The organism is Deltaproteobacteria bacterium (genome assembly GCA_016709225.1).
In the GTDB taxonomy this organism is placed as follows: domain Bacteria; phylum Myxococcota_A; class Polyangia; order Nannocystales; family Nannocystaceae; genus Xiheibacterium; species Xiheibacterium phototrophicum.
Map to the genome: position 1 here is coordinate 2,868,795 of JADJEE010000012.1, position 804,675 is coordinate 3,673,469.

General features: G+C 70.7%; 652 protein-coding genes, 4 tRNA genes and 5 pseudogenes (1 of these 661 cut by a window edge). 322 read left to right on the forward strand and 339 right to left on the reverse strand.

Going from position 1 to position 804,675, the window contains the following annotated elements; translation table 11 throughout:
- Together IPH07_36905 and IPH07_36910 are read left to right on the forward strand one after the other, a co-directional pair.
- Positions 1-583: the 3' portion of a hypothetical protein gene (locus IPH07_36905; protein MBK6923026.1), read on the forward strand. 173 nt of this gene lie to the left of the window's left edge; the window shows 583 of its 756 coding nt (coding positions 174-756); its start codon lies off the left edge, out of view; the stop codon is at positions 581-583.
- 75 nt (positions 584-658) lie between these two features.
- A complete protein-coding gene (locus IPH07_36910; protein MBK6923027.1) occupies positions 659-1,561 on the forward strand; it encodes a hypothetical protein in 903 nt (300 codons plus the stop codon).
- Positions 1,562-1,919: 358 nt separating this feature from the next.
- Here the strand turns inward: IPH07_36910 and IPH07_36915 are convergent, their stop codons facing one another.
- A complete protein-coding gene (locus IPH07_36915; GenBank protein MBK6923028.1) occupies positions 1,920-2,354 on the reverse strand; it encodes a hypothetical protein in 435 nt (144 codons plus the stop codon).
- A 44-nt stretch (positions 2,355-2,398) separates the two neighbouring features.
- A complete protein-coding gene (locus IPH07_36920; protein ID MBK6923029.1) occupies positions 2,399-3,949 on the reverse strand; it encodes a hypothetical protein in 1,551 nt (516 codons plus the stop codon).
- A 328-nt stretch (positions 3,950-4,277) separates the two neighbouring features.
- Here IPH07_36920 and IPH07_36925 point away from each other — a divergent pair, with 328 nt between their 5' ends.
- The 5 genes from IPH07_36925 to IPH07_36945 are packed head-to-tail and all read left to right on the forward strand — an operon-like array spanning position 4,278 to position 10,886.
- Positions 4,278-5,756 (forward strand): hypothetical protein, encoded by a 1,479-nt coding sequence (locus IPH07_36925; GenBank protein ID MBK6923030.1) that lies wholly within the window; start codon positions 4,278-4,280, stop codon positions 5,754-5,756.
- Between the two features lie 22 nt (positions 5,757-5,778).
- Positions 5,779-6,339, forward strand: a complete 561-nt coding sequence (locus IPH07_36930) for a sigma-70 family RNA polymerase sigma factor (protein ID MBK6923031.1) — start codon at positions 5,779-5,781, stop codon at positions 6,337-6,339.
- Positions 6,324-6,911, forward strand: a complete 588-nt coding sequence (locus tag IPH07_36935) for a hypothetical protein (GenBank protein ID MBK6923032.1) — start codon at positions 6,324-6,326, stop codon at positions 6,909-6,911. The genes IPH07_36930 and IPH07_36935 overlap by 16 nt, the downstream gene beginning before the upstream one ends.
- Entirely contained in the window at positions 6,911-9,712 is a 2,802-nt protein-coding gene (locus IPH07_36940; protein MBK6923033.1) for a serine/threonine protein kinase, read from the forward strand. The genes IPH07_36935 and IPH07_36940 overlap by 1 nt, the downstream gene beginning before the upstream one ends.
- A 43-nt stretch (positions 9,713-9,755) precedes the next feature.
- A complete protein-coding gene (locus IPH07_36945) occupies positions 9,756-10,886 on the forward strand; it encodes a hypothetical protein (GenBank protein ID MBK6923034.1) in 1,131 nt (376 codons plus the stop codon).
- Between the two features lie 43 nt (positions 10,887-10,929).
- On the opposite strand, the gene IPH07_36950 is transcribed toward IPH07_36945, so the two are convergent.
- The 4 genes from IPH07_36950 to IPH07_36965 all read right to left on the reverse strand — a co-directional run bounded on the left by IPH07_36950 (position 10,930) and on the right by IPH07_36965 (position 14,812).
- Positions 10,930-11,856: a hypothetical protein gene (locus tag IPH07_36950; protein MBK6923035.1), complete on the reverse strand. Its 927-nt coding sequence runs from the start codon at positions 11,854-11,856 to the stop codon at positions 10,930-10,932.
- Positions 11,853-12,179, reverse strand: coding sequence for a hypothetical protein (locus tag IPH07_36955; GenBank protein ID MBK6923036.1), 327 nt, complete (start codon positions 12,177-12,179; stop codon positions 11,853-11,855). Before IPH07_36955 ends, IPH07_36950 begins: the two co-directional genes overlap by 4 nt.
- Positions 12,180-12,248: 69 nt before the next feature.
- Positions 12,249-13,952, reverse strand: a complete 1,704-nt coding sequence (locus IPH07_36960) for a hypothetical protein (protein ID MBK6923037.1) — start codon at positions 13,950-13,952, stop codon at positions 12,249-12,251.
- The gene (locus tag IPH07_36965; protein ID MBK6923038.1) at positions 13,937-14,812 is read right to left on the reverse strand and encodes a hypothetical protein; all 876 of its coding nucleotides are present in this window, start codon (positions 14,810-14,812) and stop codon (positions 13,937-13,939) included. Before IPH07_36965 ends, IPH07_36960 begins: the two co-directional genes overlap by 16 nt.
- A 265-nt stretch (positions 14,813-15,077) precedes the next feature.
- On the opposite strand from IPH07_36965, the gene IPH07_36970 reads away from it, so the two are divergent.
- Complete coding sequence (locus IPH07_36970; GenBank protein MBK6923039.1) at positions 15,078-15,527, forward strand: hypothetical protein; 450 nt, start codon at positions 15,078-15,080, stop codon at positions 15,525-15,527.
- A 3-nt stretch (positions 15,528-15,530) separates the two neighbouring features.
- Here IPH07_36970 and IPH07_36975 read toward each other — a convergent pair whose 3' ends face one another.
- Positions 15,531-15,941: an acyl-CoA thioesterase gene (locus IPH07_36975; protein ID MBK6923040.1), complete on the reverse strand. Its 411-nt coding sequence runs from the start codon at positions 15,939-15,941 to the stop codon at positions 15,531-15,533.
- Positions 15,942-16,018: 77 nt separating this feature from the next.
- On the reverse strand, positions 16,019-16,867 hold the full coding sequence (locus IPH07_36980; protein MBK6923041.1) for a hypothetical protein: 849 nt from the start codon (positions 16,865-16,867) through the stop codon (positions 16,019-16,021).
- Between the two features lie 53 nt (positions 16,868-16,920).
- Between IPH07_36980 and IPH07_36985 the strand changes: the two genes are divergently transcribed.
- Complete coding sequence (locus IPH07_36985; protein ID MBK6923042.1) at positions 16,921-20,214, forward strand: hypothetical protein; 3,294 nt, start codon at positions 16,921-16,923, stop codon at positions 20,212-20,214.
- A 118-nt stretch (positions 20,215-20,332) separates the two neighbouring features.
- The gene (locus IPH07_36990; protein ID MBK6923043.1) at positions 20,333-23,446 is read left to right on the forward strand and encodes a hypothetical protein; all 3,114 of its coding nucleotides are present in this window, start codon (positions 20,333-20,335) and stop codon (positions 23,444-23,446) included.
- A 16-nt stretch (positions 23,447-23,462) separates the two neighbouring features.
- Here IPH07_36990 and IPH07_36995 read toward each other — a convergent pair whose 3' ends face one another.
- The 8 genes from IPH07_36995 to IPH07_37030 all read right to left on the reverse strand — a co-directional run bounded on the left by IPH07_36995 (position 23,463) and on the right by IPH07_37030 (position 28,612).
- Complete coding sequence (locus IPH07_36995; protein ID MBK6923044.1) at positions 23,463-24,383, reverse strand: lipid A biosynthesis acyltransferase; 921 nt, start codon at positions 24,381-24,383, stop codon at positions 23,463-23,465.
- Complete coding sequence (locus IPH07_37000) at positions 24,365-25,117, reverse strand: glycosyltransferase family 2 protein (GenBank protein MBK6923045.1); 753 nt, start codon at positions 25,115-25,117, stop codon at positions 24,365-24,367. The genes IPH07_36995 and IPH07_37000 overlap by 19 nt, the downstream gene beginning before the upstream one ends.
- 11 nt (positions 25,118-25,128) lie before the next feature.
- Entirely contained in the window at positions 25,129-25,422 is a 294-nt protein-coding gene (locus IPH07_37005; GenBank protein ID MBK6923046.1) for an acyl carrier protein, read from the reverse strand.
- Complete coding sequence (locus IPH07_37010; protein MBK6923047.1) at positions 25,419-25,742, reverse strand: acyl carrier protein; 324 nt, start codon at positions 25,740-25,742, stop codon at positions 25,419-25,421. Before IPH07_37010 ends, IPH07_37005 begins: the two co-directional genes overlap by 4 nt.
- Before the next feature lie 80 nt (positions 25,743-25,822).
- A complete protein-coding gene (locus IPH07_37015; GenBank protein ID MBK6923048.1) occupies positions 25,823-25,981 on the reverse strand; it encodes a hypothetical protein in 159 nt (52 codons plus the stop codon).
- Positions 25,982-26,167: 186 nt separating this feature from the next.
- On the reverse strand, positions 26,168-26,593 hold the full coding sequence (locus IPH07_37020) for a hypothetical protein (protein ID MBK6923049.1): 426 nt from the start codon (positions 26,591-26,593) through the stop codon (positions 26,168-26,170).
- Positions 26,590-27,390 (reverse strand): 1-acyl-sn-glycerol-3-phosphate acyltransferase, encoded by an 801-nt coding sequence (locus tag IPH07_37025; protein ID MBK6923050.1) that lies wholly within the window; start codon positions 27,388-27,390, stop codon positions 26,590-26,592. Before IPH07_37025 ends, IPH07_37020 begins: the two co-directional genes overlap by 4 nt.
- Positions 27,391-27,394: 4 nt before the next feature.
- Positions 27,395-28,612, reverse strand: coding sequence for a beta-ketoacyl-ACP synthase (locus IPH07_37030; protein MBK6923051.1), 1,218 nt, complete (start codon positions 28,610-28,612; stop codon positions 27,395-27,397).
- A 171-nt stretch (positions 28,613-28,783) separates the two neighbouring features.
- Between IPH07_37030 and IPH07_37035 the strand changes: the two genes are divergently transcribed.
- The 5 genes from IPH07_37035 (at position 28,784) to IPH07_37055 (ending at position 35,987) form a co-directional block, all read left to right on the forward strand.
- On the forward strand, positions 28,784-29,821 hold the full coding sequence (locus IPH07_37035) for an asparaginase (GenBank protein ID MBK6923052.1): 1,038 nt from the start codon (positions 28,784-28,786) through the stop codon (positions 29,819-29,821).
- Positions 29,818-30,366, forward strand: coding sequence for a thioredoxin family protein (locus IPH07_37040; GenBank protein ID MBK6923053.1), 549 nt, complete (start codon positions 29,818-29,820; stop codon positions 30,364-30,366). Before IPH07_37035 ends, IPH07_37040 begins: the two co-directional genes overlap by 4 nt.
- 18 nt (positions 30,367-30,384) lie before the next feature.
- Complete coding sequence (locus tag IPH07_37045) at positions 30,385-33,420, forward strand: protein kinase (protein ID MBK6923054.1); 3,036 nt, start codon at positions 30,385-30,387, stop codon at positions 33,418-33,420.
- 168 nt (positions 33,421-33,588) lie between these two features.
- Entirely contained in the window at positions 33,589-35,421 is a 1,833-nt protein-coding gene (locus tag IPH07_37050) for a L,D-transpeptidase (GenBank protein MBK6923055.1), read from the forward strand.
- An 11-nt stretch (positions 35,422-35,432) separates the two neighbouring features.
- A complete protein-coding gene (locus IPH07_37055; GenBank protein ID MBK6923056.1) occupies positions 35,433-35,987 on the forward strand; it encodes a GNAT family N-acetyltransferase in 555 nt (184 codons plus the stop codon).
- Here the strand turns inward: IPH07_37055 and IPH07_37060 are convergent.
- Positions 35,984-36,466 carry a hypothetical protein gene (locus IPH07_37060; GenBank protein ID MBK6923057.1) on the reverse strand — a complete coding sequence of 161 codons (483 nt, stop codon included), beginning with the start codon at positions 36,464-36,466 and terminating at the stop codon, positions 35,984-35,986. The genes IPH07_37055 and IPH07_37060 overlap by 4 nt on opposite strands.
- Positions 36,467-36,728: 262 nt before the next feature.
- On the opposite strand from IPH07_37060, the gene IPH07_37065 reads away from it, so the two are divergent.
- The 5 genes from IPH07_37065 to IPH07_37085 all read left to right on the forward strand — a co-directional run bounded on the left by IPH07_37065 (position 36,729) and on the right by IPH07_37085 (position 39,944).
- Positions 36,729-37,412, forward strand: a complete 684-nt coding sequence (locus IPH07_37065) for a dihydroneopterin aldolase (GenBank protein MBK6923058.1) — start codon at positions 36,729-36,731, stop codon at positions 37,410-37,412.
- Positions 37,409-38,152: an SDR family oxidoreductase gene (locus tag IPH07_37070; GenBank protein ID MBK6923059.1), complete on the forward strand. Its 744-nt coding sequence runs from the start codon at positions 37,409-37,411 to the stop codon at positions 38,150-38,152. The genes IPH07_37065 and IPH07_37070 overlap by 4 nt, the downstream gene beginning before the upstream one ends.
- A gap of 68 nt (positions 38,153-38,220) precedes the next feature.
- On the forward strand, positions 38,221-38,985 hold the full coding sequence (locus IPH07_37075; protein MBK6923060.1) for an aminotransferase class I and II: 765 nt from the start codon (positions 38,221-38,223) through the stop codon (positions 38,983-38,985).
- Positions 38,879-39,352 (forward strand): DUF3037 domain-containing protein, encoded by a 474-nt coding sequence (locus IPH07_37080; protein ID MBK6923061.1) that lies wholly within the window; start codon positions 38,879-38,881, stop codon positions 39,350-39,352. The genes IPH07_37075 and IPH07_37080 overlap by 107 nt, the downstream gene beginning before the upstream one ends.
- 31 nt (positions 39,353-39,383) lie before the next feature.
- Positions 39,384-39,944 (forward strand): hypothetical protein, encoded by a 561-nt coding sequence (locus tag IPH07_37085; protein MBK6923062.1) that lies wholly within the window; start codon positions 39,384-39,386, stop codon positions 39,942-39,944.
- Positions 39,945-40,383: 439 nt separating this feature from the next.
- Here the strand turns inward: IPH07_37085 and IPH07_37090 are convergent, their stop codons facing one another.
- The 4 genes from IPH07_37090 to IPH07_37105 are packed head-to-tail and all read right to left on the reverse strand — an operon-like array spanning position 40,384 to position 43,544.
- Positions 40,384-41,145, reverse strand: a complete 762-nt coding sequence (locus IPH07_37090) for a hypothetical protein (GenBank protein MBK6923063.1) — start codon at positions 41,143-41,145, stop codon at positions 40,384-40,386.
- Positions 41,146-41,195: 50 nt separating this feature from the next.
- Positions 41,196-41,945: a hypothetical protein gene (locus tag IPH07_37095; GenBank protein ID MBK6923064.1), complete on the reverse strand. Its 750-nt coding sequence runs from the start codon at positions 41,943-41,945 to the stop codon at positions 41,196-41,198.
- On the reverse strand, positions 41,942-42,478 hold the full coding sequence (locus IPH07_37100; protein ID MBK6923065.1) for a sigma-70 family RNA polymerase sigma factor: 537 nt from the start codon (positions 42,476-42,478) through the stop codon (positions 41,942-41,944). The genes IPH07_37095 and IPH07_37100 overlap by 4 nt, the downstream gene beginning before the upstream one ends.
- 7 nt (positions 42,479-42,485) lie before the next feature.
- Entirely contained in the window at positions 42,486-43,544 is a 1,059-nt protein-coding gene (locus IPH07_37105; GenBank protein MBK6923066.1) for a hypothetical protein, read from the reverse strand.
- A 291-nt stretch (positions 43,545-43,835) separates the two neighbouring features.
- Here IPH07_37105 and IPH07_37110 point away from each other — a divergent pair, with 291 nt between their 5' ends.
- Positions 43,836-46,394, forward strand: coding sequence for a hypothetical protein (locus tag IPH07_37110; GenBank protein MBK6923067.1), 2,559 nt, complete (start codon positions 43,836-43,838; stop codon positions 46,392-46,394).
- A gap of 18 nt (positions 46,395-46,412) precedes the next feature.
- Here IPH07_37110 and hrpB read toward each other — a convergent pair whose 3' ends face one another.
- Entirely contained in the window at positions 46,413-48,947 is a 2,535-nt protein-coding gene (gene hrpB, locus IPH07_37115) for an ATP-dependent helicase HrpB (protein MBK6923068.1), read from the reverse strand.
- Between the two features lie 77 nt (positions 48,948-49,024).
- Between hrpB and IPH07_37120 the strand changes: the two genes are divergently transcribed.
- Together IPH07_37120 and IPH07_37125 are read left to right on the forward strand one after the other, a co-directional pair.
- Entirely contained in the window at positions 49,025-49,864 is an 840-nt protein-coding gene (locus IPH07_37120) for an RNA polymerase sigma factor (protein MBK6923069.1), read from the forward strand.
- Entirely contained in the window at positions 49,861-50,751 is an 891-nt protein-coding gene (locus IPH07_37125; GenBank protein ID MBK6923070.1) for a haloalkane dehalogenase, read from the forward strand. The genes IPH07_37120 and IPH07_37125 overlap by 4 nt, the downstream gene beginning before the upstream one ends.
- 46 nt (positions 50,752-50,797) lie before the next feature.
- Here IPH07_37125 and IPH07_37130 read toward each other — a convergent pair whose 3' ends face one another.
- The 5 genes from IPH07_37130 to IPH07_37150 form a co-directional block, all read right to left on the reverse strand.
- Positions 50,798-50,974 (reverse strand): hypothetical protein, encoded by a 177-nt coding sequence (locus IPH07_37130; protein ID MBK6923071.1) that lies wholly within the window; start codon positions 50,972-50,974, stop codon positions 50,798-50,800.
- A 78-nt stretch (positions 50,975-51,052) separates the two neighbouring features.
- Positions 51,053-52,411 (reverse strand): DUF1552 domain-containing protein, encoded by a 1,359-nt coding sequence (locus IPH07_37135; GenBank protein ID MBK6923072.1) that lies wholly within the window; start codon positions 52,409-52,411, stop codon positions 51,053-51,055.
- 26 nt (positions 52,412-52,437) lie between these two features.
- Positions 52,438-54,135 (reverse strand): DUF1592 domain-containing protein, encoded by a 1,698-nt coding sequence (locus tag IPH07_37140; GenBank protein MBK6923073.1) that lies wholly within the window; start codon positions 54,133-54,135, stop codon positions 52,438-52,440.
- A gap of 221 nt (positions 54,136-54,356) precedes the next feature.
- The gene (locus IPH07_37145) at positions 54,357-55,199 is read right to left on the reverse strand and encodes a hypothetical protein (protein ID MBK6923074.1); all 843 of its coding nucleotides are present in this window, start codon (positions 55,197-55,199) and stop codon (positions 54,357-54,359) included.
- Between the two features lie 161 nt (positions 55,200-55,360).
- Positions 55,361-56,386, reverse strand: coding sequence for an aldo/keto reductase (locus IPH07_37150; GenBank protein ID MBK6923075.1), 1,026 nt, complete (start codon positions 56,384-56,386; stop codon positions 55,361-55,363).
- Between the two features lie 240 nt (positions 56,387-56,626).
- On the opposite strand from IPH07_37150, the gene IPH07_37155 reads away from it, so the two are divergent.
- Both IPH07_37155 and feoB read left to right on the forward strand, forming a co-directional pair.
- Complete coding sequence (locus IPH07_37155; GenBank protein ID MBK6923076.1) at positions 56,627-56,854, forward strand: ferrous iron transport protein A; 228 nt, start codon at positions 56,627-56,629, stop codon at positions 56,852-56,854.
- Positions 56,851-58,944: a ferrous iron transport protein B gene (gene feoB / locus IPH07_37160; protein ID MBK6923077.1), complete on the forward strand. Its 2,094-nt coding sequence runs from the start codon at positions 56,851-56,853 to the stop codon at positions 58,942-58,944. The genes IPH07_37155 and feoB overlap by 4 nt, the downstream gene beginning before the upstream one ends.
- On the opposite strand, the gene IPH07_37165 is transcribed toward feoB, so the two are convergent.
- A complete protein-coding gene (locus tag IPH07_37165) occupies positions 58,930-60,678 on the reverse strand; it encodes a hypothetical protein (GenBank protein MBK6923078.1) in 1,749 nt (582 codons plus the stop codon). The two genes, feoB and IPH07_37165, sit on opposite strands and share 15 nt — an antisense overlap.
- On the opposite strand from IPH07_37165, the gene IPH07_37170 reads away from it, so the two are divergent.
- Positions 60,616-63,363: a protein kinase gene (locus IPH07_37170; protein MBK6923079.1), complete on the forward strand. Its 2,748-nt coding sequence runs from the start codon at positions 60,616-60,618 to the stop codon at positions 63,361-63,363. The two genes, IPH07_37165 and IPH07_37170, sit on opposite strands and share 63 nt — an antisense overlap.
- Positions 63,364-63,372: 9 nt before the next feature.
- Here the strand turns inward: IPH07_37170 and IPH07_37175 are convergent, their stop codons facing one another.
- The 3 genes from IPH07_37175 to IPH07_37185 all read right to left on the reverse strand — a co-directional run bounded on the left by IPH07_37175 (position 63,373) and on the right by IPH07_37185 (position 66,714).
- Positions 63,373-63,792 carry a biopolymer transporter ExbD gene (locus IPH07_37175; GenBank protein ID MBK6923080.1) on the reverse strand — a complete coding sequence of 140 codons (420 nt, stop codon included), beginning with the start codon at positions 63,790-63,792 and terminating at the stop codon, positions 63,373-63,375.
- A gap of 106 nt (positions 63,793-63,898) precedes the next feature.
- A complete protein-coding gene (locus tag IPH07_37180; GenBank protein ID MBK6923081.1) occupies positions 63,899-66,481 on the reverse strand; it encodes a hypothetical protein in 2,583 nt (860 codons plus the stop codon).
- Positions 66,442-66,714, reverse strand: a complete 273-nt coding sequence (locus IPH07_37185) for a hypothetical protein (protein ID MBK6923082.1) — start codon at positions 66,712-66,714, stop codon at positions 66,442-66,444. Before IPH07_37185 ends, IPH07_37180 begins: the two co-directional genes overlap by 40 nt.
- Before the next feature lie 51 nt (positions 66,715-66,765).
- Between IPH07_37185 and IPH07_37190 the strand changes: the two genes are divergently transcribed.
- On the forward strand, positions 66,766-67,929 hold the full coding sequence (locus tag IPH07_37190) for a PLP-dependent transferase (GenBank protein ID MBK6923083.1): 1,164 nt from the start codon (positions 66,766-66,768) through the stop codon (positions 67,927-67,929).
- A gap of 15 nt (positions 67,930-67,944) precedes the next feature.
- Here IPH07_37190 and IPH07_37195 read toward each other — a convergent pair whose 3' ends face one another.
- Positions 67,945-68,649 carry a DUF4336 domain-containing protein gene (locus tag IPH07_37195; GenBank protein ID MBK6923084.1) on the reverse strand — a complete coding sequence of 235 codons (705 nt, stop codon included), beginning with the start codon at positions 68,647-68,649 and terminating at the stop codon, positions 67,945-67,947.
- A 117-nt stretch (positions 68,650-68,766) separates the two neighbouring features.
- Here IPH07_37195 and IPH07_37200 point away from each other — a divergent pair, with 117 nt between their 5' ends.
- The 3 genes from IPH07_37200 to IPH07_37210 all read left to right on the forward strand — a co-directional run bounded on the left by IPH07_37200 (position 68,767) and on the right by IPH07_37210 (position 70,275).
- Positions 68,767-69,258, forward strand: a complete 492-nt coding sequence (locus tag IPH07_37200; protein ID MBK6923085.1) for a MarR family transcriptional regulator — start codon at positions 68,767-68,769, stop codon at positions 69,256-69,258.
- Between the two features lie 66 nt (positions 69,259-69,324).
- A complete protein-coding gene (locus tag IPH07_37205; protein ID MBK6923086.1) occupies positions 69,325-69,885 on the forward strand; it encodes a DUF4136 domain-containing protein in 561 nt (186 codons plus the stop codon).
- Positions 69,886-69,942: 57 nt separating this feature from the next.
- Positions 69,943-70,275 carry a hypothetical protein gene (locus IPH07_37210; protein ID MBK6923087.1) on the forward strand — a complete coding sequence of 111 codons (333 nt, stop codon included), beginning with the start codon at positions 69,943-69,945 and terminating at the stop codon, positions 70,273-70,275.
- A gap of 19 nt (positions 70,276-70,294) precedes the next feature.
- On the opposite strand, the gene IPH07_37215 is transcribed toward IPH07_37210, so the two are convergent.
- The 6 genes from IPH07_37215 to trpS form a co-directional block, all read right to left on the reverse strand.
- The gene (locus tag IPH07_37215; GenBank protein MBK6923088.1) at positions 70,295-72,046 is read right to left on the reverse strand and encodes a hypothetical protein; all 1,752 of its coding nucleotides are present in this window, start codon (positions 72,044-72,046) and stop codon (positions 70,295-70,297) included.
- A complete protein-coding gene (locus IPH07_37220) occupies positions 72,043-73,023 on the reverse strand; it encodes a hypothetical protein (protein ID MBK6923089.1) in 981 nt (326 codons plus the stop codon). Before IPH07_37220 ends, IPH07_37215 begins: the two co-directional genes overlap by 4 nt.
- Positions 73,024-73,166: 143 nt before the next feature.
- Entirely contained in the window at positions 73,167-73,670 is a 504-nt protein-coding gene (locus IPH07_37225; GenBank protein MBK6923090.1) for a hypothetical protein, read from the reverse strand.
- Between the two features lie 371 nt (positions 73,671-74,041).
- Positions 74,042-74,761 carry a hypothetical protein gene (locus IPH07_37230; protein MBK6923091.1) on the reverse strand — a complete coding sequence of 240 codons (720 nt, stop codon included), beginning with the start codon at positions 74,759-74,761 and terminating at the stop codon, positions 74,042-74,044.
- A gap of 103 nt (positions 74,762-74,864) precedes the next feature.
- Entirely contained in the window at positions 74,865-76,013 is a 1,149-nt protein-coding gene (locus tag IPH07_37235) for an SAM-dependent methyltransferase (GenBank protein ID MBK6923092.1), read from the reverse strand.
- A gap of 2 nt (positions 76,014-76,015) precedes the next feature.
- A complete protein-coding gene (gene trpS / locus IPH07_37240) occupies positions 76,016-77,101 on the reverse strand; it encodes a tryptophan--tRNA ligase (protein MBK6923093.1) in 1,086 nt (361 codons plus the stop codon).
- A 212-nt stretch (positions 77,102-77,313) separates the two neighbouring features.
- Here trpS and IPH07_37245 point away from each other — a divergent pair, with 212 nt between their 5' ends.
- Entirely contained in the window at positions 77,314-80,469 is a 3,156-nt protein-coding gene (locus tag IPH07_37245; protein MBK6923094.1) for a carboxypeptidase regulatory-like domain-containing protein, read from the forward strand.
- Positions 80,470-80,570: 101 nt separating this feature from the next.
- A complete protein-coding gene (gene serA / locus IPH07_37250) occupies positions 80,571-81,800 on the forward strand; it encodes a phosphoglycerate dehydrogenase (GenBank protein ID MBK6923095.1) in 1,230 nt (409 codons plus the stop codon).
- A gap of 24 nt (positions 81,801-81,824) precedes the next feature.
- Here the strand turns inward: serA and IPH07_37255 are convergent, their stop codons facing one another.
- From IPH07_37255 to IPH07_37265, 3 genes are all read right to left on the reverse strand, one after another.
- Positions 81,825-82,679, reverse strand: a complete 855-nt coding sequence (locus IPH07_37255; protein MBK6923096.1) for a hypothetical protein — start codon at positions 82,677-82,679, stop codon at positions 81,825-81,827.
- 9 nt (positions 82,680-82,688) lie between these two features.
- The gene (locus IPH07_37260) at positions 82,689-83,060 is read right to left on the reverse strand and encodes a type II toxin-antitoxin system PemK/MazF family toxin (GenBank protein ID MBK6923097.1); all 372 of its coding nucleotides are present in this window, start codon (positions 83,058-83,060) and stop codon (positions 82,689-82,691) included.
- 98 nt (positions 83,061-83,158) lie between these two features.
- The gene (locus IPH07_37265; GenBank protein ID MBK6923098.1) at positions 83,159-84,934 is read right to left on the reverse strand and encodes an S-layer protein; all 1,776 of its coding nucleotides are present in this window, start codon (positions 84,932-84,934) and stop codon (positions 83,159-83,161) included.
- Positions 84,935-85,240: 306 nt separating this feature from the next.
- Here IPH07_37265 and IPH07_37270 point away from each other — a divergent pair, with 306 nt between their 5' ends.
- Both IPH07_37270 and IPH07_37275 read left to right on the forward strand, forming a co-directional pair.
- Positions 85,241-86,329: a DUF3626 domain-containing protein gene (locus IPH07_37270; GenBank protein ID MBK6923099.1), complete on the forward strand. Its 1,089-nt coding sequence runs from the start codon at positions 85,241-85,243 to the stop codon at positions 86,327-86,329.
- A gap of 88 nt (positions 86,330-86,417) precedes the next feature.
- Positions 86,418-87,704, forward strand: coding sequence for a hypothetical protein (locus tag IPH07_37275; protein ID MBK6923100.1), 1,287 nt, complete (start codon positions 86,418-86,420; stop codon positions 87,702-87,704).
- A gap of 45 nt (positions 87,705-87,749) precedes the next feature.
- On the opposite strand, the gene IPH07_37280 is transcribed toward IPH07_37275, so the two are convergent.
- Positions 87,750-88,742: a multidrug transporter gene (locus IPH07_37280; GenBank protein MBK6923101.1), complete on the reverse strand. Its 993-nt coding sequence runs from the start codon at positions 88,740-88,742 to the stop codon at positions 87,750-87,752.
- A 311-nt stretch (positions 88,743-89,053) separates the two neighbouring features.
- Between IPH07_37280 and IPH07_37285 the strand changes: the two genes are divergently transcribed.
- Genes IPH07_37285 through IPH07_37295 form a run of 3 tightly spaced genes read left to right on the forward strand, consistent with a single transcriptional unit; the run spans position 89,054 to position 91,471 of the window.
- On the forward strand, positions 89,054-90,445 hold the full coding sequence (locus IPH07_37285; protein MBK6923102.1) for a hypothetical protein: 1,392 nt from the start codon (positions 89,054-89,056) through the stop codon (positions 90,443-90,445).
- 33 nt (positions 90,446-90,478) lie between these two features.
- Positions 90,479-90,775: a cytoplasmic protein gene (locus tag IPH07_37290; protein MBK6923103.1), complete on the forward strand. Its 297-nt coding sequence runs from the start codon at positions 90,479-90,481 to the stop codon at positions 90,773-90,775.
- 51 nt (positions 90,776-90,826) lie between these two features.
- Positions 90,827-91,471, forward strand: a complete 645-nt coding sequence (locus IPH07_37295) for an ATP-dependent Clp protease proteolytic subunit (GenBank protein MBK6923104.1) — start codon at positions 90,827-90,829, stop codon at positions 91,469-91,471.
- Between the two features lie 10 nt (positions 91,472-91,481).
- Here the strand turns inward: IPH07_37295 and IPH07_37300 are convergent, their stop codons facing one another.
- Positions 91,482-91,811 (reverse strand): transposase, encoded by a 330-nt coding sequence (locus IPH07_37300; GenBank protein ID MBK6923105.1) that lies wholly within the window; start codon positions 91,809-91,811, stop codon positions 91,482-91,484.
- Between the two features lie 68 nt (positions 91,812-91,879).
- On the opposite strand from IPH07_37300, the gene IPH07_37305 reads away from it, so the two are divergent.
- Positions 91,880-93,286: a leucine-rich repeat domain-containing protein gene (locus tag IPH07_37305; GenBank protein ID MBK6923106.1), complete on the forward strand. Its 1,407-nt coding sequence runs from the start codon at positions 91,880-91,882 to the stop codon at positions 93,284-93,286.
- 21 nt (positions 93,287-93,307) lie between these two features.
- On the opposite strand, the gene IPH07_37310 is transcribed toward IPH07_37305, so the two are convergent.
- The gene (locus tag IPH07_37310; protein MBK6923107.1) at positions 93,308-94,159 is read right to left on the reverse strand and encodes a transposase; all 852 of its coding nucleotides are present in this window, start codon (positions 94,157-94,159) and stop codon (positions 93,308-93,310) included.
- A gap of 25 nt (positions 94,160-94,184) precedes the next feature.
- Between IPH07_37310 and IPH07_37315 the strand changes: the two genes are divergently transcribed.
- Entirely contained in the window at positions 94,185-94,607 is a 423-nt protein-coding gene (locus tag IPH07_37315; GenBank protein MBK6923108.1) for a hypothetical protein, read from the forward strand.
- Between the two features lie 15 nt (positions 94,608-94,622).
- Here IPH07_37315 and IPH07_37320 read toward each other — a convergent pair whose 3' ends face one another.
- Positions 94,623-95,213 (reverse strand): hypothetical protein, encoded by a 591-nt coding sequence (locus tag IPH07_37320; GenBank protein MBK6923109.1) that lies wholly within the window; start codon positions 95,211-95,213, stop codon positions 94,623-94,625.
- Between the two features lie 646 nt (positions 95,214-95,859).
- On the opposite strand from IPH07_37320, the gene IPH07_37325 reads away from it, so the two are divergent.
- Positions 95,860-97,413 carry a VCBS repeat-containing protein gene (locus IPH07_37325; GenBank protein ID MBK6923110.1) on the forward strand — a complete coding sequence of 518 codons (1,554 nt, stop codon included), beginning with the start codon at positions 95,860-95,862 and terminating at the stop codon, positions 97,411-97,413.
- Between the two features lie 654 nt (positions 97,414-98,067).
- Here the strand turns inward: IPH07_37325 and IPH07_37330 are convergent.
- Genes IPH07_37330 through IPH07_37345 form a run of 4 tightly spaced genes read right to left on the reverse strand, consistent with a single transcriptional unit; the run spans position 98,068 to position 99,588 of the window.
- Positions 98,068-98,733, reverse strand: a complete 666-nt coding sequence (locus IPH07_37330; protein ID MBK6923111.1) for a cupin domain-containing protein — start codon at positions 98,731-98,733, stop codon at positions 98,068-98,070.
- Positions 98,734-98,783: 50 nt separating this feature from the next.
- Positions 98,784-98,942, reverse strand: coding sequence for a hypothetical protein (locus IPH07_37335; protein ID MBK6923112.1), 159 nt, complete (start codon positions 98,940-98,942; stop codon positions 98,784-98,786).
- A gap of 52 nt (positions 98,943-98,994) precedes the next feature.
- Positions 98,995-99,363, reverse strand: coding sequence for a redoxin domain-containing protein (locus IPH07_37340; GenBank protein ID MBK6923113.1), 369 nt, complete (start codon positions 99,361-99,363; stop codon positions 98,995-98,997).
- A gap of 27 nt (positions 99,364-99,390) precedes the next feature.
- On the reverse strand, positions 99,391-99,588 hold the full coding sequence (locus IPH07_37345) for a redoxin domain-containing protein (protein MBK6923114.1): 198 nt from the start codon (positions 99,586-99,588) through the stop codon (positions 99,391-99,393).
- 172 nt (positions 99,589-99,760) lie between these two features.
- Between IPH07_37345 and IPH07_37350 the strand changes: the two genes are divergently transcribed.
- The 6 genes from IPH07_37350 to IPH07_37375 all read left to right on the forward strand — a co-directional run bounded on the left by IPH07_37350 (position 99,761) and on the right by IPH07_37375 (position 109,636).
- A complete protein-coding gene (locus tag IPH07_37350; GenBank protein MBK6923115.1) occupies positions 99,761-100,249 on the forward strand; it encodes a hypothetical protein in 489 nt (162 codons plus the stop codon).
- Between the two features lie 119 nt (positions 100,250-100,368).
- Positions 100,369-102,477 (forward strand): S9 family peptidase, encoded by a 2,109-nt coding sequence (locus IPH07_37355; GenBank protein MBK6923116.1) that lies wholly within the window; start codon positions 100,369-100,371, stop codon positions 102,475-102,477.
- Positions 102,478-102,658: 181 nt separating this feature from the next.
- Positions 102,659-105,346 (forward strand): hypothetical protein, encoded by a 2,688-nt coding sequence (locus IPH07_37360; protein ID MBK6923117.1) that lies wholly within the window; start codon positions 102,659-102,661, stop codon positions 105,344-105,346.
- Positions 105,346-106,266 (forward strand): hypothetical protein, encoded by a 921-nt coding sequence (locus IPH07_37365; GenBank protein ID MBK6923118.1) that lies wholly within the window; start codon positions 105,346-105,348, stop codon positions 106,264-106,266. Before IPH07_37360 ends, IPH07_37365 begins: the two co-directional genes overlap by 1 nt.
- On the forward strand, positions 106,266-108,044 hold the full coding sequence (locus tag IPH07_37370; GenBank protein MBK6923119.1) for an HTTM domain-containing protein: 1,779 nt from the start codon (positions 106,266-106,268) through the stop codon (positions 108,042-108,044). Before IPH07_37365 ends, IPH07_37370 begins: the two co-directional genes overlap by 1 nt.
- Positions 108,041-109,636 carry an FAD-dependent monooxygenase gene (locus tag IPH07_37375; protein ID MBK6923120.1) on the forward strand — a complete coding sequence of 532 codons (1,596 nt, stop codon included), beginning with the start codon at positions 108,041-108,043 and terminating at the stop codon, positions 109,634-109,636. The genes IPH07_37370 and IPH07_37375 overlap by 4 nt, the downstream gene beginning before the upstream one ends.
- Positions 109,637-109,646: 10 nt before the next feature.
- Here the strand turns inward: IPH07_37375 and IPH07_37380 are convergent, their stop codons facing one another.
- Positions 109,647-110,378, reverse strand: a complete 732-nt coding sequence (locus IPH07_37380; protein MBK6923121.1) for a carbonic anhydrase — start codon at positions 110,376-110,378, stop codon at positions 109,647-109,649.
- A complete protein-coding gene (locus IPH07_37385) occupies positions 110,347-113,283 on the reverse strand; it encodes a tetratricopeptide repeat protein (GenBank protein ID MBK6923122.1) in 2,937 nt (978 codons plus the stop codon). The genes IPH07_37380 and IPH07_37385 overlap by 32 nt, the downstream gene beginning before the upstream one ends.
- 235 nt (positions 113,284-113,518) lie before the next feature.
- Between IPH07_37385 and IPH07_37390 the strand changes: the two genes are divergently transcribed.
- The 4 genes from IPH07_37390 to IPH07_37405 are packed head-to-tail and all read left to right on the forward strand — an operon-like array spanning position 113,519 to position 117,083.
- Positions 113,519-114,154, forward strand: a complete 636-nt coding sequence (locus tag IPH07_37390) for an RNA polymerase sigma factor (GenBank protein MBK6923123.1) — start codon at positions 113,519-113,521, stop codon at positions 114,152-114,154.
- Complete coding sequence (locus IPH07_37395) at positions 114,151-115,281, forward strand: hypothetical protein (protein ID MBK6923124.1); 1,131 nt, start codon at positions 114,151-114,153, stop codon at positions 115,279-115,281. The genes IPH07_37390 and IPH07_37395 overlap by 4 nt, the downstream gene beginning before the upstream one ends.
- Positions 115,278-115,973: a hypothetical protein gene (locus IPH07_37400; protein ID MBK6923125.1), complete on the forward strand. Its 696-nt coding sequence runs from the start codon at positions 115,278-115,280 to the stop codon at positions 115,971-115,973. Before IPH07_37395 ends, IPH07_37400 begins: the two co-directional genes overlap by 4 nt.
- Before the next feature lie 42 nt (positions 115,974-116,015).
- Complete coding sequence (locus IPH07_37405) at positions 116,016-117,083, forward strand: hypothetical protein (protein ID MBK6923126.1); 1,068 nt, start codon at positions 116,016-116,018, stop codon at positions 117,081-117,083.
- A 36-nt stretch (positions 117,084-117,119) separates the two neighbouring features.
- Here IPH07_37405 and IPH07_37410 read toward each other — a convergent pair whose 3' ends face one another.
- A complete protein-coding gene (locus tag IPH07_37410; protein ID MBK6923127.1) occupies positions 117,120-117,761 on the reverse strand; it encodes a hypothetical protein in 642 nt (213 codons plus the stop codon).
- A gap of 129 nt (positions 117,762-117,890) precedes the next feature.
- Here IPH07_37410 and IPH07_37415 point away from each other — a divergent pair, with 129 nt between their 5' ends.
- Positions 117,891-118,277: a hypothetical protein gene (locus tag IPH07_37415; protein MBK6923128.1), complete on the forward strand. Its 387-nt coding sequence runs from the start codon at positions 117,891-117,893 to the stop codon at positions 118,275-118,277.
- A 176-nt stretch (positions 118,278-118,453) separates the two neighbouring features.
- Here the strand turns inward: IPH07_37415 and IPH07_37420 are convergent, their stop codons facing one another.
- Positions 118,454-120,442: a M20/M25/M40 family metallo-hydrolase gene (locus tag IPH07_37420; protein MBK6923129.1), complete on the reverse strand. Its 1,989-nt coding sequence runs from the start codon at positions 120,440-120,442 to the stop codon at positions 118,454-118,456.
- Positions 120,443-120,717: 275 nt separating this feature from the next.
- The gene (locus IPH07_37425; protein MBK6923130.1) at positions 120,718-122,979 is read right to left on the reverse strand and encodes a hypothetical protein; all 2,262 of its coding nucleotides are present in this window, start codon (positions 122,977-122,979) and stop codon (positions 120,718-120,720) included.
- Positions 122,980-123,196: 217 nt separating this feature from the next.
- Between IPH07_37425 and IPH07_37430 the strand changes: the two genes are divergently transcribed.
- Positions 123,197-125,521 carry an AAA family ATPase gene (locus IPH07_37430; protein MBK6923131.1) on the forward strand — a complete coding sequence of 775 codons (2,325 nt, stop codon included), beginning with the start codon at positions 123,197-123,199 and terminating at the stop codon, positions 125,519-125,521.
- Between the two features lie 112 nt (positions 125,522-125,633).
- On the forward strand, positions 125,634-126,248 hold the full coding sequence (locus IPH07_37435; GenBank protein MBK6923132.1) for a hypothetical protein: 615 nt from the start codon (positions 125,634-125,636) through the stop codon (positions 126,246-126,248).
- A 79-nt stretch (positions 126,249-126,327) separates the two neighbouring features.
- Here the strand turns inward: IPH07_37435 and IPH07_37440 are convergent, their stop codons facing one another.
- Entirely contained in the window at positions 126,328-127,245 is a 918-nt protein-coding gene (locus tag IPH07_37440) for a hypothetical protein (GenBank protein MBK6923133.1), read from the reverse strand.
- A gap of 257 nt (positions 127,246-127,502) precedes the next feature.
- Between IPH07_37440 and IPH07_37445 the strand changes: the two genes are divergently transcribed.
- The 3 genes from IPH07_37445 (at position 127,503) to IPH07_37455 (ending at position 132,013) form a co-directional block, all read left to right on the forward strand.
- Complete coding sequence (locus IPH07_37445; GenBank protein MBK6923134.1) at positions 127,503-128,615, forward strand: hypothetical protein; 1,113 nt, start codon at positions 127,503-127,505, stop codon at positions 128,613-128,615.
- Positions 128,616-128,926: 311 nt separating this feature from the next.
- Positions 128,927-130,648 (forward strand): DUF1592 domain-containing protein, encoded by a 1,722-nt coding sequence (locus IPH07_37450; protein ID MBK6923135.1) that lies wholly within the window; start codon positions 128,927-128,929, stop codon positions 130,646-130,648.
- Positions 130,649-130,678: 30 nt separating this feature from the next.
- Entirely contained in the window at positions 130,679-132,013 is a 1,335-nt protein-coding gene (locus tag IPH07_37455) for a DUF1552 domain-containing protein (GenBank protein MBK6923136.1), read from the forward strand.
- A gap of 14 nt (positions 132,014-132,027) precedes the next feature.
- Here the strand turns inward: IPH07_37455 and IPH07_37460 are convergent, their stop codons facing one another.
- Complete coding sequence (locus tag IPH07_37460; protein ID MBK6923137.1) at positions 132,028-133,371, reverse strand: hypothetical protein; 1,344 nt, start codon at positions 133,369-133,371, stop codon at positions 132,028-132,030.
- Between the two features lie 65 nt (positions 133,372-133,436).
- Between IPH07_37460 and IPH07_37465 the strand changes: the two genes are divergently transcribed.
- The 4 genes from IPH07_37465 to IPH07_37480 all read left to right on the forward strand — a co-directional run bounded on the left by IPH07_37465 (position 133,437) and on the right by IPH07_37480 (position 136,882).
- Positions 133,437-134,021 carry an FHA domain-containing protein gene (locus IPH07_37465; GenBank protein ID MBK6923138.1) on the forward strand — a complete coding sequence of 195 codons (585 nt, stop codon included), beginning with the start codon at positions 133,437-133,439 and terminating at the stop codon, positions 134,019-134,021.
- 8 nt (positions 134,022-134,029) lie between these two features.
- Positions 134,030-135,535 (forward strand): protein kinase, encoded by a 1,506-nt coding sequence (locus tag IPH07_37470; protein ID MBK6923139.1) that lies wholly within the window; start codon positions 134,030-134,032, stop codon positions 135,533-135,535.
- Positions 135,532-136,212, forward strand: a complete 681-nt coding sequence (locus IPH07_37475) for a hypothetical protein (protein ID MBK6923140.1) — start codon at positions 135,532-135,534, stop codon at positions 136,210-136,212. Before IPH07_37470 ends, IPH07_37475 begins: the two co-directional genes overlap by 4 nt.
- A gap of 175 nt (positions 136,213-136,387) precedes the next feature.
- On the forward strand, positions 136,388-136,882 hold the full coding sequence (locus tag IPH07_37480; protein MBK6923141.1) for a hypothetical protein: 495 nt from the start codon (positions 136,388-136,390) through the stop codon (positions 136,880-136,882).
- 13 nt (positions 136,883-136,895) lie between these two features.
- On the opposite strand, the gene IPH07_37485 is transcribed toward IPH07_37480, so the two are convergent.
- The 7 genes from IPH07_37485 to IPH07_37515 form a co-directional block, all read right to left on the reverse strand.
- Positions 136,896-137,309, reverse strand: coding sequence for an acyl-CoA thioesterase (locus IPH07_37485; GenBank protein MBK6923142.1), 414 nt, complete (start codon positions 137,307-137,309; stop codon positions 136,896-136,898).
- A gap of 29 nt (positions 137,310-137,338) precedes the next feature.
- Positions 137,339-138,295 (reverse strand): hypothetical protein, encoded by a 957-nt coding sequence (locus IPH07_37490; protein ID MBK6923143.1) that lies wholly within the window; start codon positions 138,293-138,295, stop codon positions 137,339-137,341.
- Between the two features lie 23 nt (positions 138,296-138,318).
- Positions 138,319-139,212 (reverse strand): DUF4397 domain-containing protein, encoded by an 894-nt coding sequence (locus IPH07_37495; GenBank protein ID MBK6923144.1) that lies wholly within the window; start codon positions 139,210-139,212, stop codon positions 138,319-138,321.
- A 79-nt stretch (positions 139,213-139,291) separates the two neighbouring features.
- Complete coding sequence (locus tag IPH07_37500; protein ID MBK6923145.1) at positions 139,292-140,719, reverse strand: OmpA family protein; 1,428 nt, start codon at positions 140,717-140,719, stop codon at positions 139,292-139,294.
- Positions 140,720-140,816: 97 nt separating this feature from the next.
- The gene (locus tag IPH07_37505; GenBank protein MBK6923146.1) at positions 140,817-141,971 is read right to left on the reverse strand and encodes an isocitrate/isopropylmalate dehydrogenase family protein; all 1,155 of its coding nucleotides are present in this window, start codon (positions 141,969-141,971) and stop codon (positions 140,817-140,819) included.
- A gap of 181 nt (positions 141,972-142,152) precedes the next feature.
- Positions 142,153-143,385: a patatin-like phospholipase family protein gene (locus tag IPH07_37510; GenBank protein ID MBK6923147.1), complete on the reverse strand. Its 1,233-nt coding sequence runs from the start codon at positions 143,383-143,385 to the stop codon at positions 142,153-142,155.
- Positions 143,386-144,159 (reverse strand): hypothetical protein, encoded by a 774-nt coding sequence (locus tag IPH07_37515; GenBank protein MBK6923148.1) that lies wholly within the window; start codon positions 144,157-144,159, stop codon positions 143,386-143,388.
- A 202-nt stretch (positions 144,160-144,361) separates the two neighbouring features.
- On the opposite strand from IPH07_37515, the gene IPH07_37520 reads away from it, so the two are divergent.
- Positions 144,362-144,667 carry a hypothetical protein gene (locus tag IPH07_37520; protein ID MBK6923149.1) on the forward strand — a complete coding sequence of 102 codons (306 nt, stop codon included), beginning with the start codon at positions 144,362-144,364 and terminating at the stop codon, positions 144,665-144,667.
- Between the two features lie 31 nt (positions 144,668-144,698).
- On the opposite strand, the gene grxD is transcribed toward IPH07_37520, so the two are convergent.
- On the reverse strand, positions 144,699-145,013 hold the full coding sequence (grxD, locus tag IPH07_37525) for a Grx4 family monothiol glutaredoxin (protein ID MBK6923150.1): 315 nt from the start codon (positions 145,011-145,013) through the stop codon (positions 144,699-144,701).
- 154 nt (positions 145,014-145,167) lie between these two features.
- On the opposite strand from grxD, the gene IPH07_37530 reads away from it, so the two are divergent.
- Positions 145,168-145,935 (forward strand): DUF459 domain-containing protein, encoded by a 768-nt coding sequence (locus tag IPH07_37530; GenBank protein MBK6923151.1) that lies wholly within the window; start codon positions 145,168-145,170, stop codon positions 145,933-145,935.
- A gap of 220 nt (positions 145,936-146,155) precedes the next feature.
- Here the strand turns inward: IPH07_37530 and IPH07_37535 are convergent, their stop codons facing one another.
- From IPH07_37535 to IPH07_37545, 3 genes are all read right to left on the reverse strand, one after another.
- Positions 146,156-146,599, reverse strand: coding sequence for a hypothetical protein (locus IPH07_37535; protein ID MBK6923152.1), 444 nt, complete (start codon positions 146,597-146,599; stop codon positions 146,156-146,158).
- A gap of 37 nt (positions 146,600-146,636) precedes the next feature.
- Positions 146,637-147,725 carry a DNA adenine methylase gene (locus IPH07_37540; protein MBK6923153.1) on the reverse strand — a complete coding sequence of 363 codons (1,089 nt, stop codon included), beginning with the start codon at positions 147,723-147,725 and terminating at the stop codon, positions 146,637-146,639.
- Positions 147,726-147,962: 237 nt separating this feature from the next.
- On the reverse strand, positions 147,963-149,618 hold the full coding sequence (locus tag IPH07_37545; GenBank protein MBK6923154.1) for a protein kinase: 1,656 nt from the start codon (positions 149,616-149,618) through the stop codon (positions 147,963-147,965).
- A 348-nt stretch (positions 149,619-149,966) separates the two neighbouring features.
- On the opposite strand from IPH07_37545, the gene IPH07_37550 reads away from it, so the two are divergent.
- Positions 149,967-150,308, forward strand: a complete 342-nt coding sequence (locus tag IPH07_37550) for a hypothetical protein (protein ID MBK6923155.1) — start codon at positions 149,967-149,969, stop codon at positions 150,306-150,308.
- Positions 150,309-150,480: 172 nt separating this feature from the next.
- A complete protein-coding gene (locus tag IPH07_37555; protein ID MBK6923156.1) occupies positions 150,481-151,494 on the forward strand; it encodes a zinc-binding dehydrogenase in 1,014 nt (337 codons plus the stop codon).
- Here IPH07_37555 and IPH07_37560 read toward each other — a convergent pair.
- The 5 genes from IPH07_37560 to IPH07_37580 all read right to left on the reverse strand — a co-directional run bounded on the left by IPH07_37560 (position 151,446) and on the right by IPH07_37580 (position 159,674).
- Positions 151,446-152,711, reverse strand: a complete 1,266-nt coding sequence (locus tag IPH07_37560) for a PHB depolymerase family esterase (protein ID MBK6923157.1) — start codon at positions 152,709-152,711, stop codon at positions 151,446-151,448. The genes IPH07_37555 and IPH07_37560 overlap by 49 nt on opposite strands.
- 141 nt (positions 152,712-152,852) lie before the next feature.
- The gene (locus IPH07_37565) at positions 152,853-153,488 is read right to left on the reverse strand and encodes a hypothetical protein (protein MBK6923158.1); all 636 of its coding nucleotides are present in this window, start codon (positions 153,486-153,488) and stop codon (positions 152,853-152,855) included.
- A gap of 77 nt (positions 153,489-153,565) precedes the next feature.
- Positions 153,566-156,661 carry a DUF3427 domain-containing protein gene (locus IPH07_37570; protein MBK6923159.1) on the reverse strand — a complete coding sequence of 1,032 codons (3,096 nt, stop codon included), beginning with the start codon at positions 156,659-156,661 and terminating at the stop codon, positions 153,566-153,568.
- A gap of 139 nt (positions 156,662-156,800) precedes the next feature.
- Entirely contained in the window at positions 156,801-158,042 is a 1,242-nt protein-coding gene (locus IPH07_37575; GenBank protein MBK6923160.1) for a hypothetical protein, read from the reverse strand.
- 306 nt (positions 158,043-158,348) lie between these two features.
- The gene (locus tag IPH07_37580) at positions 158,349-159,674 is read right to left on the reverse strand and encodes a VPLPA-CTERM sorting domain-containing protein (protein ID MBK6923161.1); all 1,326 of its coding nucleotides are present in this window, start codon (positions 159,672-159,674) and stop codon (positions 158,349-158,351) included.
- A 126-nt stretch (positions 159,675-159,800) separates the two neighbouring features.
- On the opposite strand from IPH07_37580, the gene IPH07_37585 reads away from it, so the two are divergent.
- Positions 159,801-160,943, forward strand: coding sequence for a M28 family peptidase (locus IPH07_37585; protein MBK6923162.1), 1,143 nt, complete (start codon positions 159,801-159,803; stop codon positions 160,941-160,943).
- A gap of 119 nt (positions 160,944-161,062) precedes the next feature.
- Here IPH07_37585 and IPH07_37590 read toward each other — a convergent pair whose 3' ends face one another.
- From IPH07_37590 to IPH07_37610, 5 genes are all read right to left on the reverse strand, one after another.
- Positions 161,063-161,971 carry a hypothetical protein gene (locus IPH07_37590; protein MBK6923163.1) on the reverse strand — a complete coding sequence of 303 codons (909 nt, stop codon included), beginning with the start codon at positions 161,969-161,971 and terminating at the stop codon, positions 161,063-161,065.
- A gap of 147 nt (positions 161,972-162,118) precedes the next feature.
- The gene (locus IPH07_37595) at positions 162,119-162,616 is read right to left on the reverse strand and encodes a hypothetical protein (GenBank protein ID MBK6923164.1); all 498 of its coding nucleotides are present in this window, start codon (positions 162,614-162,616) and stop codon (positions 162,119-162,121) included.
- Positions 162,613-163,842, reverse strand: a complete 1,230-nt coding sequence (locus IPH07_37600) for a DUF1501 domain-containing protein (protein MBK6923165.1) — start codon at positions 163,840-163,842, stop codon at positions 162,613-162,615. The genes IPH07_37595 and IPH07_37600 overlap by 4 nt, the downstream gene beginning before the upstream one ends.
- A 16-nt stretch (positions 163,843-163,858) precedes the next feature.
- Positions 163,859-165,565 (reverse strand): DUF1588 domain-containing protein, encoded by a 1,707-nt coding sequence (locus tag IPH07_37605; GenBank protein ID MBK6923166.1) that lies wholly within the window; start codon positions 165,563-165,565, stop codon positions 163,859-163,861.
- A complete protein-coding gene (locus IPH07_37610) occupies positions 165,562-166,638 on the reverse strand; it encodes a hypothetical protein (protein ID MBK6923167.1) in 1,077 nt (358 codons plus the stop codon). The genes IPH07_37605 and IPH07_37610 overlap by 4 nt, the downstream gene beginning before the upstream one ends.
- 142 nt (positions 166,639-166,780) lie before the next feature.
- Between IPH07_37610 and IPH07_37615 the strand changes: the two genes are divergently transcribed.
- The 4 genes from IPH07_37615 (at position 166,781) to IPH07_37630 (ending at position 173,268) form a co-directional block, all read left to right on the forward strand.
- Positions 166,781-167,419: a hypothetical protein gene (locus IPH07_37615; protein ID MBK6923168.1), complete on the forward strand. Its 639-nt coding sequence runs from the start codon at positions 166,781-166,783 to the stop codon at positions 167,417-167,419.
- 76 nt (positions 167,420-167,495) lie between these two features.
- Entirely contained in the window at positions 167,496-170,015 is a 2,520-nt protein-coding gene (locus IPH07_37620; GenBank protein MBK6923169.1) for a serine/threonine protein kinase, read from the forward strand.
- Positions 170,016-171,952: 1,937 nt separating this feature from the next.
- Positions 171,953-172,402, forward strand: a complete 450-nt coding sequence (locus IPH07_37625; protein MBK6923170.1) for a hypothetical protein — start codon at positions 171,953-171,955, stop codon at positions 172,400-172,402.
- Entirely contained in the window at positions 172,399-173,268 is an 870-nt protein-coding gene (locus IPH07_37630; GenBank protein MBK6923171.1) for a ferritin-like domain-containing protein, read from the forward strand. Before IPH07_37625 ends, IPH07_37630 begins: the two co-directional genes overlap by 4 nt.
- Here IPH07_37630 and IPH07_37635 read toward each other — a convergent pair.
- Complete coding sequence (locus tag IPH07_37635) at positions 173,149-174,468, reverse strand: 6-phosphofructokinase (protein ID MBK6923172.1); 1,320 nt, start codon at positions 174,466-174,468, stop codon at positions 173,149-173,151. The genes IPH07_37630 and IPH07_37635 overlap by 120 nt on opposite strands.
- Positions 174,469-174,565: 97 nt before the next feature.
- Here IPH07_37635 and IPH07_37640 point away from each other — a divergent pair, with 97 nt between their 5' ends.
- From IPH07_37640 to IPH07_37650, 3 genes are all read left to right on the forward strand, one after another.
- Complete coding sequence (locus IPH07_37640) at positions 174,566-176,107, forward strand: hypothetical protein (protein ID MBK6923173.1); 1,542 nt, start codon at positions 174,566-174,568, stop codon at positions 176,105-176,107.
- A 168-nt stretch (positions 176,108-176,275) separates the two neighbouring features.
- On the forward strand, positions 176,276-177,574 hold the full coding sequence (locus tag IPH07_37645; protein MBK6923174.1) for a hypothetical protein: 1,299 nt from the start codon (positions 176,276-176,278) through the stop codon (positions 177,572-177,574).
- 59 nt (positions 177,575-177,633) lie between these two features.
- Positions 177,634-177,828 carry a SlyX family protein gene (locus tag IPH07_37650; protein ID MBK6923175.1) on the forward strand — a complete coding sequence of 65 codons (195 nt, stop codon included), beginning with the start codon at positions 177,634-177,636 and terminating at the stop codon, positions 177,826-177,828.
- Positions 177,829-177,832: 4 nt separating this feature from the next.
- Here the strand turns inward: IPH07_37650 and IPH07_37655 are convergent, their stop codons facing one another.
- Positions 177,833-178,705 (reverse strand): c-type cytochrome, encoded by an 873-nt coding sequence (locus IPH07_37655; GenBank protein ID MBK6923176.1) that lies wholly within the window; start codon positions 178,703-178,705, stop codon positions 177,833-177,835.
- Positions 178,706-178,908: 203 nt separating this feature from the next.
- Between IPH07_37655 and IPH07_37660 the strand changes: the two genes are divergently transcribed.
- Positions 178,909-180,126: a hypothetical protein gene (locus IPH07_37660; GenBank protein MBK6923177.1), complete on the forward strand. Its 1,218-nt coding sequence runs from the start codon at positions 178,909-178,911 to the stop codon at positions 180,124-180,126.
- A 56-nt stretch (positions 180,127-180,182) separates the two neighbouring features.
- Positions 180,183-182,894: an MMPL family transporter gene (locus tag IPH07_37665; GenBank protein MBK6923178.1), complete on the forward strand. Its 2,712-nt coding sequence runs from the start codon at positions 180,183-180,185 to the stop codon at positions 182,892-182,894.
- 16 nt (positions 182,895-182,910) lie between these two features.
- On the opposite strand, the gene IPH07_37670 is transcribed toward IPH07_37665, so the two are convergent.
- Positions 182,911-183,441 (reverse strand): hypothetical protein, encoded by a 531-nt coding sequence (locus IPH07_37670; GenBank protein ID MBK6923179.1) that lies wholly within the window; start codon positions 183,439-183,441, stop codon positions 182,911-182,913.
- Positions 183,442-184,259: 818 nt separating this feature from the next.
- On the opposite strand from IPH07_37670, the gene IPH07_37675 reads away from it, so the two are divergent.
- A complete protein-coding gene (locus IPH07_37675) occupies positions 184,260-187,949 on the forward strand; it encodes a vitamin B12-dependent ribonucleotide reductase (protein ID MBK6923180.1) in 3,690 nt (1,229 codons plus the stop codon).
- Between the two features lie 19 nt (positions 187,950-187,968).
- Positions 187,969-188,292, forward strand: coding sequence for a TerB family tellurite resistance protein (locus IPH07_37680; protein ID MBK6923181.1), 324 nt, complete (start codon positions 187,969-187,971; stop codon positions 188,290-188,292).
- Positions 188,293-188,311: 19 nt separating this feature from the next.
- Here IPH07_37680 and IPH07_37685 read toward each other — a convergent pair whose 3' ends face one another.
- Positions 188,312-189,100 (reverse strand): aminotransferase class IV, encoded by a 789-nt coding sequence (locus IPH07_37685; GenBank protein ID MBK6923182.1) that lies wholly within the window; start codon positions 189,098-189,100, stop codon positions 188,312-188,314.
- Between the two features lie 513 nt (positions 189,101-189,613).
- Here IPH07_37685 and IPH07_37690 point away from each other — a divergent pair.
- The 6 genes from IPH07_37690 (at position 189,614) to IPH07_37715 (ending at position 195,335) form a co-directional block, all read left to right on the forward strand.
- Entirely contained in the window at positions 189,614-190,975 is a 1,362-nt protein-coding gene (locus IPH07_37690; protein ID MBK6923183.1) for a hypothetical protein, read from the forward strand.
- 113 nt (positions 190,976-191,088) lie between these two features.
- Complete coding sequence (locus IPH07_37695; GenBank protein MBK6923184.1) at positions 191,089-191,355, forward strand: hypothetical protein; 267 nt, start codon at positions 191,089-191,091, stop codon at positions 191,353-191,355.
- Positions 191,356-191,551: 196 nt separating this feature from the next.
- Positions 191,552-192,862, forward strand: coding sequence for a hypothetical protein (locus tag IPH07_37700; protein ID MBK6923185.1), 1,311 nt, complete (start codon positions 191,552-191,554; stop codon positions 192,860-192,862).
- Between the two features lie 459 nt (positions 192,863-193,321).
- Complete coding sequence (locus IPH07_37705) at positions 193,322-193,792, forward strand: hypothetical protein (protein MBK6923186.1); 471 nt, start codon at positions 193,322-193,324, stop codon at positions 193,790-193,792.
- Positions 193,777-194,382, forward strand: coding sequence for an SdpA family antimicrobial peptide system protein (locus IPH07_37710; protein MBK6923187.1), 606 nt, complete (start codon positions 193,777-193,779; stop codon positions 194,380-194,382). Before IPH07_37705 ends, IPH07_37710 begins: the two co-directional genes overlap by 16 nt.
- On the forward strand, positions 194,376-195,335 hold the full coding sequence (locus IPH07_37715) for an HTTM domain-containing protein (protein ID MBK6923188.1): 960 nt from the start codon (positions 194,376-194,378) through the stop codon (positions 195,333-195,335). Before IPH07_37710 ends, IPH07_37715 begins: the two co-directional genes overlap by 7 nt.
- A 36-nt stretch (positions 195,336-195,371) precedes the next feature.
- Here the strand turns inward: IPH07_37715 and IPH07_37720 are convergent, their stop codons facing one another.
- Positions 195,372-196,022: a hypothetical protein gene (locus tag IPH07_37720; GenBank protein ID MBK6923189.1), complete on the reverse strand. Its 651-nt coding sequence runs from the start codon at positions 196,020-196,022 to the stop codon at positions 195,372-195,374.
- Between the two features lie 87 nt (positions 196,023-196,109).
- Between IPH07_37720 and IPH07_37725 the strand changes: the two genes are divergently transcribed.
- The 4 genes from IPH07_37725 (at position 196,110) to IPH07_37740 (ending at position 200,455) form a co-directional block, all read left to right on the forward strand.
- Positions 196,110-197,459: a hypothetical protein gene (locus IPH07_37725; protein ID MBK6923190.1), complete on the forward strand. Its 1,350-nt coding sequence runs from the start codon at positions 196,110-196,112 to the stop codon at positions 197,457-197,459.
- A gap of 91 nt (positions 197,460-197,550) precedes the next feature.
- Positions 197,551-198,306: an ATP-binding cassette domain-containing protein gene (locus IPH07_37730; protein ID MBK6923191.1), complete on the forward strand. Its 756-nt coding sequence runs from the start codon at positions 197,551-197,553 to the stop codon at positions 198,304-198,306.
- The gene (locus tag IPH07_37735; protein MBK6923192.1) at positions 198,303-199,205 is read left to right on the forward strand and encodes a hypothetical protein; all 903 of its coding nucleotides are present in this window, start codon (positions 198,303-198,305) and stop codon (positions 199,203-199,205) included. The genes IPH07_37730 and IPH07_37735 overlap by 4 nt, the downstream gene beginning before the upstream one ends.
- The gene (locus IPH07_37740; protein ID MBK6923193.1) at positions 199,205-200,455 is read left to right on the forward strand and encodes a M23 family metallopeptidase; all 1,251 of its coding nucleotides are present in this window, start codon (positions 199,205-199,207) and stop codon (positions 200,453-200,455) included. The genes IPH07_37735 and IPH07_37740 overlap by 1 nt, the downstream gene beginning before the upstream one ends.
- Positions 200,456-200,492: 37 nt before the next feature.
- Here the strand turns inward: IPH07_37740 and IPH07_37745 are convergent, their stop codons facing one another.
- The 6 genes from IPH07_37745 to IPH07_37770 are packed head-to-tail and all read right to left on the reverse strand — an operon-like array spanning position 200,493 to position 205,308.
- Positions 200,493-201,476, reverse strand: coding sequence for a hypothetical protein (locus tag IPH07_37745; GenBank protein ID MBK6923194.1), 984 nt, complete (start codon positions 201,474-201,476; stop codon positions 200,493-200,495).
- Positions 201,477-201,516: 40 nt separating this feature from the next.
- Positions 201,517-202,167, reverse strand: coding sequence for a hypothetical protein (locus tag IPH07_37750; protein MBK6923195.1), 651 nt, complete (start codon positions 202,165-202,167; stop codon positions 201,517-201,519).
- Positions 202,157-203,335, reverse strand: coding sequence for a hypothetical protein (locus IPH07_37755; protein MBK6923196.1), 1,179 nt, complete (start codon positions 203,333-203,335; stop codon positions 202,157-202,159). The genes IPH07_37750 and IPH07_37755 overlap by 11 nt, the downstream gene beginning before the upstream one ends.
- 7 nt (positions 203,336-203,342) lie before the next feature.
- On the reverse strand, positions 203,343-203,714 hold the full coding sequence (locus IPH07_37760; protein MBK6923197.1) for a hypothetical protein: 372 nt from the start codon (positions 203,712-203,714) through the stop codon (positions 203,343-203,345).
- Entirely contained in the window at positions 203,711-204,676 is a 966-nt protein-coding gene (locus IPH07_37765; GenBank protein ID MBK6923198.1) for a hypothetical protein, read from the reverse strand. The genes IPH07_37760 and IPH07_37765 overlap by 4 nt, the downstream gene beginning before the upstream one ends.
- Entirely contained in the window at positions 204,673-205,308 is a 636-nt protein-coding gene (locus tag IPH07_37770) for an RNA polymerase sigma factor (GenBank protein MBK6923199.1), read from the reverse strand. The genes IPH07_37765 and IPH07_37770 overlap by 4 nt, the downstream gene beginning before the upstream one ends.
- Positions 205,309-205,484: 176 nt before the next feature.
- On the opposite strand from IPH07_37770, the gene IPH07_37775 reads away from it, so the two are divergent.
- From IPH07_37775 to IPH07_37785, 3 genes are all read left to right on the forward strand, one after another.
- Positions 205,485-206,879, forward strand: coding sequence for a S41 family peptidase (locus IPH07_37775; GenBank protein MBK6923200.1), 1,395 nt, complete (start codon positions 205,485-205,487; stop codon positions 206,877-206,879).
- A gap of 8 nt (positions 206,880-206,887) precedes the next feature.
- Positions 206,888-207,856, forward strand: coding sequence for a divergent polysaccharide deacetylase family protein (locus IPH07_37780; GenBank protein MBK6923201.1), 969 nt, complete (start codon positions 206,888-206,890; stop codon positions 207,854-207,856).
- 198 nt (positions 207,857-208,054) lie between these two features.
- Positions 208,055-209,323, forward strand: coding sequence for an FHA domain-containing protein (locus IPH07_37785; protein ID MBK6923202.1), 1,269 nt, complete (start codon positions 208,055-208,057; stop codon positions 209,321-209,323).
- On the opposite strand, the gene IPH07_37790 is transcribed toward IPH07_37785, so the two are convergent.
- Both IPH07_37790 and IPH07_37795 read right to left on the reverse strand, forming a co-directional pair.
- Positions 209,310-211,331: an NAD(P)/FAD-dependent oxidoreductase gene (locus IPH07_37790; GenBank protein MBK6923203.1), complete on the reverse strand. Its 2,022-nt coding sequence runs from the start codon at positions 211,329-211,331 to the stop codon at positions 209,310-209,312. The two genes, IPH07_37785 and IPH07_37790, sit on opposite strands and share 14 nt — an antisense overlap.
- A 1,898-nt stretch (positions 211,332-213,229) precedes the next feature.
- Entirely contained in the window at positions 213,230-213,544 is a 315-nt protein-coding gene (locus IPH07_37795) for a hypothetical protein (protein ID MBK6923204.1), read from the reverse strand.
- A gap of 85 nt (positions 213,545-213,629) precedes the next feature.
- Between IPH07_37795 and IPH07_37800 the strand changes: the two genes are divergently transcribed.
- From IPH07_37800 to IPH07_37830, 7 genes are all read left to right on the forward strand, one after another.
- Entirely contained in the window at positions 213,630-215,447 is a 1,818-nt protein-coding gene (locus IPH07_37800) for a chemotaxis protein CheA (protein MBK6923205.1), read from the forward strand.
- A complete protein-coding gene (locus tag IPH07_37805) occupies positions 215,444-215,917 on the forward strand; it encodes a chemotaxis protein CheD (protein MBK6923206.1) in 474 nt (157 codons plus the stop codon). Before IPH07_37800 ends, IPH07_37805 begins: the two co-directional genes overlap by 4 nt.
- Before the next feature lie 29 nt (positions 215,918-215,946).
- Positions 215,947-216,420: a purine-binding chemotaxis protein CheW gene (locus tag IPH07_37810; protein ID MBK6923207.1), complete on the forward strand. Its 474-nt coding sequence runs from the start codon at positions 215,947-215,949 to the stop codon at positions 216,418-216,420.
- Positions 216,392-219,244: a PAS domain-containing protein gene (locus IPH07_37815; protein ID MBK6923208.1), complete on the forward strand. Its 2,853-nt coding sequence runs from the start codon at positions 216,392-216,394 to the stop codon at positions 219,242-219,244. Before IPH07_37810 ends, IPH07_37815 begins: the two co-directional genes overlap by 29 nt.
- 73 nt (positions 219,245-219,317) lie before the next feature.
- The gene (locus IPH07_37820; GenBank protein MBK6923209.1) at positions 219,318-220,157 is read left to right on the forward strand and encodes a protein-glutamate O-methyltransferase CheR; all 840 of its coding nucleotides are present in this window, start codon (positions 219,318-219,320) and stop codon (positions 220,155-220,157) included.
- Positions 220,154-221,242, forward strand: a complete 1,089-nt coding sequence (locus IPH07_37825; protein ID MBK6923210.1) for a chemotaxis response regulator protein-glutamate methylesterase — start codon at positions 220,154-220,156, stop codon at positions 221,240-221,242. The genes IPH07_37820 and IPH07_37825 overlap by 4 nt, the downstream gene beginning before the upstream one ends.
- Before the next feature lie 110 nt (positions 221,243-221,352).
- Positions 221,353-221,799, forward strand: coding sequence for a chemotaxis protein CheX (locus tag IPH07_37830; GenBank protein ID MBK6923211.1), 447 nt, complete (start codon positions 221,353-221,355; stop codon positions 221,797-221,799).
- Between the two features lie 205 nt (positions 221,800-222,004).
- Here IPH07_37830 and IPH07_37835 read toward each other — a convergent pair whose 3' ends face one another.
- Positions 222,005-223,252 carry an EAL domain-containing protein gene (locus IPH07_37835; GenBank protein MBK6923212.1) on the reverse strand — a complete coding sequence of 416 codons (1,248 nt, stop codon included), beginning with the start codon at positions 223,250-223,252 and terminating at the stop codon, positions 222,005-222,007.
- A 123-nt stretch (positions 223,253-223,375) separates the two neighbouring features.
- On the opposite strand from IPH07_37835, the gene IPH07_37840 reads away from it, so the two are divergent.
- Positions 223,376-224,278 carry a hypothetical protein gene (locus IPH07_37840; protein ID MBK6923213.1) on the forward strand — a complete coding sequence of 301 codons (903 nt, stop codon included), beginning with the start codon at positions 223,376-223,378 and terminating at the stop codon, positions 224,276-224,278.
- Between the two features lie 6 nt (positions 224,279-224,284).
- Here the strand turns inward: IPH07_37840 and IPH07_37845 are convergent, their stop codons facing one another.
- The 7 genes from IPH07_37845 to IPH07_37875 all read right to left on the reverse strand — a co-directional run bounded on the left by IPH07_37845 (position 224,285) and on the right by IPH07_37875 (position 231,220).
- Positions 224,285-225,178 (reverse strand): fibro-slime domain-containing protein, encoded by an 894-nt coding sequence (locus IPH07_37845; protein MBK6923214.1) that lies wholly within the window; start codon positions 225,176-225,178, stop codon positions 224,285-224,287.
- A gap of 88 nt (positions 225,179-225,266) precedes the next feature.
- On the reverse strand, positions 225,267-225,950 hold the full coding sequence (locus tag IPH07_37850; protein MBK6923215.1) for a 2-hydroxychromene-2-carboxylate isomerase: 684 nt from the start codon (positions 225,948-225,950) through the stop codon (positions 225,267-225,269).
- A 112-nt stretch (positions 225,951-226,062) separates the two neighbouring features.
- Complete coding sequence (locus tag IPH07_37855) at positions 226,063-226,974, reverse strand: hypothetical protein (GenBank protein MBK6923216.1); 912 nt, start codon at positions 226,972-226,974, stop codon at positions 226,063-226,065.
- Positions 226,975-227,094: 120 nt separating this feature from the next.
- Entirely contained in the window at positions 227,095-228,504 is a 1,410-nt protein-coding gene (locus IPH07_37860) for an FAD-binding oxidoreductase (protein MBK6923217.1), read from the reverse strand.
- A 25-nt stretch (positions 228,505-228,529) separates the two neighbouring features.
- Positions 228,530-230,218: a VCBS repeat-containing protein gene (locus tag IPH07_37865; GenBank protein ID MBK6923218.1), complete on the reverse strand. Its 1,689-nt coding sequence runs from the start codon at positions 230,216-230,218 to the stop codon at positions 228,530-228,532.
- A 55-nt stretch (positions 230,219-230,273) separates the two neighbouring features.
- Entirely contained in the window at positions 230,274-230,570 is a 297-nt protein-coding gene (locus IPH07_37870; protein MBK6923219.1) for a hypothetical protein, read from the reverse strand.
- A gap of 14 nt (positions 230,571-230,584) precedes the next feature.
- Positions 230,585-231,220, reverse strand: coding sequence for a hypothetical protein (locus tag IPH07_37875; protein ID MBK6923220.1), 636 nt, complete (start codon positions 231,218-231,220; stop codon positions 230,585-230,587).
- 122 nt (positions 231,221-231,342) lie between these two features.
- Between IPH07_37875 and IPH07_37880 the strand changes: the two genes are divergently transcribed.
- Positions 231,343-231,678 (forward strand): hypothetical protein, encoded by a 336-nt coding sequence (locus IPH07_37880; GenBank protein MBK6923221.1) that lies wholly within the window; start codon positions 231,343-231,345, stop codon positions 231,676-231,678.
- 37 nt (positions 231,679-231,715) lie between these two features.
- Here IPH07_37880 and IPH07_37885 read toward each other — a convergent pair whose 3' ends face one another.
- Complete coding sequence (locus IPH07_37885) at positions 231,716-233,167, reverse strand: M14 family metallopeptidase (GenBank protein ID MBK6923222.1); 1,452 nt, start codon at positions 233,165-233,167, stop codon at positions 231,716-231,718.
- Positions 233,168-233,253: 86 nt separating this feature from the next.
- Between IPH07_37885 and IPH07_37890 the strand changes: the two genes are divergently transcribed.
- The 3 genes from IPH07_37890 (at position 233,254) to IPH07_37900 (ending at position 234,766) form a co-directional block, all read left to right on the forward strand.
- Positions 233,254-233,487: a hypothetical protein gene (locus tag IPH07_37890; GenBank protein MBK6923223.1), complete on the forward strand. Its 234-nt coding sequence runs from the start codon at positions 233,254-233,256 to the stop codon at positions 233,485-233,487.
- 4 nt (positions 233,488-233,491) lie between these two features.
- Positions 233,492-233,824 carry a hypothetical protein gene (locus IPH07_37895; GenBank protein ID MBK6923224.1) on the forward strand — a complete coding sequence of 111 codons (333 nt, stop codon included), beginning with the start codon at positions 233,492-233,494 and terminating at the stop codon, positions 233,822-233,824.
- Positions 233,825-233,905: 81 nt separating this feature from the next.
- Entirely contained in the window at positions 233,906-234,766 is an 861-nt protein-coding gene (locus IPH07_37900; GenBank protein ID MBK6923225.1) for an SPFH domain-containing protein, read from the forward strand.
- A gap of 45 nt (positions 234,767-234,811) precedes the next feature.
- On the opposite strand, the gene IPH07_37905 is transcribed toward IPH07_37900, so the two are convergent.
- Complete coding sequence (locus IPH07_37905; GenBank protein ID MBK6923226.1) at positions 234,812-235,483, reverse strand: hypothetical protein; 672 nt, start codon at positions 235,481-235,483, stop codon at positions 234,812-234,814.
- Positions 235,484-235,611: 128 nt separating this feature from the next.
- Positions 235,612-238,731 carry a DEAD/DEAH box helicase family protein gene (locus IPH07_37910; GenBank protein MBK6923227.1) on the reverse strand — a complete coding sequence of 1,040 codons (3,120 nt, stop codon included), beginning with the start codon at positions 238,729-238,731 and terminating at the stop codon, positions 235,612-235,614.
- A 364-nt stretch (positions 238,732-239,095) separates the two neighbouring features.
- Here IPH07_37910 and IPH07_37915 point away from each other — a divergent pair, with 364 nt between their 5' ends.
- Together IPH07_37915 and IPH07_37920 are read left to right on the forward strand one after the other, a co-directional pair.
- The gene (locus tag IPH07_37915) at positions 239,096-240,172 is read left to right on the forward strand and encodes a methyltransferase (protein MBK6923228.1); all 1,077 of its coding nucleotides are present in this window, start codon (positions 239,096-239,098) and stop codon (positions 240,170-240,172) included.
- A 72-nt stretch (positions 240,173-240,244) separates the two neighbouring features.
- Complete coding sequence (locus IPH07_37920) at positions 240,245-241,996, forward strand: PHP domain-containing protein (protein ID MBK6923229.1); 1,752 nt, start codon at positions 240,245-240,247, stop codon at positions 241,994-241,996.
- On the opposite strand, the gene IPH07_37925 is transcribed toward IPH07_37920, so the two are convergent.
- The 3 genes from IPH07_37925 to IPH07_37935 all read right to left on the reverse strand — a co-directional run bounded on the left by IPH07_37925 (position 241,915) and on the right by IPH07_37935 (position 244,891).
- Positions 241,915-242,346: a hypothetical protein gene (locus IPH07_37925; GenBank protein MBK6923230.1), complete on the reverse strand. Its 432-nt coding sequence runs from the start codon at positions 242,344-242,346 to the stop codon at positions 241,915-241,917. The two genes, IPH07_37920 and IPH07_37925, sit on opposite strands and share 82 nt — an antisense overlap.
- 67 nt (positions 242,347-242,413) lie before the next feature.
- On the reverse strand, positions 242,414-243,778 hold the full coding sequence (locus IPH07_37930) for a hypothetical protein (GenBank protein ID MBK6923231.1): 1,365 nt from the start codon (positions 243,776-243,778) through the stop codon (positions 242,414-242,416).
- 204 nt (positions 243,779-243,982) lie between these two features.
- Positions 243,983-244,891 carry a sigma-70 family RNA polymerase sigma factor gene (locus IPH07_37935; protein MBK6923232.1) on the reverse strand — a complete coding sequence of 303 codons (909 nt, stop codon included), beginning with the start codon at positions 244,889-244,891 and terminating at the stop codon, positions 243,983-243,985.
- Positions 244,892-244,959: 68 nt separating this feature from the next.
- Here IPH07_37935 and IPH07_37940 point away from each other — a divergent pair, with 68 nt between their 5' ends.
- The 5 genes from IPH07_37940 to IPH07_37960 all read left to right on the forward strand — a co-directional run bounded on the left by IPH07_37940 (position 244,960) and on the right by IPH07_37960 (position 251,655).
- Complete coding sequence (locus IPH07_37940) at positions 244,960-248,118, forward strand: tetratricopeptide repeat protein (GenBank protein ID MBK6923233.1); 3,159 nt, start codon at positions 244,960-244,962, stop codon at positions 248,116-248,118.
- Positions 248,119-248,136: 18 nt separating this feature from the next.
- On the forward strand, positions 248,137-249,072 hold the full coding sequence (locus IPH07_37945; protein ID MBK6923234.1) for a substrate-binding domain-containing protein: 936 nt from the start codon (positions 248,137-248,139) through the stop codon (positions 249,070-249,072).
- Complete coding sequence (locus IPH07_37950; protein MBK6923235.1) at positions 249,069-250,433, forward strand: sensor histidine kinase; 1,365 nt, start codon at positions 249,069-249,071, stop codon at positions 250,431-250,433. Before IPH07_37945 ends, IPH07_37950 begins: the two co-directional genes overlap by 4 nt.
- Positions 250,434-250,583: 150 nt before the next feature.
- Complete coding sequence (locus IPH07_37955; protein ID MBK6923236.1) at positions 250,584-251,237, forward strand: response regulator transcription factor; 654 nt, start codon at positions 250,584-250,586, stop codon at positions 251,235-251,237.
- Between the two features lie 79 nt (positions 251,238-251,316).
- Complete coding sequence (locus IPH07_37960; protein ID MBK6923237.1) at positions 251,317-251,655, forward strand: hypothetical protein; 339 nt, start codon at positions 251,317-251,319, stop codon at positions 251,653-251,655.
- 13 nt (positions 251,656-251,668) lie between these two features.
- Here the strand turns inward: IPH07_37960 and IPH07_37965 are convergent, their stop codons facing one another.
- From IPH07_37965 to acs, 5 genes are all read right to left on the reverse strand, one after another.
- Positions 251,669-254,407: a protein kinase gene (locus IPH07_37965; GenBank protein ID MBK6923238.1), complete on the reverse strand. Its 2,739-nt coding sequence runs from the start codon at positions 254,405-254,407 to the stop codon at positions 251,669-251,671.
- A 187-nt stretch (positions 254,408-254,594) separates the two neighbouring features.
- A complete protein-coding gene (locus IPH07_37970; GenBank protein ID MBK6923239.1) occupies positions 254,595-256,133 on the reverse strand; it encodes a PilT/PilU family type 4a pilus ATPase in 1,539 nt (512 codons plus the stop codon).
- Between the two features lie 195 nt (positions 256,134-256,328).
- Positions 256,329-257,537 carry a protein kinase gene (locus tag IPH07_37975; GenBank protein ID MBK6923240.1) on the reverse strand — a complete coding sequence of 403 codons (1,209 nt, stop codon included), beginning with the start codon at positions 257,535-257,537 and terminating at the stop codon, positions 256,329-256,331.
- The gene (locus tag IPH07_37980; protein MBK6923241.1) at positions 257,534-260,380 is read right to left on the reverse strand and encodes a serine/threonine protein kinase; all 2,847 of its coding nucleotides are present in this window, start codon (positions 260,378-260,380) and stop codon (positions 257,534-257,536) included. The genes IPH07_37975 and IPH07_37980 overlap by 4 nt, the downstream gene beginning before the upstream one ends.
- 142 nt (positions 260,381-260,522) lie before the next feature.
- Positions 260,523-262,469, reverse strand: a complete 1,947-nt coding sequence (acs, locus tag IPH07_37985; GenBank protein ID MBK6923242.1) for an acetate--CoA ligase — start codon at positions 262,467-262,469, stop codon at positions 260,523-260,525.
- Positions 262,470-262,805: 336 nt separating this feature from the next.
- On the opposite strand from acs, the gene IPH07_37990 reads away from it, so the two are divergent.
- Positions 262,806-263,270: an RNA-binding protein gene (locus tag IPH07_37990; protein ID MBK6923243.1), complete on the forward strand. Its 465-nt coding sequence runs from the start codon at positions 262,806-262,808 to the stop codon at positions 263,268-263,270.
- Between the two features lie 349 nt (positions 263,271-263,619).
- Entirely contained in the window at positions 263,620-265,179 is a 1,560-nt protein-coding gene (locus IPH07_37995; protein ID MBK6923244.1) for a hybrid sensor histidine kinase/response regulator, read from the forward strand.
- Between the two features lie 4 nt (positions 265,180-265,183).
- Here IPH07_37995 and IPH07_38000 read toward each other — a convergent pair whose 3' ends face one another.
- The 5 genes from IPH07_38000 to IPH07_38020 form a co-directional block, all read right to left on the reverse strand.
- The gene (locus tag IPH07_38000; protein ID MBK6923245.1) at positions 265,184-265,669 is read right to left on the reverse strand and encodes a hypothetical protein; all 486 of its coding nucleotides are present in this window, start codon (positions 265,667-265,669) and stop codon (positions 265,184-265,186) included.
- A 105-nt stretch (positions 265,670-265,774) separates the two neighbouring features.
- On the reverse strand, positions 265,775-266,908 hold the full coding sequence (locus IPH07_38005) for a UTP--glucose-1-phosphate uridylyltransferase (GenBank protein MBK6923246.1): 1,134 nt from the start codon (positions 266,906-266,908) through the stop codon (positions 265,775-265,777).
- Positions 266,909-267,007: 99 nt separating this feature from the next.
- Positions 267,008-267,784, reverse strand: coding sequence for a hypothetical protein (locus tag IPH07_38010; protein MBK6923247.1), 777 nt, complete (start codon positions 267,782-267,784; stop codon positions 267,008-267,010).
- Positions 267,785-267,876: 92 nt separating this feature from the next.
- Complete coding sequence (locus IPH07_38015) at positions 267,877-269,772, reverse strand: hypothetical protein (protein MBK6923248.1); 1,896 nt, start codon at positions 269,770-269,772, stop codon at positions 267,877-267,879.
- Between the two features lie 25 nt (positions 269,773-269,797).
- Entirely contained in the window at positions 269,798-270,628 is an 831-nt protein-coding gene (locus IPH07_38020; GenBank protein MBK6923249.1) for a hypothetical protein, read from the reverse strand.
- Positions 270,629-270,730: 102 nt separating this feature from the next.
- On the opposite strand from IPH07_38020, the gene IPH07_38025 reads away from it, so the two are divergent.
- The 5 genes from IPH07_38025 to IPH07_38045 are packed head-to-tail and all read left to right on the forward strand — an operon-like array spanning position 270,731 to position 275,533.
- Positions 270,731-272,503 (forward strand): Rne/Rng family ribonuclease, encoded by a 1,773-nt coding sequence (locus IPH07_38025; protein MBK6923250.1) that lies wholly within the window; start codon positions 270,731-270,733, stop codon positions 272,501-272,503.
- Positions 272,504-272,507: 4 nt separating this feature from the next.
- Complete coding sequence (locus IPH07_38030; GenBank protein MBK6923251.1) at positions 272,508-273,284, forward strand: PilZ domain-containing protein; 777 nt, start codon at positions 272,508-272,510, stop codon at positions 273,282-273,284.
- A gap of 3 nt (positions 273,285-273,287) precedes the next feature.
- On the forward strand, positions 273,288-273,800 hold the full coding sequence (locus tag IPH07_38035) for a J domain-containing protein (GenBank protein MBK6923252.1): 513 nt from the start codon (positions 273,288-273,290) through the stop codon (positions 273,798-273,800).
- Between the two features lie 21 nt (positions 273,801-273,821).
- Positions 273,822-274,667 carry a class I SAM-dependent methyltransferase gene (locus IPH07_38040; GenBank protein ID MBK6923253.1) on the forward strand — a complete coding sequence of 282 codons (846 nt, stop codon included), beginning with the start codon at positions 273,822-273,824 and terminating at the stop codon, positions 274,665-274,667.
- Complete coding sequence (locus IPH07_38045) at positions 274,664-275,533, forward strand: class I SAM-dependent methyltransferase (GenBank protein MBK6923254.1); 870 nt, start codon at positions 274,664-274,666, stop codon at positions 275,531-275,533. The genes IPH07_38040 and IPH07_38045 overlap by 4 nt, the downstream gene beginning before the upstream one ends.
- Before the next feature lie 142 nt (positions 275,534-275,675).
- Here IPH07_38045 and IPH07_38050 read toward each other — a convergent pair whose 3' ends face one another.
- The 3 genes from IPH07_38050 to IPH07_38060 form a co-directional block, all read right to left on the reverse strand.
- Complete coding sequence (locus tag IPH07_38050; protein ID MBK6923255.1) at positions 275,676-276,068, reverse strand: hypothetical protein; 393 nt, start codon at positions 276,066-276,068, stop codon at positions 275,676-275,678.
- On the reverse strand, positions 276,065-276,409 hold the full coding sequence (locus IPH07_38055; protein ID MBK6923256.1) for a hypothetical protein: 345 nt from the start codon (positions 276,407-276,409) through the stop codon (positions 276,065-276,067). Before IPH07_38055 ends, IPH07_38050 begins: the two co-directional genes overlap by 4 nt.
- A gap of 162 nt (positions 276,410-276,571) precedes the next feature.
- The gene (locus IPH07_38060; GenBank protein ID MBK6923257.1) at positions 276,572-278,086 is read right to left on the reverse strand and encodes a sigma-54-dependent Fis family transcriptional regulator; all 1,515 of its coding nucleotides are present in this window, start codon (positions 278,084-278,086) and stop codon (positions 276,572-276,574) included.
- A 238-nt stretch (positions 278,087-278,324) separates the two neighbouring features.
- Between IPH07_38060 and IPH07_38065 the strand changes: the two genes are divergently transcribed.
- From IPH07_38065 to IPH07_38075, 3 genes are read left to right on the forward strand one after another with little or no spacing between them, the layout of a single operon-like run.
- The gene (locus IPH07_38065; GenBank protein MBK6923258.1) at positions 278,325-280,187 is read left to right on the forward strand and encodes a hypothetical protein; all 1,863 of its coding nucleotides are present in this window, start codon (positions 278,325-278,327) and stop codon (positions 280,185-280,187) included.
- Positions 280,165-280,518, forward strand: a complete 354-nt coding sequence (locus IPH07_38070; protein ID MBK6923259.1) for a hypothetical protein — start codon at positions 280,165-280,167, stop codon at positions 280,516-280,518. Before IPH07_38065 ends, IPH07_38070 begins: the two co-directional genes overlap by 23 nt.
- Entirely contained in the window at positions 280,515-281,477 is a 963-nt protein-coding gene (locus IPH07_38075) for a hypothetical protein (protein ID MBK6923260.1), read from the forward strand. The genes IPH07_38070 and IPH07_38075 overlap by 4 nt, the downstream gene beginning before the upstream one ends.
- On the opposite strand, the gene IPH07_38080 is transcribed toward IPH07_38075, so the two are convergent.
- From IPH07_38080 to rimO, 3 genes are all read right to left on the reverse strand, one after another.
- The gene (locus IPH07_38080; protein ID MBK6923261.1) at positions 281,450-284,854 is read right to left on the reverse strand and encodes an AAA family ATPase; all 3,405 of its coding nucleotides are present in this window, start codon (positions 284,852-284,854) and stop codon (positions 281,450-281,452) included. The genes IPH07_38075 and IPH07_38080 overlap by 28 nt on opposite strands.
- A 37-nt stretch (positions 284,855-284,891) precedes the next feature.
- The gene (locus IPH07_38085) at positions 284,892-285,521 is read right to left on the reverse strand and encodes a hypothetical protein (GenBank protein MBK6923262.1); all 630 of its coding nucleotides are present in this window, start codon (positions 285,519-285,521) and stop codon (positions 284,892-284,894) included.
- 254 nt (positions 285,522-285,775) lie between these two features.
- Positions 285,776-287,164, reverse strand: a complete 1,389-nt coding sequence (gene rimO, locus IPH07_38090) for a 30S ribosomal protein S12 methylthiotransferase RimO (GenBank protein MBK6923263.1) — start codon at positions 287,162-287,164, stop codon at positions 285,776-285,778.
- A gap of 231 nt (positions 287,165-287,395) precedes the next feature.
- Between rimO and rpsP the strand changes: the two genes are divergently transcribed.
- The 6 genes from rpsP (at position 287,396) to IPH07_38120 (ending at position 290,878) form a co-directional block, all read left to right on the forward strand.
- Positions 287,396-287,641 (forward strand): 30S ribosomal protein S16, encoded by a 246-nt coding sequence (gene rpsP / locus IPH07_38095; GenBank protein MBK6923264.1) that lies wholly within the window; start codon positions 287,396-287,398, stop codon positions 287,639-287,641.
- 161 nt (positions 287,642-287,802) lie between these two features.
- A complete protein-coding gene (locus IPH07_38100) occupies positions 287,803-288,048 on the forward strand; it encodes a KH domain-containing protein (protein MBK6923265.1) in 246 nt (81 codons plus the stop codon).
- Positions 288,049-288,150: 102 nt separating this feature from the next.
- The gene (gene rimM, locus IPH07_38105; GenBank protein MBK6923266.1) at positions 288,151-288,723 is read left to right on the forward strand and encodes a 16S rRNA processing protein RimM; all 573 of its coding nucleotides are present in this window, start codon (positions 288,151-288,153) and stop codon (positions 288,721-288,723) included.
- Positions 288,724-288,731: 8 nt separating this feature from the next.
- The gene (gene trmD / locus IPH07_38110; protein ID MBK6923267.1) at positions 288,732-289,967 is read left to right on the forward strand and encodes a tRNA (guanosine(37)-N1)-methyltransferase TrmD; all 1,236 of its coding nucleotides are present in this window, start codon (positions 288,732-288,734) and stop codon (positions 289,965-289,967) included.
- A 44-nt stretch (positions 289,968-290,011) separates the two neighbouring features.
- The gene (rplS, locus tag IPH07_38115) at positions 290,012-290,458 is read left to right on the forward strand and encodes a 50S ribosomal protein L19 (protein ID MBK6923268.1); all 447 of its coding nucleotides are present in this window, start codon (positions 290,012-290,014) and stop codon (positions 290,456-290,458) included.
- A gap of 27 nt (positions 290,459-290,485) precedes the next feature.
- On the forward strand, positions 290,486-290,878 hold the full coding sequence (locus IPH07_38120; GenBank protein ID MBK6923269.1) for a YraN family protein: 393 nt from the start codon (positions 290,486-290,488) through the stop codon (positions 290,876-290,878).
- A gap of 70 nt (positions 290,879-290,948) precedes the next feature.
- Here the strand turns inward: IPH07_38120 and IPH07_38125 are convergent, their stop codons facing one another.
- Positions 290,949-291,599, reverse strand: coding sequence for a hypothetical protein (locus IPH07_38125; GenBank protein MBK6923270.1), 651 nt, complete (start codon positions 291,597-291,599; stop codon positions 290,949-290,951).
- Positions 291,600-292,454: 855 nt separating this feature from the next.
- Between IPH07_38125 and IPH07_38130 the strand changes: the two genes are divergently transcribed.
- The 8 genes from IPH07_38130 to IPH07_38165 all read left to right on the forward strand — a co-directional run bounded on the left by IPH07_38130 (position 292,455) and on the right by IPH07_38165 (position 318,750).
- Complete coding sequence (locus IPH07_38130) at positions 292,455-294,266, forward strand: hypothetical protein (protein MBK6923271.1); 1,812 nt, start codon at positions 292,455-292,457, stop codon at positions 294,264-294,266.
- Positions 294,267-294,484: 218 nt separating this feature from the next.
- A complete protein-coding gene (locus IPH07_38135) occupies positions 294,485-298,330 on the forward strand; it encodes a hypothetical protein (protein ID MBK6923272.1) in 3,846 nt (1,281 codons plus the stop codon).
- 23 nt (positions 298,331-298,353) lie between these two features.
- Positions 298,354-299,826: a tetratricopeptide repeat protein gene (locus IPH07_38140; GenBank protein MBK6923273.1), complete on the forward strand. Its 1,473-nt coding sequence runs from the start codon at positions 298,354-298,356 to the stop codon at positions 299,824-299,826.
- A 285-nt stretch (positions 299,827-300,111) separates the two neighbouring features.
- Positions 300,112-300,489, forward strand: a complete 378-nt coding sequence (locus tag IPH07_38145; protein MBK6923274.1) for a hypothetical protein — start codon at positions 300,112-300,114, stop codon at positions 300,487-300,489.
- A 253-nt stretch (positions 300,490-300,742) separates the two neighbouring features.
- Positions 300,743-302,899: an AgmX/PglI C-terminal domain-containing protein gene (locus IPH07_38150; protein ID MBK6923275.1), complete on the forward strand. Its 2,157-nt coding sequence runs from the start codon at positions 300,743-300,745 to the stop codon at positions 302,897-302,899.
- 352 nt (positions 302,900-303,251) lie between these two features.
- Entirely contained in the window at positions 303,252-305,267 is a 2,016-nt protein-coding gene (locus tag IPH07_38155) for an AgmX/PglI C-terminal domain-containing protein (protein MBK6923276.1), read from the forward strand.
- Positions 305,268-305,514: 247 nt separating this feature from the next.
- Positions 305,515-306,423 (forward strand): tetratricopeptide repeat protein, encoded by a 909-nt coding sequence (locus tag IPH07_38160; protein MBK6923277.1) that lies wholly within the window; start codon positions 305,515-305,517, stop codon positions 306,421-306,423.
- 438 nt (positions 306,424-306,861) lie between these two features.
- Entirely contained in the window at positions 306,862-318,750 is an 11,889-nt protein-coding gene (locus IPH07_38165; GenBank protein ID MBK6923278.1) for a tetratricopeptide repeat protein, read from the forward strand.
- Between the two features lie 86 nt (positions 318,751-318,836).
- On the opposite strand, the gene IPH07_38170 is transcribed toward IPH07_38165, so the two are convergent.
- The 3 genes from IPH07_38170 to IPH07_38180 form a co-directional block, all read right to left on the reverse strand.
- Positions 318,837-319,781 carry a hydantoinase B/oxoprolinase family protein gene (locus IPH07_38170; protein MBK6923279.1) on the reverse strand — a complete coding sequence of 315 codons (945 nt, stop codon included), beginning with the start codon at positions 319,779-319,781 and terminating at the stop codon, positions 318,837-318,839.
- 67 nt (positions 319,782-319,848) lie between these two features.
- Positions 319,849-321,486 (reverse strand): FHA domain-containing protein, encoded by a 1,638-nt coding sequence (locus IPH07_38175; protein ID MBK6923280.1) that lies wholly within the window; start codon positions 321,484-321,486, stop codon positions 319,849-319,851.
- Positions 321,487-321,602: 116 nt separating this feature from the next.
- Positions 321,603-322,007, reverse strand: a complete 405-nt coding sequence (locus tag IPH07_38180; protein MBK6923281.1) for a hypothetical protein — start codon at positions 322,005-322,007, stop codon at positions 321,603-321,605.
- Positions 322,008-322,172: 165 nt separating this feature from the next.
- Here IPH07_38180 and IPH07_38185 point away from each other — a divergent pair, with 165 nt between their 5' ends.
- Positions 322,173-325,244 carry a methyltransferase domain-containing protein gene (locus IPH07_38185; protein ID MBK6923282.1) on the forward strand — a complete coding sequence of 1,024 codons (3,072 nt, stop codon included), beginning with the start codon at positions 322,173-322,175 and terminating at the stop codon, positions 325,242-325,244.
- A 125-nt stretch (positions 325,245-325,369) separates the two neighbouring features.
- Positions 325,370-325,451 (forward strand) — tRNA-Leu (locus IPH07_38190).
- A gap of 98 nt (positions 325,452-325,549) precedes the next feature.
- Here the strand turns inward: IPH07_38190 and IPH07_38195 are convergent.
- Positions 325,550-325,762, reverse strand: coding sequence for a hypothetical protein (locus tag IPH07_38195; GenBank protein MBK6923283.1), 213 nt, complete (start codon positions 325,760-325,762; stop codon positions 325,550-325,552).
- A 1,749-nt stretch (positions 325,763-327,511) separates the two neighbouring features.
- Here IPH07_38195 and IPH07_38200 point away from each other — a divergent pair.
- Positions 327,512-328,162 carry a peptidylprolyl isomerase gene (locus IPH07_38200; GenBank protein ID MBK6923284.1) on the forward strand — a complete coding sequence of 217 codons (651 nt, stop codon included), beginning with the start codon at positions 327,512-327,514 and terminating at the stop codon, positions 328,160-328,162.
- Complete coding sequence (locus tag IPH07_38205) at positions 328,159-328,893, forward strand: bifunctional hydroxymethylpyrimidine kinase/phosphomethylpyrimidine kinase (protein ID MBK6923285.1); 735 nt, start codon at positions 328,159-328,161, stop codon at positions 328,891-328,893. Before IPH07_38200 ends, IPH07_38205 begins: the two co-directional genes overlap by 4 nt.
- Here the strand turns inward: IPH07_38205 and IPH07_38210 are convergent.
- A complete protein-coding gene (locus IPH07_38210) occupies positions 328,881-330,467 on the reverse strand; it encodes a hypothetical protein (GenBank protein MBK6923286.1) in 1,587 nt (528 codons plus the stop codon). The genes IPH07_38205 and IPH07_38210 overlap by 13 nt on opposite strands.
- Positions 330,468-330,743: 276 nt before the next feature.
- Between IPH07_38210 and IPH07_38215 the strand changes: the two genes are divergently transcribed.
- From IPH07_38215 to IPH07_38230, 4 genes are all read left to right on the forward strand, one after another.
- Positions 330,744-331,049 (forward strand): hypothetical protein, encoded by a 306-nt coding sequence (locus tag IPH07_38215; protein MBK6923287.1) that lies wholly within the window; start codon positions 330,744-330,746, stop codon positions 331,047-331,049.
- Positions 331,050-331,112: 63 nt separating this feature from the next.
- Positions 331,113-332,516, forward strand: a complete 1,404-nt coding sequence (locus IPH07_38220; protein ID MBK6923288.1) for an FAD-binding oxidoreductase — start codon at positions 331,113-331,115, stop codon at positions 332,514-332,516.
- Entirely contained in the window at positions 332,513-333,445 is a 933-nt protein-coding gene (locus IPH07_38225; GenBank protein ID MBK6923289.1) for a hypothetical protein, read from the forward strand. Before IPH07_38220 ends, IPH07_38225 begins: the two co-directional genes overlap by 4 nt.
- A 58-nt stretch (positions 333,446-333,503) precedes the next feature.
- Positions 333,504-334,049: a hypothetical protein gene (locus IPH07_38230; protein MBK6923290.1), complete on the forward strand. Its 546-nt coding sequence runs from the start codon at positions 333,504-333,506 to the stop codon at positions 334,047-334,049.
- Here the strand turns inward: IPH07_38230 and IPH07_38235 are convergent.
- Positions 333,967-334,749, reverse strand: coding sequence for a hypothetical protein (locus tag IPH07_38235; protein ID MBK6923291.1), 783 nt, complete (start codon positions 334,747-334,749; stop codon positions 333,967-333,969). The genes IPH07_38230 and IPH07_38235 overlap by 83 nt on opposite strands.
- Before the next feature lie 138 nt (positions 334,750-334,887).
- Between IPH07_38235 and IPH07_38240 the strand changes: the two genes are divergently transcribed.
- Positions 334,888-334,970, forward strand: a tRNA-Leu gene (locus IPH07_38240).
- On the opposite strand, the gene IPH07_38245 is transcribed toward IPH07_38240, so the two are convergent.
- Together IPH07_38245 and IPH07_38250 are read right to left on the reverse strand one after the other, a co-directional pair.
- Complete coding sequence (locus tag IPH07_38245) at positions 334,971-335,753, reverse strand: hypothetical protein (GenBank protein ID MBK6923292.1); 783 nt, start codon at positions 335,751-335,753, stop codon at positions 334,971-334,973.
- Positions 335,754-335,823: 70 nt separating this feature from the next.
- Complete coding sequence (locus IPH07_38250; GenBank protein ID MBK6923293.1) at positions 335,824-336,564, reverse strand: hypothetical protein; 741 nt, start codon at positions 336,562-336,564, stop codon at positions 335,824-335,826.
- Between the two features lie 28 nt (positions 336,565-336,592).
- Here IPH07_38250 and IPH07_38255 point away from each other — a divergent pair, with 28 nt between their 5' ends.
- A complete protein-coding gene (locus IPH07_38255; protein MBK6923294.1) occupies positions 336,593-336,997 on the forward strand; it encodes a hypothetical protein in 405 nt (134 codons plus the stop codon).
- An 85-nt stretch (positions 336,998-337,082) separates the two neighbouring features.
- Positions 337,083-338,261, forward strand: a complete 1,179-nt coding sequence (locus IPH07_38260; GenBank protein ID MBK6923295.1) for an acylneuraminate cytidylyltransferase — start codon at positions 337,083-337,085, stop codon at positions 338,259-338,261.
- Here IPH07_38260 and trxB read toward each other — a convergent pair whose 3' ends face one another.
- The 3 genes from trxB to IPH07_38275 all read right to left on the reverse strand — a co-directional run bounded on the left by trxB (position 338,262) and on the right by IPH07_38275 (position 342,138).
- Positions 338,262-339,194, reverse strand: coding sequence for a thioredoxin-disulfide reductase (trxB, locus tag IPH07_38265; protein MBK6923296.1), 933 nt, complete (start codon positions 339,192-339,194; stop codon positions 338,262-338,264).
- Positions 339,195-339,264: 70 nt separating this feature from the next.
- A complete protein-coding gene (locus IPH07_38270) occupies positions 339,265-340,779 on the reverse strand; it encodes a trypsin-like peptidase domain-containing protein (protein ID MBK6923297.1) in 1,515 nt (504 codons plus the stop codon).
- 30 nt (positions 340,780-340,809) lie between these two features.
- Positions 340,810-342,138: a hypothetical protein gene (locus IPH07_38275; protein MBK6923298.1), complete on the reverse strand. Its 1,329-nt coding sequence runs from the start codon at positions 342,136-342,138 to the stop codon at positions 340,810-340,812.
- A gap of 152 nt (positions 342,139-342,290) precedes the next feature.
- Between IPH07_38275 and IPH07_38280 the strand changes: the two genes are divergently transcribed.
- Positions 342,291-343,406, forward strand: a complete 1,116-nt coding sequence (locus tag IPH07_38280; protein ID MBK6923299.1) for a penicillin-insensitive murein endopeptidase — start codon at positions 342,291-342,293, stop codon at positions 343,404-343,406.
- A 238-nt stretch (positions 343,407-343,644) separates the two neighbouring features.
- Complete coding sequence (locus tag IPH07_38285; GenBank protein ID MBK6923300.1) at positions 343,645-344,010, forward strand: hypothetical protein; 366 nt, start codon at positions 343,645-343,647, stop codon at positions 344,008-344,010.
- Positions 344,011-344,020: 10 nt separating this feature from the next.
- Here IPH07_38285 and IPH07_38290 read toward each other — a convergent pair whose 3' ends face one another.
- From IPH07_38290 to IPH07_38300, 3 genes are read right to left on the reverse strand one after another with little or no spacing between them, the layout of a single operon-like run.
- Complete coding sequence (locus IPH07_38290) at positions 344,021-345,865, reverse strand: ABC transporter ATP-binding protein (protein ID MBK6923301.1); 1,845 nt, start codon at positions 345,863-345,865, stop codon at positions 344,021-344,023.
- The gene (locus IPH07_38295; protein ID MBK6923302.1) at positions 345,862-347,658 is read right to left on the reverse strand and encodes an ABC transporter ATP-binding protein; all 1,797 of its coding nucleotides are present in this window, start codon (positions 347,656-347,658) and stop codon (positions 345,862-345,864) included. The genes IPH07_38290 and IPH07_38295 overlap by 4 nt, the downstream gene beginning before the upstream one ends.
- A 24-nt stretch (positions 347,659-347,682) precedes the next feature.
- Entirely contained in the window at positions 347,683-348,372 is a 690-nt protein-coding gene (locus tag IPH07_38300) for a hypothetical protein (GenBank protein ID MBK6923303.1), read from the reverse strand.
- 193 nt (positions 348,373-348,565) lie between these two features.
- On the opposite strand from IPH07_38300, the gene IPH07_38305 reads away from it, so the two are divergent.
- The 12 genes from IPH07_38305 (at position 348,566) to IPH07_38360 (ending at position 365,267) form a co-directional block, all read left to right on the forward strand.
- Positions 348,566-349,471 (forward strand): XdhC family protein, encoded by a 906-nt coding sequence (locus IPH07_38305; GenBank protein MBK6923304.1) that lies wholly within the window; start codon positions 348,566-348,568, stop codon positions 349,469-349,471.
- Positions 349,468-350,514 (forward strand): DNA adenine methylase, encoded by a 1,047-nt coding sequence (locus tag IPH07_38310; protein MBK6923305.1) that lies wholly within the window; start codon positions 349,468-349,470, stop codon positions 350,512-350,514. Before IPH07_38305 ends, IPH07_38310 begins: the two co-directional genes overlap by 4 nt.
- Positions 350,515-350,595: 81 nt before the next feature.
- Positions 350,596-352,464 carry a hypothetical protein gene (locus tag IPH07_38315; protein MBK6923306.1) on the forward strand — a complete coding sequence of 623 codons (1,869 nt, stop codon included), beginning with the start codon at positions 350,596-350,598 and terminating at the stop codon, positions 352,462-352,464.
- Between the two features lie 28 nt (positions 352,465-352,492).
- Positions 352,493-353,080 carry a nucleotidyltransferase family protein gene (locus tag IPH07_38320; protein MBK6923307.1) on the forward strand — a complete coding sequence of 196 codons (588 nt, stop codon included), beginning with the start codon at positions 352,493-352,495 and terminating at the stop codon, positions 353,078-353,080.
- A gap of 11 nt (positions 353,081-353,091) precedes the next feature.
- A complete protein-coding gene (locus tag IPH07_38325; protein ID MBK6923308.1) occupies positions 353,092-353,916 on the forward strand; it encodes an enoyl-CoA hydratase/isomerase family protein in 825 nt (274 codons plus the stop codon).
- A 296-nt stretch (positions 353,917-354,212) separates the two neighbouring features.
- Positions 354,213-357,731, forward strand: coding sequence for a protein kinase (locus tag IPH07_38330; protein MBK6923309.1), 3,519 nt, complete (start codon positions 354,213-354,215; stop codon positions 357,729-357,731).
- A 149-nt stretch (positions 357,732-357,880) separates the two neighbouring features.
- Entirely contained in the window at positions 357,881-359,902 is a 2,022-nt protein-coding gene (locus IPH07_38335) for a serine/threonine protein kinase (protein MBK6923310.1), read from the forward strand.
- An 11-nt stretch (positions 359,903-359,913) separates the two neighbouring features.
- The gene (locus IPH07_38340; protein ID MBK6923311.1) at positions 359,914-360,588 is read left to right on the forward strand and encodes a Maf family protein; all 675 of its coding nucleotides are present in this window, start codon (positions 359,914-359,916) and stop codon (positions 360,586-360,588) included.
- 46 nt (positions 360,589-360,634) lie between these two features.
- A complete protein-coding gene (locus IPH07_38345) occupies positions 360,635-361,708 on the forward strand; it encodes a hypothetical protein (protein MBK6923312.1) in 1,074 nt (357 codons plus the stop codon).
- Positions 361,709-361,751: 43 nt separating this feature from the next.
- Complete coding sequence (gene hutU, locus IPH07_38350; GenBank protein ID MBK6923313.1) at positions 361,752-363,419, forward strand: urocanate hydratase; 1,668 nt, start codon at positions 361,752-361,754, stop codon at positions 363,417-363,419.
- A complete protein-coding gene (locus IPH07_38355) occupies positions 363,419-364,663 on the forward strand; it encodes an imidazolonepropionase (GenBank protein ID MBK6923314.1) in 1,245 nt (414 codons plus the stop codon). Before hutU ends, IPH07_38355 begins: the two co-directional genes overlap by 1 nt.
- A 154-nt stretch (positions 364,664-364,817) precedes the next feature.
- Positions 364,818-365,267, forward strand: a complete 450-nt coding sequence (locus IPH07_38360) for a cyclic nucleotide-binding domain-containing protein (GenBank protein ID MBK6923315.1) — start codon at positions 364,818-364,820, stop codon at positions 365,265-365,267.
- A 57-nt stretch (positions 365,268-365,324) separates the two neighbouring features.
- Here the strand turns inward: IPH07_38360 and IPH07_38365 are convergent, their stop codons facing one another.
- The 4 genes from IPH07_38365 to IPH07_38380 are packed head-to-tail and all read right to left on the reverse strand — an operon-like array spanning position 365,325 to position 369,084.
- Positions 365,325-365,918, reverse strand: coding sequence for an AgmX/PglI C-terminal domain-containing protein (locus tag IPH07_38365; GenBank protein ID MBK6923316.1), 594 nt, complete (start codon positions 365,916-365,918; stop codon positions 365,325-365,327).
- Positions 365,919-365,955: 37 nt separating this feature from the next.
- Positions 365,956-366,375, reverse strand: coding sequence for a hypothetical protein (locus IPH07_38370; GenBank protein MBK6923317.1), 420 nt, complete (start codon positions 366,373-366,375; stop codon positions 365,956-365,958).
- Between the two features lie 58 nt (positions 366,376-366,433).
- Positions 366,434-368,317: an ATP-dependent DNA helicase RecQ gene (locus IPH07_38375; protein MBK6923318.1), complete on the reverse strand. Its 1,884-nt coding sequence runs from the start codon at positions 368,315-368,317 to the stop codon at positions 366,434-366,436.
- Positions 368,314-369,084: a hypothetical protein gene (locus tag IPH07_38380; GenBank protein ID MBK6923319.1), complete on the reverse strand. Its 771-nt coding sequence runs from the start codon at positions 369,082-369,084 to the stop codon at positions 368,314-368,316. Before IPH07_38380 ends, IPH07_38375 begins: the two co-directional genes overlap by 4 nt.
- Between IPH07_38380 and IPH07_38385 the strand changes: the two genes are divergently transcribed.
- Complete coding sequence (locus IPH07_38385) at positions 369,083-369,289, forward strand: hypothetical protein (GenBank protein ID MBK6923320.1); 207 nt, start codon at positions 369,083-369,085, stop codon at positions 369,287-369,289. The two genes, IPH07_38380 and IPH07_38385, sit on opposite strands and share 2 nt — an antisense overlap.
- A 22-nt stretch (positions 369,290-369,311) precedes the next feature.
- On the opposite strand, the gene IPH07_38390 is transcribed toward IPH07_38385, so the two are convergent.
- Together IPH07_38390 and IPH07_38395 are read right to left on the reverse strand one after the other, a co-directional pair.
- Entirely contained in the window at positions 369,312-371,681 is a 2,370-nt protein-coding gene (locus IPH07_38390) for a hypothetical protein (protein MBK6923321.1), read from the reverse strand.
- Between the two features lie 60 nt (positions 371,682-371,741).
- The gene (locus tag IPH07_38395) at positions 371,742-372,461 is read right to left on the reverse strand and encodes a hypothetical protein (protein ID MBK6923322.1); all 720 of its coding nucleotides are present in this window, start codon (positions 372,459-372,461) and stop codon (positions 371,742-371,744) included.
- Positions 372,462-372,593: 132 nt separating this feature from the next.
- Between IPH07_38395 and IPH07_38400 the strand changes: the two genes are divergently transcribed.
- Positions 372,594-373,868 carry a TAXI family TRAP transporter solute-binding subunit gene (locus tag IPH07_38400; GenBank protein ID MBK6923323.1) on the forward strand — a complete coding sequence of 425 codons (1,275 nt, stop codon included), beginning with the start codon at positions 372,594-372,596 and terminating at the stop codon, positions 373,866-373,868.
- 4 nt (positions 373,869-373,872) lie between these two features.
- On the opposite strand, the gene IPH07_38405 is transcribed toward IPH07_38400, so the two are convergent.
- Together IPH07_38405 and IPH07_38410 are read right to left on the reverse strand one after the other, a co-directional pair.
- A complete protein-coding gene (locus IPH07_38405; protein MBK6923324.1) occupies positions 373,873-374,244 on the reverse strand; it encodes a redoxin domain-containing protein in 372 nt (123 codons plus the stop codon).
- 36 nt (positions 374,245-374,280) lie between these two features.
- Positions 374,281-374,667, reverse strand: a complete 387-nt coding sequence (locus IPH07_38410) for a hypothetical protein (GenBank protein MBK6923325.1) — start codon at positions 374,665-374,667, stop codon at positions 374,281-374,283.
- Positions 374,668-374,768: 101 nt separating this feature from the next.
- On the opposite strand from IPH07_38410, the gene IPH07_38415 reads away from it, so the two are divergent.
- Positions 374,769-375,272, forward strand: a complete 504-nt coding sequence (locus IPH07_38415) for a hypothetical protein (GenBank protein ID MBK6923326.1) — start codon at positions 374,769-374,771, stop codon at positions 375,270-375,272.
- A 3-nt stretch (positions 375,273-375,275) separates the two neighbouring features.
- Positions 375,276-375,848 (forward strand): hypothetical protein, encoded by a 573-nt coding sequence (locus IPH07_38420; GenBank protein MBK6923327.1) that lies wholly within the window; start codon positions 375,276-375,278, stop codon positions 375,846-375,848.
- Here the strand turns inward: IPH07_38420 and IPH07_38425 are convergent.
- A complete protein-coding gene (locus IPH07_38425; protein ID MBK6923328.1) occupies positions 375,793-377,814 on the reverse strand; it encodes a hypothetical protein in 2,022 nt (673 codons plus the stop codon). The two genes, IPH07_38420 and IPH07_38425, sit on opposite strands and share 56 nt — an antisense overlap.
- 317 nt (positions 377,815-378,131) lie before the next feature.
- On the opposite strand from IPH07_38425, the gene IPH07_38430 reads away from it, so the two are divergent.
- Positions 378,132-379,448, forward strand: a complete 1,317-nt coding sequence (locus IPH07_38430) for a choice-of-anchor L domain-containing protein (GenBank protein MBK6923329.1) — start codon at positions 378,132-378,134, stop codon at positions 379,446-379,448.
- Positions 379,449-379,473: 25 nt separating this feature from the next.
- Here the strand turns inward: IPH07_38430 and IPH07_38435 are convergent, their stop codons facing one another.
- Together IPH07_38435 and IPH07_38440 are read right to left on the reverse strand one after the other, a co-directional pair.
- Positions 379,474-380,262, reverse strand: a complete 789-nt coding sequence (locus IPH07_38435; protein MBK6923330.1) for a hypothetical protein — start codon at positions 380,260-380,262, stop codon at positions 379,474-379,476.
- A 238-nt stretch (positions 380,263-380,500) separates the two neighbouring features.
- On the reverse strand, positions 380,501-381,094 hold the full coding sequence (locus tag IPH07_38440) for a hypothetical protein (protein MBK6923331.1): 594 nt from the start codon (positions 381,092-381,094) through the stop codon (positions 380,501-380,503).
- A 255-nt stretch (positions 381,095-381,349) separates the two neighbouring features.
- Here IPH07_38440 and IPH07_38445 point away from each other — a divergent pair, with 255 nt between their 5' ends.
- Positions 381,350-382,552 carry an MFS transporter gene (locus IPH07_38445; protein ID MBK6923332.1) on the forward strand — a complete coding sequence of 401 codons (1,203 nt, stop codon included), beginning with the start codon at positions 381,350-381,352 and terminating at the stop codon, positions 382,550-382,552.
- Here IPH07_38445 and IPH07_38450 read toward each other — a convergent pair.
- From IPH07_38450 to IPH07_38465, 4 genes are all read right to left on the reverse strand, one after another.
- Entirely contained in the window at positions 382,531-383,172 is a 642-nt protein-coding gene (locus IPH07_38450) for a hypothetical protein (GenBank protein ID MBK6923333.1), read from the reverse strand. The genes IPH07_38445 and IPH07_38450 overlap by 22 nt on opposite strands.
- Before the next feature lie 26 nt (positions 383,173-383,198).
- Positions 383,199-384,572 (reverse strand): hypothetical protein, encoded by a 1,374-nt coding sequence (locus IPH07_38455; protein MBK6923334.1) that lies wholly within the window; start codon positions 384,570-384,572, stop codon positions 383,199-383,201.
- A gap of 53 nt (positions 384,573-384,625) precedes the next feature.
- Positions 384,626-385,567, reverse strand: a complete 942-nt coding sequence (locus IPH07_38460; protein ID MBK6923335.1) for a LysR family transcriptional regulator — start codon at positions 385,565-385,567, stop codon at positions 384,626-384,628.
- A 145-nt stretch (positions 385,568-385,712) separates the two neighbouring features.
- Complete coding sequence (locus IPH07_38465; GenBank protein MBK6923336.1) at positions 385,713-386,411, reverse strand: hypothetical protein; 699 nt, start codon at positions 386,409-386,411, stop codon at positions 385,713-385,715.
- Between the two features lie 184 nt (positions 386,412-386,595).
- Here IPH07_38465 and IPH07_38470 point away from each other — a divergent pair, with 184 nt between their 5' ends.
- The 5 genes from IPH07_38470 to IPH07_38490 all read left to right on the forward strand — a co-directional run bounded on the left by IPH07_38470 (position 386,596) and on the right by IPH07_38490 (position 393,007).
- The gene (locus IPH07_38470) at positions 386,596-387,633 is read left to right on the forward strand and encodes a hypothetical protein (protein MBK6923337.1); all 1,038 of its coding nucleotides are present in this window, start codon (positions 386,596-386,598) and stop codon (positions 387,631-387,633) included.
- 122 nt (positions 387,634-387,755) lie between these two features.
- Entirely contained in the window at positions 387,756-389,027 is a 1,272-nt protein-coding gene (locus tag IPH07_38475; GenBank protein ID MBK6923338.1) for a sigma-70 family RNA polymerase sigma factor, read from the forward strand.
- 111 nt (positions 389,028-389,138) lie between these two features.
- A complete protein-coding gene (gene trxC / locus IPH07_38480; GenBank protein ID MBK6923339.1) occupies positions 389,139-389,624 on the forward strand; it encodes a thioredoxin TrxC in 486 nt (161 codons plus the stop codon).
- 177 nt (positions 389,625-389,801) lie between these two features.
- The gene (locus IPH07_38485) at positions 389,802-391,514 is read left to right on the forward strand and encodes a DUF1592 domain-containing protein (protein MBK6923340.1); all 1,713 of its coding nucleotides are present in this window, start codon (positions 389,802-389,804) and stop codon (positions 391,512-391,514) included.
- Positions 391,511-393,007, forward strand: coding sequence for a DUF1552 domain-containing protein (locus IPH07_38490; protein ID MBK6923341.1), 1,497 nt, complete (start codon positions 391,511-391,513; stop codon positions 393,005-393,007). Before IPH07_38485 ends, IPH07_38490 begins: the two co-directional genes overlap by 4 nt.
- Here IPH07_38490 and IPH07_38495 read toward each other — a convergent pair.
- The 4 genes from IPH07_38495 to IPH07_38510 form a co-directional block, all read right to left on the reverse strand.
- Positions 392,996-393,766 carry a thrombospondin type 3 repeat-containing protein gene (locus IPH07_38495; protein ID MBK6923342.1) on the reverse strand — a complete coding sequence of 257 codons (771 nt, stop codon included), beginning with the start codon at positions 393,764-393,766 and terminating at the stop codon, positions 392,996-392,998. The two genes, IPH07_38490 and IPH07_38495, sit on opposite strands and share 12 nt — an antisense overlap.
- Before the next feature lie 167 nt (positions 393,767-393,933).
- The gene (locus IPH07_38500; protein MBK6923343.1) at positions 393,934-394,767 is read right to left on the reverse strand and encodes a hypothetical protein; all 834 of its coding nucleotides are present in this window, start codon (positions 394,765-394,767) and stop codon (positions 393,934-393,936) included.
- An 18-nt stretch (positions 394,768-394,785) separates the two neighbouring features.
- Entirely contained in the window at positions 394,786-396,399 is a 1,614-nt protein-coding gene (locus tag IPH07_38505) for a hypothetical protein (protein ID MBK6923344.1), read from the reverse strand.
- Positions 396,400-396,487: 88 nt separating this feature from the next.
- The gene (locus IPH07_38510; GenBank protein MBK6923345.1) at positions 396,488-397,351 is read right to left on the reverse strand and encodes a calcium-binding protein; all 864 of its coding nucleotides are present in this window, start codon (positions 397,349-397,351) and stop codon (positions 396,488-396,490) included.
- Between the two features lie 388 nt (positions 397,352-397,739).
- Between IPH07_38510 and IPH07_38515 the strand changes: the two genes are divergently transcribed.
- A complete protein-coding gene (locus tag IPH07_38515; protein ID MBK6923346.1) occupies positions 397,740-399,374 on the forward strand; it encodes a VCBS repeat-containing protein in 1,635 nt (544 codons plus the stop codon).
- 439 nt (positions 399,375-399,813) lie between these two features.
- Here the strand turns inward: IPH07_38515 and IPH07_38520 are convergent, their stop codons facing one another.
- The 7 genes from IPH07_38520 to IPH07_38550 form a co-directional block, all read right to left on the reverse strand.
- Entirely contained in the window at positions 399,814-401,121 is a 1,308-nt protein-coding gene (locus tag IPH07_38520; protein ID MBK6923347.1) for a hypothetical protein, read from the reverse strand.
- A gap of 32 nt (positions 401,122-401,153) precedes the next feature.
- Positions 401,154-402,392 carry a sigma-70 family RNA polymerase sigma factor gene (locus IPH07_38525; protein MBK6923348.1) on the reverse strand — a complete coding sequence of 413 codons (1,239 nt, stop codon included), beginning with the start codon at positions 402,390-402,392 and terminating at the stop codon, positions 401,154-401,156.
- Positions 402,393-402,430: 38 nt separating this feature from the next.
- Positions 402,431-403,486: a hypothetical protein gene (locus IPH07_38530; protein ID MBK6923349.1), complete on the reverse strand. Its 1,056-nt coding sequence runs from the start codon at positions 403,484-403,486 to the stop codon at positions 402,431-402,433.
- A 70-nt stretch (positions 403,487-403,556) separates the two neighbouring features.
- Complete coding sequence (locus IPH07_38535; GenBank protein ID MBK6923350.1) at positions 403,557-404,285, reverse strand: ABC transporter permease; 729 nt, start codon at positions 404,283-404,285, stop codon at positions 403,557-403,559.
- Positions 404,285-405,208, reverse strand: coding sequence for an ABC transporter ATP-binding protein (locus IPH07_38540; protein MBK6923351.1), 924 nt, complete (start codon positions 405,206-405,208; stop codon positions 404,285-404,287). The genes IPH07_38535 and IPH07_38540 overlap by 1 nt, the downstream gene beginning before the upstream one ends.
- Positions 405,205-406,125 carry a hypothetical protein gene (locus IPH07_38545; GenBank protein MBK6923352.1) on the reverse strand — a complete coding sequence of 307 codons (921 nt, stop codon included), beginning with the start codon at positions 406,123-406,125 and terminating at the stop codon, positions 405,205-405,207. Before IPH07_38545 ends, IPH07_38540 begins: the two co-directional genes overlap by 4 nt.
- The gene (locus IPH07_38550) at positions 406,122-407,054 is read right to left on the reverse strand and encodes an ABC transporter ATP-binding protein (GenBank protein ID MBK6923353.1); all 933 of its coding nucleotides are present in this window, start codon (positions 407,052-407,054) and stop codon (positions 406,122-406,124) included. The genes IPH07_38545 and IPH07_38550 overlap by 4 nt, the downstream gene beginning before the upstream one ends.
- A 104-nt stretch (positions 407,055-407,158) precedes the next feature.
- Here IPH07_38550 and IPH07_38555 point away from each other — a divergent pair, with 104 nt between their 5' ends.
- Positions 407,159-407,524: a cytochrome c gene (locus IPH07_38555; GenBank protein ID MBK6923354.1), complete on the forward strand. Its 366-nt coding sequence runs from the start codon at positions 407,159-407,161 to the stop codon at positions 407,522-407,524.
- A 19-nt stretch (positions 407,525-407,543) separates the two neighbouring features.
- Here the strand turns inward: IPH07_38555 and IPH07_38560 are convergent, their stop codons facing one another.
- From IPH07_38560 to IPH07_38570, 3 genes are all read right to left on the reverse strand, one after another.
- Positions 407,544-409,841, reverse strand: coding sequence for a DUF3160 domain-containing protein (locus IPH07_38560; GenBank protein MBK6923355.1), 2,298 nt, complete (start codon positions 409,839-409,841; stop codon positions 407,544-407,546).
- A 108-nt stretch (positions 409,842-409,949) separates the two neighbouring features.
- A complete protein-coding gene (locus IPH07_38565; protein MBK6923356.1) occupies positions 409,950-410,537 on the reverse strand; it encodes a Uma2 family endonuclease in 588 nt (195 codons plus the stop codon).
- 108 nt (positions 410,538-410,645) lie between these two features.
- Positions 410,646-411,239 carry a hypothetical protein gene (locus tag IPH07_38570; protein ID MBK6923357.1) on the reverse strand — a complete coding sequence of 198 codons (594 nt, stop codon included), beginning with the start codon at positions 411,237-411,239 and terminating at the stop codon, positions 410,646-410,648.
- A gap of 163 nt (positions 411,240-411,402) precedes the next feature.
- Between IPH07_38570 and IPH07_38575 the strand changes: the two genes are divergently transcribed.
- From IPH07_38575 to IPH07_38585, 3 genes are all read left to right on the forward strand, one after another.
- Complete coding sequence (locus IPH07_38575; protein MBK6923358.1) at positions 411,403-412,467, forward strand: class I fructose-bisphosphate aldolase; 1,065 nt, start codon at positions 411,403-411,405, stop codon at positions 412,465-412,467.
- Between the two features lie 129 nt (positions 412,468-412,596).
- On the forward strand, positions 412,597-414,141 hold the full coding sequence (locus IPH07_38580) for a response regulator (GenBank protein MBK6923359.1): 1,545 nt from the start codon (positions 412,597-412,599) through the stop codon (positions 414,139-414,141).
- Positions 414,142-414,173: 32 nt separating this feature from the next.
- Positions 414,174-415,394, forward strand: coding sequence for a hypothetical protein (locus IPH07_38585; GenBank protein MBK6923360.1), 1,221 nt, complete (start codon positions 414,174-414,176; stop codon positions 415,392-415,394).
- A gap of 10 nt (positions 415,395-415,404) precedes the next feature.
- On the opposite strand, the gene IPH07_38590 is transcribed toward IPH07_38585, so the two are convergent.
- Positions 415,405-416,118 carry an extensin family protein gene (locus IPH07_38590; GenBank protein MBK6923361.1) on the reverse strand — a complete coding sequence of 238 codons (714 nt, stop codon included), beginning with the start codon at positions 416,116-416,118 and terminating at the stop codon, positions 415,405-415,407.
- Positions 416,119-416,430: 312 nt separating this feature from the next.
- On the opposite strand from IPH07_38590, the gene IPH07_38595 reads away from it, so the two are divergent.
- On the forward strand, positions 416,431-418,659 hold the full coding sequence (locus IPH07_38595; GenBank protein ID MBK6923362.1) for a serine/threonine protein kinase: 2,229 nt from the start codon (positions 416,431-416,433) through the stop codon (positions 418,657-418,659).
- Between the two features lie 15 nt (positions 418,660-418,674).
- Here IPH07_38595 and IPH07_38600 read toward each other — a convergent pair whose 3' ends face one another.
- Both IPH07_38600 and IPH07_38605 read right to left on the reverse strand, forming a co-directional pair.
- Positions 418,675-419,331 carry a PEGA domain-containing protein gene (locus IPH07_38600; protein MBK6923363.1) on the reverse strand — a complete coding sequence of 219 codons (657 nt, stop codon included), beginning with the start codon at positions 419,329-419,331 and terminating at the stop codon, positions 418,675-418,677.
- Positions 419,332-419,698: 367 nt separating this feature from the next.
- Positions 419,699-420,793, reverse strand: coding sequence for a hypothetical protein (locus tag IPH07_38605; GenBank protein MBK6923364.1), 1,095 nt, complete (start codon positions 420,791-420,793; stop codon positions 419,699-419,701).
- A gap of 228 nt (positions 420,794-421,021) precedes the next feature.
- Here IPH07_38605 and IPH07_38610 point away from each other — a divergent pair, with 228 nt between their 5' ends.
- The 5 genes from IPH07_38610 to IPH07_38630 all read left to right on the forward strand — a co-directional run bounded on the left by IPH07_38610 (position 421,022) and on the right by IPH07_38630 (position 429,737).
- Complete coding sequence (locus IPH07_38610) at positions 421,022-422,503, forward strand: HAMP domain-containing histidine kinase (protein MBK6923365.1); 1,482 nt, start codon at positions 421,022-421,024, stop codon at positions 422,501-422,503.
- Positions 422,500-423,861, forward strand: a complete 1,362-nt coding sequence (locus IPH07_38615; GenBank protein ID MBK6923366.1) for a sigma-54-dependent Fis family transcriptional regulator — start codon at positions 422,500-422,502, stop codon at positions 423,859-423,861. The genes IPH07_38610 and IPH07_38615 overlap by 4 nt, the downstream gene beginning before the upstream one ends.
- Before the next feature lie 189 nt (positions 423,862-424,050).
- Positions 424,051-425,259 (forward strand): efflux RND transporter periplasmic adaptor subunit, encoded by a 1,209-nt coding sequence (locus IPH07_38620; GenBank protein MBK6923367.1) that lies wholly within the window; start codon positions 424,051-424,053, stop codon positions 425,257-425,259.
- A gap of 696 nt (positions 425,260-425,955) precedes the next feature.
- Entirely contained in the window at positions 425,956-428,367 is a 2,412-nt protein-coding gene (locus IPH07_38625; protein ID MBK6923368.1) for an efflux RND transporter permease subunit, read from the forward strand.
- Complete coding sequence (locus tag IPH07_38630; protein ID MBK6923369.1) at positions 428,364-429,737, forward strand: TolC family protein; 1,374 nt, start codon at positions 428,364-428,366, stop codon at positions 429,735-429,737. The genes IPH07_38625 and IPH07_38630 overlap by 4 nt, the downstream gene beginning before the upstream one ends.
- A gap of 49 nt (positions 429,738-429,786) precedes the next feature.
- Here the strand turns inward: IPH07_38630 and IPH07_38635 are convergent, their stop codons facing one another.
- On the reverse strand, positions 429,787-430,509 hold the full coding sequence (locus tag IPH07_38635; protein ID MBK6923370.1) for a hypothetical protein: 723 nt from the start codon (positions 430,507-430,509) through the stop codon (positions 429,787-429,789).
- Between the two features lie 136 nt (positions 430,510-430,645).
- Positions 430,646-431,158, reverse strand: coding sequence for a hypothetical protein (locus tag IPH07_38640; protein MBK6923371.1), 513 nt, complete (start codon positions 431,156-431,158; stop codon positions 430,646-430,648).
- A 608-nt stretch (positions 431,159-431,766) separates the two neighbouring features.
- Between IPH07_38640 and IPH07_38645 the strand changes: the two genes are divergently transcribed.
- Complete coding sequence (locus IPH07_38645) at positions 431,767-432,507, forward strand: DUF2341 domain-containing protein (protein MBK6923372.1); 741 nt, start codon at positions 431,767-431,769, stop codon at positions 432,505-432,507.
- 348 nt (positions 432,508-432,855) lie between these two features.
- On the opposite strand, the gene IPH07_38650 is transcribed toward IPH07_38645, so the two are convergent.
- The 3 genes from IPH07_38650 to IPH07_38660 form a co-directional block, all read right to left on the reverse strand.
- Entirely contained in the window at positions 432,856-434,706 is a 1,851-nt protein-coding gene (locus IPH07_38650) for a cation:proton antiporter (GenBank protein MBK6923373.1), read from the reverse strand.
- Positions 434,703-435,338 (reverse strand): NAD(P)H-dependent oxidoreductase, encoded by a 636-nt coding sequence (locus tag IPH07_38655; protein MBK6923374.1) that lies wholly within the window; start codon positions 435,336-435,338, stop codon positions 434,703-434,705. Before IPH07_38655 ends, IPH07_38650 begins: the two co-directional genes overlap by 4 nt.
- A gap of 89 nt (positions 435,339-435,427) precedes the next feature.
- Positions 435,428-437,368 carry a YdiU family protein gene (locus IPH07_38660; GenBank protein ID MBK6923375.1) on the reverse strand — a complete coding sequence of 647 codons (1,941 nt, stop codon included), beginning with the start codon at positions 437,366-437,368 and terminating at the stop codon, positions 435,428-435,430.
- On the opposite strand from IPH07_38660, the gene IPH07_38665 reads away from it, so the two are divergent.
- Positions 437,369-437,731: a VTT domain-containing protein gene (locus IPH07_38665; protein ID MBK6923376.1), complete on the forward strand. Its 363-nt coding sequence runs from the start codon at positions 437,369-437,371 to the stop codon at positions 437,729-437,731.
- 7 nt (positions 437,732-437,738) lie between these two features.
- On the opposite strand, the gene IPH07_38670 is transcribed toward IPH07_38665, so the two are convergent.
- Positions 437,739-439,097 carry a hypothetical protein gene (locus IPH07_38670; GenBank protein MBK6923377.1) on the reverse strand — a complete coding sequence of 453 codons (1,359 nt, stop codon included), beginning with the start codon at positions 439,095-439,097 and terminating at the stop codon, positions 437,739-437,741.
- Positions 439,098-439,189: 92 nt separating this feature from the next.
- On the opposite strand from IPH07_38670, the gene IPH07_38675 reads away from it, so the two are divergent.
- Both IPH07_38675 and IPH07_38680 read left to right on the forward strand, forming a co-directional pair.
- Positions 439,190-441,955 carry a serine/threonine protein kinase gene (locus tag IPH07_38675; protein MBK6923378.1) on the forward strand — a complete coding sequence of 922 codons (2,766 nt, stop codon included), beginning with the start codon at positions 439,190-439,192 and terminating at the stop codon, positions 441,953-441,955.
- 55 nt (positions 441,956-442,010) lie between these two features.
- The gene (locus tag IPH07_38680) at positions 442,011-443,756 is read left to right on the forward strand and encodes a hypothetical protein (protein ID MBK6923379.1); all 1,746 of its coding nucleotides are present in this window, start codon (positions 442,011-442,013) and stop codon (positions 443,754-443,756) included.
- 27 nt (positions 443,757-443,783) lie between these two features.
- Here the strand turns inward: IPH07_38680 and IPH07_38685 are convergent, their stop codons facing one another.
- Positions 443,784-444,602, reverse strand: coding sequence for a hypothetical protein (locus IPH07_38685; protein MBK6923380.1), 819 nt, complete (start codon positions 444,600-444,602; stop codon positions 443,784-443,786).
- Positions 444,603-444,701: 99 nt separating this feature from the next.
- Positions 444,702-446,405 (reverse strand): 5'-nucleotidase C-terminal domain-containing protein, encoded by a 1,704-nt coding sequence (locus IPH07_38690; GenBank protein ID MBK6923381.1) that lies wholly within the window; start codon positions 446,403-446,405, stop codon positions 444,702-444,704.
- A 93-nt stretch (positions 446,406-446,498) separates the two neighbouring features.
- On the opposite strand from IPH07_38690, the gene IPH07_38695 reads away from it, so the two are divergent.
- From IPH07_38695 to IPH07_38715, 5 genes are all read left to right on the forward strand, one after another.
- Positions 446,499-446,846, forward strand: coding sequence for a DMT family protein (locus tag IPH07_38695; GenBank protein MBK6923382.1), 348 nt, complete (start codon positions 446,499-446,501; stop codon positions 446,844-446,846).
- 38 nt (positions 446,847-446,884) lie between these two features.
- On the forward strand, positions 446,885-447,829 hold the full coding sequence (locus IPH07_38700) for a hypothetical protein (protein ID MBK6923383.1): 945 nt from the start codon (positions 446,885-446,887) through the stop codon (positions 447,827-447,829).
- Positions 447,830-447,896: 67 nt separating this feature from the next.
- Positions 447,897-448,247 carry a copper-binding protein gene (locus tag IPH07_38705; GenBank protein MBK6923384.1) on the forward strand — a complete coding sequence of 117 codons (351 nt, stop codon included), beginning with the start codon at positions 447,897-447,899 and terminating at the stop codon, positions 448,245-448,247.
- Positions 448,248-448,336: 89 nt separating this feature from the next.
- Positions 448,337-449,746 (forward strand): hypothetical protein, encoded by a 1,410-nt coding sequence (locus IPH07_38710; GenBank protein ID MBK6923385.1) that lies wholly within the window; start codon positions 448,337-448,339, stop codon positions 449,744-449,746.
- Entirely contained in the window at positions 449,743-450,621 is an 879-nt protein-coding gene (locus tag IPH07_38715; GenBank protein ID MBK6923386.1) for a hypothetical protein, read from the forward strand. Before IPH07_38710 ends, IPH07_38715 begins: the two co-directional genes overlap by 4 nt.
- Before the next feature lie 44 nt (positions 450,622-450,665).
- On the opposite strand, the gene IPH07_38720 is transcribed toward IPH07_38715, so the two are convergent.
- From IPH07_38720 to IPH07_38795, 16 genes are all read right to left on the reverse strand, one after another.
- Positions 450,666-452,201, reverse strand: a complete 1,536-nt coding sequence (locus IPH07_38720) for a serine/threonine protein kinase (GenBank protein ID MBK6923387.1) — start codon at positions 452,199-452,201, stop codon at positions 450,666-450,668.
- Between the two features lie 57 nt (positions 452,202-452,258).
- Positions 452,259-452,720: an SRPBCC domain-containing protein gene (locus IPH07_38725; GenBank protein MBK6923388.1), complete on the reverse strand. Its 462-nt coding sequence runs from the start codon at positions 452,718-452,720 to the stop codon at positions 452,259-452,261.
- The gene (locus IPH07_38730) at positions 452,717-453,040 is read right to left on the reverse strand and encodes a winged helix-turn-helix transcriptional regulator (protein ID MBK6923389.1); all 324 of its coding nucleotides are present in this window, start codon (positions 453,038-453,040) and stop codon (positions 452,717-452,719) included. Before IPH07_38730 ends, IPH07_38725 begins: the two co-directional genes overlap by 4 nt.
- Positions 453,041-453,119: 79 nt before the next feature.
- Positions 453,120-454,205 carry a hypothetical protein gene (locus IPH07_38735; protein ID MBK6923390.1) on the reverse strand — a complete coding sequence of 362 codons (1,086 nt, stop codon included), beginning with the start codon at positions 454,203-454,205 and terminating at the stop codon, positions 453,120-453,122.
- Positions 454,202-455,416 (reverse strand): hypothetical protein, encoded by a 1,215-nt coding sequence (locus tag IPH07_38740; GenBank protein ID MBK6923391.1) that lies wholly within the window; start codon positions 455,414-455,416, stop codon positions 454,202-454,204. The genes IPH07_38735 and IPH07_38740 overlap by 4 nt, the downstream gene beginning before the upstream one ends.
- Positions 455,413-455,991 (reverse strand): RNA polymerase sigma factor, encoded by a 579-nt coding sequence (locus IPH07_38745; protein ID MBK6923392.1) that lies wholly within the window; start codon positions 455,989-455,991, stop codon positions 455,413-455,415. The genes IPH07_38740 and IPH07_38745 overlap by 4 nt, the downstream gene beginning before the upstream one ends.
- 48 nt (positions 455,992-456,039) lie before the next feature.
- Positions 456,040-457,137, reverse strand: coding sequence for a hypothetical protein (locus IPH07_38750; GenBank protein ID MBK6923393.1), 1,098 nt, complete (start codon positions 457,135-457,137; stop codon positions 456,040-456,042).
- Positions 457,138-457,204: 67 nt separating this feature from the next.
- Positions 457,205-457,699: a hypothetical protein gene (locus tag IPH07_38755; GenBank protein ID MBK6923394.1), complete on the reverse strand. Its 495-nt coding sequence runs from the start codon at positions 457,697-457,699 to the stop codon at positions 457,205-457,207.
- 174 nt (positions 457,700-457,873) lie between these two features.
- Positions 457,874-458,662 carry a hypothetical protein gene (locus IPH07_38760; GenBank protein ID MBK6923395.1) on the reverse strand — a complete coding sequence of 263 codons (789 nt, stop codon included), beginning with the start codon at positions 458,660-458,662 and terminating at the stop codon, positions 457,874-457,876.
- Positions 458,663-458,787: 125 nt separating this feature from the next.
- Positions 458,788-459,420, reverse strand: a complete 633-nt coding sequence (locus tag IPH07_38765) for a hypothetical protein (GenBank protein ID MBK6923396.1) — start codon at positions 459,418-459,420, stop codon at positions 458,788-458,790.
- Between the two features lie 49 nt (positions 459,421-459,469).
- On the reverse strand, positions 459,470-460,603 hold the full coding sequence (locus tag IPH07_38770) for a glycoside hydrolase family 5 protein (protein MBK6923397.1): 1,134 nt from the start codon (positions 460,601-460,603) through the stop codon (positions 459,470-459,472).
- A 29-nt stretch (positions 460,604-460,632) separates the two neighbouring features.
- Positions 460,633-462,120 (reverse strand): PQQ-dependent sugar dehydrogenase, encoded by a 1,488-nt coding sequence (locus tag IPH07_38775; protein ID MBK6923398.1) that lies wholly within the window; start codon positions 462,118-462,120, stop codon positions 460,633-460,635.
- Positions 462,121-462,217: 97 nt separating this feature from the next.
- Positions 462,218-463,210 (reverse strand): hypothetical protein, encoded by a 993-nt coding sequence (locus IPH07_38780; protein MBK6923399.1) that lies wholly within the window; start codon positions 463,208-463,210, stop codon positions 462,218-462,220.
- A gap of 38 nt (positions 463,211-463,248) precedes the next feature.
- Positions 463,249-463,593 (reverse strand): helix-turn-helix transcriptional regulator, encoded by a 345-nt coding sequence (locus IPH07_38785; GenBank protein ID MBK6923400.1) that lies wholly within the window; start codon positions 463,591-463,593, stop codon positions 463,249-463,251.
- Positions 463,580-464,035 (reverse strand): SRPBCC family protein, encoded by a 456-nt coding sequence (locus IPH07_38790; GenBank protein ID MBK6923401.1) that lies wholly within the window; start codon positions 464,033-464,035, stop codon positions 463,580-463,582. The genes IPH07_38785 and IPH07_38790 overlap by 14 nt, the downstream gene beginning before the upstream one ends.
- 246 nt (positions 464,036-464,281) lie before the next feature.
- Positions 464,282-464,467, reverse strand: a complete 186-nt coding sequence (locus tag IPH07_38795; protein MBK6923402.1) for a hypothetical protein — start codon at positions 464,465-464,467, stop codon at positions 464,282-464,284.
- Here IPH07_38795 and IPH07_38800 point away from each other — a divergent pair.
- Complete coding sequence (locus IPH07_38800) at positions 464,450-465,847, forward strand: ankyrin repeat domain-containing protein (GenBank protein MBK6923403.1); 1,398 nt, start codon at positions 464,450-464,452, stop codon at positions 465,845-465,847. The genes IPH07_38795 and IPH07_38800 overlap by 18 nt on opposite strands.
- A gap of 80 nt (positions 465,848-465,927) precedes the next feature.
- A complete protein-coding gene (locus tag IPH07_38805; protein MBK6923404.1) occupies positions 465,928-467,184 on the forward strand; it encodes a beta-lactamase family protein in 1,257 nt (418 codons plus the stop codon).
- Positions 467,185-467,220: 36 nt separating this feature from the next.
- On the opposite strand, the gene IPH07_38810 is transcribed toward IPH07_38805, so the two are convergent.
- Together IPH07_38810 and IPH07_38815 are read right to left on the reverse strand one after the other, a co-directional pair.
- Positions 467,221-468,858, reverse strand: coding sequence for a hypothetical protein (locus IPH07_38810; GenBank protein MBK6923405.1), 1,638 nt, complete (start codon positions 468,856-468,858; stop codon positions 467,221-467,223).
- A 264-nt stretch (positions 468,859-469,122) separates the two neighbouring features.
- Positions 469,123-469,281 (reverse strand): hypothetical protein, encoded by a 159-nt coding sequence (locus tag IPH07_38815; GenBank protein MBK6923406.1) that lies wholly within the window; start codon positions 469,279-469,281, stop codon positions 469,123-469,125.
- Positions 469,282-469,344: 63 nt separating this feature from the next.
- Between IPH07_38815 and IPH07_38820 the strand changes: the two genes are divergently transcribed.
- Complete coding sequence (locus tag IPH07_38820; GenBank protein MBK6923407.1) at positions 469,345-469,587, forward strand: hypothetical protein; 243 nt, start codon at positions 469,345-469,347, stop codon at positions 469,585-469,587.
- A gap of 11 nt (positions 469,588-469,598) precedes the next feature.
- On the opposite strand, the gene IPH07_38825 is transcribed toward IPH07_38820, so the two are convergent.
- From IPH07_38825 to IPH07_38845, 5 genes are all read right to left on the reverse strand, one after another.
- Complete coding sequence (locus IPH07_38825; GenBank protein MBK6923408.1) at positions 469,599-470,588, reverse strand: hypothetical protein; 990 nt, start codon at positions 470,586-470,588, stop codon at positions 469,599-469,601.
- Positions 470,589-470,686: 98 nt separating this feature from the next.
- A tRNA-Arg gene (locus IPH07_38830) sits at positions 470,687-470,760 on the reverse strand.
- A 211-nt stretch (positions 470,761-470,971) separates the two neighbouring features.
- Complete coding sequence (locus tag IPH07_38835) at positions 470,972-471,976, reverse strand: ketopantoate reductase (protein MBK6923409.1); 1,005 nt, start codon at positions 471,974-471,976, stop codon at positions 470,972-470,974.
- 77 nt (positions 471,977-472,053) lie between these two features.
- A complete protein-coding gene (locus IPH07_38840; GenBank protein ID MBK6923410.1) occupies positions 472,054-472,431 on the reverse strand; it encodes a hypothetical protein in 378 nt (125 codons plus the stop codon).
- A 92-nt stretch (positions 472,432-472,523) separates the two neighbouring features.
- The gene (locus IPH07_38845) at positions 472,524-473,255 is read right to left on the reverse strand and encodes a CPBP family intramembrane metalloprotease (GenBank protein ID MBK6923411.1); all 732 of its coding nucleotides are present in this window, start codon (positions 473,253-473,255) and stop codon (positions 472,524-472,526) included.
- Positions 473,256-473,453: 198 nt separating this feature from the next.
- On the opposite strand from IPH07_38845, the gene IPH07_38850 reads away from it, so the two are divergent.
- A tRNA-Ser gene (locus tag IPH07_38850) sits at positions 473,454-473,540 on the forward strand.
- Between the two features lie 73 nt (positions 473,541-473,613).
- Here IPH07_38850 and IPH07_38855 read toward each other — a convergent pair.
- From IPH07_38855 to IPH07_38865, 3 genes are read right to left on the reverse strand one after another with little or no spacing between them, the layout of a single operon-like run.
- On the reverse strand, positions 473,614-473,976 hold the full coding sequence (locus IPH07_38855) for a hypothetical protein (GenBank protein MBK6923412.1): 363 nt from the start codon (positions 473,974-473,976) through the stop codon (positions 473,614-473,616).
- A complete protein-coding gene (locus IPH07_38860) occupies positions 473,973-474,473 on the reverse strand; it encodes a hypothetical protein (protein MBK6923413.1) in 501 nt (166 codons plus the stop codon). The genes IPH07_38855 and IPH07_38860 overlap by 4 nt, the downstream gene beginning before the upstream one ends.
- Before the next feature lie 24 nt (positions 474,474-474,497).
- The gene (locus IPH07_38865) at positions 474,498-475,049 is read right to left on the reverse strand and encodes a hypothetical protein (GenBank protein ID MBK6923414.1); all 552 of its coding nucleotides are present in this window, start codon (positions 475,047-475,049) and stop codon (positions 474,498-474,500) included.
- 161 nt (positions 475,050-475,210) lie between these two features.
- Here IPH07_38865 and IPH07_38870 point away from each other — a divergent pair, with 161 nt between their 5' ends.
- Positions 475,211-476,155, forward strand: a complete 945-nt coding sequence (locus tag IPH07_38870; GenBank protein MBK6923415.1) for a hypothetical protein — start codon at positions 475,211-475,213, stop codon at positions 476,153-476,155.
- Between the two features lie 8 nt (positions 476,156-476,163).
- On the forward strand, positions 476,164-476,703 hold the full coding sequence (locus tag IPH07_38875; GenBank protein ID MBK6923416.1) for a hypothetical protein: 540 nt from the start codon (positions 476,164-476,166) through the stop codon (positions 476,701-476,703).
- Positions 476,704-476,710: 7 nt separating this feature from the next.
- Here IPH07_38875 and IPH07_38880 read toward each other — a convergent pair whose 3' ends face one another.
- Positions 476,711-477,292, reverse strand: coding sequence for a hypothetical protein (locus IPH07_38880; protein ID MBK6923417.1), 582 nt, complete (start codon positions 477,290-477,292; stop codon positions 476,711-476,713).
- A gap of 172 nt (positions 477,293-477,464) precedes the next feature.
- Here IPH07_38880 and IPH07_38885 point away from each other — a divergent pair, with 172 nt between their 5' ends.
- On the forward strand, positions 477,465-478,841 hold the full coding sequence (locus IPH07_38885; protein ID MBK6923418.1) for an ATP-grasp domain-containing protein: 1,377 nt from the start codon (positions 477,465-477,467) through the stop codon (positions 478,839-478,841).
- Positions 478,842-478,854: 13 nt separating this feature from the next.
- On the opposite strand, the gene IPH07_38890 is transcribed toward IPH07_38885, so the two are convergent.
- From IPH07_38890 to IPH07_38900, 3 genes are all read right to left on the reverse strand, one after another.
- Positions 478,855-481,134 carry a hypothetical protein gene (locus IPH07_38890; GenBank protein ID MBK6923419.1) on the reverse strand — a complete coding sequence of 760 codons (2,280 nt, stop codon included), beginning with the start codon at positions 481,132-481,134 and terminating at the stop codon, positions 478,855-478,857.
- A gap of 5 nt (positions 481,135-481,139) precedes the next feature.
- The gene (locus IPH07_38895; GenBank protein ID MBK6923420.1) at positions 481,140-481,298 is read right to left on the reverse strand and encodes a hypothetical protein; all 159 of its coding nucleotides are present in this window, start codon (positions 481,296-481,298) and stop codon (positions 481,140-481,142) included.
- A 220-nt stretch (positions 481,299-481,518) separates the two neighbouring features.
- The gene (locus IPH07_38900) at positions 481,519-482,076 is read right to left on the reverse strand and encodes an NAD(P)/FAD-dependent oxidoreductase (GenBank protein ID MBK6923421.1); all 558 of its coding nucleotides are present in this window, start codon (positions 482,074-482,076) and stop codon (positions 481,519-481,521) included.
- A 185-nt stretch (positions 482,077-482,261) separates the two neighbouring features.
- On the opposite strand from IPH07_38900, the gene IPH07_38905 reads away from it, so the two are divergent.
- The 6 genes from IPH07_38905 (at position 482,262) to IPH07_38930 (ending at position 489,626) form a co-directional block, all read left to right on the forward strand.
- Positions 482,262-482,894, forward strand: a complete 633-nt coding sequence (locus IPH07_38905) for a sigma-70 family RNA polymerase sigma factor (GenBank protein ID MBK6923422.1) — start codon at positions 482,262-482,264, stop codon at positions 482,892-482,894.
- Between the two features lie 7 nt (positions 482,895-482,901).
- Entirely contained in the window at positions 482,902-484,359 is a 1,458-nt protein-coding gene (locus tag IPH07_38910; GenBank protein MBK6923423.1) for a serine/threonine protein kinase, read from the forward strand.
- Positions 484,360-484,386: 27 nt separating this feature from the next.
- Positions 484,387-485,052 (forward strand): hypothetical protein, encoded by a 666-nt coding sequence (locus IPH07_38915; protein ID MBK6923424.1) that lies wholly within the window; start codon positions 484,387-484,389, stop codon positions 485,050-485,052.
- 64 nt (positions 485,053-485,116) lie between these two features.
- Positions 485,117-486,466, forward strand: coding sequence for a hypothetical protein (locus tag IPH07_38920; protein MBK6923425.1), 1,350 nt, complete (start codon positions 485,117-485,119; stop codon positions 486,464-486,466).
- An 80-nt stretch (positions 486,467-486,546) separates the two neighbouring features.
- A complete protein-coding gene (locus IPH07_38925; protein MBK6923426.1) occupies positions 486,547-487,977 on the forward strand; it encodes a DUF1552 domain-containing protein in 1,431 nt (476 codons plus the stop codon).
- Complete coding sequence (locus tag IPH07_38930; GenBank protein ID MBK6923427.1) at positions 487,974-489,626, forward strand: DUF1592 domain-containing protein; 1,653 nt, start codon at positions 487,974-487,976, stop codon at positions 489,624-489,626. Before IPH07_38925 ends, IPH07_38930 begins: the two co-directional genes overlap by 4 nt.
- A gap of 21 nt (positions 489,627-489,647) precedes the next feature.
- Here the strand turns inward: IPH07_38930 and IPH07_38935 are convergent, their stop codons facing one another.
- The gene (locus IPH07_38935) at positions 489,648-489,944 is read right to left on the reverse strand and encodes a hypothetical protein (protein ID MBK6923428.1); all 297 of its coding nucleotides are present in this window, start codon (positions 489,942-489,944) and stop codon (positions 489,648-489,650) included.
- Positions 489,945-490,039: 95 nt separating this feature from the next.
- Positions 490,040-490,921: a DUF2156 domain-containing protein gene (locus tag IPH07_38940; protein MBK6923429.1), complete on the reverse strand. Its 882-nt coding sequence runs from the start codon at positions 490,919-490,921 to the stop codon at positions 490,040-490,042.
- On the opposite strand from IPH07_38940, the gene IPH07_38945 reads away from it, so the two are divergent.
- From IPH07_38945 to IPH07_38965, 5 genes are all read left to right on the forward strand, one after another.
- Positions 490,920-492,674, forward strand: coding sequence for a hypothetical protein (locus IPH07_38945; GenBank protein MBK6923430.1), 1,755 nt, complete (start codon positions 490,920-490,922; stop codon positions 492,672-492,674). The two genes, IPH07_38940 and IPH07_38945, sit on opposite strands and share 2 nt — an antisense overlap.
- A 94-nt stretch (positions 492,675-492,768) precedes the next feature.
- Entirely contained in the window at positions 492,769-495,960 is a 3,192-nt protein-coding gene (locus IPH07_38950) for a serine/threonine protein kinase (protein MBK6923431.1), read from the forward strand.
- Between the two features lie 120 nt (positions 495,961-496,080).
- Positions 496,081-497,148 carry a hypothetical protein gene (locus IPH07_38955; protein MBK6923432.1) on the forward strand — a complete coding sequence of 356 codons (1,068 nt, stop codon included), beginning with the start codon at positions 496,081-496,083 and terminating at the stop codon, positions 497,146-497,148.
- 119 nt (positions 497,149-497,267) lie between these two features.
- Positions 497,268-499,001, forward strand: a complete 1,734-nt coding sequence (locus IPH07_38960; GenBank protein MBK6923433.1) for a propionyl-CoA carboxylase — start codon at positions 497,268-497,270, stop codon at positions 498,999-499,001.
- Positions 498,998-499,606 (forward strand): hypothetical protein, encoded by a 609-nt coding sequence (locus IPH07_38965; protein MBK6923434.1) that lies wholly within the window; start codon positions 498,998-499,000, stop codon positions 499,604-499,606. The genes IPH07_38960 and IPH07_38965 overlap by 4 nt, the downstream gene beginning before the upstream one ends.
- Before the next feature lie 4 nt (positions 499,607-499,610).
- Here IPH07_38965 and IPH07_38970 read toward each other — a convergent pair whose 3' ends face one another.
- On the reverse strand, positions 499,611-500,237 hold the full coding sequence (locus IPH07_38970; GenBank protein ID MBK6923435.1) for a right-handed parallel beta-helix repeat-containing protein: 627 nt from the start codon (positions 500,235-500,237) through the stop codon (positions 499,611-499,613).
- 425 nt (positions 500,238-500,662) lie between these two features.
- Between IPH07_38970 and IPH07_38975 the strand changes: the two genes are divergently transcribed.
- On the forward strand, positions 500,663-501,664 hold the full coding sequence (locus IPH07_38975; protein MBK6923436.1) for a hypothetical protein: 1,002 nt from the start codon (positions 500,663-500,665) through the stop codon (positions 501,662-501,664).
- A 61-nt stretch (positions 501,665-501,725) separates the two neighbouring features.
- Positions 501,726-503,693 (forward strand): M13 family metallopeptidase, encoded by a 1,968-nt coding sequence (locus IPH07_38980; protein ID MBK6923437.1) that lies wholly within the window; start codon positions 501,726-501,728, stop codon positions 503,691-503,693.
- A gap of 34 nt (positions 503,694-503,727) precedes the next feature.
- Here the strand turns inward: IPH07_38980 and IPH07_38985 are convergent, their stop codons facing one another.
- Entirely contained in the window at positions 503,728-504,543 is an 816-nt protein-coding gene (locus IPH07_38985; protein MBK6923438.1) for an SDR family oxidoreductase, read from the reverse strand.
- Between the two features lie 59 nt (positions 504,544-504,602).
- Here IPH07_38985 and IPH07_38990 point away from each other — a divergent pair, with 59 nt between their 5' ends.
- Positions 504,603-504,773, forward strand: coding sequence for a hypothetical protein (locus IPH07_38990; protein ID MBK6923439.1), 171 nt, complete (start codon positions 504,603-504,605; stop codon positions 504,771-504,773).
- A gap of 34 nt (positions 504,774-504,807) precedes the next feature.
- On the opposite strand, the gene IPH07_38995 is transcribed toward IPH07_38990, so the two are convergent.
- Positions 504,808-506,082, reverse strand: a complete 1,275-nt coding sequence (locus IPH07_38995; GenBank protein ID MBK6923440.1) for a hypothetical protein — start codon at positions 506,080-506,082, stop codon at positions 504,808-504,810.
- A 295-nt stretch (positions 506,083-506,377) separates the two neighbouring features.
- Between IPH07_38995 and IPH07_39000 the strand changes: the two genes are divergently transcribed.
- Both IPH07_39000 and IPH07_39005 read left to right on the forward strand, forming a co-directional pair.
- Complete coding sequence (locus tag IPH07_39000; GenBank protein ID MBK6923441.1) at positions 506,378-507,481, forward strand: hypothetical protein; 1,104 nt, start codon at positions 506,378-506,380, stop codon at positions 507,479-507,481.
- A gap of 192 nt (positions 507,482-507,673) precedes the next feature.
- Positions 507,674-508,642 carry a hypothetical protein gene (locus IPH07_39005; GenBank protein ID MBK6923442.1) on the forward strand — a complete coding sequence of 323 codons (969 nt, stop codon included), beginning with the start codon at positions 507,674-507,676 and terminating at the stop codon, positions 508,640-508,642.
- 61 nt (positions 508,643-508,703) lie between these two features.
- Here the strand turns inward: IPH07_39005 and IPH07_39010 are convergent, their stop codons facing one another.
- From IPH07_39010 to IPH07_39065, 12 genes are all read right to left on the reverse strand, one after another.
- A complete protein-coding gene (locus IPH07_39010; GenBank protein ID MBK6923443.1) occupies positions 508,704-509,633 on the reverse strand; it encodes a hypothetical protein in 930 nt (309 codons plus the stop codon).
- A gap of 84 nt (positions 509,634-509,717) precedes the next feature.
- Positions 509,718-511,625 carry a hypothetical protein gene (locus IPH07_39015; protein MBK6923444.1) on the reverse strand — a complete coding sequence of 636 codons (1,908 nt, stop codon included), beginning with the start codon at positions 511,623-511,625 and terminating at the stop codon, positions 509,718-509,720.
- Entirely contained in the window at positions 511,622-513,439 is a 1,818-nt protein-coding gene (locus IPH07_39020) for a peptidase U62 (protein ID MBK6923445.1), read from the reverse strand. The genes IPH07_39015 and IPH07_39020 overlap by 4 nt, the downstream gene beginning before the upstream one ends.
- Before the next feature lie 139 nt (positions 513,440-513,578).
- Entirely contained in the window at positions 513,579-513,929 is a 351-nt protein-coding gene (locus tag IPH07_39025; GenBank protein ID MBK6923446.1) for an ATP synthase F0 subunit C, read from the reverse strand.
- A 42-nt stretch (positions 513,930-513,971) separates the two neighbouring features.
- Positions 513,972-514,754, reverse strand: a complete 783-nt coding sequence (atpB, locus tag IPH07_39030) for a F0F1 ATP synthase subunit A (GenBank protein ID MBK6923447.1) — start codon at positions 514,752-514,754, stop codon at positions 513,972-513,974.
- 24 nt (positions 514,755-514,778) lie between these two features.
- Entirely contained in the window at positions 514,779-515,180 is a 402-nt protein-coding gene (locus IPH07_39035; GenBank protein ID MBK6923448.1) for an ATP synthase subunit I, read from the reverse strand.
- A 220-nt stretch (positions 515,181-515,400) separates the two neighbouring features.
- Positions 515,401-515,925: a hypothetical protein gene (locus IPH07_39040; protein MBK6923449.1), complete on the reverse strand. Its 525-nt coding sequence runs from the start codon at positions 515,923-515,925 to the stop codon at positions 515,401-515,403.
- A 19-nt stretch (positions 515,926-515,944) separates the two neighbouring features.
- Positions 515,945-516,232 carry a hypothetical protein gene (locus tag IPH07_39045; protein MBK6923450.1) on the reverse strand — a complete coding sequence of 96 codons (288 nt, stop codon included), beginning with the start codon at positions 516,230-516,232 and terminating at the stop codon, positions 515,945-515,947.
- 466 nt (positions 516,233-516,698) lie between these two features.
- A complete protein-coding gene (locus tag IPH07_39050) occupies positions 516,699-518,147 on the reverse strand; it encodes a hypothetical protein (GenBank protein ID MBK6923451.1) in 1,449 nt (482 codons plus the stop codon).
- A 588-nt stretch (positions 518,148-518,735) separates the two neighbouring features.
- A complete protein-coding gene (locus tag IPH07_39055; protein ID MBK6923452.1) occupies positions 518,736-519,152 on the reverse strand; it encodes a hypothetical protein in 417 nt (138 codons plus the stop codon).
- Between the two features lie 109 nt (positions 519,153-519,261).
- Positions 519,262-519,807, reverse strand: coding sequence for a helix-turn-helix transcriptional regulator (locus IPH07_39060; protein ID MBK6923453.1), 546 nt, complete (start codon positions 519,805-519,807; stop codon positions 519,262-519,264).
- A 106-nt stretch (positions 519,808-519,913) separates the two neighbouring features.
- The gene (locus IPH07_39065) at positions 519,914-522,133 is read right to left on the reverse strand and encodes an isopeptide-forming domain-containing fimbrial protein (protein MBK6923454.1); all 2,220 of its coding nucleotides are present in this window, start codon (positions 522,131-522,133) and stop codon (positions 519,914-519,916) included.
- Between the two features lie 252 nt (positions 522,134-522,385).
- Here IPH07_39065 and IPH07_39070 point away from each other — a divergent pair, with 252 nt between their 5' ends.
- Together IPH07_39070 and IPH07_39075 are read left to right on the forward strand one after the other, a co-directional pair.
- On the forward strand, positions 522,386-523,507 hold the full coding sequence (locus IPH07_39070) for a trypsin-like peptidase domain-containing protein (GenBank protein MBK6923455.1): 1,122 nt from the start codon (positions 522,386-522,388) through the stop codon (positions 523,505-523,507).
- A complete protein-coding gene (locus IPH07_39075) occupies positions 523,507-524,970 on the forward strand; it encodes a hypothetical protein (GenBank protein ID MBK6923456.1) in 1,464 nt (487 codons plus the stop codon). Before IPH07_39070 ends, IPH07_39075 begins: the two co-directional genes overlap by 1 nt.
- A 3-nt stretch (positions 524,971-524,973) precedes the next feature.
- On the opposite strand, the gene IPH07_39080 is transcribed toward IPH07_39075, so the two are convergent.
- Positions 524,974-525,600, reverse strand: a complete 627-nt coding sequence (locus tag IPH07_39080; GenBank protein ID MBK6923457.1) for a hypothetical protein — start codon at positions 525,598-525,600, stop codon at positions 524,974-524,976.
- 283 nt (positions 525,601-525,883) lie between these two features.
- Between IPH07_39080 and IPH07_39085 the strand changes: the two genes are divergently transcribed.
- Positions 525,884-526,381, forward strand: a complete 498-nt coding sequence (locus tag IPH07_39085) for a CoA-binding protein (protein MBK6923458.1) — start codon at positions 525,884-525,886, stop codon at positions 526,379-526,381.
- On the opposite strand, the gene IPH07_39090 is transcribed toward IPH07_39085, so the two are convergent.
- The gene (locus tag IPH07_39090; protein MBK6923459.1) at positions 526,364-529,258 is read right to left on the reverse strand and encodes a serine/threonine protein kinase; all 2,895 of its coding nucleotides are present in this window, start codon (positions 529,256-529,258) and stop codon (positions 526,364-526,366) included. The two genes, IPH07_39085 and IPH07_39090, sit on opposite strands and share 18 nt — an antisense overlap.
- Positions 529,259-529,292: 34 nt before the next feature.
- On the opposite strand from IPH07_39090, the gene IPH07_39095 reads away from it, so the two are divergent.
- The 3 genes from IPH07_39095 to IPH07_39105 all read left to right on the forward strand — a co-directional run bounded on the left by IPH07_39095 (position 529,293) and on the right by IPH07_39105 (position 531,661).
- Positions 529,293-529,919: an RNA polymerase sigma factor gene (locus IPH07_39095; protein ID MBK6923460.1), complete on the forward strand. Its 627-nt coding sequence runs from the start codon at positions 529,293-529,295 to the stop codon at positions 529,917-529,919.
- Between the two features lie 80 nt (positions 529,920-529,999).
- Positions 530,000-530,419, forward strand: coding sequence for a hypothetical protein (locus IPH07_39100; GenBank protein MBK6923461.1), 420 nt, complete (start codon positions 530,000-530,002; stop codon positions 530,417-530,419).
- A 141-nt stretch (positions 530,420-530,560) separates the two neighbouring features.
- Positions 530,561-531,661 carry a trypsin-like peptidase domain-containing protein gene (locus IPH07_39105; protein ID MBK6923462.1) on the forward strand — a complete coding sequence of 367 codons (1,101 nt, stop codon included), beginning with the start codon at positions 530,561-530,563 and terminating at the stop codon, positions 531,659-531,661.
- A gap of 169 nt (positions 531,662-531,830) precedes the next feature.
- On the opposite strand, the gene IPH07_39110 is transcribed toward IPH07_39105, so the two are convergent.
- The gene (locus IPH07_39110) at positions 531,831-532,916 is read right to left on the reverse strand and encodes a PAS domain-containing protein (protein MBK6923463.1); all 1,086 of its coding nucleotides are present in this window, start codon (positions 532,914-532,916) and stop codon (positions 531,831-531,833) included.
- Between IPH07_39110 and IPH07_39115 the strand changes: the two genes are divergently transcribed.
- The 4 genes from IPH07_39115 to IPH07_39130 all read left to right on the forward strand — a co-directional run bounded on the left by IPH07_39115 (position 532,915) and on the right by IPH07_39130 (position 539,944).
- A complete protein-coding gene (locus IPH07_39115) occupies positions 532,915-533,910 on the forward strand; it encodes a hypothetical protein (protein MBK6923464.1) in 996 nt (331 codons plus the stop codon). The genes IPH07_39110 and IPH07_39115 overlap by 2 nt on opposite strands.
- A gap of 203 nt (positions 533,911-534,113) precedes the next feature.
- Positions 534,114-535,571 (forward strand): FAD-dependent monooxygenase, encoded by a 1,458-nt coding sequence (locus IPH07_39120; protein MBK6923465.1) that lies wholly within the window; start codon positions 534,114-534,116, stop codon positions 535,569-535,571.
- Positions 535,572-535,670: 99 nt separating this feature from the next.
- The gene (locus tag IPH07_39125; protein MBK6923466.1) at positions 535,671-538,409 is read left to right on the forward strand and encodes a protein kinase; all 2,739 of its coding nucleotides are present in this window, start codon (positions 535,671-535,673) and stop codon (positions 538,407-538,409) included.
- Between the two features lie 83 nt (positions 538,410-538,492).
- Positions 538,493-539,944 (forward strand): hypothetical protein, encoded by a 1,452-nt coding sequence (locus IPH07_39130; GenBank protein MBK6923467.1) that lies wholly within the window; start codon positions 538,493-538,495, stop codon positions 539,942-539,944.
- Between the two features lie 3 nt (positions 539,945-539,947).
- Here the strand turns inward: IPH07_39130 and IPH07_39135 are convergent, their stop codons facing one another.
- Positions 539,948-541,555 (reverse strand): carboxylesterase family protein, encoded by a 1,608-nt coding sequence (locus IPH07_39135; protein MBK6923468.1) that lies wholly within the window; start codon positions 541,553-541,555, stop codon positions 539,948-539,950.
- Positions 541,556-541,791: 236 nt separating this feature from the next.
- On the opposite strand from IPH07_39135, the gene IPH07_39140 reads away from it, so the two are divergent.
- The gene (locus IPH07_39140; protein ID MBK6923469.1) at positions 541,792-544,785 is read left to right on the forward strand and encodes a protein kinase; all 2,994 of its coding nucleotides are present in this window, start codon (positions 541,792-541,794) and stop codon (positions 544,783-544,785) included.
- Between the two features lie 26 nt (positions 544,786-544,811).
- Here IPH07_39140 and IPH07_39145 read toward each other — a convergent pair whose 3' ends face one another.
- From IPH07_39145 to IPH07_39160, 4 genes are read right to left on the reverse strand one after another with little or no spacing between them, the layout of a single operon-like run.
- Positions 544,812-545,324: a hypothetical protein gene (locus tag IPH07_39145; GenBank protein ID MBK6923470.1), complete on the reverse strand. Its 513-nt coding sequence runs from the start codon at positions 545,322-545,324 to the stop codon at positions 544,812-544,814.
- A 27-nt stretch (positions 545,325-545,351) separates the two neighbouring features.
- Positions 545,352-546,365: an IS3 family transposase gene (locus tag IPH07_39150; GenBank protein ID MBK6923471.1), complete on the reverse strand. Its 1,014-nt coding sequence runs from the start codon at positions 546,363-546,365 to the stop codon at positions 545,352-545,354.
- Positions 546,362-546,760: a transposase gene (locus IPH07_39155; GenBank protein MBK6923472.1), complete on the reverse strand. Its 399-nt coding sequence runs from the start codon at positions 546,758-546,760 to the stop codon at positions 546,362-546,364. The genes IPH07_39150 and IPH07_39155 overlap by 4 nt, the downstream gene beginning before the upstream one ends.
- Positions 546,761-546,810: 50 nt before the next feature.
- The gene (locus tag IPH07_39160) at positions 546,811-547,845 is read right to left on the reverse strand and encodes a hypothetical protein (GenBank protein ID MBK6923473.1); all 1,035 of its coding nucleotides are present in this window, start codon (positions 547,843-547,845) and stop codon (positions 546,811-546,813) included.
- A 126-nt stretch (positions 547,846-547,971) separates the two neighbouring features.
- On the opposite strand from IPH07_39160, the gene IPH07_39165 reads away from it, so the two are divergent.
- Together IPH07_39165 and IPH07_39170 are read left to right on the forward strand one after the other, a co-directional pair.
- Positions 547,972-548,847 carry a sigma-70 family RNA polymerase sigma factor gene (locus tag IPH07_39165; GenBank protein MBK6923474.1) on the forward strand — a complete coding sequence of 292 codons (876 nt, stop codon included), beginning with the start codon at positions 547,972-547,974 and terminating at the stop codon, positions 548,845-548,847.
- A 191-nt stretch (positions 548,848-549,038) separates the two neighbouring features.
- On the forward strand, positions 549,039-551,894 hold the full coding sequence (locus tag IPH07_39170) for a tetratricopeptide repeat protein (GenBank protein ID MBK6923475.1): 2,856 nt from the start codon (positions 549,039-549,041) through the stop codon (positions 551,892-551,894).
- Between the two features lie 77 nt (positions 551,895-551,971).
- Here IPH07_39170 and IPH07_39175 read toward each other — a convergent pair whose 3' ends face one another.
- Together IPH07_39175 and IPH07_39180 are read right to left on the reverse strand one after the other, a co-directional pair.
- Entirely contained in the window at positions 551,972-552,685 is a 714-nt protein-coding gene (locus IPH07_39175; GenBank protein ID MBK6923476.1) for a hypothetical protein, read from the reverse strand.
- Complete coding sequence (locus tag IPH07_39180; GenBank protein ID MBK6923477.1) at positions 552,682-553,107, reverse strand: hypothetical protein; 426 nt, start codon at positions 553,105-553,107, stop codon at positions 552,682-552,684. The genes IPH07_39175 and IPH07_39180 overlap by 4 nt, the downstream gene beginning before the upstream one ends.
- Before the next feature lie 531 nt (positions 553,108-553,638).
- On the opposite strand from IPH07_39180, the gene IPH07_39185 reads away from it, so the two are divergent.
- The 3 genes from IPH07_39185 (at position 553,639) to IPH07_39195 (ending at position 558,533) form a co-directional block, all read left to right on the forward strand.
- On the forward strand, positions 553,639-554,874 hold the full coding sequence (locus IPH07_39185; protein MBK6923478.1) for a VWA domain-containing protein: 1,236 nt from the start codon (positions 553,639-553,641) through the stop codon (positions 554,872-554,874).
- Between the two features lie 192 nt (positions 554,875-555,066).
- The gene (locus IPH07_39190; protein MBK6923479.1) at positions 555,067-557,178 is read left to right on the forward strand and encodes a choice-of-anchor L domain-containing protein; all 2,112 of its coding nucleotides are present in this window, start codon (positions 555,067-555,069) and stop codon (positions 557,176-557,178) included.
- A gap of 35 nt (positions 557,179-557,213) precedes the next feature.
- The gene (locus IPH07_39195; GenBank protein ID MBK6923480.1) at positions 557,214-558,533 is read left to right on the forward strand and encodes a VWA domain-containing protein; all 1,320 of its coding nucleotides are present in this window, start codon (positions 557,214-557,216) and stop codon (positions 558,531-558,533) included.
- Here the strand turns inward: IPH07_39195 and IPH07_39200 are convergent.
- The 7 genes from IPH07_39200 to gyrA form a co-directional block, all read right to left on the reverse strand.
- Positions 558,515-559,969, reverse strand: coding sequence for a HAMP domain-containing histidine kinase (locus IPH07_39200; protein MBK6923481.1), 1,455 nt, complete (start codon positions 559,967-559,969; stop codon positions 558,515-558,517). The two genes, IPH07_39195 and IPH07_39200, sit on opposite strands and share 19 nt — an antisense overlap.
- The gene (locus IPH07_39205; GenBank protein ID MBK6923482.1) at positions 559,966-560,658 is read right to left on the reverse strand and encodes a response regulator transcription factor; all 693 of its coding nucleotides are present in this window, start codon (positions 560,656-560,658) and stop codon (positions 559,966-559,968) included. The genes IPH07_39200 and IPH07_39205 overlap by 4 nt, the downstream gene beginning before the upstream one ends.
- Before the next feature lie 62 nt (positions 560,659-560,720).
- Entirely contained in the window at positions 560,721-561,020 is a 300-nt protein-coding gene (locus tag IPH07_39210; GenBank protein ID MBK6923483.1) for an AtpZ/AtpI family protein, read from the reverse strand.
- Between the two features lie 27 nt (positions 561,021-561,047).
- A complete protein-coding gene (hemL, locus tag IPH07_39215) occupies positions 561,048-562,373 on the reverse strand; it encodes a glutamate-1-semialdehyde 2,1-aminomutase (protein ID MBK6923484.1) in 1,326 nt (441 codons plus the stop codon).
- 59 nt (positions 562,374-562,432) lie between these two features.
- Positions 562,433-563,431, reverse strand: coding sequence for a 3'(2'),5'-bisphosphate nucleotidase (locus tag IPH07_39220; protein ID MBK6923485.1), 999 nt, complete (start codon positions 563,429-563,431; stop codon positions 562,433-562,435).
- 92 nt (positions 563,432-563,523) lie between these two features.
- Positions 563,524-564,501, reverse strand: coding sequence for a hypothetical protein (locus IPH07_39225; GenBank protein ID MBK6923486.1), 978 nt, complete (start codon positions 564,499-564,501; stop codon positions 563,524-563,526).
- A gap of 92 nt (positions 564,502-564,593) precedes the next feature.
- Complete coding sequence (gene gyrA / locus IPH07_39230) at positions 564,594-567,260, reverse strand: DNA gyrase subunit A (GenBank protein ID MBK6923487.1); 2,667 nt, start codon at positions 567,258-567,260, stop codon at positions 564,594-564,596.
- A 161-nt stretch (positions 567,261-567,421) separates the two neighbouring features.
- On the opposite strand from gyrA, the gene IPH07_39235 reads away from it, so the two are divergent.
- Positions 567,422-568,636 (forward strand): hypothetical protein, encoded by a 1,215-nt coding sequence (locus IPH07_39235; GenBank protein ID MBK6923488.1) that lies wholly within the window; start codon positions 567,422-567,424, stop codon positions 568,634-568,636.
- Positions 568,637-568,674: 38 nt separating this feature from the next.
- Here the strand turns inward: IPH07_39235 and IPH07_39240 are convergent, their stop codons facing one another.
- Positions 568,675-569,349, reverse strand: coding sequence for a hypothetical protein (locus IPH07_39240; protein MBK6923489.1), 675 nt, complete (start codon positions 569,347-569,349; stop codon positions 568,675-568,677).
- 133 nt (positions 569,350-569,482) lie between these two features.
- On the opposite strand from IPH07_39240, the gene IPH07_39245 reads away from it, so the two are divergent.
- From IPH07_39245 to IPH07_39255, 3 genes are read left to right on the forward strand one after another with little or no spacing between them, the layout of a single operon-like run.
- Positions 569,483-571,009 (forward strand): phytoene desaturase, encoded by a 1,527-nt coding sequence (locus IPH07_39245; protein MBK6923490.1) that lies wholly within the window; start codon positions 569,483-569,485, stop codon positions 571,007-571,009.
- Positions 570,999-571,946 (forward strand): phytoene/squalene synthase family protein, encoded by a 948-nt coding sequence (locus tag IPH07_39250; protein MBK6923491.1) that lies wholly within the window; start codon positions 570,999-571,001, stop codon positions 571,944-571,946. Before IPH07_39245 ends, IPH07_39250 begins: the two co-directional genes overlap by 11 nt.
- Positions 571,943-572,749, forward strand: a complete 807-nt coding sequence (locus tag IPH07_39255) for a lysophospholipid acyltransferase family protein (GenBank protein ID MBK6923492.1) — start codon at positions 571,943-571,945, stop codon at positions 572,747-572,749. The genes IPH07_39250 and IPH07_39255 overlap by 4 nt, the downstream gene beginning before the upstream one ends.
- Here IPH07_39255 and IPH07_39260 read toward each other — a convergent pair.
- From IPH07_39260 to crtI, 3 genes are read right to left on the reverse strand one after another with little or no spacing between them, the layout of a single operon-like run.
- A complete protein-coding gene (locus IPH07_39260; GenBank protein ID MBK6923493.1) occupies positions 572,669-573,820 on the reverse strand; it encodes a glycosyltransferase in 1,152 nt (383 codons plus the stop codon). The genes IPH07_39255 and IPH07_39260 overlap by 81 nt on opposite strands.
- The gene (locus tag IPH07_39265) at positions 573,817-574,641 is read right to left on the reverse strand and encodes a carotenoid 1,2-hydratase (protein ID MBK6923494.1); all 825 of its coding nucleotides are present in this window, start codon (positions 574,639-574,641) and stop codon (positions 573,817-573,819) included. Before IPH07_39265 ends, IPH07_39260 begins: the two co-directional genes overlap by 4 nt.
- Before the next feature lie 23 nt (positions 574,642-574,664).
- On the reverse strand, positions 574,665-576,227 hold the full coding sequence (crtI, locus tag IPH07_39270) for a phytoene desaturase (protein MBK6923495.1): 1,563 nt from the start codon (positions 576,225-576,227) through the stop codon (positions 574,665-574,667).
- An 89-nt stretch (positions 576,228-576,316) separates the two neighbouring features.
- Between crtI and IPH07_39275 the strand changes: the two genes are divergently transcribed.
- On the forward strand, positions 576,317-577,222 hold the full coding sequence (locus IPH07_39275; protein ID MBK6923496.1) for a polyprenyl synthetase family protein: 906 nt from the start codon (positions 576,317-576,319) through the stop codon (positions 577,220-577,222).
- Positions 577,223-577,227: 5 nt separating this feature from the next.
- Positions 577,228-579,429 (forward strand): lycopene cyclase domain-containing protein, encoded by a 2,202-nt coding sequence (locus IPH07_39280; protein MBK6923497.1) that lies wholly within the window; start codon positions 577,228-577,230, stop codon positions 579,427-579,429.
- Here IPH07_39280 and IPH07_39285 read toward each other — a convergent pair.
- The 6 genes from IPH07_39285 to IPH07_39310 form a co-directional block, all read right to left on the reverse strand.
- Positions 579,426-580,574: a hypothetical protein gene (locus tag IPH07_39285; protein MBK6923498.1), complete on the reverse strand. Its 1,149-nt coding sequence runs from the start codon at positions 580,572-580,574 to the stop codon at positions 579,426-579,428. The two genes, IPH07_39280 and IPH07_39285, sit on opposite strands and share 4 nt — an antisense overlap.
- A 156-nt stretch (positions 580,575-580,730) precedes the next feature.
- The gene (locus IPH07_39290) at positions 580,731-581,786 is read right to left on the reverse strand and encodes a hypothetical protein (GenBank protein ID MBK6923499.1); all 1,056 of its coding nucleotides are present in this window, start codon (positions 581,784-581,786) and stop codon (positions 580,731-580,733) included.
- A gap of 38 nt (positions 581,787-581,824) precedes the next feature.
- Entirely contained in the window at positions 581,825-582,610 is a 786-nt protein-coding gene (locus tag IPH07_39295) for a methyltransferase domain-containing protein (GenBank protein ID MBK6923500.1), read from the reverse strand.
- Positions 582,610-583,350, reverse strand: coding sequence for an EI24 domain-containing protein (locus IPH07_39300; GenBank protein ID MBK6923501.1), 741 nt, complete (start codon positions 583,348-583,350; stop codon positions 582,610-582,612). The genes IPH07_39295 and IPH07_39300 overlap by 1 nt, the downstream gene beginning before the upstream one ends.
- Positions 583,351-583,379: 29 nt before the next feature.
- A complete protein-coding gene (locus IPH07_39305) occupies positions 583,380-585,152 on the reverse strand; it encodes an STAS domain-containing protein (GenBank protein MBK6923502.1) in 1,773 nt (590 codons plus the stop codon).
- Positions 585,149-585,808 carry an NTP transferase domain-containing protein gene (locus tag IPH07_39310; GenBank protein ID MBK6923503.1) on the reverse strand — a complete coding sequence of 220 codons (660 nt, stop codon included), beginning with the start codon at positions 585,806-585,808 and terminating at the stop codon, positions 585,149-585,151. The genes IPH07_39305 and IPH07_39310 overlap by 4 nt, the downstream gene beginning before the upstream one ends.
- A 73-nt stretch (positions 585,809-585,881) precedes the next feature.
- On the opposite strand from IPH07_39310, the gene IPH07_39315 reads away from it, so the two are divergent.
- The gene (locus IPH07_39315; protein MBK6923504.1) at positions 585,882-586,265 is read left to right on the forward strand and encodes a hypothetical protein; all 384 of its coding nucleotides are present in this window, start codon (positions 585,882-585,884) and stop codon (positions 586,263-586,265) included.
- 4 nt (positions 586,266-586,269) lie between these two features.
- Here the strand turns inward: IPH07_39315 and fdhD are convergent, their stop codons facing one another.
- From fdhD to IPH07_39330, 3 genes are read right to left on the reverse strand one after another with little or no spacing between them, the layout of a single operon-like run.
- Positions 586,270-587,073 carry a formate dehydrogenase accessory sulfurtransferase FdhD gene (fdhD, locus tag IPH07_39320; GenBank protein ID MBK6923505.1) on the reverse strand — a complete coding sequence of 268 codons (804 nt, stop codon included), beginning with the start codon at positions 587,071-587,073 and terminating at the stop codon, positions 586,270-586,272.
- A 14-nt stretch (positions 587,074-587,087) separates the two neighbouring features.
- Positions 587,088-587,867: a hypothetical protein gene (locus IPH07_39325; GenBank protein MBK6923506.1), complete on the reverse strand. Its 780-nt coding sequence runs from the start codon at positions 587,865-587,867 to the stop codon at positions 587,088-587,090.
- Between the two features lie 40 nt (positions 587,868-587,907).
- The gene (locus IPH07_39330; protein MBK6923507.1) at positions 587,908-588,468 is read right to left on the reverse strand and encodes a hypothetical protein; all 561 of its coding nucleotides are present in this window, start codon (positions 588,466-588,468) and stop codon (positions 587,908-587,910) included.
- Between the two features lie 353 nt (positions 588,469-588,821).
- Here IPH07_39330 and IPH07_39335 point away from each other — a divergent pair, with 353 nt between their 5' ends.
- The 5 genes from IPH07_39335 to IPH07_39355 all read left to right on the forward strand — a co-directional run bounded on the left by IPH07_39335 (position 588,822) and on the right by IPH07_39355 (position 595,466).
- Positions 588,822-590,024: a hypothetical protein gene (locus tag IPH07_39335; protein ID MBK6923508.1), complete on the forward strand. Its 1,203-nt coding sequence runs from the start codon at positions 588,822-588,824 to the stop codon at positions 590,022-590,024.
- A 647-nt stretch (positions 590,025-590,671) separates the two neighbouring features.
- The gene (locus IPH07_39340; protein ID MBK6923509.1) at positions 590,672-592,999 is read left to right on the forward strand and encodes a DUF1592 domain-containing protein; all 2,328 of its coding nucleotides are present in this window, start codon (positions 590,672-590,674) and stop codon (positions 592,997-592,999) included.
- A 23-nt stretch (positions 593,000-593,022) separates the two neighbouring features.
- Positions 593,023-594,357, forward strand: a complete 1,335-nt coding sequence (locus tag IPH07_39345) for a DUF1501 domain-containing protein (GenBank protein ID MBK6923510.1) — start codon at positions 593,023-593,025, stop codon at positions 594,355-594,357.
- A gap of 124 nt (positions 594,358-594,481) precedes the next feature.
- Positions 594,482-595,033 (forward strand): hypothetical protein, encoded by a 552-nt coding sequence (locus IPH07_39350; GenBank protein ID MBK6923511.1) that lies wholly within the window; start codon positions 594,482-594,484, stop codon positions 595,031-595,033.
- Between the two features lie 259 nt (positions 595,034-595,292).
- Positions 595,293-595,466 carry a hypothetical protein gene (locus tag IPH07_39355; protein ID MBK6923512.1) on the forward strand — a complete coding sequence of 58 codons (174 nt, stop codon included), beginning with the start codon at positions 595,293-595,295 and terminating at the stop codon, positions 595,464-595,466.
- A 41-nt stretch (positions 595,467-595,507) separates the two neighbouring features.
- Here IPH07_39355 and kbl read toward each other — a convergent pair whose 3' ends face one another.
- The 4 genes from kbl to IPH07_39375 form a co-directional block, all read right to left on the reverse strand.
- Entirely contained in the window at positions 595,508-596,692 is a 1,185-nt protein-coding gene (kbl, locus tag IPH07_39360; GenBank protein MBK6923513.1) for a glycine C-acetyltransferase, read from the reverse strand.
- 9 nt (positions 596,693-596,701) lie between these two features.
- Complete coding sequence (locus tag IPH07_39365) at positions 596,702-598,105, reverse strand: hypothetical protein (protein ID MBK6923514.1); 1,404 nt, start codon at positions 598,103-598,105, stop codon at positions 596,702-596,704.
- A gap of 79 nt (positions 598,106-598,184) precedes the next feature.
- Complete coding sequence (locus tag IPH07_39370; GenBank protein ID MBK6923515.1) at positions 598,185-599,150, reverse strand: NAD-dependent epimerase/dehydratase family protein; 966 nt, start codon at positions 599,148-599,150, stop codon at positions 598,185-598,187.
- A gap of 115 nt (positions 599,151-599,265) precedes the next feature.
- Entirely contained in the window at positions 599,266-600,915 is a 1,650-nt protein-coding gene (locus IPH07_39375) for a serine/threonine protein phosphatase (GenBank protein MBK6923516.1), read from the reverse strand.
- A gap of 221 nt (positions 600,916-601,136) precedes the next feature.
- Between IPH07_39375 and IPH07_39380 the strand changes: the two genes are divergently transcribed.
- The gene (locus IPH07_39380; protein ID MBK6923517.1) at positions 601,137-602,078 is read left to right on the forward strand and encodes a hypothetical protein; all 942 of its coding nucleotides are present in this window, start codon (positions 601,137-601,139) and stop codon (positions 602,076-602,078) included.
- A 13-nt stretch (positions 602,079-602,091) separates the two neighbouring features.
- Here the strand turns inward: IPH07_39380 and IPH07_39385 are convergent, their stop codons facing one another.
- Positions 602,092-602,946, reverse strand: coding sequence for an MBL fold metallo-hydrolase (locus tag IPH07_39385; GenBank protein ID MBK6923518.1), 855 nt, complete (start codon positions 602,944-602,946; stop codon positions 602,092-602,094).
- 84 nt (positions 602,947-603,030) lie between these two features.
- On the reverse strand, positions 603,031-604,404 hold the full coding sequence (locus IPH07_39390) for a hypothetical protein (protein ID MBK6923519.1): 1,374 nt from the start codon (positions 604,402-604,404) through the stop codon (positions 603,031-603,033).
- Between the two features lie 191 nt (positions 604,405-604,595).
- Between IPH07_39390 and IPH07_39395 the strand changes: the two genes are divergently transcribed.
- Positions 604,596-605,354, forward strand: coding sequence for a hypothetical protein (locus IPH07_39395; protein ID MBK6923520.1), 759 nt, complete (start codon positions 604,596-604,598; stop codon positions 605,352-605,354).
- A 95-nt stretch (positions 605,355-605,449) separates the two neighbouring features.
- Here IPH07_39395 and IPH07_39400 read toward each other — a convergent pair whose 3' ends face one another.
- The 11 genes from IPH07_39400 to IPH07_39450 form a co-directional block, all read right to left on the reverse strand.
- The gene (locus tag IPH07_39400; protein MBK6923521.1) at positions 605,450-606,223 is read right to left on the reverse strand and encodes a hypothetical protein; all 774 of its coding nucleotides are present in this window, start codon (positions 606,221-606,223) and stop codon (positions 605,450-605,452) included.
- 57 nt (positions 606,224-606,280) lie between these two features.
- A complete protein-coding gene (locus tag IPH07_39405) occupies positions 606,281-608,524 on the reverse strand; it encodes a hypothetical protein (protein MBK6923522.1) in 2,244 nt (747 codons plus the stop codon).
- A gap of 6 nt (positions 608,525-608,530) precedes the next feature.
- Positions 608,531-610,306 carry a hypothetical protein gene (locus IPH07_39410; protein MBK6923523.1) on the reverse strand — a complete coding sequence of 592 codons (1,776 nt, stop codon included), beginning with the start codon at positions 610,304-610,306 and terminating at the stop codon, positions 608,531-608,533.
- A 393-nt stretch (positions 610,307-610,699) separates the two neighbouring features.
- A complete protein-coding gene (locus IPH07_39415; GenBank protein MBK6923524.1) occupies positions 610,700-610,996 on the reverse strand; it encodes a hypothetical protein in 297 nt (98 codons plus the stop codon).
- Between the two features lie 360 nt (positions 610,997-611,356).
- The gene (locus IPH07_39420) at positions 611,357-612,751 is read right to left on the reverse strand and encodes a hypothetical protein (GenBank protein MBK6923525.1); all 1,395 of its coding nucleotides are present in this window, start codon (positions 612,749-612,751) and stop codon (positions 611,357-611,359) included.
- A gap of 42 nt (positions 612,752-612,793) precedes the next feature.
- On the reverse strand, positions 612,794-614,191 hold the full coding sequence (locus tag IPH07_39425; protein MBK6923526.1) for a hypothetical protein: 1,398 nt from the start codon (positions 614,189-614,191) through the stop codon (positions 612,794-612,796).
- Between the two features lie 42 nt (positions 614,192-614,233).
- Complete coding sequence (locus tag IPH07_39430; protein MBK6923527.1) at positions 614,234-615,832, reverse strand: hypothetical protein; 1,599 nt, start codon at positions 615,830-615,832, stop codon at positions 614,234-614,236.
- Positions 615,833-615,857: 25 nt separating this feature from the next.
- Positions 615,858-616,646 (reverse strand): hypothetical protein, encoded by a 789-nt coding sequence (locus tag IPH07_39435; protein MBK6923528.1) that lies wholly within the window; start codon positions 616,644-616,646, stop codon positions 615,858-615,860.
- An 83-nt stretch (positions 616,647-616,729) separates the two neighbouring features.
- Positions 616,730-618,505 carry a serine/threonine protein kinase gene (locus IPH07_39440; protein MBK6923529.1) on the reverse strand — a complete coding sequence of 592 codons (1,776 nt, stop codon included), beginning with the start codon at positions 618,503-618,505 and terminating at the stop codon, positions 616,730-616,732.
- Positions 618,502-620,535, reverse strand: coding sequence for a serine/threonine protein kinase (locus tag IPH07_39445; protein MBK6923530.1), 2,034 nt, complete (start codon positions 620,533-620,535; stop codon positions 618,502-618,504). The genes IPH07_39440 and IPH07_39445 overlap by 4 nt, the downstream gene beginning before the upstream one ends.
- A 58-nt stretch (positions 620,536-620,593) precedes the next feature.
- Positions 620,594-621,520 carry a hypothetical protein gene (locus tag IPH07_39450; GenBank protein MBK6923531.1) on the reverse strand — a complete coding sequence of 309 codons (927 nt, stop codon included), beginning with the start codon at positions 621,518-621,520 and terminating at the stop codon, positions 620,594-620,596.
- A gap of 373 nt (positions 621,521-621,893) precedes the next feature.
- Here IPH07_39450 and IPH07_39455 point away from each other — a divergent pair, with 373 nt between their 5' ends.
- From IPH07_39455 to IPH07_39465, 3 genes are all read left to right on the forward strand, one after another.
- Positions 621,894-622,376, forward strand: a complete 483-nt coding sequence (locus IPH07_39455) for a peroxiredoxin (GenBank protein ID MBK6923532.1) — start codon at positions 621,894-621,896, stop codon at positions 622,374-622,376.
- A gap of 270 nt (positions 622,377-622,646) precedes the next feature.
- Entirely contained in the window at positions 622,647-624,578 is a 1,932-nt protein-coding gene (locus IPH07_39460; GenBank protein ID MBK6923533.1) for a hypothetical protein, read from the forward strand.
- Entirely contained in the window at positions 624,547-626,340 is a 1,794-nt protein-coding gene (locus tag IPH07_39465; GenBank protein MBK6923534.1) for a hypothetical protein, read from the forward strand. Before IPH07_39460 ends, IPH07_39465 begins: the two co-directional genes overlap by 32 nt.
- A 28-nt stretch (positions 626,341-626,368) precedes the next feature.
- Here the strand turns inward: IPH07_39465 and ftsW are convergent, their stop codons facing one another.
- Together ftsW and IPH07_39475 are read right to left on the reverse strand one after the other, a co-directional pair.
- Complete coding sequence (gene ftsW, locus IPH07_39470) at positions 626,369-627,646, reverse strand: putative lipid II flippase FtsW (protein ID MBK6923535.1); 1,278 nt, start codon at positions 627,644-627,646, stop codon at positions 626,369-626,371.
- Positions 627,647-627,703: 57 nt separating this feature from the next.
- Positions 627,704-628,288 (reverse strand): TerB family tellurite resistance protein, encoded by a 585-nt coding sequence (locus tag IPH07_39475; GenBank protein MBK6923536.1) that lies wholly within the window; start codon positions 628,286-628,288, stop codon positions 627,704-627,706.
- Between the two features lie 72 nt (positions 628,289-628,360).
- On the opposite strand from IPH07_39475, the gene IPH07_39480 reads away from it, so the two are divergent.
- Complete coding sequence (locus tag IPH07_39480) at positions 628,361-629,224, forward strand: hypothetical protein (GenBank protein MBK6923537.1); 864 nt, start codon at positions 628,361-628,363, stop codon at positions 629,222-629,224.
- Between the two features lie 45 nt (positions 629,225-629,269).
- Here the strand turns inward: IPH07_39480 and IPH07_39485 are convergent, their stop codons facing one another.
- The 5 genes from IPH07_39485 to IPH07_39505 form a co-directional block, all read right to left on the reverse strand.
- A complete protein-coding gene (locus tag IPH07_39485; protein MBK6923538.1) occupies positions 629,270-629,536 on the reverse strand; it encodes a chorismate mutase in 267 nt (88 codons plus the stop codon).
- The gene (locus IPH07_39490; protein MBK6923539.1) at positions 629,533-632,190 is read right to left on the reverse strand and encodes a U32 family peptidase; all 2,658 of its coding nucleotides are present in this window, start codon (positions 632,188-632,190) and stop codon (positions 629,533-629,535) included. The genes IPH07_39485 and IPH07_39490 overlap by 4 nt, the downstream gene beginning before the upstream one ends.
- Before the next feature lie 67 nt (positions 632,191-632,257).
- Positions 632,258-633,637 (reverse strand): UDP-N-acetylmuramoyl-L-alanine--D-glutamate ligase, encoded by a 1,380-nt coding sequence (gene murD, locus IPH07_39495; protein MBK6923540.1) that lies wholly within the window; start codon positions 633,635-633,637, stop codon positions 632,258-632,260.
- A complete protein-coding gene (locus IPH07_39500; protein MBK6923541.1) occupies positions 633,634-634,755 on the reverse strand; it encodes a phospho-N-acetylmuramoyl-pentapeptide-transferase in 1,122 nt (373 codons plus the stop codon). Before IPH07_39500 ends, murD begins: the two co-directional genes overlap by 4 nt.
- 213 nt (positions 634,756-634,968) lie before the next feature.
- Complete coding sequence (locus IPH07_39505) at positions 634,969-635,478, reverse strand: HNH endonuclease (protein ID MBK6923542.1); 510 nt, start codon at positions 635,476-635,478, stop codon at positions 634,969-634,971.
- A 250-nt stretch (positions 635,479-635,728) separates the two neighbouring features.
- Here IPH07_39505 and IPH07_39510 point away from each other — a divergent pair, with 250 nt between their 5' ends.
- Positions 635,729-637,081: a UDP-N-acetylmuramoyl-tripeptide--D-alanyl-D-alanine ligase gene (locus IPH07_39510; protein MBK6923543.1), complete on the forward strand. Its 1,353-nt coding sequence runs from the start codon at positions 635,729-635,731 to the stop codon at positions 637,079-637,081.
- On the opposite strand, the gene IPH07_39515 is transcribed toward IPH07_39510, so the two are convergent.
- Both IPH07_39515 and IPH07_39520 read right to left on the reverse strand, forming a co-directional pair.
- Positions 637,074-637,862 (reverse strand): thioesterase family protein, encoded by a 789-nt coding sequence (locus IPH07_39515; protein MBK6923544.1) that lies wholly within the window; start codon positions 637,860-637,862, stop codon positions 637,074-637,076. The genes IPH07_39510 and IPH07_39515 overlap by 8 nt on opposite strands.
- 127 nt (positions 637,863-637,989) lie before the next feature.
- A complete protein-coding gene (locus IPH07_39520) occupies positions 637,990-638,640 on the reverse strand; it encodes a hypothetical protein (protein ID MBK6923545.1) in 651 nt (216 codons plus the stop codon).
- Between the two features lie 294 nt (positions 638,641-638,934).
- On the opposite strand from IPH07_39520, the gene IPH07_39525 reads away from it, so the two are divergent.
- The 3 genes from IPH07_39525 (at position 638,935) to IPH07_39535 (ending at position 643,034) form a co-directional block, all read left to right on the forward strand.
- Positions 638,935-640,629, forward strand: coding sequence for a DUF1592 domain-containing protein (locus IPH07_39525; GenBank protein MBK6923546.1), 1,695 nt, complete (start codon positions 638,935-638,937; stop codon positions 640,627-640,629).
- A gap of 2 nt (positions 640,630-640,631) precedes the next feature.
- A complete protein-coding gene (locus IPH07_39530; GenBank protein MBK6923547.1) occupies positions 640,632-642,044 on the forward strand; it encodes a DUF1552 domain-containing protein in 1,413 nt (470 codons plus the stop codon).
- A gap of 69 nt (positions 642,045-642,113) precedes the next feature.
- Positions 642,114-643,034, forward strand: coding sequence for an MBL fold metallo-hydrolase (locus tag IPH07_39535; GenBank protein MBK6923548.1), 921 nt, complete (start codon positions 642,114-642,116; stop codon positions 643,032-643,034).
- Here the strand turns inward: IPH07_39535 and IPH07_39540 are convergent, their stop codons facing one another.
- The 3 genes from IPH07_39540 to IPH07_39550 all read right to left on the reverse strand — a co-directional run bounded on the left by IPH07_39540 (position 643,035) and on the right by IPH07_39550 (position 645,634).
- A complete protein-coding gene (locus IPH07_39540) occupies positions 643,035-644,519 on the reverse strand; it encodes a UDP-N-acetylmuramoyl-L-alanyl-D-glutamate--2,6-diaminopimelate ligase (protein ID MBK6923549.1) in 1,485 nt (494 codons plus the stop codon).
- Positions 644,516-645,223, reverse strand: a complete 708-nt coding sequence (locus tag IPH07_39545) for a hypothetical protein (protein MBK6923550.1) — start codon at positions 645,221-645,223, stop codon at positions 644,516-644,518. The genes IPH07_39540 and IPH07_39545 overlap by 4 nt, the downstream gene beginning before the upstream one ends.
- A gap of 132 nt (positions 645,224-645,355) precedes the next feature.
- Complete coding sequence (locus tag IPH07_39550) at positions 645,356-645,634, reverse strand: hypothetical protein (protein MBK6923551.1); 279 nt, start codon at positions 645,632-645,634, stop codon at positions 645,356-645,358.
- Between the two features lie 7 nt (positions 645,635-645,641).
- On the opposite strand from IPH07_39550, the gene IPH07_39555 reads away from it, so the two are divergent.
- Complete coding sequence (locus IPH07_39555; protein ID MBK6923552.1) at positions 645,642-645,983, forward strand: hypothetical protein; 342 nt, start codon at positions 645,642-645,644, stop codon at positions 645,981-645,983.
- Between the two features lie 45 nt (positions 645,984-646,028).
- Here IPH07_39555 and IPH07_39560 read toward each other — a convergent pair whose 3' ends face one another.
- The 3 genes from IPH07_39560 to IPH07_39570 all read right to left on the reverse strand — a co-directional run bounded on the left by IPH07_39560 (position 646,029) and on the right by IPH07_39570 (position 649,232).
- Positions 646,029-646,682, reverse strand: a complete 654-nt coding sequence (locus tag IPH07_39560; protein ID MBK6923553.1) for a hypothetical protein — start codon at positions 646,680-646,682, stop codon at positions 646,029-646,031.
- A gap of 106 nt (positions 646,683-646,788) precedes the next feature.
- Entirely contained in the window at positions 646,789-647,559 is a 771-nt protein-coding gene (locus tag IPH07_39565; GenBank protein ID MBK6923554.1) for a hypothetical protein, read from the reverse strand.
- Between the two features lie 11 nt (positions 647,560-647,570).
- Positions 647,571-649,232 carry a hypothetical protein gene (locus IPH07_39570; protein MBK6923555.1) on the reverse strand — a complete coding sequence of 554 codons (1,662 nt, stop codon included), beginning with the start codon at positions 649,230-649,232 and terminating at the stop codon, positions 647,571-647,573.
- Positions 649,233-649,289: 57 nt separating this feature from the next.
- On the opposite strand from IPH07_39570, the gene IPH07_39575 reads away from it, so the two are divergent.
- From IPH07_39575 to IPH07_39605, 7 genes are all read left to right on the forward strand, one after another.
- A complete protein-coding gene (locus IPH07_39575; GenBank protein MBK6923556.1) occupies positions 649,290-650,876 on the forward strand; it encodes a hypothetical protein in 1,587 nt (528 codons plus the stop codon).
- Positions 650,877-650,977: 101 nt separating this feature from the next.
- The gene (locus tag IPH07_39580; protein ID MBK6923557.1) at positions 650,978-651,373 is read left to right on the forward strand and encodes a BlaI/MecI/CopY family transcriptional regulator; all 396 of its coding nucleotides are present in this window, start codon (positions 650,978-650,980) and stop codon (positions 651,371-651,373) included.
- Positions 651,374-651,405: 32 nt separating this feature from the next.
- Entirely contained in the window at positions 651,406-653,079 is a 1,674-nt protein-coding gene (locus IPH07_39585; protein MBK6923558.1) for a M56 family metallopeptidase, read from the forward strand.
- 71 nt (positions 653,080-653,150) lie between these two features.
- The gene (locus IPH07_39590) at positions 653,151-653,354 is read left to right on the forward strand and encodes a hypothetical protein (GenBank protein MBK6923559.1); all 204 of its coding nucleotides are present in this window, start codon (positions 653,151-653,153) and stop codon (positions 653,352-653,354) included.
- The gene (locus IPH07_39595) at positions 653,351-654,028 is read left to right on the forward strand and encodes an HAD-IA family hydrolase (GenBank protein MBK6923560.1); all 678 of its coding nucleotides are present in this window, start codon (positions 653,351-653,353) and stop codon (positions 654,026-654,028) included. The genes IPH07_39590 and IPH07_39595 overlap by 4 nt, the downstream gene beginning before the upstream one ends.
- Before the next feature lie 85 nt (positions 654,029-654,113).
- Entirely contained in the window at positions 654,114-655,319 is a 1,206-nt protein-coding gene (locus IPH07_39600; GenBank protein ID MBK6923561.1) for a VCBS repeat-containing protein, read from the forward strand.
- 99 nt (positions 655,320-655,418) lie between these two features.
- Entirely contained in the window at positions 655,419-655,835 is a 417-nt protein-coding gene (locus tag IPH07_39605) for a hypothetical protein (protein MBK6923562.1), read from the forward strand.
- Positions 655,836-656,211: 376 nt separating this feature from the next.
- Here IPH07_39605 and IPH07_39610 read toward each other — a convergent pair whose 3' ends face one another.
- Positions 656,212-658,326, reverse strand: coding sequence for a hypothetical protein (locus IPH07_39610; protein MBK6923563.1), 2,115 nt, complete (start codon positions 658,324-658,326; stop codon positions 656,212-656,214).
- A 281-nt stretch (positions 658,327-658,607) separates the two neighbouring features.
- Between IPH07_39610 and IPH07_39615 the strand changes: the two genes are divergently transcribed.
- Positions 658,608-659,738, forward strand: a complete 1,131-nt coding sequence (locus tag IPH07_39615) for a hypothetical protein (GenBank protein ID MBK6923564.1) — start codon at positions 658,608-658,610, stop codon at positions 659,736-659,738.
- An 89-nt stretch (positions 659,739-659,827) separates the two neighbouring features.
- Positions 659,828-660,496, forward strand: a complete 669-nt coding sequence (locus IPH07_39620; protein MBK6923565.1) for a hypothetical protein — start codon at positions 659,828-659,830, stop codon at positions 660,494-660,496.
- Positions 660,497-660,506: 10 nt separating this feature from the next.
- Here IPH07_39620 and lysA read toward each other — a convergent pair whose 3' ends face one another.
- The 3 genes from lysA to ribA form a co-directional block, all read right to left on the reverse strand.
- The gene (gene lysA / locus IPH07_39625) at positions 660,507-661,865 is read right to left on the reverse strand and encodes a diaminopimelate decarboxylase (GenBank protein MBK6923566.1); all 1,359 of its coding nucleotides are present in this window, start codon (positions 661,863-661,865) and stop codon (positions 660,507-660,509) included.
- A gap of 765 nt (positions 661,866-662,630) precedes the next feature.
- The gene (locus tag IPH07_39630; protein ID MBK6923567.1) at positions 662,631-663,539 is read right to left on the reverse strand and encodes a hypothetical protein; all 909 of its coding nucleotides are present in this window, start codon (positions 663,537-663,539) and stop codon (positions 662,631-662,633) included.
- Between the two features lie 45 nt (positions 663,540-663,584).
- Complete coding sequence (ribA, locus tag IPH07_39635) at positions 663,585-664,409, reverse strand: GTP cyclohydrolase II (protein ID MBK6923568.1); 825 nt, start codon at positions 664,407-664,409, stop codon at positions 663,585-663,587.
- A gap of 829 nt (positions 664,410-665,238) precedes the next feature.
- On the opposite strand from ribA, the gene rsmH reads away from it, so the two are divergent.
- Genes rsmH through IPH07_39650 form a run of 3 tightly spaced genes read left to right on the forward strand, consistent with a single transcriptional unit; the run spans position 665,239 to position 668,905 of the window.
- Positions 665,239-666,234, forward strand: coding sequence for a 16S rRNA (cytosine(1402)-N(4))-methyltransferase RsmH (rsmH, locus tag IPH07_39640; GenBank protein ID MBK6923569.1), 996 nt, complete (start codon positions 665,239-665,241; stop codon positions 666,232-666,234).
- Positions 666,231-666,632: a septum formation initiator family protein gene (locus IPH07_39645; GenBank protein MBK6923570.1), complete on the forward strand. Its 402-nt coding sequence runs from the start codon at positions 666,231-666,233 to the stop codon at positions 666,630-666,632. Before rsmH ends, IPH07_39645 begins: the two co-directional genes overlap by 4 nt.
- Before the next feature lie 2 nt (positions 666,633-666,634).
- Positions 666,635-668,905: a DUF4139 domain-containing protein gene (locus IPH07_39650; protein ID MBK6923571.1), complete on the forward strand. Its 2,271-nt coding sequence runs from the start codon at positions 666,635-666,637 to the stop codon at positions 668,903-668,905.
- A 12-nt stretch (positions 668,906-668,917) separates the two neighbouring features.
- On the opposite strand, the pseudogene IPH07_39655 reads toward IPH07_39650, so the two are convergent.
- From IPH07_39655 to IPH07_39665, 3 genes and pseudogenes are all read right to left on the reverse strand, one after another.
- Positions 668,918-669,064 (reverse strand): annotated as a pseudogene (locus IPH07_39655) (Uma2 family endonuclease).
- Positions 669,065-669,297: 233 nt separating this feature from the next.
- Positions 669,298-671,112 (reverse strand): beta-lactamase family protein, encoded by a 1,815-nt coding sequence (locus IPH07_39660; protein ID MBK6923572.1) that lies wholly within the window; start codon positions 671,110-671,112, stop codon positions 669,298-669,300.
- 523 nt (positions 671,113-671,635) lie between these two features.
- Positions 671,636-672,073: pseudogene (locus IPH07_39665) on the reverse strand (DUF1801 domain-containing protein).
- A 233-nt stretch (positions 672,074-672,306) separates the two neighbouring features.
- Between IPH07_39665 and IPH07_39670 the strand changes: the two are divergent.
- Positions 672,307-674,025: an HTTM domain-containing protein gene (locus IPH07_39670; GenBank protein MBK6923573.1), complete on the forward strand. Its 1,719-nt coding sequence runs from the start codon at positions 672,307-672,309 to the stop codon at positions 674,023-674,025.
- A 44-nt stretch (positions 674,026-674,069) separates the two neighbouring features.
- Here IPH07_39670 and IPH07_39675 read toward each other — a convergent pair whose 3' ends face one another.
- From IPH07_39675 to IPH07_39710, 8 genes are all read right to left on the reverse strand, one after another.
- Complete coding sequence (locus IPH07_39675; GenBank protein ID MBK6923574.1) at positions 674,070-674,819, reverse strand: hypothetical protein; 750 nt, start codon at positions 674,817-674,819, stop codon at positions 674,070-674,072.
- A 123-nt stretch (positions 674,820-674,942) separates the two neighbouring features.
- Positions 674,943-677,318: a S46 family peptidase gene (locus IPH07_39680; GenBank protein ID MBK6923575.1), complete on the reverse strand. Its 2,376-nt coding sequence runs from the start codon at positions 677,316-677,318 to the stop codon at positions 674,943-674,945.
- A gap of 47 nt (positions 677,319-677,365) precedes the next feature.
- Positions 677,366-677,776, reverse strand: coding sequence for an MAPEG family protein (locus IPH07_39685; GenBank protein ID MBK6923576.1), 411 nt, complete (start codon positions 677,774-677,776; stop codon positions 677,366-677,368).
- 76 nt (positions 677,777-677,852) lie between these two features.
- Complete coding sequence (locus IPH07_39690; protein MBK6923577.1) at positions 677,853-678,737, reverse strand: M23 family metallopeptidase; 885 nt, start codon at positions 678,735-678,737, stop codon at positions 677,853-677,855.
- A gap of 89 nt (positions 678,738-678,826) precedes the next feature.
- Positions 678,827-680,518 (reverse strand): hypothetical protein, encoded by a 1,692-nt coding sequence (locus IPH07_39695; GenBank protein ID MBK6923578.1) that lies wholly within the window; start codon positions 680,516-680,518, stop codon positions 678,827-678,829.
- Between the two features lie 115 nt (positions 680,519-680,633).
- Positions 680,634-681,893, reverse strand: coding sequence for a hypothetical protein (locus IPH07_39700; GenBank protein ID MBK6923579.1), 1,260 nt, complete (start codon positions 681,891-681,893; stop codon positions 680,634-680,636).
- Entirely contained in the window at positions 681,881-682,249 is a 369-nt protein-coding gene (locus tag IPH07_39705) for a hypothetical protein (GenBank protein MBK6923580.1), read from the reverse strand. The genes IPH07_39700 and IPH07_39705 overlap by 13 nt, the downstream gene beginning before the upstream one ends.
- A gap of 15 nt (positions 682,250-682,264) precedes the next feature.
- Positions 682,265-682,612 carry a VOC family protein gene (locus IPH07_39710; protein ID MBK6923581.1) on the reverse strand — a complete coding sequence of 116 codons (348 nt, stop codon included), beginning with the start codon at positions 682,610-682,612 and terminating at the stop codon, positions 682,265-682,267.
- A 348-nt stretch (positions 682,613-682,960) separates the two neighbouring features.
- Between IPH07_39710 and IPH07_39715 the strand changes: the two genes are divergently transcribed.
- The 5 genes from IPH07_39715 to IPH07_39735 all read left to right on the forward strand — a co-directional run bounded on the left by IPH07_39715 (position 682,961) and on the right by IPH07_39735 (position 690,403).
- Positions 682,961-684,484, forward strand: coding sequence for a TolC family protein (locus tag IPH07_39715; GenBank protein ID MBK6923582.1), 1,524 nt, complete (start codon positions 682,961-682,963; stop codon positions 684,482-684,484).
- 215 nt (positions 684,485-684,699) lie between these two features.
- Positions 684,700-687,972: a hypothetical protein gene (locus tag IPH07_39720; GenBank protein ID MBK6923583.1), complete on the forward strand. Its 3,273-nt coding sequence runs from the start codon at positions 684,700-684,702 to the stop codon at positions 687,970-687,972.
- Positions 687,973-687,984: 12 nt separating this feature from the next.
- Complete coding sequence (gene amrA / locus IPH07_39725; protein MBK6923584.1) at positions 687,985-688,542, forward strand: AmmeMemoRadiSam system protein A; 558 nt, start codon at positions 687,985-687,987, stop codon at positions 688,540-688,542.
- A 117-nt stretch (positions 688,543-688,659) separates the two neighbouring features.
- Entirely contained in the window at positions 688,660-689,703 is a 1,044-nt protein-coding gene (locus IPH07_39730; GenBank protein ID MBK6923585.1) for an AI-2E family transporter, read from the forward strand.
- A gap of 79 nt (positions 689,704-689,782) precedes the next feature.
- A complete protein-coding gene (locus IPH07_39735) occupies positions 689,783-690,403 on the forward strand; it encodes a superoxide dismutase family protein (GenBank protein ID MBK6923586.1) in 621 nt (206 codons plus the stop codon).
- 16 nt (positions 690,404-690,419) lie between these two features.
- Here the strand turns inward: IPH07_39735 and IPH07_39740 are convergent, their stop codons facing one another.
- Positions 690,420-690,830, reverse strand: coding sequence for a hypothetical protein (locus tag IPH07_39740; protein ID MBK6923587.1), 411 nt, complete (start codon positions 690,828-690,830; stop codon positions 690,420-690,422).
- Between the two features lie 169 nt (positions 690,831-690,999).
- Here IPH07_39740 and IPH07_39745 point away from each other — a divergent pair, with 169 nt between their 5' ends.
- The 6 genes and pseudogenes from IPH07_39745 (at position 691,000) to IPH07_39770 (ending at position 697,497) form a co-directional block, all read left to right on the forward strand.
- Positions 691,000-691,869: an aminopeptidase P family protein gene (locus tag IPH07_39745; protein MBK6923588.1), complete on the forward strand. Its 870-nt coding sequence runs from the start codon at positions 691,000-691,002 to the stop codon at positions 691,867-691,869.
- 6 nt (positions 691,870-691,875) lie between these two features.
- Entirely contained in the window at positions 691,876-694,038 is a 2,163-nt protein-coding gene (gene rlmKL, locus IPH07_39750) for a bifunctional 23S rRNA (guanine(2069)-N(7))-methyltransferase RlmK/23S rRNA (guanine(2445)-N(2))-methyltransferase RlmL (GenBank protein ID MBK6923589.1), read from the forward strand.
- Positions 694,039-694,108: 70 nt separating this feature from the next.
- The gene (locus tag IPH07_39755; protein ID MBK6923590.1) at positions 694,109-694,453 is read left to right on the forward strand and encodes a hypothetical protein; all 345 of its coding nucleotides are present in this window, start codon (positions 694,109-694,111) and stop codon (positions 694,451-694,453) included.
- A pseudogene (locus IPH07_39760) lies at positions 694,405-695,085 on the forward strand (hypothetical protein). The gene IPH07_39755 and the pseudogene IPH07_39760 overlap by 49 nt, the downstream one beginning before the upstream one ends.
- Before the next feature lie 377 nt (positions 695,086-695,462).
- Complete coding sequence (locus tag IPH07_39765) at positions 695,463-696,911, forward strand: S8/S53 family peptidase (GenBank protein MBK6923591.1); 1,449 nt, start codon at positions 695,463-695,465, stop codon at positions 696,909-696,911.
- The gene (locus tag IPH07_39770; protein MBK6923592.1) at positions 696,817-697,497 is read left to right on the forward strand and encodes a hypothetical protein; all 681 of its coding nucleotides are present in this window, start codon (positions 696,817-696,819) and stop codon (positions 697,495-697,497) included. The genes IPH07_39765 and IPH07_39770 overlap by 95 nt, the downstream gene beginning before the upstream one ends.
- 5 nt (positions 697,498-697,502) lie before the next feature.
- Here IPH07_39770 and IPH07_39775 read toward each other — a convergent pair whose 3' ends face one another.
- From IPH07_39775 to IPH07_39795, 5 genes are all read right to left on the reverse strand, one after another.
- On the reverse strand, positions 697,503-700,205 hold the full coding sequence (locus IPH07_39775) for a CHAT domain-containing protein (protein ID MBK6923593.1): 2,703 nt from the start codon (positions 700,203-700,205) through the stop codon (positions 697,503-697,505).
- A complete protein-coding gene (locus tag IPH07_39780; protein MBK6923594.1) occupies positions 700,202-700,852 on the reverse strand; it encodes a hypothetical protein in 651 nt (216 codons plus the stop codon). Before IPH07_39780 ends, IPH07_39775 begins: the two co-directional genes overlap by 4 nt.
- Positions 700,853-700,910: 58 nt before the next feature.
- Positions 700,911-701,591, reverse strand: coding sequence for a sigma-70 family RNA polymerase sigma factor (locus IPH07_39785; GenBank protein ID MBK6923595.1), 681 nt, complete (start codon positions 701,589-701,591; stop codon positions 700,911-700,913).
- A 295-nt stretch (positions 701,592-701,886) separates the two neighbouring features.
- Positions 701,887-702,171: a hypothetical protein gene (locus tag IPH07_39790; GenBank protein ID MBK6923596.1), complete on the reverse strand. Its 285-nt coding sequence runs from the start codon at positions 702,169-702,171 to the stop codon at positions 701,887-701,889.
- Positions 702,172-702,259: 88 nt separating this feature from the next.
- Positions 702,260-702,559: a hypothetical protein gene (locus IPH07_39795; protein MBK6923597.1), complete on the reverse strand. Its 300-nt coding sequence runs from the start codon at positions 702,557-702,559 to the stop codon at positions 702,260-702,262.
- A 142-nt stretch (positions 702,560-702,701) separates the two neighbouring features.
- Here IPH07_39795 and IPH07_39800 point away from each other — a divergent pair, with 142 nt between their 5' ends.
- Positions 702,702-703,238, forward strand: a complete 537-nt coding sequence (locus IPH07_39800) for a universal stress protein (GenBank protein MBK6923598.1) — start codon at positions 702,702-702,704, stop codon at positions 703,236-703,238.
- A gap of 10 nt (positions 703,239-703,248) precedes the next feature.
- Here IPH07_39800 and trxA read toward each other — a convergent pair whose 3' ends face one another.
- Positions 703,249-703,719 carry a thioredoxin gene (gene trxA, locus IPH07_39805; GenBank protein MBK6923599.1) on the reverse strand — a complete coding sequence of 157 codons (471 nt, stop codon included), beginning with the start codon at positions 703,717-703,719 and terminating at the stop codon, positions 703,249-703,251.
- A 1,895-nt stretch (positions 703,720-705,614) separates the two neighbouring features.
- Here trxA and IPH07_39810 point away from each other — a divergent pair.
- The gene (locus tag IPH07_39810; GenBank protein ID MBK6923600.1) at positions 705,615-705,983 is read left to right on the forward strand and encodes a hypothetical protein; all 369 of its coding nucleotides are present in this window, start codon (positions 705,615-705,617) and stop codon (positions 705,981-705,983) included.
- Positions 705,984-706,158: 175 nt separating this feature from the next.
- Here the strand turns inward: IPH07_39810 and IPH07_39815 are convergent, their stop codons facing one another.
- Positions 706,159-706,338 (reverse strand): hypothetical protein, encoded by a 180-nt coding sequence (locus IPH07_39815; protein MBK6923601.1) that lies wholly within the window; start codon positions 706,336-706,338, stop codon positions 706,159-706,161.
- Positions 706,339-706,472: 134 nt separating this feature from the next.
- On the reverse strand, positions 706,473-707,423 hold the full coding sequence (locus IPH07_39820; protein MBK6923602.1) for an SDR family NAD(P)-dependent oxidoreductase: 951 nt from the start codon (positions 707,421-707,423) through the stop codon (positions 706,473-706,475).
- Between the two features lie 142 nt (positions 707,424-707,565).
- Between IPH07_39820 and IPH07_39825 the strand changes: the two genes are divergently transcribed.
- A complete protein-coding gene (locus tag IPH07_39825) occupies positions 707,566-707,955 on the forward strand; it encodes a DUF3224 domain-containing protein (protein MBK6923603.1) in 390 nt (129 codons plus the stop codon).
- A 36-nt stretch (positions 707,956-707,991) separates the two neighbouring features.
- Here the strand turns inward: IPH07_39825 and IPH07_39830 are convergent, their stop codons facing one another.
- Positions 707,992-709,488 (reverse strand): DUF4214 domain-containing protein, encoded by a 1,497-nt coding sequence (locus tag IPH07_39830; GenBank protein ID MBK6923604.1) that lies wholly within the window; start codon positions 709,486-709,488, stop codon positions 707,992-707,994.
- A gap of 337 nt (positions 709,489-709,825) precedes the next feature.
- On the opposite strand from IPH07_39830, the gene IPH07_39835 reads away from it, so the two are divergent.
- From IPH07_39835 to IPH07_39850, 4 genes are all read left to right on the forward strand, one after another.
- Entirely contained in the window at positions 709,826-711,025 is a 1,200-nt protein-coding gene (locus tag IPH07_39835) for a hypothetical protein (GenBank protein ID MBK6923605.1), read from the forward strand.
- Between the two features lie 233 nt (positions 711,026-711,258).
- A complete protein-coding gene (locus IPH07_39840) occupies positions 711,259-712,266 on the forward strand; it encodes a hypothetical protein (protein MBK6923606.1) in 1,008 nt (335 codons plus the stop codon).
- A gap of 9 nt (positions 712,267-712,275) precedes the next feature.
- Positions 712,276-712,740 (forward strand): hypothetical protein, encoded by a 465-nt coding sequence (locus IPH07_39845; protein MBK6923607.1) that lies wholly within the window; start codon positions 712,276-712,278, stop codon positions 712,738-712,740.
- Between the two features lie 9 nt (positions 712,741-712,749).
- Entirely contained in the window at positions 712,750-713,235 is a 486-nt protein-coding gene (locus tag IPH07_39850) for a hypothetical protein (GenBank protein MBK6923608.1), read from the forward strand.
- 132 nt (positions 713,236-713,367) lie between these two features.
- Here IPH07_39850 and IPH07_39855 read toward each other — a convergent pair whose 3' ends face one another.
- Together IPH07_39855 and IPH07_39860 are read right to left on the reverse strand one after the other, a co-directional pair.
- On the reverse strand, positions 713,368-714,144 hold the full coding sequence (locus IPH07_39855; protein MBK6923609.1) for a hypothetical protein: 777 nt from the start codon (positions 714,142-714,144) through the stop codon (positions 713,368-713,370).
- Between the two features lie 186 nt (positions 714,145-714,330).
- Positions 714,331-714,576 carry a hypothetical protein gene (locus tag IPH07_39860; GenBank protein ID MBK6923610.1) on the reverse strand — a complete coding sequence of 82 codons (246 nt, stop codon included), beginning with the start codon at positions 714,574-714,576 and terminating at the stop codon, positions 714,331-714,333.
- A 513-nt stretch (positions 714,577-715,089) separates the two neighbouring features.
- On the opposite strand from IPH07_39860, the gene IPH07_39865 reads away from it, so the two are divergent.
- Together IPH07_39865 and IPH07_39870 are read left to right on the forward strand one after the other, a co-directional pair.
- Complete coding sequence (locus tag IPH07_39865; GenBank protein MBK6923611.1) at positions 715,090-716,700, forward strand: right-handed parallel beta-helix repeat-containing protein; 1,611 nt, start codon at positions 715,090-715,092, stop codon at positions 716,698-716,700.
- A gap of 147 nt (positions 716,701-716,847) precedes the next feature.
- Positions 716,848-718,767, forward strand: a complete 1,920-nt coding sequence (locus tag IPH07_39870) for an RNA polymerase sigma factor (GenBank protein ID MBK6923612.1) — start codon at positions 716,848-716,850, stop codon at positions 718,765-718,767.
- Between the two features lie 213 nt (positions 718,768-718,980).
- Here the strand turns inward: IPH07_39870 and IPH07_39875 are convergent, their stop codons facing one another.
- Positions 718,981-721,089, reverse strand: coding sequence for a hypothetical protein (locus IPH07_39875; protein ID MBK6923613.1), 2,109 nt, complete (start codon positions 721,087-721,089; stop codon positions 718,981-718,983).
- A 261-nt stretch (positions 721,090-721,350) separates the two neighbouring features.
- Positions 721,351-723,081, reverse strand: coding sequence for a cryptochrome/photolyase family protein (locus IPH07_39880; protein MBK6923614.1), 1,731 nt, complete (start codon positions 723,079-723,081; stop codon positions 721,351-721,353).
- 515 nt (positions 723,082-723,596) lie between these two features.
- Here IPH07_39880 and IPH07_39885 point away from each other — a divergent pair.
- On the forward strand, positions 723,597-725,105 hold the full coding sequence (locus IPH07_39885) for an N-acetylmuramoyl-L-alanine amidase (GenBank protein ID MBK6923615.1): 1,509 nt from the start codon (positions 723,597-723,599) through the stop codon (positions 725,103-725,105).
- A gap of 176 nt (positions 725,106-725,281) precedes the next feature.
- Here the strand turns inward: IPH07_39885 and IPH07_39890 are convergent, their stop codons facing one another.
- The 5 genes from IPH07_39890 to IPH07_39910 all read right to left on the reverse strand — a co-directional run bounded on the left by IPH07_39890 (position 725,282) and on the right by IPH07_39910 (position 729,241).
- Positions 725,282-726,082: a hypothetical protein gene (locus tag IPH07_39890; GenBank protein MBK6923616.1), complete on the reverse strand. Its 801-nt coding sequence runs from the start codon at positions 726,080-726,082 to the stop codon at positions 725,282-725,284.
- A 227-nt stretch (positions 726,083-726,309) separates the two neighbouring features.
- Entirely contained in the window at positions 726,310-726,513 is a 204-nt protein-coding gene (locus IPH07_39895) for a hypothetical protein (GenBank protein MBK6923617.1), read from the reverse strand.
- A 49-nt stretch (positions 726,514-726,562) separates the two neighbouring features.
- Entirely contained in the window at positions 726,563-726,721 is a 159-nt protein-coding gene (locus tag IPH07_39900) for a hypothetical protein (protein MBK6923618.1), read from the reverse strand.
- Between the two features lie 107 nt (positions 726,722-726,828).
- A complete protein-coding gene (locus IPH07_39905; GenBank protein MBK6923619.1) occupies positions 726,829-728,052 on the reverse strand; it encodes a hypothetical protein in 1,224 nt (407 codons plus the stop codon).
- Between the two features lie 226 nt (positions 728,053-728,278).
- Positions 728,279-729,241: a LysR family transcriptional regulator gene (locus IPH07_39910; GenBank protein MBK6923620.1), complete on the reverse strand. Its 963-nt coding sequence runs from the start codon at positions 729,239-729,241 to the stop codon at positions 728,279-728,281.
- An 83-nt stretch (positions 729,242-729,324) separates the two neighbouring features.
- Between IPH07_39910 and IPH07_39915 the strand changes: the two genes are divergently transcribed.
- The 4 genes and pseudogenes from IPH07_39915 (at position 729,325) to IPH07_39930 (ending at position 732,429) form a co-directional block, all read left to right on the forward strand.
- The gene (locus tag IPH07_39915; GenBank protein MBK6923621.1) at positions 729,325-730,254 is read left to right on the forward strand and encodes an NAD(P)H-binding protein; all 930 of its coding nucleotides are present in this window, start codon (positions 729,325-729,327) and stop codon (positions 730,252-730,254) included.
- 128 nt (positions 730,255-730,382) lie between these two features.
- Complete coding sequence (locus IPH07_39920) at positions 730,383-731,123, forward strand: pirin family protein (protein ID MBK6923622.1); 741 nt, start codon at positions 730,383-730,385, stop codon at positions 731,121-731,123.
- A 163-nt stretch (positions 731,124-731,286) separates the two neighbouring features.
- A complete protein-coding gene (locus IPH07_39925; GenBank protein ID MBK6923623.1) occupies positions 731,287-731,922 on the forward strand; it encodes a hypothetical protein in 636 nt (211 codons plus the stop codon).
- Positions 731,923-732,096: 174 nt separating this feature from the next.
- Positions 732,097-732,429: pseudogene (locus IPH07_39930) on the forward strand (hypothetical protein).
- Positions 732,430-733,496: 1,067 nt separating this feature from the next.
- On the opposite strand, the gene orn reads toward IPH07_39930, so the two are convergent.
- From orn to IPH07_39945, 3 genes are all read right to left on the reverse strand, one after another.
- Positions 733,497-734,012 (reverse strand): oligoribonuclease, encoded by a 516-nt coding sequence (gene orn / locus IPH07_39935; GenBank protein MBK6923624.1) that lies wholly within the window; start codon positions 734,010-734,012, stop codon positions 733,497-733,499.
- A 77-nt stretch (positions 734,013-734,089) separates the two neighbouring features.
- Positions 734,090-735,235, reverse strand: a complete 1,146-nt coding sequence (locus IPH07_39940) for a hypothetical protein (GenBank protein ID MBK6923625.1) — start codon at positions 735,233-735,235, stop codon at positions 734,090-734,092.
- 2 nt (positions 735,236-735,237) lie between these two features.
- Positions 735,238-736,233, reverse strand: coding sequence for a threonine/serine dehydratase (locus IPH07_39945; protein ID MBK6923626.1), 996 nt, complete (start codon positions 736,231-736,233; stop codon positions 735,238-735,240).
- A gap of 195 nt (positions 736,234-736,428) precedes the next feature.
- Here IPH07_39945 and IPH07_39950 point away from each other — a divergent pair, with 195 nt between their 5' ends.
- The 10 genes from IPH07_39950 to IPH07_39995 all read left to right on the forward strand — a co-directional run bounded on the left by IPH07_39950 (position 736,429) and on the right by IPH07_39995 (position 747,297).
- The gene (locus IPH07_39950; protein MBK6923627.1) at positions 736,429-737,262 is read left to right on the forward strand and encodes a ribulose phosphate epimerase; all 834 of its coding nucleotides are present in this window, start codon (positions 736,429-736,431) and stop codon (positions 737,260-737,262) included.
- On the forward strand, positions 737,259-738,146 hold the full coding sequence (locus tag IPH07_39955; protein MBK6923628.1) for a hypothetical protein: 888 nt from the start codon (positions 737,259-737,261) through the stop codon (positions 738,144-738,146). The genes IPH07_39950 and IPH07_39955 overlap by 4 nt, the downstream gene beginning before the upstream one ends.
- The gene (locus IPH07_39960; GenBank protein MBK6923629.1) at positions 738,143-739,303 is read left to right on the forward strand and encodes a hypothetical protein; all 1,161 of its coding nucleotides are present in this window, start codon (positions 738,143-738,145) and stop codon (positions 739,301-739,303) included. Before IPH07_39955 ends, IPH07_39960 begins: the two co-directional genes overlap by 4 nt.
- A gap of 48 nt (positions 739,304-739,351) precedes the next feature.
- A complete protein-coding gene (locus IPH07_39965) occupies positions 739,352-739,543 on the forward strand; it encodes a hypothetical protein (GenBank protein ID MBK6923630.1) in 192 nt (63 codons plus the stop codon).
- A gap of 4 nt (positions 739,544-739,547) precedes the next feature.
- A complete protein-coding gene (locus IPH07_39970; protein MBK6923631.1) occupies positions 739,548-740,375 on the forward strand; it encodes a LamG domain-containing protein in 828 nt (275 codons plus the stop codon).
- 81 nt (positions 740,376-740,456) lie between these two features.
- Positions 740,457-743,249, forward strand: a complete 2,793-nt coding sequence (locus IPH07_39975) for a tetratricopeptide repeat protein (GenBank protein MBK6923632.1) — start codon at positions 740,457-740,459, stop codon at positions 743,247-743,249.
- Between the two features lie 102 nt (positions 743,250-743,351).
- Positions 743,352-743,870 (forward strand): hypothetical protein, encoded by a 519-nt coding sequence (locus IPH07_39980; protein MBK6923633.1) that lies wholly within the window; start codon positions 743,352-743,354, stop codon positions 743,868-743,870.
- A 46-nt stretch (positions 743,871-743,916) separates the two neighbouring features.
- On the forward strand, positions 743,917-744,525 hold the full coding sequence (locus IPH07_39985) for a hypothetical protein (GenBank protein ID MBK6923634.1): 609 nt from the start codon (positions 743,917-743,919) through the stop codon (positions 744,523-744,525).
- A gap of 145 nt (positions 744,526-744,670) precedes the next feature.
- Complete coding sequence (locus IPH07_39990) at positions 744,671-746,740, forward strand: glycosyltransferase family 39 protein (GenBank protein ID MBK6923635.1); 2,070 nt, start codon at positions 744,671-744,673, stop codon at positions 746,738-746,740.
- A 134-nt stretch (positions 746,741-746,874) separates the two neighbouring features.
- Positions 746,875-747,297: a hypothetical protein gene (locus IPH07_39995; protein MBK6923636.1), complete on the forward strand. Its 423-nt coding sequence runs from the start codon at positions 746,875-746,877 to the stop codon at positions 747,295-747,297.
- Positions 747,298-747,340: 43 nt separating this feature from the next.
- Here the strand turns inward: IPH07_39995 and IPH07_40000 are convergent, their stop codons facing one another.
- Genes IPH07_40000 through IPH07_40010 form a run of 3 tightly spaced genes read right to left on the reverse strand, consistent with a single transcriptional unit; the run spans position 747,341 to position 751,159 of the window.
- Positions 747,341-749,188: a PKD domain-containing protein gene (locus IPH07_40000; GenBank protein MBK6923637.1), complete on the reverse strand. Its 1,848-nt coding sequence runs from the start codon at positions 749,186-749,188 to the stop codon at positions 747,341-747,343.
- 40 nt (positions 749,189-749,228) lie between these two features.
- Complete coding sequence (gene cysK / locus IPH07_40005; protein ID MBK6923638.1) at positions 749,229-750,197, reverse strand: cysteine synthase A; 969 nt, start codon at positions 750,195-750,197, stop codon at positions 749,229-749,231.
- Positions 750,194-751,159 (reverse strand): anion permease, encoded by a 966-nt coding sequence (locus tag IPH07_40010; protein ID MBK6923639.1) that lies wholly within the window; start codon positions 751,157-751,159, stop codon positions 750,194-750,196. Before IPH07_40010 ends, cysK begins: the two co-directional genes overlap by 4 nt.
- Positions 751,160-751,241: 82 nt before the next feature.
- Between IPH07_40010 and IPH07_40015 the strand changes: the two genes are divergently transcribed.
- Positions 751,242-751,646, forward strand: a complete 405-nt coding sequence (locus IPH07_40015; protein MBK6923640.1) for a hypothetical protein — start codon at positions 751,242-751,244, stop codon at positions 751,644-751,646.
- Positions 751,647-751,661: 15 nt separating this feature from the next.
- On the opposite strand, the gene IPH07_40020 is transcribed toward IPH07_40015, so the two are convergent.
- The gene (locus IPH07_40020) at positions 751,662-752,438 is read right to left on the reverse strand and encodes a hypothetical protein (protein MBK6923641.1); all 777 of its coding nucleotides are present in this window, start codon (positions 752,436-752,438) and stop codon (positions 751,662-751,664) included.
- A gap of 187 nt (positions 752,439-752,625) precedes the next feature.
- Here IPH07_40020 and IPH07_40025 point away from each other — a divergent pair, with 187 nt between their 5' ends.
- Together IPH07_40025 and IPH07_40030 are read left to right on the forward strand one after the other, a co-directional pair.
- Positions 752,626-753,360: a matrixin family metalloprotease gene (locus IPH07_40025; protein MBK6923642.1), complete on the forward strand. Its 735-nt coding sequence runs from the start codon at positions 752,626-752,628 to the stop codon at positions 753,358-753,360.
- A gap of 191 nt (positions 753,361-753,551) precedes the next feature.
- Entirely contained in the window at positions 753,552-755,420 is a 1,869-nt protein-coding gene (locus IPH07_40030; GenBank protein MBK6923643.1) for a hypothetical protein, read from the forward strand.
- Here the strand turns inward: IPH07_40030 and IPH07_40035 are convergent.
- Entirely contained in the window at positions 755,414-756,031 is a 618-nt protein-coding gene (locus IPH07_40035; GenBank protein MBK6923644.1) for a sigma-70 family RNA polymerase sigma factor, read from the reverse strand. The two genes, IPH07_40030 and IPH07_40035, sit on opposite strands and share 7 nt — an antisense overlap.
- 24 nt (positions 756,032-756,055) lie before the next feature.
- Between IPH07_40035 and IPH07_40040 the strand changes: the two genes are divergently transcribed.
- The 10 genes and pseudogenes from IPH07_40040 (at position 756,056) to IPH07_40085 (ending at position 772,119) form a co-directional block, all read left to right on the forward strand.
- The gene (locus tag IPH07_40040) at positions 756,056-757,936 is read left to right on the forward strand and encodes a serine/threonine protein kinase (GenBank protein MBK6923645.1); all 1,881 of its coding nucleotides are present in this window, start codon (positions 756,056-756,058) and stop codon (positions 757,934-757,936) included.
- 235 nt (positions 757,937-758,171) lie between these two features.
- Entirely contained in the window at positions 758,172-759,932 is a 1,761-nt protein-coding gene (locus IPH07_40045; GenBank protein ID MBK6923646.1) for an LDL receptor domain-containing protein, read from the forward strand.
- A 365-nt stretch (positions 759,933-760,297) separates the two neighbouring features.
- Positions 760,298-763,279 (forward strand): tetratricopeptide repeat protein, encoded by a 2,982-nt coding sequence (locus tag IPH07_40050; protein ID MBK6923647.1) that lies wholly within the window; start codon positions 760,298-760,300, stop codon positions 763,277-763,279.
- Positions 763,276-763,830, forward strand: a complete 555-nt coding sequence (locus IPH07_40055) for an RNA polymerase sigma factor (protein ID MBK6923648.1) — start codon at positions 763,276-763,278, stop codon at positions 763,828-763,830. Before IPH07_40050 ends, IPH07_40055 begins: the two co-directional genes overlap by 4 nt.
- Positions 763,818-764,408: a hypothetical protein gene (locus IPH07_40060; protein MBK6923649.1), complete on the forward strand. Its 591-nt coding sequence runs from the start codon at positions 763,818-763,820 to the stop codon at positions 764,406-764,408. The genes IPH07_40055 and IPH07_40060 overlap by 13 nt, the downstream gene beginning before the upstream one ends.
- A gap of 114 nt (positions 764,409-764,522) precedes the next feature.
- Positions 764,523-765,548, forward strand: coding sequence for a hypothetical protein (locus tag IPH07_40065; protein MBK6923650.1), 1,026 nt, complete (start codon positions 764,523-764,525; stop codon positions 765,546-765,548).
- A 122-nt stretch (positions 765,549-765,670) separates the two neighbouring features.
- Positions 765,671-765,751: pseudogene (locus IPH07_40070) on the forward strand (lipoprotein Hlp).
- A 1,280-nt stretch (positions 765,752-767,031) separates the two neighbouring features.
- Positions 767,032-769,281: a type VI secretion system tip protein VgrG gene (gene tssI, locus IPH07_40075; GenBank protein MBK6923651.1), complete on the forward strand. Its 2,250-nt coding sequence runs from the start codon at positions 767,032-767,034 to the stop codon at positions 769,279-769,281.
- A 133-nt stretch (positions 769,282-769,414) separates the two neighbouring features.
- Complete coding sequence (locus IPH07_40080) at positions 769,415-770,410, forward strand: PAS domain-containing protein (GenBank protein MBK6923652.1); 996 nt, start codon at positions 769,415-769,417, stop codon at positions 770,408-770,410.
- A gap of 32 nt (positions 770,411-770,442) precedes the next feature.
- Positions 770,443-772,119, forward strand: coding sequence for a choice-of-anchor J domain-containing protein (locus IPH07_40085; protein MBK6923653.1), 1,677 nt, complete (start codon positions 770,443-770,445; stop codon positions 772,117-772,119).
- Between the two features lie 101 nt (positions 772,120-772,220).
- Here the strand turns inward: IPH07_40085 and IPH07_40090 are convergent, their stop codons facing one another.
- Positions 772,221-772,949, reverse strand: a complete 729-nt coding sequence (locus IPH07_40090) for a DUF4178 domain-containing protein (GenBank protein MBK6923654.1) — start codon at positions 772,947-772,949, stop codon at positions 772,221-772,223.
- 305 nt (positions 772,950-773,254) lie between these two features.
- Here IPH07_40090 and IPH07_40095 point away from each other — a divergent pair, with 305 nt between their 5' ends.
- The 6 genes from IPH07_40095 (at position 773,255) to IPH07_40120 (ending at position 780,336) form a co-directional block, all read left to right on the forward strand.
- The gene (locus IPH07_40095; protein MBK6923655.1) at positions 773,255-774,175 is read left to right on the forward strand and encodes a hypothetical protein; all 921 of its coding nucleotides are present in this window, start codon (positions 773,255-773,257) and stop codon (positions 774,173-774,175) included.
- Complete coding sequence (locus IPH07_40100; protein ID MBK6923656.1) at positions 774,172-775,146, forward strand: hypothetical protein; 975 nt, start codon at positions 774,172-774,174, stop codon at positions 775,144-775,146. Before IPH07_40095 ends, IPH07_40100 begins: the two co-directional genes overlap by 4 nt.
- Before the next feature lie 24 nt (positions 775,147-775,170).
- The gene (locus IPH07_40105; protein MBK6923657.1) at positions 775,171-776,520 is read left to right on the forward strand and encodes a 2-oxo acid dehydrogenase subunit E2; all 1,350 of its coding nucleotides are present in this window, start codon (positions 775,171-775,173) and stop codon (positions 776,518-776,520) included.
- 48 nt (positions 776,521-776,568) lie between these two features.
- Entirely contained in the window at positions 776,569-777,990 is a 1,422-nt protein-coding gene (gene lpdA, locus IPH07_40110) for a dihydrolipoyl dehydrogenase (GenBank protein ID MBK6923658.1), read from the forward strand.
- A gap of 266 nt (positions 777,991-778,256) precedes the next feature.
- Positions 778,257-778,646 (forward strand): RNA-binding protein, encoded by a 390-nt coding sequence (locus IPH07_40115; GenBank protein ID MBK6923659.1) that lies wholly within the window; start codon positions 778,257-778,259, stop codon positions 778,644-778,646.
- A 121-nt stretch (positions 778,647-778,767) separates the two neighbouring features.
- A complete protein-coding gene (locus IPH07_40120) occupies positions 778,768-780,336 on the forward strand; it encodes a hypothetical protein (GenBank protein MBK6923660.1) in 1,569 nt (522 codons plus the stop codon).
- Between the two features lie 52 nt (positions 780,337-780,388).
- Here the strand turns inward: IPH07_40120 and dinB are convergent, their stop codons facing one another.
- Positions 780,389-781,621, reverse strand: coding sequence for a DNA polymerase IV (dinB, locus tag IPH07_40125; protein ID MBK6923661.1), 1,233 nt, complete (start codon positions 781,619-781,621; stop codon positions 780,389-780,391).
- 111 nt (positions 781,622-781,732) lie between these two features.
- On the opposite strand from dinB, the gene IPH07_40130 reads away from it, so the two are divergent.
- Positions 781,733-782,800, forward strand: a complete 1,068-nt coding sequence (locus IPH07_40130) for a DUF418 domain-containing transporter (protein MBK6923662.1) — start codon at positions 781,733-781,735, stop codon at positions 782,798-782,800.
- Positions 782,801-782,818: 18 nt separating this feature from the next.
- Here the strand turns inward: IPH07_40130 and mtnA are convergent, their stop codons facing one another.
- Positions 782,819-783,901, reverse strand: a complete 1,083-nt coding sequence (mtnA, locus tag IPH07_40135) for an S-methyl-5-thioribose-1-phosphate isomerase (protein ID MBK6923663.1) — start codon at positions 783,899-783,901, stop codon at positions 782,819-782,821.
- A 37-nt stretch (positions 783,902-783,938) separates the two neighbouring features.
- On the opposite strand from mtnA, the gene IPH07_40140 reads away from it, so the two are divergent.
- The 4 genes from IPH07_40140 to IPH07_40155 all read left to right on the forward strand — a co-directional run bounded on the left by IPH07_40140 (position 783,939) and on the right by IPH07_40155 (position 788,162).
- Positions 783,939-784,823 carry a hypothetical protein gene (locus IPH07_40140; GenBank protein MBK6923664.1) on the forward strand — a complete coding sequence of 295 codons (885 nt, stop codon included), beginning with the start codon at positions 783,939-783,941 and terminating at the stop codon, positions 784,821-784,823.
- 22 nt (positions 784,824-784,845) lie between these two features.
- Entirely contained in the window at positions 784,846-786,270 is a 1,425-nt protein-coding gene (locus IPH07_40145; GenBank protein ID MBK6923665.1) for an MFS transporter, read from the forward strand.
- 91 nt (positions 786,271-786,361) lie between these two features.
- Positions 786,362-787,510, forward strand: coding sequence for a hypothetical protein (locus IPH07_40150; protein MBK6923666.1), 1,149 nt, complete (start codon positions 786,362-786,364; stop codon positions 787,508-787,510).
- A gap of 37 nt (positions 787,511-787,547) precedes the next feature.
- Positions 787,548-788,162, forward strand: a complete 615-nt coding sequence (locus tag IPH07_40155; protein ID MBK6923667.1) for a hypothetical protein — start codon at positions 787,548-787,550, stop codon at positions 788,160-788,162.
- Positions 788,163-788,175: 13 nt separating this feature from the next.
- Here the strand turns inward: IPH07_40155 and IPH07_40160 are convergent, their stop codons facing one another.
- From IPH07_40160 to IPH07_40205, 10 genes are all read right to left on the reverse strand, one after another.
- Positions 788,176-789,435, reverse strand: a complete 1,260-nt coding sequence (locus tag IPH07_40160; GenBank protein ID MBK6923668.1) for a cupin-like domain-containing protein — start codon at positions 789,433-789,435, stop codon at positions 788,176-788,178.
- Positions 789,432-791,171 carry a hypothetical protein gene (locus tag IPH07_40165; protein ID MBK6923669.1) on the reverse strand — a complete coding sequence of 580 codons (1,740 nt, stop codon included), beginning with the start codon at positions 791,169-791,171 and terminating at the stop codon, positions 789,432-789,434. The genes IPH07_40160 and IPH07_40165 overlap by 4 nt, the downstream gene beginning before the upstream one ends.
- A 57-nt stretch (positions 791,172-791,228) precedes the next feature.
- Complete coding sequence (locus tag IPH07_40170) at positions 791,229-793,226, reverse strand: ABC transporter ATP-binding protein (GenBank protein ID MBK6923670.1); 1,998 nt, start codon at positions 793,224-793,226, stop codon at positions 791,229-791,231.
- Positions 793,227-793,344: 118 nt separating this feature from the next.
- Positions 793,345-796,116, reverse strand: coding sequence for an ATP-binding cassette domain-containing protein (locus IPH07_40175; GenBank protein MBK6923671.1), 2,772 nt, complete (start codon positions 796,114-796,116; stop codon positions 793,345-793,347).
- A complete protein-coding gene (locus IPH07_40180) occupies positions 796,113-797,309 on the reverse strand; it encodes an HlyD family efflux transporter periplasmic adaptor subunit (GenBank protein ID MBK6923672.1) in 1,197 nt (398 codons plus the stop codon). Before IPH07_40180 ends, IPH07_40175 begins: the two co-directional genes overlap by 4 nt.
- 22 nt (positions 797,310-797,331) lie before the next feature.
- Positions 797,332-800,181: a class I SAM-dependent methyltransferase gene (locus tag IPH07_40185; GenBank protein ID MBK6923673.1), complete on the reverse strand. Its 2,850-nt coding sequence runs from the start codon at positions 800,179-800,181 to the stop codon at positions 797,332-797,334.
- Positions 800,182-800,636: 455 nt separating this feature from the next.
- Positions 800,637-801,542 (reverse strand): hypothetical protein, encoded by a 906-nt coding sequence (locus IPH07_40190; GenBank protein ID MBK6923674.1) that lies wholly within the window; start codon positions 801,540-801,542, stop codon positions 800,637-800,639.
- 98 nt (positions 801,543-801,640) lie between these two features.
- Positions 801,641-802,855, reverse strand: a complete 1,215-nt coding sequence (locus IPH07_40195; protein ID MBK6923675.1) for a metallophosphoesterase — start codon at positions 802,853-802,855, stop codon at positions 801,641-801,643.
- A 212-nt stretch (positions 802,856-803,067) separates the two neighbouring features.
- Entirely contained in the window at positions 803,068-804,519 is a 1,452-nt protein-coding gene (gatB, locus tag IPH07_40200) for an Asp-tRNA(Asn)/Glu-tRNA(Gln) amidotransferase subunit GatB (protein MBK6923676.1), read from the reverse strand.
- Positions 804,516-804,675: hypothetical protein (locus IPH07_40205; protein ID MBK6923677.1), on the reverse strand; the 160-nt coding region annotated here is incomplete at its 5' end. The genes gatB and IPH07_40205, both read right to left, overlap by 4 nt.

An 804,675-nucleotide genomic window follows, 5' to 3' on the forward strand; every position in this document is an offset into this window, starting at 1 on the left:
CGCCGCCCAGCTCACCGGTGGCGCGATCGAAGATGCCGTCGGCCCCGAAGCGCTGGCGGACGACGAGGTCCGACGGGCGGTCTCCTATGCAGTGGGCTGCGCGCTCGGACCGGAGCAATCGATCGAGATCGCGTCGGCCGGCATTCCCCTACGCTTCGACGGCGCGATCGGCCTCGCCCCACAGTGGGCCGAGGACGGGGGCGTGTGCGGCGAGGCCTGCCAGGGATGGGTGAGCGCGTGCCTGATCGCCCGCACCAATTTTCTCGGGCAGTCGCGCGAGATCTCCTTGCTTGGGGATCATCCGCAGTTGGTCGCGACCGAGGAAGAGGCCGACGCGTTCGATGTCGAGGAAGCCACGTACTTCGGGCGACTGTTCGGCCCTGACAAGACGATGTACGCATGCCTGCCCGACGGCGCGAGCGGACCCGAGCGGACCTGCGGCGACGATCCGAGCACCTGCGCGATCACGGTGCTTGGTGCGTGCAGCGACGTCTGTGACGCGGCCGGATGCCGTGGCGACGACGGTCGCGTCTACGCCGAACGGATCACCGTCAACCTCGACGAGCGTGTGGCCTGCGAGTAGCGAGCCCGTTCACAACCCGACGACGATGAGGCGGCAGTACGCCGCCGCATCGTCTTTGCCCGGTCAGGAGACACCATGCACATGCACATCCCCATCCGCGTCGCGCTGCAACTCTCGCTCCTCCCCATCTTGGGGGCCACCGCCTGCGACACCAGCGAGCGCTGCTTCCCCGTGCCGAGCGTCGCGGCGCGCAGGGCCGAGCCCGAGTGGGACGTCCAGGGCATCACGTTGCAGGGGATCGAGGGCCAGGGCCGTGCGCTCGAGGGCAGCAAGGAGCAGGCACCGCGCCTGCGCGACCTCGACGGCTTCCGCTTCGTCGGGGCCAGCGTCGTGCTGCACGGGGGCCGGCTGGTCGCCGACGGCGAAGAGGTGCGCGATGCGGAACTCGAGGCACGTAGCGCGGACGGCCGAACGATCGCGATGCGCGTCGGTCTGCTCGAGCGCCCCGAGGGCGATCGGTTCGCCGTGTCGATCGACGGCTCGCCGCTGTGTGCGGAGGGTGACGAGGGCGTGTTCGTCGAGGGCCGTTGGGATGAGCGCGGTGCGCCCCACTTCGACGCCGCCGAGCTGACCTACGCGTGCAAGTCCGGTGTCATCGCGAAGTGCGTGGCCTGGGGCTACGCACCGTGGGAGGTCGGCGCCGAACTCCACCAGAGTTGTACGCGGCTCGCACGCGCGGACTACTGCGGTGATGGGAAGCCCTGGACGCTGGAGGGCACGCGGATCGACGTCTACGACACCCTCGGCGTGCAGCAGCCGGTCCACGACCCGGAGATGTCGTTCGAAGCCGCGTGGGGTCCCCGAGGCGCGCTGTGCGTTGCCGAAGCGCGGTGGCTCGTCGAGGACGACGACGGTGAGCGCGTGCGCCCGTCGTGCTTCGCCACGCTGCCGAACTGCACGAGCCTGACCGCGGCGACCGAGCTCGGCGCGATGCTGGCGAACGACTCCGCACACACGCCCATTCCCGCGTGCGAGTGAGAACCCACCACCACAGAACGACGCAGGATGCGTTCGCCACGGCGCGCCTCGCATGCGGCCCGACGTTCTTCGCGATCGGCTTCGCGGCGCTGAGCGGGCAGGTCATGGGCCCGCGCGCGGCGCCACGCCGAGCGTCGACTCGTGGTGCTGTTCGAAGGTGGCTACGACCTCGTGGGCTTGGCCAAGAGCGTGCACGCCGGCATCGACGTGTTGACCGAATCCGGGCACGCGGTGGAGGACGCTCAGCGGATCGCGACCAGCTTGCCACCGCGATAGGCGTAGCGCTTCGTGCGACCACGGCCGCGCGTGCGCTCGATCAGCACGTCGGGCACGTCGGAGCCGTCGTGGGGCGCGGTGCTCACGAGGCACTGGTCCGGGTCGATCGGGTAGCGATACTCGCTACCACGACGCGGTGCTCGACACCGTCGGGCGCGAACGAGTGCACCGCGAATGCGAGCTGCGCGTCGCGGTCGTCGCGGCGGACGTAGGGGTCCTCCGGGTCCTCCGACGTCGTCCACACGCCCGCCGGTCCGACCACGGTATCGGGCGTGAGCTCGGCGAGCATGCGCTCGCCGTCGGACGGCGTCGGTGCGACAGCGGTGCCAGGCTTCGCGGCCGTCTCGTTGCTGGTGTTCGCAGCGGCCGCGTTGCTGGGCATCGAGCCGATCGCCTCGGTCTGCGGGCTCGGGGTTGCTTCGCTCGTTGCAGAGATCCGGTCGCAGCCCAACATCGACACGCCCGCGACCAGGAGACCGACGAGTTCGCACCGCACGGGCCATCGCTCTGTGATCATGACCGCCAGCGTAGTGTGCGAACGCCATCCACGCGACGTCGCGCTCAGCAACCGCCGGTCTCGGGCGGGGGCAGCAGGCAGCCGTTCGTCGTGGTCGGGCCGTTCTCGCAGTTGTCGTCGTTGAGCGAGCAGGCGATGCAGGTGGTGTTGCCGAGCTGGTAGCCGAGATCCTCGCACGACAGCTTGTTGCTGCCGTCGCACTCCTCGCCGGGATCGATGATGCCGTCGCCGCACAGCGTGCAACCGCTGTTGTTGAGCGCGCACCCGGTGCAGGTCAGGTTGCCGCCGACATACCCGAGGCTCTCGCAGCTGAGACCGCCGAGCTGCGCACCGTCGCACTGTTCTCCGGGGTTGATGGCTCCGTCGCCGCAGCTGTAGCAGCCGCTCGTGAGGATCGTGCAGGTGCCGCTGCAGGACAGGTTGCCGCCCGAGTAGCCGAGGCCGAGGCCGATGCAGGTCTGGCCGCCGAAGCTGCCCGAGTCGCACTGCTCGCCCGGTTCGACCGCGCCGTTGCCACAGCTCCAGCAGTGGGTCTCATCGAACCCGGTGCAATCGCTGCGGCAGGTCAGCACGCCGCCCGGGTGGCCCTCGGTCGCGCAGCTGTGGCCGTTGAGCTGGGCGCCGTCGCAGGCCTCGCTGCCGTTGATGATGTTGTCGCCACAACCGGCGCCGTTGCACGCGTCGACGTCGAACGTGCAATCATCGTTGCAGCCGAGCGTTCCGCTCACGAAGCCCTGGCTCGAGCAGCTCGCGCCGCCCAGGTCGGACCCGTCGCAGGCATCGCCGCCGTTCTTCACCCCGTCGCCGCAGCTCGAACAGGCCGCGACGTCGAGGGTGCAGTCGCTGTGGCATCCGAGGGTACCGGTCGCGAACCCGGAGTCCGCGCAGTCCTGGCCGCCGAGATCGGTGTTGTCGCAAGCCTCGGCGCCGTCGCGAACGCCGTTGCCGCAGCTGCTGCACCCGCCGGTGTCCCATCCGCAGCCGGTGTTGCACATTGCCGTGCCCGAGCCCATCCCGAGCGAGCTGCAGTCGATGGTGGTCTCGGCGGCGTTGGGATCGCAGTCCTCGGGCGGACGGACCTCGCCGTCGCCACAGGCGCTGCACGACGAGAACTCCGGCTCGCACGCCTCGGTGCACCCGAGCGGCTCGGCCTCGCTGCCGAGGCCGAGGTCGGCGCATGTCTCGGCGCCGGCGAACAAATCGCCGTCGCATTGCTCGCCCGGTGTGAGCACGCCGTCGCCGCAGGCGATGCACAGGCCGGTGTCGAGCGTGCAGTCGAACGTGCACTTGAGCTCGCCCGACGTCTTGCCCACGTCGGTGCAATCACGATTGCCGAGCGATGCGCCATCGCATTCCTCGCCTACGTCGATCGCCCCGTTGCCGCACAAGTCCGTCACCGCGATGCCACCGGACGAGCTCGCGAAGCCGCCGCCCGAGCTCTCGAACGCGGGATCTGACGACGAGCCTGCGCCGCCGCTGCTGCTGCCGTCGACCGTCGAGGTGCCGCCCGTACGCGGCGCGGTCTCAGGGTTGAAGCAGGCGCAGGGCAGCAGGAGGGCGACGAGCGACGTGCGCAGGTGGGTAGGGTGGTGCACGCCTGCAGGAGATGCGCTGACCCGGGGATTCGATCATTGCGATCGGCGGGGGGCGGTCGAAAGTCGGCTCTGCGCGCCCGCGGGCGCTCCGCGGTAGGCCTGCCCCGGTGAAATCGACGCGAGCCGGGAGCGGCCGCCGGTCCCGCGGGAACTCCCGGCTGTGATGCCGTGCAACCGTTCGAACCCTCCGCGGACCCCGACATGGCCGGCATCGGCGAGTGTCGACACGCCGCACCGCCGGACTCGTTCGAGTCGGACGTACAGTGGTCGTGGAGGCCGCCGGGGCGCGTCGCTTTTCGTGACGGATATGGGTGGCCGGCCATCACCCATGTCCGAGGACGCGCCGTGGCCGGCGCGCGATACCCCGATGGATCTGCGAGCCCTGCCCTGCTGCTTTGCCATGGCCTGTGTCGTCCAGAGCGGGCCCGAGCCTGTCGGCGACCCGTCCGGCGCCGACGAGAGCTCGTCGGACGACGGCTCGAGCACGGTCGCGAGCAGCGACACCGCCACGAGCACGAGCGATGGCGGCAGCGCAGACTCGAGCTCGAGCGACGACGACGGCATCGTCGAGGACTGTCCGATACCGACCGCCGGGCCGACGATGCATCCCGGCGACAACGTCGAAGAGGCGCAGGTATGGACCGCCGACGGCAGCCCGCACCTGCTGCCCTACGATTTCACGATCCACGCGCCTGTGCTCGTCGAAGCCTGTGCGCGCGTGCAGCTCGGCAAGAACGTCATGCTCACCATCGGTGCCGGCGGCTCGCTCGTCGCCGACGGCACCGAGCAGCAACCGGTGGTCATCGAGCGGCTCGACGAAGCGCCTTGGAGCACCATCCGCACGCTCGGGGGCGAGGTGCAGCTGTTCTACACGCGCATCGAAGGCGGCGGGGCAGTGGGCAACAGCTTGCCCGATCTCACCGGCGCGCTGCTGTTGCGTGCACCGTTGGGCATCACCACGCCCACCGACGTCGCACGCCTGCACTACGTGCAGATCCTCGGCTCCGAGGCGGCGGGCCTGCGCATCGACGGTGCCGCGTCGATCTGGGCCGACTCCGCCGACCTCGTCATCAGCGGCGGTGCATCGCACCCGATCAGCGCGTCCGCGACGATGGTGTCGGCGATCCCCGAGGGCACCTACACCGGTAACGCCGACGATCGCATCGTGCTGACCACGGCCAACACCGAGACCATCTACACCGACGCGACCATCTTCGATCGCGGCGTGCCCTACCTCGTCGGCCAGCCCGGCCAAGTCGGCGAGCTACGTGTGCAGGGCAACCAAGCCGGGCTCGCCGTACTCACCATCCAGGCGGGCGTCGAGCTGCAGTTCCAACAAGACGGTGTGCTCACCGTCGAACACGCGACCGGCGATGCCCCGGCCACCGGTGCGCTGGTGGCGTTGGGCACCGCCGACGATCCGATCGTGTTCACCTCGGCGTCCGAACACCCCGCCGCCGGGGACTGGCTCGGGGTCTACTTCGGCGGCAGCCCCGACCCGCTCGACGCGCTCGATCACGTCCGGATCGAGTACGCCGGTGGTGCCAGCTCGAGCGGCTCGAACTCCTGCATGTACCCCGGTGAGCCGATCAATGATGCCGCGATCCGCATCTTCGGCCAGCCCGCGGGGGCGTTCGTCACGAACAGCGAGATCATCGCGAGCGCGGCCCATGGCATCGATCGTGGCTGGCGCAGCGACACCGTGGTCGACCTCGCGCCTGGCAACGCGTTCGACGTCGCCGGGTGCACACAGACCACTGCGCGCCGAGCCGACGGTGCCTGCCCAGACGTGGTGCCCTGTCCGTGAGAGGCTCGAAGCACCCGATTCGATGTCGATCACGACCCCCAGCGGTGCGACCGTGCAGGTCCCCGAGCTCGAGGCGATCTACCGCGAGCATCACACGTTCGTGTGGCGCAGCCTTCGTCGCTTGGGGGTCCCCGATGCCGATGTCGACGATCTCGTGCAGGAGGTCTTCGTCGTCGTGCATCGCCGACTCCCGGAGTTCGAGGGGCGCTCGGCGATCACGACGTGGCTGTTCGGGATCGCATTCCACGTCATGCAGGAGCACCGCCGTCGGGGTGCCGCGCGAGCACGCCGCGAAGAGCAGGCCGAGCTCGGCCGTCCGCCGACCGCACCCGATCGTAGCCTGTCGCGGGTCGAGGCGGTCGGCGTGCTCGACGACTTGCTCACGCGACTCGACGACGATCAGCGCAGCGTCTTCGTGATGGCCGAGGTCGCAAAGATGACTGCACCGGAGATTGCCGAGCTCACGGGTGCGAAGCTCAACACCGTCTACTCGCGCTTGCGTCTCGCTCGGCGCTCGTTCGACGCGGTGCTCGATCGCTTCCTCGCCCAGCGCAAAGGAGAACTGCCGTGGATGACGAGCTGAGCGAGCGCGCACGCAAGCTCGTCGAGCTGGCCATGGCGCAGGACCTGCCACCCGTGTCGGTCGTCGAGGACAGCTGGGGCATGGTGGTGTCGCGCGTGACCGCCGACACCGAGCGTGCGCCCGCCAGCGTCGCCGACCCGAGGCCCGCGCGGCGGGGCGCATTGCGCATCGGGTTCGCCGTGGCCGTCGTCGCTGCGATCGCCGTCGTCGCCGGACTCGCGCTGCGTCCGCCCCCGGTCGTCGCGCCCGTGCCGGCGCCGGTGCGCGCGACGCCGCCACCGCTCGACGTCGCGGAGACCACCGCGCCGAAGCCCTCCACCGCGGGGATGCTCGATGATGCCGAGGCCGCAGTCGCGATCTCGCCGGCGCGCGCGCTCGAGCTCGTCGATCGCCACGCAGAGCTCGCACCCACGAGCGAGCCCGAGCGTCGCATGGTGCTGCGCATCGAAGTGCTCTGCGCGCTCGATCGGGCCGAGGAAGCACGGGCCGAGGCCACGGCCTTCCTGGCGGAGTCGCGCGCCGAGCCGTGGCGAGCTCGCGTGCGAGCGAGCTGCGCCGGAGCTGCGCCGTGATGCCCAACCGCATCGGCCGCTACCTCGTGCTCGAGGCGCTCGGCAGCGGCGGCATGGGGGTGGTGCTGCGCGCCCGTGATCCCGAGCTCGATCGCGACGTCGCCATCAAGATCGTTCGGATCTCCGCGCTCGCGCTCGCGCGCAACGAGTCGGCCCGCGCGCGTCTGCTCGCCGAGGCGCGCGCGCTCGCCCGCATCTCGCATCCCAACGTCGTCGCGGTCTACGAGGTCGGCATGCACCGAGGCGATGTCTACCTCGTGATGGAGCTCGTCGATGGGGTCGACCTCGACACCTGGCTGCGGGCGGGCCCGCGCAGCATCGGGGAGATCGTGCAGATCTGGATCGCGGTCGCACGCGGGCTCGCGCGCGTGCACGCGGCCGGCCTCGTGCATCGCGACGTCAAGCCGCCCAACATCTTCGTCGCCAACGACGGCACGGTGAAGATCGGAGACTTCGGGATCGCGCGCTCGACCACCGAGCAGCCACGCGCGCAGGTGGAGGGCGAAGATCTCGTCGCCGAACTCCAGCTCGATACCACCGCGCTCACCGCTGAGGGCCGCGTGGTCGGCACGCCGGCATACATGGCCCCGGAGCAGCACCAAGGCGGCGAGGTCGGGCCCGCGGCCGATCAGTACGCGCTGGCGGTCGCGCTGTACGAGGCGCTGTGGGGCCAGCGTCCCTTCCGCGTGGATGCAAGGCGGCTGCTCGCGGCGAAGCACCGTGGCGTGACGATTCCGTCGCGCGGCCGCAGGCCGCCGCGCTGGCTCGTCGCCATCGTCGAGCGCGGCCTCGCGGTGGATCCCGACGATCGCTTCGCCTCGATGGACGCGTTCGCCGAAGCCCTGGCGCACGCTCCTGCGCGGGGTCGCCGTCGCACACTTGCGCTGGTCGGTGGCGGACTCGCGCTCGCGGGTGTCGCCGTGGCGCTCGCGCGCGAGCCCGGCGTGTGCGAGCCAGACGACGATGCGCTCGCGGGCGCGTGGGACCCAGCGACACGCGCGGCGGTCGAGCGCGCCTTCCTCGACAGCACCCGGCCATGGGCCCCGGCCTCGTGGGCGCGCGCGCACGTGCAGCTCGACGCCTATGCCGAGGCGTGGGCCGCCATGCATCGCGACGCCTGCCTGGCCGCGCGCGTACGCGGTGATGACAGCGACGCGATGCTCGATCGCCGCATGGCCTGCCTCGCGGTGCGTCGCCGAGGGCTCGCGGCGGTCGCCGGGCTACTCGCGAGCGGCGACGACGATGCGATCGACCACGTGCTCGACTTGCTCGCCGGCCTGCGTCCGATTGCGACCTGCGGCGATCCGGTTGCACTGACCGCTGCGGTGGCGCCGATGGATGATGTCGTCGCGGTGGAGGCCGTGCGCACGCAGCTTGCTCGTGGGCGTGCGTTGTCGGACGCGGGGCGCCATCCCGATGCGTTGCGCGTGGCCGAGGACGCCAGCATTGGTGCCCGCGCGCTCGACTACCCGCCGCTGCTCGTCGAGGCGCTCGCGTTCGAGGGGCACGAGCGGCTACGACTGGGTCCGATCGATGACGGTCGTACGACGTTGGAGGTGGCGCTCTGGCAGGCGATCGCGATCGGGCACGACGAGGTCGCCGTCGACGCCGCCACCGACCTGGCGTGGGTCGCAGGTCAGTACGATCGCTCGCTGCCCGATGCCGTGCGCTGGGCCGAGCTCGCCACCGCGAGCTGGCAGCGCGCCGGTCATGCCGACGCCATCGCTGCGCTGGCGATCGACAACGCCCTGGGCACCGCGCAGCTGCAGACGGCGCACATCGACGATGCGATGGCGAGCTTCGAGCGTGCGCTCGCTCGTGTCGCCGATCTGCCGGATGCCGTGGTCGCTCGTGCCGATGCCCGTCACAACCTCGCACGCGCGTGGTTCGAGCGCGGCGATCTCGAGCATGCCCGCGCGGTGCTCGAGCCGGCGATTGCCGAGCTCGCGGCCGTGCTGGGCGAGCATCATCCACGGGTCGCCACGATGCGCGGTACGCTGGCGCAGGTGGTCGGCTCGGCGGGTGAGCACGAGCTTGCGGTCGAGCTGTTCGAGGCGGAGGTCGAGTCGCTGCGGGCCGCGATGGGCGACGATGCCCTCGCGGTGGCGAACGCCCGCACCAACCTCGGGGTATCGCTCGGCCGCGCGGGCCGCACGGCCGAAGCGATCGCGGTCACCGAACTCGCGCTCACCGCGTTCGAGCGCGCGGGTGACGATGGCGGTGCGGCGACCTGCCTGGGCAATCTCGCCGACGACCTGCTGCAGCAAGGCATCAACGACGCCGCGGCCGCGCGCTTCTTGCGGGCGCTCGCGCTGCTCGAGGGGATGTACCCCGAAGGCCACCCCGATCTCCTCTATCCGTTGGTCGGGATCGGGCGCGTGCGCATGGCCCAGCATCGCTTCGCCGAGGCGCTCGCGAGCTTCGAGCGCGCCGACAGCATGATCGTGCGCGTCGTCGGCAGCTCAGCCCATGCGCGTGGGCTCGCGCTGGATGGTCGCGCGCGGGCCCTGGTCGCGCTCGGCCGCCACCACGACGCGGCTGCAGTCTTCGACGAGCAGGTCGTGGTGCTGCGCGCGGCCTCCGACGCGTTGCCCGACGAGCTGCCCCACGCGCTGCTCCAGCGCTGCGAGTCGTTGCGCAGCGCGAGCCGCTTCGACGAAGCGCTGCGCGATTGCGACGAGGCGCTCGCGCTGACCGACGCACCTGGGCTCGAGGTGCTGCACGAAATCGCGGTCGATGAGCGCGAGAAGACGCGCGTCGGCCTGAGCGAGGCCGACACCCACCGGCCCCCCCGTCGCTGACGATTCCGTGACGGATCGTTGGGTCCGGGTGTCACCCATCGCCATGAACGGCCACCGATTGCTCTTCGTGCTGTGTTGCTCGACCGCTTGCGACCTCGGGACGGCAAGCAACGACGACGATCCGATCGCAGGCGAGAGCGACGGCGGCGATCCGAGCGGCGTATCCACCCACGACACCGCCGGGGCCGACGACACCGGCACCGCTGGCGCCGACGACACCGGCACCGCCGGGGTCGACGACACCGGCACCGTTGGGGGCGACGCGCTGCCCGACTCCGTGCTGATGTACCTGCACGACGACGGCAGCTGGGCCCAGAGCGTCCACGCTTACGACGTCGCCACCGACCAGACCTGGCTCGTCACCGACCTCGGCGGCGACACGCAGATCCGGTCGCTCGCGATCCATCCCGATCGAACCACCGTCGCGCTCGCCGCCTACTACGCCTCGGCAACGCCAGACGAGAGCGAAGGTATCTGGCGGGTGCCGGTCGGTGGCGGAACGCCCGAAGCGATCATGGATCCCATTCCCGGTGAGGGCGCGGCCCAGGACCTCGCCGATCTCGCGTTCGATCACGACGGTTCGGAGATCTGGTTCACCTACTCCAACGAGAACGGTGGTAGCGCGATCGGTCGCGCCGCGCAGGGCGGCGTGCCCGAGATCTTCGGCGATGCCAACGCGGGCTGCATCTCCACGCACGCGCCGTCGCCGAGCCCGACCGGCGCCGAGCTCCTGGCGCTGCGCGACGGTTGCTCCGACGCCGCAGCCGAGGGGCTCGTGGCGCACGCGCTGCCCCCGAGCGGCGCCGGCCAGGTCGTGGTACCCATCGGCGACATCTACGAGTTCGGCGGCGCGCCATCGCAGTGGTCAGCGGACGGCTCTGCGGTGATGTTCGTGCTGTCGACGCGCATCGACGTCGACGGCGACGGAATCTACGACGGCCAGGGCGACACGCTGGTCGCGATGGACACCGCGAGCGGACAGTTCTTCGAGGTCATTCCCGCCGCGATCGGCCAGTTGATCCACCGCTTCGCGCTCTCGCCCGACGAGCTCGGCATCGCGCTGTGCATGGGCAGTGCGAACGGGCGCGACCTGGTGTTGCTCGATCTGCACGGCGAGTCTGCAACCTATCGGCAGCTGACCGATGATGGCGCCAGCTGCCACATGGCGTGGTGACGTCGAGGCATCGCCGCGCCCTGCGGCCCTCCAGGCGTCGCGATCAGAACGCAGCCTGCAGCCCGATCGAGCCCCCGAGATCGAAGTCTCGCTTGGGCGTGAGCGGCACCTGCATGGCGGCGTTGATGGCCCCCCACGGCGCGAACGACCACGCGACGCCGACGGTGGCGTAGAGCGAGGTCGAGCCCACTTCGCGGGCGAGCTCGGTGACGCGACCCTCGCGGCAGAAGCTGGCGCCGCCGTGGGGTGCTCGACACCAGCTCGCCAGGCGCACGGTCGCGAGCAGCCCGGCGGACGGCGCGAGTGTGCCGAGGCCGCGACGCGTGCGGGTCGGATCGCGTCGCACCCAGCGGCGCGCGTGCGAGCCCAGCTTCACGCCACCCTGGGCGCCCGCGCCGAGATCGATCGCGGTGCCGGCGGGTCGGGTCTCGATCGGCAAGGTGCCGAGCACCTGCCAGAACGGATGCACGTGGCGGACGTCGTGCGTACGGGTGAAGACCACGTAGGGCGCGGCGATCCAGGTCTTGCCGGGATCGACGCTGAACGTGACGGTGCGGGTGGGGAAGGTCGCATTGACGCCGAAGCTGAGCACGCGGTGGAACAGCTTGTCGGCGTGCAGCGTGACGCGCGTGAGCACGCGCAGGTTGCCGAGCCCCACCTTCGTGCGTTGGGCATCCTCGTCGATGATCTGCAGCGGCACCTGGGCGCCGAACGAGAACCAAGGATGCGGCGCGTACTCGCCCAGCAGCGAGGTGACGTAGGCGGAGTGGGGCGCGAGACTGTTGCGCTTGGTGCGGGACAGCTCCTGCAGCAGCATGATGCGCGAGACCGCGGCCCCGGTGCCGCCGCCCAGGGTGTTGAGGTTGCGGACTGCTTCCGAGGCGCCGTGGCCGGGCACATGATCCGCGCGCGCGGTCGTCGGTGCGAACGCCAGCGCGAGCGGCACGATCGCGGCGAGTGGTCGCTTCATCGACGCGGCTCCCGGACGATGTGGCAGCCGACGCAGCCGCGGCGATCGGTGATCATCCACGCTGCCACGATCGGCGCCATCGCGCGGGCGCGCAGCCCCGGGTCGGCGCGCAGCTCGTACTCGCTGGGGTGGCAGGCCATGCAGGTCTCGTCGGTCGCTCGCGGCGACACGCCAGCATGGTGCTCGCGCGCGCGCAGACGGGGCGCGAACGCGGGCAGGCACGCACCCACGATCGCCAGCACGACGAGCGCCGCGGCGATCGATCGACCGTGGCGTGCGGGGCGTCGTGGGTGCTCGGGCGGCATCGCGTGCGGGGCGAGCATGCCGTGGTCCGTCCTCGCTGCGCACCCCCGTTCGTGGGGCGGATTTTCGCACCGCGGACTGGCCCCGGCTCAAGGCGGGTGCTGCGGCTCGACCAGCTCGAAGATGGTCACGCCCGCGTCGTCGTCGCGCAAGCGCAGCCTGAGCCCGAGCTCGCGTCGTCGCGCGGCGTCGAGCCCGTCGATCGCGCTGCCATCGTGTGCGACCACGAAGCGGGTGTGGATCATCCGCAGTGCGAGCGTCCCGCGGGCGTCGGGCAGCTGCCGCACCGCGCGGGCGGTTCGCACGTACAGCGGCGGGAAGAAGCTCGAGTAGCCGTTGACCAGCGGGTGGCCGTGGTCGAGCGCACGCAACATCTGACCGGTGGCGTCCGCGTGCTCGCACACGTCACCGCCGGCGGGGAACGGCAGCACCGCGATCGCGCCGGGCTCGGCCTCGTGCCGCAGCCAGCGCTGCCACGCGGTGTCGTGATCCGGCAACGGGATCCACTTGGGCGGCGGCGGCACCAGCTCGAGCAACGCCCACGCGCCGAACACCACCACGGCGAGCCGGGGCCAACGACGCTGGCTGGCCCGCGCGCGCACCCACGCGAGGTGCAGAGCGAGCATCGTGAGGGCGATCACCGCGAGCTGGGCGAAGGCGACGGCGCGGAAGCTCGCACGCACGTGCTCGAGCCCCGGCACGATCGCCGCGAGCGAGCTCTGTGGCGACCACCCGGCGATCACCACCCGCGGTAGCACGGCGAGCCCGACACTGGCGATCGCCACGCCCGCCAGCAGCCCCGCGGGCCGACGCCACCGTCGTCGGCGCAGGCCCAGGCCGAGCCCCGCAACCGCGAGCAGCGTGCGCAACGGGCCCGGATCGAGCGCGCGCTCGCCGAATCGACGCGCGAGCATGCGCCGTGGCACCGGCTCGACCGGCGACCACGGCACGCGCGCGAGCTGCCACGCCGTCGCCGCGCCATAGTCCTGCACGCGCTCGCTGCGGGACAGCGCGAAGCCGGCGAGCACGTGGCGTTGGTGCATCGCGACCGGCAGCACGCCGGCGCCGCCGATCGCGATCGCGAGGCACAGCCCACCCCACTGCGCACGAGCGAGCCGCGGCCACGGCGTCGCGATCGCCACCGCTGGAATCGCGGCCATCACCGCGAACAACGTCAGCTGCGCACAGCAGCCGTAGCCCACGACGACCGCGGCGCCGAGCTCGAGCCCGGCTCGCCACGGCCGACCCGCGCGGACGAGCACGAGGTCCGACACCGCGGTCATCGCCCACAGCGCGGGCCACAGTGACAGCAGGGCGAGCACGCCGAGCTCGAGCTGCGTGAACGGCAGCATCACGACGATCGCACCGCCCAGCATCGCCGGCGTCTGCGAGATCCGCAGGTGCAGCAGCAGCCGCCGCAGGAACCACCCGTTGGCGACCAGCGAGCCCAGCACCAGCGCGTCGACGCAGGTCGCCAGCGGTGCGCCGACGGCGTGCAGCGGCCACACCAACAGCGATAGCACCGGCATCGCCTCCGACAGCACGAACGCGCCGCGCACCGGGTGGAAGATCGGTGCGTCCCAGTAGCCAACGAACAGCGCATCGATGCGCGACAGGCCCCAGCCGATCGCCCACGCCATCGCGTTGGGCACGGTGTCACAGGGCTCGTTGCCGGCGATGATGTGGCGATCGAGCTCGGCGATGCGCGGCCGCAGGATCCACGTCGCGATCGCGGCGTAGCCCAACAGCACCCACGGCGCGACGCCGATCCGCCGCGCTACTGCGCCTGGCAATCGGCGAGCTTGTGCACCCACGTGCGGAAATCTCCATAGGCGCCGTCCTCGGCGTCGAGGAACTTGTCGCCCCCGCCGTGCTCGACGCCCCCGATGCTCTCCGCCAGCGGCTTGAGCAGCAGCTTGCTCTGATCCGGATTCGCCAGATCGACCAGGCCCAGCGACTGCACCTGATGCATCGACTGCACGGCACCCAGCGCACAGTCGCCCTCGATGATCCACCGCGGCGCGTCCTCGGGGTCGCCGGGCTTGCTGGCGTAGTGGCAGGGATAGCAGCGGCCTCGCCAGGTGTAGACCAGCGCCGCGAAGGCGTCCTCGAGCGTGCGATCGCTGCAGTCGCCCGGGTCGGTCCAGCCGCGTGGTGGCAGGTCGTGGCCCGACGGTGGGGTCTCACAGGTGCCCTGCACGGGGCTGTCGCCGCAGGGGTTGTCGACCGGCTCGCACACCGAGCTGCCGCACTCGGCGTGGAAGCGGATCCACTCGAGCACGCCGTCGTGCTCCTGCTGCAGCACCTCCTCGGTGATGAGCGCGCTGTCGGGCTCGCCGCGGAGGATCCACGTCAGCACCACACTGCTCTCGGGCTGTTCGAGGTCGACGATGCCGGACTCGGCCATGCACGCGATCGTCGTGCACTCGTCGGCGCTCTTGCTGTAGAGGCCGAGGTCGATGCCGGCCAGGTGGCATTGGTTGCAGGCCGACTTGTTGCCGTCGATCAACAGCGGCGCGATGCGGTCGTCGAACAAGCTCAGTCGGCTCGCATCGCTGCAGCTGCGCGGCACCTCGTCGCCGGGCTCCTCGCCGCAGGCAGCGAACCCGAGGCCCAGGCAGACTCCGATGGCGATGGCGCGAAGCGATGGCACGCGATCATGGCTAGCACCCGCGTCGGGCCGCGAGCAATCGCGGGAATTGCCGCGACACGGGAGCGGGAGCGCAAGCCGGGAGGCCGCGCGCCGCCGTCCCGTCGCGTGTCGTAGCGCCTGCGCAAATTGACCGCAGAGTTCGCGAGGACGCGTCGCTACGGCCACCGCCCGTGAACTCTGGCGCTGCGCCGCGGCGCGCGATGAAGGGGACTCCCGGGGGCCACGAGGCTTGCCTGTGCCGCGGGTCGTCGGGCACCGTGCGGCCATGATGTCGACCCCCGCACCGCGATTGCGCAACCTCCTGCTCGTCTTTGGGTCCGTCGCTGCGCTCGCGCTGGCGTGCAAGCGTGACGATGGCGGCACCGACACGGCCGCCGAGCACGGTGGCGCGGAGCACGGCGGCGCGGAGCACGGCGCCGCGGAGCACGGCGCCGCCGACAGCCACGATCACTCGGTCGACACCGATGCGATGGACCCCGCGGTGATCTACTGCAGCTGTGTGCTCGCCAACTGCCACGAGCCCTACCACACAAAGTGGGGCGAGGACGAAATCGCCGCCGAGACCGCGTGCCTCGCCGAGGCCAACGCGCTGCCGAGCAACGGCGGCCCCACCGAGATGGGCAACTTCATCGAGTGCCGCCAGCACTTCTGCGACATGGCGGCGGCCGACCCGATGGTCTGCACCAACGCGCTCGGCGACGCCGTCTGCATGTGATCGCTAGACGCCCAGGCGCTCGCGCAGGATTGCCGGCACGTCGAAGAGCAGCTTGCCCGCGGCATCGGTGACCACGAGCACCGTGTGCGCGCGGGCGGCCTGGCGCGCGGTCGTCAGGTTGTGCACGTCGTAGGCGATGTACAGCCGTTGCTCCCACTCGCGCAGCCACGCGGTCGTGCGCACGCGATCGCGGAACCGCAGCGGCGCCACGTGCCGGCAGCGCACGTCGGTGACGTACATGCGATGGCCGGTCGCGACCAACTCCTCACCGTCGAGGCCGAGCGGCGAGAGCATCGCCGTGCGCGCAACGTCCATGTACTTGAGGTAGTTGCCGTGCCAGACCACCCCGAGTGGGTCGCAATCGAAGAACGGCACCGAGCTCTCGACGACGGTGGGGTGCAGACGCGGGGCCAACGCGGGGGTGACCATAGCATCGTGCGCGCGCGCGCGCGGGCGCTGACTCTCGCACCACGGAGCTTCACCACGGGTGGTCAGCGGCGGGCCTTGGCGCCGCCGGCATCGACGATGATCGGGATGCCGGCCTTGTCGGTGGGCACGAAGAAGTAGTTCGAGTCGCGGCTGTCGAACGCCTTGAGCTGCAGGTAGCGCGGCGTCAGTGTGGCTTGGATGGCGTCCTGCGCCTCCGCCTGGGCCTTGCCCCGCAGCACGATCGCCTGGGCCTCGCCCTCGGCCTCGATGCGGGTGGCGTCGGCGCGGCCCTGGGCGCTGGTGCGTGCGATGTCGGCGTCGCGTGCGGCGATGTCGACCTCGTACTTCTTCTGCTCCGACTGCTGACGGGTCGCGATCTTGCGCGAGATCGCCTGCGTCACGGTGTCGTCGTAGTCGATGTGGCGGATCGCGATCTGGTCGATGTCGACGTGGATCTGGCTGGCGATCTTCTGCAGCTCTTCGCGGACCTTCTGCTCGATGACCGGGCTCTCGGTCGCGAGGTTGTTGTGCAGGTGGTGCGAGAACTCGGCGCGGACCAACGTGATGAGCGCGGGGCCGATGCGCTTCTGGTAGAAGTCGTGGCCGACCTCGGTGTGGAGCTTGTACAGCTCGGGCGCGCGGGCGTGGTAGGTGACGGTGACGGTGACCGGCACGTGGAGGTTGTCGGCCGTGAGACCGTGGATGACCTCCTCGGAGTGCTGCGAGGTCACGTCGTAGATCACGAGCTTGTTCCACGCCCACAGCGGGTAGTAGCCGGGCCCCAGTACATCGTCGCGGAAGGCAGGGTTTCGCAGGGCGCGGTACTTGAGGCCGGCCTCGCCGGGTCGAATGCTGTGACCGCAGCCGACCGCGGCCGCGAGGAGTACGAGCGCGAACATCGAGCGTGCCATGGTGTGGCTATGCCACGACGACGAGGATCGTGCGGCCTCCACGACGGCGCTGATTGGCGTCGGCGCGTCGTTTCGACGCGATCCAGCGCTCGGTGCAGCGGCCCCAGTCGAGCCGTGCGTTAATCGACGACGTGCGACGGTCCCCCGCGTGGCTGCTGGTCCTCTCGGTTGCGTGCGGCCGCGCCGAGGATCCACCCGTGTCCGCGACCGCGAGTGTCGCCGACCCGCACGAACCGCCGCCCGTCGTCGCGGCCGTCGGCACACCGACGCGGCAAGAGATCCGCCCGGCGCCCCCCGAGGTCGCCCTCGCGTGGGTGCGTCCGAATGCGTGTCCCGACCTGGGCCCGATCTCGCTGACCAGCAGCGACGGTGCAGGCCTGCGCTTGGCGGAGCTCGATGCCCACGCGGTGATCGAAGGGCCGCTGGCGTACACGGAGCTGAAGCTCGGCTTCGACAACCCCGAGGCGCGCGTGCTCGAGGGCCGCTTCGCCATCGTGCTGCCGCCGGGGGTCGCGCTCAGCCGCTTCGCGGTCGCGCACGGCAACGCGTGGCGCGAGGGCGAGGTCGTCGAGCGTGCACGTGCGCAGCAGGCGTACGAGGACAGCCTGCATCGCGGCGAGCGACCGGCGCTGCTCGAGGGCGGTGGCGGCAATCGCTTCGAGGCGCGCGTGTTCCCCATCGAGGCCGGGGCGCGGCAGCAGATCGTGGTGGGGTGGTCGCAGGCGCTGGCCTCGACTGCCGAGCCCTACGTGCTGCCGGTGTGTGGATTGCCCAGGCTCGACCGGCTCGACGTCGACGTGCTGGTGCGGCGCCCCGACGAGCGCGACGCGGCGCTGCTGCAGCGGGTCGAGCTACACGAGCGCGACTACACGCCTGCGCTCGACCTCGAGCTGCGCACCGATGCGCTGCCGGCCCCGATGCTGCGCGCCGACGATCTCGTGGTCGCGCGTGTGGTGCCTGCGTTGACGCCCACGGACGAACCGCTGCGCGAGCTCGCGATCCTGTTCGACACCAGCGCCTCGCGTGCGCTCGACTTCGAGGGCCAGCTGTCGCGGCTGGCTGCGGTGCTGGCCGAGCTCGCGCGCCGACGCCCCGACGCCCACGTCGACGTGATCGCGTTCGACCAAGCGGCGGCATCGATCTTCGCCGGACCTGCGGCGGAGTTCGGCCCCGACGCGCTCGAACGTCTGCGCGCACGCGGACCGCTCGGCGCCAGCGATCTCGCGATCGGGTTGGCGGCCGTCGGACGCGCGTCGCGGGTGCTGTACGTCGGCGACGGCGTGTTCACGGCCGGGGCCACCTCGCGCGCCGCGGCCGTTGCGGCGCTCGGCGAGGCAGCGCGCGCGCACGGCATCGAGCGCTTCGACGCGCTCATCGACGGCGGCGTGCAGGATCGTGGGTTGCTGGAGGCGCTGACGCGCGGCGAGCTGCACCGTGATGGCGTCGTGCTCGACGCGCGGGTGAGCCCCGGGCACCTGGTCGATCGGCTCGAGCGCGCGACCGCCTCGGGCCTCGAGCTCGACGTCCCGGGTGCGTCGTGGTTCTGGCCCCACCGCGTCGATGGCATGCAGGCCGGCGACGCGCTGCTGGTGTGGGCTCAGCTCCCGCGAGATCGCGCGTTCGAGGTCCGCGTCGGTGACGTCGGTGTGATCGAGGCCGCGCTTGCGGTTGCGACCGTGCCGCGGCCGCTGCTGGCACGCGCCCACGCGGCGGTGAAGCTGGAGGCGCGCCTGGCCGAGCTGGCCGAGCTCGCCGCGCTCGGCGAGGACGCCGACCCGACGCGGATCGAGGCGCTGCAGCGCGAAGTCGTCGCGTTGTCGACGGGCCACCGCGTGGTGACCGATGCCACCGCGATGTTGGTGCTCGCCGACGCAGCCGCCTACGCCCGCTACGGGCTCGACCCCACTGCGCTCGCCGACGTGTTGACGGTCGGGCCCACCGGCATCGAGCTGATCGCCCGCGGTGGGCTGCCGGTCACCGCGGACGACGAGCCCGAGCCCGAGCCCGAAGCGCCCGAGCCACCGACGCGCGCGGCCGATCCCACGCCCACGCCATCAGGTGGCATCCCCGACGTCCGCAGCGACGACGCGCCACCGCGACCCGCGATCGAGCCGACCGTGCCCGGGCCGATCGTGCCCGGGCCGATCGTGCCCGGGCCGATCGTGCCCGGGCCGATCGCGCCGGGTTCGCCGGTGCCGGAGTCACCGGGTCCGAAGGCCGGCGATCGCGATCCACCGCGCAAGCCTGGCAAGCACGCACCGCCATCGCGACGCCCGGAGGACAAGGGCGCGACGACGCGCCCGCAGATGCCGGGGCGTTCGCCGCCGATCGTCACGGACGCGCCCCAGACCGATCCCCCACCGCCGCCGGCCGACACCGAGGAGCTCGCGAGCGACGCGGTGCTGCCGCGGCTCGATCCCCACGACGGTGAGTTCGCCGCGATCATGGGGCTGCTGCGGGCCGGTGATCGCGACGCGGCGCTCGAGTCGGCACGGGCGTGGCGATCGCGTGCGCCCGGCGACGTGCTCGCGGTGATTGCCCTCGGCGAGGTGCTCGAGGCCCGCGGCGACAGGTCCGGCGCGGCGCGGGCGTACGGCTCGATCATCGATCTCTTCCCGGGGCGCGCCGACCTGCGGCGCATGGCCGGCGAGCGTCTCGACCGCCTCGATACCGAGGGGCTCGCGCTCGCGATCGACACCTACGCGAAGGCGGTCGCACAGCGACCCGATCATGCCAGCGGGCATCGGGCGCTGGCGTACGCGCTGCTGCGGGCGGGGCGGCACGAGGAGGCGTTCGCGGCGATCCTCGCCGGGCTCGACCGCAGCTACCCGGGCGAGCGCCTGGCCGAGATCGAGTCCACCCTGCGCGAGGACCTCGGCCTCATCGCCGCGGTGTGGTTGGCGATCGATCCTGCCCGCGAGCCGAGCATCGCGCGTGCCGTGGGTGAGCACCACGCGAGCATCGATCATCGACGCTCGCTGCGTTTCGTCCTGGTGTGGGAGACCGACAACAACGACGTCGATCTGCACGTCTATGACGGCGCGCGCGAGCATGCGTTCTTCGGCCACCCCGAGCTCGCCAGCGGTGGCCAGCTGCATGGCGATGTCACGACCGGCTTCGGCCCGGAATCGTTCGTGGTGCCGGGCAACGCCACGGCGTTCCCGTATCGCATCGAGGCCCACTACTTTGCGCGCGGCCCGATGGGCTACGGCATGGGCAAGCTCGAGATCATCGAGCACGATGGCGCCGGCAAGCTCCACTTCGTCGAGCAGCCGTTCGTGCTGATGCGCGATGGTGCGGCCATCGAGCTGCTCGAGCTGACCGCCGCGCCCTCGACCCGGGGGTAGGCGCCCGGCGGATGCTCGTGCGGGCGGTTTCTTGTTCCGACGAGGGCCGCGGAACTTTGCTCGACGGGCTCTGTCCAGCCCCGACATCGTGCAGCGAAGCCATCGAACCACGTGTGCGGTGCTCGTGATGTTGGGTCTGGGCGCCTGCGCGCGCGCGGGCGATCCGCCGCTGTCGGCGGAGCCCGATCCGCCGGCCCGGGCGCCGGGCGCCGCGCTCGATCCGCTCGCCGACCCGGTGCGGGCCATCCTGCCCGACGACAGCCAGCTGGCCCGACGCAGCCTGCCCGCGGCGGAGGCCTCGCGACCGCCCGCACCGCTGTCGTTGACGGCGAGCGATGGCACGGGGCTGCGCCTGGTGTCGTTGCGGGCCCGCGCCGTGGTCGAAGGCCCGCTGGCGTTCACCGAGCTGCACCTCGAATTCGACAACCCCGCCGCGCGCACGATCGAGGGCCAGTTCACGATCGACCTGCCCGAGGGCAGCGCGATCTCGCGGTTCGCGATGCTCATCGGCGGTGAGTGGCAGGAGGGCGAGGTCGTCGAGCGGCAGGCCGCGCGCGTGGCCTACGAAGATTTCCTGCATCGCAAGCAGGATCCCGCGCTGCTGGAGAACCAGGCCGGCAATCGCTTCAGCGCGCGGGTGTTTCCGATCGCCGCCCATGCACGCAAGTCGCTCATCATCGCGTGGTCGCAGGCGCTGCCCGATTCCCGCGCGGCCTACCGGCTGCCGCTGTCGGGTCTGCCCGCCCTCGATCACCTGGAGCTCGACGTGCTCGCGGGCCAAGATGCCCACGCCGACGCTCAGGTGACGGCGGTGGAGTCGGTCGGCCAACGCCGACGCTACCTCGTGCGTCGGCGCGGTGGTGCGGCCCCGGAGGACTTCACACTGCGCGGCACCGCGGGCGCGTCGGTGTCGGGCTTGCGGCACGGCGGGCTCGCGGTCGCGCGTGTGCGTGCGCAGGGCGAGGTGCTGGCCGAGCCCATCTCGGCGCTCACGATTCTCTTCGACACCAGCGCCTCGCGCAGCCTCGGCTACGCGACGGCGGTGCGACGGCTGGGGGCCCTGGTCGCGCGACTGGGCGAGCAGGGCACGCGGTCGCTGCAGGTGATCGCGTTCGATCAGGATGCCGCGGTGGTCTTCGAAGGGCCGCCCGCGCAGTTCGGCGCGCCGGTGCTCGATCGTCTGTACAGCCGACGCGCGCTCGGAGCCTCCGATCTTCGCCGTGCGTTGCGGCGGGTCGCGGCCCGTGGACCCGAGTCGCGGGTCTTGCTGGTCAGCGACGGCATCGCCACCGCCGGTGGCGTCGAGCTCGACGGACTGCAGGCGGCGGTGCGAGAGCTGGGCGTGGCCGGGGTGGAGCGCATCGACGCGCTGGTCGATGGCGGCCTGCAGGACCGCGCGGTATTGCAGTCACTGACGACGGGCGTGCTGGAGCACCGCGGTGTGGTGCTCGACTCCGGCGATGATGCGGCCGCGCTGGCGCAGCGACTCGGCGCCGCGACGCTGCCCGATCTCACGGTCACCGTGCCGGGTGCCGACTTCTCGTGGCCGCAGACCGTACGGGGCGCGCAGCCGGGCGACGAGTTCCTCGTCTACGCCGATCTCGCGCCCGCGCAGGCGATGCGGGTGCTCATCGAAGGCGACACCGCGATCGAGGTCGCACCCGAGCTCACGGAGGTCGAGCGACCGCTGATCCAGCGCGCGCTCGTGGGCGCGCAGATCGAAGCCTTGACGGTGCAGCGCTCGGCCCTCGATGCCGCGGACGCAGCTGCGCGCGCACGGCTGGAGGAGCGCATCGTCGGGCTGTCGACCAAGCACCGCGTGCTCAGCGACTTCACGGCGCTGTTGGTGCTCGAGACCGAGGCGGACTACGAGCGCTTCCATCTCGATCGCCGTGCGCTCACCGACATCCTGCAGGTCGGTGCCCATGGCGTGGAGCTCGGCAAGCGTATCCCCTCGCGGTTGCCAGCACGGGACGCAACGCCCGCGCCGAAATCGATACTTCCGCCCGACGACGGCGACCTGTGGGGGAACCTCGAGGGCGCGGAGGTCGGCGAGTCGTACGGTCTGGGTGGCCTCGGGCTGGTGGGCACCGGCCGCGGTGGTGGTGGCGACGGTGCGTCCACGATTGGACTCTCGGTGGTGGGCAGCGGTGACGGAGGCGGGTCGAGCCGGCATCGCGGCGAGGAGGGCCGCATGGGTCGACCCAGCGACGACGACGACGCTCGGCCGCGCGTCGTCCCGGAGGTGGTGCGGCGCCAGCCGCCGCCCGCACCGCCGGCGCCGGCGTCCTCGCAAGGGGGACCGTACGAGGGCCGCATGGCCGAGATCATGGCGTTGGTCGACGATGGTCGCGATGCCGAGGCGCTGCGCGCAGCACAGCGCTGGCTCGACGAGGCGCCGGGCGACACCCTCGCGATCGTGGCGCTCGGCGAGTCGCTCGAGCGACTCGGCCGCCTCGTCGAAGCCGCACGCGTCTACGGGTCGCTCATCGATCTCTATCCTTCGCGTGCAGACATGCGCCGCTTCGTCGGCAATCGCCTCGACCGTCTCGCCGATGCCTCGGCGCACGAACTGGCGCTCGACACCTACGCGCAGGCGCTGCGACAGCGACCGGATCATCCCAACAGTCACCGCCACCTCGCGTGGGCCTATCTCCGCGCCGAGAGGCCCGATCTCGCGTTCGAGACCATCCTCGGCGCCCTCTCCCGCAGCTATCCGGAGGAGCGCTTCCGCGGTGTCGTCCGGGTGCTGCAGGAGGACGCGGGGCTCCTCGCCGCTGCGCTCCTGCGCCACGACCCCGAGCAGGCCGACGACATCCACGCGCGACTGCGTGAGGTCGGAGCGAAGCTCGCCACCGAACCATCGCTGCGCTTCGTGATGAGCTGGGAGACCGACAGCAACGACGTCGACTTCCACATCGTCGATGCCAACGGCGAAGAAGCATCGTTCCAGTCGCCGAGGCTCGTGAGCGGCGGCGAGCTCTTCGCCGATGTCACGACCGGCTACGGCCCCGAGTGCTTCGCGATCCCGGGGGCGCCCAACGCCTTCCCGTATCGCTTCCAGGCCCACTACTACGCCCGCGGACCGATGGGCTTCGGCATGGGCACGCTGCAGATCATCGAGCACGACGGTCGCGGTGGCTTCGGCTTCGACGACCGGCCGTTCGTCATCATGCGCGACCGTGCGACCGTCCAGCTGGGCCACCTCGCCGGCCCGCTCGGTACCCGCTGACGCCGCGCGGCCGCGCTCACTGCCACATCGCGAAGAAGTTGAACCAGCAGTAGGGCGCGCGTCGCAGGTAGAACTCGAGCCGATCGGCGTAGCGCTGCGCGAGCCGTGCCGCCGCGGCCGCGCGATCACCTCGCGGCAGCTCGATGCGCGTCGCAAAGGGCTCGCAGTACAGCGCGTAGGTGTTGGGCGCGTGGTAGAGGCCGAAGGTGAGGTACACCGGGCAGCGCAGCACCGCGGCGAGGGTGTACGGGCCGGTCGGCAGCAACGCGGTGCCGCCGAGCAACGACACCGGCGCGGTGCCCTCCGACAGGCCGGTGCGGTCGCCGAGGATCGCGATGAACTCGCCGCGATCGATGCACTCCTGCACGCGCAGGATCCAGTGGGGCGCCGCCGGATCGATCTCGATGACGCCGGCGTCGAAGCCCGGCGCGACGGTGCGCAGCATCTTGGTGATGCGGCGCGCGTTGGCGAAGTGGACCAACGGCCGGATCACGAAGCGCTCGGCGCCGGCCATCGCACGCATGGCCTCGAAGCTGCCGACGTGGGCACCCAGCAACAGCGCGCCGCGGCCCGAGCGGGCCTGTCGCTGCAGGTGCTGGTAGCCGTGACGCTCGATGCGGAACGCCGAGCGCTCACCGGCCGCGAACAACACCCGATCGAACGCGCACTGGGCGAACGTGACGATGTGGCGCACGACCTCGCGGGTGCCGGCCTCGGGCCACAACCGCCGCAGGTAGCCCAGCGAGTTGCGTCGCACCGAGGGCGACGCGATCGCGTACCAGCTCGCGACCAGCCGCAGGATCACGGCGGCAAAGGGCCGTCCGAACCAGCGATAGGCGAGCAGCAGCGCCGCGACGCCGAGATCGGTGCCGCGCTCGGCCTCCTGCAGCCACGCGCCCTCGGGCGCGGCGTCCGAGGCTACCTGCGGCCGTTCCACGACCACCCCAGCAGCCGCAACAGCGGCCCGAACAGGCGCCCGAACACCTTGCGCTGCACGAGTCGCGTGTGCATCCAGCTGATGCGCAGGTTGTCGCCCCACATGCGAAAGTGCGAGACGCCGCCGTCGTCGGCGCTGACGTAGCGCACGGCGGTCGGCACGTTCACCACTTTCGTGCCCCACCACACCATGCGAACCGCGATCTCGATGTCGAAGTCCATGCGGTTGGCCGGCACGTCCACCGCCGTGGCAGCGGCGAGCGGATAGACTCGGAAGCCGCACATCGGGTCGTCAATGATGCCGCGCCCGACCTCGAGGTTCGTCCAGAACTGTGTGATGCGACGACCGATGAGGCGGCTGCGCGGCGCGGTGGCGTCGTAGATCGGCGCGCCGAGCACCAGCGCGTCGGGCTGTTCGCGCGCGGCCGCGAGCAGGCGCGGTGCATCTGCGAGCGTGTGCTGGCCGTCGGCGTCGACCTGGAGCGCGTGGCTGAAGCCGCGGGCGAAGGCCTCGCGCAGGCCGTCCTTCACCGCGGCCCCCTTGCCGCCGTTGTGCGGGCGGAACACCGCGTGCACGAGTCCGCTCGCGTGCAGTCGCTCGACCTCGCGTCGGCCCGCGGCCGCGCTGCCGTCGTCGACCACGATGACCTCGTCGACGACGGCGCGCACACCTTCGACGACGGCGGCGATGGTCCTGGGATTGTCGTAGGTCGGAATCACCGCGCAGACGCGCAATGCCGACGCCGTCACCGCAGGGTGCCCGTGCCCCGCTCGGGTGTCGGGGTGTCGGTCGCCGCGGCCTGTTGGGCGCCGGCGACCATCGCGACCACGTCGGCCACGGTCGCGAGCCCACGCAGCTCCTGCTCCTCGACGCGGCGGTGGATGATCTCCTGCAGCTTCACCACCATGTCGAGTGCATCGATGCTGTCGAGCTCGAGGTCTTCGTACAGCCTCGACTCCAGGGTGATGCGCTCGGGTGCGAGCTCGAAGACTTCGGCCATCATGGCGCGGACATCGGCGAAGATCTGCTGATCGCTCACGTGGGATTCGCCTCGCGTTCGGCCGCCACGAACGCGGCCAGGCTGCGTACGCTCCCGAAGATCTCTCGGTTGCGTTCGTCGTCGCCCTTGGTCTTGACGCCGAAGCGTCGGTGGAGCGCCATCGCCAGCTCGAGCACGTCGATGGAATCGAGGCCGAGCCCGCCGTCGCCGAACAACGGCGCGTTGGCGTCGATCTCGGCCGCGGTGCGGTCCTCCAGCATCAGCGCCTCGACGATGAGCGTCTTCAGCTCCTGCTCGAGCTCCAGGTCGGGCGGGTGTCCGAGCTGGAGGTGGGGCGCACCGGGGGATCCCGCGGTCATGGGGACCCGAGATACCAGAGCGCCCCTGCGGTCGACAAGCCGAGCAGATCACGGTGCCGTCGCGGGCCCGGCGGGCGAGCTCAGCTCGCCGCTCGCAGGGCACCGCCGCCGCGCGTCGAACCCACGCGATCGCGGCCGTGGGCGCGGATCCGCCGGTGCACGATGACCAGCGGCACCAGCAGCAACGCACAGCACACCACCGCGAAGACCAGCGCCCACCGCATCCAGGACCACGCCATCGGAGCACCCGGTGCAGCGAGCGCCAGGGCCCGAGGGCGAGCGGCCAGCTCCGGTGCACCCCTGTCGTCGGCACCATGCGCTCGCTCACGGGGTCCCGTCGCCGCATCCATGCGAGGGGATAGGACGGCCCGCGCCCGAACTCGTTGCAGCGGTGACGCGACGGCACCGGTCCGTCGCGCGCGCGCTCACCCGCGCGCGACGTCGAACAAGCCGGCGACCAGCGCGAGCCCGCCGGTTGGCACCAAGACCACGCCGAGCCCGGGATCGCCGTCGTAGAACCACACCCCACCGAGCACGAAGCCCATTGGGATCGCGACGGTGCCGAACACCAACAGCGCCGAGCTGCGACGCGCGTGCAACAGCCCGAGCGCACCGCCCGAGCGCAGCGACGCGGCCAACACCGCGTTCATCATGCCCAGCAGCGCGCCGTGGGCGTGGGCGAGGCGGAACATCGTGCGGCGGGTCTCGACATCGACGTCGACGAACCACGGCACGCGAAATCCCAGCAGCGTCTCCAGCACCATGCCGCTGCAGGCGAACACCAACAGCGCACCCCAGCCGAGGCGATGGTGACGACGGGCCAGCCGCGCAGACTCGTCGTGCTCGCTCATGGTGGACTCGCCGCGGTGGCGGGCTCGGGTCGCTCGGGCAGTACTCCGACCGCGGCGGCGATGGCATCGTGCACGCGCTTCGCCATCACGCGGCTGCCATCGCCGAGCTCGGAGGGTTCGATCGTCGGCAGCACCTGCATCGCGAAGTCGATCGGTCGCTCGGCGACGTCGTACCAGGGCTGGTGCTTGCGGAGCATCGGCGGATCGACCCGAATGGCGCAGGGCAGGATCGGCACGCCTGCGCGTGCGGCTGCCTCGAAGGCTCCGCGTCGGAACTCGTGCATGCCCAAGCGGGGTGAGCGAGTGCCCTCGGGGAACACCAGCAGCGCGCGGTTGTCCACGAGCGCGGCGATCATGCGCTCCAGCGCGATCGCACCATCGGCGGGGTCCTTGCCGACTGGCGCCGCGATGTGGCCGCACGCTCGCAGCATGCGACCGATGATCGGCGCACCCATCCAGGCTTGCTTGGCGACGTAGGTGATGCGGGGCAGCGCGGCCATGATGAACACCACGTCGAGCAGGCTGGGATGGTTCGCCACCACGACCACGCCGCCGCCATCGGCCAGCAGCTCGGGGCACGGCGGATAGGTCGGCCGCACGATGCCGAGCGCATGCATGAACCGGAAGTAGCGCCGCGACCAGCGGTGCAGCAGCGCCTGCGCGGCGGCGATGCGAGCGGCCGGCTCGCGCACGCCCAGCAGCGCCAGCGGCAGCACGAACGCGGCCAGGATGGCCCCGAAGCCGCCGAACGCGACGTAGCACAGGCCCACCAGCACGATGCGGATCGGTCGAGGCATCGTGTCAGACCTGCGCGAACACCAGTGACGTGTTGATGCCGCCGAAGGCAAAGTTGTTGTTCATCGCACGTCGGATGGTCGCCTCGCGCAGCTCGCCGCGCACGTAGGCGAGTGGAGCGCAGCGCGGATCGACGTGCTCGAGGTTTCGCGTCGGCGCGATGAAGCCACCGTGCATCATCGCGATCGTGAACACCGACTCGATCGCACCGCAGCCGCCCAGGGTGTGGCCGGTGTGACCCTTGGTCGACGACACCGGCACGCGATCGCCGAGCGCCTCGACCATCGCCTGACTCTCGGCGATGTCGCCGACCTCGGTGCCGGTCGCGTGGGCGTTGACGTAGTCGAGCGTGTCGGCGCCCACGCCCGCGTCGCGCAGCGCGGCTCGCATCGCGCGGGCCATGCCGTCGGGCGACGGCGAGGTCAGGTGGGCGCCGTCGCAGTTGCTGCCATAGCCGAGGATCTCGGCCCATACCCGCGCGCCGCGGGCCTGGGCGTGCTCCCAGCTCTCGAGCACGAGCGTGCCCGCACCCTCGGCGACGACCATGCCGTCGCGATCGCGATCGAACGGACGCGGATGGGTGTCGGCACGGCCGGTCGACGCGGCGAGCATGAGATCGAAGACCCCCGCGACCGTCACGTGCAGCTCCTCGGCGCCGCCGCAGATCGCGATCTCTTCGCGGCCATGGGCGACCGCCATGAAGCCCTCGCCGATCGACTGACTGGCGCTCGTGCACGCGCTGCAGATCGGCACCACGCGCCCGGTGATGCCGAACGCTTGCGCGAGGTTGGCGGCGCAGGTGTGGCTCATGAAGCGCAGGTACGCCGAGCTCAGCAGACCTTCGAAGCGCTCGGTGGTGTACAGGCGCCGGTAGTACTCCTCGGCGGCGCCGGTCGAGCCGTCGGTCGAGCCGAACAGCAGCGCGCACTCGGGTCCCTGGACCTGCGCGCTCGTCAGCCCGGCGTCGGCGATTGCGGCCTCGGTCGCCGCGATCGCCAGGCGTGCGACCTTGCCGGTGGCGCGCAGCTGCTTGCGTCCGAAGTTCGGCAGCGCGGGATCCGCGACCGCGCCGGCGAGCGCCGTGCGCACGCCCCAACGGGCCCATGCATCCACGGAGACGATGCCGTGGGCGTGCGTGCGCAGGGCCGTGGCCACCTCCGTGACGGAGCTGCCGATGGGACTGACGAGGCCCATGCCGGTGATGACGACGCGTCGACGGCCCATGGCGGAAGGACGAGAGCATCGACATGGTGCCCCGGCAATCGCGTTTTCGCCACGCGCCCCGGTGTGCTAGCGTCGTCGGCGCTCGAACAGCGCGAAAGCCAAGCTGGGGCATCGGAGCCGTTGATGGTCGTTTCGGGGACGAGCGCAGGCGCACGCAGGGGACGGGCGCGGGTGTGTGTGCTGCACGTCGGCGGCACCATCGGCATGACGCGCACCGCCAACGGGCTCGAGCCCATGCCGGGCGTGCTCGAGCGCTACCTCGACGCGATGCCCGAGCTGCGTGGATCGGACGTGCCGCTGCACCACGTCGAGCGGCTCGATCCCCTGCTCGACAGCGCCGACATGGGTCCGCGCGACTGGGTCCGCATCGCCCAGGCGATCGTCGAGCGCGACCACGAGTTCGACGGCTTCGTGGTCCTGCACGGCACCGACACCATGGTCCACACCGCGTCGGCGCTGAGCTTCCTGCTGACCGGTCTGCGCAAGCCGGTGGTGATGACGGGCTCGCAGCTCAGCCTCGAGCACGTGCGCAGCGATGGCCGCGAGCACATCATCACCTCGCTCATCATCGCCGGCACGCAGGCGATCCCGGAGGTGTGCATCTACTTCGCGTCGCGGCTGCTGCGGGGCAATCGCGCGCAGAAGATCCACAACAGCGACTTCGTCGCGTTCGGCAGCGGCAACCTGCCGCCGCTGGCAACCGTGGGCGTCGGCATCACGGTGCACGGGCACCTGCTGCGCGCGCCCGGTGAGGGCTTGCCGTCGCAGGTCGAGCTGGTGCGCGAGCCGCAGGTCGCGACCCTGCGCGTGTTCCCCGGCATCCGCCCGGCGGTGATCGAGGGCATGCTGTGCGCGCCGCTCGAGGGCCTGGTGCTCGAGACCTACGGCGCGGGCACGTTCCCATCGTCGCGCGAGCACGACCTGATGGCGCCGATCCACGCCGCCACCCGTCGGGATCCGCCGACGGTGATCGTGAACTGCTCGCAGTGCCACGGCGGCATCGTTCGGCAGGAGGCCTACGCGGGCGGCCGCAAGCTCACCGCTGCGGGCGTGGTCTCGGGCCACGACATGACGCCCGAGGCTGCGCTCACCAAGCTCTACTGTCTGCTCGCGATGGGGCACAACCACGCCGAGGTGCAGCGCCTGATGGGCGAGGACCTCGCCGGTGAGCTCGACGCCCGCGCAGCAGCGCCCGAGGTGACGCCATGAAGCATCGGATCACAATCACACCGATCGCATTGTTTGCAGTGCTGAGCTGCGGCCCAGCGCCCAAGGCCGACGACGGCAAGACCATCGCGGCCGCGTCGGCCTCGACGCCCGAGAAGGTCGGCTACGATCTGCGCCGGCTGCGGCCACGCAACGAAGAGCCGCTGGCGCAGATGTTCGATCGCTTGTTCACGCAGGCCACCGCCGAGGGCAAGCAGACCGCGGTGCTGTTCTCGGCCGATTGGTGCGAGCCCTGCCGCAAGCTCGAGCTCGAGCTCGGCAACACCCATCCCGCGGCCGACATCGGCCACGTCCGCATCTTCGAGCTCAAGGAAGAAGACTGGGAGGCGGCCACGCGCATGGACGAGTTCGGGGCGCTGCGCAAGCGCTGGTACGAGCCCGCAGACTCGTACCCTGTCTTCATCGTGCTCGATGGCAACGGCAACAAGCTCGAGGAGATGAAGGAAGCCATCGAGCGGCTGCAGGGCGCGGGCCAGGAGCCCACGGTCGCGCAGTGGTTTCGCGGCCTCGACAGCTCGCAGGGCTAGCTTCCCAGCTCGACGCGGATGGTCCACGAAGTCACACCCACGCCCGAGCCCACGCCGTCGCAGCTCGACGCGACGTCGACCGAGTTCGCCGACACGCTGATGCGCGAGCTCGCCGCGGCGCCGTCGGTGGCCCCACCGGCGCATCACGTGTTCGCGGCGGGAACCCTGCTGGCGCAGCGCTATCGCATCGAGGGCGTGCTGGGCAAGGGCGGCATGGGCACCGTGTTCGCGGCCACCGACGAGCGGCTCGGGCGTCGGGTCGCGATCAAGGTCCACCACGGTCGTACCGCCTCGGTCGCGCGACTGCGGCAGGAGGCGCGCGCGCTCGCGCGGCTGAGCCACCCCAACGTCGTGACGGTGCTCGAGGTCGGCGCCCACGACGGCCAGGTCTACGTCGCGATGGAGTACGTCGACGGGCCCAACGCGCGCGCGTGGGCGCGGCAACACCGTGGTGACATCACTGCGATCGTCGCCATGTATCTCCAGGCCGCCGCGGGGCTCGCCGCGGCCCACCGCGTCGGCATCGTGCACCGCGACTTCAAGCCCGACAATGTGCTCGTGGGCGCCGATGGTCGCGCCCGCGTGGCCGATTTCGGGCTCGCCGCGGCGTTCGGTGGCGACGACGACGAGACCTCGGTGGAGATCGTCGCTGCGCACGTGGACGTGGGCTCGATCGAGACGCGCGAGGGCACCACGGTGGGCACGCCGGCCTACATCGCTCCGGAGCAGATCGGTCACAGCCGCGTCGATGCCCTCGCCGATCAGTTCTCGTTCTGCGCGTCGTTGTTCGAGGCCGTGCACGGGCAGCTGCCGTTCCAGGGCGAGAGCGCCGAGGAGACGATGGCGCACATCCTGGCCGGTGATCTCGCCGAGCCCCGCGGCGGTGAGCCGGTGCCCAAGTGGCTCGATACAGTGCTGCGCCGCGGGCTCGCACGCGATCCCAGGCAACGCTTCGCGGACATGAACGCGCTCGCGCGAGCGCTGCGTGGCGGTGGCGCATCGCGGTGGCGCAGCCTCGGCGTGGGTCTGTTCGCGAGCTTGGGAGTCGCCGCATGGCTGCTCTTGCCCGCCGCCGCGCCTCGCGATCCGCGGTGCGACGAAGATCCGCGCGAACACTGGGACGAGCTCCGACGTCGCGTGACCGCGACGGTCGAGGCCCAGCACTCGGAGCCGCTCACGCAGAGCTGGCAGCGTCTATCCGCTGCGCTCGGCGGCAAGGCCGAGGGCATGATCTCGACCCGTGACACCGTCTGCGAGGCCACGATCGAACAGGGCTCGGCCGAGCGCGATGCCCAGCTGGTCCGGCTCGATTGCCTCTCGCGCGCACGCAACGAGATCGACGCACTGTACCGCGAGGTCGAGGGCGCCGACCTGTCTGTCATCGTGTCGCTGATCGACGATGCGCTCGCGCTCGACGACGCGTCGGGTTGTCTGGTCGAAGCGGTCGCGGTGTCGGAGCCGGCGGTGGTCGATACGCCCGAGGCCGCGACGTTGCGCCTGTCGCTTGCCACGCTCGAGGCACGCATCGCTGCGGGCGGCCGGGCGTCGGTGTTGCCCTTCGCCGACGAGGTCGTGCGCGCCGCGGCCCAGACCGAGCGTGCAGATCTGATCGCCGAGGCGTTCGCCACCCGCGGCCGTGCGCGCGCGATGGCGGGCGCCGAGCTCGACGCGGCCGCGGACCTCGAGTACGCCATCGAACTCGCGCGCACGCACGGCGAGGACCGGCTCGTGGTCCGCGCGGCAGCGACGATGGCGCAGCTCTCGTTCAACTCCGGCCGCGATCTGAGCGAGACCGATCGCTGGATCGATCTCGCGCGCTCGCACATCCGGCGCTGGCCCGAGGACGCCGCCGCATCCGTGAGCCTCTTGGTGCTGCAGTCCATGGTGCATCGCGGCATGCATCGCTCCGACGCCGACGCGCTGCTCGACGAGGCCGAAGCCATCGTGCGAAGCGCCGAGCTCGGCGGCGAAGGAGAGGTGATGACCGAGCAAGCGCGCGCCAGGGTTGCGAGCGCCCGAGGAGACTATGGTGCGGCGCTGCGGCACGTCGACCGCGCGCTCGAGGTCGCGAGGGACACCTTCGGCCCCATGCACCCGCGGGTGGTCCAGACCCTCGATCTGCGCGCTTCGGTCTACGACGGCGCCGGCAACTACGACGAGGTCCGTCGCGCCCTGCGCGAGGCGCTGGACATTCAACGCGCGCTCACCACGGAGCTCGACCACCGAGCAGTGGCCACGATGGTCCAGCTCGCCAACATGGAGTCGTTGCTCGGCAACGGCGAGGCCGCGGTGGAGCTCTGCAACCAGCTTCGCGCGGCGAAATCCCAGCGTGCGCCGGCGCCAGAGGCCGAGCTACAGATCGCCGAGGCCTGTGGGCTGGCGTCGTTCTCGGCGAACCGGCTCGACGAGGCGTACGCCGAGTACATGCGGGCGCTGGACGTGCTGCAGCACGTGCGCGCGGACTACGACGCGCGCGGGATCCTCGAGAATCTCTCCCTCATCGAGCGGAGCCGAGGACGGCTGGTGGAGGCCAAGCGCTTCTTGGATCAGGCCCTTCGCGTCCAAGACGCGCTCGACCGCGAAGACGCGGCGACGCCTGCACTCTCCCACGCCTACGGGTTCTTGCTCTTCGACATGGGCGAGTACGATCAGGCCGAGGTGATGTTCCAGCGCGCGGCGGGACAGACCGCCGGCATCCTCGGGCCCGATCACATGGATCGTGGATGGCCTGAGCTGGGGCTCGGTCGGGTCGCGCTCGCGCGCGGCGAGGCGGAGCAAGCGATCGCGCACCTCGAGCAGGCGAGCGCGGCATTCGAGCCCGATGATGCGGGGCCGCTGCCGCGCGCGGAGGCGGCGGTGTCCCTCGTCGAGGCGTTGTTGCTCGCGGGACAGCGCGCCCGCGCCCGCGAGGTCGCCGAGGCCGCAGTCGTCCGGATCGACGGTGCCCAGGCGACCGTGTCGGCCGATGTGGCGCCGCTTCGCGCGCGACTGCTCGAGCTGCGCGACCGCGTGGGCGCGCGTGGGCGTGCGTCGGTCGTGGCCCGGGCACCGTAGTCTCCCGCGCGTGCAAAGCATCACATGCGCGCGCCCGCAGCGGCGTTCACGGGCTCCGGTGGCAGGCCGAGTGCGTCGTCATCGCGTCGCAGGGCGCCGTCATGGCCTGCTTGCTGCCGGAATCTTCCCACGCGGCCGTACGTGGGCTAAGCACCTGCAGGGAGAGCCATGCGAAGGATCTACGGGGCCATCGGAGTGTCGTTGCTGTTGGCGTGTGATCGCCAGGGCGAGGCGCATGCGAACGGACGCACGGAGATCGGCGCGCGAGCTCCGGCCGACGAGTCCGCGGCCAAGCCCACGTCGGCCGGTGAGCGCCCGAGCGCCGCACCCGATGTCGCGCCGCCCGTGCTCGCGGACGCGGCACCCACCGAGCCCGCCGAGGATCGCCCCGACGAAGCGGTCGTGCCCGAGGAGCCGGCGCCCCCGGTCGCGCCCGCGGACTACGGCGTCATCAAGCCCTCGCAGCCCGCGCCCGAGCCCGAGGCGCTGACGATGTACGCGATCGCCGGCTACGAGGTCGTCGCGATCCACGATACCCCCGATCCCGAGTCACCGAAGCTCGGCTACCTGCGCATCGGAGCGCGCACCCGCGTGACCGCGAAGGTCGAGGGCACCGGCTGCACCAAGGGCTGGCATCAGCTGCCGCAGGGCGGCTTCGCGTGCGCCAACAAGGGGCTCGTCGTCGATGCGGATCGCGACCCGGTGATGAAGAATGCACCGCCGCCGCCGCGCACCGACCAAGGCCTGCCCTACGACTACGCCTACGTGAAGCGTTGGAACTCGCCGATGTGGTGGCGCGTGCCGACGCCCGACGAGGCCGCCGCTGCCGAGCAGCTGCGGGTCACCCGCGAGACCGAGCGTCTCGCTGCAGAGGCGGCCGAGAAGGGGCTCCCGCCGCCGGCGCCCGCCAAGCCCAAGCCCAAGCCGAGCGATGCTGGCGGCGCCGACATGGCGCCCGCGGCCGGCGATGCGAAGCCTGCCGACGACGCCGCGGCCGCGCTGCCCTCGATCGACGACGAGCCCGACGCGGAGCAGCCCAAGCCGAAGAAGCAGGACGGCGACAAGGCCGACGGCGACAAGCCCAAGGCCGACAAGGCCGACGGCGACAAGCCCAAGGCCGAGCCCGTCGCGCCGGCGGAGCCGACGATCCCGGCCTCGCGGCTGCCGCTCAAGCCCGAGAAGTCGTGGCTCGAGCGTGGCTTCTACGTCTCGGTGGTCGACAAGATCACCGAGGAGGGCCGCACGTGGTGGCGCACCGCCCGAGGCGGCTTCGTCGACGTCGCCTACGCGTACAAGTTCGGCGCCAAGGACTTCGAGGGCAACCCGCTCTCGGAGGGCGCGAGCTTCCCGTTCGGCTATGTGATGTCGGAGACCACCAAGCTCATCGAGCTGCAGCCCGACGGCAAGCTCAAGACCACGGCCACGCTCGAGAAGCGTGCCTTCGTGGATCTCTCCGAGGAGGTCGAGATCGGCGGGCGCGCCTACATGAGCACGCCAGACGGGCACCTGATCCGCAAGGCCGACCTGCGCCTCGCCGAGCCGCAGCCCTTGCCCAAGGGCTTGCAGCCGTGGGAGCGATGGGTCGACGTCAGCCTCGACAAGCAGATCTTGGTCGCCTACGAGGGCGAGACGCCGGTGTTCACGTCGCTGGTGTCGACCGGCAAGAAGGGCACCGCCGAGGAGCCGTTCGAGACGCCGACCGGGCGCTGGCGCATCCGCAGCAAGCACATCTCCACCACGATGGACGGCAACACCGCGTCCGACGGCAACTACTCGATCCAGGACGTGCCGTGGACCATGTTCTTCGAGGGTAGCTACGCGCTGCACGGCGCGTTCTGGCACCAAGGCTTCGGTCGCGTGCGCAGCCACGGCTGCGTCAACCTCGGGCCCAGCGCCGCCCGATGGCTCTTCTACTGGACCACTCCGTTCTTGCCGGAGGGTTGGCATGGCGTGCACGCGCACGCGGGCAGCCCCGGCACGACGGTGATCGTGCGACGCTAGCCCCCAGTACCGTGCAGCTCACCGCCATCTGTGTGCCTGGCCCCGAGGGCCGCTCCATCGAGCTCCGATCGCCCCAACGCGACGACGCCGGCATCATGCTGACGTTCCTGCGCGAGCTGCTGCACGAGTCCGCCGACCACCTCAACGCGCCTGCGAACAGCTACGACGGTGCGTCGGTCGAGCATCAGGCCGAGGACATCGAGCGGCTCGGCGCCTGCGAGCGCGACTTCTTCCTCAGCGCCTTCGACGACGGCCGCGTGGTGGGAAACCTGCTGTTCAACGCCACCGACGTGCCGGTGTCGCGCCACTGCGGTCAGCTCGCGCTCGGTGTGCTGCAGAGCCACCAAGGCATGGGCCTGGCCTCGGCGCTGCTGGGCCGCTGCATCGACGAAGCGACGCGGCTCGGGATCTGGAACATCCGCTTCACCGTGCGCACGTACAACCAACGTGCGATCGCGCTGTACGAGCGACATGGCTTCCGCCGCGTCGGGCGGCTCGAGGGCGTGGCCCGCATCGGCGAGGCGTTCGTCGATGAGTTTCTCTACCAGGGCGTCTTCGGCCGCTAGCAGGCCTGCGTGTACAGCTGCGCGGCGTCGCCCTCGCCTGCGCAGAACCACACGTTGCCGGTGCCATCGCAGCAGCCGACGCCGGTGATGCCCATGTTGCCACCGCAGTCGCCGCCTTCGACGAGGTCGATGCCGTCGGGACACGCGCTCGAGATCATCCCCGAGGGGTCCTCGCCCTCGCCGCCGCACACATAGCCCATCGGCACCGTCTTCTCGCCGGTGGCACCCCAGCCGCAGCCCGCGGGCCCGGCGGTGCCGCTGTCGGCGGCGCTGTCACTCGACGAGCCGGAGCTGGCGTCGGTACCCGCTGCGGTGGTGGCTGCGGTGGTGCCAGCGGTGCTGGCAGCGGTGGTGCCAGTGGTCGCGCTCGAAGCCGAGGCCGAGCTGCTACCGGAGTCGCCGGCGTCATCGCCGTTGTCGAGGATCACACACGCGGTCAGGACCAGGGATAGCGCGGCCGCAAGCGTAGGCTTCATCATGTCGAAGGGAACTCCGTAGGTGCCTCGCGTCGAACGCCCAGGCGGGCGTGGGACGAAAGGCTCGTCGCGTGATTCGAATCGATCGTCCGCTTGGCGGACGCGAGCCGCCGGCCACACGTGGCGCGGCGGGGAGTCGTCATCGACGCGACAACGATGACGCTAGCACGCGCCGAGGCGCGGGCAACCCGGCGTGCGCGCGCCCGAAGACCCCCTGACATCGATGTCAGGGCCGCGCGCGGTGGCGGTGCTATGTTGGCCGCCCGTGGCGCGCGATCGCATCGAGATCCAAGGCCTCACCGTCGAGTGCGTGATCGGCATCCTGCCCGCCGAGCGCGATCGCACGCAGCCGCTCGAGGTGGGTTTGTCGCTGCTGCTCGACCTCGGCGAGGCCGGTCGCAGCGGCCGCATCGCTGACACCGTCGACTACGCCGTGGTGCACGAGCAGATCGCGGCGATGCTCGGATTCCGCCGCTACAAGCTGCTCGAGAACGCGGCCGAGGAGCTGGCGGCGATGCTGCTCGGCGTGCATCCGCGCATCGATGCGGTCGAGCTCACGTTGATCAAGCCGCAGGCGCTCGCGCACGGCCGCAGCGCCGCGGTGACGATCTCGCGCTCGCGGGTGGACTATCCCCGTCGCAGCGAGGCCTCCCGCTTCGGTGAGGTCGAGGTCTTGCTCGAGACCCGCGAGGCCGGCCTGTATCTGTTGCATGTCGATCCCCGCGGCCGCATCCCGCGGCACCATCACGAGGTGATGCGCGAGCTCGAGTGGCTGGTCGAGGGCGAGCTCGTGCAAGACGGCGCCGCCGTGGTGCCGTCGACGCCGCGCGAGTGGCCGCTGCACCATCGCCACGCCTACGACAACCCGGCCGACGTCCGCGCGACGCTGTTCTGTTGCGACGTGCCGCCGTACATCCCGGCCGACGAGATCGACGAGGTCGCGCCGTGAGCGAGCTGGTGCTGGTGACCGGTGCGACCCGCGGCATCGGCCGCGAGATCGCGCGCTTGCTGGTCGGCATCGGCCACGGCGTGATCGCGATCTATCGCCGCGACGAGGCCGCCGCCGCGGCGTTGGCCGCCGAGCTCGGCGAGCGCGTGCGCTGCATTCGCGCCGATCTCGGCGACGATGCCGAGGTCCATCGCGTGGTGATGGATCTCGCGCACGGCCCCGCGCTGTGTGGCGCCGTGTTGGCGGCCGGCACCGCCGTACACGCAGAGTTCGACGCGCCGACCCCGGCGCCCGGAGGCGCCGCCCACGATCCCCTCGATCGCATGCTGCACGACGATCTGCGCGCACCGTTGGTGTTGTTGCGGGCGCTGCTGCGCGCGCAGGCGCTGGCATCACCGTCGTCGGTGGTGCTGCTCGGCAGCAACCTCGCGCGCCGCGGAGTGATCGGGCGCAGCCACTACGCCGCCGCCAAGGCCGGGCTCGAGGGGGCGATGCGATCGCTGGCCCGCGAGCTGGGTCCGCGACAGATTCGCATCAACACCGTCGCGCCCGGGCTCGTGCGCACCGACATGACCGCGGCGATCGGCGACGACGGCTTCGAGGCCTACGCGCGCACGGTGCCGCTGGGGCGCGTCGGCGTGCCGGCCGACATCGCGCCGCTGGTCGCATTCCTGCTCGGCGCGGGCGCACAGTACATCACCGGCCAGAGCATCGACGTCGACGGTGGTTGGGGGGCGTGAGCCCGCGTGACCGGCAGGCCGCGATCGGCGATGATCGGGCGGGCGTGAGCGACATCGATGCCGGCGGTCTGCGGAGCGTCCGCGCCACTCGATACGTGCATCCGCTGCGCGAGGGCGGCTCGCTGCCGGCGTTGATCGAGGTCGACGGCGGCGATCTGTTCGTCGCCAAGTGGCGCGGTGCGGGGCAGGGTGCCACCGCGTTGGTGGCGGAGGTCATCGTCGGGGTGCTGGCACGTGCGCTGGCGCTGCCGGTGCCGCAGCTCGCGATCCTCGAGCTCGGCGACGAGCTCGGCCGTACCGAGCGTGATCCGGAGATCGCCGAGCTGCTGCGCGCCAGCGTCGGCAGCAACTTCGGGCTGGGCTGGATCGCGGGCGCGATCGGCTACGACGCTGCCGCGCGCACACCGGTCGACGACGACCTGGCTGCGCGTATCGTGGCATTCGATGCCTACGTGATGAACGTCGACCGGACCGCGCGCAATCCCAACCTGCTGTGGGCGCAGGAGCAGCTGTGGCTCATCGATCACGGGGCGGCGCTCTACTGGCACCACGGCTGGGACGGCGCGCTCGATCGCCCCGCGCGGCGCTTCGAGCGGGTGAAGGACCACGTGCTGCTGCCGCAGGCCGGTGATCTCGCGGCCGCCGGCGCGTGGCTCGTGGCCGCGATCGACGACGCGGTGCTCGAGGCCGCGGTGCGGGCAGTGCCCGCGGCGTGGCTGGCATCCGATGACGTCGACGCGCGGCGGGCGGCCTATCTCGCGATGCTGCGAGCGCGCCGCGACCAGGCTGCGGCATTCGTCGAGGAGGCAGTGCGTGCCCGCGCGGGTGTTTGAGGCCGCGACGATTCGCGTGGTGCCGCGGATCGATCGCGAGGAGTTCATCAACGTCGGCGTGGTGCTGCACAGCCCCGAGGCCGCGTTCCTCGACTGCCGTGTCGAGCTCGATGGCGCACGGCTGGCCGCACTGGCGCCGAGGCTGTCGTGCGCGATGGTGGAGCGACACATGCAGGCGTTCGTGGCGGTGTGCCGCGGCGAGCGCGGGGCCGGGCCGATCGCCGCGCTGCCCCGCGGTGAGCGCTTCCACTGGCTGGTGGCGCCGCGCAGCGCGATGATCCAGACCTCGGCGGTGCACGCCGGGGTCGCCGACGACCCCGCCGCCGCGCTGGAGCGATTGTTCCGCGCGCAGGTCGGGCCGGTGTAAGCCCGCGCGGCGGCGCCGGCGTTCGGTGGGCATGCCTCGGCCCCGGCGCGTGCTCGAGTTGGTTGCGGTCGCGCTGGCGCTCTTCGCATCGATCGCGACCAGCCCGCGTCGCTGGTCGGTCGAGTCCCCCGAGCTCGCGGTCGCGCCCTCGCAGCTGTCCGAGGCCACGCCGCTCGGTCAGCGGATGTTCGTGGTGACGGTGTCGCCCGAGATCGTCGCGCGCGAGCTACCGCTGCACCTGAGACTGCGGGGCGAGTTGCTGTGGGACAGCAGCGATCCCGCGGCGAGCTCGGTGCTGCATCTCGAGGTCGAGGGCGCCAAGTGGTACGAGGATGACAGCGGTCGCTTCGACGTCGTGGTGCGTCCGGGCGCGCCGGTCGTGATCGACCGCGGCGGGACCATCGATCTCGCCGGTTGCCCGGCCGATGAGCCCTGCCGTCGCACCGTCGTGGTGCGGCACCGGTGGGAGCAGCCGGCGGACGTGGCGTCGCTGGCGTGGCGCGCGAGCGTCTCGATCTCCGACGTCCAGCGCAACCGTCGCGATCGCGAGCCGCAGCACGAGGGTGCACTGCAGATCACCGAGGTGGAGTGAGCCAACGGCCATGGGTCGCTCACCGCTGGCACACCCGCTGTCGCTGCTCGCGATCGCCGTGTTGATCGTCAACGACCACCTGCTCAAGTGGGTGTGGCCGGGCGTCGTCACCGGCAAGCTGTCGGACTTCGCGGGGCTGGTGTGCTTTCCCTTGCTGCTGCTGGCGTTGATCGAGCCGTGGTGCCGGCGCAGCTGCGACCGACGCCTCGCCGGGCTCGTCGCGGGCCTCACGGCGCTTTGCTTCGCGATGGTGAAGACATGGCCGCCGGCCAACCACGCCTACGCCGTCGCCTGGGGTCTGCTGCAGTGGCCGGGCGCGGCGGTGCAGGCGTGGCTCGCCGGCTCGCCCACGCCGCCGCGCTTCGAGGTCGAGTGCGTGCGTGACCCGACCGACCTGATCGCGTTGCCCTCGGTATTGGTTGCGGTGTGGCTGGTGCCGTCAGTCCCACTTGCCGTCGATGCACGTCAGCGTCGCGCCGCCCGGGAACGCGGAGTCGCAGATCTCCCCGTCCTGCGCGCATGCGTCGTTGGGCACCGGCGCGTCGGCGCACGCCACGGGGTCGGTGCAGATCCCTCCGCCGACGAAGTTCCAGCGATCGTCGGTGCAGACGAAGTTGCGCGTGCCGCAGTCGGTCGGTACGCCGCACCAGCGGTCGGGGTCGTCGCACGGCTTGTCCGATAGCGGCGCGGCCTGCATGCAGTACTGCTCGGTGCACAGCGCGTGGGCAACCCAGGTGTAGCCCTCGCACTCGAGCACATCGAGGCAATCGCCGTCGGGGTCGCAGGGCTCGGGGCTGAGCTCGAAGTCGCAGTCGTCGCCGTCCGCTGGTCCTTCCTCGCACGCGATCGGCGTCCCGCCGCAGCCGCTGCCGTCGATCTGCACCCACGCGCCGCCCTGGCATTCGTAGAGCCATGATCCGCAGTCGTCGCCGTAGCTGCACTGCGCGCCGGGGGTCTCGCAGCTCTCGCCCCCGGCCACCGCGAGGCACGCATCGCCGCCGCCGCTGGTGTCGTTGCCGCTGGTGCTCGGGCCCATCGACGTGCCCGACCCCGACGAACCGCCCGCGGTCGTACTGCCACCGCTGCCACTGCCACCGCCACTGCCATCCATGCTCCCGTGCTCGTTGCCGATCGGCTCCGAGGCGAGCGAGCACGCCGTCACCCACGCCACCATCACGCCAGCCAGTCCACGTTCCAACATCCAACGGTCCATGTGCTTGGGTTGTCCGGGTCGGACCCGTTCCAGCTCCGTCATCGCACGAATTCGCAGGCCTCGCGCACGCGGGTCCGCAGCGCCGCGCTCGCGTGGCCGCGCGCGAACTCGGCGGCGATGGCCTTGCCGGCCGCGGGGCTGCGACGGCAGCGGCCGATCGCGGCCAGCGCGTCGCGCTCGGGCACGAGTGCACCGGCGGCGAAGTCCCGGCGGTGGGTCTCGACGAGTGCGAGCGCGCCAGCGATGTCGTCGTCGGCGAGGGCCTGCCAGGCGCGCGAGAGCAGTGCGCGTTCGGCCGCGAGGTCGCCGGGCCCGATCGCCGCAGGGACCTCGTCGGGCGGCGCAGCGTCGACGCTGCCGGACACCGCCACCCGTGGTCTCGGCCGCTTGGTCGGCGTGGGCGATGACGTCGTCGGGCTCGCGCTGGCGGCGGTGGACGTCGCCGTCGCGACCGGGAGCTCCGCCGGTGCGATCGTGGCAGCGGCGCTCGCCGGCGCGTCGTCGTGTGCGCGGCGATCGCTGGCCTGGTCGTGGGCCGGCACGGCACCCGCCAGCGCGGTGGGGCGCCACGCCGCCGCGAGCCCCCACGCGAGTAGACACGCCGCCGCCACTGCGCACGCGATCAACACGGTGGCCGCGGTGGCGCGCCGCGAACGTGCGCGCCGGAGCCCGAGCGCCACGCGCTCCATCGCGTCGGGTGACATCGTGTGCAGGTCGACGTAGCGCGCCAGCAGCTCGCGGGCGTGCTCGGGCAGCGCGGTCGGCTCGCCGTGCTCACGCGGGTTCATGGCGCCTCCGCGGCGACGAAGCCGTTCGCCTCGAGGTGCTCGACGAAGCGCTTGCGCGCGAGTCGCAGCCGCGAGTAGACGGCCGCCAGCTCGATGCCCAGCATCGCTGCGACCTCGGGTCCGCGCAGGCCTTCGATGTCGACCAGCGCGAAGACCTCGCGGTGGTGGGGCTCGAGGCCGTCGAGGAACGCGCCCACGATGCGACGTGCGTCGGCGCGTGCGAGCGCGACATCGGGGGCCTCGAGTGCGCCGCCGGGCTCGAGCACCACCAGCTTGCGGTCGGCGCGTGCACGGCCGCGGCGGAGGTTCGACGCGATGCCGCGGGCGATGCCGTGCAGCCACCCCCGTCGCGAGCCCCGTGACGCATCGAACTCGGGCCAGCGTCGCTGCGCGACCAGGAACACCTCCTGCACTGCGTCCTCGGCCGTGTCCGCGGGGACCCCGAGTCGCTGCACGGCGCGCCACACGAAGCCGGCGTCGGCGCGGTACGCCGCCGCGAGGGCGTCATCATCGGGCGCTGGCTCGCGTGCCATGGCGGGCTCACCTCCCCGGTTGTCCGGCTCGCGGGGTTTCCAGCGCGGTCGGGTTGCGATGACGCCAGTGCAGCCCGCAGGTGGTCGCGAACGCGACCTGGCCCACGCGGTCGATGTCGCCCGAGGGCACGCTCGCGAAGCCGCCGTGCACGGCGACCCACGACACGTCGACGGTGCAGCCGAGGCCGACCCGCCAAGCGAGCCAGCCGATCACGCCCACACCGACGCCGACGCCGAGCCAGGGCTGCCGCGCGCGCCGGGGGTCGAGGGCGCCGACGCCCTCGGCGTGCACGAGGCCCGACTGGACCAGCCCGCACAGTGGCGCGTCGAGGCGCCCGCGCGAGAGCACACCACAGCCACGCACGCCCACGGACCACAGCTGCGCGACCAGTCCGACGTCAGGGTTTGCGCGGGAGTCGAGGCGCCGCGGTGTCCACTCGTGGGCTTCGAGCTCCAGCCGCCAGCGGCGGCCGAGGATCCCGACGCCGAGCCCGACCACGGCCGTGATGCGCGGCGAAGGCCCGAGTCCGAAGCCCGCGACCACATGGCCGGTCGCCGCGATCGGTGCGCGACGCGATCGGCCGTTCGAGCGCGACGGCGTACGCGTCGTGGGTGTCGCGATCGTCGTGCCGACGTACGACGACGACCGCGCGGCCTCGTGTGCGCGGTCGCTGCCGAGCAGGCGCTCGACCTCGGGTGGCGTTGCGTTCACCGGCGTCGTGTCGGCCGTGGACACGCGCGGGTCGATCGCGACCGCGGCGAGGAAGGCGGCCGTGCGTGCGAGCTCGAGGCAATCGTCGTGCTCGAGCTCGCGGGGCTCGAGGTCATCGTCGAACCACACCCGCAGGCGGTAACCGCCATCTTGGCCGTCGATCTCGGCGCGCATGCGCAGTGGTTCGCGCTGCTCCGGCGAGCGAGCGCCGACGGTCTCGCGCACCTGTTGCTGCACGAATGACGCGTCGGGACACTGCGTGGGCGCCTGCCACCGTAGCTCCACCGGGTCACCGATCTGCGACAGCAGCAGCGCGCTCGCATGCCACGTCATCCACCCCATCGCGAACGGCACGTCAGCCAGCATGCTACCACGGCGCTGCGAAGGCACCGGCTCGCGTGGCACGCCGATCGCTGGGCGCGTCGCGAACGGAGTCTCGATGACGCTCCGTTCGCGACGCGGACGAGGTCCCGCGAGGCACGTGTTGCGCAGCGCGAGCCGCCGGCGAGGAGCGCTCCACCTGCGGCCGCGAGGGCCCCGTAGGGGATCACTTCGAGCCCCTCGCGACACTCCCTTGCGAATGACGCAGACCCACTGCACGCCGATCGGCAAGCTCTTGCGCACCTCCAGCGACGGAGGTCCGCGATGACCGCCGTGCGCACCTTCGGCTTCGACGTCGTGCTGCAGCTCGACGAGGCCCTGACGTCACGGCTGCTGGCGGCGCGGACGTACGACCTCGCGCGGATCCCCGGTGGGCACTCGCCGCTCGACGTGCTCTCGGTCGGCACCGCGGAGGCACCGAGCTACGTCGAGTGCGGCATGCCGCGGGTCTTCGCGGTGGCCGGTGACCCCGCCGACGTCGTGCACATCGAGCTACCATTCATCGCCAGTGCCGGCCTGCCGAACCTCGGCAACCTATCGGCCGCGTGCGAGCTCGGCGACGTCCACCTGCGTGCGAAGCAGGGCGACATCGACATCGATCTCACGACGGTCGACGCCGCCGACATCGCGCTGCACGTGATCGAGGTCAGCCCCGCCGCCGACGGCCTCGGCGCGACCGCAACCCCCGGGCTCTTCGACCTACCCGGCGATCTCGCCGAGCGCAAGGCCGCGATCGCAGCCGCCGCGAGGACGAACAGCCAACGGTTGCCGCTACCGCCGGTCGACATCGATGGCGTGGCGCGCAGCTCCATCCTCGCGCCGTTCCCTAGCACCGCAGAGGCCGCGGGCAATCGCGTGTGTGGTGGCGTGACCGTGGGCCTGTATGCCGGCGTCGCGCCGTCGCAGGCGATCGGCAGCGCCATCCCGCAGAGTCCCTCCTCGGATCCATACAACTTCGCCCTCGTGATCGCGTCGGACGTGCTCGGCGGCCTGATCGACCGGCTCGTGCACGATCGACTGACACCCTCGGTATCACCGTGGGTGCTGATCGCACCGCAGACGGTCGCGATGCCCGGCGGCGCGGTGACGATCACCCCGCCGGACGCGAGCGGGCGCGTCGGCGTCGCGGTCGCGTTCGGTGCAGCCGACCAGGGGCGCGAGCTCGTCGTGTCCCACCGCGGCGATCGGCACACCGCGACGCTCGACGCAGTCGGCGCGGCCAACGTGTCGCTCGTCGGGGCGATCGGCGATCCCGTGACGATCACCATCGACGGCTTGATGAAGAAGGTCGCGGCCTCGCGCGTGCTCGTGCGGCCCGGTGCTCGTCCGTACTGCACCCCGGAGGGCATTCGTCTGCAGTTCGAGGGCGAGATCCGTTACGTCGACGCGCACACCACCGACTCGCTGAGGTTCGACGTGTTGCTGCCCTTGGGCATCGATCGATCGCAGCAGGCGCGGCTCGCCGTCGGAACCCCGAAGCTGATCGAGATCGACGCCGATCCGGGGCTCGAGTTCCTGGCGTGGTTCATCGGCGAGGGCTTCTTCTCGACCCTCGGCGCGGCGCTGCTCGAGGGGCTCTACAGCCAGATCCTCACCGCGATGATCAACCGCTTCGGAGATCTCGGTGGCTTGGTCGCAGATCTCGATCTACCCGAGCTCCCCGAGATCGCCGGCATCGCAATGTTCTTCGAGGAGCTCCGCACCAGTCGCGATGGGCTGTTGGTGAGCGGGCACGCCGACGCCGGCATCTACCACGCGGCCGGCAGGCGGCGGGTCACGCTGGGCGCCACGCAGGAGTTCGTGGTGTCGGGCGGTGGCGTCTATCACGTCGCAGACTGGACGCCCGCGGGCGACGGCGCGATCGAGCTGAGCTTCCGCGGGCCGCACCGAGCCTTCGCCGAGGGCGCCGCCGAGCTGTTCTGGCGGCGCGGCTACGACGAGTGCGTGCAGGCGAGCTACGAGCACACCATCGCGACCATCCCCCCCGGCGGCACCGTTGCGTTCGTCATCGAGGGGGCGCGGGATCTCACCAAGGTGTTGGTCGAGCGCGGCGTCGGCGAGGAGGCCGACGCGCTGACCTTCTCGTGGATCGCGTGGGTGAAGCGGGCGCGTCGCGGCGTCACGTTGCGATCGTCGGTGCAGCGCGAGGTGGTCGCGACCGTGCGGCACGCGATCTTCACGGTCAAGGAGTACGCCTACAGCGGGCTCGTCGACCACGAAGCCAGCCGCATCACGCTGACGGCCGACACCCTCGCGGGCGCGCCGGCGACCGGCTACGCCGAGCGTTGGTTCTGGGACGGGCACCCGCTCGAAGACGGCGTGACCCACGAGTTCGCGGGCGGCTCGGTGCAGCTGTTCGCCGCGCAGCGACGACTTTCCTTTCGCGTCGATCCCCGCACGGGCGATCCCACCAGGATGGCGCTCGCCCACGAGGTTCGCTTCACCGGCGTCGACGCGCTGCTGCGTCCGTTCGACGACACCGTGCTCATTCCGACGCCGGTGTTCCGCTACATGCCGCAGGGGCTGGCGGACAGCGGGCGTTGGCGAGACCGTCCGCTCGACGATCCCCGCCGTGATCTCGACTTCCGCGACATCCCCGATCCGCGGGTGAGGCTGGCCGCCGCGCGCGCGCGTCTCGAGGCGTTGGTCGGGCGCATGGAAGACCTCGTGGCGCGCAACGCTCCGCCCGACGGGCCGGAGATCAACGCTGCGGTTGCGCGCGCGCTCCGAATCGCAGGCGCCGCGGGCTTGTTGGCGCCCGCACGCGAGACTCGCGTCGAACCCCGCGAGGTCTCGACGGTGCGACGCCGTGCGCCGACCTGAGAACCGCCGACGCCGACGCTACCGTCGACCGCGGGGCGCCGGAGGACGCGCGGTGCGTGGGTCCTCTGGCCAGTCGTGCCGCGGATAGCGTCGCATCAGCGCCTTGCGGATCTCCGCGTAGTGGCGGTCCCAGAAGCCCGCGAGGTCGGTGGTGATCTGGACCGGTCGATGGTTGGGCGCGAGCAGGCGGATCGCGACCGCCACGCGACCCTCGGCGACGCGCGGGCCCGCGAGGCTGCCGAAGAAGTCCTGCAGCCGCGATTCGATCCACGGCGGCTGGTCGGGCTCGTAGTGGACGCGCACGCGTCGCTGCCCGTCGAGCGCGACATGGGCCGGGGCGATGCGCTCGAAGCGATCGCGGGCGCTGCCGAGCGTGCCGAGCAGCGCGCCGAGCAGATCGGCGCGGCGGAGCTCCGCGAAGGAGCGTCGCCCATTGCAGGCCTCACGCAGCACCTGATCGAAGGCGCCGGCGTCGAGCAGCGGGATCGCGGGGTCGATGCCGTGGGCGAACGCGGCGCGGGCCGAGAGCTCCGCGAGTGCGTCGGGCTCGTCGATCCACGCCGAGGCCCCGCGCGCGCGCGCTGCCTCGAACAACGCGTTCGCGGTGGCCTCGCTGGGCTCGTGTTCGCGCCGCGACTCGAGCAGCAGGCCATCCCAGCGGGTCTCGACCACCGCGTCGACCCGCTCGCGCTCGGCGTCGAAGCCGGCCACGCGACGCTCCTCGAGGCGATCGATGTCGAGCTCGAGCAACCACTCGGGCTCGATCGCGGCCGCGAGGTTGACCAGCACCTGCGGGCCCGAGGCGCCCTCGCGACGAGCGGTCGCCTGCAGTGCGACCACGAACGCGGCCGATTGCACCGCAGAGTCCTCCGCCAGCTCGGCAGTGCCGCCACCGCCGGCGAACGCGAGCTTGCGACGCGCGCCCGCGGCCCCGGGGCGCACGGCCGCGACGCGATCGGGGAAGCCCGACAGCAGTGCGACGCCGAGGGCGTCCTCGTCGAGGTCCTGCTCGCGCTTGCTGCCACGCGCGAGTGAGCGCCACACCTCGAGCACGGTCCGACACGCGCCATGGTCGAGTCCCAGTCCACCGGCGCGACCGGGGTCGCGCTCGAAGGCCCGCAGATCGTCGAGGTCGACCACGACGTCGGAGCTCGCGGTGGTCGCCGCGCGTCGCGATCGCTCGGGGCCGCCGCGTCGGATCGAACGCTCCGACAGCAGCGCGGCTGCCCCTGCGGCGGCGTGGCCGACCCCCAGGGACGCACCCGCCTGCAGCACGCGGGCGAGTCGCGGGTGCACCGGGTAGCGCAGCAGCGCGCGACCGCGATCGCTGGGCGCCCCGGTGACGGCATCGATCGCTCCGAGCCGCAGCAACAGCTCCTCGGCGGCCTTGCAGGCCGGCTCGGGCGGCGGCTCGAACCACGGCACCGCGGCCAGGCCGGCGAAGCCCGCTGCGCGCACCGACAGCGCCGCGCCGGCGAGATCCATGCGGTGGATCTCCGGCGTGTCGAAGGCGGGTCGGCGATCGAAGTCGGCCCGCGCGTACAGCCGCACGCAGTGGCCTTCGCGGGTGCGACCGGCACGGCCGGCGCGCTGCTCTGCCGACGCCTTCGACGTGCGTGCGAGCGCGAGCGTGCCAAGGCCGGTCCACGGATCGTGGCTGGCTTGCCGCACCAGCCCGCTGTCGATCACGCACGACACGCCCGCGATCGTGATCGAAGTCTCCGCGACGTTGGTGGCGAGCACCAGCTTCGCGCGCGCGCCCGGTCGCACCGCACGATCCTGCTCGTCGGCCGGCAGCTCTCCGTGCAGCACCACCACCTCGAGGCCGAGCGCGTCGGCCACGCTGGCGCAGCTCTGCTGGCACTCGCGGATCTCGCGGGCGCCCGGCAGGAACACCAGCGCGCTGCCACCGTCGAGCCGCTCGCGACCGAGCTCGCGCAGCGCAGCCGCGACCTGGGCGCCCAGCGGTCGATCGGACTTATCGGTCGCGTACGCGATCGTCACCGGATACGCCCGGCCCTCGCAGAAGAGCGGCACGGCGCCGAGCCACTGCGCGATCGGTCCCGGCTGCAGCGTCGCCGACATCACCGCCACGCGCAGATCCGGGCGGGTGCCGCGTTGCAGCGCGCGGACCAACGCCAGCGCGAGGTCGGCGTCGAGGTGGCGCTCGTGGAACTCGTCGAACACCACCGCAGCGACGCCCTTCAGCTGCGGATCATCGACCAGGCGTCGCGCGAGGATGCCCTCGGTGACGAAGCGGATGCGGGTGGCCTCCGAGGTCTTGGCGTCGAAGCGGACCTGGTAGCCGACCGTGCCGCCGACGCTCTCGCCGAGCAACGACGCGACCCGCGTCGCGGCCATCCGTGCGGCGATGCGGCGCGGCTGCGACACCCAGATCTCGCCGTGATCGGCCCAGCCGCCCTCGCGCATCACCAGCGGCAGGCGCGTGGTCTTGCCGGCGCCGGGCTCGGCTTGGATCACGAGGTCGCGGCCGGCCCGCAGCGCCGCGAGCACCTCCGGCACCAGCGCATCGATCGGCAGCGGGTCGCTCACGTCGCGCGGGAGACTACCGCAAGGGCCGTCGATTTCTGGTCACGGCGGTCGTCGAGCCCCCGTCTAACCTCTCGACCATGTCACGAGCCCTGCCCGAGATCGAGACCGCGCTCGTCGTCAGCGCAACCGCCGGCGACTCCGCGTCGGTGACCGCCGTCGTCCGTGCGTTGCAGGGGCCCGTCTTTGCGGTCGCCCAGCGCATGCTGGGTGATGCAGGCGATGCCGAGGACGCCACGCAGGAATCGCTGATCCGCATCGTCACGCGGCTGGGGCAGTTCCGCGGCGAGGCCCGCTTTACAACCTGGGCCCTGCGCATCGCGGTGCGGCGGATCCTCGACTTCCGCGAGCACCGGGCCGCGCGCGCCAGCTACAGCTTCGACGAGTTCAGCGCCGACCTCGCCGACGGTGCCGATCACGAGGCACCCGAGCGCATCGAAGACGCACTGCTGCACCGACAGATCAAGATCGCCTGCACCCGCGCGATGCTGCACTGTCTCGACGGCGATCATCGCATTGCCTTCGTGCTCGGGGACGTGCTCGAGCTGTCGTCGGTCGACGCGGCGGAGGTGCTCGAGATCGAGGCTGCCACCCATCGCAAGCGGCTGAGCCGCGCGCGCGCGGCGATGCAGGAGTTCCTCGGCCGCAACTGCGGGGTCTACGACGCCGTCGCGCCCTGCCGCTGCCACGCGCGTCTCGGCCGCGCGCTCGCACTCGGCCGGGTCGATCCCAACGCCCTCGAAGCCAAGCACGGCGACCTCGTGCAGCTGCGACGTCACATCTCGACGTTCGAGCAGATGCGCCGCGTCGCCGCGTTCTTCCAAGCCGATCCCGAACTCGAGCACCGCCGCGACTTCGTGGTGGTCGTTCGCGAAATGCTCACGACCCTCGACACCGACCATCTGGAGGACCCGCCATGACCCAGCCCACCCCCGCCTCACCGGCTTTTCCGTTCACCAAGAAGCACATCGACGTGCTCGGCGCGTCGATGGCCTACCTCGACGAAGGCAGTGGCGATCCGATCCTGTTCCTACACGGCAACCCGACCTCGTCGTATCTGTGGCGCAACATCATCCCGCATGTGTCGGGCCTGGGCCGCTGCATCGCGCCGGATCTCATCGGCATGGGCGACTCCGAGAAGATCGATTCGGAGTACCGCTTCGTCGATCACGCCCGCTACCTCGACGCATTCATCGACGCGCTCGACCTCGATCGCGTGACGCTGGTGCTGCACGACTGGGGCTCCGCGCTCGGCTTCGCATGGGCGATGCGCCACCCCGAGCGCGTGCGTGCGATCGCCTTCATGGAGGCGATCTTGATGCCGCTGCCGAGCTGGGACGTGTTCCCGCCGCCGCAGCGCGATCTGTTCGTCGCGATCTGCACGCCCGGCGTGGGAGAAGACCTCGTGCTCGAGCGCAACGTGTTCGTCGAGCAGATCTTGCCGGGGTCGGTGCTCGCAGGCCTCGCGCCCGAGGCCATGGCGGCCTACCGCAAGCCGTTCCCCGACCCCGCGTCGCGCCGACCGACGCTCGCGTGGCCGCGGCAGATCCCGGTCGCCGGGAAGCCACCCGAGGTCGTCGCGATCGTGAACGAGTACCGCGAGGCACTGATGCGCTCGGAGATCCCCAAGCTGCTGTTCGCGGCCACGCCCGGCGCGATCGGCACCCCCGACGCGATCGCGTGGTGTCGCGCCAACCTGCCGGAGCTCGAGGTCATCGAGCTCGGCGCCGGGGTGCACTACCTGCAGGAGGATCACCCCGACGCGATCGGCCGCGGCTTGGCTGCATTCGTTCGACGCCACCGCTGAGCCGTGCGCGTGGGTCGGCCGCGAGCAGGCTCGTCGCGGCGATCGTTCACGCGCTGGTGTCGACCAGCGTGCCGGTGCCGTCGGCACGCGGAGCAGGTGTCTGCGTCGACTCCACCAGCTTCACCATGGCCTCGCCCTCGAGCTTCTGCTGCTCGTTGACCTTGCGCAGCATCGCGGCTTCGAAGGCCGCGGGTGCGGGGGCTCGTGCGGCGACGGGCGACATGCTCGGCTGCATCGGCGATGCGCCGCCCGACCTTCGTGTCGGCCCTGCGGCGGCGGCGCGGTGGTGGCCCGCCACTGGTCAGGTGAGGCCCGCGTAGGGGCCGCTGCAGAAGGCGGGATCGCCGAAGCTCGTGCGTTCGTCGCCGAAGAGGTTGAGGATCGCGACCAGCAGGTTGTTGTGCGAGGGGTCGGCGAGGCCCTCGTTGCGCAGGAAACGGCCACCACGCAGACCGCCGCCGCCGCCCGCGAGCAGGAACGGCATGTTGCTCTTGTCGTGGGATGGCGGCTGCGCGAGCTCGGTGCCGAAGAACACCACGCTCTCGTCGAGCAGCGTGGTGCCGCCGAGATCGACGGCGTCGAGCTGCTGCAGCAGGTATGCGTGCTGCTCGGCGTACCAGGTGTAGATCTGCTCGCACTCCACCGGACGGAAGCCGCCGTCGTGTTGGTAGAAGTGGTGGTGCTGGTCGAGCCCGAGCCACGGGAAGGTGTGCTTGGCCTCGGTGTCGCTCCACTGCAGCGACGCCACCGAGGTGATGTCGCAGGCCAGCGCCATCACCAGCATGTCCATCATGAACTTGCCGACCTTGGGGATGGCCTCGTCGGTGTTCACGTCTGCGATCGAGCCGTCGTCGGCCGAGTCGAGCCCGGTGGTCGGATTGTAGTCGGAGGTGTCGACCTCGTCGGGTAGCTTGCAGATCGCCGTCGGCATCACCACGTCGTCGAGTGACTGCTCGAGCTCGCGGATCTTGTCGAGGTGTTGCTCGAGCTTCTGCTTGTCGGCTGCGCCGAGGCTGGGCGAGACCGACTCGAAGCGGCGATCGACGTAGTCGAGGATCGACTTCTTGCGCGCGAGCTTGGCCTGGAAGTCGGCCGAGTCGGTGGGGTCGAGGCTACCGAACAGCTGGTCGAAGATGGACTGTGGGTCGAGCCGCGGGGGGATCGGCGAGTAGGTGCCGTTGTCCTCGAAGTTCACGCAGTTGATGGGGTGCAGCAGCCCGTGCGACTTGCCGGTGCCCCAACGAACCGCGATCTGCAGGCTCTTCATGGGGTTGTTGGTCGACACGCGGTTGGCGATCACCTGATCGATCGAGGGGCCAGCGCCGTAGCCACCGCCTTGCTGGGTCGTGCCGGTGAGCCACGCGATGATGCCGGCCTGGTGTTGCTCACCCTGCGCGCTCGCCATCGCGAGGCCGTCGACCACGAGCAGCTTGTGCTGGATCGGCGCGAGCGGGGTGAGGATCGGTGACAGCGTGAAGTCGGTCTCGCTGCCGGTCGGGCGCCAGCGGTTCTCGCCGTTGCCGTCGTCGATCACGGCGCCGCCCGGGGTGTAGACGGAGATGAAGCGCTTGGCCGCGGTGGCAGCCCGCGCGACGCGGCCTTCGCCCATCAGCTCGAGCCATGGCAGCGCGATCGCGATGCTGCCGGCACCGCGGAGCACCGCGCGTCGGGGGATTCGTCGCACGCTCATGGGTCCTCCTCGGACGCGCGGGGGAGATAGAGGAACGCGTCGGTCTGGGTGAGGTCGAGCAACAGCTGGCGGATGTCGCTGCCGGACGCGACGAACGCGTCGGCGAGGTGGCTCTCGGTGCAGGCGTCGTCGTCGTCCAGCGTGCGGCCGTACGCGAAGCTGGCCCACTGGTGGGCGAAGCAGGTCTGCGTCGCCTCTGCGCCGGCGATCGCCCGCGCCAGCTCGATGGGACCGTCGAACGTGCCTTCGATGCCGGGCAGCTCGCCGCGGGCGTCGATCACCACGTCGTTCTCGCGATCGCGCCACTGCCCGATCGCGTCGTAGTTCTCGAGCGCGAGGCCGACGGGATCCATGAAGCGATGGCAGCCGGCGCACACCGGATCCTGGCTGTGCTTGCCGAAGCGATCGCGCGCGGTGTCGCCGGAGTAGGGATCGGGTGGCTTGACCTGATCGAGCACGTCGCCGGTCGGCAACGGGATGGCCTTGCACATCAGCTTCTGCACGATGAACGAGCCGCGCACGACGGGGTTGGTCTCGTTGGAGTGGATGGTGCCGGCGACCATGCCCGCCTGCGTCAGCAGGCCCAGCCGCTGCGTGCCGTCCTGCTCGACCTTCTGGAAGGCGTCGCCGGTGACACCCTCGATGCCGTAGAACGCCGCGAGCGTCGCATCGACGAAGGTGTATGGGGCGGTCAGCGCGTCGGTCCACGTGCCGGGCCCCTCGAAGATCTCGTAGGCGAGCAGCTGATGGGCCTCCTCGCGCATGCTCGCGCCGAGCTGCGGGGTGTAGGCGGGATACCGCACGGGGTCGCGCTCGAGCTGCGACAGCCCCTGCAGGGGCAGCAGGTTGTCGAAGAAGAAGCGCACCATCGGTCGCGAGCGCTCGTCGTCGAGCAGGCGCTCGGCATGGGCCAGCACGCCCTCGGGGTTCGACAGCTCGCCCTGCTCGGCGGCCGCGAACAACGCTTCGTCGGGCATCGTGCCCCAGAAGAGGTACGACAGGCGCGTCGCCATCTCGTGGCCGGTCGGTCGCAGGTTGCCGTCGTCGTCGAGCTCACCGCGCTCGACGCGGTAGAGGAAATCGGGCGACTGCAGCACCGCCTCGACCACCGCGGCGACGCCGACCGGAAACGTGGCGTCGCCGCGCACGCCCTGATACAGCGCCACGAGCTCGTCGATCTCGTCGGCCGCGACCGGTCGTCGCCACGCCCGCGGCAGCAGCGACGCGACCAGGTCGCGCACGCAGGTGGACTCGCTCGCAGCGTCGCTGCCCTCGCCGATCGCGGTGGTGCACGGTGCCAGCGCGGCGAGACGATCGGGGCTCTCGATCACGCGCGTCGCCACACCCTCGGCCACGGTCGCGTACTGCTCTGCGAGCAGGCTCGAGACCGACTGCGCGGCGGCGTCGTTGCCGAAGCCGTTGCCGCTCTCCTCGCTGGGGAACGCGTTGGCCGGCAGCGTGTCGTCGCCGAGCAGATCGCGGACGGTGTTGTTGTACTCGAATCGGGTCAGCCGTCGCAGCGGTGCGCTGCCGGGGTGGATCCTGCCCTCGCAGCTGGCCGGGACCCCGCCGTCGCTACCGCCGGAGTCGGCCGCGTCGTCGGCTCCGGCGCCGCCGCTGGCCTTGCCCGCGTCGAGTCCGACATAGCAGCCGCTCGACAACAGTACGCTCGCCACGAGTGCGTGCCGCGTCATCACTCGCCAGCATGCGCGTGGGTGGCGAGCGACTCAACCGTAGATGCACGGCGATCCGTAGCGCGCGCAATCGATGTACGCGGGACATCGGTGATTGCGAGCGTCGCAGCGGCGGTCGTGGTCGCGAGGCCCCAGCGCGTGCCGACGAAGAGGCGCGTGGGTGCCGAGGATGCAAGCCGCGCTACGCCGATCGTGTGCGGCGCCCGGCGGTTGCCGACGTGCTACTGGGGCACGACCGAGATCACGTCGAGCTGCGCGAACTGGCCGTAGAACGGCTCCGGCGCGGGCGGGATGTCGGGCACCACGAACGGATCCATCTGTCCGCTGGCGCCACCGGGGTTCGCAATGGCGATGTTGTTGGGGTCCATCATCTCGAGCCCGACCGTGGTGCCGCCGCGGATCGGGATCGTGACGGTGTAGTCCATGACGAACAAGAAGTGATTGTGCGGCGTCTCGTGGCGATTGATGGTGTAGCGCTGCTGCGGATCGGCGACGTCGATCGCGTAGATGTTGTAGTCGTCGACGGTCGGCGTACCGCCGATCTGGAAGTGGTCTTGCTGGACCTCGCCACCGTCGAAGTTCTTGGGCTCGGTCACGCCGCGGATCCGAATCGTCACGTCGTAGACGACGTTGGCGTCGCCGCCGAAGGTCACCAGCGTCTCGCGATGCAGGGTGTACTGCGGGTCGTCGAGCGCGCCCTCGAGCAGCGCCGGGTCCCACGGGCAGGTGTCGCGCGCCGAGGGATCTTCGCAGGGCAACTCCCAGCGGTAGCCGTTCATCTCGCCGGCGTACGACAGCGGATCTTCGCCGCCGCTGCTGCTGTCGCCGCCCCCGCTCGACGAGCTCGCGGGATCGGCAGTGCTCACGTCACCCGTACCAGGGTTGGTGCCGGACGAGCTCTCGGCCGCGACGGTGGTGGTCAGCGTGTTGCCGCCGCTGGTGCCGCCGCTGGTGCCGCTGCTGTCGGCGGCGGCGGTGCTGCCCGTGTCGCCACCGTCGCTGCCGCAGCCGAGCAGCAGCAGGCCGACCAAGCCGAAGGTGGAAACCGGAACGACTGCGCGCAACGACGTCGGGATCATCGCGAGCATGGTGCACGAAGGCGGTGGTGCGCGGGCAAGCCTCGATGGCAGGCCAGCGGTCGGCTACGCGATCACTCGTACGGGACCGACAACTCGCGTGTCGCTGGCTGCCGTGCTCGTAAGCCCGGGAGCGCGACGGTCTCCGGCTACCAGCGGCCCTGGATGCGCGCCATGAAGTCGTACGGGTAGCCGAGGTCGAACGCCGACACCTCGTCGAGCTTGCGGACCATCTCGTCGGGCAGGCTCACGGCCGCCGCCTCGAGGTTGTCGTCGAGCTGCGCGAGCGAGCGCGCGCCGAACACCACCGAGGTCACCGCCGGCTTGCGCAGCAGCCACGCGAGCGCGACCTGGGCCGGGGTCGCGCCGATCTCGGCCGCGATCATCACGATCGCGTCGACGATCCGCCAGCTGCGGTCGTTGTCGAGGCGACCCCAGCGGTCCTTCCACTGATCGAGGCGGCTGCCCGCCGGCGGTCGCTGGCTGCCGCGGTACTTGCCCGACAGCAGACCCGCGGCGAGCGGCGACCACGGCAGGATGCCGACGCCGTGCTCGCGACACAGCGGCACGTGCTCGCGCTCGATCTCGCGGGCGATCAGGCTGTACTGCGCCTGCAGCGAGATGAACCCCACCAGTCCCTGGGTGCGGCTGGTCCACACGCTGTCGGCGAGTCGATACGCGGCGTAGTTGCTGGCACCGACGTAGAGCACCTTGCCCTGCGTCACGAGATCGTCGAGCGCGCGCAGGGTCTCCTGCTCGGGCGTCTCGACGTCCTGCATGTGCACTTGATAGAGATCGATGCGGTCGGTCTTGAGCCGTCGCAGGCTATCTTCGCAGGCCCGCATGATGCGGTAGCGCGATGCGCCCGAGCCGTTGGCGCCGCGGCCCATGCGAAAGCGAAACTTGGTCGCAAGCACGACCTCGTCGCGCCGCTTGTCGCGCTCGAACCACCGGCCGATCACGCGCTCGGTCAGGCCGTCTTGGCCATACACGTCGGCGGTGTCGAAGAAGTTCACGCCGCCGTCGAGCGCGCGATTCATGATCGTCGTCGCGGTGTCCTCGTCGCACCCGACGTTGTGCATGAACGATGATGCGTCGGCTTCGCCGAAGGTCATGGTGCCGAGACACAGCGTCGACACCCGCAGACCGCTCTTGCCCAGCGTGCGGTATTCCATGTGCGGTTTCCTCGTGTGCACGCCTTTGGCGACTGCCCAGCTCGCCGGCTCGGGACCGGGCGAGCTGCTGCACCGGCGCGCGGGCTGCAGCCTATCAGCAACGGTCGCCCCCGGCGCCCTCGTGCGACCTGCACGCGGGCGCCGAAGGCGTGACCCTGCTCGCGCGAACGCGGCCGCAGCCGGCTCGCGGTGGCCATCGGCCTTGACCGCGGCTCCGGGCCCGCTCGATGCTAGCCCCCCTTGAGCACGCGCGCGCTCGATCAGCTCGCCGTCGGCGAGACCGCCACCGTCGACAGCGTCGAAGGCGATGGCGCCGTCGCGATCCGCCTGCAAGAGATGGGCTTCACGGCCGGCACCAAGGTCGCGCTGGTCAAGACGGCGCCGCTGGGCGATCCACTCGAGTTCACCCTGCGTGGCTTCCACATCTCGCTCCGTCGCGCCGAGGCTGCGCGGGTCCGCGTCGCATGAGCGTGTCGTCGGTCGAGACACCGCCGCGGCGCATCGCGCTGTTCGGCAACCCCAACGTCGGCAAGACCAGCCTCTTCAACGAGCTCACGCTGGCGCGGCATCGCGTGGGCAACTACGCCGGCGTCACGGTCGATCGGCTCGAGGGCACCATCGCGCCCAAGTTCGGCGCCGGTCGGCCACTGACGTTGCTCGATCTGCCCGGCTGCTACAGCCTCACCGCGACGGCGCAGGACGAGGCGGTCGCGCAGCGCGAGCTGTCCGATCCCACCCTGGGTGGCGTGGTGGTGGTGGTCGACGCGACCAACCTGGCGCGCAACCTCTACCTCGCGCTGCAGGTGGCGGAGCTGGGCGTGCCGATGGTGATCGCGCTCAACATGAGCGACACCGCGGCCCAGCTGGGATTGCCGGTCGATGCCGATGCGCTCGCGAAGGTGCTCGACGTGCCCGTGGTCGCGACCTCGGGTCGCAGTGGTGCCGGCTGCGATGCGCTCGTGCGGGCGATCGCCGCGCTGCCGCAGCGCCGCACGCCCCGGCTCGCGCCGCTCGATGCCAGCGGGCAGACCGCGCTCGCCGGCCTGCGCACGCTCGGAGGCGACGACGCGCGTTCGCGGTGGCTGCTCTGCACCGGTGCGGCCGGCACCGCGGCCGAGTTCGGCGCCACCGCCGACGAGCTCGAGCGGCTCGCGCGGCTGTCGAGCGCCGGCCGCTGCGGTGGCGCCCGCGAGCTGATCGCCGCCCGCTACGCCGAGGTCGATCGCGTGTTGGTGGCGGCACTCGGAGCCCACGACTCGACGCCGAAGACCGCCGCGGTCGCGCCGGCCATGGCTCGCTCGGCTCGCATCGATCGCGTGCTCACGCACCGCGTGTTCGGGCTCGCGGTGTTCGGCCTGGTGATGGCGACGATCTTCACCGCGGTGTTCACCTGGGCTGCGCCGCTCATGGACGGCATCGAGGCGGTGATCGGCTGGTGCTCCGGTCAGCTGGCGGCGCTGCTCGGACCGGGCCTGCTGACCGAGCTGCTGACCGACGGCGTGCTCGCCGGGGCCGGCAACGTGCTGGTGTTCGTGCCGCAGATTGCGATGTTGTTCCTGTTCCTCGGCGCGCTCGAGGACAGCGGCTACCTCGCTCGTGCCGCGTTCTTGATGGATCGCCTGATGTCGCGGCTGGGCCTGCATGGGCGTGCGTTCATCCCGTTGCTGTCGGCCTATGCGTGCGCGGTGCCCTCGATCCTCGGCACCCGGGCGATCACCAGCTTCAAGGATCGGCTGGTGACGATCCTGATGATCCCGTACGTGAGCTGCTCGGCGCGACTGCCGATCTACAGCCTCGTCATCGGTGCGTTGTTCGTCACCGATGATCGCGAGGGCGGCAACCTCGAGCGCGCCGGCATCATGCTCGGCATGTACGCGCTCTCGACCGTGTCGGCGCTCGGGGTCGGCTTCCTCTACAAGCGCACCTTGCTGCGTAGCCCCACGCCGCCGTTGGTGCTGGAGCTGCCGCCGTATCGCATGCCGAGGCTGCGCAACACCTTCTTGGTGGTCTACGACCGCACGATGGACTTCGTGCGCAACGCCGGCACCGTCATCGTCGGGCTGACGATCGTGCTGTGGGCGCTGCTCAGCTTCCCGCGCGAAGAGACCGGCGCGGGCTCGGCCGGCGCGACCGAGATCTCGCGCAGCTACGGCGGGCGCGCGGCGCAGACGCTCGAGCCCGCGCTCGAGCCGATCGGACAGGACTGGCGCATGGGCGTGGGCATCATCGCGAGCTTTGCGGCGCGCGAGGTGCTGGTCGGCACGCTCGGCGTCGTCTACGGCATGGAGTCCGAGGACGACGAGCCGGTCGGTCTGCGCGAGGCGATCCGCGACGATCGCGACCCCGAGACCGGCGAGCCGGTCCACACGCCGCTGTCCGGCCTCGCGCTGATGGTGTTCTTCGTCTACGCGTGCCAGTGCATGTCGACGCTCGCGGTCGTGCGTCGCGAGACGCAGTCGTGGCGCTGGCCGGCGTTCATGTTCTTCAGCATGACCGCGTTCGCGTACCTCGCCGCGCTCCTGGTGTACCAGGGCGGTCGCGCGCTAGGTTTCGGCTGAGCGCACCACCAGGCCCCGCCCAGTGGCACAGTTGCGGTCGCTCGCAGCCGGCAGCAGCACCTCGAACGTGCTGCCGTGACCGGGCGCCGAGTAGACCTCGAGTCGGCCGTCGTACTCGCGGACGATGCGATGCACGGTCGCGAGACCCAGCCCGGTGCCCTTGGCCTTGGTGGTGAAGAACGGCTCGAGGACGCGGCTGCGGATGTCCTCGGACATCCCGATGCCGTCGTCCTCCACGCAGATCCGCACGTACAGCTCGCGCGGGCGCGCGCGCCGGTGACCCGGCAGCGTCAGCGCCCGCGTCGACACGCGGATGCAGCCGCCCTCGGGCATCGCGTCGCGGGCGTTGAGGCAGAGGTTCATGAGGATCTGGTGCAGGTGCTGCGGGCTCACCGAGATCGTCGGGGTGCACGGATCGACGTCGGTCTCGAGCCGGATGCCGCGCGGCAGCACCCGCGCGAGCAAGCGCTGGATCTCGGCCACCACCTCGCCCGGCTCGACCGGCTCCGGCGGGCCGGACTCGCGGCCGGCAAAGGCCACCAGTTGGCGCGACAACGCGGCCCCCTGCCGAGCGGCCTCGCGGATCGCACGGAGGTCCTCGTCGCGCTGCCGCTCGGTCACGCCCGCCATCGTCGCGAGATCGATGCGGGCGTGGATCACCGACAGCAGGTTGTTGAAGTCGTGGGCGATGCCGCCGGCGAGACGGCCGAGGCTGTCGAGCTGCTGGGCCTGGAACAGCTCGCGCTGCAGCGCGGCGTACTGGCGGAACGCCGACGCGCGTGCGCGGTGGAACATCGTCGCCATCAACACGACGACGGCGAGCAGACCGGCGATCGAGATCAGCTGACCGGCGATCGAGTTCGGCAGGCGCGGCCCGAGCACGTGCAGCCGCTCGGCGAACAGCAGCGCGACCAGCTGCAGCACCGCCAGCGCGGCGAAGAGCCACGCCCGCCGCGGACGCCCGGCCAGCACCGACGACAGCGGCAGCACCAGGTTCCACGCCGCGATGGCGGGCTCGAAGCCGCCGCGCGCAACACCGACGCCGAAGACGCCGAGGTAGAGCAGCAGCGAGAACGCCGGCCCACCGACTCCGCTACCGATCCGGCGGTGTAGCAGCACCAAGGTTGCGTTCGCCATCGTCAGCGAGGCCATGATCACCACCGCGAGCGTGTGGCCGTGGATGATGGCGGTGGCGGCCGCGAAGCTGCCCCACACGCAGGTCGCCACGGTGGCGCCGACCCGCACGAGTCGTTGTCCAAACGCCTCGTCCGCGAACGGATCGCTCGCGAGCGTCGGCACGTCGCCCGTCCCCACGCTCCCGAGATTGCATGATCCCGTGGTGATGTCCAACACGCGAATGCCCGCAAAGGACGCGTTCGCTGCACACGTGCGCGGTGATGTCGGGTGTCGGAACGACGGTGAGTCGTTTGTGAGATGCTCGCGATCGCGAACGATCGCGATCGCGACGACGCATCGACTCGAGCACGATCGGCTGATTCCGCGCCCGCGATGGCCTGCCCCGACGAAAACACCCTGGTCGCGTTCGCCTCCGGTGCGCTGCGGATGGTCGATGCCGCACAGGTCGAGGAGCACCTCGATGCGTGTGCGGTGTGTTTCACCCTCGTCGCCGAGCTGGCGCGCACCGACCTCGAAGATGCCGAACCTACTCGCATGCTCGCGATCGATACGATCGACGCGTTCGATCCCGAGCCCGACGCCGAGGTCACCCAGCACGCCGCGACGACGTCCTCGGGGGACGCCGAGCTGCCGACGCTCGCGCTGCCGATATCGCCGCCGCCCACCTCACAGACCGTGATTGCGCCCGCACCGACGGCGGCGGCCGCCGGCGAGCTCGAGCTCGATGACGATCCCGCGCTGCGCTCGCAGCCGACGGTGGTGGTGCTCTCGGCCGTGCCCACGCCGGCGCGCCCGCAGCGACCCGCGTCGCCGCCCGCCCATGTGGGCCGCTACACGCTGCTGCATCGCATCGGTATGGGGGAGCACGGCGCGGTCTATGCCGCCGAGGATCGCGAGTCCCACCGGCGTGTCGCGCTTCGGCTGCTCGCGGTCGCGCCACCCATGGCGGGTGCCGATCCGCCATGGCAGTTCGCCGCGCGCTCGCTCGCGCAGCTACAGCACGACAACGTCGTGCAAGTCTTCGAGTCCGGCACCCAGGAAGGGCAGCCCTACATCGCGACCGAGCTGTGCGAGGGCCTCACGCTGGCGCAGTGGATGCGCGCCGCCGCTCGTGGCTGGCGCGACATCGTCGACGTGTTCGTGGCGGCGGCGCGCGGGCTCGCGGCCGCGCATCGCGTTGGCGTCGCACACGGGGCGTTTCGCCCGTCGAACGTCATGGTCGACGCACACGGCCACGTCAAGGTCGGTGACTTCGGCCTCGGCACCAACAACCCCTTCCACGACGAGGCGCGCACGGTCGTCCGCGGCAACCCGCTGGCGGCGGACGAGGAGACGGTGCCGATCGGCGAGCGCACGCAGATCTACGCGGCACCCGAGCAGTACGAGGGCGTGAGCGATGCCCGGGTCGATCAGTTCGCCCTGTGTGCGGCGCTGTTCGAGGCCCTGTTCCAGCGGCCGCCCTTCGATGCGCCCGACCCCGATGGTCTGCGCAAGCGCGTGCTGGCCGGCATTCCGCCCGACATCCCGCTGCGTTCCCGCGTGCCCGACTGGCTCGCGGCCATCGTGTTGCGCGGCCTGCTTCGCGATCCCGAGCGGCGCCATCCGAGCATGGACGCGTGGCTCGAAGCCATCGAGGGTGCGAAGCGCCGTCGCCGACGACTCGGGCAGGCGGCGCTCGCCGGTGGCGCGATGTCGATCGTGGGCGCGATCGCCATCGCGATCGTCCGCGCGCGACCCGAGGGTCCCTGCGCGGGCGAGGAGCCCACCGCGGCGCAGGTCTGGGACGACGACTCCCGCGGTCGCGTGGCTCAGGTGGCCGAGTCATCGCCGTGGGGCGCGACCATCTGGCGCAGCAGCGCCGCGATGGTCGATCGCGAGGTCGCGCGCTGGGAGCAGCTGCATGCCGCGGCGTGTGAGGGCGACGAGAGCGGCGGCGCCGCGAGGCTGTCATGTCTGTCGCAATGGCGCGACGAGCTCGCGGCGTTCGCCGGCGCGTGGCGGGGGCTCACCTCCACCGAGGTGCCGTTGTTGCTCGAGAGCGCACTCGCGCTCGGCTCACCCGCGCGCTGCCTCGACCGCGACGGCGAGATCGAAGTGGCGACGCCGCAGCTGGTGGCGATCGAGGAGCGCCTGGCGCACGCGCGAGCGCAGTCGAGCCTGGGTCAGCTCGAGCGCGCCGGCCTCGCGGTCGCGACCGCGCTGCAGTCGGCCGAGTCCAACGGTGCGCGGGCGCAGCAGGGACAGGCCGAGCTGATCCGTGCCCGGATCCTCCGCGCCCACCGTCAGCTCGGCGATGCCGAGCTCGCACTCGCGCGCGCGCTGCAGGCGGGGCTCGGCGCCGACGATGCGGGGTTGGTGCTGCGGGCGTCGGTGCAGGCGGCCGATCTCGCCAGCGAGCAGGCCCAGGTCGAGCGCGCGCGTCAACACCTCGCGGTCGCACGTGGTGCGCTCGAGCGGGTCCCCCACGACCTGTGGGGTGAGATCGAGGTCGCGTACCAGGAAGGTGTGGTCGCGTTGGCGGCGACGCAGTGGCAGGACGCGATGCGGTCGTTCTCGACGGTGCAGAATCGGCTGCGCGAGGCCGAGGCGACCGACGATCTGCGGCTGGTGCTGGCGGCCTCGGGCGCCGCACGGGCGCGCGGCGAGCTCGGCGATCTCGATGGTGCGCTCGCGGACGCCGTCACGGCGGTGTCGTTGGCGGAGGAACTCACGGGCGCGGCGCATCCGTTGGTGGCGCGTCTGCGGCTCGAGCTCGCGAGCGCACAGGCCCACGCGGGCCGCTTCGCCGAGGCCGACGCGACGCTCGAGGTCGTGCTCGCGTCGCGAACACTGCTGGACGCGCCCAAGGGCGAGCTCGCCGCGCATACCTGGCTGCTGCGAGGCCGGGTCGCGTGGTCGACGGGGCGGCTCGACCGTGCGGCCGCGGATCTCGAGCACGCGGTGGAGAGCGGCCGCGCGGCGCTCGGCGAGCGTGATCCCGCGGTCGCCGAGGCATGGGCCCAGCTGGCGCGCGTGCGCAAGGATCAGGGATTGTGGCCGCAGGCCGAGCTCGCCGCGACCGCGGCCGTCGCCGTGATCGACCCCGCCGCGAACCCCGAGGCGTTCGCACACGCCCGCATCGTACTCGCCGACGTGATGTGGGCTCGCGAGCAACACGAAGCCGCCGACGCGTCGGTCGCCGAGACGCAGCGGGTGCTCGAGTCGGCTGCCGCGGCGCCCGCGGTGACCTCGATGCTGAGCGCGTGGCGGGTCGCCCACCCCGTCGTGATCATCACGCCGTAGCGTGGCGCGCTACAGGCGATCGGACGCGATGCCGACATCGGAGATGCCGGCTTCGTGGGCCGCCGTCATCACGCGGATGACGTCGCCATAGCGGGCCTCGCCCTTGGCAGTGACGATGACCTTGCTGTCGGTCTGGGCCTTCTCGTTGGTCTCGAAGGCCTTCACCATCGCCTCGTACTCGGGCGAGAGATCCTGTTGCCCGAGCTTGGCGTGGCCGTCGGCCATCACCTCGACCAGCAGCGGCGAGTTCGGATCGGACGGGACCTGTGTGACCGACTCCTTCGGCACCGAGATCTGGATCTGCTCGTTGGGCGGCGTCGGGGCTGCGACCATGAAGATGATCAGCAGGCAGAGCAGCACGTCGACCATCGGCGTGACGTTGATCTCGCAGACTGCTTCGCCCTCTTGTCCGCCGCCCGAGACTGCCATCTTCGTTCGCCAGTGTACGGGGGCGCCGATGCAGCAAGCAAGTCGGCCACCCGGAGCCACGGCTGCGGCCCCGACGGCGCGACGGCCGACGCGCGCGTCGGGCCCGTCAGTGAAAGCGTGCGGCCGCCAGGCAGACGTCTTCGAGGTCGTCGCCGGTGTTGGTGACCTCGAGCACCGCGCCGCCCTCGAAGTCGCGCGGGAGGAAGCGGAAGTCGGCGCGGCGGCCGGTCAGTGGGTGGCGCTTGCCGCCGGTCGACCACTCGATCTGGCGCGAGCGCGTGTCGCCGCCGTGCCGGGCCAGGAACGCGATGACTTCGTCGCCGGCGGCGCCCAACCGCACCGTCACGGTGTCCCCCGGCGCGACGCCAAACGCCAGACAACGGAAGAGGTACGGGTCGGCGTAGGTGAACGAGGTGTGTGGCCGGTGATCGGCCTCGTCGCAGTCGACCAGCGCGTCTTTGCCCGTGAGCCCGTCGCACAGGCGGCGCTCACCCTGCTCGAGCTGCAGGTCACCGCGGATCACGAGGTCGGTGACGAAGCTCGAACGAGGGCCGCGTCCGTGCTCGAAGTACCGCTCCTGTGCGAACGACTGCCAGGTCGTGGCCAGCTGTGACGCCTGTCGTCGTGCGAGCGCGCCGACACCGAGGACCGCGAGCCCGATCGCGATCCATGGCGCGAGCACCCGCACGCGCGGCCCGAAGATCGCGGCGGTCGGGGGCGCGAGCGCGGTGCCCCGCAGCAGCATCGCGAGCGCGAGCACCAGCGCGATCGCGCTGACCCATGGCAGGACGACTTCGCCGCGCGTGCGCAGGTAGTGCAGCTCGATCACCGCGTGCTCGAGCGGGCGATCGAGCTCGAACGCGAGCAGGTCCATGCCGCTCGACACGCTGGCGGTGGTGGTCTCGATCGCCTCGCCGTCGAGCGTTGCCTGCCACCGCCCAGACGGCGCCTGCGCCAGCGTCAGCCGCCCGCCCGTCGGCGACGACACCTCGACGCGCACCGAATCACGCGTGCGCTCGAAGGCATGGATCTCGCCGCCACCGATGACGAAGCGCGGCGCGGTGTCCGGTGCGAGCGTGAAGCGTTCGAGCGTGTAGCTGCCGTACTCGCCGATGCGCACGAGTGCGTCGGCGAGCGCTTCGTCGGTGTCGTCGAGGGGGCGATCGTGGATGACGTGGGTGACACCGAGGCGACGCAGCACCGCCACCGAGCGCCGCGTGATCTGCCACTCGAAGTTCACGGTCGCGACGTGACCGTCGAGTACGGCGGCGGCACCGGCATCGGCGATCGAGAACAGCGGATAGGTGCCGCCACCCATGCCAGTGCGAAGGAAGGCCACCCGCATCTGCGGCGTCGCGGTGGCCTCGTCACGCAGCGCCGAGGCGAGCGCGGCCTCTTCGGCTTCGGCGCCGCTGTGGGCGAGCGTGTCGACGGCCCCGACCGGCCGATGGACCAACAGGCCCCCGCGCTCGAGTGCCGACGCGACCAGTGGCGCCAACAGGACCGCCACGATCACGCGGCGCAGCCAGTTCACGGGCAGCCCAGGATCGGCCGGTGCGTTGCGTCGGATCGCCGCGTGGATCCACGCCGCTGCGCAGGCGCACGCGGTGCCCGTGAGCGCGAACATCGGGGGCTTGAGCCCGATCGCGAAGCGGGGGAACTGCAGGTTCTTGAACGCGGCGATCAACAGATCGAGGCGCAGCACGGTGATGCCGTCCTGCGAACCCACCAGCAGCATGGCGACGCACGAGAGCACGACCATCCATGCGGCGGTGCGGCCACTCCACAGCGCGAGCGCCAGGCCGATCGCGAAGCCGCCGCTGGCCCACGCCCACGGGCCCTCGAACAGCTCGCCGCTCAGCAGCCGGATCGCGAGCGCGCCGAGCCCCGACCAACCGACCGGTGAGCGGCCGAGCTCACCGGCGGCGGCGAAGAACGTCGCGAGGCCGCCGGCCGCGAGCGCGAGCCCGAGCACGTGGACCACTGCGATCGTGCGCAGGCGACAGGCACGGCTGCGCGCACCCGGGGGCGTCGCGACCACGGCGATCGCGAACGCGACGCCACCGATGGCCCACGTCAGCAGACCGAAGGGATGCCCCAGCAGACCGCCGGCGACGCACCCGCTGGCGATCGCGAGCCGCCGCGGGCTCGGGTGCTCCATCGCGCGCAGCGTCCACACCAGCGCGGCCAGCCACAGCGCGCACGACAGCAGCTGCGCCCACACGCCGTGGAACATGAGGTAGTTCCAGCCGCCCAGGCGCGAGGCGCCGGGATCGAGCAGCCACGCCAGCGCTGCGAGGGCGCCGGCCCACGCGGCCACGAGCTCGTGGTCACACTCGATGCGCGCGCGCGTCAGCACGTCGCGCGTGATCGCGGCTGCCAGCTGCCACGCGCCCCACGAGACCAGCGACCACAACCCCAGCAGACCCCACGCGTAGCTGTGGCGCAGGCCGATCGCGCCGAAGCTGACCACGTGCACGAACGCGACCCAGAGGTAACCCAGCGTGGGGTAGCCCTCGCCGAACGGGAAGCCGTGGTTGAAGCGATCGGTCCAGCCGCTCAAGCGGCCCTCGGGCAGCAGGTCGTCGAGCAAGACGCGGGTCTGGAAGTAGTGGATCGCGTGATCCCGCGTCGCCGGGGGCTCGCCCTTCACCAGCGGCCACAGCAGGACCACGCTGGCGCAGGCCACGATCGCCAGCGGCAGCGCGCGGCGGCCCTTGCGAGCGCGTCGGCGCCGAAGCGCGCGCGCAGCCGCGGCAACAGCTCGGGCAACAGCTCGGGCAACAGCACCAACGCAGCGCCGGTGAGCAGCCATCGCAGCAAACCGTCGGTCAGCCATGCGCCGCCGGCCACCACGGGCAGCAGTGCGACCCGCAGTAGGGGTTGGCTGGCGATGCGCGCGACGCCGGACGGCCACTCCACGTACGCACGACTGTATGCTCGGGCACGGTGGCCGTGCTACCAGGATCTGCGATGGCCCGCATCGATACCGATCTGATCCACGCCGGCGAGCCGCGCCCTCGCATCGCCGGTGCGGTGGTGGCCCCGATCTTCCAGTCGTCGACCTTCGCACACAGCTCCGACCCGAGCGCTGCCGCGGGCGACTACCACGACCTCCGCTACCTGCGACTGTCGAACTCGCCGACGCACCAGGCGCTGCACGCCAAGCTCGCCGTGCTCGAGGGCGCCGAGGCGGGCCTGGTCGCCGCCAGCGGCATGGCAGCGATCACGACCACATTGCTCTCGGTTCTCCGCAGCGGCGATCACGTCATCGCGCAGCGCTGCCTGTACGGCGGCACGCACGACTTCATGACGCAGGATCTCGCGGCACTGGGCATCTCGGTGACCTTCGTCGGCGGCGACGACCGCGAGGGCTGGGCCCAGGCGGTGCGACCGACCACGCGCGTGTTCTACTGCGAGAGCCTCACCAACCCGACGTTGGAGCTGGCCGACCTTCGCGGCATCGCAGGGTTCGCGCGCGAGCGCGGCCTGATCTCGATGATCGACAACACCTTCGCCACGCCGGTGAACCTGCGCCCGGTGGCGCTGGGCTTCGACCTGGTGTTGCACAGCGCGACCAAGTATTTGAACGGCCACTCTGACCTCGTCGCGGGCGCGGTGATGGGGCGCGCAGAGTTGGTCGCGGGCGTGCATCGCAAGCTCAACCACCTCGGCGGCTCGCTCGATCCGCACGCGGCATTCCTGTTGCAGCGGGGACTCAAGACCCTCGCGGTGCGGGTGCGCCACCACAACGCGTCTGCGCTCGCGCTGGCGCGGATGCTCGCGACCCACCCCCGCGTGCTGCGGGTACGGTACCCCGGGCTGGCCGATCACCCGGCGCACGCCCGCGCCCGCGAGCTGCTCACGGGCTTCGGCGGCATGTTGTCGTTCGAGCTGCACGGCGGGGCCGCGGTCGCGCACGCCGTGATTGCAGCGCTGCGTCTGCCGGTCGAAGCGCCGAGCCTCGGTGGTCCCGAGACCCTGGTGACGCGCCCTGCGGCGACCTCGCACGTGGGCCTCGACCCCGCGACTCGGGCGTCGCTCGGCATCACCGACGCGCTGGTGCGCGTCAGCGTCGGGCTCGAGGACGCCGACGATCTCTGCGAGGACTTCACGCAGGCGCTCGCCCGCGCGTGAGATCGGGCCGTTGCGTCACGCCGCGGCGGTCAGTGCCGGGGCGCCGGCGAGCATCCACGACAGCGCCCGCTCGAGCTCACCCTCGGGCAGCGCGTCGATCACGTCGCCGTGGGCGAACACGAGCCGTTGCGCGCCAAGCCCCAACACCGCGCGGGCGCTCGCGGCCGCGGCACTGCGATCCTTGGTGAGCAGACGCCAGGCCCGGCTCTGACCGAGCCGGCGGTGCACGCCCATCATCCGCAGTACCCACGGCGTGAAGAAGCCCTCGGTGCGATGGATGTTGAACAACAGCTCGGTGACGACGAGCGTGCGACTGGCGCGGTGGAAGAACACCGTCTCCCCGACCTTGGGCGCTCCGGCGATCGCGATCGAGGCGATCGCGTCGGCCCACGGCTCGCGGCCATCGCCGTGAATGCCCGCGAACGCGAGGTCGGGTCGCTTCTCCCGCAGGCCAGGCGACGCCCACAGCTGCGCACCGGGGAAGCGCGTCGCCCACGGCTGCACGAACAGGTGATGAAACGAGTTCGGCGCGACGATGTACGCGACCTCGCCCTTGGCCGCCACCGCCTCGAGCAGCCCCGCGTCGGGTACGATCGGCGAGAGCAACCACAGGCGGCCGTCGGGCAGGCGCACCACGGTCATCGCGATCGGCATGCGGATGCCGGTGAGGCGGAGCTGGGTGGTCGCCGTGAAGATGTCGCCGCCGTGATCGATGAGCATCGAAATTAGTCAATCATGTCTGACTAAACCTGACAACTAGAAATGGTCAAGCGAGATTGACGTTGTCGGCGCGACGCTTGACGTTGCGGGGCGATCCTGTTGCACTGCCAGCCGTCCGTGGCGCGTGTCCCACCGAACCAAGTCGCCGCGCTCGAGCGGGCGAAGGCCGCCAGCTTCGCGCAGCTCTTGCTGCAATGTGCCCGCCGCTTCGACGAGCTGGCGATTGCGCGCGTGCGCGACCGCAGCGGCATCGACCTGCGGTCGGCCCACACCTCGTTGTTCCCCCACATCGATCTCGCGGGCACGCGACTGACCGAGCTCGCGCGTCGACTCGGCGTGAGCAAGCAGGCGGTCGCGCCCCTGGTCGACGACCTGGTCGAGATGGGCGCGCTCGAGCGCGTGCCCGACCCCGACGACGCCCGCGCGAAACTCATCGTGTTCGCCAAGCGCCGCGGACGCGTCCGCATCCACGATGGGCTCGCGGTGCTCGGCGAGCTCGAGGCCGAGGCCGCCGCCGCGGTCGGCAAGGACAAGCTGCGGACCCTGCATGCCATCCTCGGTGAGCTGCTGGTGTGGCTGCGCGAGCGCGGGGACGCGGATCCCGGGTGATCGTGGCGGCCCGGAGCGGCGATCGCGTCGACGGACCCGGCAGGGTTGCATATATTGGCCGCACCCATGACGCGCGGCGCCGAAGCTCCACCACGCCCCTCGACCCGCCGCCATGTGCTCGGCTGGCTCGCCGCTGCGACCGTCAGCGCGGCGCTCGGCTGCGCACCCAAGGCCCGTGCCGAGCGCGTCGCCGAGTTCCCACTCGAGACGAGCACGCGCTATGCGTGGATCACCGACGAGCCGGTGCTGATCCAGCTCGGCGAGCCGCAGGCGAACGTGCGCACCGAGGCCAACGAGCTGCGACTGCGTGCCGCGATCGACGCTGCATTGGCGAAGCGCGGCTTCCAGGTGGTATCGCGCGACGAGGCCCAGGTGCTGGTGGCGTTCTCGGTGGGAACGACGGTGCGCTATCGGCTCGAGGGCTCGACGAGCGGGTCGATCGCCGGGCTCGAACCCGGCGAGAAGCAGACCAAGGGCACGTTGAACATCTACCTCGTCGATCACGCGTCCCGGCGCGAGGTGTGGCACGGCTGGACCTCGAAGTGGCTGTCGAAGGGCGATGACCCCGACGCGACCGTGCACGAGGCGGTCGAGGCTGTGATGGCGGCCTTCCCAGGCACGCGCTGAAAAAGAAGCTCCGACCGGCGTGATCAATCCGGCGTCGGGTCGGTCTACGATCTTCAGATGCCAGCGAACCGAGAACTCCGCTCGATCCTGCGCCTGACCGCCCTCGTTGCGCTGGTCCTGGGCGCTGGCTGTGACGAGACCTCCAAGATCTGCTTCGAAGGTGCCGGCAAGCCGGTGCACCTGCAGATCAGCGCGTGCGGCGAGCTGTGCGAGAAGGACGATCAGAAGGCGTGCGGTCACATGACCGACCTCGCGCTGCCGGCGTGCATGGAGAAGCACGACCGCGAGTCGTGCGCGTGGATGTGCAACTACTCGACGGTGGGCGGCAAGGAGCTGTTCTGCGACGAGCTCGCGAAGCTGCCCGAGCCCACGCTCACGCCGACGCCGTGACGCGACGGCGCCCGCATGCTCACTTCGCGGTGACGAGCGCGAGCTCGCGGTGCACCACGACGCCGGCGGCGTCGAGCACCGCCGCGTCGCCGCAGACCAGCTCGGGGAAGGTGTTCGGTCGCAGCTTCTTGGTCTTCTTGTGCACGAGCTCGAGCGCGGCTGCGTCGGCCGCGATCGCGCCGAAGAACTTGTCCGGGCCGATCTCGAGCTCGACGAAGCGCACCGATTCGAGGCCCGCGACGCGCGACAGCGCCTTGGTCATCTTGGGGTAGTCGTTGGCGTCGTCCCAGGCCTTGCGGCGCATGAGCAGGCTGAGACGCTGCTCGCACGTGCCACCCGACGCGGTCGGCCACGGCACGTACGGCTGCGTGATCTCGCGCCCGTCGATCAGCTCGCCACAACGCAGCGGGTGCGCGGTCGCTCGCGAGTGCAGCACCGCGCGGTAGAAGCGGCCTGGCGCCCCCTTGCCGCGACGCTGCACCACGAACTCGGCCTCCGCCCACACGTCGTCGGGCCCCGCGGCGTGCAGCCGACGCAGGCGCAGCGCCTCGCCCTCGAAGAACGCCGACGGCGGCACCGCGATCTCGATCGGGGTCTCGCCGTCGAGTCGCCACAGTCGCCCGCCGACGTTCTCGTAGCCGTCGCCGCCGGTGCGGATCCACGGGGTTCCGAACGGCACCCCCGCGAGCTCCACCACCGGCTTGCCATCGGGCAGGGTGATGCTTCGCCAGCTCTGGCCGTCGTGCCGTGCCAGCAGGCTGCCACCGATCCACGGGTGGCCCTCGGGATCGACCTCGATGGTGCGCACGACCGCGCCCTTGGGCAGCGCGATCTCGGTCCACGCGTCGTCGTGGCCGTGCCAGAGCTTGCTCGACTCGGCCACGACGTAGAAGCCGTCCTTGCCGTCGAACGCGATGCTCGAGCCGTCCTTCGGCCGCTCCCAGCTCGAGCCGGCGACGCGGAGATCGTGGGTGTGGCCGGCGAGGTCGTCGCGACGCCAGTGGGTGACGAAGACGTGCTTGCCCTCGCAGGTCCAGGTTGCCACCGCGTCGCCGGCCGCGAGCACGCGCGCATCGATGACCTCGGCGGTCTTGCAGCCCGCCTTCGCCAGGCCGCGATCGAAGCGGGGTCCCTTGGGTTTGCCGCGCACGACGGCGAACTTCGCCCCACCGTCCGCGCCTGCGCCCAGTGCCAACAGCGACTGATCGTACCAGGCGTAGAGCCGCTCGACGCCGCCGTCGTTGTCCTTGAACGGGTCCAGCTCGACCCAGCCGTCGTTGGTCTGGCGATACGCACCGCGGATGCCTTCGCGCGAGAACTCCATCACCTCGGCGAACAGCGCGTCGGGGTAGCGGCCGCCGAGCTCCTCGATCCGCGGCACGCGGGACTGCCACGCCGGTGCTGGCTCCGCACTCGCGAGCGCGGTGCCGACGCGCTCGGCCGCACGCCCGCTCGCGTCGAGACGCACGATGTCTCCGCCGTCGTAGTGCACGAGCGTGTCGTCACCGACCAGCGACACGCCCATGTAGCGACAGCGCCCCTCGACCGCGACGTGGAGCGCGGTTGGAGGTGGCACCACGACCGGCTCGCTCGGCGGGGCCTCGGTGGCGGCGACGACTGGTGTGCTCGGCACCGGCGCGTCGGGCGAGGCCTCGCTCGCAGGGCTCGCGGTGCTGGGATCGATCGCGGGCTCGTTGCCGTGATCGGTGCAGGCACCCGACCACAGCGACAGCGACGCGAGGCACAGGGCGACGGGGAGGCGGCGTTTCATGGGCTTGCTCCTGCCGCGTCGAGGCGGCCTTGGGTGACGACGGTCTCGCCGAAGATCTCCGCGTCGTCGCCGTCGTGCGGCAACGCGACACGCTGGTGGACCACGCGCCACACGATCGCGTGGGCGTCGACGGCGTCGCCCAGCTCGAACTCGACGTCGACGACGCCGTTGCGATCCGCGAGTGACGGTGCTCCGGGTCGATCGTCGTGGGTCACCGGCCCACCCGGGCCTGCGAAGTGGCGGGCCAACGCCCGCGCGTCGTAGGCGACGGCGTCGCCGTCGGCGTCAACCGCCTCGACGTCGACCCACAGCCGGCGGAACAGATCGCCGGTGGGGAACGCGTGGCCGATGCGACCCGGCGTCAGCTGCAGCGACACATGGCCGCCCGCGGTGCGGGTGGCGGCGACGTCGATCGCGTCGCGCAGCATGCCGGGGTCGCGGGAGGCCGCGAACGCGTGGCTGCGGTGGCGCAGTGCGCCTTCGCCGACCCACGGCATGTGGCACTCGGCGCAGCTCACCGCGGCATACGTGGAAACCGCGTGCTCGGTGAGGGTCGACTGCATCGCCAGCGCAGGTGTCCGCGGGAACGCGAACTCATGGCAGCCGCCGCAGGCGTCGACGTCGGCGAATGCGGAGGTGCGCGTCACCGGATGGGGCGCCGGGGCGTCGCGGGTTGGCGTGGGCACGGCGAGCGTGATCGAGTCGGCGCCATGGGGCACGTGGCACGTGACACACGCCACCCCGATGGTTCCCTGCGCGGCGCCGGGGATCTGCGTCGGGTCGGCCTCGGGCGCGTGGCAGCCCCGGCAGAATCGCCCGCGTTCCACCGCGATGGCGCGCTGGAAGTCCGGGTCCGCGTAGGCGCTGCGGTGCTGCGAGCCCTGCCACTCGAGGGCCTGCGCGGCATGACAGCGCACGCAGCCGTCGTTCAGCGTGACGCGCCCCGACGCCGGTGCCGACGCGGTGGGGCCAGGCATCGTCGCGACCGCGGCGTCTTCACGCGGCCGCGCCGGCGCCGGGTGACAGGCGATCGAAAGCGCGAGCGTGCACCAATGAAGCTCGCGTAGCACGGCGTCGAAGAGGGTAACGCGCGCGGGTAGGGGACAACTTCCGCCCGTCGTCAGCAGGTGAACGCCGGCCCGAGGATGCAGGCGCCCGCGGGGCCGCACTTCGGGGCCACCTCGCCGTCCTTGCACGGCGCGAAGTCACGCTTGCGCAGCGCCTTGGGCCGCGCGATCGGGTGCAGCCGCGGCGACGGGTCGAACCAGCAGTCGCGATCGGTGGTGCACGGCACCGGCTCGAACCACGTGAACGTGCAGCCCTTCGCCGGATCGACACAATCGCACGAGGGCCCGAGGTCGACACCCGGCGTGGTGCGAAGGCCCTCGGGCACGCCGTCGGTATCGGCGACGCAGCGGCCGGCGGCGCGATCGACCATGCAGCCACGGACCTCGCATGTGCCGCTCGGCGCAGGGGCGGTCGTGGGCTTGGTCGTACAGGCGCCGTCGATGCAGCCGCAGCGACCGGGTGGTGGCACCGACTCGTCGCAGGACTGCCTTGCCGTGGGCTCGACGCAGCGCGTGGGTCTGCACGCGTCGTCCCAGCCACAGTCCGCATCGCTCACGCACGCGACCGCCGAGCGATGATCGCGGCCGAGCTTCGCGACGGTAGGCGCAGGATCGGCAGGCGCACGCCCGTCCAAACCTCGCGGTGCGGCGACCGTCGGTGCGGCGACCGTCGGTGCGGAGACCGTTGGCGCGGCGACCGTTGGCGTCGGTGTGGAGGGGCGGGCCGGCGGGGTGTTCGGCGTCGCCTCCGGTCGAGGTCCAGCGCAGCCGATCCACAGCAAGAGGCCCAACACGCGGGTGGCGGCACCGACCGGCATCCTCGCATGGTGCCGCGCGGGCCACATGCGAGCAAGCAGACCACGGGATCAGAGCGGGAGTTCGACCGGACCATCGTGCGCGACGCCGATCGCGGTTGCCGGCGACGTCGCTAGTCGATTTCCTTGTCGGCCTGCGTCGACTTCGCGCCGCTGACCTGCACCAGCAGGTGGAGGCCGTCGGCGTACATGGTCGAAAGTGCCTCCAGCTGCGCGGCGCTCGCGAGCTCTGCGTCGGCGAGCGCCGCCGCGTCATTGCCGAGCTGCGCGCGCACGCTGGCGACCTCTGAGCTCGGCATCGTCGCCGTGGGCGTGATGCCGTCGAGGCACGCGGTGTCACCCTTGCAGGCCATCACCGCCCGGAGCGCGAGTCGATGCCCGAACTCGAGCCGCAGGCGACGGTGCGTGTCCACGGCGAACATCATCAACGCCAGCTGCGTGCGGGCGGCGAGCTGCTTCTTGGCTTTGCGTCTCGAGCCGTCACCGAAGTCGGTCGAGAGCACGGCCTCGCGCGCAGCGGCCTCGAGATCGAACCTGGGCTCGTCGGGCGGCGCGACCCGCCAATTCGCGCGGATGCGATCGACGGAGTCCTGGTACCTCTTGATGACGCTGCTGTTTCCCTTGGTGGCGCGCGCGAGTGCGTCGGTGAGCGACTCCTGCAGCTGCGCCGACGGTGCGGGCGGCAGCCGGAACTCGCCCGCGGGCGCGTCGCCGGCGGCCGCCGGCGCCACTGCGAGGGTCTGTAGCGCGAGCACCAGGATGAGGCGGGTTGGAAGTAGCACGGCGAGCATGCCCAAGAGGACTGCGGCGCCGGGCCGAATGATCACTGGCACCTGCGAAGCCCTGCGTCGAGCGGCTCGTGGCGTGGGCGGCGTTGCCCGAGGTGGTCGTCCGAGCGGTGCGGCTCGGCGTCGCGTCTCGCGGGACCGATGACTCTCACAGCCGCGAGAGCAGGCGCGGCGCGATGCCCAGTGCGGCACAGCGCTGTCGCACCGCCGCCAGCGCGCCACGCTCCCGCACGCTGCCTCGCAGCCGTGCGCGCAGCAGTAGGTTCTTCGGTGTGTGGCTGTCGTCGACGAACTCGAGCGTGTCGACCGACCAGCCCAGCGCCTCGAGCACGTCGATGCGCAGTGCGTCGGTGAGGGTGGCGGCGAAGTCCTGGCGCAGCAGGCTGTGGCGCTGCATCGCGGGCGACCAGCGGAGCGGGCCGTCGCCGTCGCGGCCGGCGGCGGTGGCCAGCTGGGCGGCGATCTCGTGCTGGCAGCACGGCGCGACGAGGATCGCCCGTGCGCCGGCCTCGATCGCGAGCGCGAGCGCGTCGTCGGTGGCGGTGTCGCAGGCGTGCAGCGCGACCACGAGATCGGGCGGACCGCCCAGCAGCGCGGCGGCCTGCTCGACATCGGCGATCGTCGCGCACGAGAACGCGAGCTCGTGGTAGCCGAGTGTACCGGCGCGCTCGCGGCAGCGCGCGATGACATCGCCGCGCACATCGACGCCGTGCAGGCGTGCGGGCAGCTCGGCCAGGCGCAGCGCCTCGGTCATCACGAAGGTGAGGTAGCCGTTGCCGCAGCCGAGGTCGAGCACGCGCAGTGGTTCCGCCGCGAAGTCGCGCTGCGATCGCAGCCCGTCCCAGATCGGTCGGCACAGCTCGACGAAGTGCGAGATCTGTTTGTACTTCTTGGCATGCTTGGCGCTGATGGTGCCGTCGGGGTTCATGATCCCGATCACCTGCAGCAGTGGCTGCGAGCGATCGGGCCGCAGCACGCGGTCCTTGCCACCCATCTGCTTGATCACGCGCTCGGAGTCGTGCGCGATGGGCTTGCCACCACCGTGTCGCGCGTCGATCAGCACGCGGTGCTCGGCGTCGATGATCCAGGTCTGCTTCACGCGACCGGCGTCCGCGGCGGCGAGCGCCCGCTCGAGCAATCCCGTGATCGCGGCGGCATCGGGCACGCCGCCGTCACCCTCGACCACCTCGTCGTCGCCGCCACCGGGTCGCGCGAAGATGGCCCGCACGAAGCCGCGTCGCAGGTGACGCGACACCGTCTGGCGCAGCCGCGAGCGCGAGCGCGTCGAGACGTTCATGCCTAGTACGGTCGCTTCCTGGCCTTCGCGCGGGCCTGGGTCGCGGTCACCAGGCCCGACCACAGCGGCTCGAGCCCGATCGCCTCGCGGGCCCGTGCGAGCGTCACGTTCGCGACCTCGCGGGCACGGATCGTGCCGTCGACGATGATCTCCTCGACCAGCCCGACCTCACCGGCGAGCGCGCTCCGGCGCTCGCGGATCGGCTGCAGTCGCCGCTCGATCGCCGCGATGAGTGCATCGTGCGCGGCGGCCAGCGACAGCGAACCGGCGCGCAGGCCCGCACCCAGCTCACGGGCCTCGTCCTCGCCCATGAACACCCGCGCGAACACCAGTAACGCGGGCTCGTGCGGTGACGCGCGCTCGGCATCGCCGAACTCGAGCGTGCGGAGCTTGGCGGCCACGACCTCGGCGCTGTCGCCCAGGAAGACCGCGTTGCCGAGCGACTTCGACATCTTCGCGCCGCTGCCCGCGACGCCGCGCTCGATGCCCGGCAGCGACGACCACCGCGAGATGCGGGCCTGCGGCAGCGGGAAGAGGTCGCCGTAGAGCTCGTTGAACACGCTCGCGCACTCGCGGGCGATCGCGATGTGCTCCTCGTTGTCGAGCCCGACCGGCACCACGCTGGCCCGCGCCATCAGGATGTCGGCGGCCTGCAGCACCGGATACGCCAGCAGGCCCATGGTCATCGCGTCGTCCGGCAGCGCGGCGGCGCGGGCCATCGAGCGCAGGCTACCGATCTGCTCGAGCCGTAGTTTCGGCACCAACATCTGCAGGAGGATCGCGAGGTCGTAGACCGCCGGCACCGCCGACTGCAGGTAGAAGGTCGCGCGCTCGGGGTCGATGCCGACCGCGAGCTGGTCGAGCACGATGTCCCGCACGTAGCCGGGCAGCTCTGCGACCTCCTCGGCCCGGGGCCGAGTGGTCAACGTGTGCAGATCGGCGACGATGATGAAGCACTCGTGGTCGTGCTGCAGCGCGACGCGGGTCTCGAGGCTACCGACCAGGTGGCCCAGGTGGAGCGGGCCGGTCGGCCGATCGCCGGTGAGCAGCCGGGGACGCGATTCGGCGCGGGCAGTGGTCTCGACCATCGTCGATGTGGGGTTAGCAGGTTCGCTGCGCCACGGGAAGCCCGACGCGACCCGATCGGACCCTGGCTTGGTTTCGCCACCGCCTTCATCCCCGTGTGAGCCACCTGTGCGATGCTCCGCGAGTCCGCGATCGCGGAAATGGTGTCCGAGGAGGGCGCGTTGCGCCCCTGCTGCCGGCGCGCCGCCGGTTGCTACCGCACGAGTGGGAGCCCATGGGATCGAAGCGATGGATCGTGGTGGTGGTCGCGTTGGTGCTCGCCCTCGGGGGCGCGCTGACGTGGTTCTTCGTCCAGCACGGGCGCGACGAAGGTGCGGGTGACGGCACCGAGGGCGGCGTCAGCGATCGCGCGCGCATCGTGGCCGAGAAGCACGCCGCGCGGGCGCGGGGCGAGGTCGACATCCGCACAGGCAGCGTGAGCGGACGGATCACCGCCGTCGACGGCGGCAAGCCGATCGCCGGTGCGGTCGTGATCCTCACGCCCAAAGGCATGGGCGACCTGTCGGGGCAGCCTCGCGGGCGCATGGCCGACCCGCTCGTCGCGCGCACGGACGCCGGTGGCGGCTGGCGGATCGAGCCGGTGCCGCCGGGGCGCTACACCCTGGGCGCCAGCGCCAAGGGCTTCCTGCCCGGACGCATCGGCAAGCTCGACGTGGCCGCCGCGGTCGACAACGGCGGCCACGATCTCCAGCTCGTCGCCGGCGGTGTCGAGCTGCGCGGCACGGTGAGCGACATCGGCGGTGGCCCGGTCGACGGCGCGTTGGTGCAGATCACCCGCACCGACGAGGGCAACATGCTCGACTTCTCCCGCGCCCCGGCGGCGGTGTTCACCGACGACGAGGGCCACTTCGTCGCCCACGTGCCGCTCGGTAGCTTCGCGGTCCATGCCGCGCATCCCGAGTACGTCGCCGACACCAAGAACCTCGAGGTCGCCGGTCCACGGTCGATCGAGTTCGTGTTGACACCGGGCGCCACGATCGCGGGGGTCGTGCGCACGCTGCCCGACGGCGCGCCGCTGGCGGGGGCGCTGGTGACGATCGGCGACGCCGACGACAGCGGCTTCGGCATCGACCTCGGTGGCGCGCGCGTGCTGACCGACGACGGCGGCAACTTCGAGCTGCGCGGGCTGGCGTCGGGCGTCCACGCCGTCATGGCGCGCTCGGGCCACTACGCCTCGGCGGAGCCCGTCGAGGTCGCGGTCGGTGTGGCCGAGCAGGTCTCGGGGGTCGAGATCTGGGTCGACCGCGCGTACACGATCTCGGGCTTCGTCGTGCGTCGTGGCGAAGGCGATGGCGAGCCGCTCGAGGGCGTGTTGCTCGGCGGCTTCTCACTGCAGCCGAGTGCGCTGTACGTCGCATCGTCGCCCAGCGCCCAGGACGGCTACTTCGAGATCCTCGGGGTCCAGCCGGGCAACTACATGATCGGCGCAGTCGGTGAGGAGACGTTGCCCAACATCACCGGCACCAGCGCGCAGGTCGTCGACGCCGACGTCAACGACGTATTGGTCGTCATGGATCCCGGGGTCGCAATCCGCGGCCGCGTGCAGCCGCCCACCCTCGCCAATGTCCGCGTCGTGTTCGATGGCGAGGGCATGGGCCTGAGCGGCATCCTCACCGCGATCGGCAACGCGATGCTGCGCTCACGCACCGAGGCCGACGGTAGCTTCACGCTGGCACCGGTGGCGTCCGGCAAGCTGAAGCTGGTGGTCGACGGTGACGACGGCAGCCATGGTGAGCTGCCGGTCGAGGTCGGCGCCGCGGATCTCGAGGGCGTCGTGGTCGAGCTGACGGCGAGACCGTCGGTCGGTGGCATCGTCAACGATGCGCACGGTAAGCCGGTTGCGGGTGTGACGGTCGCCATGCGCAGCCAGGCGAAGCAGGCCGGCGGCGGCTTCAACATCGACTTCAACGGCGGCTCGCGGCAGGGGCAGCACGAGGCGACCACCGCCGAGGACGGGCGCTTCATCGTGCGTGGCGTCGAGCCTGGTCGCTACGACCTCATGGTCGAGGCGCGCGCGCTGCCGCTGGCATGGGCGACCCCCGACGATCCAGCGTCGCCATCGGCACCGCGGGATCTCGAGGTCGACGCCCGCGGCATCGAAGGGCTCGCGCTGCAGGTCGAGGCCCGCGACGGGGTGCTGCGCGGCAGCGTCGTCGACGAACAGGGCGTGCCGGCGGCGGATGCCTGGGTCACCGCCACGCGCGAGGGCGAGACGCCGTTCAATCGCTTCACCGCCAGCTCGCGCGAGCGCACTGCCGAGGAGGCCGACGACACCTCGATGCGACGCTTCACACGGGGCTTCGGCGCCGAGCGGCCAGTGCTCACCGACGAGCAGGGGCACTTCGAGATCACCGGCCTGCGCGCGGGCACCTACGCGCTCGAGGCCGAGGGCGACAAGGGCGGTGCGCGTGTACGGGTCGAAGGCGTCGCGCTCGGGAGCAGCACCAAGCTGCAGCTCGACGCGCTGGGCGTGATCAGCGGCACCGTGCGGTCGAGCAAGCCGCTCGAGGGCTTGAGCGTCAAGCTCGAGGGCCCGGTGTCGCGCACGAAGTCGGTGCGCGACAAGGCCGGCGCGTTCCGCTTCGACCGCCTCGATCCCGGCCACTACGAGCTGGTCGCCGAGAGCAAGCAGGGCACGGCCAAGGGCGAGGTCGATCTCGAGGAGGGCAAGACCGCCACCGTCACGCTCGAGATCCGCGGGTGGGGCAAGCTGCGCGGCCTGGTGGTCGACGGCACCGGTGAGCCGGTCGCAGGCCTCAACGTGATCGCCGTCGGCGACGGCGCGGTGAACTCGGCCTCGATGTTCTCGATGTTCACAGGTGGTGGGCCGCGCACCGACGCGCGCGGCCGCTTCGAGCTCGACGAGGTGCCGCCCGGCGACGGCAATCTGACCTTCGTCGATCCCGACGACGCGGGTGCTGGCGCGGCCGCGGAGGTGAAGTACCACGTCGACGGCGGCGCCGAGGCCGACCTCGGCACGATCACCGCGGTCCGTACCGCCAAGGTGCCGGTCGACGAACGCGGCGATCTCGGCCTGCGCACCCGCAGCGCGAGCTGGTCGAAGCGACCGCGCGCCAAGGGTGCGAAGGACGATCGCGAGGCGCCCGACGAGGCCGATCATCTGTGGGTGTTCGCGGTCGACATCGGTGGACCCGCCGAGGCCGCGGGCGTCGAGCCCGGCGACGAGATCGTCGCGATCGACGGCCAGCAGGTGTCGTCGCTCGGCGCTGGCACGGCGGCGCGGCTGCTCTCCCGCGCGAGCGTGCGGGACGGGCAGAGTGTCCGGCTCGAGCTCGATCGCGCCGGCAGTGGCCAGAGCGCGACGATTGTCGCCAAGCCGTTCGAGAAGCGCCCGGGCCCGCCGCGCTAGCGGCAGCCGACGTTCGGGCGCGCACGCTTCGCCGGGGATCGTGGATTGAACGCCCCGCGGTCATCGGCGATGCTCCGCCGGTGCCCAGCGCCGACGCCGTCCTGCTCGAGAAGGTCCACCCGTCCGCCGACGAGGAGCTCGGTCGCCACGGCGTGGCGTGTCATCGCATCGACAAGGGGCTCGACGACGGCGAGCTGATCGCAGCGCTGCACGCGATCCCCGGCGACGCGCCGCTGGTCATCGGCATCCGCAGCAAGACCCGCGTCACCAAGGCGGTGATCGATGCGGAGCCACGGCTGACCGCGATCGGAGCGTTCTGCATCGGCACCGATCAGATCGATCTCGTCGCGGCGCGGGCCGCCGGCGTCGCGGTCTTCAACGCCCCGTTCTCGAGCACGCGCAGCGTCGCCGAGCTGGTGATGGCCGAGTTCGTGGTGCTCGCGCGGCAGGTGTTCGCGCGGTCACGGGCGGCGCACGAGGGCAAGTGGGCCAAGAACGCCCAGGGCTCGCACGAGATCCGCGGCAAGACCCTCGGCATCATCGGCTACGGCCACATCGGCAGTCAGCTGTCGATCCTCGCCGAGGCCTTCGGCATGCAGGTGCTCTTCCACGACGTCGTCGCCAAGCTGCCGCTGGGCAACGCGCGCCAGGCCACCAGTCTCGACGACGTGCTGACCGGCAGCGACTTCGTCACGCTGCACGTGCCCGACACCGAGTTCACGCGCGGCATGATCGGCGAAGCCGAGCTGGCCAAGATGCGGCGCGGGGCCTACCTCGTGAATGCCAGCCGCGGCCGCGTGGTCGATCTCGACGCGCTGCGGGTCGCGCTCGATGCCGGCCACATCGCCGGCGCGGCGCTCGACGTGTATCCCAGCGAGCCGGCCAGCGAGAGCGATCCATTCACCTGCGCGCTGCAGGGCCTCGACAACGTCATCCTCACCCCGCACATCGGCGGCTCGACGCAGGAGGCCCAGGCCAACATCGGCCTCGAGGTCGCCGGCGCGGTCGGTCGCTATCTCGAGGTCGGCCGCACGATCGGCTGCGTGAACCTGCCGCACCTCGACATGCCGGCGCCGACCGGCCTGCGCGGCCAGCCGGTGTGTCGACTCGTCAACATCCACCGCAACGTGCCGGGCGTGCTGTCGCGGATCAACCGCGTGATCGCCGAGAGCAACATCAACATCGCCGGCCAGGCGCTCGCGACCATGGAGGACGTGGGCCTGCTCTACGTCGACCTGCCACTCGCGCCCGGCGATGCTGCGGCCGCCGAGCTCTCGCAGGCGATCGCAGCGCTCGACACCAGCGTGCGCACCCGCGTGGTCGCGCTGTAGCGCGCCCGCCGTGCCGCGGGTGAGTCACTCGCGCCAGGCGGTCAGCCGGAACGACCAGTCCTCGGGACCGCCGTCCCCCTGCACCGCGCAGCGGGCATCGGCGACGACGATCTGCAGATCGCCCAGCGCGGTGGCTTCGCCGGGGTAGGCGAACACATCGTCGCCGTCGACGGCACGGACCACGCGCAGCGTCCCGTCGGGGTCGCACGCACCGGCCTCGAGATGCGCGTCGATTGCTGCCAGCCACGCGTCGGCTGCGACGCGCGCATCGTCGTCGGGGAGCGCACACACGTGCACGAGGCCGCCGCCGCGCGCTTCGCTGGTCGAGGCCACGATCAGCTGACCCCCCTGCTCGAGGCGCACCGCGGTGCCGCTGCCGGCCTCGAAGCCCCACCAACGATCGAGCGTGAGCTCGACCGGTTGCGCGAGATCGAGGCCCACGAATGCCGAGTGCTCCTGCGTGATCCGCAGCTCGACGGGGGTCGCGGGCTCGAGGCCGTTCAGATCGCAGCGCAGCGCGAGCACCCACCCAGACTGGGCATCGCCGCCCGACGACTCGATGGTGCATGGTCCGGCGTTGACGATCGCGTCTCCCTCTTCGTTGGCATCGTCGGGGCGCGCGGCATCGACGGCGAGCGCCGTGGAGCTCGTGCCGCCGGGACACGACGGCAGCTCGGTGTCTGCGCTGCTCGAACCATCGACCGCCGTGCTCGACGCGTCGCTGCCCCCAGTCGAGTCCCCTTCAGCTGAGCCGGGCGCGACCGTACACGCGACCGTCACGGCGATCAGCATCGCCAACGCAGAACCTTCCACCAGTGCATCACGTACCCAAGCCACCGTAGGAGCGTACGCGGCGCACACCGCTGCGACAAGCGCCACGGAGCTTCATCACGGGCGGTCGAAGAACGACGTCTGTTGCAGGCGCAGCCCCGCGAGGATCTGCGCGACGCGTGCGGCGGACAACCTGCCGATGTACGCGCCGAGCCGCTCGCGATCCACCGCGTCGATCTGTGAGACCACCACGATGCTCGGCCGCTCGAGCCCACCCTCGCCGGCGTCGAGCAACACGTTGCCCGGCTCGCTGGCGCGGCGCGGGTTCGAGGTCAACGCACACACGACGATCGAGTGCACCCGCGAATGGTTGAACACATCGTCCTGCACGACCACGTGGGGATGCGCGAGGCCGGGGACGCCACGATCGTCGGCGGCGGCGACCCAGTAGAGGTCGCCGCGATCGATGCGCCGTGCGCCGGGCTGCACGCCTCGGAGTCTACGTCACCGCCGTGCGCGGCGCTCGGCCCACGGCAATGTCGGCAGCTCCGATCCCACGAGCGCGAGCACATTGCGGTGGCTTCGGTTCAGCGCAGCACGACCACGAAGGCGTCGCCGTTGCCCCACTGATCGGGCCCCCCGGCGAACGCGGGCTGCCAGGCGTTCGTGGTGGGGAACCCGGCGCCATCGGCCGCGCCGACGATCACCGCGGTGCAGTCGTCGGCCAGAGTTGCGCCGCGGCCGTTGTCGTAGGCGCCACCGCCGAAGTACGAGGCGTAGCGAGGCGCGTCGAGATCGGCGCCGAAGCGAATCGCGTACGCATCACGATTGCCGCCGAAGCTGGGTTGGTAGGCGCCGGCCGTGCTCGGCAGATCGGTCGAGGTGGTCTCTCCGGTGAACAGGACCTCGCCCGCCGCGGTGACCGAGACGCCGTCGGGGCCCTCGTTGCCGCTGCCGCCATAGTAGGTGGCGGCGACGAGCGTGCCCTCGGTGGTGAGGCGCGCGACGAAGGCATCCATCGCGCCGCCGCCGTACTGTGGCTGGTGGGCGCCGGGCGTGGTGGGGAGGTCCGTCGATGCCGTGCCGCCGCCGATGAAGAGGTCACCGGCACCGAGGCCGATCGCGTGGGTCTCGAAGTACTCGTCGCCGCTGCCGCCGATGTAGGCGCCCATCTCGAGTGCGCTGCCGTCGGCGGAGAGCCGTGCGACGTAGAGATCGACGCCGCCGGCGTTCGACGTCGTGACGCCGGTGCCGGTGGTCGGTAGATCGGTCGAGTCGGTGAAGGTCGCGACATACGGCCGCTCCTGGTCATCGACGCGAACCGACGCGATGCCCGACTCGGCCCCGGTGCCGCCGAGCCAGGTCGCCCACAGCACCTGCGTGCCGTCACCGCTGATCTTTGCGACGCCCGATTCCGAATCGTCGTGCCGCATCGGTTGGTACGCATTCGCGACGGCGGCACCGAGCCACGGCGCGGTCCCCTGGGCGCCGGGCTGGTAGGTCATCGCGGCATAGATGTCGCCGTCATCGTCGAGAGCGAAGTCGCGGATGAGGTGGCCGACGCTGAAGTAGCTGGCCCATTGCACGGTGCCACCGTCGCCGGCGATCTTGGCGATGAACCCATTCTGAAGGCCGTAGAAACCCGAGTCGTTGCCGAGATACTCGGTCTGGAACACGCCGGCGGTCACCGGAAAGCCGGGCCCAGCACGGCCCGAGACGAGCACGTCGCCGTTGCCGTCGACCTCGACGGCGTAGGCGCGATCGTAGTTGGGGCCGCCGAGATAGGTCGCCCACTCGAGCGTGCCGTCGCTGGTGAACTTGGCGACGAAGACATCGCTGTCGCCGTGGCCACCGGTCGCACCGCCGCCTCCCCCGAACGAGCCATCGGCGGCGCCGGGGGTCACCGGGAAATCGTTCGAGGCCGTGCCTCCGACGACCACCACCGAGCCGTCGGGGAGGACTGCAGCGTCGCGCGCGTGCTCCCAGTCGGCGCCGCCACCGAGGTACGTGGCGAACGCGACCTCGTAGGGAATCTCGACCGCATCGCCACATGCGGCCGCGCCACCCGTGTCGCTACCGCTGTCGCTCGAACCATCGCTGTCACCGCCACTCGAATCATCGCTACCCACGGTCGTGGACACCGTGGTGCCGTCGGTTGCCGTGGTGCCATCGGTCGCGCTCGCGCCGGTCATCGATCCCGCGCTGCTCGACGCGGTCGTCGCGGAGCCCTGACTCGCCGAACCGGCGTCACTCGAGCCCGAGTCGCCACCGTCGTCGGCCGGTTCGTTGGTGTCACCACAGGCGATCGCGAACGAGCCGGCGAAGAGGACGAGGGCGCGAAGAAGGCGAGGCGAAGCGAGCATGCGGCGGCTGGCTAGCAGGAGCCGGACCGGGGCAGGGTTTGCAGTGATCCCGGCTCGGTAGGGCAGGAGCGGCGACCGTGAGCTCGTGGTGTCGCGAGGCGAAGTCTGCAAGGAGGTCACAGTGACGCCAACCTCGGTGCGGCGGAGTGTCGTGCGGTCGACGTCCTCGAGTGATGGCGACGCGATGGGCGTTTGGTCGCAGATCGCCGCTCTCGTGGTTCTCTACCGACGTTCGTCACACCCTCGAACACGCCGACGAAGCCCGGTACGCTGGCGCGACGTACGATCCGATCGGCGTAGAACCCGATGCCTCTGCCACACCTGTCACTCGCCCAGCGTGGCGCCCTCGAGCACGTGGCCGCGCAAGCCAGGCGACGCCGAGCCGAAGCGGTGGCGCTGCAGGATCACATCCGGCGCATGAGCGACATCTCGGCCGGTGACTTCCGCGAGGCGGCGCTCAGCCTCGAGCGGCATGCTCGGGTAGCGCTTCACTTCCATCCCGACCGTCCCGACGCGGCAGGGGACACCGTCGCCCAAGCCTTGCTGCGCGATGGTGTCTATCGCAGTCAATACGAGACGGGTCTGTCGAACGGCGGTCTGTCCGCCCACCCTGGCGGGCGGCGGGATCTGTGCGAGGAGCTGCTCTTCGGTGGCGCCTACCATGCGCCCGACACGACGGCCGCCGAGCGACCGAAGTACGGTGCGCTCGGCATCCTGCGCCACGCGGACGGTCCTTCACCGCGGTTCGGCTCCTGCTACCTCGTGCTCGCCGCTGCGGTTGGACCGCGCTGCACGTTCACCTATCTGGATTCCCACGAAGCGGCAGTCGAGCGGGGGACCCTCGACGAGTTCGACGACGTATTCGCGGCAGTGCTGCGCAGCGTCTTCGATCACGGGATGGCTCTGGGCGAGTCCGATCTGACCGTGCCAAACCTGGTTCATCGCCTGCGCTGCGACCTGTCGGCGCCGCTCCACGATCTTCGGCGACTCCGCGTCGCCAGGAACCTCAATCACTACGTAGAGGCTCAGGTCCACGGCGATGTGGTGCTGGAGCGAGATGTCGATGCGCTCGTGGCCGACCCATCGTTTCGCGACGCGGAGACAGGTCGCGTGCTCGCCGAGCTGTGCGTGCGCAACGCGATCACGCTTCACTGGCATCCGGGGTTCGTGCTCTCCTGCGATGACGTCCCCCGTGACTTCCGTGGCCATACGATGCCCTCGCTCGCACAGCGAGTTGCGCGGTCCGGCATCGTCGACGCGCGGGCGATCGGCGCCGCGGTCACCGACCTGCGGGTGAATCCAGGTGCGTGGTGCGATCGCGGGCGCCCCGAGGACGTCTTGCAGGAACTGAAGCTCCTGTGGCACGTGCTGGTGAAGTACGGGACGCCGGCGTGAAGGCGAGCGGCCGCCGGCCACCTCCCTCACGCCCCCCGGTCGATTCCTCCACGGGTCCACCGCGGCCGGTGCATCTACGTTCGCGCCCATGACCGACCGCAGCTCCGCTCTTGTTCTCGGGTGGTTCGTCGCCACCGCATGCACGACCACCGATCCCAACGCGGGGTCGAGCGACGACACCGCCGGCGAGAGCTCGGGGCCGACCGGCCCCGGGTCCTCGGCAAGCGCGACGGCTTCGACCACCGCCACCAGTGCTACGAACACGTCGGTCTCCACCGCCGCCGACAGCACCGACTCCGACGCGGACGACGAGGGCAGCAGCAGCGGCGGTCACACCGTGCTGCCCTGCGAGGGCCTCGATGCGGCGGCCGGGTGGGAGCACATCACGCCGGCCGAGGTCGACCTCGGTGCCGAGTTCGACACGCCAGCGGGCGAGAACTATGGCGTGCACTCGTTCGTGATCGATCCGCAGAACACCGCGACGATCTATCTCGGCACCAGCGCCCAGGGCATCTACAAGTCCACCGATTGCGGCGCGAGCTGGGTGCACATCGACACCGGCACCAACGCCGACGTCATCGACGGCGGACGCCAGTGGTCGTTCGTGATCGACCCGGTCGACCCGCAGGTCATGTACACGAACACCGGCTACGGTGCCAACGGCGTGTGGAAGTCCACCAATGGTGGCGTCGACTGGGAGCCCTTCGTCGACCCGGCCTACCTCGCCGCGATGCAGTTCGGTGGATTCGTGCAGTACGTGCGCATGGACGCTTCGGACCACGAACATCTCATCGTCACGCCCCACTTCGAGTGCGAGATCGGTGCGGTCGACGGCCTGCCACTGACCAAGAACTGCATCCTCGAGACCTTCGATGCCGGGCAGACCTGGGACATCCTCGAGGGCACCCCACCGGCGGGCGAGGGCGTGTTCCAGACCATGCTCGATGCCAACACCTGGTACTGGTCGAGCGGGTTCGACGGCATGTGGCGCACCGCCGACGGCGGCCAGAGCTGGCAGCACGTCTTCGACGAGGGCTACGCCAACGCCTCGCTCGTGCGTGCCGCGGACGGCTCGCTGCTCGCCGGCGGCGTGTTCTCGACCTTGATCAGCACCGACGGCATCACGTGGAGCGCGATCCCCGACTCACCGGGCACCGACGTGCTCGCCGGCGACGACGAGCGGCTGTTCGGCTCGCGCAACGGCTTCTACGTGACCGCCAGCGCCGACGATCCCACCACGTGGAGCGAGCTGCCGATGCCGGCGTTCCCCGATCCGGGCTACATCACCACCTGGGATCTGAAGTACGACGCCGATCACCGCGTGCTCTACTCGCTCAACAGCCGCAACGGCTTCTGGCGCCTGCTCGTGCCGTGAGCACGGCGGAGAATGACGGGCGCCGTGCGGCACCCGACTGTGCGATCACATGAGGATGGCGTGGATCGGCCCGATCGCCGCCGGCACCTGCGGCGCGTCGATCATCTCGAGCAGGTCGATCTCGATCCCGCGGCTCATCGCCGTGATCGGCACGTCGTTCGGGCCGCCTTCGAAGGGGTTCTCGGAGGTGCTTCCGATCTTGTCCATCGTGTGGAAGACCCACGCGATGAGGGCGCCCAGCGGCACCGACAGCCACGACGCCACAGGTCCGAGATCGCGGAACTCCGGGTGCAGCGCAAATGGCAGCAGCACGATGAACATCCACACGAAGATCAGGTTCAACGTTGCGTACTGCCGCGGGTAGGGGAAGTTCTTGATGCGTTCGCAGCGGCCCTGGTGATCGTAGAGCGTCGACAAGATCGTCATCATCTCGATGTGGCGCAGCTCGGTGAGCGCGCCGTCGTCGGCGAGCCGCCGCAGCGCGGCCGATTGCAGGGCCAGCACGTGGGTCGCGCGATTCTTCTTCGCCAGCACCCGCGCGAGCTCGTCGGGCTCGAGGAACTCGGCCAAGGCGGCCTCGAGCGGCTGCGCGGCCTCGGGCAGTGTGTACGTGCGCGCGCGGTACTCGATCTGATGCGGAAGATTCATGGTCTCCCACACCCGCGGCTCGCGTAGCTGGTAGCGCATCGCGACCAGCCACGCGAGGTGGCGATGCACCAGCGCCCGTCGCGTGCCGCCGTCGTCGGTCTTCGACACGTAGTCGAGCACGGCGATCGCCCACGTGCGGCTGCTGTTCACGATGCCGCCCCAGATCTGCCGCGCCTCCCACAGTCGGCCGTAGGCCGCGTTCCCCTTGAAGCCGGTGAGGAACGCGACCGCCGTGCCGACGATCGCCAGCGGTGCCCACGGCAACGCCGGCAACTGCAGCCCTAACGCGTCCAACAGCTTCGGCAGCGCCGCGACCACCAAGAAGACCACGGTCTCCCGTCGCGTCCACAGGGTGATCTCGGTGAGTGAATAGCTCCGGCCCGCGTGCATCGGCGCGCAGCGTACCGCCCGCCACCGCGAGAATCACCCCGGGCGATCGCGTGCAGCATTTCGCTGACCTCTTGCGCGCTGACCTGATAGCCCCGCCGTCGCAACTCTGCTGGGCGAGACGGGCGAGACCGTTGGCCCATCCGCGCTGGGTGAGCTAAGCTCACCGGAGCGCAGGTCGATGCACTGCGCCGTAGGCTAGCAGCGAGGTGGAGCATCACCACCGTCGAGTCGAGTGTGTCGTCGAAGGTCGTGCTGTCGTGCCGTGGTGCATCAGGTCGAAGTGTCGTGGTCGGTGGCCGTGTTGCGGCGCGATGGTGCTCGTGGTCGCGGGTGCCTGCGCGGAACAGTCGGAGCCCCGCGAGTGGTCGACCCGGGATTTGATCGTCGTCGAGCCGTACGATCCCTACGGCACCGCCCGCGAGTACGCGCTCGTCGACGCGGACGGCGAGCGACGCCCGCTTCCGATCCAAGAGGTGGAGTCGGTGAGCTGGGCGCTCGATGGCGACGTCCTGCTCGCACACACGTCCCTCGGTGCGGTCTGGGGGTGGTCGGGGCATGAAGAGCCCCCGTGGCTGCTCCACGAGCCGTCCGTCATTCCGGGGCTCACCCAGACGCTGCAGGTCGCGCCCGGTGGACGCTACGCGGCGCTGCACAATTACACGGAGACGGTGCGGGGGTTGGGTCTGACGGTGCTGGATGTTCTCGAGCGCCGTCCCGTCGGCGCTCCGCTCGCGTGCACGACCGGACCCGGTGTCGTGTGGGTCGGCGAAGGCCCTGAGCTGCTCGAGGAGACCGACGAATGCGGCTGCTGTCTGATGCCCACGCCATTCACCGTGACCCACGTGCGTCCCGGCGGTGAAGACGACGTGTTGGTCGCTGGCGTCGAAGTATCGCCGCAGATCGACATCGATCCACGACGAAGTCTCGCCACGGTCTCGTCGGAGGGGCGGTGGCAGCTCTACGAGCTCGGCCGCGATGACGACGTGTTGGTGCTCGATGAACCCGATGCGAGCGAGTATCGGAGCTGGTCACCGGATGGCAAGCACATGGCACAGGTCACCGACCAGCAGGGCGTCGTGCGCGACCGCCGAGGCGCGGTGGTCTGGGAGGGCGAGCTCGCCGGGTTCTCGAGCATGACGTGGTCGCGCGCCGGTGATCGCTTCGTGGTGCAGCGGAGTTGTGCCGACGATCTGTGGCGGCTCGAGCTGGTCGATCTCACGCGAAGCGAACCAGTGGAGATCGTGGGCTGCGACGATCTGAGGTTGGTCAGTTGGAGTCCACGAGGCGACGCGCTCCTCATGAAGGTCGGCTGCGGGGACGACGATGGCGCGCTCGAGCGCGTCGATCTCGGCACCAACGAGCGACGGAGGTTGATCGACGCGACCCCGTGCGACACCATCGGATTGGGATGGTCACCCGACCAAACCACCTACGCTGCGTGGGAAGCGTGCGAGGCGGGCGGGGCCCGCGTGCGGTTCTTCGACGCGGACGGCGAAGCGATAGCAGCCGGCTCCTGCGATGCGTACCTGGATGCAGTGTGGTCTCCGGACTCTGACATGCTGGCGCTCACGCAGGGCCGCTTCGGCGACGAGGGGGCGCCACCGCATCTCCACCTGCTGCGCAGCGACGGCAAACTTCGCGATCTCGGCGAGGGTCTCATTCCGCTCGGCGTGCACAACGACTGGCGCCCGGGCCCTCCCTAGTATGTGTCCGACCGCGATACGGACGACGCGCGCATGAACTTCGACGACGAGCACGAGCGCCGAAAGGCGGCCTTTCCGGAGGCGATCCGCGCCGCGCACGGGCACTCGAGCCATCATCGGGCTGAGCTGCTGGCGAGTGCGACGTGCGGCTGCTTCTACTGCTGCGCCACGTTCGCACCGGGCGAGATCGACGAGTGGACGGACGAAGTCGACGACGAGGGTCAGACTGCGCTCTGCCCACGGTGCGGAGTCGACGCGGTCCTCGGTGATCGATCGGGATACCCGCTGTCGCCGGAGTTCCTCCGGGAGATGCATCGCCGCTGGTTCTAACGACGCGCCGCGGCCGACCGAGCCCAGGCCGAGGTCGGGGGGCATCTCATCATGCGCGCGTTCATTCGTGATCAACTGGCCCGCTTGGGCTTGGGCAGACTCGCCAAGCACCCGCCTCCGAACCAGGTATCGTCAGATGCCGACCCCGGCGAGCGCCCCTGGTCGCTGGGAGTCGAGCAGAGCCTGCAGCGCCGAGAGGTCAGCGTGACGGGGATGATCACCGACCGGAGCGCGACGACGATCATCGCGCAGATGCTGTACCTCGACGCAGAGGATCCGGCGGCCCCGATGACCCTGCGCATCGACTCGCCCGGTGGCGTCGCGACATCGACGTTGGCGATCTACGACGCGATCCAGCACGTCAAGGCGCCGGTTTGCACCGCCGTCGCGGGCGTGGCCGGAGGAACGGCAATCCTGATCGCCGTCGCGGGCGCGTCCGGCCATCGCACCGCGACCGCGAGGTCGCTCTATCGCTTCGTCCGCTTCCGCTTCCGGTACAGAAGTGAAGCGGCGGGGCGCGAGTGCGATCGCCTGGTCGACGCGTTCGCGGCGGCGATCGGCAGGCACACGCAGCTCGATCGACGCGCGGTCGCCCGCGCGATGGATCGAGAGGAGCGGATGCATGCGCTCGTCGCGTTGCGACGTGGCTTCGTCGACCATGTCGGGGGCGGCGACCTACTCGATGGTGGTCGCTGATCGCCGGCGATCACTCGAGCCCGCCTTGGGTGCGTGGGGTGACGACGCGCCGGTGTTGAGCTGCGAAGTCGAGGGCGGCCACGGGCGCAGGCCCGGCGTGTCGAACATGGGCACCTGCGTGGGCGGGGTCGCACTCGCGGGGCGCTCCTGCGGGCCGCAGCAGCGAGCGCAGTGCGTGATGGTTCGAGAAGACACCGAAGTAGCAGACCTGATGCTGCCGCGGCGGCGGCACCAGGCCGACCAGGCGGGCGAGGAAGCGCTCGGGCTCGACATCGACGTGGGTCGCGCCTCGCCGCGAGGACGCCCCGACCTCACTTGTGCGTCCAATCCGCAACGCCATCGATGACGTCCTCCCAGGCGCGTCGATCGAGGATGGCCGCGCGTTCCCGATCCGATACTCTGCCGGACGTGCCGAAGCTCAAGCCGAAGGATCCGCTCGCCGCCGTCCGCTCTCATCCCGAGAAGGTGAAGAAGCTCGAGATCAACCCGGCGGACGCGCGGAACAATGGCTTCGAGGTGAAGCCCCTGAAGGCGTTCCCCGAGGAGGTCCTGGCGTGCAAGAACCTCGTGTCGCTCGAGATCTTTCGCGGCATCACCGGCCCAGTGACGATCCCCGACGGCATCGGGAAGCTGAGGAACCTCGAAGTGCTCATGCTTGGCGGTCTCTCGCTGAGGGCGGTGCCAAAGGCCATCGGCGACCTGTCGAAGCTGAAGACGCTGAGTCTCGACTACAATGCGTCGCTCGCGGCGCTCCCCGACACGATCGGTCGCCTGAAGAACCTCGAGACGATCAGCTTCACGGACACGAGGATTCGGGAGCTCCCCAAGGCTCTCTTCGACTGCAAGCGCCTGAAGCGACTCGATCTGCGTGGTATCGCGAAGGTGCCGCCTGGACTCGGCAAGCTCACCAACCTGGAAGAGCTCTACATCCAGGCGAGCGCGCTCGCGGGGGTCGGCGCAGAGATCGGCAGGCTCACGAAGCTGAAGACGCTGTTCGTCGACGGGAAGGGCGCGGTGCCTGCGGCCGTCTTCTCGCTCTCGGGAGTGACGACGCTCCAACTCCGGGGCCTCGGTCTGAAGGAGCTCCCGCCACTGGGCGGCCTGAAGAAGCTCGTTCGACTCGACATCAGCGACAACAAGCTGACTTCGGTCTCTCCGGCGATCGCGAGCCTGCCGGCGCTCGAGGTCCTCGACTTCAGCGGCAATCCGCTTCCGATCGAAGAGAAGCGCATCGTCGACGCGATGATGAAGGTCTCGCCTGCGAAGCGCGCTTCGAAGCTCGGCGCCGCGAAGCCGAAGCCCGCCGCAAAGGCGAAGACAGCCACCAAGACGAAGAAGGCTGGAGCCCGGAAGGCGCAACCTCGCCCCAAGGCGCCTCGGCGATTCGGCAGCGTCGTGAGCGAGAACCCCTCGCTCGTGATTCGCATCGGCGAGAAGGACTCGAAGAAGAGGCCGGTCACGGTCAGCCTCGACGTGGGACAAGGCATCGCGCACGTCTGGGCCGCGGGCAACGACGGCCGCCTCGCGGTCACGGAGATGGTGCTCGAAGGAGAAGAGTCGGACATGAGCGCGGACGATCGGGAGCTCTTCTTCGAGTTCATCCGCGCTCCGCTGGCCAAGGGAGCGAAGCTGGTCGGAAAGTTCGACATCGAAGACGACGACGACTGGATGATCCAGCTCGCGCCCGCGAAGGGCGACGCAGAGGAAGACGGCGTGGTCGTCGATGTCGTCAGCACGAGCTGGAAGGTCATGCTCGAGCCCGAGGTGCGCGCCGCGTGGGGCAAGGGCCGCCGCTGTCTCCTGGTTCCAGCCTGAGCCTAAGGGGTTTGAAGGAGCCTAAGAGGTTTGAAGCGGGTATCGGAGACGTGGTTCGTGCGTGCAGTGGCTGAGGCTGCGAGCCAGCGTACGTGCTGAGCTAGGGGCGGGGAGGATTGCGCTTGGCCGTGGTGCGCTGCGGGAGCGTCGTCGTGGGCGGGCGTCGCTGGGAAGGACCCGGCGCGCGAAACGGTGGCGTGGTGCTGTCAGGGGCGCGACGGTCCGGCGACGGTCCGACGACGCTCCGGCGGTGCCGCGCGTTTGGAGGTTCAAGGGTCGAAGAAACCGAGTTGTCCGGGCGGGTGCGGACGAGGCGGCGGCCTTGCACCGTGGAGCAGACGAGCGATCTCGTCGGCGTCGGTGATGGCAGCGATGATGCGCACCGGCCCACCGCATCGTCGGCAGACGGTGACGTCGATGGCAAACACGCGCGCCAGTAGTTTGGCCCAGCCGATGCGGGCCTTGGGCCCCCTCTGTCAGGGTGCGTGGGGTGACGACGCGCCGGTGTTGAGAATGCGAAGTCGAAGGCGGCCACGGACGCAGGCCCGCCGTGTCGAACATCGGCACCTGCGTGGGCGGGGTCGCACTCGCGGGCGCTCCTGCGGGCCGCAGCAGCGAGCGCAGGGCGTGATGGTTCGAGAAGACACCGAAGTACCGCACCTGATGCTGCCGCGGCGGCGGCACCAGGCCGACCAGGCGGGCGAGGAAGCGCTCGGGCTCGACATCGACGTGGGTCGCGCCTTGGCGCGTGGGCACCTCGAAGAGGATGCGGACACGACCATCTGCGAGGGCTCGGACAGCGTCATGGGCGAACGGTGGCCGCAGCATGTAGCGGAGCATCCGTGACGTCGCGCGGCGGCCGTTCGCGCCCATCGTCGGGTTGCTATCGCAGTTTCTCGTGCCGCTCGCGCTCGGGATGCTCGTGCGCGCGCGGTGGCCAGCGCGGGCGCGGATGGCCGAGAAGGTGGGCAGCATCGCCGGCATCGCCGTCCTCGGCTTGCTCATCGTCACCGGCCTGGTCAGCAACGCGGCGCTGCTCGGGCGCACCACCGCGCCGATGGTGCTCGCCGCGTTCGGCCTGGGCGCCTGCGGCTTCGGCCTGGGCTGGCTCGGCGCGCGCGCCGTCGGCCTGCCCTCGGCGCAGCGCCGCACAGTCGCCTTCGAGACCGGCATCCAGAACAGCCCGATGGCGCTCGGCATCATCATCGCGACCTTCCCCGCGGCAATGCACGAAGAGATGCTGTGGCTGCCGCTGCTCTACGCGCTGCTGGTGCTGCTGACCGCGTCGGTGCTGACACTGGTGTGGCGCCGCTCCGCCTGACGCCGCGCCGCTCGACTACCCTTCGTCGCGCGGCGGGCCGAGCTCGCCGGCGGTGGCCGAGCGCGCCGGCGGCAGCCCGCGTCGTGCCCGCTCGATCGCCGCGACCGCAGCCTCGGGGTGCGGCGTGCCGACGAGCGTCACCCTGCGCTTCGTCCCACCGCGCCAGACGATCCGCACCGCGCGGCCGTGGTCACCGGGCATGTTGTACATCTCGCGTCGGATACCCAAGCCGCCGAAGCGCTTCCAGTCGTAGTCGACGGCCTCGGCGCTCTCGATGGCCGCGGTCGGGATCGTCGGCCCGAACAGCCCGTACTGGATGCTCACCGCGCCCTCGCTCACCGAGACCCGCAGCACCGAGAACAGCGCCCACAGCACCACGCCCACGGGGATCATCACCAACCCCGAGGCCCACGCCGCCGTGAACAGCAGCGCGACGCCGGCCAGCGCGGTGCTGCCGAGCAGGAGCTGCATCCACTTCGGGGCCGGCCGCTTGTCACGGTGGAGCACCACGCCCTGGCCGGCCATGTACGTCCGCTCGTAGGGATCCACCGCGGCGCTCTCGGGCACGGCGAGGGCCGAAGGATCGGGCGGGGTCTCGTCGCGCAAGCGCGGTGATCGTACGCCGCGCGGCCTGAGGATCAAGGGCCCGCCGCGAGGCACGACCTCGGCAGGCCGATCGCTGTGGGCCCGCGCTGAGCATCACCGACGCACGTCGCGGCGCTGCACGAGCTTGTCCTTGCGCGACGCCGAGAGCACACGCGCCGGCATGGGCGTGCCGGGGCCGACGACCGCACGGACCTCGTCGCCGACGCGCAGCAGCGCTGGGCGTGGACCAACCGTCCGTCGCTCTCGATCCGCTCGACGCGGTTGGTGTCCTGGCAGGCCTCGTCGGCGTAGCGCTGGACCTCGTCGGCGAACTCGAGCACGACCAGCGCGCCCTTGGGTCGCTTGGCGCTGAGCTTCCCGCCGGTGGGCCACCTGGCCACGGCTCCGCAGGCAACTCCGCGCTGACCCGGGCCCCTGCGCCGTCGCGGCAGCATGGGATCACGATCACCTGGTCGCGTGGGTGCACCAACCGAAGCGCACCCACGCGGCACGGTACCTTGTGCACCTCGCCGGAGTTCGTTCGGGTCTCGTTGTCGTCGTCGCGCTCGCGGGCTGCCGTGAGTCGACGACGTCGCCGTTTGGTGTACCCGCGACCACAAGCGGCCCCGAAGGTACCGAGGACGGCGACGATGAGGCTTCGACCGGCATGCAGAGCAGCGGCGCGGCCGATGCGGATGGCGACGAGGGTCCGCGGCTCGACCTAGGCGTGCCCGACGGGCCCGACGGGCCCGTGGTGTGCGAGCTCGGCGAGGACGAGCTCGACGTACCGCCATCGTGCATGAACGAAGCACCCGCGGGATCGTTCGACGCCACGCTCGAGTGGGCGTGGCACGGTCACGACGGCGACACTCATGCGGTGGCGACGGCCCTCGTCGCACAGACCAACGATGACGACGGCAACGGTCAGATCGATCTGTGCGACACGCCCGACGTGATCGTGCTCGCCTTTGGGCCGAGCGCCTTCGAGGCCGACTCGTTCTTCACCGCGACGGGCCACCTGTACGCGCTCGACGGCGCCAGCGGGCAGATGTTGTGGCAGGCCGGCCCGGTGTCGGCGTGGGGGCAACCGGCGCTCGGCGACCTCGATGGCGACGGCGCGATCGAGATCGTCGCGCCGACCTCGCTCGTCGGCCCGCTCGCGGCGTGGAATCACGACGGTTCCCCCGTCGAGGGCTTCGCCGAAGCGCCGCTGCTCGGCAGCGATCCAGTGGACGGGTGCTGCGGCATGACCAGCGCGATCGCCCTGGCCGACCTCGATCACGACGAAACGCCGGAGATCGTGCTCGGCACATTGATCCTCGACGCCACGGGGCATCTCATCGGCCAGCTCGACGAGACCGCCCCGCAGATGGCCGCGACCACGGTGGTCGCCGATCTCGACGAGGACGGCACGACCGAGCTCATCACCGCACAGGGCGTCTACCGCTACCTCGGCGACGGCGCGACGCAGAAGCGGTTCGACACCGGCATCGACGTCGGTCACCCGCATGTCGCCGATCTCGATGGCGACGGCGACGCCGAGCTGCTGGTGTCTCATGCGGCGGGCCTCAGCGTGTTCGAACACGACGGCACCCCGCGGATCATCGACGCGCGCCCACTCGGCGCCGCCGAGGGCTGGGGCCGCCCTGCCGCGATCCACGACTTCGACGGCGACGACCACGCGCAGTGGGCCATGAGCGTCGGCGAAGTGTTCGCGATCTTCTCACTCGCGGGCGACGAGATCGTCATCGACGGTCAATGGGTGGTCGAGGATTTCACGGGCGAGGCCACCGGCACCGCCTTCGATTTTCTCGGCGACGGCGCCGCCGAAGCGATGTACGGCGACGAAAAGGTGCTCTGGGTGTTCGACACCGCGATGCCACAGGCGCCGCCGTTGGTCGAGCAGCCGCGATCGAGTCGCACGCTCATCGAGTATCCGACGGTGGTCGACGTCGACAACGACGGATCCGCCGAGATCATCGTGATCAGCAACGAAGACCTCGACGGCAACGCGTCGTCGCCCACAGTGCAGGTGTATGGCGACGCCGACAGCCGGTGGATCCAAGCGCGGCGGATCTGGAACCAGCACACGTATCACGTGACGAACGTGCGCGAAGACGGACGAATCCCGGCCGTCGAGGTCCCCCACTGGCGCGGACTCAACACGTTCCGCACCAACGCACAGATCGAGGGCAGCGCGACGTGCGTGCCCGCGGGCTGACGCGTGGTCACTCGAGCGCGATCTCTGTGTCGGCTTCGAGCGGCTCGAGCTCGACGCGCAGCGAGTCGTCGGCCGCCGACCGCACGCGCCACGGATGGGTCGCCCAGGAGCCTAGACGTCGCAGCGAGGCCATCACTGCCCGCGCGAAGCATCGGCTGACACGGGAGAGCCGCGCCGCGTCGTAACCGAGTCGCACCGCCATTGGCCCGGCGAATGACAGCACCCACTGACGGTACCCGCATCGCGGAAGCAGTCGATCGACGAGCAAGGCAGCGCCCTCGCCCATGCGCCGGCCATGCCCTCTGCCGCAGAGTGGTCGGCGTCATATGAGGGGATGCCTCAGCCTTTCGGCCCGAAGTTCCGAAGTCCAAGCCACGTCAGCTGGCAGCACGAGCACGGGCACCGGCATGAGCACCATCCTGGCCCGCGTGTTTGCGATCGATCTCTCCGTCTGCCCACGATGCGGTGGACCCGAGCTGTCGTCGCCGAGTTCGGCACGTACCCCGGCTCACGCCTCCGCCGCCTCACGCTCGACCCCAGGCCGCGGATACCCGCTTCGAGCATCTTCGGCTCCCGCTCGAAGCATCGATGATCGCAGGCCCACCCTCGAATCGGATGTCGATTCGCAGGTTGTTGTGCGGCGTGGGACGCCGCTCACTCGAGCCCGAGTCGCTTCTTCATCGCCGCGAGGTCCTCATCCACCTGCTTCTCCCGCGCCTCGTCCTCACGGTCGATCCGCTCGGCCGCCCGTGCTGCACGAGCACGCGGATCGTCCCCTGCGGCATCGCCCAGCTCGACCTCGGTCGCCTCGCCGGTCCAGTAGTCGAGGCCCTGCGGCGGCAAGGGCACGATGCGATCCAACGCCCGCAGCTTCATCTTGCCGCTGTCGGGATAGACGGCGATCTCGTCCGGATCGCGGTTGCCGATCGCGAGCAGGCGGCACGGCTCCGCGAAGGGATTCTCGAAGGCGTGCGCGATGCCGGTGTTGGCGGGGAAGCACACGTAGTCGCCGGGGCCCATGTCGTGACGATCGTCGCCCGAGCGCAGCACGCAGCGGCCGCTCAACACGTAGAAATGCTCTTCCTCCTTCACGTGCCAGTGGCGCGGGCAGCTCTGGCGACCGGGCGCGAGCTCGACGAGGTTCACGCCGATGCGCTGCGCGCCGCCCAGTGCACCGAGGTCGAGCTCACCGCCGCCGAAGCGCACGCCCTGCGCCCACCGATCCAGCGCCAGGGTTCCGCTGGCGAGAGGGACGTTGGGCGAGGGCGTGCGCTCGTGGCTCGAGCGTTCGAAGGTGGAGTCCCGGCGCGTGAACTTCATGGCGAGCGCGACGGTACCGCGAAGGCCCGCGAGCGCCAGCCACGGCCACGTCAGCCGATGAGCGCCGCGATCGCGCCGACCAACAGGCCCAGCGCAGTCACAGCGACGAGGCTGGTGACGAAGCCGCGCGCAGCCTGACGCTCACCGATGAGGGCGATGGCTTGGGTGGTACGGGCGAGGGCGTGGGGGATCGTCGTGGGTTCGACCATGGCGGGTGCGTCTCTCCAGGAGCGCGGGCTCGACAACCCGCTCCAGGAGTCACTATTCCGCAGGCCCGGACTTGGGTTGGTTGCGCCGGCGTGCGCGCGGCTGCCAGCCACCCGAGGGCGCGGCGACGCCGTCGAGCGCCTCGAGCACCGCCTCGGGCGCCGGCCGATCGGGCACGTACTCGCCGACGTGACGCCACGTGATGCGGCCGTCGGGGGCGATCACGAAGATCGATGGGATCGCGATCTCCTGACTGGCCATGCGCACGCCGTAGCGTGCGGCGACCTCGGCCGCGGTGTCCTGCAGCAGCGGGAACGGCACGTGGTGCGTGGCCGCGAATGCCTTCGACTCGGGAGCCTCGTCGGCGCTGAGGCCCACCAGCGTGGCGTGCCGTGACGCGAGCTCGTCTTGGATGGTGCGCAGGCCGGCGAACTGCCGGCGACAGAAGGTTCACCACCAGCCGCGATAGAACACCAGCACCACCGGGCCGCGGCTGCGCAGCTGCGCGAGGCTCACGGGGTTGCCGTCGGCGTCCGGCAGCGTGAACTCGGGCGCGACCTCGCGGGGCTGCTCGGCATCGGCGCGCAGTCGACAGGCGAGCATGCAGAGCGTGGCCACGAGCCAGAGCCGTCGAGTCATTGCGCCCATGATCCGGGTGCCAGCTCACGCTCCGCAAGCGCGGCGTGGGGGCCGGCCCAGACCACCCCGTGGCCCCCCGCTGGGCCCCGCGATCGTCGCCTCAGAAAAATCGCGACATGCGAGGGGCGACGGCATCGACGGGTGCCGCCCACCGAACGCGCGCGGCGAAACGAGCCACACCATGTTCCGCAAGTACTCCTTCCACGTCCTCGCCACCCTCGTCCTGTGCGCCGCGCCGATCGGCTGCGACGACGACGACGACGGCGACTCGGGCAACGACACCAACAACGACTCGGGCAACAACGACTCGGGCAACAACGACTCCGGCAACAACGACTCGGGCAACAACGACTCGGGCAACAACGACTCGGGCAACAACGACTCCGGCAACAACGACTCGGGCAACGACTCGGGCAACGACAGCGGCAACGACTCGGGCAACGACAGCGGCAACGACTCGGGCAACGACGTGTGCCTCGATCCCGGCGACGACTGCGACATCAACGGCGACTGCTGCGGCTTCGACGACGGCATGACGGTGTGCACGCAGTTCGACGGGCCCAAGGTCTGCGCCGATCTGTGCGACGACGGCAGCCAGTGCAACAGCGGCTGCTGCGTGTCGATCGACATCGGCGGCGGCGTGTGTGCGCCGTCGAGCTTCTGCGAGTAGCTCGGGTGGTGGCGACGTCGGTGGTGGCCGGCGTCGCGGACCCACGCGGGGCAGGGATCGCAGCCTCGGCGCTTCGGCCTTGTCGCCGGGCGCCGAAAGCCCGCACACTTCCCCCGCCCATGCGCTCGCTCGTCGCCTCCGTCTCGCTGCTCGTGCTCGGCTGTGCGCCCCCGAACAAGGCCACGCCCTATCCGAAGACCGAGGTGCCGGACGCGGGCGGGACCGCGACCCCCGAGCCCGAGCCCGACACCGCGCCGCAGGCGTCCGGCGTCGTGCACTACTTCGATCGCGAGGTCGATCTCGAGCCGTTCCTGGTCGGCTTCCCCTACGGTCGCTTCCGTCCGAGCCTGAAGACCAAGGCGCTCTTCTACTTCGCGCTTGGCGACGCCTACACGCTGAAGATGCTGCCGCTCGCGCAGCCCGGCGCGCGCTGGGACCTCGCGGTCGGCAAGACCATCAGCGACGTCGACTGGTCCAAGCGCAGCCTGTGGTCGATCCATCACCACGCCCAGAGCAACAGCCTGTGGCTGCATGCGGATGCATCGAACGACGAGAAGATGAACCTGTGGCGGCTGTCGCTCGACGACGGCAAGCTCGAGCAGGTCACCGACCATGACTACGTCTACGGCCTCGGCTTCAGCGAGGACGGCACGCTCCTGGCGTACCTGCCCCGCAGCGGCACCAAGGCACCGTTTCGCAGCTGCTTGCGGGTGCGCGAGGTCGCCAGCGGCAACGAGCGCGAGATCCTCTGCGACGACGCGGCGCTGACCTTCACGTGGAGCGACCTGCACTTCTCGCCCGACAACAAAGAGGTCTACTTCAACGCGCAGACCAAGGGCGATCGCAACCGCGAGCAGCTCGTCCGCGTGGCGCTCGACGCCGCCAAGCCGAAGCTGCAGCTGGTGACCAACGCCCGCGCGCGGCGCAGCCACCTCGAGGTGCTCGATGGCTGGGTCGGTGACGAGCTGGTCTACGTCGCCAACGACGACGGCTTCGCCAACCTCTACGCGTGGTCGCGCAAGACCCGACGCACGCGCGCGCTGTCCAAGTTCACCGAGGACATCAGCTCGGCCGAGCTGACGGCGCGCGGCGTGGTCGCGGTGCACCGCACGCCCGCGGGATCGACACTCGCGGTCATCGATCCCGTGGGCGGCAAGACCCTCTCGGAGCAGCGTCTGCCGGGCTCGGCCGATGTCATCGATGGCTTCGGTGATCGGGCTCTCGTGACGCAGGAGTCGCCCGACATCTTGCTCGAGGGTGTCGAGCTCGGGCTCGACGCGATCGCGAGCGGCAAGCCCCCGGGTGCCACCGTGGTGGTCGCGCCCGACGACGCGCTGCAGCGCAAGGTCGTCGCGTGCAAGGCCGAGCGGGTGTCGATCCCGACCTTCGACGTCGACCCCAAGACCCGCAAGCCCCGCGAGCTGCACGCGTTCCTGCTGACCCCGCGTACGCCGCTGGCGGATGCCGGCCAGCGCCTGGCGATGATCACGTCGTTCTACGGCGGTGACAATGCGTACAGCGAGTTCGATCAGATCATGTGCGCGGCGGGGTTGACGGTGTTGTCGCCCAGCGTGCGCGGCAGCTCGGGCTTCGGTCGCGACTTCGCGGCGCTCAACGATCGCGATCTGGGCGGCGACGAGATCGTCGATCTGTTCCACGTCGCGCGCTGGCTCGAGCAGCGCACCGGCCTCGATGCGCGCCACATCGGCGTGTACGGCGGCAGCCACGGCGGCTACGCGACCATGCGCGCGCTGACCTTCCCGCCGGCGACCAACGGCCGCAACGAGTTCTATGCGTTCGGCTTCGGGCTGGCGCACGCGGGCTTCTCCGACATCGAGAGTTTCCACGACAAGTGCAACATCCCCGACTGGGTCGTGCTCGAGAGTGGCGATCCCAAGGTGCCCGCCGATCGCACGCGCATGCACGACCGCAGCCCGCTGACCCACGTCGAGCGTCTGCGCATGCCGATCCTGCTCACCCACGGCAGCAACGACTGGCGCGTGCCGGTGCAGGAGAGCCGGCAGTTCGCCGACAAGGCCAAGGCGCTCGACCTGCCGGTCTACTACGTCGAGTTCGAAGGCCAAGGCCATCGCATCGAGGGCCTCGCGCTGCAGAAGCAGCTGTTCCAGACCCGCTTCGACTTCCTCATGGCGGTCGTCAAGGCCGCCGCAAAGGACGCTGCGGGCGCGGGCGCAGATGCGGCGAGTGAGCCTGCGGCGAAGCCGTAGCGAGTGGTGGCCCCTTGGGCGCCTCGGCGCCCACGCCGTCCGTTGCGTGGGAGCGCAGGGCGCCTTTCGGTGCGTCCGCTCACGGGCGAGCGTGCGCGCGATGCATTGCGCACGGTTTGCGGCGTGCCGCGGGGTTGCGGAGGCCCCCCCGTGTTAGTGTCGAAGCCTATCGATGGCCTCGATGCTGCTGGTCGCCCTGCTCGACGACAAGGCGCGCTATCCGACCGTGCCGCCCGAGTTCGGGGTGCAGGTGGGGTGGCTGTTCTTCGCGTTCGCCGCCGTGATGGTGGCGTGGGCGTGGACGCGCGCCGACTCGGTTCGCCGCTCGCTGCTGGCGCTCGAGGACCCACGGACCTTCGCGGTGCTGCGCATCGGCTTCGCGATCATGACCATCGTCTGCTTCCTCAACCTCGCGCCGTACTGGCGGATGTTGTGGAGCGACGAGGGCATCTTCGACCTCGCCTATGCCGAAGATCGCATGGGGCGCTCGGCGCTGCGCGGCTGGAACCCCGAAGAGGGCTTCTTCGATCTGTGGGCGGTGGTCTGCTTCCTGTGGAACAAGCCGTCGTTCCTGTACATGCACGGCAGCCCCGAGTTCGTGGTGTGGCACATGATGGCGCTGTTCGGCGCGTGCGCGCTGTTCGGCCTCGGCGTTGCCACGCGCGTGAGCGGTGTGGTCGCGTGGTTGCTGATGAGCAGCGTGTACAACCGCAACGCGCTGTACTGGGAGGGCACCGACACCGTCTATCGGTGCTTCTGGCTGATCCTGTTGTTCGCGAAGACCGGCCACGCATGGAGCTTCGACAACTGGTGGCGCTGTCGAAGGCTGCGCAAGCAAGGGCGCCTGCAGGACCCGGACGATCCCGAGGCCCTCGCACCCGATGGCCGCAAGCGCGAGCCCATCTATCGCCTGATTCCGGCGTGGCCGCGGTGGCTGTTCATGCTGCAGCTCGCGGGGCTGTACTGCTCGACCGGCAGCGTCAAGACCGGTGACGTGTGGGCCAAGGGTGACGCGCTCTACTACGCGCTCAACATGGACCACTTCTACCGCTTCGAGGGCATCACCCAGGCGGTCTCTTCGGTGTTCGCGACCAACCTCTTCCGGCTGAACACGTGGGTCACGCACTGGTGGGAGCGGCTGTTCCCGCTGCTCATCGTCGGCGAGATCCTGCGCTTCGGGCTGAAGCACCAGCACGACGCATGGTGGCAGCGGCAGAGCCAGGGGCCGCGGCTGTGGCTCGGCCGGGCGTTGCTCGCCACCGGCTACGGCATCGCGTACTGGGTCGTGTACATCACGCTGCCGTTCTGCCTGTCGATGGTGAACGACACGCCGCAGGACCCGACGCGCCCGCTGTTCAAGCTGCACATGGCGATGGGCGTGGCGGTGCCGGCGTTCGTGGTGGTGTGGTACGTGCTGCGCCGCTGGCCGCTGGTGCTGTTCCGCGGCGGCCGCAGCCTCGGCCCGCTGACGCGTCGCTTCGCGTGGCTGCGGCTGCCGGAGATCCGCATCAGCAACGAGAGCCTGCGCCGCTGGCTGCTCGGGCGTCGGCTGTGGCTGACGCTGGGCTTCTTCTTCCACGGCTTCCTGATCCTGTTCATGAACATCGGCATGTTCCCGTTCATCATGCTGATGACGTACGCCGCGTTCGTGACGGGCGACGAGTACGCGCGCATGTTCGGGCGCTGGGCCGCGTGGCTGCGACGACCGGGCCTGCTCCGGACGCGGCTGCGACTGGCCCGCCTCGCGCCGCCCGAGCGCGCGTTCATCCCCGCCGAGGATCCGGCGCGCGTGGTGCCCAAGGGCCGCCGCTTCCCCGATCTGCTGGTGCTGCTGTTCGGCTTGGTCGGTGCGTATCTGATCTACGCCCGCGTGGGCAAGGAGCCGTGGATCGGCAGCGCGACCAAGTGGTGGCTCGGCACCATCGTGCTGGCCGCGGTGCTGCTGCGATTCCTGCGACCGCGCGGCGCCGAGCTGGCCGCTGCCAAGGAGCCGCCGGCGCTGGCCTACGGCGCACCCGGGCGCGCGCTGGCGCTGTTCGCATTCTGCTTCCACACCGGCGCGGTCGGGCTGCACCTGTTCCCGCCCTTCGGCGTGTTCAACACCTGGCGCTCGCCGGCGAAGACCGTGTTCGGCTCGTGGCTGTCGGTCAGCGCGACCTCGCAGAGCTGGGAGATGTTCGCGCCCAACCCCCCGCGCAGCAACCAGTTCATGAAGACCGTGGTGGTCGAGGACGACGGCGATCGCTGGGACCTGCGCAACAACTCGTTCGAGTACCGGCCCAACCCGTGGATCTGGAACGATCGCATGCGCAAGATGCAGCGGCGCATGGTCGGCAAGGGCAAGTGGTACCTGCGCTACTGGGTCGACTTCCAGTGCCGCGAGTGGGCGCTACGCACCGGTGAGACGCCCAAGGAGATCGAGATCTGGTCGATCACCACGCGCATCCCTACGCCCGAGGTGGTCAACGTGTGGCAGCCCAAGCGCTTCAAGGGCCGCCGCGACGTGTCGGGTGCGATCACGGGGCAGCCCTACGATCCGCGGGCGCTGAACGTGAAGGAGACCCACGTGCAGACCCATCCATGTGGCAAGAGTGGCGCGCTGCCGCTGTACATGAAGGAGCGCTACGAGTTGCCGATTACCGAGGCCGATCGCGAGGCCGACGCGCAGGAGCAGGCCAAGCGACAGCGCCAGTACGACAGCCGTCGCAAGACCTGGGACAACCGCACCGACTTCGGCCGTGAGCCCGAGTCGACCGAAGAACGACGCGCCCGCATGGAACGCCAGCAACGCGAGCGACAGGCCGACGACCTCGAGAAGAAGATCGAGGCCGCACAGGAAGAGCCCGAGGGCGACGAGGAGAACAGCTGATGGCGGACACGCCGGACGCCGAACGCGATACCGTGGCGGGGGAGAACGCTGTGACGCCCGAATCGCAAGCCCCGGCCGCCGATGCCACCGCGGGGTCGCTCGCGCAGGGGCTGCTGCACCGCGCGCGCCGCGACGACGACGACCCCGCGAAGCGTTGGGCCTACCGGCCGCTGGTGCTGCTCGTGATGTCGCTCGCGGTGGGCTACCACGCGCTCGTGCTGCTCGTGCACAACCTACCCGGCAAGGGGCTGTCCCGCGACCTGCACACCTTCTTCAACGAGAAGCTGCAGGCGTCGAACTACATGCGGGCGACCGGCAACACCCAGAGCTGGGCCATGTTCGCGCCCAACCCTCACCGCAGCAACATGTTCATGAAGGTGCTGGTGAAGGACAAGGACGGCGAGGTCTGGGACATGGCCCACGACATGTACGGCCGCCGCGAGTACCCGTATCTGTTCTACTCGCGCATGGGCAAGATCAACCGGCGGTTGATCGAAGAGAAGGGCTATCGCCGGCACTACGCCGCGTGGGTCTGCCGCGACTGGGAGATGACCCACGACGGCGAGTCCCCCGACGAGATCCAGTTCGTGAAGATGTGGACGCAGGTGCCGCCGCCACAGAAGGTCTACCCCTACATGGGCTACGACCCCATGAAGCTGCACCTGAACCAGCGCGAGGAAGAGAGCATCCGCTGCTCGACCTCGTACCACGGCCAGCTGCCCAACGAGATCCGCGAGCGGCTCGAACTGCCGCCGGCGAACACGGGTCGCTTCCGCGATGTCAGCGTCCGCACCTGGTGGGATCTGCAGCAGGCCAAGCAGCGGCAAGCCGAGCGTGACGAACGCATGGAACGCGCGCGAGCCGACGACGACGCCAGCGTGCCCGAGGCGGTCGGCGAGGTCGAAGGAGCGAAGGAGTGATGCTCGGCACGATCATCGCCCTGCTCGACGACAAGGACGTCGACGTCAGCGCCCACCTCGGCCAGGCGACCTCGCTGTCGCTGGCCGCGATCGCGCTCGTCATCGCATTCTTCGTGGTGCGCCCCGAGCTGTGGAAGCGCATGTTGTTCGACCGGCTCGATCCGCGGCCGGCCGCCGTCATGCGCATCGCCTTCGGCTTGGTGGTGCTGTGGACCTTCTCCGATCTGGCCCGTGATGCCCGCTTCTTGTTCACGGACGAGGGCATGTGGCTGACCAAGATGGCCCGCAAGAACTACGGCGGGAAGATGACCACGCTGTGGGATCCCGAGCACGGGTTCCAGCACTGGTGGGACATCTTCCCGGCGATCTGGGGGAAGTTCACGATCCTCCACGTCCGCTCCGATCCGCAGTTCGTCTACGGCCTCTACGCCCTGATGCTGCTGTCGATCACGACCATGACGCTGGGCATCTGGACCCGCACGAGCACCGTGTTGTCGTGGATCCTGGTCGAGCAGATCTATCGCTACAGTCCGCTCTTCTACACCGGCGGCGACACCGTGGTGCGGGTGTTCCTGTTCCTCGGCATGTTCTGCCGGTGGGGCGAGGCCTACTCGATCGACGCGTGGCGTCGGCATCGCAAGCTGATCCTGGGCGGCGCGAGCGAGCTGCCCGCGCTGCGACGGATCCCGGCGTGGCCGCAGCGCCTGATGATGCTGCAGCTGGCGATCATCTACAGCGCGACCGGCCTGCTCAAGAGCGGCGGCACGTGGATCGACGGCACCGCGCTCTACTTCTCGCTGTGCCTCGACCACTTCTATCGCTTCCCCCAGCAGATCTACGTCGCGACGTTCATGCAGTTCATCGGCGTGCTGCCGGTGGTGACGGTGTTCGTGCGCTTCTGGGAGCTGCTGTTCCCGATGGTGCTCGTGGGCATGGCGGTCAACTGCTTCGAGCGCGAGCGGCGTGACGGCAGCTGGCCGAGCGCACCCGCGTGGCGTCGGTGGAGTTCGTATGCGCTGATCACCGCGGCGTTTGCCTGCGGCGCACCGATCGCGGGCTGGGGCGCCTACTACTACATCCCGCCGCAGTACTTCCCGGTGGTGCCCCATGAGGCGTTCCCGGTGTTCTTCGGCGCGGCGTCGGCACTCGTCTGTGTGCTGTGCGTGGCGGTCTACTTCACCGTTCGCAACCGACCGATCGCCTCGAAGGTGGTCTTCCACTGGTTGTTGGGGCGACGCACGTGGCTCATCTGGGGCTTCTTGATGCACATCGGCATCGACCTCGGCATGAACGTCGGCACCTTCGCCGAGGTCATGATGGCGGCCTACTTCGCGTGGCCGTCGGGCGACGAGGTCGGTCGCGCGTTCCGCTACGTGATGTCGCGGCCGGCGTCGCCCGGTGAGCACGGACGCCCCCGTCGCAAGCGACGCTGGGCCGCAGCCCTGCTGGCGCCCATCGATCGCCTGCGTTGGCGCAAGCCTGGCCGCGCGTACGTCGTCCACCACAACCCCGACGAGACCAGCGTGCGGCATGCCGCGCTGCTGCGGCTGTGGGACCTCGGCGAGCGGCTGCAGTTCGTCGCCGACGAGGGCGTGTCATCCCGCAAGCTCGAGATCGAGATCGAGGGCGAGCGCGGGCGGTACGTCGGCGCGGCCGCCGGGTCGATGCTGCTGCGCATCTTCCCCGGGCTGTGGTGGCTCCGGCCGGTGCGCCGCATCCCGGTGTTGGGCACCGCCGCCGGTGCGCTCGCGGTCGTGATACTCCGGCAGCGGCCGTGAGCGATCGTAGCGCCGTCGACCTGCAGGTGCACCCCGACGCATTGCTCGATGCGGCGGTGCTGCGCCGTGAGGCCGCACGGGCCGCGAAGCTGCGCGAGTCGGAGGTGCGCGAGGTGGTGGTGCTGCGCAAGGCCATCGACGCGCGCCACGGCAAGGTCCGGCTGCAGCTGCGGGTCGCAATCGTGTGCCACGGCGATCCGCCGCGGGCGGTCGAGCTCGACAGCCCCGCGCTGCCGAACGTCCACGGCGAGCCCGAAGTGATCATCGTGGGTGCGGGCCCGGCGGGCATGTTCTGCGCGTGGGCGCTGACTCGACTCGGCATTGCCTCGGTGGTGCTCGAGCGCGGCAAGCCGGTGCGGGCGCGCCGACACGATCTCGCAGCGTTGACGCAGCGCGGCGTCGTCGATCCCGACAGCAACTACTGCTTCGGCGAGGGTGGCGCGGGTACGTTCTCGGACGGCAAGCTGTACACGCGGGCCGACAAGCGCGGTGAGGTCGCGGCGATCCTGCGCGCGCTGGTGCGCTGGGGCGCGCCGCCGGAGATCGTCGTCGACGCGCGGCCGCACATCGGCACCAACCGCTTGCCGGCGGTCATCGGCGCGATGCGGGCCGAGCTCGAGGACGCGGGGGTTCGCTTCTGCTTCGAGCACCGCGCGGCGGCGCTGCGGCAGCGCGGCGGTGCGGTCGTCGGCCTCACGCTTGGTGATGGCACTGCCCTCGATGCGCGCGCGGTGGTGTTGGCGCCCGGTCACTCGGCGCGCGATGTCCAGCAGTTCTGCGCCGAAGCCGGCGTCGTGCTCGAGTTCAAGCCGTTCGCGCTCGGTGTGCGCGTCGAGCATCCCCAGCCGCTCATCGATCGCCTGCAGTACGGGGCATTGGCGGGTCATCCCGCGCTCGGGTCGGCGTCGTACCGCTTGGTCGAGCGCGCTGGTGCCGTGGGCGTGTTCTCGTTCTGCATGTGTCCCGGCGGCTTCATCGTGCCGGCCGCGACCGCGCCGGGCGAGCAGGTCGTCAATGGCTGGAGTCCATCGTCGCGTCGCGGCCGCTACGCCAACAGCGGCTTCGTGGTCGAGGTCGGTGCGGAGACCCTCGTCGCGCACGGACTCTCGCCGGCGGATCCGCTGGCGGGCGTGGAGCTGCAGCGTCGACTCGAGCAGCGCGCGTTCGTGGCCGGCGGCGGCGGCTTCGTGGCGCCGGCGCAGCGCATCGACGACTTCGTGGCCAAGCGGGCATCCCGCGAGCTGCCCCGCTGCAGCTACCCACGCGGGGTCGTGCCGGTCGAGCTCGACGCGGTGCTCGGCGAGCTCGCTCGGCCGCTGCGCGAGGCGATGGCGCGGGTGGGCTCGCGCATGCGCGGCTTCGCCGGCGGCGAGGGCATCGCGGTCGCACTCGAGAGCCGCACCAGCTGCCCGGTTCGCATCGTGCGCGATGCCGAGGGCCAGTCGCCCCGGCATCGCGGCCTGTATCCCTGCGCCGAGGGGGCCGGCTACGCCGGCGGCATCATGAGCGCGGCGCTCGATGGCGTGCGCACGGCGGTCGCCATCGCGACCCAGCTGGGTCGCGATGTGACGGTGCTCGGCAACCTCGTGTAGCGGCGGCCGCTCAGCTCGCGCCGAGATCGTACACGTGCCGGATGCGCTCCAGCTTGGCGTCGAAATCGATGTCGAGGTCCTTGAGCAAGCCGGTCGCGAGGTCGACCACGCAGCCGTGGACGATCGGGTAGCCCCTGGCGAGGTACGTGCGCTGCACCGCCGCGGTCTTGATGACGTTGACGCACTGCTCTTCGACGTTGAGCTCGATGAGCCGACGGTAGCGCGCGCTCTCGTCGGAGATTGCCGACAGCTCGTCGTGGTGCATGCGGTAGACGTCGCGGATGTTGCGGAGCCAGGGGTTCAGCAGGCCGAGGTCACGCGGCTGCATCGCCGCCCGCACGCCGCCGCACTCGTAGTGACCGCAGACGATGATGTGCTTGACGCCGAGGTGGCTCACGGCGAACTCGATGACGCTCAGCACGTTCAAGTCGCTGTTGGACACCACGTTGGCGATGTTGCGGTGGACGAACACCTGCCCCGGCTCGGCGCCCATCAGCTCCTCGGCGGTCACGCGGCTGTCGGAACAGCCGATGTACAGCACCTCGGGGGCCTGTCCCTGCGCAAGCCGCTCGAAGTAGTCGTCGCCGACCTCGAGCTTGCGTCGCACCCAGTCGCGGTTGTTCTCGAACAGCCGTTGGTAGAATTCGTCGCTGCTCACCCAAGCTCTCCCGTCATCGGCCGCCGAGGGTACTTCAACTTTGCTGCCGTCGTCAGCCGGCGGGATGCGTCGCGAGCCAAGCATCGAGCTTGGCGGCAAAGTCACGGTGCTGCGCCGCAGGTGTCTCGCCGAGCAGCGAGCGCGCGCGCTCGGCCGCTGCGCGCGCGCGCTCGGGCTCGTGGTGCGCGTCGTAGGCCTTGGTGAGCGCCCAGCCGGTCGAGGCCCGACGCCAGGGATCGACGTGGGCCTGCTCGCGCAGCAGCAGTGCCTTCTCGAGCAGCGCGATGCCCTCTTCCAGCTGGCCAGGGTCGCCGGTCTGGATCAGCAGGTGCCCGAGGTTGTGCATGGTGTTGGCAGTGCCGGGGTGGCTGTCGCCGCTGACCTCGAGGCGCAGTGCCAAGGCCTGGCGGTACAGCGTGATGGCGTCGTCACGTTGGCCCTTCTGGTCCAACACGTGCGCGAGGTTGTGCATCGCGAGCGCGACGTCCGGGTGGGTGTCGCCGTAGCGGCTGCGGTACATCGCGAGCGTGTGCTGGTAGGCGGCGATCGCGTCGTCGAGGCGCCCCTGTTGCAGCGCGACGCCGGCGAGGTTGCTGTCGATCGTGATGATCGTGGGGTTGTCCTCGGGCAGTCGCGCGACCGCGATCGCTCGCGCGTGCTCCAGGGCTTCGCGGCCGGCGTCGAGGTTGCCGCGCTGGATCTCGATCGCGCCCAGCGAGTTGTACATCTCGGCGGTGGTGCCGTGCGGCCACGGATACAGCTGCTCCTGCAGCGCGATGCCGATGCGCGCGTGCTCGACGGCCTCGTCGAAGCGGCCGAGGTGACTGACGACCGCCGCGATGTTGAGGTGGATGCGCGGCATCTGACGCGCCGCCTTGTCGCCGAGCATCTCCTCGGCGTGGGCGAGCACGTCGCGCTGCAACGCGAATGCGATCTCGTAGCGGCCGCGCACGCTCTCGACCACCGCGCGATGCGAACGCAGCGAGAGATCACGCGAAGGATCGTGCAGCCGGAACAGCGCCGCGTCCGCGCGCTCGCTGGCCTCGAGCGCGGGCTCGGGCCGCTCGTCGATCACCCCGAGCACGTTGACGAGCTCGGCCCACGCGTCCGCGGCGGCCTCGACATGTCCGCTGGCCTCGGCCGCCCACACCGCCTTTCGCAGTGCGTCCTCGGCGAGCTTGGCCTCCTTGCGCTGCGACCACACCCGTCCCAGCTCGAGCAGCGCGGGCGCCCGCACGGCATGATCGCCGTCGATCTCCGCGCGCGCGAGCACGGCCAGCGCGAGCGCGAGGGCCTCGTCGTGCCGTCCGGCGTAGCGCAGCGCTTCGCAGCGATCGAGCTCGGGGCCGAGCTGTAGCGCGAGGACGTGCGAGGCCACGGAGCCGTACACCGGTGCGATCGCGGCCAGTCGTGCGCCGTCGTTGCAGCTCTCGGGGTCTTCGACGCCGGCGAGCAGATCGAGCTCGAGCGCGTCGTCGGGCGGGAGCTCGCGCGCAACCGCGAGCGCCGCGCTCAGTTCCGATGCCCGGCGGTCGAAGCACCGCAGCTGTAACGTGCCGGTGGTGGCGTCGATGGTCTCGCCGCGGCACAGCGGCTCGCGGGCGGCGTACCAGCGCGTGATCCAGTCGTCGACGCGCCCGGCGGTGGCATCGAAGACGTCGGCGGGCAGGGCTGCCCAGTGCTCGCGCAGCGCGGCGCGACCGGGGTCACCCCAGGCCTGCTCGATGCCGCCGTCGCCGTCGCAGTGACGCACCGCGTTGGTGCGGCCCAGGGCCCAGCCGCCGGCCGCGACCGCGCCGATGCCGATCGCGACCGCGCCGACCGAGATGCGATGTCGTGCGCGACGCGGCGTCTCGACCAACGCCTCGAGCAGCGCGTTCATGTCGGCGTAGCGCGCGTCGGCCTCGCGCGCGAGCGCGGGCATCAGCGCGCGGGTGAGCCAGCGGGGCACCTCGCGACCGGTGGGGATCGTGACCTTCGCTTCCGCGACCGCTGCGGCGAGCTCGGCCGGGGTCCGGCCGGCCCACGGTCGTTGGTCGAACAACGCCTCGAACAACGCGACCGCGAACGCGAACTGATCGGCCCGCGCGTCGACGATCTCGCCGCGCCACTGCTCGGGGGCCATGTACGCGGGCGTCCCGACCACCGTGCCGGTGCGCGTCAGCGAGGCGTGGGTTTGCCAGGGCGCCGCCGCGGGCATCGGTGCGGTGACGTCGATCTGCCCCGACTCGTCGTGGCCGCGGTCGTCCTGCAGCTGCGCGAGGCCGAAGTCGGTCACGCACACGCGACCGTCACGGCCGACCAACACGTTGTGGGGCTTGAAGTCGCGATGGACGAGGCCACAGGCGTGGATCGCCGCCAGCCCGCGGCCGGCGGCGACGTACGCGTCGAGGATCTCGCGCCAGCTGCGAGCTTGCGTGCGCCGCCAGGCGTCGAGCGTGCTGCCATCGACGAACTCCGCGGCGATGAAGACCTGGCCGTCGCGCTCGCCGACGTCGTGCACCGCGACGACGTTGGGGTGGACCACGCGGGCCATGATCTTGGCCTCACGATTCCAGCGCTTGGCCTCGCGGCGGCCGCCGGCCACACGCAGGAGCTTGAGCGCGATGCGTCGATCGAGCTCCGGATCGTAGGCGGCGTAGACCGTGCCGCCGGCACCGAAGCCGACGCACGCGCGGATCTCGTAGCGATCGGCGAAGCGCGAGCCGATGCGCGGGGGCTCGCGCCCGACCGAGGGCTCGTCACCGTCGCGCTGGGTCTGTGTGGCGTTCTCCGAGTGCAGCAGCGAGGGCGACGGTGCCGAGGCCTTGGCTGGGCGGTCGCTGAACGCACCGCCGAACAACGCCACCGTCTGCGCACAGCGGGCGCAGCGATCGATGTGCTGCTCGACCTGCTCCCGCACCTCGTCGCTCGCGTCCCCGGCGAGGAACTCGCCCAGCTGTTCTTCGCTCGGGCAGCCCGCGTGGGCGCTTGGAGAGGCGGCCGACATCGCGCGCGAATCGTGCCGGACCAGTCTATCAGGGCGGCGCAGGGGAGGCGCTTGCCGTAGGAGCGACGGCGCGGCTGTGCCGTGGGTGCCCACGTGTGCGCAGCGCCGCCGCGGGCGGGAATTCGCAGGGATTCCGCGGGCGCTCGGGCTCTGCCACGATGTTCCGTCCTCGCGTGTGCGGCCCCACGTAATCGGCGGGTCGCTCGCGCGACCCAATGCGAGAGGTCGACCAGGCGTGCCGCGCATCCACACCGAGCCCCAGCCCATTGCGCATCGTCGCCCCGCCGGCGACGAGGTGGTGGCGTTGGTCGAGTCGGCGCGGGCAGGTCGCACGGACGCGTGGGCGCGGCTGTACCAGCTCTTCTTCGAGCCAGTGTTCCGCCACGTCCGTTACCTCGCCGGCGAGCGGGCTGCGGTCGAGGACCTGGTGCAGGAGGTCTTCGCGCGCGCGTTGGTGTCGCTGCGGGACTTCGATCAACGTTCGTCGTTCTCGACGTGGCTGCACGGCATCGCGGTCAACGTCGTGCGCAACCACTGGCGGTCGCAGTCGAGCACGCAGACCGCCCACGATCGTCTGCGGGCGATCAATACCGTGCGCGAGGCGGCGCCGGTCGTCGATGTCGATCGCGCCCACCTCGCCCGCGAGCGAGCGCGCGTGGTCTATGCACTGCTCGCCGACATGCCCGAGCACCTGCGCGAAGCCTTCGTGCTGCGCGACCTCGAGGGGCTCGCGCCCGCCGAGGCCGCCGCACAGCTCGGCATCTCGCCCGGCAACCTCGCGGTGCGGGCCACTCGCGCGCGCCAGCGACTGCGCGCCGAGCTCGAGCGCCTCGGCTGGCTCACGCCGATGCCGGAGGAGGGCGCGTCATGAGCCGCCCCGACGACGACACGCTGTGGGCCGAGATGGATCCGGAGCTCGATGGCGGTCCCGACCCCGAGTTCGCGGACCTGCTGGGCGGCGTGACCACGACGGTGGATCGCGAGCTCGCCGGCGCCAACGTGCCATGGGACTTCGCCGCCGTGCTGGCGCGCGCCCATGCGCTCGATCCGGAGCAGTTCCCCCGCGAGCTCGTGCGCGAGGCCGAGCTGGCCGAGCCGGTGGTCTCGCTCGATCAGCAGCGACGTGCCCGTCGGGTGACGCGCGACGACGAGGCCTTCGCAGCGATCGTGGCGGACGTGCGTGCCGACGCGGAGCTCGACGCTGCGCTGCGCATGCACGGCGTGCCCGCCGGCCCGCGGGCCCCCGCCGCGGCGACACCTGAGCCCCCGCCGTCGCGCTGGCGGCGTGGGCTGGTCGGCGTGGTCGCACTCGCAGCCGCGGTGCTCGTCGGTGTCGGTGTGCTCGAAGGGGTCCAGTACGTGCAGACCCGAATGCGCACCGACGGCGATGCGGCGCTGCACCAAGGCGATCGCAGCTCGGTGCCGCAGGAGCAGGCCGTCATCGACGACACGCCCGAGGCGACCACGCGCGCACCTCGACGCGAGCGCCCGGCCGCGCCGGAGCTCGAGGACGCGAAGGTGCCCGCGCCCGAGCTCGCCGCGGCCCCGGTCGAGCCGAGTCGCACGCGGCCGGAGCCGAACCCCTCACGACGGCCCAAGGTCGCGCTGCGCCCCGAGAGCGCCGAGCCCAGCCTCGCCGAGCGGCTCGCAGCGCTCGACGGCGAGGCCCATGCGGCCTGGCGTGCGGGCGACCTCGGCACCGCCGAGCAGAAGTTCGAGGCGCTCATCGCCTTGGCCGGTAGCTCGCGCCTGGCCGATCTCGCGTATGGCGATCTGTTCACGCTCGCGCGGCGTCGCGGCGATTCCAAGCGCGAGGAGTCGTTGTGGAGGGCCTACCTCGAGCGCTTCGCCCACGGACGCTTCGCCGACGATGCCCGCGCGGGTCTGTGCCGCCGCGCGAGCTCGGACGCGCAGAGCTGCTGGCGCGCGTACCTCGACGACTTCCCCAAGGGCTCGTATCGCGAGAAGGCGGCGCGCGAGCTGGGAGAGTCGCCATGATCGCGGCCGCGTGGCGAGCCCTCGCCGGCGCCTGCGTGCTGGCGACCGCGTGCACCGCCGACTTCCTCGTGGGTGACGGCGGCTCGAGCACCGGTGCGGTCGGCAGCGAGACCAGCGCGGGCACGCCGTCCGCCAGCGGCGGCGAGGGGTCGCAGAGCGGATCGACCACCGGCGGCAGCGCGTCAGCAACCGACACCGACGCGAGCGCGACGACCCTCGCGGGCTCGAGCAGCGGCGAGACCACCGGCGGCGTGGGCTCGACCTCGCAGGGCAGCGACGGCAGCAGCAGCAGCGGCGGCGTACCGGTCGACGGCCTGGACGCTTGCCTGGCCGCCGACAACCCCGACACCTGCGAGGCCGATCCGGCGTGCGACTTCGACGACGGCCTCGGTTGCTTCCCCGACATCTGCCACGGGGACCTCGCGGCGTGGTGCGGTGCGTTCGATGGTGATGCATGCCCCGCGGTGCCGGTCTGCCAGTGGCTGCCGGGCGAGGCTGCGTGCGTGACGTGGACGTGCATGGAGGTCGGCTACGAGGACTGCCTGTCGACGCCGGCATGCGCGTGGCTGGGTGAGATGGCGACCGGGCACTGCGAGGCGCAAGACTGCCCCACGTGCTATGGCCTCGAGATGCCCGGCTGCGCGGAGAACGTCGCGTGTAGCTGGGTCGAAGGCGTGTGCGTGCCCGATTGAGCTGGCGTGGCGATCGGGGCTGCGATTAGATCAGCTCCGCCGTTGATCCTGTCCCTCCTCATCGTCGCGATCGGCCTGCGTGGGCCCGAAGCCCCCGACGAACGACGCGCCGACCCGCCGGTGAGCACCGCCGCGTCCAGGGGTCGCGTCAACGCAGTGGTGATCGACGCGGCGATGCCCGAGCTGGCTGCGATCGAGGCCGGCTTGCGCCTGCGCCTGGCCGACCGCGGCGTGACGCGATCGGATCGCGTGCGGCCGCTGCGGTCGGGCGAGCTGTTCGCCTATCTGCAGCAGATCGAAGCCACTGCGGAGCGAGCACGGATCCGCGTGACGTTGACCGACGGTCGCGGCTACCTGCGCGAGATCCTCGGGCCCGAGCACGAACGAACCCGGGAGATCGCGACCAACGTCGCGAACCTGCTGGCCGCGATCGAAGAGGACACCGTCGCGCCCGACGAACACGACGTGCCGCTGCCCGAGTCCCTGCAGCCGGTCGCACCACCGCCGCCCCGCGAGCCCGCACGCCCGAGCGCCGCGCCAGCGATCCCGCCGCGCTTCGAGTGGGGCCTCGCGCTGGCCGGCGACGCGGTGATCGGCGCCGGCCCGCCGGCGCCCGCGGGGCTCGCGGCCGTCGGCGGACAGCTGACGTGGGCGTTGCGACTGCGTCGCGGTGCCAGCTTCGCAGTCGCGGTCCATCCTGGTGGTCTGCGACGACGCGGGTGGAGCACGACGCGCGTCGCGATCGCGGTGGGGGCCGGCTACGTGCTCCGCCGCGGTGCGTTCGAGCTGGCCAGCCTGGCACTGCTGCGCGTCGAGCCGTGGTGGCTGGTCCGCGATGGTGCGGCGGTTCCGTTGGGTGAGCAGCGCAGCAAGGCACCGCTGCTCGGTGGCGCGGTGCGGCTGTCGCCGCGCTGGCGCCATCGGTTCGAGCGGGGGCGCTCGCTCGTCATCGGCCCGGCGATCGAGCTGGCGGGCAGCGGCATGCCCACGCGCGACGGCGGCGTCGTGCGGGTCCGCGAGCGCGCGGGCGCGAGCGTTCGCGACGTCTCGCGCGTGGGCGGGCTCGAGCTCACACTCGGGCTCGAGCTCGGCGTGTGGCTGCCGGGCTGATGCAGCGGCGTCGGCACACCGCCACCGCCGTCGGGATCACTCGCAGCAGCTGTTGCCGCAGTACCCGCTGCAGCCACACCCGCTGGGACCACCATCACCGCCGCCGCCCTCGTCGCCGGGATAGCAGTTGTAGAACTCGCGGACGACCTCCGACTCCTGCGTGTAGAGCCCGTACCAGCCCGGCTCACAGTCGGGGAACGCCGGCTTGCAGCAGATCTCGTTGTAGCGGTAGCAGATCGAGCTGCCCGAAGTGACCGGCGGCACCTTCTCGAGTGTCACGCACTTGCGTTCGGACTCCGAGAAGGTCGCCGGACCAGGATCTGGCGCCTGCGTGTGTGCGGTCCACAGCGTGAACAGGCGGAACGCCCAGTCGGTGGGCGTGACGTCTTCGGGGCCGTTCAGCGCCATCCGTGGACCGACGCGCCGCGGCAGGCCGCCGTCGATCACGAAGTAGCCGCCCTCGCGGCCCCGCACGTCCAACTCCGCCAGCGGCGCGTCCTGTCCCGGACGCATGAGCTCGGCGTGAATCGCCTCCGAGTCGGCCTCGGCTTCGACGAAGACCTCGTCGAACGCGACGCGAACCCGCGACTCGCTTTCGCCGTCCTCGGAGCAGGCAGGCAGGGCGACCGAGAGCGACGCGAAGAACAGGAGCGCTGAAGTGGAATTCGATGCGTGCATGGTTTCGCGAGGATGCGACTGCGATCGTCGTCGCGCAGCTCGAAAAGACGGTGGCGCTGCAAAATCGGCATTTCTACCGATGCTCGTCGTGGCTCGATGAGCGCACGCCGATCGCGGTACGCTGATCCCGTGTCGAGTCATTCGTATGCAGCACTGCTGCTCGTACTGGTCGCGTGCACCGGGCAAGCGGCTGAGGGCGACGCCGCCAGCGACGCCGATGCCAGCACGTCGGCGTCCGTGCCGGTCTCCTATGCCGCGTGCGACGATCCGATCGAGGGCTGCGACGGCGCCGACTGCCGCCGCCGCGACGATGCGGCCGGCGGCTGGTCGGTCTGCGTGCCGCCTTGCCGCGAAGACGCGGACTGTCCTGCCGGCGGCGGCGGCAACGTGCCGGTCGTGTGCGACGGCGAGGGACGCTGCGTGTTGCAGTGCGTGCCGCAGATCATGTCGTGCCCTTCGGGCTCTCGCTGCATCGACGGCGAGGTGCCGCAGTGCATGTGGCCCGCGTCGGGATGAACGCGGCCGGGGCTAGTACCTCGACACAGGGATTGTGACGGGCCATAACACCGCCCTGACCGCGCCTCGCTGCGTTGCCGCACCTTGAAATACGCCCGGTATTCCGGCGGCACGGCGCCTTGCGGAGTCGCGGCCATGACGGCGTTCTGACCCATCACAATCCCTGTGTCGAGGTACTAGTGCGGTGCCGCGGCTGCGGGCGCGCCCAGCTGCACCAAGGTGTTGGGGTTGTCGCCCGGCAGCGCACCGACCAGACCCTCGGCGTCGTTCGCCGGCGGCGTGAACGGGATCGCGGTGCCGTCGGCCAGGCGCACCACGAGGTCGCACGCGAGCTGAGCGATCGTCACCATGCCGTCCTTGGCGATGCCGCCGATCTCGTCGCCCGGCGCGTGGTAGTCGGCATGCACGCCGGTGAAGAAGAACAACACCGGGATCTGCTGGCCGTAGAAGCTCGCGTGGTCGCTGCGGCTGGTGATCGCGCGGTCGAGCACCAGCTTCATGCCGCGATCGCCGAGCTCGCCGAGCAACGGTAGCCACGCGGAGCTCGACGACAGGCCGCCGATCGCGAGGCCCTTGTCGCCGAGGCGCCCGATCATGTCCAGGTTGATCATCGCGACGATCTTGCCGTCGGCGAAGGGCGGGACCTGTGGCGGGTGCTCCGACAGCGCGTCGCTGCCGAACAGCCCGATCTCCTCGCCCGAGAAGTTCGCGAACACCAGCGTGCGTCGGGGGTGGATGCCGGCGTCCTGGATCGCCTGCGCCATCTCGACGATCGCCGCGGTACCGCTGCCGTTGTCGTCGGCGCCGTTGCAGATGTCGTCGTGGGTGCCGTCGGGCTTGGTGATGCCACGGCAGTGACCGCTGCCGACCTGGCCGATGTGATCGAAGTGTGCGCCGACCAGCACGATCTCGTGCGCCAGGTCGCCGCCCTCGATCTGCGCCAGCACGTTGGGCGCCTCCTGGGTGACCGACGCCAGCGCGACGTCGAGGTGCGCGGTGACCCCCGCGAGCGCGCGGGAGCGCGGCGCGTGCTTCTCGTCGATCTGCTGCTGTACCGCGGCGAGGTGGAGGCCCGCAGGCCCGAACACGCGCTCGACCTCGTGCCACCGCATCTGCACCACCGGGATCGCGAGCACGTCGCGGACGCGCTCCCCGGCCAGCTCCGGCAGACGGTCGGCCTCACGCGCGGCCGCGTCGACGAAGGTGCGCGGGCCCTTGACCACGATGACCCCGACCGCGCCGGCGTCGACCAGGCGCTGCAGCTTGCGCGAGGTCCGGATGTCGCGGGGGTCGAACACCGGACCCGCGAGCTCCTCGCTGCTGCGCACGCGCTGTAGCAGATCGAACAGTGTCGCACCGTCGAGCGCCGCGGCAGGGTCGTCCGGTGGCGTGGTGAGGATCTCGCGCGAGGCGTCGCGGTGCAGGAACGGCGACATCACGCGCAGCAGTGCCTTGCGCACTGCGGCCTGCTCCCGCTTCATGCCGGCGGTGTCGTTGGCCTGTCGCAGCGGCTGCATGCGGGCTTCGAAGGCCTCGACGTGGGCGCGCAGTGCCGGCAGCAGCTCGTCGAGCTCGGGGCGGCCTGGGGCCTCGGTCAGCATCAGCGCGACCTTGCCGCGCACGTCGATGCCGGCGAGGTCGTCGTAGTCGGCGGGCTCGTCACCCTCGGCCCGCGAGCGCATGGCGTAGCCCACGAACACCACCTCGGCGTCGGCGGTGCCGCCGGTGCCGGTGTTGCGCGCGACCACGGCGTCCTTCGCGATCGACACCGCCTTACCACGGCGCCGCACCACCAGCTCGAGCGGCCGCGTGAGCGCGGCGCCGGTGACGACGGTGTACGGCGTGCGGAAGTCGTTGCCGACGGGCTTCAGACCCGCGGCCTGGTAGCGGCCACGAAGCAGCTCGACGGCGCGCTCGATCGCGGGCGCGAGCGTGTAGCGACCTTGCATGTCGTCGGCGGAGAGCTCGGTGAGCAGCGCGTGCATGCGGGCGCCGTCGATGGTCGCGGTGCCCGGTGTCGTCACGACGGCATCGTCGGGGGCGGGCGGCACGGTGGTGCCGCGCGACGGCTGGCAGGCGAACAAGGCCGCGAGCACGGTCGTGGTCTGCACGCACGAGCGTCGGTACGACACGCGCGAGAGGGACGCAGGGTAGCCGCTCGTCATCGCGGCATCGGTAGCATGGAATCGAGCGAGCGACAGCACCGCGCGTCGCCGCGTTGCCGGGAGCGAGGCGCGTCGCGGCGTGACCCCGCTGCTCGCGTGACCCCTGTGCCGCTAGTACCTCGACACAGCGATTGTGACGGGCCAGAACACCGCCCTGACCGCGCCTCGCTGCGTTGCCGCACCTTGAAATACGCCCGGTATTCCGGCGGCACGGCGCCTTGCGGAGTCGCGGCCATGACGGCGTTCTGACCCATCACAATCGCTGTGTCGAGGTACTAGCGTCGCTTGGCGGCCGCGTCGCGGGTGGGCTTGGCGGCCGCCGGCGGCCGCGGCAGCACGCGGGGCGTGGGCGCAGCGGCGAGCTGCAGCTCGAGCCCGCGCGATGTCGAGTAGCCGACCCCGAGGTTCAGCTCGGCCGACGCACCGACGCCGAGCTCGGTGGGTAGCACGCGCGCGCGCAGGGGGTTGCTGCGCTCGGCCTGCTTGCGACGCTGCACCCACTGCTTGCGCTTCGCGGCGTTGGTCTCGGTGCGCTCGAGCCAGGAAGAGGCCGCGATGGCGACCTGGGACTCGCCATTGCTCGACAGCAGCTCGAGCGCGTTGCGATCGCCCGCTGCGACGGCGCGGATCAAGAGCACGAACGCGTCGTCCGGCGCCAGCTGCTGCGCCATCGCGAGCACCTCGTTGGCGGTCGCGGGCTCGCCGGCGTCGAGCAGCAGCGTCGCGACGTTGCAGAGATCGGTGACGTGCTCCGCCTGCGGTTGTTCGGGCAGCGCCTGCTGCTGACGTTCGATCGCGTTCGCGAGCGCTTCGAGCGTGCCGAGCAAGCGCGCGTTCACGGCCTCGGCCCGCGCGAGCGCCAGCGCCCGGGTGGCGCCGGGGGTCTCGGCCGGCCAGGCCTTGATCTCGGCGACCAGTGGCGCCACCGCGTCGCGCCGGTCGAGCGCGACGGCGATCACCAGGCGCGTCATCACCGATCGCAGGCGTAGCTTGTCGTCGGCCCCGGCCGGCAGCGGGGCCGCGAGCGCGGCCTCGACCGCCGCGGTGTCGGTCGAGAACTGCACCGCTGCCAGCATGAGATCGTAGGCGTGCACGCTCTGCGGCACCCGCTTGCGCAGCTCGACCACGCGCGGCAAGAGGCCCCGTGCGATCGCGATCATGCCGGCCTGGTCGCCGCGCTGCAGCAGCGGCAGCAGTTCGTCGCCGAGCGCGAGCGCGAACTCCAGCACCACGCCCTTCTCGACCCCGAGCGCGGCGAGTTCGGCGACATCGCGACGCAGCGGCACCAGCGTCGGTAGGGCCGCTGCCACCATGGCGTCGATGCTGGCGCCGCGGGAGGCCGGCAACACGGCGTAGAAGATGTGCACGCAGCGGACGCCCGCGAACAGCTCCAGCGACGCGGCATCGCGGTGCTGAAGCTCGGCCGGCGCCGCCGCCAAGGTCTGGTAGGCGCGCTGGAAGTCGTAGTCGACCCGCAGCTGGGCGTCGATCTGCCCCGCGAGCAGGCGTGCGTCGTCGGGGTGATCGCGTCGCAGCGCTGCGAACATCTCTGCGCCTTCGCGCACGCGCCCGAGCGAGACCGCCAGCTTCGCGCGGGTCATGCGATCGTCGAAGCCCCGCTGGGTCGCGAGCTCGAGCGCGCGCACGGCCAGCGCGCGCTCGGCCTCGATCTCCTTGGTGCGCGTGACGGCCTTCGCATCCGGTGAGGGCGTCATCCGCTGCGCGATCGCCAGCTCGGCGTCGCCACACGGTAGATCGAGCGCAACGAAGCACGCCGAGGCCAGCTCGCGGTGCGAGGTCGCGGGCGCATCGTCGCCGCGCAGCTCGAGGGCGGCACGACGCAGGCGCACGGGGTTGCCCTGCTCGGGGGGCTCGAGCGCCGCGAGGCCCTCGAGCAGCTCGGCGACCTCGGCGTCGGTGGCTGCGTTGCCGGCCACGTGCTGTCGCATCACCCGCGCGAGCATGTGACGGTGCAGCGCCGGCACGCGACCGAGCGCCGCCGGCAGCCACGCGTACAGCTCCGCGGCCCGCTGCTCCTCCTGGGTCTGTCGCGCGAACGAGGTCGCCGCGGCGGTGATGAGCGAGCCGAACAAGCCCCGCGGATCGAGCAGCTGCGGCACGTCGAGCGTCGCGTAGAGCTGCGTGAGCGACAGCAGCAGCTCGGGATCGGCGAGCGCCGCATCACCGGCGCGCTCGACGGCGATCGCGAGGCGGCCGAGGCGGGCCGCGACCGCCAGGCGGGTAGTGATCGCCGCGTCGTTCGCGAGCGATCGCCAGGCGCCGATCGCCGAACGCATCTCGCCGACGTCCGGTGGCAGCGAGCCGATCGCGAATGCCTCGGTGACCCACGCGGGCATCCCGTCCTGCAGTGACGGTGCGGTGGCGTTGCGACCCTCGACGATGTCGGCGAGTGATTCGAGGTCGGGTTGGGTGCGACGCGGGGACTCGGTGGTCCCCGTTCGGGGTGGCTTGGTGTTCGCGTCCGGCCGGCAGGCCGCTGCGAGGGTGAGCGCAGCGAGCACGGAGGTTCGTTGCATGGACGCGGTCATGGGGCGCAAAATAGCCCGAACGCGCGCCGCTGCAGCGGCGCGTGGTGAGGGCGGGTCTGCCACGATGGTCGATCGCGTTGCGGTCGTCGCGACGCGATCGATCGTTCGCGCCGAGGGCGCTCGCATGACGGCGTGAGGGCGTGCACAACCTCACTGGCCCGTAGCAGTCGCAAGCCGACCGCAGTTTTGCTATGCGATAGCACTTATGTCCGACGATGGCGCAATCGAGCGCGCGAGACCGGATCTGACGCAGCTGTCGGAGACAGGGCGCCAGATCGTCCACGACGAGCTCCGCCTCCTCGAGCAGGTCCGGGCCCGCATCGCCCGTGATGCCGAGATCGACCCGGACAAGATCGAGGACCTGGACGCGCAGCTCATCGAGCTGCGCGATGCGATTGCGGAGGCCAAGGAGGAGGACGTCCCGTCGCTCATCGACCAGATGCACCAGGTCGCCGCCCTCAGTCGCAAGCGCGGGCAGGGCCGCAGTCTGCCGGTCGACCCCAACAATCCCTACTTCGGTCACCTGCGCCTGCGCGAGGGACGGACGGGCAACGTGCGCGACGTGCTGGTCGGCCGCAACACGCTGCTCGACAACGGCGACGGGGTCACGATCGTCGATTGGCGCAACGCGCCGGTCAGCCGCCTCTACTACCGCTACGAAGAGGACGACGACTACGAAGAGGAGTTCGACGAGCGCACGCTCGAGGGCAAGATCCTCGTGCGCCGCAGCCTGGCGGTGCAGGACGGCTCGCTGCGTCGCGTCGCATCACCGCAGGGCACCTTCATGATCGACGGCCGCGCGTGCTTTCGCGAGGCCCAAGGCAGCGCCAAGCCGACGCTCGCTGGCGGTGCGGGCTCGGCCATCCGCGTGCCGCAGAATCAACTCGGCGTTCACGGCGACGACTCGCCGGCGCGCGCCGACAAGCACCTGCAGGAGATCACGGCGCTCATCGATCGCCAGCAGTTCGATCTCATCACGCGACCCGAGTCGGGCATCGTGCTGATCCAGGGTGGTGCCGGCTCCGGCAAGACCACCGTCGCGCTGCACCGCGTGGCCTACCTCGCGTTCCAGGACGCGCAGCGCTTTGCGCCCAGCTCGATGATGATCGTGGTCTACAACGACGGCCTGGTCGAGTACGTGCGACACGTGTTGCCTTCGCTGGGTGTCGAAGGCGTCAACGTGACCACCTACCGCAAGTGGTCGGCGGGTCTGCTCGCGAAGATCAAGCTGCGCATCGATCAACGCTACACCGGGGCCACACCGGATCCGGTGCAGCGCTTCAAGAAGCACGCCCTGATCCTGAAGATGTGCGACGACCTCGTGCGCGAGCAGCTCGACGAGATCCGCGCGCAGCTGGTCGAACGACTCGACGAGCGGGCCGGCGCGGAGGTGCTGCGCACGTGGGATGCGTCGTCGCAGATGCCGCCGGTGATCCGCGCCGAGCGACTCGTGAAGTGGCTCGCCGATGGGCGCGGCGCCGAGCTGCCACCCAAGGTGAAGGCGGCCGCCGGCACCGTGGCCCGGGCCGCGCGTGAGCAGCTGCGCGACTTCGTCGGCGACTGGCTCGAGCTCAACACCACCGAGAAGCGCATCCGCGCCGCGATCCACGAGCACGCTCCGGGCGAGTGGACCGACGGCGACATCGGCACGATCGTGCGCTGGTGCGCCCGCAAGGCCGATCTCGAGGTCGATCACCCGGATCAAGCCGTGCCCGAGGGCGCGGGGCTCGATGCCGAGGACGACGCGATCCTGCTGCGCCTGATGCAGCTCAAGTACGGCGGCCTGTTCGTGGGCGGCCGTCGCATCGAGTACGAGCACATCGTGATCGACGAGGCGCAGGACCTGTGTCCGCTCGAGGTCCGTGTGCTGCTCGATTGTGCGAGCAAGGGCAAGAGCGTGACGATCGCGGGCGACCGCGCGCAGAAGATGGTGTTCGACAACGGGTTCGTCGACTGGCCGCAGCTGCTCGGTGACGCCGGGCTGCCGCACGTCGAGATCCAGCCGCTCAAGATCACCTACCGCTCGACGCGGCAGATCATGGAGTTCTCGCGGTACGTGCTGGGCGCGCTCGCCGATGAGGAGCAGGTCGTCGCCCGCGATGGCGCCGACGTCAGCTACTTCGAGTTCACCGACACCGGTGAGGCGGTCGCGTTCCTGGGCGAAGCGCTGCGCACGTTGATGCACCGCGAGCCCAACGCCTCGGTGGCGTTGATCTCTCGCTACCCGCAGCAGGCCGACGTCTACTACGAGGCGCTGCGGGTGTCCGAGGTGCCGCGCCTGCGTCGCGTGCGACGCGAGGACTTCACCTTCACCGCTGGCATCGACGTCACCGACGTGCGTCAGGTGAAGGGCCTCGAGTTCGACTACGTGGTCCTGCTCGAGCCGACCCGCGCAAACTACCCCGATCAGGTGCAGTCGCGACACCTGCTGCACATCGGGGCGACACGCGCGGCCTTCCAGCTGTGGCTGCTCGGTGTCGGGCAACGCAGCGCGCTGGTGCCGGACGTGCTCGCGAACGAGCAGCCGTAGCGCTGGGAAACCCCGCGCGAGGAGAGTCACGGGCGCAGGGCCACCGCGGGGCCTGCGTTCCGTGCAACATGGCGCCGCGCGACCCGTCTGGTCGCGGAGGTTCGAAACACGAATGAAGATCCGTACCCTCTGTGTGGTGTCGCTCCTGGGGCTCTCGCTGTCTGTCGCGTGCGACAGCAAGAAGGACGAGAAGAAGGCCGAGGACAAGAAGGCCGAGAGCAAGGACGCCAAGAAGCCCGAGGAGAAGAAGGCCGAGGGTGGTGGCGGCGCTGACAAGGTCGATGCTGCCGCCAAGGCCGAGCCCGCGAAGGACGAGCCCGCGAAGGCCGAGCCGGCCGCCGCTGGCAAGCTCGCGCTCGACAAGCTGGGCCTCACCGCCAGCGCGCCGGCCGAGACCACCGTCAGCGATGGCATCGGTGGCAAGGGCGCGATGATCATGGGCCCCGGCCTGGTCGTGAGCGTCGAGGAAGCCTCGGAGACCCGCCCGAAGGACGTCGCCGCGGCCAAGAAGGACGCGGAGATGTACACGCCGCAGAACCTCAAGGACGAGAAGCTCGACGACGGTTGGGTCGTCACCTTCGACAACAAGGGCGACATGGGCGCGAACTACTTCGTGAACGTTCGTCGTGACATCGCCGGCAAGTCGATCTGGTGCGAGACCACCGTGGCCTCGCCCGAGCAGGCCGCGACCGCGCTCGACTTCTGCAAGAGCCTCGCAGCGAAGTAGTTCGGAGGCAGGCGGGCCGGCGCGGTCGCAAGCGATCGCGCCGGTGGTCCGCGTGGTGCCGGTGTCCGCCCGATGGCCCTCAGCGCAGGTCGGGATGGGCAGCGGCGCCCCAGATGCCAGCCGGGTCGATGCCGACCACCGCGCTCGCACCGGTCGTCGGGTCCATGACCCACATCGTGCCGAGCTGATCGAACAACCATAGCGACCCGTTCGCCGCCGCGGCGCCGTACAGGCCAGTGCTGGCGGGCAACACGGCGACCTCACCGAGGAGCTTCCCGGTGGCGGCCTCGATCGCGACGACGACGTCGCCAGACGCACTCGGGCTGGTGAACACGGTCAGGCCGTTGGCCGCGGTCGCGATGTCGCCGCGCGATTCGTAGGGGCTCACGCCTGCGATCTCTTCGAGCGTGAGCTCGGGGCCCCGCAGCCGTCCGACCGTCCACGTCGAGCCGGCCAGCGCCACCAGCGTGTCGTCGTCGGTCTCGATGGTGCCCTCGGGCAGCATCGCCAGCGAATTGGCCGGCAGATCGCCGAGCGCCCAGCAAGTCGCGCTCACGGGGTCGCACACGTGCAGCACGGCGTTCGAGATCGCATACAACACGCCGAAGCGATCGATGGCGATGTCGACGACCTGCCCGTCGGGCCCCTCGGGGAAGCGGAACTCGTTGATGAAGACCGGCACCGGGTCGAGCGGGTCGAGCCACGACAGCGTCGCCGCCGAATGCACGTAGATCACGTCGGGTGCGGCGCGACCCGGGCGATCGGGATCGGTCGGAAAGGGATCGTCGCGATCGGGGATGCCGTCGCCGTCGCAGTCGATCTCGTGGCTGTCGAGGTCGCAGCCCGGCGGTGGCTCGCCGGTGGTCGCTGCGATCGACGTGCTCGCGTCGCCGTCGTCACCGTCGTCGCCCTGCACCACGCGGGGGTCGATGAACACCGGCCCGCGACCGCAGGCGGTCGCGAGCACGAGCGCGGGGAGACGCCAAGGTGCACGCATCGGCGCCACAGTCTACGCGTCGGGGCCCAGCGCGGGGGCCCGATGGAGAATCGATCGCGGCCGCGTCGGCGCCCGTCACAAGTGCAGCTGTGGCGGTCTCGATGGGTGTGTCGGGACGCCAAGGCGCCGCCCCGATGATGCGAGAGCCGGGCATGTCGCTCGGACCCGCGTCCAAGGATGAGCTCCCCATGTCCCCGGCTCCCGCGTGAGCCGGTCGATGCGCGCCGACGCGAAAGCAACACGCCATGACGACTCCCATGAATCGATCCAACTTCGGACTCCGCGCGATGCTCGGTGCACTCGCACTCTCGATCGCTGCGCCAGCCGTGGCGACCCCACGGTCCGCGCAGGCGGCCCCGGCCATCGACAGCGCCCCGCGCTCGAGCGCCACCAACGTCGGGCCGGCAACCAGGCGCGTCGCATCGATCCCGAAGAAGATGCGGCTCACGATGGCGCTGACCTACAAGGTCACCACCGATCTCAGCGAGAACTGGGCCGGTCCGATCGGCAACAATACGGAGGACGAGATCTACTACATGCTGTCGGGCTCGGCGGCCGTCAACGGCGTCAGCAAGGCGTTCATCGCCGGTGAGGTGCGCCCGCCCGGCGCTCGCGACATCTGGGAGATGGGCCCCAACAGCAACAAGACGCTCGTGCGCACCTTGTTCGAGGGTGATCTCTCCGCGCTCGACACCGCGGTGCTGACGGTCGCGATCGCCGAGCAGGACAACGCCCAGCTGAACTCGTTCAAGGAAATCCTCGGCGACCTGATCCAATACGCCGGAGATGCGATCGAGAAGGAGCTCGGGACCGAAGGCACCTACGACGCGTTCAAGGGCAGCACGAAGGAGAAGATGATCCAGGACGCCGTCGGCCTGCTGAAGACCCTGGGTGACCGCAAGGACCAGACCATCGGCGTCGCCGTGCTGACCGCGAAGGGCACGCACCTGACGGCAAAGACCGATGCCGGCATGTACTCGACGATCGCGAGCGCCAGCGACAAGGAGGTCAAGGTGAAGATGACCGGCTTCAACGGCTCATACGTCGCGCACTTCCGTCTGGTCGCCGCCGACAGCGAGCCACGTCCGGCGTCGGCGCTGTTCCTCAGCAACGAGCGCGACTCGTGCAACGCGCCGCAGAAGCTGTTGGTCGACAGCAAGCAGGGCAAGATCAGCGTTGCGCCCGGCCAGAGCTGGACCGACATCCACGTGAAGAACCGTCGCTTCGACTGGTGGTGCGACGGCGACCTCGAGCACACCACGGCGCCCGATCCGACCAACCTCGTGCAGGCGCGCCGGGCCTCGTCGGGCGGCGCGATCGACTGGAAGTGCTTCTACGAGAGCACGCCGGGGCCGGACCGCAGCTTCTGAGTTCCGGATGAACGCGAAGCGTTCACCCGCGACAAAGGCAAGGAGCCAAGCGATGGACCTTCCCATTGCTTGGTAGCCGTACGTGCACGCGGCGCGGTCCACTCGCTCCAACGCGGTGGCCGGTCGCGGTGCACCGAGGGTGCGCCTCGGGTCTCAGGCCCTGAGATCGGGGGCGCATCCTTCGTCTGCGCGGTGACACCAGTGGCAGCCGACACGCCCTTGGTGTCGGTCGATCGACCGATGCGGGAATCGTCGCCGAAGCGGTCGCATGGCCGATACTGCCGCGCACGGACCGGGCCTAGCATCACAGCATGCCCCGTCTGCTCGGATGCCCGCTCGCCTTGCTCGCGCTGCTCGCTGCGCCCGCGTGCTACACGGGGCTGGGCCCGGCGGGCTCGGGCGACGCCGAGGCCACGGCGGCTGGCGGCGACGGCTCGAGCGATGGCGGTGGCGCCGAGGGTGGGGCCAGTGACACTGGCACGGGCGAGCCCGATCGGCCCGATCCCGCGATCGGCGATCTCCACACCGCGATCGGCGTGCGACGCCTGTCGAAGTTCGAGTACGGCAACACCGTGCGCGACCTGCTCGGCGTCGTCGGAGCCGAGCAGGGCCTCGCCGACGAGCAGAAGGTCGAGTACCTGTCGAACAATGCCCACGCCAAGCAGCTCGGGCTGGCGGAGCTCGAGACCTTCTCGCGCGCCGCGGAGCAGGCTGCCGCAGCTGCGGTTCCGATGATGTCGCTCGCGCCGGGCTGTACGCCCGCGACGGCCGACGCCGCCTGCGTCGATGCTTGGCTGCCGAGCTTCTTGCGCCGTAGCTTTCGTCGCCCCGTCACCGCCGACGAGATCGCGCGGTATGGCGGACTCTTCGACGCGCGCGTCGCCGCCGGCGATGCGCCCGCGGATGCGGTCGCGCTCGTCCTCGAGGCCGTGTTGATGTCGCCGCACTTTCTCTACCGCCCCGAGCTCGGCACCGCCGGCCCCGGGCAGGAGGGCCCGCTGGCGCCCTACGAGGTCGCAAGCCGCCTGAGCTACCTGCTGTGGGGGACGATGCCCGACGACGCGCTGCTCGACGCCGCCGACGCTGACACCCTCGCCGACGCCGAACAGATCGCACAGCAGGCCGAGCGCATGCTCGTGGATCCCCGCGCCCAGGACGGTGTGGTGCGCTTCGTGTCCGAGTGGCTCGGCACCGACGGCGCGCAGGTGGTCAAGAAGGCCGCCGAGGTCACCGCGGGGCTGCCGGCCACGCTGCAGCAGGACCTCGAGCAGGAGACCCGCCGCTTCGTCTACGACGCGATGCTCGGCAAGTCACCGTCGCTGACGACCCTGCTGACCTCGAGCTCGAGCTTCGCCAACGAGACCGTCGCGTCGATCTATGGCGTCGAGGGCGTCAGTGGGCCGGAGTTCCGCGCGGTCGAGCTGGACCCCGACACCCGGCGCGGCATCCTCACGCAGCCGCTGCTGCTGGCCGCGCACACCAAGGAGTCGGGCTTCTCGGTGGTGCAGATGGGCCGCTTCGTCCGCGAGCGACTGCTGTGTCAGGAGGTACCGCCGCCCCCGCCCAACGTCGACACCACGCTCGACGACACGCCCGAGAGCGCGGGCCTGACCTACCGCGAGCACCTCACGCAGCTCACCGGCGAGGGCTCGTGCAACGCCTGTCACAAGCTGCTCAACGCGCCGGGCTTCGCATACATGGGCTTCGACGCGATCGGTCGCGTGATGACCGAGGATCTGCTCGGTCGACCGCTCGATACCCACGGCACCCTGACGGCGCTCGACGGCGTCGATGTCGAGTTCGACGACCTCGCGGGGATGGTCGACGCCATCGCCGACTCGCAGGCGGTGCGGGGCTGCTTCGCGCGGCGTTACCTCGAGTACGCCTTTGGACGCACGCTCGCGCCCGAGGACGTCGCGCTCTACCACCGACTCGCCGCCGGCCTCGAGGCCGGCGACGGCGAGTTCCCCGCCTTCGTCGCAGCGCTGGTGCTGTCCGACGAGTTCGCGCGCACGGGCCCGTTCGCCGAGTAGACGCCGCAGCCACGAGGAGCTCGAGACACCATGGCCAACCTGAAGATCGCCCGTCGCACCGTGTTCACCGCCGGCCCGCTCGCGCTGTTGCTCGCCGGCATCGAGCGTCGCGTCACCGCAGCGCCCGAGGACGCGCCACGCCGCTTCGTCACGTTGTTCACACCCAACGGCCTCAACTACACCGACGCCGGCCCGTCCGGCGGTGAGAGTGACTTCAGCTTCGGTGACTACTACGACGCCTTCGAGCCCCATCGCGCCGATCTGATCGCGTTCTCGCAGCAGCACATCGGCGGCGTGCCCTACGGCACCAGCACCGAGACCGGCCACCGCTCCGGCGGCATGGGCTGCCTCACCTGCACGTGCGATGAAGGCACCGGCTATGCCACCGGCCCTTCGATCGATCAGTTCATCGCGCGGCGGCTGTTCGAGCAGGGCGACGCGCCGGTGCTGCGCGCCCCCGTGTTCAGCATCGGCGCCAGCGGGGTCTCGAGCTACGCCCACAGCCACTACGAGTCCGCCGGCGAGGGCGTGCCGCTGGTGAACGACCCGGTCGCTGCCTACGGCAGCCTCTTCAGCGATCTCGACGCCGACGCGGCCGCGCTACTCATCGCACGCAAGAAGAGCGTACTCGACGTGTCCTACGGCGAGTGCAAGGGCTACATCGGCGCGCTGCCCAGCGAGGGCCGCACGTTGGTGGACTACCACTGCGAGCGCATCCGCGAGCTCGAGCAGAACCTGCAGGTCTTCAACTGCGTGCCGCCGGCCGATGCGCTGGCGCAGGTCTCGGGGCTCGACCACGACGATCCCAACAACTACCCGGTGCTCACCGACTTCTTCTGGCAGATGATGGAGACCGCGCTGTTGTGCGATGCCACGCGGGTCGCGAGCCTGTCGTTCGGCAACACCGCGTTCCGGTTCTCGATGCCGTGGCTCGACGCGCCGCTCATCCCCGAGGTCAACACCGGCGAGCAGAACGTCCGCGATCATCACTCGCACACCCACGCGGGCACGCGCGAGACGGTGGGGCTGTTCATGCGCTGGTACGCCCAGAAGATCGCGGAGTTCATCACCCGCCTCGGCGCCGTGCAGCCCGACGGCTCGCGGCTGCTCGACACCACCACGGTGCTGTTGGTCAGCGAGTACGGCTCACCCGGTGGTGCGCACTCGAACAGCGGCTGCGCGAGCTTCGTGTTCGGCAGCGCGGGGGGCCAGTTCGCCACCGGTCGTCACTTCGCGCTGGGCGACGACGCGGCCAACACCCACGCGCTGATGGTCTCGCTGATCCAGGCCATGGGTGTGGTCGACGTCGACCAGTTCGGCCACCCTGGCGGCGGCTCGGGCCGGCTCGACGCGATGTTCGCGTGAGCCGTCGGCGGGCGTCACTCCCAGCAAGCGACGGTGCGGATCGGCGCGCGCATCTCGAAGTCGAGCTCGACCAGCTGCTCGGGCGGCGTCATGAACACGTCCTCGGGCCAGACCACGTCCCAGCACAGCGCGAAGTAGGCCGAGGCCTCGATCACGAGGTTGATGGAGTCCACCGATCCGGCCCACGACAATCCCTGGGAGCCGGGGATGCAGCCGCCGTTGGGCCCCGGGTTCGAGCACCCGGGTACCGGCGCCGACACGATCTCGCAGATGTTCTCGCGCGCGCGTGTGCGACGGAACGTGATGTCTCGGCCGAACGGAAAGCACGAGAAGCTGCCGTTGGTCATGCGGATCGCGTCGACATCTTCGACCAGACCACCGTGGTGCTGGCCGGAGATCTGTGTGAAGTGGACGCCGTAGCCGAACTCCGCGTTGTTGCCGTCGAGCATTCCGCGGCGCACGATGCTGTCGGAGCTGGCCTCGATCTCGATGAGATCACCGGGCCGCGCGGTGTCGAGCGGGTTCTCGCAGGAGAAGTCCTCGAGCAACGCGCCGTCGCTCTCCGCCAGGCGCACGCAGGCGGCCTCGCCGGGGCCGCGGACGTCGTGGACCTCGATGAACGAGAGCTGCGCGCCGGGGGTGTTCTCGAGGTCGATACCGCTGGCGCCCCGCACTGCGCGAACGTGCTCCAACACGACGCGCTCGCTGTCGCTGCCGACCACGTTGGCCTGGTTGCTGTCGCCGTGCGGGCCGCTCGCGGGTGCGCCATCGTGGATGACCACGACGTTGCGGACCTCGAGGTCGTGGGCGTCGCGGAACACCAGGCCGGGGTCGTCGCGGTGGTGCAGCTCGCAGTTGCGCACCACCACGCCCTCGAAGCCTTCGATGCTGATCGCCGGCTCGCCGTCGCTGACGATCCGCAGGCCCTCGATGATCTGGCCGTCCGCGCTGGCGACGACCGGTGGGCTGTCGCGCAGGCCGTCGACGCAGGGATCGACGGGGATGCCACCGGTGCTCGAGCCGCTGCTGACCTCACCGACCGTCGAGGTGCTGCCGTCGCCGGCGGTGCTCGAGGTCGCAGCGCCGCTCGGGTCGGTGCTCTCGCCCTCGGCCGTACCATCGGGCGGCACGCAGCGTCCGGCGTGCTCGCGCCGCGCGTGATCGCCATAGCGACGCTGCGATGCGCAGGCGTCGTCGCTGAAGCTGCACTCGCCCGAGGCTTCGCAGAACCCCGCGCGCCCGTCGAGGTGACACTGTGCGGCGTCGCTGCACGCGAACGTGCGGTGGCACGCGGGCAATGCCGCGAGGAGCACGATCGCGCCGGTTGCGCCCCATGCTCGATTCGAGTCGCGCACCACCGTGCGCGATCGTAGGCCCGCGGCGGCCGCGGCTGTCAAGCGGGCGAGTGCTACGCTCCATGGGGGTGGCCGAGGATCCGACGCAGACGCGACAGGTCGAGCCCCTGCCGGCGCAGCCGCGTATGGTCCACCTCGACGTGCAACTCGAGGGTGCACCGTCGCGACGTGTCGCCGTCACGGGTGACGCGCTGGTGATTGGTCGCAGCCGCGAGTCGGATCTGCAGCTCGACGTCGAAGGGGTGTCGCGCAAACACGCGCGCATCAGTCGGACCGGCGATCGTGGCTACAACCTGGTCGACCTCGGTGCCAAGAACGGCACATTCCTCAACGGCGAGCGCGTGGACGTGGCGATGCTGCACCACGGCGATCGCATCCAGATCGCGACCGCGGAGCTCGTCGTGCGCTTCGACGACGTTGCGGCCCCGGCGATGGCCGCACCGGCGCGTCCGGTCCATGCGACCCTGTCGGCCCGTGAGTGGGAGGTCGCCGAGGCCGTGGCCGAGGGCCTGACGAACGCCGAGATCGCTGCCCGCCTCGGCATCAGTCGCCGCACCGTCGCCACGCACCTGGAGCGGATCTTCGAGCGACTCGAGCTGCATTCTCGTGCCGCACTTGCCCACTGCGTGGCGCTCGAGCGCGGCCGCGGTTGATCCCACCGATGCCGGTGCATACGATCGTCGACGTGCCCGAGCTGGCCGACGACCGCGATCACGCGACGCCCGCCACGTCGCTGCGCACGCTCGGCAAGTTCACGCTGGTCGAGCAGATCGGCGAGGGTGGGATGGCGCGGCTGTACCTGGCGCGCTCCCGCGGCATCGGCGGCTTCGAGAAGTTGGTGGTGGTCAAGCAGGTGCTGCCGCGGCTCGCCGACGATGCCGAGTTCGTCGAGCGGTTCCTGCAGGAGGCGCGGCTCAGCGCTTCGCTCGACCACCCCAACATCGCCGCGGTCTACGAGGTCGGCAGCGATCCGTCGGGCTACTTCTATGCGATGGAGTACGTGCGGGGCCGCGACCTCTACAAGCTGCTGCGACGCGCCCGCGAGCTCGGGCATACGCTGCAGCTCGACGAGATCCTCGCGATCATCACGGCCCTGTGCGCCGGCCTGCACCACGCCCACATGCACGTCGGCGCCGACGGGCGGCCGCTCGGCATCGTGCACCGCGACATTTCGCCGTCGAACGTGTTGCTCGGCTTCGAGGGCGCGGTGAAGCTGGCCGACTTCGGGGTCGCGAAGGTTCGCAGCGCGCAGATCTCGACCGAGGCCGGCACCCTGCGCGGCAAGATCGCGTACATGTCCCCCGAGCAGTGCCGCGGGGAGCCGCTCGATCGTCGCAGCGACGTGTTCGCGGTGGGCGTGCTCCTGTGGGAGCTGTTGACCGGCCAGCGCATGCGTCGTGGCGACAGCGACATCGCGCTCGTGCGACAGATCGCCGATGACGAGCCGCCTTCGCCGCGGCCGCTGCGACCGGATCTCCCGGTCGAGCTGGAGACGATCGTCATGCGGGCGCTCGCCCGCGAGCCTTCGCGACGTCACGGCAGTGCGCAGGCGCTGCAGCACGAGCTCGAGGCGTTCGCAGACGCGGCCCACCTGGTCGCCGCGCCGCGCACGGTGGCAGCGCTGATGCAGTCGTTGTTCGCGGCCGAGATCGAGCGCGAGACCACCGACGCCGAGCATGCACGCACGGTCGCGCTGCGCCGCGAAGCCGCCGAGGCGACCCCCGCGACCGCGACCGTGCCACCGCCGCGGGCGGGCGTCGACGCGGCGTCGTCGGTGCCCACGCCGGCGCCGACGCGTCGCTGGGGCGCGGTGCTGGCGGGCGTCGCCATCGCGGGGCTCGCGGGGCTCGCGGTCACGCTCGCGATGCGGCCGTCGGTGGAGCAGGCCACCGACGACGACGCCACCGATCGCGAGCGCCCGGTGCCGACACCGGCCGCGGTGCCGCTGCCGGTGCCGAGCCCAGTGGTGGCTCCGGCAGCGCCCGAGCTGGCATCGACGACGCGCGCTCCCACGGCGGCCGCCGAGCCGAGCGTGTCGCCGGCGGCCGCGCGAGCGTCCCGCACGCCTGCACCGCGTCGGACCAAGCGCAAGCCCACGCCGGCCGCTGCGCCCGAGCGCACCATCGATCTCGATGCACCGCTGCCACCGGGCTCGGGCCGTCGATGAACTCGCGACGGGGGCTCGCGCTCTCATTGGCGCTCGCGTTGTCGTGGCCGACGCTCGCACGTGCCGAGCCCTCGAGCTCCGAGGCCGACACCGAGCTGCAGCGCGGACTCGCAGCGTATGCCGACGGCGAGTACGAGCAAGCGATCGCCCACTTCAAGCGATCGCACGCGCTGCGTGCCGATCCCAGCACGTTGTATGCGTGGGCGCAGGCCACTCGCAGCGTGGGCGACTGCGCGGCTGCGATCGATCTCTACCAGCGCTTCATCGATTCCGGCGCCGCGGGCGAGTCGCGCGAGGCGGCGGTGCAGAATCAACAGCGGTGTCGCGAGCAGCTTGCCGCCGAGCCCCGCGAGCCCGCGCCGCAGCCGGTCCCGCCGCCCGCGGTGACCTCGCCGCCTGCCGACACACCACCGCCCCAGCGGGTGCCCCGCGATCGCGTCGGGCCGGCGTTGCTGGGCAGCGGCGCCGCGCTGGTGGTGGTCGGCATCGCCCTCGTGATCGTCGGTGAGCAGCTGCGTCGTCGACAGCGCGCGACCCACGACTACGATCGCTTCGATCGGCTCGATGGCCCGATCGACGGCTTCTACGTCGGCGGCGGCGTCACGCTCGGCGTCGGTGCAGTGGTCGCGACCGTCGGTGGTGTCCGCCTGGCGCGTCGTCGCCGTGCCCGTCGGTGATGCGCTGGCCGGGTGTCGCGCGGTCGGCTGACACCGCGATGAAACTCGGCGTCTCGATCGGGTTCGCGGGGGGCTCTCGCGCTCTGTACGGGTCCCGAGGTGGGCCAGCTCGACGTCCGACCGTTGCTCGCGTCGGCTGTCATCGACAAACTCTGGGTGCAGGGGAACTCGATTGATGGCCGAGCTTCGAGCGTTCGAACGTATTGCTGCAGTCGCGTTGGTCGCGGTCGCGACCGGCTGCGCACAGGGTCCGCAGCCCGATCTCTCGGTGATCCTCCACGTCGAGTCGCCGCGCTTCTACTGCGACAAGACCACGGTGGTGCCGCTCGGCGACGCCGGGCACGACGGCTATCGCTTCGACTGCGCTGCGACCGGGACCTCGCTGCAGCTCGACTACGGCGATGGTGCGAGCTCCATGCGGTATATCGTGGCGATCACGGCCGACCTGCAGCCCGAGCGCGAGCTGTTGCTCGCCGCACAGCACGATCAGCTCGCCGCGCGTGGCTTGCCCGCGTGCGCCTCGGCGGCGGCGTTCGGCGATGCCGCAGGTGTGCAGAATCCGGTGCTGCGCATGGACGGCGAGCATCTCGCCCTCGGTGCGCATCCGCTCGAGCTGGCGTATCCCTGCGGCCACACCACGCTGGTGCTGGGGCTGCCGCTGCATCCGTGAGCGGCGCGCGCGGTCACGCGGGCTCGACGAAGGCCTGCTGCAGCGCGTCGGGGATCGCCGTCGGACGCCGCGTCGCGAGGTCGACGAAGGCCCACGTCGTGGACGCGCGCGCGAGCATGCGACCATCGTCGCCCACGATCTCCGTGCAGCGCACGCACGAGACCCGCTTCCACGGCTCGACCCATGTGGTCACGCGGACACGCTCGTCTCGGCGGGCCGGCTGCAGGTAGTCGACCTCGTGACGCCGCACGACCCAGATCGCGCCGAGTCGTCGATAGGCCGCATGGTCCCAGCCACGCGCGTCGGAGTGGGCCCGCGCGACCTCCAGCACCCATCGCACGTACACCAGGTTCGAGACGTGATCGAGCTCGTCGATGTCGTCGTCGGCGGGCACGACCTCGATCGTGTGACGATGGGGGCGGGGCACGGCCTCGATGCTGCCACGGGCGGTCGGCCTCAGGGCCCGTGGGCGTCGACCACCGCGAAGAGATCGCCCTGGTCGTAGAAGTCGACCGCGAGCAGGTTCACCGGGTGCTGCCACTGGGCGTCGCAGGCCTCGAGCCGTGCGCCGAGCACATCGCTCGCGTTCGCGGCCGCGGCGCTCGACGCGTCGGGGAGATCGAGCTCCGTGCTGATCCAGTGGTTCACCAAGTACAGCCCGACGCCGGGCGTGCCGCGGTTCATCGCGCACGAGAGCTCGTCGAGTGCGTGGAAGGTGTACGGCGTGTCCCAGACCGTGTCCCACGCGTGGTGCAACCACGGTGGCGGTGGGCCGCCGTTCTCGGCCGTCACCAGCACGCGCGTGCCGGCGTCGACCAGCTCGCCGAGGGTGGGGAAGCCCGTGCCGTCGAGCTCGATCAGCTTGCCTTCGTGGCCCGAGGCCTGCCAGTCGGCCTCGATCGCGCCGGCGCCGGCGGTGTCCTCGTAGATGATGACGATGACCTCGCGCGGGTGCTCGTCGAGGAACTCGCCGATCTCGGCGATCGCATCGAGGTGGGCGAGCTTCGCGAGCGAGCAGGGCCCGTGACACAGCCACGTGCCGCCCTCGTACTCGGTGACGTCGAGCAGCAACCCGCGGATGCCATCGTCGAGCTGGCGTCGCAGGCCGTGCTCCTGGTTGCGATTGAGGGCAGGGAAGCCATAGGCGGTCGCCGCGATCGAGTTGTGGGTGGCCGGCAGCAGGACCTCGTCGAGTCGTCGTGCGCAGGCGTCGACCCGCCCGTTGCACGCCAGCGCGCCGCCGGTGCTGTCGGCCGCGGTCGTATCGGTGCCCGGCGCCGCGGTCGAATCCGTGCTCGAGCTCGCCGCGCTCGAGGTGGCGGTGCTCGACGTGCCGGTGGTGCCAGACGTCGCGGCGCCACCGTCGGTGGCGCACGACGCCAGGGCCAGCGCGAACATCAGCAGGCGGTGCACGGGCTCCAGCGTAGCGCACGCCGTCACGGGTCGAGCGGGATCGGGGTCTCGAGCATCAGGACCTCGGCGTCGTCGTGGTAGAGCACGACCAGCACGCGCTCGCCCGCCGCGGCGGTGATCGGCAGGGTCTGCAGCGCGGTGGTGCACTCGGTGTCGGTCTGCAGGTCGTAGTAGCCCAGCTCGAAGCTGCCCGGTGACACCGACCACGGCAGCGCCACGCTGGTGGAGCCGACGTGCAGGCACGGCTGGCCGACCACCGCCAGCGCGCTCACCTGCGGGCCCTCGAGGTCGAACAGGTTGTAGGAGATGTGCAGCGTGGCCTGCGATGGATCGGCGTCGGCGATCTCGGTCTCGTCGAGCGTCTGCCATTGCAGCACCTCGTCGCGCGTGACGATGAGCGAGGCCTGCTCGCCCTCGGCGTCGAGCTCGCGGACCTCGAGGAAGATGCGATCGGGGCCGCTGACGTTGTCGAGCCGCCAGTTCGGCGTGTTCTGCGGCGCCTCACCGCTCGGCATCAGGACCATCTCGGGCCACTGCGAGAACGGATTGAGCGGCGCATCGAGGTAGTCGGAGACCTCGCCGAAGCCGATGTTCTCGGCGACGCGGACGGGCGCGCCGTCGACGTCGGCGACCCACGCATCGAAGCTCGCGTCGGGCACGGCATTGACGAAGCGTACGCGTGCGGCGGGTCCGAGCTCACCGTCGCCCGCGGTCGTGTCGCCGGCGCTCGCGCTGGCCGAGGCAGTCGCGCTGGCCGAGGCGGACGCGCTGCCCGAGGCGCTGGCGGTGCCCGAGGCGCTGGTCGTGCCGGTGTCGTCGGCGTCGGCGTCGTCGTCGCCGGGGCTGCATGCGACGAGCGTGACGAGCAGCGGCGCCGCGAGGTGCAGCGCTGCCAGGCGAAGGCTCAGGTGGGGCATGCCGTGGTGGTCCCGCGAGCGCCGGGTTTGATCACGGCGCGGCGGGTGCCTCGAGCGCGGGCGCCGGTGCGATCGCCCGTCAGCGCCCGACGGTCAGCACGCGGAACTCGATGCGGCGGTTCTTGGCCCGACCCCCCGCGATGGCGTTGGAATCGAGCGGCTCGTCGGGCCCGGCACCGCGGGTCTCGATGCGCGCGGCGTCGATGCCGTGCTCTACGAGGTAGCGCTTGACCGCATCGGCGCGCCGCTGCGACAGCTCCATGTTGTGCTCGCGGTTGCCGGTCGAGTCGGTGTGGCCGCTGACTTCGACGCGCACGGTCTTGAACCGCTCGAGCACCGAGACGGCCTTGTCGAGCACCTCGCGCGAGTTCTTGCGGATGGTGTCCTTGTCGACGTCGAAGAACACGCCCTCGAGCACTTCGAGATCGCCGAACTCGTCGGGCAGCGCGTCGGGGCAGCCGTCGCCGTCCTCGAAGCCGTTCTTGGTCTCTGGCTCGGTCGGGCAGCGATCGTCGGGATCGAGCACGCCGTCCTTGTCGGGATCGCGATCGGGGCAGCCATCGGGCGCGACGCCCTTCTCGTCGGGGCATGCGTCCTGTGGGTCGAGGAAGCCGTCGCCGTCGCGATCGCCGGGCTCGGGCGGGCAGCCGCTGGGCTTCTCGCCGGGCACGTCGGGGCACGCGTCGGTGTCATCGAACACGCCGTCGCCGTCGCGGTCGGTGGGCGGTGGCGTCACCACGGGCTCGGGCTTGCGATCGTGATCGCGCTTGCGCCCGAAGGTGAACGACAGCCCCAGCAGCGCCTCGACGGTGTTGGTCGCACCGTCGGCGACGCCGCGCCGTGCGGTGATGATGTCGCGGACGTCGAGCCGCAGCATCACGTAGCGGTTGAGGTAGAACTTCGCGCCCAGGCCCAGGTGCAGCGAGGCGTCGACGTCGTTGCCGACCGCCGCGCGCGAGCTCGCCACGCCGAGCGCACCGGCGCCGACGACCACGAATGGCGTCACGCTCCACAGCCCGAGCTGGCCGATGACGTGCCCGCGCACCGTCCACATGGTGGCGCGCTGGTCGTTGGCCTTGTTCGGCATCGCGCCGCCTTCGAGCTCGAAGCCGAGGAAGCGCAGCGGCAGGTAGGCCACGCGTCCGCCGACGTCGAGGCCGGCGCGGCGCAGCGGTGCGAAGCCCTGCCGCGGTAGATCGAGGGTGGCCTCGAACAGCTCGAGGTCGCGCGCCGGCAGGATCACGCCGCCGTAGACCCCGAGCTCGGCCATGTTGCGCTCGGGCGCCCAGCGATGGATCCACTTGCGATCGCGGCGCTTCGACAGCGGCTCGCGCTTGCGCGTCGTGGTCGTCGGCGCGGTGGTCTGGACCTCACCGCCGGCGGCCGGTGGGGTCGCGAGCGGGGCTTCGACGCTCGCGCTGGCGGAGCCGGACGCCGCATCGGAGGCGGCAGGGGCCGGCGCCCCGGCGCTCAGCGTCATGGCGATCAACACGGGCAGCTGCGGCATGACGATGTCGGGCAGCCTGCCACGTGGGAGCCCAGCGCCCCAAAGAACGGGCCGATTTCGAGGGGCCCCCACCCGAAGGCGGGGGCCATCACCGGCGCTACACCAGCGCGGCCGCGCGATCGGCAATCGCCTTGCCGACCTCGCTGCACTTGGCCGCGGCGGCCTCACCCGCGATGTCGTAGGTGAGCGGCTTGCCGGCCTGCAGCGTGGCCACCACGGCGGCCTCGATGGCGGTCGCGGCCTTGGTCAGGCGCTCGTCGTGCTTGCGGTGGCCGAGCCAGTCGAGGCCCTCCTTCACCGCGAGGATCATCGCGATCGGGTTCACCTTGTCCTTGCCGGCGTGCTTGGGCGCGCTGCCGTGGATGGGCTCGAACATGCCGTGCTCGCGGCCGACGTTGGCGCCCACCGCCATGCCCATGCCGCCCTGCAGCACACTGGCGAGGTCGGTCACGATGTCGCCGAACATGTTGGTCGTCACGCACACGTCGTAGTGCTCGGGCTGGCCCAGCAGCCACTGCGTGAAGGCGTCGACGATCGCGGTCTCCTTCTCGATCTCGGGGTACTCGGCGCCGATCTCGAAGAACACGTCGCGGAAGAACTGGCAGCCGTGCAGGACGTTGTCCTTCACGATCGCGGTCACGCGCTTCTTGCCGTCCTTGGGTGCGCCGTTGGGTCGCGCGCGGCACAGCTCGAACGCGTGGCGGATGATCTGCTCACTGGCGCGCCGCGTGATCACGCGGGTGTCGATCGCGACGTCGGTGCGACCGCCGGGCGACAGCTTGCCGCCGGTCTGGGCGTACATGCCCTCGGTGTTCTCGCGCAGGAACACGATGTCGACCTTGCCGGGCTCCCACACCTGCTTGTGCGCACCGTGGATGCGGTGGCGAACGCCCTGGTAGAGCTTCACCGGCCGCACGTTGGCGTAGAGGTTCAGGCGGATGCGGTTGCCGATCACCGGCGAGTAGCCGGCCATCTTGCCGTTCGCCATCAGCACCGGCCCACCCGAGCCCTTGGGGTCGGGCCAGCCCACCGCGCCGAGCAGGATCAGGTCGGCGGCCGCACAGGCCTCTTCGCTGCCCTCGGGCCAGTCACGGCTGCCGTGCTGCAGGTAGAACTGTCCGCCGCACGGGATCTCCTGGTTCTTCCACTCGATGCCGAGCTTGCGCGACACCGCATCGAGCACGCGCATGCCCTCACGCATGACTTCGGGGCCAGTACCATCGCCGGGGAGAGTGACGAGCTGAAACGCCATCGCCCCCTGGTGTACCGCGAAGCGAGCGGGGCCAGGGCGCGCGCGGGGCCCCGCGCGTGGTGAGGAACCCGACTTGCGAGGGATCGCGCAGCAACGGCCGCGTGCACGCGATTGCGCGCCGCCCGAGGCGGACGTGCACGGACCCGCGGCGGCAGGGCGCGCGCGCGTCGCTGACGGCGCATCACTCCCACAGCGAGGTCAGCTCGTCGTGGTGCGCGGCCGCGTCGTTGTAGCCGAGCTCGATCAGCTCGTTGACGTAGTTGGCCTCGAACAGCACGTAGCTGGCCAGGTCGCTCTCCGAGACCTCGTCGCTGGCGTTCACGACGTTGCGCAGCCAGCGGGCCATGACGCCCTTCTGCTCGCGGAGCCGCGTGCGACGGATGACGTCGAACGCGATCTCGCCGAGGTTGCGGCTCGGGCTGATGAGCACCACCTGCATCTCGAGGTAGGGCCGCGCGCGCCGACCCGTCATCTGCGCCGCCATGTTCTGCGCGAACTCGGGGCCGTAGAGCGCAGTGCCGGCGTGGACCATCTCGTTGGTGCGATGGATCCGCGCGAGGTCGGCCTCGAGCTTGTCGAGCATCAGCGCGTTCAACATCTTGCCGAGCATGAACACGGCGTTGGGATAGACGATGTTGCGTCGCTCGATGCGCGGCGTCTCCGGGGTCGGCGGGTTGTGGCGTAGGCCCACCACCAGCAGCCGCGTGGCACCCATGTGCATCGCGGGACGCACGGGCGTGTTCTGCCGCAGGCTGCCGTCGACGAACAGCGAGTTGCCGACCCGCACCGCCGGGAACAACACCGGAATCGCGGCCGATGCCAGCGCGTGGGCCGGCGTGATCGTGGTGTGCTGCACGACCTGACCGGGCACCGTGGGCCATTCGCTGCGATCGCCGTCGGCGGTCTGCACGAACACGGTGGTGATGCCGGTCTGCAGCTCGGTCGCGCTGCAGGCAAAGCCGTGCAGTGAGCCGTTGCGCAGGTTGGCCTGGATGCCCGCCCACGGGATCCGCGAGCGCACCACGTCCTCGATGTGCCGCGCGTCGATGAGGCCGCCCAGGGTTTGGCCGTGGTCGTCGCTCGGCAGGTTGCGGCCCAGCAGCACCTGCGGCAGCGATCGCATCTGTCGCCAGCCGAAGCGGTAGATGCGATCGAGATCGAGGTCGCTCCACACGCGCGCCAGCATGCGGCCCTGGGCGCGCGGTCGATCGGCGGTGGCGGCGAGGTAGGCCCCGTTGACGGCGCCCACGCTGCTGCCGGTGATGACGTGGAAGGGCCGTGCGAGGCGGAGTCGCTCACGAACGTAGCGGATCACGCCGACCTCGTAAGCCCCCCGTGCGCCGCCGCCCGAGAGCACCAACCCCACCCGCGGTTCGTCGTGGGGATGCGCGTCCGTGGCCTCGATGCCGCCCACTCAGAATCCGATGTCGTAGCACTGGCAGCCGCCGGTGCCGGCGGTGGCCTCGGTGCACGAGGCCGGCGGCACCGCGCTGCTCGGGCTCATCTTGATGTCCATGCCACCCGGCACGCGAGCGTCGTCGGCGGGGTACTGGTCGATCTTCGATTGGATGAGCGCGGTGTCCTCGAAGTTCGCCGCGATCTCGGTGGTGTCGGCGTTGGTCAAGAACGGCACCTCGACGTGCATCGTGCCGGTGACCGGGCCGCTGTCGATGGTGGTCGCGATCGAGAGCTCGACCAGCGGACCCCAGCTGCACTCGGCGCTGTCGAACTGCCCGAACGCGTCGGTCGGGCAGGTCGTCGGGGTGCTGCCGGCGTCGATGTACATCACCGCCCACGCGTTGCAGCGCGAGCCCAGGCACTCGTAGTAGTGCTTGTGCTTGAAGGCGCCCTTGTCGAGGCAGGGGTGGTAGCAGGGGTTGAGCGAGACCGGGATGTTCTCGCCCGACTTCACCTCCGACACCGTGCAGACCTTGCCGCGGTGGAACGGCACCTGCTTGTTCGTGAAGGTGGCCGGGGCCGGGGACTCGGTGCTGGTGGTGTCGACGACCTTGTCGACGCACTCGTTCAGGTCCGGGTCGCACTGCTGGCCGCGGCCGCACTGCTCGTCGCGGTCGCAGCCGCCCTGCGCGACCGGGGCGCAGGACACGGCCCCCGCCGAAATCCCCACGCACAGGCCCAACGCGGCGGTCAACAACGGAACACGGAGAATCGAGTCGGTGCGGCGCATGGCGGTCTCCTTCGAGCGGGCTTCCCAGCTTACCGGAAACCCGTCGACGACCGCCAGCAACGTGCATCCGCGGTCGGTGCACGTGCGCGACGGTGGGTGAAGGGTCGGCCACCCGTGCGCGCCTACGTCGCGCGAGGGTTCACCGCGCACGCGGCCCGAATCGGTGGCTCGCGCTCGCGTGCGGCGGCCGTACGAACCATACATGCCGGTCGCGTGGACCTGCGAGGACGAGGACGAGGCCGTCGGTGTCGAGCTTCTGCTCGAACGCGCCGGCGTCGCGGTCGCCGTGGAGCCGGAGGACGGCACGCTCGGCCGCTGGATCGTACGCGGCACCGAGCTCGAGCTCGAGCGCGCCGCAGCGCTGCAGGCCCGCATCGCACGTCACTTCGTGCGCCATGACGAGCGCGCGCTCCGCCAATCCCTCGACGCACGCGATCGGCTCACGCGGCACACCCTCTACGGCTGCGCGATCGCGGTCGCGTGGGTGCTGCTGGCCTTCGCGATGTAGCGCGCGTCGGCCCGCAGCGAGGGCGCGGCGCTCAGGCGCCGAGCTTCTGCGCGAGCTCGCCGTTGGCGTCCATCTCGCGCACGATGTCGCAGCCGCCGACGAACTCGCCGTCGATGTACAGCTGCGGGATCGTCGGCCAGTTGCTGTACTCCTTGATGCCGTCGCGGATGTTCGGATCCTGCAGCACGTTGACGGTGTGGAAGTCGACCTTGTGCTTCTTCAACACCTCGACGACCGCGCCCGAGAAGCCGCACTGCGGGAAGGTCTTGTTGCCCTTCATGAACAGCACGACGCGGTTGTTCTGGATCAGGTGGTCGAGGAACTTGCGGGTTTGCTCGTCGATCATGGCCTTGGCCTCTCGCAGCTCCAGGAGAAGCTGACGCAGCGTTAGATAGGCGAACGGCGGCGTCCGGGCAAGCCGCGCGCCCCCGCTTGGCGGCGGGGCCCAAGGTTTGCCAAGGTTCGGGCCGATGCCAGGGCAGCCGCGGGACATCCACACGATGCCGATCTCACGCCGACGCATGGGCGGGCTGTGTGCCGCCGCCGCGCTCGCCGGCTTGCTGCCGCGTCGCGCGGGCGCGCAGGCGGCGACCCCCAAGATCCTCGTGCTCGGCGACAGCATGATCGCCGGCGGCTTCGGTGTCTTCCTCGAGCGCGCGCTCGAGAAGGACTACGTGCTGCCGTGCCGGCGCGCGGGCAAGAGCAGCAGCGGTCTGTCGCGGCCCGACTTCTACGACTGGCCCGAGGCCGCCAAGGCCATCGTCGGCAAGTGGAAGCCCGACGCGAGCGTGGTGATGTTCGGTGGCAACGACGTGCAGGGGCTCTACATGGGCTCGGGCGAGTGGATCCGCTGGCAAGACGATGGCTGGGACGAGGAGTACGCGCGCCGCGTCGACGCGCTCGCCGATCTGCTCGCGCCCGACGGCGAGCGCCTCTTCTGGGTCGGCATGCCCGTGATGCGCCCCGAGAAATTCCACGAGCGCGTCAAGCGGGTGAACGTCATCTACCGCGCGCGCATGGCCGTGCGCCCGGGTGCGAAGTTCATCGATGCGTGGGAGCTGCTCGCCGACGAGAACGGTGCCTACGCCGATCGCATCGTGCCGCCCGGCGTGGTCGCGCCGGAGGGCAAGCCGGCGAAGAAGGTTCGCGTGCGCGCCGGCGACGGCATCCACCTCACGCCGGCGGGGGCGGAGATCCTGCGGGATCACGTGCTCGCGGTGCTCGAGGGCGAGCTGGGGATCGCCAAGCCCGGCGAAGCGGCGGGGTGATGATGGCGGCGGTGGGGCGCGAGGATCACGGGGGATCAGGCGGACCGGAAGGAACTCGAACGCCGCAACCGCGACGCTGGAACGGGATGTCCATTCCGTGCAACGAACGCACAGGGCGTTCAGCGGCGAGTTCCCGTGGCGAAGCCGCGGGAACTCGTCCGTTGCAACGGCTTGTTGGGCAGCGGACTTGGCTCCTCCGCAGACCTTGAGAGACCTTTCGTCACGTCTCCTCCCCGGAGATATCCCGAAGGTAGTACTCGTAATGCTCTTTACGAGAGAGCAGGAGAATCTGACCGCGCAGATCGAGGCCGTTCAAGAAGGCCGCCTGCTCGCGCAACTCCCCAAGTTGAGGGTTGTCGTACTTCTCAAACGCGACGTTGAGCGCCACTACAAGCGTACGATTGCGATTCAAGGGATGGCGCTTGAATCTCAGCATCTTGTAAGATACGCGCTCACTCGCGTTTCCGTCCAGTCGGCGACCATCGCTCGATTTGGCCACAGCGGTTTCGATCACGAACCCTGGTCTCGCTAGCAACTTGCGCATTTCCTCACCGAATTCGCGGCCCTCTGCGCTGCGCGAACCGGCGGTTTCTCCGGCCTGCGTCGGTGTTGGCTCAAACTCAAACTGAGCCAGAACCTTCTTCAGACGATCATCGCTTGTCATTGTTCGCTCCTGTGCATTACCGTGATGTGCCCGGCTGTCACTCGAAGAGCGTAACCTGTTGGGGCTTGCGACGTCCCTGATACGCCCGGGAGCGTTCGGTGAGTTCGCTTTCCCCGACGACGTATACGTACTCGGTGTTGCGAAGGTGGCTGACGGCCCCTACTTTCTCACCTGACGGGTTGTAGATGCCGATCTGCGCGCCTACATAGCGCTTGTAGTCGTGCTCCACCACGCGTACCTGTCCGCGCTGCCCCAGAATCGCTTCGGCAGTCGTCCGGTCGAGGTAGCCTTCATCGCTAAATGAGACAACAAGCCAGCGAGCCTTCACGCGCCGCACAAGCTCGGCGAATGCCGCGGTAAACTGTGGCTTAGAGTTGAACACACTCGTCCGCTCGCGACAGTCGACGCGCTTGCACGCTCTCCCGTACACCGCGGGCTTGTCCCAGAGGATCAACGTCTCCCAGATGTGGTAGTTGCCCAGGTACTTGTGCTGATTGTACGGCGGGTCCAGGTACGCAACGTCAACTTCACAAGATGCAACCGCGTCGACGAATTCAAGTGCATCCATCTGGTAGGCCTCGCCCTTTCCATGGTGAGCGCATGGAAGCACCTTCGGCAGCCTGAGCTCGAGGTCGTTGTACGCGCGTGGAGCCCAGCTCTTCAAGTACGCCATTTGGAGGCCCGTTGTGGAGTCTACTCGGTCGGCAGCCTCCATCAGGGAGACCAGTAGAACAGCCTCCAGTTCCGGATCCAGGCACTTGCGTGCAATCTCCTCACGAATCGCATCGATACGCGCGCCATTCTGCGGCTGAAAGAAGCGGCTCAGAATACAGAAGGTCTCTGTAAAGTAGCCGGGTCGTCCGGGGAGGAGGCTCAGTTCACGAAGCAGGCGCTCGGCATCTCGTTCAACGTGCTCACGGTCGGCTTGAACATAGCATCGGGCGAGCGTCGATGCGTAGGCATTGTGATCATTCGCTCGGACTTGGAACCCCGCGGCCTTGCAAGCGTGGCCCACTCGGGCCGTACCCGAGAACACGTCAAGCACGCTGCGCGCTCCCGGGAGCGACCGGAGGATCTCTAGCAACGCAGGGATGAGCGTGCGCTTCGAGCCGAGGTACTTGATCACGCGCGAACATCCTGCCGGGTTTCCGGCTCTCCGCGCAAGCGAAGAGAGCCGGGGTTGGCTAGAGTTGGCTGGATGCCGGCGTTGCGTGGCGCCGGCGCCCACCGTGCCCGCCCGTAAACAGCGGGAGCGTCCCGGTGCCGCCGGGACGGGACGCCGTCGCAGGTCGTGCGAGCGGAGAGGGAGGAGGCTTCGTGCCTGCACAGCCGAGAGCCTCCCGGCTCGATCAGAGCATCAAGGCTACGCCTCGACCTTTGTCGGAAGCATCTGCTCGATGGCCTCGATCTCCGCCAGACATTCGACGGCCGAACGCGGGCGATTGTTGCGGTCACGCTCCAGGCACCGATTGACTAGGCTTACCAGCCGCCGCTCCGACTCCACTACAGCCGGAAAGTCAATTTTTTCGGGCGACCGCTCCATAACCTGCGCGATCGCTGCTTCGGTCTGCTGTCCGGCGTACATCTCACGTCCAGAAATCGCATGGAATAATGCAGCCCCCGCACCATAGAGATCTGAGCGTTCATCAAGTGTAATGCCAAGAAGCTGCTCCATTGGGGCAGAGTGCTTGCTGCCGAGAAAGCCGCTCGCGGTAAACCCTGGAAGTCCTTGCACGGAGACGATGCCAAAGTCGCAAAGTTTGAGGTCCTCACCGTGCGCTGCCGTCTTGGAGATCATGATGTTGGACGCCTTCACGTCACGATGAAGCGCTCCATAGGCGTGTATCTCCACGAGCGCAGAGAAGAGTTGTTTCGCGAGCGAGAGGATGCGCAGGGGATCGCCGAGTCCGTTGCTCGGCGTAAGGTCCTTGAGCGTTGATCCCTCCACAAGCTCCATCACCATGAAACTGTGGTCGGGGCGACTTGGCGCTAGGACCAGATCGTATACCTTCGCAACGTTCAGATGGTCGATCTGCGTGGCTAGCTGGTACTCACGATCCACACGCAGGATCTCCGAACGACGAATCTCGAGCAGACGATAGATCTTGATTGCGACACGCTCGCCGGGAGCAAGGGCGACGCCCGGCGGGGCGGCGACGACAGCGGCCTCCCAGACCTCCGCAGAGTGTCCCGAGCCGAGCGGCCTGATCAAGCGATAGCAGTCGAGATCCCGACCGGCTCGGAGACCGCCAGCCTTTCGCAATTGGGGCGCGCCCGCCGACCGCGGGGAGCTGACAGCGATGCCATCGGGCGCCGGAATGGGTGGCTGCACTTGCAACGGCGCCGCGCGTGGTCCTGGCTTTGTTCCGACCGGGGGCGCCGGCGCGTCTGGACTGGGTTTTGAAACCTGCGACGAAGCAGCCGCCACGCCTTGCGGAGTCGGGCTCAGGATGACGAACTGCTTCGTGCCCTGAGTCTGGAGTACGCCCGCGTACGCGGCGTTTGCTTTGATGACGTCGAGCGCGCCTTCGATGCGCTCGATAGGGACTTGCATCTCAAACTGAAGAACGTTCTTGGCAATTGTATCGTCTGGGAACCTGTTCTGATTGTACTTGCGTAGAAAATCGCCGATGACAGAGGGTTGCAAGATCGCTTCGCGACGCGCTTCGAGGTCCTGTCCCGATTCCGTCGGTGCGACGAGCTTGCGCCCGAGTTCTGTCAATGCGATCTCGTCGCTGCGATAGGCGCCCTCCGTGAGTCCGTATGCCTCGGCGGCTCCGGTAATCGACCGAAACGCGGAGGATGACGGCGACCGATTCATCGCAAGCGCGACCTGCGTCGGCGTCGTGGCCTTGCCAGCGTACTGCTCCACAATCGCCTTAGGGACAGCCTCGGCCTCCTCAAGCGAGTGCCATGGAAGCCGCTTCTGCTTGACTACATTGCGCTTCTTGGATCCGCCGCCTGCATCTTCCTCGTCAGCATCGTCGTCGGTTGGCGGTGGCGTGTCCTGATCGCTCACCCCAAGATGCTATCACAACGCCCGAGGTCTGCGGACCGCTCCAGTGGAGTCTCAAGCAGCGCCGCGGCTAGGGAAGACTCGCGTTTCCGCGCGGCCTTGTCCGAATGGCCACCAGTCTCCGCCCCGCTGCCCAACTCTAATTCGGCAGACCTGCGTTTGTCGCCCCTCGTCGCGCCGTCCCGGTCTGTATAAACATGTGACGGTGCGCACGGCTGCTTCGAAGATGCCGTGGCGACTGGCGAATCTGGCGCGCCGCAACGCTCCGGGAGTCCTGTTAATCCAGCAAGCCGCTTCGCGAAGTTCTGCATGCTTGTCAGCCGGCCTCGCGACACTCGCGGTCAGGAGCGGTTGACCTGCGACCAGGGCATCCCCGACGAGATGCCGAAGCTCGCGCTCACCTCGTCGAATGACGACTGGCAGCTCACCGCGAGTGGGCTCGTGTTCCGTCCGGAGCAGGCGATCTGTGCCTGCGCCCGTGTCGGCGCCGATGGGGCGTCGCTCGACGTGTTGCTGCAACCGTGCGACATGCACCCGGCGGCGCCGCGCAAGGGCAGCTGCGGCTACGAGGTCGCGGTGCGCATCGCGGCCGACGACGGCATCACCCGCGTGCAGGGCTATCGGCGATGGGATCTCGCCGGCGATCCGCCGGTCGACGATGTGCTCGACCTCGGCGAGGTCGACGTGCGCTGAAGTGGCGCGGCCGCGGGCGCACGTCATCGACGGCATCGATCTGTCCAGGGAGTTTCGTCCGCTGCTGTGGCGGTGCTTCGACGCCGCGATGCGTGACTACAGCGGGGGGCTGCTGCTCTCCGAAGCCGCATGTCATGGCGCGCCTGCGCCCGTGGTGTAGCATCCGCCTCGCATGCGGCAGATCTGGATCACGAAAGCAGGTGCGCCCGAGGTGCTGCAGGTTCGCGAGGCGCCGGATCCCGAGGTCACGCCGGGCTGCGTGCGCGTGCGTGTGCGCGCGGCGGGCATCAACTTCGCCGACTTGATGGCGCGCGTGGGCCTGTATCCCGATGCGCCGCCGCTGCCGTGCGTGGTCGGCTACGAGGTCGCGGGTGTGATCGATGCGGTCGGTGCGGGCGTCACCGATCTCGCGATCGGCGATCGCGTGTTCGGCATGCCGCGCTTCGGCGGCTACACCGACACGCTGGTGATCCCCGCCGCGCAGACCTTTCACATCCCCGAGTCGATGGGCTTCGAGCAGGCCGCGGCGCTGCCGGTGGTGTACCTGACCGCGTACTACATGATGTTCTTCACCGGCAACCTGCGACCCGGCTCGCACGTGCTCGTGCACTCGGCAGCCGGTGGTGTGGGGCAGGCGGCGATCCAGCTGGCGAAGACCCGCGACTGCGTCGTGTACGGCACGGCGTCGGCGGGCAAGCACGCGTTCCTGCGCGAGCAGGGCTGCGATCATCCCATCGATGCCGCCGGTGATTGGTCGACCGCGGTGCGGCAGCTGGTCGGCGATCGCGGCCTCGACCTCGTGCTCGATGCCGTTGGCGGCCCCTCGTGGAAGCGCGGCTACGACCTGCTCGGGCCCGCCGGTCGGCTGGTGTGCTTCGGCATCTCCGGTGCCGCAGCGGGCAAGACCCGCAGCCTCGTGACCGCGATCGGCCAGCTGCTTCGCATCAAGAAGTACAGCCCCATCGATCTCATGAACGACAACCGCACCGTCGGCGGCTGCAACATGGGACACCTGTTCGACCGCCTCGATCTGCTGCGGCCGCAATTCGAAGCACTGCTCGAGCTGTATCGCGAGGGCAAGATCTCACCGCGCGTCGACAAGACCTTCGCGTTCGACGACGCCGCGGCGGCGCACCACTACCTGCACGACCGCAAGGCGATGGGCAAGGTGCTGCTGGTGCCGTGAAATCGCCGACGCCGGCCCGCCGCCAACGCGAGCAGGGCGAACGCGAGGGACGGACGCGCGCCACCGTCGGCCCGACACGCGCAACCACTGCCATCGTCGCCGGCCAGTCCACCCTCGGCGCCGGCCGCATCGCTCGCGCCACTACCGTCGTCACCGCCGGAGAGGCTACCCACGCCGTCGTCGGTGGTGCCGTCGGCATCGCCGGCGTCGCTCGATCCGCTCGCGTCGCCACCGCCCGAATCGCTGCCGCTCGGCCCGGCCCCGACCCTGCGATTGTTGGCCTGGAACGACGCCAGCATGTAGCCCGCGAAGTCGAAGCCGCCCGGTGACACGAAGTAGAGGTCGTAGCCGCTGCCCGTGCCGGTGGGCCACGCATGACCCACGCCCTGCATCGACACGCGCGTGATGCGTTCGCCGTCGTCGTCGGCGTAGACCTCGGCGGTGCCCTGCGGCATGGCGCCGGGCAATGTCGTGACGTCGAGCGGCGCGCTGGTGAGCCCGCCGTACAGCGCGGCGAACATCTCGGCGTGGATCCGCGCGTAGTCCTGGGCCACGGTGTAGTCCATCGTGCCGGCGATGACGACGACCTGTTGCGTCGCGAACGACGACGCGTGGGCACCGGCCAAGCTCGTGCAGCTCGCGCCTGCTTGCTCGGCGGTGGTGGTCACGAACGCGATCTGACTCTCACTGGTGCCGATGGCCGGGCCCGCAGCGATGCCGATGCCGGCGAACACGTCGGGCGCGAGGCAGCCCATCACCGCGGCCTCGCCGGCGCCCGAGGAGAGTCCGGCGAGGTAGACCTGATCGGGATCGATGTCGAGCTCCGGATCGGCGAGCAGCGCGTCGACCAAGGCGAGGAGGTCGTCGTCGTGACGGCTGCTGCGATCGTGGTTCGCACCGTAGTAGTCCCAGCACCCCGCGATCACGCCACCCATGGGCACCTCGGGCAGGGCGATCACCGTGCCGGTGGCCTCGGCGCTCGCGTCGAACGGGACTTGGTCACGCAGGTTGGCGCCGGTCTGCACGCAGCCGTGCAGGCCGATGAGGAGCGCGCGACCCTCACCGATGGGACTCGTCGAGCTGGGCGCGTAGACGTGCGTGGTCATGCCCGAGATCGGCGAGCTCGACCAGCTCCCGCTGGCGGCCGCGGTCGCGGGCATCAGCAACGCAGTGACGAGGCCGACACGAAGCAGGGTCGTGATCACGGCGCCGAACATGACACATGATTCATGTTCCAGGTCTGATCGCCGCAGGCGCGGGAATTGAGGGGGATACGGCCGGGCGTCCGCGCACGCGGGGACGCCGCGCGCTGATGCGACGGGTGGTGGCGAACCCGCTGCGTGGCGCGGTGCGTGCGGCTAGAAGCAGCTCGCGCACGAGGCGACCAGGCAGTCGCTGAGCGCGAGCGCGAGCGCACCCGAGGCGCCGAACGGGCCGCCGTACATGTCGACCACGGCGCCGCACGGCTCGAGGCAATCGGCACCCTGGCAGCCGTACTGCTCCGCGCAGTCACGCATCGCCACGCAGCCCGGATCCTGCTGGCAGGCGTACAGCGGATCGAGGCACAGGTTGCACGCGCACTGCTGGCACGCATCGGTCGCGATCTCGAGGCACGCATCGAGCACTGGATCGCCGCTCCCGCTCTCACCGGACTCGCCCCCACCGGCGGTGGTGGGGTTCGTGGTCGCGCTGTCGCTGGCGCCCTGCGTGGCGCTCGCGCTTGCACCGTCGTCGCCTGCGCTGGTCGTCGTCGCGCCCCCGCCGTCGTCGTCGCTCGACGACGCGGTCGCATCGTCGTCGTCCTCGACGGGGCCGCTGCCGATCGTACCGACCGGCGCAGTGCCCCCGAACGGGTTGCGCTCGGGCGGGCCGCCGCACGCGATCGCGGCGAGCACCAGGCCCGCGGCGGGGCGGGTGCTGCGGAGGAAGCACCGCGAACCGGAACGCGTGCGCGCCGACGCGCGATCGTGGCGTGGGGTCGATGCGACGGACAAGGCGGGGCCCCTTCGCCGCGCGCGGTCGATCGCGCGTGGCCAGGATGCAGTTGCTCCCGACGACGCCCGGGTTCCCGCTAGCCCGACGACAGCGTAGCAAACCGATCGAACAGCTCTGCGGCCAACGGCCGCCCGAGTCGCCAGACGATGCCGATCGGTCGATCGCCCTCGTGTCGTTCGTAGACGACGGGGCCGACGAACGCATACGCATCCTCGGTGGTCTCCCGCACGAACAGGTAGAACGACCAGCCGTTGTGCGGGCTGTGGATGTACCGCTTCCCTGACTCCCGCGCGACGCTCGCGGCCGACTGCGTCTCCCAGTGGAACAGCTCCCTGCTGATCGCATAATCGCGGTACCGCGTCCTCGGCGAGAAGCTCCTGTTCGACTTGTCGAGCGTGACCAGCAGCAGCTCGCGCTTGCTCTCCTTGAGCTGCAGGATCCCGCCCTGCGGCGTGCTCCCCTTCTCGCCAGCGCTGACGTAGCCGACCGCGACCAGCAGCTCGCGCCGCGTATAGCGGCGGTGCAGCGCCAGTGGCCACTCGGGCACCGGGTAGACCTCGGTCGCGTGCCCGACGCGATCGCGCAGCACCCCGACCAATTGCAGGAGCTCGCTGTGCGCCTCCTGCGATGCACACAACGCTGCGACCGTCTCCTCTGGCTGCCGGACGGTTCCGCGATGCTGCAGCTGGAAGTCGAGCATCGTGAGACGCATCGCATCCATGGCGGTGCCGGGCGCAGCCTCGGCCAAGGCCTGCGTCCACGCATCGAGCCGGCTCGTCTCGTCGACGTGCAGCAACCACCCGAAGCGCCGCGCAAGCTCCTCGGTGTCTTCGTCGATGTTCTCGGCGAACCCGGCACGCTGCCGCAGCCGCGTCCAACTGCCGCCCGGGCCGCGGTACACGTCGTCGATCTCGCGCCCGGTCGCCTCGAGGAATCGCGCCATCGTCGGCGGCTGACCGTCCTCCTGCGCGAGCTCCTTCATCTCTTCGAGCATTCGCTGCGCGCCCGCGAGCTGACGACGCAGCGACGCGAGTACCTGCTGTCGCGCCACGGCATCGAGCTGGAGCACGCATCCGCTCGGCAAGAACGGAAAACGATCCTCCACGGCCTTGGCCAGCCGCGCGCGCGGGATGCCGGTGATTGCGGCGAGTGTCGCGTCGAAGCGAAACTCCGCGCGGTGCTGTCCGACCAAGTCGAGCACCAGGCAGCTGGTTTTGTCGACGTGACGGCGCAGCCCGCGGCCGATCTGCTGCATGAACAAGGTCGCGCTGTTCGTCGGTCGCAGCAGCAACAGGGTGTCGACGAACGGGAGGTCGACACCCTCGTTGTAGAGGTCGCACGTGCACAGCACGTTGACGTCGCGCTCGCGGAGCCGGCGAGGTGCGTCGTGTCGGAGCGCCGACGGGGTCTCGCCGTGCACGGCGAGCGCAGGGATGTTCCGGCGTGTGAGCTCCGCAGCGATGTACTCGGCGTGCTCGATCGACACGCAGAATGCGAGCGCCCGGATCGCCCGGATGTCGTCCACGCGCTCGGCGAGCCGACGGACCATCAGCTCGACGCGCGCTTCATGACCGGTGTACAGCGTGCTCAGACCAATGGTGTCGTAGCCCGTCTTCTGCCAATGGATCTGCCGGAGGTCGACACCGTCGGACACGCCGTAGTACTCGAACGGCACCAGCAGCTGCCTGTCGAGCGCATGCCAGAGGCGCAGCTCCGCGGCGATGTGCCCGTCGAAGTCGGGCAGCAGCGAGCGGTTGTCGGTGCGCTCCGGCGTTGCCGTCAGCCCGAGCAAGATGTCTGGGCGCAGGTGCGGAACGATCTTCTGGTATGAGTCCGCCGGCGCGTGATGACACTCGTCGATCACGACATAGCGAAAGTACGCCGCGCCGTGGCGCTCGATCAGCCTTCGTGAGGCCGCGCTCTGGATCGTCGCGAAGACGTGCTCCCACCGTTCGGGTTCCGCACCTCCGGCCAACAGCTCGCCGAACGCTGGATCACGCAAGGCGTGTCTGAATGTCTCGCGCGCCTGCTCGAGTAGCTCCTGCCGATGCGCGAGGAACAGCAGCGTAGGCGCGACGCCGCCTTTGCGCTGTCGAACGTAGTCGAGCGCCGCGAGCACCGTCTTCCCGGTGCCGGTGGCGGCAACGACGAGGTTGCGACGCCGCCCGTGAACGACCCGTTCGGCTTCGAGTCGATCGAGGATCTCCAACTGGAACGCGTACGGACGCAGCTCGAACAGAAACGGTGTGCGTTCGTCGCGGCTGCGTTGGTTTCCCAGCGCGCGTCGAAGTCGCGTCTCGTGCTCCGGGTTGTCGGGGTCGAATCGCTCGAACTCGGGATCATTCCACAGGGTCTCGAACGTGGCGTCGATCTTCTCGACGACGTGGGCCAGGTCGGCTGCGCACAGCTTGACCATCCACTCCTGCCCGCTACCCAGCGCGGTCGACGTGAGATTCGCGGAGCCGACGTACGCCGTGTGCAGGCCGCCCTCGCGCCAGAACATCCACGCCTTGGCGTGGAGTCGCGTGCGCTGGGTGTCGTACGACACGCGCACCTCGACACCCGGGAGCCGAGCCAGATACGCGAGCGCCTCGACCTGCGTCGTGCCCGTGAACACCGTCGTCAGCAGGCGCATCCGCACGCCCCCCGGTCGTCGCGCGACCGCGTCGAGCGAGTCGCGGAGCGCACGGACGCCGCTCATCGTCACGAACGCGATCAGGGCGTCGATGCGATCGGCACACGCGACCTCACGCGCGAGCTCGTGCCCGAGTGCAGGCTCGGCACGATTGCGCGTGAGCAATGTGCTCTGCGAGAGCGGCGTCTCCGGCCGAATGGGAGCTGCGCCGGCGTGGATCGCCTTCAAGACACGGCCGGGCGCCGCAATGCGGGACCCCACGACCACCGAGCGAATGTCGTCGGCACCGATCGACGCGAGCACTCGATTCGCGATCTCGATCTGCCCCGCCGGACGCTCGCTGCGCGGCACGTCGTCGAGCACACGCAAGAACTCATGGGCGAGGTGCTGCGCGAGCACCACGTGCGCATCACCGGCGTCGAGCTCGTCCTGCTCGACCGTGCGAGTGTCGAGCACTGCCGCGATGCGCGCGGCGAGCTCGTCGGTGACGAGGTGCTCGTAGACACCATCCGCCAGCTCCGCACGCGCCTTCGCCATCGCTGGCATTGCACCACGTCTGCGGCATCGGGTCCACGCGCACGTGTCTCGAGAGTCGCACGTGACTCGAGCGGATCTCGTCACGGGAGATGCCGTGGGGCCACGTCGTTGGCTACCGCGCCCAGTAGTCCCCCAGTCGTCACATCGCCTGCACGAACACCAGCACGTGATTCCCCGGATCGTCCACGAATGCCACGGGCCCCCACTCGACGTGAACCTCCGGCAGCTCGCCGGGCACCTGCACGATGTCGACGCCGTGGCGCTTCGCGGGGAGGTCGGCGTGGGAGCGCACCGCGACGGCACCCAGGGCGGTCGCGACGGGCTCGAGATCGACGACCTCGCCGGTCTGCATGGTGCCAAAGCCGTACGTGTACTCGAACCGCACCTGCTCGGGCGGCGGGCCGCTCGTTCGCGTCGGCAAGGCGTCGCGCTTGCTGGTCATCGCTGCGGCGACCGCAGCGGTGTCGATGACCATCGTCCATTTCACGGGGGCCTCGTGGCCGGCGCGATCGGTGAATCGCGCGTGGCGTGCCGCGGCGATCACGTCGGCGCTCGCGTCGTGCGTGGGGTTCACGATGATGCCGCGGCCGGTCTTGGTGCTCCACAGCAGCGCCGCGTAGCCGACGCGCACGCCGTCGAATCCACTGGGCGGCGGGTCGGGTCGTCGCGGTGGCGGATCGTCGTGGCCGATCCACGGTGCCATGACCTTGGTGAAGGCGAACAGCGGCAAGGCCGGCGTCGGCGTGCGCGGGACCTTGGCGTAGACGCGCTTGCCGGTCGCGAGATCGAGCTCGACCGTGAGGGGCTCGTCGTTCGACGCGTCGACCGCAGCGACCACCAAGCGGTGGGATTCGGCGCTCACGTCGAGCATGCGCAGGTTCGTCTTCAGGATCGCCACGCCGCCGAGGTAGCCGTCGGAGACGTGCGGATCGATCCCGGAGAACACCCACGCCTGCGCTCCGGTCGCGGCGTCGAGCGCCATCACCCGTTCGTTCTGCATCAGCACCACGCGTTGGTCGGCGATCAGCAGGCGCCAGTCCGTGTCCGCGCCGCCATCGATGCGTTGCGCGTGGATCCACGAGAGCCACTTCGCCTTGTCGACGCGGCCGTCGATCCGCGCCGCGACGACGTAGCCCGGATCATTCGGTGCGGTGTCGAAGCCGAAGCCCACCACGATGACGGTGTCGTCGCCCACGCGTGCGCGCTCGTAGAACCTCGGCACGCCGACGCCACCGCCGGGCAGCAGCAGCAGATCGCCGAGCCGGATCTCGCCATCGGGGGCCACGCGCACCGATCGGCCGTTGCCGACGTCGATCGCGGTGTCGCCCGCGATCGGTGTCGCCGAGATCGAAGGCTCGCGCCGCGCGGCCTTGGGTCGCACGGGCTCGGGGAGACGGGCGCCCGAGCGGGAGGACGGGGCCGTGGCCGCAACGTCGCCGGGAGCCTCGCGGGATGGTCCGACGGCGGCGAGCGGCTGCCGTGATTCGGCGGTGCCGCGATGCGGCCCGCAGGCGAGCTGCGCGAAGACGGCGAGACCCAAGCCGAGGTGGAGCAAGTGGCATGGCATGCGATGCCTCCACGAACGCACGCAGCGTGCCAGGCGATCGACGACCCGAATGCCCGCCAGTTCGCCCACCGGTCCGCCGTGCATGACCCGGATCGATCCCCGACCACGGCGCGGATCGGGTCATCGCGCCCGCTTCGACCCGGCTGCGCGGCCGCACGCGACGGGTCGTTGCCGTCGTCGCCGCGCCGCGCCGAACCCCAGGCCAGCCACGAGCAGCCACGCAGTCGCCGGGTTCGGCGACGAACTCGCGCAGCTACATCCGGAGGCGGCCTGGTCTTGCCCCTGCGCGCCGGCATCGGTTTCGGCCCCGTCGGCGGCCGAGCTTGCCGTCGTCGATCCGTCCGCGCCGAGTGTCGAGGCATCGTCGCCCGCGGCCGTGCCACCGCTCGCGCCCGGGCCATCGTTGCCGGTGCCGGCGTCGCTGCTGCCGTCGCCACCGCCGTCGGATGCAGCTCCGGTGGTGTCGCCCGGCGCACTGCCGTCGCCGATGGGCCCGATGTACGCGCTGGCCACGACGACGTTGTCGTACCACTTGCGGGTCTCGCCCGCGGCGTTGTTACCGGCGTGGAACGCCAACCAGATCCGATCGATGGTCAGCTCGGGCACGTCCCGCAGCCGCAGGTTCGGCCAGTCCGCCACCAATGCCCCGTCGATCCACGCTGCGATGCGTCCATCGCGTTGCCCCGGCGTGTTGGCCACCACCATGAGCTCCATGCATTGCCACGTCTGTAGCGGTTGGATGACATCGGGGCGCGGGGTGAAGTCGGGACCGAAGTCGTAGGGCAGGCTGGTGTTGGGCGCCACCAGACCGGTCGGGAAGAAGTGGTCGCCGTAATCGTCGCGCTGCTCGGGATGGTAGATGTACACGTTCAAGAGGCCCGGCGAGGCGGTCTGCGGCGACTCGCGGAGGTTCTCGAGTGTGACGAGCCACTTGTTGGTGCCGTCGGCGGGGATGCCCGGCGTCGCGTCGTGGCCGTTGAAGTAGTGCGAGGCGATCATCCCGCCGTTGTGGCTCGAGCCGGTGATCGCGAACGCGCCGTCGAACTTGGTGTAGTAGCGCAGGAACATGACGTCCGGCTCGGGGCTGATCCACTTGGTCACCGCGTTCGACACCTCGCCATCGCCCTGCGGAAGCGTGAACTCGAGCGACTGCGCGCCGGCGAAGACGTCCTCGGGTGCGGTGGCGAATGCGATGTTCTGGTACTGGTAGACCGACTCCCAGTGGGCGTCGAGGTCGCTCGACGCGGCGTAGCTCTCGAAGTCGTCGAACACGATGACCTCGGGATCGTCGCCGATGCCCTCGTCCGCGACGTACTTCGCCGCGATCCCGGTCGGCCCCTCGGGCAGTGGCGCGAGCGCCCACGCCTGCGCATGCAGGCCCAGCCAGGCCACCACGGTGATTCCGCGCAGTCGTCGTCGAGGGGCGGTCGTCCATCGCTCGGGCATTCGCAGTCGCTCCAGCACCTGCAGTACCGCGGGCGCTGGACTTGTCTCAGCCGTATCGTCTGCCGTGCGTGCGCGTGGGCGCGAGCGCGCGTCCGAGCGGTCGCGTTGTCGTAGACTGCGCCCGCGATGACAGGGCACAGGACGAGGTATGGGCTGGCGCTCGCGCTGACGACCGCGTGTGCGACCGACGACGGAGCCGCCGCAGCAACCACGGATCCGGCCACGGATACGGCCACGGATACGGCCACGAACACCACGTCCGTCACGCAGGGATCGACCGGTGCGGTGATGACTGGCGGCAGCGAGACGAGCGCGACCGCATCCACCTCATCCGCGGATTCCACCGGCGACGCCAACCCGTGCAACGACTCGCCGGAGGCGCTCGCCGGCTGTGTCGACGCCGACGCCTGGGCCGACGACCTCGCGTTCGTGGCGGCGCCGCGCGTGCCCGGTGCTCCGCACTGGCAGGAGGTCCAGGACCTGTGCGCCGATCGCCTGACCGCGCTCGGCTACGAGACCGTGCGCTACGACTACGGCAGCGGCGTCGACGTGATTGGGCGACGCGTGGGTGCCACGGCGCCGAACGAGGTGGTGTTGATCGGCGCCCACTACGATCACATCGCCGATTGCGACGGCGCCGACGACAACGCCAGTGGCGTGGCCGCGGCCCTCGAGATCGCGCGGATCCTCGCGATGGGCCAGTTCGATCGCACGACGATGATCGCCTGCTGGGACGAAGAGGAAACCGGCCTCGATGGTTCGGTCGCGTTCGTCGACGCCGCGGCCGGGGGCAGCGACGAGTTCGTCATGTACTTCAACTTCGACGGCATCGGCTATCGCTCCACCGCAGAGAACTCGCAGACGGTACCGACCGGCTTCGACCTCGTGTTCGCCGAGCAGTACGCGAACCTGATGACCAACGGCTTCAAGGGCGACTTCATCGCGCTCATCGCCAACTCGACCGCCCACGACGCCGCGCAGGCGCTGTACGAGCAGGCGACGGGGCTCGGCGTCACCGCGGTGGTCCTCGAGATCCCGGCGGGCGCCGAGACCAGCGACCTCTTTGCGGATCTTCGGCGATCCGATCACGCGGCGTTCTGGGATGGCGGACTCCCTGCGGTGTTTGCCACCGACACCGCCAACTTCCGCAACCCGCACTACCACTGCATGGGCGGCCCCGACGACGTCGTCGACATCGACCAAGCGTTCGCCGTCGGGGTCACCGCGGCCACCGCGGCGGCCGCGGCGATCAGCCTCGGCCTGCACTGATCGCGGCTGCCGGACGCGCGCGGGCCCTGCCGTCGGGCTCGTGACGCATCTGGTCGTGAAGCTGCGACGGTGGACCGCCTCCGCGCGTCGCGGCGCTGTCCGCTGAAGCGGCGTCGCGGCTACTCGTCGGCGAAGACGTCGTCGATCGTCGACGCCGTGACCGCCCGGCGAATCCACGACTCGATGCGCGCCGCGTCGCGCTCGTGCTCGATGCGACTCGCCGCAGGCCCCGACACATCGATCCCGCGGGCTCGCAACACCAGCAGCAGCGCACTCACCTCGCCCACCGCGCGACCCTCTTCGCGACCTTCTTCGCGACCCTCTTCGCGACCCTCTTCGCGACCCTCTTCGCGACCGAGCGCGAAGTACTTCTTCGCGAAATCGCTCTGGTACTCGTACTTTCCGGTTCGCATCAGTTCCTCCATGCGCGCACGCACAGCGGCGGGTAGGGCCGCCTGCAGTATATCAGCCAGACGGCCGTCGGCATCTTCGTCCCACGTCGCGAGCGCCTCGAGGGTGGCCAGCGCGTGCTCGGGGCACGCCGGATCGTCGAGATGCGAGAGCGTCCACAGCATGCCCGTGACCGGCGTGCGACGCAGGTCGGGGCCATCGACCCACGGAATGACGCTCGGACCGAGCACCTCGGGCGACATCGTGTGCCGCGGACCGATGACGATGGGCTCGCTCGCCCAGGCAGCAACCCTGGGTGACGGCGTGACCACCACGACCACTGCCTCACAACCGAAGCGGCCAAGCGCTGCGGCCGCGTATTGGGGCCAGACGCGGCGCTTGGCCTCGGCGACGTGCAGGTGCACCTCGACGATGACGATCAACGTCGGCGCGTCGGCGTTGGGACTTGCGAGCACTGCATCCGGCAACAGTTGCTTGAGCCGCGCATCGGTCAGCTCACTGTCCAAGGCGACGAGCGCCGTGGCGGGCAGGGACAAGCGCTCCGCGAGAAGCCCGGAGAGTAGGTCGGGGCGCTTCGCGAAGAGCTCGCGCAGCACTTCGTGCAGGACGCTCGGCATGGGCAGCCGGTTGGGCGACGCGGCCAGGTGCGCGCGGCGTGCCACCGGCCTTCACATCGATCTCGAAGGAGTCGAGCGGCTGACCTGGCGGAGCGCGCGGCCGAGTTGGCCCGTGCCGGCCCGAGTTGGCCCGAGTTGGCCGCTCCGTCACGGCCAGCAGGTCAGCCAGATCCGCAGTCGTTCGTCGTCGTCCGGCGTGACGCCGCCGTTGGGCGGCATCGGCATCACGCCCTCGGGCGGCGTGCGACGGGCGAGGATCTGCGAGGTCCACTGCAGCACCTGCTCGTGGGTGTCGAAGACTGCGGACGCCGGAGCGTCCTGACGATCCACGACGTGACCGCCGTGGCAGCCGTTGCAGTAGCTGGCGAGGAAGCCCTTGCCGAAGGTGTCGTAGGTGATGACGGGTACCGCGTCGCAGTCGATCGCTTCGGTGCCGGTGTCGGTGCCGCCGTCGCTGTCGGTGCCGCTGTCCGAGCTGTCGTCGAGCGGGGCGGTGCTGCTGCTGCTGCTGTCCTCGCCGCCACCGCTGCTGGGATCGGCGGCGGTCGTGCCGGTGTCCGCACCGTCGTCGTCGCTCGCGTCGGGCTTGCACGCGGCGAGCACGGACAGCGCGACGAGCAGCCGCTGCGCGCGTCGCTGCATCATGCGAGCACTCCGGGGACCGGCTCGGTGGTGTGCAGGTAGTCGCCGGGGTCGACGCCGCCGAGCATCAGCAAGGTGGCACCGATCGACTCGGCGGCGATGCCAGCCTGCGCCGGGTCGAGCCCGCCGTCACTGCCGACACCGACGCCGGCGTACAGCTCGGAGAAGCCGCCGAAGCTGCGATCGCCCTGGATGCCAGGGCCCATCAGCATCATCGAGGTGTAGGGCCAGTGGTCGCGCCCACCGGTGGCGTTGAGCGCTGGCGTGCGCGCCATCTCCGAGCTGACCACGACGACGGTCGTCTCGCGCAGCGGCTTGCCGTCGGGCCCCATGGTCTGGTCGAGCAGCTCGATCACATCCATGAGATCGATGAAGAGGTTCTCGAACAAGCCGCTCTGCAGGCTGTTGTCGTTGTGGGTGTCCCAGTTGAAGTCGGTGCCCACGCTGGCGCAGCGACACAGGCCCGACGACAGCGCTGCGATCGCGGTCTTGCTGCGACCGATGAAGCTGTTGCTGCTCTGCAGGTGCAGCTCGAAGCGGCTGTCGACCAGCAGCTTGGCGCGCTGCAGCGCCTCGGCGTAGTCGGCGGTGTGGCCGATCGAGGGATGGGCCAGCCGTATCGCCTCCGATCGATCGCGCAGGAATCGATCGACCACGCGGCCGGGGATCGCGCTCGGCGCGACGATCGGTGAGTCGGCGTTGCCGAGCAGTGAGCCGTCGATGGTCTCCTGCAGCTGCCCGCGGGCGTTGCTGACGAACACCGAGTAGGGCCCGGGGAACGCGGGCCCGCTCATCACCAGGTGCGGCAGCGAGGTGACGTCGCGGCGCTCGTAGGCGAGGATGGTGCCGAAGTCGGGACGGTCCTCCGAGGTCGCACCGGTCAGCGCCACGATCGCGCAGGTCTCGTGGTTCACGCTCCGCACCGACACACCATTGAGCAGTGCAATCGAGCCGTGGTGCGCCTCGAAGAACGCGCGGGTCTGTGGCCGCGCGGGATGGTCGACCAGCGACAGCCCGCCGATCGTCCACGGTTCGGCCGCCGCCTCCATGTCGATGTTGGGCGCGTCGAACATCGGTGCGAACACCGTGAGTGGGTCCCAGCCGCCCTCGACGTGCAGGAACAGGAACCGCAGGTCTTCGCCGCCGGCGTGGGCGCGGCCGAGCTGTGCGCCGCCGAACAACGCAGCGGCCGCAGCCGCCGAACCGAGGAATGTACGTCGCGTGATCATGGCGGGTTTGCGTCCGTCAGTAGAGGAGGTGATCGGGATCGGCGAGGACCGCCGTCAGCAGGGCGATCCACGCGCCACGGGTGTCGTCGATCGCGGCGGCGTCGGTCCACAGCTGGGCCAGTGCGACCAGCTCGGGATCGTCGGTGTCGAGGGTCTTCGCGCGAGCGGTCTGCACCAACGCCACCAGTGTCGCGTCGCTGGGCGCGGCCTCGAGGTCGACACCGGCGAGCACCTCGTCGAGGCGGCCGCCGCTGCTGCCTTGGTTGTCGACGAGCCACGTCGCGCCGGCCTCGGCGAGGCGACGCTGCACCAGCACCGCGCCGGTCGAGACGTCGGTCGCGTCACCGCGATCGGAGCCGCCCGCCAACGTGCGCACTGCGGCGTCGAGGCGGGTGCCGTCGCGGCCACCGAACTCGAGCGCATAGCCCGACAGCTCGGTCAGCGATCGCGACCACACCTCGACCGGCGCGACCTTGAGCGGCACCGGCGCGGGCGTGCCACCGAATCGCGGCTCCCAGTGCACCCCGCGGTAGCTCGGATCGTGGAGGATCGAGCGCACCAACGCCTTGAGCGACAGCGACGAGGCGAGGAACGCCTCGCGGTGCTCGGCGAGCGCACCCTCGTCCTGCAGCACTGCGTCACGTCCGAGCATGCCCTCGTACACGCGCCGCACGGTGCACGAGACGAAGCGCTCGTCGTCCGCGATCTGCTGGCCGAGATCGACCAGCCGCTCGCCGGGCACGCCGAAGAAGCCCGGCGGGGTATCGGTGTAGATCTGCCAGTCACGCTCGGCCGCCACCGAATACGTCGTGCTGGGCTCGTTGGGATACATGAAGCCCCACAGGTAGCTCGCGAACGGGTCGAGCGTCGCGTGGCAGGCCTGACACGCACCGACCTCGCGGATCGCCTGGCGGATCGACTCGGAGTCGGTGAGGTCGAGGTCGGTGGGGAAGTCGATCGGGCGATCGAGGTACGACTGGCACAGCAGCGCCTGGGATAGCGCGTTGGTGCGTCCGCGGTTGGCGTTCTCGACCGTCGATGGATGCCGCCAGTAGACCGCGTTGAGCGAGAGCACGCCGGCCTGCGGGCGACCGTCGGTGTAGCGCGCGCGGACGGTGCCCGGCGGCAGCCACTCGTTGCCCGCAGCTTGCTGCTCGAGCGGCCACAGCGACAGCAACAGCGGGTCGACGAAGGTGTCGGGGCTCAGCAGGATCTCGCGGAACGGCAGGTCGTTCATCGCGACGTACGCGATGAGATCGAGCACTTCTTCGCCGACGGCGGTGTGGTACGCGGGCGGTTGCTCCCCGCCGTAGACACCGTCGGGTGCGTCGTACACGTCGATGCGCGTGCGCCAGGCGCCCGCGAAGATGTCCTTCACGCGGCCCGCCCATGCGGGGTCGTCGACGAAGCCCTCGATGATCCCATCGACGGCGGCGGGATCGCCCTCGACCTGCGCGAGCTCGTCGGCGGAGGGGCGCACGCCCCGGAGGTCGAGGCTCGCGCGGTTGAGCAGCGCGACGGCATCGAGGGGGTCGTCCACCGGCGGTGTCGCCTCGCCGGTGCTGCCATCATCGCCGGCGGATGTGTCGCCACCGTCGCTGCCGGCCGATGCGGATGCCGATGCCGATGCCGACGCCGAGCCCGGCCCGCCGTCGTCGTGGCTCGCCGCGTCGTCCTTGCAGGCCGCCAGGCCCAACGCGGTCGCCAGTGCAATGTGCTTCACCACGGCATGCCCTCCCACGCGATGAGCTGCGCGAGCGCAGCCGAGTCCACACACGCGTCGCCCGTGGACACGCCGCCCGCGAGGTACGCACCGCAACCGTCGCAGGCGCCCTCGTTCCAAGCCACGCCGCCTTGGTCGTCGTAGGTGCCGGCGTCGAACACGACGTCGTGCCAGAAGCCGACGTCGTCGCGCACGCCGAAGGTCCCGAGCGGCTCGGCCGCGCACGGCAGGTCGACGACGAGCGCCTGATCGAACGACAGCGCCAACGCATTGCCGAGCACGTCGCCGGTCACGGATCCGCTGCCGCCCAGCCCACGGTAGCCGGTGCCCATGTACGCGTAGAGGTAGCCCTGCAGCCGCACGGCGCCCGAGAGAATGGGCGAGCCCGCGGCGGTCACGGGATCGGCCGAGACATCGCCGGTCACCGCGAGCGCCCCGTCGCTGCCGTCGGGGTTGGTCGCGCGCGTGAAGTCGATGTAGCCGGACAGCTCGAAGTAGCGGCCGTCGTCGGTCTCGAGCCTGAAGGTACCGCCCTGCGACGAGAGCTGCGCGCCGTCGACGACGCGATCGCCATCGACGTAGCCGAGCCGTCGCTCGATGCGACCGCTGCCGCGCACGGTCAGGCCCGCGCTGGTGGTGCAGCCCTCGGTCTGCCACACCAAGACGTTCAGCGTGCCCATGTCGGCCTCCTGTGCGAACTCGGGGCAGCCGGGCTCGAACACCGCGAGATCGTCGTAGGCGTCGAGGACCCCCTGCGGATCGGCGGTCACGAATGCGTCGAGGCCGGCGACGATGGCCGCGGCCACATCGTCGGCGCCGATGCTCGGCATGTCGGAGCTACCGGTGGTGCCATCCGAATACGGCGAGGGCAGCTCGGTGTCGGCCGTGCTCGCGCCGCTGCTGCCGTCGCCGCCGCCGGTGCTCCCACTGTCGCCCTGGCTCGTGCCCTGCGTCGACGCGCCGGCACTCGAGCTCGGCGACGACTCGCCGTCGTCCGTGGCGTCCGCGGGCTCGTGACATCCCGCGACCGCGACCAACCACCACGCCATCGAACCGAGGCGCCTGCGTTCCATGTCACCATGGTAGGCGGCCGACTTGGCCGGAGACAACGGGACCCGTGCGGTGGTTTGCAACATCCCCGCAGTCCGTGTGACGCACGCCACGGCCGGCATGTGAGCCAGGTGGTCGCCTCCGCGCGGCGACGACGGGCGCCACGTGTTCGTGCACGTGCTCGGCGGCATGCCGTCCTACGGCAGTTACGGGGGCGCACCGTTGTTCGGCGAGGCGCTCGACGAGATCGAGCGCATCGCCTTCGGCATCGGCCCGGCGTGCGTTCGCTCCTCGGACGCGGCGGGGGGTATCGATCTCGTCGCTCACCCACCAGGTCGGCTGCGCGAGCTCGCCGAGCAGTTCCAGCGCTACGACAATCCGCTCTTCTCGTTGTGCGACGACGACTACGCGCGGGCACTCGCGTGCTTGCCAGGACAGTCGCGCATCGCGCCCCGGTGTGTCGATGGCTGCGTCGCCGATCTCGATGGTGAGACCGCAGCGCTCGAGCACGACTGTGTGCTCACCGAGACCCTCACCACCCGCGACGACCAGCACGTGCTGCCGGCGTGCGAGCGCGACGACGTCGCCGCGCTCGAGGATCCGACCGGGACGTGGCGCATCCCCGACGATGCCGTGGCGTGCGTGCGGTGGCGGGACGGGGATGCGTTGGACCCGGATTGCCTCGACCGCGGTGGGAACCTCGGCTTCGAGGTGCTGCGCAGGGTGCCGCTGGAGGAGCCGGTGTGCCTGCGCGCGGTGTGCTCGGCCTCGCAGCTGCCGAGCTTCGACTGCCCAGGGGTTTGAGACGACCAGCGCGTCGCCGCCGCGCGTTCACTTTCACGTTGTGCCCGGCCCGCGCGCGCGCGAGAAGTCGAGGGGCGTGGGCGCCTCCGAGGTCACCGATCCCGATCGCACGGTCGATGGCCAGGCGCGATCGCGGCCGCGTGTGGCACGGGGACCGGGCAGCAGGGTCGGGCGCTACGTGCTGCTCGAGAAGCTGGGCCAGGGCGCCATGGGCATCGTCTTCGCGGCCCACGACGGCGAGCTCGATCGTCGCGTGGCGCTCAAGCTGATGGCCGCGCCGCAGGGCGGTGAGTTGATCGCGGTCCGTCGCGCGCGCATGGTCCGCGAGGCGCAGGCGATCGCGGCCGTCTCGCATCCCAACGTGGTCGCTGTGTTCGACGCGGGCGTCGACGGCCACGACGTGTTCGTGGTGACCGAGTGGATCGACGGTGTCGATCTCGGCGCGTGGCGGCATCGACGATCGCCGACCCCGGCCGAGGCGATCGAGGTGATGCGGCAGGCCGCGGCCGGGCTGGCGGCCGCCCACGCCGCGGGCATCGTCCACCGCGACTTCAAGCCCGCGAACGTCATGGTCGATCGACTCGGGCGCGTGCGCGTGCTCGACTTCGGGCTCGCGCGCCTGCAGGCACTCGCGCGCGAGCACGAGAGCTCGGCGCCAGGTGTCGACCCCGATCCCGTGCTCACGCGGGCTGGCGATCGCATCGGCACGCCGGCGTACATGAGCCCCGAGCAACACCGGGGCGATGACGCCGACGCGCGCAGCGATCAGTTCGCGTGGGCGATCACACTGCACGAGCTGCTGTTCGGTGTACGGCCCTTCGCCGGCAACTCGACGGCGGAGATCGCCGCCCACGTGCTGGCGGGTGAGCGCATCGACGTCGGCGAGCTTCGGGTGGTTCCGCGATGGCTCCACGCGGTGATGGATCGCGCGCTCGCGCCGCGACCCGAGGACCGCCACGCGAACCTGCGCGAGGTGGTCGCGGCGATCGATCGCGAGCACGGTCGCTCGTGGGCGCCGGTGTGGCTCGCCGTGCCATCGATGGCGGTGGTGGGTGGCATCCTCGCGCTGACACCGGCGGGCCCGGACGCGGCCGCCTGCACGGCGGCGTCGCCCGTGGTGCTCGACGATGCGGCGCTGCGTCGAGCCTTCGGCGATCGCAGCGACGACGCACAGGTGGTGATCGCGGCGTTGCACGCCCAGGCAGACGCGATCGCGACGGCGCAGCGCGAGCTCTGCGAGGCCGCCGACGCCGGTCGCTCGGCATGCATCGAGACCCGTCGGGCGCAGCTGGTGGGCTTCGCCGACGTGCTCGCGCGCGGGCACGCGGAGGTCATCGAGCACGCGCGCGAGGCCGCGCTCGGCTTGCCCGCGGTGGCACGATGCGAGGGCGTCGAGGCCACACGATCGCCGATGCCGGCCGATCCGCAGCAGGCCGCGGCGGTGCTCGAGCTGCGGGCGCGCCTGGCCGAGGCCGACGTCTATCGGGCACTGGGCTTGGGCGAGGCCGCACTCGCGCTCGCGGTGCAGAGCCAGGCCCGTGCGGAGGCGCTGGGCTTCGCCCCATTGGTCGCCGAGGCCCTGCTCGCCCACGGCGAGAATGCACAGGCCGAGGGTGATCTCGTGGGCGCCGAGCAGTGGCTGCGCGACGCCGCCGTGCTGGCCGAACGCGAGGGCCACGATCTCGTGCTCGCCGACGCGCGTGCCGAGCTGGCGTGGCTGCGCGCGGTGGAGCTCGAGCACTTCGACGAGGTCGATGGGTTGATCGCGGCGGCCGAGGCCGCTGCGCGACGTGCCGGCGAGTCTCGCTTCGATGCGGTCTTGCTCAACGTCCGCGCCAGCGTCCTCGACGCCCAGGGACGCTCACGCGAGGCGGTCGAGCGCATGCGCGAGGTCGTCGCGCAGCTGCAGTCCGCAGCGGTACCCGACCTCGCGCTCGACACGGCGCTGCACAACCTCGGCAACTTCGAGTACCACGCCGACGACATCGATGCGGCCGCACGCAGCTACGAGCAGGCGCTCGCGGTCGCGTTGCCGATGTTCGGCGACGACCACCCGCGCACGTGGTGGCACCGCCAGGCGCTCGCCGACGTGTTGCTCATGCGCTCGGCGTACGCCGAGGCCGCAGCCGCCTACCAGCCGATCCTGAGCTACCGCGAGCGGGTCTATGGCCTCGACGACCCGCGGCTTGCGACGACCCTCAACAACCTCGGTCACGCCTGGGTCGAGCTCGGCCGCGGCGAAGACGCCCGCGCGGCGCTCGAGCGCGCGCTCGCGCTCAAGACCGCCGCCGACGCGAGCGCCCACTCGCTCGCCAACACCGAGCTCATGCTCGGCCGCGCGTACACCGAGCTGGGCCGGCTCGACGACGCGATCGCAATGCTCGGCACCGCCGCGCGGCACCGCAGCGACCTCGAAGACGACAGCGCGCCGGTCCGCGAGGTCACCGACGCGCTCGAGGCGGCGCTGTCGTCGAGGCCGCAGGGTTTCGAGCTCAGCGCTCCGGCGCGCAACACCGTACTCGCGTTGAGCGAGCGCGCCGATGCGGCGGGCGACCGCGATCGGGCGACGCGATTGCGGACCCTTGCGTCGCGGTAGGTGGTGGGTCAGAAGCGCAGCGCAGGCCCACCGGCGATCAACGCGACTCTGCGGGCACGCGCTCTGCCCGACCTGCCCAGCATCGTCGATAGACCGATCGCGAGGGCGATTGCTCCGCCGATCGCGGCAATACCCCCGGCGATCCCCATTCCCCCCATCGCTCGACCGACGCGAACCACGCGTTGCGTGTCTCGGACGTCATCGAAGCCGTCGATCTCCAGGCCGCGTCCCGGGTTTCCGGTGTGGATCCCGGCGAATACTCCAAAACCGACAGCAGCCAAGATGAGGCCGACGCCTCCGGTGACCGCTCCCCCCATTACGACTGCGCACTGCGCCGAGCCCCCGGCACAGCCGCGTGTCCCCGATCGCGCCGCCGCAGGGTCGGGTTGTCTCGCGTGCGCGGAGAACCCGGATGCCCGTGCGTCCCTCGCCATGGCGGTGGCAACGACCATGACGATCGCCATTCTTCCCAGGCTCACGGACGTCCTCGTCATTGACACTTTCCGAACTCCCACGGAGTAGGATTTGGTGGATTCGCGCCACCGAAGCAAATCACAGGACGATCGCTGCACGAGAATGCAGCTACCTCCACGCACGACATGCCCGGCGCGCACTGCGAATCGATGTGACACGACTCGCCCACGGCGGCCGGTGGGCGTGTCGCGCAGGTCGACGACGTGCTGTCGCAGGGAAAGCAAGGATCGCATTCTGGCTTTCCGGGGCCACATGCGGACCCAACGCCTGCGGCTTCCTGGCATACCTGCTCCGGGTCGCACAAGAGGCCATCACGACAACGACCGAAGAGACATGGTTCGCCTTTGATCGGCAATGGAACGCAGATGTGCCTGCCCGCGTCGTCGGGGTCAACGCAAACAGCCGGCGGTTCGCATGCCGCGTGCTGCGGATCGCAAGCCTCACCGAGCGAGTATCGCTCCTTTGTAACGATGCACGAGCCATCGGCGCAAGTGAGGGAAGGCAAGCAATCGTCGCCTTCCGCGTTGTCGTGACGCTTGCACGACTCGCCGACGTCCCGGGTGCCGTGATGGACCTTGCACGAGACCAGCACGCCGAGCGCTCGCCGATCTGAACTGCAACCGAGGGACTCGATTTGGGCGACGTACTCTGCAAGACACTCGCGATCAAATGTGAGTCCGTCAGCCTCCCCCGAGGCGACGATGCCGCTGTATTCGGAGCGACTCGTATTGAAGCAATCTGCTTCGTTGGCGAACAATGCTCCTTCCGCGGCGGAACATTCGCAATCGATGTACTGTCGGCAGAAGTCGTGCGCCGCGTCGTCGAGCAACGTATCGATGGGGACCTCGCCTTCGGTCGATTCTGCGGTAGATGCCCCATGTGGGTTGCTCTTGCACCCGCTGGCGACCGCAAGACACATGACGAGTCTTGCGCTCATCGCTCGCGCAAGAGGTACCGAACGGACGAAGGATTCAAAACTCACCACTTCAGCACGACGCGGAGAGGAGCCTGCACGGACGGCGCGGCATCCTTTCGAGGCTACTGCTTCGACCGGAGCGGCGCAACCCCGACGCGCAGTGGCTCGAAGCCGGGCACTCTCGGGAACGCGAACGCAGGCTGGCGCCGCCGCGGTCGGAAAATCGCACCTAGTGGCGTCGGCAGGCGCTCGCCGAAGTGCTGGGTCATGCGCTGGTGGTACGCCGCGGCTGAGGCGCCTGCCAGCGGATCCGGAGCGACCGCGAGGGTCTCTACGGCGTAGCCGGCCCGCGGCTTGCGACGACTCTCGACGCGCTCTCGATGCTCGAAACGGTCGCGCGGTGCCGCAACGACCGCGTCGGGCGATGATGCCCGCGCGGCACGGTTGCGCTCGTTCCTGTCGCCAGCGCCTGGGTGACACAGCCGATACATCGCCGCCGTCGTGAACCCGCTACGCTCGGCTTGCACCGCGCCACGCGGACCCGACCATGACGCCCATCGAAGCCCATCGCCGTGCCTTGCTCGCCGCTGCCCACCTCGCCATGGTGGCGCCGCTGCTGTCCTGCGAATCTCCGCGTAGCGCCGTGCATGCCCTGCCACCGGGCGGACTGACGCCGACCGCCGCCGCCGAGCCCGTGCAGGTGTCGCCCTCGCCGGCTCGACACGTGGGCGCCGAGTCCTGCGAGATCGTGCTCGACGAAGCGTTCCCCGGCGAGGACAACTTCACCGGCAAGGACCGTGAGGTCTCGCCGCGCGTGCGTGACTGCTGCGTGCAACATCTTGGTGCGGCCCCCGGTGCGCCGACGGGCAGGAGCCATCACTGGGCCTGCTGCGAGGGGGTCTCGCGCGTCGAAGGGATCGACCCCGCGATCTTGCACGGCTGCTCGCCGTGGGGGCCACCACCGCCGCCCGCGATGGCGCCGCGGAGGCTCGCGTGAGCGCGGTGCTCGATCTTCGAGCGCCCGCGCGCGCGGTGGGATTGTCATTGCCGCCGGCCGGCGTGCTGCAACGACCCGCGATCGCCACGTGGCGCGAACGCATGAGCAACGAGCACGGCTCCGCACGCGTGTTCGAGGTCTTGGCCACCCAGTGCCGGCGCCTCGGGCGAGACGACGATGCGCGGGAGCTCGCGAGCTTCGCGGACGAGGAGCGACGACACGGGGTGCTCTGTGGTGCAGTGGTCGAGGCGCTCGGCGGCGAGGCGACGGCACCGAGCGCAGAGCCGCGGCCGATCCCGCTGCACGAGGACGCCGATACGCCGCTCGAGGCCCTGCTGCGCAACGTGTTGTCGGTGTGCTGCGCGAGCGAGACCGTGGCGGTGGCGTTGATCGGTGCCGAACGTTCGCTCATGCCCGCCGGGCCGCTGCGGCAGCTGCTCACGGAGATCTGGGCCGACGAGGTCGGCCACGCGCGTTTCGGCTGGCGTCTGCTGGCCACCGTGGACGCGTCGCTCGACGCCTCGATGCGCGCGCGGCTGCGCGACTATGTCGAGGTCGCGCTCGCGCACCTCGTCGCGCACGAGCTCGCGCACCTGCCCTTGATCGAGCCGCCGCGCGCGGGCGCGTCGCTCGGCTTGTGCAACGGCCGTGACGCGCGTTCGCTGTTGTTCGATGCGATCGACACCGTGATCCTGCCCGGCCTCGCGCGGCACGGCCTCGCACCGCAGACGCTCTTGCGGCGTGGATCAACGCTCCACGCGGCGCCCGGGAGCCCAGTCGCGGAGTCGATCGACCCGCGTCTCGAGGAATCGTGCGAGCCGGTGGAAGTCGCTGCCGCCGACGATGAACCGCACCTCGGTGCGTAGCGTCACCGGGTTCACCAGCTCGCGAAACGGCACGTAGTGCAGGTCGAGCTGGCCGCTGACGCTGACCATGTGACCGTCCTTGCCCTCCTCGACCAGCGCCCGGTAGGCGCCGATGCCCAGCTGGCTGCCGAGCATCACGTCGAAGGCGTGGGGTGGTGCGCAGCGCGACTCGTAGCCCAGCTGCACACTGGCGAACTTCTTCTTGCCGCCGGCGCGGGCGTGATACGCGGCCGAGACCCGCTCGGCCACCAGCTTGCCGAGGTCGATGCCACCCAGCGGGATGTGGCCGTGATCGTCGCGCGGCAGCGTCGCGATGACCTCGTCGGGCAGCAGCTCGGCGAGGCCCTCGGCGAGCACGATGGTGCCGTAGTGCTTGCCGCGTCGCTCGCGGGTCAGCACCAGCTCGACGATGCGCTCGACCAGGCCGTCCATCGCGAGCATGCGGCGGCCGTCGATCTCGACCGCGAGGTCGTCGACCACGTCCTCGACCGCGATCACCAGGTTGGCCTCGCCGGCGATCGCCACGCCGTACGAGAGCCACCCCGCCTTGCGGCCCATGGTCTCGACGATGAAGTAGCTGCTGGTCGCGAGCGCATCGGCGCGGAGGTTCTGCAGCTCCTTGGCCATGAAATCCACGGCCGTGAAGAAGCCGAACGTGAAGTCGATGCCGCGATAGTCGTTGTCGATGGTCTTTGGCAGGTGGACGACCTTCACGCGCTTGGCCGCGGCCGGCAGCCGACGCTGGTACTCGAACAGCAGGTTGGCGGTCTTGAGCGTGTCGTCGCCGCCGATCGAGATGAGCGCGTCGATCTCGAGATCGACCAATGCGCGGTAGACGTTGGTCAGCCGCTCGCACTTGCCTTCGTCGGCGAGATCGTCGGTGGACTCGATGCCCTTGCCCGGGTTGGCGCGTGCGGTCCCGATGAGGATGCCGCGGGCGTTGCGGATGCCGCGGAGGTCCTTCTCCTCGAAGATGCGGTAGTGCTGATCGGGCAGCAGCCGGTGGGTCACCGGGTGGTAGTCCTGCAGGTTCGAGTAGCCGTGGAAGAACCCCACCACCTCGCGGCCGTCCTCGAGGAACGAGGTCGCGGCCGCGGAGATCACCGCGTTGGCCGCCGGCGCGGGACCGCCCGCGAAGATGATCCCCACACGGCGGATGTCGTCGGCACTGCGGTTGGATGCGGGCGTCGTCGTGCTCATGTCTGTCGCACGCGAGGGTCGCGTGCGCGCAAGTGATCGTCAAACGTGGCGGCTGCGCCCGATCGGCGGCGCGGGCTCGCTGTGGCATGCTCGTCACGTGCCGCGCCGTTCGCTCGCTCGCCACCGCCCTGCCGTCGCCGTTGTTGTCGCCACGTGGCTCGGTGCGACCACCTCGGCCCGCGCCGATCCGCCCTACGCCGATCAGCTGACACCGGGAGCGCTGCGTGGCATCGCCTACGAGAGCGGCGACGCGTGGGAGCTGGGTTACTGGGAGTACCTGCCGAGCGGCTTCGACGACCTCGCCGACGACGAGCTGTTGCCGCTGCTGGTGTTCCTGCCCGGCATCGGCGAGTACGACGACGTGTCGTCGTGCCCGGGTGGCACCGACACCTGCGCCGCCGACGCGTGCGGCAGCGACGGCCTCTGTCGCGGCCTCACGTGGGGCCCCCAGCTGCTCATCCGCAACGCGCAGTGGGACGAGACCCTCCGGCCCTTCATCGTGGTCTCGCCGCAGAACCCGGTGCCGCCGGGTTCGACCACCGAGTGGGATCTCGATCGCCTCGATGCGTTCTTCCAGTTCGTGCTCGACAACTACCCGGTCGATCCGCGGCGGCTCTACCTCACCGGCATGAGTCAGGGCGGGCGCGGCACGCTGCAGTACGTCGGTGCCCACCCGCGTCGCTTCGCCGGCGCGGCGTCGATGCCGGGTGGTCAGGTCGATGCCGGCATCAGCTGCGGCTTCGAGGACACGGCATTTTGGTGGTTCCACGGCGAGGACGACAACGATGGGCATCTCGGGCCCGGCGTCTTCAATCCCTGCTCGATGGTCGAGTCGTCGGATCAATACGACAACCCTGGCGACTATCCGCAGTATCCAGCGTGCGTGGCCGCAACCGGGCAGCCGCGACCCGACGGGCGCTTCACGATGTTCTACGACGTGCCCCACTCGTCGTGGATCCCCTCGATCGATCCCATCGGAGTCGGATTCGCGGCCGCCGAGTGGCCCAGCGATCAGGGCTGCGGCCTCGACATCGAGTTCCGCGAGTACAGCTCGGCGAACGATCCCGACGGCATCTACAGCTGGTTCCTCTCGCTCGATCGACCCGACGTGATCGCGCCCGACGATCTGTCGGTGCCCGGCGACGGCGCGGACCTCGAGCTGGTTGCGACCGCGGTCGACGACGACGCGGTCGCGTTCACGTGGACGCAGATCGACGGCCCCGCGGTCACGCTGCAGGATGCCGACAGCGATACCGTCACCATCTCGGGCCTGCAGCCCGAGACGGTCTACACCTTCGAGGTCTCCGGGCTCGATGCCGACAACCAACGCGATCGCGACGAAGTCGTCGTGACGGTGACCGAAGCGCCGCCGCCGGGCCCCTCGGGCGACAGCGGTGCGTCGGCCGAAGGTTCGACCACGGCCGGCAGCGCCGACGCTTCGGGTGACGCGAGCGCGGGTACGGGCGCTGGGTCGGCCAGCGGCAGCGCGAGCGCGACGGCCGGTGGCGGTGGCAATACCGGTGGTGCAGGTGAGGGCACCGCCGACGGCAGCGGCACCTCCGGGGGCACCGCGGGCGAGCAGGGCGACGGGGGTGGCTGTGCCTGTGACGCGCGCGGCGACACGGGCCGCGCGACGTGATGGTAACTGGCCGCGCTGCCGTGCACGCGACGGCGCAGGGGAACTCCGCGGGCGTGATCGCCGGCGTTGTCGGTGTGCGCCCGCGAACCGTCGCGGCGGCCCGCGTCGGAACCAGAGATTTCTTCACCCCGGACGCGCGCGCGCCGTCTCCCTCGGCGGGTGATCGACATGCAGGGGCGAACCATCCTCGCGGTTGCGATCGCGATCGCATCGAGTGGCTGCGGTGACGCGACCGGCGTCACCGCCTTCGGGAGCGAGGCCGGCAGCGCAGGCTCGGAGTCCGACACCACCGGCGCGTCGGCGAGCACGACCGTCGCGACCCACTCGAGTGGCGTCGCCGACACCGGCCCGAGCTCCGCGGGTGAGAGCGGTGCGGGCCCCGACTCCGCGACGGACGGCTCCGACGACGGCTCCGGCGAAACCGGCGAGTGGGATGCCGGCAACCCCGATGGCGCGTGCGGGGGCGGGGTGCCGCCGCTCGGCGAGGCCGTCGACACGTCGAGCCCCAGCACGGTCGTCGGCGATGGCTCGCCCGCCAGCTGCACCCACGCGGCCTTGGCAGCGGCGGTCGCCGCCGGCGGCATCGTCACGTTCGAGTGCGGCGATGCGCCGGTCACGATCGCGATCGACCAGACCCTGCAGCTACGCACCGACGTCGACACCGTGATCGACGGCGGTCGCCGCGTGACCCTCGACGGTCGACACCAGGTGCGGGTGTTCGCCTTCGAGAGTCCCGACTTCATGAACACCGAGACCCGTGTGACGCTGCAGCACCTGCGGGTCATCGGCGGCAAGACCTCGCCGGTCGAGGCGATTCCACAGGCACCACCGCCCTGCTCGCAGGGCTACAACGACGGTGAGGGCGGTGCGCTGTACATGCGCGACGGCAACCTCAGCGTCGTCGACTGCATCTTCGAGGACAACGAGGGCGCGCCGCTCGGCCCCGACACCGGCGGCGGTGCGATCTACGTGGTCGGCAGCAAGCACGGCATGGTCATCGCCGCCAGCACCTTCGAGGGCAACCGCGCGAGCAATGCCGCGGCCGTCGGCGGCCTGTTCTGCGAGCTGCAGATCTTCGACAGCCTGTTCATCGGCAACACCGCGACGGGCAGCGGTGCGAACAACAACGATCCCTCGCAGTGCGATGCCATGAACAACGGCCAGAACGAGATCGGCTCGGGTGGCAACGGCGGCGCCATCTATAGCGACGGCGCGAGCGTCGACGTGACGCTCTGCGGGGTCCAGATCGCCGACAACGACGCCGGCGAGGGGGCCTTCGGCGGGGGCCTGTTCTTCACCAGCAACGACTTCGGCGGCGACCTGACCATCCGCGACAGCGTCATGATGGGCAACACCGGCGGTCACTGGACGGTGGTGCAGATGGGCAGCACCACCGACGCGGGCTCGGCGGTCGGCACCAACTGCCGCAGCCTCACGATCGAGAACTCGACCCTGCAGGGGCTCTGACGGCGGAGGCCAGCGCGCCCGTGATCGGGCCGGCGTTCCATCGTAGGCTCGCGTCTGCGATGGACCAACGCATCGTCGAGCTCGAGATCCGCATCGCCTACCAGGAGAAGACCATCCACGATCTCGATGAGATGGTCACCAAGTACGCCGCGCGGCTCGACGCGCTGGCGCGCGAGCTCGCCGAGCTGCGGGCGCGCTTCGACAGCGGCAGCGACGCGCCGCCGATCGTCGACGAGCCGCCGCCGCACTACTGAACCGCTACGGCAGCTGCGCGCAGAACGGCGGCGCGGTGACGTACTGCTCGCAGATCCACCCCGCGATGCTCGCGATCTCTTCGTCGCTCAGCTGCCCCGCGAACGGCGGCATGTAGCGCCGTCGCTCATCCATGAGGATTGCGACGCCGTCGAGCGAGGTGTGCCCATGCTGGACCTTGTCGAGCAGCGTCGGCCAGTCGGTCATGTCGAGGATGCCGGGCTTCACGTAGTAGATGTTCTCCGTGACCGGCCCGCCCGGCCCGTGGCAGTGCGCGCAGAAGTCGGCGTACAGCTCGCCCGGGTCTTCGGGGTTGGGGAAGGACTGCAGCCACGCGATCATCTCGTCGACGATGGCGTCGGGGAGGTCGACCTCGGCGAAGGCCGTCATCACGCGGTCGTCACCGATGCCGGTGTGATCCGCCGGGCCCTCGCCCGACTTCGCGATCCACACGTTCGCGTCGCCGTTGCGCACGTAGTAGTAGGCGAGGCCCGGGTCGGGGTGGCGGATCTCCGGCCCGTCCTCGGTGCCGAGGCCGTCGTCGCCGTGGCACGTCGCGCACTCGTCGAGGTAGCGCTGCTGGAACTCGGGCAGCGGATCGGTCTCGCCGACCCCGCTGCTGCTGTCTTCGCCACCGCCGTCGCCCGTGCTCGCGGGGTCGGTCGCGTTCGCGGTGGTGGCGGTGCCGGCGGTCGTGGTCGCGCCGCTGCCGGCCGACGCGTCGGCCGAGGACGTTGCCGCGGATCCCGAGCCCGTGGACGAGCCTGCAGCGCCGTCGTCGTCGTCGTTCGAAGCCGCGGTGCACGCGAGCACGAGCGATGCGGCGATCACTGCGAGCTGCGAGAGTGCGAGAGAAGCGAGTCCAGGAACATTGCGCATGGGGGTCCGTCCGTCACGACGTCGGTGCGTCGCGCGGCCCTCGCTGTGCACCACCTGGGCCAAGCGTGCCGTCGGTACGGGGCTGCGCGGCCAGCCGGCGCCGCCGCCAACGCCGTTGGCGACCTCGGGATCGAGATGCATAGCTGCGCGGCGACACATGGGGGCTTGCACGCGTGCGCGCGGTCGGACACTGTCGATCGCGCGTGGTAGCCGAACGATCGCGCCTGGCACCCGAACGCTCGCCACGCTCGGCGATCTTCGCTGCGGCGTCGCTTGCGACGCTCGTACCCGCGCTGGCGTCGGCGGCCAACGGCAACATGCCGCGCACGCCCGCGCTCTACCCCCCGCATCCGTGTCTGACGCAGGTCGATCGCAGCCAGGTGTCGAGCCTCCACTTCGACGTGCACATTCCCTACGAGGACACCCAGCTCACCGAGGACGAGCTGGACGACAGCCGCAGCTTCCAGTTCTTCGCGCTGTGTCGGGAGCCGAATCGACTCGAGGTGTTGCCCAATTGGATCGGCCCCGACGACGCCGAGCGGGCGCTCGAAGCCGGCATCATCGACGCGTTGCCCGATCCCGGCGCCACGTTGTTGGGCAGCCCCGCGTGGACACCCGGCCACGACGGCGCGGTGGACTCGTGCGTGCAGATCATCGACCCAACGCGGCTGCCGATCTCGTGCGAGGCCACCGTGCCCGGCGTCGACTGGGACGTCAGCGCGGTGCCGGCCGGCAACTACGTCATCCGCGGCTACACCTTCGCGCCGGCCAGCAACCTCTGGACCTCGCGGATCGGCGTGGTGCAGATCCACGACGGCGAGCCGTTGCCCGTGGCAGCGTTGGTGTCGCCGGTCTACGACGCCAAGGCGTTCCAAGCCGACGGCTACCGCGTGCTCGGCTGCATGGACGGGCCGCCGGGCACCACCGTCACGCTGCAGTACGCGAGCACCGCCAGCGACGACCTCGACGACGACGCCGCGTGGACCACCTTCGCCGAGCACGACGCCAGCGCGCGCTGGATCGACGAGCGGCTCGCGCTGTCCGCCGACACCGTGTACCAGGGCCTGTTGCTGCGGGCGGTCGCCCGCGGGCCCGACGGCGCGCAGTGGATCGCACACTCGCCGGGCTTCGTGACCGTGTACCCCGGCGACGGCACCAGCGACGATCCCGTGCCCGCCGCCGGCGCCGATCACTGCGACGCGGGCGGTGACGAGTCCGGTGGCATCGGCGAGCCCATCGACGACACGTCGGCGGGCAGCAGCACAGGGGACGCGCACGGCGACACGGGCGGCACCGACCCCGCCGCGACCCGGGACGCCGCGGGCTGTGCTTGTGCTTCGAGCCGGCCGTGGGCCGGAAATTCCGCGATCTCGGCGGTGCTGATGGCCGCGCTCCTGCGCCGTCGTCGTCGTCGCACGTGAAGCGTCGGTGAACGGTGGCCGTCGCGCCCCGCTTCGTGCAAGAGTGGCGGCGCCGTTTGAGCGCTCGAGAGCCACTGCGCGACCGCTGGATCCGCCAGATCATCGCGCACCATCGCGCCATCTTGGTGGCGGCCGCCGTGCTGACGGTGTTGTGCGGATGGTTGGCGACCCAGCTGCGGGTCGACACCGATCTGCGGCGCCTATTGCCCGACGGCCACCGCGTGTTGGTCGGGCTCGAGGAGATCGAGCGGACCTTCGGCAGCACCGGCAGCGTCAACGTGGTCGTCAAGGACGGCACGGCCGAGGCGCGGCACGCCCTGGTCGAGACCATCGCGCGCGAGCTCGAGGGGCACCCGCTGCTGCGCGACGTCGATGAGCGGCTGCCCAGCGACTTCTTCAGCGAGCACGCGCTCTACTACCTCTCCGATGCCGAGATGAAGCAGCTCGAAGAGCTGGTGCAGGACTACACGCACTACGAGTTCTGCACCCGCGCGGCCGACAACTGCCTGCTCGCCCCCGACGACCGCGCGCCCGAGGCGCTGGAGTCGTTCATCGAGCGCAAGCGCGGCGAAGCCCACGCGCGCACGGGGTTCCGCGAGCTGTACGAGCGCGAGGGCATCCCGGCGACGATCGTGCTGCTGCACCCCATCGAGCCCGCCGCCAGCCTCGACTTCTCCAAGAAGATCAGCGAGGAGATGCGGGCGGCGATCGCCGAGATCTTCGAGCGCCCGGGGCAGCCGTGGAGCGACGCCGGTGTGCACTACAACATCGTCGGGCCCTACACCAACAAGGCCGACGAGCAGCGGATCATCCGCTCCGACATGCTCCGTGGCGGCCTCATCGGCCTGTTCGGCGTCATCGCCATCATCTATCTGCTGTTCCGATCGTGGCGCGCGGTGCTGGTGTTGTTGTTGCCGCTGGCGTGCGGCGTGGTGTGGTCGCTGGGGCTGACGCAGGTGGTGCTCGGGCGCCTCAACCTGATGACGAGCCTGATCTCGACCGTGCTCATGGGCATGGGCATCGACGCCGGCATCCACTTCTTCTCGCGCGCCAAGATCGATCGCCGCAAGCACGACGACGCCGAGGCGATCCGGCGCGCGTTCCACAGCTTGATCATCCCGCTGTTCGTGGCGTCGGGCACCACCGTCAGCGCGTTCCTGGTGATGTCGACGTCGGAGTTCCCGGCGTTCCGCGAGTTCGGGCTGATCTCAGCCTGGGGCGTGGCGCTGTGCATGCTGGCGATGACCACCGTGTTGCCCGCGCTGCTGTACGTGGTCGGCATCAAGCGCCACGAGGAGCCGCTGCCGCACCGTGAGGGCGCCATCATGCGCAAGGTGCTCGGGCACCCCGGGGCGCTGTTCGCCGGCATCGTGGTGGTCACGGTGCTGTCGTTCCAGGGCGTGCGTCGGGTTGGCTTCGAGTACAACGGCCGCGCGCTGCAGTCCGATCAGACCCGCCGCGAGTCCGAGGACGACGTGCGGCTGATCTCGAAGGTCTTCGGCAAGGACATCCACGCCGGCATCCTCGTGCGCAACGACCTCGCGTCGACCCAGACGACGCTGGCCGTCGCCCGCCAGCGGCACGCGCTGCGGGAGGCCGCGGGCGACACCGCGGTCGCGAGCCTGTTCGCGGCCCCGGACCTGCTGCCCGCCCAGGACATCGACATGGCCGTCCGCAAGCAGCAGATCGACGCGCTGCACGAGGACAACGAGGACACCTTCGCGCGGCTGGAGGCCATCGCCGAAGGGCGCGAGCCCAGCGCGGTGCCGCAGACCACCAAGAAGCCGCCGCCGCCGTCGGACGACGACGACTGGGACGACTTCGGTGACGAGGGCGGGGGTGGCAGCGACGAGATCGACGCGCCGCCGGAGGTCTCTCCGGTCGCGCCGGTTCCCGTCGAGACGCCCGACACGAAGACACCCGACGCGAAGACGTCCGACACGAAGACGTCCGACGCGAAGACGCCCGACGCGAAGACGCCCGACGCGAAGACGCCGGCCAAGGCCGACCCCAAGCGGCTCAGTCGCGAGGAGGCCGGCCAGCTGGTCCAGATGTTCCGCGCGCAGCCGTTCACGATCGACGACCTGCCGCCGGTGCTGCTCGACAAGGTGCGCAGCAAGGACGGCAGCTACGGCATCTTCGCGTACCCCAACTTCGACGCCGCCGACATGCGCCGCGGCGTCGATTTCACCAACGAGACCTCCTCGTACCTCGACGGCGAGGGCATCTTCGTCGGCGAGACGACGGTCTACGCGAGCATGTTCCTGATGCTGCGCGAGGAGGCACCGATCGTGGTCGGCATGGCCTCGGTGCTGGTGGCTGCGTTCGTGTACTGGCAGCTGCGCTCGCTGGGGCTCACGCTGCTGACGTTGCTGCCGCTGGGGCTGGCGCTGTGGTGGGTCGTGGGCCTGATGGGCGCGCTCGGCCTGCGCTTCACGCTGTTCAACCTGCCGATCATCCCCGCGATCCTCGGCATCGGCGTCGACAACGGCGTGTACCTCACCGACACGATCCGTCGCACCCACGGTGAGCTCGACAGCCTCTCGCGCGCGCTGCAGGAGACCGGCGGCGCGATCCTGGCGGCGACCTTCACCACCGTGGCCGGGTTCGCTGCCTTCATGGCGGCGGACAACGCCGGTCTGCGTGGCATCGGCTCGCTGGCGTCGATCGGCATCTCGCTGGCCGCGGTGTCGGCGTTGGTGGTGCTGCCGACGTTGTGGGCGCTGGGACAGCGTCGGCGTCGCCGTCGTGCGGGCACCGACCGCTAGCGCCCCGCGGCCGCTCTCACAGCGCGGTGTAGATCGCGTGCCGGCCGACGCCCACGCGCTCGAGCCGGCCTTCCTTCACCAGCAGCCCGAGGTGGTGGCGCAGGATCTTGCGATCGAGCCGGCTGTACTCGGCGATGTCGTCGAGGGTCACCTCGCCGTTGCCCTCGATGAAGGGCAGCACCAGCCGCGTGAACTCCTCGCTCGACATGCCGCCGTCCTCGGGCTCGGTGCGCTCGCGGGCGGTGGCGGCCGCCTTCTCGGAGTAGGCGTCGCCCAGCTCGTCCTCGAGCAGCCGGCGCTTGCGCTTCTTCGTGCCCGCGGGGGCCTCGGCGTCGCTCGGCGGTACCGCGAAGCCCTCGCGCAGGTCACCGAGGGTGATCTTCGCGAACTGTGGCCACAGACCCCGGGAGTCGAGGAAGCCCACGAGGTCACCCAACGTCACCGACTCGGGGTTGCGTAGACCCTTCAAGGTCTCGAGCGCCGAGAGTCGCTCGAGCTCCCCGTAGCCCATCTCCGCTCGGAAGATCTCGTTGGCGTTGCGCGGCATCTGGTCGCGCGATGATGGGAGATGCGCACGCGAGCGGCAAGCGTCGGCTCGCATGCACTCCAGACGCGGTGCAATCGCGGTGTGGCCCAATGCCCCGGCGAGCGCATCACGACGGTCGTCGCGGTACCGAAGAGATCTCCCCGGCGGAAATCCGCCGCCGGTCGGCCGGCCTCGTCGCGGGCCGCTTGTGGCCGAGGTGGTGGAGTGCCGTTCACGCACCGGCCCGGTGTCGCGGCTGTGAACGACGGGCCGTGCCAACCCGCCGGGCCCGCCGAGAATCCCCGGCGGACATGGTTCGGCGATCGTCGACCGGGCCCGCAGCGCACCCCACGCGGTCGATCGACGCGCCGGGTTTTCTGTGGATAGACCTGTGGACCACTTGGGGAGATCGACCCTGCGCCGGGGCCCCTCGGCCTGTGGATAAGTCACCCCCTCGAGGACGCGTCGGGTTCTTGCGAGGCCCAACATCTTGTGGTTTACATAGCCCCCACCTCAACATGGGGTGTTGCCGCCGCGGTGACACCCCATGCCAGGCTGGAGCTGGTCCACGTCCCCTCGCCGGCAGGCAGCGCGAGCAGGACGGACCCCGAACGGACGGCGACGTCGCCAGGCCCCCACCGGCCGACCGAGCCCGAACCCGCGAGATGAGCGGCCCGCCGCAACGGGTCGCCAGGGTCCTGTACCCTCGAATTCTCGTGGGCTGAGCATCCGTTCAGAATGAAGACGAGCCCTTCTTCCTCCTCCTCCCACGCCCCCTCCGACCGCTCGCCCACGCGGTCGACCTCACCCGCCGCCCCCCGCTCCCGGAGTTCCTGACAATGAAGATCACGCGCCACTTCACCCCGGAGTCCGCACCTTCGTTCGCTGCGATCGAGTTCGAGTCCCGCAGCTCCCGCATCGCGAACCCCGACGGCTCGGTGGTCTTCGAAGCCAAGGACATCCAGGTGCCGCACGGCTGGTCGCAGGTCGCGGTCGACATCCTCGCGCAGAAGTACTTCCGCAAGGCCGGTGTGCCGACGCTGCTGCGCAAGGTGCCCGAGCCGGGCGTGCCGCAGTGGTTGTGGCGCAGCGAGCCCGATGAAGAGGCGCTCGCGGAGCTGCCCGAGTCGGAGCGCACCCGCGGCGAGAACGACAGCCGCGAGGTCTTCAACCGGCTCGCGGGCTGCTGGACCTACTGGGGCTTCCGCCACGGCTACTTCGACGACGAGGCGTCGGCGCGCGCCTTCTACGACGAGATGCTGCACATGCTCGCGCAGCAGGTCGCGGCGCCCAACAGCCCGCAGTGGTTCAACACCGGGCTGCACTGGGCCTACGGCATCACCGGCCCCGCGCAGGGCCACTACTACTGCGAGGCGCAGACCGGCGAGGTGCGTCGCTCGCAGAACGCCTACGAGCGTCCGCAGCCCCACGCGTGCTTCATCCAGTCGGTCGACGACGACCTCGTGGGCGAGAACGGCATCATGGACCTGTGGGTCCGCGAGGCGCGGCTGTTCAAGTACGGCTCGGGCACCGGCACCAACTTCTCGCGCCTGCGCGGCGAGGGTGAGCGGCTCTCGGGCGGCGGTCGCAGCAGCGGCCTCATGAGCTTCCTGCGCATCGGTGACCGCGCCGCGGGTGCGATCAAGAGCGGTGGCACCACCCGCCGCGCCGCCAAGATGGTCGTGGTCGACATCGATCACCCCGACATCGAGGCGTTCATCGACTGGAAGGTCGTCGAGGAGCAGAAGGTCGCGGCGCTGGTGTCGGGCAGCAAGGCCTGCAACCACCACTTGAACGCGGTGCTGCGCGCGGGCATGGCCTCGCCGCTCGAGGGCAACCTTCGCTTCGACCCCGAGCGCAACCGCGACCTGCGTCGCGCGATGCGGGATGCCCGTCGCGCCAACGTGCCGGAGAACTACCTGCAGCGCACGCTGCAGCTGGCCAAGCAGGGCGTGAAGGAGATCGAGTTCACCGAGTACGACACCGGCTGGGACTCGGCCGCCTACGGCACCGTCTCGGGCCAGAACTCCAACAACTCGGTGCGCATCACCAACGACTTCCTGCACGCCGTCGAGCAGGACGCCAACTGGACGCTCATGCGTCGCATCGACCACAAGCCCGCGAAGACCGTGCGTGCGCGCGACCTGTGGGACAAGATCGCGCTGGGTGCCTGGTCGTGCGCCGACCCGGGCCTGCAGTACGACACGACCATCAACGAGTGGCACACCTGCCCGGTCGATGGCCGCATCAACGCGAGCAATCCCTGCAGCGAGTACATGTTCCTCGACGACACCGCCTGCAACCTGGCGTCGTTGAACCTCATGCGCCTGCTGAAGAACGGCGAGATCGACGTGCCCGCGATGCTGCACGCGTGCCGCCTGTGGACGGTCGCGCTCGAGATCTCGGTGTTGATGGCGCAGTTCCCCAGCAAGCGCATCGCCGAGCTCAGCTACAAGTACCGCACGCTCGGCCTGGGCTACGCCAACCTCGGCACCTACTTCATGGTCTCGGGGCTGCCCTACGACTCGGCCGAGGCGGTCGCGATCTGTGGCGCGCTCACGGCCATCATGACCGGCGCGAGTTATGCGACCAGCGCCGAGCTGGCCGCCGAGCTCGGCGCGTTCCCGGGCTACGACAACAACCGCTCGCAGATGCTGCGGGTCATCCGCAACCACCGTCGCGCGGCCTACGACGCCGCCTCGGGCGAGTACGAGGGCCTGTCGGTGCTGCCGCGCGGCATCGAGCCCTCGCACTGCCCCGCGGGCCTGCTGCAGGCCGCGCGCGCGCAGTGGGACCTGGCGCTGTCGCTCGGTGAGCAGCACGGCTACCGCAATGCGCAGGTCACCGTGATCGCGCCGACCGGCACCATCGGCCTGCTGATGGACTGCGACACCACCGGCATCGAGCCCGACTTCGCGCTGGTGAAGTTCAAGAAGCTGGCCGGCGGCGGCTACTTCAAGATCATCAACCAGTCGGTGCCCGAGGCGCTGCGCCGGCTCGGCTACGACCCCGCCGCGGTCGAGGGCATCGTGCGCTACTGCAAGGGCGCCGGCAGCCTGGTGGGCAGCCCGCGACTGACCCACGCCGAGCTGAAGTCGAAGGGCTTCACCACCGAGATCCTCGCCAAGGTCGAGTCGGAGCTGCCGGCCGCGTTCGAGATCGGCTTCGCGTTCAACCGCTGGACCTTGGGCGACGCGTTCTGCCGCGACGTGCTCGGCTTCACCGATGATCAGCTGTCGGATCCAACCTTCGATCTGCTGCGCGAGCTCGGCTTCACCGCCGAGGACATCCGCGTCGCCAACGACTACGTCTGCGGCACCATGACCGTCGAGGGCGCGCCGGGCCTGAAGCCCGAGCACCTGCCGGTGTTCGACTGCGCCAACAAGTGCGGCCGCTACGGCAAGCGCTTCATCGCACCGATGGCCCACGTGCACATGATGGCGGCCGCGCAGCCGTTCCTCTCCGGCGCCATCAGCAAGACCATCAACATGCCGAGCAACGCCACCGTCGCCGACGTCGAGGAGGTCTACCTGGCGTCGTGGCAGCAGGGCGTCAAGGCCATCGCGCTGTACCGCGACGGCAGCAAGCTCAGCCAGCCGCTGTCGGCCGCGCTGCTCGACGAGGTCACCACCGACACCGACGACGACGACACCGTCGCCGAGCTGCCGCGTGTGGCGGCGCCCGCCACCAGCCAGCCGCAGGTGGTCGAGAAGGTCTCGGAGCGCATGGTCTACCGCTACCTCGCGAAGCGGCGCCGCATGCCCGACCGCCGCGGTGGCTACACCCAGAAGGCCACCATCGGCGGCCACAAGGTCTACATCCACACCGGCGAGTACCAGGACGGCTCGCTCGGCGAGGTCTTCATCGACATGCACAAGGAGGGCGCCGCCTTCCGCAGCCTGATGAACTGCTTCGCGATCTCGTGCAGCCTGGGCCTGCAGTACGGCGTGCCGCTCGAGGAGTACGTCGACGCCTTCACGTTCACCCGCTTCGAGCCCAACGGCATGGTCGCCGGGCACCCGCACATCAAGATGTGCACGTCGATCATCGACTACATCTTCCGCGAGCTCGCGGTCAGCTACCTCGGTCGCAACGATCTCGCGCACGTGATGCCCGAGGACCTCACGCCCGACACCACCGGTGACGCCGACGAGGAGATGCTGCCGGGGGTGGACTACGGCGACGAAGAGGTCGTCGACGAGCGCGTCGTGACCCCCGGCCCGCTCAAGCTCGTGGCCAAGGTGCCGGCCTTCGTGCCGCCCACGCCGATCGAGTACGAGGACCGCACCGTCGTGGCGGAGGCCTACGAAGCGCCCGCCGAAGGCAACGGCAACGGTGGTCAGCACGGCGCCAAGCCGGAGCGCAGCGCCCAGGTCCGCGCTGCGGTGGCGCTCTCGGCCCAGGTCTACAAGGCCCGCATGCAGGGCTACGAGGGTGACGCCTGTCCGAACTGCCAGAGCTTCACGATGGTGCGCAACGGCTCGTGCCTGAAGTGCAACACCTGTGGCTCGACCTCCGGCTGCAGCTGACGTGTTAGCCTAGCGGTCGATGCTCGCGACATTGACCCACGACGAACGGCTGCGACTGCTCGAGTTCGTGTGCTCGTTCGCGTGGGTCGACCTCGAGGTCCGGCCCGAAGAGCGTCGCTTCGTGATGCGCATGGTCGAGAAGCTCGGCCTGTCATCCGACCGCGCGCAGATCGAGCGCTGGCTCGAGCGGCCGCCGCCGGCCGAGGATGTCGACCCCACCCGCATCCCCCACGCGCATCGCGAGCTGTTCTTGCAGGCCGCGCGCGACACCTTCGAGGCCGACAAGCACTTCGCGGACTCCGAGCGCGAGTACCTCGAGCTGCTCGACCAGCTGCTCGCCTGAGCGGGCGGGCTCGAGGCCCTCAGGCCGAGGCCATCGCGTGTGCCAGCGCGTCGGCCAGTCGCAGCGTGATCGGACCCGCGGTGCCGTCGGCGATCGCGGTGCCGTCGATGCGCAGCACCGGCATCACCAGCTGCGAGGTCGCGAGCACGAAGACCTCGTCGGCCGCCAGCATGCGCGTCCGTGGCAGCACCTCGTGGCGCAGCGTGACCCCGAGCGACGCAGCGATCGTCTCCAGCTGCGCGAGCGTGATGCCGGGCAGGCGCTCGCGGCCCGGCGGTGGCGTGACGACGACGCCGTGCTCGACGATCGCGACATTGCTCGAGCCGCCCTCGAGCACGTGATCGGCCGCGTCGAGCCACAACACCTCGTCGGCACCATCGGCCGCCGCGGCGCGCTTGCCCAGGATCGATGGCAACAACATCGTCGTCTTCAGGTCACGACGGTGCCAACGCAGCTCCGGTATGCAGCGCGCGAAGAGTCCCCGCGCGCGACGAGCTGCGTCGGGGAACGCGTGGGGCATCACGAACGCGAACAGCTCCGGGGTCGCGTGGGCGAGGTGCGCCCGCGGGGCCGCGCCACCGGTCAGCTGCAGGTACAGCAAGCCCTCGTCGATGCCCTCCGCGCCCACGAGCGCCGCCGGCCAGCCCGCGTCGTCGCCCAGCCACATGGGCGCCTCGATGCCGATCGCGGCGGCACCTTCGCGCATGCGTGCGAAGTGGGGGCCCTGCCATCGCACGCGGCCCGCTGTGACCGGGAGCACTTCGTAGACGCTCTCGCCGAACAGCAGCCCGCGATCGGCGACCGACACGCGAGCGTCCGCGAACGGGACGATCGATCCGCCCTGCCAGGCGAGTTTCGGAAAGCCTGCCATTGCTAAGCGAGCACGCGCGCGTGCCCTCGACATGATGCCTCGCGCCCTTGGGTCGCGGGGCAGTGCGCCCCGAAGGGCGGCCACGTGCGGCAACTGGGCACATCGACGCCGGGGCGTTCGCGTCCGCGGCACGGATGTCGCGGAGTCAAGAAACCCGCGAGCACACGCGGGGCCGACCGGCGTCGGCGATCCCGCCTGCACTTTCCACCAGCGTGGATGCGGCGGAACAGTTGCGGGCGCCGGTGGGGCTGTGGGACCATCCGGCCGCGGGGGATGGATCGCCACCCGGCGCACGTCGCCGAGCCGAGCCGATCACACCACCATCTTCTCGCTCGTCAACCAACCCATGTGAAGCAAACTTCAGGCGGCGTGCATCGGTGGCAGAGAGCTGCCGTCGAAGCGCCGCCATCGTCAGGGCCAAAGCGGCAAGTAGGACAGGAGCAACGGATTATGAGCGCGCGTGAAACTACCCTTCCCGGTCAAGGTCTCTTGGGCATCGCAGGGCTTGGATTGCTCTGCGGCTTCGGCATCGCATCGTTGCAGGGCTGCGACGATGGTGGAGGACTCGGCGGACTCGCCAAGCAGTGCGGTCTGGTGTGCCCCGACGAGGGCCTCGCCGACGGCAACGCGTCGATCTCCGGCGTCGCCAGCATCGATGGCTTCTTCAGCGCCGTGCTCGAGGTCCGCGGTGCAGCGGCGACCATCAGCGGCTCGATCCGCGCCGAGCTCGAGGGCATGGCGTCGTTCTTCGGCATCGAGGGCTACGCCGACATGGACCTGCCGGCCCTGACGGCCGCGGTGAAGGGCGAGATCGAGGGGCAGTTGAGCGTGGCGGTCGAGGGCGGCCTGACGATCAACTACGACCCGCCGAAGTGCGAGGCCGACCTCGAGGTGACCGCGAAGGCGGCCGCGGAGTGCGACGTCGAGGCCGACCCGGGCTCGATCGAGGCCAAGTGCGAGGGCTCGTGCGAGGTCTCGGCCGACGTGGCGGCGGAGTGCTCGGCGATGGGCACCCTCGAGTGCGAGGGCACCGCGCCGAACTTCCAGTGCGAGGGTAGCTGCACGGGTTCGTGCCAGCTCGAGGTCGCGGCCGAGTGCAGCGGCTCGTGCAACGGCCAGTGCGATGGCGAGTGCTCGGCGTGCGCCGGTGGCAACTGCGACACGATGGGCGGCGTGACGGCGAACTGCGCCGGCAGCTGCTCGGGCATGTGCCAGGGCGAGTGCAAGCTCGAGGCCGGCGGCAGCTGCGGTGGCCGCTGCGAGGGCTCGTGCAAGTACAACCCGGGCATGGCGATGTGCGAGGCCGGTGCCTCGGCGAAGTGCGACGTGTCGGCGATGGCCGAGGCGAAGTGCGAGGGCAAGTGCGAGGGCGAAGTGACCCCGCCGATGGTGAAGGCCGAGTGCCAGGCGCAGGTCGAGGCGAAGGCCGAGGCGCGCATCGAGTGCCGTCCGCCGTCGCTGTCGATCGGCTTCCAGTTCAAGGCCGGCCTCGACGCCGATGGTCAGGCGCGCTTCAAGGCGTTCCTCGAGATGTTCAAGGGTCGCTTCTCGGCGATGCTCGCCGTCAAGGCGAAGCTCGACATCGTCGCCAAGGCCGCGGGCAACCTCGTGACCTCGGCCAGCGGCGCGGTCAAGGGTGCGGTCGACACGGCCCTCGAGGGCGACCTCGACCTCAAGGCGACCATCGGCCTCGGCTGCGCGCTCGATGCCCTCGGCGAGGTCAGCGGCGTGCTGCAGGCCTCGACCGGCGAGCTGACCGCGAGCGCCAACGCGTTCGTCGAGATCGGCGGAGCGGTCGGCGTCGGCGGCTGATACCGACCGAGCACGGGTGGTGGCGCTCGCGAGGGCGTCATCGCCGGTGCGGTCCAAGGGGCTGTTCGCGGCGACGCGGGCGGCCCCTTCTTCGTTGGTTCGCCGACGCGGGAATGCCGTTCCAGCCCGGCCTCGACGCCGATGGCGAGGCACGCGTCGAGGAGTTCCTCGAGATGTTCGAGACGCGCATCTCCGCGATGCTCGCGGCCGCTGCGAAGGTCGAGATCGTCGCTCGTGCACCCGGCAAGTCGATCGTCGAGGCCAGTGCCGTCGTGCGAGACGTGATGGAGAGTGCGCTCTTCGAGGATCTCCGCATCGCGCAGACGCTGGGGCTGGTTGCGGTGGTCGAGATCGGCACTGCGGTCGGCGCCGGCGGCTGACCCGCGCGTGGTCGCGAACACTTCGCGGGCCCCGTGGTGGGGCTCGGGGCATTTTTGCATCGCGAGCTTTTCGAAACCCCGTGGATCCGAAACGCGCCGAGCCGGACCAACAGCGGGCCACACGATTCGGCAAGGACGGATCTTCCAGATGCAGCAGCGAACACCCTCCAAGTCCACCCAGACCGGCTCCACCCCCATGGGCGCCCTCACGCTGATCGGCCTCGGGCTCGTCGGCGGCATCTCCGTCGCGGCCCTGCAGGGCTGCGATCCCGAGAGCCTCAAGGAGCCCTGCGGCCCGTGCGGCTCGATCGCGTCGGGCCAGCTGTCGATCTCCGGCAACGCGCAGGTCGATGGCTTCTTCACCGCGGTGTCGGACTTCACCAAGGCGACCGCCGAGATCCAGGGCAGCTTCGAGGCCGACGTGCGTGCGCTCGGCCAGCTCTACGGCATGGCCGAGGGCTCGATCGACGCCGCGTTCATCACCGAGCTCAAGGGTCGCATCCAGGGCGACTTCATGGCCAACGTCGAAGGCGGCATCCGCCTCAAGTACAAGCCACCACGCTGCGAGGCGAGCGTGAACGTGGCGCTCGAGGCCCAGGCCAGCTGCGAGGTCAACGCGGATTGCGAAGCCACGGTCGATCCGGGCATGGCCTCGGTGAGCTGCGAGGGCAAGTGCGAGGGCAGCTGCTCGGGCACGTGCATGGGCGAGGTCAAGTGTGTCGCCCCTTCGGCGGGCATCAGCTGCGAAGGCGAGTGCGAGGGCAGCTGCCAGCTCGACGTCGCCGCGGGCTGTGACGGCACCTGCCACGGTGAATGCTCCGCCGGTTGCGAACTCACCGACGCGAATGGCCAGTGCCAGGGCCGCTGCGCCGGTGACTGCACCGGCACCTGCGAGCTCGATGCGCGCGCCGAGTGTGGCGGCACCTGCCACGGCACCTGCTACGCGATGGCCGACCCCGGTGGCTGCGAGGGCGGCGTGCAGTGCAACGCCGAGTGCATGGGCGAGTGCTCGGGCAGCTGCCAGGGCAGCTTCGAGCCGCCGATGGCCTCGGCCAGCTGCGAGGCGTCGGCGGATTGCCAGGCACAGGCGAAGGCCCAGGCCGAGGCGAACATCGAGTGCAGCCCGCCGTCGCTCGACTGGGAGTTCGCGTTCAAGGCCGGCGTCTCTGCCGACGCGCAGGCCTCGTTCGTCGCGCGACTCGGCGAGCTGCGCGTGCGCGGTGCGGCGATCCTCCGCGGGCTCGCGAAGGCGCAGGCGCTGATCAACGGCGAGATCGACGGCGAGGTGGTGTTCAACCCGTCGCCGCTCGCCAACCTCACCGCGAAGATCGGTGGGTTCGCGAGCGCAGGCATCTCGGGCGAGCTCGACATCCCGCCGGCGCGCCTCACCTGCGTGGTGCCGGCGTTCCAGGAGGCCGTCACGCTGCTGGCCGATGCGGGCACCGAGTTCACCGCTTCGCTGGCGCTGCAGGCGGACCTCGGCGCGTCGTTGCTCAGCCCGATGTAGCTCATCCCCTGGTGTGTGGTTCGCCGCGGCGCGGGGTTCTTCGAGGGGGCCCCACGTCGCGGCGATTTTTTTCGATGCTCGACAATTAATGCACGCGTGGACCGGCACCAGCCGACCCGGACAGCGCCCACCGGCCAGCTGTTTGGTGCGGGGGCACTGGAGTCCACATGATTGCAAGAACTGCCCAATTCGTCGGCGCCGCGAGCCTTGCCCTCGCGGTCGCCGTTTCCCCCCTGCCCAGCTTCGCCGCGCAGAGCAGCGCAGCGACCAGCAACACCACGCAGACCTGCAAGAGCGGCGAGGAGCTCTTCCGCGGGCTGTTCTACGGCGAGGGTGCTTCGGCGGCGCTGATCCGCGAGATCGCCGATCCCGGGGGCCCTCGACGCCGCGCAGACCAAGAAGTCGCGGCTGACCGTCGCGCAGTCCAAGCGCCTGCTGCAGGCGCAGCACGACAAGCTGGTGGCCGCGGGACGTACCGCCGATGCCGCGTTGGTGGCGATCGCGATCGCCGGCCTGGCGAAGCGCACCGACGACAGCGCGTTGCTCATGCAGGGCACACCGAACGCCACGGGTCTGAGTGAGGCGTCCCGGCAGATCATCGAGATGATCAAGACCCGCGATGCCACCTTCTTCGCGGGCTTCGCCGCCGACCTGCAGAGCGGCGATCCGGTGAAGGTCAATCGCGCGCTGCGCAAGGGTTGGCAGCGCAACAGCGAGATGATCCAGCTGCTCGGGGGCGGCGGCGGATCGAGTGCAGACGAGCCGGGCCACGGCGTCGATCAGGACTCGAGCGTCGTGCTGTGGATCGGCATCGCGCTGGTGTTGCTGGTCTGGATCGCGCTGCCGCTGACGACCGAGTCGTTCACCGGCCTGGCGCACGACGAAGCCGTGGCACGCCTGACGGAGAAGCTGGCATGCACGGCCCCGTGACGCCGGATCGTCCGGACGTCGCGCCGAAGGACCCGGCACTGCCGGGTCCTTCGGGACCTCGCGTCCGCAGCCTCGGTCTGCTCGCGGTGGGGCTCGCATGCGCCTGGTCGGCGATCGCGTTCTACGCCCTGCGCACGGCGTTGCCGCACAGTCCGCTCGAGCTGCCGGGCGAGCGCGCCATCGACATGCGGCGGGTGCTGCCACAGGGCTGGGGCTTCTTCACACGCGACCCACAGGAGCCGTGGCGCACGACCTACGTGCGCGACGCGGGGGGCTGGCGACCCGCCACCGATCGCCAGATGTCTGCGTCGCAGTGGTGGGGCGCCAAGCGCCTGGCCCGGCGCGTCGGCGCCGAGTCGGCCTATCTCACCGAGGAGCTGTGGGCGATCTGGTCGACGCCGTGCGAAGGTTCGCCGCTGGCGTGCCTCGATGCGATCGAGGTCGCCGAGGAGTTGGAGGCGCCGTTTCCGGGCGCGATGTTGTGTGGCGAGATCGCGATGGTCGAGCAGGCGCCGGTGCCGTTCGCCTGGCGCGAGCTCGGGGTCGTCGAGATGCCATCGCTGGTGATGAAAGTGAGGGTGAAATGCTGAACCGCATCGGAGACTGGGTTGCTTCGCGAGTCCACGGGCGGGCGCCCTGCACGAACGTGTACGGCCTCGCGCGTACGCTGCTGGCGCTCTCGACCGCGCTCACGCTGGTGGCCAACGACACGCGCACGCTGTTCGTGCCGCTCGCGGGCATCGCCGCGACACCACCGTTTTGCCAGGGCCACGGCGCGATCGGCATCTTCTGCCTGTCGCCCGAGCTCGAGCTGGCGCGGTGGTCGGCGATCGCGATCCTCCTGGTCGTGGCGTCGGGGTGGCGGCCGCGTGTCACCGGCGTGGCCCACTGGTGGGTGGCCGCGAGCCTGCAGTGGAACGCGTCGGTGCTCGACGGGGGCGATCAGGTCTGCATGGTGCTCGCGCTCCTGCTGCTACCGCTGACCGTGCTCGATGGCCGCCGGTGGCACTGGGATCCGCCCGCACCGATGCGCAGCGAGGCCGCGGCGCTGGTGGGTTGGTCCACCTGGATCGCCGTCCGCGTGCAGGTCGCGGCGGTCTACTACCACGCCGGCGTCGCCAAGTACGGCGTCGACGAGTGGGGCGACGGCACTGCACTTTGGTACTGGTTTCGCAATCCCACCTTCGGTGCCCCCGAGGCGCTGCAACCGATCGTGCAGCCGGTGATCGCGAGTGCCACGGCGTTGCCGTTGCTGACGTGGTCGGTGTTGGTGCTGGAGTTCCTGCTCGCGGGTGCACTCTGGATGCCGCCGGGTGCCCGGCGCGTGCTGTTCCCGCTGGGCTGTGCCCTGCACGTCGGGATCGCGCTGGTGCACGGCATCACCAGCTTCGCGCTCGCCATGATCGCGGCGCTGCTGCTGTACCTGCACGCACCCGATCGACGGTTGGCGATGCCGCGGGTGCTCGCCCGTGCCCGCGCATGGCTACGGCACCCGACGCGAGCCCCATCGGTCGCGGGGTCGGTGGTCACCGACGTGGCGTGACGACGGCGGGCCTTTGGGGGTGCAGGGGCGCGCGCGCTAGCGGCCCGCGGTGCGATCGGGCGCCGCCGGGCCCAGCTGCGCGCGCGTGGCATCCTCACCGGTCGCCACGGCGCGCGTGCGAGTGCGGACCGCCTCGACCGCCGCCACGATCTCGCTGGGCGTGCGCACGCCGACCACGGCGCGGTGCGTGTGCCCCTTCGCGTCGGTCCATGCCACGCGGATCGCGTTGCCACCGTCGCCGGGCATCGCGTAGAGCACCTCGCCGGTGCCGAGCTTGCGGCGGATGCCCCAGCCACCCCAGCTCGACCAGTGGTAGCGCGTGGCTTCGATGGCGGTGATGGAGGCGATGGGGATGTGCGGCCCGAAGGGGCCGTACTTCACGTCGAGGTGCGACGGCGTGACGGTCACCCGCATGACCGCGAAGGTGATCCACGCCAGCGCCAGCAGCACGAGACCGATCCCCGCCGATGCGACGGTCGCCGCCTTCAACGCGATCGCCACCGCCGCGAAGGCGATGAGCGCGTGGTAGCCCAGGCCCGGGCGCCCGCGGTGGATCGCCAGCACCTGCGCACCGCCGACCATGTAGCGCTGCTCGAAGGCGTCGAGCTGTCGTGACGCGGACCCATCGACCGTTGCGGGGGTCGAGGGCTCGCGGGGCACGAGCGCGCGATCGGAATCGTCGGCCATGGCGTGGACCTTGGCCATGGTCGCACGCACGCGCGCATCCACGGTCGTGAGCCGTTTGGTCGCCACGGATCGACCACTGCGACCACGATGCGTGCCCTCGGTCGCGAGCTCTCCACGTTCCTGCCGTCGCTGGCCCTGCTCGCTGGGATCGCCTGTGGCGATGGCCCCGGCGGGGCCGTGGGGGAGGGCTCGAGCGGGGGATCGACCGGCGTGGCCACCACGCAGGGCGCCACCACGACGACCGCATCGACGACCTCGGTGACCAGCGAGGGCGGCAGCTCCGGTGCCACGGACAGCACCGCCGACAGCGGTGGATCGTCGGACAGCGGCGGGCCGCCGCCGTGCGTCGGCGACGACGACTGCCCGGCGCACACCGTCTGCAACCTCGAGACCGGTGCGTGCGTGTGCGATCCGGCGCGGACGCTGTGCCTCGAGGACGTGCCCGCGGGGCACTGGCTCGAGCTGCAGGGCACCGCGATGGCCGACGTGTTGCCGCCCCAGGACACCGTGCCCGGCAGCCGTGCCGCGATCGTCACGGCCTGGAGCGGTGGCGTCTACGATCGCGATCGCAATCGCATGGTCGTGTGGGGTGGCGGTCATGCCGACTACGCGGGCAACGAGGTCTACGCCTTCGATCTCGAGGCGCTGGCGTGGACGCGGCTGGGCGATCCCTCGCTCGATGTCGGCGGCGACGAGGCCTCGGGCTACTACCCCGACGGCCGTCCGCGCTCGCGCCACACCTACGACTATCTCGCGTACGTGCCGGAGCTCGGGGCCATGTGCAGCATGGGCGGTGCCGGGCTGTGGATGAGCGGCCAGATCAACGTCGACAACCTCGACTGCTACGACTTCGCCACCGGGCAATGGTCGGCGCGGTCGCCCGCACCCGAGGGCACCATCGCGGGCATCGCCGACTACGACGCCGCGACGGGCCGCATCGCCTACGTGCTCGGGCCGCAGCTGCGCTACCTCGCCACCTACGATGTCGCCGCCGACAGCTGGACCACCCACGGCGACAACTTCACCAACGGCGGCCTCGGGCATCAGCTCACCGGTCGCGTGCATCCGAGCGCGCGTCGGTTCGTGGCGGTCGGTGGTGCGACGATCTACAGCTGGGATCTCGACGTCGCGGGCGCGGTGCAGGAGCAGGCCCTGGCGCTCGCGAACCCCCCGCCCGGCTTCGATCGCAGCAACCCCGGGCTCGACTACGACGTCGTGCTCGACCGGCTGGTGTGGTGGGGCGGCGGCCGCAGCCTGTGGTCGATCGATCTCGACGCCATGGCCTGGGTCGAGCACCCGGCCGCGGCCGACGACGCCACCGTGCCGCCCGAGCCGATCGCCAACGGCACCTACGGCCGCTTCCGCTACGCGGTCGCCGAGGACCTCTTCGTGCTGGTCAGCGCGGTCGAGCAGAACGTCTTCGTGCGGCGGCTGTGACGGCCACCGGCCGGCCGAGCAGGGCTGTCAGGGGCCGCTTCGCGCCGAAAACTGGCCCTCGGCCGCCCGTCCATGCTTAGTCCTGCACGAGATGGCGATCCTCGAGTTCGCAGGCGTCACGATGCGCTACGGCGACAAGGGTGAGCGCGACGCCGCGCTCTCCGAGGTCTCGTTCGCCATCGATGAGGGCGCGTTCGCGCTGCTGACGGGCCCTTCGGGCGCCGGCAAGAGCACGCTGCTCAAGCTCCTGCTGGCCAGCGAGCGCCCGGAGTGCGGCACGATCCGCGTCGCCGGCCGCGACATCCACCGACTGCGCCGCTCCAGCATCCCCTACCTGCGTCGCAACGTCGGCGCCGTGTTCCAGGATTTCAAGCTCCTACAGGATGCGTCGCCCCGCGAGAACGTCGCGCTGGCGCTGCAGGTGCTCGGGCTCGGGCCCACCGAGGTCGACGCACGCGCGCGCAAGAGCCTGTGCGACGTCGAGCTCGATCCCGACACCCGTCGACCCGCGCGCTGCCTCTCGGGCGGTGAGCAGCAGCGGGTCGCGATCGCGCGCGCGCTGGCGGGCGACCCCGCGATCCTGCTGGCCGACGAGCCCACCGGCAACCTCGATCCCCGACTGTCGCGCGAGATCCTCGAGCTGCTGCAGGCCGTCCGCGCCCGCGGCACCACCGTGCTCATTGCGACCCACGATCCACTCGTGATCGATCACGTCGACGCCAGCCATCGCCTCGAGCTGGCGCGCGGACGCCTGGTCGCCGACTCGGCCGCGGTCACGATGACCGGCGCCGAGGTCGAGGGCAGCTGCGGCGCGCTGCCGTCGCTCGAGCTGGGGGCGCTCGCATGATCGTGCGCAGCATCCATGCGATGCGCTACGTCGCCGCGCGCGGGCTCCGGGGCATGGCCCAGGCGCCGCTGGTGCAGCTACTCGCGATCGCGACCTTCGCAGTGTGCATGCTGCTGCTCGGCACGGTCGTGCTGGTGTGGAGCAACGCGCGCTCGATCGCCGACGAGTGGGGCGTCGACGTGCCGGTCACGGCGTACCTCGTCGACGGCGTCACGCCCGAGGCGAGCGCCGATCTGACCGCACGCATCGCCGCGCTGCCGCAGGTCGAGGCGGTCGAGCTGGTCACGCCCGAGCAGGCGATGGCGCGGCTCGTCGACGGCCTCGGCGAAGATCCCACCCTGCTCGAGGGCCTCGAGCCCGCGGTGCTGCCGACCTCGATCGAGGTGCACGTCGCGGGCGCGCGGGTGGAGCTCGCCGACGCGTTGGCGGCGGAGCTGCGGCAGGAGCCCGACGTCGAGGATGTCGTGGCGGCGGGCCAGTGGGCCGCGCGCGCCGAGAGCCTGCTCGAGACCCTGCGTCGCATCGCGATCGGTGCGGCCGCGCTGGTGGGCTTCGCGTGCCTGACGATCGTGTGGAGCACGATTCGCCTGGCGGTCTATGCCCGTCGCGCCGAGATCCAGATCCTGCGCCTGGTCGGCGGCACCGCGTCGTTCGTGCACGGGCCGTTCGTCGTCGAGGGCCTCGTGCAGGGCACGCTGGGTGCTGCGTTCGCGGTGGCGCTGCTCTACGCGGGCTTCGACCGCGTGCAGCCCCTGCTCGAGGACGCGTTCGCGCTGGCGTTCGCTGCCGGCGGCCTGCGCTTCCTGGCGCCGTGGGAGTGCGCGACGTTGGTCGCCTTCGGGGCCGCGCTGGGTGTGCTCGGTAGCCGGGCCGCGGTCGCGCGCTACGTCGAGACGTGATGCCGATGCCACGCGTGCGCACGACCCTGGGACTCACGCTCGCGCTGACGCTGGTCGGTGCCACCGGCACGGCGCTCGCGAAGCCGCGACGTGCCGCCGAGCTCGGCGCACAGCTGGTCGACACGTTGCAGCGCGAGCTCGGCTTCACGCGCTCGTCGACCGAGATCCATCGCGGGCTCGAAGCACTCGATCGCGAGCAGACCAGCCTGCAGTACACCGCCGCGCTGCTCGACCACGCCAGCGGCGAGAGCATGCGGCGGCTGTCGGCCTATGCCGAGGGTAACGACGATCGCGAGCGGCGCATGCGGGCCCGCGGCCGCGCGCTGTACAAGCTCGCCCGCGGCGGCGCGGCACGACTCGCCTTCGGTGAGCGCTTCGGCGAGGAGGACGAGGGGGCCACCGCAGCGCGGCTGTCGCGGGCCCACAGCCTGCGCGAGCTGGTTCGCCACGATCTCGCGGAGCTGGCCTCGCATCGCCGCGCACGCATCCGCGCGCGCACCGAGCTGCTCTCGGCTGCACGCGAGCTGCAGGCGCTGTCGACCATCGGCAGCATCTACACCATGCAGGGCGAGGTGCTCGGGCGCGCCAGCGCCAGCGTCGATCCGGCCATGGCCGGGTTGGTCGGCGCGCGCAAGCTCGCGCTGCGCCGCTCGACCCGCACCGCGCGTGCGGCCAACCGCGAGCTCATCGCGTTGGTGAAGGCCAACTGGAAGGAGCTCGAGGCCCTGCGCGGGCTCGACGGCGCGCACACCCTGCGGCGGCCGGTGGCCGGCAGCGTGGTCGGTCGCTTCGGCACCTGGCGCGATCGTCTGCTGGGCATCGACATCGTGCGCAGCGGCGTCGAGCTCACGGCAACCCGTGAGGAGCGCGTGGTCGCGATGGCGACCGGTCGCGTGGTGATGGTGACCGAGCTACCCGAGTACGGCGAGGCCGTGGTCATCGAGCACGGTGGCGGCCAGTACAGCCTCACCGCGCGGCTGTGGAACATCGCGGTCGCGCCCGGCGACGCGGTCGAGCCCGGCACCGAGCTCGGACGCGCGGCGCCCAAGCCGATCGACGACGGGCTCGGTCCGACGGTCTACGTCGAGCTGCGTCACGGCGAGCTACCGGTCGACCCCGAGCCGTACCTGCGGCGAGCGGAGCCGGTGCGACGCAAGCGAGCGCCCGCGCGGGGCAAGCATGCTCAGCACGACGACGACGCGCTCGACGACGCCGAAGCGGACGACGAGGGCATCGAGTTCATCGAGTGAGCGGCTCGGGGTCGCGATCGGGCACGAGGCCTCGGCCTCACCAGTGCTCGTTGTTGTGACCCTCGGCCTCGCCGGTGTGGCAGGTGCCGTTGCAGGTCTTGGCGCCGCCGTTCCAGGTCATGTCGACGGCGGGACCGGAGAGCTTCACGTCCTTGTTGCCGTCGACGTGCAGCGTGGCGGTGAGGATGCTGTCACCCGACACGGTGTCGGTGTGGCAGTCCTGGCACTCGGCGCCCTCGTTCATGTGTCGACGGTGCTCGCCCGACATCGAGTTGAGGTCGTTGTTCGCGGTGCCGGGATAGGCGTGGCAACCACCGCAATCGGGCGTGGCCATGTCGTGGCTGTACGAGCCGTTGTCCTGGCGACCGTTGCCGTGGCAGTAGAGGCTCGAGCAGCTGCCGCTGCCGTCGTAGCTGCCCGCGCCGCTCAGGCCCATCAAGAACGAGACCTCGCTCTGCGCCGGCGAGTCGTCGAAGACGTGGTTCATGCTGAGCACGTCGGTCGGCTTCACGTGGCACTGCGTGCAGTCGTAGGCCGGGTGGTTCTCTTCGATGACGTGCTTGGGGTGGGCGATGAACGACAGCATCGAGACCTCGTCGATGTCGGTGATGTCGTTGGGTGGTGCGCCGGTCTGATCGAGCGAACCGCCGTGGCAGAACACGCAGTCCTCGCGCCAGCCCGCGGTGTGGCAGCTGTCGCAGTTGACCCCCGAGGTGCCGCCCGCGAGATCGCTGCCGTGGCACTCACGGCAGTCCTCGGCCTGCAGCTTGAGCGCAGGTCCGTGGGCCGACGCCATGCCGAAGCCCAGCGGGTGGTAGTTGTTGAGGCCGCCGGAGCTGTCGGCCGCGGTGGTGTCGGCCGCGGTGGTCGACGTCACCGTCGTCGAGCCGCCGCTCGACTCGGCGCCGCTTCCCATCGAGGTCGCGCTGGACGACGAGCCAGCATCGCCGCTGCCCGCGTCGGAAGGCGTCGTGCAGGCGGTGAGGCAGGCGGCGAGGGCGATGAACGCGGTGCGGGACATGGGAACTGCCTTTCGGGGGAGTGGGACGCGTGGGGAGCGGTCAGGGCGCGATGATGCGGCCGGGCGCCATCGAGAGGCCGTTCTGCGTGTGGCAGGCGGCGCAGTTGGTGACCGACTGCGCGGCGACCATGTCGCGACGCTTGTCGCCGTCGATCACCGCGGCCTTGTACGGCAACATCAGATCGAACTCGCCGATCTCCGCGTAGAAGTTGCCCGAGGGCGAGTCGGTCGGGATCATGAAGACCTGGCCGTCGGCGCCGACGAGCTCGATCTGCATTCCGCCACCGACGCCGTTGCAGTCGTCGGGCTCGTGCACGGCGCTGAAGACGGTGCCGCCGATCAGCAGCTGCGGACCTTCCTGCTCGCTGGCGTGGCAGGTGACGCAGTCCATGCCGGGGTGCATGTTCGGCGACTCCTCGTCGCCCATCGTCCAGTACGTCCCCGACTGACACGCGAACGGATCGACCATCATCCCGGTGTCACTCGAACCGCCGGAGCTGTCGGCGGCCGTGTCGCTCGCGCTCGCCGAGCTGCTGCTGCTGGCATCCCCTGCGCTCGACTCGCCCGCGCTCGGATCCGTGTCGGTCGCAGACGCGTTGGTGGTGAAGCTGGTGCTGGCGTCATCCGCGTCGGATCCGCACGCGAGCAGGCCTACGAGGACAACGAGGGGAAGTCGAAGGTTAGGTGCCACGACCCCGGTTTGTCCGCTTCGGGTCCGCGGCGTTACGCAGCCTGAACGTCCACGCGACGTCGACCCCGAACAACCACTCGAAGCCGCCGATGCGGAAGCCCTCGCTCGCGATCCCGCGTGCGTCGGGGATCAACACGTGTGCAACACCGCCACGCGGCATCGCGCTCCCGGCGAAGCTCGTGAACACCCTCACGCGTGTCGTCAGCACCTCGCGCTCGATCGACCAACCCGGCGCGACGCGAAGGCCTGCGCCGAGGATCCACGGCAGCAGCCCGTCGCCGGCGCCGCGTTGTCGCAGGTCGGGCTTGCGCCCGTGCTTGCGCAGCCAGAAGCGCTCGAAGCCGAAGAACGCGGTCACCTGCAGATCGAGGCGGGTGAAACGCCACGCAAAACCACCATGCGCGAACAACCCGTCGCGCATCATCAGATAGCCAGCGCGCAAACGTGGCGCGAGGCGCATCTCGGCGGCCACCACCGCGCCACGCTTCCACCGCGCGATGGCGCCGATGCTGACAGCACCGGCGACGAGACCATCGAGCTGCGCGGGTGGGCCGAAGCCCATGAGCGGCCCGCCCGCGACGAAGACGCCCAGCTCGTGCGCGGGCGGGCGCGGCGTGGCCGCGGTCGTCGCTGCGGCGGGGTCGGTGGCCGGCGCGTCGGGCTCGGCGGGCCCGAGCGGATCCTGATCGGTACCGACGTCGCTCGTGTCCGGCCGGGTCGGCGACGCCGCGTCTTCGGGCGCCATCGCGGGCGCTGCGAGCAGTCCGATGATCATCGTCGCGGCGACGCGCGCGAGGTCCTTCTCGGGCACGGCGAAGCTGCGGTCGTAGGCGTCGCCGGCCGAGCGCACCAGTGACAGGCGATGGCGCTGGTCGTCGATCGGATCGGCATACAGCAGCACGTGGGCGAACGGCGGGCGCAGCACGCCCTGATCGCCTTCGGTCGCGATGATGACCTCGAGCTTGGGTGCGCGCAGTCGCAGCTCGCGGGCGAGCTCGGCCGGATCGGTGCCGGGCGAACGCACCACCACGCGCTCGACGGAAAGCACCACCGGCGCGTCGAGGCCGGGCGACGCCGTGCTCGGTTGCGGATCGGGCAACGCGGGCCCGCCGGCGAGCACCGCCACCGACAGCAACCATCCCGCCGGGCCCGCCGAGAACATCGCCACGCGGACGTTACATGCTCACGCAGAGGTTCGCCACGCACTCCTGCGCAGCGCCGCAGGGGTGATCACACTCGCCACAGTGCTGCGGATCGGTCGCGAAGTCGACGCAGGTCCCGTCGCAGCGATGCAGGCCGCCATCGCACGCGCACACGCGGTCGTGGCAGTGCTCCTCGGGGGCACACGCGACGCCGCAGTCGCCACAGTTGTCGTTGGTCTCGGGCTCGATGCAGACTCCGTCGCAATCGATCTGCTCGCCCGTGCACAGCGTGTCGGCGGCGTCGTCGGCCACGAAGTCGGTCACACAGCCGACCGACACGCCGATGACCGCCGCGAACAGCAATCGCAGCGGCGAGGCGAGACGCTGGGGTCGTGGGTCGCTCACGGGGTCTCGATGGCCGAACGAGCTTCGCTCCGATGGGCCCCCGACGCAAAGTCCGCGAGGTACTCGCGCCAGCACGCGGGCCGGTCGACGGCGGCGTTGGTCCGGCACAGCCCGGCACGCGCGTCGTCGGCGTAGCGACCGCGGGGGAAACGCTGCACGTAGCGCGCCCACGCCATGCGCAGCCGCGTGCGGTCGCGACTGCGCATCGCCAGCGAGATGAGATCGCCCAGCGCGAGCTCGGCGATCTCGGTGCGGCCGCCCTTCGAAGCGATGCGCTCGAAGCGATCGCGGGCGCCCGCGAGATCACCGGCGGCCCACAGGCGCTGGGCCTCGCGTTCGAGCGCCTCGAGCGAGGCCTCGCCGTGGAGCGGCGCGGGCGGGAGTCGAGCCGGGCGCTGCAGCTTGGGCGGCGTGGCGGGATTCGATGGCAGCGGGGCGGTGGTGTCCGGCAGCTCGGCCGGAACCCGCGGCGCGGGCTCGATCGCCCGCGGCAGCACTGGCGTGCCCTCGTCGGGGCGCGTCGCAGAGAGCTGCTCGGCGGCGCTGGGTCGTGCATCGAGGCTCACGGGCTCGGCGACGTAGTGCGCGATGCCGAGGCTCGCGACGACCACTGCCGCGACTGCGATCGCGGCGACGAGCCAGTGCTGGAGGCGAGCGCGCCCGCTGCGGCCGCCGCGGCGTTCGGTCACACCCGCGCGCACCTGATCATCGAGCTGGCGGCGCACCTCGCCGAGGAAGAAGCCCAAGCCGCCTTCGACGGCTGGCGTGGTGCCCGGTGGTTCGGCGACCGGCAGCGCCTTCGCCCGCGCCAGCCACTCGGCCGGCACTGCGTTCGGTGCCAGCGCGCGCGCCCGCGTGACCACGTCGACCACGTCGGGCAACGCCTGCGTCGCTCGACGCGCCTCGTCGAGGCCGAGCTGCACCGAGTCGAGGAACTCGGCAAGGGTGCACGGCGGCCTCATCGATCCTCCTTGGGCGAGGCATCGATCCAACCGGCGGCAACCAGCTCATCGTGCACGCGCGCACGGGCACGATGGGCACGCACGCGGACGTTCTCCTCACTGACGTCGAGCTGGGCTGCGGCCTCGCGCACCGGCACGCCGAGCAGATCACGCAGCACGAAGGCCTCGCGCAGGTGCAGCGGCAGACGGTCGAGGATCTGGTAGAGCACCTGCACGCGCGCCTGCTGCAGGCTGCGACGATCGAGGTCGTCGTCGGGGCCGGTGATCGCGGCGATGCGAGCCGCCCGCTCGCGCACCCGCACGGCGCGAGCCTGGGACTCACGGTGCTTGCGGACGGTGTTGACGGCGATGCCGTGGACCCACGTCGAGAACGCCGAGCGCTGTCCGAAGCGATCGAGGCCCGCCAGCGCACGCGCGAATACCTCCTGCGCGAGGTCCTCGCCGATGCTGGCGTCGCCGCTCAAGAAGCAGATGTGGCGCAGCACGCCCGCGAAGTGGCGCTCGTAGAGCTTCGCCCACGCGGCCATGTCGCCCGCGGTCGCCCGCGCGACCAGTGCCTCGTCGGGATCGGGCGCGCCCCCGCTCGGACGCGGCGCGTCGCCGGGCAGCAGTCGGAGGTTGGGCGAGCTCATGGGGCGGTGGCGGACCGACGGGTCAGGATGGTTGGTCCGATCTGGCTCACCAACGTTACAGCTGCGCGCCCCGGCCCGCCTCGGTGCGCGCGGTATCGGCCCGAATCGGGTGATCCAACGGCCAACTGCGCGCACGCTTGCGTCATCTGCCACCGCCGGCGAGGCTCCGAAGCACCATGCTCGCTCGCGTTCGCTGGCTGGGGTTCGGGGCCGCCTGCATGGCAGTGGGGATCGCCATCGGCGCCAGTCTGGGCCCCGCGACCGCGGCCCTGTTGGCGCCCGCGCCGGCCCCGGCAGCCCACTCCCGCTACGTGAAGCTCGACATGTTCGCGCGTGCGCTGTCGATCATCGAGCAGCACTACGTGCGGCCGGTCGACGGCGAGCAGCTGGTCTATGCGGCGATCCGCGGGCTGGTCAGCGAGCTCGATCCGCACTCGAACTTCCTCGTGCCCGCGGAGGCGCGACTGCTCCGCGAAGACATCGAGGGGGTCTTCGGCGGCGTCGGCATGGTGGTGGTGCTCGGCCGCGATCCCGATGGCACGCGCTTCCTCGACGTGCGCGACGTGATCCCCGACAGCCCGGCCGACGATGCCGACGTCACCGTCGGCAATCGCATCACCAAGGTGGATGGTCGCTCGATCGCGCAGTTCCCCGACCTGCAGCGCGCGATCACGACGATCCGCGGTGAGCCCGGCACGACGATCAAGGTGACGATCGAGGATCGCACGCGCGGGATCCTCCGCACCGTCACGCTGATGCGCGAGATCATCGATCCGCCGGCGGTCGAGGTCCGTGTGCTCGGCGAAGGCATCGCGGTGCTGCGCCTGCGGGAGTTCTCCGACAACGCGGGTCGCGAGATGCACGATGCGGTCGCCCGCCTCGGCCGCGAATTGGCCGCCGCCGGACCGGACAAGGGCCGCGGCAAGGACACCAAGGCCGGCCTGCGCGGCGTCGTGCTCGACCTGCGCGACAACGGCGGTGGCCTGCTCGACGAGGCCATCCGCATCGTCGACCTGTTCGTCGCCGACGGCGTGATCGTGCGGACGCGCGGGCGTCGGGGCACGGTGATCGACGAGGCCCGCGCGCTACGACCCGGCACCGTCACCGACCTGCCGCTGGTGGTGCTGGTCAACAAGGCCTCGGCGAGCGCGTCGGAGATCGTCGCCGGCGCGCTGCAGGACCATGGACGCGCGCTCATCGTCGGCGAGCGCACCTACGGCAAGGGATCCGTGCAAGCGCCGTTCGAGCTCGACGACGGCAGTCTGCTCAAGCTCACCACCGCGCTCTACTACACCCCCGACGATCGGCTGATCCAGGCCAGCGGAATCACACCCGACGTCCACGTCGGCGTCGGCAAGGACAACCTGCCGCCGCTGGGCGACTCGCGGCCCGAGATCGAGCCCGAGCGCGAGACCCCACGACACCTGCGGCCGGAGGACTTCGGCCGCAACGTGCCCTCGATGGACGACGAGAGTCCCGCGGTTCGGGCGGTCGCCGACGACCTGCAGCTGCGGGTGGCGGTGCAACACCTCATCGCGTGGGATCGCGTGCGTCCGCGTCGGCGACGCTGACCGGGCGCGTGGGTGGTCGTGTGATCGCGAGCGAGCGCCCGGCCCGCAGCCGCGCCCACCTGGGCCTCGTCGCCTGGGTGGCGCTGGCGTGCGTCGGCTTCGCGGTCGCACCGGCCCCGCCGGACCCGCCGGCAATGGACGCCGACGAGATCGCGGCGATCCAGCGCAGCCTCGATCGGCTGGTCGCGGACACCCGCGCCTGGCAGCGCGAGCGGGGTGACTTCGACCGCCCGTGGCACGACGCCGAGGGCCACCTCGCGATCGTCATCGACGACGTCGGTCGCGAGCTGCACCTCTTCGAGCAGCTACTGGCGCTGCGCTACCACCTCACGTTCAGCGTGCTGCCCGGGGCCGTGTTCGCGCCCGGCGTACAGCTGCGCCTGCGCGCCGATCGTCGTCGCTACCGCGAGATCATGCTGCATCTGCCGATGGAGCCGCTCGACGAATCGATGATGCATGCGGGCGCGGACGCGCAAGAGGAGTTCCTGCGGGTCGAGGACGCTCCCGACGAACTCACCGGCAAGCTCGAGCGGGCGCTCGCGCGGGTCCCCGCCGCGATCGGTGTCAACAACCACATGGGCTCGCGGCTGAGCGCCGAGCGAGGCGCGATGGATGCGCTGATGCCGGTCCTCGCTGCCCGCGGTCTGTTCTTCGTGGACTCGCGCACCAGCGCGGCCACGCAGGCCGAGGCCGCTGCGGTCGCGGCCGGGGTGCCGAGCATGCCACGGCGGGTGTTCCTCGACGACGATCCGAGCCCCGCTGCAATCGAGGCGCAACTCGTGGCGGCGGCGCGGTCGGCCCGCGAGCGTCCGACCGTGGCGATCGGTCACCCGTCGCCGGCCCTGGTCGACGTGTTGCGTCGACGCCTCCCCGAACTCCATGCCGCGGGCGTGACCATCTATCCCGTGTCCGAGCTGTTGGCCCATGACGGCGCGCTCGCGGGATCTGCGGCGTCGGGTACAGCGCATCGAGAGTGATGGCGCGCCCACCCTCGACGGAAGGGGCGAGCGCGATTTCCCGCGCCACCAGCCGAACGGCCGGCGGACCGCCGCCGGCCTGCCGCCGCCCTCACGAGGCAGCAGGGCGACGAGACGCGTCGACGAGGCGGGCTCCATGTGATTGCTCGACCGGCGGCTTGACACGGTTTGCGATGGGTTCTTAATCTCAGGGTCTTGATGGCCTTGCGCCTCATCATCGAGGACGACGAGGGAAGCACGACCATCGTGCCCCTCGGGCAAGAAGTCGTGACCATCGGTCGGCAGCAGGGCAACACGATCCAGCTGACCGAGAAGAACGTCTCGCGCCGCCACGCGAAGCTGACGCCCGAGGGCGAGAGCTGGGTGCTCGAGGATCTCGGCAGCTACAACGGTGTGAAGGTGAACGGGCGCGTCGCGAGCGGACGCGCGGTGCTGCAGGAGGGTGACGTCGTCCAGATCGGCGACTATCACCTCGCGCTCACCGAGGATGTCGATCGCCGCTCGTTGAACTACGACCGTGCACGCGCTGCGAACGACGTCGAGCCGATGCTCGTCAGCTCGAGCACCAACCTGCCCAGACTGTCGCCCGCCGAGATCGCAGCGCTGTCGTCGGGTCAGCACCCCGCGCAGCCGGGTGCGGCCGCGGCCGCGATGCCGCTCGACTCCGGTCAGATGCCGATCTCGCGACCGGGCGTGGTCGCCAGCAGTGAACCGGCGCAGCGCCGCAGCGGCGCGACGCTGGCGATCGGCTTGGTCGCCGTCGGTGCGATCGCGCTGCTCGGCTTCTGGATGATCTCGCGGCCCGATGGTGGTGCCACCGCCAACGCCACCACCGTTGCCGATGGCAGCAAGGACGTCGGCAAGTCGGTACCCACCAAGGTCGATCAGGGCGGCGACGCTGCGAAGCCGGACAGCAAGGCGACCCCCGAGGTCGCGCCGCCGGATCCGACGCCCGATCCAGCGCCGGATCCGACGCCCGATCCGACGCCGGCGCCCACCACCGACGCGAAGGTCGACCCCACGCCAGACCCGTCTGTCGATCCCGACACGGGCGAGGAGCCGGTCGAGGTCCCCGACGACGATCCGGTCGCCAAGCCCAACCCGACCAGCAAGCCGCGGCCGGATCGACCGACGCCCGCGCCGACGCCGAAGAAGCCACCGCCGACCACGTCGACGCCGCCCAAGCCGACCCCGCCCGCGCCGACCCCCGAGGTCGATGTCGAGGCGCTGCTGCTCGAGGCCGGCAAGGCGATCTTCAAGAACAACGCCGCGCAGGGCTACGAACTCGCCAGCAAGGCGTACAAGTCCAAGGCCTCCAGTCGCGCCGCGTTCTTGATGACCAACGCCGCGTGCCGCATGGGCGACAAGGGCAAGGCCAGCAAGGCGCTCGCCAAGGTGTCGAAGAGCAGCGAGTACTACCAGCAAGCGCTGGAGATCTGCCGCTCCAAGGGCATCACGCTCGACTGACGCGCCGACCCGTCGACGCGGCGCGCTGCAGCTCGCCGAGCGCCTGCTCCGCCGCGTTCCAGCCGCACATGCCGTGGACGCCGGCGCCGGGGTGGGCGTAGCTCGAGCACAGATAGAGCCCGCGCACCGGCATGCGATAGCGAAACCACGGGAACAGCGGGCGGAACAGCAGCTGGCGGTGCCACGCGTTCGAGCCACCGCCGAGATCGCCACCCACGAGGTTGGCGTCCATCGCCTCGAGATCCGGCGGCGCGACGACGCGACGCGCGATGACGTGGCTGCGGAAGCCGGGCGCGAGCGCCTCGATGCGCGCGTCGATGCGATCGGCGAACGCCTCGGCGTGGGCGGCCCAGCCCCCGCTCGGCTGCGGCGGGACCCGCGAGTAGGCCCACAGCGTGTGTTGGCCCGCGGGCGCACGTCGCTCGTCGCAGAGGCTCTGCTGTCCGATCACGAGGTAGGGGTTGTCGGGCAGCTCGCCGCGGCGCACCTGGGCGGTGAAGCGCGAGAGATCATCGAGGCTGTCGCCGGCGTGCACGACCGCGCTGCGACGCGCCGGCTCGCACGACCACGGCACCGGCTTCGACAGCGCCCAGTCGACCTTGAAGGTGCCCCAGCCCCGGGGATACCGCTGTAGGAACTCGACCATGCGACCAGGTACGTACTCGCGTTCGACGAGGTCGAGCATGAGGCGCGCGACGTCGGTGTCGGCGAGCACGACGCGCGCACCGATCTCGGTACCGTCGGCGAGCACGACCCCGCAGGCGTTGCCGTCGCGGACGATCACCCGCGAGGCGCGGGCGCCGAGTCGAAACCACGCGCCATGGTGCTCGGCGTGCCGCACCATCGCGTCGGCGATGGACTGCGCGCCACCCTCGGGCACCACGTAGCCGCCGGTCGTCGCCGTCATCCCCAGCATGAAGCCCAGCGCCGCGCCGAACATGTCGTCGGGGCCGACGTCGACGTGCAGCGCGAGCCCGGGCAGCACCCGTCGTGCCGCCTCGCTCTCGAACCATCGCTCGGCCAGCGAGCGCCCGCGCGAGAGGAACACGCCGGCGAGGCGCAGCAGGTGGACGGGCAGCAGCCGCAACATCGGCCCCACCGCCGGGAAGGTCTTCATCAAGAAGCCGATCACGTGCGGCTCGATGCTGCCGTACCACCGCGCGACCTCGCGGAAGCGATCGCCGTCGCGTGGGCTACCGAACATCGTCGCGGTGCGGTCGTGATCGCGGGTGATGCACGCGAACGTGCCGTCGGGTGCCGGGTGGCAGCTCTCGATCTCCGCACCGCGCCAGCGCAGGCCGAACTCGTCGAGGCGCAGTGCGGTGAAGGCTGGGCTGAGTGCGCCCCACGGGAAGAACGCCGCGCCGACGTCGTGCACGAAGCCCGGGCGGGTGCCGCAGTCCTCGCCGCGCTCGGAACCCACGGCGCCGCCGAAGCGCCGCGCGTTGGCCTCGAGCACGGCCACGCGAGCGCCGGCCCGTGCGAGCGCACAGGCCGCGGCCAGGCCATTGGGGCCCGAGCCGATCACGATGGCGTCGAAGTCTCGCGTCACGGCGGCCACGCTACCCCAAAGCGCGCGATCGCAGCGACTCCGCCGGTGCCGCGCTCGATCACCGCGTCGGCGGCGGTGCGGCGAAGCTTGCGGCGAGCTGCGCTCGCAGTCGTGCGGGGTCGTTGGTGGGCGCGCTGCAGCTGCCGCGTTCGCAGACGAACGCGGTCGCGGGGCCGGCGAGGGCGCGCTTGCCGACCAGCGCCGGCCAAGCCGCGGCGTCGTCTCCGGTGACGCCGTCGGCCGGGATGCGCGCGAGCACGAAACGCGTGCCGACGGGCTCACGCACCGCGGCGAGCAGCGCCCGCGTCGCGTCGTCGTCGTCGCCTGCGACCACCACCTCGCGCAGACGCGTGGCCGCGACCGCGGTCGCGAGCAGGAACCCGCTCGACGAGGGCTGTGACTGCGCACGTGAGCTCCAGCGCTGCAGCGCCGTGGTGGCGCTTTCGTAGAGCCCATCATCGCCGAGCAACAGCCCCAGCTCGAGCCAGCTCGCCACCGCAACGGCGCCACCCGAGGGCATCGCGCCGTCGTCCATGTCGAGCGTCGCGACCGGGAGGTCGTCGAGGTCGGCACGGCGTCGCAGGCCGGCGCGCGTCGGATCCCAGAAGTCCCGCCGCACGGCGAGTGCGAGCGCGTGGGCGAGGCGCAGCGGCTCCGGCTCCCCCGACGCCGCGTGGAGCCGCAGCAACGCCCACGCCAGCATCGCGTGATCGTCGAGCTGGCCCTCACCCAGGGATGCATCACCCCGCACCCCGCGGAGCACTCGATCGCCGTGCATGCAGCACTGCCGCAGTCGCACCGTCGCAGCCTTCGCGGCCTCGAGGTAGCGCGGCTCGTCGAGCACCCGCGCGCCCTCGGCGAGCGCCGCGATCGCCAGCGCGTTCCAGGCCACGATCACCTTGTCGTCGCGGGCGGGTGCGGGGCGCGTGCTTCGTGCGGCGGCGAGCTCCGGGAGCGCCGCGATCGCGATCGCGACGTGCTCGGCGCTGGCCGTGCCGCTGCGCTGCAGCACCGAGCGGCCGTCGACGCGGGCGGCGTCGTCGGTGTCGACCCGCCAGGATCGCGCAACCACGGCCCCTCGCTCCGGCCCGAGCGCAGCCTCGAGCTCGGCCGATGTCCACGTGTAGAAGGTGCCTTCACCGCCCGCGTCGTCGGCATCGAAGCCGACCACGAACACATCTCGGTCGGTGCGCCACTGCGCGATGAGATCGTCGAGGATCGAGCGGGCGATGTCGCGCCAGTCGTCACGACCGAAGCGCGTACCCGCCTCGAGGTAGAGCAGCGCCAGCTGGGCGTTGTCGTAGAGGGTCTTCTCGAAGTGCGGCACACCCCAGTCGGCGTCGACCGTGTAGCGATGGAAGCTGCCCGCGACGTGGTCGCGTAGCCCCCCGTCGGCCATGCGCTCGAGTGTCGTCGCGAGGTGGTCGCGGGCCGCGGGCGTGTCGGTGCCATCGCCCAGGCTCGCGCGGCGCAGCTCGGCCAGGAGCAGCGGTGCGTTGGGGAACTTCTGCCGGCGACCGAAGCCGCCGCGGACCTCGTCGCGCTCGCGGGCGAGCTGGGCGAACGCGAGCTCGAGATCGATCGCCGCGCTGCCGTCACCGCGCTCGCGGGCGAGGGCCGCGAGCACTTGCGCGCCATCGCGTGCGGTGGCCTCACCGTGGGTGGCGAAGCCCTGCTGGACCCGCTGCGCCAGCTCGAAGAACCCGGGGCGCTCGGCGCTGCCGCGGGCGGGGAAGTACGTGCCGCCGACGATGGGCGTCAGGGAGGGCGTGAGGAAGACGTTGAGCGGCCAGCCCGTCGGCCCGCCCTGGGCGGCCACCGCCGCGAGGTAGAGCGCGTCCACGTCCGGGCGTTGCTCGCGATCGACCTTGATGGCGACGAAGTGGCGGTTGAGGAACGCCGCGATCTCGTCGTCGTCGAAGCTCTCGCGGGCCATCACGTGGCACCAGTGGCAGGTCGAGTACCCGATCGACAGGAAGATCGGCTTGCCCTCGAGCTTGGCCTTCGCGAGCGCTTCGGGGCCCCACGGGTACCAGTCGATGGGGTTGTGTGCGTGGTGCTGCAGGTAGGGGCTGGGCTCGTCGCGGAGGTGATTGCCGTCGCGGCGGATGGTCGCGACGGCGTCGGCGCCCGCGATCGACGGCGGCGTCGCGACGGCAGGCGATGCCTCGACGTTCGCATGCTCGGCGTCGCGCGTGCGACCACAGCTCGCCGCCGACGTAGCGAGCACGATCGCGAGCACTCGTGTGCGCGGAGCTGCGGGCACCGCCCGATGCTAGCAGCATCGTGGAACCGAGTTTGCTGCCATCGAGACTGCGTTCCAGACACCACGAGTAACGGAGCGTGCGGCACGGTCACGTTTCGTCGTGCGCGGGGATGCTCGTCGCGTTGTAGAAGACTTTGTTGGGCCGCGGACGTCGCTCGCTTCGTCGCGCGCCCGCAATCATTTCGCCGCACCCACGCATCACGACGTGCGCGGCACCAGCGAAGAACATTGGTTGCTGAAAGTCGAACGGCGTTTTGAACACTCGTCGATGGTTTGCGCCCGAGCGCGCGTGCCGGCCGCCAGAACCCTGCGCGTCGTCGTGTCCAACGCCTGTCGCAGCTTGCCGCGTTCGCACGCGACTACATGAAAACCACGCATGCCCGATGAGGGCTTCGAGCAGCATGGCGGACGAACCGACAACGGAAGCCTCCCCAGTTGACCCCCGCGACGCGTCGGTTGGCGGTCAGGCCACCGCCGAGATCGTCGAGATGTTCGCGGAGGAAGCCACCGATCAGCTCGAGACGCTCGAGCGGCTGCTGCTCAACGTCGAGAACGACTGCAGCGACGCGATCCTCAACGAGGCGTTCCGGGCGATGCACAGCGTGAAAGGAAACGCTGGCTGTCTGGGCTTGCCCGACATCGAGGCCGTGGCCCATCGAGCGGAGGACATCCTCGACGGGCTGCGCAAGCACACCTTCGCGCCGCAGCAGGGGCTGATCTCGGCGGTGCTCACCGCGGTGGATGCGATCCGCGGCTCGCTCATGGATCTCGAGCGGGGTGGGTCGATCCCGGAGCGAACGCAGGTGGTCGAGCGGCTGCAGACGGAGCTGGCGGCCGCGAACCCCCGCGGGACCGTGCCGAGGCTTGGCGAGCTGTTGGTGGCCAGCGGCGCGGTCGAGTCGAAGGCCGTGCAGGATCTGGTCGACTTCCAGCGTCGCCCACTCGGCGAGCTGTTGGTGAACCTCGGGATGGTCGAGGAGGTCGCGGTCGCAGCGTCGCTGGAGGAGCAACGACGCATCGCCGCCTCGCTGGCAGCGGGACCGACCGCTGCCCCATCGGGCGAGGCGGGTGCGCCCCCCAAGGAGAGCGTTGCGGCTGCCAACGCAGAAGAGGCCAAGGCCGGCCGCGAGGCGTCGTTCGTGCGCGTCGACACCGGCAAGCTCGACGCGCTGCTCAACCAGGTCGGTGAGCTGATCTCGGCGGTGTCGGCGGTGGTGCAGAGCCCCGATGCTGCGCGGCTGGAGGTCGATCGCTTCGCCGCCGCGTCGTCGCAGCTGATGCGCGTGACCTCGGGCCTCCACGACGCGGCGATGGCCATGCGGATGGTGCCGATGGCCGGGATCGTCAACAAGCTCAACCGCGTCGTCCGGGATCTCCGCATCAAGCTCGGCAAGCGTGTCGAGTTCGTCGCCGATGGCGAGGAGACCGAGGTCGACAAGTCGGTGCTCGAGGGCATCGCGGACCCGCTGGTCCACATCGTCCGCAATGCCTTGGACCACGGCATCGAGAGCTCCGACGCTCGCATCGCCGCGGGCAAGCCCGCCCAGAGCACGCTGCGACTGCACGCTCGCCACCAGGGTGGCGAGGTGTGGATCTCGGTCAGCGACGACGGCCGAGGTATCGATCCCGCGCGCATGCGAGCGAAGGCGGAGTCGCTCGGCTGGCTCACGCCCGAGCAAGCCATCAGCGACGAGGCGCTGCTGCAGTTCGTGTTCCGCCCCGGCTTCAGCACCGCCGAGAAGGTCACCGGCGTGTCGGGCCGCGGTGTCGGCATGGACGTCGTGAAGCACAACATCGAGGGCCTGCGGGGCCGCGTCGAGATCGCCAGCGAGGTCGGCCGCGGGACCACCGTCTCGATCCGCCTGCCACTGACCCTCGCCATCATCGACGTCATGCTCGTGCGGGTGGCGGACTGTCTGTTCGGCCTACCCGTGCTGTCGCTGCGCGAGTCGGTCAGCGTTGCATCCGAGTCGGTGACGCTGCTGCCCGATGGCTCGCGGATGATCCGCATCCGTGGGCGCATCCTGCCTGTGATCGGGCTGGAGGCCATCTTCGGCCTGGGACGAGATCGTCCCCCGACCGACGGCCTGGTGGCGATCGTCGAGCACGGCAACGAGGTCTGCGGTCTGCGTGTGGACTCGCTGCTCGGGCAGCGGCAGATCGTGATCAAGCCGCTCGATCCGTATATCGCGGGCATGCGCGGCGTCTCCGGCTGCGCGGTGCTCGGCTCCGGCGAGATCTGTCTCATCGTGGACATTCGCCAGCTCTTCAACGCGCAGAGCGGCACGCGACGGGAGGCCGCATGAAGACGGTCGGCATCGGCGAGTACGCCGTCGTGCGGGGTGAGCAAGAGGGCGTTCGCACGCTCTCGCTGGGCTCGTGCGTGGCCATCGTGCTCGTCGATCGGGTGCGATCGGTGTTCGCGCTCGCGCACGTCGTCCTGCCCGAGGCCGACGACCAAGCCGACAGCAAGCCGTCCGGCTACTACGCCGACATCGCCGTGCCCTTGCTGCTCACCGACATGATGCGCAACGGCAGCGGCCCCCGGATGGGGCCCATGCACGTGGCACTGGTCGGCGGCGGCCGCCCCGGCGGCAACACCAGCAGCGTGTTCAACATCGGTGAGCGCAACAGCGAGGCCGCCCGCAAGGCGCTGCGTCGCTTCGGCATCACCCCCACCGTCGAAGATCTCGGTGGGCAGTGGTCGCGCACGGTCGTGGTCGATCGTGCCGGCATCCAGGTTACGTGTCCCGATCGCGCTCCCCGACAGCTCTAACACCGCAGCTACGCGCTGCAGGAGTCCCCATGTCCCTCGACCCCACCGAAGAATCCGACGAAGCCGCGGGGGGAAAGTTCCTGACTTTCCTCATCGACGGTGAATCGTACGGGCTCGACATCCGGCACGTCACCGAGATCATCGGGATGCACGCGATCACACGCGTGCCCGATGTGCCCGACTACGTGCGCGGCATCATCAACCTGCGCGGCAAGGTCATCCCCGTGATGGACGTGCGAGCGCGCTTCGGCATGAGTGCCCGCGATTACGACGCACGGACGTGCATCATCGTGATTCACGTCCGCGATACCGACATCGGTCTCGTGGTCGACACCGTCTCCGAGGTGATCGACATCGCCGAGGTCGACATCGAACCACCCCCGTCCATCGGTCCGAACAGTGGCGGGTTCATGAGTGGCGTCGGCAAGGTCGGCGACCACGTGAAGCTACTGCTCGACGCCCACAAGCTGCTCTATGGCACCGAACCCGGTGTCGCCGCCTAGAAGGAGTTCCACCATGCCCACGCTCAGCGACACCCAGATCCGCATCATCGAGTCCACCTTCGCCAAGCTCGCGCCGCGCGCCGACGAGATCGTCACCCGCTTCTACGAGCGCCTGTTTGCCGCACATCCCGAGGTCGAGCCGTTGTTCGACGGCGTGGAGCCGGCCACCCAGCGTCGCCATCTCATTGCGAGCCTGCAGCTGGTGGTGGCGAACCTGCGCCGACCCGAGGTGCTCGCGCCGAAGCTGCGCGAGCTCGGTCGACGCCACGTCGCCTACGGGGCCGAGCCCGACCACTACCACGCGGTCGCCGACGCGATGCTGGGCACGCTCGAGGACTTCGCCGGCAAGGCCTGGACGCCGAGCGCCGGCAAGGCTTGGTCCACGGCGCTCGGGCTGATCGCCGAGCTCATGATCGAGGGCGCGTCGAAGCCCGAAGAGGCACCGGCGTCGTCGCGACCGCGCGCTGCCGCGATGGTGCCGACCGCTGCGTCGGTCACCGCCGCCGATGCGTTCGAGGTGCTGCCGGTGGCCGTGATCGGCGTCGACGGCAACGGCGTGGTGCGGCAATGGAACACCGCCGCCGAGGAGCTGACTGGTCGCTCCGTGCGCGAGGTCGTGGGCAAGCGCGCGTGGTTCGGCCTCGGCGGACAGCGCCGCTCGACCGCGCTCGACGCCGCACTCGACACCGGCGTGCCGACGACAGCCCGCGATCAGATCACGCACGCCGATGGCACCGTGCATTCGATCGAGATGCGGGTCTCGCCGCAGTTCGACGCCAGCGGGGAGCCGATCGGCGCAGTCGCGGTATTCAGTGCGGCACCGGCCGACGCCGAGGTCCACCAGCAGGCCCGCATGCACGCCGCGGTCGAAGGCGCCGGTACTGCGATCGTGATGATCGATCGCAACTTCGTCGTCACCTACGCCAACGAGGCCACGCTGGGGCTGCTGCGCAGCCATGTGACCACGCTGCGGCGCGCGTTCCCGGGCTTCGACCCCGAGAAGCTCGTGGGTACCTGCATCGACGGCTTCCACGCCGACCCGCGCCGCGTCCGCAACATCCTCGACGATCCGTCGCGGCTGCCGCACCGCGCCGACATCCGCGTCGAGAACCTGGTGTTCGAGCTGTACGTGACGGCCGTCAGGTCCAAGGCCGGCGAGTTCATCGGGCACTGTCTCGAGTGGCAGGACGTGACCGAGATTCGGTCGCGCGCCGAGACCGGCGATCGGCTCAAGTCCATGATCGAGGCCGCGCAGTCGTACTTCATGATTGTCGACAACGATCTGCGCATCACCTACGCCAACCCGGCGCTGCTGACGATGCTGCGCAAGTACGAGGCTGACCTGCGGCAGCACTTCACCGGCTTCTCGGTCGACAACATCAAGGGTACCTGCATCGACATCTTCCACCGCAATCCGGCGCACCAGCGTGCGCTGCTGGGCGATGCCTCTCGCCTGCCGTTTGCGGCCGAGATCAAGGTCGGGAGCCTCGAGTTCGGCATCACTGCGTGTGCGCTGACCGATGCCAGCGGCCGACGGCTGGGCTCGGCGGTGGAGTGGCGCGACTACAATGATCGCGCGGTCTATCGCCGCGAGGTCACGCGGGTGTTCGAGGCCTGCAAGAACGGCGACCTCTCCGTGCGCGGTCGCGTCGGCGAGCTGACCGAAGCGTACCGGCCGATGATGCAGTCGATCAACGAGATTATCGACGAGGTGGTCGCGCCGATCGGCACGCTCAAGGAGCACCTCGATCAGGTCGCGCAGGGCGACCTCACGGCCTACATCCGCGGCGAGTTCGCCGGCGACCACGCGCTGGCGAAGAACGCCCTCAACGCAACGCTCGACGCGCTCAACGACACCCTCGGCAAGGTCCGCACGGTCTCTCGCTCGGTCGCCGCGGGCAGCCGCGAGGTCTCCGACACCGCACAGGCGCTCTCCCAGGGCGCCACCGAGCAGGCGGCCTCGTTGCAGGAGATCACCGCGACCATGCAGCGCATCACCGAGCAGACCAAACGCAACGCCGAGAATGCCGGTGTGGCGAGCGGGCTCTCGACCACGGCCCGCGAGACCGCGGTCCGCGGCGACGAGATGATGCGGGCGATGGTCGGCGCGATGCGAGAGATCGATCAAGCCAGCCAGAGCATCCGCAAGATCATCAAGGTCATCGACGACATCGCGTTCCAGACCAACCTGTTGGCGCTGAACGCTGCCGTCGAGGCCGCTCGCGCCGGTGTCCACGGCAAGGGCTTCGCGGTGGTCGCAGAGGAGGTCCGCAGCCTCGCGGGCCGCTCCGCGAAGGCGGCGAAGGAAACCACCGAGATGATCGAGAACTCGCTCGAGAAGGTGAATCAGGGCACCTCGATCGCCGAGCAAACTGCGCAGGCGCTCACCGAGATCGTCGACGGTGTGGCCAAGGTGACCGCGCTGGTCACCGACATCGCGTCGGCGAGCAATCAACAGGCGCGCGGCATCGGCGATGTCAATGAAGGCATCTCGCAGATCGACAAGGTCACACAGACCAACACGGCGAGCGCCGAGGAGAGCGCCGCTGCGTCGCAGGACCTGTCCCGCCAGGCCCGCGAGCTCGAAGAGCGGCTCGGTCGCTTCCGCCTGCAGGCCCTCACCACCGCCACCGGGTCTGGGCTGCCCGCCGACCTGCCGCCCGAGCTGATGGCACTACTCGAGCAGTACATGCGCTCGCGCGCCGCCAACACTGCGCCAGAGGCTGCACCCGCACCGATGCCGCGTGCGGTCGGTAGCGACTACGGCTCGCCGCGTGCGGCCAGCGTCATCGCGCTCGACGACGACGAGTTCGGCAAGTACTAGCGCCACCTTGGACGCCGGGGTGCGGGCCAGCGTCCGCCCCCGGCGTCCTCCTACCACGAGGAACTGCACCACCATGGCCGTAGCCGCATTCACTCCCCTGGACCGCAACGACTTCGACCAACTGCGGGCGTATGTGCTCGACGCGTGCGGCATCTCCCTCGACGGCAGCAAGCAGTCGCTGGTGGTCGGACGGCTGCAGCCGGTGCTCGCGCGCGAGGGACTGCAGAGCTACGGCGATTACATCGCCAAGGTACGTGCCGATACCAGCGGCAAGCTGCGCAGCGAGCTGGTCGACCGCTTGTCGACCAACCACACGTTCTTCTGGCGCGAGGCCGATCACTTCGACTACTTGGTACAGACCGCGCTGCCCACGATGATCGAAGCCCGCCGCCGTGCGGGGCAGAAGTGCCTGCGGATGTGGTGCGCGGCTAGCTCGGCGGGGCAGGAGCCATATACGCTCGGGGCGCTGCTCATGGAGACGCTCGGCAGCGAGTACCCCGCCTGGGATGCGGGCCTGCTCGCGACCGATATCAGCACCGGCGTGCTCGAGCGCGCCCGCGAGGGCGTGTACGACAACGAGGATGTGCGACGACTCCCCGAACGCCTGCGTCAGCGCTACTTCGTGCAGACCACCGATGGTCGCTGGCAGGTCGTACCGAAGCTGCGCAGCGAAGTGACGTTCCGGCGCTTCAACCTGATGAACGCGCGCTTCCCCTTCAAGCAGCCGTTCGACGTCGTGTTCATTCGCAACGTCATGATCTACTTCGACATGCCGACCAAGCAGGCGCTGATGGGGCGCCTGTCGGCGTGCATGCGCTCGGGCGCGTACATCTTCATCGGCGCCGCCGAGTCGCTGCCGCCCGATCAGACCTACTTCCAGTCCGTGCGGCCGGGGGTGTTCCGCAAGCCATGAGTCGCGACCCGAAGGCGCCAATTCGCGTGCTGGTGGTGGACGACTCGTCGCTCATGCGACGACTGTTGTCCGACGGCCTCGCGGCCGATCCCATGTTCGACGTGGTCGCGACCGCCGCCGACGCCTACGAGGCGCGCGATCTGATCGTCTCGAAGCGGCCGCAGGTGATGACGCTCGACGTCGAGATGCCGCGCATGAACGGCGTCGACTTCCTGCGTCGGCTGATGCCGCAGTACCCGCTGCCGGTCGTCATGGTCAGCGGGTTGACCACCGCCGGCGGTGATCTGGCACTGGCGTCGCTCGCCGCTGGCGCGGTCGATGTGGTGCTCAAGGCCCAGGCTGATCGGCCCGGCGACATGGCGCGGATGCTCGACGAGCTACGCACCAAGGTCCGGATCGCCGCGACCGCCAACGTGAGCGCATGGAAGCGCGCGATGATTCCGGCGCACAACGGCGGCGCCGGCAACAAGATGGTTGCGCCACCGAGCCCGAGCATCATCGCGATCGGGGCCTCGACCGGTGGTACCGACGCGACGCGGCGAGTGCTGGCGCACCTGCCCCTCGACGTGCCCGGCGTGGTCGTGGTGCAGCACATGCCCGCCGGCTTCACGTCGATGTATGCCGACCGACTGAACCAAGAGCTCCGCCTGCGGGTGGTCGAGGCCCACGACGGCGAGCCCATCCTCGGCGGCACCGTCTACGTCGCGCCTGGCGAGCTGCAGTGCGCGGTCGTGCGAGCAGGCGATCACTTTGCGATCCGCGTGCGTCCCGGCCCCAAGGTCTCGGGACACGCGCCCTCGGTCGACGTGTTGTTCGCCAGCGTCGCGGCCTCGGTCGGTCGTGCCGCCGTCGGCGTGCTGCTGACGGGCATGGGCCGCGATGGCGCCGACGGTCTGCTCGAGATGCGCCGCGCCGGCGCACGGACGCTGTCGCAAGACGAGGCCACCAGCGTGGTCTACGGCATGCCGCGCGAGGCGTGGCAGCAAGGCGCTTCGGAGCGTCAGGTCGGCATCGACGACATGGCCGCGGAGATCGTCGCCCGCCTGCCGCGGCGCCAACGCGCGACCTCCGAGCGCGTCGCATGAGTGCGCGGGCGCGTCGCCCCAAAAGGGGACACAGTGCCCGCTCAAATGTCGCGCCGCGATCGTCGATGCCATCGCCAACGAGAGCGAGCCCGCCTTCGCTTCGGTGACACATGCTCGAAATCACCAATGACGACATCTCCTCGATCGTGTCGCTCGTCTTCGACGCGACGCTCGGAGTCACCGTGGACAACACCGCAAAGCTGCCGCCCGAGGCCGAGACCGCGTCGTCGTTGGTGGGAATCACCGGCAACTGGGATGGCGCCGTGATCGTCGCGTGCGCGCGTCCGCTCGCGACCCGACTGGCGACTGCGATGTTCGGCATCGACGAGAGCGCCGTCGGCGAGGACGATGTCAACGACGCGCTCGGCGAGCTCGTGAACATGATCGGCGGCAACTTCAAGAGCATGCTGCCGCCGGTGTGCTCGCTGTCGCTGCCGACCGTCGTCGAAGGCCGGAACTACCGCGTGCGGGTGCCGGGGGCGAAGGTCGTCCGCGAGCTCGACTTCGGCGCCAGCAGCGAGCACCTGCGCGTGACGGTGGTCGAGCGCGCGGCCTGAACCGCGGGGGCTTGCTCGCCCGCGCCCCAGCGCCCTAGTACCTCGACACAGCGATAGTGACGGGCCATAACACCGCCCTGACCGCGCCTCGCTGCGTTGCCGCACCTTGAAATACGCCCGGTATTCCGGCGGCGCGGCGCCTTGCGGAGTCGCGGCCATGACGGCGTTCTGACCCATCACAATCGCTGTGTCGAGGTACTTGTGGTCAGGTCGGCCAGCGCGGCAGCACGAACGGGCGCGCCGGACGGGCGAACAAGAACCCCTGCAGCAGGTCGGCACCGAGCTGCACCAGTACGTCACGCTCGGCGATGGTCTCGACGCCCTCGGCCACGACCTTGGCGCCGAGCTCGTGGCACATCGAGATCATCGCTGCCACCAGACGCTTGCGCGAGGGGTCGCCATCGATGCTCCGCGTGAGGCCCATGTCGAGCTTCACGACCTCAGGGCGCAGGTGGAGGAAGCTGGACAGCCCGGCATAGCCAGCGCCGAGATCGTCGATCGCGATGCTGTGGCCGAAGCCCCGCAGGGTATCGACGCGCTCGGTCACGCCTTCGATGGTGTCGAGTGCTTCGCGCTCGGTGATCTCGAGCACGAGCGGCTGTCGGAAGTTCGCGAAGGGGTCCACCTTGGTGCCGGACAGCGCCGGATCCAGCAGGTCGTGGGGATGCAGGTTCAGGAAGAAGGTCCAGTCGGTGGTGGCCTCGGCGAGATCACGCTCGACGTGCTGACGGATGGTCTCGGTGAGCTGCGGCAGCCGATGCAATCGCATGGCGGCGTCGATGATCGCGCCCGGATGCGGCAGCGCGGGCTCGTCGCTGCGCAGCAGCGCCTCGTAGCCGAACACGGTGCCGTCACTGCTGAGGATTGGCTGGTACGCCATCCACAGGCCTGCGAGCGCGCGATCGAAGCTGGTGGTGAGCCCGATGCGATCGGAGCCCTCACCGACCTGCGTGCCCATGAGCGTCATGACCTCACGCTTGGCTCGCGCGAGTCGATACAGTGAAGTGGCGCGGCGCACGATGTCGACCAGCTCGCGCGTCTCGAACGGCTTGGTGATGTAGCGCAGCGCGCCGAGCTCGACCGCCGCGATCGCGCTGTGCAGATCCGGTGCGCCGGTCATGAGCACGACCGGCAGATCGAGATCGTGCTTGCGGACCTCCCGCAGGAGGTCGAGGCCGTCGCGCCCGGGCATCGCGATGTCCGACACCACGGCATCGACGCCGCCGGCTTCGACCACACGGAGGGCTTCGGCCACGCTCGCGGCAGGCACGGCTCGCATGCCGTGCCGGCCCAACGCCGTGGCGACCGCGTGCCGTAGATCCTGCTCGTCGTCGACGACGAGGACGACGCCGGTCGACGTCACTTGTTGGGCGGTGTTGCTGGGCGCCTGCATGGTTCGAGTCGCGACGGTTGTCGAGCATACCCGCTGCGCGCCGGATCTGAACCCTCGCAACGGCGGTCTTCTTCGGGCCGTGGCTGGCGGGCGCCGGTGTGACCCGGGGACTCTCCGGGGGTCGCTGCGGCCCAACGGGCACTCGCCGCTCTCGGCACCGCGGCGATGCTAGCCTGGGAGACGATGCGAACGTCGTGCGGTTGCCTGCTCGGGCTGGCCCTGTCGGCCTGTCAGTTCGATTCCAGTGGCCATGGTGACGGTGGTGTCGGTGGTTCGAGCAGCGCGACGACACTCGCGGGCACGGGCGATGGGGGATCCACCGCGGCGTCGACCGGCGACGGCGGCCACAGTGCCAGCGGGGCCAGCGGCACATCGACGGGGTCGTCGGACCCAACCGAGACCCCGACCTCGACGGCGGCGGCGAGCGACTCGAGCGGTGCAGTCGGCTCCGACTCCGGCGGCGAAGGCTCGTCGAGCAGTGGCGCGCAGCCGACGTGCAGCGGCCTGCTGTGGGTCAGCAACGTCGACGGACCCGCCGGCACCACCGACCAGTCGTTGTACGACGCGCTCTCGGCAGCTGGCCATGAGATCACCTACGCGCTCGACGATCAGGTGATCGCCGATGACGCCACTGGCTACTGCGCGGTGCTGCTCTCGGCGGTCTCCGATTCGTCGGACATCCTCGACGAGTTCGAGCTGGTCGACGTGCCCGTCGTGGTCTGGGAGTACGGGTTGTTCGACGACATGGGTTTCGGCAGCTCCGGTCTCGACGAGTCGGCGGTCGACATCGAGATCATCGCGCCCGAGCACGAGCTCGCCGCGGGGCTCGACGGCACCGTGGTGCTCTACGGCGGGGTCGGGCGCATCAACTGGGCGCAGACCACCACCGCGACCGTGATCGCGCAGCGGCCAGGCAATCCCGCCAAGGCGACCCTGCTCGCCTACGAGGTCGGCGACGTGCTCGAGGACGGCAGTCTCGCGCCCGCGCGCCGCGTGGGCCTGCCGATGTGCAACGCCGGCAGCGGCACGCTGCAGCCCGACGCGATCACGTTGTTGCTCGCCGCAGTGACGTGGGCGACGGGCTGACCCCCGCTACAGCGCGCACGCGCCGGGGACCGTGAAGGTGAGCACCGAGTTCATCGGGCCACGCTCGGCATGGAAGATGTCGAGCGTGTGGCGGGTGTCGGGCACGAGCCCGAGGTCATCGAGCCCGATGCTGTCCGAGAGATTCCCGTGACGCCCACCGAGGTCGACGGCGAGGTTGCCGTCGATGAAGATCCAGACGTCGTCGTCGCCACCGAAGTCGAGCGTCGCACCAGCTTGGGCGATGAACGGTGTGTGGACGTGGGTCGCGAAGTGATAGTTGTGCGCGAGAGTTTCGTTGCCGAAGCCTTGGTCGTCGATCGGAAAGTACTGCAGCCCCTCGAACGCGAGCAGTCCATCCGCCGCCGCGACGACACCGAGGTCCACATCCAGACGGACGTTGGCGGTGTCGTCGTCGTGGTACCACTGGAAGAACGTGCTCGCGTCGGTGATCGCGGGATCGCCGGCATAGTCGGGATCGAGCACGGGCAGGCCTTCGTCGTCCAGCGTCGGCAACAGCAGGCCCGGGAGCACGACCGAGCCGCCGAAGTCCCCCGTCATGTCGGGGTGCTCCGCCAGCAGATCGTGGACGACCGCGGGGATCGTCGCGCAGCTCATCGCGCCGGTGTCGCTGCCACCGGAGCTGCCGCTGTCACCCGAGCTCCCCGTCGCGCCCGAGCCGTCGCTGCTCGCGGTGCCGCCGTCACTCGACGCGGTCGTGTCGCTGGCGGTCGCAGAGGTCGCGGACGCCGTCGGGGCAGTCCCCGAGGTCTCGCCGCGGGTGTCGTCGCCGAACGACGCGACGTGCGTGTCGGCACCGCTGCTGCTGCTGCTGCCGGCCGGCTGGGCAGCCGCGCCGCCACACGCCGCAGCGATGGCCCCGACCAGCACCGACGCCCGCATCACAACAGCTTGGCGCGCCGCGCGAGTCGCTGTCAATCGGGCCCAGTGGCCCCAAGCGCAGCGCGGCAAGCTGCGCGCACCGAACACGTCAACGAGTTGCCGCGCCGGGTCGAACGATCCCGATCGGCACCTCGGCCCACATCGCGCGGACCTCGGGCGTGATCGCATCCTCTCCGCGCAGGAATCGCTCGACGTGACCGAGCGAGTCCTGCCCCCAGAACAACTCGCCATCGACCACGATGGTCGGCACGCCGAACACCCCGAGCTCGAGCGCCTGTGCCGTCGCATCTCGCAGGCGCGCCTTGGCCTCGGGTGTCTGCGCGTCGGCGACCAGTCGATCGCCGGGCAGTCCCCGCGCGCTCAACCAGCGGGCAAGCTCGTCGGGTCGCTCGAACCCGGGCCCGCCGTCCCAGATCGCCGCGAACACGGCGTCGATGATCGCATGTCGCTCGTCGTCGGAGCCGGGCAGGCCGGCGATCCGCAGGCCGAGCAACGGATTGAACGGATGGGAGTGCGGCGGTCGCAGGACCACACCCTGCTCGGCCGCGAGTCGAACGGCGTGCTTGAACGTGTACACCCGCTTGGGCCCGATCTCGGCCGGGCCCTTCTGGCCGTGGGCATCGAGCATCGCCGCGAACAACACTGGCGTCGCCACCAGCGTCCGGGCGTGCCGCTGCGCCAGCGCGCCGATTCGTCGCCAACCCAGGTAAGCGTAGGGCGAGATCACGTCGAACAGGAACTGCAACGCCTTCGGGTCGGCCGACTCGCTCATGGCCGATCACTCTCGCATGATCACGGCCGGTGCGCCCCATCGGCGCAGCGAACGTCGGTCGTTCGGGCGCGCGAGCACGCGGGGCGATCCTGGCCAGCCACGAATGCGCCGACTACTCGCACAGCGGCGGATCCGGCACCAACCTCAGCCGGAACGCAAAATCCCAGTACGACAGGTTCGTGTCGCACGGCGCGCCGGGAGAGCAGAAGAACGACTGCCCACCTGCGTAGGGATCGGTCAGCTCGGGCGACGCGAAGAGGTTCCAGCGCAGGCGCAGGTTCGCGTCGTCGGGGAACGGCGCCAGCATGCGCAGCCAGATGAAGTAGTCGCGATCGGGGTCCAGCTGTACCTGCGCGTCGGCGAAGTCGAAGTCGACCCACCCGAACTCGGCCGTGCCGGTCGCGGTCGCGGTCGCGACCACGGCGGCCTCGAGCATCTCGGTCGTCGCACCGACCGGGAAGAGTGGCGAGTTGCCGCCGTCGACGAGCTGCACGGTGTGGACCGTGGTCGCGATCGCCTCGTTCGCCACGTACAACGCGATGCTGTCGAGCGTGCCGCTCTGGCTGACGCGCACGCCCTGCAGGCCGCTCTGGCCGTTCGCCATCGACCAGCTGTCCCGGCAGTCGGAGTACGCACCGCCCTCGCACACGGTCAGCTGCTGGTCGAGCACGCTCGTCGGTGACGGGGGCTCGCAGGCGGTGCAGCGCAGCGAACACTCGGGGGTCGCCTCGCCGAGATCGCAGGCTTCGCCGGGCTCGGGCACGCCGTTGCCACACACCGGATCGGCGGCGCTGGTCTCATTGTCGGTGTCGGTCGACGACCCGCTCGAGTCGCCGGGTGTGCTCGTCGTCGTGGCGCTGCCAGACTCCTCGCTGCTGCTCTCGGCCGGTGCGGTCGAGGACGCGCTGCCATCGGACGATGCGTCGGCGCCGTCGGTCGTCGTCGCCGCGCGGTCGTCGGGGTCGAAGCACGCCGCAGTACCTGCGACGAGCACCAGGGCGCCAATGCGTTGGAAGTGAGTCATGGGGTCTCTCCCCCGTGAGTGGGAGGCGACCGGCGAATCCGTCCCGGCGCGGGGGCAATGGCCACGACCAGCGCCTGGCGCCCGCATCACGACAGCTGGGTGCGCCCGCGCGCGTCGCCGTCAATCGCGCCCGGTGATGCCGAGCCTGCGCGCCTGTGCAGAATCGATGCGACCCTCGGGGTCGTACTTGCGCTTGGTCTGCACGAACGACGGCAGGCGCGGATACATGCGTGCGAACTCGTCCGCGGTCGTGAACGCGTCCTTGGCGAGGTAGATGCGACCGCCGTTGGCGATGACGTAGGCGTTCAGCTCGCGGTGCAGCCGCTGCATCTGCTCCACACCGCGCAGGGGGATGTCGAGCGCGATCGACGTGCCGCGGAGCGGGAACGACAGTGGGCCTTCGCCCTGGTCGCCGCAGTCCTTGAAGACGGTCACGAACGAGGAGCCTCCGTTGCGACGAAAGATCTCGAGGAACTCGATGTAGAGCTGCGCGTCGGGCAGCACGCACGAGTACTGCGCGAAGCCGCGGCGGCCATACGCGCGGTTCCACGAGCCGATGCCGTCGAGCGGCCAGTAGAACGCCTCGGGGTGCACGACGTGCTTGCGCGGACGCGAGCCGTGCTTGGCGTACCAGGCTGCGTTCGCGATCGCGATCGTCGCGGGACCGACCAGGCCGCTGGGGAGTGAGAACGGCAGGTCGATGGTCGGCTTCACGCGCGGTGGTTGGCGCGGCGCTTCATCGGGCTCCGCCCAGCGCCCGCGACCGACGATGCCGCGACCGACCTTGCCGCCCTTGGCGGAGGTGTCGACCCACGCGACCGTCATCGGCCACGACGCGCTCGCCTCGCGCAGCGCCTCGATCACGCCGGCGAGACTGCCGATGCGTTGGGTCTCTTCGTAGATCCACGGCGAGGGCAGACGCGCCATCGTCAGCTCGACTTCGAGCACGTGACCCATCAGACCCATGCCGCCCTGCGCGGCGTAGAAGAGATCGGCGTGCTGTTCGGGGGTCGCCTCGAGCACGCGGCCGTCGCCGGTGCGGATCGACAGCGCGCGTAGGTGTCGGCCGATGCAGCCCGCGACGTGGTGGTTCTTGCCGTGGACGTCGGAGGCGACCATGCCGCCCAGGGTCACGAAGCGCGTGCCCGTCGACACCGGCGAGAAGAAATTCCGCGGCAAGAAGATCTCGCGCAGGGCCCCGAGCGAGAGCCCGGCCTCCGCGCGCAGCACCCCGGTGTGTTCGTCGAACGCGAGGATGCGATCGGCCCGCGGCGTGACCAACACCGCGCGACTTGCCTGCTCGGGCGGGAGCGCAGCGTCGCCGTAGGCGCGACCGAGGCCACGCGAGAGGATCGCGTCGCGACTCGCGGCCTCGAGGTCGTCGCTCTCGCAGGTCCGCGCGTCGATCTTGGGATGGCGCCCCCAGCCCTCGAGCCCGGCGGTGGCGCCGAGGGCCGGCGCGCGCGTCGGCAGGCGCAGCACGGCGGCGTCGCGGGGCTCACCCTCGGGTTCGCGCTTCGGCTGGTTCATGGCCGTGCTCGCCAGTGTAGCAGCATCAACCGCGCGGCTGCGGCATGCACACGCCGCCGCCCTCGATCTGCGCGTTGGTGCGGAAGGTGTTGAGCTGCTGCCACGACTTCGGCTCGTGCTGCGGGATGGTGCCGTCCTCGCGCACGTTGGTCACGTGGTACGCGTGCTGGTTCCAGATGCGACGGGCCTGAATCCACCGCTCGTCGACGTCGCGGATCACCTGCACCGGTGGCGAACCGCCGCCGAGGCCGATCGACTGGTTCGAGACCACGACGATCTCGGCCGAGCCGTCGTTGTCGACGTCGACGACGACGGGGTACTCGGTGCCGGTCAAGCTCGTGCGCGGTGACTGCAGTAGCACGTCGCCCATGTCGTCGAACACGAAGAGGTTCGCCTCGTCGGCGTACATCGCCTCGGCGCCGCCGTCTCCGAGGAAGTCGAAGGCCGTGCCGGCCGCGACGCCGCTCTGATCGGAGACCGTCGCCGACCACACGATGCTCGCGTCGGCCTCGTACACCGTGTAGTTGTTGGCGGAGCTCACGGCGAACTCGGCCTCGCCGTCGCCATCGAAGTCGTGCACGGTCGCCGGTCGGAACCATGTGAGACCGAAGCCCGAGTCACCGGTTGGCGTGAGGTTCTGGAACACGACCGCGCCATCGTGCTCGAGCATCGCCAGGCCCAACTGGTTGGTGACGAGGATCTCGGGCTCGGGATCGTCGTCGAAGTTGGCGACCTGCGGGAACCCGGGATCGATGCCGCTGTTCCACAGCAACGTGCCGTCGTGGTGGTACGCCGCGTTGCCCAGCACCAGCTCGAGATCGCCGTCGTCGTCGAGATCGGCGGCCGTGGATGCGCTGTACTGCGGCGGCGTGGTGGTGAACGCCACGAGCGCGCCGTCGTGGTCGTAGATCGAGCCGCCGGCCACGATCTCGACGTCGCCGTCGTTGTCGAGATCGGCCAGCGCCAGCGCGGCGATGTACGAGCTGCCCCACAGGTCGTTCGACTGCCACTTGAGCGAGCCATCGTGCTCGAAGGCCACCAGCGCGCCGCCCATCATCACGCTGACGATCTCCGGCAGACCGTCGCCGTCGATGTCGCCCAGCGCCGGGCAGACCGTAGGGTCGACTGCCGTGGGGATCTGGAAGTGCGAGCTGCCGGTGGCGCCGTCGAGCACGTAGATGTGCCCGGGACCGGCAAATAGATCGGCGTAGGCGACCACGACGACGTCGGGGATGTCGCAGAGATCGATCTCGCCGTCGCCGTTGTCCTCCGTGAGGTTCGCGACCAGCGGCGTGACGACCGAGTAGATGTCGCCGTTCTCGCCGTCCCACGCCCACTGCACCTCGGGTTCGAAGCTGTCGGCCGGGGCCTGCTGTGAGCAGTCACCGACCGCGTCCATGTCGTCGACGACCTTGCACGACGGTGGCTCGGTGGTGTCGACCGCGGCGTCGTGCAGCACACCGACGTCGAAGATCGTGCCGGTGTCGCTGTCGGCCTGGGTCGTCGCCGTGCTGGTACTGCCGCTCGTACCGGTACCGGTGCCGTCGCCGGAGGTCGTGCCGTTGCCGCTGCTCGAGCCGCTCGTGCTCATCGAGGCGTCGGTGGTGTTCGCGCTGGTGTTCGCGGGCGGATCACCGCCACAGCCCGCCGACACGATCGCTGTCGCGGCCGCCGCGATCGACCATCGCGCGCAGGTCTTGCCCAAGTACGTCATGCCATCCAACCCCAATCCAAGCACGGCTCCACGATGTCCGCGAAGCGCGGTGGCGTCAAGTGGATGAACGGCGGCGGCGCAGCAGCACCAGCACCAATGCGGCGGTCAACGTTCCGATGCCATCGCCGTGGCCCAGCTGGCAGGCGTCGTTGCAGTCGCCGACGCAGGGCGTGTTGCGTCGGATCTCGACGCCCGCAGCCTGCGCCACGCAGGCGTTGTCGTAGGTGTTGCCGTCCTTGCCGCACACCGGCGCGTAGTTCTGCGGGCACGCCTCGCCCGGCTGCGCGCCGGTCGAGTTGTTCTCGCCCGTCGAGCCCGAGCTGCTCCCGGCGGTGGTATCGGCGTCGTCCATCGCGTTGGTGCCCGTCAATGGTACTGCACGGCGGTGTCGGCCAGCGATGGGCCGGCGCTGTCGACCGTGAAGACGATCGTCACCGCGGCGCCGCCGTCGACCAGCGTGGCCTCGAGCGTGATCTCGAGGTTGGTCGTCAGATCGATGACCTGTGAATCGCCCATCGGCGGGTCGTCGAATACCAGGCCGCTGGAGGCGCTCTGGATCTCGATGCCGAAGCCGGTCGCGTTGATGAGGCCGCTGTCCTGCACGTCGAGCACGAGCTGCGGTGCGATACCCGAGAGCGAGGCGGCCGCGCAGGTCATCGCCGCGGGATCGAGGCCGATCGATGCCTGCGGCAGCGCGCCGGCGTCCGACAGGAACGGCGCCATGAGGGGATCACACCGGCCATCGTCGACGCCGCCGCTGCTGCTGCCGTCGGCGCTGGCCGAGCCGGTCGCGGTCGCGTCGCTGGCAGTGGTGCTGCCGTCGGCGCCGCTCGAGTCGCCGCCGCCGCTGCTGCTCGCGTCGGTCGTCGCGCCGGTCGTCATCGTGGTGTCGGTGCCGCACTGCGCCGGCTCGGTGCAGCCCTGTGCGTCATCGCCACCGCAGGCCGCCACGCACGAGACGCCGAACAGGAGCACCGCAGGGAACGAAGCCAAGCTTCTCACGCGATGGATCTTGGCTGCGTGCGGGCCGCGCCGTCAACGATGTTGGATGCGGCGCTCGGCTCGCCCCGGTGGCGGTCGCGGCGGACTTGGAGGTCGCCACGCGATGGGGCATACAGCCGGCGATGACGTCACTGCGCTGCTTCGCGATCGCGCTGATTACCCTCGCCGCCTGCGAGAAACCCAAGGCGACCGAGACCCCGACCACCCAGTCGCCCGATGGCGCGACCACGACGCCGGACGCCACCGCCGGTGATGCCACCGCCGGCGCCGGCGAGTGCAAGCCGACCGGATGCTCGGGCATCGTCTGCTCCGACGAGGAGGTCATGACGACCTGCGAGTATCGACCCGAGTACGCCTGCTACAAGACGGCGACCTGCGCTCGTCAAGACGACGGTGCGTGCGGCTGGACCAAGTCGGCCGAGCTCGACGCGTGCTTGGCCAACCCGCCGCAGGAGTAGCGCGCCGCCGACGACGGCGGACGCGTCGCGAACGCGCTCAGCCGTCGTCGCGCCAGATGCCGAAGGTGTCGCCGACGTTCGCCGGTCGCAGCAGGCCGTTCTCGAACGCACCGTCGTCGCTCTCCGGCTCGCACAGGTACACCGCGATCGCGCCCAGCGGCTGATCGGTCGCGACGCGGTGCCACGACGGCGGCAGCTCGCGCCGCTGCTGCGCCCACGACACGCCGATCTCGCCGGTGCTCGCGGCCTCGAGGATGCCGCGACCATCGTGTCGGCCGACCGACTCGATGGTCGCGATGCTGCAGTCGACGCTGCCGTGGGTCGGCGTGGTCGTGAGGCCGTGCGCGCGCAGGTGGGCGGCGACCTGCGGCGGCACGAAGTACGCGGCCGGGCGCGTGACGACGTGCTCGCCGACGAAGCGCGCGAGGTGGGGCAGGCGCACCGAGCTCGGCGCGCCCTCGAGCGTGCGGGGCGTTCGCGTGAGGATCTCGACCGGCTCCGCGTAGGCCTCGAGGCGGTAGCGCACCGCGATCTGCTCGGGTGGTCGCCGGCTGCTGGCGACGATCTCGAGCACGTCGTCGGGGTGTGATGCGACCCAGCGCAGACACTCGATCTGCCACGCCGACGCGGTCGCGACCCGCCGCTCGAAGCTGAGGTAGCTGTAGCACTCGAGCAGTAGATCGAGGCGATTGGTGAGCCCGCGGTAGTTGGAGCCGAAGCGCGGGTGGTGCGGGTAGGTCATCCAGCCCTCGCCGACCTTCGCGCCAGGATCGACCTCGCCGCCGGCATCGAGCGCGCGCTCGTCCTCGGCGAAGTTGCCATACCAGCCCGATTCGAAGCCGCGGGCGCGCACGGCCGCGATGACGTCGGGGACCATCCGTGTGCGCATGAACTCGATCGGCTCTGCACGACCGCTGGCGACGGTGTGCGGGATGTCGACCGTCATGTCGAAGCGATGCACGCTGCCGTTGGTGGCGTGGTTGTCGATCGTCAGATCCGGTGCCCATGGGATGCACACCTGCGATTGCAGCGCGCGCATCTCGGGGGCCTCCTGTCGCAGGTAGTCGCGGTTGAGGTTGATGCCGTGGCTCTGCGTGCGCGTGCCGACCACCGGGCCGATCTGGCCGCTCAGGTGGGCGAGATCGAGTCGGCGGTTGGCGGGGTCGAGCGCGTCGTTGCCATCGGGATTGAACAGCGGCACCACCAGCAACGTGACGTGGCGCAGTAGGTCCTCGAGCTCGGGCACGCGGCCGTCGAGCAGATCGCGGACCAGCGCGAGGCTGGCTTCCTTGCCCTCGACCTCGCCGGGGTGGATGCCGTCCTGCATCAGCACGATGGGGCGACCGAGTGCGCGGGCCTGTGCCGGCGTGCGCACGCCATCCTGCGACAGCACCAACAGCGGCATCGCGCGGCCGCCCGGGCTCACGCCGAAGTCGCTGACGTGCAAGCGTGCGTCGTCGCGGGCCACGAGGCCGGCGACGAAGTTCATGACGTCGGCGTGCAGCGAGGTCTCGCGGTAGCCGGTGCTCTCGGCGCGGGTCTGCAGGGTCACGGCTGGCGAGCGTACGCCGATCGATGCGGGCGTGCGATCAGGCCTGCCGTCACTGCGGCTCGCGGGGCGGCCACGCGCGCCCCGACGCGCTCACCACCGCCGAGGCGCTGGGCTTGGTGCATCAGCTCGCCGACCTCGGGGTCCGCGAGGTGACGCTCATCGGTGGCGAGGCCACTACGCCGACGAGTGCCGCGCGGGCTGCAACTTCACCGCGCAGTCCGCAGCTCGACACTCCCGGCGATTCCTTGCTAGCGTGACGCGATGAAGCTCGTGCCCTGCGAGCGCTGCGGGCGACACCTCCGCGGCGGCGAGTCGACCTGTCCGTTCTGCCGCGCGCCGCGGACCCGATCGATCCTCGCGCTGGTCGCGATGAGCTCGTCGCTGGCGTGCGCGATGGCGACCAAGTACGGCGCACCGCCCAACACGCAGCCGCCCGATGCAGATCCGGCGAGTCAGCCCGATGGCACACGTGTGCCACCGACCGCGACCGATCCCGCGCCCGGTTACGAGACCTCGCAGAGCCCCCCAACCGATGCTCCTGCGCCCACGCCCTCGCCGGATCAGAGCTCGCCGCGGTTGCGGTCGTCGTCGTAGCTCGCGGCCGTCGGATCGGGCGGCTGTGATCAGTTACGCTGGGCGGCCGTCTTCACCCCCGAAGCAGGCCCCCTCCGCGACATGACGTACCGCGATCCCAATCCCCAAGCCCTCGCGACCACCCCGCCCGACGCCGTGGTCGCGGCGACCACCGAGCACGCCTATCGCGGCCTGCGCATCCCCGGCGTGCTGATGTTGCTGCTCGGATTGCCGCTGCTGTTCGTGTTCGGCATCGGCGTGTTGATCCTGCGCGGCCTGGTGATGGTCGAACCCAACCAGAGCAAGGTCGTGCTGCTGTTCGGCCGCTACAAGGGGACCTTGCGCAGCCCCGGGTTCCACTGGATCAACCCCTTCACCTCGCGCCGCGCGATCTCGCTGCGCGTCCGCAACTTCGACAGCGCCAAGCTCAAGGTCAACGATCTGCGCGGCAACCCCATCGAGATCGGCGCGGTCGTGGTGTGGCGCGTGAAGGACACCGCGCAGGCCGTGTTCGACGTCGAGCACTACGAGTCGTACGTCGCGGTGCAGACCGAGGCGGCGATTCGCACGACCGCCGCCAAGCATCCCTACGACGCGGCCGGCCCCGGTCAGGTCTCGTTGCGCGGTGATTCCTCGGAGGTCAACGTCGAGCTGATGGCGCAGCTGCGCGAGCGTCTGTCCCATGCCGGTGTCGAGGTCATCGAGGTGCGCCTCAGCCACCTGGCGTACTCGCCCGAGATCGCCGGCGTGATGCTGCGGCGCCAGCAGGCCGAGGCCATCATCGATGCGCGTCAGCGCATCGTCGAAGGTGCGGTGACGATGGTGAAGATGGCGCTCGACAACCTCGAGGAGCAGAAGGTCGTGACCCTCGACGACTCCCGCAAGGCGGCGCTGGTCAGCAACCTGCTGGTGGTGCTGTGCTCGGAGAACGACGCCCAGCCGGTGGTCTCCGCCGGCGCGTGAGCCTCGGGCCGCACGAAGACGTACGGCGCCCCGCTCGAGGCGTCGTCACAGCGTCGGCGAGGCCTTGAGCCACTGCTCGCGGTAGGCCGGGAATCCCCGCAGTCCGTCGAGCCCGCGGCCCTGTTGGCCGGCTTCGTCGATGACGAGCTCGACGAGCGTGGCCGATGCCAGCGCTGCGAGGTCCAAGAGCCACGGCATGTGCAGCCACGCGACATCGGCCGCGGCGTGGTCCGTGTGGTCCTGCTCCGCGTAGACGTCGATGTCGACGATGTGACCGGGTCGCTCCGGCGCGAGCAGCTCCCGCGTGACGTGACTGGCGGAGAAGGAGTCCTGGGCGGCATGCAGGGCGTTGCCGAGCGCCTGCAGGTGATCCTTGCCGTGGCCACGGCTGACCGCCCGCGCGAACGAGGTCGCGTTGCGCTCGATCCAGCCGCAGGCCGCGTCGTAGGCCTGGCGATTGGTCTGCGCGCGCGTGCGCATGAAGTGGTGTCGCTGACCGCGGTCGCGCCAGTGCCCCAGCGTGATCACGTCGAGGATGTCGCGCTGCACGGCGAAGTCCGGTGGTCCCAGCTCGCGCGAGGCCATGCCGCCCTCGTCGGCGTTCGATGCCGGCGAGAACAGCTGCGACCGCACCGACGACATGCGCGCGGCACCGAGGCGATCGGACAGCAGCTCCATCGCGCGCGCCGTGATCCGCCTGTGCCCCTCGAGATCCACCAGCCTTCCCCTGATACGTCGGGGCGCCGCGGTATCGTCACACAAACCGCCGTGCGAGATCACGACGGGCCGGCCGCGCACCCGGGGATCCCCCGGGTGGCGCTGGCGCTTCGATCCCGCGCAGGCGATCAATCCCAGGGGTTGATCGCCGGCGTGCGCAGCAGCTCCTCGACGTCGTCCATCGTGAGGCTCTTGCCGGCGGTCGCATCGCGACCGAGCGCGCTCTCGGCCACGGCGCGCTTGCGCTGACCGAGCTCCACCATCTTCTGCTCGACGGTGTCCTCGACGACCATGCGGTAGACCATCACCGGCTTGTCCTGGCCGATGCGGTGGGCGCGGTCGGTGGCCTGGTCCTCGACCGCCGGGTTCCACCACGGATCGAAGTGGATCACCGTGTCGGCCTCGGTCAGCGTGATGCCGCTGCCGCCGGCCTTGAGGCTGATGATGAAGACCGGCGGGCCGCCCGGCTGCTGGAACTTGCCGACCAGCTCCTCGCGGTTCTTGGTGCCGCCGTGGAGCCACAGGTACTCGATGCCGAGCTTCTCGAGCGAGGCCGCGATGATCTTCTGCATCTCGACGAACTGTGAGAACACCAGGGTCTTGCGCCCCGAGCCGACCGCGTCGGCGATGAGCTCCTCGAAGGCGTCGAGCTTGCACGACGGCGGCACCGGCGTGCCCTCGGGCAGCCCCAGCAATTGTGGATCGCAGCAGACCTGGCGCAGGCGGGTGAGCGCGGCGAGGATCGTCATCTGCGCCTTCTCGACGCCGACCTCGTCGATGCGACCGGTGATCTCGTCCTTCGCGGCCTTCAGGATGCGATTGTACAGGCCCAGCTGCGACTTGCCGAAGTGGCAGTAGATGATCTGCTCGGTCTTGGGCGGCAGCTCGGAGGCGACGTCTTCCTTCTTGCGGCGCATCACGAACGGCCGCACGCGGGTGCGCAGCTGCTCGAGCACACGGGTGTCGCCGTCTTCGATGGGCTTGACGTAGTTCTTCTGGAAATCGGTCAGCTTGCCGAGGAAGCCCGGCGCCAGGAAGTCGAAGATCGCCCACAAGTCGATGAGGTGGTTCTCGACCGGGGTGCCCGACATCGCCAGGCGATGGTCGCTCTTGAGCTGCTTGGCGCTCTTGGCGGTGCTGGTGGTCCAATTCTTGATGTACTGCGCCTCGTCGAGGATCACGTAGCGGAAGCGGATCTTCGACAGCTCGTCGATGTCGCGGCGCAGGATCGCGTAGCTGGTGACGATGACGTCGGTCTTCTTGAGCAGGCGCGCGTTCTCCATGCGCTCGGGGCCGTGCCACACCAGCAGCGACAGCGTCGGAGCCCACTTCGCAACCTCCTGCTTCCACACCAGCAGCACCGAGGTCGGGCACACGATGAGCGTGGGGGCGTTGCCCTCTTCTTCCTTGGCCTTGGTCAGCAGCGCGATCGCCTGCACGGTCTTGCCCAGACCCATGTCGTCGGCGAGCACGCCGGTCATGCGGTTCTCGTGCAGCTGCCACAGCCACGCGAAGCCCGACTTCTGGTACTCGCGCAGCTTGGCGTTGAGCGCCTTGGCCTTGCGCGGGGCCTTGCCCGTGCGATCGCCGGTCATGCCCGCCAGCAGCGTCTTGACCTCCTTGGCGACCTCGGCGGTCGGGACCTCGGTCAAGAGCCGCGACAGCGTGCCGAGCTCGAGGGTCGAGACCTCGGCCTTGCCGTCCTTGTCGAACTGCATGTCGCCGGTGGCCTCGGCGACCGGCTGCAGGATCTTCGGGTCGAGCTTGACGACGCTGCCGTCGGCGAGCGTGACCCAGCGGCGGCCTTCGTGCAGCCAGCGCAGCAGATCGCGGAACGAGATGAGATCGGTGTCGCCCTCGATGTCGACGATGGCCTCGACGTCGAGCACCGAGCCGTCGCCACCCGAGACCGACACCCGCGGGGTCGGTGACTTCGAGCGGATCTTCGGCAGCTTGGGCACCCGCCGCTCCCACGACTCGGGCAGCAGCGGCACGCCGGCGATGAGGAACTCGATCGCGGCGTCGCCGGTGGCGATGAACGCGTCGTCGGAGGTCTGCCACTCGAGCTTGAGGTCGACGAGGGTCTTGCGCGCGGCGGCCTCGCCGTCGAGGTCGCGGTAGAAGGTTACCGATTGTCCGCCAGCGGTCATCGAGTAGCGCGCGCTCTCGGGGTCGTCACCCGCGATGCCGATCGTGACCAGGCCGTAGCGTGCCGCCAGCTGTACCTTCACGCGGTTGGCGTCGCCCTCGATGGTGACGACGATCTGGTCGATCGAGCGCGCGTCGCTGGCGAGCGCGAAGAGATCGGCCCGCGGCACGCCGACGGTCTGCAGGCGCTCGGACAGGGAGTCCATCGCGGTCGCGTCGACCCGCGCGTCCATCACGATGCGCGGCTGCCTGCCGATGGCCTCGAGCACCCACGGCGGGGTGTCGAGCACGAGGAAGAGCTCGCAGCTCTCGGGCACCAGGAACCACGTCGGCGCGCCGTTGATGACACGACCCTTGTCGACCTCGAAGGTCCGCGTGGTCGGCACGTGCTCGAGGTACGCGTGCAGGTCGATGTTGTTGTCCTTGCGCGGCTCGGCGCGCACGCGCAGCACCAGCGGCTCGGGCACGAACTTGAGCTTGCCGACGCCCTTGAGGCTGACGTTGGCGTTGCGCGCGAAGTACAACAGGCCCGCGAGTGCGGCGTCGTCGAGCTCGTGCGCGCCGTCGTCGCTGCGATCGACCTCCTGCGCGAGGAAGTGCCGGATCATGCGGTCGGCCGGGGCCAGGCCCTCACGGCCCTTGTTGCGCCGCAGGTCGGCCGCGACCCCGCCCTGGAACGCCTGCACCAGCCATGTGGTCGTGCGTTGCGTGATGGTGTAGCGCTGGCCGCCCCCATCGCTGCCGACGTCGCTGATCCACGGGTTCTGCGTGGTCGTGATCTCGCCGCCCGACTGGTACTGCTGGCGCAGTGACAACCCCAACGCGACCGCGTGGTGGCAGACGCGCTCCCAGCCGTCGGTGAAGGTCGGACACGAACAGTTCGCGCCGAGCCGGCCGGCGCCCTCGAGCTTGATCGAGGTCGAGTGCGGCAACGGGCTGGAGCCGCGCACGCGGCCCGTGACGGCGTCACCCGCGAACACGATGTCCGAGACGCCCTTGGCGTCGAACAGGTCGCGGCCGGCCTTGAAGGCCTTCGGGCTGGTGATCTTGGCGAGCGCATCCGGCTCGACGAGCGGAAGAAACGTTTCGATTTGTGTCACGACGAAACCGGGGTTTCTGTCTGGCGCGAGGGCATCTCGCCCGCGAGCGCACGCGTGTGTGCGCGCTGTTGCCGGAGCATCGCCGTGCACTCGCACCGCGTTGCCGCTGGGCATGGACGGGTCGCGACCTTCATCCGTCGTCGACCAGCACCCCCGGCGAACGGCGACGCTCGCGAGCGCCACCTTCGTCCGGCGGCGCTGGTCTACCACCGAATGATCGCGACCGCGAGGGCTGCCCCACCGCGGCCCGAGAGGCGCGGGCTTTTCTGCGGCATTCCGCAGACTTGGAGCCTGGAGACCGGGGCCGCGCGAACGCCTCCCATGTGCCGGCGGTCGCGTTGTCACCTCGGCCTATCATCCACCCATGAGCGAGGGACTCCAGGCCGACGACCCCGGTGTGCGCATGCTGGGCCGCGTGCTCGCGGGCGTCGATCCACGCGAGATCCTCTTGGTCCACTGCGGCGCGTTGCCGGGCGTGCGCAGCGGAGCGCGGCGGCTCGTGCTCGACGTGCGCGAGCTCGCCGAAGCCGGGCGCGACGCGGTACCGGCCGACGACGCCGCCGCACTGGCAGCGTTGCCGCGGGTGCAGCACGCCGCGGTGTGGCCGCGCGCGCACCTGGGCAAGGATTTCACGTTCGCGTGCCTGGCCCAGGGCGCGCTGGCGCTGGCTCGAGGTGGCACGCTGTGGTGCGCGGCCCGCAAGCACAAGGGCGCCGAGAGCCTCGCCGATCACATGGTCGCGCTGCTGGGCAACGTCGACATCGTCGAGCGCGATCGCGGCTATCGTCTGATGCGCAGCGCCCACGAGGGCCGCGTCGACGAGGCCCTCGCGCGCGCGTGCATCGACCAGCGCTACCTCATCGAGGACCCGGTGCTCGGCGCCTTGCGCCTGCACAGCGCACCGGGGGTGTTCTCGCGACGCGGGCTCGACGACGGCACGCGCGCGCTGATCGAACACGTCGACGCGTGGGCACACGACCAGGCCGCGCCGACGCACGTGATCGATCTGTGCGCGGGGATCGGCCCGCTGGCGCTGTGGGCCGCGCAACGCTGGTCGCAGGCGCGGGTGCTGGCGGTCGAGAGCAACTTCGTCGCGGCCGGGGCGATGCGCGAGAACATCGCCGCCGCCGGCGTGGGCGACCGGGTGACGGCGTTGGTGCGCGACGGTCTGCCCCGCGAAGCCGGCGCCGAGACGCCGCCGCTGCACGGCGTGCAGCTGGCGCTGGTGAACCCGCCGACCCACGCCGAGCGCGGCGCATTGATCGAGCTGCTGCGCGGGCTCGGGCGCTGGATGGCGCCGGGCGGTCACGCGTTCGTGGTGGCCTCGCGAGCCGGCGTCTCGAGTGAGGGCCTGCGCGAGGCCGGCGCGCGGGTGCACGCGGCCGAGGCCGATCGCTACGCAATTCTACGCGCCAGCTGGGACCTCGGCGCCGGCACGTAGTGTGTGGCCACGCGTCGTCGCACGACGACTCCGAGCGCGGGGCCACACCGCAGGCTGCTAGCATCGTCGTCGATGCGTCGTGCGATCGCGTTCGCGTGGGTGTTGGCGCTGCCGCAGATCGCGGCCGCCGACGAGCAGATCCTGACCTTCGACGGCGAGGTGCCCGACGACGGGCTCGATCACGCCTTCGTCGAGTTCGAGGTGCCGATGGGCACCCTCGAGATCGAGGTGCGCCACGACGATCTCTCGGAGGCCAACATCCTCGACTGGGGGCTCGAGGATCCGCAGGGCTTCCGCGGCTGGGGCGGCGGCAACGAAGAGCCCGCCGTGGTCGCGGTCGCGGCTGCGTCGCGATCCTATCTCACCGGTGCGATCGAGCCCGGCACGTGGCGCGTCATCATCGGCAAGGCGCTGGTGGTCGAGAGCCCGGCCACCTACCACCTCGAGGTGGTGCTGCGCGATGTCCAGACCCTCGCGCCCCAGCCCGAGCGCACGCCCTACGTCGCCGCGCCGGCGCTCGCGGGCGAGCGTCGCTGGTACGCCGGCGATCTGCACGTGCACTCGCGCGAGAGCGGTGACGCCCGTCCGCCGCTGGAGGAGATCGCCGCGTTTGCGCGGAGCCGCGGGCTCGACTTCGTCGAGCTGTCGGACCACAACGTGCTCAGCCAGCTCGACTTCATCGCCGCCGCGCAGGCCGACCACCCCGACCTGCTGCTGATGCCGGGCATGGAGTTCACCACCTACGGTGGCCACGCCAATGCCATCGGTGCGACCACGTGGGTCGATCACAAGATCGGGCAGCCGGAGGTCACGATTGCCGGCGCGTTCGCGGCGATCCAGGACCAGGGCGCGCTGGTGTCGATCAACCACCCTGCGCTCGCGCTGGGCAACGCGTGCCTCGGTTGCGCGTGGGAGCACGAGATCGATCCGCTGCAGATCGACGCCGTCGAGATCGCGACCACCGGCCTCGACCAGGGTGGACACCTCTTCGATGGGCAGGCGATCGCGTTCTGGGACGACCTCTGCGATGCGGGGGCCCACGCCGCGGCGGTCGGCGGCAGCGACGATCACCGGGCCGGCGTCGACCTCGGCGGATTCCAGAGCCCGATCGGCGACCCCACCACGATGGTGCTGGCCGACGAGCTATCGGTTGCAGCGATCCTCGCGGCGATCCGCGACAGCAAGACGGTGGTGAAGCTGCAGGGCCCCGACGATCCCATGGTCGAGCTGACGGCCGCGCGCGAGTACACCGGCGACACCGTCTACGCCGACGCACCGGTCAGCTACGACGTGATCGTCACTGGCGGCGTCGGGCTCGAGCTGCGGGCGGTGTACGATGGTGCGTCGCAGGCCGCGGCGTCGATCGATGCCGATCCTTTCAGCTGGTCGTTCACGCGCTCGTCACCGGCCAGCGGCGAGATCCGCACGCGTGTCGAGATCATCGACCCTGCGATGAACGGGGGCCGGCGCGTGGTCACCAGTCACATCTGGCAGCGCGCGTGCGCGGACGGCAACTGCAGCGATCCGAGCGGCGGTGACGAGTCGAGCGGCAGCGGTGGGAGCACCGGCGGCACCTCCGGGGCCGCAGACACGTCGGGGACCGGCGTCGATGGCAGCGGCGGTACCTCGGGTTCCACCGCGGCCGCGGCGGACGACGACGGCTCCGGTGGGTGCGGCTGTCGCAGCGGCTGGCCGGGCGCACCGCCGTGGTGGGCGGTGTTGCTGCTGCCGTGGCGACGACGTCAGCGCAGCGGCGTGAGACGGGAGCCGCCGCGCGAGCGCGGCGTGGTCTCGCGTCGCAGGGCCGACAGCGCGACCGCATAGATCGCCCACAGACCGATCCCGACCACGAAGCCCTGTAGTGCGCTGCCGAAGACCGGCGCCTCGGCGTGGATGTCTCGCAGCTCGGCACCGGCGCGGATCGTCGTCAGCACGAAGAACAGCAGCGCCGCGCTGGTGCCGACGGCACGCACGATGCCGATGCCCGACAGCGGGCGTGGCCGCGCGATGCCGGGACGACCGCGCTCGAGGTACTGCAGCAGCAGTCGCACCCACGCGCCGAACATCGGAAACAGCAGGAACCCGGTGATGCCCGCGAGACCCGGCACGGCCTCGCGGAGCTGCTCGGTGGGCATTGCCAGCTCACCGGGTAGGAACCATGCCAGGGGCACCACGCGCGGCCACGCTAGCAGTGGCTTGGCGCGGCGCGCAACCGGTCGGCCCCGCGTCCGCGCGCGAGCGTCAGCCCCACTGCTGCCACGCCCAGGTCCAGAACTCACGTCCGAGCGCGCGCACGTCGGCGCCGAAGTAGCGCGGCGCGAGCGGCACGAGGTCGGTCGAGCCGCGGGCGGCCATCTCGAGCAAGGTGGCATCGAGCGCCGCGGCGCGGCCGGGATCGGCGAGCAGCCACTGCACCAACATCGCGGCCTGCCAGTAGTTCTTGTTCGAGATCGGCTGCCCGGTCACGAGATCGTGCACGTGCGAGGCCGCGTCGGCGCGGCGCAGACCTCGGTGATAGACCGGCGTGAGGTCCTGCCGCGACACCGCCAGCTGCTCCAGCACCGCGAGCCCCTCGAACAACCAGCTGCGCTGCGCCGCGAGCCCGTAGCTGCGCTCGAGTAGTGCATGGTGGGCCTCGTGCACGTAGGTCGGCCGCACCGCACCATACTCGTCGGAGTACGACGCCGACGCGATGCCCATCCAGGTGTAGCCCTCGTCCTGCGAGCGCGGCACGACCGACACGCCGGCGCGGGCCGAGAGCCGCTGCCAGAACCGCCGATAGCCGGCATCGTCGGCGAACACCAGCAGCGGCACCGCGCGGCGCGGCACGGGCATGCTGGGCAGAGCGCCGCGGGTGCGTCGCTCCATCGCGTCGATCGCGTCGAGCACCGCGCGGGCGTCGAGCTGGGGCGCGTCGGTCAGCACCACGAACGCGCCGCGTCGATGCATGCGCACGCGCTCGGGTTCATCGAAGTCGTCGCGCAGGGTTGCGAGTTCGCGATCGTCGGCGCCGAGCTGGTGGTCGCCGCGAAACTCGAGCGCGCGCAGCTCGAGTTCGCCGCCGTCGACGAAACGCAGGCCCCAGCGCGTCGAGCGACTCGGGAGCGCCACGCATCCACGGTCGTAGTGGAGATCGGCGATCGGAATCGTGATGAGCTGTGCACCCTGTGCGAGCGCGAGGCGTCGGTACGTCCGCGCGCCGTTGCTGGCGTCGACCAGCTCGAACTCGACCGCCATCGCGGTCGGGGCCGACACCGACAGCAACACGCGGTCGACCAGCGCCATCGGCAAGGCGGCCTCGGGCGCGATGCGCAGCGACCCACCGGCGGCCGCACGCACGACCACGCCGTGGCCTGGCTGCGTGCGCTCGATCGGTACCTCGACTCCGCGCAGCTCGATCCACGGTGCTCGCAGGGCCTCGTCGCCGAGGAACGTGCGGCGGTACAGCAGGTCCGATCCGGGCCGTGCCGCATCGTCTTTCGGCGAGGTCGCATCGTCGGGTACCGACGGGCAGGGGGGTTCGCCCGCCGACGCGGGCTCGGCCGGGCGCATCGACCACCACAGGAGCGCGGCGAGGGCCGTCGCGTGTAGCGGAGCGAAGCGCATGATCGATCGTGTCGGTTTCGCCGGCGCTCGGCCAGTGCGGTGCGGCACGGATGGGGGCCACGGGGGCTCGCGGGGGGTTCGATCGTGGACCGCGGGCGCGGGCTCGCGGGTCGCGCCGACTCGCGATCCCGCGCCCGCAGACGCCGCGAGCGGGCGGCCCGGCGCCCCCCGGTTTTTTTCGCGACCTCCCCGCGGCCCCGGCGTCTACGCGACGGAGCCGTCGTCATGCCCGAGCATTCGCGCGATGCTCACGTCGATCCGGCTCTCGATCAGGCGCATGATGCTCTCGAATTCACCGCGGTCCACGTTCAGCCCCAGCACCAGGCGTCGACGCGTCGTCGACAGCAGCGACTCGCGGGCCTTGGCGATGCGGCGTGCGGCGTTCGACCGATGCACCCCGTACAGCGCGGCGATCTGATCGATGGTGAGGCCGTGGACGTAGTGGTGCCGCAGCGCGTTGCGCTCCCGCGGGGACAGCTCGGCCAGCGCGGCCGTGAAGGCCACGCGGAACTCGTCCTTGTAGCGGTCCTTGAGGAAGCCCAGCTCGGGCCCCGTCAGGGGCGAGGGCGCAGCCATCAGCACGTCGTCGGCGGGGGTGTTCTCGCGGCCGTCGCGGCGCAGCAGCGACAGCGCCTCGCGGGTGGCGATGACGCCGACCCAGCTGCGCAGCTCACCGCGCCCCGAGTAGTCGAACAGACGCGGGCCGCGTTCGCCGTCGGCCACCAGCAACTTCGTGCGCACGAGCTGCTGGACGTCGTCGACGACCGCAGCCGGCAGCTGCATCGGCCCCAGCACGCGCGACAGCGGCTCGATGACGTCGGTCTCGAGCTGGGCCAGCGCCGCCGCGGCGCCGGTGCGCACGGCGGCCACCAGCAGGAGATCATCGGTGTGCAGCTTCTCCAGCGCCTGCGGCAGCTCGGCGTCGGGCGGCAGCGCGTGTGCGACCGCGTCGATCCAGGCCACGGGCTCCACGCGCAGCCGCGGACGCCGGGCCAGCGCACGCTCCCAGCGGGCCTGCAGCAGCTCCGCGAGCGCGTCGCGTCGATCGTCGGGCAGCGGCTGGGCCAGCGCACGGCGCTCCAGCAGCAGGGCGCACAGCTGCGCGGCGTTCATGCTCGATCGCTAGGCTGCACGGATTCGGCGGCCACCGCAACCCGCCCGCGGGCGAAGCAGGGGTGCGCGTGACCGCCGAGGCGTGCCTGCGCGAGGACGACCTCTTCGCGCTCATGGGCGGCGAGCTCGACGACGACGCGCAGACGCGCCTGGAGGCGCACCTCGATCGCTGCGAGCAGTGTCGCGAGCTGGTGGCGTGGGTGGCCCGCTCACCGCTGCTGGTGCCGACACCCAGCGAGCTGGCGTGGGCGGTGCCCGACCAGGTCGCGACCGCGGCGATGCGCGAGGAGTCCCGCGATGCCAGCGCGGGCTCGCTGCCACTGGCGGTGACCGACCTCCAGCAGCGGCTGCCGCCGGGCTGGCAGCTCGGGCGCTACGTGGTGCGCGAGCGCATCGGCGCGGGCGGCATGGGCGTGGTCTACGACGCATGGGATCCCGCGCTCGATCGCACGCTCGCGATCAAGCTCCTGCGCGCGCGATCGCAGCGGCACGCCGACGGCCGTGCGCGGCTGCTCCGCGAGGCGCGGGCGATCGCCCAGCTCAGCCACCCCAACGTGGTCGCCGTCTACGACGTCGGCGAGGCCGTGCTCCCCGACGACAGTCAGGCCGTTTTCGTGGCGATGGAGTTCGTCGCGGGCCCCACGTTGCGGCAGTGGCTCGACGCCCGACGCCGGAGCTGGCGCGCGATCGCAGCCGCGTTCCTCGGCGCCGCGCGGGGGCTGTCGGCGGCGCACGAGCTCGGCATCGTGCATCGCGACTTCAAGCCCGGCAACGTGATGATGGCTCCCGGCGATCGTGCGGTGGTGCTCGACTTCGGGCTCGCGCGCATGCTCGTGGGCGCGGAGCCGGTGCCCGCGGTGGTGCAGCCGTTACTGGGCGAGACCCCCATCGCGGGCAACGTCACGCAGACCCACGCGATGCTGGGCACGCCGGCCTACATGGCGCCCGAGCAGCGCGGATCGTCGGCCATCGACGGCCGCGCCGACCAGTGGGCGTGGGCGGTGTCCTTCGCCGAGGCGCTGCTCGGAGCGCACCCGTTCGCGCAGACCGACGCGCCCTCGCTCGCGGTGCAGTTGTCGAGGGGGCCGGTGCCGCGGTCGCTGCGGCAGCTGCTGGTGCGGGCGTGCGCGACCCAGCCGTCCGAGCGCCACCCCTCGATGTTCGACGTGGTCGATCGGCTCGAGCGCGTGTTGCAGCGTCGGGTCGTGCGTCGGGGCGCTGCGCTGGGCGGCAGCGTGTTGCTGCTCGGCGCGTTGTGGCTGGGTCGATCGCCTGCGGTCGAGACCACCACGCCGTGTGAGCGCGGCGCCCATGCCATGGCCACGGTGTGGAACGACGCGCGCCGGGCCACCGCGAGCACGGCGTTCGTCGGCGCAGCACCGTGGCTGTCGCGCGCACGCACCGATGTGGTGGCCGGCATCGACGCCTATGCCGACCGCTGGATCGAGATGCGCGACGCCACCTGCCGCGCCGGCAGCGAGGGCAGCATCGGTGACGATCAACTCGATCGACGCATGATGTGCCTGACGGCCGCGCGCACCGAGCTCGAGACCCTGTTGGCGGCGCTCGAGCAGGGCACGAGCACCACGCTCGCGCAGGCGGTCACGGCGGTGTCGGGGCTGTCCGACCCGGCACGGTGCGACCGCGATGACGCGCTCGCGACCGCGCTGCCCGAGGATCACGAGCTGCGAGCAGAGCTGCTCGAGGTGCAGGGGCTGCTCGCGCAGGCCCACGCGTGGGAGCGCGCCGGCGCGATCGCCACCGCACGCGAGCTGCTCGACGATGCGCTCGCGCGCGCGCGCCGGCTCGACGAGGGTGGTACGGAGGCCGACGCGCGCACGGCCTGGGCGCGTCAGGCGATGGCGGCCGGCGATCTCGACGGGGCCCAGCGCGAGCTCATCGCGGCGCAGTGGGCCGCCGATCGCGTGCACGACCTGCGTCGTCGCGCCCGCGCGCAGATCGAGCTCGTGTGGCTCGAGGGCTACTTCCGTCAAGAGTTCGATCGCGCGCGACAGATCGCCGACGAGGCCGCACGGAGCTTGGCCGCGCTCGACGGTGGCGACCCCGGCCTCGAGGTCGTGCGGCTGCGCAACCTCGCGTGGACCGACGCGCAGGCCGGTCGCCCCGAGCAGGCCGAGGCCGGCTTCGCGCGGGCGCTCGCGGCCTGCGAGCACACCCCGGACTGTCGGCGAGACGAGCTGCTGTTGCGCAGCGATCGCGCGTCGGTGCTGGTCCAGCTAGGGCGACTCGACGAGGCCGCGGCCGCCTTCGAGGAGGTCCGCGTCGCGACCGAGGCGTGGCTCGGTCCCGAGCACCCCGAGCTCGCCGCGGTGCTCAACAACATCGGTGCGGTGGCGCGCGAGCGCGGCGACTTCGAGCGGGCGCTGGCGCAGTTCGATCGGGTGATCCAGATCGTCTCGACCGCGTGGGGCGAGGAGCACGTGATCGTCGCGCGAGCGCGGCTCAACCGCGGCACGGTGCTGGCCGACCTCGGACGCGAGGCCGAGGCGGCCGAGAGCTTCGAGCAGGCGCGGCTGGTGTTCCAGCGCGAGGCGGGGGCCGCCGACTCCGACCTCGCGCGCGCATGGAAGGGCCTCGCGGGCGTGGCCTACGCGCGCGGTGAGCTCGAGGCGGCGCGCGAGGGCTTCGAGCGCGCGCTGGAACTCGAGACCGCGGTGCTGGGCGAGCGGCACCCGAGCGTTGCCGTGACGTGCACCAACCTCGCGATGGTCGAGGTCGATCGCGGGCATGTGCGCGAGGCCATCGCGCTGCATCGTCGTGCCGAGACCATCCTGCGCGAGGCCTTGGGGCCCGAGCATCCCCACCTGGTGGTGGTGCTCGACGCGCTCGCGTACGCGCAAGCCCAGGCCGACGAGCCGCTGGCGGCGATCGAGACCTACCAGCGCGCGATCGAGCTGGCGACCACGACCGGCTCGCCGAACCTCGCGCAGGCGCTGTCGAGCTTGGGCACGCTCGAACTCGGCGTCGGGCGCACCGACGATGCCCGCGAGCATCTCGAGCGCGCACTGGCGTTGCGCGAGGACCCGGGCCAGCAGGCTGGCGATCCCGTGTTCATGGCCCAGACCCGCTTCGCACTCGCCCGTGCACTGCCCTCGCGGGAGCGGCGGCGAGCGGTGCAGCTGGCCCGCGACGCGTTGGCCGCGCTCGCGCCCGACGAGCCGCTGGCCGCCGACGTGAAGGCGTGGATCGACGGTGCGAAGCCGTAGCGCGTACCATTGCGGTCATTGACGTCGAGCGACTTGCACCGCCGTGATGCCGTCACGCGTTGGCCGATGCTGGTCGCGGCGACCGTGCTCGCGGCGCTCGCGTTGGTCGCGTGGATGGTGCTCGCGACCACTGCAGGTCCACAGCCGGTGTTCGCACGGCGGGGTGTGGCGCCCGAACGATCCCACGCCCCCGACGACGCCTTGGTGCTGGCCGGCTCGGGCTCCAACCTGCCGCTCACGCGCGCGCTCGCGGCGGCCTATGCCGGCCAAGGCGCGCCACCGCCGGTCGTGCACACCAGCGTCGGTTCGAGCGGTGGCATGCGTGCGCTCGGAGATGGTGCCGTCGATGTCGCGCTGGTGTCGCGGCCGCTGCACCCCGACGAACGCGAGCACAACGCCTACGTGCCGTACGCGCGCGTGCCGGTGTACATCGGCGTGCACTCGAGCGTGCCCGACGTCTCGCTCGACGCCGAGGCGTTGCTGGCGGTCTACGACGGCTCGCGCGTGGCGTGGAAGGACGGCAGTCACGTGATCGTGCTGCAGCGCGAGCCCGGCGACTCGTCGCACGCGGCGATCGCACGGCGAGTGCCGCGCTTCGAGGAGGTCAACGAGCGCGCGTACCAGGCCCGCCGGTGGCGCGTGATCTACGACGACGTCGGCATGAACGACGCGCTCGCGAGCACCGAGGGCAGCATCGGCCTGCTCGGCGCGGGCGACATCCCCGAGCACCTGCCGATCCGCGCGCTGGCCTACGACAACGTGCGACCGACGGTCGAGAACATCGAGCTCGGCGCGTATCCCTTCCACAAGGATCTGGCCTTCGTCACCCGCGGCGAGCCGGACGCCCGCGCGGCCGCGTTCTTCCGCTTCGTGTACTCGCCGCAGGGCCAGCAGATCATCCGCGAGTTCGGCTGCATGCCGCTGGGCGTGGCGGCCGGGGAGTCGTCGCCGTGAATGCGGGCGGCGCCGAGCTGCGGCTGCGGGCCTACCTCGCGGCACAGCTGCGGGCGCTGGCGTCGGTGTTGGCGGTGATCGTGGCGGTGACGGCCCCGACTGCGTTCTACGTGCTCGGCGTGCGCGCACTGAGCGTGCAGGCGCTGGCGGCCTCGCGGCAGGTCGCCGACGTCATCCGCAGCGATGTCGAGCGCCGACCCGCGCTGTGGAAGTACGACGCGCTCAAGCTGCTCGAACACCTGCGCAACTACGAGCTGCAGGAGAGCGTCGCGCGGGTCGAGGTGGTCGACGATCTCGGCGTGCCCGTCGATCCCGAGGCGCCGGCCGCCCTCGAGGCGCTGCAGCCCCAGGGGCCGGTGTGGCAGACCAGCGACGTCATCGTGAACAACCGCGTGGTCGCGCGGGTGTGGGTCGCGATGACGACCGCCGACCTGCGGCGGCAGACGGGGCTGCTGGCGGCGGTATTCGGCGTGATCGCGCTCGGCCTCGCCGCGTTGGTGTACTGGCTCCCGCTGCGCGCGGTCGGGCGTGCGGAGGCCGAGATCATCGGTCTGCTCGGTCGCCTGCAGGCCTCGAAGACCGAGCTCGCCGCGCTCAACACCGGACTCGAGCGGCTGGTCGAGGCTCGCTCGGCGCAGCTGTCCCAGGCGCTGGGCGATCTGCAGGCCAAGGAGCAGAACCTGCGCGAGATCTCGAGCCGCGCGGTCGAGCTGCAGGAGCAGGAGCGCCGCGCGATCGCCCGCGACCTCCACGACGCGGCCGGGCAGACGCTCACGGCGATCCGCATCAACCTCCAGCTCGTGGGTGAGTTGCTCGCGCAGCGCAAGCCCGAGCAGATCGATCGCGTGGCTCAGCTCGCCGCCCGCACCACCGCGCTCGTCGACGAGACCGTCGAGGAGATCCGGCGCGCAGTCTCGACGCTGGGGCCGGCGGTGCTCGAGGATGTCGGTCTGGCGCGGGCGCTCGATCGCATGTGTGACGACCTCGAACACCGCGGCCGCGTCGTGGTCGAGCGCCGCATCGAGCTCGAGCAGTCGCTGTCGTCGGCGATCGAGACCACCTGCTACCGCGTGGTACAGGAGGCCTTCACCAACGTGATGCGGCACGCCGATGCGCAGGTCGTGACGCTCGACGTCATCGACGGCGGCGATGCCTTGACCATCGAGGTGGTCGACGATGGCACCGGCTTCGAGCAGGCCAACGTCGATCCACGACGGCGTGGTCTGATCGGCATGCGCGAGCGCGTCGAGATCCTCGGCGGCCAGGTCGAGGTCGCATCCGCCCCTGGCAGCGGTACACGCGTCCGCGCCCGCATGCCCCGCACGCCCAACGACGTGCGGGAGCCGGCCGCCACGCGCTGACGCGAACGGGCCCTTCTCGTCGGTGGTCCTCGTGGCGCGCGTGAGTCAGCGGCGATGGGCGCGTGGGAGTGCGTCGTCGCGACACACCTGCATGAAATGCCGCCTCCGACGCGGTTTGCCGGCCCTTGGCGCTGCTGTACAGTCCCCGGCATGTCGAGTCAGGTGCGCGTCCTGTTGGTCGAAGACCACACGATTGTGCGCGAAGGTCTGCGCGCATTGCTCGAAGGCCGGGACGACATCGTCCTGGTCGGCGAGGCCGAGGACGGTCACGCCGGGGTCGAGGCCGCGCGGACGCTCCGCCCCAGCGTCGTCGTGATGGATCTCAACCTCGCGCGCCTCGACGGTGTCGAGGCCACCCGCATCATCCGTACCGAGATGCCCGAGACGCAGGTCCTGGTGCTGTCGATGTACGGCACCGAGGAGCACGTGCGGCCGGCGATCCGCGCCGGGGCGGCGGGCTACCTGCTCAAGGGTTCGGGGCTCTCGGACCTCCTGGCGGCCATCAGCGCGGTCGCGGCCGGGCACGCCTTCTTCAGCCCCGAGGTCGCGCGGATCGTGCTGGACGACTCGCGGCGGGTCGGCGGCTCGTCCGAGCGCGGCGGCGCCGATCTCACGCCCCGTGAGCGAGAGATCCTCCGGATGGTCGCCGAAGGGCGGTCGAGCCCCGAGATCGCCCGCGACCTCGAGCTCAGCGTGAAGACCGTCGAGGGGCACCGCGGCCGCATCATGGCCAAGCTCGAGTCCAAGAACGTCGCCGGCCTGGTCCGCCACGCCATCCGGCTCGGCCTCGTCACCGCCGACTGAGGCCGTCGGGCGCCGGGCCCAGCGCCTGCGCGCCGGCCCGCGACGGGCCAGTCGCGGGCCTGGTAGGCTCCCGCGGTCCATGTCCGACGCCGGGTTCGAACGCAACCTGCTCTACTGCCAGATCGTGGCGCAGCTGTTGATTGCCGACGCCGCGGTCACCGACGCCGAGCGCGATTTCCTCGAGCGCCTGATGGTGCGTTTCGGCTTCGACGCGCAGCAGAAGCAGGCGGTGTTCAACGGCGTCGACATCGGTCAGCCGATCGACGACAAGCTCGCGCAGCTCGACGCGGCGAGCCGCATGCAGCTGCTCGGCGAGCTCGAGGCCGCCGCGGCCGTCGATGGCGAGATCGACGAGGTCGAGCTGGAGATCATCGACGAGGTCCGCCGCGCCCTCGCAGGCGATCCGTCCGCCCATTGAGGCGGCGCCGAGTTCATCTTGCACCCCGGGCATCGTGCCGCGCCGCGGTGGCGCGGGCCAACGCCACGTCGATGCGTGCGCGCAGGGTCGGATCGCCGGCGTGGGCCTGGGCCGCGCGCAGCTCGTCGATGGCGTCGTCGATGCGCCCGACCGCGATCAGCACCTCCGCGTAGCTGAGTCGCGCCGTCAGGCCATCGGTGGTGTTCGACAGCCCCGCGGCCTCCAGCCGGCTGCGCACCCGCGAGTAGCCGGCGACGGCGAGGTCGAGACGACCGCGGCGCTTGTGCACCTGCGCGAGGTTGGCCTCGAGCGCATTGATGTGGGCGTGCGAGTCGGCCAGCCCGGCTCGCTGCAGCAGCTCGAGCGCCTCCTGCAGCGCGGTCACGGCCTCCTCGAGGCGCCCGAGCTTGGTCAGGCACGCGCCGATGTTGCCCAGTGACGTGGCGCGCAGCATCGGGTCGGCGGCACCCGGTGCGCGCGCCTCCATGCTCTCGCGGAAGTGGTCGAGCGCGAGCTGGGGTCGTTCGGCCCGCAGCTCGATGGTGGCGAGCGTCTCGAGCACGTCGAGCGTTCGCGGGTGTCGGTCACCGCGGGTGCGACGCAATCGCTCGACCAGATCGGCGGTCAGCTCCCGTGCCGCATCGAGCTCGCCGTGGTGGCTGAGCGCCTGCGCGACCCACTCGTCGAGCAAGATGCGATTGCCGTCGAGCGCGTCGGTGTGGCTGGCGATGCGCTCCGCGGCCGCGCGATAGATGGCCAGCGCCCCCGCATAGTCGCCGGTCGCGTAGGGTAGGTGTCCGCGCGCCGCAGCCAACACCAGGGTCTCGTCGTGATCGTCGCCCAGGTGCTCGCGCCGCAACGCCCAGCCGCGCTCGTACGGCCGCGTCATCGCCTCGAGGTCGCCGAGTTCGTAGAGGATGTCGCCGTAGTTCGCGTTCCACTCCGCCGCCAGCAGCGGCTCGCCCGCCGCGAGGCCTTCGCGGGCGGCCTGCTCGAGCAGCGCGCGCGCCTGCGCGAGGTCGCCACGGCTCTTCTCGAGCCCAGCGCGCAGGATGCCGTGCTCGAGTGCGATCGCAGGTTCATCGCGCAGCTGCAGCTGATCGAGCGCGCGCAGCCCTGCCGACGTCTGCCCGAGATCGAGGCGCTCGCGGGCGCGTGCGAGCACCTCGAAGGCCTCCATGCGACGGGGATCGTCAGCGCCATCGAAGTGGGCGAGGTACGCCGGCTGCTCGCAGCGGTCCTGGTCGCGCTGCAGTCGCTCGATCGCCTCGAGCGCGTTCAGCAGCGAGGCGGCATCGGGATCGCTCATCGACGCCACCAGCTCGCGTTCGCGGGCGAGGATGTGATCGAAGCAGGCACCCATCGCGACGTGGACCCGTGGCGCGGCGCCCTCGATGGGGCCGGCCATGCACCAGCGATGGCGCGCTGACGACCATGCCACGCTGCCGTCGTCGAGCGCTGCGAGCACGCGGTCGGTGGTGTCGGCCGCGAACGGCACCGCGACCGCCCGCATGGTCGCAGCCACACGACCGCGCAGGTCGTCGTTCCACACCGACGCGACCGCGGTGGCGTCGCGATCGCAGTGCTGGCGATGCAGGTCCGACGGTCGCGTCAGCTCGCGTGCACCCACCGCGACGGCGGCCCCGGTCAACAACGTGCCACCGAGCGCGGCGAACCGACGTCGGCGCGCGGCCGGGTCGCGGCGCAGCTCGTCGAGCAGCGGCCGCAGCGTCGGGAAGCGATCGCCGGGCGCCGGCTTCAGCGCGCGGTGGATGGCCCGCTGCAGGCGCAGGGGCACGTCGCTCGGCCGCGGGAACTCGAGCACCGTACCTTCGAGCACCGCGACGAAGTACTCGGCCGGGCCCTCGCCCGGGAACGGCAAGTAGCCGTTCAGGCCCTCGAACAACGCCACCGCGAAGGAGAACTGATCGGCGCGGGGCGAGGCCGCGTTGCTACCCTGCTCCGGTGGCATGTACGCCGGCGTGCCGAGTCGTGCACCCGCAGGGGTGATGTCGCTGCCGAAGGCGCCGCGGCGCGAGCCGCCCGAGCGCGACGCCGTCTCGAAGCGATCACTGGCGTAGGACGACGCCGCTGCGCGATCGGTGACGTCGGCGTCCGGGCGATCGTCGTCGGCGGCGATCGCATCACGGGCGGAGACCGCCGCGTTGGCGTCTTCGCTCGGCTTGGCGAGGCCGAAGTCGACCACCTTGGCCTGCCCGGTGCGCGTGACCAGCACGTTCTCCGGCTTGAAGTCGCGGTGCACGATGCCTTGCTCGTGGGCGGCCAACAGCGCGTCACCGGCCTGTGCGAACACGCCGGCGACCTCGCGCCACGAGCGGATCTCGGCGCGCAGCCACTGTCGCAGGGTCATGCCCTCGATCAGCTCCATCGCGATGAACAGGTCACCGGTCCCGGCGTCGCGGCCGACGTCGTAGACCGCGACGATGTTGGGATGGCTGAGCCGCGCGATGGCTTGACCCTCTCGCAGCATCCTCAGGCGCGCGTCTTCGTCGTCGCTGTAGCGGTGCAGTCGCTTGATCGCGACCGCCCGATCCAGCTCGGGGTCGTGGGCGCGGAACACCTCGCCCATGCCGCCGGAGCCCAGTCGCTCCTCGAGCAGGTATCGTCCCAGTGTCTCGATCGCGGGCGATAGCGGTGCGCGCAGCGATGCGTCCACACCCGTCGTGTGACTGATCCGCTGCGTCGGCGGAAACAGCCGCATCCGCGCGTCGCCCTGGTCCGGCTCCCGCAACCGCGCAGGAGGCTATCAGGCATTTGCGGGCACGGGGATCGGCGAACGCGACATGGCCGTTGGATCGGCGTTCGCAAGCGGCACCCACGGCCGCCGGGCGAGTGCCACGCGGGCCCGGAGCTCCCCATCCCCCGTCGCTGCGCTGCTTGCCGTCGTCGCGGGTGGCAGCGTCGCGTTCATCCGCGACTCAGATCTGCCGCATCAGCTCGGCGAGCAGCTGCTTGTCGTTGGCGAACGTCATCGCGACATCGACACCGAGGCGCCCTGCCCGGACCAGACGCGCCATCGCGAGCTCGAAGCTCACCATGCCATCGGCGCGGCCCTTCTGAATCTCGCTCTGGATCTGGTGCCCTCGTAGATCGCGGATCTTGGCCGCCACCGCAGTGGTCACCAGCAGGCGCTCGTAGGCCGGCACGCGGGCCGGCGGGCGTGTCGAGGGCAGCAGCACCTGGGTGATGACGGCTCGCAGCACCGCCGCGAGCTGCACGCGGATCTGCCCCTGCTGGTGCTCGGGGAACACGTCGACGACGCGATCGATCGCCATCGAGGCGCTGCCGGCGTGCATCGTCGCGAGCACGAGGTGGCCGGTCTCGGCGGCCGTGAGCGCGGCAGCGACGGTCTCGCGGTCGCGCAGCTCACCCACCATGATGATGTCGGGGCTCTCGCGCAGCGCGGCTCGCAAGCCAGCGGCGAAGTCGGCGACGTGGCGGCCGATCTCGCGTTGCTGCACCAGCGCGCGCGCGGGCTGGTACTCGTACTCGATCGGATCCTCGAGCGTGATGACGTGTTTGGGTGCGGTGCGGTTGACGTGCTCGACCAACGCGACCAACGTGGTCGACTTCCCGGCGCCCGCGGTGCCGGTGACGAGCACGAGGCCGCTGCGGTGTTGCGTCAGCTCGTGGAAGTCGTCGGGCAGTGCGAGCTCGCGAAGGCTCGGCACATCGGTGCGGATCGGTCGTAGGGCCGCCGAGGCACCGCCGTGGCGGCGGAACAGGTTCACGCGCCAGCGGCGGCCAGCGCCGCGATCGCGGAGGTCGAGCGCGATGTCGGTCGAGCCCGAACGTGCGAGCTCGTCGCGGTGCGCGGCATCGAGGTGGGGCTCGAAGTAGCCCAGCAGTGCGGGCTCGTCGAGGATGACGTCGTCGAGCTCCATGAGCGTGCCGCCCACGCGCAGTCGCACCGCATGGCCGCTCGCGATCAGCACGTCCGATGCGCCGTGGTGCTCCGCGAGATCGAGTGCCCGCGCGAGCTGGGCGTCGTCGTACGTCCGCGTCGGCGCGGGGCTCGGGCTCATCACCGCAGCGGCGGGCGCCGGCGGGATCGGAGCGTCGGCGCTCCGGCTCGGCGACGCCGCCACCGGTGCTGTTGCCACGCGCGTGGGTGCAGCCGCGGACGTCTTCGCGCCGGCGCGCGGCTCGACCACCGGGCGGAAGCTCAGGCGCAGGTCCGCGGCGGCCCCCGACGGTCGATCGACCAGCACCGAGAACCGATGCCCGTCACCGCTGCGGTGCTCGCTCTCGATGCTGTCGCCACCCGCGAGCGCAGCGCGCTGCGGCTCGGACAGGACCTCCTCGAGGATCATCGCGACCATGTCGGCGTCGAGCGCCGGCATCGAGAGCGCCACCTTCGCGCCGGCGCGCTCGAGCACGGGCGCCGCGGCCGGGCGGATGATCAACGCGGACGCCGACTGGGCTTCGAGCAACTTGAGCAACGGATCGACGATCATGGGATGCGCCTCCGCGCGCGCAGGCACGAGAGTGCAGCCGCCGTGCCGGCGGCCACAAGGCGTGATTTTCGTGGGGCTGCGTGGCGCCCGGGGGCGCTGCGGCGCAGCGACGACGGCCCGGCGTCGGCGGTGCCGCGGACGATCGTGCATGCCCGCGGTGCGCCGCGCTGCCAGTTCGTCACGCGGGCCCGTTGCTCACGAGGGATAGCTGAGTGCGAGTGCGAACGGCCCCACCTCGATGCGATCGCCGCGCTGCAGCTCGGCACGGCCGTGGATCGGCCGCCCGCCGATGCGTACCGAGCCGTCGTCGACCAGCGGTCGCAGCTGCGGGAGGTCGGGCAGGCCGCTCCACTCGAGCACCGCGTGTAGCGGCTGCACATCCGGACCACGCAGGTGGATCTCGACGTCGCGCGCACTGCCGATGCGGTGGATGCCGGGCAGCAGCAGCTGCTGGTCGAAGCCGCCCCAAGGCAGCGTGATCTCGAGCATCGCCGCGACCGCCACGCCGAAGTCGTAGTGGAGGATCGAGCCCAGCGCATTGGCGAGCACGCCGGCGTCGGCGGGCCGTAGCTCGGGGAGCTTCTCCAAGCACTGCAGCACCAGCTCGCCCAGCGCGGGCGGCAGATCGACCAGGTGCGGGTAGCGATCGAGCGGCAGCGGTAGCGCACTGCGGTGCGCCGCCAGCCACGGCACCGGATCGTCGCGCAGGCGATCGCGTACCTCCGAGAAGCCGTGCTCGGGGAAGAACAGGCAACGCCCGCTCAGCAGCTCGTAGAGCACCACTGCGAGGCTGTAGACGTCGCTGGCCGGCAGCAGCTTGTTGCTGTGCAGCTGCTCGGGCTGGCTGTAGTGCGGCGTGCCGACCAACAACCGTCCGATGGTGACCTCGCTGCCGATGGTGCCGGTGCGATCCCAAGCGCGCGCCAGCCCGAAGTCGATCACGCGGACATTGTGGTCGGGCTCGACCCACAGGTTCGCGGGCTTGATGTCGCGGTGCACGATGCCGTGCGCGTGGGCCTCGGCGAGCCCAAGACACGCCTGATGGATCATCCACGTCGCCTGGGCGGCGGGCATCGGCTCATCGAAGTCGTGGAACTCATCGAGCTGCTGACCCTCGAGGCAGTCCATGAGGATGAAGACCCGGCCGTCCTCGCCCTGGCCGGCGGCGTGGACCCGCACCACGTGATGGTTGGTCAGCGTGCGCAGCACCGCGATCTCGCGCAGCGCCCGCGCGGCGGCGTCGGAGTCGCCCACCGGCCGCAGCGACAGCTTGAGTGCGGCGTCGCGGATGAAGCCCGGCGCGCGTACGCGGTACACCGCCGCGAACGCGCCACGACCGAGGACGTCGACGACCTCGTAGTCGCCGTACCGCTCGCCGGGCTCGAGCTCGCCGTCGTCGTTCATGCGTGGGCCTCCAACCAGGCGTCGACCATGGCGGCGAACTTCGGTGCGCGCGCGATGACGATGGTGGCGTGTCGGCGAGCGCTCTGCGCCAGCGCGCGCGCGCGTGCGGGTTCGCGGGCGAACAGCGCATCGGCGAGCCAGTACTCGGCATGGGCGACCGCCAGCGGGTCCCCACCGCGCTTGGCGTGTACCGCCAAGGCCTGCTCGAGCGGGGCGATGGCCTCGTCGGTACGCCCCAACGCCAACAGGGTCGCACCGCGGCAACCGAGCGGCTCGAGCCGCAGCGGCGACATCGGGTCGACCTCTGGCGGTAGCGTTGCGAGCGCGTCGTCGCACAGCTCGAGCGCGGTCTCGAACTCGGCACCTTGGTACGCGACCAGGCCGAGGATCCACAGCGGACGCAGGCGCGCCTGCGCGTACGCTGGGCCCATGGTCGACAGCAGGTCGTTGGCCCGCGAGGCGTGGCTCCGCGCCGACTGGGCGTCGTCGTCATACAGGGCCACGAGCGCCGCGAGCTCCTCGGCGGCCGCGTCGGCGAACGAACCCTCGCCGAAGGTGGCGCGCAGTCGCTCGCTCGCCCGCGAGGCCACCGCGCGCGCGCGGGCAGGGCCGTACAGGTGGAGGTCGAGCACGGCGACCGCGTGCAGTGCCCGCGCCAGCGCGGGCGCATCCGAGACCGTGGGCTTGTCGACGAGCTCGAGCGCGTGACGACACGATGCCTCGCCCTCGACCAGCTCGCCGCGCATGAGATACGACTCGCAGATGTTGACGTAGTTGTCCGACAGCCGCGGGTGGTCGTCGCCGTAGATCTCCCGTGCGATCGCCAGCGCGGCCTCGAAGTCGACCCGCGCAGCGAGGGCATCGCCCTCCAACAGCGTCACGGTGCCGCGGTTGTTGAGCAGCACCGCGCGCCGCGACGACTGTGAGCCCGGCATGCCATCGAGCAGCGACAACGCCTCGCCGTAGGCTGCACGCGCGCGCGGGAGATCGCCGGCGCTCTGGTAGACCGCGCCGAGCATGATGAGGTGACCGGGCGCGTGGGTGTCGGGGCCCAGGCGCACGAGCTCGCTCTCGACCACCGACGCCAGCCGCAGCGCCTCGGGGATGCGCGTCTGCATGACGCCGAGCAAGAACGCCAGCTCGGTCCACGCGACCACGCGCAGGTCGTCGTCGCGGGCGGCGCCCGCGTGCTGGGCCGCGCGCTCGAGCAGCGGCGCGGCCTCGTCGGTGCGGCCGCTGTCGATGAGCTGGCGCGCCAGGAACACCTCGATGTCGGCGGTGGCACCGGGCCAGCCGACGCGCTCGGCCCGGGTGAGCAAGGCCTGGGCCTGGGTCACGCCCTCGAGGGCGATCCAGTGGGTCTGCAGCTCGGTGATGTCGGCTTCGAGCGCGAGCGCGGCCTCGCGCTGTGCTGGGTCGTCGGGCAAGGGGCGATGCGCGAGCAAGCGCTCGGTGTCGTTGCACTCCTGCGCGCCGATGAGATCGTAGGTGCCGATCACTGCGTCGACCGAGGTGTCGGCGGTCGAGGTCGCGAGCCGATCGGTACGACGCTCGAGGTCGGCGAGCCGTCGCGACAGGCAGCGACTGCGGGCATCGAAGGCTGCGTCGGACTCACTGCCGTCGCGATACGCGATGCATGCGGCCTTGGAGAAGTCGCGCCAGTCGCTCGCGAAGGCGGCGAGGTGGTCGAGCGCGCGCTGACGCGCGGCCGGCTCGATGTCGTGATCGGCCAGTCGCCGATCGAGCTCGGCGCGACGGCCGTCGTTCCACACCCCTTCGATCGCTGCGCCGGCCGACGCGCACGGATCGACGGGTTCCTCGCGGTTGCCCAGGCCCATCGCCGCAGCACCGATCCCCACCAGGCCGGCGGCGCCGAGCAGCATCAGCACCGGTCGCCGCCGACGTGGGGGCGATAGCGCGACGATGAGCTCGTGCATGGTCGCAAAGCGCTGCTGCGGATCACGGGCGAGCCCGCGCTCCAGCGCGGCGCGGACGCGAGGCGGCACTTTGCTCTCGCGGGGGAACGAGCGCATCTCACCGCGGGTCACCGCGAACGCGAGCTCGCCGACGGTGCCGCCCGCGAAGGGCCGCTCCCCCGCGAGCGCCTCCCACAGCGCCACGCAGAAGCTGAACTGATCGCTGCGGGCGTCGACCGCGAGCGCGAGGTGCTGTTCGGGTGCCATGTACGCTGGCGTGCCGAGGATCGCACCCGCCAGCGTGACCGGGCGATCGAGGCGGCCCGAGGCCGTGAGCGGCGTGCTCTGCAGGCCCTCGCGCTCGGTGTTGCCGCTGGGTCGCGCGAGTCCGAAGTCGGTCACGCGCACGCGACCATCGCGATCGATGAGCACGTTGTCGGGCTTGAAGTCGCGGTGCACCAGCCCGGCGTCGTGCGCGGCCGCGAGTCCGCGGCCGGCATACACGAAGTACTCGACGATCTCCGCCCACGCGCGTGGCTGCGCCAGCCACTGCCCCATGGTCTGGCCATCGACGAGGTGCATCGCGAGGAACACCTGGTCGGCGATCGAGCCCGCGTCGTACACCGGCACGACGTTGGGGTGGGCGAGTCGCGCCATCGCCTGTGCCTCGCGCAGCAGTCGCGACCGCTCCCGCGCGAGCGCATCCGGGCGCTCGGTCGAGGTGCGCAGGACCTTGAGCGCCACCTTGCGGTCGAGCTCGGGATCGTAGGCGGCGTACACGACGCTCATGCCGCCGCGGCCGATGGGCTCGATGACGACGTAGCGCCCGAAGGTGCTGCCGCGCTCGACCTCGCGTCGCACGGGCACGGCGTCGCTCAAGGTCTCCTGCGACAGGCCGACCTCGCTGCTTTCCCCCGGCTTCGTCACGTCCCCAGACGATCCTACGCGAAGCGGCCGGCGTTGGCCCGGTCGCGACCCCGGCGAAGCGGCCGTTCACGCCGTGTGGGAGCACGTCGCGCGTCCGACCGGCCGCGCCCTTGCGAGCCGTGGCCAGCGGGGTGCCGCGTGGCTACTCGTCGTCGCCGCGCAGCGCCGCGAGCACCGAGATGTCCTCCAGCGTCGTGACGTCCCCGCGGGGCGCCTGACCGGCCGCCAGCTCGCCCAGCAAGCGCCGCATGATCTTGCCGCTGCGCGTCTTGGGCAGGGCATCGGCGAAGCGGATCGCGTCGGGTCGCGCGAACTTGCCGATCTCGGCCGCGACGTGGTCCGCGAGCGCCTCTCGCAGCCGGTCGTCGGGGTCGCGTCCACCCTTCAAGGTCACGAACGCGACCAAGGCCTGACCCTTGAGCTCGTCGGGGCGACCGACCACTGCGGCCTCGGCGACGTCCGGGTGCGCGACCAGGACGCTCTCGATCTCCGCGGTGCCCAGCCGATGGCCGGCGACGTTCACGACGTCGTCGACGCGGCCCATCACCCAGTAGTACCCGTCGGGATCGCGCCGGGCGCCGTCGCCCGTGAAGTACTTGCCGGGGTAGCGCGCGAAGTAGGTCTCGCGGAAGCGCTCTTCGTCGCCCCAGATGCCGCGCATCATCGACGGCCACGTCTGCTCGATCACGAGGTAGCCGCCCTCGTTGTCGCTCGCCTCGGTGCCGTCGTGGCGGAGGATCTTCGGCACCACGCCGAAGAACGGCAGGGTGCACGAGCCGGGCTTGGCCGCGATCGCACCGGGCAGCGGCGCCATCATGATCGCGCCGGTCTCGGTCTGCCACCAGGTGTCCACGATGGGGCAGCGGTTGCCACCGATGACCTCGCGGTACCACATCCACGCCTCGGGGTTGATCGGCTCGCCGACGCTGCCGAGCAGGCGCAGCGACGACAGGTCGTGGCGCGCAGGGTGCTCGTCGCCCCAGCGGATGAACGCGCGGATCGCCGTCGGTGCCGTGTAGAAGATGGTCACGCGGTGGCGCGCGATGATCTCCCACAGGCGATCGGGCCCGGGCTGGTTCGGCGCGCCCTCGTACATCATCACGGTCGCCCGGTTGCACAGCGGCCCGTACACGATGTAGCTGTGGCCGGTCACCCAGCCGATGTCGGCGGTGCACCAGTAGACATCCTGCTCCTGCAGGTCGAACACGTACTTGGTCGAGACGTAGGTGCCGACCATGTAGCCGGCGGTGGTGTGCAGCACGCCCTTGGGCTTGCCGGTGGTGCCCGAGGTGTAGAGGATGAACAGCGGGTGCTCGGCCGCGACCGGCACCGCGTCGCAGTGCTCGGCGGCGCCCTCGACCAGCTGTGACCACTCGTGGTCCCGCTGTGACTGCAGCGTGATGGGATTGTGGGTCCGGCGTAGCACCAGCGTGTGCTCGACGCAGGGGCAGGATGCGAGCGCGCGCTCGACGTTCTCCCACAGCGGCACGATCTTGCCGCGACGCCATGCGCCGTCCTGCGTGATGATGAGCTTGGCGCCGGCGTCGTTGACCCGATCGCGCACCGCATCGGTCGCGAAGCCGCCGAAGATCACGCTGTGGATCGCGCCCAGGCGCGCGCACGCCAGCATCGCGACCACCGCCTCGGGCACCATGCCCATGTAGATGACCACGCGATCGCCGGCGGCGACCCCGAGCTTGCGCAGGGCGTTGGCGCACTTCGAGGTCTCGCGCAGCAGCTCGGCGTAGCTCAGCCGCACGACCTCACCGGGCTCGCCCTCCCAGATGATCGCGGTGCGGTCGCCCGCCCCCGCCGCGACGTGCCGGTCGAGGCAGTTGTAGGCGAGGTTGGTGGTGCCGCCCTCGAACCACCGGGCCTTCGGTGGCTCCCAGCTGCGCACCTGCTTGGGCGCCTCGAACCAGTGCAGCTCGGCGGCGAGCTCGGCCCAGAACCCGGCGGGATCTTCGACGCTGCGGCGGTACATCGTGTCGTAGAGCTCGCGTGAGCCCACGCGCGCCTCCCGGGAGAACTCTGCCGGTGGCTCGAATACCCGCGATTCCTTGGACACACTGACGATCGAATTGGTCATGCGCTGGCCTCGACGACGAGTAGGCGGCTTACCACAGAATCATGCCGTGGCTTCGGCCGGGCCCGACGCGAACGGCGTCGACCGCAAGCGCGGCGGGTGGTGCGAACGCCCTTCGCCGCCCGTGCGGGCGAGCGCGGGCGCGCAACGAAGGGCGGCGTCGCGCCATCGCCCACGGGCGGCGCCTGTGAGCAGGGATACCGGCCCTGCCGCGTGCCTCGGCGCCATCCTGCCCCCGTGGCGACCGGCTCACGACGGGTGTTATCCTGGCTTCGGTCCCGTTCGCCTTCATGCATTCCGCGCTTGGCGTAGAGCGGGGAGGAAGTCAGAGAGAGAGAGATGTCGAAGAAACTGTTTGTCGGCGGGCTGTCCTGGGGCACCACCGACGATCGGCTCAAGGAGGCCTTCGGGCGCTTCGGCGAGGTGACCGAGGCGAAGATCATCACGGACCGAGAGACGGGGCGCTCTCGGGGCTTCGGCTTCGTCACCTACGCAGAGCCCGCGGCGGCCGAGCAGGCGATCAAAGAGCTCGACGGGCAAGAGCTCGACGGGCGCACGATCCGGGTGAACGAAGCGCAGAACCAGACGCGCCCGCGTGGCGGTGGTGGGCCCCGCGACGGTGGTCCTCCGCGCAGCTTCGGCGGCAACGATCGCGGACCCCGTGGCGGCGCACCGGCGGGTGATCGCGATCGCGGCGGTGGCGGTCCTGGACGCGATCGTGATCGCGATCGTGATCGTGATCGTGACTTCGGCGACTTCGGTGACGACGGTGGCGGCCGACGTGGCCGCGGCGCACGTCGCTGAGGTCGACACGCAACGCGCCCGCGGGGCTTGCCGTGGGTGCGTCCGAGTGCACGGGGAGGGGCGTCTTCGCCCCTCTCTTGCGTGGTTGCGTCGCTGCGACGCGGCCGCGTGCCGCGGACGCGTGATTCGCTGGCAGGGCTTTGTCCAAGCTTGGCCATTCGATCGAGATCGACGTTCCTACTGCGTCCCTCGACGATGAACACGATTCCGGTTTTCCCTGATCCAACGGCCAGCTCGCCATCTGCGTGCCGATCCATGGCGGGGATTTTGCGAGGCCCATTGCGGGCGCGTACCGTGATCGCAACACGTGATGGTGGTGAGGCGCGTCGGGATCCTATCGACGATCGGTGTGGCGACGGCGCTGCTGGCCTTCGCGTCGTGGTGCGTCGTGGTGTTGTCGTCGGTGGCCGAGCTGCGCGCGGGGCTCGAGCAGCGCGTCGGATGGCTGTCGCAGCTGCACGGGATCAGCAGTGGCCTGCGTGCGCAGACCGACGCCGGCGCGGCCGCGGAGCTCGACCGCGAGCTGTTCGCGGTCGGCCGCGAGATGTTGCAGTCGCGCGAGACGGGTGATGCGCTGGCGAACTCGATCGCGCGGGCTTCACTCGAGCTGCGGGGCTCGCTCGATCACGACACCGTCGACGGCCGGCGCCGCAGCGATGCGCTGCAGCTGGTCGACGCTTCGGTGAAGGAGCTTCGAGCCGAGAACGCCGCCGTGTCGGCGAAGTTGGGCGAGGAGTGGGATGCGCTGTGTGCGATCGCTTGGAGTGCGATCGGCATCGCGGGCGTGACGACGATGCTGTTCGGGTATCTGGCGATCGTCTCGCTCCCGCGGGTGCGGGCAGACCGTGAGCGCATGCGCCAGATGGCGCGGCGCATGGACGAGATGCAGGCCACCGGAAGGCTGGTCGGGCACGAACTCGGAGGACCATTGACCGTGGTGATGACCAACTTGCAACTGTTGCGCGCACGCGCCAACGGCCCCGGCGACGACGAGGGACAGCGCCTCATCGATGATGCGCTGCGCGCCCTCGCGCGGGCCACCGGCACCCTGCAGGATCTCCGCGCCTCGTCCGACTCTGCGCCGATGCGGGCCGAGGCCGACGTGCAGCTCGCTCTCGACGACGCGCTCGCCGCGGTGGCGCGGCGCGACGGCGCATCACGCGTCCAGATCGAGCGTGCAAACGTACCGATCGTTCGCGTGCCCGAGCCGGTCGTGCGCCGGCTCTTCACCGACGTGCTCGACGCCGCACTCGAGCGCGACGGTGTGTCGCGCGATCGCTCGATCCGCGTGTCGGCCCGTGACGCCGGCGCGTTCGTGGCGATCGAGTTCGGCCTGCCGGCGGCCTGTGCCCCGGCGCTCTCGGTGCCCACCATGGGGCGCGCGGTGGAGTCGATCGGCGGTCGCTTCTCGTTCGAGACCCGCGGCGTCGATGCGGTCGCGCGCTTCGAGCTGCCGGTCGACGGGCCGCTGCCCGCGGTGCGCCCGATTGCGCCGCCGGTCGCGTCCACCCCCGGGCCCACGCCCGCCGCGGCCCCGGCCGCGCTACGCATCCTGCTGGTCGACGATGACGAGCTGGTGGTGGCGTCGGTGCGGCGGGTGCTCAAGAAGCACGTCGTCGACGCAGAGCTCGATGGCCGGCGCGCCATCACGCGCCTGTGCGAGGGCGACTACGACCTCGTGCTGTGCGACGTGATGATGCCCGGCACCAGCGGCATCGAGGTCTTCGAGCAGGTCGCGCGACGACGGCCCGAGATCGCCGCGCGTTTCGTCTTCATGAGCGGCGGCGCGGTCGACCATCGCGTCGAGCGCTTCCTCGCCGAGCAGGCCCCCGCGCGAATCGACAAGCCGTTCGGTAGCGAGGCGCTGCGCAGCTTCGTCGAGATGCGCGTGGCGGCGCTGCGCGCGTGACGGCCTACTTGCCGTCCTTCTTCTCGGGCTCCTGATACCAGGCGAGCGGCTCGACCAGCCCGTCGAGCTCGTCGAACTCGACCTTCACGCCGTTGTTCGAGAACCACAGCTCGTTGTTGGCCAGCGGCGCGCGGCGCTGCGCGATGAAGAGGATCGGCTCGGCCTTCTTGTTGTAGCCCAGCTGCACGATCGCGTTCTTGATCCACTTGCCGGTGTCACCGAACGTGAACTCGCGCTGCAGGCGATAGAAGCCCTCGTGCGGCAGCTTCACCAGGGTCTCGCCCCAGTTGAGCGAGTTCGCCGGGACCTTGATGCCGGGCATCTGGAACCGCCACTGGTTGTGGGTGTTCGTGGCCGGCAGCAGCACGGACGCCGGCGCGAACTCGCCATCGGTCCGGATCAGCACGAGCTGATCGGGCCCGACCTGCGCCTCGAAGCCGGGGAGATACTTGCTGGTCTTGTAGATGCCGGGCTCGTACTTGAACGCCATGGGAGAGGGCGAACCATAGACGAGCCCGGCGGGGCGGGGAAGCGATCCGGGGAAAAATCGGCGGCGCGAGCCACCCCGCCTGGAGTCCCAGCTCGGGCGGCGTGGCTATGCCAGGCCGACCGCGCGCGCGAAGGCCTCGAGCCGTGGGCGGGCGGCGGCGAGATCGTCACGGGTCTTGATCGGCAAGAACCGCGTGTCGCGGTCGACGTCGAGGAACGCCGAGGGCACGAACTCGGTGACCTGCCCGATCAGCTGTTCGAACTGCACGACCTCGCGCTCACCGCCCGAGGGCCACGCGATCTTCTTGCGCACCGCGAACCACGACAGCGGGAAGCTGCGGTCCATCGCGCTGGTGCGCAACCACAGCGTGTTGGTGTTGAAGTGGGGGTAGTCGGCGAGGTCGGTGCCGAGCGGCAATCGGAAGCCCTCGATGATCGCGGGGCGCCCGCCCGGAAGACACGCGACGCAGCCGCCGGCGTCACCGGCGATGCGGCGCACGACCTCGACCGAGACGTCAGCGCCGCCCTGCAGATGGGCGCCGAGCACGAGGGGATCGAGTGACGCACCGACGTTGTCGACGTTGGAGACGAGGATGTGCTCGACGCCGCGCTCGCGCAGCGCGGCGAGGGTCCCGCTGCCCACCAACCGCGCGAGCGTGTCGCCGTGGCCGGGCGCGGCGTACAGCGTGTCGTCGTCGAAGTCCGCGGCCTCGGGCAAGCTCGCCAGCGGGGTGCCGTCGGGCAGCACGCGCGGCATGATCGACTGGCTGAACCAGAGACGATCGGCCGGCGCGAGCCCGGCCCAATCGATCGCATCGACGTGGGCTCGGCTGGCGGCCTCGGTTGCGAAGCTGAACATCAACACCACCGGGATCGCGCCGCCGATCGCCTTCGCGCGCTCGCGGACCTCGGCCAGCTTGATGGCGAGGAAGCTGCTGTTGGGGGCGCCGTCGACCACCGGCACGACCCCCTTCGCGCCGCCGCCGAAGCGCGTCGCCATGCCACCGCCGAGCACGAGCACCGCGACCTTGCCGGCCCGCAGGGCGTCGAGGCCCAGCTCGGTGCGTTGCGCCCTCGCGCTGGGGTCGGCGAGGTCGAGCGGCGGGGTCGCGAGCGGCGTCGGGGCCTGGGTCAGGCGATTGGCCGCGGGGTCGAGCGCACCGGTGCTGACGCGGGCGCGCAGCTCGTCGAACGCGACGCGATCGAAGGCGTGATGGGCGACGGACGGGCGGAGTTCCACCGCCGATCGGTATCACGTCTCGCGGCGGGCTTCATCGCGTGGCGCGGGGCGGCGTCGAAGCGTCTTGCGGCCCACGATCCGGGGCCGGTGTCGCACGCCTCACATGCAGGTGAGGCCGCACTGCATGGTGGCCGCGTCGACGCACTCGGCGGTCCACTGCGCCCAGCAGGCGTCGAGCATGTCGGTGACGCAACCGAACACCTCGATGTCGTTGCATGCCTGGGCCTCGTGCGCGGTGCAGCAGTCGTTCATGCAATCGATGCCGCACGCGCTGGCCTCGGCGACGCAGTAGAGGTCCCAGTTGGTGTCGCAGCAGTACGGATCGCCGGCGCACACGCACGCGGCCACCCGCGCGTCGCCACAGCCCGCACCGAGCTCGGAACCCTCGCAGCAGGGCCCGTCGTTGGACGACGGTGGCCCACCGGTGTCGCCGCCGCCATCGCTGGCATCGCCGGCCGAGGCGGTGCCGGTGCTGTCGGCGACGCCGCCGTCGCTGCTCGCGTCGGCCATGCACGTGGCCTCGCAAGCGACGCTCGCACGATCGACGCACGCCGCGTCCCATCCGAATGCGCAGCACGCCGGGGCCTGGTCGCACACGCAGCTCTGCACGGCGGCCTCGTTGCACCCCGGCGCGTCGTGGACCTCGCAGCAGCCCTGCGGATCGTCGGGTGTGCCCGCACCGTCGCCGGTGACGTCGGTCGTGCCCGTCGAGCTGTCGATCGCGGTCGTGCCCTCGCCGGTGCTCGATGACGACGAGCCCGGCCCGCCGTCTGCGAACGTGGTGTCGCCGCCGGCGCTGCTGCTGTCGAACGAGCACGCGAACACGAGGGCCAGCAGCGCGGCGTACGGGCGTGGGGGGCAGATCGAGCTCGGCATGGGCCTTCGCGTCGGCGACCCGACCTGGAGTCGGTTGCGCCGGCGGGCACGCGGGTTCCCGCGAGGGCGCCAGGGGTGGTCGCCCACGCCGCTCACGGTGGGTGGCCGTCGACGCGCAGCTGATACAGGAAGTAGGGCGGCATGCACACGCCGTGGCCGTCGACGCGCGCGCAGATGTAGTCGTCGCGGCAGGCTCGCGCGCGATCGCACGCACGCATCGCCGCGGGGTGGGCGGTCTTTCGCATGCACGTCGCGAAGCCGCGGCCGCTCGCGAGGCAATCGTTGAACGGTCGCAGCTGCGGGATCGCGCCGCAGGCCTCGTCGTCACCGAGCGCGGTGCAGGTACGGGCGCAGCTCCCGGCGGGGAAGCCGACCGCGTTGCCGTTGCACACGCCATCCTGCTCACAGGTGCGCGCGCCGTCCTTGGGGTAGCGCATGCGATCGCGCAGCGGATCGGCCTGCGTCGACATGGTGCCGAGCTGACAGGGATCGCCGGCTTGGGCGGTCGCACCCAGGCAGGTGCCGAGCTCGGGATCGTCGACGGCGGTGCACACCAGGCCGCTCGCGCAGCGCAGCGCGGCGAACCCGGGATCGCCCAGGCCGCAGTGGGCCCCGTGGCCGCCGGCCATGGGATCGTGATCGGGCAGCGGCCGCGACTCGTCGACGCTCTCGCCGGCCGCGAGCGCGCGCAGGTAGGCCTCGCGTCGCGGCAGATCGCCCAGCAGGTGCGGCGAGCTTCCAACCGCGAGCGCGTCGACGCGGTCGGGATCGTCGGCGTCGTCGCCCAAGAGGTGGAAGCCGGCGATGCTGCGACTCTCGTGACAGCCGGCACAGGTGAGCGCATCGAGGCGTCGCAGCAGCGCGGCGGGCGTGCGGATGCTGGCGTGCTCGGCGAGCGGGAGCTCGGCCACGTCGCTGGCGCGTAGCAGCTGCGAGAACGGGCGGTTGCCGAGCCGCGCGAGGCCGCGGGGGGTGAACGAGCTGCTGCTGCGGGCGGCGAGCGACTCGGGCATCACGGCGATGCCGCGATCGATCGCGTCGAGCGTCGCGGGCTCGCGCAGCCACGCGAGCAGGCGCTCGCGCGCGGCCTTCGAGCCGCGCAGCTTGGCGACATCGGGGGTGTTCTCGAGCGGTGCCGGGATCATCTTGCGCTCGGCCCGATGGAACACCCGCAGCATGTAGCTGGCGTGGCCACCGAGGTCGGGGCGGATCGTGCCGGGCCAGCGCGAGGTCTGCACGTCGATCTCGATCGCCGCGAGCGCGTCGAGCCCCCGTCGTGCCGGTGCGAGCGGGCCATCGTCGCCGACCAGGTGCGTGGCCAGCTGCGCGGGGGTGCTGCGCTCGGGCACCAACCACCGCGTGGCGACGTCGCGGCAGCCGTGGCCGTCATCGCGCTGCCACAACACCACGTTGACCGTCATCGGCAGGCGCGAGCGCACCTCCTCACGGACCTGCACGGCGCGGTGCGCGAGCCGATAGATGAGTCGGGTCTCGCCGCAGTGGCGCGGATCGAAGGGGCGACGATCGACGCGGTTGACCACGCCGACCAGCTCGAACCACGCGTGCTCCGACGTGAGCCACCCGAGATCGAACAGCCGATGGGTGTGGCGCAGCCCCACGCCGGCGCGGGGATCGTCGGCCGCCAGCGCCGCGAGATCGCCGGCTAGCGCGTCGACGATCGAGCGGTAGTGGGCGTCCTTGGCCAGCGCAGCGTTGTCGCCGGCCTCACGCGCGAAGCCGACCTGCGCGAGCGACAGGCCCGAACGCGTCAGCGCGTCGAGCACGTCGGGCTCGGTGACCAGCACCAGCGCATCGCGTGGCGCGGGTGCGGGCGCTGGCGCAGCGGGGCCCGCGGCCGCGCGCCGCGTGTCGTCGGCCGTCGCAGCGACGGCATCGCTCGGGATCGCGGCCAGCGGCGCGGGCTCGGCCGTGCGTGGGCTCGGTTCGCAGCCGAGCGCCCACAGCAACGCGATCGCCCGGCGCCGCACCCCGCGAGCGTAGCAGCCCCGGCGATCAGCGGAACGGATCGATCGCCCGCGTCGCGTGCACGGCGTCGACTGCCATCGCCGCCATCGGCATGCCACCGCCCGGCATCGCGATCGTGGTCGCGACCGGTGGCGCAGCCACGGGCGCGGCGGTGAGCTCGAGCGGTGCCGGCTCCAGCGGCAGCTCGCGCGCGCCGGCGTCCGTGGCCCGCGGCGGCGCGTCGTCGAGCAGCACGATGCCGTCGTCGTCGTCGTCGAACGACTCGTCCGGCGCGGCGACGGCGTCGTCGTCCTGCAGCGGCGCACGGGCGCCCGCGAGCACCGGCTCGTCGAGGTGGGCCGGGCGCGCGACCGGGGTCTGGGTCGCCTCGTGGGGCCGGGTCATCGCGGCCTCGACGTTCGCGGCGGTGCGACCGCTCCACCAGGCGCCGCCGAACAACACGCACGTGATCGCGAGCCCACCGAGCACGCTGCCCGACCACCGACGGGGATCGAGCTTGCGCTCGACCAGCGTGGGCTGCACGAGGAACTCGCGCCGTGGTCCGGCCAGCCGTCGTCGCTTACGCGGGGTGCCGAAGGCATCGATGGCGTCGATGACCCCGCGCGGGGTCGCGGCGGCGAGCACCATCACGTCGCCGGCGGCGTCGGGATCGAGCGCGTCGCGCAAGCGCGAGCGAGCGTCGCGGTCGGTGCCCTCGGGCGCCCACACCACGCGCAGCACGTCGGCGCTGGCGGGCTGCTGCAGCAGCGTGCGCGCGTCGGCCCCGGTCGCCAGCGTGACCTCGTAGCCCCGGGTATGCAGGGCGTCGACGATGCAGCACGCGGCCGGTCGCAGCTCCTCGGCGCAGAACAGACGCACGCGCCGAATGCCCGCTCGCCAGGCGGCTTGCATGACGGTCGCAGCAATGACTCTCTGGGTGACAGGCCGTTGCGCCACGGCGGCCGAGGTTGGCCGATCACGATGGCGGCACCAAAAAAACCGCGCGGGCGCGCTGACCGGGCGAAGGCAAGTTTTCTGTTATGCTCCGCCGCCGGTCTAGGGGCGGCTCTGGGCGAGGGCTCTTCAAGGCCCCCCGAAGCCCCAGCGACGCGCAGTGCCCCACCATCTCCTTGGGCACGACCGCCGAGTTCACCCCCCACGGGACCCCACGATTTCCCTTCACACTCCCGAGACACATCGCACGTGGCACAGTCCGTCATCGTCGTCAACGCCGACGGCCCCGACAAGCGGGTCGCACTCATCGAAAATGGAATCCTCTCCGAGCTGTATCTCGAGCGCGAGCGCGCGCGTGGGACGGTGGGGAACGTCTACAAGGGCAAGGTCCTGCGCGTGCTCCCGGGCATGCAGGCCGCCTTCGTCGACATCGGCGAGGAGAAGGCCGCGTTCCTCTACGCCGGCGACATCGCGCGACCGAGCGACGGTCCGCCGACCGAGGGTGACGACGACGTCGGTGAGGGCGGGCTGCCGCAGCGCCGCGGCAAGGCGCCCGAGATCGCCACGTTGGTGCGCCCTGGCCAGGAGATCCTGGTCCAGGTCGTCAAGGACCCGATCTCCAACAAGGGCGCCCGCATCACCTCGTACATCTCGCTGCCGGGCCGCAACGTCGTGTTCATGCCGACGGTCAGCCACATCGGCATCTCGCGCCGCGTCGGCACCGACCGCGATCGTCGTCGCCTGCGACGCCTGGTCGAGCAGATGCGTCCGCCGGGCGCGGGCTTCATCGTCCGCACCGTCGCGGAGAATGCGACCAACGGGCAGGTCCGCGGCGACATGGACTACCTGCTCAAGCTGTGGGCCAACATCAAGGCCAACGAGCGCATCCATCGCGCGCCGGTGCTGCTGTACCGCGATCTCGATCTGGTGCTCCGCATCGTCCGCGACAACCTGAGCCCCGAGCTCGATCGCGTCATCACCGACGACCGCGCGCAGTTTGAGCGGCTGTCGCGGTTCGTGCAGGCGTTCATGCCCGACTACGCCGAGAAGATCTCGCTGTACGAGGGCCGCGAGCCGATCTTCGACGGCTACGGCATCGAGGCCGAGGTCGATCGCGCGCTCGAGCGGCAGGTCACCCTCAAGAGCGGCGGTACGCTGATCTTCGACCAAGGCGAGGCGCTCACCGCGATCGACGTCAACACCGGCAAGTTCGTCGGCGCCAAGGGCAAGACCCTCGAAGAGACCATCACCCAGACCAACCTCGAGGCCGCCGACGAGATCGCCGAGCAGCTGCGACTGCGCAACCTCGGTGGTCTCATCATCATCGACTTCATCGACATGGACCGCGAGTCCAACCGTCGCAAGGTCTACCGCAAGCTGCAGGACACGCTGCGGAAGGACCGTGCCAAGGCCCACATCACCAAGATCAGCGAGATGGGCCTGGTCGAGATGAGCCGCAAGCGCACGCGCGAGAGCCTGCAGCGCGTGCTCACCTCGCAGTGCTCGTACTGCAACGGCAAGGGCTACACCAAGAGCACCTCGACGGTCGCGTTCGAGATCCTGCGCCACATTCGGCGCGAAGCGGCGCACATCCCCGGCGATGCCATCATGGTCAACGCCAACCCCGAGGTCGCCGACCTCATGCGGGGGCCCGAGTCGGCTGCGGTCGACGAGACCGTGAAGCGAATCCAGCGCGCGATCGAGATCCATGCGCGCAAGGGCTTCCACGTCGAACATTTCGAGGTGAAGGGCAAGACCCCGGGCAAGGGCGGTCGCGGCAAGGACCACGACGAAGAGTGATCGCGTGGCCGACCGGGACGACGAGCAGGGTGATCGCCGACGCGCACAGCGGGTGCCGATCAATGCCGAGTTCGGCGCGCTGCCGGAGACCACCTACGTCAGCGATCTGTCCGAGCACGGCGTGTTCGTGCACACCTCGCGGGGGCTGCCGGTCGGCACCGCGGTGACGCTGCGCTTCACGGTCTTGCTCGACGACCCCGTGGTGCTCGAAGCCAGCGGCCGCGTCGTGCGGCGCTCGCACGCGCCCGCCGGTCTCGGCATTGCGTTCACCGAGCTGCGGCCGGAGATGGCGCTGCGCCTGCAGGACGTCATCACGCGCCAGCGCCCGCGCGACATCATCCGGCCGCTCGAGCCCGCGCCCGCCAAGGCCACCACGAGCGGTGCGTTCCGCCGGGTCGAGGCGCCGCCGGCCAGCGGCCAGACGCGGGTGACCAAGCCTCCCTTGGAGCCGCCCGGCGACACCAAGGTCGTCAGCGCGCCGGTCGCCAGCGGCGGCGCAGCGGCCGACTCGACCAAGGTCGTCACCGCGCCCATCGGTCCTGAACTCGGGCCTGAGCTCGGGCCCGACCCCGATTCCGATCAGGACGGCGCCGAGCCGACCAAGGTTGCGACCGCGCCGGCCGCGGACGCCGATCTGCCCAGGGTCGCCTCGCCCTACGACGAGGAGGCCTTCGAGGCCCACCAGACCCTGGTGAAGCTCGAGGCGGTCGACCTGGAAATCCTCGACGAGGACGACGACTTCGACCACGATGCAGGGGAGAGCGGCCCTCGGCGGCGCTAGACCATGAGCCTCGGCAAACGACTGCTCGACCTCGCGCGAGCCAACCTCACCGACTTCCGCCACGCGCTCAGCCGCGACGACGAGCGCGAGCTGCTCGACGCGGAGCACGAAGAGCGAGCCCGTGCGCGCGCCGCCGAAGAAGAGCGTGCCGCGAGCGAGGCCGCCGAAGGCGAGGACGCGGAGACCATCGGTGCGCGTGCGGGTCGCGGCGCTCGTCGCTTCAAGGACGCGGCCGAGGAGGCGTGGGAGCGCGCGTTCGAGGCCGCACGGGCCCGTGCCGGCGTGCGTGGTGGCCCGCCGAGCGATCCCGCCGGCGATCGCCGTCGTTGGTACCGCACGCTCGAGCTCGAGCCCGGCGCCGATCTCAAGGAAGTGCGCCGCGCCTATCGCCGCCTGATGAAGCAGTACCACCCCGATCGCTTCGCCAACGACCCCGAGAAGCTGAAGGTCGCCACCGAGGTCACGCGCAAGCTGACCGAGGCCTACAACGGTCTCGTGCAGCTGCTGGGTGGCTGACGCGCACGGAATCGCCTCGAGATGGCCACCTCCAAGTCCTCCGGGTCCAAGTCCCCGGCGTCGCGGGCCGCCCGCATCAAGACCGTGCGCTCGATGGCCTCGCGCGCCGATCGCCACCTCCTGTACGAGCGCTCGGTGCAGGACCCCGAGGGCGACACCCGCGTGCTCGCGCGGCTGTTCCGACGCCTGAAGAACCGCGTGCCCCAGCACCTGCGCGAGGACTTCTGTGGCACTGCCACGCTGTCGGCCCACTGGGTCCGCGACCACGACGATCGAACGGCGACCGGCGTCGATCTCGACGCCGAGACGCTGGCGTGGGGCCGCGCGCATCACCTGCGCGGGGTCGAGTCGCAGGTCGATCTGCTCGAGCGCAACGTGCTCGACGGCGGCGGGCGCAAGGCCGACATCAGCTGCGCGCTCAACTTCAGCTACTGCGTGTTCAAGACCCGCGACGCGCTGCGGCGCTACTTCGAGGTCGCCCGCTCGACGCTCGCCGACGACGGCATCTTCGTGATCGACTGCTTCGGTGGTTGGGGTGCGTTCCGGCCCGAACGCGAGCGTCGCAAGGTCGAGGACTTCTACTACGAGTGGGAGCGCGCGCACTTCGATCCGCTCACGAACGAGGTGCTGTGCCACATCCACTTCTCGTTCCTCGATGGCTCACGCATCGAACGCGCCTTCACCTACGACTGGCGCTGGTGGAGCGTGCAAGAGCTTCGCGAGCTGTTGTTCGAGGCCGGCTTCAAGGCCGTGCATGCGCTGTGGGAACGCACCGATGACGACGGCGAGGGCACAGGTGCCTACTACGAACCTCGCCGCGTGGAGAACCAGGAGCTGTGGTGGACGTACGTCGTAGCGGAAAGATGAGCACGGGCGCGAGCCCGAGCGGGCGCAAGACGAAGGCCAAGGCCAAGGCCAAGGCCAAGACCAAGACCAAGAAGCCGACCCAGGCCGAGCGCGCCGATCGCCACGTGCTGTACCAGAGCTCGGTGCAGGTGCCCGAGGGTGACATCGCGATCTTCGAGCAGATCTTCCGCTCGCTCGGGCGGCGCAAGCCGCTGACGATGCGCGAGGACTTCTGCGGCACCGCGTACCTCTCGACCACGTGGGTCAAGAGCGATCCCAAGCGGCGCGCGGTCGGCATCGACCTGGACGAGCCCACGCTCGAGTGGGGACGCCAGCACAACCTCTCGACGCTCACGCCCGCGCAGCGCAAGCGCATCACCCTGCACCAGGCCGACGTGCTCGACGGCGTCGGTGAGAAGACCGAGTTCACCTGCGCGCTGAACTTCAGCTACCAGGTGTTCAAGACCCGCGAGCTGCTACGCCGCTACTTCGAGCGGGTGCGCGACTGCCTGACCGACGACGGCGTGTTCATCACCGAGCTCTACGGCGGCACCGAGGCGGTCATCGAGCTCGAGGACGAGCGGCAGTGCAAGGGCTTCGTGTACGTGTGGGAGCAGGCCTCGTACAACCCGATCACCCACGACACGCTGTGTCACATCCACTATCGCTTCCCCGATCGCTCGCGTCTGAAGCAGGCCTTCACCTACGACTGGCGCCTGTGGACGATCCCCGAGCTGCGCGAGCTGCTGCAGGAAGCCGGCTTCCGCGAGGTGCAGGTGTGGTGGGAGGGCGTCGACGAGGACGGTGAGGGTTCGGGCGACTACCAGCCGACCGAGTGCGAAGAGAACCAGGAGTCCTGGTTGGTCTACATCGTCGCGATCAAGTGACGCCGGCGCCAGCGAGGCGAGAAGAGAAGGGGAGTCCGGCCGCGCCACCACGAGGTCGTGTGAGTACCTCCTGGTGACCTCGGGCAGCGGGGCCGGGCTCGGGATGCGCCTCGTTCGTTCCGTAGGGGCGCCAGTCTGGAAGTCAGGCTTCGAGGGTGACGTAGATGCGGGTCTCGGCGTGTTCGACGTGGTCGAGCTCGACCACGTACGTACCGCTCTGCGTGAAGGCCGTGCTCGGCGGGTCGGCGAGGAATTCGAGCGCTTGGGTGGTGTGGGGCGCCAGCGCGAGCTGCGGCTCGATCGCCGCGCGACCGAGTGCGACGACCTTGCCGGATGCCAGCTCGCGGACGCACCAGGTCGCCACGCGGCGACCCTCCAGTAGCATGGGTCGATCCGTGGGGTTGTGGATGTGCAGCGTGATCGGCAGTAGCACCGCGGGCCAGCGCCGCTCGTGATCGGCCAGCTCGCCCTGCACGAACATGTCGGGCGCGAAGATGGTGAGCACCGCGCCGCTGGTGGTCGCGCGCATGTTCACGGCGCGGTGACCCCCACGATGTGTTGAACCGACTGCGTGGCGATGCCGGTGGCCGCCAGCACTGCTGCGCCGCCGCTCGTGAGTCGCAGCAGCCAGGTCGAGCCCGGCGTCACGCCGTGCCACTGCAGCTCGAACAGCAGCGACGCGAGGCTCTCGACGGCGATCGAGCCGCGCCAGGTTCCGGCTGCGGCGCAAGGCTCGAGGGTCGCGCGCTCGCTGGGGCAGCTGTGGACGATCCGTCGCATGCGCCGGGCATCGGCGAAGAACGCCAGCTGCGGCGTCGCGTGGCGTGGCCCTGGCGCCGGCGGGCTCACGCGGACCTCGATGTCGAGCGCCGGCATCGTTGCCTGCACTCAGCACATTCGGTGCCAGCTCCGGGCCGGGGCGCCTCGCAGCGAGGTCCCGGTCACGTGGTGGCCGAGCTGTCCGCCGGACTGGCCTCTCGACAGGACAGTCGGCGATGACGCTGTCCTTCGCCCAGGACGGGGGCGTCCGCCGGGCCGTCAGCCGCCGCGCGAGAGGTCGTAGCGGCGGATCAGTGCGTTGAGGTGCGATCGTGAGATGCCCAGCTCGCGTGCCGTCTGCGACACGTTCCAGTCGCGCTGCGCCAGCGCGTGGGCGACGTAGGTGCGCTGGAACGCGTCGACGGCAGACGCGAGGGTGGTGGGCTCGCCCGCCGTGGCCGAGGTCGCGTGGGGGAAGAGGTGGTGCGGCTCGATCTCGAGATTGCGATCCATCCACGCCTCGACCGCCGCGTTCTCGCAGGCGGCTGCGAGCTGCCGGACCCCGCCCGGCCAGGGGGCATGTTGGGCGGCCGCGAGGGCCGCATCGGCGAGGGTCATCGACGGCATCGAGTTGCGCCGCGCCGCCTCGGCCACGAAGTGGCGCGCGAGCATGGCGATGTCCTCGCGGCGCTCGTCGAGCGCGGGCATGCGGATCTCGACCCCACGCAGGCGGTAGTACAGATCCTCGCGGAAGCGACCGGCGCGGATCTCCTCGGGGAGCTCACGGTTGGTGGCCGCGACGAAGCGGACGTCGGCCTGCCTCGCCTTGCCGTCGCCGAGCTGGTAGTAGGCCTTCGACTGCGTGACCTGCAGGAGCTTGGCCTGGAGGTCGGGCTTGAGCTCGCCGATCTCGTCGAGGAAGAGCGTGCCGTGCTCGGCGGCCGCGAGCTTGCCTTCGACGCCGCGCTGGGCCACGGCCGAGTGCGCGCCGCGGGCGGCCCCGAACAGCTCGCTCTCGAACAGCGACTCGGTGAGCGTGGCGCAGTTGAGCTCGACGAACGGTCCGGCTGCGCGCGCGCTGTTGTCGTGGATGATGCGGGCGAGCATCGACTTGCCGGTGCCGGTGGGGCCGGTCAGCAGCACGCTGGTCTCGAGCGTCGCGATGCGGGCGGCCCGGTCGAGCACCTCGGCGACCTTGGTGCTGCGCCCGATGAAGCCCGATGACGCGAAGCGCTGCCGCACGTCGAGGGTGGCGTCCTCGCGCTGCCGCAGCCGCGCGACCTCGAGGATCCGCGAGGCCAACGTGCTCACGAACCCTGCGGTCGCCTCGACGCACGCGACCGCGTCGGGTGCGAACGGACCGCCCACGGGGTTGTCGTGCAGGTAGATGACGCCGGTGATGCCGTGGGCGACCAGCGGCACGCACAGCACCGCATCGATGGCACCGTCGCGCACGCTGATGCGGCTGGCGAAGCGCTCGTCGAGCATCGCCGAGGGGGTGTGGATCGTGCTGCCCTGCTCGATCGCCGCCGCGATCACGCCGCGCGAGACCTGCTCGCGCACGCGTGCGGTGTCACCTTCGGCGAGCCCCGTCGACGATGACCACCGCGTCTGCGCGGGATCGTCGGCGTCGATGATCTCGATGTAGCCCGACCGCGCGCCGGTGAACGCTCGCAGCGACTCGAGCGCGGCCTCGACCAGCGGCGCCGGATCGTCGGCGCCCGCCATCGCGAGGCACGCGAGGTAGACGTCGCGCTCGCTGGCCGACGCTGGGACCGGTGCCTGTCCTTGCACGCGAACATCGTATCAAGGGGTTGGGCGCCGGTGCGGACACATCGCGGCCGAACGGACACTCGTCCGGCCAGCGCGTTGGCCAATTGGTCTGTGATTCACGCACGTGGGCGTGGCGCGGCACGACCGCTGCACTCTTCGCAATCCACGGATGTGGCTTCAAAGGGTCAGTAGCGCCTCGATCTGCGCATCTTTGGGGATCGCCGCCTGCGTCGGAGGCGGCGATGTCGGCGACGATGCCTTGCTCGATGCTGCGCAGCGCGGCGTCGAGATCCTGACGCCGCCGTATCACCGTCGAGGAGCGGCACTCGGTGGCTACGCAGCGATCCACTGGCGCGCCGCTCGAGGCGACGCCGATGGCGATGGGCTCGACGACGTCGCGATCGCGGCCGGCGGTGACCTCTACCCGCAGAACCTCTTGCTGCTGCCGGGCTGCGTCACCCCAGACGGCGCCGCATCCCTGCGCGGCCTCACCGATGGGGGCGGCGGCGCGACGCAGCCGGGTACGTGGAGTTCGCCGCAGTTCGGGTTCTTCACGCAGGTGCAGCTCGCCGACGTCGACGACGCGCCCGGGCTCGAGCTGGTCGCATCGTCGCTGGATGCGTGGCTGCCATCGGTGCCGACCGCGGTGGAGCACCCGACCGGGGGCCTCTTCGCGCTGCGCGTCGACGAGCCGCTGGGTAGCAGCGCCTGCGATCGCGCGGCGCAGCGACGGCGGCTGGTGCCGGCCACTCGCACGTTGCTGGGCGACGCGCAGGTCATCGACTTCCAGCTCGCCGATCTCGACGACGACGGTCGTCTCGATCTCGTGGCGGCGATGGCGGCCTACCGGCCCTCGACGACCACCGGCGCACAGCTGCGCGACACCGCGGCGGCGGCCGCCGACGCGTTGCGTGTGCACTGGACTGCTTTGCCCGCGGGCACGGCTGCGCAGGCCGTCGTGGGCGTCTTCCTCGATCGCCCGAACGGCCGTGGCGGTCGCACGTGGCGGCCGTGGTCGGCGCTGCGCGCGAGTGTGACCGAGGGCGGCGGCGACCCAGGGCTGGTGGGCATGCCCAGCCGTGTGGCCATCGCCGATCTCGATCTCGATGGCACGCTCGATGTGGTCGCCGCCTTCGGCGGTCACTCACTGGCGTTCGTGGCCGGTCCGTTCGCGGCACGCAGCGCCGACCTCGAGCAGGTGTGCGAGGCCATGGCGCCGCTCGATCGCGCGGCCGGGCGTCGACTGGTGTGCGTCGACCTCGAAGGGCAGATGATCTCCGATCTCGACGTCGCCCACGTCCGCGACGCCCAGGGTGACCGCGCGCGCACGGTCGCGGTGGTCGTGAGCGCGGCGTGGTGCGATCCGTCGCAGCAGCACACGCCGTCCGGCTGTCGTGCGCCGTCGCGGGTCGCCGCGTGGTGGCCCGGCGTGGGGGAGATGCAGGTGCTGCACGAGGCCGAGCACGGTCTGCACACCGCGGTGGCGCTGTGGCAGCGCGACGACGGCGGCTGCGGTCGCACCGAGGTCGCGTTCGGCACCGCCGTCGTGCCCGTGCCGGGCACGTCGCCGTCGGGCGCTGCGACGCTTCACACCGTCACGCTGCCGCCGTTGCGGCAGGCTGCGACGCCTGCGGTGGCCGTGCTCGCCCACGACGCCACGCCGAGCATGCCGATCGACCTGCTCGCGCTGCCCACGGGCGCGTCGATCGTGCACGGCCTGCTCGTCCCCGCGAGCGCGCCCCGTCGCGTGGCACTGCCGGGCGGCGGTGCCCTGGCACCCCTGCGCGTGATCGAGGCCACCACCACCACGGTCGGCTGCGAGCGGTGGCCGACGACGTCCGCGGGTGGGGCCCGCACGATCGCGCGGTGCACCGACGCCACGGCCCGTGGCGCTCGCGCGCAGCGACCGTGCTGGTGGTTCGACGCTGCCGCGCGCTCGTTGGTGCTGCCGCCCTCGGCGATCGACCTGCGTGTCGAGTACCGCGCATGGCTGCAGCCCGACGTGCTCGTGGTCGACGCCGCGCCGCGCCAGCCGCTCGAGATCCTGACCGCCAATCCGGCGACCGCAACCCCAACCCCACACGAGGAGCACGATCACCATGGCATGGACCCCGAAGAGTGAACCCCAGCACCGACTCACACCGCGCGTCTACGACGGCGACCGACCACTGCACGGACCCCTGCGCGTCGGTGCCACGTATGCGATCGCGACGCCGTGGCAACCCGAGATGTCTGGGGCGATCGATTTCGTCGTTCTCGACGACGGTGGCTACGATCCCGCCGCCGGTCGAGCTGCGCTCTTGCGGCTCGGCGTCACCGGTGGCGAGGCCGGCCTGCGGTGCGCCTTCACGGTCACGCCCGACATGGCCGCGGCGGCGACGATCCGCCTCGGCTTCGTGTCGCGCGGACTCGGTGCCGCGGGCTTCTGCAGCGTGCCGATGGAGGTGCAATGACGGCGGCACTCTCACTCCACGACGCCGCCGCGGTGCTCGCCGAACCGGCGTGCATCGCCGGGCTGGAGACGCTGTCGGCGCTGCCCGAGCAGCGCGTGCGCGCCTGGGACGAGGTCATCGTCGAGCGCTGGCTGCCGACCGCGGCGGCGCGCTGGGACATCATGGGCGCGATCGCGTCGCCGACGACGCTGGCCTCGCGGCTGCCCTCGCTCGGCACGGCCGCGCTGGCGCGCGCGTGGCTAGCATCGGAGCAGCTGGCGGCGTCGCTGCTGTGGTTCGAGTGGGACGTGCACCGCCTGGGCTCGGCCGCCGCCGATCCGCTGTGCAGCGTGTGCCTCTGTGACGCGGTCCTCGCCGACGCTGCGCTGCGCCGTCCGTCGCCCGACCCGCAGGCGCAGGCGCAGGCGCGAGCGCGAACGCTACGGGCGTGCGATCGCGAAGCCGCGATCGCGACGCTCGAGCGGCTGGTTGCGCAGCTGGCTGACGACGGTGAGCTGCTGCACATCGCCGATCTGTCGGCGCGGGGACGCGCGGCCACGCGGCTGTGCTTCTTCGTGCGCGCCGATCAGATCCTGCCGTGGCTGCGCCGCTGCGGCTGGCGGGGGCCTGCGTCGCGTCTGGGGCCGGTGTTGTTCGCGGCGTGCAGCCCTTTCGAGCGCACGGCGGTGCAGCTCGAGATCGATCCGAGCGGGGCGCTGGCCGACTATGTCGGCATCGAGTCGCTCGAGTGGTGCACGGCGGTACCCCACGGCCAGGTCGCCGCGTGGCACCGCGCGTGGCTGCAGCTCGGCATCGAGGCCCCGCTGCCACTGCTCGCGCGCTGGGCTTCGTGGGCGGGTGCGGGCTGCACGGTCGGGCCCGAGCGCGTCGACTGCGACGGGTTCATGTTCCTCAAGACCGCGTTCGACGGCGAGTCGTGGCAGGGCAAGGCCTACCTCGGCGTGCGGCCCAGCGGATAGAAGCGCTGCGCGTATGCCAGCGGCTGCGTGACGCCGCGGGCGATCAACGCGGCGCTCGCGGAGGCGCCGTCGTCGAGCTGCACCCGCAGCGCGGCGGCGGCGGCGTGGAGCAGGGCGCCATCGAGCGCGCTCGCGGCCCCGAGCACCGCGGCCTCGCCGGCACCCGCGAGCACCGCCTCGATCCACGTCGCGATGGCGATCGCGTGCGGTCGCGCGAAGGCTCGCAGACGCACGGCGATGCGCGTCAGCTGTTCGCGGTGGGCATCGACGCCGGCCAGCAGCAGCAGGCGCGCGTGCATCTCGAGGTTCTCGATCGCGACGATCGGCGCCCGATTGCCGCCCGAGCGCGAGAAGTCGCGCTGCACGCCGCGCCACGCGGCGGTCGCCGCGTCGAGGTCGTCGCGCCACAGCTGCGCCATGGCCTCGAGGATCGCGGCCCAGAACGACTGCACCGTGAAGCCGCCTTGCGTCCAGTGATCACGCAGCCACGCCGCCGTCGCCCGTGCAGTGGCTGGCGTCCCGCGTGCGAGGTCGGCGAATGCGACGAACTGCGAGTACACCGTGAGCCCCAGACGATCGCCGCGGACACCCGCCGCGCGCGCGAGCGCCTGCGCCTGCGGATGCAGCTGCACGAAGTCGCCGCGCTTCCACGACACCCACAGGCGCGACTGCTCGGCGGTCACGCGCTCCCAGTGGTTCTCGCGTCCGGGCAGCAGCGCCGCGAGGGCCGCCTCGAGCTCGGTCACGGCGTCGGTCCATTGACCGAGATCCACCAGCTTGATGCCGCGCCACAGCATCGCGTGGGCCGCGAGGTCGGCGTCGCCGAGGTGCCCAGCGAGCTCGGAGGCCTGCGCGAGGTAGCGCTCGCCGCGGGTACGCAGCGGCCCGAGGTGATGCAGCACGCCGCCGCCGATGAACGCCAGCAGGGTCGCGGTCATCCGGGGGTCACGATCGCGGATCGCAGTCGACAGCGCGCGCAGGGCGTAGTCGAGCGACTCGATCGGCGCCGTATAGGCGAGCCCGCGCGCCAGTGTCCACGCCGTCGCGGCGCGCTCGCTGTGACGCGGTGTCCATGCCCGCAGCGTCGGCGAACTCGGGGCGCGCAGCCACAGCACCCGCCGCAGCAGTGACAGGCCCGCGCGCAGGGTGGAGCGCCGGCCCGGTAGCCCGAAGCGTCGCAGCAGCGGATGCAGCGTGTCGCGGCCGTCGTCGATGTCGCCGGCGACCATCATCGCGTCGGCCGCCCGCAGCAGCGCGCCGTCGCGAGGCTCGCCGTCGAGCGTGTCGGCGTGCTTCAGGTGCGCCTGCGCGGCCTCGGCGGGGCGACCGGCCGCGTACCACGCCAGTGCCTCGCGACGCACGAGCTCTGCGAGCGGCCCCGCAGCGTCGTCGGCGAGCTCGCGTGCGCGGCGATACCACGCCCCCGCCGCATCGAACGCGAGCGCGGCCTCGGCGTCGGCGGCAGCGGCCCGTGCGAGCTGCTCGGCCTGCGCGCGGCGTCCGAGCGCGAGCGCGTGGGGGAACTGCTCGTGGGGCGGCGCCGCGGTGTGCACGAGGGCGTCGAGCAGCGAGCTGCGTGCGAGCTCGCGTGCGGGCTCGTCGAGTGCCTGCAGGACGTGGGTGCGGATCAGCTCGTGGAACACCTGCACGCGCGCGGATGCGTGCGCGGTGGTCTGCAGCCAGCCGCCGGCCCGCAGGCGCGCGAGCGCGGGATCCTCGGGATGCTGCCGACGGCACGCGACGCACAGCGCGACCTCGGTCATCGGCGCGCCCGCCACGGCGGCGATCTCGATGGCGCGTCGATCCGCCGACGGCAGCGCGGCCAGGTTCTTCGACAACACCCGGGCGATGGCCTCGTCCGCGGACCCGCCGTGACGCCATGCGTCGGCCGCGAGATCGCCGGTGGCGGCCAGCAACTCGGCCACGAAGGGCGAGCCCGCTGCGACCTCGGCGATGGCCTCCACCGCCGCGTCGGCGAGGCCGTCGCTGCACGAGCGCACCAGCTCGCGCAGTGCTTCGCGATCGAGCGGTGCGAGCGGCAGGCGGTGGACCGGCACGTCCGTACCTGCGCGGGCGAAGAGCTCCGCCCCCAGCGCGTCGACGGCCGCGTCGTCGCGCGCGGCGGTCACGACGGCAAAGGCTTGCCGCGGTGCGGCGGTGAGCAGCGCGACCAGCAGCGCGCTGCCGTCGGCGTCGATCCACTGCAGGTCGTCGATCAGCACCAGCGTTCCGGGGGCCAGTCGCTCGAGCACCGCCTGCGCGAGCGCCTGGTCGCGACGCTCGCGGCGGCTGGCGAGGGTGTCGTCGTCGTCGCCTTCGGTCGCCGGCAGCGGCGGACGCTCGACGCCCTCGAGTAGCTCCTCGAGGCCCTTGAACTGGGTGCGCTCGTGCTCGTAGCAGCGCCCGCGCAGCACCTCGACGCCGCGCGCGGCTGCGTCGTCGTGCACGCGATCCATGAAGCGGGTCTTGCCGACGCCCGGCGGCCCGCACAGCGCGACCAGCCGCGGTCCATCGAGGCCATCGATCGCGGCCGCGACTGCGTCGAGCTCGCGCGAGCGGCCGCACAACGCAGGTGCGCGACGACGGACGATCGGCACCGTGCCACGCAGTGACTCGCACAGCGCCCGCGCGCTCGGCCGCTCGCGGGGATCGGCCGACAGCAACGCGGCGCACATCCGATGCAGTGGCCCCGCGCGCCGGCGCAGCGACGGCGAGGGTGACCATGCGCTGCGTGGCGGCTCGCCGACCAGCAGCTCGTGCAACATCGCGCCGATGGCGTAGCAGTCCGCCGCCGCGGTCGCGCGTTCGCCCGCGAGCAGCTCGGGCGCGCTGTAGTGGAGCGTCCCGCGCTCGCCCGCGGTCGCCGCCAGTGCACCCGCCGGCGGCCGCGTGACCCAGCGCGAGAAGCCGAAGTCGAGCAACGTGACCTCGGCGTCGGCGCCCACCAGCACGTTGCTCGGCTTGAGATCGAGGTGCAGTACGCCGGCGTCGTGCAGCGCGGCGACCGTCGAGCTCAACGCGACGACGACCTGTGCGATCCACTGCTCACGCGCGTCACCGTCGTCGCGGGGCCAGGCGGCGGCCGCGACGTCGAGCGGCTCGCCACGGACGCGGGGCAGCGCGACGTACCATCGCCCCTCCCAGCTGCCGAGCTCGCTCGGCGTCACGAGGCCCGGGATGGGCAGGTTCCACAGCGTCCGTGCCTCGTGCTTGAGCTCGCGGACCGCGGCCGCACCCGCGTCGTGCAACAGCTTCAGCGCAAAGCGCCGGCCGTCATCGCGGCGTACCGCGTCGAACACCTCGCCGAAGGCGCCGCGCCCCAGGACCTCGCCGAGCTCGAAGGGGCCGAGCCGGCGATCGATGCCCGCATCCTGCATGCGTGCTCGCGATGGTACGCGAGCTTGCTCGCGCGCTCTAGCACGCGGCGCCGCAGTCGATCGCCTCGCCCACGCAGGTGTCGTCCCACTCGGTCGAGCAGCAGTAGTCGTCGAAGCTGCACACGCAGCTCTCGATCGTCGCGTCGCTGCAGCCGATGCCGATGCCGGCCGTGCAGCAGTCGCTGCCGCCCCCGCCACCGACGCATGGCGCTCCGCAGTCGGCGGCCTCGCCGACGCAGACGTCATCCCACTCGGTCGAGCAGCAGTAGTCGTCGAGGCCGCACACGCAGGCCTCGGTCACCGCGTCGGTACAGCCCGGTGACAGCGAGACCGTGCAGCACGCATCGTCGGCGCCGGTCGGGTCGACGCCGGTCGGATCGACGCCGGTCGGGTCGCCGCTGCTGCTGCCGGGATCGATGGTCGGATCATTGGTGGGGTCGACCGTGGGGTCGACCGTGGGGTCGACCGTGGGATCGCCCGAGCTGCTGTCGCCGCCGCTGCCGCTCGCCGGCTTCGCGGTGTCCGGCCCGTCGTCGGTCGAGCCCGAGCTGCCCTCGCTGGAGCTGCCGTCGCTCGGGCCGCTGGCGGCGGTCGTCGCCGATCCGTTGTACGGCCCCAGCGGCGAGAACACGCCGTCTTCGATGTCGCGGCTGCACGCGGTCGCCAAGCCGACGATGATGAGCCCCAGAGTCTCGATTCGAACGCTGCGCCGCACGGTACACCCCTCGAAAATCCGCGGCAGCATACGCGCGATGCAAGCCCCCGTGGGCGACGATCGTACGCCGGTCGATGGCGCAATCGTCCGTACGTGCACGGCGGCGGCGGTCGTGTTCGCGCTCGCGCTCGCGCTCGGCTTGCGAGCGTCGCGGGACCGGACCGTCCGTCGCCCCCGCAGCAAACCCCCGCAGGAGCGGCGGGGTCTCAGTCGTCGTCGCGCTCGGCCAGCGCAGCCGCTGCGGCCTCGTCGTCGAGCGACGCGACGAGATCGTAAGGCCCACTGCGCGTCACGATGGCGTCGACGATCTCGCCCGCCGCACCGGTGCCGTCGGTGAGCAGCACCTTGCCGTCGATGCCGGGGGCCTGGCCCTCGTGGCGGCCGTCGAGCAGCAGCTCGCTCTCTTCGCTCAGGCCGTCGATCATCACGCGCATCCGGGTGCCGACCAGCGCCGCGTGCTTGCGCGTGCGGATCTCGGCCTGCAGTGCCATCAGCTCCTCGGCGCGCTCGGTGGCCCGCTTCGAGGTCACGCGCGCCGGCAACATCGCCGACGACGTGCCCTCCTCGCGCGACCACGGGAACACGCCGAGGTGATCGATCTGGCCCTCCGCCACGAAGTCGCGCAGGCGCGCGTAGGCCTGCTCGGTCTCGCCGGGATGACCGACCAGCATCGTCGTCCGCAGCCACACGTGTGCGCCGCCGACCTTGGCTGGATCGCGCAGCGCCTCGACCAGCTCGCGCACGCGTCGCTCGCCGTAGCCCCGGCGCATGCGCTTGAGCACCTCGTCGTCGATGTGTTGCAGCGGCACGTCGAGGTACGTCGCGACCTTGGGCGCGTGGGCGATGCGAGCGACGAGGCCCTCGGTGACCGCGGTCGGGTACGCGTAGTGCAGGCGGATCCACACCAAGTCGTCGATTCGAACCAGCGCGTCGAGCAACGTCTCGAGGTCGGTGGCCGGCGACAGATCCTTGCCGTACGTGGTGAGGTCCTGCGCGACCAGGCAGACCTCGCGGGTGCCCGCGGCGACCAGGTTCGCGACCTCTTCGACGATCGAGAACACCGTGCGCGAGCGCTGTGGCCCGCGCAGCTTGGGGATGATGCAGAAGCCGCACGGGCGATCGCAGCCCTCGGCGATCTTCACATAGGCGGTGTGTCGCGCCCCGCTCAGCTGCCGCGGCGTCTGGTGATCGTAGATGTACGCGCGCTTCGACAGCGGCGACACGCCCATGCGCGCCGCGCCGCCCTCGAGCACGCGCGAGAGCCCCAGCATGTCGGCCGAGCCGAGGAAGTGATCGACCTCGGGCAGCTCCTTCGCGAGCTCGGTGGGATAGCGCTGGCTCAGGCAGCCGGTCACGACCAGCTGCTGACCGCCGCTGCGCTTGACCGACGCGAGCTCGAGGATGGTGTCGATCGATTCCTGCTTCGCCGCCTCGATGAAGCCGCAGGTGTTGACGACCAGGGTGTCGGCCAGCGAAGGATCGTCGACGACGACGTGGCCGCCGTCGCGCACGAGCCCGAGCATGACCTCGGTGTCGACTTGGTTCTTCGGACAGCCGAGCGACACGAAGTAGACCTTGCGGAGGGGCGCGCTCATGGCGGGTGCCGGGTTGTGGCACGCCCGCAGCAGCGTGCCCAGCCTGCGCTCGCCTCGCCGTGGGCATGGGGGCCGGTCGCGGGCCAACCCGTGGTGTTCCTCACGCGTCGGGCTGCGAATTCGCCCCCTCGATCGCCCCCGAAGTCGCGATCCGGGCCCGCCCAAGGCTTGATCTGTCCGCGAACCGTCGCTTAGTCTCGCGGCCCCTTCGAGAGAGTTGAACAGACCGACATGGCCGTGAAGATCAGGCTTGCCCGCGCAGGCGCCAAGAAGCGCCCCTACTACCGCATCGTCGCGACGCACGCCGACTCGCCGCGCGACGGTCGCTTTCTCGAGCGGCTCGGCACCTACGACCCGTCGGCGAATCCGTCGAAGGTCGAGGTCAATCGCCCGCGGCTCGACTACTGGCTCGGCGTCGGCGCGCTCCCCTCGGAGACCGTCGCGCGGCTGATCAAGTCGTTGCCGGCGGCCACCTAGGCCGCGCGCGCGAGGCGATTCGCGCATCCACAGCACGACGCGCCGCGAGGGCCCGCCACCACCGATGCGGTGGGGTGGCTTTGCCGTCCGCGCCGGGCTGTGGGATGCTTTACGTCCGAGGCTCTTCCTCCCGCTCTCTTCGCACCCTCTCGGAGCCCCTCATGGCGTCGATTTCTCTCAAGGAACTCATCGAGTTCATCGCGCGATCGTTGGTCGACAAGCCCGAGGAGGTCGAGGTCTCCGAGATCTCCGGCGAGCAGACGGTCGTGCTCGAGCTCCGCGTGGCCAAGGAAGACCTGGGCAAGGTCATCGGCAAGCAGGGCCGCACGGTCAAGGCCATGCGCGCCATACTGAGCGCCGCGTCCTCGAAGGTCCGCAAGCGGGCCGAGCTCGAGATTCTCGAATGATTCAAGCAGCCTGAGCCGCAAGGACGGGGCGCGAGCCGGACCTGCGGTAGCGTGCGCGCCGCCGCGTCGAGCCCGAGGTCGCGTCGCGGGACGAGCAGCAAGATGGTCGCGCGCGAGAGGTTCGAGATCGGCATCGTCATCGGTGCGCACGGCATCCGCGGTGCGCTGCGGGTGCGCACGCACGACCCCGACACCGTCGCGCTCACGAAGGGGCGTCGTGTCGTGCTCAAGCACGGCGACGACGAACAGCTGGTGTTGCTGCGACAGGTCGCGGCGGTGGGTGGTCGCGCGGGTGCGTGGCGCATCGAGATCGATGGCGTCGACGATCGCGACGCTGCGCTCGCGCTGGTCGGACGCACGATCGAGATCGATCGCGCCGCGCTGCCGCCGGTCGCCGCCGACGAGTTCTATCTCGCCGACGCGATGGGCCTGCCGGTGCGACGCCGTCGCGACGACGTGATCGACGAGCTCGGCACGGTGGTCGCGATCACCACCAACGGTGCGCAGGATCTGTTCGAGATTCGCTACCGTCACGACGGTCGCACGCGCACCTGGCTGTTGCCGGTGTTGCCCGGCTTCGTGCTCGACGTGACCCCCGACGGGGTGTGGGTCGATCCGCCGCTCGGGATGGTGCCCGACGAGCTCGATCCGTTGGCGACGGCCGAACCGGAGTGAACGCGCCCGTGGACGCGCCGCGCACCAGCTTCGAGGTCTTCACGCTGTTCCCGGACGCGGTGCGGGCGTTCGCGGCCGCCGGGCTGCTGGGCCGCGCGATCGAGCGCGGGCTGGTGGCGGTGCACACCACCGACTATCGCGAGTTCACCAGCGATCGCCACCGCACCGTCGACGACGCGCCGTTCGGCGGTGGCGCGGGCATGGTCATCAAGCCCGAGCCGGTGGTCGCCGCGCTCGAGCAGGTCGCGGCGACGCGCGGGCCGATGCACCGCATCCTGCTGACGCCGTCGGCACCGCGCTTCGATCAACGCGTGGCCGAGCGGTTGGTGCAGCTGCCTCGCATCGCCCTGCTGTGCGGTCGCTACGAGGGCATCGACGACCGCGTGCGCGAGCACTACGTCGACGAGTGCCTGTCGCTCGGCGACTTCGTGCTCGGGGGTGGTGAGGTCGCCGCGCTCGCGATCATCGAGGCGGTCTCGCGGCTGGCCGAGGGCGTGCTGGGCAACCCCGAGTCGGCCGCGCGCGACAGCTTCGCGACCGGCTCCCACGGCGCGCTGCTCGAGTTCCCGCAGTACACCCGGCCCGCGGTCTTCCGCGGACACGCGGTCCCCGAGGTGCTGCAGGGGGGCGATCACGCCGCGATCGCGGCGTGGCGGTTGGCGGCGTCGCTGCAGCGCACCTGGTCGCTGCGGCCCGATCTCCGCGCGGCCTCGACGTGGCCGCGCGCGCTGCCGCTGTCGGTCGCGGTCGACCATGGGGCGATCGATCACGCCGCGGCGTGGGCGGAGCTCGTGCGCCGCACCGGCCTCGAGGCGCTCATCGTGCTCGGGGCCGACGCCGAGCAGGTCGTCGCGTGGACGCGGGCCAGCGGCGGACGGGTGCCGATCGCCGGCTTCCACGACCTCCGGGCGCTGCGACGCCGGCATCGCAGCCGCGGGCCCGGGGCCATCCCGTGGATCGTCGCCCTGGGCGACGCCGGCGAGCGGCGACCGGCCGCGCTGCACGACCGCCTGACCACCTGTGCAGGCACGCGCAGCGCCGCCGTGCTGCTGGCGCCGGGCGTCGATGCGGCCGCGATTGCCGAGGCCGACGCCGTCTTCGACCCCGCGCCCGGCCCGCAGGTGGGTCGTGCGTCGGGACACGATCAATCGCTTGCGCCCGGCGAGATGATCGTCGACCCTTCGCGTCCCGCCGCCCTGGCGCAGGTCGAGCTCGCGCTCGATCGCCTCCACGGGCGAGCCTAGTCGACTTCCGCCCACCGACGAACGGTGGGCTTCCGGTGAACGCCATGAGCAACAGCTGCCCCACCATCGAGGCCATCGAACGTAGCTACCGCCGCGCGGACCTTCCCGCGTTTCGCAGCGGTGACACCGTGCGCGTGCACGCGCTGATCTCCGAGGGCGGCAAGGAGCGCGTGCAGATCTTCGAAGGTGTCTGCATCCACCGCAAGAAGGGCGGCGGACGCGGCTCGTTCACGGTTCGCAAGGTGTCGCACGGCGTCGGTGTCGAGCGCGTGTGGCCGGAGAACTCGCCCCGCGTGGTGAAGGTCGAGCTGGTCTCGCGCGGCCGAGTGCGTCGCGCCAAGCTCTACTACCTGCGCGATCTCAAGGGCAACGCGGCCCGCATCAAGGAGCGCCTGGGCGACTACGCGGCGCTGCTCTCCGGCTCGCCGACGCAGGTCACCGAGGGCGACGTGGCGCAGGCCAGCCCGAGCGACGACGCGGCCGCCGACTGACGGCGCGTACGCCCGAGGCCCTTGCGCGTGCGCGACGACGACGAGCTCTCGACGCGCGCGCGCGGCTTCGCGGTCGAGGCCCGTGTCGCCGTCCATCTCGGTGCGCGGGGGCTCGCGGTGCTCGCCACCAACGTCACGATCGCCGGCGCCGAGCTCGACCTCGTGGCGCGGTGCGAGGAGCCCGAGCCGACCATCGTGTTCGTCGAGGTCCGCAGCCGGCGGGACGCCGACCGTGGCCACGCCGTCGAGACCATCGACGCCGAGAAGCGACGCCGCATCGTGCGGGGCGCGACCGCGTGGTTGGTCGCCCACGACCTGTGGGAGCGCGTCGCGGTGCGCTTCGATGTCGTCACCGTGATGGACCCGGGCGGCGCGGGCGAGTGCATCGAGTGGTGGGTCGCCGCGTTCGAGGGCCGGTAGAGCCCACCACGGAAAAGGCCGTCGGGGTTGCCCACCGACGGCCTTTCGTGCGTTGCCAAGGCGGCTGCGATTAAGGCCGGCCGCAGCTCTCGCCGGGCGTCTCGCCCATGCCGAGGCTGGTGCAGCAGCCCTGCTGCGTGTTGGTGGCGCACGCGTCCTGGATGTCCTTGACCGACGCTTCGTCGAGGTCGTCGCGGCACACGCAGAGCTTGTCGCAGCAGAACTCGCCGAGCGTCTGGATGCGGGCGCAGGTGAAGCCGCTCTGGCACTTGGTGTTCTCGACCACGACCTTCTTGGTCGGGCCGCCGTCCTTGCAGTCGGCGTCGCTGCTGCACTTCTTCGAGCACATGGAGCGCTCGAGCACGTACTCGATCTTGAGCTGACACTTGCCCGAGGTCTGGCCCTGGGCGATCAGGCACTCGAAGCGGTTGACGGACGGATCGGCCGTGTTGCAGGCGATCGCGTCGGTGCAGTCGATCTTCGGCGCCTCGTCGGAGTCTGCGTAGACGCAGAGCAGCTCGTTGCAGGTCAGCGCGGGGAAGGTGACGAGCTTGCTCTCGGGTGGCTGCGTCTTGCCGTGGTTGCACGGCGCACCGACGTCGCCCTTGGGGCAGGCCGCGGCGGTGGTCAGCAGTGCGGCGGCGCCGATCCAGCGGGCCGCCGTACGTACGGGGCGCATCGTTCGGCGCAGTTGCTCGAGCAGGGCGTGGGTGGTCGTCATGGACTCGCTCGTCGGAGGTTCAGCAAGTTGCTGGCCGTGCGGCTGGGGCAACGATGCCCGTTCTTGGTGTGGGCGGGAAGGGCTAAGCCGGTCGCGAAGGCACCGCGAGACCACCTGCGGCGGTCGGCGTAGAACGGCCAGGGGCGCATCGTACACGCCCCGCCGGGGCGGTCAAGCCGTGTGAGGCAAGCTGTACGCCGGTTCCGGTGGCATCCCGGTTCCCGTGCCGCCCGGGTCAGTAGTTCCCGCAATCGTCGGAACATGTTGGTCACGCGCACCGCCGTTGGCGCGCGCGCCGTCGGAGGTCGCTTCGCTCACGCAGGAGATCTGCCGCGGGTGCGCAACGCTCCGGAACCCACGTCGACGCGCACCGTGGAACCGCGGCCGAGGCTCCGCGCAACACATGCCCACACGCACGGCCGACGCGACCGCGACGCGACGCCATGCCGCGCGTGCCGATTCTCATGCAATCGTGCCCCAAGCGCGCGCATGCAGCTGCTGCGCGGGTCGAGCACCCACGCGCGCGTGGGCCGTGGCGCCGCCATGCGCTGCGACCTGCACACCCGCACCCCGAGCTCCACGCTCGCGCACGGCGGCGGCCGACGTCGTGACGCACGTGCCCGCCGCATGCGTGTTCATGCTGACCCTGCATGGTCGCTCGGGCCCCATCCATCGCCCTTGCGGCCCGCTCGCTGGCCTTGGTAATGTCCTAGGCCTTCGAATGGAGGTCCTCAAGTCCCGAGCTCGTCGCTGCACGCATCCGTGTCGTCGACGATCACTGCTCGCGACACAGGGCTCGCGGTCCGCAGCGGTCCGCAACTCCGAGTTCGAAGCACGCGACCCCAGGACCACTCCATGACCACGCGCTGGCGCACGACTCTCCGCTCTCTCTCGCTCGGTCCCGCAACGCTCGTGCAGCCGTCGGCGCTGCGTCGGTTGCTGACGGGCGGGGCCCTCGGTCTCGCACTGTTGACGGCACCGATGGCGGCTGATGCCGGCCCGCCGCCGCCGCCTCCGCCGGGTGGCACGCCCGCGCCCGCGACCACGGCACCGCCCGCGCCCCCGACCGCCGCGCCCGCGCCTCCGCCGGCCCCCAACGCTCCCGCCGGTGGTCCCAACGCGCAGGGCGAGGCCCAGTACAAGGGCGAGGACTACGAAGCTGCCGCGATCCAGTTCTACAAGGTCTACTCGAACGAGATCCCCGGCGACCAGCCGCGCGCGCAGTTCTGGCTGGGCAAGGCGCTCTACAAGCTGAAGTTCTACTCGGCCTCGCTCTCGGTCTTCGACGAGATCGTGCAGCAGGGCCCGTCGCATCCGTTCCACAAGCTCACGCTGCCGTGGCTCGCGTCGCTCGCACGCGAGCTACCCGAGGGCGCGCTCGTGCTGCAGAAGATCGGCCGCTACAAGCCGACCGATCTCGAGGACGAGGCGTTCGACGACGTGCGCGACGAGCTCTACTACCTGCTCGGCCGCTTCTACTACGACAAGGGCGACCTGCCGCAGGGCATCGCGCTGTTGGACCAGGTGCCCAACAACAGCGACTACTACATCCCCGCGCAGTTCTTCCTCGGCGTGGCCCACACCCGCAACTTCGCCGGTGAGCCGGCCGTGGCCGCGTTCAAGAACGTGCTGCGGCGCTCGATCGAGCTGCGCGAGGCGGCCGAGAAGAAGCGCAAGACCGCCAAGAAGAAGAAGAAGAAGGTCAGCAGCAAGGGCAAGGGCAAGCGCCGCGGCAAGGACAAGACCCTCACCGAGCTGACGTTCGAAGAGGAGATGCGGCAGTACGAGCACATGGCCGCGTTCGGCCTCGCCAACATCTTCTACATGGTTGGCAAGTTCGAGGTCGCCATCAAGTACCTCGACAAGATCCCGGTCGAGTCGCCGTACTACCTCCGCGCGATCCACATGGCCGGCTGGGCCGAGTTCCGCCGCGTCGAGATCGACGACGCCAACGCGAACCTCTACTACCAGCGCGCGCTGGGCTACGTGCACACGCTCAACGCGCCGTTCTTCGACGAGTACCTCTACCCCGACGGCATCAAGATCAAGGCCGTCACGTACTACTTCAACTGCCGCTACGACTCGGCCAAGCGCGCGGTCGACGAGTTCAACCGCAAGTACCCCGAGGCGATGCAGCAGCTGCAGGCGATCCTCGAGGGCGCACCCGAGGACTTCAAGCTCTACGAGATGGTGCGGAAGATCCTCGACGAGAAGTCGGGTCTCGACCCCTTCGTCGAGAAGGTCGCTCGCATCGCGCTCTCCGACAAGAGCCTCGGCAAGTTCATCGCCTACGTCGACGAGCTCGAGCGCGAGCAAGAGCAGATGAAGGACATGAGCTCTGCGTTCCGCGGCGCCGGCATCGGCGAGCGCGTCACCGAGGATCTCGACCTCGCGCTGTCAGCCGCGCGCGAGGCCACCGGTGCCGAGGCGCGCACGCGTCTCACCGGCGAGATCAAGGAGATCAAGGACCTCAACCGCGAGATGTTGAAGGTCGAGTACGAGATTCTCGAGAAGCGCAAGCAGCAGGGCGCCCTCGAAGCCAACCCGGGCAAGCCGCAGAAGCCCAAGGTCGACGAAGAGCACGAGATCTACAAGTACAACGGCGAGTACTGGCAGGACGAGCTCGGCTACTACCGCTACAAGATCACGAGCCTGTGCAAGGAGTAGACGGCAGGGGGGCGGCGCGCGCCCCCCTTTCGTTCGACTCGATCATTCCTTGATTCGTCCGGATTCGCATCCGACCACCGCAGTTCCGAGATCGGTCGCCTCACCACTGCCCTCCCCGACACCGGTGAGGCGACCCAACCAGCAGATGGCAGCCCACGCGGCTGCCACACACGCATCGAGAAGGTGAAGCCATGACCAGGTTCCAAGCACAACGCCCCTTGAAGACCCTTCGCCGGGCGACCGGGCTCGGCATTTGCAGTGGCGTGCTCGCGTCGCTCATGCTGTCGGCTTCGGTCTCGGCCGCCCACGCGGAGGAGCCCGCGAGTGGCGACGGGAACGCGGTTCGCTACGAGCGCAAGTCCGGCAAGGTCGCGACCAAGAACACGCTCGACACCAAGTTCAAGACGGCGCAGGCCAAGGCCGAGAAAGAGAAGACCAAGAAGGTCGACATGATGTCGGCCGACCAGTTCGCGCGCGAGCGCGAGGCGGTCACGCAGGAGATCGCCGATCAGCAGATCGAGCAGCTCCGGCGCCTCATCAAGTTCACCGAGGAGACCGAGGCCGAGTATCCCGACCTCCTCTTCCGCCTCGCCGATCACCACCTGGAGAAGAAGGCCTACTTCGACAACCAGGCCGGCGCGCTCTACGAGCAGATCTACGACGCCGAGGAGAAGAAGGACAAGGCCAAGGCTTCGCAGCTCAAGGAGAAGCAGAAGCGCTTCGAGAAGCAGGCGAAGGAGGCCAGCAGCCAGGCGGTCGCGGTCTACAAGGTGCTGGTCAGCAAGCCGGCGTTCGCCAAGTACAAGCGACTCGACGAGGCGATCTACTTCTACGCCTTCGAGCTCGGTCAGCTGGAGCGCGAGTCGGAGATGCAGGAGGCGTATCTGCGCCTCATCCGCGAGTACCCGACCAGCAAGTACATCCCCAACGCGTACCTGAGCTTCGCCGACTTCTACTTCGGCAAGAACCGCATCGACGAGGCGCTGAAGCTCTACCAGAAGATCATCGACGGCTACAAGGACAGCCCGGTCTACGCGTACGCGCTCTACAAGATGGGCTGGTGCTATCTCAACCCCATCGGCACCGCCGAGCCCGAGTACAGCAAGAGCCTGAACAAGTTCGTCGAGACCGTGAAGGCGACCCTCGAGGGCCGCGCCGGTAGCGAGGCGAACGCGAAGCAGCTGCGTCGCGATGCTCGTCGCGATCTCATCAAGGCGTACGTCCACGCCGGCAAGCCCTCGAAGGCCTACGAGTTCTTCATCGCCGTGGGCAACGGTCCGAAGAAGGACGAGGACATGTCCCGCAAGATGATGGAGCTGCTCGCCGCGGCCTACTTCGGCGAGGGCATGTATGTCGAGTCGAGCAGCGTCTACAAGAAGCTGCAGGACGAGTTCGCGAGCGATCCGTCGGTCTGCGAGTGGCAGGGGCAGGTCGTCATCAACGCGCTCGCGACCGACGACAAGGGCATCCAGTGGGTCGAGACCGAGCGGCTGGCGAACTACTGGAACACCTTCAAGGACTCCAAGTTCAAGGAGCCGGTCAAGAAGGCCTGCCGCGACGTCGCGCGCGACACCGTGAAGCAGATGGCCACGGTCTGGCACGACGAGGCCGAGAAGACCCGCAAGTCCGACACCTACGATCTGTCGGAGAAGGCCTATCGCGCCTTCCTGACCACGTTCCCGCAGGACAAGGACGCCTACGAGCTCAACTACTACTACGCCGAGATCCTCTGGACGCAGGCTGATCACGCCTACAACAGCAAGGACAAGTCGCTGCGACAGGCGGGTCTCGACAAGTTCAAGTCGGCGCACGAGGAGTTCGTCCGCGTGCTCGAGCGCAAGCCGGACGGCAAGTACACCAAGGAAGCCGCCTACGCGCAGATGCTCGCGATGAAGAACTACCTCGAGTACGACGAGACCGGCGGCCGCGCGAAGGCCTGCAAGGTCAACACCGAGGGCGTTTGCGTCTACAAGGACAAGGACAAGAAGAAGAAGGTCACCTCGAAGGATGCGCAGACGGACGTGGAGCAGGACTACAAGGAGTCCGACTACACGGCTGACGAATCCGAGATGATCAAGTCGTACGACATCTATCAGAAGTACGTGAAGGATCAGAAGGATCCCGAGCTACCGAAGATCGTCTACCACCGCCTCAAGCTCATGATGGAGCACAACAAGCTCAAGGAGGCCAAGCCGCTGGCCATCGAGCTGGTCTCCAAGTTCGACGGCACGACCTACGCCGCGTGGGCCTCCGAGATGCTCGTCGATCTGCTCACCATCGCGTGGACCAACAAGGCCAACACGCCCGACGACACCGTCAAGGCCAGCGACGAGCTGCAGGAGTGGGCAAAGAAGCTCCAGACCATGAAGGTCTGGAAGAACCCCGAGGCCGATCGCATCCGCGAGGCCATCCCGACGCTGCTCGCCGGCATCGGCTGGAAGCGCGCCGAGGCCTACCAGGAGCAGGGCAAGGCCGGCGATCCGAACGGCTACAAGAAGTGCGCGAAGGAGTACGTCGACATCTGGAACGAGTTCGAGACGCACCCCAAGGCGGACATCCTGCTGTTCAACGCGGCGCGCTGCTTCGAGGCCGCGTTCCTGGTGGGTAACGCCATCAAGATGCGCAACGAGCTGCTGACTCGCTACAAGGACAGCTCGGTCTACCAGCAGACGCTGCGCGAGCTGGGCCAGAACTACCAGGGCATCGCGTACTACTCGAGCGCGGCCGATCGCTACGAGCAGTACGCGACCGCGTATCCGAAGGACAAGTTCTCCTCGGAGGCGCTCAACAACGCGTACTTGTTCCGCCTCGGCCTCGGTCAGAACGACAAGGCCCAGGCCGACCTCAACAAGTACGAGGACATCTACAAGAAGAAGGACATCAGCACCGCCGCCAAGATCTTCTGGTCGAAGCACGGCCTGCTGAAGGACGAGACCGAGCAGCTCGCCCACGCCCGGGCCTACCTCGCGACCTACGGCGCCAAGGGTGGCGCCGATCGTCAGGCGGTCGCCGAGGCGGCCGTCGGGCAGATCTTGTGGCGCAACTCCTGTGACAAGGAGCTGCTCTACGACAGCTGCATCACCATCCAGCGCAAGAAGGCCACCGCCGGCGAAGCGGCGCGCAAGAAGTCCGAGAAGCTGCGCAAGAAGACCAAGAAGAAGAAGGACGCGCTGCCGAAGTACTGCGGTACCGAGACGCAGGCCCTGATCACGGTCCACAAGCGCGACGCCAAGAAGGTCACCGAGGCGATGGGCCATTTCGACGCCGTGCTGCGTGCGGCGAGCAAGAAGCCGAGCATCCCGGCGGACGATGTCCAGCGCGCGGAGGACTTCCGCAATGCGATGGGCATGGCGATGGTCTACACCGCCGACAAGAAGTACGAGGAGTACCTCTCGCTCGAGATCCCGGACAACCTCTTCTTCGGCGCACAGGCCGAGGAGTGGAAGAAGGGCAGCGGCATCCCCAAGCTCGAGAAGGAGTACAAGGAAGCCCTCGCCAAGGAGACCGACACCAAGAAGCGCTTTGGCGAGTGGTTCGAGCGCAAGAAGAAGCTCGGCGGCGAGCTCATCGAGCAGTACGCGAAGGTGAAGTCCAGCAACAGCCCCTACTGGGTGCTCGCGGCTGCGGCTCGCACCGCGCTGGTCAACCGCAACTTTGCCGACCAGCTCTACCGCGCACCGGTGCCGGAGAACCTCAAGAACGAAGAGCAGATGTTCGCGTACTGCGACGCGCTGGCGGAGAGCTACGGCGACCCGCTGACCGCGACCGCCAAGGGTGCGCTCGAGTACTGCCTGCAGCGCTCGACCGAGTTCCAGTTCTTCAACGAGTTCTCGCGCATGTGCGAGGAAGAGCTGCAGCAGGGCGACGCCGAGCAGTACCCGGCGACCAACGAGCTGTTCGGGCGCTCGATCTACACCGACAGCCAGCTCGACGTGGTCGGCGTGCAGACCGACCTCGAAGGCGACAAGAAGAAGGTCGAGAAGAAGCCCGAGAAGGCCGACGCTGCCGAGAAGGCCGACGGTGAGGACGGCGACGACGGCGAAGGCGCCTCGTCGAACAAGTGAGCGCGACCCAAGGGGACAAGACCATGAAGAGCACCAAGCACATCATCAGCATGCTCGCGGTTGCGCTCGCACTCGGTGGCGCCGGTTGCGGTGACAAGAAGGGCAAGACCGACAACCCCGGCGGCAAGGGGGCGGTCAATCCCTCCGATCCGACCCAGGCGCCGGCCCAGGCCAAGGCGGACTTCGCCGAGATCGCGAAGCGCTACGAGTCGTCCAAGAAGGGCGGCACGCTGTCGAAGGGCACCTGCGAGGACCTCTCGAACGCCTTCCTCGGCGTCTACAAGCAGTACGGCGCCTCGATGGCGGTGGCGAAGTTCAACGCCGGCGCGGTCTGGGAAGAGTGCGGCGACAACGAGCGCGCCGAGAAGATCTACCAGGACCTCGTCTCCGAGGTCCCCAAGTACGATCTCGCCTACAACAACCTCGGCGTCATCTACTGGAACCGACGCCAGGAGGGCCGCGCGCTCGACTTCTTCAAGAAGGCGGTCGATGCCAACGCCAACACCCGTGCGCCGCGCAACAACCTCGCGGCCGCGCTGCGCAACAAGTACGCCGACAGCCCGCAGCAGTCGGACTTCGACGCGGCCGAGAAGCACCTGCAGACGGTGCTCGCGGTCGACTCGGGCAACCGCCTGGCCTACGAGAACCTCGCGCGGCTCTACTACGACCGCGGTCGCCTCAAGGACAAGTCGTACCTGTTGCTCGCCGACCTGGTGGTCACGCAGGCCATCCGCAAGCTCACCGAAGAGAAGCAGGAGAGCGCGGACATCTACAACATCAAGGGCCTGTTGTTCATGGAGGACGACAACCAGGTCGAGGCCCTGCGTGCGTTCAAGAAGGCCGTCGAGGTCAACAAGAACCACACCGACGCCAACATGAACATCGCGATGATCGCGATCCGCTTCCGCGACTACAAGAGCGCGGAGGAGAGCATCGGCATCGCGCTCAAGGACGGCCGCCAGAAGAAGAACGTCGAGGCCTACCTGGGCCTGGGCGTGGCGCTTCGTGGCCAGCGCAAGTACGCCGACGCCGAGGGTGCCTTCAAGAAGGCGCTCGACGTGAAGGGCGCCGACCCGCGCGCGCTCTACAACCTCGGCATCCTCTACCACGAGCACATCGGCCCCGAGACCGAGCGCAAGAACGACTCGGGGAACTTCGACAAGAAGCCCTACGAGAAGGCGAAGGACTACTTCGACAAGTTCGTGTCGCAGGCGTCGGGCAAGAAGGAACTCGAGAAGTACGCGACCGATGCGAAGAACCGCGTCGCGAACATCAACGACTACTTCAAGAACATCGAAGAGATGAAGAAGCTCGAGGCCGAGGCCAAGAAGCTCGAGGAGATGGCGAAGAAGGCCGAAGAGGAAGAGAAGAACCGCCTGCTCAAGATGGAGGAGGACCTCCGCAAGCAGCAGGAGGGTGGCGGTGCCGCGCCGCCGGCCGATGCGAAGCCGGCCGACGCGAAGCCGGCCGATCCCAAGGCCGCCGGCGCCAAGTAGCCGTCCCAGACCGCCGGCGCCAACCGCCGGCGCCAACCGCCGGCGCCATCCGCCGGCGTCGGCCTCGCCCACGCGGGCCCCGTCTCCAGCGCCGACCGTGTCGCTCGTCGTCGAGCTCCACGGCCGGCGCTTCGTCGTTCGCGTCGGCGTTGGCTCGTCCCTCGCTCGGCCCTCGCGCGGCCCTTCGCGCGGCCCTTCGCGCGGCCCTTCGCGCGGCCCTTCGCGCGGCCCCTCGCTCGGCCTCTCGCGCGGTGGATGAAATGGCGCCGCGTCGCGGGTCGGGCCATGGCGGCGATCCGTTTACAAGCGCACCCCGGGAAGCTAGGATGCAACCTGCCCCGGACCGACGCCCACCCACGCGTCATCGGCCGGGCGGGAGAGCACGCCATGCGTTCCAGCATCCTCGCGTTTGTTGCCGCCAGTCTCTGGGCCTCCGTGGCCGCCGCCGCACCTGCAGACGGTGGCGATGCGGACGAGGCCGCCCGCAAGGGCGACAAGGGCGGCGTCACCGTCTATGACTTCGACGACGACAACGTCGACGGCGAGGTCCTCCGGCCCGAGGGCGCCAACCTGGCCGCCCGCGGCCGAGCGAAGCACGCGAGCCTGATCAGCATCCGGCCGCACTTCCTCCGCGAGCTCATCAACATGGCGCGCGACGTCTGAGCCGCCCGGGCGCGTCCGGCCGAGCCGCCGGGCGCAGCCCCGCCCGCGCGCCATCGCTCTCCGACAATTTCTTCGTCCCCGCGGGCCCCGCTCGCGGGCGCTCGCGCGCCCGTAGGGCATGTCTTCTCGGCCTGGAACGCCATTCTACCCAGTGTGATCCCTCACCCCGTCGGCGCGGGGAATCGTTCGGACCCCGGAACCCAGCCCGCGCGCGGCTGTCTTGGCCCCCGAACAACGCCGCAGGACCCGAGCCATGTCGCAAGCACTGTCGCTGAAGATCTTCCAGAACGGCCAGCTGATCGAGCAGAAGACGCTCTCCCAAGACGTCATCAAGATCGGCAAGCTGAAGAGCAGCCACCTGTGCCTCGAGGACGACTCGGTGGCGCGGATGCACGCCGTCATCGAGGTCTCGGGATCGGACGTTCGCGTCATCGATCTCGGGAGCTCGACCGGCAGCATCCGGAACGGACGGCGGGTCGAGAAGAACGACGTCCTCAAGTCGGGGGACGTGCTCGAGTTCGGGCCCTTCCGCATCGAGGTCGAGTTCGCGGCCATGCCCGCGTCGGCGCCCGCCGGCGTGACGGTGGTCGCCTCGGCGCCCGCGGCCGCGCCGATGCAGATGCAGCAGGCCCAGACCATGGTGCCGATGGGGCACACCGCGATGGCGCCGATGGGTGCCGCGCCGATGGCCATGCCTGCGCCCGCGCAGATGCAGCAGCGCCCGGTCATGCAGATCGACGCCAGCGAGGTCGAGGTGCAGGACGGCACCCGCGTCACCGAGGTGATGACGATGTACAACCGGAGCGTGGTCGACGTGCAGCACGTCGGCCAGGTGAAGAGCAAGGTCGCCCAGGCGCCCGTGTTCCTCGTGCTCGGTGGTGCGCTGTTCCTCGCCGGCGCTGCGGTCTTCGCCAACGACGTCACCCAGGACTGGGACGCGTACAAGGACGCCACCGCGAAGGCGGCCGAGGCGGGTCAGGCCAAGCCGACCGAGCCGGGCACGGGCTTCACCGGCCTCGGCATCGGGCTCGCGCTGCTCGGTCTGGTGCCGTTCTCGTTCGGCGTCATGCGCATGCGTGATCGCGGCCTGCCGAACTACACCCTTGGCGAAGGCCATCACGCGACCTTCCACGCGCCGCCCCAGGGCCTGCCCGACACCACCGCATTCCCGCTCGTGCGCGGTGGCGATCACCAGGACTACGCGCTGCAGTTCACCCGCGACATGACCGGCGAGGTGACCCTCGACGGCCAGCGCATCACGCTGGCGGAGCTGGTGGCCTCGGGTCGCGCCGGCGCGATGGGCTCGTCGTACAGCTTCCCGCTGCCTCCCGGCGCGCACTGCCGCGTGCAGTACGGCGAGCTGGTGTTCCATGTGAACTCGGTCGCGCCGGGCAAGGTCATCGCGACCAAGAGCGAGGCCGACAAGCCGTTCTGGCTCTACAACTCCGCGTCGCTCGCGGTCATCGGCTCGATGCTGGTGCTGGTGCACCTCATCCCCGACGACATGCTCGACATGGACAGCGACCAGACCGACGCCGACAACCGCTTCGTCGGCTACATGAACCAGCCCGACGAGATCCCCGAGGAGGAGCCGCCGCCGGAGCAGGAGAACTCGGACGACGAGGCCGGCGGTACGGGCCAGCGCCACAAGGGCGAGGAGGGCAAGATGGGTAAGCCCACCTCGAAGAACAAGGCCGGCCTCTACGCGATGAAGGGCCCGAAGGACGCCATCCCGCAGATGGCCCGCAACTTCGACCCCGACATGATGGCCCGCAACGCCGGTATTCTCGGCATGGTCCAGTCGGAGGCGGGTCACTTCCTCGCTTCGCCGTACGGCGGCGCGTTCGCGGTCGGCAACGACGACGAGGACGTCTGGGGTGGTCTGACCGGCACCGAGATCGGCGAAGCCTACGGCGTCGGTGGCCTCGGCCTGGTCGGCACCGGCCGCGGTGGTGGTGGTACCGGCGAAGGCACCATCGGTCTGGGCAACGTCGGCCTCATCGGCAAGGGCGGCGGCGGCGGCACGGGCTCGGGCTACGGCCGTGGCTCGGGCGCTGGCTTCGGTGGCCGCGGCACCCGCGTTCCGCGAGTTCGCCAGGCCAACGCCACCGTGAAGGGCGCGATCGACAAGGACATCATCCGTCGAATCGTTCGCTCGCACATCAACGAGGTTCGCCACTGCTACAACCAGGGCCTCGTCAAGGACCCGAACCTCAAGGGTCGCGTCGCGGTGCAGTTCACCATCGGCCCGAGCGGCAACGTGCCGGTCGCGGTGGTGCAGGAGTCGTCGATCAAGGACGTGAGCGTCGGTCAGTGCATCGCGAAGGCGGTCAAGCGCTGGACCTTCCCGAAGCCGGACGGCGGCGGCAACGTGGTGGTCACCTACCCGTTCGTGCTCGAAGCCGGCTGATCGCCAGCGCGCTCGAGCGCGCATGACAACTTCGACGGGGTCGCTGCCACCAGGGGAGCGACCCCGTTTGCGTTTCGGCGATCGCTCCTTCGCCGCGAGAGGTGCTTGACAAAATTCCCTCGGTGGCGCCTTGCGGCGACGGAACCACTTCGCGAGCGCGTTGTCTGGTTGTTCGAACAACCAAGAAGTACCTCGCGCGAACCGACAGCTGTCGCTGGTCGATGTAGATGCTCGAACGACGTCGATCGTCGTGTGAGTCGCATCGACGCGACGAACCCACCGCCCTCTCGCATGCTGCGACCGGCGCGAAGGGTTGCTGCCGTCGAATCGCGAGCGAGGAAGGAGCATCGCCATGTCCGCAGCAACCGTCACGCTCAAGGTCTTCTCCGGTGGTCAGTGCATCGGCACGCACCGTGTCGCTCGCGACATGGTGAAGATCGGTCGGCTCGCGACCAGCCATCTCCGCCTCGACGACGAGGCCATCGCGCGCATGCATGCGGTGCTCGAGGTCAACGGCGGTGAGCTCCGCCTCGTCGATCTCGGCAGCACCACCGGCACGCTGGTGAACGGTGCCCCCGTCGATCGCTCGACTGTCGTCCACGCGGGCGACCGCATCGAGTTCGGGCCCTACTCGGTGTTCGTCGATCTCGAGACCGTGCCGCCGACCGCTGCCGCTCCCCGTCCGATCGCACCGGTGAGTCCGATCGATCTCTCGACCCACGAGCACGTCGAGGCCGCGCCGGTCGCCGAGGTCATCGCGCGCTGGAATGACCGCGTCATCGACGTGCAGCACCTCGGCCATGGCAAGCCGCGTCGCATCGACACCAGCGCTTGGCTGACACTCGGCACGCTGATGTGTCTCGGCGGTGCCGCGCTGTTCGGCCACGAGATCGCGCAGGACTGGAGCAGCCACAACGCCGAGGTGCAGGCCGCTGCGGAGGCGGGCCGGCCCGCTCCCACGGCGCCCGGATGGGGCACCGGCGGGCTCGGCATCGCGTTGGCCTTGATGGGCCTGGTGCCGCTCGGGGTCGGTCTCACGCGCAACGTCGATCGGGTGCGCACGCGCTACGTCGTGGGTGAGGGCGACGATGTCGATCTCACCGTCGGTGGCGAGCTCGTGCGCGAGCCCATGACGCTGGTGCGGCGCGACGCCGACGGCATCACGCTGCGACTGTCGCCGCAGATGCGCGGCTTCATCGACAATGCGGGCACGCGGCACGACCTGGCCGCGGCGCGCGGGCAGGGCAGCGAGCTGCGCCTGCCGACCGGTGCTCGCGCCCACGTGGAGCTCGGCGAGCTCGCGTTCGACGTCGCTGCAGTCGCTCCGGGGCGCGTGCTCGCGGGGCGCGGCGAGACCGACCGCACCTACTGGGGCTTCAACGCCGCGTCGATGCTCGTCATCGGCGGCCTGCTCGGGCTCTCGCAGCTCGTTCCGGAGGATGCGCTCGCGATGGACAGCGACGACGCTCGCATCGACAACCGCTACGTCGGCTTCCTGCACCAACCCGACGAGACTGTCCCCGACGAGAGCGAGCCGGAGGAGATCGACGAGCCCGACAGCGCCGACAAGGCCGGCCTCTCGGGCCAGCGCCACGCCGGCGACGAAGGGGCCGCCGGTGACCCGAGCAAGGTCAACGTCCGCAAGCTGTACGCGACCAAGGGCCCCCGCGACGCGGTGCCGATGCTCGCACGCAACTTCGATCCTGCTCGCGATGCCCGCGAGTCGGGCGTGCTCGGGCTGATGCAGCGCGAGAGCGGCCACTTCCTCGCGTCGCCGTTCGGCGCCGCGTTCGCGGTGGGCAACGACGACGAAGACGTGTGGGGCAACATCACGGGCGACGAGATCGGCGCATCGGGGGGCGTGGGCGGCCTGGGCCTGCTCGGCGCTGGCCGAGGCGGCGGCGGCGAGGGCGAAGGCACCATCGGTCTCACCGGCATCGGCACCATCGGGCAGCGCGGCAACAACGGCACGCGCCTCGGCTACGGCGATCGCAACGGTCGTGACTCGGGTACCAAGTTCGACGGCCGTCGCACACGCACACCGCAGGTGCGCGTGGTCAGCAGCGAGGTGAAGTCGACGATCGACAAGGAGATCATCCGTCGCGTCGTGCGTGCCCACCTCAACGAGGTCCGCGGTTGCTACGATCAGGGCCTCAGCCGCGATCCCAACCTCCGCGGTCGCGTGGCGATCCAGTTCACGATCGGGCCCTCGGGCACGGTCGGCGCCTCGGCGGTCGCGGAGAGCTCGCTCGGCGACAAGAGCGTCGAGTCGTGCATCGCGAAGTCGGTCCGTCGCTGGCGCTTCCCGACCGGCGCCACCCAGGGCAGCGCAGTCGTCACCTACCCCTTCGTGCTCTCCGCGGGCTGACGAAGGGGCGGGCGCGAAACCCCCGCGCGCGACCACGGCCCGTCGACGGCCTCGAGCTTCCGCCCGCGTTCGCGGGCGTGCAGCCGGGGCCGCACGGGTTTCTGGTGTTCAGCCCCGCGGGCGAAACCTCCGACAATCCTGCGCCCGCGGGGGCACGCTTGAAGCTTCCGCGGCGCTTCGCCTTGTCACGCTCGTACGGCAGGGGCTACCATGCACCGGTTCCGCGCCCTTGGAGGCTCGAAGTCAGATGCGCCGAGTTGCCGTCCTCATCGCCCTGGTCATCCCGATGCTCTCCCTGTCGCCGGGCTGCAAGCTCGCGAGTCGGCAGCGTGTGCAGGCCATCAACCGGCTCAACGAGGGCATCGCGCTCGAGAACCGCAACAACACCTCGGGGGCCGAGAAATCCCTCAAGGAAGCGATCGAGCTCGATCCGAGCTTCGCGAAGCCCTACTACATCCTCGGTCAGATGTACCGGAAGCAGGGCAAGCTGGTCGACGCGGAGAAGATGTTCCGCGGTGCGATCGACAACATGAAGGAAGAGCCGGTCGCCGAGTACCCCTACCAGCTGGGCACGGTGATCGCGTCGCAGGGTGAGGCGCCCGGCGTCAGCCAGGCCGACCAGGCCGCCAAGTTCAACGACGCGATCGCGCAGTTCCAGGAGTGCATCAAGCTCGACCCGAACCACTACCGGGCCTACTACCGGACCGGGACGCTGTACGAGAAGCTCGATCAGCCGCAGAAGGCCGACCAGAGCTACCGCAAGGCCATCGAGCTGCGCTCGGGCTACAGCATGTCGTTCGTCGCGTTGGGCAACATGTACATCGACTACGGCCACGCCAACGTCGGGCAGGCCGTGCTCGAGCTCGGCACCCAGGTGAACGACAAGGACGCTCACATGTGGAGCGGCCTCGGTCGCGCCCAGTACTCGCTGAACAAGCCCACCGAGGCGATCGAGTCGTTCAAGAAGGCCAAGGCCATCAACCCAGACCTCGTCGACGCGCTGTACGGCCTCGGCATGGCCTACGCGGAGATCCGCGATCGCAAGAATGCCGTCGAGAACCTGCAGGCCTTCCTGCAGAAGGCCGGCAACGACGTCCCCGAAGATCTCAAGCGCGCCGCCAACGATACGATGGCGCGCGTCAAAGACGTGATCTGAGCCGGGCCTGGCCCGCGCATCGGATGCTCGACGCACCGGCCAGGTGTGTCGGCGCCGCCCCATCGCCGAGCCTCGGTCGGTCGCGCCGGCCGTGGCTCGTTGGCGGCTGCGCCGAGGCGCCGGCACAGCCGTCGCGCTCAGCGGGTGCGCGCTGGCGCGGCCACGGTGCGTCGCGATGGATGCCGAGGTGCCGGCTTGGCTCGACACGTGATTGCCACGCGGCGAGTTCGTCGCCGGCGTTGCTGTCGCGCGCGATCGCATGTTATATCCAGCACCGTCCCCGCGACCGAAATCTCCTGTAAGTCTCGAAGGATAGCGCCCAGATGGAACTCACTCAGCGGATCAAGCAACGCCTTCGAGAAGTCGACGACTGGACCGGCATCATCGACGAGCTCGAGGCCGAAGCCTCGGCTGCGGGCGACAAGGCCGCGCAGTCGCGTGCGCTTCGATCTCGCGCGCGCGTGCGAGGATCTGTTCCTCGATCGCGCGCGAGCGATGACCTGCTACCAGCAGGCGTTCAAGCAGGATCAGGCCAACCTCTCCGCGCTCGAGCACGCGCGTCGGATCTACCAGGACATGGCGCACCTCGAGATGGTGACGCGCCTGATGGGTCTCGAGCTGCAGCGCAACACCGACGCTGCGAAGCGCCCCGCGCTCGACTACGCGTACGGCACCGCGCAGCTCAACCAGCGCAACATCGACGCCGCGCGCAAGCACCTCTTGCTCGCCCGTGACGCCGAGCCGAGCAACGAGGTCTACGCCGATCGTTTCCAGGAGACGATCTACGACAGCAACAACTGGCAGCTGTCGTTCGACACCGCGTGGGCACAGCTGCGTGCGATGACCGGCACCGAGGATCCGCTCGCCGCCGACGTCGTCAACCGCGGTCACCTGCTGAGCGCGGCGTACCTGCGTGCGGGCCGAATCCTGCAGCAGGAGGCGCCCGACGACGCTCGTCTGCTGCCATGCGTGTTCAAGTCGCTCGATGCCGATCCGAGCAACGACGAGGCCGCCTTCCTCGCCGAGACGCTGCTTGCTGCCACCGGCAACCTCCAGCACGTGCAGAAGCTGCAGGATCGCCGCGTCTCGCACTGCACGACGCCCCACGACCGTCTGCGCGCGTTGCTGTCCGCCGCCAACGTGTGGCAGGTGCGGCTCAACAAGCCGGAGATGGCGTCGTACTTCTACCATCAGGCGCTCGAGCTCGCGGTCAGCCAGGGTGAGTTCGACGTCGGCTTCGGCGACGAGTGGCACCTCGCGGCCTTCCGTCAGCTCGTGCAGACCGCGGATGCCTCGGGCAACGCCGACGCCCTCGTGCCGCTCGCCGAGCGTGCGATCGCGGTGCTCGATGACGTCGATGCCGCGATCCTGGCGCTGTCCGCCGGTGAGCTGGCGTGGAAGAAGTTCAAGGACGTCGACACCGCGCGTCACTTCTTCGCGCGCGCGGCCCGTCACGCACCGGAGCACCCCTCGGTCGTCGAGTTCCGCAAGGCCGAGGGCCTCGAGGACACCTCGGGCACGCGACAGGTGCCGATGGCACCGAGCTCCGACGGCCGGACCACGCAGCTGCCGGCGGTCGATGTCACCGAGACGCCGACGACCAAGTTGCCCGCAGCCGACGACGACACCTCGCCCGACGCCGCGACGCGACAGCTGCCGCGCATCGGCACCGCGGAGTTCGAGCAGCCGCGCGCCGCCGCGCCGGAGGCCGATGCGGCCGTCGACGAGGTCGAGGTCGCTGCCGAGCCCGAGCCCGAGCCGACCCCCGAGCGCGAGCCCGAGATCACGCCGCCGTCGGAGCCCGAGCCCGCGCCCGAGCCCGCGCCGCTGCCGGTCACCGATCCCGAGCCCGCGCCGCTGCCGGAGCCGGTCGCGGCGACCCCGACCAAGACACCGACCCGCAACATCCCCGCGGCCGAGCCGGAGATCACGGCCGAGGCCGGCGAGCTCGAGGGCGAGTCGTTCACCGCCGAGCAGATGGCGCTGCTGCAGAAGGCCCAGCAGGCCGAGTCGTCGGGCAACAAGAAGGCGCTCGACTTCTGGCGCGAGGCCGTGTCGGCGATGCCCGACAAGCAGTTCCCGCGCACTCGACTCAAGGCGATCTACGCCGACCAGAACAAGTGGAGCAACGTCGCCGACCTGCTCAAGGACCAGCTCAAGCACGTCGCCGACAGCGACATCGAGGCGCGCGAGCGCGTGCACTGGGAGCTGATCGAGGTCTATCGCGATCAGCTGCGTCAGCCGGGCCTGGTCGTGACCACGCTGTCGGCGCTCGAGAAGGTGCTCGAGGACGCCGGCCGCACCACCGAGCTGCTGCGCGTGATCGAGGCCCAACAGGACCAGTACGAGCAGATGAAGCGGTGGCCGGACCTCATCGGTCGCATCCGTCGCCGCGCCGAGCTGTCACCCGACCCCGAGCAGCAGAAGGCGCTGCACCTGCAGGCCGGCAACTTGTTCCTCGACAAGTTCAACAACCAGGCCGAGGCCATCAAGAGCTACGAGGCCGTGCTCGAGATCGACGCCTACGAGCCGACCGCGATCGCCAAGCTGAAGGACCTCTACGGTCGCCGTCGCGATTGGGAGCGCATGATCGCCGTCCAGCAGAAGGAGCTGATGCTGGTCGCCGATCCCGAGGAGCGCAAGGCGCAGCTGCTGGAGATCGCCCGTACCGCGGGTCAGAAGATCAAGAAGCCGTCGCTGTCGATCGAGCTGTGGACGCAGCTGCTCGAGCTCGACGCCGACAACGTCGAGGCACTGCAGGCGCTCGAGGCACTGCAGGAGAAGGAGAAGGCCTGGCCGGAGCTCGCGGGTACGCTCGAGAAGCTGTGCCAGGTCACCACCGACGCCAACGCGCTCGGCGGCTACCTCGTGAAGCTCGGCCTGCTGTACAGCGACAAGCTGGAGGACAGCGCGGCGGCGATCCGCACCTGGGAGAAGCTCTACGAGATCGATCCCGAGAACCGTCGCGCGCAGGACGCCCTGAAGAAGCTCTACCTGCAGGAGGGCCAGATGGACGCCCTCGAGCAGTTCTACGCCAAGCAGGACAAGTGGGGCGAGTTCGTCCGCGTGCTCGAGCGCGAGTCGGAGTCGGCCACCGGCGCGCAGAAGACCGCGCTGCTGCTCAAGATCGGTGACCTCTATCGCGACAAGCTGGGCAAGTCCGACCGCGCGATGCGATCGCTCGAGAAGGCGCTGTCCGAGGATCCCGAGAACCTCACCGTCGCCGAGAAGCTGATCGAGCTCTACGAAGAAGCCAACGACGAGCGCAACATCTCGGGTCCGCTCGAGATCAAGCTCGCGCACAGCGAGGACGACGGCGAGCGTCAGGTCCTGCTGCGTCGCCTCGGTGATCTCGCCGAGCGCGTGCTGGTGGAGCCGGCCAAGGCGTTCGGATACTACCGACGCGCCTTCGACGAGGACCACACCGGCGCGGACGTGCGCGGTCACATGGCTCGCCTGGCGCCCACCACCGGCAGCTGGGGAGAGCTCGCGCAGTCGCTGCAGGCGGCGATCGACAAGTTCGGTGCCACCACCGAGAGCCTGCCGCTGCGCCTCGAGCTCGCGGAGGTGCAGGAGCGCAAGCTCGTCGACCTCGACGTCGCGCTCAAGATCAACCAAGCGATCCTCGAGATCGATCCAGAGCAGGCGGTCGCGCTCGAGTCGCTCGAGCGCTTGTTCCTCGCGCTCGGCCGCGAGGAGGACCTGCTGGCGGTGCTCGGCACCAAGCTGTCGCTGGCGCACGACGACGACGAGCGTCGCGCGACCCAGACCCGCATCGGCAGCATCCACGAGCAGCTCGGGCACCACGACGACGCGATCGCGGCCTACCAGGCGGTGCTCGCCAGCGGCGTCGAGGACCCGACCGTGCTCGCGTCGCTCGATCGCATCTACCTCTCGCTCGATCGCCACGCCGAGCTGGCGGACATCCTCGCCCGCGAGCTCGCCGTGAAGGACGAGGGCGACATCGCGGCGCGCTGCACCCTGCTGCAGCGCCTCGGCGAGCTGCAGGCCGACAAGCTCGGCAACGATCGCGAGGCCATCGCGCTGTTCAAGCAGGCGCTGGAGCTGGACGCCGCGTTCGAGCCCGCACGCGCGCGTCTCGAACGGTGGTTGTCGGACGACAACCATCGGGTCGAGGTCGCCGGCATCCTCCTGCCAGTCTACGAGGCCAACGAGGCCTGGCCGCAGGTGGTTCGCTGCCTGGAGATCCAGGCCGGGCCGCACGCGAGCGTGGCGGAGCGCGTGGCGCTGCTGCTGCGCATCGGCTCGATCCACGCGCTGCGCATGGGCGACGCGAACGCGGCCTTCGACGACTACAGCCGCGCCTTCCGCGAGGACCCGCTGTCGAGCACGGCGCAGGCCGAGCTCGAGAACATCGCCACCATCGATGCCCGCTGGGAAGACATTGCAACCCTCTACGAGGAAGCGGTCACCAAGGACCTGCCGAGCACGCAGCTGCGCGCGTTGCTGACCAAGCTGGCCGAGCTCTACGACGGGCAGCTCAACGATCCCGCCAAGGCGATCCACTGCTACCAGCGCTCGACCGACATCGACCCCGAGGACGCCAGCGCGCTGGATGCCCTCGAGACGCTCTATACCCGCGACCAGAAGTGGGCCGAGCTGCTCGATGTCTACCGCCGCAAGGTCGAGCTCGAGAACGACCCGGCCGTGCGCGAGGGTCTGCGCTTCAAGATCGCCTCGCTGCAGGAGGACATGCTCGCGAGCCCGGACGACGCGATCACGACCTACACCGAGATCCTCGCCGACGACGATCTCAACCTGCGCGCGATCGCAGCGCTCGATCGCCTGTACCAGTCGCGCCAGAAGTGGCCCGAGCTGGCCGAGAACCTCGCACGTCAGCTGGCCCTGGTCGGCGATCCCGAGCAGCAGGTCGAGCTGAGCCTGCGCCTGGGCGGTGTGCGGCTGCGCCAGCTGGGCCAGACCGCGCTCGCGGTCGAGACCTACAGCAAGGTGCTCGAGATCGATCCGCACAACGAGTCGGCCCTCGACGCGCTCGAGGGCCTGCTCGAGGAGCCCGACCACCAGCTGGCGGTCGCGCGCATCCTCGAGCCGGTCTACCGCAGCAGCAACGACTGGCCGCATCTCGTGCAGAGCTACGAGATCATGGTCAAGCACTCGCTCGACCCCGCCGAGAAGATCCGACTGCTTCACCAGATCGGTGAGCTGTACGAGATCGGCGGCGACGAGCCCGCCAAGGCCTTCGACGCCTACGGCCGTGCGCTACGCGAAGATCCGGGCAACCTCGACACCCAGGACAAGCTCGAGGGCCTGTCGCGGCAGATGGGCTCGTACGCCGAGCTCGTGAAGCTCTACGAGGAGGTGGTCGAAGACGTCGTCGACGACCAGCTCCGCATCGCGCTGCACACCAAGGTCGCCAACGTCTACGAGACCGCGATCGACGATCCCGCCAAGGCCGCGGCCGCCTACGAGCGCACGCTCGCGGTCGATCCCGGCAACTTCGCCGCCGTCGACGCGCTCATCGAGGTCCACCGCCGCACCGACAACTTCGCCGAGCTGGTCTCGGCGGTGGTGCGCAAGGCGGAGATGATCGAGAACCCCGACGATCAGAAGAAGCTGCTGCTCTACGCAGCGACCATCCGCGAGAGCGTGATGGAGGACGCCGAGGGGGCCATCAAGCTCTACCAGCAGGTGTTGGCCATCGACGACGCCGATCGCACCGCGCTCGACGCCCTGGTCAAGCTCTACATCCAGCTCGAGCGCTGGGAGCAGCTGAAGGACGTCTACCAGCGGCTGTCGGAGCTCGCGACCGATCCCGACGATCGGCGCCAGGCGTTGTACGTGCTCGGTCAGGTCTACGATTCCGAGCTGCACGACGTGCCGCGGGCGATCGACACCTACCAGGCGGTGCTCGACCTCGACCCCAGCGACGGTCAGGCCATCGCTGCGCTCGATCGACTCTACGGCCAGGCCGAGCGCTGGCTCGACCAGCTGCAGATCCTCGAGCGGGCGGTCGATGCCGCCGAGACCCCTGACGAGCAGACCGCCTACCGCTTCCGCATCGGTGGGCTGTGGGAGAGCCAGCTCGGCGACATGGTGCGCGCCATCGAGTCGTATCGCGAGGTGCTGAGCCACGATCCCGGGCACCTGCCCACGATCGAGGCGCTCGATCGCATCGTCCACGGCGACAACGAGCCGATGGCCGCGGCCCAGGTGCTCGCGCCGCTCTACGAGCAGCTCGCCGAGTGGGAGCACCTCATCGACGTGCAGGAGGTCATGATCGCGCACACCGAGGATCCGGAGACTCGTATCGAGCGCCTCCACCTCGTCGCGCAGATCCACGAGCGCCAGGTCGGTGAGTTCGACAAGGCCTTCGCCGCCTACGCGCGTGCGCTGGCCCTCGATCCCCAGTCGGAGAACACCATCGCCCAGCTCGAGCGCCTCGCCGAGGTGACCAGCGAGTGGGAGAAGTACGCGCAGCTGCTGTCGGAGCAGGCCGCGGCCGTCGCCGACCCGCTGGTGAAGGTCGCGTTGCTGGGGCGCCTCGCGCAGACGCTCGAGCTGCGCCTGGGCAACGTCGATGGCGCCGTCGAGCGCTACCTGCAGATCCTCGCCATCGATCCCGAGCACCGCGAGTCGATCGCGGCGCTCGATCGCATCTTCAGCAACAGCCAGCGCTGGCCCGAGCTGGTCGAGAACCTGCAGCGACAGATCGCCATCACCGGCGACGAGGTCGAGGTGATCGAGCTCTACCTGCGGATGGGGCAGATCTATCACTACAGCCTTGGCGCCTCCGACAAGGCGATCGCGGCCTATCGCGAGATCCTCAACCTCGACCCCGCGCACGGCCCGACCCTCGGTGCGCTCGAGGAGATCTTCGCCGCAGGGCAGCACCAGAGCGAGATCGCCGAGATCCTCGAGCCCATCTACCACTCGGCCGAGCGCTGGGACGCGCTGGTCAAGCTCGGTGAGGTCAAGCTCGGCGCTACGGCGGACACCGCCGACCGCCTGCAGATCATCCAGCAGGTCGCGGAGATCTGCGAGCACCGCCTCGGCGACGCCGGCGAGGCCTACGTGTGGTGGCTGCGCGCGTACATCGACGATCCCACCAACGAGCACGTCTGCGAGGAGATGGAGCGCCTCGCCGAGTTCACGCAGGAGTGGGGCCACATCGTCGACGTCGGCGATCAGATCCTCGAGAGCAGCGAGTCGCCCGAGGTGCGCCTGGCGGTGCTCAGCCGCTCGGCCCGCGTGCTCGACAGCAAGCTCGGCGATGCCGAGCGGGCGATCGCCCACTACCGCGCGGTGCTCGAGCTCGACCCCGAGAACGCCGCCGCGCTGGCGGCACTCGATCGCATCTACGGCCAGACTGGGATGGCGCAGGACCTCGCCGAGGTGCTGCAGCGCCGCATCCACGGCACGATGGACGGGGAGCTGCTGGTCGACTACGAGGTCCGCCTCGCGCAGGTGTTCGAGGGCGACCTCGGCAACACCGAGCAGGCGATCGCGGCCTACAACCGCGCGCTCGGCCACGACGCAGGCAATCAGCTCGCGCTCGGCCGGCTCGAGTATCTCTACCTGTCGCAGTACCGCTGGCAGGAGCTGTACGACAACTATCAGCGCATGGTCGACGTCGCGAACACCGACGACGACATGGCCGATTGCTACCAGCGCATGGCCAAGCTCGCGTCCGACACCCTGTCGCGCGAGTCGGACAGCATCGATCTGTGGAACCGCGTGCTCGAGCTTCGCGGTGACGATCCGCTCGCGCTCGGCGAGCTGGCGGCACTGCACGAGCGCAACGCGCGGTGGGACGACCTCGTCGACGTACTCGAGCGCCAGGTGCTCGTCATCCACGACCCCGAGGTGAAGGTCGCCGCGTACCAGACCCTGGGTCGCGTCTACGGCGAGAAGCTCGATCGCGATCGCAACGCGCTCGAGGCGTGGCTGAACGCCCTCGAGATCGACGATGCCAACCTCGAGACGCTGCAGGCGCTGCATCGCATCTACGAGGGCAACCAAGCCTGGGTCGAGCTGATCGAGATCCTCGAGCGTCTGATCGCGCTCGGGCCCCAGGTCATCGGTTGGGAGCAGCTGCGCGAGCTCTACGCCAAGGTCGGCCGCATCCAGGGCGAGTACCTGATGGCCTCGGAGCCCGCGATCCTCGCGTGGCACAAGGTCCTCGAGTTCGCGCCGGGCGACATGGAGGCGCTGCGCGCCCTCGAGGATCTCTACACGCAGCAGGGCATGTGGCCCGAGGCGATCGAGGTGCTCGAGCGCAAGAGCAAGGTCATCGAGGACCACGACAGCAAGATCGACGTGCTCATGCAGATCGCCCAGATCTGGGAGGAGCGCCTGCAGGACAAGATGCAGGCGACCGGTGCGTACCAGGAGATCCTCGAGCTCGACCCGGCGCACCTCGGGGCATCCGAGGCACTCGAGAACATCTACCGCGAGACCGCCGACTGGGCCTCGCTCGCCGAGCTGCTGATCAACCGCGCGGAGATCATCGAGGATCGTCACACCCGCGTGGAGACGCTGCAGTCGGCTGCCAAGGTGCTCGAGGAGAACCTCGAGGATCCCGACATGGCGTTCGCGACCCTGCAAGCCGCCTTCAACGTCGACTACGCCAACGACCACACGGCGCGCGAGCTCGAGCGGCTCGCGACCCAGGCCGGCAAGTGGGGCGAGCTGCTCGGCGAGTACAACGGGCTCGTGCAACAGATCGAAGACCCCCACGAGCGCTGTGAGCTCATGGTGAAGATCGGTCGCTGGTACGGCGAGCACCTCAACAGCCCGCAGCAAGGCATCGTCGCGCTCGAGCAGGCGCTCGCGCTCAACCCCGAGAGCGTGTCGGCGCTGCGCGAGCTCGCCAGCTTCCACCGTCGCTCCGAGAGCTGGTCGGAGCTGGCGCAGACGCTGGCGCGCATCGTGCCGCTCGAGGCCGAGCCGGCGGCCCAGGCCGAGACCTATCTCGACCTGGCCGAGACCCAGGAGGTGCGGCTCGGTGACGTCGAGGGCGCGGTCGAGAGCTACCGCCGCGTGCTCGAGATCGACAGCGACAGCCCCACCGCGCTCGATGCCCTGTCACGGCTGCACGAGCAGCGGCAGGACTACGGCGAGCTGGTGCTCGCGCTCGAGCGCCGCGCGGCGATCAGCGAGGATCCGGACGAGCGGCTGCGCCTGCGCAAGCACGCCGGCTACGTGCAGGAGGTCAACCTTGCCGATGCCAACGCGGCGATCGAGACCTACCGCGCGATCCTATCGGACGAGCCCGGTGACCTCGACGCACTGCAGTCGCTCGAGCGGCTGTACCTCAACGACGCTCGCGTCCACGAGTACCTCGAGATCCTCGAGGCGCAGCTCGATGTCACGAACGACACCGAGGGGCAGGTCGTCGCCTACGAGAAGATGGCCCACGCGCTGGTCACGATGGCCAACGACCGTGAGCGCGCCGCGGAGATGCTCGAGAAGATCATCATGCTCGACCCGAACCGCGACGTGACCTACCGGCAGCTCGAGGAGCTGTACGCGGGCATGGAGAAGTGGACCGAGCTGGTCGAGACCTACCGCTCCCACGTCAACGCCACCGCCGACGTGCAGGGCAAGGTCGCGCTGCTGACGGCGATGGGCGAGGTCTACGAGAAGCAGGTCGAGGACATCGACCGCGCGATCGAGACCTACGCAGAGATCCTCGAGCTGGACGCGTACAACTTCGACGCGGCCAACACGCTGAGCCGCCTGCAAGAGACCATCGAGGACTGGCCGAACGCGATCCAGACCATGGGCCGCCTCGCCGACCTCACCCGCGAGCCCGCGCAGCGCACCGAGCTGCTCACCCGCATCGCACGGGTGCAGCACCAGAAGCTCGGTGAGTCGGAGCAGGCCGAGTATCGCCTCAGCCAGGCGCTCGAGGTCGATCCCAGCTACGTGCCGGCGTTGATCCTGCTGGCCGAGATCTACAAGCAGCGCGGTGACTGGTTGAAGGCCGCCCGCACGCTCGAGGTCGCCGGCGAGTACTCGCACAACCCGCTCGAGCGGACCAACCTCACCGCCGAGGCCGCGTTCATCAACCACGAGGAGCTCGACCACCGCGAGAAGGCCGTCGAGCTGTTCGCCAAGACGATGGCGCTCGACCCCGAGCACACCAAGGTCGGCAGCGTGCTGGCCGAGATCTACTACGAGGGCGGCCACTTCGCGTACTGCGACCCGATCTACGACATGCTCACGCGCAAGGTCGACGCGCTCGAGCTCGATGACGATCAACAGCGCGAGCTGTTCCTGCGCGCGGCCAAGACCGCACGCACGCTCGGGAACGCCGAGAAGGCGCTGAAGCAGTACAAGCGCGCCTACGACATCGACTCGACCAACCACGAGGTCCTGACCGGCATGGCGGACCTCCTGTTCGAGCGCGAGGACTGGGAGCGCTCGTTCAAGCTGTACCAGACCATCTTGGTGCAGCACCGTGACACGCAGTCGAGCGAAGACACGGTGCGGACGTACCACCGCCTGGGCACCATCAAGAACCGCCAGAGTGAGCCTCGCAAGGCGCTCAACTACTTCGAGAAGGCGCTCGAGGTCGATCCGCACCACCAGCCGACGCTGGAGGCGGTCATCGATCTGCAGGCCGGCAGCAACGACTGGGAGGGTGTCATCCAGGCCAAGCGGGCGATGATCGACATCACGCCCGACGGTGACTCGCAGTTCGCCCTGTGGAAGGACATCGGCGAGCTCTACGCCGGCAAGATCGGCAACAAGGAGAAGGCGGCGGCCGCGTTCCAGAGCGCGCTCGACCTGCGGCCCGACGACTACCCGCTGCTGCACACCCTGCTCGACCTCTACACCGCCGCGCGCAGGTGGAACGAGGCGATCGCGATCATCGATCGCATCGTCGAGATCGAGAAGGACGGCAAGCGTCGCAGCCGCTACCACTACACGGCCGCGGTGCTCCTGCGAGACGAGCTCAACCAGATCGACGACTCGGTCGAGCGCTTCAACCTGGTGCTCGACGACGACCCGGGGATGCTCAAGTCGTTCCAGGCGATCGACACCATCCTCACCAAGGCGAAGGACTGGAAGGCACTCGAGCGGGCGTACCGCAAGATGCTCAAGCGCCTGCCGCAGGAGGGCAACGAGCCGCTCAAGGTCACGCTGTGGAGCAACCTCGCGGAGATCTATCGAACGCGTCTACAGGACTTCAAGTCCTCGGTGGCCGCGTACGAGGTCGCGGCCAAGCTCGATCCGGACAACGTCGACCGCCACAACAAGATGGCGGAGCTGTACGAGCGCCTGATGGAGATCAATCCGCGCGAGTACGTCGATGCGGCGGTGCGCGAGCACCAGGTGCTCATCGCCAACGAGCCGTTCCGGTACGAGAGCTACCACGCGCTGTTCAACATCTACGTGAGCGCGAACGAGACCGACAAGGCCTACTGCGTCGCGACGGTGCTGAGCTTCCTGAAGAAGGCCACCGATCAGGAGCAAGCGTGGGTCGACCGCTACAAGCGCGGCGACTTCGTGATGGCGCGCCAGCGACTCAGCGAGGACACGCTGCGTCGCCACGTGTTCCACCCCGACCAGGATCTGTACCTCACCGGCATCCTCGGCCTCATCGCGCCGGCGGTGGCGGCGTGGCGAGCGGTGCCGCTGCCGGTGACGCTCAGCCCCAACGAGCGCATCGACATCCAGACCGATCCGTCGCTGTTCTCGCGCATGTCCAAGTACGTGAAGGACGTGCTCAACGTGAGCACGCCCGACGTGTACCTGCGCCCCAACGACCCGGGCGATCTCACGCTCATGAACATCAAGCGCGACGAGACGCTGCACCCGTCGTTGGTGGTGTTCCAGAACCTCCTGCGCGGCAAGAACGAGGCGCACCTGGTGTTCGCACTGGGTCGCTACATGATGGATCTGTACCTGCCGCACTACTGCTACATCGCGCTGGAGCGCTCGCCCCAGCACCTGAAGCAGGTGTTCCTGGCGTGCCTGCGACTGGTCGGTATGCCGGTGCAGGGCGACACCGCGGCGCTCGACATCATCGGTCGGGAGATCGGCAGCCGCATGCAGCCGGCGGCGCTCGATCAGCTCCGCAGTCTGATGCAGAAGTTCGTCGACGCCGGCGGCTCGACGGACGTGAAGCGCTGGGCGGCGGCGTCCGAGCTCACCGCGTACCGCGTGGGCCTGCTGCTGTGCCACGACCTGCGCATCGCCGGTCAGATGATCTCGCAGGAGCAGTCGATGCTCGGTAGCGCGATGGGGCCGCGCGACAAGATCAAGGAGCTGGTGCTCTACAGCATCAGCGAGGACTACTTCACCGCGCGCCGAGCCATCGGCGTGACGGTCGGGTAGCCCGCCGCACCGATCGCCCCCGCGTACGAGGGGGCGAGCCCACCGACGAGCCCAGGCGCACGTGCAGCGTGCGGCCTGGGCTTCGTTCATGGTTCCCAGTCGAACTCGATGCCCCAGCCGGGGAAGCCGTGACCGGCACCACCGGCGGTGGCGACCTCGACGATGTCGCCGGCGTGCACGACGTGTCGCTGCCACGCAGCCAGCGGCGTGGAGCTGCCGTCGGGGGCGATGCATGCCGCGTAGGCCGGGCTCGGCGGACCCGCGCGGTCGAGGCCGTGGGGCGGGTTCGAGATGCGGTCGAGCGCCACCAGCACGGCGCCATCGCGGTGGAAGTGGTAGCGCGCGATCTGGCCGTCACCGCCCGCCCGCGCGCCGCCGCCACCACTGTCGGGCCGCGGGTTCACGCGGGCGGTGACGTGCTCGTCGCAACGCAGCATGCGGCGTGGCAGCAGCCACCCCGGCCACCCCGACGCACCGATGCCGTGGACGTCCGCGCCGCGGCCACCGGCGACGACGTCGACGCCCTCACCGTCGTCGAGCACGACGATTGCTCCGAGTGAGCACGAGCCGGCGCGGGAGCGATCGGGCCACGCCAGCGCGAGCGCACCGAGCACGGCGTCGAAGACCCGCGCAATGCCGAACACGCGGGCGATGCCGGCCGCCGGCGTGGTGGTGCCGACCCACGTGCGCGCGTCGAGCTCGAGCTCGATCCACTCGGCGAGGCGAGCATCGGGGGTCGGCAGGCCCAGCGCATCGCCAAACGCGAGCAACACGGCCAGGCGTGCGTCGTCGATGCCGATCGCCGGCGCGCCCTCGCAGACCGGCGAGCTGTCGCGGAGGTCGACGTGCCAACGCGTGCCGACGTCGCGCAGCACCGCCCGCACTGCGTGGCGCCGGCCGCCACGCAGCAGGTCGTCCGAGAACGCCGCCAGCCGCCCGATCGGCGGGTGCGGCAGCGGACCGTGGCCGAGCTCGGGTCGCACCAGTGCATCGAGCACGCACGCGTCGGGATCGTGTCGTCGCACGCTCATCTTCCGTGGACCGTCGCGGCGCCGAGCTCGGGCCGCTGCAAGGGAGGCGCGTTCATCCGGTTCGGCTCTACTGCGGGCGGTGCGGCGGCATCGCCTGGGTCGCGCGCGAGGGCGACGATGCCGACGCCACCGTGCTCTCGAGGATGCCGGTCGCCCGATAGATCTGGATCGCCTTGCTCTTGCCCTTGACCATCACGGGGTCGCGATCCTCGACCGCGACCTGGCCGCGCACGAGATCGTAGGTCGACTGGCTGATGAGCACCTCGCCGGGCCCGGCGGTGCTGCACAGGCGCGAGGCGACGTTCACTGCGTCGCCGATGACGGTGTACTGCAGCGTGCGCGAGGAGCCGATCGCGCCGGCGATGACCGGGCCGGTGTTCACGCCGATGCCGATCTGGATCGGGTCGGCGCCTGTGGCCACACGCATGCGGTTGAACTCCTCGAGCGCACGCTGCATCTCGAGCGCGCAGCGGACCGCGAGTACCGGCGAGTCCGGGCGCTCGACCGGTGCGCCGAACAAACCGATGATCTCGTCGCCGACGTACTTGTCGAGCGTGCCGCCGTTGTTGAACAGCACGTCGACCATGACCTCGAAGTACTCGTTGAGGGTCCGGACCATCTCCTCGGGCGCGTGGCGCTCGCTCATCGAGGTGAAGCCGCGGATGTCGGCGAACAGCATCGTGACGTCGCGCTTCGACCCGGCTTGATCGAGCTGCAGCGCGCCGGCGACGATCTGCTCGACCAGGTTCGGCGACAGCAGGCGCTGGAACTGAGCGCGCGTCTCGGCCTCGCGCTCGATCTTGAGGGCCAGGCGGTTGTTCTCGATCGCGACCGCGGCCTGGGTCGCGATGCCCTGGAACAGCGTGAGGTCCTTCTCGGTGAACGCGCCGGTGTTGAGCATCGAGTCCATGTGCATCGCGCCGACCAGCTTGTCGGCGTGCAGCATCGGCACGCACATGGTCGAGCGGATGCCCTGCATGATGATGCTCTTGGCGGCCTTGAAGCGCTCGTCGACCATCGCGTCGGACGAGAGCACCGCCCGCTTGTTGTTCTTGACCTCTTCGAGGATGCTGCTCGAGAGCGTGATCTTCTCGTCTTCACGCTTCTGCTTGACGTACTGCGGCACCAGCTCGCCGGTCTCCTGATCGACCAGCAGGATGACCGCTCGGTCCGCACGGATGAGCTGGAAGGTCTCCTCGACGATCTTCCGGCACAGCTCGTCGAGGTCGGTGTCGACCGACAGGCGCTGCGACAGCTCGTGGGCGATGCGGAGCTTCTCGTAGTCGGCCCGCAGGGCCTCGACGTTCTCGATCTGCGCGGCGGGCAGGAAGTGGGCGCTGGCGTCGACGCGGCTGCGGACCTGGCTCTGCACCGCGTCGGAGAACAGCGTCATGTGCTTGGGCTGGGCGATCGAAGCGCTGTCCTCCTCGAAGCGCAGCACGGTGTTGCCCAGCGAGATCTCGTCGCCGTTCTGGAGCGTGTGCTCGGTGATCCGCTCGCCGTTGACGAAGCTGCCGTTCAAGCTGCCGACGTCACGCAGCACATAGCGGCCTTGCGGCCCGCGGGTGATGCGGCAGTGCTCCTTCGACACGATGCGGTCGAGCAGCTGCACGGTGTTGTCGGGATGGCGTCCGAGCGTGTTGAAGGCCACGAGCACGTGCTCGCGCTGACCTTCGCCCGTCACCAAGATGAGCCGTGCCTGCATTCCCAGTGCCGACGGCAAGCGTATCAGGTCCGCTGCGCGGCTGCCCGGCCGCCGCGGGCGGGGGCGGGCCCGCGCGCAGGTCCCGAGCCGGCACGAAACGGCGCGCTCGGCCGGCGTCACTCGGGCAGCGTCAGCACGTGCTCGATCTGCACGTCGGCGCCGATCGGCGCGAGGACATCGAAGGGCCAGTGGTACCAGGCCGTGTACACCGCGCCGAACTTCGCCACGCCGCCCTCGACTTCGATCCACGTCTCCATCTCGGGGTCGAGCACGCCGATGCTCTCGAGCTGTGAGGCCATGCGAGTGCGCAACAGCTCACGTTCGCGGGCCTCCTTGCGATAGAGCTGGCGGCGCCCTGCGAAGGTGCTGCTGGTCTCTTCGAGCACGCGATAGGCCTCCTGCTTGATGAAGCTGACGCGGATGGCCTCGTAGCCCGCGTAGGCGGCCGCGACCAGGAGCACCACCACCGTCACGGAGACGACGTTGATGACACGTGGCTGTTTGTAGCGAACGGGCTGCACGGCTGGTCTCGCGGGGGGTGCTCGGCGCGGACGGCTTCGAATCCTCGGGCGGGTTCGACCTCGATGATAGGCGATCGCGCGGTCGGCCGGTCGACGCGGGTGGTGAGTCCGCACTGGGGCCGCTATGATGGCCGTCCACGCCTCGTGCACCACCTCCCCGCATACGTGGCGATCGAACGCTGGGTCGCAGGTCGCACCGTGGTCGTCGCCGCGCCCGTCGACACCGCCGGTGCGTTGCGCCTGCGCGACGCGGGCGCGCACGTCATCGTGGTCGGCGCGCTGCCGACCGCTGCGGGGCTGGAGTGTCGCGCCGGCATCCCCGAGCTGCCGCTCGCGGCACGCAGCGTCGACGCAGTGGTGTGCATCGAAGGCTTCACGGGGCTCGCCGCCGGCCAGCGCCAGCGCCTGCTCGCCGAGGCCAAGCGGGTGCTCCGCGACGACGGCCTGTGCGTGGTGTGGGCGCCGCAGTCGGCCGCTGCCGAGCTGGATTTCTGGGCGCTCGAACGAGAGCTGACGGTGGCGTTCGCGTCGGTGCAGATGATGGCGCAGATGCCCTGGCAGGGCTTCAGCCTGGCGCCGGTGCTCGACGGCGACGACTTCGTGCCGCCGATCGTCGTACGCGAGTCGCTGTTGAGCGCGGCGCCCGACGCCAGCCACTACCTCGCGCTCGCGGGCGGCGAGGCGGCGGGCGTCCGCATCCGCGAGCTGCTCGAGTGCGTGTTGGTGCCGCTGGGTGCCGTCGACGTGGTCGCGAGCGACGACGAGGACGACGCGATGCGGCGCGAGGCGGCGGAGCTGGCGGCCACGCGCGCGGCCGAGCAGCTGCGGGCATGGGAGGCCGAGCAGCTGCAGCAACGCGAGCTCGAGCAAGCCCGCGTGGTCGAGCGTGCGCGCAGTGAGGCGGCGCAGCAGCTGCGCGCCGAGACCACCGAGCAACTGCGCGTGCGTGCCGATGAGCTCGCCGAGGTGCGTGCACGGCTGGCCGAGCTCGATCAGCGCATGCGCCATCGCGGCGCCGAGCTCGAGGTCGCGCGCGCGCGCGAGGTCGCGCTCCAGCACAGCCTCGACGAGGCGCGGGCGTGGACGGAGAGCTCGGCCAACGAGCTGGCCGAGCTGCGCGGCAAGGCCGATGCGAAGATCGCCGAGCTGCGTGCCGGGCTCGAGCACGCCAAGGAGCAGCTGCGCACCCGCGAGACCGACGTCGCCGTGCTGACGCGTTCGGTCCACGAACTCGAGCAGTCGTCGCTGCGCAACGGTGAGCATGCCGAGGCCCGCGCGCGTGAGCTCGAGGAGCGGGCCCGCTCGCTTGCCGAGGCGCGCGCACGGCTCGAGGCGCTGCAGGAGGAGCGGGCGACGCTCGCACGTCAGCTCGAGGTCGTCGCGGTCGAGCGCGACGCAGCGCGTCAGCTGACCGCGCGCCTCGAGAACGAGCTCGAGCACCTGCGTCGCCGCGCCGAGGTTGCCGAGGAGCACCTCGGCGAGCGCTCCACGGAGGCCTCGCGGTTGGCGGCCGAGACTGCGATGCTGCGCGAGCGCGCCGACCAGCAGGAGCGAGCACTCGCCCACGCGCGCACCCGCGCCGACGAGGCCTTCGCCAGCGCGGTGCACTCTGCGGAGCAAGGGCGTGTGCAGGCCGAGCTGGCGATCGATCGCGATCGTCTGCGCGAGGAGATCGCGCGCCGCACCACCGCCCTGGAGAAGCTCGAGGAGCGGCTGTGGGGCGCGCGCGACGAGGCCCAGCGGGAGCGCATCGAGGTCGTCAAGCTCGGCGCCGAGCTCGAGCGCGTGCGTGAGCAGCTCGAGCGATCGCGACAGGTCGAGCTGGCCCGCACTGCAGATCTCGAGCGCATGGCCGCGGAGCTGCGCCGCTTCGAGGTCGAGCGTGGCGATGCGATTGCCGCCGTGCACACTCGCGACGACGAGATCGCTCGTCTGCGGCGCGAGCTCGACGCGATGGCGTCGCGCTCCGACGACATGCACAAGCTTCGCGCGGAGCTCGAGCACCGCGCACGCGAGCTGGTCGAGGTCGGCGGCACGCTCGAGCAGGTGCGCGCCCGCGAGGCCGACCTGCAGAAGCTGCTGCGACGCCGAGAGCAGCAGCTGGTCGATGCCGGCGCCGAGCTCGAGCGCATGCGCACCGATCTCGATCAGGGCGCCGCGCTGACCAGCGGTCTGCAGAGCGAGCTCGAGGTACGCATGCTCGAGCTCGAGCAGCTCGCGGCCGGCGTCAGCAATCTGCAGCAGCAGGTCGAGGCGCTGCGACTCGAGCGCAACGAGGCCGATGCCCGCGCGGTCGACCTGCAGCAGCAGCTCGAGCAGCTCGCGGCCGAGCGCGAGCTGCTGCGACGACACCTGCGCGAGCGCGAGCAGGAACTCGCCGACGTCGCCTCGGCGCAGGAGTCGAACGGTGCCGAGCTGTTCTTGCTGCGGCGTGAGCTCGAGACCGTCGCCGAGTCGAACGAGCGCCTCAGCACGACACTACGTCAGAACGCACCGCTGACGGACAACGCGCTCGAGGCCCGCGCGAAGGACTGGCCCGACGAGGCACTCGCCGAGATCATGCGGCTCCGGACCGAGCTCGCCGCGCGGGGCGAGGCCGAGCTGCAAGCCGCCCGTGGTGAGGACGCGGGCAGCGAGCGCGTGCGCGTGCGGCAGCTGCAGCTCGAGCTCGAGATCCGCGCGCAGGAGCACGAGCAGGTGCTGGCCCAGCTCGACGCTGCCGAGCAGCGCATCTGGGAGATGACCGACGCCAGCGACCGCAACGCTGCGCGCCTTGCCGCGGGGCTCGCCCAGCTGGAGAAGCAGCGCGAGCAGTTCGACGACACCCTCGAGGAACTCGAGATCACCCGCGGGTTGCTCGCGGCGGCGCAGGCCCGCAACGTCGAGCAGGAGCGGTTGCTGGCCAGCGAGCGCGCCAAGCTGGCGCGAGTCGGTGGCGACGCGAGCCTGGAGCTCGACGGCGTCGAGGCGCTGTTCGCCGATCTCGACGAGGCCGATCGCACCAAGGACGTGGCGCCGATCCTGCTGCCGACCAAGGCCACGCTGGCCCAGGCTGCAGAGCGGCGCGCGGACGCGGTGCCGACCGCGGTCGCCGATGGCGGCACACCCGTCGGTGGTCACGCGAGCTCGAGCAGCAGCTCGGGCAGTCGGCCGATCGAGCTCCGCAGCGCACCGCGCGTGGTGGTCGAGCCGCTGGAGGACGACGCGTGGCGTGATCCCGAGTCGAAGGAGCAGTGAGCGCGGCGCGGCGTGCCGCACCGACGACCCCGCCGGCGGCCCGTGCGGCCGCGTTCCAGACGGGCACGCGAGAGAGGACTTGACGCCGGCGCGCCGGAGTCCTAGTTTCCCCCCGCCGCGACCTCGCGAGGGTGGCGAAATTGGTAGACGCGCACGGTTCAGGTCCGTGTGTCTCACGACGTGGGGGTTCGAGTCCCTTCCCTCGCACAAGCCGCTGGCTGCTCGACGAGCCCTCCTCAGGAGGGCGCCGAACGCTTCCCGACTGCGGAACCGAGGCGCCCCCCGAGCGGAGGACCGTCGGCGCGTCAGAGCGTTTCGATCTTCGAAACCGCGATGGACGGTCCGCTCATGTGGATGCCGAAGCCATCGGACGCGACGTTGCCGTGTACCCGCACGCGCGCGCCGGGTTCGACCTTCACGTCGCCGTCGAGGCGGTACACCGCGCCGTCTTCGGCGACCAGCTCGAAAAAGCCGCCCTCGAGGTCGTTGCGCCGCACGGTGCCGGTGAACTTCGACATACGCCGGCAAGTGTACCGCATCCGTGACGGTGGGCTAATCTGACCGCCGCCGTGGACGCTCGCTGCTGCTGGATCGGGCTGCTCGTTGCGGTCGCATGCGGTGGGTCGTCGCACGCGACGCCGAGCATCGATGGGGCGCAGCCGGCGAGCGAGCGCGCAGATGGCGAGCCCTCGACGAATGCGCCGCCGTGGCCGTCGTGGCCATCGTGGAGCGACAGCCCGTGGCCATCGGCGTCGGCGCGCGCCGACGCGATCGCTACGGAGCTCGCGCGCGCCAGCGAGGAGCTCACGGCGGTTCCCACCGATCCCGCGGCGCGCGACGAGCTGGCGCGGACCATCGCGCGCGTCGGTGGTCGCGATGCCGCGTCGCAGCTGCTGGCGATGCTGGCCGCCCAGCCCGAGCCTTCGCCCGCGTTCACGGCCGCGATCGGCCTGCTCGAACCACAGCCCGATCGGCCCGGCGAAGCGCCGTCGCCCCGCGGCGCGTGGGCAGGGCTCGAGCAGGCGTTGTGGCTGCACTACGCGCTGGACGACTCGTCGGTGCGCATGCGCGCGACCAGCTTCGCGCTGGCGCGCATCGGCGGGGTTGCGAGCCAGGCTGGGTTCGCGGCCGAGATCGCGGCGAGCGACGACGACGACGCGCGCCGTGGCGCGGTGTTCGATGCGATCGGGATCCTCTGCGCGCGTCGAGTGCCCCTGCAGGGTGACGCGCTGCCGGGCCTGGCGCAGGCGCTCGAGCACGGTGCGCCGGCGGTGCGGCAGGCTGCACTGGCCGCGCTGGCCCGCTGCGTGCCGCCCTCGGCCGAGGCGTTCGCGGGTGACGAGCGCGCCGCGTGGGTGCAACGACTCGAACGCATCGTCGCCGCCGACGACGACGAGTCGGCGCGGCTGGCCTGGCGCGCGTTCGCGGCGCTCGGTGAGGCACCCGCGGCGATTCCAGCATCCATCCTCGGCATGCCCGCGCCCGCGTGGACGGTCGAGGTCGAGGCCGTGCGCGCGCTCGCAGCCTCCGAGGCGACGCGGAGCGAGCTGGTCGAACGGCTCGCGAAGCTCCCGCTCGATCAGCAGGTCGGTACCCGCGTGAACGTGGTGTGGGTGGCATTGTCGTCGTTGCGTCGCGCCGCCGATGCGATGCCCAGCAGCATCGCGTCGCTGCAGCCGCTGCGTCGGGCACTGGCGTCGGCCCGCGCCGAGCTGCCGCGACGACGCTTCGAGCTCGCGATCCTCCGTTGCGAAGCCGAGGTGCTGGCGGCGATCGCCGATGGCTCGGTCGCGACGCTCGGGACCTGCGCCCGCGACGACCGCGAGCTCGTCGCGCCGAGCTATGCGGCGTCGCTGTCGGTCGAGGCCCTGGCCGCGATGGGGCGCGCGTCGGCGATGCGTGTGCGCGCCGATGGTCTCATGGAGCTGGCGGTCGACGAGCGGCCCGGGGTCGCGGCGGCGGCCCTCTCGGCCCTCGCGGACCTCGAAGATCCACGGGTCAACCCGCTGCTTCGTGAGGCGCTGCTGCGCGCCGACGCTGGCGTGCTCGCGGCGGCCGCGGGCGCCATCGCGGCGCGGGCGGCCGATCGCGGTCGGCGGGATCCCGAGGCCGTGCCCGCCCTCGAGGCGTTGGTGGGTCGCGCCGATGCGCGTGACACCCTCGAGGCGCGCCTGGCCGCCGTGGAGGCCCTCGGGGCGCTCGCGCGCAGCACCGGTGCGGCGGTCGGCGAGCTGCAGCGCGACGGTGCCGCGATCCCCAAGCTCGCGATGGATGGCGATGACGCGCGCGCATGGTTGCAGCGGGTCGTGGTGCCGCTCGCCGCCGATCGCCACGACGCAGTGCGTCGCGCGGCGTGGCTCGCGTTGGCGGGGCACGACGACCTGCGTGAGGCGTTCGCCCTGGCGGTCCCGCGTCGCTTCGACCACGGCTTCGCGCCCGAGGTCGAAGCTGCGGCCGCGGCCGCCGGCGCGGAGGCGGTCGCAGGTCTGCGCGTGCACACCGGCGCCGGTGTGTTCGAGATCTCGTTCGACGGTTCACCGGCTCCGATCGCACGGGCCAACCTGGTGGCGCTCGCGCGCGCAGGCTACTTCGACGGCTTGCGATTCCACCGCGTCGTGCCCGGCTTCGTCGTGCAGGGCGGCGACCCCCGCGGCGACGGCTACGGCGGACCGGGCTGGGTGGTGCCGTGCGAGTGGTCCGAGCTTCGCTACGAGCGTGGCACCGTCGGCATCGCGCTCGCGGGCAAGGACACCGGCGGCTCGCAGTTCTTCGTCACGCACACGCGCCAGCCCCACCTCGACGGACGCTTCCCCGTGGTGGGTCGCGTGCGCGAGGGCATGGAGGTCGTCGATGCGCTCCTGCCCCAGGACGTGATCGAGCGCGTCGAGGTGATTCCCGCCGCGGTGTCGTCGCCGTGAGCGGCTCGTTGTGGCTGATCGGCGGCCTCGATCCCACCGGCGGCGCCGGGGTCGGTCGCGACGAGGCCACTGCGATCGCGCTCGCACCGGCGCTACCGCGCCACGTGGTGATCACGTCGTACACCGAGCAGGGCGATGGACGTCCCGCGCGCGGGCACGCGGTCGCGGCGAACCGCCTGCGCGAAGCCCTGGCGAACCTCGATCGGCCGCTGGCGATCAAGCTCGGGTTGCTTCCGGCGTCGCTGGTCGAGATCGTCGACGCGACGCTGGCGGAGCACGCGGCCCCGTGCGTGCTCGACCCTGTGCTGCGTGCCAGCGACGGCGGCGACATGGGTGCGTCGGTCGAGGCGCTGCGGGGTTTGGTGCGGCGGGTCGAGCTGGTCACGCCGAACGGCGACGAGGTGCTCGCGATGTTCGGCTGCGCGCCCGCGGCGGTCACGACCGCGATGCTGCGTCCTTGGGGCGACGCGGCGTGGTTGCTCAAGGATTGCGAGCCGGGCCCGCGGGTGCGGGACCGATTGCTCGACGCGGATGGCGAGACCTCGTTCGTGCGGCCCCGGGTGATGGGCCCCGATCCCCGCGGCACCGGCTGCGCGCTCGCGACCGCCATCGCCTGCGGGCTCGCAGGCGGGCACTCGTTGGTGGCGGCGTGCCGCGATGCGATCGCCTGGCTCGACGACGCACGCACGCGCGTCACGCCCGGACCCGACGGTCGCGCTCACCTCGCTTGAGGTGGCTCCGACTCTGGCGCGAGGATCAGCTCGGTCAGCTTGGGCAGGCTCGCCAGCCGGGCGGCACCGGCGGGGGTGACCACCGTCGCGCTGACGTCGAGACGGCGCAGCTGCACGAGCTTCAACAGCGGCTCGATCGCCGCGTCCGTGACGAGCGTGTGATCGAGCCGCAGCGACTCCAGCGTCACCAGCTGACCGAGGTGCACGGCGCCGGCATCGACCACGTCGGTGTGATCGAGCATCAGATGCCGCAGGTTGCCCAGTGTGGCGAGGTGCGCAAGCCCGCGATTGGTCACGCGGGTCTGCGACAACACCAACGTCTCGAGCCGCGTGAGCCCGGCGAACGCCGCAAGCCCGACGTCGGAGATCTGCGTGCCTGCGAGGTCGAGCTCGCGCAGTGCGTGGAGGTTGCCGATCTCCGCCGCGGCGTGGTCGTCGACGGCAGGCGCGTGGAGCCGCAGGCGCTCGAGCCACACCAGCGAGCCGAGGTGCTCCATGCGGCCGTCGGCGAAGTCGCCCGAGAGCTCGAGCCAGCGCAGCGTCGGGACCTGCTGGAGCGCATCCAGGCCGGCCGTGCCGATGTCACGATCGACCAGCTTCAGCTGCTTCAGGGCCGGTAGGCGCGCGAGCGCGGCGAGCCCAGGCCCCGACACGCTCGAGCGCAGCAGCTCGAGCACTTCGACGCTCTCGCAGTGACGCAGCGTGTGCAGTCCGCCGTCGCCGAAGCGCGGGCAGTCGCAGCTGAACTTCACGACCGGGAGCTCGCGAAAGTACAGCGGGCTGTTGTCGTTGAAGGTGTCGCCCGCCCAGGAGATCTCCCGCAGGCGCGACAGCGGCTTGATTTGGTTGAGCGAGAAGTTGCCGATCCGCGTGTCGTCGAGCTCGAGCACCTCGAGTGACTCGACCTTCGACAACGAGAGCATGGCGTCGTGACCGGCCCAGCGGCCGACCAACCGCGCACGCGTCAGCGTTCGCGGCCACAGATCGAGCGCGCGCTCGAGCACCGTGCCGCGCGTCAGTTCGAGCACCGTCACCTCGCGCAGGGCGAGCGCTTCGAGCGGCTCCAGCTCGAGCTTCTCCGGGGTCGTCACGCGTACCAGCTCGAGTCGGCGCAGGCCGGACAGGGTCGCGAGTGCAGCGACGATGCCCGGATCGAGCTCGAGCTCGGCGAGCGTGAGCTGCTCGATCTGGGTGGCGCCGGCGAGTGCCGCCGCCAGGTTGGCGCAGCCCGAGATCCGCAGCGAGCGCAGCTTGGGCGCTCGCGCCAAGACCTCCGGCAGATCGACCGACGTGCACACGTCGGTCGCGTCGAGCTCGTCGAGCTGCCCGAGGCGATCGTCGAGGGCGAACGCGAGGTCGAGCCCGGTCACGTCGTCGAGGACGCGCTGCGACAGTGCGCGGCCGTGCTGGACCGCCAGCGTTCCGCGCGGTGGACCGTCGTCGACGACCGGTGGCACCGCCTCGACCGGCGCGGCGAAACCCGTGCTGCCGCTCGCAGGTTCGGCCGCCGGGTCATCGCCGCAGTTGCAGCCGGCCAGCCAGAGCATGCCGGCTGCGAGGAGACGCGGACCCACGACCCGAAGCTCTACCGCGAACCGAACACCGGCCACCGCCTTAAACCCCCGGCGGGATCGCGGGCTGCGCGTCGGGCGCACCCCGCGGGGCATCACCGTCGTAGGAGCGTTGTTAGGGCCTATCTGAACGATGTTCCGCGAATTTCGGCCGGGCGCCCGCGTGATTGACGCAACCCAGTCGTTTATGTACAACCCGCCCCGACGGCTGTTGCCCCGGGTGGGGTCCGCCGCGAGGGAGTCAGGTCCAGAACCATGGGAACGAATAGGATCGAGCGCGTGCTCCGGCACGACGGGATCGTCGCCGTCCTCGATATGACCGCCGAACAGGCTACGAACGGTGATTCGGGGTGGGTCGGGGAGGAGCGCTGGCAGCCGATCGTCATGGAGGCCGTCAAGCTGCGGCAGATTGCCAACGAGCCCGCGGTTCGCGTGCTCGTCGGGGATCACGCAGTCCTGGTCTCCGGCGACGAGAAGCACGTGGTCGGCGTGGTCTTCATCAAGGGCCATCCGGTCGTGAAGTCGGTGGTGCGCATGGTGCGGCAGCTGCTGCGCTCGCCAAACGCGCTGCCCGACGGCTTCTGATCGGTGCGGCGCCGCCTGACTGCGGACGGTGCGCCCGTCCGCAGTCCGGTGGATGATCGGCCTGTGAACCTGGTCGAGCAACTCGCGCAGGTGGTCGGTGACGCTGGCCTCCTGCAGGAACCCGCCGACCTCGGCACCTACGGCAGCGACCGCTGCCGGGGACCGTGGTCGGCGTCGCCGTCCGTCGTCGTGCTCCCTGGCTCGGTGGAGCAGGTGCGTGAAGTCGTGCGCGTGGTCGCGGCGGCCGGCGGCGCGATCGTGCCCTCGGGTGGGCGCACGGGTCTGTGTGGTGGCGCCACGGCCACCCGCGGTGAAGTCGTGGTCTCGCTCGAACGGATGCGTCGCATCGATCCGGTCGACGTCGCGGCGAGGGTCGTGCGCTGCGAGGCCGGTGCGACCGTCGAGGCGGTGCAGCTGGCAGCGGCCGCGCACGAGCTGATCTATCCCGTCGATTTCGCGGCCAAGGGCAGCGCGCAGATCGGCGGGAGCATCGCGACCAATGCCGGCGGTGTGAAGGTGCTGCGCTACGGCTCCACGCGTGCGTGGGTCAGTGGGCTCGAGGTCGTGACCGCGAACGGCGATCTCCTCGAGCTGGGTGGCGCGCTGGTGAAGGACAACACCGGCTACGATCTGCGGCAGCTCTTCATCGGTGCCGAGGGCACGCTCGGGATCGTCGTCGCCGCGACGCTCCGACTGACGCGTCCGCCCGCGGGCGTGGTGGTCGCGTTGGTGGCGGTGCCCGATGACGCATCGATCTTGCGGCTGTACGAGCGGGTGCAGCGAGGCATCACGTTGCAGGCCTTCGAGTACCTCGAGCACGGCTGCCTTCGGCACGTGATGTCCCATCGCGGACGCGAGCACGCCGGACCCTTCGAAGCGCCGAGCCATGCCTACGTGCTCGTCGAGGCCGAGCATGCCGAGGGTGAGTCGGAGGCCCAGCTGCGCGAGCGCATGATCGAGCTGTTCGCGGCTGCCGCCGCGGCCGGCGAGATCGAAGACGCGGTGGTCGCGACCACTGCGGCGCAGGCGCGGGATCTATGGTCGCTGCGCGAAGACGTGAGCGAGTCGTTGCATCGCCATCGTCCGCACAAGAACGACGTGGCGCTTCCGCTCTCGGCGCTGTTGGCGTTCCTCGCGGCGTGGCGTCCGCTGGTCGCGGAGCACCTACCCGGTGCGGAGGCGCTGTCGTTCGGCCACGTCGGCGACGGCAACCTCCATCTCAACGTGCTGCCTCCGCTCGCGCAGGACCACGGCGCGTTCATGGTCGCGTGCGAACGCTACGACGACGCGACCTACGCGCTGGTCGAGCGCCACGGTGGCAGCATCTCCGCCGAGCACGGCGTCGGACTGCTCAAGCGCGAACATCTGCACCACAGTCGCTCACCGGCGGAGCTCGCGATGATGCGCGCGATCAAACGGGCGCTCGATCCGACCGCGCTCTTCAACCCGGGTAAGGTCCTCGGTTGACCGTCGGTCGCGAACCTGCCGTAAATGGTCGGGTGACCTTTTTCCATGGCTCGCGTCTCGGTTCTGCGCTCGTGCTGGTGTTCGCGTGCTCGTTCGACTCGTCCGGCAGCGGCGGCGGATCGGGGGATGCGGGCAGCACGGGCGGTAGCGGCAGCGCGTCCTCCACGAGCGCCACGGTGGGCGACTCGTCGACGGCGGCGTCACTGGACGGTTCGGCCAGTGCTTCGGCCAGCACGACGGCCGGCACCACGGCGAGCACCACGGCCGGGACCACGGACGGCACGACCACGGCGACCGGCGATGGTTCGTCGAGCACGTCGGGCAGCGCCAGCAGCGATGGCGGCAGCACGGCGGGCGACGGCAGCTCGAGCACCGGCGGTCAGCCTGCGACGTATCACCTGCAGCACGGCGATCAGACCGCCTGCGATGATCCGCTGTGGTGCTACTTCAACGGCAATGTGCTGAGCCCCGCCGGCGATCCCATCGAGGGGCAGGAGTGCTTCACGGCGCCGATCAGCCCGCCGTTCGAGCTGCTCTCGATGCACTACTCGGTGGCGGCGGTGCACACCGATCTGGAGGACTTCGAGCTCCGCGTCTACGAGCGTGATGGCGGTGGCCCCTCCAACCTCATCGAGCAGGTGGTGCTGACGCAGCTCGACGCGTCGCCGATGGAACACGACTACGAGTTCGCGGCGCCGATCCAGATCGATACGCAGGAGTTCTGCATCGGCTTTGCCACCACGGCGCCCGGGCTCGCTTCCGCGCTGGGCATGGCCGTCGACACCGACTCCACGGTCGGGGATGCCTCGTTCTTTCGTATGGAGGGCAACGGTGCTTGCAACGTTCCGGACTGGGAGGACGTGGTGAGCTTTCAGCCCAATCCCTTCGGGAATTGGTGCATGGACGCGGAGATCCGCGAGATTCCCTGATCCGGCGCGAACGCCGACGCCCGTGACGCGTGCGCGTGCGTTGCTATCCTCTGCGCACTTGGCCTGGTTGTTCGAGTTGCTGCGGCTGGTCTTCGAGCCCCGCGCTTCCTCTGCGATCGCTGCGTTGCTGGTCGGGCAGCCGAGCCTCGCCACGGAGCTCACGCACATCTGCCGACGCGAGTCGCACTGTCGCGTGGTCGCGGCACATCCGGCCGATGCGTGGGCGGGGGCCTCGATGCGGCGCAACGCGATCCGCGTGGGCTGGCTCGATCCACGCTGCCCGTTCCACCACGGTGACCCCGAGCGCTTCTCGACCCGCGGCACGCACGGTCTGAGCGCGGCCTACAGCCTGCGGTTCCTCGGTGACTGCCTGCCGCCCGAGGTGCTCGACGTGCCGATGGTGTCGGCGATCGCCGCGGCGCGTCGGGCCCAGGCGCAGTGTCGACATCACGGCGCGTGCACGGTCGAGGCGCGACACCGGCTGTGGGCGGGCGCCAACCGAACGCCGCGGCCGCGCGAGCTCAGCCGGCGCCGGGCTCCGGCGCGGCCGCGCCGGCGGGTGGCAGCACCAACGCCTGCTGCTGGGGCGTCAACGGCTGGTTGAGGATCACCTCGACCTTGGTGCGCGCCCAGTCCTCGTCGACGGTCGAGACGACCACGCGGTACTGCTTGCCGTCGATCAGCAGTCGGGCGGCGCGGTTGAACCACGAGTAGACCGTCGCATTGCCACCGGGTGCATCGACCTTGGGCTCACCGGGCAGCGTGAGACCGACGTAGGCGAGCGCGGTCGCGGGTGCGAACGGTCCGCTCGCGCCGAGCAGCCCGTCGAACGCGACCGCGGTGGCCTTGCCGTCCTCGTACTCGATGCCGACCGCCTTGAACGCACCATTCTTGTCGCCGTAGCGCTGCATCGCGAAGGCGCACTGGAACCACGTGCGCTCGGGCAGGTAGCGCACGCACGACTTGCGAGCCATGCCCTTGCCCAGCGGCTCGGCGAGCTGCGCCTCGACCTCGGCCGGTGACTTGCCGAGCAGTCCGGCCAGGGGCAGCGGCCCGTCGCCGACGGTGGCGAGCGGCTGGTCGGGCGCCGCCTTGGCGTCGGGACCGGTCCCTGCCTTGGTGTCCGGCGTCTTGCTGTCCGGTGTCTTGCTGTCCGTCACCGGCGGCACCTGCTGGGGAACCGGTGTCTTGCCGTCGAGCTTCGCGGCGGTACCCGGGGGCCGCTCGTCCGCACAGCCGCTCGCTGCCAGGGCAGCCAACACGAAGACCATGGTCGACCAACGATCGCGCACGCAGCGAGGCATCGGTCCCGACCGTACCCCCAAATCGGTCGCGCGCGCAGCTTCACGGGTACGATCCCGCGAACCCGGCGCATGCGGTCGCGCCCGAGCCGTCGTTGCCTGGCTTCGCCGCGGGCTGCTACGCTGCGTCCGCGCCCGTAGGCGAGCCTGGCGGAATTGGTAGACGCGCTGGATTTAGGTTCCAGTGTCCTCGCGGCGTGGGGGTTCGAGTCCCCCGGCTCGCACTACGGATCCTTGGTGCGCGCCAGCGAAGGCGGCGGCGCGGCGCTGCGATGGATCTCGAGATCCAGGCTGAACAGGTGCTCGTCCACGGTGAAGACGATGCGGTGGCCATGCTCCTCGACCTTGCCGAGGAAGCCGCGCTGGTCGAGGTGCACGCGCTCGCTCGGCCGTGTCCGCCACCAGCTGTCGCGACGACTGCGAACCGTGAGCTCGTGCTCGAGCACCAGCTCCGGCGCGGGCTGGCCACGCTTGGCGGTGCCGACCAGACGCGGCGTCGCATCGAGGCTCAGCGCGATCTCCAGCTCACCGCCCTCGAGCCGCACGGTCTGATCGACGGTCGCGTTCATGCCGAGGATGGTCGTGACGACCGGCTGCGACAGCACCTTGCCGACCGCATCGGTGTCGGGATCGGGCGCGCCGACCTGCAGCTGATCATCCGGGTACAGCCGCAGCGTCGCGCGCACCTGCACCGCCTGCGGATTCGAGAGCTCGTGGGAGAATTCCTGCGTCGGGGCGTCGCCGACCAGCTGCGCCACGTTGGCCTTCCCGACCCGGACCTCGGGCGGCGGGGAGAAATCGATCGCGCGTGTCACCACCAGGATCGCGCCGGCGACCACCACGAGGTATCCGTTCCTGCGTGACCACGCGAAGGCGCGGCGCAGGCGTCCGTGACGGGCTGCGGGCTGCGCCGATGCATCGGCCTCGCCGTCGCACGCATCGCCCATGACGCACGACGCGTCGGCATCGGCGTCGACGTCGGTTGGGATCTCGCCAGGCTCGTCCACAGCCCGCCGAAGCTGGCACAGCGCCGAGACGGCCACCAAGTTCCCGGCGAATTCCGCGGGGCTCGAGCGCTCACTCGACGTGCGCGCCGAGCCCGGCCCGCAGGGCATAGGCCGCGATCCCGAAGGCCACCGACACATTCAGCGATCGCTTGTGGCCGAGCATCGGGATGAACACGACGCGCTCGCACAGCGCGAGGACGCGGGGGTCGACGCCGGAGACCTCGTGGCCGAGCACCAACATCACGGCCCGATCGTGGGCCGCCGCGCGGGTCTGCGCGGCGAACAGATCGACCGCCCGCTCGCCGCCCTCGAGGGCCCACAGCGACCAACCCTCCGCGAGGCACTGCGTGGCCGCCTCGATGGCATCGGCGTGTCGCCGCCATGGCACCGAGAGCTCTGCGCCGAGGGCGGTCTTCGCGAAGCCGGGGTGGGCCGGCGTGGGCGTGATCCCGGCGAGCACCGCCAGCGAGACGCCGACGCCATCGGCGGTCCGAAAGATGCCACCGACGTTGCGCAGGCTCCGAACGTTGTCGAGCAGCAGGCCGAGCCGGCGCGTGTGTCCACCCGCGCCCGCGCCGAGGTCCACGCTCGCGGCGCTCGCCGTCTGGGCGTGTGTCGTCGGCCGGTCTTGCGCGGGAGTCGGCACCTCGGCGCTGGTGTAGGGCTCGTCGACGAACTGGGTCGGCGCGCCGCACAGCGGGCAGCGCTCACCGAGTGGGCTGCCGTCGTCGACCGGAAAGCGCAGCCCGCAGCCGCCGGCACAGAGTCGGGCCCGAAAGCGTCGCGTCGCGCCGGTGGTGTCAACGGACATCGCGGGGGATGCTATCCTGCAAGCGATCGTGGTGTATCGCGACGACCGCCAGGCGCTCTCTCTGCAGGTTGCCGAGCTCGAGCGCGAGAACGATCGCCTGCGCGAAGAGCTCGACACCCTGCGTGGTGAGGCCAAGCGAGCCCGCGACGAGGACCGCGAGACCCGCCGCCGCGCCAGCGCCGAGGCCGGCTGCGTGGCCTGCGGTGGGTCGCTGCTGCCGGTTGCGTTGTTTGCGGGCCGCAACCTCAAGGCGCCGATCCCCATCTCGCTGTCGACCCTGCGCTTCGGCGATCCGGACGGGGGCTTCACGCGGTCGGCCCCCGTGCGCGCGCGGGTGTGCTCGAGCTGCGGCTACGTGCACTGCTTCATCGACATCGAGCGCGCCGGCGACGTCGCGTCGGCGGTCGCGTTCGACACACCCGACGAGGGCTGAACCGCGGGGCCGCGCTCCAGGGGTGTGGCCCCAAGCGGGACGTGGCCTGGATCGCCTGCGTGGCCTGCTGCACGAAGCCACCTGTATGACGACGGTCGCGCTCATCCCCGCCCGCGGCGGCAGCAAGGGCATCCCGCGCAAGAACCTGGTCGCGATCGGCGGCCGGCCGCTGCTGGTCCACAGCATTGCCCATGCACGCGCGACCGCGGGCATCGATCGCGTGTTTGTCAGCACCGACGACGACGAGATCGCCGACGTTGCGACCTCGGCCGGCGCGCAGATCATCCGCCGTCCGGCGGAGCTGGGCAGCGACACCGCGTCGACCGAGTCCGCCATCGAGCACGCGCTTGCGAGCATGCGCGCCGACGGGCTCGTGCCCGATCGCGTGGTGTTGCTGCAGGCGACCTCGCCGTTTCGCAGCCCCGGTCAGCTCGACGCCGCGCTGCAGCGGTTCGACCGCGAGGGCTGCGACAGCATGCTGTCGGTGGTGCGCTTCTGCGGCTTCGTATGGCGCGATGACGGCCACGGCGCGGCGCCGTGCACCTACGAGCCGGGCGCGCGGCCGCGGCGACAGGACATCCGCGGCATCACGCTCGAGACCGGCTCGTTCTACGTGTTCACCCGCGCGATCTTCGAGGCCACGGGGGCGCGGCTGGGCGGTCGCATCGCGACCTTCGAGGTGCCCGAGGCCGATGCGATCGACATCGACGAGCCGGCCGACCTCGAGCGCGCCCGCGCCGAGGCGCTGCGGCGGGGGTTCGGTGCCGATGTCGACCTCGCGGCCATCACGTGGCTGTGGCTCGATGTCGACGGCACCATGACCGACGGCGCGATGTACTACGGCGAGCAGGGCGACGAGCTGAAGCGCTTCGACACCCGCGATGGTGCCGGCATCGCGGCGTTCAAGCGCGCCGGCGGCCGCGTCGCGATCGTCACCGGCGAGCAGAGCACGGCCGCGGGGCGCCGCGCCGAGAAGCTGCAGGTCGATCACGTCGTGCTCGGCTGCCAGGACAAGGGCGCCGCGTTCGGCGAGTTCTGCCGCCGCTTCCGCGTGGCGCCGGAGCAGGTGCTCGCGATGGGCGACGACCTCGGCGACTTGCCACTGGTCGGGCGAGTCGGCGTGTTCGTGGCGCCACGCGATGCGCACGCCCAGGTGCGCGCGTGCGCCGACTGGATCACGCAACGCGATGGCGGCCACGGGGCCGTGCGCGAGGTGACCGATCGCCTGGTGCACGCGCGCGCGAGCCTGCGGCGCGCGGCCTGATCACTGCTCGGCGAGCCAACGCTCGGCGTCGATCGCTGCCATGCAGCCGGTGCCCGCGGCGGTCACGGCCTGGCGGTAGACCTTGTCGGCCACGTCACCGCAGACGAACACGCCGTGCACGCTGGTGTACGTGCTGCCGGGCCTGTCGATCTTGATGTAGCCGGCCTCGTCCATGTCGAGCTTGCCGACGAAGGGCTTGCTGTTGGGCTCGTGGCCGATGGCGAGGAACATGCCGGTGACCGCGAGCGTCTCGTCGGGCCCGCCGGTGGTGTCCTCGAGCAGCAGGCCGCTGACGCCGTCGCTGCCGAGGACCTCCTTCACGTTGCGGTTGTAGTGAACCGTGATCTTCGGGTTCTCGAGCACGCGGCGCTGCATGACCTTGCTCGCGCGGAAGCTGTCGCGGCGGTGGATCAGGTGCACCGAACGGCACATGCGCGTGAGGTACTGCGCCTCCTCCATCGCAGTGTCGCCACCGCCGATCACGGCGACGTCCTGGTTGCGGAAGAACGCGCCGTCACAGGTCGCGCAGGCGGTCACGCCCTTGTTGCGAAGCCGCTGCTCGCTGGGCAGCCCCAGATACTTCGCGCTTGCGCCGGTGGCGATGACGAGCGCGTCGGCGGTGTACACGCCGCTGTCGCCGACCACGCGGAACGGGCGCTGCGACACGTCGACCTCGTTGGCGAGGTCGTAGATGATCTCGGTGCCGAAGCGCTCGGCCTGCTCGCGCAGCTGGTCCATCATCTCGGGGCCGGTGACGCCCTTGGGATAGCCGGGGAAGTTCTCGACCTCGGTGGTCGTGGTCAGCTGTCCACCCGGCTCGGGACCCGCGAGCATCAGCGGCTGGAGATCTGCACGCGCGGCGTAGAGCGCCGCGGTGTAGCCGGCCGGGCCGGCGCCGAGGATCAGGATCTTGGAGTGCCGCGTGTCGCTCATCGTGATGCCGCGGAGCATACGGTGACACGCGACCGCCAACAACTGACGCAGGCCGCCCGCGCGGCGTGGCTCACGAAGCGATCTTCATGCTGAGCGTGATCACCGAGCCGTCACGCAGCACGTCGATGGCGAGCCGCTCGCCGCCGCCGCGCAACGCGTCGGCCACGTCGGGGGCGTCCTCGATGTCGGTGCCGTTGACGGAGCGCAGCACGTCGCCGGTGCGCAGTCCCAGCTGCTCGGCCAGGGACCCGGGCTCGATCGTCGCGACCTCGAGCCCGCGGTCACCCGGTCGCACCTGCACGCCCAGTCGCCCCGGGCGCGCGGTCGGTGGGGTCGGTGGGGTCGGGGCCGGGATCACGCCGATGGCGCCCGTCGACGGCGCAGCGCGCAGGTCGTCGAGGCGGTCGGCCGCGGGTCGCTCGGCCAACGTGGCCGCGAGCTCGAGCGTGCCGCCATCGCGCGTGACTTCGAGTCGCGCGACGTGGCCGGGCTCGAGCTCCGCCACGCGTGCGCGCAGGTCCGCGAAGTCCTTCACCGCGGTGCCGTCGACCTTGGTGATGATGTCGCCCTCGCGCAGCCCTGCGCTCGCCGCCGGGGTGCCTTCGTACACGCGACCGACCGTCGCGCCGACGGTCGTCGACGCATCGTCGCTGCGCTCGATGCCGGCGGCGCCGAGCCAGCCACGCACGACGCGGCCATGGGCCTGGAGCGCGGGCAGGATCTTCTTGGCTTGATCGATCGGGATCGCGAAGCCCGGCGCCGAGCCGGGGCCGACCGCGGTGTTGATGCCGATCACGCGACCCTGCAGATCGAAGAGCGGACCGCCGCTGCTGCCGGGCGCGATGTCGGCGTCGGTCTGCAGGAAGTCGAGGTAGCTCTCGCGGTAGAGCCCGAGGCTGCCGCGACCCTTCGCCGAGACGATGCCGACCGACGCGCTGTGCTCGAGCCCGAGCGGGCTACCGAGCGCGACCACCCAGTCGCCCACGCGTGCGGCGTTGCTGTCGCCCATGACCGCGGCTGGCAGACCGCTGGCGCCGTCGACCTGTACGAGCGCGAGGTCCGTCAGCGGGTCGCTGCCGACCACGTGGGCCGCGAACTCGCGACCATCGGACATGCGGACCTTCACCGATGCGGCACCCTCGACCACGTGGTGGTTGGTGACGACCAAGCCGTCGGTCGAGTACACGAAGCCGCTGCCGTGGCCCAGCGGTGTGGCCGACTCCGGCGCACCGAAGGCTCCGCCGCCGAACGGGAACGCGGCCCTTCGCGCAAAGCCCTGGGTGTGGACGCTGACGACGCTGGGGCCGACGTGCTCGAGCATCGGCGCGAGCGAGACGCGGGGATCGAAGCTGCCGATCTCACCACCCGCGGCGGTCGTGCGAAGGCCATCGACGGCCGCCATGATGGCCTTGGCGGTCTCGGTCTCGGGCGACTCGGTCGCGCTCGCGTCGGCGTCGGCGGCGGCCGCGTCGCGGCTGCAGCCAGTCGCGCCGAGGGCTGCGACGAGGCTACCGGGTCCGCAGACGAGCAACACGGCCGCGAGCGCGGGCCACGAGGTGGTTCGGCGGATGCGTAGGCTTGCCACGGAGGCGGCGAACCCAGGCCCCCGCAGGACCTATTCCCGCCCTTGGGGTCGGACCAGCTCGGACCACGTCCACGCGACCGGCGGCGCGTCGCTGTCGTGGTCTTCGTTCGCGCGCCGCAACCACAGCGACAGCGCGCGATGGTCGGTATCGACGATCATGGACTGCACGACCTCCGGCAATCGCACCCCGCGACCCACGCGCCATAACGCGTCGGCGTCGATGACGGGCTGGCGCCGTGATGCGTTCGCGAGCTCGCGATAGCGCGGGCACGAGGTGGGCGCACGCTTGGCGCGGAAGTGGTTGGTGGCCGCGAGGTGATCCGACGCGATCGCATCAGGGCCTTCCCCTTCGCTCGCCGTGCGGGTGACCACGCCATCGGCCTCGACCTCGAGCACGCGCGCGGGGCTGCGCACGGCGGCGGCAGCGACCGTCGCGGGCTCGACGACGTGGAGGATCCAGCTGCCCGCGTGGGTGGCTGCGCGCACCGATGCTTCGACATCGTCGGCGGTACTGCGGCCGTCGCCGTCGGTGTCGCGTCGTTCGAGTGCGTCGCGGACCAGCAGGTTGGCGGGCGCGAAGCCGGCGAGGGCCTGCAGCGCGCTGGCGGCCCCGTCGCCGTAGCCCATGTTGAAGAGCGCGGTCACGCCGGCCTCGTTGATGCAGCTCAGGCACGCGAGGTAGCCCGCGAAGCCGACCGAGACCAGCGCCTGTCGCTGCGGGTCCGACGGCATCGTCACGATGACGAGCTGCTGCGCGAGCAGGTCGGGATCGGTGCTCCAATCGAGGTTGCGCACGACCACCGCGGCGCCGTCGAAGGCCGCCGCGGTCGCGTCGCCCCACGTCGACAGCGACGAGCAACCGATTGCGAGCAGGTCGGTCATCGCGTTCAAGGCCAGGAGATCGTCGACGCTCAGCTCGCGCGCCAGCGCGGGCACGAATGCACCGCCGTGGTCGCGCATGCCCTCGATGACGCCGGCCGCCTCCTCTCGCAGGCTCGGCGCGATGGTGGCGGTACGCCCCATGGCCCCGGCGGCGGCGGTCAGGGCCGCGGGCGGCACCACGTCGAGCGCGTAGTCCTGCACCACCGCGAGGATGCCGTCGCGCAGCAGCGCGCCGTGGGCGTAGCCCATCTGCTGCGGCGTGCCCCACACCCGCAGCACGCGTTGGCCGTGCTCCAGCGTCAGCGTGCCGTTCACCGTCGCGGCCGACCCCGGGCCCTCGATCGGCCGCGACGCCGGCGCGAGCTCCGAGCTCGGCGTGCGGTGACCGGTCTCACCGCCCCGGCAGGCCGCAACCGCGGCCGCGCCGGCCAGCAGGTGCGCAGCGAGGAATCGTCGTGGGACGTACGCGTGCGGCAAGCTCCGTAGTGTGCGCCGTGGGATCGGCACGCGCCAGCGCGCGACCGCCATGCGACGCGCCCCTCGAGCGCGTGCGATCGCGGGCCGCGGGCGATTGCCCCAAGTCGCCGGCTTTCGTAGCTCCGCGGGCCCGTGCGACACTGCCGAGATCCATGCGTAGGCTCGCGCAGCAGCTCGTGCTCATCGCATGCGCGGTGACGTCCACGTCGGCGGTCGCCGGTGGCCACGACTGGCATCGCTCGATCGAGCCGACACGCTGCGACACCAGCAGTACGATCGAGTACCCGGCGGCCCAGCGGTGGGTCACCCACCGCTTCGTGCCCGGCGAGACGCTCGCGCAGCTGGCGGCCCGCTACGGGCTGCGAGAGTCGGATCTGCGGATCCACAACGGCATCCGCTCCGGTGTCGATCGCCTGGCCACCGGCAAGCGCATCAAGGTGAAGGCGCGCCGCATCCCGCCGCCACGGCGCGAGCTCGAGTACGTCGTGGGCGAGGGCGATACCTGGCAGTCGATCGCGCGCGCACACGGTGTCGATGCCAAGCAGCTGCAGGCGCATCACTGGCCTTGGCGCGACAAGATGACACCCGGGACCCACCTGCGGCTGTGGGTCGACCCCATCGTCCACGACTGGATCGTCGGCGCCCGCGACGACGACCCGGTGCCGCGCGGCGGCTTCGGCATCGGTGCGCCCGACACGGGCACGCTCGTGCACGGCGTCGCGATCCCGGCGGGGGAGGGCTACGAGCTACGATTCCCCGGTGCGAGCTACGGCACCTCGCATGCGGTCGCCGAGCTGACCAAGGCGCTCGCGAGCTGGCACGCGCACACCACCTACGAGGGCGTGCTGCAGCTGGGCACGATGAGCCGCGAGCACGGTGGCGCGATCGGTGATCATCGCTCGCACCGCACGGGTCGCGACATCGACATCAGCCTGCCGCGGCGCGTCGACGTGCCGGCGTGGATGCCCCTGACGCCACACCGCGTCGACTGGCTGGCGCTGTGGGATCTCGTGGGTGCGCTCGCGGAGGTCGACGCGACCGTGGTCTACCTCGACTACGCGCTGCAGAAGCCCTTCTACCGCGCGATGAAAGCTCGCGGCGTCGACGAGGCCGAGCTCCGCCGTCGCCTGCAATATCCGCGTGGACATGCGGCGAACCTAGGTCTGGTCCGACACGCGAAGGGGCACGACGAGCACATCCACGTACGCTTCGGCTGCGGTCCGTGTGAGACCGAGTGCATCGAGCTGGGCGCGTGGGCCAGCGGCTAGCGCCTTGCGGAGTCGCGGCCATGACGGCGTTCTGACCCACCACGATCCCTGTGTCGAGGGACTCGTCGGGTCGCGCCGCCCAAGGATTCCGCGGTCTCGCGCCGCCGCCCGCCAGCGGCCCCGGGCGCCGCCCACCCGAGGCGGCGGGCTGCGGCCGTGCGCCCCACCACAGTGCCCGCTCCGGACATCCGCCCGAAGGTTGCGCGCCGTTCGGGCCCCGCCGTATCCTCCGCGGACCATGTCCACGTTGCGAACCTCCCTCGGATTGGTGATCTGTGCGTCGCTCCTCGGCGGCTGCTACGGCAATGTCGACGCCTTCGCCAAGCGGGCCGCGGCGCTCTCGTGCAAGCGCACCAAGAACTGCGATGGCTCGGCGTTCGACGAGCTGTACAAGGGCGACATGGGTCGCTGCAAGGACGACGTCGAGGACAACCTCCACGATCAGCTCGATCCGCTGATCGACGATGCCGGCTGCGACTACGACGCCAAGGAGGGCCGCCTGTGCATCAAGACCGCGAACAAGCTGAAGAACGAGTGCAGCGACGACGCGGATCAGGACATCGCCGACGACTGCGCCGAAGTGCTCGACTGCCCCGGCGATTGAGCCGCTCGCTTCACCCCGGGGCGGCCGCGTCGACCGCCGCCGGGTCCTCGCCACCGTGGACCGCGGCCTCGTCCTCGAGGCCGGCGTCCACGAGCTCGGCATACAGCCCGCCCTTCGCCATCAGCTCGTCGTGGTGGCCGGACTCCGCGATCTGACCGCCCGACAGCACGATGATGCGGTCGGCGCGTCGGATGGTGGAGAGCCGATGGGCGATGACGATGACGCTGCGGCCGCGCAGCAGCTGCTCGATCGCGCGTTGGACCTTCTGCTCCGTGATGCTGTCGACGCTGGCGGTGGCCTCGTCGAGGATGAGCAGCGTGGGCTCGCGCGCGGCCACGCGGGAGAACGCCAGCAGCTGTGACTCGCCGGCCGAGAGGTTGGCCCCGCGCTCGCCGATCTCGAAGCCGAGCCCGCCGCGCTCGGCGATGGCGGTGTCGGCCTGCACGAGTCGCAGCGCGTTGCGCATGCGCTCGGGATCGTCGGCGATGCCGGCCTCGCCGAGCGAGACGTTGAAGGCGACGTCGTCGTTGAAGAGGAACACGTCCTGCTGGACCATCAGCACGTGTCGACGCAGGCGGTCGGCCGCGACGTCGGCGAGCTCGACCTCGCGGCCGTCGACCGGTAGCGTGATCGAGCCGCGGTAGCCGTCGTAGAAGCGCGTCAGGATGCGGCCGAGGCTGCTCTTGCCCGAGCCGGTGCGACCCACCACGGCGATGACCTCGCCAGGGGCGACGTCGAACGAAATGCCCTTGATGACGTCGGGGCCGTCGGGCTTGTAGCGGAAGCACAGGTCGCGCACCCGCACGCCGCCGCGCCAGCCCACCAGCGGATCGGGGCCTTCGCCGCGCGGCTCGGCGGGCTCGTCGAGCAGGCCGTAGATGCGCTCGAGCGAGGCCGCCGCGCGCTGGATGGTCGCGAGCTTGCCGGAGAACTCGCGGATGGGCCCGAACACCCGCTGCAGGTAGTCGACGAACGCGAACAGCAGGCCCAGCGTGATCGCACCGTGGCCCGCGACGCTGGGCGCTGCGAAGTAGATCATCAGCGCGATGGTGAAGGCCGCGATGCCGTCCATCAGGGAGAACAGCAGCGCGTCGAGCACGTTGGCCTTCTTGGTGGCCTCGAGGTTGCGCTGCCCCAGGCGCTCGTACTCGCCGAGGGCGGCGCGCTCGCGCCCGAACAGCTGCACCACGGTCACGCCGGTGAGCTGCTCGGCGAGGTAGCCGGTCTGCGCGGCCTGGGACTTGCGGACCTCGAGCTGCAGCCGCCGCAGTGCGGCGCCGAAGTAGCGCACGATGACGTAGAGCACCGGCGCGACCGTCAGCGTGATGAGGGTCAGCTGCGCGTCGAGGGCGAACATCGCGACCACGATCGCGCCGATCATCACGATGTCGGTGAGGATCGTGAAGACCCCGAACGCGAGCGTCTCCGACAGCGCCTCCACGTCGCTGGTGGTGCGCGAGAGCAGGCTACCGATGGCGTTGTTGTCGTAGAAGCGGGCCGGCAGCCGCAACACGTGGCCGAACACCTGCCGCCGCACGTCGCTGATGGTGGCGTGCCCGCCCCGCTGCAGCGCGTACACCTGCACCGCCGAGCACAGGAACTCGGCCATCACGGCGACCAAGAAGCCGATGCCGAGCACGCGCAGCCCGACGACGTCGCGCTCGGGGATCGCGACGTCGATCGCGTGCTTGAGCAACAGCGGGCGCAGCGTCGTCATCGCCGCGACCAGCGGGATCATCGACAGGCCCATGAAGATCCAGCGCCGATGCGCACGCGCGAAGCTCCAGAAGCGTCGCAGCAACGCCCATGGGCTCGGCGCTGCGCCGCCGCTGCGTGACTCGTCGCTGTCGCTCACGGGCTGCCCTCTTGGTGCGCGTGGGTCTCGGCGTACAGGCCGCGCTGACGCAGCAAGTCCTGGTGCGTGCCACGCTCGACCACACGGCCGCCGTCGAGCACGATGATCTCGTCGACGTGCTCGAGCACGCTGGTGCGGTGCGAGACGATGATCGTGGTGGGCGCGGAGCCACCGTCCTGCCCCGCGCGCAGCGCCCTGATCGCGGCGACCATCTTGGCCTCGGTGCCTTGATCGACCGCCGACAACACGTCGTCGAGCACCAGTACCGGGCGCTGGCGGTACAGCGCCCGGGCCAGCGCCGCGCGCTGACGCTGCCCGCCCGAGAGCATCACGCCGCGCTCGCCGACCACGGTGTCGAGGCCCTGCGGCAGATGGGCGATGTCGTCGGTGAGCGAGGCCGCGTCGAGCACCTCGTCGAGTCGCGGATCCGGCGGATCCGGCTCGCGGGGCTCGCCCTTGCGCCCGCGGCGGGCGCGGGGATTGGCGTCGGCCAGGGTGATGTTGTCGCGCAGCCGGGTCGAGAACAAAAAGGGCGTCTGGGGCACCACCGCCATCGCCTCGCGCAGTGCCGACAGCGGCACCGTCGAGGCGTCGACACCGTCGATCCACACGGTGCCCTTGGGCGGCGTGTAGACCCGCGCGACGAGGTTCACCAGCGTGGTCTTGCCCGAGCCGGTCTTGCCGAACACGCCCAGCGTGCGACCCGGCTCTATGGTGAGCTCGATGTCCTGCAGCGCCGGAGTCTCGGTGCCCTCGTAGCAGAACGAGAGGTGGCGCAGCTCGAGCCGCGGCGGCGCGTGGATCTCGAGCTGGTGCTCGACCGCGGGTAGCTCGTCGGGGGTGTGCAGCAGCTCGGCGACGCGATCGGTCGCGATCATGCCGCGGCCGACCGCCGCGAGCACCCACGCCAGCGAGGTGAGCGTGCCGACCAGCGACACCAGCAGGGCGGTGAAGGTCGCGAGGTCGCCGACGCCGAGCTCACCCTGGAGCACGCGATTGCCACCGGCCCACAGCACCACGCCGGTGCCGGCGAGGCCCGAGAACGCGAGCACTGGCATGCCGAACGCACGGATCGCCGAGACCCGCAGCTGCAGGTCGAGGTAGACCTGGTTGCGCTCGTCGAAGCGACGCATCGTCGCGTCCTCGGCCGCGTGCGAACGCACGGTGCCGATGCCCGCGTAGGACTCGAGCACCCGGTCCGACAGCCGCGCGAGCAGCTGCATGCCGTCGCGCACCATCGCGAAGAAGCGCTTCACGGTCCAGCGCATGTACGCGGCACCGAACGCCACCGGTGCGAGGCACCACAGCGTCAGCTCCACATCGGTGCTCAGCATCTGGAACAGGTGCATCGGGATCGCGACGGCGACGTTGCACACCTGCAGGCCCGCGAAGCCCACCAGCAGGCGGACGGCGGTGGTGTCGTTGCTGGCGATGCTGACCAGCTCGCCGACCTTGCGGCGGTTGAAGAACGGCCGCTGCAACCCCAGCAGCCGCTCGAACAGATCGATGCCCAGGCGGAACTCGATCTCGCGACCGGGGTTGAAGAACAACGCGCGCGACAGCGTGCGCACGCCGATCACTGCCAGCGCCAGCAGCATCAGCTCGACGGCCATGCCGCGGGCGTCGGCGAGCGCCGCCGCGCCGTCGCGCTCGAGCACGTTCAGCGCCTGGCCCATGAGCGCCGGGATGCGCACGACGGCATAGTTGGTCGCCAGCAGTGCGATTGCACCGATGGTGTACTGCCGCAGGTTGCGTCGGGCGTAGCGCCCGAGGAAACGTAGGGTCGCGTTCACGGCGCTTGGGGGACCGCCTCGGCGTCAACCGGCCTTGGCGTCGGCCTTGGCGTCGGCCTTGGCGTCGGCCTTCGCGTCGGCACCGGCCTCGGGCTCGGCCACGACGCTCTCGTCCTTCTCGATGTCGTCGAGCGACTTGCCGATCTCGTCGAGCTTGGCGCGGATGTCGGTGAGCGCGGTCTTGAAGCCCTCGTTGGCGCTGATGTCCGGCGCCAAGTCGTTGCGGAGGTTGCCCCACGCCTGCAGCGCTGCCGAGATCGCGACCTCGGTGTCGCCGCCCTCGGTGCCCTTGGCCGTGAGCTCGTCGTGGAACTTGGTGACCTTGCTGGCTTCCTTCTTGTACTTCTCGTTCCAGCTGTCGAGCGCGGCCTGGCCGTCCTTCGCCTTCGCCCACTTGGGTGCAGCCTTCTCGACCTCGTCGAGCTGCTTGCGGATGTCGTCGAGCAGCTTGCGGTAGTCCGCGAGCCGGCCCTTCACGTAGATCTTGCTGTCGAGCACGTACTTCGCGGTGGCTTCGGCGCGCGCGTCCTCGGGGCTGCGGAAGCCGGCCTTGCGACGCGCCTCCTCGAGCTCCTCGGGCGTGGCCTTGTCGGCGCCGGCCTGCTTCATCTCGCTGAGCTTCTTTTTCTCCGGCGCCTTCTCCTCGATCCGAGGTGTGCTGTCGCAGGCGGCGACGAAGGTGGACAGGGCGATGAGAACGACGATCCGGCGCATGGCTTGGTCTCCTGTCTGCCGCCCGGGTGGTCGACCGACGGCGAGCAGCGCGCAACGACGCGCGCGCTACCGTATCAGACCACCGCTGCGAAGACATCGTCCGAACGGGTGCGCGTCACCTCAGGATCGTCCGAACGGGGATCGGGGGCCCATGGGCGCGCCGGCGCCGGCGTGGCTTGCTATGCTCCCGCGGGTGCAGCAGCGCCACGTCGGCAGTCGCGGCAGCGCGACCGCGCTGGACGTCGCCAGGGCGATCGTCGAGGTGCTCGACGGCAGTGCCGGTGTGGTGGCCGCGGTCGCCACGGTGATCGAGCGCTCGGGCTCCGCACCGCAGGTCGTGGGCGCCCGGCTGGTGTTGCGCGACGACGGCCAGCAGATCGGCACCGTCGGCGGCGGTGCGATCGAGGCTCAGGTCGTCGACGCCGCACGCGCGTGTCTCCGCGACGGCCGCAGCCGCCGCGTGCAGGCCCACCTCGTGCGTGACCTCGGCATGTGTTGTGGCGGCTCGATGGAGGTGTTCGTGGAGTTCGTGCAGGCGCAGCCGCGGCTGTTCGTGATCGGGGCGGGCCACGTCGCGCAGGCCCTGGTGCCGCTGGCGGCGACCGCCGGCTTCCGCGTGACGGTGTTCGACGATCGCGAGGATCTGCTCGAGCATCCTGCGTTCGCCGATGTCGCCCGTGATGCGCTCGACGTCGACGAGATCGTCGAGGCGGTGCCGGATCTCGGCGAGCGCGACTACGTCGTGATCGTCACCCGCGATCACGCCCGCGACGAGAAGGCGCTGGCGTCGTTGCTCGCGCGTGCGCACGGCTACATCGGCATGATCGGCAGTCGCCGCAAGGTCGTGGCGGTGCTGCGCCGCATCCTCCACCGCGAGCAGCAGCTCGGGCGACCCGCGCCCGATCTCTCTCGCGTGCGCGCGCCGATCGGGCTCGCTCTCGGCGGTCGAACGCCGGTCGAGATCGCGATCAGCATCGTCGCGGAGCTCATCGCCGCTCGCCACGGCGGCGACGGTCAGCCGATGAGCACGATCGGGCAGCTGCCGGCCCAGCTGCTCGGGGGTGCCGCACTCGACGACGAGCCCGCCGAGGGTGTGTGATCAAGTATCTCGGCTCGAAGCGGCTGTTGCTGCCGCAGATCTGCGAGGTCATCGCCGCGCTCGGCCAGGGCGCCACGGTGCTGGATGCGTTCGCCGGCACCTCGCGGGTCGGCCATGCACTCAAGGCCCGGGGCCTGAAGGTGGTGGCCAACGATCACAACGCCTATGCCGCCACGCTCGCGCGCTGCTACGTGCAGGCCGATCGCGAGGACGTGCTGGCCGACGCGACCCGGCTGGTGCAGCACTACAACCGGCTACCGGGACGCGCGGGCTACTTCACCGAGACCTTCTGCGAGCGCAGCCGCTTCTTCCAGCCCCGCAACGGCGAGCGCATCGACGCGATCCGCGAGGCCATCGCGGTCGACGGCCTCGCACCCGAGCTCGAGGCCGTGATGCTGACGTCCTTGATGGAGGCCGCCGACCGGGTCGACTCGACCACCGGCGTGCAGATGGCCTATCTCAAGCAGTGGGCGCCGCGGGCCTACAACCCGCTCGAGCTGCGGGTGCCCGAGCTGCTGCCGCGCGCCCGCGGTGGCAAGGGCCACGCGCACTGCCGCGATGCGCTCGAGCTCGCCGGTGACGTCGAGGTCGACATCGCCTACCTCGATCCGCCCTACAACCAGCACAAGTACCTCGGTAACTATCACATCTGGGAGTCGCTGGTGCGGTGGGACAAGCCCGAGGTCTACGGCACGGCGTGCAAGCGCATCGACTGTCGCGAGCGAACCTCGGCGTTCAACTCCAAGCCCAACGCCGCCGCGGCGATCACCGGTCTGGTCGATCGCGTGCGCGCGCGCTTCGTGGTGCTGTCGTTCAACAGCGACGGCTACTTCACGCGCGAAGGCATGGAGACGTTGCTGCGTGGTCGCGGCCTGGTTGCGGTGCACGAGCACGACACCAAGCGCTACGTCGGCGCTCAGATCGGCATCTACGACCCACGCGGACGCAAGGTCGGTCGCGTTGGCGCGCTGCGGAACAAGGAGTTCCTGTTCGTGCTCGATCTGCGAGCCGCGGGCGCCGGCGCGTCTGCGACGAGCTCGTGAGGGCGCGCCCGCGCGGGGCGTCTTCGCCCCGGCGGTGGCTTCGGTTTGCCTCGCTCGGGCGCCAAACGTACACTGCCGCGCATGTCGAGCCCCCGCCCGTTCCTCGCGGCCACGTTGGTCGCCCTCGCGATCGGTGCCGCGTCCTGCGAGAAGAAGCAGGAGACCGGCACCAACGCGCCCCTGGTGATCAACGGTACCGCGCCGGTCGTGAGCGACGATCCCGGCGGCAAGCCGGCCACGAACACGCCGCGACCGGCGATCCAGAAGCTCAACATCACGGGCACGATCACCGGCATCCCGGATCTGTTCGACGCGTTCCGCGAGATCAACGCCCGCTGGGCCGACGGCGACACCGACGCGCGGGCCGAGCTGCAGGCGGGCCTGCTGCAGGCCGGCTTCTCGCCGTCGTTCCTCGACAACCTCGATCTCGCGGGGGCGCACTCGGTGTGGTTCGCGTACCCGCAGCAGTCGGAGAGCGCGACCCCGGCCGACGTGAACCTCGCCGCGAGCATCGCGGTGATCGACGGTCGCAAGGTCATCGAGGGGGCGCCGGCGTCGTCGCGGCCGCAGCCGCTGGGTGATGGCATGTGGGAGCTCAAGAGCGCCGACAGCCACCTGCTGATCAAGGAGAACGGCAAGGAGCTGTTGCTGGGCCTCTCGCCGCAGGACATCGCGCGCGCCGGCTCGCTGCGCGCCGAGGCCAAGACCGATCACCACATCACCAGCAAGCTGTGGAACATCCCCAAGGACGAGCTCGATCCGGCGGCGCTGTTCGGCCTGCAGGGCAGCTCGAAGCCGGCGCGCGAGCTCGCCGAGGTGCTGAAGAACCTCGAGTCCATCTCGCTCGTGGCAGATGCAGCACCCGACAAGGACGCCACCTTGGTCGTGTCGGCCGACGCGCCGTTCTCGCGGCTTGGCATCGAGCCGATCGGGAAGGCCCGCGGGTCGGCCACCGCGATCGAGGGCAAGCTGCCGGGCAACCCGATGTTCGTCAGCACGCTCAGCTGGGGCGACCCGGCGCTGCTCGAGCGCACGCTGACCTCGCAGGTGCCGGTCTCGCAGCTGCCCGAGCCGTTCGCGAGCATCGTCAAGCAGGCCCTCGATGCCTCGGTCACGCTGCTGAAGCAGGTCGCCAACGACGTGGTGATCGCGATCTACGTCGACGCCAGTGGCAAGCCCACCGCGTTGGTTGCCGCCGACGTGAAGGACGACGCCAAGACCCGCGATGCCATGCACGCGATCGCCGACGCCATCAAGCAGGCCGTCGAGGCGCAGAACACCCTCGCGGGCAAGCAAGCCAGCGCGAAGATCGGGCTCGAGTGGAAGCCCGGCGGCGTCGCGGTCGCGGGCGGCAAGGCCGACAAGATGGTCCTGCGTGCGCCCAAGGATCTCGCGGGCGAGATCGGGGAAGCCTCGATCCTCCTCAACAAGGACGCGCTCGACGTCATCTCGATGGTGCAGGGCAACGCCGCCGTGATCGCGATCGGACCCGGCGCGAAGGCGCTGGCGACCGACGTCGCCAAGGGCCTCGCGAAGCCGCGCAAGGACAGCCTCGCGCAGCACACCGGGCTCGGACGCCTGCGCACGACCATGGGCGGCTGTCAGATCTGCGTGGCCTTCGATCCCACGGCATACCTGCGCTTCCGCGTCGCGCTCATGATCGCCAAGGACAAGACCGCGGCGAAGCAGGGCAAGAGCTCGCTGGCCGAGCTGAAGAAGGTCGGCAACGTCGGCTCGGCGATGGTCGGCTTCAAGGTCGAGCCCAAGCAGGGTGCGATGGGCAGCGTGCTGCCCAAGGAGCTGCTGTTCGCCAACAAGGCCGCGGTCGCGACGTTGAAGCGGGTGAACGACCTCGTCGACGCCGGTGGTGCGAGCGTCGTCGCGACGCCGCCCGGCGCGAAGAAGGAACCCGCGCCGAAGAAGGCGCCGCCCAAGGGCAAGGCGGGCTGAGGCCACCGCGCTTGCGGGACGCGCTTCGATGATCCACGCGCTCGTCCTCGCCGCGGGTGCGGGCGAGCGCATGGGCGCGGCCAAGCCACTGTTGCGGTGGCGTGATCGCAGCTTCGTGGCCCACGTGGTTGCAGCCGTGCGCGACGGCGGCTGCACCCGTGCGTGGGTGGTGCAGGGCGCGTGGCCGCTGCCCGTCGAGGAGCTCGGCGACGCGACCGTCGTTGCGCATCCGGGGTGGGCGGCGGGGCCGTTCACGAGCCTGCAGGCGGGTGTGCGCGCGATCTCGACGACGCCGCCCGGGGCGGTGCTCGTGGCGAGCATCGATCGGCCGCACCTGCGTGTGCAGACGGTGGCGGCGTTGATCGAGGCATGGCGCCGCGAGCCCGCGGCGATCTGGCAGCCGTTCCAGGCCGGGCGGCGCGGCCACCCGGTGCTGTTGCCGTGGTCCGCGGCCGCACACGCGTTGGTGTCGCCGGCCGTGAGCCTGCGCGAGCTGATGGCCGCGCTGCCGCATCCGCGCCGCACGCTCGCATCGGACGACCCCGCGGTGCTCGACAACATCGACACCCCCGAGGACCTCGCGCGGCTGCTGGCCGAGGACGGCAGCCAGGGGTAGCTTCGCAGGCCGTGGACACCTCGCGCTTCGCCGCCCTGCATCCCGAGCTCGACCTCGATCGCAAGCTGCTGACGTTGTGGCTCGATCACGGCAAGGCCAACGAGATGGGCAGCGAGCAGCTCGACGCCTTCACCGCGTTGTGCGAGGTGCTCGAGCACGACGACCGTGTGATGTGCCTGTGCACGAGCAGCCGCCGCACGAGCGCCAAGGGCAAGCCGATTTTCATCAGCGGCGCCAACGTGACCGAGCGCGTCGGCTGGGACGACGAGCGCGTGCGCGCCCATGTCGTCCGTCAGCGCGAGCTCATGCGCCGCATCCGTCGACTCCCGCTCTTCCACGTGGTGGTGCCGAGCGGCATCACGCTCGGTTGGGGCACCGAGTACGTGCTCACCGGCGACTACGCGATCGCGACGCCCCAGGCGAGCTTCGCCCTGCCCGAGACCGGACTCGGCATCATCCCCGGTGCTCGGGGCACCGCGGAGCTGGCCGATCTCGTCGGCGTGGCGCAGGCGCTGCGGCTCGGCTGCACCGGCGAGTCGATCGACGCCACCGAGGCGCACCGCATCGCCTTGGTGCAGGAGCTCGCCGAGGATCTCGCGGCCGCTTGCGCACGCGTTGCAGCGATTGCGCTCGCCGTCGCCCGCCGATCGCCGACCGCGGTGGCCGCGTTCAAGCAGGCGCTCCTCGACGGCCGCGGCCGGCCCGAGCCCGAGCGGCTCGCGTGCGAGGCCGCCGCCTACGCGCGGACCGTGGAGACCGGGGAGGCCGCCATCGGGCGCGCCAACTTCGCGGCGATCGTCGCTGGATCCGCGCCGGGCTGGGGTCCCCGGCGGTGAGTTGGGTGGTCTTCCCCACCGGCGGCCCGAGCCCCACCAGGATTCCAGCCCGAGGCGCGATGGGCGGCCCTGCCCCGGACGTAACGATGTTCTGCCCCGCGAGGCCGATTTCGTCACGGTCAGCATGAGTCAGTTGCATTACCTCGAATGCAGGTAGACTAAGCTCTCGTCGCACGCGAGGGCTGTTGTTCGCAACCGCCCAGCTGACCTACCCTCGGGCCGCCCGTTGCGGTCCATCCGCAGCCGGCCGCGTTCGTGCGGCCAGACCCCCCGAAGACGGCGATGCGATCCACCCGATGACGTCGGAGTACCAGCCCGAGGCCGAGCCGCTCGAGGGCAATGCGCCCGAGCGCATCGCGCGACGCTATGCGGTTCGTCGTCTGCTCGGTCGCGGCGGCTTCGGTGCGGTCTACGAGGCGTACGACGAGCTCGAAGACCGCGTCGTCGCGCTGAAGTTGATCCGCCGTGACAGTCCGGTCGGCACGCGGCTTGCGCCCCCCGACTCGAGTCACGCGCAGGACTCACGGATCCAGCAGCGTCGCGCCGTGACGCGGAGCTTCGGCACCCCGGGCTCGCTCGGCCCCGACAACCTCGCGGCGGCGTTCAAGGAAGAGTTCCGGCTGCTCACGCAGCTGCACCATCCCAACCTCGCGACGGTGCACGACTTCGGTCGCTGCGGCGATACCGACTCCTTCTACTTCACGCAGGAGCTGGTCCGCGGCGACGACATCTCGGGCTACCTGAAGGGGGCCACGCGCGACCAGGTCGTCGAGCTGTTCCTGCAGCTCGCGCGCGCGCTCGACTACATCCACGCGCTCGGGCTCGTGCACGGCGACATCAAGCCCTCGAACGTGCTGGTCACGCGCACCGAGGCCGACGGCACGCCGCAGGCCAAGCTCATCGACTTCGGGCTCGCCCGCATGTTGCGCGAGCCCGCCGACAGCATCCCCAGCCCCGAGGCCGAGGACGACGAGAGCATCACCGTGCTCGGGACGCCGGGCTTCTCGGCGCCAGAGAAGATCCGCGGTCAGCTCACCGACGCGCGCTCCGACATCTACTCGCTCGCGGCAACGCTCTACGCGGCCATCCGCGGTCATCGGCCGTTCCCCGGCAAGAGCTTCCGCGAGGCGTTGCGGGTCCAACGCGACTGGCGGCCCGAGCTCGCCGGCGCGCTGCTGCAGCCCGCCGGGCCGGTGGTCGCCGAGCTCATCGGTCGCATGCTCGAGCCCGATCCGGCCAAGCGCCCGCAGAGCGCCCGCGCGGTGGTGCTCGAGCTGCTGCGACGCGAGGCGGTGCAGGTCCGCGATCGCGCACAGAGCGAGCAGGAGCGCCGCGACTTCGCACGCGTGCTCGTCGAGCAGCTGCCGTTCGTCGATCGAGCGCACTACGCCGAGCTCATGCTCGACAAGGCCGCCGACGTGCTGCGCCCGGTCGGCGAGGGCGCCGACCCGGCAGCCTCGAGCGCGACCCGCCTGCGCGGCCGATTGCTGCGCACGATCGTCGTGAAGGCCCCCGAGGGCATGGGCAAGCAGCGACTGCTGGCCGAGCTGCGACGCGAGGTCCAGCTCGGCGACGGCCTGTTCGTCGAGGGCAGCTGCTGGACCAACGACACCTCGGCCGTCGGTGCCTTCGCCGCGGTGATCGTGCAGCTCGCGACCGCGCTGGGCGAGCGCTCGCGGGTCGTCACGGCCTACGGCGAGCTGGTTCGTGCCGCACGCCGACGGTCGCTGACCGAGTCGGCCAGCGATCAGATCACCGAGTTCCTGGTCGCCGCCGCGCGCGAGCGACCCTACGTCTTGCACGTGTCGAACCTGTCGCGCGCGCAGGAGGCCACGCGCGCGACCTTCGAGCAGCTGTGTCGCGCGATCGATCATGCCGAGGCGCCGCTGTTGCTGTGCGGCACCACCGAGCCACACAGCAAGGTCACGCCGTTGCTGCACGCGCTCAGCCGCGACCAGGTGTCCGAGGTGTGGAGCCTGCGGCCGTTCTCGGAGCGCGAGATGCAGCTGGTGCTGCAGGGAGTGCTCGGCGACACGCCGGTGCTGCGCGAGCTGGCGTCGATGCTGGACAAGCTGACCGGCGGCCATCCGCTGTCGTTCCGCGAGACCCTGCGCGTGCTGATCGAGGAGGGCATCCTCATCCGCGACGCCGACACCTGGACGCTGCGTGGCGCCTCGACGGCCGCCGACGAGCTGCACAAGACCCTCGCGCAGCGCTCGGAGGCGCGGCTCGATGGCCTCGGAGTGTCGGGCTGGGAGATCGCCAGCATCCTCTACCTGCTCGAGGCGCCGATCGAGGAGCGGCAGCTGTCGCAGCTGTCGGACCTGCGACCCGAGCGATTCTCGCGCACGCTCGACCGCCTCGAGGGCGAAGGCCTCATCACCCGCAGCGCGAGCTCGGGCGCGAGCGTCATCCAGCTCGCGCACGAGTCGGTGCGCGAGGCGGTGCGTGGGCGCTACGAGGACTCGCTCGACGAGACCCGGCTCGACCTCGCCGCGCGCATCGAGGAGTTCGACAGCCCGGAGGCCAACTTCGTGTATCTCCGGGCGCGCCTGCTCGACGACGCCTCCGAGGGGCTCGAGGCGATCGACGCGCTCGAACAGGCGGTCGATCGCCTGCTCGACGCGCAGCAGCCCCAGCTCGCTGGCCAGGTGCTCGAGCGGCTCATCGCGCGGCTTCGTCGCCACGGTCGCACCACCGCGCTCGACCGCCTGCTGCGGGCGCAGATGAAGCTGCTGCGCCACGCCGCCGGTGCGCTCGACGACCCGCGCCGCGAGGCCGCCCACTACGAGGCCGGCATCCTGGTCGCCGAGCTGCTGGGCGACTTCTCGGCGCAGGCGCAGTTCTGGCTGGGCCTGGTCGATCGCTACGCCGGCATGGCGAACCTCGACATGGACCTCACGCTCGAGCGGCTCGAGAAGGCCTCCGAGGCCGCGCGTCATGCCCGTGATCGCGTGCTCGAGCTGCGCATCGCCAACCGACGCACCGAGGTGTTGCTCGGCGCGGGCGAGATCGAGAAGGCTGCACGGTGGAGCCGACAGGCGATGGAGATCGTCGACCTCGACGAGGCCTCGCCCGCCGACAAGCTGCACGTCATCGGCGTGCGCCTGCGCTGTCTGTCGTTGTCGGGCCAGATCGGCGAGGCCCGGCGACTGCACGACCTCGGGCGGCCGATCGCCGGTGACGTGCCCGTGCTGCAGCGACAGAGCTACCTGTCGGGCATCGCCTACCTGGCGGTGTTCGGTGGGGATCCCGGCCGTGCAATCCCCGAGATCGAGGATGGCGTGCAGGAGATCCGCGACGCCAACCTGCCGCGCCTGCTGCTGACACCGCTGCACAACCTCGGCGACCTGCGGCTGCGCAACGAGGACCTCGAGCTCGCCGAGGACGCGTTTCGCGAGTGCATCCGCCTGGCGGCCGCGTTCGGCCACGACTACCACGTGCACCTCAACCGCGGATTCCTGGGCTACGTGCTCGCGCGCCGTGGCAGCGCCGAAGACGGCGCCGTCATGCTCGCCGACGCCAAGAACGGCATGCTCACCGTCCACGGCGAGCACGTCGCGTTGCAGCAGCTGCGCCTGTTGGACGCCGAGGTCGCACACATGCTCGGCGACAGCGCGCGGGCCCGTCGCGAGCTCGAGGAGATGCTCGCGGACTTCCACACCGCCAACGAGCTGAGCCTCGCGCACTGGGCCCAAGAGGCGCTGGCCCGCATCGAGCGGGATCTGGGCACGAGCTTCATCGAGACGCCTGCCGTGGTCGCGGACGATTCCGACCCGGAGCAGGACACCGTGCGGACCAAGCCGCTGCGGTGATGCTCGCCGCGGCACGTGGCCTCGCGCCGCGGTAGCCGGCCCTGAGGGCCCGCAGTGGGTCACCTGGGCGGTGGCGCGCCGCGCGATCGTGTCCCGACCGCTGCCCGTACGGGCTCGCGTGGCGATGCTATGCTGCCGGTCGAGTACCGATGACCGCTGCGCTCGCGACTCTCCACCCGGATCTGCAGGATCTGGTGGGTCGAACGATCGCCGAACGTTACCGCATCGATGCCCTGCTCGGGGTCGGCGGTATGGGGGCGGTGTTCCGGGCGCATCACCTCGGGCTGCATCGCGACGTCGCAATCAAGCTGCTGCACCCATCGCTGTGTCGCGACCCCGAGATCTCGTCGCGATTCGATCGCGAGGCCCGCTCGGCGTCGCGGCTCGACCATCCGAACTGCCTGCAGGTGACCGACTTCGGCACCACGGAGCAGGACATGAAGTTCATGGTGATGCAGCTGCTCGATGGTCGCGAGCTCTCGCGCGTGCTCGGCAAGCCGCTGTCGGCCACGCGCGCGCTGGCGCTGACGCTGCAGATCTGTCGCGGGCTCGAGCACGCCCACGCGCAGGGCGTCGTGCATCGCGACGTCAAGCCCGAGAACGTGTTCATCACCCGTGATCACGACGGCAACGAGACCCTCAAGCTGGTCGACTTCGGCATCGCGAAGATCGTCGGTGCGGGCAGCGGTGGCGAGGGGCATCGCACCCGCGCCGGCCTCATCTTCGGCACGCCGGCGTACATGAGCCCGGAGCAGGCCGCCGGGCTCGAGGCCGACGAGCGCGCCGATCTCTACTCGCTGGGCATCATCCTCTACGAGATGCTCGCCGGGCGTCCGCCGTTCGTCTCGGACGATCCGGTCGCGCTCGTGCGCATGCAGGTCGGGGCCGATCCACCGCAGCTGCCGGGCGACGTGCCGCCGATGGTGGCCGCGATCGTGGAGCGGATGCTGGCGAAGCAACGCGAGCACCGCTTCCAGAGCGCGAAGGAGCTGCGCGACACCATCGAGGGCACGCTGGCGATCCTGCGCTCGGACCTCACGCCCTCCGCCGAGATGCCGATGTTGCCGATGATCGGCAGCGCGCCGATTCGAACCGTGTCGTTCGACCGCGTGGCCACGGTACCGCCGCCACAGCGCGTCGCGCCGGTGCCTCGGCGGCGGCGCGTGCTGGTGGGCGTCGGTGCCGGCGCACTCGCGCTGGGTACGTTGTGGGCGCTGGGCGCAAACGATGACGCGCCCGTCGAGCTCGAAGGCGCGGTCGGCACCACCGAGAGCGTGCCGGACGATCTCGACGAGGACCCCGCCGTCACCGTGCTCGCCGAGGCCGGGCCGACCGCCGAAGAAATCGCCGAGATCGATGCGTTGCTCGCCGCGGGCAAGGCCGACGACGCCGACAAGCTGCTGTCGCGCCTGCGTGATCGATTCCCCAAGGACGCGCAGCTCAGCTGGCGGCACGGTAAGGTGCTGGCCACGCGCAAGACCAAGCGCGCGCAGGCGCTGGCGGCCTATGGCGACGCGATCGAGATCGACCCCACGCTGCTCGACAGTCCGGTGTTCTCCGGTGAGCTGCGCAAGCTGATGAAGACCGCGGCGCTGCGCGACGATGCGCTCGATCTCGCGGTCCATCAGATGGGTCACTACGGCCACCCATTCCTGCTGGAGCTGGTGAACTCGGAGAAGCCACCGCTGTCCTACGACAAGCGCCACCGCGCGCTCGACGAGCTCGCGACGCGACCCGAGGACCTCGCGCTGGTCGATCACCGGCTCAACATGGCGCTCGACCTCATGCAGGCCGAGCAGTCGCTGACGCCGTGCCAGTCGTACCGCGAGGCGCTCGCGACGATCGACTCGCAGCCGGAGGTCTACTTCGTGCCGCGGGTGCAGAAGGCTCCCGTGCCCAAGCCGGTGGCCGAGAGTGCGGTCGGTTACGAGCCACCCCCGGCCTGCGACGGGCTCGACGTCGCCCGCCAGAGCACGCTCGATCGCCTCCTCGCGCTGACGGCCACGGGCGACACCGACGGCGAGATCGTCATCGACGACACCCAGGCACCCGCACCCGCACCCAAGCCCGCGCCGGCCAAGCCCCGCAGCAGCAAGAAGTCGACCAAGAAGAAAGCCGACGACTGCGATCGGCTGCGCGGCGTGCTGAAGAAGAAGTGCTGGCAGAAGTGACGCCGCCGCCGCTGGTCCTGGCCTCGACCTCGCGGTACCGCCGATCGCTGGTCGAGCGCCTCGGGGTCCCGTTCGCCGCGATGGCGCCGGACTTCGACGAGCGGGCCCACGACGACGCGTTCGAGCGCCTCGGACCCCACGCGTTCGCGCTGCAGCTCGCGCGAGGCAAGGCCGCGTCGGTCGCCCGTGCGCTCGTGGCCGCCGCGGGAACCTCGGTGGGCGCGTCGGCAACACCCGCCGACGACGCGGACGTGTGTCCGCGCGCCGATGGCGGGCGCTGGATCCTCGCGGCCGACCAGCTCGCGCTGTTGCCCGCCGGCGCCGACGCGCCCGCGCGGCTGCTGCACAAGCCGGGCACGCCGGTGGCGGCGGTGGAACAGCTGATGACGCTGGCCGGGCGTGAGCACCGTCTGGTGACGGCGATCGTCCTGCGTGGTCACGACGGCACCGAGCACCACGGCGTCGACGAGGTCGTGCTGCACATGCGCGCGTTCGGCCGCGCCGAGGCCGAGGCCTACGTGGACGCGTGCGCGCCGCTCGATTGCGCAGGCTCGTACCGGGTCGAGGACCGGGGAATCACGCTCTTTCGCGCGATCGACGGCGCCGACCCGACGAGCATCATGGGCTTGCCGCTGCTGCTCACCGCGAGCCTGCTCCGCCGCGCCGGGCTCCTGCCCGGGCCGTGAGAATCCACCGCGACGCGGGCTCGCCGTCGGTGCTACTGATGGGACCGTGGCGAACTTGGGCTTCTTCGTGCGCGCGACTCTCGGCTGTGTCGTTCTCACTGCGGCGTGCAGTGCGGGTGGTGGTGATGGCCAAGGTGCGACGTCCAACGAAGAATCGGAGTCGGGCGGAGAGCCCACGTCCGCCACGTCCTCGGGCAGCGCCGGGCCCGGATCGGAGAGCGGCGATGCCAGCGACGCCGACACCGGGAGCACGACCGGCGCCGGCGACGACGTGCAGGTGGTGCCCCTGCGCATCGATGCGTTCAGCGTGCCGACCATCGAGACCTACTACGCGTGCTTCGAGTTCTCGTTCTCGCTCGATCAGCTGGGGCACATCGTCGGCTTCCGGCCCCACATCGACGACACCAAGCACGTGCACCACTACGTGCTGTCGAAGCTCGACGAGCCCACCGGCCAGCAGGACGGCTACTCGTGCTTCGACCTCTCGGGCGAGATGATCTACACCTGGGCACCCGGTGGCACCGACTGGATGCTGCCCCCCGAGGCCGGCTTCCTCATCGGTGACGCGCCCGGCGGGACCGCGACGCTGCGCCTGCAGGTGCACTACAACAACGTCGCGGGTGACACCGGCTTCACCGACTCGAGCGGGCTCGACCTGCTCGTGAGCAAGACCCTGCGCGAGCACAATGCGGGCACGATGGTGTTCGGCGACATCGAGGGCATCCAGATCCCCGCCGGCATGGCCGCCTACGAGCACGTCGCCACCTGCCGCGGCGGCGCGACGAGCACGCTGCTGTCGGAGCCGATGCACATCTTCGGCACTGCCATGCACGCCCACGAGCTCGGTCGCGTGCTGTGGAGCGAGGTGTGGCGCGACGGCGCGATGTCGTACGAGCTCAACCGCGACGAGCCGTACCTCTTCGATTCGCAGCACATGAACCCGGTCGATCTCGTGGTCGAGCCCGGTGACGAGGTGCGGACCCACTGCATCTACGACTCGACCGCGCGCGTCGACACCACCATCGGCGGCCCGGGCACCGGCGACGAGATGTGCTGGAACGTCGTGACCTACTGGCCGCGGGTGAATCAGCCCATCGACCAGTGTGGCACCGGCAACTGACGGGGTTGCCGGTCTGCGGGGGCTCTCGTAGGCTCTCGCTCCGATGACGGCACCGGTGATTCGTGCGCCGCGGGGAACCGCGATGACGTGCAAGGGTTGGGCGCAGGAAGCTGCGCTGCGCATGCTGATGAACAACCTCGATCCGGACGTCGCCGAGGCGCCCGATCGACTGGTCGTCTACGGTGGCACCGGCAAGGCGGCGCGCTCGTGGCCCGACTTCCACCGCATCGTCGCGTCGCTGCGTTCGCTCGAGAACGACGAGACCCTGCTGGTCCAGAGCGGTCGCGCGCAGGGCATCGTGAAGACCCACGAGGACGCGCCGCGGGTGCTGATCGCCAACAGCAACCTGGTGCCGAAGTGGGGCACATGGGACGAGTTCAATCGTCTCGAGGCGCTGGGCCTGACGATGTACGGCCAGATGACGGCCGGCAGCTGGATCTACATCGGCACGCAGGGGATCCTGCAAGGCACCTACGAGACCTTCGCCGCCTGCGCGAAGCGCCACTTCGGCGGCGATCTGGCGGGGCGACTGGTGGTCACCGGGGGCCTGGGCGGCATGGGTGGTGCGCAGCCGCTGGCGGCGACCATGAACGGCGGCGCGTGCCTGTGCATCGAGGTCGATCCCACGCGCATCGACCGAAGGCTGCAGACCCGCTACCTCATGCGCAAGACCAGCTCGCTCGACGAGGCGCTGGCGTGGCTCGACGCGGCCAAGCGCGACCGCGTGCCGCTGTCGGTGGGGCTCGAGGGCAACTGCGCCGAGGTGCTGCCCGAGCTGGTGCGACGCGGCGTGGTGCCCGACGTCGTCACCGACCAGACCAGCGCCCACGACGAGCTCGCGGGCTACGTGCCCGACGGCATGTCGCTGGCGGCGGCGCTGCAGCTGCGGGCCGATGATCCCGCGCAGTACGTGAAGCGCAGCATCGACGCGATGGGGCGCCACGTCGCGGCCATGCGCGCGCTGCAGCGCGCCGGCGCGATCGCGTTCGACTACGGCAACAACATCCGCGCGCAGGCGGTGAAGGCCGGGGTCGCCGATGCCTTCGAGATCAAGGGCTTCGTCCCCGAGTACATCCGCCCGTTGTTCTGCGAGGGCCAAGGGCCGTTTCGTTGGGCGGCGCTGTCGGGCGACCCCGAGGACATCCGCAAGACCGACGACGCGATGCTCGAGCTGTTCCCGGACAAGCCTCAGCTCGCCCGGTGGATCGCGCTCGCACGCGAGCAGGTCGCGTTCCAGGGCCTGCCTGCGCGCATCTGCTGGCTCGGCTACGGCGAGCGCGAGCGCGCCGGCCTGCGCTTCAACGAGATGGTGCGCAAGGGCGAGCTCTCGGCGCCGATCGTGATCGGCCGCGATCACCTCGACTGCGGCAGCGTGGCCTCGCCGAACCGCGAGACCGAGGGCATGAAGGATGGCTCCGATGCGATCGCCGACTGGCCGATCCTGAACGCGCTCGTGAACACGGCGGCCGGTGCCTCGTGGGTCTCGGTGCACCATGGCGGCGGCGTTGGCATCGGCTACAGCCTCCACGCCGGCATGGTGGTGGTGGCCGATGGCACCGACGGTGCCGCCCGGCGACTCGCGCGGGTGCTCGTGACCGATCCGGGCATGGGCGTGATCCGCCACGTCGACGCCGGCTACGACGAGGCCATCGCGTGCGCGCGCAGCCACGGCGTGCGCGTACCCGGCCGCACCGTGTTCGAGGACGCGTGATGGCGACGCTGTTCGCCGACGCCGACGTGGTGCTCACGCTCGCCGGGCCCGCAGGCCCGCGCGCCGGCGCGGCCATGGCCGAGCTCGGTCGCATCGATCGCGGCTGCGTGTTGGTCGACGACGACGGTGCGATCGCTTGGGTCGGCCCCACCGCGCATGCGCCCGAGGCTGCCGCGGCCGCGCGCGTCGACTGCCGCGGCAAGCTGCTGATGCCGGGCCTGGTGGACGCGCACACCCACGCGGTGTGGTCGGGCGATCGCAAGGACGAGCTCGAGCTGCGGCTCGCCGGCGCCGACTACGAGCACATCTTCGCCGCCGGCGGCGGCATCCTCTCGAGCGTCCGTCGCACCCGCGAGCAGTCGCCCGAGGCGTTGTTCGACGAGAGCCGCGCCCGCCTGCAACGGATGCGGCGCTGCGGCACCACCAGCTTCGAGATCAAGAGCGGCTACGGGCTCGACCTCGACACCGAGCGCAAGCAGCTCGCGGTTGCGCGTCGGCTCGGCCGCGAGGCGGGCTTCCGCATCCGCACCACGTGTCTGGCCGCTCATGCGATCCCCGCCGAGGCGCGCGGCAGCGCGGCCGATCGTGCGGCGTTCGTCGAGCGGGTCTGTGCCGAGATCCTGCCGGCGGTCGCCCACGAGCAGCTCGCCGACTACGCCGACGTGTTCTGCGATCGCGGCGCGTTCGAGATCGACGAGGCCCGTCGCGTGCTCATGGCCGGCAGGGCGCTGGGGCTGGGCCTGCGGGTCCACGCCAACGAGCTCGGGCCCACCGGTGGTGCCAAGCTGGCGGCCGAGCTGGGCGCGGCCTCGGCCGATCACCTGCTGTATCTCGACGACGACGACCGCACCGCGCTGCGCGAGGCCGGCGTGGTCGCCGTGCTGTTGCCCGGCACCTCGACGGTGCTCGGCAAGCCCTTCGCCGATGGTCGCGCGCTGGTCGAGGCCGGCGTGCCGATCGCCGTCGCGACCGACTGCAACCCCGGCTCGTGCGCCTTCGAGAACCTCGCGATGGTGCTGGCGCTGGCGTGCTACGGCAACCGGTTGTCGCCCGCCGAGGCCATCTGCGCCGCGACCCACAACGCCGCCGCTTCGCTTGGCCTCGCCGGCACGGTCGGATCGCTGCAGCCGGGATTGCGCGCCGATCTGCTGGTGCTGGCGACCAGCGACGTGCGCGACCTCGTCTATCACGCTGGCTCGCCGCTGGTGGAGCAGGTCTGGCAGGACGGCCTGCGCGTCGCGTGATACCGTCGACGCCGACATGGGCTCGGGACTCGAGGAACTCGGCATCATCGACGACGGCGAGGAGTCGAGCGGACAGCCCGAGCAACGCAAGGCCCGCGGCACCACGCCGCCCGTGGAGAGTGAGGCCGAGGCGCGCACCGGCTCGCTGGTTCGCATGCTGCGACAGGTGTCGCTCTTCGAGGGGCTGCTGCCGCTGCACCTGCGCCGCATCTCGGCGCTGTGCCAGGAGGTGCAGTTCAAGACCGGCCAGTCGGTGTTCGGCCACGGCGACCAGGGCGACGGCCTGTACCTGATCCTCGAGGGCGCGGTTCGCATCAGTCGCTCGGTGTCGGGCATCGGTGAAGAGGCGCTGGCGGTGCTCAAGCCCGGCCAGTACTTCGGCGAGATGTCGATCGTCGAAGACGACATGCCGCGCTCGGCCGACGCCATCGCGCACGAGAACTCGCGCCTGCTCAAGCTGCCCAAGGACGACCTGCGCGATCTGATGTTCGTCGACCGCGAGCTCGCCTACGAGCTGCTGTGGCGGTTCGTGCGAACGCTGAGCTCGCGCCTGCGCGAGAGCAACGACCGTCTGCTGATGCTGACGGTCTCGTCGAAGTTCTGAGTCGCGGACGAACGCGTAGCGTTCACCTGCGACCAAGGCACGCGCAGCGCGCGCGGGCTACGGCGCCGCGTCGGGTTGGGGCGGATCCGAGGTGTCGGGCGCCAACAGGAACGGGTACGAGACCACGACGTTGCCGCCGCCCTCGGGCTTGGGGAACACCCACGTCCGGATCGCGGAGGCGATGCAGTCGCCGACCGCGGCGTCCTTCACATCCGAGGTGTGCACCTTGGCCGCGGTCACGGCACCTTCGGGTCCGATCGTGAACTGGATCGCGACGCGTCCCGTGAGCGACGGATCGCGGCCGAGGCCGGCCTCGTAGCACCGCTTCACCTCGCTCAGATGCGATCGCACGACCCGGCGGATGATGTCCTTGTCCATGCTGCCACTGGGCTTGTGATCGCTCGGCTTGGGATCGTCGCTCGAACCGATCGTGCCCTCGCCCGGTTCGACGCTCGGCCCGCCGGGCGTCGCGATCGGGTCCGTCTCGGGCCCGGCGACCTGCCCCTGGCCGGCGCCGGTCGGATCGACGGCGTTCTCGTGCGCGGTTGCTCCGGGCGGACTCGTGCCAGGTGAGGTCGTCGGCGCGGGCGATGGTCCGCAGGCGATGATCGAAACCAGTGCGGCGAGCGGTACGACGGTGCGTGCGGTCATCGGCGAGGACATGGTCGCATGTGGATCGCGTGGCGGCTCACGGCCGCGGCGGCGTGGTCGGGGTCGTGCCACCGCGGTCGGCCGGACCCGGGTTCACGATGACCTTGGGCTTCGGCGGCTGCGGCTGCTGTGGTCCGGTGTTGGTCGTGATCACCGGACCCGGCCCGGGGTCGGGCTCGTGCGGCTTGATGTCGAGCGTCGGGGAGGTCTCGGCGACCGGCTCGCTGGGCGCGTCGCCGTCGGTCGCGGCCGCGGGCGCAGTGGTGGGCGCATCGGCAGGCCGTTGGTCCTGCGGTGGCAGCTGCTGCGGCCCCTCGTTCACGTAGACGCCACCGGGCGGACCGCCGCGATGACATCCCACCGCAGGCATCGCGAGCAGCGAGGTCGTGACGGTGAATCGCAGCACGCGGGAGGTGTCGTGACGAATGGGCGCCATCTCGCTGAAGATGGTGCCCACGGTCCGAAGCGGCGGTCAACGGGCCGCATCTGGCTCGCCTGCGCGAGCGAGCGCGTCCTCACCCGTGGCGCTTCACCAGCGCGAGGATGTCGGCGCCGAAGCGCTCGAGCTTCGCGGGGCCCATCCCCGGGATCTTCGCCAGCGCGGCCCGGGTGGTCGGGCGCTCGCGGTCGATCGCGACGATGACCTTGCGGGCGAAGACCATGTAGATCTTCCACGACAGCGTGCGCGCCACGCTGCGGCGGTACTGCTCGAGCGCGCGGGCGACCGCGCCGGTGCCGGCCCGAGACGCTCGCTTGCCGCCGGCCTTGCCCGTCGCCTTGGCGCTGGTCTTGCTCGCGGTCTGGGCAGTGGTCGCCGCACGCGTCCGCGAGGGCGCGGCACGGCCGGCGATCCACACCGTGGGGAAGCGACGACCGCGTCGCACCAGCACCCGCGTGCGCAGCATGGCCTCGATGGTCGCGACGATCTCCGCCTGGGTGTGCTCGCGCAGCGCCCCGTACTCGGGCATCGACAACAGCCCGCCGCGGGAGAGCGACTTGGCGCGGCTGCCATGCAGCGCCTGCGCGAGCGCGGTCTTGCCGACCGGTCGCGAGAGTCGCCCGAGCGCCTCGAGGATCGTCGCGCGGGCGGCTTCGCCGAGCGACTCGGCGACCACGGGCGCCGGGAGCTCGAGCGCGTCGTCGTCCTCGGCGTCGCTGCACGCATCGCAGTGACCGCAGGTGGGATGATCGTCGCGGCCGGTGAAGTGCGAGCACAACACCTGCTGACGACAGCGCCGCTGCCGGGCGTAGCGCTCGATCGCGGCCAACGCCTGCTCCGATCGCTCCTGCATCTCGATGCTGGCCGATGCGGTCTGCGTGAGCCGTCGCTGCGTCACGAGATCGCCGGCGCCGAACAGCATCAGGCACTGCGCGCGCGCGCCGTCGCGACCGGCACGGCCGGCCTCTTGGTAGTAGGCCTCGAGGCTGCCGGGGGTCTGGTGGTGCACCACCAGGCGCACGTCGGGGAAGTCGATGCCCATGCCGTAGGCGTTGGTCGCGACCAACACCGTGGTGCGGCCCTGGGCGAACGCGCGGTGGGCCTTCTCGCGCTCGCCCTGGCTGCGACCGGCGTGGTACCAGCCGGCCGCGATGCCGCGCGAGGCCAGCGACTTCGCCACGCGCTGGGTCGCCACGCGCGTGCTGCAGTAGACGATTGCGCGGCCGTGGCCCGCCCGTCGCACGCCGGCGCGCTCGATCGCGTCGACCAGCACGGCGATGCGAGCGTCCTCGTTGCCGACGTGGCGGACCGCGAAGTCGAGGTTGGGCCGACTGAAGTCGCCGCGCACGACCACCGGCTCGCGCAGCTCGAGGCGGCTCGCGATCTCCCGCATGACCATCGGCGTTGCGGTCGCGGTCAAGGCCAGCACCGGCGGTGCCGTCGCGTCGCGCTCGAGCGCGTTGCGCAGCTCGTGCAATCGTAGGTAGTCGGGGCGGAAGTCGTGGCCCCACTGGCTCACGCAGTGGGCCTCGTCGATCGCGATCATCGCGATGCGCGTCCGCGTGATGCTGCGGCGGAAGCTCGGCGCTGCGGCGCGCTCGGGCGAGACGTAGATCATCACCAGCTCGCCGCCCTCGAGCGCCGCGATGGCTTCGCGTTGCGCGTCGTCGTCCATGTGGCTGTGCAGCGCCCGCGCCGACACACCGCGGCCGTGCAGCGCCCCGACCTGATCCTGCATCAACGCGATGAGCGGCGAGATCACGATGGTCGTGCCACGACCTGCGCGCGCGGCGACCAGCGCCGGCACCTGGTAGCACAGCGACTTGCCCGAGCCGGTCGGTAGCAACACCTGCGTGTCGTGGCCGGCGATCGCGGCGGCGACCGCCTCGCGCTGGCCGTCGCGGAAGTCGTCGTAGCCGAACACCTCGCGCAGCACCGCCTGCGCCGGGTCGCGCTTCACGGTGCGAGCTCCTCGTTGGGCCAGCGCTTCACCAGGTGACCGTTGGGGCGGCCATCGGGGGCCTCGAGGTACGCGCGACGATGCTGCATCGTGCGGCCCGCATTCTCGTTGGCGATGAGGCGGCTCTCGCCGGGCTCCCACGGAGCGCGATAGGCCCCGACCGCGACATCGACCGCGTCGAAGTACGCGCGGCAGTCGGGGGTCGACAGCTCGCGTCGCACCAGCCGTGTGAACACGCCCTGGGCCTGGTCCCACGCGGTCGACGAGTCCAGCTCGCGGGCGGTGACGCGAGCGCGCCACTGCCCGAGGTCGTCGCGTGTGGACAGCCGTGCCGGCATCGCGTCGAGCATCGCGATGACGGTGTCGGGGAACGGGGCGATCGCGGTGCGGGTGTGGCGGGGCGTGGCCTGGTGCGGAAAGCGGATCTCCACGATGCGCGGGCGCGTCGGCGTCGAGCAGCCGTCGTGGTGGAAGTACTCGCCCTGCGACAGTCGCCCGCGGCTCGATCGACCGCGCACGCCTCGATAGCCTTGCTGCTCGGGCGCGGGGGTGTGCACGTCGCGACAGACCACGAGGCCCTCGCGGTCGACCAGCGCGAACAGGGCCTCGCGCCACGATGGCACCGCGAGCAGCTCGTGCAGCCAGTCCGGATGCGGCGCGGGATCATCGAAACCATCGATCGCGACCCCGAATGCGCCGAGCGAGCGCACCCGCAGACGCGGACCTGCGGGGATCGTCGTGGCGATGTCGGGGGGCGCGCTCGCCATGGCCGCGGAGTGTAGCGATCTCCGTGTCCGCGGCGAGCGCGATGGAGCCGCGGGCTGCAACGGCCCGCGCGGCGCGGCCAACCAGCGGCGCCGACCCCGACTGGACGAGGGGCGAGCGTGCACCGCCAACCCGGTCGGCCCCATCGGCGGCCTGCAGCCGACCGGCGCGGTGCCGGCGTGCTGCGGCTTCGAGTCGATGGACTGACGAACGCCGCGCTCGGGCGCCGTCAGCCGGGAATCGGGCAGGCGGCGCTCTGCGTGCCTGCGGTGTTGTTGGCCTCGTCGCACTCGGCGATCGCACCGGCATCGGCGTCCTGCCCGTCGACCGCGACGAAGTAGCTCTGCGCCGCGCCGCCCGGCACCGCATCGACCGACCACACCAGCTGCGCGGACGCCCCGGGAAGCAGCGGCGCGTCGGTCGGCATGGTGCCGATCAACGTGCCGCTGGCGTCGGCACCCTCGTAGAGGCTGACCTCGACGCCGGCAGGTACCCCGAGCGCGCCGATGTTGCGCACGGTCGCGATCAGCAGCAGCTGCATGTCGAGGCAGTCGCTCACGCCGATCGCGAGCTCGACGGTGAGGTCGGGCGCATTGAAGACGCCCGCGCCCTGTACGTTCTGGCGGTAGTTGTTGAGCCCCGGCGTGGTCCAGTTGTCGATCTCGGGGCTGGGGTAGTTGCCCGAGGAGTTCACGTTGCTCACGTGGTAGGTGTGCGAGGTCCACACGCGGCGGGTCTGCACCCAACGATCGAAGGCGTCGCCGTAGAGGAACACGCCGTGGCGGGGCTCGTAGCCGTCGATGGCGCTGCAGTTGTTGGCCTCGTCGTTGGCGACGACGATGATCTCGGAGTTGCCGTCGCCGTCGGCGTCGACCACCAGCGGGTACTCGTGGATCGTCGCGCTGCTGTTGGGCTCCTCGAGGATGACCGTGCCGTCGACGCCCGAGTAGACCCGCAGGTAGCACTCGTCCGCGTAGACCACCTCGGCGATCCCGTCGCCCTGGAAGTCGAACACCGAGGAGCCGGTCGCGTTGCTCGACTGATCCTGCGTGGCCTGTGACCAACGCACGTAGACCGCACCGTCCACCGGCACGGGGTCACCCATCGGCACCACCAACTCTTCGCCGGCGCGCGCGAGGTCGTAGACCGAGTACGAGCTGCCACCGGCCGCGGCGATCTCGGGGCGACCGTCACCGTCGAAGTCGGCGATGGTCGGGGGCCCGCCGCGGCCCCCGCCCGGGATCGCGACCGCCGGGGTGCGTAGCGTGTCGTCGGCGTTGCACATGACCCCGGTCGGATCGACGCCGCACCATGCCAGGCCGGTGCCACCGTCGAGCACGCGGACGGTGCCGCTCGCCACCAGCACCACCTCGGGATCGCCGTCGAGATCGAGGTCGGCGATTGCAGGGTAACCGTCGGGCGCGCCCGCGTCCCATAGCTGCGTGAGTGTGACGCTCGGACCGGCCTGCCAGTCGACCGTCCACGCCTGCCGGCCCGACACGATCTCGGAGGCGCCGTCGCCGTCGAGATCGACGATCGCCGAGATGCCACCGGTGTAGCCGCTGTTGGTGCCGAGCGCGGCACCGGCTCCGTTGCCGCCCTCGTCCCACACCACCAGACCGTCGTTGTCGATGACGGCCGCGCCGAACACCACCTCCGCGCCGGCGTCGTCATCGAAGTTGCCGAAGCTCGGACCGCCGTTCACGACCGTGAACGCGTGCGGCGTGCCGTCGTCGTCGTGCGAGCTCCACAGCAGGTTGCCCATGCCGTCGTAGGCGTAGATCACCGAGCGGTTGCTGCTGGGTCGCCCGGCGTAGACGATGTCGGGGGCGTCGTCACCGTCGACGTCGACGACACCGACGGTGCTGCGACCGTGGGGCCCGACCGCACCGGCCACGCCGTGATCGACGCGCCACTTCGCCGTGCCGGTGGCGCCATCGAGCACGACGAGGTCGCCGGCCTCGTAGCCGCCGCCCTCGTCGGCGGTCGTGATCACCACGATCTCGGGCGTACCGTCGGCGTCGAGGTCCGCGACCGTGGGGATCGAGATCGACTGATCGTCGGTGTACGACCACTCGAGGGTGACCTCGATGTCCTCGAACTCGGGATCGTACGCGCACGTGACCGGGTCGAATTGCGGCAGGCACTGGTCGAGGGTCGGCTCGCAGAATTCGCCGAGCTCGCAATCGAAGGAGTCGATGCACGTGCCGGTCGGAGTGACGCAGGCATCCGACACGCATACCTGCCCCGCATCGCAGCAGATCGACTGATCGGCCCCGCAGCGCACGCCGGTCTCGCACGCCGGGACGCACGAGCCGGCCGCGCAGTCCTCGTCGGCCGCGCAGCAGGCCGCGTCCGCGCCACACAGCACCGTCTCGCACGGCCCGATGGGACCGCCGCTGCTGGATGCCGTGCCGCTGCTCGAGTCGTCTGCCACCGCGGTGGTGCCCGACGATGTCGCGCCGTCCGACACCGACGCGATGCCGCCGCTGGACTCACCGCCGTCGCCACTGCCACCGCCGTCGCCGCGACAGGCAAGCAGCGTGAGGCACGAGAGGGAAAGGCGGTACAGGAGCGCGTTGCGTTGAGAGGGCGTCATCGAGGCGGGCTTGCCCGCCTTCGACACCGGCGTGGCCCGGGAATTCCGCGCACTCGGGCGCTACGGGAACAGCATCGTGGTCTCGATCGAGCCGTTGATCGTGCACACGCCACCGTCGACGACGTTGCGTAGGGTGACGTCGGTGAAGGTCAGCTCGGCGAGGCCCTGGGCGGGCTCGTACTGCACGACGCCGAGCACGCCGCCGATGGTATCGATCCCGCCCGCGAGTGCGTCGGCGTCGAGGTTGGTCCACGTGCTCGCGGTATCGACCATGTTCACGACCATGCCGGTGTCGACGCGGTGCTGCGAGGAGAGCTCGATGTCACCCACGGCGAGCATGTCGAACTGGAAGCTGCCGGTCAGGTTCGAGCTGTCGTAGACCGAGGCCACGCCGAGCGAGCCGTTGTAGCTCACGACCACCGTGCCTCCGAAGTCGACCGCGCAGCCATCGAGCTGTACGTCGATCACACCGCCGCCGCTCTCGCCACCACCCGTCGATGCCGGGCCCTCCGCCGTGCCGTCCGAACCGGCGCTGGTGTCCGCGGCGGTGGGGTCGGTCGCCGAGCTCGCGGTGTCGGTCGCGGTCGAACCGTCGCCGCCCTGCGAGGTGGCCCCGGTCTGGGAGCTGCCACCGGTCTGGGAGGTGCCGTCGGTCTGGGAGGCCGCCGAGGCGCCGTCGGCCTGGGAGGCCGCCGAGGTGTCGCCGGCGTCGTCGCCTGCCTCGACCACACACGCCGACCACGTCGCCATCGCGACGAAGAGGATGGATGCACGCTTCACGAAGACCCGAGTACCACGGCCGCATCGATGGGTCCCGCCCATCGCTGGCGCACGGGTGTGCACAACCGTGGCGCAGTGTTGTGTATGCTCGTCGGCGTGCCGCCTCGTCCCTGCCTGCGAACGACTACGGCCGTGCGCTGGCGGTGGGTCGGCGCGCTCGTGGGCCTGCTGCTGCTGCAAGGGGTGCTCGCCTGCGGCGGCGGCGAGCGCAGCGAGATCGTGATCGCGACCGGTCAGCGCGGTGGCACCTTCATGCCGCTCGGTGAGACGCTCGCGCGCAGCTTCGCGAGCGATCTCTCCCATGTGCAGTTCAGCGCCGTCGAGAGCCCGGGCGGGCTGGCCTCGATCGCCATGTTGGCCGACGACGAGGCCCAGCTCGCGCTGCTGTCGAACCATGTCGCGGGTGCGGCCGGCGTCCAGCTGATCGCGCCGCTGTACGAGGAGACCCTGCAGATCGTCGTGCGCATCGGCCCCGATGGCGCTCCGATCGCGGCCCGCCCGCACGACCTCGCCGGCCGTCGCGTGAGCGTCGGGCCGGCCGGCAGTGGCACCGAGTCGATCGCCGACGCGGTGCTGCAGCACTTCGGTGTCACGCCGGAGGCGTTCGATCGTCGCAACCTCGCCCTCGTCGACGCGACCGCGGCGCTCGAGGCGGGGGAGCTCGACGCTGCATTCATCGTGGGTGGCATGCGCACGCCCGCGGTCGATCGCCTGCTCGCGCGGGACGACATGACGTTGCTGTCGCTGGGTGAGCCGGGGCGCGTGGGTTCGGCGCTCGAGGGCATCCGACTCGACGCGCCGTACTTCACGATCACCGCCATCCCCGAGCACGCCTACGGTCGCAAGCCCACCGCGCCGATCGGGACCATCAGCGTCCATGCGCTGCTGGTCGTCCGGGAGGATCTCGATGAAGACCTGGTCCAGGCGATGACCGAGTCGCTCTTTGCCCACAAGGTGCAGCTGGCCAAGCAGGAGCGGCTGCTGTCGCACCTCAGCGAGCGCTACGACCCGGCGATGTCGCCGTATCCACTGCACGCGGGTGCCGATCGCTACTACCGGCGCGACGAGCCGACCTTCCTCGCCAAGCACATCGACGAGATCAGCTTCGCGATCACCATCGGTGCGCTGCTGTTCTCGGGCTTCTCGGCGCTGCGGGCTGCGCGGCGGCAGGCCCGGCGCAACCGCGTGGAGACCCACTATGAAGAGGCTCGTCGCATCGTCGCGGGCCTCGACGGGGCCGACAACGAGCAGCGACGGCGCGCCCGTGAGCAGCTCGCGGCGGTGCGCGAGCGTGCGCTCGGCGAGCTCGCGCAGGAGCAGCTCGACGCCAACGAGGGCTTTGTGATCCTGCAGCAGTACATCACCGCGCACCTGGCCGAGATCGATCACGGCCTCGCGAGCGCGTAGGCGACTACCCGCGCGGGGGGAACGCCGTCGCGATCGCACCGAGCACCCGCGAGGCGTCACCGCGTAGGCGATAGTCGTCGGCTTGGTCGATCCATCGCACGATGCCGTCCTCGTCGATGAGCAACGTGGTGGGCACCGCCATCGTGCGGCGACCGGTGTACATCGCCAACGGGATGCCGAACAACGAGAACGGCGCCGTCGAGAACTCGACCGCACGGTGGTGCTCGAGGCCATAGGAGCGGATCGCGACCAGCTCGGGGTCGGACAACACCACGAAGCCGAGCCCGTCGCGCTGCTTCGCGCGGGCGGCGTCGGCCACGGAGTCCTTGCTGAGCACGACCACGATGAAGCCGAGCTGCTCGAGCTCGGGACGCATGCGTTCGAACCGCCGCAACTCGGCGGAACAGTATGGTCACCAACCGCCGCGGTAGAACTTGAAGAGCACGCGACGACCCCTCAGGCCGTCGCTCGACCACGGCTGTGCGTCGCTGGTGGTCGCGCGGATCGGCAGCATCGACTGGCCGACCGCCACGCGGATCTGCGTGTCGGGCACCGGTGCCTGCGAGAGCAGGAACAGGAACAAGCCCGCGAGCGGGATCACCAACGCGGCGGCGGCGATCGGCGCGCCCAAACCACCGTCGCGAGCAAGCCAGATCGCGGTGGCCACGGCCGCCAGCGCGAAGCCCTGTGCTGCGACGTGACCCCACGGCCGCGGCGGCACGCGCTCGCGGGCGATGGCATTCATGTAGAGGATCCAGCTGCCGAGCGAGGCCGCCAGTGCGAGCAGTGCGAGTGTCACGGTGATTCGCATACGGCACGGCCGACCGGCGAGTTGCACCGCGGGGCCCGAAGCCGCCATCGATTTGCGTTGCTCACTCGCGATCCCCTACGATCGCGCGCATGCGCGCTGCATGCCTGGCCATCGGGATCGCCGTGCTCGGATCGTCGGGCTGTGAGAAGTCCGCGTCGTCGACGCCCGGGCAGGCACGGGGCTACACCATCGAGCCGGCCGACTATGGCGAGAACGCCAACGCACCCGAGAAGACCCGCACGCGCTGCAAGTTCGAGATGCGCGTGAGCCAGGAGCTCGCCGAGGCCATCGAGGCCCGCGGCACCGGTGATGGCGCCGACAAACGCATCGCACTCACGGTCGTCCGCATGGACGGTGCCGAGCCGGCCTGGGAGGGCGTGATGAACGTGCTGGTCGAGGGCGAGCTGGTGGCCCATGGCGATCGCACGGCGGGCTTCTCGGTGCGCGGCAGCTCGCGGCCGGGCGTCGGCGGCGGGCAGTCCGGCGTGTGTGCCGGGCTCGACGACATCGCCGAGCAGATGGCCGAGGCCATCGTGCCGTGGCTGGCGGATCCCAAGGACGGCGCCGAGCTCGACGCCCGCGAGCCGGAGTAGGGCATGCCACACGCGATCGAGTCGGCGCCGACGGGGCGCGCGAAGTGTCGCGCGTGCGGGCGCGCGATCGCGAAGGACTCGCTGCGCTTCGGCGAGCGCGCGCCCAACCCCTTCGGTGAGGGCGAGGCGTCGTTCTGGTTCCACCTGCGCTGTGCGGCCTGCAAGCGACCCGAGCCGGTTCACGAGGTGCTGGCGCACAGCGACGCGGCGCTGGCCGCCGACGAGGCCGCGCTGCTGCAGGGGCTGTGTGCCCGCGGGCTCGCGCACCCTCGGCTGGCCCGCGTCCATCGGGTCGAGCACGCCAGCTCTGCCCGCGCGCGCTGTCGACACTGCCACGAGACCATCGATCGCGGCTTGCTGCGCATCGGGCTCGACTGGTGGGAGGAGGGCCGCTTCAGCGGCGCGGGCTTCGTCCACCTCTCGTGCGCGCGCGAGTACTTCGGTACCGCCCAGGATCTCCCGCTGCGCCTGCGCACGTCGATGGGCGAAGGACTCACCGCGGAGCTCGACGCCGAGCTGATCAGCGCCCTCGCGAGCGCATCGTCCACGGACGGCGGCGACGCGTCGCCTGGATGACGAGCCACGGCAGCAGCCACGGCACCAGCGACCAGCCACGGCCGGGCGCGGCGGCGCGACAGCTGCAACCGCCGTCGTCGTCGGGTCCGGGCTGCGATGGGGCGCCGGAGCTGCTGCCGTCGCCGGCACCGTTGCCGTCGTCGGTCGCATCACCCTCGGTCGCGCCCCCGCTGGTGTCGGCTCCCGCAGGCGCGCCGACCTGCACCGTGACCGCCTCGCTGAAGCCCTGGTTGCGGCCATCGCTGGCAATCACGCCGAACTCGTAGGTGCCGGCGGGGATGTTGGTCACGTCCCACGACCACGGTGGCTCGTACAGTCGCACGACCGGCTGGCTGTCGAGGTACAGCACGAGGTCGCTGAGCAGCCGATCGTCGCTGGCCTCGGCGGTGATGGTGAAGCTGGCGCCGGGGTCGAACATGTCGCCGTTCGCGGGCGAGGTGATGTTCACCGTCGGTGCGGCGTCGTCGGGTGGGTAGGGCGCGTCGGCGCACGCGAGCGAACCGACGGCACCGCCTTCGGTCTCGGGCGTGGCGCCGCCGAGGCAGGTCGGTGACCCGCTGCCGCCGTCGGCAAAGGTCACCGTCACGACCGCGTGATCGGCATCCATCGCGTCGACCGTGAACGAGACCGTCCCCATCGGGTCGGTGAACGAGGTGCCAGTCTTCATCACGCCGTTCTCGCCGACGCGCAGGAAGTAGGGACTGGGCCCGAAACCGCCGAAGTCGTTCGAGACGTGCACGAGCACGCCATCGAGCCCGAGATCGGCATCGAAGGCGCCGATCGGCTGGCGATACTCGAGGTAGTAGCTGCGGCCGTCGAACGCGGGGATGCGCAGGGCCTGGGTACCGTTGCACGGGCGCTCCAGCGGCACGAGGTTGAAGGTGCCGTCGGCGGTGGCGTCGACCAGGTTGCAGCCGTCGAGCCAGCCCATGTACAGCTTCTGCACTGCGTTGATGTGCGCGCAGCCGTCCCCCATCGGGTCGTAGGGATCGCCGTACTCGATGTGCCCGCAGTTGTCGGCGAACACGACGTCGTTGCCCATGTCGTCGACGCCGCAGTCGTAGGCGTGCGAGTGACCCATGCCGTAGTTGTGCCCGAGCTCCTGGTTGCGCACGACGCAGTCGAGCGACGACTGGTACCAGCTGTCGCGCGCGGCGAACTGCGGCGAGCCGATGTCGGCGAGGCCGGCAAAGTCGCAGCCGGCCTGCGGGAAGTGGTACATCAGCTGGCTGTACTTGCTGGGGTCGTGGCCCTTCGCGCTCATCGCCGCCTGGGCATCCTGCGAGATCGAGTAGGGATCGCAGCCGCCGGGATCAGGAATGTCGTAGGGGCCGAAGACCTCGCCGATCATGCGCTCACGCCCGTAGGAGGCCTCGCCGTAGAACACCGCGACCGACTCGGCGCCCTCGAACATCGCCTCCTTGCCGTAGCCGTTCATGAGCCCGGGGTTGTCGCCCCAACGCAGCAGGATCAGCGCGATCGATCGCGGGTCGTAGGGCTCGGCGTCGATCAGTGGTTGCGGCGGTGGTGCGACGACGGTGACGTCGTCGACCTCGAGCACGCCCTGCGCATCGAGCGAGCCATACGCGCGCAGCAACGTGTTGCGCTGCCACGGGACATCGGCGACCTCGTCGGTGGTCGGTGCGAACGTGGGCGGCAGCCGCAGCTCGAGCTCGCCGGTCGCGAACACGAGGTGATGACTCTTGCGCGCGGTGCCATCGTGCAACCGCGCGATGCGGGCCACGTAGCGACCCTGCACGCTGCCGTCGGTGAGGGTGCCGACGGCGGCGGGATCGTCGTCGGGCACGCGGGTGCCGGTGTGCGTCGAGGTGATCGCAGTCGCGTCGCGAGGGGCATCGGGTCCGCTCGCATGGGCCGCCTCGCAGCCGGGCAGGGGCGCGAGCACTGCGAGCGCACTGACGAGTCGGAGGATGCGAATGTCGCGGAAAACCAGGAATGAGCGCATCGTTCGTTCTCGGGCGCGCGAGCGCTTGGGGACATGGTATCCGGCTCCTGCGGGGCCCGTGGGGCCCTTTCGCGGGCATTCGTTGCGGTGCGGGGCGTGAGCTGTGGTGGCGGCCGCAGAGGCCGGATCGCCGGGCCCCGCGCGACCTCGCGCGCAACGGAGGTCGCGAGTGGCTGTCAGGGACGCCCGCGGCACGGCCCCGCGGGCCGAGGGCCGAACGACGCGCCGTACGCAAGCGCACGTATGGCTGCGAGCCGCCCGCGCGCGCAGCTCTTTCGTGCGCGTCGCGAGACCTCTAGCCTGGCGTCGTGACCTTCGTGCGTCCCCCATCGGTCCGCGGCTCTCGCCTCTGTCTCGCCGCCCTCTCGGCGCTCGCGCTCGCGTGCGGCACGGACGGGCGCGACAACACTGGGAGCGGCATCGGCCTCGATCCCACCATCGGCAGCGGTGGTGTCGACGGTGATGCAAGCACGGACACGAGCACGGGCGCTGCCGACGAAGGTGGTGGCGACGAAGCATCGCCGGCCACCGACACTGCGAACGCCGATGGCAGCAGTGGTGCGGATGGGATGCTGCCGAAATTCGACATCGGCTACAACCCCGGCGGTGAGGTCGATTGCATGGCCAACCCCGCGATGGACGAGGACGGCGACGGCTGGACCGGCAACCAGGGCGACTGCAACGATTGTGACGCCGACGTCAACCCCGGCGCGATCGAGGTGGTCGTCACGATGCCCGACGACACCGGCCAGATCCCCGCGCCCGCCGACGAGAATTGTGATGGTCTCGTCGACAACCTGATGCCGTCGTGCGACGGCGGGCTCGCGCTCGACGACGACGACCCGCTCTCGGCAGCGGCCGCGCTGGGCATCTGCAAGATGTCGAGTGGGCCCGGCGACTGGGGCATCGTCGATGCCAAGTACGTCCGCGCCAACGGGGCTGCGGTCGCGGGTGCCGATCTGCAGTACGGGCTCGAGACCGAGTGGGGCACCAATGTGGATCCGCAGGAGGGCGCCTCGATGTTGGTGCTCTCGAGCGGCCACGCGCGCTACGCCGGCCAGGCGGGCGAGTGCGGCGCGCTGACGTGCTACGGCAGCGGCGCGGGCACGGCTCCGGCCGGCTTCCCGCAGGACGTGCCCGCGTGCGCAGGCTCGACCAACATCAACGACGACATCGCGCTCGAGCTGACGCTGCGCGCACCGACCAACGCGACCGGCTACGCGTACAACTTCGACTTCTACTCGTTCGAGTACCCCGAGTGGGTGTGCACGAGCTTCAACGACCAGTACATCGCGCTGGTCGACCCCGCGCCGATGGGCTCGATCAACGGCAACATCTCGTTCGACTCGATGTCGAACCCGGTGAGCGTCAACATCGCGTTCTTCGACGTGTGCTCGGGTTGTGCCCTGGGTACCAGCGAGCTGGCGGGCACTGGCTTCGACACCTGGGACGACGCCGGCGCGACCAGCTGGCTGGTCACGACCGCGCCGGTCGACGGCGGCGACGAGTTCACGATCCGCTTTGCGATCTGGGACACCGGCGACTCGGCGTGGGACTCCACGGTGCTGCTCGACAACTTCCGCTGGCTCGCCGGCGGCGGCGAGGTCGACGTCGGCACCGAGCCCGAAGGCTGACGAGGGGCGCGCGCTCGCGCGCCGCTCACACGCACACGACGACGTTGCAGATCCCGAGCACGTTGCCGCCCACGCCCGCGGGGCAGCACGTGCTCTGGATGTCGTTCTCGTCGAACAGGCAGAAGTCGCCCATCATCCCGCAGTTGGTGAGGTCGTCCATGCACTCGGCGACGTCGAAGGTGCAGCCGGGCGTGCAGCCGAGCGTGCCCTGATCGAAGCCCTGCGACGCACAGCTCGCGCCGCCGACGTCGTTGCCGTCGCACTGCTCGCCGCCGTTGCGTACACCGTCGCCGCAGGTCGGCAGCGGGATGCAGCCACTGGTGTCGATCGACTTGCACCCGACCTCGCACAGCAGCGCGCCGCCGCCGAAACCCAGCGAGGTGCAGGTCTCGCCGTCGAAGTCGGTGGCCTCGCAGACCTCGGTCAGCGAGATCTCGCCGTCACCACAGCTCGAGCACGCGTCCGTGATGGCGTGGCAGTCCTGGTCGCAGGCGAGCACGCCCTCGTCGTAGCCGAAGTCGGTGCAGTCGTTGCCGCCGAGGTCGGAGCCGTCGCAGGCCTCGTCGCCCTCGACCACGCCGTTGCCACACATCGGCACGCCACCGCTCGAGCCCTCACCGGGGCCGCTGCTCGCCGCTTGGCCACTGCTGCCCGCGGCGCCATCGCTGCTGACATCCTCACCGCCACCGCTACCGACCGCGGTGCTCTCGCCCGCGGACGCGTCGGTCGTGTCGGCGGTCGTGGTCGTGAAGCTCGTGCCGTAGTAGCCCGATGCGCCCTGCGGGGCTGCGCCGGTGGGGCAGGCTGCGATCACGACGAGCATCGCGGCTGCCACCGATGCCCGTGCCACGAGCGAGCAAGCGCAGGGGGGACGCCGAGCCAGCGAAGATCCCATCATCACGCACGCTAGGGCACCGCAGCGTTCTTGGCGATCGAAGAACGCAGTTCGAGCCCGCACGGTCGAGCTTGGAATTCTCACGGGGTCGACCCACTCGGACGAGGCCCCGGTCATGAGCCGGTGTGGCCCTGGTGCGGCCCCGGTGTTGCCGCGGTCAGGCGCAGACCATGCCGAGCGAGGTGACGTCGTAGCAGGTCATCGGCGGTGGGCAGGTCTTGCCGCCGGAGCAGTCGAGCGCGCAGGCCTGCTCGGCTGCACCATCGATCGTGACGGGCACGCACGTCGGCGTGGCGGTGCCGCCGGGCGACACCGCGCAATCGACCGCCGGCGAGGCACATCCCGTCTGCGAGCAGAAGCCGTCCTGGGGGTTGCCCATCATGTCCTGGATCGTGATGCACAGGATCGGCGTGAAGCCGCACTCCTGCGGGGTCGTGCACGGCGAGTACATGCCGTCTTGCGGCTGCATGCCGTTGCCGCCGCCCGAAGGATCGCCGCTGTCGCCGTCGCTCCCCGAGGAGCTCCCCGCGTCGTCGCTGCCGGCGGCGCCCGAGCTGCCCGTGTCGCCCGATGCGGTCGCGCCGACGCTGGTCGAGCCCGAGGTGTCGGAGCCCGAGCCCGAGCCGTCGCTGTCACCGTCGCCCGGGCTGCTCGACACGCCGAGCGTGGACGATGCTGCGACCGTTGCCGCACCGAACGGGTTGCTGTCCTGCTCGATGGTGCAGCCGAGCAGGACCGCGCAGCACAGCATCGGGGCGCCAGTCGGGGCGCGGACCCTTGCGCTGCGTGGTTGCGCCGCCGCGACACGAGGTTCCCGTGGTGCGTCCGAAGGCGATTCCACGCCGGCGTCGGCGTGCGGGTGCGTGGCGGCGGTGCGGCGCATGGGCCTTGGACACCGCATGGCGCGGTCGATTCCATGGTGCCGCGCCCGCGGGTGGCCGGGGATGTCATCATCCGCGCCATCGTCGTTGCCGGCGTTCGACCCGCGCGCGCCGCTTCTCGATCCGTGTCCGCCGACGAGCATCGCGTGCGTGCCTCCGAGCCGAGTCCGCGGCCGTGGGGATCGACGGAGTCGATCGGCCTCGCGAGCACGTTCGCGGCGTTCTTCTTCCTCTCGGGCGTCGCGCTGCCGTACTGGCCGACGTGGTTGGGCGCCGCCGGCATGTCGCCGCGGGAGATCGGCGTGCTGCTGGGCGTGGGCATGTGGGCGCGGCTGCTCGCACCACAGGTCGGCGCGTGGGCCGATCGCAGCGGGCACTCGCGCCAGCTGGTGTGGGCCGCGGCCGCGCTGGGGCTGGGCTGCTACCTCGGCTTCGGCGTCGTCGCCGGCTTCGTGCCGCTGCTGCTGTTGTCGCTCGCGCTCGGCTGCGCCCACGCGCCGGTGGTCCCACTGCTCGATGGCATGGCACTGCAGGCCTCGGCCGCGGGCCGACTCGACTATGGGCGCGTGCGTGCGTGGGGATCGATCGCGTTCATCGCAGCTGCAGTGGTCGGTGGGCGCTGGCTCGAGCAGCGCGACGCCGCGGCGGTCCTGCCGGTGCTGCAGATCGCGGCCCTGGCAGTGCTGCTCGCGTCGTTCCTGCTGAGACCGGTCGCGCACGGGCGCGGCGGCACGCCGGTGCCGCTGCGCGTCGTGCTGCGACAGCCGGGGCTACCGACGCTGTTGCTCGCGGTCGCGTGCTTGCACGGCAGCCACGCGGTGCTCTACGGCTTCGGCACCAAGCACTGGCTTGCGATCGGCATCGACGAGGGCACGGTGGGGTGGTTCTGGGGGGTCGGAGTCACCGCCGAGGTGCTGCTGTTCGCGGTCGGCCAGCGCGTGGTCCGAGCGCTGGGGGCGTCGGGCATGCTCGTGGTCGCCGGCCTGTGCGCGACCCTGCGCTGGCTCGCGTTCGCGGAGCTCGCGTCGGTCACGTGGTTGCTGGTGGTGTCGGTGCTCCACGCGGCGAGCTTCGGCGCGATGCACCTGGGCGCGATGCACTGGCTGCGCGAGCACGTGCCCACCGATCGCGTGCATCGGGCGACCGCGTCGTATGCCGCGGTCGCGAGCGGGCTCGCGATGGGCGTGGCGATGCCGGTCGCGGGGTTCTGCTTCGACGCTTGGGCGGGCGGTGCGTTCCGTGTGATGGCCGCGCTCGCGCTCGTCGGTGCGTTGGTGTCGCTGCGACTGGGCCGCGTCGTCGTCGCTCAGCCGACCTCGAACGAGTAGTCGACGCCCATCGGCGGCCCGTCGTAGCTGGGGAAGCGGTGCTCGAACACCACCTGCCGCAGGCACGGCACGATGCCCGCATCGCGGATCGCCGGCGGCGCCTTGGCGGTGACGCCGGTGACCTTGCCGCTCGGTGACAGCCCGAACACGAATTTCACGCGGCCGCTGCCGATGCTCACCCCTGCGGTGGCTGCGTCGGTGATGCAGCGGTCGAGCGCAGGCTCGAGCTTGCGAAGGTGCGAGCGCACGGTGGCGTCGTCGAGTCGCTCGCTACCGGCGGCGGGGTCGAGCACGGTGGTCGCCGTCGCGTCGTACTTGGGAATGCGGCGATCGTCGACCGGCACGTAGGTCGCGGTGGCGTCGCTGGCATCGCCGTCGTCACCCGAGCCCTCGCCACCCGCGCGTGGTCGCCGACGTCCGCGTCGACCGCTTCGCTTGGCCTCGGGCGCGACGGCGGCGGGCTCCGCCGCGGCTGCGACGACGACGCACTTGCCACCGTCGCAGCGGGTGCCCTCGCCGCATGCGTCGAAGCAGGTGCTGGCGTCGGGCCCACGCTCGCACGCCAGCACGGCTGCCGCGGCCACGGCGACGCATGCGAGGAACCGACGCGGTTGCGACATCGCGGCGGATGATAGCAACGTTTCGGCTAGGGCTCGGGCGGACGCTCCGGCGGTGCACGGTCCTCGTCGATGATCGCGCCGCGGATCGAGCCGCCGGTGGGACGCACGCCGCTGATGCGCAGGATCAGCCGCGGCAGCGCGACCGCGAGATCGAGCGGACGGATGACGACGAGCAGCACGCCGAGCGCCGCGGCGCGCAGCACCGCCGATACCAGGAACACCATCGCGTAGTCGAGCAGGCCGGTGGCGAGCAGCCAGCTGCCGCACAGGGCCCCCGCCAGCTGCAGCAGGCTGCCCAGCGCGCCCGACAACGACAGGAACTCGAGCCGGTGGTGCTCCGCCGCCGAGCCGAGCAACAGCTGGAAGCTGGCGTACTCGAGGCCGGCCCACACCACGCCGCCCAGCAGCTGGGCGCCCAGCAGCGGGCCCACGGTGTCGAAGGGGATCCACAGCAGCGGCAGGATCGCCACGCCGATGCCCGACACGATCAACAGACGACGCAGGCCGATCGCGGCCGCGATGCGGTGGCACAGCGGGAACGACAGTGCCTTGGCGAGGATCGACGCCGACAGCAACATCGCATACTCGTCGAAGCCGAGCCCGAGGTTGCCCAGCATGTGCGGCGTGAAGAACGGGATCGCGATGCTGGCCCCGAACATCATCGCGCCGATGTAGATCGAGATGCGCCAGCGCGAGGCCCGTGCGGCCACGAGGAAGTTCGCCAGCGATGGTGGTCGGCTGTCGCGGCCGCGCCGATCGGGATCGTACTGCCACGCCAGCAGCACCGCGCTCACCGCCCGCGCGAGCAGGGCGGCCGCGAACATCCATGCGAATCGCTCGCGGGCCTGGGCCCCTTGGGCATGGTGCAGCCACACGCCGCCGGCCGCGAACGCCAGCAGCAACGCCACCTCGGCCATGCCCGAGCGGATCGCGAAGTAGCGCTGACGCCGGACCCACTGCGTCAGCGAGGCCATCTGCGCGCCCCAGGCCGGGGCGATGAGGGCCCCGGAGCCCCAGAACACGCACTTCACCGTGAGCAACGGCCACAGCCGTCGATCGTCAACGACGGCGATGGCGATGAACCCCAGCTGCGACAACGCCTGCAGCGTCGCGCCGAGCACGATGACGTGGCGTCGGTGCCCGAGCGCGTGGACCAGCGCCGACGCGCCGAGCTGTAGCGAGGCTCCGACCACCAGCGGCAGCGTCGAGAGCAGCGCCAGCGCGAGCGGACCGTGGCCCTGCGCGACCGCGAACGCGCCGAGATAGCTCTCGCTCCACCCCAGCATGAGCGCATGGCACATGCCCTCGACCATCGAGCCGCGCAACGCACGGCGAGTGCGGAGATCGGCGCGCGACGCTTCGCCGCCGTCTTGCATCGGCTCGTCCACGATCGCACTCACGTGCCCAGGGGGGCCGCCGCATCATAGGCCCCATCCGTCGGCGCGCGAACCCTTCAGGGTGACTGCGCAGTCGCGCCGCCCCGCGTGGCGGCGACCGGGTCCGCAACGCCGAACAAGCGACCCAAGAAGTCGAGCACGGCCCGGATCCTCGCTGCGCCCATGAGATCGCGATGCACCGCTTGCCACACCACGCGCGGCTCGGGCCCCTGGCCCGGTGCTCCGGCAGCGCCCGGCAGCGCGATGCGACGCAACGCCGGCTCGGCGTCGGCGACGCGACACGGCAGCAGCGCGATGCCGACGCCAGCGATGGCGGCCGACATGATCGACGACACGCTGTCGGAACGCAGCGCGACCTCGGCGTTGGGCGCAAACTGATCGAACCACTCGTTCTCGCGTCGGAACGCGCGCGTGTCGGCGAAGCCGACGCAGCGATGACCGCCGAAGCCGTCCTGCCCGTTGCTGCCAGGCTCGCCGAGCTCCTCGACGTAGCCGTGCGAGGCGTACAGCGCCAGATCGATCACGAACAGGCGCTTGACCACGACGTCGTCCTGGTGGGGCCGGGCCAGTCGCAGCGCGATGTCGGCCTCGCGACGGCCGAGATCGACGTCGCGGTTGGTACAGGCGAGCTCGAGCTTGATGTCGGGGTAGCGGCGATTGAAGCGATGCAGGTGCGGCGCGATGAAGCGCGTCGAGAGCATCTCGGTCGCGGCCAGTCGCACGTTGCCGGCGAGTCGCTGATCCTCGCCCTCGACATCGCGCATCGCCGCGATGATCTCGCGCTCGATGGCCTCGGCCCGCGGCAGGATGCGGGTGCCCGCGGCGGTGGGCACGTAGCCCTTGGCGGTGCGATCGAACAGCCTGGCATCGACCGCTTGCTCGAGCCGAGCGAGGCGACGGCCTACGGTCGTCGCGTCGAGCCCGAGCGAGGTGGCGGCCCCTGCGAGCGTGCCGCTGCGCACGATCGCGAGAAAGAACCGCACGTCGTCCCAGTCCATGCTCGGGCATTTTCGCAGGCAAATCGCCCCCGCGCGACCTGCATTCGCGCAGACCCTCGCTGCGGTCGCCTTCGCGCGATCACGGCCCCGCCTCGCGCTCCGACCGGAGGCTCGAGGCGGGCATGGGCGCACCGCGGTGGGCGAGCTAAGGGCAGCGATGGGCGACGAACTCGACGTCGGCGTCGAAGTCGAATGAGACCGCGTCTTCGATGTGTCCGCTGATCGTTCCCTCGTCGAGCGACTCGATCACCAACGACCCCTCGAGCGTGCCTCCGCCCCAGTAGCACTCGTCGTTCTCGTCGAGCGGTCCGGTCGCGGTCTGTGTGCCGTTGAGGTCGGGGAACAGCTCGAACGTCCCAGCGGCGGCGTCGGCCGGCAGCGTGAAGCTGACGCGCCATGCTCCGCAGGCCAGCGCGGCGTAGGGATCGTCGCAGTTGTCGGCGCCGGTCGAGATGATCACGTGCAGCGCATCGGGATCGATGTCGCTGCCGCCGTCACCGGCACCCGAGCCGCCACCGGTGTCGGTGCTGCCGACGTCGATGTCGGGGAGATCGCCGAAGCGCATGAAATACGCGTGCATCGGCTGCGGCTCCGGCGGATCGACCGGGCAATCGTCGCCTTCGCAGCCGACACCCGAGGTCGCGCCACTACCCACCGAGGTGCCGGGCTCGTCGGTGTCCGCCTCGGTCTCGTTGCCGTCGTCGTCTTGCCCCGCGTCGTCTTGCTCGATCGCACCGTCGTCGCCGGGCACCAGCGGCTTCGGATCACACGCGGTCGCGACCGCGAGCACGCCACCGGCGAGCACCACTGCACCACCACGCATCCACACGTCCAACCCACCCATTCGCGCCATCTTCGACATCCAAGCCATGACACACTCCTCGTTCCATCCAAGTCGCGCCCGGTCGGGCCGCTGCAACCGCGGCCCCGCGCACCGGGCTTCGTAGGAGCAATGCCCGCGGTCGGTCGGCGTTCGTGGTTGCCGCGGTTTTTTTCCCGCCGCGGGCTCCTGGTAGTCTTCGCGGGCCGTGTTCGCCTGGTTTGCGCTGAGCGCGTGGGCCCTCTCCGGGGCACCCGGGCAGGACGACGGCGCGTGGCTGCGGTGGCAGGCGCCCAGCGAGTGTCCCGACGCGGCGGTGCTGTCGGGCCGCATCGCAGCGCTGGCGGGGCGCAGCGTGAGCGACGACGATCTCGCCACCGTGCCGTCGCTCCAGCTCGCGGGCGAGATCACGCGCAGTGGCGACGGGTATCGCCTGCAGCTGCGCGTGACCCACGGCGACGAGGTCGACGCGCGCACCCTCGATGCCGAGCACTGCGAGACCCTGACCGAAGCCGCCGCGCTGGTCGCCAGCGTCGGCTGGGATCCGGTCGCGACGGTGCACGCGCTCGAGCTGCCGTCGGCCGACGATCTCGCCGAGCTTCCGGAGCCGCTGGGCGATCCGGTCGGGGTTCCCCGCGAGGTGCGGCCGCCGACGCGCAGCGGCACGCGCGTGCGCGAGCAGAGGCAAGCGCCGCGAGCGGGGTCGCGAGAGCGCACGATCGCGTGGTGGCTGCGGGCGCGCGGTGGCGTGGGCGTGGGCGTCGTGCCGCGGGTCGACGCGCTCGTCGATCTCGCGCTCGGGATCGGCACCTCGCGCGTGCGGGGCGAGCTGCTCGGTGCGTGGGCGTCCCCGCGCACCATCGGTGCCGATGCGCTGCGTCTGCGCGTGCAGTTGGGAAGCGTCACGCCGCGGGTGTGCGCGACGCTGCCCCAGGGCCGCATCGATCTCGTCGCGTGTGGCGGCGTCGCGCTGGGCGCGATGCGAGGCGTGCGCGCCGAGGCGGCCGGGCGCGTGGTGCCATGGATTGCCGCGCACGCCGAGGTCGGTCTGCGCATCGTCGTCACGCCGCGGCTGTCGGCGTGGCTGTCGGCGGTGATCGAGCTCCCGCTGCGCTACCCCCGATTCGTCGTCCATGCCGCCGCCGATGCCGGCCGCACCCGCGAGCTGTTCCGCCCTCAGGTGGCCGGGCTGCGGGGCCTCGCGGGCCTCGAGGTCCGCCTGCGCGGCGTCGATAAACGTCAATGATCCCCACCGCTTGATGGCCGGTCCCCGGCGCCGTGGGCGGGCCGACCACGAAAGCCCGTCGCATCCGGCCATGAGACAATGTCGGGGCGGCGGGTCCTTCGCCTCGCCACCGGCCAACGACGATGAGTGCGGCGAGCTCCGGGGTGTACGACGACGTTGGTGCGGGGGTCCATGGCGGCCTCGCGCCGACGAGCTTCGCGGCGTTGTACCGCGAGCATGCTGCGTTCACGTGGGCGGTGCTGCGTCGCCTCGGCGTACAGCCTGCGGCCATCGATGACGCGATGCAGGAGCTGTGGGTCACCGCGCATCGCCGCCTCGCGACGCTGCACGGCCCGACGGCCGCGCGTGCATGGTTGTACGGCATCGCGCGACGCGTGGTCTCCCACCAGCGTCGCACCGAGCAACGCCACCGTCGCAAGATCGACGCGCTCGAGCACGCGGTCACACCCGATCCGGATCGCACCGACGTCGCGGGTTCGCTGGTGGTGGAGTCGATCCTCGCGGGGCTCGACGATCGCGTGCGCGAGGCCTTCGTGCTCAGCGAGCTCGAGGGCTGGACCGCCGCCGAGATCGCCAAGGCCACCGGCGCCAACGCGAACACGGTGTCGTGGCGCGTGCGGGTGGCGAAGCAGGAGCTGCGCGAGCGCTTCGCCGACGACGCGCGGGCCGGCGCCGCCGTCATCGATCTGCGCGAGCGCACCAAGGCCTCGAAGCGCGTCACGCAGCACTGCTGGTTGTCGATCGCGCCGGCGGTGGGCAAGGCCGCTGCCGCCGGTGGCACCGTCGCGGTGACGTCGTTCGGCGCGCTCAAGCTCGCGGCGATCGCTGCGACCCTCACGGTCGCGGCAGGCCTCGCGATCGAGGCTGCGCGGCCAGCTGCGCCCGAGCGCGGCACGAGTTCGAGCGTCGAGCCCGTGGGTCACGGCGCCGTGGCGGTGGGCGGTGTCGATGCCGATCAGGCCCCGGCGATCATCCCGGCGGTCGTCGCTTCGCCCGTCGACCCCTCGCGGCTGCCGGTTGGTGATCTCGATCCGCCGCGACGCGCGGGCGTCGGACGCAGCGCCGCCCCGACCGTGCCACCACCGCCCTCACCCTCGAACGTCGACGCCGCCCAATCAGGCGGCGACGCGATGGATCCCGACGACGTCGCGATGCTCTCGCGCGCGCAGCAGGCCCTACAGGCCGGCCGCCTCGACGAGGCCGATGCCGAGCTCCGCGAGCACCGTCGGCGCTTCCCCGGCAGTCGCCTGGCCGACCTCCGGGAGCTGGTCGAGCTGAGCCTCCTGTGCCGCTCGGGTCGCCGTGAGGACGCGCGCCGCCGCATCGACGCCGCGCTCGCGCAGACCTCGAGCGCGGCGCGACGGGCGAAGCTGGAATCCACCTGCCCCGAGTGAACGACGTTCACTCGCCGGTAGCGCCCGCGATCGACCGAACGATCGCGGTGACGACAAGTTTGCCGGCACGGTGCCGAAGGGCGGCGCTTGGCGGATGCCCTGTGGCGACCCATGCTCGCGCCCATGGCCCACGGTCCGACGCTCCGCTGTCCGCAGTGCAACCAGGCCAACCGTGTACCGTGGTCGCGGCTCGCCGATCACGGACGCTGCGGCTCGTGCGGCACGCAGCTGCCGATGCTCGACCACCCGATCGAGGTCGACACGACCACGTTCGACGAGGCGATCCGGGCCTCGGCGGTACCCGTGCTCGTCGACTTCTGGGCGCCATGGTGTGGCCCGTGCCGCTCGTTCGCGCCGCAGCTCCAACGCGTCGCGGCGGAGGCCGACGGTCGCTTCGTGGTCGTGAAGGTCGACACCGAGCGCAACCCTGAGATCGCCGCGCGCCACGGCGTGCAGTCGATCCCGACCATTGCCGTGTTCCGCCACGGTCGCGAGCTGGCGCGTGACGCCGGGGCCCGACCAGCAGCGGCGGTGCGCGCCTTCGTCGACCAGGCCATCGGCGACCGCTCGGCGCGGATGTCCGCGCGTCGCTGGTGATCCGCACCATCTCTCGCGCGGCCTCGTGCACGATCGTCGGTGAAAATCGGAAGTCCTGCCGATGGTGCGCGTCAGCGTGCCTGGCTAGCCTGACGGGGAACGTGGGCGTGCTCTGGCGCCTGCGAGGCTCGGGGGGACGGCATGGCGAGGACGGCGACGAGGACGATTGCGGGCGCGATGCTGCTCGCGCTGGGTTTGCCGGGCTGCTACGGCGGGCTCGGGGGCTCCGACGGCGCCGGCGGTGACGGTGCCGGCGACGCGTCGGGCGGCTCCGACGAGGGCGGATCGGGTGGCGACGACGGCGGTGACGATGGTGTGGAGGCGGCCTGCGATCCCAGCGTGCCGCCACGGGCGAGCCTGCTGCGGATGAGCCGCACCAACTACGTGCACGCGCTCGAGTCGATCTTCGGCGCGGCAGCCGTCGCGGCGATCCGGCCCACGGTCGACACCCTGCCGGTCGCCAAGGCCGGCGTGTTCGCGACCGAGGTGCCGCCGGTCGGCTTCACCGAGGTCTCGGCCTACTTCAAGATCGCCGACGCGCTCGCGCAGGAGCTCACCAAGGACGACGTTGCGCTCGCGGCCCTGGACGCCTGCCTCCCGAGCGTGCCGGCCGGCGCCGACGCCAGCAGCGACGCGTGCCTGGTCGGCTTCGTCGATGCGCTCGGACCCAAGGTGCTGCGGCGACCGCTGACCGCCGACGATCGCACGCGGCTGGCCGCGGACTACGCCGTCGGGGGCGGCGAGAGCGTGGGCGAGGGTGTCGCGACGTTGCTGCTGGCGCTGCTCATCGACCCGGCGTTCCTCTACTTCGTCGAGACGCAAGGGGACGAACTGTCGCCCGGCATCGCTGCGCTCACCGATCACGAGCTCGCCGCGCGTCTGGCCCGTGTGCTGTGGGACGACGTGCCCGACGACGAGTTGCTCGCGGCCGCCGACGCCGGGCTCGACGATGACGCGCTCGCGGTGCAGGTCGATCGCATGCTCGCCGATGGGCGGGCCCGCACTGCGTTCGAGCGCTTCACCGCCGACTGGCTGGCGCTCGACGTGATGCCCGAGCCCTCGCCGGTGTTGTTCCCCGACGCCGCCGCCCGTGCGGCGCTGCGCGACGACATGCGCGCCGAGCTGCTCGCGTTCGCGTCGACGGTCGCGTTCGACCAGCACGGTGGCTACGCCGAGCTCCTGCTCGATCGCACGACCACGATCGGCACGCCCGAGCTCGCGCAGATCTACGGCGTCGAGCCCGGCGCGAACACGCTCCCCGACGACCGTGCGGGCCTGCTCTCGCGCGCGGGCTGGCTGGCGACGCCGCAGGTGATCCGATCGGATGCCGGCCACATCATCAAGCGTGGTCGACGGCTCGGCGAGTTCCTGTGTCGGCCGGTGCCACCGCCCGATCCGGGCAACTTCCCCACCGAGGATCCCGCCGATCCCGCCAACAACCCCGAGCAGGGCATCCGCGAGCGCTTCCAAACCGCTGCCGCCGAGCCGCAGTGCGCCGGCTGCCACAAGCTGCTCGATGCCTACGGCGCGCCGTTCGGGCACTACGGCGCCGCTGGGCAGTGGATCGACGTCGAGACCGTCGACGTCGACGGCACGCCCGTGGGCATCGCGATCGACACCGCCAGCACGATCACGCTCGACGACGACATCGCGGTCGCGGACCCGGTCGCGCTGTCCGAGGCGATCGCCGCCAGCGACGTGGGGCCACAGTGCCTCGCCGATCAGCTGACGCGAAACCTCGTGGCGCACCCGCCCGACGACGGCGACGCCTGCCTGCGGGCCGCGGCGCGCGAGGCCTTGGCACCGGCCGACGGTGCCCCGCAGTCGCTGCGCGACGCGATCGTGCGCTTGGTGAGCTCGGACCACTTTCGTCAGGTGTCGCTGCCATGAACACGCCACGAACCATCGGCCGTCGTCACTTCCTGCTCGGGGCCGGCGGCGCCGCGCTGGTCATCCCCACGCTGTCGTCGTTGTTCGGCCGCGAGGCGGCGGCCGGCGAGCCTGCACGCCCGCGCAACTTCGTCAGCTGGCGCATCGCCAACGGCTTCTACGGTCAGCAGTGGTACCCGAGCGCCGCGAACTCGGCGGCGCTGCAGGTGGTCGAGCCCAACGTGCGCGAGCTGGCACTCACCGACATCCAGGGGCCAGTGTCGGAGATCCTCGACGCGCGCTTCGATCCGTTCCGCGCCAAGTCGAACCTCCTGCGTCACATCGATCGGCTCGACTGGGGCGATCACAACGCGGCCAGCGGGCTGCTCGGGTGGTCCGACAGCGCAGCGTCGCTGGCTGGCATCGACGTCGCCGGGCTGGCGCCATCGATCGACCAGATCATGGCCACGCGCCTGGGGGCCGGCCTGTGGGTGCCGCTCAACCTCACGGTGCACTGGTCCGCCGAGGGGCGCTCACCGTCGTGCTCGACCACGCCCCAGGGCGCGCTGGTGTTCGAGCCGGGCCTGTTCCCCGAGCAGGCCTTCGCCACGCTCTTCACCGGTTTCGACGCCGACGCGACGGTGGTCGCACGCCTGCGTGCGCAGCGACTGACGATGGTCGATCGGGTGCTCGAGCACTACGGCGCGTTGCGCAATCACCCCCGCCTCTCGACGGCCGATCGCGACGCGCTCGATCAACACATCGAGCACATGCATACGCTCGAGCTGCAGCTGGCCAACCCGATCGATTGCGGCCCGCCGACCCAGCCCGGCGTCTACGATTGGACGCCCGAGGCGGTCAACGCAGCCGCGCAGTCGCAGGTCGACATCGCGGTCGCTGCGCTGCGCTGCGGGCTGACCCACGTGGTGAACTTCTACCTCGACCCCGACACGCTGCTGAACGAGGCGTTGCACGGTGTGATCGGCGGTCATCACGGCGCCTCGCACGATAGCAGCGCGGCCGCGGTGCAGAGCATCCTCAACGCGCACCGGTGGTCGACCGGCTATCTCTTCGACTTCCTCGCCAAGCTCGACGAGACGCCCAACCTCGACGGCACCACCTTGCTCGACGATTCGCTGGTGCTCTTCAACAACGAGATCGGCAACCAATCTGGTGCCTCGGGCGGCGACAGCCCCGGTGACTTCGACAACAACCATATCGGCGTCGACTGCCAGGTGCTGCTGGTCGGATCGTGTGGCGGCGCGCTGCGGACCGGCAGCTACCTCGACTACCGCACCGACTTCACGCGCTCGCGGTGGTCGCAGTACATCGGCACCGCCTACAATCGCGTTCTCGTCACGTGCATGCTCGCGATGGGCCTCGAGCCCGACGACTGGGAGGTCGGGGGCACGCCGGGCTACGGCGATCGGCGTGGCGCGCAGTACGACATGACGCCGCTCGATCAGGTCGTGATCGGCGATCTGCGGGCGATGCTGCCGCGGCTAGGAGCCTGACGGCAGCTTCGAGGGCGGTGCCGCCTCGAGCTCGCCGGTGGGCACCTCGTCGGGGACTGCAGGAGGCGCCGCGACGGTGCAGCCGTCCACGCCGGTGCCGGCCTCGCTCGGACATGCGTCGTGCCGATCGACCACGCCGTCCCCGTCGGCATCGGCGGGGGCGCAGCCGTCGACACCGGCGCCCGCGACCGCAGGGCAGCGATCCTGTGCGTCGCGGATACCATCACCATCCCGATCGCCGGAGTCGTCGGCGCGGTGTTCATGCCCGTTGGCGTGCTCGTGCCGGTGGCCGCGGCGGCGCCCGAGCGTCACGCTCACACCGAACAAGACCTCGCCGTGACTCGCGACCACGCGCCGCTGCTGTGCGGCGGGACCTAGCACGTGGCGCCCCTCGAGGCGCAGCGCGACCCAGGGCGAGGCCATGAGCTTGAGACCGACGCCGTAGTGACCGATCGGATCGACGTCATTGCCCAGCGCGTCGCGGGGCGAGCGGATGCCGCCGAGGCCGTAGCCGGCGATCGCGAACGGCACCAGCCGGAACAGCGGCAGCTGCAGGATGCCCGAGACCCGCAGGCCGTAGAGGAACGCCGGCTGCCCGCCGTACTTCGCGGCGGTCCACATGCCCGCGAACTCGCCCTCGATGCCGAGGAACGACAGCGGATAGTAGGCCACGCGCGCGCCCACATCGGGTGCCGCGCGACGCAGGCGGCGGTAGCCGAGCCCGACGTCGTAGAAGTCGTGGGGCTTGGCGATCACCATCACACCACCGAAGACGCCGAGCTCCCACAGGCGGCGGGTCGGTCGATGACGACGGATCCACGGCGCGTCGTCGTCGGCTCCCGCTGCACGCTCGGGCGGCGCAGGCGGGGGCGCCCACGCGAGTGCGGCACCGGCGTGGAGACTCGAGGCGAGCAACCATCCTGCGATCACGGCGACTCCTCCAGGTACGGGCTGCTCAACGGGGCGACGAAGGTGCCGACGCCGTCGGCGTCGCCCACCAGGGGGATCGCGACGACGCCCGCGAAGCCGCCGTGGAAGGCGTCGTCGACGAACGCACCGGTCCAGTCGAACGGCAGCTTGATGAAGCCTGCGATGTCGTACTCGATGGTGCCGTGACCGGCACCGTTCGCGAACGTGCCCTCGATGGTGTACTCGAGGTCGAGCGTGGTGATGATCGCGTTGAGCGTGCAGCTGCCGCCCGAGAACATCACGCCCTCGCCGTCGTAGTCGACCACGAGCGCAATCGGTCCGGTGCAGTGCGGCGTCAGCGGGATGCCCTGGAACATCACAGCGATCGCGAGATCTGCGGTTCCCTCGTAGGTGCCGGTCCAGCGCGATTGCACGTAGATGCCACCGACGCTGGCCACCAGGCGGCTGCCGTCGTCGAAGCGCGCAGTCGCGGAGATCTGGTAGGCGCCGGGCTCGAGCTCGACCTCGCCGTCGTCACCGACGAACAGCGTCTTGCCGCCGGCATCGGTGTTCCACACGATGTCCTCGTGGGCGAGCGGCAGCCCCAGCTCGTCGAGCACCTCGGCCGACAGCGGCATCGGCTCGCCGAGGTAGTGGATCGACGGCGACTGCGGCTCGTACAGCTGCAGTCGCGCGGCGTCGGCCGGTGGGCCGCCGCTGTCGTCGCCGGCCTCGCTGCCGCCGGTGTCGTCGTCGGCCTCGATCGGCCACTCATCGGAGGTGCAGCCGCCGACGCCGACGGCTGCGGTCGCGAGCGCGACCAACCATGAAGGCGCTTGTCCCCATCGCACGACGCGGACGTTACCACGTCACCGCGCACGGCCGCGCGGCCGCAACACCTGCAGCTCCGCTGCGAGGCCGCCGAGATCGACCTTGGCGCGCGACTGTACACGCACGCCCGGATGTTCAGCCGTGACCTGCGGCGCCGGCGACAGCCACACGATGCGGCCGCGCTCGTCGAGCATCGAGCACCAGTGGTCGAGCGCGGCGTGCAACAGCTCGGCCGGCGGTACGTCGCCCACCACCCGGTGGCCCATCGGTGGGTTGGTCAGGATCAACGTCGGGCGCCGCGGCAGCCGGACCTCGCGGGCATCGGCGTGCAGCAGCATGCAGCGCTCGACCCCCGCGGCCCGCAGGTTGTCGCCGGCGACCGCGAGCGCGGCGGCGTCGAGGTCGGTGCCGAACAGCGCGCGGTAGGGGCCCAGGCGCGCGCGCTCGACGAGCTCGGCACCAGCGCCCACGAAGGGGTCCCACACGATGTCGTCCGCCTCCACGCCGGCGACCCGCGCGAGCGCGGCGGCGACCGTCGGGTGCGACGACGCCGGCACGGCACCGGTCCGCCAGGTGAAGCGCGGGTCATCGATGCGCGGCACGAGCTCGATCGCGACCCGGCCGTCGCGGTCGTCGACACTGACCTGCCATGGCGCTTCGCGGGGATCGTTGACCAGCTCGGGGCATAGCTCGGCGAGCGCCGCGGCCACGCGGAAGGTCGCCGCGCGGTGGTGACCGCCGCGCTTCCACGCCAGCCGCCAACGCACGGGGCCGCGGGTCAGGCCATGGAGGATCGACTGCGCCGGCTCGCCGGCGAGCGCGCGCACGACCGTGTCCTCGACGCTGCCGCGGCCGCGGCCGGATGACATCGGCAGTGCAATCGACAGCTGCATGAACACGCGGGCCTCGAACAGCGCCCGCAGCGGGCCGGCAGTGCGCACCACGGTCGGTCCACCCTTGCGCACGAGCACGCGGGTGATGCCGAGCGCGGCCAGCTCGTCGTGCAGGATCGCCTCGAACCCGCGGCGCACGACCAGCGTGACCTCGATGGCATCGGGGAGCACGGCGTCGAGATCGATCACGCTGGCCTCGCGTCGCGCGAGCTCGCGGGTCAGCTTGAGCTGGGCCTCGCCGACGATGCGCGCGAGCTCGGGATCGCCGCTGGCGTCGACGCCGGCGAGTAGCGACAGCGCCGCCTCGGCGCCGGACTGTCCCAGCGCCGCGGCGATCACCCGGCGTTCCTCGGCGCTCGGCGCCCGTGTCCACGCCTCGCACAGCGACGATTCGTGGGCGGGATCCTCGAGCTTGCCGAGCGCGGCCGCGGCCCGACGCCGCGTCAGGCCGTCGGCGTCGTGCAGGCGCGCCGACAACCACGACGCCAGCGCGTCGCGGCGCGCGGCCAGCCCGGGTTCGTCGCTGCGGGCCAGTCGACCGATCAGCTCACACACGCGTGCGCGCGCGGCCCCGTCGCTGCCGTCGAAGGCCGCCAGCGCCGCGTCGCAGGCGAGCAGCGGCACCCGCAGCAGCGCACGCAGGGCCCCGCGCGCGGCCTCGTCGTCGCCGAGCAGCGCCAACAGGCCCGCGAGCTCGCGGGCCGACGGCGTGTAGCCGGGATCGGCGGTTGCCGAGATCAGTGCGTCGCGGTCGCGCATCGGCGGCGGGGCGCGCGAGCTGGCACGCGCGGGCGCGGCGATGGTCGACCGCGCCACCGGTCGCGGTCAAGCGCGGCCCCGCGGCCGATCAGCGACAGGGCAGGTGGACATCGACGATCTCGCCGGTCGAGGTGCGCCCGCCCGGACCGCGGAACTCGAAGCTCGCGCGCTCGAGCCCGCAGTTGCCGGCGGCATCGCAGGTCGCGCGGCGGCGGAAGCCGAGGTCGATCGAGACCAGGCTCGAGCTCGGCAGCGGCAGCAGCTCGCCCAGACCGCCGATGCGATCGTCGTCGAGGTCCTGCCACAACATCAGCTTGCCGAACTCCCGATCGGCGGCGGTGATCTTGCCGTCGCGGTTGCTGTCGAGCTCGGCGAGGGCCGCGAAGCCGTGGTCGGCGAAGCCACCTGTCGCCATCGCGGTGGCGTTGCCGAACAGCTCGCCGCCGCCGCGGATGAGGCCGTCGCCGTCGCGATCGAGCGCCAGCCACGGTGCGGTCGGCCAGTCGGTGCTCTGGCAGCTACCATCACGCGAGAGATCGAACGCGTTGGCGGTTGCCGGCGCGAAGTCGATGCCCTCGCCGAAATCCAGCACCAAGGGCGTGTTGCAGTCGGGCGTCGACCAGCTCTGGTACTCGAACGCCTCGCCGTTCCACACGCAGGCGTCGCCCAGACAGCCCTGATCGAAGCTCTCGCCCGGCGTGCACGATTGCGGTGGCAGGCACGGGGTCTCGAGCGCAGCGCCGTCGACGATGATGCAGTAGCTGTGGCCGGCGCTGCCATCGTCGAGCGTGCACTCGGCACCCTCGGCGGTGCGCCCGGGGCACAGCGGCGTGGGGTCGATGCGGACATCCTCGACGTCGACGTCGCCGTCGGTGTCGGGGATGTTCGGGTCGCTGTAGTCCGGGTCGGTGTCCTCGGCGTCGGTATCCTCGGCGTCGGTGTCCGATGCCACCGCGTCATCCCCATCATCCCCGTCATCGGGCCCCCGACTGTCAGGATCGCATCCCGCGATCGCGATGGCACACGGCACCCACCAACCCACCCAACGTCCACCCACGCCAACCATGCCCGATGCCATTGCAGCACGAATGCCAGGATCCACTGCGCGGCGAGGCACAGGGATCCCGCGCGAGGCGACGTCGGCAGCCCGCGCGGCCGCGACAGCGGTGTCGCGCGCTGCGGCGCCGATGTCCGCACTGCACCGGGGCGGGCCGCAGCCAGCCACGCTCGGTTGACAGCCCTGCGCCCGGCGTCGACGCTGGCACGAGCATCGCCCGCGATGCATGCGAGGAGCAGCGATGACCCCGAAGCGATGGATGCGGTGCCCGGTAGGTTCGACGATGACGCTCGCCCTGCTCGCCTGCGGCAGCGCGGGTGGCGGGGTCGAAGGCGGAGGCGAGACCGCAATCACGAGCCTCGACGGCGGCACCACGCCGGCCACCATGGGGGCCAGCGCGACCGAAGCGGTCGACACCAGTGCGGGCGCGACCGGCTCTCCGACCTCGGACCCCACCGGTGCGAAGTTCGACGTCGGCGGTGCCACCGACGACGTCGACACCGGCGTGATGCCGCCGTCGTGCAAGGTCACCGACGACATGGACGCGGTCGGCGAGTGCTCGAAGTCGGCGCCGCCCGACAGCTTCGAGCCCGACGTGCAGTGGACCTGGCAGGGCCCCGCGAGCGATCCGTTCAGCATCGTCGCCCCGCTGGTCGCCAACCTCACCGACGACAACGCCGACGGCGAGATCGATCTGTGCGACATCCCCGACGTGCTCGTGGTGTCCGCGAACTCGTCGGGTGCGCCGGGCGTGCTCGGGCACGCCTACGTGCTCGACGGGGAGACCGGCACCGAGCACTTCCAGATCTCGACCCCGGTCGATCACACGGTCACGCCGGCGATCGGCGACATCGACGGCGACGGGCTGCCGGAGATCGTCACCGCGGTCGCGCAGGGCTTCCTGGTCGCGTTCGAGCACGACGGCACGCTCAAGTGGACTGGCACCACGCCGTGGCCCGACGTCTACTCCGGCGCGATCGCGCTGGCCGATCTCGACAACGACGGCGACGTCGAGATCATCGCCGCCAACTTCGTGACCGATCACCTCGGCGTGCGGGTGTGGACCGCACCGGTGGCGGCGGGCAACTGGTCCGCCACCGCGGCTGCCGACCTCGACGGCGACGGAGCGCTGGAGGTCGTGCTCGGCAACGCGGCCTACCATGCCGATGGCAGCCAGTACTACTCGACGCCCCAGGTCGCGGCCGGCTACCCGCAGATCGCCGACCTCGACGACGATCCCATGCCCGAGGTGCTGGTGATGAACGGCAACGGCATCACCGTGCTCGAGCACGACGGTACCGTGAAGTACCAGGACCAGCGGCCCACCGGCGATCCGCTGGGCTTCACCGGCTGGCTGCGACCCGCCACGGTGCACGACTTCGACGGCGACCAGATTGCCGAGTACGCGGTCAGCTCGGCCAATCACTACAGCGTCTACGAGGGCGACGCGTCGATCGTGTGGTCGGCCAACGTGTCCGACCAGAGCGGCATCGCGGCCGGCACCGCCTTCGACTTCCTCGGCGACGGCATCGCCGAGGCGATGTACGCCGACGAGACCACGATGTTCATCTTCGACGGTGCCGGCGCGCCGCTGCTGACCACGCCACGCACGAGCGGCACCCTCAGCGAGTACCCGGTGGTCGCCGACATCGACAACGACGGCTCGGCCGAGATCGTCGTGGTCTCGAACCAGTACCTCGGCATGCCGTCACCGACGGTGCAGGTCATTCGCGACGTCGACGACCGGTGGATCCAGGCCCGTCGCATCTGGAACCAGCACACCTATCACGTGACCAACGTGCGCGAGGACGGCACGATCCCGCAGTACGAGCCGCCCCATCACACGCTGCTCAACACCTTCCGCACCAACGCGCAGATCGAAGACGGCGGGCTGTGCAAGCCGCCGCCGGAGGGCTGAGGCGACGGCGACGCGCGGCCCGTCGAGGTGGGCCGGCGCAACGGCATGGCGTCGGGCCGATGGGATCATGCGGCCAGATCGCGCCGCCGCAGCTCGGGGAACAACGACAAGTCGCGGTCACGCGTGACGAGGGCCTCGACCCCGTGAGCGACGCAGATTGCCGCGATGCGTGCATCGTGGATCACAGGACCGCGTACCCGGGGGCGGAGCGCGAAGGAGGCGAGGACCCGAGCGAACTCCGCTGTCTCGCCCAGAACACGCAGGCCCGGCGCGCCGAACCACGCGTCGATCTGCGCCCACGCTTGCTTCGGCGTGCTCGCCTCGGCCTTCCAGATCCGAGGGTTCCCCGTGACGACGCGCGTGCAGGCCGCTCGACCATCTCACGCTCGGGGTGCCCCAAAGATCGTCGGTGGGTGGCGTGCCTGGTCGCGCGTCTGCGTCACGCGCTCTCGCACGGGAACAGGCGGACCAACGAGGCTTCCAGCGCATCCGGGGTGATCTCGACGTTGAAGATCTTTCGCCCGCCCGCGCCCAGCTCGATGCCGGTCGCGCCGTTGGTCGGCGGGTACGGGCCGGTGATCGTCTGGGGCCGATCGGGCGCGGTCAGGGGCAGCTCGTACGACAACCCGTCGCCGTCGCGGTAGGCGATCAACAGCTGCTGCGTGCCGGTGCCCTCGAAGTCACCCAGCTCGACGAGCGCAGCGCCGGACTCGAGCGTCAAGAGCGGCTGCTCGATGAAGCCGTCGTCGGTCCCGACCCACAGGACGAGTTCGGTCTCTTCCGAGCGGGCGAGGATGTCGCGTACGCCGTCGCCGTCGAAGTCGCCGCCGCCCAGCGCCTCGCCGAACGAGAAGTAGGGCGTGCGCGGGCCCATCGACATCGTGCCGTCGGGCGCGACGTCGACGAACCACATCGTGTTCTCGACCCCGAACCCGATCGCGCCGTTGCTGTAGTCGAAGAGGAAGCTGCCGGGCGCGTCGGCCTCGCGGATTGCGAGGTCGGTGCCGACCTGCAACGGCAGGGTCGCGGTGTCCGAGAGCGCGAAACCGCCGTCGCCGTCGCCTCGCCACAGCTCGATGCTCAGCGTGTCGAGGCCTGGGTCCCACACGAACAGGTCGACGCGGCCGTCGGCGTCTGCGTCGGCAAAGTGGCGGTTGAAGCTCGCGGCACCCGGCAGCGTGAGCGGCTGGGCGAGATCGTCGATGCTGGCGTCCGCGTGGCCGGCCCGCCACGACGGTGAACCACCATCGCCGTCGTCGAAGATCGCGTCGTCGTGTCCATCGCCGTCGATGTCGTGGAGCGTGTCGAGCGTACCCTCGAAGACGCCGTCGAACACCTGCGTGACCAGCCCCTCGGGCGTGACGGTGAAGGCGGTCAGCTCGGTGGTCGACGCCGTGATGGCACTGCTCGCCCAGAGCTCGGGTACGCCGTCGCCGTCGACATCGCCGCGCAGGTGATGCGGCGGGGCATCGGGCAGCGGCACCTGGTCGAAGCACAGCGGCGCTTCGTTGCCGGTGTCGGTACCGCTCTCGCTGCTGCTCTCGTGGGTGGGCGTGGTGATCACGCCGCTGCTGTCGCCGGTGTCGACATCGCCGCTGCTCGCGTCGCCGCTGCCTGTGGTGCCCGCGCTGCTGTCGTCCCCCGGGCTGTCATCCGAGCTGCTGGTGTCACCGAGATCGGCGACGCGCACACAACCACCGAGGAGGAGCAAGGACGACGAGACGACGCAGGCGTGGAGTCGGGGCATATGTCACGGAGATGTCCGGACCCCTTCGGATCCTACGGCGGGCTCGAACATGCGTCGCGCACCCGGGCCGCGACCGGTGAATCCGGCCGTCGTCGCCACAGCGCGGCGGCCTCGCGGCGGGCCGCATCGGCACGACCCAGCGCGCACAGGGCGTCCACCTTCAGTGCGTCACGGACGTCGGCGAGGGCGCTGTCGGGGAAGCTCGCGGCGTGGCGCTCGGTCAGCGCGAGCGCGTGTGCGGCGTCGCCTCGCGCGAGCGCCGTGGTGCCCTCGCGGAGCCATCGGGTCTCGTCGTCGAGCGCGGGCGGGTGGGCGTCGTCGGGTGTCGACGCGGGCGCCGGCGTCGGCGCGGCGGACGTGGTCGATGGCCGCGATGGCGCTGCAAGCGGTGGCATCGCGGCGCGCGGGCCCGCCGGTGAGGATCGCGTGTCGCGTGCCGCCGGTGACGACGTCGGCGTCGCGTCGCGCAGGCCGATCGTCGGTGGTGGAAGCGGCGCCGCGTCGACCGTCTGCGCCCGCGAGTTCCCCTGCGTCGTCGCGCTGGCGGTGCGGGCGGACGAAGGTGCCGAGGCACGGCTGCGCTCGACCACCGCGGCGAGACCCACGACGACGACCGCGGTGCCCAACGCGAACTTCGCGGCGGTGAGTGTCGCCGCCCAGCTCGAGGCCGGCGCCGCGACGAGCTCGCGGGGCAGCCGCATCAGCAGGAGCGCCCACGTCTTCGCGGACGCCCGCGGTCGATCACCGCGAGCCCGCGCGAGCGTGACGTCGCCATCGGCCACGTGACGCTGGAAGCGGGCCCGGAGCGCGCGCACGCGATCGTAGACCGTGCTCGCCGGCATCGAGAGCGTGCTCGCGATCTCGCCGCCGCTCATCCCGTCGAGCTCGCTGAGCACGAAGAGCTCGCGCTCGACGTCGGAGAGCTCGCGCGAGAACGTCTCGAGGGTGTGCAGTGCCTCCAGCTGCAGCGTCGCGCGATCGCCCGCGTCGGCCTGCTGTCGCAACGCCTCGTGTCGTCGCCCGCGGCGGTGGCCGCTGCGCCGGTAGTTGCTCGCGATCCTGCGGGCGATCGCGTACAGCCACGGGCGCGGCGCGGTCTCGCGGAGGCCATCGATGCGCCGATACGCGGTGACGAAGGTGTCCTGCACCGCGTCGTCGAGCTGTGCCTCCTCGACCCCGAAGCGGCGCGCGGTGTGCCACACGAAGCCGTAGTGCGCGCGGTACAGCTCGCGGAATCGCGGGCCGGGGGCGCTGGAGGCGGTGCCGAGCATGGGGTCTTGGGAGGGTAATGTCCGGCGGCCGTGGATCTCTACGGGCCGAAGATCTCGATGCCGGCCAGCAAGCGCGCCGACACCGGCGCCTGGCGGAAGCGCTCGGTGCCGGCGAACGTGAAGGCGGCGCCGAGCGCCCGGCCGACGGCCTCGGCGGCCACCCAAAGGCCGACGCGACCCCACCGGCGCGCGAACCCGGCACTCACGAGCGGGCCGACCTGCGGCTCGTTGCGCAGCCGCCGTTCGATCGGCCCGATGGTCACGGCCCGCACCACACCGGCCTCGACGCCCGCGCACAGCGGCAGCTCGAAGGCACGGACCCGTACCGCCCGGCAGCCTCGAAGCCCGACGACGCCGGCCATCAGGCGAGCGCCGCCGTCCCCGAGCGTGAGACGGCGCGGCGCGAGGTAGGCCCCGTGGAGCTCGAGGCGCCAGCGTGGCCACGCGATCCCGATCGCGACGTGCGGCCCGCCGGAGAGCCCGGGCAGCGCGCCCGCCTCGAGCATCGCCGCGGCCCTCACCAGCGCAATCGGGCGCTGCGTGCCGGGCCTGCGCGGCAGCCGATCCGCGGTCGCCGGCGTCACCGTGGACGCCGGCGCGGTCGCGGACACCGGCATCGTCGCGGGCCCCGGTGCGTGCGCGGCCTCGTCGGTCGACGCGTCGCTGGGCGTCGTCGCGGTCGCGGTCGCAGCCGGTTGCATCGCACCGGCGATCACGAGCGACGTGGCCTCGGCCAGCGCGTCGCACTGCGATGCGGTGAGCTCGCGACGATCGACGCGGCCGCGGAACTCGGTCTCGAGCGCGAGGTGGAAGCCTTCCGACGTCGCGCGGACTTGCCCGCGAACGGCGACCACGCCCTCACCCTGCGCGTCCGGATCGAGCAGCGCACCGACCTTCGCCGCGATGCTCGACGCATCGGGACAAGCTGGCGGCGCCTCCCAGGCCAGGGTGTAGTGCGCCGCAAACGGTGGCGGTGGCAGGGGCGTCGACGACTCGGACGCGGGCGCGGCGAGCACCGTCGCGAACAGCCCGTGCGCGAGCGAACCCAACGCGGCGGGCGTGCGGCCGTGCGTGCGAGGAACGAGTCGGCTCATGTCGGGCGCCGAAGAGCGTACGCCATCGGCGAGACCGGCGGTCGCATCCCCTCCGGCCCGAAAGGTGGTGCTACTTCGGCACCACGAGCTCGCGGTGGTTCACCCACCAGCGACCGAGCGCGAGCGCGGCGGCGGTGACGAGCACGAGGGTGGGCAGGCTGATCCACCACGTCGGCGGTTCGACGTTGGGGCGCAGCCAGCTGCTGGCCGGATGCACGCCGAGCAGGCCGTGAACGTGGGCACGCAGGGTGAGGCGCGAGAGGAAGCCCGGTACGCCGCCGACGATCTGATCCCACACCAGCACGCCGAGGCCGACCAGGGTCGGGCGCCGGAGCACCAGGCCGAGCACCGCGAAGACGGCCGTGTAGCCGGCGATCGCCAGGACGCCGACGGCGAGGTCGCGCGGCAGCTCGAGCGGGCCCTCGAACGCGATCACGGCGCCCAGCGACATCGGCACCAGTGTCACGAGCACCGCCGCGAGCGTGCGCGCGAGGAAGATGTTGCCGCGGGGCTGCGGGCGTGTGAAGGCGTAGGTGAGGGTCTGATCCTCGATCTCCTCGCGCAGCCCGCCGGTGCCGAAGAACATCGCGAACAGCGGTACCACCATCGACATCACGAAGACCCGCAGCTCCTCGGGCGAGCTGTTCGAGAACAGCCTCAGCACCAGCGCGAGCACCACGGCACCCATGATCCCGAGCATGACCGCGTTGCGCTTGATCGTGCGGCGGGCGTGGAAGCCGGCCCAGAACCACAGCGTCGAGAGCGGCGAGACCATGGCGGTGGAGTCGTTGGCGTTCATCACGACACCAGGTATCCGTAGAGGCTCTCGAGATCTGCGTCGGGCGAGGTCATGCGGTACAGCACCATGCCGAGCTCGTCGGCGAGCGCGGGCAGCTCGACCAGCGCCGCGTCGAGATCGACGCAGGTGAGCTCGAGCGTGCGCTCGTCGACCAACACCACCGCGCGGGTGCTGGCGGTATGCACCAGCCGCGCGGCGAGATCGCGTGGGCGATCGACCTCGAGCCGGATGCGATAGGGGCGATCACCGAGCAGCGCCCGTAGGCGCCGGATGTTGCCCTGCGCGCGCAGGCGGCCGTAGCGGATGAGCACCACCCGCGGCGTCATGGCCTCGACCTCGTGCAGCACGTGGCTCGACACCACCACGGTCGCGCCGGCCTCGCCGAGCCCCGTGACCAGCGCGATGAGATCGGCGCGGCCGACCGGATCGGTGCCGGTCAGCGGCTCGTCGAGCAGCACCACCGCCGGGTCGTGGGCGATGGCCTGGCCGATCTTCACGCGCTGTCGCATGCCGCGACTCATCTCGCGCAGCGGCTTGTTCCACACCCGCTCGAGCGCCACGCGGCCGAGCGCGGCCTCGGCCCGCGCACGCGCGGCTGCGCGCGGGTAGCCGTGCAGCTGCACCAGCGCGGTCACGAAGTCGATCGCGCGCAGCTCCTCGTAGAAGCGGTCGTGTTCGGGGCAAAGGCCGACCGCCGCCATCGCCTGCGGGTCGGCGAAGGGATCGCGGCCGAGCACCCGCACCTCGCCGGTGTCGGGCCGCAGCTGCCCCGAGATCAGCTTGAGCAGCGTCGACTTGCCCGATCCGTTGGGGCCGAGCAATCCCGTGACGCCGGGTGTCAGCTCGAGGTCGATCTCGTCGAGCGCGCGCACCAGCCCGAACAGCTTCGAGACCCCGCGTACCGAGATGGTCGCGTCGCTCATCCGCGCAGCTCCTTGCGCATGCGGTACCAGACCGCGCCGGCACCGAGCGCCATCATCAGCAGCAGCGCCAACGCCGAAAGCCACGCACTGTCGTTGGTGCTGGCACGCACGTCGAGCATGCTGAAGAGCCCGGGCGAGCCCGCCTGCAGCAGCGCGTCGACCACGGTCTGGACGTCGCGCAGCGGGCCGAAGTAGCCCGCCCACGGGCTGCCGTTGTCGGCCATGCCGTCGGCGAAGGCACCGATCGTCGCCAGCCCCAGCACGTACGCCACACCGACGGTGCGGCCACGCTCGCCGACCGCACTGGCACCCAAGATGGTGGTCGCCAGCAGCAAGGCGCACGCGCATGCACCCAGCAGGCCCGGCAGCAGCAGCGGCCACAGCTCGCCGGCGAGCGAGTCGGGCGCGATGCCGATCGCGAACAACAGCAGCAGCACGAACGGCACCACGATCGTGACCGTCGGCACCAGCAGCGCGACCAGGCCCTTGCCGATGACGTAGTCGAGCGGTCGCAGCGGGCGTGAGAAGTAGAGCTCGAAGGCGCGGGTGCGCCGATCCTCGGCGATGAGCCCGGCCGCAACCACGCCGAGCAGCACCGCGGTCGCATGCAGCTGCACGCCGAGGAAGGTCGATAGCGTCGCGTGGACCTGGCCGATGGCCTGGCTGATGGTCGACGCCACGATCGCGCCGGTGAGATCGCCGCTGCGCTCCTGCTCGAGCATGCGCCCGACGAACACCTGCCCGATGATGGTGGTGCCGTGCAGGAACACCACGAACGCGCAGGCCATCAGCGCGAACTTCGAGGCCCGCTTGCGCAGCGCCAACGCCAGCGCGGTGCGGGCGATGGGCCACGGTGCCCATCGTCGCGCGCGCGTGGGAAGCCGGCGATAGCCGATCGCCGAGACGACGTCTTTCATGGCGCCACCGCCTCGGCCTCGGCGACCGCCGAGAGGAACGCCTCTTCGAGCGAGAGCGCCCGCGGCTCGACGTGGTGCAGGCGGATACCGGCCTGCGTCGCGGCCCACCAGATCGCGCGCGCATCGAGGTGCTCGGGCAGCGTCACGATGAACGCGCCCGGCTTGCGGCCGGGGGCGAGCGAGCAGCCGGCATTGGCGAGCACGCCGACCAGCGCATCGGGGGCGGCGTCGAAGCGGACCTCGAACTGCGTGCGCGACTGCACCTGCAGCTGCGCCAGCGGCCCGGAGAACCGCACCTGGCCCGCGTGCATGATCACGCAGGCGTCGCAGGTGCGCTCGACGTCGTGCAGCAGGTGGGTCGAGAGCATCACCGCCGGGCCCTCGCCGTCGCGCAGGCGCACCAGCAGCGACAGCAGGTCCTCGCGACTCTCGGGGTCGAGGCCGCTGGTCGGCTCGTCGAGCAACAACAGCTCGGGGTCGTGGACCAAGGCCATCGCGAGCTTGACGCGTTGGTGCATGCCGGTGCTGTACTCCTCGACCGGTCGCATGCGGGCGTCGTCGAGGCCCACGAGATCGAGCACCTCGTGCGCACGCAGGATCGCGGCCCGACGCGCGAGTCCGGACAGCTCGCCGGCGTAGGCGACCGACTCGAGGCCCGACAAACCACCGATGCGGTCCGGCCCTTCCATCGCGTAGCCGACCCGCGCACGCACGGCCGCGGGCTCGGTGCGAGCGTCGAGGCCGAGCACCGCCACGGCGCCCGCGTCGGGGGCCAACAGCCCGAGCATCACGCGGATGAGCGTGGTCTTGCCGGCCCCGTTGGGGCCCAACAGGCCGATGGCGCGGCCGTCGATGTCGCAGGTGACGTCGCGTAACGCCTGGAAGCCACCGAAGGACTTTCGCAGGCCCCGAAGAGAAACCAATGCCACGGCGCTCACGGGTTGTAGCACCAAAACCGGCACCAGCCCCACACGACGATTGAATTCACCACGGGCCTCGGTAGCATGCGACAGCGATGCTCGACCTTCGCCCCTTGCGATTCATTGCCCTCCTTTCATGCCTTTCTGCCTTTGCCTGCGACAGCGGGGAGGACGACGACGACGACGACGGTGGCGGCTCCGACAACGCGCGCACCGACGGCGTGCTCGCGCTCAGCGGCGACGCGACCGCGGGCATGACCACGTTCACGCAGGTCTGTGGCACGTCGTCCTGCCACGGCGCCGACGGCAACACCCCCGGCACCCCCGACACCGAGCGCCTGTCGGACGCGGTGCCGACCCTGGGCGATCGCGCGATCGTCAACGTGATCTTGAACGGCAAGGAGGGCATGCCGCCGCAGTCGCAGCTCAGCGACCAGCAGATCGCCGACGTGCTCGCCTACGTGCAGGCGACCTTCTGAGCCCCGCGTCCGGGCTGGCTCACAGCTCGAACGCGCCGCCGAAGTACTCGCACCGCGACTGCGCCTCGAGCTTCGGCGGCAGCTCGATCACCGCCACCGGCTCGGCGGTGATCGGCGCCAGCCACGGTGGCCGGCGCTGCGACAGGAAGTCAGCGGACGCGGCCAGCTCGCGACGCCAGGTCTCGTCGGTCAGGCGCCCGGCGGCGGGCACCAGGAACTCGCGGTAGCCGAGCACGGCCCCGCGCGCGACCATCCAGCCCTCGGGCGTGGGGATGAGCGCGTAGATCAGCTCGGGGTGTCCGACGCCGACCTCGAGTGCCTGTCCGCGCCACGTGAACACGTCGGCGACCACGGCCATGTCGTCGTTGCCGTCGCCGAGCTCGTAGGCATCGGCGAACGTCAGCAGCACGTGCTCCGCGAAGCCACCGACGGTCGCGATCGCGGTGCGTTCTTCGGGCGTGAACGGCTCGCCGCGGAGCTCCTTGGCCGACCACGTCTCGAGCTGCCGCAGGAACGCGGCGATCGCCTCGGTCTTGCGTCGCACGGTGTGGAACTGGCCGTACTCGTCCTCGGCGGGCTCGCGCTCGACGATGCCGGCCGACTCGAGCCGCGCGCCGAAGCCCTCGACCATGCCGCGCAGGTCGGCATAGACCTGCGGCATCGGCTCGACCCAGCCGTGCGGTGCCGGGAACTCCTCGGCGTCGCACTCGGCGCCCATCTCGTAGGCGTACAGCAGCGTGTCGTGACGCAGCATCGCCCAGCCGCCGGCGAAGCTCTGCAAGCCGCGGCGCTGCCACGCGTGCGGCTCGAACCATGTCGCGTCGCTGCCGAGCACGCCCCTCAGCGCGGCGAGCGTGCGGTGGTACGCGTCGTCGCGCGCGTCGAGGCCAGCGATGCGCGCGCGCCCTTTCAGTAGCGCCTGCGCGATCTTGGGGTCGTCGCCGGCTGCGATCTCGCCGGCCGTGGGGTCGCCGAGCACGGCCGCGGCACCGGCCGCGCCCATCATCCGCATCAGCACGTCGCCGCGATCCGCGGACAGCTCCGTGGCCAGCGGCAGCATCTGCGACATCGCGAGCGTGTCCACGAACACCCGCTTGCCGAGCGGCTCGATCACGGGGCCGCGCTGGCTGTCGATGGGGTGCGCCGGCAGGGCCTGCCACGCCGCGAGGATCTGCGGCTGCGCGGCGAGCCATCGCTCGAGCGGCGCCGCGAGCAGCGATGCGTCGTGCTCGCCCACACGCGCGGCCGCCTGGGCGAGCCCGGCGGTCGGCGGCGCACCGACGATGAAGTTCGAGATGTCGAGCACCGACTGCCATGGTGCGTGGGCGGCCTTCGCCGCCGCGTACGATCGCACCAACGCCAGTGCGGTCGCCGGTCGGGCAGCTTCGCCGGTGACTGCGAAGCTGGCCATGCCGATGAGGCTCATCGCGCGGAAGTACCGCTGCAGCACGCCGTCGTCGGCGTAGTGCGAGCGCGGCTTGGTCTGCGTCAGATCCAGCTCGAGCCCCCACGCGGGGAAGCTGTGCTTGCCGCTCGCGGCGTGGATCGCCGCGACGTTGGCCGCGACCTCGTCGCGGATCGCCCGCGAGAGCTTGCTCGGCGGTGGTCGATCGCTGGCGGTCGGTGGCGGCTCCGGTGGCGCGTCGGGGTCGACCCACGGCCGCTTGACCGCGATCTCGTCGGGCTTGTCGCCCGCGGCGGGCTGCTCGAGCAGGTGCAGCGCCGTGCCCCAGAACACCGCGGCCGCGTGGGCGCCCGCGCGCGCGTCACCCTTCTTCGCGGTCGCGAGCTGCCGCTCGGCTTGCTGCAGCAGCTCCCGCAGTGCGCGATGGAGCATCGGCGAGAGGTGCTCACGCTCGAGTCGTCGCAGCACGACGTCGAAGTACTGGTGGGTCAGATCGATCGCGAGATCGACGGTGACGTAGCTGGGGAAGCGCACGTAGTCGTTGCGCTCGTAGACCTGGAACAGGTGCTTGGCGCGCGCGCCGGTGCGGGCGTGGGCGGCCGAGGTGTCGCGCGCCTTCGGCCCGGGTTGCTGCGCGACGAAGAAGCCATCGCGCGCGAGGTGTTCACGCTGCGCAGCGGTGAGCTCGGGCAACCGCTCGAGGTTGCGCACGTGCTCGAGCGCGGGGCCACCGGCGTCCTTCGGCAGGATCGCGCTGGCCCAGCGCGGCACCGGGCGCGCCGGCGCCGGCGGCTCGATCAATGGCGACGGGGGCGTGTCGACGGCCGGCTGCGCGGGCGCGGCGGGGTGACAGGCGAGCAGCGCCGCGGCGAGCGTGGCGATCGAGGTGGCGCGGGATCGGGACGTCGGCATGGCGAGGCGAGCGCGGCGGAGCATAGCGCGAACGAACGCGCGACGATCTCCGTGCATTCGCGACGCCGCCGGAGCGCGCACCCCATCGCTGGGTGCTCTCGGGCTGCGCTAGCGCGGTGCTTCGGGCTCGATCTCGACGTCACGCCACAACGCTCCGAGGTCGATCTCGATCGCGTCGAACGGCTCCGCGCGCACGGGAGCTTCGTCGCGGAAGCTCGCGCGCAGCAGCCAGCCCGACGCCTCGAGGCGGAGCACTTCGAGCGTGCGCGCCAGGGGATCGACGAGCCACACCCAAGCGACGCGTTCGCGGGCGTAGATGCGGAGCTTGTCCGTCCGATCGTACTTCGCGGTGGCGGGACTCGTGACTTCGGCGATCCAGTCGGGCGCCAGGGTGAGGAACGCCGTGCGCGGCACGGCGGGCATTCGCTCGCGCCGCCAACCAGCGAGATCGGGCACGCAGATGTCCGTCGCCAGATGGAGCTCAGGTTCGTCGAGCAGGATCCAGCCGCCCGGGCCGCCTCGCCCTCGCTTGAACGGCGGGCCGAGCTCTTCTCCGAGCGCGCTCGCTGCGACCGCATGGATGGCTGACGGTCGCGGCCGCACCCGGAGCTCGCCGTCGAGCACCTCGGCGATCGTGTGCGCCGGCGCGTCGAGCACGTCGGCGTAGGTCGCGGCGCGGCGGGCGTGTGCGTGCACGAATGACGAGGATAGCAGTGACGGCGGCCCGGGGGCACACGACCGTGTCGCAAGCCCTGGTCCGGCCCCATCGTACTCGGCCCCTTCGTGGACCTTCGTCGCCCGCGATCACGGTGGGCAGCCGCGGCAGCGGGGGTCGAGCTCGCGCTCCGCGTCCGTGCCCGGGGCCCACGTCATGCCGCGCACCAGCTCGGCCGGCGGTGGTGCTGCGTCGTCGCCCATGTCGTTGGCCCAGCGCACCGCGTCGAGCACGAAGCCGAAGTCGTGCCAGCGGTAGCTCGCGATGCGGGCGCGCGTGCTCGACAGTCGCTCGTGCACGACGATGGTGTGGGCGTCGATCGCATCGATCGCGTCGAAGCGGCCTGCCAGTCGCGTGCCTCGCCACAGCGGCACGCATCGATCGCCATCGAAGGCGTACACGTGCAGGCGATGGTCGAGGGTGGGGTCGTACTTCGCGGGCTTGCGCAGCGCGACCAGGGCCTCGGCACGGCCATCGTCGTCGACATCGGCGATGCGCAGCGCCCACGCGCCCGGCAGCGGATCGCAATCGATCTGCGCCAGCGCGCCCTCGCGCGCCAGCCACAGCGAGCCCATGCCGTCGCGATCGGCGACCAGCCACAGCGCGGCGCGGGGCAGCTCGGCCACCTCGATGCGTCGCAGGCCATCGGGCAGCCGTGCGGCCACCGCCGTGGTCGTCGTCACCGCCGCCGTGTCGGGGCGTGAGCGCGAGGTCACGTGCGACGGTGCGCAAGCGAGCAACAGCGGCAACACGAGCGCGGCTCCACGCCCGGCGTCGGCGTGGCGGCGGGCATGGCAGCTTGTCGCTCGATCTGCGCCATCCGCTGCGTTAGGCTCGCGCCGCGCCATGAACAAGACCCTCGTCGATCTCCTCGGCAACGACGCACCGACCCTGCTCGAGCACACCTGCAAGACGATCCCACGCGAGCAGCTGCACCTGCCCGGCCCCGACTTCGTGGATCGGATCTTCGCCGCCAGCGACCGCAACAATCGCACGCTCGCGAGCCTGCAGCGCCTGTTCGGCAGCGGCCGCCTGGCGGGCACCGGCTACGTGTCGATCCTGCCGGTGGATCAGGGCATCGAGCACTCCGGTGGGGCCTCGTTCGCGAAGAACCCCGCCTACTTCGACCCCGAGAACATCGTGAAGCTGGCGATCGAGGGTGGCTGCAACGCGGTGGCGTCGACCTTCGGCGTGCTCGGGATCATCGCGCGCAAGTACGCGCACAAGATCCCGATGATGGTGAAGATCAACCACAACGAGCTGCTCACCTACCCCAACCGCGCCGACCAGGTCATGTTCGGCACCATCGAGCAGGCCCACGACATGGGCGCATGCGCGGTCGGGGCCACCATCTACTACGGCTCGTCCGAGAGCAGCCGGCAGATCGTCGAGGTCTCGCAGGCGTTCGCGCGCGCCCACGAGCTCGGCATGGCCACCGTGTTGTGGTGCTACCTGCGCAACAACGCCTTCAAGAAGGACAAGGACTACCACGTCAGCGCCGATCTCACCGGTCAGGCCAATCACCTCGGCGTGACCATCGAGGCCGACATCGTCAAGCAGAAGCTGCCCGAGAACAACGGCGGCTACCTGGCGCTCAACGCCGGTGACTCCAGCTACGGCAAGCACGACAAGCGCATCTACGAGCAGCTCAGCTCCGATCATCCGATCGATCTGTGCCGCTACCAAGTCGCCAACGGCTACATGGGTCGGGTCGGGCTCATCAACTCGGGCGGTGCGTCGGGCAGCAACGATCGCGCCGAGGCCGTGCGGACCGCGGTCATCAACAAGCGCGCCGGCGGCATGGGCCTCATCTCGGGCCGAAAGGCCTTCCAGCGCCCGATGGTCGAGGGCGCGGCGCTGCTGCAGCTGATCCAGGACGTGTATCTCGATCCATCGATCACGGTTGCTTGAGGTTTGAACGTGCGTCCCTCGGGGTTCTACCGGGGGGCTTGCGATCACGACGCGCGCCGCGGCGCGGGCGCGCGTCCGTGGTCCGCGTGCGTGGTATCGTGGCCGCAACGGTGGTTGCGGAGCGATTCAGTGTCGTCGGAAGCGGATGACGACCGACAGCGGGGCGAGCTCGATCTCGTCGAACTGAGCCGCGTCCTCGCCCACATGCGCGAGGGCTTCCAGGTCATCGACTTCGACTGGCGCTACCGCTTCGTCAACGACGAGGTCTGCCGCCAGGGCCGGAAGTCCCGGGAGGAGCTCATCGGCCAGCGCATGATGGATGCCTATCCGGGCATCGAGCTCACGCCGTTGTTCGAGACGCTGACCCGCTGCATGCGTGAGCGCGTGGGCGCCGACTTCGAGAACGAGTTCGTGCATGCGGACGGCTCGAAGGGTTTCTTCGAGCTGCGCGTGCAGCCGGTACCGATGGGGATCTCGCTGCTCTCGATGGACGTGAGCGCCCGGCGTTCGCTGCAGGAGCAGCTGCGTCAGGCGCAGAAGATGGACGCGGTCGGTCGCCTCGCCGGCGGCATCGCGCACGACTTCAACAACATCCTCACCGCCATCACCACCTTCGGTGGGTTCGTGATGGAGCGCGTGGCCGACGACGCCGATGGCGCCCGCGACATGCGCGAGGTGATGCGGGCCGCCCAGCGCGCCGCGGAGCTGGTGAAGCAGCTGCTGGCGTTCTCGCGGCGGCAGACCATCACGCCGCGGGTCGTGGATCCGACCGATCTCGTGGGCAAGCTGGTCACGATGCTCGATCGGGTGGTTGGCGAACACGTCGAGATCGCCTGGATGCCGCACGAACGCCCATGGCGCGTGCGCATCGATCCAACGGCGTTCGAGCAGGTGCTCGTCAACCTCGCGATCAATGCTCGCGACGCGATGCCAGACGGGGGGCGGCTGGTGATCGAGACCGCCAACGTCACGCTCGACGCCGAGCACCGCATGACCAAGGGCGGTGTCGTCGCGGCCGGCGACTACGCCGTCATCGCGATCACCGACGAGGGCCACGGCATGGACGAGGCCACCCGCGCGCAGCTGTTCGAGCCCTTCTTCACCACCAAGGCGCCGGGGCAGGGCACCGGCCTGGGGTTGTCGACGTGCTGGGGGATCGTGCGCCAGGCTGGTGGCCACATCTGGGTGTACAGCGAGCCCGCTCGCGGCTCGACCTTCAAGATCTACCTGCCGCGGGTGCTCGATCCCAGCGATGCACCGGTCGAGGCGCCCGCCATCTCCGAGCGCGAGCGCGGCACCGAGACCGTGCTGCTGGTCGAGGACGACGTGCAGGTCCGCAGCGCCGTCGTGCACGTGCTCGCGGGGCTGGGCTACCAGGTCTACGAGGCCTACGACGGTGTGCACGCGCTCGAGGTCCACGAGGGCATGAGCCAGTGCGATCTACTGGTGACCGACGTGGTGATGCCGCGCATGTCCGGCCGCGAGCTCGCGAACCGCTTGCAGTGGGTGCGGCCGACGATCAAGGTATTGTACATGTCGGGATACACCGAGAACGCGATCGTCCACCAGGGCGTCCTGGACGAGGGCATCGAGCTGCTGAGCAAGCCGTTCACGCCCAAGCAGCTCGCGGTACGGGTGCGAGAGCTGCTCGATCGCAAGCCGCCGACGCCATGACACCGCGGAGCTGTCGAACACGGCGATCCGGCGTGCGCGGCATCGCGGCCGCGATCACCTGGCTGGTCGCGGTGGCCTGCGAGCCCGCGCCGCAGCCGTCGGCCCCCGGGGCCACCGCGAGCCCGGCAGCGCTCGCGCCTGCGAAGGTCGAGACCCAAGGCGCACCGCCGTCGTCGCCGTCCGCAGCCGGGGTCGCACCCACTGCGCCGTCCGCTGCGCCGTCTCCTGGGCCACCGCCGGAGGTCGCAATGCCGTCGCGTCTGCCGGCTCGCCTGCACGCGATCGCGCCCGAGGTGCAGCCCGGCTTGGTGGCATTCGCCGCCACACTGCCCGACGACGCACGGGTGTGGATGGGGCGGCTGTCGGGCAACGGTGGTCGCGACGTCGTGATCTATGTGCCGCCAGGCGCCCGCGACGACGCACCGTTCGAGCTGGTCTATCACTTCCACGGCACCCACAGCGAACACGTCCAGGCCAAGGCCCCAGGCCTCGCGAAGAAGCGCTGGGTCGGCTGGGATCGATTGCAGCAGAGCATCGACGCGATCGGCGACCTGCAACGCAAGCGCGGACACAACGTCGCGCTGGTGTACCCGTTCTCGGCCGGCAAACGCCGCGAGCCGGGCCTGTCGGGCTGGTGGAACAAGGAGTACGACCGCATGTGGATGGCGTCCGACGGCACGCCTTCGTACAGCGACGACTTCGACACCATGCACGGCGAGGTCGTCGAGATCCTGCGCACGCAGTTCGGCGTGCACGACAGCAAGCTGCCGAAGCAGGTCCTGGTCGAGGGGCACAGCGCCGGCGGCATCGCGCTCTTCAACATCGCGCGGCAGGACACCGCCGTGGTCGGCGAGTACCTCTTCCTCGATGCCAGCTTCCAGGGCTGGGCCGACGGCTGCTGGCGCGAGATCGGAGCCCACAAGCGCAGCGCCAAGGTCTCGATGGTCGTGACCATCAACGGCATCGCCGACGCGTTCGGCAAGCCCGACCCGTGGTGCACGCGGCTGCGCGAGGATGCAGCCGCGTGGGCCGAGCTCGGCGGCCGCGCGTGCAAGGGCTCCATCGGCGGCCGCCCGTGCGACGAGCTCGAGACCAGCGCGAACGAGTGGCCCGACTACCGCGCCTGGTGCGAGGCGCTCGCCGGCGAGATGAAGGACCTGCCCGGCGTGTACCTGCTGCGCACGAAGGTCCCCCACGGCAAGCAGCCGCGGCACTTCGTCGGCGCGCTCGAGCTGCCCGACGATCGCGACTAGAGAAGCCGCTTCAGGGCCGGCTGCCGTCGACGCGGTAGCGCGCCAAGTCGACGTGCACGTGGTTGCGATGGGCGCGATCGAAGTACGGTGTGACCACGACCGAGAACACCTGCTCGTCGAACAGCGCGTTGGCCAGCCTTCGCAGGAATCGCGTGCTCGCAGCGGCGGGCTCGGCCTCGGTGGGCTTGAAGTCGCGCAGCACGTCGGCGGTCTTGCCGTTGGCGAAGGTGAAGCGCCGCAGGTCGATGCCGTTGGCGTAGCTGTGCTCGCTGACGAGGTCGTACAGCGCCATCTTGCGGCAATTGTAGGTGCCCAGGTGATCGATGCGGGTGATGCGGGTGCCGAGCTCGGCCTCGGCGAGCTCCTGCGCGACGACCTCGAGATCCGCGAGCGCGAGCGCCATCTGGCACGTGAGTAGTGGCGAGCTGCTGTACTCGATCTTGCCGGGCCCGCGCTTGTAGCGGACCACCTGCTCGGCGCCGCACAGCGGCACGCCATCTTGCTTCGCGCCGAGCCCGATGCGTGCGGGCTTGAAGCTCACGCCGCGCTCGCGCAGGCGGTCCTCGCAATCGTCGAGCGGAGGCGGCGGTCCGAGCTCGCTGTCGTTGCGCTCGTCGAGATCGGCATGGGCGAAGCGGGCGGCCGCAGCGGGCGTGGGCGCGGCCGCGGGCTCGGCCGCCGGCGAGGGTTCGTCGGGCGCCGGCGCGATCGCTGCGGCGGTCACGGGACGCGGGGGACTCGCCATCGCCGACGGCTCTGCCACGGTGGGGGACATCGCGCTCGGAGCCGCGCCGGCCGTCCCACCACAGGCGGCCAACAGCAGCGTGCACCAAGCGAGGCTCCAGGCGCGGATGACCACCGATGGAGCCCAACGCACGGGCGCGCGGGGTGGTCTACGGGCCTTGGCGCCCGCAGATGCGGGGGCTCTGCGTGCGAAACCTGCAGCACATGCGGCAGTTCGCGCAGGGGTGCCCGCCCGGGGAGTGCGGGCAGGTCCCGAGCGGCGCGTCCGCGTGCGATGCTCGTGTGGGCGAGGATGGCACGAACCCCAGGCAGCACCCTCGCGGAGACCCGCGAGTTCGCCCTGCAGGAGCAGGTGGAACCGACCGACGGTCCGCCCAGCGCGGGCGTGCGTGCGGCGTGGATCGCCGATGCGCTCGAGGGTGGCAAGGGCGAGGAGACGCGTCGCGTGGCGCTGCGACCGGGCGATGCGGTGCCGGGCACGCGCTACGTCATCGAGCGCTGGCTCGGTGATGGCGGCATGGGCGTGGTCTACCAAGCGCGCCACGTCGACATCGATCGCCAGGTCGCGATCAAGGTGCTGCGCCAGGAGTACTGCCGCCGCGCCAACGTGCTGCGGCAGTTTCGCAACGAAGCGCGCATCGTCGCGCGGATCGGCTCGCGACACATCGCCGAGGTGCATGACTTCGCCGAGCTCGACGACGGCCGCCTGATGTTCGTGATGGAGCTGCTCTCGGGCGGCACGGTCGCGCACGCGCTGCAGCACGGACCGATGGATCCGGGCCGCGTGATCGCGATCCTGCGGCAGGTGTGCAAGGCGCTCGCGGCCGCCCACGCGGTCGACATCGTGCACCGCGACTTGAAGCCCGACAACATCGCGTTGGCGACGCTCGACGGCCGCGCCGACTTCGTGAAGGTGCTCGACTTCGGTATCGCGGTGGTGCAGACCGACGCCGACGTCGCGACCCAGCTCGCCGCCGGCACGCCGTGGTACCTCGCGCCCGAGGTCATCGCCGGCGGTGTGGTCGGCGCGAGCGTCGACATCTACGCCGCCGGCTGTACCGCCTACGAGATGCTGACCGGGCAGCCGCCGTTCGCCGGCTACGACATCGAGGCGGTGCTGCGTGGCCACCTGCGGCTCGAGCCCACGTCGGTGCACGAGCGCCGCGCGGAGGTGCCGCTGGCGCTCTCGGAGCTCATCGGGCGCTGCCTCGCGAAGGACCCGGTGCAGCGTCCGCGCGACATGCTCGATCTCGAGGCGCAGCTGTGCGAGGCGCAGATCGAGGCTGGGCTGCAGACTGCGTGGGACGATCTCGAGATCCCCGACGTCGCGCCCGAGCGCAGGGTCGCGCTGCTGCGGCGGATGCCGGATGTCAGCGCGCGCGCGGCCGGGCGCGGCAGCTGGCGCCTCGCGGTGGGCGGTGCGGTGCTGGCTGCGTTGACGGCGACCGGGGTGTGGTTCGCGATGCGCCAGGATGCCGCGGGCGAGCGCGGCCCGATCGACGCGATCGTCGTGTCTGCCCACGAAGCGGCGGCGCGCAGCTACTTCGTGTACCCCCCGCTCGAGGCGCCGGATCAGCCGACCGCGTACAACTGGGTCATCGACCTCGAGCGTCGCGCCGACGAGCTCGGCGACGAGGCCACGCAGGAGGCCGCCAAGCTGCGGGCCGAGTTCGCCGCGACCCTCGTGCGCCTGGGCGACGAATACTGGGAGCGCGAGGGCGGCAAGCCGTTCGCGGTCGACTACTACGCCGAGGCGCTGATGTTCGAGCCCGGTGACACCCACGCCGCCGATCGTGTGCTGCTGACGCCGGGCGAGCTGGCGACCCTGCGCGACAAGGCCACGCGTCGCGACTTCTCGAGCGCAGAGCTCTCGGCGGTCGAGCCGTTGGTCGCGCTGGCCGAGCCGGATGCCGCGCTGCGCAGCGAGAAGGTCGCCGCGCTGGTGTCGCGCGAGCGCGCGAGCACGACCACCGAGAACCTCGCGAAGATCGTGGCGCCGTCGCGTGCACGTCGGCCGCGCGAGGCTCCTGCGGTCGCGACTGCCGAACCGACGCCGAGCGTGCCGCCGACGACGGATGCGCCGACGATCGCCGCCGCGCCGGCGACCACGGGCGACGCTGCAGCCGATCCCGTCGCCCCGGCCATCGCGTCGGCGCGCGATCCGGCGGCGGCAGCGGCATTGGTCCGCGAGGCCCGAAGCGCGATGGAGGCGGGCCGACGCGCCGAGGCCGGTCGCACGTTCGAGCGCGCGCTCGCCGTCGATCCCAAGTCCCACGGCGCGCTCATCGGGCTCTGCGACCTCGCGTTCGATCGCGCCGACCATGCCCGCGCGGCCACGCTCGCGCGCCGGGCGATCCGACTCGCGCCGCGCGAGGCCGAATACCGCATCAAGCTCGGCGACGCGCTGTTCAAGGCCTTCCGCTACGCCGACGCGCTCGCGGCCTATCGCGAGGCGGAGGACCTCGGCCATCCGCAGGCCGAGGGTCGCATCGCCAAGGCCGCGGCCAAGCTCGAGCGCTGACGCGGCCGGTCGCGATCAGAACCGCAGCGTCAGCCCGCCGCGACTCGGCATCATCGCGACGCGCGAGGGCTTGCTGCGGCGCTTGGCGACCACCAGCAGCGCGACACCGGTGGCGAGCGCGGCGGCGCCACCGACGAGCACGCCGATGCCGGCACCGAGGCTGTCGTAGCGGTACTTGCAGTGGCCTTCGATGTCGATGTTCTCGCCGCTGCAGCGCGAACGCATCGGGGCTTCGTCCAGCACGGCGAGCCCGATGCCCACGCCGATGCCCGCGACGCCGACACCCAACGCGACCGCCCCGCCGATGCGCATCGATCGCGCGGCACCGGTGCGATCGCGCTCGGGTGCCGGCAACACCGGCAGCTGCAGGTCGATCGCCTCGTGTCCGCCCTCGACCGCGGTGATGCGCTGCAGCTGCGCGACGAACCCCGGCTTGGCCACGCGGACGTCGTGCTGCCCCGGCGCGACCGTGAGCTCGAGCGGCGTGACGCCGACATCCTCGCCATCGAGGCTCACGCGGGCCCCCGCCGGTGTGCTGTCGATGCGCAGCACCGGCAGCTGGGCCCTGGGCGCGTCCAGCCAGCGACGCAGCACGGTGGCGACGTCGTCGACGGTGTCACCGACCTCCTGCAATCCGCAGATCTCGCAGGTGCGGGTGGCCTCCGCGACCACGCGCCCGTCGGCGGCGTCGACCAGTGCCGCGGCGACGGTGTAGTCGCGCTCGACCACCTCGAAGCGTGTGTGCACGACATAGGTCGCGTTGCGCTCGGCCGCGAGGCGCTGCCAGCAGCCCGCGTCGGCGCAGGCGGGTGCATCGCCGTCGACGGCGACGGCGTCGCTGCCCAGGCCCGCGACGAGCCGCGCCATCAGGCCCTCACGGGTCGCGGCGGGCAGCGTGCCCGTCACCGCGGGCGGCAGTGCGACCACGCGGCGATCGATGGACCCCTCGGTCGCCGGCGCGGTCGCCCCGGCCGAGGGCACGCGCACCAGCGACAGCACGACCGCCGCGACCACCGGCCATACCCGCGCGCGGCGTCGTTCAGTTGCTGCAGTTGCCGCCATTGCAGGTGCCGTCGCACGGCATGTCGCAGCCGCCGCAGTGGGCCTCGTCGTTGTTGATGTTCACGCAACTGTCGCCGCACTGCATGAGGTTGCCGAGGCATCCGCAGCTGCCGGACATGCACTGCGCCATCGCGGGGCAGGGCATGTTGCAGCCGCCGCAGTGCAGCTCGCTCTTGTTGGTGTCGACGCAGGTGTTGCCGCACGCCAGCTTGCTGCCGGAGCAGACGCACTCGCCGGCGACGCATGACTGCGTGGCGAAGCAGTGGTGATTGCACGCGCCGCAGTTGTCGGGGTCGTTCTGGAGATCGGCGCAGTCGGCCGGGCACTCGCTCTGGTCGGCGGGACACTCGCTGATGCACGAACCGAGCTCGCAGATCTCGCCTGGCGCACACTTGCCGGTGCAGCCGCCGCAGTGCATCTCGTCGCGCTGGGTGTCGACGCAGGTGTTGCCGCAGATCTCGAGGCCGCCACCGCAGCCGTCGACGCAGCTGCTACCGACGCAGACCTGCAGATCGCCGCAGGGTTGATCGCACCCGCCGCAGTGATCGTGATCGGTGTTGGTGTCGACGCAGAGGTTGCCGCACGGCGTGACGTCGGCCGGGCAGGCGTCGGCGCAGGCTCCTGCGACGCAGAACTGCCCGATCGCGCAGGGCGCTCCACACTGGCCGCAGTTGGCCGGGTCGTTCTCGGGGTCGCTGCAGACCAGGCCGCAGGCCACCGGGTCGTCGACGGGGCAGTTGAGCACGCACGCGCCCTCGAAGCAGATCTGCGTCATCGCGCAGGGCTGATTGCAGCCGCCGCAGTGCAGCACGTTGCGCTGGGTGTCGACGCAGCCGCCATCGCAGACCTCCTGCGCGGGGTCGTCACACGTGGTGACGCCGGTGGTCGAGCCGCCCATCGAGTCGCCCGTCGAGCCGCTCATCGAGCCCTGGCCCTGCGTCGCCGAGCTCGAGGCGTCGCCGGTGGTCGACATCGACGAGCCGCTCGCACTCGCGGGACCGAGGAACTCGGGGTTCAGTTCGGCGCACGCGCCGAGCCCGGCGCCGACGACCCCGAGCACGAGCGCGCGCACGAGCCGAGCTCTTCGACGGGTCTGTGCCGCAGCGCGCACGCGGGATCAACGTGCCGCATCGAGCGGCGAAGTGGTACCCCCAAGATCGCGACGGCGGGCGATCGGCGGCCACGTGCGGTCCCGCCGTGCCCGCACTTCGCGGCACGGGTTGGGCCTCTCGCGGGGACCAGGCATCGGGGGTGGGCCGGGTGGCCCTCGCTGCCACGAGCTGGTAAGCCCGACCGTGCGATGCGGATCACGACGCGCCTCACGCTGACCCTGACGCTGCTGGCGTTGGTGGTGCTGGGCGCGTTCGGGTTCTATGTGGTGCGACGCAGCCGAACCGAGCTCGAGGATACCGTCGAACGGCGCACGCGCCTGATCGCCCAGGCGCTGGCGGCCGGGGTCGAGTCGGACCTGCGCGCGGGTGCCTGGCGCGAGCTGCAGGACACCCTCGACCGGCTGGAGGGCGACGACGTGGTCGTGCGCGTGGTCGATGTCGAGGGGGTCGTGCGGGGGCAATCCCGCCGCGCCGCTGCGATCGACGCGCGCGAACGCGCGAGCATCGAGGTCGCGCTCGCGGGCCGCGAGGACTTCGAGGTGGTCCGCGATGTCGAGCCGATGCGTGCGTTCTACGCGGTCCCGCTCGTCGACGGCCGTGGGCCCCTGGGCGTGCTGTTCCTCGGTCAGCGCCTTCACGGGCTGTCGGCGGCGATCCGCGAGATGCAGCGCGACGCTGCGGTTGCCGCGGTCGCGCTGGTGTTGGCCGCCGCCGCGGCGGCGATCTGGATCGGTCGTGTGCACGTGACGCGGCCGATCGCGGGGCTCGTCGCGGCCATGCGCCGGGTCCGAGAGGGTGAGCTCGATCCGAGCCCGCCGCTCGGCACCGCGCGACGCGAGCCCGCCGGTGAGCTACGCGAGCTGAGGCACGAGTTCGACGGCATGGTCGAGCGGCTCGCCGAGGCAAAGCAGGAGCTGGTCGCCGCCGAGCTCCGGCGCGCGGAGCTGGAGCGGCGACTGCAGCGGGCCGACAAGCTGATCTCGATCGGACAGCTGGCCGCCGGGGTCGCGCACGAGATCGGCTCGCCGCTGCAGGTGCTGGTCGGACGCGCCCGCGCGCTCGAGACCCGCGAGTACGCGCCCGATGCGGTCCGACGGCACGCCCGCATCATCGCGGACCAGGGCGAACGCATCGCGGCGATCGTCGAGCACCTGCTGCACCTGGCGCGACGTCACCCGGAGCGAGCGGTGGCGACCGATCCGGTCGCGGCCGCGCTGCACATCGTCGACCTGTTGTCGGCCGAGGCCGACCGCCGCGGCATCGCGCTGCGCTGCGAGTCCGACGGCACCGACGCCGTGGTTCGGTGCCCGCCGGGGGCGATCGAGCAGATCGTGCTGAACCTGACCATGAACGCGCTCGAGGCGACCGATCGCGACGGCGAGGTGGTGGTCGCGCTGCGTGGTGATGTCGCCGGCGTGGTCGAGCTGGTCGTGCGCGACGACGGTCGCGGCGTACCCGAGGAGGTGCGCCCGCGCCTGTTCGATGCGTTCTTCACCACCCGCGCCGACGAGGGCGGCACCGGCCTCGGGCTCGCCGTGGTCCGCGAGCTGGTGGTCGAGCTCGGCGGCGAGGTCTCGATCGAGTCGCAGGTCGGCGCGGGCACGCATGTGCGGGTGCGACTGCCCAGACTGCCCAGACAGGCCCGGGAGGCCGAGGAGCCATCGACATGAGCCGTGCTGCGAAGCTGCTGGTCGTCGACGACGACGCCAGCGTGGTCGACTACCTGCTCGAGATGCTCGGTGAGGACGGTCATCAAGCCGTCGGTACCACCTCACCGCTCGATGCGCTCGAGCGCATCGCCAAGCACGAGTTCGATCTCGTGATCGCCGATGTCGAGATGCCCGAGCTGCGAGGGCTCGATCTCATGGCGAAGATCCATGCGCACAGGCCCGGGCAGCTGGTGTTGCTCGTGACGGCCTTCGGAAGCATCGATCTCGCGGTCAAGGCCGTGCGCGCGGGCGCGTGCGACTTCGTGACCAAGCCGTTTCGTTGGGAGGCGCTGCAGGTCGCGATCGAGCGCGCGCTGCGGGAGCGACGGATGCGTCGGGAGATCGTGCGCCTGCGCGCCGAGCTCCGCGAGCAGCGTGACGGCGAGCTGGTCGCGCGCAGCCCCGCGATGCGCCGCGTGGTCGAGATCGCCAACCGCGTGGCTCGCAGCGACAGCAACACGCTCGTGACCGGCCCCAGCGGGGTCGGCAAGGGCGCGGTCGCGCGACACATCCACGCCCAGAGCGCGCGTGCGGCGGGCCCGTTCGTGCAGGTCAACTGTGCGGCGCTACCGAGCACGCTCGCAGAGGCCGAGCTGTTCGGGGTTCGCCGCGGTGCCTTCACCGACGCGCGCGAGGATCGCCCGGGCCTGTTCGTGCAGGCCCACGGCGGCACCTTGATGCTCGACGAGATCGGCGAGATGGCGCTCGACGTCCAGGCCAAGCTCCTGCAGGCCATCGAGAGCCGCAGCGTGCGACCGGTCGGCGCCGGCGAAGAGGTCGCGGTCGACGTCCGCATCATCGGTGCGACCAACCGTCCGCTCGAGGACGCGGTCGCCGACAAGCGCTTCCGCGAGGATCTCTACTATCGCCTCGATGTCGTGCGCATCGAGATCCCACCGCTGGCGGATCGGCCCGAAGACCTCGCGGCGCTGGTCGACGTCATGCTCGAGCGCGCCTGCGCACGGGTCGGGCGCGAGGTGCTCGGGGTCTCCGACGATGCGATGCGGTGGTTGCTCGGGCACAGCTGGCCCGGCAACGTGCGCGAGCTCGGCAACCTGCTCGAGCGCGCGGTCGTGCTGGCCGAGCACGACACGCTGGTGCTCGACGATCTCGTCATCCGCGAGCGCCCCGACAGCGAGGACGGCTTCCTCGAGCGCGCGGCTCGGCGTGGTGTGACACTCGAGGACGTCGAGCGAGCGTACATGCACGCCGTGCTGCGGGCGCACGGTGGCAACAAGACCGAGGCCGCGCGTGTGCTCGGGATCGATCGCCGAACCCTGCACAGACGACTCGAAGGCGACGACGTGGGACAGGATTGATCGCGCGCGGGGCAGGATTGCGCCGCGCGGCTCGAGAAGCCCTCGAAACTACGTTCTGGCGACTGGCGCGGGCTTTGCTGTCTTGCGCCGACGTCCGCGGTTCCCGATCTCGCGCAGTGCCCGTCTCTCGTGGTGGTGGCGGCGACGCAGCCGGATCGGCGGCCGTGGGCCTTTCGCATGGACGTGGCCTTGCAACCCGAGATCCCCCTCGACGAGTCCTCACCCCCGGATATCTCGCCGGCATCGCTGCGGCGAGGTCGATGGCCGTGGTGGCTCGCGGCGCTGGCGTGCGTTGCCGTCGGCACCGCGTTCGCGCTGCATCGTAGCGCGCCCACCGATGCCGCCGAGTCGGCGCCCGAGCCCGATGTGCCGTCGGCGCACGACGGCCGCATCGTGTACAGCGAGGCCTTCGTCGCGCGCGCGGGTCTCGAGGTCGCCGCGGTCGAGTCCAAGCAGGTGCTGCCGGTCATCGAGGTGATCGGCACGGTCACGCTCGACCCGCGGCACGTGGCAGCAGTGGGCACGCGCATTCCGGGGCGCGTCACCGAGATCGACGTCGTCGCCGGTGATCGCGTCGCCGCGGGCGACCGGCTGGCGCGCTTCGAGAGCGCCGACCTCGGTGGCGCGCAGGCGGACCTGCTCAGCGCCCGCGCGCGGGCGACCGCGGCGCGCCACGACGTCGAGCGCAAGCGTCTGCTGGTCGAGGAGGGCATCGCCTCCCAGCGCAGCGCGCAGCAGGCCGAGGCCGAGTACGCGTCGCTCGAGGCCGAGCTCCACGCCGCCGAGCAGCGCGTGCGCGCGCTGGGCGGGCGCTCGACCAAGCGCAGGCTCGGCGTGTTCGAGCTGCGCGCGCCGATCGACGGTGAGGTCGTGCGCGTGCAGGTGCAGCGCGGCGAGAGCGTCGACCCCAACCACACCGCGTTCGAGATCGCCGATCTCTCCAGTGTGTGGGTGGAGCTGGCGTTGTTCGAGCGCGATCTCTCGCGCGTGTCCATCGGTGATGCCGTCACGCTGCAGCCGCGCGGTGATGGGCGACCGCCGCTGCAGGGCACCATCGCGCACGTCGGTCGCGTGCTCGACGAGCGCACCCGCACCGCGCCGGTCCGCATCGTGGTCGACAACGACGATCGTCGGCTGTTCGTGGGCCAGGCCGTCCACGCGCAGGTCCACGCCACCAGCCTGGCGGTGCAGGGGCCCGCAGTCCCGCGCGACGCGGTGGTGTTGGTCGATGGGCAGCCCACCGTGTTCGTCGAGATCGCTCGTCGCGTGGTCGAGCCGCGCGAGGTCGAGCTCGCTGCGCAGGGCGAGCACGAGGTCGCGATCGCCGAGGGGCTCGCCGAGGGCGAGCGAGTCGTCACCGCCGGTGCGTTCGCCGTGAAGTCGGAGCTGTTCCGGTAGCCATGCTCGCGAAGATGGTGCAGCTGTCGATTCGTCTGCGCTGGGTCAGCCTGGCGGCGCTGGTGGTCACGCTCGTGGCCGGCACGATCGCGGCCGTGCGACTGCCGATCGACGCGATCCCCGACATCTCGCCGGTGCAGGTCGCGGTGCTGACGGCGGCGCCGGGCTACTCGGCGCGTGACGTCGAGCGCATGGTCACGGTGGGTCTCGAGAACGAGCTCAATGGCCTGCCCGGGCTGAAGGAGCTGCGCTCGGTGTCCCGTGCCGACGTCTCGGCGATCACGCTCATCTTCCGTGATGGCACCGATCCTTGGTTTGCTCGGCAGCTGGTGCTCGAACGGCTGTGGACGGCCAGCGCAGCGCTGCCGGAGGGCACCGGGCCACCAGAGCTCGCGCCGCTGTCGAACGGGCTCGGTGAGATCTACCAGTTCGTGGTGCGCTCCGATCGACACACGCCGCGTCAGCTGCGGACCATGCTCGACTGGGAAATCGTCCCGCGGCTGCGCAGCGTGCCCGGGATCATCGAGCTCAACACCATGGGTGGGAAGCTCAAGCAGTACCACGTGGTGGTGGAGCCCGAGGCCCTGCGGGCGCACGGCATCGCGATCGGTGAGCTCGTCGGTGTGCTGCGCGAGGCCGCAGGCACCGCCAGCGGCGGCTATGTGGCGCGCGGGCCCGGAGTCCTACACGCTGCGGATGGCTGGGCAGTTCGCCGGCATCGACGACATCGCGAAGGTGGTCGTGCGATCGCCCGAGGGCGGCCCGCCGATTCTCGTCGAGCACCTCGCGCAGGTGCGGCTGGGCGCAGCCCTACCGCAGGGGGCGGTGAGCCACGATGGCGAGCCGGCGGTGACCGGGATCGTGATGATGCTGGTCGGCGGCAACAGCCGCGACGTGATCTACGCGGTGAAGGACCGCGTCGAGGAGATCCGCGCGAGCTTGCCGGCGGGTGTCGAGCTGGTGCCGATCTATGATCGCGCCGCCTTCGTCGAGCGCACGCTGTCGACGGTCGCGAGCAACCTCGCCGAGGGGGCGGCGGTGGTCACCCTGGTGTTGGTGGTGATGCTGGGCTCGCTGCGCGGCGCGCTGGTGATCGTGCTCGGCATCCCCACCGCGATGAGTGTCGCGTTGATGGGCATGCACCTGTTCGGGGTCGGCGGCGATCTGATGAGCCTCGGCGCGCTCGACTTCGGGTTCCTCGTCGACGGCCCCATCGTCGTGCTCGAGGCGGTGCTGGCGGTGCACACCGGCCGTCGACTCGCGCCATCCCTGCGCCGACGCGCCTACGGCGAGACCATCTCGCAGGTGATGCGCCCGGTGCTGTTCTCGGTGCTCATCATCTTGTTGGTGTACCTGCCGCTGCTCGGGCTCGAGGGCGTCGAGGGCAAGATGTTCCGCCCGATGGCGATCACGATGGCGTGCGCACTGTTCGGTGCGCTGATCTACTCGACGCTGTTCCTGCCCGCGCTGCTGGCGATCTTCGTGCCCCCGCCCGCCCGCGACGGCGCGCGGTGGCTGAACCGGGTCGCGGCCGCGTACCGGCGCATGCTGGTGCCGCTGTCGCGCATCGGCGGGCGCCTGCTCGGCATCTGTGCGCTCGCGCTGGTCGGCGCGATGGCGCTGGTGGCCGGCGGCGGCGCGGACTTCGTGCCGCGCATCGACGAGGGCGACATGGTGGTGACGATTCGTCGCTCGCCCTCGATCGATCTCGACGAGGCCGAGCGGCTCGATCGCCTAGCCCAGGCGGCGCTGCGCGAGTTCCCCGAGGTCGTCACCACGCTGGCGATGACCGGCCGCGCCGAGGTCGCGACCGATCCGGTCGGCATGGACAACACCGACATCCTGGTGCACCTGCGGCCCAAGCCGGAGTGGACGACGGCCCACGATCTCGACGCGCTGGCCGAGGTCTTCAAGAACGCGGTCGAGAGCGCGACCACCGGCACGTTCGCGTCGGTCTCGCAGCCGATCGAAGATCGCACCAACGAGCTCGTGAGCGGCTCGCGGGCCGACGTGCAGATCATGCTGTACGGCGAGGACCTCGACGGGCTCGGTAGCCTCGCGACCCAGCTGGCCGATCTGGTCCGCACCGTCGATGGCACCGGCGACGTGCGGGTCGAGCGGACCTTCGGCATGCCCGAGCTCACCATCCGGCCCGATCGCGCCCGCATGGCTCGCCACGGCGTGCGCATGGCCGACGCACTCACGGCGATCGAGGCCGCGCGCGTCGGCGTGCCGCTCGGCGACGTCTACGAGGGCCAGCGTCGCTTCGGCGTGCGCCTGCTGGTGCCGCCCTCGCGACCCGACCCCGCCGCGATCGAGCGACTGCCGGTCGAGAGCTCCGGTGCTGCGACCGTGCCGCTGGCCGAGGTCGCCGATGTCGTCGCCGGCGAGGGCCCGCCGCAGATCCGCCGCGAGGATCGCCGCCGCACGGTGCGGGTCGACGTCAACCTGCGGGGCCGCGACCTGGTGTCATGGGTCAACGAGGCCCGCGCGCTGGTGAAGGATTCGCTCGAGGTGCCGCCCGGCTTCGAGGTCGAGTGGGGCGGGCAGTTCGAGAACTTCGACCGCGCCGCGCGGCGTCTCGCGATCGTGGTGCCGCTGGCGCTGGGCATCGTGCTGCTGATGCTGGTATGGATGTTCGGCAACCTGCGCGACGCGATCTCGGTGTTCGTGCTGGTGCCGATTGCGATCACCGGCGGTGCGCTGGGCCTGTGGGCGCGCGGCCTGCCGTTCAGCATCCCGGCGGCGGTCGGCTTCGTCGCGCTCGCAGGGGTCGCCGTGCTCGATGGCGTGGTGCTCACGCAGGCGGCCCGCGACGGCGTGCGCAAGGGCCTGCCACTCGAACGCGCGATCATCGGGGGCTCGGTCCACACCATGCGCGCGGTGCTGACGACCGGCGCCGTCGCGGCGCTGGGCTTCGTGCCGATGGCGCTCGCGACCGGTGCCGGTGCCGAGGTCCAGCGTCCGCTCGCGACCGTCGTCGTGTGCGGGGTCGGGCTCTCGACCGTGCTCACGCTGTTCGTGCTGCCGGGGGTGCTGCGCATGTGGATGCGCGTCGAGACGCCGTCGTCCGACGACGACGCGACGGACACCACGGAGGGCGCATGATCACGCCGCTGCTGCTGTTGCTCGCGGCCGCACCCTCGACGCCGGCATCGTTCGTCGGCGTCTCGGGCACGGGCGGCCCGCTCACCGACACCGCCGGACCGGCCTCGCCGGCCGCGATCGACGACGGCTGGGCCGCACGCGAGGTGACCCTCGACGAGCTGCTGCGCCACGCCGAAGGCCGCGCGCCGAAGAATGCTCGTGCCCACGCGCAGGTCTCCCTGGGCGCTGCGGCCCGCGAGGCCGTCGCGCCGCTGCTGCCGTACAACCCCAGCGTCGGTGCGGTGCTCGGCGTGCGCACCAACCCGCTGGGCGCGTCGTTCGAGATGCAGCTGACGATCTCGCAGCAGCTCGAGATCGTCGGCGAGCGCGGTGCCCGTCGTCGCGCCGCGGGTGCGTACGATGTCGGCCTGCATCGACGACTCGACCAGTCGCGCTTCGAGACCCACGTCGCGCTGCGCTGGGCCTACGCCAGCGCGCTGCTGGCGAAGCAACGACTGCACACGGCCACGCGCGTGCGCGACTTCACCGGCTCGCTCGTCCACACCGCCAAGCGACAGGTCGAGGCCGGCGATCTGGCGCCGCTGCGGCTGCGCATGGCCGAGGCGTCGCTGGCACAGGCCACGCAGGCGCGCCGCGAGGCAGCGCGCGTGTATCGGGCCGCGTGTCGACAGCTGGCGACCACCGCGGGCTGGCCCGCCGCCGAGCCTGTCGCACCGGTCGGCGAGCTGGGTGACGTATCGTCGCGACTCGACGCCGACGCGCTGGTGAGCGAAGCGCTCGAGCGCCACCCTGAGCTGGTCGCGCTCGCGCAGGAGCTACGGGCGGCGCGGGCGGGTCTGCGTGCGGCCAAGCGCGACGCGTGGCCCGAGCCGACCATCGGCGCATACGCGGCGCGCGAGCACGAGCCCGGCAGCCCGTTCGCCAGTCGCGTCGGCCTGATCACCGTGTCGGTCCCGCTGCCGCTGTGGCGTCGCAACCAGGGGCCGCGCGCGCAGGCCAAGGCCCAGCTGCGCATCGCCGAGGTCGCCCTCGCCACACGGCGCTACGAGCTCGAGCAGGAGCTGCGCCGCAGCATCGATGCCGTACAGACCGCCGCGGCGCGCGTGCAGGACTACGGTCGCGACGTGCTGCCGCGCTTCGACGAGAACCTCGAGCTGCTGCAGCGCGCCTTCGAGCTCGGCGAGATCGACATCATCGGCGTGGCGGTCGGTCGGCAGAGCTTCTTCGATGCGCAGGCCGCCGCGCTCGAGACCTGGTCGGACTACCTCGCGGCGGTGCGACAGCTCGAGCTCGCCGTCGGCCGCCCGGTGGTCGACACCGTGCGCACCGCCGCGGCCCCCATGGGCTCGGCGGGCCCAGCTGCCCCGTGAAAGCCCGCACGAGGGTGGTGTGCCCATGGCAGCGACGACGGGCGGTGCGCTAGCGCTCGATGCGGTAGGCCTCGCCGTCGTCGATGCCCTCGTGCTTGCCCTGATCGTGGGCCACGATCACGTCGCACTGGCCCTCGGTGACGTTGCCGGAGCCGTCGGTGACGGTGAAGCCGAGGTGATACACGCGCCCGTTGCTGCCGCCTTGCCGCTCCGATCGCAGCGACGCGGCATCGCTGGCCACGAACGCGACGTCGTCGCTGGTGTGGCCGTCGCCGTTGGAATCATCGGGCTCGTCGCTCGAGATCCACACCAGCTCGGGTACCCAGTCGGGGTCGCAGTCGACGACGTCCTCGAAGCAGTCGGCCAGCGTCACGGTGTGCATCTTGTGGTTCGGCGGCCACAGCTGCACCTCGCGGGTCGTGACGATGGGCGCGACCGGATCTTGGATCTCGAGCGTCGTCTCGCACACGGATGTGCCGTCGCCATCGGCCACCACGATGTCGTGGGTGCCGGGCGCGAACGGACCTTCGACGGGCTGCAGGTCGACGCCCTCGCAATCACCCGACTCGGGGCGCACGTAGATCTCCTCGGGCACCGCGTCGGTGTTGCAGTCGATCACGAGGGCCTCGTCGCAGGTCCACAGGTCGTCGTCGACCGAGTCCTCGGGCTCGACGCAGATCGCCTCGATGTCGCGGAACTCCACCTTGGACTCTTCGGCCGCGCACGCGGTGACGATGAGCAGGGAGGTGATGAGTCGTCGTGGGTGTCGCATGGCACCCACTTCGACCGCGCTGGTCGTCCGCATTCCAAACAGCCCGTGCATCGCACCACGGGCGATCGAGAGTGCAGGGCGCCTCACCGAAGTGGCAGCGACAGGTGAGCGCTCTCGCGACGACCGAGGCGATGCGTCACTTCGGTGGGCTCTGCAGCGCGCCGAGCTTCACCACGATCGCCGAGGTCGCGCTCGCTGCGGTCCAGTAGCCGGAGCTGCAGCTGTCGACGCTCGAGGCGTACGACTTGCCCTTGTACACCCAGGTCAGCCGCGCAGTGCCGTCGACGTTGCTCAGCGTGTACGTCAGTGCGCTGCTGGTGTTGGTGCCGGGCACCGCCACCTTCGAGCTGCCGGCGATCTTGTTGCCGGACTTCACGGCGCTGCCACCGATCGGATTGAAGCCACCCGAGCCCGGCAAGCTCGGCGACTCCGCAAGCGCGGTCTCGCCGATCATCAGCACGGCGTTCGCTCCGGCGATGTTCTTGGTCTCGAGGTCGACCAGCAGCGTGTCGAGCCGCGAGCTGCAGGAGTTCAGCTGCGAGAGGCCCGGTGGGATGTTCCCGACATCGACCTGCGGCGCGGCCGTCGTGGTCTGGGCGAATGCGGGTGCAGCGGGAAGGAAGGCGAGCAGGGCGAGCAACTTCTTCATGGTCGGCGTGTCTCTCTGCACCGGATGAGGCGCGGCCTGCCGCGTTTGTGACGCGCTCGCTCGAGAATCCCGCGGGCCGACGACCCCGGCGGCAGGCCCGGACGCCACAGTGCGGCCGCGCAACACCGACGCACCCCCGGCTGCGACGGTCGCTCGCCTCCGGTCGACCGCGAGCCGTCGACGGGGACGGATTGGCCTGGCCGCTCCCACTCACAGGAATGACCACCCATCGAGGCCTCCTGTGTGTGCTGCTCGCGGCGGCTGCGTGCTACGACCCAAAGCCGCCGACGGCCCGAGCCAGTGTCGGCGGCGACGAGTCGAGTGGCGAGAGCGATGGCGGCACTGCATGTGTCGTCGGAGCCGTCGATTGTCCGTGCGACGGCGCGGGCGCTTGTGAGGCGCCGCTGCAGTGCATCGACGCGGTCTGCGTCGACACCAGCGACGGGAGCTCCTCCGGTGACGCAGCGATGGGCAGCGACAGCACCGGTGGCAGCTCGACTGGGCCCGAGCAGGATCCGAGCGACGGCGAGGTTCCATACTCCGCGTGGAGTCATCACCGCGAGCTGACGATCTCGCCGCAGTCCGACCTCGTCGACCACCAGGTGCGCGTGGACTTGCCGCTGACCGCGAGCGTGGCGGCCGATGGTGCCGACATCCGTGTGGTCGATGCCCTCGGCAACGAGCTGCCCCTGTGGGTCGAAGGCCCCGTCGCCGCTCACCTGAGAATCTGGATCAAGGTGGCGGACCTCGTTCAGGGGGTCGACAGCACGTACACGATCTACTACGGCAACCCCGCCGCGACCGGGGCATGGGATCCGGACTCGGTGTTCGAGCTGTTCGACGACTTCGACATGCTCGACCCGGCACGATGGGCATATAGCGGCGATTGGTACCTCGGCGCCGACGGAGCCATCACCACCTCCGGCATCGCGGGATCGCAGTGGACCACCGATGCGCCCGTCGTGGTGGAGGCGGTGGTGCGGTGGGGCGCCGAAGATGGCGGCATCGAGCCCTCCACCGGAGTCGCATTCTTGGGCAACTTCGGCGGCATCGGGGTCGCCGGGATGCCGCTGTCGGCCCTCGCGGTTTCGGAGCACGAGCCGGTGGGGCGCATCGCACCCGGGGCGCCCGTGCACATGACGATCACTCGCCGCCCAGATGCCTTCGAGGTGGCCATCGACGAGATCCCCGTCGCGGTGCATCTCGCGGGACCGATCGACGCACCGTACGGGATTGGCGTCGGCCTGCTGACCGGCCTCACCGAGGCGTACGACACGATGGAAATCGATCGGCTCTTCATCCGCCGATACGCTCCGACTCCCGGCGTTGCCCTTGGTCCGGAACAGTGACCGGCCCCCGCGCTGCCGGCCGCGGCGGCCGGGCTCCCGGCATCGCCACGTCGAGGACGACGCGACGCCTCGGGGCGCGACGACCAGGTCGGCGGCGGGATCGGTCCTCGACCTTCATTCGCGCATCGCTGCTCGATGCCGCTCGACGTGTCGACGTCCTGCGCCGGATGGCCGCAGCCACACCCGATCGCGATCGTTGTCAGAACCTCCACGCGCCGCACCGTCACCGCACCATCCGACGACGAGTGTAGCAGCAGCGCCTGCCCGCGGCTCACCGCAGTCCCATCGCAGCGCGTGGTGTCAGACGCCGAGCGCCACGTTCGCCCGAGCCACGCCCGCATCGGCCCGTCACTCGGCGGCGTCGCGACGCAGCGCCTCGTTGTCCCACGCCGCATCGCGACCGCCGAGGGCGGTCGAGTCTTCGTCGCGCATGAGGCGTTCGGCCTCCTGCATCGCCATGCGTGCGCGTGCAAAGTAGGCATCATCGCGGCTGCCCCACAGCTCGACCGACTCCTCCAGCTCACGCTCTTCGTGGACGCGCCAGCGCGCGGCCAGGCGGTGGGCCGTGTGGGCGCGGTAGCCGAGGGCGCGCAGCGCCGAGATGCCGGCCTCGAAGCCCGCCGCGAACGTCTCACGGTGGATGTCGGTGACCCCCGCGCGGCGCAGCTCGAAGTAGTGCGGGCGGTCGCGGGCGCGCGCGATGATCCGCAGCTTGGGGTACTCGCGTGTCACCGTACGCGCGATCTCGAGGGCCTGCTCGGCGTCGTCGATCGCGAGCACGAACAGATCGGCACGATCGCAGCCTGCCGCACGCAGGAGGTCGGGCCGAGTGGCGTCGCCGTAGTAGACCTTGACCCCCAGGCGCTCGAGCACACTCGCCATGTCCGGATCCAGGTCGAGGACCGTCATCGGGATGCGATTGGCTCGCAGGATACGGCCGACGATCTGACCGAAGCGGCCGTAGCCGGCGAGCACGACCCGCACGTCGCCGTGTGGGAGTTCGTCGGCCTCGCGCGTGCTCGACGGGGAGCCGAGCCGCGGCAGCACCCAGCGCTCGAGTGCGATGAAGCAAGCCGGTGTCAGTGCCATCGAGAGGGCGATCGCGGCAACCAACGGACCGGCGATGTCCTCCGAGAAGATCGCGCTTCGTTGCGCGAACGAGACCAGCACGAACGCGAACTCGCCGACCTGCGGCAGTGCAAACGTCAGGGTCCAGCGGGCCGCCCGGTCGAGCCCGAAGCCACGGGCGAGCACGTGCAGGACGCCGGCTTTGACCGCCATGCTGCCGAACACCAGGCCCAGCACCAACACCGGCGCGCGCACCAGCAGACCGAAGTCGATCTGCGCGCCGATCGAGATGAAGAACAAGCCGAGCAGCAGGCCCTTGAACGGCTCGATGTCGGCCTCGAGCTCGTGGCGGTACTCGCTGTCGGCCAGCACCACGCCGGCGAGGAAGGTGCCGAGCGCGGCCGACATGCCGACCTGCTCCATGGCCAAGGCGATCCCCACCACGAGCAGCAGTGCGAACGCGATGAACGCCTCGCGCAGGCGCACAGCGGCGAGGAACTGGAACACCGGGCGGACGACATAGCGGCCCGCCGCGATGATCCCACCGACGGTCGCGAGCACGAGGAGTGCGGTCTGCCAGCCCGGACGCGCGTCCTCGATCGGCGTGGCGCCGGCCTGCCCGAGCAGCGGGAACACAGCCAAGATGGGAATGACGGCGATGTCCTGGAACAGCAGGATCGAGAAGCTGGCCTGTCCACCGCGCGTTCTCAGCAAACCTCGCTCGCCGAGTGACGCCATCACGATCGCCGTCGACGACATGGCGAGGATGCAGCCCACCGCAATCGCGACGCCGCTGGGTAGGCCGAGCAACATCGCGAGACCCGCGACGGCTCCCGCGGTGGCGACGACCTGCAGTCCGCCGAGCCCGAGGATCGGCCGGCGCAGCTCCCACAGCAGCGAGGGGCGCAACTCGAGCCCGACCAGCAGCATCATCATCACGACGCCGAACTCGGCGAAGTGCATGACGTCGTGGCCCTCGGTGCCGACCAGGCCGAGCACAAAGGGACCGATGCAGGCGCCGCCCACGAGGTAGCCGAGCACCGCTCCCAGGCCGAGCCGCTTGGCCACCGGCACGAACACCACGGCGGTGACCAGGTATACGAATGCTTGTCTCAACAAGTCGTCGTTCACGGTGCATCCTCCTGCTCGAGGTCGTTGATCCGCTGCAACGGCGCAGCGCGCACCACATCGACGCGATCGTCGCGGAGCGCCTCGATCAGCGCGCGATAGGACCGCTGATGGCGCGCGACGTCGTCGGTGCCTGCGAGCCGCAGCACGCCGTGCACGACCCACGGTGGCAGCCATCGCATGCCGCAGAGACTCGCCGTCTGCTCCCACGGTGCCAGCAACTCGCGCACCGTGAACCGGTTGCTGCCGCCGGCGCGATAGGCATCCTCCGGGCCACCGGTGGTCAGCGCGTTGAGCGTGAGCTTGCCGCGCAACTTGTCACCGCCCTCGCCGTAGGCCCAGCCGTACTCGAGCACGATGTCCTGCCACTGCTTGAGGATTGCGGGCGTCGAGTACCAGTAGAAAGGATGATGGAAGACGATGACGTCGTGCTCGAGCAACAAGGCCTGCTCGGCGCTCGGATCGATCGCCATCGTTGGGTAGCGCTCGTACAGATCGTTGATCGTCACCCCCGGTAGGTCTCGGATCGCGTCGACCAGCGGCCGGGTGATCCGGGATCGCTCGAGCACCGGATGTGCGAGCTGGATCAGCACTCGTCGCGCGGGCGAGGGACGTGCTTCGGTGCTCCGGACCACGACGCCGGAGCATAGGGGAAGTGGGCGCGGCGCGTCAGCCGGCGGAGACGACGGGCGCTGCGATGCGCCGCCGCGACCGAGGCCATGCGTCACGAGCTGCAGGACAGCATCGAGCAACCCACGCGGTGACGCGCCCACTCGGGGCGCTTGGTCGCGAGCGCGTCGTGCTCGGGCTGCTCGTCGTAGGGTCGCTGCAGCACCGCCATCAACGTGTGCAAGCTTGCAAAGTCACCCTGCTCGGCGGCGTCGATCGCCTGCTGCGCGAGGTAGTTGCGCAGCACGTACTTGGGGTTGGTCGCGTGCATCCGTGCGCGGCGGAGCTCGTCGGGGGTGCCGTCGGCCTGCACGCGTGCGATCCACCGTCGCAGCCACGCCAGCATGCGCCCGTGCACGCGGCCGTCGACCGCGTCGGCGTACCACGCGGGCCGCACCGCCGCGAGCAGCTCGGCATCGGTGAGCGCGGACGTGGTTGGGATCTCACCGAGTCGCCGGTAGAAGATCGTCATGTCGGTCGGGGTCGCCGACAGCAGCCGCAGCAGCTCGTCGACCAGCGCGACGTCGCCGGTGGGTCCGTCGTCGTCGCGCATCGCCTCGAGTCCGAGCTTGCGACCCATCATCGTGCGTGAGCCGTGCTCGAAGCGCGCGACGTAGGCGTCGAGGCCGGCCTCGAGCCGCTGGCCGTCCGGCACCAGCGGCAGCAGGGCGCGGCCGAGCTGCGCGAGGTTCCACGCCGCCACCTGCCCTTGTTGGCCGAAGCGATAGCGTCGCGTGCCGGCGTCGGTGGTGTTCGGTGTCCAGTCGAGATCGAAGTCGTCGATCCAACCATAGGGGCCGTAGTCGATCGTCAGGCCCAGGACCGACATGTTGTCGGTGTTCATCACGCCGTGCACGAAGCCCACGCGCGCCCAGTCGATGACCATGTCGGCGGTGCGCTCGCAGACCTCGCGAAACCACGCCGCCCAGGTCTCGGGGCCTGGTGCGCCGAGCTCGAGCAGGTGCGGGTAGTCGTGGCGCACGCAGTAACCGAGCAGTGCCTCGAGCGTGGCGTGATCACGGCGCGCCGCGAAGATCTCGAAGTTGCCGAAGCGCAGGAAGCTGGGCGCCACGCGGCAGACGATCGCCCCGGGTTCCTCGCGCGGGTGGCCGTCGTACAGCATGTCCCGCACCACGCGATCGCCGGTCGTCACCAGCGTCAGTGCGCGGGTGGTGGCGATCCCCAGCGCGTGCATGGCCTCGCTGCAGGCGAACTCGCGCAGCGACGATCGCAGCACCGCTCGGCCGTCGCCGGCCCGCGAGTAGGGCGTGGGCCCGGCGCCCTTGAGCTGCAGCTCGAAGCGCGCGCCGTCGGGCGCGACCCACTCGCCGAGCATGATCGCCCGGCCGTCCCCCAGCTGGCCGGCCCAGTTGCCGAACTGATGACCGCCGTAGCAGGCGGCCCAGGTGCGCATGCCGGGCAGGGTCGCGTTGCCGGCCATGGCCTCGACGAAGCGTGGGTCCTCGAACAGCGCCGGCGCGAGGCCCATGCGGGCCGCGAGCTCGCGGGAGTAGGCGACCAGCTTCGGCGCGGCAACGCGGGTCGGCGTGACCGCAGACCAGCACGCACCGGTCACCTGCCGTCGTCGCGGGTCGCCTGAGGCGTCGCCCGGGAGCTCGCGGAGGAAGCGGTCGTCGAGGCGGAGTTCGTCGGCAGCGGCGATCACGGTCCCCGCGGAGCTTGGCACCAATTGCCAGCGGTGGCGAAGTCGGGTCTTGGCCTGGTCACGGTACCAGCACCCGCGGGCGCGCGGCGCCACCGGGGCTTGCCTGCTACGCTCATCGACGTGGAGTCCCCGACGCCGTCGCGACGCTGGCCGCGCTTCGTGGTCGGCGTGTTGCTGCTGGCGGTGGTGGTGTTGGTGCTCACCAGCGATCTCAGCTCGGACCTGAGCGGCCCCGTGCTGCGCGATCGATTGCTGTCGTGGGGGCCGTGGGGGCCGATCGCATTCGTCGTCGCCTTTGCGCTGCTGCAGCCGTTCGGGCTCTCGGCCCATGTGTTCATCATCGCCGCGAGCCTGGTGTGGTCGCCGCTGCCGGGCGCGGCGCTGTCGTGGCTCGGCGCGACCGCGGCGGGCTGTGTGGCGTTCGGGTTTGCGCGGTGGATGGGCCGCGGCTGGGTGCAGTCGCGGCTGCCATCACGGCTGGTCCGCTGGGATCAGCGCCTGGCCGACCACGGCTTCCGCACCGTGCTGGTGCTGCGGCTGCTGTTCTTCACGCTCGGGCCGATGCAGCTCATGCTCGGGGTCTCGAAGGTCCGCTTCGGCGCGTTCGTGCTGGGCACGATGCTCGGGGTGCTGCCCGTCATCGTGCTCGAGAGCTACGTCGGCGCCGGGCTCGTGACCTGGCTGTTCTCGTAGCGGCGCATCACGGGTTGGCCTGGTTGCGCGCGAACACGAAGCGCAGCGGCAGCGTCGTCACACCCGGCGGCGCGCAGGCCAGCGGCACCCGTCGCAGCTCTCGCCCCAGGCACGCCGCGAGCTGGATGGTCTCCGGCTTGTCGAAGGGGCCGTCGATCTCGACGTCCCGCACGCGACCGTCCTCGTGCAGATGCAGCAGCACGTCGGCGGCGAGCTCGTCGTGGGGTCGGTGCTCGAACAGGCAGCGATCGACGACGCCGTGGGCCTCGATCTGATCCAACCACGGCGCCAGCCCCTCGCGATCGGAGCCCGGGCCGATCTCGAGGTGGCCGGCATCGATCGACATGCCCGGTCGCAGGCTCGCGCTCGCGAAGTCGTGCGCGGTGAATCGCAGGCGACGGCCAGCGCGCCCGGGCGCGAAGCGAGCCTCCTGCACGACGGTGCACAGGCACTCGGCCTCGTGTGTGCGGGCGAGCGGCGAGCGGGACTCGCTCTCGCACCGCGCCACGTCGCCGCCGGTCGACACCGCCACCCGCAGCTCCCAGAAGATGGACGCAAACGGATCCGGGTGGTCACAGCCGGCCGCGGGTCGTTCGAGCGCGGCGATGCGTTCGTCCGGTGGCTCGCCGCGCCAAGGCCCGAGCGGTATCGGCGTCGTGAAGAAGATCGGGCCCGGCGCGCTGGTGCCCATGCCGATGAGTGAGAGCCGCATCGGGTCCTCGACGGGGGCGAGCGCGAGCGCTGCGGCGTGCCATGCCTGCGGATCACCCGGCCGCGTGACGACAGGGCTCTGGAGGAACGCGATGTCGCCGGCCCGCTCGATGTTCACGCGGAGCCGGCAACCGTCGATGCACTCCAGCTCGACGCGGGCCAGCGGCGTGTGTCGGAACCACCGCGCGATCATGTCCTGCTCGCGCAGTCCGACCGCACACTGTCGCTGGCCCTCGGGCAGCAACACGCCCGTCGCGGCGGCGCGCTCGAGTGCCTCGAGCTCGTCGAGCGATGCGACCTCGAGGCCGCGCGCACGCAGACTCGAGGCGATCACGCGCCGCAGCGCGAGTCGCTCGTCGCGGAACAACGCGGTGCCGCCGTCGTCGTGCGGCAGCAAGATCACGATCGCGCCCGCGGGCAGCCCACTGTCGACCGCCGCGAGCGATGCCGTCACGGGTGAACGCTTCGCGGCGGCGTGCCCCGCGGGCGTGGCGGTGTCCGACGCCATCGCCTCCGACGATGCGGTGGTGGTCTCCGCAGCCTGCGCGCGCACGGGGTGGGCGGCCGTCGACGCCGTGGTCGGCCGGCATCCCAGCGCGCTCGCGAGCAGCGCGAGCCGCAGGGTGGCGGTCGTGGCCGTCGATCGAACCGTCATGGCGGCCATTGTGACAGCAAACGCCGGGGCGGGGTTCCGCTCGAAGCGTCGGTGCCCCGCGTGGGGTGCGAGCGATGGCATGCTGGCGTGGCGTGAGCACCGGCGGGCCCGAGACGATCGACGACGAGCTGCCCGAGCGCACTTCGAGCGCCGACATGCCCCGTCGGATCGGCCGCTACCTCGTGATCGAGGTGCTCGGGCAAGGCGCGATGGGGATCGTGTACGCGGCGTTCGATCCCGATCTCTCGCGCAAGCTCGCGATCAAGCTGCTGCACCACCGCGAGGACTCGCCCACGGCGCACTCGCGGCTCGTTCGCGAGGCCCAGGCGCTGGCGCGGCTGTCCCATGCCAACGTCGTGCAGATCTACGACGTCGGGACCCACGAGGGCGCGGTCTTCGTGGCCATGGAGCTGGTGCAGGGCCGCACGCTGCGTCGGTGGCGGCTCGATCATCCCGACGCGCCGTGGGACGAGATCCTGGGCCTGTTGCGCGCGGTCGGTCGTGGCCTTGCCGCAGCGCACGATCGCGGCATCGTGCATCGCGACGTCAAGCCCGACAACGTGCTGGTCGGCGACGACGGCAGCGTGCGCGTCGTCGACTTCGGACTCGCGCGCGCGGCCGATGGCCTCGAGGAGCCCATCGTGTCGTCGCCGTCGCAGGAGCGCTCGGGGGCGGTGCTGGCCGAACTCGCCGACGAGACCGCGTCGGACTCGCTGGGCGAACGCATGACGCGAACCGGCGCGCGCCTGGGCACGCCAGCGTACATGGCCCCGGAGCAGTGGACCGGCGGCGCTGTCGATGCGCGCACCGATCAGTTCGCGTTCTGCGTGCTGGCGTGGGAGGCGTTGTATGGTGAGCGGCCGTTCGGGGCCGACAACCTCGCGATGCTCGGCTACGCGATCACGCACGGTGAGGTGCGCATGCCGGCGACCACCGGTCGCGTGCCGGCGTGGGTGCAGAAGCTGTTGCTCCGCGGGCTGCAGCGCGAGCCGCCGGCGCGGCACCCCGATCTGCATGCGCTGGTCCGCGGGCTCGAGCGCGATCCGGCGCGCTCGCGTCGACACGTGGTGGTGGGTGTGGTCGCCGCGGGGGCGATCCTCGGCAGCGCCTGGCTCGGTGCCTCGCTCGAGCGGCGCGGCAGCGTCGATCCGTGCGCGACGGCCACCGATGCGCTCGCGGGGGTTTGGGACGACGCACGTCGCAGCGCCGCGGCGACCGCGTTCACCGCGAGCGGGCGCAGCTACGCCGCCGACGCGTGGTCGCGCGTCGATGCGGGCATGAACGCGTGGGCCGAGCGCTACCTCGACGCGCGACACGGGGCCTGTGAGGCGACCCAAGTGCGCCACGAGCAGTCGTCCGATGCGCTCGATCTGCGCATGGCCTGCCTCGATCGTCAGCGCGATGCCTTCGATCAGCTGCTCGCGGTGTTCGAGCACGCCGACGCCGACGTGGTCGATGGCGCGGCACGGGCGATCGCAGCGCTGCCGGTCGCCGATGAGTGCGCCGACGCGCAGCGACTGCGCACCGATGCCGCCGAGCCCGACGATCCCGAGCTCCGTGCCCGCGTCGACGCGCTGCGCACACGCATGGCCCGCGCCCGTGCGCTGCACACCGCGGGTCGCTACGATGCCGCTGCCGCCGCACTCGGCGAGCTCGCCGACGCCGCGCTCGCCACCGACTGGGCGCCGCTGCGTGCCGAGCTGCGCGATCTCCAAGGCAGCATCACGCTGGCGCTCGGCGATGCGGCGCTCGCCGAGGCGCTCTTGCGCGACGGCCTGTGGACCGCACTCGCAGCCGGTCGCGATCACGCGGCGTGGTCGTGCGCGGTCACGCTCGCCAGCGCGCTGGCCGAGCTGCCGCAGCGGGCGGCCGAGGCCCGCAGCACCTGCGAGCTCGCGGATGCCGAGCGGCAGCGGCTGCAGCTGGGCCCCCGCGCGGCTTCGCAGGTCGAGACCACACGCTTCCGTGTCGAGGTCGCCGCGGGCGACTACGCGGCCGCGCGCGCACACATCGAGCGGGCCATTGCGCTGCGCGAGCAGGCCGGCGCCGTCGACGACGTCGACTACGCCGGTGCGCTCGCGAACCTCGGCACGGTGACCGGCATGATGGGCGATCCGCAGCGCGCCGCCGAGCTGGTCGGGCGTGCGGTCGAGCTGCGCGAGCGCGTGCAGGCACCGGGACACCCCGCGGTTGCCCGCGAGCTGCACAACCTCGGCTCGATGTTCGCGCAGTCGGGTCGCTACGACGAGGCTCGGCCGTTGCTCGAGCGCGCGCTCGTCATCAAGCGCGAGGCGCTCGGCGAGCGACACCCCGATCTCGCCTACACCCACGTCGCGCTCGGCAACGTCGCGGTCGCACAGGATCGCTTCGAGGACGCGGAGCAGCACCTGCGCGCCGCGATCGCGATCGACGAGCTCGCGCTCGGCGTCGATCACCCGAACTTGGCCTACGCGTTGCTGGGCCTCGGCGATCGCTTCATCCGCGACGGCCACCCCGAGCTGGCACTGCCGCCGCTGCGACGCGCGCTCGCGATCCGCGAGGCCGCACAGGGCCCCGACCATCCCGAGATCGCCTACGTGGTGCTCGCGCTGGGGGTCGCGCTGCTCGAGTCCGGCGATGCCGCAGCCGCGATCCCACCGCTCGAGCGCGGCCGCGTCATGCTCGAGCAGCTGGGCGCGCCCAACGAGCGCGCCGACATCGAGTGGCCGCTCGCCCGCGCGCGATGGCAGGCCAACGACGATCGTCCGGCCGCGGTCGCGCTGGCCCGGGCCGCGCGGGAGCACTACCGCGAAGCCGAGCAGGCCGACAACGTCGCGGCGATCGACGCGTGGCTGAGCGACGCCGCGCACGCGCACTAAAGCCGTCACATTCCTGGCCGGTGCGGCTCGAAGGCAGCAGGAGACTGTGTTGCCCATGTCACACCGCGCCCGCGCCATCGTCGTGCTCGCCACCCTCGGGACCCTGCTGGGTGGTCGCGCCGAGGCCACCCCCAGCGCACGGCTGCACGTGCAAGTGCCCGTGGACGTCGGCAACCCCGGCGCCACGCGCCTCGATTCCATCGAGGGCTACGGCGACACGGCGACCTTCAATCGTGACTTCACCGTCCCCTACGATCAGCTCACCACGCTGATCGAAGCCGAGATCGCCAAGGTCGCCAAGCCCCTCGACGGCAAGATCGTGCTGACCGACCCGGTCGCCGATGTCACCTACAAGATCAAGTTCAAGCCCAAGTTCAAGTTCACCAAGAAGAACCAGCCCAAGTTCACGCAGGTCGGTCCTTCGAGCGATGCGACCTTCGACGTCTCGCTCGACACCGCGGCGCGGCTGGACGTGCACATCGACGTGCACGCCGAGACCTGGAGTGACTCCGCCGACGTGCCGGTCGACGTGTTCGTGACGGTCGCGGCCAAGGCCAAGGTGCGCGTGAAGCTGTGGCCCAAGATCGAGGCGGAGGATGTCGACGTCGAGTTCTCGCTGTCGGACTCGAACATCGATCTCGAGCTCAATGGCACCGCGGTGAAGCTCGGCGCCAAGTGGGGCACGGTGCTCGGGGTCTCGCCGGTCGGCATCTTCGCCGGCGGTATCCTGCTGGGCCCACTGGCGGCGATCCTCGCCAACGAGGCCGCCGACATCGTCGAGGACAAGCTCAAGTCCGAGGCCAAGAAGCGGCTCGCCGCGGCGCTCGACAAGTTCAGCGGTGAGGTCGAGAGCCGCGTGCGCGACGAGATCGACCCCAAGATCGCGCAGGCCAACGCGGTGAAGGACAAGGCCTTGAACACGCCGGTCGAGGGCACCGGCAAGACCCTGTCGCAGCTCGTCGCCGACCTCGGCGCGAGCTTCGAGGTCCACGTCGCGACGCCGGGCGATGCACTCGCCGCATCGGCCGTGTTGCGCATGTCGGGCGCGGCGGCGGGCGGCACGTTGCGCGGCAAGGTCCGCGTGCCGACGCAGGCGTGCCAGTACGTCACCGGCAACGGCTGGCTGAAGGGCGCCAAGATCCCCGTGGGCATGACGCCGGCGAACGAGGACCTCGCCAAGAAGCTCGGTCAGTCGTGCAGCGCGGTGTTCGACGCGACGAGCATTGCTCGTCAGCTCTACCTGGGCGGCAATCCCCGCCGCGTGCTGGGCACGGAGGCCGAGAACCGCGCGTCGTGGAAGACCGGCGGCACCCTCGACTTCACCGGAAAGCTGTCGAAGACCGACGACTACTACGAGTGCGCCTTCGAGGTCACCGGCCTACCCAAGGCCTCGATCCTCGACATCGAGAGCGCTGCCGCCCTCGATGCGCGACTGAACGAGGAGACCTATGACGAGCGGCTGCTCGTGCTCTCGGCGGGCGGTGCGACCGCGGTGTTCGATCGGTTCATCGATCCGGTGCCCGGCGCGAGCACCAACGGCGTCGTGCTCGGCGGACCGGGTCAGTGCCACGGTCACGGCGGCGGCGGCAAGGCGCTCACGCCGAGTCAGGCCAAGGAGCTGCTCGACAAGTTCGATCCCGAGAAGTGCCCCAGCTGCGGCATTCGACAGCAACGCGGCACCAACATCTACGAGGTCGTCGACATGGCGAAGTTCGAGGCCGCCGCAGGGGTCCCCTCGCTCAAGACCGCGGTCGGTCGATTGCCGAGCGTGAACGCGGGCGCCGCCCGGGGCGTGCGGTAGTCGACGCCCGGGCGGCTCGCGCACGCGTCAGGCGGCGGTGCGACGACGGCGGGCGATCGCAGCGATCGCGAACAGGCCGAGCAGGCCGGTCGGCGCCGCCGCACGGTCGAACGAGCACGACAGCTGCGGTGAGTCGTCGTTGGAGTTTCCGCCGCTGTCGTCCGACGAAGGCGCCGCATCGTCGTCGCACTCGAGCGTGCCCGGGTCGCTGTCGTCGGGCGAGCACGTGCCGGCGCGGCCGTCGGCTCGGGTGCAGGCGTCGCCTTCCTCGTGATCCACGCATGCCGCCTGGTCGCCCTGCGCGTTGCCGCCGCTGCCGGACGGTGCGTTCTGACCGTCCTCGCACTCGAGCACCGACGGGTCGCTGCTGTCCGGCACGCAGGTGCCGCTCGAGCCGTCCTCGCGCACGCACGCGTCGCCCTCGCCCAGCTCGGCACAGGCGCCGGCGCTGCCACCACCGTCGCCGCCGCTGCTGCTCGAGCTGCTCGAGCTGCCGCCGACGCCGTCCTCACAGTCGAGCGCGGTGGGGTCGCTGACATCGGGCACGCAGCTCCCCGCCGAGCCGTCCTCACGGGTGCAGGCATCGCCGAGCATCAGGCCGTCACACGCCGGGTCGCCGCCGCCACCGGTGCCGCCGGTGCCACCGGCCGGCTCATCGTCGCACGTGAGCACGGAGGGATCGCTCGCGTCGGGGACGCAGGTCGCGACGTCGCCGTTCTGGCGGACGCAGGCATCACCCTCTTGGGCGTCGGCACAGGCGGCGCGATCGAAGTCGTTTGCGTGGGCCTCGCGAGCGAAGCTGAGTACGGTGGAGCCAAGGGCGATGAGCATCAACGTGCGTTGCATGACAGCCCCGTAGTCACCGCTGCCGAGCAAGCATTACAAATCCGCGCTCGACGCCGAATCGCGTCGTCGTCGCGCAGAGAATGCGTCGCCGCGCGCGTTTCACGGGCACGTGATCGGTCGCGGCCGCTGCAGCCGCACGCGCGGCGTGGCGTCGCGGTGGTACGCGTCGGGGGCGAGCTCGCGGTTTCCCATCGCGCCCAGCACGGTGACCATCTCGTCGCGGATCGGTGGCCCGTCCTCGAGCGAGACCGCATCGGTGTGGCGCTTGGCGGCGCCGAAGAAGCCGTCCCCACCGGTCGCGAGGAAGTCGGTCGTCAGCACGCGCAGCTTCGCGTCATCGCGGACACGGCGGCCGTCGCTGCGCGTCAGCGTCACCCGCAGGCGCGGGCCGTCGCAGCGGACATCCGCGCGCAGTCCCCCGAGCGAGAAGAACGATCCGTCGTGGCGCGCGACGATGCCCAGCGCCTCGGCGAGCTCGGCACCGGTCATCGCGACGGTCGCGAAGCGGTTGTCGAACGGGAACGACTCGTAGAGCGCGCCGTAGTGCAGCGGCCCGGCGGGCAGCGGCGCCCGCAGGCCGCCGCCGTTGACGATCGCGACGTCGTGGCCGGGTCGCGCGGCGAGCATGAGGTCGGTGAAGAGGTTGCCCAGCGCGCACTCGGCACTGCGCTGCGCGACGAAGCCGTCGGTGAGTCGCGGCCCCAGCTCGCGCGCACGCAGGGCCTCGGCCGCCGTCATCGCGGGGGCGATCGCCTGCGCGACGCGGGGATCGGGCGCGACCTCGCGGCCTTCGTAGGGCGCGGGCTCGCAGGCCGCCGGGCCCTCGCCGCCGCGACAGATGCGTTGCGGCGGATGGATGGTGACCGATTCGACGCGACCCGCATCGACCACGAGATCGACGCGACCGAAGGCACTGCCGTTGGCGTACGACTCGATGATCGCGATGCCGTTCACGCGATGGGCCATGGCCTGATGGGTGTGGCCCGCGACGATCACGTCGACCAGGCCCGGCGCCAGCGCGTCGGCCACGTGCATGATCTCCTCGTCGCGCTCGCAGCTCGCGAGCGCCGCGGCGTCCTCGAACGCGGTGCACTTGCCACCGGCGTGGGCGGCCACCACGACCACCGCGGCACCGCGGCCGCGAAGGGCGGTTGCCTCGCGGGCGATCGCGTCGGCCAGCGGCGTGAAGCGCAGGTCGGCGACGTTGGCCGCCAAGGTCGTGTGCGGCGTGGACTCGGTGGTCGCACCGATCACGCCGATGCGCACGCCCGCGCGCTCGAGCAGGGTCGACGGCAGGCCGAGCGGCGCAGGCCCGCCGTCGACGGTGGTGATGTTGGCCGAGAGGAACGCGAACCCTGCCTCTTCGATGCGCGCGCGCAGGGCCCCGCGTGGGTCGTCCTGTGCGGTCTTGGCGGTGGCGGCCGGGCCCACCGGGCCGTAGTCGAACTCATGGTTGCCGATCGCGACCGCGTCGTAGCCGAGCGCGCGGTAGGCCGCGACCACCGGCGCACCCTCCTCGAGGTTCGAGGCGATCGTGCCCTGGAACATGTCGCCGCCGTCGAGCACCACCACCGCGCCATCGTCGGCCCGTGCATGTCGGAGGTTCGCGAGGTAGCCGCCCAGCCATGGCAGCGCTTCGATGTGGCCGTGCAGATCGTTGGTGCCGACGATCGACAGCGTGATCGGAGTCGGCGCGGGTGCGGGCGCAACCGGCGTCGGGTGCTCGGGCTCGGCCGGGGCCGACGGGCGCTCGCAGGCGCAGAGCCACAGGACCACGCCGGCCGCGAGCTGCACTCGGTTCATGGCCCGCGGACGATAGCGCGATTCACCACGGACCGGCGCCGCCGTCGACCCCATTGACCGTCGCGTCCCACGGGCGTTCCCTGACGGGCACGCATGCGCGCCGTCCTCCCCCTCGTGCTCCTGTTGGTGTCCAACGTGTTCATGACCTTCGCGTGGTACGGCCACCTGAAGTTCAAGGACAAGCCGCTCGCCCTGGTGATCCTCGCCAGCTGGGGCATCGCCGCGTTCGAGTACTGTTTCCAGGTGCCGGCGAACCGCCTCGGCCACGAGCACTTCTCGGCGGTGCAGCTCAAGACCATGCAGGAGGTCATCACGCTGCTGGTGTTCGGTGTGTTCTCGGTGACGTACCTCGCCGAGCCGCTGCGGTGGAACCATCTGGTCGGCTTCGTGCTGCTGGTGGCAGCGGTCGGCTTCGTGTTCGGTTTCGGGCGCACGCCATGATCGTGGCGGCGAGCGGATTTCGCGTACCATCGAGTCCGATGCGCCCGTCCTCGATCGCCCTGTCGCTGTGCCTCGCGCTCGCCTGCACCGCGAAGTCCGAGCCGACTCCCGAACCGAGCAAGCCCGCCGACGAGGTCATCGAGGTCGCGACACGGCAGGCCCCGAAGGTCGCGGTGATCGACGCCGGCACCGAGCCGCGGCGCACGCTCGTGCTGCATCCGAGCCCCGGCTCCACCGAGCGGCTCGAGCTGCGCACGGACATGCGAATCTCGATGGATCAGGGCGCCGGTGCCTCGCCGATGATGACCATGCCGACCGCCGTCACGCGCATGGCGTCGACGATCGAGCAGGTCGATGGCGGGTTCTTCTCGGTCGCGCAAGGCGTGGAGAGCGTCGAGGTGGTCGCGGCGCCCGGCATCGACGCCAAGCTCGTCACGCAGATGCGCGCGTCGATGGAGCCGCTGGTCCGCTACAAGGCGGTGTTGCGCATGGACGAGCGCGGCGTGGTGCGTGGCGGCACCGTGACGATCCCCGGTGACGCGCAGCCGCTGGTCAAGACCACGATGCTGCAGCTGTCGGAGAACCTCGGTCAGCTCTCGGTGCCGCTGCCCGCGGAGCCCGTCGGCATCGGCGCGAGGTGGACCTCCGAGAGCCACGTCGACCAGGGCGGCATGAAGCTGCGGCAGGACGCGGCGTATACCCTGGCCGCGTTCGAGGGCGAGCACGTGGTGATCGAGGCCACCTTGGTGCAGAGCCTCGAAGACCCCACCATCACGCCGCCGGGGATGTTCGGCGCGACCGCCCACGTGGGGGAGTTCGCCTCGTCGGGCAAGGGGCGCCTGGAGCTCGACCTCGATCACCTCACCCCGTCCGCGGTCACGCTCGACCTCGACCTGCACATGAAGATGGAGATGAAGGTCCTGGGCCAGGAGCAGCGCATCGGCATGGACATGGGCATCACGCTCGCGATGACGCGGCCGTGAACGGGCCTAGGGGGTGCGGTGGTGGTGGGGGTGCGGTGGTTTGCCGCCTTGCCCCCGGCCGCCCGCGATGGCACGAACACTGGCGATGCCCACCATCCGCCGCGAAACACCCGACCGCGACCGCCGTCGCGTCGTGGCCGGCGTCGTCGGGGCGCTGGCGCTGGCGCTCGCGGCTCCGGCGCTCGCGAGCCGGCGGCGCTTCGACGCCCGCGGCGTGATCAAGGCCCTCGCCGACGATCGCACCAGCGTCGACATCGCCCACGAAGCCATCCCCGATTTCATGCCGGCGATGACGATGACCTTCACGGCGCGGCCCGCCCAGCTGCGCGACCTCGCGGTGGGTGACCGCGTGCGCTTCACCTTCGAGCAGACCGACGACGGCGACCTCGTGGTGCGCAGCATCGCCGCCCAGGGCTGACGTCCGTCGGGTCGACGTTCTTTCGGGGGGCGCTGGCGCCGGCGCACGGTTTCGGTGCGCGCGGATGGGGCTCTGTTATCCTCGCGGCCTTGGTGCGTCGCAACCCCGGACTGCTCGGCGTGACCCTGCTCTGCGGCTGCTGGAACGGCGCGGCCGCCCTGCACAAGCCCTGCGAGGTCGATGCGCAGTGCGGCCGCGGCCAACGCTGTAGCGCCGACGGCTTCTGCGACGGGCCGCCGACGACGACGTCGTCGGCGTCGTCCGATGGTACCGACAGCGATGGCGCCTGCGCGGCGGTGTTGTCGAACACCTGCGATCCCACCGCGCGCATCGATGCGCACACGCTGTCGTCCACGCCGATCGTCAACGCCGACTTCAGCCGTGCGCTGGCGGTCGGTGCCGCCGACCTGCTGGGCGACGATCGCATCGAGCTGGTGGTGCTGAGCCTCGACAACTACAACGTCTCGGTGATGGAGAACGTCGGCGGCGGCAACTGGCAGGCCGGCGCCGCACCGTACTCGACGCCGATCACCGATCCGCGGGATCTCGCCGTCATCGACGTCGAGACCGATGGCGTGCCGGAGTTCTTGCTGCTGGCGCAGAACGGACAGGTCGACGTGGTCGGTTGGGACGGCACCAGCGCCACCTCCCGGGCCACCGTGAACGTGGCCGCCGACGACCTCCTCACGCTCAGCGCGACCAACATCTTCGGCGACGTCGGACCCGAGCTGCTGCTCGCCGGCTCGAGCGCCTTGTACGTGGTGCCGAACATCGCTGGCAGCTTCCAGGAGGGCGACGTCCGCAAGCGTAGCGGGAGCTTCTACAAGCCGTGGGACATGTTGGTCGTCGGCGGCGCGGTCACGCGGGTGTTGTTGCCGGAGTCCGATGACATGTCGTTCTCCGGCGCGCTCACGCAGCAGGTGCAGGTCGTTCGCATCGATGGTGGCGATCTGACGCTCGACGAGCCGCTCGCCACCGATCTGCAGAACCCCTGGGCGATCGCGCAGGGCGACTTCTTCGGCGACGACGAGCTCGAGGTCGCGGTCGTCGAGCGTCGGCTCGACAGCCCGGGCGACGTCAACTACACCGACATCACGAACTCGCCCGGTCGGCTGCGCTTCTACCGTGTCGACGATACCGGCATGACGGCGCTCGGCGAGCCACTCGAGACGGCGATCGGTCCGGTCGCGCTGCAGGCGGCCGATCTCGACTGCGACGGCAAGTCGGAGCTCGTCATCGCGAGCACCGGTCCCGCGGGCACGAGCGCGGGGCAGAACCAGGTCTTCTTCGGCAGCTGTGACCCGCTCCCCCAGGCGTCACGGCTCGAGACCTTCCCCGATGCGGGCGGCGTGGGTGTCGTCGCGGGCACGCGGATGGCGGTCGCCGATTTCGACGGCGACGGCCTGCTCGAGGTCGCGATCCCCGATCTCGGCAACCTCGCGGATCCCGAGGCGCCGGGCGAGCGCGTGGTGCTGGTGGGGGTGGAGGCAGCACCATGAAATCGACGCTCGTCGCGATGACCATCGCGATCGCGATGGTGGTGCCCGCTCGGGTCGAGGCCCGCGCACCCGCGGCCGAGCCTGCGCCGGGCGAGGCCGATCCGCTCGAGGTCGCCAAGCAGCGGCACCTCGCGGCCGCGACCAAGTACGACACCGCCGACTACGCTGGCGCGATCGAGGCCTGGCAGGACGCCTACGACCAGCTGCCGCGAACCGCCGACGCCAATCCCTACCGCGCGCTGATCCTCTTCAACATCGCGGCCGCGCGCGAGAAGCTGTTCGAGCTCCGCGGTGACGTCGCCGAGCTCAAGGCAGCGAAGATCCTGCTCGAGAAGTTCGACGGTGCGATCGACGAGATCTACGCCGATGCGCCGGAGGAAGGCGCGGCCGAGCGGGAGCACGTGCGCGAGAAGATCGCACGCATCGACGCGCGGATCGCCGAGGCGAGCAAGCCGCCAGAGCCCGCACCGGAGCCGCAACCAGCGGCGAGCGAGCCGACGCCGGTCGCCCCCGCCGATGCCGACACGCCGCCGCGTCGTGCCACGCCGGGTCGCGGCCTGATCATCGGTGGCGCCGTCGCGCTCGGGCTCGGTGTCGCGGCGGGTGCGGGACTCATCGCGTCGGCGCTGGTCGGGCGCAAGTCCAACTCGTTGGGCGGGCTCGCGGACACCGATCTCGCCGGACGTCAGGAGCGCTTCGATCGTGGGCGCAGCGCCAACGCCGGTGCGATCGCCTCAGCGGCGATCGGTGTCGTCGCGCTCGCGACCGGTGTGGCGTTGGTGGTCGTGGGCAGCAAGCGTCGGGCCCGCAGCGTGGCGTGGCAGCCGCTGCTCGAGCGCGGCACCGCCGGGCTCGGGCTGTCGGGCCGCTTCTGATCGCAAGTGAGCTCGCGGGGCGCGGCCGCGGCGTGCGGCGGAGCTCATGGGTCGGGCCACTCGAAGGTCTCGTCACGTCGCTGCGGGGTCTTGCGACGCGCGGGCGGGGCCTCGAAGGGTTCGCGGAGATCGGTCGGTGCGGCCTTCGAACGGCCGCCATCGCGGTTGCGGTTGCGATTGCGGCTCGAGGGTGGCGGTCGTACGTCGCGCATGATCGTGCCGTCGCCGGTCGTCGGTGGTTCGCCGGTGGTCGATCCGCCGTGCGTGGCCTCGTCGGCCTCGTGTGCGAGCGGCTCGGTGGGCGGTGGCGAGGTCGGCGGATCGACGGACGGCACCGGTACCGCGACGGCCGGCGCAGCTTCGATCTCGACCACGGCATCGTCCTGCGCGGCACGATGGCGGCGCTTCGACCACGTCGCGAGCACACCACCTGTCACCAACGCCACGACCACGGCGCCGACGATCCACCACGTCGTCGGCGCACGGCTGCGATCGAGGCGTGCACGCTCGACGACCGGGGGCAACGGCGCGGCGTTCGACGTCCCCGGGACGACCGGTGGTGCCGAGGCATAGCGCGCGCGCAGCTCGGGCGACGGCTGCGGCGGCGGCTCGAGCGGCACGAACGTCGCACCACGCGCGATGCCGTGCCCGTGCAGTGCGCCGCGCAACGCGTCGGCGTCGGGTGGACGCAGCGCACGGTCCTTGGCCATGCACCACATGACGATCGCCTCGAGCTCGGCCGGTGCATCGGGCACCCGCATGCGCACGCTCGGGGTCGGCTCGAACAGGTGGCAGTACATCAGCTCGACGCTGGTGCGCCGCCGCCACGGTGGCTCGCCGACCAGCATCTCGTACAAGATGGCACCCAGGGCGTAGAGGTCTGCGCGGGCGTCGAGCGGATCGCCGCGGATCTGCTCCGGAGCCATGTATGCCGGCGTGCCGAACACCGCACCCACCCGCGTCAACGCGCGATCGCTGGGATCGATGGCGGTGGCCTTCGCGATCCCGAAGTCGATGATCTTCACGCGGACCGGACCGGCGGCGTCGTCGAGCACGAACACGTTCGAGGGCTTCAGATCGCGGTGCACGATGCCGGCGCGGTGGGCGTGGCCGAGTCCGGCGGCGAGCTGGTCCACGATCGTGCGTGCCGTCGTGCCGTCGAGGCGTCCGCGCTGGCCGATGTGCTCGGCCAGCGTGCGGCCAGTGAGGCGCTCCATCACCACGAAGGGGGCGCCGGCCTCGACCAGGCCGAAGTCGGTGACCGCGACGATGTTGGGGTGCTCGAGCCGCGCGACGAACTCGGCCTCGCGCTGCAGTCGGGTCGCGACGTCGTCGTGTACGGCATTGGGGGCGATCAGCTTGATCGCCACACGTCGCTTGATCGCAACGTGTTGGGCCTCCCAGACCTCGCCCATCGCGCCCCGGCCGAGCAGCGTCACCAGTCGGTAGCGCTGCTCGAGCACCTGTCCGGCATGGAAGCCAGCGGTCCCGCCCGACTCGGTCTGCGCCAACTCGGCCGAGGTGAGCCCTGCGACGGTCTCGTCGGTCGAGGCGGAGCGGTTGTCGGTGCCCTGCGACACGCGTGCCGGCGAGCTTAGCAGGCCGCGTGTCCGCGCGCGTCGGACCGGCGCGCGCGGCTACCCCCGGGTGGCCGCATCCGCGAAGCCCTCGAGGATGTCACCCCAGCCGCCCTTGCTGTCGAAGGCCGAGCGCATCTGCTCGGCAGCGTCGCCGTAGGCCTCGAGCTTGCGATGCTCCAGCTCGACGCGCGTGTGATCTCCCTCGGCGAAGAAGCGCACATCGACCTCGGTGTCGACCTTCGGATCGAAGCCCCAGGTGCTCGAAATCTGCCACCGCAGCACGATCCGTGAAGGCGGCTCCACCAGCACCACGCGGCCCCAGTCGCACTCGCTGCCGTCTTCGCCGCGCTCGTACCAGCGCCCGCCCGCACGCAGCTCGATGATCGCCGACACCGGCGTCGACTTGCCGATGTGGTGGGTCGCGAGCGGCCACCAGGTCTCCATGCGGTTCGTGAAAACGTCGAAGGCGACCGCCTGCGGGGCGGCCACCGTGATGGTCTTCTTCACCAGGATCGTCATCGTCGTCGCTCCCTCCGTGCGGCGGCCTCGGCCGCCTCGCGAAATGCATCCAGTGCGTCGGTCCAGAACCTGTCGAGCCAGCTGCGCAGCGCCGTGAGTCCGCTGGGGTCTGCGCTGTAGATCCGCCGCGTGCCCTCGGCACGCGCGCGCACCAAGCCGGCGTCCTCGAGTACCCGCAGGTGCTGCGACACCGCCGGCCGACTGACCGGTAGGCCCTCGGCGAGCTCGCCCACGCTGCGGGGACGCCGGGCCACACGCTCGAAGATCTGGCGGCGCGTGCCGTCGCCGAGCGCATCGAGCACTTGCGCTGCGTTCGTCATGGCTTACCGTAAGTAACAGCTTACCATTGGGTCGTCAAGCCATCGCGGGCCGGTTTGGGTGCGGCGTCGCGTTCGACGGCTACGGCGCCACGCCACAGTCGCCGCCGGGGGTGCACGGCTCGCAGCCCCAACGGAAGTGATCGAGCAGCACCACCGAGTCGATCGACGCGTCGCCCTGATCGAACAGCGCGGCCACGATCGTCGCGGTCTCGCCACCATGCACCGGTGCGCGCAGGGTCAACCATCCGGTGGTCGCACCGACCGGACACGACGGCGTCATCGCACCGTCGAGCTCGCACGGCAGCCCGGTGCCACCGTCGAAGCCGGTGCGCAGCAGCATCGGGTCGTCGCCTTGGTGCGCGACCATGAGCCCCGCGAGCGAGGTCGTGTCGAGCCGTCGGCCTTGCACGGTCGTGACGTTGCCGGTGAAGGCCTCGCTCGAGAGCCACACCACGAAGGTGTCGTTGGCCGCGGCCCCGATGCGCTCGGGGAACTCCGCCGACAGCCACGCGAGATCGATCGCGAAGTGACCGGCGGCCTCGGGCACCGCGACGTCGACCGACCACCACAGCAGATCGTGGGCCGGGCCGCCGTCCGTCCATGCCTGCGCCAGCGTGTCGGAGCAGTCGCCGATGCCGTCGCAATCGAAATACGGGGCCCCGCCGGCGCCGTCGTTGCTGCCGACCGCGGTCACGATCGGTGCGGGCAAGCTCGCATCGTCGGGGTTGTCGTTGGCGGTGCCGGGCTCGGCGGCGCCGATGGGCTGCGCGACCTGCCCGCCCGCCGCGGCCTCCGCGAGCACGCCGGTGCCGAGCACCAGCAACGCGTCGCCGAAGCGGGGCGCGAAGAAGGCGTTGCCGAACTCATGGGCACGACGCCACGCGGCGCCGTCGCTGCTCTGAAAGGTCGCGGCCGCGACACCGGGGTAGCAGGCCAGCTCGAACGCACGCAGCGGATCGGCGAACGCGTCGCAGCTGGGATCCGGCTGCGGCAACACGCAATCGCCACCGAGGTCACCGTCGTCGCTGCCGACGGTCGCATCGCCGGTGCCTTGGCTGCCGCCGGCGTCGCCGCTGCCGTCGTCCCGCGACCCCGCGACGTAGGTCACCCAACAACCCGAAGCTGCGCCCAGCCACGCCGCCGCGATCGCGTGCACGCACCTCATGGGGATCGCAGCTTGGCAGCGTAGGCGCTGCGCGGCCACCGGCGCAGGAACGCCGCGGTCGCCGCGTCCGCATCGGCATCGCGGTCGAGCGCGCGCAGGGCTCGGATGCGACCGAAGCTGGCCTCCTCCGCGAGCGAACCCTTGCGTCGCAGGTAGCGATCGAAGGCGGCCAGCGCCGCACGGGCCCGACCGCGCTCGAGCTGCACCTCGCCGAGGGAGAGCAGGGCCGCGAGCGCCAGCGCGCTGCGAGGGTGGGCGTCGACCAGTCGCTCGTAGGCCTGCGCGGCACCGCCGAGATCGCCCTCGGCTCGCAGCGCGCGCGCCCGTGTCAGCAGCTCATTGGCGGCCGGCTCGCTGCGCGGACGATCCGGCCGGATCGAGGTCTCCGCGGCGTCCGCGGCCAGCCGCTCGCCCGCACGCAGCGTGACCACGTCGTGGTCGTCGCGGGTGATCGCCGCGCGACCACGCACGACGTCGATCGCCCAGCGCCGCTCGTGCACCTGCAGCACCACCTCGCTTTCGGCCTCGAGCACCACGCGGACCCCTGCGACGATCACCGGCCGCAGGTGGGCGATCGTGGTCGCGGTGTGAACGCGGGCCTCGCCGTCGGCGAGGGTGAAGCTCGAACCCTCCGCGGGCGCCTGCACGACGAACTCGCTGCCCGCGGTCACGCACACTCGGGTCTCACCTTCGCGCGCGCAGGCCTCGGTGCGCGCGCGCGTGGTGATGCCGGGCGGGAGCGGCCCCGCCGCGACGTCGATCGCACCGCGATCGAGGATCCAGCCGGGATCGGTGCTCGGCAACGGCGTCGGGGCCGGCGCGGCCGCGTCGGTGGGTTGCCACTGCGCCAGCGGTGTGGCCCACGGCTCGAGCGGCGCGAGTTCCGAGGCCGGCGACCACGGCTGCCACCACGCCAGCGACAGCAGTACCACGGCGGCCGCGGCGGCGAGCGTCGGTGCGAGCCAGCGCGTGGGCCGACGCGGCAGCGCTTGCTCGACGGCCGCCGCAATCGCGATCTCGTCGTCGACGGTTGCGGTGGTTGGCGCATCGATCGCGACGCGCAGCTCCGCCAGCAACGCGTGCTCGAGGCGGGCTGCAGCGTCGCCGGGCACGTGCGTGGCGACCAGCGCCTGCTGCACGGCATCGGCCTCGTCGATCGCGGCGGCATCGATGGCCGCGCGCCAGCGGGCGTCGTCGAGTCGCTCGATCACGAGGCGTCCTTTCGGTGATCGGGCTCGGTGGGTGCGACGCGGCCGAGCGCTGCGTCGCGTCGCATCGCGCGACGCAGCTCGTGGAGCGCCTTGAGAATGCGGGACTTCACGGTCGGCACCGGCGCGCCGGTGAGCTCGGCGATCTCGGGCAGGGTGTACTCGAGCGCGTGACGCAGCACGAACGCGGTGCGCTGCTGCTCGGGCAGCGCGTCGAGGTACGTGAGCAGCGGTCGCGGCAGCGCATCTTCGCCGCGGGTCGCGTCGGCGCCGTCGTCGATGGGTTCCGATCCGACGCCCGCGGTCGCGGCCGCGCGTCGCACCTGGGCGCTGCGCAGCCAGTGGCATGCCGAGCGCGCAGCGATGCGTGCGACCCACCCGAGCAGTGGCCCCTCGCCGCGGTAGTTGCCGGCGGCACGCAGCACCTCGACCAGTGCACCCTGGCCGACGTCGGCGGCGTCGGCGGGGTTGGCCACGAGGCGGCATGCGACGGCGCGGACGGTAGGCATCGAGATCCTCGCGAGCTGCTCGGCGGCGCGGCGATCACCCGCGGCCACGCGGGCGGTGAGGGCGTGCATGGCCGGGCGGTCGTCGGCTGCGGGGGTTTCGGGGCGCGCCACGACGGGTCACCTGTCCCCGTGGCGCGCCGACGGCCGGCGTGGATGAAGAAATTCGCCGCCGAGTCGCACCCGGATCCCGAGGAACGCCGTGGCGGCGGCCGGATGGCCCCTCAGGAGCCGTTCACGGCCCGTGGGCCCGTCGACGACCAACGTGGCGTTGCGGCACCACGCATCGACGCGGGCCAGCGCCGTGAGTCCGACGCGGGCGGTGAGCGCGACGTCGATCCCACCGCCGGCCGTGACCGCGGCGCGCAGGCCCCAGCCGCGCCCGAAGCCGCGCAGCTCCCAGCCCATGGCCTCGATCACGCCACCGATCAGGATCGACGGCCGCACCCGCCGCCCCGGTCGCAGCGTCACGCCCACGGCAGCGTCGATGCCGACGCGCGTGATCGTGAGCGCATCGCCGGCGTGTTGCGGCGGCGCCCAGGCCAGGCCGAGCGCCACCGTCGCACGCGAGGGATGCACGAGGTGGGCACGCAGCGCGGGCGCGCTCTGCCACGGTGCTCGATCGGCGAGGTTGCTGCCGAGGTAGCCGAGCGCGACATCGACGTGGCTGCGCGGCGGCGCGACGACCTGTGTCGGTGTCGGCGACTCGTCGACGGGTACCCGCGCGGGCTCGGGCGGCACGGCGGGCTCGACCGCCGTGCTCGCGGCCTCGATCGAGGTCGCCATGCCGCGGACCATGACGCCGATCGACTCGGTCTGCGCGTCGCGATCGTCGACGTCGGGCAGCGTGCGTGCCCAGGCGCCGGCGTCACCGGGCAGCCACAGGTGCAGCGTCGCGATGCCGTCGTCGGCGACCACCCAGAACACCGCGCGCGCGCCGGGGGTCTCGTGCAAGCGATGCTCGGCCCACGCGGTGGGGTCGCGCAGGGCGTCGCCATCGAGCGGTCGCACGTCCGGCACCAAGGCGGTGCCGGCCAGATGGCTGCGCAGTGCCACCGTCACGTCGTCGATCGACAGCCCCAGCCGCGGGTCGACGCCCACCACCACCGTAGCCGCCTCGATGGGATCGCCGATGGCCGCGGCCGAGCCCGCTCCAGGTGCGCGCGCCGTCGCCAGCTGCAGCGACAGCGACAGGCACAGCCAGGCCCCGATCGCCATCGCGCAGCATCGTGCCAGATTTCCGCGGGGCCTCCGACCGGGCGTGCCCATGCCGGTGGCCGTGGGATCAGCGGCCGCGCATCGCCAGGCGTCCGACGCCGAGCAGGAGCAGGTCCTCGAGCACACCGCCGACCACGTCGGGCACACCGGTACGTCGGTGCAGGGCGCGGCGCGCCTCGAACAGCGCGAACGTGCTCGCGATCGCGGCCGCGCCACCGAGCACCGCGCCGAGCAGCGGGTTGTGATCGTCGTCGGCCGCAAGCGCCGCGCCGCTGGTCGAGCCCGACAACACCCGCGCAGCGACGCCGACCAACGCGGTGCGATCGCCAACGCCCGGTAGCTTGTCGATCACGGTCTCGAGCACCGCACCGCCACGGAGCAGCGCGACGCCGCGGTCGCTGGCCATCGCACGGGCGAGTCGCGAGCGGCTGGCTCGCGGTCGACGTCGCAGGTCCTCGGCGGCGAACAGGGCGGCCGCGGTGGTGCGCCCTCCGGCGAGCGCGCCCGCGAGGGCATACGAGAGGGCGTGGGAGAGTCGGCTTCGCTTCGTCGACGACGGCATCGCAGCCGCCACCCTTGCACGCATCGGGCCCACCGCCCGATCCTGTCCGGCTCCAACGACGCGCGCCGATGGTGCGCGCGCGGGCCCGCGGCGCCACCGCTCACCGTGGCGTCGTTCGCTTGTCCGCCGGCGAGCGCAGCGCGTGCGCTACGGTGCGCTCGCCACCGTCGTCGGTCAGCAGACCGGACAGCCGCAGCTGATGGCGCCGTCGATGTCGTTGCAGATGTCGAACGGTGCCTCGCACACGTCGGCACCCATACAGCCGCACGAGGGCACGCCTTCGCACGCGGGTGGGATCGGCGTGCAACGGGTCACCGGCGCGTGCGAGACGAACTGCACGCAGGCCTCGTCCGCGGGGCAGTCGCTGCAATCGGACACCACGTCGCACAGCTCCGCCGGGACGCACAGACCGCTCCAGCACGCGCCGTCGATGCTCGGCAGCATGCCATCGGGGCACTCCGGCGGCAGGGCATCGCACGCCACCTCGAGTGGGTTGCAAGGCAACGGCGCGAGCTCGCAGCTGCCGAGCTCGCACTGTGCGACCGGGTTCGACACGCCCAACGCACCGCAGGCGCTCTGGAGGCACTCCTGCAGATCGCAGTTGGGCGCCTCGGTACCCTGCAGGATCGCGAGGCAGCTGCAGCAGTCCTCGACGACGGTGCAGTCGCTCGCGGCCTCGCACGCGGTCACCGGCTCGCCGGTCGATCCATCGGCGCCGCTGCTCGACGCGTCGGCGCCGGTCGTGCTCGAGCCATCGGTGGTCGTGCCTGTCGAACCGCTGCCGTCGCTCGTGGTCGCGGTCGTGGTCGCGGTCGTGGTCGACTCACCGCTGCCGGTGCTCGACGAGCTACCCGTCGTCGTGCCGTCGCTCGTGCTCGAGGTTGCATCGCCGTCGTCGCCGCACGCGAGCAGGGGAACGAGGGCACACAGACACAGCGCCAAGGGCTTCGCAAGTCGTCGCATCCGCGGGACGATAGTCCACGGCGCGGCCGGCTGGGTAGCGTCGGGGTGCGGCATCGACTCGCCCATCGCCCGCAAAACTCGCGGCGCCGCGTCGACGAGGCCGTGAGGCGACGTGCGCGCCGAGCTCAGTCGCGCAACGCGAGCACCATCTTGCCGCCGCCGGCGTTGGCGGACAGGCCCTCGGCGACCCCGACGAAGTAGAGCGAGCGCCCCTGGTGATCGAGGCGCATCACGCCCGCGCTCTGATCGATCGCCGTCGCCGACGCGACGTCGCCGGTGTAGCTGCCCTCGATCGCCTCGACCGACGACAATCCCAGCGCCAGCACCACGCCCCAGCTGGCGGAGCCCCCGACCTGGGCGCCGATGCTGGTGTACTCGAGATCGAAGCTGCGCTCGCCGGCCACGCCGGCGAAGCGGATGGTGCCACTGCCGCGGGCGAGCTTCACCACCAGCCCACCCTCGCCCCAGTGGTACACACCGACGGCCTGCACGCCGCGCTCGCGCATCGCGGCCACGAACGCGGGCTGCTCGAGCAGCGCGGCCAGCTTCTCGCGCAGCACGACCTGCTCGGGGCCATCGATCGACAGCTTGCCGCTCAGCTCATCGACCTGGGCGCGGATGGCCGCGTCGTCGAAGCGCCCGGAGATCGCGGCCAGATCGGCAGCCGGCACGTGGGTGCGCGGCGCGACGTTCGGGCCGCAGGCGGCGATGCACGACGCGAGGGTGAGGCAGACATCGAGGCGTAGCGAGCGGAGCATCGCCGCGAACGGTACCAAGGCCGCGCGCCCGCTGCGATCGAGACGACGCCTACGGCGACGCGCAAAGCCGGCGGGGCTGCGTGTCGCGGAGCTGACGGCGCATGAACCACCCCGCCGTCGAGAGCGCGCTGGTGTCCCACGGCCCCGCGGCCGCGCCGGGTTCCTCGGCACAGGTGCCGCGACGCAGCATCGCCGAGCTCTCCGCGTCGTCGGTGAACGACCAGCCGACCCAGCTCACCTGCGGCTCGCCCGCGAGTGCGGCGAGGAACGCGGCGCCGTCGTCGTAGTCGTCGGGCGAATCGCCGGAGTAGCTGGCGGCGGCCCACTCGGTCACGAAGATCGGCAGTCGCGCGAGATAGGGCTCGATCTGCGACAACTCCATCGACGCCGCGTAGTAGTGGAACGTGTACATCACGTTGTGGGCGAGCTCGCCGGACAGCGGCGCGTCGGCGACGTCCGCGAGCTCGCCGGAGTCGTCCGGGGTTCCGACCACGATCACCACCTCGGGGTTGATCGCGCGGATGATCGGGATGATCTCGCCGGCGTACTCACGGATGCCGTACCACGCGACCTCCGAGGGCTCGTTGGCGATCTCGTAGATGACGTTGGGGACGCCGGCGTAGCGGGTCGCGACCGCGGTCCAGAACTCGCGCGCCTCGTCGAGGCGATCGTTGGGATCGAAGGAGGTCACGTGCCAGTCGATGATCACGTACAGGCCCCGCGCGATGGCAGCGTCGGCGATCGTCTCCAGTGCGTCGCGCATGCCCTCGGGGTCGTGCAGCCAGCCGCCCTCGGTGACGTACACGGGAATCCGCAGCAGGTCGACGTCGAGCCCGTCGGAGGCCAGCAGGAACGTCAACGCGTCGTCGTCGAGGCATGTTCGCCACGGGAACCACTGGATGCCCTGATCGGAGATGCCCCGTAGCTGCACGGGATGTCCGCACGCGTCGACGAGCTGCAGACCATCCACCGCGAGGCGACCGTGACGCTCGACCGGGGGCGCTTGGGGCATCGCGGGGCCTTCGTCGGTGCCGGCGGAGATCACGGTATCGTCGGGCCCCGCGTCGGCGTCGTGGCAAGCGATCGTGAGCGCAAGCCAGGCGAGCACGCCCGACACATGGCTCGCGCGGGCCTTGCCCGACGCGCCCACGGTGGTCGTCGTCGTCGTCGTCGTGCTCGCCATCGATCGCCGCCGCCCCGAGCGTGTCGCGGTCATTCGACCGGGACCACGCGCCACACGCGGCCGGTGAACGTGCCGCCACCCGCGAAGTAGACATCGCCCCATGCGTTCCAGCCGTTGCCGGTCGGTGCGGTGTTGGGGTCGATGAGCACGCCCAGCTCTTCGAGGTTGTCGCCGTCGTAGCGCAGCCCGCGGACCTCGCCGTTGCAGTAGTCCGAGAACAGGTACGTGCCGTCCCACTCGGGCACCTGACAGCTGCGATACACCGCGCCACCGACCACCGCACAGTCGCCGCCGCCGTGGCTGATCTCGACCAGCGGCATCGTCAGGCCGTCGGTGTTGGTCTGGTTGGGTTCGACCGGCTCACACGCGTCGGCGTAGCAGTGGAAGCCCTCCATCGAGTTCCAGCCGTAGTCATGGCCGGCCTCGATGCGATCGATTTCTTCCCACGCGTTCTGGCCCACGTCGCCGACCCAGATGTCACCAGTGCCGACGTCGACCGACCAACGGAACGGATTGCGGAAGCCGAGCGCGAAGATCTCGGGGGCGTAGTCGCCGTCGCCGACGAACGGATTGTCGGCGGGGATCGTGTAGTCGAAGGGTCCGAATTGCGGGCAGCCTTCACACGCGACCGGGTTGTCATCGATGCCGTCCGGCTCGACGCCGATGCGGAGGAACTTCGCCAACAGGATGCCAGTCACGCGCGCGGTGCTCTGGGTGCCGCCATCGCCCATGCCGATGAGCAGATTGCCGGTGGTGTCGAACGCGATGCCGCCGCCGTTGTGGTTGTACTCCGGCTGCCAGATGTCGAGGATGAGACGCTCTGAGTCGGGGTCGCCGACCCAGCCGTTCATCGGGTCGAGGGTGTATTCGTTGATCCGCGTGCGGCCGTCGGGCAAGGCCGTGAAGTTGACGTAGATCCGCGGGTCGTCGGGGAAGTTCGGGTGGAACGCGAGCCCGAACAGTCCGCTCTCGCCGCCGTTCTCGACGCCATCGATCTCGAGGATGCTCGGCACCACCGGCGAGGTCGTGCCGGGCTCGATCATCTCGATGGTGCCGGCCCGCTCGAGCACGAACAGCCGATCTGGTTCGGTGGGGTGTCCGAGTGCGAACATCGGCTCCTCGACGTCCTCGGCAACGACCTCGAGCGTCCACGCGCTGGGCCCCACCACGGCGTCGTATGGGCAAGGCGGCACCACTGGGCCGGTGTCGCCACCGCTGCTGCTGCTGCCGTCGGCGGAGCCCGTGCTGCTACCCCCGGTGCTGCCGGTCGCGGTGTCGCTCGCCGCCGAGGTGTCGGCGCCGGTCGTCGCCGTGGTGCTCGTCGCGGAGGTGACATCGATCGTGGTGCCGCCCTGCGTGGTCGAGCTCGAGGGTCCGCCGGTGGAGCCGGTGTCGGAGCCTGTGCTGGTGCCGTCGCTCGCAGTGCCGCCGTCGCCGCCCGATCCACCACACGCGGTCACCCACAGTGCGAGTCCGGCGAGCGCGTGGGAGGCCGTGACCTTCGAGGAGTGCGTCATGCTCCGCAGGCTAGCGCTCCGTGCCGGCGGCGAGAAGGTGTGCGCCGAACCCCAGCACGGGTGTCGCGGGCCCCCGCTGCGATCATGACGATCGCCACTACGTGATCGGCACGTCGAGCAGGTGGGCCACGAGGTCCGTGACCACGTCGTCGTCGCGGAGCGCAGCGGCGGTCTGCAGCTCACGACACAGCTCGGCGTCGTGGCGGAAGGTCGCCAGCGCGTGGGCGGCGTCCTGGGCGAGTGGTGTCGAGCCGTTGCGAATGCAATCGAGCAGGTAGGCCCACGCCGCGGTGTCGCGCAGCAGTGCGATGGCGAGCAGGCGCGTGCGACGAGCAGGGCCGACGGTGGTGTCGACGCTGTCACGCAGGAGTGCGAACGCGCCGGCCATGCGCGAGCCACCGAGCGCGAGCGCGGCGGCGTCCGCGAGCGCGGGATCCTTCCCTACCATCGCGGCGGCGACGACCTCGAGCGCTTCGTCACCGACCAGGTCGAGCAACGCCGCGAACAGCTCGCCGGTGACCTCGGGTTCCGGCTCGGGCAATGCCAGCCGCAGCCGCAGCAACGGCTCCCCGGTCATGCGATCGCCCGACGCTGCGATTGCACGCGCGGCCGCGATGCGCGGCGCGGCCTCGGCATCCGCCAGCAGCAACGCGATCTCGACCATCGCGCGACCAGAACGGGCATGCACGAGCGCCATGCCGCAGACGGCCCGCAGCTGCGCTGCGGTATCGGCCGATCCACCCCACACCGGCTCGCGCTGCACCCAACGTACACCCGCCAGGAGCACGTCGTCGTGCCAGCGCTCGAGTCGATCGAGCGCGCGTGCGATTGCGGTCTTGCCGTGGCAGCCGGCATCGCGCGCGATCGGATCGGCCGACAGCCGCGCGAACGCGTCGGGCAGCGCCGCGAGCAGCACGTCGTCGTCGCTCTCGAGCGCATCGGCGATGACGCCGATGGTGTAGCCATGGCTGCCTGCGAGCGCCTTGCGGAGCACCGCCGTGGCATCCGCAGCCTCGCGCTCGCGCAGGGCCTCGCGCACCGCCTCGAGCTGCTGCTCGACGCGGCCGCGCGGTGCTCGAGATCTCGCCATTGCCTGTGGGCAGCGTAGCAGTCGCGTCGACGCGTGGTTCAGTCTTCGACAAACGCGGCCAGTCGCGCGAGCGCGTCGTCCCACTGCTTCGAGATGCGCTCGAGGTAGTCGTGGGCGTCGTCGAGACGGCGCGGCTGCAGCTCCCACCGACACTCGCGGCCCCGACGGGCGCTGCGCACCAGGCCGGCCTGCTCGAGCACGTCGAGGTGCTTGCGAATCGCCTGTCGCGAGACCTCGGCCTTGTCGCTCAGCTGTTGGATCGAGCCCGGGCCGCCGCGACACAGGCGCTGCAACAGCTGCAGGCGCGTGGGATCGCCGAGCGCCGCGAACAATGGCGCCGCGTGGCGGGCTTCCGCCACCGACAACCCGCTAGCCCGTGACATGGCGTCCGATGTTCTCGAGCTGGGCCTGCCAGCCGCCGTCGTTCATGCGAAACGCCTCGTCGCGGCGGTGCGCCGGCAGCCGATCGAAGCCCGACTCGACCACCCGCAGCTGCGTACCCTCGGGCACCTCCTGCAGCTCGAACTCGACCAGCGTGCTGGGCTCGGCGCCGTAGTCGATCGCGGGATCGATCGCGTAGGGGTGCCAGCGAAACGCGAAGTGATGCGGCGCGTCGATGCGCTCGACGACCACCTCCATCGTCACGTGCTCGTACCCGGCGTGGGTGATCTTGCCGCGGATCGCCTGGCCGACCTCGAAGCGCCCCTGCAGCGCGACGCGGAACCATGCGTTGAACTCGTCGACCTCGGTCAACGCTCGCCACACGCGCGCCAACGGGGCCCGAAGGATGATGGACTTTTCGATGCGGTCTCGGCTCATGTGCAACCCTCTAGTTGCATGTCTAGCAGGCGCGTGGCGAAGGCGCAACCATTTGGTTGCGTTTGAAGTCATCGGCGCGAGGCTGCTATCCTGGGCGTGGCCGTGCTTCCGGGCGGCCCCCGATCCGCGGACAGGGCCGAGCCCACCTGGACTCCGACAACCAAGTCACGTGGTGCTTCGTCACCTCCAGTTGCCGAGTCAGCGCGGATCCATCGGCACGTCCTTCGAGGAGGCGGCCCCGTGCCACAGTCACTACCCCCACGTCCCGATCTCGAGCAGCTGCGTCGACAGGCGAAGGAACTCCTCGCCGCGTGGCGAGCCGAAGATCCCGAAGCGCTCGCGGAACTCGAGCACCATCACCCCCAGCACCGCACACGCCCGCGCGAGCCCGCGACGCTGCGGCTCGCCGATGCGCAGCTGGTGCTCGCGCGTCGCCACGGCCTGCCCAGCTGGTCTGCGCTGCGCGACGAGGTCGAGCTGCGCGCGCTGTCGTTCGTCGAACGGGCCGCGAAGCTGGTCGCGCACGCGGCCGCACCGGCGTCGTTGGGCGGTGAGGCGTGGCGCATCGCCAACCTGCTGCTGGATCGCGAGCCTGAGCTCGCCCGCGCCGATCTCGTGACTGCGCTGGTCTGCGGCGACGTCGATCGCGTGCGGTCGCGGCTCGCGAACGAGCCCACACTCGCGCATGCCATGGTGGGCCCCGGCGAGGGGCGGCCGCCGCTGTGCTGGGTGACGTTCTCCCGGCTGCATCGGCGCTCGCCGGCGATCGCGGCGGGTCTGCTCGAGCTGGCGGAGCTGCTGCTCGATCATGGCGCCGACGTCGACGCCGGCTTCCGTGGCGACGACACCTGGGACTCTACGTTGCGTCCGTTGTTCGGTGCGTGCGGTGCGGCCAACTTCCCCGCGCTGGCGGAGCTGCTGCTCGATCGCGGCGCGACCATCGAGGATGGCGAGTCGCTCTACCACGCACTCGAGCACGTCGATACGCGCTGCCTCGAGCTGTTGCTCGACCGCGGCGCCAACGCGGCGGCGACCAACATCCTCGCCCACGCGTTCGACGTGCCGGGCCTGCTTCGCATCGAGCTGCTGCTCGCCCACGGCGCCGACGCGAACGCTCGCATGCACGACGGCACGCCGATGCTGCACCGCGCGATCGTGATGCATCGCGGGCTCGACGTGATCGACGCCTTGCTCGCCGCCGGTGCCGATCCCAACGCGCTCGATCGGGCTGGACGCACCAGCGTCGAGGTCGCGCGCGTCCGCGGAGCGCCGGCGATCGCGGCGCGGCTGCAAGCGGCCGGGGGACGCGCGCGACCCAGTGCGCTGGCGGACTTCATCGACGCTTGCGGTGCCGGCGAGCTCGCACGGGCGCGGTCGTTGGCGGAGGCGGCGGGGCTCCTGGCCCAGCCGAGCTTCGAGGCCGTGCACGTGTTCCTCGAGCTCGTGGGTCGTCCCGAGCCCGCCCTCGCGCTCGCGATGATCGATGCCGGCTTCCCGATCGACGTCACCAACCATCGCGGCCAGAGCGCGCTGCACTGGGCGGCGTGGCGGGGTCGTGCGCCGGTGGTGCGACGCCTGCTCGCCGAGGGCGCACAGCTCGACCGCCGCGAGCAGCAGTTCAACGGCACGCCGCTCGCGTGGGCGGCCCACGGCAACCTCATGGCGCCGCGCGACGGCGGCGATCACCTGGCGGTGGTCCGCCTCCTGCTCGAGGCTGGCGCGGACCCGTCCGTACGCAACAAGTCGGGCGAGCCGATGCTCGATGAGACCGACGACAGCGAGGTCGCGGCGGCGCTTCGCTCGGCCGGCGCGTCGTAGCGGCCATCCGCTCGACCAACGTGGCACGAAATCCGCGCGCCGCCGGTCACACCCGGCGGGGGCGCCCTCCGTGGTTGCGCATGAAGCCGCTGCTGTTCACTTCGTTGGTGCTCGGTTCGACCCTCGCGCTCGCAGGTACCGGCCACGCCGCCCCCGTGCAGGCCGGCAAGCCGCCGGTACAGGCGGGGTCGACGGCTCCGACCCCACAGATCGACATGCGCTTGATCGTCGACCGCGTGATGCAGCAGCACACCAGCGGCGCCAACAGCTACGTCGGCGTGTCGATCGTCGTCATCAAGGACGGCAAGCGCCACCAGTTCCACTACGGTGAGGCCGTCGACGGCAAGGGTGCGAAGCCCAATGGCAACACCTACTACGCGATCGGCTCGGTGACCAAGACCTTCACGGGCACGCTGCTCGCGATGTTCGACTTCAAGCGGTTCGTCGACATGGACGATCTCCTCAGCGATCGCATCGGTGACAGCTACCACCTGCACGGCGGTCGCGAGCACATCACGCTGCGGCACCTGGGGCTGCATCGCTCCGGCTTGCCGAAGAACCCCCCCGGCGGTGCCAACGGCTACGAGACCGGCGACTACGAGGGCGACATGGCCGCGCTGCGCGAGTCGGTCCGCGACTGCAGCGCGACCACGTGCCAAGAGCCGATCGATGACGACGATGCGTCGATCTACTCGAACTGGGGCTTCGCCTTGCTCGCCGACGTCCTCGCCGACGCGAAGGGCCTGCGCATCGCCGGTGCGTTCGACACCTATCTCTGGAACCCGATCGGGATGAACGACACCGGCTACAAGTACTCGCTGCGCGACCCCACATGCCTCGCGGCCGGCACGACCTGCAACTACGACGACTACGGCAACTGCAGCTATGTCGCCGCGTGCAACGACACCTTCCATCGCCGTGCGGCGGTCGGCTACAAGCTCGCCAACGGCGCGCCGGTGCGCGGCGGCAGCGAGCAAGGCACGGGCTCGAATGACTACATCAAGAGTGGCTCGGGCACCGTCTGGTCGACGCCCAACGACATGAGCAAGTGGCTGGCGTTTCACATGGACGCCGACGGCGACCACTCCAGCGCGACGCGAACCATCGTCGCGGCCGCCCGCCGTGCGCGTACCGACGACGGCAGCGCGTTCCTCGGCAAGTACCAGACCACCGACGAAGGCCATCGCTACCTGCGCAAGGTCGGCAGCATCACGAATCAGTTCGTGACCTTCTTCGGCTTCACCGACGACCGCAAGGTCGGCGTGATCGTGTTCTCGAACCTGGGCTCGTTCAACGTGACCGGCGTCGGCGAGGATGTCATCGACGCGCTGAAGTGACGCGACTCGAACGAGCGCCGGTCGATCGTGGGTCGCTCACTGGGCCACGAAGTACTCGGCGACGATGGTGTCGTCCTGCCGACCGATCATCAAGAACTCGCCGTCGCGGCCGCTTTCGATGCGGGGGTAGCGGAGGTCGATCGCCACGGGTGCCGACCACTCGCCAGCGTCGCCGCAGGCGTAGTACCAGCCGCTGTAGTTCGCGTTGCCCTCGTCGCGGGCCCACACCACTCGGGCCCGCGCGGCCGCGAACGCTTGCAGGCTGGAGATCGAGGAGAACACGGGCTGGGTCGGATCCATCTCGGTGGTCGCGCCGAACATGTCGCCGTCGGCGTGGCGCACGTAGGTTCGCTCTGCGTCGTTGTGATACTGGGTCCACGCCACGGTGAAACCGTCGTCGTCCAGCGCGTGCGTGAACGAAGCGACATAGTCCGCGCCGGTCTGGCCCACGTTCACGATCTGCTTGGGCGCCCAGCCAGAGGCGACGTCGTAGCTGGCGGACCGAATGCTCGTCGGGTGCGCGTTCCAGGTGATCACGGCGCGACCCAGGCGGTCGGTCGCGACGTGTGTGCGATCGAGATCGATGCCCGAGTCGAGCGACGTGCCCGGCTGCCAGTTCGCGCCGTCGTACGCGAAGGCCATGAGCTGGCCGTTGTCCACGCCGAAGTCACCGCTGGCCATCACCGCGACGAACCGGTTGTCACCGAGCGAGACCACGCTGGCCGGGTAGGCGAACGGCAGCGCCATGTCGTCGACCGGCTGTGTCGTCCACTCGCCGGTGGTGCGCGCGTGGTGGCGCAGCTCCAGATCGTTCTGCGCGACGTCCATGAAGAACGCCGCGTCGCCGCTGGCGCGGTCCTGTGCCCAGCTGACGCCGAGCCCGTAGGTCTCGATCGGTCCGATCTCCTGGGGCTCCGACCACGTGTCGCTGGCGACGTCGTAGAACCAGATCATCGTCGACGACAGGCCGAGCTCGTACTCGTTCTCGGCCACCACCACCGCGTTGCCGGCGTCGTCGACCGAGATCTCCGTGGACCTCGCGCTGACGAGCGTGCCGGGCAAGGTGCTCACGCTCCAGTTGGTCGCGGACGCGTCGTAGCGATGCACGCGGATCTCGGCTGGGCTGTCGAGGTCGCCGGTCACGACGAGGGCGTCGCCGTCGGCATCGACCGCGGCGTTCGGTTCGGCCAGGTACCCCACCTCGCCAGCGACCTCGAGCTCGACGGTGTCGGACCAGGCCGAGGTGAGCTCGTCGTAGACGGCGACGCGCAGCCCTCGATCTCGTCCGCTACTGTAGTACCAGAGCGCGAGTCGGGTCGGCCCGCCGAGGTGATTGCGAACCGGCAGCGGATCGTAGCCGGCGTCCTCGAGCACGCGCGGACCCGTGCCGACGAAGCCACACCACGGTGCAGGCGGTTCGCTGGGCCCTGTGGTCGAGCTGTCGCCACTCGATGCGTCGTCGGTGGTCGAGCTGGGCGCGCCGCTGCTGTCGCCGGTGACGCTGTCGATCGTCGTCGATGCCGGCGGGTTGTTGCCCGTCGAGGACGACCCCATGTCGCCCTGCGTGGTGCTACCGCCGTCGCCGTCGCCACCCGCTGCGTGGCAGGCCACGAGCATGCACAGGCTGAGGTGGGTGGTGCGGCGAGGGGAGAGCAGTCGGAACGTCTTCGTCATCGGTATGCTCCCGCGAGCGCGCGAGGTACTCCCCCGGTCGACTCGCGGGGCCGCGCGATGATCACGAGATTCTCTGGGCCCTCGCGGCGCGGTGCTGAAGTGCCTCGCGCTCACGCCTGGCGATACCGATAGGCACCCCGGCGCGGAGTCCGTGGCGTGAGCCGCAGCGCACGGCGAACCGCGGTCGTGCAGCGGCATCTACAGGCCAGCGGCCGCATGGGCCGCGGAGCCCCGATGACACCCACGCGCCACCTCCTCCTTCCTCTACTCGTCGTTCTCGGTTGCGACGCCGCCACGGACACCGCCAGCGGCGGTGGCGAGCACCGCAGCGTTCACGATGGCATCGCCCTCTCGAGCGAGATCGAAGATGGCGAGGTGCACACCCTGCTTCGGCGTGACGGCCAAACCATCGGGAGCGCGCATGCGGGTCCGGACGGCACGTGGCTATCGATCGACGGCGACGACGAGCTCCATCTCGAATCGCAGATGGTGCGACCTGTCGAAGAAGCGCTCCCGGCTCACCAGGCGAGTCTGGCCGCCATCGCGAGTGGCATCGAAGGTGCGCAGGACGAGTCCTGGCGTCGTGCCTCGGAGTGCTACTGGTTCGAGTGGACCGGCTCCGACTTTGCTTCGTGCATCTTCTCGCGCTGTGGCGAGTGTTGGGCGAACGACTGCGTGCCCTCGGGACTCGGTGGCGTCGAGAGCCACGAGATCCACAACTGCGGCTGAACCCCCGCGAGCTACCGCGGCAGCAGGGTGAACGGCGCGAGATCGATCGTGCGCGTCGGTTCGTCTGCGTTCTTGCAGCCGCGGCACACCGTCAGCGGCAGCTCGAGGGTGCGCAGGCGGGCGAACGCTGCGTCGTCCTCGGCCGTGTTGGCGCCCAGCGCCTCGAGGCCCAGGGCCCCGTAGATCCGCCCCTCGGGGTTCATCCCGCGCAGCGCGTCGCGCAGCAGATCGGCACGGCCGGCCACCACGAGTTCCTGCGCCGCGCGGCGCCCGGCGGGTGGTGAGCCAGCGGCGCCACAGGCTCGACCGAGCACGACGTCTGCACGCGGATCGGTGAGCTGGTCGTAGGACACTCGCAGCTCGGCCGGCACGTCGGCGCTCGAGCGGGGCCCGAGCGCCGCGGCGAGCGCAGCGGTGGCCACGCTCGCACGCGCGGTGTCGTGTTGGGTGAGACTCGCGACGGCGTCGACCCGCACGAAGCCCCGACCCGAGAGCGTCGCGGCGTCGATGGTCGCCATCACCGGCGCGAGCTCCGGCCAGCTGTCGCTCGTGCGACAGGTCGCGCGCACATCGAAGGCCTCGTCGCCGTGGGCCAACGCGTCGAAGCTGCAGAAGCTGTAGTGGCCGCGGCCCATGCAGTGCTCGCGCCGCAGCGCGAAACCCAGCTCGAATGTCGAGCAGGTCCCACCGCCCTGCGAGAAGGTCGCGCGCGCGGTCTCGATCGAGGTCATCGGCAACGTCGCGACGACGCGCTCGAACAGCGCGATGTCCTTCGCGAGCTCGTCAGCGTCGATCGAGGGCGGCAGTGCGAGCGCGGAGACATCGATGGCGCTCTGCTTCGGCGTGGGTGCGGCCCCGTCGGCGGGTGCCGGCGCGTCGGCGGGTGCCGGCGCGTCGGCGGGTGCCGGCGTCGCCGCGGCGACGGGCTCGAGCGTCACGGACGCGGGCTCGCCCGCCGGTGCGCATCCGAGCACGAGCACCGTCAGCCAGACGATCTTCATGCCCCCGAAGACGGTCGACGGGCGGGATTGATCACCGCGGCGCCGCGGCGCCACGCGTCGAACCAAGCAAAAGACCGCCCGTGGGCGGTCTCCTGCAGCGCATCCGGAAGGATTCGAACCTCCGACTTTCGGTTCCGTAGACCGACGCTCTATCCAGCTGAGCTACGGATGCGTGGGCGCGTCGACATCGTGCGATGACGAAGCGGGCCGGGAAGCTAACAGAGGCGGCCGGACGCCGCAAGGGGGCGGCTTCGTGCGGGGTCCTCGCGGGTGGGGGCCGCCACGGCGGGCCGTGGCGGGCGCGGTTGCGGGTCTTGTCGATGGGGCTGGTTTCGTGCGGCGGGCACTCGTGGCGGGGCTCGCCGCGGGCGCCAAGGGGGCAGTCACGAGGCCGGTGGCAGCGCGTGCACCCGCTCGCCGAGCTCGCGCAGCGCAGTGGTCGGCAGGCCCTCGGCGTCGCCGAGCTCGACGTACGCACGCAGGCCGAGCCGCATCTGCTCGCCCACCTTGGTGAAGTGCACGCGCAGGTACGGCTCGAGCGGCAGCGGTACGATCGCCGGGGCAAAGCGCAGGGCCATGCGCACGAGCGCAGGTGAGTTGGCCAGTCGCGCGTTCCAGGGCACCGTGTCGGCGCCGATGCGATGGGCTGCGATCGCCATCGCCTCGCGCGCTGCGGTCGCGGCGTGCTCGAGGTGGTGGCCCGATCGCAGCGCCCGCAACGACCACTGCTGCGACTCGAGCGCGGCGAGGTACGCGTAGAGGATCGCGTTGGGGAAGGGTGCCGTGCGGGTGATGTCGTGGCGCCGCACCGCTGGCAGTCCGCCGCGCTGCAGCAGCTCCACCACCGCGTTCACGCGGGCCTCGGGGCCCGAGAATGCGCACGGCGACAGCGGCGGGAACCAGTACGCCATGCAGCGCTCGGCGAAGCGCGTCTCGCCGGGTAGCGGTGCCTGATAGCTGAGGAAGCCGATCATGCCGTCGACCATCCGGGCCTCGTCGATGACCGCCGACACCAGTGCACGATCGTCGAGGTTCGGCTGCAGGAACACGATCGTCGCGTCGCGACTGACACGGGCGATCGTCGACACCCACGGTGCGATCTCGTCGCCGTCGCGCAGCGCCGCCGACGACACCGTGAAGTAGACCTGATCCCAGCGCTGGCCGTCGGCCTCGTGCGGGGCAGTCACGAGATCGTAGCCCTCGAAGCGCTCGCGCTGCGGCGCGTGACCAACCCGTAGCCGCGCCATCGTCAGGCCACTGGCGAGCTCGGCTCGATACTTCGGCTTCACCAGCAACGTCACCGACGCGCCGGCCTGCGCGAGGTGATGCGCGAACACCTGACCCACCGCCCCAGCGCCGACCACGAGCACGCGCACGATGGTGCTCACGCTACCCCAGAAGCCGCGGGCGCGGGCGCGCATCCGGCCGGGGTCCATCCGTCACGCCGCGTCCGCGCGGGCCGATTTCACAGCCGCAGTGCCGCCGACAGGAACGTCGCGCAGCCCAGCATCGAGCCGCCGAAGCCGGCTGCACCGACCACGAACCACGGCATCACGCGGCGGCGACCCTCGGGGGCCAACGCGCCGTGGTGGGCGGTGGGGTTCCACCACCAGCGTGCGGGTCTGTGCGGCAGCGCGCGGCCCAGCACCACGTGGTACCCGATGCCGGCGAACACGCCGATCGTCAGGGAGAACGCGACCAACGCCGCGCCGACCTGCAGGCCCAACACACCCGGCAACGACACCAGCACCACGAAGACGACCGCGCCCATCACGATCACGACCTCGACGGGCACCGCAGGCCACGCGCGGGACGACGGCTCGGGCACGCCGCGGCGAGTCACGTGCACGAGCATAGCAGCCGCGCGGGGAGGGTTGCATCGGGCGCCTGCAGGCGTGCGTGTGCACGGGTGCCCGACCTGCTGAGCTCGCGCCGTCAGGGCGTCAGCAGCAGTGCGGCGAAGGCGAACGCGTTGTTGCCCATGTGCACGAGCATCGCCGGCCACAGCCGACCGCTGCGCTCGAGCGTCCACGCGAACACCAGCCCCAGCCACACGTAGACCACGAAGCCGGCCGGGTTGCCGTGGATGGTCGCGAACGCGATCGCGCTCAGCAGGTAGGCCGCCGTGCGGCCGCAGCCGCGACGCAGGCGCGCGAACAACAACCCGCGGAACAGCGACTCCTCCGCCAGCGGTGCCAGCAGCACCGCCGAACAACCGAGCACGACGACGGTGGTTCGATCGTCACCGCTGCGCCAGTCCTGCACGATCTCGACGATGCTGTCCTGCTCGGCCACCGGCGCGCCGACCAGCTCCGTGAGCGCTCCGATCACGATGCTGCCGACGATCGCGGCCGCGATGCCGAGCCCGGCTGTCGCCACGCCGCGCAGCGGATCTCGTGGCTGCAGCGGCGGCAGCTCGTCGCCCGGCTCGAGCAGTGCGCGGCGCGTGAAGGCCAGGTAGCACAGCGCCCCGATGCCGGTGATGAGCGGGCCGCCCACCAGCGACAGCCCCCGCGGCCCACCCTCGCCGCTGGGCCACAGCCCCAACGCGCGCAGTAGGAACAGCGCCGTCATGCCGCAGAACATCCCGAGGACCGCGAGCGCGAGCTCGGTCAGCGCCGCACGCCACCGCTCGGGCGCGTGGCCATGACCGGGGTTCGAGGCCATCTCTCGGTCCGAGCATGCCGAGAAACCGGCCGGTTTGTCTTGCGCCGCGCACCGCCGCCCCCGCGCCGTTCGCGGCCCGGCACTCGCGCGGCGCCTGGCCCCTTGATTCGCCGGCGGTTGTCCGCTAGCTTCCCGCGTCCGGAGCGTCGCCTCGCGCCGCCCCGCACGAGACGTCCGAACAACTGAAGACGCCTTCTTGGAACGGTGGCCGAGTGGCTGAAGGCACAGGTTTGCTAAATCTGCGTAGGGGAAACTCTACCGAGGGTTCGAATCCCTCCCGTTCCGCCCACCGTGGCACCGCGACTCGACGAAGCCGTCGAGTCGGGTCACGCGGAGGCCTCGCGACCCGAGCCGGACGTCACCCGCGCGAGCGTCGTGCCTGTCGACGCCACGCGACGAGCGACAGCCCGAGCACCGCGCCCACGAGATCGGCGAGCGCGTCCCAGCCGTCGGCCGAGCGCGGCCACGGCAGCCACGCCTGACCGATCTCGGTGCCGACCGCGGTGATCGACGCCGCGAGCAGCACCCGCGGCGGTCGCAGGCCGGCGCGCGCCCATGCGATGGCGAAGCCGACGAAGAGCGACAGGTGAATCAACTTGTCGAGGTGGGGCAGCTCGAAGCGTGGCTGCGGCGGTGGCGGTGCCCACAGCAGCAGGCACAGCGCGATCGTCCACACGATCGCGATCACAGTCCTGCGCAAGCGCGGCGTACCCGACGTCATGGCACGTCGATCGACGCCGCGCCGAGGCGGCACGACGGCTCGCAGTCGGCCCCGTTGGGGAAGTAGGTGTCGTACTGCGGCGCGAACGAGGACTCTGCGATGACCTCGCCGTCGCGCAGCACCGTCATCGAGAACTGCGTGGGCGCGGGCTCGATGTCGACCAGCACGGAGTGCGGCGGCACGGTGAAGCCGAACTCCGCCGGGCAGTCACCGTCGAGCACGCACGGCGGATCGCCGCCACAGCTCGCGGCGTCGCCCGAGAGCACGAAGCCGCAGCCATCGTCGACGCCGTCGACGCTCCACGCCAGCGCATAGCTGCCGCCATCGAACACGCCGGCGCTCGCGATCAGCGAGACCCGCAGCAGATCGGTGCACTGTCGCGTGCCGCAGCCGGTCGAGCCGCCGTCGTCCATCGTCGCGGCCACGTGGGGCACCGGCGCCACGCAGGCCGTGATCGCCAGCGCCGTCATCCACATCACGCAACGACGAAGCAACATGCGAGCTCGTGTGCCGTTCGGGGGTCAATCATCGGCCGCGCCGGCCTCGATCCACTGCCGCACGAGGTCGATGCGTTCAGCCTCGAGCGGCGCATTGGGCGGCATGGTGTCGCCGTCCGCGGGCATCGGGGCGGTGAGCTTCTCGAGCACGTAGGACGCGTCCGGGTCGGCGGGCACGACTCGGATCTTGCCGGCGACGACGCTCGAGGGCACATCGATCAGCGCCGCGTGGGCCTCGTCGCGCTCGAGCGACATCATGCCGGCAGGCGAGGGTCCACCCTTGTGGCAGGTCGAGAACACGCAGCTGACCTGGAACACTCGTTCATGCACTTCGGTGAAGCTCGGGGGCGCGGGCTCCCCATCGTCGCCACCATCGCACGCCGACGGCACCATCAGCAGCATCACGCTCGCGGCGACGCGGCGGAGGCTGTCGACCGCTCGGTCGGTTCGCGCCGGCTTGGTGCCGATGACCCGCGTCCGTGATCCTGACCGCATCAGTTCCATCACATCGTTCGTGAGGAACCCCAGCAGGCGTGCAGCAACTCCGCGTTCCATGACCTCGGCGAACAACGACATCGGGCTCGGCCTCCGCGCGCCGACCGTACGTTGCCGGGCTCGAACGTGTCAACGCTGCGCGCGTGTCAACGCTGCGCGCGTGTCAACGCTGCGCGCGTGTGATTGCGTCGACACAGCTGCTCTGATAACGAGTGCGGTGCGGGAACCAGGGGGATGAAGCGATGAAGCGACTTGCAGTGCTCTCGACGTGGATCGTGCTGGCGTGTGGCAACAGCGACGGCGATGCCAACGACAGTGCAGCCGATGGAGACGGCAGCAGCAGCGGTGGTGCCGGGGACGCGGTCGACGAGCGCGTCGAAGTCCCCACCGACGGCCCGGGCGTGCTCAACTTCGGCGGCGCCGAGTTCGTCGTGCAGCCGGGCGAGGACAAGATGGTCTGCATCTCGGTGGACTACGAGGGCGACGACATCGCCTACAAGAACGCGATCAGCCTGCAGGGCAAGGGCGGCCACCACGTGATCCTGCTGGGTGCCAAGAAGCCGCAGCCCGCCGGCACGATCGAGGACTGCAGCGACGGCGCCGACATGTCGAAGTACGACCTGCTGATGATCCCGCAGGAGCTGCCCGACGGCTACGGCACCAAGCTGCCCGCGGGCCGCCACATGGTGATCCAGTCGCACTACGTCAACACCACCGACAAGCCGATCCTCGTGCGGGACTTCGTCCAGCTCGAGACCCTCGCGCCGGCCGACGTGAAGACCTGGGCCGCGCCGATCGCCACCAACACCATCGATCTCATGGTCCCGGCCGGCAAGACCGCCGAGGCCGAGTTCGACTGCGAGCTGACCGAGGACGTCGAGCTGCTGATGGTCGGCGGCCACATGCACGAGTGGGGCACGACCTTCGAGATCGAGATGGGCCCCTCGGTCGACGCGCTCGAGTCGCTCTACTTGGTCGATCCCTGGCACGCGGACTTCCGCGACGTCCCGCCGGTCACGCTGTTCCTCGAGAACCCGAAGCCGCTGCCCAAGGGCACCATCATCCGCACCAGGTGCACGTGGCAGAACACCGAGGCCGAGGACCTCACGTTCCCCCACGAGATGTGCTCGACCTTCGGCATCCTGGCCGGCATCCAGAACCCCATCGAGTGCCGCATCGGCGAATGATCCCCGACATGCGAAAGTTCATCGTTCTCGTTGCGTTCGCGGTCGGCTGTGCGGCCGACGGCTCGGACTCGGATGACGAAGGTGCGCAGACCGGCGCGGCCGACGGCTCGTCGGGTGCCGCCGACGGCTCGTCGAGCGGTGGCGCGGCGGCGACCGGCACCGTCACGCTGACCTTCGGCGTGTCGAACGGCGTGCGCATGGGCCCGACGCTGGTCGACCCGTTGGTCGGCCACGTCTACGGCGACCTCTTCCTGACCTCGGACGTGACCATCACGGGCCCCACCGACGACGCCGTTTCGGTGGCGTCGATCGACCTCGACGGCGTCGATCTCAGCACCGACGAGGTCTCGACGGTGAGCTGGTCGAGCGAGGCGATCCCCGCCGGCGACTACACGTTCCTCGGCATGTTCGACCTCGACGGCAACTTCGAGACCACCGACCACAACCCCGACCCGGGTGATCCGGTGACGCTGCCGAACCAGAAGTTCGAGATCGTCGCCGAGCAGGACACCACCTTCACGGTGGTGTTCGAGCTCGTCTACGGCTGAGCGACCCTCACGGCGGCGGACCAGCTGTGATCTCGATGAGGTTCCAGCTGTTCACGCCGTGGTTGTGCACGTGATACTGCACGAACGTGCCCGCCGGGATGTCGTGATCGGTGACCCAGCCGTACGACGCCAGCGCGCCGTCGGAGGGGATTTCGACCTCGTACTCCCAGCGCACCTGGCCCTCGATGGACACCGCGGCGTAGCCGATCGCGGGCTCGACCGCGCGGAGGTCGAAGTGCCACATCCGCACGTTCACGTGCTCGCCGGCGTGGACGTCGTCGAGCAGCGGTTGCTCGACGGTGATGTAGTCGCAGAAGTCGGTGTGGACCTCGAACGAGGGGTATCCGCCGAAGTCGATCGGCCCGAAGCCGTCGATCGGGGGGCACTCGATCGCGTCAGGCTTGTCGGCGCGGAACAGATCGCGTTCGTCGGGTGCGGCGACGAATTCGTAGAGATCGACCAGCTGGCGTGGCTCCGCGGGCGCACCGTCATCGCTGCTCGCGGCCCCGTCGTCGGCGGGCGCCGCGTCGCACGCGAGCACGACGTGCACGGCGGCCAGCAAGAGCAGTGGACGTCGGCGGCGAAGCATCGCAGGTGTTCGCAGTAGACCACGAACGCGGGTGAGCCTCTGCGCTGGCAGCAGTGATCGGTCACACGACGGCGGTCACCGTGCGCGTGGGAACCCGGAGCCGTGCAGGTGGACGCGCGCGCGCAGCCGCGTTGCGGGGACACCCGTGGGGCTGCTAGCGTCGTGCCCGTCGATGGCCGAGCCGAACGCGCGCGTACCCCTGTTTCGTCGGTTGTTCATCGCCAATCGCGGTGAGGTGGCGGTACGCGTCGCGCGGGCCTGCGACGAGCTCGGCATCACGCCGGTGTTCGCCGTGTCGGAGGCCGATCGCGAGGCGCCGTGGGTGGTCGGCCGCGAGTCGGTGTGCCTGGGCCCGGCGCGCGCGACCCAGAGCTACCTCGACGCCGAGCGCGTGGTGCAGGCCGCGCGGCAGAGCGGCTGCACCGCGTTGCATCCGGGCTGGGGCTTCCTCTCGGAGAACCCGCTGTTGGTGTCGCTGTGCGAGCACCACGGCGTGACCTTCATCGGGCCGCCGGCCCATGTCATGCACCTGATGGGCAAGAAGATCCCCGCCAAGCGCACGATGAAGGCCGCGGGGCTCGAGGTGATCCCCGGCAGCGACGGCGTGCTGCGGGATGCCGACGACGCCCGCGCGACCGCCGACCGGATCGGCTACCCGGTGCTGCTGAAGGCCAACAGCGGCGGCGGTGGCCGGGGCATGCGGATCGCCCGCAGCGGCGACGAGGTCGCGAGCGCGTACGCCGACGCGCAGGCCGAGGCCCGCGCCGCGTTTGGTGACGACCGCGTGTACATGGAGCGGCTGATCGAGGGCGGTCGCCACGTCGAGATCCAGATCATCGCGGATCGCTGGGGGCACGCGTGCCATCTGGGCGAGCGCGACTGCACCGTGCAACGCAATCACCAGAAGCTCATCGAGGAGTCGCCGTCACCGGTGCTCGACGAGCTGGTGCGCAGCGCGACCCTGGCTGCCGCGGTCGAGGCCGCCCGCAGCATCGGCTACGTCGGCGCCGGTACCATGGAGTTCCTGCTCGATCGCGACCCCACGACTGGCGTGGGTGTGCTGCGCTTCATGGAGATGAACTGTCGCCTGCAGGTCGAGCACTGTGTCAGCGAGCAGCGTGCCGGCGTCGACCTCGTGCACGAGCAGATCCGTGTGGCCGCGGGCCATCGGCTCTCGTTTCGTCAGGAGCAGATCGAACTGTGTGGCCACGCGATCGAGTGCCGCATCAACGCGGAGGATCCGAGCGCCGGCTTCCGCCCCGCGCCGGGCCTCATCACCGCGTGGGAGGTGCCCAGCGGCCCTGGCATCCGCGTCGATACCCACGTGCAACCCGGCTACGTGGTGCCACCGCACTACGACAGCCTGCTGTGCAAGGTGATCGCGACCGCGCAGACCCGCGACGCCGCAGCGGATCGCATGATCGCCGCGCTCGGCGAGCTGCGCTGCGAAGGCGTGCCGACGACCGCGGCGATGCACCGACAGATCCTCGCATCGTCGGCGTTTCGCAGTCATCAGTACGACACGCGGACCATCCCCGGCTGGCCCTGACCTGGGGGCAGCGTCACGGCACGGTCGGGTTCGGGTGGCCGTCGAGCCGCAGCTGGTAGACGAAGTAGGTCGGCGTGCAGAAGCCCAAGCCGCGGGCGTGGAGCGTCGCGAGTGCCTCGGGGGCGACGTCGCCGTGGGCGAGGAAGTCGGGCAACGCCTGGCAAATGTAGTCCTCGCGGCAGGGACGCTGCGCGTCGCAGCGGTCGAGGCGGCCGCGCACGACGCTGCGGGCGAAGGTGGCCTGATCGAAGACGCCGGTGGCCATGGCCTCGAAGCCGCGGCCGCCGACGATGGCACACAGCTCGCTGGCGTGCGGATCGTCGACCACGGCGGTCAGGGTGCGCTCGTCATCGCGACAGTTGCGACTGACGCGACCCAGCGGCACGCCAATCTTCATGGGCCGGCATCGCAGCGCGGCGGTGCCCATGCCGCCATCTCGGAGCTGATGACGCGGGCGTTGTTGCGCGATGCGATCGGTGAAGCTGCGGACGTTGAACGAAAGCCACGCCCGCGCGTCGTCGAGCGCGGGGCCGTCTTCGATCGTCGCGGCCAGGCAGGGATCGCCGGCCTGCAGCGCTTCGACGCTCGGCACGCACATGCCGAGCACCGCGGGGCGCGTCGCGTGGTTCGCGAGTGCTTCGCAGGCGAGGCCGTCGGCACAGCGCCAGCGACTCGCAGGCGCGAGCGCATCGCCCGGCAGTGGGCACGGCCCGCCCTTGCCTGCGACGGGCGCGTCGTCGGTATCGCGCGGGGGCGCGCCCGGGTGCGGTCGCAGGCGTTCGGGCGCGGTACCGGCCGCGAGCGCGGCGAGGTACGCGGTGCGTCGCGGCAGCTCGGCGGCGACGTGGGGTGAGAACGGCAGCTGCACGCGGTTGCCATCGGTCGCGGCCATCACGGCGTCGGCATCGCGACCGAAGGGACGGTCGACGCCGAGCATGTGGAAGCCCGCGGTCGAGCCGTGCTGATGGCAGCCCATGCACGACGACGCATCGAGCCGCTCGAGCAGGCCCCGCGCGTCGCCGACGAAGCGCGGCGCGGGCAGGGGCGCAGCCGCGAGGATCTCGCGGGCCTCGGGCTCGGCGAGGATCGCCGAGAACGGGCGATTGGCGAGCCGAACGCTGCCGTGGGTCGACCACGACAGCGCGACGTCGGCCAGCAGCTCCCGCGGCAGCACGAACGTGCCCTCGTCGATCTCGCGCAGGTGCTCGCGCAGGTACGTCGTCAGTGCGGCGCGCTTGTCGGGGTCACGACGGATCGCCAGCACGTCCGGCGTGTTCTCGAGCGGGGCCGGCCGCAGGCGCCCACCGTCCAGCGCGAACACCCGCATCGCATACATCGCCTGGCCCGCGAACCCGCGACCATCGACGCGCTCGAGGTCGGAGGGGAAGCGGACCAGCTGCGCGTTGATCTCCAGCTGGCGGAAGCGGGCGGCGCCCGGCGCCAATGGGCCCGCCAGCCACGCGTCGGCGATCTGCGCGACGTTGCCGTCGTGCAGTGGTTCCGCGCGCCAGCGCTGCGCGACCACGCGACAGCCCTCGCCGTCGTCGGGCACCGCGAAGACCACGTTGATCGTCAGCGGAAGCCGTGAGGCCGCGAGCTTGCCGTCTTGCGGGTGCTCGTAGGAGAGGCGATAGATCAGCCGCAGTTCGCCACAGCCACCGATGAAGTCGCGGCGGTCGGGGCGATAGACCACCGCGGCGAGGGGGAAGCGGGCGTCGGGCGAGCGCAGCCACGCGGCCCGCAGCACCCGCGCGACATTGCCGTTGCCGCGATGATCGAGGTCACCGCCCTGCTCGGTCTTCGCGGCGGTGCGATCGTAGGTGCGCGTGATGTCGTCCTCCCAATCGATCGCCAGCTCCTCGACCACGCGCGCGAGGTCGGCGGCCAGCGTGTCCGCGATCGATCGCCAGTGCGACGGTTCACCATCCGCGTGCGCTGCGTCGAGCGATGCGCCCGTGGTCGGGTCGCCAGCGGGTGGGGCGGGCAGCGGCTTGCCATCGATGCGACCGATGATCGTGTGCAGCGACAGCGGTGCGCTCGCGTCGGCGTCCCAGCGCGCCAGCAGGCGTGGATCGGTCACGAGGTGCATCGGCGTCGCGGCCGGGTCGATCTCCACATCCGAAGCCGCGTGGCCCGGCGGCGTGGTGTCGGCCTGCGGCGCGCTCGCGTCGGACTCGGCCTTCGCGCGCGCACCGGGTGTGCCGACCTCCGAGGGCGTGCCGCAGGCCAGCAGCAGTGCGAGCGGGCCCGCCCACGGTGCACGGCCGAGAGCTGGCGGATACGTGGCGCGCACGCCGGTCATGCCTCCCAGGGCGCCCCGCCGTCAGCCATCGACGCGAGCAGGTCGGCATCGACGCAATCCTGCGGGCGACCCGAGGCGCGCTTCAGTCGGATGAGCTCTTCGCGCCCGACGACCTCGACCATCGTTCCATCGATCAAGTCGGAGGGGAGGGCCATCGGGGTGCTCCAGTCGCCACGCTTGCGCGCACATCTCCCAGACGGCCGCGAGGCGCTCGGTGGGCGAGGTGGAGCGCCAGAAGTCGAGCTCGAATGCAGCGTTGCCGCCGGCAGGCACGGTGCCGCCGGTCCAACTGCGGCGTCGTTGCTCTGCGCGCGCGGCCCTGCTCATCCTTCGCGAGGATAGCATGGCCTCGTCCGCGCCCCGGCCGACCAAGCATCACGACTCGGGCGGCGAGTCCCAGTCGACCACGTCTTCGCCCTTCTCGCGCGAGAGGATGTCGATCGCCGCGGCGGCGCCATCGCCCGCGCTGATGATCGCCTGGCTGCGGCCCGGTCGTGCGAGTCGACCCACGACGTATACGCCCGGCACCGAGCTGGCGCCGTTGCGATCGGTCTGCACGCCGCGTTGCTCGTCGAACGCGAGCCCGAGCATGCTCGCCAGCTTCGGGCTCTTGCCCTCCGACAGCACCAGGTACTTCGCGCGGACTTGCGCACCACCCTCGAGGGTCACCGCGAAGCCGTCGCCGTCCTTCGCGACGGTCTCGACGCGCACGTCCTCGATCGCGCCGCCTTGCGCCGTGACCTGGGCGCGACCGATCTTCTGGAGCTCGGAGCCGTGGATCTCCTCGAAGCCGAGGTAGTTGCGCAGCAGCGCCCAGTGCATCGCGGTCTTGTCCTGGCCGAAGACCACCACCTGCTTGCCGGCCTTGGCCAGGAACAACGCCGCACTGAGGCCGCCGGGGCCGTCACCGATCACGATCACGTCGCGTGTCATCTGGGGCATCGCACTGCTTCGCTCCTGCGGGCGAGCTTGCACGCGGCCGCGCCGCGTTGCCAGCGTCGCAGTCGTCCGCGGCTCGCCGTGCTCGCGCTGCCTCGCGCGGGCCGACGGCGCGGTCGCCTCCGCGGGGCTGCTCGCCCGCATCGCAGCGCTCGTGTACCATCGTCCACTGGGATCCGATGGGGCCGCGGGACTCAGATCTGCTCGAGCGCTGGCGTGCAGGTGACCGCAGCAGCGGCGAGGCACTGATCGCGAAGCACTACCGCAGCGTGCTGCGCTTCTTCGAGCTCAACGCCAGCTGGGCCGCCGAGGATCTCACGCAGCGGACGTTCATGGCGTGCATCGAGGGCGCCGCCGCGCTCCGCGACGTCGAGGCGTTCCGCGCCTACCTGTTCGGCGTCGCGCGGCGGCAGCTCGCCCAGCACCAGCGACAGATGTCGCGCACCAAGGCGCTGCGGCGCTTCGATGCCACGCCGCAAGCTGGCAGCGCCCAGCTCACCACGCTGCTGGCGCGTAGTCGCGAGCAGGTGCTGGCGCTGCGCGCACTCGCGACGCTGCCGCGCCGCGTGCAGACGCTGCTCGTCCTGCACTACTGGGACGGTGTGGGCATCGGTGAGCTCGCGGCCAGCGAGCGCGTGCCGACCAGCACGATCCGCACCCGCCTCGCCCGCGCCCGCGACTCGATGCGGGCCCGACTGGGCGAGCTCGACGTCACACCCACCGCGGGCCCCACCGACGAGCAGCTGCGCATGCTGATGGTCTCGCTGGTTGCCACCGACGATCCGCGCGTCTCGGTCTCGAGCCGGGCTTGAGGCAGCCGTGACACCGTCGGTGGATCCTGCGATCACCCACGGGCCACTCGGACCCGGCACGCGCCTGGGTCGCTATCAAATCTTGCGTCGGCTCGCGACCGGCGGCATGGCCGAGCTGTATCTCGCGCGCCACGTGGGTGCCGCCGGCTACCAGAAGGTGGTCGCGCTCAAGCGGGTGCGGCCGCACCTGGCCGAGGACCAGCAGTTCGTCGCGCGCTTCCTCAACGAGGCCCGCCTCGCGGCTGGGCTCGACCATTCGAGCATCGCGCACGTGATCGACTTCGGTGTCGAGGGTGGCGAGCACTTCATGGCCATGGAGTACGTCCACGGCCGCAGCGTGATGCAGCTGCTGCAGCAGTTCGAACGTTGCCCGCTGCCGCTCGCGTGCGCCGTGCTGATCGTGCGCGACGTCGCGGCCGCGCTGCACCACGCCCACGAGCGGCGCGGCCCCGACGGCCGTCCGCTCGGGCTGGTCCATCGCGACGTGTCGCCGTCGAACGTGCTGGTGAGCTTCGACGGCGACGTGAAGTTGGTCGACTTCGGCATCGCCAAGGCCACCGCCGAGGGCAGTGCGACCCGCACGGGCACGATCCTCGGCAAGCTCTCGTACATGGCGCCCGAGCAGCTCCGCGGGCAACGCATCGATCGCCGCTCCGACGTGTTCGCGCTCGGTGCCCTCGCGTACGAGCTCATGACCGGCGTGCGGTGCTTCTACGCCGAGGGCGAGTTTGCGCTCATCAACCGCGTGGTCGCGGCCCGCTTCGAGCGCCCGTCGGCGGTCGTCGAGGGCTTTCCACCGGCGCTCGAGGCCATCCTCGCGCGGAGCCTCGCGGCCGATCCCGACGCCCGCTGGGCGGACGCGCGGGAGCTGCAGCTCGCGCTCGAGAGCTTCGCAGCGACGGCGGGACATTCGCTCTCCAAGCTCGAGCTGGCCGAACACATGCGCGCCTGCTTCGGCGACGAGCCGTATCCCCGCACCGACGTCGTGCCGCTGCCGACCGAGGCGGTGGTGTCGACGACCGAGGCGGTGGCATCGATGGAGCCGACGCCGGTCGGACGCACGCGTCGACGCTCGCCGGCCGCGTGGGTCGGCGTGGCGCTGGTGACTGGCCTCGTGGTTGGCTTGGTGACGCGCGAGTGGCTCGGCGACGACGAGCCTGCGCCCGTGGTCGCGCCCGAGCTCGGCACCGGCGAGCGCGAGTCCGCACGGGCCCCCGCCGTCGCGGAGGTCGGTGCGGATCCGCCGAGCAAGGTCGAGCCCTCGACGCATGGCGATGCCCCGAATGCGCAGGCCGGCGAGTCGTCCCCATCGACGTCGAGCCCCGCGGCGGCACCCGAACGCCGCTCGCGCGGCCGGACACCGGCGCGCCGGAGATCGTCGGGCTCGGCCGTCACACCCACCGCTCCGTCGCGCGATGCGACGCTGCGCGACTTCTTGCCGCCGTCGCGACGCAAGGACGAATGAGCGCGTCTGCTAAGCTGCGGCCCCCGGATGCACTGGCCGTGTCTCGTCGTCCTCGCCCTCGCGCCGCCGTCCGCCGCGGACGATGCCGCGCAGCGGATCCGCGCGGGCGACTATGCCGGGGCGGCGGCTGCGTTCGAGCGCGGCTATGCCGAGACCGGCGATCCTGCGCTGCTGTTCGGTGAGGCCCAGGCGTTGCGGCGCGCCGGGGACTGTCGTGCCGCGATCGCGGTGTTCGAGCGCTTCATCGCGACCGAGCCGCCGCGCGCCGACGTCGACGCAGCGAGCGACGCGATCGATGCCTGCCGCGGGATCCTCGGTCCGGCTGCAGCGCCGCGGGTCGACCCGACGCCACCGCGCGAGCCACCGACGCCGCCACCCGAGCCCACCACGCCACCGTGGTCCGCGGATCGTGCGGGCGCGGTGTTGCTCGGGGTCGGGGCCGTGCTCGCGGTGGTCGGCGCCGGCTTGTTCGGCGCGTCGTACACGCGGCTCGATGCGCGCCCGTCGTCGGAAGCGGACTTCGAGCGACGCCGAGGGACCGTGCGTCCCATGTGGGGCAGCGGCCTCGGATTGCTCGCCGCAGGCGGGGCCCTCGCGGTGGGTGGGGCGATTCGATGGGGCGTGGTCGCGCGCGGCCGCACGCGCGCCCGCGTCGTGGTCGCGCTCGACTCGGGGGTCACCATCCGCTTCTGAGCTGCCGACGAGAACGCGACGATCTGGCATGGGGAGGGCGGTGGGCCCCTGCTAGCATGGGTCCGTGGTGGGCCCTCGCGCGAGCATCGTCGCCCTCGCGGCGCTGGTCGGCGCGGGTTGTCCGTCGCTGGGCAGCTTCGAGTGTCGCACGCCGCAGGAGTGCAACCGGCCCGAGCTCGTCGGCGGGCAGTGTCTGGCCGACGGTGCGTGTGCATATGCCGACGACGCGTGCGCGTCGGGCCTGCGTCGTTCGCCGTATGCGTCGTCGCGCGCCGGCACCTGCGTGCCGCTGCCGGACACCACCGGCGATGCATCGGATGTCTCGGGCGTGCTCGACACCGACAGCGGACCCGAGCGCGTCACCGGCGGTGCGATCGAGTGCCAACGCGGCTACGCGTATCGACGCGAGCTCACGATCGAGGCCGGCGCGCCGGTCGAGGCAGGCCACTCGATCGCGGTACCGCTCGACCACGCCGCGCTGGTGGCCGCCGGAATGTCGCTGCCGGACGGCAGCGACGTGCGTGTGTTCGAGGTGGTCGACGATTGCCCCGTCGTCGAGCTCGATCGCGTCGCCGATCCGCGCATCGGTTGGAACGCCGCCGACACGCGGGTGTGGTTCGCCGCGCCCGCGGCAGTGGCGACGGGCGAGGTCCAGCGCGGCATCTTCCTCTACTACGGCCACGACGATCCGGCGCCGGTGGCCAACGACTGGAATGCGGTGTTCGAGGTCGGCAGTGACTTCGAGGGCGACGAGCTGCCGCCGGGCCTGCTGGCCTCGATCAATCCCCCCGGGGCGCTGAGCGTCGATGGCGGAACGCTGCGCGTGTGGTACGACGCGCTCGACATCGCCGCGGCGGCGATCGTGGTGTTGTCCGAGCCGTTGCCGGACGATCGTCGCTTCGAGTTCGTCAACCGAGCCCGCCTGGTCTCGGGCAACGATGTCGACTCGAACATGAAGTACTTCACGTTGGTCGCGTCGGCGCAGCCGCCCGAGGTCAGCCTCCCCGAGCCGGAACACGACCGTCGCATGATCTCGGCCCAGCACCTGACCAGCCACGCGCAGGGCCTGGCCTACACCGCGACCGGCGGGGCGGATCTGTCGTGGGACGGCGCGGCGTGGATCGAGCCGTCGGTCTTCTGGGGCGACGCCGGCCTGGGCACCTACACGACGCACGCGCTGGTCAGCTCGGCGGACGAGTTCTACGTGGTGGCCTCCGACGGCGACGAGCTGCTCACCACCACCACCGCCGTGCCGTGGTCGTCGGTCCGCGATCCCGGGGGCCCGCACTGGCTGTACATGGGCGAGGTCTTCGTCGATCACTACGTCTGCGTCGCCGAGTACGATTGGTTCTTCCTGCGGCGCACGCTCGATCCCGAGCCGACCGTGACGCTCGGGGGCGAGTCCGCGCTCTGATCTCCGGACGCGATTGCGATCGACCCCACACGATCGGCAAGGTGGGACGCTTCGCGTGCTCGGGTAACATGGGCACCACGATGCGGCACACACGATGGTCGAGGCGACGCCTGCTGGCGGCGGCCGGGATCGGGGTCACCGGCAGCGCGCTCGCGCCGTTCCTGCCCCGCTCGGTTGCGGAGGCGGCGACCCAACCCAAGCGGCTGGTCCTCATCACCAACGGTCAGGGCACCGACATGACGCGGTGGCGGCCGATGGGCACCGAGACCGACTTCACGCTCAGCTATGCGCTCGAGCCCCTCGCGGCCTATCAGAGTCGCATGCTCGTGCTCGATGGGATCGACAACGAGGCCGCGATCCGCGGTCCGGGCACCGGTCACTTCGGACAGGGCACGATGTGGACGGGGGTCGAGGTGCCGACCGGCACCGTGCGTCCGGACGAGATGCTCGGCTGGCCGACCGCGGCGTCGATCGACACGATCATCGGCGAGCGCATCGGTGGCGAGACCAAGTTCCCCGCCTACTACTGGGGCACCTGGCCGATCGCGACCGATGGCGACAACCAGGGCCCCAACGGCATCTGCCACTACCGCACCGGTACCCCCGATGCCGCGCAGCCGATCAATCCCCAGCTCAACCCCGCGAGCGCGTTCGACACCCTGTTCGACGGCGTGATGGGCGACGACCCGGCGATCGCCGCCCGCATCCGCGCCGAGCGCAAGAGCGTGATCGACCTCGTCAACGGCGAGCTCACCCGCGTGCGCACCGAGATGCCGGATGTCGATCGCGCGCGCTTCGACGCCCACCTCGACAGCCTGCGCGAGCTCGAGAAGCGCATCAGCCAGGTGACCGCAGCGTGCGAGGTGCCGATGCGCCCCGACGACTACAGCGAGAGCCAGGTCCACGACTACAACCTGGTCCACGTCTTCACGCGCTTGCAGTTCGAGCTGATGCGCCACGCGTTGTTGTGCGATCTGACGCGCGTGGCCTGCTTCGACTGGCCCCACTCGGAGGGCTACGGCAACTACATGGTGGAGGAGGGCTACGCACGCAACTTCGGCTCGATCCACACGCTGGCGCACACCATGAGCTACGACGTCGTCGGCGACACCGTACCGTCCGACCAGGACCGCGCCATCGCCCGCGAGGACATGGCGAACCTGCAGAACTGGCGCTCGAAGATGCTGGCCACCGAGCTGCTCGATCTGCTGCCCGCCGACGTGCTCGACAACACGCTGCTGGTGTGGGCGTCGGAGATGAGCGAAGGCGGCACGCACTCGAACCGCAACGTGCCGATCGTGATGGTCCAGGGCAGCAGCTTCGGCGCGTTCACGGCCGGACGCTACCTGCGATGGGGTAGCTACGACCCGATCAGCAACTACTCCGAGTACACCGGCGGTCAGCCCATGAACAAGCTGCTGGTCTCGATCTGCCAGGCCATGGGCCTCGCGGATGTCGACGCGGTCGGCGATACGACCATCTCGACCGGTCCGCTGGAGGAGCTCGCATGAGACGCATCGTCCTCGCCACGGTCCTCACACAGGGCGTCGGCTGCTACACCGGGCTTGGTGCCGCAGGGGGTGCGGGCGCCGATGGGGGCGACGACGCGGCCACGACCGGAGGGTCGGCTGCCGACGACGCGGGCACCGGTGACAGCGGCGACGCGGCCGACGTCGCGGTCTCGCCATCGGGCCTCGCTCGCCTCACACGCGCCGAGTACGAGCGCACGGTCACTGCGATCTTCGGCGACGCGTTCGCTGCCGAGATCGACTTCGAGAAGCTGCCGTCGGACGGCAAGATCGGCCGCTTCGTCAGCAACGCGGGCCTCGACGTCAGTGTCGACGCCGCCGATGCGTATCGCGTGGTCGCCGAGGACATCGGCGAGGCCGCGGGCGCCCACGCGGCCGAGCTGCTCGGTTGCGAGGAAGCGCCGGCGTGCGTGTCGGCGTTCGTCGCCACCTACGGCCGCCGGATCTATCGCCGACCGCTGTCGGACGCGGAGCTCGGCGTGTTCACGCAGTTCTGGGACGCCACCCGCGAGAGTGGCACGCTCGCCGACGCGATGCGCATGGTGGTCACGGCGATGCTGCAGACGCCCGACTTCCTCTACCTGCTCGAGAAGGGCGCCGAGGGCGACGACGACGACGTCCGGCGCCTGACCGGCTTCGAGGTCGGCGCGCGGCTGTCGTTCTTCCTGTGGGGGCAGGGGCCCGACGACGAACTGCTCGACGCGGCTGCGGCCGGCGAGCTCGACGCGCCCGAGGGGCTGCGTGCCCACGTCGACCGCCTGCTCGCCGATCCGCGTGCCGACGAGACCATCGTGCGCTTCCACGAGAGCTGGCTCGGCATCGAGGCGCTCGAGACGGAGCTGGTCGACGCCGAGCGCTTCCCGCAGTTCGAGGCCCTGCGCGACGACATGGCCGACGAGACCCGACGCTTCGTGCTGCACGTGTTCCGCGAGGACGACGCCCAGCTCGCGACCTTGCTGGGTGCCGACTACTCGTTCGCGTCGCCGGAGCTCGCTGCGTTCTATGGCGATGGTGTGACCGAGCAGGGGCAAGACGGCGAGATCACGCTCGACGGCAGCCAGCGTCGCGGTCTGCTGACCCACGCCAGCTACCTGACCACCCACGCCCGCACGCCCGAGCGCGCGCCGATCTACCGCGGCAAGAGCCTGCTCACCGACGTGCTGTGTCGCGAGCTGGTGCCGCCGCAGGGCGTGAGCACGACCATCGACTTCGACTCGAGCTCGTCTGCCCGCCAGCAGATCGAAGACGCCACCGCAGGCCCGACCTGCGCGGGGTGCCACAAGATGATCAACCCGCTGGGGTTCCTGTTCGAGAACTACGACGGCGTCGGCCAGTGGCGCACGATGGACGGCGAGTGGCCGGTCGAGTCGGCGGCCGAGGTCGTGGGCACGGATTTCGACGGCACCTACGCCAACGCCACCGAGATGATCGACGCGCTCGCGGCCAGTCCGGCGGCGGCCTCGTGCGTCTCGCGGCAGTGGCTGCGCTTCGCGCTCTCGCGGCCCGACGGCCTCGAGGACGAGGGCTCGATCGACGCCGCCTCGCAGCAGGCGGGCGGCGACATGCTGCAGCTCATCGGTGCGCTCGCGGGCACGGACGCGTTCCGGCACCGCCGCCTCGCGAGCGAGTGACCCGCGAGCGCTCGCCGATGTTCAATCGTCCCGGCGGCCGAACAGGCGCCGCACGAGGCGAATGATCGCGTTGAAGGGTCCGAGGTCGACGCTGCTCTCGCTGACGTGTGTGACCACCGTGCCGTCGTCCTGCCGCTCCTGCGTGACGCGGGTGCGGGTGAACGGCGACGCATCGAGGCGGGGAAAGGCGCCGCTGCCATCGTCGAAGCCACCCGCGGTGGCCTCGGCCTTTGCGTGGCACGGCGGGCAGATCATGCCGTCCGCCGCGAACAGGGCGTCCGCCTCGTTGATGGAAGCCTGACACGAGTGACAGCGCACCTGCTTCATTCCGACGTAGACGTGCCACCGGCGGGTTCGATCACGGAAAAATGTTTGGACCAACCGTGCCGCGGTGACGCGATGTCGGCCCGAGCTCACCCGAGCACGGAGAACGAGGGCTCCATCCGCAGCGGGCGGTAGGACAGCTTCGCTCGGCGTAGCCCGGGCGCGCCCATGTCCTGCTCGCGATTGACGAAGCGGAAGTGCGTCGGGATCTCCCGTGCATACAGCTGACCGAGTGCCTGGTACGCGCCGGGATACGAACGATCCGCGAGCTCGAAGTGCACGACGAACGTCTCCGCACCGAGCGGCTCGCCGAGCGCCACGCCGATCGGCAGCCCGCGATGCCCGCGCAACAGACGGCTCGTGAAGCCGAGCCGCTCGTGGTGCTGGAGCGCCCGCACGAGCGCGACCGCATCCGGCGCGTGCAGGTCCCCGCACGCGCGCTCGGCCAGCGCCATCGCGTCGTGCCAGTTCGCCGCGCCGAGCGGCTCGAAGCGATGCTCGCCGGCGCGCATGAATGCAGCGACATGGTTGCGCTTGCCGTGATGACGTCGGCCGGGCAGCTCGGCGAGGTCCTCGCGCGCATACACGTAGTCGGCGTTGTCGCGATCGTCGACGAGCGTGTAGCCGGCACGCCGCAGCGCCTCGGCCACGCGGGCCGGCACGTAGTCGATCCGCGCCGCGCCGCCGCGACGCCGCAGGAGCTCGAGGCATGCGTCGACGACCGGACGCACGTCGGCGTCGCGACCGACCGGGCACACGAAGCGCTCCTCTTCATCCACGACGTAGCGGACGAGCAACCAACGATCGGCGAAGATCGCCCAGCTGGTGCCGAACACCGGCTGCCACGGGAACAGCGCTCCGAAGCTGTACTCGCACAGCGGATGCCGCGCGCGATCGAAGAAGCCCTGCACCACGGCGCGATCGGGCAACGCGAGCGGCGAGAAGGCGAGATCCGCGACGGATTGCAGCATGGAGCTGGGCGCTCCTAGACAGACGCCGCGCGCGGCCGCGCGGTTTCTCGCCACCGGCGCCCGTCCGCAGAACCCCCAGGTTCCAATCCCGCCCGAGCTCACGACCGTGACGCCCGGCCACCGCCCAGATGCACGTCTGCACCGTTGTGACACCTGCCCCGAAGTGCGGTCACGCCCGGCGCCGCCGCGTCGATCGTCGGCATGGGCGCCACCACGGGCGCTACGATCGGAGGCGATGCGACTGTCCTTCGTTGCGGTGTTGATGCTGATCTTCGCCACCACCACCGCGTTCGCGGCACCCTCGCTGCCGCGTCCGCGAGGCCCGGCGGCGCCCGCCAGGTCCGCGCCGCGCAAGGCGTGGCCGGCCGGGCACAAGAGCGCCGCGAAGCGCACCGACGCGGAGCCACGCATCGGATCGTGGACTTACGCGAAGCTGCATCATCCGGAGGTCGTCGCCGAGGTGTTGCGGGACGTCGCGGCCGGCAAGCGCTCGCGCGACGAGGTCGCTGGGCTCGCGAGCCCGGAGCAGCTCGAGTTGCTGCTCGCCGCGAAGCTTCCCGAGCGCGATGCGGCGCGCAGCCGTGGGCCCGTCGGTGCGCCACCGCGTGGGCAGACGCGCAAGCAAGCGCGCGGCATGGTCCAGTCGGAGTGGGCGCAGCTCGCGACGGTGCTGACCGCACCACCCGAGTACTCACCGAAGCAGCTGCAGCTGCCGGCGGCCTACGACAAGGAGGTCAAGCGGCAGTCGGTGTGGTTCACGGCGAATGCCGACGGCTTCGTCACCGCGACGCTGCCCACCGGGGCGCCGTTTCGGATCTCTCGCATCGTGGCGTACGACGGCTCGTACACGATGACGGCGACCGGGCCGCTGATGAACGCTTCGGACTCGCGCACGAGCGCACCGTTCGCGCTCGCCGTGCGTGCGGGACAACAGTTCGCGGTCACCGTCGAGTTCGCGCCGCAGTTCGAGCTCGGCAAGATGATGGCCGGCATCAAGAAGGGCAAGCTGCGGGTGAAGGACGAGAAGTTCAGCGTCAGCGTGCCGATCTCGGCGATGTTCAACGGCGTGCGCATCGAGGGCGTCGTGCTGAGCCCAACCGCGGACCTGCTCGTGCTCGACACGTACGTGCCCGTGCAGAAGGCAAAGTTCACCACGAAGATGCAGGTGCTCAACCTCGGTGCCGCTCGCACGGCCACGATCACGGCCGACACCCTGCCCACCGGCATGACGCTGGTGGGATCGCCGAGCGTGGCGCTCGCCGCCAATGAGGCGAAGACCGTCGACGTCACGCTGCAGCTGGACGGCGGGGTCTACGGCTCCGGTCAGCCGCTGGAGCTGCGCGCGACGGCGCCTGGCGGCCTCACATCGAGCACGGCGATGAGCGTGACCGTGGTGAGGAGCGAGCGCTACTGGGAGTTCGAGGACAACATCGAAGGCGTCGATCTCTCGATCGTCTATCGCCTCGACAGCGCCGGCAATTGGAACCTCTTCGCGACCGAGTGGAACCGCAGCAGCCTGCTGCCCTGGGATGTCGAGTTCCAGCTCGTGCTCGGCACCGACTACGTGCCCAACTGGTCGTACAACATCGGCCTCGGCACGAAGGACGGCCTCGCTGGCCCCAAGTTCGCCAACCAGTCCGACGGATGGAACGACCCCGGTCCCGACGGCAAGAATACGTGGTCGAAGGACTTCTTCGCCGATCTCGTCGCACGGCCGGCGCACTTCCACATCAACATGGAATCGCGGCCGTAGCCGTCACCGACGTGTTGCTCGGCCCCGTCGTCGCCGCGGGCGGTGGCCCTGGGCGGGCGCGGCTCGGTCCACCCGCGTGTTACGCTGATCTGCGGTGGTCGACACCGACTCGCTCACCCGCCTCGATCGAGCCTCCGGTGACGGCGAGTCCTCGTCGACGCCGGGCGCTGCGTCCGATCGGGTCGGTGCAGACCCGTACGCCGACCTCGGCCGCGCACTCGGCCGCTACGTGCTGGTCGAGCGCATCGGCGAGGGCGGCATGGGCACGGTCGAGCGTGCCTATGACCCCAAGCTGCACCGCGAGGTCGCGCTCAAGCGCGTGCGCCGTGGGGCCGTCGGCACCGAGGCCGCGGCTCGCATGCTGCGCGAGGCGCAGGCGATGGCGCAGCTCAGCCACCCCAACGTGGTCGCGGTGCACGACGTCGAGGTCATCGACGACGTGGTGGTACTCGCGATGGAGTACGTCGCAGGACCGACGCTCGATGTCTGGTGCGCGGCGCCGGCTCGGCCGTGGCGGGCGATCGTCGGCGCGTACGTGCAGGCGGCCCAGGGCCTGCTCGCGGCCCATCGCGTGGGCCTGGTGCATCGCGACTTCAAGCCCTCGAACGCGCTCGTCACCGACGACGGCCGTGTGAAGGTGCTCGACTTCGGGCTCGCGAAACCCGTCGCCGATGCGCCGCAGAGCGAGTCGTCGATGCTGGCGTTCATGTCGGGCACGGCCGACAGCGTCAGCCTGGAACGCACGCTGACGCGGGCCGACACCGTGGTGGGCACGCCCAAGTACATGGCGCCGGAGCAGCACGTCGGAGACGCCGCCGACGCGCGCGCCGATCAGTACGCGTACTGCGTCGCGCTGTGGGAGGCGTTGGCGCGGGCGCCGGTGTTCGCCAGCCAGGACTTCGACGGCCTGGTCGCGATGAAGCAGTCCGGCCCGCCGCCGTGGCCTGCGATCGACGGGGTTCCGGCGGCGCTGGGCGAGGCGCTTCGACGCGGCCTCGCGGCCGATCCGACTCGGCGTTGGCCCGACATGGCAGCGCTGGTCGCCGTGCTCGAGGCGCACGCGCGTCCGCCCGAGCGCGCCGGCACGCGGAACCGGTGGCTGATCGGTGCGGGGGCGGCCGCGATCGCAGCGGTCGTGGTCACGCGACTGTCCGCGACTCCGCCGTGCGCCGAGGCTGGAGCGCGCATGCGCGAGACGTGGAGCGAGGCTCGCCGGGGCGAGCTGGCCGCGTCGTTCCACGCCGCAGGCAGCGTCATCGCCGACGACATGGCCGCGCGTGTCGGCGCGCTGGTGGACGAGCGCGTCGATCGCTGGCGTGCGGCCGCCGTCGATGCCTGTGAGGCCACGCGCGTACGCGGCGAGCAATCCGAGGCCCTGCTCGACCTCCGCGGCGCGTGTCTGGAGCGGCGCCGGGTCGAGCTGGACGTTGCGGTGCAACAGCTCGTCGATGATCCCGGTGTGGTCGCGGCCGCGGTCGACCTGATCACCGCACTGCCCGCGCTCGAGGTCTGTGCCGACGCCGAAGCGTTGCAGGCCGAGATGCCACCGCCGCGCGACGCCGAGCTCGCGGCGCGGGTCGACGCCGCGCGCGAGCAGCTGGCCCACGCCGCGAGCTCCCTCGCTGCGGGTCACTTCGAGGTGTCGTTGGGACAAGCGCTCGCCGTCAACGGTGAGGCCACGCTCGACGAGTACCCGCCGCTCGCGGTCGAGACCGAGCTGGCGGTCGCCGCGGCGCTGGCCCGCCTGGCGCGCTGGGCCGAGGTGGTGCCGCGGCTCGAGGCCGCGCTCTCGACCGCGCTGCAGCGGGGCTACGACGAGTCGGCGGTGCGGGCTGCGATCGCGCTCGCCAACGCGGTCGGGGTGTCATTGATGCGACCCCGCGAGGGCCGCGTGCACGCCGAGGTCGCACTGGCGCTCGCGCGTCGCCGTGATCCCGGCGGCGAGCTCGAGGCCGAGGCGCTGGCGGCGATGGGGGCGGTGGTCGGGACCGATGGCCGCGGCGTCGATGCAGAGGCTCGACTGCGCGAGTCGCTGGCGCTGTTCGAGGCGCTGCGCGGCGACGACTCGCTCGACGCTGCGCGCCTGCATGCGCTCATCGGCATGTCGCTGTGGTCCCAGGGGCGCTTCGCCGAGGCCGAGGTCGAGCACCGCCGTGGGCTCGCGATCCGCAGCCTGCGACTCGGCCCCGATCATCCCGACACCGCCGCCTCGCACGGCGGTCTCGGCAACGCGCTGCTGGGCGAGGGGCGCCTCGACGACGCGCTCACGGAGTTCGCCGAGGCCTTGCACTCGCGCGAGCGCTCGCTCGGCGTCGATCATCCCGAGACTGCGAACGCGCGAGCCAACCTCGCACGGGTCTATCAGGCCATGGGGCGCAACGAGGACGCCGCGCAGGAGCAGCTGCGCGCGCTCGAGTCGCTCGAGCGCTCGCTCGGGCGCGAGCACCCGATGACCGCAGGGCACCGTCTCAACTACGGCATCACGCTGATGCGACAGGACCGGCTCGTCGAGGCCGAGCAGGAGTTTCGCAGCACCGCCGAGAGCTTCGCTCGCTCGCTGTCACCGGAGCACCCCTACACCGCCACCGCGCAGTTCAACGTCGGCAAGGTGTTGGTGCGCCAGGGGCGAGTCGACGACGGCATCGCGTGGTACCAGCGCGCGTTGGTGACGATGCTCGCGGCGCAGGGGCCCGAGCACCGCGACACCGCTGCGATCCGCATCAACCTCGCCGACGCGCTCGAGGCCCAGGGGCAGCTGCGCGAGGCCGAGGTCGAGCTGCGCAAGGCGGTCGCGGCACTGACGAGCAGCTTGGGCCCGCGGCATATCGACACCGGCGGTGCGCGCAACAACCTCTCGGGGTTGCTCGAGACCCAGGGTCGCCTCGAAGAGGCCGAGGCCGAGGCGCGCGTGAGCCTCGAGATCATCGTGGAGTCGACGCCAGAGACCAACGCGAACCTCGCGATCGCCTTCTACGACCTCGGCGATCTCGTGCGTCGCAACGGCCGCACGGGCGAGGCGGTCGCGCTGCTCGAGCGGGCGCTCGAGCTGAGCGATCGGGCAGAGATCGTCCCGCACGAGCGCGGCGAGATCATGTTCGGGCTGGCGCGGGCACTCTTCGAGACCCCGGCACAGCGCCAGCGCGCGCTCGGGCTCGCCCGCCAGGCGCTGACGCTCTACCGCGAGGACGACGCCGGCATCGCGGGCGATCGCCGCGAGTTGCAGGAGTGGCTCGCCGTGAACGATCGCGAGTCGGAGGCGCCGCCCCATGGGCGACCCGGCCAGTGAGCCGACCCCGGCGTGCGACCGCGACCAAAGCGGCCGTGCCCCGCGCGATGTCGAGCCGTGAGACTTTCCGCTTGGGTGGTTCGGGAACCTTCGGGGCGCGTCGGCCTACGCCTCGTCCAGATGCAACGGCTGGCCTGGATCGTCGTGTCGGTGATCGCATGGGCGGCGCCAGCCTGCGGTGGCGATCTCCGCGACGATGGCAACGGTTCGAGCGTCGGCGGTTCGGTCACGGCGACCGACGCTTCGGCCGACAGTACCGACGCGTCGGTGGCGTCCGAGGCTGCGTCCGCCGACGGCTCTGGCGATGACGCGATGACGAAGCTCGACGTCGGCGCTGTCACGGGCGCGACCGCCGGCGATGGTGGCGGCGCTGACTCGTGCACGAACGTCGACATCTTGTTCGTGATCGACGATAGCTCGAGCATGGCTGACAATCAGCAGTCGTTGGTCGCATCGTTCCCGGGGTTCGTCGCCGGCGTCGAGGCGAGTCTGCAGAACGCCGGAAGCGTGCACATCGGCATCGTCACCAGCGATGACTATGCGTTCAACGATCCAAGCTGCCGCCACATCGGCGATCTCGTCACGCAGACCGGTGGCTTCGACGCGAGCAGCCAAGTCTGCGGTCCGTTCGCCAGCGGTGGCCGGTACCTCGACGAGGGCGAGCCCGATCTCGCGAGCAAGTTCGCGTGCGCTGCCAAGGTCGGCAGCCAGGGCAACGACGACGAGAAGGTGATGCGCGGACTGCTGAACGCGTTGCGTCCCGAGGTCAACGCGCCCGATTCCGGGGCGTGCAACGCGGGCTTCGCACGCGATGACTCGTTGTTGGTCATCGTGCTCATCTCCGACGAGGACGACGTGCCGGAGCCCTATATGTGCGACCCGAACGACGCCTTCGACAACCCGTGCGACACCGTCGGATCGACCGGTACGCCGGACGAATGGAAGGCCGAGCTCGGCGGCTACAAGTCGAATCTCGACACCAACGTGGTCGTGCTCGCGCTGGTCGGCCTCGCCGGTGACAACGCCTGCGGTGCGGTGCCAGCATCGAAGTTGATCGGCTTCGCCAATCGCTTCGGCGCCAACGGCTACACCGACGACGTGTGCGCGGCCAGCTACGATCAGTTCTTCGCCGCCGCGCTGCCGATCATCGATCAGGCCTGCGAAGACTACGTGCCGCCCGAGGGTTGAGTGGGGCGCGCGAGCCCACCTCGTCGTGGTGGGCCGCAGGCACCGCGCCAGCCGCCGCTCACCGGCTCGCGCACACGAGCCCTCCCCTTCCCGGCCAAGGTTTGCCAACATCCGCGGCGATGACCCACGTGCCAGTCGTGCCCATCGGTCGCGCGCGCCGATCGTTCCTCGACGACGCGACCTTCGCGGCCAACCTCGATGCGATCGCCGCCCGCGAGGCCACGCTGGGCGCACGGCGGGCCGAGGTCGCGGCCGGCTGGGGCCCGGAGTACGTCGCGCGCGTGCACGCCAAGGGCAAGCTCACCGCGCGTGAGCGGCTGCTCGCGCTGGCCGACCCCGGCACGCGCACCTTCGAGGTCGGCACGTTCGTGAACTGGGGCCTCGAGTTCGGCGAGGGCAAGCAGAAGTCGCCGGGCGCCGGGGTCGTGACCGCGTTCGCGCAGGTGCATGGCCGTTGGTGCATGGTCATCGCCAACGACAACACCGTGGCCTCGGGCTCGTGGTGGCCCAAGACGCCCGAGAAGATCGAGCGCGCGCAGATGATGGCGCTGCGGCTGCGGCTGCCGACGGTGTACCTGGTCGATTGCAGCGGGCTGTTCTTGCCCGAGCAGTCGCGATCGTTCCCCGGCGCGACCGGAGCCGGTCACATCTTCAAGATGAACAGCCTGCTGTCGAGCCACGGCGTGCCGCAGGTCGCCGGCGTGTTCGGTGATTGCATCGCGGGCGGCGGCTACATGCCGATCATCAGCGACCGCGTCTACATGACCGAGCAGGCCTACATGGTCATCGCCGGCGCTGCGCTCATCAAGGGCGCGAAGAGCCAGAAGATGACCAGCCTCGACATCGGCGGCCCCGAGGTGCACGTGCACGTGAGTCGCTGCGCCGACGTCCGCGTGCCCGATGACGACACGCTGATCGCTGCGCTGCGCCGCGACATCGCCAAGCTGCCCAGCTCCGGTGCCGATTACTACCGCGGCGAGGCCGGGCCGGTCGATCCGCGCTTCGGCACTGGCGAGCTGGCGGGCATCTTGCCCGTCGATCACCGCGAAGCCTACGACGCCACCGAGGTGCTGGCGCGCCTGGTCGATCAGTCGCTGCTGTGGGAGGTGATGCCGTCGGTCGGCGAGGAGATGCTCTGCGGCATCGGGCGCGTCAACGGCCTGTGGTGTGGCTTCGTGGCCAACCGCCAGGGCCTGGTCGGCGACCCCGCGCGTCCGGGTGCGCGGCGCCCCGCAGCGATCCTCTACCGCGCCGGCATCGCGAAGATCTCGGCGTTCTCGCGCGCGTGCAACGACGACGGCATCCCGCTGGTGTGGCTGCAGGACATCTCGGGCTTCGACATCGGCCACGAGGCCGAGCGCCAGGGCCTGCTCGCCTATGGCAGCAACCTCATCTACACCAACTCGACCAACACCGTGCCGATGTTCACGGTGTTGCTGCGCAAGGCCTCGGGCGCCGGCTACTACGCCATGGCGGGGCTGCCGTACGATCCGGTGGTGCAGCTGTCGACCACGATCTCGCGCCTGAGCGTGATGGAGGGGCGCACGCTGGCGATCGCCACCTACAACACCAAGCTCGACGACGACTTCCAGATCGTCACGCGCGATGAGGCCGAGCGCCGCAAGATCGAGGCGGGCATGCGCGCGGTCGAGGCCCGCATCGAGGGCGACATGGATCCGTGGGTGGCCGCGCGGCAGATGGACACCGACGAGATCGTCGAGCTCGGTGAGCTGCGCTCGTACCTCTCGATGCTGGTCGAAGCCAGCTATCAGGGTATCGGCCAGCGCCGCATCAAGAACAGCCGCATCTGGTCCATGCACGACCTGGCGATCCTGAGCGAGGGCCTGCGATGAGCACGTGGCACGAAGATGGTCGAGTGACGCGACGCCAGCTGGTCGCGACCTGTGTGCGGGGCGACGAGGGCACCACGCTGGGCGCCCCTGCGGTTGGTCTGTGGCGCCGCGCACCGGCCCCCGGGGCGCGCGTGCAGGGCGGCATGTCGATCGGCGAGCTCGAGGTGCTCGGCGTGCTGCACGAACTCGTCGCCCCCGACGACTGCGAGGGTGTGGTGATGCCGGCCGCCGGCGCCCACCTCGGCGAGCGCGCGGTCGCCTACGGCGACGTGCTGCTCGAGCTCGGCGCGCTCGAGCTCGGCGCCGCGGCGGCGGCGGCCCGCGGCGGCGAGCGAGCCGTCGACAGCGGCGCGCTGGTCTTCCGCGCGCCGCTCTCGGGCCGCTTCTACGCGCGCTCGGGCCCCGACAAGCCCGCCTTCGTCAGCGTCGGCGACGTCATCGAACACGGCCACACGCTCGCGCTGCTCGAGGTCATGAAGACCTTCAACCGCCTCACCTACGGCGGCCCGGGCATGCCCGCGCGCGCGAAGGTGATCGCGGTGCTGGTGAAGGACGAAGACGACGTCGAGGCCGGCGCCGCGATCCTCGAGCTCGCACCGGTGTAGCGCATCAGTTCGGCACCGGCTCGCCGCTCGACTCCCAGGTGTTGTTCTCCCAGGTCCCGCAGGTGTCGGTGACCGGGCCATACGCGTACTGGTCGCCGAAGACGTTGTTCGTCATGTGCAGGTTCTCGTGGCAGTACACGATGTACGCACCGCCGACGAGCCGGTTGCCGTCGGCGTGCACGGGGCCGGAGACGGGGTCGGTGCCGAACGGGAAGATGCACGCGGTGAGCTCGCCGCTGGTGAGGTCGAAGTTGTTGGCGGTGATCTCGATGTCGCCGTCGCCCATCATCTGCACGCCGTCGCCGTGGGCCCCGGGGGCCTGGCCGATGGCGGTGACGTAGTTGCACTCGAGCACGTTGCCGCCGTCGGCCTTGAACGAGTCGCCGCCGATGTCGTGGATGTAGAGCCGTCGCGCGGTGTAGTCGGCGCCGCGGATCGCGTCGTCGATGCCGTCTTGGCCGTCGATCTCGCCATCCTCGATGACGATGTTCGAGCCGTCGCGCACGAAGATGCCCCAGTAGCCGTCGGTGGTGATGCGAAAGTTGCGGATCGTGATGTCGGTGGCGCCGTCGACGATCTCGATGTCGCCGTGTACGTGCACGTTCTCGATGATGGTGCCGCTCTCGGACACGACGATGCGATCGCTGTCGACCAGGAGCGCCTCGTCGACGACGCCGACGTCGGCGGGTCCGGTCGGCGGGCAGGTGACCTCGGTGCCGCCGCTGCTGCTCGACTCGCCCTGGCTGCCAGCACTGGTGTCGACCCCGGTGCTCGAGTCGAGCGCGCCGGTGGTCGCGGTGGTGGTCGCGGTGGTGACCCCGCCGGTGCCCGGGTCGGCGCTCGAGGTCGCTGACCCCGCGCTCGACTATCGTGAGGCGCTTCATGACACCGACGTTAGCCGATCGCCGCGTTCGCGCGCACCTGCGGCGCGCAGCCTGCTAGTGTCTGGCGAGCATGCGCGCGCGAAGTGGGTGGTTGTCGTGGTGCCTCGTCGTCGCGTGCACCGGCGACGGTGGGCCCGTACAAGGGTCGTCGAGCGGTGACGCGGGCACGGGCGTGAGCGCCTCCGTGGGTTCGCAGTCGGCGAGTGCGACCCAGGGCGCCGACACGGTGGGCTCCGACACCGTCGGGACACAGTCCACGGCCGCCACCGACGCGACCGCGACCGACGCGACCATGACCGACGCGAGCGGGGAGGCGTCGACCGCCGTGTCCGAGGGCACCAGCACGCACGGCAGCGACAGCGGTGGCCCGACCACCGGCACCGGGCTCGAGTTCCCCACCAACGGCATGGCCGGTAGCGATGCGCGACTGGTCTGGGATGGCGCCGACATGCTGCCCCGCACTTCGCACACCGCGATCTGGCAGTCGCGCTACGTGCAGCAGAGCGGCTACTACGCCGTCGCCTGGCACACCAGCAACGACGGCACCTGGCACGCGAGCCTCTTCGAGTTCGGCACCCATCCTTACCCCACCACCGGCACCGTCGAGGCGTCGGGTCAGTCGACCGGTGGTACCGGCAGCGTGGGGCTCGTGCACTACTACGAGATCGCTGGCCTCGGCGCATCCGACTTCATCGCGTCGCCGGGCCCGGGCCCGACGTATCTGGTGGCGAAGGATGTCTGGGTCACGCAGGCGCGCACCTGCGAGGTCGTCGGCAACCAACTCGTGCATCGCTACTGGCCCGACCTCGCGGCACCCGATGCGTTCATCGAGCAGAGTGTCGCGCTCGCGGGTGTGAACGCAGCGGCCGCGGACGCGGTCAGCCCGGCGTTCACGCTCGGTGGTTCGCCGTGGACCGGCGATGGCAGCAGCAACAACGAGTCGCCCGGTGGCGTGCTGCGGGGCTTCGCACTGTTCGACGTGCCCCTCGACATCGACGACATCGTTGTCGAGGCTGCGAGCGAGGACGATGCGGCAGCGACCGCCGCGGGCGCTGCTGCGGTCTGGTACATCAACAAGAACCCGACGCCCGACGACATCGCCGACAAGTCGGGCGCCGGGCACTCGCCGAGCTGGGCCAACGACGCGCGGCCGGGCCTCTACGTCGCCGGCTGAACCGGCGCTGGCCGTTCGGCCCATTGCCTCGCGGCGTCGCGATGCCCTACGATCGCCGCCGATGAAGAGGATCTTCATGCTCGCGTTTGCGGTGTCGCTCGGCTGTGCGCACCGAAGCAAGTTCCCGTGTCCCAGTGTTGCCGCCGGTCGTGCGATCGACCAACTCGATGCGCCGCCGCCCACCGCCGCGACGCTGCCGACGCGGGTTCGCGATTGCATGGACTGCCGCAGCGACCCTTGTCAGGACTTCCATCAGTATGCGTGCGGAGGCTGGATCGGCGCGCTCGAGACCGAGGGCAGCACCGCCGCGACCGGGCTCATCGAGGTCGCGCGCCATCACGACCGCACGATGGAGGAGGCGTTCCGCGGCCTGGTGCAGGCCGGTGCATCGACGCCCGCGGCGACCTTCTTCATGGCATGTCTCGATCCGCAGGCGCGTGCGAGCGCCGGCACCGAAGCGATCGCTCCGCTGCTCGCGGCGATCGACGGTGTCACCGATGCGTCGAGCTTCGCGTCGGTCGCAGGCATGCTCGCGACCCACGGCATCACCGGTCCGTTGCGGTTCGTGGTGGTGCCCGGCGAAGACGGCAACGCGATGCTGCAGATCGGCCTGCAGCGTCGCGGTGAGCGACCGCAGTTCGCGGCGCCCGATCTCGCGGCGACCCGCGATGCCTACGTGACCGCGATGACGGTGCTCGGCGAGTCGAAGGCGCTCGCCGTGCGTCGCGCAGAGGCGGCGTTGGCCTTCGAGCGGGCGTTGCCGGTCGGCACGAAGGGACGCGTACAGCAGACCACGACCGTCGCCGAGCTGGCGCAGAACCCCGCGCTGGCGCAGCTGCACGCCCTGCTGCAGGCCGCGGGGCTCGACGCCGGTGCACGCGTGCGCTTCGACGAGGCCGATCTCGTCGCGATGTTCGCGGCCGTCGACCAGCTGGCCGAGCCCCTCGTGCTGCAGGCGTACCTGCGGGCCCGCGTCATCGATGCCGTCGCGCCGTACACCGCGCGGCTCGACGGCGCATGGGAGGGCCTGTACCACGCGGTCGCCGATCGCGTGCCGTCGCGCGACGAGGTCTGCCGCGAGCTCACCGGCGAAGTGTTCCCCGGTGAGGTCGACGCAGCCTTCCTCGCGCGCGCGTTCGATCCCGCGACCGCCACGCTGGCGAGGGGGATGATCGACGGCACGCGCGCGGCGCTCGATCGTCGACTGCCGTCGATCCCATGGATGCCGGCGGCGGCCTCGCAACGCGCACAGGCCCGGCTCGCGCGGCTGCACGTCGGGGTCGGCCACCCCGAGCAGTGGCCGCGCGATCTGACGCGTGCGAGCGGACGACCGCTCGACGACGCGCTCGCCCACCGCGAGGCGAAGTGGCGGCGCGAGCTCGATGGGCTCGGTCGGCCGCTGGCGTCCACGTGGACCGTCGTCGCCCACGATCTCAACGCCTACTTCGAGCCGCTGTCCCACGGTCTGTCGTTCCCGGCGGCGATCCTGCAGCCGCCGCTGTTCGGTCGCGATTACCCGGTCGCCTACGACTACGGCGCGATGGGCTCGATCGCCGGGCACGAGCTCACGCACGCGCTCGACCTGCGCTGGTGGCTCGCGGGCCCGGTCGAGGAGCTGCCGGGCCCCGAGGTCGTCGAGGCCCGACGCGAGGCCGAGGCCTGCGTCGTCGCAGACTACGATCGCCGCATGACCGAGGCGCCGTTCGCCGGTCGGGGTGCAGCCGTCGCCGCCGAGGCGATGGCCGACATCGGTGGCGTTCACTTCGCCCACGCCGCGCTCGCCGACGCGAAGCCCGACGCCCGCACGATCCGCGGTCTCAGCTCCGAGCAGCTCTTCTTCGTCGCCTACGCGCAGTCGATGTGCATGCACCCGATGATGGACGAGCTGCTCGCCAAGGGCGGCGATGTCCACCCGCCTTCGGCCTACCGCGTCAACGGCGTGCTCGCGCAGCTGCCCGAGTTCGCCGCGGCGTTCGCCTGCGAGCCGGGCACGCCGATGGCCCCTGCGGATCGCTGCGAGAGCTGGTGACCACCACGGCCAGGCGAGCGCATTGCCCTCGCGATCAACCGCCGCGCTTGCGCGCGGCGTAGGCGGCCTTCGCCTTCGCGCCCTTGCGCTCGAGCATCGGTCGCAGTGCGCGGCCCAGACCCGGCATCAGGTAGCTGATGGTGGCGAGCTTGCCGGAGACGTAGGGGATGTCGAGGTCGAGGCCGGTCGCGTCGGCGTGGATCGCCTCCATGACGCGTGCGGTGACCTGCTCGCAGGTCACCATCGGCTGCGAGAAGGTCAGTGCGCTGACGTTCTCGAAATCGTCGTCGAAGAAGCCGCTGTCGACCGGGCCTGGGTTGACGTTGGCGATGCGGATGCCGCGGCGCTCGAGGTCCTCGGCGGCCGCCAGCGCCCACATGCGCAGTCCCGCCTTGGTACCCGAGTACACCGCCGAGCCGGGCACGCCGAGCTTGCCCGCGAGGCTCGCGACGTTGACGACCACCGCGCCGCGCGGCATGACGTCGGCGGCGACGCGCGTCAGCACCACTGGCGCGACCAGGTTGACGATGAACATCTGCGCGAGCTTCTCGTGGCCGTGGCGCAGCATGTCGCCGCGGTGGTGCAGGCCCGCGTTGTTGACGAGGATGTCGAGGCTGCCCATGCGCGTCACCACCTCCTGCGGCAGCTTGGCGAGCGCACCGAGATCACCGACGTCGAGCGCGAACGGCTGTGCGAGCTCACCGAGCTCGGCGCACGCGGCTTCGAGCCGCGCGGCGCCGCGGGCCACCATCGCGACCTTGCAGCCGGCGGCGACCAGTGTCTTCGCGACCGCGAGGCCGATGCCCGACGAAGCTCCGGTGACGATGGCGACGCGACCCGCGAGTTCCATGGCGCGGACGGTAGCAGATCGGCCCGCCGTGTTACCCTGTCGGCCCGGAGGTCACCACGATGGAGTGCCAAGAGTGCGGTGAAGAGTCCGACGAGCTGATCAAGCTCACCGTCGATCGCAAGGTCCGCAAGCTGTGTCCGCAGTGCCACGAGATCGCGGTCGAGAAGGCCGAGATCGACGCGGCGGCCGGCGAGGCCATGCGCGGGATGATGGAGTACAAGGGCCGCTGACGCGCCACGGCCTGCCCGGGGCGCGCCGCGGCCGTCAGCCCGCGTCGTTGCCCATGCAGTGGTTCGAGCCGTTGCAGTTGCCCGAGCAACAATCGGCGTCGCTGTTGCAGTTCGCGCCCATCTGCAGGCAGCAGACGTTATCTTGGTTGTCGCAGACCATCTGGCCGCAGCAGGCGTTGTCATCGTTGTTGCAGACGGCTCCCAGGGCGAGACAGCAACCCGAGACGTCGTACATGCAGCTGCTGTCGCAATCGAGTGTGCCGCCGCCGTAGCCCATGCCGAGCGCGGTGCACTGGGTCTGCGGCAGGTCGGTGCCGTCGCACTGCTCGCCGGGATCGGTGTTGTCGTCGCCGCAGTCGAAGCACTGCGACTCGTCGTAGAGGCAGGTCGTCAGGTTGCACAGCGTGCCGCCATCGTGGCCGAGCCCGGTGCAGGTCTGCGCGCCGGGTTGTCCCATGTCGCAGTCCTCGCCCGCGTCGATGTTGCCGTCGCCGCAGTCGCTGCAGCCGGAGGTGTCGAGCACACAGGCGTCACACGTGACCCTGCCGACCATGCCCATCGACATGCAGCTGACCCCGCCCAGCTGCGCGCCATCGCAGGTCTCGTCGCCATCGATCACGTTGTTGCCGCACGAGCCACAGCCGCTGGTGTCGATGTCACAGTCGACGCAGCTCAGCATGCCGCTGTCGAACGCGGCGCTGAACGCCGCACAGGACGGATTCGCCACCGTCGTGTCGCACTTCTCGGGCGGCATCGTCAGCACGCCGTCGTTGCACACCGGCAGCGTGCAGCCGGGCAGGCAGCCCTCCATGGTCGCGGGATCGGTGGGATCGCAATCCTCGCCCTCGTCGAGCACACCGTTGCCACACGACGCGAGCGTGCAGGTCGACGGGCACGCGTCGTCGTCCTCGAGGTTGCCGTCGTCGCAGGTCTCGGTGCCGCCGAGGTAGGCGTCGCCGCAGACGTTCACCTGGCAGTCGGCGCGGCAGGCGTTCTTGTTCACGCCGTTGCTCGGGCCCGTGTCGCAGGCTTCGTCACCCTCCACGATGCCATCGCCGCAGACGGCATCGGGCTCGCCGGTGGTGGCCGTGTCGGAGGTGTCCGTGACCGGGCCGCTCGACGAGTCGTCGGCCGTGGCCGAGGCGCCCGTCAGCGAGGTCGCCGCGCTGGAGGTGTTGCCGGTACCGCCGCTCTCGGCGCTCCCGAGCGAGCTGCCGTCGGCGGCCTCGACTGGGTTGCCCGAGCACGCCGGGGCGAGCAGCCACGTTGCGCCAACCCACAACCCAAGCCTCGCGAGCCGTCGATCCATGCGACCCCCACGGTGACACGAAGCGCGGGATCACGTCGACCCGCGGCGGCGTGAACGTGTGTCGTGGGCGCGTGGGCGGGCGAAAGCTCGGGGACGCGCGGCCGATGATCCGGCGGTGCGAAGCACGGAAGACCCTCGCCGTCGCCATGGCCATGTTCGTGCGGATGCGTGGGGTTCGGTCGACACCGTGCGGCGTGCGTGCAACGCGTGCACTGGGCGCACCCCGGATCGCAGCGCCGTCGCCGGCTGTAACGCTCGTGCGACTGCGGGCAAGGGAAGGGGTCGGGTCGTTCGCGTGACGAAGTGGGTCGTGGCCATGTGGGTGGGGTTCGGGTCGGTGTTGCGACCGGACCTCGCGCATGCGGCCTTGGGCGGTGAGCAGGCTGCGACCGAGCTGCAGGACCAGGGGCACGACGCCGTCGACGCCAGCATGCCGCCCGTGCAGCGACCGCGGGCCCTGACGACGACCGAGCCGGTGGTGGTCGGGCCGAGCGAGCCGGTCGCGGCGACGCCGGCGCCCGCCAGCCCTGCGCCGGCCTCGCCGGCGGAGCTCCCGGTCGCGGCGCAGCCCATCGACGACGACTCGGGCATCGACCCGACCGTGAGCGCCCTGCCGGCGCCGCGGGTGCACTCGAGTTCGGCGTCGGCCAGCGGCGGCGGACCGACGGTCCATCGGCAGGCCACGCCGATGTCGAAGCGCTTCAGTCATGCGGGCTTCACCGTCGACGCGCGCGTCGGCACGCTCGGTTGCTTCCGCGCGACATGTGCTGCCGATCGCCACGGCGCGCGCCCGGGCCTGCGACTCGATGGCTTCATCGGCGGCAACATTCGCGGTTGGGTCGACTTCGGTCTCGCGGGTGGTTGGGGCACGATGGAGGCCAACGTCGCCAAGGGCACCAACGTGCTCACGCTCTACGGTCTCGACCCCAACGTGCTGCAGGGCGCGTTGGCGGTGCTCGCAGGTCAGGCGTTGGGCATCAACTTCGCCTCGCTGGCGGTGAACGACGCGAAGTTGCGCTCGGCGCAGGCCGGTCCGTTGCTGCGCGTGCACTTCATCCCGCGCGGTCGCTTCGCGGCGTGGGTCGGCACCGGCGCTTACTACAACCTGTTCCGCGGTCGCTACGACACCGCCGGCGGAGCCGCACGTGTCGACTTCCACGGCCTCGCGGTGCCGGTCGAGGCCGGCTTCGCCGTGCACGTGCACGAGCACGTCGCGGTCGGCCTGCAGTTCGACTACCTGTGGACGTGGTACGGACTGGCGAACCTGCAGCAGGGCGCGCAGGCGTTCACGGTGCCGGTGCGCGTGCTCGACGAGGCCGCGAAGCTGCAGAACGCGAGCCTGCGCAGCCAGCTGCCGCAGTTCTGGACCTTCGGGCTCGGGCTGCGGGCCCGCATCTGAGATCGACCGGGGGCCGCCTCGCGGGCCCGCCGCGCGCTGGGGCACCGCCTCGAAGTGGCGCACGCCTGAAATCTCGCCGTGTCAGGCGCGTTGACGCCCTGCTGCCGCCGTCCTACAGTCCGGCCGCGTCGGACGCCCCGCCCGCCCCTTTGGTCATCGGGTTGCGCCGCGCGAACGAGGAGCGAAACCCCCATGTCGCGTACCGCCGTGTCCCTCTTGTTCGTCGCCGCACTCGGCCTGTCGTCCTGCGACAAGGGCGGCGGCGGGGCGTTCCAGATCCCGCAGCACAAGGATCTGAAGGCGGGGGGCGTCTTCGTTTCGTACAACCTCGGCTGCGACGTCGGCTGCGACAAGATCCAGAAGGGCGATCTCATCCAGTCGATCGACGGCAAGCCCGTCAAGACCGGCCAGGACTTCGACGCCGCCAAGGTGATGGACGGCAAGCCGCACAAGCTCGAGCTGCTGTCGTCGGGCTCGATGGACCCGAAGTCGGTGGAGATCACCGCCAAGCCGCTCGAGAACCTGCCGCCGCTGAAGGACGTGCCGCCGTTCTGGACGGTCGGCGCCGAGCAGCTCGACGCCGCGCCGCCGTGGGCCCGTCGCCGCATGTTCGGCCACGCCAGCCCGATGGTGCAGCTGGTCAGCATCAACGGTGGCATCCTCGATGGCCGCCAGCTGGTCGGTAAGAAGCGCCTGCTGGTCTACTGGGACTGGGGCGATCGCCAGGAGGAGGGCTACGCGGTGGCGTTCATGCAGGTGCTGCAGAAGGCCGCCGTCGATCTCCAGGCCAAGGGCGTGGAGATCATGTTCACCCACGCGAAGTTCCCCACGGGCCGCAAGGAGCCGATGAACGACACGGATCTCCGTGCGTGGGCGGACAAGTGGGCCGTCAAGCAAGACGGCCAGAAGATGCCGATGATCCCGTTCTATCGCCGGCCCAACAAGACCGAGTTCAACTCGGCGCGCGAGCTCGGCCTCGAGAACGCGTACACGGTGATGGAGAACCTCGGGCAGAGCCCGGCGATCGTCATGCTCGACGATCGCGGCATCGTGCGCTGGCACTCCGAGGGCCTCACGACGCCGGCGGCCGACTCGAAGGTGACCGTGCCGGAGCAGTACACGATCATCGAGGCGGTCAAGTTCGCGCTCGAGAAGCTCTAGTCGCGCGCCCGCGGGCGGTCTGGCGACCGCCCGCGATGTCGCGCATCGCAGCGCGACGCGGTCACCGCAGCCGATGACGCTCGACCCACGCGCGTCGAGCCGCGAGTCCGACCGGAGGTGCCTCGCCCTCGGCCCACAGGCCCGCCCACGAGCGAACCGCCGCGATCGCGCGATCGGTGTCGGCGTGGGGACCGAGGTACGTGACGCCGGGCACCGGCGCGGCCCCGCGCTCGCCCATCATGGCGATCGGCAGGCCCTGTAGCAGCGCCTCCAGCAGCACCCGTGAGGGTGCGCTGGGATCCTGTGGCCCGATGATCATAGCCTGCGCGGATCGGCGTCGCGCGGCGCGATCGATGCTGGGGACCTCGGCATCGACGTAGGCCTCGATGCGAACCTCGGAGCGCGACAGCGACTCGACCTCGAGCCGCAGCTGCGCGTAGTGGGCGTCGTCGATGTTCGGGCCCAAGCACACCGCTGCGAGGTAGCGGCCGTCGTCGGTGACCAGTGGAATCGCACCGCAGGCACGCGGCAGCACCGCGGGGGCGGCCGGATCGATCACCCAGCGCGTGGCGGCGGCGGGGGCCAGCTCCAGGGTCTTCGCCGCGATCTCGTCGCAACGCACGGATCCTGGCCAGCTACGCTCGGGGTGCGCCTCGGCCACCATCGAGACCTTCGGCGTCGGCCCGTGCACCACCAGCGAGATGCCGGCGAGCACCGCCTGACGCACGTCGGGCAGGCACTCGATCGCCACGCGCGGATGCACACCGTGCAGATGGATCTCCTCGGTCACGTGCAGCAGCGAGGCGATCTCGGGCACGTCGCGCTCCGACAGCGAGAGGTCGACCACCGCGACACCGGGGCGCGGATCGAACAGCTCGATCACGCGAGCGGCCGCGCCATCGAGCTGCCAGTCACCGCTCGCGAGATCGCGCGCGATCGAGCTGGGCTCGCCGGGGTGCGGTCTCGCGACCAGGTGCAGCACACACGGCACGTCGGTGCCTTCATGCCGCCGCCGTGGCCGTGCGGCCAGCTGCGATCGGGAATCCTTGGTGTCCCGATCGAGAACCCGCCCGGATCACTGCCGGCGCTGCGGCTTGTCCTTGCGGCGCAGCGGGTGCTGCAAGGTCGGCAGCTTCTCGTGCTCGCCGCGCTCGACCAACAGCTCGAGACCATCGACCAGGAGGTCGGGCGTGGTGACCTGCGCATCGACGGTCTGGCTCAGGGCACCGTCGATGCCGACATCGGCCCCGAAGCCGCCATAGGCCCCCACGGGGATGCGCATCTTCACGGTGCGCGACTCGTTGCCGATCGCGCGGATGCGACGCAGCACCCGCATCGATGCCGGCGCGAGCACGGCACCGCGCACCAGCGTGCGCCGGCCCCCGGCCTCGATGCGCAGCAGTCGACCCGGCAGCGGTAGGTTGAGGTTGCCGGTGCCGGCGTACGCGGCTGCGCTCTCGCGTGGCACCGGCCCCAGCACGGTACCGTCGCGCAGGCTCTCGATCACGTAGGCGAAGTCGTAGCCGTCCTCGGCCGCGCGTGCGAGCAGCTCGCGCTCGAGTGCGGCCCGCGTCGAGCCCTTGCGCTTGCTGCTCAGCGTCAGGTTGCTGATCGTCGCGCCGGTCTCGAGCGCCGGGCTCATGCGTGCGCGCCCGTTGCTGCCCGAGAGCTTCGCGTTGGGCATGCGCGTCATCAGCAGCGTCTCGAGCTTGCCGCCGCGCACCAGCGCGAGCTTGCCGGGCCGCACACCCTCGGCGTCGATGTCGAAGCTGCCGAAGCCGCCGGCCAGCGCGGGGTCGTCGACGAGGTCGAGATCCTTCGGCATCACCTGCTTGCCGAGCTTGGGCTGCCACGAGGGCTCGAGGTCGACCATGCGACCGCTCTCGCCCAGCGGCGCCGGGGTCCCGACCGCCTCGGTCGCGACCGTGGCCCCGAGCAGCTGCGCCGACGCATCGCCGACGAACAGCAGCGGGCCGTCGTAGTCCTCTTCGATCATCGGTGCGACCGCGAGCTGCTCGAGCTCGGCGAGCGTGCGATCGACCATGGCCTCGCCGGTGGCGAGCAGCTCGTCGTTGGCCACCGGCACCCCTTGCAAGTGGATCGCGTAGCCGTGATCGAGGTGCATGCCGTCAGCAGCCTTGGTGTCGGCGACGACGGCGAGCACGGCACGCTCGCGCACCCACTGCACCGTGAGGCCCTCGCTGTTCACCACGCTCTCCTGCGTGCGCAGCACCTGCACGTGGACGTCGCCGTTGTCGATCGCGGGGTGTTCGGCGAAGCGGGCCGACAGCGACGCGACCATCGCGGCCAGGCCGTCGCGGTCGATGGTTGCGGGCGCCATCTCGACCAGGCGCGTGGTGGCCGGCGGTGGTGGCGTGAAGTCGGGCGGCTGCTCGGCGCCGGCGAGGCGCTTCAGGATCACCTGCTTCTGTGACCACGCCTTGCTCGCGCCCCGGAAGGCGCCATCGAGCGCGAGCCACAGCTTCTTGGCCGCATACTGCGGCGTGGGCTCGAGCGCGACCTCGAGCTGCGCGATGCCACTGTCGCCGCCGAAGTAGTTGGTGTTGTCGCGCGCCGGCGTGCCCACGCGCAGCTCGACCGCGCCGGCCGACTGACGATCGCGAAGGTTCACGATGACGCCGCCGTAGGAGCCGTCGAGGCTGAGCAACTCCGCCCGCACCATGCGGACCTCGGCGCGGTACGGCGGCGGTGTGCCGTTGACGCGCAGCCCCTGCAGGCCGCGGGTGAGCTCCGCGAGGATCGCGGCGAGCTCGGGGTCGTCGGTCGGCTTGGTCGGCGACACCTCGCCCGCGGTCGGCGGGGTCGCAGCCGCGGGCGGGGTCGTGGCCGTGGTCGCAGGTGCGCCCGCGGCTGCGGTTGCGGGGCTCTCGGCGGCGGTCGGCGTCGGCGCTGGGGCGGCCGCGGTCGACCGCGGAGCGCACAGCATCGCTGCGGCCACGAGTGCGAGCTGAGATCGACTCATCGCGTCACGCTGCCCTTCTTGCGCGCACCGTCGTCGCTGGTCCCGGGTGGCTCGAGCAACGGTGGCTTGTCGCGATCGTGCACGCCGCGTTCGATCTCGAGGTTGCGCAGCAACAGCGACGGGCTCACCGCCGAGACCGGCACCCAGCCCGACTCGGCCCCGCACACGCCGTTGAAGATGCCGGGCTGATCGTCGGTGGCGAGGATGGTCTCGAACGCCTGCAGCGGCGTGCCGACCATCTCGACGCCGCGCACCAGCTCGTCGGGGCGACCATCGGCGAACACGCGATAGACCAGCAGCGGCTCGACCTTGAAGGCCTGCGGGCCGCTGCGATCGGTGAGCGTGTAGCCGCCGGAGATGTCGGTGAACCACAGCCCGTAGGGCTTGTCCTGCCGCTCGACCTCTTCGAGCAGCGCGGCCCGCAGCTGCTTGCGCGACAGCGCCTTGCGCGAGCTGACCACCAGGTTGCCCTGCCGCGCGACCACCTGATAGCCCGGCTCGCGCCGGCCGTGGCCGTTGCTCTTCATGAACGGCCGCACCGGCGAGCGCCCCAGCAAGAAGGTCTTCAGCTTGCCGCGCTCGACGATCGCGGTGCGCTGCGCCGGCACGCCCTCGTCGTCGACGTAGTAGTGGCCCGAGAGCGGCTGCTCGCCGAGCATCGCGATGGTCGGGTCGTCGACCACGTCGAGGAACTTCGGCAGCACCGACTTGCCGAGCTGATCGGTGAAGGTCTGGCCCTCGGCGTCATCCTTCTGGCGATGGCCCTCGAGGCGGTGGCCGAAGATCTCGTGGAAGAACACGCCGGCGGCGCGACCCTCGAGCACCGCAGGCCCGGTGTACGGATCGGCGATCGGTGCGGTCTGCAGCGCGATGAGGTTGCCGCGCAGCTTCTCGGCCGCGGCGACCAGCTTCTCGCGGGTCGGCAGCTGCGCGAGCGTGTGGGCCTCGAAGGTCTCGGTGAGCCCGAGCCGCATGCCGTCCTCGGCCTGGGTGCCGGCCTGCAGCAGGATGCGCAGCAGCACGCGACCGCTCTGCACGCGCGTGCCCTCGGTGTTCACGAAGTAGTGGTTCTCGAGCGTCGCCGTGACCGACACGCTGCTGCTCAGCACCCGCGGGTCGGCGCCGAGCACCTGCGAGACCTCGACCGCCAGCGGCCGCAGCTTCTCGGCCGCCGCGGCGAAATCGAACTCGCGCTCCGGCTGCACGATGCGGGTCGGCTTCTCGACCGAGAAGTCGGGGTGCTGGTCGTCATCGCTGCGCAGCTCCTCGTCGCTCTCGACCTCGCGCAGGGCCGAGACCGCGTTGTGGTACTGCGCCTCGGTGGCCAGCCACAGGCCCTGCGCCAGCGAGAGCTCGTCGTCGTCGAGGCTCACCGACAGCCCCGAGCCGAGCCCGTTGCCCGGGCCATAGTCGCCGTCGCGGCTGTGGCTGTTGTCGAGCTTGCGCGAGCCGACGCGGACGTCGACATCGATCGTGCGATCGCTGTCCTGCTCGTCGCGGACCAGCGCGCCATCCTCGGCGGCGATCCACAGCTGCTCCTGCGCGACGAGATCGTAGGCGAGGAAGTACGCCGACTGCTCGACGCCGTCGCCGGTCAGCTGGGTGAGGTTCTGCTGGAGCTCGCGCTCGAGGATCTCGAGCACGGGCGAGGGATCTCCGGTCGGTGCCTTGGGGCGCACGACCTGCAGCTGCATCGCGCGTCCACCCCCACGACCCCCACGCTCGGGCGGGTTGGTGCCGTGACGCTGGCAGCTGAGCGACAGCGCCAGCAGCGGCGCAGCGAAGACGAGGAAGGGGAGGGCGCGACGCGTCACGGGCACCGTAGGGTAGCGCGCTCGATCGGGGGCGTCTCGGAAGTCGCCAAAGCCCGGTCGATGCTGGAAAGCCGGCCACGCGAGACCCGGGTAGGGGCACGCGCGCCGGCCGACCTGGCGCCCAGCGAAGGGCCGCGGACTAGAAGCCGAAGCGGCCGAAGATCATGAAGGCGATGACGAACGTGAAGATCACGAGCGACTCGATGAAGGCCAGACCCAACAGCATCGGGGTGAAGACCTTGTCGGCGCTGTTGGGGTTGCGGCAGATGCCCTCGAGCGCGGCGCCAGCGGCCTTGCCCTGGCCCATGCCGCAGCCGAGCGCGGCGATGCCCATGCCGAAGCCCATGGCGATGGCGTAGATGCCGTCGTTGGGGCCGCTCGACTGGGCGGCGGCACCGGCGGCAGCCGGGGCAGCGGCCGCGATGGCGGGCGCGAGGAAAGCGGTGGCGAAGGCGACGAGCTTGGCGATGCGGGCGTTGTTGTTGGTCATGGCGGTCTCTTCTCTTTTTTTGGAAGACGTCGAACGGCGCGATCAGTGCTCTTCGGCGTGCTCGATGGCCATGCCGATGTAGATGATCGAGAGGAGCGTGAAGATCAGGGTCTGCACGATCGCGACCATGACCCCGAGCAGGAGGAACGGCACCGGCAGCAGCAACGCGATCAGCGAGCCGATCGCGAGCACGACCTTGTGGTCGGCGAGGATGTTGCCCATGAGGCGCAGCGACAGCGACACCGGGCGCGCCAGGTGGCTGGCGATCTCGACCACCAGGAACAGCGGGAACAGCCACGGGAACCCGCCGATCTTGGGCCCGAGGAAGTGCGCGAGGTAGTGCATGCCGTTGCGATAGACGCCGGCCACGTTGTAGACGACGAAGATCAGCACCGACAGTGCGAGGTTGGTCTTGAGCGTGTCGGTCGCCGGCAGCAACCCGGGGATCAGGCCCTGGATGTTGCAGCAGAAGATGAACAGGCCCAGCGTGCCGACCAGCGGCAGGTACTTCTTGGCGTCGTGCTCGCCCATCACGTCGGCGGCGAGCTTGTAGACCGCGCCGACGAAGCCGTCGATCATCGCGCCCAGCGTGAAGCGCCGCGACGGCACCACGCCCTGCGTGCTGTCCGCGAGGCTGGCGCGATATCGCAGCGCCGCCACGAGGATCAGCACGGCGGCGATCAGCGCCGCCATGACGTGGATCAGGGTGAAGTTGGTCTCCTGGAACATGAGCGCGCGCCAGTCACGGCGCAGGCCCTCCTCGAACATGTGCTCGAGGTCATGCCAGCCAGGCAGAAGCGTGTACCAAGTGTCGTGATCGCCCATGGAGATCGGCTCGTCGCCGTCGCATCAGGAGGGGGGCGATCCCGACGGCTTGGATCGTTGGAGCGCTGCGAGCGAAGCTGCAGCCAGGGAGATCGCCACGCCGAGGGCAACCCCCTCCGGACGGGCCGGCATGTACCAAAGGACTGCGGCCAGCGCAAGCAGGATCAGGGGCCATTTCAGCAACAATCCCGCGGGTAACGACCACGTCTTTCCTGCGGGTGGGCGATGATCTCGGGGGTTTGCGACGATCGTTCGCAGCGTTCGCGCCGCGAAGTACATGTTCGCGTAGCCGATGCTCGCGCCGAGCACCACGCCCAGGGCCATCGGGAAGCCCAGCCACAGGCCCATGCCCGCGGCCCAGATCGCCGTCAGCGTGAGCGTCCACGTGCCGATGCGGCGGAGCAGGGCGTCCACGTCGAGCGTCACGGGCGAGGTCATGCCCCAGCCGGGGCGATCGACTCAAGCGCGGGACAAGTGATGTTGCTCCGGCCCGCGCAGCGGACCCGGGGCGGGGGCCTGGGCGGCGAAGCGGCGATCGAGGGGGCGCGGGCGCGTGGGGTCCAGCTCCGGGGCCCGGCCGGGGCGGGCGGGGCGCGAGCTCGGGCGCACGAGGGATCCATAGGGATCGGGGGCCCGGCCGGTGGGCTCAGCCCGGGCAGGGGTCGCAGGCATGCCGGCCGCCACCACAGTCGTGCGGCATGATGAGCTCGCCTGGTTCGTCGGGCTCGCAGGCGAGGTCGCACAGGCCCGTGCCCTCGCAGTCGAGCACGCAGGGCCCGCGGCAACCGACCGAGCAATCACCCCGGCCCACGCAGCGCACGCGGCTGCCGCGATCGACCTCGACGTCGCACCGCCCGCTGCCGAAGCACAGCACCAAGCAATCCTCACCGCAGTCGAACTGGCAGTCCCGGCTGCCGTCGCACTGCAGATCGCAGCTCGCATCGCAGGTCGCCGTGCACGTGGCATCGGGCGTGATCACCGGGCAGCTGCAGGTGCCGTCGCTCTCGCAGACGCACGCACCCGGCTCGCACTCCGGCGTGCCGTGGGCGCGATCGGGTGGCGCGACGGTGGCGTGACAGCCGAGGCAGGCCAAGATGATCGCGACGAGCGATGACCACGCGACCGTGGTGCGCGGATGGTGGGCGGTGCGAAGTGGAGGGGGCAGGGGCATGACGAGCCAAGGGGTGCGGTCAGGGGTTCATCGCTTCGCATGGATCGACGAGGTCGCTGTCGCTGCCCGGGCAGTCGCCGCTGCCACACGCGCCACGTCCATCGGCGGCGGTGAGCTGATCGACGCAGTCGCGCAGACGCTCGGGATCGACGCGTCCGTCCGGCAGCGTTGCCCAGTCATGGCAGCCGCTCAGCTCCGGATCCTGTCGCGTGCCCGGACTGTCGGTGATCCAGTCCACCGGTGACGCCACGTCGGTGCCACGGATTGCCCGCCAGCGACCGTCGATGAAGACGCAGTCCTCCGGCACAGTGGGGATCGTCGGGCAACACGAAGCAGGGAAATCTGACGTGGGCGAACAGACCGCCTGGATGCGTTCCTGCGACCACCGAGGGTTGCACGGTCGCGGACACGTGCGGAGGTCGACGTTCTCTGGTGCGAAATTTGGGATGACGCACTGCCCCCATTCGGAGAAAAGTGCTCGTGCGCCACTAAACAGCGGATCTCCGAAATCGGCCGGGTCGGTGCCGTCGACACGAATGGCCTGGTAGTCCGGGACGAGGCCCCTGGCGGTCGCGGGGTCGTCGGAGCAGCACACCTTGGCGCCCCCATGGTGGCCGCGTTGGAATCGGGAAGGATGGCACGGCTCCAATCCGCCGGTGGGAAGCGCTGCCGGGGCGATGTTCTCGCAGTCACCATCGTCGCGGCAGGCGACGATCGCCACGATCACGATCGCTCCAACGACGTGTGCGTTGCGCCTCGCGAGGAAACCGAAGTCAGGACTCGCGGCAGTCACCCCAGAATCCTCCCTTCTCTCCCAGGCAGCGATGGCAGCACACCTCAGGGTACGGTCCGAATTGGTCCCCGCCGCCACTGCAACTATACGCGTGGTCGCTCGGATCCCAGAAGACGCACTTTCCAAACCACGCGTAGCGAGCAAACGCCCAGTAAACGTAGTTCTCGATGTTGCGAAAGGCGGTGTCGAACTCGCCATCGAGGACAAGTGATCGCGCCGGGATCGGTCCATAGCTTCCCGCATCGCGCAGGAGCGGCAGCAGGCCACTCCTGTGACACAGTTCGTGGAACAGCACCATCGCGAGCCCGTCACTGCCCCCCGGTCGATCGAGAAAGCCATTCGGGCTATCGAAAAGCGTCCATACGCGCGGGCATAGCTTCACGAATCCCTCTGCCCAATGTAATGCAATCACGCTCTGCCCTGAGCAATTGTTTGCGCATCGAATGTGAAGTGGCCAAGTGGTCCAGTTGAGATATGAGAATCCATGCCTCAGCCGATCCGATACAAGCTGCGCAACGTGTTGCGCGCGAGCTAGGCGCTCAGGTTCGTAAGGTCCGAACCAGTAGCTCGGTGCCGGGCTTCGGCGCCACGCGACGTCCACGATTACTGCGGCGCCTCCGAGATCCGCAAAGTTCCAGTAGAACTCGATCTGATCCTCTGGCAGCGTGGCGATATTGGCTAGAAAACGCGCTGCACTCGACGCAACGCGTCGCGCCTGGGCCGCGGCCGCCTTCAGCTTCAGCTGCTCGCCGCGGGTGCAGAAATCATACTTGATCCAGGTTTCCGACTCCTCGAATTCGCTCTCGCACGCCGGCTGAAAATTGCCGCCGCATGTGCGAGACACATCCGCGACGAGTTCTCGTCCATGAACAGACGACCCGCCGGGCAGCGCCCCGCGTCGCCAGCATTCTCGCTCGATCGCGAGATACGATTCGCCGGGAGCGCACTTGCATGCGTGTTTCCACCGCTCGCCTGGCTTGGGCCTGCGATGCGGCCCACTCCAGCAGCTCTGGAACTCATAGTCGAACTGGTAGCCGGGGGGGCACAGCGGCTTCGGCGGAGCCGCGAAGTCGTTCGGAAGTCCGACGCCATCGTCTCGATCGCGCTGCGGACCGTCCTCCTGCGTACCGGACGAGCCAAAGGTCAGCGAAGCAATGTCGGCTCGTCCGTGCCCGCGCACTCCCGCTGCGACACGATCGACGGCTGGGAAGGGGCCCCGCAATTCGGCCGGCTCGACCGGCGGCTCTGCCCACCCAAGCGCAATCGGCAACCCCGGGTCGTGCGCGTTGACGAACTCACTCAATCCGCGCGGGAGCGCGACCAGCCGACTTGCGCGCAGCCGCAGGTCCCGCTCGGCACCAACGGCTCGGCGGATGTCATCGCGCGAGGCCCGAGACCGCGTCCGACCACGGCTTTCGAGCGGCTCCACCGGCGGTTGGCGGCTTACGAGTCCTTCCACGAACCCTGGGAGGTCAGGGTTGAGTTCCCCAGTCGGGGTCGGTGGCGTTTCAATGTGGCACTCCGCAGCAAAATTGCGCGGCTGCCACGGTGGCGCCGGTGAGGTCGAGTTGGTAGCGGGCGTGAGTAAATCGCCGACCGAGAGGCGAGTACGGGCGCCGCGTCGAGATGGCTGGGCGCGAAACATGTACTTTGACGATCCGTTGGCGCCACTTCGCAGTCCTATTTCTCGATCCGCAACATCCGTATCATGCGTCGCTTCGTCCCGGCGGCGATCTCCGCGCGCATCGCATTTGCACGTGGGAGTCCATTGCTGATTCGCCGCGGCTGCGCGAGGCTTCGCCACACGTCTGACCCCTGGACGTTGGGTGAGTGATGCGCGTGCCTCGCGACGATCTTGACCAACGAGCGCGCCTCCCCGCTCCGACGCGGCTGCTGCGGCGGCCGTGCTCGTCCACCCGGTTCGGTGGCCCGCGGTTCCGGCCGATGGGTCGTGGCTTGTCCCGCATCTCTTGCAGCCGCTAGACATGCGAGCCTCCGTTGCACCGAGTCGCGGCCATCACGGGGCCCGCCCGTAGAGAACAGCACTGAGTTCGGCGTAGCAGCGAGTAGCTCCCGTCGGCTGCAGTGCCCGCAGTTGGAACTTGATGAATGGACCCATGGCCGAGTTGGTTGCGAGCGCCAGCGACGGTACCGCGGTCGCATTGTTGCTGGTCACGGAGAGATTCGGTGCGGCCGTGTTGGTGAACTCTGCGGGGTCTTCGTCGCTGGGCAGCGTAGTATACCCCTCGACGATCATCGACCCGGAGCTGCCTCCGAAGTCGCGGTTGTGGCAACGCACACCGAGCCACAGGTAGTAGAAGGGAATTACCGGCAGGGCTCTCTCGAGGATGATCGTTTGGCTTCCTGATGCTGCGAGGAACGAGAAGCCGAAGATGGTCTTGTCGAACAACGTGATGGCTTGAGCTTCGCGCATGGTGGCCTCCCTGCCGTGGGCGGAAGACGCGGTCGCCGCCGAGGCGAACTGAGGATGAACCGCTCCGACCACTCGTGTGTCTGGTTTTCGCGACTTTGCTGACGTCCGCTCATGCACTCGGAGTTCGACGGCATGCTGGGACACGCCTGTAACGCAATTGGCGCGGATCGCTGACCAGCTCAGCAGCAGTACTTCCAAGTGTCGCCGCGAGTGCCGCCAAGCGATCCGTCGCGATCGATCGGCGGGCGTTCAGGAGAGCAGAAAGCGAGCTGCGATGCCAGCCGAGGTCTGCGGCGATTTCCAACGGCGAGCGCCCAGCCCGGAGTCGCATGAAGTGTATGGCAACCCAGCGTTCCAAGGGATAGCGCTCGTAGCGCTCCGCAGCTGTTGGTGTGGCACATGTAGGGGGGGCGACATCGGACACACCGAGCGCCGGTCGTGCCGTGAGCAACTGCGCCGGCGTTCTTTCGACGGCAAGGGCGATACGGGCAAGCGTATCGGTTCGCATCGCGTGTCGCGACGCTAGCAGTGCATGCAGGTATGCGCGTGAACACGCCGCCTCTGCTGCAATGCTCGCGATGGAGCGTTCCAAGCTCTCTATCGCGCTGCCGATGTTTGCCGCGGCCACACGCACGATGTCATCGACGCCGAACATCCACGGCTCCTTCGTATCGCGCAAGACCCGAGCGCGAGGATCGACGACACTCTCGCACGGCACCGCAAGCAGCGCAAGCCCAGTCAACCCAGCACCACGGCGAATGTCAGCTCGCGATCCAGCTCGGCCGCCGCAGTCGCCGGCGCGCGCGTGGGGCGAGGGTGACGAGCAGAACCAGCATCGCCCAGCGCCCACCGGTGCGCTGCGCGTCGTGCCGGTCGTCGACCCGGCATGCGCAGCCGTCGGTGTCGCCCGTCGCCGCGCCGCCGGAGCCCTCGCCGGAGCCGCCGTCGTCGCTGCTGCCGGCGCCGGCCGGCTCGAGTCGCGACTGCACCGTGAACTCGCTGCCGTCGAGCTCGACGTAGGTGATCTCCCAGGTGAGTTCAGCGCAGGGATCGTCGAGGTCGGCGGGCGCGGTGAAGACGACGTCGTCGATCGCCGCGGTGCTCGACCACGGTGCCACGAACGCGAGCGCCGAGGGGTTGGGATCGTCGGGGTGGGCGAAGGCGCAGCGGTCGTCGACGACGACGAACGCGTCGGGGGCCGCGACGATGCGGGCGGAGGCGTCGTAGGCCGGCGCGAGGCCAGCGTTGACGAGGCTCACGGCCCAGTGGCCGTCGGCGGTCGGCTCGCAGGCGGCGATGCGCAGGTCGGCCCGCACGCGGCGCGTGGGATCGGGGATCACGTGCACGAGCGGCGGCGTGTCGACGCGTGACGGCGGCACCGCGTCCTGGAAGACGATGGTCGCGGTGTTGTGCACGCGGGTGCCCAGCGGCGCGTCGTCGCGGACCGCGACGCTGTAGTGCACCGTGTGGGGCTCGTGCGGCGGCAGCACCGGGTCGATCCAGGTGAGCGTGCGGGTCTGTGGGTCGTAGCGGCCGCCGTCGTCGACGAGCAGGCTGGTGTCGTCGAGCTCGGGCGAGAGCACGTCGAGCACGACGACGTCGAGCGCGTCGACGCCTCCGATGTTCTCGAACGTCACGGTGTACTCGATGGTCTCGCCAGCCGCGGTGGTGCCGAAGCCGAGCGCGTTGGTGGCCGGGATCGCCGACTTGAAATTGGGATCGATCGGCGTGCACGCGTTCAGCCACTGGGCATACGAGGGGCGCTCGGACGCGATGCTGGGCGCCGGGCCACAGCACATCGCAGGCCGCAGCACCGTGGCGCCGTGGTTGTCGCTGACCTCGCACTCATTGTGCATGACCGGGATGTCCCACGGGTCGGAGAACTGTCGCAGCTGCTCGAGCGGGTCCTCGGGCACGTCGACCCACGGCAGGTTCGGCGGAAACGGCTGCTGTCCGAGGTCTTCGGGTGGGAGCGGCCGGGGGCACGCCGGGCTGCCGCTGCAGTCGTCGTCGACGCAGTTCACCAGGCCGTCGCAATCGTCGTCGCCGGGGCTGCTGCAGTCCTCGTGCGACGGTGCGCTGCTGCGGTCGAAGGCGCTGTCGATCGCGGCGACGTTGTCGCCCGGTGCAGCATCGCCGGCGGCGTGGTGCAGCACCGCGATCGTGCGGAGTCGGTCGTCGCAGGTCATCGTGGCCGGTGACGTCAGCTGCATCGACACGTCGGCGCCCGCGCCGGTCGCGAGGTCCCCCATCGCGAAGCTCGCCTGCAGCCCGTCGACGGTGGCCGTGGGCGCGCTCGTGTCGAGCGAGACGTCGGCCGGCAGCAGCGCGACGATCCGGACGGCGGTGGCAGTCGCGGGCCCGAGGTTGCGGGCCTGCAGCGCGACCTCGAAGGGGGCCGCGGCTGCAACGCTCGCCGAACCGCTCGCCGACAGCGACAGATCGGTGCCCGCCGCGATGCCGTCGCCCTCCACGATCCGCAGGTCCTCCCAGTAGGTCGAGTAGTCCTGCGCGGTCAGCTGTACCGACGTGATCGCGCCGAGGTCCGCGGCGCCTGCATACGAGCCGTCGGGGTGCTGCCAACCCAGCGAGACGTCGTCGAGCACCTCGGTCGCGTTCGCGCCGGTCACGATCATCGCGAACGGCCCGACCGAGTACCACATCGTCATGCCGATCGCCGCCACCGGTGGGTCGAACGTGATCGTCACCGGCGCCGTCATGTACGTCGTCAGATCGCAGTCGCCGGGCGCGTTGCACTGCAGGATGTCGCCCGGCGGTGGCGCGGCGGCCTCGATCGTCACCAACGTCTCGCCGAGCACGAACGCCGCCGCGCTCGGTGAGGCGTCCGCGATGTCGTCGAAGCCGGTCAGCAGCGCGCCGGTGAGCGCGGGATCGTCGGGCGAGACGATCGGGCGTGCGCCCGCGTGCAGCGGTGTGCCCAGGGCGGCGAGGCCAGCGACGACGTGCAGACGACGAACCATGGGACCCGCTTCGAGCAAGTTCGTCGCCGTGGCGGTGGGCGGCTCGTTTCGCGGGCTTGGGCGCGCCGTCACCTGCGTCCGCTCGCCCCCTTGGCCCGGGGGACGTCCCCGGGGACGCCGCGTGCGGTCGCGCGAGCCCGAGCGATGCGGGCCGCTCGCGACGCGATGGTGGCCGTTCGCGACGCGATGGGGACCGTTCGCGCGAACCCGCGAAATATCGCCGGCGCGCATGTCGTTGCCCAAGCCGTGACGGTGGCAGCGACACGGTCTTCGCGGGTGCGGCTGCGATGGTTCACGTTGTCGTTGAAGCTGGTGGCACTGGGCGTCGGCGGTGCGATCACGACGCTCGCGATCGCGGCCGTGCTGGGTGCGTTGACCGAGCAGCTGTGGCTCGCGCTGTCGATCGCAGCCGTCGTCGCGATCGTGCTGCCGCTGGTGCTCGCCGACCGCCTGCTGCCGCGCTCGGGTGCGTCGCGGCCGGGCCTGGTGAGCGACGTGATGGCGAGCGTGTGGATGATCGCGGCCGCGGTGGTCATCGCGATCGCACCGTCGCGGCTGCAGGCACGCTTGGGCGCGCAGGCGCAGGCGCTCGACGATCGCGGCTGGCACCGTCCCGCCTGGGCGCTGCGGTGGATCGGCGAGCTGCCCACGCCGGTGCCCGTCGCGGCGGAGCCCGAGGCGCCGAGCGTCGTCGCGAGTGCGCCGGTCGCCGCGCCCGCGGCCACGCCCGCTGCCGGCGCAGAGTTCACGCCCGCGCCCGACGCGGGGGCCCGCAGCGCGCTCGAGCCCGCCGCGTTGTTCGAGCGCTGGGCCCCCTCGGTCGTCACGATCCACGTGCGCTCGAGCGAAGGCGAAGGCATGGGCACCGGCTTCGTGATCGATGCCCGCGGCACCGTCGCGACCAACCACCACGTCATCGACGGCGCGAGCGCGATCGACGTGAAGTTGTTCGACGGCACCCGCATCGAGAAGGTCGAGCTGCTCGACGCCGACCCCGAGGACGACCTCGCGCTCATCCGCGTGAGCACCGATCACGCGCTGGTACCGGTCGTGCTCGGCGAGTCCGAGAAGGTCGTGGTCGGCGAGGCCGTCGTGGTGATCGGCAACCCCATCGGCCTCGAGCACACCCTCACCGACGGCTTGGTGTCGGCGCGGCGGCTGTACTCGGGCCGCAAGTTCATCCAGATGTCGGCCCCGGTCTCGCCCGGCAACTCCGGCGGCCCCGTCTTCAACCGCTACGGCGACGTGGTCGGGGTGACGGTCGCCAAGCTGTGGGGCGAGAACCTCAACCTCGCGGTGCCCATCGATCAGCTCAAGCCGATGATCAAGTCGGAGTATCCCCGCGCCCGGGCCCTGGGCGAGTCGAGGTGGTGATGCGTCGCGCGCTGGTGTCGTGCCTGCTGTTGGCGTTGCTCGGTGGTTCGTCGGCGATGGTCGCTGGCCGCGAGCGTCCGGCGGTGGTCGATGCGACCCCCGATACGACCGCCGATGCGACCGCCGATGCGACCGCCGATGCGACGCCGGGCGACGCGGGTCCGGCCGCAGCCGCTACGCCGTCGACGACGCGCGCATCGACGCGCGCGGCCCCGCGCGGCCCCGTCGGGCTGCGGGTGGTCGCGTCGAGCTGGGAGCTCGTCACGCCGGGCATCGTGATGAATCGCGGGGCCGAGCCCGCACCCGGCAGTCAGTTCGACGCCGTGGGTCTGCGGGTGTCGTTCGCTGCGGCCAGCGACACCGCGGGCCTCGAGTCCCGGCTCGGCCGCGGCGGTGACGTGGTCGACGGCGCCGACCTGGCGTTGATGCCGTTGCCGACCTTCATCGCGTCATACGAGCGGCTTCGGGCCCTCTCGCCGCAGGTGTTCTTCGTGATCGGTTGGTCGCGCGGGGCCGATGTGCTGACGGGTGATGCGGCGGTGCTACGGCGTGGCGCGCCGGGCAAGGCGCGGTTCGTGCTCGACGCCCACCGCGGCAGCGCCGAGGGCATGCTGGGCTTGTTCGCGCTGGCCCACGCGGGCGTGGCGTCGTCGCGGGTCGAGTTCGGCGATGCCCACGGGGCCGCGCTGCATGCCCGCGTGCGCCGTCGCTCCGGCGAGATCGATGCGCGCGACGTGGTGCTCTCGACCGCCGACGCGGTGCACCTGGTGCCGATCGTCGCGGTTGCGCCCCGTGGCACGCTGACCACCAAGCGCGACGCGTTGGTCGAGTTCATGCGCGTGTGGCAGGCCGGCGCGCGGCAGCTCGCGCAGGATCCCGCCGGCGCCACGCGATTGGTGGCGGCGCAGGTTGGCGCGCCCGAGGCCGTCGACCTGATCGACGCGCTCGGCTGGCTCGAGTTCGCCGACCTCGGCGAGGCCGCGGCCGCCAGCGGGCTCGCGGGCCGTCGCGCCGCGCGGCTCGACGTGCTCTTCACCGATGGCTGGTCGCTGCTGCGCGACGCCGGTGTGCTGGCCACGCCGGCGCCCGAGCAGCCGCCGGTGTCGGCGGTGGTGATGGCGGCCCTGGTCGCGGTCGACCGCCGGCGCGGTGAAGGCAGCGCTGCGGTGCCCCATCGCTGGGCGCCCACGCCGGCGAAGGCACAGGCCCTGCTCACGCGTCGCTTCGACGACGTGCTGTCGTCGCGCGAGGCCGAGGCGAAGCTCGTGCGCGAGCTGGGCCTGCTCGCCGACGTCTTCGCGCGCTCGCGGATCCGCATCACGGTGCGCACGGATGCGAGCGTCGCGAAGGACTTGGTCGCGCGCGCAGCCGAGCGCTTCGGCCTGCAGCACGACCAGTTCGAGGTCCGTCGCGGTCGCACGGGGGACGCGACCGCGATCGTCGAGGTGCTGCCCGCGACGTAGCGATCACTCGACCGTGATGGTCGGGTCGGGCGGCAGCGGGTAGGGCAGCGACGGCTCGCTGCCCCACGGGGTCTTGAGCTTGAGCTCACGGGCGTGCACGAAGTGCACGTCGGTCGGCGCGGTCCAGGCCCATGGCTCCGGTCGCCAGCCATCGGGCAACCGTGCCTGCAGCTGGCGGCGCTCGATGGGCCCGTCGGGCAGCGCGTGCACGGTGATCTCGCCCCAGGTGATCACGCGGTTGCGCTCGGTCGGCGCACGATCGCGAACCCAATCGAAGTAGGTCTCCCAGCACATCACCAGGCTGCGCTCATCGGGCGCGAAGACGGGGTGATCACCCTCGCCGAACATGTAGTCGAGACCGCCGATGTGCTCGAGCTCGCGGCCGAGCGAGAACAGCTCGTAGCCGACCTCGCTCTGGCCCGAGAACAGGAACAGCGCGAGGTAGCGACCGCGCGGCGACACCACCAGCTCGTGTCCGCCGTAGCCGGCGCTCGGATAGGGCAGACGCACCGCGCTGCGCGTCTCACCGGTGCTGCACTCGACGATCGAAACCGTGATGCCGACCAGGCCGTGGGCGTGCACCGTCAGCTGTGCGGCTCCACCTTCGATGAACGTGTCGGGACGAGGCATGCACGAGCGCGCGCGCGCCCGGGCAGAGGATCCGCCCGAGCGCGCCTGCGGGGCAACCCCAGGGCCGTGATTCCCTGCGTGTCGGTACCGCCGGCTGGGAATCGTGGGGCGACGGGACGGGCGACCGAAGGGGCGCTGCGGCTGGTGACCGGGTTCGCAGGCCACATGGAGCGACGGGCGTCGCGCGATCGCGACGATGCGAGCTGACGCAGAGTCTGCGGATCGAGGCCTCGTCCGAGGCCCGTACGCTCCGACTCGGACACACGAGGACGGCTTCGCTCCCATGGTCGACGAGAAACTCCAGGCCGAGATCCAGGGCTTCCTCTCCGGCAAGCGCATCGCGATCGTGGGGCTCTCCACGCAGCCGGCGGATTTCAGCTGCGCCATCCTCGACAAGCTCGAGGTCGCGGGCTTCGCAGTCTACGGCGTCAACCCACGACTCGACCAGGACGTCGAGAAGCGGCGCTACCGAGATCTGCGCTCGATCCCCGGCCCGCGTGTGGACGGCGTGTTCATCACGGCGCCCCCAGAGGCTGCGCTCGGCATCGTGCAGGAGTGCGCGGCACTGGGCATCGATCGCGTGTGGATGCACCAGGGCTTCGGGCACGGGAGCCGCTCGTCCGAGGCGACGGCGTTCTGCAAGGAGCACGGCATCCACGTCATCGACCGGGGCTGCCCGATGATGTTCGTCGAGCCCGTCGACGTCTTCCACCGCACGATGCGGTGGTGCAAGGGACTGCGCCCGGTGGCGCCGCAGTCGTCGTCACCGCAGCACGAATGAGCCGCGGCGATCGCCGTGCTGCGCGATGAATTCTGCGATGGCCGTCGCGGGCACAAGGTCGGCCGGGCGCACCGCGTAGTACGCCTCGGCGGCGCGGGCGTATGGGAGGAACTCGCCCGCGCGCGCGCCGGTCTGCGCCAGCGCGCGCGCCAGCGTCCACGACAGCTCGGCGACGAGCCCGGCATCGCCCAGCGCGCGCATGTCGGGATCATCGAGCTCGCGACGCGCCCGCGCGAGGGCCTGCCGCGGACGGTCCTCGGCCAGCTCGACCTGCGCGAGGCCGCTGTGCGCGTAGTGGTACATCGGCTCGCCGGGCACGTGGGCTCGCAGCACCCGCTCGTAGGGCTCGCGCGCCTCGGCGCAGCGCGAGAGTCGACACAACAGGAACCCGACGTTGATGCGATGGATGTCGAGCTCCTCGGCGCTGGCGCGCTCCCCCAGCTCGCGCAGCAACACTTCGTGATCGGCGAGCGCCCGCGCGTGCTCGCCGATGCGCTCGTGGGCGACCGCGAGCACCCGCAGCGCGGTGCCACGCTCCTCGTGCCCCACCGGCAGCGTCTGTTCGAGCGCCCAGGCCTGGGTCGCGAGCTCGACCGCCAGTGCGTTCTCGTCGCGCAGCAACGCGAGGTGGGCGAGCGCACCCAGCGGTGCCGCGGTGCGCACCGAGTCCACGCCGAGCGCGGCACGGACGATCGCCAGCGCTGCCTCGAAGTGCACGCGGGCCTCGTCGAGACGCTCGCGGTCGAGCTGCAGGGCGCCCATCGCCAGCTCGATCCTGCCCAGCTCGGGGTGAGCGGGCCCGAGCGCGAGCTCGACCTCGCTGCGGTTGGTCGCATGCATCGCGTAGGCGGCGTCGAGCTCACCGGCCCGCTGCAGCGCGGTCGCGAGCTGTCGGCGGTGTCGTGCGAGTCGCAGGGGATCGGCGCGGCCGGAGCCCTCGAGCAGCGCGAGCGCCTCGCGAGAAAGCGCGAGCGCACCGGTGAAGTCTTGCCGCAGATCGGCCGCGAGGGCGCGCGCACCGATCGACTCGGCGCGCTCGATCGCGTCGAGCTCGACCCGCGTCTGCAGGCGCTGCAGCAGTTGTTCGGCCATCGCGGCGCGCGGGCCATCGAGCAGCTCGCGGGCGTAGAGCACCAGCAGCTCGCGCCACGCCGCGACCGCGGTGCGCAGATCGTCGTCGGCGAGCGCGAGGCCGGCGGCCTCGAGCAGCGCGTGCTCGGCGGGCTGCGATCGCGAGAGCGCAGCGAGATCGACGCCGCGGGCCAGCCACACCGTCGCGGCCACGCGGCCGCGCTCGCTGCCGTCCGGCGGATCGCCGTCGAGCAGCGCGAGTGCATCGAGGGGCCGGCCCAGCGCCAGCAGCAGCTGCGAAGTGTCACCGGTGCGCACGAGTGCGAGCTCGCGCTCCGACAAGGGCTCGCCCTGCGCGAGGCCATCGAGGGCCATGCAGTGGGCCGGCTCGGGCAGCGCCGAGGCGGCGGCGCTGGCCTGCGCGAGGGTCTCGGGCGTCGCGCCCTCGACGAGCTCCACCGCCTTGCCGAGCGCGACGCGGCCGCGCTCGAGACACGCGACGGTCCGCTCGAGCTGCGCACCCGTGCGGGTGCCACGGACCCACGTGGCATCGCATGCGGCGGCGTAATCTTCGCGCCATCGCTGCGTCCACGCCCCGAGCTCGCGCTCGAGCGCGGCGACCGACGCGACCGCGAAGCTCGGTGCGTCGGTGCCTGCGCCGCGCAGCCGCTCGATCATCGCGGGGTTCCACACCGTCTCGATCGCCGCGCTGGGGTCGCACGACGGCGTCGGACGCTGCCACCACCACGCGCCCGCCAGCACCACGCCGGCGATCGCCGTGGCCGCGACCACACGTCGACGTCGCGGCGTAGCCACCAACGCCTGCACGAGCGCGTCCATCGATGGGTAGCGATCGTAGGGGCGTGCGCTCGAGCCCCGCGCGAGGATCCGCAGCAGCCACCGCGGCACGCGACGGGTGCCGCGGGTGGGCGCGATGGCGTGGGCGGGCTGCGTGCTGGCCTCGCGCAGCTCGGCCTCGCCGAACGGCCGCACGCCGCAGACCGCCTCGTAGAGCGCGACGCAGAAGCTGAACTGATCGCTGCGCGCATCGGTGGTGCCGAACGCGAGCTGCTCGGGGGCCATGTACGCCCGCGTGCCGCTGCGCGACTGCGTGGGCGCGTCGCTGCGCCGCGCGTCGTCGCCGGGCTCGGGCACCACGACGTCGTCGTGATCGGGATCGACGGCGCGCGCGAGCCCGAAGTCGGCCACGCGCACCTCACCATCGGCGCGCACCAACACGTTGGCGGGCTTGAAGTCGCGGTGCACCAGGCCCACGCGGTGTGCCGCCGCCAGGCCGCGCGCGGCCTGCACGTAGACCTCGAGCAGCTCGGGCAGGGTTCGCGGGGTTGCCTGCCAGCGATCGAGCGATTGGCCGTCGACCAGCTCCATCACCACGCACAGACCACCGTCGTGCTCGCCGATCTCGTAGACCTGCACGACGTGGCGATCGGTCAGCTTCGCGAGCGCCCGCGCCTCGGCCTCGAGCACCTCGCGGCGGCGCGCGAAGGTGCCGAGATCGGTGCGCAGCAGCTTGAGCGCGACCCGTCGCTGCAGGCGGGGATCCCAGGCCTCGTACACCCGCCCCATGCCGCCGTGGCCGAGCGCGCGCTCGACCCGGAAGCGATCGATGGTCCGCATCGGCGGCGGCGTGCCGAGTACGAACGCGGCCACGCGATCGACCATGCCGTCGTCGTCACCGACCCCCGGTGCCCCTGCTATCGCGCGCAGCTGATCGTCGAGACCGTCGTCCATCACGCCGTCGCAGGTGTCGTGCGGGGAGCCGGCGATTCCGTGCATGGTTTGCACGGGCGCCGGCGCGGATGATAGCGTGGATGACGCCATGCCCACCGACGAGGAGCTGTTCACCCGCTGGTCGGCAGGGGATCGCGCGGCGGGTGACGCCTTCATCCGGCGCCTGTTCGAGCCGGTGCGTCGGTTCCTCGCGAGCAAGGTCGGCGCCGAGGTCGAGGAGCTGGCGCAGCTGACCTTCAGCCGCGTGCTCGAGGCACGCGAGCGCTTCGAGGGGCGCAGCAGCGCCAAGTCCTTCGTGCTGGGCGTGGCGCGCAACGTCATCCGCGAGCACTACCGTCATCGCGCCCGGGCGCCCGTCGATGTCGAGGAGCACTCGGTCGCCGACCTCGGGGCGGGGCCATCGACCCTGCGCTGGCGTCGACGCGAGGACGAGCACCTGCTCGCATCGCTGCGCATGCTGCCGCTGCACATGCAGAGCGTGCTCGAGCTGTACTACTGGGAGCAGCTCAACGCCCGTGAGATCGCCGAGGTCCTCGAGGTGCCCGAGGGCACCGTCGCGAGTCGACTGCGGCGGGCGAAGGAGCGGCTGCGGGGGATCTACGAGGGTTCCCCCGCGACCGCCGAGGCGGCCGAGGGCTCGCCCGCCGACCCGGCGCTCGAGCAGTGGGCCGAGCGCCTGCGTGGGGCCGTGCCGCTCGATCCCCGCACGCCGTGAGGCGCCCGCCCAACACGGGAAAATCGTCGAGGGGATGGATCGATCCGCGCTCGACCTGCACTTCGTTCACCGAGTCCATCATGTCCATCGCGATTCGCACTGCACTGTTCGCCCTCGCCGCCGCCGCACCGTGTTGCCCGAGTGACTCGCCGCGGTGCGTCGAGTGTGGCTGCCTCGGGCCCGCCACGCGCTTCGACATCACCGGCGATGGCAATGGCATGCGGGTGCTCGACAGCAGCGGGGCGATGCGACAATCGGTCGAGGTCGATCTCTCGGACTGCGACTGTGGTGCGGAGATGGACGAGGTGCTCGTCACCGTGCGTCACCGCGAGGGCTTCGCGCTCGCGGAGCCGATGGCGTCGGACTGCATCCTCGATCCCGCGGGGGGTGGCACGAGCGAGGTGTCGTTCACCGTCGTGCTCGGTGAAGCGTGCGAGCTGCCCTGGTTCCCGCGGGACGGTAGCCCGACGATCGTCTTCCCGATCAAGGTGAAGCCTTAGGGGCAGTCGATGGCACGTCGATGGCACGTGGTCGGGCTCGGCGTCGGCGCGTTCGTCGGGGCGGCGTGTGGCCGTTGCGATCGCCCGCCTCCGCCGACGTGCGGACCCTGTGATCCCGTCGTGATGTTGCGGGCGGAAGGGATGTTGGAGGCGCGTGGCTGGGTCCTCCCCGAGGCCGTTGCCGCGAGCTGTCCCGAGACCGAGGCGATCGACGAGGCCCTTGCGACGCGCTGGCGCGACAGCACTTGCTGGGAGCTGACCGCGTTCTACACGGCGCGCACGCTGGATTGGGCGAACGCCGAGGAGGATTGGGCGCGCATCAGCCGTGACTCGTTCGCGTGCCCCGATCTCGATCACGCGCCGGGGTGTGCGTCGGGCCCACTGAACTTCGACCTCATCGGACCGCCCGAGGTCGCGGCGGGGGCCAACGCCGCGATCGGTCTGCTCTTGCCGACCGACCTGGTCGACCACCCCGACGAAGCTGCACTCGCCGAGGGTTTCGATGATCCGTTCCGCGACACCCGACCGGTCTTCTCGGGCGCAGGGGGGACCGGTGGTGACACCGCCATCGTCGAACCCTGCACGGCCTTCCTCGTCGATCGGCAGCACGTGTTGACCGCACGTCACTGCGTGCCGAGCGGTCACTGCACCGACGACGGCGTCACATCGGCTCCGCTTCCGCCCACCACGATGCTCTTCGACTACGACGAGCAGCGGCCGCACCCCAGCCAGGCGGTGCGCGTCGAGGTCGCTGCGGTGGTGGCCTGCGGGCCGCCGTTGCTCGAACCCACCGAGCGGGCCCACGACTGGGCCTTGTTCGAGCTCTCGGAGCCCATCACCGATCGTGCGCCGCTGCCGTTGCCGGAGGTCGGAGCGCAGCCCGAGTCGTGCTCCCTCGTCTATGCGCTCGCGCATCCGCTCGGCCATCCACTGGCGCATGTGGGTTCGGTCGATGCTGCGACGCCGACCTCGTGGATCACGGATCTAAATGGCTCCGGCGCCACGTTCTACGACACCCTCGACGTGTACCAGAGCATGTCGGGGGCTCCCGTCTTCTCGATCGACGGCGAGCTCGTCGGCATGCACGTGCGCGGCGCCCAGTACGATGTGATCTGGGGCGAGGGCAGCACGACCCTCGCGATCACCCACGACTCGCCGATGTGCAGCTGTGAGTCGCGCTACGGCGAGGCGATCGTGCTCGCGACGATTCGCGAACAGCTGCTGCCCTACCTCGATCTCTGATCACGGTGGCGCAGTGCGCTCGCGCTAACCCCGGATCGCGGCGAGGAACGCCGCCGCCGGCAGCGTGTCCCGCCGCCGCTGCCCCTCCCAGGGGACCGCCGCGAGCAGCTCCCGCGCCGGACGCTCCGCCTCTCGTGGCGACACGCCGCGCAGGATCGACCGCGCCGGATCAACCGCCGGATTCGTCGGCACGGCCGGCCTCCAGGGCTGCGACGACATCATCGAAGGACCGGCCCTCGGCGGCGAGGCGGATCGCGAGCTCGCGGCGACTCTCGCCGACGACGATCATCTCGCACGGCCGGCCGGTGGTGCAGGCGCAGCTGAGCTCCTCGACGTGGAGGCGGCGCTGCGCGAGGTGGTTGAGGACGCCCTCGAGCATGCCCGCGAGCAGGTGGCAACACCGGTCATGGCGGCCCGGGCGGCCGACGAGCGCGCTGGACTCGACCTCGAGGCGGAGCACGCCGCGGGCCGACTCGGCGAGGTCGAATGCGACGACGCCCCAGCCCTGATCGCGCAGGAGGTCCGAGACCATCTCGACGACCTCGCGCATCGGTCGATCGCCCAGCGGAATCTCGTCCTCGCCGGAGGTCTCCAGCTCGATGACGAGGCGACGACCCGCGGCGAGGCCCCAGTCGTGGGCGATCATCCGCCATTGCGCCGAGGACTGCCTTTCGAACGTGCTCGCGAGCAGCTCGAACAGCACCACCGGCGTGGACAGGACGCGTTCGGCGTAGCGGTTGCGCAGGATGCCGCGCGCGGCCTCGTCGACGACCAGATCGCTCTGCCGCGGCGCCGGCTCGCGCGCCTCGGGCCCGGTGCGCTCGGGGAGGAACTGCCGGCGGTTGATGAGCAGGTACAGCCGCGGTGCCCCGGTCGCGCGGACGATCTCGACGTCCACGTTCTGCGCGCCGAACTTGAAGTCGAACACGTAGGCGAAGCGCACGCTCGTGCCGCCCGTGGTGCCCTCGGCGAGCGCCCGGAAGCGGCCGTGGAACTCCTCGGTGTTCGCGCACGGCGCGACGTCGGTGAAGAAGTTCCGCCCGACCACCGTGCTCGGATCGAGCCGAGCGAGGCGACCCTCGGCGAGGTTGTAGCGGAGGATGAGCCCGTCGCGCGCGAGGCAGACCACGCCGAAGGGCAGCTCGTCGAGCGCCGCGTCGTCGAGGTTGTCGACGGTGGTCGGATCGAACGCCGCGAATGACCGTGGCGGTCCGGTTCGGGCGGTGACGGAGGGTGGTGGCGGGATTGGGCTCATGGATCGAACATGGGGTTGCGGGGCCGCGGGAGCGCAGCCACGCGGCCAGGGTGACGCGCAGCTCGTGGAGGTCGGCGTATCGCTCGGCCGGGAGCTTGCGGGTGCCGCGGGCGAGGATCGCGAACAGGCGCGGATCCATCTCGACGTCACGCGGGTAGGGCAGGGCGGCGGTGCGGATGGCCTGGAACAGCGCGGGCAGGGAGTCGCCCGCGAACGGCGGTCGACCGGTGACGAGGCTGTAGATCGACACGCACGCCGACCACTGATCGGATGCTGGTCCGACCACGCCCTCGACGATGTGCTCGGGCGCCATGAAGTCGGGCGTGCCCGCGAGCGTGCCGGTCTGCGCGACCCCGGGCTCGAACACGTGCGACAGGCCGAAATCGAGCAGCACCGCCCGCTCGACGCCGGTGTCGTCGACGCCGAGCAGCATGTTCTCGGGCTTGATGTCGCCATGCACGATGCCGTGGCGGTGCACCGCTTCGAGGCCCGACAGCACGCCGAGCATGAGCCGCACGGCGCGGTCCTGATCGAGCGGTCCGTCCGCGGCGACGCGGCGGGCGAGATCATCCCCCTCGAGCAGCTCCATCACGAGGTACGGCGCGCCACGATCGTCGACGACGACGTCGTGCACCTGCACGATGGCGGGGTGACGGATGCGCGCGATGGCCCGCGCCTCGCGGATGAGGCGATCGTTCGACTCGGGGTGATCGCTGCGCATCCGTTTGATGGCGACCACGCGGTCGAGCCCGAGGTGACGCGCGCGCCACACCTCGCCCATGCCGCCGACCCCGAGGCGATCGAGCAGTCGGTAGCCCCGCTCGAGCAGGCGATCGGCGTCGACCCACGCGACCTCCGCGGGCGGGGCCCGTCGTTCGGGGCTCGCACCGAACCCCCGAAGCGTGTCGCGTCGTTCAGTGCCCATGGTCGGAGCGCGGGTGCCGTGCACGTCGGGGCCCGATCGGGCGACCACACCACGGCACGCTCCTCCTAGCAGACGGCCGCTGCGCGGCAAGCCGAGGGCGGGGCGGCCGCGCTCGTCCTGCACGCGGGCCTGCGCTCGCCCATGCCCCTTGGCGCACCGATGACGCGGCACCCGACGGCACGAACGTGCGGCGATTTCCTCCGCCGCATCAAATTTATGCCAGACCCCGGGGCTTGCGACAAGCCCGGGGCGCTGCGGCAGCGTCGTCGACGATGACGAACGCGACGATCGTGATCGCAGGTGCGGGCCCGACGGGCCTGATGTTGGCGGCGGAGCTGGCACTGGCGGGCGCCAAGGCCGTGCTGGTCGAGCCGCGCGCGACCCAGGACCTGCCCGGCCAGCGCGCCGGTGGGCTGCACGCGCGATCGATCGAGGTGCTCGATCAGCGTGGGGTCGTCGATCGCTTCCTCGCGCAGGGGAAGCCGGGACAGTTCGCCGGATACGCGATGATTCCGCTCGACCTCGCCGATCAGCCGACGCGTCACGGCTACGTGCTCGCGCTGCCGCAGGAGCCCATCGAGCGCACGTTGCTGGCCTGGGTCGAGCAGCTCGGCGTGACGGTGGTGCGCGGGGTCGAGGTCACCGACTTCGTGCAGGACGAGGCGGGCGTGGACGTGCGGCTGTCGAATGGTGCGTCGTTGCGTGCGGCGTTCCTGGTCGGCTGCGACGGTGGGCGCAGCGTGATCCGCAAGCGCGCGGGCATCGAGTTCGCCGGCGTCGATGCCTCCGTCAGCTACCTGATCGCCGAGGGCTCGATGACCACCGCGCCCCCGGTCGGCATCCGTCACGGTGCGCGCGGCGTGCAGGCGCTCGGCAAGATCGCCGACGATCGCATCCGCATGGTGCTCGCTGAGCCCGAGCTGCGCCACGGCGACGCGCCGAGCGTCGACGAGCTGCGCGCCGCGTTGGTCGCGATCTACGGCGACGACTTCGGACTGCACGACGTCACGTGGGCCTCGCGCTTCAGCGACATGGCGCGGCAGGCGGTGTCGTACCGCGCGGGCCGGGTGTTGCTCGCCGGCGATGCGGCGCACGTGCACTCGCCGACCGGTGGGCAGGGCTTGAACCTCGGCCTGCAGGACGCGGTGAACCTGGGCTGGAAGCTCGCGCTGGTCGTCGAGGGCACCGCACCAGAAGCCCTGCTCGACAGCTACCACGCCGAGCGACACCCGGTCGGAGCGCGGGTCATCGAGCACAACCTCGCGCAGACGGCCCTGCTGCGCGGTGACGATCGCACCGCCGCGCTGCGCCGCACGATGGCCGAGCTGCTCGCGACCGATGCGCTGCGGCTGCGCATGGGCGCGATGATGGCGGGGCTCGACATCGCGTACCACGACGACGGCGAACACCCTCTGCTGGGGCGCCGCGTGCCGGACCTCGACTTGGTCACGGCCCACGGCGTGACGCGGGTCTTCACGCTGCTGCACGACGCGCGCGGGCTGCTGCTCGACTTCGGCGGCGAGCTCGATGCGACACCGTGGGCCGATCGCGTGCGCCGGGTCGAGGCCCGACACGACGGCGCCTGGGTGCTGCCGGTCGTCGGCGCGGTCGCGCAGCCCCAAGCGGTGCTGGTCAGGCCCGACGGTCACGTCGCGTGGGTCGGTGACGGCTCCGACGATGGCCTGCGCGCAGCGCTGACGAGGTGGTTCGGCGCCCGCGGTCTGGGGTAGCGTCCGCGCGATGATCGACCTGCTCGAGCCCTACTTCCCACGCCATGACGACCGCCGCACGCCGTGAGGTGATGTTGGTACCGTAGACGCCGGGCCACGATGACCGACTCCCGCGACGACACCCTGCTCGGCTCGCGCGTGTCGGCCACCGATCGCCACCGCGAGGCCGTGGTCGTGCCCGCACGCGGCACCGAGATCGGCCGCTTCCTCGTGACCGCCGAGCTCGGTCGCGGTGCAATGGGCTCGGTGCACGTCGCCTACGACGCGGATCTCGATCGTCGCGTCGCGATCAAGGTGCTGTACGAGTCGCTCGGCCCCACCCCCGCGCGACGGCGGGAGCTACTCGGCGAGGCGCAGTCGCTGGCGCGCATCCAGCATCCCAACGTGGTCGCAGTGCACGACGTCGGGGTCTGGCAGGATCACGTCTACCTCGCGATGGAGTACGTCGAGGGCGAGACGCTCGCCGCTTGGCAACGCGCGCGCTCGCCCTCGCTGCGCGCGTTGGTGGAGGTCTTCATCGCCGCCGCCGAGGGCCTCGCAGCAGCGCACGAGGCCGGCGTGGTGCACCGCGACTTCAAGCCCAGCAACGTCTTGGTGGGCCCCAACGGGCGCGTCGTCGTGGTCGACTTCGGCCTCGCGATCGCGCGCGGTAGCGACGAGGGTTCGGCTGTGCGGCGTTCGATCGCGGCGCCCGCGGGCACGCCCGCGTACATGTCACCCGAGCAGTACGCCGGCGGCGCGCTCGATGGACGCAGCGATCAGTTCTCCTTCTGCGTGGCGTTGTTCGAGGCGGTCGCCGGCGCTCGACCGTTCCATGGCGACTCGGTCGCCGCGCTCGCGGCCGCGATCACGGGCGGCGTCCCGGATCGGGCGCGCGTCGATGCGATCCCGAGGCGGCTGCGTGCGATCCTGCTGCGCGGGTTGTCACCGTCGGCCGCCGACCGCTTCCCCGCGATGCGGAGCCTGGTGGCGGCGTTGCGCGGCGCCGTGCGGCCGCGGTGGCCGGGGCGCCTCGCGGTGGTGGGCACCGCCGCGCTCGCGGCGACGCTCGGCGGTCTCGCCTACCGCGGCCCGACGCCGGCGGGTCGCTGTGTCCCGGGGGCCGAGGCGATCGAGGCGGTGTGGCCGGCGCATGTGCGCGCGGCCCAGCTCGTCGTCTCGCAGGACGCCGGTGCGGCGTGGCTCGCCGAGCGCAACGACTACCTCCGCGGCGCGCTCGATCGCTACCTCGCGCGCTGGGCCGAGCTGCACGACGCGACGTGTGTGCCCGAGGGGCCGAGCGCCGCCGAGCCGCTCGCGCGCGAGCGGGCGTCGTGCCTCGACAACCGCTTCGCGGCCGCCCGCGGGCTCATCCAGTTGCTCGCGCGCGACGGCGTCGAGGCAACGCGCCTCGACGCGCTGCTCGGCACCTTGCCCGATCTCGACGAGTGCGCCGGCGACTACCCGGGCGCCGCGATGCGCGTGCCGGAGGACCCGGATCTCGCCCGTGAGGTCGCAGAGCTCAGTGAGCAGATCGTGCACGCGAGCATGGTGCGCCGCATGCACGACGCGACCGGTAGTCTCGAAGAAGTCGCCGCGCTGCGCCGCGCCGCGTACGCCACCGGGTTCGCGCCCATCGAGCTGCGCGCCGAGCTCGAGTACATCGCGGTGCTGGCCGCGCTCGATCGCAGCGCCGAGGCCGAGGCGGCCCTCGACGACCTCATCGCGCGTGCGCTCGAGCTGGGTGAAGACAGCCTGGCGGTCCGCGCCATCAACCGTGCACTGCTGGTGATGCAGCAGCGCAGAGACGTCGGCCCGGCGGAGGTGCGGCGCTGGAACGCGGCCGCGCTTGGCCTCTTGCACCGCATCGGCGATCCCCCGAGTCTGCTCGGCGACATCCACAACAACACCTGCCTGTTGCTCACCGATCTCGCGCAGCTCGAGGCGGCGCTGGCGAGCTGTGAGCGCGCGGAGGCGGCGTACCGCCAAGTCGAAGGCCCTCAGGTGTCGACGGTCGCGGCACGTATGAACCGTGCGAACGCTCTGATCTTGCTCGGTCGCCTCGAAGAGGCCGAGCGCGTGACCGCCGAGGCGAGCGCTGACTACGATGCTGCGGTGGGGCGTTCCCATATCGATGCCATCCGGGCGGTGGTGTATCGCTCGATGGTCGCGTCGCGCCGCGAAGATCGGCGCTCGGCGCTGCAGCTCGCCGCCGACGCGCTCGACCGCGTCCGCGCGGCCGGCTTGACCGGCGCGTTGGCGATCTCGACGCGCCTGCACTACGCGGCCGTCGCCGCGGCGCTAGGGCAGCTCGGCAGTGCACGCGAAGTGCTCGACGAGGCCCGCGCCGACCCCCGGGCTGCGGGCGTGGCCGCCGATCTTGCGATCGTGGCAATGCAGATCGAGCTCCACGCTGCGCAGCCGCTCGCAGCGCTCGCGATCGGCAACGCGGCGCTCGGTGATCCAGCCACCAATCCCCGCTGGGCCAAGCTGCAGGTGCTCCGGGGCACCGCGTCGTTGATGGCTCACGATGCCGCCGGTGCACTCGCGGCGTTCGAGGCCGCGCAGTCCAGGGGCGAGCCCGATCTCGGTTCGATCGAGCTGCCTGCGCTCGCGACCATCGCAGCGATCGAGAGCGGCGTCGCGGCGGCGCAGCTGAAGTGGTCGACGATATTCTGGGCGCAGATCGCCCGTCACGGCGAGTCGCATGCGTCCGAGATGGTGCGAGCGATGGCGCGCGGGCACTCGCCGGAGTCGCTCGCGATCGTTCGTCGCGAGCGCGACCTGCTCGCGGCCGCATCCCACCCCGGCTATCCGTGGGTGCAGATCGCGGACGGCTGGCTGCATCGCGAAGAGTAGTCGACCTGCGGTCGCCGCAGGCCGGCGCGAATCGGGAGAACTGCCGATGGTGCGCCGCGGTGGCCACCGGCTACGGTGGCGACATGCGGACAACACGTGCGTGCGTCGCCCTGCTGACCTCGGCCCTCGGCGCGTTCGCCTGCGCCACAGCGCCCGCCGATGGCTCCGATGCCGACAGCAGCACGTCGCACCACGGTGACGACGCGTCCTCGACCGCGAGCGCGACGGTGGGTAGCGGCGTCAGCTTCAGTGCCAGCGACGACGACGCCACCGCTGGGAGCTCGGCCAGCAGCGACGGCGCCAGCGACAGCGGCACCACCGACCCCACCGGCGATCCAGACCCCGATCCGTCGAGCGACTGCGCGCCGCTGCCGGCCCCGGAGGGCGCCGTCGTGATGGTGTCGCCGTCCGACGACCTCGCGGCGGCGATCGCCGCGGCACCGAGTGGGACCACCTTGGTGCTCGCCGACGGCACCTACGATGTCAGCGGCGCCAGCTACATCGTGTTCGCAGCCGACGGCGTGACGCTGCGCTCCGCCAGTGGCGATCCCGACGCCGTGATCATCGATGGCGGCTACGGCATCGGTGAGGTGTTCTCGATCGTCGCCGACGACGTCACCATCGCCGAGGTCACCATCCGCCGCGCCGTCAACCACCCCATCCACGTCACCGGCGGCGCCGACTCGAACACGCAGGGCACCGTGATCTACCGCGTGCACGTCGTCGATCCCGGTCAGCAGGCGATCAAGATCAACGCGAGCAACGGCTTCTACGCCGATGACGGCGTGGTCGCGTGCTCGAGCATCGAGATGACCGATGAAGGTCGGCCCCATGTCACGGACTGCTACACCGGTGGCATCGATGCCCACCTCGCGCGCGGCTGGGTCGTGCGCGACAACACCATCCGTGGCTTCTGGTGCGATGCTGGCCTCTCGGAGCACGCGGTGCACGTGTGGAACTCCGGCCGCGACACCGTCGTCGAGCGCAACCTGATCGTCGACTGCGCCCGCGGGGTCGGCTTCGGGCTGGGCGAGAACGGCAACGGCACCAGCCGCGACTACGGCGACGACCCTTGCCCGGGCGTGCAGGGGTTCGTCGGGCACTACGGCGGCGTCATCCGGAACAACATGATCGTCGGCGCATCGCCGTCGTTGTTCGCGTCGCAGTTCGGCATGGATTCCGGGGTCGCGCTCGAGCAGGCCTGCGACGCCACGGTCGTGCACAACACCGTGGTCGCGCTGCAGCAGCCGTTCGTGAGCATGGAGTACCGCTTCGGCAACACCAGCGCGCAGATCGTGAACAACCTCGTGAGCCACTCGATCACCATGCGGGACGGTGGTGCGGCCACCCTCGACGGCAACCTCGAGCAGGCCGCGGTCTCGCAGTTCGTCGACGCCGCCGCCGGTGATCTCCACCTCGTGGCGGGCGCGCCGGCGATCGATGCGGGCGTCGCCGGAGCGGGGATCGCAGACGACTACGATCGCGACGTCCGCGACGGGGCGCCGGATGTCGGCGCCGACGAGTGGACGCCGTAGCGATCAGCCCGGCACGAGTCCGTCCCAGAAGTCGCACTGCTCGGTGCGCACGCCGGCGCCGGTGAACGCCGGCACGTCGAGGCCCGCGAAGGGGTCGTCGGCGAGCTCGTAGTGCGGCCACGCGAGCGTCGCCGTGCTGGGGTCGCCGGTGCGGGCGAAGCTCGTCCACGCCTCGCCGAGCAGCTGCGCGAGCGCGAGGTCGTCGGTGTTGGGCGTGTACGCCAGCGGCCCGAACGCGACCGCATCGAAGTTGCCGAACACGTAGACGAGCTCGAGGCCGTGGAACGCCGAGGCGTCGCCCGTCGGACCCACGTCGTAGCCGTCGTACGAGAAGTGGTAGCGGTACACCGGCGCGCTGTGACCCTGTGCAGCCGCACGCAGGGCACGGCGGGCGTTGCAGATGAACTTTGCGTCGGAGGTGATCGCGGTCCAGGCCGCCGACGGCGAGGCGTAGTCCGCCAGGGGATAGCGCGCCTGCACCTGCGGCGCGAGCGGGCCGAAGCTCGCGAGCAGCAGTGCCGAGAAGCCCGCGTCGTCGAGCATGGGGGTGTCACGCGCGGTCTCCTCGGCGTTGGCCCCGATCACGAGTGGGATGTCGAGTGCATCGCCGTTGGCGAGGCGCTCGAGCGTCGACGCAGGCAGCGTCACACCGTCGACGTACGGGCTCCACGCCTGGCTGAGCGCCGAGACGGTGGGATAGCCGGTGGGTTCGGTGGTGAGGACCTGATCGACCGGCAACGCGCGCAGGCACGCGGCCACGTCGGCGACGTCGGTACACGGCGACGCCGCCAACCACGGGTCGGTGACCTCGCTGCGGTACACCGTCGCGCTACGCTGTTCGCAGGTTCCGCTCTGCACCATCGCGCGTCCGAAGAGCCCTTCGGCGTCCGGCGTGCCGACCAGCGCGCAGGTGTCGACCGCCCCCGCCGACTCGCCGAACAGCATCACCTGCCCTGGGTCGCCACCGAATGCGGTGATGTTGTCGTGCACCCACTGCAGTGCCGCGAGCTGATCGAGCAGGCCGTAGTTGCCCGACACACCGCGGGGATCGTCGGCATCGAGCGCATCGAGGGCGAGCCATCCGAGCGCGCCCAGTCGATACTCGACGGTCACGACCACGACGTCGTGCGCAGCCGCGAGTCGAGCGCCATCGTAGAGCGGGTCGCTCGTGCTCCCCACCGTGTGGCCGCCCCCGTGGATGAACACCATCACCGGGCGCATCGCGTCGGCCGTGGCGGACGGCGTCCAAATCGACAGCGTCAAACAGTCCTCGTCGCCGACGATGGGTCCCGTTTCGCTCGCGAGCTGCGGGCACATCGACGGCACCGCGGTCGCGTCGCGCACGTCGGGCCAACACGGAGCAGCCGCAGGTGGCTGCCAGCGCAGCGCGTCGATCGGGGCCGCAGCGTAGGGCACACCGAGGAACGCGGTGACGCCATCCATGGTGGTGCCACGCACGGCGCCGCTCGTGGTCGCCACGGCGTCGACGGGCAGTGGCTCCGGCGCAGCGCAGCTGGGGTTGCCACCCGTGCCCGAATCCGCACTCTCGCCGGCATCTTCCGTGCTCGTCGACGTGGTGCCGGCCGACGCCGAGCCATCGAGTGAGCTCATCGTGATCGGCGCATCCTCGTGGCATCCGACGATCGTCGTCGTTGCCAGCACCAGCGCCCTCGTCGATCGCCATGGCATGTTGGGCTCGATCCTAGCAAGTCAGGTGCCAGCCTCGACGTCGAACATGGCCCGCGGCGGTCAGCCAGCGCCGCGCGCGAGCCCGCCGCCCTTGTCCGAGGTCCATCGACGCGAGGCAAAGGTGAGCGGCAGCTCATGGTGCTGCGAACCGGCCGGCCATGGCCGTGCGTGCGAACATCTCCGCGCGCCGGCATCGCGCCAGCGTCGCAACGGCTACGCGCCTCGATCCATGGTTTGCGCCGAGCGTCGCGTTAGTATCGTTGATCTTGGACGGGCCCGGCACAGACCACGTCGACGACGACACCGCGGTCGCGTTGTTCGCCGGCGAGCTGTCGCCTGCACGCGCGCACGAGGTGCGCCGTCACGCGGTGGCTTGCGAGGCGTGTCGGCAGTACCTGGCCCAGCTCGCGCGCGTGTGGGGTTCCGACGATACGGTCGGTCGCGTGGGAGAGCTCGAACGCCTGCGCGCGGGGGCTCTGATCGGACGCTATCGCCTCCTGCGTCCGATTGGGCGCGGCGGCATGGGCGAGGTGTGGGCCGCGCGCGATCCAAGCCTCGATCGCGAAGTCGCGGTGAAGGTCCTGCGCGTCGATCTCGACGTCGCACGAGTGGGCTCCATCATCGAAGAGGCGACGTGGCTCGCTCAAGTCTCCCATCCCAACGTCGTCGAAGTGTTCGAGGTGGTGCGGCTGGCCGAAGGTGCTGCGCTCGTGATGGAGCTGGTTGCGGGCGAGACCCTACTGCTCTGGCAGCGTCGGCCGGGCCGCACGACGGCAGAGATCGTCGCGTGCTATCGCCAAGCACTGGCGGGCCTTGCGGCCGCCCACGCGGTCGGCGTCACGCATGGCGACTTCAAGCCGCACAACGTGTTGGTCGGCGACGACGCAAGGGCACGGGTGGTCGACTTCGGTTTGGCATCGTCTACCGGCGTCACCGCCGATGGCGCGAGTGCCAGCCGCAGCACGCCGCGCGGCACCGCAGCCTATATGGCGCCAGAGCTGTGGAAGGGCGGCGTTGCCGACGCACGCAGCGACCAGTTCTCGTTCTGCGCGTCGTTGTGGGAGGCGCTGGCGGGCGCGCGCGCGTTCGAGGGCGATGACATCGACTCGCTGCGTCGCGCCGTGCTCGCCGGCGAGCTGACACCCCCGCCGCGGCCGCTGCCGCGGGCGCTCGCGGCGGTGTTGCGTCGGGGCTTGAGCCCTGAGCCGGAGCGGCGATGGCCGGATCTCGCCGGCTTGGGCGACGCGCTCGCCAGCGCCGCGCGGCCGCACGGGTTCGCGAGCGCAGCTGCGCTGCTGACAGTCGTCGCCTGCTTGTCGGCAGTGTTCGCGCTACCACGTGGCGCCGATGATACGTGCGACGATGTCGATGGCTCGCGGGTCGCGACCTGGGATGACGACGCGGCGGCGTTCACCACCCAGCAACTCGTCGATGGCGCTGGCGAGGACTACCGCCGACCAGCAGCGTTCGTGACCCGGGCGGCCTCACGGGCGGTCCAGCAGTGGCGCTCCGAGTTCGCCATCGCGTGCGAGGCCCCGCGAGAGCGAGGTCGTGACCGTCGGGCGTGCCTCGAGCGCCAACGCGCGCTGCTACTGCGCTGGTTCGATGCCGTCGGTGACGTCGACCTGACCCGTACGCGGGCCGATGGCGTCGTCGCCGACCTCCCGCGGCCAACTGACTGCCGGCTCGCCCGCGACGAGCCGGTCGGCGAGTCGTTCGACGCCGTGTTGCGGCGGCGGCTATCGGCGACCGCGCGGGAGATCGACGAAGACGCCACCGACGAAAGTCGCGCCCGCGCCAACGCGCTGCTGCTGCAAGCTCGAGATGCCGCTTCGCCCGCGACCATTGCGATCGCCGAGGGCGTGTGGGGCTACGCACTCCTGCGCGATCACGAGTACGAGGCTGCACTTGCGGCCAGCAGCCGCGCACATCTGGGCGCGCTTGCGGTCGGTGACACGCTGCTCGCGGCCGACTCCGCCAAGGTCGCCGCTTCGATGGCGGTCGAGCTCGGGCGGGTCGACGACGCGCGTCGCTGGCTCCGTCACTTCGAGGTGAGCGGCGACCCCGAGGCTCCGGACTTCGCTGCCGAAGTCCACATGATTGCCGCCGACATCGCCTACATCGCGCGCGAGTACGAGATCGCCGATGGTGAGCTCGCCCAGGCGCTATCCCTCGCCGCTGCCGACAGTCCGATGCGACCGCGCGCGCTGGGTCTTCGAGGTCGCCGCCTCCTCGAGGGCGGTCATATCCGCGAGGCGATCCCTGCCTACGAGGAGATGATCGAGTTCGTGGCCACCCACACCGGTCCGCGCAGCCCCGACATCGCAGTCGCGCTGGAGGGGCTTGGTGTCGCGCGGGCGATGCTGGGACAGACGGAGGCGGCGATCGAGGCTTTCGACGACGCGAGGTCAATCGTGCTCGAGCGCTGGGGCTACGATAGCGAGAGACATGATGAACTCATCGGCAACTACGCACAGGTCCTGGCGCTCGCAGGCCGGCGGGAGGCTGCGCGCGATCTGCTCGCCGAGGTGGCCGTACGACGACGGGCACGGCAGGGCGCGGAGGACCCCGCGCTGGTGCTCTACTACGTGACGGTAGCGAAGTTCGAGACCGAGCTCGGCGATCATTGCGCCGCATTGCGCTGGCTCGACGACGCAGCGGAGATCGATCGTGTCAATGGCAGCCAGTCGTCGTTCCTCGCGGCTTCGATCCGGGCCGCTGCGTTGGATGGGGTGGGCGAGTACGACGCTGCGCTTGCCGTCTGGGATGAGGCACGCGAGGTGGCCGCGGACGACATCGATCGCCACGCGGCCGAGCTCGGACGTGCGCGGATCTACGCGGCGACGCGCGAGTGGGTTGCAGCCGCCGCTGCGATCAGCCGCGCGCGCGAATTCGAGGCTGCGCTCGGGCCCGAGTTCTCGCTGCGGCGCGGCGACATGGAGCGCTTGGCTGCCCTCATTGCCACCCGCAGCGGGCAGCCGAAGCTCGCGCGAGAGGCGATTGCTCGCGCGCGCCGGGCGTTGGCGCAGTCGGCTTTGCCGGATGATCGCGGCATCGAAGCCGACTTGCGCGAGCGCGAGCGCGAGCTCGACGCCCCGACGGTGCGGGGCAGAGCTGCAACTGCGAGTGCGGCGGACGCACGTCGACGGTAGCCACGGATGCGGCAGCGCTCGTGGTCTCAGTCTGCGACCAGCAGCAGGCCGTCTCGATCGGCCAGCATGACGGACATCGCAGGTGTGCCGTCGTTGATGGTCGGTGCCTGAGTACCCTCGATGTGGTGATAGCCCGCTGGCACGTCGACAGTCTGCGGGCCGTTGCCTTTGGGGTTCACCAACGCGAGGCCGTGCTCGAAGCGACGCATCCACACGCCATTCTGGTAGGCATCGGTCTGCGGTGGATCGATCGGCATCCCGAGCCACTTGCTATTCGAGTTGCCGGCGAGATCGTACTCGTCGAACCATGGCACCTCGTGGTAGCCGCCGACCGACGCCGAGAAATAGCCGTCGAGCATCAGCGTGGTCGCGAACGCGTAGCGGAAGTCCTGGTAGGCGTCGGCGCTGGGTAGCGCCACCTCGAACATCACCAACGCCGGTGCCAAGAGGTTGGTGCCGACCTCGCGGTACCATTCCATCGCGCGGTACCACCCCGTGGGCTGGTTCTCGATCGAGTAGCTGGCACCGGCATGTGTCAACGAGAATGAGATTTTTGGGTTGAGAGTTTAGTGAAGTCCGAGCTCGCTCTCCGAGCGATTCTCGGGTGGGTTGATCCAGACTGCCTTGGGGAGCGTGGGCACCTGCGGTGGGCCTGCGACGAAGCGCTCTGGGTTCTTCGCGAAGGCTTCGTTCATCACGAGCTGGCGCTGCGCGAGGACCTCGGTGGCGCGCCCGAAGAAGACGTCGGCGGGAGTGAGGCGAGCGATGCCGGAGTGCCGGTGCTCGTCGTTGTACCAGGCGAAGAAGCGCCGGCAGAAGTCGCGCGCGTGGTCGAAGCTCTCGAAGCGCTCCGGGAAATCTGGGTGCGACTTGAGGGTGTGGAACTCGGACTCGGAGTGCGGGTTGTCGTTGCTGACGCGCGGTCGGCTGAACGACGCCGTGATCTCGAGGTCGCGCAGCAGCTGCTTCACAGTCTTGCCCCTGGGCACGGGCCCGCGGTCGGCGTGCAGCTTGAGCGTGCCCGGTTCGATCCCGTGGCGGTTGCACGCCTCGCGGATCAGCTTCGCCGCGAGCTCGCCGCTCTCCTCGTGGGCGAGCATCCAGCCCGGGTTGTAGCGGCTGAAGAGATCGATGATCACGTACAGCGGGTAGTAGGTGTACTTCACCGGACCGCGCAGCCACGTCACGTCCCACGTCCAGACCTGGTTGGGTGCCGTGGCGATCAGTTCGGGTCGCGCGTACTTTGGGTGCCGGGCTTGATCGCGGCGCTCGCGGATCTCGTCCTGCAGCGCCAGAATCCGATACATCGTGCGGGGATGGCAGAGGTAGTGCTGCTCGTCGAGCAACGTGGCGTGCACGGTCGCCGGCGCCTTGTCGACGAAGCGCTCGGAGTGGAGCACCTCAAGCACGTTGGTCCGCTCGGCTTCGGAGAGCGCGCGTGAAGGTCGTCGACGTGGTCGGCGGGGGCCATGCAGGGCCGGCTGCCGCCAGCGGTACGCAGTGCTCCGCGGCACGCCGAGCGCCTCGCAGGCGACCGCCACGCCGAGCTGGTCCGCGAGTTCGTCGACCGCTGCCTTCACGTCGGCTCCTCGGTGTCGTCGCTGTCCAGCCCCAACACCTCCGAGAGTTTTTTTTGGACCTCGATGATCTTCTCGGCCTTGCGCAGCTTCTCGCGCAGGCGCTCGTTGTCACGCCGCAGCTTCTCCAGCTCGGCCTGCTCCGCCGTCTGCTTCGGCTTGGGTCCGCGTTTGCGCTCCAACGCCTTCAACGTACCCTCGAGCCTCTGCCCGCGCCAGCTCGTGAGGTGCGACGAGTACAGGCCCTCTCGCCGCAGCAGTGCGCCCACTTCGCCCGGCTTCGTGCAGGCGTCGGCATCCTGCAGCACGCGCAGCTTGTACTCCTTCGTGAAGCGCCGCCGATGCGCTCTCTCTCGGGTCTCCGTCTCGACCTTCCGTGGGTTCGCGCTCGATGTCATTTCGTACATGGTCCCTCGCGCCCCTCAGTAAATTCCGGCTCGGCAGTGTCTCATCCCTCGTTGGCACAGGGGGCACCCATCACGTGCTCGAGGTAGGCACCGTGGACGATGTTCTTGTACTGTTCGAAGGGATCGGCGTCCGATGGCTTGTACTCGCCCGAGAGGTCGTTGTCGGCGTTCACCATGATCAGCATCTCGGGGGCGATCTCCCGTGCGCGCTCATAGTAGGCGCGTTGCCCGTCACGCCAGGCGTCCTGCACGGCAGGGTCGTCGTTGTCGTCGTTGTCGCCGTCGCCGTCCCAGTCGGCGTTACTACGCGGACGCCACATGTTGTTGTCCGAGTACCAGACATCGAGGCCGATGTTGCCGACCAAGCGCTCGTGGTCGGATCCAGCAAGCCACTGTGGCCAGTGATCGCCGTTGGCATCGGGTGTGGTGAACAGCGTCAAGTTCGTGTCCCACGCACCGTAGCCGCCGTTGGCCCAGTCGGTGTGGTTGCCGTTGGCGTCACGGGCCCACCAGTCGCCCTCGCCGCCGGGACCGAGTTCGGCGTCGAGTTTCTCCCGCAGTGCAGCGCTCGATGGGGTGCTGTTGTGCACCTCGGTCATGATCGTGTAGTTCGCGAGCAGCATTTCCGGATGCAGCGCGCGGATCTCGGCGATCGCCGATGCCGGCGTGGCATCACCGGGACCCCAGCCGTAGTACATGCCCAGCACCGCGAGATCGAGCCGGGCGATCTCCGCCTGGTACTCAGGATCGTCGTACGACTTCGGGTTGCCGATGAGCATGCCACCCAGGCGCGGGAACGGCAGCATCGGCGTTTCCTCGCCGGTCTCGCCGCTGCTGTCGCCCGAGTCGTCGGGACCGCCGGTCGTGCCGCCGGTAGAGCCGTTCGAGCTACCGCTCGATGTGTCGCCCGCGGTACCAGTGCTGCTGGTGGTGGGGACGGTCCAGGTCGTGCCGGCTTCGCCCGCCGTGGTACTACCCTCGGCACCCTCGCTGCGGACGTCGTCGGTCGGGGCACAGCCCCACGAGAGCAATAGCGCACAGCCGACGCGGATGGGGGACGTGCTCGAGAAGCGCATCGAGGCGTCGACGCGACGAACTCGGGAAGCGTCGCATCGGGGCGGCGTTTTTTCTTCATTGGAGCGCGCACGCAGCGGCGAGGGCGCGGCGCGGGTATCCTGGCCGTTGCGATGGTCACCACCCTGATGGACTCTCGCGCAGTCTTCTGCGCCGCTCTGACGCCCGAGCTGCGCGCCAAGTGGCAGGTCAGCGACGAACTCGAGGCACAGCTTGACGCTGCATGGGCGCGCGCGCTCGCAGCCTTTCCTGGGATCGCCGCCCACGCGCACGCGTTCCTGCAACATCTCGCGGCCGTGGTCGACGCGGAGGTGCTGCCCGCGCTCGCACGCCTCGACCTCGAGGGCTTGGCGCTGGCGTTCGCGGGCGCACGTGGCCTCGATGGGGCCGCCGATACGCTGCTGCGGCTCCACCAACACGATCTACGGCTCGCACTGGTGCGTGCAGGGCTGGAGGGCGACGCGGCCCACGAGGTCCGACAGCGCGTGTTGGTGAAGCTCTTCGGCGCCACCGCCCATCTCGCGAGCTACCGAGGTCGGGGAGACTTCGGCGCGTGGCTCAAGAGCGTGACCGTGCGCGAAGCCATGACGTGGCGGCGCCGCAGCGATGCTCGCGAGCAGGGTGACGAGCGCGAGATCGCGGCGGCCGACGTGTTGGGTACGCAGCCCGAGGAGTCCTTGATCAAGGGCCTGTTCGGCGACCGTGTGGTCGCGGCACTGCGCGATGCGATCGCAGTGCTCGAGCCCGATGATCGGGCTCTGCTACGCAATCGCTTCGTCGATCGGCTCACCCTCGATCAGCTCGCGCTGGTCCACGGTGCCCACCGGGCCACGGTCGCGCGCTGGCTCGCGCGCTTGCGCGATACCCTCGCGGAGGGCATACGCACGCGCCTGATCACCGAGCCCGATCTCGCGCCCGAGGAGTTCGAGCGCTGGGTCGGCTGGGCGCGCAGTCGCATCGAGTTCAGCCTCGGAGGGCTGATCGACGACGCCTCGCGGGGGTGAGCCCAGTCTGCCGTTGCCTCTCGGGTTGGCGCCCGCGCAAATGCCGGGCTGGCGGCGGCCCCGATCGCCTTGACGCGCCGCAGAACCAAGGCGGAGGCTCGATCACCCTGTCCGAGTACCCGACGCCGGCGCCGTCCGATGCGGGGTCCGATCGCGACACGCTCGCCGCGATCGGGATCGAGGCCGCGTCGATGGTCGCACTCGAGGCCGGGCTCGCCCGCGAGCGCACCCGCGAGGCGTTGTTCGGTGCGGCCGGGCGCGCGCTCCAGGTCGATCGGTTCCGGGTGCTCGAGCGCGTCGGCGCCGGCGCGATGGGGGTCGTCTACGCGGCGTACGATCCCGACCTCGATCGCCGCATCGCGCTCAAGCTCCTGCATGCCGGCGCGCCCACCCACGGCACGCGCGAGCGCATGTTGGCCGAGGCCCGCGCGCTCGCGCGACTGAGCCACCCCCACGTGGTCGCGGTGTTCGAGGTCGGCGTGTGTGGCGACGACGACCAGACCGTGTTCCTCGCGATGGAGTACGTGCGCGGTCGGACGCTCCGGGCGTGGCGCGAGCAGGTGCAGCCCGATTGGCGCGCAATCGTGCAGGCGTACGCGCAGGCGGCCCGGGGCCTGGCGGCGGTGCATCGCGCCGGGCTCGTGCACCGCGACTTCAAGCCCGACAACGCAATGATCGACGTCGACGGTCGCGTGCGCGTGATGGACTTTGGGCTTGCCCGCGCCGATCCGACTGGCGCCGCGACGCTGGCCGGCGCGGCGCGGCTGGCCGGCGCCGCGACGCAGGCCGACGCATCGTCGTCGGCCAGCCTCGCGACACCGCCGATGCTCACGCGCTCGGGCGTGCTGGTCGGCACGCCGGCCTACATGGCGCCCGAGCTGTTCGATGGCGCGCCCGCCGATGCACGCAGCGACGCGTGGGCGTTCTGTGTCTCGCTGTACGAGGCGCTGTGGGGGCATCGACCGCACCGCGCGGCGACCCCAGAGGCGCTGGTCGGGGCCTTGATGTCGCGCGCGCCGACCCCCGAGCCGAGCGCGCGCGTGGGCGTGCCGCGGCGGATCGTCGCCGCGATCATGCGCGGGCTGTCACCGACACCGGCAGATCGGTGGCAGTCGCTCGACGCGCTCGCCGAGGTGCTCGAGGATCGCAGCCGCGGGCGCGCGCGAGCGGTGGCCTGGCTCGCAGCCGCAGGGGCCCTGGTGGTCGGTGCGGCCGCGCTCCAGGCCCGCACGCGCGCGCAGGCGTGTCAGGGCAGCGCGCTGGCCTTCGCCGAGGCGTGGAACGACGGCACCGCGGCGCAAGTGCGCGAGGCCTTCGCTGCGACCTCGGCGAGCTGGTCGGCGCGAGCCGGCGAGGACGCGAGCGAGGCGCTCGCGCGCTACGGCGAGCGTTGGGTCGAGGAGCACCGAGCCGCGTGCATGGCTGCGCGCGTCGATCACACCCAGTCGGATGCGATGCTCGACCGGCGGATGCGGTGCCTCGAGGATCGCCGTCGCGACTTCGTCGCGTTGGTCGACGCGCTGCGGGGCATCGACGACGACGCGCTCGAGCACGTCGAGCCGGCGATCCGCGGCCTGGTTCAGCCGCAGCAGTGCGGCGATGCGGCGTACCTCGAGGGTGCGGTCGTGTCGCCACCGCCACCCGCGGTTGCGGACGCGGTCGACGCGTTGCGGACGCAGCTCGCCGACGTCCGGGCGATGTACGAGCTCGGGCGTTCGGTGCAGGCGCGTGCTCGCGTTGCCGGCGTGGTCGAGGCCGCGCAGCAGATCGGATACCCGCCGCTGGTCGCCGAGGCCAGCCTCGGGGTTGGGTCCGTCGAGCTCGCACTCGACGAGGTCGAGGCCGCGCGGGCGCACCTCGAGCAGGCATACTTCGTCGCCCGCACCGTCGTCGATCACCGCACCGCGGCCGACGCGGCGATGGAGCTGGCGTCGCTCACGGGCACGCACACCGACGAGCTCGCGCTGGCGCAGCAGTGGCTGCGCTTGTCCGCGGTCGAGCTCGACGACAGCTTCGAGGCGCGCGCGGAGCTCGACGGGCTCGAGATCGCGGTGCTCACACGCGAGGGGCGTCTCGAGGACGCGTTGGCGGCGGCGCAGCGGCTGCTCGCGCGGGCCGAGAGCGCGTGTCCGCGGGGCTGCGAGGCGCTCGCGGACGCGCACCAGGAGCTCAGCCGCCTCTACGACCACCTCGGCCGCGGACGCGAGGCCGAGCCCCACGCCCTCGCCGCGCTCACGCAGGAGTCGGCGCTGCATGACCACGACCATCCCCACCTCGCGCGGGCCCACTACGTGCTCGGCGAGTTGCTCGACTCGGTGGGGCGCCATGCCGAGAGCCACGAGCAGCTGATCGTCGCGCTGCAGATGCGCGAGCGCATGCTCGGGGTCGATCACCCCGAGACGGCGATGAGTCGCGTGCGCCTGTCGACGACCTTGCTCGCGCTCGGGCGCGGCGACGAAGCGGTGCAGCAGGCCACGCGCGCGGTCGCCTCGGTGAGGGGCCGCTCCGAGCCGCTGCTGCTGGCGGCGGCATTGAGCGAACTCGGCGGCATCCACGGCGATCTCCATCACTACGCCGAGGCGCGCACAGCCTACGAGGAGGCGCTCACCCTCGAGCGTGGCGTGCACCCCGATGGCGACCCGAACCAGGCGATCGTCATCTCCAACCTCGCACGGGTGGCGAGCCAGCAGGGTGATCACGTGGCGGCGCTGGCCGGCTTCGAGCAAGCGTTGGCGATGCGGCGCGCGCACGTCAGCGGCTACGATCCGCTACAGTCGGTCTTCCTGACCAACGCCGGGCGCACGCTGCTGGATCTCGGGCGCAACGTCGAGGCGCTCGCACGGCTGCGCGAGGCGCTCGCGCTCTCGCGCGACGAGGAGATCAGCCGCCACACGGTGATGGCCGCCGGCCTGGCCGCGGCCGCGCTGCGCCCCGAGGATCCCGCGGCCGCGCAGGCCGTGATCGCCGAGGTGCGTGGGCGCTGCGACGCCGCTGCTGCGGCGGTCAGGGCTGCGGCGGGCTGCGAGCGGCTCGGCGAAGGCGAGTGATGCCGCGGCCGCGGCACGTCGAAGTCGCAGGCGACGGACGAGCAGCCAGACGATGAGGGTCAGCATGCGTCGTCCCATCACGGCGCGCGCACGCCGGTGTCCGTCCGTGGCAGGGCATCGAACTCGGCGGCCAACTCCTGCGCAGCGCGCTCGTAGGCGACGGCCTTGCGCAGGCGTCGATGGCCTGCGATCGCAGCACCGCACACGAACGCGAACACGACACCGGCGACCACGGCGGCACGGCGCTGGCGCTCGGCGCGACGCTCGACGCGGCCGAACACGCCGCCTTCGCGGACCGCGGCGGCGGTGTCGATGTAGATCACCCCGACGCGCGGTCGCGCCACCGGCAGGCGCGCGTCGACGCGCGCCCGCTCGGCGCGGTCGAGGCCGGCCGGCGTCGTGTGGCCCATGTGGGTGACGAGGCCCAGCTCGGGTGCGGCGCGGAAGTCGATCTCGGGGTCGATCACGAGCCGGTGGATCTCGGTGCCACGCACGATCGGGAGCGGCAGCACGCCCTGTGCGAGCACGGTCGCCAGCGGCAGGCTCGCATGCAGGTGGCCGCTGGCGTCCGGGGTCAGCGCGACGATCCGTCCTTCGTCGTCGCGCACCGGCGCATCGTCGGAGCTCGCAGCCGCCGGGAGCGGCACGGCGAGCGCGAGCGCCTCACCGACGTGTGCACGCGAGGGGATGCACTCCACCCGGACGGTCTCGTCGACCACGGCGACGTGGTGGTGCGCCTCCGCGGCGATCTCCGGCTGCGCGAGCGCCAGCCACCAGCACGCGGCGTTCATCGACCCACCACGCGGTCGATGCCGCTGTCGAAGACGGTGTTCTCGGGCAGGATCGGCGACGCCATCGCCACGAACTGCAGCATCGCGGCCAGCTGCACGAACACCGTCACCGACAGTGGGATCGCGAGCAGGCCGCGGTTCATCTCGGCCGGGGCACGCACCACCGTGCTGCGCGCAAACGTCACGACCGCGACCACCAGCGCCGCGATCGCCGAGCCCATGCCGAGGTAGGGCCCGGCCCACGAGCTGGTGTGGTAGTAGAGCGCGACCAGCGGGGACATCACCGCCAGCACCAGCGTGCCGGCGAACAACGAGGTCGCGAACGACAGCAGCAGCTCCCGCGCGGATGATCCGTGGGCGCCCAGCCGCAGGGCCAGCAGTCCGGCGGGGATGGCCGAGAGCGCCGAGAGCAGGACGACCATCGGCACCTTGTAGGCGTTGCCGAGTGCGAGGACGATCGACGAGCTGCCGGCCGCCAGGGCCCCAGATGGCCGCGAACACCAGCGCGGCCAGGGTTGCGGCGATCGTGAATTGGGTACGTTGGGCGGGACCTTCGTACTCGACCCGTTGGCCGACGGCCAGCTGCAGCAGATTCGACATGAGCGAGAGTGCGGACGACATCGGGTCGGAGCGTCCCATCGCCATGCGAAGCGGCCGTCGCAGTGCAGTCGCACGCGCGGCAAAGACCGGTGAAACCGCCATGAACCCCGATTGCGGCGGTTGTCGTCGAATCGGGACGGCAGGGCTTGTGTGGGCGTGCGCCCACGATGTGAGCCGCGATCGGTCGTCGAAGCGATGCATGCGGACTCGGAAGTCGAGGCCTCGATCGGTGTCGAATCGGTGTCGATCCTCGGCGGGCCCGCGCGTCGGCGTCGGCGGGTGACCGTCCCCCTTGCGTGCCAACCACTAGGCAAACGCGCCCGCCATCCGCGATACTACGTTGGCCCTTCACCATGGACTTCATGCGTTCGAACCTGCCCTCGACCGTGCTCGCACCGATGCTCCTCACCGCCTGCCCATCGGCCTCGCCCGATCAGGTCGGCGAGGACAGCGGCTCGTCGGGCATCGTGACGACGTCCCCGAGCGGCACGTCACTCTCGGGCACCGCATCGGCTTCGGACACCGGCAGCGGCAGCTCGGGCAGCTCGGCCGACAGCACCGACACCGACCTCAACTGCGGCGTGGTCGACTACGAGCTGCAGGCGGTGCCACCGAACGTCGTGCTCGTGCTCGACAAGTCCGGCAGCATGGTCAGCGACAACGATGTCGACGGCAACGGCGAGATGGACGGCTTCTGGGACCACGACGCCGATCCGATGACCCCACCGATCTCGCGCTGGAACAGCCTCTACAACGTCGTCGAGTTCGTGGTCGACGGCTTCGACACCCAGATCAACTTCGGCGGGGTGCTGTTTCCGTCGCAGAACGCGACCAACCAGTACTCGGCCAACGCCTGCAAGGTCGCGACGACGCCGGAGATCCCGGTCGCGACCACGAACGCCGCGGCCATCCTCGCCGGCATCCCCCCTGCGACCGCGACCACCGAGATCCAGGGCGCGACGCCGGCGACCGCGGGCATCCAGACCGCGCTCGATCACCTCGCGACCCTCGACCCCGAGGTGCCGAAGTTCCTCATCCTCGTGACCGACGGCGCCGCCAACTGCAGCGCCGACAATCCATCGCCGCCCGATCTGCTCGAGGTCTACGACGACAACCTCCCGGTCTTGGTCGGGTCGGCCTACACCGACCTCGGCGTGCCGACCTTCGTGGTCGGCATCGACATCGTCGATGCGCTGGCGGGCGTCGGCGCCGACGGGGTCCCCGAGGCCAACACGTTCGTCGAGCTGAACGCGGTCGCCGAGGCCGGCGGTAGACCGCAGCCCGGCAACGAGAAGTTCTTCAACACGGTCAACGAGCTGGAGCTCATGTCCGCGCTGGGCGAAATCGCCGGCGCCGTGGTGAGCTGCGTGATTCCCCTGGAACCGCCGCCGGACTACCCCGACTACGTCGAGGTCCAGGTCGGCGGCGTCGACATCCCGCGGGTCGATGACTGCAGCACCGAGGACGGCTGGGTCTTCAGCAACCCCGATGGGCCCTACGACTCGCTCGAGCTGTGCGGCAGCGCGTGCGATCAGCTCATCGCCGTCGGCACCGTCGATGCGACCTACGGCTGTCCGCCGGCCGGCTGATCCCGAGTTCGTGCGAAGGCCCCGCGCAGCCGCGACGGGGCGCCCACCAGTAGGCATTGCTCACCCAAGGACGTGCAGACCCGCGCGCACGTCGACCGCGAGCCAGCGGGCACTTCGAGAGACGAGCCGACGACCATGCAACGCGATCCAATTTCCTTGGAGCCGACAACCGCCCGCGAATATCCTGACGCGATGATGCGGACTCGTCTCGACTCGTTGCGACCCACGCCCGGTGCAGCGGCGCTGCTGGCCACCTTGTCGTTGGTGGCGTTGACGGGCTGCCCCGGTGGCGATGCCTCGGGTGTCACCTTCGGCACTGGCACCGAGGGCGGCAGTCTCACGGCGGGCGACTCGAGCTCGATCACGCTGAGCGGTGGCGAGACCACCACCGGCGGTGGCTCGAACTCCGCAGGCAGTGACAGCAGTGGTGCCGCCGTCGACACCAGCGGCGACAGTGGCCCCGGTGGCTGCACCGGCAACGCCGACTGTGCGGACGACCCGGGCGGGCCGGTGTGCGATCCAGCCAGCGGCACCTGCGTGGCTTGCACGGCCGACGACGACCCGTGTACCGCGGGCAACTACTGCAACGACGCCGATCACACCTGCGTGCCGGGCTGCGCAAACGATGACGACTGCGAAGGTGATCTGACCTGCAACGTCGCGACCCACGGCTGCGAAGGCTGCACGATGGACAGCGAATGCGCCGCCGGCTTCGTCTGTGACACCGGCGCTTGCGTGCCGGGCTGCAACGATCAGCAGGCCTGTCCCAACGGTCTCGCGTGCTGCTCGAACGAGTGCATCGACATCGCGGTCGACGTCGCCCACTGTGGCGGCTGCGACTCGCCGTGTGCGCCCGACCATGCCACCGCCGACTGCAGCGGTGGCGTCTGCGGCGTCGGTAGCTGCGACAACGGCTACGAGGACTGCAACGGCGCCGCCAACGACGGCTGTGAGGTCTCCGGTGCCTGCGCCTGCGCGCCGAACCAGCAGTACGCTTGCTACACCGGCCCGATGGGCACCCAGAACGTCGGGATGTGTGCCGACGGCGTGCAGACCTGCAACGCCCAGGGCACCGCGCTCGGCCCCTGCGTGGGCCAGGTGCTGCCGGGGATCGAGCTCTGCAACAGCGGCGCCGACGAGAACTGCGATGGCACCACCGACGAAGACCCCGACTTCGACGGCGACGGCTGGACGCAGTGCGGCGGTGACTGCTGCGACGAGATCGGCATCGGCTGCCTGGCGCCGGAGCTGGTCAACCCCGGCGCGTTCGAGTTCGGCGGCAACACCGTCGATGACGACTGCGACGGCACCACCGACAACGTGGTGCCGACCTGCGACGCCGGCATCGCGAGCAACACCGCGAGCGCCGACAACTACGCGCGCGCGATCGATCTATGCCAGTTCACCGACTTGAACCCGGCCGATCCCGCCGATCGCACGTGGGGCGTCATCAACGGCACCGCCGCGCTGCGTCGCGCGGACGGTACGGCGAACCCGGCGGCCAATTCCCGCTCGGTGCGATCCGGCTTCGGCACCGTCATCACGCCGCAGTACGGCGCGCGACTTGCGGTGCTGTCGTCGGGCACGGCCGCGGACAGCAACGATGCCAACCCCGCGTTCACCGCGTTCCAGGAGGGCCAGGACATGCTCGTGACGAGCGGGTTCCCGGCTGACTGGTTGGCCGCCAACGGCAACACGCTGCCCAACGTTCCGGGCTGCCCGGCGCTCAACGGCAATCAGGCCAACGACCCGATGATGCTCACGCTCGACGTGCGCGTGCCGACCAACGCGCAGTCGTTCTCCGTGATGATGTACTTCTTCTCGGCCGAGTACCCCGAGTACGTCTGCACCGCCTTCAACGACTTCTTCGTCGCGCTGGTCGACTCGACCAACGCGACCAATCCGGCCGACGGCAACATCGCGATCTACGACGACGGCATCACCCAGTGGCCGGTCGGCGTGAACATCCTCGAGGCAGCGAACGGCTTGTTCACGCAGTGCAGCAACGGCGCGATCTCGCAGTGCGGACTCGGTGGTGCCTACGCCGGCTGCACGGCCACCAACGAGCTGTCCGGTACTGGCTTCGACACCATGGGCGCCACGCTGCAGTCTTGCGGCTACAACGGCCGCTACGGCGGCGGCACCGGCTGGCTGCAGATGAGCGGCAACGTCACGCCCGGTGAGGTGATGACGCTGCGCTTCGCGATCTGGGACACGAGCGACGGCATCTACGACTCGCTGGTGCTGCTCGACGACTTCCAGTGGTCGGTCGACGCGTCCGAGCCCGGCGTCCAGCCGGGTTGATCGAACGGCGGATTCTCCACGCGAAAGCCACGACCATGAACATGTACCTGCGCCCCCGCTCCGTCCGCCCCTTCGCTCCGCTGCTCGCCGCGCTCGCGCTGTCGGCCGCGTGCAAGGAAGAGACCCCGCCCGAAGAGACCGAAGAGACCGCGTCGGGCGGCATCCACGAGACCGTGAGCGCGGGTAGTAGCGACTCCTCGGATACCGCGTCGACGACCGCGTCGACGACGGCGTCCGGCAGCGACAGCAGCACCGGCGCCACCGCCACCAGCACGGCCGACTCGAGCGGCGGCTCGTCGTCCGCGACCACCGCGAGCACCAGCGACACTGCAAACGACAGCGGGAGCGGTAGCAGCAGCGGCGGTGCGGTGGTGCCGTGTGACGTCGCGATGGCGACGCTCGCACCCTTGCCGCCGAACATCATGCTGGTGCTCGACAAGTCGGGCAGCATGGTCAGCAACTCGTGGGATCACGACGGCAACGCCGGGACCCCGCCGATCACCCGCTGGGACAGCCTCTACCAGGTGGTCGACTTCGTGGTCTCGACCTTCGACGCGCAGATCAACTTCGGCGTCACGCTGTTCCCCGCGGTCAACGCCACCGCGACCTACAACGCCAACGCCTGCACGATGTCGAACGCGCCGGAGATCCCGGTCGCGCCGATGAACCAGAACGCGATCCTGGCGGGCATCCCCGCCGCGGCCGCCACCGACATCTACGGCGGCACGCCGGCCACAGCCGGCATCACGCTCGCGCGTGACAACCTCGTGGGCTTGAATCCGCAGAACCCCCGCGCGATCGTCTTCGTGACCGACGGTGCCGCCAACTGCAGCGCCACCGCGGCGAACAACTTCCAGCGCTTCGAGGTCTACGACGCACAGCTCCCGATCGTGGTGGGTGACGCGTGGACCGACGACGAGATCCCCACGTACGTGGTCGGTATCGATGCGGTCGATGCGGTCTCGGCGGTCACGAACGACGGCTTCCCGGACTCGACCAACACCTACGACGCGCTCAACGAGGTCGCCCAGGCCGGCGGCAAGCCCAACATGGGCACCGAGCAGTTCTACCAGACGACCAACCAAAACGAGCTGCAGGACGCGTTGCAAGAGATCATCGATGACGCCCTGAGTTGCGTCGTGCCGCTGTCGCCCCAGCCGGCGTTCCCCGATCTCCTGCAGGTCGTGATCGAGGACATGGACGTGCCCGCGGTGATGGACTGCGCGACCGAGGACGGCTGGGTCTATACCAACCCGGGCGGGCCCTACGACGCCATCGAGCTGTGCGGCAGCTGGTGCGACGCGCTCAAGATGTCGGGTGCGGTGACCGCCGAGTACTACTGCGACGCCGGCTGAGCGCGCGGTAGCTCGATGACGAAGGTGCTGCCGGCGCCGAGCTTCGATCGGACGCTCGCGTGGCCGCCGTGCGCCTCTGCGATCGCCCGTACGAGCGCGAGGCCGAGGCCGGAGCCGAGACCGATGCCGTGGCCCGCGTGTCGCTTGGAGTAGAAGCGGTCGAACACCCGCGGCAGATCATCGTCGGTGATGCCGGGGCCGTCATCGGTCACCGCGATCGCGATGGTCTCGCCGCAGCGGACTTCCACGATCACGCGCGACTTCGCAAATGACAGCGCGTTGTCGATGAGGTTGCGGACGGCGGTCTCGATGCCGAGTGGCACCACGCTCGCGATGCAGGCGCCGTCGCCGACGATGCTGTGGTGCAGCTCGACGCCGCCGTAGCGCACGTCTTCGGCCATGCTGTGGCAGATGCCGGCGACCATGCCCGTGAGGTCGGTGGCCTCGCGCGGCTCGTCGCCCAGGCCCGCCTCCGCTCGCGCGAGCTCGAGGAACTGGTGGACCAGGCGATCGAGCCGCTCGCCGGCGCGGGCGACCGAGTCGGCGAGCTTGCGGGTGCGATCGGCATCGTCGGGCTTGTGCTGCAGCGCCTCGGCGGCACCGCGGATCGCCGCGACGGGGTTCTTGAGCTCGTGCGCGAGGTCGGCCAGCGCGGCCTCGTGGGCGCGCGCGTGGCCGCGGATCTCGGTGATCAGGCGGTTGAGAGCGCCGGTCAGCTCGCCGAACTCGTCCTTGCGCGTCAGCTCGAGCGCGTCGCCACGCGACAGCGCGGCGACCTGCTCGAGTGCCTGCGCGCGCAGCCGCTCGAGCGGCAGCACCATGCGCCAGCCCAGCCACCACGCCAGCACGAACGCACAGGGCACGATGATGAGCGTGAGCTTGATGAGCTGGTAGCGCAGGTCGTAGAGCGCTCGAATCGCGCGACGGCTGGCGTCCTGCGCGTGGATGATCGCCACCACGCGGCCGTTCCGCACGATCGGTGCGGCTGCGTGGCACTCGAGCAGGCGCCCGCCGGTCGACGACGTGCAGCCGCCCTCGGCGACGCCCGCGAAGGCACGGCCGACCTCGGCGCGCGTCGTCAGCGGGCCGAGCTCGGCGTCGAACTCGTCGAGCGTCGGTGCGCCATCGGGACCGAAGAAGACCTCGCCGAACTGCGAGGGCGCGCCGCTCTCGTGGCGGTCGGCGGCTGCGAGCACGCGCCCGTCAGGCCCCACCCGCCGCAGTCGCACGCCGTGTCGGCTCGCAATCGCCTCGAGCGCATCGGGGTCCGCCGCGGCCTCGCTGGCCGCGAGCGCAGTGGCCTCGCGCATGCGGTCGCCGACGCCGGACTCGAACACGCTCGCGAACGCCACCATCACCAGCGGCAGCACGGCCACGAGCAGTGTGATCGCGAACGCCCGCACCCGCAGCGAGCGCCACGACCAGCTCGGCGTCACACATCCCTCCAGCGATAGCCGGCCCCGATCACGGTCTCGATGCGATCGAAGGCGGGGTCGAGTGCCTCGAGCTTGCGCCGCAGACGATTGACGTAGGTGTCGATGATGCGCGGCGCGACCACGCTACCGTCGCCGCGGATGCGCTCGAGCAGCGCGTCGCGCGAGAAGACCTGGCCCGGTCGCCGCGTGAGCACGTCGAGCAGTCGCAGCTCGGTCATGGTGGTCTCGACCGCCTGGCTGCGCCAGCGCACCTCGAGCCGCGCGTCGTCGATCTCGAGCTCGCCGATGCGGCGGGCGGCAGCCACCGCTTCGTCGCCGCGGCGCAGCGCCTGCCGCCGCAGCAACGCGGCGATGCGGCTCAGCAGCACGCGATTGGAGAATGGCTTGGTCACGTAGTCGTCGGCGCCGAGCTCGAGGCCCAGCGCCTCGTCGATCTCGTCGTCACGGGCGGTCAGCACCAGGATCGGCAGCGCGTCGCCGCGTGCCCGCAGGTTGCGCACCAGCGCGAAGCCGTCGAGCCGCGGCATGTTCACGTCGGTGATGAGCAGGTCGATGCCGCCGCGCTCGCAGGCCTCGAGCGCCGCACGGCCGTCGCCCACCGGCACCACCTCGTGGCCGGCGTCGCCGATCGCCACCCCCAGGACCTGCAGGAGGGCTTCGTCGTCGTCGGCGAGGAGGATGCGCGCCATGGCGCGCGCGATCGTAGCAGGGATGCGACGCGCGGACAGGCCACACCCCGAGCGCAGGCGCCCTAGGGCACGCGGCCGTCGTCGCGCGGCGGGTCCTCGCCGGCCGCGTTCGACTCGGCCAGCTCGCGCTTGTACGTGCGTGCCGCTCGGACGACGGCCTTGCTCGCGGCGCCGATGCCCAGCAACACACCGATGATCGAGGTCCACGGCGACCAGTGCGTCACGTTGCGCTCGAGCCATAGCGCCCCGATCGCGCAGATCGTGATCGCGACCGCCATCTCGATGCCGACCGAGGCCGCGTCGGTATAGCGAAACCACACCGCTCGCTTGGGCGGAGTGCGCGGCTCGGGTGCGGGCGACATCAGCGAGTGCAGTCTACCAGCGGGCGGCTAACGTGCACCTGCGACGGCGGTCATGGCCTCGTCGGCGGCGGCGAGGGTGGCGGCGATGGCCTCGTCGTCGTGCGCGGCCGAGACGAACGCGGCCTCGAACTGCGACGGCGCCAGGTAGATGCCGCGCGCGAGCATCTCGCGGAAGTAGGCGCCGAAGAGCTTGGTGTCGCTGCGTTTGGCGTCGTCGTAGTTCCACACCTCGCCGCGCTGGAAGAAGCCGGTGAACATCGAGCCCACGCGGTTGCCGTGCCACGGCAGCTCGTGCTTCGCGGCCAACGCAGTGAGCCCGTCGGCCAGCGCGGCGCTCCGCCGCTCGAGTGCGGCGTAGGGCGGGTCGCGATCGATGAGGCGCAGCGTCGCGAGGCCGGCCGCGACCGCGACCGGGTTTCCGCTGAGGGTGCCGGCCTGGTAGACGGTGCCGACCGGGGCCACGCGCTCCATGATCTCGCGCTTGCCACCGTAGGCGCCGATCGGCATGCCGCCGCCGACGATCTTGCCCAGCGTGGTCATGTCGGGCGTGACGCCGTAGCGCTCCTGTGCGCCGCCGCGGGCGACCCGGAAGCCGGTCATGACCTCGTCGAACACCAGCACGATGCCATGCTCGTGGGTCAGCGCGCGCAGCTGCTCGAGGTAGCCCGCGCGCGGCGGCACGCAGCCCATGTTGCCGACCACCGGCTCGATGATGATGGCGGCGATCTCGTCGGGGTGCTGGGCGACCAGGGCCCGGACGGCGTCGATGTCGTTCCATGGCACCAGCAGCGTGTCGGCGACCACCGAGTCGGGCACGCCAGCCGATCCGGGGATGCCGAGGGTCGCCGCGCCGGAGCCCGCCGCGACCAGCAGCACGTCGGCGTGACCGTGGTAGGCGCCGTCGGTCTTCACGATCTTGTCGCGCCCGGTGTAGCCACGGGCGACCCGCAGCGCGCTCATCGTGGCCTCTGTGCCCGAGTTGCACAGCCGCACCATGCCGTCCTTCAGGCTCGGCACCATCGCGCACAGCTGATCGGCGAGCTCGACCTCGGCGGCCGTCGGCGCGCCGAAGCTGAGGCCGTCGCGGGCGGCACGGAGGACCGCCTCGATGACCTCGGGGTGGGCGTGGCCGAGGATCGCAGGGCCCCATGAGCCGACGTAGTCGATGAGCTCGGCGCCGTCTTCGGTGTACACGCGCGCGCCCTCGGCACGGCGGATGAACGGCGGCTCGGCACCGACGGACTTGAACGCGCGCACTGGGCTGTTCACGCCGCCGGGGATCACACGCTGGGCGGCGGTGAACAGCTCGTGGCTGCGCGCTCCGGATCGACCATCTCGGGATGCTGGGCTCATGCGCACGCGAGCCTACCAGGGCCGCGCGCGAAGCGGGCGGTCGGGGAGGGCGCCCGAGGTCACGCGTCGGCGAGCCCGAGCGCTGCGATGGCCTCGACCAGCGCGCCGTGGATCTCCGGGTGCGCGCACAGGATCCCGAAGTTGTGCCGCAGGCCCGCGGGCGACGAGAAGTCGAACACGGCGCCGCGCAGATCGGTCACCCGCATCCCCGCACGCGATGCGATCGCGGTGCCAGCCGCATGATCCCACACCGCCTCGACGCGGGTGCGGTTGGTCGGGATGCGCAGGTATGCGTGGGCCTGGCCGCGCGCGACCAGACCGTACTTCGCCTGCGAGTCGCTCGGCATGGCGGCGTACGCTCGCCCCAGGCGTCGCACCACCTCGTCGACGTTGTCGATGCGCGTGTGCCCGGACTCGACCGAGTGCGTGATCACCAGCGCACCCTCGATCGCGGCGGGCGTGCTCGGCAGGTGCTCGCGGCGGTCGTCGTCGATACCGGTGACCACCACCGGCGCCACGCCGTCGGTGGCAAACACGACGCCCGACGGATCGACCTGCGCGGGCGAGCCGTCGGCGGCCCGGGAGAGGTTCGGACACGCGAGCACGCCTCGCAACGGGGACGCGCCCTCGACCCACGCCAGGCACACTGCGTACTGGCCGCGACGCAGGAAGCCCTTGGTGCCGTCGATGGGATCGAGGGTCCAGTAGCGACCGTCGGCCTGGCGCGCCGCACCGGCATCGATCGCCGCGAGCACGGCGTCGCGGGTCGCGTCGGGCCACGACACCCGCGCAGCGGCGACCACCGCATCGGCGAGCGCTTCGTCGCCACGCAGGACCTCGGCCGCCTCTTCGCCGACCACCGTCGGCGCGCCGAGGCGCTGCTGCAGGCGGTGCATGACGACCGCTTGCGCGGCGAAGTCGGCGATGGTGACCGGGCTGTCGTCGGCCTTCGTGACGGCGTCGATGTGGCCTGCGGCGACGGCTCGGCACACGCGTGCGGCGGCACGGACGGCGTCGATTGCGATCTCGGTCTCGGGGTCCAGCTGCGCGGTGCTCACGACTCGCGAGAGCGTATCAGCGACAACCAACGAACGCGCGACCGCCGGGCAATCCCGGGCGGTCGCGCGTGTGCCGACCTGCGGCCGATGCCTCAGCCCGCGGCGGTCTTGTTCTCGTCGCCGCCGCGGCCGCGCTTGCCACCGCGCTTGCCGTGCTTGCCACCGTGCTTGCCGTGCTTGCCGCCCATCAACGCGTGCGGGCCCTCGGTGGCGATCTTCGCTGCGACGATCTCGCGCTGATCGGCGGTGAGCACGTGGTGCACGGCGACTGCGGTCTGCTCGCGGCGGCTCGCGTGGGTCTCGTGGGCCGCGTCGAGCCCCGCGAGGTACGCCCGCACGGTGCCGGCGTCGAGGCTGGCGCCGCGGAACGCATCCGCGAAGGCGGTGTCGGTGTCGCCGCGCTCGGGGCGGCTGCCCTTCGCGTCGGCAAAGATGCCGGTGATCTGCTGCAGCTGCTCGGCGCTGCACGACAGCGGCTCGCAGGTCTTCTCGGCCATCTTGGCCGCGAACATCGCGGGGTCGTGCTTGCCACCGGCCTCGCCGTCGCGCTTGCCCTTGCCGTGGCCGCCGCCGCGCTTGCCCCCGCCGTGCCCACCGCCGAGCAGGCCGTGCGGACCGTGGGCGGTGAGCATGTCGGCCACGGTGCCGCGCTGCTTGGCGTCGAGCGCAGCGTGGATCGCCAGCACGCTCTCGGCGGTCAGCTTGGGCTTGGCGTCGCCGTCGTGCACGGCCTCGCGCCACGCGTCGAGCGCATCGGCATCGAAGTCGCCGGCGCGGTAGGCATCGGCGAGCGCGGCGTTCGCCGCTGCAAACGCGGACGCGTCGGGGTGGTCGCGGTGCGGCATCGCGGGCAGCAGCTTCGCGAGCTGCTCGGCCTGCGCGTCGGAGCACTCGAGCGCGGCGCACAGGCGATCGACCGGCGAGTGCCGCTCGCCAGCGTCAGCCTGCGCATCGCTGCGACTCTCGACGGCGGTGGCTTCGTCGTCCTGCTGATCGCAGGCCGCCACCGTGAGCGGCGCGGCCAGGGCGAAGCACATGAGGAACGTGGAACGGATGCGGTTGCTCGGCATGGAAGCCAGCATGGCGCGCGGCGCAATGTGGTTCCGCTCGCGTTCGGCGTTCGTTCCGAAAACCGCCCGTAAACCGCGGCCCGCCCCGCCCCTCAGGCGTCCGCGTTCGGCTCGCCGTCACCGGGGTCGTTGCCCTCGGTCTCGCCGATGGTTTCACCCCCGGCCGCGGTCGGACCGGCCTCGCCTTCGACCTCGCTGTCGCCCTCGCCCTCGACCAGGCGCGCGACCGCGACCACGCGCTCCCCCTCATCGGTACGAATGATGCGAACGCCCTGGGTGTTGCGGCCGAGCACGCTGATCTCGTCGACTCGGGTGCGGATGACCTTGCCGCCGCTGGTCACGACCATCAGCTGGTCGGTGCTGCGGACCAACAGGCTGCCCACGACCTTGCCGTTGCGCTCGGTGACCTTGATCGTGATGAGGCCGAGGCCGGCGCGGCTCTGTGTGCGGTACTCCGTCACCGACGTGCGCTTGCCATAGCCGTTCTCGCACAGCGTCAGGAGGTCTTCCTGGGCGTCGGGCGAGACCGCGTCCATCGCGACCACGGTGTCGCCGTCGCGCAGGCCCATGCCGCGCACGCCGCGGGCCTGGCGACCCATCGGGCGCACCTCGTTCTCATCGAAGCGGATCGACATGCCGTCGCCCGAGCTCATGATGATGTGCTGCTTGCCGTCGGTGAAGCGCACCGCGATGAGTTCGTCGTCGTCGTCGATGACGACCGCGTTCAAGCCGGTGGTGCGGATGTTCTCGTACTCCGACAACGCGGTGCGCTTGATGTAGCCGTTCTTGGTGGTGGTGACGATGTGGTGCTGGTCGGTCACATCGGCCTGACGGAACGGCACCATCTCGATGATCTTCTCGCCGTCACGGAGCTCGAGGAAGTTGACCAGCGCCTTGCCGGCGCTGTCGCGACGCCCGAGCGGCAGCTCGAACACCCGCTTGCGGAACACGCGGCCGGTGTTGGTGAACATCAGCACGGTGGCGTGCGCGGTGGCCTCGAACACCTCGGTCACGAAGTCGGTGTCGTCGCGCCCGCCACCGCCCTTCACACCCTTGCCGCCGCGGCCCTGCACCCGGTACTCCTCCGAGGGCAGCCGCTTGATGTAGCCGTTGCGCGTGAGCATGACGACCATCGACTCGTCGGCGACCAGATCAATCGGATCGATCTCCTCCTCGCCTTCGACGATCTCGGTGCGACGCGAGCCGGGCGTGTTCGGCCCGCCCGGGCCGGCACCCTGACCCTCGGGGTCGCCGTACTCGACGCGGATCTTGACCAGCTCCTCGCGGATCTCCTTCATGAGGAGCGTGTGGTCGGCGAGGATCGCCTCGAGTCGCGCGATCTCGGCCGAGAGCTCGCGGTACTCACCCTCGATCTTCTCGCGCTCGAGCCCCGTCAGTCGCTGCAGGCGCATGTCGAGGATCGCCCGCGCCTGGCGCTCGCTCAGGCGGTAGGGGCCCTGGCGCGCGGCCTCGATCTCGGCCTCGGGGCGGCCGCAGCGCTGCAGGAAGCCGGCGTAGCCCATCAGCGGCTCGGCCATCAGCGCCTCGCGTGCGGCGTCGGGATCGCTCGAGCCGCGGATGATCGCGATGACGCGATCGATCGCGTCGACTGCGACGCCGAGGCCCTCGACGATCTCGCGGCGCTCCATCGCCTTGCGCAGCTCGAAGCGCGAGCGGCGGGTCACCACCTGTCGGCGGTGATCGATGAAGTGCAGCAGCGCGTCGCGCAGCGTGAGCAGCTGCGGGCGGCCGTTGACGATCGCGATCATGTTGACCCCGAACGAGGTCTGCAGATCGGTCATCTTGTAGAGATTGTTGAGCACGACCTGGGCGGCGGCGTCGCGCTTGACCTGGATCCACATCCGCATGCCGGTGCGATCGCTGTAGTCCTGCACGTCCGAGATGCCCTCGAGCTTCTTGTCGCGCACCAGCTCGGCGATGCGCTCGATGAGGCGCGCCTTGTTGATCTGGTACGGAATCTCGGTGACGACGATGGCCTCACGGCCCTTCTCGTCCTCTTCGATCTCGCAGCGCGCGCGCACCGTGATGCTGCCGCGCCCGCTCGCGTAGGCCTGCATGATGCCGGTGCGGCCGATGATGAGGCCGCCGGTGGGGAAATCGGGGCCGCGAACGATCTGCAGCAGGCCGCGGATGTCGATCTCGGGGGTGTCGATCAGCGCGAGCGTGGCGTCGACCAGCTCGGTGAGGTTGTGCGGCGGGATGTTGGTCGCCATGCCGACCGCGATGCCGACCGCGCCGTTCAGCAGGAGGTTCGGCACCCGCGTGGGCAGCACGCTCGGCTCGAACTCCTTGTCGTCGTAGTTGGGGACCCAGTCGATGGTCTCCTTGTCGATGTCGGCGAGCAGCTCGCTCGCCAGCTTCTGCATGCGCACCTCGGTGTAGCGCATGGCCGCCGGCGCATCGCCGTCGACGGAGCCGAAGTTGCCCTGGCCGTCGACCAGCGGGTACCCCATGGAGAAGCTCTGCGCGAGCCGAACCAGCGCGTCGTAGACCGACTGGTCACCGTGGGGGTGGTACTTGCCGATGACGTCGCCGACGACGCGCGCGGATTTCTTGTACGGCTGCGTATGCGTGTTGCGCAGCTCGTTCATCGCGTACAGCACGCGACGATGTACTGGCTTGAGGCCGTCGCGCGCATCCGGGAGCGCGCGCGAAACGATCACACTCATCGCGTAATCGAGGAACGAGCTCCGCATCTCGTCTTCGATGTTCAGCGCGGTCTTCTGTTCTGAGCTCATGGGTCGGCAGACGTTGCGCCCGGCGTTCGAAACGCCTCCAGGGGCGTGCGGAGGATACCCTCATCGGCCGTGCATCCCAAGCCTCGCCGGGGTCGCGCGTGCGCTGACGCCCCGCGCCGGCGATCGACGCCGCGCGCCCGCGCTGCGGACACTGCGAAGCGATGAATTCGGGCGTTGGCGGCGGTCTCGGGCGGGTGTGGTGGATCTCTTCGCTGGCGTGCGCGATCGCGGCAGCTTGCGGCGGCGCGAGCTCGGGGACGGGCGCCGGCTCGTCGGACGGCAGTGGCTCCGGCAGCGGCGACAGCAGCGGCAGCGCGAGCGCGACGACCACCGCGGGCACCACCGCCAGCACCAGCGCGGGCACCACCGCGACGAGCGATGCGACCACCGGCATGACCACGCAGGCGACCACCGGCGTCGACGGCAGCACCACCGCCGACGATGCCGGTGGCTGCGGCGACGGCCCGGCCTGCGAGGCGCCGTGGGTGTGCGCGCCCGCGGGCTACTGCGCCAGCACGACCGGTGTGCCGCAGTTCGATCGCGTGTTCGTGGTGATCTTCGAGAACCGCTCGCTGACCTCGGTGATGGGGCACGCGCCCTACCTCGACGGGCTCGCGGAGATCGGTGCCTACGCCACGGCCTTCAACTCGGTGATGCACCCGAGCCTGCCCAACTACCTCGCGATGACCTCTGGCGACACCCAAGGTGTCGCGTGCGACTGCCACCCGGGGCCCGAGAACGACTGCTCGCAGCTCACGTGCAATCTCATCGCCTCGGGCTGCGATTGCCCGGCCGATGTCGAGCACCTCGGTGATCAACTCGACGCGGCCGGCATCAGTTGGCGCGAGTATGGCGAGGGCATGGGCACGCCGTGCAACCCCGACGACGACAACGCGGTGCACTACGCGACCAAGCATCTGCCGTTCATGTACTACAGCAACGTGTTCGATGACGCGCCGCGGTGTCAGGAGCACCTGCGCGACTACGGCGACTTCGCAGGCGACCTCGCGGCCCAGTCCCGCCGCTTCTCGATGATCTCGCCGGACCTCTGCAATGACATGCACGACAATTGCGGCGGCAACCCGGTGACCCACGGCGACACCTGGGCGAGCGCCAACCTCGCGACCATCCTCGGCACGGCTGGCTTCGCCGACGGTGGTCGCGACGTGCTCTTCGTGGTGTGGGACGAGCAGGACAACAGCATCGGCGACGCGCCGATCCCCTTCATCGTGGTATCGCCGCTGGTCGAGCCCGGCGCGGTCACCGAGCTCCCCTACGACCACTACTCGCTGCTCGCGACGTGGGAGGACGGCTTCGGCGTCCCGCGGCTCGGCCACGCTGCCGAGGCCGCCCCCATCACCGACATCTGGCGTTGACGCGCGGCACGAGCCGAACCACCGGGGCTGCCTTGGGCTCAGCTGTCGGGCGTCTCGGCGTCGACTGGCCAGCCCTTGCGGATGAGATCCCCGCAGGTGGTGCCGGCCGGAATCTCGACGTAGGCGAACGGCCCGCGCACGTTCTCGAGCGTGTCGTCGGCGAAGGTCTCGAGGCAGCGACCGCGGGCCCCGAGCACGTGTTGGTGCACGGTCACGCGCGCGTCGCCGACGAAGCGCTTGGCCTCGAAGCGGCCGACCGAGCGTGTCAGTGAGCGGTTGCTGACGTAGAGATCCCCGGCGCACACCGGCGCGTCCACGCTCACCGTCATGCCCGGGTGCCCATCGTCGTCGATGTCCTCCGCGCCCCAGGCGACCTCGGAGCCGGCACCATACCCGTCGCCGTCGGCGCGCAGGTTGAACGTCATGTTCGAGCGCGGCAGCGCGTCGGCGTCGACGCTGACCCGTGCGCCCGCGACCTCGTCGAAGAAGACCGCACACGCGATCTGTGACACGTGCAGTCGCGTCCCATCGAAACGGACCCGCGCCAACAGCAGCGATTCCGAGCGGGTCTTCACCCGCCCGCGGAACGGGATGCGCCGTGAGCCGTAGCTCACCTGGTGGCCGGCCCACAGCACCGTCCGCGGCGCCGTTTCCTCGACCGCCGCAAAGGGGAGCACGCTCGCGAGCAGCATGAGGGACAAGGTGGCGGACATGGCGGACTCCGGGGCAGAGGCTAGGCGAGAACCCGGGGCCGTCAAGGCTGGTTGTCAAAGGTTGGTTCAACGATAGACTCGACACGTGCAGACCGAACCCCGCGACCGCGACCCTCGATCCAGGCCCCACGCCATCGTCATCGGAAGCGGCTTCGGAGGCCTCGCGGCGGCGGTTCGCCTCGGCGCCCGCGGATACGACGTGACCGTGCTCGAGCGCCGCGATCGCCCCGGCGGTCGCGCCTACGTCTACCAACAGGACGGCTTCACCTTCGACGGCGGGCCGACCGTCATCACGGCGCCGTTCCTGTTCGAGGAGCTGTGGACGCTGTGCGGCCGTCGGCTGCAGGACGACGTCGAGCTGCTACCGGTGACCCCGTTCTACCGCATCCGCTTCGATGACGGCGCGCTGTTCGACTACACCGGCGACCCCGAGGCCATGCGTGCCGAGGTGCAGCGGCTCGCGCCCGAGGACGTCGATGGCTACGAGCGCTTCCTCGACATGAGCCGGCGCATCTATGAGGTCGGCTTCGAGCAGCTCGCCCACGTGCCGTTCGATCGCTGGACCGACATGGCGCGCATCGTGCCGGAGATGATGCGGCTGCGCAGCTATCGCACCGTCTATGGGCTGGTCTCGTCGTTCGTGCGCAACGATCGACTGCGGCAGATCCTCTCGTTCCACCCGCTGTTGGTGGGCGGCAACCCGTTCGAGACCACCTCGATCTACTCGCTCATCTGCCACCTCGAGCGTCGCTTCGGGGTGTGGTTCCCCAAGGGCGGCACTGGGGCGCTGGTCGACGGCCTCGTGCGGCTCATCGAAGGCCAGGGCAACCGCGTGCGCTGCAACGTGGAAGTCTCGCAGATCCACGTGGTCGATGGTGCCGCGCGCGGCGTCGTGCTCGCCGACGGCTCGCGGATCGACGCCGACGTGGTGGTGTCGAACGCCGACGCCGGCTGGACCTACAAGCACCTGTTGCCGGCCAGCGCGCGCAAGCACTGGACCGACGCGCGGGTCGAGAAGGCCCGCTACTCGATGAGCCTGTTCGTGTGGTACTTCGGCACCAATCGACGCTACGAAGACGTCGCGCACCACACCATCATGCTCGGGCCCCGCTACAAGCCCCTGCTCGACGACATCTTCAAGCACAAGCGGTTGGCACCCGACTTCAGCCTCTACCTGCACCGGCCGACCGCCAGCGATCCCTCGCTGGCGCCCGCGGGGCATGACGGCTTCTACGTGCTCTCGCCGGTGCCGCACCTCGACGCCGACGTCGACTGGACCGTGGAGACCGAGCCCTACCGACGCAAGCTCGAGCAGTTCCTCGATCAGACCATCTTGCCGGGGTTGTCGCAGTCGTTGGTGAGCTCGCGGACGCTCACGCCGCTGGGATTCCGCGACGATCTGTTGTCGCTCAAGGGCGCGGCCTTCGGCATGGAACCGGTGCTCCTGCAGTCGGCGTTCTTCCGCCCGCACAACCGCAGCGAGGACATCTCGGGACTGTACCTGGTCGGCGCCGGCACGCACCCGGGTGCGGGCGTGCCGGGGGTGTTGTCTTCGGCGCGCGTGCTGGACCGCGTGGTACCCTCGGCGCAGGAGGCACTGGCCGCGCGGCGCGAGCCCGCGGTCGTCGCTTCGCTCGAGGCCCGACACGATGCCGCCTGAGTCGCACGCGCTCGTACCCGTCGACCAGGCCGCTCGCGACGACGCGGCCTGCCGACGGCTGCTCGCCAGCGGCTCGCGCAGCTTCGCCACCGCCGCGTGGTTGCTGCCCTCCCGACTGCGAGTGCCAACCGCGGCGTTCTATGCGTTCTGTCGCGTGGCCGACGACGCCATCGACCTCGGCGACGATCCCCAAGCCGCACTGGTGCGCCTGCACGCCATGCTCGACCGGGTCTATGCAAACGCGCCCGCGGACGACGTGGTCGAGCGTTCGTTGTGCCGCTGCGTGCACACGCACGGCATCGTGCGCGAGGTGCCGGAGGCGCTGCTCGACGGCTTCGCGCGCGACTCGACCGGCGCCGCCATCGAGGACCTCGACGCGCTGCTGGCCTACGCAGTGCGCGTGGCCGCCAGCGTCGGCATCGCGATGACCGCGATGATGGGGGTCCACGACGCCGACACGCTGGCGCGGGCCTGCGATCTCGGCGTGGCGATGCAGCTGACCAACATCGCCCGCGACGTCGGCGAGGATGCTCGCAACGGGCGTGCGTACCTGCCACGCACATGGCTGGCCGAGGCCGGCATCGCCCGCGATGCGTGGTTGCGATGTCCCGCGCACTCGCCCGCACTCGCGAGCGTGGTCGAGCGGGTGCTCGCGCTGGCCGACCGCTACTACGCAGCCGCCGAGCCTGGCATCGACGCGTTGCCGGCCGACTGTCGCCCGGCGATGCGTGCTGCCTCGCGGATCTACGCCGACATCGGGCGCGATCTCCGGGCCCACGGTTGCGATGCGATGTCGCGGCGCGCCCACGTGGGTACCGTGCGCAAGCTGCTCTGGCTGCTGCGATCGCGCTGGCACCGGGGCGGTCGCGCCGGTCTCGATGCCCCCGCGTTGCCGCAGGCGCAGTTCCTGATCGCGGCCGCGAGCGCGGTCCAGTGATCCCCGCATACCGCTGGCCGGCGTTTGCGCGATGGTTCGCGCGACACTGTGACCGGCGGCTGCGGGCATGCTTCCACGACGCCGCGCTCGATGGCGTGGAGCACCTGCGCGAGGCGTTGGCGCAGGGGCCGGTGCTCGCGATCGCCAACCACTCGTCGTGGTGGGATGCGGTGGTGGCCGTGGTGTTGTCGCATCGGCGGCTCGGGGTCGATGCCTACGCGATGATGGACGCGCAGCAGCTGGCCCACGTGCGCTTCTTCGGCTTCGTCGGCGGCTTCGGGGTCGATCGAGGGCATCGTCGCGATGGCGTCGAGGCGCTGCGCTACGCGCAGTCGCTGCTCGATCGGCCTGGCCGCCTGGTGTGGGTGTTCCCGCAGGGGACCATCGCTCCGGCCCATCACCCGCTGCAGTTCGAGGGTGGCGCGGCCCGCATCGCGATGGGCGTGCCGAACCTGCGGGTGGTGCCGATCGGGCTGCGCTACCGCTTCGGCACCCACGAGCGACCGACGCTGCAGGTCGCGTGCGGCGCTGCGCTCGTGCCCACTGCCACGGTTCCTGCGGTGGTCACCGCGCAGCTGCGCGACGGCGTGCTCGCGTGCCTGCAACGTCTCGACGATGCGGCCCCCGACGCCCTGCCGACGTGGTTCACCCGCGACGAGCGACCCGGGCTCGCGACGCGCCTGCTCGATGCCATCGCAGGGTGGGTGATCGCCCGCGGCGGCTCACGGCTGCAGGCGGCCGTCGCGGCCGAGCCGAAGCCGCTGGCCAGCCCACGCGATCGGGGCGCCGCGCAGCGCCCGTAGCCAGGCGTGCAGCAAGAGCACGTCGCCGGCCAGTGCTTCGTGCAGGGCGATGGCGCGAGGCAGCCCGGCGCGTGCGGCCGCCAGCCAGGTGATCGCGCGTCGTAGCAGCAGCGTCGCGAGGATCGCAGTCGCGGCGATCCACGGCTGTGCGGGCGCACAGGCGACCGCGAGCGCGAGAAGCAGGGGCACCGCCGCCAACAGCAGCGGATAGCTGATCATGCGCGCGGGCCGTTGCGCTCGCACGACCGCCAGCCACCGCGTGTAGCGATCGAGCACCGTCGCGTAGGCGCGATCGCTGACGAGCGAGGTCGCCACCGCGTCGCAGCACACCACGCGCAGGCCCTGTTCGCGCACGCGACGGCTCAGCTCGAAGTCCTCACCCAGGTGGAGCCGCAGGCTCGCGGCGCCGCCGATGGCTGCGAGCGTGGCGGGGCGGATCGCGAACAGCTTGCCGACCAGCAGCCCCGGATCGAGCGCCCGCAGCAACACGAACGCGTGCAGCGAACCGCCGAGGATCGCCCGCGAGCGCCGGTCGCCGCGGGTGTGCGCGTGGACCTCGACCGGTGCGCTCCACGACACGCCGACCCCGGGGTCCACCAGCAGTGATGCCAGCACGGCCTCCAGCGCGAAGCTGTCGAGATCGACGTCGGCGTCGACCACCACGATCGCGTCGACGTCGCCGCCGAAGCGTCGCACGGCGGCGTCGATCTGCTCGGCCTTGCGGTTGGGTCCGCGCGCGTGGGACACCAGCGCGTGCGCGTCGGTGCCGGCGTCGCGAAGTGCAGCCGCGGTGTGCTGCACCAACGGCCACGCGGGGTCGGCAGTCTCTGCGACCACACCGACCCAACGAAGCTGGACGTCGGCTCCGACGTGGGGACGCGTCGCCATCGCCGCACGGGTCGAGGCCGCGTCGCCGGTGCACGGGCGCACCAGCAGCACCCGCGCGCCCGCGCAGGCACGCGCGTCGGCCCCGTGCGAGGTGGTCACCCCGCGGCGTCCAGGCCTGCGCAGGGCGCCGACCGTGACCGCGGCGATGGCCAGCCACCACGCCGCGAGCATGCCGGCGATCACCACCAGCCGACCCCACGGGTGCGAAACGGCAGCATCAGCTGGGTCGAGCGTCGCACGAAGCGGTCGAGCGCGATGCTCTCGTGCACGGCCGTGCGCTGGGCACCGTGCAGCCGAGTGTCGATCAGCGATCGCGCGTAGAACGGCGTGTCGACGAGGCTACGCCGCAGCGTCGCGTCGCCGCCGGCATCGACGCGGGTCGGCCGGCTCAGTCGCCAGCGCGTGGGCGGCAGCGCCACGCGATCGGGCGCGGGCAGGGGCGCGCGTCGGCCCTGCCGGTCGATGTGCAGCCCCAGGCTTCGAGCCTCGCCATCTTGCGCGCGCACGTCGTAGAGGAGCGCCACGCCGTCATCGGTGGGCGCCCGCGACCAGCTCCAGCCCGCGAGCGCGCACTCGAGCGGCTCGATGCCGGCGTTGCTGTCGTGGTAGCCGCTGCCGCGAAACGACAGCCGCGGTCGCTCGAGCTCGACCTCGATGCGCGCGCTCGGGGCCACTGGCCACCAGCAGTGGCGGGTCGCGCGATCGAGCGCGAGCTCGGTGTCCGTCCACGCGTCGACCTCGAGCCGCACGCGACCGCGGATCGGCCGGCGCCACGGTGAGGTCTGCTCGCGCAGCGTGATGCTCAGACCATCGTCATCGCGCTCGAGCAGGCTGTCGCCGAGCTGCAGACGATCGCGCTCCCGCGTCACCGCGAGCCCGCGGTACTCGGTCAGCGCCCACGCGTCGCCGCCGGGCCCGTGCACCACCACGTTGAGGGCGCAGTGCAGCATCGGATCGGCGAGCAGGCTGCGTCGACGGGCGCGGAAGTAGGCCGGTGAGAACACCGCGCCGACGAACGCGATGACCGTCAGCGCATGCTGCCCGTCGTCGGAGATCCCGTCGACGTACCACCAGAGGTAGCCGCCCGACGCGACCGCGGTGTCGAAGGCAGGGCCGTGGCCAACGCGTCGGCGACCCAGGATCCGCCCATCGTCACCATCGGCAGACCCGCACCCGGATGAACCGCGCCGCCGACCAACCACAGGTTGCGAATCTTCGTGCGGTGACGGTAGCGCTGGAACGGCGCCATCGCACCGTGGGTCGCCGCCCCATAGATCGCGCCACGCGTCCCCGGGAATCGGCCCGCGAACGAGCTCGGCGTGTGGGCCACGATCGGCGACGCGTCCGTGCGCTCGAAGTTCAGCCCGCAGGCCGACAGCTGCTCCAGCATGCGTGCTCGGCATGTCGATTCCTCGTCCTCGGGGTGGGGCGTGCCGGCCGGTGCGTTGACCAGGCAGAACAGGCGCTCGTCGCCGCTCGGGGCCGGGCCGACGCGGTCCTGCGCGCACACGTAGACGGTCGGGTGCGTGGGCACGCGACGCCGGGTGAACAGCTCGTCGAACTCGGCGACGTAGTCGTCGCTGAAGCACACGGTGTGGTACGCGAGCTCGAGCCCCGTCGGTCGCGCGAGCATCGACCAGGTCATCGCCGACAGCGAGTCTGCCGCGGCGGTCGGCCGTACCGCGCGCTCCACCGCGTCGCCGAGCGAGCCCTCGGCGAGCATCCGCGGGTCGCCGTTCCACACCAGCGCCGCGCATGGCATGCGGCGGCCGTCGTCGAGCACGACCGCGTCGACCAGCCCATCGCCACCGCACTCGAGGCGCGCGACCCCGCAGCCGGTGAGGACGCGTCCGCCGCAGCGCTCGATCGCTCCTGCCAGGGCCCGCGCCAGCGCGATCATGCCGCCCTCGATGGCCCACACGCCGCGCTGCTCGACGCTCGCGATGAGGTTGAGGGTCGCAGGCGCCGAGAAGGGCGACGAGCCGTAGTAGGTGGCGTAGCGCGCGAACAGCTGCCGCAGCCGCGCGTCCTCGAAGAAGTCGCCGAGCGCGGTCCACATGCTGCGGCCGAAGTCGACCTTCGAGAGCCCCGGCAGGCCACGCAGGCCCACGCGCCCCATCATCGCCAGCAGGCCGTCGTTGTCGTGCTGCAGGAACGGTTGCTCGAGCCGCGTCAGCAGCTCGGCGCCGTAGCGCACGAAACGGCGGTAGCCGTCGGCCTCGCGGCTGCCCGCGAAGTCCGCGATCGCGTCCGCGCTGCGGGCCTCGTCGGTGTAGAGGTCGAGTCGACTGCCATCGCGCCACGCATGGCGGGCCAGGCACGACAGCGGGCGCAGCTGCAGCCACTCGTCGAGCCGCAGGCCCGCGCGCTCGAACAGGCTGTCGAACACCGCACGCATGGTCAGCACCGTCGGGCCACAGTCGATCTCGCGATCGCCCACCGCCGCCACGCGGACCTTGCCGCCGACGGCTTCGGCGCGCTCGAGGACGACGACGTCGAGCCCCCGGCCGCAGGCCGCCAGTGCGCACGCCAGGCCCCCGATGCCGCCGCCGACGACGACGACCGGGTGCGTGCTCGAGGGGTGGGCCATCGCCGCCCAGTCTAGTGGTTCGGGCCCCCTTGTCGATGCTCTGGCCAAGATTTGACGAACATTCGACACCTGCTAGAGAGGGGAGGGCGATGGGACGTCCTGACCACGTCGAGATGGCCTTGGTCCGCGCATTCGGGCACGCCGTGGGCCAGCGGACCCCACCGCGGCTGGCGGCCGCGATGCGTCATGCCGTGTTCCCCGGTGGGGCGCGGGTGCGCCCGCGGCTGCTGATGGCGGTTGCCCATGCCTGCGGCGTCGACGACGACGGCCGGGCCGCAGCCGAGGACGCCGCGGCCGCGGTGGAGCTCATGCACTGCGCCTCGCTGGTCCACGACGACCTGCCGTGCTTCGACAATGCGCCGATCCGGCGCGGGCGCGCCACCGTGCACGCCAAGTACGGCGAGTCGACGGCGGTGCTGGTCGGCGACGGGCTCATCGTCGCAGCGATGGAAACCCTCGCGGACGCGTGCGCCCGCCATCCGCGGTTGCTGCCCGCGCTCAGCGTGCTCGCACGGGCGACCGGCGGCAACGGTGGCCTGGTCGCGGGTCAGGCGTGGGAGGGCGAGCCGCAGGCCGACATTGCGCGCTACCACCACGCGAAGACCGGCGCGCTGTTCGAGGCCGCCACCTGCATGGGCGCGATCGCGGCGGGTGTCGACCACGGGCCGTGGCGCGCGCTCGGGGCCCGCTTCGGCGAGGCCTATCAGATCGCCGACGATCTGCTCGACCTGGTCGGCACGCCGACCGAGCTCGGCAAGCCGGTGGGGCAGGACGTGGTGCACGCGCGTCCGAGTGCGGCGATCGAGCTCGGGCTCGAGCGTGCGTGGACCAAGCTCGACGAGGTGCTGCAGGCGATGCGCGACGACGTGCCCGGATGTGCCGCGGCGCCGCGACTGCATGCTTGGCTCGACGAGGCCTGTGCGCGCCTCTTTCCCGCGCGCCGCCTCAGCCACCGTGCGACCCTGGTCCGCGACGCCGCCGTGGCGGACGCGTGATCTCGATGGCCGCGGAGTACCTGCTGTTCGATCTCTTCGTGGCGGTGCCACTGCTCGCGCTGCGGCTGCTGCGACCCGGCTGGCTGGTGGGCGCGTGGGCGCCGATGGTGCGCGCGACGCTGTGGGGCGCGCTGCCGTTCGTGCTGTGGGACATCGCGGTGGTCGATCGGCACTGGTGGTTCGAGCCCACGCGGGTGCTCGGTCCGCAGCTGCTGGGCCTGCCGCTCGAGGAGCTGGGCTTCTTCCTCGTCGTGCCGCTCGCGTGCCTGGTGACGTGGGAGCTGGTCAGCTTGGGTGGTCGGCCGCAGTCGGTCGGACGTAACTTCACGTGGCCGATCGTGATCGCCGCGGCCGCCGCGACGGTGGTCGCCGCGGCGTGCGGCCGTGGCTATACCGCGCTCGTGGCCCTGGCGCTCGCGGCGGCGGCGATCGTCGACGAGGCCTGTGGCACCGCGGTCGCCCGCTCCGCTGCCGGACGGCGACACGCACTCGCCGTGGTCGCGCTCACCACGGTTTTCAACGGCTACCTCACCGCGCGGCCGATCGTGCGCTATGCCGAGGCCGAGCAGCTCGGCCTGCACATCGGCACCGTGCCGATCGAAGACTACGGCTTCGGACTCGCGCTGGTGTGGGTGACCACGGTGATCTACCAGCGCGCCCGCGGACGCAGACCGCTGCCGTCGTGGCCGATGCGGTGGATTGGCGCCCGCTTCGGTGGCTATCGCCACCGCTTCACCGATGGCGGCCGTGCGCGTGCGTCAGCCCCGGCGAAGCCGGTGCGCGTGGCGGTGATCGGCGGCGGCCTGGCGGGGCTGTCGGCCGCCGAGCTGCTGGCGCGGCGCGGCTTCACCGTGGAGCTGTTCGAGCGCGGCAACGTGCTCGGGGGCAAGCTCGCGGCCTGGCGCGAGCGGCTCGACGACGGCTTCGAGGCGGCGGTCGAGCACGGCTTCCACGCGTTCTTTCGTCACTACTACAACCTCGACGCGTGGCTCGAGGAGCTGGGCCTGCGCGGACGCCTGCGACCGATCCCCGACTACGCCATCCTTGCCCGCGATGGCGGTCGCTTCGGCTTCGCCGACGTCGCGACCACGCCGGGCCTCAACCTCTTGGGGCTGGCGGGCCAGGGCCTGTTCCGCTGGCGCGAGGTGCTGCGCCCGCGCACCGGTCGCGCGCTCGAGCAGCTGCTGCGCTACGACGCGGCGTGCGAGGACGAGACCCTCGACGCGACCAGCTTCGCGGCCTGGGCCGACGGCGCCGGTCTGCCCCCGCGTCTGCGCATGGTGTTCTCGACCTTCGCGCGGGCGTTCTTCGCCGACGAAGACCGCGTGTCGATGGCGGAGCTCGTGCGCAGCTTCCACTTCTACTACCTCTCGCACGATCGCGGCTTGGTCTACGACTACCTCGACGGCAGCTACGACGAAGCGTTGGTCGACCCCATCGCCCGGTGCCTCGTCGATCGCGGCGTGCGGCTGCACCTGCGGCGCAGCGTCGGTGAGCTGTGCCCGGTCGTCGGTGGCATCGAGGTCGACGGCGATCGCTACGACCACGTGGTGCTCGCCACCGATGCGGCCGCCTGCGCGCGGCTGCTGGCGGCCTCGCCCGCCCTGGGTCCCGCTGCGACGCCGAGTCCGTCGCTGCGCGCCGGTCAGCGCTACGCGGTCATGCGGCTGTGGTTCGATCGCGCGCTCGGTGCCGAGCTGCCGCCGTTCGTGATCACCGAGCGGGTCACAGTGCTCGACGCGATCGCCTTCGTCGAGCGCACCGATCCGCGCGCGCGTGCGTGGCGGTCGTCCCACGGCGGCAGCGTGCTCGAGCTGCACTGCTACGCCGTGCCCGACGATCTCGGCGACGACGCGGTCGCCGGCGCGCTGCGCGACGAGCTGCGTCGATTCGTCCCCGAGAGCGTCGGCGCCCACGTGGTGCACGAGCACCTGCAGATCCGCGACGACTTCACCGCGCTTCACGTCGGCATGCGCCGCGATCGCCCGACCACCGACAGCGGCATCGAGCGGCTGTGGTTCGCGGGCGACTGGGTGCGGCTGCCGGTGCCGGCGATGCTGATGGAGGCTGCGCACACCTCGGCCCGCTTTGCCGTCAATCGCATCTGCGAACACGAGGGCGTGCAGGGCGTGCCGGTGTGGACGGTGCCGTTGCACGGGCTCCTGCCCGCACGCCAGCCCCAGCGCGCCGAAAGCCGGCAGCTCTAGCCGGCGGGGATCGTCGCGCAGCCGAGCACGACCTGCACCTGTGCGCCGACGAACCCCTGGATCGCGTCGCAGGTCTGCGGGCACACGAAGATCGTCGTGGGGGCCGCGGGATCGTCGTAGTACCAGCCGTGCTCGACGTTGGCGCAATCGGCCGCCGCGTCGACGTAGCCGATGTCGAGGCTACCACCCTGCCCATCGTCGAACTCGACGTTCACCTGCGCGGGGTCGAAGTCCTGGCCGTCGGGGGGCACCGGCACGTCGAACTGGCACGGCAGGTTCGACTCCTGCTGCACGGCGTTGACCAGCACCTGGAAGACCCCCACGAAGTCCTGATCGCACAGGTCACCGACCACTCCGCCGGTGAGCTCCGCCAGCTGGATGTACTGCTCGCCGATCTTCGACGCCTCGGGGCAATCGGTGGTCGGCACCACCGCGTGAACGATGGCCGCGCGGTCGGGCTCGATCATCTGGAAGTTCGACGTGAAGTAGCCGGCCGGCTGCAACGAGTCGTCGTCGGAGACGATCACGAAGTGCAGCGCGGCGTTGGAGTCGGTGAAGGGGCCCCAGTTGTCGTGCTGCTCGATGATGACCGGCAGCGAGTTGTAGCTGTTGACGTAGTGGTCGATGTGCAGGAAATCGGGCTGGTTGCTGTCGTCGGCGACGGTGCCCTGGGCGGGCATCGAGCTGCACGAGCCGCTGCCGAGCGGCGCGTCGATGCAGATCGGCGTGGCGACCCAGTCGTTGTTGTAGTAGCCCATCGCAGCCGCCGTCAGCAGCACCACACGGACCTCGATACCGTCGTCGGAGATCGCCTGCGCGAAGTCGTTGAGGCGCGACTGCACCTCGGCCATCTCGAAGTTCATGCTCGACGAGTTGTCGACCACGATGACCACGTCGGCGCCGCGCAGCTTTGCTTCGGCGTCGAACGCCATGCCCGCGCACTCCTCCGACGGCAGGTCGGCGACGCCGAGATCGAGCACGGGCTCGCCGGTGGTGGTGCTGGTGTCGGCCGCGGTGGGGTCGGTGGTGGTGGTCGGATCCGGCTGGGTCGTCGCGGTCGTCAGGACCCCGTCGGGGTTCTCGCGGGTGTCGCCGCAGGCCGCGAGCGCGAGCACTGCCGCACAGGCGATCTGCGTCGCGCGCATCCATCGATCATCGTCGCATCGTCGGCTCGAAACCAAGGCCATGGCACGTCATCCCATCTGGTCGCCGCCCCAGGGCGCGTGCACGCCCGAGCACGGCGAACCATCCCCGCGATCCAAGGTATCGCGCCGTCGTGCGCGCCCGCAAGCGGCCGGCGGTCACCAGCCCGGCGGAAGCGACGCCCCGGCGGGCGTCGGCGCGACGAAGATGCTGTCGGCGAGGTCGACGAGGTCGGGGTCGTCGTGGTCGAAGTAGTCGTCGCGGCCGAGATCGAGCTGCAGCCCACCGGGCTCGTAGACGCCCCACGCCGGGTCACGCTGGCCTTCGCGCGGCGAGTACATGAGATCGGTCCACGACATCGCGGCGCCGTCGTCGTAGGCATGGCCGCTGGCGTGCTCGTGGGGCGCGAGCAGGTCGACCGCGCCGAGGGTGTGCATGAGCTCGTGCAGCATCGCGTAGTCGACGTAGGCCGGCGCCGCGTCGGGCTCGCCCCACGGCTCGCTGGTGCAGGCGGGGAAGCCCGGGATCTGCCCGCCCAGGTACATCGCGGCCACCTGGTCGACGATGAGCGGTGGATAGGCACCGCCGCCGCAGGCGTACTCGCTCGAGCCGCCGTAGTAGACCGCGTAGATCTTGCTGGGCGCGAGCAATCCCGCCAGCAGCAGCTCCTGCTCGATGCGATCGCGTACGTAGGCGAAGCCGGTCTCGACGTCGGCGATGGCGGCCGTGCCGTGCATCTGCGCATCGGTTCGCGACAGACGCACGAAGCCGATGTCGAGCGCACCACCGGCGGTGTCGAGACGCAGCTGGCGATCGTCGGTCTGACCCCGCAGCCACGTGGTCCAGCTGCGCACCGAGTCGCAGATGCGATCGTTGGTGTCGAGCGCCTCGTCGTCGCCGTCGGAAGGCAACACGTACATCACGCGGATCTGCGGCGCGTCGTCATCGTCGGGGCGGTCGTCCTCGCTGCGATCGATCGGGCACGTCGGCACCATCGGGATCTCGCCGCCGGTGCTGTCGCTGCTGCCGCTGCTGCCGTCTGCCTCCGACGTGCCGTCGACGGCGGACGAGGCCGTGGTGGTGGTCGACTCGGTCATGCCCGCGACGGTCGTGCTCGAGTGGCCGACATCCGAGGTGTTCGCGCTCTCGGCGGGATCGATGCCGGTCAGCGGCGTGACGATCCCGCAGCCCAGCGCGACCCCCCACGGCAGCACGCAAGCGACCGTACGCCGCGTGCGGGCGCTCCCGGCCGTCATCGCGTTTCGTCCGCGGGGCGCTCGAAGATCATGACGAAGTTCTCGCGCAGCAGCGCGGGCGTGTCCACCAGGCGGAAGCCCGCGCCTTCGATCTCGCGGCGGAACTGCTCCGGATCGGCGCGGACGTGCTTGCGCATCCATGCATCGACGCCCGCCCGCGTGCGGTCGTAGTCGACCACCACCAGGCGCGCGCCGGGGCGCAGCGCTCGATGCAGGTCGGCGAGGTAGGTCTGCGGCAGCTCGAGGTGGTGATAGGCGTCGCACAGGAACGCGACATCGACGCTGTCGGCGGCCAGGCCGCTGTGACGCTGGTCCGCGACCACGGTGGTGATGTTCTCGAGCCCGGCCTGTGCGGCGCGCTCGGCGATGTGTTCGCGGAAGTAGGGCTGCACGTCGACGGCGAACACGCGGCCGCGGGGGCCGACACGACGGGCGAACTCGAGGGTGAACAACCCGGTGCCGGCGCCGACGTCGGCGACCACGTCGCCGGGCGCGAGCGCGAGCGCGTCGACGATGCGGGTGCGGTGATCGAAGACCTCTCGGCCTTCGCGCTCGAAGCTGTCCCAGTCGCTGGCGTCGCGACGGGCATAGCGCTCGTTGATGCGCACTGCGACCGGGTCGGGCGACTCGCTCGGCACGCTCGCATCGCTGCGGGGTGCGAGCGCGCTCGAGGTCGGGCTCGGCTCCGACGCTGCGGTCGGCGGCGTCGGGCCCGGGGCTGCGGTCGGCGCGGTCGAGCCGCACGCCACGAGCGAGGCCAGCAGCCACGATGCCGCTCGCATCACGCCTGCTCCCCGTCGATCGCGTCGACGACCACGCGTGCGATGCCGGCCTGCGCCAGCCCGAACACCAGCGGGCCCACGAGCGGGATCGCCATCACGAACGTGAACGGCAGCGCGAAGCCCAGCAGCCGCGACTGGTGCCGGCGCAGGAGCTCGCGCTGCGCGGCGCGATCCAGGCCGCGCTTGTCGAAGTAGGGATCGAGCAGCTCCCAGGCCAACGCGATCGCGCTGCGCCAGGTCTGCAGCACCGGGCCCAGCACCGAGCCCACCACGGGCACGAACGACAGCACGAACAGCGCCACCGTCAGCGCGACGAAGATGCCGAGGCGTAGGAGCGCGTCGGCCAGCGATCGCGCCAGCGGCAGGCCCGGCGCGGCCGCCAGCTCATCGGCGCGCGCCGGCGCGATGACCCGCATCCCGGCCAGGAACACGCGCTCGCCGAGGAAGGGGAAGAGCGCCTGGATCAGGAACATCGCCACCACCGGCGCGCTCAGCAGCACCATCGCGATGCCGGCCAGGCGCAGCAGCACCATCATCGCGATCTGCCACCAGGTCCCGTCGTCGACGCGCGTCCACGCGATCACGGTCCACACGCCGGCGACGTCCAGCGCCGTGGTGATCGCCAGCAGCACCAGCGCCAGCGAGGCGTAGGTCCGCCGGACCTCGGGGCTGCGCCACGCCGTGCGCACGCCCTCGCTGGCGCTGCGCATCCCGAGCACGAGTTCGGAGGTGGTCTTCATCGGGGTTCGTGGGCGGTGGGGGAATGGGCTCAGATCTGCGGGCTGAAGCGGGCCGCCTCGCTGTCGGCCGACTTGGCGCCCGCGCGAGGAATGAGCGTGCAGTCGGGGAACGCCGACACCTTGCACTGCATTTCGCAGAAGTCGCGCGAGATGCGGGCCATCAGAGTCGGTGCCGCCTCGATGATGGTGCGGTGGAGGTTGCCCTCGCCCAACAGGTCGCACAGGCCGGTGCGCACGAGGAGGTCGCGGACCGGCCCGATCGGACCGATGAGGTGGATGTCGTTGCCGCGCTCGCGCAACGAGACGGTGAGGTTGCGCAGCGACTGCACGGCGGTCGCATCGACGTCGGCGATGCCGGAGCAGTCGATGGCGATGAGCACCATGTCGGGGCGTTCGGCCAGCATGCCGTGCACGCGATCCTCGAGGAAGCGCGCGTTGGCGAAGTACAGCGGTGCGTCGAGGCGCAGGATGCCGACCTGAGGGCAGGTCTCGACCGCGAAGCGCTGGCTGTTGCGGTAGACCATCGAGCCCGGGATGCGGCCCAGCTCGGCGGTGTGCGGCGTCGCGGTGCGCACCACGAACAGCACCAGCGCGACCACGAGCCCCGCCGCGAGGCCCTCGACCAAACCGACCACGAGCGTGATGACGAACGTCAGCACCATGGTGGCGGCGTCGCTGCGATGCGTGCGCCAGATCGCTCGGGCCTCACGGAGATCGACGAGCTGCAGCGCGCCGTGCATGACGATGCCCGCCAGCACCGCCATCGGCAGCACCGCGAACGAGGGCCCGATGGCAAACACCGCGACCATGACCCCCACGCCCGCCAGCACGCCGGCGACGCGGGTGCGTGCGCCGGACTGCATGTTCACCACCGTGCGCGCGAGGCTGCCGGAGGCCGGCAGCGGGCCCACCAGCGCGGCCGCGGCGTTGCTCAGCGCCAGACCCCACAGCTCGCGGTTCGGATCGATGCGCTGTCGCTGCTTGACCGCGAGCGCCTTCGCGATCGCGACCGACGAGCCGTAGCCCACGATCGCGACCGACAGTGCGGTCGGCAACAGTGCCCGGAGCTCGGCGAGGCCCGGAGATGGCCACGCGAAGCTCGGCAGCGATCGCGGCACCGAGCCGACCACCGGCAGGCCGCGGCTGGGCAGATCGAGCGCCCACGCGGTGAGTCCCGCCGCCACGCATGCGAGCAGTCCCGCGGGCACGCGCCGCTGCAGGCGCGGCATCACCACGAGCACGGCGATGGTCGCGAGACCGAACGCCAAGGTCAGCAGCGACGCGTGGCCCAGGTGCAGCAGCGCGGGCCACGGATTGCTGGCGGTCGCGTCGCGGGCGACGTCCTTGGGGAAGCCGCACAGCGGCTTGAGCTGGCTGGCGGCCGTCACCAATGCACCGGCGGCGTTGAAGCCGATGATGGCCGGGTGCCCGAGGAAGTTGGCGATGAAGCCCGCGCGCGCGAGCGCGAGCGCGAGGTAGATCGACGCCACCATCATCGTGAGCACGATCGCGAGCTCGCCGTAGCGGGCGCTGCCGGGCTCCGCGAGCGGTTGCAGGCCGCTCGCGACCAGCAAGCAGATGATCGCGACGGGCCCCACCGCCAGGTACGGGCTCGATCCCCGCAGCGCGTAGCCGAGCGGTGCCGCGGCGGCGCAGAACAGTCCCGCCGCCGGCGGCAGTCCGGCCAGCATCGCGTAGGCCATCGCCTGCGGGATCAGCAGCGCCAACACGCTGAGCGCGGCGAGCATGTCACCGCCGCGTGCACCCCCGTGGGCTCCGCCGCCGCTGCCGGTCGTGCTCACGGGTGTGCCACCCAGTGGGCCCGCGCGAGCACCAGCTGCTCGGGCGTGTTGCAGCAGCGCAGCGCGCCCGGGTCGGGCAGGTTGGCGGCGTCGACGTGCGTGGCCGCCAGCGCCGCGTAGAGTCCACGCAGCGCGCGCTCACCCGCGGCGAGCAGCGCCACCGCCGTCGCGAGCGCAGCGGCAACGCGCACCGCACCGCTGGTCGCGTGGACGATCGCGGTGCCGTCGTCGCGTTGCCCGCCGGTGGGTACCACCGCCCGCGCATCCCCGCGCTCGAGCGCCTGCAGCATCGCCTCGACGTGGATCGTGCTCAGCCACGCGGCATCGCAGGCGCCGAGGTAGGCCACCTCCGCGCCGCGCTCGAGCGCCGCGCGCAGCCCCGCCACGGTCCCCGCCAGCGGACCGCTCGGGCCGCCGTCGTCGTCGTCCACGCGGACCGTGCCGACCGGCAACACCGGCAGCGACACGCCGCGTCGTCCGACCGCGATGACGCGCGGACATGCGGTCTGGGCGATGCGACACACCCGGTGCAGCAGCGGCTCGGCGCCTGCGCCCGGCGCGTCGTCGTCATCCACCGTCCGGAGCCACGCCTTGTCGCGGCCCATGCGGCTCGATGCACCACCCGCGAGGATGACGGCTGCGCGTCTCGAAACCACGTCTTGCGTGGACGAGGGTCCGCCCTCACGACCCGGGAATCAAGCGCCGCGGCCGTGTTAGCATCGCGCGACGATGAAGCTGAGGATTCGCGGCGATGCCCTGCGTCTGCGGCTCTCGCAAGGCGACCTCGAGACGCTGGTCGAGGCCGGCGAGGTGATCGACACGGTGCACTTCGGCGCCTTCGCGCCCACGCTGCGCTACGTGCTGCGGGCCGACGACGGCGCGGCGAGCCTGGCGGCGTCCTTCGACGGGGCCGCGATCGTCGTCACGCTGCCGCGCGCGTGGGTGCTGCGCCTGGCCGACACCGACGAGGTCGGCGTGCGCGGCGAGCAAGCCATCGACGCCGCGCGCACGCTGTCGCTGTTGGTCGAGAAGGACTTTCGCTGCCTGGTCCCGCGTGACGGCGAGGACGACAGCGACGGCTTCGGTCGGCCCGCGGGTGAGGGCGCGTGCTGACGGCTCACGGCGCGGCGATGCGCTGGGCGCCGGCGTAGACGCAGGCCCGATCCCCACGCACGAAGCCGACGAGCGTGACGCCGCTGGCGCGCGCGAGCTCGACCGCGAGCGAGGTCGGGGCCGAGACCGCGACGATCACCGCGATGCGGGCGGCGAGGGCCTTCTGCACCACCTCGAAGGACGTGCGCCCGGAGACCACCAGGACCAGGTTCGACCATGGCCACGGCAGCGCCTGCGCGGCCCAGCCGACCAGCTTGTCGATCGCGTTGTGGCGCCCGACATCCTCGCGGATCGCGAGCACGGTGCCGTCGGGCCGACACAGCGCGGCGCCGTGCAGACCCCCGGTCGCGTCGAACGTCGGCTGGCCGGCGCGCAGTCGCTCGGGCAGCGCACAGATCTCGGTCATGGTGATGCGCATGGCGTCGTCGAGCGGCGGCGCGCAGCCGGTGGCCGCGGCGATCGTGGCCTTGCCGCACACGCCACAGCTGCTCGACGCGAAGGTGTGGCGACGCAGGCGGGCGAGATCGAGTGTGACCTCCGGTGCGAGCACGACGTTGACGACGTTGTCCTCCGCGTCGGGATCCTCGATGCGGTCGCAGTGCCGCACCGCGACGATCTGTGCCGGGGCCTCGACGATGCGCTCGGTCAGCATGAAGCCGCGCGCGAGGTCGAGGTCGTCCCCGGGGGTCCGCATGACCACGGCGATCGATGCGCCGGCGATGCGGAGCTCGAGCGGCTCCTCCCGCGCGAGCAGGTCGTCGCTCTCGCGTCCGACCCCGGCCCGCCACTCGTCGCGCCGGACCGACACCGTGCGGTCGGTGATCAATCCGCCTGCTTCGTCGCGGTCCACAGCTTCGTCGGGGTGCACGTCTCGTCGACGTGGGATGCGAGGTTGTGCACGAGCATCGCGCGCGGGCCGAAGGCTGGCTCGGGGACCGGCTTGGTCTCGCCCTCTGCGATCTTCTCGCCGGCGATCACGAGCCGGTAGCTGCCGCTCGATGCGCAACAGTTGCTGCAGTCGCAGGTCTCGGTCAGCTCGTAGTCGAAGCTCGGCAGCGGTCGCGCGAGACCCTCGGGGCCGCGGTCGATCTGCTGCACCACCACGAACTCTGGCGTTTCGTCGAGACCCGGTGGGAGCGAGAGCACGAAGCCGGTGACCTCACACGCGTCGGAGCGCTCGATGACCATGTGCATGCAGCCGTCATCGGGCACCGTGATGGCGGGCAACACGAGGTTGTCGAACACGAGGCGATACATCGGGCCTTCGGCGCACGGGCAGGTCTGGTCGCAGCTCTGGTAGACCAGCGCGTCGGCGGCGGTGCCCAGCACCGTGATGAGGTGGCTCTGCGCGCCGCACATCGCCGGGATCTCGGTGCCGTCCTGCTCGAGCCGCAGCTCGAACTCGGGCACGTCGGCGAATCCGCACGCCGGCGCGCCAGTGCTCTCGCCGGTGTCTGCGGTCACGAGCGTGGTGCTGCCACCGCTCTCGCCCGAGCTGGCACCACCGCTGCCGCCGTCGCTGCCGCTGCCATCGAGCCCGAACTCGGGGTTCGAGACCGTGCACGCGACAAGCCCGAGGGCTGCGAGTCCGAGACGCCGCACGCCGCCATGATAGCGGATCCGCTCTGGCTTTCGCTCGGCGTCACGCGCGACCGAACTTGTCGGCACAGCGTGTGAGGACCCGTGCGGCCGCGTCGATGCGCGGTAGCTCGTCGAGGCTCGGCAGCGGAGCCATCAGCGCCTGCGACTGGCATGCGGCGACGGTGACGTGACCCTGCGTGACGCAGGCTGCACGACGTTCTGCGAGCTTCTTGCGACGACCATCGAACCACTCGAGCGCGTCCTTCTCGGGCCCGCGCTTCATGAACTCGTCGTAGGCATTCACCACGGCGTCGCAGGCTGCGGCGACGTCGGCGGGCAACGGGGTCGGCAGCGTCGCAGCGGCGTCGATCTCGGCGTCGCGGCGGGCATCGACCGCCTGTTCGGCCTTGGCCGCTTCGTCCCGACGCGTTCGCTCCTTGGCATCGAGCGCCTCGCGTTGCTGTTGGTCCTTGCCCTCGATCTGCACCGCCTTCGCGATCGACTCCTCGACCGACGGTGCCGGCGGGCCGTCGCCGCCACACGCGGACGCGAAGGCGACGGCGAGCTGCAGGGTGCGAGTCCATGACGACGTGACGATGCGCGGTTGGATGCGAGCGAACATGGGTCCTACCTGGCCGCACACAGGCTACCCGACCTAGGGAGCTTCGCACGAGCACCGGCACGATCGCGGCCCGAACGCGACCCGTCGCGGGCCGCGGGTCGGGAGCCCACGCGATCCAACCAACTCGAACGCGCTCGCGTCGCGTGCTCAGTCGGGAGCGGCGCTGCGTCGGCACCGACGCGTGACGCCACGGCACGACCACGCGAAAGCGCGATGGCTTGCGTTGCGTCACCTCGCAACGAGTTCAGTGCTTGGGGGCACGCGCCCACACGCAAACGCGAACCACCGCGTTCGATCCACCACGATCGTCGCTTCCTCGACAACCTCGGTGGTGTAGAGTCGGATCCACTGCCATGCATCGAAAGCTCGCTTCACTTCGGGTGCTCGCGTCGGTCTCGCTGATGGTCGTGTTGCCTGCGGGCTGCAAGGACGACGCGGCGGCGAAGGGCGATTTGATCACCCGCGCGACGATCGGCCCCGACGGCGGCACGCTCGCCGGCGGCGGCATCGAGCTGGTGATCCCGGCGGGCGCGCTCACGGCCGAGACCGACATCGAGCTGCTGACCTCGGCGCGCGACCTCTCGGCCCGCGACTTCGTGCAGCAGGGTGGGGCGATGGAGCTCACCCCCGAGGGCCTGGGCCTGCGACTGCCGGCCGAGCTGAAGTTCACGGGTGGGTCCGACGACAGCGTCGCGCTGTTCGTGCAAGACGGCCTCACGGTGGCGGGCGCCGGGGCCAGCACGTGGGTGAACGAGCTCGGCGTCATCGCGCTCGCCAACGAGGGCATGCGCATGACGGAGATGTTCGAGCCCATGCTGGGCTCGTCGCCGACGCAGCCCGGGATGACCTTCCGCGACGTCGCCCACTTCCGCGTCGGGCTCACCAACACGCCGCGCTTCAACGTCGCGTTGTCGATCTACGACTTCGGCCAGGCCTACGACAAGGCGCTCAACGGCACCGGCGAGGGCGACTGTGGCTTCGAGCTGGGCGGCGTCCAGGGCGGATCGTTGTCGGCCGGCTGCTCCGATGGGCCGCTGACTGCGAAGGTCGGCGTCACCAGTGCGGAGATCGAGTTCGACGTCACGCCGTTCCAGTCGGGCAAGCTCGAGACGCCGGTGGTGGTCGGCGTGATCGGTGGATCCGACGAGCTCGCGTATCAGCTCGGGTTCCTCTCGTTCGACACCAGCCCCTGCTACGCCGAGACCTGCTCGGACTACGGCACCTGCGAAGTGCAGGGCGACGCGGCGGTGTGCAACTGCATGGAGGGCTTCGCCCCCGGTGAAGATCTCTCGTGCGTGTGCGTGCCCGACTGCGCCGGCCGCCAGTGCGGCGGCGACGGCTGCGGCGGCACCTGTGCCCCGGGCTGTGGCGACAACGAGTTCTGCGACGACGGCTCCGGTCAGTGCCAGCCCGACGGTAGCGATACCGGCACCACCGATCCCGGCACCACCGATCCGACCGACGCGAGCACCACCGATCCCGGTTCGACGAGCGACCCGAGCGGTGGCTCGAGCGGTGGTTCGAGCGGCGGTATGGGTACCAGCACGACGATGTAGCCGCCCGTCGGCGCCGAAGCTCGCGGCCTCGCCCCGTGCGGACGCATCGCGCGTGACCGCGACGTGTCGACGTGTACACGCGCGGCAGCGGTGCGATCGCGGGGCAAGGTGGGCGGCCCTTGTGGGCACGGGTGCGACGGACACGGGCGACGCCGGCGTGTGCAATGCGCATCCGCGTCGAGCAGCGCAGCGATCGCGCCGGTGCGAGCAGAAAACTGCGCCGCGACCACGGCACGGCAACGCGTGATCCCGCGGGGGCGAGACACCGCAGCCATCGTGGAGCCTGCCCACGGCGCCGATGTGGGAGCGCTGCGATCGGACAACCTCGCATTCCCAAGCGACACCAAGGACGCGTCCGGATCGCGGTGTCCGACGCCGATGTGACAGTGTGGGGCCTCCGAGCGACACCCATCCGACACCGGTGCGTGGTCACGAAAAGACGCGGTCGCGTGGGTGTCGAAGGCCCCAGACGCCGTCGCCGAACCTTGCGTGAAACGACGAATTCACCGGGCTACGATCGCGTTCTCGAAAACTCGTGCTTGCGTCCCTCACGGCGATCCGCATACGATGCGATCGCGGCGTGGGAGCGTGATCCCAACCGCCAACAACTTTCAGTGGGTCGGGCGATCAGCGAGGGGAGCAAGACGATGCGAGCGCGTTCAGCAAGCAAGACGCTCGGGCTAGGCGTAGCGGCGGGGCTACTGTCGGCCTTCACACTCAACGCCTGCAACGAAGCAGGAACCACCGAAGACCAGTGCGTCTCCAACGAAGACTACTTCAAGGAGAAAGTCTGGTCGAACATCCTGGGGACGACCTGCATCAAGTGTCACAGCGACACCGGTGCGGCGAAGGACTCCAGCTTCATCCTCCGCGACGCCAAGTGGGGCCCGGACTACCTCGAGAACAATCTCAAGGTGTTCGAGTCGATGGCGAAGCTGCAGTATGAAGGCACGCCGTGGATCTTGGTGAAGCCCTCGATGGACAAGGGCATCACCCACGGCGGCGCGATGCAGCTCGACAAGGGCAGCGAGCAGTACAAGGCGTTCCAGGGCATGATCGACCGCCTGGAGAACCCGGTCACCTGCGCCGACGACGGCGAGGAAGAGGCCGAGTTCTTCTCCGGCGTCGAGCTGCTCGACGAGGTCGCGACCCTGCGCAAGGCCTCGCTCTCCATCGCCGGTCGTCTGCCGACCCCCGAGGAGGAGCAGCGTGTCCGCGACGGTGGCTTCGAGGCGCTCGACGGCGTGCTCGACGACATGATGACCGAGGACGCGTTCTACGACCGGCTCAAGGAGATCTACAACGATCACTTCCTGACCGATCGCTACTACCCGAACACCATGGCGCTCGACCTGCTCGAAGCGCAGAACATGGACGACAACGAGATCTACCCGTACGTCCGCTGGTACGAGAACGAGCCCGACGCCGACACGCTGGGCCGCTTCAGCAACCAAGCCGTCGCCCGCGAGGCGCTCGAGCTGGTCGCGTACGTGGTGCGCAACAACAAGCCGTTCACGGAGATCCTCACCGCCGACTACACGATGGTGAACCCGTACTCGGCCAAGGTGTACGGCCTGCAGGGCGTGCAGTTCCAGGATCCGAGCAACTACACCGAGTTCGCGCCGGCCAAGATCCCGGGCATTCCGCACGCGGGTGTGATGACCACGACGGTCTTCCTGAACCGGTTCCCGACCACGGAGACGAACCGCAATCGTCACCGTTCGCGCATCTTCTACAAGTACTTCCTGGCGACCGACGTGCTCAAGCTCGGCGAGCGCCCGGTGCAGTCGTCGGCGATCCTCGGGGTCGCGCCCTGGCTCAACAACTCGGCGTGCAGCGTCTGCCACGAGCAGGTGGATCCGGTCGCGGGCGCATTCCAGAACTTCGGGCCCATGGGTGAGTACCAGCCGCCCGAGATGGGCTGGTTCGGCGACATGAAGGCGCCGGGCTACGGCGATGTCGTGATGCCGCCCGAGGAGTACCCGCGCGCGCTCAACTGGCTCGCAGGTCAGGCCGCGCAGGATCGCCGCTTCGCCGTGTCGGCCATCGACGTGCTGTACCACGGTCTGTCGGGCGACGACCCGCTCGAGGCGCCTTCGGATCCGTCCGAGGAGGGCTACCTCGAGGGCATCCGTGCCGCCGACATGCAGGCGAAGACCTTCGATGGCATCGCGCAGAAGTTCATCGACAGCAACTACAACCTGAAGACGGTCGTCAAGGAGCTGGTCAAGACCCCGTACTACCGCGCCTACAACGCGGAGGGGCTCGACGAGACCCGCGAGACCGAGCTCAGCAAGCTCGGCACCGGTCGCCTGCTCATCCCCGAGCAGCTCAACCGCAAGATCGAGGCGGTCACGGGCCAGCCGTGGCGCGTCAGTGCCGAGGACACCGACCTGCTGCTCGACGACGATCAGTACAAGATCTTCTACGGCGGCATCGACTCCGACACGGTGGTCGAGCGCATCACCACGCCCAACGGCATCATCGCCAACACGGCGAAGCGCATGGGCAACGAGATCGCGTGCTGGTCGACTGCGGCCGACTTCACGCGCGCCCCGGGTGACCGTCGCCTCTTCCCGTACGTCGATCCCAGCTTCGAGCCCGAGGACGGCAACGGCTTCGAGGTCCCCGCCGCGGCCTCGTCGATCCGCGCCAACATGCAGTACCTGCATGCCAAGCTGCTCGGCGAGTACCTCGACCAGAACGACCCCGAGATCAACCGCACCTACGAGCTGTTCTTGAAGGTGTGGAAGGAGGGTCAGCGGGGCATGGCCACGACCATCGTCGACGAGAACGGCAACGAGGTGCCGGAGTACGGTCCGCAGCTGCCCGGCCAGTGCCAGGCGACCGCCGACTTCTGGTCCGGAGCGCCGCTCAACGAGCGGTCGATCACGGAAGACCGCAACTACACAATCCGCGCGTGGATGGCTGTCGTCAGCTACCTGCTCTCGGACTACCGGTTCCTGCACGAGTAAAGAAAGAAGGAGGACGAACAGCCATGGATCGCCGCGATTTCCTCAAGCTTGCCTCGTGCACGGGTCTCACCCTCGTCGCCCCCTCCGCCTTCGGCGGCCGCGGGTTGGCGGACAAACCCCGCACCTCGTTCGAACCCTACCTGGGCAACCTGTTCGTCAGCGTGAACGCTGGCGGCGGTTGGGACCCGACCAGCCTCTGCGACCCCAAGGGCGCCAAGAGCGAGTCGGATCCGAACCCGATGAACGGCTCGTACCTCACCGATGAGATCGAGCAGATCGGCAACATCCGCTACGCGCCGTTGCCGTACGCATCGCTGTTCAACGACACGGCGATGAACTTGGGCCTGACGTACTCGATGAAGACCTTCTTCGAGAAGTACTACCAGCGCCTGCTCGTGGTGAACGGCATCGACGTCGAGACCAACGGTCACGACACCGGCAGCCGCAACACCTGGTCCGGTCGACTGGGTGAGGGCTTCCCGGCCATCTCGGCCTTCATTGCCGGCGCGTTCGGCAGGGAGCTGCCGATGTCGTTCATGAGCTTCGGCGGCTACGCCGAGACCGCCGGTGTGTCGCCCCGCGTTCGCGCGGCCGGCAACGCCATCAACGTGCTCGGACGTCTGGCCTACCCGTCGCGCATCGACCCGAACAACGAGCAGTCGGGCTTCCACAACGACGCCGTCCAGACGCTCATCGACGAGGCCCAGGCCGGTCGCGACCAGGCCCTCGCCGCCAACCAGGGGCTGCCGAAGATCCGCAACGCCATCAACGCGTTGTTCATCGCGCGCAGCGGCAGCAACGAGCTCAAGCGCCTGCAGGAGTACCTGCCGGAGCAGCTCGAGCAGGGTCTGCGCGGTCAGGCGCAGCTGGCGATCGCGGCCTACCGCGCCGGCATCTGCGTGTCGGCCAACCTCGACGTCGGCGGGTTCGACACCCACGGCGACCACGATGCCAGCCACATTCCGCGGCTGCTCGAGATGCTCGATGGCGTCGACTTCCTCATGGAGGAGGCCGAGCGGCAGGGGGTCGGCGACAAGGTCGTGGTCGCGATGGGCTCGGACTTCGGTCGCACGCCGTACTACAACGGCGGCATGGGCAAGGACCACTGGAACGTGACCTCCATGATGTTCATGGGGCCGAACATCCAGGGCAACCGGGTCGTTGGCTCGAGCAACGAGGAGCACAGCGCGATCGGTGTCACGACGTCGCTGACGCCGGACAACGCCGAGGCCGCGCGCCGCATCCATCCGTCGGACATCCACCACGGCTTGCGCGCCATCTACGGGCTCGCGGACAGCGAGCTCGCCGCGATGTTCCCGCTCGAGCTGAAGGGCGATCCGCTGCCGATCTTCGGCTGAGCCTCACCACGGGGTTCGAGGTCGACGGGCGTCCGGGGCAACCGGGCGCCCGTTTTGTCTTTGGTTCGCAGCGCGGTCGACCGCTCGCGTTATCATCCCGCGAGACTCGCGTACGCGTCGCGTCGTGCGCACCGACCACGACCCGATGGGCTTCTTCTTTCTCTTCGTCGCCGCCTGCGCGGGCTACGGCCTGTTCCGGGTGTTCCGCTCGAGCGCCCGCGACCGCAAGTACCTCGCCGACGCCCGCGAGGAGCTGCCGCTGCAGCTCGATCACCTCGGCCAGTCGCTGCGCGCGCTCGTGCGAGAGACGAGGTCGCTTCGCATCAGCCTCGAGTCGCCGGTGCGTGACGTCGCCGAGCTGCGCATGGGGCAGCTCAACGCAACCGCCGAGGACCTCGACGGCTTCGACACCATGCTGATGAACGTCAGCCGAGCGATCGCGGACTGGTTGGTCGCCATCGACCGGCTCGGTGAGGCCGACCGCGCGACCCTCCACGATGTCGGCGCCAACCCCGACCCGATCCGCAACGCGCTGGCCGCCGAGGGCTATGCATTCGAGCGCCGTCACATCCAGCGCGACGGTGGACCACCGCTCGACGAGCGGCTGCGGGCGATCATGGCCGAGCTCGACAAGTTCGAGCAGGCGCTGCAGACGTCGCAGCGCGTGTATCGGTGAGTGCTGCGCCGGCGTGGCGAGGCGTCGACGCCGGCGGTTCTTCGTGTGACATCCGCCGCGTCGGCGTCCGACGGTGAAGTGATCGACGCCACGCTCGTTGCGAGTCCCCGCGCTGCAACCTGCGTCGGCGTGCAGCGGATCGTTGCAGCTCGCGACACCGATGGCGGGGCGTCGCGTGGTCCCTCGAACTGGGCGAAAAGTGTCGGATCGCCAGCTGCCCGCGCTATCGTGCCCATCCATCCCATCCATCGCGCGGCCCGTGCGAGCCGGCCTGGTCTGGCACGGGCCTCGCTATCCGACACCCATTGACTACGCCGAAGACCGGCCGCGTCAGAGCCCGAGCGCCATGACACCGCTGACCATTTCCATCCTGTTGCTCGTGTGCGCCTTCGTCATCACCGTCGCGTACGTCGCGGTGGACGAGCACAGCTAGCGGGGCGCCCACGGCCGAGGGCGCCGCCGGCGTCCGCAGGATCACAGGACGCCGAGCTGGCGGCCGACCTCGGCAAAGGCGGCGATGGCACGATCGACGTCCGCGGGGCTGTGGGCCGCCGAGAGCTGGACCCGGATGCGAGCCTGGCCCTTGGGCACGACGGGGTAGCTGAAGCCGATGACGTAGATGCCTCGTTCGAGCAGGCGCGCGGCGAAGTCGACCGCCAGGCGTGCCTCGCCGAGCATGATGGGCACGATGGGGTGCACGCCGGGGCGGATCGCGAAGCCCGCGGTCGCCATGCCGCTGCGGAAGCGCTGGGTGTTCTGCTCCAGCTTGTCGCGCAGCTCGGTCGAGGCGGTGAGCAGCTCCAGCACTGCGAGGCTACCGGCGACGATCGGTGGCGCGAGCGTATTGCTGAACAGGTACGGTCGCGAGCGGTTGCGCAGGAGGTCGACGAGCTCGCGACGGCCGCTGGTGAAGCCGCCCGACGCGCCGCCGAGGGCCTTACCCAGCGTCGAGGTGATCACGTCGACACGGGCCATGACGTCGTTGTGCTCGTGGGTGCCGCGGCCGGTCTTGCCGACGAAGCCGGTCGCGTGGCTGTCGTCGACCATCACCATCGCACCGTAGCGCTCGGCCAGATCGCAGATTTCCCGCAGCCGCGCGATGTCGCCGTCCATGCTGAAGACGCCATCGGTCGCAATCATGCGTACGCGCGCGCCCTGGGTCTCGCGCAGCATGCCCTCGAGCTGGTCGAGATCGTCGTGGCGATAGCGGTGTCGCTGCGCCTTGCACAGGCGGATGCCGTCGATGATCGACGCATGGTTGAGCTCATCGGAGATGATGGCGTCCTCGGCCCCGAGCAGGGTCTCGAACACGCCACCGTTGGCGTCGAAGCACGAGCTGTAGAGGATCGAGTCCTCGGTGCCGAGGAAGCTCGCGATCGCTTGCTCGAGCTGACGGTGCCGATCCTGCGTGCCGCAGATGAAGCGTACGCTGGACAGACCGTAGCCACGCTCATCGAGCGCGACGCGGGCGGCCTCGATCACCCGCGGGTGGCTCGACAGGCCCAGGTAGTTGTTGGCGCAGAAGTTGAGGACCTCGCGGCCACCCACGCGGATCGTCGCGCCCTGGGGCGACTCGATCACGCGCTCGTGCTTGTACAACCCGGCGTCCCGGATCTCCTGCAGGATGGCCGCGTAGTGGTCCTTCGCCTGTTCGAACATGCGGCGATGTTAGCCGCCTCGTAGCCCGGTCTGGATGCGGCCGACCGTGCGATCGCTCCGATTGGTCCAGTACAGCGTCGCGTCGTCGAAATCGCCGCGACCGTAGCGCAGCCCGACGAAGCTCGAGTCGGTGGTCCCGACGTCGCTGAACGACCGCGCGATGTCGGTCGCGCCGTCGACCACGTAGTGGGCGACGTGGGCCGCGCGCGCGCCGGGCACCCCGATCCACAGGTTGCCGCCCTCGTCGAAGGCGAGGCCACCGACCTCCTGCAGCGGATCCATGGTGTCGCCGACGTCGACGTAGAGGCTCGGCTCGGCGGCGGTGCCGTCCTGCAGCACGCCGACCCGCCATACCTGCCCAACCGTGCCGACGTACAAGACGTTGGCGTCGGGCCCGAAGCTGAGCGTGGCTAGTCCCACCACCGCCTCGGTCAACACGCGCGCGACACCGTCGTCGACCGAGTAGTAGATGATCTGATTGCTGTCGCGGTTGACCATGAACAGGTCACCGCCGCCGTCCGGGAGCACGCTGCTCACGGGCCCCAGGGGACCGCCGCCCTCGAGCGCATCGACGATGAGGTTGGTCTGATCGTTGGCCGGGTTGTACGCCGAGATCGACTGCGCCGTGGCATCGGCAAGGTAGAGCACGTCGATGTTGTCGTCCTGATCGGCGATGTAGAAGTCGCCGAGCCGCATGCTCGACGGGGCGCCGGCGAGGTCGTAGCGGTTCTGGAACATGCCCTCGGGATCGAACCGCGACAGGAAGCCCTCGCTCGACGCGACCCACAGGTTGCCGGCGCCATCGAAGTCGAGCGCGACGGAGGTGCCGAGCTGCTCGGGATCGGCGACGCCGACCAGGAAGTCCTCGAAGGTCGGCTCGAGGACGGTGATGTTGTAGTCGAAGGTCGCCTCGATCGTGTTTCGCGTGGCGGTGATGCGCAGGCTGATCACGTCGCCGGGATTCGCATCGGCGGGGATCGGCACCTGGATGTTCGCGCCGTCGCCGAGGATCTCGGTGCTCGGGCCCGAGACCTGCGACCAGCTGTACTCGTCGGCGTTCACGTCGACCTGCACGGGCACCACCAGGCCCCCGAGCACGGCGCGGTCGTCCTGGTCGGGATCGAAGGTGGGGCCCGGCTTGCATTCGTTCTCGATGCACTGGAGCGTGCCCTGGCACTCGACCCCATCGAGGCAGGGGCAGTCCTCGCTGCCTTCGATGCACGAAGGATCGGTGGTGTTCGAGCTCGTCGCGGAGGTCGTGGTCGTCAGCGACGTGCTGGCCGACGAGCTGCTCCCGCTGGAATCGGCGCCCCCGTCATCGCCTTGCTCGCCCTCCTTGCCGCACGCGACGACGGTGACCAGACCACAGGACAACAGCAGCAGGCGCGAACGATGCAATCGCGAGGTCATCATGGTTTTCGATCCCAGAACCCATCGTACACGCCGGTGCGCGGGCTCGGAAGGCCGAGCGCGGGGGCGCCGAGGCCGATCGTCAGTGCGGGGCGAGGGTCAGCGCATCGGGTGCGGCCGCCAGTAGCTCGCGCACGCGCGGAACCAGGTCACGCGTCATCGCATCGAGGTCGAATGCGGCCTTCCACCCCCAGTCGGCGTGCGCGTTGCTGTCGTCGAGCGCGCGCGGCCACGAGTCGAGGATGGCCTGCCGCTTCGGATCCGACGCGAACGTGATCTTCACCCCGGGGATCTGCGTGGCCACGCTCGCCGCGATCTCGCTCGCCGGCGGGCTGAACGCGGCGATGTTGTAGATGCTGCGGCGAAGACCCTGCTTGGGTGCGTCGGCGAGCTCGATGAGCGCACGGATGCCGTCGGGCATGTACATCAGGGGGATGCGGGTGTCGGCGCGACAGAAGGCCTCGTAGGAACCCACGCGCACGCCGTCGGTGTACATGAACAACGCGTAGTCGCTGGTACCGCCGCCGGGCAGGCTCGCGCCGATGAGCCCGGGGAATCGCACGCCGCGGAAGTCGAGCCCGAAGCGTCGTTGGTAGTACTCGCCGAGGAGCTCACCGGCGACCTTCGTGACGCCGTACATCGTCGTCGGGCGCAGGGGCACGTCGTCGCCCACGAGCTCGGGCAGGCCGGGGCCGAACACCGCGATGGTGCTGGTGAAGACGAGCTGCGGGATGCCGTGGATGCGGCAGGCCTCGAGCAGGTTGTAGGTCCCGGTCTGGTTGACGGCGTAGGTCGTCTGGGGAATCTGCTCCCCGCGCGCGCTGAGGATCGCCGCGAGATGGTAGACGCGCTGCGGCTGCAGCTCGCCGAGCAAGCGCGCCACGCCGTCGGCGTCGGTGACGTCGAGACGGTGCCACGGCACCGCCTCGGGCAGGCGTGCCGGTCGCTCGGCGACGTCGCTGCCGTGCACCTCGTGCCCGCGCTCGCGCAGCGCGAGGATGAGGTCCGATCCGATCTGCCCGCCCGCCCCGGTGACGAAGATGCGCATGTTCGCCGGCGAGACTAGCAAGCGGAACGCCCGCTGGCGCAGGCGCCCACCGGCCATGTCGCGTGACGCACCGCGCGTGCCGACCCCGCGGCGTGGCCGCGGCCGCGCCAACGCCTCACACGCGAAAGAATGCGTTGCGGTCGGGGCCCTGGTAGGCGCGGTAGTCGATGGGCCAAGGCGTGACCCTGGTCTCGCCCGCCGTGCGCGTGATCGAGACCGCCATCGGTCGCACGTCGCGGTAGTTGCTGTCCTCGGGCAGGTCGTCGTTGGCGACGCCGCCGGCCGAGAACACCGTCAACAGGCGGGTGCTGTCGTTGGGGTAGTGATCGCGGAAGCCCGCGTTGACCTTCTCGTGTCCGCGTACGAGCAGCGCGCAGCCGATCTTCGCCATGAAGTCGCGGAACTGCAGCCGCCCGAACGCGAAGCGCGCGCTGGCGGCCTGCAGCTCGTCGGGCACGCGATCGGCTCGGCTCGGATCGCTCCACAGCATCTGGAAGCGCAGATCGGGGTCGTTGAAGGCCGAGAGGTCGCGCCAGCGATCCCGCAGCGCCGCGTCGCGCGGGATCCCGCCGTGCACGAACATGAGGTTGTCGAACAGCAGCGTGTTGGGGATCTGCTCGAAGAACCGCAGGTAGCGGTGGAACACCTCGTCGGGCACCAGCGGCTGCAGCGAGCTGATGGTGTCGGAGGGCTTGACCCCACCGTACACACGGCCTTGGTACTCGATGTAATATTCGTGGTTGCCGCGCAACACGAACACGTGCTCGGGTACCGTCAGGTAGAGCTTGAGCACCGCTCGCAGCACGCCGTTGAGCGAGAAGCGACCGCGGTCGATGTAGTCGCCCAGCAGCACCAGCCGCACGTCGGGGTTGTTCTTGGGGTCGGCTCGGTAAGCCTTCACCTTCTCCATGAAGCGCGATTGCATCACCGCCGCCTTGAGGCAGCTGTAGCAGCCGTGGAGGTCGCCCAGCACGATCAGCTCGTAGTCATGGTCGGGGCGCGGCACCACGTGGGTGTGGCCGTCGAGGAACTCGTCGCCGGTCAGCTCCTGGACCCGCTGCTTGCCGGTGAGCCGGCCCTGGCCCGCGGCTCGCAGCGCCTCCCACTTGGCCTCCGCCTGGTCGAGCACGCCGACGTCGACGGCGATCTGCGCGCGGATGACCTCGGGGTCGTGCGAGTAGTGATGCTCGAAGCCCTGGAAGAACGGGTGATCGGCGGTCGCGGTCGGCAGCTCGACCGGCCGCTCGATCGCGACCTTGTCGACCACGTCGACCGCGGTGTCCGGCAGCTCCGGCTGACCCAGCAGCGACGCGAGATCGTTGCGGAACTCGACCTCCAGCGGGTGCACGACGCCGTCCGCGTGGATGAACTCGTCGACCATGCCCATGAGCGCTTCGCGGTTGACCGGCGAGAGCGTCCGGAACAGCTCGAAGCAGCGCAGCTTGAGCTTCGTGAGCACGAAGCCCTTGCTGTCCTCGCCGTCGGCCACGACCTCGGACATCAGTGACCGCACCTCGTAGTCGACCTGCTGGAACAGCTCGAGGTAGTGCTCGTGCTGCCGCTCGATCTGTTCGAAGCGCAGCTCGGGATCGAGCTGGCCCTGGGCGTCGACGCGCGCGGTCACCAGCCGTCGGAGCAGCTGCCGAACGAACGACTTCTCGGTCAGATCGAAGTCGTCGTCGATGTAGCCGCACGTCGTGAGGTAGAACAGCACCGCTTCGATCTGCTGCTCTGCGACCTCGGGGTCATCGCTCAGTTGGATCATCGTCCGCCTGGAAGAGGCGCCCTTTGTCGGCGCCAGGGTTCGAGAGTGCCGTTCGCGGTAGTCTATCAGGGCACGCCAGGGACGGCCGGCTCGGGGCTCCCGCGCACGCGTGCGGTGCCGTCCCGCACTCCGCGCGCGCTGTGAAATCGGCCGCCCCGCCGGGCTCGCCGACCCGACGCTGCCAGTGGTGGCTGCACGGCATTTCCGGTAGCCTGCCTGCAGTGCGCGCAAGGGCGTACCAGATCCCATCCGAGGTCTATCGCGAGCTCGAGGCCCAGATCCTCGAACAGCTCCGGGACGGCGATCTGGTGCAGCTGCGTCACCTTCTCGGCGACCACGACCTCGAGATCGAGCTGCTGAGTGGCGAGTGGCGCGTGATGATGTACGAGCTCTCGGACTACTACCAGGTCATCGACCTGCAGCGACGACTCGCGCGCATGGTCGTGGGCCCCGACGAGCTCGCCGATTTCGTGGACGCGCTGCGGGACCCGGGGCGGCTCGAACGGTGGCGGCCGATCTCGTTCGGGCTCGCGGACCTCGCCGATGCGCTGCCCGCCGGTACCGACCTGGTCGGGCTCGTGATCACCGAAGAGGCCGACGACTGGCTGTGGGCCGAGCCGGTCTACGAGATCGTCGCGATCCGGCCGGAGGTGTTCGCGTTGCTCGAGCCGCACATGCGTGCGCTGCTGTTGAGTGGCGACCATGCCGCGCTCGCGCGTCTCGCCGAGGACCACGCCGAGGGTTGCGTGGAGTTCTCGCCCGAGCAGTGGCGCGTGCTGCTGCGACACACCCGGGAGCGCGCGCCCGAGCTGATGTCGGTGTTCGAGGCCAAGCTGGCGGGCCCCGCCGACTACGTGACGATTCGCGAGGCGCTCGAGCTGGTCGCCGATCCGCGCTTCCAGCCCAGCCTCGACGCGTGGCTCCGCGTGCACGCGTCGATCGCCGAGTACGCGCTGTACTTCCGCGACGCGAGCCTCGAGCGGCGCGAGTTCGACGGATCGGGCCTGCATCAGCTGCCGACGCGCAGCACCCAGCCGCTGCGCATCATCCCGCCCGAGGAGCGCGCCGGTAGCGTCGGCGAGCAGCTCGCGGTCACCGGCAAGACGCTCCCGCTGGTGCCGGTCGGGGGCGATCGCAGCGACGAAGGCTCGTCGGGCTCCTGACGCGCGGCGGGTGTCAGGCCCAGTGCAGCTCGGGCAGCGCGTCGACCGTGCGGTAGCGACGCTTGTCGTCGAGCTCGACGCGAGCGGCGGCAACCTCGGCATCGTGGGTGAAGAACACCCAGCCGTGCTCCACTCGGATCTGCTCGAGTAGCGCCTGCTTCTCGTCGATCAGCAGCTCGGGGTAGCGGTCGTAGCCCGTCGTGATCGGTAGGTGCACCCACGGCGCGCCGGGCACGAGATCGCCCATGAACGTAATCGGGCCGTGCGGGGTTGCGACGCGCGTCAGCAACAGGCCCGGGGTGTGGCCGTGCGAGATGCTGAAGCTGTAGTCGTCGCCGAGCACCCGTGAGCGCTCGCCTTCGACGATCTCGAGCCGGCCGGTGGCCTCGAGCAGCGGCTGCAGCTCGGGGATGAACGACGCACGATCGCGGGCGTGCGGCGCGTTGGCGCGGGCCCACGCCTCGCGGCCGACGACGACCTGTGCGCGGTCGAACACCAGCTCGGGCTGGCCACCGTCGCGCCACGGTGCCAGCAGGCCGCCGGCATGGTCGAAGTGCAGGTGCGACAGCACGATGACATCGACATCGGAGGGCGAGAGGCCGAGCGTGGCCAGTGAGTCGAGCAGCACGTGGCGATCTTCGACCACGCCGAATCGTTCGCGCAGCGCGGGCTCGAAGAACGCGCCGATGCCGGTCTCGAGCAGGACGTTGCGGCCGTCCTCGCGCACCAGCATCGCGCGACAGGCCAGCGCGATGCGGTTGCGCTCGTCGGCCGGGCACCACCTCGACCACACCGCCTTGGGTGCGTTGCCGAACATGGCGCCCCCGTCGAGCTTTTGCGTGTTGCCTTGGACGCTGTCGACTCGCATGCGGCGACAGGGATAGCACCTTCGTCGCCGGCGGTCGAAGTCGCCCCGGTCACGGCACCGATTCGGAGGACGAGTCGAGCGCGCTCAGGGCAGGTCGGCACCCGCGGCATCGGCGGTGCCCTCGACGTTCGGCCGCGCGTCGCCGTGGAAATCGACCGACGGATCGCCGGCGAGCCATACCGCGGCGGTGAGTACATCGGCGGGTGCCGACGCCGTGAGTGACAGATCGCCGCCGCCGTAGTTCGCGAACCACGTGGTGTCGAAGGCTGGCAGCTCGACGTTCGCGGTGCCATCGAGCGTCTCGGGGGCCGCCGAGGTCTCGAAGGTCGCACCATCGCAGTTCACCGCTGGGCTCGACTGGCTGCGGACCAAGAACGAGTTGCGCACGTTGGTCGTGAAGGCGCCCTCGCAGTAGAGCGCGTTGGCGTTCATCGCTCCGAGCGTCGAGTACACCACGTCGAGCGTGCTGTCGGACACGACGACGCCGGCGGTGGTGAAGCCGCTCATGACGAACGAGCTGCGGATCTGCCCGGTCGCGCCACCGACAAACGCCACCGCGCCGTGGTCGTTGGTGAAGAACTGCATGCGATCGAGGTAGAGCGCGGCGCCATCGGCCTGTAGCGCCTCGAGGCCGCTGTTCAGGTTGAGGGTGACGCGCAGCGACTGGAGGTACGCCTCGGCGCCGTTGTCGACCACCAGGTGCGCGGTGCCTTGGTTGTCGACCCACGTGACTTGGGCGTCGTCGTCGGCCGCGAGGATGGCGACCTGGCGATCGCCGGTGACGAGGATGCTGGGCTCGCTGTACGAGCCGGCGTCGACGAGCAGCACCGCCTCCTCGCCGTCCATCACGGACGCCACCGCCGACGCGATCGTCGTGAAGGTCTGGGTCGGTCCCACGTGGATCACGCTGGTGGGCGCGAAGCAGGCCCCGGTGTAGATGTGGCACGCGGCGCCTGGGCACTGCTCGTGGAAGGTGCAGCCCACGCACGAGCCGATGTCGGCATCGCACAGCGGCACCGTGCCCTCGCAGGCGTTGGTGTTGGTGGCCGAGCACTCGACGCAGTGCCCGCTGTCATCGCACGCGGGCACGTTGGCGTTCTTCTCCTCGCATTGTTGGTCGCTCGAGCAGCCGACGCAGCTCCCGTCGACACAGACGGGGCTGTCGGGGTCGTTGCAATCGATCGACGAGTCGCACTCGGCCTGCGAGGTGGTGCTCGATGACGCGTCGGTCGAGTCGGTCTCGCCCGTCGTCGTCATCGTGGTGGTCACGGTCGGATCGGTGGTCGAGCTGTCGGCCTGCGACGTGGTGCTCGCGGAGGTCGAAACCGTGGTCGTGTTCGCACCAGTCGAACCACCGCTGCTGCTCGAGCCCTCGGTGTCCTGCACGACGTCTTCGGCGACCGGGCAGCCGGCAAGACAGACCAAGATCGCGACCGAGGCGGGCGACGAAACGTTCATGCGCATCTACAGGCTCCTGCGGGTAGGCCACGGAGTGTAGCCCACCCGCAGTGCGGGCGCGCGGTCGACCCGCGCACGCCAACTTTTCTTGCGTCACTTCGTCGCCAGGCTGCGTCGTGGGGGGCTGCATGCGATCGTCCATTTGGACCACTCACCGCGCCCCCTCCCACTGGCTCCGCCTCGTGCCCGTCGTGGTCGCGGCCCTGTCCGTCGTCGCGTGCACCACCGACGACGGCAACGACGACGGTGGCGACAGCGGTGGCGACGCATCGGGTCAGAGTTCCGTCACGCTCGGCAGCGCCAGCCAGGGCCCCACCGGCGACGGCTCGGCGAGCCAGGGCTCTGCGAGCGACGGCTCGGCGAGCCAGGGCTCTGCGAGCGACGGCTCGGCGAGCCAAGGCTCCGCGAGTGATGCGTCGGCCGGTGAAGCCTCCGCGGGCGATGGTTCCGCGAGCCAGGGCTCCGCGAGCGACGCGTCCGCAAGCGCCGGCGACTCCGCCGGCACCTCGGTGGTCGACGCCTGCGATCACGCTGTCACGGGCAGCGACGACGTGCAGGCCTGCATCGACGCCGCGAATGCAGCCCTCGGCGACGCCGTCGCCCTCGTCGACCACTGCTACGACGCCGTGACGGGCGACGAAGACGTGCTGGCGTGCATCGCAGCGGCCGCGCCCGCGGCGTGGGACGCCAACGAGCTGCCGAGCGAGTGCTACGACGCGGTGACGGGCGACGAAGACGTGCTCGCGTGCATCGTCAGCGCCGCGCGACCCAGCTGGACCGCCGTCGCACTCCCGAGCGCCTGCTACGACGCGGTGACGGGCGACGAAGACGTGCTGGCGTGCATCGACGCGGCGTCCTACGCGATCGCCGACGGCGTCGGGCTCGTGCTCGACTGCGACGACGCGTTCCTCTCGGACGAGGACGTGCTCAACTGCGTCGCGAGCGGGTGACGGCCGCGGGTCCACGCGGGGAGGGGGTGGCCTTGCCCCGACTTCGTGACACGCTCGGCGATGCGCTTGTGCATTGCCGGGCGAGAACGCGGTTATCACATGCCTGGCCCCACGAAGGCGGTCACCCGCACGGCGAGGTAGCTTCCATAGAGCAGAAACCACAAGTGCGCCGGGGAGAAAAACGCTCGCAACGCCGCTTTGCCCCGCCACCCTAGTTCGCGATAGTCCTCGGCCTGCAGGATCGCCGCGACGGCGCGGCTGGAACTGCGCGGCGGAATCAGAAGGCGGACGCGGCCGCTTCCGAGCTCGCCGTGGCGCATCGGGTCACCGGCCGTTGGCATCGCCTCGAACGTACCGACGACCGCCAACGGGTCGCCAGGCGCGATACTCACCTCCTCGAACGCAGCGCGATCGCGCAACCGCGACACGCCACCGCCCTTCGCGCCCTCCGCCTTGTGGTGAAACGCCTCGAAGTCACCTGCCTGCCGATGCAGGCCGTTGACAATGAGTCCCCGCTCAGGAAGCTCCACGGTGACCGCATCTCCGGACGCCAGGCGGACGAGGAGCGCATCACACCAATCTGCGGTCGCGCGATGCCGCAGGAATCCGTTGGCATCCGGGTTCCGGTAGTCGAGTTGCCACGCGACGCAAGCTCGGCCACTGATCGGGGAGACGAGCGTCGACGACCCACCAACGAGTTCACACGTCACCGCACCGAAGCCGTCGGGCACGGTCGGGCCGGGCGTTGGCACCTTGCCGAGAGGGCGCGAGAGACGAACCCAGAGGTACCCGAGCCCCGCGAAGCTGACAACGCCCACGAGGACGAGTTCGACCACGAGCCAGATGATTGCGGGGGTTTCAGGGGACATGGAGGGACCTCGAGCTGAGACGTATTGAGGGAACCAACCGAGTACGACGCGCATCGCCTATGTCACCGAAGGTCGTCGAGGCCCGCGCAGTGCGGTCGGCAGTCCCGCGCGCACGACCTCCGACTCATACACGCCGAAGAGGGTGGCAATCTCAGACGCGACGAGACCCAACATGCTTGCCGCGTGGTACGTGGGGGGTTCTTCGTCGCCCCATGCCATCTTGGTGCCGACCCGTTGGTCGTTCGTCCACAAACCAGCCACCGGCACAAGCTCTACATTGAGAACGCGCGGCGGAAGACGCTTCAACGCGGCACGCAAGTCGGCCTCACGAAGCAAGAATGGGCTATCAATCTCGAAAAGGATCTCGAGCGGTTTCGAGACAAGCGCCGCGACACCGACGGTTGCGGGCACAGGCGCCTCAGCGAGGGACCAGATCATGGCCGCAAGCCCGAGCAGCGTCCCTGCAAAGCCCAGCCACCCTGCAGCGATGCGCAAGGACGTCGCTAGACTGGCAAGCCCCTCCGACAACTCCTCAGCAACAATCGAGAACACATATCCCTCGACACGAAGCGCGCCGCCGCCGAAGGACAGTGCACTCGCGACATCCCGCTCCCGACCAAACGCGATCAACGACGCAAGCGCCCCCAGACACACAGCGGAACGACCAATCCAGTTTGCAACGAACTTCGTCTCCGGGATCGGCACATCTCTGCTGAAGTACGCATCGATCGCAACAACAATGTGTGCATACGACTCTGTGGCCCCCATGACAGCAGAGGCGATAGTAAACCCGCGCTGTAGCGCGTCCATGTGATCGTTGGAAGCGACGGACCAGATGGCCGCGACATACGCAACGATACTCAGCCCTTGAAGCGCAGGAACCCGGGCGAACTGGTCCTTCAGCTTCAGATTCTTGATCATCTTCGCCCTGACCTCGAGCGCCGCCGGGGTATTCGCCCCCCGGAGTTCATCGAATGCGTGAAAGAGCTTCCCGACATCGATGCGACCCGCGACCATCAGACGCGCGTTGCCTGGGTCCGGCAGCCCGATACTGGCAACGTAGCGTAGAAGCAGCCCCGCCAAACGCCCTCCACGGGCCTTCGGATCATCAGTGAGACCCTCCCACACGAGCAGCAAGACGCCCTCATTGAGTGAGTTCGAGATTATGGACGGGCCAGACCGATAGTACTTGCCGGCCGTGGCAAGAGTCTCGACGACCCCTCGCTTCTTCTTCTTGCCGAGGTAGCTCTGCACCTCCGCAAACGTCTTCTCCCACCCACCCGAGAGTTCCGTGCGCAGTTCGGCATCCTTGAGCTGCTCGACAATCTCGGTGAAGCCGTACGGCTCGTTCGCCGCAGCAGCGCCGAGCGCCGGCCAAACATGGTCGCGAACGAGCGCATCGACTCGCACCGACATGGCAAGCTGCTCGCACGCGTAACGGACCGCGGTTGCAAACTCCTCTGCGATGTCTCCGTCGACGCTCAAAGGATCGAACGCCAGCTTCTCCGCTGCCTCCACAAGACCGGGGTCGTCCAGCGCCTCGAGCACTGCGTCGGCGAGTGCTTCCTCGCCGCGATGCGCGTCTTGCACGACGTTCGCATATGCACCGTTGAGATTCGCCCGGAAGTCGGCGACCTGCCCGGCACGCAACTCCGCCTCTTCGCGATCCTCGGGTCGGCGCGCGGCGTGGTGGTAGGCACGCTCGAGCAGCTTGCAGAGCCCGTCCACACGATGGTACGCCGCGATCGACTTGGCGTAGCCCCGCCACCGCCGCTCACGGGCGGCGATCGCCTTGCGTAGAGCGTCGACACGCTCGGCGAGTTCGTCCAGCGCGTCACGGGGAAACTCGAAGCGCTCGGCGCTGACGGTCATGCACGACGCCGACTCTCCGCGGGTGAGCCCGCACATCTGCCCGAGCAGGGTGCCGGAGAACGGAACGATGAAGTCTTGCTTCGGAAGCGACCACGTGGGGAACGGGGTGTTGCAGACGGCGCCCTCGAGCAAGAGGTCGACCTGTTGCTCCGGGGTCAGCTCCGCGGCGGGCGCCATCGGAAGCTCCTCGAAGCTCCCATCCGAAAGCTGTCGCAGCACTGTAGCGTTCCAGTCCGCACGCTTGGCGTCGTACATCGCGGCGAGGAACTCGTCGTTCCCAGGCGCGTTGAGCGATGTCCACTGCTCGTCGGTTCGCAGACCGAGCTTGTCTTGCAGCCACGCGGGTGTGAGCGGCGAGGCGTCGATGTTCTGCAGGTGGAGCACGATCGTGCTCTCCGTTAGCTTGGTGCCGATCTCTGATACCTGCATGCCGTCTCACTTTGCGGGGCGGTGGGCGATGCCGTTGACATGAAGGGAGTCGAGCTGTCGAAGCGCTTCCAAGCTCGGCACAAGCCGGAGCTTGCCATCGTTGCACAGAACGACGATCGGCCACTGTGGTTCCACGGCGAAGCGAATTCGGTCGCGCCTGTGCCCTGGCGCCGCTCCGAATCCCCATTGCCCGTGCGCCGCCACGCCGAACACGGGCGGACGGAACCGCGGCTGCCACGGCCGTGCCTCGACCTCGGAGGGCGCGCGAAACCAGTTCTCCATGATGAACGGGTCATAGCCTTCGGGGGGTGTCCACAGAGCGTAGATGACGCCACCTCGAACCAGACCAGCGATTCGCCCCACCTCGAGGCCCCGAGCGGGCACCGCACCCACGCCGTCGTCCGGCGGCTGCTCGCCGTCTTCGACCAGCGACACCACGAACTCGGCCTCGTTCGTATCGGGCAGGTGCGTCAGCGCGGACAGGTGCGCCTTCCCCGACTCGGTCTTCAGCCACTCGAAGTCCCAGAACGGTATCGCCTCGCTCGACACGTGCTCTTCGTGGATGCGCTCGCGGTAGAACTTGCAGCGGAAGCTGCCGCCGGGCTGGCCAGCCTGGCCGGCATCGTCGATCTGGCACGCGCTGGCATCGCCCGCTCTGCACGGGAAGTCTCGCTCGGTCGGCGCGTCTTGCCCGTAGATCGCCAGCGTCACGCGACGATTGTCGCCGTGCTTCGCTCCGAGCGGGTTGAACTCGCCACACCCCGCACGCTTGGGCCCGAGCAGGCGGTCGGGCGAAATCCTGCCCGCGAGCTCGGCGTGGTAGGCATCGACGATCGCGAGCTTCGTCGCAGCATCGAGCGCGGTGCCCGGTGGCAGGTCGCCATGGGCTCGCGCGCGGCCCTCGTCGTGCCAGGCGTCGGCGTTGTAGTCGTCGCGGAAGGCAGCAATCGCAAGGTCGGTCTGCACACCCGACTCGCCGTCGATCGCCGTCGGATTGCAGCCGAGCACGCGCAGCATCACTTGGTAGTGTGCGAGCGGCCAGTCCTCGGCCTGCGCGACGGCGGCGAACAGCGGGTAGTCGCCGGTCAGCAGTGCGAACGCGACGTCGGCGCGTCGGTCTGCGAGCAGCTTGTTGGCGTCGGCGTCGTCGGTGGTGTCGGTATGACCGAACAGACCGATGCGCGCGGCGGGATCGGGGTCCAGGAGCTCGTGCGCGTACGTGACGAGGTTCGCGATCGCCGGTGTCGGGAACGCGCTCTCGCTCGCGAAGCTCGTGATGGGGAAGCTGCGAGTCGCCTGGCGCGCGGGGGGCTCGACGACGATGCGGTAGTGGGCGTCGTAGCCGGGCAGCGACAGCTCGCCGGACTCGACCCGCTTCACCCGGAGGTCGCCCGCCATGGTGCGGAAGCCATCAGGCCCGCCGCCGGCCAGCTGTTCCGGTGTGAGCTCGAGCCGCGCCGGCAGCACGAGCTTGCAGGTGCCGGACTTCGCGATGCTGCGGGTGCTCCACTTGCCCTGCTCGTCGAGCACGATGCGGTCGACCCCGCCGTCACCGTGGCGCAGCTTCAGCTCCTGGTTGCGAAACGGAATGCCGGTGTGATCGAGCAGCTCGATCGACAGCGAGCCGAAGGTGACGGTGGGGTCGGTTTCCCGCAGATCGGAAAGTCGCCGGAGGTTGTCCCAGTCCAACGCAGCGCTCGCACCCGCGCTCAGCGATGACGCCGCGCCCTGAGCGAACTCCTGCTCCATCTCGAGCAGCACGAGCTCGCGACTCTCGATCATCTCCGCCACGATTTGGATCGCTTCGTCGATCGAGTGGCGGTGGCCGTAGCCTCGCCCGGATGCGAGCGCGATGATGTCGTCCGCGCTCGACGAGTTCCGTTCGCAGGCGTCGCGCAGCACGCTTGCCGCCTCGCCCGCGCGGTAGTGCCGAGTGCCCGGCCATCGCACGATCAGAATGTCGCCGCCGAACCGGCCGGGGATGCGTATCGTTCGGTTCACCATCCGCGTTCCCCCAACGGCGATGCTCCCGAGCAGTCAGCTCGGCCACGAACGCGCTTGGCCGCGAGAGGCGCGCTCCATCGAGAGACCCGAGACGCGGGGCGCGGGAGACCTCGCTGGGCGTGCTGACCAGGCCCAGATGCTCGAAGCGCGTCGATTGGTTCGAGCTGCATCCTAACCTTCACGCGCGTAGCGGTCGGCGAGCCCGTGCACGAGCGGAAGCGACGTTGTGCGCCCGCACAGCGCCTCGGCCATGCCAACGCCACACAGTAGCGCGGCGACGGCGGAGAGGAGGTCGCGCGGGCCCGCCGCGAGCAGTCCAAGCTGCCCGAGACAGCCGCTCGACGGCGCTACGCCCAGGGTCGCCATCCCTCCACGGTCGAATCCCACGACCCAGATGACGAGCAACATCGCCGACACGCAGAAGCCGATCGACGTGGCCTGCTGTGCGTGCCACGTGACGAACGACATGCCTCGTCGACGCGCGCACGTAGATTGGCAGAGGCACCGCGGCACCGAACCATGTCATCGACCGCGAGTCTGCGAGCGTTGCGAGCAGTCGGGGCCGCTCCCCCACCGAGGTCGTGGCCGGATCGACGCGCGTCGGCGTCTCGGCAGGTAGTGCACTTGCCGTGCTGGGGCTCGCGCCAGACGTGGGAGCCGATGGGTTCATGGCACTCCCCGTTCTGCTGCGCATGCGGATGGGCCTTCGGATGTGTTTGCGAAGGGTGAGGTGCACGCGGACGGCAGCGCCCGTGCGAGCGAGGGCGCAGCGGAGCGAGGGAGCATGGGTGCCGTCCTTGGCGGGGTGCTTTGCGGGGCGAGGAAGGACTACGGGATGTCCGCGCCTGCGACGTCGGCGGAGCCGTCGACGCCGGGACGCGCGTCGCCGTCGATGTCGACGAGCGGGTCACCGGACTGCCACTGGGCAGCGGTGAGGATGGCGGCGGGCGCCATCGGGGTGAGGTGGAAGTTGCCGCTTGCGTAGCCCGCGAACCAACTCATGCTCTCGGTCGCACCCATCACCCCGACCGTGGTGATGTTGCTGCCGCCTGGGAAGTTGGCTTCCGTGACGGAGTCGGAGATGGATGCGTTGGAGCACTGGATGTCGCTCGCTGCATCGGCTCTCGACAGCAGGAGGCTGTTGCGGACGGTGACGGTTGCACCCGCGTTGCACATCACCGAAGCAGACTCGCCGGCGGAGCCAATGAGCGAACTGTAGAATCCCTCGAGTGTGGAGTCGGATGCGGTGACAGCTGGGATGTCGAGAACGCCGCCGACGAACGAGTTCCGCACGAGGGCGTAGCCACCGTTGTCGAGCGAGATGCCGCCGCCGAGGTTGGTGACGACCCAAGCGCGGTCGAGGTAGAGCGAGGCGTTGTCGACGGCGATGCCGGGGAACATGCTCGAGCCGGTGTTGCTGGAGACGGAGATGCCTTGGATGTAGACCTCGGCGCCGGCGTCGATGGAGAGGGTGGAGGTGTTGCCCGAGGTCCTCGCCCACAGCGGGAGCGTGTCGTCGTCGGGGTTGGCGTCGAGGATGGCCCAGACGGCACTCGAGCCGGAGAGGACGATGGCCTCGTCGTAGGTGGGGCCCGAAGCGACGCGGAGGACGGCCATCTCGGCGCCGAGGGAGCCGGCGGCGGCGGTGAAGTCCTCGAAGTCCTGACCTGCACCGACGGTGTGGACATCAGCTTCGTCGAAGCACTCGCCGGTGGCGATGCGGCATGCCGAGTCCGGGCACTGCTCGTGGAACGCACACCCCATGCAGGTATTGACGGCGGCATCGCAGATGGGCGTGGCGCCACCGCAGCCGTCATCATTGCTCGCGGTGCACTGGACGCACTGGCCATCGTCGCGGCAGGCCGGGTTTGCCGGGTCCTTGGCGGCGCACTGGGCATCGCTTTCGCAGGGGCTGCAGACCTGGTCGATGCAGATGGGAGTGCCTGGGCCACCACACTCGTCGTCGCCGGCACAACCCTGGGGTCCGGTCGAGCTGGACGGGTCGGTGGTGCTCATGGTGCTGCCGGTCATGCTCGAGGTGCTCGAGGTGGGGCCGGTGGTGTCGGTGGTGCTCGCGGTGGCGGAGACGGTGCTGTCGGCGGTGCTCGAGCTGTCATCGGCGACGGCAGTCGAGGATGAGCCTTCGGATGTGGACTCGGAGGGTGAGGTGCAGGCGGACGGCAGAGCCAGTGCGAGCAGGAGTGCAGTGGAGCGAGGGAGCATGGGTGCCGTCCTTGGCGTGCGGGGCTACGAGGACTACGAGGACTACGGGATGTCCGCGCCTGCGACGTCGGCGGAGCCGTCGACGCCGGGACGCGCGTCGCCGTCGATGTCGACGAGCGGGTCACCGGCCTGCCACTGGGCCGCGGTGAGGATGGCGGCGGGCGCCATCGGGGTGAGGTGGAAGTTGCCGCTTGCGTAGCCAGCGAACCAACTCATGCTCTCGGTCGCACCCATCACCCCGACCGTGGTGATGTTGCTGCCGCCCGGGAAGTTGGCTTCCGTGACGGAGTCGGAGATGGATGCGTTGGAGCACTGGATGTCGCTCGCTGCATCGGCTCTCGACAGCAGGAGGCTGTTGCGGACGGTGACGGTTGCACCCGCGTTGCACATCACCGAAGCAGACTCGCCGGCGGAGCCAATGAGCGAACTGTAGAATCCCTCGAGTGTGGAGTCGGATGCGGTGACAGCTGGGATGTCGAGAACGCCGCCGACGAACGAGTTCCGCACGAGGGCATAGCCACCGTTGTCGAGCGAGATGCCGCCGCCGAGGTTTGCGACGACCCAAGCGCGGTCGAGGTAGAGCGAGGCGTTGTCGACGGCGATGCCGGGGAACATGCTCGAGCCGATGTTGCCGGAGACGGAGATGCCTTGGATGTAGACCTCGGCGCCGGCGTCGATGGAGAGAGTGGAGGTGTTGCCCGAGGTCCTCGCCCACAGCGGGAGCGTGTCGTCGTCGGGGTTGGCGTCGAGGATGGCCCAGACAGCACTCGAGCCGGAGAGGACGATGGCCTCGTTGAAGTCGACGCCCGAAGCGACGCGCAGGACGGCCATCTCGGCGCCGAGGGAGCCGGCGGCGGCGGTGAAGTCCTCGAAGTCCTGACCTGCACCGACGGTGTGGACATCGGCTTCGTCGAAGCACTCGCCGGTGGCGATGCGGCATGCCGAGTCCGGGCACTGCTCGTGGAACGCACACCCCATGCAGGTATTGACGGCGGCATCGCAGATGGGCGTGGCGCCACCGCAGCCGTCATCATTGCTCGCGGTGCACTGGACGCACTGGCCATCGTCGCGGCAGGCCGGGTTTGCCGGGTCCTTGGCGGCGCACTGGGCATCGCTTTCGCAGGGCGAGCAGACCTGGTCGATGCAGATGGGAGTGCCTGGGCCACCACACTCGTCGTCGCCGGCACAACCCTGGGGTCCGGTCGAGCTGGACGGGTCGGTGGTGCTCATGGTGCTGCCGGTCATGCTCGAGGTGCTCGAGGTGGGGCCGGTGGTGTCGGTGGTGCTCGCGGTGGCGGAGACGGTGCTGTCCGCGGTGCTCGAGCTGTCGTCGGCGACGGCAGTGCTCGAACCGTCGCCTTCGGATGTGTTTGCGGAGGGTGAGGTGCAGGCGGACGGCAGAGCCAGTGCGAGCAGGAGTGCAGTGGAGCGAGGGAGCATGGGTGCCGTCCTTGGCGGGGTGCGTTGCGGGGCGAGGAAGGACTACGGGATGTCCGCGCCTGCGACGTCGGCGGAGCCGTCGACGCCGGGACGCGCGTCGCCGTCGATGTCGACGAGCGGGTCGCCGGACTGCCACTGGGCGACATCGCCGAACTCGGCGAGGCCCATGGCAGTCGGAGTGAAGTCACTGGCGCCGACGTTGACGAACCACATGTTGTTGAGCATTGCGACCTGATGATTCCCGGTACCCGCGAACATCTCATCGACGACCGAGTAGGTGACGGTGGCGTTGCAGTTGATGGAACTCGGGTCTCGCCCCAGCAGAAGGGAATTGCGGACATCGACGTTGCTCCCTGCGTTGCAGGTCAACGTGTCGTCGTTTATGGCGTCGTTCCGGACCAAAGATGTGTAGAGCACGACAGCATCTGAGTCCGAGCACTTGAGCCCAGGTGTGTCGCTTGCGCCGTTGCCGTTGCCGCCGACGAACGAGTTCCGCACGAGGGCATAGCCACCGTTGTCGAGCGAGATGCCGCCGCCTGCGTTCTGGACGACGCGAGCGCGGTCGAGGTAGAGCGAGGCGTTGTCGACGGCGATGCCGGGGAACATGCTCGAGCCGATGTTGCCGGAGACGGAGATGCCTTGGATGTAGACCTCGGCGCCGGCGTCGATGGAGAGGGTGGAGGTGTTGCCCGAGGTCCTCGCCCACAGCGGGAGCGTGTCGTCGTCGGGGTTGGCGTCGAGGATGGCCCAGACAGCACTCGAGCCGGAGAGGACGATGGCCTCGTTGAAGTCGACGCCCGAAGCGACGCGGAGGACGGCCATCTCGGCGCCGAGGGAGCCGGCGGCGGCGGTGAAGTCCTCGAAGTCCTGACCTGCACCGACGGTGTGGACATCGGCTTCGTCGAAGCACTCGCCGGTGGCGATGCGGCATGCCGAGTCCGGGCACTGCTCGTGGAACGCACACCCCATGCAGGTATTGACGGCGGCATCGCAGATGGGCGTGGCGCCACCGCAGCCGTCATCATTGCTCGCGGTGCACTGGACGCACTGGCCATCGTCGCGGCAGGCCGGGTTTGCCGGGTCCTTGGCGGCGCACTGGGCATCGCTTTCGCAGGGGCTGCAGACCTGGTCGATGCAGATGGGAGTGCCTGGGCCACCACACTCGTCGTCGCCGGCACAACCCTGGGGTCCGGTCGAGCTGGACGGGTCGGTGGTGCTCATGGTGCTGCCGGTCATGCTCGAGGTACTCGAGGTGGGGCCGGTGGTGTCGGTGGTGCTCGCGGTGGCGGAGACGGTGCTGTCGGCGCTGCTCGAGCTGTCGTCGGCGACGCCCTCGCAGTCGGGGTCGTCGCTCAGCGACTTCATGCCGCCGCACGGCGAGTAGCACATGTCATCGGCGGGGCGCTCGGCGACGCAGCCATCGCGGGCCTCGCTGGGGTACTCCGACGAGCACTCGTTGGTGCCACGAGCACAGTAGGGGCGCAGGTCGGACTCGTCCTCGTACTTGCGGATGCAGTACTCATTGCCGTCGGAGTTGGCGCAGTGATCGCGCAGCTCGCTGAACTTGCAGGCGTCGCCGATGAGCACGCCGGCGGTGGCCGCGGTGAGGGTCGTCAGGATCGAGGTGGTGCGTCGTGTCATGGTCATCTCACGTCCCTCTTGGGCGCTAGAAGCGGCCCTGCAGTTGGAAGCCAAAGGAATGGGGGGTACCGCCGATCGAGGCGCTGACCCGCGACTTGCGGGCGCGCACGCGATCGACGACGAGCATCGTGATGCCACTGACCACCGCGATGCCGCCAACCGCCGCGAGCGCGATGCCGGGGATGGTGGTGTCGGCGCCCTTCTCGAGCTCGTCGGTGGCCGCAGCATCCAGCTTCGAGCCGTGCACCGCGAGCCCGATGCCGGTGCCGAGCACCGCGAGACCGACGACGCCGATGCCGATGCCGGCCTTGCCGAGCGGCCCCAGCGGATGCTTGCCGTCGTGGCGCGGGGTCGTGTCGGGGTTGGTCGTGGTCGGGGTCACCGTCGCCGGACGATCGGGGTTGGCCGGCGTGTGCGTCGTCTGGGCCGGCTTGGGCGGACGCGACGCGTTCTCGAGCGCCTCGTCGAGCAGCTCCTCGGCCTTCTTCGACAGCGCGGTGTTGGAGCACGCGAAGCACTCGAAGCGCGCGGCGTCGGCCCACTGTGCTTTCCCCGGCCGCATCGCCTCGTACTTGCCGATGTAGTCCGAGCGCTTGTAGTCGAGCCACAGCACCACCAGGCGTAGCTTCGGTGCCGTGGCGACGTCGCGCGCGACGTGGCGCTGCTCGAGCGCCGCACCGAGCCGCTTCTCCAGCGAGCGCGTGAGCGCAGCGATGTCTTCACCCTCGCGCTCGAGACCCGAGGTGTCGATCGTGAACTCGGCCAGCTGCTTGCCGGCGGGCTCGTCCGCGAGGGCGACGAGCGGCGCGCTCATGCACATCGTCGCCGCCACCGAGGCCGCGCACCACGAGTATGCAAACTGGCGTGCCGACGATCGGCCGCGCGAAGGGACGAGCTTCATGGGTTCTCTTCCTGTCCGCGCCACGCGTGTTCGCGGCACAGCCGCACGAGGCGCTCGGTCTTGGGATCGGACTTCTTCTCGCCCTCGCGCAGACACTCGGCCCAGCGCTCGAGCTCGGACAACGCCGTCACACGCAGCAACGTGCGACGGTTGCGGTCGGTGAAGCACGCGCGCTGCTTGGTGTGCGAGAGCACCTCGGACCAGCTCTCGCCTTCGTAGGCGCGCTCGGCCTGCTCGCGCGCGGCTCGGCACGCGTCGGACTCGGGATCGACGGTGGGCGCGCTCGGGTGCTTGGGGGTCGGCTCGCTCGGGGTCGGTGCGGGGCCACCGTCGTCGCTCGGGCCCGGGCCCTCATCGGGGCCGGTCGCCGGCATCGCGCCGCCGTCGGTGCTCGGGGTCGGCGCGGTCGGGGTCGAGGGCGTGGGCGCGGGGGTGGCCACGGCGGGCAGCGGCGCGGCCACGGCGATCTCCGGCGCGGGTGCTGGGGCCGTGGGCGCCGGCGCGGCGCTCGGCGTCGAGCCATCGTCGCCCAGCAGCACCTCGGCGGGATCGGTGCCGGTGCCGATCGTCGCGTGATCGACCGCGACCTGTGGGGACCCCGGCGGTCGCAACAGCCACCACGCGAGGCCCACCGCGACCATCACCGCGACCGCGGCGGCGATGACGATCGGCGCTCGATTCAAGCCCGACTGCGTCGAGCGATGCGACGGCAACGGCTTGGCGGCGCGCATGCGTGGCCGCGTGGGCTCCTGATCCTGCGCATGGCGGGCGGCCTCGGTGACGGCATGGGCGTCACCGGCGATCGGGTTCAGACCGCTGGCGACGATCACCCGCGGCGCGCCCATGCGCTCCTGCTCGAGCTCGTCGAGCACCGCATCGAGGCCCGCGCGCAGGCTCCGGGCGTCGGCGATGCGGTTGCGCGGGTCCGGGCGGATGCAGGTGTCGACCAGGTCGACCAACGATGCCGGCAAGTCGGGTCGGAACTGCGCGATGCTGGGCTCGCCCTGCAGCTTGCGCCGCATCATCTCTTCGGCCGAGCGGGCCTCGTTGGGCGCGAAGCCACACAGCGCCTCGTAGAGCGTGATGCCCAGGGCGTAGATGTCGAACGATGGCGAGGTCGGGGCGCCGACCAGCTGCTCGGGCGCCATGTACAGCCGCGTCCCCGGACGCTCGTGCAGCTGCGTGAGGCGGTCGCCCGTGGGCTCGATCTCGCCGGCGAGACCGAAGTCGATCAGCTTCGCGATCTCTGCGCCGCGACCGCCCTCGCCGTGGGGCGCCACGAGGATGTTGTCGGGCTTCACGTCGCGGTGCACCAGACCCGCGGCGTGGATCGCCACCAACGCGTCGGCGATGTCGCGTGCCACACGGCACGCGCGCGGGAGCGGCAGCACGCGCTCCATCGCGAGGAGATCGGCGAGCGAGGGGCCGCGCACGAACTCGGTCAGCAGGTACAGACGGCCGTCGGGCAGTCGATCGCACTCGAGCGGGCGCGCGACGTTGGGGTGCTCGCCCAGACGCTGGGCGAAGGCGCCCTCGTTGCGCAGGCGTTGCTCGGCGGCGGGCTTGCCGACGTACTTCTCGCCGATGATCTTGAGCGCCACCTCGCGCTGCCGCGTGTGGTCGTAGACCAGGTAGACCGTGGCCATCCCGCCTCGACCGCGCAGGGCCTCGACGGTGAAGCGACCATCGACGATCTGCTGGCCGCGCAGGAACTCGCCCTCGACGCCCCCGCCGAGGCCGAGGTTCGCGCTGGTGGTCTCGTCGCCGCTCATGGGCTCGCCTCGCTCGAGGCTGCGAAGCTCGGGCCATCTTTGCCGATGCGCACCACGTGGGAAAGCCCTTCGCCGAAGACGTGATTGCCCGCCGACTGCCAGCTCGCGTCGTCCGAGAGCCGCCAGCTGACGGCGTGCTTGCCGGCGGCGATGCGCAGCTCGGCACTGGGCGCCACCGTCACGGTCTGCTTGCCGATCTTGAGCTGCGCACGATCGACGAACATCAGGCGCACGCTGACCTTCACCTCGGCCTTCTCTTTCTTGGGCGTGGTGGGGGTCTTCCTCGGGGTCGTGACGCTCGGCGTCGGTGTGGCCGCGGTGGGCTCCGAGGGCGTGGGCTGTGACACTGGCGTCTCGGGGGCTGTCGCGGACGTCGTGCCCACGTGGGTGGGCGCCGCCGCGCCATCGTCCGCGCCCGCCGTGCCTGCATCCGAGGCGACGCTCGGTGCGGTGGGCGTGGCCTCGACCGCGGCCGCCGACGGCGCGGGACTCGTCGTGGGCGTGGGCGTGGGCGTGGGCGTGGGCGTGGGCGTGGGCGCGGTCTCGGCGGGCTTGCTGGCGTCGGCGACGATCGCCGCCTGATCGGTCACGGCCGCATCGTCAGCCGGGTTCGCCACGTTGCGCTCGCGAAGCGTGGCGACCAGCCAGCTCACCAGCGCGGCCACGCCGGCGATCGTCGCCAAGAACGCCATCGCCCACAGCACGAACGGGCGCGCCTTGGTGCCGCCGCCGGTGAGTCCGGTCGCGGTCGCGGTCACCTCGTCGCGCACGCTCATCGAGCGACCATCGAGGCCCGATGCGCGGGCGCTGCGGTCGTCGCCGTAGCGCGAGGTCCGATCGTTGCGCGGGGCCACCGGAGCATCGGCCGCGGCGCGCATGCCCGCGGTCGCGTCGCTCGACGACGACGCGATCGGCTCGGGCGCGCCGGCCTCGTGCATGCCCGGCGTGCGGGCGTCGTTCATGCCCGAGGGCGTGCGAGCCATCGGCGTCGGCGTGCCCCAGCCCTCGTCGGGCGACGAGCCGCGTCCGGCGGCTGCGGCGGCCTCGGCTCGGATCGTGATGCCGGCCTCGCGGTTGAGCTCGACCAGCGCTGCGCTCAGCCACGGTGGCACCGCGACGTCGGCCTGGGTCATGCCCGAGCGCCGGTTGATGTGATGGCGCGCGAGCAGGGCCCGCAGGCCCGCGCGCTCGCTGGTGCTGCCGGGCCACAAGCGCAGCAGCTTGAGCGCCTCGTCGGCCGAGGCCACGCGCTTGCCGAGATCGGGCTCGAGCAGCGCGTAGCACAGGCGCGCCAGCTCGAGCGGCACGTCGGGTCGGGTCAGCCGCGGCACCGTGTGGTTGATCACCGTGACGCGCAGATCGGCCTGTGAACGGCCCTCGCGGAACTTGTGGCCCTCGAGCAGCTCCCAGAAGATCGCGCCCGCCGCAAACAGGTCCGACTGTGGCACCGCGCGCGTGAGCAGGTGTTCGGGCGCCATGTAGCGCAGCTTGCCGCGCGCGTGCATGCCCGACGAGTGCTCGCTGTGGGCGGCCGCGATGCCGAAGTCCATCAGCTTCACCTCGCCGGCCGTGCTCGCGAGCACGTTGTGGGGGCTGACGTCGCGGTGCACGATGCCCTGCGGCCTGCCGTCGATGCTGAAGGTGTGCGCGTAGGCCAGCGCCTCGAGGATTTCCTGCAGGATGTACGCGGCCAGCGAGAACGACCACGGCATCGCGAACATCCGCATCTGCTCGGTCAGCGCTGCGAGGTCGACGCCATCGATGCGCTCGAGCTCGAGGTACGGCAGCTCGCCGACCAGCCCGATGTCGTTGACCTGCACGATGTTGCTGTGGTTCAGCATCATCGCGACCCTCGCCTCGCGCAGCAGCGCGTCGCGTTGCGCGGGCTCGTCGGTGAACATGTCGCGCGGGAACTTGATCGCGCAGACCTTGAGCGCGCCGGCGATGCCGGGCTTGTGGGCGAGCCACACCTGCGCCATGCCGCCCTTGCCGAGCGGCTGGATGAGCTGGTATTTGCCGAACTGCAGCATCGTCGCGCGTGCGTCTGGAGAGAGTTGGTGAGCGCCCGCGTTCAGGCAGGCGCAGGCATCAGAAGCGCCCGGCCAGCGTGAGTCCGGCGCCCCGCGGCAGCATGCTCGGTGCGGCCGCGAGCTTGCGCGACCGCTTGGCGCGCTTGAGATCGACGGCGAGCAACGCGACGCCGGTACCGAGCAACGCTGCCCCGACGCCGATCATCGCGAAGCCGGCGGGGTTGTAGTCGAAGACGCGGCCGAGGTCGGAGGCGGGATGCCCGTAGCGCAGCGATACGAACACCACGCCGCAGGTGCCGACCCCCAGCCCCAGCGTGCCCAGGGCCGCGCCCGCGATGCCCATGCCCGAGACACCACCGCGTGGGGCGTCGGTGTCGGCGCTGGGCTCGGGGTTGCGGGTGGCGTCAGGGCTGGTCGTCGCCGGTGCGGTCACGACCGGCGGCGGCGTGGGTTCGTCGGCGGGTGCGGGCTCGGCGGGGATCGGCTCTGCGGCCTTGCCGAGCGCGGGCCACAGCGCCTCGAGATCGACTGCGAGCCGCTCGAGCGCCTCGCTCGAGCCGCAGGTCTTGCACACCGTGCCCCGCAGCTTCTCGGAGTTGCCCCCCTTCGACACCGCGAAGTAGCGCAGCTCGATGTCGGAGCGCCCCGCGTTGGCCCACGAGATCGCGACCAAGAACTGCGGCCCGGCGTCGGGCTCGATGGCGATGCCGTGGGCGGCCGCGCCTGCGGTCACCTTCGATTCGATCTGCTGCACGAAGTTGTCGTCCTGCGCGCCGCCGAGCGAGACCTCGACCTTCATGCTCATCTGCTTGGTGGGCTCCGGCGCGGTCGCGCTGCGGGCCCCGGCGGCGACCCGCGTGGGGGCGCTGGCCGAAGCGGGTCCCACCGGCGCGATCGCGAGCGCGCCGGCGGTGAGGATCCACGTCAGCCGGCGGCTGACGAACGCAGGTCGAGGGCGAACGACGACGGGGTGCGTGCAATGCATGGGGAGCGGCGGCCCTGGTCGACCGGAGGCGGTGCACCGTTGCAATTCCTGATTGCGAGCGGTGCGGGTGCTGAGGAACCGATCGCACCGCAACCGCGCGCGAAAGTCCAGCCCGCGGATCGCACCGCAGGTGGCCGTCCGACCGCGTCGGCAGTTGAACTGGCCATATGGCCACCGTCCGACCGGGCCCCGCGGTCGACATGGGTCCGCCCGCGTCGCCCCGAGTCCTCGGAATTCGTGCTCGCACGCCGGTATCTGACAGCAAATCACCGACGCCGGTGAGTCACGCCACGGGTGACGTGACGGCAGATCTCGGTACATCTGCTAGGGTCCGCGCGGCCGCTCGCGACGGGCGGTCCCACACGAGGTTTCCATGATCGCCGTTGGTCAGCGCATCCCCTCCGTCACCTTCAAGCGCATCCTCGCGGATGGCACCACCGTCGAGCTCGACACCGCCAAGGAGTTCGCGGGCAAGAAGATGATTCTCTTCGGTCTGCCGGGTCCGTTCACGCCGACCTGCCACGCCGAGCACGTGCCGAGCTACCTCGCCAAGCATGCCGAGCTCACCGCCAAGGGCGTGGCCGGCATCGTCTGCATGGCGATCTCCGACCACTGGGTCATGCGGGCGTGGGCCGACAACCTCGGCACCGAGGGCAAGATCGACATGCTCGCCGACGGCAACGGCGAGCTCACCCGCGCGATGGGCCTGCAGGTCGACCTCACCGGACCGAAGATGGGCGAGCGATGCCGCCGCTTCTCGGCGGTGCTCGACGACGGCGTCGTCACCTCGATCGAGGTCGAGCCCGGCAAGGGCATCGAGGTCACCGGCGCCGAAGCCTGCATGCGCCGGGTCTAGTACCTCGACGCAGCGATTGTGACGGGCCATGACACCGCCCTGACCGCGCCTCGCTGCGTTGCCGCACCTTGAAATACGCCCGGTATTCCGGCGGCACGGCGCCTTGCGGAGTCGCGGCCATGACGGCGTTCTGACCCATCACAATCGCTGTGTCGAGGTACTAGCCGCCGGCGCCCACGGGCGGTGGGGCCGCGAGAACATGGGTCCCGCCTGTGTCCGGTGCGGGCCCGGGATTGAGAACGCCGGGCCCGTGGTAGGTTGCGCCGCCCCATGCGACGCGTCACCGCCCTGTCCACGATCCTCGCGCTCTGCCTCGGACCCGCCTGCAAGCAGGACACACCGGCGGCCGGCGGCGAGGCCAAGACCGACGCCAAGACCGATGCGAAGGGTGACGCGAAGGCCGACACCAAGCTCGCCGCCGGCGACGCGAAGGCCGACGCGAAGCCCACGCCAACCGGTGTCGATGCCACGCCGGTCGCAGCCGTGCCCCGCACGCAGACGCCCGAGCCCAGCTATACCGCCGAGCTCGACGCGCTGCTCGAGCTGGTGCCGGCGGGCGCGAAGTACTTCGCGGTCGTGCGCGACCCCGGCGAGTTCATCGATGGCTTCGGCTGGCTCATCGCCGAGCAGAAGGACATGTGGACCCGCGTGCTCGATGCCACGAAGGATCCCGCCAAGCCCGACGGTGATGCCGGGATGCGCCGCGTGCTGACCGAGTACGAGCTGGTCCAGACCGCGTTCGGCACGGCCGGTGTGCATCTCGATCGCGGGCTCGTGATCATCGGTGGCGACGGCGAGGACGACAAGCCGACCATCGCCGTGCTCGCGGCCGACGATGCCGAGGCGGTGCCGAAGATGCTGCGTGCGCTCAGCACCAAGCCCGACGAGGAGGACACGAAGTGCAAGACCCTCGACGTCGCCGGCATGGTCGCGTGCTCGAGCAACGCCGAAGCGCTGGCCGCCTATGCCCCGGGCAAGGACGCCAAGGGCGCCCGCGCCTCGATCGAGGCGCACCTCGACACCGCCGACGTCGCGCACGGCAACGTCGTCGCGCTGGTGCCGAGCAAGGACGGGCCGCTGGCGTTCTCCGTGCTCACCGCGCCGGGTGTCGTGCAGTTCGATCTGCGGCTGCCGCAAGGCAAGGAGTTCGCAGCGGTCGATGCACCGGGCCCCGCCAACACGTTGGCGCTGCTGTCCCCCGGCTCGAGCTTCATGTGGACGCGCCTCGACGCCGCGGCGCTCGCCAAGCAGGCCGCGAGCGCGCCCGCGATGGTCGCCAACATGGTGAAGGCCCTGAGCGGTGAGTTCCTGGTCGCGAGCCCCGGCAAGCTGGGCGGCGTGTCGCTGCTGGTCGGCATCACCGACAAGACCCCGATCGCCGGGCTCATCCCGATGGCGGGCCTCGCCGCCGACAAGATCCCGCCGCTGCCCGATGGCAGCACGGTCGCGCTCAAGATCGAGGACATCGACGACGGCGGCGGCAGCAAGCAGCAGGTGCTGCGCGCGATCGTCACGCCGGGCACCGAGCTGGCGAAGATCAAGGACGCGGGCCTGGTGCCGGAGGTCGTGTCGTTCGTGACCTCGCAGTACGCGGCGGTCTCGTTCGGCACCGGCGTCGGCATCGTGCCCGACATTGCCCGTGCCGAGCTCTCGGGTCCCTCCGAGGCGTTGCTCGCCGAGCTGCCGAGCGAGCTCTCGAAGGCGTTGAAGGACAGCACCGCGTCGATGGTGATGCACGTCGAGCTCGACGGCCTGCACGGACCCAAGCTTCGCGAGCAGCTCGCCGCTTCGCTGGCGGGCGTGCCGGCGGCAGGCCCGATGCCGAGCTCGGAGGCCGCCGGCATCGCGCTGCGTTCGGCCTCGCCGCTGTCGTCGTTCTCGATGTGGAACACCGCCGCCGACGACGGCATGGTCATGCACTTCGCGATGCGCTCCTTCGGCGACCCGGCCAGCGACGAAGGTCGCGCTGCCCAGGCCGCGCGGCTCGACGTCGATGCGGGCCGCAAGGACCACGCGACCGCCTACGGCGCGCTCGTCACCGCGTACCCCGACTCGAGTCGCATCGCGAGCTACCGCGCCCGCGCCGGCATGACCGAGGGTGGCACGACCACCGGAGCGGCGATGGTCGGCATGCTCACCGCGATCGCGGTGCCGGCGTTCCAGCAGTACATTGCAAGGTCGAAGGCCGCGGCGCCGAAGTAGTGCGGGCATGCGCACTGCACCGCGCGCTCTCGTGTCCGTGATCCTCGGCGGCAGCCTCACGCTGTCCGCCTGCAAGTCGCCGGTGCGGTCGCACGCACCGACGATCGCGCCCGACCCCACCGGCGACCTCGATCGTCTGCTCGACTTGGTACCCCACGGCAGCGGGGGGTTGCTGATCGTCCGCGATCCGCGAACGCTTCTCGACGGCCTCGCGACGGTGCTGGGCGACTGGTGGGGCGAGGGGGGCGAGGGGGTCGAGCAGGTCGCGCCGGGTTTCGGCGACGAGCTGCCAGGGATCGGGCAGCTACGGGACGCGCTCGTCGAGTCGGGGGTGCATCTCGAGCGCGGCTTGGCCCTCGGCGGTGTCGATGGGGTCGTGGCGATCGTCGGCGCCGACGATGTCGAGGCGGTGCCCACTGCGCTGTGGAAGATCGCGCCCAACGCCGACCTCACGCGGCGCGTGCGGTGCAAGGTGATCGCGGGGACCGGCATGGTCGCCTGCGCGGCACAGGCCGAAGTGCTCGCGAGCTACACGCCGGGTCGAGATGCGAAGGGGCTGCGGGCTTGGCTCGAGGCCGATCTCGATGGCGCCACGATCGACCGCGCGAACGTGTTGGTCAGCGTCGCGGGCGACGGGCCACGCAGCACCGTCGCCGCCGCGATTGCATCCGGTGTGCTGCAGCTCGACATCGCGAGCCACACGTTCGATCGCACCTTCGTGGTGCGCAGCGGCGAGCCGGCGTGGACCCTCGCAGCACTCCAGCCAGGCGCGAGCTTCGTGTGGGCGCGCCTGGACCCGGCGTCGATCGCCGCGAGCAGGACGACCCCGCGGCCCGCCTTCGCGCCCGATCTCGCCCGCGCGTTCACCGGTGAATTCTCGCTGGCGGCCGCGGGTTCGGCGGGCGGCGTCGCGTCGTTCTGGGGCATCTCGGATCGCAGCACCTTCGAGCAGCTGCTCCCGGTGCTGTCGCTGGAGGCCAACCGCGCGCCGAAGCTCGGTGACGGCACGACGATGCGCGCGAGCATCGAGGCCATCGACGTGGGCGCCGCGGCGCCGCAACCGATCCTGCGCTTCCACTTCGAACCAGGGCGCGTGCTCGCACCGTTCGTCGCGCTCGGGCTGGCACCCGAGGTGATCGTCTGGGTCACCGATCGCGTGCTCGTGTCGACCTTGGGATCCGAGGATTCGGCCGTGGGCGCGCTCCTTCCCGATCCCGCGGGGCCTTCGGCGGCGTTCCTCGCTGCGCTACCGCCCGAGCTGGCGGCGGCGCTGCGGGACGGGACGACCTCGCTCGCTGCACACGTGGAGCTGGATGCGCTGCAGTCGCCACGGGTGCAAGCGGCGATGCGCGACATGTTGTCGTCGACCGCGCCTGGGCCAGCGCTGGACGCCGAGCAGATCGAAGCGGGCTTTCACGTGGCGTCGTCGTTGTCGTCGCTATCGATGTGGACCACGCCGCACGGCGAAGGTTCGATCATCCGAACCGCGTGGCGATCGTTCGGTGATGACAGCACCGCGGAGGGCCGCGCCGCGCGGGCTGCACGACGCGCCGTTGCGGCGCACACGGCGGATCCGGCGACGGCCTACGGCGCGCTCGCGAGCGCGTATCCCCGCTCGCAGCGCGTCGCGGCCTACCGCGTCCGTGCCGGCCTCGACGAACAAGGGACGCAGGTCGTCGCGCAGCTGGTGGCCGCGCTCACGCTGCTGAGCGCGTTGAGGAAGACGCGCGCGCCCGCCGAGCAGGCCGTCCCGCCGAAGTGATCGCGATCCTCGGGCGAGCGGCCCGCGATCACGCCACCGCGTCGCCGACCTGCGGCGCAGCGCGACGAACGTTGCGCTTGCGCGGGCCCTCGGGCTCGCGCTTGCCGGGCCGCAGCGGCTTGACGCGGTTGCGGCTGCGTTGGTCGCTCCAGCGCCACGCGTCGGGACTGCGGGAGATCGAGAGCAGGATGCCGATCGCGCCCATGCCGGCGAGCATCGACGAGCCACCGTAGCTGAGGAAGGGCAGCGTGATGCCCTTGGCGGGGATGACCTCGAGCACGACGCCCATGTTGACCAGCGCCTGCAGGCCGAACAGCGCCGAGAGTCCCGCTGCGAGGTAGGTGCCGAAGCGATCCTCGGCGACGCGCGCGATCGCGATGCCGCGCCACACCACGACGCCGAGGAGGATCATCACCGCCGCGATGCCGACGAAGCCGAGCTCTTCGCCGACGGTCGCGAGCACGAAGTCGGTGTGGTTCTCGGGCAGGAAGCCCAGCTTCTGCTTGCCGTTGCCGAGCCCGAGGCCCCACGTGCCGCCCGAGCCGATCGCGATCAAGCCCTGCTGCACCTGGTAGCTGTCGCCCGCGAGGAACTCTTCGAGGCGACCGCGGCGGTAGTCGACACCGAGGATCTGGTACCAGATCATCGGCGCCGCGAGCATCACGGCCGCGACCACGTAGCTGGCACGCGTGCCGGCGACGAACAACATCACCAACGTCAGCGCGCCCATCAGCAGCGTGGTGCCGAGGTCCTTCTCGAGCAGCACCAGCACCATCGTGATGGCCGCGACCATGGTCACCGGCAGGAAGCCGGTGCGGAACTTGCGGACGCGCTCGCCCTGACGCGCGAGCATCGACGCGAGGAACACCGCGAGGGTGATCTTGGCCAGCTCGGAGGGCTGCAGGCCGAATGAGCCGAAGCGCACCCAACGACGCGCGCCGTTGATCTCCTGCCCGACGAAGAGCACCGCCACCAGCATCGCCATCGCGATGAACATCAGGTGCGGCGCGAAGCGTCGCAGCAAGCGATAGTCGAGACGGCTCACCGCCAGCATCAGCACGAAGCCGACGCCGAGGAACGCCGCCTGCCGCCACAGGAAGTAGCCCCAGTCGTGGTGCTGGTGGAAGCCCAGCCACGTGCTGGCGCTGTAGACCATCACCAGGCCCAGCGCCGAGAGGGCGAAGACCGCCGCGAATAGCCACGGGTCCATCGGGCGGCGCAGCGGCGCCTCGACCTCGCGGGGGTCGACCTCCGGGCCCTCACTCGTCAGCGCCGCGCTCACGTGCACGGCGGTCAGCTGTGGCATGACCGCCGTGCCGGACGCCAGAAATCGGCGTGCTCGCCCCGTTGGGTGGGGCGCGGGCTACTCGAGCTGGGAGGTCACCGCGGTGTTCGCGGCGGGTCCGAGCTGCTCGGCGATCTCGCGGATGCGCTTGCGCTCGGCCTCGTCGATGCGGCTGCCGAGCCCGAGCAGGCCGCCGCTGGCCGCGGCCACGTGCATGCACAGCTCGACGATCTCGTCGGCGCGCCCGCCCTGCTTGGCGACCACGCGCTGCAGCAGCGACAGCGACTCGCGCATGAACGCGTCGGTCGGACGCTCTTCGAGCAGGGCCTCCATGGTCTGGAACGGCTGCGAGTCGCGCGCGAGGTTGCGCTGCTCGAGCAGCTTCAGGATCGCGGCCCGCTCGCTGCGCTGGATCTTGCCATCGGCCCAGGCGACGTGGACCAGCGGCAGCAGGTCGAAGATCTTCGCGTTGTCGCCCGCGAAACCGAGCGCGCGGATTTCTTCGGCGAGGCCGTGGTCGTCGGTGGCGAGGTGCTCGGCGACCTTGGCGGCCTCCTCGAGCTTGCGGGCGTTGTCCTCGAGGTGCTCGCGCAGCCTACGTCGGGCCTCGATCTCCACCTCGTGGAAGTACTTCTCTTCTTCGTCGCTGGGCTCGATCGGCATCACCGACATGCTACTGCAACCCGCCGCCGTTTCGCGACTGCGGTATGCTCTGCGTCGGGGTCGGGGACGCGCGTGGCACGACGCATCGCATGCCTGTTGGCGGTCGCCGCCTGTCGCTTCGACAGCGGCGGCATGGCCAGCTCGGGCGTCGACACCGATGCCGGTGGCGACACCGACACGCAGGGCGGCAGCGCAACCGCGGACACCGCGATGGACACGCAGGGCGGCGGGTCCTCGGGCGGTGCCGAGGGTGGTGTCGGGCCGGGCGTGGACAGCTCGGGCGCGGGTGCGGACTCGGGTGACGGCAGCACCAGCGGTGTCGATCCCTGTGGGGACCCGGGTGCCTGCGATCCCGACGCCAGCTGTGCCCCCGACGCGACCGGCCTGCAGCCGGTGTGCACCTGTGCGCCCGAGCTCATCGGCGATGGCCAGCTGTGCACGACGGTGCCCACGTTGCCGGTGCTGCGGGTCGACGTGCCCTGTGGTGTCGATGCCGACGAGGGGCAGTGCGAGGCCACCAACGCCAGCGAAGAGGTGGTCCTGGAGGGCGAGCCCGGTCAGCGCTTCCGCGTCACGCTGTGGATCCGCGGCGTGGTCGAAGAGAAGCCCTACACCTGCGCCCAGCGCGATGGGAACTGGTGCACCAAGGGTGACGGCCAAGCCGGCGACAATCGCAGCGACACCGAGCTCGCGATCGGTATGCCACCGCTCGCCGTGCGCCTCAATCACGGCCAGGGCGAAGCCTGCGTGCTGGTCGACATGCAGCACGACGTCGTGATCGAGAGCGGCGCGCTCGTCTCGCTGCAGATCGATCCTCGCAACGACGAGCAGCGCCGCAACGACGACGGCCTCGTGGTGCCTGCCCTCGATCCCGCGCCCGCGGCGTTCGACGGCCAATTCCTGCAGGTCGAGGCGATCGCGTTCGTCCCGATCTGACCGCGCGGCGTTGCGCCGCTCCGGTGGTCGCGTCGACCCCCCGATCTATCGCAGTCGTCGTCCGATGATGGTCGCGAGCACGCGGCGCAGGGCTTCGGGGTCGAGGCCGCGCGCGATGCCCTTCGCGACCAACGCGGCGATCACCGCCGCTTCGCGCGCAGGGTCGGCTCGCGGCAGGCCTTCGTCGTGCTTCCATGCCCACAGCGCTGCGACCGCGGTCGCGCGCCGCTCGAGCAGGTCGAGCAGCGCGTCGTCGAGGGCATCGATCTGCGCGCGCGCGGCCTCGAGCTGGGCTTGCTGTGTGGGCGTCATCGTCGGACCTCGAGCGGCGACAACACGCGCATGGTGCCGGCGGTGACACCGAACTGCTCGTGGGCGGCGAGCACGGCGACGACCTCGTCGGGGCGCCTGCGGCCCGCGAGCAGGGCGCTCCACGCCGCGAGTACGTTGGCGCATGTGGCCTCGTCCTCCCACACGAACTCGAGCCGGAATCGTCGCACGCCCGCCGCCAGCAGCCGTGGTACCGCGCGTGCGGCGGTCTGCGCCTGCGCGTTGAAGACCGTGTTGCGGCAGCCGACGTCGACCACGACGGGGTGCTGCCGCCCGTCACGATCGCCGAGCGCGATGCGATGCTGCTCGCAGGGCCGGCCGCACGTGCGGTAGTCCCGGCCCGTCGACAACGTGTGCGCGTAGACGCAGTGCTCGGTGTGGAAGGTGGCGATGTGGTGGTGGCCGACGACGGTGATGCGCTCGGCGGGCACGTGCGCGAGCAGGAGATGAAGCTGGGTCTCGTCGAGATCGTGGGCGGCGGTGAGCGAGTCGCAACCCAGCGCCAGCAGGTGGCGTGCGGTGACGCTGTTGGTGACGTTGAGCGAGAAGTCGCCGTGCACGACCGGCCGCGAGGCCATGACCACCTGCGAGAAATGCACCAGCCCGCCCCAGTGACGCACGAGGATCCCGTCGGGCGAAAGTCGCATCAGCCGCGCGTCGATGCCGGCCTCGCCGGGCTTCTGCACCCGCGTGGTCGCGATCGTGACCAGCAGCCCGGCCTGCTTCGCGCGACGCACCGCGTGCTCGAGGCCGACGAGCTCCATCCAGTCGAGCTCGACCTCGGGCAGGCCCGCTGCGATGACGGCCTCGAGCTGTGCCGGTGTGCGCACCAGCGGCACCAGCTGCGGCACGGTGGGTGGCTGCCAGCGCTGCGGCTGTGTCAGGCTCGCGGCGGCACCACGCACCCGCGTGGCCGCGTCGCCCTCGCGCACGCGGTGGCGCGCGGCGGCCAGCATCTGCTGCTCGAGTGTGGCCACCAGCGTGCGGCGCAGCTGCTTGAGCGACGAGACCGGCAGGTGCAGCCCGGCGTCGAGCCCCGTGAGGTCCAGCTGCGCGAGGCGAAACGGCGTGCCACCGAGGCCGCCGAGCTTGTCGGTGAGCAACCCGCGATCGAGGCCGGTGCCGGTCGAGGCGGTGAGCCTCGCGTCACTCGCACCCGACACCGTCGCGCCGCGGCCCACTGGGCCCTCGGCGCGCAGCGACACGTGCAACGCCGCGCCGGCCGAGCCGCGTACGTGCATCGTCACCGGCACGCGCCCGCCCACGCCGCGCGCACCGTGATCGACCGTGGCCTTCGCCTCGGCGTGCAGCCGCGGGTCCGACGAGAGGAACACCTGATCGCCGGGGCGCACCTGCGAGAGATCCGGCCCGGGCCGACCGAAGCGCAGCCACCAACCATCGGTGAGCGCGTCGACGCCGAACAGCGCGCCGCCGGGCTCGGTTTGCTGCGGTCGCCCGGTGTCGAAGCCGACACCGCAGCCGGGGATCGGCTCGGGCACCGCGAGCGGCACCCCGCGGGCATCGACCGGCGACGCGCCGCCGATGACCGGCAACGCCACCTTGGTCACGCCCCGCGGCGCACCGCCGCCGGTCGCAGCACCGCCACTGCTGCGACGCTCGGCCCGTCGCACGCGCACGTCGAGGCCACGCACCTCGGTCACCACGCCGAGCAGCGCGCCGCGGTGCTTCGGAAAGCGGCCCTCGACGAGGTCCTGATGATCGGAGCCCGCGAAGAAGCCGTCCGAGAAGCCGCGCGAGTAGGCGACCGCCATCTTGCCGAGGTCGCGCTGCAGCTGCGCGTGCGCCTCGGCGTCGTCGCGGTGACCGCTGGCCACGGCGTCACGCCAGCGACGATAGCCCTCGACCGCGGTCATCACATACGCGGGGCCCTTGAGACGGCCTTCGATCTTCAGGCTCGCGACGCCGACGTCGATCAACGCCGGCAACGCGCGCGCGCCGGCCAGATCGAGCGGGCTCAGCAGATACGCGACGTCGCCCAGCGGTCGCGGGGTGCCGTCGACGATCAGCGCATACGGGAGGCGGCACGACTGTGCACATTGCCCGCGGTTCGCCGAGCGCCCGCCCCAGGCCTCGCTGGTGAGGCACTGGCCACTCCACGACATGCACAGCGCGCCGTGGACGAAGACCTCGAGCTCGAGCGAGGTGCCGGCTGCGAAGGCACGGATCTCGTCGGTCGACAGCTCGCGCGGCACCACCACCCGCGTGACGCCGAGCGACTGTGCGAAGCGAGCCGCCTCGGGGCACGACACCGTCATCTGCGTCGAGGCATGCACCTCCATCGAGGGCGCGACCTCGCGGGCCAGCAGCGCGACCGCGGGGTCCTGTACGATCACGCCGTCGACCCCGGCCAGCGCGCACGCGCGCAGCAGCTGCTCGACCACCGGCAGCTCGTCCTCGAACACCAGCGTGTTGAGCGTGACGTACGCGCGGGCGCCCGCGCGATGGATGTGGTCGAGCGTGGCCGGTAGCGCATCGACGGAGAAGTTCGTCGCACGGGCGCGGGCGTTCATGCCCTCGTCGAGGCCGAAGTAGACCGCGTCGGCCCCGGCGGCGAGTGCCGCATCGAGGCTCTCGGCGTCGCCCGCGGGCGCGAGGATCTCGGGGAGGGCTGGCACCCGGACCTTGTACCGGAAGGAGCCCACCGAACTCAAAAGCCCCTGCGACCGGGGGGCCCGCGGCCGATCACACCAACGCGAGCACGGCGGCGGTGAACACGTCGCCGCGGTGCGCGTAGCTGCGGAACTGATCGTAGCTCGCGCACGCCGGCGCGAGCACGACCGCGTCGCCGGTTCGCGCCATGCCGCGGGCGATCGTCACCGCCGCGGTCAGGTCGGGCGCGAAGGCGGCGGGCACGGTGTCGCCGCCGAGCGCGTGGAAGAGCGGGCCGGCCTCGCCGATCGCGACCACGCCGCGGCCGCGTCGCTGCAGCAGCTCGCCGAGCGGCGCGAGGTCGTCGCCCTTGCCGCGGCCACCGGCAATCAGCACGAAGCGCTCGTCGAGGCCGCCGAGGCTGGCGATCGCACTGGCGACGTTGGTGGCCTTCGAATCGTTGTAGTAGCGCACGCCGTCGAGTTCGCGCACCAGCACCATGCGGTGGGGCAGACCCGCAAAGGCGGTGAGCGTGCGTGCGCAGGCGTCGTGGGGTACGCCGAAGTGGCGCGCGGCGGCCAAGGCGAACAGCGCATTGCTGGCGTTGTGACGGCCAGGCAATCGCAGCAGCGCGCGATCGAAGCGCTCGTCGCCGAGCACCAGCGTGCGGCCCGAGCCCTCGCCTTCGATGAAGGCATGGCCGGGCTCGCCGATCGCCAACACCCGCACGTCGGTGCGCGAGGGCTGCAGGCGCTCGCGGAACTCACCGCCGTGATCGAGCAACGCGAGCCCGCCCGGCACGAGGTTGCGGAACACCTCGGCCTTGGTGTCGGCGTAGGCCTCCATCGTGGGGTAGCGATCGAGGTGATCGGGCGTGACGTTCAGGACCATGCCGACGTCGTTGGGGATCGCCGGCAGCGTCTCGAGCTGGAAGCTCGAGCACTCGAGCACGAGTGCGTCGTGGGCCTCGCCGCGACCCTGTAGCCTGGCAGCGATCGCGTCGCACAGCGGCGTGCCGAGGTTGCCGCCGACGAACGGCGTGAAGCCACCCGCGCGCAGCAGCTCGCCGGTGAGCGCGGTGACGGTGCTCTTGCCGTTGGTGCCGGTGATGAGCACGAGCGGCACCGGGGCCAGGCCCGCGATGTGTCGGCCGAACCACAGCTGCAGGCCCAGGCCGAGCTCACCGGTGATGGTCGCATCGGGGGCGTACTGGCGCGTGGCCTCGCGGGCGGGCCCGGGCGGCACGCCTGGGCTCAGCACCACGAGGTCGACGCCCTGCATGCCCGCGGCGGGGATCTCGTCGAGCCCGCGCAGATCGACCGCGCCCTCGGGCAGTGCGGCGTCGCGCTTGCGATCGTACGCCCGCACCTCCAGCCCGAGCTGCAGCAGCACGCGTGCGGCCGACAGCCCGCTCGCACCCAGGCCGATCACGATCGCCGTGTGCCACGGCAGCGGCGCGTCGACGGCCGTCATCGCAGCTTGAGCGTCGCCAACGCGACCAGGGCGAGGATGATGCTGATGATCCAGAAGCGCACGATCACCTTGGGCTCGGCCCAACCCTTGAGTTCGAAGTGGTGGTGGATCGGCGCCATGCGGAACACCCGCTTGCCCGTGAGCTTGAACGAGGTCACCTGCACGATCACGCTCACGGTTTCGAGCACGAAGATGCCGCCGACGATGAGCAGGGTCAGCTCGTTCTTCGACGCCACCGCGAGGAAGCCCAGGCCTGCGCCCAGCGGCAACGAGCCCACGTCGCCCATGAACACGCTCGCGGGGTAGGTGTTGTACCAGAGGAAGCCGATGCCGGCCCCGACCATCGCGCCGCAGTAGATCGCCAGCTCACCGACCTGCGGGATGTGGGGGATGTGCAGGTAGAACGCGATGTCGAAGTTGCGATTGATGATCGTGCCCGCCGCGTAGGTCAGCACCAGGAACGTCGCGGCCGAAATGATCACCGGGCCGATCGCGAGCCCGTCGAGGCCGTCGGTCAGGTTCACTGCGTTGGAGAACCCGACCACCACGAACACCGCGAAGCCGATGTACAGCCACTTGTCGAGCGCCAGCTCGTACTCGTAGAAGTCGAGGAACGGTACCGCCAGGCGGTAGCGGATGCTGTCGGGCATCACGCCGGACTCGTAGAGGTAGATGATGGTCGAGCACGCGACCAGGATCTGCAGCGCGAACTTCACCTTGGCCGGCATGCCGCCCGAGTGCTTGCGCCGCACCTTCAAGAAATCGTCGACGAAGCCGATCACGCCATAGCCCGCGGTCGTGAGGCTCGCGAGCAGCACGTACGGGTTGCTCATGTCGGCCCACAGCAGCGTGGGGATGATGAGCGTGAACAGGATGAGGCTGCCGCCCATGGTCGGCGTGCCGCGCTTGGACAGGTGCGACTGCGGGCCGTCCTCGCGCACCACCTGGCCGAGCTGGATCCGCTGCAGCGCGCGGATGAACCACGGGTACAGCACCAACGAGAGCAGCAGGGCCGTGAGCGTCGCCGCGATGATCCGCGTCGAGGTGTAGCGCAGCACGTTCAGCCAGCCGAACGCGGCGTACTTGGCACTCAAGGGGTAGAGCAGCGTGTAGAGCACCAAAGCCCCGAATTCGCAGACCGCGCACGCCGAAGCGGCGGCCGGTCGTGACGCGGTAGTCGTGGCACGACCGGCCGTGTGGGCGCAAGAACTCGGGGCGTGCGCCTGCGCAGGGCGGCGGGAATCGGCCCATGCCCCCGCCTGGGTCGGCCCACCGGCATCGCGCCGGCGGGTCCGTCGCCCCCGGCACCGTCGATGGGTTGCGACGCCGGGTCAGTGCAGCCAGTCGCGCCAGAGCTCGGGCACCGCCTCGTCGCCGAGGTGGAGCAGCCGCGGTGCCAGCCAGTCCGGCTTGTTCGGCACCGAGCGCAGGCGCATGCCCGCCTCCTCCGGCGAGTCACGGCCCTTGCGACGGTTGCACGAGACGCACGCGGTCACGACGTTGCGCCACGTGGTCTTGCCGCCCTCGCTGCGCGGGACCACGTGATCGAGCGTGAGCTCCCGAGGACCGCAGCGGATGCCGCAGTACTGGCAGCGATGGCCATCGCGCAGGTAGACGTTCTCCCGCGAGAAGCGGACGTGCAGCGGCCGCACCACCTGCTTGCGGAGCAGGCGGACCACCGCCGGCGCGGCATAGCTACGCGACACCGTGCTGATCAGCCACTCGTAGTCACGCAGCACCTCGACCTTGCCGACGAAGTGCATGCAGAGTGCACGCTGCCAGGGGATGACTTTGATGGGCTGGTAGCCCTGATCGAGCAGTAACGTATCGCGCAAGGCCATCTTGCCCCACCGTAGTCGAACCCCCAAGGTAGCACGGCGGCGAGCGGGTTGGTCGATCGCTTCGTTTCGTTTGCGGCGAAGGGGCGACTTCATCTATGAAGAGAGGCAGGGAAGAGGTAGGGGTCGGAAGGCGAGCAAGCTGCGGTCGCAGTAGAGACGCGACGGGTCGGGGCGGGCGATGCGGTGGACGGCGGAGAGTCTAGCGGCGGGTGCGGGCGGTCGAGTGCTCCAGAGCGGGCGTGCGGGCATCGTGGGCGCGTTTCTGGACAGCCGCCGGCCGCTGGCCGGCGGGTTGTTCGTGCCGATCGTCGCGGCGCGCGACGGGCACGACTTCATCCCCGACGCGGTCGCCGGCGGCGCGACCGCACTGCTCGTGCGCCGCGGCTACGTGGTGCCCGCCGATCTGCGATCCCGGACCCAGCTCAGCATCATCGAGGTCGACGACACGTTGGCTGCGATGCAGCGCCTGGCGGCCGGTCGCCGCGAGGCGGTCGACGGCCCGGTGGTGGCGATCACCGGCAGCAATGGCAAGACCACCACGCGCGCGATGATCTCCGCGGTGCTGGCGACCGGCTTCGAGGACGTGCTGTGCACGCGCGGCAACCTCAACAATCACCTCGGCGTGCCGCTGACGCTGCTCGGCGAGCCCGAGCACCCGGACGCCGCCGTCATCGAGCTGGGCATGAGTGCCCCCGGCGAGAACGCGCTGCTGGCGTCGATCGTGCGACCGACGATCGCGGTCGTGACCTCGATTGCGCTCGAGCACCTCGAGTTCATGAAGTCGATCGAGGCGATCGCTGCTGCCGAGGCCGAGCCCGTGGCCCACGTGCGCCCCGGCGGTGCGGTCGTGGTGCCGTCGGACGAGCCGCTGCTGCGCCCCCACGTCACCCCGGCGGTGCTGGCCCGTGCCGGCGGTGAGGCCCTGACGCTCCTGCGCGTCGGCCCCGACGCCGACGCCGACGTGCGCGTGGTCGCGGTCGAACAGCACGCCGGCACGAAGGTGAGGCTGGCGACCGCCGAGTACGGCGAGTTCGAGCTGACGCTGCAGCTATTCGGGCTGCACAATGCCCGCAACGCCGCCGCTGCGCTCGCGGTGGGTCTGTTCGCCGGGCTCCCGCTGTCGCCGATGCTCGACGCGCTCGCGGCGGTCGAACCCGTCGGTGATCGCGGGCGGGCGATCGCTTGCGGGCGGCACCTGGTGATCGCCGACTGCTACAACGCCAACCCCGGGTCGGTCGCCGCCGCGCTGGGCAGCATCGCGGCACTGCACCGCGATCGCCGACGCATCGTGGTGCTCGGCGACATGCTCGAGCTCGGCCCCGACGAGCTCGCGCTGCACGCCGAGGTCGGGCGTCGATGCGTCGAGGCCGGCGTCGACGCCGTGGTCGGGTTCGGCCCGCGCGCGCGGGAGTTGGTGCGCGAGACCGCGGCGGCGGGCATCGAATCGCTGGCGACCGAGGACGTCGACGAGGCCGCCGCGTGGGTGCTCGCGCAGATGACGGGCCCGAGCGCGGTGCTGCTCAAGGGCAGCCGCGGCATGCGACTCGAGCGGGTGGTCGAAGGCCTGGTCGACGCGCTGCGCGGGGCCGGGCGCGCTACTTGATCCACACGAAGGTCTGCTGGTTGAGCGCGACCAGCTGACCATCGGGCGTCCACAGCTCGCGCATGTCGACGAAGTAGCCCTGGTCCGAGGCCATCGCGCGGGCGCGGTGGTACAGCGGCAGGTCGCCGGGCAGCTGGCGATCGCCCAGCAGGTTCTGCAGCGTGTACGCGATGGTCGCCATCGGTCGTGGCCGCGGCTCGATCGAGAACGCCGAGGGCCACCACGCGTCGGCGAGCGCGACCACGGTGGCGGCGTCGATCACCGCCCCGGGCACGCGCGGACGCACGAACCCCGCGGCGATCGCCTCGGTCGCGCCGGAGAACGGCAGCGGACCCGTGAGCCGGAACTCGAGGTGCTGCGTGAACTCGGGCACGAACGGGCCGTAGGGCAGCGGCGTGAGCTCGGCCCACGGCGGCGGCGCAGCCTCGAGCGCCGGCGCCCACGTGCGATCGACCGCGCGGGTTCGACCCAACACCGCCGTCGCGCGCGCGAGCACGTCGTCGCCGGCGTGCGCGGGCTGTCGCAACGACGCCGAGAAGCTCGACACCGCGTTGCCGCGCCGCAACAGCTCGACCGTGATCTCGCAGGCGCCCGGTACCACCGGCCCGACCAGCTCGCCGGTCACGGACCGCAGCGATCGCTCGAGCTCGGGCTCGCACTGCTGCATTGCGCGCACGAGTGCGGCGAGCACCAAGCCCCCGAAGGTGCCGCGACCCTGGGCCCAGCCGGGCTGCACCTCGAGATCGAAGCGCCGCTCGTCGCGGCGCGTAGGCTCGAACATCTGGGGAAAGCTGGCGCTCATGCGGACCTCGATCGGCGACGGGCCGCGTCGAGGTTACGCCACGCAGACACCCGCACCGCTGCAATCGAGCGTGACGGTCACGCAGGACTGCAGCGGCCGCTGCGCCTTAGTTCATCGCCATGATGCTCGGGCACGCGTCGAGTGCGGCTGCCGACTCGGTCGGACAGAAGTCGCCGCTCTCCCAGGTGGGGCAGTCGAGGGTGCTGACGCACGCGAGCATGTCCTCGAGCGCGGCGCCGCACTCGGGGCCATCGGCGTCGACGAACATCCCCACCTGGCCGAGACACTCGGCCTCGATCTGATCGAGATAGTTGGCGTACTCCGGGTTGCACATCACGACGAGCGCCGCGTAGCCGTCGCAGCTGTAGTTGCCCTGCATGCCGCCGGAGCTGCCGCTCGAGCTGCCGGGATCGGTGCTGCTCGAGCTGCCGGGATCGGTGCCGCCGCCGCTGCTCGACTCGCCGGCGCCGCTCGAGTCACCGGCGGTCGAGTCGCCGGTGCTGCTCGAGTCGCCCGCGCTCGAGCTGTCGGACTGGGTCGTCGCAGTCGTCGCAGTCGTGCTCTCCGTCGTGGTCGCGTCGGAGGTCATCGTGGTCGACGCGGTGGTCGACGCGGTGGTCGAGGCCGAAGTGCTCGAGGCATCGGTGGACGACGAGCCGTCGTCGCCGGTGCCATTGCCATCGTCGCTGCAGGCGAGCGGCAGGCTGGCGAACATGAGCAGGAAGGAGAGGCGATGGAGTTGGTCGCGATCGGACATGTCGAGTTCCGGTAAGGTGGGCGAGCGTGGCCGCGACGGGCGGCCGCTGGCAAGCGGTAGTGCCCCGACGGGTGCCGACGATCACGCCGGCCGGGGCGGGTCTGCATGGATCCGGCGCAGTGCCGGCGATCATGGCCGCCCGCAGAGTCCCCGCGCGCTGCGGTCTACGGGCCCCAAGCGCGCGGGCGCCGATCCCGTTGGGCTCGCTACCGTTCGGCGACCGCCGCCGGACGAATGCGAGCCGCCCGAGAAATTCTCACCCACGCGAGTGGCCTCGCGTGTCGTGCTCGCGAGATGGCCACGCAAACCTCGAAGCTGGTCCTCGCGCTGCTGCCACTGACCGGTGCCTGCTATCGCGGGGTCGACACCCAGGCATCGGGTGCCGCGGACGGTGGGGGATCCGACGCCGGTGAGTCCGGTGCCGAGGACCCGTACTGCGAGGCCGACGCGATGCCGGGTCCGATGACCCAGTTCGTGCGGCTCACCCACGGCCAGTACGACAACACCGTGCGCGACCTCTTGGGTGTGCAGGACCGCCCCTCGGCCGCCTTCCTCGCCGACACCGCGGTGAAGGGCTTCACCAACAACGCCGATCAGCTGGTCGTCAACGATCGTCTCGCCCGCGACTATCGCCGTGCGGCCGAGGCGATCGCCGCCGATCTGCTGGCCGATACCCCGCGGCTCTCGGGGGTGGTCGGCTGCGAGCCCGCGGCCGACCCGATGCCGTGCGTCGACCAGTTCATCGACCGCTTCGGCCGTCGCGCCTTCCGCCGCCCCATCACCGCCGACGAGCACGCAGCGTTCGTCGACATCTACGCCAGGGGTGCAGGGCTCTACGAGGGGGGCACCGCCTTCGAGCAGGGCATCGCGCTGGTGATCGAGACGATGCTGCAGGCGCCGAGCTTCTTGTATCGCGTCGAGCTCAGCACGCCGGGCCCCGACGACGCCGTGGTCGCGCTCGATGGCTGGGAGATCGCCGCGCGCCTCTCGTACATGCTGTGGAACTCGATGCCCGACGACGCGCTGCTCGACGCCGCCGAGGCCGGCGAGCTCGACGACGCCGCCGGTATCGAGGCGCACGCACGGCGCCTGCTGGCTGACGCGCGCGCGGCCGACCCCGTACAGGATTTCCACAGCCAGTGGCTCCGCATGGACCGCTACTCGAACATCTCGAAGGACCCCGACCTGTTCCCCGACTTCGACGCCGAGACCCCGGCCTCGATGGCGGCCGAGACCCGGGAGTTCTTCCGCTCGCTGATCCTCGAGCAGGACGCGACCTTCGCCGACCTCATGACCTCGCGCAGCACGTTCGTCGACGATCGGCTGGCGCGGATCTACGGCCTCGCGGGTGGCTTCGGCGACACGCTCACGCCGGTCGAGGTCGATCCCGCGACGCGTGCCGGCTTCCTCACCCACCCGGGCTTCCTGGCCGCCAACGCGTACTTTGGTGAGAGCTCGCCGATCCATCGCGGGACCTTCGTGCAGCGCCAGGTGCTGTGCACCGAGATCCCCGACCCGCCGCCGGGCGTGGACCTGCAGCTGCCCCCCGCCGACGAGAACATCCGCACCACCCGTCAACGTGTCGAGCAGCACACCTCGCCCGAGCAGTGCGCGCCGTGCCACGCGATGATCAACGCGCCGGGCTACGCGTTCGAGAACTTCGACGCGATGGGCACGCTGCGCAGCGTCGACAACGGTGAGCCGGTCGACACCGTGGCCTCGTTCACCAATCCCGACGGCACCTCGATGAGCTTCACGGGCGCGGTCGACATGATCGAGCAGCTCGCGACCTCGGATGTCGCCAAGCGCTGCTACAGCACGCAGTGGTTCCGCTATGCCAGCGCGCGCGCCGAGACCTCTGCTGACACCTGCACGCTCGACGGCCTGCACGAGGCCATGCTCGCGCAGGACTACGACGTACAAGAGCTGCTGGTCGCGCTGACGCAGACTGCCAGCTTCCGATTCCGCGCTGCGCAAGGGGGCGAGTGAACATGAAACGACGCAACTTCCTCCGGGGCGCCGGTGGCATCGCGGTCGCGCTGCCGATGCTCGAGTCGATGCTGCCCCGCCGTGCACGTGCGGCCGACGACGGCACACCTCGACGCTTCGTTGGCTTCTGCTGCTGCAACGGCGTCGAGATCACGCGCTTCTGGCCCACCTCACCGTATGGTGCGCTGACGGCCGCGGGCCTCGCGGGCACCGCACTCGAGCCGCTCTCCGCCCACGTCGACAAGATGCTGGTCCCCCGCGGCATCCACACCGTGCCTCGTGGCTTCGGCTGGGACCCGGTCGCCGGCTGCGACCACGTCAAGGGCGTCGGCCACCGCCTCACCGCGCGGCCACTCGACGAAGGCACGCTCTACGCCACCGGTGCATCGCTCGATCAGGTGATCGCGACCCAGCGCAACGACGGCGGCACACCGGCGCTCAACTTGCACGTCGGCTACCGCTACCAGGGCACCAACGGCGTGGTCTCGTACACCGGTGCCAACGGCCCTGCGGTGGGCGAGAACAACCCGTGGCTGGTCTACCAAGACCTCATGGGCCTGTCGAACCTCGACGACGTCGCGATCATGCGCCTGACCGCGCGGCGCGAGAGCGTGCTCGATCTGGTCGAGCGCGACTTCAACCGCATCGGCGGTGGCAGCATCTCGCAGGCCGATCGGGCCAAGCTCGACATGCACCTCACCGCGATCCGTGACCTCGAGGTCGGCATGGGTGAGGCGGGGTTGATCCCGTGCATGCTCGACGACGGCCGTGTGTCGGAGCTGCAGGCGCTCGAGGGGGCCAACGTCGATGCCGACAGCGAGTACAAGCGCATCGGCCTGCTGCAGATGGACATCCTCGCGCTCGCGCTGGCGTGCGGCGCCAATCATGCCGCAACGCTGATGTGGGGCTCCGAGGCCGGTGGCCCGGTCTTCACGTGGGACGGCATGAGCCACCAGTACAACCACCACAAGCTGTCGCACGGCAACACCGCCGACGACTGCTCGGGCTCGGCGGTGGACGGCTACCTCGACATGCTGTTCGACATCGATCGCTGGTATGCCACCCAGCTGGCGTACCTGCTCGATCAGCTCGATGCCTACACCGAAGGCGACGGCACCGTGCTCGATCACACCGCGGTGATGTGGACCAACAACCTCTCGGACGGCAAGGCCCACCACTTCATGGACATGCCGTACGTGATGTTCGGCTCCTGCGGCGGCTACCTGCGCACGGGGCAGTACATCAAGGTCACCGCGCAGGACAGCACCGTCAACGACGTCGACGCGCCGCACAACAAGCTGCTCACGACCATCGCCAACGCCTGCGGAGTGACCGACGACACCGGTGGGCCGCTGACGATCTTCGGTGATCCGGCGTTCGCCGAGGCCGGCGAGTTCGACGCGCTCAAGGCCTGACCTGCAAGCCACCTTGGTTCTGCTAGAACCTGGGAGCGTCGCGGCCGTCGCCGCGCGCCCCCCAGGTCGATGTCGCGCTTCACCAATCGAGATGGCAGCCGCAACCCCCACGGGCTCGGCACGGTGCTCAAGTGGAAGCTGGGTCTGCACGACGGTCGGAAGATCGTCGCGGCGGCGACGGCCGAGGTGCCGCGCGTGGCCAACGACGGCGCCGCCCTGCGTCGTGGCGGCGCCGAGCCCTCGCTGACGTGGATCGGGCACGCCAGCTTCTTGGTCCAGCAGGGCGGACGCTCGCTGCTGATCGACCCGGTGTTCTCGCGGCGGCTGGCGGTGGTCGTGCGCAACGGCCCGCCCGGGCTCGCCCGCGCCGACCTGCCGAAGATCGACGTCGTGCTCATCACCCACAACCATCGCGATCACATGGATGCGCCGAGCCTGAAGGCGATCGGCCCCGACGCGGTCTACGTGGTACCGCATGGCCTGCGGCGGTGGTTCGAGCGCGCAGGGTTCCCGCGCGTGGTCGAGATGCAGTGGTGGGAGCAGCGCGAGGTCGAGGGCTTCGAGATCACCTTCGTGCCCTCACAGCACTGGAGCCGCCGGGGGCTGTTCGACGAGAACGCCACGCTGTGGGGTGGCTACGTCATCGCGCGCGACGGCGTGCGCGTGTACCACTCGGGCGATACCGCGTGGTTCGACGGCTTCGAAGAGATCGGCCGTCGCGCTGGTGTCATCGACGCGGCGATGCTGCCGATCGGCGCCTACGAGCCGCGGTGGTTCATGCGCACCCAGCACATCGATCCGATCGAGGCGGTGCAGGCGTTCGAAGCGCTCGGCGCCACGCGCTTCGTCGCGATGCACTGGGGCACCTTCAAGCTGACCGACGAGGACCTGCTCGAACCACCGACGCTGCTGCGCGAGCACTGGGACGCGCGCGGTCTGCCCGAGGCGCGACGCTCGATCCCCGCGATCGGTGAGACCCTGCGGCTGTGATCAGCCGCGCCTCGCGAGCGCCGCACGGGCGTGCTCGCGATCGTCGAAGTGGATGGTCTGACCTGCGAGCTGCTGGTAGTCCTCGTGGCCCTTGCCAGCGACGACCACCAGATCGTCGTCGTCGGCAAGCGCGATCGCCATCGCGATCGCGGCCGCGCGATCGACCTCGCGCGTGACCTTGGCCGCCAGTGCGGACGGCATGCCGGCGAGCATGTCGTCGACGATGCGCTCGGGCGATTCGCTGCGCGGGTTGTCGGAGGTGGCGAAGAAGCGGTCGGCGTCGCGGGCCGCGATGCCGCCCATCAGCGGTCGCTTGCTGGGATCGCGATCGCCTCCGCAGCCGAGCACCACCCACAGCCGCCCGCGTGCGAGCGGTCGCAGCACCGCGAGCGTGCGCTCGACCGCGTCGGGGGTGTGGGCGTAGTCGACGATCACCGTGGGGCCACCGCCGCCCTCACCTCGGACCGGCTCGAGCCGACCAGGGGCGCCGTGGGCGTGTGCGAGCCCCTGCGCGATCGCTTCGGGCGCGAGTCCCAGCGCGAGCGCGAGGCCGGTGGTGACCATGAGGTTGTCGAGGTTGAACGGGCCCAGCAGCGGGCTCGACAGCTCGACGCGCCCCATTGGCGTCTCCAGCCATCCACGCGTGCCGGTGTCGGCGAAGACGATCGCGTCGGCGTGGATCTCGGCGGTCGGGTCTTGTCGAGAGGCGCGCCATGCCCTCGCGCCCGCGGCGGTTGCGGCCGCGAGGAAGCTCGCCGCCGCGGGCTGCCCGTCGACGGCCGCCACCGCGATGCCGTCGCGCCGCAGATAGGTCGACGGCAGCAGGCACTTGGCGCGCAGGTAGTCGTCCATGTCGCGATGGAAATCGAGGTGGTCCTGGCTGAAGCTGGTGAGCCCGACGCCTGCGAACCGCAGCGGTGCGACGCGTGCCTGCGCGAGCGCATGCGACGACGCCTCCATCACGACATCGGTGGCGCCGCGGCGGCGGGCGTCGGCCAGCAACGCCTGCAGTTCGAGTGGGAAGGGGGTCGTGAAGCTGCTGCGATCCTCGTGGTCGACGAGCCAGTTGCCGGTGGTCCCGAGCCGCGCGTGGGCGCGGCCGGCCGTCCGCAGGATCGCGCCGACCAGGTGCGCCGTGGTGGTCTTGCCGTTGGTGCCGGTGACGGCGGCGAGCCGCAGGTGCTCGCCAGGGTCGCCGTGCGCGTGCGCGGCGATGATCGGCAGCGCCGCCCAGGTGTCGGGCACCGATACGTGGGGGCCGTCGGTGGTGAAGCCCTCGCGCACGACCACCGCCGCGGCACCGCGCGCGAGCACCTCGGGCACGAATCGATGGGCGTCGTGCGACGCCCCGGTGAGCGCGACGAAGAGGTCCCCCGGCGCGACGCGTCGTGAGTCGGTGGCGACCGCAGCGATCGCCGTGGCGGCGTCGCAACGAACCATGCGTGCGTCCGTGACGCCCTGCAGCAGCTGGCCCAGCGTGATCATGGCGTCTCGTCGGCGATGGCGTCGCGGGTGAGGCGGAAGAGGCGTGGGCTCTCGCGGATCAACATCTCGAGGTCGACCGTGCGCTTGGTGCGGTAGACGAAGCCCACCAGGTGGGTCTCGCGTCGCCAGGTCACCAGGTACGCGCGCTCGTCGATCGACGTTCCCGCATCGACGCGGTTGAGCTGGCTGAACCCGATCTTCACGCCATCGACGACCTCGACCCGCGGCATGCCAGCGATGGCGCGATCGACCGCCTCGGGATCGCGGCCGTCGAGCGGTTGGTAGATCGGCTCGACCACGGTCTCGCTGTCGACCGCCTGGTTGATCGTCACGCCGATCTCGAGGGCGACCGGGGCCACCTGCACGCCCTTGGCGACCACGCTGCCCATGTCGGTGCCCTCGGCCTGCGCGCCGAGCCAGGCGAGCGCGTCCTTGCTGAGCTGGCCGGTGTCGGTGAGCCCCGCCCACGCGCGTTTGCTGCGATCCATCGCGTCGGCGGCGGACTTGCCGGCGCCGTCGACCGCCTGCTTGGCGGCATCGACCTGCTTGCTGGCATCGTCGGCGACCTGCGCCGCGGTCTGTTTGGCGGCGTCGACCTGCTTGCCGGCGCCGTCGACCGCTGCGGTCACCTGCGCGGTGGTGTCGTCACAGGCGAGCAGGAGCGTCGTCGTGACCACGATGGCGCGCAGCAAGACGGGGGGCATGGCCGCATCATAGCAGCGGCCCGATGATCGCGGCCGGTTGGGGCGCGGTGCATCGGGCCGCTTGGGGTCCGGTCGCTTCGCATCGGCGCGTGGTCAGTGCCGCCGCGCCGCGGGCTTCGATCGCGATCGCGATCAGCCGCCGCTGCTGGTGCCGGCGCCACCGCTGGAGCCGCCGAGGCCACACGCGGTGGTGACGGCTTCGAGCTCGGTCGGGCACGCCGAGCCGCGCGACAGCGCCGTGCAGTCGGCGGTCGAGAGGCACGCGTAGAGATCCTCGGCCGCGGCGACGCAGTCGGCATAGCGGGCGCCGAGTCCGAGCGCGTAGGTGCAGTAGTACGCGGCGTAGGTCGGGTCCTTGCCGATGCCACACTCGACGTAGTGGGCGCCGTAGGCCTCGCACACCGCGGGCACGTCACCGGTGGTGGAGTCGGCGGCGGTCGGGTCGGTGTCGGTCGCGGAGGCCGAGTCGGTGGCCGAAGCCGAGGCCGAGGCCGAGTCGGTGGCCGAGGCGGAGGCCGAAGCCGAAGCCGAAGCCGACGCGCTGGCGGAGTCGGTGGCCGAAGCCGAGGCGGAGGCCGAGTCGGTGGCGGAGGCCGACGCGCTCGCCGAAGCCGACGCGGACGCACCGGTGCTGTCGGCACCCGTGTCGCCGTCGTCGCTGGTGATCACGCAGCCGGCGAGGGGCAGCGCCGCCAGCGAGAGGAGAAAGCCGAGTTGGTGGTTCCGAGTATCGAAGTGCATGGTGACCGGCGGACCTTAGCAGCGCGGGCCACGGCTCGGCAATGTGACAGCGCTGTCGTGGACGTCAGCCACCGACCGGTGCGGCGGACACCACCATCGGGTCGCTCTGTCCGGTCGAGGCCGCGTTCGGTGTCACGGTGGTCGCACGCCACAGGTCGTGCCCCTCGGCGTCGATGCCTCGGATTCCAGTCGTTTCGGAGATGTCGACCGTGACCACCGGAAGCGCTTCGCCGTCGCACAGCGCGGTGTCGGAGGTCGGAATCGGGCCGAACAACAGCGTGCCGTCGTTCATCGCCTCGCTCACCTGATAGGTGACGGCGAGCTGTTGCACCGTATCGATGCGCTGGGTGATCCACACGATCTCGCAGGGGCTGTGATCGATGTCATCTCCGCACAGGCGCGATTTCCAGCCTTCGCCACCGGCGGAGCCGTCGCCGAAGATCTGTTGCCCGAAGTTGCCGTACTGTCGCATCTGCGGGTTGTCGGCGTAGAACGTCGTCAGGCAGGGGCCATAGTTCATCGTTGCGACGATGGTGTCGGTGCCGGCATAGGTCGCCGCGTCGCCCTCGAAGCGCAGCGCGACGAAGCCGTGGGTGAGGGCTTCATCGCCGCCGGTGGAGGCCCCGGCATCTCCGCCGCCGCCGCTGCCGTCGGAGCTGCCGCCGCATGCGGCGAGGAACGCCATCGAGACCAGGAGGAGCTGTCGAGAGGTGGGCACGTGTGGGGTTCGTCCTGCGACCTCGTGGGCCGCGGTCGTGGGTGGAGGCGGGCAGGATCGCATCATTCGAGCCGCGTGCAGGATCGGGCGCGGGTGAGCTGGCGCGTCATCGGAACGGCGCCGGGGCGCGACCGATCGCGACCGCGAGCATGGGTGGGAGCTCGTGGGCCTGCCACACCTCGCAGATGGTGATGCCGTCGTGGGCGACGAGTGCGGTGCCGTCGTCCTTGGGCGCGGTGCCGCCGTCCTCGGCATCGGGCCAACGCGCGGCCGTCAGCGGCAACGCGGCGCCGCCGGTGGCGAGCGAGAGCACGGTGCCGGTCCACCGCAGGCGCTCGATCGTGAACCGACGTCCGACGGGTTCGGCCGGGGCGAAGCGATCGCCCACGCCCGGACCGCAGAGCCCCACGAACTCCCCATCGACGCACTCGAGCAGCAGGCGCTCGACCCGGTCGCCACCGAACACCCAAGCGCGCGCCGCCGTGAACGCCAGCGCCTCGAGCTCGGCGCGGCTGCGATCGGCGACGTGCAGCTCCCTTCGCAGCGCGCTCGCGATCGCGCGGCGTGGGACCTCGCGACCCGCCAGCGCGCGGCGGTGCGACACCACCGCGCCGGCGGCGATCCACAGGCCGGCGCCCGTGAACGCCGAGCCGAGGATGCCGTCGAGCCCCAGCGGCGGCGGGCCGTCGAACCAGCGGCCCAGCCAGTAGTTCAGCACGGTGCCGAGCAACGCCAGGGTGGCGAACACCGCGAAGCCGCCGCTGATGCCGTGCCCGCCGAACTCGAGCGCGGCGAAGCGGCCGACGTCGCCGGCGAGGAGTCGTTGCTGCCGGCGCGCCGGCAACCGACGTAGCGTGCGTTGCAGCGAGTGGCTCACGCGGACTTTCGTCAGGGCGCGGCAGGGTTGCGGAGCACGTCGTCGCAGCGCTTGCGGCAGGCCGCCGGCGCACTGGCGGCGAACTCGGTGGTCCCGAGCGAGGTGATGCCGTTGGGCGTCACACGCATCATCTCCACGGCATCGTCGCTGCCGCCGAGCTCGACCAACAGCTCGCGGCCGCCGCGACGTTGCAGTCGCAGGCGCGCGCCGTTGCGATGGCCGCCTTGCTTTGCCACCACGCCCTGCTCGCCGAGCACGATCAGGTCCCACGCCTTGCCGCACGGGCCGTGATCCGAGAGGTACACCCGCACGCCCTCGCCGAGCTCGCAGATCATCCACTCGGCGGGCTTCTCGACGCTCTTGGGCTTGGCCTTGGTCGCGGCCACGAACGCCGCCATGCTCTCGTCCGAACCGAGCGTGCAGTCGTCGAGCGGCCGATTGCTCGGCGAGCCCGGGCGTGGCACCGGGTCGCGGTCCATGCCCCAGTCGCCGAGCACGCCGGGCCCGTCGCTGTCGGACAGTCGCTGCGTGCGTCGATGCCGGAGCACTTCGCCGTCGAGCACCACGCCCGACAGCCGCGCCGATTCGTCGTCGACGTAGCCGCTGACGTAGCCGAGGCCATCGTGCGCGCGGAAGACCAGCGAGCCGAGTCCGCCGAGGTCGCCGACCGGCGCCATCACCCGGGTTTCACGATCCAAGAGGAAGTACAGCCCGCGATGGCTGCGGCAGTCGGTGCCGTCGAGGTGCTCGACCAGCTGGATGCGATCGTCGCGATGGCCGAAGATCGCGGTGGCCGGCATCACGCGGGTGTGGGTGCCGTCGTCGGCGAGTCGCTCGAGGAACGAGGCGCCGCGGCTCCAAGCGTCGCGCTCCTTCGACCACGCCGGAGTGTCGAGCTGGACCACCATCTTGCTCGGGTCGAGCTCGAGCGGCTCGCGGGCGGTGCCGCCGAGCCCGTAGATCTCGACCTCGGCCACCTGCAGATCGCCGCGCTTGGGCCCGTGGTACTCGAGCCCCTCGATCGTCACCGCCGTGGTCGCGATGGGCTTGCCGAACACGACGTAGACGTAGTCGCGGACGTCGGGCAGCTCGACGTCGACCCAGCCGTCGTCGGTGTGGATGCGGACCTTGGCGGGTCGCGGCTGCTTGTCGAACGCCTTGCCCTCCGCCGCCGCAAACAGGCGCACCGCCTGCAGCTGCGCGTCGTCGCCGAGGTGCATGCCGAGCGCACAGGGCTTGTAGGGATCGAGCTCGCAGGTCCAGGCCGTGCGCAGATCGTCGTCGCGCATGCGACCGACCTCGCCGTCGCCCTCGACCGCCCATGCCGGCACCTCCAGCGCGCCTGCGAGCGCGCGCAGGCCCTTCAAGCCCTGTAGGTTGAAGCCGAGGTGGGTCGCGCCGCGGGCCGCGTACGCGAGCTTGCGCTTGGCCCGTTCGAGCGGCGGCGGCGGCTCGTTCGAGGGCTCCGCCGGCTTCGCGACCGGCGGACGCTCGATCTGCGCCACCAGCTCCTCGGGTTCCTCGGTGGCGCCCTGCCCGGTGTCGTCGGCCGCGGGTTCGCCTTTGATCACGGCCTTCACCCGCTCGACCACGTTGCAGCCCGACGACATCGCGAGCGCGACGAGCCCGGCCACCCCGAAGGCCCGCACTCCCGGCTGGCTCGACGCACGCACGACTCCCTGCATGGGTAGCATAGCTTTGGCCCGCGAGGGGTCGGACAACCGCGCGCAATGGTGACGGAGCAGGCACACCAAGGGCTATGCTGGCGGCGCATGGCTTCGCGTCGGCGCTGGCTCTGGCTGCTGTTGCTGGCGCTCGCGACCGGCGCTGCCTGCCCGCTGCTGTCGCGGCTGATGAACGCCAACGAGCGGCCGCGCTTGCTGCAGGCGATCGCGATCGTCGATCACGGCAGCATCGCGCTCGATGCGGTCGTCGCACGGGGCATCGATCCCGGCATCGACGTCGCGCGTGGTCTCGACGGCCGATTGCTGCCGAACAAGCCCCCTGGCGCGACGTTGCCGGCGGTGATCGCCTACGGCGCGCTGCGGCTGGTCGCCGCGGCGGGCGGCCCGACCCCGACGCTGTTCGCGCTCACGTGGTCGTCGCGACTGCTGGGCGCGTGGCTGCCGACGATGTTGCTCGCGTGGTCGATCGCGCGGCGCCTCGGTGATGACGATCGGGCGCGCGCCGCCGCCACGCTGGTGATCGTGAGCACGCCGATGCTGAGCTACGCGCACGTGCTGTTCGGCCACAGCCTCGCGGCGCTCTCGCTCTGGATCGGGGTGCTCTCCATCCACGACGCGCTGCACGACGATCGAGCCGCCCGCGCACGACGACACGCGGTGCTCGGCGGGTTCGTGGCCGCGTTCGCGGTGGTCGTGGAGTACGGCGCGATCGTTGCCGCGATCCCGTTGACCGCGATGCTGTGGCCCGCGCTGCGCGACCATCGTCGGGCCACGGCGTGGGCCGCGGTCGCGGGCGCGGTCGTGCCGATGCTGGCGCTGGCTGCCTATCATCAGCTGGCGTTCGGCTCGCCGTGGTCGACCGGCTACCACCGAGTGGTCGACGAGGGCTTCGCGACCATCCACGGCCATGGTCTGCTCGGCTTCACGTGGCCGCACGCGGGACAGCTCGTCGAGGACCTGGTGTCACCGTGGGGGGGCCTGCTGTATTGGGCGCCGCTGGTGGTGTTCGTGCCGCTGGCCTGGCGCACGCCGGACCAGGCGGGCGTGCCCATGCGGACGATGACGTGGATCTTCGTCGCGTTCCTCGTGCTCACGTTGGGGCTCGAGCAGGCCGGCGGTTGGCGCGTGGGTCCGCGCTACCTCGTGGCGGCGCTACCGATGCTCGCGCCGGCGTTCGTCGTGGTGCTGCGACGACTACGAGGGCGCGAGGGGGCGCTCGCGTTGCTGCTGGGCGCTGCCGTGTTCGCGACCGTGTGCAACGCCCTGGCGGCGAACCTCTTTCCGCACCTGGTGCCCGACGGCAATCCCCTGCGCGACCTGTTGATCCCGCTGCTGTGGCGCGGCATGCATCCCCACGGCATCGTGCCGTTCGCCGACGTGGTCGGCGGGCTCGCGGCCTTGGGGGCGCTGGGTTTCGTGCTGACGGCGAGCGTGCCCGCCGGGCGTCGCGCGGCGGTCGGTGGTGCGTCGCTGGTGGTGGCCGGCATCGTCGCCGCCGTCGCGTGGTCGTTGCCGAGCGCCGACGATGCCGATGCGACCCTCACGTCGATCGTGGCGATCTGGGAGCCGGGTGGCGCGCGCGAACCCAAACGCGTGCCGCTCGCCGAGGCGATCACCTCACCGTCGCGATGAGCAGCACGTGCCCGGACGGAGAATTCTGTCTTGACGCGCTTCGTCGACAGTTGTAGTACTACGACCGTAGTACTACAAGCGTAGTACGGGACGCCGAGACCATGTCCGATGCCCAGCTGAGTGACCTGCAGCTCGCGCTGCTGCGGGTGTTGTGGGACCGCGACGAAGCCACCGCCGCCGACGTCCACGAGGCCCTGCGCGAGCAGGACCGCGCGCTCGCACCGACCACGGTTGCGACGCTGCTGCAGCGCCTCGAGAAGCGCGGCCTCGTGACCCACACGATGCGCGGTCGCAGCTATGTGTACCGCGCAAGCGTCCCCGAGCACGAGGTGCGCCGCACGATGCTCGCGAAGCTCACCGAGTTCTTCTTCGGCGGCAATCCGACGGCACTCGTCAGTCATCTGCTCGGCAGTCGATCGATCGATGCCGAGGAACTCGCTGCGATCGACCGACTGCTCGCCGATCGGCGGGAATCCGAGTCGGAAGACCCAAGTTAGCCACCAACTCTCGACCCATCCGAGGTGTTCCCATGGTTACGACGATCCTGTCGTGGGCGCTGACCTATGCGCTGCACAGCACCGCGCTCATCTGTACGATCTGGCTGGTGACCCGCGCGGTGCCGCGGATCTCGCTGTCGATGCAGGAGTCGCTGTGGAAGCTCGCGCTGGTCGGCGGCATCCTCACCGCGAGTGTGCAACAGGCCGGTGAGCTCGCGCCGCCGTGGGGGCACCTGGGCCTGCCACAGGCGCTACAGACCACCGAGCAGCCCGCGGTCGCGACGCTCGCCGCCGCGCCCACGTCCGACGCACGGCCGGCGCAGCTGCAACATCGCGCCGGCGAGCTGACGATCGTCGCCACGCGTGCGAGCGCACCGCGACCGGTCGCGGCGATGGCCAGCCCGGCGAGGCCACCCAGCGCGTGGCCGTGGGTGCTGCTGTCGCTCATCGGCGCCGGCGCGGTGTTCGGCCTCGTGCGGCTCGGCGTCGCCGCCCATCGCCTGCGCAAGCAGCTCGCGAACCGTCGCGACGTGATCGAAGATCCCCTGCTCGAGAGCTGGCTGGCGCTGTGCAACAAGGCCGAGCTGCCCAAGCGCGTGCGGCTCTCGGCGAGCGCCACGCTGCCGTCGCCGGTCGCGTTGGCCCGTCGCGAGGTCTGCATCCCCGAGCGCGCGATCGAGGGCCTCACACCGCTGCAGCAGCAGGGCATGCTGGCGCACGAGCTCGCCCACGTCGTTCGCCGCGATGCATGGTGGCTGCACGCCAGCGCGATCGTCGAGGCGTTGCTCTTCTTCCAACCGCTCAATCACCTCGCGCGGCGCAAGCTCGAAGAGGTCGCCGAGTTCCAGTGCGACGACTGGGCCGCGCGCCACAGCGGCACCGGGGTGCACCTCGCGAAGTGCCTCGCCGAGGTCGCCGCGTGGGTCGAGCGACAGCCGGCGACGATCGCCGCACCGGCGATGGCGAGTGTTCGTTCGCCGATCGTGAAGCGCATCCGTCGACTGCTCGATGATCAACGGCGTCAGGCCGGGCGCCAGCACGGTCGGCCCGCGTGGCGGGCCGGGGTCGGGCTGGGCCTGCTGGGCGCGACCGCGTGGCTGGTGCCGGGCGCCCGTGCACAGGCCGAGCCGCTCGCGATCGCCCCGCGCGTCGCCGAGCCGAGCGCGACCATCGTGGTCGAGGACCTCGATGGCGCCGATGGCCACGACCGCGCCCGCGTGCGCATCGTCGGTCGCGACGAGACCGTCGAGCTCGACGTGGCGGCCCCGCGCGCGTTGCCGCCACCGCCACCGCCGCCGCTGCCGGCCGCACCGCCGCCACCGCCCCGCGAGCACGGCGTCAGCATCATCATCCACGGTGGCTGGTGGTTCGACGGCCCGTTCTCGCCGTGGGGTGGACGCGGTGCCATCGAGCTGCACGGTCTCTTCGACGGCGATGATCTCTTCGACGACGGCGCGTTCGAGTTCGACCTCGAGGCGAGTGCCGACGCGTACGAAGACGCGCTCGAGGAGGCTGCGCGTGCGCAGGAGCGCGCCGTCGAGGCGGCGCAGGACGCCTTCGAGCGTGCCCAGGAGGAATCCTCGTGGCACCAGCGGCGCCACCGTCCCGCGTCGCAGGACGATGCGTGGGTGCCATGGTCCACGAGGCCAACGGGCCACGTCGAGGCGGAGCCGGCGCCCGCATCTGCGCCGCTCGTCTCGCTGTGAAGGGACCGCCGTCGTCGAACACGACGCTGGGCTTTGCGGGGCGAGCCGGGTTTGATACAAACCCGACGCCGATGGCAAAGCCCCGCGACGCCGCCACCTCTTCCGAGCTCACGCCCCCGCGTGAATCGTCGCGGTCGCAGGCCAGCCTCGTCGTCGAGACCTGCCCCGCGGGTCCGCGCACGACCATGCCGCCCACGCCGCGCACGTTGGGGCCGCGCCGTCCGACCAGCGGCTTCACGGTCGAGTGCCACGTGCTGCCGCGCCGTCGCCCGTGAACCCGCGCGAGCGCGTCGCCTCCGCGCGGGCGCGGGGACGCCTGCAGGCCGTCACCATCGACGCCGCAGGCACGCTCGTGCATCCACGCGAGTCGATCGCGGCGACCTACGCCGAGCTGGCGAAGGGCTTCGGCGCATCGGCCTCGAGCGCTGCGATCGCTGCCGCGCTCCGACCCGCGATGGCGCGCCATCGTGGGCTGCGGGCCGTCGACCCGGCGTGGCGGGCCTACTGGGCCGCCGTCATCGCCGACACCACTGGCGTCGACGTGCCCGGGTTGACCGACGCGCTGCTCGATCACTTCGCGGGCGCGAAGGCGTGGCGTGTGGCCGACGGCGCACTCGCGTGCGTGCAGTCGCTGCGTCAGGTGGGGCTGCGCGTTGGCGTGCTGTCGAACTGGGACCTGCGGCTGCACGGCACGCTCGCGGCGCTCGGCATCGCCGAGGCCTTCGATGCTGTGATGAGCTCCGCCGAGCTCGGCTGCGAGAAGCCCGACCCGCAGGCGTTCGAGCGCGCAGCGTCGCGGCTCCGCGCACCCGTGGCCGAGTTGGTCCACGTCGGCGATGACGACGAGGACGACATCATCGGGGCGACGGGGGCCGGCGCGATGGCGCTGCACATCGTGCGCGACGCCGGCGGCTTCGACGGCCTCGCCTCGCTGCTGCGCGGCGCATAGTACGTGCCGAGCGCCCGCCTGCCCGCGCACGGGGTGCGCCCAGCGACGAGGAGCGCGCCGCACATCGCCTGATACCATCCCCGCCGTGCGCGCATGGCTCGGCGTGATGGTGTGGACGACGGCGGCCTGCGGGCCGTGGACGCCGATCGATCACGGTGCGATCGTGGTCGGCGGTAGCAGCTCCGGCGTCGCCAGCAGCTCCGGTGATGATGCGCCGTCCCAGCAGGATTGCCTCGCGCTCGCGGCCTGCTTCGAGCGCCGCATCGATCTCGCGGTCGGGCTTGCGCCCCGCGATCTCGCGGTCGGCGAGATCGACGGCAACGGCGCGCCGGATCTCGTGGTCCGGGGTGACGCACCGGTGGGGAGCGCTCGGGTGGTGGTGCTGCAGTCGCGGGAGCGCTTCACGATCCTCCCGGCGGCGGTCGACGCGGGGCTCGGTGCCGCATTGGTCGACGTGGATCGCGACGGCCACCACGATCTCGTGAGCGCCAACGGTGTGGTGCTCGAGCTCCGCAGCGGCGCCTCGACGCTCACCAGCGTGGTCGAGTCTGCGGCGCTGCCTCAGGCGCCGGTGTCGTTGGTCGTGATGCCCGCGGGCGACGACGGCGAGAGTCTGTACGCGGTCGCCGAGCTGGCCGATCCGGGCGGCATCGCGACCGTGCGGCTGGCCGGCGGCGCGTTCGGTGAGGTGGTGCAGCTCACCGCGTACGGTCAGAGCTCCGATTTCTCGTACGCGTCGAACGGCATCGACCTCGGCGACGTCGATGCCGACGGCCGCGTCGACGCGCTCGCCGTGATCGACATGCACGGCGCGGGCACGTTCCAGGCCGAGGTGCGTGTGTGGCCGGCGAGTCAGGGCCACTACGGCGTGCAGTGGTTCTCGGGCGAGGGGCACCACCAAGGTGTGGGCGACGTCGACGCCGACGGTCACGACGACCTGCTGGTGCTCGAGTTCTACGGCCGCCTGCATCGCTTCGCGTGGACGGGCCCGTCCTCGATCGCCGACATCGACGGCTGGGGCGCGGCGGCGGCGAACGTCATCGAGGTCGGTGACGTGTCGGGCGACGGCATCGCCGACGTCGTGCTGGCGCGGCACGGCAACGACGAGGACCCGCGGCTCGATCTCCTGACCGACTGGGACGACGGCACGCCGGTCATCCACGAACTCGCGCTCGATCACGAGTTCGACGTGCTGCTGCTGGCCGACGTCGACGGCGACCATCGCGACGACATCATCGGCGGCAGCATCTCGCGCCAGAGCGTGACCGTGCTGTACGCGGGCATGCCGTGACGCCGCGCTCGCGCGGCGAAACGCCACGCATTTCCCGCCGGTAAACCCCGGGTGGAGCGCCGATCGATCGGGCGCGGGGGTGCGTCGAAGCGGCCGTCCATGAACACGCCACGATTCGGCAAGTCGAGTGCGCTCCTGCTGACCGCGTTGACGCTGAGCGCATGCGCGAACCGCTACCACGTCGACGCAGAGGCGCCCAACTACGCCGCCCAGGCCGACCTCGCGGTGCGCGTGAACAAGACCGAGCAGCGCGAGCTGACGATGCACATCGACCACCTCGCGCCGCCCTCCCGCATCGACCCGGCGCTGAAGGCTTACGCGGTGTGGATCTTCGTCCCGGGCCACGGCTCCGCGAAGCTCGGGATGCTCGATTACGACGCCGACGATCGCACCGGCGAGATCGTCGCCACCGCGGGCTACGAGAAGTTCGAGGTCGTCGTCACGCTCGAGGCCGATCCGTCGACGCCGGTGCCCAGTGATCGCGTGGTGCTGCGCAAGGTCGTCGGCAAGGGCTGACGCCGTATCGGTGCCAACCGCGGCCGCGCCGCAAGCGAAGCGCGGCCGCGCCCGATCGATGCGCCATGGCAGGCGCGTCGCGCCGCCCCATGACCTTCACGACGTCGGCGTCGCGGTCGCCCGCAGCGCGCGCTCGGTTGCTCGACGAAAGCGCTGGCAAGGCGATTGCACGAGTGCTCGTGCGTGGTGACGAGCCGGGTGGCTCCCGGAGCTCCTCGACTCGCCACCGCAGCTTGAACTTGGCTTGATCTGCCTCGCCCGCAACAACGCAACCTTACGTCCCTGACTTGGCTTGTCGTCGCCACGTCGGGGTGTGCCGGCCGCTCGCGGGCACACCCCGACGATGGCGCTGGAAGGCGCACGACCGCGACGTTCGCTAGTGCGGCGGCTCGAAGAGCACCTGCACGGTCGCGCCAGGCTCGACCGGACCGGGCGGCACGTCCTGCATCACGGCGATGCCGGTGCCCACCGGCTGCAGCACGACCCCGGCCTCGTCCGCGGCATCGATCGCCTCGGCCATCGTGAGCCCGGTGAAGTCGGGCAGGCCGCCTTCGACCTCGATCACACGCTCGCCGGGGAGTCGCGGCTCGATGTCGTCGACGTCCGCGAAGCCCTCCGCGAGCTTGACGTTGCTCGCCAGCAGACGGATTGGATCGGGCGCGGGCTTCGAGCCGTCCTCGCGCGGCACGCCCATGTGTTCCATGAGCTGCGCCGCGAGCACGGCGAAGGTCGGCGCCGCGACCTCGTTGCCGTAGTGCCCGCCTTGCGGCAGGTCGACCGACACCAGGATGACCACGCGGGGATCACGGGCTGGGATCGCGCCCACGAACGACGCGAAGTAGTCGTCCTCGGCATAACCGCCCTGCTTGCTGGCCTTCTGCGCCGTCGAGGTCTTGCCGGCCACGCGATAACCCGGCACCACCGCGTTCTTGCCGGTGCCCTTGTTGCTGTGCACGACATTCTCGAGCATCTCGAGCACCGTGCGCGCGGTCGCGGCCCGCACGACGCGCTCCTTGGGCGGGCGCGTGATCGGGACCTCTTCGCCCTCGGGCGTCAGCACCTTGCGGACGATGGTCGGTGGGTTGTAGCTGCCTTCGTTCGCGAGCACGGCGAAGGCGGCTGCGACCTGCAGCGGGCTCGCGGTCATACCTTGGCCGAACGACACGTTCGCGCCCTGGATGTCGGACCACTTCTGCCATGGCGCGAGCACGCCCGCGGTCGCCCCCGAGAGCTCGATCGCCGGACGCTCGCCGAAGTGGAACCGTGTGACCCACTCGTGCAGGTGTTGCTTGTCGAGTCGCTCGTAGATCTTGGTGGTGCAGATGTTCGACGAGACCGCGAGGATCTCGCTCACGCTCAACCACTCCGACGACTTGGTGTCGGAGATGGAGTGGTCTTCGGTGTACTTCCACTTGCCCTTCTCGCAGAAGAAGCTCTCTTCCTTGCGGATGGCGCCGGTCTCGAGCGCGGCGGCGACGGTGATCGCCTTCATGGTCGAGCCGGGCTCGAAGTCGCTCTGCACGGCGTGGTTCACCGTCTGGGCCAGGGTGTCCACGGGGTGGTTGGGGTCGAAGCTCGGCCGGCTCACCATCGCGAGGACCTCGCCGTTGCGGGGGTCGAGCACGACGATGCTCGCGCTCGCCGGGGTCCAGGTCGCGACCAGCTGATCGACGGCCTGCTCGGCCATGCTCTGCATCGCCGAGTCGATCGTGAGCACCACGGTGTTGCCGCGCGAGACGTCCGGATCGGGGAAGCCCTCGACCAACAGCTTCTTGCCACGCGCGAAGTAGGCGCGGCTCATCGCATCGCGCCCGCGAAGATACTCCTCCATGCCGTACTCGATGCCGAGGTTGCCCTTGCCCTGGGCACCGACGCGACCGATGACGTGGGATGCGAGCGTGCGTCGGGGGTAGACGCGATGCGGTGCCTGTTCCAGGCTCACGCCCTCGAGTCCGTGGGCGCGCAGCTGGTTGGCCTGCGCGTCGTCGAGCGACATCCGCAGCTGACGGTAGGCCTTGTCGCGGCCGAGTTCCTCGCGCAGGTACGCCGCGTCCTCCTCGGGGAACAGCTCGAGCACTGCGGCGACGACGTCGTCGACGGTGCCGCGGGCGGTGATGAGCCGGGGGTTGACCACGATCTTGTAGACGCGGTCGGTGATCGCCAGCGCGATGTAGCCGCGATCCACGACATCCCCGCGCGTGGCCTCGACGCGGTAGGTGCGGAGCTGCTGGCGGTGGCCGAGCTCGGCGAAGCGATCGTGCTGCACGACGCCGATTGACCAGGCGCGCCACATCATGCCGAGCAGCGCGAGCGCGAGCACCGATCCGACCACGGTCGCGCGGTTGCGGACCGCACGCAGGTCGGTGGCCATGGGGCGCATGAGCTCGCCACCGCGTCGCAACAGGTTGCGCGTGCGGGCGTTGCCGTTGCCGTCGGGCAGGGGCTCCGACGCCAGCGGACGCGCGGCGCCGTCGCTCGCGGGGGGCGCCACGCTGGGGCCGGCTGCGCTGGGGTCCACCTCGCTCGCCTGCCAAAATCGCCGCGTGCGGGCAAGTTTCTGGCGTAGGCGGCCGCGTCGCGAGCCCCGCGCGAGCGCACCCGAGGGACCCACCCCCGTCGCGGCTCCTCGACGGCGCGTCAGCCCGGCTGCGCGAGCGTCTCGCGGCTTGACCGCTGGGTCCGACCCGCGCGACCTTGTTGGCTGACATGCCCCGCGACCTGACCGAGCGCATCTGATCGACCGTCGACCGCGCCGCACTGCTGTTGTTGGCGGTGCCGTTCTTCGACGAGCTGTGGACCGGCGTGCCCGTCATCGAGGCGCCGGCGCTCGAGCGCACCCATGCGCTCGCCCATGGCGGCACCGCGGTGATGCTGCTGGTCGCGCCCGCGTTGCTCGCGGCGGTGCTCGAGGTGCGGTTGTTGATGTGGGCCGAGCGCGGCGATCCGCGGCGATGGATCGCGGGCTCGCAGCTGGTGATCGCCGCGTGCACGGCGATCGCAGCACTCGCGCCGGCGGCCGGCTTGGTGACGTTGATGCTGGGCCTCGCCGGCACGGCCAGCGGCGTGTCGACCAGCCTCGCGCAGGGGCTCGTCGTCGCGGCCGACCCCGAGCAGGGTGAGCGCTCGATGATGCGATGGACGCTCGCGTCCGCGCTGGGCGATGTGGCCGCGCCGCTGCTGCTCGCGGCCACGGCCGCGGTCGGTCTCGGCTGGCAGGCCGCGTTACTCGCGGTCGCGGCGCTGGTCGGCATGCATGCGCTGGCGGTGTCGTTGGGCCCGCGGGCGAGCGCGTCCGCGGCGGGCGACGAGGTCGGCGACGCGCTCGCCTTCGGGCTGCGCGACGCGCTGCGACACCGTCGTCTCATGGCATGGCTCGCAGCCGCGACCGCGTGCACGCTGCTCGACGAGGTGCTGGTGGCCTTCGCCGCGCTGCACCTGCGACTCGACCGCAACGCCAGTCCGAGCACCATCGCGATTGCGGTCGCGGCGTGGGCGGCAGGTTCGGCGCTGGCGCTCGCCATCACCGAGCGTGTGCTGCTGCGGGTATCGGCGCGCGGCGTCTTGGGTGTCGCGGCGCTGGCGTGCACGATTGCGGCGGCGCTGTGGTGGGCGCTCCCGAGCACCGCCGCGGTCGTCGGCGCGCTCGTCGTCGTCGGCGTCACCACGGCGCCGCTCTTTCCCATCGCGCAGGCCCAGGCCCACGCGCAGGTGCCCGGTCGCGGCGCGTTGATCGGTGCGGCCTCGCAGCCGTTCGTCCTGTTCGAGTTGGTGACGCCGTGGTTGTTGGGGCTCGCCGCGGATCGCTGGGGCCTCGGGCTTGCGCTCGCGCTGATGGCCGTCGGCCCGGCGGCGTTGGTGGGGTTCGCGCTCGCGCCGCGGGCGTGGGTTCGACCGCTTAGCTAGTGCCGCGGCGGCTGCGGCCGGCGCGACGCCGACGAGCGTCGGTGGATTTTTCTTGCGACGGTGCACCTGCACGTGGCGTCGTGGGGTCCATGCTCCGTTCCTGGCCTGCCCTTCGCGCGTCGTCCCTCCTGCTCGGCGCCGCCATCTTCGTGCCTGCACTCGCCTGTGGCGACGACGGCGACTCGGACTCGGACTCGGGCGCCGGTACCGAGGCGTCGGCGTCGGCGTCGGCCAGTGCCAGCGCGAGCGCTTCGGGTGGCACCGGCCCGGCCGCGCAGAACTGCCCGGAGCGTTGTGCTGCCAAGGCCAGCGATTGCGGCGCGCCTGCAGACGTCGCGGCCTCGCAGTGTCAGTCGGTCTGCGGCGGCTCGCTGACCGAGGACCAGCTCGACTGCCTCGAGATGGAGGACTGCGCGACGCTCACGGGGGTGTTCCTCGGCACCGGTTCGGCGTGCGGCCTGGGCGGTGGCAGTGCGAGCGGCGGCTCGGCCAGCGCCAGCGCCAGCGGGGGCTCTGCGACCGGCTCACCGGACGCCGACATCGGCGATGCGTGCGAGTGCACCGATCCCGAGGCCGACTACGAGAGCTGCAGCGGCACCGGCAGTAGCTGCGGCTCGCTGACGTGCTACGTGGTGTTCGGCGACGGCATCTGCTCGCAGCCCTGCACCGCAGACGCCAACGGCGACGACTGCCCCTCGGGCGAGTGCACCACGCAGGTGGTCAACGGCCTCGAGGTCGGCACCTGGTGCGTGCTCTGACGCTCCGGTCTCAGCTGTCGGATGGTGCGAGCCACGCGGGCACCGATTCCTCGGCGATGAGCGCCGCGATGTCGCGGCGCGCCCGCGTGATCGCGAAGCGCTCGCCGTCGACCAACACCTCGGCAGCGAGCGGTCGCGAGTTGTACGTGCTCGCCATCGTCATGCCGTAGGCGCCGGCATCGAGCACCATCATGAGGTCGCCGGCTTCGACCGGCGGCAGCACGCGCGCCAGGCCCAAGAAGTCGCCCGATTCGCACACCGGGCCGACCACGTCGACCACCGTGGTGTTGCTGCCCGGTGCGGGCTCGCGCACCGGCACGATTGCGTGATGGGCCTCGTACAGCGCGGGACGCAGCAGATCGTTCATCGCAGCGTCGACGATCACGAACGCGGCCGCATCGCCGCGCTTGCGGCCGATCACCCGCGTGAGCAGCAGCCCGGCGTCCGCCACCAACCAGCGTCCGGGCTCGATCGCCAGCTGCACGCCGAGCTCGTCGGTCTCGACCCGCATCGCGGCGCCCCAGGCCTCGACGTCGAGCTCCGGCTCGCCGTCGCGGTACGCGACCCCGAGGCCGCCACCGAGGTCGAGGTGGGCCAGGGTCACGCCACGATCCCGCAGCGTGCCGACCAGCCGTCGCAGGTGCACGATGCTCTCGCGGTAGGGCGCGATGTCGGCGATCTGCGAGCCGATGTGGCACGCGATGCCGACCAGCCGTAGGTTCGGGTGGCGATGGGCCTGCACCGCGAGCTCGGTCGCCTGCGGCATCGCGATGCCGAACTTCGACTGCCGCAGGCCGGTTGCGAGGTACGGGTGGGTGTTGGGATCGACGTCCGGGTTGACGCGCAGGCTCACCGGCACGCTCGCCTGCGCGGCCTGGGCCCGCGCCATCACCCGCTGCAGCTCCTCGGCGGACTCGACGTTGATCGAGCGGATGCCGGCCGCGATCGCGGCGTCGAGCTCCGCGTCGGTCTTGCCCACGCCGGAGAACACGATGCGTTGTGGCGCGAAGCCGGCCGCCAGCGCGCGCGCGAGCTCGCCCCCGGAGACGATGTCGGCACCCACGCCCTCGCTCGCGAGCACCCGCAGCAGGGCCTGTGACGAGTTCGCCTTCAATGCGAAACAGATGAGCGGGTCGGGTACGCCGCCCTTGCCGGGTCCGAGCGCCGCGCGCAGTCGCGAGACCCGCTCCCGAACCCCGACGGCGTCGTAGACGTAGGTCGGCGTCCCCGCGGCCTCGGCGATCGCGGCCAGCGCGACCCCGCGGACGCACGCTGCGCCGTCGCGCACGCGCAGCCCGAACCGCTCCGCGTTCGCGCGCACCCAGGGGAGGTCGTCGGTGATTGCGGGCCGTTCGTGTTGGTCTGCCATGGCGTGGAAAAATCGGCGGACGTCGGCCGGCGCGAGCCCTGCACTCGCCGCGACGACCGGGTCAGCGGCCTCGAATAGCAAGCGGGCCGCGCGAGCGTCAACGGCCAGAGGGTGCCGCGCGATCCCGTCCGTCGTGGGCAGATGCCGAGGCCGATGCTACGATGTGAAGTGGCACCTTCGGTCCCCGGCATGGGAGGTCGTCGCATGAAGCACAACCACACTCGGCACAACTGGCAACTCGTCGCAGCGACGCTGACGTCGCAACTGCTGGACCTGCAAGGGGGGGCCTCCTAGCGCTGTCCGGGGACCGTCGTCGGCGTGCGCAAGACCACGAGCCGCCCACACGACGTGCGAGGGCATGATCACGAGCACTGCCCTCCCTTCGTCCCCGTCCAACGGGATCCGCACCGGGTCCGAATCCGGATCCGAAGTGGCGCTGCCAAGGGATCCCAGCGGCGTGCGAAGCACTCCGCAAGCGGCCTGCTCGGCCGCACTCGAAACCGCAGGGGGCGCGACCAGGCCCCCCGCTCGAGCCGATGGTGACCCGTCGGCTCCCATCGCGAGCGAACCAAACGTCACGCGGTCGCCCGCGATGCTCCACCCAGCGTCGTGACTCCACACCAATCGAGCGCCCAACGGCGCTCGTCGCCAACGGAACCGGATTCGACCCGAGGTGCCCACCGCGGCGGGACTACGAAAGTGGTCCCGCCGCCTTCGTCTGAGCGGGCCATCGACGTCGCCGCCGGCACGCGACGAAAGCCCACCTCACGGCGGGATGACGCATGCGCCGACGTTGGCGTAGGACACATCGGGCGGCATCTGGCCGCCGATGTACCACGACACGCACTCGAGCGCCGTGTCGACCGCGGGGCAGGGGTCGGGCGTCTCGGTGATGTCGCACAGCGGCGTGCAGCAGCCGAAGTTCTGGTTGCAGCTCGGCACGAAGTCGGGCGTGACGCAGATGAGTCCGGGCTGACAGCCGCTCAGCAACCAGCACGGACCTCCCACCGCCGAGGGCCCGATCGACGGCAGACACAGGAAGCCGGTGCCGCCGTCGGCTTCGGCGTCGGGATAGCAGCCGTTGCCCTCGGGGCAGTCCTGCACCAGCGGATCGCAGGTGTCGAAGCAGAACGGCACGCCGGAGAAGTAGATGAAGCAACCCTGGCCGAGCTGGCATGCGGGGTCGTTGGCCGAGCCGGTGCAGTACTTCTGGCAGGTGCCCATGCCGTCGCCGTCGAAGTCGAGGCACATCGATCCCTTCACGCAGTCGTCGATGCAGCTGCCGAAGTAGCCGTCGATGACGCACTCGTCGCCCGGCTGCGCCGCGTTGGCGTCCTCGGGACAGCAGCGGATCTCGTCGGGCACGAGGTCGGGCTCGAGGGACCACGGCGCGCACTTCTCCCCCATCGGGCAGTCCTGGTCCCAGATCGAGCACTCGGCGTCGACGCTGCTGTCGTCGCCGCCCGAGGAGCTCTCGTCGTTGGCGCCACTGCTGCTGTCGGCAAGGCCGGTCGTGGTGCTCGCGTCGCTGGTGCCGCTACCCGTGCTCGCGGCGCCGGTGGTGGCGCCACCCTCGGTGCCTGGCGCGTCGCCGGTGGTGCCGCACGCCGCCGCCCCCACGAGCGCGAGGTCGATGCTGCAGGCGAACACGAGCCGACGCGCGCGGCGGAGCATCGCGCCAGCATAGCACCGGCGCGCGAGCACCGGCGCCGGCCCGCGTCAGTCGTCGCCGCCCAGCAGGTGACCCGAGCGGGCCTGCTTGGTGCGCAGGTACTCGCGGTTCTCGGCCCGCGGGGGCATCACGATCGGCACCCGTCGCACCACCTCGAGGCCGGCGGCGCGCAGGCCGTCGAGCTTGCGCGGGTTGTTGGTGATGAGCTCGATGCAGCCCAGCCCCAGCGTGCGCAGCATGGCGCCGGCCGTCGCGTAGCTGCGAAGGTCGTCGTCGAAGCCGAGGTGGAGGTTGGCGTCGACGGTGTCGAGCCCGGCGTCCTGCAGCGCGTAGGCGGCGACCTTGTTGGCGATGCCGATGCCGCGGCCCTCTTGGCGCAGGTAGAGCAGTACGCCGCGGCCGGCCGCGTCGATCTGCGCGAGCGCCTGACGCAGCTGCTCGCCGCAGTCGCAGCGCAGCGAGCCCAGCACGTCGCCGGTGACGCACTCGGAGTGGACGCGCACCGGCACCGGTGCATCGCCCTGCAGGTCGCCGCGCACGAGCGCGATGTCGTCGAGCAGCGTGCCGGCCGCGTCGACGAACGAGACGATGTCGAATGCGCCGCTGGTGGTGGGCAGCTTGGCCCGCGCATGCTCGTGCACCGCCAAGCGGGTTGCCGCGAGCTCGGAGGGGACGATCGACAGCTTCACGCGCGGACCCATGGGCACCTGGGGACGATGCGGCGGCTCAGAACTCGCGGGATGCGTCGACGATGCCCTGGTAGAGCTTGTTGGAGGACGACATGCCGAGCTCGATGCTCTCGAGCACCAGCTCGAGGAGCTGGTCCTGGTCGAGGCGCAGGACGTCGTAGTAGCGCTGGCGGTCGATCGCATGGATCGTGCCGGGCCAGTAGCCCTCGTTCACGAGGATGTTGTTCATCGCCAGGCGGGCGACGCGACCGCTGATGTCCGGCCACGGGAAGATGCGGATGACCTCGCGATGGACCTCGACCGCCAGCTCGATGGGGTGCGCGCGCTTGCACTCGTCGGTGCGGAACCAGTCCGTCAGCTTGCGCATGCGGTAGCTGATCTTGTCGGCCGGCGCGAGGTCGTGGAAGTACATCCGGTGGATCGGATTGTCCTTGCGGTACTGAATCTGATCCTTCTTGTCGACCGGCAGAAGCAGGTGGTGCAGCTTCTTGAGCCACTCGAGGTTGAGGCTCAGCCGCTTGCCACGGGTGTCGAGCACGTGACGGATGCCGTCGCGCACGGCGATGATGTGGTTGTACGCGGGGATCAGCGACGGCGCGCTGATGATCTCGTCGTCGATCGCGGCCTTGATCTCCGCGACGTTCAGCACCGTGCCCTCCAACGCGAAGTCGTGGTAGATCCACGACATCAGGAAGCGTTGGTCGAACTCGACCCGCTGGGTCGGGGAGAGCATTCCGAGCTTCTCCCAGAGCAGTTCTGATGCCTCCTGCAGTTGCCGGTAGGTCTTTGCGCGCGCGGGCTGCATCATCGGCTTGGGGCGACTCCGAGGGGCGCACGCTAATGAATTCTCCGCCGCGTGGTCAACGGTTACGCGCACGGATCGGACAGATCGACCGCCAGTGGTGCCTGACGTGCCCTGACGCGCCCCGAGGCCTCCCCGCATGGTGTGTCGCGAGGGCGCAATCGTCCGGAATTTGACCGCATTCACGGGTTTTGGCAGGGGTCGTCGACGGTGGCCGAGCGATCCGAACACGTGCCCGTGCTCGTGCGTGAGGTTTGCCGCGCGCTGATCCCGGCGCTCGCGGGTTCGACGAGCGCGGTCGTGATCGATGCGACCGTGGGGCTCGGCGGGCACATGCTCGCGCTGCTCGAGGCCGCAGCGCAGGCGTCGGTGGCCCAGCCGCGGCTGGTGATCGGCTTCGATCAGGACCCCGACGCGCTGGCCCAGGCGCGACGCAACCTGGCCCAGGCGCCCTGCGAGGTGGTGTTGATCGGCGCCAACTTCTCGCGCATGGCCGAGCTGTTGGCGCCGCTCCTCGCCGAGCGTGAGCTGGGCCCTGCCGACGTGGTCGGCGTGCTCGCCGATCTCGGGGTCTCGTCGCTGCAGCTCGACCGCGGCGAGCGGGGCTTCTCGTGGCGCACCGACGCGCCGCTCGACATGCGCATGGACACCGGCAGCGGCGAGAGTGCCGGCGAGCTGCTCGCGCACGTCGACGTCGGCACGCTGACGCGGATCCTGCGACAGCTCGGCGAGGAGCCCGAGGCGTCGCGCATCGCGGCGGCGATCGTGCGCGCGCGGCCGACCACGACCTTCGGACTCGCCGAGGTCGTCGCGCAGGCCATGAGTGCACCGGCGAGGCGCAAGCTCGGGCTGCGCATCCATCCCGCGACCCGCACGTTCCAGGCGCTGCGCATCCACGTCAACGACGAGCTCGGCGTGCTCGATCGTCTGCTCGAGCAGGCGCCGGCGCTGGTCGCCCGCGGCGGTCGCGTGGCGATCATCTCGTTTCACTCGCTCGAGGACCGTCGCGTGAAGCAGCGCTTCGCGGCGCTCGCGAGCCCACCGCACGTGCCCGCGCACGTGCCGATGCGTGCCGGCGAGCTGCCGGTCGCCGACTACGTGATCCCGTCGGAGTGGAAGGGCGGAGCGACCGCACAGCCCGACGAGCTCACCCGCAATCCCCGTTCGCGCAGCGCTCGTCTGCGCGTGTTGGAGCGTCGCCCATGAACCCCACCGAACCCCGTCGTCGCCGTCGCCAAGCGCCGCCGCCCACCTACGCGCACGGTTGGGGCCGCGTCGGGGATGCCCACGTGGCGCCGGTCGTGCAGGCACTGCGAAGGCGCTGGGCGCCCGCCGGGACCTCGCTGCTGATGGCGCTGCTGGTGGTGGCGCTGTGCGCCGCCGGCATCGTGCGCGTGCGGGCCTCGGCCCGCGTGCTCGCGCTGGGTGCCGAGATCACCGAGCTGACGGACCAGCAGGCGCGGCTTCAGGAGGAGAAGCGGCGGCTGTTCGCGGAGCGGGCCTACCTGCGGCATCCCGATCAGGTCGCCGACATTGCGCGCAACAAGCTGGGCATGGTGCCCGTCGCACCCGAGCTGGTGCAGCAGATCCGATTGGTCGAGTAGTCATGACACACCGTCTTCGTTCGCGTTCGTCCTCGCTGCTGCTGGCGGCCTCGTTGCTGTCACTGGTCGGCGCCTGTGCCCACTCGCGCGGGGCCTATCCCGCCGCGCAGACCGACCTCGCGCTGCGTCGCGTGGTGCTGTACCGCAACGGCATCGGCTACTTCGAGCGGCACGGCGAGGTCGACGACGACCATCTCGCGATCAAGGTGCGGCGCGATCAGGTCGACGATCTGCTCAAGAGCCTCACGGTGATCGACCGCAGCACCGGCAAGGCCGTCAGCGTCTCGATGCCACTGGACCCGGAGAGCTGGGCGAACGCCGCGCTGGCAACCCTGGCTCCGGGGCGGGGCAGCCTCGCCACCGTGCTCGACGGCCTGCGGGGGACCGCGGTCGTGCTGCGCACGCTCGAGGGACGCATCCGTGGTCGCATCGTGATGGTCGAAGCCATCGTCAACGAGCCCGACCCGAGCAATCGCGCCGCGCGGGCGATCGTACCGTCGCCCGACAACGGCGTGCAGAACGACTGGCGCGTCACGTTGCTCGACGGCGACGAGCTCCAGACGGTGCGGCTGTCGAAGATCTACGGCGTGAAGCTCGAAGACGGTGACCTCGCGCTGCAGCTCAACCGTCGCCTCGATGCCAGCGCCGGCGAGGGCATGTTCCAGCAGGTCGAGGTGATCGTGCGACTCGCGGGCAAGCACGCTCACGACCTCGCCGTGAGCTACGTGGTCGCGGCGCCGATGTGGAAGCCGACCTACCGGGTCGTGCTACCCGAGCAGGGCAAGGGCAAGGCGCTGCTGCAGGGTTGGGCGGTGGTCGACAACACCAGTGGAGAGGACTGGAACGACGTCGCGTTGTCGTTGACCTCGGGCGAGCCGATCGCGTTTCGCTACGACCTCCACACGCCGCGCACGGTCGGCCGCGCCGATCTCACCGAGGCCGGCGTCTCTCGCCGCGCCGTGGTCGCAGTCGGCGAGACCACCTACGACGAGTCGGATGCGGAACCGATGGTCGAGACCGCAGCCGAGCTCGACATGCCCGCGCCCGAGGACTGGGATGGCGCGCCCGAGAAGTCCGCGAGACGCGAGGAGTCCCGTCGCGACGAGAAGCCCGCGGCCAAGCCTGCGGGCGGCCGCGCGTCGGCGGGTCCCGCCCGGCTCGCCGAGCCGCAGCCGGCCGCGACGCCGGCGTCTTCGATCGACTACGACGCGCTGCGCCGCTCGACCCAGGCCAGCGCACGCGCCAAGCAGGCCGCCGGGCTCACGAGCTTCGACCTGCGCGAGCGCGTGACGGTGCCCAACGGCAACTCGACCATGGTGGCGGTGCTCAACGAGTCGGTCGAGGGCGAGCAGACCTTCTTGTACAAGCCCGGCGGCGCCGGCATCGGCTACGAGGCCAATCCCTATCGTGTGGTCCGCTTCCGCAACAGCACGCCGTTCGTGCTCGAGCCGGGCCCAATCGCGATCTACTCGGGCGACAGCTTCGTCGGTGAAGGGCTGTCGGAGTCGGTCGGTAGCGGTGTCAGTGCGACGCTGCCGTTCGCGGTCGAGCCCGCGATCATGGTCAGCTCGATCGCGACCTACTCGGGCGATCAGATGCAGCTACTGCGGATCGTCCGCGGCGTGCTCGAGGTCGAGACCTTCGCGCGCACGACCACCACGTGGAGCGTCAAGGCGCCGAAGTCGATGGGCAGCTTCACCGTGCTCGTGCGGCACTCGAAGTCGGGCTGGAACTACGAGCTGCAGGATCGCCCCAAGGGCACCGAAGAACTCCCGGATGGCTACCTCGTGCCGGTCATGGTGACCAAGGCCGGCGAAGAGGGCAGCGTGACGCTGGTCGAGCAGACCCCGTCGGTCACCACGCTGTCGATCTGGGATGGCCGCGCGCTGGGCCTGCTCGAGGGGCTCGTGGCCCAGGCCACGCTCACCACCGAGCTGCGCAAGAAGCTCGAGCCGGTGGTGAAGCTGCGTCAGGAGATCGGTCGCATCGACACCGAGATCGAGGGCCTCAAGCGCCAGCAGGTCGAGCTCGATCAGCGTGCCAACGAGACCCGCGAGAACCTCGAGGCGATCAAGAAGGATCCCGCCGCCGGCGCGCTGCGCAGCAAGCTCAACGGGCGGCTCGACGAGTTCACCAAGGACGGCGACCGCATCGGTCGCAAGGTCGTCGAGCTGAACAGCCAGCGCCTCGAGAAGAAGATCGCGCTCGAGGACCTGCTGCAGAGCCTCGAGTTCGAGGCGCCGAAGGCCAAGGCGAACGCCGCCGCGAAGTGACCGCCACCCGGGTCACGTTGGATCGACGGGCTCGTCCTCGTCGTCGCCGAACAGCACCCCGACCTGGAGCTCGATCGCCTCGAAGGGCTCAGCCCGCACCCGCTCGCTGCGCTCCGCGGCGAGCACGACCAGGTAACCAGCCGCGGTATGACGGTGCAGCGCCGTGACGCGCGCTCGGCTTTGGCCTCGCGCGAGAGTTCACCGTCGATGATCTCGTGGAATCGCTCGGCGAGCGGGATCGCGAGCAGGTCGTCGATCGTCTTGCGAGCACCGAGCGTGCGGGCGAGCGCCACAGCGAACAGCGTAGCGGCCCGCTCGTCGCTGCGCCAGACCGCCCGGGCGCGGCGCCGCGCCCGGAGCTCGTCCTCGTCGTCGCCGAACCGCGTCGGCGCTCAGCCGGCCGCGAACACGTACTCGTGCTGCGCGTCGCGGAGCACCAGGCTCTTGCCGTCGGCACCGACCACGAATTCGAACCCGACCACGCCGGGGGCGATGGTCGCGAACGACACGGAACCGTCGGGGTTCTTGCGGCTGGCGACCTCGGACTTCCACTCGCCGAAGTCGAAGATCACGGCCGCGTCCTTCTTGCGCACGGTGATCGTGCCGAGCACGGGGTTGGCGTAGCGTGGGGCCAGGGCCGCCGCGGCGGTGGCATCGGCGGGCACGGTCATGAGCTCACGCTGGGCCGCGAACGCGGCGCGGAAGTTCTTGTCGCCCTGCACCAGCGCCTCGTCGGCCTCGGGTCGACCGTCGTAGAGCACCTCGAGTAGCTTGCGCTTGAAGAGGCTGCGGATGGCGACGCCGCGATCGCTGTTGGTGAGGATGACCGCCCCGACCCCGGCCTCGGGCAGCCAGATCATGTCGCTGTGCATGCCGATGAGGTCGCCGCCGTGGCTGACGATCGGGATGCCATCGCGCGTGTCCACCATCAGGCCCATGCCGTAACTGGTGTCCTTGTCGACGGCGACCTGCGGTGCGCGTCGGGCCAGCAGTGCCTCCTTCGAGATGTATGACTTGCCGTTCGGGAGCTTGCCCTCGGCCAGCTCCATCTGCACGTACGCGAGCATGTCGTTCACGGTGCTCCAAGCCCCGCCGGCGGGGCGCACGGGGATGACCGAGTCGTTGAGCTCGTGCACCGCGGCCGCCGGCTTCAGGTCGATGTCGAAGCCGTGCGGCATCGCGTAGTTGCCGGTCATTGCCTTCTTGTAGTCGAAGGTCGTGGACTTCATGCCCAGCGGGTCGAACACCATGGTGCGCATGGCCTTGTCGTAGGCCTTGCCGAGCTCGAGCTTGGGGTACGCGACGTGTCCGCCGATGAAGCCGGCAGCGGCCGCCATCACGTTCGAGTACTGGAACAGCTCGCCGAACTTGCTGGTGGGCTGCATCTGGCCGAGCGCCGTCATCGCGCCCTCCGGGGTGAGGTCTTTGAACTCGAGCAGCCACTCGAGGTCCTGTCGCGGCATGCCGGTGCACGCACAGATGAGATGCTTGACCTCGACCTTGGCGGTGGTGTCGGCATCGCCGAGCTTGAAGCTCGGCAGCAAGGTGGTGGCCTTGGTGTCCCAGCCCAGCTTGCCCTGGTCGACCAGCTTGGCCAGCATCAGCGTCGTCAGGGCCTTGGTGTTCGAGGCGACGATGAAGCGGGTGTCGGCGTCGACCTTGGCCGGCTTGCCGCGGGTGCGCACGCCGAAGCCACCGGCGAACACGACCTTGCCCTGATCGATGAGGCCCAGGCCCACGCCTTCGACCCCGAGCAACGCCTGCGCCTCCTCGACGAACTTGGTGAGCTGCGCGATGCGGGCGGCGTCGAGCGGGTGGGCCTGCTTGCCGGCGAACGACTCGAGCTGGCCACCCTTGGGCAGCAGGCGGCCGAACATCAGGCCCAGCTGGCTGCCGCGCTTCTCGGCGGTCGCCTCGGCGACGTCGATCAGCACCACCGTCCAGGTGCCGTTGGCGAACATCGCCTGTGCACCGATCGCGCGCTTGAGGTTCGGCGGCACCTCGTAGCCATAGCCGGTGATGTGCTGCCAGCCGTCCTTGTCGGGCGCCTCGTTGCGCACGAGCTGCTTCCACTTCATGTCGGGCGCGACCGTGGCCCACGCCTTCGCGAGCGCCTCGTCGGCGCTCTTGGCCTGGAGGTCGACGAGCGCCACCCACGAGTCCCCCTCGGGCGACTCGAGCCGCGTGACCGCGCCGTCGACCGTCATCCGCCACTGCGCCGGGGCGATGAAGCCGTTGCCCGCCGTGGTGGTGCTGGGGGTGTCGGCGGTGAGCGTGCGCGACTGCGGCGTGCCCGCGTCGCGCTTGGGCGCCGAGGTCTTCGTGGTCGCACCGGCGGCATCCGGCGCGACGGTGGTGGGGGTGCCCGACTTGGGCGAGCACGCAGCGAGGGCGAGGGCGACGATGACGGGTGAGCTCCGCATGGGCGGACGCTAACATCGGCACCCCGCCGGTCATGCCCGCCGACTAGCGGCCGCGAGATCGCGGGCTCGGAGCCGACGTACGGCCCGAACGCGCCGTGCGAGCGCCCGACTTCGCCGCGGGTTTCGTCGACGCCGTCGATTTCGCCGCGGGTTTTGTCACGGCCTTCTTCGCAGACGTGGTCGCCGTCTTCGCGGACGTGGTCGCCGTCTTCGCGGACGTGGTCGCCGTCTTCGCAGACGTGGTCGCCGCCTTCGCGGACGTGGTCGCCGTCTTCGCGGCCGCGCGTCGCCCCTCGGCCGTGCCAGCCCGGGCGGCGTGGTACTGCTCGACGTAGCGGTCGACGTCGACGCGCGCGATGGTCTCGCCGACCACCGCGAGCGGGATGTCTTCGAGCCGCTTGAAGCGCACGCACGACTTGCCCATGTCGAGCTTCTTGCCGGCGGCGCGCCAGGCCTGCTCGAACCAAGCGCGCAGTCCCTCGTGGCCGTACACGCTCAGCAGGTACAGCGACATGTGCTGCTTCTGCGACGCGAGGGCCGCGAGCATCAGCGGCTGCCCGTTGTAGGTCTTCGGCAGCCGCGACAGCGGCACGACGTACGCGATCATCCCGGCCATCAACCGCTCCTCGTAGCCACGGGGAAGGTTGCGCAGGATCGCCTTGCGAATCGTCGCGATCGCGTCGCGACGATCGGCGGGCAGCGAGGCGATGTACGCGTCGACGGAAGTCGCGGGGCTCGAGACCATCGTCGGGGAGGATAGCAGCGGCGAAGCGGCGCCGGGCCGCTCGCGAGGTGCAACGTGACGCTTTGCCGTGCGTCGCGATCGTCCCGTCGTTCGAACCGCACGCACCGCACGTCACGGTGCCGCCCTCGTGGCGCCGTGGGGCGTCATGGGCGACCGTGGTACGCTCGTCGTGTGACGCGCTGCGGGGGATGGTTGCTCCTTGCGCGCTGTTCGGGCGGCGAGGTGCAGGCGGAGTGACCATCGCAGCGCTCCTGGGAGTTGCCGGAGTCATCGCGCTGATCGTCGTCGTCGTGCTGTTGCGCGAGCGCTGGCAGCAGTGGTGGTTCGAGTGCGAAGATCCGCGCCAGATCGCGCGATTTCGGGTGGTCTTCGCGCTGTTGCTGCTCTGCAATGTGAACGGCCTGCACGAGTGGTTCGAGCTGCTGTTCGAGCCCAGCGGGATGTTCACCGCGGCGCAAGCCAGAGCGGCCTTCGGCGCGGCGGATGAGGGCGCGGTCGCGGCCTTGGGCGCGCTGCTACGTGGGAACTTCTCGGTGCTGCACTACTGGGACGATGCGTACGCATTCACCGTCGTTCTGGTGGTGTTCGAGCTGGCGACGGTGCTGTTCATGGTCGGGCTCTGCACCCGTGTCGCGGGGCTGATCACACTCGTCGCGTTCGAGATGATCCTGTGGCGCAACCGCGTGTTCTGGGAGGGCACCGAGGTCGTGTTCCGGGTCTTCCTGGTGTATCTGGTGTGCTCGCGCTGCGGCGAGGCATTCGCCGTGGACGCGTGGCTGCGGCGGCGTCGCGGAGTCCAGGGTCCGCCGGCACTCGTGCCAGCGTGGCCACGGCGACTCATGCTGGTCCAGCTCTGCATCATCATGACGACCACGGGGTTGCTGAAACACGACGGTGCCTGGCTGCGCGGCGATGCCGTCTACTATGCGCTCAGCTACGAGCACTACACCCGGTTTCGCATCACCGGGTTGCTCGCGCGCATTCCTCCCGAGGCGATGGCGGCCGTGACGTTCACGGCACGTAGCATCGAGACGCTGTTCTCGCTCGCGCTCGTCGGGGTGATCGGCTCGTGGTCCGAGGCGCGGTTCACTCGGCTGCAGGGAACGCAGCGAACCGCCGTTGTGGTGGCCTGGTGGGTCGCCCTCGCGTGTGCCGCAGGGGTCGCGCTCGTCACCGGTGAGCCGCGGCTCGTGCCGGTGGACTCGCCAGTGCTGGCGGCGGCGGCGCTGTTGGTCACCGTCGGTGGCAGCGCTTGGGTGTGGACGCGCGCTCGGCCGTCGGCGTGGCGTCGGGTCCATGACCCGCGCGTCTGGGTCGGTGCGGCGGCGCTGCTGTTTTCGGCAATGTGGCTGCTCATGAACATCGGCTGGTTTCACCCGGTGATGTTGGCGACGCTGCTCGTGTTCACCCGATGCGGTCCGCCGCACCACGCGACCCTGGCATACTCACCGCGGGTACGGGCGTTGGGCGGCGTCTTGATTGCATGGCATCTGGTGGCGATCGCAGCCACCGTGCACCCCAAGGCAGCGAAGTTCGCTGCTGCGCGCATGTGGATGGACGCGACCCGAACTGCGCAGGGATGGGGCATGTGGGCCACGCCGCCCGAAACCAACGTGTTCTTGAAGGCCGTCGCCTTCGATGCGTCCGAGCGAGCCGTGGAGCTCGCTACCGATCTCCACCTGGCCGAGCTGCGACCGCCCGCGTCACTGGGCTATGATCGTCGATGGAAGATCGCCGAGGTACTCGCCAAGCCCCGCAGTCAGCGCTTTCGCAGTGGTCATGCGCGCTGGCTCTGTCGCACCCACCCCGGCACGGCCCGGATCGAGCTGCGTGCCGTCGAGTACCGAATTCCGACCCCCGCGGAGAACCGGTCGCTGGGTGGTTACGACGTCGACGCGGTCTTTCGCGAGCGCGCGACGCAGCGGCTTCTGCTCGACCACGCGTGCCCGTGATCCAGCGGCCGGCACCGACGCGATCCCGACGGGGTCGCTGCGGATCAGACCCCGAAGCCGCAGGTGTCGAGCGAGAGGTACTGCGGGACTGCGATGGTCACGGTGGCGTCGAACACGACCGGCTCGTCGTCGGGTGGCAGCAAGCTGACGTGCAGGGTCGCTTCGACGCCGTCCACCATGTGCACGTCGGTGAGGGCATCGGGCAAGAGCATCGCGATGCCGACCGTGTTGAAGCCGCCGTCGGGCTCGCCGATGCCACCGCAGCCGACGTACACCGGGTAGCCCTGCGCCTCGTAGAAGTGGCCGGTCGGCGAGAGGTCGTCGAAGCCGGGGACGTCGAGGGTGACGTCGTACATCACGAAATCGTCGACGGGCACGAGACCGCCCTGGTCGGTCTGCAGGAAGAACATCAACGCGCCCTGGCCCCCGCACTCCATCGTCAGCGTGTCGCCGAGTGGCTCGCCGAGGTTGCCGAGGTCGAACCACGGGCCGTCTTGGCCGGGCTTCTCGGAGAGGCCGCAGGGCAGCTCGCCGGTGGTCGAGTCGGTCGCGCTGGTGTCCGAGATCGTGCTCGACTCGGTCTCGCCGGTGGTCGCGACCGTGGTGCTGCTCGCCGATGTGGCGGCCGAGGTCGAGGCCGAGCTCGATGCGGACGTCGACGCCGACGCCGTGCCGGACGCGGTCGCCGTGCCGGTGCCGCCGGAGCTGTCGCCCGAATCTGCGTTGCCCTCCGAGCCACCCGTCTCGCCACACGCCGCGGACATGCTGGTGCCGAACAGTGCGGCGCACGTCATCCAGCTCGAAACCCTACGACCAACCCAACGACTCATCCAAACCATCGACCAGAACCTTGCCCGGATCTGTGGCGCAGTCAAGCGACAGGGGCGTTGCGTGAACCCACGCCGCGCGTGCGCGATTCATCGTCGTCGACGGCGAAGGAACCACAGGGCTGCGGACATGAAGCCCGCCCAGGCCGCGCCGCGCTCGGGTGTCGAGGCCTGGAGACCGCAGGCGCAACCGGCCTGTGGGCTGGCGATCTCGCGCGGTGCCGCGACCGGCACGCCCACTGCGTTGGCGGAGAGGTCGCGCGCGGGCGCGCCATCGGTGGCAGTGGCAGTCGCGGTTGCCGTGGCGGTCGCAGTCCCGGTGACGCCCAGCTCGGCGAGCAGCGCATCTGCGTGCTCGACTGCATCCAGCTGCCACAGCAGGTAGCGCACGTCGACCATGACGTTACGTGAGCGTTCGGGGCTGTAGCCGAAGTCGCCCGCGATGTTCTCCCAGACGCGATCGAAGTTGAGCCCGACCCAGCGGCCTTGCCCGTCGATCACGGGGCTGCCCGAGTTGCCGCCGGTGGTGTCGGCGTTGGCGAGGAACGCGACCGGCACGTCGTGCAGCCGCGGATCGGCCCATCGTGACTGCGCGCTGGTGGTCGCGGCCGCGAGCAACTTCGCCGGGGCATCGAAGGGCGCGACCCCGGTGTGCTTCGCGACCAGCCCCGCGACCGTGGTCTGCGGCGTGGCGAGCAGGCCCTCGCGCGGCACATAGCCCTGCACGGTCGCGTACGACAGCCGCAGCGTGCTGTTGGCGTCGGGGTACACCGGGCCGGTGCGCAGTGCCTGCAGGGCCGCGAAGTAGCGTGGGCCCGCGACCAGGAGGATGCCCTCACGCCGGTGCTCGCGTCGGTCGGCGGCCTCGATCGCCGGCAGCAGGGCGCGTGCGAAGGCGATCATGGGATCGCGCTCGCGCGCGACGACCTCCCAGTCGGCGTCCCACAGGCCCTTCACGAAGCCTTCGTCGACCACGCGGGTGCGCAGCAGCCCGCCGATGTCGGCGACGCGGCGATCGGTGAACCGCTGCGCGGCCGGCAGCGCTTCGACGCGACGCAGCACCGCGGCCAGCAGCGCCGCGTCGACGTCGCGGTCGAAGTCTCGCATGCGCCGGGTCTGCGCCGACCACAGCTCGGCGGCGCGACGATCCATGTAGGCCTCGTCGCGCTCGAGGTCGGGCTTGCGGCGCTCGCTGGCGCGGCGCACCACGTCGATCGCGATCGCCAGCGCGTTGGCCCCGCGCGGCAGGCTGTCGACCAGGAAGTCGACCGCGAACGACTCCCGGCGCTCCTGCGCGAGCGCCTGCAGCTGGTCGAAGGTCTCGCGGCAGCCGGTGTCGGCCTGGGTCGAGCACCAGGCATCGAGCTCTTCGCGCTCGCGCTCGCGCCGTGCCACGGTGCCGTTGCGCGCGAGCCCATCGATCATGCCGAGCGCGTTCTTGTGCCGGTTGGCGAGCCCCTTCTGCTTGGCCGCGACCTTGATCGCGACCGCCTTGTCGCGGGCGCCGGCGGCCTCGAGGATGCCGATCCACTCGCCGTACAGATCGATGCGTGCGGGGAACACCTGCTCGACCCAGCGCGCGACCTCGGCGGCCGGTTGATAGCGCTGGGTCGAGCCGGGGAAGCCCAGCACCGCCACGAAGTCGCCGGGCGCGACGCCGTCTTGCCCGAGCGGCAGGTGTCGCGCGGGTCGGTAGGGCACGTTGGTGACCGCGTGCGTGGCCGGATCGCCGCTCGGGCCGACATACGCGCGCAGCAGCGAGAAGTCGCCCGTGTGCCGCGGCCACATCCAGTTGTCGACCTCGCCGCCGTAGTTGCCGACCGACGAAGGTGGCGCGTACACCAGGCGAACGTCGGTGAACTCGCGCGAGGCGATGAGCTGCACCTCCGCGCCGGCGTAGAAGTCGGCCACGCGGCAGCGCCGAGCGCTGGCCGCGGCCTCGCAGTCGAGCACGAGCTGCTTGCGCAGCCGACTCACCGCCTTCGCGCGGGCCTCGGGCTCGGGCTCGCCATCGGCGACCGCACGGATCTGCGCGGTCACGTCGGTGACCGACTCGACGATCTGCACGGTGGTGTTCTTGGCCGGTAGCTCCTCGGCCCGCGTGCGCGCCAGGAAGCCGTCGGCGAGGTAGTCGTGCTCCACCGAGCTCGCCGCTTGGATCGCCCCGTACGCGCAGTGGTGGTTGGTCGCGATGAGACCATCGGGCGAGACGAACGCCGCCGAGCAGCCCGAGAGGTTGACCACCGCCGCGAGCAGCCCGGTCTCGTTGCCGGACGCATCGGTCGCGTGCAGGGCCTCGAGCGGCAGCTGCAGCCCGAGACGCGCCAGCGTGGCCGCGTCGAGCTCCGGGATCTGTCGCGGCATCCACTGACCCTCGTCGGCGTGGAGATCGGTGGCGAGTGCGGACGTCGCGACGAGTACGGCGGCGAGGAGCGAAAGGGACACACGGGCGCGGCGGCGGGCCATGGGTTCGCGCAGGGTAGCAGGGGGGGGCGGCCGTCGCGACTGCGGCCTCAGCCGAGCGCCAACAGGCCGGCGCGCAGCGTCAGCGCGGCGAGCACCAGCGACGACACGAAGAACAGTACGAAGCGCACCTCGATCACGTTCACGGTCGCCTGGAACACGCTGTGGACCACGCGCAGGCCGACGTACGTCCACGCCAGCGTGAGCTCCAGACCGCTGCCGCCGCCCAGCAGCGCGAGCGAGATCGCGATCGCGTAGAACAGCGTCGGCATCTCCAACAGGTGGTTGTAGTTGTCGGCCTTCCAGCGCGCCGACGCGGGCAGGCTCGCCATCTGCTCGCCGCGCGGCGCGGTGGGATCGAGCCTCATGCCGGCGCGGCGGATCGCGGGGATCCGCGTGGCGTACATCCAGGCCCACATCACGAAGGTCCACGCAACGAGGGCGATGACGGGCAGCAACATGGCCTTGGTGGTCGGCACGGGCGGTCACGCTACCACGGCCGCGAAAGTCACCGCCGCGGCGCGCCATGGCGCCGTCTCACTGGCAGCTCGCGCCGGGCAGGTCGTTCGCGCCGTCCTGCTCGACCCAGTAGGTCTCTGGATGCGACGAGGGGCCGGCATAAGGATCGATCGACGCGCCCTCGACATCGACGACCTCGAAGTGGAGGTGGGGTGCGGACGAGTTGCCCGAGCTACCGACCAGCGCCATCACCTGCCCGCACGACACCCGGTCGCCCTCGGCGACCAAGATGCTGTTCTTCTTCAGGTGGAGGTAGCGGGTGGACATCCCGTCGTCGTGCAGGACCGTGATCTCGTTGGGAGGCGTCACCGGTCCCCCGTCTTCGCACTGGACCATCTGCGCCGCCAGGTTCAGAGCGCAGCGGTCGTACTCGCCGTCGTGCGTGAACACCACCACGCCTTCGGCGGCAGCGAGCACGTCGGCGCTGCCGTTGTCCATCGTCGTGAATCCACCGAGCAGGATGAAATCGGTGCCGGTGTGATCGTCGTAGCAAGCGGGGAAGGGCTGGCCGTCGTGCGACAGGCAGTCGAGGGGGCCGTCGCCGGGCAGCGGATCGTTGTCGAACCCGACCACTTCCCCGATGAACTCCGCGTCGGGGTTCGCCATCGGGAGCGCGAACAGGATCCGGTCCACGCACGCGTCGTTGTTCGCGAAGTAGCCGTCGTCGCAGACGCAGGCGTCGTCGCTGCACTGCGAGTGCTGCGGACACGCGGCGCACGGATCGACGGCCGTGGTGCTGGAATCACCGCGTGTCTCGGACCCGGAACCAGACCCGAACCCGGACGACGAAGACTCGGACGATCCGCCCGTGGTCGAGACATCGCCGGTCGAGCTCGAACCCTCGCCGGTGCTCGCCGATGGATCACCGCAAGCCGTCAGGAAACACAGCGCGACGCGACGCACGACGATCGCACGGTATCATGGGCCGTGATCGCGTCGTTGGCCCCCGGCCCGCAGCCCTGCGCGGCCGCGTGAGCACCCGGCGGACCCGCTCACCCCGCGGGCTGACACACCGAGCCGCCCTCGATCTGCGAGTTGGTGCGGAAGGTGTTGAGCTGCTGCCACGAGGGCGTCTCGTGCTGCGGGATCGTACCGTCCTCGCGGACGTTGCTGACGTGGTACGTGTGCTGGTTCCAGATGCGGCGGGCCTGGATCCACCGCTCCTGCACGTCGCGGATCGCGACCACCGCGGGCGAGTTGGGCAGGGTCTGGAAGTTCGAGACCACGAGGATCTCGGCCGCACCGTCGTTGTCGATGTCGGCGACCACGGGGTACTCGAGGCCGGTGCCGCTCTCGCGCGGCGTGGTGAACAGCGGATCGCCGCTGCCATCGAACACGAACAGCTGAGTCTCGTCGGCGTACATCGCCTCGGCGATGCCGTTGCCGTCGAAGTCGAACGCGGTGCCGCCGGCCGAGCCGCTCAGATCCTGCACGGGCGCCTGCCACAGGATCGTCGGGCCCGCGTCGTCGATCTCGTAGACGGTGTAGTTGTTGGCCGATCCAGTCGCGAACTCCGACGCACCGTCGCCGTCGAAGTCGTGCACCGTGCCGGGCTTGAGCCACACCGTCTCCGGCGACGGCGGATCGCCGGTCGGACGCTGGTCCTGCCACACGATGGTGCCGTCGGCCTCGAGCATGGTGATGCCCGACGGGTTCATCAGGATGATTTCGGGCTCGGGGTCGGCATCGAACGATGCGACGTGCGGAAAGCCCGGCAGCAGGCCGGTGCTGTAGAAGACGCTGCCATCCACCGCGTACGCGTTGCGGCCGTGGATCACCTCGAGCGTGCCGTCGCCGTCGAGGTCGGCGGCGGTCGGCAGCGAGCCCACGCCGCCGGGCAGTGGCGCCTCGGGGTGGGTCCACAGCTGGCCGCCGAGGTGGTCGTAGACCGCGTCGCCGGCGAGGATCTCGACGTCGCCGTCGGCATCGAGGTCTGCGAGGGCGACACCGGTGAACGCGACGTCGCCGGCGGGGTCGGGGCTCGTCCATGCGATGGTGCCGTCGTGCTCGAAGGCCACCAGGTGGCCGATCCCGCCGCCGAAGATCGACTGACCATCGATGGTGACGATCTCGGCGATGCCATCGTCGTCGATGTCGCCGACCGCAGGGGTGACGGTGAGATCGACGCTGGTGGGGATCGAGAAGTGCTCGATGCCGGTGTCACCGGCGAGCACGAAGATGCGGCCGGTGCTGAGGCCGACGTCGAAGGCGACCACGACCACATCGGGGATGTCGCAGAGATCGATCTCGTCGTCGGCGTTGTCGTCGGTGAGGTTGACGACCAGCGGCGAGGTGACGACCTGCGTGAGACCGTCGGCGCCCAGCCACTCCCACTGCACGTCGGGCTCGAAGCTGTCGGCGGGGGCTTGCTGCTGGCAGGGCATGACCTCGCCCATCGGATCGACGGCCTTGCAGTCGAACGGCACCACCTCGCCGGTGCTGCTGTCGCCGACGCCGACGTCGTACTTCACCGACGGGCCGCTGCTCGAGTCGGCCTGTGAGGTCGCGGTCGTGCTGCCACCCGTGCTGGTGCCGCCGGTCGAGCCGTCGCTGCCACCCGTGCTGCTGCCGCTGCCCCCGCCGTGCGAGCTGCCCTCGCTACCACCACCGGTGACGCCGGTATCGTCCGCGCAGCCGCACAGCACCATCGTCACCACACCGAAGCTTCGGAAGTTCCAGCCCACGAGAGTCCTCCCCATCCGCGGGCAAGCGAGCCCGCGCCGTCCACCAATGAGCGGAGATTGTCGGGCACTGCGGATGTGCCGGTCAATGGCCGGGTCGCTCGCATTCACGGGCTGCTCAGGTGGCCGCGGGGCGCCGGAGCCGAGCGATGCGGTGTTCGATCTGCCGGCGCTCGTGGGCGTTGCGGCTGCACGCGGCGGCGCGCTCCAGGGAGTCGACCGCGGCGTCGGTCTCGCCGATCTCGGCCAACAGCACCCCGCGCACGAGGTGCACCGAGGGATGGGCGTCGGCCTCGAGGTCGCCGCGCGCGAGCAGCTCGAGTCCGCGCGCGGGCCCCTGCGCCTGCGCCAGCGCGAACGCCCGATGCACACGCACGGCCGGTGTCGGTCGCTCGCGCTCGAGCAACGCGTACAGATCCGCGATCTCGTCCCACTGCGTCGCGTCGGCGTCGCGCGCTCGACAGTGCACCGCGGCGATCGCTGCCTCGATCTGGAACGCACCCGGGGCGCCGGCCGCCAGTGCCCGCTCGAGCAGCGCGGTGGCGGCTGCGATCGCGGCGCGGTCCCAGCGGCTGCGGTCCTGCTGGGGCAGCGGCACCGGCTCGCCGTCGGCGTCGAGCCGCGCGTCGCGACGCGCGTCGTGCAGCAGCAGCAGCGCCAGCAGGCCCGCAGCCTCGGGGTGATCCGGGAACGCCTCGCACAGCGATCGCGCGAGTCCGATCGCCAGCCGACACAGGTCGGCGCGGATCGGTGCGTCGTCATCGCCCGACCAGTAGCCCTCGTTGAAGAGCAGGTGGATCGTGCGCAGCACCGCGGCGATGCGCCCGCGGGCGTGCTCGGGCGTGGTGCCTTCGGGGTCGCCGCGCTCGCGCAGACGCTGGCGCGCACGCGTGAGTCGCTGCTCCATCGTGCGCGGTGCGACCACGAATGCCCTCGCGATCTCGTCCACCGACAGGCCCACCACGGTCGCCAGCGCCAGCGCAGCGCTCTCTCCGACCTCGAGCGCCGGGTGGCAGCACGCGAACAGCAGCCGCAGGAGCTCGTCCTTCCAACTGCGCAGGACATCGGGCTCGGCCAAAGCAATGCGCGTCCACGGGCTCAGCTGCGCCAGCCGCAGCACCGCGTCGGTGTGGTGATCGGCCCGTCGCGATCGTCGTCGCCCGTCGCGGTGGGCGTTGCAGGCCGTCGTCACCAGCCAGGCCTCCGGCGACTGCGGCAGGCCGTCGCGCGGCCACGTCGACAAGGCCCGCAGCACCGCGTGCTGCACCGCGTCCTCGGCGTCCGCGATCGCGCCGGTGAACGCGAGCAGCCGCGCGAGCACACCGGGGTAGACCCGGCGGATCACCGCCGCGAGACCGCTCGGGTCTAGCCCCGCCATCGCCAGTCCACCGGCCGTACCTCGATCACGTGGTGTGGATCGCCGCAGATCTGCCGCGCGCGCGCGAGCGCGTGCTCGAGCGAGTCGCAGTCGACCAGATAGAAGCCGACCAACCACTCCTTCGATTCGATGAACGGGCCGTCGGTCACCTCGTGACCGCTCGCCCGCACACGCACGGTGCGCGCGGTGTCGGGCGCGTCGAGTCGGGCCACCGCGTGGAGCTGGTGACGCAGGTCGGCCTCGGCCTGCACCGCGCGGTGACCCGCGAGTGGGTCGGAGCCCGGCGTCGGAGGCGTCGACGGCAGCGGCTCATCCGCAGACGTGGTGCGGTAGATGAGCAGGGCGTAGGTCGTCATCGACCCCGTCCATGCTCACGCCTTCTTCCACAGCGCAAGCGCGGCGCCGCCGGGGTCGCGGACGACGGTGAACTCCCCCGCCGGGCCACGGGTCTTGTCGCGCACGAGCGTGGCACCGAGGCCGACGGCCCGCTTGGTCGCGGCGGCCACGTCGTCGACGGCGACGAACGGAATCCACTCGTCGCGGTCACCATGGCGATCGCCCTCGTTGCCGAGCGCGGCGAAGGGACCCTCGGCGGTCGACAGCATCGTCATGCCGCCGGGGCCGTCGGCGTCGCGGATGTCGAGCAGGGCGGTGTAGAAGGCACGGTTGGCCGCGGTGGCGCGGCCGTTGTGGTGGAACCAGACGAACGGTGAGGACATGATGCCGGGGAGACGCCGGAGCGCCGCCCGCCACGACAGGGCTCGCGAGAAAAGATCGCGGCGGCGCGGGGGTGTCGGCTTGGGCCGCAATGACACACCGAGGTCCCCGCCCGATGCGGCTCGCGCGCGGCGGCAAGCGGGCGCTGCGATCGATGGCGCCTGGCGTCGACGGGGGACGGTGCCGCCCCGGATGGGGCAGTGTCGATCCGACCCGCCGCGCGCAACCTCGGCGGCCCGCGGACGGTCATCGCTGTTGCCCTCACCGATGGTACTGCCATAAATGCCTCGCCGCGGGGCAGCTCGCGGGATTCTCCGCGCGTGATTGCACGTGAGAGACGATCGACGGACATGAAGCGAACATCGGATCGACCCGCCACGCGCATCGCCTGCTTCGCCGCGTCGCCGCTGCGCACCGAGGGCGTTCGCATGGGTGTCGGGCGTCGCCGGCTCGCAGCTGCACTCACTGCAGTGGCCCTGTTCGCGGGTGGTTGCGGCAACAAGCTGCTCGATCAGGCGCCCGCGCGCGATCCCGACAAGACCATGCCGGGCGACTTCGGCAAGCTCGCCGGCGACAGCGGCTCCCAGACCAGCGTGGCCGCGCAGGCGCAGTGGGACGCGTTCTTCTCCGACGCCGATCTGAAGGCGCTGATCGAGGAGGCGCTCGACAACAACCAGGAGCTCAACATGCAGCTCCAGGAGATCATCATCACGCGCAACGAGATCGCGGCCAAGCGCGGCGACTACCTGCCCAGCCTCGGCGCCGGCGTTGGCGGTGGCGTGGAGAAGGTCGGTCGCTACAGCAGTCAGGGCGTGAGCGACGAGCTGCACGGCGTGCCGGCGAACCTGCCCAACCTGCACTTCGGCTTCTCGGCGGCGTGGGAGATCGACATCTGGGGGAAGCTCCGCAACGCGATGAAGTCGGCGAAGAACCGCTACCTCGCGAGCATCGAGGCGCGGAACTTCATCGTCACGCAGATCGTCGCGGAGATCGCCGAGGCCTACTACGAGCTGGTCGCCCTCGACAACCAGATCGAGGTCTTGGATCGCAACATCGCGCTGCAGTCCGACGCGCTCGAGATCGTCAAGCTCAAGAAGGAAGCCGCCCGCGCCACCGAGCTGGCGGTGCAGCGCTTCCAGGCCGAGGTACTGAAGAACCAGGCCCACCGCTTCGCACTCGAGCAGCGCCGCATCGAGGCCGAGAACCGCATCAACTTCCTGGTCGGTCGCTACCCGCAGCCGGTCAAGCGCAACCCCGCGGCGTTCAACGCCGCACCGCCGCGCATCTACACCGGCGTGCCGTCGGAGCTGCTGGCGAACCGCCCCGACATCCGTCAGGCCGAGCTCGAGCTCGAGGCCTCGAAGCTCGACGTGAAGGTCGCCAAGGCCCGCTTCTATCCCTCGCTCAGCATCGAGGCCGGCGTCGGCTACGACTCCTTCAACATGCGGCATCTGGTCGCCACGCCGCAGTCGCTCGCCTACAACGTCGCGGGCAACCTGATGGCGCCGCTGCTCAATCGCGCAGCGATCAAGGCCGACTACCGGGCCGCGAACGCGGCGCAGATCCGCGCGGTCTACAACTACGAGCGGACGATCCTGCTCGGCTATACCGAGGTCGCCAACAACCTCGCGAAGATCGAGAACCTGCGCAACGAGTACGAGCGGCTGGCCGAGCAGGTCGCCAAGCTGCAGGCGGCGATCGAGGTGTCGAGCGTGCTGTACGATGCCGCCCGCGCGGACTACATGGAAGTGCTGCTCACGCGCCGCGACTCGCTCGACGCCGAGATGGAGCTGATCGAGACCAAGAAGGACCAGCTGCTGGCGGTCGTCAAGGTCTACCAGGCGCTGGGCGGCGGCTGGCGGAAGCCGAAGTGACGCGGGCGGCGCTGCCGCGCCGATGAGGCCGATGGCGGCGTGGTCGCCCGCTGGCGTCGATCCTCGACGGCGGTCGATGGGTGTCGCGCACGACCGTGCGCGATCGGTCGGCCGCCGCGATCGTGTCGGGCCCCACGTCGCTGGCGTGCTGTGCCACCATGGCGCAGTCGCGTGGGGGCAGCAGGGGCCCGCGCGCGCGTCGAAGAGGGGCCGCCATGATCCACGCACGTTCGTTCCCGTTGCTGCTCGTTGCGCTGGCTGCCTGTGCGCAGTCGCCCGAGGGCCTGTTCGAGACGCCCCAGGGCGATGGGCCCCGCGTGGTGTTCGACTTCGATCGCCGGCCGCTGCCGGAGATCCCGTTCCCCAACGACATCGCGACGCGCCCTGACCCGTCGTCGCCCACGGGGCTGCGCGTCAACGCGAGCCTGGTCGCGGCCACCGAGCTCGAGCAGACCGCGCGCCGGCGCATCGACGAGTTGTCGGGCTTCGGGGTGTACCAGCCGATCTCGGTGCAGTTCGACGCGCCGCTCGACCTCGACGCGATCTATGCCCGTCATCGCGACTACCGGCGCCCCGACGGTCGCGACTACGACTTCACCAACGACGCGGTCTACCTCATCGATGTCACCCGTGACTCGCCGGACTTCGGCAAGCCGGTGCCGCTCGACTTCGGCGAGGGCAACTTCCCGGTGCTGCTGCGCACGCCCACGCAGTACTGGGAGCACGATCCCAAGACCATCACCGCCGCGCTCGCGTTCGAGAGCTACGAGGAGGATCTCAACGGCAACGGCCGCCTCGACCCCGGTGAGGACCTCGACCTCGACGGCGTGCTCGATCACCCCAACGTCTACGCGCCCGAGGACGGCAACCCCGCGCTCGATCCGATCCGCGACCTGGTCTCGTTCTACGAGTTCGAGACCAACACGCTGGTGTTCAAGCCGGTGCTGCCGCTGCGCGAGAAGTCCACCTACGCGGTGGTGCTGACCAACCGGCTGCTCGGTGCCGACGGTGAGCCGGTGCGCTCGCCGTTCGAGTACGTCAACCATGCCGCGCAGACCGACGACCTGCGCCCGGTGGTCGACGCGCTGGCCGAGTTCGACCTCGGCGCCGACGACATCGCGTTCGCGTGGACGTACACCACCCAGGAGGCCGCGGGGCAGCTCGTGACGCTGCGCGACGGCCTCTACGGCGAGGGCCCACTGGCGTGGCTCGACGAGGACTTCCCGCCGGAGATGACCAAGCTGTTCACGATGGTCGAGGCCGATCCGACCGCGCCGGACGAGCCGCCGCCGACCAACCCGTACATCCTGCCGAGCGAGCGCCTCAAGAAGGTGCTGGGCCCCTTCGCGATGCTGGCGTTCGCCTCGTTCGGCATCAGCGACACCGACCAGCTGGTCGTGACGCACGACTTCTACGCCTATCACGTGTCGGGCAAGTTCCGCGCGCCGCGACTGCTCGACCTCGTCGACGAGGGCACGCTCGACGCCCGTGCATGGCCAGAGAATCTGCGCGACCCCAGCCTGCGCGATCGCATCGACAGCCACGAGGTGCAGTTCTGGTGCGCGATCCCGAAGAAGGAGTACAAGCGCGACCCCGACAAGCCGGCGCCGGTGGTGCTCTACGCCCACGGCTACACCTCGAACAAGCTCGAGCAGCTGGGTCTGGCGTTGCACGCGAAGTTCGGCATCGCCGGCTGCAGCATCGACGCGGTGCTGCACGGCGTGTCGCTGCCGGAGGACTCCAAGTCGGCGGCCAGCGCCCTGCTCAACATCTACGGCATGGGCCCCGCCTTCGAGGCGCTGGCCGAGAACCGCATGGAAGACATGGACGGCGACGGCACGCTCGACGTCGGCGGCGAGTTCTTCAGCGGCTACATGTTCCGCACCCGCGACAACCTGCGCCAGACGCTGCTCGACTGGATGACGCTGGTACGGCTCATCCGTAGCTTCGGCAGCACCAACATGCTCGACGTCGACGGCGACGGGAAGCCCGAGCTGCTGGGTGACTTCGACGCCGACGGCATGATCGACATCGGTGGCGACGACGCGACCTTCTTCGCCAGCGGCACCAGCCTGGGCGGGCTGCTGTCGGCGATGCTGTCGGCGGTCGAGGCCAAGGTCGTCGCCGGTGCGCCGATCGCCGGCGGAGCGGGCCTGGTCGATCTGTCGAGCCGCAGCGAGCAGGGCGGCGTGGTCGAGGCCTTGATGCTGCGCATGATGGGCCCGCTGTTCGTCGGCGAGCCCACCGGCAACGGCGACGTGCGCATCTACGAGCTGTTCCCCAACGGCAACATCGACACCCGCTACGACGTGGCCTACCGCGCGGGCATCGAGCCCGGCGACACCGTGCGCGTCACCAACCTCGACACCGGCGCGGCTCGCTGCACGCGCGTCATGCCGATGATGCCGCCGCCGGGCTACGAGAACTACGAGGGCTGGGCGGGCGCGAGCAACTGCTCGCTCAACGATGCCGGCGCGTGCCGGACCTGCCCGGAGGGCACCGAGGGCACCTACGCCTGCGACCTGGCGGGCACGTTCCGCCTCGGCGTGGCCGCCGATGCCGGCGACCGCGTGCGCATCGACGTATTCGCGGGCGGCGATGTCGCGACCATCGAGGGTGACGAGCGCGACTGTTACATCGACGACGACGCGGTGCTGCGCGCCAGCGTCGATCGCTTCGACGCGCTGCCGATCCACTACCGTGGCAAGGACTACCCGCAGGGCTCGCCGTTGGTGGCGCTCGAGGACGGCTACGGCTTCCAGCGCGGCACCGCCCTGTTGCGCCGGTTCCTCGGCATCGCGGCGATCGTGGTCGAGCCGGCCGATCCGGCCATCTTCGCACCGCACTACTCGCGCGATCCGTTCACGTTCCGCGAGCACGGCAAGGAGTTCACGAAGGCACCCACCAACGTCATGGACGTGACCACGATCGGCGATCCCAACGTGCCGCCGAACACCGGCACCTCGATCGCGCGCATCGGCGGCTTCATCGAGCTCGAGGAGCCGGATCCGCGGTGGGGCAAGACCCCCAACCGCCTGTTGATCGACGAGGGCATCGTCACCGGCATCCCGTGGCTCGAGGTGCGCGGCGCCGACTGGGGCCCTGTGCTCGTCGATGTCGACAACCTGAGCGACAGCACCAACGTGCTCGCCCAGGATCCGGCCGGCTCGGTCGACTCGCTCGTCGCACCGCGCACGCAGCCACCGGCGCGCATCGCCGTACAGACGCCGGGCACCACCGACGGCAAGAGCGGCATCATCTATCCCATCATCTCGGAGTACAGGGGCGTGCACGGCTTCCCGCCGCCGGGCCTGACCGGGCTGCCCTTCGACGTGGGGCAGTTCATGGAGCACTTCATCGGTGCGTACTTCGACAGCCGCGGCACGCAGGTGCGCTACGAGCCGTGCATGGCGAAGCTCGCCGCGTGTGACTGGGTACCGGTACCGCCGTCCTGCGCGGCCGATCCGGCGGCGCAGGGCTGCGACTGACGTCGACGGCCCGTGATCGACGAGGCTTCGCAGCGGTGGTTGTCGGCCCATGCGCGTCACGCCCTGGCGTGCGCGCTGGGTTGTGACGATCGCGTGCCCGCGCCGGGGCCGATGCCCGACGACGGGGCCCTGCACACGCCGGCGCGGGTGTTCGTGTCGTGGCACGAGCACGGTCGCCTGCTCGGCTGCATCGGCACGCTGGTCGCAGGCACGTCGCTGGCCGACGCGGTCGCGCACTACGCCGTGCAGTCCGGCCTGCACGACCCGCGCATGCCCGCGATGCGGGCCGAGCAGGTCGCGGGCGCCGAGCTCGAGATCTCGGTGCTCTCGCCCCCACGCGAGCTCGACGTGCGGGGCCGTTCGGCCATCGAGGCCGCGATCGTGCCGGGCCGCGACGGCGTGATCCTGCACGAGGGTACCCGCCGCGCCGTGTTCCTGCCGGTGGTATGGGCCCAGCTGCCGGGGGTGTCGGCGTTCATCACGGCGCTGTGCAAGAAGGCCGGGATCGATCCGCAGCGCGCCGCAGACCTGCGCGCAGAGGTCTTCACGACGCAGGCGTGGACGGCATGAAGTCGCGGGCCCAGTGGGGTCTCGCGCGCCCGCGGACCGAGCCGAGCCGTGTGGCGCAGCCGCTCGATCACGATCGTCGGTGCGCGCACACGGCGGGTTGCTAGGCTGCGCCACCCGATGTCCGCCGGCCTGCACCCCACCGTCGCGCTGCGCTGGACCACGCTCATCCTCGGTGCGGGGGCGCTGTGGCTGTGTTGGCCGTTGTGGCCGGCGCTCGTGCTCGCGGCGTGGACGGCCTCGTTGCTGCGGCCGCTCGAGCTGCGGCTCGAGCGGCGGCTCGGCGGGCGACGGGCACCGGCGGCGATCCTGACCTCGGTGGTCGCGCTCGCGCTCGCGACCCCGGTGGTGTTGCTCGGCACTGCGGTCGTGGTCGGCGCACGCGACCTGGTGGTGACGATCGCCGCGTCACCCACCGCCAGCGGTGCGCTCGAGGAGATCGCGAGCGGCGAGGGCGGCGAGGCGTTCACCGTGCCGCACACCCTCGGCGAGGTCATGACGCTGGCGCGCACGTATGGCTCGCAGGCGTTCACGCTGTTGTCGAACGTCGCCGGAGCGGCGGCGCGCGCCATGCTCATGCTGGTGGTCTACTTCGTCGCCACCTTCGAGTTCATGCGCGAGGGGCCGGCCCACTGGCAGTGGATCGCGACGCACATGCCGCTGCGCCGTGATCATCTCGAGCGATTCGCGGCCGCGTTCGACGAGACCGGACGTGGGCTGCTCATCGGTGTCGGCCTGACCTGCCTCGCGCAGGGCGTGGTCGCGACCATCGCCCTGCTCGCGCTCGGCGTGCCGCAGGCGCTGGTGCTGGGGCCGCTCACCGGCATCGCGTCGGTGATCCCCGCGATCGGCTCGGCGCTCATTTGGCTGCCGGTCGCGGTCGGCTTGCTGCTCACCGATCACCCGATCAAGGCCGCGATCCTCGCGGTGATCGGGCTCGGCATCATCGGCACCATCGACAATTTCCTGCGCCCGGTGTTCTCGCGGTTCGGTGCCTTGCACATGTCGACACTGGTGCTGTTCGTCTCGGCGTTCGGCGGCGTGATGGTCATGGGTGCGTGGGGGGCACTCCTGGGCCCGCTGAGCGTGCGTCTGCTGATCGAGGCGCTGGTGCTCGCCCGTGCCGACGACGGGGGTCTCCCGCCCGAGCGGCCACGCCCGTAGGGCGCTCGCGCCCGCTGCGAGTCTTTTCGGGCATCGCCGGGTTTGCATGCGCGTCGTCGGTTGCTAGACCTGCGGCGCCATGCATCGCACCACGCTCAGCCTCTTGCTCGTCGCGCTCGCCGTCTCCTGCACCAAGTCGACCACGACGACGTCGCCCGAGCCGCCGGTCGATTCGAGCACGGCAGCGCCGAATCCCAACCCCGACCCCAACCCCGACGAGACGCCGGCCGATCCCGTCGAAGCGCCCGCCGGCGCGCAGGCGACCGCCCAGCTGCAGTCGCCCGGCGGTGTCACGGGCGCGCTGGTGCTGCGCGAGACCGCGGCGGGCCTCGAGGTCGATGGCACGATCACCGGTCTCACCCCCGGTGCGCACGGCTTCCACGTGCACGAGGTCGGCGAGTGCACCGCGCCGAAGTTCGAGTCGGCCGGTCCGCACTTCGATCCGACCAAGGCGCCGCATGCCGGTCCCGCCGCCGCCGCGCATCACCTCGGCGATCTCGGCAACATCGAGGCCGACGCCGCCGGTCGTGCACAGGTGCACGCCGTGGTCCCCGATCTCTCGCTCACCGCCGGCGACGCGGGCTCGGTGGTCGGCCGCGCGATGGTCGTGCATGCGAAGGCCGACGATCTGCAGACCCAGCCGAGCGGCGCCTCGGGTGATCGCATCGCGTGCGGGGTGATCACGGGCGGCGCGGGCTGAAGCGCGCGCGCTCGGGTCAGGGCGCGGGCTCGACTGCGCTCGCGACCAGCCGCGTGATCTGCAGCGACGGCACCTGCGTCACCTCGGCCTCGACGACCACGCGCGTGCCGCTGGCCGGCAGCTTCACGGTGCCCTCGAGCACGAGCACCTCGGCGGTGCTAGCGGCGTCGGTGAGGTTGAATCGCTCGACCTCGTGGTCACCGAGCTTCCAGTGGCCCACGCGGTTGGCGGGCGGCGCGAAGGTCTCGATGGTGCCGCTCAGCGTGCAGTGGTGGCCGACGCTGCGGTCGTGGAAGTCCTTCGTGGTGCACTCCTTGGGGCCGCGCAGCAGCGAGTAGGCCGCGAAGGCGATGCCGCAGACCACCGCCAGCACGATGTACTGCTTCCACTTGGGGAGGGGAGTCGGGGCCGGCGCGGTGGCATCCACGAGGGCAACAGACGTGGCACGAAGTCCGGCGTTGCGCAACCGCGCGAGTCGGCGCGGCCGGGGCTCGGTGCGCGCGCGGCCTGGGCGTTCGCCCGCCCACGGCCGGATCGCACGCCGGATCGCAAGCCTGCTGCACCGCTGAGCTTCGCCTGTGGCAGGCTCGCTGGCGATGACCGCGAGCACGTACAGCAGTCTCGAGCTGGACCGCTTCCGCGACGTGCAGCGGCTCGCGTACCGCTGTGCCGAAGCGGTCGCGCACGAGCTCGTCCCCGGCGTCACCGAGAAGCAGGCGGCCGCGCGACTCGGCCAGGCGCTGAAGCGCGAGGGCGTGGATGGCTACTTCCACCAGCCGTTCGCGTGGTTCGGCGATCGGACCTGCTTCAAGGGCTTTCGCCACCCGCTGCAGTTCTTCCCGACCGACCGCGCGATCGAGCATGGCATGGCCGGCATCCTCGACGTGGCGCCCATCGTCGATGGCTTCGCGGCCGACATCGGCTATTCGTTCTCGCTCGGCGACAACCCCGAGCTCGAGCAGCTGCAGGACGACCTCGAGGGCTTCCGTGCGCTCATCGTCGATCGGGTGCGTCAGGGCGAGACGCTGGCCGAGATCTATCGCGCGGTCGAAGACATGCTCGCCGACCTCGGTGTGCGCAACTGCCATCGGCACTACCCATTCGGTGTGCTCGCCCATCGTGTGTACCGGCAACCCGTGACGCCGCTCGGCGGCCGCCCGGTGCTCGGCTTCGGGCTCGGCGCCAGCATCGGTCTGCTCGCGCAGACCGTCGTCAGTCGCGTGCCGCAGGCGATCACGCAGCGGGTGCCGCGACTGCAGCAGGGCGCGCCGTTCTGCTACACGGGCCCGGGCTCCGACGCGCGACCGGAGTCGGGGCTGTGGGCCTTCGAGCCCCACATCGCGCGCGGTGATGTCGGCGCGAAGTGGGAGGAGCTGCTGGTGATCGAAGATCGTCAGGCCCGCTGGCTCGACGAGGCGCTGCCCCACGTGCAGCGCTGGCAACGTCGACGGATGCGCGTGGCCTGATCCCACATGGCGGGTCCACACAGCTTCTTCGTCACCGCCGCGCGCGGGTTGGTGCCGCTGGTCGCCGACGAGCTGCAGCAGCTCGGCGCACGCGTGGTTCGTCCCGAGCCGGGTGGCGTGCGCGTGCGCGGGCCGCTGTCGTTCGGCTACCGCATCTGTCTGTGGTCGCGCTGCGCCTCGCGGGTGATCCTGCACCTGCACGACGCCGCGATCGGTAGCGTCGACGATCTCTACCAGGCTGCGTACGCGCTCGCCTGGGAGGACCACCTCGCGCCCGAGGGCACGCTCTGCGTCGATGTCGTCGCGCGCGGCGAGGTCATCACGCACTCACAGTTTGCCGCGCAGCGCGTGAAGGATGCGGTCGTCGATCGCATGCGCGCCCGCTTCGGTCAGCGCCCCTCGGTCGACCTCCACGCGCCCGACGTGCGCATCGCCGTCTACGTGCGCGGCCGCGGCTGCAGCATCGGCATCGACCTCTCGGGCGAGTCGCTGCATCGCCGCCACTGGCGCGGCGATCACGGGCCCGCGCCGATCAAGGAGAACCTGGCGGCCGCGCTGCTGCTGCGCGCCGACTGGCCCGCGCGCGCGAGCGCCGGTGAGCCCTTGGTCGATCCGGTCTGTGGCGCCGGCACGATCGCCATCGAGGCCGCCTGCATTGCGGCCGATCGCGCGCCCGCGTTGCTGCGCGCCCGCTTCGGCTTCACGCACTGGCGCGGCCACGACGTCGACGTGTGGACCGAGCTCTCCGCCGAGGCCCGCGCCCGCGCCGAGGCCGGAGCCACGCGCGAGCTGCCGAGCATCGTCGGCTACGACGTCGATCGCCGCGTGCTCGAGCACGCCCGCGGCAACGCCACGCGGGCCGGCGTTGCCGCGATGGTGCGGTTCGAGCCCACCGCGGTGGTGCAGTGCCGCCCGCCGCAGCCGGGGCCTGGCCTCGTGGTCGGCAATCCTCCATACGGCGAGCGGCTCGGCAGCGAGGCTGCAGTGCGGCAGCTGTACCAAGAGCTCGATGCGACGCTACGGCGCGAGTTCGACGGCTGGCATGCCGAGCTGATCGTCGCCGAGTCGTCGCCGACCGAGCTGCTGGGTCTGCCGATCGATCCGCAGACCATCGACAACGGTGCGATCCCCTGTCGCTGGGTTGCGGGCACCGTCGGTGCGCCGTTGCCGGAGCCGAGCGACGACGACGGCGATGACGCGACCGCGAGCCCGCGAAGCCCCGCGATCCCCGAGGCCGAGATCGCGGCGTTCCGCGCTCGGCTGCAGCGCAACCTCGCCAAGCTACAGCCGTGGCTCGATCGCTACCAGGTCGAGTGCGCGCGGCTGTACGACTCCGACGTGCCGAACTTCCGCGCGATCATCGATCGCTACGGCGCGCACGTGCATCTGCAGGAGTACCAGGCCCCGCGCAAGGTCGATCCGCAGCTGGCGGGCCTGCGCCTGCAGGCGATGATCGACGCCACCGCCGAGGTGCTCGGCGTGCGGGCCTCGGCGATCGCGGTCAAGCGTCGCCGCTCGCAGGCGGCGGCGGGGCAGTACGGCCGCTTCGCCGATCGCGGCGAGGAGCTGCTGGTGCGCGAGGGCCCGTGGCGCTTCCTCGTCAACCTGCACGACTACCTCGACACCGGGCTGTTCCTCGACCACCGCGGCTTCCGGCGGCTGGTCGCGTCGTCGGTCGCCAAGGGCATGCGCGTGCTCAACCTCTTCGCGTACACCGGCACCATCTCGGTCGCCGCTGCGCATGCCGGCGCGCGCACGACCACCGTCGATCTCTCGAATCGCTACCTCGAGTGGGCGCGCCGGAACTTCGCCGCCAACGCGCTCGACGTGCGCGCGCACGAGTTCGTCCGCGCCGACATCGTGCAGTGGCTCGGCCAGCATCGCGGGCGCTACGACCTCATCGTGTGCGACCCGCCCAGCTACTCGGCCTCCAAGTCGATGGCGGGCACCTTCGAGATCGAGCGCGATCACCCGGCGCTGTTGCGGGCCTGCATCGACCGACTCGCCGAGGGCGGCACGCTGCTGTTCTCGACCAACAAGCGCGGCTTCGTGCTCGACCCCGAGCTCACCGGCTTCGTCGATGTCACCGCGTCGACGCTGGATCCCGACGTGCAGCGCGAACCGCCGCCGCACCGTGCGTGGCGCTACGGCGGCCGCACGCGATCGTAGGGGCCGGGCCGCCGCTTCGTGTACGTGGGGGTGATCCGAGCCTCTCGGTCGCGACGTATCGATCTCGACGATGGGGCGATGCCGAGGCAACCTGGGTCCGCGACAACGACGGCTGCGATGGCAGGCGGCCGCGGCCGCAGCCCTCACGATCGCGGCGTTGCTGCCCTTCGCCGAGACGTTCGGGGTGCTCGTCGTGCTGGTCGTGCTCGTCGGCCTGGGCAGCTTCTGCGCGCTGCAGGCCCGCGCGCACACCTGCGCCGTGTTGGCGATGCGAGGGCTTCGCAACCTCGATCGCGGTGTCGAGCCGGAGCCGGATCACCTCGCGCGCGTGCAGGCGATCGCAGCTGCCCATCGGATCGTGCTGGGATGCGCCGGCACCACCGTCGGCGCCGCAGTGCTCGCCATGCTCTGTTGACTCGGGTGGGCGTGCGGGCACGCGCGGCAACGAGCGTAGCCGGCTGCGGCAACTGCCGACTCGGTCGGCGGCGCGTCACGCGACGGATTTCCTGCGTGATTTCGAGCGGGCCGCTGCGACCACCGGCTGACCCAGCCTTTGCACAGGGCGGCCGCGACATGCGAGCCACCGTCCTCTCGTTCCTCGTGCTCGGCCTCGGCGCCTGCTCCGTCTCCACCTCTGATGCCGGCGGCGGCGACGTCGATCGCGGCGGGATCGGCAAGGCCGACCTCGTCGGCAGCTGCGTCACCAAGAAGGGCAAGGAGCTCTGTGGTGGCAAGGGCCGCGGCAACTGCTGGTGCGACGAGCTGTGCCTCGACTTCGGCGACTGCTGCAGCGACGCCGACGAGATCTGCGGCATCGAGGAGCCCGAGCCCGAGGGCGACGCGTGCGGCGGACTGCAGGGCCTCATCTGCGCCGACGACGAGTTCTGCGCCTTCGCCCCCGAGCAGAACTGCGGCTTCGCCGATCAGCTCGGCGAATGCGCGCCGCGTCCCGAGGCCTGCATCGCGCTGTTCGACCCCGTCTGCGGCTGCGACGGCCAGACCTACGGCAACAGCTGCAACGCCGCGAGCGCGGGCGTCAGCGTCGCCCACGACGGTGCCTGCGAGATCTTCTGCGGTGGCTTCGCCAACCTGCCGTGCCCCGAGGGCATGGTCTGCGGCGACGACCCCGACGACGGCTGCGACCCGGCCAACGGCGGTGCCGACTGCGGTGGCATCTGCGTGCCCGAGTAGGCCGACGCGCGCTCGACCCTGCCGTCCGACCGTCGGTGGCATCCTCGGGATGCCACCGACGTAAGCTGGCGCACCAAGAAAACTCCTCCGCGCCCGTCATCGCAGCGATTCCCGTCGTCCATGGGGGTTCGTTGCGTGATCCGGTACGCCCGTCGCGACTCTACCGGGGCCATGGCCCCACCTCGGGGTCGAGGCATGGCAGACACCGCATCGCGAGTGGGATGGAGATGGACATGAACCTGCGTTGGCAATCGCGTTGGCAATGGATGGGTGCGTTGGTGCTCGGCGTGATCGCCGGGGCGTGTAGCGTCGAGGTGGTCGACGCGGAGGTCGACGACGAAGGGGACTCGGACGTCGACTTCCGCGTCGGGCCGCCACCGCCGCCCGCAGTGCTCGATGTCGAGGCGCAGGTGTGCCCGGGTTGGCGGCAGATCGCGCGGCGCCACGCGTCGGGGGACTGTCCCAACATCGCGTCGCCGAACGGCGGCTGGCAGGGCAGCAAGATGTTCCCCGGCTGGACCGAGGCGAACAGCTGGGCCGGCCGCTACTGCATCTACGATTTCCTGGGCGCGGGGCTGCCGCAGGGCAACGACCTCCTCGCGCTCAAGAAGCCCGCCTTCCAGGTGGTCGCCCCCGACTGCATCGCGAACACGGCACAGACCAGCCTCGACGAGCAGCTCAACCCCGAGCTGAGTCGCTTGACGGAGAGTCGCATCGACGCGGTGACGGGTCAGGAGATCGACATCGATGGTACGGCGAGCGGTCGTGAGGGGGTCCGCGTGGCGGTGGTCGACACGACGCCACCGGTGGACCCCGCCAACCCACGCGACGATCACGGCATCGTCGTCGCCGAGCTCATCACCGACATCGCCCACGGCTGCGAGACGTACTCGCCATTTTGCAAGGTGGTGATCGACAACGTGCTGGGCCTGCCGCGCTACGGGCTCATGAAGGCCGACGTCGATACGACGGGGCGCGGCGGCTTCGCGGGGTTCCACAGCGATCTCGCGCGTGGGGTCTACACCGCGGTGCGCAACTGGGAGCTGGCCGGCGGATCCTACAAGCTCATCATCAACCTCAGCGTCGGCTGGCTGCCGCCGTTCGGGGTCGCGGGCCAGTCACCGGCGGTCGACGCCCTGCAGCTCGCGCTGCAGCGCGCCAGCTGCAAGGGCGCGGTGATCATCGCGGCGGCCGGCAACGACAGCGACGACTGCCTCGAAGGGCCGTTGATGCCGGCAGCGTGGGAGGAGCTCGCCGCCCCGACGGCCACGGAGTGCCCGCTGGAGCCGATCGGCATCGCAGCACCGGTGAGCCCCGGCAGTGCGACGTACTTGCCGCTGGTGTACTCGGTCGGCGGCGTCGACTACGACGACGAGGCGGTGTCGGTCTCTCGGCCCGGGGGGCGCCCGCGACTTGCCGCGATCGCCGACCACGTGGTCGGGTCCGATCTCGGTCGCACTGCGCGGACCGGCACCTCGATGGCCGCGGCCACCGTCAGCGGTATCGCGGCGCTGGTGTGGAGCTACCGCGACACGCTCACCGGACCCGAGATCATGGAGCTGTTGTGGGACGCGGGCGTGCCGACCGGTGACAGCTCGGACTACTCGCTCGGGGGCCGCCTACGAGATCCGTCGCGCGACCGCATGTGGTGCGCTCTCCGAGGCATGCGCGACGCCCGGTGACTGTCCGCCGTCGTTCAACCTCGGCTGCCGCACGACGTGGCGCTCGACCGACACGCTCGAGGCCACGATCGCTGCGATCGTGCCCGAGCAGACCTCGCAGGTGCAGATGCTCGCGGCCAGCTTCCCCGACGAGACCTGTGCGGAGTACTGCGGCGAGTTCGCCGACAACTACTACTCGGGCGGGCTCGCGACGACCTGCGAGCCGCTCGAGGGCGAGGCCCGCACGGACTACCTGACCAAGCCGGCTCCGGGCAACCCCGCGTGCCCGACGTGCGGGATCATCACGAGCGGCGACCCCGACGACAAGTCGACGGTCTACGAAGTCTACCTCATCGCCTCACTGGCCGCGAGCTACAGCTCGCAATCGATCCTCGCGATCTCGGTGGACCTGCTCATGGCCGACGGCACCAAGATGACCGTGCGCATCGACCCGGCCGAGGCCGCCCTCACGACCACCGCGCACAAGCTCCAGCTCGTGCCGGACCCTGCCACGCCCTTCACGAGCAAGGTCGAGAGCGGCACCATCAGCATCTCGTTCCCCAACCAAGTCGTGGTCGGCGATCTGCTGCCGCCGGTGTCGATGTAGCGGCGTCAGCGAACCAACAATCGAAACCCCGCCCAGGCGTCCGGTGCTGCATCGGACGCCTGGCGGCGTTGATACGCGCGTCGCACCGCCGCGGTGGCATCGAAGGCACCCGGCGCCGCGCTGCCGTCGTACAGCGCACGCGCGAAGGCGGCGGAGTCCTCGTCGCCGAGCTTGCGATCGCCCACCAAGACGGCGTCCGCGCCGGCGAGGAGGAAGGCGCGACCCAGGCTCATGCCGCCATCGACCAGCGCCGATCGAACCGCACCGGTCTCGCAGCCGGCGAGCACGACGAAGCGAGGCACCCGCGGCAGCGCCAGCACGTCGGCGGCCTCGATGGTGCTGCCGCGATCGAGCAGCAACGCACCGTCCCAACCATCGTCGCCGCGGTGGGCACCGTGCCCGGCGTAGTGGAACAGCTCGACCTCGCCCATGCCCGCGAGTACCTCGGTGCGTCCGGCTGCGCTGCCCTGCAGCAGCTGCACCTGCCACGCGGCCGCGCGCAGGGCCTCGACGACGAGCTGCTGCTCGGCGCGCGCCTGCGGCAGATCCTCCGACGGATCGGCGACCACCATCGCGCGAGCCGACGGCGCGGCCACGCTGCGGCGGGGGAGGTCGAGGCCGTAGGCGACCGCCACGCGATCGACCAGCGGTGCGCCGTGCGTGCGTGCGGCGTGCAGCGGCACCGTCCACGCAGCGCCCACCGGCAACACCCGCAGGCGCTCGACGTCCGCGAGGTCGTCGCCGAGCCCATCCACGAGTGCGGCGCCCCATGTCATCGCATCCGCCTCGTGCTCGGGGATTTCGGTGGCGTGCCAGGCACGAGCGCCCGCGGGCCCGTGGACGATCGCGAGGGTCTCGTCGCGCGCGGGGAGCAGCGCGAGCAACAGCTCGTCGGGGGCGCGCGGACGCAGCAGCGAGCAGTCGTCGTATGTGTGCGAACCAGGCGCTCCGGCTTGCTCGAGCAGGTTCAATGCCTCGCGTCGTCGCTCGTCACGGCGCGCGCGTCGTCGCCGTTGTTCGTCCGCGGAGTACTCCCAGTCTGCGGCAGCCTCGAGGTCGAGCTCGCTGCGGATCTGCGCAAAGGCGTCGGACTGTGCCAGCTCCGAGGGTCGCTCACCGCCGGCGCGGCGGTCCGCAGCACGCAGGGCTCGACCTCGTGCCAGACGAATGCGACACAGTGCCTCGTCGACGCGTCCGCTTCGCAGCAGCGCGTCGACCAGGCCCCTCGCGCTGGTGAAGCGCGCGGAGATCAGCGTCTCGCGCCCCTGCGCGAGCCCGAGGCTCGAGACCTCGGCGTCGAGGATGGCCTCGGCACGTCGCCACGCATCGAGCGCGGCCGCGTCGAGCTCGAAGCGCTCGAGCAGCAGCGCCCGCTGTACCGCGGTACGCCAGCGCAACCTCGCCTCGCCAGCACCCTCGCGCTCGAGCAGCAGCGGCACGGGGGCGAGCTCCCAGCGATTCGACGCCATCGCGAGGTTGAGTGCCAGGTAGTCGATCTCGGGCAGCAGGCCCGTCGACGCGGCGGGCAGATCATCGCTGCGGATCCGCTCGAGCCACGCGATCGCACCCTCGAGGTCGCCGCCTTCGAGCAGCGCCGAGGCCAGGTTGATGCGCGCCAAGAGCCGGCTGCGGGGGTCGTCACAGTCGCCGCGCTCGTAGAGATCGAGCTCCTCGAGCCACCACTCGATCGGGGGATCATCGATCAAGCTGGTCTCGACGAGGGTCTGCAGCGGCCACGCGGCGTTGTTGATGCCCTGTGCACGCGCGCAGGCGTCACTGCGCTCGCGCGCGCTGGCATAGAGGCGCTGTGACGCCGCACGCGTGGCCTCGACCCGTCCGAGCTCCGCGAGCAGGGCGCTGCGCTGCTCGGAGGCGGCGTCGTAGTCGGCGGTCATGCCGAAGCGCTCGGCCCAACGCGCCGAGCTCTCGAACAGCTGCACCGCCGTCGAGAGCTCGCCACGCTTCATCGCCCACAGCCCCCGGGAGTAGCGGGCGCGCAGGTCGAGCTCCGGTCGCCACGCGTGATCCAAGCGCGCGCTCCACTGTGTGGCGCACGCCCGATCGCCGGTGCGCTCGACACAGGTGAACAGCAGGGCGGTCGCGACGTGCACGAACAGCTTGTCGAGTCCGGCCTGCGCCGCCAGCTCGGCGGCCTCGCGCAGGCGACCCACGGCGTGCTCGGGCCCCAACGCCGCATCGCACGTGAAGACCTCCTGGATCCGCGCCTGCACCCGCTGGAACACGCCGACACTGGGCGCGAGCTGACGCAGCCCGCGGCAGCCCTCGTCGACGCGCCCCTCCGCGAGCGAGGCGAGTGCGCCGGCAACCGCGGCGTCGCTGGGCTGCCACTCGATCGCGAGCGTGCCCTCGACGCCCGCGCCGGTGACCGAGACCTCGCGTGCACCGGCGGGGACCTCGATCCGCGCCAGCGTGCCGCCGTCGGCGAGCGTGGTGCTGGGGACGGTGGCGGTGCCGTCGACTCGCACGGTCAGCACGGTGCTCGGCGGCACGTCGACCCACAGCCGCAGGCGCGCCGCCGCGCCACGCTCGAGCAGCATGCATGCGTCCTCGACCCAGTCGTCGCAGCCCGCCCAAGCCGGGGCCACCGACGCCGGCGCGGCACTCGGCGCCGGCGCGACCTCGTCGGTCGAACGATCACAACCCAGTGGCAGCAACGCGAGTGCGAGTGGCAGCCAGCGCGATCTCATCCAGGCGCGGCGAGTTTCACCCGAAACCCGACCTTGCGCACGTTGGGCTGCGCGAGCACCTCGCGGGCGTCGCCCGGGGCCGCATCGGCCGGCGAGAGCACCACCCAGATCTGCCACGCACCCGGCTCCAACGCGACCAGAGCATCGAGCGGGCCGCTCACGCGCACGGCCCCGCTGGGGGACACCTGTGCGGGCACGCGCGCGGTCACGTCGGCGCGACCGGGTGACTGCGCGACGAGGTCGACCACCATCGCTGCCGTCGAGGGTGCCGCGGGTGTGAGCGTGACCTCGATGCGATCGCCCGGCGCGAGCGCGAGCTCGCGGTCGACGTCACCGGGCTCGGCGCGCACCGTCGCAGCACCGCCGCGCAGCTCCGTCAGCTCGTAGCTCGGCAGCGGTGCGACCGAGCCCCCGGGCCGCGCCAGCCACAGCACCAGCACGGCTGCGATGGCGAGCGCGACCGCCACGAGGCCGACGGCCCGTCCGCGTGTCGCCTTGGGTGCCGCGGTGATCGGCGTGACCTGTGCGGCCGCGGTATCACCGTCGACCTCGGCGAACACGGCGTCGAGCAACGCGTCGCGCTCGGCGCTGTCGAACGGTGCGATCAGCTCGGGCGCGGGGATCGGCAATGGCTGTGCGTCGGGCATCGAGGTGTCCGGGGCGTTCCCACGTCGTTGCGTGCGTGCCAGGGCGCGCAGGAGTTCGTCATCCACGCCCCACCTCCCCCGTTGACGATGCGACCGCGGTCGATGACGAGTTGTCATCGCCGATCTGCGATGCGAGCGCGCGTGCGAGCTTGCGCATGCGATAGCCCCACGCACTCACGGCACCCCGCGAGATGCCGACCAACTCGGCGACCTCCGCGGGGTCGCGCTCCTCGACAAACACCAATTCGAACAACTCGTGATCGCGGTCGTCCATGCGCGATTGCAGGGCCAGCAACAGCGTGTCCAGGAGGTTGCGTTGCTCGAGTCGGGCCAGGAGCTCGCCCTCGGTGTGATTGCCCTCGGCGCCCTCGGTGGCGCCGGCGTCCTCGGGCTCGGCGTCGATGAGCACCAGCGCCCAGGGGTTGCCCCGACGCTGCCCGAGCACCCGCGCCACGCGACGACGCGCGATCAATCGGACAAAGCTCTCGAGGCTGCGGCCGCGCGCGGGATCCCAGCGGCGGAGCTCACGGGCGTCGTGCTCGAACAGCACCACGAGCACGTCCTGCACCAAGTCGCGGACCTCCTGACGTCCGTCGCGCCCACTGCCGACCGCGGCTCGGGTGACACTGATGGCGACCTCGCGCTGGATCGGATCGATCAGCCGCTCGGCCAGCTGGCGTCGCGCCGCGCGATCACCTCGCAAGGCGCGCTGCAGCAACGCTTCGTCTTCGGGCGCCACGACCGGAACCGGGACGCTAGCAGACTTCGCGAGGGTCCTCCAACGCCGCATCCACCGACCACCGGCGCGGCGGCCCGCCCGAATGTCTCCTGTCGCGCGCGGTGCAGCGACCACGCGGCGTCGCAGGAGCCTCGAGATCGACATTGGGTGAGGTCGTGTTCGCCGCTCACTTCGCGGTGAGACCGGCTGTTCCCCCATGGACAGGACCCAGCGGCGCCATGACGGCCGCCATCGGCTGGCTCGAACCCCGGACGGGGCCGGGACGGACGGCCCCGCAAGCGCGGATCCGGACCCTTCAACCGCCGCCGGAGGTCACTTTGGTCATGCACTCCGTCATCTTCGTGGTCGCGGCACCGATCTTCTCGGCATCCTTGGCGTCGAGCTTGGCCGCCGTGGCGGCGTTCTTGCTCAGCCAGTCGGCCTGTTCCTGCGAGACCTTCGACACGCAGGCCGCGTCCTTGCATGCGCACGCCTGGCCCGCGAACTCTTCCATCTTCTTGACGTACTCACCGCCACCGGAATCACAGGCGAGCAGGGGGAGTGACGCGACGAGGCACAACGTGGTGAGGATGCGATCCATGATGCGTGGGAGAGACCACGCACGCGCGATGTGACAGGCCTTGCGGCGATTCGCGAAGTGATCGACGCACGCCAACCGCGCGCACCGATCACTTCGCGATCTCACCGGGGCTCGGCGTGCAGTGCCACGCGCCGGCGAAGACGTACTCGCGACGACAGGTCACCGTGATCGGTCCACCCGAGGTCGCCCATTGGTAGCGACGGCTCGTGAAGTCCGTCGCGACTGCGCCCGGGCGCGTGCCCTGGATCGCGCACGGCCCCGTCGCCGACTCGCAGACCCACTGCCGCGAGAGCGTCTCCGTCTCCGGCTCGGGCTGTGCGTTACGCCAGCCGGCGATCGCGACCATCAGCGAGATCGCGAGCAACGCCCAGCCGACCCAGCCCTTCATGTCCGACCCCGCGCCGCGCTCGTCACCGCCTGGGATGCTTGCACGTCGTGCGCACGCCCGCAAACCCGGGCCGTTCGTGACCCTGCAGAGTGTGCGGCGAGCTGCGGCCACGCGGTCGCCTCGCTGCTGTTACCCTGATGACGTGAGCGACAGCGACGGTCAGCACTTCCAGCGCATCCTCGTGCCGGTCGATTTCCAGCCCGCCGACGACGAGGCCACCGAGGCGGGTCGAGCGGTCGTCATCGGCGGCCACGGCATCGAGTTCTCGCCGGCGTCGCTGCGCGCCGTGGGCATGGCCGCGACCATCGCCCGCGCATCCAAGGGCAAGATCGTGCTGGTCCACGTCACGCCCGCGATGCAGTCGACCAGCATGTACACCGGGCCGGTGACCTTGCCGGCGGCGATCATCGAGGAGATCGAGAGCAAGGCCCGCGCCACCTCGCAGGGCGCGCTGCGTCATCTCGCCGATCAGCACTGCGCAGGTCTGCCGGTCGAGTTCGCCATCGGTCCGGGTCATCCCGCGCAGTGCGTGCTCGAGGAGGCCGCTCGCTTCCAGGCCGACCTCATCGTCATGGCTGCCAGCGGCCGCAGTCGCGTCGCGCGGTTCTTCGTCGGCAGCACCGCGGATCGCGTGATCCGCGAGGCGCCGTGCCCTGTGCTCGTCATCCCGGCGCGCTGACGCGGCGCGTTCAGGCGTCGTCGTGGGCCTGCGCGAGCAGGGCCTGCAGCTCGTCGCGCTGCGACAACCCGACCGTGCGGGCGACCTCGTGGCCGCGGTGGAACACCACCAGCGTGGGCACGCTGGTCGCATCGTAGCGCTGCGCGAGCTCGGGGCAGGCGTCGATGTCGACCTTCACGATGCGGTAGTTGCCGTCGGCGCTCTGCGCCAGGCGGTCGAGGATCGGCGCCTGGCGGCGGCATGGGCCGCACCACGATGCGGTGAAGTCGACCAGCACGGGTACGCTCGCGCCCAGCACCGCACCCTCGAAGGCGTCGGCGGTGATCTCCCGCACCGGCTCCGCGCGGGCCAGGCGGGCGCGCCGCTCGGCGAACAGCTCGATGAAGCGGGGCCAGTTGCGCAGCTCGCCGAGGTCGGTGTCCTGTTCGAGCTTGTCGAGGTGATCGTAGTCGCGGGCGACCGCGCGCTCGACCTGATGCATCGCCTTGTCGAACTCGCCGACCGCGGCGTAGGCACAGGCGGCGCCGTGGAAGATGTACGGGTTCTCCTCGGCCCAGCGCTGCGCGGCCTCGGCGATCGCCAGCGCCTTCGGGTAGTCCTTCATCGCGTGGGCCAACACGCAGGCGTTGTTGAACGCGAAGGTGTACGCGTGGCGATGGTGGTCCTCGTCGGTGCCGGGCTCCGGCAGCGCCATCACGTGCTCGAGGACCGCGAGGCGCAGCGCGTCGTCCTCGCACTTGAACGAGGCGTTGTAGACGTGCGCGACGGTGGCGGTGGTGCGCGGCAGCTTGCCCAGCAGCTCGGGAATCGCCTGCGGGACGTGCTCGGCCACTGCCGCGAGGATCTCGCCGACGCGCTCTTCGGCGATGCCGTCGAGGGTCGCGGCGTCGAGCAGTGGCAGGGCATCGGCCAGGCGCGCGGTCGCGTGCTCGGCGAGCAACCCGAAGGTGTAGCCGCGTAGGGTCGGCTCGCTGCTGGCGAGCGCGCGCTCGAGCGCCGTGTCGACGCGGCCGGAGCGGACCAGCGCGACCAGGGCATAGCTGCGTGCGTCGTCGTTGGCGGGATCGAGCAGGTTGGCGCGATCGAACAGACGCGCCGCGATTGCGCCACCCTCGGGCTCGTCGGGATCGAAATCGGTGCCGAGCTCGACCAGCATCGCGGCCAGCTCCGCCGGCGACCACAGGGATTGCGCCTGTGCCCACGCGAGCGCCTCCGACTCGCCGTGCTCGTGGAACTGGGCGCGCAGCGGGTTGCCGGCGAGCACGAACGCGGGACCACCGTCGTCGGCGAGCGCGGCGTACTGCTGGGCCTCGGTCGCCGGCGCGAAGCGGGCGTGTGCGACCGGCGTGATCTCGTGGATGCGCTCGGCGATCCACAGCAGGTGGTGGACCATCTCGGGGATCGTCGCCGGCGGGCCGAACTGGTCGACCCACAGCAGCGCCGCGCGATGGGCCTCGTCGAAGGTCATCGCGGCGCGGCGGAAGGGCACGTCGTCGACGCGTCGATCGACGTAGCTCGAGATCCACACGTGGTGCAGTGCCGCTGCGACCGCGGCCTCGCCGGCGACCTGCGGACCCGCGAGCTTGAGCGCGACGCCGAAGCCCTCGCCGTCGAACTCCTCGAGGATGTCGGGGTAGTTGTCGACCACGAAGCTCGCGTGCTCGGCCTGCGGCGGCGGGCCGTGGCGCCAGTGGCTGGTGTCGTCGTCACTGTCGTCGTCACTGTCGTCGTCGTCGTCACTGCGCTGCTCGCGGGCGGCCTCGGCCGCGATTGCGTCGACGGTGGTGGCGACCGTGAACAGCCAGCCGGCCTCGAGATCGGGGATCGCCTGCAGCTGCGCGACCGCGGCGGCGTGGGCGTCGGCGGTGCGGGGCACGTACGGTGCGGCCACGAACGCCGAGGGCTCGCCATCGCCGACGCCATCGTCGTCGTCGTCGCGCTCGATCACGTCGGCGGCGGCCAGCGTCCGTAGCACCGCGCGCCAGCGGGCACCCGGCAGCGCCGACGTGAAGCGAAGCACGCAGACCGCGTGGTGGCAGTGGGCGGGGAGGGCGTCGAAGTGATGCAGCTGCACGGCGGCCCGCAGCATCGCAGGTTGCGTGCCGACTGGGCACGACGACCGCAGCCGGCCCGAGACCCGCCGTGGTTGCGCGGGGATCGGGGCGGCGCGGGCGGACCGCATGTCACATGCGGCTCGCCCGACTTGGGCAGCACGGCCGCTCGAGTCGAGCGCACGAGCGCGGACGGGTCCGCCGCGCAAGCGCGAGCGTGGACCAGACCGCCGCGCCGCGTTCCCTCGCCGGAATGCCAGCCGCCGAAGTGCCTCGGGGACCGTGCCCGACGCGGCACCTTCGGGTACGATGTCGCGGCGCGATCATGTTCGGTTCCTTGGAAGTCACTCGGTTCGGGTGCATCGAGCATGTTCGCACCCAGCTCTCTGCCCTCCATGCGTTCGTCGGGCCGAACGACTCCGGCAAGAGCACCCTCCTGAAAGTCGCGGGAGGAGTTGCGTGTGAGTGCGCGGATGCATGGCTGCTCGCTTGGACGGGCACGCGGCCAACGGAGGCCCTATCGACCGGTGCCGCGAAGGAGCGACGCACGGCACTCGCAGGCGCTACGTCCGACGTCGCCGGCGTGCTTGCGCGCGTCGGGGTCGACAAGATCGCAGAGGACGCGACGTCTTTGCGGCGCTGGCTCGAGCGCGTGCAAGCGATGGTGGCCGAGTCGCCGCCGAACCGGTCGTAGGGTTGAACTCACTAGTACCTCGACACAGCGATAGTGATGGGTCAGAACGCCGTCATGGCCGCGACTCCGCAAGGCGCCGTGCCGCCGGAATACCGGGCGTATTTCAAGGTGCGGCAACGCAGCGAGGCGCGGTCAGGGCGGTGTTATGGCCCGTCACTATCGCTGTGTCGAGGTACTAGACCCGTGCGCGAAACGTCAGCGGTGGCGGCTCGGTGGCCGGCTCGGGATCTGGCGAGACCGGGAACACCTCCGGGGTCTCCGGCTGCGTCGGCAAGCCGGGTGGCGGCGAGCTGGGCTCGGGATCGCGGTCGGGCTCGACCTCGGGCTCGGGACTCATCGACGTATCGGTGGCCATGCGTGAGCATGACGCTAGCGCGCGACGCAGGCCCGCGTTGCTGCAGCGACGACGCGTCAGCGGCCGTGGTCGCGCAGTGACTGCGGTGGCGCGCGAGCGGGTCGCAGGTCGCGGCGGCGATCCTGCAACCTCGATCACCGCAGATACGCGTCGACCAACGCTTCGGTGCGATCCCAGAGTGTGTCGGCGAAGCCCTCGTCGCGTGCCTCTGCGCTCGCGCGCGTCACCGCACAGTCGGCGAGGTAGGCCCCGGAGTGCGCGGTGAGCTCGGGCGCCGCGACGGCGAACACGGTGGTCGCCGCGCCCTGTGGCACCGACTTCATGAACGGACGCCCGACGGCGCGGAAGACCACGCCCATCACACCCATGCTGCGCGACAGTGCGGTCGCGATCACGCCCGGGTGCACGGAGAGCGACGTGATGTGCTGCGGCACGCGCTTCGCGAGCGCGCGCGCGAACGATGCGTTGGCGAGCTTGGCATCGCTGTAGGCGTCGAACGGCGCATAGCGTCGCGACTCGTAGCGCCGGTCGTCGCCGAGGGTTCGCAGGAGTCGCTCGCCGCGGCCGCGGGTATGCATTGCGCTCGACAGCGTGACGACGCGGGCTGCCGGCGCGCGCTCGAGCGCGGGCAGCAGCAGGCGCGTCAGCAGGTGGTGGCCGACGTGGTTGGTGCCGACCTGGAGCTCGAAGCCCTGCTTGGTGAACGACAGCGGCGTCGCCATCACGCCGGCGTTGTTGACGAGGTGATCGAGCGGCTGCCCGCCCTCGACGATCCCGCGCGCGAACGCGGCGACCGAGTCGAGGTCGGCGAGGTCCAGCGCGGCCACGCTCAGCGTGCCGGCGTTGGGGCCGAAACCCGTGCGCAGCTCGGCGGCGACGCGCTCGCCCGTGGCGGTGTCGCGGCACGCCACCACGACGTCACCTCCGGCACGTGCGAGCACCCGCGCGGTCTCGATGCCGAGCCCCGAGCTCGCACCGGTCACCACCAGGCGACGGCCCTTGAGCGACAGCCCACCGAGGGCCTCCTGGGCCGTGCTGCGGGAGCCCAGGTTGCGCGCAGACTCGAGAACCGATGCCGCCGACATGCGAGCGATCATACGGACACGCGGGGGGCCCATGTTACGCGCGCGCGCGCGACCAGGGCGAGCTCGGATGCAGCGCGCCCTCCGCCCTCGCGGTGACGCGTTCCTTCAAGACGCGCGCCCATGGACGCGCTACACCCCGCGCATGCACGCACAGGGGTCGTTCGAGGTGAAGATGAACGCACAGCCGCCGCTGTCCGAGCGCGACGGCGTCGTCATCGGTCGCGCCACATTCGACAAGCACTTCTCGGGTGGGCTCGAGGCGACCAGCGTGGTGTGGTTCACGTCGGTACGGACGCCGGACCCGGCGGCCGCGGCCTACGTCGCGATCGAGCGCATCGACGGCACCCTCGACGGTCGCGCGGGCTCGTTCGTCGTCACGCACCTCGCCACCAGCGACGCCGACGGGCGCTCGCTCGAGGTCGTGATCGTGGGTGGGTCGGGCACCGGCGCGTTGGTCGGCATCACCGGTCGCATGACGATTCAAGTCGAGGGTGGACGCCACGCGTACGAGCTCGACTACACCCTCGGCTAGAGCGGACCCGCGCTGAGCTTCGCGACGGGCGCACGCTCACTTCGACGGGCAGCGCGAGAGGTACTCGGGGCTCGAGAGGAACGCAACGCGCACGGACTCGATCGTGCTGCCGTCGCGCATGGCGTCGAGCCAGGCCGCCGCGCCGGCGGGATCGGGCTCGCGGTCCAGCACCCGACGGTAGGTCTCGGCGATGGCCAGCGCGCGGTGCTCGTCGCTCGTGACGAACGCGGTCACGACGTCGCGGCGGGTCTTCACGCCCGCGAGCGACGCCCCGAGCCAGCCCTGGATCTCCATCTCGCTGCCTTCGCGGCCGAGCACGTCCTTGTACAGCTGGGCGACGAGGCCGTGTCCGTCGCTGCCCGCGATCGACTCCCAGTACTCCGGGCTGGCGAGGAACCCGATCGTCATCGTGTGCTCGCCGAGGCCGCCGAGCATCGCCTTCACCCAGCCTTCGAGCCCGGCTGCGTCGGGCTCGCGGCGCAGCAGCGCCAAGTAGCGATCGACGACGAACCCGGTGCGCGCCTCCTCGGAGCGCACGAACCCGTCGGCGACGCTCGAGGCACCGACGCCGCCTTCGATGGCCCCGACCCAGCTCACCAGGCCGCCGGCATCGGGCTCGCGCCCGAGCACGTCGCGGTAGAGTTCGCTGACGTAGCACGTCGGATCGAAGGCGCCCTGCATCGCGCCGTAGAGGTGCGCGATGCCGCCGAGGTCGCCGTCGCTCAGTCGCTCGCGTTGGCCCTCGATCCAGCCGCCGTCTGGCGTGGTGATGGTCGGTCGGTCGGGGTCGATGGCGAACGCCCACGAGGGGTAGTGCATGATCGAGCCGATGTCATAGCCGCCGATGTCGGCGCCCTCGGTGCCCTGCTCGAGATAGGTGAGGAAGTTGTGCTCGAAGCCGGGGGCGATGTTCGCCCAGTCGATCGTCACGTTGGCGTCGCGATCGGCCCGCGACTGCTCGTGCCACAGGCCCGCGGTGTGGCCGAGCTCGTGGATGATCGAGCCCACGCCGCAGCCGCCCGAGAGCCACACGCCCTGCTCGCCGCCGAGCCGCCCGACGTTCGACGAGCAGCCGTCGCCGGGCTGGATGCGGACGTAGTCGGGCTCGCTGCTGCGCGGCACGAAGCGCAGGCGCGTGTGTTGGTGCCAGTGCTCGATCGCCTGGCCGACCTCGTCGCGGATCGACTGCGGCAGGTCATCGTCGAAAACGTAGGGGACCACGGCGTCGGTCCACAGGCGATCGGGTTTGACCGCCGAGCGATCGGGCGCGCGCTGCCCCAACGCGACCGCGTCGAAGTCGACCACGCGACCCAGCACGATGTCGCCCTCGTGCACCGCGACCCCGTCGACGATTTCGTAGGACAGCTCTTGGTACCGCGTCGCCGCGAGGAACCAGCCCTGCGCGACGTCATCTGGCTCCCGCAGCGGGAAGGCGCGCTCGGTGCCGTCGAACCACGGCGCACGATCACCGGTGGTACCGACGTAGCAACCGCCCAACGACAAGCACGAGAGGATGATCCACGTGGTTCGCATCGCAGCACTCCTTCGAGGCGTCGCGGGCCGCCGCACCGTCCGCGGCCGCGCTCGACGCCTCTCGATGGCGTGAGCGCGACCGCGGCGGCCGAAAGCCTGCCTGCCCCGTGGAGTGGGACGCCCGCGATCGGAGGCGGTGCGCAGGCGCGTCGCGCATGTGCTCGAAGATCGTCACGCAGGGGGTATCTGTGGCCTGATCTCGCGTGCGCGCCGATGACGCTCTTGCGCGTTCGGGGCGGGAACGATCGATCGATCGAGGTGACGTGGCGCGCTTCGGCCGAGACTCCGATGCATCCAGGGCGCGCGTCCGTGGACTGCCACCACCGGAGCTCGAACCATGCGCATCTACGGACTCTTCGTTGCGCTCGCGGCTGCGTGCGTGCTCTCGGCCTGTGACGAGCCGATGTTCATCACCGATCACGGCGAGTTGGGGCTGGACGCGACCGAGCTCTCGCTCGATCCCCTGCACGACCCCGAGTCGCCGCCGCAACTGTTGGCGGGCACGCGATTCTGCCCCGAGGTGGTGAGCTGGGATCAGGGCCATGGCAGCGGCAGCCTGCAGCCCGGGTGTTTCGGCCTCACCCTCGATCCGCCGCTGCCGCTGGTCGACGGCTGCTTCACCCTCGAGACCCCGGGGACCTCGCAGCTACAGCTGTCGCCGCAGGCCTGCGACGGCCCCTCGGCCGACGTGCTGCGGGCCGACACGCTGCGCCTCGAGGTCCATCCCTTCGAGGACGCGGCGCTGCGCTACGACGACACCACGCTGCGCCTGCTGTACGCCGAGCTGCAGCCCGAAGCGGGCCACGAGTTCCCGCCGGCGCCAGCGCCCGAGCCCGATGGTCGCTGGCGCATCGTCGCGGGCGAGCCCGCCAATATCGGCCTGCAGCTGTATCGGCAGAGCGAGCCGTTGGTGTCGCTCGCGTACACCGACGGCACGCCGGTCATCCTCGGCGATCCCGCACCGGAGGATTTCGTCTTCGACGACGTGAGTCCGCGGATCGTCGCTGCGATGGGCGACGCGTTCGGCCTGGGTCTCGAGTTCGCCGCCGGCACCGTGGTCGCGCCGCAGCTCATCGTCGTCGATGGTGACGAGGCAGCCAGCCTCGAGCTGGTGGTCGGCTGGAGCGCGTGCGAGTTCTGCGAGGACGCCGACGCCGACGCGATGCCATTGTTGGTGCAGCCGCTGCTGCGCGACGTCGTCGGTCAGCGCTTGCACGGCGCCGCGATCGAGTGGTCGATCGACGGCAAGGCGAGCCTCGACGACCAGTTCCCGGGTGACGGCGTCGTGCTCGGCGACCTCTGCACCGAGGAATTCGAGGGCCAGGCGCGGCACCTCACCGTCACCGCGAAGTACCGCACGCTCATCAGCGAGGCCGAGCTGCGCTTTCGCTGTCCGGCCGCACCGCAGGGCGATTCAGGGCTGCTCGGCTGCGGGTGCTCGGCGGGCACCGACGTTGTGCCCGTGCACGGGCTCGCGCCGTCGTTCGTGCTGTGGTGCGTGCGTCGCCGCCGGCGGCGACGCACGACGTCGCGTTGACGCCGACGCATGCGTTGGCCGTTCGATCGAGATGCGGCTGCTCAGGGCAACCCTGATGGTGCGAGCGGCGACAGCGATGACGTGACGGGCATCGATCGCTTCCGATGCTTGACGATCGGATGCTCGGCCGCCAGACTGCTCTGGACCTCGCGAGGATGTGCGGGGCACGAAGGAGTCGGAATCATGCATCGCATCGCATCGCATCGCATCGCATCGCATTACGTAGCTGCGTGATGCTGCTCGGTCTCAGCGTCGCGCCCACGGGTGTCGTGGGCTGCGCAAAGGGAGTTCTGAACGATCAGACGGTCGACAGTTGGGGCACGATCGGCAGTGCCGAAGACACCGGCAGCATGCCGGTGATGGACGGGACACTGTGGTGCGCTCGAATGCCCGCGCATCCCGACGCGCCGGTCGGGACGCAGGGGCCGCGGTATTGTAAGAGCAACGGCACGGTCGATCCGTGGGTGTGTGGAGAGGACAATGAGGGTCAGATCATCGAGCCCCAGCCCGACGGCGGCGCGCCGAAGGGCTGCGTCTGCGTGCCTCCCGAGGTCCAGGCGGACTACGCCGTCGATCACATCATCGGCGACGACGAGACCCCCGGCGGGATCCTCACGCTCTACCGCGACGAGATCTACGCAGCAGCCGTCACGCGCTGCCTCGAGATCATCGACGAGACCCCCGGGGTCAACCACAACGAGTGCGAGAACATCATCGGCCCCTCGCTCGACGCCGACCTGATCCCGGAGCTCGTTCAGAGCGGCGGCATCGGTAGCTGCGTCGCGTTCCAGATCTACGCTCCTGACACCACCGGCGGCGCCGACTCGACCACCGCGGGCTTCGACGTCGACCCCGGCGTCGCCGAGCTCCCCGACGACAGCTACACCGATCACTACGTCCTCAGCCGGGCGATCACGTGGAACTCGGACAAGAGCCGGTACGACGTGGACGCCGGCTTCTTCGAGGACATGCTCGACAACCCCGGTTGGCTGCTGCAGGAGTCTCCGCGGGTGGACATGGTCACCGGCACCAACTGGACCTTGACCGGCGTCAGCGCGGGCACGGTGGTCTATGCCCTCGGTCTGCGCACCGGTGACCGACCGATGGTGCTCAACGGCATGGCCTTGAACACGATCCCTGGAGTGCTGGACGCGTACGCGAGCCTGGCCTCGGCGTCGGACTTCACACTCACGCTGCTCCGCAGCGGGTCGCCACTCACGATCACGTACCGGGTGGAGTAGGTGACGTCGATGCGATTGCGCCAGCTCGTCTTCACCGCTGTTGGGATCCTGGTCGGGTGGGGCTGCTCCGATCGCACCGTGGTCGACGACCCCGAGCGTGACGAGGAGGTCGAAGCCTGCGAAGCCCTGAGCGAGTGGTCCCAGGCCTGCGGGGGTGAGACGACCGTCGAGATGTGTCTGTCGAACTACTTTGACGAGCTGCTCGATCCGTGTCGCGATGTCGCGCTGAATCGCACGCGATGCTATCCAGAACAGGTCTGTGGCGACGATGCGATTGCCGCCTGCCGCGACGTGTCGAATCCGTTCTCGGTCTGCAGCGCCGACCCGCAGTCGTGGGCGGCCGCCGGCTGCGACGCGAGCAAGTGCCCCGGCGAGTGCTGTCGCGGATCCCTGCCGTGTCGGTACGATCCCGATTGCCCCTGGTACAAGCCGGTGTGCGACGAGCCGTCCGGCGCCTGCATGGAGGCTCCGTAGCTGCGAGTCATGCGAGTCATGCGACTGCGTGAACTCATCTTCGTCTCCTTCGTCCCCTTCGCGGTGCTGCTCTGGTGTGGCTGCAGCGATCGCACCGTGGTCGACGATCCCGAGCGGGACGAGGAAGTCGAGGCATGTGAGGCGTTCGCCGAATGGGCTCGCGCCTGCGGGTCCGATTCCACCGTCGAGATGTGTCTGTCGAACTACTTTGACGAGCTGCTCGATCCGTGTCGCGATGTCGCGCTGAATCGCACGCGATGCTATCCAGAACAGGTCTGTGGCGACGATGCGATTGCCGCCTGCCGCGACGTGTCGAATCCGTTCTCGGTCTGCAGCGCCGACCCGCAGTCGTGGGCGGCCGCCGGCTGCGACGCGAGCAAGTGCCCCGGCGAGTGCTGTCGCGGCGAAGAGCCCTGCCAGGGCGTCGACGCCAACTGCCCCTGGTACAAGCCGGTGTGCAACGATCAAACCGGCCTCTGCATGGAGGCTCCGTAGCTGCGAGTCATGCGACGGAGGCCGGCGAGCAGCGATCGGATCTCGTGTTCGCGCATGGTCGAGCGCAAGTGGACCGGCTCGTCGCTGTGATTGCAGTGGGCGCGCGACTCGACACCCTCGCGCGGGAGTCGATCACTCGGCCTCGACGCTGTGACCCGCCGATGCGCCGCTGATCGTCGCGGTCTTCAGATCGACACGGAACGCGAACTCGTGCCCGTGGCCGCCGGGCGGCAGGACCTGCACCCAATAATCGCGCTCCTGTCGCTGGAGCACGATCGTCGAGGTCTTTGCGAGCGTGACCAGGCCCGCCGTCACGCTGCCGTACACCCCGAAGTCGCCGTGTCGACGCATCGCGGTGTCGATCACGGCGATGTCCTCGGGGGGGATCAGGCCGGTCTGGTGGGGCGGGACGTCGTACCACGCCGCCTCGGTCACCCGGCGCTTGGTCAGGTCGACGGCGAGGACGAAGATCGTCGGTTCATCGCTCGACGCGCGCGAGTACACGACCGCGTGCCGCCCGCGCAGCCGCGTTTGCCTCGGGCCCTTCTCGATCAGCGCCGCCATCCCGCGCGACACGTCCACCGGGACCGTGCGCCCCTCGGGTCGGTGGATCCACAGGGTGCGGTGCGCCCGGATGATCGCCTCGACGTCCGCGAGCTGTGCGGCGGTCAGCTCGTCGCCGGGCGGGATCTGCAGGAGCTCGCCCGAGAAATTCTCGTCGTCGAGTTGGTACACCGAGCGGAGGCCCGAGGCGCCGCGCATCGTCAACGTCAGCTGGTGCCCCTTCGGCGTCTGGGACACGCGGATGTCCATGAACTGCTCGAGGTTCGCGAGATCCCAGCCCGAACCATACGCGCGCAGTCGAGGCCCCAGCGTCCGGCGCTGGGCAGGCGTCAACGAGGACTTCATCCGTGCGGGCTCCAATGGGGCGGGCTCCAGCGGGGCGGCCTGGGGCGAGCCAGGTGAAACGGGTGGCGGCGAGAAGGGTGCAGCCGGAGCGCCGCACCCCATCGTGACGATGAACATGGCCAACAACGAGGAGCGACGCGACATGGACACGCGGAACGTAGCACCGTGCAACGCGACGTGCTCGCCCTACTTCATGACGCGAAGCTCGGAGCACGGCTCGAACGACGGATTCCAATCGACCCCATCGCTCGCGTCGCCCGCAGCACGCAGCCAACTCGATGCCCACCTGATGCAGAAGCGCAGCTGCGCCGCACCATGCTCCATCGTCGCGATCGATCCTGGATACGCGAACGGCACCTGGATGTCGCGCGTCGCACCGGGCGGCAGCGCTTCGACGATACCCACGACCATCACGCGGATGACGGGTTCCACCTCCACACGCTGGTGTCGCAGTCGTATGGTGGCTTCGAGCCGTTCCTCCAGGCCACCGACGCGGTACCGCGGCGCCCGTAGACCGCGACGCTGATCATCCGGGCGCTGTCGCTGCCCCGACACTCGTGTCGCTGCCCGGCGTGCTGCACGATCGCGCACACGCATTCGCGGACTGGGCCATATTCTCCTCGGCAATCGCCGAGCAGATTGCTTGCTCAGCGCCGCGTCCGGGCCGATCGCAGGGCGGCGCCGCGGATCGCGACCCGCAGCGCCGTGGTCGCGGCCAGGCGCGCGACCGCGGTGGTGCAGGCGCGGGCGAGACTCGAGACGACGTACAGGCCGATCATGTCCCCCATCTACGCAAGCCACCGGCCACACGGGATTTCGGTGGGTTGGGTGTGGCACTGCGCGAGTTGGGCGGGGCGCGCCGCCCGATGTGGGCACGTCGGCGCGCGGAGCCATGGTCCGCTGGCCGCACACAGAACCCGTGGGTGTCGGCCACCTTAGCCTGCGATGGCTCGCCTCCCGCTGTGTAACCGCATCCTGTTCGCGCTCGCTGGGCTGACCCCCGCGTGCGGCAACTCCCCGGCAGGCGGCTCTGACCTCGCGGACACGGGGACATCCGAAGCCGCCGAGACCCACGAAGGTCCGACGCCGGGTGAAGCGACCGCAGGCACGATGGGCAGCGATCCGACCACCTCCGATTCGCTCGATCCCGACACCGGTGCCGATACCGACGGCACGTCGGGACCGGACGATCCCCCGCCACCTGGCGGCGAGTATCCGCTCCCGCCGGGCGTCGGCTCGGGTCCGACCGTCTACGCGGCCGCCGACGGCGACGACGCCCAGGACGGCCTCACGCTCGAAACCGCGGTGCGTACGCTCGACCGTGCACTCGAGCTCGCCGAGCCCGGCTCGATCATCGAGATCGGCGGTGGCGAGTACGAGGGCTTCATGGTCAGCGACGGCGAGTTCGGCACCGAGGACCAGTGGATCCTGATGCGACCGCTCGACGGCGAGGACGTGACGATTACGAGCAGTGGTGATGGACCGACGATTTACTTCTACGCCGACGCATGCGACGAGGACAACGGCCTGGTCGACGGCAACTGCACCCACGCATTCGTCCGTCTCGAGGGTCTCCGCGTGCAAGGTAGCCCCAATGGTGGTGGCGACGGCAACGCGATCAAAATCGACACGCCGCGGGTCCAGCTGGTGAACAACCGCCTGTGTTGCTCGGTGGCCGACGTGATCAAGAACGTGCGCACCGCCGACGACACCGTGATCTACGGCAACGAGATCTACCAAGATCCGGCGATCGTCACGCCCGGCGACAACGCCCAGGGCATCGACATCACCGGCGCCGATCGCCTGCAGGTGGTCGGCAACTACCTCCACGACCTCACCGACATCGCCGCCTACGCCAAGGGCAACTCGCGCGAGGTCGTGTTCGAGGGCAACATGATCGCCGACACGGGCAAGGGCGGCGAGGGCAACGCGATCATGTGTGGGCAGTCGACCGATGCCGATCGTCTGGTCGATGGCGACTACGAGACCTACGACTGCATGGTGCGCAACAACGTCATCGCCCACGTCGCCGGCGCGTGCGTGGCGGTCGGCTCGAGCCGGGGCGCACGGGTGTACAACAACACCTGCTTCGACACCGCGACGATGATCCACGCCGCGCTCATGCTCACCAACGAGTCGGAGGTGGGCCAGCCGAGCACCGACGTCGAGTTCCGCGGCAACATCGTCGCGCAGAGTTCGAGTTCGCGGGTCTTCACCGACACCGAAGATCTCGGCATGACCGACTGGTCGACGCTGGTGGTCGGCGACAACCTCTACTTCGCCGAGGGCGGCGCTCCGGTGTTCACGCTGAACGCGTCGGGGCTGTACGACGGGGGCGATGCCGCGGCCTGGAACGCAGCGCTCTCCGATCTCACCGGGCACGGCGACGCCAGCACCATCGCCGACCCGAAGTTCGTCGACACCACGCGGCTCGAGCCGTCGGCCGGGAGTCCCGCGGTCGACGCGATGCCGTGCCTGGTCGGCTACGACTTCGACGGACAGTCGCGCCCCAGCGATGGCGAGGTCTGCGACATCGGGGCCATCGAGCTCGACTGACGATCACGTCGCGCTCTTCGTCCGCACCCGACGGTCCGGGGCTGCCACGACCTCGCGCCGCGCGCGTAATGGTGCCCACCCTGCGGGCGTCGCCGCGATCCGAGTTCTTTCTTGTCGGATCGTGCATGCCTACGTGCAGTGGGGGATGTGGAAGCGCGAGACATCGCCACGACTGTCGAGGCCGCCCGACGAGGCGATGCGACCGCGTTCGCGGCCCTGGTCGAGGCCCACCGTGCGGGCGTCCGAGCGGTGGCCTACGCCCACACGGGCGATGCGAACCTGAGCGACGAGATCGTGCAGGAGACGTTCGTGGTCGCCTGGCATCGGCTGGCAGCGATCGGGGATCCATCGCGGATCGGCGGGTGGTTGCGCGGCGTGGCGCGACGACTCGCACGCCGGCGATCGAAGCGACGCACGCACGAGCCGCTGGTGACCGACGTGGTCGATGATCGGGTCGGCGACCCGATCGCGAAATTGGAGGCACGCGAGCTGCTGATGCGGACGCTGATGCGGATGCCCGCGGCGTATCGCGAGCCGCTGATCCTGTTCCACGCGACCGGTGAGCCGACCCGCCGGATCGCCGAGATCCTCGGGATCACGGTCGACGCCGCCGAGCAACGGCTCCGGCGCGGCCGGGCGGCCCTGGCGAAGGAGGTCGAGCGGCTGTTGGGCGATGAACTATCCGAACGCGGGGGTCGGCGCAGCAGCAAGGAGATCGCGGGCGTCGCGATGGTCATGCCGCTGGGCGAGATCGATGGTGGCAACGGTTGGTGGAGCGGAGCTGGGGTGATGGCAATGGCGAGTGGAAAAAAGATCTTGGGGGCCGCGGCGCTGGCATTGGTGGTCGGCGCTGCGGTGGTGACGATCGATGCGACGAGCGCGGCGCGGACCGATCCCGAAGCCGCGGTGGTCTCGGCGCCGCACAAGCCGTGGCGGCGATCGGAGTCGTCCACGGCGGAGGTACAGCGCGCACGCGAACGCGCGGCCGATGCGCCGCAAGCACCGGCGCAGCCGGGACGCCAGCCCATGATCTCCAGTCGGCGCGACCTCGAGGTGTCCCAGCTCGGCGTGCGAACCACCATCAATCTGGCCGGTGGTGGCTCGCAGATCGCCGCCTTCCGCTCCGAGGATGGTTCGAGCGTCGAGTTGCGCACCGACGATCCCGCCGATCTCGCGCGAGCGCACGCGAAGTTCCCGCTGCGGCGGTCGCGATCGCTGCGCGGCCGCGTGCTCGACGTCGGCGGCAACGCAGTTCCCGGCGCATTCGTCGTCGCAGGCGGCGTGCGCTTCGACCTCGCCGATGCGCAGGAGCCCCATGTCGTGGCCGACGCGGCGACCCGAGCCGACCAGGACGGCGCATTCGAACTCGCGGTGGCCGAGCTCACCGACGTGGTCGCGTTCACCGACGCCTGCATGTCGCCGCCATCGGCGCTGGCACCGGGTCGAACGGTCACGCTCACCGTCTCGTGCGCGACGAGCCTGAGCGGTCGCATCGTCCGCGGCAAAGACGGGTTCGCTGGACGCATCGAGCTGTTCGCACCGCAGCGCACCGACACGGCATTCATCGCGCTCGAGACCGATGGTGACGGCCGGTTCGAGGTCCGGCCGGCGCCGTTCGGCGCGCTGCTTGCCGACGTGTCGGCGACGAGTGCGGGCGACGACATCCTCGGCCGTCCGATGCGTCGCGAGCTGGCCGTGATCGAAGGCGAGGCGAACGAGGTCGAGCTGGCGCTCGATCCGGGCCTCACGCTGTTGCTCTCGGCCGATCTGCGCGCCGCCCCCACGGGGTTCGCAATGGTCACCCATGTGCTCGCCGATGGGCACCACGCGTTCGCGACCGCCGAGCAGATCGAGGCCCTCGCCGTGCGTGTCGGGGAGCAGGCCGTGCGCATGCGGAGCTTTGGTGGCGCGGCGCCGCAGGCCGACCTCGGGCGCACCACCCAGTTCGACGATCTCGCGGCCGGGCCCTACACTGCCTGCGTGTCGCTCGACGACGGCGCACCGGTCTGCCGCACCGTCGAGCTCAGCCCCGAGCGCGAGGTCGAACCGGTCGTGATCGAGCTGTGATCGAGCTGCGATCGATCTGCGCCACCTCGCCTGGGGTCGACGATGGCGTGCACGATGCGTTCGTGGTGGTCGAGACCGACGCACATCCGTGCGGCGAGCAGCAGCGGCACCGCGAGCGCGCTCTCGACGGGGATTCGGCGCAGGGGCGGAGCTCGGAGCCATCCCCCGACGTGTCGAGCGCGTGACGCTGCGAGCACGCGCGCGACGGATGCATCACGGCCGGTCTTCGACGCGCAGCACCACGCCGGCGTCGCCCAGCGCGAACACCCGCCCGCGACCGTCACCGAAGACATGGCGCAGGCTGCGTTGCTCCGGCGCGACCGCGGTCCACGTGAGGCCGTCGTCGCGGGATCGCATGAGCCCGGCGGCGCCGGTGATGAACCACTCGCCGCGGGTCGCGTCGGCGTACACGCCCGTCCAGGGCTCGGTCGTTCCGGTCGCGGCGGGCGACCAGGTCTTGCCGTCGACCGAGCGCAGCACCATGCCGTGTTCGCCGACGGCGATCGCGAGCACCGAGCCCGCGGCCGAGCGACCGATGAAGCCGCCGTACAGGTACTCCGTGGTGCCGGCGTCCTGGCGCGACCAGGTCTTGCCGCGATCGGGACTGCGCAGGATGACGCCCTGGCCACCGACCACGAGCAGCTCGTCGCCGAGGCCCGAGATGTCGAAGCGGTTGCCGTCGTCGCGCCGAAGCAGCTTGCCCAGGGGTGTGCGCTTCCAGGTCTTGCCGCCGTCGAACGACGAGCGCAGCACGTCGCGATCGATGCCGTGGATCGCCCGCGCATCGCCCCACAGCGACCAGCAGCAGTCGCCGCGCGCAGGGTCGACGACCTTGGTCCAGCGCGTGCCGTCGTCGGTGCCCCGCCACACGCTGCCCTCGCCCGCGACGATGATCGCGTCGTCGGGGGTGACCACCACGTCGGTGCAGCACGCGACCAGGCCGCGACGATCCGTGCCCGGCGACAGCAGCTCCCAGGTGCCATCGCGGCCGCGCAGCACCGCGTGGGCGAGGGCCGCGTAGATGGTCGCGCCATCGGCCGACAGCGCCCCGCCCCACAGCGGCTCGCGCGCGCCGCCGTCGAGCAGCGCCCAGCTCTCGCCCTGATCCATCGAGTGCATCAGTGCGCCCGAGTCGCCCGCCGCGAACACCTCGCCGTCGGCCGCGACCCACAGCGCGCGTTTGGCCAGGCTGTACGGCGCCTGCATCTGCGCGCTCTGCTCGGAGCTGGCCCAGCTTGCGCCACCGTCGATCGAGCTGAGCACGTCGTAGCCGTCGCCGGCGAGCAGCACGCGCGGGCGATCGCTGCCGGGACGCGGAATCGTGGCGATGACCGGCGGGCCGATGAGCCGCGTCGACAGGTCCTGCCACAGTTCCACCCGCGATGGCGTGCGTCCGAGCGCCACGAATAGGTCCGGCCGATGCGGGTGGGTGTTGCGGCCTGTGATCACGAATCCACTCGCATCGACGTGCAGGTGCTCGAAGTGATCGTGCGGCGGCGCGGCGCGGGCGATCGCTCGCCACGACGCGCCGTCGTCATCGGTGACCCACAGCAGGCGCGAGACCAGCACCCACAGCTCGCCGGTGCGGTTCGAGCCGAGCCCCTCGACCGCCGCATCGGCGAACGTCAGCGCGCGGAGCTGCTCGGCTTCGGTCGGTTCGCGGGGTGGCAGCAGGATGTCGTCGCGGGGCATGCCCCGGAAGCGATCGCGACCACGATCGCGATCGTCGGCGAGCGGCGGCAACGAGGGCATCGCGACCGCGCGCCAGGTGTCGCCGCCGTCGTCGCTGCGAACGATCGTGCCGGCGGCACCGCCCGCGAAGATCTGCGACCCGTTGCCGGCCAGGTGTGCGAGCGCGTTCTTCGTGCCGGTGCCGAGCGCGGTCCAAGTCGCACCGGCGTCGGTCGACCGCAGCACAGTGCCCGCGTCACCGGCGACGAAGAACGCGCCCGACGGTGCCCGCCACGCGGCCGAGAGTGTCGCGGTGGTGTCGACCGGGACCACCGTCCAGTGAACGCCGCGATCCTCGGAGCGCACGATCGTGCCGCCGGCACCGACGGCGATCACCTGCCCCACATCGTCACCCGTGATCCCGCCGAAGCGCGCAGTCGTCAGCGCGGGATGCAGCCGCGTGACCTCGGCACGGACTGCGGGCGCGAGCACGGGTGCGACCACCGGCGTGGGCGTAGCGACCCGCGGATCCGCGCCGGGCTCCGCGACCGGATCCGCGCCGGGCTCCCGCGGCGCAATCGCAGGCGCCTCCCCACTCGAGCACGCGAGCAGTGTCGCAAGTGCGAGCGCGATACGGCGGCCGATCGCCATCGCCCGAGCGTAGCAGCCGGCATGCGCCCGCGGTACGCCCGGCCGTTCCCGCCGCACGTCAGGCTGGGTTCAGCACGATGTCATCGATGCGCGAGCCCTCGAACTGCTCGCGCGGCGCGGCCAGAGCAGCTGGACCTCGTCGTGCGCGAGGCCGAAGGCCGCGGCTGGCTCACCACGCTGTGCGAGGGCCTCCGCACGGCGACGGTCCGCGTGGGCGAGCCGACGGACACACCCGATCCGCGTCATCGACGTGCGCGTCGCTCATCGCGGGCTCGACCGCTTGCCCGGGGCGGTGCCGTTCTGCACCGGGGCGTCGGCGACCGCAAACGCCCCGGGCTCGAGGGCCTCGCCGCGATCGAGCGCGTCGCGGACCACGGCGAGGACCTGCTCGTCCCGCGCTCGCTGTGCGTCGCTGCGCTTGCGCAGCGAAGCGACCGGGCCGGCCACCCGAGGATTTCTCGCGAGCGCATCGGCATGTCGAGCCATGAACGCCCAGTACAGCGGCGTGATCGGGCAGTCGCGCTTCGGATCGAAGGCACATCCGTCGCAGTAGTCGCTCATCTTGTGGATGTACGCGGCGCCGCAGACGTAGGGCTTGGTCGTCATCAGTTCGCCGACCGCGAACGATCCCATCGCGAGCACGTTCGGCTCGACGACCCAATCGAATGCGTCGACGTAGGCGGCCCAGAACCAGTCGGTGAGCTCGCGCGGGCTCACGCCCAGGAGCGTCGCGAAGTTGGCGAGCACCATGAGGCGTGTGATGTGATGGCTCCACCCGTCGCGCCAGACATCGGCGACGACGCCGTCCAAGCAAGCGAGACCCGACCTGCCTCCCCAGTACGCCGGCGGCAACCCTGCGCTCGCGCCGAGCGTCGAGGGCGAGGCGCCGCCATCCACCCGTGAGTCCCGCGTTGGCCACGGCTCGCCCCGCCACCGCGCGAAGCCACCGTCGCCGGCACCGGGATCGATCGCATGCGCCGTCGCGGTGCGGCGAAAGCCATCGGTCTCGCAGTGCACGTGGCGCACGAACTCGCGCCAACCGAGGATCTGCCGCACGAAGCCCTCGCGGCACGAAAGCGGCAAGCGATCGTCGGTCGCCACCTCCGCGACGACCCGCGCCGGCAGCAGGCGATGCACGTTGAGCAGCGGCGAGATCCGGGTGTGGAACAGCCCGGCCGAAGTCGTGCTCATCGCATCTTCGAACGGCCCGAAGTGCGGCAGGCACTCGCGCTTCGCCCACGCCCACATGCGCTCGGCATCCGCGGCCGTCGTCGGCCATGCGCCGATGTCGAGCGTGCCTGGATGGTGTGCGAATCGCTCATGGACGAGCGCTTCGACCTCCTTGCTGATCGCGTCGGGCTCGAATCGCGGCAGCGTGGGTGACGGCGGCTCGCCGCGCCAAGGCCGGCGATTCTCCGCATCGAAGCTGTACTTGCCGCCGACGGGCTTTCCACCCTGCATGAGCAACCCGCTCGCCTGGCGCACGTGTCGATAGAACGCATCCATGCGCCACGGCGGCTGGGGCTGCGCGCGCAGGAAGTCCGCGCGCGACGTGAGCCACCCTGCATGCGGCACGCTGTGAATCCGCCCGCCGTCGACGAGCGGGGCGAGCTCGGCACGGAGCTCGCGTTCGGCCGCTTCCATCATCATCAGTGGCGCACTGCGGCGAAGTGCGTCGGTCTCGTCGAGAAATCGCGCCAGCGCGTCGGCGTACCCGCCGGACGCGACGAGGTAGCGCACCGCGACCCCACGCCGCGCTTGCTCGAGCGCGAAGTGTCGCTGGTTGGCGAGCACGAACCCGAGCTTCGCCTTGTGGTACGGCCGTCGCGCGGCCTTGTGTGGCGCCTCGATCAGCACGAGCCCGAGCTCGCGCGGATCGGTCTGCGCCAGTGGCCCCACGTCCGCGGTGAGCTGATCGTAGGGCGCGTAGATCCAGCGCCGGCCGCTCGGGTCCACGGATGCAGTGGCGAGCGCGTGCAAGAACTCTCTCATGGGCTTCGTTGTACGCCGGTTCGTCGTACGCCGCGTCGTGCCGACGTCGGCCTGCGCTGGCCGCGATCACGGCGGAGTTCGAGGCCGAGGTCCGACGGACGAGCGTGACGAGCTGCGACGCCTTCGCCGCGAGGGCGGCGGTGGACGATCATGAAGCCTGGGCGAAATCCCAGGCTTCGCCGCTGCGCAGTGTCATTTCCTGCGGCTTTCGCCCGCTGTGCCCTACGCAGATCGCTCGATGCGACACGCACCTCCGCGGCCGCACGCATCGGCACCGTCGCTCACAGCAAAGCCGGCAACCCCCGAATTGGGGCGGAACTTCGCGCCCGGGATTCGCAACGCTCTGGTCGACGACGATGACCACGCGCGCTCGATCCACGCTCCTCGCTGCTCTCGCTTCGCTCGCCCTCGCTTCGTGTGACGAAGGTGAAGGGCGAGGTTCTGCCGGTGGCGTTGGTGTCGGCATCGACGACGCATCGCCAGGCGACGATCTCTCGTCGCGTGATCTCGACGGCGTGTTCGAGGCGATCGCCGACGAGTACGACGTGCCGATGCCCCTGCTGCAGGCAATCGGCCACGTGGAGACGCGCTGGGAGATGATCGAGGGCGCCGAGGAGATCGACGGGCGCGAGGTCGCGTTCGGCATCATGGGCATGCGTGGTGCGCGGCTCGACGAGGCCGCCGATCTCGCGGGGCTCGATCCCGAGAGGGTGAAGTCCGATCGCGTCGCGAACATTCGCGCCGCGGCGGCATGGCTCGACGAGCGCGCGACCGAGAAGCAGATCGAAGATCGCAGCGACATCGGCGCGTGGGCCGACGTCGTCGCCGAGTGGAGCGATCTGCCGCAAGAGTGGGCGAAAGCCGCGTACGTCTACGTCGAGGTCTATCCGCGCATGCGCGAAGGCGCGATCGAGGTCGACGACAACGGCGATGTCCGTGGCGAGCTCGAGCCCATCGAGGTCTACCCCAACTTCACCGTGCCGCCGCCGGAACCGGCACTGCAGGCCGGTCCCGACTACGAGCTGTCGCTGTGGCGGCCGTCGCCGAACTTCAGCTCGCGACCGGCCGGCAACGCAGGCAAGCGCGCGATGATCATCATCCACACCTGCGAAGGTGCGTATGTCGGCTGCTACTCGTGGCTCGCCAACGCGCAGTCGGGCGTGAGCGCGCACTACGTCGTCAACTCGACCGGCTCGGAGATCACCCAGCTCGTCAACGAGTCGAAGAAGGGCTGGCACATCAGCGCGAGCTACAAGTGCTCGCTCAACGACAACCACGACTGCGGGCGCAACGGCAGCAGCAGCAACAACTTCACCGTCGGCATCGAGCACGCGGGCTTCGGCAATCAGGCGTCGTGGGATCCGGGCCTGATCGATGCTTCGGCGCGGCTCGTCTGCAACATCGCACGCGACAACGGCATCCCGATCGACGACGTGCATGTCGTCGGTCACGGTCGGCTGCAGCCGCACAATCGCACCGACCCCGGCCCGAACTGGCCGTGGCAGGAGTACCTCGAGCTCGCGCGGGCGCACTGTGACGAGACCCCCGAGCCGGAGCCGATGCCGGAGCCCGATCCGGATGCGGGTCCCGGCCCGGTACCGACCGAGATCCTCATCGACAGCAGCAACACGAACAACGATCAGGACCTGGGCTGGGTCGCGATGAGCGACCAGTGGACGGTGACCAGCGCGACCGCGGGCTTCCACGGCACGAGCTACGCATTCGGCAGCACGACCGCCGGCTCGGATCCGGCGACGTTCTGGTTCCACCTGCAGCAGGCGACGACGCGCACGATCGACGCATGGTGGACCGCCGGCACCAACCGCACCACCGCTGCGAAGTTCACCGCGTTCGACGCCAGCGGCGTCCAGGTCGGCACCACGTCGGCCGACCAGACCAAGAACGGCAAGCAGTGGAAGACCCTCGGCACGTTCCAGTTCTCCGCGGGCTGGAACAAGATCCAGCTGTCGCGTACCAACCTCGGCAGCAAGGTCGTGATCGCGGACGGCATCCGCGTCCGCTGAGCTGCGGAAGGCGCCGGCGGTCCCGACGGCTACATGGAAGCCGTGCTCGTGGAGACGATGCGCGCGAACGCGGCGAGCATCGGCGCGAACCTCACGGGCTCCTCGCAGCGACACATCTCACCTGACAACCTCGCGCATGGGGTCGTGAGGCCGACTTGCGAATGCGCCATGGTAGTTCAACGCCCTGGAGGCGTTGGCGTGAGGATGAGACGAATGGTCCGTGCGTGCGCGCGGCGTTGCTTCGCCGTCGCCCAGGTGTCGACCATCGGCTGCGCGTCGATGCGACCGTCGGCGACGCCGTGGGCGACGAGCCCCTGCACGATCGACCTGGCCTCGGCTTCGACCTCGGCTTCGCCGACGCCCGCGGTTCTCACGTGGACGCCCACGCCGAGTCGGGGATGCGCCCGCAGGAAGTCAGCTGCCCGTGCGAGCGCGCGCTCGGAGGCGGCGGTCGGGCCGCCACCGACTGTCGTGACCGAGAGCGGCGTTTCGAAGACGAGCTCCTTGCGCATCCGGTCGACGGCGACTCCTACTTTGCCCCCCGGTTCGGGACAACCGTCGGTATCGTCGTGGCCGTCGTAGGTCTCGCCAGCGTCCGGGCAAGCATCGTCGAGCACACCAAATCCGTCGCGATCGGTGTCGGCGTCGACGTCCGCCGTCGTCGCGATCCAGTGCAACGAATGCCCCTCGCCGCTCAGCCGGGCATCTCCCACCAGCAGGCCGACGATCTGGTTGTTGCGGCAGTGCGAGCACCAGCGCAGCTGTGGCACGGCACAGCGCTCGATGCCGAGCAGCCCGGCGACCCCGCCGGCGCTATCCAGCGCCCAGCGCAGCTCGGCACGACCGTCGAGTTCGTGGGCGTCGCGGCACTGGCCGGCGCTGCAGTCTTGCACGAGCACGCGATAGTCCGTGTGCATGGTGCCGAGCAACGCCTCGGGATCGTCGCAGGCGATCGCCCGGGCCAGGGGCTCGCACACCGCCGGGGCTGAACCGCAAACGCGCGACGCAGCGGCGTCGCATCCGACCGGGCACCGCCGGGCCAACGCGGGTTGCACCGCGACCTCGGCGTCGGGCTCAGCGACCGGCACCACGGCCGCGGGGAGTCGCTCGAGCGCCGCCGTAGCCGGGGGCACGTTGGACCGGCACGCCGTGGACGCGAGCAGCCACGCGGCACACCCGGCGCGGCGCATGGCGGCGCGCAGCGTCAAGACGCCGACCGCTTGCCCCGGGCGATCCAGGTGACTCCGGCGCCGAGCATGAACCCGACGGCGACGACGGCGATCGTCAACCCCTGCGAGACCTCCATCTCGTCCCACACGCGCTGACCCACCACGGCGAATCCCAGACCCGTGAGCAGGCCAAAGGCGATGGCGGTGGCGACTGGGTTGTTGGGCTTGTTCTGCGTCATCGGCCACCCGAGCATCGCACCGTACCGCGCGACGGTCTGCAATGGTTCCTCACGCTGGCACTTCGCTCCAGAGGCAGCGGCTGGTCGCCTGCGCCGCTTCTGGCGGGAACACGTACGTGGCGAGGTTGCTGGCCGTCTCCACCGTCTCCACGAGTGCGATCGGCGTGTGCGTGAGGCCGCCGCGGGCTGCGACCGCGGCTTCGTCCACGCGCTGCTGGGAGGCTTGACGCGGGTCTTTGCGGCCTGGGCTCGATCAATGGCGCGGCGGAGGCGTGCGCTGCCCTCTCCGGCGGACGAATGCGACGCCGCAGCCGATCACGGCGGGCCGATCACATCGCCGTCCCCCGCCTCGATCCCATCGAGCACGACTCCACCCGTCGAGCTCCAATACCGGTTGTCGTGCAGCACCGGCGCATGCGGGCTGCCGGTGCTCACCGCCTGTCGCTTCACCACATTCCCCTCGCCGTCGTTGACGAACACGTTGTGATGCACGACGCAGGTGTCGTCGACCCCATCCATGCCGGTCGCATCGCCGTACCAGAAGTCGACGATGGCCGCGGACGCGGCGAGGCGCACGTCGTTGTCGTGGATCTCGATGTTGGCGGGCGCGACGAAGTTTGGATCGAGGATGAAGCCCCACGTCTGCGTGCCGCGCACGACATTGTCCGCGGCGACCCAGTCGTGGGGTGCGAACTGCTCGCCCGGGCCGATGTACACGTGCACGAAGGCCCCGTTGCCGCCGGGCTCGTCGACGTCGTTGTGCAAGATGGCGAGGTTGCGCGGCGCCGTCGCCTGGGTCTCGCCGCCCGAGAGATAGATCGTGTGGTCGAGCAGCGACCCCGAGCCGTTGCCGTGGAAGTCGTTGCCGACGATGCGCAGGCCGTCGACGTCGCCGTGCACGCTCACGACGCCGTTGCCGTACTGGTCCATCCAGCCGGTGAGGACGAGGCCCCAGATCTCGAGATCGCGCGTGACATTGCCCCCCACGGCCTCGATCGTGAACGCGTTGCCACCGGTGTCGCCGTCGGGCGTGCCGGGGCCGACGATCGTTGCGCCGCGATGCGACGCGGCGCGGAGGGTGATGTGCGGCGGCAGCAAGGGGCGGTCGCCGTAGCTGCTGTAGATCTCCGTCGTGTAGCCGTCGTGGATCCCATCGAGGAACACGACCTCGGTGTCCTCGGGGATGGCCTCGATGTGCGCGTCGACGCGGTGCCACGCGGTGGCGATCGTCATGCCGTCTTGGGCATCGTCGCCCGCGGGGCTGACGTAGCGGACGTTCTGCCGCGGCGTGTACGACGGTGGCGTGTCGCCGCCGGTCGTTTCGCCGGTGGACGTGCCAGCGCTCGAGGTGCCCGCGCTCGAGGTGTCCGCGCTCGAGGTCGAGGTCGATGTCGATGCGACGCTGGACGTCGACGTCTCGGTGCTCGCGACCGTCGTCTCGCCGCGTGTCGTGCTGCCGCCGTTGGAGGCTGATGCGTCGTGCGCGTCAGGTGTGCACGCATGCACCGCGACGAAGAGAACCACGCCACTGCGATGCACGGCACGATCGTACCATCGACGGCGTTCGCCGCCGTCGCTCGCGTGGGCGCGGATCGTATCCGGGCCCATCGGCCTCCGCCCGCGCCCGGCGAGCGCGTGCCGGTCGAGCCGGTGGCGCCCGCGCACGACGCCGACCTCGCGGTCTCGCGCGCGCCGCTCGTGCGCGCGCCCGCGGAAGCGCCGCTCGGGTCCACGGCCGCAGCGGCGGTCGCGTCCAAGGACGCTCTCATCTGCCTCGTCGTACGCCGGCCTTTCGCGCGCCGCTTCGAGCCGACGTCGGCCTGCGCTGGCCGCGAGCTGCCGTGGGCGGCGTGACGGGCAGCGGGAGCATCGGCTCGATCAGCTCGCCGAGCGCGTCGACGAACAGCCGCACCTTGGCCGCGAGATGCGTGCGACTGGGAAACACTGCATACACGGGCGTCGTGAGCGCGGGATCGTGACCGAACAGGACCTCGAGCTCGCCGCGCTCCACCGCTGGTCGACACACGAGCCCGGGCACGCGCGTGATGCCGACGCCGGCCACCGCCGCTTCACAGGCGACCTCGAGATCGTTCACGACCAGGGTGGGCTCGATGCGCGTCCGCACCCCGAGCAACTCCCACTGCTCGATCCTCCGCGTGCCGACGAAGCGCGCCTGGGCCATGGTGTCGCGCTGCGGGTGTCCGTGGGTCGAGAGGTAGCGGGGACTCGCCACGAAGTACACGTAACCCACGCCGAGCTTGTGGACCGCGAGCGTCGAGTCCTGCAGCTTCCCGATGCGAATCGCGATGTCGAAGCCCTCCTCGACCAGCTCGACGCGCCGATCGGCGAGCACGAGCTCGACGCGAACCCGGGGGTAGCGCGACAGGAAGCTCGCGACCACCGGCGCGAGGTAGCGCCGCCCGTAGAGCACGGGCGTCGACACCCGGAGCACGCCGGAGGGCTCGGACTGTCGCTGCTGCACCTCGCGATTGGCGTCTTCGACCTGCGCCGCGATCGCGCTGCACTTCTCGGCGTAATGTGCCCCCGCGTCCGTCGCTCGCAGGCGCCGCGTCGTTCGCTCGAGCAGCCGCACCCCGAGCTGCATCTCGAGCTTCGCGATGCGCTCGCTCGCGGTCTGCTTCGTGATGCCGAGGTGTCGCGCCGCGCCGGTGAAGCTCCCCTCGCGCACCACCGCCGCGAACAAGATCATGTCGGCCGGTGAGATCATGCGATCGTCAAGGTATTCCTGACAAAGAGTCGGAGCAATGCCGGATTGTCGAACCGGCCATCGACGCCCAGGCTGGGAGCACCATGAACGACAAGCTCATCGTCGTCGCCGGCGCCAGCGGCAAGCTCGGCCGCCTCATCATCGAAGCAGTGGCCAAGGAACCATCGGCGCGTGTGCGTGCGCTGGTCCGCGACAAGTCCAAGCTCGCACTCGCGGGCGCAGGGAACGTCGAGGTGCAGGAGATCGACGTCGCGAACGCCGACCCCGCCGCCCTGGCCAACGCCGTGCGCGGCGCATGGGCCGTGATCTCCGCGTTGCAGGGAGGGCCCGACATCATCGTCGACGCACAGCTCGGACTGCTCGAGGCGTCGAAGGCGGCCGGCGCCCGGCGCTTCATCCCCTCGGACTTCTCGTTCGACTTCTTCTCGCTCCCCGAGGGCATCAACGTCAACTCCGACTGGCGGCGGACGTTCGCCACGCGGGCGCAGGCGCAGGTCGGACCGAGCTTCGAAGTCGTGCACGTCATGCAAGGAATCTTCGCGGACGCGTACGTGCTCGGCTTCCTCGGTCTGCTCGACGCAGAGGGCCGCGTCATTCGCTACTGGGGCGACGGCAAGACCCCGATCGATTGGACGACCTGGGAGGACACCGCGCGATTTACCGCTGCGGCAGCGCTCGACGATCGCAAGGTGCCCGAGCAGCTCTTCGTCCGCGGCGATCGCATGGACGTGTTCGGCTTCGCGAAGACGTTCTCGATGGTGCATGGTCGCGAGCTCGCCACCGAGTGCCTGGGCACGCTCGACGACCTCGCTGCCGAGACCGGACGTCGGCTCGCGCAGGAGCCGGGCAACATGTTCGCGTGGCTCCCGCTGATGTACGCACGCGGCGTGTTCGGTGGGCAGGCGCTGCTCGGTCCGCTGCTCAACGACAGGTATCCGCAGATCGTCCCCGAGACGGTGGCCCAGGCGATGGCCCGCGGCGCCATCGGACGCCCGGAGACGAGGACGCCATGACCACTCGCAATGTCGTCGCCGCGACCGCACTCGCGGCATCCCGAATGGCCGCGGGCTTCCGCACGCGAAGCCTGCGCCACGGATCGACCATCCCACTCGATCCATTTCTCAACGTCGACGAGTTTCACATGTCGACCCCGACGTTTCCGCCCCATCCTCACGCCGGTTTCTCGGCGGTCACATACATGTTCGAAGCGTCGGACGGTGGGTTCATCAATCGCGACAGCCTGGGCGACCGCTCGCGAATCGAGCCGGGCGCCATCCACTGGACCCAGGCGGCGCGAGGCATGCTGCACGAGGAGATACCGGAGCACCCAGGCATCGACTGCCACGGGTTGCAGATGTTCGTGAACCTCCGCCGCGCCGACAAACAGGCGGCTCCGCGGGCGTTCCACGTCGCGCGCGAACACGTTCCGGAGTGGAGAGCCGATGGCGCGCGTGTCCGCGTGCTGGCGGGCCGGTGCGGCGACGTGGAATCGCCCCTGGTCGACCTGCTCACGGATGCGCTGCTGCTCGACGTGCAGCTCGACCCCGGGGCACGCGTCTCCCTGCCGGTGCGGCCCGACCACAACATCTTCGCGATGGCGATCGCCGGCGAGGGCTTCGCGGATGAGCGCGGCGCAACGCTCTCGGCAGAGCCGGGCTCCGATCGCCATGCGGTCGGCTACGATCACGGCGGCAACACCGTGACGTTCACGACCCAGGGGCGGGCGCTGCACCTGGTGATCGGCGGTGGCACGCCGATCCGTGAGCCGGTGGTGTTCGGCGGCCCTTTCGCCATGACGAGTGCCGCGGACGTCGCAGAAGCGTTCGCGCGCTACGAGCGGGGCGACATGGGGCAGCTCGACGCTTCGTTCACCGCGCGCTGAGCCTTGGTCGCGTTCCATCATGCGACGACCTGGAGTTCTGCGGTGGAGCGCGAGCGGTTCGGCGAGGCGGCCTGTGGTCGTCGACGCGGCGGTCGGGGTCGAAGATCTCGCCTGCCGCGAGCTACGGGGAACTCCGGCGCGTCGCGGTGGTCGGGGAGAGAACATGCAGCGCTGGAGCTTTCCGCTCGTGTTGGCCGCGTGCACCAGCTTCGTCGAGCCCGACCCGCTCGTGCTCGCGGAGCCCGCGGTGCCTCCGCGCGTGCCGGTCGAGCGCGTGCCGGTCGAGCTCGTGGCGCCCGCGGACGATACCGACCTCGCGGTCTCGCGCGCGCCGCTCGTGCGCGCGCCCGCGCAGGGCATCCCGAACGACGCGCGCATCGAGCTCGCGCGGCGTGCGTGCTACGGCGCGTGTCCGATCTACGACGTGGTGCTCACCGCCGACGGCGTGGTGCGCTTTCACGGCCGACACTTCGTCGCGCAGCACGGCGACCGCGAGGCGAAGATCACGACCGCAGCGTTCGCGAAGCTCTGGCGGCGCTTGGTCGCGCAGGACATCGCCGGGCTGCCCACCGCGTCCTCCGAGAGCGGCCCCGCGGACTGCGAAGAGCTGCGCACCGATCATCCCAGCGCGATCGTGACGCTCACTGCTACCGACGTCGACGCGCGCGTGTTCGACGACCATGGCTGTCGCGGCAACGAGCGCCTCGAAGCCTTCCGCAAGCTCGAGGACCGCATCGACGCGGTTGCCGGTACCGCGCGTTGGGTCGGGCGCTGCCGCACCGAGATCTGCCCGCGCTGAAGCGGGCGTCGAGCTGCCCGGCAACCCCCGTGGGCCTCGCGTGGCGTCCCCGCGGTGACGCCCTGGTCGTCGCGACGGGCGGGGCCAACGCGACACGGCATCGCGTGCTGCGGTTCGCCGCCACGTCCCCCGGTGGGTGACCTGCGACGGCCATCCTGGTAAGGGATCGGCCCGATGCCGCCGATGCCCTCGCGCCCGACGATCCCGGTGCTCCTCGTGTTGTCGGCCGGGTGCGCGCCGCTGGTCCCCTTCGGTGACGACGTCGGCACCGACGGCTCGTCGAGCGCGGACAGCAGCGCCGGTGGCGAGGTCGATGGCGGCGACGATGCGCGACCGACTGGCGAGGTCGGCGGTGAGGTCGGCGGTGAGGTCGGTGGCGAGGTCGGCGGCGATGTCACCACCGGCGTGGCGGCCTTCTGTGGCGATGGCTTCGTCGATGGCGACGAGATCTGTGACGACGGCAACGCGATCCCCGGCGATGGCTGCGAGCCCGATTGCACGAACACGCCGGGCCTCCTGGTGTGGTCGCAGACCTTCGACGGCGGCGGCGACGATCGAGCGCGCGACGTGGCGGCATCGATCGAAGGCGACGTGCTGGTGGTCGGCAACCTCGCGACGGCGAGCGACGACGCCTGGGCGCAGCGCATCACCGCCGATGGTGGCAACGCCGCCGCGGCGCTGCTCGACCTCGGTGACGACGAATACGCCACCTCGGTGACCGTGGCCGCCGACGGCTCGGTATGGGTCGCGGGCGCGAGCATGGGCGACGATCGCGGGCTGGTGATGCGCTGGGACGAGGATCAGTTCACGCAGTTCGACGGCGGACCCGAGGACCTCGCGACCGGCACCGTGTTCGCCAGCACCACCGCCGAGGGCTTCGCGATCATTGCGAACACCGGTGGCTTCAATAGCCTCGGCATCGCCGCGCCGCGCTTCGACGCGACCGGCGCCTTGCTCGGCGACGCCATGCTCGCCGATGCCGTCTTCATCGGCGCTGCAATCCCCGCCGCCGACGGTGGCACGATCCTCACCGGCAACGCGTTCGGTGGCATGGGCATGCCCTCGACGATCTGGCTCGGTTCGCTGACCGCCGACGGCGGCACCGGCTTCAGCAGCTCGTTCGAGGCCGATCCGGGCATGAATGCCCGCGTGCGCGGCCTCGCGATCGCCCCGGACGGTCGCATCGCAGGTGTCGGCACCATGGGCCCGCCGGGGGAGATGGGCCAGCAGGACCGCGGCTGGATCTGGTGGTGGACGCCCGATGGCGTGCCCGACGGCAACGGTCCGCTCGACATCGGCGGTGCGGCTGCACGTGCGAGCGCGGTCGTCTTCGGCAACCACGGCATGGTCGTCGGCGGCACCACGATCCTGCTCGACGATGGCTTCGTCGCCGGCCTCGACGACGCCGGCAATGCGCAGTGGGCCTACGCCCTGAGCGGCGATCTCGGCCTCGAGGACGGCATCACCTCGCTCGCGGTGGTGCCCGGGGTCGGCATCGCCGCGGTCGGCTGGGTCGCCCAGATCGGCACCGGCGAAGACGCGTGGGTCGGACTCTTCACCGACTGACGGGTTGCTCAGGGCGCGACGAACAGGCGCTCGCGATAGAACCGCAGCTCCGCGATCGACTCGCGGATGTCATCGAGCGCGCGGTGGCTCTCCGACTTCTTCGGCGCCTCGAGCTTGGGATACCAGCGCCGCGCGAGCTCCTTGATGGTGCTGACGTCGACCAGCCGGTAGTGCAGGTGGGCCTCGAGTGTCGGCATGTGCCGCAGCAGGAAGCGGCGATCCTGCCAGATGGTGTTGCCGCACAGCGGCGCCTGCCGTGGGCCGCAGTGCTGGTCGATGAACGCCAGCGTCTGCGCCTCGGCATCGACCAACGACACCGTCGAGGCCTTGACCGCCGCGGTGAGGCCACTGTCACCGTGGTGCTGGGTGCACCACTCGTCCATCGCGTCGAGCACCGCGTCGCTCTGGTGGATCACCAGGTCGGGGCCCTCGGCGATGATGCCGAGCTCGGCGTCGGTGATGATCGTCGCGATCTCGAGGATCGCACAGTGGTCGGGATCGAGGCCCGACATCTCGAGATCCATCCACACCAGGGGAGCGTTCACGGCGATCCGCGATCTACCTTGGTTGTCGCGCCGGTGTCACGCGCCGATGTCGATGATCACGGCTTGCCCAGCAGCTTCGCGATCGCCTGTCGTACCCACGCCGGGTGATCCGAGAGACCGGCTGCGTCGTCGCGCGGTGCGACCACGCGCAGCACCAGGTGATCCTGGGGATCGCTGGGCTCGGCCGGACGCTTGCGAAGCCCCACGGTCACCTCGCCGATGCAGTCCTCGCAGCGGGGGATCTTGCCCTGCAGCCGCGAGTACGCCCGCGTGACGTCGGCGTGGGTCACCTCGACGTCGTCGGTCATCTCGAGTGGATAGCCCGAGGGGTCGAGCTCGGCCAGCCGCGTCATGCGATAGGCGAGGCCGTGCAGCAGGTAGGTCGCTCGCTGCAGCTCCTGCTCGTCGAGCGGCAGGCCGTCGAGCTCGAGATCCGCGCTGCCGAAGCGCCGCATGCCGCGGGTGGTCAGGCGGATGAACGGTGCGCCGTGGCGTGGATCGGGGAACGGCACCACCGCGACCTGGTCGGCGACGTTGCCGAGCCCGGCCTGCAAGCGCCGGCGCGTGAAGGCCTCGACGCCCATGGTCTCGCCGGTGTCGGGATCGTGGATGAGCGCGCCGGTCTCGCTCGCCAGCAGGCGCACGAGGGTCTGCAGCAGTCGCAAGCCGCGGACGGCCCGCTCGTTGCGGTAGTCGGCGCGGAGCAAGATGCCGCGGCGGTGGGTTGCCAGTGCGGCGCGCTCGTCGTCCTCGAGCTCGCGCGTGAGCACGGGATCGGCGAGCGCGCCCTCGGACACCGCGGCCCGTCGAGCGCTCGCATCGAGTCCCTCGATGTACAGGCCCAGCAGATCGCGGGGGTGATTGCCCGGACGCAGGCGTGGGTCGCCCTGGGGGTCGAGGCTGATCAGCTCGCGCAGCACGCCGACCTCGGCATCCTGGGTGTCGCCGCCGAGCTTGGCGTCGACGAGCGCGGTGAGCTGCTCGCGGGTCGGCACCTTCACGTCGTCGGTGACGAGCAACACGTAGGCCAGCGACGTGCGATCGGCGAACACCACCGACTCGGGCGCGTCGGTCTTGCGCGCCGGGTCGGCCGGGGCCGGTGTCGCGACCATCGAGGGCGGCGGGCCGGTGTCGCTGGTGGCCTCGGGCTTGTTCGAGCAGGCGGTGGCCACCAGCAGCGATGCGAGCAGGGTTCGGTGCATGGTCACGCGTCGGTCCCGAGGCGGGTCAGCAACGATGCCACGAGCGTGGGCTCGACGTTGCCACCCGAGAGGATCACGCCGACGTTGCGGCACGACGCCGGCAAGGCGCCGGACAGCACCGCCGCGAGCCCGGCCGCGCCCGAGGGCTCGACCAAGAGCTTGCCGTGGACGAGCAGGGCCACCAGCGCGTCGGCGAGCTGCTCGTCGACCACGCGCAGGCAGCCGGCGAGCTCGCGCTGGGCGATCGCGAAGTTGAGCTCGCCGACCTGCACTGGCTTGAGGCCGTCGGCGAGCGTCGCGGCCGGCTCGACGCGCACGCGCGCGCCCGCTTCGATGCTCGCCGCCATCGCGTCGCAGCCCTTGGGCTCGACCGACCACACCTTCGTCGTGGTGCCGCGGCACACCACGCACGCGCCCGCGAGCAGGCCACCGCCGCCGACTGGCACCACCAACGCGTCGAGCTGCACGCCGTGCTCGCGCTCGCACTGCTCGAGCAGCTCGAGCGTCGCGGTGCCCTGGCCCGCGATGATGTCGGGGTCGTCGAAGGGGGGCACGATCACGCCGCCGGTGCGCTCGGCGATCGCCAACGCGGCCTCGTAGCGCGCGGTCGAGGTCGTACCCGCGAGCACGACCTCGGCACCCAGACGTCGCACCGCCGCGAGCTTCACCGGCGGCGCATCGGTGGGCATCGCGATCGCGGCCGGCACGCCGAACTCGCGCGCGGCCCAGGCCACCGCCTGCGCGTGATTGCCCGAGCTGTAGGTGACGAGCCCGCGGGCGCGTCGCGCAGGATCGATTCGCATCGCGGCATGCATCGCACCGCGGGCCTTGAAGGCACCGATGCGCTGCAGGTTCTCGGCCTTGAAGAACAGCGAGCGACCGCTGCGCTCGTCGAGCGCGGGCACGCGCACCACCGGGGTGTGGACGATGCGCCCGTGCAGACGGGTCGCGGCTTCGCGCACGTGCTCACGCTGGAGATCGAGATGGGGGGCGGACATCCTGGTGCGGGAAGGCTACCGCGTGGGTCCACGCACCGACGGGGCGGATGCCGGGACGCCGTTCCCTCGCAGGCGAGGAATCCGAGCTTGATTCGTTAGCAATCAAAGGATTATCCTGCCTCGATGGGCATCACATCGTCGCTGCGCCGTCATCATGCCCTCGTTTTCGCCCTCTGCGGCGGGTGTGGGGAGCGCGTGGACGCGGGCGGCGAGGGCTCCGGCGCGGCTGACAGCACCGGGGCCGAGGCACCGGAGTCGGTCGAAGATCCACCCGCACGCGAGCCGGCGGTGACCACCGGCGTCGGACCGGACGACGCCTCGGACGGCGGCGAGGCGGGGTTCATCGGCGATCCCGATGGCGACGGCGCTGCGCATCTCTGCGATACGTGGGCGCAGGATTGTCCCGTCGGCCAGAAGTGCAACGTCTGGGCGGACGATGGCGGCAACTCGTGGAACGCATCGAAGTGCGTGCCCATCGATCCCGAGCCCGACGACGTCGGTGAGCCGTGCACGGTGGTCGACAGTCCGGTCAGTGGCTTCGACTCGTGCGTACGCGGTGCGACGTGCTGGGGCGTCGACCGCGAGACCAACATCGGCACCTGCGTCGAGCTCTGTGCGGGCACCGAGGCCAGTCCGCTCTGCTCCGATCCCCGCACGCACTGCGAAGGGCGCAGCGTGCCGCTGTGCATCTCGACGTGCTGCCCGCTCGAGCAGGACTGTTCGGTCGATGAGGCTTGCTATCCCGTTGGCCCGCACTTCTCGTGCGCACCCGATGTCAGCGGCCCCGCCGGTGCGTACGGTGATCCGTGTGACTTCATCAACGTGTGCAACCCTGGCCTCTTCTGCGCCGATGCGTCGGTGGTGCCCGGCTGCGAGGATTCGGACGGCTGCTGCACGCCGTTTTGCGACACCCGATCACAGGCGTGCAAGCTGCTCGATCTCCAGCTCGAGTGCGTGCCTTGGTATGAGGACCTCGGGCAAGCGCCGCCGGGTGAAGAGTTCGTCGGCGGCTGTTGGGTGCCCGCATGAGGTGCGTGGGAATGCTCGTGATGTTCGTCGGGGCCGGCTGCGGCGCGCTGGCCGACGCGACCGGTGTCGGTGGCACGGCGGGCGAGAGTACCGGCGGCGGGCCCAGCGGGTCGCGCGACGATCCGCCGGCACGTGAACCCGTGATGCCGACGACCTCCGGGGTCGACGACGGATCCGATGACGTCGACGAGGCGGGCTTCATCCGCGATCCCGACGGCGGCAACCCCATGATCCTCTGCGACGTGTGGGCGCAGGATTGTCCCGCCGGCGAAAAGTGCACGGCGTGGTCCTACGATGGCAGTCATTCCTGGAACGGCATGAAGTGTGTGCCCATCGCTGCGGATCCCGATGGAATCGGCGAGCCGTGCACCGTGATCGACGGCCCGTACAGCGGGGTCGATACCTGTGTGCTGCCGGCGATTTGTTGGGGCGCCAATTCCGAGTCGGGCGTCGGCACCTGCGTGGAGTTCTGTCGGGGTCTCGAGGCGGCGCCCACGTGCACGGATCCCAACGCGCATTGTGAGGGGCGTGAGCTGGCGCTGTGCATTCCGTCGTGCTGCCCGGTCGAGCAGACCTGCCCGTTGGGGACCGCCTGCTATCCCACCGGCTATCATTTCGAGTGCGTACCCGATGCGGGCGGTGCGGGCGGTGCGTACGGCGATCCGTGCGAGTACCTCAATGTGTGCGACCCCGGCCTCTTCTGCGCCGACGCGTCGATGGTGCCGGGCTGCACGGGATCGTTCGGCTGCTGCGCGCCGTTCTGCGACACGCGTTCGTCGGCGTGTGCGTTGCTCGATCCCCAGCTCGAGTGCGCGCCTTGGTACCGCCCCGGGCAGGCGCCACCGGGTGAAGAATTCGTCGGCTATTGTCGAGGGCTCGAGTGAGCCGCGGATCCGCGATGGTGCGGCTCGCAGCTCTCGGGCTCGCGGCGGTCGGGCTCGGGTGCGAGGTGGCGCCGTCGATCGCTGCGGGCTCGGGCAGCAGCGATGACGGTCGCGTCGACGCTGCCACGGTCGCCACGGATGCGACGACGACGACGGGCGGCGAGAGCACCACCGGCGCCGAACCGGCGCCGGATGCCTGCGCAAGCGCGTGCGTCGATCTCGATCATGACCCCGGTCGCGAGCTCTGCTACGCGTGCCGCTGCAAGCACGCGTTCGACGATTGGCTGCCCTCGCCCGAGCAGCTGCAGTGCGATCGCGCGGAGCCGATCGTGACCTACGAAGCCGATCTCTCGACCCCGGAGGGCGCATGGGTGCCAGCGGGCATCGGCGTGACGCACTGCGCGAACCCGTCGATCTTCACCGGCTCGTGCGCGCAGCACAGCCGGCTCGGGCAGCTCGAGCACGGCGACGTGATGGTGCGGTGGATCTGCCGCGATCCCTACCTCGATCTCGACGGTCGGCTGCTCTACCACGACGTGGCGGTGATCGGACAGAACGTGCGCACTGGCGTCGCGTGCTTCTGGGACGATGTCGACGACGTCACGCACGGTGACGACCTGCCGCCCTTGGATCTCGAGCAGGCCACGGCAGCGCAACGCGCCGAGTTCGGCGCGAAGTTCTACGTGACCGAGGGCGAGAACTGCACGCCGTGCCACGACCACGATCCGTTCATCTACACGCCGTACCTCGCGTCGACCGACTGGCGCAGCGTCGCGATGGATCGTGGACCCTACGGATTGGTCGGCCTCGACGGTCACGTGCGGGCGACCGGTGCCCGCCACCTGGTGTCGCCGCGCGCGAGCCCGTGCACGAGCTGTCACCGCCTCGGCGATGGCAAGACCTGTACGACGCTCGCCGCCGACGCGCTCGGTGCGGCGAAGGAAGCCCAGTACGAGGCCGCAGTGTTGGACGCGATGCTGCCGGGCAGCCCCCGGTGGTGGATGGCGTACTGGATGCCGGGTGCGGGGGCGCCGATCACGGACGAGCAGGAGTGGCACGCGCGGTTCGATGACGCGCGGGCGCACGTGCTCGCCTGTTGCGAGACGCCGGGCGAGAACGTCGGCGACTGCGAGTGGGCCGACGTGCCCGCGCGCTGAAGAAGATTAAGAGCGACCAGCGTCGGACGAGTCGCGTAAAGTGGTGGGGTGAGTCGTCTCGCCGCGATCTCGCTGCTCGCGGTCGCATCGTCGTGCGGCGTCGGTGCGTTCGCGTGCAGCGACGACGGCGCCTGCGTGCGCGGGTCGACCCAGGGTGTATGCACGCCCGCGGGCGCGTGTGCGTTCCCCGATGCCGCGTGCGCATCGGGGCTGCGCTACGGCGATCACGCGCTCGGGTGAGTGCGTGCCGCCCGACGCGGGTGGCTCGGAGACCGGCGTCGCCGACACCGGTGGCTCGTCGACGGGGCGGCCGACCACGTCGAGCGGCGTCGAGGCGACCACGCTCGCGGTCGACGACTCGTCCGCGTCGATGGACGACTCGAGCTCCGGTCACGCAGGCACCGCCTCGAGCGACGACACCGGCAGCACCACCGGACCCGCAGTCGATCCCGACCTGCTGATCTGGCTGCGCTTCGAGGCGGCGGGCAACTTTGGTGTCGCCAACGATGGCGTGCTCGGAGGTACCGCGACGTGCTCGGGTAGCTGTCCTTCGGTCGACGGTGGCCTCGCGCGCTTCGACGGCGTCGGCACGTGCCTGCAGGTGCCGCACGAGGACGCGCTGGCGCCCGCGGCGTGGACGATGGCGGCGTGGGTTCGACCCACGGCGATCGCGAACACCTACTTTCTCTTCGGCAAGGCCTACGGCGCCATGTCGGAGAACAGCTGGGAGTTCTACGTCGACGGCGAGGGCGACCTGCGGATGCTCACCGTCGAGGTGATCGTCGAGAGCGTGATCGCAACTGCGCCGCCCGCGGGCGATGCGTGGACCCACGTCGCGGCGAGCTCCGACGGAACCGTGCTCTCGCTGTGGGTGGCCGGCGAGCTGCAGGGTGAGCTCGGGCTGCAGGGCATCGCGTACGACGAGCATCCGGTTCGCTTCGGCTGCGACTCGGACAACGGCACGGAGATGTACTTCTTCGACGGCTGGCTGGCGGACGTGCGCTTCTACGGACGTGCGCTCGAGGGCGACGAGCTCGCTGCGCTCGCGTCGGCCGTGCCCGGCGATCCGTGAGCCGCCACCGCGGACGCATCGCCACGAGCGGCGTCGCAGGCCTTGTGACGCGGACGTTCAGCGCGGACGCCGAAGTGATCCATGATCGCAGACGTGACCGAGCCGGCCGACGACGGCGAGCGCACCGACGATGCTGCGATGCAGGCTGCGGCCGAAGTGCCGGCCCCGGGCGAGCGCGTCGGCCGGTACACGGTGATCGAGCCACTCGGCGAAGGCGCGATGGGGGTGGTGCTGCGGGCCTACGACGCGACGCTCGACCGCGAGGTCGCGCTCAAGGTCGTGCGACCGCCCGGCGTCCGCGGCTCGGAGAAGCTCGAGCTCGCGCGTGGCCGACTCGTGGCCGAAGCGCGGGCGCTCGCTCGCCTCTCGCACCCCAACGTGGTTGCGGTCTACGAGGTCGGCGTGCATCGGGGGCTGATCTACGTCGCGATGGAGCTGGTGCGCGGCGTCGATCTGCAGCGATGGCTGCGCATCGACGGGCCGCGGCCGTGGCGCGAGGTCGTCGAGGTCTTCCTCGCGGTTGGTCGCGGGCTCGCGGCGGTGCACGCAGCCGGCATGGTGCACCGCGACGTGAAACCCGCGAACATCCTCGTTGGCGATGATGGTCGCGCGCGCGTGGGCGACTTCGGCATCGCGCGGGCCGTCGTCGAGCTCGATCCGCCGCAGCTCGACGGACACGAGCTCAGCGCCCACGATCTCGCGCGGACGGCCGTCACGGCGCAGGGGCGCGTGGTTGGCACGCCGGCGTACATGGCCCCCGAGCAGCACGAGCACGGCGAGGCCGGGCCCGCCGCGGATCAGTTCGCATTCTGCATCGCGCTGGTCGAGGCGCTGTGGGGACAGCGGCCCTACCAGGTCGAGCTGCGTCGCTTGCTCGCCGCCAAGCGGGCCGGCCCGCGGCCGCCGAGCTCGCGACGGCGGGTGCCTGCGCATCTATGGCCGATCGTGGCGCGCGGACTGGCGCCGGATCCAGCCGCGCGCTTCCCAACGATGGACGCGTTGTGCGACGCGCTGGCGCACGATCCGCGTGCGCGTCGCCGTCGGTGGCTCGGCGCCGGGCTGGTTGCGCTCGCGGGGGCCAGTGGGCTGGGCTTCGCGCTGGCTCGGCCCGACCCCTGTGATGATGCCGCCCATGGCCTCGACGGCGCGTGGGATCGATCGACCCGCGCTGCGCGGGAGAACGCGTTCGCCGGCAGTGAGCACCCGTGGGCACCCCAGGCGTGGGCCCATGCGAGCGCGCAGCTCGACGGCTGGAGCGCGCAGTGGCTCGCGATGCACCGCGAGCTCTGCGAGCTCGGCCGCGCCGCGTCGCCCGATCCGTTGCTCGATCGGCGCCGCGCCTGCATGGCGGCGCGTCGCCGCGGTTTGGTGGCGATCACCGACGCCTTGGCCGAGGCGACTCCCGACGTGGTCGATCACACCTTCGAGCTGGTCGCGCAGCTGCGGCCCGTCGCACCGTGCGGTGATCCTGCGTCGCTCGCGAACGCCGTCGAGCTGCCGGACGACCCGAGCACCCGCGCGGCCGTCGAGCAGGCCCGTGCCGAGCTCGCTCGCGGTCGAGCGCTGATCGACGCCGGTCGCTACCGTGCCGCCGTCGAGCTCGGCGAGCAGGCCGTCATCGAGGCCCGCACGCTCGAGTATCCCCCGCTGGTTGCCGAGGCGCTCACCTTCGTGGGTCTCGCCCACCAGCGCGTCGGCGAAGAACCGCAGGCCCGCGCGCTGCTGGAGGAGGCGGTGTGGCTCGCGATCGAGAGCGGCCACGACGAGGCCGCCGGCGACGCTGCGATTGCATTGGTGTGGAGCACCGGTCGTCAGGCGATCACGATCGAGGATGCGCTCCGCTGGGGTGAGCTGGCGCGCGTCGAGCTGACGCGTCGCGGCGGTGACCCCCGCGCCGAGCTGGTACGGCTCGAGCATGGCCTCGGTGCGGCGCTGGACACCGCGGCGCGCTATGACGACGCGCTGCAGTCGTACGCGCGGGCGCTGGCGATCGCCGAGGCCGACGCCAGCATGCTCGTGGTCGCGGCGACGATCCACGCCAGCATCGCCAAGCTGTACGGCGATCGCGGCGAGGTGGTGCGGGCCCGCGCGGAGCTCGAGCCCGCGATCACGACGCTCGAGCCGATCCTCGGCCACGACCACCCGCAGCTGTCGAGCATGCGAGGACAGCTGGCGATGTTCCTCGACGCGGCGGGCGAACACGATCGGGCGGTCGAGGTCTTCACCGAAGTCGTCGAGGGCCTGCGGTTGGCGATGGGGGACGACGCTCCGCGGGTAGCGACCGCGCGCATCAACCTCGCGGTCGCGCTGAACCATGCCGGCCGCAAGGAGGAGTCCCTGGCGATGAACGAGCTCGCACTGGCCAACCTCGCGGCCAGTGGCGACTCCTTGAGCGCCGCCACTGTGCTCGGCAACCTCGGCCTCGAGTACCTGCGTCGGGGCATCCACGACGCCGCGGAGGAACGATTCGAGCGCTCGCTGGCGATGCTCGGTCGGCTGTATCCGCCAGATCACCCCGAGCTGGTGGTGGCGCTGATCGGCCTCGGCCGCGTTCGCCTGGCGCAGAGCGACCATCAACGCGCCATCGACTTGTTCGATCGTGCCGAGGCGATCGTGGTCGCCGCGCAGGGGCCGTGGGCGCGCCTGCGTGCGATCGCGCTCGAGGGTCGCGGCCACGCCGAACTCGCCGCCGGCCGCACCGATGCTGCCGAAGCCACACTGATCGAACAGCTCGAGATCGTGCGTCGTGCACCGGACGTCGCGCCCGGTGACCTGCCAGGGGCCCTGCGCGATCTTGCCGCGCTCCGACGCACGCAGGGAAGGCACGCCGACGCGCTCGCGCTCGAGGCCGAGGCATCGGCGGCACCGCACTGATCGCCGACGAGGTGCCACGCCGACCCATGTTCGGGCCGCGACGCGCGGGGTTCGCCAGCTCGTCGCGCGGAGTCACGCCGGTGTCGTGTAGGCTGACGCGTGATGCGTCGTCTCGAACCGCCCGCGCCGAAGCAGAGTCCGTTGAGCGTCGCCGGGGGCGTCGTCGGTGCGATCGGCGGCATGGCACTGGCGAACTACGCCGGGGCTTCGCTGTGGATCCCTGGCATCGCGACCGGGTTGCTGGCGCTGCTGTTCGCGAAGACGCGCTTGGCACCACCGCGCTTCCGCGGCGCGATCGCGGTGACGGGTGGCCACATCGCGTGGTTCATTGGCGCGGGCCTGCTCACGGGCGCATGGGAAACCGTCGGGCCCGACATCGCGGCGCTCACGATCGCATGTGCGATCGCGTGGGCTCGACCGAGCATGGGCGGGGTCGCGCTGCTGGGCGTCGTCCAACTGGCGTCGCTGGTCTACAATGTCGTGCTGCTCGCGGGCGCCAGCTTCGGCAGCGCCGATCACCGTGCGCTCGCCGTGCACGTGCTGTGGCGGCTCATCGCGCTGGGGCTGATCGCCAGCGAGGTCGCGGCGATCCGGCGCGAGGCCGCAGCGCCGCCCACCTGATTCGCTCGTCGTGGCGATGCGACGCGGCTACCCTGAAGCGCCCGCAATGTCGATGTCCGACTTCCCACGCCTCGCACGATATCTCGCGGCGCTCGACGCCGGCCCCGGTGGGGGGCTCGATGCGTTCCCTTCACTGCGCGTGAAAGCATCGCTGCTGCAGTTCGCGACCGCGCGGGCCCCGGCGCGCTTCGATCCCGCGCAGCTGCCCGAGCGCGTGCGTGCGTTGCTCGACGGCCGCCGGCTCGTGACCGAGTGGATCAGCGAGGTCGAGTACCACGCCGTGACGCTCGCGCTGTGGGATGGTCATGGGCTCGACGACACGGCCGCGTGCGCGTTCTGGTACGACGTCATCCATGCCCAGCGACAGAGCAAGCTCTACGGACGCCTGCTCGCGTTGGTGAACCCGAGTCGCTTGCTGCGCGGCGCACCGATGGTGTGGGGCTACTTCCATCGCGGGGTGCGGCTCGAGCTCGCGAGCGCGACGCACGACCACGCCGAGCTCGACCTGTGGGCCCCGGCGGCGCTGTGGACACCACTGCTGCTGCGCGCGTATGCGTCGGTGTTCTACGGCGCGGTCGTGCGTCGGCCGCCGCGCGCCGATGACGTCACGATCGACGAGGGCCCCGAGCGCACGCGCTATCACCTGCGGTGGTGACGACGCGGGCGCCAGGGTCGGGCCTGCCAGGCGCCGGCGCAGCCGCGCGCGGAGCCGACGCGCGCGGCGCTCGGACGGTTTCGGTCGCTTTCGTGATCGATCCCCGCGATGGCGCGCCCGAGTTGCTGCTACCTTCGCTCGCACGTTGGACGCCGCCGCCCAGCCGTCGAACTCGTCGACGCCGTCGAGCCCGATGGCGTCGCGCCCGTGGTGGCGGTGGCTGCTCGAGACGCCCGCAGGGTGGGCGGTGCTGGTCGCGTTGTCGGTGGTCGTCGTCGACCTCGCGACCATCGCGATGGCGGGCCCGTGGGACCCGTGGGAGACCCACTACGGCGAGGTCGCGCGGCAGATCGTCGTGCGTCACGATCCGGTCGATCTGTGGTGGCAGCCGGGCAATGGTGGCCCCCACGGCGAGGCCGAGAAGAGCTTCGCATCCAAGCCAGCGCTGCCGTTTTGGTTGATGGCGCTGTCGATGCGCGTGTTCGGCGTCGGCACGGCGCCCGATCCCGCCGAGCTCGTGCACTCGCCGGTGGCGGAGCTGGCCCTGCGGCTGCCGAGCATGCTCGCCGGCTACGCTGCGGCGCTGGTGCTCGGTGCGACCGCGTGGCGGCTGGCGTCGCCGCGCGCGGGCGTGCTGACCGGCGCGATCGTGGCGACCATGCCGCAGTTTGCCATCGTCACGCGGCAGGCGCTGACCGACATGTTCTTCGTCGCGCCGGTGGTCGCGGCCTGTTGCGGGTGGGCGCTGGCGTGGCTGCAGCCCGATCGCGAGCTGCGACGGCGCGGCCACGGTTGGCGCAGCGTGCCGTGGGATCGCGCGTGGCTGGCCTACCTCGTGGTGTTCGTGCTCGCCGCCGTGGTGCCGCTGGCGGTGATCCACCAGCACGCGTTCGATCCCTACGTGTGGCGCGCGGTCGGCAAGGTCCCGCGCCGCGTGCAGGGGCTGCAGGACATCCAGCGCCAGATGTGGATCTACTGGGCGATCGTCGCGGCGGTCCTGCTGCGATCGCTGCGGTGGCAGCGACGCAGCCAGGCGCTGATGGGCCTGGTGTACCTGTTCGCGGGGCTGTCGCTGCTGGGCAAGGGGCTCATCGGCCCGGGCATCATCGGGCTGGTGATCCTCGTGCACCTGCTGCACACCGGTCGCTGGGAGCTGCTGCGACGCTGCGGGCTGCCGACCGGCATCGCGATCTTCGTGCTGGTCGGGTTCCCGTGGCACCACGCGATGGCGCTCTACCGCGGCGAGCGATGGGTCAACGAGCTCATCATGGACAACAACCTGCGGCGCTTCTCGACCGGCGAGCAGAAGCAGGCGGTGGGTGGCTTCACGTTCTATCTCGAGACCTTGGGGCTGGCGGCGCTGCCGTGGTCGGCGATCGTGCCGGTCGCCGGCGTGGTCGGCCTGCGAGCGTTCGCGCAGCCGGATGGCAAGCCGGGCGTGACGCTGCAGCGCTTCGCGGCGCTGTGGCTCGTGGTTGCACTGTTCGCGATCACCTACAGCACCACGAAGTACTACCACTACATCCTGCCGGTGCTGCCGCCGGCGGCGCTGGTGACGGGCCTGTGGCTCGACGCGAACGCCGACGAGCGTGGCACCAAGCACTCATGGGTGGGCTGGGCGACCGGCGGGCTCGGGCTCGCATTGGTGGCGGTGGTGATCCGCGACGCGATGCACCAACCGGCCTGGCTCGCGCACCTCACCACGTACCTCTACACCGGCATGTGGACCGAGGGCGCGCCGCCGGTGACGATGCTGCTGGCGACCTGTGCTCCGTTCGCGATCGGCCTGCTGCTGTGGCCGTGGGCGCCGCGCAAGCTCGCGCTGGTGTCGCTGGTGCTCGGTGGCGTGCTGACCCGCGCGTGGGTGATCGCCGACTACGTGCCGGGCGCATCCGAGAGCTGGTCGCAGCGCAGCGCGATGCGGGTCTACTTCGACAATCGCGGCCCGCAGGATCGCCTGATGAGCTGGTGGTTCTACTACCGCGGCGAGACCTACTTCTCGAAGGCCAACATCTGGGTGATGAAGGAAGTCGATCGCGCCGCCCTCACCGAGCTGGTCGAAGAGGCGCGCGGCCGCGGCATCACGCTGTGGGCGATCACCACCGTGCAGCACGCCAACCGCCTCGCGCCACAGCTGCCGCAGGACGTCCGCGGCGGGGTCGAGCGGGTGTACGAGAATTTTCACTACGCGTTGTTGAAGGTGCCGGTGCCGTGATCACAAGCGCGGCGGTCGACCAAGTCGGCTTCCGGGGTGGACCGTTCTGGACTGGTGCGGGGGCGCAGGAGGCCGATCGCGGCCGAGGGGTTGAAGCACCTGCGTCCGTGCGCGATGCACCGTGGGAGGCAGCAATGGCGCCGGCTTCGCCACCGACCACACTTCGCAACATCGCCGTCGACGCGACCGGCCCGATCGTCCGCGTTCGCTACCTCGCGACGCCCGACGACGACGAGGTCGAGACCCTGCTGGCCATCTACGAGGAGCTGGCGTCGAGTCGCAGTTGCTATGGGATTTCGCTCGCCACCACACCCTCCGCGCGGCAGACCACGGCGCAGAACCGTCGCACGGGCGAGTGGATGAAGCACAACCACGCGCGCTACGAAGGCCGCCTGCGCGCCATGGCATTCGTGAGCACGAGCGCCATGATGCGGTTCAGCCTCAGCGTCATCTTCCTCGTGCAGCCGCTGACCGTGCCCTACACCGTGGTTGCGACCGATGACGACGCGGACGCGTTCCTCTGGTCGCAGCTGGACGCCGACCTGGGGAAGCGCTGACGCGGGCGGCCTCGCGCAGGGGATCGATTGCAGGGCCTCGCCGCTACGGCGCGACCGGCAGGTTCCAGAACGCCAGCAGCCCCACGCCGTTCTCGTTCAACACCCACGGGCCTGCGCCCTGGTGCCCGAGGTACGTGATGCCGGTCGCGGCGGAGCCATCGCCCGACAGCGTGAGGATCACCTGGCTGCCGTTCGCACTGCCGCCGGTGATCGACACCGCCGCGCCCTCGAGACGGAAGTCGACGTGGGCGCCTTCGGCGAAGCTGAGGTTCGAGGCGGCGTTGCGCATGTCGATCACCACCTGCGTGCCGCCGTTCGCGAATGCGGCCCCCTCGGGGTTCGGTGGCGCGACATCGTTGGCGGGGGTCTCGCCGTACAGATCGCGGCCGAGCAGCGCGGCGTAGCGATCGCCGAGCTCGCGGTAGCCGTTCTCATAGGCGTAGTGGCAGCCGTCGTGGGCGTCGAGGCCCGTCACCGACATCACGGTGATCTCGTCGAAGTCGTCGGCGAGCTGGCGCTGCACCTCTTGGGTGCCGATCAGATCGCCGCCACAGCCGGCGCGGATCTGCGTGACATAGACCTGCTCGACGCCGGCGTAGTCCTCGAGCCAGTCGGCCTCGAGCGCGACGAAGCCGTCGTGGTGCACCTGATAGCCGTTGCCGTCGGACTCGCCCTGGTACCAGAGGATCGCGCGCAGCGACGACTCGATGCCCGCCGCGCGCATGCGTGTGAGCGCGCGGCCGTAGTTGGTCGAGAGATCGGTGGTGTCGGCGTCGTTGCGCTGGAAGTACGAGATCGGCCGTCCACCCTCGCCACCGTTGACCACGCCGATCGGGATCGCGTGCGCGCTCGACAGCTGTGCGGCCATCCGCAGGCCCCACTGACCGATGGCCCCGGGACCGCCGCCGGCGTTGCCGTTGGCGGCGTGCCACGCGGCATCGGCCGCGGTCGCGTTGCCGTCCGCGGTGTTGCTGCCGAAGCTGCGCAGGAACGGGCCCTGGTTCTCGTTGGCGTCGCCGCTGAACTGCGAGGCCACGGCGTTCGACTGACCCTGGATGAGGTAGAGGTCGCCGGCCACGAGATCGGTCGCGGTGTAGAAGGGCTGGGGATCGGCGCCGTCTCCGACCAACGACAGCCGCACGTCGTGTGCGACCAGCTCGGCGGGGATCGGCACGTCGATCGCGAACTCGACCGGTGCTGCGCCGCACAGCGGCACCGTCACGCTCGACGCGACCACGCCATCGGTCATCACCTCGGCGAGCACGGCGGTGTAGCCCTGCGACGCGACGCTGCCGTGGAACGACGCGGTGCCCTCGTTGGTGTCGAGATCACGGGGCAGCACCGCGCTCGCCAGCGGCGCGAGATCGACGGTCGCCATGCCCGGCACCTCGGGTGCGCCCTGGGCCACGACCACGGTCCCGGTCGCCATCGCGGTCGCGTCGTCGTCGTCGGTGACCATCAGCGTGACGTCGTGGCAGCCCACCGCGGTGAAGTCGTGGGTGACGCTCTCGCCCTCGTCGGCGCCGTCGTCGAAGCTCCACGCCCACGCCACGATGGTGCCGTCGGGGTCGCTGCTGGCGCTGGCGTCGAGCGTGACCGACAGCGTGGCGGCGCCCGCATCGGGCGTGGCGGTGAACATCGCGAGCGGCGGCTGATTGGGCACGCCGACGTCGGGTACGACGCCGGTGTCGTCGGATCCGATCGTCGTGGTCAACGTGGGATCGCTGGCCGATGCCGACACGCTCGCGGTGGTCGCCGCGGTGCCATCGCTGCTGCCACTGCCGTCCGAGCCGCCGTCCCCCGATGCACCGCGGTAGCAACCGCCGAGCGCGATCGCGGCGAGCCATGCGAGGAGTCCGTGCGTGCGGCGACCGCAGGGCGAAGCGAGCATGGCATCGATGCTACGCGAAGCGGCGCGGGATGGGTCGCCGCTACAGCTCGAAGTAGCTCGCGGTCGACATGTAGCGATCCGCGGTATCGGGGAACACGGTCACGACGCGCTTGCCCGCACCGAGCTCGCTGGCAACCGCGAGCGCCACGTGCACGGCCGCGCCCGAGGACGGGCCGGCGAGGATGCCCTCGCGCGCGGCGAGCTCGCCCGTGCGCATGAACGCGTCTTCGTCGGAGACCGAGCGGACCTCGTCGATGAGGCCACGCTCGAGCACCATCGGTACGAAGCCGGCACCGATGCCCTGGATGCGATGGGGCGTCGCGCGGCCGCCCTGCAGCACCGGCGACGACGCGGGCTCGACCGCGACGATCCGCAAGCTCGGCAGCTGCTGACGCAGCACGCGGCCGACCCCCGTGATGGTACCGCCAGTGCCGACGCCCACGACCAGCGCGTCGATGTGGCCCTCGGTGGCCTCGAGCAGCTCGAGTGCGGTCGAGCGACTGTGGGCCTCGGGATTGCCATCGTTCTCGAACTGACGCGGCATGAACGCGCGCGCGTGCTTGCGCGCGAGCTCCTCGGCCTTGGCGACCGCGCCGGTCATGTGGTGCTTGGCCGGCGTCAACACGACCTCTGCACCGAGTCGCTTGAGCAGGTAGTTGCGCTCGAGCGACATCGAGTCGGGCATCACGAGGATGCAGCGATAGCCCCGCGCCGCGCAGACCATCGCGAGGCCGATGCCGGTGTTGCCGGAGGTCGGCTCGATCACCACGGTGTTCGCGTCGAGCAGGCCCGCGGCCTCGGCAGCCTCGATCATGAACAGCGCCGGGCGATCCTTCACGCTGCCGCCAGGGTTGAAGCCCTCGAGCTTGGCGACCACCTCCGCGGCGCCGGCCGCCGGCAGCCGCTGCAGCCGCACCAGCGGCGTGTGACCCACGAGGTCGAGGATGCTGGCGGCGATGCGCCGTCCGGCCTTGCGGGCCGCGTGCGGGTTGTCGCCGTGGTCCGTCATCCCGCGATCCGAAGCGCCAGCAGCGTCAGCACCACCGAGATCGCCGGCGTGACCAGCCACGCCAGCAACATGCGACGCAGCACCGGGTGATCGGTCGCGGACCGGGCGTCATCTTTGACGCGCCAGACGGCGATCACGGCGGCGGCGTTGAGCTGCACGAGCGACTGCGGGATGCCATACCACGACGCCGACAGCAACAGGGTTCCGACCACCAGGCTCACGATGCTCGCGGCCACCGGACCAATCGGCACGATGCTCTTGCCGACCGTGCGCGCCGGCTCGGGGAACAGCAGCGCGCCGAGCCCGAACAGCGGCGCCATCACCAAGAGGCCGGTGACGAGGTCGATCACACCGGTCGCGCTCAGCGGACCGACCACGTTGCCGACGTTGTTCGAGCCGATTGCGGCCGCGACGTAGCACGAGGTGCCGAGCACCAGCCACCGCACCTTGCCCTCGTGGCGACGCAGCTGCTCGTGGAGCCGGAAGTTCGCGGGTCGCAGCGGATACAGCACGCGCAGCGCCGCGTAGGTGAGCGCGAACGCGATGACCGGCATGATGAGCCAGGCCGGCAGCATGCGGTGGGTCAGCACCTGGGTCTGCACCGCGCCCACGTGCACGCCGGCGGCGACCAGCGCGAACACGGTCACCCACGAGGTCGACTGTGGGACCTTGAGGGCATTGGCGATGAACAGCGAGACGGTTGCGGCCCCGAGCACGCACAGCACCCGGGTGGTCGTCATCGCGGTCGCCGGCACGATGCCGGTGCCGAGGGTCTTGGCGACCAGCTGGCCCAGCAGGAGGGCGCCCGCGATCACGCACAGGCCGTACAGCAATGCGGCGCGCCGCCGCGACACCAGCTGGGCGCCGAGTGCCACCGAGAACGACGGAGCCAGCCCGCTGCCGCCCATGTTGAGGGCGAACAGCGCGCCGCATCCGAGCAGCAGCGCTTCCACGAGTGGCACGGCTTGATGCGAGCCGATGGTACTCGAAGTGGCGCGCCGGCGCGGCGGAACCTCGCCAGCGGCCGGGTGTCTGGCCCCGTCGATGGCGGGCATCCCACGGGTCCTTCGGGCGCTGCTGGTTGCGATGGTGCTGCAGATCGCGATCGATGCCGTCGGTCTCGGCCTCGGCTGGGGCGAGCGCGACTGGGGTGGCCGCGGGCTCGAGACCACGGCGTTGGTGCTCGACGTGGTGCTCGCGGTGCTCCTGCTCGGCGGCCGCGAGTGGGTACGGCGTCTGCTGCGCTTGGCGGCGGCGTTGGGCTTCGCGATCGATGCGGTGCTGGTGTCGCTGTGGTTCGCGTATGCGCCGGCCGGCACCGCCGGTACGCTCGCTGGGATCGCGGCGTTGGTGCTGCTCGCCGGCTCGGCGTTCACGTGGTGGGCGCTCGGCCACGCCACCGTGCAGGCGTGGGTGTTCGAGCGGTGGTTGACGCGACGCGGCCTGTGATGCGCGCGCGAAGCCTCAGGTCGCGAGCGCGGGCTTGGCGGGCGCGGCGAGGGCGAGTAGCTCGGGCGCGCGCTCGAGGAAGCCGGCGTTGCGCTTGAACGCCGCCTTCTGCGTGGGCTCGAGGTGCTTGCTCGCCAGTCGCGACGACAGGCCCTTGCGCTGACCGTCGAGCGCGAGCGCGAAGCAGGCCTCGGGCATCGACAGGCCCGCGCGCATGCTCTTGAGGTCGAGGCCGCAGCCGCCGCCGCAGCAGGCGTTTTCGTACACGTAGGCGCCGTTGGCGACCCAGATGCCCAGGCCCAGCGCGACCGCGGCGAGCTCGGCGTCGGCCTCGACGTCCTCGGGCTCGACGCGGTGGCCGCCCGCGCGGTGGATCGCGATCCGTCCCAGCTCGCGCGCGACGCTGGCGTGGACCAGCGCCGGCACTCGCAGCAGCGCCGGCACCACCAGCATGGCGAGCTCGTCGCCGCGGGCGAAGGTGTGCAGCAGCTGGCCCTGCGGATCGCCCAGCGGCGCGAATCCGGGCAGCTGCTTGCTGGCGCCGCCGGCCTCGAGCTCGACCAGTGCGAACTCCACTTCGCGCTGGCCGGCATCGGACTGCACGAGGCAGATCAGCTCGAAGAGCGCGTCGAGGTCGGTGGGCTTGGCGATCGGCGAGGCCGTGAACCATCGCGGCTTCGACGCAGCCTCACCGAGGCGCGCGTAGAGATCACCGAGGCCCTCGGCGATCCACGACCGCGCATCGTCCTCGGGCAGGAACTCCACCGCCTTGGCGTCCGTGAACTTCAACATCGCCGTGCAAGGCTACCACCGCCCTTCCGGGTTTGGTCCGCGCGTCGACCCGGCGAGCGCGAACGTGGGCCGCTGCCGCCTCGCGCGTGTCTCCCGCGGGCCGTGCGCCCATCCCATCGCCGCGCGTTGCGGCGGCTTTCGATCGATCTGAGCCCTTGCAGCGCCCGTAGCGAATGGCAGACTGATCGTGGGAGTCTCCAGCTTGTTCGAGTTCCTCGTGCGCCGCGTCTTCGCACTCGCTCTGTGTCTCGGAGCGACGGCGATGCTGGTGCCGAGCGACGCGCACGCCGGCGGTGTGCGCAAGGTGCCGGATCTGCGCCGTGACGCGGGTTCGTGGATGCAGCCGCGCCAGGCCCAGGGCCTGCGCATCCCGGTCACACTGCACCTCGCGACCGAGGAGGGCGGCGAGGTGATGTCGAGTCGTGCGGTGCAGGCGTGGGTCGAGCGCGCCAACCGTGAGCTCGGCGCGTTCGGTATCGAGGTGGACGTCGTCGCGGTGCGCCGCATGCCGGCGGGCTTCGAGTCGGTCACGCACTGGCGCGGCCGCCGAGCGCTCGCCAGCTACGCGCCCAACGATGGCACCGTGCACATGTTCGCGATCGAACAGCTCGACGACGGTCACCGCAACCGTCGCGTGCGAGGCCTGCACTGGCGCTACCGCGGCCTCGCCCGCGCGCTGCGCGGACGCGAGTACCTCGTCGTCACCACGGCCGCGCCCACGACCACGCTCGCCCACGAGATCGGCCACCTGCTGGGCCTGCGCCACAGCACCCGCACCGACAACATCATGTGCAGCTGTCGCAGCGGCGCGGTGAGCTTCACCGATGCGCAGGGCGCCGCGATGCGCGACGGGGCGCGGCGCTTGTACGCGCGCCGCGGGCTGTCGACGGCGGCCGATCGCGGTCGCCGTCACCGGCGTTGAGCGGCTTGCGTCGCGTCGGCATCGACGATGCTGCCATGGTCGGGCGACGGCAGCCCTGCGATGGCGAGAGACGGCGAGCCAGGCACGAGGCATGCCCTGCGCGGAGCCGGCGCGGTCGAGAAATCGTGGCGGGTCCGTGAACCGCTCGCGCGGCTCGTCCGACAAGGGCCTGCATGCGAGCGCGCACCGCCTTGTCATCCGCTGGACTGACCCTTGCCCTGAGCAGCTGCGGAGATCCAAGCGGAGGTGCCGATCCGACGCTCGGCTCGAGTGCGGGCTCGGATCCCAGCGCAGCGACGTTCGCCGATGGCGACAGCTCGCAAGGCGGCGTGGCCGACACGACGTCCGCGGGGCCCGGGAGCTCCGGCGCGTCGGAGACCGGCGACGATCCCGGTCCGGTGGTCACGCCCGGGGGTCCGGTGCTGTTCTTCACCGATCTCGTCATCGGCCCGCGCCGCGGCAACAGCGATACCTCGCAGGGGCAAGACGGCGGCGTCGACGGGGCGATCGTGACGGTGTGGGGCAAGCACCTCGCGTCGGATGGTGCCGCGCCGATTGTCGAAGTGGGTGGGGTCGAGGCGCGGGTGTACGGTCATGGGCCCGCGACCCAGGGCGCGGATCTCCACACGCGCATGGGTATCGAGCGCGTCGAGTTCCAGATCCCCGGGGACGCGCCCCTCGATGACGCGCCGATCGTCGTGCACGTCGACGGCGTGTCGTCGAATGCCCTGCCGTTCGCGCCGCGCGACGCCGGCAACATCTACTACCTCTCGCCCACCGGCAGCGACGACGGCAACGGCTCGTGGTCGCAGCCGTGGGCCACGTTCGAGGCCGCGGCCGCGGTCGTGGAGGACGGCGACGTCGTCTATGTGACCGACGGGTGGATCGACGACACCGCTCAGGGCGCCGACGCGGCGCTCGTGGGGCTCGACACGTCGGGCACCGCCGCGTTGCCCAAGGCGTTGGTCGCGTACCCCGGCGCGACCGTACTCGTCGGTGGGGTCTGCGAACCGAGCGGCCACGCCCTACTCAACAACTACTCGTATGCGGCCAACGCCGGCAGCAGCCATTGGGTGGTGTCGAAGCTGCGTATCGAGAGCCCGCCCGATTGCCCGCAGGACACCGTGGTGGGCCTCGGGGATGGCTTCCGACTGGTCGGCAACTATCTCTCGAACCCGCGGACCAACGACGGCTGCCAGAGCGGCTCGGTGCAGTGTGGGGGGCTCGACAGGTGCGGCGACGGTCTCTTCTTGCTTGGCAACGAGCTCGCCTACGCGCAGACCGAGAACGCGGCCACCGGCAGCAAGCAGTGTCACGGCTTCTACCTCTCGGGCGATCGCCGGCAGGACGGGCTCGAGCGCGGGCGGACCGTCGCGTGGAACTACATCCACGATTGCGCGAACAACCGCGCGATCAATCTCTACAACGAGAGCTACGATGGCCCCAATGCCGCGCGGGCCCTGCTGACCGAGCACGACATCCACGACAATTGGGTCGAGAACCAGCGAGGCATCGGGTTGTTGCTCGGGAGCGAGATCGTCGGCGACAACTGGATCTACAACAACGTCTTCGTCGCCACCGGACTCGGGCCCGAGTTCCCCGATGGCGGCGCGTTCTGGCCGTTCCAGATCCAGCCGGGCAGCGCGTACGCACCGACGCCAACCCAGGTGTTCGCGCACAACAACCTCGTCTTCGGCGAGAGCTACCTCGAGGGGCCCGACTACGCGCGGGGCCTGATGAGCGTCACGCTCGACGCATCGACGATGCTCGACCTGCGCAACAACCTTTTCGTGTCGACGCAGGACGGCATCCCGTATCTCGCGAGCGACACGGCGGTGGCCGGCCGCAACAACTTGTGGTTCGGCGCCGGGCCGCCACCGGACGGCGAGGTCGATGCGATCGGGGCCGACCCACTGCTCGTCGATCCCGCGGCGCACGACTTCCACCCGCAGGCGTCCAGCCCGGCGAAGGGCGCGGGCACACCCTCGCCGTTCGCGACCCTCGACTTCGACGGGATTCCCCGCGACCCGGAGGCGTGGAGCCTGGGGGCGTATCAATGATCGTCGGAGGGATCGCCGAGGCGCGCCCCGAGGGTCTCCAGCGATCGATCGCGCGCTGCGTCATCGAGCTCGGGCCCGAGGCGCGCACGCAGCTGATCGCGGGCGCGCATCAGTCGGGTCTTCACGGTGCCCCGGGGGATGTCGAGGATCTCGGCGATCGCCGCGGTGTCGAGCTCCTCCCAGTAGTGCAGCTCGATCACCAGCTGCAGCTCGATGGGGAGGTGACGGAGCTGCTCGAGCACGCGATCGTCACGTCGACGATCGCCGACTACCTGGCTCGGTGACGCCGCCACGAGATCCATCGCCGTCGAGATCAACGGGTCGAACCGCGCGCCGACGCCGGCGCGCCGCGAGAGGTGGTCGTAGAGCTTGTGCCGCGCGATCGACAGCAGGAACGTGCGAAAGCTGGTTGCGGTGCGAAGGCGATCGATCGACTCGAGACACGCGAGGAAGGTCTGCTGGATCAGATCCTCGCGCTCGGCACCGAGGACCCCGCGGAAGAACCTCTGCACGGCCGCGCTGTGTCGTGCGAAGAGCGCTCGGCCCGCGACGGCATCGCCGCTGCGCCACGCCAGCAGCAGGTCCCCGTCACCGGTCGCCGATCCCGACACCGACCCGATGCTAGCATCGACCTCGTGTCGGAGCTGGAGCAGCGCGTGGTCGAAGCCGCCGCACCCACGCCCGGCGAGCGCGAGGAGCTGTCGCGCGTGGCCCTCGCGTTGTTCGGCGCCGAGGCGATGCCGAGCTTCGGGCGTCACCGCGTCATCCGCCAGCTCGGTCGTGGTGGTGTCGGCGTGGTCTACCTCGCCCACGACCCCGAGCTCGATCGACTCGTCGCCGTGAAGTCGATTGCGCGCACGCTCGGTGCGGCGATGCACGCCCACGATCGCGCGCGGATGCGGAGAGAGGCCCAGGCGCTCGCGCGGCTGCGGCACCCCAACGTCGTCGCCGTGCACGACGTCGATGTCGAGGCCGATCCGATGTTCCTCGTGATGGAGTACATCGACGGCCCGACGCTGTCGCAGTGGGCACGGGCCCAGACCCGTAGCCGCGCCGAGATCGTCGCGGTGATTGCCGACGCCGCACGCGGACTCGCGGCCGCACACGCAGCCGGCATTGCCCATCGCGACGTCAAGCCGAGCAACATCCTGGTCGACGTCGCCGGGGTCGCGCGCGTCGTCGACTTCGGCCTGGCGTGGGCCGACGTGTCATCCGCAGCGCCGGGGTCGGGGTCGGCCGTGTCCGAGGGGCTGACGGCGACCGGGGCGTTGCTCGGCACGCCGGCGTACATGGCCCCCGAGCAGTTCCTCGGCGCCGCCGTCGACGGGCGCACGGATCAGTGGGGCCTCGCGGTCACCTGCTTCGAGCTGCTGGCCGGCGGCCCTGCGTTCGTCGGTGACGACGTGACCGCGCTGCGCGACGCCGTGCTCGTCGGTCGTCTCGCGACCACGGGCGGGATCCCGCGCCACGTGATGGCGGTTCTGCGTCGTGCGCTGGCGATCGAGCCCGCCCGCCGCTACCCCGACATGGATGCGTTCATCGACGCGCTGGTTGCCGCGAACCGTTTCCCGCGGGGCCGGCGGGGGCGGCTCGTGGCCGTCGGCGTGGTCGCTGCGGCGTCGGTGGCGGGTACCCTCGCCGCGTCGGTGCCCGCCCGCATGGGAGCCATTGCGGTGAGCGAACTGAGTGCCGCGTGGGCGACACCCGAGCAGGTCCGTTGGCAGTGGCGCGCCGAGGGCCCACCCGACGCACTGCGCGCGTTCGAGCTGACCACGTGCGCACGTGAGCGCGACGTGATCGACGGCACCGCGCCGGGCTGCCGCGTCTTCACCCACCGCGACAATCCCGAGCTCGGGCACTTCCTGTTGCCGCGGACCGGCGGCGTCGAGCCGGTGGTCGCGACGACCACCGATGGGCACCCGCCCGAGCGCGAGGTGTTCGCGCGGCTGTGCGCGATCGATACCGCGGGCCTGCGCTCGTGCACCGAAACCGCAGGGGTCCTCACCGCGGTCGCGCCGATCGACGCGATCACGATCTTCGACGAGGAGCGACCGCGCGGCTTCCCGCTGCCCGACGAGCTCCAGCTCGCCGAGGATGCGCCGTTTCGCGGCGCGCGGCACCTGCAGTTCATCTCGCGGTGCGCGAGCGAGGACTGCTACGCGAACCTGCGCTGGCAGGGCCTCGACGTCGCGCTCGATCGCCTCGGCCCCGGCAGCGTCGCGACCACCGCGTATCTCGAGCTCGCGGTCGCCGTCGACGGCGGCAGCACCAGCTGGTGGAGTCAGCTGCGGCTGTGGTACGGCGACGTGCCGATCGACGACGTCGTCCACTTCGCGCCCTTCGCCCTTCGGCGCGACGGTCGCTACCGCGTGCTGCAGGTGCCGCTGCGGGTGTTCGCCGGGCGCGGCGGCGCGGCGGTCGACACCGCGATGACCCGGCTGCACGAGTTCGGGCTCGGCGGCTGGTGGCCCGCGGGCGCGGTGGTGCGGATCGACGAGGTCCGCATCCGCTGGTGACGCGACGCGGCCGCGTGACCAGCTCGCAGCCGTCGAGTTCGGGCCGCGCCCCACGAGCGCCCCGCCGCCCCGCGAGGGCTGGGCAACTCGCCCTGGCATCGCGCGGACCCGTTGCGCAGCGGCGTCGAGCGATGGACCCAGCACCACGCGCGGCGGTGTGTGCAAGGGCCTGCAATCCGTGGGTTCGCGCCGTCGGCGGGCAGCCTGCGCCGCGCCGTGCATTCGCCGTGCTTCGATGACGCATCGCGTACCGAGCGGATGGTGGCTGGCGTTGGTGGTGGGGCTGGGCGGTTGTGTCGATGCCGAGGGCCGACCGGGTCACGTCGGTGGCTTCGATGGTGGCGATGACGAAAGCTGCGTCGGACCGGGCGGTCAGCCCTGCGATGTGCCCGAGTGCGACGACCCGTGTGCGTACAACGACCCCGCGCTGCGTGACGGCCAGTGCAAGATCACGACGCTGCCCGAGTCGTGCGGTGACATGCGCGGCCAGACGGTGCTGTTCCAGCAGCTCGGCGCGAGCGTGCCCGCGCCGGGCGGCGTGTTCCGCCCCGCCGACGCCGCGCTGCAGAAGTGGGTGCAGGCGCGCTGGCAGGAGATGTCGCAGTTCGTGGTGCCCGCCAACGTGAAGACGCAGCTGACCAAGGGCGGCGTGAAGGTGTGGAACTACCCCGACGGCAACGGCTGGATCCGCACCGACTTCCACGCCGGCATCATGGCGCTGCCGCCAGGCGTCGCGCCCGAGACCGTGCTGAAGGCCATGCTCGACGATCCGCTCGCGGCCACCGGCAACGGCGAGTTCTCGGGCTGGGTCGGTTGGCCCAAGGCCGGCGCCGGCGGGCGCAAGGTCGGCGATCGGGTCGACCTCGACATCTGGGGCCCTGACAACGGCGCGATCGGCTACTGGAAGATCGACCCCGATCGCTACTGCGTGATCACGCTCGAGAACGACACCGCGGGCGTCCATCCCGTCAACGGCATCCGTTGCTGGGGTTTCGTGCCGATGGCGCTCAATCCCAACTGGCTCGCGACCAAGGACGGCAAGGCTTCGTGGGGCTGCGCCGGCGCGACGTACATGTTCTATACGATGGGCATCGACTCCCCGTCGATCGCCGGCGGTGGCCTCGGGGCCGACGCCCAGGCCGCGACCTGGAACGCGAACATCCGCGATCTGCTGGGCGAGAACGTGAAGGCCGGCGGCGTGAGTGGCCGCTGGTATGTGCAGCAGACGATCGTGCAGCCCAACGGGCTGGCGCCGGGTGCCAACGTGCAGGCCAAGCCGCCCGGCGAGCTGAACAGCTACTACGTGCAGCTGCCCGAGCGAGACTTCCGTGACGGCGAGGTCTGCGAGGAGCCGGCCACGCCGCCGTCGCAGTGCGGCGCCGATCACTTCACCTGCATCGACGGCCAGTGCATCGACGGGGCCTGGCGCTGCGACGGCATCGCCGACTGCAGCGACCGCGACGACGAGGCCGCCTGCGACGACGATGCCGACGCTGGCGACGGCGGCTGCGCGGCGACACAGTTCGCGTGCACCGACGGCAGCTGCATCCCGGCGCAGTGGCGCTGCGACGGCGAGTACAGTGACTGCGCCGCCGGCGAGGACGAGCAGGACTGCGACGGCGCCACCGGCAGCTGCGCGCCGACGCAGTTCACCTGCGACGACGGTCAGTGCATCGCGGGCGACTGGAAGTGTGACGGCATCGTCGACTGTCAGGCCGGCGAGGACGAGAGCGGCTGCACCGACACGCCGCCGCCGACCGACAGCTGCGACGGCTTCGCGTGCGACGACGGCCAGTGCATCGCGGCCGCGTGGCAGTGCGACGGCATCATCGACTGCCAGGCCGGCGACGACGAGGACGACTGCGCCGACACACCGCCCGCCACCGACGACTGTGACGGCTTCGCGTGCGACGACGGCGTGTGCATCTGGGCGCAGTGGCAATGCGATGGGTACCTCGACTGCGCCGGTGCCGAGGACGAGCTCGGCTGCGGGTGACCGACGCTGCTCGGCGACCGCGACCGGGCAGGCGGCCTGGTCGTGTTCGCGAGGGGCACGTCGGGCTGCGTGTCGACGGACGCGTGAGTTCGCGCGGGCATGTCGCGAGGCCCCGCTGCAGTGCCCTGCTTGCCCGATTGCAGGACTTTCCCGCGGGCGGGACGGAACCGGCCGTCGGCTCCGACCAACCCGTCGATGAGCCCACGCTGTCTTGGACGCCCCACCGTGATCGCCTCGGTGACCGGGTGCGACCACCCCGAGTCTTCGGCGAACGCGGCCGCCGTGACCACAGCCGATAGTGTGTACTGTCGGGGTCTGGACGAAGATGGTCCGGCGACGCCGCCGCGTGACCCCGAGTGCACGCCGTGAACCACGAAGCTGATACCGCGCGCGGGACCACGACCGCCTCGTCAGACGAGACGCTCGCCGACGGCCGCGCGCTCGAACGCGTCGCCGCGAAGGGCGATGTGTTCGGCGAGTATCGCCTGCTCGACGTGCTCGGACAGGGCGCGATGGGGATGGTCTACCGCGCCTATGATCCGCGGCTCGATCGCCTCGTCGCGCTCAAGCTCGTCCATCCCTCGCGCGTCGGCGCGAACGCGAGTCAAGCGAGCGCGCGACTCGTCGCCGAGGCGCGTGCGCTCGCTCGGGTCTCGCACCCCAACGTGCTGTCGATCTACGACATCGGCACCGAGCACGAGCTCGTCTACGTCGCGCTCGAGCTGGTCGAGGGTGTCGACCTGGCGCAGTGGCTGCGGGCGGGCAAGCGGTCGTGGACGACAATCGTCGACGTGTTCATCGCAGTCGCGTCGGGCCTCGCCGCAGTGCATGCGGCGGGTCTCGTGCACCGCGATGTGAAGCCCGCGAACATCCTCGTCGAGCGCCTGTTGCCCGGCGACACGATGGGGCGCGTGCTCGTCGCGGACTTCGGCATCGCGCGCGCCACCACGGCGACGCCGGTGCCGAGCATCGCCGTCGAGGCCGACGCATCGACCGAGGACATGCACCTCACCGCGACGGGACGCGTCGTCGGCACGCCGGCGTACATGGCCCCGGAGCAGCACACCGGCGGCGAGATCGGGCCTGCGGCCGATCAGTACGCGGTGTGCGTCGCGTTGTACGAGGCGCTGTTCGGACAGCGGCCGTTCCTCGGCGGCGCGCAGGCGATGCTGCTCGCCAAGGCGGATCCGCCGCGAGCGCGTCCGCGCGGCGACGTGCCGAAGTGGCTGTGGGCGATCGTCCGTCGCGGGCTGTCGTCGCGGCCGCGTGATCGCTTCGCGTCGATGGAGCAGCTGGCGGCGGCGCTGAGTGACGGGTCAGTGCTTCGGCGCTGGCGGTGGCCCGCTGCGCTCGGGGCCTCGGCGATCGCGACGACCGCGATGGCGGTCGCGTTGATGGAGCCCGCGTGTGCCGGCGCTGACGCGAAGCTCGGCGGCGTGTGGAACGACGATCGACGCGAGGCCATCGCGGCCGCGTTCGCGGCGAGCGAGCGACCGGGGGCCGACGGCGCGTGGGCCGAGGTGTCGACGCGGGTCGACGAATACACGGCGCAGCTCGACGATGCGTACCACGAGGCATGCGAGGCCGCGCTCGTGCGGCGGGATCACGCAGAGGATCTGTACGACCGTCGGCTCGCGTGCCTCGATCAGCGCAAGCAGGTGCTCGAGCGATCGCTGGCCCTGCTCGCGACGGGTGATGCGGATGTCGTCGATCACGCGGGCGAGGTCGCGTCGACGCTGGGCGCGATCGAGCCGTGCGCCGATCTCGAGGCCTTGGCGGCCGGGATCGCGCCGCCTCTGCCCGCCCAACGCTCGTCGGTCGAGGAGGTGAGGCGCATCCTCGCGGACGCGAGCGCGCTGTCCGCTGCCGGCCGCTTCGAGGACGCGTCGCGCTCGATCGAGGGCGCGGTCACGCTCGCGCGCCACGTCGGCTATGCGCGCGCGACGGTGGAGGCGCTCGTGTACGCGGCCGAGCTGCACGAACGACAGAGCCGCGTCGACGAGGCACGCGTCGCGCTCGACGAGGCGATCGAGACGGGGCTCGCGATCGGCTCGGACGCCTTCGTGCTGCGCGCGCTGGTGTTGCGCACGTGGATCGCCGCGGAGTACGAGCGCGACATCGACGCGGCGCTGAGATGGGCGGCGCTCGGTCGCGCGCAGCTCGAGCGACTCGGGGATCCGCGCGAGCAGGCGCTCGGGCTGCACAACGCGCTCGGCACGGCCTTCGCTGCGGTCGGCCGCTACGACGAGGCGATCGCCGAACTCGAGCAGGGACTGAAGCGGATCGAAGGCGATCACACGATGGCGAGGTGGTCGGCGATCCTGCGCTCGAACATCGGCGGCGTTCGGTTCAACGCCGGCGATCTCGAGCAGGCCCAGGCGGACTACGAGCTCGCGCTCGCGTCGCTGCGTTCGCTGCACGGCGACGACCATCCGGAGGTCGCGAACACGGCGCTCCGCGTCGCCCAGGTCCAGGGGCAGCGCGGGCTGAACGTCGAGGCGATTGCGGGTCTGCGCGGCGCGATCGCGGCGCTCGAGCGGCTGCAGGCGACGCCGACCGAGCTCGCGACGGCGCTCGTGTCCCTCGGCACCATGCTGCGCAACTCGGGCGAAGACGACGATGCGGGCCGGACGTACCTGCGCGCGGTGGAGCTGCTCGACGGCGAGGGCGACGACTTCACGCTCGCGTATGCGCTCGTGAACTACGGGCACTCGTGCATCGATCGCGGGATCTACGACGCGGCGGAGGTGCAGCTGCAGCGCGCCGCGAAGCTGCTCGAGCCGGTCGAGCCCACCGGTCAGAACCTCGCGCACGCGTGGCTCGGACTCGGGTGGATTCGCGAGCGACAGGGCAAGGCCGACGAGGCGCTGTCGTTCCACCGCCGCGCCATCGAGGTTGCACCGCACACACGCAGCGCTGCACGGGCGCTCGGTGCGAGCGCGCTGGTGCTCGCGCGGGCGGGACGCGATGCAGAGGCGGCCGCGGCGCTGCAGCGACAAGACGAAATCCTGGCGAGCGACACGCTCGTGTTCGCGAGCGATCGGCTCGCGGCCTCGATCGCCCACGTGTGCGTCGCGACGGAGATGGGTCGCGCGGGCGAGGCGGCCGATGCGATTGCGATGCTCGAGCGACTGCTCGTGGATGGCCGACGGACCGGCACGCGGCTCGCGGGGGAGGCGGAGCTCGCGATCGGGCGCGCCCGGTTGGAACGTGGCGAGGATGCGCTCGCGCGCGCGGCCCTCGAGCGAGCTGCCGCGGATCTGGAGGGCAAGCACCGCGCGGACCTCGTGCAACAGTTGCACGACGCCGAGGCCGTGCTCGAGGGTCGGGAGCGGCGCGCGCGATGAAGGCGGCGGCGTCGCAGGAGTCTGTCATCACGCCCGGCTTCGAGGCGGTGTACCGCGAGCACCATGGGTTCGTGTGGAAGAGCGTGCGCCGGCTCGGCATAGCGGACGCCGAGGTCGACGACGTCACGCAGGACGTGTTCGTCGTCGTGCATCGTCGCCTCGCCGACTTCGAGGGGCGATCGAGCCTTCGCACGTGGTTGTTCTCGATCGCGTATCACGTCGTCCGCGATCGTCGACGCAGCGGCGCCGCGCGTCGCGATCGCGAGGGCAAGGTCGAGCCGCCGCGGCCGCCCACCGAGCCCGATCAACGTCTCGCTCGACACCGCGCCGTCGTAGCGCTCGACGACTTGCTCGCGGGTCTCGACGAAGACCAACGCTCGACATTCGTGATGGCGGAGGTCCTGCACATGACTGCACCGGAGATCGCCACACTGACCGAGGTCAAGCTGAACACCGTGTACTCGCGCCTGCGTCGCGGTCGCGACGCGTTCGAAGCCGCGCTGCAGCGCTACCTGGAGCAGCACGGAGGAGAGATGCCATGGCTGAGCTGAGTCGCAAGGGGCGCAGGCTGATCGACATCGCGATGGCGAACGACGAGCCGCCGTCAGTGGACGATAGCTGGGGCACGCTCGTGTCGCGGCTCACGATGGAGGCGCCGCGCGGCGCGGCACCGAGCGAGCCGACGGCCGCGCGCGGTCGCGGGCTCGTGGTGGTGGTCGCAGTGGTGGCGTTCGTGGTGACGGGTGGCGCGTGGTGGTGGTCGCAATGGCGGGTGCCCGCCGTCGAACGCGAGGTCGAGGCACCGACCGCGAGCCCGCCGATCGAACGACCGCTGCGCGCGGCCGACACGAAGGGCAGGGCAACGGAGCTTGCGGTGCGCGAGCTCCTCCCGGCCGCCGAGGCGGCGCTCGCGGCCGACGATCCCGATCGCGCGATGGCGCTGCTGCAGGAGCATGCCGTGCGAGCGCCGACCGATCACGCGGCGCCGCACCGCATGGCGCTGCGCGTGCTCGTGCTCTGCGCCAAGGGCGAGCGCGCGCAGGCACGCGACGAGGCGAATGCGTTCCTCGTTGCGCACCACGACTCGCAGTGGAGCGATGCCGTGCGAGCCTCGTGCGCCGCTCGATGACTGCGCCAGGCGCCGAGGACGAGCTCGGCTGCGGCTCTTGCCACCCTGGCGCGACCCTGCTGGGCACGACGCGCCCGCGTGCGGCCGTGATATCGTGCGGCCTTGCGCGGGCCCGTGATCGCGATCGCCCTGCTCGGCATGCAGGCCTGTCGAGCGTCGGCGCCGACGACGGCCGTGGCCGAACCCGCGGTGACGCCCACGCCGGCGTCGACGCCCGCGCCGCGATCGATGCGCCGGGTTCCGATCGATGCGCCGGGCTTGTTCGCGGAGGGCCTCGCGTGGGACGCCCCGCGCTCGCGGTTGTTGCTCGGTGGCATCGTGGGGCAGGCGATCGTGGCGAGTGATCTCTCCGCCGCGCCGGCGCAGCGCGTGGCCGCGCCGGCGGCGGGCTGGTCGGTGTTCGGGCTCGCGATCGATGTCGAGCGCGGGTGGCTGTGGGCGGCGTGCTCGGCGGTGCCGCAGGGCAAGCTGCTGCCCCACGACCGTGGGCGTGCGGGGCTGGTTGCGTTCGCGCTGGCCGATGGCGCGCAGATCCACGCGTGGGAGACCGAGGACGACGCCGGCCACGTGCTCGGCGATGTCGCGCTCGCCTCCGATGGCACCGCATACACCACCGACTCGCAGGGCGGTGGGGTCTATGCCGCCTCGACGGATCGCGTCGCGCTGCGCGAGGTGATGCCCGCGGGTAGCTTCCGCTCGCCGCAGGGGATCATCGCGCTCGACGATCACGCGCTGCTGCTCGCCGACTATTCGACCGGGCTCGTGCGGGTCGAGCTCGATGGCGAGGGCGTCGCGCGCTCGCACGCGGTGCTGCGATCGGCGGCCGGCGACGACCTGCGCGGCGTCGATGGCATCGCGCGCCGCGATCGCACCGTCATCGCGGTCCAGAACGGCGCTGCACCGCCGCGCGTGCTGGCGATCACACTCGCGCAGGACCTCGCCGGCATCGCGGCGGCGTCGGTGCTCCACGTGCCCGAGGTCGACGACGGCGAGCCCACGCTGGTCACGATCGTCGGCGATGACGCGTGGGTGGTGCAGACCGATCGCTGGGACCGCGTGTTCGACGGCGACGGGCGGCCCCGCGGCGAGCTCGCGATCGCGAGCCCGGTGGTGCTGCAGATCCCGCTGCCCGGCACCTGAAGCGCGGCGGGACCGAACCGTGGGCGGTCGGCGGTTACCAAGCTCCCGATGTCCTCGCCCCGCGAGGGCCCTGAGAAGGGACTCCAAGACAATGCGCTACGCGGTCCACCTCGCGCTGCTCGGCACCTGCGCCTGCACCAACACCGTGGCCGGCACCGCGGTCGGCACCGGCACCGTCGCCGACACCGACACCCCCGTCACCAGTGAGGGTGAGGGCACATTCACGCCGACCACGACTGTCACCACGACCGCGAGCGATGGCAGCGACGGCAGTGGCATCACCACCACCGGCACCACCACCACCGGCGATGCCCGGCCGATCTTCGACGTCGGCGTGGTCGACGAGACCGGCGACTCGCCATGCGCGGGGCGGGGCAACGGCGTCGAGTTCTCCAACATCTGGATCGCCAACAGCAACGAGGGCACGGTCTCGAAGATCGACACCCAGCAGCTGGTCGAGCTCGCGCGTTACAGCACGCGACCCGATGGCATGGGCAACCCCTCGCGCACCTCGGTCAACCGCAACGGCGACGTCGCGATCGCCAACCGCAACGGCGGTCTCACGATGATCCGCGCGCGCAGCGAGGACTGCCTCGATGCCAGCAACACCTCGAGCGGCGCGCTCGACGTCAAGCCGTGGCAGGACGGCTGCGTCGAGTGGTACACGCCGATGCCGTACACCTCGCAGCGTCCGGTGGCGTGGACCTCGGGCACGCTCGACGAGACCACGTGCACGTGGAAGGACACACTGGTGTGGACCGCGGGCGCCACCGCCAACGTCGCCAACAGCATCGAGGTCTTGCTGGTCGACGGTGAGACCGGGGTGGTGCTCGACACCGTGCCGCTGCCCGACGTGCCCAATGGCTCCAACGAGTTCGGCCTCTACGGCGGCGCCGTCGACGGCGAGGGGAACTTCTGGGCCAGTCAGCTCGACGTCGGCCACCTCGTGCGGGTGCGGCTATCCGACCTCGTGGCCGACGCGTGGCCGATGCCGACGGTCGGCTATGGCATGACGGTCGACGCGATGGGACGACCGTGGACGTGCAACGCCCAGGTCGCGCGCTTCGATCCGACCACCGAGCTGTGGACCATCGGCGCCGGCGAGCCCGGCTACGGCGGTGCCGGCTGCATGCAGGACGCCAACGGCATCATGTGGGTCGCCGGCTACGCGATCACGGCGATCGACGTCGAGTCGATGGAGCTGGTCGCGCAGTACCCGATGCCGGTCATCGATGGCAATCCGGACACCGGCTACGGCCGCGGCATCAGCATCGACTTCGAGGGCTACGTCTGGTCGCCTTCGCACTGGTCGAACGCCGCCTACCGACTCGACCCCGACACCGGCGAGTTCGAGAGCGTGACCGGCCTGAACTTCCCGTACACCTACAGCGACATGACCGGGTTCGCGCTCGCCCACGCGGGCACACCCGCCGGCTGAGCCGCGGTGCTATCCTCGCGACAGACCAAGCTGCGGGGAAGCGTCATGAGCCAAGAACCGATCGAGAGCGTTCGTTACCTCTTCAGCAGCGATGACGGCCCGTCGGCGGAGTTCGACGTCCACCGCATGCACTTGGTCGAGGCGCTCGATACCCCCTTCGAGCTCATGCTCGAGCTGGTGACCAGCGACGTCGAGGCCGCCACCGACGAGTTCCTCGGTGCTGCGTGCACCGTCGAGATCACCCGCGGGGAGCGCACCCGCTTCGTCTACGGCATCTGCGATCGCGTGGACTACCTCGGCGCCTCCGACGAGCAGCTGTTGGTCAACATCCGCGTGGTGCCGGCGTTCGCGTTGATGGCCCACGAGGTCCGCTCGCGCATCTTCCAGGACATGAGCGTGCTCGACATCGTGGCCGCGGTGCTGGGCGACGGGCTCGGGGTCTACGGTCGCACCAGCGATCCCGGCGGCTCGAGCCGCGGCACCGCGGTGCGCGACTACTGCGTGCAGTACCGCGAGTCCGATTTCGACTTCGTGGCGCGGCTGCTCGAGGAGGAGGGCATCAGCTACCACTTCGTGCACGACGACGCGAAGGGCCACGAGGTGCTGACCTTCGCCTACGAGAATGCCGACTACCCCGACATCGCCAACGTCGACGGCAGCTCGCTGGTGCCGATCGTGCCGGTCACCAACGACCTGCACGACGTCGAGTCGCTGGTCGGGCTCGACTGGCGGCGGCTGACCACCTCGACCGCGACCAAGCACATGGACTTCGACTGGAAGGCGCCGTCGGCTCCGCTCTTCAGCGAGGCCACCGGCGAGGACGAGCGCGGCCGCATCCGCCGGGTCTATCGCCACGACCAGCGCCGCTTCATCGAGGACGACGGCGTCGACCGGGCGACCGAGCACCGCGACGCCATGACCGTGGCCGGCAAGGTCGCGCGTGGCTCGGGCAACGTCATCACGTTCCTGCCCGGGTCGGTGTTCGAGCTCGAGCGTCACCAGCGGGCCGACCTCGAGGGCAAGTACGTGATCACGCGGGTCGAGCACCGCGGCTCGTGCCCCGAGGTGCTGCACAGCAACCGTGATCGTCCGGTCGACAACCGCCAGCGCTACATGAACACCTTCAGCTGCGTGCCGATGGCCGCGACCCTACGACCGCTGCGGCAGCGACCCAAGCCGCGCGCCTACGGGCCGGAGACCGCGACCGTGGTCGGCAGCGAAGAAATCCACGTCGACGAGCACGGTCGCATCAAGGTGCAGTTCCACTGGGAAGAAGACGCCAAGCACGACGAGACCTCGTCGTGTTGGGTCCGCGTGCGCCAGAACTGGGCCGGCTCCGGCTGGGGCTTCCAGTTCATCCCTCGCCTCGGCATGGAGGTCGTGGTCGAGTTCCTCGGTGGCAACCCCGACCGCCCGCTGGTCAACGGTTGCGTCTACAACGGCGACAACGCCTATCCGTACGGCATGCCGGGCGAGAAGACCAAGAGCGCGATCAAGAGCCACTCGGTCGGCGGTGATGGCTTCAACGAGATCCGCTTCGAGGACGCCAGCGGCTCGGAAGAGTTCTTCGTGCACGCACAGAAGGACATGAACACGGTCGTGCTCAACAACCAGACCCTCGACGTCGGGGTCGATCGCACCATCACGATCCACGCCAACCTCAAAGACGCGATCACCAAGAACAAGACCATCGAGGTCGGTGGCGATCACACCGAGACCATCGAGGGCAACATGAAGCTCTCGGTGACCAAGAACCAGTCCGTCAAGGTCACGCAGGACGTCAGCGAGACCATCAGCGGCAAGCGCACCACGGCGATCTCGAAGACCGCGAAGCTGAACGTCACCCTGGCCTCCGACGAGTTCGTGGGCTTGAAGAAGTCGGTCAAGGTCGGCGGGCTCTACAGCGAGCAGGTCGGTGCGTCGCGTAGCATCACCGCGGTCGGGGCCATGAGCTTCACGGCGGGCTTGAGCGGCAAGCTGCAGTGCGCGCGCAACATCATGGTCAAGGCGCAGAAGGAGCTGCAGCTGGTCGGTGACACCGACGTGGGGATGAAGTCCGGCAAGAAGATGGCCATCAACGCCGGCGACGACTTCGGAATCAAGGGCGACAAGAAGGGCTCGATCGAGCTCACCGACGAGGTCGTGCTCAAGTGTGGCGACGCCTCGCTCACCATGAAGAAGGACGGCACGATCGTGCTCAAGGGCAAGGACGTCACCGTGCAGGGCTCCGGCAAGATCGCCGTGAAGGCCGACGGCGACGTCAAGGTGTCGGGCTCGAAGGTCAGCGCGAACTGACCCGCACAGGTGGCGACTGCGTCGCATCGCCGCAGGCGGCCGGCTCGGCGGATGCAGATTCGCGCCGCCGGGCTCGACCAAACTCACGCGCAGCGAGACGCCGCGCTGACCGCCTGCGCTGTACGCTGGGAGGGTGGGTGAGCTGCTCGCGTTCTCGCGGGTCCGCGGCATGGTCGTCGCGGTCGCGCTCGTGGCACTCATGTGCGCCGCGGCCTTCGCAATGGGGGCGCCGCGGATCGCCGGTGTGATCGGGGCTGCGGGCTCGGTGTTGTCGATCGCGTCGGCGTGGCTCGTGTGGCAGGCGTGTGCACGCACCAACGCGCGCGCGCTGGCGGACGACGCCCGGGCCGCGTCGCTGCAACACGCGCTCGACGAGAGCCGCGCGGCGCTCGAGCTGGCCGAGATCGGCATCTGGCAGTGGGACCTGCGGACCCACCGAATTTCGTACAGCCCCGGCTGCGCGCGCATGCTCGGGTACCGGGGCGGAGAAATCGACGACGCGCTGTCGGCGTGGGGGAAGCTCGTGCACCCCGAAGACCTCGCGCCGGTGCGCGAGGCGGTCGACGCGCTCGTGGAGGACCGCGTCGACCACTACGAGGCACGGGTCCGGCTCAAGGGCGCCGACGGTCGCTGGCACGTGGTGCTGGATCGCGGGCGCATCGTCGCTCGCGACGACGCGGGGCGGCCGACCGCGGCGATCGGGGTCCACATGCGGCTCGGCGCCGAGGGCCCGGTGGCGGCGCCCGCGGTCCGCACCCGCGGGCGCTGGCTCATCGTCGACGACGACGACAGTGTCCGTCGGGTGCTCGAGGTCGCGGCGCGTCGGGCCGGGCTCGATGTGATCGGATTTGCCGACCCACGCGCGGCGTGGGCGGCGATCTGCGAAGGCGGAGCGCCGCTGGGCATCGTGACGGATTTCGAGATGCCGGGCATGACCGGCGTGCAGCTCGCCGAGCGGGTGCGCGCCGCTGGGCTCGAGTGCCCGGTGTTGCTGGTGACCGGCAACGCGGGCACCGCGATCGGCGAGTGTCGCTCGATCGATGCGATGCTCATCAAGCCCTTCACGGTGGCCGAGCTCGTGCCGTGGCTGACGCGCCACAGCGCCGGTCGAGTGCGCGCCAAGGCGTGACAGCGACCGGTGCTCTGGCCTACCATCGGCCGATGATGCGGACCCGATCTTCCCTAGGCCTTGCACTGACCAGCATTGCGGCGCTGCTCGCCTGCAACGGTGGCGGCGGAACAGCGACCACTGGCGACTCGAGTGGCTCGACCACCGACGACTCGGCGTCCGCGACCGACACCGACACGGTCTCGACCACCGCGACCACCACCGACACCACCATGACGGCGACGACGGTCGCCGACAGCTCCAGCAGCGACGGCGGCTGCATGGGCGAGTGTGCCGTCGATGACGACTGTCTGCCCGGGCAGAGCTGCCTCGAGTGCATCTGCATCGGCACGCCGGTGGGCTGCGCAGAGTGGGGCGAGGGCGAGTACGCCAACTGCGTCGAGGGCGGCAATACCGTGTGCGGTGCCGCCAACGGCGGCTGCGTGGTCGATGACCCGGCCGATGCGACCGTGGGCGTGTGCTACTTCGGCGGCTGCACCGAGAAGTGCGATTGCCCCGCGCCGCCGGCCGGCTTCGAGGAGCAGGTCGACTGTTTCAACTTCCTCGGCGACGACGCGCTCGAGTGCGCCATCTCGTGCAGCGGCGGCGGTGCGTGCCCCGACGGCATGTTCTGCTTCATGGGCGCGATCTGCTTCTGGGGCGACGAGCCGGCCGGCGTGCCGCCGTACGGCGACTGTGTGAACGACGGCGGTGCGCAGTGCGAGGGCGGCATCTGCATCTCGGACAACCCGGCCGATCCGACCTTCGGTGGCTGCAACCCGCCGTGCATGGCGGTCGGCGATTGCCCGCCGGCGCCCAGCGGTGACGCGCCGCCGGCCTGCGTCGACATCACCGGCGACATGAACAACGAGTGCATCCTCGACTGCTCCGGCGGCGAGACCTGCCCGGACGGCATGGTCTGCATCGAAGATTTCGGGCTGTGCGCGTGGCCGGTCGTGCAGGAGCCGGTGCCGGGCTACGGCGACTGCCAGAACGAAGACGCGATGCTGGTGTGCGTGGGCGAGGAGACCTGCCTCGACGACGCGACCGGTGGCGTGTGCTCGGCGCCCTGCACCGCGCCGACCGACTGCCCGGCTGCGCCCGCGACCGGCGACGCGCCGGTGGCATGCGGTGACCTCGGCGGCGGCGCGGACACCTGCTACCTCGATTGCTCGGGCGGCCAGACCTGCCCCGACCTGATGGAGTGCGTCGACGACTCGTACTGCCACTGGACCGAGCTCAGCTACATGCTCGAGGAGGACTTCGAGGGTGGCGCGCTGCCGGCCGAGTGGACCGTCACCGACGTCGACGGCAACACCGTGAACGCGATGGTCAACTTCATCGACGCCGCGTGGACGGTCACCGACGAGCTGCAGGCGGGCATGAACTTCGCCGCGTACAGCACCTCGTGGTACACGCCGGCCGGTATGTCGGACGACTGGCTCATCACCCCGCAGGTGACCCCGTCGGCGACCAGCCAGCTGCGTTGGCTGGCGACGGCGCCCGATCAGGACTTCCCGGACGGCTACGAGGTCCGCGTGTCGACGATGTCGACCGACACCGCCGATTTCACCGACGTGCTGCTCACGGTCGACGCCGAGCTCGGCGCCTTCACGGCGCGCGCGGTCGATCTCAGTGCCTACGCGGGCATGCCGATCTACGTCGCGTTCCGAAACACCTCGAACGACGACTTCCTGCTGTTGGTCGACAACGTTCGCGTGTCGAACTGATCGCGCGCGCCGCAATGTGACGCGAGGGAGGGGAGCAGCGCTCGCGTTGCTCCCCTCGTTTTCGTGGTGTGCAAGGCGAGCGGTCGACTGCGTGGCGGCGCTCAGCTGCCGGGCAGGAAGCCGACGTTTGCGGCGTCGACCGACTTGCCCTCGGCGAGCAGGATCTCGTGATCCCAGCGCTCGAGCCACAGCACATCGCGGCTGCCGCCGGAGTAGAGATACGTGGCCACGCGCGGCAGCTCGGGACGGCCATGGTTGCCGGTACAGGCGGCGCTGGCCTGGCCGCGTCGCTGCAGCGCGTAGGTGCCTCGATCGCGGGTGATGTTGCGCGGCGGCTCGCCCGAGAGGCCGTGGCCACCCTGCGGCTGCACCAGGTACCACTCGCTGGCACCGGCGGCGCCGACCAGCCACGCGGTGCGCGAGGCGTCTTGCAGGATGGCGACCACCGTCGTCAGTCCGCCCTCGCGCAGCAACACGGTGCCCTCGACGATGTAGTCGCCGTCGATGCTGGTGTCGCCGCTCTCGATCGCGACCACGTCGCCCTGGCGCAGGGTCGTGAGCTCGAGGTCGACCGGCTCGGCGGGGCCACCGGCGCGGTCGCTGTGGACGCGGGGGTTCGGTGCGGTCACGGGGCGGTTGCGATCATGCCGCAGCCGGTCGGCGACCAGGGCCCGGATCTTCCGGGTGCGCGCGTCGTCGGGGGCCGAGCCGGCGGTCGCCGTGAGCATCAGCGGCGTGTGGCCGTCTTCGATCGCGCGACGGCCCTCGCCCCAGTCGCGCAGTCGCCGTGCCGCGAGCACACCGACCCAGAACGCTCCGGCGATCGTCATGGCTGCGAGCAACGACGCGAACGTGAGCAAAGCTCCTCGCGCTCAGATCTAGCACGCGCATGGGCGCGGGCCAAACCGGCCCGAACCCGACCTCGTCTCGGGCGCGGCGCCCATGCCGGGCGCTCGCGTGCGCGACCCGCATGGACCGGCCAGAGCCCGAGGGCGGCAACAGGGGAGGGCCCCGCCGCAGGGCCTAGCGCGCCTTGACGCTGCACGCGGCCGGGGGCTAAGAAGGCACCCAAAGTCGCCGTCGCCTGCACGTTGCTCGCGGAGGGTGCGTGTCGACGAGGTGCGAGTCAGCATCCATGGAACCGACTCCCTGGGATCCCGAAGGCGCGACGACAGTGCTCGATGCACAGGGGCGTGTGGCCGAGGGAGCACTCCCGGCCGGCCTCGACCTGCGCATCTACTACAAGGCCTTGGTCGCGGCGCGTTGCCTCGACGTGCGACTCGGTCGCAGTGGCCTGCCGATGTTCGCGTCGGCCGCCGGCGAGGAGGCGCCACTGTGCGCCACCGCCATGAATGCCCGCGAGGAGGACTGGATCTACCCCGGCCTTCGCGACGTCGCGGTCGCACTGGTGCGCGGGATGCCGTTCGACGAGCTCGCGCGACAGGTGATGACCGGCGAGGGTACGGGTGTGATCGGTCGCGTGGCGTCGGCGTCCCTGCGCATCGCGGCGCCGTGCGACGCGCTCGCGATGCATCTCGCCATCGCGGCCGGACAGGCCCACGGTCAGAAGCTCGCCGGCGACGGTGGCATCACCTTCGCGCTCATCGGCGAGGGCAGCACCACCACCGGCGTCTTCCACGAGACGCTCGCGGTCGCGGCCGCCTGCGATCTGCCGCTGGTGATCGTGTGCCGCTCGCAGCTGTGGCCCGGCGGCGCACCGGCCGAGGCCGGGGTGCTCGGCGACAGCGTGGCCGAGCGCGTGCGGGCCTGCGGCGTGTGGGATCGTCGGGTCGACGGCGCCGATCCGCTGGCGGTGCACACCGCGATCGCCCAGGCTGCGGCGCGCGCCCGCGACCGGCGGGGCCCTGCGTTCGTCGAGGTCGTGGTCACGCAGCTGCTGCACGACCCGCCGGCGCACCGCGATCCCGTCGAGCGACTGCGGCGCTACCTCGACGCCAGCGGGCAGTGGACCAGCATGTTCCAGGACGTCGCCGAGGCCGAGGTGCGCGGCAACCTCGATCGCGCGTTCGCGGCGGTTCGCGGAGGTGTCGCGTGAACGTGATGGAGGCCCTCGCAACCACCCTGGCCGACGCCCTGCGCGACGATACCCGCCGCGTGCTGCTCGGTGAGGACGTCACCACCGGCGGCATGCTGGGACTCTCGCGGCGCTGCGCCGATGACCCCGAGCTGCGGCCGCGCTTGCTCAGTCTGCCGCTGCTGCCCGCGACCGCGGCTGCCCACGCCGGTGGCCTCGCGCTCGCGGGCCTGCGGCCCATCGTGCTGCTCGGCGGCGTCGCGCCCCTGCTCGAGGGCCTCGCGGGCCTGCGCGAGCTGGCCCTGGGCGCGCTGCGATCCAACGGCGAGCGTGCGGCCCCGGTGCTGTTCGTCGCGCCGTGCGGGCCCGGCTTCGGCACCGGCGCCGACGCGCTCGATGCCCCCGAGACCGCGCTGCTGCACACCGCCGGCCTGCGCGTGGTGGTGGTCGGACGCGCCCACGAGGCGGTCGCGATGCTGCAGGCGGCCGCAGACTTCGAGGCCGGCGAGGAGCCGACGGTGCTGTTGGTGCCGCGCATGCTGCTCGCGACCGTGCTCGACGACGAGGCCGCGTCGCCGCTGTCGCGCCCGTTTGGTGCGCCCGCGGTGGTCCGTGACGGTACCCACGACGCGCAGCGCGTGGTCGTCTTCACGTGGGGCGAGTGCGTCGACGTGTCGCTCGCGGCCTGTGATGCCGCCGAGATCGATGCCCGCGTGATCGACATCGGCACGCTGCAGCCGCTCGCGCTCGACACCCTCGTCGAGGCCGCCCGCGACGCCGGGCGCATCGCGATCGTGCACGCGGGTCCGCGCCATCACGGCGCGGGGGCCGAGCTGGCGGCGACGTTCGCCGATCGAGCGATCCACTATCTCGACGCCCCGATCCTCCGCGTGTGCGGCGACGAGGGCGTGCTGTCCGGCACGCGCGAGCTGCTGGCGATTCCGTCGATCGAGCGCGTGGGCGCGGCCCTGCAGACGCTCGCAAGCCCCTGACCCGCCCCGCGAAAGACCTCCGTCATGCCCGAATTCAAGCTGCCCGCGATCGGTGAAGGTGTCGTCGAAGGCGAGATCGTCCGCTGGCTCAAGAAGCCCGGCGAGGCGGTCGCCGCCAACGAGCCGCTGGTCGAGGTGATGACCGACAAGGCCACGGTCGAGATCCCGTCGCCGACCGACGCCGTGCTCGAGCGCATCGTGTCCGACGAAGGCGTGATCGCCCCGGTCGGCTCGGTGATCGCAATCCTCGGCAGCGCGGCGACGTCCGCCGCCGCCGGTGGCAGCAACGGCGCGCGCCCGCCGGCTCCACCCGCGTCGGCCTCGGGCTCGATCCACGTCGGTGGCCCAGCGCCGGTCGACGAGGCCCGCGGCAAGGTGCTCGCGACCCCGGCCGCGCGCGCGCTGGCCCGCGAGTCGGGCATCGACCTGTCGAGCATCGCTGGCGATCGCGGTCGCATCACCAAGGCCCACGTCGAGCTGGCCCGCGGCTCCTACGAGGGGCGCGCGGTGGAGCCGGCCGCTGCGCGCAGCGAGCCGCCGCGTAGCGAGCCGCCGCGCAGCGAGCCCGAGCGGATCGAGGCGCGCCCGTCGAGCATGCCGACCCAGGTGCCGGCCGCCGTCGCTGCGCCGGCCCCGGTTGCGCGAGCCATGCGTGGCGGTGAGCCGCAGCCCGACGAGTCGATGCCGTTTCGTGGCATGCGTCGGCGCATCGCCGACGGCCTCGTCAAGTCGTACACGACCGCGGTGCACTACACGTACGTCGAGCAGATCGACGTCACCAAGCTGGTCGCGGTGCGCGAGCAGGCCAAGAAGGCCGCCGCCGCCGAGGGCGTGCAGCTGTCGTATCTGCCCTTCATCGTGAAGGCGGTGCTGCGAGCCCTGCGCAAGTACCCCATCGTGAATGCCGAGCTCGACGAGCCCGGCGGTCGGATCGTGCTGAAGAAGCGCTACAGCATCGGCATCGCGACCGCGACCGATCAGGGCCTGATGGTGCCGGTCGTCCACGACGCCGACCGGCTCAGCCTGCTCGACATCGCCAGCGAGATCGCGCGGGTCTCCGAGGCCGCGCGCACCGGCAAGGCCTCGCGCGAGGAGCTCACCGGCTCGACCTTCACCATCACCAGCCTCGGCGCCATCGGTGGCGTGCTCGCGACGCCGATCCTCAACTACCCCGAGGTCGGAATCCTCGGGGTCCACGCGATCCGCAAGGTGCCGGTCGTCGACGACGACGACAACATCCGCGTGGGCCACATGATGAACCTCTCCGTGTCGCTCGATCACCGCGTGGTCGACGGCTTCGAGGGCGCGAACTTCCTGCAGGAGGTCCGCCGCTATCTCGAGGACCCGACCTTGCTGCTGCTCTCGGGCATCTAGCCTCGGGCATCTGGCCCGCTTTCCCGCGCTCGCCGCAACAGAGAATCCATGGCCACGATCAAGAAGACTGCCCTCGTCATCGGTGCCGGCACCGGCGGCTACCCCTGCGCCATCCGCCTCGGTCAGCTCGGCGTCGACGCGATGCTCGTCGAGAAGGCCAACCCCGGCGGGGTCTGCCTCAACGTCGGTTGCATCCCCTCCAAGGCGCTCATCAGCGCGACCAAGCTCGCGCACAAGGCCCAGCACGCCGCCAACATGGGCGTGACCTTCGCCAAGCCCACCATCGACATGAAGCAGATGCAGTCGTGGAAGGCCGGCATCGTCAAGAAGCTCACCAGCGGCGTGCAGAGCCTGGTCAAGGGCAACGGCTGCGAGTACCGCCAGGCCACCGCGGAGTTCCTCGGGCCCAAGCGCGTCAAGCTCACCTACGCCGACGGCAAGCCCGAGGACATCGTCGAGGCCGAGCACATCGTCATCGCGACCGGCTCGCTGCCGATCGTCATCCCTGGCTTCGCGATCGATCAGAAGCGCATCGTCGACAGCACCGGCGCGCTCGACCTCGACCACATCCCCGGCGACATGATCGTCATCGGCGGTGGCTACATCGGGCTCGAGCTGGGGCAGACCTTCCAGCGGCTCGGCACCAAGCTCACCGTCATCGAGGGCCTCGATCGCATCCTCGCCACGATGGACAAGGACCTCGGCGATCCGGTCGCCAAGCAGATCAAGGCCGACGGCGGCGAGATCCTCACCGGCACCAAGGCCATCGGCTGGCGCGAAGAGGGCGGCAAGGCGCTGGTCAAGGTCGAGACCAACGGTCAGACCCGCGAGATCCCGGCCGACGTCGTGCTGGTGTCGGTCGGCCGCAAGCCGATCACCGCCGGCCTCGCGATCGAGAAGTCGGGCGTGAAGCTCGACAACAAGGGCTTCGTCGTCGTCGACGAGCGCATGCAGACCAACGTGCCCGGCATCTATGCCGCCGGCGACGTGGTCGGCCAGCCGATGCTCGCGCACAAGGCCTCGCACGAGGGCGAGCTCATCGCGGAGATCATCGCCGGCAAGAAGCGCGTCAACGACGTGCGCACGATTCCCGCGGTGGTCTTCACCGACCCCGAGATCGCGTCGGCGGGCCTGAGCCGCAGCGAGGCCGAGGCCAAGGGCCACAAGGTCACCGAGGGCAAGTTCCCGTTCTCGGTGTCGGGCCGCGCGATGGCGATCGACGAGACCAAGGGCTTCGTGAAGGTCATCGCCGACGCCGACGACGAGCGCGTGCTCGGCGTGCACATCGTCGGACCCGAGGCCAGCGACCTCATCTCCGAGGCCGCGCTCGCGATCGAGATGGGCGCCTACGTGCCCGACATCAGCCTGACCATCCATCCCCACCCGACCCTGGGCGAGGCGGTGATGGAGGCGGCCAAGCACGCCATCGGCGAGGCGATCCACATCGCCAACGCCAAGAAGCACGGCTAGCGGCGAGGAGGCGCTCGGGGAGCGACGCGGCCGGGGGGCCCCCCATGGCCGACCCCCTCCTTCGTGAGGGGGTCTGGCTGCCGGCCCCTCGGCCCGTGGCGTGCGCGCCCGCGAGTTTGCGGCCCAGCCCCCCGCGCGGCTTCGGTTTGGCGCTGCCCGCATTTCGCGCTGGCGTGCTGGCCAGGAGTCGCGTTACTCGTGTTTGGTCGGCCCGTCGCAGCCGCCCGAGGGGGCGGGACTTGGCCGATCGAGAAAGACGACTGCAAGTGAACAACAAGCTTTTTGTGGGCGGGCTGAGCTGGAACACCACCGACCAGGACCTGCTGGATGCGTTCTCGCCGTTCGGCGAGGTGACCGACGCCAAGGTGATCACCGATCGTGACACCGGTCGTTCGCGTGGCTTCGGCTTCGTGACGTACTCGAGCGATGATTCGGCCGCCCGTGCGATCGCGGAGATGGACGGTGCAACCCTCGATTCCCGCAAGATCCGCGTCAACGCGGCCGAGCAGCGCGAGCGCTCCGGCGGTGGCGGTGGTGGTCGTGGCGGCGGTGGCGGCGGTCGCTTCGGCGGCGGCGGCGGAGGCGGTCGCGATCGCGATCGCGGTGGACGCGACGATCGCCATGGCGATCGCCGCGGTGGTCGTCCCGGTCGCTAGTCGACGACGGCTTCGAATGGCTCGCACGCCCGCGGTGGTCCCCCGACCCCGCGGGCGTTGCTGCATCGGGCGATGGATTGCCGGGAACAACGACGCCGCGCGCGGCGAGCAACCCGCGACCATGCGGCTCGCCACGCTCCTGTCCGCCGTGATGCTGTGTGCCTGTGCGTCCCGCGGCGTCGCACCGACGCCGAGCATCGCACCGACGCCCTCGTCGACGATGGTTGCGGCCGCGATCCCGGAGCCGCCGCGCGGCGGCGCCGCGTGGGTGCTGCGGTTCGAGCGTGACGAGGACCGACCGCTGTTGGTCGCGCGAGGCGGTGGCGGTGAGCAGCGAAGGCCGCTGCAGGGGCCGGGAGCACCCGGCAGCGCCGCTGCGACCGAGGCATGGGGCGACTCCGATGGCGTCGTCGTGACGCTCGCGGACGTGCTGGGCGACGGCGGACAGCACGATCAGGCCGACGCGCCGGCGCGCTCGGTGACGATCGAGCCCAGTGAGGTGTGCCCGAAGCCTTGGCTCGTCGATCTCGCAGCCACCACCGTGCGGCCGGGCCTGCGCGTGCGCGCGGACCCGGCGACCACGCGCGTCGGCTGCGGGCGGGTCTCGTTCGCCGACTTCGACGGCGAGTTCGGGCCCGAGCGGGTGATCTACTACGGCGAGACCAGCTTCGACGCACGCGTGATCGCCAGCCAGATCGCGGTGCTGCGCACCAAGCTCGAGGAGCAGTTCGGCAGCCATCCGGAGGGCACCTGGGTGACCGAGGTCGTCATCGCGCCGCCGCAGCAGCCGACGGTCGAGCCCCACGGCGCGCCGACGCCGATCGGCCTGCGGGTCGTGATCGACGGCGGCGCCAGCTGGGGCGCGCCCGAGCACCTCGAGGTCGGCTCGACGCTCGCACGAACGTGGCTGCTGGGCCTGCTCGCCCGCGAGCTGCCGCACCGCGATCGCGACGACGTGCTCGACCTGGCGCTGCTCGAGGGCCTCGCCCGTGGCATCGCGCGCGAGGTCACGTACGCGCTCGGGCTCATCGATCCCGATCAGTACGTCGAGGATCTCGATCGCGCCGAGGCCATCATCGCGGCGCGGCCGAACGTCCCCGCGATGACGGGGGCCATCGACGCCCGCGACGTCGCGGCGTGGGCCGCCGAGCTCAGCCTGCAGACCGCCATGGTCGCGTGGCGACTGCGGGCGCAGCAGCAATCCGATGTGATCCCCGCGCAGCTCCGGTTCCAGCGTCGGGCGCACGAGGGCGAGCCGGCCAGTGCGCTCTCGCTGTGGCGGGCGCTCACCGCCGACGTGCTCGGTGCTCCGCCTGCGCGCGCGCTCACGCGTGCGGCCGTGCATCCGAAGATCCCGAGCTACGATGCTCGCGCACTGGGGCGGTGTGCGGTCGCCGGCCGGACCCGTGACAAGAACCCCGAGCTCGGCCTCGTCATGGCGTTCACCACCGACGCGGGCGGTCGGCCGATTCCCTTCGTCGCGGCCGATGGTGCGGCTGCGCAGGCCGGCGTGCACGAGGGCGATCGACTCGATGGCGTCCAGGTCACCGACGCGCAGCTGCGCTTCGTGGTGACGCGCGAGCAGGAGACGCTCGTGCTCGAGGCGGCACCGCGCTGGCGGACGGCGGTGCGTCCGGCCTGGCAGCGTCGCGCCAGGACCCGGGACGCCGATTGCTACCCGCCGCCGTGAGGACAGCGCTAGTAACGGCGTTCTGACCCATCACAATCCCTGTGTCGAGGTACTAGCGTCGTCGCGGCTCGTCGTCGCGGGTGTCGGACATGCCGCCGGCGGAGCCCTCGCGGACCTCCGGCCCGGCGTCGGCGGGGAACAGCGCCTGGTGCCCGAAGCGGTGGCGCACCGCACTGAGCACGCCCTGCAGGCGGCCGGGCTCACGCTTGGGGTCGGGGGCCTCCAGCGCGAGCTCGAGCTGCGCGGTGGCCTGCGTGCGCGGCACCAGCTCGCTGACGCCGACACCGGTGAGCCGAAAGGCGCGGCCGTCGAGGTCCACCGCGTCGAGCAGCTCGCATGCTGCGCGATAGAACACCCGCGCGTCGTCGCTGGGTTCGGCCAGGGTGCACTGCCGCGACTCGGTGCGGAAGGTGTTGTCGCGGATCTTGATCGCCACGCGCCGGGCCAGCTGCGACTTGGCCACCACGCGATCGGCCACGCGTGTGGCCTGGCCGAGCAGCTTGCGGCGCAGCGCGTCGCGCCCGACGACGTCGAGGGCGTAGGTGTCTTCGTGGCTGATCTGCTTGCGGCCGCGCCACGGGACCACCTCGCGGGGATCCTCGGCGTGGGCCAGCTGGTGCAGGTGCAGGCCGTGGGCGCCGAACCAGTCGCGTAGCCGTGTCGCACCCAGGCCGGCGAGATCGCCGATGGTCTCGATGCCGTGGGCGCGCAGGAGCTCGGCTGACTTGGGCCCAACGCCCCACAGCGCGTCGATCGCCAGCGGCGCCAAGAACTCGCGCTCGCGACCGGGTTCGATCTCGGTGAGGCCGTCGGGCTTGTTGCAGCCGCTGGCGATCTTCGCCACGAACTTCACGCTCGAGATCCCGACCGTGCAGGTCAGCCCACCGGTCTCGTCGCGCACCGCCTTGCGCAGCGCCTCCGCGGCCACCCGCGGCGGCCCGAGTAGACGCTCGGTGCCCGTCATGTCGAGGAACGCCTCGTCGATCGAGAGCCCCTCGACCAGTGGCGAGAAGCGATCGAAGATCTCGAACACGCGGTCCGACGCCTCCGCATACGCCTCGTGCCGGCCCGGCAGCACGACCGCGTGCGGGCACATGCGCAGCGCGACCGTCATCGGCTGCGCCGAGCGGCAGCCGAAGCGCCGTGCCTCGTAGCTCGCCGCCGCCACGACCCCGCGCCGGCCCACGCCACCGACCAGCACCGGCTTGCCGCGCAGGCTCGGGTCGTCGCGGATCTCGACCGACGCGAAGAACGCGTCCATGTCGACGTGGAAGATGGTGCGCATGGCGCTGACGGGGCATCCTCGCGCATTGGTGGACGCGAAACCATCACCTGCGGGGGTGGGGCGGAGCGCAATGCTTGGCGCCGCGCCCAGGCTGCTACAGTGCGACCGCTGATGGCCGGCTCCGCGCGCATGTGTGGTCTCGATGCACTGCGCGGGATCGCGGTGTTCCTCATGATCGAGCAGCACGTGGGCGTGTGGCTGTGGCAGGGCATCGCGCGCGGCCGGCCGCTCGGCAGCGCGTGGCCGCTGGTGGCGTTCAACGCGTTGGGCGGCGGCGCGGCGCCGATGTTCATCACGCTGGCGGGGGTCGGCACGGCCTTGTTGGCGCGGGCGCGACGCGAAGGCGTCGACGCGGTGTTGGTGCGCCGCGGGCTGGTGTTGCTCGGGCTCGGCTATCTCCTGTCGTGGATGACGCCGAGCTGGTTCTCGTGGGGCTCGTGGTTCGTGCTGCACTTGATGGGCTTCGCGATGGCGACCGCGCCGCTGTGGCGTCGGCTGGGGGATCGCGCGCTGTTGGGCACCGCGATCGTGGTCGCGATCGCTGCGATCGCGGTGCAGGGCTGGCTCGACATGCCGTTCCAGGTCGACAATCCCTACATGCGCAACACCGGCCGGCCGGGCGGTGCGCTGCGACTTGCGCTCGCCGAGAGCCAGTTCCCGATCCTGCCCTGGCTGGCGCCGTTCTTGGTCGGCATGGTCGCAGGGCGCTGGATCGCCGAGCGACGGTTCCGCGCGATCGCGACGATGGGCGCGGTGTCGCTGGCCATCGGCGCGATCGGGCTCGGCATCGGCCTGTCGTGGTCCGAGCCGGAATGGGTGCACCGCGCGTTCGCGGTGCATCTGGGCTTCTTCCCGGCCTCGATCACGATCGTCGCGCTGCTGCTCGGATTGGTGCTGCTGGTGATTGCGGCGGTGTCGGCATGGGATGAACGCGCGCCGCTGTCCGAGCGCAACCCGATGGTCGTGCTCGGCCGCGCCTCGCTCACCCTCCTGCTCGTGCACGTGCCGCTGTTCCGCGAGGCCACGCGGCCGCTGCACTACTGGCAGGCATTGCCGGCGGGCGTGGTGCTGCTGGTGATCGCGGCGTTCTTGCTGTTGTCGACCGTGCTCGCGCGCCAGTGGCAGCGCGTCGGCTACCGCGGCGGCGCCGAGTGGCTGCTGCGCAGGCTCGGCGGATAGCGAGGCGCGCCGCTGCCGTCAGGCTTCGGCGAGATCCTCGGGCGCGAACACGCCGCGCTCGGTGATGATGCGCGTCACCAGGGCCGCTGGCGTCACGTCGAAGGCGGGGTTGTGCACGGCGATTGCCTCGGGGGTCATCGGCACGCCGCCGTGGCAGCGGATCTCGCCACCATCGCGTTCTTCGATGGGGATGTCGGCGCCGGTCGCCAGGCTGCGATCGATGGTGGTCCACGGCGCCGCCACGTAGAACGGGATGCCGTGGTGGCGGCACAGCACCGCCACGCCGTAGGTGCCGATCTTGTTGGCGACGTCGCCGTTGCGGGTGATGCGATCGGCGCCGACGATTGCGGCGGCGATGTGGCCCTTCGCCATCAGCGCTGCGGCCATGTTGTCGGCGATCACGGTCACGTCGATGCCGTCGCGCGAGAGCTCCCACGCGGTGAGTCGTGCGCCCTGCAGTACCGGCCGGGTCTCGTCGGCGATCACGCGCAGCTGCTTGCCGTCGGCGACGGCGCGGCGGATGACCCCGAGCGCGGTGCCGTAGCCGGCGGTCGCGAGTGCGCCCGCGTTGCAGTGGGTGAGGACCGTGCCGCTGGCGGGCAGCAGCGGCGCGCCGTGGGCCCCGATGCGCAGGCACGCGTCGAGATCGTCGTCGACGTGTTGCTGGGCCCGCGCGAGCAGCTGGGCGCGGAGCTCGATCGCGCGGGCCTCGGGTGATCGCGCCATCACCTCGCGCAGCTGCGCGAGCGCGACGAACAGGTTCACCGCGGTCGGTCGCGTACGTGCGAGGCGGGCATCGGCGGCCGCGACCGCGCTGCGGAAGCCCTGCGGATCGTCGGGGAATCCGCGCGATGCCACCGCGAGCCCGAGCGCCGCGACGCAGCCGATCGCCGGGGCCCCGCGCACCGCGAGGGTCTCGATGGCCTGCGCGACACCCTCGACGTCGTCGAGCTCCAGCCACAGCTCTTCGCGCGGCAATCGCCGCTGGTCGAGCACGCGCAGCGTGACCGCACCGTCACCGAGGGCGAAGGGACGCACCCCGACGTGCGCAGGATCGATCACGCACCGACCATCGCATGGGCCCACCGCGCCCGGCAACATCGGTGGTACCCTCCGCCCGAAGTTCGTGGGCGCGCGCATGAAGATCCTGTCCGATTTCGACGGCGTGTGGACCGATCAGCACCTCGAGGCCGAAGCCGTGCGTCGCTTTGCGATCGCCGCGCTCGCCCAGGCGGGTGGGCGCGACCTCGCGACCGCGACGGCCGACTACGACGCCATGCTGCGCGAGGTCTCGGCCGACCCCGCCGCGCACGGCTGGGCCCCCGATGGCCGCATCTCGGCCTACGTCGACGAAGATCCGCTGTGCCAGTGCTCGGCGATCTGTCGTTTCATCGAGTCCGACGCGGGGGCGGTGGCGACCCACTACCGCGACGGCGTGCTCGCGCACGGGTTCGCCAGCCTGGCCGCGTTCGGTGAGCACTGCTTCCACGGCGGCTCGGCCCGCTTCCGCGAGGAGCACCCGCCGTGCATCGTGCCGGCCGCCGGCGAGATGCTGGCGGCACTCCACGCCGCGGGCGCCGAGGTGGTGGTGGTGTCGAATTCTGCCAGCGAGAAGCTCATCGCGTTCTTCGCCGCCGCCGGCGTGACCGCGGCCGAGGACCTCGCCCCCGACAGCCGCGGCGCGACCGTGCGCGTGCGTGGGTCGGCGGGCAAATGGTTCCTCGGCGAGACCGACGCGAGCATCTCGGTCGGCGGTCGATCCATCTTCGTCGATCGTCCGCGCTACCGCGCCGTGATCGCCGACGAGCGTCCGGACCTCGTGATCGGCGACGTGTTCTCGCTCGACCTCGCACTGCCGCACGTGATGCGCAGTGCGGGTGACGCCGGCGCGCCGCGTCGGCTGGTGTTGCGGCGACACGGCCACACGCCGCGCTGGGTGCTCGACACCCGCGCCGACGGTGCGATCGATGCCGCCGTGGATCAGGTCGGCGACCTCGTGACAATCGTCGCGGCCTCGGCCTAGCAGGAACGACGGAGCAGCAGTCATGCACAAGGTGCTCGAGGAGTCGATCTCGATCGCTGTGCTGGTCGGTGCGATCGCATTGGTGGTGCGCCGCCTGCCGAAGATCGAGGTCGGCCACAGCGCGGCGTTCCGCGCCCGACGGCTGCGCAACTGGGTGCCGGTGGGCCTGCTGTACGCGCTGCTGTACATGGGCCGCTACAACCTCACGGTCGCCAAGAGCGTGTTCTCCAAGATGATCGGCAGCGACGGCGCGCCGCTCATGGACAACCCCGACTTCGCGACCATCTTCGGGGTCGGCACGGCGGTCTACGGCGTCGCCTTCGTCATCAACGGCCCGCTCACCGACCGCATCGGCGGCAAGCGATCGCTGCTGCTCGGCGCGTGGGGCTCGATCTTCGCCAACATCGTGCTCGGCATCATCACGTGGATGCAGCCCGAGGGCGGTATCGCGACCTCGTTCACGTTCGTGTACGCGCTCAACATGTACTTCCAGAGCTTCGGCGCGGTCGCGATCGTCAAGATCAACGCGCCGTGGTTCCACGTGCGCGAGCGCGGCACCTTCGGTGCGATCTTCGGCATCCTCATCGCGCTGGGGCTCTACCTCGCGCTCGACGTCGGCAAGCTCATCGTCGACGGCATCGCGCTCGAGTGGGTGTTCTTCGCGCCGGCTGTCCTGCTGTCGGTGCTGGCGGTGATCACCACGGCGTGGGTGCGCGACACCCCCTCGCAGGCGGGCTTCGAGGAGTCCGACACCGCCGATGCGTCGTCGTGTGACGATGGCCCGCGGCTGCCGGTCACGACCGTGTTCGCACAGATGCTGCGGCACCCGGTCATCATGACCATCGCAGCGATCGAGTTCTGTACCGGCTTCCTGCGGCAAGCGATCCTGCAGTGGTACCGCGCGTTCGTCGAGGCCACGGGCAACACCGATGGCTTCGTGTACGCGCACTGGGGCATGGTCTCGTGCTGTGCGGGGATCTTGGGCGGTGTGTTCGCGGGCGTGCTCTCGGACCAGCTGTTCCAGTCGCGGCGCGGGCCGGTCAGCGCGGTGCTCTACGGCTTCATGGTGGTCGGCAGTGTGGTCGCGGTGCTGGTGCTCGACTCGCCGCTGCTCGGCCCGGTGTTCGCGTTCATGTCGATGTGCGTCATCGGCGTGCACGGCATGCTGACGGCGACCGCGAGCATGGACTTCGGCGGTCGCCGCAACGCCGGCGTCGCGGTCGGCATCATCGATGGCTTCGTGTACGCCGGCACCGCGGCGATGTCATTCACCTACGGCCAGCTGCTGCCCACCAAGGACGCCGCCAAGGTGGTGGCGAACTGGCTGGCGTGGCCGCTGACGATGGTGCCCGTGGCGTTGATCGGCTTCGTGCTCGCACGACGGGTCTGGCATGCCAAGCCCAGCCCCAAGCGCGCGGCTGCGCCCGCCGAGCCGGCCGCCCGGTAGCCGCCTGCGCCGGGCTCGTGGGGCGCGGTTTCGCGGGGTTGTCGGCGGAGGAATCGAACCGCTGGCGTCGCGCGTCGTGGCTGCAGCCACCATGCGCCTGACCACCGCCCGCCAAGCCTTCGTGCTCGCCGCCGCCGCTGCCGTCCCCGTGACCGTCGGGGTTCACATGCACCTCGAGCACCTCGAGGCGGTCGAGGCCTGCGAGGCCCAGACGGCGACCCAGGTGGTGATCGCGGCCCCGGTGGCGACGCCAGTCGTCGTCGAGGGCGCGTCGGTCGTCGCCGAGGTGGTCGAGCCCTCGGTGCCGGCCGCGACACCGGTGGACTTCGCGTTCGTCATCGACATCGAGGGACCCCACGTCGTGCTGTCGACGACCGTGCTCGAGGCGTGGGCCACCGACGCCCCGCACTACCGCGGCGACGACACCAACGTCTTCGAGGGCGGCAACGTGTGGCGCAGCGTTGCACCCGAACGTCTGCCCGACGAGCTCCGCGGCCAGCTCGGTCGCAAGCTCGTGGTCTACGCGGCGAGCGGACGCGTGTGCGAGGCGACCATCGGCGCACCGTCGCTGGTCGGCGAACTCACCGGCTCGGTCGGGTACCTCGGCGAGGACGATGTCGAGCTCGGCGAGACCCCGAACTCGATCGTCGCCGCGAGCATCTGGGACGACGCGCGGATCAGCCTGGTCGCGCCGCTCGAGGGCGGTGGCGACTGCGAGGATGCAGTGTGGGCCCGCGACGCGGAGCTGCCCGCCGCTCGCGTGTACCGGGCCGCTGGCGAAGACGATCTCCCATCGCCGGTCGCGCGTCGCCTGCTCCAGCGCGATCCCGCCATGCGCGCGGCGGGGAAGGATTTTGCGGCCCACATCGCCGGCATGGACGACCCCGCCTTCACCACCCGCCGGCTGGCCGACCGACTGCGCGGCGTGCGGTGGATCGAGCCCACCTCGGGTGCCGAGCTCGACGTGTTCGTCACCGATGGCGAGGAGTTCGGCTACTGCGGCGGCTTCGATCCGGCGTGGGGCGCGGTCGGCTTCGACGCCGAGGGCAATCCTGCGCAGAGCTGGTTCGACACCGGCGGCGACGACGTGATCGCGGTGCTCGATCTCGACGCCGACGGTCGTGCCGAGGTGGTGACGCTCGAGGTCTTCGGCAGCAACAAGCTCGTGACGCTCGACGACGACGGCATGGCGGTCTACGCGGATCTGCCCCAGGTCCCGTTCTACGGCTGCGCCTGTTGACGCCTCAGCCCCGCGCGCGCAAAGATCGACGTTGCAGGTGGCGCCGCAGCTCGAGTTCAGCGACTTCGAGACCGAGGTCCTCGGCGTACCGCGGCGCGCATTGGTGGTGACCCCGGCCGAGCGCATCCGCGTCGGCCGGGCGCGCCTGGGCGGTGCCGAGCCGACGCTACCCAAGGCCTCGCCCCTCGACGACGAGATCGTCCGGCAGGTCGCGAGCTGGCCGCGACCCGTCGACGTCGTGCTGCTGCGCTCGTGGGGCGGCAGCGAGGCGCGCTCGTGGGCGTTCGAGCCCGATCTCGACGACGACGGCACCGACGAGCTCGCCTACGCGATCATGCGCGACCAGCTGGCGTTCTACCGCGACGTGCTCGCGCTCGGCGTGCACGCGCTGGTCGCCACCGACCTCAGCGCCCGCGAGTTCGACGCGATGCTGCGCGCCAACACCCGCCTGCTGCGCGAGCTCACCGGCCGTGCGCGCGGCAACGCGGCGCTGCTGCACGACCCCGCCGATCGCTGGGTGCTGACGCACCTGACGCTCTGGACCACGCGCCCGTTCGACGAGTTCGTGCTGCAGGGGCTGCCGGAGCTGTTCTCGCTGGTCGACCGTCACCGCGACGACCTCGCGGCGTTGGTCGAAGCTCGCCGTCCGTGAAGCGGCGCGGCGCCTAGGCGACCTCGACCAGCCCGCGCTCGAGCAGCACCGCGACCGCCTCTCGGGTGAGCTCCTCGGCGTCGACACTCTCGCGACGAGCAAGGCGACTCGCGGCGTCCAGTAGCTCTGCCTCATCGAACACGATCTCGTCGCTCCCGCACCAGAAGGTCACCGAGCGCGCGGTGCCACCGTCGGTCTCGATCGCGGCCGTCACCGGCCGTTCGGACGACAACCGCACCCTGCGGACCGCGTTGACGTCGCCGGTCGGTCGGGGTGAGCGGCCTTCGAACTCGGCCACGCGCATCTTCCACGCCCGTTCCAGCATCTCGGTCGACTTGCTCAGCGCTTCGAGCTCGGCCGGCAGCTCGGCCAGGCGCGCGCGGAACCACTGCAACACCGTCGGTGGCATGTCGGCCCCGCACTCCGCGGCGAACGTGCCCCGCCACGAAGGACGCTCGCGGAGCTTTGCACGCAGGGCGCCGAACAGGAGCTCGCCGACGTCGATCGGCTCGAGGTGAACGTTGACCGACAGCGAGGGGCCGTCGTCGTCTGCGCGCGTGCTGTGCCAGGTCCCGAACGGAACGTAGAGCAGGTCGCCGGGCTCGAGCACGACCTCGATCGCGTCCTTCTCGTCGAAGGGCTCGGGGTGCTCTTCCCAGGGTTCGATGGCAGCGCTGGCGCCGGCCGGTGCCTCGAAGACGACCTCGCCGTCGGACATCTGTAGGCCGCAGGTGCGAGGAAACGGCAGGGCGGGACGCTTCGAGAGCCGCCACACCTTGCGACCTTCGACCTGGAAGATGAAGCTCGCGCCGGCATCGAAGTGCGGTGCGATGCCAGCGCGGGCGGCAGAGTTCCACGCCGTCGCGCGCACGGTGCCGGTGAAGCCGAGGCTCTGCTTGAGCATGGCCGTGACCTTCGCGACCGGTCCGTGCTCGCGCTGCAGACCGGTGATGAACACCGTCGCACCCGCACTGCGAGCCGAGGGGATGTCGTCCGGCGCAAGTGTGATCGTGGGTCGTTCGCCGGTCTCGCGGATGATCCGCTCTTGGTCGTCGCGAAAGAGACAGCGAACCCTGACGCGACCGGTGCTTGCGATGCGGTCGAAGTCGGCGCGGTCGAAGAGCCCCGCGAAGCGATCGGGGTGACCCTTGACGTAGAGCGGCCGGGTGGAGAAGTGCTGGGTCACGAAGCTGTCGATCGAAACCGGTGACAGCAGCTCGGCGAGTGAATTGTAGTCGGTCATCCTTGTTTCCCTTCGTTCGGTCTCGTTCATTGTCGGGCGGGAGCGGTTCTGACGGTGACGCCGAGCGCCGCTTGGAACACCGCGGCGAGGTCGGGCGGACGGCCATGGACGCGGAAGAACGCGCGCAGGAGCCGATCGTCGACGATGACGTCGAAAGGGGTCCGCCCGAGCACGCGATTGACGTCGCTCTGCAGGCGACCGAACAAGCTCGCTGCGTGGTCGCACACCGCGAGGTGCTCCGCGAGCAAGCGAGCGGCCAGGGCGCGAAACCTCGCGGGCAGCGAGTCCCAGGCGCTGCACTCACGGCCGAGGCGCTGCTCGAGGGACGCCGCCTCGTGTGCCACCGACGGTTGCCAGAGCGAGGCCAGCGCTGGCGGATCGTCGGTCGGCCCGCTCGGCTGCAGGCGGCCTGCGGTGTCGAACAGTGCGACGAGGGCACGCTCGAAGGCATGCTGTCGATCGGGCGTGATCGACCATCCGCGCAGCGGTGCCCCGGACCCGAGGGCCCGCCGCAGGCCCATCACGAGCGGGTGAAGGGGATCGAGTGTCGCGAGTTCGTGGTCGAGCAGCTCTCGGCGCCGACTGGTCTCGTGCACCAGCGCGCGTCCCACCAGCGCCACGCGAGTCGCCGCTGCGGCATACGCGAGGTAGCGGCCGACGTCACCCGTGAGCGGCTCGAGCTGTGACGGCGCCTCCGGCACTCCGCCGTCGAGCACCAGCCGCACGAACTCCTCGATCTTGCCCGGCGGACCGGCGCACACACCCTGCCCCGTGACGAACAGCTGCTCACGATCGGTGATCTTCACGAAGTCGATCGGGTCGACGATCTCGTCGGCCCCTGCAAGGCGCTCCGCGGCATAGAACATGTGCGCGGTCGTCATCCGGATGCCATCGGCCAGCATGAAGATCGACGATGCGACCGAGGGGAGCTCGCCGTTGCGCACCGGAGCATCGCGGCGGACCATCATGTAGCCGCTCCACGCGAGCGCGAGCATGGCGAAGAGATGGGCCTGGCCCACCGATAGCCGGGTGGTCTCCGGCGCCGTCGCGGCGACGAACCGTGCCCGCAGGTCGAGCAGTGTCGCGGTGACGGCGGACCAGTCGCGGTTGACCTTCCGCAGCGCGGTGAGGTTCATCGGACATGCGTGCGCATGGCGGCTGCCGGGGTACTTGCAAGTCGCCCACTGCGTCGTCGTCTCGACTCTGAGCTGGGGGTCGACGTTGTTCTCGCCGACCTGCCGACCCGCATCGTCGAGGGCCGGGCGCGCCAGGTCATTGACGGCGATGAGCGTCTCGATGTGCTCGACGCCGAAGCTCTCGCCCGTCAGCTCCAGCGAGAGCTGCTCGCAGGTGGCGTCGAGCGAGCTCCACGTGCAGGGGTGCGCTCGATGCTGCCGCTCGTGGTGCCTGCCCTCGCTCGGCGGCGTGCTCGATCGCGCGGGCTCCGAGCCGACGCACAGCACGTCTTCGCGGACCAACGCCTCCAGGTATCCGCGCACCCGCTCCCAGGACGAATCGCTCGTCGACGACCAGCCCGCCGCATCGCCGGCACGAAACTGTCGCTGCCGCACCAGCGTCTGCGCGAACGCGAAGTCTCGCTCGTCGTCGAACTCGATCTCGAGCTCGCCGTAGTGGATGACGAACAGCCGGGCCCCCTCGGCGGACTCGCCCCAGCCGTGATCCAGCCGCCGAGGATGGCGAAAGCTCAGCACTTCGTCGCCCTGCAGCTGCCAGTTCAGGTCATCGGTTTGGGTGGCGTGATCCATGGTCTCGGGAGGGTGCGTTTGGACGTGTGGTTGGGGCCGCCAGGACGGCGACGACATTCACGGATGTGCGATGACGACGAGGGTCTCGGCGCGGCGGAGCACGCAGCGCAGGCACGACTCGAGGGTCTTCGGGTCGAGTGCGGCGAAGCTCTCGTCGAGCACGACCAGGGGGGCCTTCTGCAGCAGCGCTCGTGCGATGAAGACGCGACTGCGCTCGCCATGTGAGAGTCGCCAGCCGCCTTCGCCGACGTTCTGCGCGACGCTGCCGGACATGCGACCGAGCAGGTCGTCGAGCCCGAGCTCGTGGCAAATCGCCAGCAGGTCGTCGAAGTCTTCGCGGGTCTCGGGCCAGTTCGGACGACCGAGCAGTGCGTTGAAGGCGAACGTGTCGGCGAAGATGTGGTTGTCGTGATACTGGGCTGCCACCGCGACTCGGGCGCGCCAGCCGGCATCGCCCAGGGTCGGGTGATCGAAGCCGTCGAGCAGCAGCAGCCCCGAGCTCGGTCGCTGCAGGCCCGCGAGCACCGCTGCGAGCGTGGTCTTGCCACCACCCGAAGGACCTTCGAGCAGGATGCGATCGCCGTGCTCGATCGTGAGCGAAACGTCGTCGAGCACGGGTGCCGCGCGCCCGGGATACCGAAACGTCACGCCGGTCGCGGACAACAGCGTGGGCCGACGATCGACCTCGCCGGCCGCGCTCGCGCGTCGCGGCTCGAGCACCGCAATCGCGGGCGCGGGTGCGACGCTCGGCCGCGCCGCAGCGGCGAACAGCGGCGCGATCTGCCGCCAGCCTGCGGCGGCCTCCACCACCTGTCGCATGCCCTGTGCGACCTGGCCCAGCGAAGCGAAGCTCATCATCGTGCCGCCCAGCCCGATCGCGAGCGCGAGCGGGGCATCGCCACGCACGAACCCCGGGGCGATCATGAGGAGCCCCGCCGCCAGCCAGGCGTACGGCACGATCTGCATGCCCACCTCGAACCGATCGATGCCGCCCGCAAGCGTGCCGTAGCGTGCGAGCAACTCATCCTCGCCCTCGTGCCAGCGCCGAGGGTTGCGCTGCGCGAGTCGAGTGCGATGGCCGCCCATTCGCTCGACCAGCTCCTGCGTGAGGCCGCGGCGGGTGTCGGTCCACTCGACGGTTCGCCGGTAGGCCGCGACGCCCAGACCGAGCATCGTCACGATCACGCCGGCGAGCAGCAGCGCGTGGGCCCAGCCGCCGCTCCCGAATGCAAGCCACGCGCAGGTGGGCATCAGCTCGATCACCGCCAGCGCGGCGGTGAGGCCCACGCTGGGCGCGAGAGCGTCGATTGCGTTGGTCTCGAGCGCACGCCCGACCAGCTGACCGACACCTTCGCGGCGCAGGATCTCGGCGTCGATGTGCATCGCGCCCCACAGCAGGCGGCGCTTGAGGAGGCGGCCGAAGTCGACCGCGAGCTTCCCCCGCAGCCAGGCCTGCCACACATAGATCGGCACGAACGTGAGCAACAGGAGCCCCCACGCGCGCATCCAACCCGACTCGAGTCGTCCCTGAAGTGCTGCCTGACCGAGGATCGTCCAGCCCAGGATCGACATCGCGACGAGGCAGAGATGAAGCGCGACGATCGCGATCGCGCGCGTCGGGATGCGGGCGCTGGCGCTCTGCGCCCAGAAGCTCGCGCCTGGCGGTGGTCGCAGGACCCAACACCCGGTGAAGGGAACCGCACGCAGACGCTCCGCGACGAGGGCCCGTCGCGCCGGCCCAGCGGTGCGCGGCGGCAGGCCGGCGAGCGTGCGATCGAGTGCGGCCGTCGCCTCGGCCACGAGCTTGCGGCCGAGCGCGTGGCACACCACATCGATCGGCACGAGCTCGACCCGACGGGTCGCGAACGAGTACACCCGGAGGTTTCGTCCCCGGGTGCCCAGCACTGCGAGCACGGTCGCTGCGTCGGGCATCGCGACCAGGGCTGGCGCCGCGCGCCGTAGCATCTTCGAGAGCTCGTCGTATGGCACCTCGACCGGTGTCGCTTCGAGCCCGAGCACGGTCGCGGTCGCGGTCACCCACGCACCCGCGTCCACGTCGGGAGGGGCAGCGAAGCCGCCCGCGAGGTCGTGGCGCATGGGGAATCGGGCTGCGGACGCGAGTGCTCGCATCGCGTGCTCGACGGCATGCACAGGCCAGCACGATGCTGCGAGATCAACGCGGGCCATGGCCACCTCCGGCCGCTCGCGGCAGCGGTGTCACGCGCATGGTCTGTCCGCGCCGCGGCGCCGTCATGCCGGTTCGCGCGCCGGTGATCACGCGACCGCCCTCGACGCGCATGCGCTTCCAGTTGTCGCCGCCCCACAGCTGCGCGGCGATGTTCCGCTCGGTCGCGAGGAACGCCGCATAGCGACTCTCCGGGTCGCCTGCCAGCACGCGCGGGTCGCCGTCTTCGACGATGCGTCCCGCCTCCACCACCAGCACGCGGTCGAAGCCGAGCGTCTCCTGCACGTCGTGCGTCGCACACAGCAGCGTCGCGCCAGCCCAGTGCTCGCGCGCGCGCGCCAGCAGTCGACGACGCTGCTCGCCGTCGAGCCCACGAAACGGCTCGTCGAGCAGCACCAGGCGCGACGACGGCCCCGTGAGCGCCCGTGCGAAGCGGGCGCGCTGGCCCTCACCGCCGGAGATCAGCGCTCCGTTCTCACCGAGTGCGCTCTGGAGACCGTGCGGCAGGCGCTGCAGCACCTGCTGCAGCTCGGCCGCCTCGACGGCCAGGCCGACGTCCTGTGCGACGCGCGTGGATGGCTCGGCGCGGTAGGTGACGTTGGCGAGCAGGCTCTGGTTCCACAGCTGTACCGATGGATCGACCCACGCCGTCTGTCGTCGCAGGCGGGCGATCGCGTCGCCATCGAGCAGCGCGCCATCGACGTGGATCTCGCCGTGCGTGGGCCGGTTCCAGCCCAGCAGCAGCCCCAACAGCGTGGACTTGCCCGACCCCGAGGTGCCGACGATCGCGACATGGCTGCCGGGCGCGACCTCGAGGTCGAGGTCTTCGAGGATCGTCTGACCACCCATCCGCACGGTGACGCCGGCGATCGAGATGGCCGGAGCCGGCAGCGAGGCGGTTGGCTCGTGCGCTTCGTTGGCTGGCGATGCCGCGCGTTCCTCGGGCGACTGCAGCGGCTCGAGCAGGCGTTCGGTGGCGATGAGCATGCCCGGCAGCATTCGCGCCATGCTCGCGAGCGCCTGGCCGATGGCCGGCAGGCGCAGGGCCCAGTACGCCAGCAGCAGCGCATTGGCAGCGTGACCGGTCTCGTCGCCCAGCCGAAGGATCAGCCACCATGCCAGGCCGAAGCCGAGGGTCGTCTGCACCGCGTCGACGACCACGCCGATGCGATGCGTGTCGAGCTGCGCGCGCGCCCAGCGGACCACCACGGCCTCCTGCGCCTGCATCAGGCGCCCGTGAGCGCCGTGCGCCGACAACGACGTCGCGCCCAGGAACGCCTCCAAGTAGTAGCGCGCGAGCGCACCGACGTGGGTGCGCACGCGTCGGTCGTGCTCGAGCAGCAAAGGATGTGCGAGCCATCCGAACACGCCGGCGACCGCAGTCATCCCGAGCACCAGCGGCGCGCTCCAGGGGGCGAGCCACAGGATCCCGGCCAGCGTGAAGCCGGCGAGGAACACGGCGCCCGACATGCGGAGCACGAGTGCCGGCAACGAGCGAATCGCCGCGATCGAGTGGGCCCGCTCGGCCATGTCGGAGATCGTGCGGCTCGCGAAGTACTGGTCGTGGATCCGCGGGATCTTGCGGAACAACGCCAGCCGCAACGCGAGCTCGAGGCGCCGACCCACGCCCAGCGAAGCCGAGGTCGTGGCACCGCTCACCAGCAGCCCTGCGACCAGCAGCACGAGCGCCGCACCGACCGCGCCGATGCGTTGACCCCCGAGGCCCAGCCAGCGCCCGACGTCGAGGAATCCTCGCAGCACCAGCGCCTGCACCGAGACGGCCGCCGCCGATGCCAGCAGCGCGATGACCACGGCGACGAGCGTTGCGACGCCGCCGTCGGCCACCAGCCGTCCGAGCACGCGCCACGGCGAGGCGTCGGTCTGCGCCAGCTCGAGGGTCTGCGCGTGCGGGAGCGTCTGCGCATGCTCCTGGTTCTCGGGCCCACGAGGTGCAGCGCGCCCACGCACCTGCAGCACGATGGCGCCGCGCAGGAACGCCCGCTCGTTGCCGTCGTCGTCATCGGGCGCGGGCCAGAACGACCAGTACGAGTCCGGGACCAGCGCGTCGTCGCGCTCGCTGGCGGCCAGGCGCACCAGCAGCGGCTCGACCGCGGGCCCGCGGCGGATGGCCCCGGCGCGCGTCAAGCTCGCGAGCATGCGCGTGGCCGCGTCGAGACCCGCGAGGCGACGATACGACGGATCTCGAGCTGCGTCGGTGACGAGTCGATCGACGCTGCCACGCATGAGACCGAGGTCGCGCAGCCGTCGGCGCAGCGGCGCGAGGAACTCCTCGGAGCCGACCCACTCGCGCAGCCCATCGGCGGGGACCCTGGTGGTGTATCGGTAGAGGTCGCGGAAGAAGTCCGCCTCGGACAGCCACCTGCGGCCGTGGGCAGGATCCATCACCATCACCCAGCGGCCGACGCGACGCCAGACGATGACGAAGTGCGCCAGCTTCGCCGTGGTGATCACCGCGAGCGCAGGCAAGACCTGGGCGTCGTCGAGCAGGACGTGATCGAAGGGCACCACCGACTGCACGGCATCGAGGCCGAGATCGCATGCGACCTCCTCGAGCACGTCGATCGAGGTGCCATCGACATCGGTCTGACACGCCTCACGCAGACGCCCGTAGCTGACATGGATCCCGAAGCCCTCGCACAGGCACTTCAGCGCGGCTGGCCCGCAGTCCATCTTCGAGGTCTGGACCACCTCCGGCGCGAGGAAGCGGCGACGGGCCGCCGGGCGTGCGCTCGCACTCATGGTCGTGCCCCGTTGCCCGTCAGCGCCTGGCCGACGCTACGCACCGGTTCCGCCAGGGCCTTGCCGGCCGCGCGCAGGACGAGCGTGGCCGGCGAGACACGCTCGAGCTCGATCTCGACGATCCCGGGCAGCCCGTGCTGCAGTGGAATCGTCGAGCCCGGCACGTCGATGTCGAGTTCGATGTGAATGGAGCCGTCTCTCACCTCACCCGCCACCCGTCGAATCGTGGCCTCCACGACGCCGTGCTGCGCCCATGGGAAGCCGTCGAGGCGGAGCTGCGCGAGCTGCCCCTCGTGCACGCGGCCGAGCGCGTCGGAGGGCTCCAGCTCGGCCGTCGCGCGCAAGGTCCCGGCGGGCAGGACCACGCCCATGCGGTCGCCTTGCTGCACCATCGCGCCCGGCGTGACGGCGGCGAACTCGACGATGTCGCCATCGATGGGTGCACGGATGGTGCGGCGATCGATCTCGTGGCGTAGCCGGAGCACCGCGGCCTCGCTGGTCGCGACTTGGCCGGTCAGCACGGTCGCCTGTCGCTCGAGTGCTTCGATGCCCGAGCGACGCTGTGCGACACTCAGCTGCTTCTGCGCGGCAACACCGTGCACCGATTGTCGTGCTGCGTCGGTGGCGGCGTCGCTCTGTTCGGCCAGCGCTTCGGCGTCGAAGCGCTCGTTGTCGGCGACGAAGCCGTTGGCAGAGAGCCGCTCGAGCTGCTGCGTCTTGCGCCTGGCGTGGGTCGACGCGATGCTGGCCTGGCGCAGGCGCGCCTTGACCTCCGCCGCGGCTGCACTCGCGCTCTCGCGTTCGATGTCGAGTGCATGTCGCTCGATGTCGAGCTGGTCTTCGACCGCGACCAGCTCGGCACGCTGCGCCGCCAGCCGAGCCTGCGCCTCGGCCAGCTCGAGCCGCTGGGCCTGTGAGTCGAGCTCGACGAGCGCTTGCCCGCGTTGCACGCGGTCGTCCTGCCGCGCGAGCACCGTGACCACGCGGCCTGCCAAGGGCGCCGCGAGCGGATGTGCGATCTGATCGATCTCGATTCGCGCGCTCTTGCTCACCACACGCACTGGCACCTCGACGAGCACCAGCCACGCGGTCCAGGCCGCCAGCAGGGCGAGCCCCAGCGCGAGCGCCACCGCGGTCGTCCATCGGCGTTCGTCGCTCATCGAGCGCGTGGTGGCAAGGAAGTCGGCAGCCATGATCGTTGTCGCCTTGCCCGCTTCAGCGCAGTCGCGTGATGGTCACCACTCCGTACTCCGAGCAGACGAGCCCGGTGAGGCGCTCGCTGGGGTACATGTCGGCGATCTGGGACAGCGGCTCCTGGTCGACGTCGAGTGCGATCGAGAAGTCCGCCGCCGCGGGACCGAGCACGCGGCGGACGTGATCGACGAAGCTGATCTCGCGCCACGACAGGAAGCGACCGATCATCTGCAGCTCGCCGTCGACCTCGAGATGGTCGGGCAGCCCCGCGAGGATGCGGTCGATCACCGCCGTGCCTCGCGGCCCCGCGCCCCACCAGTTCTCGCCCGCGGCGTGCTTCGAGTCGGGCTGGTAGGGCGGGTTCGCGGTGATGCGATCGAAGCGCGCGCCGGGCAGCGCCGAGAATGCGTCGCTCACGTGGAAGTGCACCCGGTCGATGCCGTTGAGCCGGCGGTTCCACTCGGCGAATGCGATCGCACGCGGGCTGATGTCGGTGCCGACACTCGCGTCGGCGTAGCGCGAGCCGAGCAGCGCATGGACTCCGCTGCCGGTGCAGAGGTCGAGGCTGCGCGCCACCGGGTGGCGGTGCAGGCGTTGCGCGAACGCATAGGTCTCGAGGTAGCCCGGCATCACCAGCGCATTGGGGCCGCCGCTGCTGTTGCGACCGGCATCGATCGTGGCCGGGTTGTCGGTCACGAGGTACAGCCCGTCGACCGGTGCCACCGAGAACGGCGAAACCACCGTGCCGTCGCGCAGGACCGCGAGGCCGGTCTCGTACAACGCCTCGCACTCCTCGGTCCGCAGCGCGGCATGGACGACGGCGGGCGCGAGCGCACCGCCGCCGAGGAACAGGCGGATGAGGACATCGAGCGGGGCCGCTGCGGCTCGCTCGTGCCTGTGCTCGGGCCATCCACCGCTCGAGCGCAGCAGCGTGCTCAGGGTCTTCGCGGCCTCGAGGTCGCTGTCGAGGCTGCAGCCCCACGCGTGTCGGACGGCGGTCGCCAAGCCGAACCGCGCGCGCGCGAACATGCGGCGCAGCACGGGAAAGTCGCGATCGTCCCGGGCTCGCGGCGGCTCGACGACGCCTCCGTTCGTCGTGGCACGCTCGCTGGCGTGGTCGACCACGATCGACGCCGTCGCATCGCGAAAGCCGTCGAGCGCGGCCCGCAGGCTGGCGGCAGGCCACTGTCGCGCCGCCTCGCGCGGACCGAACGCCGCCGTCGGAGCGGGACGATCGAGGAGCGCGTTGATCTCCGCCTGCACGCGTGCGGCAGCCTCGAACGCGCCCTGCTCGAGCTTCGCGAGGCGCAGCGCTGTCCGTGACGACGCCGCGCGCACCGTCATCGGAGCCTCGGACCCATCGAACGCGTGCGCGGTCTCGCCGATCGCGTCGGTCACGGTGTCGATCGCCGAGGGCTGTCCCCGCAACCGCCGGCAGGTGCGGGCGACCTCGACGAGGCTCTCGCATACGCGGGATCGCGACACCTCGAGCGGCACATCGAGGAACGGGATGATCCCCGGTCGTGACAGCATCGCGCCGAGCCGTGCGCCGAACTCCGCGACCGGCGACTCGGGCTCGGCCGGTGCCTCCGCGAGCGTGTGGTGCAGCTCGCGGGCGAGCTCCAGCTGGCGAATCCAAAAGCGATCGAGCTCGAGCTCGAGCTCGAGCGCGGCGCATCCGTAGTCGATCGCGGCCTCGAGATCTCCCACCGCGTCGACGAGCGCGGCGGGGATCGCCGGGGTGTCGTCGACGACGTCGGTGCGCATCACCTCCGTGAGGAACTCGCGGATGGCGGCCGGCGGGCCCGCACACACACCGCGAGTGCCATTGAAGAACAGGAGGTGCTTCTCACAGTAGAAGTGGAACGACTCCGGCGTCGGCACCGTGTCGACGCGAAACTCGGGGTCATCGGTCAGCAGCATCACGCGGGACGCCAGGCGGGTGCCGTCGATGATGCGGAACAACGCCGCGATGCTGGTCGGGAACTCGCCGCTTCGAACCGGCCGCGCTCGGCGGTGGAGCATGTAGCCCGGCAGTGTCAGCACGCAGGTCGCGAACGTGAGCAGCTCCGCGATCGTCAGGCCGCCGGCGCTGCGCGACCGCCGACGCAGGAACGCTGCACGGAGCGCTCGCAGCACCGCGATCGCGTCACTCCAACCCTCCTGTACCAGGCGCAGGCCCGTGACGTTCATCTGCGCGGTGTGCTGGTAGCGGCTGCCGGCGTAACGGCAGGGGCGCCGCTGCGTCGGCGTCTCGACGTAGAGTTGCGACGGGAACACGTTCTCATCGCCGAGCTGACGCCCGTCGACGTCCTGTGCGGGGTGCGGAATCTGCCAGCCGCGCAGCAGCGATTCGAGCTGGCCAATCTCGGCACTGACACCGAAGATCTCGCGGCTCAGCGCCGGGGTCTCCGCCTCCGTCCAGGTGCGCGCGCACGCGGGGCGCTGCTGCCGGGCAGGGTCGTCGTCGGCGAGTTGGGGCGCTGCAGACGGCTCGGCATCATCGGCGAGCGCGGGCCCTGCCGCGTGCGGCTCGTTCGCGTGCGCGAACGGACATTGCAGCGGTGCCTCGACCGCCAGGATGCCCTCGGCGACCAAGACCTCCAGCAAGTCCCTCGCGCTCTCCCACGCGCGTGGTCGGCTGAGGGCCCAGTGCGTGCTCTCCTGCGCGACGAAGCGAGCATGTGCGAGCAGGGCCTCGCCAAATGGAATCTGATCTGGCTCGTCGAACACGACCTCTTTCTCACCGTAGTGGAGGGTCAGCGTGCGCTGTCCTTCGAGCACGCCCCACTCGTGGAAGAGTCGCCGACGGTGCGGCATGTAGATGACGTCGGTCGGTTCGATGGGAGCCGATGGTGCTGAGGAATCCACGATGATGCCACCCACGCTCCACACGCGCTCGAAACGAGGACGCCGGTCGTGGAGCACGACCGGCGCCCTGGGGTGCGAAGATGGACACGACGTTCGTCGTTGCCCACGACACCCCTCGAATGACGAAGACCGCTCTAGTACGAGCGGGTCTTGTCGCCGAATCCAGCCTTAGCCTTGGTCTTGACCTTCATTGCACTCCTCCTTCCCTTCGTTGTGGTCCATCGAGTCGACGATCGGGGCCGGCTTCGCCGCCCCCAGGCGCATCGCACGACGCGCTCGTCCTCGCTTCACCACCTGAGGCGTGCGAGCGAGCGAGTTGATCCCGAGTTTTTTGTGAGCGTGACTCGCAACGCTGGCTCCACGGCCGAGCCTTGGTCCCAAGCTCCGGCTCACCCCGGGCCCACCAACCTGCGATGCCCCGGCGTAGCTGCGCGCGCCGCCCTTGGGACCGGACTTCAGCCGAACGCGACCGTCAGGGTCACGCTCATCTGCCCGAGGTCCTTGAAGGCGTGGTCCAGATCGAGCTCGAAGCCCTCCGACCCATCATCGTAGAGCTGGACCTGGAGGCGGGCGATGTCGCCGTCGATCGCGAGCGGGCCATAGATCGAGTCCGCGGCGACGACGTGGGTGACGTCGTCGAAATCCTCGGTGAACGCCGGTGTGGCAGCGTCGACCTTGCGCATCTCGATCTGGCCGTGGGTGATCGTCAGCTCGGTGTCGGCGCGCGTGAGCATCATGTAGTAGATGCCGGCGGTACGGGCGACCAGGCGATCGTCCTCGATCGTGAACTCGACCTCGAGGGGAACCGGTTGGTCGGTGGCGGCCGGGTCGAGTGCCTGGTACGAGCCCGTCTCGAGCCGAACGAGCAGGCGAACGTCATCGCTCTCGACCTGTATGCACGCGCTGGCACCGGCATCGAAGTCAGGCGTGAACAGCGGAAACAACGGTCCGCCGTACATCTGAACCTCGAGTCGCTGGCCGTCGATGACCGGTGTGATCCCGAAGTAGCGCCCGTCACTGGCCTCGTCGTCGCAGTCGATCTCGATGCCGAAACGCCCGTCGGCGGTCGAGGTCGCGATGAATGTGGTGCCGATCTTCGTGATCGTGAACGCGGCATCGGGGCCACCGCTGGTCGAGAGCGGGCCGCTGTCGCTGCTGTCCTCGCGACCGGTCGACGTCGAGCCTGTGAGGTCGGACATGCCGGTGCCGTCGTCGCTCGCACCGGTGTCGCTGCCGCGGGTCGCGGTCGCCGATGCGACGGCAGTGTCGGACGACGACGAGCTCACGGGTGCTCCGTCGTCGCCGTCGCCTCGACAGGCGATCGCGGTGACCAGGGCGAGCGGCCAGCGTGACGTGTGCATGCGACGATCTTCGCCGCCATCGTCGCAGCGCGCGAGGGGCATCGCCGGTCGTGCGCGCGCGCAGGTGATCGGCAGCACGACCCCGATCCGGGGGCCCGCTAGGGAGCGGCGCGCGGGGGCCAGATCACCAGCACGCTCTCCTCGGCCGGCACGCCGAGTCGGATCGGATAGCCGTAGTGTCCGTTGGCGCGGTGCACGTAGAGGCGATCGCGACCGCGCGCCCACAGGCCGTGGTCGGGGATCGACGACACCCACGACAGGAACGTGCTCTGGCCACCGAGGCTGACGAGGCCGACCTGGCCGCCGTGGGTGTGGCCGGCGAGCACGAGATCGGCGTCGCCCTCGGGGATGTGCTTGAACGCGCCGGGATCGTGCAGCAGCCACAGGCGCAGCGCGCCGGGGCGACGGGGAAAGCGCTGCGCGAGCCGCAGCAGGTGCTCGCCGCGCTGCCGCCACACGAAGTCGGCGCCGATGAGCTGCACCGCGCCGGCGGCGGTCTCGATGACGGTGGCGGCATCGACCAGCAGCGTGATGCCGTGGGTCTCGTAGGCGCGCGCGACCACGGCGCGCGCCTCGTGATCGTGATTGCCGTGGCAGGCGTACACGCGCCCGCGCAGTGCGGCCAGCGGGGCCAACGCGGCGGTCACCACCGCGGTGTCGTGCGACTCCATCGTCATGAGGTCGCCGGTGATGAGCACGAGATCGGGGGCGGCCTCGACCGCGCGGCGGCAGATGCCCTGCAGGCGCTCGATCGACATGAACGGGCCGAGGTGCGGATCGGTGATCTGCACCACCCGCAGCGGGCGACCGGGCCGCGCGGGCGCGTCGTCGTCGACACCGCGTCGCGTGACCGCGGTGCGGTAGCGCTGTGGCACGGCGCCGGCGTCGAGCCCGTCGAGCACGATGTCGACCCGCTCGCGCCGCGTGAACAAGGACTGCCACAGCCCCAGCAGGCACAGCGCGAAGGGGATCCATGCGCCGACCGGCGGGCCGACCACGCCGGCCCAGATCGCCCACGGCCATGCGAGCAGACACGCGGCCGCGAACCACAGCCCCGGCACGCTCACCAGCGCACGGAACCACCACGGTCGCAACGCCGGCCGCACCAGCAGGGCGGCGAAGTGCAGATCGGTCACCAGCTGCAGCGCGGTGACGACCGGCGCGCCGACGCCGAAGCTGTCGGCGAGCGCGTTGCCCACGAAGGTCGGGAACGCCAGCACGATCGCCGCGAACACGCCGTAGGCGCGGCTGCGCAGGAACGCCGCGACCACGACGACCGCGTAGGCAAGCAGCGTCAGGGTGGTCGCGCTCACGCGACCTCGCGGACGAGCTCGGGGTCGCGGCGCGACGGATTCCACGCGGGCTGGACGACGGGCACGTTGGGGATGACGGCGCCAGCGGCCGCGGTGTCACGCACGAGCTGCATTCTCCGCAAGTGTGGCGATCGTGCCGGCGTTTGGCTCGACTTCGTGCGTGTCCGCCCGCGGGCGCCCGTGCGTGCCAGCGCCTGGCCCGCGAGTCCGGGCTACTCGTCGTGGCGGGCGATGGCGGCATCGAGCCGCTGAGCGACCAACGCGGGGTTGGCCTGCCCGCGCGTGGCCTTCATGATCTGTCCCACGAAGTAGCCGCGCAGCGCGACCTTGCCGGCGCGCAGCGAGGCCAGCTGCGAGGGATTGGCGGCCAGCACCTGCGCGATGACGGCATCGATGGCGCCGGTGTCGCTCACCTGTCGCAGGCCCTCGCGCTCCACGATCGCGGACGCCGACGGCTCGCCCTGCCACAGGCGCGCGAAGAGATCCTTGCCGGTGCGGCCCGAGATGGTGCCGTCGTCGACCAGCGCGACCAGCTCGGCGAGCGCCGCGGGGGCGATCGGGCAGCGCTCGATCGCCACGCCCTCGTCCGCGAGGCGGCCGAGCAGCTCGGTCGTGACCCAGCCCGACAGTCGCTTGGCCCGCGCGACGCCGACCGCCGCGAGCGCAGCGTCGAAGTAGTCGGCGAGCTCGCGCTCGCTCGCCAGCAGCGTGGCGTCGTCGGGCGCGAGGCCGAGGTCACACCATCGCGCGCGCCGGCGCGCCGGTAGCTCGGGCAGCGTCGCGCGGATCTCCGCGACCCACGCTGCGGGGATCGCAAGCGGCGGCAGATCGGGGTCCGGCAGGTAGCGGTAGTCCGCCGCGTCCTCCTTGCTGCGCATCACGAACAGCCGATCGCGCTCGCCGTCGTAGCCGAGGGTGCAGCGTCGGATCGGCTCACCGGCCTCGAGCAGGTCGGTCTGCCGGCGGATCTCGGCCTCGATCGCCCGCGCCAGGAAGCGGAACGAGTTGACGTTCTTGATCTCACAGCGCACGCCGAGCACGTCGCTGCCCCGCGGTCGCAGCGAGACGTTGGCGTCGCAGCGCAGCGTGCCTTCTTCCATGTTGGCGGCCGAGATGCCGGTCGCACGGATGATCGCGCGCAGCTCCTTGAGGTAGGCGGCGGCCTGCTCGGCGCTGCGCAGATCGGGCTCGCTGACGATCTCGACCAGCGGCGCGCCCGCGCGGTTGTAGTCGATGCCGCTGCCGTGGGCACCGTGGAGGTTCTTGCCGGCGTCCTCCTCGAGGTGGATCCGCTGCAGCCGGACCACCAACGGCGCGCCGTCGGCGTGGCGCATGCCCGGCACCTGCAGCCGTCCACCGCTCGCGTACGGGCGATCGGACTGCGTGATCTGATAGCCCTTGGGCAGGTCGGGATAGAAGTAGTGCTTGCGCGCGAACTGGCTGTCGCCGTGGACCTCGCAGTCGGTCGCGATCGCCAGCGCGATCGCCTTGCGCACGGCCTCGGCGTTCAGCACGGGCAGCGTGCCGGGCAATCCCCACGAGAACGGATCGGTGCGGGTGTTGGGCGCCGCGCCCTGCTCGAGCGGGCAGGCCGAGAACAGCTTGCTCGTGGTCGCCAGCTGGCAGTGCACCTCGAGGCCGATGACGGGCTCGAGCGCGCTCATGCGGTCGCCTCCGGCAGCGACGGCCGCTCGCGGTGCCACGACGTCGCGCGCTCGTGCGCGGCCGCGACCGTGAGCACGGCGTCCTCGCGCCAGCGCGGGCCGACCAGCTGCAGGCCGATCGGCAGTCGCGGCGTGCCGCGGCTGAAGCCCGCGGGG

Coding starts and splice junctions, on each gene's coding strand:
- IPH07_36910 (MBK6923027.1), top strand. CDS start 659: ATGCACATGCACATCCCCATCCGCGTCGCGCTGCAACTCTCGCTCCTC.
- IPH07_36915 (MBK6923028.1), bottom strand. CDS start 2,354: ATGATCACAGAGCGATGGCCCGTGCGGTGCGAACTCGTCGGTCTCCTG.
- IPH07_36925 (MBK6923030.1), top strand. CDS start 4,278: ATGTCCGAGGACGCGCCGTGGCCGGCGCGCGATACCCCGATGGATCTG.
- IPH07_36930 (MBK6923031.1), top strand. CDS start 5,779: ATGTCGATCACGACCCCCAGCGGTGCGACCGTGCAGGTCCCCGAGCTC.
- IPH07_36940 (MBK6923033.1), top strand. CDS start 6,911: ATGCCCAACCGCATCGGCCGCTACCTCGTGCTCGAGGCGCTCGGCAGC.
- IPH07_36945 (MBK6923034.1), top strand. CDS start 9,756: ATGAACGGCCACCGATTGCTCTTCGTGCTGTGTTGCTCGACCGCTTGC.
- IPH07_36950 (MBK6923035.1), bottom strand. CDS start 11,856: ATGAAGCGACCACTCGCCGCGATCGTGCCGCTCGCGCTGGCGTTCGCA.
- IPH07_36955 (MBK6923036.1), bottom strand. CDS start 12,179: ATGCTCGCCCCGCACGCGATGCCGCCCGAGCACCCACGACGCCCCGCA.
- IPH07_36970 (MBK6923039.1), top strand. CDS start 15,078: ATGATGTCGACCCCCGCACCGCGATTGCGCAACCTCCTGCTCGTCTTT.
- IPH07_36980 (MBK6923041.1), bottom strand. CDS start 16,867: ATGGCACGCTCGATGTTCGCGCTCGTACTCCTCGCGGCCGCGGTCGGC.
- IPH07_37010 (MBK6923047.1), bottom strand. CDS start 25,742: ATGACCGCGGGATCCCCCGGTGCGCCCCACCTCCAGCTCGGACACCCG.
- IPH07_37015 (MBK6923048.1), bottom strand. CDS start 25,981: ATGGCGTGGTCCTGGATGCGGTGGGCGCTGGTCTTCGCGGTGGTGTGC.
- IPH07_37020 (MBK6923049.1), bottom strand. CDS start 26,593: ATGAGCGAGCACGACGAGTCTGCGCGGCTGGCCCGTCGTCACCATCGC.
- IPH07_37025 (MBK6923050.1), bottom strand. CDS start 27,390: ATGCCTCGACCGATCCGCATCGTGCTGGTGGGCCTGTGCTACGTCGCG.
- IPH07_37030 (MBK6923051.1), bottom strand. CDS start 28,612: ATGGGCCGTCGACGCGTCGTCATCACCGGCATGGGCCTCGTCAGTCCC.
- IPH07_37040 (MBK6923053.1), top strand. CDS start 29,818: ATGAAGCATCGGATCACAATCACACCGATCGCATTGTTTGCAGTGCTG.
- IPH07_37045 (MBK6923054.1), top strand. CDS start 30,385: ATGGTCCACGAAGTCACACCCACGCCCGAGCCCACGCCGTCGCAGCTC.
- IPH07_37050 (MBK6923055.1), top strand. CDS start 33,589: ATGCGAAGGATCTACGGGGCCATCGGAGTGTCGTTGCTGTTGGCGTGT.
- IPH07_37060 (MBK6923057.1), bottom strand. CDS start 36,466: ATGATGAAGCCTACGCTTGCGGCCGCGCTATCCCTGGTCCTGACCGCG.
- IPH07_37080 (MBK6923061.1), top strand. CDS start 38,879: ATGACGTCGACGCGCGGCGGGCGGCCTATCTCGCGATGCTGCGAGCGC.
- IPH07_37085 (MBK6923062.1), top strand. CDS start 39,384: ATGCCTCGGCCCCGGCGCGTGCTCGAGTTGGTTGCGGTCGCGCTGGCG.
- IPH07_37090 (MBK6923063.1), bottom strand. CDS start 41,145: ATGTTGGAACGTGGACTGGCTGGCGTGATGGTGGCGTGGGTGACGGCG.
- IPH07_37095 (MBK6923064.1), bottom strand. CDS start 41,945: ATGAACCCGCGTGAGCACGGCGAGCCGACCGCGCTGCCCGAGCACGCC.
- IPH07_37100 (MBK6923065.1), bottom strand. CDS start 42,478: ATGGCACGCGAGCCAGCGCCCGATGATGACGCCCTCGCGGCGGCGTAC.
- IPH07_37110 (MBK6923067.1), top strand. CDS start 43,836: ATGACCGCCGTGCGCACCTTCGGCTTCGACGTCGTGCTGCAGCTCGAC.
- IPH07_37120 (MBK6923069.1), top strand. CDS start 49,025: ATGTCACGAGCCCTGCCCGAGATCGAGACCGCGCTCGTCGTCAGCGCA.
- IPH07_37125 (MBK6923070.1), top strand. CDS start 49,861: ATGACCCAGCCCACCCCCGCCTCACCGGCTTTTCCGTTCACCAAGAAG.
- IPH07_37130 (MBK6923071.1), bottom strand. CDS start 50,974: ATGTCGCCCGTCGCCGCACGAGCCCCCGCACCCGCGGCCTTCGAAGCC.
- IPH07_37140 (MBK6923073.1), bottom strand. CDS start 54,135: ATGACGCGGCACGCACTCGTGGCGAGCGTACTGTTGTCGAGCGGCTGC.
- IPH07_37150 (MBK6923075.1), bottom strand. CDS start 56,386: ATGGAATACCGCACGCTGGGCAAGAGCGGTCTGCGGGTGTCGACGCTG.
- feoB (MBK6923077.1), top strand. CDS start 56,851: ATGAGCGTGTCGTCGGTCGAGACACCGCCGCGGCGCATCGCGCTGTTC.
- IPH07_37170 (MBK6923079.1), top strand. CDS start 60,616: ATGCTCGCGATCGATACGATCGACGCGTTCGATCCCGAGCCCGACGCC.
- IPH07_37175 (MBK6923080.1), bottom strand. CDS start 63,792: ATGGCAGTCTCGGGCGGCGGACAAGAGGGCGAAGCAGTCTGCGAGATC.
- IPH07_37190 (MBK6923083.1), top strand. CDS start 66,766: ATGGCCCGCATCGATACCGATCTGATCCACGCCGGCGAGCCGCGCCCT.
- IPH07_37195 (MBK6923084.1), bottom strand. CDS start 68,649: ATGCTCATCGATCACGGCGGCGACATCTTCACGGCGACCACCCAGCTC.
- IPH07_37205 (MBK6923086.1), top strand. CDS start 69,325: ATGACGCGCGGCGCCGAAGCTCCACCACGCCCCTCGACCCGCCGCCAT.
- IPH07_37210 (MBK6923087.1), top strand. CDS start 69,943: ATGCCAGCGAACCGAGAACTCCGCTCGATCCTGCGCCTGACCGCCCTC.
- IPH07_37215 (MBK6923088.1), bottom strand. CDS start 72,046: ATGAAACGCCGCCTCCCCGTCGCCCTGTGCCTCGCGTCGCTGTCGCTG.
- IPH07_37220 (MBK6923089.1), bottom strand. CDS start 73,023: ATGCCTGGCCCCACCGCGTCGGCACCGGCGTCGGGGCGCGTCACGCTG.
- IPH07_37235 (MBK6923092.1), bottom strand. CDS start 76,013: ATGAACGTCTCGACGCGCTCGCGCTCGCGGCTGCGCCAGACGGTGTCG.
- trpS (MBK6923093.1), bottom strand. CDS start 77,101: ATGGTCGAGACCACTGCCCGCGCCGAATCGCGTCCCCGGCTGCTCACC.
- IPH07_37245 (MBK6923094.1), top strand. CDS start 77,314: ATGGGATCGAAGCGATGGATCGTGGTGGTGGTCGCGTTGGTGCTCGCC.
- IPH07_37265 (MBK6923098.1), bottom strand. CDS start 84,934: ATGCTCGCTTCGCCTCGCCTTCTTCGCGCCCTCGTCCTCTTCGCCGGC.
- IPH07_37270 (MBK6923099.1), top strand. CDS start 85,241: ATGCCTCTGCCACACCTGTCACTCGCCCAGCGTGGCGCCCTCGAGCAC.
- IPH07_37275 (MBK6923100.1), top strand. CDS start 86,418: ATGACCGACCGCAGCTCCGCTCTTGTTCTCGGGTGGTTCGTCGCCACC.
- IPH07_37280 (MBK6923101.1), bottom strand. CDS start 88,742: ATGCACGCGGGCCGGAGCTATTCACTCACCGAGATCACCCTGTGGACG.
- IPH07_37285 (MBK6923102.1), top strand. CDS start 89,054: ATGGTGCTCGTGGTCGCGGGTGCCTGCGCGGAACAGTCGGAGCCCCGC.
- IPH07_37290 (MBK6923103.1), top strand. CDS start 90,479: ATGAACTTCGACGACGAGCACGAGCGCCGAAAGGCGGCCTTTCCGGAG.
- IPH07_37295 (MBK6923104.1), top strand. CDS start 90,827: ATGCGCGCGTTCATTCGTGATCAACTGGCCCGCTTGGGCTTGGGCAGA.
- IPH07_37300 (MBK6923105.1), bottom strand. CDS start 91,811: ATGGCGTTGCGGATTGGACGCACAAGTGAGGTCGGGGCGTCCTCGCGG.
- IPH07_37310 (MBK6923107.1), bottom strand. CDS start 94,159: ATGGGCGCGAACGGCCGCCGCGCGACGTCACGGATGCTCCGCTACATG.
- IPH07_37325 (MBK6923110.1), top strand. CDS start 95,860: ATGCAGAGCAGCGGCGCGGCCGATGCGGATGGCGACGAGGGTCCGCGG.
- IPH07_37330 (MBK6923111.1), bottom strand. CDS start 98,733: ATGAAGTTCACGCGCCGGGACTCCACCTTCGAACGCTCGAGCCACGAG.
- IPH07_37335 (MBK6923112.1), bottom strand. CDS start 98,942: ATGGTCGAACCCACGACGATCCCCCACGCCCTCGCCCGTACCACCCAA.
- IPH07_37345 (MBK6923114.1), bottom strand. CDS start 99,588: ATGGGCGCAATGACTCGACGGCTCTGGCTCGTGGCCACGCTCTGCATG.
- IPH07_37350 (MBK6923115.1), top strand. CDS start 99,761: ATGTTCCGCAAGTACTCCTTCCACGTCCTCGCCACCCTCGTCCTGTGC.
- IPH07_37355 (MBK6923116.1), top strand. CDS start 100,369: ATGCGCTCGCTCGTCGCCTCCGTCTCGCTGCTCGTGCTCGGCTGTGCG.
- IPH07_37360 (MBK6923117.1), top strand. CDS start 102,659: ATGCTGCTGGTCGCCCTGCTCGACGACAAGGCGCGCTATCCGACCGTG.
- IPH07_37365 (MBK6923118.1), top strand. CDS start 105,346: ATGGCGGACACGCCGGACGCCGAACGCGATACCGTGGCGGGGGAGAAC.
- IPH07_37370 (MBK6923119.1), top strand. CDS start 106,266: ATGCTCGGCACGATCATCGCCCTGCTCGACGACAAGGACGTCGACGTC.
- IPH07_37380 (MBK6923121.1), bottom strand. CDS start 110,378: ATGCTTGGCTCGCGACGCATCCCGCCGGCTGACGACGGCAGCAAAGTT.
- IPH07_37385 (MBK6923122.1), bottom strand. CDS start 113,283: ATGTCGGCCGCCTCTCCAAGCGCCCACGCGGGCTGCCCGAGCGAAGAA.
- IPH07_37395 (MBK6923124.1), top strand. CDS start 114,151: ATGAGCCGCCCCGACGACGACACGCTGTGGGCCGAGATGGATCCGGAG.
- IPH07_37400 (MBK6923125.1), top strand. CDS start 115,278: ATGATCGCGGCCGCGTGGCGAGCCCTCGCCGGCGCCTGCGTGCTGGCG.
- IPH07_37410 (MBK6923127.1), bottom strand. CDS start 117,761: ATGCACGCATCGAATTCCACTTCAGCGCTCCTGTTCTTCGCGTCGCTC.
- IPH07_37420 (MBK6923129.1), bottom strand. CDS start 120,442: ATGACGAGCGGCTACCCTGCGTCCCTCTCGCGCGTGTCGTACCGACGC.
- IPH07_37425 (MBK6923130.1), bottom strand. CDS start 122,979: ATGCAACGAACCTCCGTGCTCGCTGCGCTCACCCTCGCAGCGGCCTGC.
- IPH07_37430 (MBK6923131.1), top strand. CDS start 123,197: ATGTCCGACGATGGCGCAATCGAGCGCGCGAGACCGGATCTGACGCAG.
- IPH07_37435 (MBK6923132.1), top strand. CDS start 125,634: ATGAAGATCCGTACCCTCTGTGTGGTGTCGCTCCTGGGGCTCTCGCTG.
- IPH07_37440 (MBK6923133.1), bottom strand. CDS start 127,245: ATGCGTGCACCTTGGCGTCTCCCCGCGCTCGTGCTCGCGACCGCCTGC.
- IPH07_37445 (MBK6923134.1), top strand. CDS start 127,503: ATGAATCGATCCAACTTCGGACTCCGCGCGATGCTCGGTGCACTCGCA.
- IPH07_37450 (MBK6923135.1), top strand. CDS start 128,927: ATGCCCCGTCTGCTCGGATGCCCGCTCGCCTTGCTCGCGCTGCTCGCT.
- IPH07_37455 (MBK6923136.1), top strand. CDS start 130,679: ATGGCCAACCTGAAGATCGCCCGTCGCACCGTGTTCACCGCCGGCCCG.
- IPH07_37470 (MBK6923139.1), top strand. CDS start 134,030: ATGCCGGTGCATACGATCGTCGACGTGCCCGAGCTGGCCGACGACCGC.
- IPH07_37475 (MBK6923140.1), top strand. CDS start 135,532: ATGAACTCGCGACGGGGGCTCGCGCTCTCATTGGCGCTCGCGTTGTCG.
- IPH07_37480 (MBK6923141.1), top strand. CDS start 136,388: ATGGCCGAGCTTCGAGCGTTCGAACGTATTGCTGCAGTCGCGTTGGTC.
- IPH07_37495 (MBK6923144.1), bottom strand. CDS start 139,212: ATGCCCCACCTGAGCCTTCGCCTGGCAGCGCTGCACCTCGCGGCGCCG.
- IPH07_37500 (MBK6923145.1), bottom strand. CDS start 140,719: ATGCCGCAGCTGCCCGTGTTGATCGCCATGACGCTGAGCGCCGGGGCG.
- IPH07_37505 (MBK6923146.1), bottom strand. CDS start 141,971: ATGGCGTTTCAGCTCGTCACTCTCCCCGGCGATGGTACTGGCCCCGAA.
- IPH07_37515 (MBK6923148.1), bottom strand. CDS start 144,159: ATGCGCCGCACCGACTCGATTCTCCGTGTTCCGTTGTTGACCGCCGCG.
- IPH07_37520 (MBK6923149.1), top strand. CDS start 144,362: ATGCCGGTCGCGTGGACCTGCGAGGACGAGGACGAGGCCGTCGGTGTC.
- grxD (MBK6923150.1), bottom strand. CDS start 145,013: ATGATCGACGAGCAAACCCGCAAGTTCCTCGACCACCTGATCCAGAAC.
- IPH07_37530 (MBK6923151.1), top strand. CDS start 145,168: ATGCCGATCTCACGCCGACGCATGGGCGGGCTGTGTGCCGCCGCCGCG.
- IPH07_37535 (MBK6923152.1), bottom strand. CDS start 146,599: ATGACAAGCGATGATCGTCTGAAGAAGGTTCTGGCTCAGTTTGAGTTT.
- IPH07_37555 (MBK6923156.1), top strand. CDS start 150,481: ATGCGGCAGATCTGGATCACGAAAGCAGGTGCGCCCGAGGTGCTGCAG.
- IPH07_37560 (MBK6923157.1), bottom strand. CDS start 152,711: ATGTTCGGCGCCGTGATCACGACCCTGCTTCGTGTCGGCCTCGTCACT.
- IPH07_37570 (MBK6923159.1), bottom strand. CDS start 156,661: ATGGCGAAGGCGCGTGCGGAGCTGGCGGATGGTGTCTACGAGCACCTC.
- IPH07_37580 (MBK6923161.1), bottom strand. CDS start 159,674: ATGCCCGAGCGATGGACGACCGCCCCTCGACGACGACTGCGCGGAATC.
- IPH07_37585 (MBK6923162.1), top strand. CDS start 159,801: ATGACAGGGCACAGGACGAGGTATGGGCTGGCGCTCGCGCTGACGACC.
- IPH07_37590 (MBK6923163.1), bottom strand. CDS start 161,971: ATGCCGAGCGTCCTGCACGAAGTGCTGCGCGAGCTCTTCGCGAAGCGC.
- IPH07_37595 (MBK6923164.1), bottom strand. CDS start 162,616: ATGATGCAGCGACGCGCGCAGCGGCTGCTCGTCGCGCTGTCCGTGCTC.
- IPH07_37600 (MBK6923165.1), bottom strand. CDS start 163,842: ATGATCACGCGACGTACATTCCTCGGTTCGGCGGCTGCGGCCGCTGCG.
- IPH07_37610 (MBK6923167.1), bottom strand. CDS start 166,638: ATGGAACGCAGGCGCCTCGGTTCGATGGCGTGGTGGTTGGTCGCGGTC.
- IPH07_37625 (MBK6923170.1), top strand. CDS start 171,953: ATGACGCCCATCGAAGCCCATCGCCGTGCCTTGCTCGCCGCTGCCCAC.
- IPH07_37635 (MBK6923172.1), bottom strand. CDS start 174,468: ATGAGCACGACGACGCCCGCATCCAACCGCAGTGCCGACGACATCCGC.
- IPH07_37645 (MBK6923174.1), top strand. CDS start 176,276: ATGCAGGGGCGAACCATCCTCGCGGTTGCGATCGCGATCGCATCGAGT.
- IPH07_37650 (MBK6923175.1), top strand. CDS start 177,634: ATGGACCAACGCATCGTCGAGCTCGAGATCCGCATCGCCTACCAGGAG.
- IPH07_37655 (MBK6923176.1), bottom strand. CDS start 178,705: ATGCGCAATGTTCCTGGACTCGCTTCTCTCGCACTCTCGCAGCTCGCA.
- IPH07_37670 (MBK6923179.1), bottom strand. CDS start 183,441: ATGCCGCGCAACGCCAACGAGATCTTCCGAGCGGAGATGGGCTACGGG.
- IPH07_37675 (MBK6923180.1), top strand. CDS start 184,260: ATGAAGATCACGCGCCACTTCACCCCGGAGTCCGCACCTTCGTTCGCT.
- IPH07_37680 (MBK6923181.1), top strand. CDS start 187,969: ATGCTCGCGACATTGACCCACGACGAACGGCTGCGACTGCTCGAGTTC.
- IPH07_37690 (MBK6923183.1), top strand. CDS start 189,614: ATGAGCGCGCGTGAAACTACCCTTCCCGGTCAAGGTCTCTTGGGCATC.
- IPH07_37695 (MBK6923184.1), top strand. CDS start 191,089: ATGCCGTTCCAGCCCGGCCTCGACGCCGATGGCGAGGCACGCGTCGAG.
- IPH07_37700 (MBK6923185.1), top strand. CDS start 191,552: ATGGGCGCCCTCACGCTGATCGGCCTCGGGCTCGTCGGCGGCATCTCC.
- IPH07_37710 (MBK6923187.1), top strand. CDS start 193,777: ATGCACGGCCCCGTGACGCCGGATCGTCCGGACGTCGCGCCGAAGGAC.
- IPH07_37715 (MBK6923188.1), top strand. CDS start 194,376: ATGCTGAACCGCATCGGAGACTGGGTTGCTTCGCGAGTCCACGGGCGG.
- IPH07_37720 (MBK6923189.1), bottom strand. CDS start 196,022: ATGGCCGACGATTCCGATCGCGCGCTCGTGCCCCGCGAGCCCTCGACC.
- IPH07_37725 (MBK6923190.1), top strand. CDS start 196,110: ATGCGTGCCCTCGGTCGCGAGCTCTCCACGTTCCTGCCGTCGCTGGCC.
- IPH07_37730 (MBK6923191.1), top strand. CDS start 197,551: ATGGCGATCCTCGAGTTCGCAGGCGTCACGATGCGCTACGGCGACAAG.
- IPH07_37735 (MBK6923192.1), top strand. CDS start 198,303: ATGATCGTGCGCAGCATCCATGCGATGCGCTACGTCGCCGCGCGCGGG.
- IPH07_37740 (MBK6923193.1), top strand. CDS start 199,205: ATGCCGATGCCACGCGTGCGCACGACCCTGGGACTCACGCTCGCGCTG.
- IPH07_37745 (MBK6923194.1), bottom strand. CDS start 201,476: ATGTCCCGCACCGCGTTCATCGCCCTCGCCGCCTGCCTCACCGCCTGC.
- IPH07_37765 (MBK6923198.1), bottom strand. CDS start 204,676: ATGAGGCCGCCGTGCACCCTTGCCGAGTTCCTCGACTCGGTGCAGCTC.
- IPH07_37770 (MBK6923199.1), bottom strand. CDS start 205,308: ATGAGCTCGCCCAACCTCCGACTGCTGCCCGGCGACGCGCCGCGTCCG.
- IPH07_37775 (MBK6923200.1), top strand. CDS start 205,485: ATGCTCGCTCGCGTTCGCTGGCTGGGGTTCGGGGCCGCCTGCATGGCA.
- IPH07_37785 (MBK6923202.1), top strand. CDS start 208,055: ATGGCCTTGCGCCTCATCATCGAGGACGACGAGGGAAGCACGACCATC.
- IPH07_37790 (MBK6923203.1), bottom strand. CDS start 211,331: ATGGGCTCTACGAAAGCGCCACCACGGCGCTGCAGCGCTGGAGCTCAC.
- IPH07_37795 (MBK6923204.1), bottom strand. CDS start 213,544: ATGCTGCTCGAAGCCCTCATCGGGCATGCGTGGTTTTCATGTAGTCGC.
- IPH07_37800 (MBK6923205.1), top strand. CDS start 213,630: ATGTTCGCGGAGGAAGCCACCGATCAGCTCGAGACGCTCGAGCGGCTG.
- IPH07_37805 (MBK6923206.1), top strand. CDS start 215,444: ATGAAGACGGTCGGCATCGGCGAGTACGCCGTCGTGCGGGGTGAGCAA.
- IPH07_37810 (MBK6923207.1), top strand. CDS start 215,947: ATGTCCCTCGACCCCACCGAAGAATCCGACGAAGCCGCGGGGGGAAAG.
- IPH07_37815 (MBK6923208.1), top strand. CDS start 216,392: ATGGCACCGAACCCGGTGTCGCCGCCTAGAAGGAGTTCCACCATGCCC.
- IPH07_37820 (MBK6923209.1), top strand. CDS start 219,318: ATGGCCGTAGCCGCATTCACTCCCCTGGACCGCAACGACTTCGACCAA.
- IPH07_37825 (MBK6923210.1), top strand. CDS start 220,154: ATGAGTCGCGACCCGAAGGCGCCAATTCGCGTGCTGGTGGTGGACGAC.
- IPH07_37830 (MBK6923211.1), top strand. CDS start 221,353: ATGCTCGAAATCACCAATGACGACATCTCCTCGATCGTGTCGCTCGTC.
- IPH07_37840 (MBK6923213.1), top strand. CDS start 223,376: ATGCGAACGTCGTGCGGTTGCCTGCTCGGGCTGGCCCTGTCGGCCTGT.
- IPH07_37845 (MBK6923214.1), bottom strand. CDS start 225,178: ATGCGGGCGTCGGTGCTGGTCGGGGCCATCGCTGCGGCGTGTGGCGGC.
- IPH07_37850 (MBK6923215.1), bottom strand. CDS start 225,950: ATGAGCGAGTCGGCCGACCCGAAGGCGTTGCAGTTCCTGTTCGACGTG.
- IPH07_37855 (MBK6923216.1), bottom strand. CDS start 226,974: ATGACTCACTTCCAACGCATTGGCGCCCTGGTGCTCGTCGCAGGTACT.
- IPH07_37860 (MBK6923217.1), bottom strand. CDS start 228,504: ATGAACCAGCCGAAGCGCGAACCCGAGGGTGAGCCCCGCGACGCCGCC.
- IPH07_37865 (MBK6923218.1), bottom strand. CDS start 230,218: ATGACGTACTTGGGCAAGACCTGCGCGCGATGGTCGATCGCGGCGGCC.
- IPH07_37870 (MBK6923219.1), bottom strand. CDS start 230,570: ATGGACGACGCCGATACCACCGCCGGGAGCAGCTCGGGCTCGACGGGC.
- IPH07_37880 (MBK6923221.1), top strand. CDS start 231,343: ATGACGTCACTGCGCTGCTTCGCGATCGCGCTGATTACCCTCGCCGCC.
- IPH07_37885 (MBK6923222.1), bottom strand. CDS start 233,167: ATGAACTTCGTCGCCGGCCTCGTGGCCCGCGACGACGCACGCTTGCAC.
- IPH07_37890 (MBK6923223.1), top strand. CDS start 233,254: ATGCGGGCGTGCGATCAGGCCTGCCGTCACTGCGGCTCGCGGGGCGGC.
- IPH07_37895 (MBK6923224.1), top strand. CDS start 233,492: ATGAAGCTCGTGCCCTGCGAGCGCTGCGGGCGACACCTCCGCGGCGGC.
- IPH07_37900 (MBK6923225.1), top strand. CDS start 233,906: ATGACGTACCGCGATCCCAATCCCCAAGCCCTCGCGACCACCCCGCCC.
- IPH07_37915 (MBK6923228.1), top strand. CDS start 239,096: ATGAGCGAGGGACTCCAGGCCGACGACCCCGGTGTGCGCATGCTGGGC.
- IPH07_37920 (MBK6923229.1), top strand. CDS start 240,245: ATGCGTCGTGCGATCGCGTTCGCGTGGGTGTTGGCGCTGCCGCAGATC.
- IPH07_37930 (MBK6923231.1), bottom strand. CDS start 243,778: ATGCGCTTCGCTCCGCTACACGCGACGGCCCTCGCCGCGCTCCTGTGG.
- IPH07_37935 (MBK6923232.1), bottom strand. CDS start 244,891: ATGAACGCCGCGCAGCTGTGCGCCCTGCTGCTGGAGCGCCGTGCGCTG.
- IPH07_37955 (MBK6923236.1), top strand. CDS start 250,584: ATGTCGAGTCAGGTGCGCGTCCTGTTGGTCGAAGACCACACGATTGTG.
- IPH07_37960 (MBK6923237.1), top strand. CDS start 251,317: ATGTCCGACGCCGGGTTCGAACGCAACCTGCTCTACTGCCAGATCGTG.
- IPH07_37970 (MBK6923239.1), bottom strand. CDS start 256,133: ATGATCGTCGATCCGTTGCTCAAGTTGCTCGAAGCCCAGTCGGCGTCC.
- IPH07_37975 (MBK6923240.1), bottom strand. CDS start 257,537: ATGAACGACGACGGCGAGCTCGAGCCCGGCGAGCGGTACGGCGACTAC.
- acs (MBK6923242.1), bottom strand. CDS start 262,469: ATGACCAATTCGATCGTCAGTGTGTCCAAGGAATCGCGGGTATTCGAG.
- IPH07_37990 (MBK6923243.1), top strand. CDS start 262,806: ATGTCGAAGAAACTGTTTGTCGGCGGGCTGTCCTGGGGCACCACCGAC.
- IPH07_38000 (MBK6923245.1), bottom strand. CDS start 265,669: ATGGCGTTCAAGTACGAGCCCGGCATCTACAAGACCAGCAAGTATCTC.
- IPH07_38010 (MBK6923247.1), bottom strand. CDS start 267,784: ATGCCGAGCTCGATCTGCCCCCCACGCCCGTACGCCGCGCTGCTGGCC.
- IPH07_38025 (MBK6923250.1), top strand. CDS start 270,731: ATGGCGGCACCAAAAAAACCGCGCGGGCGCGCTGACCGGGCGAAGGCA.
- IPH07_38035 (MBK6923252.1), top strand. CDS start 273,288: ATGAGCCTCGGCAAACGACTGCTCGACCTCGCGCGAGCCAACCTCACC.
- IPH07_38040 (MBK6923253.1), top strand. CDS start 273,822: ATGGCCACCTCCAAGTCCTCCGGGTCCAAGTCCCCGGCGTCGCGGGCC.
- IPH07_38045 (MBK6923254.1), top strand. CDS start 274,664: ATGAGCACGGGCGCGAGCCCGAGCGGGCGCAAGACGAAGGCCAAGGCC.
- IPH07_38055 (MBK6923256.1), bottom strand. CDS start 276,409: ATGCCGGCGCTCGACATCGAGGTCCGCGTGAGCCCGCCGGCGCCAGGG.
- IPH07_38070 (MBK6923259.1), top strand. CDS start 280,165: ATGGCATGGACCCCGAAGAGTGAACCCCAGCACCGACTCACACCGCGC.
- IPH07_38075 (MBK6923260.1), top strand. CDS start 280,515: ATGACGGCGGCACTCTCACTCCACGACGCCGCCGCGGTGCTCGCCGAA.
- IPH07_38080 (MBK6923261.1), bottom strand. CDS start 284,854: ATGCAGGATGCGGGCATCGATCGCCGGCTCGGCCCCTTCGAGCTCGGC.
- rimO (MBK6923263.1), bottom strand. CDS start 287,164: ATGAGCGCGCCCCTCCGCAAGGTCTACTTCGTGTCGCTCGGCTGTCCG.
- rpsP (MBK6923264.1), top strand. CDS start 287,396: ATGGCCGTGAAGATCAGGCTTGCCCGCGCAGGCGCCAAGAAGCGCCCC.
- IPH07_38100 (MBK6923265.1), top strand. CDS start 287,803: ATGGCGTCGATTTCTCTCAAGGAACTCATCGAGTTCATCGCGCGATCG.
- rimM (MBK6923266.1), top strand. CDS start 288,151: ATGGTCGCGCGCGAGAGGTTCGAGATCGGCATCGTCATCGGTGCGCAC.
- rplS (MBK6923268.1), top strand. CDS start 290,012: ATGAGCAACAGCTGCCCCACCATCGAGGCCATCGAACGTAGCTACCGC.
- IPH07_38125 (MBK6923270.1), bottom strand. CDS start 291,599: ATGACGACCACCCACGCCCTGCTCGAGCAACTGCGCCGAACGATGCGC.
- IPH07_38130 (MBK6923271.1), top strand. CDS start 292,455: ATGACCACGCGCTGGCGCACGACTCTCCGCTCTCTCTCGCTCGGTCCC.
- IPH07_38140 (MBK6923273.1), top strand. CDS start 298,354: ATGAAGAGCACCAAGCACATCATCAGCATGCTCGCGGTTGCGCTCGCA.
- IPH07_38145 (MBK6923274.1), top strand. CDS start 300,112: ATGGCGGCGATCCGTTTACAAGCGCACCCCGGGAAGCTAGGATGCAAC.
- IPH07_38150 (MBK6923275.1), top strand. CDS start 300,743: ATGTCGCAAGCACTGTCGCTGAAGATCTTCCAGAACGGCCAGCTGATC.
- IPH07_38155 (MBK6923276.1), top strand. CDS start 303,252: ATGTCCGCAGCAACCGTCACGCTCAAGGTCTTCTCCGGTGGTCAGTGC.
- IPH07_38160 (MBK6923277.1), top strand. CDS start 305,515: ATGCGCCGAGTTGCCGTCCTCATCGCCCTGGTCATCCCGATGCTCTCC.
- IPH07_38170 (MBK6923279.1), bottom strand. CDS start 319,781: ATGAGCGTGCGACGACACGATCCCGACGCGTGCGTGCTCGATGCACTG.
- IPH07_38175 (MBK6923280.1), bottom strand. CDS start 321,486: ATGCAGGCACGGCTCATCTTGGTGACGGGCGAAGGTCAGCGCGAGCAC.
- IPH07_38195 (MBK6923283.1), bottom strand. CDS start 325,762: ATGTCGAAGTTCACCGGCACCGTGCGGCGCAACGACCTCGAGGGCGGC.
- IPH07_38200 (MBK6923284.1), top strand. CDS start 327,512: ATGGATGGCGATGACGCGCGCGCATGGTTGCAGCGGGTCGTGGTGCCG.
- IPH07_38235 (MBK6923291.1), bottom strand. CDS start 334,749: ATGCCTCGCTGCGTGCGCGATCGTTGGTCGACCATGGTCTTCGTGTTG.
- IPH07_38250 (MBK6923293.1), bottom strand. CDS start 336,564: ATGTCCGTTGACACCACCGGCGCGACGCGACGCTTTCGGGCCCGACTC.
- IPH07_38260 (MBK6923295.1), top strand. CDS start 337,083: ATGACGACGGTCGCGCTCATCCCCGCCCGCGGCGGCAGCAAGGGCATC.
- trxB (MBK6923296.1), bottom strand. CDS start 339,194: ATGAGCGACACGCGGCACTCCAAGATCCTGATCCTCGGCGCCGGCCCG.
- IPH07_38280 (MBK6923299.1), top strand. CDS start 342,291: ATGCGTAGGCTCGCGCAGCAGCTCGTGCTCATCGCATGCGCGGTGACG.
- IPH07_38285 (MBK6923300.1), top strand. CDS start 343,645: ATGTCCACGTTGCGAACCTCCCTCGGATTGGTGATCTGTGCGTCGCTC.
- IPH07_38300 (MBK6923303.1), bottom strand. CDS start 348,372: ATGCGCCGGATCGTCGTTCTCATCGCCCTGTCCACCTTCGTCGCCGCC.
- IPH07_38315 (MBK6923306.1), top strand. CDS start 350,596: ATGTCGAGCCCCCGCCCGTTCCTCGCGGCCACGTTGGTCGCCCTCGCG.
- IPH07_38320 (MBK6923307.1), top strand. CDS start 352,493: ATGATCCACGCGCTCGTCCTCGCCGCGGGTGCGGGCGAGCGCATGGGC.
- IPH07_38330 (MBK6923309.1), top strand. CDS start 354,213: ATGACGTCGGAGTACCAGCCCGAGGCCGAGCCGCTCGAGGGCAATGCG.
- IPH07_38335 (MBK6923310.1), top strand. CDS start 357,881: ATGACCGCTGCGCTCGCGACTCTCCACCCGGATCTGCAGGATCTGGTG.
- hutU (MBK6923313.1), top strand. CDS start 361,752: ATGACGGCACCGGTGATTCGTGCGCCGCGGGGAACCGCGATGACGTGC.
- IPH07_38355 (MBK6923314.1), top strand. CDS start 363,419: ATGGCGACGCTGTTCGCCGACGCCGACGTGGTGCTCACGCTCGCCGGG.
- IPH07_38360 (MBK6923315.1), top strand. CDS start 364,818: ATGCTGCGACAGGTGTCGCTCTTCGAGGGGCTGCTGCCGCTGCACCTG.
- IPH07_38365 (MBK6923316.1), bottom strand. CDS start 365,918: ATGACCGCACGCACCGTCGTACCGCTCGCCGCACTGGTTTCGATCATC.
- IPH07_38385 (MBK6923320.1), top strand. CDS start 369,083: ATGGCCGCGGAGTGTAGCGATCTCCGTGTCCGCGGCGAGCGCGATGGA.
- IPH07_38380 (MBK6923319.1), bottom strand. CDS start 369,084: ATGGCGAGCGCGCCCCCCGACATCGCCACGACGATCCCCGCAGGTCCG.
- IPH07_38390 (MBK6923321.1), bottom strand. CDS start 371,681: ATGACGCCCTCTCAACGCAACGCGCTCCTGTACCGCCTTTCCCTCTCG.
- IPH07_38405 (MBK6923324.1), bottom strand. CDS start 374,244: ATGCGTCCCGAGCTCGAGCAGCTCGGCTTCATCGTGGTCGTGCTCAGC.
- IPH07_38415 (MBK6923326.1), top strand. CDS start 374,769: ATGCGCGCTGCATGCCTGGCCATCGGGATCGCCGTGCTCGGATCGTCG.
- IPH07_38420 (MBK6923327.1), top strand. CDS start 375,276: ATGCCACACGCGATCGAGTCGGCGCCGACGGGGCGCGCGAAGTGTCGC.
- IPH07_38425 (MBK6923328.1), bottom strand. CDS start 377,814: ATGCGCTCATTCCTGGTTTTCCGCGACATTCGCATCCTCCGACTCGTC.
- IPH07_38440 (MBK6923331.1), bottom strand. CDS start 381,094: ATGCTGTGCTGCGCGGTCCTGCTCGGCTGCACCATCGAGCAGGACAGC.
- IPH07_38450 (MBK6923333.1), bottom strand. CDS start 383,172: ATGTCGCAACCGCGTCGGTTCCTCGCATGCGTCGCCGTGGCCGCGGCA.
- IPH07_38460 (MBK6923335.1), bottom strand. CDS start 385,567: ATGGACTGGGACGACGTGCGGTTCTTTCTCGCGATCGTGCGCAGCGGC.
- IPH07_38465 (MBK6923336.1), bottom strand. CDS start 386,411: ATGGGTGGGTTGGACGTGTGGATGCGTGGTGGTGCAGTGGTGCTCGCC.
- IPH07_38475 (MBK6923338.1), top strand. CDS start 387,756: ATGAGTGCGGCGAGCTCCGGGGTGTACGACGACGTTGGTGCGGGGGTC.
- trxC (MBK6923339.1), top strand. CDS start 389,139: ATGCTCGCGCCCATGGCCCACGGTCCGACGCTCCGCTGTCCGCAGTGC.
- IPH07_38485 (MBK6923340.1), top strand. CDS start 389,802: ATGCTGCTCGCGCTGGGTTTGCCGGGCTGCTACGGCGGGCTCGGGGGC.
- IPH07_38490 (MBK6923341.1), top strand. CDS start 391,511: ATGAACACGCCACGAACCATCGGCCGTCGTCACTTCCTGCTCGGGGCC.
- IPH07_38495 (MBK6923342.1), bottom strand. CDS start 393,766: ATGGTGATCGCCAAGCCCCACGACTTCTACGACGTCGGGCTCGGCTAC.
- IPH07_38505 (MBK6923344.1), bottom strand. CDS start 396,399: ATGCGCGACCGCGACGCACTGATCTCGGCAACCGCCGATCCCGGCTAC.
- IPH07_38515 (MBK6923346.1), top strand. CDS start 397,740: ATGACGCTCGCCCTGCTCGCCTGCGGCAGCGCGGGTGGCGGGGTCGAA.
- IPH07_38520 (MBK6923347.1), bottom strand. CDS start 401,121: ATGCCCCGACTCCACGCCTGCGTCGTCTCGTCGTCCTTGCTCCTCCTC.
- IPH07_38525 (MBK6923348.1), bottom strand. CDS start 402,392: ATGCTCGGCACCGCCTCCAGCGCCCCCGGCCCGCGATTCCGCGAGCTG.
- IPH07_38530 (MBK6923349.1), bottom strand. CDS start 403,486: ATGAGCCGACTCGTTCCTCGCACGCACGGCCGCACGCCCGCCGCGTTG.
- IPH07_38535 (MBK6923350.1), bottom strand. CDS start 404,285: ATGAACGCCAACGACTCCACCGCCATGGTCTCGCCGCTCTCGACGCTG.
- IPH07_38540 (MBK6923351.1), bottom strand. CDS start 405,208: ATGAGCGACGCGACCATCTCGGTACGCGGGGTCTCGAAGCTGTTCGGG.
- IPH07_38545 (MBK6923352.1), bottom strand. CDS start 406,125: ATGAAAGACGTCGTCTCGGCGATCGGCTATCGCCGGCTTCCCACGCGC.
- IPH07_38560 (MBK6923355.1), bottom strand. CDS start 409,841: ATGCCGACGTCCCGATCCCGCGCCACCTCGATCGCCACGCTCGCCGCG.
- IPH07_38575 (MBK6923358.1), top strand. CDS start 411,403: ATGAACAAGACCCTCGTCGATCTCCTCGGCAACGACGCACCGACCCTG.
- IPH07_38595 (MBK6923362.1), top strand. CDS start 416,431: ATGGCACGAACCCCAGGCAGCACCCTCGCGGAGACCCGCGAGTTCGCC.
- IPH07_38610 (MBK6923365.1), top strand. CDS start 421,022: ATGCGGATCACGACGCGCCTCACGCTGACCCTGACGCTGCTGGCGTTG.
- IPH07_38615 (MBK6923366.1), top strand. CDS start 422,500: ATGAGCCGTGCTGCGAAGCTGCTGGTCGTCGACGACGACGCCAGCGTG.
- IPH07_38625 (MBK6923368.1), top strand. CDS start 425,956: ATGGCTGGGCAGTTCGCCGGCATCGACGACATCGCGAAGGTGGTCGTG.
- IPH07_38630 (MBK6923369.1), top strand. CDS start 428,364: ATGATCACGCCGCTGCTGCTGTTGCTCGCGGCCGCACCCTCGACGCCG.
- IPH07_38635 (MBK6923370.1), bottom strand. CDS start 430,509: ATGCGACACCCACGACGACTCATCACCTCCCTGCTCATCGTCACCGCG.
- IPH07_38640 (MBK6923371.1), bottom strand. CDS start 431,158: ATGAAGAAGTTGCTCGCCCTGCTCGCCTTCCTTCCCGCTGCACCCGCA.
- IPH07_38660 (MBK6923375.1), bottom strand. CDS start 437,368: ATGGGCCGAGAGCCCGAACGGCTGCAGCAGCGCAAAGGCGACGACGAA.
- IPH07_38670 (MBK6923377.1), bottom strand. CDS start 439,097: ATGACGGTTCGATCGACGGCCACGACCGCCACCCTGCGGCTCGCGCTG.
- IPH07_38680 (MBK6923379.1), top strand. CDS start 442,011: ATGTCACACCGCGCCCGCGCCATCGTCGTGCTCGCCACCCTCGGGACC.
- IPH07_38685 (MBK6923380.1), bottom strand. CDS start 444,602: ATGCAACGCACGTTGATGCTCATCGCCCTTGGCTCCACCGTACTCAGC.
- IPH07_38690 (MBK6923381.1), bottom strand. CDS start 446,405: ATGAACCGAGTGCAGCTCGCGGCCGGCGTGGTCCTGTGGCTCTGCGCC.
- IPH07_38695 (MBK6923382.1), top strand. CDS start 446,499: ATGCGCGCCGTCCTCCCCCTCGTGCTCCTGTTGGTGTCCAACGTGTTC.
- IPH07_38700 (MBK6923383.1), top strand. CDS start 446,885: ATGCGCCCGTCCTCGATCGCCCTGTCGCTGTGCCTCGCGCTCGCCTGC.
- IPH07_38705 (MBK6923384.1), top strand. CDS start 447,897: ATGGCACGAACACTGGCGATGCCCACCATCCGCCGCGAAACACCCGAC.
- IPH07_38715 (MBK6923386.1), top strand. CDS start 449,743: ATGAAATCGACGCTCGTCGCGATGACCATCGCGATCGCGATGGTGGTG.
- IPH07_38725 (MBK6923388.1), bottom strand. CDS start 452,720: ATGACGATCCTGGTGAAGAAGACCATCACGGTGGCCGCCCCGCAGGCG.
- IPH07_38730 (MBK6923389.1), bottom strand. CDS start 453,040: ATGACGAACGCAGCGCAAGTGCTCGATGCGCTCGGCGACGGCACGCGC.
- IPH07_38735 (MBK6923390.1), bottom strand. CDS start 454,205: ATGAGGTGCGTGCACGCGATCGCGGCGGCGTGGCTGGGCGCAGCTTCG.
- IPH07_38745 (MBK6923392.1), bottom strand. CDS start 455,991: ATGCACGCCCTCACCGCCCGCGTGGCCGCGGGTGATCGCCGCGCCGCC.
- IPH07_38750 (MBK6923393.1), bottom strand. CDS start 457,137: ATGGCGATCGGGGCCTGGCTGTGCCTGTCGCTGTCGCTGCAGCTGGCG.
- IPH07_38755 (MBK6923394.1), bottom strand. CDS start 457,699: ATGCCGTCGTCGACGAAGCGAAGCCGACTCTCCCACGCCCTCTCGTAT.
- IPH07_38760 (MBK6923395.1), bottom strand. CDS start 458,662: ATGCGACGACTTGCGAAGCCCTTGGCGCTGTGTCTGTGTGCCCTCGTT.
- IPH07_38765 (MBK6923396.1), bottom strand. CDS start 459,420: ATGCTCCGCTCGCTACGCCTCGATGTCTGCCTCACCCTCGCGTCGTGC.
- IPH07_38770 (MBK6923397.1), bottom strand. CDS start 460,603: ATGGCGAGCACGACGACGACGACGACGACCACCGTGGGCGCGTCGGGC.
- IPH07_38775 (MBK6923398.1), bottom strand. CDS start 462,120: ATGACGCACTCCTCGAAGGTCACGGCCTCCCACGCGCTCGCCGGACTC.
- IPH07_38780 (MBK6923399.1), bottom strand. CDS start 463,210: ATGGCGAGATCTCGAGCACCGCGCGGCCGCGTCGAGCAGCAGCTCGAG.
- IPH07_38785 (MBK6923400.1), bottom strand. CDS start 463,593: ATGTCACGGGCTAGCGGGTTGTCGGTGGCGGAAGCCCGCCACGCGGCG.
- IPH07_38805 (MBK6923404.1), top strand. CDS start 465,928: ATGAAGCCGCTGCTGTTCACTTCGTTGGTGCTCGGTTCGACCCTCGCG.
- IPH07_38810 (MBK6923405.1), bottom strand. CDS start 468,858: ATGACGAAGACGTTCCGACTGCTCTCCCCTCGCCGCACCACCCACCTC.
- IPH07_38815 (MBK6923406.1), bottom strand. CDS start 469,281: ATGCGCGCTCCCGATGGTTTGGCCGTCACGCCGAAGCAGGGTGTGCAC.
- IPH07_38820 (MBK6923407.1), top strand. CDS start 469,345: ATGGTGCGACCTGTCGAAGAAGCGCTCCCGGCTCACCAGGCGAGTCTG.
- IPH07_38825 (MBK6923408.1), bottom strand. CDS start 470,588: ATGAAGATCGTCTGGCTGACGGTGCTCGTGCTCGGATGCGCACCGGCG.
- IPH07_38845 (MBK6923411.1), bottom strand. CDS start 473,255: ATGGCCTCGAACCCCGGTCATGGCCACGCGCCCGAGCGGTGGCGTGCG.
- IPH07_38855 (MBK6923412.1), bottom strand. CDS start 473,976: ATGACGTCGGGTACGCCGCGCTTGCGCAGGACTGTGATCGCGATCGTG.
- IPH07_38860 (MBK6923413.1), bottom strand. CDS start 474,473: ATGTTGCTTCGTCGTTGCGTGATGTGGATGACGGCGCTGGCGATCACG.
- IPH07_38865 (MBK6923414.1), bottom strand. CDS start 475,049: ATGTCGTTGTTCGCCGAGGTCATGGAACGCGGAGTTGCTGCACGCCTG.
- IPH07_38870 (MBK6923415.1), top strand. CDS start 475,211: ATGAAGCGACTTGCAGTGCTCTCGACGTGGATCGTGCTGGCGTGTGGC.
- IPH07_38875 (MBK6923416.1), top strand. CDS start 476,164: ATGCGAAAGTTCATCGTTCTCGTTGCGTTCGCGGTCGGCTGTGCGGCC.
- IPH07_38880 (MBK6923417.1), bottom strand. CDS start 477,292: ATGCTTCGCCGCCGACGTCCACTGCTCTTGCTGGCCGCCGTGCACGTC.
- IPH07_38885 (MBK6923418.1), top strand. CDS start 477,465: ATGGCCGAGCCGAACGCGCGCGTACCCCTGTTTCGTCGGTTGTTCATC.
- IPH07_38895 (MBK6923420.1), bottom strand. CDS start 481,298: ATGGCCCTCCCCTCCGACTTGATCGATGGAACGATGGTCGAGGTCGTC.
- IPH07_38900 (MBK6923421.1), bottom strand. CDS start 482,076: ATGACACGCGACGTGATCGTGATCGGTGACGGCCCCGGCGGCCTCAGT.
- IPH07_38905 (MBK6923422.1), top strand. CDS start 482,262: ATGGGGCCGCGGGACTCAGATCTGCTCGAGCGCTGGCGTGCAGGTGAC.
- IPH07_38915 (MBK6923424.1), top strand. CDS start 484,387: ATGCACTGGCCGTGTCTCGTCGTCCTCGCCCTCGCGCCGCCGTCCGCC.
- IPH07_38925 (MBK6923426.1), top strand. CDS start 486,547: ATGCGGCACACACGATGGTCGAGGCGACGCCTGCTGGCGGCGGCCGGG.
- IPH07_38930 (MBK6923427.1), top strand. CDS start 487,974: ATGAGACGCATCGTCCTCGCCACGGTCCTCACACAGGGCGTCGGCTGC.
- IPH07_38945 (MBK6923430.1), top strand. CDS start 490,920: ATGGAGCTGGGCGCTCCTAGACAGACGCCGCGCGCGGCCGCGCGGTTT.
- IPH07_38940 (MBK6923429.1), bottom strand. CDS start 490,921: ATGCTGCAATCCGTCGCGGATCTCGCCTTCTCGCCGCTCGCGTTGCCC.
- IPH07_38955 (MBK6923432.1), top strand. CDS start 496,081: ATGCAACGGCTGGCCTGGATCGTCGTGTCGGTGATCGCATGGGCGGCG.
- IPH07_38960 (MBK6923433.1), top strand. CDS start 497,268: ATGACCCACGTGCCAGTCGTGCCCATCGGTCGCGCGCGCCGATCGTTC.
- IPH07_38965 (MBK6923434.1), top strand. CDS start 498,998: ATGAGCACGTGGCACGAAGATGGTCGAGTGACGCGACGCCAGCTGGTC.
- IPH07_38980 (MBK6923437.1), top strand. CDS start 501,726: ATGAAGAGGATCTTCATGCTCGCGTTTGCGGTGTCGCTCGGCTGTGCG.
- IPH07_38985 (MBK6923438.1), bottom strand. CDS start 504,543: ATGGAACTCGCGGGTCGCGTCGCCATCGTCACCGGAGCTTCGTCGGGC.
- IPH07_38990 (MBK6923439.1), top strand. CDS start 504,603: ATGGAGTGCCAAGAGTGCGGTGAAGAGTCCGACGAGCTGATCAAGCTC.
- IPH07_38995 (MBK6923440.1), bottom strand. CDS start 506,082: ATGGATCGACGGCTCGCGAGGCTTGGGTTGTGGGTTGGCGCAACGTGG.
- IPH07_39005 (MBK6923442.1), top strand. CDS start 507,674: ATGTCGCGTACCGCCGTGTCCCTCTTGTTCGTCGCCGCACTCGGCCTG.
- IPH07_39015 (MBK6923444.1), bottom strand. CDS start 511,625: ATGAGTCGATCTCAGCTCGCACTCGTGGCCGCAGCGATGCTGTGCGCT.
- IPH07_39025 (MBK6923446.1), bottom strand. CDS start 513,929: ATGACCAACAACAACGCCCGCATCGCCAAGCTCGTCGCCTTCGCCACC.
- atpB (MBK6923447.1), bottom strand. CDS start 514,754: ATGGGCGATCACGACACTTGGTACACGCTTCTGCCTGGCTGGCATGAC.
- IPH07_39040 (MBK6923449.1), bottom strand. CDS start 515,925: ATGCCCCTGCCCCCTCCACTTCGCACCGCCCACCATCCGCGCACCACG.
- IPH07_39055 (MBK6923452.1), bottom strand. CDS start 519,152: ATGCGCGAAGCTCAAGCCATCACGTTGTTCGACAAGACCATCTTCGGC.
- IPH07_39060 (MBK6923453.1), bottom strand. CDS start 519,807: ATGTTCGGCGTCGATGACATCGTGCGTGTGGCCGCGGCAAACATCGGC.
- IPH07_39065 (MBK6923454.1), bottom strand. CDS start 522,133: ATGGTTCGTCGTCTGCACGTCGTCGCTGGCCTCGCCGCCCTGGGCACA.
- IPH07_39075 (MBK6923456.1), top strand. CDS start 523,507: ATGCGTCGCGCGCTGGTGTCGTGCCTGCTGTTGGCGTTGCTCGGTGGT.
- IPH07_39080 (MBK6923457.1), bottom strand. CDS start 525,600: ATGCCTCGTCCCGACACGTTCATCGAAGGTGGAGCCGCACAGCTGACG.
- IPH07_39085 (MBK6923458.1), top strand. CDS start 525,884: ATGGTCGACGAGAAACTCCAGGCCGAGATCCAGGGCTTCCTCTCCGGC.
- IPH07_39095 (MBK6923460.1), top strand. CDS start 529,293: ATGCCCACCGACGAGGAGCTGTTCACCCGCTGGTCGGCAGGGGATCGC.
- IPH07_39100 (MBK6923461.1), top strand. CDS start 530,000: ATGTCCATCGCGATTCGCACTGCACTGTTCGCCCTCGCCGCCGCCGCA.
- IPH07_39105 (MBK6923462.1), top strand. CDS start 530,561: ATGTTGGAGGCGCGTGGCTGGGTCCTCCCCGAGGCCGTTGCCGCGAGC.
- IPH07_39115 (MBK6923464.1), top strand. CDS start 532,915: ATGGATCGAACATGGGGTTGCGGGGCCGCGGGAGCGCAGCCACGCGGC.
- IPH07_39110 (MBK6923463.1), bottom strand. CDS start 532,916: ATGAGCCCAATCCCGCCACCACCCTCCGTCACCGCCCGAACCGGACCG.
- IPH07_39120 (MBK6923465.1), top strand. CDS start 534,114: ATGACGAACGCGACGATCGTGATCGCAGGTGCGGGCCCGACGGGCCTG.
- IPH07_39125 (MBK6923466.1), top strand. CDS start 535,671: ATGACCGACTCCCGCGACGACACCCTGCTCGGCTCGCGCGTGTCGGCC.
- IPH07_39130 (MBK6923467.1), top strand. CDS start 538,493: ATGCGGACAACACGTGCGTGCGTCGCCCTGCTGACCTCGGCCCTCGGC.
- IPH07_39135 (MBK6923468.1), bottom strand. CDS start 541,555: ATGAGCTCACTCGATGGCTCGGCGTCGGCCGGCACCACGTCGACGAGC.
- IPH07_39140 (MBK6923469.1), top strand. CDS start 541,792: ATGGCCGTGCGTGCGAACATCTCCGCGCGCCGGCATCGCGCCAGCGTC.
- IPH07_39155 (MBK6923472.1), bottom strand. CDS start 546,760: ATGACATCGAGCGCGAACCCACGGAAGGTCGAGACGGAGACCCGAGAG.
- IPH07_39160 (MBK6923473.1), bottom strand. CDS start 547,845: ATGCGCTTCTCGAGCACGTCCCCCATCCGCGTCGGCTGTGCGCTATTG.
- IPH07_39165 (MBK6923474.1), top strand. CDS start 547,972: ATGGACTCTCGCGCAGTCTTCTGCGCCGCTCTGACGCCCGAGCTGCGC.
- IPH07_39170 (MBK6923475.1), top strand. CDS start 549,039: ATGGTCGCACTCGAGGCCGGGCTCGCCCGCGAGCGCACCCGCGAGGCG.
- IPH07_39175 (MBK6923476.1), bottom strand. CDS start 552,685: ATGAACGCCGCGTGCTGGTGGCTGGCGCTCGCGCAGCCGGAGATCGCC.
- IPH07_39180 (MBK6923477.1), bottom strand. CDS start 553,107: ATGGTCGTCCTGCTCTCGGCGCTCTCGGCCATCCCCGCCGGACTGCTG.
- IPH07_39185 (MBK6923478.1), top strand. CDS start 553,639: ATGGACTTCATGCGTTCGAACCTGCCCTCGACCGTGCTCGCACCGATG.
- IPH07_39190 (MBK6923479.1), top strand. CDS start 555,067: ATGATGCGGACTCGTCTCGACTCGTTGCGACCCACGCCCGGTGCAGCG.
- IPH07_39195 (MBK6923480.1), top strand. CDS start 557,214: ATGAACATGTACCTGCGCCCCCGCTCCGTCCGCCCCTTCGCTCCGCTG.
- IPH07_39205 (MBK6923482.1), bottom strand. CDS start 560,658: ATGGCGCGCATCCTCCTCGCCGACGACGACGAAGCCCTCCTGCAGGTC.
- IPH07_39210 (MBK6923483.1), bottom strand. CDS start 561,020: ATGTCGCCCGCACCCGAGCCGCGCACTCCGCCCAAGCGAGCGGTGTGG.
- hemL (MBK6923484.1), bottom strand. CDS start 562,373: ATGAGCCCAGCATCCCGAGATGGTCGATCCGGAGCGCGCAGCCACGAG.
- IPH07_39225 (MBK6923486.1), bottom strand. CDS start 564,501: ATGCCGAGCAACCGCATCCGTTCCACGTTCCTCATGTGCTTCGCCCTG.
- gyrA (MBK6923487.1), bottom strand. CDS start 567,260: ATGAGCTCAGAACAGAAGACCGCGCTGAACATCGAAGACGAGATGCGG.
- IPH07_39235 (MBK6923488.1), top strand. CDS start 567,422: ATGAATTCGGGCGTTGGCGGCGGTCTCGGGCGGGTGTGGTGGATCTCT.
- IPH07_39240 (MBK6923489.1), bottom strand. CDS start 569,349: ATGTCCGCCACCTTGTCCCTCATGCTGCTCGCGAGCGTGCTCCCCTTT.
- IPH07_39250 (MBK6923491.1), top strand. CDS start 570,999: ATGCCGCCTGAGTCGCACGCGCTCGTACCCGTCGACCAGGCCGCTCGC.
- crtI (MBK6923495.1), bottom strand. CDS start 576,227: ATGGCCCACCCCTCGAGCACGCACCCGGTCGTCGTCGTCGGCGGCGGC.
- IPH07_39275 (MBK6923496.1), top strand. CDS start 576,317: ATGGGACGTCCTGACCACGTCGAGATGGCCTTGGTCCGCGCATTCGGG.
- IPH07_39280 (MBK6923497.1), top strand. CDS start 577,228: ATGGCCGCGGAGTACCTGCTGTTCGATCTCTTCGTGGCGGTGCCACTG.
- IPH07_39285 (MBK6923498.1), bottom strand. CDS start 580,574: ATGCGCGCGACGCAGATCGCCTGTGCGGCAGTGCTCGCGCTCGCGGCC.
- IPH07_39295 (MBK6923500.1), bottom strand. CDS start 582,610: ATGCGAGCGGCATCGTGGCTGCTGGCCTCGCTCGTGGCGTGCGGCTCG.
- IPH07_39300 (MBK6923501.1), bottom strand. CDS start 583,350: ATGAAGACCACCTCCGAACTCGTGCTCGGGATGCGCAGCGCCAGCGAG.
- IPH07_39315 (MBK6923504.1), top strand. CDS start 585,882: ATGAAGCTGAGGATTCGCGGCGATGCCCTGCGTCTGCGGCTCTCGCAA.
- IPH07_39330 (MBK6923507.1), bottom strand. CDS start 588,468: ATGTTCGCTCGCATCCAACCGCGCATCGTCACGTCGTCATGGACTCGC.
- IPH07_39335 (MBK6923508.1), top strand. CDS start 588,822: ATGCATCGAAAGCTCGCTTCACTTCGGGTGCTCGCGTCGGTCTCGCTG.
- IPH07_39340 (MBK6923509.1), top strand. CDS start 590,672: ATGCGAGCGCGTTCAGCAAGCAAGACGCTCGGGCTAGGCGTAGCGGCG.
- IPH07_39345 (MBK6923510.1), top strand. CDS start 593,023: ATGGATCGCCGCGATTTCCTCAAGCTTGCCTCGTGCACGGGTCTCACC.
- kbl (MBK6923513.1), bottom strand. CDS start 596,692: ATGTTCGAACAGGCGAAGGACCACTACGCGGCCATCCTGCAGGAGATC.
- IPH07_39365 (MBK6923514.1), bottom strand. CDS start 598,105: ATGATGACCTCGCGATTGCATCGTTCGCGCCTGCTGCTGTTGTCCTGT.
- IPH07_39370 (MBK6923515.1), bottom strand. CDS start 599,150: ATGCGCATCTTCGTCACCGGGGCGGGCGGGCAGATCGGATCGGACCTC.
- IPH07_39375 (MBK6923516.1), bottom strand. CDS start 600,915: ATGATCCAACTGAGCGATGACCCCGAGGTCGCAGAGCAGCAGATCGAA.
- IPH07_39385 (MBK6923518.1), bottom strand. CDS start 602,946: ATGCGAGTCGACAGCGTCCAAGGCAACACGCAAAAGCTCGACGGGGGC.
- IPH07_39390 (MBK6923519.1), bottom strand. CDS start 604,404: ATGAACGTTTCGTCGCCCGCCTCGGTCGCGATCTTGGTCTGTCTTGCC.
- IPH07_39400 (MBK6923521.1), bottom strand. CDS start 606,223: ATGTCCCCTGAAACCCCCGCAATCATCTGGCTCGTGGTCGAACTCGTC.
- IPH07_39405 (MBK6923522.1), bottom strand. CDS start 608,524: ATGCAGGTATCAGAGATCGGCACCAAGCTAACGGAGAGCACGATCGTG.
- IPH07_39410 (MBK6923523.1), bottom strand. CDS start 610,306: ATGATCGAGAGTCGCGAGCTCGTGCTGCTCGAGATGGAGCAGGAGTTC.
- IPH07_39415 (MBK6923524.1), bottom strand. CDS start 610,996: ATGTCGTTCGTCACGTGGCACGCACAGCAGGCCACGTCGATCGGCTTC.
- IPH07_39420 (MBK6923525.1), bottom strand. CDS start 612,751: ATGCTCCCTCGCTCCACTGCACTCCTGCTCGCACTGGCTCTGCCGTCC.
- IPH07_39425 (MBK6923526.1), bottom strand. CDS start 614,191: ATGCTCCCTCGCTCCACTGCACTCCTGCTCGCACTGGCTCTGCCGTCC.
- IPH07_39430 (MBK6923527.1), bottom strand. CDS start 615,832: ATGACACGACGCACCACCTCGATCCTGACGACCCTCACCGCGGCCACC.
- IPH07_39435 (MBK6923528.1), bottom strand. CDS start 616,646: ATGAGCGCGCCGCTCGTCGCCCTCGCGGACGAGCCCGCCGGCAAGCAG.
- IPH07_39440 (MBK6923529.1), bottom strand. CDS start 618,505: ATGAGCGGCGACGAGACCACCAGCGCGAACCTCGGCCTCGGCGGGGGC.
- IPH07_39445 (MBK6923530.1), bottom strand. CDS start 620,535: ATGCTGCAGTTCGGCAAATACCAGCTCATCCAGCCGCTCGGCAAGGGC.
- IPH07_39450 (MBK6923531.1), bottom strand. CDS start 621,520: ATGCATTGCACGCACCCCGTCGTCGTTCGCCCTCGACCTGCGTTCGTC.
- IPH07_39455 (MBK6923532.1), top strand. CDS start 621,894: ATGATCGCCGTTGGTCAGCGCATCCCCTCCGTCACCTTCAAGCGCATC.
- IPH07_39460 (MBK6923533.1), top strand. CDS start 622,647: ATGCGACGCGTCACCGCCCTGTCCACGATCCTCGCGCTCTGCCTCGGA.
- ftsW (MBK6923535.1), bottom strand. CDS start 627,646: ATGCCACAGCTGACCGCCGTGCACGTGAGCGCGGCGCTGACGAGTGAG.
- IPH07_39475 (MBK6923536.1), bottom strand. CDS start 628,288: ATGCCGATCGAGCCCAGCGACGAAGAAGAGAAGTACTTCCACGAGGTG.
- IPH07_39485 (MBK6923538.1), bottom strand. CDS start 629,536: ATGACGCCCACACAGCAAGCCCAGCTCGAGGCCGCGCGCGCGCAGATC.
- murD (MBK6923540.1), bottom strand. CDS start 633,637: ATGACGGCCGTCGACGCGCCGCTGCCGTGGCACACGGCGATCGTGATC.
- IPH07_39505 (MBK6923542.1), bottom strand. CDS start 635,478: ATGGCCTTGCGCGATACGTTACTGCTCGATCAGGGCTACCAGCCCATC.
- IPH07_39515 (MBK6923544.1), bottom strand. CDS start 637,862: ATGTTCGAGCCTACGCGCCGCGACGAGCGGCGCTTCGATCTCGAGGTG.
- IPH07_39520 (MBK6923545.1), bottom strand. CDS start 638,640: ATGTCCGATCGCGACCAACTCCATCGCCTCTCCTTCCTGCTCATGTTC.
- IPH07_39525 (MBK6923546.1), top strand. CDS start 638,935: ATGGCCACGCAAACCTCGAAGCTGGTCCTCGCGCTGCTGCCACTGACC.
- IPH07_39530 (MBK6923547.1), top strand. CDS start 640,632: ATGAAACGACGCAACTTCCTCCGGGGCGCCGGTGGCATCGCGGTCGCG.
- IPH07_39535 (MBK6923548.1), top strand. CDS start 642,114: ATGTCGCGCTTCACCAATCGAGATGGCAGCCGCAACCCCCACGGGCTC.
- IPH07_39540 (MBK6923549.1), bottom strand. CDS start 644,519: ATGATCACGCTGGGCCAGCTGCTGCAGGGCGTCACGGACGCACGCATG.
- IPH07_39545 (MBK6923550.1), bottom strand. CDS start 645,223: ATGCCCCCCGTCTTGCTGCGCGCCATCGTGGTCACGACGACGCTCCTG.
- IPH07_39575 (MBK6923556.1), top strand. CDS start 649,290: ATGGTGACGGAGCAGGCACACCAAGGGCTATGCTGGCGGCGCATGGCT.
- IPH07_39580 (MBK6923557.1), top strand. CDS start 650,978: ATGTCCGATGCCCAGCTGAGTGACCTGCAGCTCGCGCTGCTGCGGGTG.
- IPH07_39585 (MBK6923558.1), top strand. CDS start 651,406: ATGGTTACGACGATCCTGTCGTGGGCGCTGACCTATGCGCTGCACAGC.
- IPH07_39590 (MBK6923559.1), top strand. CDS start 653,151: ATGGCAAAGCCCCGCGACGCCGCCACCTCTTCCGAGCTCACGCCCCCG.
- IPH07_39605 (MBK6923562.1), top strand. CDS start 655,419: ATGAACACGCCACGATTCGGCAAGTCGAGTGCGCTCCTGCTGACCGCG.
- IPH07_39620 (MBK6923565.1), top strand. CDS start 659,828: ATGCTCCGTTCCTGGCCTGCCCTTCGCGCGTCGTCCCTCCTGCTCGGC.
- lysA (MBK6923566.1), bottom strand. CDS start 661,865: ATGGCAGACCAACACGAACGGCCCGCAATCACCGACGACCTCCCCTGG.
- IPH07_39630 (MBK6923567.1), bottom strand. CDS start 663,539: ATGCTCCGCCGCGCGCGTCGGCTCGTGTTCGCCTGCAGCATCGACCTC.
- ribA (MBK6923568.1), bottom strand. CDS start 664,409: ATGCGATCGACCGCCAGCGCTACTACGACGTCCTGCGCCTCGACCAGG.
- IPH07_39645 (MBK6923570.1), top strand. CDS start 666,231: ATGAACCCCACCGAACCCCGTCGTCGCCGTCGCCAAGCGCCGCCGCCC.
- IPH07_39650 (MBK6923571.1), top strand. CDS start 666,635: ATGACACACCGTCTTCGTTCGCGTTCGTCCTCGCTGCTGCTGGCGGCC.
- IPH07_39660 (MBK6923572.1), bottom strand. CDS start 671,112: ATGACGGTCGACGGCGCGGTCACGCGGCTCGAGTCGCCCGAGGGGGAC.
- IPH07_39675 (MBK6923574.1), bottom strand. CDS start 674,819: ATGACGTGCGCCGCACTGTTCGGCACCAGCATGTCCGCGGCGTGTGGC.
- IPH07_39680 (MBK6923575.1), bottom strand. CDS start 677,318: ATGGCCCGCCGCCGCGCCCGTGTGTCCCTTTCGCTCCTCGCCGCCGTA.
- IPH07_39685 (MBK6923576.1), bottom strand. CDS start 677,776: ATGTTGCTGCCCGTCATCGCCCTCGTTGCGTGGACCTTCGTGATGTGG.
- IPH07_39700 (MBK6923579.1), bottom strand. CDS start 681,893: ATGGCGGGGCTAGACCCGAGCGGTCTCGCGGCGGTGATCCGCCGGGTC.
- IPH07_39705 (MBK6923580.1), bottom strand. CDS start 682,249: ATGACGACCTACGCCCTGCTCATCTACCGCACCACGTCTGCGGATGAG.
- IPH07_39710 (MBK6923581.1), bottom strand. CDS start 682,612: ATGTCCTCACCGTTCGTCTGGTTCCACCACAACGGCCGCGCCACCGCG.
- IPH07_39715 (MBK6923582.1), top strand. CDS start 682,961: ATGAAGCGAACATCGGATCGACCCGCCACGCGCATCGCCTGCTTCGCC.
- IPH07_39720 (MBK6923583.1), top strand. CDS start 684,700: ATGATCCACGCACGTTCGTTCCCGTTGCTGCTCGTTGCGCTGGCTGCC.
- IPH07_39730 (MBK6923585.1), top strand. CDS start 688,660: ATGTCCGCCGGCCTGCACCCCACCGTCGCGCTGCGCTGGACCACGCTC.
- IPH07_39735 (MBK6923586.1), top strand. CDS start 689,783: ATGCATCGCACCACGCTCAGCCTCTTGCTCGTCGCGCTCGCCGTCTCC.
- IPH07_39745 (MBK6923588.1), top strand. CDS start 691,000: ATGACCGCGAGCACGTACAGCAGTCTCGAGCTGGACCGCTTCCGCGAC.
- rlmKL (MBK6923589.1), top strand. CDS start 691,876: ATGGCGGGTCCACACAGCTTCTTCGTCACCGCCGCGCGCGGGTTGGTG.
- IPH07_39755 (MBK6923590.1), top strand. CDS start 694,109: ATGGGGCGATGCCGAGGCAACCTGGGTCCGCGACAACGACGGCTGCGA.
- IPH07_39765 (MBK6923591.1), top strand. CDS start 695,463: ATGAACCTGCGTTGGCAATCGCGTTGGCAATGGATGGGTGCGTTGGTG.
- IPH07_39775 (MBK6923593.1), bottom strand. CDS start 700,205: ATGAGATCGCGCTGGCTGCCACTCGCACTCGCGTTGCTGCCACTGGGT.
- IPH07_39780 (MBK6923594.1), bottom strand. CDS start 700,852: ATGCCCGACGCACAGCCATTGCCGATCCCCGCGCCCGAGCTGATCGCA.
- IPH07_39790 (MBK6923596.1), bottom strand. CDS start 702,171: ATGGATCGCATCCTCACCACGTTGTGCCTCGTCGCGTCACTCCCCCTG.
- IPH07_39795 (MBK6923597.1), bottom strand. CDS start 702,559: ATGAAGGGCTGGGTCGGCTGGGCGTTGCTCGCGATCTCGCTGATGGTC.
- trxA (MBK6923599.1), bottom strand. CDS start 703,719: ATGCATCAGGTCGAGCGCGCGGTCGCCCGCGACTACGATCACCTCGAC.
- IPH07_39810 (MBK6923600.1), top strand. CDS start 705,615: ATGTTCGGTTCCTTGGAAGTCACTCGGTTCGGGTGCATCGAGCATGTT.
- IPH07_39815 (MBK6923601.1), bottom strand. CDS start 706,338: ATGGCCACCGATACGTCGATGAGTCCCGAGCCCGAGGTCGAGCCCGAC.
- IPH07_39820 (MBK6923602.1), bottom strand. CDS start 707,423: ATGTCGGCGGCATCGGTTCTCGAGTCTGCGCGCAACCTGGGCTCCCGC.
- IPH07_39825 (MBK6923603.1), top strand. CDS start 707,566: ATGCACGCACAGGGGTCGTTCGAGGTGAAGATGAACGCACAGCCGCCG.
- IPH07_39830 (MBK6923604.1), bottom strand. CDS start 709,488: ATGCGAACCACGTGGATCATCCTCTCGTGCTTGTCGTTGGGCGGTTGC.
- IPH07_39835 (MBK6923605.1), top strand. CDS start 709,826: ATGCGCATCTACGGACTCTTCGTTGCGCTCGCGGCTGCGTGCGTGCTC.
- IPH07_39840 (MBK6923606.1), top strand. CDS start 711,259: ATGCTGCTCGGTCTCAGCGTCGCGCCCACGGGTGTCGTGGGCTGCGCA.
- IPH07_39845 (MBK6923607.1), top strand. CDS start 712,276: ATGCGATTGCGCCAGCTCGTCTTCACCGCTGTTGGGATCCTGGTCGGG.
- IPH07_39850 (MBK6923608.1), top strand. CDS start 712,750: ATGCGAGTCATGCGACTGCGTGAACTCATCTTCGTCTCCTTCGTCCCC.
- IPH07_39855 (MBK6923609.1), bottom strand. CDS start 714,144: ATGAAGTCCTCGTTGACGCCTGCCCAGCGCCGGACGCTGGGGCCTCGA.
- IPH07_39865 (MBK6923611.1), top strand. CDS start 715,090: ATGGCTCGCCTCCCGCTGTGTAACCGCATCCTGTTCGCGCTCGCTGGG.
- IPH07_39875 (MBK6923613.1), bottom strand. CDS start 721,089: ATGGCGATCGGCCGCCGTATCGCGCTCGCACTTGCGACACTGCTCGCG.
- IPH07_39880 (MBK6923614.1), bottom strand. CDS start 723,081: ATGAGAGAGTTCTTGCACGCGCTCGCCACTGCATCCGTGGACCCGAGC.
- IPH07_39895 (MBK6923617.1), bottom strand. CDS start 726,513: ATGACGCAGAACAAGCCCAACAACCCAGTCGCCACCGCCATCGCCTTT.
- IPH07_39910 (MBK6923620.1), bottom strand. CDS start 729,241: ATGATCTCACCGGCCGACATGATCTTGTTCGCGGCGGTGGTGCGCGAG.
- IPH07_39915 (MBK6923621.1), top strand. CDS start 729,325: ATGAACGACAAGCTCATCGTCGTCGCCGGCGCCAGCGGCAAGCTCGGC.
- IPH07_39920 (MBK6923622.1), top strand. CDS start 730,383: ATGTCGACCCCGACGTTTCCGCCCCATCCTCACGCCGGTTTCTCGGCG.
- IPH07_39925 (MBK6923623.1), top strand. CDS start 731,287: ATGCAGCGCTGGAGCTTTCCGCTCGTGTTGGCCGCGTGCACCAGCTTC.
- orn (MBK6923624.1), bottom strand. CDS start 734,012: ATGGATCTCGAGATGTCGGGCCTCGATCCCGACCACTGTGCGATCCTC.
- IPH07_39940 (MBK6923625.1), bottom strand. CDS start 735,235: ATGCACCGAACCCTGCTCGCATCGCTGCTGGTGGCCACCGCCTGCTCG.
- IPH07_39945 (MBK6923626.1), bottom strand. CDS start 736,233: ATGTCCGCCCCCCATCTCGATCTCCAGCGTGAGCACGTGCGCGAAGCC.
- IPH07_39955 (MBK6923628.1), top strand. CDS start 737,259: ATGAGGTGCGTGGGAATGCTCGTGATGTTCGTCGGGGCCGGCTGCGGC.
- IPH07_39975 (MBK6923632.1), top strand. CDS start 740,457: ATGATCGCAGACGTGACCGAGCCGGCCGACGACGGCGAGCGCACCGAC.
- IPH07_39980 (MBK6923633.1), top strand. CDS start 743,352: ATGCGTCGTCTCGAACCGCCCGCGCCGAAGCAGAGTCCGTTGAGCGTC.
- IPH07_39985 (MBK6923634.1), top strand. CDS start 743,917: ATGTCGATGTCCGACTTCCCACGCCTCGCACGATATCTCGCGGCGCTC.
- IPH07_39995 (MBK6923636.1), top strand. CDS start 746,875: ATGGCGCCGGCTTCGCCACCGACCACACTTCGCAACATCGCCGTCGAC.
- IPH07_40000 (MBK6923637.1), bottom strand. CDS start 749,188: ATGCTCGCTTCGCCCTGCGGTCGCCGCACGCACGGACTCCTCGCATGG.
- cysK (MBK6923638.1), bottom strand. CDS start 750,197: ATGACGGACCACGGCGACAACCCGCACGCGGCCCGCAAGGCCGGACGG.
- IPH07_40015 (MBK6923640.1), top strand. CDS start 751,242: ATGGCGGGCATCCCACGGGTCCTTCGGGCGCTGCTGGTTGCGATGGTG.
- IPH07_40020 (MBK6923641.1), bottom strand. CDS start 752,438: ATGTTGAAGTTCACGGACGCCAAGGCGGTGGAGTTCCTGCCCGAGGAC.
- IPH07_40045 (MBK6923646.1), top strand. CDS start 758,172: ATGACGCATCGCGTACCGAGCGGATGGTGGCTGGCGTTGGTGGTGGGG.
- IPH07_40055 (MBK6923648.1), top strand. CDS start 763,276: ATGAAGGCGGCGGCGTCGCAGGAGTCTGTCATCACGCCCGGCTTCGAG.
- IPH07_40060 (MBK6923649.1), top strand. CDS start 763,818: ATGGCTGAGCTGAGTCGCAAGGGGCGCAGGCTGATCGACATCGCGATG.
- tssI (MBK6923651.1), top strand. CDS start 767,032: ATGAGCCAAGAACCGATCGAGAGCGTTCGTTACCTCTTCAGCAGCGAT.
- IPH07_40085 (MBK6923653.1), top strand. CDS start 770,443: ATGATGCGGACCCGATCTTCCCTAGGCCTTGCACTGACCAGCATTGCG.
- IPH07_40090 (MBK6923654.1), bottom strand. CDS start 772,949: ATGACGATCGCCGGAGCGTTCTGGGTCGGTGTGCTCGCGGCACGGCGA.
- IPH07_40095 (MBK6923655.1), top strand. CDS start 773,255: ATGGAACCGACTCCCTGGGATCCCGAAGGCGCGACGACAGTGCTCGAT.
- IPH07_40105 (MBK6923657.1), top strand. CDS start 775,171: ATGCCCGAATTCAAGCTGCCCGCGATCGGTGAAGGTGTCGTCGAAGGC.
- lpdA (MBK6923658.1), top strand. CDS start 776,569: ATGGCCACGATCAAGAAGACTGCCCTCGTCATCGGTGCCGGCACCGGC.
- IPH07_40120 (MBK6923660.1), top strand. CDS start 778,768: ATGCGGCTCGCCACGCTCCTGTCCGCCGTGATGCTGTGTGCCTGTGCG.
- dinB (MBK6923661.1), bottom strand. CDS start 781,621: ATGCGCACCATCTTCCACGTCGACATGGACGCGTTCTTCGCGTCGGTC.
- IPH07_40130 (MBK6923662.1), top strand. CDS start 781,733: ATGGCCGGCTCCGCGCGCATGTGTGGTCTCGATGCACTGCGCGGGATC.
- mtnA (MBK6923663.1), bottom strand. CDS start 783,901: ATGTTGCCGGGCGCGGTGGGCCCATGCGATGGTCGGTGCGTGATCGAT.
- IPH07_40140 (MBK6923664.1), top strand. CDS start 783,939: ATGAAGATCCTGTCCGATTTCGACGGCGTGTGGACCGATCAGCACCTC.
- IPH07_40145 (MBK6923665.1), top strand. CDS start 784,846: ATGCACAAGGTGCTCGAGGAGTCGATCTCGATCGCTGTGCTGGTCGGT.
- IPH07_40150 (MBK6923666.1), top strand. CDS start 786,362: ATGCGCCTGACCACCGCCCGCCAAGCCTTCGTGCTCGCCGCCGCCGCT.
- IPH07_40160 (MBK6923668.1), bottom strand. CDS start 789,435: ATGAACGAGACCGAACGAAGGGAAACAAGGATGACCGACTACAATTCA.
- IPH07_40165 (MBK6923669.1), bottom strand. CDS start 791,171: ATGGATCACGCCACCCAAACCGATGACCTGAACTGGCAGCTGCAGGGC.
- IPH07_40175 (MBK6923671.1), bottom strand. CDS start 796,116: ATGAGTGCGAGCGCACGCCCGGCGGCCCGTCGCCGCTTCCTCGCGCCG.
- IPH07_40180 (MBK6923672.1), bottom strand. CDS start 797,309: ATGGCTGCCGACTTCCTTGCCACCACGCGCTCGATGAGCGACGAACGC.
- IPH07_40190 (MBK6923674.1), bottom strand. CDS start 801,542: ATGCACACGTCACGCTGGCCGCTCGCCCTGGTCACCGCGATCGCCTGT.
- gatB (MBK6923676.1), bottom strand. CDS start 804,519: ATGAGCGCGCTCGAGCCCGTCATCGGCCTCGAGGTGCACTGCCAGCTG.